The organism is Shewanella sp. HL-SH2, from assembly GCF_051164935.1.
Lineage (GTDB): Bacteria > Pseudomonadota > Gammaproteobacteria > Enterobacterales > Shewanellaceae > Shewanella > Shewanella glacialimarina.
Map to the genome: position 1 here is coordinate 1,486,273 of NZ_CP195035.1, position 922,746 is coordinate 2,409,018.

Below are 922,746 nucleotides of genomic sequence, written 5' to 3' on the forward strand. Positions count from 1 at the left end.
CGCAGATGGGCTTGATGTTAGTTGAATGTGCCCTAGGGTTATTTGAATTAGCCTTACTGCATTTACTCACTCACTCAGTCTACAAAGCCTACGCATTTTTAAACTCTGGCAGCGCTGTTTACGAAGAGATGCAAAGACGTCTGGCGCCCGCGACCCATCCTAAAGTGATGGACTGGATTGTAGCCGGCGTATTGTCAACCATCATAGTGTCGATAGCCGTGATAGTGATAGATCACCAGGGAGTATGGAGTATGTGGTTGTTGCTAGCTTTAGCGCTAACCATGCTAATTGCCCAGCGCCATAGTGAACGGCAACATAAAAGTATTATGCCAGTACTGGGATTAAGTATTGTATTAATACTCAGCTATAGCGGCTTTAAATGGGTGTTTGGGGCAATCATTAGCCCTATACCAGTCATGCATGTTGAAGCATTTAGTGCGCTTGATACTGTCGCAGCCCTATTATTTATCAGTTTGTTTGTTCTAAGTTGGATGTTGAAGTACCAGCCACATAAACCATCAATGCAAGGTTTGTATATCGCCTTATTTGCTGGCTTGTATTTAGATGAATGGTTAACACGACTCACGTTAAAATTGTGGCCTGTACGGATGCCTATAAGCATTAATAACAAGGTTTTAGAAAGTGCCAAACCCAGTAAAGTTGAGGAATGATAAGCATGAATATTGCCACCCAAACACCTTTGTTAGCCGTGTTGACTGATAGTCAAAAAGCGCAACTTACTTCAGCGGGTCAGAAAATTGCACCGACATGGCCGCTTGATAAAATGATTGCGGTTAATCCATTTTGGCAAATGCGCCAGCAACCCATTGAGCAAGTCTCTGCGCGCATATCGGCACTTGATCGTATTCAATGTTTAATGCCTAAAAGCCATTATCAAGATTTATATGCACGAGGTGAGATCAGTCAGGGATCATTACAATTAGCGGCCGAACAACAAGATGTCTCAATGTCAGTGGCACAGCTTGAAGCCTTTTTAAATCAAACCGATGATATTGCTCATTGGCACAATATTGCCGATTTACTGGATAACCAACGCGATGAACATAAAATGGCATGGCATGATGAGATTATTCATCAAATTAGCCAATTTTGTGCAGCATATTATCAACCACAGCGGGCGACTTTACCGGGTGAAGATGCTGCATCACAAGCTGACTTATATCGCCACTGGCTTGAGATTACTGGGCGTGATCGTGGCCTAAGCATTATTATGGATGAGCCAGGTTTACTGCAGTATTTTAAACAATTACCCCAAGATGCTGAGGCCTTACTCGCAGAGGCCGTTGAGGAATTAGGTGTCGATGATACGGTTATAGAGGCCTATGCCCATGGATTATTACTTGATATCAATGGATGGGCATCCTGGGTAGCCTATTTGCGTTGGCAAGGTGACTTAGATTCCACACCAAGCGATGACATGTTGCAACTACTGGCTATTCGTATGGCCTGGGAGTTGGTCATTTGGCGTTACCTAAAAGCACAGCAAGCAGACAGTTTTAGTCAATTAGCGGCGCTTTGGTCAGCTGAAAAACAGCAACTGCCTAACTTGCTAGTACAACATGCACAAGCACAGCAACCGCTTTGGGTGTGGGCAAAAGCGGCTGAACTGAGTTATCAACACACGCTAAACGCTCAGTTACTGAGTGCTAAAAAACATTCTATAGTAGCACCAAAGTTACAGGCTGCATTTTGTATTGATGTTCGATCTGAAGTGATACGTCGAGCATTAGAAAAACAAAGTGATGACATTCAAACTATCGGTTTTGCAGGCTTTTTCGGATTACCGATAGAGTATCAACCCCACGACAGCGAGCTGTCTCGGCCACAACTTCCGGGATTGTTAAAGCCAGTGATACGCGTGTCTGAATGGCGTGACACCTCTGCCCAGGCCGATATGTTGAACAATAAGGCACGCTGGCAAACATGGTCACAAGCAGCACCGTCAGCATTTTCTATGGTGGAGTCCATGGGCTGGCTATATGCCTTTAAAATGCTCAAAAAGTCATTTTTTGCTAAGCAAACACTCAACCCCGTAAATGCGCTGACCCATCAAAAAAGCTGGATATTACGCAAAAATGATCAGTTGCTTTCGTTAACCGATAAAGCCGAACTGGCCAAAGGTATTTTACATGCGATGGGCTTAACCCAGTTTGCGCCAAGGGTATTGCTGGTGGGACATGGTAGTCATACAACCAATAACTTGCATGCAGCGGGTTTAGATTGCGGCGCCTGTGGTGGTCAAACCGGTGAAGTAAACGTGCGAGTTTTAGCGCAGTTATTAAATGATATCGATGTGCGTAACACCTTGTTAGCATTAGATGTTGTTATTCCTGAGACCACACATTTTGTGGCCGCCTTGCACAACACCACCACGGATCATATTGATTGTTTTGATGCCGAGCTAGACCATACTTCAACCCTATGGTTAAAAGCCGCAACAAAAAGCGCACAGCGTGAACGTATTGAGCATATTGCACCTCACTTAACCGATAGCAGTGCAGATGCGCTGGATAAATTTTACATTCAGCGCAGCCATGACTGGTCTCAAGTGCGCCCCGAGTGGGGACTGGCAAACAATGCCGCCTTTATTGTCGCGCCTCGAAGTTGGACCAGAAACGTTAATCTACAGGGTCGGAGTTTTTTACATGATTATCAATGGCAAAATGATAACGGCTTTGCAATATTAGAGTTAATCATGACCGCCCCTATGGTCGTCACCAACTGGATCAACATGCAATATAATGCCTCGGTGACAGACAACGCGAAATACGGCTGTGGTAATAAATTATTGCATAACGCGGTGGCGGGGCATGTTGGTGTATTTGAAGGGAATGGTGGCGATTTACGCATTGGCCTGTCGATGCAGTCACTGCACAATGGTGAAAAGTGGATGCACCAACCACAGCGTTTAGCGGTTTACTTAGCGGCCCCGAGAGAACCGATTGAACAGATCATCTCCAAGCATGACAATGTGCGTTGGTTAGTCGATAACCAGTGGTTATACCTACTGCGCTGGGCAGATGAAGGCGTGATCGAGCGCTATTATCAGGGGCAATGGTTACCGCAGGCTAATGAACATAATGCTGTGACTTAAGGTAAGCCTTTAGCATAGACGTTTAACGTAGGCATTTAACGTAGGCATTTAATATAGACGTTTAACATCTGCATTTAATCTAGTCGAATGGAGTAGAAACCTTTAAAATATACAGACCAGATGTTATCCGGCCTGTGTATTGTCTTTTGTGTAATCCGTGAGTAAATCTAAAATGAGTCAAGTAAGTTCTACTGTGTTATTAACAGGCGATAGCGCTGTATTTCAAGCTGTGGCTTTATTGCAAAACGGTGAGTGTGTGGCACTGCCAACCGAAACTGTCTACGGACTTGCCGCTGACGCAACGAATGTAGATGCCGTTGGCAAAATTTTTGAAGCCAAGGGCCGGCCTAAAAATCATCCATTGATTATCCATATCCCCGATGTGTCTCATCTTGAAAAGTGGGCTAAAGATATACCTCAAAGCGCCTATCTTTTAGCGAATACCTTTTGGCCTGGTCCGTTGACCTTGTTGCTGAAAAAAGCTGATCATGTAGACAATGTCGTGACCGGTGGTTTAGATACAATTGGCTTACGTATGCCATCGCATCCGTTATTTCTCAGTGTGCTGCAACAACTTAATGTTGGGCTTGCAGCGCCATCTGCCAACCCTTATAAGCAGCTTAGTCCAACCATTGCCGAACAAGTGATGGTCGGTTTAGGGGGCAAAATTGCTGCGGTACTGGAAGGTGGCGCCTGTGAATATGGGTTAGAGTCGACCATTATTGATTTAGTGGGTGATACACCCCGTATTTTAAGGGCAGGCCCTATTGACTCTGATGCCCTGTCGCTAGCTTTGGGGATAACAGTTAGTACACCAGAGGAGCATACCGAAGTGGTGCCTGGTAATGTTAAAGCACATTATCAACCTAAAGCGCAATTACAGATCTTATCAGCTGATCAACTGCGAACGGACATGCATACATTGGCTCAAGGTAATACTCATTTTGTATTATGGTCCGATAGTGTGATTGAACAGTTTAAAAGCGATGTGCCAAGCGGGCAATGGAGCACTATTCCCAGTGACGCACTCGCTTTTGGTCGACAATTATACGTCACCTTATATCAAGTGGATAAAAAGGGCGTCGACAACATTATTGTCGAGCAGCCACCTGAAACAAATGAGTGGCGAGCGGTAAATGATCGATTATCTCGTGCAGCTAGCTAAGGAGTAAACAATCAAATAGTGTTTATCCATTTGATGCTAACTAGATCGCTTGACGACGCTTTATGCGAATTAGCAGGAAATATATGAGTGAGCACATATAAGCTCATTCATTTTTTGGTAAAGGTATTAGGTAAAATAGTTAATTATAGGCTGCATCGGCCGGATGCAGATGTCAGGTCAGTCTACCGACTATCACTAAATGCTATGCTCCTCAGCCCAGTCTTTTAATTGATCTAAAATATTCAATGCCGTTCGGCCAAAGTCGGTAATGGCATACGACACCGCAATCGGACGGTCGTTAATCACGTGGCGCGTCACTAATCCTTGTGTTTCTAATTCTTTAAGACGTTGATCAACCATTTTTTTGCTGGCACCGCCTAACATGCGCACTAAATCATTAAATCGCACCGGACCATCCTGTAAATGCCACAGTATTGAGGCTTTCCATTTTCCGCCTAACACCCGCATTCCACGCTCAACTAAGCAGGGTTCTGCACACGGGTTGATAACTTTTTTCTGACCGTTATCCATTGTTTCAACTGTTGTTTTCATTATTTCTCCCTAGGTTACCAAAAGTATACTGGTTGCTTTTATATCCCATAGTATCAAAATAGCGTTATTAATCGTATTTTTATCTTTTTATGTAAGCTGAATTGTCGTTACGTTAATCAAAGACAGCTAGTTTCTAGTGCTAGTTGAGGGTAAAACGATAATCAAGCAAACATTATTTTCCACTAAGGAATTTTTGTTTTATGGCAGTATTAACCTCGTACGATCCCGCAAGTTATCGCAACGTCGGCAATGGCGATGATGTTGAAGCCACCGCAATTGGCAGCGTTGAAACCTTAGCCATTGAACAATTGCCGACCGTAATAGCGTCAGCCAAGGCTGCGCAAAAAGATTGGGCTAGCCTACCAATGGCAGAGCGTGAGCAATATGTGGTGAAGGCTTATCAACAGCTGGTGGCGGTGCAAGATGAGTTAGCGACGTTAATCAGCCTGGAAATGGGTAAGGATTATCGCCGTGCCACCTATGAAGTTGGCGGCACAATACAAAACGCCGCCTATTTTGCCAGTGAAATAAGCGAGGCATTAACCACAGAAAAACTCGATAACCACACCGAGTTACACTATCGACCGCTAGGGATTGTTGCGGTAATTTCCCCGTGGAATTACCCGTTAGCCATGGCTAATAACTTATTGATGCCAGCACTGATGGCCGGTAATAGCGTGATATTAAAGCCGTCGGAAGAAACCCCATTAGTGGCCGAGTTATTTATTAACACCCTGAATAAGGTGTTGCCAAAAAATGTATTGCAACTGGCACAAGGCGATAAAACACTTGGCCAAGCATTGGTGGCAGCAGATATCAATATGGTGGCATTTACCGGGTCAATGGCGGCAGGTAAACACATTATGGCCAGTGCAGCACCGGGCTTAAAACGTTTGGTGATGGAACTGGGTGGTAACGACCCTGTGATCGTAATGGCCAGCGCCAATATAGATGCGGCGGTGAGGTTTGTGGTGGCCAGTTCATTTGAAAACGCCGGGCAAATGTGTACCTCAACTGAGCGTATTTATGTTGATGAGCGTATTGCGGATGAGTTTGAGCAAAAGGTGGTCATGCTAGCCAGTCGCTACCAAGTGGGAAAATGGGATCAGCCTCAAGTGAATATTGGTCCCATGGTTAACCCCACGCAGCATCTAAAAGTACTGCAACAGTTACAAGATGCAAAAGCCAAAGGCGCGTTGTTTTTATTGGGCAGTGATGATTATCCGTTACCCTTTATTCAGCCAACCGTGGTGAGCGGCATAACGCCAGATATGTTACTGGAGCATGAAGAAACCTTTGGCCCTGTGGTGGCAATAAGTCGCTTTAAGCAAATAGATGAAGCAATCAGTCGCGCGAATGACAGTCATTATGGATTAGGCGCTGTGGTATTTGGCGGCCAGGGCGCAAAAGCGGTAGCAGAGCAGCTTGAGGCCGGAATGGTCGGCGTTAATCAAGGTGTGGGTGCAGGCAACGCGCCGTGGGTTGGTGCTAAGCACAGTGGTTTGGGCTTTCATGGCACCGCCGCTGGTCATCGCCAATTTGCCCAGGTACGAGTAATGAGTTACTAGTTTTTGTTTTCTGGTTTTTTATTTTTGGTTTAAAGGTGTAAATAGATGAGCACATCGAGTGTAAATTCAGATTATTTTGTCGTGGCACATGAACCCGGAGCAGAGCATCCAGCGCTGCCGACCTGGGCAAATCATCACGACAATGTTGCCAAGCTTAGCGAAGCTGCGTTAACACAGCCGAGTAAAAAAATGTTAGCCGAGGTGCCTGGCGCATTTCAATTACTCAATGTCTTGTCGGCTGATGAGTGTCAGCGGTTAATTGCGGTTAGTGAATCAATGGGGTTCTTACCTGACGCAGCGGTATCTTTACCTAGAGATGTGAGACACAACGATAGCTTAACCTGGGTGGTTGATAACGCTACTGAACAAGTTATTTGGAATCGAATTAAGCACTTAATGGACGATAATCTGGGCATTTTTGCCGGTAAAGCGGCGTTAGGGTTAAATAACCGTTTTCGATTTTACCGTTATAACGAAGGGGATTATTTTAAGCCGCATTCCGACGGCTCCTGGCCTGGTAGCCAAGTTATAAACGGTGATTTAGTGCGAGATGCTTTTGGCGACAGGTACAGCCAATTGACCTTTTTAATCTTATTAACAGAAGACTTTGAAGGTGGTGCAACCCGCTTTTTAGTCAATGCCGATAATCCACAATTACCAGCCAAGCGTGGTGATAATGTTAAAACAGTAGATATACGAACCCCAGCGGGCAGTGTTATTTGTTTTCCACATGGAATGCATCCGCTACATTGTATCCACAGTTCTGAGCCCATTTATAAAGGGGTAAAATACATTATCCGTACCGATGTGCTGTTTGAGTTATAAATGCTATTTCGGATTCATACACTGGACCTTAAGCATTAAGGCCTGAAAAAATTCCATCTAACGTTATGTCTTTTCTAGATTTTCTTTGTTGTGACTTTTTTGCGTTTATTGTTATATAGCAGACCGCCCAGTCTATCTTTTCTGTTATTTCTGACCAAGCCCGATGACAGATACACTCAAAGATTGGCAGCAGCCAAACGTCCACATTCTTTGCCGCTTTGAACAGCGAAACTGAAGGCATGATGCGCATCGCTGTGCTGCGTCTGATGATAAGTGCCAGCAGGCTGGCCCATACTAGGCCGTCAACTATCGCTTTCTGCGCGGTGGCAAATCTCTGCCAGTTTGTATGTGATTTCAACTCTTTGAACAGCAGCTCAACCTGCCAGCGGCAGCGGTAAATCGCCATAATGTCATCGGCTGAGTAAGACTCTGCCGGTAAGTTGGTTAGCCAGATGCAAAATCTCTTTTCTTCTGCAAACCAACGCCTTATCACTCGAAATTCCTGCGTTCCCCGCTGGGCTTTTAGGTCAAGCACTTCTGAGCGATTGGTGCGACGCGTGATGTCTTTAAGTTTCACTCCGGCAAGCTTAGGCAGCACACGGCCCTTGCCATTTCTAGCTTCAACTATTCTTGGGTTGAGTGACTTTGTCCCCCGAAAAATATAGAAACCATTATGGCGTTCCACATTGGCAAAATATTCGAAATCAGGATAGCCCGCATCAGCCAGAAGCAGTGTATTTTTCATTCTAAAGGCCATGGGGAGATAGGTTCTTTCTGAAGCGGTATCAGCACTTATCGCCATTGCTGTGGGATTAAATGTGCGCAATGACATGGTCATATGGCACTCTATCGCGGCGGGATTACGCTTAAAGCGGCTTGGGTACACGTCAGCTAACGCCTTGTGAACATGAAAAGAACTGCCGTCCTGAAGCAAAATATCATCAAAGCCTGACAACTTCTTCGGAAGCGAAGCGCATTGTTGGCGTGCAAACTGAGCGATAGCCAGCTGAACCAGTTGCTTCATAAAATCAGCAAAGGCGGCTTTGCGGAGCTGATTATGAAAAGGTTTGTAAGCCACATTATCATTTTCTGTCAGACACATACCATTAAACTGACGATGTAAGTCAGCAATGGCATGGCAGTTCCCTTTGCTCAACGCAGAGACCAAGCTCGGCACCAATAGTTCAGGTAATACAGCGCGATTTCGCTGTATAAACCCTGTGCGCTTAGCCATTTTTTGAAGGATGTCTGCATTGAAGAATTGCATAAATTGCTTTTTTAAGGTGATAATTGTCATCGGCTTTATTTATTGGTCATGTTGATTTGTTTGGCGACAATTATCAGATCATAAATAAGGCCTTTTTTCTATCTAAAATATAGGTTTATTGCTAAAGATCCTGTCTATGATTTCGGATTAGCTTAGTTGTACGATCATAAGAAATTGGATAGAAATTTAAGCCTGTCCTGAACGGTAACAACGCAATAGTTTGATATGTTATCTGAGGATCAATGTCATTTTTTGATAGTAAGTGTATTACTTTTAAATGCTCATTTGGACAAAAGTGGCTTAGAAGATTTGTTTTTATAAAAGTTTGCCTTGACCAGACTAAATTTTAAAACTCAATTAAATTTTCATGGGCGTCAAAGGTTGACTACAAGTGCAGATGATCCAGCGAGACGCCGCAAGCACCTCCATGTGGGCTTAACCAAAACATCCTTGTTTTGGATACTCGCTGGCTCATCTGCACCTGAATTTTTGTTTCTTCGATTTAGCTTGATTGATGGCTTTGGGGAAGATCTATATAAAAAAGGGGTTAACTCACTTTTGGACAAAAACGTGTTATGTACTGGTCAAGCCAAACTGGACACTTTTAGTTGAGAATTTTCAAACTCTACCGGTGACAGATCACCATTAGCAGAATGAAGTCGCTCCAAGTTGTAATATTTCATGTAAGCAGTCACATCTTGCTTCATAAACTCCCTTGTTGGTTGAGCAACGTTAAAAATCCAATCGTGTTTCAAGCTGCCAAAGAAACGCTCAACGACGGCGTTATCCCAACACGCACCCACATCACCCATACTGGCTCGGATACCATAGCTCGATAGCAGCCTACCGAATTGCTTACTGGTATACTGTGAGCCTCGGTCACTGTGAAATACCAGCCCTCTGGCCGGTTGGCGCAGGTTGTAGGCTTTCATTAATGCCTTGGATACCAAATCTGTAGTCATGCGTTTGTCTATGTGCCACCCAACAATCCGGCGTGAATATAAATCCATTACCACTGCTAAATACATCCAGCCTTCACCTGTCTTTAAATAGGTCACGTCACCCGCCCAAACCTCATTAGCCGATACTGGGTTAAAGTTCATGTTTAACAGGTTATCAGCCACTGCATCTGAATGTTTGCGCTGTGTAGTCACCTTGTAAGCTCGTCGCTGGGTAGCTTTGAGTCGAAGGCGGTGCATAATTTTACGAACGAGATAGCGACCAACCTGGTAGCCTTCCTTGCGCAATTTCTTCACCATTTCACGATTTCCTAAGCTGCCTCGACTTTGCTTAAATAGCTGTCTAACAAGGCGATAAAGCTTCAGTGTTTCAAGGCTTATCACGTTTGCTGGGCGTTTATGCCAATCGTAATAGCCTGACTTACTGACATTCATTACTCGGCATAAGAGTGCGATAGGGAACCGGTTAGATTGCTGTTTGATGAAGCGAAATTTTACTTCATTTCTCTCGCAAAGAAGGCGCTTGCCTTTTTTAGTATTTCTTTCTCCATGCGTAATTCTTTGTTTTCTCTACGCAATCGTTTCAACTCATCACGCTCAGATTCTTCTAAGGTGATACCTTGTTGCAGGGCTTGGTGTTTTTCCTTCCAGTTGTAAAGCAGGCTAGTGCTAACCCCAAGAGACTTTGCTGCATCAGCAACGCTATAACCTTGCTCTAGCACCATCAAGACGGCTTCATCTTTAAATACCTGCGGATAACTCTTATGTGATTTTTTTAGACTCATATTGACCTCTTAATTTATTGACCATACTGTCTCAAAATTAAGTGTCCGATGGAATTAGACCAGAACATTATGAAGTTCTGAAAGCTTGCATATTTCAGATTACCTCTGGTATGACAAAGTACGAGTATCACCTACAAATAAGTAGCCAGTTTAAGTAATCCACTACCGTAATGTCTTTTGACTTTACTTTTTAGGTTTTGGCTTTCTTATGTCTGTTGAATTCACAAGGAGTTAATTGAACTTCTTTGAATTGAAATTCAGCTAAAGCACGGTTAATCTTTTTCAATAGATTCTCTATTTTGTATATCTCGGCTTTTTCGAGATAAAGAGCTTCCTGAAAACGCGCGATTGGTAGTCTTACGTCATGGTCATCAAAGGGTTGTATTGAGAACGTTCGATATTCCATTTCCTCCTCATCAGAATGACTTACTACTTTGTCTCTTAATCTTATAAGCTTATCTTTTAAATCAGATTCATCAGCAGTTAACTCATACCCAATCGACGATAAATCTAATTCCTCCCGACCCCTACCCGTTTTGAAAGGCCGTGCAAATGAAACTATTAAAGTGGTTTCAAAACATCTAAATTTTCTAAGATCCACAACATTGTATTTTTTATCAAACTCGCACTCTTCCAGCAGGAAAGTCAAAGCCGACAATGCTTGTTGAAAATCCCATGCAGAATAGATGATTCTGTGGGAAAGTGAGCTACTTCCATTACTCATATTAACTCTCTAAAATCACTTAATATTTGTATAGTTCGAATGACATTGAATAAACTTATTGTTTAAGCCGTGCTTTAGCAAAAAGCTTATAAATAAGCACTCTACCTGAGTGTTGTAAGATAAACGAGCTTAAAAAAGAGAACCATGATCATTGATATTGATGATTAATCTAAAGTAATCCGTCATTCTCATCTATCGATTAATAAAAGTAGTTCAATTAGCTTGTTACTTATCTATGCGACATGTCGCCTGAAACTCGTTTTGGGGGCAAAAGTGAGTTAGTGTTTTTGAAATAATCTTATGTACTCACTCTTTTAAACTTGCCGATTAAGTCAATACTCGAAAGGTTCATTATGGTGATTTGCGAGCCGACCATCCGACCCAGGGATGGGTCGTCTGAGCTACAAGGACTTTTTTATTTCGAAAGAATGCTGCGTGTCGGTGAGTAAATGCCATACTGAAACTATAAAGATAAACTTCACGATACATTCTTTACTATGAGCGAAGTTTCATGTTCATAGTGGCCGTAGGCCATATTCCAAACAAACCTTGGGGCAAAACCAAGTCAGTGTTTTAAAATAACCTTATTTTACTCAATCTTTAAAACCTGCAAGTTGAGAAACTACAGGAAAGATTCATCATGGTAGTTTGCGAGCCGACCATCCGACCCATGGATGGGTCGGCTGAGCTACAGGGACTTTTTTATTTCGAAAGAATGCTGCGTGTTGGCGAGTAAATGCCATGCTGGAGCTATATAGATAAACTTCACGATACTTTCTTTACAACGAGTGAAGCTCCTTGTTCATAGTGTAGTGGCCGCAGGCCATACACCTAATCTAACACTGATGCATAAATGTGTTAGCCCTAACTCGTTTCTCCACAAAAAACGCCAATAATTATCAAACGATATTATAAATACACTAGCTTTGGCTTAGGGTTAGCTTAGCTTTAGCACTAAGCTAATCCGTTTGATTTTAAACCACATTAATTAGCTGACTGGGGTACTGGCGCAATCGCATTATTTGAAGTGGTTGTGGTAATCGCCCAAATACTGTCTGGCTCACCATGATAAGCCCTGTATTTAGCTTTTTTAGCTGCGCTGAAAAAGACTATCGCGAATATGAAAGCGATGACGTCAACAATAGCGGTATTACCATCAAATGCTAATGCAGCTGTTGATAAGCTTGAAAACAAAATCGATGTTAGCGGAATCAACAGACAAGCTGCGGCCAACACATACAGTAAGTGAATGGCAGCTAGCGCAGCCCCGCGATAAAAGCTGTATCCAAGCGCAATAAAAAAGATACTGTAGTAACAGCCTAAGTAATAATGGTTAATTGGCAACGATAATAAATACAACCATTTACTTGCTAGCATTGTAATAGCGACTCCTAACATTGAGCCAACACAAATTCCAATCGTTAATGATGACATTATGCGAATCGAACGTGATTGAATTGCTTGTTTTTGCCTGCGTTTTTCAAGCCAAAGTAAGTTGCCACTGTAAAATAAGAATGCGCCCATTAATCCCAATACAAAATACATCCAGCGTCCATAATTGCCCGCATAATTACCAAAATGCAATGACACAAAACTATTGACCATAGGGCCGAATATCCCATCTTCTGGCTGGCTGATTGAGGTATAACCTTGCTCTAGAGTATAAGGGTGAAGATACAGCACATCGGAATATGCTCCACGCTGTATTCTGCCAGATGATGCCAACTGTATTGCTAAAGTAGGCGATGTTGAAGATAGTTTGCTGAATTCTAAGCGGCTAACCTGGTGTTCTGGTGCAATTGCGTTAGCTTTATTAATATAGGTTTCAATGGAATGTAACTCACTAATAGGATAAGTTATTTCACTTTTTTCTTGCTGTGCAAATAAAGGCTTTTCGCCATATACCACAGTTAACCCACCATAGAATGGGTCATGAAAGGCAAACACAAATGCTGTCCAAGCAATGATGATATGAAAAGGTAAACTCAGCACACCGACGACGTTGTGACTATCAAGCCAAAAACGTTTATTGCCCTTATGGGTTCGAAGCGCTAATAAGTACTTTACCAGTGTCGGCAATAGGATAATAACCCCAGAAATTAGCGCAATAAAATACAAGCCAGCGGCAACGCCTAGTATTAGCACCCCAATATCTTCATGGCCTAATGTACCTGGAATTCCTGCGGTGCGATGGAGCTTGTCAATTAACGCCCCGAGTTTATTTTGATCACTTACCTGAGTGACTAGATTATTATTTTGATCAAAAGCAGCATGTTTAAGTTCATCGTCCAGTCTAAGGCCTCTACCGCCACCTTTTTCATACCAAGATAGTGACGATGCATCCTGTTCAAGGTTAACAATAAATCCTTCACTTACCTCAGGAAATTCTTCCATAGCCTGCGTAATTAAATTGTCTAACTCAATTGCTGGCGTATGATTTAAGTAGGCTGAGCTGGGGCTAGCCCACTGGGTTATTTGGGGTTTGAACAGCGTTAATGACCCGGCATAAAAGGCAATAAACAGCACTAGTCCAGTTGTAATGCCTGTCCAGGTATGAATTGATTGGTAAGTTCGCAATATGTCTGAGCGAATTTTCATTGTAACCACCATAAGCTCGCCAATATGAAATAGACGATAAGGTTAATAAACAGCATGTTGAAAAATGCGCTGCGTGCGGATTTAAAAAGATAAATAAGTGCCAAAATAGGTAACAAAATCAAACTGATTAACCACATATTAAGTTGCACTTTCATCGGCGCATCAATGCCGCCAGGCCCAAACCAAGCAAAAATAGCGATAATGCCGTAGCTCAGTAATAACCCCAGCACTATGGCGATAATGGTCTTTGACCACCAGTGTGGCTGAATACGATTTTCAATAGTTAAGCGTGTCATCAGTGGCGCCCCTTTGGGGATAAAAGTGTTAAGAAGGGGAGGCTAATCATTAGGGTGATGATGGTAAAACACCAGGTAAAAAATGCCGCTGTGGGGCTTAATATTTGCAACCAGCCATAAAGTGACACAAACAAAGCGCCAACTCCGCAAATAGCGTATGTCATTGGTAAGTTATGTTTCAGTAATCGCTGATGTTTACTAGAAATATAGCAAAGCGTCACGCCGGATATGCTTAGCGCGATAACAAGGATTTGAATAAGTAACACCTAAGAATTTCCATTTCATCATTTTATATATTTCGATATTAATATAAATGCAAATCATTCGCAATTAGATTTGTTGTGGTGTGTGATTGGTGTCTGTGGTTCTATGTGTATGCGCGAAGTTAAGCCACCTAAGGGGCATTCTTTATCATCATTGAGGATTAATTGCACAAATCTGCTTGTGATGAACTCCCATTAATTTAGCAATATTACCAATAAAAACAGTGGTTTTATTTGAACCTCTGTGTAAAGTCAGTTAGTGTCTAGCCAACTGCAAATAAGCGAGTCTTACTAGCCATTTTAAAGCTAACAGGGTGTAAATATGTAAGCCAATTTAGTGGCAGGGCTAGTTGCTAAATTATTGATAAGTAATTTAAAGGTTTGAGGTTTTTAATATAAACAATTCGATAAGGAGTTTTACATGAGCGAAAAAATGAACCCGTCAGCGTTAAATGCATTGAAAATTGCTTTTACCTATATGCCAAAGTCAATTGAAGTCACTAAATATGAATATGGTGATGATTATCAAAAAATATTAGATCACATTGAAACAGTAAGGGAGACTTTACTGATAAATGATGTTGATCCTGAAGAAGTTTATGGTGATATAAATCCTGAAAGCACACCTAATTCATCCTATTGATTAAGTGATGTTGATTGTTGTCATACCACGATTATTGGCAGTATTCAGCTTGTTCAATTTAAGCCACATGGCTGCGCACCATTTTCTATCAAGTAACCTGTATACCAGATGATGCCCCTGTTTTATGGTTAATATTTAGAGTGTAATTATTAACTCATTTTATTGAGAAGTGAGTTAAAAGTTATTTATCGGTATTCAGCCATCAGCCATCAGAAACTCAGAATCTTATCGGATCGACATCATTTCGCCTTAATAATCCTTATGTTTTATGAAGTATAAGTGTCCGTTCGGACACTTCCTTAATAACCGGACAGTTATCAACCCTGTCCGCGGACACTTTTAGACTGTCCTGTTATCTTTTTAAATGGCTATTATTTTGAAAATTAACAATAAATAATAATTGGCATAGCTTGTGCTTTGTCTTGGTATATATGTGAAAGGTGTGTTGTTCGCACCGACCGAGGAACCAAGATGATTAAAGATACCAGCAGCCAAGATACGGTTATAACACCTAAGTTAGGTCGTAAACTGCGTTTGCCTTTGATAATAGGTGGCGGTGCAATATTGATGAGTGCATTAGTGTGGGCGAGTTTAGGCCAAGACAGTTCAGTGCGATCAGTTGATGGTGCCGATTTACGTTTAGCAACCCTTATCCGTGGCACCTTGGTGCGCGATATTGCCACTACAGGGAAAATTGTGGCTGCTAACGCGCCGATTTTATACAGCACTGAAGAAGGTGTGGTGACGCTATTAAGTCAGCCTGGCGATGAAGTGGAACTTGGGCAAGTAGTGGCTAAGATTGACAGCCCACGTTTACAAAGTGAACTGCAACAACAGCAGTCATTACTTGAAGGTATGCAGGGCAGTTTAGAGCGTGCCAAATTAGATGCTCGTCGTGAGCAATTACGCGTTAGCCAGATTTTAGACATGGCCAAGGTAGATTTAGAGGCCGCGGATCGTGAAAGCCGTCGTGGTGATCAATTAATTGAATCGAGTTTAATCAGCAAAATCGATTTTGAAAAAAGCAAAGATGATTTACACAAAGCCAAATTGCTACACAAACACGCTCAGCAAGAAGTCGATTTAATGCGCGACACACTGACCTTCGAAATTAAAAATCGCACCCTTGAGGTAGAGCGCCAGGCTCTCGTTGTCAGTGAGTTAACTCGCCAGGCAAATGCCCTCAATATCATCGCCCCTGTTAGCGGCATTATCGGTAATTGGCTGGTGGAGCAAAAAGCGCGTATTGCAGCTAGCCAGCCAATATTAACCGTAGTCGATTTAACCGCCTTTGAAGCCGAACTGGCCGTGCCGGAATCTTATGCCGATGAGCTTGGGCTAGGTATGGATGTTGAGTTGAGTTTTGGCAGCGTCAATGTGGTGGGGCAGTTGTCGTCAATATCACCTGAAGTACGTAACCGTGAAGTCACTGCCAGAGTGCGCTTTGCTAACAGTAATACCTTGTCTTTACGTCAAAATCAGCGTTTGTCAGCCCGAGTATTATTAGAAAATAGACCCAATGTGCTGATGGTCAAACGTGGTGACTTTCTTAACCTTGGCGGTGAAGTGGCCTACCAAGTGAGCGAGTCTATTGCGCAGCAAAAAACAGTCAAACTTGGTGTGCGCAGTATGAGCCAGGTTGAAGTGCTTGACGGTGGTGAAGAAGGTGAGGTGTGGGTGATATCAGGCACTGAAAGCTTTAAAAATCAGCCTAAAATTCAGATCAGATAAGCTAATTACTAAAAATTTAACGAGTAAGGGGATCCCATGTCAGTCATACAACGCAAACAGCTTATTGAACTAGCCGCTTTATTTCTTTTGGTCGTGGCAGTGATTTATCGAATTGATAATCATACTGACTGGTTATCGGTGAGTTTGCACTTAATTGATATGGGCAGCCATTTATCGACTCAACTCTTAGGTGATAGTCACACGGTCAGTATCGATATTGCTATCAGCTCACTTGCCCAAATTAAATTGCTGCTTTAAGTCTTTTTTACGTCAGCAGAATAGATGTCGACAGAATTTGAATTAACCGCATTTATATCAAGAGTATTGCTCTTAAGCGCCATCAATACTGAGGTGTTACAACCGATTAAACTAAGGAAAGCCAGTATGTTATCCATGAAAAATATCAGTAAAGTATTTAAAACCGATTTAGTTGAAACCCATGCCCTGCGTGACTTTAACCTTGAAGTGCAAGAGGGCGAATTTGTGGCGGTAACCGGTCCCTCTGGTTCAGGTAAAACCACCTTTTTGAATATTGCTGGTTTACTTGAAGGTTTTACCTCTGGCGAGTTCAGCCTTGATGGCGTTAATGTGTCGAATTTAAGTGACAACAATAGCGCCAAAGTACGCAATGAAAAAATTGGTTTTATCTTTCAGGGATTCAACCTTATCCCTGATCTTAACTTGGCCGAAAACGTCGAAGTACCGCTGCGTTATCGCGGTATGAAAGCGAGTGAGCGTAAGCGCCGAGTTGAATCAGCATTAGAACAAGTCGGTTTAGGTGCACGGATGAAGCATTTACCGACCCAGTTGTCTGGCGGGCAGCAGCAAAGGGTAGCGATAGCACGTGCCTTAGCAGGCGAGCCAAGGTTTTTACTCGCCGATGAGCCAACAGGTAACCTAGACAGCTTAATGGCGCGTCAAGTGATGGAACTACTTGAAAATATCAATCAACAAGGCACCACCATTATTATGGTCACCCACGACCCAGAACTTGCCCGTCGTGCCCAGCGCAATATTCAAATTGTTGATGGTCAAGTGTGTGACTTTTCGATGTACCAACAAGCTGCTACGGGCACGCGTTAATCGCATAAGGAGAGCATTATGTTTTTTTACTATTGTGATTTAGCGTGGCGAAGTATTCGAAAAACACCGATGTTATCGATGTTAATGGTATTAGCGATTTCAATTGGTATTGGTATTACCATTACTACTTTAAACGTTTATAAAACCATGTCTTATAACCCGGCAGGCGAACGCAGCGAGATGATTAACTCGGTTCAGCTGTGGAGCCAAGGCTTAGATACCTGGGATGAGTTTAGCTCTAACATTACCTATATGGATGCGATGAACTTACGCAATAATGTAGAGCTTGAATTGAAAGCAGCGACGTTTCGTACCGGCTTAGCACTGCAGTCGGACAACCCCAAAATCGAGCCGGTATTAAATAGTGTGCGGGTGACCGATAGGGACTTTTTTAAGATTTTTTCAGTGCCATTTCTATATGGCAGCTACTGGGATGTCAGCGTTGATTTACGCCCAGCTTACCAAGTTGTAATTAGTCAAAAACTGAACTTACGCTTTTTTGAAGGTAAAAACAGTGTCGGTAAAACCGTATTTTTAAACCGCAAACCTTATCAAATTGTTGGGGTAATTGAAGACTGGAATCCACAGCCCAAATATTATGACCCACTCAACGGCGCGTTTAGTGACGCTGAAGAAATCTTCATTCCATTTTCATTAACGCCGCAAGAAGAGTTTGAGGTGTGGGGTAATACCAATGGTTGGAGAACTGAACCCATGCTGACATATAACGATAGATTAGTGTCAGAAAAAATATGGATTCAATTTTGGACCGAACTTAACACTGTGGAACAAAAGCAAAGTTATCAAGAATGGCTAACCCGTTATGTTGAGCAGCAGCGCGCTATAGGTCGATTTACAGATACCGCTAAAACAATCCCAGAATTGGTGCAAATTAGCGACGTGGCTAAATGGCTCGAAGACAATAATGTAGTACATAAAGACACCAAAATTTTAGTCGGATTAAGCTTGATGTTTTTAAGTGTGTGCTTGGTGAATATTCTTGGGCTGTTGCTGACCAAGTTTTTAAAGCGTGCCCCAGAAGTGGGTGTTAGACGGGCTATTGGTGCCAGCCGCAGACAGATTTTCAGTCAATACATGGTTGAAGTCGGCATGATTGGCTTTATTGGTGGGGTGATTGGTCTGTTATGGGCATGGGGCTCATTAACTGCGTTGCATGCTTATTTCGAGGTTGATCAAAGCTTGATAGGGCTTGATGCCAGTATGTGGTTTATCACCCCGCTTATTGCGATTTCTACCGCGGTATTAGCGGGTGTATACCCTGCGTGGGTGGTGTGTCGCACTAAACCTAGCGTGTATTTAAAAGCCCAATAACTCCAGTAAAGGTTAAAAAGGACGTCGCCATGTTACATATAAAACCGATTTTATCCAGTTTAATGCGCAGTAAAAGTGCGCCTGTTTTACTGTTACTACAGATTATTTTGTCTGTCGCTATTGTGGCTAACGCCAGCTTTATTATTAACGAGCGTTTGTCGTTAATGCAGCGAGATTCGGGTTATGCTGAAGATCAAATTCTTACTTTTAGTGTATATAACTTCGACCCAGCTATCGACAATGCTAAGCAAAACCAAGTGGATCAACAAATTTTACGCTCGCTGCCCAGTGTGATTGATGCCAGTTCAAGTAATATGCTGCCGTTAAGTGATAGTGGTTGGATGGATCGCTATACCGACAGCCCAAACGAAGACACGGCTAAAAGCACCCCAGGTTTTGCCTTTTATTTGGGTAACGAGCACTTACTCAACGTGATGGGAGCTAAGTTAATTGCAGGGCGTAATTTTACCGCAGATGAAATTAATACCAATATTGGTGATAGTGGTATGTTGGCAATGGTGTCGCAGCCTTTAGCTAAAGCTTTTTGGGGGGATGAATCGCCATTAGGTAAAACCGTGTATCAAGGTGATCAAGCTGTAACGATTATTGGCGTGGTAGAAAAACTGCAAGGAGCTTGGGTTGACCATGAAAACTTTGAATACAGTGTTATTCAAAACATCGACTTTGGTGGTTATGGCAGTAATAAATCCTATATGGTGCGAGCCTTACCCGAGCACACCAAAGGCTTAGAAGAGACTATTCGCAAAGCATTTCATGCAGAAAATCCAAATCGGGTATTGGATAATTTTCAAACAGTGGCTGAACTGCGTGATAGATCCTATAGCAACCACCGTTTAATGGCGACAGTGTTGAGTATTATGGTGGTGTTATTGCTATTAATTACAGCACTGGGATTAACCGGGATGGTAATGTTTAACATTCAACGTCGCACCAAACAAATAGGTACGCGTCGTGCGCTAGGGGCTAATAAACGTGACATCATTCAATACTTTATGGTCGAAAACTATTTGATATGTATTGTCGGTGGCGTTATCGGCGGTATGTTAGCATTAGTGCTTGGACAGCAATTAATGTCACTTTATAGCTTGCCTATGGTGCCAGTGATTTATCCTATTATCTCTGTGATTGGTTTACTGGTTGTGACGACCTTTGCGGTAATAGTGCCGGCAGCCAAAGCCGCTAATATTTCACCTGCCATGGCAACGCGCAGCGTGTAGTTTATTCAACTGCGGTGCTTGTGCTTAACAATAGCGTGACAGTGAGGTCTTCTGTCATGTTATTGTTTATTGCCTTTTGCTTTAAATGTTGATTGTATAAACAGACTTTGTGTAAACATGTTTTTGTATAGCTGCAACCTAATTGGACTCAAAGAAACTTTAATGGATAATATTTTAATTGTTGATGACAACCATGCTATTTGCCAAGCTCTTGCGTTAATGATTGAACTGCATGGCTATCAGGCTATTTTTTGCCATTCACCTGAAACGGCAGTTGAGATTGTTACCAACAAAGAAATCAGCTTGGTTATTCAAGACATGAACTTTAGCCGTGACACCACCTCGGGCGAAGAGGGTAAACAACTGTTTTACGCATTGCGTCAATTGCAGCCTAATTTACCGATTATTTTAATGACAGCTTGGACTCAATTAGAAACCGCTGTCGAGTTAGTCAAAGCAGGCGCCGCCGATTACATGGGTAAACCTTGGGATGACGCTAAGCTGCTCAACAGCATTAGCAATCTATTATCTATTTATCGTTTGTCTCAGCAAAACAGTCAATTAACTCGGATAGACAGTGAACGTATGTCGGCCATTAATGGTGCTAATTTATGTGGTTTAGTGTTTGGCAGTGGTGCGATGCAGCGCTGTGTTGACTTGGCACTGCAAGTTGCGCGCTCCGATGTGTCGGTCATGATCACTGGTCCCAATGGTGCGGGCAAAGACAAAATAGCCGATATTTTACAGGCCAACTCGCCATTAAAAGACAAACCTTTTATTAAGGTCAATATTGGCGCTTTACCAATGGACTTACTCGAAGCCGAATTGTTCGGCGCCGAAGCGGGTGCTTTTACCGGCGCAAATAAAACCCGTATCGGCCGTTTTGAAGCGGCCGATGGTGGCACATTATTTTTAGATGAAATTGGTAATTTGCCATTATCTGGCCAAGTGAAACTATTGCGCGTGTTGCAAACCGGTGAGTTTGAACGTTTAGGTAGCCATCAAACCCGCAAAGTGAATGTGCGAGTGATTAGCGCAACCAACGCGGATTTAGCCGACGATATTGCCCATGGGCGGTTTCGTGAAGATTTGTTTTACCGCTTAAATGTGATTGAGCTGAATGTGCCGCCACTCAATCAGCGTCAAGATGATATTTTACCGCTAGTAAAACACTTTATAGGTGCGAATTTTAGCCTTGATAAGTCGACCCAACAGGCGTTACTTACACACAGTTGGTCGGGTAATGTGCGCGAATTAGAAAACGCCTGTAAACGGGCGGCGTTACTGGCGAAATCGGCACAGCTTACGATTGATGATTTTGGCTTAATGGCAGTAACTAATACCGGCGTGGCTGCTCAGCATGACTTGGTGGTGGAAGATCATCTTAATAACCGTAAGCAAGATACTGATGATACTCAGTCGATTTTCGAACCCGACAAACAACAGATAGAAGAGGCCTTAACCCAACATAATGGTGTAATCGCCAGAGTCGCTAAATCCTTTGGTCTAAGCCGACAAGCCCTTTATCGTCGTATGGAAAAATACGGTCTTAGGGTGACTAAATAATGATGTTATCACTGCGCACTAAATTGCTGTTCAGTAACCTGTTGAGCTGCCTTTTGGGGGCGGTGTCTGGCGCTTTAGTGTGGCTTACATTGGGTGATGACACCTTATGGTTGGCCATTATTGTCATGCTGGCGGTGTGTTATTTTTGCAGCATGTGGCTTACCCGCAGATTGAGTGACAGCCTGCAAGCACTTGAAATTGGTTTACTTAACTTCAAAGATAATGATTTTAGTGTGTCGCTGCATCCCTATGGCGAACCACAATTAGATGCGCTAGTGAGCTTATATAATCAAGCATCAGCAAAGCTGCGCAGCGAGCGACAATTTATTTATCAGCGCGAGTTAATGCTCGATAAGGTGATTCAAAACTCACCCAATGTGATGTTATTGATTGATGATAATCAACGGGTTATTTATGCTAATGGCGCCGCCAGACACTTATTTAATCACGGTGTAAAAGTAGAAGGCATGCTGTTATCTGAACTGATAACGATGTTGCCTGATGCGCTTAAAGCCGCATTAAACAGCGAGCAAGAAGGGCTGTTTTCGATGGGTGGCAACTCGGTTGAAGATGCTGATGATATGGGCACGGATGGTGATGTTGAAACTTGGCATATTTCCCGAGGTCGCTTTACCCAAAACAATCAACAGCATCATTTAATTTTACTAAAACAACTGACCAAAGAGCTCAATCGCCAAGAAGTGGCTGTGTGGAAAAAGGTGATACGCATTATCAGTCACGAGCTGAATAACTCAGTGGCTCCAATCGCCTCTATGGTCAACTCAGGTAAGTTTTTAACCCAACATTTAGACAATAGTAAGCTGCAATTGATTTTTGATACTATCGAGAATCGCACCACGCATTTAAGTCAGTTTATTTCCCATTATGCCGAGTTTGCAAAGCTGCCGCTGCCACAGAAACAGCTGATTGATTGGCCTAAAATGACTCTGCAGTTAGCACAGCAATACCCATTCAAGGTGTTGTCGTCTTTACCGCAAACGCCAATTAAACTTGATGCGGTTCAGTTAGAACAAGTGCTGATTAACTTACTGAAAAATGCCCATGAGTCTGGTTCAAGTGCAGAAAGCGTCGCGCTGATTTTTGAACAGATAACCCACCCCGTAGTGGGTTTATTAATAAAAGTGGAAGATGAAGGGAGTGGCATGTCTAGCGAGGTATTATCGCAAGCATTGTTGCCGTTTTACTCAACTAAGCAGTCTGGCACAGGCATTGGTTTGCCCTTGTGCCGCGAGATTATTGAAGCCCACGGTGGCCGAATTAGCATGCAAAACCGCGTAGAAGGCGGTTTAAGTGTCAAGGTTTGGTTACCTGTACATCAGAGTTAATATTTGATTTGTCAGCTCTAACGATGCTGTTAACTGTGCGTTGATATCAGAGTTTTAAAAATACTAATGTCTGATTATTGATAATATCGTTTGATAATTTAGAGCAATATTTTCCAAGATAGTTGAAGCTGTAAAACGTTTTGCCCTAAATTTTGATTAGAAATATGGCCTACGACCACTATGAATATGAGGCTTCGCTCATAGTAAAGAATGTATCGTGAAGTTTATCTATATAGGTTCAGCATGGCATTCACTCACCGACACGCAGCAAGTACGTCCTTGTAGCTCAACCGACCCATCCCTGCGTCGGATGGTCGGCTCGCAAACTACCATGATGAATCTTTCCTGTATTTTCTCAACCTGCAGGTTTTAAAGATTGAGTAGAATAAGGTTTTTCTAAAACACTGACTTGGTTTTGCCCCCAAAGTGATCAAACTTTATTATCAAAAAATGAAATTTGTCATCTGATAATTTATCAAACTATTACGTCATTACCGTTCATGACACCCTTAATTTTTTATCAAACTATATTATTGTCGTACAATAGCCGTGCTTCAATCTCTGGAGGCAAAATTGACCGAAGGTTTTAACACGCGCCGGACTGGTTTTCAGCTGTGCTCCAAACCAGCTTCAAATACGGGCGTTATGACAAAAGGAAAGTTCATGCAATACAAAACAGTTGAGGGATTCAAATTTTTACATGTGGCTAATGCATTTTTGTCACAAGTACCTTGGAAAGTGACTTATGAGGGAAGGAAGATAGAATGGGACGTTGCATTGGATTTATTGTACCCTGAAGTCGCTAACGCTGAGCAATCTTGCTATCTGGTTTATTTAGATGATGAAGTTAAACCAGTTTATGTTGGTCAGTATACAGGAGTGTTTAAAGATCGCTGGGGGCTCAAAAAAGGTAAATATATTTGGCATGGCAAGCATGACGACACTATAAAATCTGCGTTAGTGGAAAGGAGGAAAATTTCCATTTGGCTGTCAGTTGAACCTTATGCCGAATTAAGTGATGGTCGAAAGATAAATATAAACAAGGAAATAGAGCAGATTATCATCGAGGCAGTTCAGCCAAAGTGGAATACTACGGGTAAAAGCAATGACTCTACAGTCGGTGAGCCAGTAACAAATATTTGCGCAAAATATGAAAAAAATCTTCCAGAAATCGCCAAGTCTGTTTGGGCAAGTTTTGAAAAGAGTAATTTGAATAACTATTTAGAGCAACTAGTTAAAAAAGATGAAGTGAGTTGGGGGGAGCTTCAAGAAGAAAAAATGACTGACTTGTCTAGGTGTCGTCATTTTCTCAATTACGTCTCCTCTGGTGTAAAGCCTGAAGATGCCATGGATTTTGTTTGGAGAGAATTTCCATAGAATTAATTCGTCATAATAGAGATATACCATCAGCATTATTAAATGGTCTTTCTGTAGTGGCCAATGAAAACTTGCCACTATTTTAGAACTTACATAGCATATTTATGTCCAGTTCCGAGTTAGCTCTTGAGTTACCACAGCCATCAATAAAGCTAAATCGAAGAGATAATAATGCGGGTGTAGATGAGCCAGCGAGTATCCAAAACAAGGATGTTTTGGTTAAGCCCACATGGATGTGCTTGCGGCGTCTCGCTGGATCATCTGCGCTTGTAGGTAATCTTTGACGCCAATGAAAATTTAACTGAGTTTTAAAATTTAGTCTGGTTAGGGCAAACTTTTAGAAAAACAAATCTTGCAACCCGCTTTTGTCCAAAAATGAGTTTGAAAGTGATCAAACCTTATTATCAAAAAATGACATTCGTCCTCGGATAATTTATAAAAACTATTGTGCTATTTATATAGCGACTTCAGCTAGGTACGGATTAAGAGCGTTCTAGAGCAGGGGATCTTACAAAGTGTTTTTGAATAAGGTTGTGGTTAATGGCTGTTGTGCTACTGTTAAAATCTTTTTGATAATACACATTAAAAACAGTGTTGTTACTGGCAATTTAACAGTGCATTTTTTAATAAAATAACAACAAACTTAAAGGGAAAGAGATGACTATTTTACTCATATGTTTATTTATCGCGATGATGTTACCTTATTTAGCGAAAGTGCCAGTAGCCATGGCGATGTCTAAATTGGGCGGATATGACAATGCCCATCCAAGGGCGCAGCAAGCTAAACTGACTGGCTTCGGCGCAAGAGCGATAGCAGGGCACCAAAATGCATTTGAATCATTACTTGTATTTGGTATAGCGGTTTTAACCGCAATAGTGACTAATAACGTTACCGATGTTGTGGCCATTTTAGCCATAGTGCATGTGGTTGCTCGAGTGGTTTATCATGCATTGTATTTATTAAATTATGGCACTTTACGGTCATTATCCTGGTTTGTTGCCATTGGTGCATCAATCGGGATTTTTGTTCAAGTGTTTTAAACTGAATGCTCTAAGCGGGGGCCTTGAGGGAGCATATTAAACAGAGTGTTTGGGAACGATAATCGCACTTTTAAAAGCAGCTACTCAGCTGCTTTTTTATTGCATTTTAATCTATTAGACCTAGCCAAAAGAACTAATTTGCTTTTTATTACTTAGACATATGAGCTAATTTACCCCGTTTTTATCAATCTAAGGATGACGATGCGTGGTCGATATTGTTAATGTAATACTTCATACATTAGGTGAAGGATTACCCATTAATGACACGCTGTTGTCACTCCCTATATTTACTCATAACGAAGTGGAACTTTAGCTGTTTATTGCTTTATGTGTCGATGTTATTCGTTATGCCCGTTGCAGCCGAAGAGTCAGATATTGAAATCAGTGGTTTAGTGATTGATCGTACCTTAACTCGCTTTGGTAAAGATTTCGGTTTTTATTATTCTGGTTATTGGCGTGACCTTCCCTTTACCCAAGGCTTTAATGTGACGCTTTATGAGACTGTATACCCTCAAGCCGGTACCTTGCTGACATTAGAGGTCAACGGCACACAAATATATCGAACTCACTTTGGCCGACGCGCAGCACCGATTAAAGAACGCGCTGAGCAGGCGTTATTAATCACTATTGATTATATCGCTCAGGTAAGAGCCAGCGCGCTTACCAATGAAATAGCAGATCCATCAAACGGACTTTAGGATAAAAAATGAGAAACAGGATGTTTAAGCGGTTGTTGACGGTAAGTTTTAGCGCATTGTTAGTGGGTAATGTTACAGCCACAGAATTAGTTTATACCCCAGTTAACCCAAGTTTTGGTGGTTCGCCATTAAATGGCTCTTTTTTACTCAACAAGGCGAACTCACAAAATGATAATCAATCACCATCTAGTGATAAAGATTTTGTTACGCGCTTTAAAGAGTCGTTAGAGCGAAATATTATTAACACCATTACCCGCGGTGTGGCTGATGGTGAAATTACTGATGGTATCTATGACACCGGAGATTTTAGAGTTGAAGTGGTTTCAACCGGAAATGGTGTCATGTTAACGATTACCAATTTACTTTCAGGTGAAGTGACTGTGATTGAAATGCCGACATATGGAGTATAATTTGATGAAAAAATTATTCTCTCTATCTTTGAATAGTGTGCTGTTTTTAGGTGCAGTCTCTGGCTGTAGTTTAGTGCCTAAACCGGATCTTAATTTAACTGAAGCACAAGTTAACCCTATCAGTGAAACCATGTTAGCGCTTCAAGCTCAATCAGGCCCTAAGTTTCCTATTCCTGTAGCGGTTTATTCATTTAGGGATCAAACCGGACAATATAAACCCCAAGCTAATGTGAGTTCTTTTTCAACCGCCGTCACCCAAGGGGCGACATCAATGTTGATACAAACTTTATTAGATTCTAAATGGTTTACTCCGGTTGAGCGCGAAGGCTTACAAAATTTATTAACTGAGCGCAAAATTAGTAATAAGCAAGGCGCTAAAGGCGATGATATGCCGAGCTTATCTAATGCACGTTTATTGTTAGAAGGTGGGATTATCAGTTATGAAACCAATACCAGCACTGGCGGTGCAGGCGTTGAATATTATGGCATTGGCGCCTCAGAGATGTACCGTGAAGACCAGGTGACCATTTATTTACGTGCGGTTGATGTACACAGCGGTAAAGTAATGATGTCGGTGTCGACCACTAAACGTGTGCTGTCACAGGAGATGCGTGCTGGATTGTTTCGCTATACCAGCTTAAACCGATTAGCAGAGGCTGAGATCGGGTTTACTACCAATGAGCCAGTACAGTTTTGTGTATTACAAGCGATTGAGTTAGCCGTAGCTGAAATGATTGCCAAAGGAATAAATCAAGGATATTGGCAAGCAGTTGAAGACGCAGATACCAATGCTGCTAGCATTGAAGCGAGTTAATTGAAGCGAGTTAATTGAGGCGAGTTAATCGATGCTAAAAATGAGTTAACTGTTAATAAAAACACCTACAGGACGTAGGTGTTTTTTGTTTAGCTATTATTGCTGTGTATTTTCGTCTTCAGTTAATACTTCTACTAATGATTTCTCAACAGGGGAATCTCCTTCAAGGCTATCAACATTTTGGGAAACACCTTCAAGATGTTCTACTCGCTCATAACCACGTTCGTTAAGTTGATCGTTGACACAATCTAGAAGAAATGGCGCGATTTCGTTATCAGGTAACAAGTCTTCTTGGGCTATTTCAGCACAAGCGGCTTTTAAAGAAGCAATATCTTTTGCCAAAGGCTGTGGTAAGGCGATTGCTGCATTGGTGACAAACATCAAACCAGAAAACATCAAGGTGATTGCAGGGTACTTCATATTATGTCCTATTGAGATAGCACTTTATCGTTATGGATAAATCATAATCCAAGTTGACCGGTATGACTATAGTTCAAACATTCCTGGGATAAATATTTTGTGGTTATATTTTACTGCGTAAAAACGCCAATGCATGGTCTGGTAAGCCTTGCTTGCTTAAGTAGCTTTTGGCCTTGGCTAAGGTGATTAAAAATCCGCTGTCTGTTTCGGCTATACGATAAACCTCGGTCCATAAGATTGTTTGGTTAACATAGGCTGACTGTGTGTGTATGCCTTCTTCATTTAAGGTTAACGTGGCATTGTTATTGGCGGCCTTACTCATCATTTGACGCCATAACCACCAAGTGCGTTTGAACTTGATACTTAACGCTTCAACCACACTTAGACCTATGAAAAAATATCCTAAGTAATAGATGTTTTTATTGGCAAGTTCGTTATCGCCCAAATTGGTGGACAACAAAATCCCTAGTCCAATCAGCGCGAAAATAGCTGTTTTAATAAAGTCCTTTGCCTTAATTGAGGGATCGACCGATGCATCATAGGTTTCGGCAAAATAGCGTTTATCGAGGGTAAATTCGTGGCTAAAGGTTGCTGGCTGAGTCATATATTGTGTTAGCTCTATTAAATTTGGACGGGATGATTATCGCATAACTTTACGGGGTTGGTATTAATGCAAAATGAAATTACCGATAACCGCTATTATTAACGGCAATATGGTTATCGGGAATATGATTATCGGAAAAATGACTATCGCTAATTTTAGGCGTAAATAACGGTTAATCTCCGACTGTTTGATTAAGCAGCTCTGTTAGTTTCTGACACTCTGCTTTATCAAGTTGTTGACCCTGGGCGTTGGACAATAGGAACACGTTATCAGCCCGCTCTCCTACAGTGCTGATATTTGCACTGTGAATAGTCAGTTCTTGTTTTCTAAATGCACTAGAGATTTGTTCCATAAACTCACTGGTATCTAGCGCTGATACATTCAGTACTGTGCGGGTCGATTGGCGTGAGTATAAAAACTCAATACTGAGTTGGTTTTCAAAACTTTTGTGGGTGCGAGGTTGGCGTATTTTAGGCAGCTTAGCGTCATGGTCAAGTACGTTATAAAGCTTTTTAAGTACTTGTGCTCGACGTGATTCACTAAAAATGGGCATATCATCAAAATCTAACACTTTAAAGGATTCGACCACATAACCGTCTTTAGTTTTCGATATTTGCGCCTGTTTAACAGAGATTTTTAATGTCGCTAAGGCATTAAATAGCTTAACAAATAATCCCGGTCTATCTTTGCTGTAGACAAACACGTCGCTGCAACCTTTGACCGTCACATTGTCGATTAAGATTAAGGTTTCAAATTGGCTGTCGTATTCTGGCTGTAACTGATGTTTGATTAATGCTTTGCTGTAGCGCGCAATATCATCGGATTCGGCATGACTGAAAAATGATAGCGGTAAACGTTTCCATAACGCTTTAATGGTGTCTACATCAACCCCGTCAGCTTGCAGTATTTGGGTTGCATCTTGTTTATGGTCGCGCACAATAGCGCGTAATTGTTGCACATTTTCAAAGCCATTATGCAGTGCTTTTCGGGTAGCAAAATACAGCTCTTTTAACAGCGCAGCTTTCCAGTTATTCCACAGGTCGTCATTAGTGGCTTGAATATCGGCAATGGTTAAGCAATACAATGCATCTAAGCGTGTTTGGCTGCCGACTTCTTTAGCAAACCGGTTAATCACATCTGGGTCGTGAATATCCATACGTTGTGAGGTTATAGACATTAACAAATGATGTTTAACTAGCCAGCATATTAAGCGCTCGTGGGACAGCTTTAAACCATGAAACTTGGCAAATAAGCTGGCATCTACCGCACCTAATATGCTGTGATCACCGCCACGTCCTTTGGCTAAATCATGGAATAATGCTGCAAACAGTAGTGATGATTTATTGGGCATTTTTTGATAAATATCAGCCGCAAGTTTGCGATCATTATCGATAGTGCCATTTTGACGATCAACACCATAGCGATAGATGTTTTTTAGCAGTTTATGGGTATGCTCATCAACCGTATAAGCATGGAATAAATCAAACTGCGTTTGCCCAACTACTTCACGCCATTGGGGTAGGTATGACGCTAAAATACCGTGCTGATGCATTAAGGTGATGGCCAGCCCCATACCTTCAGGGTGATTAAATATTTTTTTGAAGGTTTCACGGCACACTTGAAAGTCTTGTAAGTCGCCCATTAAACGACGGCGTACTTGACGAAGTAGTCTTAAGGTTTCAGGGCTGATCCCAATAATTTGGTCGTTATGGGTCGCTATCAATAAAAATAATGCCATGATTTGGGTGCGGTCAATAAACACGTCTTCATCACGCACGTGAATGTGCTGATCAACAATTTCAAATTTGTTGTTAATTGGAATCACGTGCGACTGTGTATTAGGTGATATTTCACGGGCAAAATAAGCCATCAATAACTGATTTAATTCGCGAATGCGTTTCATGGCTCTAAAAATTTGGCGCATCATTTTTTCAATGGCAATATTGCCACCTTCGCCTAAAGGACTGCCCTCACCAAATCCCATTAGTTTGGCGACTTCTGCTTGATATTGAAGTAATAAACGGTTTTCAGAACGCCCAGCAGCTTGATGTAATGCAAAGCGTATTCTGAATAAAAAGTTTTGACACTCTAGTAATTCGGCATATTCATCATTGGTAAAAAATCCGCGTCTTCTTAATGTCAGCATATCGCCAACCCCAAAATGCTTACGCGCTACCCAGGTCAAGGTTTGTAAATCACGCATGCCACCAGGACTGGTTTTTAAATTGGGTTCAATACTGTAAGCCGTGCCCTGTGCTTTGGCGTGGCGCTGTTGTTGTTCGGTTAATTTAGCTTCAAAAAAGGTGTCGCTACGCCATAACTCATCACCATATAATGCGGTAAGTACCTGATGCTCGTGTTGTTTACTGCCAGTGATATGACGAATTTCTAATAAGCTGGTGGCAATAGTGACATCGTCCCTACAGGCTTGATAGGTGTCTTGTAAGGTGCGTACACCGTGGCCTAAATCTAAATTCAAATCCCATAGTTGGGTAAGAAATGCACTTATTTTGGCTGAATCTTGTTGATTAAGTGGCTTGTCGTGAATGATGCAAATGTCGATATCAGAAAAGGGGTGTAATGTCTGGCGGCCATAGCCTCCAACTGCATTTAAAGAAATAGTGTTAGGGTCTAATTGATGATCACACCAGAGTAAGCTAAGCAAATTATCAAAAAAATTCGCGCGGCTAGTGAGCGTTTCATTAATTGAACAATGTAAGATATTGTCTGCTAAAAATTTGTCTAATGATGAAATAGCGTGCTTAAGCTCGCTAATACTCATTCCTGAGTGTAATTCTGTACTAGCAGGTTGCGCAATCATGTTACTCCTTGTTTGTTTTCCCCACTGATAGAGTAAGGTATTATGCGGGTTAACTCAACTTTGAAATAGTCTAGGTTATGGCCTCAAAGCGCGGCAGAATCGATACCTTTATCGCTAAACAGCTACAAATCCCTAAAAAATCAGTGCGAAGTTTGATTGCTAACCAGCAACTTTTGCTTAATGGCGATATAGTGATTACTCCTGACACGCAAATCGATGAGTTCAGTTTGATTGAGTGCCAAGGTGAAATATTACAGCAAAGGCAGCGAGCTTATTGGATGCTATACAAACCCCAAGGTGTGGTCAGTGCAACGGTGGATGAACAGCATCAAACTGCGTTAGATTTACTCGAGGGTGTCGATAAAGACTTGCTGCATATTGCTGGGCGGTTAGATTTAAATTCAACTGGGCTATTATTGATCACCAATGATGCTAAATGGTCACAAGCGTTGATGTCACCCGATAATAAAGTGACTAAGCGATATCTAGTCACCCTGGCTAACCCAATTGATGACACTTATGTTGAGGCTTTTGCTGGCGGCATGTGGTTTGAGTATGAAGGTATCACTACGCAAGCGGCAACGTTAATTATAGTCTCTCGCTACCAAGCCATTGTTGAGCTAAAAGAAGGTAAATATCACCAAATTAAGCGTATGTTTGGTCGATTTAACAATCCCGTTGTCGCACTTCATCGAGAGTCTATAGGGCTTATTGAGTTAGATAATACACTTCAACCCGGTGAGTTTCGGGCGTTATCAGCGGATGAGGTTAGCTTAGTGAACTAACTTTTTTATTTCCGATTAAATCTGCTTGTTCATTTCGCGAGTTTGATCAATTTTTTCATTTTAGTTACATGCTAGTTTACTTAAATGAACTTTTAATTGAGTAATTTTGTGACCATTCAAGCTATTAAAAAGGTGAGTGAATTAGACATTTTTTGTCTGCTGGTATTTAAAACCATTTATGAGACAGGTTATGCTAATCTGGCGGCAAAGGAGTTAGGTGTTTCCGCACCTAAAGTAAGCCGTTGTTTGACATTATTACGTAAGACTTTTGACGATGAGCTGTTCTACCGTCGTCAGCAAGGTTTAAAGCCCACCCCCTTAGCAGAACAGCTTTATCAGCCGATTTGTCAGCTCAGCGATACCATAGAGCAAATTGAAACTGTAGCCCAACAAACTAATCGTAACCCAGCTAAACCATTACTGAACGTGGCAGTTTCCAGCAATATTATCAGTAGTTTAGCAATGTCATTAAGCTCACCTAAATTCTTTAATCATTTTGGTCCCTTGCGCTTACATGTATGGCAAAGTGATACAGAAGAGAAAATTCATAATGGTGAGATAGATTTCGGCATTGGTTTTGATGACCAAGGGCAGCATTCGCTCAACCTTACTCCTATTGTTAAAATAGATAGCTTACATGTTGTTGCCAAAAGTGAGCACCCTATTTGGCTTTGTCCTGACCCGTTAACACTGGAAGACATTGCTGAGTTTGATTATATGTATCTGAAGTGTCATGGTTTTAACCATCGAATTGATCCACTGGAATTATATTGCCAAGAAAAAGGTCATTATCTTGCCAGTATTGATCATGTCTGCGATCTTGATGATTGGTATTGGCATTTGATGACCATGGGGAGTGTTTCGTTGGCAACTAAACCGGAAGGGGTGATCGCCAACAATATACCTCAAATCAGTGCTAAACCATTGCCAATGAGCGAGTTTACTAAACTAAGAAAAGTAATGAGCTTACCTATTTATAGTTTTTTTGAGCGCGATAACCCATATCGTCGCTATTCAGAAGAATCTAAGCAAATAATAATTACTCTCATTAAAAACTTGTTTGTGACTGTTTGATAGTTAAAACGCTGTTGTTTGTATTTAACCAAGAGTGATTATTTAACTTTAATAAGTTGTATGTAGCTGTTTTATAATCTAAATATTTAAATATGCCTTTTTTTGAGTTATATGTGTGAAGTTGTTGTGAACAATTCTTATCAGTGAATTACATATTCAGTAATAGTGAATTATTATTATTGAAATCCCCAAATACGAAATTGTAAATTTCATTTAACGAAATTTTAACTTTTGTTCACATCTCCAGTATATATACCACGCATAAAGTAAGGTTTTTTTTTATAGTTTAAGTATGCAAAAAAGCATATTTCATTAAATCGGGGGATTTAAGATGAAAAATTATAATCGAACATTACTTGCTGCGGCGTTTATTGCTGCATTGGGTGTAACAGGTTGTGGCTCTGACGGCAGTGATGGTGCTGCAGGAGAACCGGGTACTCCGGGCACACCTGGAACCCCTGGAACACCGGGTACACCAGCGGGTTCGGTCGTTACAACAGTTGACAATGCCTATGACTTTAACTTAACACTGGCTCCTACAGATATTGTCGTAGTAGGTGCTGATCCATTTAATGTTAAATTTACTGTAACAGGTAAAGGAGTGGGTGGAGCGGACGTTCCATATTCGGGGCTTGATAAAGTCGCCTTATATGTGATGAGTCAATCAGCTAATACTACTGATACAGGTGCGCCAATGCTATGGACCAACCATGCACTTGCCAATGATTTTGGTAGTAGCATGTATTGTACCTTAACGGGTACAGCCGCAGCACGAGGAGGCGCTTTAGTCGATGCTTGTACATTAGTTGAGGACCCAGCTAATCCTGGTACTTATACGGGTTCTTGGGCGCATGATGGCAATGCGCCTGTGGTACTAGCAAGTGGCGATGCGGGCGATTTAGTTCGTGTGTTTATTCGCGCTTACGATGTGACCATGTCTGATGGGGCTGCTGTATCAGATAAAATATTATCGACCCCACTAGACTTCATTCCTGCAACTGGTGAGCTAGCTGTTTCATCCAAAGATGCGGTATCAAATGCTGCCTGTATTAAGTGTCACAGCCCAATGGATGGCTATGCTGATACCGATATGCGTATAGCCAATATTGGTGCTCATCATAATTACCAAAAAGTTGAAAATTGCGTAGCTTGTCATAATCCAGCGTATGCGGGTGGGCAGGACGATCCTGAAAAAGGCTTCAATGCAAACTTCAATGCTATGATCCACACTATCCATGCAGGTCACCATATTGCAGACTCTCTGACTGGTGAAGCCAAAGAGATGTTTGGTGAAATCGGTTTTCCATCTGAACTCAATGAATGTACCGCTTGTCATGATAATGGTCAGCAGTGGAATGAAAATATTTATGCTGAAGCATGTTTATCGTGTCACGTGAACGTAGACTTAACCACTGGTGTAAACCATAGGGGTATTGTGCCAGCAAGTGATGCAGTATGTTCTGGTTGTCATGGCGCAGGTAGCTTAAGCCCAAGTGAAGCTCATAATGTTGGCGTGCGTGCAATGGCGACTGACTCTATTGTGTTTGCGGTTAGTAATATTACTTATGCAGAAGATGCTGTTGATGTTAGCGGTGTTATGCAAGATCAAATGAGTATTACTCTTGATGTAACTATCGATGGTCAACCTATTGCCGATGGCTTCGATTTTGGTCCTTATGCCAATTATGACGAAATCAAAACAGGTACAGTTGACGCCGATGGCACTTATTTCGTGGGTACATCTCTAAATCTAAACGGTGTTGTTTCTGCTGGTGGCAAGCTTGTTGTCACTAAAGTGGCTAACTTTAACGTGGCTGGTAAGAGTATTGCCATTACACCTCGTTTTTCAGTTTGTGCTGATGAGAAAGCGAAGCTAATTAAGTGTAAAAATACAGTAGGAGAAGAACAATTCGCGGTTGAGTATGTTGCCGTGACAATGGACACTGCATATTGGAACTTAGCTAATGCAGACGGTTCAGGTGCCAATATTGCTCGTCAAAGCGTTCCTTCTATGGTGAGTGCTGACGAAGCAAAATGCAGCTCTTGTCATACATCGTTAGGTATTGCAAAACACTATGGTAACGAGCGTTTTGACCAATGTATGGGTTGTCACAACAATACTTGGGGTGGTTCATACCATGGCACTGTTGAGTACAAAACGGATGCAGTTGATGCTGATGGTGTTCCCGTTTTTGCTTTAGTTGAAGGACTAACTTATAGCAACCGTGACTTAATGACTGTTTCACATCGCTTCCATAGTGGTCTATGGGATGACAATCGTGGTTTCCCAGCAATTCATTTGAATGCGGATATGGAAACTGAAGGTTACCCTGCAGTTGCTACACAATGTTCAGCATGTCACAAAGAAGATGTCAGCATATTTGCCGCTGATGGTGGTTTAACGTCAGGTAAACGTGCAATTGCTGTGAATTCAGCAGGAACGCAATTTGTTTCTCCGGTTGCTGAATCTTGCCGCTCTTGTCACATCAAAAGTTCTGCTTTAGCTCACTTTGAAAGTAATGGAGCATATGTGGAAGGTCGTCCTGCCACAACAGCTAACTTACCTGTGGAGTCGTGTGCAACTTGTCATGCAGAAGGCAAAACTTATGGTATCGATAAGGTCCATATGGGAGGTGCACATTAATTCACAACATAAAGTTAATATGGTTTATTAAATAATCTTAGAAGTGAATAAGTCGGTAATGAGATCAGACTTTATCATTGCCATGCTATCTAAATAGCGACTGAATACTTCAAGAAACCTAAAGGGAGATGCATTTAGCATCTCCCTTTATTATTTACCGTGTTATGAGGTTATTCTTTTGATGGACTTATGATTCCACCCAAATTACCTATTTAACATTTTTATGCTTGATTATGCTGCATTTTTAGCAACCACTTACCATAAATAAAAATACCTACGGCAGAGATAATGCCAATTGCACCGATAATATACCAAGCCATACCTATGTTATTCGCCTCATATAACATGTGCGTAAGCGGTTGGGCTTCTATGCCGGTAAAATCAACTAAGCGCATGAATGCTTCACCTTGTGGAATTGCATCTACATCTGTTTGACTCATGCCTCTAGTTATTAACTCATTTCGTGAGATAATTTCCTTTGACGCGTAGATTTGATAAAGCTTAGGGGCAAAATAGCCTTCTAATGTCCAACCAATCCCTTGCGGTAGCATCACAAAGCCTAAGTACATGGCTTTTTTACCTTCTGGGGCAATGTTACCCATAAACTCATTTTTCTTTGGGCTAATCATCATTTCGCCAAAAGAAAACATCACAATTGCCAGTACAATCATCCATGCAGCGTTAAATACACCTACCAACATGATTGCTAGGATACTGAGAATACAGCCCACCAGCATTGCTGTGGTGATACGGTACTTAGCGGTAAAAGCGGCGACTAAAAAGCAGGTAGTCATAATCATGCCTGCATTTAAGTTCAGCATACCTTCGGGCATCACCTTGGTGCCTTCATTATTTAAGCCTAACCAGAACTGTAGAATACCGTTACTAGTGCCTTCTGGGCCAAACAGTGAGGTGACAATAATGCTGGTATCAACCCATTCGGCAATATGGATAGGTAATACATCAAATAATGAATTATATAAAAACCAGAAACCGGCAAACACGAGCATATAGTATATTACCACTGGTTTTTTAAGCTCATGTAGCGCATCTTTCCACAGTGCTTCTTGATGGATTTCACCAGACTTTACTTTACGTGCTCGTTCGATTCGCTCCTCTTTGCCAGGCTCTTTATAGGCTAATAAGAATAAAAAGTTTAATGAGATAATTGCCGCACAGGCATAGAACACGTTGTCCCAAGATAATTGACGCATGTGCACAGCAACTAATGGTCCAAGGAAGCCACCAATATTAACCACTTGGTAAAATATGCCCCAGGCCATAGAGGTATTTTCTCGTTTGGTCGACAACACTAAGGTGCCTTGAATACCGGGTTTGAATACCCCTGTACCGGCGGCTAATAACATTGCACCAAACATAAAGCCCCAAAAATCAGGGAACAATGCCATGGTGAGGTAGCCCATGATTTTGATAATTGTTGAGGCAAAAATAGTTTCTTTATAGCCGACGCGATCTGAAATCCCGCCAGTGATCACAGGTATAAACGTTTGTAGCATTGCCCAAACCGCAAGAATGATCCCGTAGTCGTGAAGGTCTATCCCTAAACCACCTTCAGAAACCGGCGATTTAGCATATAAGCCAGCACTGGCTTTGACGCCATAATAGGCAATGCGTTCGACAAGTTCCATGCCGCCCACAAGCCAGAAAATATAGCCAAGGCTAGTGATAGAAGCCCACATTCCCAATTGTTTTACTTCACTTAGGTCATTGCCTGAGTGTGAATTAGTGCTCATAAGTCACCCTTTTATTTTATGTTTTACACCGTTAGATTGTTAACGACAGACACTCTACCTAAGTTCTGGATAAATTCCAAAGGCAATAAAAAAGCGGATCATGTGATCCGCTTCAGTTTGTCGCTAATAAGTATGCAATTGTGCTATTGATTAAGCGCCACAACACTTCTTATATTTTTTACCACTACCACATGAACAAACGTCATTTCTATTTGGCTTAGCCTCAAAACTAACCGCTTTAGGTTTATTAAGTAAGCCAGTTAACTCAATGATATTTTCAGCTTTGTCGGCATCAACCGTGATGTTAGCAAACAACTGTTGTTCGGCAACAATGGCAGCAACTTCCACTTTACGTGCTTCAGTTTGCACTGATAACTGTAAAGGTGAAATCTCTGTACCCGGTTTAGTCGCGCGTTTAGTGTTATAGCCACTTTCGCCATAGGCTGGCTTTGGCGTTCTACGCCCTTTGAAAAAGTACTTATCAGACATGGTGGTGACCCATTAAATAGAATGATGATATTGGCGCAAGCTTATACAGCAAAAACGCAAAATGAGATATTAAAGTTTTAGTTTAGTACTAAATAACCTCAGCTCGGGATAATAAACGCTTACCAAACAGCCCTTTGTCTTGCTAACTGCGTTTCATTAACGTGCAATAGGCCAGCTATTGACGTGTTAATGCGCCTTGTTTTCAAAACAAACGACAAGTTTGCTACAAAATAAACTAAATCTGTTGAATTTAGCTTATTAAGCCCATCTCTTAACCAGAGTTGAGGTTAAATAATCGTTAAATAAAAAACCAGCGACGCATCGCTGGTTTTTGTAGCAATGTTATTACTTGATTAAGCTTCTATTTTAGCGAGCTCAATTTTCTGTTCATTTAGCTTGTCGATATCACGACTTAAGCCTGTTAGCTTTTCACGCTCTTTATCGATAACCGCAGGAGGGGCTTTAGCCACAAAGCCTTCATTGGATAACTTGCCTTCAATACGGCTAATTTCCTGACCTAGCTTTTCAAGTTGTTTATCGATACGGGCCATTTCTGCGCCGACATCAATTAAGCCCGCCATCGGGATTAACAACTCCATATTGCCGACTAACTGAGTGCTCGACATTGGTGCTATTTCACCCTCGATAAGAATCGTCATAGTTTCTAGTTTAGCCAAACTTGCAAAGAATGTTTGGTTAGCTTCAAGACGAATACGATCTTCATAGCTTACGCCACGCAGTAATGCATTAAGCGGCTTAGAAGGGGCGATATTTAATTCTGCACGAATATTACGTACAGCAACAATCACTTGCTTAACCCATTCAAGGTCAGCCATTGCCGTTGCATCAACTTGATCTGCTTGATACGTTGGGAACGGCGCTAGCATAATAGTGTCACCGGTTACGCCCGCTAACGGTTTGACGCGTTGCCAAATTGTTTCGGTAATGTATGGCATAAAGGGATGCATTAGGCGCTGCATTTTTTCAAGCACATTAACCAAAGTGTGGCGAGTGCCGCGCATTTGCGCTTCAGTGCCATTTTGCATCACAGGCTTAGTTAATTCTAAATACCAGTCACAGAATTGGTTCCAGGTGAACTCGTATAAAGTATTAGCGGCTAAGTCGAAACGGTAAGCTGCCATGTGGTCTTCAACGGTTTTGACCGTTTGGTTAAATAAACCAATGATCCAACGATCGGCTAATGACAACTCCATAGGGCCTGGTTGGCCATCAACTAATAATTGACCGCAATCTAACGGCTCGCCCGCTTCATTGCTTTCAGGATCAGTTTGCACTTCAGTGTTCATTAACACGTAACGTGATGCGTTCCATAACTTGTTACAGAAACTGCGGTAACCATCAAGACGCTTCATGTCCCAATTGATGTCACGTCCCGTTGAGGCCATGGCTGCTAAAGTAAAGCGCAGAGCATCTGTTCCGTGGGCTTCAATGCCATCGGCAAATTCTTTGCGAGTACTCTTTTCAATTTTTGCAGCCAGTTGTGGCTGCATCATGTTGCCAGTTCGCTTTTCAACTAAGGTTTCAAGCTCTATACCGTCAATCATGTCTAATGGGTCAAGGACGTTACCTTTAGATTTAGACATTTTATTGCCGACTTCATCACGGATAAGACCGGTAACGTAAACGGTTTTAAAAGGCACTTGTGGTTTGCCGTTTTCATCTTTAATGAAATGCATGGTCATCATGATCATCCGGGCAACCCAGAAGAAAATGATGTCAAAACCAGTAACCAACACATCGGTCGGGTGGAAGGTTTTTAAATCTTCTAAATTGTCAGGCCAACCTAAGGTTGAGAATGTCCATAATGCTGAGCTAAACCAGGTGTCGAGTACGTCATCGTCTTGGCGCAGTACGGCAGAGTCGGCAAGTTTGTGCTTCGCGCGAACTTCGGCTTCGTTACGGCCAACGTACACTTTACCGTTTTCATCATACCAAGCTGGGATACGGTGTCCCCACCACAGTTGGCGCGAAATACACCAATCGTTAATGTCGCGCATCCACGAGAAATACATGTTCTCGTATTGCTGCGGCACAAACTTAATCTCGCCAGTTTCTACCGCTTCAATGGCTGTTTTTGCCATAGATTGAACTGCCACATACCATTGGTCGGTCAGTAATGGCTCAATCACCACGCCTGAGCGATCGCCATAGGGTACTTTCAAGCCGTGTGGGTCGATTTTGCCAAGTAAACCTAACGTGTCAAATTCAGCCACGATAGCATCACGGGCTTTAAAACGGTCAAGACCCACGTAACGCTCTGGCAGCGCCATTTCGATGTCTTTGTTTGGGGTGCCATCGGTGTTAATCACTTCAACAAAAGCGCGAACTGCTGCATCTAAGGTGAAAATGTTGTACATAGGCAGGGCGTGACGCTTACCGACTTCATAGTCATTAAAGTCATGGGCTGGGGTGATTTTTACACAACCAGTACCAAATGCCATATCAACATAGTCGTCGGCCACAATCGGAATTAAACGATTAACAATTGGCAGGTGAATAAACTTACCGATCAATGATTGATAACGTTCATCATCTGGATGCACAGCCACTGCGCTGTCACCTAGCATGGTCTCAGGACGTGTTGTTGCCACTTCTAGATAATCTTTACCATCGCTGGTTAATGCACCTTCTGCTAATGGATAACGGAAGTGCCACATGTGGCCTTGTTTTTCTTTGTTTTCCACTTCTAAATCAGAAATAGCAGTGTGAAGCTTTGGATCCCAGTTTACTAGGCGTTTACCACGATAGATTAGTTCGTCATCATACAGGCGAACAAACACTTCTTGGACGGCTTTAGACAGGCCTTCGTCCATGGTGAAACGTTCTCTGTCCCAATCAACCGACGCGCCCATACGGCGAAGTTGCTTGGTAATCGTGCCGCCAGACTGTTCTTTCCAGTCCCATACTTTATCGATAAATGCATCACGGCCTAAGTCGTGACGAGTTTTACCTTCTTCAGCTTCAAGTTTACGCTCAACCAGCATTTGGGTGGCAATACCGGCGTGGTCGGTACCCACTTGCCAAAGGGTGTTTTTGCCCTTCATGCGTTGGTAGCGGGTCAGGGTATCCATAATGGTGTCTTGGAATGCATGACCCATGTGCAGGCTACCTGTCACATTAGGTGGTGGGATCATAATGCAGTAATTGCCTTGTGATTCATCACCGTGTGGCTTGAAGTAACCTTGCTCTTCCCAGTTTTGGTAAAGCGTTTGTTCGATAGACTTAGGATCGTATGTTTTTTCCATGGGGCGTTTTATCTCAATCTAAATTTAGTGTTTATTCGGCTAATGCTTGGGTGGTGACTTGGCACCCAAGCGTTTGATATTCACGGTAGCGTTTTCGTGCTATGCCTTTAAGTGAATCATCATTAGCCACAAAATCGATAATATGCGGTAAGTTTACCGCAAATTGGGGGGCTTGGTCTGCAAGATTAATCAGAACCTGGCGACTTTTATTGGGTCCTAGGGTATCAAAACCAATTTCAACCGGCGAACCCGTTACAGGGCCTTCCCCTTTTAAGTTATGGGGCACAAAACTGCTTGGTTCAAATTGCCACAATAACTCATCAATCGCATAGGCTTGTTGTTTGTCTTGGCAATGAATATAGACCTGTTTTTGTTGTCTATAGTGTTGTTCGGCTAACCTACAAGCAGCCAAATAAAGCGCATCTAAAGCACTTGTTTGCAGGCTATTTTCTGGCATTAAATAAAACAATGCTTGAGTCATAATTCGATGCTGTTTGCAGAGGTTAAGATAGTGGTGAGTTTACACTAAAATGTTATTGAGGTTAATGGGGCAAATATGATGGGGCGAATAACAAAAAAGGTGAAGAATTGCTTCTTCACCTTTTCAATATTTACCGATATTAAAACCAACTTATTCGTTGATATCAATACCTGAACGATTAATTAAGAACTGAGTCAAAATAGGTACCGGACGACCTGTTGAGCCTTTATTTGCGCCGCTGTTCCAAGCTGTACCGGCCACATCTAAATGGGCCCAATTGTACTTTTTGGCAAAGCGAGACAAGAAGCATGCAGCAGATATCGCTCCTGCAGGACGACCACCTAAGTTAGTCATGTCAGCAAAAGGACTGTCGAGTAAGTCCTGGTATTCATCCCATAATGGCATGCGCCATGCGCGGTCACCACTTTGTTCACCGGCATTTAAAATTTCATGCGCAAGTGGGTTATGTGAGCTGAACAAGCCTGAAGCATGTTTGCCTAATGCAACTACACAGGCACCGGTGAGGGTGGCAGTATCGATCACTAATTCAGGGTCAAAACGCTCAACGTAAGTTAATACATCACATAATACTAAGCGACCTTCAGCATCGGTGTTTAACACTTCAACGGTTTGGCCTGACATAGTGGTGAGAATATCGCCTGGACGATATGCACTACCTGAAACCATGTTTTCACAGCCAGCTAGTACACCAATGACATTGATGGGCAACTTCATTTCACACAATGCTTTCATTGCACCGATAACACCTGCCGCGCCACCCATGTCGTACTTCATTTCGTCCATGGCTTCGCCAGGTTTTAATGAAATACCGCCTGAGTCAAAGGTTAAGCCTTTGCCGACTATTACAATTGGTTTTTGGGTGCTATCTACTGCGCCTTGATATTCCATAATGGTCATTATAGATTCGTTGGCGCTTGCACGACCCACAGCTAAGTATGAATTCATACCTAACTTAGCCATTTGTTCTTCACCGATAGTTGATACTTTCAGCGTTTCATAGGTTTCAGCCATTTGACGGGCTTGCGATGCTAGATAAGCTGGATTACAGATGTTTGGCGGCATATTTGCCACGTCACGACACAAATGCATACCTGCAGACACAGCCATACCATGTTCTACAGCGCGTTCGCCTATGGTAAGTTCTTTGCGTGTAGGCACATTAAAGACCATCTTACGCAATGGTCGGCGAGTCTCACCTTTACGGGTTTTAAGCGCATCAAAGCTATATAAGCTGGCTTGCGTGGTTTCTACTGCTTGGCGTACTTTCCAGTAGGTATCACGGCCTTTAACGTGTAGCTCAGTTAAAAAGCATACTGCTTCCATTGAGCCTGTTTCGTTTAAGGTATTAATGGTTTTAGTGATAATTTGTTTGTATTGGCGCTCATCTAACTCGCGCTCTTTGCCACAACCCACTAATAATACACGCTCACTCAACACGTTCGGGACATGATGAAGTAATAACATTTGTCCTGGCTTACCTTCTAGGTCGCCACGACGAAGAAGATTACTGATGTAACCTTCACTAATTTTATCTAACTGCTCTGCTATGCCAGATAGACGGCGAGGTTCGTATACACCCACAACAATACATGCTGAACGTTGTTTTTCGGGGCTACCGCTCTTTACGCTAAACTCCATGAGCACTCCTAGATTCTTAAAGACAAATTTTTATATTTATAAGATAATGTTCATATTAAGGCTTAAAGGCCACAGATCAAATTAAAGGTGATAAGCTACTGGTATATAGACAAAATAAGCGTTATAAAAATGCGACTTAATTTGTCTGAATTCTAGCTGTGTTGCACCTTACGAGCTGGTCAGAAAACTATCAAAACTGCTAAAAGTAAACAGTTTACATGAAAGTACCTCTGATTCCAGTAAAAAGATACGTTTAGCCCTTGGATCCTATTTGTGATTGTATTTAGATACTTGATTGGTGAAGTTTTAAAAGCACAATTAGCCGTACTTACAGTGCTGTTAACTATTTTTATTAGTCAACAATTTGTTCGTGTTTTAGGGGATGCCTCTGATGGCGAGTTCCCAGCTTCTTTGGTATTAACCCTCTTAGGGCTAAATCTGCCTCAATTAACCGTGTTAATTTTGCCGTTAAGTTTCTTTTTGGGAATATTGCTTGCCCATGGGCGAATGTATGCTGAAAATGAAATGGTGGTGTTACACGGTGTGGGTGTAAGTGAGTTATATGTCACCAGAGTCACAATGATTTTAGCCATAGTTAATATGATATTTACTGCTTATTTAGCTATTTATGTGTCCCCGTGGGCGGAAGAAAGGCAAAACCAAGTGCTTGAACAAGCTCAATCTGAGGCCGGGCTAGCAGCATTAACTCAAGGGCGTTTTCAAACCAGTCCTAATGGCCGTGCGGTACTCTTTGTTGAAACAATTAGTAAAGACAATCAATTAGGTAAGGTTTTTGTCGCTCAGTTACCTGAAGTTGGCGATGAGCAGGGGCTGACCAATATTGTTGTGGCACAGCAAGGTAAAGTGATTGAAGATGAGTTTGGTAGCCAGCAGTTAAAGCTTGAAAGTGGTTTACGCTATCAGGGCAGCCCCAATGCAATGAATTATCAAATCATTGAGTTTGGCGGCTATAAAATGGAAATAAAAGAGCAAGAGGTGGATGAGCGCAGCCGTAAGCTTTCTGCTATGCCCATTAATGAATTACTCGACACTCCTGGCCCAGAAGCCGTTGCTGAGTTCCAGTGGCGTTTGGCTATTCCGCTATCTATTCCGCTACTGACATTAATCGCAGTGCCTTTGGCAAGAGTGAATGTTCGTCAGGGCAAGTTCGCTAAAATGTTCCCCGCTATTTTACTGTATTTAGGTTATTTTGGGTTAATGGTGGCTGGACGTAAAGCGCTACAAGATGAAGTTATTCCATTGTATTTAGGCATGTGGTGGATACATGGTTGCGCCCTTGTAATGGGTATATTGTTACTCAGCAAAGAAAGGCCGGCCAGTGTCAGATTTTTAAGCCTGTTTAAACGTAATAAGCAGGTGAGCGCATGAACATAATTGATTTATATATTTCACGGATAATTTTAACTACCTCGGCACTGTGTTTGTTAGTTTTAACAGGGCTGTCAGGCATTATTAAATGGGTTGATCAGCTTAGGCTTGTGGGCCGTGGTAGTTATAGCATGATGGATGCCGGTGTTTATGTGCTGTATTTAGTGCCACGCGATATTGAAATGTTTTTCCCTATGGCGGTATTGCTTGGCGCACTCATTGGTATGGGAATGCTAGCGTCTAATTCTGAACTTGTTGTCATGCAAGCATCAGGCATGTCGCGTTTACAAATCACTATGTCAGCGATGAAAACGGCTATTCCTTTGATGATAATGGTCATGGCTTTAGGCGAGTGGGGCGCACCAGTGGCAGAGCAATCTGCTAAAGAGCTACAGGCGACGAAAATATCCGGCGGTAGTTTAATTAAATCAGATCGAGGTATTTGGGCTAAAGACGGTGATTTATTTGTCAATATCGGTGAAGTACAAGATATTAATAAGCTTAATAATATTACCTTATATAAGTTTGATGAACAGTCAAAATTAGTACGATTAACCCAGGCTAAACATGCTGATTTTAAACAAGATGAATGGCAGCTAACTGAAGTGACAACCACTCATTTGTCTGAGGACCGCATTGAGTTGGTTGAAACGCCAACAGAGCAATGGCGTTCAACCTTAACCCCTGACAAACTTGGGGTGGTATCGGTTAAACCCGAAGCATTGTCTATTCAAGGGCTGCTGGGATATTTAGAGTATTTGGAAGTGAATCAACAAGACCCTAGCCGATATGAATTGGCGTTGTGGCGCAAGATAATGCAGCCGATAACCGTTGCAGTGATGATGCTGGTTGCCTTGTCATTTGTATTTGGTCCTTTGCGTACAGTGACCATGGGGGCTAGGGTATTACTCGGTGTGGTGGCGGGATTTAGTTTTTACATCAGTAATCAGATATTTGGTCCTATGAGTATGGTGTATGATCTTCCTGCTGTGGTCGGTGCTGTTACTCCAAGTATTTTATTTACCAGTTTGGCCTTTTACTATATCAGGAAGTAAATTACCTAGAGCTTATGATAACAAACTAAAAAGGTCACTTAATGTGGCCTTTTTAGTTTTTTGATTAGCTGAGTACAATCGAATAATATAGTGATTCAATTCATCTATGTCGCTTTATTTTCTCAGCATAAATTCAACCGCAGCTTCTGCATGGATCAGGGCGGTATCGTAAAGTGGTATAGATGTATCTGTTTGTTTAACCAGTAAGCCTATTTCTGTGCAGCCTAGAATAATTGCTTGCGCCCCTTGCTGTGCCAGTTTATCGATAATATGCAGGTATGCCTTTCTAGACTCAGGTAATACTTTTCCTAAACACAATTCTTGATAAATAATGCGATGAATCGTTTCTCTGTCTTGTTGATCCGGGATGATAAGCTCAATGGGGAAGTGGTCGGTTAACCGTGTTTTATAGAAAGCTTGTTCCATAGTGAATTGAGTGCCCAATAAGCCCACTTTAGTTATCTGATCGTTAACTAATTTCTGCCCAGTAGCATCACTAATATGCAGTAGAGGGATATTAATACCAGCCTCAATTTGTGGGGCTACTTTGTGCATGGTATTGGTACACACCACAATGGCATCGGCACCAATAAGTGATAATTTATGTGCTGCGTCAGCAAGGATTTCTCCAGCACTTTGCCAGTCACCTTGGGCTTGTAGGGCGGCAATTTCAGCAAAATCAACACTAAAAAGAATCACTTTTGCTGAATGTAATCCGCCTAAACTCTGCTTAATCGACTGATTAATCACTTGATAATAGCTTTGAGTGCTTTCCCAGCTCATGCCGCCAATTAACCCTATTGTTTTCATTTGATATGTCCTTATGGTCAGGTATCAGTATTAAGCCTAGTACAATGACAATGACAATGACAATTACAGTAGGTGTAAAACTAAAAACGCGCCGAAGCGCGTATTTAATAATACAGATAGAATTAGCACTATATCAGGATAGCGTTAAGCACCATGCCAGTTGCGCATTTGATTCGCTTCAACAGATAATATGACTATTTCAGAGCGAGTCATTTTATCTTGTAATGCTAATTTGTCGCTATTCAATAAAATAAATAGGTTGCCTAGTCCTAATATTGACCAAACAACACGGGCGCAAGCAGTAATAAAACTCAGGTTCTGGCCGTTAGGATGTTGCACTTTCAAACGCCAGGCTCTCATGCCAAGAGTTTGACCGCCTTTACTCCAAAATAGTGCATAAAAGCCACCCACACATAAGGCCAACCATAGCTGGTAAATACCTTGATAAACAGGGGTGTTATTCAGTGTATCTGATATATGTTCATAGCCACCTAATGAAATTATTCCAGTGGTATACAAACCGTAGAAAACCCCAAAGCCTATGGCGCCAGCAATCATATATACCGCGACAGCAAGCAAGGCGTCATAAATCATTGCCCCTAAACGTCGTACAAAACTTGCACGGGGAAAATTGGCGTGTTCTGCATTTAACATATCAATTAGCCTTCTTATACTTCTTCTTCACGAACAAATTTAATGCTAGTAAAACCAAAGCGCGCAAATTCAGTTTGACGAAATTCTTTTTCCGCTTTAGCACCTTTTTTAGAGGTCAAAGCCACTTGTTGTTCCATCGCCAGAAAACGGGTTAAATCGATCCCTTCGGCTTCTGCCGCAGCTTCATAAAGGTCATGGTGTTTGTCATAACTAAACGCAATAGTTTTGGTTTTGCCTTTAAAGGTATAAATCACTTGGCGTGCCATTCACAATCCTCACGCGATCATATGTCGCTTCTAAAAATAAAATATACTGCACCGAGAATGCATAAACCTGCCCAAAGATAATCTAGCTTGAGTGGTTCTTTGAGATAGAACACCGCAAAGGGAACAAATAAGCTTAAAGTAATCACTTCTTGCAGAATCTTTAATTGTCCCACGTTCATTACGGTATAACCAATACGATTTGCCGGAACTTGTAATAAATATTCGAATAAGGCTATTCCCCAACTGACTAAGGCAGCAATTATCCAAGGTTTACTATTCATGGTTTTCAGATGACCATACCAAGCAAACGTCATAAAAATATTACTCAAACACAAAAGGCCTATTGTTGTTAACGTCGGATTCATCTAGTTATTGCCCTGAAAGAACATATAACAAGCATCGTCGCTATAACTGGCTAGTGACGTTAATAATGCAGGGTTAACATCATTAAAAGGTTTAAAGCCATAGCGCTGCCAAAACTCACTCGCCCCTTGAATAGCCACTAAACCGATGCCAGAAAAGCCTTGTTCAGCAGACGCGTGTATGGTGTGGTTAACGAGCTGTTTGGCTACACCTAACCCCTGTGCAGAGGGTGATACTGCCATGTCATGTATGTATAAGGATTGAGTGTCATGTGTTGCTGTTAATATGGTATTTAACTTGGGGGCATCGCCCTTTGGCCAAGGGTGGCAAAGTATATAAGCTACAATGTGATCATTATGCTCTAATACTAAGCAACTCAGTGGTGATAAATGCCATTTACTTTGCATGACTTCCAATGGCTCTGGATTTACGTCATGGTAACAGTTGGCTTGAATAGTCATAATGGCAGGCCAATCTTTGGGGGTAATTTGTCTTATCTTCATGATCACGCTTTCAACCAATAAATCAGCAATGAGTATATCTGTGATAACAACGGATGAGCAACTTTTACAACCGCAGGAGATTTTATGTACCAAACATCTAACCGAGTGAAAATATTTAGCAGCCTTGTGCTTTTAATGCTACTGCCATTTAGCCAAAACAGCTATGCCACATCAGGATTAGCCGCTTTTAAACCCGGCACTGTAATTAAAGAGTTTGGTAAAATTGCAGAGGTTGATAGTCAATTAGTTATCCCACAAAATATGAAATTTAAAGTCGCATTTGACCTCGGTTCACCAGCAAACGCTGGTGAGGTGAATAGACAGATTGATACTTTGGCTCGATTTATCAATATGCATGTGGCCGTTGGCGTTAAACCTGAGGATATAGAGTTAGCTTTAGTTGTACATGGTAAAGCCGCGATGGATATGACCAACAATGCGATGTACCAGCAAACCCATAAAAATACGCCCAATGCGAATAAGCCATTAATTGCTGAACTGAGTAAATACCAAGTGAAATTTTATGTATGCGGCCAAACCGCGGCATATTATGGTATTGGTCAGGATGATTTATTGCCAAATGTTGAGATGGCATTATCTGCGTTAACGGCACATGCCGTATTAGCGCAGCAAGGATATAGTCTGAATCCTTTTTAGTGTTATTTGGCTAAGTTTATTCACTTAATATCGCGTGGAGGGTGTATTTGTCGGTGATCGTTTTAATTGTGCCATTGGCTTTTAAAATGGCGATAGCCGCATTGATCCTTGGCAATAAATCTTTATGCTCTTTTCTAAGACGCATGACTAATACACCATCTGAATGAACCGTTGCTAGTGTGATGGGAAGATTAAGTTGCTTACTCCAATATAAAGCAGGCAAATCACCTGATATAGCCGCGTTAATGCGTTTTTTGTGTAGTGCTTTGATCAGCTCTCGCTCAGAGGTAAAGTCGAATCGCGTAAAGAAGGCATCATCGTGGTACAAATAACCTCTCACTGTACCAATGACTTGACCTTTGATGCTGTCGATATTTTGCCATGCGACAGCATTTTCTTTCAGGGTAATGATATTTTCTTGAATGTTAATAATAGGATCAGAGGTAACAAATTTGTCTCCCATATCTTCATTTGGGAACCAGCTAGGGCTGACTAGATCAAAATCGAGTAGGCCGCTATCTAATGCTTGGTTTGTGCGCTTTGGCGGATAATTTTGTTTTTCACTGCCTATTTTAGCCTGAATTAAAAGCTGAGGTACTAGTTCACCAAGAATCCCTGGATGTTCTGGCTGATTAGGTACGTAATAAGGTACCCAGCTGCTAGAGCCATTAACATTGTATTTTAACACTGCTTCGGCCATACCAGGACTGGAAAATATTAAACAAAATGTTAATGATAAGGTACAAAGTAAAGGCTTCAAGAGTTATCCTTTTTTGAAAACAACCTGTTAATAGATATATCAGCTTGAAGCAATTATTCAACCTTTTTTATTACAAAATGTGACTACTTTAGCCTTGCAAGCAAACACAAGCTAAGATGTTGGTTTTGTGGGATGATTAGATAGGTTTTGTGGTGTTTAATTAAAGTGGTTTTTTTATTTGCCTGGCTTATTAATAAGCCATGCTGTAATGCTATTTCTGCAAGCACATTTTCATCGCCCCTGACATACAATGCTATTGGTTTTAATAACTCTGCGTCTTTGCGATGATTTTTCATCTGTTCAGCACAAATCACCACGCTTGATTGGCCATCGCCGTCTAATTTTAATTTGCTTGATAATGGCGTGTCGGTCACGACTAACCAGCTTTTTTGGCTAAAATCGGCTAGCAATGCATCTAATGCCTCACCCAGTTTAGCGGTTTTAGCATCTTGATATTGTAGAACGATGCGTTCGAGTAGTTGCTTTAGCTGGGCGCCAGCACCTTGGCTTCTACCAAGACGGATCCATTGAGTTAAATCTTCAGCAACCAGTTTTGAAAAGCGTTTTGTTTTGAGAGAATCGACCATCCAACTGCATAAAAAGTGGCTTTCTTGTGCCGGAGTGCGAACACCCTTGTGTTGTTTATTCGATTCGGTTAAATCATGTATGCCAGTGACAGCCAAATTAAGTACTGCTGAGTTATAGGTTTCAGTCATGCTGTTTCAATGTTCCAGTGTAAATGCTATATCGTTAATACAGAGTGATCTTGTCGTTAATGTATAGTGTACTTGGACTTAAGCTATTCTGACATTTTTATATCTGATATTGGTCTGATAAATTGAGAATTTGTTCAATGGTTAAAGGTTTGAAAAAATAGAAGCCTTGAATTACGTCAGCGCCCATTTTTTTTACCAATGCCAGCTGTTGTTCTGTTTCAATACCTTCAACGACCATATCTTTACCCAGTTTAATCCCCATATGAATAATGCCTTCTAAGACTATTTGTGCATTAATGTTACCGACTAAATGCGACACAAAAGCACGATCAATTTTAATCGTATGCAGTGGCAGGCGGAGTAAATAACCTAATGACGAATATCCAGCTCCAAAATCATCTAAACAAATAGTAAACCCATACTCTGCCAGTTTATCTAATTCTTTAATCGCGGAATCGGAATGGATTAAAGCATTTTCAGTGATTTCTAATTCAACTCGACTTAAGCTTACATTGGCTGCTTCAAAAATCGCATACAATTCATCAACAAAGGTTTCATGCTTCAGCGAGTTTGCTGATAGGTTAATCGAAATAGGGTGAGTTATTTGTGGGTAATCATTAAGTAACTGGCAGGCTGCTTTAGCAACATATAAGTCTACATCATAATATAAGCCTGACTTTTCCACTGCGGGAATAAATGCATTCGGTGGAATGGGACCTTTCAGTGGATGATTCCAGCGTAATAGTGCCTCATAACCAATAATATTTTCGTTGGTAGTATGCACTTTAGGTTGCAGCACTAAGAACAGTTCCTGCTGAGTAATAGCCTGGCGAAGATCGTTAAGCAGATTCATTCTTTTATGTGAATCTACTTCATAATGTTGATCAAATAGCTGACCGGAACCGCGACGATTTTCTTTGGCTACTTTAAGCGCTATTTCGGCATGACGTAATAATAACGCCGCATCAAATGTACGTTTGCCATTATTATTAATCGTTTGGTACAGCCCCTCAAGCATCAACTCTTTGCTGAGCTGTGCTGCGCCAACCGTCATACCTAGCCTAATAGAGTGCTCATCAATGTTAAACGGAAAGGAGCTTCTTAGTGCTATGTCTTGTGGTTTAATTATGCCATTGGGTAATAACAATGCAAACACGTCAGAATGTAACCGAGCAATTAGCACGTCCTCACCGTAAGAAGATATTAAATGGCTAGAAATACGTTTTAGGATTTTGTTACCAAACTCATATCCTAAACTTTCTATAATATTATGGAAGTAGTCTACATCCAGTAAATATAGACAAATATTGTCCCCATGCAGCTGATGAAAAGCTTTTGCGTGATCAATAAACCCTGCACGACTATATAATCCAGTCACTTCATCTAAGTATGCGGCTTTATTTAAATAGTTAAAAAATTTGGCATTTTCTAATCCTACTGCGACATTCATGCAAAAAACTTGCAGTAATTCTTGGTCGACATCTTTTAGTTTTTCAGCTTTTTCTGCCACAATCACACCTTCCCAAAGTGAAGGCGTTGATAAATAGAGGCAACTGAATTCATCGTTAAATAAATGGGATTTTTGTTCAAGTACCTGATAAACCGATTGAATAGCACGGTCTGTTTTATCAAGCTTAGTTAGCCCTTTACCAAACAAAGGTTGATATTTATGGCTGGCTGCAACCACAATATAATCATCGCTTTGACTACTGATAATGGCTGATGGACCATTTTGTGGTCGCTGAGAGACGCAAAAAATACTTTCGGCCTCAATGTCGAACAGTGCACCAATTTGATTCAACACTCCGCTAGAAAAATCGAAAACAGAACGTTCTTGCAGTAAATTTGAAGAGGCATCAATAACCGCACGCAAGCCTTGTCGACTTTTTTCTAATGCGGTGATTTGTCGATAACTGCGAATACCTGCCGCTAATACAGTAAATAGCTTTGCTCTAGTGAGTTCACTTTTAGTCTTATAAGCGTTTATTTCATAGTCAATAATGACTTTTTCTTCGGGGGCAAACCCCGGCTGCCCAGTGCGAAGAATGATTTGCAAGAACTTATTTTTAAGTTCTTGCCGAATACGCTTTACTAATTTTAAACCTGCGTCTTCGGTTTCCATCACTACATCGAGTAATACTAGCGCCATGTTAGGATGGTTTCTGATAAGTTCGTAACCTTCATCAGCACTAAAAGCGCTGACAAAAGTCAGCGGGCGACCGAGTATTTCTACCCGAGATAACGCTAATTTAGTGACTTCATGCATTGATGGTTCATCATCAATAATACCAATAATCCAAGGCTCAACATTTGCAGCTGAGGTGTTGGTTTTTTCCATGCCATTGGAGGGCGAATCACTGGATTTTAAAGATTTATCATTGATGATTTTCAAGAAAAAATCAGACATCACTCACTCTCCTTGTGTGGTAATTCCTTCGGCGCAACAATAGGTATCGTAATTGTAAACGTCGTTCCATTTCGACTATGCACACTAATATCACCGCCTAAAATAGTATTAACGATGTTATAAACAATGTTCATTCCAAGTCCTGACCCTCCCTGGCCTAATTTTGTGGTGAAGAAGGGATCAAATATTTTATCAATGTTAGCGATTGGAATACCGACACCGTTATCACTAAATTTAATTTTTACCTTATTGTTTTCTTCATGGGTCACTTTAACGTTAATCTCACCGGTATCGGCACCATTAAATCCATGCAAAATAGCATTATTAAATAAGTTAGTGATAACTTGCCCAAAAGGTCCTGGAAAACTATTCAACAGTATATCTGGCGGGCAATCAATACGGATATTGTACGGCGAACGTTTTATTTGATGCTTTAAAGTATTAAACACTTCATCTAGCATTTCATCGAGTAAAAATTCACGCCGTTTTTCACTTGATTGATCTATGGCCACCTGCTTAAAGCTATGAATTAATTCTGCAGCCCTATCCAATGCTCGTTGCATAATACTTAGGCCTTCTAGGCTTTCCTGCTCAAAGACCTCTAAATCAGACAGGTTAAGTAGCCCAGTTTTTGCTTGATTAACAAATTCCCTTACACGTGAATCAAAGGTAGAACTGATGGTGACGGCTATACCTATTGGAGTATTTATCTCATGGGCTATCCCGGCGACAAGTGCACCAAGCGAAGCCATTTTTTCACTATTAATCAGTTTTTTTTGCGCTTGCGTCAAGTGTTCAATAGCTTGCTGAAGTTTGTCTCTTTCAAGCTCTAACTGTCGCTTATAAGCAGTTTTATTCTGTTGTAGTACATCAAGCTGGCGTAAATCATGTTGGAATTTGGCCACATTGGTAAACACATCTCCCAGTTCATCATCATTATGTTTAAATTGAATATTCCGCTCACCAAGACGTAATGCATCAACAGATTGAGCTAAATTAGCAATCGGCAAGTAGATAGTTTTTTTTGCATAAAAGCTTAATGAAATGAGCAGTATGATGGTTATGGCAGCGAAAATAGCCAATAGAATAATACTATTCATATTAGTATTTTTTAAGTCTTCTAACTGGCGAATAACCTGGTTTGAAGTCGTTTTTATTAATACAGCCATTTGCTGTTCAATTTCTACGATTTGGTTACTTTTCATATTATGAAAAGCATCTGTAGCAGAAGCTAAAACCTGAGGGTTATAGAGTTGGAATAAACGATGCCCGTCATTGACTAGCTGTTGGAATAACTGTTTGATGTAAATAATGTCTTTTAATTCATCTTCATCTTGTTCTAATGGCTCCAATAATTGCAGCCATTGTAAAAAATTAGCTGCTTTATCATCAAACTCTTGTTTAGCATATTGATCATTTAATAGATATCTTGCAAATGCGCTCTGCATATCACCCGCTTCATCGACCATTTGCAAATAATATTGAATAGCGGGAATGTCATCATAGCGTAACTCATCTTCATCAGAGTTTTCTTGAGAACCTTTGATTTCATCATTGGCCCGCATGCGGATAATCTTCTCAAGTGGGGTCGCGTTATTAATCAATAAATTAGTCGCGATACTCTTTGCGTTATTTTCATCCGCGGGTCTGTAGGCATTAAATATCAGCGTTAAATATTGCTGGTTTAACGTATTGCTAAGGTGGTATATGCGATTAAATGTAGCGATTTGTTCTGTGGAGCTAAGTAAATTTTTTTCAGTAATTTGCTGTTGAATGTTTTGTAGTGCGTTAAAGTTTTGCTGATACTGTATTTTTTGATCTTCATACCCTAACAAATACAGTGCAGCATTGGTCTGCATTGCTTTTAGCGTAGTATTCATTGACTCAACAGCTAATTCTAACGGCAAGTCAGCGTCCAAAATAGCGTCACTGGTGATATGCATTTTTTGACTGGTGTAAGCAAAAATACTGGCAATAAGAATGACCAGTATTGTTATTGAGATAAAAACTTTATTCAGCCGGGTTAAAATAGATTTGCGAGCCATAATCACATTTCTTGTAGATTTAATGACTTAAGTGTAGCAAAAGATAATTAAATGCGAATAAAAAAACAATCAAAAAAAGGGTATAAGCAGCATTGCTGTTATACCCAAAGTGGAGCATGGAAGTGGGTGCTAAATAATGAGCTTATTCAACTAAACTGGCTGCCATTAAAATGAGTTCAGGCGCTGCACGGACTTTATAATTAGGGTTTGCATACATAAATTGAATCAAACCTGTTTTATCGCTTAGATAGATGGCAGGTACTGGTAACACTAAACGCGCTTCACCCGCAGGAGTTTTATGAAGTGTGTTCGATACGCCCAGTTTTGCTTGGTACAAGTTGGTGACTTTATCGCTGGTGTAAAACGCTAAGCCAAATGCCTGTGCAGCTGACATTTTTTCATCTGACAGTAATAAGTAATTAAGTTTGTTTTTTGTCATTGAAGCTTGCAGTTTTTCAGGCGAGTCGGGTGATATTCCTACTAGCTGAATACCCATTTCAATTAACTTAGGCTCAATAGCTTGTAGCTGCCCCATTTGTACATTACAAAATGGACACCATCCACCGCGGTAGAAAAAGAACATGGTATTTTTTTGACTAACCAGTTCTTTTAAATTAATGGCTTTGCCTTCAACAGTTGTTAATGTGACATCAGGTATTTCATGGCCATTAAGCAGTGGGCTAATGCTGTTTTCATCTAACGCGATTGGTTTTGCTATAGCGGTTAAGCTGGCAACGGCTAGTGTTGCAGCGAGCACGAGTTTATTGATCATAAAGGTTCCTAAGTAGGTAAAATAGCATTCAGTTGACTAAGTAGACCCGAGTATCTGCTAGTTTATTTCAGTAGATGTAAAATAAATATTAGGAGTAGTTAATGCGGCACACATTAAGAGAAACGATTATGGCTGTTTGCCTTAAAAAAATTGACCAAAAAGGCACTAATGTCGGGTTATCTTTTTATGCATTCTTTGCCAATAAAAATGATAATTCTGAATTATTAATGGAAGCGGCGACCTGGTGGATCCAAACCCATCAACTAGATCATTTTGAAAAGGCGGTAAAGATTTTGGCTATGGTTCAGGCGGGTGAATAATTTAGCTGTGTTAAAAACTTTTTATCAGAGGTAGCTATGCAACAATCATTTACAGGTCAGAGTGTTACCGAACAAGAATTGATCACTATTGCGGTAGTTGACCAGCAACTGCAAGCGTATAACGCCAGAGATATTGTCGCATTTGCTGCAACCTATCATGATGATATCGAAATATTTACTTTGTCGGGCGGACGACAATACCAAGGTAAAGCAAAGTTAATTGAACAATACGGTGCTAAATTTACCAGTTTAAAATACCTTTGTGCCACCTCTATAAAACGCATTGTCCAAGGACAGTATTTAGTGGATCACGAGTTGGCTGAGTCGGCTAGTGAAGATGTCAATTGCATTGATAGAAGTGTGAAAGTGATTGCGGCTTATGAAGTTGAAGCCGGACTGATTAGACGTGTGACATTTATGGGCTAATGATTTAATACCATTTACATTAAATATGTGATCTAATTAGTTGTCATTTCCTTATTTCAGTATCGATGAATAATCTCAATCTTGCAGCATTAGTTAAATCTGAGAAAAGCGCACGTAAACGTATGCGTTATCTCGCCTTACTTCATTTTACCGAAGGTCATTCTCGTACTGCTATAGCCAACATGTTGAAGGTCAGTAGAACCAGTGTAAATGCATGGGTTACTCATTATTTAACTCATGGCATTAGCGGCCTAGATGATAAACATAATCCAGGTCGACCCGCTCAATTATCGGCGAAACAACTGGTAAATCTGAAAGAATTTGTACAACGTCAAAGCTTGTCTGAGAGTGGCGGAAGATTGATGGCAAGAGATGTCAGTCTTTTTATTCAGTCTGAATTTGGCGTGACCTTTAAACAGGCAAATATCTACAGATTACTGCATCAATTAGGATTGTCATGGATAACGACCCGCTCTCGTCACCCAAAACAATCTCAAGATATTCAGGACGCTTTTAAAAAACTTCCAGCTGTCAACGATCCTTAACACCCCTGGTCATGTGGCGTTAGATCGCATTGATGTTTGGTTTCAAGATGAAGCCAGATTTGGTCAGCAAAATACAACGACCCGCATTTGGGCAACGAAAGGAACCCGACCACGAGCGGTAAGGCAACAACAGTTTGAATCAGCGTATTTATATGGCGCGGTGTGTCCGGCAACGGGTGCGACAGAGGCTATTATTGCCCCGCATGCCAATAGTGAATATATGTGGGAGCATTTAAAATTAATTTCAGAGGCTACCGAATCGAGTCGCCATGCTTTGGTCATCATGGATGGCGCAGGTTGGCATCAACAGGTGCTGACAGAGGACTTTGATAACCTTAGTATCCTTAAGCTTCCGCCCTATTCGCCAGAACTCAACCCTATAGAACAAGTGTGGCAATGGCTTCGTCAGAATGAACTCGCCAATCGTTGCTTTAGTGGATATGACGATATTGTTGAGCAGTGTTCCATTGCATGGAATCGATTTATTGCAGAGCCGGAAAGGGTGATTCTACTATGTTCTAGACGGTGGACAAAACTGACCAATTAATTAATGTAAATGGTATAACTTGTTAATTATGAATGCCTTTATTAATTCATTTATTGCGGTCACAAAAAAGCGCAGGTTAATTACCTACGCTTTGTGATTTAGGTGATGGCTCACCCAATGGTTGAATGGTTACTTAATCTTTTTATACTTTACAGCATCTTTAGACTGACCAACGGATACACGGCGGCCTTGCATGCTTTTTTCGGCAATCATTTGCGCGCTTGCACCATCATCACGTTGTTTACTTTTACCAAAACTGCGACGCTTTTGAATTTGTTTAAGTAGCAGTTCACGATTACTGACTTCATAGCCAGGTACTGTAATACGGCGAATTTTTTGGCCAATTAACTTTTCAATATCATTTAGGGTACGCTCTTCTTCGCGGCTAACAAACGAGATAGCTACCCCGGACTTACCCGCACGACCAGTACGACCAATACGATGCACATAATCTTCAGGCAAGAAAGGCAGGTCGTAATTGACCACATACTGTAAGTCAGGAATGTCTAAACCACGCGCAGCGACTTCTGTTGACACTAATACACGTATTTTACCTTCCATAAACTCACGTAAAGCACGACGACGTGTACCTTGAGATTTCTCTCCATGAACCACAGCGGTCGGAATACCATCAAGGTTTAACTCTTTCACTAATTGCTCGGTATCTGCGCGCGTCGCACTAAATACTAATACTTTATGCCAGTTTTTCGTGCCAATTAACTCAGACAATAATTCGCGTTTACGGCGCTGTTCAACCGGATAAACCACTTGGCTAATGGTATCCGCAGTACTATTTTGATCGTTAGCAGAAATAATGACAGGCTTGTTTAGCATGTCATTTGCTAGTTTTTTTACTGCGTTAGAGAAGGTTGCTGAAAACAGTAAATTCTGGCGATTCTTATTTACCGCTTGCAAGATTTTTTCAATATCAGCACTAAAGCCCATATCTAGCATACGGTCAGCTTCATCTAACACTAAAAAATCCACGTGAGATAAGCTTAAGTTACACGACAAAATGTGCTCGAGTAATCGACCTGGTGTGGCGACGATAACATCGGTGCCGCGCTTCAGTTTTGCAGCTTGGCTTTCCATCTTTACGCCACCATAAATGGTTAATACATTTATGTTCATGTGTTTACCGTAAGCGGCAACATTGTCGGCAACCTGTGCTGCTAATTCGCGTGTTGGGGTTAATATCAGCACGCGAGTATTAGAGGCTATCGCAGCTCTAGGCTTTTCCATCATTTTTTGCAAAATAGGTAAGGCGAATGCAGCTGTTTTACCTGTACCCGTTTGGGCACTGGCTAAGACGTCTGAACCACGGCGAATAGCGGGAATGGCTTGGCGCTGAACAGGTGTCATTGTCTGATAACCGCATTCAGCGATCGCGCGTAAAATTTCAGGTGCGAAGCTAAAAGATTCAAATTTCATGGTTTCAGTTCCTAATTAAGCATCAAGCCGACAGTTTATTCGGCGGGGTTTTACAATATTTGTTTATTACAACGTACGGTGTTTGGATGAATTACGCACTATTAATGCCTGATATTATCAATAATGTTAGGCATGTTGGCGTATCAAACGTACGTGTTTTGACGGGCGCGGATTATAACAAACTTTTCGACAGAGTTTGTATAGTTCTTACACTTTATCCAATAAAAACGGCGATCTGTTGATGATCGCCGTTTATCGATAATAACAATAAGCGCTTAAATAGCCTCGGTAACTTTATTTAACCAAATTAAATCATCACCTTGCATAAGAGGTGTCAGTGTTTTACGTACTTTGGCGTGATATTGATTAAACCAATTAATTTCACTTGTTGAGAGTAGTGATTTATCAATCAAACGTGCGTCCATAGGAATAAGCGTGATGGCATCAAATTCATACATTTCACGCTCACTGCCTTTTAGTGCTTCACAGTGTTGCACTACCACTAAGTTTTCTATACGAATACCAAAGCCATTTGTACGGTAATAGCCCGGTTCATTGGATAACACCATTCCCGGTAATAACGCCACGCCGTTGACGTTTTTGCCAATGCGTTGTGGGCCCTCATGAACACTTAGAAAGTGACCTACACCATGACCTGTACCGTGATCATAATCAAAACCATGTTGCCATAAATACTGGCGTGCAAATGCATCGAGTTGCACACCTGAAGTGCCTTTAGGAAAACGTGCCGTGTCTAAGGCGATATGGCCTTTTAATACTAAAGTGACCATTTTTCGCTTTTCATCGGTTACATTACCAATGGCTATTGTACGGGTGACATCTGTGGTGCCGTCTAAGTATTGTGCGCCAGAATCCACTAAGTAAATGCTATTCATTGCCATGGTGCTTGGCGTGCCATTATTGTGGTTATAGTGACACATAGCCGCGTTAGCACCCGTTGCCGAAATGGTATCGAAACTAGGCTCGCGATATTGTGGGTCTTGTAATCGATAGCTTTCTAATTGCTCAGCAAGAGCGGCTTCATCATGCATAATACCTTGTTCAACTTGACTGTCTAACCAGGCTAGAAAGCGTGACACGGCAACCCCATCACGAATATGGCAGGCTTTTATGCCAGCAAGTTCTGCTGGATTTTTTTGTGCTTTAGGCAGGGCTACAGGATCAAGTCCGGCAATTAATTTTGCGCCAGCCGCTAGAGCTTGAAGCTGTGAAAATGCGTTAGCTGAGTTAGGATCAGCTAATAATTTAACTCCAGTTAACGCAGCCAATGCAGTGGCTAATTCAGCTTCGTCTTTCACGGTAACACCTGTGCCCACATGCTCTGCAAAACCAGCAGGCACTTTAGCTAAGTCAGTGAACAAGGTCATGTCACCATTGGTCGCTAATAGGGCGCAGCCTAAAATAACCGGCAAGCGTGGCACATCGTTACCTCGAATATTCAGCAACCAACAAAATGAATCTAGTGCGGCGATTAATGCGACATCCGCACCTTGTTTTTTCACTAACGCGCCTATTTGTTGGCGTTTGTCTAAGCTATTGCGACCTGCACCTTCATGGCTGAACAAGGTAAAAGGTGACGTTGGCAGCTGAGGGCGATTATGCCAATGCACATCAATCGGATTTTGCTGCACATCGATTAATTCAATATCGGCTTTATTAAATTCAGACTTAGCATTTTGGTACCAGGCTAAGGTATGCAAACGGCTATCGATGCCGACTTTGCTGCCTGCACCAAGCGTGTCGATTAACCAGTCAATTTGTGGGTCGTCAGTTAAACTTAAATACTGAAACAGTGTGCCATCTACTTGCTGAGGCACTTGCACTGTATAACGGCCATCAGTAAAAATGGCTGCGGTGTCTTTTAGCACTATGGCCATGCCGGCAGATCCGGTAAAGCCTGTTGCCCAATGTAGTCGCTCATTTCTGGCTGGAACGTATTCACCTAAATATTCATCTGCGCGAGGAATAATAAAAGCATCAATATTTTCGATAATAAGCTGCTGACGAATGGCGCTAACACGCTCTGTAATAACAGATGATTGAGACATAAAAAGGCGACTCCAAAAAAAGGGCTGGCGAGTGAGGAACGTGGCCTGATTATCTCAAGCTCGGATGATAAGTTGCAAGTGAACTGTACTTTAACTTGACCTAATCAATTGTAACTTTATATTGTATACAATTTCAACGCGCATTATTGGCTATTGCTTTTTGCTGAAGCAATCAAGCATAACCCACTAATTTGGAGTTTTACATGACAATCGGTATCGGTGGCGTTAGTCCACAGCAAGCCCTTGAAGGCTTAAAAAATATGACTCAGGATGTTGAGCCAATAGCCTTAGCTGAATTTGAAGCACGCATTGTCAAGGCGCAGCAATTGATGCAGCAACAAGGCATTGATGCGGTTTATCTTAATGCTGGTACCAACCTTTATTACTTTACCGGTATGCGCTGGTTTGCCAGTGAGCGAATGGTGGGCGCTATTTTACCGGCTAAAGGTGAGGTGCAGTATATTGCTCCTGCGTTTGAACTTGATACCATCAAAGGCTATATGCTGGTTAAAGGGACTGTGAATACTTGGCACGAAGATGAAAGTCCATATGTGTTGCTCGTTGGCACTCTAGTAGCAATGGGAATAGAGGCCAGTCATGCCAAACTCGCTATTGATGAGTCGACTTCCTATTTTATCAGTAATGGTATTGCGAAAGCCGCACCACAGTTAACTTTAGTGGATGCGAAATCAGTTACTGCAGGGTGTCGTATGATCAAGTCTCCGGCCGAATTAGCGCTTATTCAACAAGCCATGAACATGACGATTGAAGTACATAAAGCCGCCGCGAGTATGTTATATGAAGGTATCACCACAGACGAAGTGAGCGCCTTTATTGATAGCGCGCATCGTAAAGTGGGAGCCAAGCGCGGGTCATATTTTTGTATTGTGTTATTTGGTGAAGATACCGCTTACCCGCACGGGGTTAAGTCGCCTAAAGCGCTAGACAAAAATGATACTGTGCTGATTGATACCGGTTGCCAATTAGAAGGTTATAACTCAGATATCACCCGCACTTATGTGTATGGTGAGCCAAGCACGCGCCAACGTGAATTATGGCAATTGGAACAACAAGCGCAGTTAGCGGCGTTTAATATCGCTAAAATTGATTTACCCTGTGGTGATGTGGATACTGCAGCGAGACAAATATTAGAGCAAGCAGGTTTTGGACCGGGTTATGCCGTTCCAGGTCTACCACATCGCACTGGTCATGGGATTGGTTTAGATATTCATGAATGGCCATATTTAGTTAAAAGCGATCGCACACCATTAGTTGAAGGTATGTGTTTTAGTAACGAGCCTATGCTATGTGTGCCGGGTGAGTTTGGCGTGCGTCATGAAGACCATTTTTATATGACAACAGCAGGGGCAAAGTGGTTTACCCTGCCTGCAAAATCAATAGATGATCCTTTTTATCTTGGGTAAAGATTAGCTTAAACATGTTTTTTGAGTTCATTAGCTTTGTAAGCATCATCGAATAACCTTAACAGCGCTTGCGTATAGCTTGTATGTAGGTATAGGCAAGCGCTATTGAGTTAACGGATTAATTACGTCTGATAAAAGACTCAATATAAGCCGGTGTGCGGGCGTTTAAAATAGGATCGTTCGAAGGCGCAATACCTTTTGGCAGTAATAGCGGGTTAAAAATCCCTTTAGCACAATCCAAGGTAGCGTTAGCACTGTCATTACTGCCATTGATAATCACTTGGCCGACCAGCAGTCGTTGACGTGATTGTGGCCATACAATGGTTGGGTCATTAATTTTATCGTTTGCTTCTGCAAGTTGAATAAATAAGTCCCATTTTGCGGTTTATTTTCAACGCGATTTTTTAACTCGTCCTGTAAAAAATCATCACTCAGCTTAGCCAGCTGTGTTGTTGATGCGCCAATTACCCCTTCAACTGGTTCGAAAATCCAACGACCTGGAATTGATTGGCCATCTTTTGATGTAAATAGAAAACTATTAACCCCAAAATAGCGATTATTAGCATAGCTTGCGGTTGGGGTAAGTTGCTTTACATAATCAAAAAAAGCTTTAGCGTGAGGTTTATTATCAATCAGCCATTGCTTACCTTCTGGTCCCTGTTTGACTTTGGTTTGGAAGGTAAAAAAATCATCTAGATTACTGGCGAAAAACACTTCAGCATTAGAGGTGACAAAGTTTAAGCTTTCTTTATCACCATCAATTTTAAGTGACATAAAGCGCCCCGCAGTTTTATCTGTAGCATGGGCGTTAGTGCCACCTAAGGAGAAGCGTGCAATGATGTCTATTTCAGCTTGATTTAAAAATGGGATAGTTAAAGTGTCATTGATTGCTGGGTTAGGCTTAAACACTCCTGAGGTACAAAATCCCTTTGCATGGTTACGTAACTTCACTTTTTTACCCGCATCACGACTTACCGTATCAGGCGTACCATTTACAGCATCTACCAGTTCAGCAATGGTTTTTTCTGAGGCTGTTGCTGGTGAGGTAATTAACGGAAGAGAAATAATTAAGCTGGCTTTAATCAGTAGGGATATTTTATTCAGTAACATTGAGGACCTCGATAAGTTTGTGTTGCTCATGACAATAAATAAGTGCTTTAAACCTAAGCAGAAAAGCGAGTTTTGTGAACCTAAGGTGCAGATAAATACTAAAGACAGGATAAAGGAGCGATTTCTTTCACCTATTGGGTGAAATATTATTTTAGATAACCACTATAGCTGTATTTACAATGTTAATGCTCAAATGCAGTGCCATAGAGAGGTGAAACAGCTTAATTATTTGAGTTGAGTTTATCAGAACAAAAACGCCTCAAAAAATGAGGCGTTCAGGTAAAGTAACAAAGTGAACTAAATTAATTTATTTCAAATAACTCAACATCAAAAATCAACACTGACCCGCCAACAATTTTGCCGCTAGTACGATTGCCATAAGCCAATTGACTTGGAATATAAAAACGGAATTTATCACCAATTGTCATTAGCTGAACGCCTTCGGTCCAACCTTTAATGACCTGATTCAGTGGAAAGGCAATTGTTTGTCCGCGCTCAACTGAGCTGTCGAAAACAGTACCGTCAATCAAGGTGCCATGGTAATGCACGGTTACATTGCTTTTAGCGGTTGGGTGTTCGGTGTTGTCACTTTTAGTGATCACTTCATACTGTAAGCCTGATAAAGTTTGTACTACGCCCTCACGCTTTGCATTTTCAGCTAAAAAGGTACTGCCTTTAGCAATGTTTTCTTTAGCAGCTTTTTGGTTAGTCATTTGGTTGAAAAAGTAAAAAATAACTAAAGCGATTACGGCTACGGCAATGATCATGCGCATGAAAAATTCTCTTTATTATCAATAATGGAAAGTATTGTTGTAGTGTACCCTAGTTTATATTGAGGTCACAATGAAGGCTTTTTGCGCCAAGTTAAATAAACTTAATGACTTAAATCATGTATAGCAGGTACAAGTAACTGATGCCGATAGTAAGCAGGATATTGGCAATAATCGACAACCAAAATCGATATTTGAAAGCATTCTTTTGAGTTTTATGCCGAAAGTGCTGTTGGGCTATTATTGCCGCAGGCCAGCCACCGAGTAGGGCGTAAATGTATAAGGTTTTTTCACTTATTCGACTGCGTTGATTTAATGAAGAGGATTGCTGTTGATTATGTGTGGCAATACGTTTGTCGTACCAGGTGATAATAAAACTAAGTAGATTTAAGCCAATAAACGCGCCAATAACCCATGGGGATAGGGCATAAAAACTATATCCCACAGCCAATAACGCTATCCATATTCCTAGCATGATAACGGCAAATATCATCATTTTAAAAACTCCGCATAAATTTCTAATTGAATTTCATCGCCCACAATGGGGATGTAACTGCTCATGCCAAAGTCAGAGCGCTTAATTGTGCCTATCGCACTAAAACCTAGGGTGTATTTTCCTGTCATCCAGTTATCGGCGCCACCATGAAAAGTAGCGTTAAATGTAACCGGTTTAGTCACACCGTGTAGGGTTAACAGGCCATGGAACTCAAACTGATTGTTGATGTTAGGATCGGTATTTATTACATCAATAGGGGTGACTTTTTGGCTTTTAAAATAAGCCTGCGGAAACTGCTCACTATCAAACCAGCTACTATTTTGCAGGGTTTTTTCAAGTTTTTGATTATTAATATCTAATGAATCAATTTGCACTGTGGCTTCTAATTGTGCCGCTGGCATGTTGTTAGGATCAAAACTCAGTCGGGCATCAAATTGATTAAAACGTCCCACATAGGTAGACAGGCCTAAGTGCTGAATTTTAAACAGTAGCGCAGCATGATTGGGGTCCAAAGTGTATTCACCCGCTTGTAACTCAGTTAACTGAGGTGTTACCGCTGGGGTGACCCAGCTAATACATCCTGAAAGACCAATTAGAATTACGCTAATCAATATCATGCGAATATACTGATAATAATGGATTAAATGCTTCAAAATTACTCCTAAGTATTTTGCTTATCTGGGGGCATTATGCGATGTGTTGAAGCGACATTATTGACTGCGCTGAGTTAACTTCGTCATTAAATACTCTAGCGGCCCCTGGGAGAAAAAACGTAAATACACAGCGGCTAAAAATAGTTGTAATAGACCTAATACTATTGCTAGAAGCATGTAGTCGATACGATCAAACTCCATTTGCCATTGTGGCATCCAATGTCGTAATAGCAATACGCCTAAAAGAGATTGTAGAATATAAAAACTTAACGACAGTCGGCCAATATTTTGTAATAGGGTTAATTTTAACGGATTGTTTTGACAAATTTTTACAATGATATGCCAGTAAATTAGTGCTGTTGGAATGGCGCCAAGCATCATAAATATACCAGAAACCTCTTTTAGCACAGCAGAGTCGGACAGGCTTAATAGACTGTCAATGCTAGCAAAAGCGATGCCTATACAGGCAAATAACCCAAGTTGCTTATGACTGAATCCGCGCTCAAAATAACCTTGCTTCATTAAGGTCATCCCTATTAGCATTAAACTTGCGCCGTACCATAGAATCGAAATGGGAATAATCAGTAACATATAACCGATCATGTAAGCTTGCATCACGACTTGGTCCGCATAGGTTCCTGTCCATAGCGCGAGTTGTTCAATAAAATAGTCTGAACCTCGATAGAATTGTTCATCTTCAAGGGTAATAGAAATAAGTGCTATGACCGCCATGGCAATCAACATGAATTTCGCCGACTTGGCTAATAATTGTTTTGGCCCAAGGGTGAAGTATCGACAGACCACTAAGCCACATAAACCATAGCTTAGTAAAATGTCACCGGAAAATAAAAATACCCCGTGAATAACCCCGAGTCCGATTAATAAGTAAAGTCGGCGTGTTATGCGATTTTTACCGTGCTCACTTTCACTTTCACTTTCACTTTCGCTATCACTTTTACTATCAAGGCTAGTCGTTTTTTGATATTGCAACCACAGGCCTGCGCCAAACAACATCGAAAACAAGCTGATAAAGCGGCCTTCTAATAGAAAATTACTGACAATCTCTATCGTTAAGTCGGATGCTATTTCTGGTAGATGTGGGGCATAACCGTAAAAGTTATTCGCCATAAAATAGATGTTGAGGAACAAAATACCTAGTAAGGCAAAACCCCTTATGGCATCTAAATTGGCGATCCGCCCATGTGTTAGAAGAGTTTGGTGTCGGGAAATGCCATTATCATTTGAAGGTGCTAAAGCTTGGTCGATATTACGGTTTATAAGCATGTATCATCCATAATTGATGATAAAACCATTATTAAAGTGTAATGGTTTTATCATTCTAAAGATTTAGTCCATTGGTGAACTTAGCTTATACTTTCTGCGGCTTTTCTGAAATCCATAATTTAATATGGCCTTGAACAACCACCACACCATTAGTGTCGTAAGCTTTTACATCGACTAACATATCGCCAACTTGCCATTGCTCAGGTTGTACTTCTGCCACACATAAAATGTCAGTGCCAGCTTTGGCGGTATACTCTACCGACATACCTTTAGGGATCCAGCGTAAGTGTTTAGGGATAGAGGCTTCAGCCATAGTGCCCATTGCCATTTCCATACCGTTACAAATCGCGATAACGTGAACCGTACCAATATGGTTTTGGACACTTTTACGTTTTTTGATCAAACACTCACATCTATGTTCTTTTAACGAGGTAATGTGCGGATGGATGGTACCGAAATACGGTGCCATACGGGACACCATTTTAGAAAATAGAGCGTGACCAAAAGGGTAGCTGGTTACCTTTTGATATAATGCCATGACTTTGTTAGGTTTGTTGTTATTCATAATCCATTTCGTGTGATTATTTGTCTGGTCGGATGAGATTAGCATTAATGTTCATACTCTGCTAGTAGTTTGCCTCATCGCAAGTGGGTATAATCGCCAGCAATTTTATTCAGTTTAGATCATGGGTTAGGGTTAATTTTGAAGTTATTTATAACGTATCTAAAAGGCATGGCAATGGGCGCTGCTGATGTCGTACCTGGTGTTTCAGGTGGAACCATAGCCTTTATCACAGGTATTTTAGACCCTTTGCTTGATGGTATAAGGAAAATTAACCCTACATTATTTGGAATTGTGCGCCAACAGGGGCTTAAAGCAGCTTTTTTACATATCAATGGGCCATTTTTGGTGTGTGTTTTTGGTGGTATTTTGACCAGTATTTTTGCCTTTGCAAAATTAATTTCATGGTTAATTGTGGCTCATCCTATTCCGGTTTGGTCATTCTTTTTTGGGCTGATATTGTTTTCTGTTTTTCATATGCTTAAGCAAGTTAGTCAGTTTAATCTACAGCGGATAGCGTTATTTGCGCTGGGTGTGTTGTTTGCCTGGGGGATTACGGTATTAAATCCTGTTGCGATAGAGGCGAGCTATATCAACTTCTTCTTTGCTGGCGCTATCGCTATTTGTGCAATGATTTTACCGGGCATCTCAGGTAGTTTTATTTTGCTTCTTATCGGCATCTATCCTGCGGTATTAGCCGCAGTAAAAGGGTTTGATATTGCTTATTTAGCCTGTTTTGCCATGGGATGTGTGCTAGGTCTGTTAAGCTTCAGTCATGTGCTTTCTGCTTTACTGCGCAAGTTTCATGATGCCACTTTGATGTTTCTTATCGGACTCATGTTAGGTACATTAGGTAAAATTTGGCCTTGGAAAGAGGTGGTTACTTGGCGAGAAAATTCTAGCGGACAACAAGTACCGTTACTTGAGCAAAACCTCACTCCATTTGATTTCCAAGCTATTACAGGCGATGCTCATCAGTTAGGCCTAGCGATTGTCGCTGCTTTATTTGGCATTGGATTAGTATGGTCGCTAGAGTTTTTTGGCGCCAAACATACTAAAGATTAACGCTATAAAATGCTATGTATGCAGTAAATGTAGCGCTAGTATTGATATAAACTTAATTAAACAGGACCTTAGTTCTGTTTTTTTTTGTTAAAAATGAACTACTTTTAACTAAGATTCGTAAAAGCTGCTAAATTACACAGCACTACTTTTATTTTAACCGCCACAGGAGTGCGTTCTCATGGATAAATCAGAGACCTTTATGCCAGAAAAAATTCAAATTGGTATCAGCAGTTGTTTGCTCGGTAATGAAGTTCGATTCGACGGTGGCCATAAAAATTCTTATTACTGCGCAAAAGAAATTGAACCCTTTTTTGAATACACCAGCATTTGCCCTGAAATGGCGATTGGTATGGGTGCACCAAGAAAAAGTATTCGCCAAGTACTTGATGGCGATCTTCTGTATATTCAAAGTGCAGACGGTAGCCTTGATGTCACTGCTAAATTAACTGAGTTTAGTCAAAATAAAGTGGCTGAGTTAGGTTACTTAGGTGGATATGTCTTATGTGCTAAGTCACCGACTTGCGGTATGGAGCGTGTTTTAGAGTATAAAATTGGCACCAACAACAGCACTAAAAGTGGCGTAGGGGTGTTTGCTAAAGCATTAATGGATAAATACCCATTGCTGCCTGTTGAAGAGGAAGGCCGTTTAAATGACATGATCATTCGCGAAAACTTCTTTACCCGGGTATATGCCTATGATGATTGGCGTAAAATGTTAGCCTCGGGCTTAACAAAGCATAAGTTAATTCAGTTTCATTCCCGTTACAAATACCTGCTTATGGCTCACAGCCCTAAATGGTACCGTGAGTTAGGCCCTGTCTTAGCCGATATTAAAGATTTAGAACAAACAGCTGATACCTATTTTACTGGTTTTATGACCGCTTTAAAGGTCAAGGCTACCCGTAAAAATCACACCAGCACCTTGCAACATATTCAGGGTTATTTTAAAAAGCATTTAAATGCGCGCCAAAAAGAAGAGTTAACTGAATCTATAATGAAATATCGTGAGGGTTTATTGCCTTTACTGGTACCTATTACGTTAATTAATCACTATTTGAAAGAGTTTGAAGTGCCTTATATTGCGGAGCAAATCTATCTAAATCCGCATCCTGAAACGTTAAAGCTACGTTATGCCTATTAAGACATTCACTTTTAACGAGATGACAAACAAGTAAGGTAGCCAATGCCATTAGCAGTAAACAGTCTTGTGTGGTTTAGACAAGATTTACGTATTCATGATCATCCTGCACTGAGTCAAGCGTGTGAGTTTGCCCTACAGCAAAATTCACATGTTAAGGCTGTGTACTTTGTCACACCTGCCCAGTGGGCTGAACATGATGTCGCAGCCATTCAAATAGACTTTATTGAACGACATGTTAACTTGCTTAGGCAAAGTTTAGCCAGTATTGGTATTGCTTTAGATGTTGTTCATTTGAGCTGTTTTGACGATATATTGCCATGGTTACAACAATATTGTGCCGAGCATCAAATTGGTAAAATATTTGCTGCTAATGAACCTGAATATAATGAACGTCAGCGCGATATAAAATTAATCGCAGCGGGTATTCCTTTAGCATTAATTGAGCAGGATTGTTTGCTTACAGCCGGAACCGTAACGACTCTGTCTGGCACCATGTATAAAGTGTTTACCCCATTTTCAAAAGCGTGGAAAAAAACAGCCGCGGGTAAGTTAATTAAACCTCTGCCAGCAGCAACTTTTAATGCGCCTATTGGCACATCAGATGCCATCAAGTTCAATATTCAATCGCATTACCCCAATCCTGTTAGTAGCCTGCAGTGGGCCGCAGGAGAAGATAGTGCAAGAGAGTTGTTGCAGCAGTTTATTGCGCAAGATATTAGCGATTACCAACAACAGCGCGACTTTCCTGCCATAGAGGGAACCAGTCGTTTATCGCCTTATTTAGCCATTGGCGTGATTAGCGCTCGGCAATGTATTACGGCGATTTTGTTTCATTATCCTGATGCACTGATAAATGATACAAGTCCTGCAAAAACCTGGCTTAACGAACTTATTTGGCGTGAGTTTTATCGCCATTTGCTGGTGGCATTTCCTAAATTATCTCGCGGCCAAAACTTCAACGATTTAGGTAAACACATACAATGGCGTAACAATAAGACCGAGTTTGATGCTTGGTGCAAAGGACAAACAGGTTATCCCATTGTTGATGCAGCAATGCGTCAGTTAAATCAAACTGGTTGGATGCATAATCGATTACGCATGGTCGTTGCCAGCTTTCTAACTAAGCATTTATTAATTGATTGGCGCTGGGGCGAGCAGTATTTCAGGCAGCAATTAATAGACGGTGATTTGGCCGCTAACAATGGTGGCTGGCAATGGTCTGCTGGCACAGGGTGTGATGCACAACCCTATTTTAGGGTGTTTAATCCTATGACCCAAAGCAGTAAATTTGACCCCGATGCTAGCTTTATAAAACAGTTTGTGCCCGAAATTGCTGGTTGGAGTTTGAAACACATACACGAGCCACACCTTAAAGCACAGCAGGCCAATTTGATGGCAGATTTGTTCTCTGATCGCGCAAAGCAAGATAAGGTTTATCCTATGCCAATTGTTGAACATAGCTCTGCCAGAAAACGGGCAATTGAAGTGTTAGCTGCACTAAAGCGAGGTTAGTTGAAACGAGGATAGTTGAGCTCAGGGATAATTGAAGCGCAGATAAATGCAAATGTATGGCATCACGCTTACCTTAAATTAAACGTCGGCATAGTTTAGGCTATGCCGATTTTTTTATCTAAAAATAAGCTTGTCACCTCTAACTACTCAGTTCAGTCCCATTAAAGTCATACTTGAGCTTAAGCTTAAATATCCCAAAGATTATTAGGAGATTAGCGATGCAAGTTTTCTTGTGATGGCAGCGTATGCGTGATGATTCGTCTGATACTAAAGAAAACATTTTACTGAAGCTAAATTATCGTATCTAACTGGGCTAAATCAGTAATCGTTTGGGTGGGCGATACTCCCCAGGGATCAAATATCATTTGTGGTGAACGTTTCACCCAAGCGGTTTTAAAGCCAGATGCCGCCGCGCCAAGAATATCAAAAGAATTACTGGATATAAGCCAAACGTCATTCTGCATTGAGTTTGTGGTTTGAATGAAATATTCATACACCGCAGGATTAGGCTTAAAGGTCATAATTGCTTCACAGCTCACAATACCTTCAAAATACGCTAAAATATTTGCGTTTTTCAATAGCGACTCGACCGCAGAGTATTCACCATTAGAGAACGCAAACAGGCTAATGCCTTTTTCTTTTAGGGTTTGTAAAGCTGGCGCGACGTCATCAAAAGCTGGCAAAGTCAGATAGCTTTCTAATAGTTGGCATTTTTGACTGTTAGTGAGCGGGATCGTATGAAACTGGCAAGTGTATTCCAGTGCATCTCGAGTGCAAATCGAGAACTCTTTATATTGCTGCATTAAACCGCGTCTAAAAGAATACTCAAGTTGCTTATCTCGCCATGTTTGGCTAAATGCATAAGCTTGTTTAATTACCGACTCAGTTTCGCGCTCTAATGTTTTTTGTTTGAACATTTTGATCAATAAAGCCACTACACCATGAGTGTCGATCAAAGTCCCATAGACATCAAATGCGAGTGTTTTTGTCATTTTGAATATCCCTGGTTCAATGTTTGTCACCCACAACTTCTATGTGAGTGGTCTTTATTTTTAAGTATATTTTCACAACGTTAATTAAACTGTTGTTGAAGCGTGGTGTACTCACACTGGTTCAGTGAGCATTTCTGGACGGCTATGCACTAGAATTGATTGAGCGCGTTAACTAAATAAAGTTCATATTAACATTATCTGCGTTATCGGGTACACAGTCGTCATAGCAATCTATCTAATTATTCATTCGTTATTCATCGCTAATTTTACCGTATTGAATGAGTGGTTAAATCACTTATCTAAATAACAGGCTTATCTATTCAGATCACCAACCAGATCACACTTTTAAAGGCTTTATGGTAATGAGTCACTATTGTTATTGAACAAACACGTTAATGAGCATAAAATTCATTTAAAGATTTATATTTTATACATGTTATGTTTTGCACACACCTTAAGGCGACAATAAATGTTAAATATTGATGACCCAGCAGACACTGATAACACTCCTGCAATTTGGCGTTTAGGTTTTAGGCCATTTTTTTTAGGTGGTGCTGTGGTCGCTGCCTTATATATTCCAATCTGGCTGATGGGTTGGTTTACACCGCAGTACAGCTTATTTAATGGTGAGTTTTGGGCCAATGTTGTGCCTTTATGGTGGCATCCACATGAGATGTTATTTGGCTTTGCTATGGCAATTGTGTGTGGTTTTTTATTAACCGCAGCACAAGCCTGGACCAACCAACCTACGATGAAAGGAGGTGTGCTGGCACTCACATTTGGTTGTTGGTTGGCAGCAAGATTACTCTTGTTATTGCCATTCAATATTCCACTTTGGCTGCCAGCATTGTTTGACAGCTTGTTTTTAGGGATCAGCGCAGCAACTTTATGGCGTTGTATTTATACTGCTAAACAATGGCGTAATATCGGCTTCCCTATTATGTTGGTTGTAGCATTAGTGGTTAATCTGGTTACCTATTATGCTTTATACGAGCGTAACTTTTCTCTATCGACTCAACTTTGGCAGGCAATGATTTGGTGGCTTGCGATGGTAATAACTATTGTTGGCGGTCGAGTTATTCCTTTTTTTACCGCAATGAAATTACAACATTCAAAGCCAGATCCCATTCAAGCACTTGAGATAACGTTATTACTCGTGATGGGATTGTTATTCGTTCAATCTGTGTTCCATTTATTCCCCCGTGAAATTGAACAGGGCATTTTACTCAGTGCAGGCATTTTGCAATTGGTAAGAGTGTCTCGCTGGAAAGGGCATAAAACATTTAAAGAGCCTATGTTGTGGTCTTTACATGTTTCATATTGGGCATTGCCGGCAACTTTGTTGGCTATGGCATGGCAAATTAATAATGAGTTTGCGTATCGCACTTTATTGCATCTATTTGCGGTTGGCGGTATTGCATCATTATGTTTGTCGATGATATCTCGAGTGTCACTAGGGCACACTAGTCGCAATATTTATCAAGGTCCAAATATGGTGCTTGCCTTTATTGGCATTCCTTTAGCAGCAATTTTTCGTGCGGTAATGCCATTGTGGCTCCCTCAATATAGTTCGACTTGGTTATGGTTGGCGGGAGCATGTTGGTTTATTAGTTTTGGGATGTTTGTTTGGCATTATGCCCCGATTCTTACCAAGCCTAGATTAGACGGACGTCCAGGTTAATCTCACAAATGAAAGAGTGAATTATGTCATTTAAGATTGTTAATAAAAAAGGTACCAAAATCGCGATAACTACTTTAATAACGGTTTTATTTAGCTTAACAGCCTTGGCTGATATCAGTGTTGACGAGCAGAATAAAACTCGATTTCCTAGTCAATATCAAACTTGGTTAGCCACATCTGAGCAAACAGAAAAACAAGATATGTTGGCTACTTATCCGGCCAATATTATTCTTTGGGCCGGTTCATCTTTTGCTAAAGAATATAATAGCCCCCGTGGGCACCAGTTTGCGGTAGCGGATGTAGCGCATATATTACGCACTGGTGTGTCAGTAGAAGAAGGCCAGAAAGGGCTTTCAGCCAGTTGCTGGACTTGTAAAACACCCGACGCCCCCAGATTAATGGAAGAGATGGGTATTGAAGGTTTTTCTGGCGCTAATTTTACTGATTTAGGTACTGAGATAAAGTCAGTCGTTTATTGCAGTGACTGTCATGAGGATGGAAGCGCTAAGTTGGCATTGCCAAGGCCACACGCGCAGGATGCGATGGCTAAAATTAAACTGCCTTTTGATAAGCAAAATACCAGTATGAAAGGTGCTCAGGTGTGTGGCCAATGTCATGTCACTTACTACTTTCAGCCTGAGCGTAGTAATAAGGTTAATATTCCGTGGATTTTCGGTAGCACCGTCGATGACATTGAAAAATATTATGACACACGTCGCTTCTATGAATGGATCCACCCCATTTCAAAAACGCCTATGCTCAAAGCACGCCATCCTGAGTTTGAACATTGGAGCCGCAGTAAACATGCTGAAGCAGGGGTGACATGTATAACCTGCCATATGCCACCGACAATCGATGATAAAGGCAATGATTTTACCGATCATAAAGTAGGTAATGCCCTGAATAATTTTGATCGTACCTGTAAAACTTGTCACAGTAGCCAGAAAGCCATCACACAAACTCTGCTAAAAAATAAACTACTGATTAATGCCAAGGCACGTGAAGTTGAAGGCTTGCTAGTGAAAGCCCATTTTGAGGCAAAAGCTGCGTGGGATGCGGGAGCTACGTGGGATCTAATGAATGATCCTATAATGAATATTCGTCATGGCCAGTGGCGCTGGGACTTTGCCATGGCATCCCATGGTTTGTATGCTCACAACCCTGAAGAGGGGAATGCATTGCTTGATAAGGCGATTGAACAAGTCACTTTATCCCGCACGTTATTAGCAGTAGTGTTACAAAAATTTGGCATTAATAAAGTGGATTACCCTGATATTAGCACCAAAGAAAAAGCCCATGCCGCTATCGGATTTAATAAAGATGAGGCGCAAAAAGCCAAAGATAGTTTTATCAAACAACAAGTGGATAAACATTGGCAACCGGTCGCTCTTCATGGATATGAGTAGTTACTTCGCTAATTCTATATATACTGAGTTTGACTATAAAAGCGCTTAAGGAGACTTAAGTGCTTTTTTACTGATCTATTATCCACTCCCAAACGTAACATTCAATGTCTAAATCATCTTTTTACTGCAACTTTTTTTACAGTAAATCCCCGCTAACTGATTGTCACTAAAGTCATTGTGCTTTTATTCAGTAGGCTTTATGGTAAGTATGTTAGTTATACAAACGGAGTGTTATATGTCAGAAGCGTCCACAGTGACTGAATTGCCAGTGTCGGCTACTCAGTCACCTGCGATTATTAAGCACTTTATTGAGCTTTATCAGGTGTTGAATAAAAATAATTTGCAACGCTTATCTGAAATTTATGCAGCCGAAATACAATTTCAAGACCCTTTGCATCAAGTTAATGGATTAAAGCAACTCACCAAGTACTTTGCCAATTTATACGAAAATGTAAGCCATATACATTTTGACATAACCCATATAATAGTCAGTGATTGCCAGCAGCAAGCATCTTTGTTTTGGACTATGAGCTATGCTCACCCTAAATTGAATAAAGGGCAAACCATTAAAGTGGATGGTATGAGTCTATTAAAATTTAACGACACTATTTTTTATCATAGAGATTACTTTGATGCTGGTCAGATGCTCTATCAGCATGTGCCAATGCTTGGCGGTGTTATTCGCATATTAAACAATAGAATGGGGTAATAATATGAGCCATCATCAATCCTCATCATCAGCGGTTCTGATAACTGGAGCAACATCGGGCATTGGTTTAGCAAGTGCTAAGTTTTACGCAGCTAAAGGTTTCCATGTCATCGCATGTGGTAGAAATGAAACCGTATTAGCGGGCTTAAATGTGGGTCATTTTTTAACATTTGATATTACTCAACCTGAACAAGTTAATCAGGCAGGTATTGCGCTGAAACAGTACCTGGCAGATAAGCAGCTTCAGCTTACCCAAGTTATCTTAAATGCTGGAACCTGTGAGTATATTGACGATGTTATTGAGTTTGATGCCATGCTTTTTAGTCGAGTCATAACTACCAATCTGATTGCGGTTGGACATTGCATTAGCGCATTTTTACCTCAGCTCACCAAAGGCGGCCAATTAGGATTAATGAGCTCCAGTGCAACTTATTTACCTTTTCCAAGGGCAGAGGCATACGGTGCTTCTAAAGCCGCAATAAGTTATTTAGGCCGCAGTTTAAGGTTAGATTTGGCCGCTAAACCCAGTGTTGATATTGGAGTAAGTGTAATTTGTCCTGGTTTTGTTGACACACCGCTTACCGCCAAAAATGATTTTGCTATGCCGATGCAAATCAGTAGCGAGCAAGCAGCAGAACGGATTTTTAAGGGGATGGCACAGCGCAAGTTCGAAATCCATTTTCCTAAGCGGTTTACCTTTATACTCAAGTGTTTATCTTTGCTTCCTGAGAAAGCACTTATCAAGTTACTTGCAGATAAAGCCGTTAAATAAAAATCACTTTTGAATACATACCCAAATTAACAGTAAAGCGTCAAGTTTGTACATATAGGAATAAGAATGAAAAAAATTGCGGTGATAGGAACCGGCATATCGGGTTTAACCTGTGCACATTTACTCAGCAGTAAGCACAAGGTAACTGTTTTTGAAGCCAATGATTATATTGGCGGACACACAGCTACGGTTGATGTCGAGGTAGACAAAAAGAGCTACGCTATTGACACTGGTTTTATTGTTTTTAATGATCGCACCTACCCAAGATTTGAAAAGTTAATGGCAAAGCTTGGGGTTGAGTCATTACCGACACAGATGAGCTTTAGTGTACACAATGCTTTCACTGGGCTTGAATACAATGGTCATACCCTATGGAGTATGTTTGCCCAAAGACGTAACATTTTCAAAGCTGATTTTTATCGTTTTCTAGCTGAAATAGTACGTTTTAATAACGATTGCAAAGCCATTTATGAGTCAGATACCTATCCTGTAATGAGTTTAGGTGAATATCTCGATAAACATAATTTTAGCCCATTTTTCTGTGAACATTATATTCTACCAATGGGTGCAGCCATTTGGTCTGCCAGTATTAATGATATGCGCGCCTTTGCGTTACGATTTTTTATTCGTTTCTTCCAGCACCATGGCTTGCTTAATATCAGTGACCGTCCGCAATGGTCGGTATTGAAAGGTGGTTCGCGTAGCTATATTCCTAAGCTTATTGAACCTTTTAAGAATAATATTCTGTTAAATAGCCCAGTAACGGCTGTTTGTCGAAATGATGAAGGCGTAAAAGTTCAAGTATTGAATGGCGAGTGGCTGCAATTTGATGACGTTATATTGGCGTGTCACAGCGACCAGGCATTAGCTATGCTCAGTGATGCAAGCAAAGATGAGCATGAAGTGTTGTCTGCCATGGAATACCAAAATAATGAAGTAGTGCTACATACTGATATTACTTTGCTACCCAAACGTAAAGCGGCTTGGGCAAGTTGGAACTATCGTTTAGACGGTGATGATAAAGTGCCTATGGGCGACAGACCCGCCAGTGTTACCTACAATATGAATATTTTACAATGTTTGCCCAAGGGAGCACCGACTTTTTGTGTGACCTTGAATCAAACTGGCTTGATTGATGAAAGTAAAATATTGCGTAAATTTAATTACGCTCACCCAGTTTTCAATGAAGCCAGTATGCAAGCGCAATCAAAGCGTGAGCTTATATCAGGTAAACGACATACTTACTTTGCGGGTGCCTATTGGTATAACGGTTTCCATGAGGATGGCGTGAGAAGCGCAGTTGATGTGTGTAATCAATTTGAGATCAGTTTATGACCGCAATGATAACTGACGATATGGCGTTAAACAGTGGCATTTACTATGGCAATATCAGCCATAGACGCCATGTGCCAAAACGCCATAGCTTTGGTTATAACATAGCTATGATGGCATTAGATTTAGACGAGTTACCAACATTGGTGAACACCAATAAGTTGTTTGCTGAAAAAAATGCACTACTCACCTTTAAAGCCGATGATTATCTTAAAAGCCTTGGTCAACAATTTGGGGAGGACTTTACCTCAGGTTTAAACATTGAAAAGCTCAGTGCAATTGAGGCATTAAAGCAGCGTGCATTGGTCACAATACAAAAGCTAGGTGCTCAACAAAGCTGTAACAGAGTGGTGTTTTGTGGCCAAATTCGTCATTTTGGCTTTTACTTCAGTCCAGTTAATTTTTTCTTTTGTTATCAAGATAAGACTCCACTTTATATGCTGGCTGAAGTCAGCAACACCCCGTGGAATGAGCGTCATTGCTATCTAATTGATTTAGTGAACACCACTCACACTGATAAAGTTTTCCATGTATCACCTTTTATGACCTTAGATATGCACTATTTATGGCGTATTTTACCGCCGCAGAAACGCCTTAAAGTGACCATTGAGAATCGTAATAGTGCTAATGAAAAGCTATTTGATGCCACAATAGCCTTAAAAAGAATGTCATTTACTGCGCCAAATATTAAGCGCTTCATGTTGGGGTACCCAGCCATGACAGCCAAAATTGTCTTGGGTATTTATTGGCAAGCTTTAAAACTATTTATCAAACGTATTCCTTTTGTGGGCAAGCAAACCAAACAAGTGCCCACATGAAAACAATCAGCAGTTCAAGTAAACCAAATGTGTACTCAGTACGTATTAGCCCTTAATATTATAAATTTGAAGCTAATTTTTTAATTTGAATGGAGTGCCAGCATGGATAATGCCGCAACCGGTACAAGTATTGCTCAAGCTACGTTATCAGACAGTTTGGCTAAAAAGATTTTATTACGAGCACTGGCTCATCTAGCTGAAGGGCAATTAACGATTGTTGATGCGTCACAATCGCATGTATTTGGTCATCCAGAAAGCGACATTCACGCCACCATGCAAGTGTTACACCCAGGTTTTTATCGTCAGGTAGTATTTGGTGGTTCAATTGGTGCAGGTGAAGCTTATATTCAAGGTCATTGGTCTAGCCCTGATTTAACGAAAGTAGTGCAAATTTTTGCCAGAAATTTAGCCTTGCTTGATAATATTGAACGTTACTTCTCTTGGTTAAGTAATGGCCTAAACCGCGTTAAGCATATATTTAATCGAAATTCGCAAGCCGGTTCAAAACGCAATATCTTAGCCCATTATGATTTGGGTAATGATATGTATCAGCAGTTTTTAGACCCAGAAATGATGTATTCCAGCGCAATTTATCCAGCAAATGATGCCAGTCTAGCTGAGGCGCAATTGCACAAGCTAGATACCATATGTCAGCGTTTAGATTTAAAACCAGGGCAAACCTTATTAGAGGTAGGCACTGGATGGGGCGCACTGGCAATTTACGCAGCTAAGCATTATGGCGTGTTAGTGACCACAACAACGATTTCAGATGCGCAATATGATTACGCTTTATCTCGGGTAAAAAGTGAAGGCTTATTAGACAAGGTCACCTTGTTAAAACAGGACTATCGTGAACTCACCGGGGTGTATGATCGCGTGGTGTCAATTGAAATGATTGAGGCTGTGGGGCATGAGTATTTACCGGGCTTTTTTGAAAAGCTACAGCATATGCTTAAACCTGAAGGGCGTTTATTAATTCAAGCCATTACCATTGCCGATCAGCGCTACAATAGCTATCGCAAAAGTGTTGATTTTATCCAGCGTTATATTTTCCCTGGTGGCTGTTTACCCTCGATCAGTGAAATGTCCCGTCATATAGCCAATAAAACCGACATGGTTATTTGGTCATTAGATGACATCGGCCTTGATTATGCGCGTACCCTAAAACATTGGCATGATAATTTTGATATGGCCAAAAGTACCATTACCAAACTTGGATACGGTGATGATTTTATTAGAATGTGGAAGTTTTACTTAAGCTACTGTGAAGGTGGTTTCTTAGAGCGCGCCACCAGTACAGTACATTTAACCGCGGTAAGACCTGGCTATCGAAAAAGCTAATATTTTTGTTGTTAGCTAACTTGTTCAGATTACGTATTATATAAATGAGGGTGTCATGAAAAAATCTATTTCATCCTCTTCACGGCTCAGTTTAGCTGACCCCGTTGTAGCTAATAAAACAACGGCTTTTAAAAAAATACTGCTGAACGCAGTTAGCTTTCAAGCGATATGGTGGCTGGGAGTCTTATATCAAAACCAGTTCATCTTAGTATCATTGATGCTGATTGGATTACATTTTCTATTATCAGATCAAAAACGCGTCGATGTACTTATCCTACTAGTTATTACAGCACTTGGCGCAGCTGTCGATGTTGGGTTAACTTATTCTGGTGTATTTGTTTTTGCATCAACGCCATGGTGGTTATTACTGCTTTGGGGATATTTTTCACTGACATTAAATGTAAGCTTAGGTTTTGCACATAAATTCAACCTGCCTGTTCAAGTTATTATTGGTGGTGTCTCTGGCTGTTTAAGTTACCTTGCTGGGGCAAAGTTTGATGCCGTAATATTGCCTTTGGGGATGACACATTCAGCTATTATTCTTGCGGTGATCTGGTCAGTACTATTTCCCGTATCACTTCATATAGCGGCGCGGTTATCACGATAACTGTGCTATGTACGCGTACAGAGTAGGTAAATATGTCAAGTATAAGTAAGCTTGCAAATTTTGTATTGATACTGAGCGCAGCGAATATGGTTTATGCTGAAGATGTCAATAATGTTACAGATTTGGCAGTTAAGGCATTAGGCGACGCTAACATTAGTCAGGCTAGTTTAAGTCACACGGCGGCATCAGATTTAATTCAAACCACTCAATTGCTTAAATCACAATCTGCTGACAAACAGTTTATTTTGCCGCCTCTTGTCCAAGTTGGCGAGGCTGATTTAGATGTTTTGTGGTTTGATGTTTACTTAGCCAAACTATACTCAGTTGACGGCACTTATCAGCCCCAGCAATTTCCAATTAAATTAGCCATTCAATATCACCGCGATATAAGTGCAGCAGAACTCATTGAGGCAACTACTGAGCAGTGGCAAGCTAATGGGTTAACAGAGTCTGAGATTAACCGTATAAAAAAGCATTTAACCCTTTCCTGGCCTGATGTTAAAAAGAACGACACACTTAGCTTTATTATCCACAATGATAAACAAGCCGAGTTTCTGTTTAATGATAAGTCTTTCTATCAGCTAGAGGATGCTGAGTTTAGTGCCGCTTTTATTGGTATTTGGTTGTCTGAAACCACAACTGAGCCTGAATTACGTCAACAATTAATTGGAGCAACTCAATGATTAACCTTTCATTTTTGAATACGTTTTGGGGTAAAGCTCAATCATCTGTTAAAGCCTTAACCGTTATTACTGTTTGTTTTAGTTTGTTTTCTTGTTCGTCCGCTTCAATTGAAGATTATGCAGGTACAACACCTGAGTTAAATTTGGTTGATTTTTTTGACGGTGAATTAACCGCTTCAGGCATAGTGCAAGATTTTTCCGGTAAAGTGACACGAAAGTTCACCGTGACAATGGAAGGCAGCTGGCAAGATAGTCCACAAGGCAAGCAAGGCGAACTTAAAGAATGGTTTATTTATGATGACGGTGAAAAGCAAACACGGATTTGGTATTTAACCGATTTAGGTAATGGTCAGTTCGAAGGCCGTGCAGATGATATTTTAGGTGTGGCTACAGGCGAGGCTAATGGCAGCGCACTTAGATGGCGCTATGATATGAAGCTCATGGTGGATGGTAGTGAATATCAAGTTGAATTTGATGATTGGATGTTCTTAGTGGATAAAAATACCATTATTAACAAAAGCGATATCATTAAATTTGGTATTACAGTCGGCACAGTCACATTAGTGATTCAAAAGCAGTAATTGGGATTATTCAAGCTATGGTTCTGTTACAACACTGACACTGAGTGTCACTTTTCTAAACTCAGTATCACTTTCCTAAAATAGTGAATTTTAATCATTTAGACAACAATGTTTGCTTATTCACTATTCTAGGTTGTGTCATCTGCTTAGCCTTTTAACTTACTGTTATCAACCTGTTTGCGGTCATAGTATTCAAAGGGAAAGACATTGCGAATTTGCTGGGTGAGATCATCACCTATGTTGGCAGAGACATGCAGCCTTACTTGATTATCTCTTTCTGCTCTTATTGTACAGGTCAGCTTATGCTCTTTGGCAAAGGAGCGACATTCTCGCTCAAATTTTTCTGGGATTTTACCTTTATGTCGATTTAATCGACCTTGCTTAAAGTGCATTTCAAATAGTGTTAACCCTTTCTTGCCTGAAAAAATCAGCTTGTAGGCAATGAAAAAAAACACGCCAATAAATAAAATCTTTAATAACGTTTCTACCATATCGTGCGTCCTTTAATCTTTGTTATTTATATATTAAAGATACGCCCGATTTGTTTCGGTGCAATCTTTTTTATCAAAACGTGAGTCGTAGCAAAATTATTCCATGGGGTGAGTCGTATGGTTGAAAAAAACTCATGTTACAGTTTGGTTACGGTTGATGTATTTTTAGTCTACACTCTGTAATGCAACTTATTAGTGGCAGATGTAAGTTGAATTCAAACTAGTTAAATGGATTGTTATTTTATTAAGGATAATGTCATGTCGATATCAAATGCTAAGCGTTGGAACGAGTTATGTGAATTGCAAATTACTATAATGGGTAATCTTGCTAATCGGTTCCCTGAACGTCGTGAAAACCTCGAGTCAGTAGCGAGTGGCTGGAAAAGTATTCAACAACAGTTACAACAAAATAAAACCCCTGTGTTATGAGTTGTACTGTGTGGGTATTGCATTAAGTCGATGCTTACATCGACTTTTTTATTGATTTTAATGGTCAACCACCTCAAGAGGTAATCATGAAATACTTGCCTGACTGAGCTCCTGGTAAGTGATATATAGCCAAATACCTAAAAAGCACAGCATCATCAGTAGTGCGACGATACGAATTGCTTGGGCGTATTCGGTAACATAAGTGAAGTAACGTTGCTGAATCGCATTTGTCAAAAAAGTCCCCACTAAAGAAAACACACACAAATACATGGCAGCATATTGAGTTGAGCTTGAGCCATTAATTTTTTCATAGAGCAATAGTAGTGCAACTGAAGTCAATACTATTATGCGAAAACGACGCTCCGCTTTATTTGATAAATTCCATCTAGGCAGTCCCATTGCCATCGCTCCTTGTATTAAAGTCCATTTACATCAGTACACAACCCATCAAGTTATTAAGTCGCTAACGCTAAGTTAGCCTTACTGATATATAGTTATAGTAATATTTGGTCATTTTTTCAACTACAAGGTTTGTCTAGAATATAACGACTGGAAACGCCAAGTTGTGGAGTGGAAAGTGAGAAACAAACAAATGCAGTTGAAAGATGCGCCGTCACAGCCAAATCCTAATATTTCATTCTAAAGGTTTACTGAAAAGCACAGCAGTAAGCGTTTTTGTTTATTGTTTAGATTGTTTCTCTGATTTTTACTGTTTTCTATTTCATTACAGTTGGTATATCTATTCGAGCATTGTGTGTTTTATTGAGTATTAGTGGATATTGTTGTCATTAATATTAGCAAAGCGGCATAAATTTTTTCACTTCCCCTTGTAAATGAAATTTGCGCCCCTATATAAAGTGTTAAGAAAGATTTGGGCGATATATAAGTCAAGGCTATTAAGTTAATAGATACTTGAAAACCGTTTGGCTTACCCCCATATCCATACCAGACAACAAATTTACTGACGAATAACGTCAATTTCCGGAGGACCTCATGGGCAAAATTATTGGTATCGACTTAGGCACAACAAATTCATGTGTGGCAGTCCTTGATGGCGGCAAAGCACGCGTACTTGAAAACGCAGAAGGCGATCGTACAACACCTTCTATCGTTGCTTATACCGATGATGAAACAATTGTAGGCTCGCCTGCAAAACGCCAAGCAGTGACTAACCCTGCTAATACTTTCTTTGCTATTAAGCGTTTAATCGGCCGTCGTTTTAAAGATGACGAAGTTCAACGCGATGTTGACATCATGCCTTTCAAGATTATCGCAGCAGATAATGGCGATGCATGGGTTGAGCAACGTGGTAAAAAAATGGCTCCACCACAGGTTTCTGCAGAAATCTTGAAAAAGATGAAAAAGACAGCAGAAGACTTTTTAGGTGAAGAAGTGACTGAAGCGGTTATTACTGTTCCTGCTTACTTTAACGATTCACAACGTCAAGCGACTAAAGATGCTGGCCGTATAGCGGGTCTTGATGTTAAACGTATTATCAACGAGCCAACAGCGGCTGCATTAGCTTACGGTATTGATAAGAAGCAAGGCGACAACGTTGTTGCAGTATACGATTTAGGTGGTGGTACTTTTGATATCTCTATCATTGAAATCGACAGCAACGATGGCGATCAAACTTTCGAAGTACTTGCTACCAATGGTGACACTCACTTAGGTGGTGAAGACTTTGACAACCGTTTAATTAATTACCTTGCGGATGAGTTTAAGAAAGATCAGGGCTTAGATCTTCGTAAAGATCCATTAGCAATGCAACGTCTTAAAGAAGCTGCTGAAAAAGCGAAAATCGAATTATCTAGCACTAATACAACAGAAGTTAACTTACCTTACATCACAGCTGATGCAACAGGTCCTAAGCATTTAGTGGTTAAAATCACTCGTGCTAAGTTAGAGTCATTAGTTGAAGACTTAATCCAACGTACTTTAGAGCCACTAAAAGTTGCTTTAGCTGATGCTGATTTATCAATATCAGACATCAACGAAGTTATCTTAGTGGGTGGTCAAACTCGTATGCCTAAAGTGCAAGAAGCGGTTACAAACTTCTTCGGCAAAGAGCCACGTAAAGACGTTAACCCAGATGAAGCTGTTGCTGTAGGCGCTGCAATTCAAGCAGGTGTTCTTTCTGGTGAAGTGAAAGACGTACTACTACTTGACGTAACCCCGTTATCATTTGGTATTGAAACCATGGGTAGCGTAATGACTAAGCTTATCGAGAAGAACACCACTATCCCGACTAAAGCGAGCCAAACGTTCTCAACCGCTGATGACAACCAAAGTGCAGTGACGATTCACGTACTTCAAGGTGAGCGTAAGCAAGCTAGCTACAACAAGTCTTTAGGTCAATTTAACCTAGACGGTATTGGCGCTGCACCACGTGGTCAACCACAAATTGAAGTAGCGTTTGATATTGATGCTGACGGTATCTTAAAAGTATCTGCTACTGACAAGAAAACCGGTAAAGCACAAAACATCACCATTAAAGCTAACTCTGGTCTAACCGATGAAGAAGTTGAGCAAATGGTTCGTGATGCAGAAGCTCACGCTGATGAAGATGCCAAGTTTGAAGAATTAGTGCAAGCACGTAACCAAGCTGATGGTTTAGTGCATTCAACTAAGAAACAAGTGACTGAAGCGGGTGATGATTTACCAGCGGAAGATAAAGAGAAAATCGAAGCAGCAATTGCTGATGTTGATGCAGCAGTGAAAAGCAACGATAAAGAAGCCATTGATAAATCAACTCAAGCGCTTATCGAAGCTTCAGCTAAGTTAATGGAAATTGCACAAGCTAAGGCGCAAGCGCAAGGCGGAGCAGACCAAGCAACTGACGCTGGCAAACAAGACCCTGCTGATGATGTTGTTGACGCTGAGTTTGAAGAAGTGAAAGACGACAAAAAATAATTAGTTACTTTTGATAGCAAAAGCAACTAGTTAATATAAAGCGGGCGTTGAGGCTTACCTCTAACGCCCGTTTGCACAATCATACTTAATCAATTTTAAGCAAACCTTCGAGAAGCAAAACACTATGTCAAAGCGTGATTTTTACGAGGTTCTTGGTGTCAGTCGTGATGTCAGTGAACGTGAAATTAAAAAAGCCTACAAGCGTTTAGCGATGAAATTTCACCCTGATCGCAATCCAGGCGATAAAGCGGCAGAAGCAAGCTTTAAAGAAGTTAAAGAAGCCTACGAAATTTTAACCGATAGCGACAAAAAAGCCGCTTATGATCAATTTGGTCATGCTGGTGTTGACCCTAATCGCGGCGGCGGTCATGGTGGACAAGGTGACTTTGGCGATATTTTCGGTGATGTATTTGGCGATATCTTTGGCGGAGGTCGTCGTGGTGGCGGTCAGCGCCAAGCGGCGCGCGGTAGTGACTTACGTTACAACTTAGAATTATCACTTGAAGAAGCGGTACGTGGCTTAACCAAAGAACTGCGCATTCCAACATTAGCCGCTTGTGACTTATGTGATGGCAGCGGAGCAAAAGCTGGTACTAAGGCAACCACATGTGGCACTTGTCATGGTCAAGGCCAGGTGCAAATGCGCCAAGGCTTCTTTGCCGTTCAACAGGCCTGTCCAACGTGTCAAGGTCGCGGTAAAATCATCAAAGACCCTTGTAGCAAGTGTCATGGTGAAGGCCGTGTTGAAAAGAGCAAAACATTGTCGGTTAAGATCCCTGCAGGTGTTGATACTGGTGACAGAATTCGCTTAACCGGTGAGGGTGAAGCGGGCGAGTTTGGTGCTCCTCCGGGTGATTTATATGTTCAGGTCAGTGTACGTGAACACAATATTTTCACTCGAGATGCAAATAACCTCTACTGTGAAGTGCCTATTTCATTCAGCAAAGCTGCCTTAGGCGGTGAGATTGAAGTGCCAACACTTGACGGTAAAGTCAGCCTTAAAATTCCTACCGAAACCCAAACTGGCCGCATGTTCCGTTTACGCGGTAAAGGGGTTAAGTCGGTACGTAGCCATGCAGTAGGTGATTTACTGTGTAAAGTGGTGATGGAAACACCGGTTAACTTAAACGATAAGCAAAAAGAGTTATTGCGTGAGTTTGAGGCAACCTTAACAGGCGAGTCAAAAAAACATAGCCCTAAAGCTGAAGGTTTCTTTGATGGTGTGAAAAAGTTCTTCCAAGACTTGAACAGCTAATCGTTATTATGGAGCCCTATTAAGGTAGGTTAGATAAATAGGTTTCTAAGTTAAAGGCTGTTTACTTTGGGTAAACAGCCTTTTTTTATTGAAACTCAATATGCGTATTGAGTTTGTTGTTAGCGCGTTATCATTACGACGAATGTTAACTTTAGCCACAGAAAATTAGGCGATACCGCATGGGTTTTTCATTATTTACGCTCAATCCTAAACTCGTTAAATCATTACCTTCCTTGGTGATTGAACCTAGTGCAATACAAAAACAGGCTATTCCCGCTATTTTGAGCGGTAAAGATGTACTGGCATTGGCGCAAACGGGCAGTGGTAAAACCTATGCTTTTGGTTTACCCATATTGCATCGTATTGCGGCATTACAAAGTGGCACATCAAAGTTAGGTCAGCAAACACCCAATATATTAGCCGTAATTATTGCACCGACTAGAGAGTTAGCGGCGCAAGTTTGTCAAAATTTAACCCCATTAGCGCAAGCCGTCGACTTACGAGTGGATGCCTTATGTGGTGGTGAAGATATAACCCAACAAGTTGAGCGACTTACATCCCCTGCAGAATTGATTGTTGCTACACCGGGGCGATTATTAGCGCTAGCACAGCAAGGTGTTATTCAATTTGAACAGCTACAATGTGTCGTGTTCGATGAAGCCGACAGATTATTAGATATGGGCTTTATTGCCGATATTAATGCGCTACTGGCACTTATGCCTAAAAGGCAAACGCTAATGTTTTCGGCAACTATGCCTGCAACGTTAGATGAGTTGGTGAAGACTGTGTTGTCATCATCAACAATACGCTTAGAGGCTAATGCCTTAAATAGCGCGGTAGAAGATATTAGCCAAACGATTTATCACGTCAATAAAGGCAGTAAAGCAAAAATACTGATCGAACAGATTAAGTTGCACCATTGGTCGCAGGTTTTGGTATTTGTTAATGCTAAAGATGATGCCGATGCTTTGTGTCGAAAATTACTTAAAGCGGGTATTAACGCAGCAGCACTGCACGGTGATAAAGATCAAGCGTTACGCAGCCAAACATTGAACGATTTTAAAACCCAGCAACTGAGTGTGTTAGTGGCTACAGATGTAATGGCGCGTGGTATTCATATCGATGCTTTGCCCGTAGTAATTAATTTTGATTTACCAAACCAAGCTGAGGTGTACGTTCATCGTATTGGCCGCACCGCAAGGGCTGGGCTAAGTGGTGTGGCCTTGTCTTTGGTGAGTCACTTAGAATTAGTCAGTTTAGAGGCTATTCGGCAATTAACGGGTCACGTTTTACCATTGACTACGTTGGCAGACTTTCCGGTGACAGACCTAGTCACAAATTCGACCAGCAAGCGTGCTCCTCGAGATAAAAAAGCGAATCGGCGCACCGCAAGTAAACGAGGGGCTGGCGATTTTTCTAAAAGAAAATCAGCACAATAAGCGATATTTTTTGAGGCCCAAAACTCAACGACATGTCACGCGGCTATTTGCAAGTCACAATGGGCTGCAAGGACAATTATTTAACGTCATGGTCGTTTATGCAATGCTGGTTTAACATCACCAGAGCGAAAACAGACCCTAGCTATTATTAGTTTAATTTAAAGGATGAAAATATGAAGCAACTCATACTTGCAGCGGCGATTTCAACTTTATTGGTTGGATGTGTTAGTACAAAATCACCCACAGGCAGAAGCCAAACCTTGCTGTTTTCAGATGCTCAAATGCAGCAAATGGGGGCACAGTCTTTTGAAACCATGAAGCAAGACCAAAAAATAAGTAAAGATAAAAACAAAACCGCTTACGTGAATTGCATCGCTAAACGCATTACCGCAGTACTACCGGATCAAAGCCAACAATGGGAAGTGGTATTGTTTGACTCTGATCAAGTGAATGCTTTTGCATTGCCGGGTGGCCATATTGGTGTGTACACCGGTTTATTAAATGTTGCAGCTAATCAAGATCAGCTAGCAACAGTGATGGGGCACGAAGTGGCACATGTATTAGCGCAACATAGTAATGAGCAAGTGTCCCGTGCTCAGCTTACCGGTTTAGGAATGCAAGCTGCTGATGCTGCAATCGGTGCATCTGGTATTGCCAATAAAGATTTATATATGGCAGGGCTTGGCTTAGGCGCTAAAGTAGGCATTATATTACCCTTTGGCCGTAGTCAAGAATCAGAGGCTGATATCGTTGGCCTTGAGCTAATGGCTAAAGCGGGCTTTAACCCAGCACAAAGTATCACCTTGTGGCAAAACATGGCCAAAGCCGGAGGCGCGCAAGGGCCTGAGCTATTGTCAACGCATCCTTCACACAGCAGTCGAATTGAAGACTTACAAGCAGCACAAACTCAAGCGATGCCACTTTATACTCAAGCTAGAAAACAGTCTTTGGCTGAGTGTAAAATCAATGGCTCAAAATAGCCCAATTGTGAGGCTTTTTCACAGCATGGACGAATTAAATGTGATAGACTCCGTGCAAATTTTTATTTGATCAATGAGAGAAAGAAATTATGTCAGATGTGTTCAGCACAATGGAGCAGCATGCAAGTTATGGTGTAGGTCGTCAAATGGGTGAGCAACTCGCTGCCAATCCTTTTGAAGGAATTGATATCCCTGCTGTTCAAGCTGGTTTAGCTGATGCGTTTTCAGGAAAAGAAAGCCAAGTGTCTATGGAAGACTTGCAAACTGCTTTTACTGAAATTAGCCGTCGTTTACAAGCTGCACAAGAAGCTGCTGCAGAAAATGCAACTGCAGAAGCTGATGCATTTTTAGCTGATAATGCTAAACGTGATGGCGTAACAGTAACTGAATCTGGTCTTCAATATGAAGTACTAGTTCAAGGCGAAGGCGAAAAGCCAACGTTTGACTCAACAGTTCGCACTCACTACCACGGTACTTTCATCAATGGTGAAGTATTCGACAGTTCTGTGACTCGTGGTCAACCTGCTGAATTCCCTGTATCTGGCGTTATTGCTGGCTGGACTGAAGCATTACAACTTATGCCTGTAGGCACTAAGCTTAAGCTATTTGTCCCACATCACTTAGCTTATGGCGAGCGTGGTGCTGGTGCATCTATTCCTCCATACACTGCATTAGTGTTTGAAGTTGAATTGTTAGACATTCTCTAATAATCATAAAAACGCCTAAGATGACTTAGGCGTTTTTGTATATAGCCAAATTTTTGTATTAAGCCTCAATATCAAATGTGAGATGTTGATTAAGCTTTCACTGGGAGAACATATGACTGCAAAAGTAAGAGTCGCCGTTGTGGGTGCCAGTGGCCGTATGGGTCGCACATTAATTGAGTCAGCTAAACATCAAGAAGTTATCCGTCTTGGCGCGGCAATAGAACGTTCAGGCTCGACCTTAATTGGTGTTGATGCCGGTGAACTGGCTGGCGTAGGTTCAATGGATGTTGCCATTACTGATTCACTTGACAGTGTGGCTGATAACTTTGATGTGCTAATCGATTTTACCTCACCTGAAGCCTCAATTGTTCACCTTGACTGGTGTGCTCGTAATCGCAAAGCCATTGTATTAGGTACAACTGGATTCAACCATGCTCAAAAAGAGCTTATTGGTGCATATGCAGAGCAAACCCCAGTGGTATTTGCGCCTAATATGTCAGTTGGCGTTAACTTGATGTGGAAGTTGTTAGAGCTTGCTGCAGAAGTGATGGGTGATTATACCGATATTGAGATCATTGAAGGTCATCACCGTTTTAAGAAAGATGCGCCATCTGGCACTGCACTTAAAATGGGTGAAGTGATCGCCAATACCCTTGGACGCGATCTTGAGAAGTGTGCCGTTTATGGCCGCGAAGGTATTACTGGTGAACGTTCGCGTGACACCATTGGTTTCTCAACGATTCGTGCAGGTGATCTAGTCGGTGAACATACCGCAATGTTTGCTGATATTGGTGAGCGTTTAGAAATAACTCATAAAGCATCAAGCCGAATGACATTCGCCAATGGCGCAATGCGTGCGGCTTACTGGCTATATGATCAAAATCCGGGTCTGTATGATATGCAGCAGGTCCTTGGACTAAATGATTAAATTAAAAACCACCATTCGATATGGTGGTTTTTTTTAAAAAACCTTTTTTCATATGTGGACGAAATTACAGAACTCCTGTAAAATCGGCGAAATTTGTCAAAATTTCGTAAAACAGCGGAAATTGGTATCTTAGTGCAAAATAAAACAAAATAATTTCAATAGCTTGGCTCTTTTCTGGAGGTCGCGTTGACACAGTCTGCCTTACTCGTACTCGAAGACGGAACCGTATTTTCTGGCACTGCAATTGGTGCTACAGGTATTACAGTTGGTGAAGTAGTTTTTAACACTTCAATGACCGGATACCAAGAAATATTAACGGATCCATCATATTCACGCCAAATAGTCACTTTAACGTATCCGCATATCGGTAATACCGGTACTAATGATGAAGACACAGAATCAAGTGCGGTTCATGCTTGTGGTCTTATCATTCGCGATTTACCGTTAATGGCTAGTAACTTCCGTAATCAACAATCTTTAGGTGATTACCTAAAAGCTAACAATGTTGTTGGTATTGCGGATATCGATACCCGAAAATTAACCCGTATCCTGCGTGAAAAAGGTGCCCAAGCCGGTTGTATTATGGTGGGTGACCTAGACGAAGCAAAAGCGCTTGCACAAGCAAAAGCATTTCCTGGCTTAAAAGGCATGGATTTAGCCAAAGAAGTCACTACTGATAAAGCCTATCAATGGCGAAACGGTAGCTGGAAATTAGAGGGTGGTTTACCTTCTGATACCCCAGAGAAAGAATTGAAATATAAAGTTGTTGCCTATGATTACGGTGTAAAACGTAACATTTTACGCATGCTAGTTGACCGTGGTTGTGATGTCACCGTGGTGCCAGCGCAAACCTCCGCTGCCGATGTCTTAGCCATGAACCCTGATGGAGTGTTTCTATCAAATGGTCCAGGCGATCCAGAACCATGTGACTATGCAATTGACGCTATTCAACAAATCTTAAAAACAGAAATTCCTATATTTGGTATTTGTTTAGGCCATCAATTATTAGCATTAGCCTCAGGCGCTAAAACCTTAAAGATGAAATTTGGTCACCACGGTGCAAACCACCCTGTGAGCAATATCGAAAAAGGTAACGTGATGATCACCAGTCAAAACCATGGTTTTGCTGCGGATGAAACCACTTTGCCGGCCAATATCAAAGTGACCCATAAGTCATTATTTGATGGTTCTTTACAAGGTATCCATTTAACCGACAAGCCTGCGTTTAGCTTCCAGGGTCACCCTGAAGCAAGCCCTGGCCCAACCGATGCCGCGCCTTTGTTCGATCATTTCATCGAACTTATTGAGCAATATCGTCAGCACGCTAAATAGTTATCTAGGAGAAGAGAAAAGCAATGCCAAAACGTACCGATATAAAAAGTATTCTTATCCTAGGTGCCGGACCAATTGTAATTGGTCAGGCGTGTGAGTTCGATTATTCAGGTGCTCAAGCCTGTAAAGCTCTTCGTGAAGAAGGCTACCGCGTTATTCTGGTTAACTCTAACCCAGCAACCATTATGACCGACCCAGATATGGCCGATGCAACTTATATCGAGCCAATTCATTGGGAAGTAGTACGCAATATTATTGCTAAAGAGCGTCCAGATGCCATTCTACCGACTATGGGTGGACAAACGGCTCTGAACTGCGCACTTCAGCTTGAAGCTAAAGGCGTACTAAAAGAATTTAACGTTGAAATGATTGGCGCAACAGCAGACGCAATTGATAAAGCTGAAGACCGTAGCCGTTTTGACAAAGCGATGAAATCCATTGGTTTAGACTGCCCGCGTGCAGGTATTGCCCATAATATGGATGAAGCGTATGGCGTATTAGATATGGTGGGCTTCCCCTGTATCATTCGTCCGTCTTTCACCATGGGTGGCAGCGGCGGTGGTATTGCCTACAATAAAGAAGAGTTTGAAGAGATTTGTTCTCAAGGCTTGGACTTGTCGCCAACTAACGAATTATTGATTGATGAATCATTAATTGGTTGGAAAGAATATGAAATGGAAGTGGTTCGTGACCGCAACGATAACTGTATTATCGTCTGTACTATCGAAAACTTCGATGCGATGGGTGTTCATACTGGTGATTCAATTACCGTAGCACCGGCACAAACACTAACCGACAAAGAATATCAATTAATGCGTAACGCTTCGATAGCGGTACTGCGTGAAATTGGTGTTGAAACCGGTGGGTCAAACGTACAATTTGGTATTTGTCCTAACACTGGCCGTATGGTCATTATTGAGATGAACCCTCGAGTATCTCGTTCATCAGCATTAGCCTCTAAAGCAACCGGTTTCCCGATCGCTAAAATCGCGGCTAAATTAGCCGTTGGTTTTACGCTTGATGAGCTAAGCAACGATATTACTGGTGGTAAAACACCAGCATCGTTTGAACCTGCTATCGACTATGTTGTGACCAAAATTCCACGCTTTAATTTTGAAAAGTTTGCCGGTGCAAATGACCGCCTAACTACTCAAATGAAATCTGTTGGTGAAGTAATGGCTATTGGCCGCACTTTCCAAGAGTCTTTGCAAAAAGCATTACGTGGTCTTGAAGTGGGTCGTAACGGTTTTGACCCGATTGTAGATTTACAATCATCAGAAGCGATGCAACGCATACGTCATGAATTAAAAGAGCCTGGTTGTGACCGTATTTGGTATATAGCCGATGCATTCCGTGCCGGTTTAAGCCGTAATGATATCTTCACTCTGACTAACGTTGATCACTGGTTCCTCGCTCAAATCGAAGATTTGATTGCCCAAGAAGCCAAAGTGGCTGAACTTGGTATGTCAGGTTTAGAGCAAAACTACTTACGCCAATTAAAGCGTAAAGGTTTCTCTGATTTACGTTTAGCGGATGTACTTGGTGTGAGTGAAGGCGAAATTCGTAAATTACGTCATCGCCATAATATTCACCCGGTATACAAGCGTGTAGATACTTGTGCCGCTGAATTCTCAACTGACACTGCTTACATGTACTCAACGTACGAAGAGGAATGTGAAGCCAACCCATCAAATCGTGACAAAATCATGATTTTGGGTGGCGGCCCAAACCGCATTGGCCAAGGTATTGAGTTTGACTACTGTTGTGTACACGCAGCATTAGCATTACGTGAAGACGGTTATGAAACCATTATGGTTAACTGTAACCCTGAAACCGTATCAACCGATTACGATACATCTGATCGCTTATACTTTGAACCTGTTACGTTAGAAGACGTGTTAGAAATCGTCCGTATCGAGAAGCCAAAAGGCGTTATCGTACAGTACGGTGGTCAAACGCCGCTTAAATTAGCCCGTGAATTAGAAGCCGCTGGGGTGCCGATCATTGGTACTAGCCCAGATGCGATTGACCGTGCTGAAGACCGCGAGCGTTTCCAACAAGCAATTCAACGTTTAAATATGAAGCAGCCACAAAACGCGACAGTCACGACTGTTGAAAGTGCTGTGATTGAAGCGGAAATTATTGGTTATCCGCTGGTTGTCCGTCCATCTTATGTATTGGGCGGTCGTGCGATGGAAATCGTTTACGACAAGCAAGATTTACTTCGCTACTTCAATGAAGCAGTTAAAGTGTCTAACGCATCACCAGTATTACTTGATCACTTCTTAGATGATGCGATTGAAGTGGATATTGATGCGGTATGTGACGGCGAAACCGTGGTTGTTGGCGCGATTATGGAGCATATTGAACAGGCTGGCGTTCACTCTGGTGACTCTGGTTGTTCATTACCGCCATATAGCTTAAGTGCAGAAATTCAAGCACAAATGCGTGAGCAGGTATCAAAGCTTGCATTTGAATTAGGTGTAATAGGCTTAATGAACGTGCAGTTTGCCGTGAAAGATAACGAAATCTACATGATTGAAGTTAACCCACGTGCAGCGCGTACCGTACCTTTTGTTTCAAAAGCAACCGGTGTGCCATTAGCTAAGATTGCAGCGCGTGTGATGGCTGGTCAAAGCTTAAAGTCACAAAACTTTACTAAAGAAGTTATTCCACCATTCTTCTCTGTGAAAGAAGTGGTACTCCCCTTCAATAAATTCCCTGGTGTTGACCCTTTATTAGGGCCTGAAATGCGTTCCACAGGTGAAGTGATGGGTGTGGGTGAAACCTTCGCAGAAGCATATGCTAAAGCGCAATTAGGTGCGACATCTGAAGTACCTAAATCTGGACGTGCTTTATTATCAGTACGTAACAGTGATAAAAAGCGTGTAGCAGCGTTAGCAGCTAAGTTAATTGAACTGGGTTATGAGATTGACGCAACACACGGTACCGCAGTGGTATTGGGTGAAGCTGGCATCAACCCTCGTTTAGTCAACAAGGTGCATGAAGGTCGTCCACACATTCTTGACCGTATTAAGAATGATGAGTACACCTACATTATCAACACGACTGAAGGTCGCCAGGCGATTGAAGACTCACGTCAGATCCGTCGTGGAGCACTGCGTTATAAAGTGAATTACACCACAACACTGAATGCTGCATTTGCTACATGTCTAGCGCATGCTGCAGATGACCGCACTAATGTGAACTCGATTCAAGAGTTACATAAGCGCATTACTGGCTAAAATTTAGCTAGCCTACATTGTAAAGAGCCTTCATTTTGAAGGCTTTTTTTATGGCTGCGATTAGTATCTGGTTTACAAACCTTAGTTATAATGATAATGGTTATCAATACTATGTATATGAATTTAAAGGATAATTTGCAATGTTATGCTAGGTGTACTATCCTAGCATAAATTGATCCAGATCAAGTTAAGCTATCAAGGACATCATTATGAAAGGTCATCCCAAAGTCATTAGTCAGTTAAACCGCGTATTAACTTTCGAACTGACCGCCATTAACCAATACTTTTTACATGCGCGTATGTTCAAACATTGGGGTTTAGAGAAGCTCAACGAAAAAGAATACAAGAAATCAATTCAAGACATGAAACACGCAGACAAGCTTATTGAGCGGGTATTGTTTCTTGAGGGATTACCGAATTTACAGCAATTAGACAAGCTGCGTATTGGTGAAGATGCCGAAGAAATGCTGGGCTGTGATAAAGAAGCGGTAACCGAGCAAATTGCTGCATTACGTGATGTGATCAAATTGTGTGAAACAGAACAAGATTACGTTACCCGTGATTTGCTTGAAGACCTGCTTGAAGATGAAGAAGAACATTTAGATTGGATTGAATCTCAGCAAGAACAGATAGTACAAGTCGGTATTCAAAACTATCTTCAATCTCAAATTAAAGATTAATAGGACGATATTATGAAAGGCAATCCAGAAGTTATTGACGCATTAAACAGCTTGTTAACCGGTGAGTTATCAGCAATGGATCAATACTTTGTGCATGCTCATATGTATGAAGATTGGGGATTTGACGAATTATATACCCGTATATTACATGAGTCAGATGACGAGAAAGCCCATGCAGCTAAACTAGTGCAGCGCATTCTGTTTTTAGAAGGCACGCCAGACGTCGCTAGCCGCGAAGCATTAAACATCGGTAAAGATGTGCAAGAAATGCTAAATAACGACCTACAGTATGAATACAAAGTGGCGGATGATTTACGTAAAGTGATTAAGCTATGTGAAGAGAAAGGCGATTATCAAACCCGTGAGATTTTAGAAGTCTTATTGGATGATACTGAGTCAGATCACATGTACTGGTTAGAAAAGCAATTACGTTTAATTGAACGTGTTGGTTTACAGAATTACCTGCAAACTAAGATGTAATTAATCGACTAAGAACGCGTTAATGTACATTGTTAATTGAGGCGTTTTTTGATTTTAAAGCCCAGTCCCTAAAGGGGGTGGGCTTTTTTATGTTAAATGGTATCAGCGAACTTTGCTACACTGGCTAAATTATTCCACCTTCCAGGTGTTATTTGAATTTTGGGTCACTGTGATATATGCGTAAAACCGATAAAAAAATAGACAATCAAATTCGACAAGTGTTAACCCAGGTGTGTGAAATCGCCCTAAATGAATACAGCGGTTTTCAATGGTTAACCCATACTGTCAATTACAGTGACTTTCCTAAAAGCTTACAGGTTATTTGTGTCTTCGATACCCATTACAACCTTAATCGTTTTATGGCATCGGTTGAACGCGATACGCTCAGCAAGCTCATTCAGACAAAGCTATTCAGCATTAAGGTAACCATTGATAGTCGTCAAGTTTGCTATAACTGTGAAGATAACCGTAATAAAAAGCTGCATTAATAGTGAGTCTTCACAAGCGTTAAATCAGGTTAAATATAACCATTAAGCATGCTATTTTGGGGGCAGACTGATTTTAGTTTGACTGGAAATTTTTATAGAGCAGGGTGAATACTGATTATGTATCAAGGAAAGTGTTTGTGCGGCGAGGTTAACATAACCATAAAGGGCGAAATAAGTGATATTATTCATTGTCACTGCTCTTTATGCAGGAAAAATAGTGGCACTGCATTCGCCACAAATGGTTTCATTAATGCGGCTGATTTTGAGATTGTATCGGGCAAAAATAGCTTAAGTATATTTTCATTCAAGCCCGGTAGAAATCGACATTTCTGTAGTTATTGTGGCTCACCTGTGTACAGTTCAAACGAGCAAGACCCACAGCGCTACAGGATCCGACTCGGTATACTTGATACTGACATCATTGAAAGGCCTATTTCGCACAACTTTGTTTCATCCAAAGCAAACTGGGAAGATTTAGATGCTCAGTTACCCAGATACGATGCCTTTGAGCCTGGTCGTTAAGTTAAGTATCTAAATCATACGGTTTAGGTTAAAGCCGCTAGGAAAAGTGCTTACTGTTAACCTAGCGCAATATTGTTATCGACCATGTACTTCAACAGCTGTTGCTCATCTATGCCTGGCGATTTTGATAATCCTGCAACCACTCCGAGTTGATCGAGCGAGCTTCTATGCTGGCCAAGTTTTTGTTTACCTTGTAGCTCAGTAATCACAATTTTAAACCCGACAATCCCTTTAGCTAACTTATCTTGAAATTGCTTAGGGATAAAACCTTCAGGGCTTTCAGGTGTGGGCGTTAATAAACTCGATTCATATTTTTGTATTGTGGTTTCTAATATCGCCATTGTGGTTTTATCGTCGGTGAGCTCAACCGTGCCTTTAGCGTGTACCACGCTGTAATTCCAGGTGGGTACAGCAGGGGAGGCATGATACCAGGTAGGTGAAATATAGGCATGAGGGCCACTGAAAATACACAATACTGAACTGTCTATAATATCCTGCCAATGTGGATTGCTACGTGCTAAATGGCCATAAAGTACCCCATATTCACCCTCATCTGCTTTCAATATCAGCGGAATATGCGAGGCTTCTAAGTTTGGTGATATGACAGACGCAAAACCATGTTGTGCAATAAACTGATGTACGGCACTTAAGCTGTCCATTTGCCATTTTTCGGGTACATGCATGTGTTAACTTATCCGTGTAAATAACCTATAACCAATTGATTTATCATAATAGATACTTAGTCGGAACACACAACTTATTTTCTATTCCATTTCATCTAAATGCTGTGCTTTATTTATCTGGCGGATACATTGAATACTGTTTTTACATACAGTATTATGAGTTACCTTTTTAATCTTAATGGCATCAGCAATGCGCAAAATTATTCATATTGACATGGACTGCTACTATGCCGCCGTTGAGATGCGTGATTTTCCTGAATTACGCGATAAAGCCATTGCTGTAGGTGGACGTAGTGATCGCCGTGGTGTTATCAGTACCTGTAACTACGCGGCACGAAAGTTTGGTGTGCGCTCAGCTATGTCGAGCTATCAAGCGTTAAAGCTGTGCCCTCATTTAGTCTTGGTGCCAGGGCGGATGCAGGTTTATAAAGATGTTTCACAACAAATAAGACAGATATTTAACCGCTACAGTGATGTGATTGAACCACTGTCATTAGATGAGGCTTTCCTCGATGTCAGTGACTGTCAGCAATACCACGGCAGCGCGACCTTAATTGCCCAGGCCATTCGCCGAGATATCGAGTTAGAAACCGGATTAACAGCATCAGCGGGCGTCGCGCCGATTAAGTTTTTAGCCAAAATTGCCTCAGATTTAAATAAACCTAATGGTCAATATGTGATTACCCCCGATGAAATTCCTGAATTTGTACGCACGCTACCGTTAAAGAAAATTCCGGGCGTTGGCAAAGTCACAGCGCAAAAATTGTCGGTATTAGGGTTAGAAACCTGTGCCGATGTGCAGCTGTATCCTAAGGCAAAGTTACTGGAAAGTTTTGGTAAGTTTGGCGCAGTGTTAATTGAACGATCAAATGGCATCGATCCAAGGCCTATCAGCAATAACCGAGTGCGTAAATCTGTGGGTGTTGAAACAACATTAGCCCAGGATATTTTTACCTTAGCCCAATGCCATCAAGTATTACCGCAACTTATTCAAGAGCTTGATAGTCGGGTGAGCCGCAGCGCAAAAGATCGATTAATCAACAAGCAAGTGGTGAAGATCAAATTTAATGATTTTAAACAAACCACCATCGAGCAACGCAGCGATGAGATATCGGTAAAGCTGTTTTATGAATTGTTACAACAAGCACTGACCAGAAGTAATGAACGTGGTATTAGGTTAATTGGGGTAAGTGTTGGCTTGGCAGAATTAGGTGAAAAAAAACTGCAAACTAAGTCGGTTGCCCAACTCGATTTGCAGTTTTAAGTTTCCATGCTGAGCCTTAAAGCCTTGCCTTACATCGCATTAAGCCTAGCCTTACATTAAGCTTTGGCTGGAATGCGTTCTAATACGGCTAATAATAACTGCCAGTATTGGCCTACGGTTTCAATGTTAACCATTTCATCCGGGCTGTGCGGATAACGAATGGTGGGGCCAATCGATACCATGTCCATAGTTGGGTAAGGCTCTTTAAATAAGCCACATTCAAGACCTGCATGGATAACCATAATGGTTGGGTCTTTTTTGTAAATGTCATTGTAGGTATCACGCACAATGGCCATAACCGGTGAGCTGTTATCCGGCTTCCAACCAGGGTAAGCGCCGCTAAACTCAATACTGGCACCCGCAAGATTGGTCAGTGCATTTAACATGCCTTGCACTTCATCACGGCCCGAGTCGATAAGCGAGCGAATTAAACATAAAATTTCAACGCTTTCTTGTTCAGTGCTAATGACACCCACATTTAATGAGGTTTCAGTTACACCAGCCACTTCATCACTCATACGTATTACCCCATTAGGGCAGGCATGTAGTAAGTCAATTAAGCTGTTTTGCGCATCTTCGCCCATCACTTTGCTTGGTGCATCAATGGCTTCTAAGGTTAACAACATGCTTGGGTCGGCAATCGCTAACTCTTCACGTACCACCGCTTGAAATGCGCTAATAGCCGTTTTTAACCCATCAACATTTTCAGCCGGTAACATAAAGCTGATATTCGCTTCACGTGGAATAGCATTACGTAATGAACCACCGGTAAAATCAACAAGTTCTAACGCTAATTCATCACTGTATTTAAACAGAAAACGTGCCAGTAGTTTATTGGCATTACCACGTCCAAGGTGAATATTTACCCCAGAGTGGCCACCTTTAATGCCTGACAAGGTCAGCTTAAACGATTGATTGCTCAGCTCAGGTGCTTGCCATGAAAGTGGCACAGATATCTGGGCGTCAACACCGCCAGCACAACCCATGTAAATCTCACCTTCTTGTTCAGAGTCGGTGTTGATCAAAATCTCAGCGTCTAAATAACCTGCTTCTAAACCAAACGCGCCTGTCATGCCGGCTTCTTCATCAATGGTCAATAAGACTTCTAGTGGACCATGTTTAATGTCATCGCTGCCTAGCACGGCTAAAGCCGAAGCCATACCAATGCCATTATCTGAACCTAATGTTGTACCTTTTGCTTTAACCCATTCACCATCAACATAGGCTTCGATAGGATCTTTTTCAAAGTCATGCACTTTGTCGGCATTTTTTTGTGGCACCATATCGATATGAGCTTGTAAGACAACAATTTTGCGATCTTCCATACCGGGAGTAGCAGGTTTACGAATAATGAGGTTGCCTACTTTGTCCTCAACCACGCTAAGGCCTTTGCCTTTTGCCCATTGTTGAATGTGGCTTGATAGCGCTTGTTCATGCTTAGAAGGGTGGGGAATAGCACAAATTTGTTCGAACCATTGCCAAAGAGGTTGTGGATATAATTGATTTAATGCAGTCACGAAACGTCCTCAATCAGGATAAAATATGCCATTATTCTAACATAGGCTGTTCAATTGCCATTGTGACTGCGTGGTTTTTCTTTGCAGTAGACACGTTATTGTGTAAATAAAAATTCACTCTAGAATGACCGTTAACGCTAACACTAAAAATCAATCAGACCGTTCATACACCAAGAATAATCGACAATAAAGCATAAGGGAAAATCATTGACCGTTAACGCTAACACTAAAAATCAATCAGACCGTTCATACACCAAGAATAATCGACAATAAAGCATAAGGGAAAATCATGTTTCAAGTGCCAATAGTAGATGTAAATAACGAACAGGCCATTTTTGAAGGCGAAGGTTTTGATGCCGTCATAGTCGTCACTGCTGATTTAACTCAGCTTGCTCAGCAAGAGATTAGCTTATTGGCTGAACATGCTAAGCAGATTGACCACCGCGTAGGTAAGCAAGCGACATTACTTTTTGCCCCTGGCTTAGCTGGTGGCAGACTGATTATAGCCCCGGTAACGGGTGATGATGACTATGCCGATGTGCGCATTTTTGCCAAAGCCGCAAAAGAGGGGATCAGTATTGCCAAAGATGCAGGCGCCACTAAACCTTTATTAATCGTAACATCGTCTCAAGACCCTCGTTTTAGTTTTGCCACTGAAGTGGCTGCACTGGCTTGCGGCCAAGCACTATGGCAACCACTCGAAACCCGTGAAGCAAACTCACTTACGCCAGCGCTAACCGCTATTGGTTTAATGGGCAGCTCACCTAAAAGTGAACTGTTAAATGCATTAGAAGCGGGCAGAGTATTAGCGCGTGATTTATGCGGTACTGAGCCAGAGCGCATGAGTGCGATTCACTTTGCTGATTACTGTGTAGCGTCTTTTAAAGACAGCGGCCTTGATGTTGCCGTCGTAGAAGATAAAGCGACCTTAATAAAAGATTACCCCTTGTTAAGCGCAGTGGGGCGCAGCTCATTTGATGTTGCGCGCCATCATCCACGGGTGGTGAAAGTGGCTTACACCGGTGAAGGTGAAATTAAGCGTACATTGCTATTTGCCGGTAAAGGTGTGGTATATGACACTGGCGGAGCTGACATTAAAATTGCTGGTGGCATGGCGGGTATGAGCCGTGATAAAGGCGGCGCAGCAGCTGTTGCTGGGTTAATGAAAACCCTATCAATATTAAAGCCTAAGGGCGTTAAGGTTATCGCCGAGCTGGGTTTAGTGCGTAACAGTATCGGCAGTGAAGCGTTTGTTACCGATGAGATTATTACTAGCCATGCAGGTGTTCGAGTCCGTATTGGTAATACTGATGCCGAAGGGCGCTTAGTATTAGCTGATTTGCTGTCGCATTTACGCATTCAAGCAACACAAGCGGTTGCGCCCTCATTATATTCGGTAGCGACCTTAACCGGTCATGTGGTGCGCGCCTATGGTAGTTATACAGCCTTAGTTGAAAATGCGGTGGCTAAGCAGCAAGGCGTGGCAGCAACATTGCAACATATTGGTCAGCAATGGGCTGAACCTTTTGAAGTGTCATATTTACGCCCTGAAGATTTTGATAAGGTTGCAGATAAAAATGGTGCGGCAGATGTGATATCGTCCAACAATGGCCCGTCATCAGTGACTGCGCGAGGACATCAATACCCTGCAGCATTTTTATTGAAAGCCTCAGGACTCGATAGCCACCATTTAAAAAGCAGCCAACCGTTAAGCTATACCCATATTGATATTGCCGGCAGCGCGACTGAAGGTGATCCCTTATACGGTAAGCCAACAGCACAACCTTTGGTTACTTTATTACAGTTTGCTATCGGGTAGTGGTTGTTATTTATTTGCAATTTAAATCAATAGCTTAAGTAGATGTTAATAATTTGTTTTGCATTTGTTAAGACCTTTATTTGGTAATGTTATTACTAAATAAAGGTTTTTTGTGATTTATATCAAATAAAGCTTGTAATTAAATTACGGTTTTGTATAATTCTCTTCGTCGGCAAGCAAGACACCGTCAATGCTAGTAAATCCAGGATGGATGTTATCTCCAAGGAATCGAGTGAAAGAAAGTTGTCTCAATGGATTGAGAAAGGTTAGTTCCACGGATCAGAACCACTACTAGGTTTATACAACTTTAATTTGGAGAATTTATTATGTCTTATTTAGGCAATGGTAAGATATTTTGGCAAAACACTTGGATTAATCCAGAGGCTTTGCGAGGCGGTTTTTTCGCCATGAAGTTTTAAAATAGTTCAACTTATTTCCGTTTGACTATTCACCACCTTTTTTTCGTCGTTTTGACGTTTTGACTCGGGTAATTGATCAGCTTGATTGATTCCCTTATCACATCCCCAAGTGATACTAGTTTTCCGTTCCCCAACGGGATACTTGAACCATGTCAGCCTACTCAATGAGTAGGCTTTTTTTTTGCCTGTCGTTTATGTCATTTCAGCCGCGGCTTCAATCACAAGCCCGCTTAAAATGCCACTTCAGATTAATGGGGGGCACTATAAGTGCCTTTAAGAGTATTTTGCTAAAGCATCATAAAAAGGGCTGGTTTAGTTTCTTTTGTTAAAGCGGAGCAATTCTTAAAGCAGAGCAATTATTAAAGCGGAGCAATGATTAAAGCGGAGCAATATTTATGTCCCGTTATATATTTTACCTAATGATTTTAAGGGTAAACCAGTCATCTGCTAATGACTCAAATTACTTCTACCTTAAATAGTGATCTATTAGATCTCAATTAACGTATTAATTTTGTTAATTTTTTATTAGAGATCTATTATGTGGTTCAGTTCAACAATTAGTCGGAAAACGCTGGCATTGCAGTTAGTTACTACGCATCAGTCAGCAGCTGTTGTGGTCGATGCTCAGCAAAATATTATTGCCGTTAATGATGCTTTTAACCAATTAAGCCAGCGCTTAAAACAAGCTGGTCATAATCAAACCTTTACCTTGTTGCTTCGTCGTTATGACAGTATTAGCAAAACTATTCGCTGTGATGAAAACCTAATATTTAATCAGCAAGTTATCCAACTTACTTATAAAAACTTAGCGTCTTGCTCACTTTATACGTTTGATGCTGTATCAACGCCGTTATTAAATGAAAGTGTGTGGCAAGCGTTATTAGCTTTCAGTGGCAAGGCCTATGTTGTATTTGATAACAATGAAAAGTTAGTAACAGCTAATTTTGAACCCATAAATACAGATTATATCTATTTAAATCAATCTGATAAGAATTTAAGTAAAACGTTACAAAACGGGCTTAACAATAAAGAGCAACTACTTTGTTTATCTGAACAAGACAAGGTCTATGTTCATGTGGTGCACCACAAAATTGATTCTGGTAATCAAAAGCTCACAGCCTATGTATTATCCCATCAAGAGCAAAACCAGCATATCAAGCAATTCGAAATGTTATCAAAGGTGGTAAGCAATACTAGCACTAGTGTATTAATCACTGATAAATATGGTTTAGTCGAATATGTAAACCCTGGTTTTGAAAAGCTTTCAGGCTTGACCCTTGCAGAGGTTAAGGGGAAAAAACCCGGTATTCTTTTACAAGGTGAACAAACCGACAAAGAAACGATTAAGCGCATATCTCAAAAGCTCAAAGCAAAACAAGCCTTCTATGAAGAGATATTAAATTTTGATAAAAATGGGGTGCCATATTGGATTGTATTGGCGGTAAATCCGATTTTTAATGACAAGGGTGAGCACACAGGTTTTGTTGGTGTGAGCTCTGATGTGCGTGAAATAAAGCGTATTGTGTTAGAACAGATTAATCAAAGAGATGCAATAAGTAGTCATTCGGCAGTGTTAGAGTTTAACCAAAGTGGTCAGTTTATTTCGGCTAATGACTATACTAAAAAGCAGTTAAATTTATACGACGATATACAAATACAAAATGTAGTGGGAAATTTAAAAGACCATTTAGATCATTCACGTACGCAGATGATCCTACGAGGTGAACCGACAGCAGTCATGATGAAACTGATTTATCAGGGCACTGAAGTTATTTTAGATTGTATTATTTCTTCCATTGCGGATTTGAATGGAAATATTTCTAAGTATATTGTTTTTGGCAGTAATGTTTCTTCTCGTAATAAGTTAGTGACCGAAACGCATCATGCTATGTCTACAGTGTTGAGTAAAATTCAAAATACGGTAACGACCATTAATGCGGTCGCCGATCAAACTAACCTATTAGCCCTCAATGCTGCCATCGAAGCAGCAAGAGCCGGTGAAGCTGGACGAGGATTTGCCGTGGTTGCGGACGAAGTTCGTAATCTTGCAAAAACGTCGAATGACGCCGCGGTTCAAATTGGCCTACTCATCAATGAAACTCAATCTCATGTTGATGAATTAGCTTCGTTTCTAAGTGAGTAAGTCGATCTTAACTTGCTCTAGCAGTCTATAAGTTGTTCAAACAGCGCACTTTAATGAGTGGGCTTGAAATGAGTTGGCTTATGCGGTTGTTGCATGAGCTGATTGCTCTAATGGCCAATAAAGAAGATAAGTGCACTGGCAGATTTCACTCATTGCCATTCATGGCGCACAGCATTTAGTCCAGCAGAAGTCATTCAAATTTGTTGCCGACGAATTTGTAATAGGGCCGATTGACCTATTCCCGATAGGGCCTGAGATTTATAGACACTTTTTATGTTATTCACTCTCCGGCACGCTGCATGCTTTCGAAATAAAGCTCAGCTGACCCATCCAAGGGTCGGATGGTCGGCTTGCAAATCACCATAATGAATCTTTCGAGTATGGACTTAATCGGCAAGTTTTAAAGAGTGAGTGACATAAGATTATTTCAAAAACACTAACTTGTTTTACCCCATGTCAGCTTATGTGTATGGCCAGCAGCCACTATGAACATGGCGCTTTGGTTATAGCAAAGCATGTATCGTGAAGTTTATCTATGTAGGTTCAGCATGATATTAACTCACCGACACGCAGCATTCTTTCGAAATAAAAAAGTCCTTGTAGCTCAGCCGACCCATCCATGCGTCGGATGGTCGGCTCGCAAATCACCATGATGAACCTTTCGAGTATTAACTTAATCGGCAAGTTTTAAAGAGTGAGTGGCATAAGATTATTTCAAAACACTAACTCACTTTTGCCCCATTCCTTGCTAGGGATGCCAATTCGCCGATTTCAACTTACTGAATAATTTTCAGTCTATTCGGGTAATAAAGGTTTGCTCGTCATCCACAAAAGCTACAAAGCCGCCGTGATAGATAAATACCCGACCACGCCCCTCAACTAAGCAGGCAAGCTGTGGGTAAAAATCTTCTTCGTTACCCTGTCTTTGATATGTGCCGATATCGGTGATTACGCCGCTGAGAGTAGGCAAATATCTATAAGTTCGCTTTGCTTGAGCAACCAGTTTCAATTCGCTGGCGGTAGAGAAGCAAGAGGGTATCGTACCGGCTTCTTCGATAAACATAGTTTTCAGTTCTTCAAAAGCTGTGATCACTAGCCAGTCGATGCCGTTAACATGATGGATAAACATTGAATTTCTCGGTAATTCTGATGCGGAGATTTTAACATTATCAGGGGCAGAACGTAGTAGAGATTTAGTAATTCGGTACAATTTACGGTCATTCACTAGGCCACTTTGAAACACGTCTTTGCCCCAAAGCTTGTTAGAGAACATCCAATTTAAACTTTGCTCGAACATAGTTATCGCTAGTTTATGAAAGCACCATTTTGATATAAATTTATCTACGATTAACATCATAAAATCTTTGCGACAGTATACTGTGTTTTCATACAGTTATAATTCCTTTGTGTTAAAACAACAGTGTTGTTTCTCGTTATGTAATTGCGAAAATTCTCGGTTTTACCTAAAGGATAATTCTATCTAATTGAATTAGCTGGTTTTTGTTAACATATCTGCTCTGCATAACGAGTTTGTATTATTCTCGATTATCTAAATTCTCGCTTTTGCCTAGACTAAAAGGTGATTGATTTGGGTTATTTAAGCTGATAAGTTACTAAAATTATTAATAATTAAAGCGATTTGGATGTTGTGTTTTGGTGAGCTTCTCAGGATGTTTATCGGAATTCTCGCTAATACGCTGTTATAAACCACAGGGAGAGTTCTTTTGAATATTAATGCTACGTTGCTCGGCGAGTTCATTGTTTTATTCGCCTTAATCATGGGCGCAGTCTGTTATTACCTTGGCCGTCGCAAAACACAGACTCCAGTTTTAGCCGGTTTGCTCGGTGTGGTACTTTCAATCATTCCACCGTTTGGCCTGGTTTATCTGGTGGTGCTAGTGCTTAAAAAAGATGTAGGTTCTACATCGGCGGCAGTAAGTGAATAAAGTGGTTTATAACAAGGCCAGTCACGGCGACGTCTTTTCCGCTGCGGCTTCGCCTTCACTACAAAGCCGCGCATGCTGGCGGCGTTAGTGTTACAAACCATGAGCACCGAAGAAGAATTTTTGGCACTTAAATATGCAGCAGGAATACTGCACACTAATGACATCCTTGAGTATGTTAACTCTCAATTGGATAAAGGCATTTGGTCGGATGTCTTTCTTGAAATATTAGATTGCGAGCCAAAAGTATGGTTAAGTATCTCAGTGCTTTTCGAAAAATACCTAAAAGAAAAAGGTGTTTTAATTCCAACATTAGAAGAAGCAGCAAGAGAACTAGTCGAACATCATGTGCTAATAATTGCCTCGGGCAAAGTAACACCCTCTGTGCATTTTCGAAAGTTACTCGATGAAATTGATAATTATGATTATTACAGTAAAACAAAAGACTATCTCGGAGATAGTCTATGCATAGAGCAAATGATTGGCTGGTACTACGCTGATTGCTGTACGGTTGATGAAATAAACCAAGGCATTATTGAAGCTTGCAAAGTTTGGGTTTCCAAGTATGCAAAAAAACACTAACAAGCGCATGTTGTCGGACTGGTTTTCCGCTGCGCTCCAAACCAGCCGCAAATGTGGGCGTTATGAGCTACCAAGGAATAAGCTCCATGGACCTAATTGAAAGAATTAAAAGTAAGGAAGGCGGCACACCGGCAAGCTTAGATTCTGTCGAGCTTGCAGAGAAGGAGCTGGGTTTTCCTCTGCCTCCCGAACTGAAAGATATTTATCTGAAAGTCGCCAATGGTGGCATCGGCCCTGGGTATAAAATACTGGGTGTTAAAGGTGGCCATACATCTGACGAAGGTGATTCTATTTCAGAACTGTACACCATCTTGGGTAGTTCTGACCCAGAAGACCCCGAGTGGCAATGGCCTAAGGGTTTGGTCCCTTTTTGCCATTGGGGCTGTGCCATTTATTCCTGCTTTGATTCAACTAAAGAAGGGGGGCCGGTAATTTGGTTCGATCCAAACATGAGGGAAATCGGAGAGCCTATGGAGCAACAATTTATCCAGCATAAAAATTCGTTAAATGAATGGCTGGAGGGCTGGTTAGCTGGAAATGATTTGTGGGCCGAAACATATGGCTCATAACAAAAAGTTCAACCTGACCTCCGCTGCGTCGTTTGATTTTGTGGCTTCACGCTTACGCTACCACAAAACCAAACAACCGGCAGGTTAACTTGGCGTTATACGTCATGGAGGATTCAATGAAGTTTGTATTTGCGTTTATTTTTGCTTTCTCCTCTATAGCAATTGCGACTGATTCAATGCCAAATGAAGGTAATCTTGTTTTCGCTCCCAAGATCAATGAAGTGTTAGAGTTAAAAATATGGCCTAAAAACAAAGCTAACCTTGATGGCTTTGCTACGGTGGAGTTTACCGTAAACAAATCAGGTAAAGTGGAAGGTGCAAAAATAGTTGATGCCTATCCCAAAGAGCTACAAGAAGAAACGCTAAAGGCTATTCAACTGTGGCTGTTTACACCTGCAACTATTGATGGGAATAACGTAAAAGTTGTTAATAGTGCAACGTTTTATTTTCAGCGTAAATGACGTATAATAGGGCGTTAGGAGACAAAGTGAGTTCAGGAGTGGCGCAAGCTAATAAATTCTACGAGGAAGTAGCGAATACGCAAATCGTCTGGTTTGGAACACTACCAAATGACACACTGTTAGAATTTGACTTGCCCAATGATTCTGTTTCATTTCCCGTATGGTCATCAAAATCTAGAATCCTTCGGTTAAAAAAACTGAACCCAGGTTTACTTTCTAGTGTCGAGCCACGAGGAGTTAAATGGACTGAATTTAAAGAATTATTCGTACCACTCATTAATCAAAAACATAGGGTTGTGGGGGTGAATTTAAGTGGTAAAAAACTGGTGGGTGCAGACATATCCGTTGAAACTCTAATCAGTCAAGTTGAGGCATTTTGGTAAATGTCTCCTAACAAGTTAAATCATCGGGAAATCCCTCGCAGGCCAAACAACGGCCAAAGCGCTCGGTCTTTCCGCTGTTTAAAGCGTTGAGGCTGTAGAATTTCTCCCCAAGAGCCGTTTTTAACGTCTATTTACAAATAAAGTTAATTGGTTGTTTTTTGAACTTGTGGCGTGTCGGTGTCTGTGATCTAATAGATATTATTCACCTACAGTAAATTGCCATGGCGAACTACAAACCTGACTTATCCTGCCAAAGTAAATTCATCCCCATCAATTTTTCAGAGCAAATTCTGCCTGGTACATTTGAATATGCCCTTTGTTATATTATCGAAAATAAACTCGATTTATCGGGGTTTGATGCTTGGTATCACAATGATAAAGCGGGTGCTGCAGCGTATTCACCGGCTGTGATGTTGAAGATTATTTTACTCGGGTATGCGCATGGTTTAATTAGCAGTCGACGCATTGCTAAGGCGTGTGAAAACAATATTTTGTTCATGAGCGTGTCGGGTGATGTACAGCCACATTACACATCGATAGCGGGTTTCGTGGCTAAAATGCACGAACAAATAGAACCCTTATTTACTCAAGTGCTGCTGATTTGTGATGAGGAAGGGCTAATTGGCCGCAATATGTTTGCCATCGATGGTTGTAAGTTAAAGTCAAATGCGAGCAAAGAATGGAGTGGTACATTCGATGAACTCGGCCGTAAAAAAACGAAATTAGCGCGGGCAAGCAAACGGATTATTGAACGTCATCAAGCGCAAGATGGCCTAAGTGAAGAGTTAGTCACACAAGACTTAAAACAAAAAGAAAAGTTGGATAAAAGTGCGGACAAAATAACGGCATTCCTCGCGACACACCAAGAAAAAATAGGCAGTCAAGGCAATCCTGTAAAAAGCAATATAACCGACCCTGACAGCGCAAAGATGACCACATCCAAAGGCACCATTCAAGGTTACAATGGTATTGCGATAAACGATGATAAACATCAAATTATTTTACAAGCACAAACGTGGGGTTCGGTCGGTGAACAACAAACGCTTCAGCCCGCGGTCACGCAATTAAAACAACAACTCGAAAAGCTCAATATCGATAACCCCTCAAACGAACACACCATAAAATTCACCGCAGACAGCGGGTTCAACAGCGAAGCTAATCTGGCATTTATGGCGCAAAGTGGCTTTGATACCTACATCGCAGATAACCAATTTAGAAAACGAAACCCGTTGTTTAAAGAAAGTGAAACTTACGAAACCGAGCAAGAAAAGCGCAGATTAAAACGACGTAACGGCAAGCCAAGATTGTTTACCTGTGATGACTTTCATTATAATGAAGCAACACAAACCTGCCGATGTCCCGCAGGCAATGAGATGTGGCGAAGCGGCATCAATGTCAAAAGCTATAACCAAGAATACACCCGATTCTGTGGTTATTTAAAAGATTGCAAAATCTGTCCGCTGCAACAGCAATGCATGCGAAAACCGCCGATAAAAACGGGGCGGCAAGTGCAGTTTAAAAATGATGCCTCACGGAAAAAGCTGAGTTACACCGACAAGATGAAAGTGAAAATAGATAGCCCGATGGGGCGGCGGCAATATAGCAAACGACTGGGTTGCATTGAGCCTGTGTTTGGCAATATTACGGTCAACAAAGGGATGAATAAATTGACCTTACGCGGCCAAGTCAAAGTTAATGCCCAGTGGCAACTGTATTGCCTTGTTCACAACATAGAAAAGCTGCAACACGTGATGCACTAAGAAGGGTAAGCCCTTTTCACCTCAAAAACTCACCAAACCTGCCTTATACTCCCTCTAAAAATAACAATACATCAGCATGTTAAATAGTAATCTAAACACCACTAAATAATTGAATCAAAATAGAAACTCAGATATTGTTTGTTCATTAATCAAAATGAATTTAAAAACGAGTAATTCTACAGGCTCGTTATCGAATATTCGATTCCCATACTTTTCCTAACACTAGTCGTCATTTTTAGAGTTTGGTTCTAGCTCATTTTTGTCCAAAAACGAGTTAACTCTTGTTCTGATTTAGCTTTTACTACAATCACAAATAAAGCTAAATCGAAGAGATAATAATGCGGGTGCAGATGAGTCAGCGAGTATCCAAAACAAGGATGTTTTGGTTAAGCCCACATGGAGGTGCTTGCGGCGTCTCGCTGGATTATCTGCACTTGTAGTCAACCTTTGACGCCAATGAAAATTTAACTGAGTTTTAAAATTTAGTCTGGTTAGGGCAAACTTTTATAAAAACAAATCTTCCAACCCTGCTTTTGTTCAGTTCCGAGTTAGCTCTTGTGTTACCACAGCCATCAATGAAGCTAAATCGAAGAGATAATAATGCGGGTGCAGATGAGCCAGCGAGTATCCAAAACAGGACGTTTTGGTTAAGCCCACATGGACGTGCTGCGGCGTCTCGCTGGATCATTTGTACATGGAGTTACATTTAAACCAATTTTGTCCAAAAACGAGTTAACTCTTGTTCTGATTTAACTTTTACTACAATCACAAATGAAGCTAAATCGAAGAGATATAAATTCGGGTGCAGATGAGCCAGCGAGTATCCAAAACATGGATGTTTTGGTTAAGCCCACATGGATGTGCTTGTGGCGTCTCGCTGGATTATCTGCACATAAGCCTGCGGCAGGCAATAAGTACCCATGAAGTATTGGACTAGTTACGCTCACCAGAGTGATTGCAGCTTATGAATTTAGTCTGATCAGGGCAAACTTTTATAAAAACAAACCTTCCACCCCAATTTCTGTTCAGAAACGCGTTAACTCCTGCTCTACAGTCAGCAATTAACCACTTTGATTAATCTGATATGAAAAGTCTGTTTTCAGGCTTTATCAGGTGTTTTTGTATCTAAAGTAAGATTTTATGACATGCTACAGGATATAATCTCCCTCCTTTGAGCATTCGGGGTCAGTTATCGGATCGGCTCAAAATAATAAAAACATTAATTAACCCTACACCCAAGGTAACGAGTTCTATGCTAGAAAAACTATTTAAACTAAAACAAAACAATACCTCGTTAAAGCAAGAAGTGGTTGCGGGTTTAACGACCTTTTTAACCATGGCTTATATTATTTTTGTTAACCCAATGATGCTTGCAGATGCAGGAATGGATCATGGCGCGGTATTCGTCGCAACCTGTTTAGCTGCTGCAATTGGTTGTTTAATCATGGGGTTGTTAGCAAATTACCCAATCGCGTTAGCACCGGGGATGGGGCTAAATGCCTTCTTCACTTACACTGTGGTCGGTGAGATGGGTTATAGTTGGGAAACCGCACTAGGCGCTGTGTTTATGTCGGGTGTCTGTTTCTTGGTGTTGTCTCTAGTCAAAATTCGTGAGTGGATTGTTAACAGTATTCCAATGTCGTTACGGTTTGGTATTGCCGCGGGTATCGGGTTATTTTTAGCCTTAATCGGCTTAAAAAGTGCCGGTATTGTGGTGGCAAGCCCTGCTACCTTAGTGACTATGGGCGATATCACGTCGTTTCCGGCTGTGATGGCATCACTTGGGTTCTTTCTGATCATTGCTATGGTGCACCGTGGCTGGAAAGCGGCGGTTATTCTCAGCATTATGATAGTGACTGTATTAGGGTTGCTATTTGGTGATGTGCAATACAATGGCTTAGTGTCAGTACCTCCTTCTATTATGCCGACATTCATGAAAATGGATATTTCCAGCGTCTTAGAAATTAGCATGATTTCAGTGATTTTTGCCTTCTTGTTTGTCGATTTATTCGATACCTCAGGCACCTTGGTTGCTGTGGCTCAACGGGGTGGTTTCTTAGATGATAAAGGCCGTTTACCACGAGTTAAACGCGCCTTAACGGCAGACAGTGTTGCCACCATTACCGGTGCCATGTTAGGTACATCTACTACCACCAGTTATATTGAAAGTACTGCGGGTGTGAGTGCAGGTGGTCGTACAGGCTTAACCGCTGTGGTCGTCGGCATTTTATTTTTAGCGGCATTATTTATTTCGCCATTAGCGGGTATGGTGCCAGCCTACGCTACATCGGGTGCGCTATTTTATGTCGCTATTTTGATGATGTCTGGTCTTGTGAATGTTGATTGGGATGACCTGACTGAAGCGGCTCCGGTAGTGGTAACCTGTTTATTAATGCCGCTGACGTTCTCTATTGCGAATGCTATCGGTTTTGGGTTTATCTCTTATTTAGTGATAAAACTATTAACAGGTCGATTTAAAGACTTAAATGCCGGTGTGATATTTATAGCCATTTTATTTCTGGTGAAGTTTATTTACGGTTAATTTCAGTAGATTCGCGCTGTTTAATTAAGGGTTATGCAATGCATAGCCCTTTTTTATTGCTTATCTCGAATTAAATTCATTTAAGCCGATTCAAATGCAGCTTTATCTAGGAATTTTGTAGCGAATTGGGTATAAAAATAGCTCGTACTATTTATCAATCAAATTTGAGAGAAGCTTAAATGGGTTATCGCCGCGTGGTAGTGAAGTTAGGCACCAGTGTACTGACTTCTGGCAGCAAAAAATTAGATAAAGCACATATGGTTGAGTTGGCCAGACAAATGGCTTATTTAATGAAATCGGGTGTTGAAGTGGTGTTATGCACTTCAGGCGCTATTGCTGCGGGACGTGAACATCTGCAATACCCCATTTTGCCCGATACCATGGCGCATAAACAACTGCTTGCCGCGGTAGGGCAAAGCCAGTTAATTCTCGCCTGGTCACAACTGTTTAGTTTGTACGGTTTACACGTGGGGCAATTGCTGCTGACACGGGCCGATCTGCAAGACCGCGAACGCTATTTGAATGCCCGCGATACCTTAAATGCGTTACTCGATAACAATATTATTCCGATCATTAATGAAAATGATGCCGTAGCAACCAATGAGATTAAGGTCGGCGACAATGATAATTTATCGGCGCGCGCCGCATTACTTTGTGATGCTGATTTATTGATTTTGCTGACCGATCAAAAAGGTCTGTTTGATGCCGACCCACGTACTAACCCCGATGCACAGTTAATCAAACAGGTGGTCAATATTGACGACAGTTTACGTTTGTTAGCGGGCGGTTCGGTTTCCGGTTTAGGCACGGGCGGTATGGCAACAAAACTTGAAGCTGCTGATATTGCCAGACGTGCGGGAATTGAGGTGGTTATCGCTTCTGGCCATCATCCTGATGTGATCAATAAAGTGGCATTGCGAGAGTCTGTAGGGACACATTTTAGTGCCATAGATACGCCACTTGAAAGCCGTAAACAATGGATTTTGGCCGGCCCGGCTAGTCAGGGGAAACTGTATATTGATCAGGGCGCTGCTACTGCTGTTATCGAAAGTGGTCGCAGCTTATTGTCTAAAGGCATTGCTCGTATTGAAGGTGATTTTGAGCGTGGCGCAACCGTGTTAATTGTTAATGCTCAGGCAAAAGTACTGGGTAAAGGGATCAGTCGATATTGCGCCGCCGATTTACGTAAAATTTGCGGTAAGCATTCAAACGAGATCGAAGCTATTTTAGGTTATGACTATGGTGATGCCGCGGTTCATCGCAATGATATGGTGGTATTAGAAAACAAGGAAACAGTACATGTCAGCTAATCAAGCGTCAGTAAAACAAGATCAAGTTAATGAGTATCTGATTAATTTAGGTCAGCAAGCTAAAGCCGCCAGTTTTATCCTGGCCACTTTATCGGCTAAACAAAAAAATCACCTTTTACAAACCATTAGCCAAAGCTTAGCTGAGCATGCAGAGGTTATTTTAGCCGCCAATGCTAAAGATGTTATCGCCGCTAAAGCTAATGGTTTAACTGATGCGATGATCGATCGCTTAATGCTTGATGAAGGTCGCTTAGCGGGCATTATTGGCGATATTGATAATGTGATTGCGTTAGCCGACCCAATAGGAAAAGAAGCTGCAAGTCAGTTGCTTGATAATGGATTGCGACTGACTCAGCGCAGTGTACCTTTAGGTGTGGTGGGAGTCATTTATGAAGCCCGTCCTAATGTGACTGTCGATATTGCTGTGCTTGCTTTAAAAACCGGTAATGCGGTTATTTTACGTGGTGGTAAAGAAACCATTGAATCAAATAAAGTATTGAGTGAAGTGATCCGCGGTGCATTAACTAGCTTGAACTTGCCTGAAGGCGCGGTTCAGCTAATTGATTCGCCAGAGCGGGCCATTGTTAGCGGCCTACTGCGCCTAGATAAATATGTCGATATGATCATTCCTCGCGGTGGTCATACTTTACAGCGTTTATGCGCTGAGCAGTCAAGTATTCCAGTTATTCTTGGCGGTATTGGTATTTGTCATTTATTGGTAGATAAAAGTGCTGATTTAAGTCGTGCTATAGATGTTATCGCCAACGCGAAAGTGCAACGGCCAACCGTGTGTAACGCCCTTGATACCTTATTAGTTGACCAAGCGATCGCCAGTGATTTTGTGCCTAAAATAGCAGCCCATTTACACAGTCTTGGGGTGAGGTTTTACGCTTGCGATCAAGCTCAAGGCTATTTAGAGGGGTTAGGTTTTGATGTCAGCGCCGCTGATGATGAGTCGTTTTCAACTGAGTGGTTATCATTAACCTTGGGCATTAAAGTGGTTGATAATATTGATGGGGCCATTAGCCATATTCGTCAATATTCAAGTGGCCATTCTGAAGCCATTTTAACCGACGATATTCATGCTGCCAGTTACTTTATGAATCAAGTCGATTCAGCGGCTGTGTATGTTAACGCCAGTACTCGTTTTACCGATGGATCTCAATTTGGTTTAGGCGCCGAAGTGGCGGTCAGTACCCAAAAATTACATGCCCGTGGGCCTATGGCATTAGATGCGTTAACTACGTATAAGTGGCTAGCATGGGGTGATTATACCAGTCGTAAATAACTCACTTTAGCTCGATGTAAAGTATAGATGAAAAAAAGCTTACTCAATTGAGTAAGCTTTTTTATAAAGCAGTTGTTCTGTTCTAGAATGCGTAGCTTACAGACGCAAGGAAAGTGTCTTTAGTTTTGAATATACCATCATCAACAGCATAATCGCCGTCTAGATCTGTCATTAAATAAGCCAGTGACAGTCCAAACCCTGCCACTTCAGTCGATACGCCGACAGAGTAATCAGAGTAGCTATCAAAACCTTCGCCATCATCTAAAGCATCACCAAAGTTATAACCGTAATGAGCATCTAAGCTCCAGTTTTCAGTGAATTCCCAGCCGTAGTTTAGCTCCATGTAATGTAAGTCTAAATCACTGCCACCGTAATCATTGGTATACCAATAAGCTGCTCTAAAACCGCTAAAATCTAAACCTACAGTGGCTTCTAAATAGTCGAGTTCACTATCACCAGGGTAGTTGTAACGGTAAAGTGTGACGTCCCAGCTAGTATTGTCATCAATTTCACCGTAGTAACCGGCATAGATATCTAACTCGATATCTGGGCCATTATAACCTTCTTCATCAAAGTCGACGTTACTTGCCCATGCGCCTACGAAGAAGCCGTTTTCAGCACTCCAATCTACGCCTGCTTGCAGGGCTGGGTCGCCAGCAGTTTGTGACACTCCACGGAAGCGATAGTCATTTGTAAGTGACACTTCACCTGAAAATTCAGCCATTACAGAACCTGAAAGCACGGAAGCAGAAAGGGTAAGGCCGGCCAATAGCGCTAGTCTGGTTTTTGTGAATGTTTTAGACACGATATCTTCTCCATTTATAGTTATATACTCAGTTTTGTAGGGCAAAACTGGTGGTGCCAACTTTACCAAAAACACATGTTTTGGTTTTATACTCCGTGGCAGGTGTTACAGGTAAATCATCACCTTAGTCTGGTATTTTTATGACCGTAGTCGGGTATTATTTGTGAATCATTTTAACATTTTTTGCAAGATATATTTTACAGGGTTAGCTATGCTAACCCTGAATCGGTGCTTATTGTGCTTCAAAGATGACATACACTTTTTTACACTGGCCAATCACCTCCCAAGTCCCAATGAAACCTGCTGGAATAACAAACTTATCGCCGACAGTAACCGTCAATTTGGCGCCATTAGCATCAGTAATTACGCTAGTGCCTTCAAGAATGTCACAGTATTCATGTTCGGTATATTGCACATTCCAACATCCAGCTTCGCTTTGCCATATGCCAACATTGAATTGCGAACAAGGACTGGCATAATGGTTTTGCACGCTCTGTAATGGGTTGCCTTGCAGTCTTTTTTCATCAGCAAGATGATATTTATCTATTCCTGCCGAAGAGGTCGCAAAGCTTTGTATATCGTTAATCAATTTAGTCATTTAAACTCACCAATTCTTAGTTCATCGTTGGCATAATAAAGGCCGAACCTTCACTAACCACAGCGGCTTTTGGCCATCTTGCGGTAATGGCTTTACGTTTAGTGTAAAAACGAACTCCATCAGGTCCATGCATATGCAGAGGGCCAAACAGTGAACGCTTCCAGCCACCAAAACTATGAAATGCCATTGGCACAGGAATCGGCACGTTAACCCCAACCATACCGACTTCAACATGGTGGCAGAAGTGTCTTGCCACTTCACCATTTTGAGTAAAGATGGCGGTGCCATTACCAAACTCGTGTTTGTTAATCAGATTAAGCGCCTGCGCATAATCTTTTACGCGAACAATCGCTAAAACAGGGCCAAAAATTTCTTGTTGATATATGGTCATCTCTGGGGTGACGTTATCGAACAAGCACGCACCTAAAAAGTAACCCTGTTGCTGATCTTTTACCGATAAACTTCTGCCATCGGCAATCAGTGTTGCCCCTTCAGCAACGCCTTGTTCAACATAGTCGCGTACTTTTTGTAGGTGCTGAGCTGAAATTAATGGCCCCATATCCATTTCAGGCGTTAAACCGTTACCAATTTTTAGCTTTTCAATTTGAGGGAGCAGGGCTTCAACTAATTTATCGCCGCTATTGCCAACCGCTAACACGACTGAAATGGCCATGCAGCGTTCCCCCGCACTGCCATAAGCGGCCCCCATAAGGGCTTTAACCGCTTGGTCTAAATCAGCATCTGGCATTAATAGCATATGGTTTTTAGCGCCGCCAAGGGCCTGTACGCGTTTACCGTGCGCCGATGCTGTGCTGTAAATATATTCGGCGATTGGGGTCGAGCCGACAAAACTTATCGCTTGAACATCTGGATGAGTCAGTAGGGTATCAACGGCTTCTTTATCGCCATTTACTACGTTAAACACTCCATCAGGCAAGCCTGCTTCGGTAAGTAATTCAGCCATACGCAGCACGGAGCTTGGATCTTTCTCAGATGGTTTCATGATGAAAGTATTACCGCAAGCAATGGCAATAGGAAACATCCACATCGGTACCATCACGGGAAAGTTAAACGGCGCAATACCGGCAACCACACCTAAAGACTGGTTAACTGTCCAAGCATCAACGCCGCCACCCACTTGTTGAGTATGTTCGCCTTTGAGTAAATGCGGAATACCACAGGCAAATTCGACGACTTCTAATCCGCGGACTAATTCGCCTTTAGCATCATCTAACACTTTGCCATGTTCACGGGTAATTAACTCGGCCAGCTCGTCAATGTTTTGCTCCATTAACGCTTTGAATTTGAACAATACCCGGGCGCGATTGAGCGGGGTAACCTGTGACCAAGTTTGATACGCCTGTTTTGCTATTTGAATGGCATCGCTGACTTCTTGCTCACACGCTAATGATACATGACCACGTAATTCACCATTGGCAGGTTCAAAAATCGGCTGTTGGCGTTTGCTTGCTTGTGTGTGCTTGCCATTGACATAATGAGATAGAGTGAGCATAAAAAACCTTTTACATTAATAGATTAAAGTGAATATTGAATTTAAATAAGTTACTGAATTAGCATTTTTTTGATAGAGCATGGATTGCTAGTGTTAAATTTAACTAACCAACCGCATGTATCGCATCAGTCAGGCTGTTTACCATGTCATCAATTTGAGATTTTTCGACAATTAACGGAGGTGATAAGGCTAAGATATCGCCCGTCGCCCTGATTAACGTGCCTTGTCTAAAACAGCGATCAAAAATTTCATAACCGCGCTTCCCTATGCCTTTCTCACTGGGGGAAAACTGGATCCCAGCGACGAGCCCAATATTGCGTATGTCGATAATATTAGGCAGGCCTTTTAAGCTGTGTACTGCATCTTCAAAATACTGGCTTAAGTCTTTAGCGCGCTGAAAAAGATTTTCTTGTTGGTAAATATCTAGTGTTGCTAAAGCGGATGCCGCCGCAACAGGATGGCCTGAATAGGTATAACCATGGAAAAATTCGATCATATTATCAGGACCTTGCATGCAAGTGTCATGAAGGGTGTTACTGACAATGACAGCACCCATTGGAATAGCGCCGTTATTAATCGCTTTAGCAGTAGTAATGATGTCGGGTGTGACCTGCCAAAATTGACTGGCAAAAGCAGCCCCTAGTCGGCCAAATCCGGTGATTACTTCATCAAAAATTAATAGAATGCCGTGCTTTTGAGTAATTTCTCGTAGACGTTTTAAATAACCCTCTGGCGGTAAAATAACCCCAGCCGATCCAGACATGGGCTCAACAATCACTGCGGCAATATTTTCTGCACCGTGTAAGGTGACAAGCTGCTCTAAAACTTCCGCTTTTTCGATACCATGTTTAGGCAGACCTCGAGAAAACGCATTATTGTGGATGTCTAAGGTATGGGGCAGGTGATCTACACCTTGCAATAACTGACCACTAAAGGTTTTACGATTATTGCCAATACCACCAACAGAAATACCGCCAAAACCGACACCGTGATAACCGAGTTCTCGGCCGATAAAGCGAGTGCGTGAAGGCTGGCCATTTGCGCGGTGATAACACAAAGCCATTTTTAAAGCGGTATCTACTGACTCAGAACCTGAATTAGTAAAAAAGACTTTATCTAGCCCAACAGGACTTAACTCTGCAATTTTGTTCGCCAGTTCAAATGCCAAAGGATGACTTACCTGAAATGAGGGGGCGTAATCCATTTGAGTTATTTGTTTGCTGACCGCTTCGGATATTTTTTTGCGCCCGTGACCGGCGTTGCAACACCATAACCCCGCAGTACCATCGAGTATGGCTTGACCATGATCGTCGGTGTAATACATTCCTTCAGCATGAGTCAATATTCTTGGATTGGCTTTAAACTGCTTATTGGCAGTAAAAGGCATCCAGTAGTTGGCCATTTCTGGTGTTGATGTTTGAGCATTCGTTGATTGAGGCGACGTTTGTTGCATTACTAAATCCTTGTGCTTGAGCACTCCATATGACTCATTAGGAGGCCTTTGTATATGATCAATAAATCTACAGGTGGTCAATATTTGCTACGTTATATCAAATATAACGAACACGGAAGCATTTTTAGTAAAAAATTAAAGTAAATTGGACATTTTTGTAAAATATATTGAAATCTTTTGCGGTTAAGCATAATTTGAAGCATCGATTACAGCGTGTAATTAAAGTTAGGTTGTTTGGCAATTTTTTTATGTCATTTAGCTACACATGCATATATAGAATGACGAGGTAACAATGAGCTCTCCAACAAATCGTAGCGAATGGGAACAACTCGCAAAAAGTATCACTATTAATGGCAATGCCATGATTAATGGTGAATACCAAGCAGCACATTCAGGTGAAACATTTGATTGTATTAGCCCAATTGATGGTCGATTATTAGTTAAAGTGGCTAGTTGTGATTACATTGACGCCAATAAAGCGGTTGCCAATGGCAAAGCTGTTTTTGAAGCGGGTACATGGTCACAATTAGCGCCAGTAAAACGTAAAGCCATTATGATCCGTTTTGCCGACTTATTAGAGCAAAATGCAGATGAGTTAGCGCTGTTAGAAACCTTAGATATGGGTAAGCCAATTCAGTTTGCTAAATCGGTTGATGTTGCGGGCGCTGCCCGTGCGATCCGCTGGTGTGGTGAAGCCATAGACAAAATTTATGATGAAATTGCCCCCACAGCCCATAATGAAATAGGCATGATTACCCGTGAGCCCGTTGGCGTTGTTGCTGCTATTGTGCCTTGGAATTTCCCAATGATCATGGCGTGCTGGAAATTAGGCCCTGCGTTAGCAACGGGCAACAGTGTCATATTAAAGCCCTCAGAAAAATCTCCGTTAACAGCAATAAGAATGGCACAACTAGCGTTAGATGCAGGTATTCCTAAAGGCGTGTTAAACGTGTTGCCAGGCTTAGGGCACACTGTTGGTACAGCATTAGCTTTACATATGGATGTTGATACTTTGGTGTTCACAGGTTCAACTAAAATTGCTAAACAACTGATGATTTACGCAGGGCAATCAAACATGAAACGCGTTTGGTTAGAGGCGGGTGGCAAAAGTCCTAACATAGTATTTAATGATGCGCCGGATTTAAAAGCCGCAGCACAAGCTGCTGCATCGGCCATTGCCTTTAACCAAGGTGAAGTATGTACCGCGGGATCGCGTTTATTGGTTGAGTCAGGTATTAAAGATGAACTGATAAAATTGATCGCCGAAGAGTTAAAATCTTGGCAGCCTGGTCATCCGTTAGATCCTGAAACCGTTACTGGCGCCATGGTTGATGAACAGCAAATGAACAATGTGTTGGATTACATTAAAGCGGGTGAAGATGAAGGTGCCACCTTAGTGCAAGGTGGTAAGCAGGTTATGGCAGAAACGGGCGGCGTGTATCTGCAGCCGACTATTTTTTCTGGTGTAAATAATAAAATGACGATTGCCAGTGAAGAGATTTTTGGGCCTGTGCTGTCAGTGATTGAGTTTGACGGCATGGAACAAGCGATTGAAATTGCCAATGACACCATTTATGGTTTAGCCGCGGGTGTATGGACATCGAATCTTTCTAAAGCGCATAAAACCGCCAAAGCATTACGTAGCGGTATGGTGTGGATTAACCATTATGATGGTGGTGATATGACTGCGCCATTTGGCGGTTATAAACAGTCGGGTAATGGCCGCGATAAGTCATTACACGCATTTGATAAATATACTGAAATCAAAGCAACTTGGATTGTTTTATAATCAACGTGATAAGTCCTGAGCAAACTTAGTTGCGACAAAGCCCTATGATAATCAGTCATAGGGCTTTTTTATTAAGTGAAATTCATCAAAAAGTATCGTAAGAATATCTTAAAAGTATATTAGGATGGCATTGAACAACACACAGGAAGTGACGCTAATGCTTAAACAACGTTTTTATCTTTTAGCTACTATAACCATGGCTACATTTTTAGGATTCATTATTTGGGTCATATACTTAGCTAACACTGGTGGCAGCAGTATTTTCTTCGACATCGTCAAACATATTCCCTATGGCGATAAAGTTGGTCATTGTTTACTATTTGGGGTATTAACCTATCTAGCCAATCTCACCTTACAATTTAAGACCATTCGATTAGGTTCGTTATCGCTTTATCTTGGCAGCTGCTTAGTCGCATTATTCGTGCTGGTGGAGGAAATAAGTCAGGGTTTTATTCCCCGTCGGACATTAGACATAGCCGATTTAGCGGCTGATGGCGTAGGCATAATGGTATTTAGCTACTTTACCTGGTTAACGCATAAATATGTGCAATCTTTGTATCAAGGAGAAAATAATGAGTAATTCAACTGTTTCAACAGCCTGGTTAGTTGAGCATCTAGATGATAAGAACGTTATTTTGCTTGATGCCAGTATGGCGGTGGTATTAGGTAAAGAGCCGTTAATATATGACAGGTTAACGTGCATACCGAACGCGATTAATATGGGGCTAGAGCAAGACTTCTTTAATCACGACTCACAGATGTCCCATGCTATGCCAACCGCAGAACAATTCACCCACGCAGCACGTAAGTTAGGCATTAATCAGGACAGTACCGTGGTGATTTATGATAACCAAGGCATTTATTCTTCGCCGCGGGCCTGGTGGACTTTTAAGGTGATGGGGTTTGATAAGGTATTTGTGCTTGATGGTGGCTTACCACAATGGATGGCTGAAAACCTACCGACAGCCAATCAGTACTTAACCGCCAGCTTAGTCGGTAATGTAAAAGCTCAGCAACACACTGAGTTGGTGTGTGACTCTGCTAGCTTGCTGGCTATTGTTAGTGAGTACCCAGTGGCTCAAAGTGGCTCGCTGGTGTTTGATGCCAGGGCAGCATCTCGTTTCGATGGCACAGCGCCAGAGCCTAGGGCGGGTGTTAGAAGTGGCCATATACCTTATTCGGTCAATCTGCCTTTTGCGCAGGTGCTTGATGGAATAAAATTAAAGCCTTCGACAGAGCTGCAAATGATTTTTAATCAGCTTGATGAAAATCACGCCCAGCAGCGTATTTTTAGCTGCGGTTCAGGTATTACAGCTTGTATTTTGATACTTGCATCTACGGTGGCAGGTCATCAACAGTCGATATTGTATGACGGCTCGTGGGCTGAATGGGGGGCAAGTGACCATTTACCCGTAGCGTAATACACAAGCATTTTATATAAAGCTCGTAAAAACAATGTCATAAAGAAGTGAAGGCTATGTCTGATGTATTGATCGTGGTGGGTGTTACTTTACTAGCAGGGTTGGCTATGCCACTTGGTGCGGTTATCGCTCAGATGGAGCACATCAAGTCTGATTGGTTGCAACAGGAGTTTCGCCACGGCGTGATGGCCTTTGGTGGCGGTGCACTGTTATCTGCAGTTGGTTTGGTGTTAGTGCCTGAAAGTGTTGAGGTATTATCACTCCCATTGGCAGTTCTGTTTTTTGGGCTAGGCGCTTTAGCGTTCATGTTGTTAGATATTTTACTGGTTAAAATCAATACCCCAGCCAGTCAATTAAGTGCCATGCTGGCGGATTTTATTCCTGAATCTATTGCTTTAGGCGCTGCATTGGCTACCGGCAGTAAAACGGCCTTTTTATTAGCAGCATTAATTGGATTACAAAATTTACCAGAAGGGTTTAATGCTTATCGAGAGTTAAACCAACATAATCGTTTTAAGCCTAGGTTATTGATAGGCATTTTTGCACTAATTGCTTTGTTTGGGCCTATTGCAGGCATTATTGGTTATGTTTGGTTAGCGGACCAACCTGAGGTTATTGGAGTAATAATGATATTTGCCTCAGGCGGTATTCTTTATTCGGTATTTCAAGATATTGCTCCCCAAGTAAAGTTAGAGCAACATTGGTTTCCACCCTGCGGAGCAGTACTTGGTTTTGGGCTGGGTATGGTCGGTTATATCATGACGCAATAGCCGTCTATGCTAGGTTATGGGCTGTTGATTAGGATAAATCAACAGCCCTAATTCATATTAGAAAATATCTTTAAAGCGATGATATAGCATACCTGCAGCTAACATAGGTGAGCGAAAATGCGGCCCGCCTGGGAATGTCATGTGTTTTATCTTATCAAAAATATCAAACCGTTCGGCTTGCTCCGTGATTGCTTCGGCGATGAGTTTTGCTGCCATATGAGTGGCGTTAACGCCATGTCCTGAATAAGCTTGGGCATAGAAAATACTTTTAGCATCAGGCAAACGCCCTATTTGCGGCATTCTGTTAGCACCAATACCTATCATACCGCCCCATTGGTAATCAATTTTAACCCCTTTAAGTTGCGGGAATACATGTTCTAAATTGGGCCGCAGTGCTGCTTCAATATTGCTGGGATCTTTTCCTGAGTAAGTGCATAAACCGCCAAACAATAATCGATTATCAGCGGATAAATGAAAGTAGTCTAAGGCTACGCGCATATCTGCAAATGCCATATTCTTTGGAATAATCGCTTGGCATTGCGCTGCAGTTAATGGCTCTGTTGCCAGTAAGTAACTGCCTGCGGGAAGTACCTTTCCGCCGACATAATCATTCAGTTTATGACCAATGTACGCATTACCGGCCAGCACTAAAAACTGGCAATTAACTTCACCTTTAGCGGTTTTAACCACTGGTTTATCGCCTTTGTATATATGTTCTGCTGGGCTGTACTCAAAAATCTTTACCCCTAACTCACGGGCAACTCTTGCTTCACCCAGCACTAAGTTCAGCGGGTGTAAGTGGCCGCTGCCCATGTCGACTAACGCACCTTGATAGAAATCAGATTGGATAACGTCACTGATGTGTGCTTTATCAAGTAATTGAATATCATGTTGATAGCCCGCTTGTTTTAAGTCGGTAAACTCTTGCTCTAACTCATGCATGTGCCGAGGTTTTACGGCTAAGTCACAATAACCCATTTGTAAGTCACATTGGATGTTGTGCTGTTGTACGCGTTGCTTAACAATTTCAACTGCTTCAAAGCCCATTTGCGTGATGGCGTTGACGCCCTCAGTGCCGATGACATTGTTAAATTGGCTGGCATCATGGCCAATACCGCGAATTAACTCTCCGCCGTTGCGCCCTGACGCTCCCCAACCGATGCGTTTCGCTTCTAAAACCGCCACGCTAAAGCCTTTTTGAGCCAGTTCTATCGCGGTATTTATACCCGTAAACCCCCCACCAACAATACAAACATCGACAGTGATAGATTCTGTTAGTTGTGGATGGTCGAATAGTTCTTTCGCACTGTGGAAGTAAAAAGAATCTGGGTATTTATCGCTATGGATCGGTGAGGGCTGTGACATAGCGTCTCCAATATAAAGGCTAATGATTAATGAGTTGTAGGGTCTATCTATCGGTAATTTTTAATCGACAGATTGTGCATTTTATTTAACACTGAATTAAGCTAGAATACAATTCCTTTCACGTTAGTAAATACAATGATAAATTGCTGTGACATATTCGATGTCATCTAGTGTCATTCGAAACGGCTATTATTTTTCAGGAGTCAGAAATTGGATATAGGGGCAAGCTTAAAAGCTGTTCGGAAAATGCGCGGTCTTTCCCAGCGCGAGTTAGCTAAGCGTGCAGGCGTGACCAATAGTACTATTTCAATGATTGAAAAAAACAGTGTTAGTCCTTCTATTAGTTCCTTAAAGAAAGTTCTCGCTGGGATCCCTATGTCATTGGTTGAGTTCTTTTCTATTGAGGAGGGCACTGTCGGTGAGCAAAAAGTCGTTTATCGCTCTGAAGAGTTACTCGATATTGGTACCGGTGATTTAGTTTATAAGCTTATTGGTAGAGACTTTCCAAATCGTGCAATGTCACTGATGTATGAAACTTATCCACCCAAAACAAGTACAGGTGATGAGATGCTACAACATCGTGGTGAAGAAGGGGCTTATATTCTAGAAGGTAAAATTGAACTTACCGTTGCCGATGAGACCTTTGTTCTGCATAAAGGCGATAGCTATTACTTTAATAGTGAACTGCCACATAAGTTCGCGAATCCCTTTGAAGAGCCATGCCGCTTGGTCAGTGCAACCACACCGGGTGATTTTTAGTATTTTCTGACTGATTGCAAAGTAGTGCGCATTACTTTGCAAACCTTTTAAGTCTGTTTTTGGGCTATAAATACGCTGCAATCTAATCCTACAATGTAAATAATATTAAGCATAATATTGTTCTCTATATGAAACTTTGTTTTTAAAAAGCATCCAATTCCATATTGAAATTGATTGTACCAAGATATTTTTGTTCTGGTTTACAACTGTTTATTCCTGTTTTTACTGCGCTTGCTTGACTAGTTGATGCTGGAACTATAAAAATTTATCCAGTTGTATTATTGCTATTGCCTAGTGTTAAAATTAAGTGTAGTGTGTGAAAAAACGAACACAAATTATTAGTTAATTAAATAGATTATATATTGTGGAAATATCACAATTTTGAGTGTTTAATGATCAATACTTTCCAAGTGTTTGAAAGAAATGCTGCATATTTGCAGTTCAACAGTGTAGGTGTGATATGTCTTTGTCAAAAGTCCCAATGATTGGGGTAGTGGCATGTAATCAACAAATAGGATTACACCCATTTAATATTGTGGGTGAAAAATACCTACTCAGTGTCGTTAACGGTGCGAAAGGCTTTCCTTTAGTTATCCCCTCTTTGGGGGTAGCCGTACCCACCGCAGAATTACTTTCTCGCCTAGATGGTATTTTATTTACCGGTTCACCATCTAATGTGGAGCCACATCATTTTCAAGGCCCTGCTAGTGCAGAAGGCACTCACCATGATCCTAAGCGCGATGCGACTACATTACCCCTAATTAAAGCAGCCATAGATGCGGGCGTGCCTGTGTTCGGAATTTGTCGTGGTTTTCAAGAGATGAATGTGGTTTATGGTGGCAGCTTGCACCAAAAACTGCATGAAGTTGGCCAATTTATTGAACACAGAGAAGATAAAACGGCTCCGGTAGATGTGCAGTATGGCTTGTCACATGCTATTGATATAGTGCCTGGTGGTTTACTCCATCAAGCGTGGGGCAGTGAACAGGCTGAAGTGAATTCAGTGCATACTCAAGGCGTCGACAGATTAGGCTCGGGATTAACACCAGAGGCGCATTCGCCAGACGGGTTAGTTGAAGCATTTTCTGTAAAAGGTGCTAAGGCTTTTGCGTTAGGTGTGCAATGGCACCCAGAATGGAAAGTGCAAGATAATCAGTTTTATTCATCAATTTTTGATGCATTCGGCAATGCGTGCCGTTTGCATGCAGCTAAACGAGAGAAATAACCAATGGATAAGTTAATTACGTTCCTAAAAGATAGAAAAATTACCGAAGTTGAATGTGTTATCAGTGACATGACAGGTATCGCTCGAGGCAAAATTGCCCCAGTAGATAAGTTTATTGATGAGAAAGGCATGCGTTTACCTGAAAGCGTATTGCTGCAAACGGTGACGGGTGATTTTATCGATGACGGTATTTTCTATTCATTACTTGATAAAGCCGATATCGATTTTGTGTGTGTGCCGGATGAGAATGCAGTATTCATGCTACCTTGGACTGTAGAAGCTACCGCGCAAGTGATTCACGATTGTTATGATCGTATGGGTAATCCAATTGAATTATCACCACGTAATGTGCTTAAAAAAGTACTTAAACTTTATGAAGATAAAGGTTGGGAACCCGTTATTGCACCAGAAATGGAGTTTTATTTAACTCAACGTAGTGATGACCATGACTTACCGCTTAAGCCTCCTATTGGTCGCTCTGGCCGTCCAGAAGCTGGTCGTCAATCATTTTCAATCGACGCCGCAAATGAATTCGATCCACTGTTTGAAGATATGTACGATTGGTGTGAGCTTCAAGGTTTAGATATTGATACCCTAATCCATGAAGATGGTCCTGCGCAGATGGAGATTAACTTCAGCCATGGCAATCCATTATCGTTAGCGGATCAAGTATTTATATTTAAACGCACACTTAAAGAAGCGGCATTAAAGCATAATGTGTGTGCTACTTTTATGGCTATGCCGGTTACTGATGAGCCAGGCAGTGCGATGCACATCCACCAAAGTGTGATTGATAAAAAAACCGGTAAAAACATTTTTACTAAAGAAGATGGTACTCAAAGCCAGTTGTTTTTAAATTATATTGCCGGCTTACAAACCTATATTCCTGAGTTATTGCCATTAATGGCGCCAAGTGTTAACTCTTTCCGTCGTTTTCTACCGGGCACCTCAGCACCAGTAAACTTAGAATGGGGCGTAGAGAACCGCACATGTGGTCTACGTATCCCTGAATCATCGCCAGAGAATCGTCGTATTGAAAACCGTATTCCAGGTGCTGATGCAAACTGTTACTTAACCATTGCAGCGAGTTTATTAGCTGGTTTCATTGGTATGGAAAAAGGCTTACGTCCTTCAAACCCTGTGACAGGTCGTTCGAATGAAAGTCGCACCAGTAACGAATACTGTTTACCGCTGACCCTAGAAGAAGCCTTGATTGCAATGCAAGAAAGTGAAGCGTGTATTGAGTATTTAGGTCAGTCTTTCACCACAGGTTTTGTGGCGGTTAAGCAAGCTGAACTTGAAAACTTCCGTCGCGTAGTCAGTTCTTGGGAGCGTGAGTTCCTGCTACTGACCGTTTAGTTTTAACGGTTAAGTGAGTATCTAATTAAGTTGCGAATTTAGTCTGTTCGCAACTTAGTTTGATCAGTTGCTAGGTACTCTTAACTAGAAAGAGTGGCTCATTACGTCAGTCGAAGAGTTAATAATATTTTCAGATGATTACATAACAGCAGTCAGGACTGGTAAGTTGTCATTTTTGCCAGCTTAAAGGAACATGTATGACAAATTTAGCCTCTTTACAGCAAGCAGATAAAGCACATTTTATTCATCCATTTACAGACTCTAAAGCCCTTGGCGAGAAAGGCACTCGTGTGATTGAGCGCGCCGAAGGTGTCTATATATGGGATGTCCAAGGTCATAAATTATTAGACGCAATGGCAGGGCTTTGGTGTGTAAATGTGGGTTATGGCCGACAATCAATTGTCGATGCCGCTTGTCAGCAGATGCAAAAACTTCCTTTCTACAACAGCTTTTTTCAATGTACTCACCCACCAGCTATTGAGTTAGCAAAAACCATTGCCGAACTAGCCCCTAAACACATGAATAGTGTGTTCTTTACCGGTTCTGGATCTGAATCAAACGACACAAACTTACGCATGGTGCGACGCTATTGGGATTTAAAAGGTCAACCCAATAAAAAAACCATTATAAGCCGACACAATGCTTACCATGGTTCTACAGTAGCGGGTGCAAGTTTAGGCGGTATGTCTGGCATGCACGAACAAGGGGATTTACCTATCCCCAAAGTAGTGCATATCGCACAACCCTATTGGTATGCCGAAGGGGGGATTTAACGCCCGATGCATTTGGTCTACAAGCTGCCCAAGCACTAGAAACTAAAATATTAGAGCTAGGTGAAGATAATGTTGCGGCATTTATTGCCGAACCTTTTCAGGGGGCTGGCGGTGTTATCATTCCTCCATCCACATACTGGCCTGAAATTAAACGTATTTTAGCTAAATATGACGTGTTACTTATTTTGGATGAAGTGATTAGTGGTTTTGGCAGAACGGGGCATTGGTTTGCAGCTGAATACTTTGACCTACAACCTGATTTTATTTCAATAGCAAAAGGCATGACATCTGGTTACGTGCCTATGGGTGGCGTAATAATTGCAGACCGTGTCGCGGATGTGATTAAACAGCAATGTGGTGAATTTACCCACGGTTTTACCTACTCAGGTCATCCGGTTGCTGCGGCTGCTGCATTAGAAAATATCAATATTATCAAACGAGAAAAATTAGTTGAAAAAGTGGCTACTGAAACGGCACCGTATTTTCAACAACGCTTACAACAATTAGCTGAGCATCCATTAGTGGGTGAGGTAAGAGGCTTAGGTTTGGTTGCTGCTATTGAGCTAGTGCAAGATAAAGCGAAACGCCAGCGTTTTTCAGCCAAGATTGGTGTGGGAACTTGGTGTCGAGATTTTTGTATCGAGCATGGTTTGGTGATGCGGTCAGTGGGCGATACTATGATTATTTCTCCGCCACTGGTTATTACCAAGGCAGAGATCGATGAGTTGGTTGATAAGGCTTTAATGGCCCTAAATGACACCTACACTAAATGTTTAGCCAGTAAGGCATATTGATATCAATTACTGTGACGTTGAATTTTTATGAATGATTAGTGGTTTTTTAAGCAATTAGATTGTTACTATCTAGTAATTAAAAAGGTTTTTGATAGAATCCAAAAAAATTATAGCATTTGCATTTTGCTGTGATGTTACCGATGCAGAAATATGATGTAGCATTGGATAATTTCCTTTTTATAAGGGAATGATAATAACGCTTTAAAAGCGAATAACTGTCAGCACAGTCCTGACCATTATCCAAGTAAGGGAGAACATATGAAGCTACTTAACAAACTGTCTACCATAGCGCTTATTTCAGCGTCGGTATTTGCCAGCACTTCGCTGCATGCTGAAGAAGTTGTCAAGATGTACAATTGGTCTGACTATATCGCAGAAGATACCTTAGCAAACTTTGAAAAAGAGACTGGCATTCGCGTTATTTATGACGTGTTCGACAGTAACGAAGTGCTAGAAGCTAAATTGCTTTCTGGTCGCAGTGGTTATGACATAGTGGTTCCATCAAATCACTTTTTGGCTAAGCAAATTAAAGCGGGTGCCTTTCAAAAGCTAGATCGTACTAAGTTGACTAACTATGCCAACTTAAAACCGGACTTAATGAAGCAGCTTGAGAAAGCCGATCCTGCTAATGAGCATGCCGTACCATACTTATGGGGCACTAATGGTATTGGCTATAACATTGATAAAGTTAAAGCTGTGTTAGGTGAAGATGCGCCATTTGATTCATTAGAGCTTATTTTTAATCCTAAATACGCAGAAAAAATCGCATCATGTGGTTTTTCAATGCTAGATTCTGCAGACGACATGCTGCCGCAAGCGCTCATTTATCTTGGTTTAGATCCGAACAGTAAAAATGCCGCTGATTATGAAAAAGCTGCTGAAGTACTTGCCAAAGTTCGTCCGTATATCACCTACTTCCATTCATCGCGTTATATTTCAGATCTCGCTAATGGGGATATTTGTGTCGCATATGGTTTCTCTGGCGATGTATTCCAGGCTGCCGCTCGAGCAGATGAAGCGGGTAATGGCAATAAAATCGGTTATTCTATTCCAAAAGAAGGTGCCAACCTTTGGTTTGATATGTTAGCGATTCCACAAGATGCCACAAACGTTGATAACGCCCATAAGTTAATTAACTATTTATTGCGTCCTGAGGTAATAGCACCTATCAGTAACTATGTTGCTTATGCTAACCCTAATACTCCTGCACAGGCGCTAGTTGATGATGCAATCAAAAATGATCCAGCAATTTATCCACCACAAAGCGTAATCGACAAGCTGTACATTGGTGATATTCGCCCAATGAAAATTCAACGAGTTGTGACACGTGCTTGGACTAAAGTGAAATCTGGTCAGTAGTCAGATCCACATATTAGGGCAAGGTAACTTGCCCTAAATACTTAGCCCTTTCATCAATCAGATTTTAATGTTCTTTGTAACCCCAAATAATAATCAATGTTACAGAACACATACTCCAACTAGGCGGAGCAGTATCATGGAAAACACCTCGGGCGTCACTAATAAACCAACCACAAAGACGCAAGATAAAGTACTCCTTAAAATTGATCGAATTAGTAAACTATTTGATGATGTCCGCGCAGTCGACAATGTGTCACTGACCATTAATCAAGGTGAAATTTTCGCATTATTAGGTGGCTCAGGCTCAGGAAAATCAACCCTATTACGTATATTGGCCGGTTTTGAAAAGCCGACTGAAGGTCGCATTTTTCTGGACGGTGTCGATATTACCGACATGCCTCCCTATGAACGCCCTATCAATATGATGTTCCAATCCTATGCATTATTTCCACATATGACGGTAGAACAAAATATTGCCTTTGGCTTAAAACAAGACAAAATGCCCAAAGCTGATATTGCTCAACGCGTTGAGGAAATGCTCAAGTTGGTGCACATGGAAACATATGCTAAGCGTAAACCACACCAATTATCGGGTGGTCAGCGTCAACGTGTCGCCTTGGCTCGTTCATTAGCTAAAAGACCTAAACTATTACTACTTGATGAGCCTATGGGCGCATTGGATAAAAAGCTGCGTACTCAAATGCAGTTAGAAGTGGTCGATATTCTTGAAGCCGTAGGCGTGACCTGTGTCATGGTAACTCACGATCAAGAAGAGGCCATGACGATGGCAGGGCGTATTTCTATTATGAATGAAGGTTGGATTGCACAAACTGGCAGCCCAACAGACATTTATGAGGCGCCGAATAGCCGTATGGTTGCTGAGTTTATTGGCACAGTAAATTTATTTAAAGGCGATATTATTGCCGATGAAGCCGATCATGCCATTATTAAATCACACACTTTAAAACAACCTTTTTATATTGGACACGGTATTTCTACCAGTTTAGATAATAAGACTGTGATGCTTGCTGTGCGCCCTGAAAAAACCATCATTACCCGTGAACAGCCTGAAGGTGAGTATAACTGGGCCAGAGGCGTAGTACATGATATTGCCTATTTAGGTGGCGTTTCAGTATTTTATATTAAGCTAAGAAACAAGCAAATTGTTCAGTGCTCAATGATTAACCGTGAACGCCGATCGGATCACCCAACATGGGAAGAAGAAGTCTTTATCAGTTGGGAAGACACCAGCGGGGTTGTATTGCAATCATGATGAATCCATTTAAACGCCTAATAGGCCGACATTTGACCATGGGTATCCCTTACCTATGGTTATTGATGTTCTTTGCACTGCCTTTCGCCATTGTGTTGAAGCTGAGTTTTTCAACTGCTGCGATTGCTATTCCTCCCTATGAGGCAACCTTTAGTTTTATCGATGAGACATTATCCATCTTTTTGAATTTTGGTAACTATTTACTATTGTTACAGGATTCAATGTACTACGTTGCCTATTTAACTTCACTTAAAATGGCACTCATAGCCACCTTAGGTTGTTTGTTATTAGGCTTCCCTATGGCTTATGCCATTGCTAGAGCGCCAACACGATTTCAACCTGTGTTATTACTGTTAGTGATGCTGCCATCATGGACATCATTTTTGATCCGTATTTATGCCTGGATGGGTATTTTAAGTAACACTGGCTTAGTGAATAACTTCTTAATCTGGCTTGGGGTCATTTCTGAGCCTATTCAAATGCTCAATACTAACTTTGCCGTGTATATTGGTATTATTTATGGCTACCTGCCATTTATGATTTTGCCCTTATATGCCACTTTAGTGAAACTGGATATGAGCTTAATTGAAGCCGCATCTGATTTAGGTTCTAGTAGTCTCAATACCTTCTGGAAAATTACGCTGCCTTTATCAATGGGGGGAGTGGTAGCTGGCTCAATGCTAGTGTTCATTCCTGCTGTCGGTGAGTTTGTTATTCCTGAGCTATTAGGTGGTCCTGATTCATTAATGATCGGTAAAGTATTGTGGCAAGAGTTCTTTAATAACCGTGATTGGCCTGTGGCTTCATCTTTGGCTATTGTCATGTTAGCACTGTTAATTGTGCCAATTACCTTGTTCCATCGCTATCAGTCACGTGATATGGAGAACGATGCATGAAAAACTTAAGTTTCTCTAAAATCATGTTGTGGTTCGGTTTACTTTTTTTGTATGCCCCGATGCTTATTTTGGTTATTTATTCTTTTAATGAATCAAAACTGGTTACAGTCTGGAGTGGGTTTTCACCAAAATGGTACGGTGAACTGTTTCAAGATGAGCAGATTTTAAGTGCCGTGTGGGTGAGTTTACGTATCGCATTTTACAGTGCAACTATGGCGGTCATTATTGGCACTATGGCGGCGTTTGTCATGACACGTTTTCGTCGCTCATGGGCTAAGTTGACCTTATCTAACATGATCACCGCGCCATTGGTTATGCCTGAAGTGATCACTGGTTTATCTTTACTGTTATTGTTTGTGCAAATGGCTGATACTTTTGGTTGGCCAACTGAACGCGGAATGCTAACAGTGTGGATAGCACACTCAACATTTTGTGCCGCTTACGTAGCCGTTGTGGTGTCGTCAAGATTGCGCGAGCTAGACAGATCAATTGAAGAAGCCGCGATGGATTTAGGGGCTACGCCACTAAAAACCTTCTTCTTGATTACGGTTCCTATGATATCGCCAGCGTTAATTGCTGGTTGGTTATTATCATTTAGTTTGTCATTAGATGACTTAGTGATAGCCAGCTTTGCTTCCGGGCCGGGTTCTACAACCTTGCCTATGGTGGTGTTTTCATCAGTGCGCTTAGGGGTGTCGCCTAAGATTAATGCGTTAGCGACCATCATTATTTTTGCAGTGTCTCTTGTTGCATTCCTGTCCTGGTACTTTACTCGACGGGCAGAAAAGAAAGCGCAAAAAGCGATGGAGTCATAGGGTATTACCTTGAAATAATAGAAGCGCGTCATGATGATATTTCGATTCATCAACGCGCTTTTTTATTATCTATAATAAGTCATCACTCGAGTCTTAATCTGGATTAAACGTCTTTAATTGGCTCTCGAGTAATTGATCTTTGATGGGCTTTTTTGTGGATCACTTGTCGGTTTAACTAGACCACCATGGCTGAGATACCAAAATGTAAATAACCCAAATTTAGATAACCCAAACTCTTCAAAATAAGCTGTATTCATACCTATTAGTCATGCTAATAATAGTGCAGGATTATGGTTTTATAGTGTTTAATATTTTCAACAAACTGTAAATAATTATACCTTTTCGGCTAGTTTTTATGATGACCTAGGTGTAGGATGAGACTGTTATATTTTGCAATGTACATATAAAGGAAGTGCTATGTCTGCTACACCTCATACTAGTTCATATTACGCCGCATCGGCCAACGATAAAGTTGAACGCCCTCGTCTAGAATCTGTTATAGAAACAGATGTTTGTATTGTTGGCGCAGGTTATACAGGCTTATCAGCGGGGCTTCATCTTTTAGAAAGTGGCATGAGGGTAGTTATCCTTGAGGCCGCCAGAATTGGCTGGGGTGCATCAGGTCGAAATGGCGGTCAAATTGTTAACTCTTTTAGCCGTGACATAGACAGTATTGAAAAAGTGGTTGGCAAAGAGCAAGGCAAACTTTTTGGTGAAATGGCATTTGAAGGTGGGCGTATCATTCGTGAACGCATTGCCAAATATAATATTGATTGTGATTTAAAGAATGGTGGCGTTTTCGCGGCTATGAATAAAAAACAAATGGGCCATTTACGTTCACAAAAAGACTTGTGGGAAGCCCATGGACATAATCAACAACTTGAAATTTTAGATCACGATGCTATTCGTAAAGTGGTTGATTCGGACCTATACGTTGGCGGCTTATTAGATAAAAGTGGCGGCCATATTCACCCTTTGAATTTAGCATTAGGTGAAGCCCGTGCGGTTGAATCTTTAGGTGGATTAATTTTTGAAGACTCTGCTGTTATTAATATTGACGATGGTGCATCACCGGTTGTGCATACAGCGCAAGGTCAAGTTAAATGTAAGTTCGTAGTTGTTGCTGGTAATGCCTATTTAGGTAAGTTGCTGCCTGAATTACACGCTAAGTCTATGCCATGTGGTACTCAAGTAGTGACTACAGCGCCCTTATCTGATGAGATGGCTGCCAGTATTTTACCGCAGGATTATTGTGTCGAAGATTGTAACTATTTACTCGACTACTACCGTTTAACCGGAGATAAACGTCTAATATTCGGTGGTGGCGTGGTATATGGCGCGCGTGATCCCGCCAATATCAAAGCGCTTATAGAACCTAAGCTGCTGAAAACATTCCCCCAACTTAAAGGGATTAAAATTGATTATGCTTGGACAGGTAATTTCTTAATGACCTTGTCGCGTTTGCCACAAGTTGGCCGTATTGGCCACAATATTTATTACTCTCAAGGCTGTAGCGGCCATGGTGTGACATACACACATCTTGCGGGAAAATTGATCGCAGAAATGCTAAATGGCCAAGCAACTCGCTTTGATGCATTTGCGGCATTACCTCATTATCCGTTCCCTGGTGGACACGCCTTAAGAGTGCCTTTTAGTGCTATTGGTGCCTGGTATTACACTATGCGCGATAAGTTTGGCGTATAAGTTTTGGTATTTAGATTAAGGAGATCATCATGGTATTGAATGACCCAAGTTTATTACAACAGCAATGCTATATCGATGGCCAATGGGTCAGTGCAAACTCTGGTGATACCATTGCGATAGCAAACCCGGCCAATCACGACATTATCGGCCATGTACCTGTAATGGGCGCGGCCGAGACATCGGCTGCCATCGATGCGGCGAATAAAGCATTACCTGCCTGGCGTGCTCTAACGGCTAAAGAGCGCAGCAGCAAATTGCGTCGTTGGTTTGAGTTATTAATTGAAAACGCAGATGATCTTGCGTTGCTGATGACAACCGAGCAGGGCAAGCCGTTAGCCGAAGCAAAAGGCGAAGTTACTTATGCAGCCTCATTTATTGAATGGTTTGCTGAAGAAGCTAAGCGCATTTATGGTGATACTATTCCTGGCCATCAAGCTGATAAAAGACTGACAGTTATCAAGCAACCTGTGGGTGTTACTGCGGCAATTACGCCTTGGAATTTCCCCGCTGCTATGATTACCCGAAAGGCAGCACCGGCATTAGCTGCTGGTTGTACTATGGTGGTTAAACCTGCGGAGCAAACTCCCTTTACGGCATTAGCATTAGCTGAACTAAGCCGCCGGGCTGGTATTCCTGCTGGGGTATTTAGTGTGGTTACAGGCAATGCTATTGAAATTGGCAATACCCTGTGTGAAAGCCCTATTGTGCGAAAATTATCATTTACAGGTTCAACTGGGGTTGGCATCAAGCTTATGGCGCAATGTGCGCCTACGCTTAAAAAGTTATCATTAGAATTAGGCGGTAATGCGCCATTTATTGTGTTTGATGATGCCGACATAGATGCCGCAGTCGAAGGTGCAATGATTGCTAAATATCGCAATGCTGGCCAAACCTGTGTGTGTGCTAATCGTATCTATGTGCAAGCGGGAGTGTATGACACTTTCATCCAAAAGTTTGCCGATGCTGTCGCCAAATTGAAAGTAGGTCATGGCACTGAACAAGGTGTCACCATTGGACCACTGATTAATGCCAATGCTGTAGCAAAAGTGCAAAGTCATTTAGATGATGCGTTAGCAAAAGGTGCCAGTGTGGTTACCGGTGGCAACCCCCACGCATTAGGCGGTTTCTTTTTTGAGCCCACTATAGTGCGTGATGTCAATAAAACCATGTTAGTTGCCCGCGAAGAAACCTTTGGTCCTTTAGCGCCAATCTTCAAGTTCGATAGTGTAGACGATGTAATTAATCAGGCCAACGATACTGAGTTTGGTTTAGCAGCCTATTTTTATGGCCGTGATATTTCATTGGTTTATAAAGTGGCAGAAGCACTAGAGTACGGCATGGTTGGTGTTAATACTGGACTTATTTCGACAGAAGTTGCGCCATTTGGCGGAATAAAATCTTCAGGTTTAGGCCGTGAAGGGTCAAAATTTGGCATCGAGGAATACCTCGAAATGAAATATATCTGTATGTCTGTGTAAGGGTATAGGCAATGAATAAAACAAATGAACAATTAATGGCTCGTCGCCAGGCAGCTGTTGCGCAAGGTGTAAGTCAAATTCATCCGCTTTTCATAGAGCGCGCTGAAAATGCTACCGTTTGGGATGTTGAAGGGCGTGAATATATCGATTTTGCAGGCGGTATTGCGGTGCTTAACACTGGCCACTTACACCCAAAAGTAAAAGCTGCGGTTCAAGCGCAGTTAGATGATTTTTCCCATACTTGTTTTATGGTGCTAGCGTATGAAAGCTACGTAGAAGTGTGTGAGAAATTAAATCAGTTAGTGCCAGGTGACTTTGCTAAAAAAACAGCGTTATTTACTAGCGGCTCTGAAGCGGTCGAAAACGCGGTTAAAGTTGCCCGCGCTTACACAAAGCGTGCAGGCGTTATTGCTTTTACCTCAGGTTATCATGGCCGTACCATCGCGGCATTGGCATTGACCGGTAAAGTAGCCCCTTACAGCAAAGGCATGGGACTGATGTCTGCTAACGTGTTTAGGGCTGAGTTTCCGTGTGAGTTACATGGTGTGTCTGAAGATGCCGCAATGGCTTCAATTGAGCGTATTTTTAAAAATGATGCTGAGCCGAGTGACATTGCCGCCATTATTTTAGAGCCTGTACAAGGTGAGGGTGGCTTTTATGCCGCCACGCCAAGCTTTATGAAGCGTTTACGTGAATTGTGCGATACCCACGGCATAATGCTTATTGCTGATGAAGTGCAAACTGGTGCTGGTCGTACCGGAACCTTTTTTGCCATGGAGCAAATGGGCGTAGCCGCTGACATTACCACTTTTGCTAAATCGATAGCGGGTGGTTTCCCGCTATCAGGTATCACTGGCCGCGCTGAAGTGATGGACGCTATTACTGCCGGTGGCTTAGGTGGTACTTATGGTGGCAGCCCACTGGCTTGTGCAGCAGCTTTGGCGGTGATTGAAGTGTTTGAGCAAGAAAAGCTACTTGAGCGAGCCAACACTTTAGGTGCACACATTAAAGCCTCAATAACCACTATGCAAAGTAAGTACAACCAAATTGCTGAAGTGCGTGGCTTAGGTGCGATGATTGCCATTGAATTGATGGAAAATGGTCAGCCCGCACCACAATACTGTCCCAAAGTGCTATTGGAAGCGCGTAACCGCGGATTAATTTTACTATCTTGCGGCACCTACGGAAATGTCCTGCGAGTATTAGTGCCTTTAACGGCGCCTGATGCACAAGTTGATGCGGGTTTAGCAATTATGGATGAAGTCTTTAACGTTGTTTTTAATGGCTAAATATAATTAACGCCCCAATAGTTTAAGTACAAAGTGAGCCCTATTGAGAAATAGGGCTTTTTGTTAGTTTTTATCGGCATTTTTACTATTTTTTCGTCCTATTATTAGAATCTCGACTAAACTTAAAGTCGTATGTGAAATTTTTGACATACCTATAAAGACATAATAAGAAAGTGGAGTAACAATATGAAGGCATTGCCTGTCAAAACGAAATTACTTTGGATCACATCAGGGTTGTTTTTGCTTATCGTGCTGACATTATCACTAAGCTTATGGTGGGGATTAAGCGACAAAAATAAAATTTTAGCGCAAGAGATGGATACCACGTTACAACAAGAAATAAATCAAAAGCTATCCGCTAGGGCCGCTGAATATGGTCAACAAATTGCTGGGTTTATAAATGAGGCTTACCGTATCCCTTATTCTTTTTCTGGAATGGTTGAATATACGTCTGTTCAGGATCCCCTTGCCCGTTCAAAGTTGGCAGACTTGCTGATAGCTAATTTACGCAAAAATGCTCAAATATCATCTATGTATGCTCAATTTGAATCCAATGGTTATGATGGACGTGATAGTGAATATTTAAATGGCTTTAGTCATAGCGTTCCTAATAATGGTAGCTTAGAACTTTACTACACTCGCAATGATGATGGCACGGTTGAGCATCAGCAAGTTGAAGATGCTGCCGAAAAGTATGTCGCGACATTAAATGAATTTGGGATCAGGGAAGCAGAATGGTATCTGTGTGTAAAAGATACTAAAAAGCCTTGTTTGATGGAACCTTACCTGTATGAGATATCTCCAGGTAATAATGCGTTAATGACTTCACTTACCGTTCCTGTTGTAGTGAATAATCAATTTAAAGGTATGGTTGGAGTAGATGTTAATTTACCTATATTTCAAAAGCTTATTGATAAATTATCTCAAAGCCTTTATCAAGGTACTGCAAAAGTCACCTTATTAAGTGAGCGAGGACTTGTAGTTGCAGCAAGTCATTATAATAAAATGGCTCGGCCTTTTGCTGAATCAGTCTCTCCTCAAAAAGCGTCTGAATTAATGGAGCTGCATAAAAATAATAAAATTTATAGTGATGATGACATCATCGCAGTGGCATTCCCCATTTTAATTCCACTCGCCAATGCCACCTGGTCATTGGTTATTGAAGTGCCAAAAGAACAAGCCTTTGCTGCTATCACTAAAATGGATACAGCCATGGATGACATGGCGACTTCATTAGGCAGTTTATTGTTGGTTTTAGGCGTAATTGTGTCAGTAGTCGCAATCGGTGTAATTAGTATTGTGATCCGCAGCATTATTTCACCACTGAATATGATCCAGCAAAGGGTAGAGAATTTAGGCAGTGCAGAAGGGGATTTAACTCAATCACTTCATGTAGATTCCCATGCTGAGCTGATAGCACTAGCCAAAGGTTTTAACTTATTTATTACCAAATTGAGGGATTTGATTATTGGTCTTAAAGGTTTGGCCGATCGTTCGCAATCAGAAAGTCAAAAATCAGCCAAGATTGCTCAGTTAACCCGTGAGAGTGTAAATCGCCAATATGCGGAAATTGACAGTGTTGTTACGGCAGTAAACCAGATGAGTGCCGCAGCATTAGAAGTGGCCAAAGCCTCTGAACAAACTGCGCATGAAACTGAGTCGATGACCAAAAATGTTAAAGAAGGCGAGAAGCGCCTAACTCAAGCCATGGGTTATGTAAATGACATGTCTATAGAATCTGCTCAAGCACAAAAGGCCGTAGAGTTAGTTTCTCAAAGCAGTGGCAACATTAGCGGTATTTTAGAGGTGATTAGCTCTATTGCAGATCAAACCAATTTACTGGCGTTAAATGCAGCTATTGAGGCAGCAAGGGCGGGTGAGCAAGGGCGAGGTTTTGCCGTTGTAGCCGATGAGGTCAGAGCATTAGCATCTAAAACCCAAAACTCAACCAATCAAATCACTAAATTAATTGATGCACTTCAATCAGAAGTGGTCAACGCTTCAAAAATTATCGATAAGGGGGCTAAAGGCGCTCAGTTAGCCGTTGAGCAAACTGAAATGGCATTATCATCGCTTAATGCCATAGTGGTTCAAATTAATGAGGTGTCGTCCCAGGTGACTCATATTGCCACTGCTGCAGAAGAGCAAAGTATGGTCACAGAAGAAGTGAGCCGCAATATTACTGGCATATCTGATTCCGCAGCAGAATTATCACAGCTTGCAGATGAGGCGCAGCAAAGCAGTCATTCGCTTGCTGAGTTAGTACAACAACAGCACACCGAACTTGGTCGATTGAAAACGTAAATTAAGGGCTAAATTCAGCGTTGACATTAGACATTAGACTATGAATTTATACCCGCGCTTTAAGCCAAAAGGCCTAATGTCTATTTTAAGTGTTGTAAGCTGAAAATGAGCATTAGCATTAGCTTGTTAATATCTGATTGCTAGTCGATATCAATAGAATGGATATACTTGATTATAAAGTCTATCCATTCTATGTGATATAAACGTCAATCAAGCATCATCATGATAATTAAATTAGCCTTATGGTCAGCATTTGTTTATGCTCCTTTTTTGCCTCATGCTTTGCTTGTTATGACTGAATTTATTGCCCCACCTTGTCTTGAAAACATTGAAATACTGTTTCAAGATGAACACCTATTATTAATTAATAAACCTTCAGGTTTATTAAGTTTGTCTGGTAAAAATCCGCTTAATATCGACTCGGTTCACTATCGTTTAGTGAAAGACTATCCAGGTTGTACTTTGGTGCATCGTTTGGATTTTGGTACCTCAGGTATCATGCTGGTGGCATTAAATAAACAGATTAATGGACTGTTAACTCAGCAATTTCAAAACGGTTTAGTCGATAAAACCTATACAGCGTTATTATTGGGAGAGATGCCGAGTCATCAAGGGGATATTAAGCTGCCGATCGCCAAAGATGATTTTCCATTAATGAAAATTTGCCATATAAGTGGAAAAGCGGCTCATAGTCACTATCAAGTTATTGACTCTGAACACATAACTGGTGGTCAGCAAATGACAAAAGTGACTTTTACACCAATAACAGGTCGAACCCATCAACTGCGCATACACAGTCAGCAAATAGGGCATCCAATTATTGGCTGCGATCTCTACCCTATTGGTCAATCACAATCTTTGGCTAGTAGGCTAATGTTACATGCTACCTCGCTTTCTTTCATCCACCCAGTCAGTGGCGAGCGAATGAATACTCAATGTATTAGCCCTTTTTAACCCTTTTGCTTTAATTGAACTCAACTCCCGTTTTATTACTGATTCAAGAGGGTTTCTACTGCATCTTGGTACTAAATAATTATTCAAGCAGAAATAAAACTGGTGCATAATAAACGCTCAAATAAAAAATGTTTGATTCTGAGTTGCATAGGGAAAGTATATGATTGGTTCGCCGCTAGATTATTTAGCGTTATTCACTTTTTTGATTAGCTGGATTGGTTACACTCGATTTTCAAAACATAAAGCTAAAACCGCCAATTGTATCGCCAGAGTGATGCATCAACAGCGTATTCATTGGATGACGCAAGTGATTGCAAAGGAGATTCGGGTGGGGGAAGCATCGTTATTAGCTAACCTGGAGCGCAACATAGCCTTTTTTGCTTCGACGACATTGCTTATTCTTGCCGGTGTATTAACGCTATTTTCGCAAGTTGAAAAGCTTGAAATGGTAATTGGTTCTATTCCTTTTTCTGTTTCGCCTAATCATGCATTGGTGCAAGTTAAGCTTGCCTTACTTGCGGGTATTTTCGTGTTGGCATTTTTCCAGTTTACCTGGTCGATGCGCCAGTATGGTTTTGTTAACGTAATGATTGGCGCTGCACCATTGGATAAAACTGGGACTGATATCAACATGCTCGGTTATGCAAGGCAAATGGCAGTGGTACAAGATCAAGCAGCCCATTCGTACAACTACGGCCTACGGTCTTACTATTTTGCTATGGCGGCTTTGTGTTGGTTCCTGCATCCGTTAGCGTTTATTTTTGCTAATTTATTTGTGGTTTATACCCTTTATCAACGTGAGTTTAATTCCCGCGCGGTTCAAGCTATTACCCTTGCTCAAGCACATTTAGAAAAAGACCCTGCATATAGAATGAATGAATAAAGCTAAGTGATAACCCTTTTAACACACAAAAGCCCATTTCAAATGGGCTTTTTATATTCTATTGATGGTAATTAAACAGGTATTAAATTGAGTTTAAGATTAAATCTTCCAAGCATTATCAGGTTTCCATTCATTTATCCATGCAGGAATATCTTCAGCAGGCATAGGCCGTGCAATACCATAACCTTGGGCTAAATCACAACCTAGCTTTAACAGGGCCGTGCCATGTTCTATCGACTCAACTCCTTCTGCAATGACTTCACGTTTGAACGATTTAGCTAAGGTTATCACCCCTTCCACAATAGCCAAATCATCCGCATCATGTAACATGTCCCGTATAAAGCTTTGGTCTATTTTAATTAACTTAGCGGGTAATCGTCTAAGATAAGTGAGGGATGAATAGCCTGTTCCAAAATCATCTAGGGCAAAGTTTACCCCTAGTGCTATACATGCTTGCATGGTTGAGGATACATGATTAACATCATCTAGGGCGCTCGTTTCCAGCACTTCTAGCTCTAAATAACGGGGCTCAACATCTGGATGGCGAGCTAACAGCGCAGCGAGTCTCTGGGTGAAGTCTTTTTGCTGTAATTGAACCGCTGCAATGTTTACGCTGGTGCTAACAGTGATATTAAGATTCATTTTTTGCCATTGGCCTATTTGTGTTAACGCACTATCTATAACCCATTCGCCCATTTCGATACTCATAGGATTATTTTCTATCGCGGGTAAGAACTCAATTGGGCTTAATAATCCTCGTTCAGGATGATGCCAGCGAATAAGTGCCTCAACGCCAATCACAGTACCAGTTTTCATATTCACTTTGGGCTGATAATAAAGTATAAATTGATGATTATCTAAAGCATAACGAATAGCATCAAGGTATATTTTTTGCAATTTAACCGCATCGTCTTGGGCTGTATCAAAGAAATGGTAACGATTACGCCCTGACTCTTTAGCCGCGTACATGGCATGATCAGCATGACGCATTAGTAAATCAGCATCAGTATTATCTTGTGGGTACAGGGTGACGCCGATACTGGCTGAGACATTAAAAATAACATCACCAATCGTGGCAGGCTCAGAGGCCGCTAATAACAGTCGATCTAATACTGGCTTGCAATCTTCAACTATCGCTAAATCTGTTAATACAGCAACAAATTCATCCCCACCAATGCGGGCTAAGCTATCACTTTCGCGTAATGCATCTTTCATCCGCAAAGATAGTGCAATGAGTAACTCATCACCCACATCATGCCCATAGGCATCATTGACGGCTTTAAAACCATCTAAATCAAGAAATACTACCGCAAGTGACTTCCCATCACGCTTACAATGCAACATAGCTTGACCTAAACGATCTGCCAGTAATACTCGGTTAGGTAAGTCAGTTAGTAAATCATAGTGGGCAATATGTTCCAATTGGTCTTGATATTTTTTCATTGGGGTAATGTCGTTACCTAAGGCAACATAATGGGTCGTATTATTGTCTTTATCACGCACGGCACTAATCGTTTTATTCTCAATATAGATGTCACCATTTTTACGTTTGTTCCAAAGTTCACCTGACCAGTAACCTTCATTTAATATTGCTTTCCACATATCAGCATAAAAACGGGCAGATTGTCGACCAGAGTGGAGAATGCTAGGGTTTTGACCTATTGCTTCTTCACGGCTATAGCCCGTCATCCGTGTAAAAGCCTTATTGACGTCAAGAATAAGGCCATCGGTATCTGTGATGGAGATTGACTCTTTGGCGTATGTAAAGACGCTGGCTGCTAGTTGAAGCTTTTCCTGTGAGATGCGCCTAGCTGTAATATCTTCATAGATACCTACCATGCCGATAACAGCATTATTTTTATCGTGAATGGGTGCTTTGGACTTGTTTATCCAAAAAAACTCACCGGTAGGACTGATATAACTTTCTTCGTAGCTCAATTTTGGCACGCCAGAGCTTATGACCTGTTGATCATTTAATTGGTATATGGCCGCTTGTTCGCCCCAGGCCAGTTCACTGTCAAATTTATCTATTATTTCATCAGCGCTTTTCACTCCAGCATTTATCGCAAATTGCGTGTTACAGCCTAAATAACGTGATTGAGAGTCTTTCCAACAGATACTCATTGGAATGGCTTCAATTATGGTACTGAGTAAATTACGCGATTTAGACAGCTCTTCATAAGGCTTTACTATGTTACTGATGAAGAAGCTTTTATAAACCATGCCATAGGCAAGAACTTTATAGATATGCCCTAACAAAGCATTGCTGTCGTTCATTTCGGCATATAGCGTAAAGTAAATTTGGCTCATTGACATTAAGCAGACGGCTATAAATAAATTTACTACATCATAGGACTGTTGCTTACGCATTGAATAAAAAAGTTTAATTGAAACAAGTAAGTAAACAGCGGCTGAAAAATATTCGCTGATAATTTTAAATGAGGTTAACCCTTGACCTTCAACAAAGGTACTTGGGAGCAATGAAGGATAAATTAGGCCAATGGTGATGAGTATGCTGAGCAATAGCAAAACAATAGTCAATATTATCCAGTGCATGAGTCGTGTGGCAAGGGTACGCCAGGAAAACATGGAAACTATAATTACACTCAAGGCCGATAGGTAGCGGGCCATTAACCAAAAGTTTATCGTTTTCTCTGGGCTGCTTGGGGTAATGAGGTCTGGCATTCCAGGAAATGAGAGTACATGTAATAAATCCAGAATCGCTACACCGAGGAAGGAGCAAGCTAGAATAAGATGATTTCGACTGTTTTTATTGTTAGGTATATTGGCCCAAAAAATACCAAAAATCATTGCAGACACTATGATAGACAATAATTCTAAAAAAGTGTGTAGTGGTATGTAATTGGCAATAGTTGCCAAAAATGGAATAGGGGCCAATAACCAATTGATTACCAGAATAAGGGCAAAGCAAAGCACTACCCACAAGGCAGACTTTATTGGTCGTTGATAATTCGTATGTATTTTCATCATTCAACCAGTATAGGATCTAGTTCTAACAATTAACAATTAAATAATAGTATTTATTTATCGTTAAATCATACTCTTAATCGCTAATTAAGATCCAATAAGGTGGTTTTTTGTTTTTTTAATTTTGCAATAACCTTTTCGCTCGATAGACCCTCACAATAGAAAAGCAACAAGCCGGATCTCAGGCTAAATGGTCAAATTTGATCGATTATTGCTGAACACTATATTGAGACTTAAGGAGGGATCTATTGACCTGGTTATTGTTTCATCTAATGAGGTGGACATATTGAGACATTGGATTTAACAGGTATTAAAGCAACTTTGAGTTGCCTTTGATGCTTCGTATCGGTTGCAAGATCTAAGTGAGTGTCGATCAAATTATCATCAAGAGCTCGATCAGATAGGAATAATTATTTTGCTGTTTTTGTCACGTTTCTGTGTGTCTTTTAATCTAGGCTAGTTTCGACGACAAGGACATCATATTACATTCTGATTATCTCTGATAAGGCCTTTAGCTGAAAATTATAGATACCAGGCTAACATTATTTTGAGTATGTCAGACTGACTCACTCTAGCTCATGCTTGATAATTAACTAGTTGGTTTTATATGATTTTATAGATGGGCATGAGTAGTAATGTCCTGACTATAATTCATATGGCAATTTTGTGGGTTAATTCTTGCTAATACTTCGCTGAGATTAATCAGCTAGTAGTATTACCGGATATGGACCGGCCCTTAAACGAAAAAGACCCATGAATTTCTTCATGGGTCTTATCTGAATTGGTGGCCCCTCCCAGACTCGAACTGGGGACCTGACGATTATGAGTCGTATGCTCTAACCAACTGAGCTAAGGGGCCGACTTAAGATAGTCGTCACTATCGAAAGCGGGGGGAATTATACGAAGTTTATTCTTGCTTGTCACCCGTGATCTGCATTGAATTATAATATCTTGTTCTAATTGGTTATCTGTTAATCAATATGACTGATTTGACAGATAAAAAAACCTGCCGAAGCAGGTTTTTTCTAAATTATTTCTGACAATTACTCGTCTAGGAATGACTTTAAGATTTCTGAGCGAGAAGGGTGGCGTAATTTACGTAACGCTTTCGCTTCAATTTGACGAATACGCTCACGCGTTACATCAAACTGCTTGCCCACTTCTTCTAACGTGTGGTCGGTATTCATGTCGATACCAAAACGCATACGCAGTACTTTTGCTTCACGGGCTGTTAAGCCAGCTAACACTTCGTGGGTTGCGTTTTTCAGACTTTCGCTAGTCGCAGAGTCTAAAGGTAATTCGAGAGTAGTATCCTCGATAAAATCACCTAAATGCGAATCTTCATCGTCACCGATTGGGGTTTCCATTGAGATTGGCTCTTTAGCGATTTTCAGTACCTTACGGATCTTATCTTCAGGCATCATCATACGTTCAGCTAATTCTTCAGGAGACGGCTCGCGGCCCATTTCTTGAAGCATTTGACGTGAAATACGGTTTAGCTTGTTGATCGTTTCAATCATGTGTACTGGAATACGAATAGTACGCGCTTGGTCAGCAATTGAACGAGTAATCGCCTGACGGATCCACCAGGTTGCATAAGTTGAGAACTTATAACCACGACGATATTCAAATTTATCAACCGCTTTCATCAAGCCGATATTACCTTCTTGGATCAAGTCCAAGAATTGTAAACCACGGTTGGTATACTTTTTAGCAATAGAGATAACCAGACGTAAGTTAGCCTCAACCATTTCTTTTTTGGCTCGGCGGGCTTTCGCTTCACCGATTGACATACGACGGTTGATATCTTTAATACCAGCAATAGTTAAGTCTGTTTCTTTTTCAATGACGTCAAGTTTATGAACACAACGATTAACATCATCTTCTACCATACGTAAACCTTCTGCGTATGGCTTGCTGCTGCCGACTTCTTTGATAAACCAATCAAGATTGGTTTCTTTACCTGTGAAGGCCTTAACAAAGTTCTTTTTCGGCATCTTAGCTTGTTCAACAACAAGTTTAAGAATTAGACGTTCTTGAATACGTACGCGATCCATCATGGTGCGCATGCTTTTTACTAAGCGATCAAACTGCTTAGGTACTAGGCGGAATTCTTTAAATAGCTCACCGATGACAAAGAGTGAACCAATAGCTTCAGGGTGATCACGCCCTTTTTCAGCAATAATGGCTAGGCTTTTTTCATAAGCTTCGCGTAATTGAGTGAATTTTTCTTTGGCTTCTTCAGGGTCCGGGCCTTTTGGACCTTCTTCTTCATCTTCATCGTCGTCGCTATCGTCATCATCGTCATCATCGTCATCATCACTATCAGGGACTTCAGAACCAATGTTAGTGGCGGTAGGGGCGACATCGTCATCGTCAGGGTTTACAAATCCAGAGATAATATCAGACAAGCGAATTTCGTCAGCTTCATACTGGTCGAATTGCTCTAAGATCATTGCAATAGCTTGTGGGTATTCACTTACAGAGCATTGAACGGTATTAATACCTTCTTCAATACGCTTTGCAATTACAATTTCGCCTTCGCGAGTTAAAAGCTCAACTGTACCCATTTCGCGCATGTACATGCGCACAGGGTCGGTTGTACGGCCTAATTCACTTTCAACTGTGGCTAAAGCGGCCGCGGCTTCTTCCGCTGCATCTTCGTCTGTGTTGTCTTCCGACATCATCATGTCATCGGCGTCCGGTGCTTCTTCAAACACTCGAATACCCATGTCATTTATCATCTGGATAATATCTTCAATCTGATCGGAATCGACCATGTCTGCAGGTAAGTGGTCGTTCACTTCTGCATAGGTTAAATAACCTTGCTCTTTACCTTTAGCGAGCAACAGTTTAAGTTGCGACTGCGGAGTGTGATCCATAGATATCATCCAAGTTTGGGGAACTGAAATAACGACGGGACACTTAGCCTAGCTTAGTGTCGCGCAAATCGTCAATTATAGCTGCGTGGACTCATCTTAGCTAGTCCATGGCGTGGTTTTAACCGCTAAAGTTTGTTTACTTTAGGGTTACTTCTCAACACCTTTCATTATTGAAATCAGCTTACTTAGCTGTACTTTCTCAGCTTTTGTTAAAGTTTGTTTTAGACTAAGTTCCTGATAGCGTTGTTCTATATATTGGTTAGTCAACCATATCAGGGTTTGTTTAAACTCGGTCAGCACATTTTCATCCGCCACTTGATGATCCCATTGGGCCAACTTAATCAGAGTGCTCTTATGCTGATGCTCTCTATGTATTTCAAGTAGTTGTGCGCTATTAAATTGCTGAGTTCGAGTTATTTCAAGCAAATGGTTAAGCAATTCAATGCCAGCCATTTGAATTTTGTTTAATGCAGGCTGTGGTGCTAGTCCAAAACCTAAACTGGGTTTTTGTATTAACAAAGCGATGGCTAACCTCAGAGGTGTACCGCGACCTTGTAACCCTTTTGCATTAAGCGGCTGCGGTTTTTTTACCGCAAAGCCTAATTTTTTCTTTAAGTCATCGCTGCTGTTCATTCCCAGTTTATGGGATAAACTTTCCAGCAATAAATTTTGTAATACGCTGTCTTGCACTTTTTCAATCAACGCTAGGGCTTGTTTAGCCAAGGCGCCTTTATCTGTGCCATGTGCATGACTTAATGTTTCAAATAAAAAGTCAGGTAACTGCATGGCTTGTTGCATTAAAGCTTCAAATGCGTCTTTACCTATTTTTCGCACCATGGTGTCAGGGTCTTCACCTTGTGGTAAAAACATAAATTTTACCAAATCGCCCGGTTTCAATAATGGTAACGCCGTTTCTAATGCTCGCCATGCCGCTTCGCGACCAGCTCTATCACCGTCATAGCAGCATATGACCTCTTTAGCACTACGGACCAAAAGCTGAAATTGTTCAGCTGTGGTTGAGGTGCCGAGTGAGGCGACGGCATAATCAACTTCAAATTGTGCTAGTGCCACTACGTCCATGTAACCTTCAACAATTAATATTTGCTGTGGATCGCGGTGTCGTTGCTTTAATTCGTATAAACCGTAAAGTTCATTACCCTTATGAAATATGGGCGTTTCTGGAGAATTCAAGTATTTAGGGGTACCTTCACCTAAAACTCTTCCACCAAAGCCGATAACTCGGCCACGTCTATCGCGAATGGGGAACATTAACCTGTCGCGAAAACGGTCATATCGTTTACCGCTGTCATTTTCTATTAACATGCCAGCAGTAAGTAGTTTATCCAGTGATGTCTGATTTTGACGGTAGCGGCTTAATAATCCGTCCCAGCCGTCAGGGGCAAAGCCAATGCCGAAGTGTTTAATAACATCTTCAGAAAGCCCTCTAAAATCAAGGTAGTCTAATACTTTTTGTTTGTCTTGATGCTGTCTCAGTTGGCTTTGGTAGAACAAGCTTGCTTCTTCCATCAACTGATATAAATCTCGACTGAGTCCATGATCCTGGCGTTTTGCATTGCCATTTTCCTGTGGAACATCTAATCCGAGTTGACCCGCTAGTTCTTCAATAGCATCAACAAATTCTAAGCGATCATATTCCATTATAAAATCAATTGCATTGCCATGGGCACCGCAACCAAAACAATGGTAAAACTGTTTATCTCTGCTGACAGTAAAAGACGGTGATTTCTCACTATGAAAAGGACAACAAGCTGAATGGTTTTTACCAGCTTTTTTCAATGGTACTTTTCGATCGATCAGATCGACAATATCTGTGCGAGCAATAAGTTCATTGATAAAATCACGGGGGATCGCCATTGATTGCTATATATTCTCGAAGTCACTTTATCAATTGATGTAAACAAACAAGCCGTGCAGGTGCACGGCTTATTCAACATTAACGCCTGATTTACTTCAATTTTGTACGGATTAAAGCACCGATGGCACTCATATCAGCACGGCCTTGAACTTCAGATTTTAATGCTCCCATTACTTTGCCCATATCCGCCATGTTAGTAGCACCTACTTTTACGATAGTTGCGTCGATAATCGCCGCAATTTCCGTTTCAGTTAATGGTGTGGGTAAGAAAGTTTCAATTACTTGAATTTCATCCGCTTCTACTTGTGCAAGCTCTGGGCGATTCGCTGCTTCATATTGAGACATTGAATCACGACGTTGCTTGACCATTTTGGTTAAGATAGCTATCACCTGTTCATCATTCAAGGTTTCGCGGGTATCCACTTCAACTTGTTTGATGGCAGCGAGTGCCATACGAATAGTACCTAAACGCACCTTTTCTTTGGCACGCATAGCATCTTTCATCTGCTCTTTTAGCTGATCGATTAGGCTCATAATGAGATTAATATAAACGTACGCGACGTGCGTTTTCGCGAGAAAGCTTTTTAGCTAGACGTTTAACTGCAGCAGCTTTTGCACGCTTACGAGCAGTAGTTGGCTTCTCGTAGAATTCACGAGCACGCACATCCGCTAAGATACCAGCTTTTTCACAAGAGCGCTTGAAACGACGTAGAGCTACGTCGAATGGTTCGTTTTCACGTACTTTAATAATTGGCATACGCCATCACCCCTTAGGTGTAGTTGAGTTGGATATTAAATGTTTTAGTTTTTTAACTTAAACTTTTAAATAGCCAAAGGCTAATTAAAATGGTGCGGAATTTTACACCGAGGCAAGGGTCTTTGTAAACCCCTTGTTCTGATTGTCTGCACATCATCGGGCCTAATGACAATAACTGGTTGTTTTTGTGATTAGATCGGCGATCAAAAATGATCGGCGCGTATACCACTAAAGACGATACAGATTTTATCTGGAGAAAAATCGCTTCAAGCGCTAGAATTGGCCGCCTTATTTATTGAAAACGAGACATTATGCGCATTATTGGTATTGAAACATCATGTGATGAGACTGGCATCGCGATTTATGATGATCAGCAAGGATTACTTTCTCACGTATTGTATAGCCAAGTAAAGCTTCATGCAGACTATGGTGGCGTTGTCCCCGAATTGGCGTCTCGTGACCATGTGCGTAAAATCGTTCCGTTAATTAAGCAAGCTTTAGCTGAAGCTAACTCGTCTGTTAATGATATTGATGGGGTTGCTTTTACTAAAGGACCAGGCCTAATTGGTGCTTTGTTAGTGGGTGCTTGTGTGGGGCGTTCGCTGGCTTATGCCTGGGATAAACCCGCGGTTGGTGTTCATCATATGGAAGGGCATTTACTTGCTCCTATGCTAGAGGATGATGCTCCCGAGTTTCCGTTTGTGGCTTTGCTGGTGTCGGGGGGACATTCAATGCTGGTGCAGGTTGAAGGAATTGGCCAATACCAAGTGTTGGGTGAGTCTGTTGATGATGCAGCTGGTGAAGCATTTGATAAAACGGCAAAGTTATTAGGTTTGGATTACCCAGGTGGGCCGCGTTTAGCTAAATTAGCCGCTAAAGGGCTCGATGTGGGTTATCGTTTCCCACGTCCAATGACCGATCGCCCCGGGCTTGATTTCAGTTTTTCTGGCCTAAAAACTTTTGCGGCTAATACCATTGCTGCTGAGCCAAGTGATGAACAAACACATGCCAATATCGCTAGAGCATTTGAAGAGGCTGTGGTTGATACGCTGGCTATTAAATGTAAACGTGCATTAAAACTGACCGGTTATCAACGATTAGTCATTGCTGGCGGTGTGAGTGCTAATACACGCCTAAGGGAGTCATTAGCTAAAATGATGCAGGATATGGGCGGAAAGGTATATTACCCTCGTGGCGAGTTTTGTACTGATAATGGTGCCATGATTGCCTATGCCGGTATGCAGCGCTTAAAGGCCGGCCAAATTGAAGATTTAGCGGTTAAAGGTGTGCCTCGTTGGCCGCTTGATACCTTACCTGCGGTGTAATCTACGGGTAATCTTGTATTGTTTATGTTATCAGAAAAGCTTAGCGTGTTTTAAACCGTTAAGCTTTTTTATTGCTTCTTTTACGGGTGAGCTTACTTTCTTCACCAATACGTAAACGCTCAATATTATCTTTATGTCGAATTAATATCAGTGTTGATAACATTGCCACAGGAAGTACAAAACGCTCGTCTAATAGCCAAGTGTAAACCGGTGCCAGTAAAGCAGCAGCCATGGCCGATACAGATGAATAACGGGTAATAATAACCAATACTATCCATGTCGCGACTAAACACAGAGCAAGATCATGACCAATGGGGGCCATTGCACCAAAGGCTGTAGCAACACCTTTACCGCCTTTAAATTGAAAAAAGATAGGGTAGATATGACCTAAGCATGCTGCTACGGCAATAAAGCCTAGAGAGGCTGCATCTAATCCCATTAGGTAACTTAAATAAGATGGGATAGCGCCTTTAAGCATATCGAAAAATAACACTAATATTGCAGAACTTGCCCCACCAATCCGTAACACATTTGTAGCGCCAGGGTTGCCAGAACCTTGCTCTCTTGGATCAGGTAAACCTCTCATTTTACAAACCAGTATCGCACTCGAGATAGAACCTGCTAAATAAGCGATTATTATCATCAAAATGGTCAAAGCTATGGTGTTCAAATTGGTTTCCTTACTCGTCTTAGGGTATTATCGCGCATAATTTTTTAATGCGCTGTTGCAAATAATTTTGCAAAAATCAAAAACGGTTCCTTGGTATGAATTAAATTCGTTACCTTTGTTTTTGTATTTGCTTATCCTACTGCTTTAAGCGTGCTGGCAAAAGACCAGATGGTGAGAATATCACTGTTTATCTGGAATTAATTTTGAACAAGGTCTCTTAAGGCTATTTTATGGAGCTTCAGATGGATAAAGTGCTTATTAGGCAGTTAAAAATTGATACTGTGATAGGGATTTATGAATGGGAAAAAAGATCCATCAAACCCTATTGATTGATTTAGATATGGCTTGGGACAATCGTTTAGCTGCGGCCAGTGACAATTATCAACACGCCTTGTGTTATGAAACCGTTTCAAATCGTTTAACTGCGCTGATCATTGAAAAACCTATTGAGTTAATTGAAACCGTTGCGGAGATGATTGCCCAGTGTTTACTGAGTGAATTTAACGTACCTTGGGTCAAGGTTGTGGTTATGAAGCCTGGCGCAGTGCAACATGCCGATTCTGTTGGTGTTGTTATTGAGCGTGGCAGCATTTAATTTTAGCTCATGACGAGTCACTTTTTAACATAGCGTGGACGAATAAACTTAATGGCGAAGATTTATATCAGTTTAGGAACAAATATTGAACCTGAACAACACCTTAAAGCTGGTCTGTTAGATTTGCAACAGCATTTTGGCCAACTATCTTTATCACGAGTTTATGAAAGTGAGTCTGTGGGTTTTAAAGGGACTAACTTTTTAAATATGGTAGCCAGTGCTGACACTGATATGTCTATTGCAGAGGTTGTGGCTGTGTTTAAGATGATTGAGCAAACCAATGGTCGTATTCGCAGTGAGAAAAAGTTTAGCCCGCGTAGTTTAGACATTGATTTGTTACTCTATGACGACAAAGTGACTGTTCAGCCCGTTGAGTTACCCCGTGGTGAAATTTTATTTAATGCTTTTGTACTTTGGCCGTTGGCGGAGTTAGCACCTAATGTTTTACATCCTACTGTGGGTCTTTCGTATGAAACGCTTTGGCAGCAGTATGACAAACAGCAACAACAGTTATGGCCTGTTAATTTTGTTTTCCCAGCCCAGTTACACCATAAAATTGCTTAAGCCTGAGTCTATGTGCACATGATGGCTATTCAATTACTGCCGTGATTTAAGTGTATGTAAAGTTTTTAAGTGTATGTAAATATTAGCAAAATTAAAAAATGTAATCTAAACAAGGACAAGTATGGAATCGCTACAAGTTATATTTTTAGCTTTAATTCAAGGGTTAACTGAGTTTTTACCTATATCAAGTTCGGGACATTTAATTCTTCCTGCCCAATTATTTGGATGGGAAGATCAAGGTCTCTCTTTTGATGTGGCGGTTAACACAGGTTCACTCTTTGCTGTAATTATTTACTTTCGTCTTGAAATTGTGTCGCTTACACAGGCGTGGACCAAGAGTTTGGTGACAAAGACTCAAACCCAGGAAAGTAAATTATCCTGGTGGATTGTGTTAGCCACAATACCTGCGGTCATAGTGGGTTTTTTAGCAAAAGATTTTATTGAAACACACTTACGCAATACGCTCGTTATTGCCATCACGACCATCTTTTTTGGGCTGTTGTTATGGGTTGCAGATCGCATGTCAAAGGCACAATTAAATGAATTTCAGATGGGTTGGAAAAAAGCGTTATTAATTGGTATTGCGCAAGCGATGGCATTAATACCTGGTACATCTCGCTCTGGTGCGACGATGACAGCGGCGCTAATGCTAGGGCTGACCCGTGAAGCCGCGGCGCGTTTTTCATTTTTAATGTCGATACCGGTTAGCTGCGGCGCAGCTATTTTAGTCATTAAAGATCTTGCTCAAAGCCCGCTACCAATTGACTATCAAGCACTAACTTTAGGCTTAGTGGTATCATTTGCTGCAGCTTATGTCTGTATTCACTATTTTTTAAAGTATATTAGTCAAATAGGTATGACCCCTTTTGTGATTTACCGACTAATATTAGGTAGCATACTGCTTGGTCTATTGTACCTTTAGTCGATTATGTTAGTGAATAATGAACTAAACGGGTAAATTTACCCGTTTTTTATTGCTAGTTTTTATCTTCCCCATTAAAAGTTTATTTAAAATATGATGACCCTACCTTTAGTTTGCCCGACCTGTTCTCAACCATTGCATCAACATGAAGCTTCTAAAGGCTTTTATTGCGAAGCTAAACATCATTTCGACCGCCTTGAGCAGGGCTACTACCCTTTAGTTAAAGTGAAGGCGAAAACACCGCAATCATCGATTTCACGCCAACAAATGCGCGCGCGTCAATTCTTATTACAAAGTGGGGTTTTTCAGCCCTTAGTCGATGCGTTGCAACAACAGATGTTGGCATTAACAGCAACTGCTGAAAATGGGTTCAATTGGCTTGATTATCAGTGCGGTGATGGGTTTTATTTAACGCAAATACATCAATATTTAATGACACATGGGATAACCCAACCTATGTCAGTTTGGGGCGTGTCAGACGCCGAGAATGCGTTATTTGCAGCGTCAAAAGGTAACACGCCAGCAAGCTTGATTTTCTGCTCTACCAAGGTGCTGCCATTTACCAATCAAAGTATGGACGTGGTGACCTTATTTGATGCACCTATCAAAGGGCAAGAATGCCTTCGGGTGTTAAAAGATGCGGGTCGTATAGTGTTAGTACAGCCCAGTAACCAGCATTTATGGCAAATTAAACAACATGTTTATCCAGATTTAGTCGAGAAGCCATCACAACTTAATATCCCTAAACGTTTGCTCATTGAGTCGCTGCAACAAGTCTCTTTTGAAATTGATGTTACAGGTGATCAAGCGGTTAATTTATTAGATAGCTCGTTGTTTGCTTGGCGGGCGAATGATGAAATTCGCCACCAAATTAAGTCATCACCAATCAGTGGCTTAAAATGTGAGTTTGAAGTAATAGTGCTAAAAAAGATCTAGGGTGCTAATCATGTTTACGGGCTGGCTGTAACGGGACTTTTTCTAAGTGTTTTGCTCTTGATAAAAAGTAAACACTGTTCTGCTAGTTCGCTGTTAAGTGAGGCTTGGTGCTAATGGATATTGTGTTACAAATGACGTAAGAGAAAATAGGGAGAGAGTTATATAGGTAAAACTACTATTGCTGATAGGGCCTTGTTTAGTATGAGCTGACAATTTCGCCTAAATCTATACCTTATAATATCTAAGTTTTCTAAAGCCTAAGTGTTCTAAAACCTAAATCTTCTAAAGTCTAAATCTTCTAAAGTCTGAATCCTTCTAAAATCTAAGTCCTTCTAAACCGCAGAAACAATTAAGGCTTGAAGTTGGTTCAAACTGTATAACAGTTGAACTACATTCAAGCCCTAATAATCAACCTATGTATATAAGCTAATTCTGTATAGCAATTCTTACTTTTTGTAAGAAGAAGCCATGTTGTCTAAACGGTCATTAGCACGTTTAGCTTCAGCTTGAGCGTCCATAGATGCAGCTTTAGCGCCTTTAACATCAGCAGATAATTTGCTTTGCTCAGACTTTAAAGAACCAACTTCTGCAGATAGTTGATCAACTTTGTTACCTAAGTTTGCAACGCTTTCTTCTAAAGCAGTAGTGTTAGCACAGCCACCTAGTAAAGCAGTCATAGCAACACCAGCAATCATCAGTACTTTCTTGTTCATGGGTAAATCCTTTAAAATATAGGTTGTAGTTTGGGCGCAAAAGCCTATGCCTTTGCAGCGGCGTAATTATGTCACACATTTTATTTTATGCTATAGGCAAAAAGAAAAATGTTCCTCTAAAGTAGCTAAATAAATGAAAAATGCAAGTATTTAGGTGTTTATTAGGTATTTTCGTGTACATTGTCGATGTCAATAGTGAAATGTCCTAAAAATGTTGTAATAAAAACAGCTTTATCCTATTTTTGTTATTGTTTTTTATAAGCATTATATGTCGATTCTTCAGGTTTGAGCTTGCTTAAACTCACTGATTACCTCAATCCGCTTAAGTTGTAACTGTTGTTTAATTTCGGCGCCGGTAAATCCTGCAGATATAATCTGTTGTACATCAATATTACTGGCCACTTTAAAGCATGCGGCTAGATAGTACTGTTGGGGATATTCTGCATGTTCAAAACCAGTCCTGCCGCGCATATCTGCGTGGCAGCAAAGCAAAAGCTGCTTTAATCTGTGTGGTTTACGCCAGAAGTCGGCTTTATCGAATACTTTGATAATGGTTTCGGCGCGTAATTCTGCTGCATTGTGAATATTTTGATGCTGGTCGCTGACTAGCATGGCTAAATCACAATGCTCATTTGGCACGCGCAAACGTTGACATAGTCGTTTGATAATAGGCACACCTTTTTGACCATGGCCATGATGTTTGGGCAAGGTTTCTTTTGGGCTAACAGCTTTACCTACATCATGGGTTAATGCCGCAAATCGAACCGCTTTGTCGGTTGTCAGCAAGCTAGCTTGTTCCAGTACCATTAAAGTATGAATACCTGTATCAATTTCAGGGTGCCACTTCTCTGGTTGTGGGATGCCAAACAAAATATCAATTTCAGGTAAAATAACTTTTAGGGCGCCGCAGTCGCGTAATGTTTTGAAAAATATTTCTGGGTTTTCGCCACTAAGTACTTTATCTATTTCTTGCCACACGCGCTCAGGCGTTAAATGTGCTAGTTCGCCTGAGTCTGAAATGTGCTGCATTAAGGTTTTGGTTTCTGGGGCAATAGTAAAACCAAGGTGATGAAAGCGTGCTGCAAAACGTGCTACTCGCAATACTCTTAGCGGGTCCTCAATAAACGCATCCGACACATGACGCAGTACTCTACTCTTAATATCATTCACTCCGCCATAAGGGTCAAACAATTTGCCTGATGTATCTTCTGCAATGGCATTAATGGTTAAATCTCGACGAAGTAAATCCTGTTCTAATGTGACATCGTTAGAAGCATCGCAGCTAAAACCTTGATAACCGTTACCCGTTTTGCGTTCTGTTCTGGCAAGGGCATATTCTTGTTGGGTTTTAGGGTGCAGAAAAACGGGGAAGTCTTTACCCACTTGTTGATAACCTTGGGTCCGCATTTCGTCAATATGACTGCCAACCACCACAAAGTCCTTATCTTTGATGGCAAGGCCAAGTAATTTGTCGCGCACAGCGCCACCGACTAAAAAGATCTTCATTTGACATCACTTTTAACTAATTGATGCTTTAAAGCTTACCAGAGTTAGATTTTTGCGGCTAACTTTTGACAAGCTCCCTCGCAAGCATTAACTTGAGCCGTCAGTTTTTGTTAAGGGTGCTAAGTAGTATGTATAAAGCTTTTTATGGATTAAATGATAATCCATTTTCCATTGCTCCTAATCCGCATTACATGTTCTTAAGTGATCGTCATCGAGAGGCTTTGGTTCACTTAACTTATGGCTTAGGCGAAACCGGTGGTTTTGTGTTGCTAACAGGTGAGGTCGGCACCGGAAAAACCACGGTATCAAGGTGTTTATTACAACAAATACCTGAAAACACCGATACGGCTTTTATTCTTAATCCCTCTTTGACTGAGCAAGAGTTATTAGCGACTTTGTGTGATGAGCTGGGAATTACCTATGCAGATAATCCGAGTATAAAAAAACTGACTGATTTATTAAGTCAGTATTTATTGAATAATCATAAAAATGGCCGCAATACAGTATTGATTATTGATGAAGCACAGCATTTACGTTCTGAGGTATTAGAGCAGCTCAGATTACTGACTAACCTTGAAACCGATACCAAAAAATTATTACAGGTTATTTTGATTGGTCAGCCTGAATTACAGCAATTACTGAAACGCCAAGACTTACGCCAACTGGCACAGCGGATCACTGCGCGCTATCATCTTTTGCCCTTAGATGGGGCTGAGTTAGCTCTATATATTCAGCATCGTTTGCAAGTGGCTGGACGACATGAGCCTTTGTTTACCGCTAAATCTATCCGAAGATTACATCACTATAGTGGTGGTATTCCACGCTTAACTAACCTGTTGTGTGAAAGGGCATTAATGGCGGGTTACGGCCAATCAAAAGTGCCGATTGATCATAAAATGATTGATCAAGCCGCTAAGGAAGTTTTAGGCGATATAGAGCAAAGCAATAATAAGTTTTGGTATGGCGTGATTGCTGCCGCAGCATTAGTCACTTTTGCGGGGGCTTTTTATCTATTTAATCAAAGTAGCCAAGATATAAGTGTTGCCTCAGAGGTGACAACCTCAGCGGTTAATACGCCCGCAATTCAAAACCAAGCTCAGCAGGCATTGGCTGAATTACCGACTTCAGAGACTACACAAGTATCGCCTCCAGTTGTGCCAACCAATACAGGTGCATTGAATGCAGAACAACGGGTGATGCAGCAAGCTATGATGCAAAGCCAAAATATTGATGTGGCATTTGCGGCATTATTTGGTTTATGGGGTATGCAGCCTATCAGTGAATTATCGCCGTGCCAGGCTGCGCTGCAACAAGGATTAACGTGTTACCAGCAACAAGGTAATTGGAATAGCATTATGCGTCTTAATTACCCTGCGGTCGTTTATTTGCAAGATTCAAAAATCACGCCTTTTTATGGCGTGATTGTTGAGCGCCAATATGAGCAAATTTTACTGCAATTGGGCGAGCAACAGTTTTGGGTTGGTAAGGATTGGTTTGATCGCCACTTTAGTGGCACGTTTGAAATACTGTGGCAGTCGGAGCAAGCGATGCCAAGAGAAATAGGTCAAAGCTCACCCATAGCGCAAGTGCAGTGGTTAGAAAATAGCTTGGCGATGATTGAACAGCGCCCTGCACGTTTAATCAATCAGTTTGATAGTCAGCTTGAGCAGCACATAATGTCGTTTCAACGTTTGCATGGTTTAAAGTCCGATGGCATAGCAGGTAGTCAAACATTAGTCCAAATCAACTTATATTTAAGCCAAACTGGACCAAGATTGACCGCGGCGGAGCGCCGATAATGTCAATACTATTAGATGCTGTTAGCAAGCAAAAACAACAATCAACGGGTGTGCATGACGCTATAATGACGCCGCGTCCGGTTTTGCCATCGGTTAAACCCAAGCGACCAATGATTATGAAGTTAACTCTGCTTGGCGTTGCAGTGTCGGCGGCCATTATGGGGGCTTGGGCTTTAGATACTTTGTTGGATGCATCTCATAAGCGGCCTCAAATAGTTAGCGAGAACACTCAACAAGCTGCTATCCTGCCTGCTACTGCGCAACAAAAATCCGCTCCGCAAGTTGTTGTTTCACAAGCTTTGGAAGTGATGCCCGAGGCCAATGTTAGTGAAGAGTTTAGTTTAGCGGGTAAGGTCGCATTACCTATGGCTAAGCCTCTATTGGCAGCTGTAGCAATTGAAGACTCGCAACCTAGCTTGATGTATCAAGCATCAACTAACTCATTTAATGATAGCTCCCAGCAAGGGACTAATATGGATGATAAGCAGTTGTCGTTAACTCAATTACAACAACTGAGTCAGCTGTACGATCAACAATTACAGCAGGCTTATCAGCAGTCTAATGTGATTCAAAACAATGATATTGAAGAGATTGAGCCAATTATTTTAGGGGCTAATGCTAATCAGCGCGGATTAAAAGAATTAGAAGCGTTGAAGTTACAAGTTAATATGGCTGCCAATGAAGTGGATTTTAAATCTGTGCGTCAATCTGAGAGTAATCGCGATGCCAGCCGTGATAGTAACCTAGCAAGTGCTTTTGCAGCGGCATTGAAAGATGTTGAATATGAGCAATCAGCTAATAAGGATGTCACTGAAGCCAAGTTAGATCCAATTCCTCACACAAAGCCACAAGGTATTCCGAAATACGGGGATCTGCCTGCCAGTGTGCAGCTTAGCGTGCCTGAATTTAATATTGTTGCTCATGTGTATTCAAGCGACCCCAATAATCGCTGGCTAAATGTTGATGGTAAAGAGTTACAACAGGGCGATATGATCCAGGGTAAATTAACTATTATAGAAATTCGCCCAAGGGATATTATTTTAGAGATTAATGGCCAAGAGTTTAAAGTGCCGGCGATATAGGTATTAATGTGATAAGAAAAAAGGCGCTATTAGCGCCTTTTTGATCTTAACTCAGCTGATTTTACTGAAGCATAGCTGAGTTATTTATGTTGTGATTAGCCATGTAGATGATTAGCTAAAAATAACGTCAGTGAATATCCGACGCAATAACACAGTAATAATGCGGGAACGTATTTTAAGTAGCTGACAAAAGTCAGTTCTTGTACCTTACTCATCGCAATGATACCCGCCGCTGAACCTATTACTAATAACGACCCACCCACGCCCACAGAGTAAGTTAGTCCTAGCCACTGTGAGGTTGTTAATACAGGATCCGCTTTTAGTAAAGCAGCCGTTAGCGGCACGTTATCTAGCACTGCTGAACCTACGCCAGCAAAAAAGTTAGAAATACTTGGGTCATACATTGAATAGACTTCAGTCAATAATTGCAATGTACCAATTTCTTTAAGCATACCGACCAGTAATAAAATACCAAGGAAGAATAACAGAGTATCGAATTCGACCTGACGAATGTATTCTAAAATCTGTACTTCTTCATCTTTAGATTTACTGCTGCGGCCCACTAAAAACATCACAGATAAACCGGCTAAGAAAGTCAGTACCGGCGGAATGCCAAATAGCACGTTCAACACCATAGTTAACACAATTGTGGTTAAAAAGATTAACCCTATGATAATGTCAATGGTTTGGTATGTTTGTGCGACGGGTGTGGTGCTAACAGAGCCTTCTGCTTTTAAAGAGAATAATACCGCCAAGAGCAATACGCTTACAGAAGCAGGAATTAACAGCACTAGCAGCTCTGAAATATGCACTTTACCGGCGAGGAAAATCATCAAGGTAGTTACATCGCCCGTAATAAGTGCCACACCACCCGAGTTAACTGCAAAAATAATTAACACGGCCATACGACGACGCATTTGGCTGTCTAAGTTAAAGGTTGTTAATAAGCCTAATGACACTAAGGTCGCGGTGACGTTGTCACAAAATGTTGAGAGTATGAGTGAGAAAAAACCCACTTGTACCATTAGCACTCGAACAGAAACCTGCTGCGGGAATATTTTTTGCACTACCATTTGGATCATGCCTTTGGCATTCAGATAGGCCACAAAAGTCATTGTTGACATTAAAAAGAGCCATAAGGTGGCAATTTCTAATATGTTTTCATTTAATTCTGTTGAGATAATAGCTGTTTTCTCAGGGGTCTGAGCTGCAATAAATAAGGTTATCCAGGAAATACAGCCTAAAAACAAGGTTGTCTTGGCTTTATTGATATGGGTAACTTCTTCAAGCACGATACTTAACAATGCAAGTACCGCAAGTGAGATAAGAAATGTGTGTAGCATGACTGCAATTCCAACTTTTGTGTTGTAGGTAATCAACATCATTACCGTGAATTTTTGCTAACCTAACTCAACCCCATTTTAAGGTTAAATTAAGCTTCCCGTATGGCGGGGCGATCAAATCACACAACAGCGGATTTCGCAACTGAGATCACAGTTATTTTGTTAATAATCGACCAAAGTAGTGGATAAAAAATGATTACAGAGAAGATAAGTAGGAATTTGTTAATACAAATAAAAATAGGATAAACAACTGAGTTATTTATCCTATTTTTGTTATCAACAGTTTGTCTAAGCTAAAATAGACTTAAACGATAAGGCCGATTTATTTCATTGCCGCAAAAATACGGTCAACGGCTGCTAGAGTATATTCAATTTCAGCATCACCATGGGCCATTGACATGAAGCCTGCTTCATAAGCACTTGGCGCCAAATAAATACCTTCATCTAACATCGCATGATAAAAATGACGGAAGTGCTCCATGTTGCATTTTGTCACTTGGGCAAATGAGGTCATTGGCGTTTTATCTTCAGTGAAGAAGAAACCAAACATGCCGCCCACATAAGTAATATTTAATGGAATACCATGCTTGTCTGCAGCAGCTTTGAAGCCCTCTGCCACGCGTTTAGTTTTATCTGCAAGCGCTTGGTATAAACCAGGCTCACATAATGCATCCATTTGGGCTAAACCTGCTGACATTGCAATAGGGTTACCAGACAAGGTACCAGCTTGATAGACAGGGCCGGTTGGAGCAATGAACTGCATGATATCTTTACGGCCACCAAATGCGCCTACAGGCATGCCGCCGCCAATGACTTTACCTAGTGTGGTTAAGTCTGGCGTTACGCCGTAATGACCCTGTGCACCGCTCATAGAGACGCGGAAACCTGTCATGACTTCATCAATAATAAGTAACGCACCAAATTCATCACAAATTGTACGTAAACCTTGTAAAAATCCTTCCACTGGTGGAATACAGTTCATGTTGCCGGCAACAGGCTCAAGGATGATACAAGCGATACTTTCAGGATTCTGTTCAAATATAGCGCGCACAGAATCAAGGTCGTTATAGGTTGCAGTTAAGGTGTGTTTAGCAAAATCTTCTGGAATACCAGGAGAACTTGGTTGTCCTAACGTTAATGCACCAGAACCAGCTTTTACTAATAAGCAGTCAGCATGACCGTGGTAACAGCCTTCAAATTTTAAAATGTTGTCACGGTTAGTAAAACCACGGGCTAAACGAATTGCACTCATGGTGGCTTCAGTACCAGAACTGACCATACGAACTTGTTCTATTGATGGCACCATTGAAATGACTTTTTCAGCCATTTTAACTTCAAGCTCTGTTGGTGCACCAAAAGATAAACCATTTTCAACAGCATCGAGTACCGCTTGGCGAATTTTAGGATGATTATGGCCTAAAATCATCGGTCCCCATGACCCGACATAATCGATATATTTTTTACCATCGGCATCATAGATATAAGCACCGTCGGCTTTTTCGATAAATAATGGTGAACCACCAACGCCGTTGAATGCGCGAACTGGCGAATTTACGCCGCCTGGAATGGTTTTTTTAGCCTGTTCAAATAGTGTTTCGGAACGGGTCATCTTTAATCCTTAATTTATTGCCGCTGATTAACGATCAGCTTTACGTGAATACCAGTTAACTGGACACTCATATTTTTCGAGTTGATTTTCAACACCCAAGGTTAGTGCAAACAATGCCATGCGGATCAACAGGCCATTATCGGCTTGACGAAAAATAGCCAAACTAGGATGACTATTTAAATCATTGTCGAGTTCATTTGCCTGTTCACGAGAGTCGCGTGGCAAAGGATGCATGATCACTGTGTTTGACTTGCAATGTTGGGTGTAAATATTGTGATTTAAACGGAATTTACCCCGATACTTGTTGGCTTCTTCCTGTGAAGGGAAGCGCTCTTCTTGAATTCGGGTTAAATAAAGAATATCCGCCTGATGTAAATTACCTTCAAGTTGTTCGGTTATTTTGATCTTATGGCCAGCATTTTCAATGTCAGTGATCACATAATCAGGCATTGCTAATTCAGTGGGTGAAATTAATGTGAACTGAATGTTCTTATACATGCAAAGCAAACGTGATAACGAATGCACTGTACGGCCGTATTTTAAATCACCGACCATAGCTATATGCATACCATCAATGCCCATGCCTGAATGGCTGAGTTCTTTTTTAATGGTAAATAAATCCAGTAATGCCTGTGTCGGGTGCTCATTTGGACCGTCACCCCCGTTAATCACCGGTACTCGACTGCCTTCAGCAAACTCTTTTACTGAGTAGGCATCTGGGTGGCGCATGGCGATCACATCAGAATAGGTCGATAACACGCGAGCCGTGTCATACAAGGATTCACCTTTAGATAGTGAGGAAGACGCCATTCCTGTTGTTTCACGTACATGTCCGCCTAGTAAGTTAAACGCACAACCAAAGCTGACACGGGTTCGAGTACTGGGTTCAAAAAATAAGTTACCCAGAATCGCGCCTTCTAATACTTTGGTGCGTTTTTCACGCAAAGCATAGGGTGTCATTTTATTAGCAACATCAAAAATAGTGGCAATTGAATCCAGATTTAACTGGTTTACGGAAAGGATATGCGAACCTTCGAACTGAGTCATCAGCCTAATTTCCAATGTTTAGGGGGTAAATCACTGACTTTTGGAAGCAGTTAATCTACCCAAGTTATGTAGGGGGGCTGAGACGAAATTGTAGCAGACTATTTTGTACAGATAAACTAGCTTACGGATTACCTGTCATCAAATGGATGGGATCATCGTCAGATAAATAAGCCTCATCTACTTGTTCTAATTGGTTGTAGCTAATCATGTTGCGCAGACCGTCAATATAAGCCTGACCACGTTCAGAATACTTATCTAATGTACCAGCAAGTTCAAGACCGGTAATCGGTTGATTGTTTTGCCGAAATTTAGCGCGTAAATTACGCAGTTCTTGATAGGCATCATGGGTGTTGATATTGATTAAATAACCTATAACGGATTCAAGTGGCGAATCAAAACGCGCGATACCGTAATTACCTAATTCTGTGCGTTGCTGTTTAGGCATCATACCGTTACCGCTAAAGTCCCATTGGCCAAAAAAAGCGTTACCTTCAACAGTAAAACGTGAGGTTGCCCAGCCACTTTCTTCCGCTGCCTGTGCTAAGACTAACGAAGGCGGCACAATATCAACTCTATTAAGTAGAGTCGCTTTTTGTTCATCGGTTAGAGTTGTCTTGCTCTCTAATGCGGTTGAGTCGATGACTTTATATTTTTGAGCTAACTTCAATACTGTGTCGTCATCGTTAGCGCTAATTTCAATATATCGCCGTTCTAGCAACATTTTTTCATTACTGAGTAAAATGAGGGGTGCCATTAGGCGGAAGAAAATCATTTTCTTTTCATCAACCGGAATGTTATGGGCGTTTTGCTGCCATTTTTCAGTGACGGTTTCAAAGGTCAAACGAGGAACTTCGCGATTACCTTGCTGCCAACTTTTTGAGTTATAGTTAATTGAATCAAATAGATTTTTGATATTGTCTAGAGAATATACCAGCACTTTTTTAGGTTTTTTTGTGGGGCGATTATCTGAGATTAACGCAAAACTATTTTGCAGTTGATCGGGTAAGTTATCAGTAAACTCAGTTAAAGGTGCAACCTGAATATCCAATGAGGAAGTTTGATCATTATTGCTAGTTTCGATTTCTGTCACCACGGTTGCTATATGCTTAGCTGACTCGTGTGTATCGTTTTTTGAAGTGGTATTTTTTGCTGATATTATGGCGACATAAATTGCTATAAATAGGGCCAATAAGCACACAAATGCCCATGCTCTTTTGCTTATTATCTTCATATATTTTGCCTATTCTTGTCCGGAGCGTATTTCTTGGAGTAAGTTTGCCCAGCTGATCACGCCAATGACATTGTTAGGGCTGTTACGGTAAATATACACTTCTCCTGTGCGTTTAGCCGCTAATGCTTCATAAGCTTCATTCAGTGTAGCTGAGTCAGGTAAGCCAACCATTGGGTGGCGGGATAGGGTGGTTGCATCCTCAAATGACTGAATTTCTAAGCGTAACATTTCAATTTGGCCTTCTGCATTACGGACTAACACAGGTCGACCTTCGGCGCGTTTTAATACTTCAAGTAATAATTCGTTATCGTCATTGACTACAACGAAACGCCTATTCATCAATACCCGCACACCTTTTTTCTGCAGCCCCTGATTCATCGGCGCGACTTTATAATCTAATCCCATTATTTCAAGTTGTTTAATAAAAATAGAGCTAGTATTGAATCCTTGATAAGCAACTAAAAAAGCGGGGATTGTGACAAACATTGCCGGTAAAATAATGGAGGCGTCATTGGTTAACTCAAGTAAAGCAACTAATGCAGCAAGTGGCGCACTTAAACATACTCCCATCATAGCCGTCATGCCTATTACGGTATAAAGACCTACATAGGGCGCAATAGATGGAAATAGAGCACTGCTGATTAAGGCTAAAATAGCGCCAACTAAAGCCCCTATACCATATAAGGGGCCAATTAATCCTCCAGGTACACCTAAACCAATGGCGGCAATTGTCGCTAACATTTTGCCTAACAATAAGGCGATTAAAAACCATAAGCTAGGTGATTCGCTAATGGCTTCGTGTATCGCTAAATCGCCTGAACCGAGTGCTTGGGGCAATAATATGCCAATGATGGTGGTAACCGTTCCCGCAATGAGTAACCGATATATTAATGGCCAATGTTGGCCCGTGGCAGTGACTTTTAATAAAGTGTGGTTGAACAGTGCGGCGGTGCAACCTAGGCCCAAACCGCCCAGTAGTAAAATAGGGTAATGGTCTAGTGGTATACGAATAACGTTAATCAGGTCATATTCGTGCACATTACCAAATACAATTTGGCTTGATACCGCACCGCAAATGGCTGACAACATAATCGGGAAAAAGTAATGTATTTTATATTCTCTGACAATCACTTCAAATACGAAAAGCACTGCGGCTAATGGGGCGTTGAAGGTTGCAGCTATTCCTGCTGCAATACCACTTGCACACATAATACGGACACTGTTGTCAGGTAATTTAAATTTCTCGGCCATTACACTGGCACTCACAGCACCTAAATGAATCGCAGGGCCTTCACGACCGACTGAGAAGTTAGTGACGAGTGCAATTAATGCTTGAAAAAATTGTCCAGCAGCAGATTGAAGTGGCACTTTACCGTAATGCATTTTGAATCTATGTAACACATAAGCTATGCCCATACGGCGATAGCGCTTAGAGCCCAATAGCGATAATAACCAAATGAGCAAGGCGCCAATTAAAGGCAGGTAGGTACGCCAGTCTACAAGGATATTATTTAAGTGGGTGGCGTCGGTATGACTGTAAATATCTGCCCAAACTAGCAGTAAACGGAATAGAATAATCACACTGGATGCAATAATCGCAAACAGTAATGCTAATGCACATAATTGAACACTGATCTTCGCCTGTGATAATTTATCGCGAAATTCATTATTCAGATATTTGCGTGTTGCCCTCTTGGCGTGAATAATGGCAGCTTTGTTGAGTTTAAGTTGCACTGTGATGCTCTTGCTTCCCTGTGTTAACTTGGACATTGTATTTTATTAAGGGCTTGTTACCTAATGCTAAATTATCATCGTTTACTGGATAAGTTAAAAGTAATTGAGCGTAAAAAGCGCGCTTCAAGCACTTATTTAATTACATTAGTGCTCATTGCATTTATCACTGGTGCACTATGTCATCAAATATGGTTGTCATTTGCACCTGAAGCTGCACCTAATAGTGAAAGTGGTAAACGTAAGCTTATACTCGAACTTGATCTGCAAGCCAAAGCGCTCGCCAGTCGTAACCTTGCGCTAACTATAGAACAAGAAGCCAATAAAAACTTGCAGAAAATGTTTAGCGATCAATTAATTCATCAAAAAAGTCTTGAAAAAGAGCTGTCGTTTTATCGTAGCTTAATGGTGCCAGATGCTGAGGTTGAAGGTGTTTTAATTCATGGAGTAGAGCTTAACCGCGGTATATTACCAGAGCAACAGCAGCTTAAAGTTATTCTAACTCAACAACAAAAACGCCAAGCTAATTTAACCGCGGCAATTGATGCTGATTTTATTGGAGTGCAAAACAATCAAGTATCTGAGTTGAATTTAACTAAATTGACAGGTAAAAAATATAATATCGACTTTAAATATTTCCATATAATGGATGTCGATGTTACTTTGCCGGACGGCTTTACCCTGCAGCGTGTTAGGATAAAAGTGAAGGTTAAGCCCGCCCGTGGTATTAAAGGCGGGGTGGTTGAGCAGGTATATAATATTGAAGATATCGTTTCAACAGGTACTTAAGTCACAGGCTGTAAAAAAGAAGCGCGGGTAATACTTGAACAAAACAGTCAGGTATTAGATAATTCGCAGCAGAAAATTGAAGTAAGAGGTAATAATGACTGAACAAACTGATGCAGCAATGCCGATACAATTTACCGATGCGGCGGCGAGCAAGGTAAAAGGGCTGTTAGAAGAAGAACAGAACCCTGAATTAAAACTGCGAGTTTATGTTACCGGCGGTGGTTGTTCAGGTTTTCAGTATGGATTTACTTTTGATGAGAAAGTAAACGAAGGTGACTTCACTATTGAAAAGCAAGGCGTACAGCTAGTGGTTGATCCAATGAGCTTGCAGTATCTTATGGGTGGTGAAGTGGATTACACATCAGGTTTAGAAGGTTCACGCTTCTTCGTTAAGAATCCAAATGCCACAACAACCTGTGGTTGTGGCGCAAGCTTCTCGGTATAAGCCAATCTTATTGATTTATACTTAGCAAGAAAACAAAAAGCCGTCATCAGACGGCTTTTTTTGTGCTTAGGATTTACTTATTGGAACTAACTCATAATATTCATATTCTGCCGTGGTTTAAACCACGCCTTAACCTTAGCATTAAAGCTAATCCAAACCTGTATTATACCTATTATAATCAACGCACTAAAAATGACCCAATCAGATACTACCGCTTGAAATAACCCAAAGTCCATTGTTGTTGGCCCGGCTACTAAATTATCAGGGTCATACATGAGTACGGGTAAAAAACTGTAAAATGCTAATTGCAAAGCGCTGTAACCTCTTAACATATACAGGGCTGCTTTTTGACGACCAAATACCGCCACAACCATTAGTAATGTTAACAGGCATAGCATGGCACTTAACTCTGAAACAGAACCCGCAGCCATTAAACCGCTAATGGATGCCACAGTGTAAACCGACATTAATGCCGTTAAACGCTTTGGCAACTTAGGTTTTATGACATCAGGTTTGCTCTTTTCATCAACCTTGGCTTGTTCTATATCAACCTTCGAAGATATATCATCAGCTGTTTCGTTGATTAATTTGGCTTTAGCATCCATTGGATTATTCATAAGGTTAATGCTTTGTGGTGTCTTTAGAGGTTAAGCGTTGATCTACTTCAAAAGGTGGCACAACGACACCTAGATCTTCTTGTACTGGGAATACTGCAATAAATAAATCATCATCTTCCATGCCGCTAACCCAGCGCTCTTGAAATTCATCAAGGGGAATGGCTAATGGCTCGCAATCTTTCCAGTCATCAACAGCCCACAGTGCAGCCGTTTCTTCTGATGGCCACATCGGAATACAGTCTTCATCTTCAGTGGTTAGCATGACGCAACCATCACTATCTTGCAAAGACCAAATCATTTTGTGACTTTTGACTTGCTCAATCATATAGTCATAACGGCCTTCAGGCGTTAGTTGTAGTAATTCGGCAACACTTTTTTGTTTAATACTCATGCGATTCTCATATGGCAGCAATCAGCAATACAGTTATGCGTATGCCGATTAAAAACTAAATATTGGCGCATGATACCACTGACAGGATTATTTGAAAAAGAAAAGTCCGCAGTTATGCGGACTTTTATGAATTGAACGTTGAACACAAAATGATTAATGTGATGGGGTAAAACTAGCCTAAATCTGGTCTGTTTAAACAGTATTGATGGTATGCAATTTCAAATAACCCACTTTGAATTAAGCATGTGAGATCAAACAGACATTACGACACATTATTTTGCTGAGTATCGTCCGCCCAACACTGCTTCTCTACTGGCACCTGTGACTGCAGGTAAATTAGCCGGTAATTGACGGTGATAGCGCATGGCAAGCCAGGCAAAGGCAAATCCTTCAACCCATTTAGGGTCAATACCTATGTCTGTTGTGGTAGCCACCTTATAGCCAGGTACTAATAAGGCGAGTCGACGCATTAGTGCTTTGTTAAGTGCGCCGCCGCCGCAAACATAAAGCTCGCCTGTGGCACTCAGCTTATTAACGTCGTTTGCTATGCTCTGGCAAGTTAAATCAAGTAATGTAGATTGAATGTCTTCTTGATCTAAATGACTAAATTCAGATAACTGCTGTTCAAGCCAAGCTTGGTTGAAAAGTTCGCGCCCAGTACTTTTAGGGTAAGCTAACGAAAAATAAGAATGAGACAAAAGCTGTTTTAATAGGTCAGGGTTTGAGTTACCTGAATCTGCCCACTCACCATCCTTATCAAAAGGGAGTTCTTGGACTTGTTGGATAAAAGCATCAATCAGATTATTACCAGGACCAGTGTCAAAACCGATAACTTTATTAGAATCACCCGGAAGGTAGGTGATATTGGCAATACCGCCAATATTTAAAATGACTCGTCGGGTATCAGGTTTGGCAAAAATTTGTTGATGAAAGGCCGGAACCAGAGGTGCGCCTTGACCGCCTAATGCAATATCTTTGCGGCGAAAGTCAGCAATAACATCAATACCCGTCTCTACGGCGATAGTATTGGGGTCACCTATTTGTAAGGTAAAACCCATTTCTAAATTAGGCATGTGTCTGACCGTTTGGCCATGTGAGCCAATCGCGATAACCTGGCTCGGACTAACACTGGCATGGGTTAGTAGCTGATTAACAGCTTTTGCGAATAACAAACCCATACTGCGATCTAACCGACCTAAGCGGTTGATTTCATCGGTTGAGGGTTGGCAAAGACGTTGTAGACCTCTGAGTAAATGTCCCGGAATTTCTTCAGTATGAGCACTAATAAGTTGCGGATAACCGTGACTAAAATCAACTAATACTGCATCAACACCATCCATGCTCGTACCGGACATAAGACCAATATAATATTCTGGCTCAGACATGAAAAATTTCCTTAATTGAGGTAAAAGTGATGCTTAACCAATATAAGGTTAGTCGTTAACGCTTATATTGGTTAATAAATTGAAAGCTGATTATTGAGTGCGTTAGTTACTGGCAACCATTTGTGTTTGGTGTGATTTTAGTTGAGCCATTAATAGCTTGCTTACATTTGCAAACTTGCCTCTTTCACTGCGTTCGATAGGTTCAGACTTGGGTAGATTAATTGTTCTAGGGTTTCTATGTACACCGTTGACGATAAACTCGTAGTGTAAATGCGCGCCAGTCACGCGACCTGTGCGTCCTAGAGTTCCAATTACTTGGCTTTGTTTTACCATATCGCCACGTTTAACTTTACGAGCATTTAAATGCAGATACTTAGTGGTATAGGTATCATTGTGCTTAATGAACACATAGTTACCATTAAATTGATTATAACCCGCCTCAACCACTTTACCGCGCCCCGCAGCTTTAATTGGGGTACCAATAGCCGCAACATAATCTACACCACGGTGGGCTTTTATTTGACCTGTTACAGGATGCAGTCGTCTTGGGTTAAAGTTAGAGCTAACGTATTTAAAATCAACGGGTGAGCGTAAAAATGGTTTACGCATACTGTTGCCGTTTTCCGAGTAATATTGGCCATCTTTATAGCGAATGGCGGTATAGCGCTCGCCTTGGTTTACAAACTCTACCGCAAGAATGTTGCCAGTACGAATAAACTGGCCGTCGGCATATTCTTGTTCAAAAATAAGTGAGAAATGGTCGTTTTTACGAATATCTAACGCAAAATCTATGTCCCAGCCTAAGATGTTAGCCAATTGCATAATATGATTTGCTGACAAACCTGCATCAGCAGCAGCTGTCCAGAAATTGCTTTTAATTTTGGCAGTAATAAATGATTGGCGTGTTTCTAATTTTTTCTTATTCACCACTTCTTGATATTTATCGTTTGCTTTAGAAATTACCAAGGTCGATATTTTATCCATGCGGTAACTTAGCTCGGCTAATTCACCCTGGGCATTCTTGCTGATAGCAATTTCTTCACCTGGAATAATTTTAAGTAAATTCTTTTTCGCGATAGGTAAACTAGTGATGTCGTAAACATCTTTAGCCGTTAGGCCTGCACGGTTAAATAACCCCCCTAATGTATCGCCTTTTGCCACTTCATAATATTCAGCATACAGAGCATTAGGATCAGCCGCTTCATTGGCTTGTTGAATTGCCTGCTTTTGGGTTTCTAACTCACTAGCTAAATTGTCAATCACCTGGTCTGCTTCTGAGTCTGGTGACAGGGTATTTAAATGTGCAGCAAAAATTTCATCATCTGCTGTTGGGGCTGATAATGGTGGGTTATTTTTATCTGCTACTTTTGGGGCGCTAGGGTTTCTAAAAGCTAATGGCACCGATGAACCTGAGTCGGTTGTTAGCAATGATAATTCATCTGATGATGTCTGCTTAGAAGCTTGTGCATCCTCTGATGGAAATACCAAAATCATAGAAGTAAATATAGCTAATGTAGCTAAGGCTATTTGGTGTGCTTTAGGCAGCAACTTAAATAATGTAATCAGCTTTGCCATTGACTCAGTTACCAATTTCTCACTCTTGTTGTTATTGGCTAAGTGTACACTCTTTCATTTGCTGTGGCTAACAAGTAACATAGTCCTCTTTATTTTTATTTGTTAATGATTACGCTCTAGGAGTTGCAGTAGAGATGGCTGAATTAGATCAAGTGTTGGCAGAGATCAAACGTGGTACGGATGAAATTTTACTTGAGGCTGATCTCATTGAAAAACTTAAAGAAGGACGACCACTTAGGATTAAGTTAGGCGCAGATCCAACCGCGCCAGATATCCATCTAGGGCATACTGTCATTTTAAATAAAATGCGTACCTTCCAAGAGCTTGGTCATGAAGTCATTTTCTTAATTGGTGATTTTACCGGCATGGTTGGCGACCCGAGTGGCAAAAATAGCACTCGTCCGCCGCTAACACGTGAGCAAGTGCTTGCTAATGCTGAAACCTATAAAGAGCAAGTTTATAAGATTTTGGATCCGGCCAAAACACGTATTGAGTTCAATTCTAGTTGGTTAGAACCATTAGGCGCTGCTGGAATGATCCGTTTAGCTTCACAGCAAACGGTAGCGCGTATGATGGAACGTGATGACTTTAAAAAACGTTATGCGTCAGGACAGTCTATTGCGATCCACGAATTTATGTACCCACTATTGCAAGGTTACGATTCAGTAGCATTGCAAGCCGATGTTGAGCTAGGTGGCACCGACCAAAAGTTTAACCTACTTATGGGACGTGAATTACAAAAAGCAGAAGGTCAAAAACCACAAACTGTGATTATGATGCCTCTGCTTGAAGGTTTAGACGGTGTAAAGAAAATGTCTAAATCAGCCCACAACTATATTGGCGTCAGTGAGCCTGCAAACGAAATGTTTGGCAAAATTATGTCTATTTCAGATGACTTGATGTGGCGTTATTTTGAATTACTGTCTTTCCGCCCGCTAGAAGAAATAGCAGGCTTCAAGCTTGATATGGAAAATGGCACAAATCCGCGTGATATTAAAATTACCTTAGCCAAAGAAATCATTGCACGCTTTCATGATGAAGCAGCAGCAGAAGCTGCCCACCAAGAGTTTATTAATCGCTTCCAAAAAGGTGCGATTCCTGAAGATATTGAAACAGTAACACTTGCTGCTGGCGAGGGGTTAGCGATTGCTAACTTACTTAAAGATGCAGGTCTAGTTGGCTCAACCTCTGATGGTATGCGGATGATAAAACAAGGTGCGGTGAAATTTGATGGTGAGAAAGTAGAAGATAGTCGTCAAGTGTTTAACGCAGGTTTTGAAGCCGTAGTTCAGGTCGGTAAACGCAAGTTTGCTAAAGTCGTGCTTAATTAAACGCCACTGTATAAAATACCGCAGTGTAGACAACAAAAAGGCTCTTTGGAGCCTTTTTTATTGTCTGAATTTAAGGTTAAGGTGAATTGTTTATTGAGATTCCAGCTGATCGGCCATTGTTTGGTAATCCATCAGATCCATATGTTCTATTAAGCGTTGAGTTTTCATATCAAACTTTAGGGTAGTAACCCCCGGAACCGCTATATCAATAATTTTATCTGGTTTGCCATACTGATCCCCTGGACCACGTAAGCTATAGCTGCCGATGATGACCACAATGGCACCATTGTTAAACATATGCTCGATATTAAGTCGGTATTCAAGCACACCTTCATGGGCGCGGGTTAGAAAAGCAATAATCTGGCGCTCGCCTTTATATTCTACCCCAGCGGTTTTATCAAAAAATACGCTCTCACGGGTATAAAACTGTTTTAACGTTCTAAAATCGTGGTCGGTATAGGCTTCAATATATTGAATTGCAAGCTGTTGCTCTGCTGGCATATCACCAATATTCGCATGAGTTTGAACACTCAATAACAAGCAAAATAGTAGACTAACTAAACGCACATCAAGGTCTCTTTGTTTTTAAATCGAATGCTGGTAAGGAAAGATGCCAGCGGATTGCACTTAATCTAATGATAAGCGTGCTAGCCATGGCTAAAAACATCGAGGTCATACTATCTATTCCTGACAGTAAGCTCAAGGTATAACAGATCCCGCCAATAATAGAGGCGGTAGCATAAATTTCTGTCCGTAATACCATGGGAACTTGTCGACATAGTACATCACGAATAATGCCACCACCAACGCCAGTTATTAATCCCATTACTACTGCAATCATGCCTGAATGACCCAGTAATAGAGCTTTTTGAGCACCAATAACGGTAAAAAGTGCTAAGCCTAGGGCATCAGCAACAGGTAGCGTAATGTTGGGTAATTTATGGGGTTTGCGGACCAAAATCAAACAAGCAACCACAGTGGCTAAAATCACTATGATGTAATTGGGATCGGTAATCCAAAAAACCGGTGTAGAACCCAATAATGCGTCACGTATACTGCCGCCGCCAATTGCGGTTACTGAGGCTAATACCGTTACGCCGAAAGGATCCATACGATGCTTGCCTGCAGCTAAGGCCCCAGATAGGGCAAATACTGCTGTCCCGCAGAGATCAAAAAAGTAAATCCACTGGATCATTTACTTAACTCTTTTAAGTGAATGTTAAGTGCATCAACCGAAATACGAATTTCAATCACTGATAAAATCAACGAGTAAAGTAACAAGAGTAGGCTTAATCCGAAAATAACTGAGCCGATTTGATTAAATCCGGTATACAAAAAAATCATGCATAAGACGCACAAAGCAAAACTGCTGACCCCCGCTTCTTGCATTTTACGGATCAGATTAATACGCTGCTTGAGGTTTTTGATTTGTTCGTCATTGACAGGTTTACCTCGTTCGCTTAGCTGACGGATGAGCGCCGCTAGTGCAAAAAAACGATTGGTATACGCCAGCAAAAGTAACGAAATTGCCGGAAACAATAAGGCCGGAGTCGTTAATGAAACATGTAAATTATCGAACAAGGTCACTTTCCTATAAACGAGGATATATAAAACAAGCAGCCGCGGATGATACCGCTTTTGGCTAACGATTTACATATTTTGCAGCAATGCCCATAACAAAGGCAATAAAATAGCTAATGCTAAAAAGAAAAACTTACCATTTTGAGCCGCCTTGATCGCAATATGAATATGCTGATATTGAGGTAAAGGTCCTGCTAAAATTTTGGTTAAATTCACTTTTTCAAAAGCGTTTTCAACAGCAACCCCTTTTGTATAACTGAGTGTTTTAGAAGCCGATGGCTGTATTATAAATTGTTGCGGTCCGCCAAGCTCAACTTTCAGTAAATTAGCGCCTAGGTGTATCACACTGAAATCATTATTTAGCCCTTGAGTGACCTTGTCGGTAATAGCAATGCTTTTAGCGCCGAGCTGACCAAACTGTATGGCTAATGAAAATTGCCACAATAATCTAGGGATAAAAAACAATAGCCGATTAAATTGGCCGACAAAACTAGAAAAGTTAATAAACTTAGGTTGGTAGGGGGGCCAGCACAGCTCTAATTGTTTAAGTAGATGCGCAGCGATAACCATAGTTGAGCCACCTAAAGCAAAAAATATCACACTGGCAATACTGCCATAAATAGGCGCACTTAGTGTTTTTTCAATAGTGGTTTTACATAACCCCATGCTGGATAGCCGTTGGGTACTTTGACTGACCCATGGCGCTAGTATGACTTTGGCGGAGGCATTGTTATTTTTTTCAAGGGCTGTTTGAATGCGCTTTGCTTGATGAGTAAATTGGTAATCGCTGATGCAAACATACAATATCAGAAAATCAAAAAACCAACCATAGGCTGCAAGCTCAAGGAAAAAGGCTGCGATTGTTGTGATGGGAATGACCAGCAATAAAGTCGCTAATATTCCAGCCGTCATTTGCTGCGATATTGAGCGGTTTGGGTGATTCACCTTTGCCGCTAATTGAGCCGCTAATAACCTAAACCATAATAAGGGTTGCCAGTGTTTGGGCAGTGGCGCAAGTTGCGCCGCTGCAATGGCCGCTATAAGCACTAAGCAGCCTTGTATGAGCTCATTTTGCAAAAGTAGATTGTTCATATTGGTATCCTTCGCAAACTCATACCATTAAGGGGGTTAACCTTGTTGTGACATTACAATTGTTGCAGCAATGCCATGACCATCATAGCCGAATGATGGCCTGCTTTAATGATGTACGAGTCAAAATCGACAGGTGAGTCATTATTAGCATTGTCAGACAGTGAGCGAATGATCACAAACGGGGTGTTAAATTGGTGACAAACCTGTGCAATAGCAGCGCCTTCCATTTCACATGCTGCCATTGTTGGGAAGTTAGCTCGCATGATTTTAGTGCGCTCTGGATCGCAAATAAAGCTGTCGCCAGTACAAATTAACCCTTCAATAGCTTTAACCTCACCGAGAGATGAAACTGCTTGTTGTGCCGCTTTGACTAATTCAGCATTTGGAATGAATGCCGCAGGTTGTTGAGCCATTTGGCCAATTTCATAACCAAATGCGGTGACATCAACATCGTGGTGACGCACTTCAGATGATATAACAATATCACCAATGGCTAAGTCATCAACAAATCCACCCGCAGAGCCGGTGTTAACCACATGACTGACTGAAAACTTTTCAATCAGTAACGTTGTTGCAATACTTGCGGCTACTTTGCCAATGCCTGAGCGGGTAACAACCACGTCTTTATCTGCAATTTTACCACTTATAAACTCAATACCGGCAATGGTGGTATGCACAGGAGAATGAATGGCTTGGACAAGATGAACGACTTCGGGCTCCATAGCGCCGATAATACCGATTTTCATGGGGGTGACCTTAAACAGTTTTATGCAAATTTATTAGGCCAATAATATACCATGCAGAAGTGTGCTTTGTGAAAAACTCAATCTAATATAAAACGATAAAACGACAAACTGCGGCTATAGCCACAGTTTGTCTGGTTGTTGATACAGCCAGCTATCCCCGGACTATTTTTTATAAACAATACCGTCTTTCATCACAAAGCTGACGTTTTCCATCAGGCTGATGTTTTCAAGGGGATCACCATCAACCGCAATAATATCGGCTAAAAAGCCTGCTTTAATTTGACCCAAGTTTTGTTGTTTTAATAACGCGGCACTATTGATGGTCGCGGCTTGCAATGCTTGGATGGGCGTCATACCAAACGTCACCATACGCGAAAACTGTTTGCCATTATCACCATGGGGATAAATCGCTGCATCAGAGCCAAATACCATTTTAGCGCCGGCTTTGACGGCTTTTCTGAAACTATCACGCTGCGCTTGTGAAACCTGCTTTTCTTTATTGATATTCGCTTCTGGTACACCATTAGCCTCACCAAATGCTAAGGTATACTCGGTATTGTAAATATCGCAGGATAAGTAAGTGCCAGCATCAATAGCCATCTTAATCGCTTCAGCATCCATAAAGCTGCAATGCTCAATACTATCAATTCCCGCTTTGATCGACGCTTTGATGCCACTCGTTCCATGGGCGTGTGCCGCAATGACCATGCCTTGCATATGGGCTTCATCCACAGCGGCTTTAATTTCTTCATCGCTTAATTGCTGAATACCGACTTGTGTCCCTTTTGAGAATACGCCGCCAGTGGCACATATTTTAATTGCATTAGCGCCGTACTTGATGTTTTCGCGCACTTTTGCACGCACGGCCCATGGACCATCGGCTACGCCCTGTGCTTTTGACTGTTTTTCTGGGGCAGAAAAGTTGTCGTCGCAATGGCCTCCGGTCACGCTAATGGCGTGACCTACCGCCCAAATGCGCGGTCCGATAATATCGCCGGCGTTAATACCGTCACGTGTAGCAATGACTGAGTAACCCGAAGCACCTAAGTCTCGCACAGTGGTAAAGCCTGCCATCAAGGTTTTTTGGGCATTTTTAACTGCTTTTACTGTTTGACGGGGCACGGAATCATTTTGAGCTTCGAGAAAGTTATCATCAGCATCACCAGATAAATGCACATGCATGTCCATTACCCCTGGCACTAAGGTTTTACCGCTTAAATCAATGACGGTGTAATCCTGCTGATTGGTGATATCAGCTTGTTTAGTGACTTTACTGATTTGATTGTCAGTGACAATAATCGCCACATCTTTAACAGTTTTACCTTTGGCTACATCAACATAGGCATCGGCAATAATAAGCGTATCCTGTGCTAAAACGGCACTTGAAACAGATAAACCTAAAGCGAGAAGTAGGGTGTTATTTATGGTTGATTTAAGTGAAGTCGATTTTAGTAAGGCCATTAGGTATGGCTCCTTTATTGTTATATGAGATTCAAAGGATTGGAATTTATCATACGCTATGTTTAAGAAGGGTTGTTATCAATAAGTAGCTGATTGGTAGGTGAGTTTGTAACAGGGTTTGTCGATTTTATGATTTCCAAAAAAGGAGGTGAGTTATCAATAGACAAAAAAAAGCACACCAGAAGGTGTGCAAATTCACAAGCAAACTCTTTTGTTTAGTCAATAAAGTTTAAAATGCCTAATGCAGCATCACGCCCTTCGGCAATAGCGGTAACCACTAAGTCGGACCCTCTGACCATGTCGCCACCAGCGAACACTTTTGGGTTAGTGGTTTGGAATGGATTGGCATCAGATTTTTTCGCTTTAACTAATCCCCATTCATTGGTTTCTATTCCAAAATCATCAAACCAAGCCGCAGGGCTGGCCTGGAAACCAAACGCCACAATAACCGCATCAGCTTCTAGTACTTGCTCGCTGCCGGTAATCACTTCTGCACGACGACGTCCAGAGGCATCCGCGTCACCCATTTGGGTTTCAACGCATTCAATACCCACTACCACGCCATTATCAGCTGTAACAGCAACCGGTTGGCGATTAAAAAGGAATTTAACGCCTTCTTCGCGGGCATTTTGAACTTCACGTGCAGACCCTGGCATGTTGGCCTCATCACGACGATAAGCACAGGTGACGCTTTTGGCGCCTTGTCTAATCGCTGTTCGAACACAATCCATGGCAGTGTCACCACCGCCTAGTACAACCACATTTTTGCCTTCTAGGCTAATATAAGGCGTGCTGTCGTCACTTGTGCCCATCACTTTGTGAGTGTTGCCAATCAGATAAGGCAAAGCTTGCAATACACCCTGTGCATCTTCATTAGGTAACTTAGCCGGCATTGCCGTGTAAGTTCCCATGCCTAAGAAGACCGCATCGTATTGGTCTAATAAACTTTGAAAACTGATATCTTTGCCAATAGTGGTATTCAATTTAAATTGAATACCCATACCTTCCATTACAGAGCGACGGGTGGCCATAACTGTTTTATCTAACTTAAATGATGGAATACCATAGGTTAGTAAACCACCAATTTGAGGGTATTTGTCATAAACTACCGCTTGTACACCGTTACGGGCAAGAATGTCAGCACAACCAAGACCAGCAGGGCCGGCTCCAATAATTGCCACGCGCTCTTTACGCGGGGTTACATTGGATAAGTCTGGACGCCAGCCTTGGGCTATCGCGGTATCGGTAATGTATTTTTCTACGCTGCCTATGGTGACTGCACCAAAGTCATCATTTAAGGTACATGCACCTTCACATAAGCGGTCCTGTGGACACACTCGGCCACAAACTTCAGGTAGCGTGTTGGTTTCATGCACCAAATCTGCAGCTTCCATTATGCGTCCTTGTTTGGCTAGCTCAAGCCAGTTAGGGATGTAGTTATGCAGCGGGCATTTCCATTCACAATATGGATTACCACAGTCTAAGCAGCGATCGGCTTGAGCACTGACTTCTGGCTGGGTGAACGGCTGATAAATCTCAATAAACTGAGTCGCACGTTTTTCTGCCGCGTGCTTGGTTGGGTCAATACGACCCACTTCGATAAATTGAAAATCATTACTCATGTTTATTATCCCGCCTTAACAGCTAATTCAGGGCTTTTTTGCTCGATTTTTAATAGATCAGCAACGGCAACATTTTTAGGTTTAACCATGACAAAGCAGTCTATCCAATTGTCAAAATCACTTAAAATCAAATGGGCATGCTCACTGCCCGTTTCGGCAACATGAGTTTCGATTAAGCCTCTTAAGTGCTGGCGATGAATGGTTGATTCAACTTTCAGGGTATCGACTAACTCAGTATTGACACGGCGGTTGAAGCGGCCGAATTGATCAAATACATAAGCAAAGCCACCAGTCATACCAGCGCCGAAGTTCACCCCGGTTTTACCCAATACGACAACAATACCGCCGGTCATATATTCACAGCCGTTATCACCTAAGCCTTCTATAACCGCAATGGCGCCTGAGTTACGTACTGCAAATCGCTCGCCCGCTTGGCCTGCGGCAAATAATTTACCGCCAGTTGCACCATATAAACAGGTGTTGCCAATAATGGCACTTCGTTCACTTTGGAACGGACTACCTATCGGCGGGTGAATAACAATCTTGCCACCCGACATACCTTTACCAACGTAATCATTGGCATCGCCACACAGTTTCAAGTTTAACCCTGGGCTATTCCATACCCCAAAGCTTTGACCTGCGCTGCCACTAAATGCCAATGATATTGGCTCTTTAGTGCCCGCTACACCATGTAACTTGGCAATGTACCCCGACAGTGCGGCACCCACAGAGCGGTCGGTGTTATTAATGGCATATTGATAGGCATAGTTATCACCTTCATCAACGGCTTTTTTGCAATCAGCTAGCAGAGTCTGGTTAAGTTGACCAATATCTAGCGGCGGATTAATTTCTTTCCATGTAAGTGATGAAGTGCTTGGCACGACAGGTTTATACAGAATTGGTGATAAATCTAGACCTTGCTGTTTAGCTGTCTGGCCTTCAAGGGCATATAACCATTCGCTACGACCCACTAAGTCTTCAAATTGACTGACACCCAGTGCGGCCATCCACTCTCGTACTTCTTTGGCAACAAATTCAAAGTAAGTCATCACACGTTCAGGTAACCCATGATAATGGTTATCACGTAAGTTCTTGTCCTGAGTAGCTATGCCTGTGGCACAGTTATTAAGATGACAAATACGCAGGTATTTACAGCCTAATGCGATCATAGGCACGGTACCAAAACCGAAGCTTTCAGCACCTAAAAGCGCAGCTTTAATGACATCTGTCCCGGTTTTTAGGCCGCCATCAACTTGTAAGCGAATTTTATGGCGTAGGCCATTTTCAACTAACGACTGTTGAACCTCAGCTAGGCCTAATTCCCATGGAGAACCGGCATACTTCACTGATGTTATCGGGCTTGCGCCTGTGCCGCCGTCATAGCCTGAAATGGTGATCATATCGGCATAGGCTTTAGCCACACCGGTTGCAATGGTGCCAACACCAGGCTCAGAAACTAACTTTACTGAGACCAAAGCGGTAGGGTTAATTTGTTTTAAATCAAAAATCAGCTGGGCTAAATCTTCAATTGAGTAGATATCATGGTGTGGTGGTGGGGAAATAAGCGTGATACCAGGACGTGCATGGCGTAATCCGGCAATTTCAACACTGACTTTATGGCCCGGTAATTGACCGCCTTCACCCGGTTTTGCCCCTTGAGCAACCTTGATTTGCAATACATCTGCGTTAACCAGGTAATGCGCGGTGACACCAAATCGACCAGAGGCAACTTGCTTAATGGCAGAGTTACGTTCAGTGTTAAAGCGACGTGCATCTTCACCACCTTCACCAGAGTTAGAGCGACCGCCTAAACGGTTCATTGCCACAGCAAGCGCTTCATGAGCTTCAGGGCTTAGCGCACCGATACTCATAGCCGCGCTATCAAAGCGGCTAAATAAATGACTTGCATCTTCTACTTTGTCTAACTCAATTGCGGCTAGTGAGCCTTTCACGCCAATCAAATCACGTAGAGTCGCAATAGGACGTTCATCTACTAATCGGGCAAATTGTTTGTATGCAGGATAATCTTTATTTTTCAAAGATGCCTGTAAGCTGTTTACCACATCAGGGTTGAAGCTGTGGTATTCGCCACCCTCGACATACTTAAGTAAACCACCTTGTGGCAAGGGTACATGCGCACGATATGCCGCGGTATGAAGTGCTTTTTGATCGTCAGCAATATGGTTAAAACTTGCCCCTTCAATACGACTGATCACGCCTTTAAAGCATAATTCAATCACATCACTGGCTAGACCGACGGCTTCAAATTGTTGGCTACAACGATAAGAGCCCACAGTACTGATGCCCATTTTTGACATGATCTTACGCAGGCCTTTTTCAATGCCATAACGGAAGTTAAGCATTAAGGATGTCACATCTTCAATGGCGTGTTTTTTAGCCATCGCCGCAATGGATTCATAGGCTAGGTATGGATAAATTGCCGTGGCACCAAAACCAATTAATACTGCAAAATGATGCGGATCACGTGTTGACGCCGTTTCAACAATAATGTTGGTGTCACAACGTAAACTTTTGTCGACTAAACGGGTCTGTACTGCGCCAACAGCCATTGCTGCTGGGATCACCTGGGCGTTTTTATCGACAGCGCGATCAGATAAAATCAACAAGGTGGTGCCACTGCGTGCAAAACGCTCTGCTTCATCGGTAATACGATGAATAGCTTGTTTAAGCGTTTCATGGGCATCGTAGTTTAAATCAACGGTATTGGCACGATAGTTAGTACTGTCTAATCCCAATAGTTGATTAAAATCGCTAAACAATAAAATGGGCGAGTTAAACATCACACGGTAAGCATTACCTGTGGTTTCGCTGAATAAATTTTGTTCACGTCCGACACAAGTGGCGAGCGACATAACGTGTTTTTCACGCAATGGATCAATCGGTGGGTTAGTGACCTGGGCAAACTTTTGACGGAAATAATCATACAATGATCGTGACTTTTTCGACAACACAGCCATAGGAGTATCATCACCCATTGAACCGATAGCTTCTTCGCCTTTGCTGGCTAATACCCATATCACTTGTTCAAGTTCTTCGCGGGTAAAACCAAATTGCTTTTGATATTGCAATAAGGTTTTGGCATCAAAACGGCTTGAGCCTTGTTTTGATGGGTCAATACTTTCTGCTGGTATCAGAGTTTGACTGTTTTTGGCCATCCATTCTTTGTATGGGTGGCGACGTTTTAAATCGTTATCAATTTCAAATGACTGATGTAAACGGCCATTTAAGGTATCAAGCACCAGCAATTCACCTGGGCCTACACGGCCTTTTTCAATCACTTCATCAGCAGCATAATCCCAAATGCCCACTTCAGAGGCTAAGGTAAGAATACGGTCTTTAGTGATGACGTAACGAGAAGGGCGTAGGCCATTACGGTCAACTGCACAAGCCGCATAACGACCATTGGTCATTACGATACCCGCTGGGCCATCCCATGGCTCCATGTGCATAGAGTTAAAGTCATAAAATGCTTTTAATTCATCATCCATTTCTGGATTTGACTGCCATGCTGGTGGAATAAGCAAACGCATTGCGCGGTATAAATCCATTCCGCCAGATAACAACATTTCTAGCATGTTATCTAAAGAGGATGAATCAGAACCGGTTTCATTCACAAAGGGAGCCGCTTGTTGTAAATCAGGCAACAAAGGTGAATTAAACTTATAAGCACGTGCACGGGCCCATTGGCGGTTACCGGTAATGGTATTAATTTCACCATTGTGGGCTAAATAACGAAACGGTTGTGCTAAAGGCCACTTAGGCGAGGTGTTAGTTGAAAAGCGCTGGTGAAATAAACAAATCGCGCTTTTTAATCTGATGTCGGCAAGATCGCTATAAAATGACGGTAAATCAGCAGGCATCATCAAGCCTTTGTAGACAATGACTTGACCCGATAAACTGGCAACATAAAAATCATCGTCATTGGTAATTTGTTGTTCAAGACGACGACGCGCCATATACAAGCGGCGTTCTAAATCTTTTTCACGCCAACCTACAGGTGCATTTATTAGTACCTGGTAAATTTGCGGTAAACTGTTGCGACCAATTTCGCCCAGTACATCTTGATTCACAGGCACTTTACGCCAGCCGGCAACACTTAATGTTTCTCGTTGTAATTCTTTTTCTAAAATAAACTTAGCTTCGTCAGCTTTTTGCTGATCTTGACTTAGAAAAAACATGCCCACAGCAAACTTACGGCTTAAGTGCCAGTCATTTTCAGCTGCTATTGCTTCAAAAAATTCGGTTGGCATTTGCATTAATAGACCACAGCCATCACCTGTACGTCCATCGGCTGCAATACCACCACGGTGTTTCATGCGATCGAGTCCATGAATTGCAGTGCGCACGATTCTATGGCTGGCGTCGCCATCCATTTGCGCTATCAATCCAAACCCGCAATTGTCCCGCTCGAAACTGGGATGATATAAGCTCATACAAAAAACCCCCTAAAACCTCTAACTAGATACGACTCGGGGTAAATGTGAAGAAATTCCATAGATATGCACCCGAACCTCTCAAATTAAACTGAGTTTGTACAAAGGTCAAACGCAATTATTGCATGGTTGTGAAATTTTATTACTAAATAACTGTAATATTGCATCAGGTTTACGTTAACGTAAACTGTGTTATTTTCTGTATAACCTTATGAATAAAAAGAATTTTAGAATGTCACTCTATATTTGGTAACTTTTTGGTAACAACCGCCTTGAATTGTTTTTGAAATAAAAATAGTGAATTTTATTTCAAATACAGTCTCAATGATTATCAATCGTTTTTTTGATTAAATATTCACTTTTAGTAATTTAAAATATACTGTTTTTGTTTAAAACATTAACCCAAAGGCAATATAACCTCGATGTTATCAATGGTTGAGTTTGTTTTGTTTGATTTAAGTCTAAAACAACTGTTTGATTTACTTTAATACTTCGATCAGTTTTGTTTCTAAAATTGCTTAATTAGATGCTTAGCGCGATGTTATTCGAAGGTCGAGTTAATGCAGCAAGTTAAGAGATAAAATGGACTGTATAACTTAGGAATAAAAGGCGTGAAAGCTCTTATCAGACAATATTATGTCTGTTTAGCTGCTAGTGTGTTGTTCTATTTTCATCATCTAGAAACGGGATTATAGTATGAATTGTTAAGATGTTTTTTTAAGCATGGGATAAGGTTGTTTACTTAATTGTTATCAAAATGTTGCCTATGACAGGTTTGAGGAGCTAACCTCTAGCAAAGCTTGCATAGGGGCAAAGACGGGGTATTATAAAGCTAATTTTATAGGCTTAGACTTAGAATTTTAAACTAATTAGAGGTGCCCTAAATGTCCGTGACGCCGTTAGATGCAATTTTGGATTTGAACACACTTGAGCAATACATTAGTGCCATCGGTGCTGGTACTTTATTGAAAAGTGTTGTGTTGTTCGAACAATTGATGCCTGAGTATCTTGGTTGTTTGATTAAAGCTAACGATGACGGTGATAAAGAGGCCTTGTGTTCTGAAGCGCATAAGTTTAAAGGTGCAGCGGGTTCTGTTGGTTTAAAGCGTATTCAACAGTTTGCTCAGCTGCTACAGCATGGCGAAGAAGCTAAGTGGGCAGATGAACACAAAACTTGGTTAGCTGAAATAGTTGATCATGCTGAAAGCGATTTACAGCAACTTAAGTTATTTTTACAAGCTAAAGCTTAAACCCATTCTAGTCTTTTGTTGAACGCTGTTGAAAATACCCCTCATTTTAGGGGTATTTTTTTCGATTTTTTTAAACTTTGTGTCCTAGTTCATCATGATAACCTTGTTTTTCTGCCGTTGTTAATTCATTATTCAAATTACTATCCTTTGATATAATCGATTATATGAAAAGTCTTCCGAGTTTAAAAAATCTTTATTACCTGACTAACTTACATCAAGAGCAAAATTTTAATCGTGCAGCTAAAATATGTTTTGTCAGCCAGTCGACACTATCTAGTGGTATTCAGAATTTAGAAGAACAGCTTGGTTATCAATTGATTGAACGTGATCATAAATCTTTTATGTTCACCGCTATTGGTGAAGAAGTTGTTGAGCGAGCTCGCAATATTCTGACCGATGTAGATGACCTGGTTGAATTGGTTAAAAACCAAGGCGCCCCGATGACAGGGGAAATACGTTTGGGCTGTATTCCTACCATCGCGCCATTCTTGTTGAGCAGAGTCGTTAAACTCTGTCAAAAGGACTATCCACAGCTGTCATTATTATTGAAAGAAGATACCACTGAACGTTTATTAGACGCGCTAGCTAAGGGAGAATTGGATTTATTGATTCTAGCATTGCCTGTGGATACGAGTGGGTTTCATAGTATGAAAGTGGGTATCGATCCATTTAAAATGGTGATGCACCGAGAGCTCTCATATGATGTGGTGCAGCCAATTGATTACCAATTGATGCCTGATGAAAGTATTTTTTTACTGCAAGCTGAACACTGTATTACGGGTCATGCTATTACCGCTTGCCAGTTAGGTAATAGTGCAAAAATCAATCCTTTCGCCGCGACTAGTCTACACACGTTAGTGCAGATGGTGGACAGTAAGCTGGGGACAACCTTTTTACCTCAGATGGCTATTGATGCGGGGATTTTAAACGACACTGAACTTAAAGTGATTGACCCACCTGGTGATGCCCCATATCGTGAAATTGGTCTAGTATGGCGTCAAACAACCAGCCGCATAAGTACCTTTAGAACCTTAGGTTTGGCCATGCAGCAAAAATTAATGCCCCAAGCGATGAGTAAATCTTAATATTGTTATTTAACGCAGTGATATAAATACCAGTTGGCTATGCCGTCCTTAGTTATTCAGAGATCAACAATGACTTTGTACACAGTTTTTTGTGCACAGTTTCAAATCATATAGATTTTTGTTTGGTACTGACAGCATAGACTTCAATAGGGTGTTGTTTGCCTTTAAGTGGGACTAAACCCAAATCTTTAAGTTGATAGAGGCTGTCCTGCTGCTCTAGGCGATGGGCAACATCTCCTGACAGCAGCATTCTTTGTCCTAATGGGTTACATTGATCTTGTAGTCTTGCCAGTGTGTTTAACACATCACTAAAGAAACTAATCTCCTGTTTGTGAACGCCTACAACCGCAGCGACAACTTGACCACAATGGGCCGCAGCTTTGAATTTAGGCACAAAACCATATTGTTGCTCAAAATACTTTCTTTGCCATTGCAATTCAGTGCAAAACTCAAAGTAAATATTTAAACAACGATCTTCTTTTATGCCTTCTTCAAGTGGCCAGTAAATCAGCACTGCATCACCCATATATCGATAGATTTCTGCATCATTTTTGATCACAGTATCAGCTAATAAACTAAAACTGTCCTGGATCAAGCGTGAGAATCGATAGTCACCCAGAGCTTCAGCATGTGAGGTCGACGAAGCCATATCAAGAAATAGAAATAGGCGTTGTTCATAGCGGGGCTTATGATATTTACCAAGACCAATATTCAATAACACCCTTGGACCAACCAGTAAGGCCATTTGTTCTATAAAGGCCAACCCAACCCTCACAACGACTAAATAAACCACTAATGCTTGAAAAGAAGGGCTGTAAAGAACATGCGCGGTCAGCATTTGTCTTAAGGTAACCATATGATTTTCAATAGCCCACATGTTTAAGTATTGGGTCACATAGGCAATAGTGGTCGCACCTAATAATAAAAATAAGCCCTTAAAAATAACCGAGAAAATATAAGGTAAACGACTAATTGCACTAAAGTCGGCTATTAGATTTGACATCCAATGTAAGCATCCAAAAACACAGCCCATAAAGATAGCTAGAGTCGCAAGATCACCATTGCCAATAGCCCATTGTGGCAGCTCAGGCGTTTGTGCATATCGGAAAAACACAAATGCAGCCATGGCAAAGCACCAAGCTAAAATGGCAAAGATGAGTTTTTTAAGTTGTTTTTTGGCTTTCAAGAGTAAAAATCAGATCCGAGATGAGCATCAAATAGAGCCGCAGTTTAACGAAAAACCCCTACTTGTGTTAGTCGTATTTGTGATTTAGATCAATAGAGTGACAGAAAATGTTTTTTTTAGCTTAATAATGATTAATAAGAGGTTTATTAGTGTTTGCTAAAGTTTATTAATATATTTTTACAAAAATGCATTCTTAAGGATTTGCTGGGTGAAGGGTATTTTCAAGTAAAATCCTCGTGGATTGGATAATTGAATAGCCCCATCTGGACCAATACTTTCCGTTAATGTTTGACTGTTTGCAGCTTTAGGACGTAATTGCAACACTTCACCATGGCGAGCGGTAATTTTTTCGACTTGCCCCAGAGCAATTTTTTCCATGATTTCCTCCCAATCTTGCTTTAGCAAGGCCATTTCTGATCTTGATGGCGACCAAAGTAGCGGAGTACCAACCCGCCTTTGCCCAACCGGAATATGGCGTTCTCCTTCGATGGGAACCCAAAGGACAGATTGAAGCTTGTGAAACACCACACTTTGTTCCCAAGTGAGGCCATGAATGTCAGTCAAGGGGGCAACGGTAACGTAGGTAGTTTCCAGTGGTTTACCTTTGTGATCAATTGGAATTGTTTTTAGCTCTACTCCTAAATGGATGAAGTCAGGTTCAGGTTTTGAACCGGCTAAGGCACCAAGTTCCATTTCTATTAATTGTCCTACCCAACCTTTATCCCGTTTTAGGTCTTGAGGCACGTTAATCCCATTTTCCAATGCTATGTCAGCTAGAGACACACCGGCCATTTCTTGGGCCCTTTGCATAAGTTCTGTCAGACTTTGTGGTGATGGTTTTGGCATAACATTTAAGCTGATCATGTTGAGTTATGGCAGTAGATTATCAATATTAGCCTCTAGTGCAACCGTTTGTGTAGAACAATTGAGAAATACCCTTCAACAGTTTGATGAAATAACTCTGATGAATATAGCGATGTTATTGTAGATTTTAATGGAACAATAACGGGTTGGTTAAATAATAGTCGTTTATTTTGGGTGGTGTTATTTATCCGCCAGAAAGTCATTTAAGTTGATGAAATAAAGCAATTTAACGCATTTTAATTTATGGAGTAATTCGACTTTAAAAAAGTTACACGCTTTTATCCCTAGTCTTTCCCACATAGTTATCCACAGATTTGTTGCATAACATGCTAAAGTTGTTGTCTTTAACCGATGTAAAAGTGTGAGTCAATGACTTTTATGGCCAAAAAAGGCATTTTATTTCAAAAAATCAGTTGTCATTTGTGAATAAGTTTTAGTTGTAGCTCTAGTGTCTTGGTATAACTTTGGGAGTGGTTGAAAAGTGACCTGTTTTTATTGCGTTAATGTTTTCTAGTCTTTTTTGTTGCCTATGCAATTGTTTTATAATGGTTAAATGTTTGTCGGTTAAATTTAAAAACACTTTGTAATAAGTGGTTTTTTAATCAAATTATTAAGTTTACGGAAGTTTCAAACAGACATATCCACAGATTTTGTGGATAACGAGTCTGTAGGACACAATTAATTGTTGATAAGAATGCATAAAAGTTATAATTATCCCATAGAATGCTGAAAATAGGGGTTTGCTGATAAGCAAGCTTTGTGAAACAATCACATCAATGAAAATTTTTGTGAAATTGGAGTCCATGTGATTGATAGCGACGGCTTTCGCGCAAATGTGGGCATCATTATCTGTAATCAGTCTGGTCAAGTTATGTGGGCGCGACGATTTGGTCAGCATTCTTGGCAATTTCCACAGGGTGGGCTTGATGAAGGCGAAACAGCCGAACAAGCCATGTATCGCGAATTATATGAAGAAGTGGGTTTATTACCTGAACATGTTCAAATTTTGACTACTTCTCGCTCTTGGTTACGTTATCGTTTACCGAAGCGTTTAATTCGACAAGATAGTAAACCTGTGTGTATCGGACAAAAACAGAAATGGTTTTTGCTACAACTAAAAGGTCATGACAATACCATTAACTTGAATTCTTCAGGCCATCCTGAGTTTGATGATTGGCGCTGGGTGAGTTATTGGTATCCTGTTAGGCAAGTGGTGTCTTTTAAGCGAGACGTATACCGGAAAGTGATGAAGGAATTTGCAATAATCACGCTAGCTTTGCAAACCAGAGAGATTCATCACAATAGGCGAAGAGGCCGCAACCGAAATTAAGGGCCATCATTAAAGGATAAATAAAGTGTTAAATACACTTAGGGATATTACACAGGCCGTTGCCGCTGCTAACACGTTAACAGCGGCATTATCGCTATTGGTTGTGCAAACTAAGCATGCTATGGCCACTCAGTGTTGTTCTATTTATCTTCTTGAGCACCAGCAGCTGGTGCTTTCTGCTACAGAAGGACTGCATCAATCTGCTGTTGGCCATGTTCGAATGCCATTAACAGAAGGGTTAGTCGGATTAGCTGCTGAACGCGAAGAAGCGGTTAATTTAGCTGATGCAAGAATTCACCCGCGTTTTAAATTATTCCCTGAAGTTGAAGAAGAAGAGTATCGCGCTTTTCTTGCTGTGCCGATCATTTATCAAAAAATGGTGGTAGGTGTCATTGTGGTTCAGCAACCCAATCCTCGCCAGTTTAGCGAGGGTGAAGAAGCCTTTTTAATGACATTAGCGGCGCAATTAGCCGTGGTGATCCGCAGTTTAAAAAATAAAGCGGCTATTACTAATGTGCAAGACCAAGTGGTCTTTAATGGCACCACAGCATCAAGTGGCATTGCAATCGCTAAGGGATTGGTACTCGGGGGGGTTATTTCCCTAGAACAAGCTGATTTAGCATGTGAAAGCATAGAGCATGAAACCACTCGGGTTAAATTAGCCATTAGTCGCAGCAAAGATATGTTAAGTGCTATTTCACAGCGATTTGAACGTGATAAAGCAGAAGATGTGGCCTCTATTTTTTCCGCTTTTAAACTGTTGCTCGATGACAGTAGTCTGGGGGGGAATATGTTCGAGAAGTTGCCGCTGGTTGGCGAGCTGAATCTGCAGTAAGTCGAGTATCTATTCGATATATTGATCAATTCTTGGCAATGGATGATCCCTACCTAAAAGAACGAGCTAGTGATATTCGCGAGCTCGGTCAAAAGGTGCTGCGTCAGTTAATTGAGCCCGATAGATTAGAGTTTGAACCTGAAACACCGGTCATTCTGGTTGCCAAAGAAGTCGATGCGACTATGTTGGCAGAATTTCCACGGCATAAGCTAGCCGGTATTGTGACTAAACTGGGTGGTGTTAATGCCCACGCAGCAATCCTTGCAAGAGCCCTAGGTGTGCCTGCATTGGTTGGTGTAGAGCAGGTATTAGAGACCAATATAGATAATAAGCTATTGGTCCTAAACGCCAACCGAGGCCAGTTACTGGTGTCGCCATCACCCGCCGTGGTAGCCGAATATCAAGCACTTATAAGAGTCGATGCTGAAAAACAAAAACGCTTCTCTGCCGAGCTGTCTTTGCCTGCAAACACACTTGATGGCAAACGTATTCATTTATATTTGAATGCGGGTCTATTGAGTGGGATTGAGTCTGATATTGCTGATGGAGCCGATGGCATAGGCTTATACCGCACCGAAATTCCCTTTATGTTGCATCAACGATTCCCTAGTGAAGCAGAGCAGATTAAAGTCTATCAAAGGGTATTAAATGCAGCGGGTGATCGTCCTGTTGTCATGCGTACACTTGATGTTGGTGGAGATAAACCCTTACCGTATTTCCCCATTAAAGAAGACAATCCCTTTTTAGGCTGGCGAGGAATTAGGCTGTCGCTTGATCATCCTGAGTTGTTTTTAATGCAATTAAGAGCGATGTTACAAGCGGGCGGTAAAGGTAAACAGTTACAAATTCTATTGCCTATGGTCAGTAACCTAGATGAAATAGATCAAACTATAGAATATCTTGATCAGGCATATAATGAGTTGAATATTGAATTGAATAGTATGCTGACTCGACCAAAAATTGGTGTGATGCTTGAGGTTCCTGCTTTGCTGTATCAGTTAGATGATGTGGCTAAGCGAGTTGATTTTGTCTCTGTAGGTAGTAATGATTTAACTCAATACTTGTTGGCTGTAGATCGTAATAATCCTAATGTAAGTTCACTGTTTGATAGCTATCATCCCAGTATTTTAAGGGCGCTAAAGCGCGCATTGGATGAGTGCCTACAGCATGATTTAGATGTCAGTGTTTGTGGTGAGCTTGCAGGTGAACCCTATGGTGCGCTTTTATTAGTGGCTATGGGATACACCAAGCTCAGTATGAACCAGGCGAGTTTAGCGCGAATCAATTATCTTCTTCGACGAGTATCGCACTCCCAATTAAACCAAGTACTGACAATTTGTTTATCTGTTTCTAATGCCACCCAAGTGAAACAAGTGCTGTTTGAATTTACTCAACAACATCAGTTAGAAGATATTTTACACTAGTTTATATTTATCAATGTTAAGGGAATACCTTGGAAAATTTGTTACTGGTTTTTTCAATATGTCTTGGATTAGGGGCAATTGTAGGTTTTTTGGCTGGATTATTAGGTATTGGCGGTGGGCTGATTATCGTGCCCGCATTATTGTATATTCTGCCTTGGGTAGGCATTAACTCTTCTTTATTAACTCATGTCGCTATTGCAACGTCATTGAGCACCATTATTTTAACCTCTTTATCTTCAGCAACCGCGCACCATAAACGAGGTAACATTCCTTGGGCGTTATTTAAACCAATATTCCCTGGTATTGTTCTAGGGGCATTGTCAGCGGGTTTTGTGTCAGAAATGATCCCATCGGATCAGCTACAGCAAGCTTTTGCGGTTTTTGTGGTATTGATGGCCATTCAAATGGCATTTCCCTTTAAGTCAAAAGGCGAAGGTAAGCTACCTCCTTCATGGGTGTTGTTTATTGTGTCTATTTTAATCGCATTAGTCGCAGGTATGATGGGAATTGGTGGCGGGGTGTTATTAGTCCCCTTTTTAACCGTTTGCGGTTTACAAATGAAACAAGCAGTAGGTTTCTCCTCGGCAACCGGTTTTTTAATTGCTATCGCTGGAACGACGGGATATGTCATTGCAGGGTTTGATGCGCCTGATTTGCCCTCTGGCACCTTGGGTTATATTTATCTTCCGGCGTTATTCGGTATCATTATTAGTTCAATGATTTGTGCCCCTTTAGGTGTCAAAGCTGCGAGCACCTTACCTACGGCAATACTAAAAAAGGCCTTTGCAGGCCTTTTGTTGGTAGTAGGTTTGAAATTGATTTTTAGCTAATGAGACTAGTCCACAGGTATTCATATATTAATCAAAGGGAATTTTATACTTTCAATTAACTGCGATGTAATTAGCAGTTTGTTTAACACGACTTTGCTACCGTCGTTATGTTGATTTGAGTGGACGAAATGTATGCAAGAGGTTTTGTTAAATATAGCGATAATATTATCACTAGTAGGGCAGTTGTGTATCTCTAGCTTCGCTTTGTCTAATAAAATGCTTAAATCTTCACAACTGATGATATCTTCCTAAATAGCAATGTCTACTGCAATGGTCATGTCAGGCCCATAACCATCTACCTCTTTTCAAAAAATTACCAGTTACAACATTAGAAGCGCCACTATTAAAGCTGAAGCCGTCAAGTTAGTTAATCACCAAGAGTTAATGGCTATCATCATGAAACAACATACTAAAATGATGCAGCAGTAAGCTTCTAATAATAGGGCGCTCAAATGCGCCCTATTATTTTAATATTCAAACCTTGCTTGACCTGTGTGTAACACATAGGTTTATAGTCAAGTTAGTGTAATGTTTAATGCTAGCTTTGGGAGGCAATATGAAAGTGAATCAACTTGCTAATGAATTAAGTATCACCGCCGACACAGTGCGCTTTTACACACGTATTGGACTGCTTAATCCCAATAAATCGCCCGTTAATGGTTATAAAATTTATAACGGTGAGGATAAGTCGCGTATGCAATTTATCTTAAGCGCTCGTAAGCTTGATTTTTCAGTCGATGAAATTAAAGTGATTTTTTTTAAGACCGACCACGGTGAAAGTGCCTGTCATCTTGTGCGGGCATTAGTGAAACAAAAGCTGGATGAAACACAGCAGCAATTTAATGAAATGGTCAAACTAAGGGCAAGGCTTTCACAAGCCGTTGAGCAATGGTCAACCATGGCAGATAACTTGCCGACAGGAAACATGGTTTGTAACTTGATTGAAGGTACAAATCAAACTGACAGCTCTAAATCAAGCGTTGCTCAACATGACAATATCAAATTGATGTTAAGGGAGATTAAGTAATGGAGAACACAACACACTCAACTATGCAGCTCAATATTCTCGGAGCAGGCTGCGCGAGTTGTGTGGGCAAAATTGAAAAAGCGATTAACAGCGTGCAAGGCGTTGATTCGGCCGAGATGAACTTTGCCGACAGAACGGTACTGGTTAAGGGTAAAGCTGCTGCCGAGTTGATTATAAAAGCGGTAGAAAGTGCCGGTTATAACGCCACTCAAATCCAAGCTGAGTCGGCAGAAGATGCCATGAACGAAAAAGAGCAGGCTGATTTACAGCATTATAAAAGTCTATTACGCCATACCATTATCGCCTTATCAGTCGGTATTCCGTTGATGGTTTATGGACTTTTTATTGGCGAAATGACGGTATCAAGCCTATCAGAGCAAGTGGTGTGGGGACTGGTTGGTGTAGTTACTCTTGCCATTATGCTGATCTCCGGTAGGCATTTTTATATTGGTGCTTGGAAATCTTTTTTAAACCATAACGCCAATATGGATACCCTCATCGCCTTAGGAACTGGAACGGCTTGGATATATTCGATGTTAATTGTGGCATTTCCGCAGTGGTTTCCTGAGATGGCAAGGCATGTTTACTTTGAAGCGACCGCCATGATTATTGGGTTAATTAATCTTGGTTTAGCGCTAGAAGTGAAAGCGCGCGGTAAGACCTCTGAAGCCATTAAGCGTCTTATTGGCCTGCAAGCTAAAACGGCTCGAGTTATCCGTGATGGAAAAGATGTCGACATCGATATTGCTCATGTATTACTTAACGATCACGTAAGAGTTCGTCCTGGCGAAAAAATCCCAGTCGATGGGGTCGTTATTGAAGGTAAAAGTACCATTGATGAGTCAATGTTGACCGGTGAGCCAATGCCGGTTGAAAAAGCTGTTGATGACAACGTTGTAACCGGTACTTTGAATAAGTCTGGATCAATCATATTTAAAGCTACTCGTGTTGGTAAAGATACCGCACTGGCGCGCATTATTAGTATGGTCAAACGGGCGCAAAACTCTAAGCCGCCGATCGGTCGTTTAGCTGATGTCATAGCCGCTTACTTTGTGCCAGCCATTATGATTATCGCTATTGTCAGTGCCATGGTGTGGTTTAACTTTGGTCCAGAACCATCGAGCGTATTTGCCATCGTGTCTGCAACAACAGTATTAATTATCGCTTGCCCTTGTGCGCTAGGACTGGCCACACCAATGTCGGTCATGGTCGGTGTGGGTAAGGCGGCTGAGTCGGGTGTGCTAATTCGTAACGGTGAAGCATTGCAAACTGCGTCTAAAATAACCGCCATGATTTTAGATAAAACCGGCACCATTACCGAAGGTAAACCGCAAGTTACCGATATTATTTTGGTTAATGCCGACAGTGAAGAGCAGGTCCTTGCTTTATCTGCTGGGATTGAAAGTCACTCAGAACACCCATTAGCCCAAGCCATTGTTGAAAGCGCGCGTGCTAGAGGTATTGATGCGATCAATACTGACCGCTTTACTGCCATTTCTGGCAAAGGTGTAGAGGCGCAGGTTGATGGACAAACATTATTGTTTGGTAATCTCAAATTAATGGAAGACAAACACATTGATATTGGTCTCCATGAAGCTAAAGCCCAGGTATTAGCGGAAGAGGCTAAAACACCGATGTATTTGGCACTTGCAGGGCAGTTGTTGGCCATTATTGCAGTATCAGATCCGATAAAGTCTGATTCAATCGAAGCGATTGCGAGACTCAAAGACAGTGGCATCAAAGTGATTATGTTAACCGGAGATAATAGCGCGACCGCAGCCGCTGTGGCTAAAAAAGTCGGTATTGATGACTTTTTCGCCGAAGTTATGCCAGAAGATAAAGCCAAAAAAGTCGCTGAACTTCAGCAACAAAAAGAAGTGGTTGGTATGACCGGTGATGGCATTAATGACGCTCCAGCGTTAGCCTTAGCGGATGTCGGCTTTGCTATTGGAACGGGCACAGATGTTGCGATAGAAAGCGCTGATATTACCTTAATGCGCGGCTCGCTTCATGGTTTAGCCGATGCGATAGCCATTAGTAAAGCAACGCTGCGCAACATTAAACAAAACTTGTTTGGCGCATTTATTTATAACGTCGCGGGTATTCCCCTCGCGGCAGGTGTGCTTTATCCAGTGTTTGGTATTTTGCTAAACCCAGTGATTGCCGGCGCGGCGATGGCCTTTTCATCACTGACAGTCGTGAGTAACGCTAACCGCTTACGTTTGTTTAAAGCTAAAGAACACTAGGAGACTCAAGATGTTAATCAATTTACTGTGTATCGCATTAATCGGTTTTATTATTTGGTGGTTTTGGTTATATAAACCATCAAATGAAACTAAGGTTGACGCTAGCACATCGATACTGGTTAAAGACGGGGTGTATACGCCAGCACGAATTAAGATAGCGGCTAATACAGCTACAGAAATAACCTTTTTACGCCAAGATAAATCCGGATGTTCAGCCACCGTCTTGCTACCCGACTTAGAGATTAGCCAGGATTTAGCGCTGGATAAACCCACGACGATAGCGTTACCAGCACTGGAAAAGGGCGAATATCCATTTCATTGTCAGATGCAAATGTATAAAGGCATGTTGATTGTTGAGTAAGTATTATGAGAGTTAAACCATGAGAGTTAAACCATGAGAGCGGACAAAGCCCATATAAGAAAAAGAGGATAGTCGTGATATATCAGGAAAGTGTCGTATTAAGCCAAAGCCTTAAGCAATATACGCGATGAAAAATACAAACTGGTGAGACTTCAAATCAATCTACTTTAAAGTTAATAATTGAAATCGGTAGCTATTCTGAGGATGACTTTTCAGGATTAATACACTTTAAAATCATCATAGTAAAAATACACTCAGTCAATTTTCCATTCAACTGCTACAGCCCCATTACAATGACAACTTTCTCAGTTGAAAGCTGTTATCGTAACGAGGAGCTTTATTCACAGCCCTAAGTTGAATTTACTGATTTACGAATTAATTACACCGCAAATGGGTATTGAATAGCATCGTGATGCTCATACCCTTCTACCTTAAAATCCTCTAAGGTTACCCAAGTCTCAATATCTTTGAGGCTTTTTATGTCTGGGTTAATAATCAATTTGGGCACAGCTAAAGGTTCACGCTTCAGTTGGATATCGCGCATAGGGGCTAATTGATCTTCATAAATATGAGCATTAACAATTTTATGGTAAGCCTTACCGGGTTTTTTACCGGTTATTTGCGCCATTAATGCCAATAATACATAGACCTGAACCATATTGAAGTTTAAGCCAAGCGGCACATCACAGCTACGTTGAGTACTGTTTAAATACAGGGTGTCACCCAATAATGAAAAATGATGTTCGTACATACAAGGGCGTAAGCAGCCTAGATCAAATGCGCCAGGGTGTAGGAAAGTTAATATTTCGCCTCGATTATCTATACCTTTTGAAAGATCATCGACAATACCTTGCAATAAATCAATATGGCCGCCATTTGGTTTAGGGAATGCTCTGCCTAAAGCACCATAAATTAACCCTAAGTCATCTTCGCCTTTACGATTAGGGTTGTTAAGCCATGCTTCATTTAAGTTTGCATTAGCGTCCCAGGTTTTTGTGCCCAACGCACGAAAGTCAGCGGCATTTTGATAACCGCGCATATAGCCGATAATTTCAGCTATGGCCGACTTCCAAAAACTTTTCCGAGTGGTAACAAGCGGGAATTGATTATTGGCAACATCATAACTCAGGTCGGCATTAATAACGGTTAAACAGCGTTTGTTGGTTCTTTCATTATTAACCCAAGTGCCTTCGTCTACGATACGTTGGCAAAGATCCAAATATTGTCTCATGATATCCCTGATTTTTTAATGTGCTATAGGTTTAGATTATACCTATGAGTTGTTTGAGCATAAATAACTTAATGCAGTTAATTGGAACGGTTGAAATATGCACAGTAATTCAGGCAAGATAAAGCGATTGAACTTTATTAATAAGTAAATCATAAAGCTAGTGGTGTTAATAAGAATAAACAGGCTATTGTAGTGTTTAAGACCCATTAATGCGGCTTAATATAAAAATTATGATGTATTATTAAGCCAACTCGGTTTTTTCGAGGTATTAGCTCGAAACATTCGATTATATTTATGTTATTCATTTAGTATAGACTCAAAGCATCGATTTTTAGGAGTTACATATGGAAAGAGCACTTAAAAACTTCTTGAGCCAAGAGTCAGCAGGAGGGATTATTCTGATGATCTCCGTTGCCTTGGCCATGATTTTAGCAAATTCACCACTGTCGGGTTTTTATGAAGGCTTCTTAAATACAGGCGTTCAGGTTCGTGTCGGTTCACTAGATATTAATAAGCCATTATTATTATGGATTAATGATGGCTTGATGGCATTGTTCTTTTTGTTAATCGGCTTAGAAGTTAAACGTGAATTACTGGAAGGCGCGTTATCGACTGTTGCTAAAGCGTCTTTACCCACCTTTGGTGCTATCGGGGGGATGGTATTTCCGGCATTATTTTATCTGATGTTTAACTATTCAGATCCTGCTACTCAAGTCGGCTGGGCTATTCCAGCAGCAACTGACATTGCTTTCGCTTTAGGTATTATGGCCCTATTAGGTAGCCGAGTACCTGTTTCGCTTAAAGTTTTTCTATTGGCTTTGGCGATTATTGATGACCTTGGTGTTATCGTTATTATTGCATTATTTTACAGTACAGACTTGTCGATGCTGAGCTTGATCATTGCCGCTATCGCAATTGTGTTGATGATTGTGCTTAATCGTAAAGGGGTCACCTCATTAGCGCCTTATGGATTGCTTGGTTTTATATTATGGGTTGCGGTCCTAAAATCGGGAGTACATGCGACGCTTGCCGGGGTAATTATTGCATTCTGTATTCCATTAAGGGCTAAAGATGGTACTTCACCCTCTGAGCATTTAGAACATGGCCTACATCCTTGGAGCACATTCCTAATTCTGCCCGTATTTGCTTTTGCTAATGCTGGATTATCGCTTGCTAATATGACGCTAGGCTCATTTGCTGAACCAATAACGATTGGTATTATTTTAGGTCTAGTATTGGGTAAGCCAATTGGTGTGCTATTGTTTAGTTATTTAGCCGTGAAGCTAAAGTGGGCTGAATTGCCACCAGGGATAGGCTGGAGACAAATCGCGCCTGTTGCTGCAATGTGTGGTGTTGGTTTTACTATGTCAGTCTTTATTGCTTCACTTGCCTTTGAAAACTCTCCAACAGCATTTGGTGATTTTGCAAGACTTGGTATTTTAACCGGATCTTTACTTGCAGCATTAATCGGCTATTTCTGGTTGGACAAAGTGTTACCTAAGAAAGGAGCAAAATAATGAAATTACTATCCGTTATCGCTTTTACAGTCACTATGGGAGTGTTTACCACCCCAGCTTTTGCTAATTCATTTGATGTCTGTTTAACCGACTCTGAAAGTCCAAGCTGTAACAGTTATCTTGAAGGTGTGGTTGATGGTGCTTTGATGTACCGTAAAAATGTGCCTGCAAAGAAGGTTAATGCTGACGGGGGTTATGAGTCGCGTGCACTTAAATACCGTGCTGGCAAACGTTATCAAAAAGCAAACGCAAAATACTGTGTCAGCCATATTCCTGATAGTTCAGATATTGTTGATGCATTAACTGAGCAAGTTTCTATGGGTAATGTTAGCAACAGTGATGATCTTGAAACTGTAATTAATTCACTGATGGATTGTCGTAGTCAATAACGACTTCACTTTTACTGTGCTCCTATATAGAAAATCGCTCACTTATGTGGGCGATTTTTGTTTCACAGGAACTGACTCAGTGACTGTCACATTAAGTGAAATTAAACTGTTTGTAATGTTGAGGGTGTTTATACCTTCATTGAAAAAGATGTATTTTTTAAAAGGCTGACTCTATGCAACATCTTAATTATAATCATCTTTACTATTTTTGGATGGTTAAACGAAAAGGTTCAGTTGTTAAAGCTGCTGAAGCATTGTGTTTAGCGCCTCAAACTATCACTGGCCAAATGCGTTTACTAGAGGGAAGGTTGAAGGGCGCACTGTTTAAGCGAGTTGGGCGCAATTTAGAGGCTACTGAACTCGGTGAAGTCGTTTATCGTTATGCCGATAAAATGTTTAATTTAAGTAATGAAATGCTTGATTTGCTTAACTATCAAAAAGACTCCTCTGTACTATTTGAAGTCGGAATTGCTGATGCTTTGTCCAAAGCGCTGGTGAGCAGGGTGCTATTAACTGTTATTCCACATGATGGTTCGATACATCTTGCGTGTTATGAGTCTACCCATGAAAGCCTTATCGCTAGATTACGTGAACATCAGCTAGATATGATACTGTCAGATTGTGCTGGTGGGGCATTGAAGTACACTGATATTTTATCTAAAAAATTAGGTGAATGTGGGGTAAGCTTTTTTTGTGCTCATCCTATTGATGCTGAATTCCCTGCGTGTTTAGAGCAGGAAAAGTTGCTAATTCCTGGGATCCGAACATCACTTGGGCAGCAGTTACATCGCTGGTTTGCTGAAAAAAACCTTAATGTCAGTATTTTAGGCGAGTTTGATGATGCAGCTATGATGAAAGCATTTGGATATTTTAAACGAGGTATTTTTGTCGCCCCGTCTATTTATCGTCATGATATACTTTCGCAAGGAATGGTTTTGTTAGGCGAAACCACCGATATTAAAGAAGAATATCATGTCATGTTTGCTGAACGGATGATCCAACATCCGGCAGTGAAAAGCTTGCTTGAAACTGATTTTACCGATTTATTTTTAGGATTGGATCAGCAAGTACAAGATTTTGATAATCGCATAGGATTAGTGGACTAACCTCAATGAGGTTAACCTAAATTTTCGCAGGAGTATTGCGTTGGAATTAATGAATATTGCCAGAGTCCGCTGGGCTTGTCGCCGCGGAATGTTAGAGCTTGATGTATTGCTTCAGCCGTTTGTTGAGGCACAATATCAAGATATGTCCGATGAAGATAAGCAAACTTTTATTCGTCTGCTAGAGTGCGAGGATCCAGAATTATTTGCCTGGTTTATGGGGCATGAGCAATGTCCAGATACTTTGCTTGCAGCCATGGTCGTAAAAGTTCGTGGACGTCCAGCACCGTAAACAAGCCTCAAATAGCACTCACACAAGCTTGTTTGTGTTGAGTGCGTCGTTTAATCAGTACTTATGCTACTGGATAATTTTTGCTGTTGTCATGACAAGCTTCATTGCCTGGCCACAAATGGACTCAATTTTATTTAATAGCTTTTTCTATATATTGATACTGCTTGTGCCTGTTGTTTTTGCTTGGCAGCTATTGGTATTAAGAAAATGGCAGTGTCAGATAATAATTGATGGGGAATTAGGTGGGCGCTTAGTAAATGGTCAATCATTTACTTTTGGTAAAGCGGCGTTTATTTGCCCGTTATTTTGCTTACTTTATCTAGAGTTTGAAGACGAGTCGCGTCAAATATGCTGTGTTTGGGCAGACATGCTAGATGACTCTCAATACAGAACCTTGTGTCGCCTTGTCAATCAAAGTAGCCACGTATAGCAAGCCGTTTAACGGCTTGCTATACAGGTTTAGTCATCCACAGCGATTTAATCTATTAATTTGGCTGCAAAATAGTCGGTTGAGGATTATCAAGCAACTCAGGGTAATCAAGATTATAGTGAAGCCCGCGGCTTTCTTTACGCTCCATTGCGCAGCGAATAATCAGTTCCGCTACTTGTACAAGGTTACGTAATTCAAGTAAGTTATTACTGACTCTAAAGTTTGAATAATATTCTTGAATTTCTTGCTGTAACATCATGCAACGACGCATTGCGCGTTCTAAACGTTTATCGGTTCTGACAATGCCGACATAATCCCACATGAAAAGTCTAAGTTCATGCCAGTTATGGGCAATAACGACTTCTTCATCTGAGTTACTGACCTTACTTTCATCCCATACCGGTACATTTTCTGGCATTTTAATTTTTTGCAATTGGCTTTCAATATCCTGCGACGCTGCGCGGGCAAACACTAAGCACTCAAGTAATGAGTTGCTGGCAAGTCGGTTAGCACCATGAAGTCCGGTGTATGCCACTTCACCTACCGCATATAAGCCGTTCAAATCTGTTTGACCATGTAAATCAGTCATTACGCCACCGCAGGTATAATGTGCTGCTGGTACAGCCGGAATCGCTGTTTTGGTAATATCGATACCTAATTCTAAGCAGCGTTGGTAAATAGTCGGAAAATGTTTAATGATAAAATCGGCCGGTTTATGGCTAATATCTAAATAGACACAATCTGAGCCCAAACGTTTCATTTCATAATCGATAGCGCGGGCAACAATGTCCCTAGGGGCCAACTCTGCCCGTTCATCAAATTCAGGCATAAAACGACTGCCATCAGGGCGACGAAGATAAGCACCTTCTCCTCTTAATGCTTCAGACAGTAAAAAGTTTTTAGCTTCTGCATGGTACAAACACGTTGGATGGAATTGATTAAACTCCATGTTAGCCACGCGGCAACCTGCGCGCCACGCCATAGCAATACCATCTCCACTGGCAATATCGGGATTAGACGTGTATTGATATACTTTTGAGCTGCCCCCTGTGGCAAGGGCAACAAACTTGGCTGTAATCGTTTCGACGTGTTCTCTGTCTCTGTTCCACACATAAGCGCCTAACACTCTGTTTCCAGGGCGATTGAGCTTACGAGAAGTAATTAAGTCGATCGCGTTGTAGCGTTCTAATACCCGAATGTTGGGGTGGTTTAATGCGCGTTCTTGCAGTGTTGTTTGCACCGCTTTGCCTGTGGCGTCAGCAGCATGCAAGATACGGCGATGGCTATGCCCACCTTCACGAGTTAAATGATAGGGTGCATCTTTTTGATTGCCTAACGTTTCTTCTTTATCAAAAGCAACGCCGCAATCTATTAACCATTGCATTGAAGCTTTAGCATTTTCAGCGGTAAATTTAACCACTGCTTCATCACATAATCCCGCACCGGCAATTAGGGTATCACTGACATGAGATTCAATTGTGTCATCTTCATCAAAAACCGATGCTATTCCACCTTGTGCATACAAGGTTGAACCTTCGGCTAAAGGACCTTTAGAAAGTAAAATAACTGACGATTTTTCTGCTAAATGGAGTGCTAAAGTAAGCCCTGCAGCACCGCTACCTATAACCAAAATGTCAGACTGGTATTCAACTGCTTGTGTCATCGGGTATCATGGGTCAAGAAATGGTTCAGTAATGGTAAATCAAAACACCATACTTGGGTACATTAAGCCGATATTTTGTTCATGCTAAAAACGTTTATTTAGCATTTATTAGGCATAGCGCCAGCAAAATGAATTTTTTTTTATGTTTTATCGAACTTTTATCAAAATGCTCTGTCTACTTATATGAACAGGATTCGAGCGACTGAATATCAGTTATACAGATTTAGGAGTAGTCGGCTCGGATGAGTGGACAATATAGTGATCAACAATTAGTTGAGCGTGTACAGCAAGGCGATAAAAACGCTTTTAACCTGTTGGTAATGAAATACCAGAACAAAGTGATGAGCCTGATCGGACGATATGTTCGAAATCAAGCGGATGTGCAGGATGTAACACAAGAGGCTTTTATTAAAGCTTATCGTGCACTTGCTAATTTTCGTGGTGATAGTGCTTTTTATACTTGGTTGTACCGAATAGCAGTCAATACGGCAAAAAATCATCTCACATCACAAGGTCGTAAAGCACCTGGAAGTGATGTTGATATCGAAGAAGCTGAATACTATGAAGGCAGTGATGCTTTAAAAGAATTTGCTTCGCCAGAGCGGTTATTAATGAAAGATCAAATGAGTAAAGTGATCTTTGATACCCTCGAGACATTGCCTGAAGAATTAAAGATAGCCATATCTTTACGTGAACTTGATGGTATGAGTTACGAAGATATTGCCAATATCATGGATTGCCCAGTCGGCACGGTAAGATCGCGGATATTTCGCGCCCGTGAAGCAATCGACAAACAGCTCCAGCCTCTACTGGAAAAGTAATAGCCTTTATTAAGATAGGTGACAAATGGTTAAATCAAGTCAAGAATGGGTATCTGCAGCGGTAGATGGTGAAGTTGATGATCAAACATTAGCTCAACTTGCATCTGATGTAGATTCTCATCAAGAATGGCAACGTTATCACATGATTGGTGATACGATGCGCGGTGAACTACCTGCGGCCATCGACTTAGATATTACAGCAAGCATTGCAGCAGCTATCGCACTAGAGCCAACGATAATGGCGCCCAAGGCGAAAATGTCTGAACAAGATGATGCTGTAATAACGGCAAGTCAACCTTCAAATGTTGTTTCGTTATTTAAACAGTTTGGTCAGTATGCAATAGCAGCCAGTGTGGCACTTGTGGCCATTGTTGGTGTGCAGTCTTATGACCAAGATCCAGATTCACCTTTACCTGTGTTTAATACGCGTCCTTTAGTGGGCACCATGTCACCGGTAAGCTTGCAAACAGGTCCAGTGGTTAATAAACAAGGTTACACTAACGAGCAAGTGCTTGAGCAACGTCGAAGAGTTAACGCTTATATTCAAGACCACATGCTACAACAACGTTTAAATCCTAGTGTTGAAGCACAAAAAGCTAACACTGCTGATGTAAACCAATAACTTTTATTCTTCCTACAGCAATGGTTTAATAGGCCATTGCTGTTTTACCTTTTAGGAGTTAGCTTGCGCATTATCCTGCTAGCACTGTTAATATTATCTCCCCTTAGCCATGGCGAAGAGTTATCTGCTAAAGAATGGCTCACCCACATGAGCCAAGCACTTAGCGAGAAACAATTCAAAGCCTCTATTATACAAGTTCAAGCTGATCATGTCCGTCCCCTTGTGTTTGTTCAAGGACTGGTAGGCGAACAACATATTTCGTATGTAGAGTACCTAAATGGTCCCCCTAAAAATGCCGTTAAAGTGGGCAATAAAGTGACCTTTTTAGAGCATGACCAGCCACCTTATAGTGTTACTGCTAATCTTATACAGGGGGTCTGGCCTGCATCACTTTCAGGCAATATTACTAAATTAGAACAGGGTTATCAGTTTGTTTTGGGAGGCCGAAGTCGTATAGCGGGCCGAGCAGGGCAAATGATCCGATTTATCGCTAAAGATGAGCATCGTTATGATGCACAGATTTGGGTGGATATGGAAACATACTTACCCTTGCGATATGACACATTAAATCGTGATAAACAGTTGCTTGAACAGACTATGGTTATTGAGCTTGTCGAATTTATTGAATCTCCAAGCATTCTAGTCGAGGCCAGCAAACATAAATGGCCAGAGGTTATTAATCAAGGCGATCGCAAAGATGCTCAGGATTGGCAGTTTACCTGGTTACCTGAAGGATTTAACATGGTTGTAAGTGATAACCATCGCCTAATTGGTATTCACGAGCCTGTTGAATATATTGCACTTTCTGATGGTTTGGCCAATATCTCAGTCTATGTTGCACGTACGACAGAAGGGCCGATGCCAGAAGAACTTGTCACCCGCAATGGTTTATCTATGGTGGTTGAAAAGGTGGGCAACGCTGAAGTGGTTGCGATTGGAAAAGTGCCCAGCGCAACTTTAGAGCGCATCGCCAGAAGTTTAGCGCTAAAATAGGCGATCAAACCTTATTAATAGATATCAATGATTATGCCAGATGTTTCAAAGTCTCAACCGAAATCGCCTCAAAACGGCCCGCAAGAGTCTAGTGCCTTAATGGAGGAGCTTGCGCGCGTGGTTGAATATCAATCTGGTTGGGTTATGGTTGAGGTTGAGTTAAAAAGTGCATGTAATCATTGCAGTAGTAGTGAAAATTGTGGTACCTCTGCAGTTGCTAAAGCCTTTTCTGTCAAAACTCAACGTTTTGCTATTGCCAGCGATAAATCCTATCAGCAAGGCGATATGCTCAAACTTGGCTTACCTGAAAGCGTGATTATTAAAGCGGCAGCACTGGTGTATCTTCTCCCTTTGTTGGGACTCTTTATGTTTGCCGCTTTGGGTCATCTACTAGGGCTTGGTCTGGCGCTTGATACTAATACCAGCGCCATGTTGATGGCATTAATTGGTAGCGCATTAAGTTGGCGAATTGGTAAATATTTTGCCCATCGAATTGAGGCTGATGCTCAACCTGTGATTATCAGTAATTTAGGCCAAAAAGTGGATCTATTCCGTCAAGTTTAATGATTTTTACTTCCTGCATCATATCGATTAGCGCTATTTCTACCCTCATTTAAACATCAATGATGAATCTGATTGGTATTGCTACCCTAATCAGGTACAATTTGACACCATATTTTTCACCTTTTTTAGTAGTAGTCATTGCCTCATAATGAAACACATTAGAAACTTTTCAATTATTGCCCATATCGACCATGGCAAATCCACCTTATCTGATCGTCTTATCCAGGTTTGTGGCGGCTTAAGTGACCGCGAAATGGCTGCTCAGGTTCTTGATTCAATGGACATTGAACGTGAGCGTGGCATTACCATTAAAGCCCAAAGTGTGACCTTGGACTATACCGCCAAAGACGGTAATACCTATCAGTTAAACTTTATTGATACCCCAGGCCACGTTGACTTTTCATACGAAGTCTCTCGATCTCTAGCCGCTTGTGAAGGCGCGTTATTAGTCGTCGATGCTGGCCAAGGTGTTGAAGCGCAAACATTAGCAAATTGTTACACCGCCTTAGAGATGAATCTAGACGTTGTACCGGTATTGAATAAAATTGATTTACCACAAGCTGAGCCAGATAGAGTGGCGGCAGAAATCGAAGATATCGTAGGTATCGATGCTATGGATGCTGTGCGCTGCTCAGCAAAAACAGGTGTTGGTATTCAAGATGTACTTGAAGAAATTATTGCCAAAATTCCACCACCGCAAGGGAATATCGATGGCCCTTTACAGGCACTTATCATCGACTCCTGGTTTGATGCTTACTTGGGTGTTGTGTCATTAGTACGCATTAAACACGGCGTTTTAAAGAAAGGCGATAAGTTTAAGGTTATGTCTACAGGCATAAATTACAACGCTGATCGCGTGGGTATTTTTACGCCAAAAGAGAAAGATACTGCAGAATTAAAAGCTGGTGAAGTAGGTTATGTTATCTCTGGTATTAAAGAGATCCATGGCGCACCTGTAGGGGATACGCTAACACATGCTAAGCATGGCGCTGAATTGCCATTACCTGGGTTCAAGAAAGTAAAACCGCAGGTTTATGCCGGTGTTTTCCCTATTTCGACAGACGAATATGAAAACTTCCGCGAAGCATTAAATAAACTATCGTTAAACGATGCATCACTATTTTTTGAACCAGAAACCTCTGGTGCACTTGGGTTTGGTTTCCGTATTGGTTACCTTGGTCTGTTGCACATGGAGATCGTTCAAGAGCGTTTAGAGCGTGAATACAATCTTGATTTGATAACCACTGCGCCAACCGTTGTGTATGAAGTTGAAATGACCAATGGTGAAGTTATCTATGTAGATAACCCATCCGATCTACCTGCACTGAATAATGTGACAGAAATCCGTGAACCGATTGTCGAAGCCAATATTTTAGTGCCAAAAGAATACTTAGGTAACGTGATTACCTTATGTATTGATAAGCGCGGTATGCAAACCAATATGGTTTATCATGGTAATCAAGTTGCAGTGACATATCATTTGCCGATGGCAGAAGTAGTTATGGACTTCTTTGATCGCTTAAAGTCGACTAGCCGTGGTTATGCATCACTTGAATATAACTTTATTCGTTTTGACCCTGCTGACATGGTCCGTCTTGATATCTTAATCAATGGTGATCGTGTTGATGCATTAGCGATGATTATCCACCGTACAAACATTCGTCATCGTGGCCTTGCATTGGTTGAAAAGATGAAAGAGCTTATTCCAAGACAGATGTTTGATATTGCCATTCAAGCCGCTATTGGTAGTCAGATTGTTGCACGTTCAACAATTAAAGCCTTACGTAAAGATGTTACCGCTAAATGTTACGGTGGTGACGTATCGCGTAAGAAGAAGCTACTAAACAAGCAAAAAGAAGGTAAAAAACGAATGAAGCAAGTGGGTAATGTTGAGGTGCCACAGGAGGCATTCTTAGCAGTATTGAAGTTAAATGATTAATCATAATTAACCCAAAAGCTTCAAAGATGACGCCGCATTAAGCGGCGTTATCGTTATAATAAATCTAATTTATCTGCAAAAATGATTTCAGTATTGAGTCGTTAAAAATGACTTACACTGTTTGTGTTGATAATAACGTTCAAAGTGTAAGACTTATTTTAGGAGTTCTATCAGTAATGGCAGCTTATTTTTCTACCATTCTCGTGCTAGTCACCCTTATCAGTGGTCTGATTTGGCTGATTGATGTGCTATTTTTTGCGCCTAAACGCAAAGAAAAACTCGCCTTAGCCCAGTCTGGTTCACAACAGCTTAGTGAAGAAGCAATTGATAAAATTATTCGTGAGCCTGTGGTGGTTGAAACAGCGCATTCAATTTTTCCTGTTATTGCGTTTGTGATGATCCTGCGCTCATTTATCTACGAACCCTTTCAAATCCCATCGGGCTCTATGATGCCAACATTGCTGGTGGGTGATTTTATTTTAGTTGAAAAGTTCAGCTATGGATTACGTGACCCTGTATGGCGTACCAAGCTGATTGAAACTGGTGAGCCTGAGCGTGGTGATGTATTTGTGTTCAAATATCCTGAAAACCCAAAAATTGACTATATTAAACGTGTTGTGGGCTTACCTGGCGATAAAGTGACTTACACTAATAAGCAATTAACTATTCAGCCCAAATGTAGCAACGATAACGTTTGTCCTGATCCTGTCAGTATTGCACATGTGGAAGTTAATCGTGGCGAGTTTACCCATGAAGGTGTTCCATTAATCCGTTACAAAGAAACGACAGGTGGGCTTGAACACGACATTTTAGTTAATCCTTCTCGTCCTGATTTCAGACAACATTTTTATCAGCAATCAGGTACTCAAATAGGCGAGTTTATTGTGCCAGAAGGGCAATATTTTGCTATGGGTGATAACCGTGATAACAGTACCGACAGTCGCTTTTGGGGCTTTGTCCCTGAAGAAAATCTAGTCGGTAAAGCCGTGGCAATTTGGATCAGTTTTGAATTTGACCGTGACGCTAGTGGATTGTTACCAACATGGGTACCCAGTGGTGTCCGTTTTGAGCGCACAGGCGGAATAAAGTAATGGAACCGATTAAAAACCTGCCTAGATTGTGCCGTACTATAGGTTATGAATTTAACGATATTAACTTATTAACTCAAGCGTTAACCCATCGCAGCGCAGCGAATAAGCATAATGAACGCTTAGAGTTTTTAGGTGATTCGATTTTATCGATTATTATATCTGATGCCTTATATCACCAGTTTCCAAAAGCGACAGAAGGTGACTTAAGCCGCATGCGCGCCACCTTGGTAAAAGGTGATACTTTGACCATTATTGCGCAAGAATTTAAGCTTGGTGATTATTTGTTTCTAGGCCCTGGGGAACTTAAAAGTGGCGGTTTTCGTCGAGAGTCTATTCTGGCCGATGCCGTCGAAGCCATTATTGGTGCGGTATATCTTGATGCAAACATAGATGCATGCCGCAGTTTATTACTAAACTGGTATAAACAGCGCTTAGTCAATATTAAGCCAGGTATCAATCAAAAAGATCCTAAAACGATTTTACAAGAACATCTTCAAGGTTTTAAAAAGCCTTTGCCTGACTACCAAGTTGTCAAAGTTGAAGGTGAAGCTCACGATCAAACCTTTACGGTTGAATGTCGTATTACAGACTTAGCAAATGTCGTTACCGGCGTCGCAAGTTCAAGAAGAAAAGCTGAACAGCTAGCGGCTGCTCAGGTGTTGGAGTTACTGAATAAATGACCAAAAAAACTGACTTGCCAAGTCAACAAGCTGAGGCACCACAAGAGCCAAGCTTAAATGAATTATTGTCAAGGATGAACCTTGCAGCACCACAAGCCACTGCTCAATATGATGTGACTTACTGCGGCATGGTTGCCATTGTTGGTCGCCCTAATGTGGGCAAGTCGACTCTGCTGAATAAATTACTCGGCCAAAAGGTCAGCATTACGTCTAAAAAACCACAAACGACCCGTCATCGTATTATGGGGATTCATAGCGATGGCCCAAAACAAATAGTCTTTATCGATACGCCAGGTCTACATATTGAAGAAAAACGTGCTATTAACCGTTTAATGAACCGTGCCGCAGCAAGTTCATTAGCGGATGTATGCATGGTTATATTCGTTGTTGATGCCATGATATGGACTGCTGATGATGAAATGGTGCTGCAAAAAATTAAGCATCATAATGATGGTCGTAAAATTGTTTTGGCTATCAATAAAGTGGATAACATTAAAGATAAGGAATCGTTATTTCCTTATTTAGAAGAGTTAGGTAAGAAGTTTGATTTTGATGATATATTGCCAATCTCTGCCAATAAAGGCACCAATGTTCAACGTATATTGGAACTGGCACAGGTTTCATTACCTACAGCGCCATTTTACTTCCCTGAAGATTATGTGACGGATCGATCACAGCGTTTCATGGCATCTGAAATTGTACGTGAAAAGCTAATGCGCTTTTTAGGTGATGAATTGCCATATGATTGTACCGTCGAAATTGAGCAATTTAAGATGATGGAAAACGGTGTTTACCAGATTAATGCGCTTATTTTAGTTGAACGTGATGGTCAAAAACGCATGGTGATTGGTAATAAAGGTGAACGAATTCGCACCATTGCCACCCAGGCACGTTTAGACATGGAAACCTTGTTTGATAATAAAGTGTTTCTTGAAGTTTGGGTCAAAGTTAAATCTGGCTGGGCTGACGATGAACGCGCACTGCGTAGTTTAGGTTATGGCGACGATTAAACCGTTTGTTTTTGTCACTCTAAACATACGAACATGGCCACGATGAAACGTGGCTATGTTTTACATCATAGGGCTTATCGCGAGTCTAGTGTGATTGTTAACTTACTGATTGACGGTGTCGGACGTGTTGATGCCATTGCCCGTACTGGCAGTGGTAAACGTTCAATTAAATCAATACTACAACCGTTTCAGCCACTTATTATTCAATTTAGTGCCCAATCAGAAGCTAAAAACCTTTCTTTAAAAACCGTGACTCACATTGAAGCCGCCGCACCTGCTATTCCGCTCAGTGGTACTAGCTTGTATTCAGGTTTTTATTTGAACGAATTATTGGTGCGTCTGTTAACGGTTGATCATCAAGCAGAACCCTTATTTATAGCTTATCATCGCAGTTTAATATCCCTAGCCGAGTCATTTTGCTCCAGCCATTTACGTTTTTTTGAAAAAGCACTATTGCTTGAGCTCGGCGCATTACCTTCGCTGCAATATGATGTTGACGGTAATACGATTGAAGCGACTAGTGCGTATCGATTAGAAACTGATTGTGGTTTTATTCCAGTGCTACAACATAGTGCAGGTACATTTAATCACAGTCGAAGTGTAGTGCCGGGTGCTATGTTAATTGCGCTGCAAAATGAGCAGTTATCAGCAGAGCACCTCAATAGTGCCAAAGGTTTGATGCGTTTTTTACTCACGCCACTATTAGGCAATAAACCATTGTTGAGTCGTCAATTATTCGTTAAGCCCTAGCGAGTACAACAATGCGGATAATAATCTCGAATTAACTCACCATTATCAGTACAATAGCCAGACAATAATTTTATTATCATCATGATAAGGAACCTACCGTGAGCGCCATTTTTTTAGGTATTAATATCGATCATATCGCCACCCTACGTCAGGCTCGTGGCACCCATTATCCTGATCCTGTTCATGCTGCTGCAGTTGCTGAGCATGCTGGTGCCGATGGTATAACGATTCATTTACGTGAAGACCGTCGCCATATTCAAGACCGTGATGTTTACTTATTAGCAAAGACCCTTAAAACACGGATGAACTTTGAATTTGCGGTCACGGAAGAGATGATTGCTATCGCCTGTGAAGTCAAGCCTGCTTACGCTTGTTTAGTGCCAGAAAAACGCGAAGAGTTAACCACTGAAGGCGGTTTAGATGTAGCTGGCCAGTTAGATAAAATTACTGCAGCGGTGACTCGTTTAGCTGCACAGGGCATTAAAGTGTCATTATTCATCGATGCCGATAAAGCTCAAATAGATGCAGCTGTCGCATCTGGTGCACCCTACATTGAAATTCATACTGGCTGTTACGCAGACGCATATACTGATGCAGAACAAGCTCAAGAGTTAAAACGCATTGCAGAAATGGCTACCTATGCGCACAGTAAAGGCTTAGTCGTTAATGCAGGTCATGGTTTGCACTATCATAATGTTAAACCGATAGCGGCTATTCCAGAGTTATATGAGTTAAATATTGGCCATGCTGTTATTGCGCGTGCGGCTATTGATGGTTTAGATAAAGCGGTACGTGATATGAAGCAATTAATGCTTGAAGGTCGTAGAGGCGAGTAATGGCGATTGTCGGCATAGGTACTGATATTGTTGAAATTGCGCGCATACGTGATCAACGTGAACGACTTGGTGACAAATTGGCCAAGCGTGTGCTGACAGATGCAGAATTTGCACTTTATGCCGCATCAAAAATACCAGAGCGATTTCTGGCAAAACGTTTTGCCGCAAAAGAAGCCGCCGCTAAAGCATTAGGAACAGGCATTGGGCGTGGGGTGTCATTTCAACATATTCACATTGCTAATGATGCCAATGGTGCGCCCATCGTCACTTTTACCCTGGGAGCAAAAGCACGACTTGAGCAATTAAAGGGGCGTCATGGCTTTATCACTATTGCTGATGAACAACATTATGCGGTGGCAACTGTGGTGTTAGAGAGTTGATTGGGTATCCATTTTAGATTTATCTTACCCTTTATATTATTAAGGCGCATTGACGCCTTTTTTAATGGCTTTGCAAATTAGATTTTATACGTTAAATTAATAAGATAATAACTCAAAATAGAGACTCAAAATGAAATCAGCAGTAGAACAACTTTCCACCTATAAAAGTGTTCATTTGAACCCGAAAAATATTAAAACCCATTTTTTTGGGGTGCCAATGATCATTTGGTCAGCATTTTTAATGTTTGGAACATTACGCTTTCAATACGGTGACTTCGAATTCAGTGCGGCAATGGTAGTGATGTTGATTGTGCTTGGTTATTACTTCAAGCTGCATGTTAGGCTTGCTATAGGGCTAACGTTATTTATCGTCCCTGTGTTAATTACCTCTGAAATGGCAGTACATACCGCCCATCCTTTTGTATTAGCCATATCCATATTTGTGATTGGTTGGGTGATTCAATTTATTGGTCATAAATATGAAAAAGCTAAACCTGCTTTTATGGATGATTTAAATCAGTTACTTATTGGGCCATTTTTTTTAATGGCGGAACTGTATTTTATGTTTGGCTGGGAAAAACAATTAGATGCAGAAATAACACCTATTGCCAGAGATAAACGTCGAGCAATTGAAGCCGCTAAGCGGGCTGTTTAGGCTTAACGCTATACATAAACCTCAAAGTTAGCTGATTATAAAATAAAAAAGCCGTCTGATGACGGCTTTTTTATTAGTTGAGTCTGAGTAATCACTTAAGACAGAATGATATGTCCCATTAAGGCGATAACAGGTAAGGTCACTACTGTACGTAAAATGAAGATAACGAACAGTTCTAAAAAGTTAACTGGAATCTTACTGCCAATAAGCAGGGCACCGACTTCGCTCATATAAATTAATTGGGTAACTGATAAAGCAGCAATCACAAAACGCGTCAGGTCCGACTCAATTGAGCTGGCTAAAATTGAAGGAATAAACATATCAGCAAAACCGACAACAATCGTTTTAGAGGCCAGGGCAGCATCGGGGATTTGTAATAGTTCCAATAAAGGGATGAAAGGCATGCCTAAATAATCAAATATGGGAGTGTACTCTGCCAGTATTAACGCCATTGTGCCAATGGCCATAACCACAGGTATTATGCCAAAAATCATATCGACGACATTTTTAATCCCATCTAATATCACTTGTTTAACACTAGTGACTTGTGATGCGCGTTCTAATGCTTGATGGTAACCCCAAGAAAATACCCCATGACCTTTTGGGATCATCTCATCATCTGGGTGACGGGGAGTGTCATCGATATAGTTATCTTTCTTCCAAGAAAGTGGGGGCAACTTAGGTACTATGATTGCAGCGACTATGCCTGCTAAACAGACAGTCAGATAAAATGGTACAAATAAGTGCTCTAATTTAACCTGTGAAATTACCACTAAGCTAAATGTAATTGATACTGCAGAAAACGTGGTACCAATAACCGCTGCTTCTCGTTGCGTATAAAAGCGTGTTTCATACTGCTTAGACGTCATTAAAATCCCGACACTACCGTCACCTAACCAAGAGGCGATACAATCAACGGCACTGCGTCCGGGTAAGTTAAATATTGGCCGCATAACTTTTGTTAGCATAGTGCCAAAAAATTCAAGCAATCCAAAATTCAGTAGTAGGGGTAATAGCATACCTGCAAATACAAATACTGAAAAAAGCACAGGCAGTAAGTCGTTATACACTAGACTACCAGTATTACCTGAAATAATAGCTTCAGGGCCAACTTCAAAGCACGTTAAGCCAATAAATACGGCACCTAGTACTCGCATTAGTAACCAAAACAGTGACACATTAAGCAAGGCATGTAAAAAATGACTTTGTCTGACAAACTTAGGTTTGATTAATCTGGCCAGAACAGAAATAAAGGCCATAAAAATTACAATACCAGTGACAATCAGTTGAATCGTATTTCCCATTGCGGACTGTAACGCTTTAGAAACGATAGCAATAGGTATGGTTAAGCCGTTGTCTGTGCTAATAGGGGCAATAAAAAGTAACAAACCGATCAGAGACGGTATGATAAAAGTTAATATTGTCTTGAGATTATGTATTGGTTTCTGTTGGTTCACGTCTAATACCTTAAATCTACCTACTTGAGGCAGTCAATAAATTACCAAGTCCTGCCAATAAGAGTATGGCTAAAAGTATTTATGATAGTTATTTTTGCCGCAAGGTTACCGTCTATTCAAGTTTAAGTAAAATGATTCAATTAAACGAATAGTTAGCACTTATTTTTGATTATTTATATTGTATCTTAAAAAAGCTTTTATGTACTTAAAATAAATGTAATCAGAAGGTTACACTTGTTAATGAGGTCTAGTGTTTTTTTACTTTTATTCTGTTTTAGGTATCAGAGTTGTCTTAAATTGACTCTGTAGGTACATATTCACACATCTGTAACGCCAATATGCCAATAAAAATACTACTAAATTATAGAGTTTTTATCTAAAAGCGCGATAATTAAACAATAGTTTTGCTGTTTAGCACTCAGTTTTATAATTCAATGTCATTTAAACTGCATGTGCATGCGTTTAACAGTAAATGGTGTTATGACAAATCAACACAAAATTGCCCAGTTGGCTGTACGTTTTAATTTATTAGGATGTTTTGGGCTACTGTTAGGCTTGGTGATCGCCAGCACCTTAGAGATCTCGCGCGATGGATTTGCAGGTTTCTTGCTACTTCAAAGCAGTGTGAGTGAACTGGGGCATTATGGTCATTCTGAATTTGCACTGCTTTTGAATGGGGGAATATTTTTTGGTAGCCTGAGTATCGCATTAGCCTGCTTGTTTGCTTTGCAAGTGACCAAAGGTTGGCTTAAATATCCTTTTTGGTTGAGTTTCGCTGCTAGTTTTCTTGCTTTGGCAATCACAGGCCTATTTCCATTAAATGTTTATCATTTACATATTCATGGCCTAAGCTACTTAATGATATTTTCAACTGTCGCTAGTGCGACTTTTATCCTTTATGCGATTGATATGGGCTGGCAGCGAGTTAAGATTGCATCTCTGCTTGCTTCTATTTGCTTACTACTTAATTTCAGTGCGTTTATTCTCCCCTATGCAAATGTTATTTCGACTCCAACTCAGGTGACGACTTTCGTGGATATTATCGCAGCATCTGCAACGTTATCTCCCACCCCCGAGCTTTGGTGGCAGGCATTCATTCAATGGTGCAGTGATATTACATTGGTTTGTTGGGTGTTATCACTGCTGCCTTGGTTAAATAAATCTGTTAAAACATAGTGGCTTTTAAAGGTTATAGTGCATTAGTACTTTGATTTGTTTGCATCCCCGCTTCACCAAACCAGTATCCATTACACTCTATCGCTGAATGTGATGGTGTTATCGCTATCAATTCACTGTGCTGGCTGGATGCTATTTGAGTAATTAATCCTATGTCCTCCAGTCCAGTTGGTGACAATCGCCAATAATCGACGCCGATTTTAGACATTGAAGGGATCTGATTAATGAGATTAACCTTTGCTGCCGATTGAGTTTGGATACCGTTTAATCTCAGCAGAGGTTGTGACTCTTGGGTTTGGGTCAATAGCCCTTTGGGATATTGCAGACAAACAATCTGGCAATCGAGTTTAGGTTTTTGATGATGCTTGGCAGTAAAGCAACGGGCTGAATGCGCTAATGGCATGTAGCCATAACCTAAAACTTCAGTTTCGAATGGTGTTGTATTTTGTGTTAATACTTGCTCGAGCCATTTTCGGGACAGCTCGTAGGGCATCACAAATCTTGTCATGCCTAATTTTTGCATGATATCAAGACAACCTCGATTATAGAGGTTCAATGATGGGCCGCATATAAAAGGTATATTCGCTTCTGATGCAAGGTTAACAGCCGCCATGTCATTGGCTTCAATAGCAAACTCACCATTATCTATAATGCGTTTAAGCTCATTAATTTCTGAGTGCGACTCAATTAAGGTCATGGTGGTTAAAATCACTTTTTTTCCTTTAGCCGCCAGCATATGAGCCAATTCAAGGTAATCTTTATATTTCATTTCACGACGGCGACTGCAAATGACCTCGCCTAAATAAACGGTATCTATGTTGGTGTCAGCAATCGCTTGGTAATACTCAAATATGCTGGTTTTATTCCAGCAATATGTCAGGGGCCCGAGAGAAAGTTTCATGTCATTAGTCCCTATTGCCATTGGCGTTCATATGCACCCAAAGTGGTGACTTGGCCTTCTGACACTTTATCGAGTGCTGAATGCCATTGATGTTGATTTTTAAGTTTTTCGTTAAAGAGTTCTGGTGATTGAAAGTAGGCATCAATTGCCTGGCGCCACACCTGAGTGACTTGGGTGACATAAGCTGGGCTACGTTGACGCCCTTCAATTTTAAGTGAGCGAATACCTGCTTGGGCAAGCTCAGGAATAAGGCCGATGGTATTTAAGCTAGTCGGTGACTCCAGCATATATTCAGCTGTCATTTCGCTATCTGTTTGGTAACGCCCTTTGCACACCACCGGATACCCTAATTGTTCATCTTGACTGGCTTTGTCAATCAGCACCTCATTTAAGCGGGTTAACTTGTCGTTGCCAGAATCTTGCCAGCGAACATGATTAGCTGGTGAGCAAGAGCCGCCGGTATTGGGCGACTGGCCTGTCACATAGCTGGATAACTGGCAGCGACCTTCGGCCATAATACAAAGGCTGCCAAAGGCAAATACTTCTAAATCAACCGGGCTGACCTTAGCTAAGTCTCTAACTTGCTTCATGGACAGTACTCGAGGTAAAACTGCACGTTCAATGTTGAATTGCTTTTTGTAGAAAGAAAGCGCGGCAACATTGGTCGCGCTAGCTTGCACAGATAAATGCAAGGGTAGACCAGGGTAATGGTGATGGGCATATTCGAGTAATGAAATATCGGCGCAAATTACCGCATCCAGATTTAAATTCGCGGCGAGATCGATGGCTTGTTTCCAACGTCCTTCATGCCCAGGTTTTGCAAAGGTGTTTAGAGTCAGGAAAAGTTTTCTATTTTGTTGTTTAGCCAATTGACTCGCTTGTTTTATTTGCTCCGCTGAAAAATTAAGTCCAGCAAATGATCGAGCATTGGTGTCATCTTTTAATCCAAGGTAAACGGCATCTGCGCCAGCATTAAATGCCGCTTTTAAGGCGGCAAGGTTACCCGCAGGACATAAAAGTTCCATGATCTTTCTCGCAGTTTTGTTGTTATTGTCGATAGGGCGTTGAGTGTAAAAGCGATTGAGTTAACAAGGTTTGATTTGGAACAGGTTTCTAAGCATAAAATCTGGGTAAACTGGTTTGAATTATTACCCATTCCCTGTAGGAGAGCTTCATGTTAAATGGACTACAGCAATCCCTATCTACAAAAATACTAACTTCAGCACCTGTAATGACGCGTCATTCTTTAGCTATTTTACCCAAGAGCTTCAAGCGGGAGGTGATAACTAAATTGATCAATTTAGCCCTCGAAAAACAACTTTCAGCAGGTGAGATGGATTTTATTGCAGGTAAATGGCTTGGTATAAAAGTGCTTGATATTGGTCTAGATTTTGCGATAAGCATAAGCCAAGTAATCCAGCCTAAGGTGGTCGTGAGAGAATTAAACCAAACAGATGTGACCTTCAGCGGAAATATGCCTGAACTGCTGTTAATTGCCTCAGGTAAAGAAGATCCCGATAGCCTTTTTTTTCAACGTAAACTATTGATTGAAGGGGATACTGAGCTGGGTTTAGAGGCTAAAAATCTGCTTTTGTCTATAGAACTCGATACCTTACCTAAACCCATAGGCGTAGCAATTGGCAAGTTATTATTCAGTTTAGAAACGTTGCAGGCCAAAGCTGCTATAGTGAAAATTGCTTAATTTAAGTCAGGCCCAGAATCTGAATTCGTTTTGATCACAGCTTTTCTGTGTTATTAAATAAGTATAGGCATTTTACTGAAGCCTGTAATAGCTATTTCTGATAAGAACTTAAATTAATGGTGTGTTAGATAAGCAATAGTCACGGTATAAAAATAAGCCAAAGAAGGGCTAACGGACTTTGATTTTCCGACGCAAAACATCAAGGTTTTACTCAAGGGATGTAGATCGTAGACTATTATCAGTGTGCTTGAATGTAAAATATTGCACAGTAAGGCTGTAATGTTAGATAAAATATTGATATTAAAGTGTTGGTGCGTTTTAGATTGGCCACTACAATTCTGTGCCTAAGCTCGATACAGCTTGTTATTACTTAGTATTCACTTTACTCTTTACTAGGTATATAAATTCGTTCAACTAAAGGAAATATAATGAGAAAAATTCTAGTCGTTGCCTCAGTAATATTAACTTATTTAGTGTGTATTACTAGTACTTATGCAGGTGTTATTTCCTCAGAACAGGTTATAGTCCAGCAACAAAGTATTTATAATAAGCAACAAGTTATTGAAATGCTTAACAACGTTGAAGTTCAAGATAAACTGGTTGCTCTTGGTGTTAGTATTGAAGATGCAGAAATCCGTATCGCCAGTATGACGGACCAGGAATTAAATCAATTGAATACCCAAATGAATGATATGCCTGCAGCAGCAGGTGGCATCGTTGGGGTGGTCGTCACTGTATTAGTGGTATTAGTGGTACTCGATTTGGTGGGTGTTACCGACGTATTTTCCTTCATTCGGCCAATAAACTAAATCGTTTCTTCAAATATCAGTGCTACTTGTATTTTGAAATATAGCATATTCAAAAAAGCCATTCTGTTGATTGGCTTTTGTTTATTTATGAGTGGCTGTTCATCGGTTACACCTCAAACATCGCAATTGTTAGCAAATCCCCCTAATATCCCTCTTAAATATCAAATAGCCGACGTGCCTTTTTATCCTCAAGAGGATTATTTTTGCGGTCCCACGACGCTATCGGAAGTATTTAATTTTTATGGAGTGACTAAAACGCCACAGCAAATTGCACCAGCACTTTTTATTCCAGATTTAGAGGGCAGTTTACAAATTGAAATGGTTGCTGCAGCACGTCAGCAGGGGCTGCTTGCTTATGCTGAGTCTGGTAGTCTGACACAACTACTTTCTTTGGTGAGTGAAAATATTCCCGTTATTGTATTACAAAATTTATCCACAGCATGGTATCCCATGTGGCACTTCGCAGTGGTTACAGGCTATGACCTAGATAAGCAGCATGTGGTCTTGCATTCAGGTACCAATAAAGACCGAATCGCCGAATTTAAAGTATTTGAACAAACCTGGAAGCGAGGCCAGTATTGGTTGCTGGCGGCAGTGCCAACTGATACCGCAAGTTTACATTTTGATCCGTTCGTTTATGCCAGTGCAGCTCAAGATCTATTTAGTATTGGTAAAAGCACTTACGCGATTGAAGCTTTAGAAAATGCCACCCGACAATGGCCAGATTACTGGCTAAGCTACTTTTTACTCGGAAACTATTATTTAGCCATTGATAACGTCAAGGCTGATTTTTGGTATAAGCAGGGACTCATTTATACTGAGCAACTGGCTGAACAACACTCTGAGCAACAGGCTGCCTATTTAAATAACTATGCCTATAGTTTGTCTTTGTCAGGCTGTAAACCGCGAGCAATGGAAATGATTGAAAAAGCACTTAGACTGCAACCGGCAGATAACAATATTCAAAGTAGCCAAAAAGAGATCGAAAAAATGCCTGATAATTCTGTTTGTTTCAGTAATTAAGCCAATCTCTACCTTCAGCTATTGAGTATTTAGGCGTTTAGTTGAAGTCTAGTCTATTGACTTAAATAGGCTTTTGTAGCGATTAATTTGCTTGTGGTCCTGTAAGTTCGGCATATTTAATAAGGAGCTCATCTTGAGACTCCTTATAGTCTGGATCAATGGCGATACAATCAATAGGACACACAGAAATACAAGTCGGTTTATCATAATGACCTACGCATTCGGTGCACAGTTCAGGATCGATTTCATAGACTTCTTCGCCCATAGTAATAGCTGAATTTGGGCATTCAGGTTCACACATGTCGCAGTTAATACAGCTATCGTCGATGAGTAGAGCCATAGTTTAACCTTATAATAGTTTAACCTTGTTGATGAGGATTACGAGTATCCTGACCTTGTGGCAAGTTACGCATTAAAATTGCTTTATCAGTACTGACTTCTGGTGGCAGTTTTAGGAATACAAAGTGCCCAGAACCTAACCCAGCTTCAACTTGTTCACCTTTACGGTTAACAAGATGGTTAATGGTTAGGTTCATATTACCCTGTGGTGTCATAATTTCTACACTATCACCAACGGAGAACTTATTTTTAACATCAATTTCGGCCAGGCCATCGGCATTACGTTTACCGGTAAACTCGCCCACAAATTGTTGAGTGTCACTAACAGAATAACCATGTTCATAATTTTGGTATTCGTCATGCACATGGCGGCGAAGGAAGCCTTCAGTATAGCCTCGATGAGCTAAGCCTTCTAAATTATGCATAAGTGTTCGGTTAAAGTCCTTACCCGCAGCGGCATCTTCAATTGCCTGACGGTATAACTGTGCAGTGCGAGCCACATAATAGAAAGACTTAGTTCGACCTTCAATTTTTAATGAGTTAATGCCCATTTTAGTCAATCGGTCGACATGCTGAATCGCACGCAAGTCTTTTGAATTCATAATATAGGTGCCGTGTTCATCTTCAAAGGCAGGCATGAGTTCACCTGGACGACCGGGCTCTTCGAGTAAGAACATTTTATCGGTAGGTGCACCTGCACCTAAGGTAGGTACTGTAATTTGTGCATCCCTTGGATTATAAATTGAAGGGCTTGATTGCAGTGCTATGATGTCACCATTGTCATCTTGCTTGGCTTCATGGGCATCATACTTCCAGCGGCAACTATTAGTGCAAGTACCTTGATTCGGATCGCGCTTATTAATATAACCAGATAATAAACAGCGACCAGAATAAGCCATACATAATGCACCGTGAACAAACACTTCAAGCTCAATATCAGGGCAACGCTGACGAATTTCTTCTATTTCATCAAGTGACAATTCTCGGGATAAAATGACTCGTTTAATGCCTTGTTGTTGCCAAAATTTAACCGATGCCCAGTTAATCGCATTAGCTTGTACTGAAAGGTGAACCACTTGTTCAGGAAATGCTTCACGTACCATCATGATTAGTCCAGGGTCAGACATGATCAGCGCATCGGGCTTCATCGCAACCACAGGTTCCATATCTTTTAGATAGGTTTTTAATTTGGCATTGTGGGGTGCAATATTACTCACAACATAAAGTTTTTTACCTAAAGAATGTGCCTCTTGAATACCACAGGCTAGGTTTTCCATCTTAAAGTCATTATTTCTAACCCGTAAACTATAGCGAGGCTGGCCAGCGTATACAGCGTCTGCACCATAAGCAAAGGCATAACGCATATTTTTAAGGGTACCGGCAGGAGACAATAGCTCTGGTTTAAACATAATTACTCTCAATCTAGCTTTAAAAACGCACCAATCGCGGGGGCAGGATCGTACTTAAGATATAACCGTGGAGCAAACATAGCCCTCTGTTATGTGAGGTAACTCTCCTTTTAAGCTTACCAACAGTGATATAGATGTATATTAAACTTGTGCTGAGGTGGTAATATAATTTTGTTAGTAAAGTTTTAACATTGTAATGATTTTGATTAGCTTAACTCGCACATTAGCCTGTATTCGGTATACAATTCTATTCTTAACGATTTTCCTTTTTTTGATGGAGACAATATGTCTACTGAACATCAACTACTAGTCAGCTTATTAAAAAAACTAAAAGACGACTCATTAGTACTTCCAACATTGCCTGAAGTGGCCATGAGAGTTCAAGAAGTGGTTTCCCGTGCTGACTCTAGTTTGAAACAAGTGGGTGATATTATTGGCCAAGATGCGGCTATTTCTGCCCGGATCATTAAAGTGGCTAATAGCGCATTATATTCAAGAGGCAACAAAGCCGAGAATATAACTGCAGCGGTAAACCGTATCGGCTTAATTCAAATTAAATCAATTACGACTTCTGTTGCAATGGAGCAGCTATTTATCTCGACTAATGAAATGGTCTGGGAAGTCATGGATGAAGTATGGAAAACATCTATTGAAGTGACAGCAGCGGCTTGTGCAATGTTAGAGATTTATAATAAGCGTAATCCAAGTAAAAAATTAGACCGCGAAACCCTTACCTTAGCGGGATTGGTACATAATATTGGTGCATTACCAATATTGTCTGAAGCAGAATTACACCCAGAGTTATTTGCCAGTATCGATCAGCTACGCGGCTTAGTACGTAAAATGCAAGGGCCTATAGGTCGAGCTGTATTGAAAAGTTGGGACTTTGCCCCTGAAGTGACTGAAGTGGTTGAACGATGGGCTGATTTACATTATTTGCCAGAGCGCGTCACCTATTTAGACTTTATTCGCTCAGCCGCTTTTTATACCGGAGAGTTGCGTGCGGGTGAAGAGTTAGAGCAGCGTCTCAGTGTTTTCGCTGATCGAGGATTACCTGTAACGCCAGAGGATTTAGGCAGTGATGTGTTTACTGATCTATATCATTCAATTAAAGAAAGTTATGAATAATTAATACTAACAATTGCGGATGATAATAATTATTTGTGCTGGTATAACGTGAATAAAACAATTTAATGACTCAGACAGTATATCTATTTAGTGTGCTCATGTTTGCTACCTTACTCGGCATTATCCTGGCTGTTGGTGGCATTTATTGTTGGCGTCTAAAACGATATTTACGCCATCTGACATACACGTTAGAACGCCAGCTACAAATGATTTCTCCCGTTGATTTTGGCCTTGCTCCCAAAGCGTTCACTCCGCTTATTACTGTGTTAACCAATTTACAGAAATCCATTCCTTTTAACGTTGAACGCGACAAGCTCACCGGTTTATCAAATCGAGTCGGTTTTAAGCGCAAAATGCTTAGTCGTATGCCGATAAAACAAGGCATGATTGTGCTAATTGATATTAAACAGTTTCGCTTTGTAAACGACTTATTCGGTTTTGTTTTTGGTGACTCTTTGTTGAAGGCCTTTGCTCATCGTGTTGAGGGTCTACCGGAAAAAGCTCAGTTTGTTGCTCGGATGAATGGCAACGAATTTTTGTTATTTTTCCCCAATAGCGTAAGCGATGAATATTTAATTGAAATAAAGCAGCTGTTGCAACAGCCATTCGAAATAGAACAACAACCGATCAGTGTTACAGTTCAGTTAGGGGTACTAGCTTTAGCGGAACATCATGGCGATGTGAGCATTATGCTGCGTCGATTAGATTTAGCGTTAAAAAAATCTAAGCTGCACCGTAATCATATCGCTTACTACGATAAAGATGACGATAAGAAACAGTATCGTGAGTTATTGATTATAAATAGTTTGCCCAAAAATTTACGGCAAAATAAACTGTTTATGGTTTATCAGCCGAAGTTAGATATTAAGGCCGGTAAGTGTGTTGAAGTTGAGGCTCTTATTCGTTGGCATCATGAAGGTTTGGGCGATGTTTCACCCAATGAGTTTATTCCTTTAGCTGAGAAAACCGGTATGATCGGAATGATCAGCGATTGGGTATTAGAGCAAGTGGTATCTCAGCAGGCTAAGTGGCGAGAGCAGGGGATTAATGTCAAAGTGGCGATTAATTTATCCAGTGCAGATTTACACAATGAGCACTTGGTTAATAATATTACCTCCACACTGCAACGTTATTTAGTTCCGGCTGAATGCTTGATGATTGAAATAACCGAAAGCACTTTGATGGAATCTGTTGAGTACGTAATCAGTACGGTAGAGGCTTTACAGGCAATAGGCATGAAAGTGGCTATTGATGATTTTGGAACCGGTCATTCTTCGCTGGCTTATTTACGCCATTTACCGGTCAATGAAGTCAAAATAGATAAGGCGTTTTTGGAAGGTTTTCAAGATGAAAAACAAGCGCAAAGTATTGTAAAAATGACCATCGCGCTGGCTAAGGAACTGGGATTTGAAGTAACAGTTGAAGGCGTTGAAACGCTCAGTATTTTACAAACGTTAACTGAGTTTGGTGTTGACCGTATTCAAGGAGATTACTTTTCTAAGCCTTGTGATGCCACTGAGTTTGCCTTTGCTTACCCAAAGCTATCCCAATTTCAGGCTTATTTATAATTAGTGATGGTACTTATTGTCACTCGCTAAAGTTATATAGCGTTAATATGACTCATTACCCTGATAACCTTAATAAAACTATTACCGATTAAACAGGCCTTAATAGTATTAAGGCATAGTCTTATTAAGCAATGCAATTAAGTCAGATGTCATCGGTGCGAGTTGTCGGTTTTTATTCATACAAACCATTTCAATATTAGCGGTCACCGCTGCTTTATTGGCATTAGGGCGCCATATCTCTTGCTTCCATATAGTGCGATATTTACTTTCAAAGCAAAATTGGGTTCTAACATCAATAATATCTGCAAATTCCACCCCGTCATGACAAATCATATCGCTTTTATATACCGCAAAACCCAAACCTTGTTCATTCCAAAGTTGTTGCAATACACTCGCCCCAATAACGTGTTCACGGGCACGTTCAAAGTACTTTAAAAAATTAGGATGATAAACCACGCCTGAAAAATCAGTGTCTTCATAATAAATTTGTACGGCAAAGTGAGCTGTATCACTCCAAATGAGCGAGTTGTGATTAGCAGGTTTGTTCATAATTTTCCTAACTGTTTTATCGTTTGTATAAAACGGTGCATTATTAGCGTGTAAGTCGAAATGAAACGATGGCAGTGTAGAGGATTTTGAACAACTTTTCAGTGAATATATTAAACATAGAATAATGGTATTTTTAGTAACCATTGCCATTATGCAAAAATCAAAGGTATAATTAAATCCATAAGATTTTTCTAATGTAAATTTAATATTGTTGAAATGGATGGTGCTCTATGGCGGACAAAATTATTGAAGTAAACACCACTATGGGTGAAGGTTGGAAAGTGACTGCCCAAATTCGTGAGCACACATTGATCATAGATCAACCCACAGCGGGTAATGAAGGGGCAAACCCATTAGAAACGTTTTTATTTTCACTTGCAGGATGTATTTCTGCCATTGCCAAAATGGTTGCGCGTGATAAAAAAGTCCATATTCGTCAGTTTGATATGCAAGTTAAAGCTGTGGTAAATACTGCAGGATTATCAGGACAGCCAACGGATGACCCAATTGGCTTTAAGCAGATTGATTTAATTGCGACGATTGATGCAGATTTAGATGAACAACAAAAGCAGGTATTTCTTGATGAAGTATGTCATCGCTGTCCGGTACACGATAATTTACTCAACCCTACTTTAGTCAGCCATATTGCTAAATAAAGTGCTTTGAATAACTTGCCGATTATCGCAGCAGTGTAAAATCTATTGGGGTATGCTGCTGACATTGATCTGTGAGCGACTTTGCCGTTAACCGTGGCACACTGATCACATGGGTTAAACAGTCATATTTACGGTTAATCGCTTTAATCAGTAAGTCAAAATCACCGTCCCCTGACAGTAAAATAACTTCATTAACGTCAGCGGACAGTTCAAGCATATCAATGGTAATCCCTACATCCCAATCACCTTTGGCTGAGCCATCACTGCGTTGTATGTAGGGTTTTGTTTTAACCGTAAAGCCGATGTATTTTAGCGCATCTTGAAACTTGACTTGACCATCATCATTTGGCGCAATTGCATAAGCAATTGCATGGGTAATCTCGCCCCTGTCAGCTAATTTTTTGTATAACTCACGGTAGTTAAAGCTGCGATCAAAAGCTTGTTTACAGGTGTAATAAACATTTTGAACATCAACAAACACAGCAATTTTATACATTAATCAACCTTTTGATACATGAGTTTAATAAAGCATTAATAGTGCATGCTACCATATTAAGCCAAACACTATTAAACTTAAGCATTATGTAAGCTTTGCCTGACGTTGTTTTTCAATCGCCTCTTCTAATTGTTTGGCCACAAAGCCAGGTGATTTGGTTGATGCTGAAATTAACCGATACATAGCGGGTATAACAAACAGGGTTACTAGAGTAGCGAATGCCATCCCAAAAAATATCACAGTACCAACCGCAATTTGAATTTAAATATTAATACCTTGGCTGGTAAGCACTAACCCAATAAACCCGCCGAATATCCCCATAGGAACAGTCAGCATAACAATTAAAGGATTAATAAAACTTTCAAATTGCGCCGTTAAAACTAAGTAGGCAATTAATAACGCTAAGCCAAATACAATGATAACGCCACTTTGAATTTCTTTAAAATCTTTGGATTCTCCAGTATATGTAATGGAGATGTCTGCGGGGATTAATTCGAAAGCGCGCTGTTCAAGAAAGCTTAACACTTCTCCTAAGGGGTAGCCTTCACCTAAGTTAGCTTTGAGGGTAATTGATTTTTGCTTATCAGCGCCTTCAAGAATAGGGCTAGTATCGGCTTCTTGTTGAAGTTCTTGGGCCATTTGAGTAATTCATGATAGTCAGACCCGCCTAATACAAACTTTACAGGTTCGCTAGATTGACCTCTAAAGCCTGGCATCATAGGCCGCACCGTGACATCTGGAATATCTTTAAGGGTTAATGAAATGAGTGCTAAAGCTTGTTTTACATGAGCATTCCTGTCTGCCCAATCTTCTGATTGCATAATAACAAAACCAGTTTGATCACCCGCTCGACCACCAAAGGCCGGTGCTTGAATACTAAATGACTTGAACGTGCCTTGACCTAATAATGGCATTAACCTTTGTTCAACTATGTCCAGATTGGTTATCATGCGGTTATAGCTTGCCCCCTCAGCAGCTTTAATAAAGGCATACAGCACAACGCGATCTTCTTGCGGCGCTAATTGTGATGGTATCAGTAACTAACTGCCACCAAGACAAGCCATAATCACGATTGGTGCAGCAAGTCGCCAGTGTATTGCCCAGGAAAGGGATATTTTGATACGTGGATAAAATAGCGTCATAAAAAAGCCATGCACTGTGGCATGGCTTGATTAAGCGTTAAGCTAATATCGAGTAAATTATTTTTCTACCGGTTCATTGGTAAATTCAAAATTTTGCTTTTTATTTGACGGTGTGACACCCATAAAATACTCATAACCTCGATCAGACAGTGACTTTTTCGCTTCTGGTTCTTTGGTTTCTTTAATGCTTGTTTGATCTGCCATTAAAGTGTATTTAGCTTTTGGTTTTTGCTTGATCTCACCTTTAGGCGATTCAGCGGCAACCCGTGGAGATTCGGTGTTATTAGTTTTTCTTAGGGTTGAACCTGATGAGTCAAAGGTGTAATTAAATACGCCGTTGCCTTCAATATTCTCAACACTTGATTTATCTTTTGATTGGTATGAAGCCAAAATGCCATGTTTACCTAATGGAATTTCATGGAAGAGTTCTTTACCAGTACCAATTTTTACACCATTAACAAACCAATCGGCAGGCACATTACTGACCAGAGTGATCATGGCTGAGCTTAAGCCTAATCGTTCATTGAGTAACTGGTCAATTTTGTTGTTATATGATGGTTTAAATTTCATCGCCACTTTGTAGTTTAAGTTGCCATTCATGTTCATGTTGGCATCGACTACTTCGTACGACAACAGGACACTTTTATCGTTCAAAAAAGGTGACTCATTACGAGTGTTAGTTAGAATAAAGCTTTTAGACTCTTTCAAACATTCAGTAATAGACTGGTACTTAGAACACTCAGTCGAACCGTTAATATTAACCGGTAGACTACTACTTGATTTTGATAAATCGCCAATCAAGCGATTAGTGATATCGGTTTTTAGCTTAAATAACTGTTTACTTTGTTCAGTACGCTTACTATTAATCGCGTTGTATTCTGCCAAAATTTCAGTGTTTTCAGCTTCTAACGCTGCCGACTCTTGAACTGAGCGAGTTTCAAGCTCATCAATCTTATTTACTGTTGATTCAATTTGCTTATAGACTTGAGGTAAATTATCTTTAGCAAGAATTTTTTTAGGTAAATCAGTGATTAACATATCATACGATAATTTTTCACTTTCAATTTTTTCAACTAACTCTTCAATATCGAAGGCTTTCTTATTATGTTGGGTAAATTTGTTATTAACTGAAATTAATAGCGCATCAATATCGAATTGATCTTCAATTTGAGTTAGACGTCTTTCTTCTTCTGGGTTGATGACTTCTAATGCAGCAAAAGAGTTGCTCGCAAATAAGCACAATAACGCAAGGCTAATTGAACCGTATCTCACTGATATCTCCGTTGAATAACTATTAGCTTATACAATCGCTGCAAAATGAAATTGTTAACAAAAATCAGCAACGCACAAAATAATCCATTAATAAGTGATAATACTTAACTTGTTAGGGGTTTACAAACAGATTATGGCGAGGATTGAGTATAAATGACAAAAAATTGACGTAATGCGTTGTGTTTCATCTCACAATTATTAAACAATAATAAAACAGGAGCCGCAGCCCCTGTTGTTAGTAACGTTGTTTTATTTTGTCATTCGCTTGTATTTTAAGCGATGCGGCTCAACAATATCAGCACCATAAGTGCTTTTCAGCCAAGTAGAATATTCAGTATAGTTACCTTCATAGAAGTTCACTTTACCTTCATCACGGTAATCTAGAATGTGGGTAGCAATACGATCTAAGAACCAACGGTCATGTGAAATGACCATGGCGCAACCTGGAAACTCTAATAACGCTTCTTCTAATGCGCGCAAGGTTTCCACATCTAAGTCATTGGTAGGCTCATCGAGTAGTAATACGTTACCACCAGCTTGAAGCAATTTAGATAGGTGCACACGGTTGCGCTCACCCCCTGATAAAGTGCCGATAATTTTTTGCTGGTCTCCACCGCGGAAGTTAAAACGACCAACATAAGCTCGGCTTGGTATCTCCATATTACCGACTTTCATAATATCCTGACCGCCGGAGATCTCTTGCCAAACGGTATTTTTATCATTCATTGAATCACGGAACTGATCTACTGAGGCTATTTGCACCGATTCACCCACAGAGATAGTGCCGCTATCAGGTTGTTCTGTACCAGATATCATTTTAAACAATGTTGACTTACCCGCGCCGTTAGCACCAATAATACCGACAATTGCGCCTTTAGGCACAGTGAAGGTTAAATCATCAATTAATACCCGATCGCCATAGGATTTAGTTAAGTTGGTAATCTCAATGACTTTATCGCCTAAGCGTGGTCCAGGTGGAATGAATAGTTCATTGGTTTCATTACGTTTTTGGTAATCGTTAGTGTTTAACTCTTCAAAGCGCGCCATACGTGCTTTGCCTTTGGATTGACGGCCTTTAGCGCCTTGACGTACCCATTCTAACTCTTTGGCGATAGTCTTTTGACGCGCACTTTCTGTGGCTGACTCTAGCTTAAGACGATCATTTTTCTGTTCCAACCAAGAAGAATAGTTACCTTCCCATGGAATACCTTCTCCGCGGTCAAGCTCTAAAATCCAACCCGCAGCGTTATCTAGGAAGTAACGGTCATGGGTAATAGCCACTACGGTACCAGTATATTCTTGTAAAAAGTGTTCCAGCCAAGCAACCGATTCAGCATCTAAATGGTTGGTTGGTTCGTCAAGTAACAGCATCTCTGGTTTTTCAAGTAATAAGCGACAAATAGCAACTCGACGACGCTCACCACCCGATAATACTTCAATTTTCTCATCCCAATCAGGCAGACGTAATGCATTGGCAGCGCGCTCTAATACATTGTCAAGATTATGTGCATCCTGGGCTTGAATAATAGCTTCTAATTCGCCTTGCTCTTTTGCTAATGCATCAAAGTCTGCATCAGGCTCAGCATATAAAGCATAAACTTCATCTAAACGAGTCAGCGCGTTTTTAGCTTCGCTTACCGCTTCTTCAACCGCTTCACGTACGGTTTGGTTTAAGTTTAATTTCGGTTCCTGTGGTAAGTAACCAATTTTAAGGCCAGGCATAGGCCGAGCTTCGCCCTCAATCTCAGTATCAAGACCAGCCATAATGCGCAGCAGTGTTGATTTACCTGAACCGTTTAAACCTAATACGCCGATTTTCGCGCCAGGGAAAAAACTTAAAGAGATGTCTTTTAAAATCTGCTTTTTAGGTGGGACAATTTTGCCCACTCTTAGCATGCTATATACAAATTGAGCCATGAGGTTCCAACATTGATTAACACAGAATAGGATGATTCTAATGGAATCTTAATCGAACTTAAATCTGATTTTGATTGTTATAAGTCGATTTTTATATCTTGTGACGTGCTAACTCGGATTTGCTAGAATTTAGTCTAAACAGCAAGCTGAACTTACAGTTATGTTTACCTGCTAAATATAAGCATTTAGAGTCGTAAAAATAGAACAGTGTTTTTGGTGACTGTTTTACGCATTTTGCAGCTTAAAAAAATGTTTAAATTGCCGAGGTGGAAAAAGTTACCGATTGTAAATTAAGGTAATTTTCAATTTCGCATGAGATTTTCTATTGTTGTTTAGTAACTAAATTCATGCTGTAAAGGCTGGGATTGTTTGCATTTGCAGAGTAGAATACCGCGCAACCCTACTAATATAAAACCTACCGTTGGAGTTACCATGCTTAAGAAAGCGATGAATATAGCGGATTACGATCCAGAACTATTTAAAGCCATTGAAGATGAAACTTGTCGCCAAGAAGAGCACATCGAGTTAATAGCATCTGAAAACTATACCAGTCCACGTGTTATGGAAGCTCAAGGTTCACAGTTAACCAATAAATATGCTGAAGGCTATCCAGGTAAGCGTTACTACGGTGGTTGCGAGTATGTTGATGTTGTTGAAACCTTAGCAATTGAACGTGCTAAAGAGTTATTTGGTGCAACTTACGCCAACGTACAACCGCATTCAGGATCACAAGCAAACAGTGCAGTATTTATGGCGTTGTTGAAGCCTGGCGACACTGTACTTGGTATGAATTTAGCTCACGGCGGTCATTTAACCCACGGTTCACCAGTTAACTTTTCCGGTAAATTATATAACATCATTCCTTATGGTATTGATGAATCGGGCAAAATCGATTATGACGAAATGGAACGTTTAGCGGTAGAGCATAAACCCAAGATGATGATTGGTGGCTTCTCTGCTTATTCTGGTATTGTTGACTGGGCCAGAATGCGTGAAATAGCGGATAAAATTGGCGCATACTTTTTTGTGGATATGGCGCACGTTGCGGGCCTTATTGCTGCAGGTGTTTATCCAACTCCAGTACCTCATGCACATGTTGTTACTTCTACAACGCATAAAACATTAGCTGGCCCACGTGGCGGTATCATTATTTCTGCAGCTAATGATGAAGACTTATACAAAAAATTAAACTCTGCAGTGTTTCCTGGTGGCCAAGGCGGCCCATTAATGCATGTTATTGCTGGTAAAGCGGTTGCGTTTAAAGAAGCACTAGAGCCTGAGTTTAAAGTTTACCAACAACAAGTTGTTAAAAATGCTAAAGCAATGGTTGAAGTATTTTTAGCGCGCGGATACAAAATTGTTTCTGGCGGTACTGAAAACCACTTAATGCTTGTTGATTTAATCGGTCGCGATTTAACCGGTAAAGAAGCTGATGCAGCGTTAGGTAGTGCCAATATCACTGTTAATAAAAACTCAGTACCTGATGATCCACGTTCACCATTTGTCACTTCAGGTGTTCGTATTGGTACCCCAGCTATTACTCGCCGTGGCTTTAAAGAAGCTGAAGCGAAGCAATTAACGGGTTGGATTTGTGACATTTTAGATGACGCACAAAACCAAACTGTGATTGATAGCGTAAAAGGTCAAGTGTTGGCCTTATGCGCTAAGTTCCCTGTTTACGGATAATTCCTGCTGCACGGAATATCCTTTCATCACTAATGCTATCCCTAAAGGTTAGCTTAACCTTGATGAGTAAATAGGATAAACTTTAATGGCCACTAATTTTAGTGGCCATTTTATTTTCGGAGGTTCAATGCATTGTCCATTTTGTAGCGCGACTGATACTAAAGTTATCGATTCACGTTTAGTGGCAGATGGCCACCAAGTTCGCCGTCGCCGTGAATGCACTGAATGCCATGAACGTTTTACAACCTTTGAAGGTGCAGAGCTAGTCATGCCTAGGGTGATAAAACGTGATGGCAGCCGCCAACCTTTTGATGAAGAAAAACTTCGCGGTGGTATGTTACGTGCGGTGGAAAAGCGTCCAGTATCTATGGATGAAATCGAACAAGCAATTACTAAAATTAAGTCCACATTACGCGCGACAGGTGAGCGTGAAATTGATTCTGAGATGATAGGTAATTTAATGATGGATCAATTAATGAGCCTAGATAAAGTCGCTTATATTCGATTTGCCTCTGTTTATCGTGCTTTTGAAGATGTGTCACAATTTGGCGAAGCGATTGCTAAATTGCAAAAATAAACTTCCCCTAGGACTTGAGTAACTTTTTATGACTAGCTTTAGTGTATTTGATACCCAAATGATGGGTCGTGCGATCCAGCTGGCGCGAAAAGGTCTTTATACTACGCGCCCCAATCCATCTGTTGGCTGCGTACTTGTCCAAGACTCAATTATTATTGGTGAAGGTTATCATCAAGTTGCGGGTCAAGGACATGCTGAGGTCAATGCATTGGCTGATGCCGCTAAACAAGGACATTCTACCGTTGGTGCTACAGCCTATGTGACTTTAGAGCCTTGTAGTCATTATGGACGTACTCCGCCCTGCGCTTTAGGGTTAATTAATGCCCAGGTTGCTAGAGTCGTTATTGCAGTGAAAGACGCTAACCCTCAAGTAGCCGATAACGGTATTGCCATGTTGCAAGATGCAGGTATTCAAGTTGAGGTTGGTTTATTAGCCGCTGAAGCTTTGACGTTAAACCTAGGGTTTATGAAGCGGATGAAAACCGGTTTGCCATGGGTTACGGTGAAAGTTGCCGCCAGTTTAGATGGCAAAACTGCCTTGTCTAATGGTGTTTCTAAATGGATTACCGGTCCCGCAGCAAGACAAGATGTGCAACGAATGCGTGCCCGCCATTGCGCGTTAATCACGGGCGTTGAAACTATTATTGCAGATGATCCTAGCTTAAATGTGCGTTATGAAGAACTTGGCAGCTTGAAAAGTTCGCTTTCACCCACATCTCTACAGCAGCCATTAAGAGTCGTGTTAGATTCCCAAGCCCGATTAACCGCAGATTTTATGCTATTCAGTATTGAAACACCGATTCTATTAGTTTCAACCTGTGGCTACTCTGATGCTGTACAAGCACTTTTTCCTAACCATGTTAGTTTGCTGCAGGTAAAAGCAAATAGTGCAGGGCGTGTGTGTCTTAATATCTTGTTGAAATATTTGGGCGAAAGTTGTAACTCAGTGGTGGTTGAGGCGGGTGCGACACTTTCTGGCAGTTTTATTGAGCATAATCTGGTCGATGAACTGGTTTTATACCAAGCGCCTAAGTTATTAGGCAGTGAAGGGCGCAACATGCTGAGCTTAACTGATTATCAATCAATGGATCAAATACCTAAAATAGTATTAAAAGATCAACGAAATGTCGGCCAAGACACACGATTTGTATTTGGTTTAAGCTAAAATATCTCATCATTAATGTTCAATTCTGTTGGGCAGAAATAGGAAAAGTGACTCTCTATGTTTACAGGCATTATTGAAGCCCTAGGCACCTTGCGCAAAATTGAGCGCAAAGGTAACGATATTCGGTTAACTGTGGCTAGCGGTAAACTCGATTTATCCGATGTAAAATTAGGCGACAGCATTGCCACAAACGGCGTCTGTTTGACCGTAGTACAATGTTTAGCTGATGGCTATGTTGCCGATGTTTCTGCTGAAACGGTTACTTTAACAGGATTTGCACATTACCAGGTTGGCCAGAAAGTTAACTTAGAAAAGGCAGTGACAGCAACAACACGTTTAGGTGGTCATATGGTCAGCGGCCATGTTGACGGTATCGCTAAAGTTGATGGGCGTCAGTATCGCGGACAAGCGATTGAGTTTTGGTTGTCAGCTCCTGCTGATTTAGCTAAATACATTGCGCACAAAGGTTCAATTACCATAGATGGTGTGAGCTTGACCGTAAATGAGGTTAAAGGTCATCAATTTAGACTTACTATTGTGCCGCACACGGCAAGCGAAACGACCTTAACCGAATTAAAAGCAGGCGCTAACGTAAATATTGAAGTGGACTTAATTGCCCGATATCTTGAACGATTAATGCAGCCGCAGGATGAACAGCAACCTAAATCAGGTGTCACTCTGTCTATGTTAGCCAATGCTGGCTATATGAAATAGTCCGTTGAATTTTATCAGAAAGTGCTTTGAGCTTTATAAGAACCTATTCTACGCTTTATAGAACAGTATTTTGACTCATGTTTTTGCTTTGAATATATTGAGCTGAGCATAAATAATCACCCTAAATAACAAATAAAGGTCCCTACATGGCTTTACACAGTATAGAAGAAATCATCGAAGACATTCGTCTCGGTAAAATGGTTATCTTAATGGATGACGAAGACCGTGAAAATGAAGGCGATCTGATCATGGCAGCCGATTGTGTCACGCCTGAGGCCATCAATTTTATGGCCACTTTCGGCCGTGGCCTAATTTGTCAAACAATGACAAAAGCACGCTGTCAGCAGTTAAATTTGCCTTTAATGGTGACCAACAATAACGCTCAATTCTCAACTAATTTTACCGTATCTATTGAAGCGGCTGAAGGTGTTACCACAGGGATATCTGCCCACGACAGAGCTGTAACTGTAAAAGCTGCTGTGGCCAAAAACGCCAAAGCATCAGATTTAGTTCAACCAGGGCATATTTTTCCTTTGATGGCACAGGATGGTGGCGTATTGATCCGCGCAGGTCATACTGAAGCGGGTTGTGATTTAGCCCGTCTTGCCGGTTTTGAGCCGTCAGGTGTTATTGTTGAAATTTTGAATGAAGACGGCACTATGGCTCGCTGTCCTGATTTAGAAGTATTTAGTGAGAAGCACGGTATTAAAATTGGCACAATTGCCGATTTAATTGAGTATCGTAATAACAAAGAAACCACCGTTGTACGTGAAGCAAAATGTAAATTACCTACTCGTTTTGGCGAGTTCGACATGGTGACATTTAGAGACACTATCGATAACCAACTCCATTATGCTTTGATCAAAGGCAATGTGGGTGATAACACACTCGTACGTGTCCATTTACAAAATACTTTCAATGATTTATTGCATTCAGAACGCGATCAAAAACGCAGTTGGCCGCTTGAAAAAGCGATGGCGCGAATCGCCGAGCAAGGTGGTGTATTAGTGTTACTTGGAAATCAAGAACACACCAGCAGCATGCTTGCTAAAGTGAAGTCATTTGAAGCTGAGGATAATGGTCAAGCAATGGCCCCAGCTCCGTGGCAAGGTACGTCACGTCGTGTTGGAGTCGGGTCACAAATTTTATCAAGCCTTGGCGTCACCAGTATGCGCTTGTTGAGTTCGCCTAAGCAGTATCATTCTTTGTCGGGTTTCGGCTTGGAAGTAACTGAATATATTTCGGAATAAATTGTTAATAAATTCAATTTAAAATTTTCAATAATTGCATTGCGCTCAGAGTGGTCGGCTGTGTTATCATACCGCCTCTTTCGCCCAGGCTGGGTGCTTTAGCTAAATTAGGTAAGATAAAAATGAACATAGTTCAAGGTAATATCGAAGCGAAAAATGCAAAAGTGGCGATCGTAGTATCGCGTTTCAATAGCTTTGTTGTTGAAAGTCTGCTTAGTGGCGCACTAGATACTTTAAAACGTTTTGGCCAGGTTCCAGATGAAAACATTACTGTTGTGCGCGTACCTGGCGCCGTGGAATTACCACTAGCTGCTCGTCGAGTTGCTGCAAGTGGAAAGTTTGATGGCATTATCTCACTTGGTGCTGTGATCCGCGGTGGAACACCTCATTTTGATATGGTTGCCGGTGAATGTAATAAGGGACTTGCTCAAGTAGCATTAGAGTACGACATCCCCGTTTCTTTTGGTGTGTTAACAACTGATACCATTGAGCAAGCTATTGAGCGCTCAGGTACAAAAGCGGGCAATAAAGGCGGCGAAGCTGCATTAAGCTTGCTTGAAATGGTTAACGTGCTTCAAGAGTTAGAAAAACAGTTGGTATAGTAGGAAATTTAATGAAGCCTTCAGAGCGCCGCAAGGCACGCCGTTTAGCCGTTCAAGCTATTTATTCATGGCAGCTAACAGACAACAATGTTGCTGATGTTGAACATGAGTTTTTAACCGAACAAAGTTTAGACGGTGTTGATGTTGCTTATTTTCGTGAGCTTTTAGCGGGCGTTACAGCTAAAGTCGCTCAGATAGATGAATTACTAAAACCACACTTAGACCGTGATTTTAGTGAAGTATCACCGGTTGAAAAAGCCATAGTACGTTTAGCAACATTTGAGCTGACCTTCAAAAAAGATGTCCCTTTTAAGGTCGCCATCAATGAAGGTATCGAACTTGCTAAAGCTTTTGGAGCTGATGATAGTCACAAGTTCGTCAACGGTTTGTTAGATAAAATCGTTAGAAATAAGTAATCCTAGAAACGGTATCTTCGGATACCGTTTTTTTTGTATTAACATGCTTAAAAATAAGGTGGGCGGGTTTTTCCGACCAGTGCTAGCGTGAAAGAATTCCAACTTATTGAACAATTTTTTAAAAACCGTGGACAAAAGCGTCGTGATGTCATCTTAGGTATTGGCGATGATTGTGCTTTGGTACAACCCGCCGAAGGTAAGGTGATTGCTATTTCATGCGATACCTTAGTTGAAGGTGTGCATTTTTTTGCTGATATGCCAGCACATGCTCTTGGCTATAAATCACTGGCAGTGAATTTGTCTGATTTAGCTGCCATGGGAGCTGAGCCTGCCTGGATGACATTAGCGCTATCTTTACCTGAGGTCGATACCCAATGGATTGCTGATTTTAGTAATGGATTATTTGAAATCGCAGACTACTATAGTGTCGCTTTAGTGGGGGGCGATACCACTCGAGGACCCCGCTGTATAAACCTGACCATTAATGGGCAAATTCCTAAAGGTAAATCGTTAAAGCGCAGCGGTGCAAAAGTCGGTGACTGGATATATGTGACCGGAACTTTAGGGGATTCAGCCCTTGGACTCGATATGCTGCGGGGAGTGCAAGCGGTTAAGCCAGAGTATAAAGAATATTTACTGAACCGACATTATTATCCCACCCCAAGGGTGCTAGCAGGACAAGCGTTACGTGGTCTTGCATCTAGTGCGATTGATTTATCTGACGGTTTAGTCTCAGATCTGTCCCATATTCTTAAAGCATCTAATGTAGGTGCGACTATTAATGCTAATGCAATTCCATTGTCTAGCTCACTAAAAAACAGCGTGACAGCTGAACAAGCTCTAGCCTATGCTCTAACTGGGGGTGAAGATTATGAGCTATTATTCACTGTACCCGAGTCACAGCGTGGCGCAATAGATACCGCCTTAATTCATTCGGGGGTGAAGTTTGTTAACGTTGGTCAGATTTGTTCTGGTGATAAAGTCAAATTCACTTTAGACGGCCAGCCCTTCATGCCAGAGTTTAAAGGTTTCGAGCATTTTTAATGAAGTTATTCTCTCAAGACCCGGCGGTGAAACGTTTACGTCTATCTAATCCTATTCACTTCCTTGCACTGGGTTTTGGCAGCGGCTTAGCGGCTAAAGCCCCTGGCACCTTCGGCACTATTGCAGCCATACCTTTATATCTATTAATGAGTCACTTAAGTCTGCCAGTATATTTAGCTTTGACGCTATTAATCGTGCTGGTGGGGTTTTATATTTGCGATAAGGCAGCAAGTGATATGCAAGTGCATGATCATGGAGCTATTGTGTGGGATGAAGTGGCAGGTTTACTTATCACGTTAATTGCAGCTCCAGCAGGATGGATATGGTTATTAGTCGGTTTTGGTTTTTTCCGGTTCTTTGACATCCTCAAACCCTGGCCAATCAGGTGGTTAGATGCCAAAGTACATGGCGGCTTTGGCATTATGATTGATGATATTTTAGCAGGTGTTTTTGCATTTATGTGTTTGCAGGCATGTGCTTATTTTTTCGGATAATACAACTTTAACGTTTTTTGCTCTCTTTTCTAAGTTGTATTGATTGTTTTTGTAATTGTGCGATTTTCTCAGATTGCTCAAAGTATTTAACCATATCCGTGTTTAAACAGCTGATCACTTTACCTATTGGGTTATATTTCATCGCCCAAATTTTTTCTATCCTTGAGTCATAGTCACAATACGCAAAACTCTGCTCGTTCTGCTCATCCTTTGCTTTTAATTCAGCCATTGAATCTCTCACCATAGCTTCACTTAATTGATTTTTGATGACTTGTTGGTATTGATTCATGACCCTTTCGGCATTCATGTTAAGGCTGTCATTTAACTTGAAAAAAAGGCTAATAAGCCATTGTTGATAATAGTTAATATCAGATAAAGGGTAGGTATTACTCAGCATTTCAATCATCACAGCTTTTACAAATAGATATTCTGCTGCAAATACTCTTTGAATACTTTCCTCTGACAGTTTACTGCTAAGTTTCCACGCTGCAGGGTAAGTGCCATTAAGAGGTGCTTCTGCAGCAAGTATTTTCACTCCCCAGGCTAGGTTTTTTTGCATTTTACTGCCCGCTAAAGAGAAGGTTGCAAGGTCGCTTGATGAATGAAAAATATTGTTCCAAAATCGATAATCAGCATCAATAAAGTCATTAATAAAACTAGGGCTGCCAGTGCGTGAACTCAATAATGCATTTAGCTCAGCAAGCATCTGAATATTAGATAAGTTAGTGAAATTAATTTGTGGTCTACCTGCTGAGTTATCTAGACTTTCATGCCACAAAGGCAACGTAATAATCTGTTGATATTGATTAATTAAATCAACATAACTTGTCAGCATAAACTTAATATCTACTAAGTTACCCGTTATAAAATTATGACAATTTTCAATTAATTCTTTATGGCAGGTTTGTTGATATTGTTGCAGCAATAAGTGCTGCACATCTGACAAAGGAAGGATTAAAGGGACTTGCTGTGTACCTACTATCTGCTGCGCTAATACAAAAGCGTTCTGACTTTCATTAACCGTTTCAAGTTGAGCCCACTTTTCCAATTGTTGAGTATTCACTGACAAGTAGCGGTCTTCAATATTAATATAAACTAAAACAGCAAAGATAAGAGCCAGCAAAAATATGATTGAAGCTACACTATAGACGGCTATTTTAAGTATTGACTTAAGCATTCTTACCCTTGATTTTATTATACTTTTAATTCTGGCCCTATTTCGTTGATCATTATAGTGAATTTAGGGAAAGCCCATATTAGTGGTATTTAACTCTTTATTGCAACAGTTCTCTGGCATTCGCTAGGGTGTTTTCAGTGATAATATCGCCACCTAATAAACGGGCTAATTCGTTTATGCGCTGCTCTTTATCTAAATTTTGCATTGTCGTTTCAGTTTGCCCACCTTTGTTGAACTTGTTGACAAACATATGTTGATGACCATTACCAGCCACTTGCGGTAAATGGGTAACACAAAAGACTTGTGTTGAATCCCCTAGACTTCTTAACATTCGGCCAACAACTGCTGCAGTAGGTCCTGAAATACCCACATCGACCTCGTCAAATATTAATGTTGGGGTAGAGACTTTTTTAGCGGTAATAACTTGTATACCTAAGCCTATGCGCGATAGTTCGCCACCAGAAGCCACTTTAGCAATCGGTTGTAATGGCTGTCCTGGATTGGTGCTAACTAAAAACTCCACTTGGTCACAACCCAAACTGTTACTCATTTCAGGGTTAAAGTTTACCGCAATATTAAATTGGCCTTTTGGCATGTTTAATTCATGGATTGAACGAGTGACTAATTTATCTAACTCTTTAGCATAACGAGCCCGGCTTTGACTGAGTTTTTGGGCATGGGTTAAATAGGCCTCACGGCTGAAAGCTAACGCCTGTTTAATCTCATCTAATTTAGTTTCATCATCAGACAACCCAACCAGTTCAGCTTTTAGCTGTGCATGATGAGCTGATAAGTCTTCAGCACTCACATGATGCTTGCGTGAAAGTTGCATTGCGGTGGTTAAACGCTTCTCTAAATAGGTAAAGTGTTCAGGGTCTAATTCTAAACGGCTAAGGTAGTCTTCTATTTCAACTGTGCTTTCTTGTATCTGAATTAATGCTTCATTAAGCATACTGGCTACAGGGGCTAACTTTTCATCCACGCTTTGTAAATTATCTGCTAAATGAATCACTTTATTTAGCAGTGATTCTATGTTGAACTCTTCACCTTCGGTCAGTAGATCTAAACTGGCCTGACAGGTTTTAATCAGTTCAGTACCATTAGCAAGGCGTTTATGTTCTTGTTCTATTTCAACAAATTCACCGTCAGCTAAATTAAATTCATCTAGTTCTTCAACTTGATATTGGAGTAACTGTTTGCGGGATATACGCTCATGTTGCGCATGTTCGAGCATTTTAAGCTCATTTTCGATCTGCTTATTACGTTGATAGCTGGCATGTACAGTGTCAATTAACAGCTTATGGTTGGCGTAGCTGTCTAGTAGGGTAAGTTGATGCTCACTTTTTAGCATTGCGTGGTGAGCATGCTGACCATGAATACCAATGAGTAATTGGCCTATGCTTTTAAGTTGGGCAATAGGTACCGGGTTGCCATTGATATAAGCTCGTGAGCGACCATCACTGTTAATGGTGCGGCGTAAAATGCAGTCATCTTCATTATCTAGGTCATTATCTTCTAACCAGCGCTTAGCTTGCGGCACATCATGCAATGTGAAGCGGGCACTGACTTCGGTTTTATTAGCTCCAGGTCTCACCGTATTGGCATCACTGCGGTTACCTAAACATAAACCAAGCGCATCAATAGCAATAGATTTACCTGCACCTGTCTCACCCGTTATGGTGGTCATACCGGCTTTAAAATCTAATTCTAAAAAACGTACAATAGCAAAATTGTTGATGCTGAGTTGGCAAAGCATAATGAATTCCTGTCAATGAAACTATCAAACCACTGTATTGATAAACAGTATATACTGATTTTTTATACAGTAAAGTAGTAGCCAGAAAATTATCTTTGGTTATTTGTTAGACTATCTGAGTGTGTTAATTAACCATAAGATTTTAATAGTGTTTCTATTATAGGTAAGCTAACAAAGGTCATTAATGTGCCATATAGAATACCTTGTGCGCTGCTATTAGCATTTATTTGGTATCGTTCGGCCAATAAATAGACGCTTGCTGCCGTTGGCAAGGCGGCTAATAGCACTCCCATAGTCAGTAGTTCATGTTCTACGCTAAAGAGTTTCAGTAATCCAAAGGCAATAAAAGGTTGAATTATTAATTTTAGTAAGTTGATTAAACTTATTTCTGCAATCAGGCTAAGGCTGAATAGCTTTGACAAAGATTGATGCTGAAACGCTTTAGCAAGTACCATTCCTATGGCAAATAGTGCGCAAGGGCTAGAGGTACTACCTATTTGGTGCAGCACCAATGATAGGCTTTCGGGTAAGGTGATATGCAATGCCGATAAGCTTATACCTATCATACTGCCAAGCACTATCGGATTTTTATATAATGCATTAGCCATAATGACGATAGCATGATCTGCGGACTGTTTGTCGCGGCTGGCAAGTTCGATAGAGACTAATGCAAAGGCAAACATAAATACCGACAGCAGGCTGGCTATAGCTGCCGCGACTAATGCGATTTTGTTACCTGGAAATAATAGGCTGAGTAATGGAATACCAATGAATGCTGTATTGCCAAAGGTGGCATTTAATGCGCGCATAGCTGCAATAGCTTGCTGCTTAGGTTTGCTCCATAAGGATACGACTATCACGAGTGCGTAGGTGATGATCATCGCCAGGCTAAATCCACCAATAAATCCCCACTGAATAATATCTTCAATGCGCGTTTCAGCGAGCACAATCAATAAAATTGCTGGAAAGGCAATGTAGTAAACAAATTGATTGAGGATTAGATTGGTATCTGCTGGTAGAAATCTTAATTTTTGAACAATACCGCCGAGTAACATAATAATAAACACAGCGATCAGCGGGGTAAGAATACTGGACATCCCTCGCAATTCCTTAACAAAATAATAGTAAGTCTACTTTACTTTGTTTTAATAAGAGGATGCAATTAGGCTAAAGTTAAACACGTGTTTATTTATTCAGTTTTAGGTTTAATGTTACTGAAGAGCTTAAATTTACTGAAGATAGTGCGATAAAAGCCTGAATAATATCAGGCTTTTGAATATTTTTTAGTGATATTAGGTTAGTACTACAGACTAATGCCAATATTAGATGCACCAGCTTCGATAATATCTTTACGTAAGCCTTTAACTAAGTCTGGATGAATATCTGGATTTGCTTCAATAATATCTAACAGCATATTTTGTAGCTCTTTTTCTTCTAGCATCACAGGATGGGCAAAAACATAATCATCTAATGCTTCATCCATTAAGTCCTCATCACTAAGGGCTTCAATATAGTTAGCCACAGTGCTGGAAGAAAGTTTGCTGATATTGATTATGTCATCTTCAATTTTATCCGCAATAGCACTCATTAAGGTAGAGATTGCTACCACAGCATCCATAGCCGGATAAACACCATAAGCTTCAAAATCGCTTGGGTCAGGGGTGTTTTCTTCTAATTTTTGTAAGTGAACATCTACATTGTATTTGTTTTTCTTGTCGTACTGGCTTTGCCATAGTAAGTCTAGAGCTGTTGATAAGACAGCTGGTTGGCCGAACTCGCATACCTCAGAAAATAGCTGGTAATTAGGTAGCATACGCTGGCATAAAGCGATAGCAAATAATTGTTTTTGAGGTAAAGATAACGCTTTTAAACGTTGAAAAAATCCAGGTTTATGAGTCATGCGTGATGTCCATCGATAACTGTTCTAATACTTGAGTTGCCGCCGATTCTACCTTAGTTAGCTCATCAAGTAACTCAAGTATTTCCGGTTCTAGCTCACTGGTCGAGGTTTTATGCTTTAAAGCAGATTCTATTTCTTGGCAAAGCTTCTGGGTTGTCGGTACGCCACAATAGCAGCTTGCACCATGCAGTTTATGTACGGCTTGTAACATATTTTGTTGATTTTGCTCCTGCAGTGCTAATTCTATAGTTACGATTGTGCTAGGAATTGAGTCTACCAGCATTTGTAGCATTTCAAGTGCTAAGTCCGGTTTTTGGCTTGCTTGGCTTAAGCACAACTCCCAATTAAGGGTATGAAGCTCAAAATGGGTAAATTTAGGTTTGGCTACCCAACGATTAATCACTTTTCTTAACGATGATTCATCGATGGGTTTGGGCAAAAAGGCATCCATACCCGCAGCTAAAATATTTTCTCTTTCTTCTGCAATCGCATGGGCTGTGACTGCAATTATTGGCGTGTGGCGGTTCATTGATTCATGACGTATGCGTTTGGTTGCGGTAATGCCATCCATTCCCGGCATCTGAATATCCATAAAGATTAATTCAAAGCTTTTACTTCTCGCCAGTTTAATGGCTTCTTGACCATTTTTAGCTGTGGTGACGTTAACAACTAATTCTTGTAATAAAGTATCAATAAGCTTCAAGTTGGCAATATTATCATCTACAGCTAACACCGATACATTCAAACGTTCGATATTAGTGCCAGGTGCGATAGGCAATAACTGTTGTAATGCTTTAGGGGTCGGCGGGTAAATTAAATGTCTTGCTAATTCCATATCATTGATTGGAACGTTCAGGAGTAAGTCGCTGTTGGGTTTTAAATGCTGACTAATGATGTCTTGGTCTATGCAATCATGCAGTAAAATCAGACATTGAGTATGATTTTTCATGACCTGTAATTGTGAGCTAATATGCTCAGGACTATCAAAACCATGACAGCTTGTTAAGATATAATCAAAATGGATATTTTTTTGTTCAAGGGTTGTATTGAGATGATCTAATTGTCCCACGCTGGTCAGTTTTAAATGCCACGATTCTAGGCGCCTATTCAAGGTGTCACGTGTCAGCTCTCTTGGTTCAAATAACAGGATAGATTTACCCTGCAGTAAATCCATTGGTAATACTTCACCTATGTCAAACTGACTGGTGCTAAGGGGTAAAATAAACCAGAAATTTGAGCCTTTATCTGGGCTTGAAGTGAACCCAATTTGACCGCCCATTTGGTTAATGAGGCGTTTGGTTATCACTAGACCTAATCCTGTTCCGCCAAAGCGGCGAGATATCGATGAATCTGCTTGGCCAAAAGCTTGGAATAGATATTCTTGTTGGCCTTCATTAATGCCAATCCCTGTATCGATGACTTCACATCGCAGCGTCACAGTATCTTCATTATTACCAACAAGGGTAATTTTTAGTATTACACTACCTTGATCAGTAAATTTGATTGCATTGCCGACCAGGTTGGTAATAATTTGATTCACTCGCATTGCATCGCCGCTAACACTTTCTGGCACAGTAGAATCAATATCAATAATAAGTTCTAAGCCTTTTTCCCTTGCGCTACCGGCGATAAGACTTAAGGTGTCAGCTAAGGTTTCACGTAATGCAAAAGGCATTTTTTCAAACACCATTTTACCCGCTTCAAGTTTAGAGAAATCAAGGATGTCATTAATGATCCCTAATAAATTACTGGCGCTTCGCTCAATTGTTTTAATGTAATCGAGTTGGCTCGAATGAAGCGGAGTTTTAATTAACTGTCTTGAAAATCCTATTACGCCATTGAGCGGGGTGCGTAGCTCGTGTGACATATTGGCTAAAAACTCAGATTTAATTCGACTGGCTTCTAGTGCACGTTTTTTAGCTAAATCTAGTTCAACGTTTTGAATTTCAATTTGCTCTAAGGTTTCCCGTAAATCTGAGGTTGCTTGATCAATATTTTGTTGCATCTCGTCATGATATTCAGACAAGGAGCCCGCCATGGCATTAATGCCTCGTTTAAGTAAGTCTAATTCACCAATCAAATTACCATCTAAGCGAGTATCAAGTTTTCCTTCGCGAATTTTTGCCACAACCCTGACCATTTCGGTAATGGGATGATTGACGTGTTTAACTAAGCGAAAGGTAAAGAATAGGTTAAACTGAACCCCGATTAACACAATAATAAACGCGGCAATGGCTGCCCTGTGTTGCTCTAATAGAGCATTTTCTTTATTGATTAATATAGCGATATAGCCAATAACTTGTTCTTGTTTACTGTTATAAATAGGTTTTGCCATACTTTGGCTATGAACCGTATTTTGTTGATTAAGAGAGTCAAGCGGATCTTTATTTGATTGCTTATTAATAAAAGTCAGTGGATTAAAATGCGTATTGGAAACAATAGGGCTACGAATGACTAAAATATCTTCCAAGGTATTAAACTCAGTCGCATCTAACTCAGACAATGGCTGCTGGGTGCGCATGACCTCGAAGTCTTTATGATAATGAGAGGTAACAAATAGTTGATTTTGGCTATCGAAAATCGCGATGGAAAGTATTAATGATGCATTTTTCATTTGTGTTGCTGAAAGCAGTTTCTTTGTTGATTCTCTGTCTTCGGTGACAATACCAAACTCACTTGCTATGGCTAATGGCTCGATAATATTACTGCCTTTTGCCATTAGTGTGTCTTCAAGTTCATAAAAGCGGTTTATGGTGAAGTAACTTCCAAGTAGAATACCCACCACAATGGTAGGAGCCAATGCCAGTACCAGTACCCACGAACGAAGGCTATATTTAGTCATATTTTCGGTACTTTTCATGGTCTTGGTCGAGGTTCCTGCAATAATTTATTGATATTCAGTCTAGACTGCCAGAAAGCGCGCACTCTTGACTAGTGTTTTATTCACTTTTAGAGGCCGAAATGGCACAATTTTTTAAAGCTAAACCGAACAAATCTAAGCAATTATCAGCAAAGCTTAGCCTTGATATTACCCAATTGGATCATTTGGGTGCCGGAATGGCACAATATCAGGGCAAAGTCGTGTTTGTTGCGGGAGCACTTCCTAATGAAAAAGTCACAGTGCAGCTGACAGAGCAAAAGAAAAGTTATGCTAAAGCTAAATTGATAAAAATTGATAAAGCGAGTGCCGCAAGGCGCGAACCTCTTTGCCCCCATTATGTGCAATGTGGTGGCTGTGATTTACAACATTTAGATGTAGATGCCCAGCGTGAGTTTAAACAGCAGGCATTAACTGAGCTAATGACCAAATTGGGTAATAACACCTTAGAGCCGGACATTATTGCACCAGCAATAACAGGCGATGCGTGGCACTATCGACGAAGAGCGCGTTTGGCTGCTGTTTTTGACAAAAAAACCAATCATTTGCAACTAGGTTTTCGTCAATCAGCATCCAGTAACATTGTTTCTATCACCCAATGTAACGTGTTGGCTAAACCCTTATCTGATTTGATCACCCCGTTTGCGGTGAATTTAAACCAATTAAAATCCAAAGCTAGTCTAGGTCACTTAGAATTAAGTATCGCTGAAAATGGCTTGTTTGCGGTGCTGCGCGTCACTAAGGTGTTACCTGCATCCGATATTCGTTGGTTAACTGAGTTTGCTGCAAAGCATCAAATCTGTTTATTGACTCAAGATAATGACAACCAATTAACTCAATTGCATCCCAAAGTCGATGAGGCTAACGCACAAGTGACTTTGCCTTACTACCCTTTAGCTGGAAGTGCAGACACAGAGCAGCCATTGCGCTGTGAGTTTACCCCTGGCAATTTTGTGCAAGTTAATGGTGAAATAAATCATGCCATGGTGCAGCAAGCGATTACTTGGTTAGATCCACAAAAAGATGAGCGCATATTAGATTTATTTTGCGGTGTGGGTAACTTTTCTCTTCCTTTGGCGTTAAGCGCATCGAAAGTGATTGGGGTGGAGGGTGTGCCTGAAATGGTACAGCAAGCGAAAGATAATGCGGCATTGAATCAGCTAGATAATCTCTCTTTTCATCATGCAGATTTAAGTGCAGATCTGACCCATGAAAAGTGGTTGGGTAAAATTGACAAGCTATTACTCGACCCTGCTCGAGCTGGCGCGTTTGAAAGCTTGCAATGGCTTAAAAAAATGCGCCCTAAAAAGGTAGTGTATGTTTCGTGTAATCCAGCAAGTTTAGCCCGTGACAGTAAAGTGCTGATTGAACAAGGGTATCAACTGCAACAATTAGGGATGGTCGACATGTTCCCGCAAACTCATCATATTGAAGCTATGGCACTATTTGAATTAAATGTCGAGTAAAGCCAACTTTACTAGGGAGTAGGACAGTTATCTATATTGATATAAAGCTGAGTAACGCTAAATAATGAGTAAACATAGTCATTTACATTTACATTTACATTTACATTTTATTGAATTGATAAATAGCAGCGATACGCTCAATATAGACTTTATAAAATTTGGGACTATTACCAAGGTGAGTTGAATTTTGCGAGGTGTTTGATATTTTTCTAATTTCACATTACGCTTTGTTCATTTTATAGTCCGTTTGGCAAAAAAGTACATAACATTGTTGCGAATATAAGCACCAATGGGTAAGGATAAAACATGGTTTCAGTTCGCGAAGCGCATTTTAATACAGACGATTTCAATCTTGAAGACTGGGTTGCTCGCTACATCGAAGATGTTAACGACGCACAAACTCTCCTGGACATGCTCAAGAACATGGAAGCGCTGCCTATTAAAGATAAATTGGCACACACACAATTACTTGCTCGCGCGCGTGAAATGATTGAAATTCTAGCGCCACTCAATATGGACTTAGAAACGCTTCAGGCAGCATTATTGTTTGTCCTTTTAGACGCTAACAGCATCAATGAAGAACAAATTGTTGAGTCCTATGGCGCACCTTTAGCTAAATTAGTTGCCAGTGTTGTGACCATGAATGCCATTGGCGCATTAAAAGTGTCTAATGGTCGTAGTGCTGAACCTCAAATAGATAACATTCGTAAAATGTTGTTAGCTATGGTCGAAGATGTGCGCGCTGTGGTGATAAAACTTGCCGAGCGCGTCTGTTTACTGCGAGCGGTAAAAAATGCAGATGAAGAAACCCGCGTATTACTTGCCCGAGAAATTGCCGATATTTACGCTCCATTGGCTAACCGTCTAGGTATTGGCCAGCTAAAATGGGAGCTTGAAGATATTTCGTTCCGCTATCTGCACCCAACGGTCTATAAAGATATCGCTAAGCAACTTGACGGAAAACGAATGGACCGTGAGGTCTATATCGATATTTTTGTTACCCAACTGCAAAAACGTCTAGATGATGACCACATTCGAGCCAAGGTTTATGGCAGGCCCAAACATATCTACAGCATTTGGCGAAAAATGAAGGGTAAAGACCTTAAGTTTGATGAGCTATTTGATGTGCGTGCGGTTCGTATTGTCACCGATCGATTGCAAGATTGCTATGGCGCCTTAGGCGTAGTGCATGATTTATGGCACCACATCCCGCGAGAATTTGATGACTATGTGGCCAACCCAAAACCTAATGGCTACCAATCAATCCACACAGTAGTCGTTGGGCCTGAGGGTAAAACGGTTGAGATTCAAATTCGTACAGAAGCAATGCACCAAGACTCTGAGCTCGGTGTAGCGGCGCATTGGAAATATAAAGAAGGTGCAGGCAATACCAAACAAACTGGCTATGAAGAAAAAATTAATTGGCTGCGTAAAATTCTACAATGGCAGGAAGATGTAGCTGAAAGCGGCAATTTAGTTGATGAGGTTCGAAGCCAAGTTTTTGAAGACCGTGTTTATGTGTTTACCCCAAGTGGTGAAGTGGTCGATCTTCCATTGGGTTCAACAGTTTTAGATTTTGCCTATTATATTCACTCTCAAGTAGGCCACCGATGCATTGGTGCTAAAGTGGATGGCAGAATTGTACCGTTTACTTACCAGGTTGAAACCGGTGAACGCATTGAAATTATTACTTCTAAAATAGCTAACCCTAAACGTGATTGGCTTAACCTTAATTTAGGTTATATCAAATCTTCACGTTCACGTTCGAAAATTCAGCACTGGTTTAAACAGCAAGACCGCGACAAAAATATTGCCGCAGGTAAGGAAATGCTGGAAACCGAGTTGCATCGTGCAGGGTATAAACTAAAAGATGCAAACATTGCCGTTGAACGCTTTAATCTCAATGGCATGGATGACATGCTAGCGGCAATTGGTGGAGGCGATCTACGCCTAAACCAGGTGGTTAACTATATTGACACTAGGCTGCGTAAAGAGCCTAATTCTGAAGAAGAGATTGTTGAGGACATTTTAAAGAAAGCAATTCATCGACCTAAAAAAGTGGGTAAAGGACAAGTTGAGGTGAATGGGGTCGGCAATTTACTTAGCCATATCGCCCGTTGTTGCCAGCCTGTGCCTGGCGATGAAATTTTTGGTTATATCACCATGGGCCGCGGTATTTCTGTTCATCGCAGTGATTGCGAACAAGTGAAAGAACTAATGCGTGTTCACCCTGAGCGCAGCGTTGATGTGGTATGGGGCGAGAACTACTCAGGCGGTTATCGTATCCGGGTTAAAGTGGTTGCCCATGATCGCAGTGGATTGTTACGGGATTTAACAGCAGTGCTCGCCGCTGAAAAATCTAACGTAATGGCGATGAGTTCAACCTCTGATGTGAAAACGCAAACCGCAACAGTTGAGCTTGAGTTAGAGCTTTATAATGTTGATGACTTGTCGCGGGTACAGTCAAAATTATCTCAAGTCGAGGGTGTTATTGAATCAAGACGCTTATAAGCTAGTCTTTTGTTATCTCCTGAGTATTAACATTTACTGATAGAAACAACGGATTTTGAATCCGTTGTTTGTTTCAAGCGTAGATCGCTTTGGTTGTAAGCTGACCTTCTATTTGATAAAAACGTGATTGCCTTAATAGAGTCGATGAAAATTTTTATAAGTGAGTGAAACCACAATGGATGTAACCCCGCAAGCGGATATTCAGCCGTTACTCAATATAATGAAAAAACTGCGCGATCCTAAAACGGGTTGCCCTTGGGACTTGGCGCAAGACTTTCAGAGCATAGTGCCTTTTACCTTAGAAGAAGCCTACGAAGTTGCAGATGCCATTGAGCGAACCGCATGGGATGAATTACCCGATGAGTTGGGCGATTTATTGTTTCAGGTGGTGTTTTATTGCCAACTAGCAACTGAACAAGGTAGGTTTGACTTTGCGACCGTAATCGACCGAATCTGCACTAAACTCGTTCGCAGACATCCACATATTTTCAGTAATAAAGACACCTCAGCAGTGCAAACAGCGACTCAAGTGAAACACAGCTGGGAAGCGATTAAAGCGCAAGAGCGCGCCGATAAACAGCAATTGTCGTTATTAGATGATATTCCCCATGCTTTTCCTGCATTAAAACGAGCAGCAAAAATTCAACAAAGGGTGGCTAAAGTCGGTTTTGACTGGCCCGAACTTCCCCCTGTGGTGGAAAAGATATACGAAGAAATAGATGAAGTGTTAGTTGAAGCTAAATTACTTGATACCGATCCTGAGCGCTATCAGCCCAGAGTGCTGGATGAGGTCGGTGATTTATTATTTGCGGTAGTCAATTTAGCACGTCATTTAAATGTTGATCCTGAACAAGCGCTAAGACAAGCCAATAGCAAATTTGAGCGTCGTTTTCGGGGAGTTGAAGATTGTGTACTACAAAGCGGGAAAACATTTGATGCCCATAGCCTTGAGCAGCTAGATTTTTACTGGAATCAAGTAAAGCAGCAAGAAAAGCGTTAATTCTTTATTTTTCACTCAGGCGAATCAACAGCCTGAGTGTTTATCGTCTAAATGATCACTGTTTTGATTTGTCGAATCGTCCTTGCTTTGGTACAATGTCTCCCCGTCCTAGTGCTTTCTTACAAGCACGTATTTTTTCCAACACATTTTCTCAGGTTCAGCATGACTACAAGGTATATCTTCGTTACTGGTGGCGTTGTTTCATCACTAGGTAAAGGCATTGCAGCAGCATCATTAGCGGCAATTTTAGAGGCCCGCGGCCTCAGTGTAACCATTATGAAACTGGACCCATACATCAACGTTGATCCGGGTACAATGAGCCCGACTCAGCACGGTGAAGTGTTCGTGACTGAAGATGGTGCGGAAACTGACTTAGACTTAGGTCATTATGAACGCTTCATTCGTACAAAAATGAATCGTCGTAATAACTTCACCACTGGCAGTATTTACGAAGAAGTACTTCGCAAAGAGCGCCGCGGTGATTATTTAGGGGCAACCATTCAGGTTATTCCTCATATTACTAATGCGATTAAAGAAAAAGTGATTGCTGGTGGCGAAGGTCATGATGTTGCGATTGTTGAAATTGGCGGCACAGTAGGTGATATCGAATCATTACCTTTTCTTGAGTCTATCCGTCAATTAGGTGCAGAACTTGGACGTGAGCGTACCTTATTTATCCATTTAACCTTAGTGCCATTCTTAGGTGCTGCAGGTGAAATTAAAACTAAGCCAACTCAGCATTCTGTTAAAGAATTACGCTCAATTGGTATTGCCCCTGACGTACTTATTTGTCGTGGCGATCGTGCTGTTCCTGCCAACGAAAAAGCGAAAATTTCGTTATTCTGTAATGTGGAAGAACGTGCGGTTATTTCATTAAAAGACGTTGATAGTATTTACAAAATTCCAGCACTGTTACGTTCACAAGGCTTAGATGATATTGTGATAAAACGTTTCAATATTGAATGTGCTGATGCTGATTTATCTGAGTGGGAAAACGTTATCTACCAAGAAGCTAATCCAAATGGTGAAGTAACCATTGGTATGGTTGGTAAGTACACTGAATTACCTGATGCTTATAAGTCTGTTAATGAAGCACTTAAGCATGCCGGTCTTAAAACGCGTGTTTGCGTCAATATTAAGTATATTGATTCACAAACCGTTGAAGCTAAAGGCACTGAAGTACTACAAGGCTTAGATGGTATTCTTGTTCCTGGTGGATTTGGTGAACGTGGTATTGAAGGTAAAATTTTAGCGGCGCAGTATGCACGTGAAAATAATCTACCTTATTTTGGTATTTGTTTAGGCATGCAAGTTGCGTTAATTGAATTCGCCCGCAATGTGGCTAATCTTGCTGATGCACATTCGACTGAGTTCAACAAAAATACACCTTATCCTGTTGTTGGTTTAATTACCGAATGGATCAATGAAGACGGTGATGTAGAGCAACGTCATGAAGAATCTGATTTAGGCGGCACCATGCGTTTAGGTGCACAACTTTGTCATTTACTTGAAGGATCGAAAGCTGCCGAAGCCTACAAAGGTGTTTCTTGTGTAGAACGTCATCGCCATCGTTATGAAGTGAATAACAATTACGTTGAGCGTTTAGAGAAAGCAGGTTTAGTATTTAGTGGACTGTCTTCTGACCGTAAGTTAGTTGAAATGATTGAATTACCAGATCATCCTTGGTTTGTTGCTGGTCAATTCCATCCTGAATTTACCTCAACACCTCGTGATGGGCACCCATTATTTGAAGGCTTTATTGCTGCTTCCTTTGCTTATCAGAAAAAAGATTTAAACTAATATCTATAAGCCGCTGACATAACATCAGCGGCTTTTTTTATACTATTTATTTGCTCGCAATATGCGCTAGATCGACTTGTGACAAAATTGATAGTTGCCGCTGAACCGAATTAGATTTATCCTAGTGTTCACGGATTTAAATTACCAAATTGAAAGTTAATACCAATAATAAGTTGTTAATTGAAGCTTAACCGGGTTTTTATTGGTGTTAATTTTTTATTTTATTTAAAACTTTCAGTATTACTGACATTATTTACGAGGGTATTATGGCTAACATTATTAACGTCATCGGTCGCGAAATCATGGATTCACGCGGTAATCCAACTGTTGAAGCCGAAGTGCATTTAGAAGGCGGTTTTATTGGTATGGCCGCTGCGCCATCTGGTGCCTCTACGGGTAGCCGTGAAGCATTAGAACTGCGTGACGGTGACAAATCTCGTTACTTAGGCAAAGGTGTATTAAAAGCAGTTGCTGCTGTTAATGGTCCAATTGCACAAGCACTTAAAGGCAAAGATGCATTGGCTCAAGCACAGCTTGACCAAATTATGATTGACTTAGATGGTACTGAAAATAAAGCAAAATTTGGCGCAAACGCTATTTTAGCTGTTTCTTTAGCAGTCGCAAAAGCGGCTGCAGCCGCTAAAGGTGTTCCTTTATATGCTCACATTGCTGATTTAAACGGTACTCCTGGTGTTTATTCTATGCCTCTGCCTATGATGAACATCATCAATGGTGGCGAACATGCTGATAACAGCGTTGATATCCAAGAGTTTATGATCCAGCCTGTTGGCGCTGCGACCTTCCGTGAAGGTTTACGTATGGGCGCAGAAGTATTCCACAGCCTAGCTAAAGTATTAAAAGCGGCTGGTCATTCAACTGCGGTAGGTGATGAAGGTGGTTTTGCACCAAACCTTGAGTCAAATGAAGCAGCCCTTGTTGCAATCAAAGAAGCGATTGCCAACGCAGGTTATGAGTTAGGTAAAGATATCACTTTAGCGATGGATTGTGCGGCATCTGAGTTCTACGACAAAGAAGCCAACATTTACGATCTTAAAGGTGAAGGTAAGAAATTTACTTCTGAAGAATTTAACTTCTTCTTACAAGGCCTTACTGAACGTTACCCAATCGTATCTATTGAAGATGGTTTAGACGAGTCTGACTGGGAAGGCTTTGCTCACCAAACTAAATTAATGGGCGATAAAATCCAATTAGTGGGTGACGATTTATTCGTTACCAATACTAAGATCCTTAAGCGCGGTATCGACAATGGTATTGCTAACTCAATCTTGATCAAGTTTAACCAAATTGGTTCTTTGACTGAGACGTTAGCTGCAATCAAAATGGCTAAAGATGCTGGTTTTACAGTTGTTATCTCTCACCGCAGTGGCGAGACAGAAGATTCAACAATTGCCGATCTTGCTGTGGGCACAGCCGCTGGACAAATCAAAACAGGTTCTCTAAGCCGTAGTGATCGTGTTGCCAAATATAACCAATTACTGCGTATCGAAGAAGCGCTAGGTTCAAAAGCACCTTATAACGGTCTTAAAGAAGTTAAAGGCCAAGGTTAATATTTTGCTTTGTTGATTAAAAAGGCCACCACTCGGTGGCCTTTTTTGTTGTATCATAAGCTTATTCATCATTTCGGATAATTTGCTTAGCTACCATGAAGAAACTTTTATTCGCACTAACGGCTTTGTTAGCGCTACTCCAATTAAGATTATGGATGGGCGAGAATAACTTATCTGAATATTTTCTGCTTCAAACACAAATTCAAGCACAACAAGATAGCAACGCCAAGTTGATTGCTCGAAATCAAATTCTTAAAGCGGAAATTATCGATCTTAAAAGTGGCACTGAAGCGATTGAAGAACGCGCTCGTAACGAATTAGGCCTTGTAAAAGAAGGTGAAACTTTTTATCGCGTAGTTGCTGCTGAATTACGCGATCGAAATAGTTTGGGTCAATAATTTCATGACAACTCCTATTACTCATATTGTAGCAATTGTACCTGCTGCTGGTATCGGCAGCCGCATGGGGGCAGATATTCCTAAGCAATATTTAACCTTAGGTGATCAAACCATTTTGGCGCACACTTTAACGCGCTTATTATCTCATCCAGCCATTGATAAAGTGATTGTCGCTTTACATCCTCAAGACACTTTTTTCGCAAGTTTACCCCAAGCATTAGATCCTAAGTTGGTGCAAGTGCTTGGCGGCGGAGAGCGTGCTGATTCGGTATTAGCCGCACTTGAAGAAGCAGATTTAGAGGCATGGGCATTAGTCCACGATGCTGCAAGGCCGTGTATCACTCACAAAGATATTGATAAGCTAGTTAATGCCATAGATGAGTTCCCGCAAGGGGCAATTTTAGCCGCTCCAGTAAGAGATACGATGAAGCGCTCAAATGCTGATGGTACTATTCAACACACTGTCGACAGGGTTCAATTATGGCATGCATTAACACCGCAGTTGTTTCCAGTATTAACCTTAAAACAAAACCTTAAACACGCATTGCAGGCTAAAGCCACAATTACAGATGAAGCCAGTGCCATGGAATGGGCTGGTATTTGGCCGGGTTTAGTACCGGGACGAATTGATAATATCAAAATTACTCATCCCGATGATTTACAGCTGGCACAACTTTTTCTGCAGCAGCAATCAATATCAAAATAGACAGGATAACAAAATGAAAATGCGTATTGGTCATGGTTTTGATGTGCATAAATTTGGTGCAGATAAGCCACTTATTCTTGGTGGTGTGATTGTGCCATATGAAACAGGTCTTATTGCACATTCAGATGGCGATGTAATTTTACATGCTGTCAGTGATGCTATTTTAGGGGCGATGGCATTGGGTGATATAGGCAAACACTTTCCCGATACCGATGCCGAGTATGCAGGTGCCGATAGCCGTGTATTGCTTCGTCATTGTTATGAGTTAGCGTTGAAAAAGGGTTACAAAATCGGTAACTTGGACGTGACTGTGATTGCACAGGCCCCGAAAATGGCGCCTCATATCGAAGCTATTCGACAGTGTTTAGCACTCGATTTGCAAACACCCATCGACGATATTAACGTCAAAGCAACTACCACAGAAAAGTTAGGTTTTACTGGACGTAAAGAAGGCATAGCTGTTGAATCTGTTGTATTAATGATACAGAAATAGGAATAATAAAAATGATAACTGATCTGTATTATTTATATGGAAAACCAACCAGTACCGCTGACTTACGTACTCATAATAGTGATTTCATCGTAGAGGAGATTCTCCCTTTTTCACCTACTGGTGAGGGTGAGCACCATATGCTGCATATTCGCAAAGATGGCCTCAATACTGGGCATGTGGCTGAAGTGCTGGCGAAATTTGCTAAAGTTCATCCAAAAGAAGTGACTTATGCGGGTCAAAAAGACAAAAATGCCCAAACTGAACAGTGGTTTGGTATTCGTATTCCTGGAAAAGAAACACCCGATTGGCAACAGCTTAACAGTGACCAACTGACTATTTTATCCAGTGCGCGTCACGGTAAAAAACTGCGTATTGGTGCCCTACTGGGTAATCGTTTTACCCTAACGCTGCGTAATGTGACTAACATCGACGCCCTGCAACAAAGGTTTAATCAAATTGCAGCCCTTGGAGTGCCTAATTATTTTGGCGAGCAACGCTTTGGTCATAATGGTAAAAATTTAGATCAAGGTAGGCAAATGCTGTCGGGTGCGCGTAAAGTGCACGATAGATCGAAGAAAAGCATGTACTTATCTGCGGTGCGATCATACATATTTAACCAGGTTGCCTCTTACCGTCTTCAGCATCATCTGCTCAAGCCTTTAGCTGGAGATTGCGTCATGTTAGCGGGCAGCAAGAGTTATTTTGTCGCCGAGCAGTGGGATGAATTACTACTGAAACGTTTAGAGGAAGAGGATATTGGTTTTTCAGTCCCATTATGGGGGCGAGGGCAGCCGCTTGCTTTAACTGAAGCCGCCGCTATGGAAGCTTTAGCTATAGAAGCTTTCGCGGATGATTTACACGGGCTTGAAAACGCTGGCCTTAGCCAAGAGCGGCGTTTGTTATTATTAAAGCCCCAGGCAATGAAATTGCGGGTTGATGGTGATGTTTGCACTATTGAGTTTATGTTACCTGCCGGAAGCTATGCGACTTCGGTATTACGTGAGTTAGTCGACTACCAAGATATCAAAGATGAACAGTGGAAAACCATGGTTGCAGATCAGCAAGTGCAAGCCATCTCGTAAGCTTAATGACTAAATGGATGAATCAACTCAAATGATCAATATTCTTGTCAGTAACGACGATGGTGTTAATGCACCTGGAATAATTGCATTAAGTGATGCGCTTAACGCGTTCGCAAAGGTGTTAACTGTAGCTCCCGACAGAAATTGTTCCGGTGCAAGTAACTCGTTAACCTTAACTAACCCATTAAGAATAAATGAGTTAGTTAATGGGTATGTTTCAGTTAATGGTACACCAACTGATTGTGTCCATTTAGCCATTAGGCAATTATGCAAAGTTGAACCTGATATTGTCGTATCGGGCATTAATGCCGGTGCGAATATGGGAGATGATACTTTATATTCAGGCACCGTTGCAGCGGCGATGGAAGGGCGTTTTTTAGGACTACCCGCAATTGCCATTTCATTAGTAGGTAAAAATTTGCAGCATTATCAAAGCGCTGCTGATTATGCTGCCAGAATAGTTAAAAATTTACTCACGCATCCTATTGAATCTAATCAAATTTTAAATGTAAATGTACCTGATTTACCGCTTGAGCAAATTAAGGGCATTAAAGTCACCCGTCTTGGCGCCCGCCATAAAGCCGAAGGAATGGTTAAAACCCAAGACCCTGCAGGCAAGGATATATATTGGCTTGGCCCAGTCGGCGCTGAGCAAGATTCTGGTGAGGGAACCGATTTTGGTGCTGTTGCCGATGGATACGTTTCGATCACGCCATTGACTGTTGATTTAACGGCTTATAATCAATTAACAAAGTTAGCTGACTGGGTAACGAAAATATGACAGGAGTTTCATCTGCGCGAGCAGTAAATTTAGCTAAAAAACTGGCTGAGTCGGGGATTAAGTCACCAGCAATACTTGATGCTGTAGCCAATACACCACGAGAATTATTTCTTGATAACGCACTTGCGCATAAAGCTTATGAGAATACCGCTTTACCTATCGGGCAAGGCCAAACAATATCACAGCCTTATATTGTCGCAAGAATGACCGAGCTATTATTGCAGACCAAACCACAACGAGTGTTAGAGATCGGCACAGGCTCAGGTTATCAAGCCGCGGTGTTAGCGCAGTTAGTGCCAGAGCTTTGCACTATAGAACGTATTAAGTCTTTGCAAATTCAAGCAAGGCAAAGATTAAAAAAGTTAGATCTTCATAACGTTTCTTTTAAGTATGGTGATGGTTGGAAAGGATGGAGTAATCGCGGTCCATTTAATGGCATTATGGTGACTGCCGCCGCCGCGAGTGTGCCGCAAGCGTTATTAGAGCAACTTGCAGAAGGAGGGGTATTAATTATTCCTGTGGGTGACGATACCCAACAATTGCTGAAAATAACCCGCCTTGGGGATGAATTTACATCTCAAGTGATTGAAGCGGTCAAATTTGTGCCATTAGTTAATGGCGATCTAGCATAAGTTTATCTTTGTGCTATTCAGCTTAAAGGATTGTATTTGATGTGTTCGCTTTTGCTTCGACTTTTCGTATTATCGATAATTGTATCTGGATGTAGCTTTCAGGCGAGTCAGCCTGCGCCAGTTGAAAATATTTCATCTAATACTTATAACCCCAAATATGATCGCGGTTCATTGGCCAATTCTGCCTATATAGTTAAAAAAGGTGACACTCTTTACTCTATTTCTTGGGGTGCTGGGCGTAATTTCACCGAAGTCGCAAGACTGAACAATCTTAAGATGCCTTATACTATTTACCCAGGCCAGAAGATTGAATTAACGAATTTGTCAGTAAATAGTACGGCAAAAAATAATAACTATAATACATCAGTTGTAACATCTCAGGCTGCAACATTACCTTACTCAGGTCCGAATTTGAGTAAAGATTCTAATTTCGATCGACAGCAAACCCGCATAGAGCCTAGCCAAACAGTAAATGTGACAACAGTGAAAAAAGATCTTGATCACAAAGCTAAGCCTGCGTATTCTGTAACAACTACCCAACATAAAATTAACCAAACTGAAAGTTCACTGATAGCAGATTTACCCAGTAAGGTGCAGAAGTGGTACTGGCCCGTAAAAGGAAAAATAGTAGGTTATTTCTCTTCTAGCGAGCAAGGCAATCAAGGAATAAAGATTGCAGGAAACCGTGGCGATATTATACAAGCTGCGGCAGATGGGAGAGTCGTTTACGCAGGAGATGCGTTACGTGGATACGGAAACTTAGTGATTATCAAACATAACGATGAATATCTAAGTGCCTATGCACACGCCGACAGGATTCTGGTTAAAGAAAAGCAATATGTTAGCGCAGGCCAAACAGTTGCAAAAATGGGCAGTACCGGGGCAAACCAAGTGATGCTACATTTTGAAATTCGCCATCATGGTAAGTCAGTAAACCCATTACGATATCTACCTAAGCAATAATTGTTTAGTCACATAAATAACGGAGGATGATCAAGTGTAGATTTTAAACATCACAATTAAGGTTTGGGAGAGCAATTATGAGCCAGAAAAAAAGTACTGCCATAGCAGAACAATCTGTTGATCAAGCTAAAGAACCACAAGACGTTGTAACTACTGATACGTTAGTTCAACAATTAGACATTGAAGAAAAAGTCCAAGATGACTTACACAAAAATTTAGATGCCACTCAATTATATTTAGGTGAAATTGGTTTTTCGCCACTGCTTACCGCAGAGGAAGAAGTATTCTTTTCACGTAAAGCCCTCAAGGGTTGCGCAAAATCTCGTAACCGAATGATCGAAAGTAATCTTCGCCTCGTCGTTAAAATCGCCCGAAGATATAATAATCGCGGTTTAGCCTTACTTGACCTGATTGAAGAAGGTAACCTAGGACTGATCCGAGCGGTTGAAAAATTTGATCCTGAACGTGGTTTCCGTTTTTCAACTTATGCGACTTGGTGGATCCGTCAGACCATCGAGCGTGCCATCATGAATCAAACGCGCACTATTCGCTTACCTATTCATGTTGTAAAAGAATTAAATGTTTACCTTCGCACCGCTAGACAACTTGCGCAAAAATTAGATCATGAGCCAACCGCTGAAGAAATCGCTGAAAAATTAGATGTCTCTACCGGTGATGTAAGCAGAATGCTTAAGCTCAATGAGCGTATCACCTCAGTAGATATGCCCATTGGTGGTGACAATGATAGTGCCTTACTCGATGTGATTGCCGATGATGATTCCGTAGGGCCTGATCACCGCGTTCAAGATGAAGATTTATCTAATTCGATAGTCGGTTGGTTAAACGAATTAAATACTAAACAACGTGAAGTGCTTGCCCGCCGATTTGGTTTATTGGGTTACGAGCCATCAACACTTGAAAATGTCGGTGCCGAAATTGGCTTAACCCGGGAAAGAGTGCGCCAAATTCAAGTTGAAGCATTAAAACGTCTTAAGGATATATTAGGTCAGCAAGGCCTGTCAGTTGAAGCGCTTTTTCAAGATTAATTTGTTTGCAGAGAGTGATAATACCTCAAAACGCCATATGATATCTCATATGGCGTTTTAGTTTTATATAGACTTAGCTAATTGCTTTAATTGATATAAATAATCTAGCGCTTGTTTGGGGGTTAACTCGTCTGGATTAATAAATGCTAATTTCTCAGCCAGAGGGGAGTAATCAATTTGTGGCATACTTAAGCTCATTTGTGCCGATGTATTAAGATTAATATCCATTTTATCATCGCGACTTTCTAATTGATGCAGTTTATGTTTAGCAGCACTGATCACCTGCAGAGGAATACCTGCTAAAGCTGCAACCTGCAGACCGTAACTTTTACTCGCAGCACCATCTTGTACAGCATGCATAAAGGCGATCGTATCTTGATGTTCAATGGCATCCAGATGGACATTAACCACGCCATCGATTAATTCTGGCAATTGTGTCAGCTCAAAATAATGAGTTGCAAATAAGGTCAGAGCCCCCACTTTTTGGGCAAGATATTCAGCAGCTGACCAGGCTAGAGATAAACCATCATAAGTCGATGTCCCCCGACCAATTTCATCCATTAATACTAAACTTTGCTTGCTGGCATTATGAAGAATATTAGCCGTTTCGGTCATTTCAACCATAAAGGTTGACCGCCCTGATGCTAGGTCATCAGAGGCACCAATACGGGTGAAAATACGATCTATATGACCAACTTTTGCACTTTGTGCTGGCACAAAACAACCGATATGAGCCATCAAGGTGATTAGCGCGACTTGACGCATATAGGTTGATTTACCGCCCATGTTAGGTCCGGTTACAATCAGCATTTTTCGCGCAGGTGATAGATTTACAGGGTTGGCAATAAAGGGTTTTTGACTGACCTTTTCGACCACAGGATGGCGTCCTGCTTCAATAGTAATTCCAATATCATTGGTCATTGTAGGGCAATGATAGGATAAGGTTTCAGCTCGTTCTGCAAAGTTACTGATTACATCAAGTTCGGCAGCCGCGTTGGCAAATTGTTGTAGCTCATGAAGTTTAGGTAGCAGTAGGTCAAACAGCTCTTCCCAAAGACGTTTTTCTAATGCGAGCGCTTTACCTTGGCTTGAAAGTACTTTTTCTTCGTGTTCTTTAAGCTCGGGGGTGATGTAACGCTCTGTACCTTTTAATGTTTGTCGGCGTTGATAATGAATAGGAACACGATCTGCTTGTAGTCGACTCACTTCAATGTAATAGCCATGAACGCGGTTATAACCAACCTTCAAAGTATTTATACCAGTTTGCTGCTTCTCGCGTGCTTCCATTTCAGCCAGGTAATCAGTGGCTCCTTCACTTAATCTACGCCATTCGTCTAACTCAGTGTTATAACCATCTTTGATTACACCGCCATCACGGATTAATACCGGTGGGTTATCAATAATTGCCCGTGTCAGTAAATCATGTTCATTTGGAAACTCACCTAATAGGGTAGCCAAATTAGTCATCTGTGGCTGTTGGCAGATTTGCAGTGTTTGTTTAATTTCTGGCAATAAGCCTAATGCTTGTTTAAGTCGAGCAAAGTCACGTGGGCGGGCACTTCTTAATGCCAAACGTGCCATTATTCGTTCTATATCGCCAAGCGATTTCAGTTGTTCATGTAAAACAGGGTACAAATCCTGTTCGATTAATTCTTGCACCGCATTATGGCGTTGGGTTATCAGTTTACGATCACGCAGTGGTTGGTGGATCCAACGTTGTAGCATGCGACTCCCCATGGGGGTTGCCGTATTATCTAATACCCATGAAAGCGTGTTTTCACGTCCGCCTGAAAGATTCTGGGTTAGCTCTAGGTTTCGTCTAGTGGCAGCATCTAAAATAATCGAGTCAGCTTGATTAAAACGTACAATTGAATTGATATGTGGCAATGCTGTTTTTTGAGTGTCTTTAACATATTGCATCAAACAGCCGGCCGCTTGTAGTGCTAAACGAGCATCGTTGATGCCAAAGCCATGCAAGTCTTTCGTGCCAAATTGAGTTAATAATAAATTGACACAGGTGTCGTAATCAAACTCCCATTCAGGTCTACGGCGAATCCCTTTTAAGTGATTGATGAGTATCATGTCAGTGAAGTCTTCACTGTAAAGTAATTCCGCTGGTCGTGTACGTTGGATCTCTGCTTCTAGTGCTTCTCTTGAATCTAATTCTGAAATAACAAAACGGCCAGAAGAGATATCTAATGTGGCAAAGCCGTAACCGACTTTACCCTGGTAAAGCGCGGCTAATAAATTATCCTGACGCTCTTGTAATAAGGCTTCATCTGTCAATGTTCCCGGGGTGACGATACGTACAACTTGGCGATCAACTGGGCCCTTTGAAGTCGCGGGATCGCCAATCTGCTCACATATCGCGACCGATTGACCTATTTGTACTAACTTAGCCAAATAGCCCTCTACCGCATGGTAAGGCAGGCCAGCCATTGGGATCGGGTCACCACCGCTTTTACCCCGTGCAGTTAATGAAATACCAAGCATTTCAGAGGCTTTTTTAGCATCATCATAAAATAGTTCATAGAAATCCCCCATTCTATAGAACAACAGCATGTCAGGATGAGCGGCTTTCATTGTCAAATATTGACGCATCATCGGAGTATGTTTTTCTAAATCTAAGCTAACAATTTCAGTCATGGGCTGTGTAATACTCTTTTTGTTCATCTGTGGTAATTCATTAAGCATTCGGGGAATTAGCATGGGATTTTTATAGCGGCTAATCTTAACAAAATTTGCCCCTGTTGGAGAAATACAAATTCATTATATTGACGTGAAATTACTAAATTTATGATTTTATTGATAAATAAAAAAAAGTAACCTCAGGGCTTGATACTGTATGACTATACAGTATACTGAACAACATATTGAGATGAGTGACGATATTAACGACACTTACAAACTAAATTATACACAGCAATTTTACCATTAATTGTGAACAAAGTTATTGCCTGGAAGGGGTTTGAAAATGAAGGTTGATCCAAATAAAGAGAAAGCACTTGCCGCAGTGTTAAGCCAAATTGAAAAGCAATTCGGTAAAGGCTCTATCATGAAGTTGGGCGAAGACCGTACCATGGATGTAGAAACTATTTCTACCGGCTCACTTTCATTGGACATCGCGTTGGGCGCAGGTGGACTACCAATGGGACGTATTGTTGAAATCTACGGCCCAGAATCATCAGGTAAAACAACACTAACCTTAGAAGTTATTGCCGCAGCACAACGTGAAGGTAAAACATGTGCCTTTATTGATGCTGAGCATGCACTTGATCCTATCTATGCTAAAAAACTAGGCGTAGATATTGATAACTTATTATGTTCACAACCAGATACAGGTGAACAAGCATTAGAAATATGTGATGCTTTAACTCGCTCAGGTGCGGTAGACGTTATTGTTGTCGATTCTGTTGCTGCGTTAACACCAAAAGCTGAAATTGAAGGTGAAATTGGTGATTCGCATATGGGCTTAGCGGCACGTATGATGAGCCAAGCTATGCGTAAACTTGCAGGTAACCTTAAGCAATCAAATACTTTGCTTATTTTTATTAACCAAATTCGTATGAAAATTGGGGTAATGTTTGGTAGCCCTGAAACGACAACCGGTGGTAATGCACTTAAGTTTTATGCTTCAGTTCGTTTAGATATTCGCCGCACTGGCGCGATTAAAGATGGTGATGAAGTCGTCGGTAACGAAACCCGTGTTAAAGTGGTTAAAAACAAAATTGCAGCACCATTTAAGCAAGCTGAATTCCAAATCCTTTACGGTCAAGGTATTAACCGTACTGGTGAACTCGTGGACTTAGGTGTTGCACATAAGCTTGTTGATAAAGCGGGTGCTTGGTACAGTTATAAAGGCGAAAAAATTGGTCAAGGCCGTGCTAATGCCGGTAAATTCTTAACCGAAAATCCAGCGATTGCACAAGAGATTGATAAGACATTACGTGAAATGTTGCTTGGTTCTGGAACAGGTACCGCAGCAGCATCATCTACAGATGAAAATATTGATTTAGAAACCGGTGAAGTTTTCTAAATAAGATTTATCCTAGCAATTAATGTGTCGATTTAAGTCGCGGTGCGTATTTTACGTATCGCGACTTTTTTATGCTTCAGTTAAAAAACACTCTGTTGTTATCCTTGCTATACTGACTAGACTTACCCGCCACTAACTAGATAACTAACTAGATAACTAACTAGATAACTAACTAGATAACTAACTAAATCAATTGAAATTTTATTCTTTTAGTAGATTGGTACGCTAGCCACAGAACAATAACAAACCAAATAAAATAGCCTCTAGTTCATCCGATATAACATTATTCTTTATCAAAACTGTCCACCACAATGGCGCCCATCGATGCCGGCATAGTAATGACTATTATCCGTTTTAACGATGTTAATGGGTCTACCCAAAAGGGTAATTTGTCTAAACAAAATAGCACTAATGCAACCACTAATGCTGTCATTAGATAAGCGATAACAATACGGAAAATAAACACTAATTTTCTTGAGCTAATATTATTTTGAAAGACACTTTGATAGGTATATAGCCCTAGAAAAATAACCGATAATAAAAAAAGCATTAATAAATTGAAAAAAGGGAGGGTTTCACCTAATCGCCACGCTTCCTCTGAAAACGAAATCGGGACCGCAAGCGCAAATGCGCCGACAAAAATTTGGCTGGCATCTTCGCCATTAAAGCTAAACTTCATTACTTTTCCTTTTTAAAACATTCTGGTTTGCATAACAAACCCTAAGTTAAAGCCTAGATGTAATACTAGCTGTAATATATGAAGGACTGTTTAACTACAAATTACCTTAAAGCGAGTGTTTACGCACCTATATTCAGATTGATAGCTAATTGAGAAGATTGTTAATCTTATGCCACAGCACTCATATTTTGCGATAAGCTAATCGAATATTGTTCAGATGATAATCGCCTTACTCATCTCGCATTTTTGCGTAAATTCAGTATATAATGCCCTCATTTACTGGCTTGTATAGCAAGCTAGACACTTTTGTATTCTCTATATCAGGACGCATCCATGTTTCAGACCACTGCAGAGTTAAGAAGTGCTTTTTTAAAGTACTTTGAAGATAACGGACATCAAGTTTTAGACAGTAGTTCGCTGGTTCCAACTAACGACCCAACACTGCTATTTACCAATGCCGGCATGAACCAATTTAAAGATGTGTTCTTGGGGATGGATAAACGCAGCTACACTCGTGCGACGACATCACAGCGCTGTGTTCGAGCCGGTGGTAAGCATAATGATTTAGATAACGTGGGTTATACCGCACGTCACCATACTTTTTTTGAAATGCTAGGTAATTTTAGTTTTGGTGATTACTTCAAAGAAGAAGCGATCCGTTTTGCGTGGACCTTTTTAACTGAAACATTGAAACTACCAAAAGATCGTTTATGCGTGACCATTTATGAAACCGATGATCAAGCGTTTGAACTGTGGAACAACAAAATTGGCGTAGCTGCTGAGAATATTATCCGCATCGGCGATAACAAAGGTGGGGCTTATGCGTCAGATAATTTCTGGCAAATGGGTGATACCGGTCCTTGTGGTCCATGTTCTGAAATTTTCTATGACCATGGCGATCATATTTGGGGAGGACGTCCTGGTTCACCTGAAGAAGATGGCGATCGTTTTATCGAGATTTGGAACATCGTATTTATGCAATATAACCGTCAAGCAGACGGTGAGATGTTACCTTTGCCTAAGCCGTCGGTAGATACCGGCATGGGAATTGAGCGTATTGCAGCTATCATGCAGGGAGTACATTCAAATTATGAAATTGATATCTTTAAGCAACTTATTGCTAAAACAGCTGAAATAATTAACGTTACTGATTTAGAAAATAAATCATTACGCGTAATAGCTGATCATATTCGTTCTTGCTCTTTCCTGATTGCGGATGGTGTTTTACCTTCTAATGAAGGCCGTGGTTATGTACTGCGTCGTATTATTCGCCGCGCAGTACGTCATGGTAATAAGCTTGGCGCTACGGATGCGTTTTTCTATAAGCTTGTGCCTACCTTAATCAACGTTATGGGTGATGCAGCTAAAGGCCTAGCTGCAATGCAAGCGATTGTTGAAAAAGCCTTAAAAGCTGAAGAAGAGCAATTTGCCCGCACGTTAGAGCGTGGTTTGGGGCTGCTTGATAACGCGCTTAATAGCTTATCTGGCAAGGTGCTTGATGGTGACACCGCATTTAAACTTTACGATACCTACGGCTTCCCTGTGGATTTGACCGCAGACGTGTGCCGTGAGCGTGACATTACTGTCGATGAAGTTGGTTTTGAAGCGGCAATGGCTGAGCAACGAAGCCGTGCGCAAGCTGCTGGTAACTTTGGTACTGATTACAACAAGCAATTGATTATTGATAAGCAAACCGCATTTTGTGGTTATCAAGGCTTAACCGGTGATGCGACCGTAGTTGCTTTGTATATCGATGGTAATGAAGTGAGCGAAGTAACAGCTGGTCAGGAAGCTGTGCTGGTACTCGATAACACACCTTTCTACGCAGAGTCTGGTGGACAAGTTGGTGACCAAGGTGTGCTAAGTACACAAGGCGTTAGCTTTGAGGTGCATGATACACAGAAATTTGGCCAGGCAACGGGCCATCAGGGAAAACTGACTCAGGGCACAATCAAAGTTGGTGCTAATTTAACGGCTTTAGTCGATAACAACTTGCGCAAGAGCACTGAACTTAACCATTCAGTGACTCACTTACTTCATGCTGCACTTCGTCAAGTATTAGGCAGTCATGTGACTCAAAAAGGCTCCTTAGTTAATCCTGAGCGTCTACGTTTTGACTTCTCACATTTTGAAGGTGTCAAGCCGGCTGAAATTAAAGAGATTGAGGAGTTAGTTAATACTCAAATTCGTCTAAATCATCAATTAAATACCCAAGAAATGGGTATAGATGAAGCCAAAGAAAAAGGCGCAATGGCGTTATTTGGCGAGAAGTATGATGCACAAGTGCGTGTTGTTACCATGGGTGACTTCTCTATTGAGTTATGTGGCGGTACGCACGTAGGTCGTACGGGTGACATTGGTTTATTTAAATTAACCTCTGAGAGCGGCATTGCAGCAGGTGTGCGTCGTATTGAAGCTGTTACAGGTGCTGCTGCATTGGCGTATGTGGCAGATCAACAAGCCCAGTTAGAAGAAGCCGCTGTGTTACTTAAGTCAGACAGTGCTTCTGTTATCACTAAATTAAAAGCGCAGCTAGATAAAGTGAAACAGCTTGAAAAAGATTTATCGCAAATGAAAGATAAGCTTGCCGCTGCAGCAAGTGCTGATTTAGCAGGTGATGCTATTGAGATAAATGGTATTAAAGTCCTAGTGAAAAAGCTTGAAGGTGTTGATGCTGGATCATTACGTGGTTTGCAAGATGAGCTTAAGCAAAAGTTAAAGTCTGCCGTTATCGTATTAGGTGTTGCCACAGAAGGTAAAGTTAATTTGATTGCGGGTGTCAGTAATGATTTAACCAAGCAAATTAAAGCCGGTGAGTTGGTGGCTATGATTGCCCAGCAAGTCGGCGGTAAAGGCGGTGGACGCCCAGATATGGCACAAGCGGGCGGTACTCAGCCTGAGAACTTAGATGCCGCATTAGCTTTAGTGTTACCTTGGTTGACTGAACGCTTAGGCTAAACAATAGCCGTGAACGAAAAATAATACTTAAATCAAGTCTTAAAGCAGGGTTATTACACTTTAAGACTTGAGTGTCATTGACACTTTTGGCATAGTTAACATAGTTTTGCTGCTGGTCACTATCACAGCGCGGTTAACTTAACACTTAAGTTGGTTCGAAAATGGTTTAATATGTCGTGCATAACGGGTTTGTTAACTATTTATCGTAATTGTCATTTTGTATGATCTAATGTCGATGCATTTTTATGTTGGTGTTAGATCATTTGTTAATTTTTGAATTATATATGCTTAATAGTCAAACTTTGTATTTGAAGTTACTATGACTTTTACTGAGCAAACCCTATAATAACGCATATTACGGACAAAGCGTGTTATGCAGTGTGAACTAAAGGAGTAACCAATATGCTAATTTTGACTCGTCGTGTAGGCGAAACATTGATGATTGGTGATGAAGTCACTGTCACAGTATTAGGTGTTAAGGGTAACCAAGTACGTATTGGTGTCAATGCACCCAAAGAAGTATCTGTTCACCGTGAAGAGATTTACCAACGGATCCAATCTGAAAAGTCAGACTCATCTGATGGCGGTAACTTCTAAGCAGTTTTTGTTAGATATTGAAACGACTAAGTCAGCATTTGCTGACTTTTTTGTTTTTACACGCGGTAAAGTTTTGTTTAGCTTGACTGCAAATATTGTAATAGGTGAGAAAGTATTTTATTTAGCTAATATTATTTATTCACTTAATAAGTAGAGTATTTGGAGTCTTATTTGCTGTTAAACCCCTCAATGTGCTTAAAAACAGTTCAAATGGTTAGCGGTTTGGAAAAAGGGTTTGACTTATTTTCGGCAAACAGTAATATGTGCGCCAAGAAAACGGAGAGGTGGCCGAGTGGCCGAAGGCGCTCCCCTGCTAAGGGAGTATGGGCTTTAACTCCCATCGAGGGTTCGAATCCCTCCTTCTCCGCCATTTCTTACAATAGTTAAATCGATGCGGATGTAGCTCAGCTGGATAGAGTACCTGGCTACGAACCAGGCGGTCGAAGGTTCGACTCCTTCCATCCGCACCATTTCTATTGTTGTGATTTTGAATGCGGATGTAGCTCAGCTGGATAGAGTACCTGGCTACGAACCAGGCGGTCGAAGGTTCGACTCCTTCCATCCGCACCATTCAAAATAGAAAGACTGTATAGAAAAATTTGCGCGTGTAGCTCAGCTGGATAGAGTACCTGGCTACGAACCAGGCGGTCGGAGGTTCGACTCCTCCCACGCGCACCATATTTGACGGAGAGGTGGCCGAGTGGCCGAAGGCGCTCCCCTGCTAAGGGAGTATGGGCTTTAACTCCCATCGAGGGTTCGAATCCCTCCTTCTCCGCCATTCATTCATTGATGTTATAGTGCACTGCACTTTAATCTGATGTAATGATGGCATTAAGTACTAAGTAAGATTTTGCGCGTGTAGCTCAGCTGGATAGAGTACCTGGCTACGAACCAGGCGGTCGGAGGTTCGACTCCTCCCACGCGCACCACATTAAAAAAACCTGCTATTAATTAGCAGGTTTTTTTTTGCATTCGATTTCTAATCATTCCATTTAGCTGCGTTTAATCATCCATATTCATCTTCGATAGACATTCTGGTGATCTTTCAATCTACTTATCATCTTTGATCACTAGAAATAATGAACTCCATCACAAAGTAGTGACTTTATTTTTATGTTTAGTAAATTTTTATTCAACGATCAAGATTGGAAAAAATAAGTGGCGGTAAATCGTTGGTGGTTGCCTGTTTAGTTTGATCAACAATGATGTAACACTCTTGTGTGTCAGAGGGGGAGTGAGATTTATTATGTAATTCTTAGTTAACGGCTGCTTTTATTATCAAATTCTTATTTGTTTCTATTTTTGGTAATTATTTATGGTAAGACCATTTTACAGTTGGATAGTGATTTTGTTATGATTTGTGTATATTTTGTAACATAAGAAGTCGTTAAAATGGATATGAATTCAGTTTCTGTTAAAGTTGGCTTGATTAGCTGGTCAAGTATTAATTGAATATTTATTCTGAAAATGGTTTTGAATAAAAGAATGCGAAATAACGAGGCCGCGAGTCATCATGCCTTAATACGCATGTCAAAGCTTGGCATGTTACCCAATGGAACACATTTGTCGTATTTATTACAGTGAGGGACTATGGCATCGATCAGCCAACAATTAGTTGATGCGCTTGGCATTATGGTGATGGGAATGGGCTTAGTGTTCATTTTCTTGAGTATTTTAATTGTTGGTATTGGAATAGTGGCTAAATACAGTCCAGTTCCTATTGAGCCAACACCAGAGCCAAAGATCAACACAGGATCAACGACAGGATTAAATCCTAAGTTAGTCGCCGCTATTACTTCTGCGATTCATCAATATCGCGCGTAAGATTTATTTTGGGAGCTTTTATGAGCAAGCCGTTATTACTCACCGATGTCGTCCTGCGTGACGCCCACCAATCTCTACTTGCAACACGCTTACGTATTGATGACATGTTACCCATTGCTCCTTTGCTGGATAAAGTGGGTTATTGGTCATTAGAATCATGGGGTGGCGCTACTTTTGATTCATGTATTCGCTATTTAGGCGAAGACCCGTGGGATCGCATTCGTGAACTCAAAAAGGCCATGCCAAACACGCCACAGCAAATGTTGTTACGTGGACAAAATTTATTAGGGTATCGTCATTATGCTGATGATGTTGTTACCCGTTTTGTTGAGCGTGCTCATACCAATGGTGTAGATGTATTCCGTATTTTTGATGCCATGAATGATGTGCGTAACTTAGAAACCGCCGTTAAAGCGGTTAAAAATGTAGGTGGCCACGCGCAGGGAACGATTTCATTTACGACTAGCCCAGTACATACCCTTGATACCTGGGTTGATATGGCTAAGCACTTAGAAGACATGGGCGCGGATTCATTATGTATTAAAGATATGGCTGGCTTACTTAAGCCGATGCAAGCTTATGATTTAATTAGCCGCTTAAAATCGCAAACTGACTTAATGGTATCGATGCATTGTCATGCGACAACAGGTCTTAGCACAGCGACATACCAAAAGGCCATCGAGGCGGGTGTTGATGTGCTTGATACTGCAATCTCTTCAATGAGCCAAACCTACGGCCACAGCGCAACCGAAACTTTAGTGGCCATGGTAGAAGATACCGATAGGGCCACTGGTTACGATATGGTGCTCTTAGAAGAGATAGCCGCTTATTTCCGTGAAGTACGTAAAAAGTACGTTCGTTTTGAGGGCGCACTTAAGGGAATTGATTCACGTATTTTACGCGCCCAAGTGCCAGGTGGCATGTTAACCAACATGGAAAATCAGCTAAAAGAGCAAGGCGCTGCAGATAAGATGGATGCGGTGTTAGCTGAGATCCCACGGGTACGTGCAGACTTAGGTTTCTTGCCTTTAGTGACACCAACATCACAAATAGTTGGCTCCCAATCGGTTATCAATGTGTTGATGGGTGAACGATACAAATCGATGACTAAAGAAACAGAAGGTGTGTTAAAAGGTGAATATGGCGCGACACCTGCTCCGGTTAATGCTGAGCTACAAGCTCGTGTGTTAAATGGAGCAAAAGCTATCACTTGTCGTCCAGCTGATTTAATCGCCCCTGAACTTGATAAGCTCCGAACAGAGCTTGCTGCTAAAGCCCAAGAAGAAGGTTTTACTTTGGCAGCTGAGTCTGACGACGATGTAATGACCTATGCTTTATTTAACCAAATTGGTCTTAAGTTTCTACAAAATCGCGGTAACCCTGATGCCTTTGAACCTGTGCCCTCAGCAGATGATTTAGTGGTTAAAGCGGATAAAGAAAAAGGTCCTGAAACCTATACCGTTAATGTAGAAGGTCAAAGTTTTGTTGTTCAGGTAAGCCAGGGGGTGAGATCAGTCAAATAGTGCCTGTGGCTACTTCTAATGCTGCTACCCCTACTCAAGTCGTCTCAGCGCCTACTGGTGCAGTTAAATACAGTATGACAGCGCCATTGTCGGGTAATATATTTAAAGTGCTTGTGGCTAACGGTCAAGCGATTAAAGCCGGTGAAGTGGTTATCATTCTTGAAGCTATGAAAATGGAAACTGAAGTGCGTGCGAACGAAGACGGTGTGGTCACTAATCTTGCGGTTAAGCAAGGCGACAGTGTTACGGTTGGCTCAGCATTATTAGATTTGGCGTAAGAGGACATTATGGAAGGATTAATGGCCTTTTGGGGCGAAACAGGTATTGCTCATTTCACCGGTGGGCAAGTATTAATGATGGGAGTAGGGTGTTTATTACTTTATCTTGCCATCGCACGTGGCTTTGAGCCTTTGTTATTATTGCCTATCGGCTTTGGCGCCATTTTAGCCAACATTCCCAATGCAGGCTTTACCGACGAAGGTGGTTTACTTTGGTACGCTTACCATATCGGGATTGAAACGGGGGTTTTTCCGTTATTGATCTTTATGGGCGTTGGCGCTATGACCGATTTTGGAGCCTTAATTGCTAACCCTAAAACGTTACTTTTAGGGGCCGCAGCACAGTTTGGTATCTTTGCCACATTGTTAGGTGCGATTGCATTAAATTGGGTGCCAGGTTTTGAGTTTACTATGCAAGATGCGGCTGCCATTGCCATTATTGGTGGTGCAGATGGCCCCACAGCTATCTTTTTGGCCTCTAAGCTCGCGCCAGATTTGTTAGGCGCAATTGCGGTAGCAGCATATTCGTACATGGCGTTAGTGCCTTTAATTCAACCGCCTATTATGAGGTTGTTAACAACTCCTGCTGAACGTAGCATTAAAATGGAACAGCTTCGCGAAGTCAGTAAGCGTGAAAAAATTATTTTCCCGTTAATGGTAGTTGGGTTAACCATTTTGTTTTTACCTGCCGCCACGCCACTTGTGGGTATGTTCTGTTTGGGTAATTTGATGCGTGAATCGGGTGTAGTTGACCGTCTATCTAAAACATCACAAAACGAACTTATCAATATTGTCACTATCTTCTTAGGGTTAGCAGTGGGATCTAAACTGTCAGCTGATCAATTTCTACGAATTGAAACCTTAGGCATTTTACTTCTAGGTGCAGTGGCATTCTCTATTGGTACCGCTACAGGCGTGTTGATGGCTAAGTTAATGTGTAAATTATCTGGCGGTAAGGTTAACCCATTAATTGGCGCAGCAGGCGTGTCAGCCGTGCCTATGGCTGCCCGAGTGGTTAACAAGGTTGGCTTGGAAGCTAATCATCAAAACTTCTTGTTGATGCATGCTATGGGCCCGAATGTGGCTGGTGTGTTAGGCAGTGCCGTTGCTGCTGGGGTCTTATTAGCGGTATTAGGCTAATATCGTTTTAAAGTTATATATCTACACATTGAAGTAGCGCTTAGAAATCTGTGTCGATATTATTAAAATAAGGCCAGTACATCATGTACTGGCCTTATTTTTTGCTTAATCATCATTAGCCATAACTGCTACACTGTTTAAGATTACTTGTTACTTAAAGACCCATTTCTATGCAGCGTGCCCCATTACGTCAAGCCAAAACTATCGATAATGTCTTTAACAGTGCTTACTGGCATCTTGGTCAGCAAGACTTCACCATTAATGAAATTCGCACCAAGCTAGCGCGTAAAACTGATAATCAACAATGGATTGATATCGTACTGGCTAGACTAGTAGAAAGTGGTTATTTAAAAAATGACTTCGACTTCGCTGTACGTTATTGCCAGTCGGCCTTTAGCAGTGAGCTAGGCGCAGGCGCAATAAGGCGCAAACTACAACTGCGCGGTCTATCAGCAACAGACATTGAAACAGCAATAGAGCAAGTAATGCACGAGCAACAGGTCGATACCTTTGAAATGGCCACGTCTAGACTACTTAATAGATTTGATAACTTTAATGGCACCAGTAAAGAAAAAGTCTATACCCAGATGACTACAAAAGGATTTTCACGCGCAGAAATTGATCATGCATTATCCCACCACCCTGAAAGTGACACATTGCGCAGTAAGCTGGCGATAAAAGCTGACAAAGTTGATTTAACAACAGAAATCATCAAGCTATTTAACAAGGGCAAAGGTAAAACACTTATCTTGCAGGAACTTAAACAGCGATTGATTGACGTGACTGATTTTGAAGAAACCCTTTACCAGTTAAACTTAACAGAAGAGGTTGATTTCTATCAAAGCTGTAAAGATCAGCTAGCTAAAAAACGTTATAACTTATCGGATTACAAAGAAAAGTCGAAAGCGTATGCGTATTTATCCCGTAAAGGTTTTGGCAGTGATGAAATAAAAGAAGCTATGTCACTAGATGACGAATAATCAAAATATCTGTATGCATTTGTCGATATTTAAATGCTGTGTTTTACTCAAGATGCTCATTTTTTTGAGACATAGAGTGATTCTATAATGGGTGCCATTTATTGCCAAAGGTGTTTACCACATAATGTTACCGCACGATGTTACTGCAAATCAGCGCTAGGGAAAATCAAAGTTAAGTTAGCAAAATGAGCGATAAAAAATGCCAATATCATTAACGTGATATTGGCATTTATTGCTTTAGCATCAACAGACTTAAAGGTACTCAATCAAACATAAGTCCTTTCAACGCTGGTTAAGCGATTTTCTGTTCAGTGAGTGTCTCTTCAGAGTTGAACTGCTCAATATCTAATTGGCCTTCGCTTTTGCCTATAACAACCGCGGTCATCATGTCACCGGTGACATTAGTCGCGGTGCGGATCATATCAATAATGCGATCAATGGCGGCAATAAATGCAATGCCTTCAAGGGGCAAGCCGATAACGCCTAAGGTAACAGTTAACATCACCATTGCACTGCCGGGTACGCCAGCGGTACCTACAGAGGCAACCGTGGCGGTAACGGCAATCAGCATGTAATCAGTCATATCTAAGGGAATACCGTAGATTTGAGCAATAAAGATAGCGGCAATAGCAGGGTAAATACCACCACAACCGTCCATGTTCATGGTCGCGCCTAAGGGCAGTACAAAGGCACTGTAACGTTTTGATACGCCCATTGCTTCAGTACAACGTGTACTAGCAGGTAGGGTACCAAAGCTCGATGCGGTACTAAAGGCCACTAGTTGAGCCGGCATGGCTTTGCGGAAAAACTTTACCGGGCTTAAACCTGCGGCAAATTTAATTAACCCACCATAAACAAAAATAATGTGAATTAATGCAGCAATATAAATGGCAATAATAAATTTACCTAACGGTAAAAGAGTACTTAAACCGTACTCGCCAACAACCCAAGCCATTAAGCCAAATACACCAATCGGGGTCAGTTTTAATACCATGCGCGTCAGTTGAAACATCACTTCAGCACTGGCTTCCATGACCTTCTTCAATGGTTCAGCTTTTTCACCGACGGCATTAATTGCAATACCGACTAAGGCTGCAAACACAATTATCTGTAACACTTTGCCTTCCGCTAAAGAAGCAAAAGGATTAACCGGGATCATATTGAGTAATACTTGGGCAAATCCGGGAATGTCACGTTCACGCACTTCGGTAGTGGCTAATTCAAGTGAACCACCCATGTCGATTAAGCTGCCAACCGCTAAACCAATAAATGAAGCTATCGTGCCCGTCAGCATAAATAGGCCTAAGGTTTTCAAGCTTAAGCGCTTTAAGTTGGTTTGATTGCCTAAAGAGGTAATGCTGACCACAATGGCGCAAAAGACTAGTGGGGCGACCAACATTTTGATCGCGCTAATAAATAGGTCACCAAGAGGCTTAAGCACAATTGCTGATTCGCCCAAAGCGATACCTGCAAGAGTGCCCAAGATGAAGCCTGCGAGAACTTTTTGCCAAAATGGAATACGTTTAAAGGTGTCTAAAATCATCGAGGTTCTCATTTTATGGTTATTGTTAGGCGTATTGATAAGATGAATGGGCGATTATGCATAATTCATCCGTCTATTGCGGTTTGAACCAGCGGTGTAAGTTACCCATTCTAGACAGATGAATCAAATTTAATGGCATTCTAGAGAGGCAAATAAAGACAAACAACGTCAATTTGATATAACTTATAATTATATATATCAATGTTAATATAATTATAAGTTTTTTACTGTGCAATAACTTTTAAAATAAAGCGTTTATAAATTAAAAAGTATTTTAAAATCATAAGGGTATATTTTGACTGAGTTATGGCTGATGTTTTCTGGAGCTTTTTTAGCTGCCACCTTGTTACCGGGGGGATCAGAAGTTTTACTTATTGGTTTGTTACAGCAAAACAGTGACCCTTGGTTAGGTTTATTGATTGTTGCCAGTTTGGGCAATACCTTAGGTGCCGTCACGAGTTATTATTTAGGCCGAGCGGGACGATTTGCAAAATCACCAGCTGATTTTGATAATAAGTACTATCAGCGATCACTGGGATGGTTTGAACGTTTTGGCGTATGGGCGTTACTCTTGTCCTGGTTACCGCTTATTGGTGATATTTTATGCTTAATTGCTGGGTGGTTAAAATTACCAGTGGTAAGCTCAACAGTAATGATTTTTATCGGTAAAACAGTACGCTATAGTTTAATTGTTTTTATATTTATGGCAGCAATTTGATAATGCAGTTATGTAAGCTCAAGGAGTGTGTTTTTTGAAAAAGTGGATACTTGCGGTCGCGATTAGTGCGGCAATTACCGGATGTGCAGCAGACAATGTTAATGATGACATTAAGCTAATCGCACAGCAAACAAGCTTACCAGCAGGCGTTAATCTAGTTGAAGCGGTTACTATCGCTGACAGTAACATTGGCATTCCTTACAAAAAATATCAGCTCGCAAATGGGCTAACGGTGATTTTGCATCAAGACACATCAGATCCCCTTGTACACGTTGACGTAACCTATCATGTGGGCTCGGCACGGGAATTAGCCGGACGCAGTGGTTTTGCCCATTTATTTGAACATATGATGTTCCAGGGCTCACAAAATGTTGCCGATGAGCAACACTTTAAAGTGGTTACCGAAGCGGGCGGTACACTAAATGGTACAACCAATTCCGATAGAACTAATTATTTTGAAACTGTGCCCAAAAATCAGTTAGAAAAAATGCTCTGGTTAGAGTCCGACAGAATGGGATTCTTGTTACCCGCATTAACCAGTGAAAAATTTGAAGTACAACGTGAGACCGTTAAAAATGAGCGGGCACAACGGATTGATAACCGCCCTTACGGCCGTTTAGGCGAACGTTTTGCACAAGCCCTTTATCCTGAAGGCCATCCTTATTCATGGCCAGTTATTGGCTGGCCGGACGATCTTGAACGTGCCACTGTTGATGATGTTAAGCACTTTTTCCAGCGTTGGTATGGGCCTAATAACGCCACATTAACCATTGGTGGTGATTTTGATGAAACACAAACTTTAGCCTGGATTAACCAATATTTTGGTGAAATCCCTTCAGGACCTAAAGTAGATGCTGCCACCAAAACCGCGGTGACCTTAGATAAAACCCGTTATCTTTCAATGGAAGATAAAGTACATTTGCCTTTATTATATGTGGGTATGCCAACCGTGTATGCCGGTCACCCTGATGAAGCCGCATTAGATCTACTGGCGAATATCATTGGCGGTGGTCAAACGTCATTGTTATACAAAAACTTAGTTAAAGATGGGTTGGCAGTGCAATCATCTGTTAGTCATCCATGCCAAGAATTGATGTGCCAATTTACTTTATATGCCCTAGCTAATCCTGCAAATGGTGGCAAGCTGGATGCGTTAGAAGCTAAAATTAATGAATCTATTGCCGAATTTGAGCAACGTGGTGTGACTGACGAAGACCTACAAAAGGTTAAAGTACAGTTTGAAGCCAGTACTATTTTTGGGTTGCAAAGCGTCGCTGGCAAGGTAGCGACTTTAGCTTCAAATGAAACCTTCTATGGTGATCCTAATCGAGTAGCAAAAGATTTAGCCCGTTATAACAGTGTGACTAAAGCAGATGTTATGCGGGTATTTAATCAGTACATCAAAGATAAACCTAAAGTGGTGATGAGTGTGGTGCCTGAAGGCCAATCACAATTAATTGCCAAAGCAGATAATTTTGCGCCCAAAAGCTTAGCCATTGCAGAGGATGCTGTGACGGGACTGGTTGATATTAAGCCTGTTGTATCAAGTTTTGATCGCACCTTAATACCTGCTCCGGGTGACGCTCCACAACTGACTGTACCCACACTTTGGTCTGCCACCTTAAGCAATGGTATTGAGGTGATGGGCACTGAAAGTGAAGAGACACCGACAGTCGAGCTAGTGATTTACCTTGAAGGCGGGCACCGTACTGTGCCTGTTGAAAAAGCCGGACTAGCCAAGCTAACCGCAGCTATGATGAATGAATCAAGCAATAAGCGCTCTGCAGAAGAGCTAGCTCAAGCATTAGAAATGTTAGGTTCAAATGTCACTGTTAGCGCAGGTGAGTCACAAACCTATGTACAAGTGTCTAGTTTGTCGAAAAATTTTGCCGCAACCTTAAGTATTGTTGAAGAACGTTTATTCCAGCCTGGTTTTGTCAGTGCTGACTTTGAACGCGTTAAACAGCAGCAATTACAAAGTTTACAACAAGCAATGACTAATCCGAGTTTCCTGGCCAGTAATGGTTTTTCTGCCTTGTTATATGGCAATAATACCGCCATGGGCAGTAGCGATTTAGGCACAGTGGCATCGGTATCGGCATTAACCCTTGATGATGTAAAAGCTTTTTATCAACAGCAATTTACCGCAGGTAATGCCCAAATGGTGTTGGTGTCTGATTTAGCCAAAGCTGATGTGATACCTATGCTTAATGGATTTAGCTATTGGGCGGGTAACGCCAGTGTGCTTTCACCTATTGATAAACGGATCCACGCTAAACCTGCAACCATTTATATTATCGATAAGCCAGATGCGGCGCAGTCGGTGATTAATATTGGTAAACGCGCGTTAACCTATGATGTCACCGGTGATTATTTTAAAGCCAACTTGATGAATTACCCATTGGGCGGCGCATTCAATAGTCGAATAAACTTAAACTTACGCGAAGACAAAGGTTATACCTATGGCGCCAGAACAAGCTTCAGTGGCCAAGAAGACAGTGGTGAGTTTATCGCCTCCGCCAGTGTTAGAAGTGATGTCACAGGCGCGGCAATTAGCGAGTTTATTAATGAAATTCAAATCTATCAGCAGTCGGGTATGAATGAAACAGAGTTGGCATTTTTACGCAATTCTATTACTCAAGGACAAGCGTTGGACTTTGAAACACCTTATCAAAAGGCCGGTTTTATTCGTAAAATTCAGCGTTATCAGCTAGACCATCAATTTACCGCTGAGCAAACTCAGATCATTAATTCAGTGACCACCACTGAATTAAACTCACTTGCTAAATCCTTGCTTGATATCAATACTATGGTGATATTAGTGGTTGGCGATAGAAAAGTGATTGAGCCACAGCTTGCGCCATTGGGCTATCCAATTGAAGTGTTAAATTAATTGTCTAAAATGGCTGACTTGAATTGATCTGATTTACCCCAATATCAGTATTAGTTCTAGTTAAAACGGCGGCAGAATTTCTGTTGCCGTTTTTGTTTACAGTTTTTTTGCCAATTTGGTAATAATCTCGGGTATCATCGGGTCTACTGATACCAATCGTATTTAATCACGCGAATTAATCAATAGAGAATAGAATATTGAAATCTTTCAATGAAATTGTCGACCAGCTTGGCGACAGCGAAGGGCGCGAAGCCTTACTCGGTATGCTCCGTGGTATTGAGCGTGAAGCTTTACGTATCGAAGGTAACGGCCAGTTGGCACAAGATTTACATCCGCAAGCTTTAGGCTCTGCATTAACACACTCAAGAATTACCACTGACTACAGTGAAGCTTTGCTTGAATTTATTACTCCTGTCCACAATGACATTGATGAATTGCTTGAAGAGCTAACGCAAACTCATGCCTACACAGTACGGAACTTAAATGGCCAAAAATTATGGCCAGTGAGCATGCCTTGTTATATTGGCGATGTGAAAAATATTCCTGTGGCTCAATACGGTGTGTCAAATAACGGTCTGATGAAAACCCTCTATAGAAAAGGCTTAACTCATCGTTACGGTGCGTTGATGCAAATAATTTCTGGGGTGCATTTTAACTTTTCTGTCTCAGCAGAGCTATGGCAACGCTTATTTGATAATAAACTATCTAATAATCCGCAGATGCGCTCAGACTCATTAAGCCGTTGTGAGTTTATTTCTGAATCTTATTTTGGTTTGATCCGAAATTATCGCCGCTTGGTATGGGTGTTGCCATATTTATTTGGCTCTACTCCCGCATTATGTTCATCGTTTGTGAAAGATCAAACCGTTGATTTTGATTTTAAAAAAACCGGAAAAGGCACACTTTACTTACCTTATGCCACATCATTACGCATGAGTGATTTAGGCTATACCAATAAAGAACAAGATACGCTGAATATCAGCTATAACTCGCTGCCCGAGTATCTAGCGGGTGTGCAAGCTGCGATTAAAATGCCATCGAAAAAGTTTGAACAAATTGGCGTTAATGTGGACGGAGAATACCGTCAGCTAAACCATAATATTTTGCAAATTGAGAATGAATTTTACTCGCCTATTCGTGCTAAACGCGTGACAAAATCGGGCGAAAAACCTTCACAGGCTCTGATGCGTGCAGGGGTTGAATATATTGAAGTGCGAGCACTGGATGTTAATCCATTTAGCCCGGTTGGTATTGATGCCACTCAAGTACGCTTTTTAGATTTATTCTTACTGTATTGCTTATTGTCACCGTCAGCACTGACCGATGATCAACGCGAGAAAGAAATTGCGGCAAACCTAAAAGCTGTAGTGTTAGAAGGACGTAAGCCTGGACTAATGCTTAAGCAAAATGGCCAGGATATTGATATTAAAGTGTGGCTAACCGATTTGTTTGCTGACTTGTCTCGACTCGCCACTTTATTAGACGGTGAGCATGGCTACAGTTATCAAAACGCATTAAGCCATTGGGCTGGTGCGATTGAAGATCCTAGCCAAACACTTTCTGGCCGTGTCCTTAATGAAATTATCACTAAAAATGTGGATCATGGCGACTGGGTTAAACAACTCGCTAATAATTACCATGATTTTTTATGCACTTATCCATTAAGTCATGAAATTGAGCAGCAATATAAAGATGAGGCAGAATCATCATTAGACAAACAGCAGCAGATAGAATCTGAATCTATGCCTAATTTTGATATTTTCCTGCAAGAATATTTTAAAGAAGTTGCTTCGCCAGAGTTGTATAGTGGCTGTAAAGCATAATGAAGGGCGATAAAGTCTGATGGGTGCAGTAAAACGATTGAACCCACAATCAGGGGTGTTCCTCAGCCTAACAGCAACGATTATGTTGCTGTCTGGTTGTGCATCGTCTGACAATGGCCTTGAATGTGGCACTGTGTCTGCTTATATAAAACCAGATGCAACCCAGTACCTTTATCGCACTATTGTGACCCACTTAGATGGGGTGCCTGTTATTTCTCGCCCTAATTACTTGCTGCAAACGGGTGAGCATCAATTTACGGTAGTGGAATTAATTAACTCACCTGAGCTAAAAGTGTCACTGTCCGCGCGAGGTCCAAAAACTTTAACTGTGAATGTTGAAACGGATCAGCGTTACCATATAGCCGCTCAAATGAATACCGACAAAATTTACGTTGGTAGTAATAAAGACTTCTGGCAACCCGTGGTATTTAAACAAGAGTTTTTTGAGTGTGAGTTAAATCCCAAACCATAAATTGCATTAGCAGGCCATAGATGTGACACTTAATTTTTATTAAGTGAGCTAATTGAGGTGCTATGAAACCGTTTTTATACATGGTCAGTTTGTGCAGTGTAATTGTATTATCCGGTTGTGCGACCTCTCCTCCTGCTGAACCTGAAAACCTTTGCTCCATTTTTAAACAACATCGTTCATGGTATGAAGCTGCGGTAGATACCCGTGAAAAGTGGGGCGTGCCTGTGCATGTTCCTTTAGCCATGATGTACCAAGAAAGTTCATTCAAGTATAACGCCGCTCCACCGATGGAGTACTTTTTGGGCTTTATTCCTACCGGGCGTGCCAGCGATGCCTATGGGTATGCGCAGGCTAAAACCATGACCTGGGATGATTATGTGCGAGAAACCGGTAATTCCTGGTCTAGCCGCAGCGACTTTGATGATGCGATGGATTTCATGGGCTGGTTTATTTATAAAACCAATAAGATCAATGGTGTGTCTAAATGGGATGCGAAAAATCAGTATCTCAATTATCACGAAGGCTGGGGCGGTTATAAACGTGGTTCATATAAAGCCAAAAAATGGTTAACACCCGTTGCTCAAAAAGTTGATGATCGCGCCAGGCGCTATGCTCAGCAATATCAAACATGTAAGGATGATCTTGATTCATCATGGTTATGGCGACTTTTCTTTGGCTAACTTGACCCGATTTTTGTTGTTAAAAAAATCAAAAAAATATCACCAATTAGGTGGTATTTTTTTATGACATTTTATTAACCTCAGCTCGGGTTAAGAGATGAATAAACGGTATTGAAGTAGCCAAAATTCAACTGTTTATCCTCAAACTTGAGCTTTGCGCTGTTAACAAGGCGAATTTATGCGTCAATAGCGAGCTATTGCAAATGAATTCAACGCAGTTAGCGGGCAAAGATCTGTTTGATATGGATTTATTATCCCGAGCTGGGGTTTATTAGTTTAACTTCACCCTTGTTTGCCGATACAATGTAACTAGCTTGTTAACAATGCATTTACCTTATGATGAATAACACCAATATTATTGATAACACAGCCCCTCCAGATTGCAGAATAATAACAAGATAATCGGAAAATACTATGAATACGACATTCCAAAAATCGATACACCGTAAGTTATTAGCGCCTATTTTATTAACAATAGTGCCTTTTTTAATCATTATTAGCTTTTTGGACGCTGAAATAACTAAGACTACGATATTAAGCTTACTGATTGGATTGCTGGTGTGTCAGCTGGCTATCGGATTATGGTCAATGGAGTATTACTTACAAGCACGTTTGGCTAAATTACATCAATATTTACAGCTGGTGGTTAATACAGAAAAAGCGCCAGCAGGGCCGCTTAAAGATAATGAAGCTGACGAACTGGCATTGATCACCAATGACTTAAGCCAGTTTGTTGAAGGCTTGAAAGTGATATTAGATGTTATTCGAGTCGATGCCAAAGCGTTCAAACAAGGTGCTAAAGTATTAACCGAACAAATGCACCAAGCGGAAGGTTCGGTTGATAAAAGCGTACATGAAAACCAACAAATAACCTTATCACTGCAAGAAATTACCCATACCGCTACTGAATTATCCTCTAATGCAAACGAGTTAAAGTCAACGTCAGCAGAAGTACACCAATTACTGCAAATCGGTAATAAAGATGCCATTGAAAATCAAACGGCAATGACCGCTTTAGCTAGCGGAATTGAGAGTATGGTCAATGATGTCAGTTTATTGAATCAAGACAGTTTAAAGATTGGTAATGTACTTGAGGTGATCAAAAGTATTGCCGAGCAAACTAACTTACTGGCATTAAATGCCGCCATTGAAGCTGCCCGTGCTGGTGAGCAAGGGCGAGGCTTTGCGGTAGTTGCCGATGAAGTAAGAGCACTTGCACACCGTACTCAAGAGTCAACAGTAGAAATACAAATCATTGTTGAGCAGTTACAAACCAAAGCTAAAAATGCCGTGAATGGCATCAGTGAAAGTCAGCGTATTAGCCATGGAAGTGTCGAACAGTGTCAACGTGTTACCCGCGCATTTAAAGATATCGAACAGGCTTATGGCTTGCTAGATAATGTAGCCAGTAATATGACTTACAGTATTCAGGGCCAGCAGTCCTCTACTGAAAGTATTAATCAGCGCGCCAATGAAATATCGCGCCTTAGCCAAGAAGTGTCCCAAGGGTTAAAAGTAGTTGTCGAAAGTGCGCAAATTCAAAGTAAAACCTCAGATAAACTAGAACAAGTACTTGGGCGAGTCTGCGTGTAATCTATTGATAATTTGATGGTCTATCTTTTTTATTGATAGGCCATAAAGCGAATAGCGTACGCTTAAATGCTGTGTTGATAAAAGTTCAATTTGTTTGCCATTTTGAAAAAAAGTCAACGTCGTGGCGCTTCGCCCACACCAGACCAAAGGGGCAAAACGCTTGCGCCCCTTTGGAAACCCTCAGCGCCCCAGACGAAAAATGCTGAAAAGCGCATAATTTTCGATGGGGATCGATCCAGCTTCAAACTTCATCTGTATCCAGCGTCGGCCATTGTCACCTAATTAAAAAATATCCTAACGCTTCCGATGGGCCGTCCCTGGCCCAACGAAAGCTAGCGTGGCATCCATGCCAAGCTCACGGGTTCTCGGAATAAAGAGTCTCGATGACCTCAATTCAAAATGGAAATCCCAGCTTTTCTTATGGAATTGTTACAAATGAAGTTGAATTGAAGATGTGAAAATTTCGGGTGCAGATGAGCCAGCGAGTATCCAAAACAGGGCGAAGTTTCACTAAGTGAAACATTTCTGAGCGAGAGGCATGGATGCCAAACTGGCTGTTTAACATGGATGTTATTGGTTTGGTTAAGCCCACATGGATGCTGATTTTAAAACCAAGAGTCGGCGTCTCGCTGGATCATCTGCACATAGGCCTGCGGCAGGCAATTGGTTAGATTGAAGTTATGAGCTTCAGTAACCAAACCAATAAAAACAAAGTAAAACATTGAATTAAAGCGATAAAGTAGATTAAAGTATCAAACTTAAGGACAAAGTTGGGTAACCTCGAACACAATCATCGAGCGCACCATTTAGGGAAGAAAAAGCCATTCAATAGCATGTGCCCATAAGCTACCTTTTTAAAGTTTACTCTGACCCAACTAATTTACATAGACTCGCCAGACTGATATGGATTTTATTACAAAAACAAGTGCCTTATGCTCCGCAGTACGCAGCGCACCAAGGACTAAACCATGGTACTTGTTAACACTGTTGTCGCTATCTTGCAGAGCTCGGTCTGGAAAAGGGTAGTTAACCCGAGTGGGTGATAAGAGCCGCAAGATAGCACATTAAACACTCACCAAGGTTGTTGTTTACGATGAAGTAATGGCTCAGTCCAACCAGTGCTAGGCCGAATAAGCCAAGGATAGGGTAAACCTAGTCCGCATGGGTGTTTCACATATATAGGTGCAGTGGTACGGATTTCATTACGGGCACAGCTTGACTGTTAAGCCCGCTTCTCTTATAAAAATTGGGGCAGTACAACCGCTTCTAGCGGTAAATGAGTCGCATCAAAAGCAATGACAAGTGTGAAGCAATAGAATAGAAAACTAAGGCCAAAAAGCTTTGGGTGAGCAGAGTATTATCTTGACTCACCGGGAGCGTCAAGATGGCCATGTTAATTTAATTAAAACCCATTTTTTCGATAAGAAAATAAAGTGAAGTTGATTAAAAGATAAACACAGTGTTCAGTGAATTGTTCTAATGATTAATATTAGTGGATTTAGGGCTATGAAAATGTTAAATAACTACGCGCCTTAATTTTGTTTAATAATATTGGGCTGGAATTTTTATAATATAAGGAATTAAAATGAAATTTTTCGCTATCGCAACACTGTCAATATCTATGGCTTTATCGGCATCTGTATCTGCTGAAATTGACAAAACACCAGGTTCAGGTCCAAATCCATTTTCAGATTGTGGTATCGGTGCTGCTTTATTTACTCAGCATAAAGCATTAGCTGTAACATCAAATATTATTTGGGATATTGGTACTACAGCCGTAACATCAGCGACAGCCAGCCCTGAGACCTGTTCAGGTAAAAAAGTTGATGCTGCTGTGTTTATCTTAAATTCATATGACAATTTAATTGAAGATACGGCTCGTGGAAAAGGCGAACATTTAACTGCATTAATGAACATGCTTGATGTAACTCCAAGCCAGCAAGTTGCAGTTATTGATAACGTACGTGCTCAAATGGCTGCCAATATCGCCAATGATGCATACATTTCTGCTGATAAACGTGAAAAATCTGAGTTGTATTACACCACAATTATTAGTGCTGTAGAGTCTGTTTAACGTTTAAAAAGAATAGGAAGCCCGCTTCCTATTCTTTCTTGAGTTTTCAAATGAATCGATTGTTTTTATTCTGCAGCATTCTGTTATTTTGTCCTTTTCTTCAAGCTAAAAATACTCACGCTACTACTGAACTCGAAAAATTAAGTTCATCAGATATGTGGTTAAAGCTACTTGTATATGCAGATGACCAAAGTTATATCCGCTCCCCCAAATTCTTTTTTTCAAAAGATGGAAACTCAAATCCATTAGCCGAGTTAAGCGCGACGCTTAGCGCGTTTGCTAAGCCTGTTGAAAATGCCGATCCGGATTCACATGCCCAGTGTAAATTTCCCGCGCGTTATACTTGGTTAAAACAGCAAATTGATATCAGCAGTGTTGGTATTACTGATGTCAGCTGTCCTCAATTCAATCAATTTACCCAACAGCAGAGTGTTAATTCAGTTAGTGTTATTTTTGCAACCGGTTTTCTTGCCAATCCAGCATCTTACTATGGCCATTTACTCCTTAAGTTAAACACCGAAGACAAGTTTAAGCATCAAAACACATTACAGGATACGGCGATCAATTTTGGTGCCGATATTCCACTAGATGAGAATATGGCCTTATATGTCATTAAAGGTATTATCGGACTGTACGACGCCTCATTTACGCAGCAAGAATATTTTTACCATGAAGGTAATTACAGGGAGTCTGAGTTACGCGATTTATGGGAGTATGAACTAGCCCTTGAGCAACAGGATACTAATCTGTTGGTTGGACATATTTGGGAGCTGCTTGATGCTGATTACACCTATTATTTCTTTAATCGCAATTGTGCCTTTCATATGGGTGAATTACTTCAGCTGGTGCTTAACAGTAAACTTGCAGACAGTGAGCGTTTATGGATGACGCCGCAATCTGTGGTACAAAACCTTTCGGCGACTAATTATAATAATCAGCCACTTGTTCGTAAGGTTAAATATCATCCCTCTAGGCAAAGCAGGCTATACCAACGTTTCTCATTTCTAAATAAGCAGCAAAAAACCACCTTGTTTGACATAGTGGGTAAACCTGAAAACATTGCTAAGAGTGACTTGTCTGCTTTTGCACTAATAGAGCAGCATCAAATTGTCGACACGTTAATTGATTACTATCAATTTATGCGTAAAGAGGAGGATGGTCGCAGCGACATCAATAATAATTACTACAAACAGTCAGTATTATTACGTTACCAACTCCCCACGGGGCCTGCTATTGAGCAGTTTAACTCTGATTCCCCACCTCATTTGGGTAACAAGTCCAGTTACTCTTCGGTGCAGGTGTTACACAATTCTGAATTGGGATTTTATGGCCAAATTGCGCTGCGTCCTGCTTACTATGACGCCCTTGATGCGGGGGAAGGACATGTGAGTTTTTCGGCGCTTAGCATGGGAGAGTTGGTGTTAGGATTTACCGATAATCACATTTTCATGAAAGATTTGTCATTGTTAAAAATAGAAAGTATCCGAGCAAATAAAACCGGGCTTCCGGGGGACCGCAATTATTCTTGGTACATCGATATCGGTGCGGCGCAAAGAGAGATGAGTTGTAACAACTGCGAAGCTATTAAAGTGAACTCGGGAATTGGTTATGGCTTTGAAGGTATACCTGAGCTAAATATTACTGGTTTTGTTGGCGGCGGATATCTGGGTGAAAATATTAACACTGACGATGGTTATCTCTCCACTAAGATTATCTCGACCTGGTACGCCTTTGAGCGTTTCTCATCTAGACTTGAGTTTGAACAGCGCTTTTATAGTGGTGGCAAAAAAGATTTTCTCACTAAACTGAATGGGCGATATTTACTACAACAGAATCTAGATATCCGCGTTTCAATCGCTAAAGATCAAAGTGCAAATGAATTTGGCCTGTCGTTTGGCTGGTATTGGTAAACCGTAAGCAAGCCTGGCCCAAGCAATTCGGAGGCTGGTCCTTTAGTTGCGGAGCAATGGTCCTTAGTGGGCGGAATATGCCACTACACTTACAAATACTAATCCGAAACTCACGAATTAGAGCTAAAAATCTAACAAAGTTATGTCCAGTAACGAGTTAACTCTAGTGTTGCCGCAGCCATCAATGAAGTTAAATCGAAGAGATAATAATGCGGGTGCAGATGAGCCAGCGAGTATCCAAAACAGGGATGTTTTGGTTAAGCCCACATGGAGGTGCTTGCGGCGTCTCGCTGGATCATCTGCACTTGTAGTCAATCTCAAACCTATGAGGATTTAATTGGATCTGATTAAAGTTTTATTAAAATGAAACCTTCCAACCCGCTTTTGTCCAAAATCGAATTAGACGTTGATCAAGCTTTATCATGTTTGTACACCGATACAAAATATCCAGACTTAACGCAAATTAGGCTTATTATGCGGTTTTAGCGGGCATTATTACACTGTGATTGATTACGTTTACAGCGGGTTAAATTGACAAAGTGCGCAATAGCCACAAGGCTAGAACCAATTAATGTCAGTACTTTTTCGCCAGTATCTCCCGCTAACTCATGTCCCCAAATCGCAGCAAATAAAAGTAACATAAGCCCTGTGCTGCCTAGTATCAACAATCTGAAACTGTTATGTTTTTTACACCCTAAAGACAATGCAATTAGGCTAATGGGAATAACGGCAATGAGTATCCATAAATGAAAGGCTTCATTGTCGAGTTGCAGTGCCCCTAATCCTGGCAGTAGTACCAGTAATAGTGGTAAGAATAAACAATGTACAGCGCATAATAGCGACAAACCAATTGAAAACAGGTCTGTTATTTTTTGAACGACTTTCATTGTTATATCCTGTGAACTGTTTGTAAATACAGCAGATATGAGTAAAACACTTTGCTTTACTCGTTAAGGGGACTATCACACTATCTGGCTAAGCCGCTGTTGATAAACAGGTATGACATATACAGTTCATTTCTAATTGAGGGGTAACTAAGTGAAAACCGGCCTGCTCAACATTACTTTTAAGTTCAGCGATAGTTGATTTATTTATGGTGATTTCTTTTACCTGATTACACGAACTACAAATCAAAAACTGCGGAACACCATGAGCATGGCTACAGGTAATGTGCGAGCACGCGACATATTTGTTGGCCAAATTGAGCTTATGGACTAGGTTCTCATTCTCTAAGAAATCCAGTATGCGATATACGGACATAGCGGGGATTTTTTCGCCAAAATTGGTCAGGTATAATTCGATTAAGTCATATGCCGACAGCGCTTTTTCGGATTGAACTAATGAAGCCAATACTTGTTTTCTTTTGATAGTTAATCGCGCACCATGACTTTTACAGTTTTGTTCAGCATGTTTTATAATGACGTCTAGGTTATGTAGCATTTTTATCTCAAACTAATAATGTTGTTTTTAATGTTTAGGGTGATAGCACCTTGTTGAGTGCTGGTAACCCACATAGCCTGTATTTTTTCAACACTAGGGAATTTTTCAAATACTGTAACAGTAATGGTAGATAAATTTTCTATTTTTTTACAGTGATAATGATAGTGAGCAATAACCTCACTATGGCCGTCATTATGTGATGGCTTATTTACCTTATCTGTCACGCCACTGTTCTGGTTTTGGTTCTGGTTTGTCATGCTTGAGGTATTGATAGTGTGATTTACAAGTTTACAATTTCCGGCTTTAAGCACAAATAAATCGGCATCTTTAGCCAGTTTTGTTGCTAAATCCGCAACGGACTTTATGCCACTCTCCGTTTTTGCCACATGTTCAAAACCAACTAAATCCGCCGCTGGAGCGCTTATTTCAATTTCAATCGTCTGGTCTTCTATCGCTATCTTGACTTGTGCTAATCCATGGACATGGGCATCAAGATGAGCGTAACTGGCGGGTGAGCAAGTCACTATTATCAGTATGATGGTGTTACACCAATAACGCTTAATCATGCTAATACTGCTGTGTTTCATTTGGCGATGATTCCCTTGCTATGTTCTTGCAAACGATGGCGAGTCTTCTAAGCGAATGCCTTGCAGCAAATTGCTGTGAAGTTGGCTTTAAAAGACCCGCAGACCTTAATTAATTAAGTCGATAGTTAACAGTAAACGAGATTCACCGACCGCTAATGGTGGGGAGCGATGAACTAATCCTGCCCCTTGATGTTCATCCCAAAGCTCACCTTTTAGTAATGCCACATCACCGGTATTTAAGTGTTGAATTTTGTTTTGATGATCAAATAGTCCTGAGTTTTCATCAGTATGACCTTGGTTACCCGCACCTAGTTTGCTTCTTACTACATCTTTATGCTCAAGCCACTGAGTCGCTATGCCTTGGTACGTGGTGACTAATCTGCAAGGGATACGATCGACATGAAATCGAGGGCACATGGCATGGTCTAAAATGGTTAGCCTTAATCCGACACGCTTTTGATCAAATAAACAACAAAACATATCAACTAGCTGAGAAATGTCATGACTAATCATAGTAACCGCATCGGTTTGACCAAATATATCGTAGAGTTTTTGTTGGGTATCTTGTGGCGTTACGGCCAATATTGTTTGCTTTGTGGTACTGGTATTAACAAATGTTCTGACGGCTAAAGATAAGGCTTCAGACATGCTACGTTGCCAAATCACCATATTCGTATCTGGTTGGTAAATATCTGTAAAAATAGCTAAGTCATCTCCTTTTACTGAGCGCCGAGAGAGGGTGCTATGGATTTTTTCTTGGTGTACAGCTTCTAATTGACTCATTGATCATCTCCCCATTGTGGGAAGGGATCATTGAGTGTCACCCAATAGTCTTGGCCTTTTAGCAATTCATCATCAGTTAGCAGGCAGTCATTTAATGCTTGTATCATGGCAGCTTTATCTAGTTTTTGACCAATAAAGACTAGTTCCTGACGCATGTCACCAAAAGGTTCAAGCCATTGTTTTTGTATTTCCATGAGAGACTCCTCATCAGTGGGCCAATCTTCTTTTGGTACTGCTTTCCAAAACATTCCTGAAATAGCATATCGTGCCATGCCACCAGCTTGATTCCATTGACCGACAAATTCTGGTTGTGACGCTAACCAAAAGTAGCCTTTGGATCTGAGTAGTTTTCCAAACGGTTCAGTATTGTGAATAAACTGATAAAATCTATCGGGATGAAATGGACGACGCGCCTGAAAGTTGCAACTACTTATGGCGTATTCTTCTGTTTCAGCAATGTGTTCTCCACGCATCTCTTTAAGCCAGCCTGGAGCTAATTGGGCTTGTTCAAAGTTAAATAAGCCGGTGTTAAGAACCAGGCTAGTATCAATTTTCCCCTCTGACATGGGAATAATCTTAGCAGTGGTGTTTAAGGCTTTGAGAATTGCGGTAAGTTTTTCTAGTTCGGGTGATTCAACTAAATCTGTTTTACTGATCAAAATAACATTAGCAAATTCCACTTGATCGATAAGTAAATCTGCAACGCTTCTTTCATCTTCATCCCCAAGTGATTGCCCTGTTTCTTGTATATCTTGCGCTTCCTCATAGTCGCGTAAAAAATTCACCGCATCCACAACGGTCACCATAGTGTCTAACGTAGCAATATCTGACAGCGATACGCCATTTTCATCTGCAAAAGTAAAGGTTTCAGCGATAGGCAATGGCTCTGATATACCTGTTGATTCAATGACTAGGTAATCAAATCGACCTTCTTTAGCTAATTGACTTATCTCGATCAGAAGATCTTCACGTAATGTACAACAGATACAGCCATTGCTCATTTCGATCAGTTTTTCATCGCTTCTATTAAGCGATATATCATTATTGACTGTGGCTGCATCAATATTAATTTCACTCATATCATTGACGATAACGGCGACTTTTTTACCGTCACGATTATTCAGAATATGGCTAAGCAGGGTGGTTTTACCTGCACCCAGAAAACCAGAAAGTACCGTCACAGGCAGTTTTTGTTGTTGAAGCACGGTTAATGATCTCGAAGTAATTTTGAGTTATGTTACAACGTATCATTTTTGTGATCCATATCTTTATCAGATTAAAAATAGAAATAGACTGAAATATAACTTAGATGTCGTGTGATTAAATTGCTACGACGCCAGACCACAAATGATCAAACATAAAAAAAGGAGCCTAGGCTCCTTCTTGTATTTCACTGAGGTTTAATAAACCTTAAGCAAACTCAGCCAATATCCAATCAAGTGGTGCTTGATATTGCGTTGGCATCCATAATTTTAATTGGTTTATGGTTTCATTTAACGCTGCAGTATTATGTATTGATAGATTCAAATGACCCACTTTGCGGCCTGAGCGAACTTCTTTGTTATACCAAAAAAGTTCAGCGTTAGGCAGGCTTAACCAGCGGTCGTCTTTTTCAATGCCAATTAAGTTCACCATTACACACTGGAAGTTTACTTGTGGGGTATGAATGGGCAAGTTACATAGAGCACGTAAATGCAATTCAAATTGATTGATATGACAACCCGTTTGGGTCCAATGACCTGAGTTATGAACCCGTGGAGCCAGTTCATTTACCAGTAAATGTTCGCCGATACGGAAACATTCCATGGCCATAACACCGACATACTCAAGGCCATTCATGATAGTTGAAAGCATGCTTTCAGCTTCATCTTGCAAATGGCTAAGACGAGCTAATGGCGCAATTGACGCCATTAAAATACCGTCTTGATGTAAGTTTAATGTCAAAGGATAAAATAAACAGCGACCATCTTGAGTTCGCACACCGACTAAAGACACTTCTTCGTCAAAATTAATCGCTTGCTCGGCAATGGCTTCATTGCGCCAGTCATTCGGAATGCTGGTCGCTTCAGCTTGCTTTAACCAGTGTTGACCTTTACCGTCATAACCGCCGGTGCGACGTTTCAATAACACACGGTCGCCATAGGCTTGATGTAAGTCGTCGGCTTGCACTTTATCGTCAACTAGCTGCCAAGGTGATGTGGCTACCTTGAGTTCATCTAACAGACTTTTTTGAGTGAAACGATCGGCTAGGCGCCCAAATACAGGGCCATTGATGAAGTGCGCATGAGTACTGAGTTGTAAGCTAGTGCTTGATTCTGGCCATTGTTCACGTTCAGCGGTAATGATGTGTGATGCATCAATGGGTAAGGTGTCGCCTGTTGGCGCCATTATGTCAACCGGGCGAACATCTATCGCTAGAGGCTGACCTGCATGGCTGAGCATTGCACCCAATTGACCATCACCTAACACCCAAACAGTATGTTGTTGGCTCATTACGCTTCTCTCGGATCAGGATTGTCTAAAATCATGCGAGTTTGTTCTTCACGAAACGCCTCAAGTCGAGCAGCAAGCTCACTGTCGGTTATTGCAAGAATTTGGCTGGCTAATAAGCCTGCATTAAATGCGCCAGCAGTACCAATTGCCAAAGTACCTACGGCAATACCTTTTGGCATTTGCACGATGGATAATAAACTGTCCATGCCTGATAACGCTTTACTTTGCACCGGGACACCCAGAACAGGTAAACGTGTTTTTGAAGCAATCATGCCAGGTAAATGCGCCGCGCCACCCGCGCCGCCAATAATGACTTTGTAACCTTTGTCGACAGCTGTACTGGCAAAGTCCATCAGCTTGTCTGGAGTACGGTGAGCTGAAACCACTTCAACATGATAAGGCACTTGGAGTTTATCCATAATTTCAGCCGCCGCTTCCATCGTTGGCCAATCACTTTTAGAACCCATAACTACAGCAACAAGGGCTTGCATGTTTACTCCTTAATGTACTATTTATTGGTATATTTAGCTCATCATTACCCAGTTAGTGGCGAAGTGATTACAGCATTAATATTAAGGCGATAAAAAAGGGGACAGATAATAGCATGATGACTTTTGTTTCGCTGCTGTTTAGTGTTTCGTGCGGCTAACACTTAGTTTGTAAAATAGAAAACTCTATAGAGTGAGGTTTGAACCGCTTGCTCGTAAAAATGATAAAGATCAAAAAAGTGTGAGTTATCCGGCTTTGTTAGTAAAATGATAGCCAAAAGGTGTTATATTGTTATTTGTGGATCAAGGATTCCGTTTGGCAATAATGGAATGGTGTATGCCTAAATATAATCATCATAAAATAATTTTAAAAACGAGTTAACTTTATCAGTAGTTTAACTTTATTTTGACTGGCTATAATCACTAATTTAGAGCTGAACCTTGACTATCAAACACTCATCAATAAAATCTTCATTCATAAAAACGGCATCAAGTGTATTTGCTGGTGGGGTCGTATTTGGACTGCTTTTATCAAACTCATTTGCTGATGATGCTGAACTGAAAGCTGTAATGTTAGGTGAGTTTTCTGAAAACGCTATTGATGTGACGCAAATGAAACCTATGGCTGTGTTGGCCCTGTTGAAAAAAAACAGCTCACAGAATATTGCCTTTTCTTTTCAACAAATGAGTATGCCCCGCGGCTGGTTAGAGATAACTAAAATTGACAATGCCTGTATGTATAACAAAGTCAAAACCGAAAAACGGCAAAAAATTGCTTATTATAGCCAATATCCTATTACCCTATACCCACCATTAAGACTGATTGTACGGGCAGCTGATGCTAATCAATATTCAGCGGACTTTGATTTATCGACTATTGAGCCGCAGCAATATATGCGTTATGCGGTGGCTAAAAATCGCTCATATGGAAAAAGGCTCGACATACAGATTTCTGCTCAAAAAGAGTTATTATTTTTTCGTGATGGTGCTAATTCAGTTGGCAAACTCGTGGATATGTTAGCGCTTAATCGAATTGATGGATTTATCGAGTATGCTGATTCAGTCAACACTCATATTACTGAGAACAAGATTAACTTCGATTTTAAAAGCATTGCTATAAAAGGAATAGATAAACCCTCACCAGGTTATATTGTCTGTTCTAAAACAGATTATGGAAAACAATTGATTGATGCTATTGATCAGGCGATGAGTAGAAAACCTTTCCAAAACAAGCTAATTTCTATTCATAATGATTTTGCATCTATAGATGACAAATCACTGTTAACTTCTGAGTTAATCAGTATCTTTGGGCAACCTGAATAATTAAAGTTAAAGCAAAAACACCGCTGTAAAGGATTATTAATTTAAAAATGGATAGACGTTAACGACTGTTTTGCAGGAGTATTATGTGAGCTATTCAATCTTTAAAAAAGAGTCTCTATTTACGGCTAAAATGATTAAGCGTCTATGCTTAAGCCTAAAGCTGGTGTTATTGATCCCGATATTTCCCTCCTTACTACAATCAATCCAAGCTAGTCCGTTACAGGGAATTTTATTAGCTGAAATTGACAGTAATCAAAACGATTTAGCCCAAGAGCAACCGATGGGAATGTTTGCTATTTTATTGCAACATAACCAAAATCTATTTCATTTCGATCAACAGCAGGCGAGTTATACTCGCTCTTGGAGTGATTTAAATAAGCTTGGCAATGCATGCATGTATAACAAGTTTAAATCAACTGAACGTGAGCAAGTGGCTTATTTTAGCCAAAAACCGATCAGTATATTTCCACCGCTAAGATTAATTGTGTTAAAAAAGTATGCGGCACAATTTCCACAACAAATCGATTTAGCCAATTTACCCCCAAGTTTAAAAGGTCAAATAGGTGTAGTGACATCACGCTCATATGGTGAAGCGATTAACCCAATATTATTGACCCACCCTGAGTCTTTTTATTTTCGCAGTGGCATGGGCTCGACGCTTAAACTTTTAGAAATGCTCGCAAAAGAGCGGGTAGCAGGTGTTATTGAGTACTCAAAAGAGGCCAGTTTAATTCAGGATTTACAGGGGCTGAACTTTGATTTTCAAGCTATTCCGATTAAAGGTGTGATGCGACCAAACTTTGGCTATATGGCTTGTTCAAAAACAGCTGCGGGTGAAAAGTTGATCGCAAATATAGATTTAATTATGGCGACGCCGGCTTTTAAACAGGCTTTTATTGAAGAACATCTTCAAAATTTTGATGATGATGAGAAAGCTTTACTCAGGCCTGAATTGGATAAATTACTGCAGCCATAATGTGTTTAGGTTATCTAGAAAAACCCTTTTTAGTTTTGATTACGTTATAAAACACAAGCGTATTCAAATAAGGGTTTTACCATGACTATTTTTACTTCATTACGACTCTCAAGATATAACCAGTCACAGCATCTACTTTCGCAGCAGTACTGTTATTCCCAAGCAAAATGGCCAATGGGCTTATTGCTCATCGGTGCTTTCGGATTAGTGGGCTGTCAGCAAAAACTTGAATCCGAATCTGTTGGGCCTGAAGGTATTTCACCAGAATCTATGCCACTTGAAGCTGGGCAGATTGATAAGCGAATAAACGAGCAACAAAAAATGCCCAACGACAGTAAAGGGATTGCTTATTCGTTAGCGCAAACCAGCATCGATATTGCTGAACATCAGGCTAAATCAGATTGGGTTAAATCATCGGTACTTACTCATCAAAACGCGAATGACAAATATCATCTAGTGTCGAATGAAAATCGCATCGGTGCCATCGGAAATTTTGCCGCCTATGTGCAAAATGGCAATATGGTCACCGCAGAAACGCCCATATCGACCTTTTCAATTGATGTTGATACTGCAAGTTATACCACCATGAGACAGCAAATAAACCGTGCAATATTACCGCTAAAGAACAGTGTTCGTGTGGAAGAACTGCTGAACTACTTTGATTATGACTATCCCATACCAACTATAAATGAAGCGCCTTTTAGCATTAATACCGAATTAGCTCCCTCGCCGTATAACCAAGATGCAAAGCTTCTGCGCATAGGCATTCAAGGATTTAAGCTAGCCGCGGATCAAATAAAAGCTAAAAATTTAGTTTTTTTAATCGATGTTTCAGGCTCAATGTCTGCAGTGGATAAATTACCGTTATTACAACAAGCCTTATTAATGTTAACCCAATCATTAACCGCGCAAGATAGAGTCTCCATTGTGGTATATGCCAATGGCGTACACCAAGTAGTTAGTGGCGCAAAAGGCAATAATACCCAGCAGATAAAACAGGCGTTAAATAACCTTCAAGCTGGTGGCGGCACCAATGGTGGTAAAGGGTTGGCACTCGCTTATGACTTAGCGGCGCAGCATTTTATTGATCAAGGTATTAATCAGGTGTTACTGGCAACCGATGGTGACTTTAATCTCGGCATGACCAGCCAAGAAGATTTGATAAACTACGTCAGCCAACAACGAAATAAGGGTATTGGTTTAACCACATTAGGGTTTGGCTTAAGCTCACAATCTGCCCAGTTTAACGATGTTTTATTAGAGCAACTGGCTAATCAAGCTAATGGTCAGTATGCCTATATTGATAACCTCAATGAAGCGCGTAAAGTGTTACATGATCAATTATCGCAAACGTTAGATATCATAGCGTCTGATGTAAAAATTCAAGTCGAGTTTAATCCCGCCATCGTGTCGGAATACCGTTTAATCGGGTATGAGAACCGCCAGTTACAACGTCAAGATTTTAATAATGATAAAGTCGATGCTGGCGAAATTGGCGCCGGCCATAACGTGACAGCTATTTACGAGCTACGTTATAACGACAGTGAAAGTTTGATGCATGAGCCGTTACGCTATAAACAAAACCGTGAGCCGAGTTCAGGGGAGGTGGGTAAGCCATTTACCCGTAACGAAATAGCATTCTTAAAACTGCGTTACAAACCTTTTTCAGGGGGCAAACTCGCTGCAAATGACAGCCTGTTAATCAGCCAACCTATTTATGCCGACATCGAAGTTAAAGGCATTCAGCAAACCAGTGATGATTTCAGATTTGCCGCCGCAGTAGCGGGATTTGGGCAATTACTCAACCATAATCATTATGTGCATAATACTGATTATGATAAGTTGATAACACTCGCTCAAACGGGATTAGGCGAAGATAGATTTGGCTATCGGCATGAGTTTGTTCAATTAATGCGTTCGGCTAAATTGCTCGTTGAACAGGGTGTCGGGCAACAAGGAGGCTTTTATGACAAGGTACAGCCAACTGAGTATTCATCAGCGCTTTCTCCTGCAGTAACTCGCTCAGTGCCGAAAACGATGCAAACCAATTAACACTATTATCCCTAGGCTGGTGGCACTTAACCTCTAGCCTATGGGTAAACAAACGGATTTTTAAGAGAGTGTGCATGACAGCAAATAATAGTGAAACCCTTGAGTTAGACGTAAATCTTGTTAATGCGCAAAGCGATGAGCAATTGATGCTAGCTTACCAGTCGGGCGATATAAAAGCATTTGAGGCCCTTTATACTAAACATAAAGGACCGCTATATCGTTACTTTGTGCGTCAGCTATACGATAACGTCTTGGCGGAAGATTTATATCAAGAGGTGTGGGGCAAGGTAATAAAAGCGGCGGCAAATTATCAGGTCAGTGCTAAATTCACCACCTGGCTATATAAAATTGCCCATAACTTAATTATCGATCACGTTCGAGCAGTAAAGCCCTTGGATGACACGCAAGAGTTGGCAGAAGATCAAACCATGGACAGCTTTAACGCTGCGTCAAATGTAGAACCTGATAGCCAATTGCAGCAACAACAGCAAGCTAGATTATTACAAGCCTGTATTGATTTGTTACCCGCAGTACAAAAAGAAGCCTTTTTACTTAATGTCGAATTAGGCCTGACCGCATCTGTTATTAGCGATATTGCGCAAGTGACAGTGGAAGCAACTAAAAGTCGTATTCGCTATGCTTATCAAAGTATTAAATCTTGTGTCACCCAAAAATTACAGGCGGTATAAAGATGACTCAACAACATGATGAAACATTTTTAGCCTTACAAGATGAAATCGCTAAGCTATACCATCAAGGCCCCAAACCGCAGCCATCAGCGCAACTAGATGAAGCGATTTTAGCCCAAGCACAAACCGAATTAAGCTTAAGTCAGTCTGCGGCACTAGCGCTAGCGGTTCAAAACCAGGACGAAACAAATGTTGTAAGCATAAAGGGTTGGCGACAATATCGTTGGCAACTGTCTTCCGCAGCATCAGTGGTGCTGGTGGCAGGCTTGTTTATGATGATGCCGATGGAGCAGCACTATAATTCATTAGAGCTTAATCCATCCGGTCTAAACTCATCAGATTTTGAGGCGTTATCATTGGATATGCCAGTGGCTGATAACCAAACTAATGACAAAACAGCCTCTGCCGCGCTTAAGTCTGCGCCCATGTCAGCACCTAACTCGACTGCACCTAATACCTCAGCAGCACCTATATCTACAGCACCTCAATTGTCGTCATTCGCCCAAGAGCAAAACATAGTCGACACTCATAGCGCAGATGATAGGTTTAGCAGTAAAGGAGCATCGCAAACAAGTTTATCGCAGCAAGCTGAACAAGCGAATGAAACCGCTAAAGTGGTTGAGCAAGTTGAGCAAAGTCGTCAGCAAAAAATGATGTCGGAACTCAAACCATCAGAACACAGTGAACTTACCCAAGTTGCTAATAATCAATATTTAAAAGACTCAGGTATGATCACCTTAGATACCGCTGATAAAGCGATGGTAAGGTTAACTGAGTTGGTTAAATTAAAAAAATTGTCACAAGCTGAGCGCTACATGTTAACGATGGAGCAACGGTTTCCTGAGTTGAATAATCTTAATCATCCACTACATGAAGATTACAACAAGATTAAGCAGCAATTAACTGTAAAGTGATGTTTTATAAATCAAACTAAATAGGCTCTATGGGACACATGTCTCTTAGAGCCTATTTTAGCGGTGATATTTATCACAGCACTTCACGTCAACTGATACCTGTGCCACTTAATATCATTTCCATTGAGCTTCCTCTCTTCAAAATAAGTAGTCTAGCGTTATGAAGACACCGCAATAAAGGCGATTAATCTGTTGCCATTAGTTACATTTTTAGGCTTTTAAAAAAGTCACATTCTGGTAACTTGTCTGCTAACAAAAATAATATGGAATAAACCCTTAATGAAACTTCGTCGCTCAGTATTAAGCTGCATGATTGCCCTAGGTTGTGTTAGTGCGTTCTCATCAATGGTGCAAGCCAGTAATGGTTATTATCGCGCCCCCGCATTACATGACAATACCTTAGTGTTTACCGCTGAAGGGGATTTATGGAAAACCCAGCTTAATAGCCAAGTCGCCAGTCGGTTAACCACTCAAGCGGCGGAAGAAACCGATGCCAGTATTTCCCAAGATGGACAATGGATTGCATTTAGCGCTAACTACGAAGGCGCGACAGAAGTGTATGTTATGCCTATGGCAGGTGGCGTGGCCAAGCGAGTCAGCTTTGAAAACTCGCGGATAAGATTACAAGGCTGGACAGCCACAGGTGAGATCCTGTATTCCACAGACAATGCTTTTGGCCCAGCAAACTACTGGGTATTAAAAACCATTAATCCTGATACGTTAACGGTAACTAATTTACCGCTTGCCGATGCGATAGAAGGTGTCATTGATGCTAAAGGGGAATATGTTTATTTTACCCAATTTGGTCTGCAAGCCAGTGGTGATAATGCCAAAGTGTATCGTGGTGGCGCCAAAGGTGAAATTTGGCGTTTTGGTTTAGGCCAAGACAAAGAAGCACAGCAATTAACCACCCAACATGAAGGGTCAGTACGTCAACCCATGTTGTGGCAGGACAGAGTTTATTTTATTAGTGATGCATCGGGTAATGATAATATTTGGTCTATGTCATTAACCGGAGGCGACATTAAACAACATAGCCAATATACCGATTGGCAGGTCAGAGATGCTAAATTACATCAAGGTAAAGTGGTTTTTCAGCAGGGTGCTGACATCAAGTTATTTGATCTCGCCAGTAATAAAGACTCAGTTGTGGATGTCGAATTAAGCAGTGACTTTCCCCATCGACGTGAGCACTGGGTTAATGATCCAATGGATTACGCTACCTCAACCAGCTTAAGCCCTAAAGGCGATCAAGTGGTGATAACGGCTCGTAGTCATGTTGCCATTGCCAATAAAGATGACCGTCGCTTAGTGCAAATAGCCTCTGCACCAGAGAGTCGAGTACGTGATGCATTACTGAGTAAAAATGGTAAATGGGTATACGGCATAAGTGATGCTTCTGGTGAACAAGAAATATGGCAATTCCCAGCCGATGGCAGCGAGGGTGCAAAACAGCTGACTAAAGATGGCAATACGCTACGTACCAGTTTAAAGCTGTCACCGAGTGGTCGATATTTGGCCCATGACGATTATATGGGCAATGTGTGGCTACTTGATTTAACCACGAGTAAAAATAGCAAAATCGCCGTCAATGGCGAAGGTCTAGGGCCATATCAAGATATTGTCTGGTCACCAGACAGCGAATATATCGCATTAACTAAAGCCGAAATCGGTAAACAACGCCCACAAGTCGTGCTGTATTCAGTTAATGAATCTAAAGCGCAAACACTGACCTCTGATAAATATGAATCATTCTCACCAAGCTTCAGTTTAGATGGCAACTGGCTGTACTTTTTATCTAATCGTGATTTCAATGCCACGCCAAGTTCACCTTGGGGCGACAGAAACATGGGCCCGGTGTTTGATAAACGCACCCAGGTTTTTGCCCTAGCGTTAAATAAAAAAGCACTATTTCCGTTTGCTAAAACAACCGAGTTATCAGTACAAAATGACAAAGATGATGAGGATAAAGTTGAAACAGCCGACATAAAACTTGAATGGCAAGGCTTGGCGCAGCGACTATGGCAAGTGCCTGTTGAGTCTGGTAATTACAGCCGTTTACAACAATCAAAATCAGGTCTGTATGTTATTGATAGTGTGAATGATAAAAGCGCTTTAAAGTGGATTAAGTTCGATAATGTCGCGCCAAAAGTGGACGTATTTGCTGAAGATGTCGCTGATTTTACTCTAGCTGATGATCAATCCACTATTTTACTGCGCAAACAAGCCAATCCGAAAGAGTTATTGATTGTTGCAGCGGGTGAGAAGTTACCTGCAGATGTGAGTCAGGCGAAGGTCAAAACAAATCAATGGCAATTACGCATTTCACCGATGCAAGAATGGCAGCAAATATTTGAAGATGCGTGGTTAATGCATCGCGATCAATTTTTTGATACCCAAATGCGCGGACTCGATTGGCAAGCAACCAAAGCTAAGTATCTACCTTTGCTGCAAAGGGTCACCGAACGTAACGAGCTAAACGATATATTTGAACAAATGATGGGCGAGCTAAACTCGCTACACTCGCAAGTGCGCGGTGGCGATATGGTGCAGGATAAAGATGCGGCTAAATCGGCGTCACTCGGTGCACGGTTAAATCTGAGTTCCAAAGGCGTTGAGATAGCCCATATTTATCAAAATGATCCTGAGTTACCGAGCCAGGCTTCACCATTAGCCCGTATTGAAGTTGATGCCCAAGTGGGTGACATCATTAAAGCCATTAATGGTAAGCCAGTGGCAAATTTAGGTGATGTAACACAGCTATTGCGTAACCAAGCCAACAAACAAGTGTTATTAACCCTAGAGCGTGGCAGAAATCAACATAAAACCGTGGTGTTACCTACCGACACTAACACTGATGCCACATTGCGTTATTTAGATTGGGTGCAACATAATCAAGCTAAAGTTACCGAAGCATCAAAGGGTGAGTTTGGTTATTTGCATTTATACGCAATGGGCGCGGGCGATATCGAAAGTTTTGCGCGTGAGTTTTACACCAACTACGACAAACCAGGGTTAATTATCGATGTACGCCGCAATAGAGGCGGTAATATCGACAGTTGGATTATTGAAAAGCTATTACGTAAAGCATGGGCATTCTGGAAGCCAACCCATGGTAGCGCTAGCACCAATATGCAGCAAACTTTCCGTGGCGAGCTAGTAGTACTGGCTGACCAGATGACGTATTCAGATGGGGAAACCTTTTCTGCAGGTATTAAAGCCCTAGGTATAGCGCCACTAATCGGTAAGCAAACCGCTGGTGCAGGGGTGTGGTTATCGGGTCGTAACAGTGTAACTGACAATGGCATGGCAAGGGTTGCAGAGTATCCACAATATGCAATGGACGGTCGCTGGGTAGTTGAAGCTCATGGGGTTGAACCGGATATTGAAGTGAGTAACTTACCCCATGCAACATACCAGGGGGACGATGCTCAGTTAGCCGCCGCGATTGAATACTTACAGCAAGCGCAAGCTAAGCAGCCAATGTTACCGCTTAACGCATTGCCGTTGCCAAAAAGTGGCAAAGCGGATGATATTAAATAGTCATACTTAAAGTGCCTGTAGTGATATAGGCACTTTTAAAACAAGCATAAATAGATATGGATAAGTAGACACAAAAAAGCCGCGAAAGCGGCTTTTTTGTGTTTGGTGCTTTATGTTTAGCGCATGATTGTTAACAATCAAAACAGCATTAAGCTAAAAATTAATGCTTAATTTCAACTTCACAGGCTAAAGAATTAGCGATAAAGCAATTGGCGTGGGCTTTTTCATGAATTTTAGCGATGGTTTCTTCGCTTACTTCAAGGCCATCGGCAAACACAACCTGAGGATAAAGGGTCATTTTAACCACTGCAATTTTACCTGCATCATTTTTACCTAAATCAGCAATGGCGTTATCAGTATAGCTATCAACCGGTAAACGTTTTAGGTGTGCAATGGCCAGAAAAGTCAGCATATGACAAGAAGACAGCGCAGCTAATAAGTTTTCCTCTGGATTAACTTTATCGGCATTGCCTTTATATTCTGGCGCTGATGAAGCTTGAACCGCTTGACCACTGCCATAACTGACTTGATGGTCACGATTAAACTCACCCTCTGGTGCAGGTGAAGTGTGCCAATCAACAGTGACTTTAAAACCCATCTGATACTCCTAGTTTGAGCGACCACATTGCATTCACAATGCGTTATTCGGTGCTGATTCAACACTAACTGGACGCTAATGTCCATGTTTTATCTATGCTTTTAGGCGCTCGGTTTAAATGATTTTCATATGAGTACTAACACAAAAGAATATGACGCACCCCAAATTAATTACAAAGTATTAATTTATAACACTAAAAATACACAAGTTAGCTTTTTAGCTGTGATGTTGAAAATTCAATTGTTACCAATATGTTATGAATACGTATGCATTGTATTGTTATCAAAAGGGGGAGAAGCCTAGTATATCGGAATAATAAGTGTCCGGTATTCTGCATAATGTGGGTGGTATATCCGAGTATTGGACAACAATAAAAACCTTAAAGGTGAAGGGGAAAACCAATGCTCAAAAGTAAACCCAGTGTTTTATCATTGGCTTTAGCAACAGCAGGTATGAGCGTGATGTTCATGTCTTATGGCGCTAATGCAGCAGATGATATAAAGCCCATAGTGCAACAAAAAACAGTTAAAGCTGATGCTAGCCTTGAAGTGAATAAAACCACCGGTGATCAAGCTGCCAGTGGTGCGATTGCAGATGACACGCTTGCAGAAAATGATCAAGAAATCGAGCGCATCGCCGTCAAAGGCTACAGTCGTAGCCTTATCGATTCACTTAACTCTAAACGATTTAGTGACACGGTGTCCGAGCAATTATCTGCCGATGATTTAGGCGCCTTGCCCGATGTCTCAATGGCCGATGCATTAACGCGTTTACCGGGTATTTCCGCGGTACGAACCGGTGGCCAGGCCGCTGAAATTAACATTCGCGGTATGTCTGGCGGGTTTGTGTTTTCAACACTTAATGGTCGCGAACAAGTCTCTACCAGTGGTTCACGCAGTATTGAGTTTGACCAGTATCCTTCAGAGCTGATTAGCTCTGCCGCGGTTTATAAATCCCCTAAAGCTTCACTCATTGAAGGTGGCGTAGCCGGTACGGTTGAGCTGCAAACTATTAGCCCGTTAAGCATAGATAAAGACCATAGTTTTGTGGTCAATGCCCGTGGCATGCATAACGATCGCGCCAGTGAAGTGTTTGGTGCAGAAGAATATGGCAGCCGCTTAAGTTTTTCCTATCAAGGTAAGTTTTTAGAAGATACGGTAGGTATTGCGGTTGGTTATGCTCGTTTAGATCAACCTAGCGTCGCGACGCAGTTTATTGGTTTGGCTTATAACGATTCTAAAGAGTTAGATGGCCTAGCGAACGACACTAACGGCCCGGTTGATAACCCAAGCTATGAATATATTAGTGAAGGTTTTGAAATGCAGCATTTAGGCGGCGTTGAAACCCGCAATGGTTATATGGGCGCCATTGAATGGGCACCAGTAGATAACTTTGTGCTTAAAGCCGATGCGTTTATGTCTCGTTTTGACAGTGAATCGTTTGCCCGCGGTTTTCGCGCCAAATTAGGCGGCCGTAATGCCAGTGTTGCTAATCCGGTATTTGACGGTAACAGCGTCGTTGGCGGCACGTTTAATCGCACCTCAAAAAGCTATACCCGAGTAGAAATTGTTAACGATGACAATCAAGATTTTGATGAAGTAAACAACTTTGGCATTAATGCCGACTGGCAAGTGACTGACCGTTTAAATGTGAATGTTGACGTGTCGTTATCATCGGCTAAAAGTGATTTTCGCAACGGTTTGTTATGGGCCAATGTCGCCCAAGATGCTAATGCAGAACCCCCTATTTTTGATGAAAATGTGTCAATCAGTTATTTACTCAATGGCCTAGATTTACCCGATGTGGGTTTTAATCAAGCCGATGCTTTTTCTGATATAGACCGCGTAATGGTCAGTAAATACGGTATTTATCCTTTTCTGAATGAAGATGAAGTTAAAGCCTATCGTGTTGATTTTAAATACGACTTAGAAATGGATGTGATTACCAGCGTTGAGTTTGGCGCGCGTTATTCTGACCGTAACTATTCAAATGACCGCTCGGTATTTGAATACGGTAACGATGGCGCTTTTTCTAAATCTCAGCCGCCCTTAAAGCTTACTGACGACATGACCACAGTGGTCGATTGGCAAGGTGACTTTAGTTACTTCCCATCTTATTTAGCCATAGATTTAGATTCTGCGTTAAATGCCTGGTTTCCAAATGGTGTGCCGCAACCAGTACAAACCTGGGGTAATGCGGGGGGCGTTATCGACCCTCAGGGTTACACCACTAACTACTCGTGGACCATGCTACAAAGCGGTGAAGTGTATGAAGAAGTATTGTCGGCCTATGTGATGGCTAACATCGATTCTGAAATAGCGGGTATTCCTGTTACCGGTAACTTTGGTGTGCGTATGGTTGATACCGATCAATCAGCCACCATGCTGCAAAACGTTGAAGGCGATGTAAATCTCGGCGCACAAAACATTGCTGACAGCATTGGCATTATTAACCAAAACTACGCGCCAACGGTGCAAGGGGTTAGCTATACCGATTATCTGCCATCGATTAACTTGAACTTCAAAGTGGCTGAAGACTCACAAATACGGGTTGCTGCAGCCAAAGTGATGTCACGTCCACCGATCAATCGTTTAGCCGGTGATATCAGTGCATCAGTATCCGATGATGGCAAAATTAATGGTTCAAGCACCAACAACCCATTTTTAATGCCATTTTATGCAGATCAATACGACTTATCCTTTGAGCAGTATTTTGATGAAGGTGCATTTGTTGCGGCCATTTTCTATAAAAACATTGATTCATTCATTGATACCGTCGCGATTGAAAACTTTGACTTTAAAGGCAATGGATTCAACGTACCTGAATATATCACTGATGAAATCAGCGGTGAGCAAATTGCCACCACCAATGGTACTTACACCACCGCAGTGAACAACGCTGAAGGCGGTTACATTCGAGGCTTGGAACTGGCTTACACCCAAGTGTTTGCCTCGCTACCCGATGCCTGGTCTGGATTAGGTTTTAATGCGAGTTACTCCTACACAGAATCTGAAGTGCAATCAATCACTAACCTTGGCGGCGATACGACGGCCCAAGCTTTACCTGGTCTGTCTAATAACGTTGTTAGTGCCACCTTGTTTTATTCCTATGAAGGTTTTGAAACCCGCGTAAGTGCGCGTTTCCGTGATGAATTTGTCTCGGAACAAGTCGCTATTAATGAGCAAGTGGTTAACTTTGACGGCGAAACCGTGATTGATTACCAGGCATCATACCAAGTCACTGACGGTCTAGGGGTGTTGTTCCAGGTGAATAACTTAACCGACGAGCCGACAAGAAGTTACTTCGGCACCGAAAACAAAACCGGCACCTTGCAGTACTTTGGTCGCGAATTCTATATGGGGTTCACTTATGCGATGTAATCAATTAGCAATTATCAAAGTTACCAATATAACAATAACAACAAATACCAACCAAGCGGTTGCTCTACAGCAAAAAGTGATGGGGAGAAGTCAGTCATGATGACTAAGTCAACAATTACGACATTCAGTGTATTTGCACTGAGTATGACAGCACTAATGGGGTGTGGCAGTGACTCAACCGAGCCAGGCACAGTATTACTAACTTGTAATGTACCAAACGTACCTAATGCAGGGGGAACAGAGTGTGTGCCGCCACCACCATTAAGTTGCCCAGCACCTAAGTTTCCCGATGCTAATAATGAAAGCTGTATTGTCGGTTACAACCCCGACTTGCCTATGCCTTCTGTACTTGCTGGGCCTAATCAGGCTGTGTTGTATTACAACCGCATTAAAGATAAAGATAACAGCAGTGGTAATACTAATTATCCCGGTTATAAGCTCCATTCATGGAACAATGATACCTGTGACGCCTATGCGCCACCCTTTGATTCAACTGACTGGGCTAATGGCCACTCTTTTGATGGTATCGACCCAAACTACGGCGCTTACTGGTTAATCAATTTAAAAGAAGGTTACAGCGAGTGCGCTAACTTTATCATTCATATCGGCACAGAAGGTTCAGGCAAAGCATTAGGCGATGGCGATTCAGTGATGAGCCTTAAGTCTTTTGCCGATGACTCTGCCCCTGAAGCACAATTTAACCGTGCTAACTTCACCATTCACGGTGAAAGTGATGTGTATGACTATCCTATTTTAGATGTAGGCTTTGCCATTGATGGCGCCAGCGCTCATTGGTTAGATCAAAACACTTTTGTGTGGAATGAATCTTCCGATGGCATCGCTAAATTTGTATTACATCATTCGGCCACCGCAGGTATTGAAGCTGATAACGACAGTAATATCAACGGCATTCAAGTTGAGTTAACCGAAGCGACACTCACTGACGAGCAAAAAGCCCTAGTGCCACATTTAGCACAATGGCCTGCTTATGAAGCTAACTTTAGCCTTGATGAAGCGAAAAATATCGCCAAAGAACAATTGGTATTAGTGGCGTACGACAGTGATAACAAGCCCGCTGCCGCAACTCATGTTCAAGTGGCTAAAGTGTTAGATGCACTTTATACCCAGGGCGATGCAGATGCCGATGAAGCGTCATTAGGCATTATGTACGACAACGGTATTAGCGCTAAAGTGTGGGCGCCGACGGCACAATCGGTTAATTTGAAGATATATGACAGTGCTAAAAAGCTGACTAAAACTGAGCCCATGACCTTAGATAGCCTAAGCGGTATTTGGTCATTTAGTGGCGACATGAGCTTAGACCGTCAATATTATCGCTATGAAGTAAAAGTCTATCATCCAGTATCGAAAAAAATTGAAACACTGGAAACCACAGATCCCTATTCACTCAATGTATCAACCAATGGCCGTTACAGTCAGTTTATTAATTTATCTGACGATGACACCAAACCCGATGGTTGGGACGGGCACACAGTTGCAACGGTAGAAAACCCAGAAGATATCGTTATTTATGAAGGCCATGTACGTGATTTTAGTATCAGAGATGAAACCACATCAGCCGCTAATCGTGGTAAGTATTTAGCCTTTACTGAACAAGGCAGCGCGCCGGTTGAGCATTTACGTCAATTGGCTGAAAGCGGTGTTACCCATTTTCATGTATTGCCAGTAACCGATATTGCCACCATAGAAGAAGATGTGACTAAGCGGATTGAAATTACCGATACCTTAGGCATGTTATGCAGCAAGATTGCTGACAATGCTAAAGCCTGTAAAACAGAAGATAAAGCCGCCAAAATTGTTGATATATTAGCGGACTTTTTACCTGGATCTGGAGATGCACAAGACCTAGTCAATGCCATGCGCGGATACGATGGTTTTAACTGGGGTTACGATCCACAGCATTTTATTGCACCAGAAGGCAGTTATGCTTCAAGCCCTGAAGGGGTTGCACGAGTAAAAGAATTGCGAGCTATGAACAAAGCCTTGCATGAACTTGGTTTACGCGTGGTACTTGATGTGGTCTATAACCACACCAGTTCATCAGGGTTATGGGACAACTCAGTACTCGATAAAGTGGTACCGGGTTATTACCACAGATATAACGAAATCAGCGGCAAAATAGAATCATCAACCTGTTGTGACAATACCGCCACAGAACATAGAATGATGGACAAGTTTGTGTCTGATTCAATGGTGATTTTAGCCAAAGAATATGGCTATGACGGTTTCCGTTTCGACGTCATGGGTCATATGCCCAAAAGCAGTATTTTAGCCGCCCGTGAAGCTGTTCAGGCTGTCGATGCCGATAACTACTTCTACGGTGAAGGTTGGAACTTTGGTGAGGTGGCTGATAATCGATTATTCGAACAGGCAACCCAAGCCAATATGGCTGGCAGTGAAGTGGGCACCTTTAACGACCGTATTCGTGAAGCCGTGCGCGGTGGGGCGTTATTTGCCACAGACCAAAAAGATGATTACTTACGTGATCAAGATACCTTGCGCTTATCTATGGCGGGTAACTTACAAAACTACATCCTAAAAGACTTTAACGGCAATTCAGCCAAAGGCAGTAGTTTTAGCTGGAACAGCCAACCAACCGGTTACACCTTAGACCCGGCAGACAGCATTAACTATGTGTCAAAGCATGATAACGAAACCCTATGGGACATTTTACAATATAAGCATAACGTCGGTTTATCGTTAGAACACCGTGTTCGAGTGCAGAATATTGCCGCCACCATTCCGTTAATGAGCCAAGGTATTCCATTCTTCCAAATGGGCGGTGAAATGCTGCGCTCAAAATCAATGGACCGTAATACCTACGATGCCGGCGATTGGTTTAACTGGATCGACTTTAGCAAAAACAGTAATAACTGGAATGTTGGCTTACCTTTAGCACAAGACAATAAAGATAAATGGTCGGTGATTAGCGGTATTTCAGCTAACCCTAATGCCGCCGCGTCAATGTCAGAAATTGATTTTGCATCAAGTGTGTTTAATGAGTTTCTATCGATTCGTCAATCAAGCAAGTTGTTCCGCTTAACCACAGCGCAAGACATTATCGACCGAGTGGGTTTCCATAATATTGGTAAAAACCAGCAGCAGGGCGTGATAGTCATGAGCATCGATGACGGCTTAGGGCTAACCGATATTGACCCCGCGGTTGACGCCATAGTGGTGATGGTAAACGGTAGCGCACAAACGCAATCACATGCCATAGCCACCGCAGCGGGTTTTAGCTTACATGCTAAACAAATGATGTCGATTGACAGCATTGTGCAAGACGCAAGCTTCAGTCAGGGTGATACCGAGGGTACCTTTACTGTGCCGGCTTACACCACAGCTGTATTTGTTAAAACACAAGGTGATGTTCAAGGCGAAGGCTTAAGTGCCAATGCGACAGCAGGTGCACCCGATGTTGTGCCTTATGGCAGCACAGATGTATTTGTTCGTGGTGGCATGAATGGCTGGGGTGAAGTGGATAAATTCACCTATGTGGGCGCAGGTGAGTACCGCATTGCGATCACACTGGCCGCAGGCAGTTATGAGTTCAAAATAGCTTCTGCTGACTGGAGTACTGTTGACTTTGGCGCTGTTTCAGCCGATGTTGCAGCGGTTGACGAGGACATAGCTGAGCAACTGAGCGCGAAAGGGGCCAACATGACCTTTACGGCCGCTGCTGATGCAACCTATGTGTTCTCATTAGATGCTGCAAACAAAGACAACCCAGTATTAACTGTGTTCAATGAAGAGCCATTTGTCGGCACATCGGTTTACCTACGTGGTGACATGAATGGTTGGTCTACTGACAGTGAAATGGTTTATCTAGGTGGCAGTATATACCGCGCTGAAATCATGGTTACCGCAGGCACTAAAGGCTTCAAAATAGCTTCAAGTGACTGGAGCAGCGTAGATTATGGTAGCGCAGATGCTGACGGAACGGTTCAATTAGGACAGCCTAAAGCGTTAGCGGTCAAAGGGGCTAATTTAGGCTTTAATTTTGATAGCGATGCCATGTACAGCTTCACATTTGACATGCGTAACCGTAACGAACCTATCTTAACCATAGATAAAACCGATATGTTTGCCGGTAATACCGTTTATATTCGCGGTGGCATGAATGGTTGGGGTGAAGTGGATGCGCTTGCTTATCAAGGCTCATCTGTTTACACGGTTGATATCGCCATTGCCGCCGGCGATTACGAGTTCAAAATCGCCACAGGTGATTGGTCTACCGTCGACTTTGGTGCTATTGCCGCTGATGAAACCGTTGTTGAAGGTGCGATTAAAACCTTAGCTAAGAAGGGCGCTAACATGAAGTTATCTGTCGCCAGTAATGCAACCTATCGCTTTACGGTAACCGGTCCAAGTAGCGACTCACCGACCTTGAATGTGACTAAGTTGAATTAACCGATATAACGCAACAAAGTTGATTAAATATCAATAACAAAAAACCAGCGCAAGCTGGTTTTTTTATGGGGCTAGGCTGAGCAAACTAAGCTGAGTAAACTAAAGCTGAGTAAACTAAAGCTGAGTAAACTAAAGTAGAGCAAGCTGAGACTGAGTTTATCTACTCTGCTGCCGACTGTTTAATAGCTTCAATTAGGTAATCCGCACTTTGTGCACCTGAGATCAAATACTTTTGATTCAATATAATCGCTGGTACAGCACTTATGCCTCGGCTTTGCCACAAGGCCTGCTCTTGTCTAACCGACTCGGCAAATTGCTGTGATGCTAATACTTGCTCAGCTTCGGCACGGTCTAATCCAACACTGTCGGCAAGGGTTAATAATACTGCAATGTCATCAGGGTTTTGCTGCTGGGTAAAATAGCTATTAAACAAAGCGAGTTTAAGTTCAGTTTGTTTATTAAATGACTTTGCCCATTGCAGCAGCTGGTGGGCATTAAAGGTATTGTAAATACGCGATTGGTCGGTGAAGTTAAACTCAATATCCAGCGTTTTACCTATAGCCGTTAAATTGGCCCGATTCTGCTGACTTTGCAACGGTGTCGAACCGTATTTTTCAGCTAAATGCTCACCAAGGTGTTGACCTTGTTTGCCCATATTGGGATTTAACTCAAAAGGGTGCCAAGTGATCTGCACCTCAAGATCAGTAAAGGAGATTAAGGCTTGCTGAAGTCGCTTATAGCCAACGATACACCAGGGACACATAACATCTGAGACAATATCTATTTGCAGGGTTTTGAGTGACATTGGGTTAACCTATAGATTAATTTAAGTTTATTAAAGTAGGGTGCAACTAACTTAACTGATTAAATTTTAACTTAAAAAGCCACTTATTAGATGGCTTTGTGAGCTGTGTTGTAAAGCGAGTAAAAGTAGTGAACAAAGTTACTTGTTTATGTCTATACTAGTTGTGTATGGTGATGTTAAATCAAATTGAGAACAAAGTTGTTCAAATAGTTTGATCTAACTTTACTGATGTAAGCAATACAGAATTAAATTACAGATGTGACTTTGATATTCATTTTGACACTTTTTTGATTTAATCCCTTGAAATCTACAGTAAATGCCCCAAGTTCTCTTTTATGCAGTCAATTAATATGACATTAAAGAAACGTTATAACGCTAAGGACACTTTATGAAAATAAATCTTTCTGGTCACCATGTAGATGTTACTGACACTGTCAAACAACATGTAGAAGAAAAGTTCGCCAAGCTTGCTAACCATTTTCCAACCCTTATTGCATTAGACATTATTATCGCTAAAGAACACGGCGAATATGATGTAGAAGTTAGCACCAATTATGAAGGTACTCGAATTGCCGCTAAAGGCCTAGATTCAGTGATGTACCCAGCTATTTCCAGTGCTGCTAAAAAATTAGACGCAGCACTTAAACACCGTAAAGGCCATTTAAAAGCAGACTTGCATGCTAAGCCTGAAGTTACCGCGCCAGAAATTGCGTATGAAAAAGTACAAGAGATGGATTTACGTTAATTGAGTTAACGGATCCAGTTTCTAATAAAAAACGCAGCTTAAGCTGCGTTTTTTATTAGAGGCTTTAATAAATTCCAGCCTGTATGCGGAGATTAACTTATTCGCTAATCTCAGCATTGTGATACACGTTTTGTACGTCATCACAATCATCTAATGCCGCTAAAAACTTATCAAAGCTTTCGATATCTTCGCCGCTGATCTCAGTCATGGTTTGTGGTACAAAAGCTAAGTTTTCTACCTTGAAATCAATTTCTGGGAAGGCTTCAGTTAACACTGTGCGGGCATTGTTAAATTCAGATACCGGTGTAAATACACTGATAATGCCATCCTCAAGTTCTACATCGGCAACGTCAACGTCAGCCATCATAAGCAGTTCTAAAATTGCTTCATCGTCATCACCATCAAACACAAATACCGCTTGATGCTCGAACATATGGCCAACAGTACCTGGACCGCCTAGCTTGGCATCATTTTTAACAAACGCTTGGCGAACTTGAGTAAAAGTACGGTTACCATTATCCGTTAGGCAGTCAACAATCACCATACAACCACCAGGGCCAAAACCTTCATAGCGAGCCGTATCGTAGTCTTCACCACCGCCGCCACGGGCTTTTTCAATAGCACGTTCAATAACGTGTGCTGGAACTTGATCTTTCTTCGCGCGGGCAATCAAGCTACGTAGTGCTAAGTTGCCATCAGGGTCAACACCGCCTTTAGCGCAAATGTAAATTTCTTTACCGTAACGTGAGTAAATACGTGTCTTTTGGCCAGCGGTTTTCGCCATGGACTCTTTTTTATTTTGATATGCTCTGCCCATCTTAATCTCGTTTTATTAAATGTTTAATGCTAAAAATTGTCATCGATTCTAGCAGGAATCATTCAAGCTGTTTAGATCAGACTTTAAAAAACGTGTAGATAATCTATATTTAAATCAACATATGTCGGATTAAGCGAGGTTATATTCAATCAACAAAGATGATTTTGGCAACATTTTGGCAGCATTTTGGTTACCTTTGTTTCTTTTTGTATAGGATTAACGCGGTAAAAAGCATATTATTAAACTTAAAAGTGATGTGATTTTTGTTATGGCTTAATCACACCACAGTATATAAATGAACAAGATTGATAGACTGAAAACGGAATATTGGCTAATTAATCCTTCACTTAACTAGTGTCTACTGGTACGAGAGTAAAGAATGAAATCTGAATCAAAGCAAGATGCAAATAGCGATAAACCGTCATTAGCCACTGTGACAATATTATTTTATGAAGCCCCCGCAGGGCTTGAAATGCATAACACAGTATTAACTGATTTAACCGTTAGTGAGTCTGGTCGGGTGATGATCCCTGATAGCTTTCGTCGCGGAAAATCGATAATTGCGGTATTAGATGGCGAGTGTACTATTTTGAACGCTTTGGGCGAGCGAGTATTTTCTCAAAAAGTAATTGGTTAATAGCAAGCTAAACCCATACTCGAGTTCAATAAAAATGACGCTAAAGGCGTCATTTTGTTTTTAAAGCAAGCTATTAAATAATTTGTCAGCTAGTGGTAACAACACTTCTTTTGTTGGGTGTGTATGGGCAAATGTGCGCAAACCATAAATGCCCATCATTAAAAACTGCGCCTGTAATTGGCTATTAGTGTCGCTGTCGATTAGTCCCTGTAATTTTGCCGCTTCAAACACCTGCTCAATGCCGAATTGCCAGGCGTTAAGGTTGGTATTAATCAACTGACTAATATCTTCATCTTGCTCACCCACTTCATTTAACGCTTTGGTTAGCAAACAAGCCTGGGTGGCATCACAACTCAAACACTCTTCTACAATGCCCGCTAAATAAGTTTTTAAGTTGTGCAACGGGTTATTGTTATTGGTAAACAATAGTTGAAATTGCGCGCTGCGGTCAGCATGGTATTGGCCTATTGCCGCTAGCAGTAAGCCCTTTTTGTTTTCAAATGCACAATAAATTGATCCTGGGTGCAATCCAGTCGCTTTGGTTAAATCCGCCATGCTGGTTTTCGCATAACCTTTCATCATAAATGCTCGCATGGCCGCACGCAGTACAACTTGGCGATCAAACTCTGCATTTCTCATGGCGTTCTCTTTAGCATTAGTAATTATTGGGTGAGTTTAACCAATTTTGAATAAACATTCAAAAATTACTTGAATGAATATTCAAATAAGATTATCTTGAACGCATATTCAAGAACGGAGACTGTCATGTCAGCCAATTTATTCCAGCCTTACTCATTAAATAATTCATTAACCTTAGCCAATAAAATCTTAATGGCGCCATTAACGCGTTGTATGGCCGATGCCAACTTAGTACCAACCCAACAAATTGCTGACTATTACGCACGTCGTGCAGAAGCTGGATTGATCATTAGTGAAGCCACTATTATTCGACCTGACGGTCAAGGTTACCCAAATACACCTGGCTTATTCAGTCCTGAACAAATTCAAGGGTGGAAAGTGGTAACAGATGCGGTGCATAAAAATGGTGGCAAAATATTTGCCCAACTATGGCATACCGGTCGTGTAGCGCATCCACACTTTTTTGGTGGTGGTGATGTGTTATCTGCTTCAGCCGTTGCGGTTGAGGGCAGTGTCCCAAGAATGCGTGAACTGACATACCAAACACCTAAAGCTGCCACTAAAGAAGATATAGTGCAGTTAGTTAAAGATTATGCCCAGGCTGCAGCGAATGCAATTGATGCCGGTTTCGATGGTGTTGAAATTCATGGTGCTAACGGATATTTGATTGATCAATTTTTACACCATGACAGTAACCGTCGTGATGATGAATATGGCCAAACCCCTGAAAACATGTCTCGTTTTGCATTAGAAGTGCTTGACGCAATTGTTGAACGTATTGGCGCAGATCGTACAGGTCTTCGTTTATCACCGGGCGCCTATTTCAATATGGCAGGCGACAAACGTGACCGTGAGGTATTCGATTATTTATTACCACAGGTTGCCAAACGTGATATTGCTTTTGTTCATGCTGGGATATTTGATGATGCAATGGAGTTTGATTACCTAGATGGCCGCGTATCTAGCTACTTACGTAAAGTGTATCCAAAAACCTTAGTGGGTGTGGGCAGTTACACTGCGGACTCAGGCGCAAAAGCTATTTCAGACAACAAATTTGATTTACTTGCTATTGGCCGTCCATTTATTGCTAACCCAGATTACGTAGCCAAAGTGCGTCAAGGTGAAGCGGTTGTTGAATACAACGACGCTATGTTGGCTGAACTTATTTAACACCATTGTTTGATCTGCTTTGTTAGAGATCACTTAGGATATTATTTTCATTCAGATGAAAATAAAACTAAAAATCAACCCCAATTGACAATTTTAGTATCCATTTTACCACTGCTATGCAGTGGTTTTTTTTGCCTGTCATTTCAGCCGCCATTCCAATATGAATCTGATGACATTTGCTATCAAGCAACAGCTTCTTTACAATCCCGCCTTCATTTAGCACATTACGACATCGACAGGAATATCATTATGCATACCTTAGCTCAGCTTGAATCAGGCGAACTTAAAGGGCTTGCACGTGTGCAAATAGTGGCAGAACTGACCGAGTTTCCAAGAGCGATATTCTCATTAGCTGACAGTTTAGAGATTTTAGACTTATCGAATAATCAATTATCAAGCCTACCCGATGACTTTGATCAATTAAGCCAGCTGCGCATCGTGTTTTTGTCACAAAATTGCTTCACTGAATTACCAGAGGTATTAGGTCGATGCCCTAAGCTTGAAATGATTGGTTTTAAAGCCAATCAACTTACCCACGTGAGTGAACAGGCTTTACCCGACCATACCCGTTGGTTGATATTAACTGATAACCAGTTAACCCATTTACCAGAATCAATCGGCCGCTTAACCCAACTTAAAAAACTGGCGCTAGCCGGTAACCAACTAACTGAATTACCGGGCAGTATGGCTAACTGTCGTGAGTTGGAATTAGTGCGGTTATCGGCCAACAAACTGAGCCATTTACCCGATTGGTTATTCGACTTACCCAAACTCAGTTGGTTAGCATTTGCGGGTAACCCTTTTAGCCATGTTGATGAATGTTTGAATAACAGCGTGCCAATGATCCACCCAGAACACTTGCATTTCAGCGCCCAAATTGGCCAGGGTGCATCGGGCATTATATATAAAGCGCATTGGCTTGATAAACCCGTGTCCCAAGCACATTTGCCCGACAATGTAGCAGTGAAAATGTTTAAAGGCGCTATCACCAGCGACGGTTACCCAGCAGATGAGCTTGATTGTTGTTTAACAACGGGTGAACATAACAATTTAATTCCCGCCATAGGCCAAATTCATCATGGTGAACAACTGGGGTTAGTAATGGCGCTTATTCCAGAGGGTTATCAAAATTTAGGCCTGCCACCCTCATTAAGTACCTGTACCCGAGACACTTTTAACGCTGATACGCAGTATTCTGTAGAGGCGATAGCGCATATTGCAAAACAAATGAGTCACACCATGGCCCATATGCATCAGCAGCAGGTTAGTCATGGCGATATCTATGCACATAATATTATGGTGGATGATGAGTTTAAGGTGTTATTTGGTGATTTTGGTGCAGCGTCTAATTTAGCTCACTTACCGCCGCAACAGCGCCTGAAAATGCACAAAATTGAAGTGCGTGCATTAGGTTGTTTGATTGATGATTTGTTATGCTTAATTAAGCCAGAACATCCACAACAGTCAACTTCCAAGTATGCTGAATTAGCAATGTTAGCTAAGACTTGCATGCAAGAGGATGTATTACAACGGCCTGATTTTGAGCTAATTTTGAAACAGCTACTCAGCTGAATAAATCGCTAATGCTTGAGCTATGGTTGCTGCAGGTTTGCCCAGTAAGTATCCCTGGGCATAATCAATTTCATACTGGTTAAGTAAGCTGAGAATAGCGTCATTTTCGACAAACTCAGCGACGGTTTTTTTACCCATTTTATGGGCGAAAATAGCTATGGTTTCAACCAACAACTGCGCTTTAGGATCGCTATCTAAATGGCGGATCAATGATCCATCTATTTTGATAATATCAATATCTAAACTGAGCAAATGCACAAAGTTCGAATAACCTGCGCCAAAATCATCAATCGCAATTTTGCAGCCTAACGGTTTGACTAACTTAATAAAATGCTCCACCGCCTCGTAGTTAGTTATTTCTTCACTTTCTAATAATTCAAAGGTTATCCGCTGCGTGGTGTCCGGTTTACTTTTAAGTAAACTGACAATAGCCTCCAAATTTTGTGCAATGGCAATATCATCTAACGTGATGTTAACAGAAAACTCATAGGGCTGATTTTTAAACAGTGCAATTGACTTTTGCAGCATACAGCGCATTAACTGCGGATAAATGCGTGATTGTCTGGCTGCTGCCATAAACTGGTGTGGCGCTAATATTTGCCCATCGGGTAGTTGGAGCCGCATCAAACACTCAAACTTTATTGGCGCATCAATTAAAGGCTGAATAAGTTGAACATAGGGCACTACCCATTGCTCTTGTGCTGCTTTAGCTAGCATTCTGCTTTGGCGCATGTTTTCTTCAAATGCTGCTGAATTAGCCATTTCGCTGCTAAAACAGCAATAAGTCAGCTGTTGTTTTTTAGCAAAGCGCCTTGCTAAATCAGCATGCCGATGTAGTTGGTTTGCTGATGTTGTTGAACTTGAATTAGCTATGGTTGAACCAGGTATATTTTCAGTTAATACTTGCTGATTAACCGATAACAGTGCTCCGCCAATACTGACGGAGATATAATATTCACTATCTTTGATCAGCAGAGGTTTTTGACAAACATCGTCAAATAATAGCTGTCCAAGTTTTGCCAATTGTAGATGATTATTTGAACTTTCGGTTGATACTAAATTTGATACTGTGTCTGAGGTTAATATTTGAGTTGTTAATGTTACGACAAATTCATCAGGGCCAGTTTTATATAAGGTAATCGGCCTATTTTTAGCGGCTAATCGATTGGCGACCTCAAGTAAAATCTCATCACCGGTATCGACACCATAAAAGTCATTAAACTCACCAAAATCGTTAATGTTAATCACCAGCAAAGCGCCAATAGATTGCTCTGCAAGATCACTATATAATTTTTTTCGATTAGGTAGCGCCGTTAAACCATTAAAATATGCTTCTTGATATAACTTACTATTTTGCTCTGCTATTTGGGTAAAACTGTCCTGTAAAGACTGGCGCATGTTATTGAAGTTTTCAGACAGTTGCTGAATTTCATCCTGGCTATTGATGGTTAACACCTGTGACAAATCGCCCTTAACAATATTTTGAGTCCACTTGGTTAACTTTAAAATATCTTCAGTGACCATTTTACCGACACGGGTGAATAACCAACTCGATAATACAATTATCCCGCCAAGCAAGAGTAACTGAAATAGAAACATTCTTAGCAGTTCGTCACCGTAAAGCTTTACTTGAATAGACCCCGCATAGAAGCCTTTTAACTGGCCGCGATATACAATCGGCTGCACAAACTGACTAAACCCAAGTATCAACTCAGCAGTCCGTGTGCGCGATGTTTCAACCCCATTCATATTCTGCGGTCGTGACATTATTACTATCTGGCCTTTTTGCGCTTCAGCTATTGCTTTGGGCAGCAAGTCACGCCACATACCGTCAACGAAGTAGTCGCGGCTATTATTAAAACCCAGTTGTTCAGCCCGAGACTGTTGGATTTGTGCATTTTGCCCACGGTGGCGCAGGGTAATTAACTGGCCATTTTTATCCAACACAGCAAAATCGGAAAGGGTAATTTGAAATAAACTACTTTGGGTTTTATCAATGCGCGTGGTAGCAGGGACAAAAAACTGACTTAACCCCCTATTGATATTGTTTGCTTGTGTGTCCAGTTGTTCAAAATCAACTCCCTCACCATGTAAAATTAGATGCATAGCGTGCACGCTATCAATTAAACCTTGTTTAATTAATTGTCTATTTAGATGCAGTTGATAACTGAAAAATAATAGTTGCGCACAGGCCAATATCAGAATATTACTGAGTACTAATTTACGATGAAACGGTATTTTTTGGTGCAGTAACCAGTAAAGAAAGGGTTCGAGAATACAAAAGAGTAAAAATGTACCTAATAACGCTGCGGTAAGAATTTGGCTAATTAAAGTGATTTTTGGCCAATCAGCTATCCGTATAAGCGAATTTTCGCCACCCCAGGGGTTAACACTGGTTTGAGGGTTATTAGGGTCTAAAATCCACACCGGTTCGACTTTATTTTGAATAAAAAGCACTAATTTATATTCAAGATCCCCAGGGTAGACCGGTAAGTCAAAGTACCACTGCTGGTTTTGTTGTGTTAGTTGATAGAAAGTGTCGTCAATATGCCAGTCGCTGAAGCTGCCACTCACAAAGACCTTTTCAATAATTGCATCATGCTTTATGCCCCACTTATCACGAGTGGCGTTATCAACATTGACCGGCAACTGAATACGATAGGGTTCAAGCGCCCCAGACTGTAAGGCGCTAATGATGATGCTTTGTATCGGCCACAGTAAACATAAGCCAATTAATATGGCTACTCTGAATTTCCACTTATGTAAATAATGGGCAATTAAACTCATTTACTGGCGACGCCTATGGCAATCATTTAGTGTCATCACTTAGTCAAAACTTATCGAATGAAACCGCGACACATGCCATCCTTAATACGAGTAATAGAACATCTGACGGATAGACTAACCAGAAAATCAAATGTAAGTATTTTGTTACTTGTAATATGCGGTGCAAAACTGATTCGGTCAAGCCTAGTATTAACTAAAAACAATATCCTAACCTGATATTTTAGTTTGCCAATTACTGCCATAAGAGTGGTAATACAAGTTGCACTTGGCAGCTAGAATGATGGGCCTGCGGAAGATAAAAATCAGTGTAGTTGAACTGAAAAGAAAGTGCTTTTATGTAAATCAGTATCTGCATAATTGCATATAAGGTATTATCATCAAATGATAATGTTTTAATGGGAGTGACCCTAATGGAAAATAAAACGGCACGCTTTACTGTGCTACTCGATCCAAGTAAAAAGCAGGCATTTGAGCAACTGTGCGCATCGCAAGACCTAACGCCATCGCAAGTTGTACGTCAGCTAATTCGCGGTTATCTTGAACAACATGATGTGAGCTATGGTGATCAACAGCCGACTAATAACCCAAAAGTGAAGAGCTAACCACCATTTCAGTCTTAAAAGATGATGCTGGATTGAGTGTAAATGATAATTTCATTATAATGCCATTATCATTTTGGTCAGAATGCAGCTTAAAGCCTAATAGACTCGTTATTGAGTCAGCATCGCATATAAAGTTCTGGCTGTTACAGTATGTTAATTAAAGAGAATTAGTGATGAGCGATACAATCCCACCATGCCCCAAATGTGAGTCACCATACGCCTATTCAGACGGCACGTTATTAATTTGCCCAGAATGCGCTAATGAGTGGAACCCAAATGAAGTGGTAGTAGACCCAGACGTTATCATTCTTAGCGATGCCGTAGGTAACTTGCTTGCTGAAGGTGACAAAGTCACCTTAATCAAAGATCTAAAAGTAAAAGGGTCTTCTTTGGTATTAAAAGTCGGCACAAAAGCGGTTATTAACCGTTTTGTCGCAGGTGACCACGACATCGATTGTAAAGTAGATGGCAACGGCCAAATGATGCTGAAATCGAAATTTGTCAAAAAGCAGAGCTAGTGAAATAAGCTATGGGTTAATACTTTAGCCTTGCTTCTTTTTAAGCTTACGAAAATACCTGCCAAGTGCAGGTATTTTTTTGTTGCGGTAATATGAATTAGTTACTATACCTTTCAATTGGTTATGTTAATCTTGGAATTATGTCTAGCGCCTAAAATAACTAAACTCAGTATGACCATAGATTTCTACAACCAGCATTCTGATGCTTTTTATTCTGATACTGTTAATGTGAATATGACAGCCCTTTATAATGAGTTTATTCCCCTCATTCCGTTAACTGGACATATCCTTGATGCAGGTTGTGGCAGCGGTCGTGACAGTGCTTACTTCATTCAACAGGGTTTTAAGGTCACCGCATTTGACGCTAGCGAAGCCCTAGTTAAGAAAGCGACATTATATACAGGCCTTGAAGTCTCACTCGCCACTTTTGATAGCTTTGACACTAAACTGAAATTTGATGCAATTTGGGCATGTGCATCATTATTACATGTGCCTAGCCCTTTAATCGCCAATACTTTTAAGCGTTTAGCCTCACATTTAGCCGTTGGGGGGATTTTCTATTGCTCATTTAAGTATGGTGATGATGATATAAATCGAGGCGGTCGCTTCTTTACCAATGCTAATGAACAAAGATTAGCTTCGTTTATTGTTAACTCTAATTTATCAATAAACAAAACATGGATAACTCAGGATGTCAGACCCGATAGGCAAGATGATAAGTGGCTTAATGCCATTTTGATAAAACGGTAACACCATGGCTATCACTGGAAATGACATAGATAACATAGCTGCTGGTTTTCAGTATCAACTTAAAGATGTGGTTGATGTTGGTCGTTTGTATGTTTATACAGGTGGAGGAAGTCAATATTCTGCTTTAGATAAACCTGCTGTATTGGTTGATCACACATTATACGATTTATCACCAACGTCATTTCATTATGTAAGCTATACAAGTTATCAAAACAAACTCATGCATCGATATCAGGGGCTTTATCGTTTTTGTGCATCTGACAAGCTGCAATTACTCAATGATTGGCAAGACTTTCTACTTGATGAAATTGAAGATATTGAACTAAGAAAGTTTGGTGCGAATAGATCTGAGGATCATATTGACCCAACGCCACCAGAATATAAGTTTGCCGAGTTATTTGAACAAGTTTATGGTGCGGCATCTATCCATGCCTTGCAAGCAGAAGCACCCTATATTGATAGGTTAGGTCATAAACGTTACGTCGACTACATTCTCCAACGCACCACTAATCCCATTGCTATTGAACTCAATGGTGAAACTTATCATCACCCTTTATCTGCTTTAGTGACTGAAAATAAATACCGCTCACAACTGTTTAAGCAGAACTCATTAGTTAAAGATGGTTACTTGGTTTATCGATGGTCTGATAGGGGGATGAGTGACGAGTTTAAATTTGAAGACCAAATAAAAGATTATTTTGGTGATGCAAATAGCTTTAAAAAGTCGCCGCTTTATAGGGCACAACGAGCATACAATTTCGAGATATATCAACATCAACAAGATGCAGTAGATAATCTCATTTTTAAACGTGAAAACGGTCAAAACAGCTTTTTAGTCGTGTTGCCAACTGGAACGGGGAAAACCGAAGTCTTTATCGAAGACTTTAGATTACAGTTTCAGCAATCCAAAGCTAAACAGGTACTTGCCATCGTACCTACCCGAGATTTACGTCAGCAATTAATAGAGCGAATACAAAAGCGTCTACCAAATATCAACGTTGGTCTTGAGTTATCAAATACTCAATTGGATATTGTGGTGCAAACAAGCGCCTATGTATTGCGGCATTATCGTAAATTAGCTAAAGATTATTTTGACTATATTGTAGTTGATGAAGCTCATCGAGCTGGTGCAGACGGGTTAAGGCAAGTGTTAAGTTATTTCTCTCCAGAAACCTTATTAGGCTTAACGGCAACGGATCAGCGATATGATCAGCGTCAATTGGCTGATATTTTTGGTCAGTATGAAGTTGAAATGACACTGGAGGAAGCTATTCAGCAAAAGCTAGTTCCTCAGATAAGGGCTTTTCGACTAGAGTCAAATATCGACTTTTCAAAAGTGCGTTTTAATGGCAAAGAATTTGTTAAAAGTGACTTACAAAAAACAGTCATCTTACCTTCAAGGGATCAACTCATTGTTGATATGTTGAAGAAGTATTTCTTTACTCATCATAGCGAATACAAAATTAGTGCCCAGCAGGGCGTTATCTTTTGTGTGGATATTAAACATACTCAACGAATGGCTGCATTGTTGAATCAGTCAGGCATAACAGCAGTGGCAGTTAGCGGTAAAGATCGCTCAGGCCTTGCTTTATACCAGCAAGAGAAAGTACAAATAATTTGTGCATGCGAGTTACTGAATGAAGGTTGGGATGCCCCACAAACCAGTATATTGGTCATGGCAAGGCCGACTATGTCAAAGGTGCTGTATACCCAGCAGTTAGGCCGGGGAACAAGAAATCATCCAGGAAAAGAAGCATTATATGTGATTGACGTTGTTGATAGTTATGGCGCTGTGATTAAGCCTTGGTCAATTCATGGATTGTTTAATTTAGGATTTTATCAACCCTTTGGTGATGTGGTAAAAGATGTCCATGGCACCCTACAGCATGATCTGATTATCCTAGATGGCTTGTGGGAGTCTGAGCGAAGAATTGAGCCAATTAATATCTTTAACTTTGAAAAAGAATTTAGTGATTTACTCAATGAAGAGCAACTTGCACGAGAGCTCTTTATATCAACGGGTACTGTTAAAGCGTGGATGAGAAAAGGTGAACTTATTGCAAGTAAAACGATTCCCTTTGGCAGTAAAACCTTAAATTATTTCAGCCAGCAAAAGCTTGATGATCTTAGACAAGATAAAAATATCCCTATTCGTACCCAAGATACCCGTAAAGCTGATTTTATAGAGTTTATTGAAAAACGAGATTATACCTATTCATATAAAATCATCTTTATGCTGATCATGATTAACCATCATAATCCGCAAGGTGAAGTCGACATTGATGAAATGGTTCAACATTACAGCGGCTTTTACCAGACTATGTTAGATCAATATGGTCGAAGTGAAAAAGAGCATAATCCGCTTAACCGCCATGAAAATTTATTTGATAATGCTTATATTAAACGCAGTATAGGCAGTAATCCATTTGAAAAATTTGAGCGAAAACGGTTCTTTTATCAGTGTAATGAACTCAGTTTAATGTCCTTTGACACTGTGCTATGGGAAAAGCTTGAAGAGAGCGATCTAAAGCAGATTAATAAACAAATGCTAGCTGACTTAAAAGATTACTACGCCAAACTCGATATTATATTAAAACCATCAGATTTAAACTCGCTGCATTTATCAACCAGTGCGTTATCTATGCTAAATGATGCACCCCAAGATAATGTTATATACCTTCCATTCTATGAAGATTTAAAAATTGCGTGCGGACATTTTAAAACCAGTTCAGCCGAACAAGTTCGTACCATTAAAGTCCCAGCACACTATGGCAACTTAAATTCTCAGAAACACTTCATCGCGCGCGCAAAGGGCGACTCAATGAATGGAGGTAAACAGCCTATTTGTGATGGCGATTATTTACTGTTTGAGTGGATTACTTCAACCAGTGCGGGCTCAATATCCAATCATACTCTTGCGATTGAATTATTAGATGAAACCGGTGATCCCCAATATTTATTACGTAAAGTGAAAAAGCTGGGGCAAGGTCAGTACACTTTAAGTGCCAATAATCCTGATTATCAAGACATGCTATCAACAACCTCAATGAATACCTTTGCAAGGTTTAAAGGAGTTATTGAGGTTTAGCGATACAAATAGGACGCGGGTTCAAGTCCCGCCGCACATCTGAATCGGATCAAAATAGAAAGCGATTTTCGCTGCAACAATATAAGTAAAAAAAAAACAAAAAGGGCTTAGCATTGCTGCTAAGCCCTTCTATAAATTGGTGGGGCGGCGTCACCTGAATTAGTGCTTTAATATATTGTTTATAAATGACTATTGTAATGTTGATTGTTGTTAGTGTTACTTCTGGTGTTACTAAAAATAATTTCCACGCTTACAACTAAAGTTATCTCTAGTTGAAATATTTACAAAATAAGCTCCGACCATATCCGCGCGAATCCAGCGCAAACCAGCACTGTTTTTTGTGAATCGAGTTCATCATAATTTTAAGCTCGCTCGAAGCCTATCGTAACCAGTAACTAAGTTAACTAACACTGGGTGTCATAAACAATGATTGCTCACTGAGCATTCAGTGAGTCATCAGTGATCACTCAATGTATGCTCATTACTACATCGACCGGTCAGTCTTGAGTGCTCAGTGATAAAATTATCTTGCCATTAATAGAGCTTGGTTTTTACTTACTAGGCTTCAAAGGGGCTTCAAAGGGGCTTCAAAGGGGCTTCAAAGGGGCTTCAAAGGGCTTCAAAGGGCTAGAGTTAATAATCATAAACGTTTATCAACATTCTAGTTCTTAACTCTATGCTAGTTAAAGACTTTGTGGCAAACTCGAGTTTAAACTTTTATGAATTAATTGTTTGGGTTAAAAGTTGATAGTTATCTATGGAAGGGAGCACTGATGGGAAGCAATGTTAATAACTTCGATTTTCTCAAACATCACGACGAGTTATTATTTCGTTTAGCGCTAACAGCGGAGTCATGCTTCGCGCCAGATCCTAACACTACGCTATTAAAGATGCGTCAGTTAGGTGAAGAGTTAGCCAAGAACATTGCGGCTCGTGTAGGTGTTGAGTCTGGCAAAGATATCAAACAGATCGATTTACTCAAAAACCTTGATTACTCCTTAAGGCTTGATCAACGAATCAAAGATGCATTTCATACCATTAGAAAACTAGGCAATAACGCTAACCACGATATTACTTCAAATAGTCATAGAGATGCCTTGCAGTCTCTGCAAATTGGTTATGCTCTAAGTGTTTGGTACCACCAGCTTTATGGTGGAGAAAAAGCAAAAGGATTTAAGCCTGGGCCCTATATAAAACCCAAAGACCCTTCTGATGAAGTTCGAATGCTCGAAGAAAAAATGCTTGAGCTTGAACGCAAACAGCAACGGACGACAGAACGATTAGCTGTTGCTGAATCTATCAATCAATTAGCCACAGAAAAAGCAGAAGCCGAGCGGAAGCGCTCTGAGAAAATGCTTGCCGAAAGCAAAGTATGGGAAGAGGTTGCAACTGAACAAGAAGCGCAGCTAAACGAATATAGAGCGAAGATGGAAGCGGCTAATCAAGAGTTATTGATTAGCTTCCAGGCTAAAGATCAAAAAGATAAAACGAAAGAAATCACACGTATTGAGAAACTGCCATTTCATATGGATGAGGCAGAAACACGCATCATTATTGATAAGCAACTGAACGATGCAGGTTGGAAAGCCGACAGTGTTAACCTCAGATTCTCCAAGAATGTTCGCCCAGTACCTAATGAAAATCGTGCTATCGCCGAGTGGCCAACTGAATCTGGTCCAGCGGACTATGTGCTATTTATGGGCCTTACACCTGTTGCTGTTGTTGAAGCTAAAAAGACTGCTAAGAACGTCTATGGCTCGATAGATCAAGCAAAGCGCTATGCAAAAGGACTCAAACCCAAAAATGCATTTACTATTGATACCGTATGGGGCGAGTACAAAGTTCCGCTAACATTTGCAACTAATGGCAGACCTTACCTTAAGCAACTTGAGCAAGAAAGTGGCATTTGGTTTCTTGATGTAAGGGATAACGCCAATCGGCGTAAAGCATTAAAAGGTTGGTATACGCCAACAGAAATAAAATTATTGCTGAAGCAAACTCCACAGCAAGCCGAGCAAAAACTCAATGCCATGGATTTTAATTACGACCTCAAATTACGTGACTATCAAGTTGATGCAATTAAGGCCGTAGAGCAAACCATTAAAGATGGTGAAGATCGTGCTCTAGTGGCTATGGCAACGGGTACTGGTAAAACAAAAACCTGTATCGCGTTAGTATATCGTTTACTTAAATCCGAGCGTTTTAGACGAATACTCTTTTTAGTTGACCGTTCAGCATTAGGTGAGCAAGCGGCTAATGACTTTAAAGAAGTGCGAATGGAAAATTTGCAAACCTTTGCCGACACCTTCGAACTAATGGATTTAGATGATAAAAGACCTGATGACAGTACCAAGGTCCATGTAGCAACTGTTCAAGGTCTCGTGCAACGTATTTTATATCCGAGTGATAACGATATTAAACCGGGTGTTGGTCAGTACGATTGTATTGTAGTCGACGAATGTCATCGCGGTTACTTACTCGATAGAGAGCTGAGCGATACTGAAATTCTGTTTCGCGACCAAAAGGATTACCAATCAAAGTACCGCTCAGTCATAGATTATTTTGATGCATTTAAGATAGGTCTAACCGCAACGCCAGCACTTCACACCGTTGATATTTTTGGTGAGCCCGTATTTAGCTATAGCTACACGGATGCTGTGCTCGATGGTCACTTAAATGACCATCTTCCGCCTATTCGCATTCATACTAAACTTTCAGAACAAGGCATACATTACGAGGTTAATGAGGAAGTGAAAGTATATGATGTCGAAAATAATGACATCAAAATTTATAACACCCCAGATGAACTCGATTTTGATGTGTCAGAGTTTAACAAAAAAGTTATTGCTCCTAGCTTTACTAAAGTGGTCACTGAATGGTTAATCCAAAGCGATTCTATTAACCCTTATTCAGAAGCTAAAACACTCATTTTTTGCGTAACGGATAAGCATGCAGATGAAGTGGTAGAAGCGCTAAAGCAAGCCTGTGAAGATTATCATGGTGAAGTTGAAGACGATGCTATTCAAAAAATCACTGGTGCTACAGATAAACCGCTAGAAAAAATCCGTTTATACAAAAACGACCGCCTTCCAAATGTTGCTGTTACCGTTGATTTACTTACAACCGGTATCGATGTGCCCAAAATTTGTAATTTAGTCTTTTTGCGACGAGTGAACAGCCGAATCTTATTCGAGCAAATGTTAGGGCGTGCAACTAGGTTAAGTCCTGAAATTGGTAAAGGGCCATTTAAAATCTACGATGCGGTTGATATTTATAAGCAGTTAGAAAACGTCAATACCATGAAGCCAGTAGTCACTAATGTTGATATCAGTTTTACGGAATTAGAGCGTGAAATGGGAAATGCTGCGAACGAAGATTTACAAGCTTTGGCTAAAAATCAGTTTATCGCTAAGTTACAAGTAAAACGACGTCACCTTTCACCAGAACAACAAGATAAGTTTGAAACGCTGACTGGTCAGCCACCAGCTGAATTTATTAAAGACTTGAAAGCAATGCCTGTTGAAAAGATAGCCGAATGGTTTACTCGGCACCCTGGTCTAGGTGAGCTGCTAGACGAAAAAGTTAAAGGCGCTGGTGGCGGTAACACACAATATATTTCAGACCATGAAGATGAATTTACTAAAACCACCACAGGTTATGGCGATGGCCAAAAACCTGAGGATTATTTAAGCTCTTTTAACGACTTTGTTAATGCCAACAGCAATCGTATGCTCGCAATTCAAACAGTCGTGCAAGCGCCATGGGAATTAACCCGTCAAAGCTTAAAAGAACTGGCATTAGTGCTTGAACAAAACAAGTTTAGAGAACAAGATCTGCAGGTCGCTTGGAAAGAAGTTAAAAGTGAAGATATTGCCGCTCGTATCATCGGCTTTATTCGACAAGCCGCTATTGGTGAAGCGTTAATTCCATTTGAACAAAGAGTCGATCAAGCACTTAAGCGAATACTAGCAAGTCAAGAATGGAAAACACCGCAAATACAGTGGCTCAATACGATAGCCAAACAAATGAAGGCTACTACCATTGTTGACGAAGCCGCGCTAGACCAAGGTATATTTTTACACCAAGGCGGAACAAAGCGCGCGAACAAATTATTTGAACAACCCGTATCCAATGTACTACTCATGTTTAATAAGGCCCTTTGGCAAGCTGATATGAGTAAATCTGCATAAGTATATTTTTATAAGAAATTCATTTTAAACAATGAGCAAAATTAGGTAAAAACATGAGCACTCAAGATCTGGTCGCCAAACTATGGAACCTGTGTAACCTTCTTCGTGATGACGGCGTCACTTACCATGAATACATCAATGAATTGACCTATCTGGTCTTTCTTAAAATGGTAGAAGAAACTGGCCGAGAAGAGCATATTCCCGTTGGTTACCGTTGGGCTGATTTAGAAAAGTACGATTCGGCCACTCGCCTTGAAGAATATAAAAAGCTGCTCATTCATTTAGGTACGCATGGTTCACAAATCACCAATGCAATTTATGCTAATGCCAGCACCGTTATCCGTAAACCTGCCACTTTAAGCAAGCTAGTCAGCGAGATAGATAAACTTGATTGGTACAGCGCTAAAACCGAAGGTTTGGGCGATATGTATGAAGGTTTACTAGAAATCAACGCAGGTGAGAAAAAGTCTGGTGCAGGCCAGTATTTTACGCCGCGTGTGCTCATCAATGCCATGGTCGAATTAATGAAGCCAAACCTTGATGACGTGATTGTTGACCCAACTGCAGGTACCGGTGGCTTCTTAATTAGTGCGCATCATTACATAAAAGAACATCACGACGTTCAAGCGTTAGAGCCTGAAGCCTACGATAAGTATCAACATAAAACCTTTTTCGGCATGGAGTTAGTGCCAGACACTCGTCGCTTAGCAATGATGAACTTGATGCTGCACGACTTAGCGGTTGATGATGAAAACTCCGGTATTTTGTATGGCGATACCCTATCTAACGAAGGTAAAGCACTGCCACCAGCTAGCCTGATTTTAGCGAACCCACCTTTTGGTACTAAACAGGGCGGTGGTATCCCAACTCGTGATGACTTAATCACTTACACCAGTAACAAACAGCTAGCGTTTTTGCACTTAATGTACTTACGTATGTTAAAGCCAGGTGGCCGTGCTGCTGTAGTGTTGCCTGACAACGTGTTATTTGAAGGCTCAACCGGACAAACTATCCGTAAAGACTTAATGGAAAAGTGTAACCTGCATACTATTCTTCGCTTACCGACAGGGATTTTTTACGCCGCTGGGGTTAAAACCAATGTGCTGTTTTTCTCCAAAGAAAAGGACCCAAAGCAAGACAAAGGTCAAACCAAGAATGTATGGGTGTATGACTTACGCTCGAACATGCCGCAATTTGGCAAACGAACGGTATTAACCAAAGCCCATTTTGATGAGTTTTATCAAGCAGTGGGCAGTGACCTCACTCAAGTCGATGATGCTGCACGTCATGCCTTTATTAAAAATCATAAACATGGTAGCGAAATTGGCAACGTTGATACTTGCCGTTTACGCTGTTTTAGCCGTGAAGATATCGCCAAAAAAGATGACTCTCTCGATTTAGCCTGGATCCGAGACGACAGCACTGAGGATAGCGCTAATCTGCCAGAGCCTGATGTATTGATTAACCAAGCCTTAGAAGAGATGGCAGGTGCCATGCGCGAGCTGCAAGCGATTTTGGTTGAGCTTGGTTCTGCTGATGAATCTGATGAGGTGCTATCGTGAGCGAGTTACCAAAAGGCTGGGAGAGCACCAGGCTTGGAGATTTCATAGTCGTCTTAAATGGCTATGCTTTTAAAAGTAATGATTATGTTTCACCAGGCATTGAAACTGTTCCCATAATTCGGATTTCTGACATTCAAGATGGGGTGGTAAGTACTGATACCGCGACTCATATTAATAAAAATCTGGCTCCGGGTGGTTTCCGTGTTGAATCAGGTGATTTACTAATCGCAATGTCCGGTGCGACGACAGGTAAAGTTGGTATTTATCAAGAAAGTGAAACCGTATATCAGAACCAACGAGTTGGAAATATTAAATTATTATCCCCATCTAATGGAGAGCCTAGATATAGGAACTACTTAGTTGAGTTTATTCGAGAAGATATCTTAAAGAAGGCTTATGGTGCTGCTCAGCCTAATATATCAGCGAAATCCCTTGAAGAGTTTATCGTCCCAATAGCCCCTCTAAACGAACAAATTCGCATAGCTGACAAACTCGATTCGATTTTAGCCAAAGTCGATCAAGCCCAAGCACGCCTTGAAAAAATCCCCCATATCCTAAAACGCTTCCGCCAATCCGTCCTCGCCGCCGCCACGTCGGGCAAGTTAACTAGGGAATGGCGAGAGCAAAAAAAATTAGATATCAGCTTTAGAGATTATATATTTAATGACCTCCTTGTTGAATTAAGAAATGGTTTATCAGCAAAACCAAACGACGATACAGGAACGCCGATATTAAGAATAAGCTCGGTCAGGTCCATGGCTGTAAATCAAGATGATATTAGATATTTAGAAATCACAGAAAGTGACTTTAATAAGTATAAGTTGGAAGTTGGTGATTTACTATTTACTAGATATAACGGTAGCTTGGATTTCGTTGGTGTATGTGGGTTGATTGACAGATTGAGTCACACCAATTTGGTTTATCCGGATAAGCTTATTCGAGCAAGGGTTAACAATCTGGCAATTCCTGAATATATCGAAATTTTATTTTCATCACCGCAAATGAGAGCACAGGTTACAGGGTGTGTAAAAACGACATCTGGACAAAAAGGGATTTCGGGCAAGGATCTGAAAGAACAGGAGTTGCGGCTTCCCAGTATTGACGAACAAAAAGCAATTGTCAGAGTTGTAAGGGAGTTGTTTGCAAAGGCAATTGGTTTTGAAAAACAATACATAGCTGCACAAACCAGGCTAGATCGCTTAACTCAATCGGTACTGGCGAAAGCTTTTCGAGGCGAATTGGTGCCACAAGATTCAAATGATGAACCAGCGAGTGAATTACTGAAACGTATTAAGTCTTCAGAAGTTGAGAGTAAACCAAAGAAAAAAGCTTCACCAAAACGAAAAGCCGCTTCAACAACTGAACCCAAAATCACTAAACAAGTTGCGACTAAGTTATCCGAACAGTTTGAAGAAACTTTTAATGTTGATTTGGATGCTGAAAAGCATGAAGTAACCGATAGTATGCGAACTCGTTATCAGTCTGAGATTAAAAAAGCACAAGATTCACTACTTGATGCAAAATTCAGTATTGAACAATTTAGTTCTATGACTGAATTTAAGGGTGACTACGAGACTTTAAAGTCGTTGATCATGAATTTGTTAAAAGGTATCCCTGGTATAAGTGAACCTATCCTAGAAATTGAGAGTTGGGACGAAAAAAGCGGTGATTATTTGATGCGCTTGGTGGATCAAAAATGAAGCTAATCAGCCTACAGTTCCGTGACCCAGCAAATTCATTACAGGCTTATGATTTTAACTTTGACAATGATCGTCACGAATCAAATGCGCTCGAGCCTCTGTGTTTTGTTGGATTAAATGGTTCTGGTAAGTCCAAATTGCTAGAAATAATAGCAAAGATTTTTTTTGAGCTGGATAAACTGTGGCGCAACACCAACAAAACGAAGCCTACAGTCAGTACAAATTTTCGTTTTGAGTATCATCTATTACCATCACGAAAATACAAAGAGGTAGTAATCGAAGGGCGTGTTGGTAAACCTCTGATAGTTAGGGCAGATGGTAATGTATTAGAATCGGAAGCTCTGGAGTCAGTGATGCCATCAAATATTGTTGGCTACTCATCAGGTCATAACGAGACGATTAGCACACTGTTTCACGAACTTCGCGAACGGGAGTTTAGCCGAGTGCTTAAGGAAGTTAATGAGGGGGATAAAGGCCGCAGGAAGCTTTCTCGCACATTGTTTCTTGACCGAGATTCGACCAAGCTACTTTTACTTACAGCGTATATTTTTTCTGGTAAAAATGGTCGCGATGGTCTTCCGAGTGTTCAGTCATCAAATAAATTATTAAAAACTTTTGCCGATTTTATCCGATTAAAGCAATTGACGTCGTTCCAAATAGTTATTGATACAGATTCAGGACGAATAATTCTTTCACAGCCTATGGAACAAGTGTTAGAAAGGCTAAAGCGATGCGCATTAATGGTCAACAGTAATGACAATGGTAAAGATCGAATTTATGAGATGGATTTCTTACTGTGTGAGCAAAGCAAAGGGGCATTTGTTAAAGAGTTTGGGACGGCTCAGGATTTCTTTGAGCAACTTTATGAGCTTTATAGTTTAAATTTAATTTCTAGTAGCAAGAACAAAATTCATCAAGTGTTTAGTATTCCTGAACGTGAATTGAAAGTATTAATTAATACCCCAGATGCAGAAACAGAATATTTGAATCTAAGTGATGGGGAGCATCAATTTATTCAAGTATTTACATCTTTAGCATATTTTGCAAAACAGGATTCTATTTTTTTGTTAGATGAACCTGAAAGCCATTTCAACCCTGCTTGGAGAGCCAAATTTGTCCTCGTAATGGAGGATTTGCTTACTGCCAAGCAAAAGAGTTCCGAGTTTTTAATATCAACCCATTCGCCATACCTTGTCTCAGCATGTAAAAGTAAAAACGTAACGATATTCAAAAGAGACAATGGAAAAATATTATGTACTCAACCCAAAAAAGAAACATATGGTGGTACTTTCGATAGCTTGCTAAGAGAATTATTTGAGGTAATCAGCCCAATTTCAGAACACTCAAAAGCGTCAATAGAAAAAATTATAAAATCTAAAGACGTTACAAAAATGAAGTTAGCTTTAGCATTTTTTGCTGAATCTCCAGATAAAAGAGATCTATACGAGGCTATTTTAAGGAGTGGCCACAATTTAGATTTGGGTGAGAGTAGCAAATAATGTTATATGCTTTAAAGGTTATTGATGACCACCCATGTTTTAAAATGCAGGATTTGTTAAATAATTTCTTCTATTACTATGTATTCGATATTGCTTTTAATAATGATATTTTTCCCAATAATTTTTCAACAAAATATATCAATGGGAATGGGAAGTATTTTAAACAATCATTAGAAAATACAAGACTAGACTTACCTGTGCTGAAAAGTAAGAAACGTCAATTATACAGTCAATTCATTAATAACAATTCGATTGAAGCTCTATGCTTGGAGAAAACTTTTATACCAGAAGACAATATGTCATGGAGTAAAGGACAAGGTAAGAGGCTAAATGATTTTATGCTTAACTGTTATGAAACCAAATTAGATCTATCGCCTTTCAGAAGACCTGGGTGTAAGGAAGATCCCACACATAGATTCTATGCTGATTTCATAGATATAAATGGTAGTGTATGTCCTTTTTGTGGCTTAAATTCTTATAAAAACAAGTTTGGTTCTCGTAGGGAAGACCTTGACCATTACCTGTTTAAAGGAAGGTATCCATTAGCCGCTGTTAATATGTGGAATCTAATTCCGACATGTTCTGAATGTAATCAAGTTTATAAAAGAACATTAGATATTTTATATGATGGCATTATACGTAAAGAAGCTTTTTATCCTTACGGAAAAGTAGGTGGTATTAGCCTAAAGATAAGCCTTAACATTGCTTCTGATAATAAAAAACCTAATTCTTGGCAGGTAATAATTAAGCCTAGGTTTTTGGAGGATAAAGAAAAGGTTGATAATTGGATTCGTGTTTACGGTATAACAAAAAGGTATATGAACGCACTTGCACAAGATCATGATAATTGGATTCAAATTGCATTAACAGAAAGAAAAACAAAGTTTAACAGCATTCTATGTTTTAGGAAATTTATGTTATCAAGAGCGAGAAATGAACGAAAATACTATATTAATAAGTTGGCGCCTACATCTTTTTTAAAACAATCATTTTTTGTATTTGTTGCTCGTTCAGCTGATGATGTATTTATAAAAAAATATATGATCCCATTTAATGCTGGTTTATAAAGTGAGAGGGAATGTACAACATGGCTATTTATTGTGGTAATGAAAATTCTACCCCCTTAATCACCGTTGCAAATGATTTTCAGGCCCAATGTTTAATTGCTGGCAGTTCATTACTGACGGGGAAACCAATTTGGAATCTTAAAAACATCGATGAACTAATAAAGTATTTCGTTGATAATTTAGATGAAGGTGAAGGCGACTTTTTCTCTAAGTTAGAAACTCAGCTGAAACAAGCTTCTGCCGAAGCCAAGATGTTATTAGCAGAAATGCTATGGTTCATGTCGCTATGCCCTAGTAGTGTTGGGCCTTCTTCTAAGCGAGATACCGTAGAACGTGTATTTGCCTTTTCTGGCAAAAAACTAGCTGATAGTGTTCCTGTGGAAGTTCAAAAAGAATATCTTTCTGATGAAGTACTAACTGGCATAGGTAAAACGGGGGCGGCATATAACACTGGTCGTTGGCGTGAATTAGTTTATTTTATTCGGTTATTGACTGAACTGTTTAAATTAAGTACCAGTGAGCGTTCAACCTTACTTGCCAATCGTGAAGCATTTTCAACTTGGTTAGAGCTTATTCCTGAAAACAGTCAACGACAGTTCCGCCATATGGTCTTGTATTTGTTCTATCCAGACTCGCAAGAGCGCATTTTTGGTGGTGGCCATCGCCAATCACTGCTCACTAAATTTGCCAACATCAGCGCTTCACAATTTAAAAAAATGCCAGCACATGATGTTGATAATCAATTATTAGATATTCGCAGAAAATTTGAGCAAGAGTATGGCACTCAAGAACTTGATTACTATGTTGAGCCGCTTAAATCTCGTTGGGATCGTGAGAATGTTTCAACCAATATTGCTGAGCAAAATGCTGAATATGAGAGTAAGGATAAAACTATGGCGTCCAACAATAATAACACTAGTTTAAATCAAATCCTTTATGGTCCGCCTGGTACAGGGAAAACCTACAATACGATTAATCGTGCATTACAAATCGTAGCTCCGGAGTTCTACCGTTCGAATAAAGATAACAGAGTTGAGCTCAAGACACATTTCGATGATCTAGTTGCTAAGAACCGTATTGGTTTTGTCACCTTCCACCAGAGCTTTAGTTATGAAGATTTCGTCGAAGGGCTAAGAGCCAATAGTGATGAAGCAGGTCAGATTAGCTATGATCTTGAGGATGGTATTTTCAAACGGATGTGTGCCGCTGCAAATGCTAAACCTATAATGAATAAACCTCAACGTCGAGTTGATGTATCTGGACGCAAAGTTTGGAAGATGTCTTTAGGTGATACTCTTGGTAATGAGGCATATATTTATGAGCAATGTCTTGAAAATAATTATGTGTTGCTTGGCTACGGCTACAATGTTGATTTTAGTGCTTCAAAAGACAGAAAAGGCGTGATTGAGGCCTATAAATTCAACGGTATTAAGATAGAAAAAGAGAGTGACGACTACAGAGTTACATCAGTTCAAAACTTTAAAAATGTTATGTCTATTGGTGATTTAATAGTTATTTCTGATGGTAATCGAAAATTCAGAGCGATTGCAGAAGTGACTGGTGATTATCAATATGATCCTACAGTTATTGAAGACGAAAGGTATTCTCAGGTGCGCAATGTTATTTGGCACCGCGTATACGAACCATCTTTACCTGTAGATGAGTTGTTTAATAAGAACTTATCACAGCAAACTATTTACAGATTAAAGCCACCTACTATTGATAACGAAAAATTTCAGACACTATTATCTCTTGATGATGAAGACCAAACCATCAGAAGTGGTTCGAACATAGCGAGTTACAAAGTACGCTCTATAACAAAAGAGTTAATTAACCTGGAAAGACCTAATGGTGTTTTATTACCAATAGCTCGGAGTATTGTTGATGAATTGGTTATGTTGGTCAATACAGGTGTTATTACTCTAGAAGATATCAAGAGCAAACAGATGTTTGAAAAAACGAACTCAAAGTTAGATAAGAATTTTATCAACTCTAATAGTAACGTCTTTTCACCATTGATTGAGCAAGTGGTTAGATATGGTATAGAGCTTAATAATGAAGCGAATCTTAGCAAGGCAAGAGTGTTGATCATAGATGAAATTAATCGTGGCAATATTTCAAATATTTTCGGTGAGTTGATTACGCTGATTGAACCAAGTAAACGTGCTGGTGGCGTTGAGTCGCTGACAGTCAAATTACCTTACTCCAAAGAACCGTTTTCAGTCCCTTCAAATCTTCATATCATCGGCACAATGAACACCGCTGATAAATCATTGGCTCAAGTGGATATTGCGCTGCGTCGTCGTTTTGAGTTTGTTGAGATGATGCCTAAGCATGAGTTACTTGAGGGGATTGATGTTGAAGGGGTAAATATAGCTAAGTTGCTTGATACCATCAATCAGCGCATTGAGCTGCTATATGATCGAGAGCATACCATCGGTCACAGTTTCTTCTTACCTTTAGAATCAGATCCAACTATTGGTCGCTTAGCCCGTATTTTTGAACTAGAGATATTGCCTTTGCTAGAGGAGTATTTCTTCGACGATTGGGAGCGTGTTGGGCAAGTGCTTGGTGATCATTTTAAGAAGGCTAATCCAGAATTAAAGTTTATCGCAGAAAAGTTTACAGACGCTTCTGTACTGAGATTGATGGGCAGTGACTGGGCACAAGACAGTATTCGCCCATACAAACGCAATATGGCTGCATTTACTAACCCTGAAGCGTACATAGGCATTTATGACTCGCCTCAAAAGTAGTGATATTACCGTTAGGGAGTTTGCTCTTTTAACTAATGAGGGCGATGACAAGAGTGTGGATTGTCACTCAATACCCAAGTCTGCGTTTGAGTGGCTGCTTGCTAATGGAGTGAGTAGCGGTGAAAAGCAGCGGGAGCTAGTTAAGGTTAAACGTTACGGTAAATCAATTGCGTTGCAGGTGGTGAATTTTGTTGGTGTGCTTGAAACGCCATGTAGAACCCGCATAGAGATTTTACCTAAGACAACGACAGATGAATGCAAGCCTGAAATAGCGCGTAAAATTTTGCTTAAAATGTTGGCTAGTGTAGATAAACTTAAATTAGAGGAGTTTCAACAGTCACATTTACAGTTATTAAAACAACCGATCTATGAGGTGTTGATTGCTTACTTTTTAAAGTCTGTCGCTAAGCTGATAAAGCAAGGTATAAGAAGTGAGTACCAGCGCGTGGAACGTGAGTCCTCATTTCTAAAAGGCCAGTTACTGGTTGCTAAACAGCTAAGACAGCGACCTGGACGTCAGCATTACTTTCAAGTGTCTCACGACATATATCACGCGAATCGCGCTGAAAACCGTTTATTGCATTCATCATTGAAACAAGTTTTTAAGTGGGCTAGAACGAGTGCAAATCAACGTCTGGCAAGGGAGCTACTATTCGTATTTAGCGACATTGAAGAGTCTGTAGATTTTGCGCATGACTTTAGGCTTTGGACAGATAACAGAAGTCTTGCACATTATCGGCCCCTTAAACCTTGGTGTGAGCTGATTTTGAGCTATCAATCACCAGTTGCGATGGTTGGAAATAATAATGGCTTATCTTTTTTATTTCCGATGGAACAATTGTTTGAGCGCTATGTAGCCAAGCAGCTAAAACGTCAGTTACCTATACATTTAAAGTTAAGAGAGCAGGTGTCTAGCCACTGCTTAACCCACCATAACGGCAATGATTGGTTTAGGCTAAAACCTGACATTGTGGTTTATGATAAATCAAAAGTGGTCACTGTGATGGATACCAAGTGGAAGTTGCTTGATGCTTCACTTAAGACCACAGAGCATAAGTACAATTTGAATCAATCAGATATGTACCAATTGTTTGCTTATGGTGAGAAGTACCTTAAAGGCCAGGGTGATCTGTACTTGATTTATCCCAAACACACTGGTTTTACTGAGCCTCTAGCAAACTTTGAATTCAAACCAGAGCTGAGGCTGCATGTTGTGCCTTATGATCTTGAAACAGACCTTTGTTATTTGCCTGAGTTTGATTTGAGTTATTCACTCCCAAATAAGGCCTGTTAAACAGCTTTAAATATTTAGAAAGGATAATTATCCATGGTTGGATTAGGTGATATAGAAGCCCATGGCAAAGTGGGTGTTGTTTATGTTGTTTATGTTGTTTATGTTGTTAAGGTAAATTAAAAATGGATGTTAAAGCTCAAATGGATTTTGCTAATTATGCTCGATTACAAAACGAAGTAACTACCAAAAATGTAAAACCAAATTATCACAAATACAATACCGAAGGCAGAAGGCTTACGGATTATGATGACAAGGATTCATTGAAAAACGCGTTACGGTGCTTTGAAAAGGCTTTGGCGTTAGCCTCTAAAAATGAATATACCAAAGCTTCTGCATGCCATGAGTTAGGAGTGTTTTATTTTACTCATTTTGCGCACTTACCTGGTGCACCTCATTCAAATTTAAATAAAGCCGTTTCATTCTTTTCACGTGCAATCGAAAGCAAGCAACGACAACAATTTCCAGATAAACATGCATCAAGTTTGTCGCAGTTAGGGGCAACATATCGAAGGGCAGCCAATGAGCATTTATTTCCCTTAAGTCGGCAGGATTGTCTAATAAAGTCTCAGCAGTTTCATGAGTCTGCAATAAGGATGTTAGAGGGAAATATTCCGATATTTACTCGATTAAATCAGCTTTCTATCGCCTATTTCAATTTAGCTGCAACTCTACTCGATGCCGAAAAAGTTGCTGAAACTTGTGATGCTCAAGCTAAAGCGTTTCAGTGTTTTATTGACGCTATTGAGTGGGCTCAGTCAAATGTACCTTATCTTGGTTTAGAGGATTTAATGTCCTTGAAACCTCATCAAATATTGCCTCTTACTTTTACGCGATTGAGTCACTTTTCCAACAATGTGGAACACAAACAGCTCTGTCATTTTATTGGAGAAATAGCACCGTCGTTTGGTCTAGATCCTTTAGATTTTATGAGGGTAAATCCTTATGCAGATCTATCAAATCCTATCGTTGAAATTCAGCAGCTAGTAAAAGAGGCAGAGAGAAACAGCACTGCTGCTAATATTGAAAAGTTATCAACTAAAATTGACTCATTAATGGTGAGTAGACAGTCTACAGAGACGGACCAAGAGTCTGATAGGGTTAGTGTGCTAATTCAACAGGCAAATTCAGGTTTAGCTCGTATATTAGTAAAAAAAGAAGACTATTTACGAGCATTTATAACGCTAGAAAATACTAGCGGGATGCGTTTTTGTGAAAGTGCGAGTTTGTGTTGGCTTCACCCTAAAAATCCTGTCGCTCAAGTGTTACTAGATACGCTAAGAAAATTGGGTAGTACGTACTATGGCTTGAATGAACTTGCACTTATGTCTAGTTTCGTGGACAAGGATAAATTACATCAATATCTTACAGAGAGTGCGAAGTTACTTAAATCACAAGCTCCCTTAAAAATAACCAATATTGATGAACATGTATTTGATGGTAATCAATATGCAAGTATCGTCGACATAGCGAGTCGAGCTAGTGATCCAGTCAGTTATTTAACACAACAAGCCAATTTGTGCTTGATAGATTTCAAAACGTTAGGTGAATATACTGACAGGTTAGATCCCGATTACTTCAGCGCGAGGCAACGAACTTATCAAATTACCTTTGATAATCTAAAAAAGGCCGTTCATGCTCATCCCGAGCTAGTACTCGTTAAGATAGACATTGAAGATCACTATGACGATGCTTTGATTATCGTTGTTTATCTGCAAAATAACGAAATAATTGCTAACGGTTATTCTTTCAACTTACCTAAAAATCTTATCAATAATGTTGCTGCGTTTGTTGCTAATAACAAAGAAGCTAGTACAAATTGGGATTTAGACTTTGTCGATTGGGAAAGAATACTTCCAACTCACTTAAGCAAAGTTTCGCTGCTACCTTCATTTTTTGCTTCGCATATACCTTGGATAGCAACAGGTAAAGTAGGTGAAAAACTTTATCAATTAGCAAGTGAGATCAATTGGCTACCTTCACTGATGTATTTATATGAACAAGTTAAATATTCAGATGAAAAAAGCCTGCGTACTAGCATATGTGGTGGAGACACGTTATTTGAAAAACTCGCTGAGCAAGCCTATCCAGACGTTATTGTTAATCAATCTATGGATGATGTTGTTAATCAATTAACCCACTCAAGTGTTTTTAGCTTCTATGGACACTGTGAACATAAACTGCCGGATAGACCTTCATTATTATTCAAAGACTTTGTTATTCGAGACGTCGAGATGCGTCTTGGTGCGCGGGGAGCAGAGCGGATCGAGTTGTGGGCGTGTCAAAGTGGTTCGAATATTCCTCTACATTTTTTGCCTAGCCAGGTGAATGAAGCCTTTGGTATGGATATGAGGATGTTAGAGTGTGGTGCTAAAACCGCTATAGGTTCTCTGTGGGCTGTTCCTGAGTTAGTTACGGCACACATAAAAGCAAAATACGATAAGCTTGTTATAAGCGGTTTAGGGGCATCTGAAGCACTGCTTAGTGCTCAACGTTGGTGGGTTGAAAGAGGTGCAGATGACGAGTTAAGTAGAATCACTACCATTGGTGAACAAGAGTACCTAAGGACACTTGGTTGCCATTATACAAAAAAACAAGCGTTGGAAGCGCTTATGGGGCCCGTACTTGCGAGTAGTGCTAATAAATCCAAGTTTGATATAAGCGTTTTAGAGGATTCATTTAAGCATCCTTCAGCATGGTCAGGCATGCGTTTTTGTGGCTTAAGCGAGCAGCAAAATGTTTTTATTCCTAGAGTAGAGCTGTCATCAGCTCAACTACAGCAATTGAATACTTTAATTTTACAAATGGATTTACAGGCAGGCTTTGTAAAAAATGCGAGATAGCGTCTTACCCATTACTGATTGGTCTTTTATTGGACGGCAAAAGTATGTTGATAGAAATCGACAAGTTATAGAGTTGGTTATTGAACAGGCGCTAGAAAACTTTGATGAGAGATCCATCTCTTTGGCATTTAAAAATCAAGCCAGCGCAGTCTCCCAGATTATAGGTTTATTTTTGTTAAGCCCGTTTAGCGTTGATCGTTTACCTAGCGGTATCGCCAAAGATATAAAGCTGTTCAGTCAGTTGGCATTCTGGGTCCGATTCAAAACAGCTGGGAATGTCCATACTGGGGGTGGGGTTTATAAGCAGGTTTTAGTTGAAAGCGAGCATGAACTGTCAGAATCTAAAGTCGCCGATATCGATTTGCATGTGCAAAAATTGGCAAAAAATCTTAAAAAATTCAATCGACATGTCGCTCCAGACTTGATTGGTTATTGGTTGCTAGCTAATAAAAAGCTGTTAAGAGAATTATCTTCATTTGAAGGTGACTCAGAAGTAGTAGAAATAGAAAACGAGGTGTCAGCCCCTCAAACAACCCGTTATAAGGTAGATGCTTCTTTTAGATACTTGTATCTGTTCCTCAATGTTGCTGAGCATTTAGAGTCTGTGGAACGCTATGAGAATAAATATTTTGTGAAAGGCCTTAATCGTCCTCAATATGTCGCAGGTCAATCAGAAACTCATCAAACTAAGCATCAAGTTAGGCAGACAATTAAACAAATAATCAATCGATTTCATGAAGTATTTACTGAGACTGGTGATAATGATGTTCTTACTCGTTCATTGTTCAAAGCTATTGCAAAAAGTGCTGTGCTTGATGTGTATGAAATAAATAAGAATGATCCATATTATTCTTATTACACCCAAAAACTAAAACAACTAAAAGCTAAGCCATCTACATTATTGGAGCAAGTATCATGACACTTGATAAGTTATCGCTTGATGAAATGGTCCAAGGTGTAGAAAGTACTGATGAACACTGGGTTAAGCTTTTACAGCATCCAGACACAGAAAGGGTTTGGACTGAAGCTGTTAAGCGTCGGGAAAGTTTGAATGCGTTTTGCCGTCTAGCGGCTAAATGGCCTGCGATAGTTCATCAATATAAAAAATTAAAATCCTTTACTAAAAAAAGCACCAATGCCCCAAAAATTAATCTTTTTAGTCCTAGCTACCAACCATTTAGTGCTGCTTTGAGTAGTACGTCAGATGAAGAACAAGCCTTTTCAATTGAGGTTAAATGGGGGGAACACCAGATAGTGGAGCTAGATAAAGATATTCTCATTAACTTCAATGCGGACAGAGATATTAATGTTTATTATTCTTTTATTGGTGGTGATGGGGTCATTGGTATAGATGACTCGTGGGCCTTTAAGCTTGGCGAAGGTGCTGTATTGCTCACTTTTGTTGAGGGTGAGTGTTTAAGCAATGATTTTGAATCTATTTTAAACCATGCAAAATCAGTTGGGAGTGTAGTACTGCTACCGTCATAAATAAAAAGCGAAAAAAAGTAAACTCACCAGCGTATAGAAGCACCCATAACAAAAAGGTGCTTCAAAATGTTAACATTACAATATGCTTTACCCTTCACTGAAGAGTCTACTCGAGCGAATACGCCTCCATCACTAATGTGCCGTATTAACTCTAGAGTTTGGCAAAGTCTATCTTCCAATCAACAGGTTCAAACTATAAACCTGATAAATGAGATTGCATCAGGTAAACCTTATCCGTTTTTAGGCGGTCGAAAAGTCAAATGTAACAACTCCCTTGTTCGTTTTCGCATAGGCCGAAATCATCGGCTTATCTTGAACCGCACTTCAACGAATATCGTTTTTCAGCTATTTAACCGTCAAAATTATGAGCGAAACTTTAATAAAAAATTCAGTTCATTAACTGTTGAATGTTAAGGAGGCTGAGTCATGAAATTTATCCACGTAGAACATAAAAATATTAAAGAATTAGTCATCAACTGGCACATCACTGAAGTGTGCAATTATGACTGCAAGTACTGCTTTGCAAAATGGGGACGACCTAAAGAACTACATCGTTCTCTTGAGGACATTGAAAAGTTGCTTGATTACTTAGCTTCATATTTTATCAAAGGTAATTCAACGTTAAAGAGTGAGCTCGGTTACGAAACCGTTCGTCTTAATTTAGCTGGCGGAGAACCAATGATGCTTGGCAGTACATTTTTTATCGTACTGATGCTGGCGAAACAAAAAGGCTTTAAAACCTCAATCATTACGAATGGGCATTATCTAATAAATAGCCGCTTGGATTTTCCTAAGAATGTGTTGGATATGGTTGGTATTAGCTTTGATAGCCAAGATTTAAGTACTCGAGAAAAAATAGGCAGAGTTGATCGTAAAGGCAATTCGCTGAGCGCTGAGGATTTAAAAATCGCATTAGAGGGGTTAATAGAAACTCAAAAAGGCATCAAAACCAAGATCAATACAGTTGTGAATAGCTTAAATTATGAAGAGGACTTTTCATCACTGATTTGTGAGTTAAAGCCTTATAAATGGAAAGTCTTACAAGTAATGCCGTATGGTGCTGATGATTTACTGATCTCAAAAGAAAAGTTTAACCAGTTTGTAGAACGTCATAGTGGCTTAGGACTCCCACTATTTTCTGAGTCGAATTCAACGATGACAGAGTCTTATTTGATGATTGACCCTTTAGGCCGCTTCTATCAAAACTCTGTAAGTTCTATTGGTTACAAGTACAGTGACAGTATCAATCAGTGTGGTGTGGAAAGCGCACTTGCTCAGATAGCGTTTAACCCTAAAACATTTTTATCAAGATATCGTCACATTGATATCGATGTTATCGAGTGTTAGGGGGAAATGATGAAAAGTGAAACTTGTTTTGGAAAAACCTCAGGTAAACCATTAACACAATATTATGATGAAGAAGAGGCTCAAGGAGCCGCTGATTACTCCAAAGAATATTATGGTAATGATTTAAGTCCGTATCATTGCAGTAAATGTGATTTATGGCACTTATCACCCAAAAGTAGACAAACGCCCAGTCAAAAGTGTAATCGTTGTACAGGAGGCTATGGCGTTGAAAAAGAATCATATCGCTCCAAACTCGAGGCACGTTTAAGGGCTAATATTATCTATGATGAACAAGGTATTAGCTTACGAGTCTATAAATGTAAGTATGGTTTTGGATGGCACTTGACGAAGAGTCAGTTTTAGATGGTACAGGTAATGAGCTAGTTCACCATAGTGAGAGAGTCTAGTAATAGCCTGTAAACTCTTTGCTGGTGGGTTTAGGATTAAAAACTATGCGGCTTGCCGCATAGTTTTTGGTTTGCGCGGGCTTTTTTCCTTTTCCTCTCGCTTTTGCGAAATAGCTAACCCTATACAATAGTTTTGCCATATTTTTATTATCACCACGCTGTATTTTGTAATATTGATGTCTTGGATAATAAATAAAACCACCAAGTTCAGACCAAATACGTTTGCTGATAATATTAACCCAGCCTGGGTACATGATGTTTTTACCATCTAAAAGTAGCACGATGTGATAGTGCGGTGATTTTGCTTTTTCTTGCTCGCGTACCCATACATAACCTAAACGGTGTATTTTGTACTTTGCTTTGAGTTGTTTTAATAATCGCCTGAAAAATACAGTAATCTGCTTATTTAGCAGGACGTAGCTTGGTTGGTGAAGATCATAGCGAATGGCCATTAATTTTAAATGATGACTTTGAAAGTTAAAGATTTGTTCAAATGATGATTTAAGTATTGGTGTATAACAGCCTGATGGTCGATTATTTACTTTCCATTGATTTCCTTTGTATGAGTAAAAGTCTGCTATCGATATGTGCATATGTTTTTACCAGAGGCTTGATTTAATTTCTTAATTAAAAAGAAAGACAGATATTATTAAGATCCCCCCTAATATTCAGGGCCAGTTTAGCTGCAACAACATATGCGGCCTGACTTTTCTGCTCATATTATTTTCATTTTAGGGGGTTAAAAACCTATCAATATTTTCCAGTATTGTCTGTTATAATTTTTTAGTAATATATTCAAGTGGTTGAGGGGAGCACCCTCACCACTTAAATAGATACCTATTATCTATCTTCTCAGCTCATCCCAAGCCTCTTTTCGAGCCTTTACTAGTGTGTCAATATAGTCAGCAAGTAAATCATCTTGTATACCAGCAGCCATTGCTTTGAGAGTTTGATGTATTTCGTACTCAAACCATCCAACAGCTCTACTCCCGAGCTTGATTGGTGGTGGAAGTAGCCCTTCATTGATCCTTTCATGAAGCGTACTTTTGCTGATTGCTAAGATAGAGAGGGCTTCCGGTTTGCGAATGATACGCATATTTTTTGATGTGTTCATAATATAGATTCCTGTAAAAGTGTTAATTGGTTATTACAGGGCTATATTGGAAGTTCTAGTGGTAAATTAGAGGTTTGAATTGATCGCTTTTATCTAGTCAATTCAAACTTGAGTTATTCTAACTTTGGAAATTTATTTAAGCATATTCTGTCGAAGGCACTTTTCCATTTTGATGCATTTTCCATCTTGTCGTCAAAAACTATGGCCAGAAAAGTCACAAAATCTGATGTATCACTAATGGTTATCTTATTATTTTTTTGAAGCCATACATTGTGTAATTGATTAATTAGTTGGCCTTTTCCTGTTGTTAGTTTTAGCTCTATTGGTGGCTCAGTACAGTTGCCGATTAAAGCACTCTTCGGTGGCGTTGCTGCAATAGATATGGATTGTATGACTTGCTCTAATTTAACAATCAAGCTTTGTAATTCATCATTTTTAGTGTCATCAAGTATTAATGGGGCGTTTACTCTGAGATTATTTTTATTATTACCGTTAGCTAATTGAGTATAAATCACATCAATATCAGACATTATGATTGGAAATGAGTTTGCAACAGCCTTAATTTGAGTAAGGCCATCTTGAAAGTGTTTTTTTGCTGTTCTGAGACGTTTAAGTTGTTCGTTATATGTTTTCTCACCTGCTGGATAGTTCTGGCAATATTTAATTATTGAATCGATGTCAGTATCGCTAAAACCTTTTGAGTTCAGCCACTTTTTATTATCTAGAATCATATTAATTCCTAAACTACTCTGAGATTTTTCATACCAATTAAGCTAACGTTACCATTAGCAGCTTGGATAATGTAGTCACTCCACCAGATCATCATTACTCTACGGCGTTCTAAGTAGTCGGTTCTGTTATAAGCACTACGTATCTGATTTTTATCAATATGTGCTAATGCTGTTTCAATAAGATCTGCATCAAACCCTTGCTCATTGAGTGTTGTACTTGCTAGCGAACGGAGGCCATGTGCGGTGGTACGGCCCTTTAACCCCATTCGATTTAATGCAGCGTTTGCTGTTTGCACATTGCAATGTGTTTTAGGGTTTCTTTCAGCAGGGAAAATGTACTCTCTGTGACCGCTGAAATGCTTAATTACTTCAAGTAGCACAATCGTTTGCTCGGTAAGGGGGATAACATGATCACGGCGCATTTTCATTTTATCTGCCGGAATTGACCATAACCGGTCATCAAAATTAATTTCATCCCATCGTGCTGCTGCGGCTTCATTCGGCCGAGTCATGGTATGCAATTGCCATTCAATTAAAAAGCGGGTGACTTTTTTTATACTGGCGTTCGCGATAGCCTGCATTAACTCAGGCAATTCATTTGGTTTTAATGCTGCAAGGTGTTCTTTGCGTGGTTTTTTGAATACCGACTTAATACCGGATAAAGGATTTGCATGAATAAGGCCCGTATTGACGGCGTATATCATGACTTCGTTTATGCGTTGGCTTAATCGCTTAACAGTTTCGAGATTACCTTTTGCTTCAACAGGCCTTAATACTTTAATAACCATCGGCGCAGTGATATGGCTGATTGGCGTTTTAGCTAAAGCAGGGAGTAAGTGCAGCTTGAAAGAGCGCCATGTTGAATCAGCATGGTCCAGAGTTATGGATTCTTTCTTAGCTTCAAACCATTGCAGAGCGACTATCTCAAAAGTATGTTCAGTGAGTGCCGCTTTTGCAGCTAGCTCATCAGCTTTATGTTGCTTGGGGTCAGTATCTAACGCGATGAGCGTTCTAGCTTCTTGTGCGAGTTTACGTGCATCAGCAAGAGAAATATCAGGATATGAGCCAAAACTTAGGTTTTGTCTTTTCTTGGTAATTGGATTGACGTAATTGAGAAGCCAAAGCTTAGAACCGTTAGGCTTTACCCTTAACTGCAACCCCGCACCGTCTGCCAGGTTATATTCTTTGTCTTTTGCTTTAGCACTTTTGATTTCTGTATCTGAAAGGGGCTTTGCGAGTCTTGCCATAGTAACACCATCCTTAGTAACACTGACCTGAGTGATTAAAGCGATGTTACTAAATAAATGTAAACCTATAAATTATTGACAGTTATAGGCCTAAATTGTGGTTTTAGTAACATCGAAACGGCTATGTATTTGCCGATGTTACTTCTGATGTTACTAAAAGTTCCGGTTTTCAACAAACGTTATCGTACACAAATGGAGCTGAATTTAACGTAAGCCATTGATTTATGTATTTTACAGACAGAAAAAAAGACGTCCTAAGACGTCTTCGTTCCTTTAATTGGTGGAGGCGGCGGGACTTGAACCCGCGTCCAGAAAGCCTACATCCTCGGCACTACATGTTTAGTCTCTCTTTTATTTAACCAAGGAGTCTCCGAAAGACAGGATGCTACTTGGTGAGTCCGGTACTGTTTCGCGGTTCACCCCCGGACGGAGTTCCCTCGCTAGCACACTGTAATATGACCATCATGATCCACTGTCCACGTGCGAAACGTGTGGGTGATGGCTAGCTAGCCTAAGCTGCTAGAGAGTAGTTAGAGTCGTTTGCAACTATAACGGTGCGGCTTTTTACGAGGCCAACCGCCCCTCGACATGCTCCTTGGGTTTCGTGAATCCTGTCGAATCCAGAATCGCCCCCAATTAGTAATATCATAACGTGTTGTTTGGTTAATACCTAGCGACGATTAACAAAATATCATCGTTTGGTTATTATCCGTCCAGTCTGCTCTTTTTCATTACGCGAGACTGTTCTACTTTCCATTCACGTTCTTTGGTGTCTTCACGTTTATCGTGATCTTTTTTACCTTTACCTAAGCCAATTTCAACTTTAACCCACGCACCTTTACGCCAATACATGGATAAGGGCACAAGCGTATAGCCTTGGCGTTCAATTAGCCCGGCAAGTTTGTCGATTTCACTGCGCTTTAATAGCAGTTTTTTGGTTCTTATTGGATCGCATATTACATGGGTTGAAGCGGTATTAAGGGGTTGTATAGTACAACCATGCATAAAGGCTTCACCCTCTTTTATGTATACATAACAATCAGATAAGTTAACTTTACCCATGCGGATAGATTTTACTTCCCAGCCCATAAGTTGTAATCCCGCTTCGACTTTGTCTTCTATGCGGTATTCAAATGTCGCGCGTTTATTACGTGCGATAGTTGCTGAGGGATTTTTTGCCGATTTCTTTACCATGCTTTTTTACCATCTAGGCGTATATCGCCTGCAATTTGCCCATTTTAAAAGCGCTGTTGTGTTAACTTTTTCATTCAGTTCTACAACAGATATGGGGGGAGAGTATTAATAATTCAACGATTATACCTAAATTATTGGTTTGTGTACGTCTATGTTGTACTGCAACAGATGCCTTTTTCATTTATCGTGATAAAATCGCGTTATTATTTCGTAAAAGTGAGTGCGGATGCCTAAGATTTCCAAGAGTGTGTTGGTGCGCTTTAGTGCCATGCAGATGTATGAGTTGGTTAATGATGTTGAGTCTTACCATGCTTTTTTACCCGGCTGCGTGGGCGGTAAAGTATTGGAGTTTGATGGTACAACCATGGTGGCATCGGTTGATGTGAGTAAAGCTGGCATCAAAAAGACTTTTACGACACGTAATCATGTGGAAGCAGGTAAACGGATTACTTTAACACTCGAAAATGGCCCATTTAAACGCCTGCAAGGTTTGTGGGTGTTTACTGAGCTAACCGATGATGCGTGCAAAGTTGAGTTTGATTTGGATTTTGAATTTGCTAATCCGCTGTCTGATTTGGCTTTTGGGCGGGTATTTAAACAATTAATGTTGTCTATGGTGACCGCATTTACTGACCGAGCTAAGGTAATATATCGTGACAATTGAACAACAACCGTTTGCTGTTGATGTGGTTTATGCGCTGCCAACCCAACAAAAAATTATTACTGTGATGGTTGCACCGGGTTGCAGTTTTATTGAGGCGGTTAGGCAAAGTGATATTTGCGCTTTTTTCCCTGAAATTGATTTAGATAAGGTAAAGCTTGGGGTGTTTAGTCGCCAGGTAAAACATGATGAGGTTTTAGTGCCTGGTCAGCGTGTTGAAATTTATAGGCCGCTGATTGCCGATCCAAAAGATGTACGTCGTAAGCGCGCTGAAAAAGCTAAAGATGAAGGGCGAATTAATAAAATTACCGGCGCAAAGTTGAGTTAAAGGCTGTTAAATTTCAGATATAAAAAAGCAGGGATGGACTCCCTGCTTTTTTGTGTCCTGTAACGTTAAGTTAAGGTTTATTTTTTATTGTTAATCGTGCCGTTTAAACCACGTTGTTCTTCAACTAAAGGTTTAGCGTCTGGGCGAGCTTCCGGAATAAGCGGATCATCTTCTGGCTCATTGCTTGAAGGTAGTTTGCTTTGATCTAGTGGAGTATTAAAATCTGCACTTAAATCATAATCACCTTCAACACGGCTAACCTTGTCATCAATAAAGTGAATAATTAACTCTTTATGGATAATGCTTGCATCACGACCACTTTTAAAGTGATACACGTAATACCAGGTATCGTCGGCAAAGCTGTCACGTAAAACTGGGCGACCTAAAATATATTCAGCTTGTTCTTTTGTCATGTCGATACGTAATTTATCGACCTGCTGGCTTTCCATGTAGTTCCCTTGCGGGACATCTGGCTTGTAAATTAGCCAATCAAATACACCACAACCGCTTAATGAGATAGATAATGCTACTGCGCTTAACAGAGTAAGACTTTGTTTTTTGTTAATCATTGTCTGTGCTAGTTCCTAAATTCTGTTGGTCATCATACCCAAGCAAACCCTATCATGACAAGGGGCGGATGTGACTTGCGGCTAATTTGATTGGTTTCATTGGCATAAGTTCAATGGTTTATTATATTTTTAAGCAAAAAAACATTGGAATGTTTACTCAAATTGTTTAGCTTTAGCAATAAATTAAATGTTATTTAGCACTGCCTTACGGTATTTTAATAATAAAAATGAATAAACAATGAATGGTGTCATGTTGAAAGCTCAGAATACTGAAATAACATCTAAATCTGAACAGTCAAAAAATGTCGGCCGATTGGTGTGCGTGGGTACAGGCATGCACTTGGCGGGTCAAATTAGCACCTTAAGTAAAAGTTATATTGAAATAGCCGATGTGGTTTTTTCGTTGGTAACCGATGGCTTTGCAGCGCGGTGGCTAGATGCTATAAACGCTGATGTGCGATCGCTGCAGTCTTTTTATGCCAAACCTGATGAAGTTAAAAATCGACGTGATACCTATAGTGAAATGGTAAACGCTATATTAGCTGAAGTACGTAAAGGCAAGTTGGTGGTGTGCTCATTTTATGGTCATCCAGGTATTTTTGCCTGTGTGGCACATATGGCCATAAAACAAGCCCGGGCTGAGGGTTTTGAGTCGAATATGCTACCAGGTGTTTCTGCTGAAGCCTGTTTATGGGCTGATTTAGGTATAGACCCCGGTAATGTCGGTCATCAAAGTTTTGAGGCGACGCAGTTTTTACTTTATAACCATATCCCCAATAATTGCACTCACTTATTGTTATGGCAAATTGCCTTGGCGGGTGAACATACTTTGACCCAGTTTTCGACCACTACTGCAAAACTTGAAATTTTAGTTGAGCATTTGAGCCAATGGTACCCGTTAGATCATCCCGTGGTAATTTATGAAGCGGCTACCTTGCCATTTCAACAACCCAGAATTGACAGCATTGCTTTGAGTGATTTACCTTTTGCATCACTTAAAGCAATTAGTACTTTAATGATACCGCCATCAAAAAAATTAACATTAAATCAACAGATGTTAGCTAAATTAGGCATAACAGCTGATACTATTGGCTAGTTTTAAAACAATTACAAAAACGATAAAGGAATACCATGTCAACATTACAAGATTTTGCCGAAGCGCTATCGGTCGATGCTGGATTACTAGAAGCTTATAAAGCGGATCCTCGAGGTGTTATGTTGGCACATGGCTTAACAGCTCAAGAGGCCGATCTAGTGATGTCGGGTGATTTAGATGCTCTAAAAGCAATACTTGGCGATAGTTTAATGCAGTCTTATGTGATGGTTGCAACGCCAACTGAATAACAAATGAAATATAAAGCCTTAGTTTTCTGTTTATTAGCACAATTGGTATTGACCAATTGTGCTTTTGCATCTGAAAATTACGATGAGTCTTTAAGTCGAATTGAAAAATTACTGCAAACTGATTTTACTCAAGCTGAGTCCGCGATTGTAAATATAGAGCGTTCGCTTGATAAGTTGTCCCATTCTCAGTTGGCTAAATTTTATACGCTGCTGAGTTCAAAATACATGTATTTATCAGAATTGGAACAAGCCAACCAAGCACTTGACTTAGCGTTAACTTACTCCCCGTCGGAAGAGTCGCTTACTCGAATTTATCTTTATAAAACAACTGTGTTTTTGATGCTTAAAAACTATGAAGCAGCGTTTGCTATGTTGGAAATAAATCTAGCCCGCATTGAAGGTGTTGAAGATGTTAGCCTTAAAGTCGCCTCTTATGTCCGCTTGTTAAACATCCTGCTTGATTTAAATGCCTATGAAGAAATGCTTAATACGGCACAGTTAGTGTTAAACCTTAATCAAGGCAAAGACACTAAACATGAGTGCTATACCAAAGTTTATTTAGCGGTAGCCACCTTAAGGTTAGGACGTTATACAGAGGCGAATGATTTATTTAAGCAGTCTGAAATGTATTGCGCCAATAATGAGCAGCCGTTAATAGAAATTATGTCTATTAAGGGACAGGCGGAGAGTTATTTTGAATCGGGCCAACTAGACCTGGCTAAGCCGCTGTTTGAAGCTGCTCTTGAAGGGTATTTGTCATTTCAATTTCAAGTTGAAATACACAGCGTGAAAGCCTTTTTGAGTAAAATTTATTTCTACCAGGGCAATTATCAAAAAGCGGCGCTATATGCTAATGAACTTAACGGATTAAACGAAGATAAGTCTAATAATCATGTTAAAAAACAAGCCAATGAAGTATTGGCCATGTTAGCCAGCCGAGATGGGGAATATGCTAAAGCCTATCAGTATCAGGTAGTAGCCCATGCGTTAGATTTACAAGATTTAGATGAAAGTAATCATAAACAAAATGCTTATCAAATGGCCCGTTTTGATAGTGCTGAGAAAAATCGTGAAAATAAGAATTTGTTGCAAGAACATGAATTAATGGTGCAGCAAAAAGATCTGTTTTTAAAAGAGAAAAGCTCATCTATTATGTTTTCGACCTTGTTGTTCGGGGTGTGTATTGGCTTATTACTTTTACTGTTAACGGCATGGCTGCAGCGGAATCAATTTATGCGCCAGGCCCAGCGGGATGGATTGACCGGAATTTTTAACCGCCAAACAGGGCAGGAATTAGCTGAAAATGAATTAGTACAAGCGTTATCTAATCATCGCCACTTTTCTGTACTGGTATTAGATTTGGATTTGTTTAAGTCAATTAATGATCGTTTTGGCCATGCAACTGGCGATTGGACATTAAAAAAAGTAACTCAAGTTATTGAAGATGTTATTCGTCCTAGCGATATTTTTTGTCGACTTGGCGGTGAAGAGTTTGTACTTTATTTACCTAATACCGATGAGAAGACTGCTTTTAAATTAGCTGAATCGATACGTAAAGAAGTTGAACACATTAATACTAAGTATTCTGGTCATAACTTTTCGATAACCTTGAGTGTAGGCGTCAGCTCGTTAACGCGTGATGATTTAAGTATTGACCCATTATTAAGTCGTGCTGACATTGCCTTGTATAAATGTAAGCATCAAGGACGTAATAAAGTACTGGTATATCACCCTAGCTTCGCCTAAAACCTGCTTTATTTAACTCTCTTTACAATTCTGCAAGTTACTAGCATTAAGAATATATAGTGGGTGCATGCTTTTGACTAGTGCCTAGAAAAAGCCTAAAAAGACCTCAGAAAGCCGACTTTTATCAAATAACCCTTCACTTGCTAATCACTGTTTATGTTTGTCATTCTCTCATCATTGCTAATATCTAATAGGCAAGGTTAATCGTTAGCTGCTTTATCGGCTGATTAATTTATTTACTAGCCCATTCGTCGAGCAGCTCGATAACTCAATCATCCAGCTTTCGGCTATTCAAATTGATATGTTTTTTGGTGTTTATAGCCAGTCACCACAGCTAACATTTTCAGAGAGTTATTTGATCCTTTTAGTGTGTTGAATTGGCTGTGATATCAAATAGCATGGTCCTCAGTGTGTGGCTTGCAGCAAGCACCAATATCTGTTTGATGATCTATCAGCCATTGAATGATATTTGTAGGTATATTAATGCTACGTTCGACGGGGTATTTCTACTGAGTTGATGGTTCGAAATGGTAACAAACACGCCTGCTGAAATCGTGTTAAGTCTGCTTCCTGCTTAAATACTAAGCTAAATGACTAAAAAGTCGAAAAAAATGAAAATAAATTAACTTATTTTTCAATAAAACCACAAAGAATAGAGTTGATGATCGGATAACGTTCATCTTTATTGCTGTGATTAAGTTCTTGCAAAAGCTCTACTTTACGTTAACGTAAGATTGAAACGAGTGTTTTAATTTGATGGTTGTTGGTTAGGGTATTAGTATTTGATTATATTGATAAAAATTAGGTTACCTTAAGGTGAGTACAAAACGCAGAGGCTATTGCTGTAAAGGTTTGTTCTACTAAAGTTTTGTAATTATTGATTTACGACATGTTTTTTTATTACGTGTGTTATTACCTATCTTTTTTATTGGTAATTAGGTAAGACCATTTAATTTTACAGGGTTGATTACACAGTTTTAAAGTAATTTAAATTGTTTATTTTCAATAATTTGTTTTGAAAATTCTCTTTTGGTATGACCATTTTAAAACTGAGGGTGTTGATGGTTTTTTACCGAATTGGTAAAGGGGTAACTGTTGCAAATACAACTGTTTTTGCGTAGTTTTTACTGCGAAACGAACATTTGATGGTTTTATTTGAATTAAAGTTTTACCGGTAAACGTAAGTCGCTCAGATTAATTTGCAGCATGTTAAGCAAACAACTTTAGTTACTCTGAATTATTGAGTTTATTAGTCACTTTTCATTCAAAGCGGTAATCCAAACAGAAATGTTCAACCAGTTTGAAAAACAATGACAGTCGCGTCAAGGGAGCCTGGTTATGACGGCAGAGCAATTAATAGCACAGTACAGTAAGACAACATCTGAACAGCCCCGCGGCTCGTCAGATCTAGTGATTACTGGTCCAGCAATAGCAGGACAAGAAAATGTGTTTAACGAAGGTGCATTAGCATTACTTAATAGCTTATGTAGTCGTTTTGCCGCAGAAGTGCCACAGCTGCTTGAAAAGCGTAAACAAAAACAAGCGCGTATTGATAACGGTGAATTACCTGACTTTTTACCTGAGACCCGTGCAATACGTGATGGTAATTGGTCTATTCGTGGTATTCCACACGACTTAACCGATCGTCGTGTCGAAATAACCGGTCCTGTGGACCGTAAAATGATTATTAATGCTTTAAACGCTAACGTTAAAGTGTTTATGGCGGACTTTGAAGACTCATTAGCGCCAAGCTGGCAGAAAGTGGTTGAAGGGCAAATCAATTTGCGTGATGCGGTTCGTGGTGATATTGAGTTTACCTCGCCAGATGGTAAACAATATAAGCTAAACCCCGATCCTGCGGTACTCATTGCCCGTGTTCGTGGTCTGCATTTAAAAGAGAAACATGTTGAATACAAAGGCCAAGCTATTCCAGGCGGTTTGATGGATTTCGCCTTATATTTTTACCATAACTATCACCAGCTATTGGCTAATAATTCAGGTCCTTATTTTTATCTTCCTAAACTTGAAAGTCATGTTGAAGCGCGCTGGTGGGCAAAAGTGTTTGCCTTTGTTGAAGAACGTTTTTGCTTAAAACCTGGCACGATTAAATGTACCTGTTTAATTGAGACTTTGCCTGCTGTGTTTGAAATGGACGAAATTCTCTATGAACTGCGTTCAAACATAGTTGCACTGAACTGTGGCCGTTGGGATTACATTTTTAGTTATATTAAAACCTTAAAACGCCATGCTGACAGAGTCTTACCTGATCGCCAGGCGGTGACCATGGACACCAAATTTTTAAGCGCTTATTCACGCTTGTTGATTAAAATCTGTCACAAACGTGGTGCACTAGCCATGGGCGGTATGGCGGCATTTATTCCAGCAAAAGATGAAGCAACTAACGAACTTGTACTGAAAAAAGTGCGTAGTGACAAAGAGCTAGAAGCCCGTAACGGTCATGATGGTACATGGGTGGCACACCCAGGATTAGCGGATACCGCAATGAAAATATTCAATGATTATATTGGCGGCGATAGAACTAACCAATTGCACATTACCCGTGATGTTGACGCGCCAATTCTTGCCTCTGAATTACTTGAACCGTGCAATGGTGAACGCACTGAATCAGGCATGCGTCTTAATATTCGTATAGCTGTGCAATACATAGAAGCCTGGATCCAAGGTAATGGCTGTGTGCCAATTTACGGTTTGATGGAGGATGCTGCAACCGCTGAAATTTCACGCACCTCAATTTGGCAGTGGATCCAGCATGGCAAAACATTATCTAACGATAAATTAGTCACTAAAGATTTGTTTAGAAGCATGCTGGCAGAAGAGCTAGTGAATGTTCAACAAGAATTAGGTGATGAACGTTATCAAGCTGGCCAGTTTGCAAAAGCCGCTGAATTACTTGAGCAAATTACTACATCAGATGAATTGGTGGATTTTTTAACGTTACCAGGATATGAGCTACTAACCGCTTAATATAACAAATGTTTAATTATAGAATCTCAGGTGCTGCCGTGATAACTGACTCGCAGTCGCAGAGAAAAAGTAATACGTTCGTGTTTCACCAGCAGTAAGTGGGTTCAGGTTATTGCGACCAAGCCACAACCTGTATTCAAGGTGGTAAGCCTTCAGTAACAGCACTAACTGGTTCAACTGAAAAAGAGCCGTTTTAAGTTTTAAATGTACCGTTTTACAGTTTAGTCGCTTTGCGACTGTTGTAACCCCGTGCGGTTCTCCTACAGGCCGCACGGGACTTTTATCCGACCTTTTGGATCATAAGCCCATAAGCTTTGTCGTTGATTCTTATTGTTGGTGTACTTCCTACCCGTAAGTTTTTAACCAATTCGTTTGTGTTACGGCCCTTTATGGGCCGCTTTTTTTATGCTAAATGACATAATATCAACTTGGGTATTAATAAGATCTCCATCACTGGGTGATCTTGAGTATACTTGTCACAATATATCCACAATTATTTAATCAAAAAAGACAACTATGACAGCCAATCAATCTCATAAAGGTGTTGAATATTGGACCAAGCGCATTAGTGATCAAGAGATGCCAGCCCTATGTTCAACCGTTAGAGATTTAGAGCAGCTTGCCAAGGATGACGTCTCCTCTTTATCGTTACTCGGTCGCAGTGTGATGCACGATAATGCATTAACTTCACGCATTTTACGGGTTGCTAATAGCGCAATTTACAATAAAGGTATTAATCAAGTGTCTACCGTTAGCCGAGCGGCTGTGGTACTAGGGTTTGATACCATTAGAAATATCTGCCTAACTGCTAGATTATTATCCAGTTTACTTGAAAGTCATAATCTTTCAGACAGTGTATTTAAACGCTTATTAAAGCTGATGGCCCAATCGTTTCATGGGGCAATGATCGCCCGTATGATGGTGAGCGATCGTGATGAAGCCTTAAGAGAAGAAGTGTTTATTGCTACATTACTCTATCGCATTGGTGAAAGTGCTTTCTGGAGTACGGGTGGCACATTGGTGGATGAATTGGATGCAAAATTGCTATCCAATCCTGATAGTGTTGAGCAGTTAAGTATTATCCGTGGTGAGCTTGGGACATCATTTAATCAATTAACCCAAGGCATTGCCAGAAACTGGGGCTTAGGTGGCATGCTACTTAAAGCATTGAATAACCCCGATGAACGTATGCCTGAAATTCGGTGTATTTTTATTGCCGATAAACTGGCTGAGTCTATTGCCCAGCCTCAGTTAGATCCGCAAGGTTTTCAAAAACGGTTAAAGCAAGCGGCTGATATGCTTGATATTAGCATTGAAGAGTTTAACTTACGCTTGGTGCGTTGTAATCAAGTTACCCATAAATTAGCGGTCGATTATGGTGCTAAAATATTAGTTGAATTTATTCCCGATACTGAAAAAGTGTTTGAATCACTTGATGCTCCTCAACCTGAAAGCATACTGCGTGAGGCCAATTTATCGATTCAGTTGACTAAACTACGTGAGTTAACGGGTTTTGCTATTACTAAAACCGACTTTAATCAGGTAATGCAAACTGCGTTAGAAGGGATATTTACCGGTGTAGGGGTAGACCGTTGCGGGGTGTTGTTATTGTCACCTAATCGAAAAACGCTGCTGCCAAGAGTCGCCATGGGTGATGATGCGCAAACCATGAAAACTAATTTTGTTATTGAGTTAACGGATCACAAATCTATTTTTGCCCAGTGTATTGAACAAAAGAAACCCTATTGGGTATCTCAAGTCAGTGGGTCTGAGCCACAAAGTTTGGCTAGTGATCTGACTGAAGACTTGTCGCGAGAAGGCTTTTTAATTGCACCGCTAATGGTTGGCACTAAGGTGCTAGGTGTTTTTTATGCTGATAGGCATGCTTCATTTAGACGATTTGAACAAGCTGATTTTGATGCTTTTACCCATTTTTCACAACTTGCTAATGTGTGCTTTAGCGTGGCAATGAAATAAGTTTTACATTATTTATCGACTTAAAAAAAGCCCTTAATGATAAGTCACTAAGGGCTTTTTAATATAACTAATTTGAGTTTTTTTCGATTAGTAATAGCCGTATTATTGTTTAATTAACGATGTGATACGTTTGGCTTTATCATTTGGAATGGGAAAGCTTAAATGATATTGCGCTATCTTCCAGCCTTGTTCAGTATTAATTAGCGCACCAGTACCACGGCTAATGCCGTACGAGGGGCTATAAAGCTGTTCATCAAATACAATAACATCGCCAATTTGAAGTAAATGACGAGCTTGAAGATCATAGCGCCAGCCATTAGTGGGTGTTGCATATTGTTTAAATTGCTCCATATTCCAACGCTCATTGGCGTCAGTGCCAATAAAAATCGCATCTGGGTGATATAAGCTAAAATAGCTTTCCCAGTTAGCCGACATGGCACTTTCATGTAGCTGGTTGAGTAAGCCATTAACATTGTGACTATCTTCTTCTGTTAAGCCCTGGCTATCTAATGCTTGGTCAACTTGGTTTAGGTTTGTGATAACAGCTGGCGTTTCATCACTGCTTAGCTCACTTGCAAGTGTTTGTTGGTTACTTTTATTTGTTACCGCTTTACTCGCTTGTTCTGCAGTGGTTTCACTATCGAGATGTTGTAGCGAATTAGCATTAATATCAAATGCACTAACCGTTGTGAGTAATACTGCGATAAAGCCAAGTTTATGAATAATTGATTGCATGGTTATCCCTGCTAAATAAAACTAATGTTGTGTTGTTATCATTGTTATTGTTTGTAAAAAAACAGACGTTCAGTATTTTTGATAAGTATATGGCGATATATTAGCCTTGAGTAAATGATACTTTTAGTGCCAATGTATTGGGTCTAATTGATAAAACTGACTTAACTCGTTATACAGTTTAGGATGTTGTTGAAAGAACTGTTTTGGTTTTTCAAAAAAGGTTTCGCTTATCACCGCAAAAAACTCTGCTGGATTAGTCGCACCATAGTAATTGAATAATGACGGTATTTGCTGTGACGCGCAATACTGTAACTGATTAAATTCTTTACCTAGCGTGGATGACCAATGGGCATAATCTTTAATTTGTCTTAATGCCGGCGCGCCATTTGCGGGACCATTTTCTTGATCGAGTTGATGAGCAAATTCATGGATCACCACATTTTCACCGTCATAAGGGTCTGCTGCGCCATTTAACGTGTTTTGCCATGACAGAATAACTTTACCATTTCCCCACGACTCACCTAATAAGACACTTCTATGCTGTGATGTTACGCCAGCAAAATCGACTTTTTGTTGTTCTACGATAAATGCGTGTGGGTAAATTAAAATCTGCTTGAGGTTAGGGTAGTAGTTCGTTTTACGATTAAGCAGCAGTAAACAAGCTTGTGCAGCAACCGTGACTTTCATCTCATCGGTAATCATCAGTCCGTCACAGCCAATAAATTGTTTTTCATCTATAAAAATTTGAATATGTTTCTTAAGCTGTAGCTGTAAATCAGTTGGCATGCTTTTAAAATACGGAAATCGATGACGTAATATAATGCGCCATGATTTAGGGAAAGCTTGCTGGCAAACATTTTGGCGATGACGTTCTCGTCTAAATGAGGCGCTGGTTATCCAACCTATTGCTACAGTAGCAATAATGGAGACAATTATAATGGCAATCATGAGCACGCTCAAATTTAGGTGATAAACAAGAGATGGGGTAATGTTAATCAATTTTCAAGCAGATAAAAAAACTGGCATACAATTAATGCTGCCAGTAAAAAGGGTGGGGATAGAGCAATACTACTTTTATGACTATGTAGGAATAGATTTAAGTTGAGTTTCTAATTCAAACTTTTGATAAAGCTTTTGTTTATCTTCATCAGATAACAGGTTGTGTTCTGCGATCAAATGCCTGATTAATTTTGATTTAGCTAATTGACTCGCCTGGCTAAACTGCGCCAATTGATTAATTGCCTGTTCACTTAAGGTAAATGTGGCACGTCTAAAAGGCTGTTTACTGACCTGGGTTACTGATTCAGCTTTTACATTAATAGACGCTATTGCGCGTTTGTTATCACGACATTGTAAAAAGTCGACAACGTTGCTGGGCCGAGCAAACTCATGGGTTTGCCCTAGTGCATATAAGCTGGCAGTGTCGATAAACTCTTCAACAGACATCTGCCTCTTAAAACTCGATTTACATAACGAGGCGTTTTTCTTGAGATCGGCCAGTGCCATAATTCCCCCTCAGTGAAGTGACATTTCGCGGCGATAACCGCTGTTCCATTATTTGCTTAGCATTTTCAGCTTGCAGTAACTCACACGCTATTGCGCGCATTTCTTCAGCCGCTTTACCATTAGGTTCTATTTCAATAACCGATAAACCCGACTCTTCGCTGTCATCATAAATGTTACGGCAGTAATTAATTGCCTCTAATACGTCAATGTCATAGGTACGACAGACATCTTTCGCTTCTAGAATTCGCCCAGCTTGATTAGGTAAATTAGGGCATTGAGTGATCACAAAGGCGGCGCGCATTTTAGGATTGATCATCATACAAGTAGACACAATATCATCCATGTGGCTGACGGTTTTAAGATCACGTCGTTTTGGCCTAAGTGGCATGAGTACATGTGATGCCACAGACATTGTTGCTCTAAGGGCAAGGTTGTCTTGACCACCGCAATCAACCAGAACATAGTCATAATGCAGCTCTAGACTTAATAAATCATTACGGATTTTTCCGTAAAGTTGCACACAGTTAATCGGCGGTAGTTGTGGATTATTGTTACGCGCTTGGATCCAATCTGATGTTGTTCGTTGTGGGTCACAATCGACCATAATGACACTGGCTTTTGTTTCTTTGGTAAGAAATACAGCGATATTTTGGGCTAGACAGCTTTTACCACTACCGCCTTTTTCGCCACCAACTAGAATAATCATTTTACCTGCCCCTCATCATTGAGTGATATACCTTACTTTAATCTTGTGTGGTATGGCACGTCAATTAGCTGATTTTTGACACTTTTTATAAACTGTCTAGATGATTTTTTGTTGACGCTATTCTGTTGTTAGACAAAAAATTGACCCTGATGGGAAGACAGTGTCAATGTTGCCAAAAGGTTAATGAAATGAGTTGCTTGAAGCGGATATTTTAAAAAACGATTTTATTAAATTAAGGTGCTTGAATAGAATGATTGTTTTAATATAATCAAATGTAACTATTTTCTATTTTATTATTTCAAAATAATATAAATAATTGTTTTATATCGAGGCAAAGCAGACACATGAATGAGCAGCAGCTACTTGAAGCGATTAACCAGACTATGCCTTTTGGTAAATATGCCGGGCGAAAGTTATTAGAATTACCCGAACCCTATTTAGTCTGGTTTCATGCCAAAGGGTTTCCTGAAGGCAAGTTAGGTCAGCAGTTAGCATTAATGTACGAGGTGAAGTTGAATGGGCTTGAAGGCATGCTACAACCACTTTTAAATAAAAACTCACAACGATTTGATTAAGTTAAACGTTGCTAAAGTTTGATTTTTCTTTACCCGTAAATTTGATTTAACTAATACAAAGCCATTTTTCTCAAATAGGGGTTTAGATAGATATGATGCATCAACGCTGAGTTGGTTATAGTGTTGCGCAGTCGCCCATTGCTGCGCGTGTTGAAGCAACTGAGTTGCTAAACCCTGGTGTTGGTAGCCTGGGTGGACATAAAGACAATCGATATATCCTCGGCTTTGGTATGTTGTTTCAAGACCAATAAATCCTAATACGTTTTTGAATTCATCTTCAATGACCCAAGCTTTGCTAAGTTTATATTGCTGCAGCCAATACTTGGTTGAGCGAGGCGCTGCAGACCAAGCATTTTTTTTGGCATCATTATACCTAGGATGGTTAATGGCTTGCACTGACTGATGATAAATATGGCTGATATCAGCAGCGTGGCTAGGTAGGAAACTAACGATGTTTAGTTGGGTCATGGTATTTTATCAGGAGGGTTATAAAAAATCGGTCAACTCAGTTTAAGTTAACTTAGCTAGGATTAACCGATTATTAAAGTATAAATTTTTTGCAGTATCAGCCGTAAATCGATGGTTACTTTTTAATAATATGACCGACAAACATAATTTCATCAAAGGTACGGTCCAGGCTTGCGCTTTTAAAGTCGCTCATCCACATTTGTTCAGACATTTCAACATTGTCGCCTTTCACTATTTCAACTTGAGGACCCGCAGCCCAATAAGTTTTATCGGCTTCTTTAACTTGAACATAGGTATAACCACCGCCATTCATAGTATCAATAACTTCACCTTGATGGACAACACCTTCAGCCCAGGCCGATGACACACCTAAAACAAGCATTGTAGCGGCGAGTGCTTTAATCAATTTTGTTTTCATTAATGTTCCTTAATTGTTTTTAGTATTGGCGTCATTAAAACACGCGAGATAGCTACCGTCTGTGATCCAAGCCAAAAATTATCTATGGCTAATGTAATTAATATTCACAATTTGTTGCTGACCTATTTTGTAACCATACTGGCAAACAAAGTCAATAAATGCTTCAGGTAGGTTTTTACTTTCTACCGGTTGCTGCCACAGGGCTTTTAAAAGTGCACCATATCCCTCACGTCCAGTCGCTGTGTAAGAACTGGATACCCCGATATAAAGCTCATTAGGCTGTAATAGCACCCATTGCTCGTTTCGATACACTTCAATAAGGGTAATTCTGGCGCCTAAAGGTTGGGTCCCATCATAGCTATAACGGATCCCATATGGGTATGGAAAACTGCCTGCACCTGTGCCTATTACACCATTATTGGTGGCGGCGTTAATGGTCGACTCTAGCACCTCAATTATGTATTCGCCTTTGATTTGATAGGTCACTAAGGGCAATTCAAAAGGTAATATACGGCCAAATACATCGGCTACCGAAAGCTGACCTTTACTGAGTGATTGCCTTACGCCACCGGCATTGTGCAGTGCAAAATCCAATTTAGGCTCAACTAATTGAGTCGCTTTAAACATGCTTCTACTGACCCAAGGCGCAATTTCACTGCCGTGGGGAAAATGTTTACTGGGCAGGCGAGTATGAATAAAGTCTTTTGGAATATGGGCCAATATTTGACTTTCTAATGCCACTAAAGCAGGACGATACTGTGATTGAATCACCTCATCAATGGCATTATCTTGCGCAGCGTTAAGCATATTCGGATGCTGGCGAAGAGTATTGATGAGTGTGTGTTGTAGTGTGTCCGCTACCACCTCATCAGATGCTTGACTCACTTCCACCTTGTTACCTAGCATAAAGTAGTTATCACCAGTAAATTGACACACTTTGCCTTCTTTATCCAAAGATAGCTCAAGTAGACCTATGGTTTCGGCATACTTTCCCGCGTGAAAAATAGGAGTGTTATTAACGGTTTCGCCGTAGGGAAGGTGAGACATGCCAACGGCACTAAAATCACCTTGTAAGGTATGTGAATGACCGCCAATAATTAGACTGATACCATCGACTTTACTGGCAAGTTCTCGGTCTTGATCTAACCCTAAGTGGCTTAACACTAGGATATGTTTTATCCCTTGTTGATGTAATGCATCTACGGTACGTTTAGTCGTTTCAATAGCGTTGACAAACAAGGTGTCAGGATCAGGTCTGGCAATCAGCGGCATTTGATCTAACGTAATACCAATAATGGCCATTTGCGTATCATAAAAAGGCTTGATTAAGGTTTTAGCAATGCCTTGCTCAACGTTGTAATCTAATAATTGAGGGTGATCACGCAGTACGCCTTCTTTTTGAGTTTCTTCTTGGCTTAAGTCCATATTACCGGCCATTAACGGGAATTCGATGCGATTTAAAAAGGCTTTTACTGGACTGTTACCAGCATCGATTTCATGATTACCAAGTACCATAGCATCGGGTTTAAGTAAATTGAGTAAATGGGCGTTTGCTGAACCTTGAAATTCACGAAAATACAGTGTGCCTTGGAAGCTGTCGCCACCGTGAAGAAATAAGAACGGCTGTTGTTTAGCATGTGCTTGCTGGCGCGCTTGTTCAATGCGATATCCCAGCCGAGCATATCCGCCTGTATCGACTTTTAGGCTGTAAGCTTGCTGTTGATGTTGCAGGGTAAACTTGACCTGGCTTGGCTCAAAGTTAGAGTGGGTATCATTAATGTGGGCAATGGATAAACGGTAAGATTTTGGCATTTTTTTCCTCAGCTGATTGCCCTTATGCTAGCATTTTTAGATCAGCAGGTACTAATTTACCTCACTCAACGGTATCATCTTAGGGATACTTTAGCTGTGATACCGTTAAGCAAGGATAAACTTAGCTTTATGATTCAGTTTAGCCTATACGCTATCTGAATCTTATTTGATTATGAATTAATGGGTTTCGCCATCATTTGATAGCACTATGCCTTTACTTTCAATTCGACGTAACCATAGCTTTCGCGCTAATGCTTGCATGTCTGGCGCTAAATCCTTGGAGTCGACAATTTCTAAACCAATTAACGTTTCGATAATATCTTCAATAGTGACAATGCCTTCACTTGAACCATACTCATCAACCACTAATGCCATTTTTGCATTACGTTTTATCATCATTTGAAACAGTGGCAGTACTTTTGCGGATGCAGGAATAACCAGTAAGCTTTTTAGCAGATCGCCAATTGGCGTTTCTGGTGTCTGGCGGGCCGAGAGCAAAATATCATTACGATTAACATAACCAATCACATTGTCACGGTCACCCTCATATAAAGGAATACGAGTGAAAGGACTGGTTAGGTGTTGGTCAATAAACTTTGAATGACTAATGTGAGTGGGCAGTTTAAAAATTACCGTTCTAGGCGTCATTATATTAGCAACACTCATGTCTTTGACTGACAGCATTTGCATTAAAATTTGTGACTCTTGCTCACCCAACTCACCACTGTCTTTACCCATTTTGGTCATAGCGCTGAGTTCTTGACGAATATATTGGCCTTGTTCGCCTTTGCCTAAAAGACTGGTTACTTTTTGTGACATCCAAATAAGTGGAAGGGTTAATTTTTCCATCCAAAATAAACAGACTGACACTGTTGGCGCAAGTTTACGCCAATGATTGGCGCCTAATGTTTTAGGAATAATTTCTGATAAGAATAAAATTAAAAATGTTAATACTGCAGAAAATACCCCAAGCATTTCACTGCCAAACACCACAGAGGCTTGAGCACCTGCAACCGCTGCGCCGGCAGTATGAGAGATGGTATTTAAGGTTAAAATTGATACGAGAGGAGATTCGACATTCTTTTTTTGCTTATCAAGCAAAGCGGCAATTTTAGGATTGGATTCTCTTAAATTGGCAATGTAACTTGGGGTTACAGATAAAAGAACCGCTTCAAAAACACTACAAAAAAACGAAATCGCAATAGCGATAAATACAATAAAAAACAGAGTTAACATATATGTGGTGAAAACTTCCTAATAGCAGGCAATATTGCCAAGGGCTATTATCATATATTCATATTGTTAAATCCAGATATACTGGCTAAAACGTGACGCTGCCTGTATAATTCGCCGCCCTGTTACAGGTTTTAGGTGTTTGAGGTTAGGCTAATGAGTGAAAAGAAAATCAATTTATTAAATCTTGATCGTAAAGGACTGCGAGCATTGTTCAGCGAAATGGGTGAAAAACCGTTCCGTGCCGATCAATTAATGAAGTGGATTTATCACTTTGGTGTTAGCGACTTCGAAGAAATGAACAATATAAACAAAGCATTGCGAGCTAAACTTGCTGCTAGATGTGAAATTGTTGCACCTGAAATTGCCAGTTTTCAAAAATCAAATGATGGCACAATTAAATTCGCTATTGACGTCGGTCAAGGTCAAGAAGTTGAAACCGTTTATATACCTGAAGAAGGACGTGCAACCTTATGCGTGTCTTCTCAAGTAGGTTGTGCACTTGAGTGTACTTTCTGTTCTACGGGGCAGCAAGGATTTAACCGTAACTTAACCGTGTCTGAAATTGTCGGTCAAGTTTGGCGTGTATCGCAATTTTTAGGTTTTCATAAGGATACCGGCGACCGTCCTATTTCTAACGTAGTAATGATGGGAATGGGCGAGCCGTTATTAAACCTTGCTAACGTTATCCCAGCAATGGACATTATGTTAGATGATTTTGGGTTTAGTCTTTCTAAGCGTCGAGTAACTCTATCAACATCGGGTGTTGTGCCTGCACTGGATAAACTAGGTGATTTAATCGATGTGGCCCTAGCAGTCAGCATCCATGCGCCTAATGACGAGCTACGTGATGTGCTTGTTCCAGTTAACAAAAAATATCCATTACAAGAGTTCTTAGCCGGCATTCGTCGTTATTTAGCTAAGTCTAATGCTAATCGTGGCCGCGTTACTGTTGAATATGTCATGCTCGATCATATCAACGACAGTACAGATCAAGCGCACGAATTAGCCAAACTAATGAAAGACACCCCTTGTAAGATAAATTTAATTCCATTTAATCCTTACCCAGGTTCGCCCTATGGACGTTCTTCTAATTCACGTATTGATCGTTTCTCTAAAGTCCTTGTGGAGTACGGTTTAACTGTGATTGTTCGTAAAACCCGTGGTGATGATATTGATGCAGCATGTGGTCAACTGGCTGGTGATATCCGTGACCGCACCAAACGTTTAGCAAAAAAACAAATGCAACAAAACCAGATTTCAGTCACAATGGATTAACTCTTTGTTTTGCACAATAAATAGGCCATAAAATGAAACAAGGAATACAGTACATTGCAATAGTGGGTTTATTAGGTGCATCTTTAAGTGGCTGTGTTACCGAACGAACTTACACCGGTACAGACATACCTGTTGCAGAGCGAGATATTGATAAAGTTGCTGCAGCGCGTGAACGTATGCAATTAGGGCTCACGTATTTACGTCTTGGTAATGGCGAGCAAGCTAAATATAATTTAGATAAAGCGATTGAATTTGCACCACACATAAGTGAAGTTCATGTTGCTATGGCTTATTATTATCAAACTGTGGGTGATTTAACACGCACAGAAGACGCCTATGGTGATGCAATTAAAGCCAGTGATGCATCTGGTGATGCTAAAAATAATTTTGGTGTGTTTTTATGCCAGCAGAAAAAATATGCCCGCGCTGAAACCATGCTACTAGAGGCGATAGAAACACCTAAATATACCCGAGTCGCATCAAGTTATGAAAATTTAGGTGTGTGTAGCCGTAATAACGGTGAACCAGAAAAAGCGCGACAGTATTTTAAGATGGCGTTAAAATACGATCCGCGTCGAGGCAACACATTAATTGGATTGACAGAGTTGGCCATGGATGATGCCGACTATGCAGACGCTCGCAATATTTTATCAAGATATCATCAGGTTGCGAATGAAACTGCAGAAAGCTTAGCGTTAGGGATAAAAATAGAACAGGAAATTGGCGACATTAACGCCATGAAACGATTTGGTATTACCTTGATAGCCAAATTTCCAACATCTTCTCAAGCCAAAGAATATAGAGCAAACTTGCTTAAATGATAAAAGAACAATTAGACGAAACTACTGAAGTAGCAGCAGTATTAAATGACATTGCCACCGTCGGGGCAATACTAAAAGCAGCGCGTGAGAAAAAAGGTGTTACTGTTGAGGCGGCAGCATTGCAGCTGCATTTACGTCCCAGAATTCTGAACGATATTGAAGCTGATAATTTTACTAATATTTCATCTAATACCTATGCACGTGGTTATATCAAGAACTACGCGCGTTTTGTTGATGCCGATATTGTTTTAATAAAGCAATGCCTAGATCAGCAAATACCTGAATATGTCCCCCCAACGATGCAAAGTTTCTCGCGTAAAACAACCCGTCAAGCTAGGGATAGCCGAGTAAACTTGGTCACCTATGCGATTGTGATTATTTTGCTCGCTATGTTGGTGTTATGGTGGGTACAGAAATCAGATGTATTAACTGAGTCTAACTTCGCTTTACCAACAGTTGAAGAAATACAAGCTGAAACTGCCAATACTCAATCTGGGGTGTTAGTGCCGACTCAAAGAGATGCCGCGACTGGTTCCATCGAGGCAATTGAACCTACTAATCCGCAATCTGAGCAATTAGGTATCACAGAGAATGAATTAATTCAAAATGCTGCAGAAACTAATCTAGGTGCAAGTGAAGTCAATCAAACTGATAACCTTGTTAGCAATAGTAATGCCTCTAGTAACAATGGTTCTGCTAATCGCGATAACCTAAGCGCGACTCAACAGCCTAGTGTCACTGTGCCAGCGCCTATAGCTTCAATACCATCTGCTACGGCAGACAATAATACTGTTTCTAGTGCTAGTACCTCAGTTGTAACTATGGATGTGACAGCTGATTGTTGGATTAACCTTGTCGATGTTACTGGTAAAGTCTTGATCGATGGTGTTAAAAAATCAGGGCATAACGTTAAAGTTACAGGTGAAGCACCTTTCAAGTTGATTTTAGGTGCGCCACAGTCGGTAACGTTAGCCGTTGATGGCAATAATATTGATTTATCTGAGTATACTAATGGCCGTGTGGCGCGATTAACGTTAACTAAGCCATAGTCCTAGTTTGGGTTTGCTGTTATTTTGCTAACTCAATTGCTTATGCATTCTGATGAATCAATTTTTTGCGCTGATTGAATAGCCAAATTGATAAAACCAAATTGACAAAAATTAGTAGAGCAATATTGCATGTATAACGAATCTCCAATTATCCGCAGACCTTCAACACGCATTTATGTTGGAAACGTCCCGATTGGTGACGGCGCACCCATTGCTGTGCAGTCGATGACCAATACAAAAACCGATGATGTAGCCGCTACAGTTGCGCAAATTCTTGCCCTTGAAAAAGTGGGCGCTGACATTGTACGTGTTTCTGTACCGACGATGGATTCAGCCGAAGCATTTAAACTCATTAAGCAGCAAGTGAATGTACCCTTAGTGGCCGATATTCATTTTGATTATCGTATTGCATTAAAAGTGGCTGAATACGGCGCAGATTGTTTACGCATAAACCCCGGCAATATAGGTAATGAAGCCCGTATCCGCAGTGTGGTAGAATGCGCACGCGATAAAAACATTCCAATACGTATTGGGGTTAACGGTGGTTCATTAGAAAAAGATCTCATGGATAAGTACCGTGAACCCACACCTCAAGCGCTAGTTGAATCGGCTATGCGTCATGTAGATATTCTAGACCGTCTTAACTTTGATCAATTTAAAGTCAGCGTAAAAGCCTCCGATGTATTTCTTGCGGTCGAATCTTACCGTTTATTGGCTAAGCAAATTAGACAACCATTGCATTTAGGCATTACTGAAGCGGGTGGTTTACGCTCTGGTTCCGTTAAGTCGGCAGTTGGATTAGGCATGTTACTCGCCGAAGGTATTGGCGATACAATACGTATTTCGTTAGCCGCAGATCCAATTGAAGAAATCAAAGTCGGATTCGATATTTTAAAGTCACTGCGTATTCGCAGCCGTGGTATTAACTTTATTGCTTGTCCATCTTGTTCTCGTCAAGAGTTTGATGTGATAGCAACAGTAAATGAATTAGAACGCCGCCTAGAAGATGTCACAACAGCTATGGATGTATCCATTATTGGTTGCGTCGTTAATGGACCAGGTGAAGCCTTGGTTTCCCACATAGGCCTAACGGGTGGCAGTAACAAAAGTGGCTACTATGATGATGGTGAACGTCAAAAAGAGCGTTTTGACAATAATAATATTGTTGATGGGCTAGAAGCTAAAATTCGTGCAAAAGCCCGTTTAATGGCTAACAGAATTGCTATTAGCGATAAAACCGAATAATTTTGTGCCAATGCTAAACCTTAAATTATTTTAGGGTTCAAGCATTGGTGATTTTTTATCAGCTAACTGAGATGCAGTTAGCTTAGCAACAGAATGGACGAGTTACCTGTGGCAAAACAAATCCAAGCAATTCGTGGTATGAATGATCTTCTACCCACCCAAAGTCCAGTTTGGCAAAAAGTTGAGTCGATTATTCGCTCTTCAGTCAGTGCTTTTGGTTATAGCGAAATTCGAACTCCAATTGTAGAAAGTACCGAACTTTTCAAACGTTCTATTGGTGAAGTCACCGATATTGTTGAAAAAGAGATGTACACCTTTGAAGACCGTAATGGCGACAGTTTAACGCTTCGACCTGAAGGTACTGCATCAACAGTGCGTGCAGGTAATGAACACGGTTTACTCTATAACCAAGAGCAGCGCTTGTGGTATATGGGGCCTATGTTCCGCCATGAACGTCCTCAAAAAGGGCGTTATCGTCAATTTCACCAGTTTGGCGTTGAAATTTACGGTATTGGCAGTGCCGATATTGATGCAGAAGTCTTGATGCTTTCAGCCCGATTATGGCAGCAGTTAGGCATTGAAGATCACGTATCATTAGAATTAAATACCTTAGGTGATCCAGCAGAGCGCGCCGCGTATCGTGATGCATTAATTGCGTTTTTAGAACAACACAAAGATGTGCTTGACGAAGACAGCAAGCGTCGTATGTATACTAATCCACTTCGTGTTCTCGATTCTAAAGATCAGCAAGTGCAGGCTTTATTGTCCGATGCGCCAGCGTTAATGGATTACTTAGGTGAAGACTCGAAAACACATTTTTCAACATTATGTGAACTCTTAGACGCTGTGGGTATCCAATACACCATTAATCCGCGTTTAGTGCGTGGATTAGACTATTACAACCGCACAGTATTTGAATGGGTAACAAGCAGTTTAGGCTCGCAAGGTACTGTATTAGCCGGTGGCCGTTACGACGGCTTAGTTGGTCAATTAGGTGGAAAAGATACTCCCGCAGTGGGTTTTGCTATGGGATTAGAGCGCATTGTATTGCTGCTTGAAACCTTAGAGCTTAATGATGATATTGCTCCAGAAGTTGATATTTATGTCACGGCAATGGGCGATAATTGTCTTGTTGAAGCGATTAAAGTCGCGCAAGAGTTGCGTCAGGGGCTACCAAGCCTTAAAGTCATGAGTCATTGTGGCGGTGGTAATTTTAAAAAGCAGATGAAGCGTGCTGATAAAAGCGGTGCACAATTTGCGTTAATTATTGGTGAGAATGAAATTACCAATAATCAAGTGGCTATTAAGCCGTTAAGAAACAATAACGAACAACAATTAGTTACCCGCAGTGAGCTGGTAGCTAAAATTGCAGAACTGATTTAGAAAGGGGAAGTGCGCGTGGAAATTTATAGCACAGAAGAACAACAAGTAGATGCTATCAAGCAGTTCGGTAAAGATTATGGCGCATCTATTATAGTCGGCGCTGTAGTAGGTTTAGGCGGTTTATATGGCTGGAATACTTATTCTGATATGAAAGTGACCGCATCAGAAGAAGCCTCTGAATCTTTTGATAAATTGGTTGTTAATGCAGCCAATCCAGCATTATTTATTGAAGGTGCTGAAAGCTTCGTTAAAGCTCATGATCAAAAAGGTTACCAAGCATTACTGGAATTAATGACAGCGAAAGCGGCTGTTGAGTCTGGTGATTTTGTTAAGGCTGAAGATGCTTATAAGCGCGTTATTGTTGCTAAGCCTGGCTCAGGTATAGATATGGTGGCAACGATCCGTTTAGCACGCTTACAAGCTGAGCAAGACAATGTTGGCACTGCATTAAAAACTTTGGAGGCTGTCACTGATGATGCGTTCAAATCGCAACGCGAAGAATTAAAAGGTGATTTTTTGATTCGTCAAGGCGATGTAGACAGTGCAAAACAGGCATATCAAACAGCAATTGATAATGGCGGCGCATTAACTAATCCAGCATTGACAATGAAGTTAGATAACCTAAACAAAGCATAAGGAATTACCCAATGAAGTTATGGTGTAAAAATTTCCTTGCCGTTGGGTTAGGTATGGCCCTTATTTCTGGGTGTTCTTCAAACGATGTTGAAGAAGAGCCGGTTAGTGAGCTAGTCGAAATTCAAGCAAGTGTATTCCCTCAAGTGAGTTGGAGTACCAGTATTGGTAATGGCGTAGGTGATTATTACTCACAACTTCGTCCAGCAATACGTTATGGTAAAATTTTTGTAGCAGATCGCAACGGCAATGTGAGTGCTTATGATCAGCAAACCCTAGAGTTAGTATGGGAAAAGGACTTTTCTAGCGAGTTTGAAGAAAAACTGAACATTAAAACCAAAGGTATACGTTTAGCCGCCGGTATTACCGCTGCACGTGACAAAGTGTTTGTGGGCGGTGAAACCGGTCTGTTAGTGGCATTGGATGAAGCAACAGGTGATGTTGTTTGGTCAGTACAAGCTAACGGTGAATTATTATCTGCGCCCACAGTTGCAGAAGATGTCGTGACTGTTCACAGTAGTAAAGGTGCTTTTGAAGCATTTAATATCGACAGTGGCGAAAAGTTATGGAGCCATGACATGCAGCTTCCGAATCTAACCCTACGCGGTACAGGGTCGGCGGCATATGAAGCTGGTGGATTTTTTATTGGTACTGCTGATGGTAAAATTGCTGTTGTAGTTAAAAACAGTGGCCAAATTGCTTGGGAGCAAGCTATTTTTACCCCAACTGGCGGTAATGAATTTACCCGCATGGCTGATGTGGATATGACGCCATTGATTTTAGGGGACAATTTATACGCCATTAGCTATAACGGTAATTTAGTTTCCATGGAGTTACGCACTGGTCGAGTGATTTGGTCACGTAAGTATTCAAGTTTCAACGAACTTGCAGAAGCCGGTTTAAGTTTATATTTAGTGGATGATCGTAGTCGAATTTATTCGGTTGATCGCCGCAATGGACTGGAACTTTGGAGCAATTCGACCCTTAAAAATCGTGAACTTACTTCACCAGCCATTATTGGTCAGTACTTAATTGTAGGCGATTTTGAAGGTTATCTTCATGTATTAAATCGTGAAGACGGTGCCGTTGTTGGCCGAGTTGAAGTTGATAGCGATGGCTTATATGGCCAACCTTTGGTTGTAGATGATAAAATTTATCTACAAACTCGCAATGGTACATTAGCTGTTGTAACCCTAAACGGTGACGGCAGTGTTGCAACAAACGAAGAAGTTGCTGCTGACGAATAATTTCGCAGCAGCAATTTTTAGACAATAGAGTATAATGTACTCTATTAGAGCCCCTGGAAGCTTTCCGGGGGCTTTTTATTGAGAAGTATTTTAGAGGCAAAATCATGATCCCTGTAGTGGCCCTTGTTGGGCGACCCAATGTCGGAAAATCGACGTTATTTAATCGTCTAACACGCACCCGTGATGCATTAGTCGCCGACTTTCCTGGCTTAACTCGTGACCGTAAATACGGCCGAGCGTTTTTAGCTGGCTATGAATTCATTGTGGTTGATACCGGCGGTATCGATGGCTCAGAAGAGGGGATCGAAACTAAAATGGCAGAGCAGTCATTAGCTGCTATTGAAGAAGCTGATGTTGTTTTGTTTATGACCGATGCAAGAGCAGGCTTAACGGCTGCTGATTTAGCTATCGCTCAACATCTACGTAGTCGCGATAAAGTCACCTTTGTTGTGGCTAATAAAGTCGATGGTATTGACGGTGACTCTGAGTGTGCTGAGTTTTGGTCGCTTGGTTTAGGTCAAGTGTATCAAATGGCCGCGGCTCAAGGCCGTGGCGTTACCAACATGATTGATTACGCCTTAACACCTTATGCTGAAGCTATGGGGATTGTCCGTATCGAAGAAGATACTGGTGATGTAGTTGAGCGTGAATATACTGAAGAAGAAGCTGAAGCTGAACAAGCCCGTTTACAAAGCTTACCGATAAAACTAGCGATTATTGGTAAACCCAATGTCGGTAAATCAACGCTTATTAACCGTATTTTAGGTGAAGAAAGGGTTGTTGTTTATGATGAGCCTGGTACCACCCGTGACAGTATTTATATTCCGATGGAACGTGAAGGTCGTGAGTATGTCCTTATCGATACCGCAGGTGTTCGTCGCCGCAGTAAAGTACATGAGGTCATTGAAAAATTCTCTGTTATTAAGACCCTTAAAGCCGTTGAAGACTGTAACGTTGTGTTACTTGTTATTGACGCCCATGAAGGTATTGCCGAGCAAGATTTAGGTTTGTTAGGTTTTACCCTAAATGCTGGCCGGGCATTAGTTATCGCGGTAAATAAATGGGACGGTATTGATCAAAATATTAAAGACCGCGTAAAAAGCGAATTAGACCGCCGTTTAGGTTTTATCGATTTTGCTCGTATTCACTTTATTTCTGCACTTCATGGTACGGGTGTAGGCCATTTGTATGAATCTATTGAAGAAGCTTATGATAGTGCGACACGTCGTGTGAGTACTTCAATGTTGACTCGTGTTATGCAAATGTCTCAAGATGATCACCAGCCACCATTGGTGAATGGTCGCCGAGTTAAGCTTAAGTATGCCCATGCTGGTGGTTATAATCCGCCAATCGTCGTGATACACGGTAACCAGGTAACTAAGTTACCCGATTCGTATAAGCGTTATATGATGAATTATTTCCGCCGTTCATTGAAGGTGGTTGGTACGCCAATTCAATTACGTTTCCATGAAGGTGCTAACCCGTTTGAAGGCCGTGGCGAGAAGTTAACTTTAAGCCAAGAGCGTCGTCGTAAACGTGCTACTAGCCATATTCGTGATCGCAAATAAGATTGTGATTCATAAAAAGCCTGACTTGTTCAGGCTTTTTTGTTTTTTTAACATGCCTGCCTATTAGTCTGCTTATTAGATAAAGCTTAATGATGTTTATATTAAATCAAGCTTTCTAGTATGGGCTACTGAAGCGGTATAATGATTCGATGATAGCTAATATATTTTTGAGAGTTTCAATATTTTATGTGATTTTTTAAGTCTCTATAGATTTAGCCACTAGGGAGTTTAATGAACAGACAATACCGAGTATTAATCGTTTTGGCTTTTCTCTATCCTGGGATGATTCATGCCGCACCCGCTGCGAATGTTAAATCTTCAGTGAATCGGATAGACAATAGCGCAAAAGTGAGAGAACAACTCATTTTACCTTATGCTTTTAGCACCGATACCATGGGAGTTAATTTAGGTGTGGGTGCCATGTTAAGTGGTTACTATCAAGATCAAATGACGCTGGGGTTAACGGGTTTTACCGGTGATGTCAGTAGCGGGATTGGTGGTGGGGTATGGAACTTTATGTTACCTAAAACCGATCGGTTTTTTTTTAAGTGTCTACGGCATGATCGGCTATTATCCACAGCAGCGCGCTTATGCCGATCCTAGAGAAAGTTTTATTGATCAACATATGCCACTTTCAGGTAGTAATTATTCTTCTGCGGAACAATATTTAGAGGCTAATGGCTCGTCAAATTGGTTTGATATTAAATTAGAATACGCTTTACCTTGGGGAGCCACGGAAGCAGGTGGCTTGGTCAATTATGAGATTAAAAATGGTTTATTAGTTTCAGCGCCAAGCGGTGGCAGTGAATGGAACCCATTAACCACTGGCGCTTCGGTATTAGTGCTTAGGCAATTTAACCGCTACCAGAGTTTTGAATTTGAAAATGACAAACTCGATGGGGCAGTCCATGCTATCGAGTTAGGCATTTTATACGACAATACTGATTTTCCGATTAACCCGTCATACGGTAGCAGTCAATACTTATCCATTTCCCATGATGCAGGATGGTTAGAGTCAGATAGCCAGTGGTCTTTTATCAATTTAGATGTTAGTAAGTACTTCTCTATAGGTCCTTCTGAATATGCTAGCCAAAGGGTCATTGCTTTGAATTTCTGGACCGGTTACTCGCCGTCCTGGGAGTTAGAATATAATGACAATAATGATCGCCGAGTCACAAATAGCGCCCCCTATAATGAAGGGGCTACTTTAGGTGGTTTTTATCGTATGCGCGGCTACGATCAAAATCGTTTTCATGATAAAGCGGTTATTTATGGCACTGCTGAGTATCGTTATACCTTGAAGGCCAACCCAATCGAAGATATCCGTTGGTTACGTTTTTTGCACTTAGATTGGTTTCAGTTAGTGGGTTTTGTTGAAGCAGGACGAGTGGCAGAGTCGTATAAGACGAGTGAATTATTAAGTGATATAAAATATGACTATGGGGTATCAATTCGAGCCATGATGGCTGGATTAGTTATCCGCACTGACTTAGCAAAATCGGATGAAGGCACTAATGTGTGGATAATGGTTGATCATCCGTTTTAATTCGCTTTTTTATTGTCACCACGACGATGGCGCTATGATGTTAATATTAGCCTAGCGCTCAAGCTGAACTATAACGGGTTAGTAAAGTCTGCTAATTATGGGCCAAATTAATGATCAAAAAAAAAGCTAACACAATCGTGTTAGCTTTTTTGCACTTAACTATTATTATCAACGCTCGATTCCACGCGATTTTGAACCACTGGTATTATGGCTAGGTTGTCTCTGTGGCGCAGTTCTCGCCGATGACTGCCTACTGCTATCTGCTTGCCTATTACTACTACTGGCCTGCCTGTTAATCTCTTGTCTTGCTGGCGGCTGTGCTACCTGATGGCTCGGCTTACTTGATATTTGGTTATTAAAGCTCTGATTACTCGGTTTTTGACGCGACAGCTCTCTGGTATTATTCAACTCCCTCGACGCTTTAGCTGGCTGTTGGTCAGCGTTATTGGTTTGTGTACGCGTAACCTGTGTAGTCGTTCTGGTGTTTCTATCATTGTTTTTATATTGTGCAGGTTCCTTTTGGCGCTGCAGTTCGCGTCTGACTCGGTCGTGTTGGCCAGGAGTAGTATTGGGTTTAGTATTCAGCCGTTTATCGTTCAACTGTTTATTATTCAACTCTCTATTCTTTAATTGGCGCTCTTCGATATTGCCCGAGCGATTACCGGTGAATGCATCATCTCGAGTCATTTTATTATTTGAATAATTTTGGCGTTCTTTGCCCGCTAGCTGTAATGATTGATTCACTCTATGCTGAGGTGAATTATCCACTTTATAAGCCGCTTGACTGTTATGTGAACGTGGCTCTTTGTTCAGTGTTCTGCTTTGTGCTTGCTGCGTGTTATTACGTATGCTTCTCGCCTGTTGGTGTTGTTGATAACGCTGTGGTGAATCATAACGTTTACTCACCGAGCTGCTGCGATAGGCTACCCCATGACGATGGGTAGGTTGATGCTTCCAGCGCTTCGCACCACTGCTGTAGGCAATTTTACGTGAAGGTTGATAGTAATTGCTATGACGGTGATTAATCACAACCACACGACGTTGGGACCAATGTACAGAGCCAAAGAAGTAGTTAAAATTAACATAGACGCTTGGTCCCCAATAAATGGGTCTGTGGTATGCATAGACTGGACGGGTATACCAATATACTGGCGGATAAGCGTGCCAATACCAGTTACCATAAACCACTCGAGTGTCGTAGTAAGGCACATAAATCACTTCTGGCTGAGCAGGCTCAATAATGATCTGTTTCTCTACTTTGGTGACTCGCATATTGTCCATGTTATCAAAGCTATTAGCGTCATCCGCCTGGCGGCGCAAGGTTTGCACCATGGCTAATACGGCTTCTTCATCTTGTAAGAAGGCATCCCCTAGGTTTTGAACCCAATCAAGGTCGTCATTTAGCTTTTCTAATACGCTAGGAAAAGCGGTTAATGCGATAACACTAGGGTCCCATGACTGACCTTCAGCTAACTGCATTCTGGTGCTGACATCGACATCTTTTTGTTTTTTCACCCAGCGATTAGCCTGGACTAGCTCTAATGGATAGGTAGTGGCAATCAGAATGTGAGTTAACAGGCTATCAGGGTATAACGCGATAGGGGCGAGTATTTGCGCAAGTTCAGCTTCTGAAATAGTCTCTTCAGCGATACCTTGTTGTCTTTGCTCAGATGTTGATTGAGCAGCGTGGGCACTAAACAATGGCATGGCAATAATGACAACTGACATTATCGCAAATATGCGTATAAATAGTGACGGTAGTGAGTTAGTCCATTTCATATTATCTCCAACACTCTGGCTAAGTTAGGGTGATAATACAAAACTGAAAATGAACATAAGCTGAAAGCAGCATTTTATAATGTAAATGTTAGGCTAAATTTTGCGCCGCCTAAATCGTTTGATTTACCGACATTCAGTTTTCCTTGATAGCTATTGACTAAGTCACTCACTATCGCCAGCCCAATACCGTGACCTTGCTGATAAGTATCAGCACGCGCTCCGCGTTCAAATATTAAGGTTTGCTGCACTTCAGTCAGCCCTGGTCCATCATCCTCTACAATGATATGTAAGGAATCTATGGTGGTTTCTACAGTTAGTAATACTTGATATTTTGCTGCTTTACAGGCGTTATCAAGTAAGTTGCCTATCATTTCACTTAAGTCTGTACTGTCGCCTTTGAAAATCGCAGCTTGGTCATTATGTTGCGTGAGCTGATAATCAATATCCTTGTGACTGTCATGATAAATTTTACTTAAGGTACGGACTAACTTTGTTGCGGTGTCGTCGACATTAACCCCTAAGTACCAGGCATTTGCGGCGACGCTTTGGGCTTTTTTCAGCTGGTAACCAATAATATGATTGATATGATCAAGCTGCTCATGGCTATCTTGATTTAGTTCTGGTTGAGATTTAATTACTGCTAATGGGGTTTTTAAGCTGTGGGCTAAATCTGATAAGGCATTACGATAGCGTTTACGTTGTTGTTGTTCAGTATGCAGCAACACATTGAGCTGCTTTGCTAAAATGCTTAATTCATTGGGATATTGTTGATTAAGTTCAGTCAGTTTACCTTGTTCAACCAGGGTTATTTCATCGCTGAACTGGCGTAAAGGCTTAAGTGTCCATGCCAGCCAAATAGCTTGAATTGCCACTAAAACTAGCATCAATATACCAATCCAACTCCACAGAGTACGATTAAACTCACGGGCCTGTAATTGATAATCTGATTCATCTTTAATGATGTGGATTGTTATGGGAATAAGTTGCTTGTTAAGGGCAAAGCTAACGGTAAAACTAAACACAACATGTTTAGTTTTATCTATTTTAATCCGGTAAAACTGGCTTTCACCGACCGGTGGTTGTTGTAGCGTTGGGGTTTTAAGGCCGAAAAAAGACCCTGAAGACCACACCACTTTATGTTGTTCATTACTCACCAATGCATATAAACCTGAGCCAATAACATTGAATTGATTTTCGACCAAATGAGGAGGCATGTTGACGTCGCCATTGTCGACTTCTGTGACCGCCAATATGCTATACATATAGGCATTTAGCTGGTTTTCTATCGATAAGGCGATTTGTCTCTCGAAGGCTTTATTGACCGTAAAACCAATAGCTGGCAATAACACCACTATCAGTAACAAGCCACTTAATACAAAGCGGGCTTTGAGTGAATGTTGCCAATGCCTAGTTGCTGTCATGGTGGTTAATCTTGCAAAGAACGCAGGCGATAACCTTGGCCACGCAAGGTTTCAATCAATTGATATTGATTGTCGGGATCGAGTTTTTTTCTAAGCCTGCGAATAAATACTTCAATAACATTAGAATCTAAATCAAAGTCTTGGTCGTAAATATGTTCAATTAAAGTCGATTTTGAAATGACTTCACCTTGATGCAACATCAAATATTCAAACAATTTAAATTCAGAACTGCTTAGGGTGATTGGCTGTTGCAGAAGGCTTAACGCTAATGTTCGGGTATTTAATTGTAAAGGGCCGTTATTGATAACAGGGCTGGCTTGCCCTGCAGAGCGACGAATCAGTGCATTTAAACGAGCGGATAATTCTTCTACTTGAAAAGGCTTGGTTAAGTAGTCATCAGCGCCAGCATCTAAACCTTTTACTTTGTCTTGCCAACCATCTCTAGCCGTTAAAATTAAAATAGGGTAGCTGATCCCTTGCTGACGTAATTGTTCAATTAAGCTAATGCCGTCAATTTTTGGTAAACCGACATCGATAATCGCCGCATCAAATAGAGTTTCTTGGGCTTGAAATAAGCCGTCCTCACCATCAGATGCTACATCAACACTGTAATTTGCCTGTTGTAAATGCTGGACTAGATTGGCTTGTAAGCTTAAGTCATCTTCAACTAATAATATGCGCATTGTTAATTCCTCGACACTGCGCCGGTAACGGCATTTACGCTAGCATAAAACACTACGCCATCATTGCTGAGTAATTTAACACTATACCCTGGGTTGCCATTCACTTGGCTTGACTGTACCCGCAATACTTTGCCACCAAATTGGCTTTGGGCACGACTTGAGGCTTGTTGAGGGCTTCTTATCACTAAATTTTGCTGCTTATTATTTTGTGGTCCGGGTTGCTGCAACACGGCAAGGTTAAGCACAACTGACGATATTTGAGCGGAACTTGGCAAGCTAATGCATAGCAAGCTACACAGCAGGGATACCAATATCATTACGCTTTTTAAGGGAGCCAGATTCATGTGTTATTCCATTTAGCCAAATTAGTACGCGGTTGAAGTATTCACTGCGATCACAATAATGGTGAGTCATTTTCTGCAAAATCAATCATCAGTGTAAAAGATCCTCTTCAGTTTAGAAACAGTTAACAAACTATAAGATTGATTATCGAATAATGAAAATGAATACAGACTGAATATAAAATTTTTCTATTCGTTCAGCTTCGATTCATTTTGAATAGTCTTTAATGCACTTAAGCGAGAAGTCATTAAGGAATTATTATGCAGTCGAATTACTCAAGATTAGCGACACAAGTAAAGGGTGTTCTTATTGGTAGCATGATTATGGGCAGTTTATGCGCATCGTCATCGGTTATCGCCGATAATAATATATCTACGCCGCATGCCGTAAGTGAAGGTCGAGTGGTTAACAATCAAGCTGCGACTTTTGTTAATGAAGACAGAAAAAATCAAATTGAAAAGCTTAAGCAAAGCGCAAAGCGACTCAATAACAACCAAAGTGTAAGTAAACCATTATTGATAGACCGTGATGCACGTATTGCAGCATATCAACAAGGAACAATCGCGCTACCTGAGCTGAAGTTATCTGAGCAAAAGCCCGCCCTAACTAAGAATGCAACTAAACTGAATCAGGTAACTCAATTACAGGTTCAGCAGCAACAGCAAACCTATGTTGGTTATCGCGATTTCTCTGTCTATCAAGCCCATAGCCGCTTGTTTGACGATATTGATCAAGACGGATTCTACCAAACCTTTAGCGTGACATTCGATGCTGACGTGTATGGTTATACCCTTAATGAACCGGCCAATGTGTATGCCGAAATGTATTTAAGCCGTAACGGAGGGCCTTGGGAGTATTATTACACTACCGATGTATTTACCATTTATGGTGAATCAGAAGATGATGATTTTGAAGTGCTGACCACATTGAGCCAAGGGTATAAAACTGATTATTACGATGTGCTAATCGATTTATATGAGTACGGTTATACCGATGTGGTTGCAACCTTAAGCGCAGATCAATCTGATGGGTTATATGCCTTGGCATTAGAAAGCAGTGATCGTGATGTAATTTATCAAGAAGTCATCGTTGAAGAAGTGGTGATAGTTGAGGGGGAAGTCTGTCATGGGGCGTATTATTACTATTATTTGCAGGCTTATTCAGCAGACAGGTGATGTCTCTAAAAAATCATAACTAATAAAGATAGTAAAGAAGCGAGTAATCGTTACAATCACCTTCATTTCGAACATTGCCACGTACTAAGTTTACAGGTGATGTTAAAAAAGTGGTGTTAATAGCCGCTAAATGTTTTAAAAAGAGAGTAAATAATGAGTCATAAAGTAATGAGCAATGTTGTTAAAGTTGTATTCGCATCAGGTGCGCTTTTATTATCGGGTTGCCAACTCCCTAATCCCTATACAGGTGAAGCTGAAAACAGCAAAGCAACTAACGGTGCCATTATTGGTGCAATAGGTGGAGCCGTTATTGGCGTGGCATCATCAAGTAAAAAAGATCGTGCTAAAGGTGCAGCCATTGGCGCCGCATCGGGTGCTGCCTTAGGTGGTGGTATTGGCTATTACATGGACGTGCAAGAAGCTGAATTACGTAAGCAGTTAAAGTCGACTGGCGTAAGTGTCACCCGTAATGGTGATAATATTATCCTTAATATGCCTAATGATGTGACGTTTGCGGTTGATCAAACTGTACTGAGCACGCGCGCTAAATCAGTATTAAACAGTGTGGTATTAGTCGCCAAAGAATATGATGATACCCGCTTAAATGTCATTGGCTATACCGACAGTTCAGGTTCTGATTCTTATAACTTACGTTTATCGCAAGTGCGAGCCAGCGAAGTTGCTCAATATATTACTAGCCAAAAAGTCAGTGGCTCACGTGTATCTTCTACAGGTATGGGCGAATCAAGCCCTATAGCCAGCAATGATTCTGAGCAAGGTCGTGCGCAAAACCGTCGTGTTGAAATTGTGCTTACTCCGATGGGTAAGTAGTTGGATGACTAGCTGTTGTTAGTTGTGTAATGCAGTAACAAACATAAAAGCCACCTTGCGGTGGCTTTTGTGTTTAAGCTGTTTTTTATTTTCGAACTAATAAGCTCAATAAGCCGTCAGAGGTTATGTGTATGTGGCAGGCACTTCTTTGGAGTCTTTGACTGATATATCTTTTTTAAGTGTTAATACAATCATCATAATAATACTTAAAAAGGGGATGAAACTGGCAATAAAACCTATTGCGGTAGTCATCGCTGGATTATCTGTTTTACGTTTTGCCAGTAAAGCGATAATAATGGTAGATATAATTAGCCAAACAATAAAAAATTGGCCTAAAAAAGTTGCATCAATACTCATTGATAGAAGTCCTTATCTATAGCATTATTTTCCAGCTTACCTTTTGATTATATTATCCGCAACCTAAACGTTACAGGGTTAAAGCATAGTATGGGCTCAAATAACTTTTGATATCACTTGCCCATTTTTCAACTGGGTTGTAAGCCGGTCACCTGAGTTCACCTTGGTGGCATCAGTTAACACATGATCGTTGTGTTTGGTTATCGAATATCCTCTGGTTAATGTAGATAATGGGCTCACTGTTTCTAAGTGGTGTACCGCTTGTTTGAGGCGTAACTCGGCATGGTTAAAATACTGTTTGGCTGCGTCATTAAAGCGCGTCTCTAAAAACTGTAAGCGATTAGCTTCAACTTTTAAACTATTCACAGGTGAGCATTGTTGTAGCCTGCTGTGTAATTGTTGCTGTTGCATAGCCAAACGGTTTAAACGATGTTGTAAGGCATGTTGTAAACGCATTTGCATTTCATCAAAACGTTGTTCAAATTGCTGTAAGCGTCTGGCGGGATCATGACGTTGTAGTTGATGTTGTAATTGACTTAACCGACTTGATTGATGTAATTGGTAATGACGAATACTTTGTTGTAAACGCGACAACATCAATGCCAGCTTTTCGGCTTTATTGCCTTTGTCTTTTGATAAGAGTTCAGCCCCAGCAGAAGGTGTTGGCGCACGCACATCGGCTACATAGTCGCTGATGGTAGTGTCTATCTCATGCCCCACAGCGCTGATAACAGGGATTGAACTGTTATAAATAGCATGGGCGAGTAATTCACTATTAAAGCACCACAAGTCCTCTAGTGAGCCACCACCGCGGGTTAATAGTAATACATCCACTTCAAGGCGCCGATTGGCTATTTGAATCGCATTACAAATTAACTGACTTGCTGGGCCGCCTTGTACTTGTGTCGGATAAACAATAACTTCAATAGAGGGATCTCGCCTCGCAAGTACATGTAGTACATCGCGAAGTGCTGCGCCCGTTGCAGAGGTTATTACCCCAATACGCTGGATATTATCAGGCAGTGGGCGTTTAGTATCTGCGGCAAATAATCCTTCTGCTGCCAATTTCATTTTTAGCGCTTCATATTCTTGCGCTAATAAACCATCACCTGCAGGCAACATAGATTCAATTAATAATTGATAATCTCCACGGGGCTCATAAACGCTGATCGCGCCTTTGACTAATACTTGCTGGCCATTAACAGGGCGAAAACGCACTGCTTGATTACGGCCCTTAAACATCGCACAACGAATTTGAGAGAAATTATCCTTAAGCGTCAGATACCAATGGCCAGAGGAGGGCGATGAGAAGTTTGAAATCTCGCCATTAAGCCAAATTTTACCCAATTGACCTTCAAGAATTTGCCTGACTTCGCCGTTTAATTTGGAGACGGTATAAACATTGTTTTTTGTGGCACTCATGACTGTTCTTATTCTAAGGGTAATAAAAAGCTATTTTCCATTTACCAACTGCAATATGCAAGGTATAATCTCGCCGCAATATTTCACCTCAAATCCTACTTACTAGGGAGATGTTGCCATGCTACGTTTACTGAAAGATGCACTAACCTTTGATGATGTGTTGTTGGTTCCTGCCCACTCGACCGTACTCCCTAATACCGCTGTGCTTAAAACTCGTTTAACCAATAAAATCGAACTAAACATTCCACTTGTGTCTGCTGCTATGGACACTGTGACTGAATCTCGCCTTGCTATCGCGATGGCGCAAGAGGGCGGTTTAGGTTTTATTCATAAAAATATGAGTATTGAGCAACAAGCCGAAGAAGTTCGTAAAGTTAAAAGTTATGAGGCTGGTATCGTTCAAGACCCGGTTACCGTAACCCCAGCAACAACCTTGACTGACCTACGTGAGTTAACAGAGCGCAATGGTTTTGCCGGTTACCCTGTGGTGAATGATGCCCATGAACTTGTGGGTATTATTACCGGCCGTGACGTACGTTTTGTGACTGACTGGAGCAAAACTGTTGCTGACATGATGACGCCAAAAGATCGCTTGGTGACTGTCGCTGAAGGCACTAAGTTAGATGAAGTGCAAAAATTAATGCACTCTCATCGTATTGAAAAAGTCCTTGTGGTTGATGGTAACTTTAAACTTAAAGGCCTAATCACAGTTAAAGATTTCGAAAAAGCTGAGCGTAAGCCAAATGCATGTAAAGACGAATTAGGTCGTTTACGTGTCGGTGCTGCGGTTGGTGCAGGCCCTGGCAATGAAGAACGTGTTGATGCCCTCGTAAAAGCCGGTGTTGACGTGTTATTGATTGACTCATCACACGGACATTCAGAAGGCGTATTACAGCGCATTCGTGACACCCGCGCTAAATACCCTGATTTACAAATTGTTGGCGGCAACGTGGCCACGGCTTCTGGCGCATTAGCGTTAGTGGAAGCTGGCGTAAATGCAGTAAAAGTGGGTATTGGCCCTGGTTCAATTTGTACTACGCGTATTGTAACAGGTGTAGGCGTACCGCAGATTACAGCGGTGTCTGATGCTGCTGAAGCAGTATTAGCATTAGGTATTCCGGTTATCGCTGATGGTGGTATTCGTTTCTCTGGTGACTTAGCCAAAGCATTAGCTGCTGGTGCATCATGTATCATGGCGGGTTCTATGTTTGCTGGTACTGATGAAGCTCCGGGTGAAACCGAGCTTTACCAAGGCCGTGCTTATAAGTCATATCGCGGTATGGGCTCACTTGGCGCAATGGGTCAGACTCAAGGCTCATCAGACCGTTATTTCCAAAGCGACAACGCTGCAGACAAGCTCGTTCCTGAAGGTGTTGAAGGCCGCGTACCTTATAAAGGTAAGCTGAAAGAAATTATCCATCAACATATGGGTGGCTTACGTTCATGTATGGGCCTAACAGGTTGTGCGACCATTAAAGATTTAAATGAAAAAGCGCAGTTTGTTAGAGTGACTTCAGCTGGTATGGGTGAATCACATGTTCATGATGTGACCATTACTAAAGAAGCACCGAACTACCGTTCAGGCTCTTAATCGATTAGTTTCCGATAACAGAGCGACGTAAGTCGCTCTGTTTGACACTATTTCAAATGGCTTAAACACTGTGTTTAGGTTATGCATTAATCAATATTTGAAGGTAATCCATGAGTAATATCCATGAGCATAAGATACTGATCCTTGATTTTGGTTCTCAGTACACCCAACTTATCGCCCGCCGTATTCGTGAAATTGGCGTTTATTGCGAACTTTGGGCTTGGGATGTAAGCGAAGAGCAAATCCGCGGTTTTGCCCCAAATGGTATTATTTTAGCGGGTGGTCCAGAAAGTGTGACTGCCGCTAATTCTCCACGCGCTCCAGAATACGTGTTCAACGCTGGCGTACCTGTCTTAGGTATTTGTTACGGCATGCAAACTATGTCTGAGCAGCTTGGTGGTAAAGTCATTCAAGGCATAGGTGAAGGTGAGTTTGGCTATGCTCAAATAGAGTTACAAACTACTTCTGCATTATTCAAAAGCATTGAAGATGCTGTTAGCGCCGAAGGTAAGCCTCTTCTTGATGTGTGGATGAGCCACGGTGATAAAGTGTCAGCCATTCCAGAAGGTTTTGTTGCTGTCGCTAAAACCGATACCTGTCCTTTTGCGGCAATGGCCAATGAAGACAAAAGATTCTACGGCGTACAATTTCATCCAGAAGTAACCCACACTCGTCAAGGTCAGCGTATGCTTGAGCATTTCGCCCTTGAAATTTGTGGTTGTCCAGCCAACTGGAAACCGTCATCGATTATTGAAGACGCGGTTGAGCGTTTAAAGCAACAAATCGGTGATGATGAAGTTATTTTAGGGTTATCTGGCGGAGTAGATTCATCGGTTGTGGCCATGCTGCTGCATCGTGCTATTGGTGACAAATTAACCTGTGTGTTCGTTGATAATGGCTTATTACGCTTAAACGAAGCTGAACAAGTATTAGAGATGTTTGGCGATCACTTTGGACTCAAAATTGTCCATGTCGATGCTGAGAATCGCTTTTTAGATGCATTAGCATCAGAAGCAGAACCAGAAGCTAAACGTAAAATTATTGGCCGCGTATTTGTTGAAATTTTTGATGAAGAATCTAAAAAATGCGCCAATGCTAAATGGTTAGCCCAAGGTACTATCTATCCTGATGTAATTGAATCAGCAGGTAGTGCTACAGGTAAAGCGCATGTAATTAAATCACACCACAATGTTGGCGGATTACCTGCCGATATGAAGATGGGCTTAGTTGAGCCATTACGTGAGTTATTTAAAGATGAAGTGCGTAAAATTGGTCTTGAATTAGGCTTACCATACAATATGCTTTACCGTCACCCATTCCCTGGGCCTGGTCTTGGGGTACGCGTATTAGGTGAAGTTAAGAAAGAGTATTGTGACTTACTGCGCCGCGCCGATGCTATCTTCATTGAAGAATTACACAAAGCAGATTTATACAACAAAGTCAGCCAAGCGTTTACCGTGTTTTTACCTGTACGTTCTGTTGGCGTAATGGGTGATGGCCGTAAATATGATTGGGTTGTATCATTGCGTGCAGTGGAAACAATCGACTTTATGACCGCGCATTGGGCACACTTACCTTATGATTTCTTAGGTCGTGTATCTAACCGGATTATCAATGAAGTAGATGGTATTTCACGAGTGGTTTACGATATATCAGGTAAGCCTCCAGCAACGATTGAATGGGAATAATGCGTCAGCATTAAGCCTACTTATTCATAAAAAAGACGCTTCGGCGTCTTTTTTATTTGCTAGAATAGCGCTGTACAATCATTGCCTAGGTTAATAAAGTGATAAACACCCCAGAAAAAGACACTCAAGAAGCTATCGACATTAAGTGGATGCGTGTTGCCATGCAATTTGCTGAGCTAGCAGAGCAAAAGGGCGAAGTGCCAGTGGGTGCTGTATTAGTCAAAGATGATGTGATGATTGCCAGTGGTTTTAATTTAAGTATTTTAAATCAAGACCCTACCGCACATGCGGAAATGGAATGTATTCGCCAGGCGGGTAAAATATTAGCTAACTATCGTATGTTAGATACCACTTTATATGTCACCTTAGAGCCTTGCACTATGTGCGCGGGAGCCATGATCCACAGCCGTATTAAGCGGGTGGTTTATGGTGCAGATGATTTAAAAACAGGCGCAGCGGGGAGTGTGATGAATTTACTGCAGCATCCGGCATTTAATCATCAGCTCGAAGTGACTTCTGGTGTACTAGCGCCAGAATGTGGTAATCAGTTAAGCGCTTTTTTCTCCCGTCGCCGAGCTGAGAAAAAAGCCCTAAAACAAGCACGGCAGTTAGCTATCGAGCCCGATGGCATCAAAGGCCGTTAAGCATATTGTTTTAGCAAAAAATCATTTGTTAAATATCACAGTTTTTACAATTCCTTCTAAATAGTCTACGTAATTTCAATGTGTTAACATATAATACCGCTTCTTTTATAAATCGGAAATGAAGCAAATTTTATATGGAATTGAAAAAAACAACACTAGGATTATTGTTGATGGTTTTAGCTGGGTGTGGCGGCAGTGAAGAATCTTCTATACCTGAAGTAGAACAACCTAAACTCCAAAGAAACTTAGCATCAAAAGACAATGGCGCAACAATAGAAGCATCTTATGATGCTCAAAATGCTAAGCTATTAATTGATAATGATATTCTTTCAAGTGCATATTGGTCTCCTAATGTCAGTGGAGACTTCTTCGTAATAGATTTTGGCCAGATAAGCCATGTCTCTTCAATTGAGCTTTTTGCTGAGCCGCTTATTTGGGAATCGAATTTTTATACTATTGAAGTATCAACAGATAAAATTAACTGGACTAAGACCTGGACCATGATGAATCAACCGGGAGTAATCCAGTGTTCTCAATTTAAGATGGGTCCTTCTTCTGGCAGCATGAAATGTACATTTGATAGAGATAATGCTCTTTATGGTCCCGATGCACGATATTTAAAAATTACCATGACAAGTCCGAAACAAGAAGATATTTCTAGAACCCTGTTTAAAGAAATTATTGTTGACGGCAAATAATGGCTAAGATTGTTTTATAACCAGGTTTTATTTTGGATCATAGCCATCATTAACCAAGAGATTGAAGAGGCATATAACATCTATTCTGTTTATCGCCTCTACAATTGCTTAGACCAAATGTCCTTAGGCATCTAATAATTACTCAGACTCCTCATCAAATCAGTTCAATTTACTTGTTCTAGGGCATTCACGGTTTTACTTATTTATCCTACTATTACTACCCCTTCAGCTTATCATTTGTTAGGTGTGAACTCAGAATATGAAGAACAAAATTTTAAATACTGGTAAATAGAGATTCAACCCATTAAAAAATTACTGCCACATGAGAGTGGCATGCTAGCCGCTATTGCCGATTTTTCCCTAGCTTACAAAATTGTCCTTTCTAGTGGGTTACTAGTAAGCTTTTTACTACAGGCAATTGTTTGATTTTAGCTTGGTATTGATAGCGACAGGAGTTGATTCTCATCGTTGAAATATTCAGTACGGCCATTGGAACAAAGTGTGACTTTATTGAAGGTGACTAAAATGACAAAATTGTGCTTATAGGAGATGCTTGCGCCAGTGTGGCAGGGATTAGTATTTTTGGGCCACTCATTAATTACACTTTAAACTCCCGCTAAAGATCACATATTTAATCGGATTTGTTTTAAAAACGATCAAAAGGAATAAAAAAACGGATGCCTAGGCATCCGGAGTTTGGAAAGAGAAGAAAATATGCTGTCTATTCTTGATACGTCTTTTTTGCAGTTTTAACATCACCCGCCTGCGAGACATAAAATTACTTGCTAGTGGTCTTTTCATAATGACTCCATATACATTTTCGACTGATATTGTAACATCAATACTAGCCCTTAGGGACTGTTGTTGAGTCTGCTATTGGTTCTATATTGTCGGCAACGGCTTCAGGCGTTGGCTCTGAGTCGATAATGTCTATTTGCTTAGTTTGATCATCAATCCAGACTAGCGTGTCATAATAACGACGAATACTATCAACGTAATGCACAGCTTCACTTCCACGAGCATAACCATAGCGCGTTTGTTTATAATATTTAGATTGCTGTAATAAAGGCAATACCTTTTTAACATCTCGCCAAGCATCGGGGTCCATTCCCATCGATTCTGTTAGTCTACGGGCGTCTTCCACATGTCCTAAACCAATATTATATGAGGCTAGGGCAAACCAAATTCGCTGATTATCTGAAATAGTATCAGGTAAGCGCTCCATCATATCTTTTAAATAAAATGCACCGCCTCGAATACTTTGCTCTGGATCAAGCCGGTTATCGACTCCCACGTAAGCCGCTGTAGGAAGCGTCAACATCATCATGCCCCTAACACCTGTCGGTGAGCGAGCTGAAGGATTCCAATGGGATTCTTGATAACTGGCAGCGGCTAATTTACGCCAATCAAAGTCGCCAGAATATTGTTCAAACATACTGCGGTATTCAGGTAACACATTATCGATAGCACGGATAAAGGCGCGGGTATCGACATAATCAAACCGTTTAACGTGACCAAAATACTTTTCGTTTAAATGCTCTAAGGTGCCCGCGCGCTTTTCATTATGCCAAAAAGCCAGTAATTTACTCATTAAGCGATCACTTTCATCAGGTGGTAAAAGCCACACGACTTCAAGCTTCTCTTCTAAAATCATACCTTCACGTAACTCGGGTAAGAAACGTTGGTTGATTAACAAGCTGTTTGAATCTGCAATTGTGTAGTTGATGTCGCCATTGGCCACTAAAGCGAATAAATCTTCGTAGTCTTTATCATTTACCTGATTCCACATTAAATCGGGATGATTTTTTTGCAACTGGGTTAACGTGTGTATAGAAGACGAATTAGACGCAACCGTGATTTCACCCGCAAGATTGGCAATATCCTTAGGTTCTGGGGTGCCTTCTTTATAAACCAGTACTTGATTAACCTTGTACATGGTTGGGCCAAGTTTAAATTGCTTTATGCGGTTGGGGGTTTTCGCGATACCGGCAGCAATAATGTCAATTTTACCTTGCTTAAGTGCACTAAATAATTGTTTACGGTCAGTAAAAGGTACCATTTGTAATGGTACACCTAGATAATCAGCAAACTTGCTTGCCATTTCAAAATCAAAGCCTGACTCTCCCAACTCTTCCGAGTTAAGATAAATTTGTGGACCATAAAGCGTGCCGACACGAAGTTCAGTTTGCTTTGGTGCTGAAGATATAATGTCTTCTATTTGTTGTTTTTCGGCTGGCTGACAGGCCGAAATAAAAATAACAAACAAAATGGTGGTTATTTTTTTTATCATACTTTTCAATAGATTATTTAATAAAATAGTTGTTGGGAATCAAAATAAATGGCTATTGTAAGCTCATGCAGAAAGAGTGTATCGCTAAGCTGTTGGGTATTTTATGCCGCCTACTTTAGCAGGAGTTATTAAAATCGCATAGTGCTGGTTAAAATAACAGCGATTATGCTGAGCTAAATGATGAAATTGCATTGTCAATGTTATGCCAATGTTACGGTTAGGGTGCTTAACAAGGCTAATTATCCATAACCTTTAGTATAGATGTTAGATTGACTTTTTGGGTTTTGCTTTGCTTTGTTGGCTCGATATTTTGTCTATTAGGAAACACTGTTTTCAAACAGCATGGTAGGTGATTTGTACTGTGCAATTCCCTATAATAGCGCCAATTCTGACCCTCCTATATAATTTATAAGGTGAATAGACGTGATGGAAATCATTCGCGGAGCCCCAGCACTTTCTGCATTTAGAGTTCAAAAACTCATCGAGGCCTGCGACAGCGCAGATCTTCCTGTGAAAAGTATCTACGCTGAATATACGCATTTAGCTGATTTAACTGAACAATTAGATGATAACGAGCGTGTTCAGCTTGAACGAATTCTTACCTATGGCCCTGCCATTGAGTCCCACGCCCCACAAGGACAATTAATTTTTATCACGCCTCGTCCTGGCACTATTTCGCCTTGGTCTTCTAAAGCTACTGACATAGCCCGTAACTGCGGCTTAAGTAAAGTAAAGCGTTTAGAACGTGGTATTGCCTACTATGTTGAATCACAAGTGTTAACGACTGAGCAATATGCCCAGTTAGTGAGCTTGCTACACGACCGCATGATGGAGGTTGTACTTAACGATTTCGCCGCTGCAGATGTGTTGTTTACTCGAACAGATCCTGCAAAGTTCAAAAGTATTAATATTCTTGCCGAAGGTCGCCGTGCATTAGAAGTGGCTAACGTCAAATTAGGTCTAGCCCTGGCTGAAGATGAGATTGACTACCTAGTCGAGAACTTTGTGCGTTTGAAGCGTAATCCAAACGACATCGAGCTGATGATGTTTGCTCAAGCAAACTCTGAGCATTGCCGCCATAAAATCTTTAATGCTGATTGGACAATTGATGGTGAAGTTCAACCAAAATCATTGTTCAAAATGATCAAAAACACTTTTGAAGTGACTCCAGATTTCGTGCTGTCAGCGTATAAAGACAATGCAGCGGTAATGACTGGGCCTGTTGCGGGTCGCTTCTTCCCTGATCCTGATGGCGTTTATAACTACCACACAGAACCTATGCATATCTTGATGAAAGTGGAAACCCACAATCATCCAACCGCAATTAGCCCATATCCAGGAGCTGCTACAGGTTCTGGCGGTGAAATTCGTGATGAAGGTGCAACGGGGCGTGGTTCAAAACCTAAAGCAGGTTTAACCGGTTTTACGGTTTCGAACTTGAAAATTCCGGGTTTTGTTCACCCATGGGAAGATAATTATGGCAAGCCTGACCGTATCGTCACACCACTTGAAATTATGCTTGAAGGCCCATTAGGTGGCGCGGCATTTAACAACGAGTTTGGCCGTCCTGCTATTACAGGTTATTTCCGTACCTATGAGCAGCAAGTGTCTAGCCATAACGGTGTGGAAGTACGTGGATACCATAAGCCAATCATGATAGCCGGTGGTTTAGGTAATATTCGTGATGAGCATGTGCAAAAAGGCGAGATTACCGTTGGCGCTAAGCTAATTGTATTAGGTGGCCCTGCAATGAACATCGGACTAGGTGGTGGTGCAGCATCTTCTATGGCATCAGGCCAATCAAGTGAAGATTTAGATTTTGCTTCAGTGCAACGTGAAAACCCAGAAATGGAACGTCGTTGTCAGGAAGTAATCGACCGTTGCTGGCAGTTGGGTGATGCGAACCCAATTCAGTTTATTCACGATGTGGGTGCGGGTGGATTATCAAATGCCTTCCCTGAGTTAGTAAACGATGCAGATCGTGGCGGGGTGTTTAATTTACGTAACGTGCCGTCAGATGAGCCAGGCATGAGTCCGCTTGAAATTTGGTGTAACGAGTCACAAGAACGTTATGTATTGTCTGTAGCGCCTGAGAATCTACAGCAATTTGCAGATATTTGTGCCCGTGAACGTGCACCTTTTGCCGTTGTTGGTGAAGCGACTGAAGAAATGCATCTAACGCTTGCAGACAGTCACTTTAACAACAAGCCAATCGATTTACCGCTTGAAGTCTTATTAGGCAAAGCGCCTAAAATGAGCCGTGATGTGGTATCTGCTAAAGCGGTTTCACCCGCGTTAGACCAAGCTAAAATTGATGTTAAAGAAGCGGTTAAGCGTATTTTAACCTTGCCTACAGTGGCAGATAAAAGTTTCTTGATCACCATTGGTGACCGTTCAGTTACCGGTTTAGTTAACCGTGACCAAATGGTTGGCCCTTGGCAGGTGCCAGTTGCTGATTGTGCGGTAACGGCATCAAGCTATGACAGCTACTGCGGTGAAGCTATGTCTATGGGCGAACGTACTCCGTTAGCTTTGCTTGATTTTGATGCATCTGCCCGTATGGCGGTGGCTGAATCAATCATGAACATTGCGGGCACAGATATTGGCACATTTAAACGTATTAAGTTGTCAGCAAACTGGATGTCTCCAGCAGGTCACCCTGGTGAAGATGCCGGTTTATATCAAGCGGTGAAAGCCATTGGTGAGGACCTTTGTCCTGAACTTGGTATTACCATTCCTGTCGGTAAAGACTCAATGTCGATGAAGACGGCCTGGGAAGATAACGGCGTGCAAAAAACCGTAACTTCACCTATGTCGTTAGTGATCACCGCCTTTGGTGTAGTACAGGACATTCGTAAAACAGTCACGCCAGAACTTCGCACCGATAAAGGCGATACCGCTTTATTAATGCTCGATTTAAGCAATGGTCAAAACCGTTTAGGTGGCTCTTGTTTAGCGCAGGTTTACAGTGAATTAGGCGATGTTGCGCCAACATTGGATAAAACTGCTAACCTAGCAGGCTTCTTTGAAGTGATGCAAAAATTAGTGGCTGACCAAGCTGTTATCGCTTATCACGACCGCAGTGACGGTGGCTTATTTACCACATTAGTGGAAATGGCTTTTGCCGGTAATACTGGCTTAAACATCGATTTAGCCAGCTTGAACGGTACTGATTTAGAGCGTTTATTTAACGAAGAGTTAGGTGCTGTTATTCAAGTTAGCCAAGCTGACGTTGTTAATATAGCTGCTCTGTTTGAAGCTAAAGGGGTAACTTGTCATAACATTGGTGGCCTGCAAGCCGCTGATATGATTAGCATCACTGATGGTCAGCGCATTATTTTTGCCGATACTCGCACCGCTTTACGGACGTTATGGTCTGAAACCACTTATCGCATTCAAGCGCTACGTGATAACCCTGAATGTGCTAAAGAAGAGTTCGCGCTTAAGCAACAAGCTGATGCACCGGGCTTAACCGTTAAGTTAGCTTTTGATCCAAGCATTGACGTTGCAGCGCCTTATATCTTAAAAGGTTTAGCGCCTAAGATGGCTATTTTACGTGAGCAAGGGGTTAACTCTCACATTGAAATGGCTGCGGCATTTGACCGTGCTGGCTTTGAAAGCCGCGATGTTCATATGTCAGATATTCTATCAGGACGTATTAGCTTGGAAGAGTTCCAAGGCTTAGTGGCGTGTGGTGGTTTCTCTTACGGTGATGTATTAGGTGCTGGTGAAGGTTGGGCTAAGTCAATTCTGTTCAACAGTCGTGCCCGTGATGAATTTAGCCGTTTTTTTGAGCGTGACGCTAGCATCGCTTTGGGTGTATGTAATGGCTGCCAGATGTTATCTAACTTGAAAGAAATCATTCCAGGTAGTGAACATTGGCCACACTTTGTCCGTAACCGTTCAGAACGTTTTGAAGCTCGTTTCAGTCTGGTTGAAGTGCAACAAACGCCATCGGTCTTTTTTGAAGGCATGGTAGGTTCGCGTATGCCTATCGCTGTTTCACATGGCGAAGGTTTAGCGGAATTTGCCAATGCACAAGCATTAGCAAAAGCTGAGGCGTCAGGCACTATTGCATTGCGTTATGTTGATGGCCATGGCCAAGTTGCTACTCAATACCCTTTAAATCCAAATGGTTCACCAAATGGTTTAACGGGTGTGTGTACTACTGATGGTCGTGTAACGATTATGATGCCGCACCCTGAGCGTGTATTTAGAACCGTAGCCAACTCTTGGCACCCAGAAGAGTGGGGCGAAGATAGCCCATGGATGCGTATGTTCCGCAATGCTCGAGTTAAGATTGGCTAGTTAGGTCTTAAGCTTAGCGCTGTAAATTGAACTAATAAAAAGGTGACTATTTATAGTCGCCTTTTTTATTTTTATCGCTAAAACATTCCGTTACGACGAGTGATAGAATTGTTAGGCGTAAAAAAGCCCATTCAGTGATGAATGGGCTTTTTTGTCTCAATCATCGTATTGTTTAAAAAGACAATGATTGGCTATTTTGCGCTAACAAAATATCAAATAGGATAAAACGAATTATTTCATTTCTTTTGCGTTGTACATCTCAACAAAAGCACGCTTGTATAAGCTGACAACGTTTTCAAATAATTTAGTCATAGCAACATCTCTTAGATCAATAAGTTCAGTAATTGAACGATAAAAAACACCTTGGGCTTAAGATAACGACTCCCTGGCATGTATGCTGCTCGTTTTCTTAATACGTATATCATACTGAGATTGAAGTTTGGGTTCAAACGAGTAAAAATGATTATTCGACATTAGATAATCTAATGGCTGACTTGTGTTTTTATTGGTTTTAATTTGTTGTGTTTTTTATTTTTCAATTGATTTTTAAGGTTTTTATAGATAATTTTTAATTTTATAATATTTATATAATTAATCCATTATTGGTTATTCTTACCATTTTATACTTTCTATTAACAATTGGCGTAAGTTGTGACTTTTATTGTTGATTAAGGTCGATGCGTTTTTTGTTTCCTAGCAAGTGGCATGTTTTTGTCAATACCTAAAAGTTGGGGGTGATATATGTGATAGTCGGGTGGATGATTTTTTATGATTAAATTGTGAACTGTCTGACATTAAATTCAAAATTAGTAAGAGTCGGTTTTGAGCTAAGTAGATGATTATTTATATTAAAATTAGATTCATTCAAAAAATCTAATTGTCATCACATTTTTGATTAAAAAACATGACCTTTTGCTTAATTATACCTTAATATGTATACCGTTTAGAATTGGACTTGAAAACGCAGACAAACAGATTAATTTATCATTTTATATATATTGGTGAGTTGTTCATTGCGTCAATATGACTGTTTTCAGGTATAACGTCATTATAGCAACTATGTTGCTATGCAGTATTTGGTTGTACTGAAGTAAGGAGTCGCCAATGATTATCGAAGAGGTTGTTGAGCTATCGCGTTTACAATTTGCGCTGACAGCCATGTATCACTTTCTGTTTGTTCCCCTCACCTTAGGTTTAGCTTTTATTCTGGCGATCATGGAGTCACTTTATGTGATGACTGATAAACAGATATATAAAGACATGACTAAATTTTGGGGTAAATTATTCGGAATTAACTTTGCCCTAGGTGTCACTACCGGTTTGGCAATGGAATTCCAGTTTGGTACTAACTGGTCTTATTTCTCACATTATGTAGGTGACATTTTTGGGGCGCCATTGGCGATTGAAGGCTTAATGGCATTCTTCCTGGAATCAACCCTAGTGGGGATGTTCTTTTTTGGCTGGGACAGATTCAGCAAACGTCAGCATTTAGCTGTTACTTGGTTGGTTGCGCTTGGTTCTAACATGTCTGCGTTGTGGATTTTGGTTGCCAATGGTTGGATGCAAAACCCTGTAGGGTCAGTGTTTAACTACGAAACCATGCGTATGGAAATGACCAGCTTTGCTGAGGTTATTTTCAACCCAGTTGCACAGGTGAAGTTTGTTCACACAGTTGCATCGGGCTACGTCGCTGGTGCCATGTTCGTTCTGGCAATCAGTTCATACTACATTCTAAAAGGACGTGACTTACCTTTTGCTCGTCGCTCATTTGCGATTGCAGCAAGCTTTGGTATGGCCTCTATTTTATCTGTTATCGTGTTAGGTGATGAATCTGGTTATAAAGTCGGTGAAGCACAGCGTGTAAAGTTAGCTGCAATTGAGGCTGAGTGGCACACTGAGCCTGCTCCTGCTGCCTTTACTGTTGTCGGTTTTCCTAACCAGGAAACAATGAATACAGACTACGCGATAAAAATTCCTTACGCGATGGGTATCATTGCGACCCGTTCATTAGATGAGCAGGTTACTGGGATTATTGATTTAATCGATGAGCATGAGGTGCGTATTCGTAACGGCATGATTGCTTATTCCTTCTTAACCCAATTACGTGCTGGTGATCAAAGCCAAGAGCTGCGTGATAATTTTGAAGCAACCAAACATGATTTAGGTTATGGCTTTTTGTTAAAGCGCTATACCGAAAATGTGGTTGATGCAACAGAAGAGCAAATTAAAGCTGCTGCCAAAGATTCTATTCCTAACGTAGCACCGATATTTTGGTCATTCCGTATCATGGTTGGTTCTGGAGTATTAATGCTGTTTATCTTTGCTGCTGCATTCTGGCAAAGTACGCGTCATCAAATCGCAGAGAAAAAATGGGTACTTAAAGCTGCATTATACGGTTTACCATTACCTTGGATTGCCATTGAATGTGGTTGGTTTGTGGCTGAGTATGGCCGTCAACCTTGGACAATTTCTGAAGTGTTACCGACCTTTATGTCAGCCTCAAGTCTAACGACGGCAGACCTGTGGTTCAGTATTATTTCAATTACCTTGTTCTACGCAATATTACTGGTAATAGAAATGTTCTTAATGTTTAAGTATGCCCGTCTTGGCCCTAGTAGCATGAAGACCGGCCGCTATCATTTTGAAAACCAAGATGCTTAATCAGAGGACCTAATTATGTTTGAGTATGAAGTATTAAGATTTATTTGGTGGGCATTAATTGGTGTGCTGTTTATTGGCTTTGCTGTAACAGACGGATTTGATATGGGAGTCGGTGCCTTGTTACCCATTATTGGTAAAGATGACACTGAACGCCGTATTATGATTAACACCATCGCGCCCCATTGGGACGGTAACCAGGTGTGGTTAATTACCGCTGGTGGTGCGTTATTCGCTGCTTGGCCAATGGTTTACGCCGTCTCATTTTCAGGCTTTTATGCCGCGATGATGTTGGTATTGTTTGCCTTATTCTTGCGTCCTGTTGGGTTTGATTATCGTTCAAAAATCGAAGATCCAAAATGGCGTAAGTCATGGGATTGGGCATTATTTATCGGTGGTTTTGTGCCCCCGCTGATCATTGGCGTTGCCTTTGGTAACTTGTTGCAAGGTGTACCGTTTAACTTTGATGAGTTTTTACGGGCTAAATACCATGGTGGTTTTTTTGGATTACTTAATCCATTTGGACTACTAACAGGCCTTGTCTGTGTCAGCATGATCATGATGCAAGGTGCTGCCTGGTTACAAATGAAAACCGAAGGTGAGTTACGTGTTCGTGCGGCTAACATGACTCAAATTTGTGGCGGTTTGTTAGTTGTACTATTTACAACCGCCGGTGTGTGGCTAGCCAATGGTATTGACGGTTACGTGATTACTTCAACACTTGATTTAGCGGGGCCATCTAATCCAACAACTAAAACAGTTGCGATTGAGGCGGGTGCCTGGTTAACTAATTACGATAAGTATCCTGTTACCATGTTATTCCCTGTTTTAGGGTTATTAATGCCGATACTAGCAATATTTGCTAGCCGCTTTAACCGCAGTGGTTTTGCGTTCTTTTTCAGTTCATTGGCCATTGCGGGGGTAATTTTAACCTGTGGTGCTGCTATGTTCCCATTTGTTATGCCATCGTCACTTGAACCCAATGTGAGCTTAACCATGTGGGATGCGACAGCGAGCCAAATGACCTTAAAAGTTATGACGTTTGCAGCGATAATCTTTGTTCCAACCGTATTAAGTTATACGATTTGGACTTACTACAAGATGTATGGCCGCTTAAGTCGTAACTTTATTGAAGACAACAAGTCATCACTTTATTAATAGGAGTTATTATCTATGTGGTATTTTGCGTGGATTTTAGGTGTATTGCTTGCTTGTTCCTTCGGTATCATCAATGCGTTATGGCTTGAAAATACTGAAAACATGGACCGTAATGCCGAAGAGTAATTGCTAGCCCTAGTTTTATAAAATGTAGGTTATTAACATAAAAAGCCGCTTTAGTGATAAAGCGGCTTTTTTAATGATAATTTATTTAGTCCCCATGCTGCCTAATGCAAAGTGGTTTATATTTTTCACTGATTCATTTAATTCTCACAAACAGAGCTGACTAGATTTAGGTTTCATCAATAAGCGATACATTACCGGCACCCAAATCAAAGACAACATAGTCGTGAGCAAGGTTCCGCCCGCTATCGCAATTGCAAAGGGAGGCCAAAATCCACCGCCAGCAATGATTAATGGTAAAAAACCGCCGATAGTGGTGATGGTTGTCGATCCAATATGACGGCCACAACTGCTAACGGTATCAACAATTAATGCCATATTGCCTTGTCTTGCCTCGGGTAAGTCCTCAAGTTCTGCCAGAATCACAATGGCGGCATTAATGGCTAATCCCATTAAACCCAATAAACCAATAATCACCGTAAAACCAAATGGGTAGCCAAACACAAACACCACTAATAAGCCCAGTCCGGCCGATTGGATGGCGCTGAGTAAAATAATACCGGTCAGCCTAAATGAGTTAAACGATAGCACCACAGTAGTGAGCAGTAAGGTGACCACTACAACCACATTGGATAATAAGTTCCCCACAGCTTCATTTCGTTTGGCGCTTTCGCCGCCGACTTCAATGCGGTAGCCCGAAGGTAAATTAATCTCAGCTAACTTTTGCTTCACGTCATTTAACACCTGAGCAGGTAATACACCACTGGTGATATAGGCTTCAATGGTATTGACCCGCTCACCGTTACGACGGGGTATTGCACCACGACTGACGCTTATTTCGTTATAAGATAATGCCGACAGTGGAATGCCTGTGCCTGTAGGTGATACCAGATTAAGCTCGGCTAGGCGGGTTGCTTGTTCGCGGCTGTTATCGCCAAGTCTGACTCTAATAGGTAAAGATTCAGTTTGTTCTAAAATACTGCCACCAATAATACCGGTTGTGGCCATTTGCACTTGATTGGCAATATCGGTCAAGCTAAGGCCGCTCATCAAACTAGCGTCTTCGTTGACCTGTAACCATAACTTTGGCGCTCCGGGTGATAGGGTGCCACGGGTATGAATAACATCTGGCGTAGCAATAAGCAGGGCGCGGACCTGATCGCCAATCTCTTTTAATGTGTCAAGATTAGGTCCATAAACTAATAACTCTACCGGCGCGTTAAAAGGTGGACCTTGTTCTAGCTTGCGCACCAAAATTTGTGCCTGGGGAAAGGCAATATCTAGCTCATTTTGCAGCCGTGGTATCAATTGATTAGCGGTTTCAAAGTCTGCAGCTTTAACCATTGCCTGAGCATAATTAGTCGCCCCTTGTTGACGTTGAGTGAGGTTATAGTAAAAAGAAGGCGTATTGCCGCCCACAACCCAGGTAACTTCACTAATATCAGTTATCTGTTGTAGCTTTTTATCAATTAAATCCACTTGCTGACGGGTGTTTTCAATACTCACCTGCGGGGCAAGATGGACTTCAATTTGAAACATATCCCTGTCAGACGGCGGGAAAAACTGCTCAGTCATTTGTCCTACAGCCATAAAACCACTTATCGGTAAAATACCCACCACCAATGCGGTTAATAGTGGTCGCTTTAGCGCAAATTCTAAACTGGCTTTAAAAGCATACCCCAACCGTGGAAAGGCCATCCCTTGTTGATACCATGCCGTAGCAGGCTCACTTCGACTAAAGCGTCCAGCAAGGCCAGCAATAAGCGTATGAGAAATAATGTATGAGCCTAAAAGTGCGAACATCACTGAAATAGCAATGCCGCCAACAAATTCACCCGCAGCACCTGGCATTAGCATAATAGGAGCGAAGGCAAGCATGGTGGTAATGGTTGACCCTGCTAACGGTAGCCATAAATGATGCAAAGTTTTCGATACGGCTTCTAGTTTACTCATCCCCTGTTGGCGTCGTTGCGCTATGGCATCAACAATCACAATGGCGTTATCAACCATGATCCCCAATGCAACCACTAAGCCTGTAACTGACATTTGGTGAATAGGTAAGCCAGTGTATTTCATACAGGCTAAGGTAAATAGCGCGGTTAATGGCAGAGATAACGCGACAATAAGTGCATTACGCAGACCGAGCGTGAGCATTAGCACTGCGACAATAATGACAAAGCCTTGTAGCAGATTAATCACCAAATCACCTAAACGGACGCTGGTGTAACCTTGCTGGTCAAATAACCATTGTACTTTTATGTTTGCCGGTAAATTTTTGGAAAAAGTCTCAATGGTGTCGGCAACATGCTGTTGCCACATATCCACTCGGTGGCTATTTAACATGGTTGCGCCAATCAGCACGCCTTGCTGACTATCTATTAATGCAATGCTGCTGGCTGGGGTTTTAGACTGCCTGCTAATGGTTGCCACATCACCCAAACGAATGATTTGGCCATCATCGTCGACTTTTAATGGTACTTGGCGAATGCGGCTTTGTGAATCGAGCTCACCAGACACTTCAACCAAGGCACGAAATTGATCGTTATTGATTTCGCCCGCTGAAATTTTGCTGTCAGCATTTGTCAGAATTTGCGCAATCGTGCCGGGTGTTAATTTAAGTTGGCTGATTTTATTGCCATCTAACTCCACCAATATCCCTTCTTCTGGTGCGCCATAAAGTCTGGCAAAATCAGTACCTGATAATAATCTAATTCGGCTTTCTAACTCTTTGGCATAGCGATTTAAAATATCACTTCTTACTGGCGAGTCGTCATCCCACACAACACCTAAAATAGCCGTACTGGCATAACCAAATTGATCATCTAATGTGCTGTTTTGTGCTTGTGCGGGTAAGTAACGTTTGGTATCAGCAACTAAGTCTCGCGCCCTTGACCATACAGGATCGGTTTCTGTAATGGTGTCTTTAAGTTCCAGTTGAATCACCGAAATCCCTGGGCGAGAAGTAGACTGAACCAGCTTTAACTCTTCTAAGCGACGTAACTGAGTTTCTAACTCTTCCGTTACCAGAGCTTCTACGCGTTCAGCTGAAGCGCCCGGGTAGTGGGTTATAACGGATGCAAAGCGATTGGTGATATGCGGATCTTCTGTTCGCGGTAGACTAGAAATAGCACCAAGACCTGCCACAAGAAGCAGGGCGATAAATAAACTGGTAAGTCGACCGTTTTCTAAAAAGGCTTTAATCATAATGCCTCCGCCATCACGGTTTTAACAGGTGTCACAACCTGACCTACCACTAACTTATGTAAACCTTCCACAATAATGGTGTCGTCAGCGCTTATTGCACCTTTGATATAAGCTTGATCTTGATTGGTATAGATAATTTCAACGTCACGGCGTTCAATCGCATAGTGATTACTGCCGCTAGCATCAGCGGTTTTACTTAATACAAATATATTCCACAACCCCCTAACGCCATCAGTTAATGCTGAAATAGGCACCCAATAGCCAGTAGCTTGAATGTTTTGATTGTATTCAAGGTAGGCTATTTCACCATTAAGCACATTGGCATCATTGGGTAAACTTATCCGTAACTGTACTGTACGCGTAATGCTATCAACTTCACCACTGATCCCCGCAATGTTGCCATTGAGGCTTTGCTCACCAACACGCACAAGCACTTGTTGTTGATTAGCTAGTCCTTGTGCCACAGTAATGGGGACACCAATATATGCCTGTTGTTGATCATTACCAATTAAGGTGAAAACCGGACTGCCTAGGCCAATAACCTCCCCCACATTATGATGTCTTTTACTGATTTTGCCGTTAAAAGGGGCGGTTAAGGTGGATTTTTCAATTTTAAGATTGGTGGCATATAAGCTGGCGTTTAATCTTTGGCGGTTAGCCTGCAAGCCGGTAACTTGTTGCTTGGTCTCATCTAATTGTTGTTCAGAGACGTAATTTTTATCTTTTAAGGCCAAGGTGCGTTTTAGGGTGCTTTGGGCAAGGTCTAGGTCAGCTTTTGTTTGTTGCAGGCTTGCTTCAAGTTGTTGTTTTTCAGCCTGAAGTAAATTGGTATCTAGTGTGGCAAGTGTTTGCCCCTTAATAACGCTATTACCACTATCGACATTTATGCCATTGAGTTTTCCCGCTAGCTCAAAACCAATACCTGTTGTATTAGCAGAGCGAATAGTACCGGTATAGGTTTGTTCATGTGGATAATAATTGGATGCGACAATGTTTGAGACTGCTACCGTTTGATAACTAACAGACTCTGAATGTTGCTTAACCTCTGAGCCACAGCTACTGACGAGCAATATGCTTAATAGGCCTACGATATATCGATGCATTGAGCGGGTCGATTTATGTTCCATGATTGTATTCTCCAATGCTATCGAGCGTGTATTACACGTTAATAAAACAAGTCTATGTTTAGGTTGATGATGTAATGTTAGTGTTAACTAGACTGTCTAGTCTAGTTTTAAGGAACTAGACTGTCCAGTCCATTTTATGATTAAATAGTGTTAACTGTTTAGCTGATGTGACAACATACGGGGAAAAGATGACAGAAGAACAAACATTGACCCAGAATAATCAAATGACATTATCTAAAAGTGAACAGAAGCGGGTGCAAATTTTGCAGTCGGCTATTGATTTATTTTGCCATCAGGGCTTTCCTAATACGAGCATGGATGAAGTGGCTAAACACGCAGGCGTGTCAAAGCAGACTGTATATGCTCATTTTGGCTCGAAGGATGATCTTTTTGTTGCCTCAATAGAATCTAAGTGCGTAGTGCATCAATTGACTGAAAATTTGTTAGTGGATGCTACCGATCCTGAGCGTGTATTAACTTCATTTGCTCAACATTTTGGTGCCATGATAGCGTCAGAAGAAGCCATAACCGTCTTTACTACCTGTGTTGCACAAGTTGATACTCATCCTGAAGTGGCAGCACTTTTTTATGATGCTGGCCCAAAACATATTTTAAATTTAGTCAGTGGTTACCTTAAAAAGGTTAATCAACATGGCCAATATCATTTTAATAACCCCCATGACAGTGCAGTACGATTAAGTCTAATGTTATTTGGTGAGTTGAGAATGCGTTTAGAATTAGGCCTGCCAACAGCGGATTTATTGTCTAAAAGGCAAGCGTACTTAACTGAAACAGCGATGATGTTTTTAAAAGCGCACAAGCTATAATTAGTTGAGCCTATAAATAAGAGCCTGTAAAAAATGTTGTGAAGGATAAAATAATATCATCGTATTTTATAAAAATAGGATGATATTGAACCACTTTGTAGCACAATTCGTACTATTTTAAATACCACACTGTCCTGAGGCAGTATCAATCGACTTGTTACCCTAGAAAGGATGCTTTTAATGACTACTGCACTTCACATTAACTTACAGCCAAATCAATTTAAGCCAAATAAATCTAGCCCAGATTATTTATCCAAAATGAGCTTGCTACCTTTATTGGTGACAGGTTTTGTTGCAGGTTTAAGCTTAACAAGTATGAGTGCTTTAGCATCGACATCATCACCAGATCGTGCGCCTTTTGAGCTCAATGTTGCCAGGACTAGCTCGCAAGCCGCCACTGTGGGTAATAATGGTAATGAATTAAAGCGTGATGTATGGAATGCCAAATTATCCGCGACCATGCCATTAAACAAACAATGGATGATAGGCGCTAACATTGGTTATGATAATCTTGACTATGGCTGGCGTATTAACCAGCAAACTCCCTTAAGAACTAACACTGTGCCCTGGTCTTCTATTGATCAGTACAGCGCTGGGCTATCTTTGATTTATCGCCCTGATAATCAGTGGATGTTCATGTTTGCACCTAAAGTGCAATATGCCTATGCCAATACCGCATCATCTTCAAATGCTCAAAGTTATGGCGTAGTTGCTTCAGGTATGTACCGTTTTGAATCTGGCAATATGCTAGGTCTTGGTGTGGCTTACCTTAATGATATATCTGAGGTGCGAACCGTTCCCTATCTTGCGGTACGTTGGCAAATTAATGATAAGTGGGTACTTGCTAACCCGTTCCAAGCCGGATTCAGTGGTCCCGCGGGTTTAGAGTTAACGTATCAGCTTTCAACCGACTGGGATTTTGGTGTCGGTAGCTCTCGTCGTACAGAACGCTTTTTAATTGAAAATGATGATACCACCATTGAAATTGAAGAGTGGGTTGGCTTTTTACGCGCAGGTTGGAAAATTAGCCAAAGCGTTAGCTTGAATGCCTATACTGGTTACTATTTTGGTGGCGAGATGGAGTTAAGCGAGCCACAAACAACCGAAGAACTCAGTAATCAAGCCGCAGCGGCGTTGGCATTTAAAGTGAAATTTTAATTTTTGAGGATAATCATTTAGTTGTTATAAATGCAGTTACTCAAAACAAAACGCCGCGATAGTACGCGGCGTTTTGTTTTGTTGAAATAACTTAAGTGCGTTCGGGTTAAAAGTAAGTCACTTCTTTTATTCGTTTGGCGCGGTTTTGTTGCTCGTATAAATGCCAAACCTGTTCAAAATCTAACTCCAGTTCCGTGACATAAAAATCGCCAGAAGGGTAGGTTTTAACCACTTTTGCACCACGAATAATACCGCTAACAGAGGATTTAACGCTATCGTTAGTCAGTAGCCACTCACTGACATTGCTAACCGCATCAATCTTCTGCCCATATACTTGTTCTGCTAATTCACGATAAGCGGCCACTTTTGATGCTTGCATTGCCATCAATACTTTATGTGCCTCAATATTACTTGGTTGGGTAGCGAGTGGGGCATAACCAATGGCTGAAATTTTCGGAAAGTGGCTTGGAGCCTCGATTTCCCATTGCACATACTTATCATTACTTGTGCAACCCAGCATTAAAAAGCTTAGCACTGTAATTAGTATTAGATTTTTCATTGCTTGTCTCCTATCACAGTGTAACGACTCTGTTTAACATTTTCGGTTCGATAAATTAATCCGTCACGGGTTTGTATTTTATTGGCTGGCAAAACATAGCCGGATAAACTTTGACCTGCGACAAAAGACTGCACCGCCGACACTACACGATTATTGGTTATATCCACCACACGGCCATTAAAATTCACCCCTTCATTGGTGAGGTTTAATGTTGACACTAATACATGAGACACAGGCATGTCATCGGGAAGTTGCTCCCAGTTTCGACTTAATATTAATTCGCCTTTTTCTGTTGCGCGCAGTGAAGTTGACACATTAAGATCAACTAAATTGAATTCATGGGCATGAAATGCGCTCAGTAAACTCTGTTGCAGCTGTAGTGCTAACTCATTAGTTTGATTAAAGTCGCTACTCATTACTGGGGTAACAATTAATAAGGGTTGATCAGGACGCAGGGCATCATTTTGTAACACCAACTCATTGACTAATTTTTCAGCCCAAATATTAATTTGTCCCTTGGGCGCTAAACCCGACGCATTAATATCATAAACCAGTTGTTCCTGGTGTACGTCATCAGCGTCTTGATAACCCACTAGTTGGCCATTTTGTGCATAGTCCAAGTTTGCTGCGGGGTTAAGTGTATTACCGCACCCAGCAAGCCCTATGGTGACTAGCATCAGAGCGAGAATAGAAAGCTTGTGCTGCATGATTGAGTCCTTCGCGTCTGTCTAAAAAACAATATTATTCATTTGATACTGATATATCGGCATCAGATAAATATTCTTTATCTTTATAAAGCGCTGCTTACTTATAAAACTGCAGTCAATAAACCTCATACCATTTTAGGTAGACTTAAACTAGATATAGTTTCATTAATTGTAGCGGCGTTATTCATAGTAGCGCTAGTCATAGTGTCGTTAGCGATAGTAAAGATAGGTTGGGCACAGTTTTTGCTTGATAAGTTGTTAGTAACTCACGACAGCGCTATCTCAGCGATGTAACGTGTTGTTTTGTGCTACAAGTGACAGATATCTGACGCAGGGTGAAATATGGTACATGCATTAAATAATAAGTTAACACAATACTCGTGGCCTAAATGGTGTCGGGCCTTGATGTTATTGCCTGTTTTATTGAGTCCTTATTCAATTGCAGAGCAAATTGAAGTGACAGGTACTGCCAAGATTGTGAATGGCAATATAGATAAAGCGCGCGAAGACGCCATTAACCAAGCATTGAATTACGCCAGTCTGAGGGGCGGGGTTAATTTTTCTAGCCAGCAGCAAATTACTCAAGGCTCGCTCACCCAGGATACCTTTTCAATGCAACGAATGGGCGCGGCCAATAATATTGAATTGCTCAGCGAGTTAGTCAGCAATGATATTATGACGGTTATTTTGTCGCTTAATATTGATGATGAAAGTGAAACAGAGCAGTGTCAGGCACAGTCCTTAAAGGCGGCTATTATGTTACCGCAGGCAGATATAGCGGACAGAACACAGCTAAGTTATGGTCATTTATCCGATTTTAATAAAGCATTTACGCTTCAATTTGGTAAAGCCATTAATCAACAATCAAGCGCAAGTTTCGCTAAGGTACACGCTGATGAACGCTTAGATAGCGCCAATGAGCTGGTTAATTTCAAAGGCTATAGCATCCCTAGTTGGCTTGGTGAAATCACCGATAGCCAATATATATTGAAATCTTACATTACTGATATGTCGACAGAGCCTTACACCAGCAGTTTTATGGGCTTTGTTGATGAAGTCCCCTCACGTCAATTTAGCTATGAACTAACCCTATATCATGGCATCAGCGGTGAAGAGGTATGGTCACAAACATTTGCTACCACAGCCCCCTGGGAGTTTGAACGTCAAGAAACCGTAATGCCAAACAGCCAGCGTTTTTGGTCTTCATCCTATGGTCAAGCAATCACAAGCCAGCTGCAATTAAGTGTTATGTCACTTGATAACGCACTCAAGTGTCGCCCGTTGCTAGGGCAAATTATCGCTAGGCAAGGGGATCGAGTTATTATCAATTTAGGCCGCAAAAATGGCGTTAAACTGGGTGATAAATTTCAGTTGGTTTTGCAAAAAAATATTCCAGACCGTCTTAATACCATGCGCGCAGTTGTGACTAAAAACCGCACTGAAATAGTGATAGATCAAGTGAGTGAAGGCACAGCCACCGCGATGATTGAAAACGTTGATGCCGCCGATAACATTCAGGTTCACGATATAGCCATTAAACTCTAAGTGTTTAGGGGTAAATGAGACAAAAGGTGAGCAACTTTTGTCTTATTTAAATCAGTTTAATAATTAAGCAATTAAATCCTAACGATTTTAATCGCCTATAAGCTCTTTTCATCAGGCTGAAAACCAGTATAATCAGTTTCGTCTTCCTATAGCTCAACAGGATAGAGCAGCCGCCTCCTAAGCGGCCGATCGGGGTTCGAGTCCCTGTGGGGAGACCATATAAAAATTCAAGCTGTCCCTTTCTGTCATAATCTCTGCTATTTTCTGCCAAACCAGCCTATTTAAAATTATGTGATAATTTACTAGGTAAATGTGTTGTCGTAATACCTCTCAGTCCAAAACCTTTAATACTTCAAGGTTATAGCGACTGGTCTTTATTGTATTTTAAAGCGCTATTTACATTTCTGATAACGTGACCTGACTTTTATCAGCGTAAAATATCGGCTATGCAGAACATGAAATGGATAATTTTTGAATGGTCTGCTTAACTTGCTATAGCTAAATTAGATTGACCATGTCAAAGTCAGCAGGCGCTCATTATTGGTGACCTGATAAAAAGGACGACAAAGTATGCTAAATGCAGATGATGTATTGATTAGAAATAATGTTAAGTTAATCGGTAAGGGCAGTAAAACGCTGTTTCTTGCTCATGGTTTTGGGTGTGACCAAAACATGTGGCGCTTTTTAATCCCTGAACTGGCAAAGCATTTCAAAATGGTATTATTTGATTATGTTGGTTCGGGTGCTTCTGATATTTCTCAATATAGCAAAAAACGCTATAGCCAACTTGAAGGATATGCTGAAGATATTATTGAAATTTGTGAAGCGTTAAAGCTCACTGATGCTATTTTTGTTGGTCATTCGGTCAGTAGTATTATTGGTGCAATAGCAGCAATTGAGAAACCGGCGTTGTTTTCGAACTTGATCATGGTTTGCCCATCACCGTGTTTTTTAAATCTTCCTCCAGAATACCTAGGTGGCTTTGAAAAAGAAGATCTTGAAGAATTATTGAACCTAATGGATAAAAACTATATTGGTTGGGCTAACTATTTAGCACCATTAGTCATGGGAACCAATAACTCTGATGACCTGATTGGCGAGTTATCTGGCAGTTTTTGTTCTACTGATCCTGTTATTGCCAAAAACTTTGCTGAAGCGACTTTTTTATCTGATTATCGTTATCTTTTAAAAGAGATTAAACAGCCGTCATTAATTTTACAAAGTCAAAATGATGCACTAGCAGCAACCTCAATTGGTGAGTTTATTGCCAGTGAAATAGCCCATAGCCAGCTTAAAGTTATTCCAGCCGATGGCCACTGCCTGCATATGACGCATCCTGATGCTATTATTAAATCGATAATAGAATATGCGAATTAACTACCTTGAAAACACTTAAGTTGGAGGGGGGTACCTCGATGGTTTTCTCTCCGGATAGTTTCCCGTGTGGGGTGCTAGTGACTGACCCTTCAAGAATGATTACCTATGTAAATTCATATTTTACCAGTGAGCTAATGTGGCCGCCCGGTGAACTTATAGGTAAAAGTGCTGATGTTATATTTACTCAATCTTCTCGAATATTTTTTCAAAGTTATTTAATTCCAACACTGTTACATGAAAAGATTTGCGAAGAAATGCAGCTGATTATATTCAATGCCTCTGGAGTGCGTATTCCGATAACGGTGAATGCACGTTTAAGTGAAGATGGCTGTATATATTGGAGTTTTTTCAATGCCTCTAAACGAGATCAGCTCTATGAAGAATTAATCAAAACAAGAAAAACATTAGAAGAACAGGCCGAAAAGTTGATGTTGCTGGCGTCTACAGACGAGTTAACCGGTTTACTCAATCGAAGGGAAATGAAATATCGAAGCACTTTAGCCCTTGAACAAGCTGCAAGGTCTAAGCAATCGGTAGGTTTGTTAGTACTCGATATTGACCATTTTAAAAAAATTAATGACACCTTTGGCCATTTAGAAGGTGACCGAGTGTTGAAGGAGCTAGGCGGGTTATTAAAGGGATTTTGCCGTCAAACAGATTTTGTCTCTCGATTTGGCGGAGAAGAGTTTTTGATCATGTTACCGGATACGAACAAAAGTGATACTGAATTATTTTGCCTGCGGCTACATAAGTTAATTGCTCAAATTAAAGTGGGTGACAATGCATTAACCGTCAGTATAGGGGTGAGTATTAGCGCAAAAGATATATCATTTACAGGTTTATTTACTCAGGCTGATAATGCTATGTATCAAGCTAAAACACTTGGCAGAAATAGAACCGAATTGTATTTGAATGCTTAAGTCTAGTTATAAATCTAATCGCCACGATTAAGGTTTTACTATTAAATATGGATGCTTATTCGGCTTGTATTAAGATTAACATTTACAGCAATATCTACCGCGATCAAGCTGCCTTTTTACGCAGCGACTTATTATCAATTCATTAAATTGCTCCGCCAGACCATAGTCTTCACTGTCGATAAAATTAAGTTAAAATTGACAATCTATTTTATCGAGCAGTATAACCTCTAAATTTATAGCTTATATTAGCGTCTATGTTCGTGGCTCACACCCTTGTTTGGTTAAAGTAATTTGTTATGTCATAATTACTTAGCGTTAAAATTATGCTGTGGTTGTATTGTTATCGTCGGACTATTTTGACACCCGTCTGATAATTTTATAAACAAGACTTGCGAGTTACTGTTTTGAGAAATAGTATCTAGCTAACTTTGATTAATCTTGTAATAGGCTAACTTCAAGTATTTGATTTGTTAGTGACTTTCACTTTAAAGTAATACATCGAGGGCAGTGTCAATGACTGATCTTTTTGCTAAGAATGTTGATATCATCAGCCAGCGTTGGCCGATCCTTGCGTCGGCACTTAAATTTGAATCTATTGATCATTTTGATGCTCAGCTTGTGGAGGGTAATAATCAAACTATTAGTGTTGACGGTATTCAGCTTAGTAGCCGCCATAACCGAATAGCTGAAGCTAAGTTATTGATTAACGAATTGCCTTTAGTTTGCGAGAATGTGACTGTTTACGGTGTTGGGATGGGAGATGTGATGAGTTTGTTGATTGATAACAAACAATTACAATCAATCGAAGTGGTACCACTCAATTTGTCACTGCTAGCATTGCTGTTGAGCTTTACTGACCAAAGTGAGTGGTTAAGCGACCCTCGAGTTAAGGTTGCTTATCAAGCTCATCAGCATAAAATAAACCTGCCAAATATAGCTATCACGGCTGATTTGCTACTCGCTAATAATGAAAATGCCATTTTACGCGATCACTTAGTGCTGGAAAATAATCGTGCTTATGTGAATCGTCAGCATCAACCCGCTAACCCTAAAGTACAGAAGCGTCTGAATGAAAATGCACAGGCGATAGCAAGTGACCCTGACGCATCGACATTAATTCTTCCCCACGGGCAATACAAAGCGGATTTGATTGGTTCAGGCCCCACTTTAGAGAATCATTACGATTATTTACGCGCACAGCGTAAGCTGCCAATTGGCCAGCGATCACTAATGATTGCAGTGGATACTGCACTGAAGGCACTCATTCATGAAAATATTATTCCTGATATTGTGGTGGCAATAGACAATAAAATTACCCCTGCGCATTTTCCTGACACAATTCCGTCGTCGATTACGCTGGTTTATTTCCCCACCTTGTCATCATCAATACACGGGCAATGGCCAGGGCCAAAGTTTATTGCTTATTCCAAAAATCCTATTTATGACAAGCTAGATAAGCAGTATCCGAAGTTAAGACTATTTACCAATGGCAGTGTTATTCATCCTGCGATTGACCTAGCGGTATATCTTAAAATTAAGGAGATAACACTTTTTGGCTGTGATTTTAGCTACCCTGGCAATAAAACACATGCATTTTGGCATGATGGTGCCCTAGGGCCTTCCATAAATAATCAAAATCACCATTGGGTCATTAATGGACATGGCGAACGCGTGGCAACGGATCTGAATTTCAGGGGATATTTACGCAGTTTAGAGCACTATATCAGCGCTAAGCAGCATGTGAGATTTTATCAATCTAGCTTAGATGGAGCACGTATACATGGTGCTCAGTATAAGGATTTATCACTATGACATTATGTAGTCCAAATACCTTAATAGAGAAACTTATTGCCACGGCACATGCTTTAAGACTCGGCCATGAGGCTGAAGGGGCACAGCGCCTGCGGGAATGTTTAAATCACTTAGAACCTATGCTCGCTTTCCTTCCACATTCAAGCCAAATACTCGCGCTTATTCCAAGTATGTTGGCTGCTCAAGAACGTCATGACTGGCTAGGTTTAGCCGATTACTTAGAACACGAACTTCCAGCATTGCTTACAGTCTAGATGCGTTAAAATACGCGTTAATTTGATGTTTTTAAATCAATCACTTTACATACTTTGAGCGGTTGTAATGTAAAGGCAACTGTTCCCCAAGACCAACCTACTCCAAACCCCGACAAGAGTAATTTAGTCGGTTGACGCAGCAATTCATCTTGCAGGCTTAAGCACAACGCTAAGGGTATTGATGCCGAGCTAGTGTTGCCTATGTCCCCCATTGAGATAATCAATTGCTGCTGAGTTATGCCTAATTTGTCACCTAAGCGTTTTAGCATCATTTCATTTGCTTGGTGCATTACGCAGTAGTCTATATCGTCTACTTGCCAGCCTTTATGGGTTAAACAAGCATTAACTGAGGCGGGTATTTCTCTTAGGGTGAATACAAATACCTGCATACCATCCATAAATAATTCTGGTGTGCGATTGGGGGTTCTAGCACCACCATTTGGTTGAATAAGGTAAGGTGCGCCTGCACCGTCTGAGCCTAGTGAAAAGACCATCTCATCGCAGTTATCACGCTTCTCAATAGCGATAGCACTGACTGCGTCACCAAATAATGATGATACGGCTCGGTTACTTTCGCTGTACTGATGACTGGTAGTATCACCTACAATTAATAACGCTTTACCTGTTGGTAGCCCGCTGAGTAATTGCGATGTCTGCCACAATCCATAAATAAAACCTGAGCAACCTAAATTAACATCAAAAGCGATAGTGCCTTTATTTAACCCCAGTTGATGTTGTAGCTGTATCGCATTGCCAGGTAATGGGTAGTCGGGAGTTTGAGTCACAAAAATAATCAGCGATATTTCATCGCGATCCCAAGCTAACTCGCTTAATAACGATTCGCATGCGATTAGCCCTAGATCTAATACCGTCTGTTCAGGTGGTGTTACCCGTCTTGAATGAATACCTGTAGAGGCAACAATTCGTGCTATTTCTTGGCTAGCAACCTCAGAAGACTTATCAATATTTTCACACACTAATTCAGGTAAGACACAGACAATGCCAGCAATTGAAATCTTGTTAACAGTAGTAATGGTCATTTCTTATCCCTGATTTTTTCACTATATAGAAAAGGTTAGTGCAAATTTGACGCAAGCATGACACTTTCAAGCTATATTATTCAATGTTATAGTTAAAACCAACATTATTCGTTTATTTCAACAGGGTTATCTATGAAAGCTGTGATAAAGTCAGTCAAAATTGCAGGTATGCAAGCCGCTGTTCCTCCCCATAGACATTCATATGTTGAAACACCAGATATTTTCACTCAGGAGGAGGCGGATAAAATTTATGCCAGCACAGGCATACATAGTCGCCGAATCCTGCCAAAACATCTATGTGCATCGGACATGTGTATTGCGGCTGCTGAAACCTTATTAAAGCGCCTTAATTGGGCCCCAGAGTCTGTTGATGTATTGATTTATGTCTCGCAGGATTCTGATTATGCACTTCCAGCCACAGCATGTTTAATGCAACACAGACTTGGTTTGTCTCAGGATGCTGCATGTCTTGATGTGAGTTTAGGCTGTTCGGGTTTTGTTTATGCCACCTGGATGGCGAGTCAAATGCTTAATGGCTCTGATGGTCAACGGGCGTTAGTACTATGTGGCGACACTTCTAGTCGTCATCTTTTGCCTGATGATCGCGGTACCCTTCCTCTTTTTGGCGATGCGGGCGTAGCAACAGCATTACAATTTGATGAGAATTGGACTGACTCTTACGCTGTTTTTGGCACCGACGGCACTGGCGGGCAGCATATTGCAGTAAAAGCGGGTGGGCGACGAAACCCCACCATGCCAGAACTTGAAGCCAGAAGCAGTGAAGAAGAACAAAAGCTATATAAAGAGTCTCGACTTTATTTAAATGGCGCTGCGGTATTCTCCTTTACGTTGAAAGTGGTGCCCAAGTTAATCAGAGAGTCGTTGGCTTTAGCTAATATTGAAGCAGACAGTTTAGATATGGTCGTTATGCATCAGGCTAATCAGTTTATTCTTGAACATTTGCGTAAAAAAGCCAAAATTCCACAAGATAAATATCTCATCGACATGGCCGACTTTGGCAACACATCCAGCGCCTCTGTGCCGCTAGCTATTTGCCATAAGTTAGGTGATTTTTTCGAAACTGATACAAAAAAAGTGATGCTAGGCGGTTTTGGTGTTGGTTGGTCCTGGGGAGCCATTATTACCGATATTGGCCCAATACTGGCGCCACAAATTATAGAGATAAGTGATGATTTTGAGCCATTAACCTTGGTGCAATAACTATAATGAATTTAACCAATAAGTTATATGTTGTTACCGGTGCTGCGGCGGATTCAGACATTGGACTCGCTATTTGCAAAAAGCTGGATGAATGTGGCGCAAAGCTCATTTTAGTGGGCCGGCGAGAAGCGGCGCTTATTGACACAAAACGTCAATTAACTCAACAACATCATCAAATAGCCCCTTTTGATTTGAGTCACCTGGAAGATATTCAATCTTGGGTTAAATCGCTTATCAAGCAACATGGTGCAATAGACGGTTTAGTGCATAGCGCCAGCTATCAAGGCTATAGCCCACTAAGAACTATTTCACCTAAACAGATTAGCCAATATTTTGATGTTAATTTTTCAGCTGCTGTGATGTTAACAGCGGCTTTTTCTAAGGCAAAACATTTTAACTCTGGAGCCAGCTTTGTATTTATAGGTTCAGCAGCAGGTCAAAGAGGCCTAAAGGCTAGAACACTATATGCAGCATCGAAGGCGGCACTATCATCCATGGTGCAATCCGCCGCCTTGGAGCTTGCCAGTAAAAAAATTAGAGTTAATTGTGTTGCGCCAGCTGTGGTAAGTGGTGCAAAAGCTGAACTTCAATTTTCGACTTTAGGCGAACAGCAAAGCCAACTACTAATCGATGCCCATCCATTAGGGTTAAGTTCGCCGCAAGATGTGGCTAATAGTGTTTATTTTCTGCTGAGTGGCTTAAGTGCTAATACAACAGGTATTACCTTAGCCGTTGATGGTGGTTTTCTTGCCGGTTAAACCACGGGTCGCATTTTACGGAAATAACTCCCATGGTATAGGCGCTGGACATATTATGCGTCTATATGCGCTTGCACAGGCAGCGCAGGTTTTTTTTGATATCACTTTTATTTATAAAACCTGTAGTTTGCCTTTACTCAATAAACTGCATCAGGCTAATTTCGACACGCAACAAATAGCAGCGCCATTATCGACAGATGAACTTTTACCGCATGCGTTTACCGCCATTATTGTTGATGATTATGAGCTGACAACAGATGAGTGGTTACAACTCAATCAACTTACTATTTTTATCGTTAAGCTAGATGATGCCTTAGACCATCAGCCTATTTTGGCGGACTTTGTCATTAATCCGGCCCCCAATGTCAGCCTTGAAGAGTACCGACAACGAGCGCCTAATGCGACTTTTTGCTTAGGGCCTCAATACACCTATTTACGTAAAGAGTTTGCTGCTCAAGATTATATCCCAATAGCTGAGCGCCCAGATTTGCTCATCGCCTTAGGGGGTACAGACCCAAAATCTTTGGCACTGCCGCTTTCAAGAGCCATTATTGATGCACTACCTGAAGCGCATGTCTGCTTGTTGATTGGTCAAGTTCATCAGCAACAGCGCACTTTAGAGCTGCTGGCTAAACAGCATTCAAACTTCTCGATTATTTGTAACCCTCCATCAGTTGCTCAAATAATGATGCAATCAGGGTTAGCCATATCTGCTGCGGGTGGCACATTGGGGGAGTTAGCAAGCCAAGGTGTCCCTACGTTAGCGTTAGTGACGGTTGATAATCAATTGCCCGCACTTGGCTCTCCGCTGAATAACAGCTGGTATTATGCTATCGATACGCGTGCTTTTGACTGTAACCAAGCTGATACTCAGATTAATAACGATTTATTGAGTAAAATCAAAGTCGATGCTGTAAACCTCTGGCATGATAAATGCTTGAGACAAGACATGAGTGACATTGCTCGTCAACTGATTGACAGCCAAGGCTGTCAACGAATAATTAAACAGTTGATTGTCAGCATACAACAAAAATCGGAACTTTAATGATAGCGATACAAGCCATTCACCCGACCCATTATTATGACCAAGCCACCTTTGAACTTGAGCGCGTAGAAGTGTTTGAGAAAAACTGGATATTTGTTGGCTTTAAAGATCAAGTGGCTAAAAATCATGATTTTATTACCCTTAAAGTGGGTAATACCCCAGTTGTGGTGCAAAATTTTAATGGTCAAGTTAGTGCATTGCTTAATATTTGTAGTCACAGAAGAGCACAGCTTCAAACGCAAACCCAGGGCAATAGACCACTAGTATGTCCTTATCATTGTTGGAGTTATAAAAGCGATGGCGCATTGGCTGGCGTTCCACAAAATCGTACTGATTTTGGTTTAGATGAGGCTGCTAAAAAGGCGTTATCACTGAAAGAGTTTGCTTTAGAAAGTTGCGGAGAATTGCTCTTTGTTCGCGTCGCGAAAGCAGGCCCGTCACTTGAAGATTATCTTGGGCCGTATTATGCCATTTTAAGCCGTATTTCAGCTGAGTTTACCGATCCTGTTCAACAAGGTCATTATCAGTGGAATACCAATTGGAAAATCGCCTGTGAAACGGTACTAGAAGTTTATCATGTCGCCGGTGTCCACCCGGAAACGTTTGCAAAATTTGCCAAAGCAGAATGTGATATTGAGTTTTTTAATGGGCACACAACAGGTAACACTCCGCTACAAGATACTCCCAAAAAATGGTGGGCAGGGGCGAGAAAGCACCTAAAACTTGAGCAAAGCAGCGAGTTTACTGAATATAATCACTTCTTTATTTACCCTAATTTGGCAATTGGATTAACCAATGGCTCATTAATGTCGCTACAAACCTATGATCCGTTAACATCCACCCAATCGCAACTGAACTTTCAGCTACGAATGATAAAAAGACTGGATGGCAGTGCCACAAGTGATGGTGTAAAAGCGGTCATTAAAGCTAACTTTACTGAGTTTAATCATACCATTTTGGAAGAGGACCGATTAGTGGCTGAATCTTGCCAAGCGAATATGCCTGCTGTTGATACACCAGGCATATTGGGTAAATGTGAAGACAGGATCCGACATTTTCATGACGCCTGGCGTAGCGATATTAAACCGCAGTTAAGTTCGGGAGAATAAGTATGTTTGCTTCCACAATTAATATCGATGGCCGAGAAATAGGCCCACTGCATAAACCGTATGTTATTGCAGAATTATCAGGTAACCATAAAGGTAATTTAGATCAAGCCTTGGCGATGATTGATGCCGCAGCGGCAACAGGTGTTGACGCTATCAAAATTCAAACCTATAGCGCTGATACCATAACGCTTAACCATAATGGCCCAGAGTTTAGTATTGAAGGTGGCCTTTGGGCTGGCCGTACGCTATATGATCTTTATCAAGAGGCTCACACCCCATGGGCGTGGCATAAAGCGCTATTTGAACGAGCAAAACAAAATAATATTACGTTATTTTCATCTCCCTTTGACCTTAGCGCAATTGAACTGCTTGAATCCCTTGGTTGCCCTGCTTATAAAATTGCTTCTTTTGAAATTAACGATATCGGATTGATTAGCGCTGCAGCAAAAACCGGCAAGCCAATCATTATGTCAACCGGTCTTGCTACACTGGAAGAGATTCAAGAGGCTGTTGAAGCTGTTGCCTTAGCAGGTGGCACGCAGTTGGCATTACTGCATTGTATTAGCGGTTACCCAACACCGATTGAAGATTGTAATTTACGCACTATTACCGATCTGTGTCAGCGGTTTGATTTTCCTATCGGATTGAGTGATCACACCATTGAAAATACCGCATCTATTACCGCGGTAGCGCTTGGTGCAAGTGTTATTGAGAAGCATTTTACACTCGATAAAAGTGATGGTTCAGTCGATGCGGCATTTTCATTAGAGCCTGATGAATTTGTTCAATTAAAACAACAAGCGGATAAAGTGCACAGTGCACTGGGCGTTGCTGGCTATGAAGTAAAACCCAGTGAAGCAGGTGGAAGAGATTTCAGGCGTTCCTTGTATATTGCGCAGGCGATTAAACAAGGCCAGAAGTTTACCGCTGACAATGTGCGATCAGTGAGACCCGCTCACGGGCTACACACGCGCTATTTACCTCAAATAATTGGCCAAATCGCTACCCAAGATATCGCCTTTGGCGAGCCGATGAAAGAAGCTTATCTGTCTTTTCCTTTACTTAAAAAGGAGAAATAAATGCGCGTCATTTGCATTACGCAAGCTCGCATGGGATCGAGTCGATTGCCTGGCAAAGTGTTAGCGCCAATAAATGGCCGCCCTATGTTGGAATATCACATTGGCAGAGTTAAGCAGTCAACACTGGTTGATATTCATATTATCGCCACCACTACTGAGTCGACAGATCAATCCATTGTTGACTATTGTGAAGCCAATCAGCAGCCATATTTTTGTGGTGACGAACATGATGTACTCGATCGCTTCTATCACGCAGCATTAATGGCAGAGGCAACCGATGAGGATATTATTATCCGTCTCACGGGGGATTGCCCGCTTATTTGCCCCAGCCTTATTGATGAGGCAGTGAAACAACATCGTCAAGGGGACATATCACAGTACACACACATTAGCCTCGCGTATTTCCCCAGGGGGTTTGATGTGGAAGTATTTAGCATGGCAAGCCTGTCAAACGCCTATAAAGAGGCGACGACTCAGCCACAACGAGAACATGTGACCCTTTACCTTTACAGCAAACCCGATGCACATATTGTACCGATAGAAACCGGACAATTAGCCTGGGGGCAGTTTAGGCTTTGCGTTGATGAACAAGATGACCTTCATCTTGTTCAACAACTAATTGAACATTTAGGCAATGACTGGCTTGAGGCGAGTCCTGACAAAATTTGCACTTTGCTGCTTAATAATCCGCAGCTTGCAAAGATAAATGCCCATGTGGCACAACGCACAGCACATTAACATAAACAAATACCTATTTTTGCCGATACACTATTAGCGGCACTGTAAATAAAAAACACGATAAATTAGAGGTGAATAAGATGAACAGACAAGAATTTTTAAACAACTTAGAAGAGATATTAGAACTTGATGACAACACCTTAAAAGGTGATGAAGTATTGATGGAGCTTGAGCAGTGGGATTCATTAGCTTTTCTGAGCGTGATTGCGATGGCTGATGAGAATTTTGACATCATCATTCAAGGTGACAAATTAGAAGAGATCAACACAGTAGCGGATCTTATTGCACTGGTTGAAGAACATTTAACTGCATAATTAACTAGTCGGTACCGAGATGATCTTTAATCCTATGGATTTCAGCGGTAAACGAGTATTGATTACTGGCGCATCGGCAGGCATTGGCCGCGCATGCGCCGTGTTACTCGCTAAATTGGGCGCAACCTTGATACTCAATGGTCGCGACCAAGTCGCTCTTGAAAAGACAGCATCAAGCCTTGAAGGTAGTGGTCATGTTTGTGCGCCATTTGATATGGCTGATACCGATAAACTCTCTGACTGGGTAAAGTCATTAGTTAAAGAATACGGTTATATTGATGGGTTTGTTCATTGTGCGGGCATTCAAATAACCAAACCTATACGGGTATTTGACCAAGCATTTTTTAATGAAACTATGCATGTCAATTTAGCTAGCGCTATGGCTATAGCTAAAGGTTTCAGGCTCAAGCGTGATCGCTCTAAGCAAGGTGCGATTGTTTTTGTGTCCTCAATTGCGGGGCTTATAGGCCAAACAGGTAATACTGTTTATGGCGCAAGCAAAGCTGGTTTAATGTCGCTAACTCGAGGGTTATCGATGGAGTTGCTGCGGGATAATATTAGGGTTAATTGTGTTGCTCCTGCACTCGTTGAAACACAGATGGCACAACGCACCCAAGACAGTATGACCGAAGCACAATATCAGCATATGCTTAACCAACACCCTATGGGATTAGGGCAGCCAGAAGATGTGGCCAATGCGGTAGCCTTTTTACTTAGCGACGCTGCTAAGTGGATAAACGCTGTCACACTGCCAGTTGAAGGCGGCTATTTAGCAAATTAAGAAGTAGATAATGGCGTTAAATTTTAAACGTGTAGATGTCAGTGATGCAGAGTTATTGCTCAAGTGGCGTACCGATCCAGAGATCACTAAACACATGTTCAGTGATCTTGAAGATCCATCATTAGACAAACAAAAAAACTGGATACGGTCACTTGAAAAAAATGACAACTATCGTGGTTATATGATCCAAGATGATGGTGTTTCAATTGGCTTTTTGTGTTTTACCGATATAGATAGACAACACCAACGCTGCAGTACAGGTTCTTATATTTATGAGCGTCAAGCGAGACTCAAATATGGTGTAACAATGCATACTTATATTTGTAACTATGTTTTTTACCAGCTAAAGCTCAACAAAATTGTAAACTATGTACTTGATGCAAATGAAAAAGTGGTCAAGCTACAGACATTGCATAAAACGCGTTTAGTCGGTCACCTAAAGCAACATATTTGTAAAAATGGCCAGCTACTGGATGTGCACATTTTTGAGCAGCTAAAAGAAGATTGGCTAACCCAAAAGCAACATTTTAGCTTAGATAAAATATCAGCCGCTTTTAATGATTGGAATAATATATGAGTAACTTAGCCGATATCATCCTCAATGAGACCCGTCAAATTATTGAAAATAAGGCCGAGGTTTGTCCTGAAATAACTGTCGAGTCAGAGTTTTTAGTCGACTTACCAATGGACTCTTTGGACTTAGCAACATTGATTGTGACTTTAGAATTAACAACCGGAATTGATCCCTTTCGTGATGGATTTAAGACGTTTCACAGCATTGCCGAACTGATAGCGCTTTATGAAGGTGCAGCAGTTTAATGTTTGTTATCGATGAGCAATTCTTATTAATTGAGCCGGGCTTACAGTGCTGTGGAATTGATTTTACTCCCAGTGCTGACTGTAAAAGCAAAACGTTCATCGAGCTTAATGGCGCTGCTGACAACGCAACTAGCCCGCTGGTGTCGAAAATGATCCAGGCGATGGTTGATGCACAACAAGCTGATATTCCAGTTATTTTTAATCGAACTAATCAAGATATTGATGACAGCAATCTTCCAACAGGTTTCGCTATTGGACTATTAACATCGGGTACGACCGGGCAACCTAAGTTGGTTTTTCATCGGCTAAACAAATTGATGCCTAAAAACGCTAACAATACCGAGAAAGTGGCTAGCAGATGGCTACTTTGTTATCACCCAATGAGCTTTGCTGGTTTACAAGTCATTTTGCAGGCTATTGTTAGTAAAGATACGTTGATTGCCGATGTTGATGCCAATCTTCAACACAAAGCCGAGCTTGCGATAAAGCATAGTGTTAATGCCATTAGTGCGACTCCTTCAATGATGCGGGCGTTATTAATGGGCTGGCATACAAAATCACCACCATTGGCCGTTATTACTCTGGGCGGAGAAATAGCAGACCAGCACACCTTAGATGCTATCAAGTTACAATGTCCTAGGGCTAAGGTGCGTCATATCTACGCAACCACTGAAGCTGGTGTCATATTTTCAGTTAAAGATGGATTAGCGGGCTTTCCTCGAACTTGGCTAAAACAAAAGTTTAATGGCTGGCAATTAACCGCTACGCATGCATTACAACTAAACAGGCGTAACGAGTCTATCGACACCGGTGACTGTATTACACTAACTGGTGACAGAGTATTATTTACCGGTCGAGAAGATAGTTTAGTGAATGTAGGTGGTGTTAAGGTTAATCTTGAAACCTTAGAGCAAAAAATTATTGCATTGGTTGGAATAACTGACGCAAGAGTCTACGCCAAAGCTAACCCTATTACAGGGGCACTTATCTGTGTTGAGTTATGTGCTGATGATCAACAGATTGCTAAAGAAGCACTTAAAGAACTTGCTGAACAATTAGAACCAGCGGCACGCCCCAGAATTATCACCTTTAGTGAGCAAATTAGTCTTTCTGCGACGGGTAAAAAACAGAGGTTGATTCAATGAAACACATTATGGTCACAGGCGGTAGTCGTGGACTGGGTTTAGGCACAGTTATTCACTTACTTAATCAAGGTTATAAGGTCTCTACCTGTAGTCGCAATAAAACGGCGGCGATCGACGAACTAGTAAATAACAACGAGCATGTTAAGTGGTTTCAATGTGAAGTCGGTAATGCAGAACAAACCGCTACATTTGTAAAATCTGCCTGTGAATGGGCAGAAGTACCACTTTGGGGGCTCATCAATAATGCCGGTATTGCAAAAGAGGGGGTGTTAGCCACCTTTCCTAATGTAGAATCTGATGCGTTATTGCAAGTGAATTTAAACGGTGCTTTATACTTTGCCCGTGAAGTGCTTAGGGTATTCTTAAGGCAGAATAGTGCGGGGCGAATTATCAATATAAGCTCAATCATTGGTAGTCGAGGTTATACTGGTCTTGCTGCCTATTCTGCATCAAAGGCGGGGTTAGATGGTTTAACCCGTGCACTTGCTAGAGAGAATGGCCGCCGAAATATTACCGTTAATTCGATTGCTCCTGGTTATCTCGACACTGAGATGTCGTCGACACTTTCAGATAAAAAACGCGACCAAATTATCCGCCGTACACCTATGCATCGTTTAGGCACTGTTGCAGATATAACCCCTGCAATCAGTTTCTTGTTATCCGATGACGCGGCATTTATTACTGGGCAGACGCTGACGATTGACGGCGGTATTACCAACTAGGACTTCACCTATGGCTATAGCTTCATGTCAGCTTTGTAACCGTCAGCAATGGCAAACATTTTCAGATATTTCATTTGGGATATGGGAGGAAAGTAGCACAATACTTTTCCGTCAAAACTCAGTTTATCCTCTATCAAAATGTAAACATTGTGGACACGTTCAGATTAGTCATGAATATACACCAGCTTTATTTGAAAAGTTGTATTTTCACTCTACCCAAGAAGCCGTCATGTGGCATGAAACTCTAGTGGGTGATAATAGTCCATACGAAGAGATGATAGACTTTGCATTAAATGATTCGACACCTAAGACTGTCGTCGATTTTGGTTGTGGCGAAGGAAAACTATTAGCTGCTGCCAATAAACGACTGCCAGACAGTACACTAGTCGGTATCGATTTTAATGACCGTTTTTCTGAAGATAATATTCACTATCTCTCGTTCGATTTAAATAATCTCGCTCAGTTGCCAAACCAACATTGGCCAGAGGGTATTGATTTAGCGATGGCTTCGCATGTATTAGAGCATGTAATTAATCCAGTTAACTTCTTACAGCATATCAAACAACAACTGAGCCCAAATGGGGCAGTGTTTATTGAAGTCCCTGACTTTTCGCAACACCATACCGTTCAATCCATTGGTATGAGTAATTTAGTTAATTTACAACATATTCATTACTATACGGCAGACTCTATAACTTTTGCAGCCAAACGGGCTGGATTTAAAGTGGTCAAAATTAGTCGTATAACAACAGGCTATATACCCAGATTACAGGTATTACTAACCCCAGATGAAATAGTCCAATCTCATCCATCATCTTCTTTATTTGATGCCGCGAATGTGATCAAACATTATCAAGCACAATGTCGTCAACTACGGGCTAATCTAGCCGATGCATTGCGTGAGAGTATAAGCCGAGATGGTAAGGTTGGTATTTGGGGGGTAGGGGCTGATTTTTATAATCTGATGACTGAGCACGCTGATATAAATGACTTGATTAAGCAAGGCAATATTGTGCTGTTTGATTACGCACTAAAAGACAGAATACTCCAGCAGCAACCCATCTTATGCAGTAGTCAAATTCCTTCGGCCAACTATACCGTTTTTATGAGCCCTCAACTTGCAGAAACAAGGATAAAGATGCGATCACTTAGCCAAGATTGGCATAATGTTGTAGACCCTTTTTATACCGGGAATGATTAAGATGAGCACGATAGTTGCGACGCAAACATCATGTAAAGTATGCGGTCACACCGCATGGCAAAATATAGATACACTGACTTCCGGTATTTGGGATAAGCTGGCTAAAGAACTCAAAAGACAAGTGCTCCGTTTCCCTATTGGACAGTGCCAGCATTGCAGCCATGTTCAAGTAACCATCCCTTATACTGACGCAATATTTGGTGCACTTTATTTTTCCAATACGTTAGAGCCTGATATGTGGTGTGATACTCCTGAAGGAGAGAAGTCTCCCTATGAGGAGATGTCAGCGTTTTTCGCATCCTATATAAAAATGGGCGCGCATATTGTTGACTTTGGCGCGGGTGGTGGTGCGACGCTGAAGCATATTGATAGTCAATTTAAAGAGTTTTCAATCAAGCTTTCTAGCGTAGATTTTCACGACCACATACAATCGAATAAAGTCGAACATATTACTGCTAACTTAAATCAACTGGATACAATCCTGCCTCATTTTGCTAAATATCCAATCAACATCGCAATCAGCACACATGTTCTTGAGCACATAGTCGAACCTGTGCGTTATTTAACGCAAATGAGCGAATGTTTAGTTGAGGACGGTATTATTTTCATCGAAGTGCCAGATTGCAGTCCAGATGCCTTTACAGATAACTTGGGAGTGACCAATATAGTTCATGGCCAACATATTCATTATTACACTAAAGACTCTCTCAAGTTGATTGCTGAAAAAGCGGGTCTGAAAATTATCAATCAACAGCAGCTAACCGCAGGTAATATTCCCAGATTATTGTTGCTATTAAAAAAAGTGACCACGGCGCAAATAAGTCACCATAGCGCTATAAAACACTCGGCTAAGCTTGCTGTTGAACAGCGTTTTTCTCAATATAATAGTTACTTGAGTGCTCTATTTAATCGGATCCAGCAGGAGCCAACGCAGCAAGAAAAAGTCGGGTTATGGGGTATCGGTGGAGATTTTTATTTATTAATACAATCGTATCCTTCAATACTCAAGGCAATAGAGAATCAACAAATAATGCTTTATGATTATGAGCTTGCAGGTCACACCTTTGCGGGACAAGAGATTTTATCTAGCACTGCATTAGAACTGGTGGCTAATACTGTCTATATTGTGCCAATTTATGCGCCGACTAGAGAAAGAATGACAAAACTGTCTCAAAATTGGCACGCTCAAATCATCGATCCTTATTCAGATTTTGAATGAACGTGGCAACAATAAAATTCTGCTCACTTGCCGTTACTTCTGGGTAAGAGAAATAATGGTTATTTGATAAGGCTTAAAATGTCAGTAAGATTACTGACAATAAAATCCTGTTCACTTTCTGTTAACTCTGTGTAAAGAGGCAACGTTAAACAGTGACTATAATAAGCTTCCGCTCCAGGGCAATGACCAGGCAAGAAGCCTTTTTGTAGATAAAAAGGCTGAAGATAAACAGGGAAATAATGTACGTGAACGCAAATCCCAGCTAAGCGCATTAGGTTGAAGACAGACTTACGGTCGATATTTGCAGGCAAGCGCACAATAAACAGATGATAGGCGCTGTGACAGTGATTAAGAGGTTGAATAAATTTAATATCTAACTTGTTAAGTAGTAACTCATAACGTTTAGCCAATTGATTACGTTTATCAACAAACTCACTCAAGCGTGTAATTTGACTATTACCTAATCCTGCTTGTAAATCTGTCATCCGATAATTAAACCCAAGATTATGTTGCTCATAGTACCAATCACCTTCATCAGGTCTTAGCATCTCATCTGCGGATTTAGTTATGCCATGACTGCGGTACGATTGCATTGCTTGAGAAAGTTGCAGACAATTTGTGGTCGCAACGCCTCCTTCGGCTGTGGTGATGATTTTAACGGGATGAAAACTGAAAACGGTAATATCACTAAATTGACAACTACCAATAGGCATATCAGCATAGTGTCCACCAATAGCATGCGCGGCATCTTCAATGATTTTTATACCATAAGGCTTTACTAGCTTAGATACGGCCTGCATATCACAACTATGGCCAGCCATGTGCACAGGAATAATAACCTTGGGTAATATTCCTAACCTAGCGGCCTCAAGAAGTTTTTTCTCTAATGCAACGGGGCACATATTGGCTGTTGAGGGATCCACATCAACAAAATCGACGTCCGCGCCGCAATAGAGCGCACAATTGGCCGAGGCGACAAAAGTGATAGGGCTTGTCCAAACAATATCTCCCTTACCAACCCCTAATGCTAGACAGGCTGCGTGCAGCATCGATGTTGCGCTATTTCCTGCCACGGCAAAATTGGCCTGAGTTTCGCGACAAATATTAGCTTCAAATAGAGGTACTTGAGGGCCTTGGGTTAAATAATCACTATTTAAGACGCTAATGACAGCTTCGATATCTGCTGCATTTATATCTTGTCGTCCGTAGGGGATCATTAAACACTCTCCTCATCCAAATTTTTTATTTCAGCGGTAGATAAAAAATGGTGGTTATTACCAGAGTGATATTCAAACCCCGGTTTAACTAGGGAGCCATTTTCGCCGAGTTGATTAATTGAGTAATCATGCTCACGGTCGAAGAAGGAAATACTTGGCGTTATCACGAAGTGATCATCAAATTCGATGGTGTGATGTGAATCATCAGCAGGGCACATAATTTCATGCATTTTCTCACCTGGGCGAATACCAACAATATCATGCTTAAGACCTGGGCCGTAAGCTTCAGCTAAATCAGTAATATGCACCGATGGTATTTTAGGTACGAAGATTTCTCCGCCTTGCATACGCTGGAAATTCTTTAGTACAAAATCAACCCCATCTTGTAGGGTGATCCAAAAACGTGTCATATCTGGGTGAGTTATCGGTAGTGATGTTGCGCCATTTCGGATTAATTGCTGAAAAAAGGGCACAACCGAACCGCGCGAGCCAACCACATTACCGTATCTAACCGCTGAAAATCGTGTTTCGCCTTCACCAACAATATTATTACCGGCGACAAACAATTTATCGGAAACTAACTTGGTCGCACCGTAAAGGTTTATCGGATTAGCAGCTTTATCGGTAGAAAGCGCAATGACTCGCTTCACCTTGTTAGCAATAGCCGCTTTAATGACATTTTCGGCGCCATGAATATTGGTTTTAATGCATTCCATCGGGTTATATTCAGCTGCAGGTACATGCTTGATCGCCGCGGCATGAATGACATAATCCACATCCTTAAAGGCCTGCATCATGCGATCGCCATCACGGACGTCGCCAAGAAAGTATCGCATACAGGGGGCATTATAGACCTGCTGCATCTCATACTGTTTGAGTTCATCGCGCGATAAAATAATCAACCTCTTAGGCTTGTATCGCTCTAAAATTGTCTTAGTATATTTCTGACCAAATGAGCCCGTACCACCTGTTATTAGAATCGATTTATTATCAAACATGTACTCTCCAAATTGTTGTCTTCGTCGCCCAGCTTTCTTTTTATGTCGATATTAAGCTGGCAAAAGACAACTTTTTCTTGTTAACCCAACATACCGTTGAAGCAATTTCTGCACCATAATGGGTTTAATTACAACAGTTACTCATTAATCTATTCATATCTATAGTGCAATTTTAGCAATTAAACTTATATAAACATTTGTAATCTTAGTAACTTAATTCTAATTGTCTAACCTTATTTTTCTTATGGGGTATGAAAATTAGTTATTTGGTTCAATTTCTAAAAAAATGACTATAAATTCAGTTTTGTCTCTCCTTGTGGCATAAATATCGCACTTAAAAAGGGAATTTTAGATAAACTGTTTAAATTGGATTGATTAGTCGATTAACATGACAATTAATTGACAGAAACTGTGGATAATTAATCGCTGAGGGCACCATGCTTAATACACCATCAGAAATAGCCAAAACATTTGCCATAAGTCAATTTAACGAAGGTTATTTACCCAGCGTTAATCGACATACCTTCGAAAAAATTGACTCAGTTTCTTTGTATGACGAAAAGTTTAAGGACGCCTTTAGCGCAGTTGACACATTACATGTCATCATAGGTTTAGACTCTGGCCTATTAGCTAATTACATCATGGAACGGGCACTCGCTAAGGGGAGTAAATATATTTTCGTTGAATTGCCTGAAGTTTTGGCTCTGCTGACAATAGATATCCCCCAAGCTCTGCAGGACGACTTGTGTGTTACTTCATCAGAGCGTTTTTCTGCCCTCATCAAAGAGCGTGAAAACAATATTTATATTGTGAAGCAAAAATTTAAAATCCATCGTGCAATAGCCGTAGCTGGGAATTACCTGGAGTCGTACTGCGAACTTAACGCTCAGGTTGAAACCGCACTTGATCATGAGTATTTCGAACAAAGCATTGGGTTTAATCAGAAAGTCTTTGTAAGGGCTCAGCTGGATAACTTAGCCGAAAATCTTATCCCAGCTAAAATTTTAAAGAAAAAGTTTGTCGGTAAAAGCTGTATTGTACTAGGCGGAGGGCCATCTTTAGATAATTCTATTAATTGGATTAGAGACAACGCAGACAATTTAGTCGTCATAGCTGCTTCTAGAGTTGTTGGCAAACTAACTAAAGTTAATATCAAAGCTGATATTGTGGTATCAGTCGATCCGCAATCTCACAGTTTTGATGTCAATAAAGAGTTTATGCAGCTAGAACATGATGCTTTACTGATTAATTCCTACCATGTTGCACCTCAAATAATGGGTCAATGGAGGGGGGCAGCACTCTATACCGGTCAGCGTTTACCCTGGAACAACGATAGCGACGAAGACAATATAAAATCAGTTGGTCCGACCGTAACCAACAGTGCCATTGAAATTGCAACTGAAATGGGTTTTAAGCAAGTTTTGCTGTGTGGTGTCGATTTTTGTCATTCTCAAAAAGGCGTAACACACACTCAGGGGACCTATGGTGCAAGTTTAGGCCCTAACATTGGTGTGATGCTTGAATGGGTGGAAACCTATTCTGGTGAGATGGCCGAAACCCCAATTCAGTTAATGCATGCAATAGAGTCATTACAGGCTTCTGTGGCATCTCAAAAAAATACCACTTACATTAACTTATCTCAAGATGCTGCTAAAGTAAAAGGTGTGCGATATCAAGCTTGTCACGATATTAAGCTTAAGCCAATAACGGATAAACAGCGGCAAATGTTAAAGCCTGAAACTTATCAGATATCTACACAAGAAAAACTTAAGTGCCTAAGTGATACCTTAGATGCTCTCACTACAACTCAAAATAAACTGCTACAACTTAACGTCTTAGTGTCAGAAGCATTAGTACTGAATAACAAAATAGAAAAAAGTCAGAAAAAGCCTCAAGCTATTCCAGCGTTGGCAGATAAAATCGATAAGATAGAGCAGAGTATTAATAAAAAATTTATTTCACTTGCCCATCTTATTAAATTTTATGGTTATTATGAGTTCTCGCACTTTTTGTCGACAAAGAAAAAGGAAGAGTGGTCACAGCAAGATGTTGTTAACCACACTCGCATTTACTACCAAGCATTTAAAGCCATCTCTGCTGAAATATCAGCGTTAATAGCCTCTGCTGTACAACGTGTTGATTCTCGGATTAATGAATATCAATCAATAAGTGATGTCACCGCTTTATGCAAACAGTGGAATAACGATAAACAATGGGGAAGATCTGTTCTCTGGCAGGCCAAGCAGCCTCAGCAATACGCAAACTTAGCTACAATCGAACTGGAACAGATTAAAAAGACTCAAAAAAAGTTTTATGACCAATTTATCGTCAAAGAGTTTATAGATGATACAGGCGAGTCTATCGTACCATTTATAGATAATGCTTTTAAAAAACTGCAAATACTATTGCATAATAAGCATCTGCTCGGTATCTCTAAGATTGTCGAATACACTTTCCCCTTTATAGCAACAGACTCAGAGGTTTCTCGACTTTACCATTTAGCGCTAAGTTATCAGTTAATGTTGGAGGAAAATACTGAGGTAGCGTTAGACATAATATTAAAAATACCGAGAAACCTTTGTCATGAAGCTGAGTTTAAACAGATTATTAAGCTTTCTCTAAAACTAAATTTGCTAGAGCTGGCAACCGAATACCTTGCAAAAATAATCCACTATAGCGATGAATACTTACCACAATATGCTCATGCTTTGAGATTGAGTGATAAACCGCAGGAAGCGTTAAATATTTATCTCGACTATTTAAATAAGTACCCTGAGGATATTCTTGTATTGCTAAAACTCGGTATTTTTCTCGCTGAAATGAACCAAATTGATAGCGCTAAATCATGTTTTCAAAATGTATTGAACTTAGATGTCAAAAATCAAGCTGCAATGCGTTATCTGCAGCAGATTGGTGGTTAATAAACACAATCAATGCTGTACAGTTAGTTATCGATAACCATAATTTCCTTTGTTGTCAGTCAAACCGTATAATGGCAGGCGAATAAATTATACATTTCAATAGTGGGGTCGTGTGGGACATACTTATATTTCATTTGAGAACTATAAACGTAAATGGATTTTTAACCATAAAGATTTACCAGTTAGCGAAACGGATAAAGTGATGATTAAGCCTTTATCTGATAAAAGCGCAATGGAAGTCTGGAACAAATGGATAAGTAATAAAAGCAGCCGAGCAGAACAATTCACTAAAGGTGATTGGCCGGTGAAACAGGATGCATGGAGCGCGACTGAACACTGGCAAGCGGCTTGGGATGCGAGTGATAATGTGCTACCTGAAGCTATCATTGAGCATATTCAATGGAGTGATGATACAACTGTTTATTTTTGTTATGAAAAGTACCAGGTTATCGAAACCCGCTGGGATGTGTTTGTCCGTAATTGGAAATGTTTTTTATTTTTTGATGATGGCCCTTTATTGGTTTCTCCTACGCAAAAACAAGCGCTTATGTTTGAACAAAACGGACAATATAAATTAGGCACCCGCGGCTAACTATCCGTTATTTTCGCCTTGTTTAACTCAGCTAGGTTGCACTTAGCTTAGTTGTACTTCTCTGAGTTCCAATATTCACTCTATAAGAATGTCTAGTATGAAATTATTATCCTGTTTAGGTTTAGTCGCAGCTTTATTCGTTAGTCCAATTCTGCAAGCTAAAATGGTATCTGGCATAAACGTGCCCGATTCTATCGTCGTTAATCAGCAGCCTCTTGTTCTTAATGGTGCAGGGGTTCGCAGTAAGTTTTTTATGGATTTGTATATTGGTAGTTTATACCTTAGATCTGTTCAATCTGAGCTGGGAAAAGTAATTGAACAGCCCGTTGCAGTTATCCGTTTACGTATCACTTCAGAGATGATCACCTCAGATAAGATGACCGATGCCATTAAAGATGGGTTTGATGAAGCTACTGATGGAAATAGTGTGCACTTACAAACTGAAATAGACCAGTTTATGGCATTATTTATCGCTGAAATTAACGATGGTGACCAATTTACTTTTGTATTAACAAGGGATAAAGGGGTTGCAAGTTTTAAAAATGATCAACCACAGGGGGAAATCCCTGGTGAGTTATTTCGTCAAGCGCTTATTAAAATTTGGTTAGGGGATAAGCCTGCTCAAAAAAGCTTAAAACAAGATATGTTAGGGCAATAGATAATTCATTAAACTCTGGTTCTGTGACGCTTTACACATAAAACCTAGTTTACGTTTATGCTTTGAAATCATTACCCAGAGTCGAAATCGTTGAGGTTTTACCCTTATCATTATAGGTTAAACTTGATGCATTTCGACTGGCTTGCAGTGCCTGAGAAAATCTATTTAAACTAGCGATATTCAGTTCTATTAAGCTAGAGTTTTGCTGATTAATATCTTTGCATTCAGCAAGAAGACTTTTCGATAAAGTGACTTTTTCAATAAGCTCGGGGTCTGATGTCAGTCTTGCATGCTCAGGGTGATTAGCCATCGACTGGTCATTAGTTTGCAGTGCTATTAAACATTGCTGCTTTTCTTGGGCAAGTTTCAACAGCTTGTCGGCATTTTGGTCTTGCAGCGCTTGCTTTTCTGCAGATATAAGTGACTTCAGCGACGTCAATATGCCGTGCTGGTGGGAGAGCAGTGTAGATAGTTCAGCCATGCTATTACTCGAATTGTTTTGCTTGAAAAACACTTGTCTATGATGCCATTAGGCACCGGTATTCTGATTTATTTCAGCTCAGAAGAATAGACTACAGCAAACATTCATGCACACAGCAATATTGAGTGCTTTACTACTCTTCTTGGAACTTAAGCCCGCTTAGCTCTGATTCAAAGCTTGCAATATTTGCAGCAAGTTTTTCAGGGTCAATTTTATAACGGCCTTCCGAAATAGCCTGTTTAATTTCGGCTACTTTCTTTTGATCGATTTCAGGTAGGCTAGCCATTTTTGACTGCACACTTTGCAACTCTTGCGCCTGAGGCGTAATGCTAACAGAGTCCGTCTTTACTGTAACAGTGGCAGCTTTGGGAGCTGCTTGAGCGGTATTACCTGTCGTTTTAGCATCTCGTGCCGTTTGCATTGGTGTCGAAGTTGCAGCTTTAAGTTTATTAATGTCAATTGCCATGAGTGGCTCCAGCGTTAATTTTGGTTTTCCAAATAGGCTATCGACCTAGCAGAAAAAAACTTTAATCTATTTTACATTCTTACTTCTACTTCACCAACACCAATTACCCTAGCTTCTATTTCTCTGCTTGAATTTGCATTCCTAACTCTAATCGATTCACCGATACTACCGTCATGCATCGCTTCACCTAATGTTTTAATTTGGAGGTTTTCGCTCCTGGCGTATATTGATACAGCATCACCTTTGCACACAAAGCATAAATGACTATTTAAAATCGGCGCGTCTTTACTAATACGTCTTTTAGTTTTACTGCCTAAAACGGCTTTGATGTCAGAATAAAATTGACCTCTAAGGCTGAACTGATCAATATATTCTATGTGCAGTTGTTGTGTTGATAGTGATATGCCCGGCGAGATAATTTCACTGGCGACCACAACGGGATACATGATTTCGACTCTCACCGATAAAAATATTTGCCAAGGATAATCATAGTCAGGACTGTTGCAACTTATTTTAACCGTATTATTCCTAGCTATGTCCCGATCACTTGCAAGTTCGATTGTTAATGGCTTATAACAGCGCGGAGGCGTTAAGCGACCTTCTAAATTTTGAGGGGTAATTATCAACTTAGCATCAGGTGTTAATTGGATTTTTTTTCTAACAGCCTCTTCAGCCATCTCACTTATGGTCGATACAGAGGGTATGCTAGCTTCTTCATCAGCAAAAGCAGCTAATGAATTGAACAATAAATAAAAAAATAACAAAAAATATATTTTCATAATGAAGATACTAGCTTGTTTAGCCAGAATGCACCTATACTTAAATTCTATAAAGATAAAAAGAATAAATTGATCTAGAGTCTTTTGAAAATATTGATGCCGCTTGTGTATGTGCTTATTTGATATCAAATACGGCATAGTTTGCTAAGCTGTAGCGACAATATATTGACTTATCTCGTTATTTATTCTGCTAATGCAATTAATATAATTTAAAAGCAATAATCATGCCGGTAGTAAGTTATTGGCTTGACCCAGTGCATAGTCTAATAATGAGCAGCAGGAAGGACAAATTTAATCCTCCTAAGCAAGACAAATCATGATTCGATTTATGTTTTTAAGTAAAACAAGCTAGTATCTATTTATTCGGATATTTTAATAAAAAAAGGCAGTGTTATGTCGAGTATCATGGAATCAGTCAACAAACGTACTCAATTAGTTGGCCAAAACCGATTAGAGTTACTGTTGTTTAAGCTTAATGGCCGTCAACGCTTTGGCATTAACGTGTTTAAAGTGAAAGAAGTGCTTCAATGTCCTCCTTTAACTAAGTTACCTAAACTGAGCCCGTTTGTTAAAGGGGTTGCACACATTCGTGGTGCCACTATTTCAGTCATTGACTTAAGCGCTGCAACAGGTGGACGTCCACTCACTTCTACTGAGAATTGCTTCATTATCATTTCTGAATACAATCGCAGTGTTCAAGGTTTCTTAGTCAGTTCTGTCGAACGTATTATCAACATGAATTGGGCAGCCATTATGCCTCCGCCAAAAGGTGCTGGGCGTTATTCTTACTTGACTGCTGTTACTGAAATTGAAGGTGAGTTGGTTGAAATTTTAGACGTGGAAAAAATTCTTGATGAAATTTCTCCTGTTAAAACGGCAATCAGTGAAGAAGTTGATAAGACATTAACCATAGACAGAGAACAAAATTATCATGTCATGGTGATAGATGATTCTGCTGTAGCACGTAAGCAAATTATTCGTTCTCTTGAGTCTTTAAATTTACAAATTGATACCGCCAAAGATGGTAGAGAAGCACTGAACAAACTCAAGGCTATAGCTAAAGAGATGGATGATGTATCGTTAGAGATCCCTTTGATTATTTCCGATATTGAAATGCCTGAAATGGATGGATATACCCTTACAGCTGAAATTAGAGATGACCCTAAGTTAAAAAATATTAAGGTTGTGTTACACACTTCTTTAAGTGGCGTATTTAATCAGGCAATGGTACAAAAAGTTGGCGCAAATGACTTTATTGCTAAGTTTAATCCTGATGAATTAGCCGCAGCGGTAAACAAACATTTAAGTTTGTAATCCTTTCTGTCTATTCAACGCAGTAGGCAGCATGAAAATTCATGAATGTTAGTTATGCGTAAAAGCTCTAATGATAGGGCAAATATAACTCATTATATTAGGATGTGAATGTGACAGATAAATCACTCGCAGAAGCAGAATATAATCAATTTAGATTGTTTTTAGAACAACACAGCGGCATCGTTTTAGGTGAAAATAAACAATACCTAGTACGAAGCCGTTTAGCACCATTGATGGGCAAATACAGTTTACCCTCGCTCTCTGAAGTGGTTAAGCATTCAATGAAGCCCACCGAACGTCAATTACGTGCGGAAGTGATTGACGCGATGACAACCAATGAAACATTGTGGTTTCGTGACCGCTATCCATTTGATTTATTACATAATACTTTATTACCTGAATATTCTAAGTTAGGTCGTTCATTGCGTATTTGGTCTGCGGCTTGTTCTTCAGGGCAAGAGCCTTACTCATTAGCAATGACCGCTTTAGAGTATCAACAACGCAAGCCGGGTGCACTGCCTGGTGGTGTGACTATTCAAGCGACTGATTTGTCACCTTCGATGCTTGAACGTTGTAAAAATGCTGAATATGATGGCTTGGCATTGGCGCGTGGATTATCAGAAGAACGTAAACGTCAGTTTTTTGATGCTTTGCCTAATGGCAATATGAAAGTCAAAGATAATGTTAAGCGGTTAGTGAATTTTAGAGCGCATAATTTACTTGAAAGTTATACGCTTTTAGGAAAATACGACATTATTTTTTGTCGTAATGTATTGATTTATTTTGCGCCTGAGGCAAAGGCTAAAATTTTGCGGCAATTTGCTGCCGCTTTAAACCCAAAAGGTATTTTATTTCTTGGGGCATCAGAATCTATTTCCGGATTAACAGAAGAATTTGACATGGTCCGCTGTAACCCTGGTATATATTACCAAAAGAAAACCTAGTTTAACCTATTGAAAAGCATGTGTTACTTTTTTCACATGCTTTCCTTTCTATATATCCTCCCATTGATTAAATAATTGGCATAACCTTTGCTTTATATCTATCAGTTAGCTGATGGAGGCAATTTTATGGCGATTAATTTTGATAATGCACTTGGGGTACATCAATACTCCCTTGGTGTCAGGGCACAGCGCGCTGAAGTGCTATCAAGTAACATAGCGAATGCGAATACCCCAGGGTATAAGGCACGCGATGTCGATTTTGCCTCAGCAATGCAAGCTGCTAGTTCTCGTCAGAAAGGTTTAACGATGAGTGCCACTAATGAAAAGCATTTTGATTTAACTGCTCTCAGTCAGCAACATGTCAAATTCCGAGTCCCTAACCAACCTGATACTGGCGATGGTAATACGGTTGATATGCAACAAGAACAATCAGCCTTTATGCAAAACTCTATTGAATACCAAATGTCATTGGGATTCCTAGAAAGTAAGTTTTCAGGTATGCGTAAAGCATTACGAGGTGATTAATCATGAGCTTATTTAATATATTCAATGTCGCCGGTTCAGGTATGACAGCACAGTCTGTCCGCTTAAATACCACCGCAAGTAACATTGCTAATGCTGACTCTGTTTCCAGTAGTATTGATCAAACTTATCGTGCTAGACATCCTGTATTTGAAGCTGAAATGTCTAAAGCTAGTCATCAGCAATCAGGTTCTCATCGCGTTAATGTCAGTGGCATTGTTGAAAGTGATAAGCCATTGGTTAAAGAATATTCACCAGATCACCCTATGGCCGATGGTGACGGTTTCATTTATAAGCCTAATGTAAATGTAATGGAAGAAATGGCTGATATGATTTCAGCTTCTCGCTCTTATCAAATGAATGTTCAAGTCGCAGATGCAGCTAAAACAATGCTGCAACAAACACTTAGAATGGGTAAATAACATGATTATTGTAGGAGGTAAATGATGAGCCTCGTTAATCCATATAGTAGCCAATCTTTGCCACAACAGGCATCTGCATTGTCTAATACCGGTACGGTTAGTAAAAATACCGTCCAATCGAACACGGCGAGTACGACAACAGGTAATCCATTTCTAGATGGTATTCGTTTACCTGATGCGCCTGAAACTCCTGCAGCGAAAGATCAAATGCTTAAGCAGGAAGATTTTTTTGCACTGCTTAGTCAGCAACTTTCAATGCAAGATCCGTTTAAGCCAGTTGATAATGATCAAATGATTGCTCAAATGGCTTCATTCTCAACAGTTGATGGTATTTCAAATTTAAATAAAGAAATTCTCAATTTGAATGGTGTAATGAGTTCAAGCCAGGCATTACAAGCTTCTAGTTTAGTTGGGCGCAAAGTGTTGATCCCATCAGACACTGGATCTATTTCGCCGGCAAGTCCTGAACTTAAAGGTGTGGTAAGTACACCTGCTGCTATTGATAAAATAAGCATTCGTATTGAAGATGAATCAGGTCAGTTAATTAAGACCTTTGATATTGATGGCAGTGCAGGCGGAAACGTCGATGTGACATGGGACGGTTTAGATAAAAATGGTAAACCTGTGGTTGAAGGTGCTTACGTCATTAAAGCTAGCGGTAAAGTCGATGGACAATCTCAAGATTTACCTGTTTCTACTTATGCACATGTGACGAGTGTTTCATTAGGTACAGCAGCAACTGGGGCGATTCTCAATCTTCGAGGTATTGGTGGCATTAAATTGACCGATGTACTTGCGGTGTCCGAATCATAAATTTAATAACGCTTGTGACAAGAAATTGTCATTAAAGAAAACCTGATTACTCGAGGTGAAATATGTCTTTTAACATCGCATTAAGTGGTATTGCAGCCGCTCAAAAAGATCTAAATACCACAGCCAATAACATTGCAAACGTAAATACTATAGGCTTCAAGGAGTCTCGTGCGGAGTTTGCCGATGTGTATGCTAACTCAATTTTTTCTAACAGCAAAACTGCAGTCGGTGGCGGTGTTGCTACAACTCAAGTAGCACAACAGTTTCACCAAGGTAGTTTACAGCTTACCAGTAACTCTTTGGATATGGCGATAAGTGGTGGAGGTTTTTTTGTGACCTCATCAGGGATTGGCACACGTGACCAATCATTTACCCGAGCAGGCGCTTTTAAGGTTGATTCAAACAATTATATGGTTGACTCAGCGGGCAACTTTTTACAGGGCTTTCCTGTGGATAAGGACGGTAATTCGACTTCAGTGAGTTTAACTACTACTCAGGCAATTAAAGTACCAGACACAGCAGGAAGTCCTATTATGTCTAGTAAAGTCGGTCTACAGATGAATCTAAATGTCGGTGAGTCACCTTTAGACCCTGCTGCATTTGATCCTGACGATGCTGATACATTTAATAATTCCACTTCAGTGACTATCTATGACTCATTGGGTGAATCGCATATCATGACCAGCTACTTTATTAAGCCTGAAAACGGTTCCTACACAGGTGAAAGTAACTGGGTTGCATTTTACGCCATTGATGGTAAACCAGTAAGTTTAGATGGTGCAGCAGGCCAATATAGTGTTGATACTACGGGTGATGGTTTAGTTGATGGTGCACCTCGTGATGCACAAACTGCAGGTGGTTGGAGAGGATCTGTCATAAAGTTTAATGACTCTGGTACTTATACCGGTAGCAATCCTACAGTGCTAAAAACTCTGCCACTGGGTGTTACTGGTGCCAATGTATTAGGGCCTGGAGCTGATGGCTCACAGACTGTTACGATTGATTTTAATAATCCGACACAATATGCCTCACCATTTGAAGTCACTGAGTTAACTCAAGATGGTACAACAGTAGGTCGATTAACTAACGTAGGTATAGGTGCTGATGGTTTAGTCACAGCAAGCTATAGTAATGGTTCTACTGTGCCTTTATCGCGAGTCGCTTTAGTTCGCTTTGCAAATGAGCAAGGTTTAACTCAGGTAGGGAATACTGCCTGGAAGGCGAGTTTAGATTCTGGCCCTGCATTAGCGGGCGAAGCAAATAGCGGTACTTTCGGAAGTATTCGTTCTTCATCACTTGAACAATCGAATGTTGACTTAACTACAGAATTAGTTGATTTAATCTCTGCCCAACGTAACTTCCAAGCCAATTCCCGTACGCTTGAAGTTAACAATACCTTGAACCAAACGATATTGCAGATCAGATAATAAGCTTCCTGACAGCACTCGTTTCATTGGTTTTTATAATATTAGCTTTAATAAGGTGTTGCCCATAGCGGCAACACCTTGCCTTTTATTTTCATTATTTTTTTTCACTTTCTCTTATCGGTGTTTTTTTGACACTTCATTCACAATACTATGTTTTAAATCGTATCCCCACCTAATTAAATCAGTTACTTATATTGGCCGTGATTGTTGGCATGCCCTTTGCTTTGTCTAGTTAGTATCTTTATTTAAAGCATTATTGACGGAGCGGCAAATGGACAAATTTTTGTATGTTGCAATGAGCGGTGCAAAGCAAGGCATGAATGCTCTTGCCGTTCGTGCGAACAACTTAGCCAATGCCAACACCGATGGCTTCAAATCGGATATGACCCAAGCAAGGTCAATGCAGGCGTTTGGCGAAGGTTTGCCTACGCGAGTATTTTCAATGATTGAAAGCCCCGGGTCTAATTTTTCTCCAGGTCCTATCAGAGAGACTGGTAATGACTTAGACATTGCCATTAAAGGTGATGGCTGGATTGCAGTGCAAGCGGCTGATGGGTCAGAAGCTTATACCCGTGCAGGACATTTGAAGTTCGATAGTACTGGACTGCTGGTTAATAGTCGTAATACGCCAATTATGGGCGATGCAGGCCCTATTGTTTTGCCACTGCCAATCGATAAAGTTCATATTTCACAAGATGGCATCATTTCAATTCGCCCTCAGGGAGCGACAGCTGAAGTGATTGAGGAAGTAGCCAGAATTAAATTTGTTAATCCGGGCAATGATCAAATGATGCGCGGTGAAGATGGCTTATTTCGCTTAATGTCTGGTTTGCCTGCACCCAAAGATCCCATGGTACAAGTTGAAAGTGGTGCTGTTGAAGGCAGTAATGTTAACCCTGTACATGAAATGGTGGCGATGATAGATATTCAGCGTCAGTACGAAATGCAAGTGAAGATGATGAAAAATGCAGAAGAAGCAGATCGCTCATCTTCATCGTTACTAAGAATTGGTTAGGAGTATTTATTATGCATCCAGCTCTGTGGATTAGTAAAACGGGTTTAGACGCCCAACAAACAGATATTGCGGTTATTTCAAATAATGTGGCGAATGCTAGCACCATTGGTTACAAAAAAGGCCGTGCGGTATTTGAAGATTTGCTCTATCAAACAATTAACCAAGCCGGTGGGATCAGTGCCGACAATACCAAGTTACCTAATGGTTTAAATCTAGGTGCGGGTACCAAAGTTGTTGCTACGCAAAAAGTGTTTACCCAGGGCAACATGCTCACAACCGACAATTCACTAGATTTAATGATTGAAGGTCCTGGTTTCTTTGAAGTCCAAATGCCTGATGGCACAGCAGCCTATACCCGTAATGGTCAATTTAGCTTAGATGATACCGGGCAAATTGTTACCCCTGGTTCAGGCTACGTATTGCAACCGCCAATTACTATTCCTGAAGATGCTATGAGTATTACTGTCTCTGCTGAGGGTGAAGTGTCAGTTAAATTGGCTGGTGCAACAGATAATCAGACAATCGGTCAGCTTACCATGACAGACTTTATCAACCCGTCTGGACTTGATCCACTGGGTCAGAATCTCTATACCGAAACCGGTGCCAGTGGCACGCCTATTCAAGGTACTGCTTCACAAAATGGTTTAGGGGCAATCCGTCAAGGCGCATTAGAAACATCGAATGTTAATGTGACAGAAGAATTAGTTAACTTAATTCAAAGTCAGCGGATCTATGAAATGAACTCGAAGGTTATTTCAGCGGTAGATCAAATGCTGTCTTATGTTAATCAAAATCTTTAGGGGGCAGTGATGAGTAAACTTCTTGTTTTAGCTACAACAGCCATGCTGTTAGTCGGTTGCAGTTCTACTCAGAAAAAGCCGATCCCTGATGATCCTTTTTACGCGCCTGTTTATCCAGAAGAACCTTCGACTCAAGTGGTGGCGACGGGATCTATATTTTTAGATTCACAAGCTTCAAGTTTGTACTCGGATCTTCGTGCGCACAAGGTAGGTGACATCATTACCGTTGTATTGAAAGAGTCTACCCAGGCGACCAAAAGTGCTAACAATGAAATGAAGAAGAATACCGGCCTGAGTGTTGAACCGCTTTATGCGGGTGGCGGTAATGTCTCTATTAAAGGGGTGCCGTTAGATTTACGCTATTCAGACAGCATGAATACCAAACGTGAAGCTGATGCTGATCAATCGAACAGTTTAGATGGCAGTATTTCTGCCAATGTAATGCAAGTACTGAGTAACGGTAACCTGGTTATTCGAGGCGAGAAATGGATCTCTATCAATAATGGCGATGAATTTATTCGCGTGACGGGTATTGTGCGCAGCCAAGATATCACACCAGATAACACAGTCGAATCAACACGAGTAGCTAATGCTCGTATCCAATATAGCGGAACCGGCACCTTTGCCGATACCCAAAAAGTGGGCTGGTTAAGCTCGTTCTTTATGGGTGAGTGGTGGCCTTTTTAAGGGGTAGAACATGAATATTAAACCTATTTTAGCCTTGATTTTCACTGCATGTATGGTCATTACCACACCCACTGAAGCACAGCGTCTTAAAGATATTGCCAATGTGCAAGGTGTTCGTAGTAACCAACTGATTGGTTATGGGCTTGTTGTTGGCTTGCCTGGTACTGGTGAGAAGACTCAGTACACCGAACAAACCTTTAAAACCATGTTAAAGAACTTCGGTATAAATTTACCCGATTCAGTTAGACCTAAAGTGAAAAACGTTGCAGTGGTTGCGGTTCACGCTGACATGCCAGCTTTCATTAAGCCCGGTCAAACAATAGATGTCACCGTATCAAGTATTGGTGAGGCTAAAAGTTTACGTGGCGGAACCTTGATTCAAACCTTTATGAAAGGGGTCGACGGTAATGTTTACGCCATTGCACAGGGCAGTTTAGTGGTAAGTGGCTTTAGCGCCGATGGCTTAGACGGTTCAAGCGTTATACAGAACACCCCAACAGTTGGACGTATTCCTAGTGGTGCAATTGTAGAACGCAGTGTGCTATCACCGTTTGCAAGTGGTGATCACCTAACCTTCAACCTACGCCGGGCTGATTTTTCTACCGCTAAGAGAACCGCAGATGCCATCAATGATTTGTTAGGACCAGGCATGGCGAGAGCTTTAGATGCCAGTTCAATTCAAGTTAGTGCGCCAAGAGATGCCTCACAACGAGTGTCATTTTTAGCGACCTTAGAAAATGTAGAGGTTGAACCAGCTGACGAGTCAGCCAAAGTGATAGTGAACTCTAGAACCGGCACCATAGTTGTGGGCCAAAATGTGCAATTGCTACCCGCAGCGGTTACCCATGGTGGACTCACAGTCACTATAGCTGAAGCAACACAAGTGTCTCAACCTAATGCTTTGGCTGGGGGAGAAACCGTTGTTACCACCAACACGACTATTGACGTACAACAAGATGATAGACGTATGTTTATGTTTAACCCAGGAACCACCTTAGATGAATTAGTGCGCGCAGTGAATTTAGTCGGTGCAGCTCCTTCAGACGTTCTGGCTATTCTTGAAGCATTAAAGGTGGCAGGCGCTTTGCATGGTGAACTTATCATCATTTAAATATTGGCACTTTTTTAAAGTGATTATTTAAATAAGACCGACTTCTGTTACGGGACTACTATGGAAAAGCTGTCAAATTCTTCGCACTTTCTGGATCTAGGGGGACTGGATTCACTTCGTGCTCAAGCCCAGAAAGACGAGAAGGGCGCGCTTAAAGAAGTGGCTAAACAGTTCGAAGGTATTTTTATTCAAATGCTGATGAAAAGCATGCGAGATGCCAACGAAGCATTTAAGTCAGATAGCCCTTTTAATAGTGACGCCACAGCTTTTTATGAGCAAATGCGTGACCAACAAATGTCGATGGATTTATCAAACAAAGGCATGCTGGGCCTAGCAGAGCTAATGGTCCAGCAGCTTTCTCCTGAGGATAGCCCTATGACACCTGCATCAGTATTGCGTGGCAATATTGATGGGAATGTCATTCCAGCTATGGTTGTGAATGGCGCAAATGAGCTCAACACCTCTTCTTTATCTCCGTCTTGGACTGCGAACAACAATCTAGGCAGTTCGCAGACTTTAGCTGGTAAAAGCGACATTTTAATGGCAACACCTGTGTCGTCAATTTCAGATAAACAAACCATGGATTCAATCTTAGCCGGCAAGGTATCGCCAAGTGGCACAGATCATCTTAACGGCAAAGTATTGCCTACAGCGGTCGCATCTACTGCGGAAGAAAAGTCTGTAGTAAGTTCAAAGCGTATAAGTAAACCAATACTTAACACAGCATCTACACCTTCAATAACTGAGGTAATCAATAAATTTAATGATCCACAACACTTCATATCTGTGTTGTATCCCCATGCCGAAAAAGCGGCTAAGCAGTTAGGCACAACACCAGAAGTGTTAATCGCTCAATCGGCACTTGAAACGGGTTGGGGTCAAAAAGTTATTCGTAAACAAGATGGCAGTATGAGCAACAACCTATTCAATATTAAAGCCGATAAACGTTGGCAAGGTGATAAAACAACAGTGAATACACTTGAGTTTGAAAAAGGTATTCCTGTTCAACAACGTGCTGATTTTCGAATGTATGAAAGCTTAGAGCAAAGTTTTAATGATTTTGTGTCGTTTATTTCTCAAAACGATCGCTATCAAGATGCGCGCAAAGTGGCCAGTGAGCCGCGTCAATTTATTCATGCTTTGCAAAAAGCGGGTTATGCCACCGATCCACACTATGCCAAAAAAGTGATCAGCGTAATGCAGTCTGTAACTGAAGGACTTAAGTCCGTAATACCTGTGGAGACTAAATAATGGCTATCGATCTACTGAATATTGCTCGTACAGGTGTACAGGCATCGCAATCACAATTGGCGGTTACCAGTAATAATATTGCCAACGCTAATACCCAAGGCTATCACCGTCAGGTGGCGAACCAAGCAAGTACAGAGTCTCAACGATTAGGCAATAGCTTTTATGGCACTGGCACTTATGTCACTGATGTTAAAAGAGTGTACAACGAATTCGCTGCCCGTGAGTTACGCATTGGTCAAACTAGCTTAAGTGGTGCTGAGGCGACTTATTCAAAGATGAGTGAATTGGATCAACTTTATTCACAAATCGGCAATATGGTACCTGCAGGACTCAATAATTTTTTTGGCAGTATTAATAGCGTAGCTGATTTACCTACAGACATAGGGATCCGCAGCAGTGCATTAAGTTCAGCCGAACAATTGGCCAAAACGATGAATCAAATGCAATCGCATTTAGATAATCAAACTAAGCAAACCAATAGCCAGATTGAGTCAATGACGGTGCGCATTAACGAAATTAGTAAAGAGTTGGGCAACCTCAACTTAGAACTAATGAAGTCTAGTGGTGATGACAGTCAATTGTTAGATAAACAAGATGCACTAATTCAAGAGCTTAGCCAGTATGCTCAGGTGAACGTCATTCCATTAGACACCGGTGCTAAGTCTATTATGTTAGGCGGGTCTGTGATGTTGGTATCGGGCGAAGTGTCGATGTCAGTTGGCGTAACTACTGGAGACCCTTATCCAAATGAGCCTCGTATCACCGCAAGTACCGGTAATCAGTCACTGATTATTAATCCCTCTAAGTTAGGTGGACAGTTAGGTGCTTTATTTGATTTTCGTTCAGAAACCTTAGTGCCTGCCAGCCAAGAGCTAGGCCAGCTGGCTTTAGGTATTGCTGATGCATTTAATGAAATGCAGTCAAAAGGGTTCGACTTAAATGGCAATGTTGGCAAAAACCTATTTCGCGACATTAATGATCCATTAATGTCATCTGGAAGGGTTGGTGAGTTCTCTACTAATACAGGTAATGCAAAAATTAGCGTCAATGTTGATGATGTTGGCAAGTTAAGTGGTGGTGGCTATGACTTATCTTTCACCGCGCCGGCGACTTATAAATTAACTGATACCCAAACAGGTAAAGTTAGCCCATTGACATTAAATTCACCTGGAGAGTTAGTCGGTGGTGACGGCTTTACTATCAATATCAGCACTGGTGCAATGAATGATGGCGACAAGTTTGAAATCCGCCCAACCTCTGGTGCAGCTGCTGGGTTAACCATGATAATGACCGACCCTAAAGGTATTGCTGCAGCAGGGCCTAAAATTACAGCAGATGCTACAAATTCAGGTGACATGGAAGTGAAAGTGAGTGCTGTTAGCCGTACGACAGCTGGGTTTCCGCTTACTGGCAGTGAGCTCACTGTTCGCGTAGATAGTGCCGCCAATACTTTTGAAGTGTTAAATGCAGCGGGTATTTCTTTAGGTGCGCCTAGCGCTTTTACGCCTCCTACAGTCAATACCGGTTATGGCTTCAGCATCGAAATTGATGACACATCTGCAGCAGGTGTTACTGACAGCTTTACTTTCGACTTATCCTTTGCAGAAGGTGATAACAGCAATGCAGTTGCAATGGCAGAAATGGCTGACGCCAAATTAATGAACGGTGGAACAACCACGCTCGTCGGTGTGTTTGAAAACACTAAATTAGATATTGGCAGTAAAACAAAAGCTGCTGAAGTGAGAGCGGGGTCAGCGGATGCTATTTTTCAGCAAGCTTATAACCGAGTGCAAAGTGAATCAGGTGTCAACCTTGACGAAGAAGCTGCTAATTTAATGCGTTTTCAACAAGCTTATCAAGCATCCGCCAGAATAATGACAACAGCACAAACCATTTTCGATACTTTATTAAGCTCGGTTCGTTAGGAGGTAAATCATGAGAATTTCTACCGGACAAATGTTTAATCAAAACACCAGCAGTATTTTACAAAAGCAAACTGCGACAAACAAAATTATGGAACAACTTTCTAGCGGAAAAAAAGTGAATACCGCGGGAGAAGATCCTGTTGCAGCAATAGTGATTGATAACCTAAAGCAAAAAAATGCCTTAGTCGATCAATACGCCAAAAATATTGACTATGCGACAAATCACTTATCCATTAGCGAAAGCAAAATTGGCAGTGCAGAAACATTAATTTCATCTATGCGCGAACAAGTACTACGAGGCGCTAACGGCAGTCTTAGTTCAGTTGAGCGGCAAATGGTTGCCGATGAAATGAGATCAAGTTTAGATGAGTTACTTTCTATTGCTAATAGTAAGGATGAATCAGGTAATTACTTATTTTCGGGCAATAAAACAAATTCTAAACCTTTTGCTTTTGACGCTAATGGTGAAATTGTTTACAGCGGTGACTCTGGTGTCAGAAAAAGTGTTGTCGCATCTGGAATCGTAATGGCGACAAATATACCAGGAGATACGGCATTTATGAATGCAGTAAATCCCCTTGGCGACTACGGCGCCAATTATTTGTCATCACAACAAGGCGACTTTACGGTATCGAGTGCAAAAATAACCAATCAAGCATCCCATATAGCTGATACTTATACATTTAATTTTACACCGAATGGTTCTGGTGTTGATCTTCAGGTACTCGACTCTGGAGGCGGGACGGTAGCAACTGTAACCAATTTCAACTCAACAACCCCAGTATCTTTTAATGGCATTGACGTTAAATTGGATGGATCGCCAGTTGCAGGGGACTCTTTTACCATTGAACCGGTAGAGACAGTAAGCGTATTTGATACATTTAATAAGGCATTAGCGTTATTAGAAAGCCCAAACTCAACAAATAGTGCGCAAGGGTTGTCACAGTTGGCACAACTATTGAATGGTATAGATAGTGGTCAAAATCAAGTTAGTACAGCACGAGGTATAGCTGGTAATAATTTGAAGGGTTTGGAGAGCATTTCAACAAATCATTCAGACGAGAAAATTATTAATAGTAGTGCGTTATCAATTCTGGAAGATTTAGATTATGCAGAAGCGATAACAGAGTTTGAAAAACAACAACTTGCACTTAATGCTGTATCGAGTGTGTTTAGTAAAGTGGGTTCGCTTTCATTGTTTGATTATATATAACAAAAAAGCAATCACGTTAAATTGTAAAATTTAGCCAAGCTCCACAGTCTTGGCAACAAAACTAGGAATGAGGAATTATTTATGGCTATTACAGTTAATACCAACGTTACTTCTATGAAAGCGCAGAAGAACTTAACCATCTCCACTGGACAGTTAAATACGTCAATGGAACGTCTTTCAAGTGGATTAAGAATTAACAGTGCTAAGGATGATGCTGCTGGTTTGGCTATTTCTAACCGCTTGAACTCACAAGTACGTGGGTTAGATGTTGGCATGCGTAATGCGAATGATGCGATTTCGATTGCTCAAATTGCTGAAGGCGCGATGCAAGAACAAACTAACATGCTGCAACGTATGCGTGACTTGGCAATACAATCTGAAAACGGTGCAAACAGCACAGCGGATTTAACGGCACTAAAAGCAGAGATGGATCAGCTTGCTACAGAAATTACCGCTATTGGTAATAGTACCGCATTTGGTAATACTAAATTAATGACGGGTGGTTTTTCCGGTGGGAAAATTTTCCAGGTAGGTCACCAAGAAGGCGAAGATGTTAAAGTTACCGTCAAGACTAATAATGCTGCGTCATTATCTGTTAATGCTATAACAGTAGCCACCTCAGCAGGGCGTAACTCTGCATTAGGTAGAATTGATGCTGCGATTAATAAAATTGATACTCAACGTGCTGACTTAGGTGCTGTTCAAAACCGTTTAAGTCATAACATTGCTAACAGTGCTAACACTCAAGCAAACGTTGCAGATGCTAAGAGCCGTATCGTTGACGTCGATTTTGCTAAAGAGACATCCGTTATGACTAAAAACCAGGTACTTCAACAAACAGGCTCTGCAATGCTTGCGCAAGCAAATCAGTTACCTCAAGTTGCACTATCTCTATTGGGATAATCTGAAGCGTCAATTAAGTCAGCCTCTATCAGCTTCTATATATAGAGGCTGATTTTGTTTATAGGGTATCTATGACCCAATTGCTTTCTAACTTCTAGAACTTTATTTTTCTGTTAAATATTGTTTTTTCTGAAATTTATTTTTTAAACTGATTAAGAACAAAAATAAATCAAAAAAAATCTAAAGAAAAAAAGTAATTGCCGTTACATATATTGTAACGAGCAAGACCTGTCTGACTTGAGCTAAAGCAAACAGGCGTATCTCAAGTCAGAAATAATATGAGGAAGCAATCATGGCTATCACAGTAAACACTAATGTTACATCATTAAAAGCACAGAAAAATTTGAATTCATCTTCTAGTGGACTTGCGACTTCTATGGAACGTTTGTCTAGTGGTATGCGTATTAACAGCGCAAAAGATGATGCCGCAGGTCTAGCAATTTCGAACCGTCTAAATTCACAGGTTCGTGGTCTTGATGTTGGTATGCGTAATGCGAATGATGCAATTTCAATTGCACAAATTGCAGAAGGCGCCATGCAAGAACAGACTAACATGCTTCAACGTATGCGTGACTTGGCAATTCAGTCTGAAAACGGTGCAAACAGTTCAGCGGATTTAACAGCATTGGATGCAGAGATGGATCAACTTGCATTAGAAATTACCGCGATTGGTAATACTACCGCGTTCGGTAATACAAAACTAATGACAGGTACCTTCTCTGCTGGTGGTAAGACTTTCCAGGTAGGTCATCAAGAAGGTGAAGATGTTAAGATTCAAGTTAAAACAACCAATGCCGGTTCTTTATCTGTTAATAGTATAAATGTAACTACATCAGCGGGCCGTGCATCTGCATTAGGTAAGATTGATGCTGCAATTAAGAGTATTGACACCCAACGTGCAGACTTAGGTGCGATTCAAAACCGTCTAAGCCATAACATCAGTAACAGTGCTAACACTCAAGCAAACGTTGCAGATGCTAAGTCTCGTATTGTAGATGTGGATTTCGCTAAAGAAACCTCAACTATGACTAAGAACCAAGTACTTCAACAAACGGGTTCAGCAATGTTAGCTCAGGCGAACCAGTTACCGCAAATCGCATTATCTTTACTATAATGTAAGTTAGTACGGTAAGCATTAATAGGGAGATTCGCTGGCGGATCTCCCTTTGTTGTTTCAAAGATATCTATTTAAAGCGGCTAATTAAGTGGTAAAAGTGTATTAGTTGAGGTGAAACATGGAAATTCAAACAAATAGCAGTGCGAGTTTTATTGCCAGGGCAGAATCGACAAAATCTGATTTAAATAGTGTACCTTTGAGCGCTAAAAAAATTGATGTTAGCCAGGTAGAGCTCGATCGGGAGTCATCTATTCAAGCAGTAAAACAGCAAGAAGAAACATCAACTGATAGCAAAAAATCAGATGAGTCTTTAGAACTTGTTGCAAAAGAATTGACTGATATGGTCGCAATGATGCAAAAAGGGTTAAAGTTTTCTGTTGATGTTGATTCAGGTAAGCAAGTTATTAAAGTACAAGATATTGAGTCTGGTGATATTATCAGACAGATCCCAAGTGAAGAAGCATTACAGTTAGCACAAAAACTCAGTGAGGTATCAGGGGTATTGATGCCAATTGAAGTTTAATTTTTTCCAAAAATTTGTATACTAAATTGTGTAGGTATTTTTTGGCAATAAGCATTTTAGGTAATTAATCGGCTCAACGGAGGCTGTTATGGCATTAACTGCGACGGGTATTGGTTCTGGGTTAGATATTTCAAATATTGTCAGCGTACTAGTAGGTGCTGAAAAAGGCCCTAAAGAAGCGCTCTTTACCCGACAAGAAACCCAAATTAATGCAAAAGTTTCTGCCATAGGAACGTTGAAAAGTGGCTTGTCAAATTTTCAAGATGCAGCTAAAAAACTACAAAGTGGTGCACTGTTAAATTTGCGTACAGTATCGACTGGAGACAGTGCATTTTTTACCGCCAAGGCTGATCAATATGCCCAACCCGGTAAGTATTCTATCAAAGTTGAGCAGCTTGCCGCTTCTCATAAAGTTGCTGGTGCCAATATAGCCGATCCAAGTCAGGCTGTTGGTCAAGGAAGTTTAGATTTATCTGTAAATGGTGCAAATTTCTCGGTTACTGTCGATCCAGCGGATACGCTTTCCGCTATAGCATCAAAAATTAATAATGCTTCAGATAATGCCGGTATAACTGCGACCGTGGTTAAAAGTGATGCTGGTAGCCGCCTTGTTTTTACCGCCAATGACTCTGGCACCGATAATCAAATTACCATGTCTGCAACAGATACCAGTGGCACAGGGTTAAGCGATATGTTTAATGGCGCCAACCTTGAAGAACTTCAAACCGCAGCCAATTCTATTATTTACATCGACGGTCAAAAATTAACCTCCCAAAGTAATACTATTGATAATGCTATTACTGGTGTCACACTTGACCTAACTAAGGCAGACATCGCCTCTACCTCAACACTTTCGATTAAACAAGATACCGATTCAGTAAAGAAGAATATTGAAGAGTTTGTTAGTGCTTATAATACTCTTATATCATCTATTGATAAGTTGTCTTCATATAATGCTGAAACAAAGACTGCATCAGCTTTACAAGGTGATTCTATGATCCGTTCATTAGAGTCCCAGCTTAGAAAGACGGTGAGTGAAAGAGTCAGTGTTGATGGTATAGAATCTGCTTTATACGAGTTAGGAATATCGACAGATAATAAAGGTAAACTCAGTATTGATAATACCCGTTTAACCGACGCTATTAATAACAATATGTCGTTAGTTGAGGGGGTTTTTTCTACTGAAGATACAGGTTTAGCACATAAATTTGATAATTTGGTTCAGACATATACTAAAGCCGGCGGTGTGATTGATGGTCGAAAGAACTCCTATACAGAGCAATCAAGTCGGTTAACAGATCAAAGAGCTACGTTTAGCTTGAAAATGGAACAATTACAAGCTCGACTGCTTAAACAATTTAATGCCATGGATTTGATTGTTGCACAATTAAATCAACAAAGTTCTGGTTTGTCAGATAGGCTTAATTCGCTACCTGGCGTCATTCGAACATAAAAGGAATGATTGATTGCACTCTAAACTTAAACTGATTAACGACACTATTGAAGATACGTTAAATCAAATTGATAATATTCCTGCTGAAGATGAACAGTCTGATAAGTTGGTATCATTATTGCTTGAGTGTATAGGAGAGCGTCAATTATATATTGACTCAATGATTAATGATGCTGTCGATGACACATTTGCTGCTTATTTATCAGAACAGCTACTAGTCACTAATGACTTTGTGAACAGGGCTTCGAAAATAATGTCCCATCGACAAAACTTATTAAATTTAAAAAGCACTCATCAACGACAAATTAAAGTTTATCAAAACATTGATGCAAATAGGTAGGTTATTATGAGAAGTTCTTTACAGTCATACCGTAAGGTTTCGATTGACAGTGAAATATCAGTTGCTTCGCCACATCGTATTATTCAGATGATGTTTGCCGGTGGCTTGGAAAGACTTGCTCAAAGTCGCTATGCCATTGAAAATGGTGATATGGAAAATAAAGGTCTGTTTATCGGCAAAGCTATTGGTATCGTTAACGGTTTAAATAATAGTTTAAATATGGAAGCTGGTGGTGAAATTGCTGGCAATCTTAGTCAATTATATGACTTTATTTTAATAAAAGTCACCGAAGCGAATTTGAAAAACGATACTCAGTCTATCGATGATGCTGTCAGTGTTTTAAGGACACTGAAAGAAGGTTGGGATGCCATTCCACAAAGCGATCATCATCTAACTTCTGAAGCAAGCTAGTTTTATTCAGGTATGCTGTGACAGATTTCAACGCCATTGAGCAAATCTCAATGGCGTTTTTTTATATTTTTTTAAAAAATACATTGTATTGCATGAATTATCAGCAATTGTGCACTAATATGAGTTTAGATAATGATTTAGCCGTTGAAGCACTTGCTTCTGGTTCGGGGTTAATTCATATTTAGTACTGTAAATGAAAAATTAACCCCATAAGCGAAACAATTAGTCCTCTAAACGAGAAAATCATCTTCGGATAGACATTTTATGGTTATAATTAATGTTTTGTTTAACATTTGTCACTTACTGTGACCATTTTGTCCTTTGGTTTTATTATTAAACGCGTAATAATGACTCAGGATTTTTTATACTTATAATAAGCTTTGGCCCTCTGAATGATGCAAATTGAACAACGAATTTTAATTGTCGGTACCCTCTCCGAGCGTGTAACTCGCCTGTGCTGCATTTTTGAATTCTTAGGTGAGCAATGTGACATTTTAGCCATTGACGCTTTGTTGCCTTTGATAGAAGAATCAAGATATCGCGCCATTGTTATAGACTCCGATGCGGTAGGGCTCGACAGTGTTAAAAATATTGCAGCAATAGCGCCCTGGCAGCCCCTATTACTATTGGGCAATACCGCTATTGAAGCGTCCAGTATTCTTGGTGTAATAGAAGAACCGATTAATTATCCGCAATTAACTGAATTACTGCATTTTTGTCAGGTGTTCGGTCAAGCTAAAAAAGAGCAATCTCCTACCAGTGGTAATCAAACTAAATTATTTCGCAGTCTTGTTGGCCGCAGTCAGGGTATAGCCAATGTGCGACACTTAATTAGCCAAGTCGCAGGTTCTGATGCCACGGTGCTAGTGCTTGGGCAATCTGGTACAGGCAAAGAAGTGGTCGCCCGTAATATTCATTACATATCAGAACGTCGTGATGGACCGTTTATACCGGTTAACTGCGGTGCGATACCGCCAGAGTTGTTAGAAAGTGAGTTATTTGGCCATGAGAAAGGCTCGTTTACCGGGGCAATATCATCCCGTAAAGGTCGTTTCGAGTTAGCCGAAGGTGGCACGCTATTTCTTGATGAAATTGGTGACATGCCACTGCAAATGCAAGTCAAATTATTACGTGTCCTGCAAGAGCGAGTCTTTGAGCGTGTTGGCGGCAGCAAAACAATTAAAACGGATGTGCGTGTCGTCGCGGCAACGCATCGTGATTTAGAGACGATGATTTCAGAGAATGAATTCCGTGAGGATTTATATTATCGCCTGAACGTTTTTCCAATTGAAATGCCAGCATTGTCTGAACGTCGTGACGATGTGCCATTGTTATTGCAAGAATTGGTTAGTCGAGTCTTTAATGAAGGCCGAGGTAAAGTGAGGTTTACCCAGCGTGCTATCGAGTCATTAAAAGAACATACTTGGTCTGGAAACGTTCGCGAATTATCTAATTTAGTCGAGAGATTGACTATTTTATTTCCTGGTGGATTAGTTGATGTGAACGATTTGCCCAACAAATATCGCTATATTGACGTACCAGAATACTGTGTTGAGATAAGTGAGGAGCAATTAGAGCGTGATGCATTAGCGTCTATTTTTAATGATGATGAGCCCATTGAACTCCCTGACACACGCTTTCCAACAGAGTTACCGCCTGAAGGCGTCAACCTTAAAGATTTATTGGCAGAGCTTGAAATAGATATGATCCGTCAGGCGTTAGAATTACAGGATAATGTGGTTGCTAGAGCCGCTGAAATGTTGGGCATTCGTCGCACTACCTTGGTAGAAAAAATGCGAAAATACGGTATGGGTAAAGAATAGTAACCTTTATACACTGTGTATATTAACTGATAAAGCATACCCTCCAAAGGTGTGCTTTTTTGTGTTTTGGCATACTAAATGCAGTAACTCGTTAAATGTCGTTCTTTTGACGGAGTCACTATGCTAATTGCACACGCTGTAACCCAGCAAAAATCAACAGATTTTCAGCAAACTCAATATTCGCTGCAACAATCTGCTGTAGCTTCTTTGCGAGTGGACACCTCAGCAGAATACCTTCATGACAGTAAATTGACCCGAAGTCAGTTTGCCCATGTGAAAGAGGCTGCCAATATGTCAAATCAAATGGCGCATATTCTTCAGGCACTACCGTCTGGTGTCGTTATTATTAACGGTGATGGTGTGGTGACACTCGCTAACCCTATGGCGGCTGAGCTGCTTGGCCGACCGCTTCAGGGGTTACGTTGGTTTGATATTATTAATCGCGCTTTTTCACCCCAAGATGATGATGGCCACGAAGTGTCATTGAAAAATGGACGTCGAGTTAAGTTGGCTATTACGCCATTAACCCCAGAACCCGGTCAGTTGATTGTATTAACTGATCTAACTGAAACGCGTTTACTACAAAAAAACTTATCCCATTTACAGCGTTTATCGGCGCTTGGCAAAATGGTGGCAACTTTAGCTCATCAAATTCGTACGCCACTATCAGCCGCACTACTTTACGCCTCAAATTTAGGTAACACTAAACTAGCAGAGCCTTCTAGAACTCGCTTTCAATCAAAACTGGTTGATCGTTTAAATGAGTTAGAGCGTCAAGTAAACGATATGCTTTTGATGGCCAAAGGACGTCAAGATGCGAAAGCGGATAACGTAGCAGTATCTGATATTATCAATATTGTTATGGCTAATTGTGAAGTGATTGCCAACAAAAAATCCTGTGAGATATTCCAGCAATGCTCAACCGATGCCAGTTTATATGCTAATCGGGATGCGTTAAGTTCTGCGGTGAATAATTTAGTGATGAATAGTATCGAGGCCGGTGCAACCAAAATTAAAATTTGCGCCACGGAAGCTGAAGGTAGTGTCATTATTGATGTGATTGATAATGGTAAAGGACTAGACCCTCAAATGCAGCAACAAGTGCTCGAGCCTTTTTTTACCACTAAAGCACAGGGCACTGGGTTAGGGTTAGCTGTTGTGCAATCTGTGGTGCGTAACCATGGTGGTAACATTCAATTATCATGTAAATCGCAAATGGGTTGTCAGGTGCGATTAAGTTTTCCGATGTCTAAAGATTCGGTATTTAACAGTCAGTCGCAGGAGGGTAATCATGTCTGAAGCAAAACTATTACTCGTTGAAGATGATGCTGATTTACGTGAAGCATTACTTGATACATTATTGTTGGCGCATTATGAATGTGTTGATGTTAGCTGTGCAGAAGATGCGATTATAGCGTTAAAAGCACAACATTTTGACTTAGTCATCAGCGATGTCCAAATGGAAGGTATTGGTGGCTTAGGTCTGCTGACCTATTTGCAGCAAGCTCAGCCCAAATTACCGCTATTGTTGATGACAGCTTATGCCACTATTGATAGTGCGGTTAGTGCCATTAAGTTGGGAGCTGTAGACTATCTAGCTAAACCTTTTGCGCCTGAAGTTTTGCTTAATCAGGTATCAAGATATTTGCCGCAGAAACAAAATACTAACCAACCTATTGTTGCCGATGAAAAAAGTCTCGCGTTGTTAGGGTTAGCCCAACGTGTGGCGATATCAGATGCTTCAGTGATGATTTTAGGTCCCAGCGGTTCTGGTAAAGAAGTGCTAGCGCGCTATATTCATCATCATAGCAGTCGTAAAGATGCGCCTTTTATTGCCATCAATTGTGCTGCTATCCCTGAAAATATGCTGGAAGCGACCCTATTTGGGTATGAGAAGGGGGCGTTTACAGGCGCATACCAAGCATGTCCAGGAAAATTTGAGCAGGCCCAAGGTGGCACTTTGCTGCTCGATGAAATCTCTGAAATGGAGCTGGGGTTGCAAGCAAAGCTGTTGCGTGTTTTACAAGAACGCGAAGTGGAACGATTAGGTGGTCGTAAAACGATTAAACTTGATGTGCGTGTACTAGCTACATCAAATCGTGATTTAAAAGCCATTATCAGTTCAGGCGAATTTAGAGAAGATCTATATTATCGGATCAATGTATTTCCATTAACTTGGCCAGCACTTTATCAGCGTCCTGCCGATATTTTACCTTTAGCCAGACATTTGCTGGTTAAACATGCTAAAGCATTTAATATTACACCAGTTCCTACTTTAGGAGAGGTAGCCACCAGACGGTTATTAGCCCATCGTTGGCCTGGTAATGTTCGTGAGCTGGATAATGTGATTCAAAGGGCGCTTATTTTAAGTAATGGTGGCGAAATAAGCGGGCAAGATATTATTATTGATTCGGCAGATGTGGCTTTACACACAGATATTGACAGTATCGAAAAGCCTGCTGAAGTTGAAGGTCTTGGCGGTGAGTTGCAAGCGCAAGAGCATGTGATTATTCTTGAAACCCTAAATCAATGTCATGGTAGTCGAAAACTTGTCGCTGAAAAATTAGGTATAAGTGCACGCACGCTGCGTTATAAAATGGCTAAAATGCGTGATGCGGGAATTCAATTGCCCGCATAGCTGGTTTTTGTCTGTCTGACGAGCATTCCGTACTTGTTTTATAGCTTTCTTTACCAAAGCTACGCATTAACGCGTAGCTTTTTGCTTTACTGTTAATCTTGGCATTCAAATTGCTTTATCCCTACTAAGACAGTTAAATATCGTCAAATATTCGACGAATGGGAGTTTCAGCATGCAGATCAACGCCAATCCATTACTTCAAGAAATGCAGTCACTTCGTGGTGAAATTGCACCTTCCAGCCGTTCGAATATGGGGTCGGGTATTAGCCCTAACCTAATCCAGCAAGTGAATAACACCTCAGGTTCAGACTTTGGCCAGTTGTTATCCCAAGCTGTCGGTCATGTGAGTGGTTTACAGAAATCATCTTCAAGTTTAGCGACTCGTCTTGATATGGGGGATTCAACTGTGACCTTATCTGACACCGTCATTGCGCGCGAAAAATCAGGCGTAGCATTTGAAGCGACTGTGCAAGTCAGAAATAAACTGGTAGAAGCTTATAAAGAAATCATGAGTATGCCGGTATAACTTGCATCACAAAGACGTTATTAAAGCAGTATAAAAGTAGGGGCATATTGTGAGCACAGACATAATGGTAGGTTCAGATGCGGCAGTTGATGCCGGTATTCAGCAAGAGAATAAGTCTGGCTTGTTGAGCAATGTGGGCGGGGCAGACATGATGCGTCAAATCACTATGATTTTGGCGTTGGCAGTGTGTTTAGCCCTAGCTGTTTTTATTATGATGTGGGCACAGGAGCCTGAGTATCGTCCATTGGGTAAAATGGAAACAGCTGAAATGATCCAGGTACTGGATGTACTTGATAAAAATAATATTAAATACCAAATCAGTGTTGATGTTGTTAAGGTTCCTGAAGATCAATACCAAGACGTTAAACTGCTGTTAAGTCGTGCTGGAGTCGAGAGTAGTGCCAAAAATGATGACTACTTAAGCCAGGATAGTGGCTTTGGGGTGAGTCAGCGTATGGAGCAAGCGCGATTAAAGCACAGCCAAGAGTTAAATCTTGCCCGTGCTATTGAAGAATTAAAAAGTATTAGCCGTGCCAAAGTTATTCTTGCACTGCCTAAAGAGAATGTTTTTGCCCGTAACGCATCTAAGCCAAGTGCTACAGTTGTAGTCAATGTGCGTCGAGGCGGCCTAGGCCAAGAAGAAGTCGACGCTATTGTTGATATCGTAGGCTCCGCGGTACAAGGTCTTGAACCTTCGCGCGTGACAGTAACAGATTCTAATGGACGCTTATTAAATTCGGGCAGTCAAGATGGAGTATCAGCACGTGCCCGTCGTGAACTTGAGTTAGTGCAACAAAAAGAAGCAGAATACCGTAAAAAGATAGATTCAATTCTTATGCCTATCCTTGGTCCTGAAAACTACACCTCTCAGGTTGATGTCAGTATGGATTTTACTGCGATAGAGCAAACCTCAAAACGCTATGATCCTGATTTACCTGCATTGAGCAGTGAGATGACTATTGAAAGTAAATCATCTGGTGGAAGTGTAGGCGGAATACCTGGTGCATTAACCAATCAACCTCCCATGGAGTCTGATATTCCTACTGAAGCTGGGGGCGGTGGGTCAGCATCATCAAAATCATCGGATACTCATCGAGAAGCTACCCGTAACTTTGATTATGACACGACAATTAGTCATACCCGCCAGCAAGTAGGGCAAGTTCGTCGGGTGAGTGTGTCTGTGGCAATCGACTTTAAACCAGGAGAGGCGGGTGAAGATGGCCAAGTTAGCCGGGTTGCGCGTACGGAACAAGAGTTAACTAACATTCGTCGGTTGCTGGAAGGTGCAGTAGGCTTTAGTAGCCAACGTGGTGATGCGCTTGAAGTGGTAACTGTGCCGTTTATGGATCAGCTATTAGAAGAACTCCCCGCGCCAGATATGTGGGAAGAACCTTGGTTTTGGCGTGCAATTAAACTGGTGCTAGGTGCATTAGTGGTCTTAGTTCTTATTCTTACGGTAGTGCGCCCTATGCTTAAGCGCCTTGTTAACCCTGATGGTGTTAATATGCCGGATGATGTTCGTTTGGGGCATGAACTTGCTGAAATTGAAGATCAATATGCTGCAGATACGCTAGGTATGCTAAATACCAAAGATGCTGAATACAGCTATGCTGATGATGGTTCAATTCTTATTCCGAATTTACATAAAGATGATGATATGATTAAGGCGATTAGGGCACTGGTTGCAAATGAGCCGGAATTATCCACTCAAGTAATTAAAAATTGGTTACAAGACAATGGCTGATAATAAAACAGATAAAAAAGAAAAAGCTGAGAAAGTCGGTTTTGATTCTGATTCTTTAAGTGGAATTGAAAAAACGGCGATTCTATTGCTAAGTTTAAGCGAAGCCGATGCAGCGTCAATTTTAAAGCACCTTGAGCCTAAACAGGTCCAGAAAGTGGGTATGGCAATGGCGGCGATGGATGATTTTGGTCAAGAAAAAGTCATTGGTGTGCATAAGCTTTTTTTAGATGAAATTCAGAAGTTCTCTTCAATTGGTTTTAACAGTGCTGAATTCGTGCGTAAGGCACTAACAGCTGCGTTAGGTGAAGATAAAGCCGGTAATTTGATTGAACAAATTATCATGGGCAGTGGTGCTAAAGGCCTAGATTCGCTTAAATGGATGGATGCACGCCAAGTGGCGACCATTATTCAAAATGAGCATCCGCAGATCCAAACCATTGTTTTATCTTATTTAGAACCGGATCAAGCGGCTGAAATTTTTAGCCAGTTCCCCGAAAATACTCGCCTTGATTTAATGATGCGTATTGCTAACCTTGAAGAAGTGCAGCCCGCAGCATTACAAGAGTTAAACGATATTATGGAGAAACAGTTTGCTGGCCAAGGCGGTGCGCAAGCAGCGAAAATGGGCGGTTTAAAAGCTGCGGCCAATATCATGAACTACTTAGATACGGGTGTCGAAAGTCAGATTATGGAAACCATGCGTGAATCTGATGAAGAAATGGCACAACAAATTCAAGATATGATGTTTGTGTTTGAAAATCTTATTGATGTTGATGACCGTGGTATTCAAGCATTACTGCGTGACGTACAACAAGATGTACTAATGAAAGCGCTCAAAGGTGCTGATGATGCATTGAAAGAGAAAATATTAGGTAACATGTCTAAGCGTGCGGCAGAGTTACTACGCGATGATCTTGAGGCTATGGGACCAATTCGTATCAGTGAAGTTGAAGTGGCGCAAAAAGAAATTTTATCGATTGCCAGACGTTTATCTGATAGTGGTGAGATTATGCTTGGCGGTGGCGGCGGTGAAGAGTTCTTGTAAGGAGCACTTCAGCCCATGACGAATGGCAATTGAACTTTCGAAGTGACATCTATTTCGAAAATCAACATGTCACAGCAGGAATGTATATAACATTGGCTAAACTATGACTGACTCAAAAATATCCAAGAAAGTGTTAAATGTTGAGGATGAACATGAGTTCAGCCATTGGCAGCTGCCGGATGTCACCGAAGATATTTCAGCTAAACCCTCAAACCTATACGGTAAAAAAGAAGGTGTATATCAGTCTTCTGTTGCAGTGGTTGATAAAGTCGTGTCTATGCCGACTATGGCTCAAATTGAGGAGATTCGAGCAGATGCAGAAAACGAAGGGTTTGAGCAAGGCAAACAAGAGGGGCTTAAACAGGGGCTTGAACAAGGTCGACTAGATGGATTAGCCCAAGGCCATGAAGAAGGTTTTACTCAGGGGCAAGAGCAGGGTTATGAAGCTGGAATGGTTAAAGCCAATCAACTAGCAGAGCAATTATCCTCATTAATCAATCAGTTTCAACAGCCTTTAGCTATTTTGGATGCTGAAGTTGAGTCAGAAGTGTTAGCAATGACATTGGCGTTAGCCAAAGCCGTTGTACAACAAGAACTGAAAATGCATCCAGAGCATATTGCAGCCACTATTCGTCAAGGCGTAGATGCTCTGCCAATAAAAGAGCAACGCGTAAAATTAAGATTGCATCCTGATGATGTTGCTTTAGTGATATCTTTATACGGTGAATCACAATTAACCCAAAATGATTGGCATCTAGAAAGTGACCCAAGTTTATCGGTAGGTGATGTATTTATTGATAGTACACGTTCAAATGTTGACTTACGTTTATCACAACGTATTTTACAGGTATTTGGCAGCCTTGATGAACAATCAGCTCAGTTAGCTCGTCAAGTTCAGCTGGCAAAACATGAAGATAGCGTTTATACCACAACACAAGTTGATACCGACCTATCATCTGTTGATGTTAGTTCTACTCACGACAACAATCATGATAAAAATCACAATGATGATTCAAGCGATGAACATTCGACTGTATCTGAGCCTGACGCCACAGCGTCATTAATCGACAATGTGCCAGAGTCAATTTCTGAAACACCAACTGATGCAGTTGGTTCAGCACAAGCGGCTATAGATAAAGAGCAATCAGACTCACAATCACAATCTCTCGAAGCAGAAGCAATTGACATAGCTTCATCTAAACACGCTGATACGCAAATTACTGAGCAAGGTGAAGTTGATGAAAGACCGCCAACATCAGTTACTGAATAAACTTAAAACCCATCATCTTAAGGTTGCTCCTGTACGCCCTATTGCTAGCGGCCAGTTAGTGCGTGTTGTAGGGTTAACGCTAGAAGCGACTGGGTGTCGCGCACCTGTGGGCAGTTTGTGTTCAATTGAAACTATGGCTGGTGAGCTGACGGCTGAAGTTGTTGGATTTGATGATAAATTATTATATTTAATGCCTGTTGAAGAGCTTCGGGGGGTATTACCTGGCGCAAAAGTGCAGCCTTTAGGTGAGCAAGAAGGCTTAAAAGTAGGCTTAAGTTTATTAGGGCGCGTATTAGATGGCAGCGGTCAGCCCCTTGATGGGCTGGGCCCATTAACCACAAGTGAACAGGCTTCTCGTCATCCTCCTTATATCAATCCCTTATCTCGACGTGCAATTACCGAGCCTTTAGATGTTGGGGTTCGTGCTATTAATGCCATGTTAACAGTGGGTAAGGGTCAGCGAATGGGCTTATTTGCTGGTTCTGGTGTGGGTAAGAGTGTTTTATTAGGCATGATGACCCGTGGTTCAAATGCCGATGTTATTGTCGTTGGGCTCGTTGGCGAGCGTGGCCGAGAAGTTAAAGAGTTTATAGAAGAGATATTAGGTGATGAAGGACGTGCCCGTTCAGTTGTTGTAGCAGCACCTGCCGATACCTCTCCATTAATGCGCTTGAGGGCATGCGAAACATCGACTCGTATAGCAGAATATTTTCGAGACTTAGGCTATAACGTATTGTTATTAATGGATAGTTTAACCCGTTATGCTCAAGCTCAACGTGAGGTGGCTTTAGCGATTGGTGAGCCGCCCGCAACAAAAGGTTATCCACCTTCCGTGTTTGCTAAGTTGCCTAGATTAGTTGAACGTGCGGGTAATGGTGGCCCAGGTCAGGGGTCTATCACGGCTTTTTATACTGTCTTAACCGAGGGGGATGATTTGCAAGACCCTATTGCTGATGCATCGCGGGCTATTTTAGATGGCCACGTGGTGTTATCGCGTCGGCTTGCTGATTCAGGCCATTATCCGGCAATTGATATAGAGCAATCCATTAGTCGCGTAGCGCCTATGGTGATCAGTGATGAACACTTAGAGGCAATGCGCCGCGTTAAACAAATGTACTCTCTTTATCAACAGAATCGAGATTTGATTTCTATTGGGGCATATTCTCAAGGGAGTGATCCACGGATTGATAATGCGATTAGGTTACAACCTGCAATGAATGCCTTTTTACGTCAGGGTTATAAAGAAGCGATTAGTTTTGACAGTAGCGCTATTATGATGACGCAAATAGCGGGTCAATGTCAGAATTAATTCAAAGCAATATTTATTCTACTGTTGATTTATCAGGTGTGTTGATTTATTCGGTGTGTTGATAAGAGGTAACCTATGGCAAGTGATCCGTTATTTACCGTTCTCAAATTAGCGACTGAAGCTGAAAGCCAAGCCGCCATGCAGCTTAAGTCGGCGCAATTTGAAAAACAGAAACGGCAAGGTCAGTTAGATGCGCTAAATAACTACCGTCTCGATTACATGAAGCAAATGAAAAGCCAACAAGGGCAAAGTATTAGCGCCAATCAATATCATCAATTTCATCAATTTATTAAACAGGTCGATAGTGCTATTACTCAACAAGTAACAGCTGTTCAAGACGCTGAATACCAGATAGGTTATCGTCAAACTCATTGGCTTGAAAAACAACAAAAACGTAAAGCCATTGAAATGTTGTTAGCCAACAAAGCAGAAAAAGCACAAGTTGCAGAAACTAAGCGCGAGCAAAAAATGTCTGATGAGTTTGCAATGCAACAATATATTCGCCAGCGCTTAAATAAGTAGCTTTCTTGATAAGACGATAATCAAATTGCAACTATTATGTTGGCACTTTTATTGCTTAGTATCTACTACGTAATAATTAATCGTCATTGAAGTGGCGTTGTGACATTTTATTTAGCGTGTTATTGGGCGGTAGATTAAATACACAAAAGATGATTGATTATCTTCTTTTAGATTGAGTTTGTGGAGCATATATAATGCAACAGATGAGTAATATTCTCTTAACTGGTACGAGTAAGTCTACAGGCTCACAGGCTAAAGATGCTATTCAAGTATCTGAAAGTAAATCATTTATAGATGAATTTAATCAAGCAAACCAAATGTCTTCTTTTCAATCGGCTAAACTTGTTAATACGAGTAAACAGTCTGAGCAGCCTGCAATCACCACTATTGAAGTTGACTTATCAGAGCCTCTAGAGGGAACTGATATTGAGCTTATTTTCGCTCAATTAGACATGGCGCAGTCATTTGACAAGTCAAAGGGTGACGGAAAAATATTGCCGATATTTGAGGTTAAGGGTGAAAGTAATGTTACAGATGATGGCAGTCTTGATGCTATAACGCAGGCTTTATCTAACATTGATGGCATTGATGGCATTGATGGCATTGATGGCATTGATGGCATTGATGGCATTGATGGTGAAATTGATTTTGACGTTTTAGATAATCAACTCGCTAGTAATGACACTGATAGTGACATTACTAGCATAGAGCCATTAGAAAGTAGCCTGTTTAGTAATATGATTCAATTGCCGCTTGAAGGTGAGTCTAATGACGTATTTTTGGCGTCATTATCTGATTCTGAAAAAGAATTGTTGAGTGATTTTTCAACTTTATCAGCAGAACAGTTAATTGCCCTGAGCCATGATGATTTAGTTAGCCTTGTAGCTGACTTTAATTTACAAGCTCCGGTGCTTGATGAATCTATTTTAGACTTAGCAGCTAAAAATTTAGAGGTTAAATTGGATCCTATTGCTGCTAGTTCACTTAATGATGTGTCTTCAGCGATTACAGAGCCTTCTCCTAATGCTTCCACCCAAGCTACGATGTCTACTTCCTCGCAAGCTACGATGTCTGCTTCCACTCAAGCTACGATGTCTACTTCCTCGCAAGCTACGATGTCTGCTTTGGTTGATGCTAATATGGTTAAAGATATTATTAAAGACAGTGATGCGACTAAATTAGTAAATGACTCTTTGGGTCAAAAAAATACTGCTTTTTTTGCCTCAGCGAGCACTCAAGACAATGATAATATTCTAGGTGATAAAGTCTCTAATCCAGCAAGTATCATTGACCCAGTGGCTACTGTGCCGGGCGACTCAAAAACGCCAGCTTCTGCTGAGTCGCTTAAAACAGCTTCTGTTGCAGCGTTAACCAATATAGATAGCGAATTAGCCAAATCAGCTCGTATTGACGTTTTTGGTGCTCCGGATGAAGCGATTGATGTAAAGGCGATGCAAAATCAAAGTAGTTTAACCCCTATTCATAAAAGTGATGTACCGCAGTTTCAATTATCTTTAAAGCAGCAGGGTGAATCTCAAGTTCAAATGCAGGAGATGATTCAACGTTTTTCACCTGTAATGAAGCAGCAATTGATCACTATGGTAAGCAATGGCATTCAACAGGCGGAAATTCGCCTTGATCCACCTGAGTTAGGTCACTTGACGGTTAAAATTCAGATAAATGGCGATCAAACTCAAGTACAGTTTCATGTTACGCAGTCACAAACTCGTGAATTGATTGAGCAAGCAATCCCTAGATTAAGAGACATGTTAGCGCAAGAAGGATTACAACTTACCGACAGCCAGGTTTCTCAAGGTGGCGGAGGACGGGATGGACAGCCGCAAGACTCATCGGAACGCTATGCTGAACAGCAAGATATGGATGAAAATTCCGCGGTAGAGCATTCAATGTTTCAAAATCATCCAGAGAGTTTGCAATCAGGTATAGATTATTACGCTTAAGTCGGTAATCTATAGCATAATTATTATCTTAAAGGTTCATAAGCTAACTAAGCAGTTTATGTTACCCTTATTTAGATATTCACATAGTTGATACGTATAATTTGTTTAGGGATCTCCATGGCTGAAGAGTTAGAGCTTAATGAAGCAAGCAGTGAACCAAAAAAATCTAAAAAATTAATCCTTTTCGGTGGAATTGGGCTAGTTGTAGCATTATTAATTGGGGGAGGAGCATGGTTTTTTCTAGGCTCTGACGAGCCTGCTGCAGCAGCTCAAAGTGATGATGTTGGTGCGGTTACCGAATCCTCTTCTCAAGCACCAACTAATGAAGCAAATTATGTCGGTATGCCAAGACCATTTTTGTTCAATTTGCCTGGGGTCGATAGATCTCGTTTAGTTGAAATTAAAGTGCAATTAATGGTGCGTGGTGCTGATGATGAAACTGCAGTTAGAAAGCACATTCCCTTAATTGAAGATGCTTTACTAACCACTTTTAGCGGTGCAGATGTTCAAAAGTTAAGTACACAAGCGGGTAAAGATGAAGTACGTCAATTGGCGTTATTAAGTGTACAAAATACCTTGCAACCTGTTACTGGAAAGCCTCTTGTTGAGAAAGTGCTATTTACTGGTTTTGTGATGCAATAATCCAGATGGATAGAGTTAAGGTGAACATGTGAGTGATTTATTAAGTCAAGACGAGATTGACGCACTATTACATGGTGTTGATGATGTTGATGAGGATGATGGTGATATAGGTGGCGAAGATGCGCGATCTTATGACTTCTCGTCTCAAGATCGTATCGTTCGTGGCCGAATGCCGACACTGGAAATTGTCAATGAACGATTTGCTCGTCATCTACGGATCAGCATGTTTAATATGATGCGCAGAGCGGCAGAAGTGTCTATCAACGGTGTGCAAATGTTAAAGTTTGGCGAATACGTGCATACGTTATTTGTGCCAACTAGCCTAAATATGGTGCGTTTCAGCCCTTTAAAGGGAACTGCGCTAATTACTATGGAAGCGCGCTTAGTCTTTATACTGGTAGATAACTTTTTTGGTGGTGATGGTCGCTTTCATGCAAAAATTGAAGGCCGTGAATTTACGCCGACAGAGCGAAGAATTATTCAGTTATTATTAAAAATCATTTTTGAAGATTATAAAGACGCTTGGGCACCCGTGATGGATGTCGAGTTCGAATATTTGGACTCTGAAGTTAACCCCGCAATGGCTAACATTGTTAGTCCGACAGAAGTGGTAGTGATTAACTCTTTCCATATTGAAGTGGACGGCGGTGGTGGTGATTTCCACATCACGCTGCCTTATTCGATGATAGAGCCTATACGTGAATTACTTGATGCAGGTGTGCAAAGTGACAAACAAGATACCGACATGCGTTGGTCTCAGGCATTACGTGATGAAATTATGGACGTGAAGGTTGGTTTTGACGCTAATATTATTGAACACGAAGTGACGCTTCGTGATGTCATGGGGTTTAAAGCGGGTGATATTATCCCGATAGATTTACCTGAACATATTATGATGCGTATCGAAGATTTACCCACTTACCGATGTAAATTGGGGCGTTCACGCGATAACTTAGCGTTAAAAATTAGTGAAAAAATTCCGCGACCTGAAACAGTAAAGTCTGAGTTGCAATTGGTAACACGAAAAGGTAAGTCGCGTGATATTTCAGAATTATAAGGTGATGTAAATGAGCACAGAAGATACAGGCGATGATTGGGCAGCTGCAATGGCTGAGCAAGCAATTGAAGAAGCTGAACAAATTGAACTGGATGAATTAGTTGATGATTCAAAGCCGATTTCTAAAGAAGATGCAGCTAAATTGGATTCTATTTTAGATATTCCTGTGACTATCTCAATGGAAGTTGGGCGCAGTTTTATCAGTATTCGTAATTTACTTCAACTTAACCAAGGTTCAGTTGTCGAGTTAGATAGGGTGGCAGGTGAACCATTAGATGTGATGGTCAACGGTACCTTAATTGCCCATGGTGAAGTAGTTGTGGTCAATGATAAGTTTGGTATCCGACTGACTGATGTTATTAGTCAAACTGAGCGCATTAAAAAATTAAAATAATATCAATAAAATTTATTGCATTTCTTTTTACTGTTCTTTTTATATTGTGCTTTAATCATAAATAGTCACTTAGGTGCTTATATTTTTATTAATCATTTAAGTGACATATGGCTCAAGGATTAAACGTGTCATACCTTACAGTTGCTTTATCCAATGCCATTACGACAGCACAAGTGTTACCCGTGGCTGATGTAACGACATCGGTAAATAACACCTCTACAGTCTCTACCTTAGCAAATATGCTTGGTGGTCTTATTGTTGTAGTTGCGCTTATTATATTACTCGCCTATATCGTTAAAAAGCTCAATCTTGTTCCGAGTCAAAATGGGATTATAAAGACGATTGCGATGACACCTGTAGGTCAAAAAGAGAAGTTGATGGTGGTTGAAATTAATCAACAGCAATACTTACTCGGCGTGACATCCCAGCAAATTAATTTAATCGATAAACTTGCAAGCCCCGTTGAAGCCTCTACTCATTCATTTGCCCAAAACCTACAACAAGCTAAGGAAAGACATCATGAGTAAAGTGTTTCAAGCAATACTCTGGGTCTCGGTGTTGGCTGCGACAGTTTGGTCTTCAGGTACAATCGCACAAGATGGGGTGTTGCCAGCGCTAACCGTAACCACAGGTGCCGATGGCGCGACAGAATATTCGGTTACCATGCAAATATTATTGCTGATGACCGCCATGAGCTTTATTCCTGCTATGGTGATAATGCTAACTTCATTTACCCGCATTATTGTTGTGTTATCTATTCTTCGACAAGCATTAGGCTTGCAACAAACTCCATCAAACCAGGTGTTAATTGGCCTAAGTTTGTTTATGACATTTTTTATCATGGCACCCGTTTTTGATAAAATTTATGCCGAAGCGGTAGAACCCTATATGAATGAATCGATGACACTTTCCAAAGCATATGATGTTGGCAAAGAACCAATTAAAAGTTTTATGCTGTCACAGGTAAGAACCACAGATTTGAAAACTTTCATTGAAATATCAGGTTACAAAGACATTCAATCTCCTGAACAAGCCCCAATGGTTGTCATTGTGCCAGCCTTTATCACCAGTGAGTTAAAGACGGCTTTTCAAATTGGCTTTATGTTATTTGTGCCATTTTTAGTATTAGATTTAGTGGTCGCCAGTATCTTGATGGCAATGGGTATGATGATGTTGTCACCCATGATTGTGTCACTCCCCTTCAAGATTATGCTATTTGTGCTGGTTGATGGCTGGAGTCTCGTGATGGGTACCCTAGCTAATAGCTTTGGCATTTAGGAGAAGACATGTCTCCCGAGTCCTTAATTGATGTTTTTCGTGAAGCACTATCAATAATTGTATTGATTGTATCAGCGATTATTTTACCCGGTTTAGGAATTGGTCTAGTGGTTGCTGTGTTTCAAGCAGCAACATCGATTAATGAGCAAACATTGAGTTTTCTACCTAGATTATTGGTGACTTTATTTGCATTGATGTTTCTAGGACACTGGCTTATACAGACTATGATGGATTTTTTCTTCGAGATGATTAACCTTATCCCTGTAGTGATTGGGTAGGTCGATGGAAATATTGTTTGATGAAATCAGTCAGACAATTGCCATGTATCTATGGCCGCTCTTTCGCATATCAGCCATGTTGATGACCATGACTGTCTTTGGCGCCAATACAACGCCCTCTCGCGTCAGATTACTTTTCTCAATGGCCTTTACGTTTGCCATTGTGCCTGTACTCCCCCCTGTTGAAAATGTAGAGCTATTTGCACTTAGCTCAGTGTTTATTACTTTACAACAGCTTTTAATTGGTACTGCAATGGGCTTTGTTAGTGTGATGATGATGCAAACATTCGTGCTGACAGGACATATTATTGGTATGCAAACCAGTTTAGGTTTTGCATCAATGGTTGATCCGGGCTCTGGTGAGCAAACCCCTGTGGTGGGTAATATATTCTTGCTTCTTGCGACGTTAATATTTTTAGCTGTTGATGGTCACTTACTAATGTTTAGAATGATTGTCGCCAGTTTTGAAACTATTCCAGTATCGGCAGAAGGTATTAATATTACCACCTATAAAAATCTTGCTGAATGGGGATCTTATATGTTCGGCGCGGCACTAACTATGTCTATCTCAGCCATTGTTGCGTTATTATTGATCAATTTATCTTTTGGTGTAATGACCCGTGCATCACCACAGTTGAACATCTTTTCAATAGGTTTTCCAGTTACCATGGTTAGCGGATTAGTGATATTGTGGCTAACATTAGGTCCTATCATGGCACATTTTGATGAAGTATGGTTAGCAGCCCAATTATTGATGTGTGATATTTTACAACTGCAATGCCAAATTGATGGTGATGTTGCTTTTTAAGGACACAGTAAATGTCAGAAGCTGACAGTGGTCAAGAACGCACAGAAGAGCCCACCAGTAAGCGTCTTGAACAGGCGCGTGAAAAAGGTCAGGTTGCTCGCTCTAAAGAGTTAGGCACTGCTGCGGTATTACTTGCTGCATCGGTTGGCTTTGCTATGACTGGGCCTGCTATCGCCAAAAGTTTATATACCATAATGAAACAAATTTTTACCATGGAGCGAGATCAAATCTTTGATACTAATTCGATGTATCGAATTTGGGGCGTGGTGGGAAATGAGCTTGCTTGGCCTTTGGTAAGTTTTATTGCTTTGCTCGCTTTGGTATCTTTTTTGGGCAATATCGTTTTAGGTGGCTTGTCTTTTTCTGTAAAAGCTTTTATGCCCAAGGGCAGTAAAATGAGTCCCGTTAGTGGATTTAAGCGAATGTTTGGAACGCAGGCGTTAGTGGAGTTAACTAAGGGCATAGCCAAATTTTCGGTAGTAGCCATTGCTGCGTATTTCTTACTAAAGTTCTATTTTTACGATATTTTAATGTTGTCTAGCGACCATTTACCTGGCAACGTTTACCATGCTTTAGATTTATTAGTATGGATGTTTATTCTGTTATGTTCCTCGATGCTAATCATTGTGATTATTGATGTACCGTTTCAAATTTGGAATCACAATAAACAACTTAAAATGACCAAACAAGAAATTAAAGACGAGTACAAAGATTCTGAAGGCCAACCTGAAGTTAAAGGCCGTGTCAGACAACTGCAACGAGAAATGGCGCAAAGAAGGATGATGGCCGAAGTGCCCAATGCTGATGTTATTGTGGTCAACCCTGAACACTATGCTGTAGCGGTTAAATATGATGTTGCCCGCTCCTCCGCACCATTTTTAATTGCTAAAGGAGTTGATGATGTTGCATTTAAAATTCGTGAAATCGCTCGTGAGCATAACGTTGCGATTGTGTCTGCACCACCATTAGCAAGGGCTATTTATCATACAACAAAAGTAGATCAACAAGTGCCAGAAGGCTTATTTACCGCTGTTGCTCAGGTGCTTGCATATGTATTTCAGTTAAAACAATACCAAAAAGGTAAGGGGCGTCGTCCTATACCAGTCCCGTTAAAACAACCCATTCCGGATGAACTAAAGCATTAATAACACTCTTAGATTGTTTTTTAATCCTAGTAAATAGATTCTATTATCAAATTATGATTGAATTTTTTTGTTGGCTTAATTCTTGCTATTTGACTGTACGCGTCAAAAATTCATCAGTAAAAGGCTTTCGCGAATGGATGTAAAAGCAGTTTTCGGGCAATTTAAACAAATCCGACCATCAACCTTTAAAGGAATTGGTACGCCTCTGTTAGTGTTGGCGGCATTAGGGATGATTGTTTTACCGATCCCGCCATTCTTATTAGATATCTTGTTTTCATTCAACATTGCACTGGCTTTAGTCGTGCTGCTTGTCGCTATTTATACCGACAGGCCACTCGATTTCGCCGCTTTCCCCACAGTACTTTTAGTGGCTACTTTACTAAGACTTGCCTTAAATGTGGCTTCAACTCGAGTGGTATTACTAGAAGGTCATAATGGTGGCGACGCGGCGGGTAAAGTCATTGAAGCCTTCGGCTCAGTGGTTATTGGTGGTAACTATGCTGTTGGTTTAGTTGTGTTTTTAATCTTGATTATTATTAACTTTGCTGTTGTAACTAAAGGTGCAGGCCGTATATCAGAGGTCAGTGCACGTTTTACCTTAGATGCTATGCCTGGTAAACAAATGGCCATTGATGCCGACTTAAACGCAGGTATTCTAAACCAAGAACAAGCGCGTATTCGTCGTGAAGAAGTGACTCGTGAGGCGGACTTTTATGGCGCAATGGACGGTGCGTCAAAATTTGTAAAAGGTGATGCGATAGCCGGTATTATGATTTTGGTTATCAACATGTTGGGCGGCTTTGTCATTGGTATGGTCCAGCATGGGCTTGATTTTTCTAGTGCAGTTGAAGTTTATACTCTGCTAACCATAGGTGATGGTCTAGTCGCCCAGATACCCGGTTTACTGCTTTCAATTGCAGCCGCTTTGATGGTTACTCGTCAAAATGAATCTGGTGATATGGGCCAGATGATGATGAGCCAGATGTTTGACAAGCCTAAGTCGCTAGCAATTGCAGCAGGTTTGTTATTTGTTATGGGTATTGTGCCAGGTATGCCACATGTCGCTTTTATCAGCTTTGCATTTATTACCGCGGCCACTGCTTATATGGTACAAAAACGTATTAATGAGAAAAAATCAGCTGCGTTAGAATTAGTCAAAAAAGGCCCGTCAGATATCAAAGATAAAGAACCAAAAGATTTAAGTTGGGATGATGTCCGTCACGTTGACACTATCGGTTTAGAAGTTGGATATAGACTTATCCCCTTGGTTGATAAAGGCCAAGGTGGTGAATTATTGAGTAGAATTAAAGGTGTGCGTAAAAAGCTATCACAAGAATTAGGCTTTTTAGTGCCAGCAGTGCATATTCGTGACAATCTAGATTTATCGCCAAATTCATATCGTATTCACTTAATGGGCGTGGTCGTCGGTGAAGCTGAAGTTAGACATGATTGTGAATTAGCCATTAATCCTGGCCAAGTTTATGGCAAGCTTGATGGCATAGAAACGACTGATCCAGCATTTGGGTTAGAAGCCGTTTGGATTGCACCAGAGCAACGTGAGCATGCGCAAACACTAGGCTATACAGTGGTAGATACTGCAACAGTGGTTGCAACCCATATCAGCCAATTACTCAGTAATAATGCTGCTAAGTTATTAGGTTATGAAGAAGTACAACAATTAATGGACATGCTTTCTAAGCAGTCACCAAAACTTGTTGATGGCTTTATTCCGGATGTAATGTCGCTAGGCAATGTGGTTAAAGTAATGCAAAATCTATTGAATGAAGGTGTATCTGTGCGTGACTTACGCACTATAGTGCAAACTTTGCTGGAATACGGCACCAAAAGTAATGATACTGAAGTACTTACCGCAGCCGTTCGAATTGCGCTAAAACGTATGATAGTGCAAGAAATATCCGGACCTGAGCTAGAAATCCCCGTCATTACTTTGGCGCCAGAGTTGGAACAAATGTTGCATAAGTCTATGCAGGCGACAGGGGGAGAAGGGCCAAATATTGAACCAGGCCTTGCAGAACGCATGCAGCAGTCATTACTTGATGCTTCACAGAAACAAGAAATGGTCGGTCAGCCAGCCATTTTATTGACATCAGGCATGCTGCGTTCAACTCTGTCACGATTTGTTAAGTACACTATTCCAAATTTAAGGGTAATTTCGTATCAAGAAATTCCAGATGAGAAACAGATACGGATTGTTTCATCTGTTGGCCAATAGTGATAACGTCAGATAAAAGAGGTGCGTAAGTGAAAATTAAACGATTTTTTGCCAAAGATATGCGCGCAGCATTAGCGCAAGTCAAAGAGACCCTTGGTTCTGACGCTGTCATTATGTCGAATAAAAAAGTGGCAGGCGGGATTGAGATTGTCGCCGCCGTTGATTACGATGAGCCTAAGGCGCGTGCCGCAATGGCAACACCAACTCCAGGCTTTATGGATCTTAGTGAGGATCGCGTATCACTTGCATCTAACTCTGTAATCAAGGCAAAAACAAAAATTAATCCACCGCCAGCGGCAGATTCATTACAAGCGTTGTTAGAGAAACAACAAAGCCGCTTAAGTCAGCAAATGCCTCCTAAACAAGATGACTCTGATTTACCTGAATGGGCGCGCCAATTACAAGGTGCGACAGCTGACGCCAAGCCAGCTAAACCTCAGTATCAGCAACAGGCTGGATTTGATAAGCAGTCAAAAAATAATAAAGTCAGTTCGACTGAAATGGATGCGCTTCGTGAAGAAATGGCTTCATTACGTAACTTACTGACTCATCAAGTATCTTCATTGATGACTGAACAAAAAAAGCGGAAAGATCCTGTGGGTGCTATGCTTGAAAGTAAACTACTTGCTGCAGAGTTTTCAGCACCCGTTGCAGCTAAACTTTCATCTCTGAGTCAACACTATAATCCAGCGGAATTAGTGCGTTCATTACCACAAAGTTTGGCTAACTTACTTGACAACCAAGGTGATGATATTGTAAAGCGCGGAGGCGTTGTGGCTTTTGTTGGACCAACTGGTGTTGGTAAAACGACATCTCTGGCAAAAATTGCTGCACGTTTTGCAGCACAACATGGTGCAGATCAAGTTGCACTTATTACAACGGATCATTATCGTATTGGCGCCTATGAGCAATTAGCAACTTATGGCAAAATAATGGGGTGTCCAGTAAAGCAAGCACATGATGTCACCGAGCTAGAACAGATTTTGTACCAATTTAGAAGTCGTAAGTTAGTACTTATAGATACAGCGGGTATGGGGCAACGTGATATGCGTCTTTATCAACAACTTGATAATTTGACAGCAAACAGTAGGATCCCAATTCGCAGCTATTTAGTGATGTCGGCAACAGGGCAACGCAGAGTATTACAAGACGCGGTTAATCATTTTAAACGCATTCCATTAGCGGGTGTAATTTTAACCAAATTAGATGAATCTGTATCAATTGCAGGTGCATTGAGCGTTCTGATACAAAATGAGTTACCATTAAGCTATGTGACTGATGGCCAACGTGTTCCTGAAGACATAAAAGTAGCAGATACTTTAGCTCTGGCTAAGCAAGCTTTAGCCGCGTTAAATGAAACAGAACAAGTAATTTCTCAAGACACAAGCGCATGGTCGAATGAAATGACTTATGCATTCGAGTAAGAATATGACCCGTGATCAAGCAAGTGGTTTACGTATGATGAATCAACCAAATAACGAAAAAGTTAAAGTAATTGCCGTATCCGGTGGAAAAGGTGGGGTAGGAAAAACCAGTGTTTCTATAAATACTGCCGTTGCCCTAGCGGAAAAAGGTAAACGTGTTTTAGTATTAGATGCGGATCTTGGTTTAGCTAACGTTGATGTGATGTTAGGAATTCGTGCCGAGAAAAATTTATCTCATGTTTTATCTGGCGATGCCGAATTAGACGATATCATTGTTCGAGGCCCTAAAGGTATTGGTATTGTTCCTGCAACGTCTGGAAGCAGAGCTATGGTTGAGTTAACCCAGGCTCAACATGCAGGATTAATTCGTGCTTTCAGTGAGATGCGTACACAGTTTGACATATTAATTGTCGATACCGCGGCAGGTATTTCAGATATGGTACTGAGTTTCTCAAGGGCATCACAAGATGTATTAATTGTGGTATGCGATGAACCGACATCTATTACAGATGCCTATGCACTGATAAAAATATTAAGCCGTGAACACGGTGTATTTCATTTCAAAATTGTGGCTAATATGGTACGCAGTTTACGTGAAGGAATGGAATTGTTTGCTAAACTAAGTAAAGTAACGGATCGGTTTTTAGATGTTGCTTTAGAGCTAGTTGCAACCGTGCCATTTGATGAGAATTTGCGTAAGTCTGTGCGAAAGCAAAAGTTAGTTGTTGAGGCGTATCCAAAGTCGCCATCAGCCATTGCTTATCACGGCCTGGCAAATAAAATTATGAGCTGGCCAGTTCCACAACAGCCGGGTGGACACTTAGAGTTTTTTGTTGAACGTTTAGTCCAACGCAAAGAAACACAAGAGGATAGAGTGAGTGAATAAAGCCGCCGCGTATACTCAGTTCGATAATAAAACATCCGTTGTTGAACAGTATGCACCGCTGGTAAAAAGAATTGCACATCATATGTTGGCGCGATTACCTGCTTCAGTGCAACTCGACGACTTGCTACAGTCTGGCATGATAGGGTTACTTGAAGCGTCATCAAAATTTGATGACACCAAAGGGGCTAAGTTTGAAACCTTTGCAGGCATTCGGATACGCGGTGCTATGATTGATGAAATCCGCCGTGGTGATTGGGTTCCTCGTTCAGTTCATCGCAATAATCGCCGGGTTGCGCAGGTTATTGACGAACTAGAGCAAGGATTGGGACGTGATGCTCGTGACACAGAAATTGCAGAAAAACTTGATATGTCGCTCAATGAGTACCATCATATTTTAAATGATGTTTCTGTTGGGAAAATCATAGGCATAGAAGATTTAGGTATTTCGCAAGATGTGTTAGTCACAGATGATGGAATACCAGATGATAATTTTGAAGCATTAGCTGAAACGCAATTTAAATCAGCGCTGGTGGAAGCAATTAAAACCTTACCAGAAAGAGATGCATTAGTACTTTCACTGTACTATGACGAAGCGTTAAACTTAAAAGAAATCGGTGCAATTCTTGAAGTAAGCGAATCTAGGGTTAGTCAGATATTAAGTCAGGCTATGCTTAGATTAAAAGGCAAACTCAAGCATTGGACACAACAATAATTATTAATTAGAGCACTAGAGTGTCAGCTCACCGGAGGAAACCTTGGACAAGAATATGAAGATTCTTATTGTTGACGACTTTTCAACAATGCGACGTATCATAAAGAACTTGTTGCGAGACTTGGGATTCAATAATACCCAAGAAGCAGATGATGGATCAACAGCCTTACCTATGTTGCAAAAAGGTGATTTTGACTTTGTTGTAACAGATTGGAATATGCCTGGTATGCAAGGTATTGATTTGCTGAAGGCTATTCGTGCCGATGATTCATTAAAACATTTACCTGTTTTGATGGTTACGGCAGAAGCTAAGCGTGAGCAAATTATTGCAGCCGCCCAAGCAGGTGTGAATGGATATGTTGTTAAACCTTTCACAGCGGCTACCCTTAAAGAGAAATTAGATAAAATTTTTGAACGTCTCGCTTAAGCAAGGATAAGTTATGCAGCCAATAATATCGGGGTTAATTACTCTCGAGCAGGCCCAGCAACTTGTCGAACTGCTTACTGCGGGGGAGCAAGATCAAGCTGACGACGTTGTTAGAGAACTCGCTACACCAATACAGCGTGAATTATTTGAAGAAGTCGGGAAATTAACACGTCAACTTCATAGTGCACTTCAAGATTTTCAGGTAGATAACCGTTTATCAGAATTAGCCAAGGTTGAAATACCGGATGCTAAAGAGAGATTAAATTACGTTATTGATATGACAGAACAAGCTGCAAATAAAACCATGGATGCAGTTGAAGAATGTTTACCTTTGGCCGATACAATAATTACCAATATAAAATCTGTTACCCCTATGTGGGATAAGTTAATGCGTCGAGACATAGAGTTGAGTGAGTTCAAAAAACTTTGTCATGATGTTCAGCAGCTTATGTCACATAGTGAACACGATACAACCCGTTTACGACAATTACTAAATGAAATACTGATGGCGCAGGATTTTCAAGACTTAACAGGGCAAATGATCCGTCGAGTTATCGACTTAGTTCGCGAAGTCGAAAATAATCTAGTCTCTATGTTGACAGTATTTGGTGATTATACGCCGCAACCGGAAACTGTTAAAAAAGAGAATAAAATAGAGGCAGAGGGCCCAATTATGCACGCAGAATTGCGTGATGACGTGGTCGCAGGTCAAGATGAAGTTGATGATTTGCTATCCAGTCTGGGTTTCTAATTAGGAGTCAGTTGAATGTCATTTGATGTTGATGAAGAGATACTCCAGGACTTTTTGGTAGAGGCTGGTGAGATTTTAGAGCTTCTTCAAGAGCAGTTAGTTGCGCTTGAAAATAATCCTGATGACAGTAATTTGTTGAATGCTATTTTTCGCGGTTTCCATACTGTAAAAGGTGGAGCTGGTTTTTTAAGTTTGAAACCTATGGTAGACGTCTGCCATGAAGCGGAAAATACCTTCGATCTATTGAGAACCGGCAAACGGAGTGTTAATGCAGAATTGATGGATATCATTTTGCAGGCAGTTGATGCTATTAACATTATGTTTGCCCAAACTCAGCAAGGCGAAGAACAAGATCCTGTTGAAGTCGAACTACTTAATAAATTGAAGCTACTCAGTTCGGGTGCACCTTTGCCATCAGAAATGGGCGGGCAGAGTGAAGAGCTGATTCAAGAGTCAGTAGAAGAACTCGTAGAGGAAATCGCGCCTGTCAATCAACCAGAATTCATTGAAGACAATGTTAGCGCTGACACTAATATTGACGAAATAAATGAGTCCGAATTTGAAGCATTATTAGATGCGCTTCATGGTCAAGGTAATAGTCCTGTAGCAACTACTTCATCAACAGCTAAAACACCTCAGCAATCAGCTCCAGCTCCTGTTGGCTCAGATGAAATTTCTGATGACGAATTTGAAGCATTGTTAGATGAACTTCATGGTTCAAATAAATTAAGTGCAGCTGAGAGTAAACCTGCACCAGCTAAATCTGTAGAGCCTCCAGTTCAAATGGTAGACTCAGATGATATAACCGACGACGAGTTTGAGAAATTACTTGATGAGCTTCACGGGAAAGGTTCTTCGCCTGCTAAAGTAGATACTTCAGCGTCAAGCTCTGCTGCAACACTCAAAACTGCCGCACCCAAAAACGTTGAGCCAGTAAAGGCCGCTGCAGCTCCATTTCCTCAACCTAAAGCACCTGCTCCTGTAGCAAATGTTGACGTGGTTATTAAAGATAAGGCGCCAACAAAAGCGGCTGCATCTGTTCCTCAGGGAGAAACAACTGTTCGTGTTGATACCGCTAGACTTGATCAAATTATGAATATGGTCGGTGAGTTGGTATTAGTCCGAAATAGGTTAGTTAGTTTAGGCGTTACTCGTGAAGACGAGGAAATGTCAAAAGCACTGGCAAATTTAGATTTAGTTACTGCTGATTTGCAAGGCGCAGTAATGAAAACTCGTATGCAGCCAATTAAGAAGGTTTTTGGTCGCTTTCCGCGGGTTGTGCGTGACTTAGCGCGTACACTTAATAAAGAAATTGATTTAGTTATGATTGGTGAAGAAACCGATCTAGACAAAAACCTCGTCGAAGCTTTAGCCGACCCGTTAGTGCATTTAGTGCGTAACTCGGTTGATCACGGGATTGAAATGCCTATTACCCGTGAGGCGAATGGCAAGTCAAGAACAGGTACTATTACATTATCAGCAAGCCAAGAAGGCGATCACATCTTACTGAAAATTGAAGATGATGGTGCAGGAATGGACCCACAAAAGCTGAAAGAGATAGCTATTACCCGTGGTGTGCTTGATGAGGATACTGCATCTAGGATGACAGATTCCGAAGCATATAATTTAATTTTTGCGCCAGGCTTTTCAACTAAAGTGGAAGTATCAGATATTTCTGGTCGTGGCGTGGGTATGGACGTGGTGAAAACCCGTATTACTCAGCTAAACGGTACTGTTCATATCGACTCATTGAAGGGCAAAGGCACTGTTTTAGAAATTAAAGTACCGTTAACGTTAGCTATTATGCCGACCTTAATGGTAGATGTATCTAAGCAAGTGTTTGCGTTACCGCTATCAAGTGTCAATGAGATCTTCCATCTTGATTTAACCAAAACCAATGTTGTAGATGGTCAGCTAACCGTTATTGTACGTAATAAAGCCGTACCATTATTTTATTTAGAGCATTGGTTGCACAGCCATAAAACTAAGTTTAAACATGGTGATAAAAAGCACGGCCATGTCGTTATTGTTCAATTAGGTACAAAACAGATTGGCTTTGTGGTTGATGGTTTAATTGGACAGGAAGAAGTGGTTATTAAGCCGTTAGGAAGTATGCTACAAGGTACGCCGGGTATGGCGGGGGCAACAATTACCTCAGACGGTGGTATTGCGCTGATTTTAGATGTACCAGGTTTATTAAAACAGTACGCCAAAAATAAAAAATAAAAGTTCCATTATTTAAGGAATGAAATGGCTATAAAAGTATTAGTTGTTGACGACTCAAGCTTTTTTCGACGTCGAGTCAGTGAGATTGTTAATCAAGATCCTGAACTCGAAGTTGTGGGCGTGGCTGTCAATGGCGAAGAAGCTGTTAAAATGGCGGCAGAACTTAGCCCTAATGTCATCACTATGGATATTGAAATGCCAGTGATGGACGGTATAAGTGCTGTTCGCGCGATTATGGCAAGTACCCCTGTTCCTATTCTTATGTTTTCATCATTAACTCATGATGGTGCTAAATCGACTTTAGATGCACTTGAAGCTGGGGCACTTGATTTTTTACCTAAACGTTTTGAAGATATTGCTACAAATAAAGATGATGCGATACTTCTGCTACAACAACGTATAAAAGCGTTAGGGCGTAGAAGGGTGTTTAGACCTGTTAGCCGTATATCACCATCTGCTCCTACAGCTTATAGGTCTTCTAGTTCACTTACAGGCAGCTTAAGCTCATCCAACACAAACTTAAATAGTGCCAATGCGGCAAGTTCGTTAACCTCTCGTAGGAGCTTATCGTCTTCTTCAGCTGACACTTCAACACGAACGACGTTAGGCTCAACATTAGGTAATGCATCAACAGTCTCGAACTTACCTTCTTCTATCCGTGCCAGTGGTAAATCATATAAATTATTGCTAATTGGTACTTCTACAGGCGGTCCAGTAGCCTTGCAAAAGGTGTTAACTCAATTCCCTGCAAATTACCCGCATCCCATTTTACTTATTCAACATATGCCAGCGGCGTTTACACCTGCTTTTGCTACTCGTTTAGATAGCCTTTGCCAGATTAGTGTAAAAGAAGCGGCAAGTGGCGATGTGCTTAAGCCTGGCTGTGCATATTTAGCGCCGGGTGGTATGCAAATGTTAGTAGAAAAAGCGGGTATATCAGGTCGGTTAAAAGTTATCCCTGGAAACAGTGACATGAACTATAAACCCTGCGTAGATATTACCTTCGCATCGGCATCTAAAGCCTATGGAGGAGACATTTTAGCCGTAGTATTAACAGGCATGGGCGCAGATGGACGTGAAGGGGCTAGAATGCTGAAAGCTGCTGGTGCCAATATTTGGGCGCAAGATGAAGCAAGTTGTGTTGTATATGGTATGCCACAAGCTGTTGCCTCAGCAGGCATTGCTAGTCACTCTATTAGCTTGGACAACATGGCTGAGTCAATTTTAAAAGAGACTTCCCGTGGCTAGTCAAGGTTTTAAATATTACCGTGGCAGCGTCGGTATCAATTTAATGCTTTTTTTATTAATGTTAGCGGTAATCGCGCTGTCGAGTTTATATTTTGACGCCCTTAAAAAAAATGATCTTTTAAAGGCAGATGTAGAAAGGTTGGCAGCTTCACAAGTGTTACTGATGGTACCTGATGAGCAAGCTGCTGATATTGCAAATTGGTTAGCGCAACATCCAGATCAAACTGAAACAATTATTGAGTTTGCAGGTCGTGATAAGAGCAGCACTTATGGGAATGTCGGTGAAAACTCACCCCAGCAAAGTGTGTTATTAGGGCCACAAATAGCAACAGAGTTCTCTAAAACTGAGCCTTCAGCTACTCAAATGGTTCACGATAATCCACCGACAGATGTGTTAGTGTCTGAAAATGCTGATGGTGTAAAAGTTATTCGCTTACCTCATGGTGGTATAAGAGTAACTACACGTGAATTACCTAAAGAAACTGAATCAAAACGCTAGCATGATAGAATCTCACTCATAATAACAGGCCGAGGAATGAATATTTGAAAGTCTGGACCGTAGCAAATCAAAAGGGTGGGGTAGGTAAAACCACAACTGTGGCAAGTTTGGCTGGCGCTATAGTTAAGCGTGGGCAGCGTGTTTTAATGATAGATACAGATCCTCATGCTTCACTAGGTTATTACTTAGGCATTGATTCTGAAGAGGTTCCAGGCTCGCTTTATGATGTATTTGTAAATCATAAGTCGCTTACCGCAGAATTTATCCAACAATATATTATGCCAACTCAACTTGAGGGGCTTGATTTACTGCCAGCAACAATGGCATTAGCAACATTAGACCGAGCATTAGGGCATCAAGAAGGTATGGGCCTGGTGTTACGTAATCTACTCGTGTTACTAGAAGATAAATATGATATTGCCATTATTGATTGTCCACCCGTTTTAGGTGTATTGATGGTTAATGCATTAGCGGCGAGCCAACATATTGTTATTCCTGTTCAAACTGAATTTTTGGCGATTAAAGGTTTAGACAGAATGATTAAAACGATGGAGCTAATGGGGCGTTCTAAAAAAGACTCGGTATAGCTATACTGTCGTGCCGACAATGTATGACAAACGCACAAAAGCTTCTCCGATAGCATTGTCGTACATGCAAGAGAAATATAATAAAAACCTATGGCCAGATAATGTGATCCCCGTAGATACTAAGTTTAGGGATGCCAGTTTAGCGCACTTACCTGCATCGCATTATTCTCCATCTAGCCGTGGAGTAAAAGCCTACAATTTACTGTTAAATTACCTTGATTCGCGGGAGTTAGCACATGTCAAAATCGGTTGATGAAACTGTTTTTGATTATTTTACAATGCTCCTCACTGAGCCGACTTCGGACACTACTGAGGATACACAAACTGCGCAATCGAATGATGCAAAGCAGGGATTTGTTGCATCTGAGAATTCTGACTCTACAGGGCTGATATCAAAAGGTAAAATAAGTCGAACAAGTTCTGACAAGTTAGTTTCAAATTTAATCACTAAAAAGTCCACAGCAGAGATAAAAACCTTACCAGACTCTCATTTTGCAAAAGACCTTTCTGAACCAGAAAAACTATCTGAGACGAGGTTTATTTCAAAAAGAGTGGATACGGCGGATGCGATAGGTGTTGATCAAATCGATGATAAATACTCTAAAACTTCCTTTGAGGCGTTAAATAAACCAAATGCTGCAGTTAAATATCAGCAGCCATTAAATTCGATTCTAGAAAGAAGTTTTGCAGAACCAAGTGAGAGTATTAATAAGCAAGCACTTGAAAAGTTATTGTCGGCAGTCTCAAAGCCTGAAGTAAAACCTGACGTCAAAACTGAAGCTATGCCAGATTCTTCTAAAATGACAATAACAGCTCAGGAAATTAAGGCCAGTGCAGATAAGGTAAGACAAAATTTAGGACTGCCAATAGAGGAATCGATTAAAAAAGCTGCAGTTGATCCACTTTCATTACAAAAAACACTAAATGCCAATAAAGAAATCAAGCCTTTAGTCGATATAAATTTAACAGAAACAACTCCAAGTTCTGTAAATGAAGCTATTATAAATAGTGAAGAGAAACTTGATGTAGTACCTGAGACACAATTAGGTGCAATACCACCGAGTATCACTCACGATTTACAGCAAGTGCTTGATGATGAGTTTCAAGTACTGTTTTTTAATGTTGCTGGCTTAACATTAGCAGTACCCCTAGTTAATTTAGGTGGTATTGTAAAAGTGGAACGAATAAACCATTTAATAGGTCGTCCTAAATGGTTTTTAGGGGTTCAGCCCTATCGAGAACAAAAAATTAATGTGGTGGATACTTGTGCCTGGGTGATGCCAGAGAAATATTCTCCTGAAATGGCTGAATCGATAGATTATCAGTATCTGGTGATGCTGGACGATAGTCGATGGGGACTGGCTTGTGAATCGCTAGTCAATGCCGTCAAGATTAATAAATCACACGTCAATTGGCGTGAGAAACCGGGTAAGCGTCCGTGGCTTGCCGGAGTTGTAAAACAACAAATGTGTGGCATATTGCATGTACAAGCTTTGATTGACATGCTTGATGCAGGTTTAGGTTGTCAGGATTCGATTGACCGAGGTTAACTATGAGTGATTCTAGAAGTGTAGCAGCTGTAGCTGCAGGTTCAGACGATGCAGTATTACAGTGGGTTACATTTAAATTAGATAATGAAACCTATGGCATTAATGTAATGCAAGTTCAGGAAGTATTACGATACACTGAAATTGCTCCAGTACCAGGTGCACCGCATTACGTATTGGGAATTATTAACCTGCGAGGCAATGTAGTGACGGTTATTGATACCCGTTCACGTTTTGGTTTGCAGCCTGCTGATGTAGATGATTCTACACGCATTGTTATCATCGAAGCGGAAAAACAAGTTATTGGTATTTTAGTCGACAGTGTTGCTGAGGTTGTTTATCTACGCCGCTCTGAGATCGATAATGCACCTAACGTGGGCACCGAAGAAAGTGCTAAGTTTATCCAGGGTGTGAGTAATCGCGACAATGAACTATTGATTTTAGTAGACCTCGATAAACTGTTATCTGACGAAGAGTGGGAAGAGTTAACTGATATTTAAATAAACTTTTCAGTGACAAATGGCCAGCTCATTCAGTATGCTGGCTTTTTGTTTTAAGCGTTTTTTGAGAGTAAAACATGGGTGATGAATTTTTAATAGCAGCCTTGGTCTATGTCATTGCCTGTTTAGGTGTAATGCTTTATTTGCAACAACAATCAAGTAAGTTAAAAAGCAAAGTGGAAGCGTTAACTTTATTAGTAAAAGAAAGCGATCGTCAAAGAGAGGCTGTGAAGCGTGAACTCAATGAGCTTCGCAGTGGTACGATAGGCATGGGGCGAAAAGTGGCTGAAATTGAGAAGAAATTGACTAAACAGTCAGATCTTATTGATGAAGCAAGCCAACAAGATCCGCAGGCTAAACTTTACTCGCGTGCAGTGAAGATGATTGCACTTGGCGCTGGTATTGAAGAGCTTATGCAGGAATGTGAATTACCTAAAGCTGAGGTTGAATTACTACTGCGGTTGCATAAAAAATAGCCTTTTTTAATAAAAAAACCATTACAACTGTAGTGGTTTTTTCGTTTTAATAGCAAGAATGACTATTTTATTCGGCGCATTTTTGCGACAAACATACCATCACTATCGGCCTGTTGTGGCCAAACTGTTATCATATTACTTTGTGTACCATCAAAAGGATGAGTCAATATTACCAGTTCAAAGTTAACATTATTGTGTAAGAATGCATTCACCACCTGTTGATTTTCTGCCTGTGCAAGCGAGCAGGTTGCGTAGACTAATTCCCCGCCTACTTTTACAGCATCAGCACTACGCTTAAGAATATCAAATTGCAGCTGAGGCTTCATTTCTATACTACTAACATCATCTATCCAGCGCATGTCTGGGTTTCTACGCCAAGTCCCTGTACAGCTGCAAGGTGCATCGACTAACACACCATCAAAAAAGTCTGACTTAACCGGCAGCTGCTCGGTTTTCCATGGGGAAATACTTATTTGCTTAAAGTTGGCTCTTTTAGCACGTTTTAGTAGCTCATTAAGCGGATTTAATCTGATGTCAGAAGCTGTTACATGCCCCTCAATACCAGCCTGTTGCATTAATGATAATAATTGAAGGCTCTTGCCGCCAGCACCGGAGCAAGCGTCCCACCATTGACTGTCCGGCTTAGGATCGCAAGTTTGACCAATCACCTGTGAAGCAATGTCTTGGATCTCAAGCAAGCCTTCGGTGTATGCGGCTACTTGATTTAAATTAACGCTGTTATGGCCTAAATTGATTGTGTCACTAAAATACTCAGAACCTACAGCTTGAATATTGTCCAGGGACAATCGGTTTAATACATTTTGAGTCGAAGCCTGTTGTGCTCTTGCCCAGATAGGCGGGCGTGAACTCATGGCTTGGATTAAAGCCTGCTTTTCGATCTCAGAGTTTATAATACAGTGCTGCCAAAACCAAGCGGGTAAAAGCTGTTCAAGTGTACAGTCATCTAGTTGGGAGAATTGCTTAAATAGGCTAAGTTTATCGATAACATTATCTGATGCTGATGATGGCAGTCGGTTGGCTAAATGACTATGCTTGCCAAATGTTAACCAAGCGTCACGAATATCAATCCATGAGTGGTTTTCTAATTGTGCCGCACTCGCTAACATGCTAAAAAAAGTTTCTTGTTGTTGGTATTCGCCAAGTTGTTGGATCCAGCCCCACCAACGAAATAAACTAAACAAACTCTCTCTGATCACACGTCGATCTTTTGAACCATGCTTTTTATGTTCTCTAAAATAGTTGGCTATGATGCGATCTGCTGGTTGCTTAGTTGTCAGTACAGAGTCAAATAAATTGAAAATAGTACTGGCATAACTTATAGCGCGTTTTTCAGCACTAGAAGTGGCCACTTTGCTGATAGTAAATGGAGAGTCAGTCATGAGTTTTTGTGTCAATTGCTGGAATAGGGAATGAATATAAAGTTTACCACGTCACTTAGCTATTTGACCATGCGAACAAAGTTTCAAAATCCCTGCTCTCTGTGTCTGGCAGTCATTAAACTTCAGTAAGGATACGCTGATGCAAATTATTCCATTGCTCTGGGAATTTCCCCTCTAACATATAGACAAAGGCAATAAGCTCTGCAATTAAAAGATAAAGCTCTTTAGGAACCTCTTCACCTATTTCAAGTAGTTGTAGAAACTCGCTTAAATGAGGGTCTTGATGAATATGAACACCTGCTTCTTTCGCCAGTGAGATAATTTCCTCAGCAACTAAATCTTTCCCTGACGCAGTTATTTTAGGAGCATTTTTACCATCAAAACTTAAGGCCACAGCATGCTTTACTTTGTTTTTATGATCATTTTCTTGCATGTTTTATCTCCAAACTCCAAACTCCAAACTCCAAACTCCAATCGATTAAGCGCGTGTTTTTACCAAAAAATGATCACCCGGTAACAGGGTTGCTGGAATATTGGCTATTTGAGTTGAAAACTCGCCGGGTGTAAATCCAATTTGACTCATCTTTTGTGATAATGCGCTATCAAAATTGGAGATTTTATCTAATAGCTGTTGGTTATTACCCTTAAATTGTAAATTGAGAACATCAGCTTTTTTGTGCGCGATAATTAAAATAGCACCTTGAGATAAATTAAATTTTAACTGTAAACGCCAACCCGCCTTATCTTCAGTGTCTTTATCAGGTTCCTTTTGAAAGTGCCCTTCAAATTGTTCGTTTCGTTGATTGAGGGAATAGGGTAAAGCAAAATACCAATTTATGGTTTGATCACTGCTGCTGGCTTGCTGATAAAGTTGAAAACTATTGGCTAGCTGACTCATGCTATCTAAGGTTCCTGCTTTTTCAAGCAAGCCCAATAACCCACTACTTGCTGAAGATTTTCCTGAGGTTAAACGTTGTAGTAACTGCAAGTGGTTTTGTAGCTTTTCGCTGATTTGCTTGCCACTATTTTGGGCTTTAACGCCCAACAATAACTGAAATAATGTTGACACAGCACCACCTGAAAAAAGTTGAGACTGTGAAGAAGGAGGTGCTGTTTGCGCTAAATTTAATCCGGTTATACTGTGTAATTCACCCAGTAATTGATTTGGTTCTGTCAATGTTGTTATAGGTTGAGGCGCTAATTGTGGCAGTAACTTTAGTAACTCTAATGCTAAATTTTGAGGTGATTGGTTGGCGGTTTTAGTCATTACGGGCATAGCACCTGCTTTAGACAGTGCTTTTTGCAACACTTCAATGGGACCTAAAGTCGGTTTTTCTGTATTTGAAGAAGCTGGATTATTTATCTCTAATGGTGATTGAGTTTTAGTTGAACCTGAATTTAAAGCGTTCTGATTTAAAGCGTTTTGACTGAAAGCTCCAGCAATGTCTTTAGCCATTTTTTGCGCAGATAATATGTCTATTTTTGAGCTAGCAATAGTCTCTGTAACAGCCGCTGATTTGCTCTGTATACTTAAACTATCTGCAGATAGAGCTTGTTTAATGACCGTTTCAGATTGGGATGCTTGTCCGCTTGTTGGTTGATTATTTCTGAGTGTCCTTTCTGTTAACAATGAGGTTTCGAGCTTTTTAAATAGTAGATTGAGCAGCTGTGAAGGTTCGGGTTTACTTAACACAATAGAGTCTTGCTTGGTTGTTATTGTGCTATCTTGCGTTTGAGTTATTGGCGTTAAACTCACCTTTACTTCGGCTTGCACAGGGGTAAGAGTCAGCACTAATCGCTGATTAACGTTCATAATATTGACTAGGTATTGCCCCTTTGCCAAATGAGCATGATCTAATTTTATTGTTGGCCCATCAACAAAGCTGAGTTGTTGTTGATTAATTATCGCATTGGGTAATGGATAACCTTGGGGCCGAGATGCTAATTGTGACAGTTGTTCAGTTGATACGCCATTTTTAACCGCCAGTGCAATCAGAGTTGTCGGTAATTTTATTTGAATGGCTTGTGCTAATAATATCAACTGAGTTTGAACTTGGTGATTTGGTGCAAGCATAGATGAAGATGTAGATGTAGATGTAGATGTAGATGAAGATGCCAACTTAGGTGCACCATCTAGCGAGGCTGTTTGCATTAATGTATTAATGACCGCTATTCGTTGCTGGTTAACCTCTTTAGCCGCATCAGCAGTAATAACAATTTGAGCACTGTTTTGAAATATTTTTTGCAGTTCTGCGGTCAAGTTAAATTGATACTGCTGATTTGCAATGGTGATGTTCATATTTCGAGATGGCGTACTATTATTTTGTGTTGTTGATATCACCACAGGTTGGATATTATTGGTCGAGATAAATGATTTGTCTGCACTGACAAGTATAGGGCTGTTGGTTCCGTTTGAACTCGTCTGTTGAGTGCTTACACCTTGTGTCGAAGCCGATTGAGTTGGCACTGTATTGGTCGTTGCTGAGGCTGATGTAGTTGCAACAACATAGGCAGAGTTATTGACACTTGCACGTAAGGGGACATCCAACAAAGATTGAGACTTATTTACAGGCGCCTGTGCATGCTGATTAGCAGAGCCAGTGACTTTATTTATTTGCTCAGTTTTACCATCAGAACTAGAACTTACTGCTGGTTGTAACCTTGTGTGTGGCGCCTTCATGTTATGGCCTTAGGTGTTTCTGTTATAAAACTAAAGATGCAATTTTCATTTATTTTTACAATTTTGAGTTTGCGATTAATGTCTGCTGAAGTATCCTTAGCGCCCTAATGGCTTTTTAGAGTACATAGTCAATTTTTAATGACTCGTTAGCCTGTGTAGTTCGCTGGGATTGACTATCTCAGCATTTATCGACTTGAACAATCATTGCTTTAATAAAAACGACAAAATAGCAGTTTGTTTATAGCTTTATCCGCTGTGTTTTTAAGAGAGTATTATGAATAAGTCTAAGGGAATATTACTTCCTTTCCTGTTATTGAATGTCAGTAATGCTGCCGCTAGTGAGCCTGATACCGATTTAATGCAAGTCGGCGACAATGTATCTTCAGTTACCGTAATCCATAATGATCCCCGAGATCCATTTGAAGGATTTAACCGCGTGATGTGGGATTTAAATTACTTATACTTCGATAAGTATTTATTTCGCCCAGTAGCACATGGTTACAATGATTATGTTCCTCACCCGGTAAAGTCAGGTTTAGATAATTTTGTTCGTAATTTTGAAGAGCCTAGCTCAATGGTCAACAACGCCTTGCAAGGTAAATGGGGTTGGTCAGCCAATGCTGGTGGGCGATTCACTATTAATAGCACCTTAGGACTTTTGGGCATTGTTGATGTTGCAGAAATGATGGGCATGGCGCGTAAAGATGATGACTTCAATGAAGTGCTCGGATATTACGGTGTACCCAATGGTCCGTATTTTATGGCGCCCTTTTTAGGCCCTTATGTGACACGTGAACTCGCGACAGACTGGGTTGATGGTCTATACTTCCCTTTATCAGAGTTTACTTTATGGCAATCAGCTTTAAAGTGGGCATTTAAAGGGTTGCACACACGTGCATCCGCTATCGATCAAGAAAGACTGCTAGACAATGCTCTTGACCCTTATACATTTGTAAAAGAAGCATATTTTCAGCACATGGATTATAAAGTTTATGATGGTAATGTGCCTCAAGATCAACTGGATGATGAACTGTTAGATGAATATATGGATGAGTTAGAGTAAGTAGCCAGAGAGATAACGACTCTGGCAGGTTTTCATCTGTGGAGTTGTAGCATGGCACTGACAGATATATCGGTTTTAATTGTTGAAGATGATCCTATTTTTAGTCAGTTAATGACAGACTTTTTGCAAAGCAAAGGGGCTGTTGTTAAATATGCTGCTAATGGGCATCAAGGTTTAGTGCTGTTCAGTGAGTTAACATTTGATATTGTCATCGCTGATTTAAATATGCCTAAGTTGGGTGGTTTACCCATGATAAGGCAGATGATGGTGATTAATCCAAATGTGCCTGTAATTGTGATTTCTGGTAACGATGAAATGCCAGATGTTGTCGAAGCATTACGGATAGGGGCGTGCGATTATCTTGTTAAACCCTTGGCGGATTTATTTATTATTGAAGCGGCTATCCAACAGGCATTAAACCACTCCGTTAATCAAACCGCAAAGAATACATATGACCCCACAGATGTATTTGAGCATCAATTAGCTGAGCTATCATATCTTGAATTAAATGAAAATTTATTGTTACTTGAGCAAAGCTCACATGCCGCTAAAAATGTGCAACAACAACTTTTCCCCGCTTCTCACATTCAATATCCGCAAGCTGCGATAGATTACAGTTTATTTAAAAACAGCGATGTCAGTGCTTATTTTATTGATTCGACTATGGTCGGTGATGATCACCTTGTGATGTATATGGCTCATTTTCAACCTGAAGATAACAGTGCCGCATTTGGATGTGTATTATTGCGTAGTTTTATTAATCAAAAACTGAAAAGCTTTAGAACTGGAACAAGTAGCGAGCTACTTAACCCCGTTGAGATGCTTAATTATCTCAACTCACGGATAATGAGTTCCGGGCTACATATTTTTACCAATATGGTTTATATCAGTATCGACTTGAAGCGTTATGATGCTGTTATTGCGCGAGCAGGAGCAGGATTAAGATGTTATTTGCGAAATAGCACCGGTTTATTGCCTTTAGCATTGCCAGATTGTCAGCCAATAGGCTCTGTTTTATGGGATAACCCCAGCGTGCAACACCGTCACCTTTCGACTGGTGAGTATTTGTGTATTAGTACGCATTTTCAAGAACATCAGCAAGCGTTGCTTAATAATCATTTTAAAGGCTTAACCTTTGATAAGAGCACTCATGCAGGCGGCTTTATGCAGCTAAACTGCGGATAGTTATTACCTAAATTTATTGTGGTTTTGAAGTAATAAAAAAGGTTTAGTAGTGACACTAAACCTTTATTGTTGACTGTATTGTGGGCTGTTATTTGACTAGCTTATTTTTTCACAGCGTTGCATATAGTCATTAATCAGATGAGTCATAATGTCGTTTACCGAAGCATCTTGGCAACAATTATCTAAATAAACTTTAAAGGTTACCAAACCGTGACCATCATTTTTTAAGCGACTACTTTGCATCGCAAAGTAAGCTTCTTCCTTATCAGCTTTACGAATAGTAATGCCGTCTATTTCAAATAATTTACTGCCAGCATTGTTATGCCATTTAGTGATTCTGTCTAAGGCTATTTCGCAAGAATGGTTAACTTCGATATGATTCTGCCAAGAGGCTTGCTTGTCATTTTGTTGGTAGTGAGGGCAACGAACGGTGTAATTGTGGACATGAGTTATCGCTGTCATTTTAGGTGCACCTTTTCTTTATAAGATAATTTATCATAGACCGTAAATTCTATGGTGGTCAATCGTTATTATCAGAACTGAGATCTAGGTTCGCTTTTACTAATGTACTGACTAACCATCTGTTGATAAACAAAATTTTTCTAATAAAAAGCTCGCAAAATATGCGAGCTTTTTATTTATTGAAATGATATTTTTGGAAAACGGTACTAATCGTTTTACCGGTTAACTTTTACAACGCAGCTTGATAAATTTGACATATTTCTTCAAAGCTTGCCTGTTGTGGGTTAGTAAAACCACAGGCATCTTTTAATGCATTTTCTGCCAGTGTTGGAATATCTTCAGCTTTTACGCCAAGCTCGCTAAGTGTCGCTGGAATGTTGACAGCTTCAGATAAGCGCTTAATTGCACTAATGGCTAGCATGGCGGCTGCTTCAGCTGATAAACCACTGATCTCTTCTCCCATCGCTTTGGCCACGTCGGCTAAGCGTTGCGGTACCACTTTGGCGTTATAAATTTGCACATAGGGTAATAAAATGGCATTACAAACTCCGTGAGGTAAGTCATAGAACCCCCCTAATTGGTGCGCCATAGCATGTACATACCCTAAGCTTGCATTGTTGAATGCCATACCGGCTAAAAACTGGGCGTAAGCCATTTGCTCACGGGCATCAATATTGTGACCCTCTTTTACTGCATTAATTAAATTTGCTCGAATTAATTCGATTGCTTTAATTGCACACGCATCAGTAATCGGATTAGCGGCAATAGAGACATATGCTTCAATAGCATGTGTTAATGCATCCATACCTGTTGCTGCGGTTAATGCCGCAGGTTTTTCGAGCATTAATTCGGGGTCATTTACCGATAAAATAGGAGTGGTATTTTTGTCAACAATAGCCATTTTGATATGACGTGCTTCATCGGTGATAATACAAAAACGTGTCATTTCACTTGCTGTGCCTGCTGTAGTGTTAATAGCGACTAAAGGAAATTGAGGCTTAGATGACATATCAACGCCTTCATAATCTTTAATGCTGCCGCCATTGGTGGCAACTAATGCTATTCCCTTGGCGCAATCATGTGGTGAACCACCACCAAGCGAGATAATAAAGTCACATTGGTTTTTAGTTAACAAAGCCAATCCAGCTTCTACGTTGCCTGTAGTGGGGTTAGGCTGAACGCCATCAAAAACTGACACTTGAATATTTTCGGTTTGCAATTTATCGGCTACCTTGGCGACTAAACCAATAGCTACCAATGGTTTATCTGTAACGATAAGTGCGTGTTTAAAGCCTAAACTTTTAATGTCTTTTACTGCTTCTTCAACGCCGTTTTTACCTAGGATATTGACACTAGGAATAAAGAATTTTGTCGCCATGGTGTTACCTCTACGGATTATTTTATCTGTAGTTAACATACCAACCTCAGTGGATAATATTTGTGAGAGATATCAAATATTTCACGGAATCATACTTAAAAAGGAGTAGTTTTGTTACTAGGACGAAAGTATTGAATAAAATGTGATATGACTTCTATCATGAAATGCTAAAAAAGGTGCGCTTACACCTTTTTTAGTGTTCTTGGCTGTTATTTACATTCGTTATTTTATTAACCGTGTTTACTGATTAAAAGGCAAAATATATCGCTATTCATTGAAGTTTGAATAGCGATATTACCAAGGGGAGAGGCTACTTTTACGATTAACCGAAAGTAAGTAAGTAGCCAGGTGAATTGAGTATTACCCTGGACAGTTTGTTTCACTGATTGAATTAACGATAATTTCCTCTACAGGGACATTGGTAAAGGTGACACCATCTTTTTGTACTGATTGAGTATTAACCGCATTCATAATATCAACCACTTCCATGCCAGCAACTACCATACCAAATACCGCATAACCGCCCTGGCTAGGGTAGTTTAAGTTATCGTTATCATGAATGTTAATAAAGAACTGACTGGTAGCTGAATCTAATACTTGGGTGCGTGCCATCGCTATAGTGCCGCGATCATTTTTAAGCCCAACACTCGATTCATTTTTTATTGGGTCATAAGTCGACTTTACATTCATGCCGGGTGTAAAACCACCACCTTGGTTTACAAAGTTATTGGCAATACGATGAAATAGAGTGCCATCATAAAATTTTTCGTCAACATAACGGCTAAAGTTAGCAGCAGTAATAGGCATGTTAGTGTTATCAATTCCTAAGGTGAATTCGCCCATGGTGGTGTCTACCAAATAACACACATTAATCGCTAACTCAGGCGAAGGAGTTGGCGTCGGAGTTGGTGGGGGCGTTGGCGTTTGTGGTGATGAGTCTGAACCACCACAGGCAGTTAAACTGATTAAAGCTGCTGCTAATAAATAAGCTTTCATATATTCCTTTATAAAGTTGTTATAAGTTTTGCGACATAGTTGCTGTTTTAGGCCATTGTATCAACCAAAAATTGTCTGATTGATACAAAATGTTACTCGATATGTTTGAATTATGATCGACAAACCTTAGTGAAATTACCGTTTTTTATAAGTTTTCGGGTCAATCCAGTATATAATGTGCGATTGCTAATTCTTTTACTCTATAGAGCCTGTTATGTCTTTTTTATCGCTAGGATTAAAGCCTGAAATTCAACGAGCACTGACCGCTATTGGTTATGTGACCCCAACGCCAATTCAACTGGCGGTGATCCCCAAAATCCAGGCAGGTAAAGATATTCTGGCGAATGCTGAAACAGGTACAGGTAAGACAGCGGCATTTGCATTACCGTTAATTGAAATGATTACCTCAGCAGATGATAGCTTTGACAATGAAGATGGCTTAGATGCTAATCCGCTTACGGTATTAATCATGACGCCAACGCGTGAACTCGCGATTCAAATTGAACAGAATATTGTACAATTTAGTCAGTTTTTGCCAATTAAAAGTGTCGCTGTTTATGGTGGTGCCAGTATTCGCCCGCAGCTCACAGCAATAAGCCAAGGGGTAAATATTTTAGTGGCTACCCCAGGCCGTCTTTTTGATATTGTCGGTCAGCATGACTTATCACTTGCATCGGTAAAATATTTAGTCATTGATGAAGCTGACCGTATGCTTGATTTAGGTTTTGTTAAAGACATTGAAAAAGTGAAGCGGCTTATTAATCGCGATCACCAGACGATGATGTTTTCAGCGACTTTTTCTGATGAAATTAAATTGTTAGCCGATGATATGCTTATTTCACCTGAGCACATTAATGTGGCAACCACAACGACAGCTGCCACAGTCACTCAGCTGGCCTATCAAGTCGATCAACGCCGAAAGGCTGAATTATTATCGGAACTTATCGGCAAGCATAATTGGCAGCAAGTGATGGTGTTTACCAGCCGTAAAGAAACCGCTGATCATCTTCAAAAAGAATTGTCATTAGACGGCATTAAAAGTGCCGTATTTCATGGTGATAAATCTCAAGGCGCACGTAATAAAGCCCTTGAAGAATTTAAGTCTGGTAAGTTACGTGTATTAGTGGCAACCGATTTAGCCGCCCGAGGGTTAGACATACAAGCCTTACCGCGGGTGATTAACTTTGAACTACCTGAAGAGCCTGAAGATTATGTTCACCGAATAGGCCGTACTGGTCGTGCCGGTTTAGCTGGCGAGGCCATTTCGCTAGTCAGCCCGCAAGAGCAGGAATGCCTTGAGGCTATTGAGGCGGTTATTCAACAACCTTTACTATTAACAAGCATTGCTGGCTACGAGCAAGGTGCGCCGCTTCCTGCTCGGTATCGTGAATTAGCGTCAGATCCGACCAAAACAAAGCAAGTTAAAAAGCATGCTCGTCCAAATCGTAATAACCGTTCAGGCCAATTTGATAAAGACTCAGCTAAGCCACAACGCCATGGAAAATACAGTAAGAAGAAATAACTGAGTTAATAAAAACAACTGAAGTATAAGCAAAATATGATCATAAAACCCGTCAATACCAATGTGATTACCGGCTTTCTAGGCGTAGGTAAAACCAGCCTAATTAAACAGTTACTTAAGCATAAACCAGCTAACGAGGTTTGGGCTGTACTGGTCAATGAGTTCGGTGAAATTGGTATTGATGCGGGGTTAATTAATCGCTCGCCAACAGATGGTGTGGTGATTAAAGAGGTTGCTGGTGGCTGTTTATGTTGCGCCGCTGGCATACCAATACAAGTGGCAATAAATCAAATTATTCAGCGGGCAAAACCCGATAGGTTACTAATTGAACCTACCGGCATTGGTCACCCGCAGCAAATTATTAACACTTTGAGTGAGCCACATTATCAACAAGTTATTCATCTGCAGGCTTGTTTATGTTTGGTTGACGCTCGCAAAATTGTCGATAACCGTTATCGTCAGCATGAAATATATATTCAGCAATTGTTAATAGCAGATGTCATCGTTGCCAGTAAAAGTGAACTGTACCAATCATCTGATATTAAAGCGTTAACCGCCTATTTTGACGAGCTGAGAATTAATCCTAATGTTGTTACCGCAGCCGATCATTTTAGCTCACCTCAACTTATTGATACTTTGCTAAAAAGTTTGCATAAGCCCCATAAAAAAACCATTAAGCCGATTAAACAGATTAAGCCACAACATGCTTTGTTAAACAGTGGCTTATCTGCAAAATCAACTTTATGGTTTAATCAAGTTGAAGAGATCGCTCTACCTGCTTTAAATGAGGGTGAAGTGGTGTGTAAAATCAACCAAGGTGAAGGGTGCTTCAGTGTGGGTTGGTTAATTAGCCCAAGCGTAATATTTGATTTTGATTTATTAATGGCCTGGATTGACACATTTAAACGACCTGAAATACTTCGCCTTAAAGCGGTAATGATTACCGGAGAAGGTATTCTTGGGGTCAATATGGTCGATGCGCAGTTGAATTTATCTGAACTGGATGATGCGAACGATTCACGATTAGAGATTATTGCCACAACTTCATTAGATGCCCAAGCATTACAGCTAGGTTTACTAGCCTGTTGTGGTTAACGATTATGAGTCGCTTTATTTATATGGCGCGTAGCATTATTTAACATATCTATTTCATTATTCGATTTTACAATTATGTCGCTAAAAAATAGGCCCGTCATCAGACGGGCCTATTTTATGTAAACATATAAAGAGTATCGTAACTGTTGTGATAGAAACTAACGGCTACACTCTTCAAGTAAATACGCTAAATGACGATACGAAATACCACTGTGTTGAGTTAACCCCACTTCACACATTCTGTTGGCGTAGTAACCTTGTTTAACTTCAGTAGGAATAAGATTTTTGATATTACGTAATGCACTGGCGTTAATTTCAGGCTTATACAAACCTTTTTCACCCGCATAGCCACAACAGGCAATGCCAGCCGGTAATATCACATCCTGAGCACAGGCATCAGCAATTGCCTGAAGGGCAGGTTCAAGTTTCATTTTACGCGCACTACAGCCCTGGTGTAGCGTAATACTGGCTTTTTTAGTGATAGTCACTTTAGGTAAAATATTGTCATGCATAAACTGCACAAGATCTAAAATATCGACTTTGGGGTTACCCGTGAGCGTGCGATATGTACAAGATAATGCATCAACCACTACAGGAACTTTACCGTTCTCACTGAGCTTGCTGAGGGAGTCAATTAACTCATCTCGTTTAGTGTCAGCATTTTTGAAATCACCCTTTGATTCCCACATTTGGCCGCAACACAATTCACGCGTGTTATTTGGCGTAACAACGTTATAGCCTGCTCGTTCAAGTAAAGTCATAACCACTTCCGATAAGGTGCGGCTGTCAGGATCTTTTGGCGTAGGGCCAAATGTACGCCCACCACAAGCTGGGAAGTAAACCACAGTTGGCTGACCAATTATGTGGGCTGACGGTTTAGCAACATTGCCGCCTTTAGGGAAGTCAGGATTCCAGTAGGGCACTTCTTTGCTGATCATGCGGCCGACATTCATCAATGAGTTGGTAACACTATCACCCGTTAGTTTATGAATAGTGCCTAATAGATTAAAGCCTGTGCTGATAACGGTATTCACAGCGCCATAGTGTTTGGCTTGAAAATCTAATACTTTTTGTTCAGTGGTACTGATATAAGGAGTACGCAGTTTACGCACCAGTTGCCCCATACTGCTGTCAACAGGGCAGGCAATAGTACATAACTGACAAGCAGCACAGGTATCAACAACATCATATTTAGCGCTAGCGCGCATTTCTGCAGCCGCTTGCTTGTCACCGGATTCGGTTAATCTTTCTATTTCACGCAGTACGGCGATACGTTGGCGGGGTGAAAAATTAAGCGCTGATGTTGGGCAGGTTTTTTCACAAAATCCACATTCAATACATTTATCAATAAAATCATCAACCACAGGGCAAGGTTTGATATTTTTGACATGGATTTCTGCATCATCATTTAAAATCACCCCAGGATTGAGTAATCCTTGAGGATCAAAAATGTGTTTAATTTGCTTCATTATGGTGTAAGCATCAGCACCCCATTCCATTTCAACAAAAGGGGCGACGGCACGGCCAGTCCCATGTTCCGCCTTCATTGAACCATCATACTTATTGATCACCATATCCGCGACATCCTGCATAAATGCATGGAAATTGCGCGTGTCGGTTTCAGATGAAAAGGTGGGGGTGATAATAAAATGGAAGTTGCCCGCTAATGCATGACCATAAATAACCCCTTCAGGGTAACCGTGTTTATGAAATAAAGCAGTTAGATCGGCCGCGGCGGCGGCAAGATGCTCAAGTTCAAAGGCTACATCTTCAATAATAACGGAGGTCCCTTTAGGGCGTGCGCCACCAATAATAGGGAACAAACCTGAACGCATAGCCCAGTATTGAGCAAATACAGCAGGATCGTTGCTGAATTCAATTGGGCGTTCTGTTTCAATATGGGCAATTTTGTTAATCACATCTTGGGTATATTGGGCTAATGTTGTTTTATTGTTTGCTCGGCACTCAATTAATAATATCGCCGCGCCTTGAGGTAATTGATTTAACCAGGTAGGCATACCAGGCTTACCCATAACAGATTTAATCGATGCCCAGTCGAGTAATTCAACCGCAGCTACGCTGTCCCCCTTCATCGGTGGAACGGCACTTGCAGCATCTTCCATGCTGAAAAACACGGCCATAGCAGAAGCTTTAAAAAGGGCTTCTTCTACTGTGTGATAAGTCACTTCGTTGACAAAGGCTAATGTTCCTTCTGCACCCACAATGAGGTGGTTGATTAAATCAAAAGGGTCATTAAAGTCGACTAGCGCATTGATGCTGTATCCAGTGGTATTTTTAATCGAGAACTTTTTACGAATTCGCGCAGCCAAAGCCGAATTATTTTGGGTCATTTTAGCTAAAGATGATAAAGCTTCTAATATACCTGGATGACTTAGTGCGAATGCAGATTTAGATTGTTCACAACCCGTGTCTAATTCGGTTCCATCTGCAAACAATAATTTCACTGACGAAATCGTTTGATAACTATTTTGAGCGGTTCCACAACACATCCCAGAAGCGTTATTGGATACAATACCACCAATTTTAGCCGCCGCAAGAGTGGCAGGGTCAGGACCAATTTTTTTGTTAAATGGTTTTAATGCCGCATTCGCATCTGCACCTATAACCGCGCAACCTAAGGTTATTTGACTTCTATCTGCACTGATATTAATGGTGCGAAAGCCGTCATGGCCGAGTATTAATAAAATACCTTCACCAATTGCTTGGCCTGATAAGCTGGTGCCTGCTGCCCTGTAGGTAACTGGTGCATTATGTTTGCGTGCAATTTTAAGGGTTATTTTAACTTGTTCAAGTTCATTAGCATGAACAACGATTTCAGGTACGATACGAAAATAACTAGCATCTGTAGACCACGCAAAGCGACGAGTCGGGTCATTGCTGACCGCTTTTTCGCCTAGTTGTAGCGTTAACTCTTGCATGATGGTTTGATAATCAATCGTCATAATATTTCTCTTATTAATTCAGCAGCAAATCACAGTAATAAACCATCAACAGTAAACTTCAGTGACTTGCGACATTGAGAACAGGTCATTAAGCTTAGAAACCACCCCAAATGACAGCAATGGTGCCAGCAACAAGCGCATAACCTAATGATATAGGCATTGTTTTACGAATAATTTCAGACTCACGTCCTGCCATTCCCACCACGGTTGCCGCTGCAACAACGTTCATCACACACATCATGTTACCTGCATTAGCACCAATGCCTTGCAGTGCTAAGGCCAGCGCATGGCTCATTCCAATATTATCGGCAACAGAGTACTGTAAGCCTGAAAACATCATGTTGGAGAAAGTGGCTGAACCGGAAAGAAATGCACCAAAAATACCAACAATGGGCGATACCCAAGCCCAAACTGAGCCCATAGTATTGGCAAGTAAATCTGCTAATGCTACCGGCATAGATTGCAGGCCTGCAGAGTTTGCACCTGAGTTTAAGAATATTTTAACCATAGGCACAGATGCGCCGAGTGAGATGATGGTGGGTAACATTGAGCCGCAAGATACCGTGATAGATTGTTTAATGGCTTTTGGTTTCATTCTGAATAATATAAATCCTACAACACACACTAGAATAAAGAAAATCCCCGGCGCATAAAATGTGGCAAAGCTGGCTTTTAGCTCGGTACCTAACAACCCCGTCCAGCTGATATTGAATCCTGTTAACCAAGTTTTAAATGGGGTTACTATTCTGGAAAGCACTAACAATGCGGCCATAATAATATATGGCGACCAGGCTGCAATTTGCGAAAACCTAGCTTCTACAGGCTTATCTTCAGTGGTGATATCCTGTGATAGTTGCTCATTGTCTGCAAAGTCATTCCAGGGCGTTATTGGAAGTAACCAGCCTTTTTGAGCGACCGGAATAACCACTGCCATGCCAATTAACGCACCAATAACCGAGGGGAATTCAGGACCGGCAAGGTAATTAATTAACCATGCCGGAATGGTGAAAGCGAAACCTGCTAGCAGTGCAAATTTCCAGATTTGTAACCCTTCTTTAAATGATTTGTTCTTACCAAAAAAGCCAGTTAACACACAGACAACCACTAAGGGAATTAATGAGCCCGTAATTAAATCAATAGTGATAATGTGCATGGCAATAAACTGAGCATAATTAGCAAAGTTACCGCCATGGGCTGTAATTTGTTCGGTTGCCATGGACACGCCATTTTGTATTAGACCTTGTTCCATACCAAATAATACAGGCAAACCAATTGCGCCAAATGATACCGAGGTCGAGTCGGCAATTAATGCCACTACAGCGGCCGCAATAGGCGGCACACCTAATAAAACTAGTAATGGTGCGCCAATGGCTGCGGGTGTACCAAAACCAGCCGAACCTTCAATGAACGAGCCAAATAGCCAACAGATAATAATAACCTGTACTCGCGCATCTGCACTGATACTGGTAAAGCCGGCTCGAATAGTGTCCATGGCGCCAGAATATTTAAGCGTATTGAGTAAAAACACTGCGCCAAAAATAATGGTGAGGGGTGTGAGGGCTGATAATAATCCTTCTACAATCGAGGCAGCCAGCATTCTAGTGTCCATTTGCCAAATAAAGATAGCCGCTAATCCTGTCGCGACCATTGAAATGGGCATAGCTTTAGACGCAGGGAGCTTAAGTAAAACAAGGAACACCATAACGCTGATAATGGGCGTTAAGCTAGCGATTAGCTGTAACGTAGTCATGCTCACCTCTTTATTTGTAAGGTTGTTAGTTTAGGTCTTATTGTTGTTTGTTATATTTCTATTACTTCGATGTAACAAAAGGTAGATGTAATAGACTGTATTTTGTGACTTCAATACTTGATCAAGATCATTTTAAAACGTAACTATTACTTACCATCCAAACATTGGGACATAGATCGATTTCACTCATTTAAGTATGTGATTAATATCACCGTTTAAGTGTTCAGCGAATGAAGGATGATTTTACTTAATATTAGCGATTATGAATGTGAACTCACTCACGAGATGAGCATTCAAGGTGATAAAAAACGCTATATATCACCTTGATAGGAAGTTGAAGAGATCGAGCGTGAGCATTAAGTGATTAAAACAGCTTGCTGCCCCAGCCCAGTTTATTGCGCAATACGTGGAAGTAATTATGGCCTTTAGGATGGATTAGTCTTAATTGTTCACTTGAGCGGCGAATAATAATTTCATCACCAGGCAACACGGCTAAGTGAACGTGGCCGTCACAACTGACTTCAAGATTTTCACCATTCTCAGGTGACACTACTAATTTGATCGTGCTACAAGCATCAACCACAATAGGGCGACAAGAAAGGGTGTGAGGAAACATAGGCACTAGAATGAGTGCTTGTAAATTAGGCGTTAAAATAGCACCACCTGCTGACAATGAATAAGCAGTAGACCCTGTTGGTGTTGATACAATCATGCCATCCGCGCGTTGGCTGTACATAAACTGCTCGTCTATGTAGACTTCGAATTGGATCATGTGAGCAATTTTACCAGGGTGTAATACCGCTTCATTAACCGCAGTATTACTTGAGGTTATTTTGCCATGGCGATGTACTTCAGCCTCTAATAAAAAGCGGTATTCAGTTTCAAATTCACCATCAAGTACATCAGACAAGGTATCTTCAAAATTATCTGGAGGCAAATCGGTTAAGAACCCTAAATTACCCCGGTTAACGCCAATGACAGCAACATCAAAACGGGCTAACACCCTTGCTGCACCTAGCATATTTCCATCACCGCCGACCACAATGGCGAGATCACAATGTGCCCCCATCTCGAGTAAGTCCATGGATGAAATATCATTACCCAGTTCTGCTGAGACACGGGACTCAACAATAACTTGGTAGCCTTGCACTGATAACCAATGATGCAAACGCTTCAAGGTTAAGTTTGTGCCATGATGATGCGGCTTACCGATAAGGCCGATAGTATTAAACTTTTTGCTCATATTGATATTTGTTGGGCTTAAAAGCCTTGAAACGCTGAAATTGATCCCCATAATATACCCAAACTAATTAAAAGTGTCAGAAGCATGATAATTAATCTTCTTCTGACATGTTTCTGTCAGATTTTCGAAAATATCGCATTTTTTAGCTGGAGTGAAAATGAGCAACGAGTCAAACTACGATCCACAAGATATCGATACCCAAGATCAAGTGGAAGAAGGTACCGTCATTGAAGCTGGTGAAGCAAGCTTAATGGATGAGTTAACCCAGGCTAACTTCCGCATTGAAGAATTAGAGCAACTATTAGCAGAGTCTGAAGCAGCACTCGCTGATCGCAAAGAAGTTGAAGTGCGTGCGGCAGCTGAGATACAAAATATTCGTACACGTACTGCAAAAGATGTAGAACAAGCGCGTAAGTTTGCCTTAGAAAAATTTGCTAATGAGCTTTTACCGGTTATCGACAACATGGATAGAGCGTTACAAGGTACCTCGCCAGCTGATGAGGCCACTAAAGCGATTTATGAAGGTGTTGAATTAACCATGAAAGGTTTCTTAAGTACAGTTGAGAAATTTGGCGTGGTACAGCTTAGCCCATTAGGCGAGACGTTTAATCCTGCACATCACCAAGCTATTGGTATGCAGCCAAGTGCAGAGTATCCAGAGAACACCGTGATGTTAGTGATGCAAAAAGGTTATATTTTAAATGACCGTTTATTACGTCCAGCTATGGTGATGGTATCGCAAGGCGGTCCAGGTGTAGATACTCAAGCATAATCACTTAGAACGGTAGCCTTCTACCTTTCCAAAAGTAATCGATTAAAAAGGGCTGATAATTCAGCCCTTTTTTTATGCGTTTTTTTAGTTGGTTTAGATTAAGAAGTTATTTTAGCTACGTTGATATCAACTAAGCTAAATAGTCTCTAATTTGCTGCTCAATACCTTTGGTATCTAATTTCAGTTCACTGATAATTTCATCTGGAGCGCCGTGTTTAATAAACTCATCCGGTAGACCTATTTGAAGCACAGGCATAATGATTTTAAGTTGTTGTAACGCTTCCATCACGCCACTACCTGCGCCGCCCATTATCGCGTTCTCTTCAACTGTGACAATCACATCATGGTTGTTTGCCAGTTCTGTCAGTAGCTCAATATCTAACGGTTTCACAAAGCGCATATCGGCAACTGAAGCATCTAATGTTTCAGCAGCAATTAAGGCGGCTTCTAATGTTGTACCAAAATTAACGATAGCAATTTTTTTGCCGTGGCGCTTCATTACGCCTTTGCCGATAGGCAATTGGGTCATTTCTTCAACTTGTTCAGCACCTGTTGCACAACCTCTTGGGTAACGCACCGCAGTAGGACCGTCCTGATAGCAATAGCCGGTGTACAGCATCTGACGACATTCATTTTCATCAGAAGGGGTCATGATTATCATGTTGGGAATACAACGCATAAAGCTTAAATCAAACGCGCCTTGATGGGTCGGACCATCTGCGCCGACAATACCACCACGGTCAATGGCAAATAACACTGGTAAGCGTTGTAATGCGACATCGTGAATGAGTTGATCATAACCACGTTGTAAGAAGGTAGAGTATATGGCTACAACGGGCTTTAAGCCTTGGGTTGCCATACCAGCACTTAAGGTTACTGCGTGCTGCTCAGCAATAGCAGCATCAAAATACTGTTTAGGGAAACGTTGTGAAAACTCAACCATGCCTGAACCTTCACGCATAGCAGGGGTAATTCCCATCACTTTATCGTCAAGCTCAGCAACATCACATAGCCATTTACCAAACACCTGTGAAAATGTCGGCAAACCAGGTTTAGTTGCAGGTTTTTTAAACTGGCTAGGATCAAACTTAGGCACTGCGTGCCAGCCAATAGGATCTTTTTCTGCTGGTTCATATCCACGACCTTTTTTAGTCATGATGTGCAGGATCTGTGGCCCTTTTAGGCTACGCATATTGCGCATTGTTTCAACTAAGGCATCAACATCATGGCCATCAATAGGGCCGATGTAATTAAAGCCTAGTTCTTCAAACAAAGTCCCGGGAACCACCATGCCTTTTAGGTGCTCTTCTGTTCTCTTAGCTATTTCCTTGATAGCAGGCATGCCTTTAAGCACTTTTTTACTGCTTTCACGGATAGTCGTGTAAAAGCGGCCAGACATAAGTTGAGCAAGGTGATTATTAAGTGCGCCAACATTTTCTGAAATCGACATTTCATTATCGTTCAGCACGACTAACATATCGTTGCGTAAGTCACCGGCATGATTTAAAGCTTCAAATACCATACCACCTGTCATTGCGCCATCACCAATAACAGCAACAACTTTACGGCCTTTATTTTCTTTTTCGGCGGCAATTGCCATGCCTAAAGCTGCACTGACAGAGGTACCAGAATGACCGACACTAAAGGTATCGTAATGACTTTCTTCACGCCATGGAAAAGGATGCAAACCGTTTTTTTGGCGAATAGTGTGCATGCGGTTACGGCGGTCAGTTAAAATTTTGTGAGGATAAGCTTGATGGCCAACATCCCAAACCAATTGGTCAAAAGGCGTGTCGTACACATAATGAAGCGCTACGGTTAATTCAACCGTGCCTAAGCCAGAAGCAAAATGACCGCTAGACATACCTACCGACTGCAACAGAAACTGGCGCAGCTCATCTGATACCTGCGGCAATAAACTCTGAGGTAGCTGTCTAAGTTCTTCTGGGGTGTTAGCTTTTGCTAACACAGGATATTGAGAATTATCGAAACTCATAGTGAGATATCTGTCTTATTATATTCTTCGCACGATAATATACCGGGCAAAGTCTGCAATTAACTGACTATTGTATGGCAATTTAGTCAGTTCTGATAGAGCATCATCAACAAGTTGCTGTGATGTCTGCTTGGCACCTTCTAAACCGAGTAATTTAGGAAAGGTACTTTTATTTGATTGCTCGTCACTGCCTTGTGGTTTACCTAACTCTTCGGTGCTAGCAACGATATCTAATATATCGTCTTGCACTTGAAAGGCTAAACCTATTTTACCAGCGTAAACCATTAAGGCTTGATGTTCATTATCGGGGGCATTGGCTGCAATCAACGCCATTTCTACTGCGCAGCAGATTAATGCACCCGTTTTTTTGTTATGAAGCTCAGTTAATCTCGCCATTTCAATACGCTGATTTGTGGCGCTAAGATCAATTGCCTGACCACCACACATCCCCTGATAACCAGAGGCTTTTGCCAATGATTTAACAATGGCTAGTTGCTGAGCGGGCATTAAACCCTCAATAGGCTCACTGATAATATCGAATGCCAGAGTTTGTAATGCGTCACCTGCTAATATTGCGCTGGCTTCATCAAAAGCAATATGAACAGTAGGTTGGCCACGGCGAAGACTATCATTATCCATTGCTGGTAAGTCATCATGGATAAGCGAATATGCATGAATACATTCAATGGCAGCGGCTAAATTATCTAATACCTTTAGCGGGACATTTAACATTTGTCCTATACTGTAAACCAAAAAAGGTCTGATACGCTTACCACCTAATAACGCACCATGGGTCATGGCCGCTTTTAATTTTGGTGCAGCGTTATCAAGGTCAGTTAATTTTTGGCTTAATACTTGATCAACTCTTTGTTGATAAGTCTTTATTGCATCAGTTAGCACTGTAATACCTCAACATGCTGTCAAAGCTGTTTATTGTTCAATTTCTAATGGGGTTAAGGTGTCTTTATCATCTAATAAAATGGATACTTTCTGTTGTGCTTGTTCAAGTTTTGCCTGACTTTGGCGTACGAGGTTGATGCCTCGTTCAAACTGCTTTAATGCATCATCAAGGGAGACTTCACCTTGCTCTAAACTGGCCACAATAGTTTCAAGTTCATTTAAAGATTGCTCAAAACTGAGATTTTCAGGTTTTTTTGCCACGTTGATATTTCCTCTTGTTCAGCGTGTGACAAGGTATATCAGCCGAGCTTTTGGGTCAAATACAGACGCTGGATATTTGCTCAATAGCACGCTTTGTTACTGAAATTTGTTTAGAAAGTTGAAATTCGAGCTAAACTAGAAATGATTTTGACCGATAACATAGTAAGATGATGTTTAAGTTTAACGATTTTAGCATTAGCATATTCATGCAGACTTTACTGCATTTGAGGAGACGTTGTGGATTTAGCAACCCTGATAGGAATTATTGGTGCTTTTGCATTTATCATTGGCGCTATGGTGACCAGTGGTGGTATTGGCCTATTTATCGACGTACCGTCAATTTTGATTGTTGTTGCCGGCTCTTTATTTGTGGTGATGATGAAGTTTAACCTAAAACAATTTTTAGGTGCGATTAAGATTGGCTTAAAAGCCTTTATGTTTAAAATTGATAAACCAGAAGACCTCATTGAGCAATCAGTTAATATGGCCGATGCTGCCCGTAAAGGGGGCTTTTTAGCGTTAGAAGAAGCGCAAATTAGTAACACTTTTATGCAAAAAGCTGTCGATATGTTAGTTGATGGTCATGATGGCGAGGTCGTACGTAATGCATTAGAGAAGGATATTGCCTTAACTGAAGAGCGCCATAAGTCTGGGGTGAATATTTTTAAAGCCATGGGCGATGTTGCACCTGCGATGGGGATGATTGGTACGCTTGTTGGTTTGGTTGCCATGTTATCAAATATGGATGACCCTAAATCAATTGGCCCATCAATGGCGGTGGCGTTATTAACCACACTTTATGGTGCAGTAATCGCCAATATGATAGCCATACCAATGGCGGATAAATTGGCGCTGCGGATGAATGAAGAGCTATTGAATCGTAATTTGATTATGGATGCGGTATTGGCGATTCAAGATGGACAAAATCCACGGGTAATTGAAGGCTTTTTGAAAAACTATATCGCTGAAAAACAACGTAAAATAGATACAACGGACGGGGAGTAACCCATGGCTAAGGCCAAGTGTGAATGTCCACCTGCCGGCGCGCCCATGTGGTTAGCAACCTTTGCTGATCTCATGTCGTTGCTGATGTGCTTTTTCGTATTATTATTAGCGTTCTCTGAAATGGACGTAATGAAGTTCAAGCAAATTGCAGGTTCAATGAAGTATGCCTTCGGTGTACAAAATAAAGTTGAAGTCAAAGACATCCCTAAAGGAACATCAGTTATTGCACTGGAGTTTCGTCCTGGTCGACCCGATCCCACTCCGATTGAAATTATTAACCAGCAAACTAATGAAATGACTCAACCAACCATTGAGTATCAAGCAGGTGAAGAAGACAGTGCTGGCGGAGTACAAAAACAGAATGGCGCCCAACGTGGGGGTAATGCTAGCGCAACTGCACAAAAAGAAGCTGAGGCGGTTAAAAAAGATGCCGCATCTTCACAAGATAATATCAATGAACAGCTTAAAAAAATGGCTGAACAATTGAATGAACAAATTGTTGATGGTGCCATTGAATTAGAATCCTTAGGTCAGCAAATTATTATTCGAATTCGAGAAAAGGGTTCATTTTCTTCCGGTTCAGGCTTTCTTCAGCCCCAGTTTAGGCCTATTGTGCGATCCATCGGTGAGTTACTCAAAGATGTCCCAGGCATTATCACTGTGTCAGGACATACAGATGGCGCCCATATCAGCAATGAGCTTTATAGTTCAAATTGGGATTTATCCAGTCAGCGGGCTGTTGCGGTAGCCCATGAGTTGATGAAAGTACCTGGCTTTGATGAGACACGAATGAAAGTGATGGGAGAGGCGTCCAATAATCCACTGGTGCCTAATGACAGTAACACTAATCGAGCTCGAAATCGTCGAGTCGAAATAGCCATAGAGCAGGGCAAACCTAAAGAGTCTGATGAGATTAAAGTGACTCAGGATCCGCAGACGCCCCAAAATCCTTAATAAACGCAAATGGCTGACTTTAAAGCGCAATCAAATGATTGTGCTTTTTTTGGACCATATCTAGCGTGATATAAATATATCGTGATGCTTGTCCAAGCGGATAATGTTATTACAAGCGACTAAAAATTTGATATAATCTTCAGAATTACTGCTTTTTTACGTACGGTAATTAATGTATTCGACTCAGTGTAAGCTGGGTCGATATTTTTTTGCCGTGAAAAATAAGTCCTTATTTTCTTAATTCAAACCATTAACTATGACGTTGGCTAAGTACATTGCCGTGTTTAGCCAGTAATTAATGTTGCCGGAACCGCTATGAAGTTTATTGTAAAGTTATACCCTGAAATCATGATGAAAAGTAAATCGGTAAGATTACGGTTTACTAAAATGCTAGAAACGAATATTCGAAATGTACTTAAAAAAGTCGACGAAGAGGCTAAGGTGCTACGTTTATTTGATCGGATCATCGTCAAGGTACCTGAAGATAAACCAGAATTGCAGGACATATTTGGGCAACGCTTAGCGTGTATTCCTGGTATTGCCCATGTGGTGCAAGTCAGCGAGTATCCGTTTGATACTATTGACAGCATTTACCAGTTAGCCTTACCCCGGTACCGTGATGAAATTGCCGGTAAAACATTTTGTGTACGGGTAAAACGTACCGGAAACCATGATTTTAATTCTATTGATGTTGAGCGTTATGTCGGTGGTGGCTTAAATCAACATGCTGATGCCTTGGGCGTAAAACTGAACAATCCCGATGTTACCGTTAATCTTGAAATTGATGGGAATAAAGTTTATTTGGTTGAGCGTCGTATTGAAGGCTTAGGTGGTTTTCCAATGGCAACCCAAGAGGATGTGTTATCACTTATCTCAGGTGGGTTTGACTCTGGTGTATCAAGTTTTCAATTTATTAAAAAGGGTTCGCGTACCCATTATTGCTTCTTCAACTTGGGTGGAGCACAGCATGAAATAGGCGTTAAACAAGTAGCCTATCATTTATGGAAAACCTATGGTGAGTCACATAAAGTGCGTTTTATTACCGTGCCGTTTGAGCCAGTTGTAGAACAAATTTTAGAACGAATTGATAGTGGCCAAATGGGCGTTATTTTAAAGCGTGTGATGATGCGTGTAGCTGCGCGTATTGCCGAGAAATTTAAAATTCAGGGTTTGGTGACAGGTGAAAGTTTAGGTCAAGTGTCTAGCCAAACCTTGACCAATTTGAATGTGATAGACCGCTGTACTGACATGTTAATTATGCGTCCACTGATAGCCATGGACAAACAGGATATCATCAATCAAAGTCGCTTAATTGGCACAGAGGATTTTGCTAAGACAATGCCTGAATACTGCGGTGTTATCTCTCAAAAACCGACGGTAAAAGCAGTGTTATCTAAAATTGAAGCTGAAGAATTAAAGTTTGATGAAGATCTTATCGAACGTATCGTTTATTCAGCTAAAGTGATGGATATTAGAGATATTGAAACAGAAATGAATCAACAAATCACTGAAACAGAAACGGTAACAGATATTGCATCTGGCGAAATAGTGATTGATGTACGTGCACCTGAAGAAGAAGAGCGCAAGCCATTATCAATAGAAGGCGTAGAGATTACAGCAATCCCATTCTTTAAGTTGGCAACAAAATTTGCTGAGTTAGATAAGAGCAAAACCTACCTATTATATTGTGACCGCGGTGTGATGAGTAAATTACAAGCCTTGTATTTAATTGAGCAAGGATATCAGAATGTAAAAGTTTATCGTCCATAAAACGTTAAACTGATTGTAATAAAGGCTTGTATCTTCAACGGTGCAAGCCTTTTTTATAGCAACTGTTTATAGCAATTAAGTTATAATCTTCGATATGGAAAAATCTAATTAATACCGTTTCGTGAGCGTGAATTTCCCCTTCCATTATTCAGCTGAGATACACCTCAAAAATCCTCCCCGCTAACGTTATTTCAATATGTTAATCTAATCAAAAACCTGTTCTTTACAAACCGTAAAAAATAGAGATAATCATTAGAAAAACTAATTAAAATAATAAGAGATTAATCATCATGGCCAGACGATTACCGCCCTTAAATGCAGTTAAAGCATTTGAAGCGGCAGCAAGAAACCTCAGTTTTACTAGGGCTGCAGAGGAGTTGTTTGTTACTCAGGCTGCGGTTAGCCATCAGATTAAAGCATTAGAAGATTTTCTAGGGTTAAAGCTTTTTAGACGTAAAAATCGATCATTACTGTTAACCGAAGAAGGTCAGAGCTACTTTCTTGACATCAAGGATATTTTCATTCAGTTGGGAGAGGCGACCGACCGCTTGCTTGCCCGCAGCGCTGTGGGCTCGTTAACGGTAAGTATGTCACCGAGTTTTGCTATTCAATGGTTGGTGCCGCGGTTAGCCAAATTTAGTGAAAAGAATCCTGATATTGATGTGCGTATTAAAGCGGTAGACAGTGATACAGGGTCGTTAACAGATGATGTTGATGTGGCAATTTATTATGGTCAAGGTAATTGGGCAGGGCTTAGAGCGGATAAACTGCGCAATGAAGTATTGATCCCCGTTTGTTCACCATTGTTATTAAATGGACCTAAGCCACTAAGTACCCCAAGTGATTTGAAATATCATACCCTATTACATGACTCAAGCCGCCACGACTGGCAGGCCTGGTTTAGACAATGCGGGGTAAGTGATATTAATGTCAATCAAGGCCCCATTTTTAGTCATTCATCTTTAGTGTTACAAGCCGCTGCCCACGGGCAGGGGGTTGCATTAGGCTACAGCGTATTAGCCAGGCCGGATATTAAAGCGGGCCGCCTGGTATGTCCGTTTCCTGAAGTCTTAGTCAGTAAAGATGCTTACTATTTAGTGTGTCAGCAAAACCATTCTGAATTAGGCAAAGTCAGCGCATTTCGTGAATGGATGGTGGATATGTTTGCAGAGGAGTCACGCAGTGAATTACTCACAGGATAGCTTAGCTGTCAGTCCTTTAAATATTGATCGCCCAGCAAGCTTGTTAGCAAGCGATTACTTACTTGAAGGCGATAATCAAAGTGATACTTTAATTGTGCTTGCCCATGGCGCAGGCGCTAATATGCACCATGCTTTTATGCAGCAATTGGCTGAGCTCTTGGTATTACAAGGTTTTGCTGTATATCGATTTAATTTCTTATACATGCAGGCCAATATGCTTGATGGCAAGAAGCGACCACCTGATAGACCCCCTAAGCTACTGTCGCATCTTGAATCTGTGCTGAAAGATATTTATCACAAACAGCAGCAGGGAGTTATTACCGCTAAACGAGTCGTGTTTATCGGTAAGTCGATGGGCTCAAGAATGATGGCGACATTAACATCAAATTTACACACCTGTGATAATGTCGAGGCGCAAACTATATTAGGCCAGGTTGTTGGTCAAATATGTCTGGGTTATCCCTTTGTTCCTATTAAAGGCGGAGAGCCCAGATTACCACCCCTTAATGATTCGAACATGCCAACCTTAGTGCTACAGGGAGAGCGTGATAAATTTGGTTTGCCTGAACAAATAGCGGCATGGACGTTCAGGGACAGCATTGAGTTTGTCACTATTCCTGATGGCGATCATAGTTTTACACCAAGAAAGTCGTCAGGTACCACGTTTGACGCTAACCTAAAACTTGCTGTGGCAGAAATCGTTAAATTCTCTCAGTCTGTCACTTAATTCATTTTAGGATGATAAATCCGCTAACTCAATTCAAGGTGCGTTATGAACCATCGTTTGTTATTTATTGCTGCTATTAGTGGTTTTATTGCTGTTGCTTTAGGGGCTTTTGGCGCCCATGGATTAAAGAATATTGCCTCAGCGGAAATGGTTAGTATTTTCAAATTAGCGGTTGAGTATCAGTTTTATCACACCTTTGCACTAGTGAGTTTAGCTTTTGCGGCCCAATGGTTGTCAACTAAGTGGCTTAATTGGTCTGCGGGCTTCTTTATCGTAGGCATACTCTTGTTTTCTGGTTCACTGTATTTATATGCTTTAACCCAGGCTAAATGGATTGGTCCTATCACTCCTATGGGAGGGCTTTGTTTACTCATAGCTTGGGCGTTATTTGCGATTGCTGCATGGCGTAGACCCATTAATACTGATCAAATCTAAATCTGCTATAGCGTCATATTCTTGCTATAATCCGACAAAATTTGGCTCCAAGATCGACTATTGCTAAGGCTTTACATGAAAAACCTATTCTTATTTTGCCGCGCTGGATATGAAAAAGAGTGCGCAGCAGAAATTCAACAACGTGCGGCAGAGCTCAACATTGGCGGCTTCGTTAAAACTAATAACAATGACGCTTATGTTATTTATCAATGTTTTGAAGACAATGGTGCCGATAAGTTAGCCGAGCAACTAGCATTGCAGTCGTTAATTTTTACGCGACAAATGTTTGCCGCTGGCGAGTTACTAATTGACTTGCCAGAGCAAGACAGAATGAGTCCGATTGTTGCAGCCTTAGGTGAGATATCTCGTTGTGGCGAATTACGGGTAGAAACTCCTGACACTAACGAAGCAAAAGAATTGTCGGCATTTTGCCGTAAGTTCACTGTACCATTACGCCAGGGGTTGAAAAAAGCTGGTATTTTATTGGCCAAAGAAAGCCAAAGTCGCCCAATTGTACATGTGTGTTTTATTGGTCCGGGAAAGGCGTATGTAGGCTATTCTCTTAGCAATAATAGCTCACCACATTTCATGGGTATTCCGCGCTTGAAAATGGTTGCAGATGCACCGAGTCGCTCTAGTTTAAAACTAGACGAAGCTTTTAGTGCCTTTTTAACCAGAGAAGAGCAAGATTTGCGCTGTCGTAGTGGCTTAAATGCCGTTGATTTGGGCGCATGTCCCGGTGGTTGGACTTATCAATTAGTCCGCCGAGGGATGATGGTTGCTGCTGTTGATAATGGCCCTATGAATGAAAAGTTAATGGAAACAGGCCAAGTTAAGCATTACCGTGCCGATGGCTTTCGATTTGAACCCCCAAGAAAAAATATTTATTGGTTAGTATGTGACATGGTTGAAAAACCTTCACGCGTGGCAGAGTTGATAGAAGCTTGGGCCATTAATGCATGGTTTAAAGAAGCTATTTTCAATCTGAAATTACCAATGAAAAGTCGATACAAAGAAGTGCGAGTTATCCTAGATACTATGGCGGAGATTTTTAAAGAAAATAACATTGAATACCGCATGCAATGCAAACACCTTTATCATGACCGTGATGAAGTGACGGTACACTTATGGTTATTCCCAGAAAAAGGCGTTAATTATGCCGTATTGGGTGAAAGATAAGTTATTCATTTTTCAGTGTTAGATTTATATAAAACAAAAAGCCCTAATCGAAATTAGGGCTTTTTTGTAGGTTTTTGTGCTCAACAGCAAAAGCTAACCTAATCGTTCTAATACCGCTTGAGTGAAGTCAGTAGTACCATAAGTGCCCCCTAAGTCACGGGTAGTACGATCGCCTTCTTCAATCACTGCTGCTACCGCATTACGGATCATTACCGCTTTATCTGACATACCTAAATATTCAAGCATTTGAATTGAGGCTAAAATAACGGATGTTGGATTGGCTAAGTTTTTACCCGCAATATCTGGTGCACTACCATGTACCGCTTCAAAGATAGCGGCGTCGCGACCAATATTTGCCCCCGGTGCCATGCCTAAACCACCGACAAGCCCAGCACACAAATCAGATAAGATATCGCCGAATAAGTTGGTTGTGACTATTACATCAAAGTTTTCTGGGTTCATTACCAGCTTCATGCAAGTGGCATCAACAATCATTTCTTCGGTAATCAAATCAGGATAACGTAAGCTGACTTCTCTAGCCACTTTCAAAAACAAACCTGAGGTTGATTTCATGATATTGGCTTTATGCACAATAGTGACTTTTTTACGATTTTCTTTACGGGCTAATTCATAGGCAAATGTCACGATTTGCTCAGCACCTTTGCGGGTAATAATACTGGTTGCTTCAGCCGTTTCACCGTCGTCTGATACTTTTTGGCCAAAACCTGAGTACATGCCTTCGGTATTTTCTCGCACCGTAATAATATCAATATTTTCATAACGGGCCTGAGTGCCCTTAAATGAGTTTACTGGGCGAACATTTGCATACAAGCTGAACTTTTTACGCAAACTAACATTAATTGAAGTAAAACCTTCACCAACAGGAGTGGTTAACGGACCCTTTAAAGTAATGCGGTTTTTTTCAATTAAGTCTAAGGTACGTTGGGGTATTAGCTCTCCGTGTTTTTCTAACGCAGCTAGACCAGCATCGGCAAATTCATATTCAAAATTACAACCAGCCTTATCAAGAATTTTTAATGCAGAATCGATAATGCTTGGGCCAATCCCATCACCTGGAATTACAGTTATTGTACGTTTTGACATGAGAAGTCCTTACACCTGAGATGTGACTGCAATGAATACAGCGCATTAATATTGACCGCCTAAGCAAGGTGATTTAAATACGGCTTACACTAAGCGGTGGCACTAAGATCGAAACGCAATGTTTCGGTGAGCTATTTTAACGATTTAACATCTTTATTTACACAAAACTGAGAGTGAAATGACATTTTAAAGGTCATTTAAAGTCATTTTGGATTAAAATAATTCAATAAGTGACCGATTCAACTAAATCTTAACAAATCGATAAGTCAGCCTGCCTTTTTCAGCAAGAGTTAACGCTATTAAAGCAGGATATATTGTTCATTTATTGCGGTTATTTACTAGACGACCATAGTCGCATAATGAAAGTAGCGATACTTATGTGGCTGCTAGTGGAGACTGTAATTAATTATAAATGAGCACTGAACAGTAAATACTTCGAATTGGGTGTTAGTTGTTATTAATACCCCATAATTATAAAAGAGGAAGATTGTGAAATTATCTTATTTGTCCATTTACGCTATGGTGGCTTTGTCGCTCTCATCGAGCCTGATATCAGCGGAACCATTAACCCTGACCGACATTATGCATTTTAAAACCTTACAGCAACCAGTATTAGCTGATGATGGCAGCATAATGGCAGTTGAGGCTCAGCCTGACAGAGGTGAGAGTGATGTTATTGTTAAATCGACTGATGGCAGCAAGAGTTTTGAAATAACTAATGGTACTCAGCCTGAAGTGACACCTAATGGTCAATTTGTTATCGCGACTATTCCAGCAAGTTTGCTAGATAAAGAAACTAAAAAGAAAGCAGAATTAACCCAAAATATAGTATTACTTAACACTAAGACAAACACACAACAGACATTTGAAAATGTTAAGTCGGCGCATTTTAATGATAATGGCCAGTATTTAGCTATTTGGTTCAAAGAACAAAAAACTGCCTCAGACAGTAAGCCAGCAGAAGATAATACCGAGCAATCAGATTCGAAGAAAAAGCTCAAACTTGATGATGCGGATAAAGGCACCTCGTTAACCTTAATCCATTTAACGACTCAAAAAGAAATTCAACTCACTAATGTGACTCAATACGCATTTGATGAGTCAGGAATTCATTTTGTCGCGGCGGTTAATGATCATGATAATAATCAACATCATGTCACGTTAGTGAGCTTAAAAGATCACACTCAACGTAATATATATAGCGCGATAGATGAGCAAGTGGGCGAGCTCGCTTTAAGCAACGATGGTCGCTTTGTTGGATTTACGGCGGGAAAGCTGGCCAGTAAGCGTGATAGTCGTGAATATAAATTACATCTTATTGATATAAAGTCAGGTAAAAAACGTCAACCTAGTAGTGATGGGTGGACGTTGAATCAACATGCTAGCGTGATGTTTTCCCGTGATAACGAGCGGTTATTTGTTGGTAGAGTACCGCAAGTTATTGCCCCTACAGCGCGGGTAAAATATACCGATGAACAATCATTATTTGATCAAGATGCCATTACTGACAATAAAAATCTACGGGTTTGGCATGGCGATGACCCCAAAATTAAGCCCCATGAAGTGAAAGAATATCAAGATGAGCTAAAGCGTACTTATTTAGCGGTTTATCATATTGAAGCAGATCATATGGTTCAATTGGCTGATAAAACTGTGCCAACGATAAATTATGGTGAGCAACAGCGTTATTTAGTGGCAACATCAGATGTGCCTTACCAGAAAATGATTACCTGGGCCGGTTTTTATCAAGATGTGTATTTGGTGGATGTGAACACGGGTCGAAAGATTTTGGTGTTGGCACAGCAACCTAGTGACGCTATTCCGACATTATCACCTAATGCTCAATTCCTTCGCTATTATCAGCAGGGAAATATTTATATTTACGATATTGCTCAAGCGGTAAGTTATAACTTGAGTGGTCAATATGATGTGCCATTTTCCGATGAAGACCATGATTATCCGAGCCAAGCTCCAGGTTATGGTTTTGGTCCATGGTTAGCCGATAGTTCAGGCTTTATTGCCTATGATAAATATGATGCATGGCAGTTCAATACCAAGTCTCATAATGGTTTTATGTTATCTAATGGGGAAGGGCGAAAGCAAGGTATTGAATTTCGCGTTAAAGGGTTAGTTGAAGATAAACAGCCTGCTACGCTTAAGCAAGATCAAGTGGTGCTATTACAAGGTTACAGTCATCGCAATAAAGAGGATGAGTTTTACCAAGCAAAAATAGGTACAGCAGGGGTAAAAAAACTCACTAATAGTAAAAGTAAATTAACCGTGCTAGCCAGAGCTAAGCAGAGCGAACAGGTATTATTTTCAACCCAGCGTTTTGATTTATATCCAGATATTTATACTGCAACGCTAGACTCCCTAAGCAGTGCTAAAGCGCTTACTCAATTAGACAAGCAGCGCCAAGGGTTTTCTTGGGGTCATGCAGAGCTAGTGCAATGGACTGGCGCAGATGGTGAGTCTATTGATGGCGTGTTGATTAAACCAAGTAATTACCAGGAAGGAAAAACCTATCCTGTTATGGTCTATTATTACCGCTTTATGAGCGATCGTTTACATGCTTTTCCTGATATGAAAATAAACCATCGACCTAATTTTGCCTGGTATACCGATAATGGTTATGCAATTTTTTTACCAGATATTCGTTTTGAAATTGGCTATCCAGGTATATCGGCGGTAAAAGCATTAACCTCTGGAGTACAAAAAATAGTTGAAATGGGTGTCGCGGATCCTAAAAAAATCGGCCTGCATGGACATTCATGGAGCGGTTATCAAACGGCTTATGCTGTTACTCAAACTAATATGTTTGCCGCAGCGGTAGCAGGGGCGCCGGTATCGAATATGACCAGCGCCTACAGTGGAATTCGACATGGTAGCGGACTTGCACGTCAATTTCAGTATGAGGCCGGCCAAAGTAGAATGGCTGAAAGCTTATATAAAGCGCCACAGAAATACATTGAAAACTCACCTGTATTTTATGTTGAACGCATTCAAACACCTATGATGATTATGTTTGGTGATATTGACGATGCTGTGCCTTGGGAGCAAGGTATTGAAATGTATTTAGCCATGCGTCGTGCAGGTAAGGATGTGGTATTTCTTCAGTATGAAGGCGAACCACATCATTTGAAGAAGTACCCTAACAAGCTGGATTACACCATAAAAATGCGTCAATACTTTGATCATTACTTACTCGGTAAGCCAGCGCCATTATGGCTTGAAAAAGGTGAAGCTTATCAAGAGTACTCAGCAGACTAATAAGATGCTAAGTTGACTAGAATATGCAGGCACTAGCGGCCTGCATTTTTATTGGAAAACATTTTCATCTCAGTGCATAACACTAGAATCTCTGATTGGCTGCGATAATGCTGTTGAGGTCGGCGATAAAAGTGACTTATTGAAAAATGATAATACATTTAAGAGGAAGTACTACATCATCTGGCCTTACCAACCATTCTGTCTTCAACAGTTATCATCCTGAGTAAGTAATCCTTTATTTGACTTAATATAAGATTTGAATATTAAGGATACAAAAAAGTGAGTCAATCTCATAAATAGAATCGCGCTAAGACCTAGTTTTGCGGGAAACATATCGATTATTTAACTGATTGCGGCTCACCGCTCAATATTGATGAGCCGCGGCATAAGTGCAGGATTAAACTAGTGAGCCTGAATACTGTTATCAGCAAAAATAGTGCTAGCTAAATATTGTTGGAGTGTTTCGGTTCCCCAAGCTATTAAGATATTATTTTTAAACAACAGCGGTGTACACTCATCGCGAGTGGTAATGCCATCTGATTGCACATGGTGGGTGCGATAAAATAACAGTTGATATTGACCATCTATAGCCGTTTTAGCCTCAACAAAATCGGCGCTGCCAAATATCTTTATAATGTCTTCCCGTGGTTGTCCAAAGCTGAGTTCACTCATTTTCTGGTTATTATAAGCTTGCCTGTCATCCCACTCCCTATCTTCTGGCTGTGGTTCGTAAACAAACATCACAACAGCGACAAAAAAGAGGTATGCGATAAAAACCCCACCGATAACGTAAGTAGCTTTAGCTTTCATTTATAGGCCCGAATATATTTTAGTGTTGAGTTATAATATTATTTAACTTAATGGATTCTAATGTTTTTGTAACGGCTAATTTTGTAACTTATGGTGTCGATATCCCAGCTTGATATCTAAATTGTTTTAAGTTGATATTGAGTGGAATGTCACATTGCAGCTGGGCCAATTTGTAACTAATACGTGCAATGTCTTTTCCTTCTGCAAGTTTTTGTGCCTGTTTGGGGCCAAGATTTTCCAGTGAACGATAGATATTAGCTAAAGTGCGAAATTTATTCAGTAAGTCTGCCGCTGATTTAGGACCGATACCTGCAATGCCGGGGATTTTATTGCCGCTGTCGCCTGCAAGGGCAATAAAGTCCAAAAATTGACTGTGTACTACACCAAGTTTGCGTTCATGTTCAATTAAATCAAATGCTTTTTGATTAAAGTGATCCCACAATGTCAGTTGATTTTGCGGTAACTGGCTAAAGCCTTTATCGGTAGAGGCAATAATTGCCTGGCCCTGATTATTGGTAATTTTAAGGGCTAATGTGGCGATAACATCATCAGCTTCTGATGCTGCATCTAATGAATAGATATGCTCTGCGGCCAGTGCCGATTTAATTTCCTTTAACCCTTTATGTAAGGCTTCAGGCATCGGCTTTCGACCTTTTTTGTAATCAGCATAAAGCTTTTTACGCCAAGACTCTTGTTCGCCATCCCAGACGGCAACGACATGGGAAGGTTGATGGTGTTGTAACATTTTATGACAAGCTGCCAAAGAGCGCGCCTTAACACTGTCAATATCAGTCTCGTCTGGTAACACCGCATGTATACGCCGAACCAGGTTAAGACCATCAATAATGAGTAATTTATTCATATTATTATTTTATGTGATGATTTTATAGCAAGGCTCATAAGCGCTGCCAGGAAGTTTCATTCGCTGTTGTTCTACAAATGCATTAAGTAGCTTGTCCATCATCTCCATTAACTTAGGGTCGCCTTTAATATGGAACTTGCCGTGCTCCTTAATGCGCTTGATGGTTTCGCCTTTCACATTGCCAGCCACAATGCCTGAAAATGCCTTACGTAAATTAGCGGCAAGCTCAGCTTTATTATTTTGAAAGTATAGATTTAAATTTGCCATAACTTCATGGCTGGGATCAAAGGGTAATTGAAATTCTGGTTCAATTTTTAAAGACCACTGATACTGATAAGCATCGCCTTTTGTTTTGCGATAGGTTTTCACTTCCGCCATACCTTGTTTCATTATTTGAGCAACCTTGACAGGGTCATCAATAATAATTTGATACTTATTCTGGGCTTCTTCGCCAAGGGTGGCACCAATAAATTTATCAATTTCTTCAAAATATTGTGCACTTTGCTTAGGGCCAGTAAGCACTAATGGAAAAGGAGTGTCAGCGTTTTCTATATTCAATAAAATACCTAAAAAGTACAGTAGCTCTTCAGCAGTGCCCGCACCACCTGGGAATATAATAATCCCATGACCAATGCGCACAAAGGCCTCAAGGCGTTTTTCTATGTCGGGCAAAATGACCAGTTCATTGACGATTTGATTAGGAGGCTCTGCGGCAATAATACTGGGTTCGGTTAAACCAATATAACGAGCATTTTTAACCCTTTGTTTTGCATGACCAATTGCCGCGCCTTTCATCGGACCTTCCATTGCACCAGGGCCACAGCCAGTACAAATATCAAGTTGCCTAAGCCCTAACTGGTATCCTACGTCGCGAGTATATTGATATTCGACGGCATTAATACTGTGTCCACCCCAGCATACGACAACATTGGGGTCCTTCATTGGCGAGATCGCGCGCGCATTTCTCAATATATCGAAAACAACATTGGTAATGTGACTCGCATTGGTTAAGTTGATGTGTTTGAGGTTATCGTATTTATTGGTGATATAAATGATGTCACGCAGCACAGCAAATAAGTGTTCTTGAATACCGGTAATTATTTCACCGTCGACAAAAGCTTGCTCGGGAGGGTTGATCAATTCAAGCTTAATACCACGTTCACGTTGAAGTACATTGATATTGAAGGTGTCGAATCTATCGAAAAGCGCTTCAGCGTCATCACTGACAAGGCCTGAAGATAACACAGCTAATGAGCAGCTGCGGTACAATTGATAAAGCTCGCTTTTGGCGCCTTGTTTTAGTCGATCAACTTCCAACTGTGAAAGTTGATCCAAACTGCCTCGAGGGCTAATCCGTATAATCATAAGCAACTCCTTTAGACCTAAGTGTAAAGACACTTAAGCTGAGGTGCTGCTTATATGTCTATTACGACTCTGTCTCTGCCATTATTCTTCGCTTTATAGAGTGCAGTATCTGCTCTTTCAAAAGCTTCTTCGATGGTTTCATTGTCCATCACTTGCGCAGCACCGATAGATAATGTAACTGTAATTCTCTGATTTTTAAATTTAAATGGAATATTTTTTACTTTTTCTCTTACGCGGTTAAGTAATGCTGAAATATGCTCTTCGGTAACGTCAGGCAGTAACAGCACAAACTCTTCACCACCGTACCTTGCCACAAATTCACTGTCGCGTAATGAGTTTTTAAGAGCCATAGCAATTACTTGCAGTGTTTTATCACCCGTACTGTGGCCAAAATTATCATTTACCGATTTAAAATGGTCAATATCGGTTACCGCAATCCACAAAGGTGTCTTAAATCGAACATGATTTCGATATTCTTGATCCATTCTATCCTCAAGGGCGGTTCTATTTGCCAGTTGAGTCAGTGGGTCAAGAAGATTAAGTTTTTGGTGTTCAAATAGTTTTTCTTTATAACAATTTGCTTCTTGGGTAATACTATTAAGCTCTTTACGCATGGCTTCAATAGACTTACGTAATATTGTTTGTTCACGTTGCTCAAGCGCTTCTTTGCGTGATAACACATCACGAAGGGATGATAACTGCACTGTTAGCTGCGTCTTTAAATCACTTAAGTCATCGACTTCAGTGATAATACCGTCGGCATTATTAACCCTTAAATTAATCTCTTTATTTAACTGCTGCTTAAGTTGATGGCTTCGCTCATTGTTGTTTTGCGAATTATTGACGACATCACGAACAACGGTTAAAGCATCATTTAATGCGTATAGAAAGTCCTGGGAAGCTGATTTCTCTCTGGCAATATTATCTAATAATAAGCTCAGGATAGTTTGATACGATTCAAGTAGAGTATTTAAACTAATATCGCCCAATAATACTTCTTTCATTACCAGGATTTGGTCGCGTTGATCTTTACGAAACTCTATTTCAGATATCTTTACTGCCAGCTCTCGCGCAAGTTGAATGTGCTGCGGTAATATGTCGTAATTGTCTGCACCGGTAAATTGTTGCTGTAAAATTTCTTCGTAAAAGCCAATAAGCTTTTCAACTTTGGGGATGTATTCCCATACGGTGTGAAAAGGTTTCGCGAGATCTTGCTTGAAATAATTGATTTCTTTTTTGACTTTATCGGGTGCTGAATTAACCCGTTGAATCTGCCTTATCACTCTAGCTAGACCTAATCTGCTTTCTTCAAGCTGAGTCATAGTATGGTGATATTGACCTTTCAAAATTCTTTCAATATCAACTAATTCAGGTAGTGCCTCGTCAATTTGCTCGTAATCATGTAATTGATGACGTAATTTGGCTAATTTATTATCAAGTTCCAGATTCTGTCCTTTACAGGCCAAGCTTAAATGGCCAATAAACTGGATCAAGGTTTTAAGCTTATCATTACGATCTTTATTAATATCCTCTAAAGCTGATCGGGCAGCATGAAGTTTTTGTTTCATTAGCGCTATTTGTGATACCGCTATCTCAGAATCTTTCATAAAATGCCTTGTTGCTTCCGCTAAATTCAACTAATAAAAAAGATAATGACTATATATCGTCAATGACACAGATAACTAAAATTTAGATTAATTGGGTCATATCTAACATAACGACGCTCGACTATATCTATAGTGTAGCAATGTTATAACAAAGCGTTGTAGACGGGTATCTAAAATCAGCACAAAAGATGATGATTACTTATGTTCGCTGAATAATTGTGCAATATTTAACTTGGCCAAGATTCTTCAGTAATGATCTGATTACTATCAGCTTTGATTATCCCTCTTTTCAATGCTTGTGTGAGGTTAAGATAGAGTGGCACACTAAAAATAGTAGCTGGAGCGAAGTTAAGGGTCTTGATTGATACATAGGTATTTTCGTTTTGAGTCATTGCTGCTGCAATAGCATATTGCGCGGTCTCAAAATGCAGTTCTGCAGATACTGATATATCAGGGTTGGCCAGTAATGGCATATTAATATGACCGATATAAATTCGCGATAATTTTTTTCTCTGTTAAAGCTGGGTATTATGGGGTTAAAAAGTGTGGTTTTAGCGACATAACCTTCAATCGTTGACAATAAATCCTGCGCGTTAATTGCATGATTAAAGCAACAAGCAAATTGTCCCGGCTTGATAACGTAGATATCTGCGGTTAATAACTGGCTTAATTCATTAATAAACGACTGAATAATTTTAGCTGATTCAGTTAAACCCATTTGGGTATCGCTATGAGTCAGTGCTTCTATTTTAAGTAAAGCAAAAGTGGATATCTCAGATTGGTTGTCATTTTGTAAACGTAGAATACAGGCTCTGAATCCATTTAGTTGGCTTATGGGCTCTAATAGGTATTGTTGTTTATATTCTCGTTGCGCTCGAATAATTTTCTGAGAACGGCTTATGGTCACTAACAATACAATGACAATGACAATAGCGCTGCAGATTAATAAAATAGTCATCAACTGACTGTCATTAAGGGCAGTCTTTTGTTCGTTAACTTTTGTTTGCAATAGGCTTAAATCGAATTTTAATTTTTGCTCAGTGAGCCCCGAACTCTCAGAATTATCTTCTTCTACTGCGTTTATTCCGTTGGATAATTCAATAATTTCATCAACAATGTCTATGGCAGCATTTAAGTCACCCACTTTTCGGTAAGACATTGATAGGTATTTTAATGCTTCTAACTTTTGATCTGTTAAGTTTTTTTCTGTCGCTAGGACGAGTGACTTCTTTGCATGTTCAATGGCTTCTGGCCACATTGCTAGTTTAATCAGAATTTCTGTGTACAAGGCTTCATTATAAACTAAGTAATGAGTAACATTTTTAGCGATGAAAATGCTATTAGCTTTGGCTATCGCAGCCAATGCTGCTGGCCCATTGTTAAGGTTTAAATAGGCCTCAGCAATATTGTGGCTGTTTAAACCTTGACCTATTTCATTACCAAGTCGTTCGTTAACTTGTTGTGCATTAAGATAATAGTCAATTGCTTTGTTCCATTCTTTCTTGCCTGCGTAAATCATCGCAATCACGGTCAAGGCTTCTGCCGTATATGAACCTTGGTCAAAAGTCTGGAAACTTGTAGTTGCATCATGGGCGTGTTTGAGCGCTTCATCCCACTGTTCTAAATCGCGATAAGTACGGGCTAAATTAAGTTGAGCGTGCGCTTTAATCCCTGGGTAGTTAATGCGGTTACCCACACGAAAAGCCTCTGTATAATATTGTAATGACTTTGCTGGTTCACTTCTTCTATTGTAATAACGCCCTAGCTCTAATTCTGCTAGTGCAATGAAATAGTCATTACGCAGTTGATAAGCTATTTCTCGATAACGGTTTAAATGAGTTAGGTTAGGTGATGGTTGTAAAACCATTCTATATAAGCCACTTAAGTGCTCATGAATTGAAAATCTAAATAAGGTGGCTTGCAGTGATAAGTCAGAGCTTACCTTATTCAATGCATCGTTATATTGGGTTATTGCATAAGTGTAATCTTGGGTTTCTCGCGCGCTTAACCGCCCGTTTAACATAATAATTACTGCTTTATCTAACGGTGTGGTTGCCACTATTCTTAATTGCTTTATGAGAGTGAGAGCATCCTCATTTTTTGTATCTGAGTTCACATTTGATTCAAGGTTAAGCCTAGCCAGCAATATTAATTGTTGGATCAAATCATCGGGTGACATATCAAGCTTTTTGGCAATCAGATCAAATTGACTCTTATTGCTAAACTCTAATGGAAACTGAGTACTGGATCTGAGTTCAAGGTAAAGTTCTTGTGGTGTTTCGCGAAAAGTAATTTCCTGTAATTCAAGATCAGTGGCATTAGCTGATGCAGACAAAATAATGAATACCAGTGAACACCAAATGATGATATGCCGCATAAAATCTAAACCTTCCTTGATAAGCCGACAACCGTCAGAAACTCACAATGAGTAATAATATGTAAACAGATGTTGTTTATTGCTGAGACTCTAGCAATAGGTTGTTATAATTTTTAAGATAATGCAAAACTAAATCAATATAAAAACAATAATAGAATCATACCAGAAGGATGTCACAGTGAAACCTACCTCTTTAGCAATAATGTTAAGTAGTGCTATTTTTGTCGCCAGTTGGACGACGCCAGCGTTAGCCGATGTTGAATATCAAATAGATTTAACGCAGCCACAGCATCATTTAGCCAAAGTGGCGGTGACTTTTCCGCAAACAGATACAAGCTCTCTGACTATTAATTTGCCAGTGTGGCGTACCGGTCGATATCAAGTATTACCCGTTGCCGATGGGGTGAGATTATTTAAAGCCACAGATAGTGAAGGGAAAGCATTAGATTGGCATCGAACTGCCAGTGGCGAATGGCAGGTAAAGTTACGTAAACCCTCAAGTGTAACAGTTCAATATCAAATTTATGCTAATGAACTTGGCGATCGATTACGTCATATTGATCGCAGCCATGCTTATTTAGATGCTAGTGGTATCTTTATGTATAGCCCAGTATTTCGTGACGAGGCGGTAAAAGTTAATTTGTCTGTGCCGAAAGAGTGGCGCAGTTACTCAGGCATGGAAAGTGGTAAAAAAGCCCACTCCTTTGTCGCTGATAACTACGATGTGTTGGTAGATTCTCCAATAGAAACGGGTATTAATCAGCATTTTAGTTTTAGAGCCGATGGACGGGAATATGAGGTTGTGTTTTGGGGCGAGGGTAATTATGACACTAAACAAATTATTACCGATTTAGAAAAAATAAGTCATCAGGCGAGTGTTATTTGGGATGATTATCCGTTTGAACGTTACGTTTATATGGTACACGCCACCAGTGGAGTAAGTGGGGCAACTGAGCATTTAAACTCAACTGTTATTCAATTACCGCGTTTTAGTTTTCGAGAACGTAGTGATTACTTACGTTTTATCAGTACCGCTTCACATGAGTTTATTCATAGCTGGAACGTTAAAGCTTATCGTCCTCAGGGATTAGTGCCTTACGATTATCAGTCGGAAAATATGACTGAACTGTTGTGGATAGCAGAGGGTTCAACCAGTTATTTCCAACATCAGTTGTTATTGCGTGCTGGTATTATTACCGCCGAAGAGTTTTTTGATGACCTCAGTAAACGCATTGTCAATAATCAACATAATCCAGGCCGTGAAATTCAATCGATTGCTGAAGCCAGTTTAGGTCAATGGAGCAGTACCTGGGGTGACTATGCCGTTAATCATAGTGTGAATATATACGCAGAAGGTTACATGACATCATTATCATTAGATTTTGATTTACTTGCACAAACTAAGTTAAAGCATTCATTTCGCGATGTGCACAGAAAGCTTTATCAAGATTTTAAAGTGCCGACGGGCTATAACGTCAGCGACATTAAAAATATTCTCAAAGGTTTATCAGGAAAAGATTATCAAGCGTGGTGGAGTAAAAATGTTACCTCACCCGTCACCTTGGACTTTGACGCCATGTTATTACAAGCTGGTCTTCAACTTGGATACGATAAAGAGGCTAAAACCGAAGTGAATGCAGGTTTAACCCTAACTGGTTTATATGATGATTTAACGATTTTATTTGTGACCCGAGAGGGCCCTGCATGGCAAGCTGGCATTAATGCAGGTGATCAAATTGTTGCGGTAAACGGGCTTAAAGTGAGTGCATCAAGTTGGGATAAACGGTTAGCGGATTTTAACCCTGGCGACATTATTGAGTTGACGATATTTAATAATGATCAACTGGTAAAACGCAGTCTTACTTTAGCCGAACAACCAAAAGGTGAGCTAACAATATCCCCTGTTGAAAAAGTGACTGCCGAGCATAAAGCCTTTTTTAATGCATGGTTAGGCGTAGATTGGCCATTTGATACTAAAGGTGAATATATAAAGGCTGATAAGTAGCTTAACCAGGCAATAAAATGCCCATCAAGTTGATGGGCATTTTATTAATCTTTATTGCGGTGGTTTGGTGTTAGCAAAAGGTGCATATTTTGCTATACCACTGAGAAAGCCTTTTAGATTAGAGCACTTGTCTATATTGATACGATTACGGAATAACCCCCAGTCTAAGTAACACGCTAAACGCAGCTCTGGGTCGGTATAGGGGGCGCTATCGCTTAATGTTAGTTGCTCAAACTGTGCAAGACTTGAGTCAATTCTAGCCGCTTGACGTTGGGTATATGCGACTGAGTTAATATCAACGCCATCTTTCTCTAAAAAGAACAAATTAACTGTGCTGTCTAAAGCGGTATTGACCATACAAAACAGATCGAGTTCAGCTGGCGTGCCTAAGTATGGCTGTCCAGCTTGCTGCCTGATATAAAATAAAATCGCACTTGAATCGGTTAAAAAAGTATCACCATGTTGTAGGAATGGTACCCGTTGAGTCGGCGAGAGTAACGCACTACTGGCTTGGTCCGTTTCGATAAATTCGAAATTCTGACCAGACTCCATCAATGCAATTCTGCAGTGGCGGACAAACGGTGAGGTATAACTTCCATATAGCTTCATTACCACTCCTTTCACTTATTAAAAAAGTAAGATATTTATTGATATTGTGGCAGCTTAAATACTTTGTTCCATTGGGCCAAATGCACCATGTAATGCTTGAACAAAGGCGATAAGTTCACTGCCCATTAATGCAAAATCTGCATCCAAACGCGCCATAGGATCCTCATTACCGACTTCGTCGTTACCGGCTCTAAACTCTTCAGAGAATTTAATCCGTTTCACGCTCGTATCAGACTGCATAACAAATGCGACAGACTGAGAAAAATGTAGCGCGAGTTTGTGCACTTGTTTACCGGTTGCTAAATGTGCCAATACTTCGTCTTCTTGAAGAACCTGCTGTTTAAAGCGCACAATGCCACCTTCGTCTGATTCAGATTTTAACTCAGCTTCATCTTGCATTTCAAAAGGTTGTGGTGCTTCACCCGCTTGTAACCATTCAGTCAAGGTTTGCTCAATCGGCTTGACATAACTGAGTGGAATAATAGGTAAACTGCCTAAAGCTTTACGCAATAAAGCTAACATTTCTTCAGCTTTGGTTGCACTTGAGCTATCAACTAAAATCATTTCCAGTTCTGGCAAAATAAGCGCACGGGTTTGGCTACGACGAGTGAAGGCTCTTGGCAGTAATGTGGTTGTGATGTCATCCTTCATCGCATCTTTTTCTTTTTTAGTCACAGTGCGGTTTTCTGCATCTTCAATTAAAGCCACTTTTTCATCAAGTGCTTCTTTAATGACCTGACCAGGTAATATTTTATCTTCTTTAGTGACGCAAATAAGGTGACGATTTTCTGCGCTATGGACTAAAGCTTGACCTTTTTTACCCAGCGCATTTGAAAAACCGAATTTACTGATGTCTTGGCTACCACAAGGTGAAAAGGTGAAATCTGCTAAGGCTTTTTCTAACGCTTCGGTGTCGGTGGAAAACGGTTTATTGAAACGGTACAAGGTGAGATTTTTAAACCACATAAAGAGACACTCATTATTTAATAAATAGTTGGCCAAGCAGTTTACGGCATCTGATTGGTTGGGTAAACAGGCCTTTTAAATCAGTCTATTGATTCATATGACTGAATTCATAAAAATGTCACAAAGTAATTAATTATATTTTTATTATTTAAATTCAATGGTTAAGTTACTTTTTTTTTGTGAATTATGCTTGTTTTTAAGTTTTTTCTGAATGACTGAAATATTTCTGAAACATTAGCAAGGCAAACTTCGGCTCGTTCCCAAGCTGTAAACACATATGATTAGAAACGTTGAAAGGATGAAATGATGAACTTATTTGCTAAAACTCTACTGGCTTGCGCTGTAACAGCTGCAACAGCATCAACAGCATACGCCGCAGACCCATTACAAGTTTATGGTAAGTTAAATGTATCAGCACAATCTAACGATGTAGCCGGTGAGACAGAAACAACGATTCAGAGTAATGCTTCACGTTTTGGCGTGAAAGGTAATTTTGACTTAGGTAATGACCTTGAGGCTTTCTATACTATTGAGTATGAAGTTGACACGGGTGATGATGTAAAAGAAAACTTTAAAGCGCGTAACCAATTTGTTGGTTTACAAGGTGGTTTTGGTCTTGTGTCTGTGGGTCGTAATGATACCGTTTTAAAAATATCACAAGGTAAAGTTGATCAGTTTAACGACTTAGTTGGTGATGTCAAAAATGTGTTTAAAGGTGAAAACCGTATGGCACAAACCGCGACATACATGACGCCAATGTTTAGTGATTTCCAGTTCGGCTTAACGTATGTAGCTGACGGCGATGCTGAGCAAAGCGAAAACACAGGCGTGAGTATGGCCGCTACTTATGGTGATTCAGGCTTAAAGGCAACGCCATTTTATGCTGCAATAGCTTATGATTCTGAAGTAAAAGGCTATGATACTGCGCGTGCTACAGTACAAGGTAAAGTCGCTGGTTTAGTGTTAGGCGGTATGTATCAGCAACAAGAAAAGCTTAACTCTGGTGTAACAGATAATGGTTATCTATTAAGTGCTGCATACGACATAGATGCAGTGACCTTAAAAGCACAGTATCAAGACATGGATAATAAAGGCGACTCAATGTCAGTGGGTGCAGATTACACATTGGCTAAGCCAACTAAATTATTTGCTTACTACACAACTAATGCAATGTATGACTCTGGCGATGTTGATGACTCATATTTTGGTTTAGGTTTAGAGCATAAATTTTAAGCTTAATATTTAGATGAAAAAAGGAGCTGCGGCTCCTTTTTGCTTTGTGGTATAAAATGTTATTGGATCAGTTTTGAAATGTAATTAATCCAAGCATTTTGAAGCTGTTTATCAAGGAATATGGTTAAATATCTTCAAGATCATAATTCTGTAACAAAACTGACCAATAATGGTCATCGTGGCAAATTACTGATAGAAGCGAATATGACAGCAAGGATTTTAATTGTAGAAGATGAATCAGCCATCCGTGAGATGCTGACATTTGTGATGGACCAACACGGGTTTACAACCGCTGCAGCTGAAGATTTTGATTCCGCCATTGCGTTATTAGCGGAACCTTATCCAGACTTAATTTTATTGGATTGGATGTTCCCTGGAGGCAGTGGTATTCAATTAGCCAAACGGTTAAAGCAAGATGAGTTTACCCGTCAAATCCCTATTATCATGCTTACCGCCCGTGGCGAAGAGGAAGATAAGGTTAAAGGCTTAGAAGTAGGGGCAGATGATTACATCACTAAACCCTTTTCCCCCAAAGAACTTGTTGCACGTATTAAGGCGGTATTAAGACGCAGTGCGCCAACAAGGCTTGAGGAAACAATAGACGTACAAGGTTTACAATTAGACCCAGTTAGTCATCGTGTTTCAGCAGGTGATGGGGTACTCGATATGGGACCTACTGAATTTAGGTTGTTACATTTTTTTATGACACACCCAGAACGTGTTTATAGCCGCGAACAATTGCTTGATAACGTTTGGGGAACAAACGTTTATGTTGAAGATCGTACCGTTGATGTGCATATTCGACGTTTACGTAAAGCGATAGAGCAAGGCGGACACGATAAGTTAATCCAAACGGTTCGTGGAGCTGGTTACCGATTTTCAACAAGGATGTAGCGAATATTCACTGTTTGAATATTCATATCACTATGTTTGCAGTGGCTAAAAGTGCTGGTCTAGCCACTCAAATGTGAAGTCACTCTGTATGGCAGTTAAATTATCATTATTGATTAATTTAACTGCCATACAGCGATTTAGGTAACGTATATTGAACTCTTATTCTGGCTTTCGCTTGCTTTTTCGCCTTGGGGTGATGGTACTGCTATTAGTGCTGGTGGGCTGGATTGTTGACTATATAGTGTTAACAATACTTCTTGGTTCCGCAGCACTATTGTTCTGGCATTACCGTCAGTTGTCTAGGTTAAGCCATTGGTTATGGAAAGATAAAAAGCTTACGCCACCGCAGGGGCGGGGGAGCTGGGAGGGTATTTTTAATGGTATTTATCGGCTTCAAGGAAAAAACCGCCGTCGAGTGGGTCAGCTAGCATCATTACTTGGACGCTTCAGACAAGGTGCTGAAGCACTGCCCGATGCTGCTGTGGTGCTAGATTCAGAGCACAATATTTTATGGTGTAACAAACTGGCTCAATTAATATTAGGTTTTGTGTGGCCACAAGATAATGGCCAGCGAATTGATAACCTCATTCGTCACCCTGATTTTTCAGCCTACTTGCGTAAACATAATTTCAGTGAACCTTTAGAGATCCCATCGCCTGTATCAGAAAGACGTCTGCTAGAAATTCGGCTAATGCCCTATGGTGATCGTCAGTTATTATTAATGGCGCGCGATATTACCCGCATTCATCAATTAGAAAGCATGCGTAAAGACTTTGTGGCTAACGTATCCCATGAGCTAAAAACCCCGCTGACAGTATTACAGGGGTATTTAGAGATAATGCAAACCATGGAAGACGATAACTCACCAAATCAAAAACCGCTTAATATGATGCAGCAACAAACGAGCCGAATGCAATCTATGGTAGAGCAGCTACTGGCATTGTCGCGTATTGAAGCGGGAGCCAGCATTGATCTGTCTCACACTGTCAATATGGATAGCATGTTTAGTCAGCTTAAAACTGAAGCTCAAGCATTAGCAGCAGAACAATATGAATTGGTGTTTTTCTGTGAACCGGGATTAAATATTCATGGCCAAGAACAGCAGCTTAGAAGTGCATGCTCTAATTTAATATCAAATGCGATTCGCTATACCTCACCAGGAGGAAAAGTCTCTATAACATGGCAAAGTGTAGCCAGTGGTGCAAAGTTTTCGGTAACAGATACCGGAGTGGGTATCGCTCCTCAACATATCAATCGTTTAACTGAGCGTTTTTACCGAGTAGATAACGCCCGCTCCAGTAAGACGGGTGGCAGTGGCTTAGGTTTGGCAATTGTGAAGCATGCATTAAGTCATCATCACAGTGAATTGACAGTATTGAGTGAGCTTGGTAAAGGCAGTACTTTTAGCTTTATCGTTCCTACCCATTTAATTGATAGGAAAAACTAATTTTTTGATATTCAGAATGCCGTCATAATGACGGCATTTTCATTTTTGTGACTTTACTATTTCAATAATGATGTTAAATCAGCAAATATATTTCACCTGTCACCTAACTGTCACATTACAGTCATAGACTTGTCATCATTGGAGTTGATACTGACTGCGTTATAAAAACTTAGCACGCTTAATTTGGAGCAATACAATGAAACTGAAAAAACTTGTCGGCGCAATTACCCTAACAGCCGCTGGTGTGTTCTCGGCAGCATCTATGGCTGCAATTGATGAAACGTTACCTATGTATGAAAAAACAAGTGGTGTTTCTGGTAACTTGTCTTCTGTTGGTTCTGATACGTTAGCGAATATGATGACGTTATGGGCAGAAGAGTTTAAGCATATATATCCTAATGTTAATATCCAAATTCAAGCAGCTGGCTCTTCTACAGCGCCTCCAGCATTAACTGAAGGAACTTCACAGTTCGGTCCAATGAGCCGTAAAATGAAGCCTAATGAAGTTGAGTCATTTGAAAAGCATTTCGGTTACCAACCAACGGCTATTCGTGTTGCAATTGATGCTTTAGCTGTGTTTGTGCATAAAGATAACCCAATTAAAGGATTAAGCATCGAGCAAATCGATAGCATTTTCTCTTCAACAAACAAGTGTGGTGGTAAGCAAGTTGAACGTTGGGGTGACTTAGGCCTAGACGGTAACTGGACAGCAAAAGATGTCCAATTATACGGCCGTAACTCAGTATCTGGTACTTATGGCTACTTTAAAGAAAAAGCATTATGTAAAGGCGATTTCCGTCCAAATGTGAATGAGCAACCAGGTTCTGCATCTGTCGTACAGTCTGTATCTCAAGGTCTTAACGCAATTGGTTACTCTGGTATTGGTTATAAAACAGCGGGTGTAAAAGCTGTAGCTGTATCTAAGAAAGGCGATAAGTTTATCGACGCATCAGCTGCCAATGCTGCCAATGGGACTTACCCACTTTCTCGTTACTTGTACGTTTATATCAACAAGCACCCAAACAAAGATTTATCGCCGATGGATCGCGAGTTCATTCGCTTCATATTATCTAAGCAAGGTCAGCAAGTTGTTGAAAAAGATGGTTATGTACCATTACCTCGCACAGTAATAGCAAAAGATTTAGAGAAAGCCGGCATCCGTCTTTAAACTAAATTAAGTTGCACTATTAAAGACCTCCATAGTGAGGTCTTTTTTTTGCTTCGAGCTTAGCGGTATTTTGGAAGCAAAAAAAAGCAACCTATTAAGGTTGCTGTAACTGCAATGTGCAATTCTGTTGATAGGATAACTCACTATCGAGAGGGGAGATGATGATGAACAAAATCATTTACAGGCTCAAACGTTCAGTAAAAGTAGGTATATAAAATTCGGTTCATATATTCAGACTAGCGTTATTTATAAAAGTTCCAAATAAAGATAAAAAAATTGAATCAACTATCTTAAGTACTGTTCCCACTAACATTGCTCGCCGCTTTCTTATTAGAAAGCACTTTACTATAAAACGCCTGTTAAAAATGATGGCACTAAAACATAGTGGAAGCTTAGCCGTTACGGTGTTTTTCAAGACAATCGGTAAAAAACAGCCAAAAAAAAGCAACCTATTAAGGTTGCTGTAACTGCAATGTGCAATTCTGTTGATAGGATAACTCACTATCGAGTGGGGAGATGATGATGAACAAAATCATTTACAGACTCAAACTTTCAATAAATTGGGGTGTACAAAATTCGGTTCATATATTCAGACTGGCGTTATTTATAAAAGTTCCAAATAAAGATAAAAAAACTAACAAAAATGTGCCGAGTATTATCTGACAGCTCTGTTCTGATGAAAAGGACTCAAGGTTAGCGTTAAAAATGTTATTTTTTTATCGTTTGATGAGCGCAGCGTTATAAAATCCGCTTTATCAATGTGCAAGAAAAAGATTATCCATAAACCGGGTGACGGCTTCGACCTCAAAAAATAGTTAAAAAAAAGCAACCTATTAAGGTTGCTGTAACTGCAATGTGCAATTCTGTTGATAGGATAACTCACTATCGAGAGGGGAGATGATGATGAACAAAATCATTTACAGACTCAAACTTTCAATAAACTGGGGTGTACAAAATTCGGTTCGTATATTCAGACTGGCGTTATTTATAAAAGTTCCAAATAAAGTTAATTATTTTTATTACTCTCATAATTTAAGGCTATAAACCTGTCGAAGCTCAGAGGGGCGATACTAAAGAAGCCTTTTAAATGTTATGTTTGGTGCGATTAATTTGACTTAACTTAACAGTCAAAACTAAAACTGCAATTAAGGATATTAAAGTGGCCACTAGTCTAACTTCATCATGGGACCATCAGTATGATTACCATTCAAGTGCAAATGCTGACACGGTTTGTGTTTCTCATTTAGAACTTAATCTAGAAGTTGATTTTAGTGCTAAGCAACTTATCGGGCAGGTCACCTTATACTTTGATTTAAATAAAGAATCATCTAGTCAACATGGACAACTTATTTTAGATTGCCGTGATTTAACCTTGATAAGTGTGAGTGACTTACAAGGGCAACAACTTGACTTTTCGCTGGTAGATGTAGGGGATATCTTAGGGCAAAAGTTGGTGATACAGATTAATCAATCAATTAGAGCTGTCACCGTTCATTACGCCACGTCCCCACACGCCCAAGGCTTACAGTGGTTGACCCCGGAACAAACTTTGGGCAAGCAACAACCCTATTTATTTAGTCAATCACAACCGATTAATGCCAGAAGCTGGATCCCTTTGCAAGATACGCCTAAAGCACGGGTAACGTTCGACGCCACCATTAAAGTCAATAATGGTTTACGCGCGGTAATGAGTGCACTTAATAATCCCCAGATGCCTAAAGATGGCATTTTCCATTTTGTGATGGATAAGCCCATACCGACTCATCTACTGGCTTTAGCGGTAGGGGACTTAGCGTTTGAAGCGACAGGACCCAGAAGTGGTATTTATACCGAACCAGCAATGCTGGCAAGTGCGGTTAAAGAGTTTGAAGATACAGAAGCGATGATCGAGGTAGCGGAGTCATTACTTGGCCCCTATGCGTGGCAAAGGTACGACATGATTGTATTACCACCTAGTTTCCCCTTTGGCGGTATGGAAAATCCTATGCTGGCATTTATGACCCCAACCTTGATAGCGGGTGATAAAAGTTTAGTGTCTACGGTAGCCCATGAGCTGGCACATTCTTGGACTGGAAACTTGGTCAGTAATGCGACATGGCGTGATCTGTGGCTTAACGAAGGATTTACCACCTACTTTACTAATCGTATCGTTGAAGCTGTATATGGCAAAGAGCAAGCTGATTTAGAATGGGTGAATGAATACACTCGTTTAGAATCTGAAATGCAGTCTGTTGATTTAATAGATCAAACCTTGCCTGCAAATGTTCAAACGCGAGATCCAAATCAGGCATTTAATCGTTTCACCTATGATAAAGCATCAATGTTTGTCCATGAACTAGAGCAGCGTTTTGGCCGTGAATCCTTTGATGCTTTTTTGTTTCAATATGTCACTCACTTTGCTTTCAAAGCCATTACCACTGAAGTCTTTATGGCTTATATGCTGCAACATGTATTACCCAATTGTCCAGATAAGTTATCTGAAGTTGAATTAAAAGAATGGGTATATGGTGAAGGACTGCCTCATTGGTTTGTACCTCCTTCTTCGAGTAGTTTAGACAAAGTACATTTGGCGCTTATGGAAATTGAACATAAAAAACCAGCAAAAATGCTGAATGTGAGTGACTGGCGGGTTCATCATTGGCAATATTTTTTAAATCAGTTGCCACAGGTTATCAGCCAAGAACAGTTACTTGATTTAGATGACACCTTTTTATTTAGTCAAAGTAAAAACGCAGAAATTGTTTGTGATTGGTTTAGGGTCGCTATTCGAAATCATTATGATCCCGTGCTTGAACCCTTATCGGCGTTTCTCATTTCAGTCGGGCGGGCTAAGTTTGTTAAACCACTTTATAGCGAGTTATTGGTTGCTGGGTATAAACAGGAAGTTGAGCAAATATACGCTAAGGCTAGGGCAGGATACCACCCATCACTGCAAGTGCAATTAGATAAGCTATTGAGTTGGTGAGAGAAGGTTAATAAATTCTAGTTAACCATTATATCGTAATCATTATTCAATCAAGACTGTACAAATAAAATGGGCCTTAGATTTTCATCTAAGGCCCATTTCTAAATCATTAATATGATGATTTACTTATCTATTAAGCTACCTTAGTAACTTCACTAGCAAGTGATTAACGCTGAATCGCTTCGTGTTCAGCAGTAACGGCAATTTCTTCCGCTAATGCTTCTTCTTCAGAATCATTATGGCCTTCAGCACCGTGCATCCAATCCACTAACTTGTCAGCCATGAAGTATAAAATTATACCTGAAACCGCCGCTGTAATTGCGATGCCCGCGAAGATTGACATTGCATTGGCAAGTTGATCTTCAACGCTGCCACCGTGGCCAATGAGTGAACCAACTAATCCGCCAACTTTGTTCGCAATAGCAATAAATAGGAACCATGCGCCCATCATAAGTGATGCTATACGCAGTGGAGCCAGTTTAGTGACCATAGATAAACCAATTGGTGATAAACATAGTTCACCCATAGTATGGAAGAAATATGCGCCGACTAACCACCACATGCTTGATTTGATTGAAGCGTCGCCGCCCATTTGTAAAACAGCACCAATCATGAATAAGAAACCAATGCCAAGTAACACTAAACCAAGGGCAAACTTAACGGGCGAATTGGGTTCGTTCTTACCTAAACGTATCCAAATTGAGGCTATAACTGGAGCAAAAATGACGATAAAAATAGCATTCAGTGATTGGAAGTAAGTGGTAGGCACTTCCCAGCTACCAATCATACGGTCAGTAAAGTTATTGGTGAATAGGTTCATTAATCCACCGGCTTGTTCAAAACCAGCCCAGAAGATAATGGTAAATAAACCCATAATCATGATCACTTTTATGCGATCACGTTCAATTTTAGTCAGTGGCTCACTGCGGACTTGGCCCTTAAGTGCATTCCTGTCTCGTTCGAGTTTTGCCGCTGGAACAGTACCTATATCGCCAAGTAATCTTTGAGCAAAAAAGAATTGAATAATTAACGATGCAACCATACCAACACCTGCACAGAAGAAACCAGCCTGCCAGTTGTTAACAAATACCTCTTGTCCTGCAACCACTTCAGTATGACCAAAAGTGGTGTAAGCCCAAGCTACAATAATACCCGATAGCGCGGCGCCAACGTTGATACCCATGTAAAAAATAGTAAATGCACCATCTCGACGGTGATCACCTTCTTCATACAAGTCGCCAACCATAGTAGAGATGTTAGGTTTAAACAGTCCGTTACCCAATATCAACGTACCTAAACCAATATAGAAAAGAGTGGTTTCTAAACCAGAAAACCAGCTATGCGGCGCAGCAAGGGTAAATTGCCCTATTGCCATTAACGCACCACCAATATAAATAGATTTACGTTGGCCAAGGTAATTATCTGCTAACCAACCACCAATAAGCGGCGTTAAATAGACTAAACCGGTGAAGGTTCCGTAAAGAGATAATGCATCCTGTGGCGTCCAACCTAAACCACTACCACCATCTGTTTGAACTTTATCAACCAAATAAAGGACCAATATGGCACGCATTGCGTAATAACTGAAACGTTCCCACAATTCAGTTGTAAAGAGAAGGAACAATCCTTTTGGATGCCCAAGCATCGTTCCTGGTGCTTTTACTTCACTCATTAAGTTTTCCACCTTAAAGCTTGTGATTGGCTGCGGCACAAGTTGCACCACAGAATAATTGTTTGCAAATTTAGGCAAAGTATTGCGATTAAGCATTGCATCAAGAAGATGTTGTGCTTTTTATCTGGGCAATCTTGGCCGATTTATTGTTCATTTCTTATAATAAATATTATTCATTTAATGTTTAATTTGTTTAAAACATCAAAAATCCCACCTTATATACCCTTTTCAGGACGCTTAAGTCAATGTTTGTGCGGGTGTCAGGCGCATTTTGCAGGTTACATTTTTGTAAACATATGTCATTTTTTAGTTGGCTTGTATGCTTATTATACAGTGCGAGTTATTTTCAATATTGCGATGCTGGTTAAAGCGACTGTTGTCAAGTTTGTGAGTTTGTTGCCGATAATTAAAAATTCACTTTATAAGTGTTAGATGGTGCTATTTTGAGCTGAAATACATAAAGCATTAACTTGTTTGCAGCAATTTATGTTTGCTTGATTGCAAATGTGTCGCTAAAAGTTAAAATATGTATAATTCAAACTTGTTGAAAAAAAGTTAAAACCTCAAAAGATGTTGTCTTACTATATTAAAATCACATGATTGGAGACTGCATGCGTTCATTACTGACTATATTCGTACCTGTATTAATACTATGGCTTTTTTTGAACAGCACCCCAACTTTGGCATGGATTGATTCAGATATGGATGGCGTACCAGATAAAAAAGATGCCTGTGCTGATACTCCTCAAGGTGAGGTGGTTATGGCTAATGGCTGTAACGATCCAGCTTTTGCTTTAACTGAATCCAATATTGATGAAGCTCCTATTTTTGATGAAGAACCTATAACAGCAGTTGCTGAACAACCAACCAGCACTACAGAATATGTTAATCGCTGCGAGCAACTGGGTGCTGATGGCGTAGTTAATTGTTTACAGCAAGTTGTACAACCTATTTATTTTGAATTTGCTAAAGCAGAGGTGATGTTATCGCAAAGACCTGTGTTTGACAGTATCAATAAAATAATAGCCCAAGGTAATAATGTAACTTTAGACCTAGTTGGACATGCCGATTTATTGGGAAGTGATGAGTTAAATCAAGCGCTTTCATTAGCCCGGGCAAACAGCGTAAAAGCAATATTAGTCACCGAATTTAATTTTAATCCTGACAACATTTCTGTAAAAGGGATGAGTAACACCCAACCCGCTGCGGATAACGCCACATCTGAAGGGCGACAACGCAATAGACGGGTAGAATTTATCATTTCGGCAGAATAATCTGTCACTTTAGGGAGTAAAAAAATGGAAAACCTTGACGGTTTAGAAGCGTTAATAAAGCAAGCACCAGAGTTTATTATGGCTTATGGACTTAAAACATTAGCTGCTTTGGCGATGTTTTTTATTGGTAAGTATTTTGCTGGTGTAGCAAAACGCCTCACTGATAAAGTATTAACCAGTCGCAAAGTTGATCAAACTGTAGTGTCATTTGTGTCAAACCTTGCATGGTCAGTTGTATTTGTATTCACCATTGTGGCTACATTAGGTCAAATAGGCGTGCAAACCGCTTCACTCGTAGCTGTTATTGGTGCTGCAGGTTTGGCTGTTGGTTTGGCATTACAGGGGTCACTATCTAACTTTGCCTCAGGCGTATTAATGGTATTATTCCGTCCATGTCGTGTGGGTGACTTTATCGAAGCCGCAGGCGTTGCCGGTGTAGTAGATGAGATTACTATTTTCTCGACTAAGCTTCGTACGGGTGATAATAAACTTATCACTGCGCCAAACTCAGCCATTATGAATGGCACTATTACCAATTATTCAGCGCTTGAAAAGCGTCGTATCGACTTAGTCATCGGTGTGGGCTATACCTCTGATATCGCGAAAACTAAAAAAGTATTGGCTGAAGTATTAGATAACAATGAATTTGTATTAAAAGATCCTGCTTACACTATTGGTTTAGCTGAGTTAGCTGATTCATCGATTAACTTCGTTGTTCGTCCATGGGTGAGCACGGGTGATTACTGGCCAGCGCGTTTTCAAATTTTAGAGCAAATCAAAAATGCATTAGATGCAGCTGAGATTGAAATACCATTTCCACAAATGGATTTACATGTTAAAGAATTAGCAGCAAGTTAATCAGTTATTTGATTAACTGCGTATATCAAGAACCAGCCACAAGGCTGGTTTTTTATTATTTTTATCATTAATCAGGAGAATATAATGACATTTCAACAATCTTTATTGAACATAGGTTTGTCCTTAGTGTTAATTGCCAGTCCAGTATTTATTCACTTTACGCAAGCTGCTGAAGTCACAATGGGTGGACAACCGGTGGTGCTTAAAGGTGATTTACCCGCTAATAATATGCCAGCCCCTGAGTTTAAAGTGGTTGATGATAAGTTTAATCCGGTTAATTTAAGTGATTTTAAAGGTAAAACAGTATTAATCAGTGCCGTACCAAGCTTAGATACCGGTGTGTGTGCGTTGCAAACAAAACGATTTAACAGTGAATTTGCTAATTTTGATGCCGACGTTGTTATGCTGACTATTAGTACAGATTTACCTTTTGCTCAAAAGCGTTTTTGCCAAACTGAAAGCGTTGATAAAATTAAAGTATTATCTGATTCAGTATGGCGTAACTTTGCTGACCAATATGGATTATTGATTGAAAGCCGTGGCTTACTGGCTCGGGCAATATTTATTATTGATGCCAATGGCCAGCTACAGTATCAAGAGCTTGTTAAAGAAGTCGGCAGCCACCCTGATTATGATGCGGCAATAGCAGCATTAACAAAAATTGCTGCAGCTAAATCTTAATCCGTTACACTGTCGGCCATGGTTTGAATAAATGATGATTTATTATGATTGATTTTAGAAGCGATACTGTTACTCAACCTACAGCAGCAATGCGCAAAGCAATGGCCAGTGCCCTTGTGGGTGATGATGTTTATGGTGATGACCCGACAGTCAACAATCTACAAGATATGGCCGCTGAAATGTATGGCTTTGATGCGGCCTTATTTGTTAGCTCTGGTACTCAAGCTAATTTATTGGCATTAATGTCACATTGTGAGCGTGGAGACGAGTATTTATGCGGTCAACAAGCGCACAATTATAAATTTGAAGGCGGCGGTGCTGCGGTGCTTGGTAGCATTCAGCCACAGCCGTTAAATAATCAGCAAGACGGTAGTATTTTATTGTCAGATATCGACGCTGCTATTAAACCTGATGACGTTCATTTTGCCAGAACCCGTTTATTGAGCTTAGAAAATACCATTGGCGGTAAAGTCTTATCGCAAGAGTATTTAGCACAAGCACAAACTTTGGCCTTTAATCGGGGTTTAAAAATTCATTTAGACGGCGCAAGAATAGCCAATGCAGCGGTTGCCCAAAATCTTGCGATTGCTGATATTACCCAATATTTTGATTCGGTTTCTATTTGTCTATCAAAAGGGTTATGTGCCCCAATTGGCTCTATTTTGTTAGGCGATGAGCGGCTTATTGGTAAAGCGACTCGTTGGCGTAAAATGTTGGGCGGCGGAATGCGTCAAGCTGGTATTATTGCCGCAGCGGCTAAATTGGCTTTAACCGATCAAGTTGAACGATTAGTTGAAGACCATCACCACGCAAAACAGCTCGCTGAGGCATTATATCAATTTGACGAATTTGAGATTGATATGAAATCAGTACAAACCAATATGGTATTTGCTCGTTTAGCCAGTCATATAGATCCCAATCGATTATCACACGCGTTATTGCAAAAAGGTATTAAGGTTAGCCCTAGTCAGCAACTGCGCCTAGTAACCCATGCTGATATTACAGCGAAAGATATTTCTACTTTCATTACATCTTTAAAGCAGGTGTTATCTACTTAACTAGGGCCGTACTTTTATCCGCTGATAGTAAACGTCATTCGTGATATGAGTGATGCCTTGAATGGCGTTAAATAGTGCAAATATAATTCCGTTATAGGGCAGTTTTTATTAACCAATCATATAAGTAATTGATTATTAAGGTGACTAAAACTGGCTTGAACTTTGCTACCTCTTTAGTGATACAAGAGTTTCTTATTAATAACTAAAGGGTTTTCTTATGAAATACTACAGCCGCCACTTAATACTTCCGGTCCATTTAAACAGTAGCCATACTCTATGCTGCGGTCAGCTATTGAGTTGGATAAATGAACAGGCAACAATATTTGCCAGTTGCCAAATGAACAGCCAATGCCATGTTGCTAAGCTGATTGCCGAGATCAGCTTTATGACTCCAGGATTGGTTGGCGATATGCTTGAATTTGGTTTTGAAAGTGTAAGTTTAGGTCAAAGCTCAGTGACTATTCGTTGTAAAGTACGCAACAAAGTCACTCAGGCACCTATAGCCAGTGTCGATAAAATGGTCTTTGTTAACATAAATGCTAATGGGGTACCCGTACCCCATGGCATGCGAGCAAATGCGGCTTAGCTGTTTCATCATTATTACTTTGCTTTAACTCTTTTGCTAGATAAGCTTTTTAAGCTACTGACGCATCTCTTTCTTGATTGAATGTATGGCTATATTACTGTTGGTATTATTAATGATGCACAAAGATTATATTTAGTTGCCATTAGGTTTATCGGCAACAGTTTAGTAATCTAACTCAAGCGCAAAACACAGATAGGCCATTAATTGAGTCGTTTTTTGAAATTCCTTTTGACAGAACTCGACAAAATCAGCCCGGCAAACTTGTGCTTCAGTTATCGTCTTTAGCGCGATAAAGTCTTTCCGTTTTAGTTCAGTAAGTAGCGGATGATCTTTATCAAATCCCCTTGGTGGTCTGACTAAACTGTCACCTGTCATAACAAATCCTGCTCTTTCTATCGCTTGTAACGCTTTTTTATAGCCATTAGGGTTTTCATCGATACAGTGTCTTATGGCATTTAAGGCTGTTGATTCTGGATGCCAAATACCTGCAGCGATAAAACATTCATTATTGGCTAAATGCACATAAAACCCAGGTGAATGGACATCTTTAGCCTGGAAATGTTTAAATTGAATCCCAATATTAGTTTTATAAGGTGTTTTATCTTTACTAAAACGACTATCTCTTTGGGGGCGCATTAAGCTGCCGCCGACTTTTTTGGGCACAGCATTAAAACGTGGTAACAAGGATAAAATAGGCCCTTGCATGGCTTCAATAAATTGTAATGCGGGTGTACGCACTTGAGCTTCATAACGAGGTTGATTGGCTTTAAACCAATCACGGTCATTATGCTGATTTAGCTCGGTTAAAAATAGGAAGCTATTGTGAGTGAACATTGTTATGCCTTGATAATTAATTCTTTTATTATTAATAGGTTAGTATTAGTCTGTTGAGTGCGTGTTTGTAAAGCGTTATGGTTGATAATACTAACGTAAAAATTCTAATTAAAAAAATTTGTTTTATTAAAAATGCAGTGTATATTGCGCCAAAATTGATTGATATTAGCTATGATTAACTGACTTTCTCGCATACTCAAGTATGCAGTAGATGATATGACATTTGATGAGTAGTATCGGACAAGTTATTCGAGAAAGACTTATTTCCTTTAAACGTAAGGACTGACCATGACGAAACAAACCCTCGATATAGTGGGATGGCGAGAATGGGGCACGTTTCCTGAAATTGGCAATGAAAAAGTCAAAATTAAGGTAGATACAGGGGCAAAAACCTCTTGTTTACATGCTTTTAAAATTAAACCGTTCCAAAAAGAAAAAGAAAAGTGGGTGCGTGTATGGTTGCATCCTGAACAAGAATCTGAACGTGAAGTTATCTGTGAATTCCCCATTTTTGATCGCCGTAATGTTAGCGATTCTGGTGGACACGTGACTAAACGGTATGTAATTAAAACACCAATCATTATCGGTAGAAAGCAGTTCGATATCGAACTCACCCTAACCAATAGAGATAATATGAAATTTCGTATGTTGTTAGGTCGCCGAGCACTGGAAGGACGTTTTTTAGTGGATTCAGCAGCATCTTATATAACTGGAGAGTAAAATGCACATTGCAATTATGTCACGGAATAAGAATCTTTATTCCACCAATCGTTTAAAAGAAGCCGCTGAAGCTCGTGGGCATGAAGTTAAAGTTATCGACCCATTAAAGTGTTATATGAACATCAACATGAATGCACCAAGTATTCATGCTCGTGGTGTTGAATTGCCTAAGTTTGATGCTGTTATCCCTCGTATTGGTGCTTCTGTGACCTTCTACGGTACTGCTGTTTTACGTCAATTTGAAATGATGGGCACTCATCCATTAAACGAATCTGTGGCGATTACGCGTTCACGCGATAAATTACGTTCATTACAGTTATTATCTCGTAAAAATATTGGCTTACCAGTTACCGGTTTTGCAAACAAGCCTGCCGACGTACCTGATTTATTAGATATGGTTGGCGGCGCACCGTGTGTGATTAAACTACTTGAAGGTACCCAAGGTATTGGCGTAGTACTTGCTGAGACGCGTAAAGCGGCTGAGTCTGTTATTGAAGCCTTTATGGGGCTTAAAGCCAACATCATGGTGCAGGAATATATCGCTGAAGCCGGTGGGGCTGACATTCGTTGCTTTGTGATTGGTGATAAAGTGATTGCTGCAATGAAGCGTCAAGCGTTAGCTGGCGAGTTCCGCTCTAACTTACACCGTGGTGGTACGGCAACTGTGGTTAAGCTAACGCCAGAAGAGCGCTCTACTGCGATTCGAGCCGCTAAAACAATGGGGCTGAATGTTGCTGGTGTTGATATTTTACGTTCTAAACATGGTCCACTCGTGATGGAGGTGAACTCATCACCAGGTCTTGAAGGCATTGAAAAAGCTACCGGTATTGATGTAGCCGATAAGATTATTCAATTTATTGAAAAGAATTCTACAAAAAGCAGCTCTAAAACCAAAGGGACGGGTTAAATGGTCAAAAAACGCGAAGCTTTCACTCTTGGTGAAGTGAGCGTTAAAGCTGGCACGCAACAAAGCGTTAAGCTACCTGCGGCAAGGCTTTATAACGATACACCTATGGAGTTACATGTTGAAGTTTTCCATGGCCTAAAAGCCGGGCCGACTTTATTAGTGTGCGCCGCTATCCATGGTGATGAGCTAAATGGTATTGAAATTTGTCGACGTTTGTTAAGCAAAATAAATGCTAAATCGTTAACAGGTACCATACTTGTCGTGCCTATTGTTAACGTGTTTGGTTTTATTCAGCAATCACGATACTTACCAGATCGTCGAGATTTGAATCGATGTTTTCCTGGGTCATCAAAAGGGGCTTTGGCTAGTCGTCTAGCCCATTTGGTGTCGCATACATTAGTTGATCGGGCGACGCACATTATAGATTTACATACCGGTGCCGTTCACCGTGACAACTTACCTCAAATCCGTTGTGATACCGATGATGAAGTGATGTTTGGTATGGCAAATGCTTTTGGTGCACCTGTGATTATGACGTCTAAAAATGTCACAGGCTCAATGCGTGGTTATGCTAACGGTAAAGGCATACCTTGTATTTTATACGAGGCAGGTGAAGCCTTACGCTTTAGTGAAATGTCGATTAAGTCGGGTCTTAATGGTGTATTAAATGTCATGCGCCACCTAGAAATGATTAAAGGCCGTATTCGCATCAAAGGTAATAGCGTCAACGCCAGTCGCAGCTATTGGGTACGAAGTGAAGCTGATGGGTTAATTAACATTAAGCTTAAGCTGGGTGAAAGAGTTAATAAAGGTAATATCTTAGCTTATATTGTTAACCCACACGGTGGTGAGCCTTATGCGCTGCGCGCTCCTACTGATGGCATCATTATTGGTAATAGTAATATTCCTGTGACTAATGAAGGTGAAGCCTTATTCCATATTGCTCAATTTGAGGGTGATGAGATTGAAATCGTCAATGATAGTTTAGATGATTTTATGGCTGAATATGCTTAAAAAGTTTGCTGGCTAGAATTAAAAATGCCGCTGAATTCAGCGGCATTTTAGTCTCTAAAAATTTATATTAAGTGATTTGTATCAAGCTATTATAAATTAAAAGTCGGCATCATTAAAATCGACAATTTGTTGACTGCTGGCTTCAATCTGCTTACGCAGACTGCGGGTTTGGCTTACCCAATATCCCATATAGAATGCACCGGTTTTAAGCTTAGCTTGATAAAAACTAGCCTCATCTGTGCCTTTGTCTAATGCGGCTAAAGAGGTTGCGGCTATTCGAGCCCACATCCAAGCTAAAGCACTAATACCAAATAATTGCATGTATGCCATAGAGGCCGCACCAATAAGATCTGGATTAGTCACCGCACTTTTAGCAATGTAGCCCGTTGCACGCTCAAGATCACCAGCAGCATCCATTAGTCCTGCAATAAAAGGTTTCATTTGTTCGTTGCCATTGTGCTGACCAATAAACTGTTTAACCATATCAGACCATAGGTTTAAGGTTGCGCCTTTATCTGCTAACAATTTACGGCCAACTAAATCCAGTGCCTGCACACCATTGGTTCCTTCATAAATCATCGCAATACGAATGTCGCGAACAAATTGCTCCATGCCCCATTCGTTAATGTAACCATGTCCACCATAGACTTGCTGTGCATCAACACAGGCCTTAAAACCTTGGTCAGTGACAAAACCTTTCACAATAGGGGTAAATAAGGCGGCTAATGCTGAAGCCTGCTTCGCTTTAACAGGGTCTGATTCGCGCTCTGCCTGATCTAGCCACAAAGCTTGTTGACCCATTAATGCTCGGGTACCTTCATTAAATGATTTTTGCGACAGCAGCATACGGCGAACATCACCGTGTACTAAAATTGAATCTGCGGCTTTATCGGCCTCTTTCACGCCACTAAGTGCACGACCTTGAATACGATCTTTAGCGTAAACTAACGCATTCTGATAGGCGATATCTGATACGCCTAAACCTTGAATTCCTACACCTAAACGAGCCTGGTTCATCATGGTGAACATCGCACGTAAACCTTGATGTGCAGCGCCCACAAGCTCACCTACAGCGTTGTCAAAAAGCATCACGCAAGTTGAATTGCCGTGAATCCCCATTTTATGCTCAAGACCCGTTGCCGCCAGCGTATTCGCTGCGCCTAGGCTACCATCAGCATTGACTAGAAATTTAGGCACTGCAAAAAGTGAAATGCCTTTTACGCCTTCTGGGGCATCAGGTAATCGCGCTAATACAAGGTGGATGATGTTTTCAGCTAGGTCATGATCGCCAGATGAAATAAAGATTTTTTCACCGCTAATCGCAAATTTATCGTCACCTAAAGGCTTGGCTTTTGTGCGTAATAGGGCTAAATCGGTACCCGCATGGGATTCAGTCAGGTTCATGGTACCTGTCCATTCACCGCTGACTAACTTAGCTAAATATTTTTGTTTTAATGCATCACTACCATGCACATGAATTGCTGAATAGGCGCCATGGGTGAGGCCAGGGTACATAGCAAATGCCATATTGGTAGCGGTCTTCATTTCGGTAGCAAATGTGCCGACCACTTCAGGTAAGCCTTGTCCGCCATATTCTGGGTCACAGGTTAATGTTGCCCATCCATTTTCAACATACTGCTTATAAGCATCTTTAAAGCCATCAGGGGTAATGACCTTGCCGTCAACTAATTTACAACCTTGATGATCGCCCACTGCATTTAAGGGGAGCATAATATCGGTGGTGAAATCAGCTACGCCTTGTAAAATGGCATCTACTAGTTCCGGATCGACCTGGTCAAATCCGGCTAATTCTTGATATTGATAAATATTCAGTAACTCAGAAAGAATGAATTGATAGTCACGAATAGGGGCTTGATAAATTGGCATGAGGTCGTTCCTTGTCAGTGCTTATTATTACTTAATTAGTGCTTGGCGTATTTCAACAATACAGCATCAGTCGCTAATGCTAAGTGATTTATTATGGTTATCTTTTCTACATTAACCCAATTTGAGTAAAAACTCAGTAAGTATTTGACAGTATAATTTGTAACAAACTATCACAGCTTAAACTTAGTTTAATGCTTTGGGAACAGCTGTTAAGTAACAAGCTTGTTATTGTTTTCACTAATAATTTTATGCTGTAGCCAAAAACTAATACAGTGCTGCAAAACGGCTTTTGGTTTTTCTAGTTGAGGGTAATGACCTGTTTCCACTAAAGCAACTGTGTCAGCTTGTTCAATAAGCTGTTCAAAACGAATAAGGGTATCTTGGCCAGACACAGGGTCACAGATCCCATTGATAAACCGCAGCGGCATTTTATATTGCTGTAATGCACCCACCCAGCGTTCTCGGTGTAGTTTGCGTTCGCGAATATATTGAATAATCTTATGGATCACTTTAGTCCCCTGGTTTTGTGTTATTAACTGCCAATGTATCGCCAGTTCTGCAACGGCTAGCGGTTGGTAACAAATGAAATCAAAATTTTTCTTAAATTTTTTAAATGAAAACATCTTAGCGATAACAAACCCTAATGGACTCAAAAGTAAACGTTGGATTAAGATGGGTTGAGTTGTTTCAGGAAATAACCCTCCATTTAACAATATTGTACTGTCGATGGCAAAACCGCTATCAATGCCGGCTTCACCATGACGGGCTAATAACTCTTGCGCTACAGTGTCGCCGTAATCATGGGCAACAATGTGAAAATGTTGAATACCAAGATGAACCAATACAGCTTCAATAATGTCTGCTTGCAAAGCAAAAGAGTAATCAATATCACAGGGTTTATCTGATAAACCATAACCTAATAAGTCTAACGTGAGCAGATTAAAATGTTTACTTAGGTGAAACCAAAGCTGATGCCAGTCGTAACTACTAGTCGGAAACCCATGGATCAATAATAAACAAGGTTTATCACTTTTAGCCTGGTTGATATAAATCTGTCGCTGAATGCCTTTTTCATCGATAAATGGATAGAAAAAACCTGTTTGATGCCATTTTGTAGGCCACTGATTATGAGTGTTTGATCCGTTTATGTTGTTATTGGGCATGACTTCCTTTATTGCTGGTAGGTCTTGATCACATAAGGCAAAAAGTACCCGCATTCATCTAACATAGAACACAAGTTAATCTAAACTACTATAGTGGTAAACCCTGTTAAATTCTTTATTGACTAATATTAATTGAATATAAAACGTCATATTGTCGGTCTAGTATTTGAATCTTGCCATATGTTGTATAAATAAATTTTTTAAAAAGGTCATTACCATGGATAAATTTGTAACATCTTTTTCGTCATTTTATGCTATTTTGCATTGGTTAACGCGCGGTAAATTACTCATTTTGCTACCGCTGATATTGATGTCGACCCTTGCAAGTGCTGGAGCTGTCCCTGCCAGTGATTTCAGCTTACAAGATGCTAAAGGGCAGCTGTTTAATTTAAGCGAGCATAAAGGAAAACCTATAGTGCTGCACTTTTGGGCGACTTGGTGTCCCTATTGTAAAAAGTTACAACCAGGTCTTGAGCGCTTAAGGCTGGAAAATAAACAGACTGATTTGGTTATGATGGCGATAAGCTTTAATGAGGATGAAGGGGCAACACCTGCGCAGTCGTTAACTGACCGTGGCATAGGTATGACGACACTTATTCAGGGTGATGCGGTAGCAAAACAATACGGCGTTACGGGTACTCCGACAACAATATTTATCGATAGAAAAGGTGATGTGGTTTGGACAACCCGGATTTCCGATCCTGATTCGCCGCAGTTATCAAAAGCCCTTGGGTATTTATTGGAGATTGATGACTCACAATAATGCTAAGGCAGATGCAAATGTCATTTATAATACGACACCTAATGGCATGACTCATTATAACTAGCCGCGATATGAGCTTGGTGAATTCTGCATTGATAAGGGGAATTCCCTTGCTTGTTCGCGCAGGTAATCCATTCCAGCTAAAAAACCTGAGAACATTTTCAAAGCAATAAATTGGCCCTGTGTGTTTGTATGGTATTGGTCTCCTTGTTTAATAAGCGCACCAGCAGATAGCAGGTAAGTCATTTCTATAGGGAAAGCTTGCCATAAACTATAGCCAGTATGGTTTTTTAATAGCTTATTATCTAACACGCCATGTCCCATCATCATCATTAAATGATGTTGTAACAGTGCTTTTTTCTCTAATGGTTTGGTATAGCAAGTGCCAGTATGACCCGCATTGATACGATTGATATAATCGGGAATATCAAAGCTTGAAATGCGAAACTGTTCACCAAAACGACCAAATGCTCCCGATCCTACGCCAAAACAGTCTTCACCATCTAATACATATTTATTTTTTACCGGTTTGCCATAGTTTCGGCTAAAAGTCCAAGGAAACTCCATAACATAGTGCTCAGACATTGCTTTTTTGACAGCTAAAAACTGTGGCCATAATTCCTTGGCTTGACCCGCTAGGCAAGCCGCCTTTTTACTATTTTTACCAATACCGATTGTTAGTGGATAAGTGGTAATTTGATCTGGATGTAAGCGAATAGTTTGCGCTAAATCGTTGGCAATGGTTTCAGGTGTTTGTATGTTAAAGCCATACATCATGTCTACATTAACCGTTGGAATAACCTCAATGGCTCGGCTGACATACTCAGCTTGTTGTAAACCACTGCCAAATTTTTCAAATCGTCCGCTGGCTTTTAATATCTTATCATCAAAGCTTTGTATGCCAATAGACATGCGGTCGACTAGCCCTTTTAGTAAGTGTGGATTGCCCTCTTTAAAATAGATTGGGTCGCTCTCACATGATACTTCACGTACCGAGGTTAATGATTTTATCATCTCGATAGTGTTAATCAGTTCATCTTCTAAAATAGTCGTCGTGCCACCGCCAATATAAACCCGGTTAAAGCGATAACCTTGGGTGAGTACTGCGCGTATTTCTTGCCTTAGAGCTTGAAAATACTCCCTGGCAATATGTTCGTTAAATTTGACTTTATGGAACGAACAAAAACGACAAAGGGTATGGCAAAAAGGAATATGGATATAAAGGGTTTCAATTGGGGACTGAGGCACATTATGTGGCTGTAACTCATCAAGAGTGACAGCATTTTTAAGGCTTAATGAATGCTTTATCGTGTGTTCCATAACCCAATCAAGGCTGGTTGTTGCTAGATTCAATCTTAAGGATGAGAAAGAATTTTTCATGGTGAGCCCTTAATCTTTAGATGTAATAAAATAGTGCTAATCCCCATTCCTGAAAACAATCAACCCTGTTCATACCGTTAGATTAAATTAACTGATAAAGAGAAACTGTCGCCCCACGCATGAAAAGAGCTGCATTTATTGATTAAGCTTATTTTATCGGTAAAGCTTGAGGTACATCACGTATTACAACCCTTGCTTGAATAGTTTTTTTGAGTAAATTTATTTTGGCGATAATCTTTGGTCACTTAATTCTTACTAGAAAATTTAGAGGTTGCCTGCCATAAGGGATTTTATGTTCACAAATATGCGAGATATTTGATGTTGTTCATAGATTTTGTATCTTCTTTTTCACATCACTATTAAATATTGAAATCGATTGTTATTGTGATATTTTTAGGAATAGTTATTTCTGTTATTAAAACAATTTAGTTGGAGTGAATTATGCAGTATCGTTGGCAAATTGCACTTTCAGCGGGCTTATTAGCCGCTTTATGGGCAGGAGTTGCAGATGTATTCCAGCTAGTGACTTGGATTGGTTTTTTAGGTTGCAGCACCTTCTTTGCTCAAACTGAAAGCGGCTTTAAAGGCATGTTAATGGCAATGAGTACTAACTTGTCAGGTGTTTTCTGGGGGTGGCTGATTATCGTCGGCAGCACTTCTTTTGGCTCACCCATTATCAGTTACGCACTAACGGGAATTGTCACCAGCCTGATGTGTTTACAAGCCAGTCATAAACGTCTTGCCTTTATCCCCGGTGCATTTATTGGGTGCTGTATTACTTTTGCGATGAACGCTGATATCGCTGCAATAGTGCCCCCATTAGTTATTGGTGCTGTACTGGGATATAGCATGAACTTGCTGACGGAGCGGTTAATTACCTTTACACAAAATAGACAAAGTATAACGCCACAGGTGACTAGTGTTAGCGATAATACAGCAAAAGAGCTGTAGTCATGGTTCATACAATAAATGCAGTCAAAATAGGAAATGTTGGCTGCATTTACCCTTGTGATAGCAATCATATTTTCAATTTAGATTACTTGACCATTACAACTTACCTTAAAAATCGATTTAGTGTAATTCCAATTACTGCTACAGATTACCGAATTCAAAACCACTTCTAATTTTTTACTCTGATATTTGTATGCTCTGTTGATTTTCTATGGTTGCTTTTCGGTTGCCGTGAAGCAAGTATTTTAGTCTATACTCTAAAAATTAATTCGCTTTGTACACTAGTTACTTTAGCGTTCTCTAGATTGCGTTGCATAAATCCTCCAATAAAAATTATAAAGGATGCTTTATGAAGTATATGACTGCACTTCAAGATTCGAAAAGATTACCAAGGAACGCTTCAATAGCCTTTCACTTGGCCGCTTTGTTGACATTTTTTATCTATGCTTTGTATCGTTTGACCCATGATGATTTGTTTTTATTTACCCTTTTTTCGTTAGCCTTGGTACCGATTTCGATTTCGTTGGGACTTGAAATCAAGCACCGTGGGAATATATTACACAAACAAATTACCTTAATATTAGTGTGTATCACAATAGCGATATCTTGTTATTCTTTAGGCTATAAATCGTTAATCTATGTTTTTCCAACAATCTTTATTTTTTTCTTTATCTTTAATTTCAAAAACGCCTCTTCAATCAGTAGTTTTTACGTATTAATCTGTTTGATCGCAGCGCTTAATATTGAAACTTACTCCCTTGTATGGCGCTTTGGGGTGGCAATGTTCGATTGCATTATTTTTGCGGCGATATTTGCTTACATCATTGCAAAACAAAAGGCTGCGCTTATTTATTTGGCTACCACAGACGAGTTAACCGGCGCATTAAATAGAAAAAATTTAGCCACCAGTTTAAGTAGCAGTATTGAATCGTTTAAGCATACAGGAACGGATACGAGTCTGTTATTAATCGATATCGATCATTTTAAAACGGTTAATGACACCTACGGCCATTTAGTGGGCGATAAGCTACTGACGCAGTTCAGTGAGGTGATAAAGCATTTACTTCCCGCCGAGGCTAAGCTGTTTCGTTTTGGTGGAGAAGAGTTTTTAGTTCAATATGAAGATTGTGATTTGCAAAAAGCATTGGAGATGGCTCAAAGGCTAAAGCAAGCGGTTAACCAAACCGACTTTGACGGTGTACCTGTGAATGTGTCCTGCAGCATAGGGGTGGCTGAATTGCGTATTAATGATTCGTTAGAGGAATGGTTAAAGCAAAGTGATATTGCACTTTATGCTGCTAAAAAATCAGGACGAAATCGAGTTGTGTCGCGACTGGATAAATAGAGGGGAATAGCCATTTTAGGCGGTTTGTAAGCGATTAAAACCATTCTATAACACTGCTGATAGGATTATGTAATGATATTAAATTAAGCTCGTCAAAGTAAGGGATTGATATTAGTCTGACTTTAAACAAGGTTAATAATATATCTTTTAACTATGTGTGAATCAGTTTTTATAGCAGAGTCGAAAACCCCACCATTGCAGATAATTGCCCGTTCGGAGGCTAAATTGGATTCATAACAATGAATGTGTAGTTCACTGTTGCCCATTGAATGGAGCTTTTCAATAGAGAGTTTCATTAACAGAATACCTAAACCTGCGCCTCTTTTAGATGGCCGAATACTTAAACCAATATGGCCACCACAATGCTTAATTTGAGGGTTTAGATGATGACGCAAATTAGTCACACCCACTATTTCATTGTGATGAATTAGCCAGAATGTACTACTAGGAACATAGCCGCAGGGCAGGTTTATGCCTTCTGAGAAATGTTTGATTTTAATCAAATAGGCGGTGAAATCTTGATAATCAAAATCTAATACGAAAGGATAGCGCTCTTCATTGCCCAATTCGTTGATGTAACCATGATAGCTTTGCAGATATTCGAGGCTTGGTAAAACTAAATTCATATCGATTTGATGCTCTAAAGATTGATTTCATTAGTGTTGCTAATAAAAAAGCACACTTCTCTGTAAGTGCGCTTTTAAGTTTGTTCAGTATTTATCTTATAGACTAAAACACCATTTCAGGCACATGCTCAGGCACAACTAATTTACCTGCCGTTTTAGCGATAATCTCTTTTACCGATACACCAGGTGCACGCTCAAGTAAGTAGAATGCGCCGTCTTTGATTTCGATAAAGGCTAAGTCGGTCATTACACGCTTAATACAGCCGTAACCCGTTAACGGTAGCTCACATAAAGGCAATAACTTAGAGTTACCGTGTTTGTCTGCATGCATCATGGTGACGATGATATTTTCAGCGCCAGCCACTAAATCCATTGCGCCGCCCATGCCTTTAATGAGCTTACCTGGGATCATCCAAGAGGCGATGGAGCCATTGACATCAACTTCAAATGCACCCAGTACCGTTAAATCGACATGCCCACCGCGGATCATGGCAAAGCTCTCTGCTGATGAGAAAAATGATGCACCATCAACAGCGGTCACGGTTTGTTTACCGGCGTTGATTAAATCAGCATCGATAGCGTCTTCGGTTGGAAATGGTCCCATGCCTAATAAACCATTTTCAGATTGCAGCATTACCTGCATGCCCTGTGGAATATAGTTAGCCACTAGGGTAGGAATACCAATACCTAGGTTGACGTAAAAGCCGTCTTGCATTTCTTTTGCTACACGTTGAGCAAGTTGTTCTCTGGTTAAAGCCATGTGCTTGCTCTCCTTTATTTAGCAGTTGCTTGGGTGACGGTACGTTGCTCAATGCGTTTTTCAAAGCTGGCTTTGATCACGCGATCAACATAAATCCCTGGGGTATGAATATGGTTAGGGTCAAGCTCGCCTGGCTGAACAATTTCTTCAGCTTCAACCACGGTAATTTTACCTGCAGTGGCCATCATAGGGTTAAAGTTAGCAGCCGTTTTACGGAATACTAAATTACCCATAGTGTCTGCTTTCCAGGCACGTACTAACGCAAAGTCTGCGGTAAGTGATTCTTCTAACACATAATGTCGGCCTTTGATTTCGCGGGTTTCTTTACCGTCTGCAATGGGTGTGCCGTAACCTGTTGCGGTGAAAAAAGCAGGAATACCAGCACCACCGGCGCGAATCTTTTCGGCCAAAGTACCTTGTGGGGTTAAAATGACGTTCAATTCACCCGACAGCATTTGTTGTTCAAAGGTGGCATTTTCGCCGACGTAAGACGCTATCATGGTGGCAATTTGGCGTTGTTTGAGTAACAAACCTAAACCGAAATCATCTACCCCAGCATTGTTTGAAATAGCGGTTAACCCCGTCACGCCTAATTTAACCATATGGTTAATTAAGCCTTCAGGAATACCACACAAACCAAACCCGCCAACCATTAAGGTCATGTTATCTGTCAGCCCAGCTAGCGCTTCGTCATAGCTGTGAACGACTTTATTGAAACCTGCCATTGTGCTGTCCTTTTCTCGTTATTATGTTTAATAGATGCTGAGTATTATTTGAGTCAGCAGCTTAAAATAAGTTCGTTGCCCATCTAAATTAGGCTAATGCATTAGCGACTTTTGAGGCACTTTTACGGCCAATAATTTGGCTGATATTATTACCCGCTATAGCAAGCATGTTTAGGTCGATACCTGTCTCAATCCCCATACCATGAAGCATGTAAACTAAGTCTTCAGTCGCTAAGTTTCCTGAGGCGCCCTTAGCATAAGGACATCCGCCCAACCCCGCGACAGATGCATCAAAACTGGTAACCCCCATGTCTAAGCAGGCTAAAATATTAGCCAATGCTTGTCCGTAGGTGTCGTGAAAGTGCAGTGCAAGCTTGTTTACAGGTACGACACTCGCCACCGCTTCTACCATTTTACGGGCATTTGATGGTGTGCCAATACCTATGGTGTCACCCAGTGAAATCTCATAACAGCCCATTTTGTAAAGAATTTCAGACACACGGGCAACTTCATTGACATCGATGTGACCTTCATAGGGGCAACCAAGTACGCAAGAGACATAACCACGCACAGCAATATTGTGCTGTTTTGCTTGTTGCATCAATGGCATAAAGCGCTCAATTGACTCATCAATTGAGCAGTTAATATTTTTCTGGCTGAAGCTCTCTGAAGCGGCGCCAAATATTGCCACCTCATCGACGCCAGAGGCTAACGCTAGCTCAAAACCTTTCAGATTTGGGGTTAAGGCGCTATAAGTGACACCTTTTACCCTTGGCATTTGGCTAAATATGTCACCAGAGTCAGCCATTTGTGGTACCCATTTAGGTGACACAAAGCTGCCCGCTTCAATGCGAGTTAGGCCCGCTGCGGCTAAGTCAGCAATAAGTTGCAGTTTAGCGGTAGTGGGCACGGGTACTTCATTTTGTAAACCGTCACGGGCGCCAACTTCAAAAATGCTCACTTTAGATGGCATCATGTTTTAGCTTCCTTTTCGGTTTCCGTAGTCGCTTGTTTGACAGATTCTTCGACATGTAACAGCTGTACGCCATCGCTTACTAGTTCACCGCTTTGGAAGTAAAACTCGGTGACTACGCCATCAAATGGGGCTTCTATAGTGTACTCCATTTTCATGGCTTCCATCACTAATAAGCCTTGTCCCGCTTTAACTGTTGCGCCCACTTCAACAAGATGAGTCACCACTGTGCCGTTCATTGGCGCTTTTAACTTATCTGCGCTGTTAATGGTTTCATCGGCAACTTGTGCAAGCACTGCGGTAAAGTGGTAACTGCCGCTAGGGAGAAATAAGGTAAAGTTGTCGCCATCACAACTGACAGGCACTTTACTTTTATGACCATTAATTTCGGCAAACAACACATCATCTTTAATTTGACCGGCTAGTTTTAGCGCCTGGCCATTTAGGCCTAAGTGCAAAGCGCAGCCTAAGTCTGTCATCAGTAAGTTTTGTAGTTCATGTTTTTCATCAAGTAGGGCAACATGATGAATGCTAGCACTGTTTAATCTAAAGCCGCTTACTTGCCCCCAGGGTGAATAGGGGTCGTTGCTATTAACGGCATTCACTTTTGCTTGTTGCTGGCGTAACAACACTTGATATAAACCGGCGAGTGCAATCGCAGTATCAGATTCACTGCTCGCATCGCCAATTAAAGTATTGCCATAGCGTTCGATAAAGTCAGTGCAAAAATCAGCTTTGGCAAACGCAGGGTGTTCAGCTATATTGGCTAAAAACTCAATATTATGTTTTAACCCACTGATTTGATAAGACTCTAGAGCATTGACTAAGCGATGCAACGCACGTGGACGAGTTTCGTCCCAGACAATCAATTTGGCGATCATTGGATCATAAAAGTTACTGATCACATCGTTTTCACGTATGCCCGAGTCAATACGCACATGGCGATTTTGCTCTGGTTCACGTAAAAAGTTTAGTTTACCGCTAGCAGGCAAAAATTCATTTTGTGGGTCTTCTGCGTAAATACGCACTTCAAATGAGTGACCATGAATGCGCACTTCATCTTGTTTTAATGGCAGCTCTCCACCACTGGCGACTAAAAGCTGCCATTTAACTAAGTCCTGGCCGGTAACCATTTCTGTCACTGGATGTTCTACTTGCAGACGAGTATTCATTTCCATGAAATAGAAGCTGTTGTCGGTATCAAGTAGAAACTCAACCGTACCTGCGCCAACATAATCAATGGCTTTGGCAGCGGCAACCGCGGCTTCACCCATTTGAATGCGTAGCTCGTCTGACAAACCTGGCGCTGGCGCTTCTTCAACCACTTTTTGGTGACGACGTTGAATAGAGCAATCACGATCTGATAGATAGATTGCGTTGCCTTTACTGTCGGCAAAAACTTGAACTTCTACATGGCGTGGCTGACGTAAGTAACGCTCCATTAATAATTTATCATTACCAAATGATGAGGTGGCTTCACGACGAGCAGAGCGAATAGCTTCCAAGGTCTCACCGTCATTTTCAACGATGCGCATGCCTTTACCACCGCCGCCATATGCCGCTTTTATCAGTAACGGAAAACCGACTTGTTTGGCTTGATAAACCAAATTTTCATCGGTTTGGTCGTCACCATGGTAACCTGGCACTAATGGCACATTCGCCTTACCCATAATCTGTTTTGCCGCACTTTTACTGCCCATGGCATCAATGGCATCACTGCCTGGGCCGACAAAAGCAATACCGTTCTGCTCGCACTTACGGGCAAACTCAGCATTTTCAGACAAAAAGCCATAACCTGGGTGAATGGCCTCTGCACCAGAACGTTTGGCAATATCAATAATCAAATCGGCTTTTAAGTATGAATCCGCAGGGGCACTGCCACCCAAATGATAAGACTCATCCGCCATAGCGACATGAAGGGCATCTTTATCGGCATCGGAATATAAGGCTATGGTACGTACACCCATGGCCTTAGCCGTTTTAATAATACGGCAAGCAATTTCACCACGGTTGGCAATCAGTAATTTAGTAATCATTATTTGGCTCCTTGAGGGACGGCGGCATGTTGCCAAGCCGGAGAGCGTTTTTCGAAAAAGGCATTTAGGCCTTCTTGGCCTTCATCAGAGACTCGAATGCGGGCAATCTGTTCACTGGTGTAGCTCAGTGTTGCATCATTAATTACGCCGTCTTCTAATCGAGACACTAAGGTTTTAACCCATGCCATACCTTGTGGACTGTTCGCTTTAAAGGCGGTAATAAAAGGCGCTGCCGCTATATCTAAATCATCATCAATGACGTGAATAACCTGTTGTTTAAGGGCTTCGTCGGCACTAAAACGCTCTGCAGTTAACATATAGCGTCTGGCTTGGCGAATACCCATAGCGCGCACAACATAAGGACTAATAACCGCAGGAATTAAGCCTAGTTTTACTTCGCTTAAACAAAAGCTGGCACCTTGATTGGCAATAGCGATATCGCAGCAACAAATTAATCCTAATGCGCCACCAAAGGCTGCGCCATTAACCAGTGCGATACTCGGTTTAGGAAATTTATCCAACACATGCATAAGTTTGGCAAGTTCATGGGCATCAGTGAGATTTTGCTCAAAATCCATTTTGGCTTGCTTGCGCATCCAATTAAGATCCGCCCCAGCACTGAAGTTTTTTCCATTGGCACGCAGTACCAAAATTTGGCATTCAGATGAATCGGCAAACTGTTCGATGGCCACAATCATTTCATTAATCATCACTTCATCAAACGCATTATGCTTTTCTGCGCGATTTAATATTAACTCACCCACGCCTTGGTTAAGATGACATTGGATGTGTTGAAAATCATTTTTAATCATTTTTTAATGCTCCTATTGATTGAACGCAATTACATGCGGAACACACCAAACTTGGTGTCTTCAATAGGCGCATTTAATGCCGCTGATAACGCTAAACCTACCACATCACGGGTTTGCGCTGGGTCGATAATACCATCGTCCCACAGGCGGGCGCTGGCATGGTATGGATGACCTTCTTTGTCATATTGCTCAACAATAGGCTTTCTGAATGCTTGTTCTTCTTCGCTGGTCCATTCAACCCCTTTACGGGCTAAACCATCACGACGAACTGTAGCAAGAACGCCTGCTGCTTGTTCACCGCCCATGACTGAAATGCGCGCGTTTGGCCACATCCACATCATAGTGGGTTCAAATGCTCGGCCACACATGCCATAGTTACCTGCGCCATAACTGCCGCCAATAATCACGGTAAATTTAGGCACGTTGGCACAAGATACAGCGGTAACCATTTTGGCACCGTGTTTGGCAATGCCTTCATGTTCGTACTTCTTACCGACCATAAACCCGGTAATGTTCTGTAAGAACAGTAATGGAATTTTACGTTGGCAACATAGCTCAATAAAGTGAGCGCCTTTTTGAGCCGACTCGGAGAACAAAATGCCATTGTTGGCAACAATACCAACAGGGTAACCATGAATGCGGGCAAAGCCACAGACCAATGTTGCACCGTAATTGGCCTTAAACTCGTCAAAGTCTGAATCATCGACGATACGACCAATGACTTCTTTAACATCAAATGGCTTTTTAAGATCGGTTCCGACAATGCCGTAAAGTTCATGAATATCATACTTAGGCGGTTTTACTGGGCTAAGCATGCTGGAAATCGTTTTTTGATGATTTAGGCGCAGTACTGCCCGACGTGCAAGCTCTAATGCATGATCATCGTTTTGAGCTAAATGATCGGCAACACCGGATATTTTGGTATGCACTTCTGCGCCACCTAATTCTTCCGCTGATACTTCTTCGCCAGTTGCTGCTTTAACTAGAGGAGGCCCGGCTAAAAAGATGGTGCCTTGATCTTTAACAATAATCGATTCATCTGCCATTGCAGGTACATAAGCACCACCTGCGGTACATAAACCCATTACCACGGCAATTTGCGGAATGCCAAGGGCCGACATTTGTGCTTGATTGTAAAAAATACGCCCGAAATGATCGCGGTCTGGAAATACTTCGTCCTGGCGTGGCAAGTTTGCGCCGCCTGAATCAACCAGATAAATACACGGTAAATGACAGCGTTTGGCGATGTCCTGTGCGCGTAAATGCTTTTTCACTGTAATAGGGTAGTAAGTGCCGCCTTTTACTGTGGCGTCGTTAGCAATGATCATACACTCAACGCCGCTTACACGGCCTATACCGGCAATAACACCTGCGGCTGGGACATCTTCATCATAGACTTCATAAGCAGCAAATTGGGCGATTTCTAGAAAAGGAGAACCAGGATCGAGCAGTTTTTCAACTCGGTGACGGGGTAATAATTTTCCACGTGACAGATGGCGTTCACACGCCACAGGGCCACCACCTTGTTCAATTTTTGCCAGTTTTTGCTGCAGATCTTCGACTAACAAAGCCATATCATCATATTTAGCTTTAAATTCATCACTACGAGGATTTATCTTGCTGCTCAGGTGCGTCATGTCAATATCCTTTATTGAGCACAAATAGGGTATTGAGGGGGAGGGCGTTTACGCCGATTAACTTACCCCTCAAGTGGAAAAGTGTTAGCCATACCTATTCACTTTGAACAAGTGTTGATAAGGCTAACGCATTTACCATTATTTAGATTCGTTAAACAGTTCACGGCCGATAAGCATACGGCGAATTTCTGAGGTACCGGCGCCTATTTCATATAGTTTGGCATCACGTAATAAACGGCCTGTGGCATATTCGTTAACATAGCCATTGCCACCAAGCAGTTGAATGGCATCTAATGCCATTTTAGTGGCTAATTCGGCACTGTACAGAATCGCGCCAGCAGCATCTTTACGAGTAGTTTCGCCACGGTCGCAAGACTTAGCAACGTTATAAACATAGGATCTTGCAGCGTTCATCCCCGTGTACATGTCAGCAATTTTGCCCTGGACAAGCTGGAATTCACCGATAGATTGACCAAACTGGACGCGCTCGTGAATATAAGGCACCACGATGTCCATACACGCTGCCATAATGCCAAGTGGGCCGCCGGACAGTACAACGCGTTCATAATCCAGGCCGCTCATGAGTACTTTTACGCCATTGTTCAGTCCGCCTAAAATATTTTCTTCAGGGACTTCACAGTCTTCAAACACTAATTCACAGGTGTTTGAGCCACGCATGCCTAATTTATCCAGTTTTTGCGCTTGACTGAAACCTTTAGAGCCACGTTCTACGATAAAGGCGGTGATACCATGGGCGCCTTTTTCTAAATCAGTTTTGGCATAAATCACATAAGTGTGTGCATCTGGACCGTTGGTGATCCACATTTTATTGCCATTAAGAATATAACGGTCGCCTTCTTTACGGGCACTGAGCTTCATTGACACTACGTCAGAACCGGCATTAGGCTCACTCATTGCTAGCGCACCTATGTGTTCGCCGCTAACGAGTTTTGGCAGGTATTTAGCGCGTTGAGCCGCATTACCATTACGGTTGATTTGATTTACACACAGGTTTGAATGCGCGCCATAGCTTAAACCAATAGAGGCTGATGCGCGGGAAACTTCTTCCATTGCGACAACATGGGCTAAGTAACCCATGTTTGCACCACCAAACTCCTCTGGCACAGTGACGCCGAGCAAGCCCATATCACCCAGCTGAGTCCACATGTGATTAGGGAACTCATTGTCATGGTCTACTTGTGCGGCAATGGGGGCAATTTCGTTGCTGGCAAAACTGCGAACTGCGTCGCGCAACATATCAATATCTTCGCCCAAACCGAAATTAAGGCTGCTGTATAAATCGCTCATGGCTTATGTCCTGTTGAATTATTATTTGAGACGCCACGCTATGTTGCGTTTTGGCGTCATTTACTTGTCTTTTAAAGGCTGTGTTAAACAGCTAAATGGTATTGATGATGCTAATGACCGATTATTCGGTTCTATTTTTACTGGTACTTTTACTAAAATTTCACTCGATTTTTTAATGACAATATTTGTAATAATAGTCAAATAAATCGCTTTATGTTTTTGATGCCTTATTGATTTCTAAGGCTGATTTACATTGCTGCTCGGCAGAATTGAGTTCCATCAGCACCACTTTAATGTCATCCATTTGCTGCTGAAGTGCTGCCTTTTTATCATTGACTAAGTCCAGCATGGTATTGAGCTGTGATGTGCTTGATTTATCTGCATCGTAAAGTTCGAATAGGCGGCGGGTTTCAGCCAATGAAAAGCCTAAACGTTTACCGCGTAAAATCAGTTTCAGTCTGACGCGATCTTTTAGGGTGTATATGCGTGTTTGGCCACGACGCTTGGGCTTGATTAAGCCTTGGTCTTCGTAAAAACGAATGCTGCGGGTGGTGATATCAAATTCTTTTGATAAATCACTGATAGAGTATGTAGATTGGGTGCTGACTGTAGCGTTCATCATCTCACCAAATAGGTTTCTTTTGATGCACGATATATGAAGTTTACGTAAAGGTAAAGTTTGCGGTAAAAAATCTATTTTACAACTGTTAATTCATCTTGCCATTTCGATTGGATTTTTTATTTAAGCTATTAATTAATAAGTTTTTATTAATTCTTATTTATGTTTCTGTATCCTGTTGATGTAATTGTCGCAGCGCTCATAAATATCGATACTAATCCCTTGGTCTAATAGGGATATTGGCTTAATTCTGCTCATAATCAACCTTGGGAGAGCTAACGGAGAACTAACATGACTGATGTAGGGAAGTCATTACATACACAATCAATTGAAGACCCAACGACCTTTTGGGCTGAAGCTGCGAAGATGATTACTTGGGACAAAGAGCCTAAGAGCATTTTAGACGATTCAAATAAACCTTTTTATCAATGGTTTGCCGATGGCAAGATGAATACTTGCTATAACGCTGTTGACCGTCATGTGGCTAATGGACTGGGTAACAATGTGGCAATTAACTACATAAGTCCGGTCACACAAAATCAATACACTATCACCTACAACGAATTATTAGCACAAGTAAGTCGTTTAGCGGGTTACATGCAGTCTATCGGTATTGAAAAGGGCGATAGAGTGGTGATTTATATGCCCATGGTGCCCGAAACCGCTTTTGCGATGTTAGCGTGTGCCCGTATAGGTGCAATTCATTCAGTGGTGTTTGGTGGTTTTGCCGCCAATGAGTTGGCGACTCGTATTAATGATGCCAAACCTAAGTTAGTGCTGTCTGCATCTTGCGGCATAGAGCCCTCAGGCGTTGTACCTTATAAGCCATTATTAGACGATGCACTTAACCAAGCCAGTCATAAAGTTGACCACTGCCTTATTTTAGCCAGACATCAATATCAAGCAGAGTTAACCGAGCCAAGAGATGCTGACTGGCAGTACGCACTGCAAAATGCCTCAAATGCAGATTGTGTATCCCTCAATGCCACCGATCCTTTATATGTGCTTTATACCTCAGGCACAACCGGCAAACCTAAAGGTGTTGTACGTGATAATGGTGGTCATGCGGTGGCTTTATGTTGGTCGATGAAGAATATCTACGATATTGAGCAAGATGAGGTGTTTTGGGCTGCATCTGATGTGGGCTGGGTGGTTGGTCATTCATATATTGTTTATGGGCCGTTATTAGTCGGTGCAACCACAATTATGTATGAAGGAAAACCCATTGGTACACCGGATGCCGCGGCATTCTGGCGAATTATTGCCGCCAATAACGTCAAAAGTTTTTTTACCGCCCCAACGGCTATTCGAGCCATTAAACGCGAAGATCCCGAAGGTGAGCTCATTAAGCCATTTGATCTGAGTTGTTTAAAACAAATGTTTTTAGCGGGCGAGCGTTGTGATCCAGAAACGTTAAACTGGAGCCAAGCCATGCTGGGTAAACCTGTGATTGATCATTGGTGGCAAACTGAAACGGGTTGGCCAGTAGCGTCAAACTTAATGGGAATAGAGCCTATAGCGATTAAACCCGGATCTCCCGCAAGACCGGTACCGGGTTATCAAGTGGAAGTGCTTGACGCTATGGGTGAGCAAGTGCCCGCCAATGAAAGTGGTAACGTGGTCATTAAGCAACCGTTACCGCCAGGGACATTAACTACCTTATGGCAAAATGATGACCGCTATGTGGACAGTTATTTATCTATGTATCCCGGATACTATTTAACCGGTGATGCTGGTTACATTGATGAAGATGGTTATCTGTATATTATGAGCCGCATCGACGACATTATTAATGTGGCCGGTCATCGTTTATCGACAGGGCGCTTTGAAGAAGTTTTGTGTCAACATCCTGCGGTGGCAGAAGCGGCGGTTATTGGTGTACAAGATAAATTAAAAGGCCAGGTGCCACTGGGTATGGTGGTGCTTAAAAATGGCGTCAACCTAACCGATGATGAACTTCATCGCCAACTATTAGCCTTAGTAAGGCAAGAAATAGGCCCGGTGGCATCGTTTAGATTAGTCAGCGCAGTGCCTAAATTGCCTAAGACTCGTTCAGGCAAAATTTTACGCGCCACTATGCGTAAAATTGCCGATAACCAAGAATATACTGTGCCCGCTACCATAGAAGATCCACAAACTTTAGACATTGTTCGCAATACGTTAACGCGAATGGGCTATGCTAATGCACTAACTAAAGCCTTAGGTAAGTAAATTTTTTAATGAATACAGACGTCAATGTTAGCTAAGATAATGATTTTTATACTTGATAATATTGACGTTTTTATTAAATAAACCTTAAAAAGACTGCTTTACGAAAATATTGAAAAACACATTTCGATTACTGTAACCCATAGAATCTAGGTTTTAACTGGTAATTTAGTTACAAAAATCGCTATAATATTTGTCCATATGGGTTCGCGAATCGCGATAAATCTCTGTGACCTTGTGGAATATAAATCTAATGACTCACCACACTCAATTGTCAAACATCGGCGTAATCGGCCTTGGTGTTATGGGCAAAAATCTTGCGTTAAATATAGCTGATAATGGCTACCACGTGACTGTTTTTGATCTAGATGAGGCCAAAATTAATGGCGCGCTTGAACAAGAACACCAAGAGCGGAAAGAAGGCTTAGCACCTCGAATGCAAGCTTGTAAGAATCTTTCAGAAATGCTCGAAAAATTAATTTCCCCTAAAGTAATTGTTTTATCCGTACCTGCGGGCAAAATTGTTGATGGTATTTGTAATACTTTGATTGAAAGTGGCATTTCCAGTGATGATATTGTCATTGATACCGGTAACAGTCTGTGGACTGATACGGTTGAGCGCGAAGCGCATTATAAAGGTAAGTTTAAATTCTTTAGTTCAGCGGTTTCTGGTGGTGAAGTGGGCGCACGTTTTGGCCCGTCATTAATGCCCAGTGGTGATGAATCAGCATGGCAATATGTTGCGCCAATTTGGAATGCAATAGCGGCTAAAGTTGACAGTAAAACCGGTTTGCCTATTGAGCGTTTTGAGCCCGGCAACCCGGTTACTGAAGGCGAACCTTGTACCACTTATATTGGCCCTGCAGGTTCAGGCCATTACGTTAAAATGGTACACAATGGTATTGAATATGCTGATATGCAGTTAATTTGCGAAGCCTATCAATTGCTTCACGATGGTTTAGATTTATCAACCCACGAGATTGGTGATATTTTCAAGCGTTGGAACCAAGGTAGTTTAAATAGCTATTTAATGGAAATCAGTGCAGAAGTATTGCAACAAGATGATCCGCTAACGGGTAAACCGCTGGTTGAGATGATTTTGGATAAAGCCGGCCAAAAAGGCACGGGTTTGTGGACTGCTGTCAGTAGTTTGCAAATTGGCTGTCCAGCGCCAACAATCGCTGAAGCTGTGTATGCCCGTGCGGTAAGTACTCAAAAAACATTACGAGTGTCGTTAAGCAAAACCCTAATTGGTCCAGCAAAAATAACCTTGTCAGATGTTGAGAAAACAGCCTTTATCGATGCATTAGAAGATGCGTTATATTGCGCCAAAGTATGCTGTTATGCGCAAGGTTTTCAGCTAATGGCGATGGAAGCTAAAGAGCAAAATTGGCCACTTAACTTTGCTGAAATAGCCAAAATCTGGCGTGCTGGTTGTATCATTAGAGCGACTTTTTTACAGTCCATTACTCAAGCTTATGAGCAAGATCCTGCGTTGCCAAATCTGTTAATGGCCGAAAGCTTTAGCAGCACTTTAGCAACCAAGCAATTAAACTGGCGCAAAACAGTCGCGGCATCAGTGATGCAAGGTATTCCTGCACCGTGTATTAGTTCCGCTGTGGCATATTATGATAGTTATCGCTGCGAAACATTGCCTGCTAACTTATTGCAAGGTCAACGCGACTTTTTTGGCGCCCATACTTTTGAACGTACAGATAAACCGGCTGGCGAAAAATACCATTTAGACTGGAGCGCAAAAGAGCGCACTTTAACTAAAGTGTAAAGTTTAGTTTGTGTTATCCAATAAAAAAGGCTTCTTAATGAAGCCTTTTTGATTTTTACACTGAGCTTTTAGATTTAGGAGCTGAAAGTTAAATACCTATGCTTAACTTAAGTGCTTAGATTTGGCTGAAATTGATAATTAAGCCCGCGCTGAAAAGTGCGCTGAAAATCATCGTCAGTTTAGCTGTTTTACCCAGAATAGGATTTAACGCTTCCCCTGAGTTATCTCTAAAATCTTTACTTAAGTTTCTGGCTAAGACTAATGATACGCCTGCTAATAATACCGGCCAGCCCTCAAGTGCACCCAATAAAAATCCGGCAATGATTATTCCAAAAGGCAAATATAACAAGCTTTGGTATAATACTTTTGCTTGCGCTTCACCAATGCGAACCGCAAGGGTGTTTTTGCCCGCTTTGGTATCGGTTGTGATATCACGGGTATTATTGACTAACATTATGGCGGCGTTAAAAAATCCGATTGCACAGCCTAATAGCCAAGCCGTTAATGTGGTCTCGCCAGCTTGCAGGTAGTAGCTACCGACAACAGCAACTAAGCCAAAAAAGATAAATGCTGCAACTTCACCTAATCCATGAGATGCCAGAGGGTAAGGGCCGCCACTGTAGCAAAGTGCCGCTAAAATTGACGCTGCTGCTAATATGGCAATTGGCCAACCACCGTGCAAAATAAGGTGTGAACCCACTAATAAGGCTGCCAATAAACACAATATCATTGCGTTACGTACCGTATCTGGGGCGATCATGCCGCTTTGAGTCACACGCACTGGCCCAAGTCTTTCTGCTGTATCTATACCATTTTTAAAGTCAAAATAGTCATTAGCTAAATTGACTGATATTTGCAGTAACACGGCACATAACATTGAAATAGAGGCAATGAGCCAACTAAATTGTGCTAGCTGAAGCGCTAACATATTACCGATAAGTAAGGGGCCGATTGCCGCTGGCAATGTTCTTGGGCGAATAGCCAAAATCCAAGGTTGCATAAACATCAAATAACTAGATTAGTAATGCCTAATAGCTTAACAAATTTTGTTAACGACTGCTGTTGATATTGTTTGCGACAAATCACTAATTTCGAATTTGAATATATAAAGTAGTGCTGATTTAAAATGGTAATCAAAAGTCACTAGCTCTTACTGAAGAGTTTAAGGTAGGCTTATCTATAATTATGTGGTTTGTGAGAGAGTTAAATGAGTCAGGTTTTAAACGATTTATTATCATTATTGTCCCTTGAACAAATTGAGCTGGGATTATTTCGTGGTCAAAGTCAGGATTTAGGTTTTGGCCATGTCTTTGGCGGTCAGGTGATGGGGCAAGCATTGAGTGCAGCAAAACAGACCGTGAGTGCAGATCGATATGCGCATTCTTTGCATTCTTATTTTTTACGCGCAGGTGATGAAAAACAACCGATTGTCTATGATGTTGAAATCATGCGTGATGGCGGTAGCTTTAGTGCCCGTAGGGTGAAAGCGATTCAAAAAGGCCGTCCGATTTTTTATATGACCTGTTCATTCCAAACTGTCGAGCAAGGATATGAACATCAAGCGACTATGCCTGATGTACCGGGACCAGAAGGATTGATGAATCAGCAAGAACTTGCAATGACGATGCGCGATAAAGTGCCAGCAAAGATGCTTGAAAAATTTATGGCCGATTCACCTATTGAAATGCGTTTAGTGAATCCCGGTAATCCACTCGCACCTTCAACCAGTGAGCCAGTGCGCTATGTGTGGCTTAGAGCCAACGGCATTATCCCTAATGATCATAGTATTCAAGAATACCTACTTGCTTACGCTTCTGACTTTAACTTTCTAGTGACAGCAGCCCAGCCCCATGGCGTGTCATTTTTAACCCCGGGTATTCGAATGGCAACGATTGATCATTCTATGTGGTTCCATCGTCCATTTAATATGGGTGAATGGATTTTATACAGTATTGAAAGTCCTAATGCTGGTGGCGGTCGTGGCTTTGTAAAAGGGCAGTTTTTTGATCAGCAAGGTCGCCTAGTGGCTTCTGCAACCCAGGAAGGTTTGTTGAGAATGACTAAGTCGTAATGGGTGTTTGGCGTATTAATGTCAACAATAATAGATGAATAGGTTGAGTGGTATGAGTAAGTGTAAATATGTTTTAGCGGGTCTTGTTGGCGTATTATTGATGTTGACCGGTTGTGTGACGGTTACCCCAGAAGAGCCGGTTGTGGTGAATGGCTATGCCGGTTATCTAGAGAAAATAAAATTACCTCAAGGCTGTAAAATTAATATCGCGGTGATTGATTTTAATACACCAGGCTCGATTATTTCGCAAAAAACCTTTGATATAGCACGGGCGCCAGTGCCGTTTAAATTTATTTTTCCTGTTGAAACAATAGATAAGAATATTGATTATGGCGTGGTAGCGATGATCACTTATCAGGGTAAAGTGATTTTTCAAACCTATGAGAAATTTAAAGTAATTAATAATGATAAATTCACCACAGAAGTGTTGATGAGACAAGTTAAGTAAAGGGCGACAACTGACCTTTTAAAGCCATCAAGTTCACATTTTACCGTGTTCGCCATTGATTAATCATAGTGGCGAACGATAATGTTATTCCGTTGTCATTAATCCGTGGCCTGTGTGACTCACCAATCAGTATCTCCCAGTATGTCAATTCACTCATCAGCACATGAGCAAAGCAAACAAAGTCGTTTAATCTGGGCTCTTTGCCTTGCGTCTGTGGTGATTTATATCAATCTTTATACTGTTCAGGGCATGCTGCCGCTAATTGCTGAACACTTTAATGTCACCGGTGCGCATTCTACATTAGTGCTATCTGTGACCAGTTTCACCCTGGCTTTTTCATTATTGTTTTATGCGATGATTTCAGATCGCGTCGGGCGGTTAAAGCCGATTGTGATCAGTTTATGGTTATTAGCCTGCTCAAATTTATTACTCATTTTTGCAACAGACTTTGACTCATTGGTTTGGATAAGGCTATTGCAGGGAGGACTACTGGCAGCCGTGCCCGCGATTGCGATGGCGTATTTTAAAGAGCAACTCGCAGCTGAATTTATGTTAAAAGCAGCGGCAATCTATATTACTGCTAACAGTTTGGGGGGATCTTTGGCCGCTTATTTGGTGGCTTAATGTCACAACATTTATCTTGGCAGCAATCTATGGGGTTGGTGTTTGTTGTGACCTTAATTGGGGTGGCAATAGTCACTTTTCTATTGCCCCGGCGTGAAATTAAACCACAGGTAACTCATTTATCGGCCAAGCAAGCGAAACTGGCAAAGTTGCACCATGATTTACAAGGTTTTTGGGGGCACATCACCGACCGTAAAATGAGTTTGGTATTTATTATCGGCGGCCTGGCTTTTATGATGATGGTAAATCAATTTAGTTTTATTCAGTTACATTTAATGGCTGAACCATATGAATTAAGCCGATTTAACGCCACCTTGATATTTTTGTGTTACCTCAGTGGCACCTTTGCATCATATTTATCGGCTAAGTGGATTGTCCGCTTTGGGTCGATCATACTATTTAAAGCTGCCTTTTTACTCATGGTACTAGGCACCCTATTAACCTTAGTCGATACCCTATGGGCGATTGTTATGGGTTTTTTAATTACCGCGAGCGGATTCTTTTTAACTCACAGTTGTTGTAATTCGTTTGTGGCTATCCGAGCTACCAATCACAGGGCAAAAGCGACTTCTTTGTATTTATGCTGCTATTACTTAGGTGCAGCACTAGGTGGGCCTTATTTGATGGTATTTTGGCAGCATTCTGAATGGCCAGGGGTTGTGGTAGGTTCGTTAACCTTGTTAGCTATGTTAGCGCTGGCCATATTATTCCTGAGTAGAGGGCCGCTAGATAAGCCGGCCTAAGATAAATGACTTACAAGTAAGAGAGGTTAGATTGTTAGTGATCGGTGAATTGCTTACGATCTATTTCAAATTTTTTCATTTTATCGTAAAGCGTTTTTCGGGGGAGCTCGAGTTGTTCCATTGTCAGCTTTATGCTGCCTTTGTTATAACTCAAAGATTCTTCTATTAATAAACGTTCAAAAAAGTCGACTCGCTGTTGCAAAGACATATTCGAATGCATAGTGGGGTGATTGTCTATATTACCTGCGGCAAAAGCGGCTTCTGCGCCTAATAACACGTAGCGCTCGGCTAAATTACGTAACTCTCGCACGTTACCTGGCCAATCATGCGAGGTTAGCATTGCTTGCTGCTCAGGATTCAATGCAATAAGCGCTTTGTGGTAGCGAGTAGAAGCGATTCGAGCAAAATGTAGGAACAGAATAGGGATATCTTCTCTGCGCTCTCTTAAGGCTGGAATGGGCACTGTGACTAAGTTTAAACGATAAAGTAAGTCTTGACGGAACTCACCGGTTTCACATAATTGCTGCAAGTTTACTTTTGTGGCGGCAATGACTCTAATATCCAGTTCAATTGACTGGTTAGAGCCTAAACGTTCAACCTTACGATCTTCAAGCACTCTGAGTAATTTGACTTGTAAACTGAGCGGGGTGCTTTCTATTTCATCTAAAAATAATGTACCACCATTAGCATATTCAAATTTGCCAATACGGGTTTTATCGTTACCCGTATAAGCACCTGCTTGAGCGCCAAATAACTCACTTTCAATAAGACTTTCCGGAATTGCACCACAGTTAATAGCCACAAAGTTGTGTTTACTACGCAGACTATGGTCGTGAAGATAACGTGCTACTAGCTCTTTTCCTGCGCCGGTTTCACCTTCAATCATGATGTCAGCAGGTACATTTATCACTTGGTTGAGTATGTTGCGCATTTTTATAATGCCAGGGCTGTGGCCTAAAATCCGCGGCCCAGGCGCTATGTGTGACTCTAATTCTTGTTTAAGTTTGCGGTTTTCGAGGGTTAATTGGCGTTTTTCTAACGCGCGCTTGGCAACATCAACCACATGTTCATTATTAAAAGGTTTTTCAAGAAAGTCATAGGCGCCTTTTTTTACCGCATCAACTGCCATGGCAATATCGCCGAAACCAGTAATGAGTATCACGGGGAGGTCTGGGTCTTTGTGGATTAATTGCTGTAATAGGCTTAATCCATTCAGTTGCGGCATATTGACATCAGAAAACACCACACCAGGCCAATCATTATGAATGAGTTCAGCGACCTGTGTTGGCTGCGTTGTTGATGCGGCACTGATACCCTCTAATTTGAATAATTGACTCAGCACGCTGCCAATATGAGGCTCATCATCAACAATAATGACTTGTAGTTGGTTTATATCACCTAGTGAGCTCAAGTTTAGTTACCTTCGTGTAAATAAATCGGTAGGGAAAGTCTAAAAATAGCACCACCTTTATCGCTATTTTCTACTGTAATTTGACCTTGCATCGACTCAATAATACGCTGAGAAATGGATAGGCCTAAGCCTAACCCTTGGCGTTCATTAGTGGTGAAATAGGGCTCAAATATTTTACTCATCTGGCTTTCTCTCACGCCTGGCCCTGTGTCTTGAATACTAATGATGAGTGTATTGCTGTCACTTATCTTGCTAACACTAATGGTTAAATGTCTTTGACTGCTTTGCTGCATGGCAACAATTGCATTGCTGATAATGTTAACTAATACCTGTTGTAATCTAACCGTATCACCCCAAATTTGGCATTTCCCAGTAGGTAATGATTTAGATAATTGTACGCCTTGCTTATCAATTTCAGGTTGTACAATAGTCAGTGCTTGTTCAATGGCCTGTTGAATTTCGATGGCATTATCTTTGCCTTGGGATTTGCGGGTGAAACTTTTAAATTGTGCGATGATATCAGCTAAACGGTCTGTGAGCTCAATCATAATTTTTAGATTATTTTTAGCATCATCGAACATATTTCGACCTAGGAAAGTTTGGGTGTTTTGAGCATAACTTCTTAATGCGGCTAATGGTTGATTGAGCTCATGGTTAATACTGGCAGATAAACTGCCTATAACCGTTAATTTGGCTGCTTGAATTAATTCATCTTGAGTGTCTTTAAGCTGGGTATTGGCTTGTTCTAATTCTAGAGTACGTGCTTTAACCCTTTGTTCAAGCTGATTCTGAGCATGGTGCATACGCAGTAAATTTTTGCGTCTCTCAATGGTGTACAAAATAAACAGTACGATTAATAAATATAGGCTGGCCGCCAGCAACATAATAGCGGGTAGCGATTTATATAAAGGGGACATAGGCGCTAATATGTGCAATGTCCAATTTGCGTTTGGCATTAACTGTTTTTTTTCTAAAAATGTTTCACTCCCCTTACTGGAAGTTATCTTGTAGGTATTTAAATCAGTTGCAGAATTTACTTTATAGTCGGGATAAATAGATAATTCACTGATTGGACGGTTTGCATAACGTTTGGCATTGTTAAGGGCAAATCGTTTAGATTGCGATAAAGGGGTTAATGAGTTAAATCGCCAATGATTAATACTGGATAAAAAGACAATGTCATCAGGGTCACTAATCATAAACTCATATTGGCCAGCAATAGCTATGCCAGTACTTTGCTGCTCAATAACACCAATATCAACTTTAACCACTATTACGCCCAGAACTTGGCCATTGTGGTAAACGGGGTTAGAGAAATAAAATCCGCGTTTGTCTGATGATACCCCTACAGCATAGTAGCGCCCAGCGCGTCCAGAGCGTGCTGCGATAAAATAGGGTCGGTATGAATAATCTTGATTGATAAATGGTCTAGGTTGATCCCAATTACTGGCGGCAATAGCTATACCCAAAGAATCTGTGAGATAAATATCGGATGATTCTGTGACTTTCTGTAATTCTGATAGATAAGCATTTAACTCAGCCATTTTTTTGGGATTTTTTGGGGCTAATAAACCTTCTTGCAGTATTGGGTTTGTCGCAATCACTTCTGGAATAATTTCAAACTGAGCTAATTGTTGATCGATAAATAGCACGAGCTCATTAATTTGTTTTTCTGATTGCTGGGCAATATTATTGACACCCTTGTCTAGCCAATACCATTGACTGATATATAGAGTCAGAATAAGCCCTATAATAAGGGCGATACTTAACCATATTTTATGTTTGATTTGTGTGCGGGTGATAACCATAAATACTCTTATAGGAATGCTTAATTAGATGGCTAATCTGACGACGAATGCGATAAAACCATAAACGAGAAAATATCCGTTGCTGGTTATTAACAACGGATATTGAGTCTTAAGGCTGGTCTATTTGGGCTAATTAATCAAGTTAATAGCCATTCAATTTATCAATATACTCAGGTAGAAACAGTGATATTTGCGGCACATAGGTTATTAGCATTAAAAACCCCAACAACAACAACAACCAAGGCAAGCATGATTGGATCACCCAGCCCATACTTTTACCCGTAATCCCTGCGGTAACAAATAGATTGAGCCCCACCGGCGGCGTTAGCATGCCTATCTCCATGTTGACTACCATGATGATCCCTAAGTGAATAGGGTCGATACCTAGCTGCGTTGCAATTGGGAACAAAATGGGTGCCATAATTAATAAAATTGCTGAAGGCTCCATAAAGTTACCGGCTGCTAGCAACAACAAATTAACTATGATTAAGAAGCCCCAGGCTGGTAACCCAAACCCGACAATTGTTTCAGCAATAATATGCGGAATACGCTCAGTGGTGAGTACATGGGCAAATAACATGGCATTGGCAATAATAAACAACAACATAATACTGACTTTTGCGCCATCGCGAACCACATGTCGAATATCTTTATCGGTTGGGGTTTTAATCACCGCTAGCAACATTTGCAGAATATTACGTACGCCAGCGCCGACAATAGATTCCTGCTGATTACGCCAGGCCACATTTTTCAATGGACCAATATCACGATATCCAAATACCGCAATAAAATAGGCATAAACACAGGCTACAGCCGCAGCTTCAGTTGGGCTGGCAACTCCACCATAAATCGAACCCAGCACGATAATAATCAGTGCTAAACCGCCCATGGCTTTTGCGCTTGATATAGATAAGGCTTTAACGCCTGGAAAAGGGCGAGATGGGAGATTTTTAATTCTGGCGACAATATAAATTGCCAGCATTAAAATACACCCCATCATCAAACCAGGTATTAAACCCGCCATAAACATTCTAGCAGCTGACACTTCCGTTGCTGCGGCATAAACTAGCATTACAATCGAGGGTGGAATTAAAATGCCTAATGTCCCTGAAGTCGTAATCACCCCAGCGGCAAATTTTTCGGGATAACCAGCGCGAACCATACCTATAATGACAATTGAGCCGATTGCTGCAACGGTGGCAGGTGACGAGCCTGATACTGCTGCAAATAGCATGCAGGCCATTACTGAGGCCATTGCTAAACCACCGCGAATATGGCCGACACTGTCCATGGCAAAATCAATAATTCTGCGTGCCACCCCGCCAGTAGACAAAAAAGCTGATGACAATATGAAGAAGGGAATAGCCAGTAAGGTGTAATGCTCAGAGGTTGATTCATAAAGCTTCAATGCAATTGAGGCCAAAGAGTCATTTGAAAACAATAAAATAGTCAATACGCTTGAAAACCCTAACGCAATAGCGATAGGCATACCAATTAACATGCACACAAGGAGTGTGATAAATAAGGTCGCGATAGTCATTATTTTACGTCCTTATTTTTTTCTGTTGATGTTGTTGAATTAATCGCACTTGCTAGTGCAGCTTCATCAATTAAATGCATGCTGTCTTTCGCTTCATCTGCTAATTTAAATCCATCTGCTTTACCGGTTAATATGGCGATAAATAATTGTACAAACCGCCAGGTCAGCATTAAAAAACCGATAATTAAAATGCTTTGAGACATCCAAACGGGTACCGCACCCTCATCTTCAAGATCGATTTTTAATACATCCCAGGCAAAATCAGGATCGAGTTGATGAACCAGGAATGCTGGAAAGTCGATATCTTCCATCGGGAGTCCAATTTGGTACATTTGGCTCAAATAATCCCAGCTACCTTTAAGAAATAAACCACAATAGATAACGCACAATGAACAGGCTAATAATGCAACTAGCTTTTTGGGTACTGGCGAAAGTGTTGTGACAAAAGCATCAACACCAATATGTGCCCCTACTTTTACGCCATAAGACATGCCAAATAATACAAACCATCCACACAGGGTTAGGGTCAGTTCTTGTATCCACAGAAAACCGGTATTAAAGAAAAAACGTGCGATAACTTCGCCAAATACCAATAAGGTCATCAGTGAGATCAATAGGTTTAAAAACCCTTCTTCGAATTTATTGAGTAAATTTGAAATCACTTTGTTCTCCTAAATGTTAATGAAAAGAGGGTTGTTATCCTGTGATAACTTTAGATAACAACCCAAGAGAACCTTATTGCTTGTTTGCGGCCTGAGCAGCTTCAATGACGTCTTTACCGATTTGAGACTCAAACTTAGTCCATACAGGCTTCATGGCATCAACCCATTGTTGGCGTTGTACAGCAGTTAATGACACCAGTTCAGAACGTTTTGAATCCAAAATAGCCTGTTTATCTTCGCCTTCTTTAGCCGCGGCAATTTGATTGCCTAATACAATGGCTTCGTCGAGTGATTTTTTGATAATGTCGCGTTTGTCTTTAGGTAAATTTTTCCAAAAGGTGTTTGATGTCACTAACATGTAATCTAATACACCGTGATTACTTTCTGTGATGTGGCTTTGCACCTCATAAAACTTCATTGAGTAAATATTTGACCAAGTGTTTTCCTGCCCATCAATAGCGCGGGTTTGTAAAAGGGTAAACACTTCTGAGAATGGCTTTTTAACTGGAATTGCTTTTACGGCATCAAATTGTGCCGCAATAACGTCAGAGGCCATAATGCGGAATTTTTTGCCGTTGGCTTCACCCGGTGTTGAAAGTGGCGCATGGGCTGAAAATTGCTTCATACCATTATGCAAATACCCTAAACCGACAAGACCTTTGCGGTTCATTGAATTAAGTAGTTTCTGGCCCTCTTCAGATTGTTGAAAACGGTCGACCGCAGCCATATCTTCGAATAAGAATGGAAGATCAAACACCTGAAGTTTTTTTGTGTAGCGCTCAAACTTCGAAAGTGATGGTGCAACAATTTGCACATCGTTTAATAATAATGCCGCGAGTTCATTGTTGTCCCCAAATAACTGCGAACTTGGAAATACGCTGACGGTATATTCTCCGGGTAAACGTTGCTCAACTAACTCTTTAAATTTAAGTGCCATTTGGCCCTTAGGAGTATTTTCTGCGACCACATGAGAAAACTTAATTTCTATAGGCTCAGCAAATACATTAAAGCTAGAGGCTAAAACAGATGCAATTGCAGTGAGTTTTGCTGCAGACGTTATTGACTTCCATACAGGGTTACTAGTAGTTGATTTAGACATGTTATGGCTTCCTTTACTTGTTTATTATCGTTTTGTCTCTTTACTGCAATAGATAAAGCAGTTGGGATATAGCCAGCGTCCCAGAGGTGTATAAGGTAGTAAGCAAAAGAAGTGCCAGTTTGGGGGTTGTGATTATATTATTGTTTTTTATGGTTAAATTTGTTTTTTAATGTTTTTAATATTTAACGGGGGTGATATGAGGGACATCTTAATAGTATCAATGGGTGGGATTTCACACATTGATAGCATTTGATCATAAAGTTAACAATTAAGCCGTTGATGATGAAAATACTGAAATAAATATTCAAAAAAGCAGATGGGATTTTTTAAAAAGATGATTTAGGTTTGGAGTAAATTGAATGAGATTAACATGATTCTATAAAAAGAATATTATTAAGAGGAAGTTATAATTTTTAACGTTATTTTATGGTAAGGGAGTTTATTAAAACAGTTCTAGTTTGAAATTGATGAGTTTGTTTTTTAAAGCAGATTTATGGTGGTCGCTACTGGGCTCGAACCAGTGACCCCCTCCTTGTAAGGGAGGTGCTCTCCCAGCTGAGCTAAGCGACCTGGGATAAATTAAAACATTTTGAAGATAATGGTGGTCGCTACTGGGCTCGAACCAGTGACCCCCTCCTTGTAAGGGAGGTGCTCTCCCAGCTGAGCTAAGCGACCTGGGATATCTTGCAACATCAGTACATTATGGTGGTCGCTACTGGGCTCGAACCAGTGACCCCCTCCTTGTAAGGGAGGTGCTCTCCCAGCTGAGCTAAGCGACCTGGGATAATGTAGCTAATTATAAAACTGTGAGTCCAAATAAATGGTGGTCGCTACTGGGCTCGAACCAGTGACCCCCTCCTTGTAAGGGAGGTGCTCTCCCAGCTGAGCTAAGCGACCTGGGGACTCTACACTTGTTAATTATATGGTGGTCGCTACTGGGCTCGAACCAGTGACCCCCTCCTTGTAAGGGAGGTGCTCTCCCAGCTGAGCTAAGCGACCTGGGAATATAATCAACAACAGATAATTTCTTCAATGAAATTATGGTGGTCGCTACTGGGCTCGAACCAGTGACCCCCTCCTTGTAAGGGAGGTGCTCTCCCAGCTGAGCTAAGCGACCTCATGCTGTGTGGGTCGGTATTATAGGGAGCAAGGATTAGCTGTCAACGATTTTTCGATAAAAATATCACGATAGTGCTATTTTTGTGCCGTTTGGCGTTTTGTTAAGCAAGCTGGTTTTGGCTTTTAAGTAAAATAGCATCTTGATTCGATGCACGGGCATTTCAACCTAACGCGTAGGCTGTTAGAATGTTGGCCACATTTTTATACTCTGCTTGGTGCAGGGTATAGTTTATACAGACTTCTTTATATAGGTTAGTGTCCGATTATGACAACTAAGACTCGCTTTGCTCCAAGCCCTACAGGTTTCTTACACGTTGGTGGTGCACGTACTGCACTTTATTCATGGTTACATGCTAAAGCGAATAACGGTGAATTTGTTTTACGTATAGAAGACACTGATATTGAACGTTCTACCCAAGAAGCATGCGATGCAATCTTAGATGGTATGAACTGGTTGGGATTAAATTGGAATGAAGGCCCATATTATCAAACTAAACGTTTTGACCGTTACAACGAAATTATCGGGCAAATGTTAGAAAGCGGCACCGCTTATAAGTGTTACTGTTCTAGAGAAAGAATTGAGTCATTGCGTGAAGAACAAGCTGCAAATGGCGAACAACAAAAATATGATGGTTGTTGTCGTGATCTAGCGCCGCGTGACACTGACGAGCCATTTGTTGTTCGTTTTAAAAACCCAGTAGAAGGCAGTGTCGTTTTTGATGACCATGTTCGCGGTCGCATTGAAATATCAAATAGCATGCTTGATGATTTAATTATTAAGCGTACAGACGGCGTACCAACGTATAATTTCTGTGTAGTAGTTGATGATTGGGATATGGGGATCACTTGCGTGGTGCGCGGTGAAGATCATATTAATAATACCCCACGCCAAATTAATATCCTAAAAGCGCTTGGCGCGCCTATTCCAGAATATGCCCATGTATCGATGATTCTAGGTGATGATGGTGCCAAACTCTCTAAACGTCATGGTGCCGTTGGCGTTATGCAATATCGTGATGATGGATATTTGCCTGAAGCGCTACTTAACTATTTAGTTCGTTTAGGTTGGTCTCACGGTGATCAAGAAGTGTTCTCTATGGAAGAGATGATTAGCTTCTTCAAGTTAGATGATATTAATAAAGCGGCTTCAGCCTTTAATACTGATAAGTTGAATTGGTTAAATCAACATTATATTAAATCATTAGCGCCTGAATATGTTGCATCTCATTTAGAGTGGCATATGGATGATCAAAAAATAGATACTAGCAATGGACCTGCATTAGCCGAATTAGTTGTAGCGCTTTCTGAACGTGCTAAAACTCTAAAAGAACTTGCAGCATCTAGCCGTTATTTTTATGAAGATTTTGCTGAGTTTGATGAAACACAAGCGAAGAAGCATCTTCGTGGGGTGGCACTTGAGCCATTAACGCTTGTTAAAGCAAAGTTAGAAGCTTTAACTGATTGGTCTGTGGAATCATTACATGCAGTGATTGAGGCGACAGCGGTAGAATTAGATGTTGGTATGGGTAAAGTCGGTATGCCGCTTCGCGTTGCTGTAACTGGGGCAGGGCAGTCACCAGCTTTAGACTTAACCTTGTTTTTGATTGGAAAAGACAGATCTGTTGAAAGAATATCCAAAGCGATTGATTTTGTAGCAGATAGAATAAATTCCTAAAAAACGAGTTGACACATTAAGGTATGCTGCATAGAATGCGCCTCGCAGTTGAGACAAGGCTCAGTAATTTCTGGCAGTGTACCTAATTGTGTTTTAAGTAAGAGGGGTTATAGCTCAGCTGGGAGAGCGCTTCGCTGGCAGTGAAGAGGTCCACGGTTCGATCCCGTGTAGCTCCACCACTTACTTGAATTATTCTCGATGAGAAGTTAGCACTGGTGTTTAGCCTACAGGCATCGATGAGTATTCACTCGATACAGAGTCTAACGTATCAACAGTGTCCCATTCGTCTAGAAATAGAGCTTAGGACATCGCCCACTTTGGTTTATAAGGAGTCGGCGGTAACAGGGGTTCGAATCCTTAGGGTTTTAGCACTTGATATAGGTAAGTAGCATTGATGTTTAGCCTACAGACATTGATGAGTATTCACTCGATACAGAGTATAACGTATCAACAGTGTCCCATTCGTCTAGAGATAGAGCTTAGGACATCGCCCACTTTGGTTTATAAGGAGTCGGCGGTAACAGGGGTTCGAATCCTTAGGGTTTTAGCACTTAATATAGGTAAATAGCATTGATGATTAGCCTACAGTCATTGATGAGTATTCACTCGATACAGAGTATAACGTATCAACAGTGTCCCATTCGTCTAGAAATAGAGCTTAGGACATCGCCCACTTTGGTTTATAAAGAGTCGGCTGTAACAGGGGGTCGAATCCTTAGGGTTTTAGCACTTAATATAGGTAAATAGCATTGATGATTAGCCTACAGTCATTGATGAGTATTCACTCGATACAGAGTATAACGTATCAACAGTGTCCCATTCGTCTAGAGATAGAGCTTAGGACATCGCCCACTTTGGTTTATAAGGAGTCGGCGGTAACAGGGGTTCGAATCCTTAGGGTTTTAGCACTTAATATAGGTAAATAGCGTTGATGATTAGCCTACAGTCATTGATGAGTATTCACTCGATACAGAGTATAACGTATCAACAGTGTCCCATTCGTCTAGAGGCCTAGGACACCGCCCTTTCACGGCGGTAACAGGGGTTCGAATCCCCTATGGGATACCATATTTCAGATGGTTGAACATAATTCGAAGCGGTTGTTTTGGAAAGGTTTAGAAATCTAAATAGCATTGATGTTTAGCCTACAGACATTGATGAGTATTCACTCGATACAGAGTCTAACGTATCAACAGTGTCCCATTCGTCTAGAGGCCTAGGACACCGCCCTTTCACGGCGGTAACAGGGGTTCGAATCCCCTATGGGATACCATATTTCAGATGGTTGAACATAATTCGAAGCGGTTGTTTCGGAAAGGTTTAGAAATCTAAATAGCATTGATGTTTAGCCTACAGACATTGATGAGTATTCACTCGATACAGAGTATAAGGTATCAACAGTGTCCCATTCGTCTAGAGGCCTAGGACACCGCCCTTTCACGGCGGTAACAGGGGTTCGAATCCCCTATGGGATACCATATTTCAGATGGTTGAACATAATTCGAAGCGGTTGTTTCGGAAAGGTTTAGAAATCTAAATAGCATTGATGTTTAGCCTACAGACATTGATGAGTATTCACTCGATACAGAGTATAAGGTATCAACAGTGTCCCATTCGTCTAGAGGCCTAGGACACCGCCCTTTCACGGCGGTAACAGGGGTTCGAATCCCCTATGGGATACCATATTTCAGATGGTTGAACATAATTCGAAGCGGTTGTTTCGGAAAGGTTTAGAAATCTAAATAGCATTGATGTTTAGCCTACAGACATTGATGAGTATTCACTCGATACAGAGTATAAGGTATCAACAGTGTCCCATTCGTCTAGAGGCCTAGGACACCGCCCTTTCACGGCGGTAACAGGGGTTCGAATCCCCTATGGGATACCATATTTTCAAATTTTGGTGTCTATTTACTAAAATTTGGGGCTATAGCTCAGCTGGGAGAGCGCTTCGCTGGCAGTGAAGAGGTCCACGGTTCGATCCCGTGTAGCTCCACCAAGTTTTGTTGGAAACAACAAATAGCATTAATGTTTTGCCTACAGGCATTAATGAGTATTCACTCTATTTACTGAGTATAAGTAAATCTCGGCGTCCCATTCGTCTAGAGGCCTAGGACACCGCCCTTTCACGGCGGTAACAGGGGTTCGAATCCCCTATGGGATACCACACTAAACCACCGTAAGGTGGTTTTTTTATGTTTATATTTTGTGTTGGATTTAAATTTGAGCCATAAAAAAAGGCAATCAAATGATTGCCTATCGATCTACTTAGAGATCAAGGGGACCGCGCTAGAAGTCCCAGGGAGATGATGAACAATAAAGTAAATATCACTGTTATTAAGTTTGAGTCATCATTTATGTAAAAGTTCAAAAATACGTATAATTTTTTTTAAAAAATATAAATTTTTATCACAAACTATTTATTTATTTGAAATTTATAGTGTTATTGAAAAGTTATTTTAAAAGTTTTTCTATTACTGGTGACAAATCTTCCGGTTTTGTTGTTGGTGCATAACGCTCAATGACATTACCCTGTGTATCAACTAAAAACTTGGTAAAATTCCATTTAATGGACTGACTTCCCAAAAGCCCTTTCGCAGCTTGCTTCAAGTGTTGGTATAGCGGAGCAGCATCATCACCATTTACGTCTATTTTACTAAATAATGGAAATGTCACACCAAAATTAAGCTCACAAAATTGGCTTATTTCAGTCTCAGTTCCTTGCTCTTGCTTACCAAATTGATTACACGGAAACCCCATCACCACCAAACCCTGATCTTTATATTGTTGGTATAGCTGCTCTAACGCTTTATATTGAGGGGTAAAACCACATTTACTCGCTGTATTAACAATCAATAGCACTTTATTTTTAAAAGTGTCCATACTGATGTCAGTTCCTTGAATATCTTTGATATTAAACTGATAAATTGCCTTACTCATATCGTGCTCCAGTTAATAATTTTCCAAATATAACGAGAATAATGAGGTTGTTATACGTGTTAAACTGAAATAAGTGACCTCAAAACCTTGTCGTTTGATTTGTACTATAATGATTTATTTTGAAGCGGTCAATTTAGTTGTGCACAATTCAATTTATCTATTTGCTTATCACTAAAAATATGAATATAGTCGGCGCATTATTCGCTGAACAAGATAAGGGGCGGACTTATGGATGAAGTAAAGAACGAACTTATATCTGAAGCAGAGCAAGAGATTACAACACAGTCACAAATAGAAGTCAGTCAAGCTGTGCAGCAACTGACAGAAGCTGAAGGTGAAGAACAAGCTGAAGTTTTTAGTGAAATACTCAATGGTGCTGAAGCTGGTACTATCGCTATTTTACTTGAATCTTTACCGTTAGATGAACGTTATGACCGTTGGCAACAGGTCGAGCCAGAAGAACGTGTTGATGTTTTAAACTTAATGCGTGCAGATCCTCGTCTGGGCATTTTAAAGAAAATGCCAGACGAAGAGCTGGATTTGATATTTTCGCAGCTAAGCCCAGAAGATCTGATTGATTGGAGTGACTCATTACCTGACAGCATTACAGATCGCGCATTAGCGCAAATGGGTGAGCGTCAGCGAAAGCACTTTGAACTTTATGACCAGTATGATGAAAATGAGATTGGCCGTTATGCTGATCACCAAATGTTGGTACTAAATCTTGATTCAACAGTGGCGCAAGGCCAGCGATTTTTCCGCCGTATTGATTTAGATTGTAATGATCATCTTTTTCTAGTTGATATAAATGATAAGTACCTTGGCACAGTTCGACGCTATGACGTGTTTAAAACTGATGTAGATGTTTTACTTTCTAGTTTGATTTGGCAAGATAGTCGGGTGATATCAGCAGATTCTTCCTTACTAGAAGCCGCTGAGACCATTGAGCATAGCCGAGAGTTAGAATTGCCTGTGGTTGATGATGAAGGTATTTTAATTGGTCGTATGACATTGAGAACGGCAACAGCCTTAGTACGTGAACATTACGAGTCACAGTTAATGGCTACAGCTGGTATGGACGATGATGACGATTTGTTTGCACCTATTACTGTAGGGGCTAGACGTCGTGCTGTATGGCTTGGCATTAATTTATTAACGGCGTTTTTAGCCTCTGCAACAATTGGCCTGTTTGAGAATGTACTATCACAAGTGGTTGCTTTAGCTGTGTTAATGCCTATTGTTGCCTCTATGGGCGGCATAGCAGGTAGTCAGTCATTAACGTTAATGATCCGTGGTATGGCAATGGGGCAAATATCTGCAGGTAACGTAGTGTCACTGCTCAAGAATGAGCTAGGTATTGGTGCTTTGAATGGTATTTTATGGGCCATTGTTATTGGCTTGATTGCTGGGTGGTGGTTTGATGACCCCATGATGGGCGTTATTATAGGCTGTGCTATTTTAATCAATATGGCTATGGCTGCAATCGCCGGAGTTATGGTTCCAATGATTTTACAACGATTTAACCAGGATGCGGCATTGTCAGGCTCAGTCATTTTAACCACAGTGACTGACGTTGTAGGTTTTTTTACTTTTTTAGGTTTAGCGACAATCTTGTATCTGTAAAGTATCTATTAATATTTTTCTACAAAAAGTTACTTAAAGGAGCCGCCGGCTCCTTTTTTATGCCTGTTAGATTAAACCCCAAGGTTTCTAAATTGAATTTAGAGGTAAAATACAAAGCATTCAGATTTCTAAGATGGTGGATTTACTGATGGATATCTATATCACGCTATCTAGTAAATAAAAAAGCAAGTTGATAGCAACTTGCTTTTTAAACTTGATGGTTAATTACTGTTAAATTTTTATTAAATTACTTTAATTTAGCAGGTGCAAACTCCATTGCAGTATCATCAAAGTAGCTACGCTTATTATCTCTTCGTCGTTGCTTTACCTTTTTAGATTTCTGTTTTCCCTTGATGTTGTCACCCCATGGTGCATCATCTTCATCAAATTCAAATGTGTGTGCCATTTTCAACTATCCAATAAAACTATACTACTATTAGTACAGTCTCCCTTTTACCTAAAGTCTGTTAAAAGCTAAAGCGAAATCTTTAGTTCAACCCGGTGAAATATTTTGTATGACTATATTAAGGTTATAAATCTAACCTAAAAAAATGTTATCAGATTAAGATGAATAAAATATGACAATACCAGATGTATCAAATTAGACATATCAATGTGAAAGTTTACCTTTGGTATTATTTATTATGCCGGTATGTCAAAAAAGGCTTTTATGTCATCTATTTGAGTCATAGCATCTTGGTAACCTAAATCAATAAGTGCGCTTGTATAAGCTTTTTCAAATAATAGGTAAGAAACAATACTTGAATCTGATTGCTGATGTATGCCAAACAGTTTGAGTAAATAACGGATTGCGATAGGTATTTCTAGGTAATACTTTGCAGCTATCATACCTAGGTCTTCACTTGGTTTAATCACTAATGTGTCTATTTTTCGTAAATTTAGCTTATTTTTATCTTCATCAGAAATAAGAGCTAGAGTGTGATTTACCCTTTGTAGACGTTCAAGATCGCTATTTAACGTATCTGAAAATATAGTATCTAATAAATGTCCTGCAATTGTCGCTGTTTTTGGGTGATGACTTGGTAGGACATCTTTGTGTTTATGAGGACTATCCAAATTAATCACGAATAATTTCTGTGCCCCTAAATGGATGGGGCTCGACAAGGGCGAAAGTTGATGAACAGAACCGTCACCGAAAAAAGCTCTGTTTAATTTTATAGAAGGAAACACCATTGGAATGGCTGAGCTAGCAAGCAGATGATCAGTGTTTAACTGGCTCCGTTTCCCTTGCCTTCGGGCACGCTTCCAGTTCTCTATTGAGTGATGGCCATGGTAAAAACTATATGACAGCGAATTGTTATAGCAAGAAGCATCGACACTGATCGCTTTCAATGCACCTAAATGTATATTTCTCTCAATACGATCAAAGTCTATTAGTTTATTTAATAACTCACGCAATGGTTGATTGTTTAACAAGCTTGCTGCATCGGTATTCACTTTTTCGTTCTGTAAACCTTTAATAGCCATCTTTAATAAGTGCTTCGCAACGCCACCTACTGAAGACTCATAAACTTGTTGTGTTTTAAAGTGACGCCATACCCAATCTAATTTCTTTACCCCTAAATGAAAGCACGCGGCATGAGTCGCTAAAGATGTTGCATTAATAGCACCTGCAGATGTGCCACAAATGACATCAAAGGGGATATGACTATTTCTAGGATAAAATTGCACCAAAGCCTTTAATACACCAATTTGATATGCCGCGCGGGCACCGCCACCACCAAGTACAAGTCCAATTGACAATTTATCACTACACCTAGGTTAGAAAAGATTAACTAAGAGTATGTCTTGTTTTAACTTGTTGCACTAGTCGGATAAGTTTTTTTGGCTGATTTCAAATTCACCTTGGTAAAACAAAACTTAACCTTTTAGTAACTTTTCTTTGACAAGAGGGCGTTTAATCAGCTATTACCTTAGTAGATAACTTAATAGATAATAAAAATAAAAACGCATTTTTCTGGTGTTTGTGACACACAGTTAGAAAAAAGTTAAAGGAGACACCATTGGCTTTGTTTAAAAAATCTGCAGATATGCCAAAAGGCGAGGATACGACTTTAAAGCCTAAAGTCCAATTGCCGCCATGGAAAGTCGTTATTATTGATGACGAACCCGGTATACACGATGTAACAAAGTTTGCGTTAAGTCAGTTTAATCTTGATGGGCGTGGTTTGGCTTTTTATTCCTGTTTTAGCGGTGAAGAAGGGTTTAATTTATTTCGTGATGAACATGATATAGCTTTGGCTTTTGTTGACGTAGTAATGGAAAGCGACCATGCAGGGCTTGATTTAATTCAGCGTATTCGCGGTGAATTAAATAATCATTCGACCCGTATTATTTTGAGAACCGGCCAACCAGGAAGTGCTCCAGAAGAAAGAGTGATTCGAGATTTTGATATTAATGATTATAAAGCGAAAACCGAGTTAACAGCTGCAAAATTAAAATCGTGTGTGTATACCTCACTACGTTCATATCGTGATATTAAAACCATTGAGCAAAGTCAGCGTGGAATGGAGAAAGTCATCTCAGCATCCTCCTCAGTGCTCCGTAGTAGTACACTGCATCACTTTGGTAGCGCGGTATTAGAACAAACCTTACAGTTACTTAGTTTAGACAGTTCAGCACTATATTTAACCAGTTATCATCAAGACTTATATCAAGACACTCAAATGAACTTACTTGCAGCTACCGGTGGTTTGGTGAGTTACAGTGAAATAGACAGTGTTGAGTCATTACCTGGTGATGTTAAAGAATATATCATTGAGGCTATCGCATTAAAAACCTCGGTTGTGCACGATAATATTTATGTTGGTTTTTACGAGTTTGGTAATGATGTAACCAGTATATTATATCTAGAGCATAATGCTGCACTGTCACCTTTGCAGGTAAGAATTTTAGAGTTATTTGCCGCTAACGTTAGTCTCACCTTTGAAAACCTTGCCGGTAAGGAAAACGTACAACAAACACAAAAAGAACTTATTTTAATCATTGGTGATGCGATCGAACAGCGCAGTAAAGAGACTGGTGCACACGTTCGAAGAGTTGCATTGATGAGTGAAATACTTGCCGAGCACTTAAAACTTAGTAATGATTTTATCGAGACAATTCGCTACGCAGCACCTTTGCACGATGTAGGTAAAATCGGCATACCGGAAAGCATTCTACATAAACCGGGTAAATTAACTGACGAAGAATGGCAAATAATGAAAACTCATGCAGAAAAGGGTTATGACTTATTAGCGGCTTCTAATCGCATTATTGCCAAAATGGGCGCTAGAATTGCTTACACTCACCATGAGCGTTGGGATGGTCAAGGTTATCCAAGAGGGTTAGTTGGCGAGCAAACACCGATAGAGGGACGTATCATGGCTATAGTAGATGTTATTGATGCACTGTTATCAAAACGAAGCTATAAGGATGCTTGGCCAGTTGAAAAGGTTATCGGGTATTTAAATGAGCAATCAGGTAAGCAGTTTGATCCTAAAATGTGTGATGCAAGCCTTGAGTTGATGGATAGGTTTATTGCAATTCAGCGTGACATGCCTGATTGCGCAAAAGCAGTAGATTAAGACATGAATGCGTCCCTTGATAAGGTGTTATTTACTGTAAGCCAATCAGAGTTGATTGATAAAGGCGACTTAAACAGTGCTTCTCAGCTTATTATTTCGTCAGTTTGTCAAGGACTTAAAGTCGAAAGAGCGGGTATTTGGTTACTATCGGAAGATAAGCAATCCATCGCGTGTTTTTTGTTATTAGACAATGAATCACAGCAACAGAATATTACGTTAACTCGCGCTCAACTGCCTCGCTACTTCCATGCGTTAGATTCTGAAAGAACGATTGCTGCTGATGATGTTTTTCAGCATTCTGCTACATCTGAATTTACCGATATTTATCTAATTCCTCAGGGGATTGTGTCAATGTTAGATTGTCCAATTCGCCACGCAGGTAAAATGATTGGGATTATATGCTGTGAGCATCGTGGCCAAATGAGGTCATGGAGCCGAGATGAAGAGGTTTTTGTTGCGGCATTAGCTGATTTATATGGTCGGGCAGTAAATGCAAATGAAGTACGTAGCCAGCAAATGCTGCTACAGGAACTTAATGCAAAATTAGAAACTATAGTCGCGTCTCGTACCCAAGAATTGCAGCAAACCTTAACACACTTAAAAGCGACTCAAGCCAGTTTGATAGAAAGTGAAAAACTGGCAGCACTTGGTAATTTGGTTGCCGGTGTGGCGCATGAGGTCAATACACCTTTAGGGATTTCAGTCACTTCAACCAGTCATTGTATTGATGAGCTGAATAAGCTTAAAAAATTATTTTCTGCTGGTGATTTAGATGAGAAAGAGTTTGAATATTTTATTAGTACTATGAGTGATGGTTTATTGCTTATCGAACGTAATTTATCCCGTGCAGCAGAATTGGTCCATAATTTTAAGCGAACAGCAGCGGATCAACTGACTTTAGAGAAAGAGTACTTTAATTTAACCGAATATTTAGGGCAAATATCTACGCCATTAAGACCGCTAACCCGCAAGCAGAATATTAATTTGGATATTCAATTAGCGGAAGAAATCATGGTTGAGTCTTATCCTGGTGCAATTGCTCAAATATTTACAAATCTAGTATCGAATTGTTTTCGCCATGCTTACCCAGATGATTTTATCGGTGACAAAACCATTATTTTAGGGGCAGAGGTTTACGGTGACGAAATTAAAATGTTTTATAAAGATAATGGAAAAGGATTAAGCCAAGAAGTTAAGGATAGAATGTTTGAGCCTTTTTTTACGACTGCTAGGCATTTGGGGGGAACCGGATTAGGTATGTCTATTGTGTATAATTTAGTGACTCAAAAATTAGGTGGGCGAATAAATATTGTGTCAGAGTTAAATAAAGGTCTCGAAATTGAAATATTTATCAAGGCAAAATAAAAAACGCACTCTAAAGTGCGTTTCTATATGTTAAAGTATTTAAATCAGTCGGTTAAATACTATTTTGCAGCGGACAAGAACGTCATAATTTGATCGAATGGAATGTTTTGCTTCTCACCTGTGCGGCGATTTTTATATTCAAATACCCCTTCATCGATATTACGATCACCAATAACGATAACATGAGGTAACCCAATCAGCTCCATGTCGGCAAACATAACTCCAGGGCGCTCTTTACGGTCATCCATCAGTACTTCTATGCCAGCAGCTTGTAAGTCAGCGTAAAGCTTCTCAGCCATGTCAGCAACACGATGAGACTTATGCATATTCATCGGTAAAATACCTACCTGGAATGGAGCAATTGATTCAGGCCAAATAATCCCGCGGTCATCATGGTTTTGTTCAATAGCGGCAGCCACTATACGGCTAACTCCTACACCATAACATCCCATTAATAATACTTGGGCTTTACCGTTTTCATCAAGTACAGTCGCGTTCATTGATTTTGAATAGTTAGTGCCTAATTGGAAAATATGACCCACTTCAATACCACGTGCCATTGCATAGGTGCCCAGACCATCTGGTGTTGCTTCACCTTCGACCACATTACGAATATCGGCAGCTACCGCTAAAGGTAAGTCACGCTCCCAGTTGATACCAAAGAGATGCTTATCATCTTGGTTTGCACCAGCAGCAAAGTCGCTTAATACCGCCACACTGTGATCGATAATAATTGGCATGTTCAATCCTACAGGGCCAAGAGAACCTGGTCCTGCACCTACAGCCGCTCGAATTTCAGCTTCAGTGGCAAACTCTAAAGGTGATGCAACAGCTTCAAGTTTATCGGCTTTGATTTCATTGAGTTCGTGATCGCCTCGCACAATTAATGCCACTAAAGGTGCGTCTTCTGATGCGCCTTTAACGATTAATGTTTTAATCGTTTTAGTGATATCAAGGGTAAACTGTTCAACTAACTCAGCAATAGTTTTTGCATTCGGTGTATCGACTGGCTTTAGCTCTTGAGTCGGTTCTTGACGGGTTAGCGTCGGCATTGGCGATTCAGCTTTCTCTATGTTCGCTGCATAATCACTGCCAGTAGAATAAGCAATTAAGTCTTCGCCACTGTTCGCTAATACATGAAACTCATGCGAAACACTGCCACCAATTGAGCCTGTATCAGCAAGAACAGGGCGGAACTCTAATCCCATACGGCTTAAAATATTGCTGTAAGCGGTATACATGGACTGATAAGTTTCATCCATGGTTTGTTGATCTAAATGGAATGAGTAAGCGTCTTTCATTAAAAATTCACGAGCACGCATAACACCAAAACGTGGACGAACTTCATCACGGAATTTGGTTTGAATTTGATAGAGGTTTATCGGTAACTGTTTGTACGAACTTAATTCTTTACGTACTAAGTCAGTAATCACTTCTTCGTGAGTTGGGCCTAATACGAAATCACGGTTATGACGGTCTTGGAAGCGAAGTAGTTCCGGGCCAAATTTTTCCCAACGGCCAGTTTCCATCCATAAGTCAGCAGGTTGGACTAACGGCATAAGAATTTCTATAGCACCTGCATTGTTCATTTCTTCACGCACGATACCTTCGACTTTACGAAGAACTCGTAAACCTGACGGCAACCAGCTGTATAAACCTGACGCATTACGACGGATCATACCCGCACGTAGCATTAACTGATGGCTAATGACTTCTGCATTTGCAGGGGTTTCTTTTTGTGTTGAAAGCAGGTACTTACTAACTCGCATTCCAGTATCCATTATGAGTAAAAATCAATGGAGGTCATTTTAGCACTTGAAGCGTTTATGTCACCTGATTATTAGTCATTGAGTAAAGTTACTTTAACAACTTGGGATATAGACATTGAATTATTGTTTTGCGGTAGATAAGGGTTATTTATCACGTCTATCACCAATCACTTTAGCCGGATTGCCAGCCACAATAGCGTATGCGGCGACGTCTTTAGTCACAATGCTACCCATCCCAATAATGGCTTTGTCGCCTATGGTGATACCATCGACCAAACCCGCTTGAGCGCCAATCCATACATCTTGACCTATTATAATGCCTTTTGATGATGTTGGTTGTTGATAAATAGGCGAGTCGGGTGACATGCCATGATTAAAAGCATACACAGTGACATTATTTGCAATGCGAGTTTGTGAGCCAATATGAATACCTGCCTGACCACCATCTAAACTGCAACTATGATTAATAGCCACTTCATCGCCCAGAGTAATAGGCCCGTGCATAAAGACATTCGCCGCGATCATGCATTTATCGCCGATAGTAATATTTCGACCAGGCTCTGCAAATAACTCTGCTTCAGGCGCAATAAAACATTGCTGACCAATGCTAATGGTTTCAAGCTGAGTTAATTTAGTTTGAATATCCAGCTGCCAGGGCGTTACCCACTCTAATAATTTGGGTTTTAGATTGAAGTAAAGCCAGGGCATCCAGGACAGTCTTTTTTTCTGCTGCTCTTGGTAATCGAGTAATGCCAACGTTCTGTCCTCATTTACTCATCAAGCAAAACCACAGACGTGGGTTTTAACATTAATACGATAATTTGGTTATCAATCACCTGCCACAAAATATCAAGGTCATATAGGGCGACTTGATAGATTTTGAGATCCTCTTTTGCTTTTTTGTAAGCAGGCCTAGGGTCTTGGGCTAATACTGCACTAATTAGCGGCTGTAATTGAGCATATTTTTCATTTTCTGCAAGTGTTGATAACTGAACACTCGCATTATCAGAAAAAACAACCTTTATTAACTCAGGCGCCTCCTGTGCTATACCGCCCTTGGCGTCTGTAATGGCATCTGAAAAGGGAATATAAGGTTTTATATCGATAATAGGCGTGCCATCTAATAAATCCATGCCGGATATTTCAAGACACACTTTGCCTTTTCGTTTCACAATGCCGTGTAATTTAACCACAGACTGTCCAATACCGTTTGGCCTAAAAGTTGAACGTGTCGCAAATACACCCAGTTTTTCGTTGCCACCTAAACGAGGTGGACGAACGGTTGTTTTCCAGCCTTGAGCTAAATTTTCATGAAAACAAAATAATAACCATAGATGAGAATATTGTTCAATTCCTCTAATTGCATCAACAGTATTTAACGCTGGAGCAAGTTCAATATAACCTTTTACATCAACTAATCCAGGCTGGCGAGGAATACCAAATTTTTGTTTATAAGGGGTTCGGCAAATTGCGACTGCACTAATTTGAGATGTAAACATGATGGCTTATCAACTAGGTATAAAAAGGAGCTGCAATATAATAAAGTCTGATATTGCAGCGATAAAATGACTAAAATAAAATATTATTTTTCTTGCTCGTGTTTAATGGCTTGTCCAATACACAAACTGCGACTAACACAGGCTTTATCCTGTTCTTCAATGATCAAGCATTGTTTGATAATAATGCCATTGGCACCCATATCTGCAGCTTTTTTACGGGCTTCAGTTCTCGCATCTTGAATCGATGCAGGTGCATCGTTTGATTGCTCCTGACAAACCTCACCCTCAGCTAAACCAATAATGGCATAATTGCCTTTTGGTAGGTTGTTTTCTTCATAAACAGTGACATCACCCACTTTAAAGTATTCATTAATCGCTTTGGGATCAAGATTACTGTTAAAGGCATAGTCACCTGCACAAGCTGTTAATAATAAAGAAAAAGATGAAAGGGTTAACACTTTAAGGATAGGCGAAAACATAGATGTGCTCACTTAATTCAATTTAATTATAGTTTACTCTCTCTTTATTAGAGGTAAAGGCAAACTTTAATTTGTTTAAAAAAAACGCCTACCGAAGTAAGCGTTTATTATTAATGCTTGAACTATTATTCCATGCCAGGAATTAAAAAGGCACTCATGGATTTACCAGCATCAACTTCTTTTTTAAATACCGTTGGCATACGGCCTTGGCCAGTCCATTGAATTAACTCACCGTCTAAGGTGATTTGATATTTTGCTGGACGAGGAGCGCGTTTTTTAGGTGCTGATTTGCTTGCTGTGACTTCGCCAAGATCTTCAATCGATAAACCACTGTTTTCGATTTGAGCTAAAATACCAGCAATAAGAGCATTTCTTTTAGCATTTGCCGCTTCATCTGCTTTGGCTTCTTCTTCACGTTCAACGATAATTTTATCAAGTTTAGCAGCAAGATCGGTAAGATCTTCAATACTGAGTTCTTTTACAGCAGCTTTAAAACGACGACCATGGGTTAAAATATCTAAAAAATCACTCATAATATTAAACGTCCTAATGAATTGGAATTTACATAGTTTTTATTTGTTAGTTCTGACGTTGAATGAATAAATGCCGCATATTATGGCCATTAATCTTGATTGATACATGTCAGTACTAAAAGCATAATCAAAAATATCTCATTCCTTAGAAATAATTCCTTCGAGGTTAACTTTTAACATCAAGCTTTATTTTTGAGCAATACATTCAAATAAGTTAATAACAAATTAATAAAATAGTATTTATCAATAACCGTAATAATAGAAAGATATTGAGCCTTGATCAATTTAATTTATCAAAAATAAGCTTATTTTATTAATTAGCCTAAAAAGGCTGTTAAAAACGACATGAAGGGTACATATAAGTGAAAAATGTTACTTTAGCTTGCCAATTTGTATGCTATATTTTTTCAAACAAGCGTTTAACTTAGGTTGACGTTAACGTTAACAGGTCGTAAAGTTGAGCTATCTTGCATTGGCATTGGCCAATGTGTTGTCTATAGACAAGGTGTAGGAAGGAAACCCTATGAAAATATTGGTGCCTGTAAAGCGCGTCGTTGATGCCAATGTAAAGGTCAGAGTAAAAGCTGATAATTCAAATGTTGATACCGCCAATCTAAAAATGGCATTAAACCCATTTTGTGAAATTGCAGTTGAAGAAGCGGTTCGCCTCAAAGAAGCTGGAATTGCGACTGAAGTTGTTGTTGTTAGCGTTGGTCCGAAAACGGTGCAAGAACAATTAAGAACGGCAATGGCTTTAGGTGCAGATCGCGCCGTCCATGTTGAAACCGAAGAAGAGTTAGTATCACTCTCAATTGCTAAGTTACTGCATGCCGTTCAGCTAAAAGAACAGGCTCAACTGGTGATATTTGGTAAGCAATCTATTGATGGTGACAACAATCAAACAGGCCAAATGTTGGCAGCACTTGCTGACATGCCACAAGCCACTTTTGCATCAGAAGTTAAAATTGATGGTGAGACTATTGTGGTAACCCGTGAAGTTGATGGCGGTTTACAAACGTTGAAAATGCCATTACCAGCGGTTGTGACAGTTGATTTGCGTTTAAATGAACCTCGTTATGCTTCATTACCAAATATTATGAAAGCTAAGCGTAAGCCTCTGGAAATATTATCTATCTCCGACTTAGGTGTAACGTTGAAAGCACATCAAACCGTATTGAAAGTTACGCCTCCAGCAGAACGTAAAGCTGGCATCATGGTGTCTTCTGTTGAAGAACTTGTCGAAAAATTAAAAAACGAAGCGAAGGTGATCTAATATGACCATTTTAGTTTTAGCTGAACACGATAATGTGCATTTAAAAGCCGACACAGCCAAAGTGGTTGCAGCGGCTACTGCAATTGGTGGTGATATTCACATTTTAGTGGCGGGAGCTCAATGTAGTGAAGCGGCCAAAATGGCGCAAACATTAGCTGGCGTTAATAAAGTCATAGTGGCTGACTCAGCTGTATATGCTAACCAATTAGCCGAAAACTTAGCTAAGTTAATTTTGAGTTTGTCTGCAGACTATTCACATATTTTATCCGCAGCCTCAAGCGTAGGTAAAGACACGTTACCGCGTGTTGCTGCCTTATTAGATGTGGCGCAAATATCTGAAGTGATTGACGTAGAAAGCGCAGATACATTTATACGTCCAATATATGCAGGTAATGCATTAGCGACAGTCAAAAGCTTAGATGATAAAAAAGTCATGACAGTACGTTCAAGTGCATTTGATGCGGTTGCTTCAACTGGCAGTGCTGAATTAGCCAATATTGACGAAGTGATTAATGCGCGTACTGAGTTTGTATCACAAAGCTTAACTGAGTCAGTTCGTCCTGAATTAGGTAATGCTGGTATTATTGTCTCTGGTGGTCGTGGAATGGGTAGCGGTGAAAACTTTGCTATTCTAGAGCAACTAGCGGACAAGTTAGGTGCCGCAGTTGGGGCTTCGCGCGCCGCAGTTGATGCGGGTTTTGTCCCTAACGATTTACAGGTCGGTCAAACAGGTAAAATTGTTGCTCCTGATTTGTATATTGCAGTCGGTATTTCTGGCGCAATTCAGCACCTTGCGGGTATGAAAGATTCTAAAGTAATTGTCGCGATTAACAAAGATCCTGAAGCACCAATTTTTCAAGTAGCTGATTATGGACTAGAAGCTGATTTATTTGTGGCTATTCCGGCACTGAATAATTTGTTGTAAATGTGATTTGTGTCACAATATTCGGCCGTAGGGTGGTAACCTTACGGCCGCTATGTTTTTATGTGCTCGCATTTTTACCCTTTAAGTAGAGGTGCATTAAATAATAGTAAAGGTAAGTAGGGTGATGCCTGTGATTTACCTTGAAAGGATTTAATGCCGAAGTTGCTATTGATATCGGTCAATACAGCTGGTGTTGTCGCCAAATAGGTGCAGCACTGCCATAGTATTTTTTGTCGGGATGACAAAGATAAATTACTATGGAGCGCTACTGATAGGACAGGTGTCTCTAAGGTATAACATTACCTTACACCGGTTCAGTCGCCTCCATTCATACATACTCGATGAATAAATAATGAACGTACTTAGTCATGCCGATTCGGCACTATCTTTACTTCCACCTCTTGTTGCCATTGTTCTGGCTATTATCACCCGTAAAGTATTACTGTCCCTTGGGGTGGGTATTGTGGTCGGCGCATTATTACTTACTCAGTTCTCTTTAGGGGATAGTAGTCTATTTTTGCTCAACACAGTCCAAGGGCTGGTTTGGAGTGATGGCGCGCTAAATAGCTGGAATTTACAAATCTTAGGTTTCTTAGTCATGCTAGGCATGATAACCGCTTTAATAACCGTTAGTGGCGCAGCCAGGGCGTTCGCTGATTGGGCTAAAGGGCATATTCGCAGTAAACGTGATGCCAAGTTAATGACCATCTTTTTAGGCTGCGTGGTGTTTATCGATGATTATTTTAACAGTTTAGTGGTAGGCTCAATTTCAAAACCCATTACCGACAGATACCATATCTCGCGGGCTAAATTAGCTTATTTATTAGATTCTACAGCCGCACCTATTTGTGTTATTTCACCAATCTCAAGCTGGGGGGCCTACATTATCGCCTTGATTGGTGGCATTTTAACCGCGCATGGATTTACTGAATCAGGTCATTTGAGTGTGTTTGTCCAAATGATCCCGATGAATTTTTATGCCATATTCGCGTTACTATTATTATTATGTGTTGCCTTGTTCGGTCTTGATGTCGGCCCTATGCGCCAACATGAATTAAATGCCAAAAAAGGTGAGCTTTATGATGAATCTAAAGGCCTTCCCCCTGGTGCAAACGCTGACCTGCCTGAAGCTGATACGGGGAAAGTAATAGGTTTATTTTTACCCATTTTGACATTAATCGTTGCCACAGTTTACTTTATGATAACTAGCGGTGCAGATGTGCTTGCAGCCGATGGCAAAGCCTTTACTATTTTAGGTGCTTTTGAAAATACTCAAGTGAGCCAATCATTATTTTATGGCTCAGTCATTGGTTTTAGTATTACGTTAATTTTAGTTTTTATTCAAAAGTTAGAAATAGATTTAATTGTCAAAGGCGTGGTTGCTGGTGCGCGTTCAATGTTACCCGCTATCTATATTTTAATGTTTGCTTGGTCTATTGCTGGAGTTATTGGTCAGCTAGAAACCGGTAAATATATGGCAAGTTTAGTCACAGGTTCAATTCCTTTTGAGCTATTACCTGTGGTGTTATTTATTCTTGCAGGTATTACCGCTTTTTCAACCGGCACAAGCTGGGGCACTTTCGGCATTATGTTGCCAATTGCTGCCGATATGGCAATGGGAAGCGACTCAAGCATGATGTTACCTATGTTATCAGCAGTGCTTGCTGGTGCTGTTTTTGGTGATCATTGTTCACCTATATCCGACACCACTATTTTGTCATCGACAGGGGCCAGTTGTCATCATATAGACCATGTGATTACTCAGTTACCTTATGCCTTAATTGTGGCGTTTATCAGTATTATTGGCTATACAGTGCTTGGCTTTACTGGCTCATTAATCAGTGGGTTATTAGCTTGTAGTCTTGTGTTTGTGATCAGCGTGTTAGCGTTAGCTTTTTATGCACGTCGCTAGCCGTTACTCATAAATGAATAATAATGCCGCTCAATGAAGATTAAGCGGCATTATTATTTGTGGTTAATGGTCATATCAAAGTAGAATTTAGTAAAGCAACAATATTGGACATTATTTTGGCGCAACTGTATTTTTATTATTCGTCGATGAACGCGGGTAAATCGACCTCATTATTACAATCTTCTTATAATTATCGCGAGCGCGGCATGCACACGTTAGTTATGACAGCATCAATTGACGATCGCTATGGCGTTGGTATTGTTGCATCACGAATTGGTATACAAACTGATGCGCAAGTGTTCGCCAGTGGCGATGATTTGAGTGATATTATTGGTCAATCACATCAACAGAAACATATCCATTGTGTTCTTGTCGATGAGAGCCAATTTTTGTCAAAAGCACAGGTTAAGCAGCTGACTCATGTGGTGGATAATTTAAATATCCCTGTATTGTGTTATGGGCTGCGAAGTGACTTCCAAGGCGAGCTATTTACTGGTAGCCAATATTTATTAGCTTGGGCTGACAAATTAGTTGAGCTAAAGACGATTTGCCATTGTGGTCGCAAAGCTAATATGGTGGTACGTTTAGATGGTGATGGCAAACCAATGAAAGAAGGTGAGCAAGTGGCGATAGGCGGCAATGAAACCTATGAATCGGTTTGCCGTAAGCACTTTAGAGAGTTTTTATGGGATTAACCCAGCTAAGCTAGTATGATAAAAATGTCACTTTAAAAATCTAATATTAAAGTGACATTTTGATTAGCAGTTACACAAAATTAGTTACAGTCTCTACTAATTACCACAATATCATTTCACTTATCTCTTTGAGCATTCAATTCTATCTCTAAGTATTAAATATCTAGCGCACTTAATGTCGTCTTTAACACTTAAATGCTTTAGTTCTCAAAAACTATAACTTAAATCGTTCAACAGATGCGGTTAATGAATGGGCTAATTGATTTAATTCCTGGCTTCGCTTCGCCATTGCTGAGGACTCTTCTGCATTATCTTCCGCAGACTCTGCTGTTTCAGCCATAGTATGTTCAATTTGCTCACTAAAACTGACCTGTTCATGTGCCGCTTGATTAATACTTTGACTCATTTTATCTATGGTTAACAGCGCCGACTCAATATGTTCGATGGCATCATGAAGTGCCTGGCTTTGTTCAACACATTGGTTAGCCTGGTTTTGTCCTTGGGTAATCGCTTTCACCGCATTTGTGGTTTCTTGCTGCAGAGCATCTATCATGGTTTGAATTTCAGCGGTAGATGATTGAGTTCTTGAGGCAAGGGATCTTACTTCATCGGCGACTACGGCAAAGCCTCTGCCGTGTTCTCCCGCTCGTGCCGCTTCAATTGCCGCATTTAAGGCCAATAGATTAGTTTGGTCTGCAATAGCGCTGATAGTAACTAATATTCCACCAATGTTATCGCTGTTTTTACTTAGGCTATTCATGATGTTAACCGAGTCAATTAACCCAGTTGATAATCGTTCAATTCGATCACGGTTATCATCAGCAATACCTTTGATATGCTTGCCTTGTTCCGACGCTAGGCTTATCTGGCTAGCCGACTCATTAGTCTGTTTATTCACTAAATTCGAACTTTGATGAATGTGTTCTGCGAGTTGTTTCGCTTGATTGATTTGATGAATTTGACTAATGGCTGCATTAGCAATTTTCTGACCCTGATTTTGTGAGTTAATTGCCGATTCATCTAATAGATGTGCATCGCGGCTAATATCTTGTAATAGTGAAGTTAAATCATCTGATAGCTTGTTGATATTGTCCATCAACTCGCCAAACTCATCATCGTTACGCTTTGTGAGACGTTTAGATAAATCTCCACTAGCAATACGAGACAAAGCATGATTAACCGCTCTAAGTGGGCCTAGCATGGCTTTAGAGGTAAAATAGTAAATGATAATAGCAAGTACGATGAATATTAACGCTAATGCAATCGCTAAGGTTTGCGCCGTGCTTATTTCATCGGATGCGACGTTTTTAAAGTCGTTAAAACGCTGATCTGCTAAAATCATTAACTTGCTTAGCTCGGCAAAGCTTGAGTCGAAATATTGATTTGATTGACTATATGCCATATCAGCCTGTTGGATTACTTCAACCACTTTACGCTGACTTTCATATAGCGTGCCCGGTGTATCGAGTAAGGCTTTCATTTGCTCGAATTGTTCAGCAAAAATAGCTAACAAATCATCTGCTGGCAGGGTTGCAGTTTGCTGTTTTAAAAATTGAAAATTAGTCTCAATACTATTAACCATCATTAAGATATCTTGCTGGTGATTATTCACATTCTGTAAATCTGTAAATCGAGCAACTTCACCTATGATATTGCCCATATTATAAATGGTATCGTCTAATCGAGTGCCTGTCCCTATAACCTCTGCCAATAAACTGTCTTGATCGCCTGCATCTATTATCTCTAAATCGATCATACTATTACTGGCGGTATCTTTTATTTTTTGAAACCTTTGATACTGTTTTTTATAATCTGCACGCGACTGTTCAATGGTTAATTTTGCATTGAACATAGTCTCACTTTGCTTGATGTATTGTGAGTATTGTTGCGTCACATTATCTAGAGCCTGTTTCATTTTGGGTTGATCAGCGACTTTATTTGATAAGTCCTTAAAGGTTATTGAGTATTCATTTTGTAACAGCTTAAATCGAGCAAAGCTGCTACTAATATTGTCATTTCCCGTTTGTGAAAAGGCTAAACTACCTGTTTTGGCCATTTTGAGTAAGCTTAATTGAAGTGCATTACTTTGGGTTTGAACCGGAACCGCTAAGATTTCGATGTTAGTGTTAGCTGTTTGGATTTGTGTTAGCGAACGATAAAAGAAGCTACTTCCTGCAAGAAGCAACACACCAATCGTCGCAAAGCCTAAGGCAATTTTTTGTTTGATTGTTAGATCAAGCAGGTTCATTTGAGTCCCTTTCTGAATAATGGCAATAGCAATTTTTCATTATAATTATATGCTTTTAAATAAGATTAAGCCGTTTCAGTGTAGTCAATATAATCAATGGTTAATACATTTTATGGCAAATAAATAAGTGATTTAATAGCAACCTTTTAGGTCATATTGAACGGTGAAGATAACTTATATCGGCAAAGGTTAAATTAAGTGTAGTGCTTTTATTTTGTATACGGGATAATTCTTCATGTTTTCCACTATTTAGCAAATTAATATGCAGCAAATACTGATTAGGCAGCAAGGCGCTGTCACTCCCTCAAAAATCGTCTGTATTGGGCGAAATTATGTCGAACATATTTATGAGTTAGGCAATGATATCCCCGACGATATGGTGGTGTTTTTAAAACCCAATAGCGCAATAAGTGCTGAGTTAATTAGTTTTCATCAAGAAACTATTCACTATGAAGCTGAGTTATGCTTTTTAGTCGAAAATGGACGTTTTAGCGCGGTAGGCATTGGGCTGGATTTAACCAAACGTCAATTACAGAGCCAGTTAAAGTCCAAAGGGTTGCCATGGGAGCGCGCTAAAGCATTTAATGGATCGGCGATATTGAGTGACTTTATGCCGATAAGTGCGAGTAACCAAGAATGGTGTTTTAGTTTGACGATAAATGATCAACTCGCCCAGTTGGGGCATAGTCAGTTAATGATGTATTCACCCGCACAAATCTTTAATGAGCTGGCTTCATTTATTACCTTAGAAGATGGGGATGTTGTCATGACAGGTACGCCAAAAGGCGTGGGGCAGGTAATTGCTGGAACCGTGTTTAAGTTAACGCTTTGGCAGGGAATTGAGTACCACTCAGATCAGCAGTTATTATATGATATTAGTCATTCCGTACCACTTATAACCCAGCAGTGGCTGGCTATTTAGTGATTAGTGATTAAGGACAACAATGTCAAAGTTTGAGCAAATCTATCAATTAACACAGCACCTTTTCGCGCAACGTACGATAAGGGATCCCGCCTCTGAGTTTGAGCTTTTTAAACCAGAAAGTATCGATGACGCTTTTGCTGTCCAGCAGCAGATGATTGAATTGTCCGGTAATGCTGTAACTGGGTGGAAGTGTTTAGTGCCGTTAGATAACGGACAGCTTATTTTTGCCCCCATTATTGCAACAGCTGTTAATCAACAAGCGTGTTGTCCAGTCATTGCTAGCCAAAAAGGTGATGAAGCCGTCGGGTTAATTGAACCGGAAATCGCATTTATTTTGGGGCAAGATTTTGACGCTAATCAAGCATACAGTAATGAACAAATTGATAGTGGCATACGTGCGACTCATATGGCATTGGAATTAATTCAAGGACGGTTTAGTGCCGACTATTCAGCAAGTTACTTCGAAAAGCTGGCTGATGGCTTAAGTAATCAAGGGCTGTATTTAGGGCCAGAAATTGACAAAGCATTAGCCTATCAAGCTAGTAAGGTTAACATCACCGTTAGCCATCAAGATGAAGTACGGTCGTTTAACGGTATTCATCCGTGTGAACTGCCGCAAAATCCGGTTTATTGGTTAGTTAATTATTTAACATCTAAGGGCATTAGCCTTAAAAAAGGTCAAGCCATTATTACAGGGTCGTACTGTGGCGTGATCAAAGTCCCTATGGACACCTTGGTTAAATTTCAATATCAAGGATTAGGTGAGATGCAACTGAAATTCATAATGCAGCATGAGCTAGCATGAGCTAGCATGAAGTTTGAATGTAAAATAAGTATCAGTAAATGCTTATAATTTCAAAATGTATCGAATATTTACATGTGCAATAAAATGGATGTTTGTTCGTGTTTGAGTAGCTTATCAACAACAAGCATGAACGAGTTATCCATCAGTCGTTTTATTTCACCATTTGGAATATGTTGTTCAGTTGATTGATTAAAATAAACCGACACCCAATGCTTTTTATCCATATGATAACCGGGGGTGATAGACGAGAAAATATCACATAATGCAATGGCTTCATCAGGATCACACTTGAGGTTTATCATTAAAGCATCGTTGTTCCAGCCAATTAAGGCAAACATTTTATTTTTGACTTTAAATACATGTGTGCCTGGCCCAAAGGGAAATGTTTCAACCGCTTCGGGTTTGGCAAGCAAGTATGCTCTTAACGTGTCAAAATCCATTGTGGCTCCCATGTGATAGACTAAGAAGTCAGTTAAACCACAATATCATTTATTATTGATTAACTGACTTATTATTGGAAAATTACTCATGTACAAGGTAAATATTATAAGGCTTTCAGCCTATAAAGGTTCATCTTTTATGGTTTTAGGGCTAAAACCTTATCAATATCTGCGGCACTGTGGCGATTAGGAAGTTGTTCCCACGCTTCTCCCCAACTGCGGTTAACTATTCTTCCACGTTGAACGGCCGGACGTTGCTCAACAGCTTTTGCCCAACGCATCACATTTTTATAGCTGTTTACGTCTAAAAACTCTGCTGCATTATAAATATTCCCTAGTACTAAATTACCGTACCATGGCCAAATCGCTATGTCAGCAATAGAGTATTCCTCGCCAGCAATAAATGAACCCTTGGCAAGTTGTTTATCTAATAGGTCTAATTGGCGTTTTACTTCCATTGAAAAACGATTAATAGGATACTCAAACTTTTCTGGGGCGTAAGCATAAAAATGTCCAAAACCACCGCCAAGATAAGGCGCTGCTCCTTGTAACCAAAATAGCCAGTTCATGACTTTAGTGCGTGCTGCTATGTCGGTCGGAATAAGGTAACTAAATTTGTCGGCCAAATATAATAAAATGCCACCTGATTCAAATACGTTTATAGCTTCAGTGCCTGAGTTATCAACTAACGCTGGAATTTTTGAGTTGGGGTTAACATTAACAAATCCAGAAGAAAACTGATTACCTTCACCTATATTAATAATATGTGCATCATACTCAGCCGCATTTATCCCCGCAGCAAGCAACTCTTCAAGCATAATCGTGACTTTCTGGCCGTTAGGCGTTGCTAATGAATAAAGTTGTAACGCATGTTCACCAACCGATAAAGCTTGCTCATGACGGGCACCGGAATCAGGGCGATTGATACTGGCCCATTGGCCGCCATTTTCACTGTCCATTGTCCATACTTTTGGAGGGGTATATTCATTTGTCATGATAAATCCTTAATATTTAAATTCGCTATATGAAATCGCTTAGCCGTTATAAATTAGCCCTTATTAATATGATATTGGGCGCTTATAATGAAATTAAACCCTAAGAGTAAATCTTAAATAGCACCGTAAGTTATGAGTTACGGTAAAACAGTCTAAGTTAACGCAATAACTAATCACCATTCGAATTAGGGTTTATTTATAGCCTATTGCTTAGCAACATCCATTTTTAATACATAAATATAGTGTCACCATTTTCTGTGTGTGGCGGGAATTGAGCTATGTTAGTTTTTATAAGGCCTCATTACGTATAACACTATTACGAATAATACTATTGCGGATAGTTATTTATGAGCTCTGGTACGACTTTTAAACAAGGGTTTCTATTTGTTGATAACTTACTATTTGTCGATTCAACCTAGAGATGTAGGAATACCATAAGGTTATGATTTTATATAATATTCATTAAAATCTATAAACTTGCTAACACCTCAGCTTCTGCATTACGAAGTAACTTATCAAGTTCACCACTGTGTTTCATGGTTTTGATTACGGCATCTAGCCTGGGCACTAATGCTGCATGCTTTTGATTAACGTAATGATATAAGTCCAGTGTGGCTAAAGCTGGTGGTAATGCCTTGACGTAATCGATGTTTAATTTCTTAATCGCGTATAAACCGTCAGATGTATTGGTGAGTGCAATGCTAGAAGGACTATCATGTAGAGCAAGCATCATAGTTTGAGTATTATTGTAATCAAATACGTTTCTTAAATCAGCGGTAATGATATTAGTGTGCTTAACGCCCCTTACTTTTAGTAAACTATACTTAGATAAATCAGCCTGAGATGTTAATACAATGTGATTATCTTTGTGCACAAATGCCATAGTCTCTAATTGATAGTAAGGAGTGGGTATACGGATCAAGTTGGGATTTTCTTTACCATAACTCCATATTCGCATTATTTCGCCGTCTTTATGGCCTGACGCTGCTTCACGTTGGGCGCGCTTCCCCGGCATCGGCACTATGCTAATGGTTAATCCCAGTTTTGAATAAATGACCGGTAATACTTTTGCGCCGACCTGTTGTTCAAATAAGGAGTCTATAGAGGCAAACTGATAATCTTCAGTTTGAGCAAAGCTTACGCTGCAAAAAACTATCGCAGCAAGGGCTAACATAAAACGATACTTCATTGATAACCTTGAATTTCTGTTTTTATTATGTAAAGCATATTAATATGCAAAACGTTTATGTACTTTTAATATTATAGTGTTTGTTAGTAAAAATGTAGACCGAGGTTAGATATATTTTATTTCAACCATTGTTTAATGAATGTTATTTATTTTAAAACACGGTAACTCAAGCTTGTGCCAATTCAGGCAATAAAAAAGGCGCTAAAGGCGCCTTTAATCATTAAAAAAATGCACTTTACTCATATTACATCAAGGATACTGCTTCCATATCAAGCTCGATATCTGTGCAACCTTTTGCGCAATAAATGCCCGGTGCTTTTTCGCTGGGTTTGGCTTTATGAGTATTTGGCGGTAACAATAATGTCAGTGGTTTATTACACTCACTGCAAGTTGCACTATTGCCCTTTAACATACGCTTAATCAAATTTTTATGCTGATTAAAAGACGCTAATGTGGTGCCATTTACCGCTGAGAAATCCAGTTTTTGCGTTTCACTCATAGCCATTACCTAATTAAATTGTCAGTCGCTTCCTTTTAAAAGAGACTGACATTACTGATACTTTTATTGATACCAGCTTGCTATCCAAGTGGTTAACTATTTCACCTGATCCTGTGGGCGCCAGCGTTGTAATTCAACGGGAACTGCCACACCTTGGGCGGTAAGTAAGTTAACTCGGGCTTGGTATGCGGCGCCATGCATCATGTGTTTAGCTAAGTCTACCGCATTTCGCTTAGTATAATCATCTAAATAACTGCCTTTCGCCCATTCATTGAACGCGCCTAGTGAAGGACCTGCCCAAATTTGGTAGTCCATTTCACGGCCCACTTCACCAGTGTTAGACCAGCGGCTAGATAGGCCTAAATACCAGCGGAAAATCAATGCCATTTTTCGTTTTGGATTATCTTTAGCGCGCTCAATTTGCTTAGGGTCACGTTCATTAAAATGTGCGACTGTACCGGCCCAAATATCTTCTAAACTTGAACGGAACACTTGTTTTTCAAGCTTTTCACGCTCATCAAAAGGGATCGCTTCGATAGAATCATAACGCGTATAAAGCTCATACAGTTTATTGGCTCGCATCGGGAACAAGGTCCCGCGTTTTACCACTTGCAGCTTAACGCCCATCTCAAACATATCTGCCGCTGGCGCCATGGTCACATCGGCCATTTCGGTGGTAGCTAAAAGTTTACGTGTATATTCACTCGCGCCAGCTTCAACACAAGCCTGGTTGATTGAACCGGTCACAATAAAGGCTGCACCCATGTTAAATGTAGCAAGCGCAGCATCGGGTGTACCCACACCGCCACCACAACCGACACGAATTGGTGTTTTATATTGATATTGCGCTTGGACCTTGTCTTTAAGTGCCAAAATAGTCGGCAATAAGGTCACCAAAGGACGATTGTCGGTATGGCCGCCAGAATCGGCTTCTGCAGTAATGTCATCAGCCATCGGCACAAGCAGCGCGAGTGCCATTTGTTCTGGGGTAATTAAGCCTTCATCAACCAGTTTTTGGAGCATTTTTTCAGGTGCTGGCTGCATAAATTTAATCGCCACTTCGGTGCGGCTAATTTTGGCTATCACTTTATTGGCGATATTAATCTCACCATTTGCATCACGGCTTAATCCGGCGGCGCGGTAATACACAATTTGTGGCGTTAAGCCTAAAAAGGCTGATGCCTCAACGGTACGCACCTTGTGCTTTAAAAATAACTCCACACTGCCGCGCTCTAATGCGGGCTCGCTTGGGCTGTGGATTAAGTTAAACATATACGGGCCGTTTGGCAGCGCCGCTTGAATGCGGCTAATAGCTTGCTCTACCCGTGACGGAATAAGACCCGCTGCGCCAAATGAGCATAAAATACCTGCCTGGCCTAAGGCGATGACTAACTCTTCAGAGGCAATACCATTGGCCATAGCACCAGCATAATAGGCGTATTTAACCCCATGAACTCGGCGGAAATTACTGTCACCTAAACTTTGAGTGCCAAGGGCTGGGGCAAACGCACTCACCGGTAAGTTTTGGTTGTTTGCCGTTAACGCATCATTTTGCTCAGTAATCACCTGAGCATGTTGGGCCACGCCCAACCCTTTCTCAGGGTGATTAATTAAATAGCATGCCTGTGACAAATCTTTTAGTTTTTTGCCAATAGTAGCAAGGTCAAAATTGGCATCGTTTGAATCTACTATCCAAGGCCATGGTGAAAGCTTTTCGTTATGCACTTGTGTTGTCATTATTATTATTCCTTTTTGGCCTAAGCTTCTTCAATACAGATTGCGATGTCTTTGACTTCATAAATGCGCAGACCATCTTTGCTAAGATTTGCATCGCCTATGATGATGCGTTTGCCGTCTTCATCTTTTACTGCGCTGATATGCACATCGAGTGACATTTGTTTGTTTAAGGGGTTAATTTGACCACGATATTTCCATTTAATGTCCGACAGAATTTGGCCAAATTTCGGGTTAGTGAAACCTTTACCTAAGTCTGTGCTGATGGCGTAAGTTTGCATTAACTCAATCACGGCTTCAACACCTAATGAACCCGGCATTACCGGATCTTGATGGAAGTGGAATTGGAAGAACCAATCACTTGGGTCGATAGTGCGTGACGCTGCAAGATAACCTTTACCGTAGTTGCCGCCCGTCTCGACGATTTCCGCTTTGTCGATAAAGTTAAGTTGGCCGCCCGCTAGTCGATAATGCGGCTGACTGGCTGGCGCATTAAATACCCGTGAAGTTTTATCGAGTAAATTGACGCTAATGTCAGCAGCAACATTATTGTCGATATGCCAAGGCTGAGTAATTCTACCGTTATCGATACCAAGCTGGTTTTTAAGCGCATCACCTTTAAAGTAACCAAAAACCGCGCTACCAGTATAAAACGGCTCGTTATCAACGCTGAGTTCAAAGGTAAAGCTTTGAATAATATTGCTGCCAGCAATAACCGTTGATAACAACTTTGAATCGTTGACGATAGTTTTACCGCGTAAATCCACATGGCGCAGTAATTTGCCGCCGCCATCTAGGTTACGGAAAAACAGCTCTTGCCCTGGGAATCCAAGGGTGGTGCCCATATAACCGGAAATAAAGCCGTTTGGTTGTAATGAAATTTCCATTAACACCGAATACGGCATAACTGCTTGATGACTGTTTTTGGCAAAATACCAGGCATCTGCAGGCACTTCGTATTCAGCAATACAAGAAGAAGGTTTTTTCAGCTCACCGCGTTTACCGTTAATTTCAACGACGCGAGTGGTTAGCTGTAAATCACCACAGGGAGTACGTGGTGGAATTAAGCCGCGGTAAATGCTGAAATCTGGGCCGAAACATTTTTCAATGTTACCGGTGGCAAATTCAAACATATGATAAGGCGTAAATGGCACTGTATCAGGTACGCGGTTGGCATACTTAGAATCAGCTGCCACTGTAGGTGCTTCAACATGCTTAAGCGGAATAACCCCTTTATTGGTTGGCGCACTTAAATCCGGCACTTGTGCCATCAATGGCGCTTTATTTACGGGGATATTCGCACTCGTGGCCGCTGAAGATAAAAGCGGGTAAAGAGTACATTCGCTTTCTTCTTTAATCATTACGCCTAAGTTTTGGAAATCGACCACTACTTTGCCATTAAGCAAAATATCAATGTTCGCCTTTGCATATGGGCGAGGGCTTGTGCCAATTTCAGTGACTTCCATGCGATAAGTTAATTCGCCATGTTGCGGTAATACTTGTCCGCGACAACGTACTTTTTGTGAAGCATTTTCAAGTGGTTGGAAACGACCATTACTCACTTGTGTGTGCATGCCGATATGCAACATAAAGAACTGTAATAACTGACCACAGCCTTCGGCCATTAATGATCCAGCCATGACCTGATCGCCTTGGAAGTGGCATGGGAAATACCAGTGATCCGGTGCCAATTGTTTATGGCCTTCGATTAAGCCTAAGCCCCAAGCACCGCCACGGACATCTAACTTGCTCACTTGCTCAATCATTAAGAATTTTTCAGAGGCAAAACATAACGATGGCTGTAATCCATTTTCTAGCTGGTGGCTAACATGGGCGCCGCCAAAACAGCTACCGATATCGCCATTGAGTAAATGATGAATTTGACCATAGTTAAACGCTGTTTGAGCACAATGTAGCAGTGGTTCAAAACGCGGCTTATTAGGATTGTTCATCACGCTAAGACGGTTTTTGATTTCATCTTCAGTGTGAATTACGCCTTTTCCGTCTGCGAGTTCTTTATCAGTAAAGAAGCCTGCACAGCCGCCATCCATTTTCAAAATCATCTTATCGCCAACGAAACATTCGTAAGAGAAGAAGAACAGTAGCGTGTCGCCATTACTAGCAAAGTTATTGATTTTAATATCGTAACGCAGAGTGTCGCCGCCGCGAGGTAAATCGGCTAAGAAGGTCAGGGTGCAATCTAATAAGCGATAAACACGCTCGCCTTTGTTTTCAAAGTCGATGCCTAAATAACTGATCAGCATCAAGTCACATTGACCAGACTCTACCGCAACCGCCCAAGGGATTTGACCATCAACTAAATAAGGGGCATCCACAGGGATGTCATATTCAGTGGTCATTGAACAAGGCTTATATTGGTTGATGGTCGCATCAAGCTTGGTGACGCGTGATACCAATAAATAGTCCGTGGTAGGCAGACGTACGCGACGTTTATAGCCGTCAATAATGGCGTAATCTTGACCAAATACCTTGGCGATATCCCCTTCGGCATATTCCACTAAATCTGCGTAATTCCAAATGCACGGTTTATCCGCTGGAATTGGGGCTGTGTAGGCGGGAACCTTAGCATGATTGGGTGTTAATGCCGTTTGTGGCACAGGTTGGGCTAATACGTTTACCGCTTGAGCTTGCTGTTGTAAAGGTTGAGCAAGTACAGGGTTTGATGGGTAAGTATTTTGCTGGCCATTAACCTGAGCTAATTGCTGCTTTAGTAAGGTATCGGCCACTTTAAGGCCTGCATCACGGCTTTTTAAAAACGCCAAATGTGCTTGTTGCGCTAGCCACTGGTTTTGCTGAAAAGCATTTAAATGGGCTGGTGGCAGACTCTGGGTAAATGCAGAGTTTGCTGAATTTAGTGCTGGAGAAGCCGGTTTTAGATTAGGCATAATAGTGTGTGTCGTCTCTGTTGAGGGCGCATTTTTTGTTGTCGATAGCGTGTTTGTCATAGGAACGACTGTGACGGATGTCGCTGCCTTTGCTTGCGGAGCAATATGGGCACATTTAGCTTTAATGCTGTCAATTGATGCTATTGGTGTATCGATAATGTGTTGGTAAATATCTCGTCCGCCAAGGCTGACTTGCTTAATTAAACTTAATTTGCTGCCAGTCGCGATTGTGTGCGATAGCTGCTGTGCAAGGGGCGAAGTCAAACGATGTGTTAGCGCTTGTTGCTGTGTCTGAGATACCGATAACTCAATGTTTGAACACTGGTTTTCACTTACCGTGACGATTTTAGCACTAGCATGGTGTGCACTTGTATTAGCCGCATTAACGCCATCACTGACATTAAACTGACTCATCTTAATCAAAGCGTGCAGCATACTGGCCATGCCGGATGCCGCAAAGCTGTGTCCCATAATATCTTGCGCTTGGGTTAGCATTGTTGTGCCAGATGCTAATTGGCTAAACAATGCTTGGCCAGTAACATCAAAACGGCTTTCAGGAGATTGATTAAGTTCAATCAAATTAGCCGACTTAGCAAACACGTTAGCACTGATATTATTGGCGCAATAGTGGCTACTAAATTGCAAACTGTCGATACTGGCGTAACTGTTGTCAGTTAAGCTGGTATTGGCCGTTTTTGTCTGCAATACAATTGCACCGGCACCTTCGCCGATAGCCCAAGGGCGCGCATTCATATCACCCTTTTGGATACCTAATGCAGATAAGCAGCCATTTTTAAGTAGCATATTTTCAATGCTGCCCGACAAATCTACTGCAGCGATGATCACTGCGTCTAGTGGCTCTTGAATTGAGCCTAAGGCAAACAGATTTTGTGCCACATCAATACAGCGACTCACAGATTGCTCGCCTGCTGAAATGGTGAAAGCAGGGCCATTAAAGTCCCACAATGATGAAATCCGCGACGCCATAATATTGCCAATAAAACTGGTATATTGATTTAGCTTAGCGGCATCTAAAACACTGTCCATGGCGATAGTTTCAAGGGCTTGATATTCATCATCTGTTAGCACAACACCTTGGGCTTTAAGGCTGTGACTAATTTGGCTGTGCAAATTAACGCGGCCACGGAACTGATGTAATTCAAGCTCTGTTTCCATCGCCACCAATACCGCGACTTTACTGCCCGGTTTTAGTTTGGCGTCAATAATGGCTTCATCGGCCACTTTCATTAATAACAGTTGCTGTGATATTAATCTGTCATCTTCATTTGGCGGCACTTTAAAGCGCAAAAAATCAAAGTCAAACTGTTCAATATAAGCGCCTTGGGGAACAGAGTGCAGGCCGTGTTTTGCTAATAACTCGGGATGATTATTTAACCCTTTCCAGCGTTTAGCAGGTAAGTCTGTCATCAAAGGTTGTTGCTGAGCTATCTTGTCTGCCAGTGCATTAATGTTGCTGGCTTGGCCAAAATGGGCAGCCATACCGGTAATGTTAAGCGGCGTGTTAGCAGCGTTTAACGTGTCTTGTTTGGCAGCAGGTGTATGTGTTAAATCATGATTAATCGCATTGTTATCATAAGATTCAATCAATAAATGCGCGTTACAACCACCAAAGCCAAATACCGACACGCCAGCATGACGCGCTCTATTGCCAGCTTTGTCTGGCCAAGGTAACACTTCATTAGGCAAGGTTTGCTGACCAAACAATTGATTCGGCGAGGCGATAGGGCTGCTGATATTGATACTTGGCGGCAACACACCTTGGCGCATGGCGAAAATCATTTTCATGATCCCCGGCATACCTGCTGCGGTAAGCAAGTGGCCTAGGTTAGATTTAGCCGAGCCAATTAACGGAGTTGCGCTGCCATTAAGCTTATCTTCAAAGAAGCGCTCCATGGAGGTCAGCTCGACCTTGTCACCCAAAGGCGTGCCGGTTGCGTGGCATTCAATCACTTCAATGCTAGCTGGCGCTATGTCTGCTTCACGATAAGCGCGCTCAAATGACAACACCTGACCTTTGCTATTTGGGCTTAGTACAAACTGACCTTTTCCGTCGTTTGATAAGCCAATACCGCTAACGAGGGCATAAATATGGTCGCCATCACGCTGAGCATCGTCAAGCCGTTTGAGTACTAATACACCCGCACCTTCACCGGCAAATAAGCCTTTGCTGTTACTATCAAACGGCGCTGAAATGCCGTGGTCTGGGTAGGCGTGAAAAATCGAGAAACCCATGTTGATAAAGAAAGGATCCGCGCCTGATACTGCACCCGCTAGCATGATATCTGCTTTGCCTGTGTGCAAGTAATCACATGCCAGTTTTAAGGCATAAACAGAACTTGCACAGGCGGCATCTAAGCTTAATTGCGCTGCGCCTAAACCCAGTGCATCGGCAACGAGCTTAGAGGCATTATGAGCGATGGCGCCATTGCGGTAGTTGATTGTTCGCGGCAGACCTAACTGCTGCTCGTTGCCAAAACCTTGCAGCACAAAATTAGGCTGGGCAAGTTTTACCTGTAAGGCTTTTTCAACAGCGCCGTGATAAAGCGGCACAAACAGCTCATTGGACTTAGCCGTAGGAAATGACAGCGTGCCCATCACAATACCGGTGCGTGATAAGCGGCTATCGTTTAACGATATGCCCGCATCATTTAAGGCATTACGCGCAGTGTCTGTGGCCCATAAAAAACTGTCATCTAAACCGTCAAATGCACTGGCTGGCACATGGTAACCATTGGCATTGAAACTGAAGTTTTCAATGTAGCCGCCTTTGTCGCAATAAAAGCGGTCAGACTGACCTTGCACGCCTGTGTAGTCACTTGGGCTGGCATTCAGTTTTTGATCGCTGATTTGACTACGTGAGTCTTTTTTATCTAATAAGTTTTGCCAAAACTTAGCCGGCGTGTCCGCATCAGGATACTGATTAGCAAGGCCGACTATGGCAATTTTTGGGGCATTATGAGAACTCAATGAGGTTCTCCTTCTGAAATAGGGTGAGGTGCCTGAGACGGTAAAATCGGATCAACAAGAACCGCTAGTTTTTCGACTTTTCGTGCTAGCTCTTGTGAGATGGCACAATCAATGCTGTCGATAAAAGGGGTAAATGACATAGGGACTTGATGAGTTAACAATTGGCCTAAGCATTTCAATAAACTGATACTTTCATCCGCACCTTTGGCATTAACGGCAATAGCTTGGGCTGAAAAGCTGTCTTGATTAACCTGTTTGTCAGCAAGCTGGCGGGCTAAAATTTTATCGATTAGTGTGCTTGTTTGTCTGTCCGCGCCAATTTCAACAAATAGCCTGCTGCCGTGCTGACAAGCCTTGGCAATTAACTGGGTAAAATCCAATTGATGACAAAAAGTATCGGCAATTGATTGGGCTATAGTATCCGGGCTTAACACTATTGGCTCAGCTTCTGTTGCTGTGATAAAGCGGATGTCATTGGGTAAGTCCGCCATCAGAGGCTGGTGATAGAACTGCTTTACCTGCTCAATAATTTGCATCGCCGGGGGCGTGTGCATTGCGGTGACTTTATTGGATGCAATGCCGCGTTTGCCCGCTTGTTTGAGCATGGCTTTACAGCTAGCTTCACACCCAGCAACCACACAGGTATCGCCCTGAATAATGGCAATGTATGCCCTAGGGTAATCTGCAAGGTGTGGCGCTAATTCCTCAGGTGTTGCCCGAGTAATAAAGCTGTTCCATACAATGTCTTCGCCTTTGGTGGCGTCTGACACATCAAGCTGCCAATCTTGTCTAACACACAGTAATGGCCCTGAAATATCCTGGGTGAATAATGAACTTGTTTGGGTGGCATCAATTAAACTGTGGGGTTGTTGCCACACATTGAGGCTCGCCCACATTGAGGCTTCGCCCATCGAATAACCCAAGGCCAATTTAGGCTTGATGTTAAATTCTTTTTCTAACAACTTGGTCAGCATATAACTGGCGCCAACACCTGAAATAGCCAGCTCAGATAAACTCATGCTCTGTGCCGTCGTCGTATCTTCTGTCGAATAGATTAGCTGACTTTGCAACATGGCTTGCAAATCACCTTGTTTTTCAAGCTCACTATAAAGCGCAGGAAAAGTATGCCCCAAGTGTTTAAACATATTGGGATACACGGTGCCGACACCGGGATAGACAAAACTTAAGCCATTTTCACCTAAGGGCTGATGAGTAAAAGCACTGCCAGCAGGCGTTTTATAATTAATTGGTGAGTGAATATCAGTACTGTCAGTTTGGCTTACTGCGTTAAGCATGGCATTGACTTCAACACAAAGTGCCTCATAACTGCTTGCCATCACCACAGCGCTTAAGCTGTTTATTGCTGACTTAGCTTGATAACCAATAAGCTGCTGTTTAATCAGTTCCAATAAAGCAATATCATTACTTGAGTCACTGGCTAAACGACTCAGCAATAGTGCTAATGACGCTAACTGGGCTTGTAAATCATCAATCGATATTGCGCCAATAGGCAGCCATAATCGTGAAGTATTGAGTAAAGGCTTGGCCGTAATCAGCCCTGTGCCCTGGGTTAAAATGACAGCTTGATGAGAGTTAGCGCACATAGAGCTAGTAAAAGCAGCCACTCGGCTTTGATGAAACTCGCAAAACCAATAACCTTGTTCGCTAGCACTTGAAGAGACTAAGCAGCTAGCAACTGGAAGCTGCCTTGTCGCCATAGAAGTGACTAAGCAATGAAGTTGATTAAGCTTATGTCTGGCCGATCCTGCTTTAACGGTTTGCACCACGGGCTGAACGTGATCCCGTTTAGCATGCGCTAAAGCTTGATTAATGGCTTCAAGGCTATTTTCAGCAATGCCGACACCGTTAATTAAAGCATGTGGATGAATACCATTCTTTGCCGCCATCAGCGCAGGCATTAACCATAACTTGTCTGCTAAATTAATGATCACATTTGCCGGTTGGACACTGGTTAGACGCTCTGCTGTATCAGCAAGGGCTTGTTCAAACCCAAGCTGATTAGTTTCATCAAGGCTAACAAACTGGATCTCAGTTTGAGCCATAATCTTAGGTGCGTTAAGCAACACCGCTATGCGAAGTGGCATAGTGTGGCGTTGCTTCACGGCTTGGGCTAGTTCCGCGCTAGTTAATGCGCGGCCAGTTAATGAGTTATCTGTTAAGTCAGTACTCAAATTGCACCCTCTATAAGCTTATTACGCGGTGCGATAAAGGCATCGTTCAAGCTTTTGCTAATAGTGGTTTTAGCCGCTGACATAGTGCAACTTAAGCGACCATCTTCATGGTAAAGCGCAATATCGGCAGTGAGTGAGCGGCCGCTGCTTTTCAGTACCGTTAGCACTAAATAACCTGTATCACCCGATGCAAAAGGCACATAAGTAGTCAGTTCACCAATGGTAGACGGCAAGCTGGCGGCATCATGCTTAATACGCGCCCACACAAGCATGGCCTGTAATAACAAATCCTCAGCAAATGCCTGACTGCCACCAAGGGTTAACTTAGGTGCAAAACCGGCACAATCATTGTCGTTAATCTGCGGTAGTTCAACTTTGCACACCAACTGCTGATCGTCAGCAATTAACACTTGCTTAATCCCTTGTAGGCGAGGGCCGTGGAATAAGCTGCCGTTTGAATAAAGCTCGCTGTCAGTGCTAATCACTTTACCTTCATTTGCCAACTGTTTTACAGTGGTGATGATTGCAGGTAAGGCGTTAGATGCATTAACAATTTTCTCGTTAACCAAGTTTTGGTTAACAACTTTTTCATTAACAATCAGGCTCGCTTGATATTGCGGCCTTAACACACTGTCTACAGAGTCGCTTTGCAGACGGCTAGCAATAATTGCATTTAAGCCGGCCTCAGTTTGCGTCAATGTCAGGGTTAATACCTGCGGCGTATTGGTGTCAAAAATAATGCCTTTGAGTAACTTATAATCTTGAACGCAAACCGCCTGGCCACATAATAGCTGCGCAGTTTCACGCATCCATTGAATGGCACATACGGTCGGCAGTACTGGATTACCCGCAATGCAATGATCTTCAATGAAGGGCATTAAAAGCGGGTTAAGTACACGTTCAACAATATAAGTGTTGTTCATGCCATTAAAAGACAGTGTCAGCGAACCCTTGGCGTGATGCAAAGAGTCCGCATTAAGCTTTTTTACAGCAGCACTCGCTTGGGCTGAAGTGTCAGAACCTTGCATACTCGATCCAATCAGCATCTGCACGCCCGTTTCAGACAGCAGGCTGTGGGCAAACAAGTTTGCGCCCTTATCTAATGGAATAACGTACACGCCGCGCTCAACAAACATCTTCTTCAATGCTGAACTGACCATACCGCCGTCCCAAGGGCCCCAGTTAAAGCTCATCACTTTGGCTTGTGGGTAGTTAGCCGCAAGTTGCAGTGCTGTTTTGTTGAGGATCTCATTAGACATTGAATAGTCACTTTGGCCTGTATTGCCGTAAAAACCCGCCGCAGATGAGAACATCGCCACTAGCTTAAGTTTGCTGGCATCTATGGCGTTAATAATGCCGGCAAAACCCGATACTTTAGTGCCATAAACACGGCCTAATTCCGCTAAGGTTTTGTCTTGAATATGTTTATCGGCTAACACACCAGCTCCATGGATGATGCCTGTAATGGTGTTAAGCCCTTTAATCGTTTGCTTAATTGCCGCATCTGAGCTGACATCCATGCTGATATATTCAGCGCTGGCGCCCACGTCTTTAAATGCACTAAGCGCGCGGTCTATTTCTAAGCTGCTGGTAATAGGCCAAACTAAGGCATCAATTTGCTTAGGTGTTGGCTTGTCACCTTGGGATTGAATAAACCCAATCGCTGCCGCTTTAAGCTCATTAACTTTTTTGCCTTGCGCCCAGGTTGGTAAATTAGCCGCTAAATGCTCGCTACGTCCCGCTAAAACAAAGTGTGATTTAGTTTGTTTGGCTAAGGTGAGGGCACATTCAAATGTGACTCCTTTTGCGCCACCCGTAACTAGTACAGTATCATTTTGGTTTAACGTGGTGGTTTGGTAGCGCGTTGTTGCACAAGCCGTTGCACTAAGCGTGTGACGACCTTGCTTGCTGATGCCGATTTCAGTGATTGACGTGTCAATATCAAACAGCTCTGCAACAATTGCCTTGGCTAGTTCTGCCGCTTCAAAGCTTGGTGCAATATCTAAGGCGCGGCAGAACACGTTTGGCCATTCATGGCTGAGTGTTTTGCTTAATCCTGACAGTGCCGCCTGGTTTAGCTCAGTTGTCGCTAGGGCTTGGGTATCTAAATAACCAAAACCACCATCAATCCGACTTACCGTCATAAAGCTAACACGCTCAGTTTTTGATAGGGTTTCAAAACCTTTTTGTAAATGCTTCGCCATTAAGAAGGCTTGCTCAACAGCTTTGAAACCAGCGTCGCTTAGTGGTAATGCATTGTTTATCTGTTCAAACTGAGGTTGTAGATGCACAAAACCTGCAATTTTATGTTTAGCGCTAATTTGCTTAATCACGGCAGCAATCGCATCATCACTGACTTCAGTTAACTCAAAGCTAGCAACAGCACTACTTAGTGGCGACTGTTTATTGGTAATGGCTTTAGGGCTATGGATCACTGCGACGGTTAGGCCTGTTGATGCTAATTTTTCTGCTAATACGCCGGCATTGTGGCCGTCATCATTGATAACGATGCATGCGTCTTTCGAAAAACAGCCAACTAACTTATCCGCCGCTGGTAGCTTTTTTAGCGCGACTTCCTGATGAGGAGGTAAGTCTGTAGCAAGTTCAGCGGTAGCTTGGTGAATAACAGTTTGTGCAGCAGGGCTAGTTGTTGATGCGCCACCAGCAGTTAGCTTAGAGTTCATGTAGGCGACGATTTCGCCTAAGGTACGACACTCGGCTAAATCTTCTGGGTTCAGTTCTGGTAAGCCTGGAAGCTCATCTTGTACTGTGCCTAAAATCTCAACACGCTTGATAGAATCGATACCTAAATCGGCCTCCATATCCATGCTTAATTCAAGCATTTCTGTTGGGTAACCGGTTTTGTCGGCAACCACTGACATCATGGTGCTTTGAACTTTTTCTGCGCTCAAGGCTGTTTCAGCGCTTAAACCTGATGCAGGAGCTGTTTGTGCTGGCAGTGGAGAGTTCATGGCGCCTGCGGCTGGCAGCTTGCTGCCCATATAAGCAACGATTTCACCAAGGGTACGACACTCGGCTAAATCTTCTGGGTTCAGTTCTGGTAAGCCTGGAAGCTCATCTTGTACTGTGCCTAAAATTTCCACACGCTTGATAGAATCAATACCTAAGTCAGCTTCCATATCCATGCCAAGTTCTAGCATTTCAGTTGGGTAACCTGTTTTGTCGGCAACCACAGCCATCATGGTGCTTTGAACCTTTTGCGCGCTCAAGGCTGTTTCAGCGCTCATGGCTGTTGCTGGAACTGCTTGTGCTGGCAGTGGAGAGTTCATGGCGCCTGCGGCTGGCAGCTTGCTACCCATATAAGCAACGATTTCGCCTAATGTACGACACTCGGCTAAATCTTCTGGGTTCAGTTCTGGTAAGCCTGGAAGCTCATCTTGAACCGTACCTAGAATTTCAACACGCTTGATAGAGTCGATACCTAAATCGGCTTCCATATCCATGCTTAACTCAAGCATTTCAGTTGGGTAACCGGTTTTGTCGGCAACCACAGCCATCATGGTGCTTTGAACCTGTTGCGCGCTTAAACCTGATGCAGGAGCTGCTTGTGCAGACACAGTATGTTGTACTGAAGCGGCGCCTTGTGCAGGGAGCTTAGAGTTCATGTAGTCAACAATCTCGCCTAAGGTACGACACTCGGCTAAATCTTCAGGGCTTAATTCTGGTAAGCCTGGTAATTCGTCTTGAACCGTACCAAGAATTTCAACACGCTTGATAGAATCGATACCTAAATCGGCTTCCATATCCATGCCAAGTTCAAGCATTTCAGTAGGGTAACCCGTTTTATCTGCCACCACAGCCATCATGGTGCTTTGAACTTTTGCTGCACTTAATCCGTTGCTCTCTGATGAAGTCGGTGCCGATGCTACCGATGCTGCAACTGGACTTGAACCTGCTGCTGGCAGCTTAGAGCCCTCAGCTGGTAGACGAGAGTTCATGTAGTCAACGATTTCACCAAGGGTACGACACTCGGCTAAATCTTCTGGGCTTAATTCTGGTAAGCCAGGTAATTCGTCTTGAACCGTACCTAAAATCTCAACACGCTTGATTGAGTCGATACCTAAATCGGCTTCCATGTCCATGCCAAGCTCTAGCATTTCAGTTGGGTAACCGGTTTTGTCGGCCACCACTTCTAGCATGGTTTGCAGTACTTTCTGCGCGCTCAGGGCTGTTTGCGCGCTTAAGCCTGAACTTTCTACCACTGGAGTAACTGGCGCCGCTGCAGAAACTGGAGTTGGTACAGGTGCTTTAACTGGCGTCACTTGAGGCGCTGGAGCTGACATAGCAACGGCCGCTTGTGGAGCCGGAGCTGCGCGATTTTGCACAGCAGCTTGAGCGACAGGTGTTTGAGGCGCAGCAGTTTGAGTCGCAATATGTTGAACTGGCTGTTGAACGCGAGCTTGAGTGGCAACCGGCGCAGCTTGAACTTGAACTTGAGCCGGAGCAAATGCAACAGGCGCTTGACCGCTTAACATGGCTAATGCGTTTTGGCTTGAAAGCGCTTGTTGCTCAAGGAACAAGGTATGGCTTTGCAGCGTTTGCGCTTGATGCTGGTGGAAGAATGCCATTGATTGCTGCAGGCTATCAGGAATTGCAACGCCCGAAGCTGCCATTTGCGTTTGCGCAGCCATTAAGGTGGCAAACGTATCACCGTATTGCTGTGGAATGGCTAAAAACTGTTGATGTAACTCAGCAGTTTGTTGCTGGGCGGCAAAAAATGCCCCAATGCTGTCATGGCTGACTGGTGCTGTGTTTACAGGAGCGGCGTTGGCTGGATCACTTGTTTGAGCACTCGCACTGTTACTCGCATTAGCATTAGCATTAGCACTGCCAGCTTGTGGCACTTCAATATATTCTGTTTTGATCACTTCTTTTTCCACAATTTTTTCAACAACAGTTTCAACAATCTTCTCAACAGGCACTTCAACTTTCACTTCTTTAAGGGCAACTTGACCTGTTTCCAGTGACTTTTGCATTTTGGCTTTGGTCGCAGGGCTGATGAAGTTGGTTGCAGTTAGTTTGACATTCATCGGCGATGACTTAGCTAATTCAGCAATCGGTGCTTGATACGGGTCAACCTCTGTAAGGCTTAACCCTAATACCGCAAGCTGAGTTGCAGCATGGCGTAATTGAATATCACTATTACCTTTAGGATTTGGATTTAAGCTGACTACACTGACAGCATCGCTTTGGTTGCCTAAGGTGCCTTCAACTAATTTTTGTAGAATATTTTTCGGGCCAAACTCAACAAAGATGCGGGCACCGGCATCGTACATAGACTGTAATTGATCGCTAAAACGCACCGATTGCAGCATGTGCTCGCTAAAGGCGGCTTGAATGGCTTTAGGATCTTTAGAGTGCAATTTACCTGTGCCATTGGCATATAAACTCATGCCTGGCTTAGCAAATTTAACCTTGCTGATGGCTTTAGCAAACGGTACTTGGGCATGGGCCACAAGCGGCGTGTGGAATGCACCTGATACTGGTAAAGCAATGGCTTTAAAGCCTAAGGTTTGAATCGCTTTTGCCGCATCGCTGGTGGTTGCTGTTGGGCCTGCAATCACTAACTGAGTCGGTGAATTGTAATTAGCCACTTTCACGCCATCAAAATCTTTGATGCAGTGTTCTAATTTATCAATATTGGCCGTATCCGCTGTGGCGGGCAAAATAACCGCGTACATGGCGCCAGCATCTTGATCTTTAGGTGTTGCCGCCATCGCTTGGCCACGGGCAAAAGCTAATTGGTAGTAATCCTCAGAAGAGATAACCCCAGCAGCGCATAATGCCGACAATTCACCAAAACTGTGTCCTGCGACCATATCGGCTTTAAAACCAGCATGGGATAACAGTTGATACTGACCCATGCTCACAGCACCAATAGCACTTTGCGCATTCGCAGTATTGGTTAATGACGCTTGTTGGGCTGCAATATCATCAGCTTCAAAGGCTGGAATAGGGAATAGAATTTGTGACAATGGTGTTTGCTTGTTTTTAGCAAATACCTTATCGGCCAACATTAATTGTTGACGCATTTCAGGGTAGTGACAGGCTAAATCCACGCCCATATTGACGTATTGTGAACCTTGACCAGCAAATAGCGCGGCAACTTTAACCTTGCTGTCTTTAGCCACTAACGCGCTAGTACGATAGCTAGTACCAGACGGTAATTGCCAGGCATCATTGGTGTTCGCGCTAAGCTGTGCAATCGCTTGGGTCAGTTGGGTCACAAGTTCAGTTAATGAACTTACCACCATACCAATACGTGCAGCTTGGCTATCAAGTGTGGTGACCGCAAAACGTTTAGCTAACTTGGCTAATTCAATTTCACTGCTGTTAGGTGAAGCAATATCAATTGCTTTTACGGTATTTAATAACTGGGTTAATTCAGTTTGCAGTGCCGCTTTATTGCTTGCGCTAATCAGTAAGCTTTGTGCTACTGCGCGATGACGGTACTTGGCATCACGGGCATGGTCTTGCTTGTATTCTTCTAACACCACGTGGAAGTTAGTGCCACCAAAACCGAATGAGCTTACGCCGGCGCGGCGCGGGGTATTATCAGTGCGTGGCATCCATGGACGCGTTTCGGTGTTCAAATAAAACGGTGAATCCCCAATGCCAAGCTTTGGATTAGGTTTGCTGACGTTAATGGTTGGCGGTAACACCTTGTGATGCAGTGCAAGGGCCGCCTTAATCACGCCGGCAGTTCCTGCGGTCGATTTAGTGTGACCGACTTGAGATTTAACCGAGCCTAGAGCTATGTGCTGCTTAGTGTCGTTGCCTTCAGAAAATACCGACTTTAAGCCATTAAACTCGGCCACATCACCGGCTGCAGTGCCTGTACCATGGGCTTCAATTAAGCCAATAGTGTGTGGCTCAAATCCTGCGTCATCATAGGCGCGTTTTAATGCTTTTGCTTGGCCTTCAGGGCGCGGAGCATAAATACTTTTGAACTTACCATCTGATGAAGCGCCAACACCTTTAATGACAGCATAAATACGGTCGCCATCACGCTCAGCATCTTCAAGACGCTTCAATGCCACCATGCCAATACCTTCACCAATCATCATGCCTTTTGAATCGATATCAAAAGGTTGAATGGTTTCGTTAGTGGTAAAAGCAGGGGTTTTAGAGAAGCTCATGTACATAGACGGTGAGTTATCGGTACATACTCCGCCGGTGATCATCATGTCACTGCGATTTTCTGTTAATTCAGTTAACGCCATACGCAGCGCAGCTAATGAGCCAGCACATGCGGCATCAACCACACAGTTCATGCCGCCAAAATCAAAACGGTTAGCAATACGGCCGGCGATCACGTTACCCAAAGATCCCGGGAACGAGTTTTCTTCCCAGTGAACATACTGATCTTGAAACTTTTTGATCAGCATTTCAGTGTCTTCATCACTTAATCCGCTGCTTTTAAATACTTTTTTAAGAACAGGATATTGCAAACGGCCACTTAAACTGTGGTTAAGCTTTTGACCACCACCCACACCGAGCGTAATACCAATGCGGTCGGTGTCGTAATCAGCACCTACGCCTGCATCGGCTAATACTTCTTTTGCCACAATAAGTGACAATAATTGTGATGAGTCTGTTAGCTCAAGGATATTAGGCGGCAGGCCGAATTCCATTGGGTTAAAGTCAACTTCTGGTAAAAAACCACCGCGCTTACAGTAGCTTTTATCCGGCGCAGATTTATTAGCATCGTAATAGTCTTCGATACGCCAATGAGTGTCAGGCACTTCGGTAATGGCATCGATTTTTTCGCTGATTAAATCCCAAAACTTGTTTAAATAACGCGAATTGGCAAAAATACTCGCCATGCCGACAATGGCAACAGGCATATCTTTTAAACGTTTGTTAAGACGTTTGTCGGTGTTTTTGTTGGATTGGCTCATTGTGAGTCTCCGTTTGATGGCTGGGAGTGAGCCATCTGATGTAGGGATTCAGTTGCGCTAGGTTGGCCATTATTAGGCTTGGCAGCTGATAGACTTGCTCCAGGAAATCGAGCAAGAAAACTGTGATAGTTGCGGACCAGCAACTTTCGTAAATGAAACGGGCCGTGCTTTAAGACATGGGTGATATAGCGATTACTCGCTTGAGTATGGCTGTCTTGATAAATATCTAAGTAAACCCAGTCTGACTTGAAATCGACTCCTAGCAGCACTGAATAGGCTTGCTGCTTTGTTAGTTGGGGTGGAATACTTAAGGACACGACTTGTACTACGTTGTCAGGATCAGGACTGGGTAGGGACAAAGTATCGGCTAAGGTTTGTGGATTAACGGTATAGGTTTGAATGTCAGCACCCTGAGTAACAGGAAGCTGGTTAAAAAATTTTTCGGGCACAAAAGGGCTGTCGAACTCATCTAACTTAGATACCCCAAAGCGTTTTAAGCAGCGGGCAAGGCCCGAGCGTGACACATTGGGGTTAATAAATTCTTGGGTGACTTTTAGCAACCTGTCTAATGGCATTTTCAATTGATAACGCAGGCCCAGCATGACGTATTCTTCCATGGGGGACAGGGTCGTATTGAGTTTGTGTGGCGTGTTAGGAGTGTTATCAACAGAGTCACGCTTACGCCATTTACGCACAGTGGCTTCACTAATATTCAGAATTTTAGATAATTGGCTTACGCTGAGATCAGATTCTTGAATGAACTGACGCATCTCTGGTGTTGTGGTTGCATTGCGGTGATTAACCGTTTTTTTGCTGGCAGTCCCGTCGGCCTGACTCACTTCTGTAGGCGTACTTATCTTTTTTGTCATCGAGACAGCATATCCGAATAATCTGTTGGGACTGGCGTGTCGTTCGTGCGCTGACTGTGCCTAAATCCAATTATATATAATAAGAAGACGCAGATTACCTGAGGTTTCACTCCGATACAATCACCCGAGACTAAAAACGTGTGTTGGTTAACGAAAAGCTATATTTACAAAATGAGTATCAGGAAGTATTGATTTTATTTAACAGGGATTGAGTAGTTAGGACTCATTAGAATGGGTCAACCTGAGTAAGTGGATTAATCAGCATGATTAGTAGTGAGTGCCCAGAGCAGATAACCAATAAAAAAGGGAGCAATTGATGCTCCCTTCAGGTGAGTTGTTACTCATTAACGTGATTATTTACCACACTCTGGCAACTAAACCCTTAAGGTAATAACCTTCAGGAAAAGCACTGCTTATTGGGTGGTCGCTAGCTTGGTGCATACGTTCAACAAATTGCACTTCACGTTTGGCATCAAGTGCCGCATCAGCAACCACTTTTTGGAATAAGTCAGACTGCATCAAACCTGAACAAGAGAACGTCAGTAACATGCCACCAGGGTTTAACAGCTGCATCGCAATCATATTAATGTCTTTATAACCGCGACATGCACCATCGAGTTGCGATTTATTATCGGCAAACTTAGGTGGGTCAAGTACGATGACATCAAAGGTTTTACCTTCATCGCGGTACTGGCGCAGTAACTTAAACACATCAGCTTCATTATAAATGACATGGTCATCATTTAGCGCATTGATGGCCATATTGTCGCGGGCAGTTTGCAGTGCCAGCGATGATACATCAACGTTTTCAATACTCGCCGCACCCGCTTTAGCGGCGTATAAGCCGAAAGTGCCCGTATAGCAAAAACAGTTAAGCACTGACTTGCCTTTAACAAAGCGCGCAGCCATGGCGCGGTTGTCTCGCTGATCCAGATAAAATCCTGTTTTGTGGCCTTTTACGACATCGACAGCAATTTTAATCCCGTTTTCTTCAATGATAACCGGCATAGGTGGCAGTTCACCGTGCAGTAATCCAGTGACTGGCAATAGGCCTTCTTTTTTTCTTGAGTCGACATCAGAGCGTTCATAAATGGCACAATCTGGATATTGAATCGCTAACTGCTCGACGATAGTGTCGCGCCATTTTTCAGCACCTGTGCTGAGTAATTGGCAGACAAGCACATTGGCATAACGATCAATAGTAATACCAGGCAAACCGTCAGATTCTGCAGCAATTAAACGATAACCGGTTAAACCTTGTTCGCGTATCAGTTCATCACGTCCAGCTTGGGCTCTTTTAATGCGTCTAGCAAAAAAATCGCTATCAATGGTTTCTTCTTTATCAAAGGTCCATATGCGCACTTGAATTTGTGATTCAGGAGACCAGGCTCCGCGTGCTAGCCAACGACCATCATGGCCGACCACATCAACCGTATCTCCCGCCTGTGGCTTGCCGCCATTAACGTTGTGAATACCGTTAGAAAATATCCAAGGATGGCGTCGTTCTAATGAACGTTCGCGGCCGGGTTTAAGTTTAATTCTGATAGCCATGGTGTTGCCTAATTTAAAATGTAAAAGAGAAAGTGGTGCACAGTGCGATTATCGAGGCAGAATACCGTTCAAGGCCATTGATAATTAAGTGCTAGCGAATAGCCAGTTAAGTCGCAAAGTCGTGGCGGGGATCATAGCGTATTTGGGCGTTAAAAACCTGACAATTAATCGATTATAAGTACGCTTTTATGGTTTGCTGCTAATGTGAGCTAAATGTAGCACGCAGTCAGTTTGATATAGCCTTGGTCAAACACTGATATTGTTGTGTTTTTTGTATCTGTTAGGTAGCCGTATCAATAGGGTTTTTATGGCTAAAATATTGATAATAAATTATTTTTTCTCAGTACTATTATTTAAATACATTGCCTTTCTGCTGATTTACTATACTTTGAACGTTCATCCCGTTTTGTCATTTATCAAAGATACCTGGCTGAGCGCCAATTATTAGGCCGCCAAATGACAAATCTACGCTTACGTTACCAAACCGTTGAGTTTGGTAAGACCGATATTCATCTGTGTACGCTTCGCGATAATCAAGAATTTAATGATCCTGCAGGCATTGCTGAAAAACTCGGTATTTCATCCGCCACATGGCCAATATTTGGCATTATTTGGCCTTCAAGTTTAGTGTTAGCGCATTACATCTCCGATTACGATACGGGAATTAAACGGATACTTGAAATCGGCTGTGGTATGGCTTTAACCAGTTTAATGCTTAATAAAAAACATGCTGATATCACCGCCACAGATTATCACCCCGAAGTCGGTAAGTTTTTACTTCGAAACACTGTGTTAAATCAAGATAAACCCATTGCCTATCAACAAACTGATTGGGCAAGCCATGACGACAGTTTAGGTTTGTTCGACATGATTATTGGCAGTGATTTATTGTACGAAGATGAACACGTCGAGCTATTAGCTAACTTTATTAACGAGCACGCTAAGCCCCATTGTGAAATGATTTTGGTTGACCCTGGTCGGGGTAATAAAAATAAGCTTACCAATAAAATGATTGAATTTGGCTTTACGTCGGTTCATCTAAAGCCGCTACACACCGAATACCTTGTTAATCCATTCAAAGGCCATATTCTTAAATTTGTGCGCTAATTTGGTATTGTAGTTCGGAAATAATGGTGGGTTTCAGAGTTAAAGATTAATCAGAGTTAAAGACTCATTATGTTTCATCCTCATTTGTTGTCTAATGGCTTATAAATTTCCTGTTCCCGCGATCACATTCCCCCTTTATGTTACCTGTGCTGTATTTATATACAGTTATAATGGTTTTTGACGGAATACCAATAATAAGTGAACAAAAAGCAGTCTAAAGGACTATGTCGAGAAAAATAGGGCTGCTCTAATATATTGATCTTGCTTGGTTTATTTTTTTACATTTGGCACAGACACTTTTAACGCGCAATTTTAGTTTTATATTTGAGTGTATCAGTCATTAAATTGCTTTACTTCAAAGACATAGGAAATGTAGGATGATATTAATCAATAACTTAAACGGGCGGCTTTATCGGTCGAGCCGTTCAATAAGCTGTTAGGTTTTTATGGTGTATCGAATAATAGCGGTTCTTACTTGTACCTCCCTTTCTTTTTATATGGTGTACTGGCCTTTATGGGCGCCAGGTGAAATATTTAATTGTCTAGCCGGAGGCCAATGTCAGATTAAACCTGATGCTAAGGATATATTCAACATTATCGCAGTGATAATTTTTAATACTGCATGGCTATTTTATTTAATTATCTGCTATAGCTGGATAAGGGCTCGGCCGATATCAAAGAAAACAAGAATTCTAGGTGCGACTTTTGGTTGTACAAGTATTTTAATGACTGCTGGTATAGGACTTTTTTTTACATACCTCAGTGTGGGATTAATGATCCATATCTACCGTACAGCGCCATATAAATGATCAACCTAACAAGAAATTCAACAGGACTAAAAACAGTGGGCTGTTCGCTTCGCTTCCATTTTAGCCCACAATTTTTAGCCCGTTAATTGGGCGTTATGAGTTTTCAGTATGAGTAAGTGGAAATATCTATCTATGGTAGCTGACGGAGATTCGTTGGAGATCGAAGGGATTAATGTATGGAGCTTCAAGTGGAATTCTCTTCCTGTAGATCCAATTGAAATCCCTCATCCGAGTTATCCGAATCAGAGACATAAGCTACGAATATACTCTATCGAAGCGAATGGTAAATCAGCTCAGTTTGCAGCTGGTGAGTTGAGTAATTGTGCATGGTGCTTCTATGTGCCCGCCTAATACTCATAACAAAAACAGCAACTGCGACGTTCGTGCCTCACGCGCGTTCTGTTGGCGTTAGTGGTATTTCATGGCTCAGGTTGACTTTTTCGCATCGGATGACGATTTCATAAATTTGGTAGATTGGTTACTGACTGAAACTGATTTTAAAATTTATGAAGCTTATTCACGCATTGACCACAGTATTAGACAAATAACGACTGCTAAAGACATGTTGGACTTGGCTAATGAAAGGAATAACGCCTCTTTTTTAATACGTTTTTGGTCACCAAGCGTAACAAATGAACCTGTATTCAAAAACATTAAATTAAACCCAAGTATTGGTAACTTCCGCACAAGTCTGGAAGGTGCTGGAATAATACAATTGGAACATGGGCGGGTTGAAAACGGCCGTATTTTTAATTCTACTTTAAGCCATTGGAATGAAGCTGGTGCTAAAGCTAAATGTATTTATCCTTCTGATGTAGTTAATTGGAAAAAACTAAGATTAATATCTGGCCAATTGAGCCGTCAAATTAAGAATAAGCAGGCTCAAACTAAGGTAGGTGCCGCACCTGTTTTAAAAGGGGCTGTAGATCAACTTAGTAGCGGTTTATCACTTTGGTATTGCGGTGAAGAAATAAAAAAACATGACTTAGATATTGGTGCATAATACCACTAACACATATGAGCCTTCCGCCAGTCAATAGGCGAGCCTAACTTATTTGACTGCTTTTGCAGTCAAATTAAAATCAATCAACAAATTCATCTACTTCGTCTGTCAGTTAGCTGTCAAATCATCGTGCTTTTAGCAACAACAGTATGCAAACACATATAGAGGCTCTCTTAGTGCGATTTACTTTAAAATGAAGAATGCTGCCTGACGCTTTTCACTCCTTTGAAATATCAGGGGCACTACGACTAAATGGATTTAGAAGGTAGAGCGACGCAGGAAGCCAAAGCCGAGACATTTATCGGTTAACCCTAAGATGGCACTATTCAAGTCAGAGGTGCTTTTTGCACAGTTAGTTTCAGGCTCATTTAGGGTGTAAACGACTTTGTTGATTGTATTTATTATTGCGCGCCAATAATATTAAACAACATGGCAACATGGCAACATGGCAACATGGCAACATGGCAACATGGCAACATGGTTAGGTTTTGTGCGCTTTATCTCGGGCATTGATCAATGTGGCCAACCATGATTGACCACATTGATTAAATTATTGAAGGGTTTTGTTAACGCGCTGGAGTGGCAAAAAATTAGGCATTGTGCTCCTGCTACTCCACTTTATTATTTGGTTTTTACAGCGTCAATAAACGGTAATGTGCCCATTGGCAACATGGTTGTTGGTAGCTTGCCATCCCAACGTTCCGCTTTGGTCAGTTCAACCAAGTTTTGGTTTTGAGCTAATGCTTCAGCGCGGCTCTTAATCGCTGTCGCTTCTGCGATACCTTTAATTCGAATACTTTCCGCTTCTGCTTTTGCGCGAGCCAATTGTGAGTCAGCCTCTGCTTGCGCCTGTGTTACTGCAATTTGAGCACTTACACGCTCTTTTTCTAAATTTTGTAGCTGAGTTTGTACTTCGACTTCAGCGCGCATTCTGTCTTCAACAGATTTTTCGTAAGCATTAGAGAAGTCGATATTTTCAATTTGAACTGAAGTTATTTCTACCGGCCCTTTAATCGACTTTTTAATAGCTTCAGTGACATCAATACCGAATTTAATACGCTCTTGCACCACTGAAATTGCAGTGTATTTACCAAAAATGTTTTCAACTTGTGTCGGCACTTGGCGATCTAACAAACGAGCGACTAAAGAATCGATGCCTTTAAAGTTGGCGTAAACAGCTTCAACCTGATCTGGCGGAATACTAAAAGTCACTGAAGCGCGCAGAGTTGCTGGCTGCTGATCACGACTATAAGCCTGCAAAGCTTGATAACTTGTGGTGTGAGTTTGAGTTGATATTTTTACCACACTGTCAATCATCGGCATCTTAAAACCTAAGCCAGGCTCTGCGGTACCAATAATTTTACCGTTCCGTAATATCACACCACGCTCACCTTGGTCGACCGTATACCAACTACCAAATAAGGCTGTTAACACAGTGATTAGCACAACAAGGGGGATCACTTTAGCGGCGGTAAGTACTGAGGAAAGCTTTACTTCATTATTTAACATTTTGCATCCTTTGCGTTTATTTTAAGTATGAGTCGATATAAAAGAGTTTAAACTTAACAGCTTGAATCAAAGAGATTATCTATCCCAGTGGCAGTAAGCAACAAAAAATATCGATGATAGAAAGTTGTCACTATTGTTCGGGTGCGGTTTGATAACTCAACAGGTGAAAACTTTGAGCATCGACGAGAGTGGGTCTATGCCCGTATTCTTGAATTGGCTACCATCTTTGCCATCGATATTTGTGCTTATGCATTCTTTTTAATCTTATCCCTAATAACCATCCTTTTCATATTTGATTGATATTACGCTTTTCTGCTGTGTTGAATTTAGTTTCTGAGCCATTTTGCGGAATTGAGAGTCAGTGTTAGTCACTAAAACGAAAGACGTTATGTTATGACATCAACATCATGGGTGGCATTTCTACCCTTTTGCATTTCTACGCTTTCTCTGGGTAGGCCAGAACCCTTTTAACCTTAAAAAGACCTTTAAAGCTTCACCTATACCGCGAACAATCCTTCACAAGACCGCTATCTAAAATATAAAAAACCGCCAGACTAAATAATTGAATGAAAATTGAAACTCAGATATCGTTTGTTGATTAATAAAATAAATGTAAAACGAGCAATTCCACAGGCTTGTTAGGCATACAGGGTCAGCATGCATAGATCTATTACATTATCAGAGTACGTAAAAAAGCGTAATGGCGTAGCACTTGGTGCAGCTGGGTCAATGACTAATATGCTCAAGCGTTCGTTAGGTGCAAGTTCATTCTATTTATTTTGGCAGTATTGGAATCCAATATGGGGTTACTATCTTTCTCGCAAAATAATGAAGCCATTGAGCGATTTACTTCCTATGTGGTTAGCAATTATTTTGACTTTCGCTGTTAGTGGTGCATTACACGATTTGGCGGTATCTTTGGTAAAGTGGGAGTTTACGTTCTATTTTACACCCTGGTTTATCTTAATGAGTTTTATGGTTTTAGTGACAAAGAAATTTGGTGTTTCATACAGTGAGCATCATTGGCTTGTTCGAGCATTAATAAACATATCAATCATAGCGGTATGCTTAGTTTTAACTCGTCAGTATGTCTAATTAGGCGTTGAGGCACTCTCTGGAGAAAGTTGAGTGCGATACAGAATTTTTAAAACTGGTCACGTTTGTTTATTAAGGCTATGCCATCATCAAAAATTGTATAGGCTGAACTTGAATTATTATCTATCAAACAGGCAATTGAGAGTAATACAAAACACCTTTGGATTGTAGCTAATCAATACCGAAACTCTCTACAAAATTATATTAAGTTAAGTGCTCAAGCATGTGAAATTAATAAACTTGATTATGGTAAAAACTTGCTTAATCGTCTTACCAATAACTTGGGTGATTATTTTAGTACATCTCAGCTAGAGCAAAATGTAAAATTTGAACAGTTGAGTATTAGCTAAATACCTAAGGATAGGCCGCGCGAAGCCGCGTCCTACTAAGCAAATAAACTAGGACTTAAAGCAGTTTTTTGTTTTTAGTATCTCAAAATTTTAACAAACAATTTTAAGCCTGTTATTTTGGCATTATAGGGATACGCCCCTGTCAGCACCCTTACTCCAGCATCTTGCTGTTACGTTGAGTCATTAAAAGCCTATGATTAATGACCCATATTTGAATTCAACGACAAATAAAAAAGCAGCTAGTGAGGTGGACTCATTAACTGCTTTTTTACTTTGTTACTTGTTTAATAACCCGCTAACTCGGTAAAAAATCAATTGCCCAAATGGTGGTCATAACCGCAACATCTTCCGCAGGGAAGGATATTGAGCGCAATACCAAGGTTAATTGGCGTTCTAACTTAGCGTTATTCAACTCGCTTGATTTAATATCTACTCGACTAATACTGCCGTTAGGTTGGATAACAATCTCAAACATCACTTTGCCCTTTAAGAAAGGATCCTTTCTTAAAGCACGATTGTAAAGCGCATAAAGTCGGGCTTTATTCGCTTCTAAGGTGCGGCGAAGTACTGCTTCTGAACGTTGCCCTCCTGTGGACGCTTGGCTGGCTTTTTCTGCAATAGCGCCTTGAGATGCTAAAACCTCTTCTTCAGCTAAACGAATTTGCTGAGTGCTATTAGCACTTAATGCACCGGACGCAACAGGTTTACTGATGGTTGAGGTGGATAAGTTATCACTTTGCTTATTGGCGGCGCCTGCTAGCATTTCACGTTTAACTTTTACCTCTTGTGCGGTGGTTTTCTCAAGCGTACTTTGCGCGGTTGGTTTGACATCAAACGCTTCTCGCATTGAGAATAACTCATCTTTCATGGCCGCTAACCCTGAGGTTTTGGCTTTTTCTTTGGCCACTTCACGGCTTGTTTTCGGTGTGATTACTGTTGGCTGCACTATTGGCTTTAAGATGGGTTCTTCTGGCGCATTCTCAAGTGGTTGATCTTTAATTTCCTCTTTAGGCGGCTCAGGTTCCGGCGGTAATTCCTTTGGTTTTTCGGGTGGTGGAAGCTGTTTTTCTTTGAGCATTATTTTCGCCAATTGAGGCGGTACTTGCTCTTTTATTTCACGGGGAATTTCTACCTGTTCAAGAAAAGGCACCATGATCCCGAAAATCAGGTAGACCACCAACAGTAGCGATAAAATCAGTTTAAATAGTTTATCCTGGCGACTGGGTTTAAATAAGTCACCTAAATCATTGAAATCATCATTCATGTGGCTATTCAGATTGCCTTTATCTGCGAGGCTTGCATTCGATGAGCTTGCTGTCATATTAGCCCTCACCATTTGCTTTTTTGGCTTGCTGCTCTACTGCCAAAGACATATTACGATAACCTGTATCTGCACAGGCCGACATAATTTGCTTCAGCACCACATAAGGGGTTGAAGCATCTCCAATAATAGTGACTGCACGACCTTTTTCTTGCTCTGTTTCGGTTAGCTCTAGCCGTTTGCTGGCTTGGTAATTAAGCTCTTTGGTCAGTGCTTCGATAAACAACGGATTTTCTTGTTCAGTTAAGCCAATGCCATCAGCAGCTTTCTGCCAAATTGCCCGTTCCTGCACTAGCACGGTATCTTCAAGCACTGTAATGACCAGATTTTCTACTGGTAATTCTTCTGCGATAGACACCGGCAGCTTAATTTTATCTACGCTTTGCAGCACACGTACTTCAGATTGATTCACAATTAAGAAAAAAACCAAAATGGTGAAAATATCCATTAGCGCGACAAGGTTTAGCTTACCGCCGGAATTAAAGCGTTTGTGATGCTTGGCAATACGTTTCGCTCTGGGTGATTGTTTCATCATAGCTGCTCTCCTTGAGGCTGCGCAGTCACAGGCTCGGCAGAGTCGGTTTCTTCAGGTGCATCACCTAATGAGATCATCGGGAACAATTCCGCATCAACTAAATTTGCCACAACAACGGCTTTATATGAACGCACAGTATCCATTGCCGATACGATGGTTTGATAATCCACCGCAGGGTCTAGCAATAGTACAATGTCATTCTTATCAATTTCTTGTTGCTGAAAGGTCAGTTTTAAGTCCTGCAAATAAATCGATAACGCAGCAAAGTCATATCCTTGTTCGGCAATGTCGAAGCGTTTAAGCAGCATGCCGGCAGGGTAGTTAAGTTCGAAGCGTTTTGGTGTTATTACCAGTTCTAATATTTTGGGTTCTTGATCATCTTGTGCTTGCTCTGCTTCAGATAATACAGGTAGCTGCAAATTCAAAATACGCACTTGAGAAAACACCAAACTCAGCAGTAGCACAGGCACTAACACAATCATTAAATTCATAAATGATGTGATGTCTAGTTCTGCATCTTGGGCATTGTGGCGACGACGGCGTCTCATATCATTAGCCTCGGTTGTTATCCGTTTGCTTATTAAATGACAGTGAGTTCAATAATTTGATCCCCGCCATTTCGATAGAATCAACGATAGTCGCTGTTTTAGTTTGCAGACTAGAGTGGAATAGAATTAATGGAATAGCCGTTATCAACCCAAATGCGGTAGTGTTCATCGCAACCGAAATACTTTGTGAGAGTAAGTTAGCTTTTTCTGCTGGGTCTGCGCTGGCTACGGCCGAGAATGCAGCAATTAAACCCATAATGGTACCCAGTAGACCTAGCAGGGTAGCAATGTTCGCTAAGGTGGCGATAAATGGAGTGCGTTTTTCAAGGCGCAACATGTATTCCATCACAGTTTCTTCCATGGCATATTCAACATCTTCACGGCGACTGGCACTTGAAATACGGGCGATGCCTGACTGCAATACGTCAAATACTGGCGCTTTATGGTTTTGAGCATGTTGACTAATTGAGGCGATATCACCGGTTTTTAATGCATTTTTAATCAAAGAAAACGCTTTTTGATTAGTGCGATGAGCCGAGCTTAAATATAACCAGCGTTCGATAGTGATCGCTAACCCTACCACTAATACTAATGCAATCGGGTAAATAAACGGGCCGCCATTTTGTAAAAAAGCGATTATATGGTCCATGAAATTCATGTGATATTCCTTGTTATTGTAAAGTGAACTCGTGCATTTGTGGCGGCATTTGTTCGGTTTTTTATTTATTATGACCAAATAAGTAGGACTTACTTTGGCTGGTTTATGCTTGATACTCGGTTGTTTGTGGTTTGTTATTCAAATTTATTTTTTAATTTGCTGATTTATTACTCCGTCACTAAAACGCATTTTGGCTATCCGAAGTGCTATTGTTCAACGGTTCCTATTGGCGCAGAAAAATCTCTTATTTGCTGCTGAAAAACTTTAGGATGTATCGGTTTAAACTGGGGTAGTGCAAATTTCATGTCGTTATTATCTACACTAATTGGATTGGTTATTCCTTGCCACGGCATGATGTAAAGCACCTTGGGTTGTTCTTGCGAGCCAGTGACCCTACTTTCAATTAATACTGGCTTGTTGGCTCTGGCAGCGGTTGTTTTTTGTGTTGGCTCAGTGCGCTTTGATTCCGCGGCTTTGGCAATCTCTGGTTTTGTTGCCGTGGTTTGAGCATTGGTGCCGATTTCGTCAATCGCCATCGCGCTAGCAGAGAAAGACATTATCCATAGTAAAAGCAGCAATAAAAGTACATGTTTCATTATTCTACTTCCTTTGACTGTGGAACATATTGTTCTGTATCTTTTGGTGTTTCTGCAGGTATTGTCAGTCCTGCGCGCTGCATTTTAATCTCAACACCGGCTAACCAACGTTTGGCTTGTTGGTTATCAGGTTGATTGGCCAAATAAGCTAAATAGTATTGTCTAGCCTCTGCATACTGGCCACGATATAACTCAAGTAAAATGGCTAAATTGACTTGTGCTTCAGGGTATCGAGGCCAAATAGCCAGTGCGTTACGGTAATGCTGTTCAGCTTGTTCATACTGGCCCTGGTTACGCAGTAAGCCAGCCTTAATTTGATGGGCGTAAGGGTTATCTGTGTTAACCCGTATGGCTTTATCCAATAGTGAATTTGCTGCAGCAATATTGTCTTGCTGCAATGCACTGAGCGCTTTATTGACATAAGCGCCTGATAATTGTGGCTGTGCAGCAATGACGTTATCAAATAGATTATCAGCGGCTTGCCACTGTTGGCGGCGCATCAATTCAATCGCCTGCTGATATTGGCTGATGACACTTTTAGGCACATTGGCTAACTTTATGTCGGCTTGCTCAAGGTAGCGATTTTGTGTGCTATTGGAAATGTTATTACTGTTGCTATCATTTCCCCTTGATGACTGCATGTCTACCATGGCAACAATGTCTTTACCTAAACTGCCTAATGAGCCCTTGTCAGTGTTACTGCTAACAGAATCTGGCGCTGATGCGCAGCTTTGCAGCCCAATAATCATGACGACTATAACCACTAATTTCTTAGGTATATTTGATGTGGATGCCCTAGTTTGATTAATGAACTGCATCGATCACCTCGTGGGTTAATTCTTGTTTTTGATAAAGCGCCGGGGCGATTTCTGCAAGTTTATTGAAGCTTTTACCGACCCATTGGTCATAGATATTTTGCCAAGCCCGCTCAGTATTACTGACATGGATCTCAATGGCTTTTTCTTCAAATGGATAGGCTAACTCTTCCAGTAAAATATCGTATTCTTCTAATGCCAGCTCATCTAAATCTGCTGGGCGTTGTGACTGCATCATATCTTGGGCCAATTGACGGTACATTTCAGCCAAGTTAAAAGTGGTATGGGGAACATACTTAGCCAATTGGAAATCTAATACCTGTTGATAATAACCAATGGCTTTTTTCATCGCGTCTTGCTTACGCTTTAAGCTTTTCTGCAATGGCACATTAAGCTTAATAGCCATAAAAGTTTGTTGCTCCGCCTCACCTAAACCCAAAGCAGATAAAGAAGCTAGTTCAACTTGACGCATTTGAATGTCTTGTGGCGATGACTGTGCTTGTTTTTGATGAAAACTTAATATTTGTTTAAACCAATAAAACTGTTTAGTTTGCTCGCCGTTAGCCCGATAAAACTCACTCATTTTGAAGCGAGCTTCCTGCGCCACATCAAAGGGCTCTGGGTAAGTTTTGGCGTAACGTCTAAAGGTAGTCAGTGCTTTGGCCGTATTATCTGCTTTAAGGTAATACTCGGCTGCTGTGTACTGCGCTTCACGCTTTAACGATAGAGAGTCTTCATTATCAACAATAATGAGTAGTTGTTCAGCGGCTAATTCCCATTGGCCTAACGCCTCAAAGGACTGAGCCAATTTAGCCGGTATGGCAGCGCTAAATTGATGATTAGGATAACGGAGTTTAAAGGGTTTTAACACCACCACGGCTTCTTGCCAGCGTTGTTGCTCAAGCAATAAATTAGCCGCATCAAATTCCGCATTCACTGCATAAGTTGATTCAGGCACAACCAGGCCAACTCGCAGCAGTTGCGCAACAGCTAAATCTGGTTGGGTTAGCTTTAGTGCTTGAGCTTGAAAATAAATACAAGAGGCTAAGAGGTTGCGCATTTCCAGCCGGGCGGTAGCTTTCCTGTCAGCGTATTCTAATGCCAGTAAGTAACCTTGTTCAGCTGGTGCATAAAGCGCTTGTTGATATAAGCTATTAGCGTAGAGTTGGCTAACAAGTTGCACTTGTTTTAATGCACTTGGCGATAGCTGGTTCGCATTGTTAATGTTTAGATAAACAGCTTGTTGTTGACTGTTTTGGTTAATCACCCCGTGGGTCAGTAATACAAAATTGGTGAATTGTGTTAAAGCCACATAATCCTGAGCCTCAAATGAATACTGAGCGGCATTAGTAGCAATTTGCAGGGCGCGTTCATCCTGCGGGTAGTGGCGAATAAAGTCTTTATCTAATTGATTACGTTTTTGCATTAATGCCTGATACTCAGGGTTGTCTGCCTGGGTATCATGTGGATAGGCCTTGAGTATTTCACGAATGGTAATGGTGGTTGCATATGCCGATTGTAATTGAATTTTGGCTAGTTCGGCAGTCTGTAGTGGTTTCGCAGTATTCTTTAGCGTATCAGCAGGATATGCAATTTGTTGATAACTATTTAATGCTTGCTGATATTGCTTTGCTTCAAAATTGGCATCGGCAAAAAGGTATTGGTCAGTAACGATATCTTTGGTCAATAGTGCCGACGCTTGCGGCAATGATGCATGATTTAAATACACTTTTAACGCGATAGCGGCTTGTGAAAATGCCCCCGCGCGCGCATTGCCTTGCAAAGATTGCGCGTAGGCATAAGTGCGGCGACTGTGCTCATCACTAAATGATAATAAGTTAGGCAGCAGTTCAGTTTGCTGCGCGGGTGAAGCCGCAGCCCAAAAACCACTGTTTAAGCCATATTGATTAACAAACTGTTCTTTGAGTTCATGCATTGAAGCAAACTTGCCCTGGCTTTGATATAAGTCCAGTAAAGACAAAGAGAAGCGGGTTGACCAAATGTTGTCTTTGGCTAAATCAATGTAGGCTTTATAGGTTAGCTCTGCATCATAGGTCAGTTCTTTTTTCAGCAAAAACTGCGCTAAATTATCAAATAACACATGTTGATAGAGGGCCAGGTTAGGTAAAGAACCATTGCTTTTAACCAGTTGAACCAGTGACTCAGACTGCCCTTGCTGACTTAATGAAATGCTGAGTACCCTTTGGGTATCGATAGCTAAATTTTGTGCCCGCTGGCCAAGCTTATCAAAAGAGAAGTTGTCTGGAACGAGTTTATGTTGGTTTTCATCTGCTGCCACAATGGCTTCAAACACTTTTAAAAAAGCCTTGTCTGCTTCAGGCAGTCTATTGAGTTTGAATTGAGACCACCCGGACATATACAGGCTATTTATTTTGTATTTTTGGTTATTGTCAGCTTGTAACACCTGGTAATAAGCTTGAATCGCCGCTGGGTAATTTTGCAGATTATAGTAAATCTCACCGCGTCTAAAGTTTAGCTCAGCAAGGTATTGAGTTTGTGGGTAACTGCGCAGCAATGACTCCATTTCAACTAAGCTAGGTTTCAGTTGGCCTTGCAAGTCGAGTGCTTTGGCTAGCTGGTATTGTAGATGTTCATTTTCAGGTCGATTTGGGTAGCGCTGCAATAAATCCTGGTAATCTGTGATCAGTTTCTGCAGGGCAATATCGTCTTGTTTTAACTGTGCCAATACCGCAGCATCTTCAGCTTGCACATTTTGATTTGGTTCAATTAAACCGTCATCATCACCGCCATAAGACTGTGTTTCAAATGACTCGGTATTAATTTGTACTAGGCGATATTCAACGTGAGTTCTAATTTCAGGATCAGGTTCAATTGATAATAGCTGTTGATATATTTGTGCCAGTTTTCTGCTGCGCTCCGCTTTGCTCATCGCTATTGGCTCAACTGACGATGCGGTGCGTTTTTTAGCGAGATCAGTCAGGGTCGGGCGGTTAATATTGCTCGGTTGTTCATCTGATGTATTGCTACAACCAGCAAGCATAACACCAGCGATAAACAACATCGCGACGCTGACATTAGTGCTGTAGGTTGTTTTAGAACTGACGTGATGAATCGACATTATTGAGCTCTCTGCATCGGCAAGGTGTCAGCTTGTGCCATTTGTTCTAATATTGCCGCCATTTCATGACGAGTGGTGAGTAATAACCTTTTTAACTGTTGCTGTTGTTGATCCACAAATACAGTCACTTTTTGACGAATGTCATCACTGGTTTTAAGACGCAGCTGCTTAATAGCTAGGGTTAACTTGTTAATTTCTGCTTCATTCATTTGTTGACGACTATCAAAATCAGAGTAAACCCGTTGCGAAGCAGACAATGCATTAAATCGCTGTGATTGCGCCTCAAGCGCATTGAGTTGCTGATCGAGTTGTTGCAGGCTTTTTTTGGTGTTGCCATAGTCTGTCGGCAAAGTTCCGCTGTAATTGCCAGTGTAATACCCCAGATACTTTAGTGAGTCGCTGCTGATAATCGATCATATCGCGTTGGCCAGACAACTTATTAATGCTGAGTTGGCTTTGCTCAATACGCTGTAACCATTGTTGCTCGAGTTGGGTAGCAAATGCTCGGCCATTTTGCTGATTTTCTGCAGCGGTTATAATGTTAGCTACACTTTGCTTTTGCTGCTTCAACTGTGTAATTAATGCGGCATAAGGCGTTTGCTGTTGTCTTTCAATCACGCTGCGTTGACGTTGCTTATTTAACGCTAATGTCTGTTTTAACCAATCACTTTTGCTGCGCTGACTTCTTAAATTGGCATTTAATAAATCGAGGGTTAATACGGTTTGATAATCTGTCGCTAAAAGCGCGTCTAGTAGGGCTTTCTTTAACCACATTGATTGAGTAGTAAACGAGGGCGGGGTTAATAATTCAAATGAATTGTCATCTGAGTTGACCTGTGGGCTACCAATTAAATTGGTTTTTTTATGGCTTAAACTAAAATTGGCGACATCACTTGCAGCTAAGAATGTCTGTTTAAAGGTGGCTAAGTCGGCGATTTGATCTAAATACAATTGCTCGGCTTGTTGATAACGTGCCATACCTTGTTCAAGCGTTTGTTGCTGGGTGACTTGTGCGGCACTTAATAGCGCAGCTTGCCAACCCAGATGAGAGTATGGATATTGTTGCTGAACTAAATCGAGTAAATTAAATGCGGTGTCATATTCGCCGACATTTTGTGCTGCAAAAGCAAATAAATACAGTGCTGACTCTGAGTAAGGGCTGTTCTGAGGAAAGTCAGCCAATTCTTTAAATGCGGCATCATATTGCTGCTGCATAACATACATTTGTGCCAGTAATAATTTAGCGTAATCGTTAACCGCCTGCTGTTGGCGCCGTTTATCATTGATAACATTGCCCTGGCTATCAAGGCTGTCATATTGATCACTTGAAAATGGATTAAACAGCAGTTGCCAAAAAGTTTGCTGCGCGGACAACCAGGTCTGATTTTTTAATTGACTTAAAATGGGCTCAGCTAATTGGAATTCATTTTGCTGCATATATTGCAGCGCATTATTGAGGGCGATATAAGCACCCGATAAGCTTTGCGAGACTGATTCATCTTTGCCTGGGGCGGCCAGTTTTGCCGACATTAACGGTGCATTAGGCCAATATGCCAGCTGATTTAATACTTGGTATTGGTTGACATATTCAGCTTGTACAAGCTGTATTTTGGCAAGAGTTTGCTGTGCTGCTTGATTATCGCCTTGCTCCACTTGTTGTTCACTAAGCTGTAACAAGGCAATCAGTAATAGCTCCGCAGGAGAGGTTGATGATTTAGTTTTTTGTTGTGCGTTTTCATCACTTGATTTGCGCTGATGGCTATTATTCTGGTTCTGTTCAAAAGACAATAGGGTTGCAGCAGCTTGACTGTGAAGGCCTATATTGATTTGCAAACCGGCTTCGAATAAATCACTTCTTAATGATATGAGCTGATGGCGTTGCTCATTTAAACTAATTTGTCTTAGCGCAGCAGCGTAATCACCGGCAAAGTAAAAATACAGTGCTTGGCGGTATAGTTTATCTTCTAATTTGTCTTTAGTTGACTGGACAGACAAGGGCGAGGCTAGATCACTTTGTGCCATGCAAACCTGCGTTAACAACAGAAAGCTCATGACACATGCACACTTTATCGCAGACAAGCTAAAAAAATGGACCGACAAATTAAGATTTTTTTTTGAAAACATTAGTTTAAAAGTCATTGTTGGTTGTAAAGTCCATATAGCGAAACCTCTTTTACAAAAACCATGTTATAAAATTCCTACTAAAAACTTCAACTACAACACCCATTGCTCTACTTTGACATCCGCGCGATAGTTAGACTGGTTATCTTCTAGTTTTAGTTCAATCATTATGGTTTCGTCGGTCTTTTCAAAGTTATGGTTAACAGCACGTTGCACCGTTCGGCCTTCAGTATCGATACCAGTGAAAATAGCCGTTAACTGATGTTTGCCCATTTTAAGGTTGCCTAAATATACCCGTTGAATACCACCTTGTTCTAAGGCTTTGCGTTGGCGCTCGGTATATAAGGTGCCGGAGACGTTATCATCATTAATTTTCAGTTCCACACTGTCGAGGGTCATAAAACGGCCAACATCGACAGACACAAATACCGCTATTTGAGTGCTGGCAGGAAACAGTAAATCTTCTTCTAAAATAAATAAATCACGGTTGAGCTTAAGCACTTGGCTTTTTATATTTTCAAGTTCTGTGGCTATGGTCGACTCTTCAGCATTGGCTTGTGTGGCCAGTGTTGCCATTCCTATAACCAGTAAACATACGCTAAAAAAGCGAGTTAACGCGATACGATAAAAGTGAGATTGAGTCATATCAAAAAGCCTTGGCTATTCCGTTTGATTAATAGGGACGCTTAACATGCAATATGCTTGCTGAGCGAAATTGTTAATTACAATAGTGTATGTCTGGTCGACTTTGCGAATACCGCAAGCGCTAAAAATAGACACTGACAAAAGCGCGTATAACATTGGCTGAAAAACCGTAAAACGGCTCATTTCCTACGCCGCCATCTGCGGTTGGATCTCTAAAGTTTTGATAATTAAAATCAATATAATCCCATTGTAATGAAGCCTCAGAGCGTGTTTCACCAAAGGATAATGAGGCGGGTAAAAAGTAGGTTACCCCTAATCCATAAGTGATATCGCTAAAGTCGCTCAGTTCTTTGTCGCGTGCCATATAGTTTTGCGCATCACGATAGGGAAATAAGTCGCTATAAAATTCAGCTTGGGTTTGTTGGTAGTAGCGCACTTTAAATTCCAGCTCGAGATCATCACCAATGGGATGGCGATAACCTAACTCAACATCACTGGCTTGAATTTCCCAACTGTCAGTAAAGTGGCGATAATGAGCAAATAACGCTGCGCGATAGGGTAAAAAGTAACTGGCCGTTAACTTTGCGGCAAAGGAGTTGCGAGTTTCGGGGTAAACCTCGGCTTGATAGCCCACACCTGATGGAATGCTGCTGTCCACATATCGCACTGTTCGGTAAGGGTTGTTAAGGTAACCGCTGTCGGCAATGGCTTCGACATTTAAACTGGTGGTTAGATTGCGGGTAATAATTTGGCTAATGCCTGCGCGAATACGATATTGCTGGCTTTGCTCTTCAAATAATTCATCGCCGTTGCGTCGAATTTCGTTATCGCCAAATGATAAGCCCATATTAAGATTAGTTAAGTCACCAAAGGTATCTTGCGACACATTGACACTAAAGGATTGAGCTAAATAATCATCTTCATCACTTTGACGTATGTTAAACGACATCATGGTTTTATCGCGAAGATACTCAATGCCTAATTGGCCTTCATTACGCTCTTCTGTATAAGGGCTGGCGGTACTGATCACATCCACAGAGGCTGATGAAATACTGTCAAGGTAGTAATAGGCGGTAACCGCAACAGACTCAGAGGCTTTTTTTCGCAGTAAAATAGAGGGGCCGTCAATTTTCATCCCACCCCCTTCATAACTGTGGTAGAGCACATCGACTCTATCAGGGTCAATAATGGCGGCATGTGATACAAAGCCAACTAGGCTCAGTAATAGAACTAAGCTTTTGCGTAATAACGGATTTAATCGATTAGTTACAACCACAACCTCCTCCTCCCGTGCCTTCTGCGCCGCGGGCCGATTCGCGGCCCTCTAACACGTGCGCCATGTGCATACTTGCACTAGGATGGCGGTTTAAACGCATAATGGGATCCGCTAGGTTTTGCCTTTCATAGGGTTTAACCCAGGGCTCAATGTTTAAGCTTGAACAGCCACTTAAACTGAGTAACCCAAGAACAGCTGCGGCTGATATCACTGTGTTTAGACGCTTACTCGCAGAGAGTCGGTCAGTTATGCGTTTAATGTTCATCGATTTATTCTCTGATCAGCTTTTTAATCGCATCGGCGTATTTTTTTTCATAACCGTCTTTATAGCCGCGAAAGATATGACGCACTTTACCGTCGCGATCAATCATCACTGTGGTCGGCATCGCTTCTACTTGGTAGCTTTTTGACAAGGCATTGGTTTCATCAAAAAAGATTGAAAAGCTTAAATCCAAATCGGCTAAGAAGTCTTTGCCTGCTTGGTTTTCTTGCTCAACGTTAATGCCCCAGACTTGCACACCTAAATCTTGATACTTGTCTTGTAGTTTTTGCAGCACCGGCATTTCTTTTCGGCACGGTCCACACCAGGATGCCCAAAAGTTAATTAAAATGATTTCACCGCGTTGCTCGGCCAAATTGAGGTTGTTGCCTTGCATATTCTTCAAGGTGAAATCAGGTGCTGCGTCGCCTACTGTTAAGGCTTGGGCGTTAATGGACATTAATAGTGCCAACGCGGTCAGCAGGCTTTTACATCCCAGTTTGTTCAACAACATTCGATAATCCTTTTTTATTTTTATTAGCTGTTCTTTATAAATTGAACTGACGATTTACGGGTTAAAAATAAAATGCAACACCGGTAGCGAAGGTTAAATTATGGGTTGTTTTAGACGCTCCGGTCACTTCGGTATTAAACAGGTAATCACTCATGCTTAAGTCCCATGCTAACCAGTCTGTTAGAAACACCCGATAATTTGCGGTTAAATTAACCGTGAACTGTTCATCACCGGCAAATTCAGTGCTACCGCCACCTAATTCGAATGAGAAAGCACTGTTAAATACCATGTCCTTGCTAAAAAATATCTCCCCAGGAAGGAGGGTATAGCCAATATTTAAACCATAATAGGTTAACTCGCGCTCTGCATCGGTTAATAATGGTGCAGCGTTAGCTAGCTTTTCAAAACTGGTTTCACCGGCTTTGGCTTGTGCATAGTTGGCTTTGACATAAAAATGCTCACTGATGTGATAACCCACATGTGCATTTATCCAAGGGCTAGATTCAAAGTCTTCAATCGACATGATCCCACCTTGAATACCGACTTCAAAATTTTCAGTATCAAGTAAATCTTCTACTACGTCGCGACGTTCCACGTCGGCTTTAACCGCAACGGTCGAGCTCACCTCTGCTTCTGCAGCAAAAGTCGGTGTGCTTGCCGTTATTAGGCCTAAGGTCAGCGCGCTGACGGTTAATAACGGCATTAAAAAAACACGCTGAATCCTATTTTCCATGTTTGGATCTCTTCATTTTCATCTCGGTCTGTTAACGCTAACGAGAGTTTATATTCAGCCCGAACTAAAAAGTTACGTGCTATGTGATACTTAATGCCGACAGCGCCACTCATCAGTGTGCTTTCGCGTGCTTCTGAATCGGCAATAACGCTGTGGGGTTTAGTGCTAATCAGGCCTGCGCCTACACCAATGTAAGGAATAACAATAAGGTCGGGTAACGGCTGACTCACCAGCATTATTTCAAAAACGTCACTGTCTGAAATGCTCCCCAATGCTTTACCTGCCGATAACTCAACACTGAATACGGGAGTAAAGGCATAGCCGCCATAGATATTATAAAAGTTAGCACCTTCTAAATCACCGTACATAACGCCCGCTTCAAAATCACGGTTTATCACATCTTGCTGGCTGATTTGGTTTTGGGTAATAGCTTGGCCATCTTTAGATAGGCCGAGCAAGGCATCTTCATGGAACCAGCCTTCAATACCGCGTTTATTTTTGACTTTTATCCAGGTGGTGCGTTTTATTAGTAAAGTGACCAGTTCATTTTTTTCGATCACCGACACCACAGGATAGCCTGCGCTGGGACCTGAATGTAGCTCAATAAAAGGCACCTCAATACGCAGCGTGGGTTCAGCAGCTGTTTCAGCTAATACCGTAGGGCTTAGGCAAATTAGTGCCAATAAACAAAGTGTGTTTTTAAAGTGCCTAACATTAGTAATAAACTTAAACATGAGCTTAAACATAGATTCCTATTGTTATTATCATTCCATATGCTCCAGTACGAATACTTGTAGTGACTGTTTTATGCTTCCAGCATTTTTGCTGGCTTACGATCATTACGGTAGTGGATAAAAAGGCGTGTTGTAATATTGTGCGCCAATGTCTAACCATTCGTTTAACAGCTTAAGTTCATCAGGCGATAACATGCTTTGATGAGTTGGGCTGTTCATCGCACCAAAGAAGTTTCTGCTCGCCCTCGCGCCATTAGTCGATAAAATAGCGGGTACATTGACCGTGGTTAATACTGGAATAGGGTTACCATCGGCATCTAAAATTAATTCACCATCACTGTCGATTTGATAGACAGGGTTACCGTCAGCATCCAGTACTTCTACTAATCTATCGACAATAATGCCATCTATTTCTTCTTGCTCTACGTCGTTGAAAAATAATTCGCGGTAACTAGTTAAATGCGCCACTTGGTCAGTTGAAGGTGTATTCAATAAGGCTAATTGCCCAGCAGGTACTTGCGATACACCCTCTTGGTTAACCATATTGTGACAAGCTGTACAGGTATTGTCAGCAATCAAAACTTGAGTGAGTTCATCAATAACAGGGCGAGGCAAATCCCAAAGTGGTTGTATATGTTCAACGTAATTAATTTGAATACGGCAATAAGTGGTCCAATTGGTAAAACATTCTGCGCCATTTGGCGCCGAGGTTTGCATATTACTATAGGTATATTCCAACGCTGGGTTAACAGCGGAAATTGCTGGATTAGTCCAAATGTCTTGGTAGAGAATATCTGCGGTTAACTGCGCCAGTCCATTAACCATTTCGTCTGCTTCAGCCATCGTTTGGCCCTGTGATGGAATGATGTTTGCGCTAGCATTTGGGTAAGGGCTGCCTCCAGCCACTGCGCCAGCATTGATACTGGTGGCTTGGGCGTCAATTCGCCCATGGGGTAATTGGCTATTGGCAGAATGACAACCTGCACACTCTAGTGTTTCACCCGGCTTTAGGCTTATCCATTGACGATGACGCCCGCCAATTCGTTTGCCATTAATATCTAATATGCTGATAGCAAGTGGCACATTAGCGGGCACTTTAATTTTAACTGAACCGTCAGGTTGGATTGGCGTATAGCCAATGATTTCTCGCATTAATTGATTATTACTGCGGCCAAAATCGGTATTTGGAATATCACGTACTTCATCGGGTGGCATAGGTACGCCACGCACAATGCGTAAAAATCGGGCAGGTAAGTTTGCTGCAGGGGTTTGTGACGGGTCACTTAGGCGAGCAATACCGCCAGCGCTTGCTGTGCTATCAGTGCCATCAAAGTCATAAACGCTGCGAATATGAATACTGCCTGCAAGTTCTTGTGATAGTTGAGCATCTAATTCATTGCCAACCACTTTGTCTGCAATAAAGGTTTTAGGCTGAGCTGAGGGTTGCATGACCACGGCTTCTGTTAATATTTTGCCTTGCTCTGTTGTTGCCACAAGCTGCTGAGTTTTATTGGTATTGTCTAATAACCATAATTCGTAAAATGCAGGGGCGAGTACCAAGGCTTCATCAGCAAGTTGCTGTTCTGTTAACTGACCGCAAGATCTAATTTGCCCATCAATTATAACTCGGCACAAATCCCAGCTCATTAAATACCGATTACTGTTATCTGGGATTGGAAATAGATGATTAATTCGACCTGTAGCTGACAAACTGGGTGAGAAGTTAAAATCAAAATCAGCTAATGCGACATCATTTATCGCATTACCTAGAGCTCCAGACGATCCTGTGGCTTGATTAGCATCAATATAGTCGTCGATATTGATGGTAACAGGACGCTTATGAACGGCTGTTGGATCTGCTTGCGAGGTTAGCATCATCAGAATTTCTCCACTCGGAAGCTGCTGTGGCTTAATATATTCAATCACTTCAGGTTGTGAATCGAGTGCAATTTTATGCGAGTGCCAACCAAAAACCAGTTCATTATTGGTGCCGTCCGGGTTCATGCGATACAAATTTATGCCATGATTTGCCCCCATCAGGTCCCATCGGCTATATAGAATTTGGCCGTTTTGCATCACTAAGGGGTAGAAATCGTGACTCAAATTAAAGCTGAGTTGCTTTATTGCCGAACCATCAGGGTCCATTACATGAATATTAAAGGTTTCATTATCTCTATTTTCATCTAATGCTGTGTATTGAGGTTTACCTTCATCAAGCAAAATTGCCCGTGATAAACGTTGCCTGGTGGACGCAAATACGATGCGGCCATCAGGTAAAAATGACGGCATTAAATCATTACCTTGCTCGGCTAAGGTGTCACTAGCCATGACTCTGCTTAACGTTTTTGTGGCAATGTCATAGCGCCAAATATTCCACGAAGTTTGCTCATCTTCATTGGCGTCAATCTTTTGTACTTTAATAGACATCAATAATTGTTGACCATCATCTGAAACTGATAAATCTCTTATATCAACAAGTTGGTCTGATTCAAATAAAGATGCAGTTAAACTGAATGGCGGAGAATCGGCAAACGCATTGCGTTTTGTCAATAAATTGGCACCAGGATTAAAGTGGGCAGGATCGAAAGTATCAAATTGTGGGGGCTGATTTTCAGCGCTTAATTGATCGCGCTGAATGTAGACAACAGGGTGCTCTATCAAGACGGGGTCAGGCTGTTCATCTTTTATGGCTGTGTCAGTATCGCAGCCTAAAAGTAAGCTAAATACTGAAAAAATCACAAATTTATAGCCTACAGTCGGCCTCATTAGAATCCCTTAACGATGTATTATTATTGTTAGCGTCATTGAGTAGGCTTGTTTGCCTTTAGTGTATTATTGCCGTCATGTGTGTTTGTTTCAATACTTTTGTTAAAATAAAATTAATCCTTTTTATTTACCTTGTTGAGAAGTATTATCAGAACCGTAACAATTTGGCTATATTTAAAGTCAAACTACAAAGTGCTGGTTTTATGCTAAATATTTGAATAATTATTCATTTTAGATTATTGGCTTGAATAATAAATAAAAAACAATCTGCTTTACTGATTTTAAATGACCCGTCAAAAATCAGCTTAATGTGAAATGCTGTTTCTTCAGGCGATTGTTAATTTGAACAAATGACAAGGAGACAGTATGAAGGCTCGACTTTATACACTAAACAGTCTGGTTTATGCTGCAAAATTTGGCCTTAAACATTTAGGCAATAAAGTATTAATCCACACTTTTACAGTAGTTTTAATGATTTTTAGTTCCGCTAATGTAGCTGCAGGATCACTTGAACAAGCTAAACTACTGCACGATCGCCTTGCCGGTGTTGCCGCTTCACAGCAAACATTGCAGAATATGGCCAGTTTACTTGATGAAGGTAAAACTCTCGAAGCGGCTTACTTAGCCATGGAAACTCCTGCATTTTATTCGACCACATTAAAGCTGTTTGCTACCCCTTGGACTAATATAGATCAAGATACTTTTGAGCCTCTAAATGACTACTCTGCCACAGTGATTGGCGCAGTTAGAGATGATGTAGATTTTAGAGACATCCTACAATCTGATATGGTTTATGTGGGTAAAAGTAGTCTAGGTTTACCTGCTTACAACACTAATAACAATTCACATTATCAAGCGCTTGATGATCAATTTGTCGATTTAAAAGAGAATTTGGAGCGCACTACCCAATCAAGTCTTAATGGTTTGCCCAGTGACGCGACCGCAGGAGTGTTGACCAGTCGTGCAGCAGCAAAAGCCTTCTTTTACTTAGGGACCAATCGCGCTATGTTGCGATTTACCTTAATGAATCATTTATGTACTGACTTAGAACCATTAAAAGACAACACTTTATCAACCGATAGAATTCGCCAAGACGTTAGCCGAAGCCCAGGTGGTGATAGCCGCTTATTTATAAACAATTGTTCAGGCTGTCATACCGGCATGGATCCATTAGCGCAGGCATTTGCTTATTATAACTATGAGTTTAACCTTGACACAGACCCTGATGGCAACGCAGGGAAGGTCGCATATAACAGCAGTGGTCAAGTCGACCCAAGCACTGGCAGTCGTGTGCAAGCTAAATATCATTTCAATGCAACCAGCTTCCCTTTCGGTTTTGTCACTGCAAATGATCAATGGAAAAACTATTGGCGCGAGGGCATAAATCAAAAGCTAGGTTGGGATAACAGCTTAGCGGGTCAAGGTGCAGGTGCAAAATCATTGGGTCAAGAGTTAGCTAACAGCCAGGCATTTGCTCAGTGCCAGGTGAAAAAAGTATTTAAAACAGTTTGTTTACGTGATGCGGAAAGCCAAGCTGATTTATCACAAATCAATGCAACTACCGCCTCCTTTAAACAGAACTCTTACCAACTGAAGCGCGTATTTGCTGAAGTTGGCAATTACTGTATGGGAGAGTAACGGTGAAGCACCTATTAATCCAAACCTCAGTTATTTTCTCGCTTATATTTATGCTCACAGCTTGCGGGGGCGGCGATGTAGAAACCAATCCACCCAAAAAGCAAGACCCTCAATCTGATGTGTACACCGGTCCCGCAGCTGCCACGGAAGATATTCAAAAATACAAAGTTTCGCTTTGGGATAATATTTCAACCCAAGACCGATGTGGCGCATGTCATACCGAAGGTAATCAAGCACCTTACTTTGCTAGTCGTAATGATGTTAATGATGCCTATGCGGCAACCAACTCTTTGGTTGATTTAGCTGAGCCTCAAAAATCACGTTTAGTGGATAAAGTGGCTGGTGGTCATAACTGTTGGCTAGCCAGTGATGCTGCATGTGGTGAAACCATGACTCAGTGGATCAAGTTATGGGCGGACGATCGTGTGAGTACCGCAAATACCATTGAACTTACCGCACCAGTTATCCGTGAACCTGGATCAAGCAAAAGCTTTCCCGATGACAGCAGCTTATTTAGCCAACATGTTTACCCTATTGTTAACCAGTATTGTTCGCAATGTCATAATCAAAGTGCTCAATTAGCACAATCGCCATTCTTTGCTAGTAATGACGTTGCACAAGCGTATGAAGCAGCCAAACGTGTCATGAACTTAGATGAGCCCGCTCAGTCGCGTTTAGTGGTGCGTTTAGGCAGTGAGTTTCATAACTGTTGGGACAATTGTCAGGCGAACAGTATTGAAATGCGTGACGCCATTACGGCATTAAGTGATGCGATTCCACTTGACGTCATTTCAGCGGATATGGTGGTGTCTAAATCGCTGCGTTTAACTGACGGTATTACCGCATCAAGTGGTGGCCGATTTGAAACTGGCGTCATTGCTTTATACCAGTTTAAAACGGGAGAGGGCAATATTGCCTATGACACTTCAGGTATTTCGCCTGCGGCCAACCTCAGTTTAAGTGGCGATATTGATTGGTTAGGAAGCTGGGGGTTATCGTTTAAAAATGGTAAGGCACAGGCCAGCACCGCGAATAGTAAAAAATTACATGACTTAATGACAGCAACCGGTGAGTTTTCGATTGAAGCCTGGGTGACTCCTAGTAATGTGGTTCAAGAAGGTCCTGCGCGCATTGTGACCTATTCGGCTGGTGATAATGCTCGCAACTTTACTTTAGGGCAAACTCAATATAATTATGATTTTATGCTGCGCACCGAAAGTTCAAGTGCCAATGGTGAGCCTGCATTAAGCACTCCTGATGCCGCTGAAGTTTTACAAGCTACATTGCAACACGTAGTGATGACTTATAAGGCTAATGAAGGACGTAAAATTTACGTCAATGGTCGCTTAATCAATGTTGCGGATGAAGATATTGCCCCGCTGGCAAATTGGGATGACAGCTTTGCATTAATTTTAGGCCGTGAAGCGTCAAATCAGCATGTATGGCAAGGGGATATTCGCTTACTAGCACTGTATAACCGCGTACTAGAGCCTGCACAAGTGCTACAGAATTATGATGTTGGTGTGGGTGAGAAATTCTTTTTACTGTTTTCTATTAGCCATTTAATTGATTTACCTAATACCTATGTGATGTTTGAGGTCAGCCAATTTGATAATTACAGTTACCTATTTAGCGGTGCATCGATTGTTAATATTGATGGTACGCAAGTAGGAAATGGATTTCCGCTTAAGGGACTTCGCCTTGGTATAAATGGTAAAGAAAGCTCCCATGGTCAGGCTTATATGAATCTTGATTTGGCGATTGAAGCTGGCCAGGAAATTGCCGAACCGTTTTTAATATCTCCTTTAGGCACCCTTGTCGCACTTGAAAAAGGTGCTAGTCAAGATGAGTTTTTTCTCACTTTTGAGAAACTGGGTGAGCACGAAAACGTGGTCATTCCAGGGGTAATAGTGTTCCCCGAAGAAGTTCCTGCAACCACAAAGTCTGCTCAAATGGGGATACGTAACTTCGCGGAAATTAATCACACCATGAGCGTGCTGACAGGGGTAGAGCAACAGTCAACCAAAGTGTTCAATACCTATCAGTTGGTAAAACGCCAATTGCCGAGTATTGAAAACATTGAAACCTTTATTTCAGCACAGCAAATGGGAATAACTCAAATAGCCATCGCCTATTGTGATACTGCAATTGAAGATAGCGTCATACGTAGTGCCTGGTTCCCTGATGTGGACTTTACTTCAGCGCCTAGTGTGGCATTAAGCCCTGCTGAGCGAAGCAAGTTACTTAATCCTTTAATAGCGCAATTAATGCCACTTAACTTGGCTAATCAGCCAAGCAGTGTGGGGGTGTTTAACGAACTTGATAGTCTAGTGAGCAACTTGTCTGTGTGTACAACCAATTGTGATGCAGTGCGCACTCGCACTATTGCAAAAGCCAGTTGTGCCGCAGTATTAGCAAGTGCCGTTATGCTGGTGCAGTAGGAGAATGATGATGAGCCAATTCAAACCATTTTTAACTGTCACCGTTTTTAATCAAACACCAGAAGCGCAAGCACAAGGAACTGACCATGAGAAAACCTAAGCATCTTCACCTAGACAGTCCTTTGTTGTTTGCTGATCATCGCAAACCGTTAACTCGACGTGAATTTATTTCTACCGGCTTGTGTAAAGGTGGCGCAGCGGTTGCCGGGTTATCTTTATTCAGCTTATTTGCCAACCCCAATAACGCTAACGCCACATTATCGCCAGATTTAGAAGCCCTAAGAGAGTCCTGCGGTATTAGTGTTCAGGGCGCAGGTAAAATTCCATTTATTAGTTTCGACCTAGCTGGTGGAGCCAACATAGCAGGCTCTAATGTGTTAGTTGGGGGAGCCGGGGGACAACAAGACTTTTTGTCGACAGCAGGTTATAACAAATTAGGCTTGCCCGGCGATATGGCACCGTCTATTGCTAACCCTAATGCAGCCATGTCTGACTTTATCAATACTGATTTAGGCTTAGCATTTCATTCTGATTCAGCCTTTTTACGTGGCATTCTAGAAAAAGTATCCACGGATACCGCATCGCGGATTAATGGCGCGGTTATTCCAAGTAGATCTGACAACGACACCGGCAATAATCCACATAATCCTATGTATGCCATTGCGGCTGCAGGTGCAAATGGCTCGTTAATGCCGCTAATCGGGTCTCGCAATACTGACTCCGGTGGCAATTCAATGTCAGCGACAAATTTTATCGATTTGGGTAAACGTCCAACGAAAATAGATCGACCTTCAGATGTTACTGGCTTAGTGGATGTAGGTGATTTATTTAGCCTGTTATCTCAACGAGATGCTGTTACTGTAATGGAAAGTATTCAACGAGTTAGTGCGCAGAAAATGGCGTCGGTTAATACCCAGGTGACCCGTGATGATGTGATTAAAGATTTGGTTAATTGTGGTTATGTTAAAAGCGCTGACTTAGCGGATCGCTTTGGTGATCCGTCAACGTTAAACCCAGTACTTGACCCTGATATTGTCGGCCCAAGTGGTATTTTTAATATCAATGAGTTTGATTCGGAATCTGAGTTTCAAAAAACCGCTTCAATTATGAAACTGGTCGTGAATGGATTTTCCGGTGCGGGCACAGTCACTATGGGCGGTTTTGACTATCACACCGGTGAACGTGCTACTGGAGAACTAAGAGACTTACGCGCCGGACGTTGCATGGGAGCCTGTTTAGAATACGCTGCCCGTCGCAATATGCCGTTAATGCTGTACGTGTTCAGTGATGGTTCAGTGGCAAGTAATGGCCGTATTGATGATTCACAGGAAGGGCGAGGTAAAGGTGAGTGGACCGGTGATAATTCATCAACTGGAGCCGCTTTCTTCTTAGTGTTTAATCCTGCAGGCAAGCCGCAATTAATGGGAGCCAATGCCGACCAAATGGCTAGAAAGCAACAAATTGGTTTTATGCGCTCAGATGCTTCGGTAGACACAGCATCTGCACCGTCAGCAAATAACGTTAACTTACTAGTTGAAACAGTATTACTTAACTATATGGCGTTACACGGTGAACAAAGCCAGTTTAATAGTGTCGCTCCAAGGCAAGGTTTAGGTAATGCCACTATGCTGGATGCATTAACCGCATTTCAACCGATAGTATAAGTTGGTTTTTATGGGGGAAGCAGATGTTTGAGAATTGGTTAATGACTCTATTTCCATTCAATCAGAGTAAGTTATCTTGCTTTAATTGATCTGGTTATGTGAGGATATTTTCTGGTATCGGTTTACACATACGAGTTAATAATAAATAACTTTTTAAGTACGAAACTAACAAGCCAGAATTTGAATGTTTAGCGTTATCTGTGGTCAATATTAGATGTGTTTGTAGAGGTATTAAATTGACAAGTGTCGATTGAAATGAATATGGATACCCAAGATTATTTGTATTAATACCCTCTTAATTTCATAGTGGGATTGTTTTCACAGCATGTATATTTGGTATCGGTCATCATGGTGATTACCTTCGGCTTCAACATTATGGACATTGTTGTGTGTAAATGAGTTGATAAGTGTGTCTCTCTGTGTTTTAAACATATAGACATTATGACATCATTAAAAAATTAAACACATCTTTCAATATAAAGCCTCATCGCGACCCTCACGAGAGGCTAATAAGTGTTAATTGACTTATTAAAAGAAGAAAACTGCTGACACACTAACTGTGTCTACGTCATCCAAATGGCCATAACCAATGCTTGCAGAAAATTGTTCTGTAAAATGGTACATAGCTGAAAGATTAATGCCAGTTTCCGAAGCATCACCAATATCAACATAGTTAAGCGCACCACTTAATTCTATATTTTCAGCAACTAGTGTGCGAACACCTCCCTGCAAACCAAAACCGTTTTCGCTGTCATCGTCTGAATTACCTTGATATGACGCTTCCACACCCATCTTTTCGTATGAAACTATACCAAATAAGTCCGTGGTTTTAGCTACTGGATAACGATAACCAAGACCTAAAGACAATCTATTAAACTCCAAATCGACGTTAGAACCATATACATTCACATCATCAGAAACCGAAGCATAACTTCCCAATACGAATATATTTTCGTTGAGTAATTTTGTCCCAGAAATACCAAAACCCGACATGTCATATTCATCTAGCTCAACAGTTTGATAAGATAATGAAGCACTATCCCAACGAATCGATTCAGCGGCTTGAATAGAACCAACTGAAAATAATAAAACTGATGCTAATACTACTTCTTTCATTTTAACTTCCTTGCCCTATGATATGTGCGCTAGTAGTTTGGGCCACAATACTAACGCTTCGTTAACTATGTCGCTAAGAAAAAGAGTTTATCGTGAATTGCCATATAAACTCCACTATACCTATGAAGTTAATCTCTGCTCGAAACGCCAATGTCACAAATCAACATGAATACTCAAGATTATTAATATCGACTCCCTCGCAATTTCATGGTGGGGCAGTTCTCGCTGTTATCAAAAATTATTGGTCACGGCTATAGAGTTATTCAAATATAATCGTTGTGGGTCAAGCCCCATTATATTGATTGAGGCTAATTAACTTTATGCCGTGATGGGATATTAGTCAGAAAACAGTTCAGCGCTAAATAAGGTCAACCTGTGGTTATTTTTCGACAAACCGTCAATGATATTAGTCAGTATTATACTGTTTATTCATGTATTTAATCTTGCAGTAAGCCTTCAGACACATGTAAAGTTTGTTGGTTATCGATAATAATCGCTTCGTATTCGGGGAGTTGATTGATCAGTGTCATCCCTTCTTGCAATCCTTTGACAAAAATCGCGGTTGAAAGCGCATCTACATAAGTGGGATTTTTGCCAATAATCGATACGCTAACTACATTGCGGGCTGAATCACCCGTTTTAGGATTGATGATGTGATGGAACCGTACGCCATCTTCGATAAAGTAGCGCTCGTAGTCACCTGAGGTTGAGATAGCTTCATCACTGAGGGGGAGTTGAACTGCAGTTTTATCGTCTGCCCTTGGGTGTTTTATACCAACATACCAGGGTCTACCACGCCTATCACCCAGTAAGCCTGTATCGCCACCAGCGCTCACTAATGCATGTTCAATACCGGCTTGTTTGAGTATTGCGAGGCAGTTTTTCACAGCATGACCTTTGGCAATGCCACCTAAATCAATTTTAACCGCTGGGTGATTAAAATGGACTGATGAGTTATCAGTATCGAGTTCTACCGAATGATAATTAATGGCGCTGAGATTTTTATCGATAAAAGCTTGGCTGGGTTTTTTGTGTTGGCGGTAATCATACTGGTAACCAATCGAGGCATAGGTGATATCAAATGTGCCTTTGGTTAACTCTGCAATCTTGTAAGCGTCTTGCAGTAACTCAAATAACTCTTTGCTAATAATCACCGCTTCGAGCGCCGCTTGACGATTAACTAGGCTGAGCTCACTGGTGTCCTTATAGGGACTCATTGTTTCATCAATGCGTTGCATTTCTTGTTCAACTTGACTGATCAACATGTCGGCAGTGGCTTGGGTTTGACTGTCGCCCAACCAGAACTCAACATGGGCTTGGGTGCCCATAACATGAAAACTTTTTTGCTGCCATTGAGCTTGAGCCAATGGAGAGATCAATAAAACAAAAACAACTAACAATCGACATTTACCCATGGCTAATAAATTCCTTTTTAGTCACTTTTTTCGGTGCGACCCTTTGCGGTTCTGAGATACTCGCGGCGACTACTTTCATTGCTTTGGTCAATTGGCTTAATTGCGCAGAGCTAATGGTGTAGGGCGGCATAATATAAATTAAATTGCTGAAAGGTCTAACCCAAACCCCTTGCTCGATAAAAGCCTGCTGTAATTGTGCGGTATTGACTGTGTGGCGCATTTCAATCACCCCCACGCCGCCTAATATGCGTACATCTTTTACCTGCTCAAATTCAATTACCTCTGCAAGCTCAGTGATCATTTGTTGTTCAATCATATTGATTTGCGCTGGCCATTGCTGTTGATTAATTAATTGTAAGCTTGCTGTTGCTGCGGCGCAGGCGAGGGGGTTGGCCATAAACGTCGGCCCATGCATAAATATCCCCGCGGGCGAGTCACTAATCCCTTTGGCTACTTCATCACTGCACATAGTCGCAGCAAGGCTGATATAACCGCCAGTGAGCGCTTTACCTAAGCACAGTAGGTCGGGCTCAATATTGCTATGCTCATAGGCAAATAATTTACCTGTGCGACCAAAGCCTGTGGCGATTTCATCTAATATCAGTAAGACATTAAATTGATCACATAGCTGACGTAATCGGGTTAAATATGCCGGAGAATAAAAGCGCATTCCGCCAGCGCCCTGCATAATGGGCTCGATAATAATCGCGGCCACATCTTGATGGTGGGTTTCAAAAGCCGTGATTAATGCGGTTTCATCTTCAATGGCTAAGCCTTGATCATTTAATGGCAATTGAGGGGCTAATGCTGCACTGAAGCCAAACGGGGTTTGCGGGGCAGCAATAAAGATCTGTTGGGTGACATTGTCACCAAACATAGTATGCATACCGCCTTCAGGGTCACATACGCTCATGGCGGCAAAGGTATCGCCATGATAGCCACGTTTTACGGTCATTATTTTCTGCTTGTTAGGCTGATTACGTCCTTGCCAGTATTGCAGTGCCATTTTTAATGCCACTTCAACCGCAATAGAGCCTGAATCGGCCAGAAATACCTTGGTTAATCTCGAGCAAGTCATTTCGACTAACAACTTACTGGTGTCAATAGCGGGTTGATGGGTTATACCGCCAAACATCACATGACTTAATTGATGAAGCTGCTGTTGCATCGCCGCCAAAATATGCGGGTGACCATAGCCGTGAACACATGCCCACCACGAGCTTGTGCCATCAATTAACTTACGGCCATTATCCAGCACGAGTTCGCAATCTTGCGCAGACACCACGCCATGAACAGGCATAGCTTGAGTCATTGACGTATAAGGATGCCAAATATGTTGGCGGTCAAAGGCGTAATCAATGCTTGATTCGGTTTTTGGTTGTTGTAATACGCTTGGGTTGCTCATAAAATAACCATTAGTAAAGTTGGTGGTGGGCGCTGCGTTGACAGTTTACGGGCTACAGGTATCCTAGCCAACATAAAATCAAAATAAAGGAATGATCCATGTCGTTAGCTGAAGTTCGCAATGATTGGCAAAAAACTGAAATTGAAGCGTTATTTGCATTGCCAATGAATGATTTGCTGTTTAAAGCCCACAGTATTCATCGTGAAAGTTTTGATCCTAACGAAGTACAGATCAGCCGTTTATTATCGATAAAAACCGGTGCGTGCCCTGAAGACTGTAAATATTGCCCACAAAGCGCACGTTACGACACAGGTCTTGAAAAAGAGCGTTTACTCGAAATTGAAAAAGTATTAACTGAAGCCAAAAGTGCTAAAGCCGCTGGGGCATCACGTTTTTGTATGGGCGCAGCATGGCGTAACCCGCGCGACAAAGACATGCCATATTTAACTCAAATGGTAAAAGATGTTCGTGCTTTAGGCATGGAAACTTGCATGACACTTGGCATGTTATCAAAAGAGCAGTCTGAACAATTGGCTGGTGCAGGGCTTGATTACTACAACCATAACTTAGATACCTCGCCTGAATATTATGGCGATGTGATCACCACTCGCACTTATCAAAGCCGCTTAGATACACTGACGAACGTGCGTTCATCAGGAATGAAAGTCTGTTCTGGCGGGATTGTCGGCATGGGCGAAAAAGCCACTGACCGCGCAGGTTTGTTACAGCAGTTAGCTAATTTAGCCCAACACCCAGATTCAGTGCCAATTAACATGTTAGTGAAAGTGGCGGGAACGCCATTTGAAAAAATAGATGATTTAGACCCACTTGAATTTGTGCGCACCATTGCCGTTGCCCGCATCATTATGCCTAAGTCTCGAGTGCGTTTATCGGCAGGGCGTGAAAGCATGAGCGATGAATTGCAATCAATGTGCTTCTTTGCTGGGGCAAACTCAATTTTCTACGGATGTAAGTTATTAACGACTGCAAATCCTGAAGAAAATGATGACATGAACTTGTTTAAACGTTTAGGACTACACCCTGAACAGGGCCCTGTAGCCAATATTGATCAAGACAGTCAAATGGTGGCCAAGGCCAGCGCGCAAACTGCTAAAGCAACTCAACAATTTTACGATGCCGCGGCACTGTAAGCTTATTATTGACAACAATACGGCAAATTGATGGCGCATCCTCTCACGGATAAAATGGCTCAGCAAATGGCGCAGCAGCAAGAAAATGGCTTGCTGCGACAACGTCATGAGCTTAATGCCAACGTGGATCAAGCTGAATCGTTTATCGATTTTAGTCACAATGATTACCTAGGTTTAGCTAACGCCAGCGAACTTGCCGATGCGCTTTATCAAGGCGCATTAACCTATGGTGTTGGCAGCAAAGCATCGCCATTAGTTAGCGGTTATGGTCAGGCACATGCAATGCTTGAGCAAAAACTGTGTGAGATGACAGGTCATCAAGCTGGCATGCTTTTTTGCTCTGGTTTTAGTGCTAATAACGCATTAATGAAAACCTTGTTTTCAAGTACCGATACAGTGATTGCCGATAAGCTGGTACACGCTTCTATTATTGATGGCATTGTGGACAGTGGCGCGAAGTTGCTGCGTTATCTGCATAACGATATAGACAGTGCTGCCCGCCTACTTACTAAAAATCCTAATAGTGTATTAATCACCGAAAGTGTCTTTAGTATGGACGGCGATTGCGCGCCCATTAGTGATTTAAGCGCGCTGTGTCGGCAACATAATAGCTGGATAATCGTCGATGATGCCCACGGTTTTGGGGTGTTAAGCGCCAAGGGATTAACAGCAGCTGATGCAGATATTCAAGTGGTTACCTTTGGTAAAGCATTAGGCTGCCAAGGCGCAGCCATTTTAGCGAGCCAGCAAGTGATTGATTTTTTAGTGGCCAATGCCCGCCATTATATTTATTCAACAGCTTTGTCACCGGCTAATGCATATTTGGCTTTTTCTGCGCTTAAATTGATTGAACAGCAGCCCGAACGCCTTATGCAACTCAATGACAATATTACCTTATTTAGACGTTTAGCAGAGCAAGCGGGTATTGGGTTAACTGAGTCAAACACAGCAATTCAACCTATTATTATTGGCGATAATACATCGACCATGACGGTGGCAGAATCGCTGGCTCAAAAAGGCTTTAAGGTAGGGGCAATACGTTCGCCCACAGTACCTCAAGGTTCTGCCAGATTACGCATTACCCTAAATGCTAAGCATACGTCTGCACAAATTCGCCAACTTGTAACCGAGCTTGCTTTGTTGTTAATAGATCAGCCAATTGAGAATCAATAGATGTTAGATAAATCGGTTGCCGATACCTTTTCCCATGCGGCCAGTCTTTATAAACAACATGATGTGTTACAGCGGATCACCGCCAAAACATTACAGGGTAATGCCATATTAACAGGTCATCTGGCAGATATTGGCTGTGGCCCTGGTACCTGCTTTAGTGATTTTTCATCGGTATCGAACGTCACTGCAATAGATATTGCCGCTGGCATGTTAGAGCAGGTCAGATTGAATTACCCTCAATACTCAACCCTTAACTGTGATGCGCAATCTTTGACGCTTAGCGCTAATAGTGTTGACAGCGTTTACTCAAATCTTGCCTTGCAATGGTGTGATGATTTCCCCAAAGCAGTTAATGAAATTGAGCGCGTGTTAGTGGATAACGGTGTTTGTAGTCTCGCCATAGTAGCCGATGGCAGTTTACCTGAACTACAAACATTAGGTTTTAGAACCAATCAATTTGCCAGTATGCCCAGCCTGTTAAGCGCGTTTGGTGTTAAAGATGCATCGATGCAATCTTGCAACAGCAATTGGATGGTTTTACAGGCTAAGGTCGAAAAAGTAACCGTATATTTTGATAGTTTACGCAGTTTATTGTATTCAATTAAAGGCGTTGGGGCATCAGCTGGGCAAGCTGGCAGTCAATCGCGGGCGATGTTATCAAAATCCGCCTGGCTAGAGCGGGTGGTGTTAGCACAAGGTCTCGCCACCGAAAAAGGCATTCCTTTGACCTACCACATAGCTTATATCCACGCGAAAAAGCGTTAATTTTGCATTTACATAAAGTAGGCGGAACATGATTTATTTTGTGACGGGTACCGATACCGATAGCGGTAAAACCTTAATTTCTTCAGCGTTGCTTTCTTTGGCCCAAGGTAACAAGTGTGGTTTTAAACCCATCGCATCGGGCTGCGTATTAACGCCTGATGGATTAAGAAACCCAGATGCGCAAGCGTTAATGGCACAATCAAACATGGGCTTAAGCTACCAACAGGTTAATCCTATTGCATTTGATCCAGCCATTGCACCGCATATTGCTGCTGCTCAAATAGATGTAACATTATCGGCGTCTAAGGTAGTAGAAGCTTTACTGGCAACACCAATTTTAGCGGCAGATTTCGCTTTAATTGAAGGGGCGGGTGGCTGGCGATTACCTTTAGGCAATAACCAGTATTTGTCGGACAGTGTTAAGCAACTGGATGCTTATGTACAAACCCATAATGCCGAACGAGTCGGGGTTATTTTAGTGGTCGGTATGAAGCTAGGGTGTTTGAATCATGCTTTATTGACCTTACAAGCGATTGAAGCCGATGGCTTAAAGGTTGTTGGTTGGGTGGCTAATCAGGTAGATGCAAACATGAGTGAGATAGCCGCTAATTTGGCAAGCTTACAACAAATGATGACAGTACCTTATTTAGGTTACGTACCTTACCTTCCACAAGCAAGTGCTGAATTAGCCGCAAAACACCTTGATATCGCGCAGTTGTCATAGTCTTTGTTGTTATAGTCTCAGTTTTCATATGGAAAGCTGAGTGTTATTTCTGTAGATAGCATTAGCAAAAAAGGCCTAATCTCATCGGTTAGGCCTTTTTTAATGGGGTAAAACACAAACATTAGAGCCGTTGTTTATGCTTTAAACGTGCTCCAGATCGGTGCGTGATCAGAGGGTTTGTCGATGCCGCGTAACTCATAATCGACATCAGACTCAACCACATTAGCCACTAACGATTTAGTTGCTAACACAACGTCAATACGCAGCCCACGGTTGTCATCAAAGCCTTTGCTGCGATAATCAAACCATGAATAACGCTCAGTACGTGTTGGATGTAATTGACGGAAACTGTCAACAAAGCCCCAGTCTAATAAGGTCTTTAACCATTCACGCTCTTCAGGTTGAAAACTACACTTACCTGATTTTAACCAACGCTTGGCGTTAGGTTCACCAATACCGATATCTAAATCAAGTGGTGAAATATTGATATCACCAATCACAGCAATGTCTTCATCTGGGGTGTGGTGAGTGGTTAAGTAGGTCATTAAATCTTGGTAAAATTTGCGCTTAGCAGGGTACTTAGTTTCATGGTGAATACTTTCCCCCTGGGGAAAGTAACCGTTGATGACAGTTAATACTCGGCCATTTGGTTGACTAAATTGACCAATGATTAAACGGCGCTGTGCATCGTCGCTGTCGCTTTCAAAGCCTTTAATGACCTTGATAGGCTCGACTTTAGACAACATAGCTACGCCATAGTGGGCTTTGCCACCATGATAATGCACCTTGTAACCCATGGCTTCAACATCGGCCAGTGGAAATGCTTCATCATGCACTTTTGTTTCCTGTAAGCCAATAATGTCTGGCTGGTGGCTATCAATCAATGCTTGTAATTGATGTAATCGCGCTCGAATACCATTGATGTTAAATGAGACAATTTTCATTATGGAAGGACTCGTTTAAACGGTTTAACAATCACGCTTTTATAAACACCTGCAGCAATATATGGGTCAACATCAGCCCAGGCTTGCGCTTCTTCTAGTGAGGCAAAATCAGCAATCACTAATGAACCGGTAAAGCCTGCATCGCCTGGATTTTCATTATCAATGGCTGGATGTGGCCCTGCGGTTAACAAGCGACCTTCGTCAGCTAAAGCTTGTAAACGTGCAAGGTGGTCGGCACGGACTGATAAACGTTTTTCTAAACTGTTTTCAACATCTTGAGAAGAGATCATATACCACATAGTCAAGGCTCCATTTGTTCGTAAATTTGCTGTGTAACTTTGTTGAATAAAACGCACTGTAATCGTCCTTAATAACGATTACAGTGATACTAATTTTTTTGATCTTCCGGTGGATTTTCCATGTGTTTAAACAAGTAAACCACAGTGACTACAGTATTAATTAGGGTTAATGCGGTTAAGCCAAACACCTTAAAATTAACCCAGGTTTCTAGCGGTAAACTAAAGGCGACATAAATATTAACGATACCGCAAATAATGAAAAAACTAACCCAATACCAGGTTACCTGAGCCCAGATCTTATCTTGGACAATCATCTCTTTGCCTAGCATACTTTTTAGTGCTGACTTGCCCATTAATTGGCTAACACCTAGCCCTACGGCAAACAGTCCATAGACGATAGTGACTTTCCATTTTATGAAGGCATCGTCATGAAAAAACAAAGTTAATGAGCCAAATACCGTCACCATAGCGAAGGTAATGAGATGCATTTTTTCTACTTGTTTATACAGTAGGTACGTTACCATAAGTTGTACTGCTGTGGCGGCGATAAGTACGCCTGTCGCGGTATAAATATCGGCAAATTTATACACGGCGAAAAAAATAACTAAGGGTAAGAAATCGAGCAATTGTTTCATGTTAGATAAAATTCACTGTTGGCTGCAAAGTCGATTGCATGAAAAAATAAGCTGAGAGTGTACCATGCAATAAGGTTAATCGAGAACCTTTACCACGGCTAAAACGGTGTTTGATAATTAACATTTTTTCATCAATTATGATGGATAAAATAACTGCAGTAGACAGATAAACTAATCAATAAATTTAGCTGTGGTCATTAAGTTGATTGTAAGGTTGTCGAGATTAATCGCATTGATATTTAATGTTATTGAGCGCTTTCTAGTGTTGTTAACCATAATTTGGCATCATTTAATAATGCCGCGCTTTTGGGCGATAAAAGGGGATTGGCTATTTCAAATTGTCTGCGCTTGTGTAACTGAGCCTTCTCTATTATACCTGCTGTAATAGGATGATTTAAAAGTAGTTCATCAAAGCTACCATCATCAATTGTTTGGCGTAACCCAAACTCTAATCGTTCAGCCAATGGTTTATTTTGCTTATTAACAAAGAAGTAAATGGGGGCAGCGTAGTGCAATAACAAATGTTGCTCTAATTCGATGTCATCCCTGCGGGACAATTCATCCCAAGGTTCATGTATTGCGCGGGGGAAATAGTCAAAGCGATTTTTGGCTAACATGGCTAATAATTTACTGGCAGAACCTGAAATTACGCTAAAACCATTTTGCTGTAAAATATCTGTATCAGGCCAGTCTGAGCCTTGGCCAATAAGAATACGTTTAAATTCCGTTAGGGAATTTATCCCACTAAAACGACTTTGTTCGCCTTTGCGTATGATACCTATGCGATAACCCATTAAGCCTTTAAGTAACGGTATATAGACTGCTTGCAGCTGGTTTTCTCGTTCTATAGAGGTCATGGTCCATACAATGTCTATATGCTGGTTTGATTCAACTAATTTGATGGTACGGGCTTGTGGCATTTCGATAACCACAGGTGTCATTTTGTAAGCGCCGTACTTTGATTCACTTCTTTGTAAAGCCAGTTCAAGTAAAGCAATATAATAGGCTTGTTTAGGGTCGACAAACTGCACCGATAAGTTATATTTCACTTCAGTGATTTCTTCAATGTCGATGGCCTCAGCGTCTCCGTAAACAAAGAGCAGTAAGCCTATCGATATCATTAAATGCAATACAGTTTTAGCCATGGTGTCCTTTTCAATTTTAGTCATTTAAATCAGTATAGCAGTGTAAAAATAATGGAGCCTTTAGCGGCTCCATTATTCTATCTATTCCAATTATAATTAGCTAATTAGGTTTACTTAATAAGCCGTGGCAGCTTTCATTTTTTTGGTAAACTCTGCAAGTGTTGTCAGTAATTTAACTTCATCATGTTGATGAGTTTCAATGATTTTAACCACAGCTGAGCCTGATATAGCACCCGCAGCACCAGCTTTGATCGCTTCTTTGACCTGTGCGGGCTCAGCAATACCAAAACCCAATAGTGGCGGCGGCGCATTAAATTCAGCTAATTTTGCCAGAATAAGTTCAACCGGTGCGCCTGCTTTAGACTCAGTGCCTGTTACGCCAGCACGGGATAATAAGTAGGTATAACCTTCACCAGACTCACTCACCTGCTTTAATGTGTCGCTGTTTGCATTTGGCGGCGCTATAAATATTGGTGCAATATTATGCTGTTTAGCTGCGGCAATAAAGGGCGCAGATTCTTCCACAGGTACGTCGGCAATTAGTACTGAGTCGACGCCAGCCGCCTGTGCTTTGGCATAAAAATTGTCAATACCATTTGAAAATACTAAGTTAGCATAAAGTAATAAGCCAATGGGTAACTCTGGATAAAGCACACGAACCTTAGCGATTAATTCAAAGCAGTCGTCAGGTGTGGTGCCTGCTGCTAGCGAGCGCAAATTAGCGCCTTGAATGACCGGGCCATCAGCAAGTGGGTCTGAAAAAGGAAAACCTAATTCCAGTGCATCAGCACCACTTTCAACTAGGGCTTTAATGATATTAAGAGAAATATCTAAACCAGGGTCACCAATGGTCACAAACGGGACAAAGGCACCTTGTTTTTTTGCTTTTAACGCAGCAAAGGCTGCCTGATATCGATTACTCATTGCCGCTCTCCTGTGCTTTGGCTGCTAAAATGTCTGCTACGGTGAAAATATCCTTATCACCACGACCTGATAAGTTAACCACTAAAATGGTTTCTTTGGTGGCTTCTTTTGCTAGACGCACGGCATAGGCAAGTGCATGAGCTGATTCAAGCGCAGGAATAATACCTTCTTTGCGAGCCAATAATTGGAACATTTCTAATGCTTCATCGTCGGTGGCTGATTCATATCTAGCACGGCCAATAGCATTAAGGTGAGCATGTTGTGGACCAACAGAGGGGAAATCAAGTCCGGCAGAAACTGAGTAAGACTCTTCTATTTGACCATGACTGTCTTGCATTAGTGGGGCTTTCATACCAAAGAAAATACCGGTTTTACCGTGTTTAAGCGGGGCGCCGTGCATAGGCGTATCAATGCCTTTACCTGCTGGCTCGACACCAATAAGTTCAACTGACGGTTCATCGATAAAGTCGGCAAACATCCCAATAGCGTTTGAACCACCGCCAACACAGGCAATAACCGCATCCGGTAGGCGACCTTCTTTTTCAAGAATTTGCCTTTTGGTTTCTTCACCAATAATACGTTGGAATTCACGCACTATGGTCGGGAATGGATGAGGGCCTGCTGCAGTACCTAACAGGTAATGTGCTTTATCGTAGCTGCCAGACCAATCACGCATTGCTTCGTTACAAGCATCTTTGAGGGTTGATGAACCAGACGTCACAGGTACCACCTCAGCCCCCATTAATTTCATTCTAAATACGTTGGGTGATTGACGTTCAATGTCTTTTGCACCCATGTAAACTTTACATTTAAGGTCCAATAATGCACAGGCTAGGGCGGTTGCTACGCCGTGTTGGCCGGCACCGGTTTCAGCAATAATTTCTTTCTTACCCATACGCTTAGCCAATAATGCTTGCCCCAATACCTGGTTGGTTTTATGGGCACCGCCGTGGAGTAAATCTTCCCTTTTAAGATAGATTTTTACTAATGGGTTAGGGCTTAAATTACGGGTAAGTGTCAGCGCGGTTGGGCGACCCGCATAGTTTTTTAGCAGGTCAGTAAACTCTGCTTGAAATTCAGGGTCTTGTTGAGCTTCTACAAAGGCAGTTTCTAATTGCTTTAAAGCTGGTACTAGAATTTGAGGTACATACATACCGCCATATTCGCCGAAATAAGGGTTAAGCTGGAGCTCGTCCATAATCTTGTCCTGTTGCTAAATCGATTCTGTTTTTGAGTCAGTTGTCGATTCGAAGTTAAAATCGGATATTTGTGAATATCGCTAGTCAAGCAGCGATATCCTAAATGGGTTCAATTAATCCTTTACTGTGAGTCATTGATGACTGCATACAACTAGTCACTGCTAGCAATGTTAGTTACGTCTAAGGGCGCTAAATACCTGTGCCAATAATGAATATTCCTTTTGAGCAGGGTGTGATTCTACACCTGAGTTAAAGTCTAATCCGTAGAACCCTTGCTGGCTGGCTTCGTAGGCATTACTGGCATTTAAGCCACCCGCTAACATAGCTTGATCTTTATTTTCGATAGATAATTGCCAGTTAAAAGCCTGCCCCGTGCCGCCAAATTGATTATCATTTTTACTATCATACAAGTAACGGTTTACGCCCTTTGGCGTAACACCAATGTCGCCACTGTTACTGTCAACGGCAATGGCTTTCCAAATAGCACAATTAATATTTAAACCTCTAAACTGCTCAGCTAATGCGGCTATTTCGAGTTCTGTTTCACTGCCGTGTAATTGCACCGCATGTAAAGAGAGCATTTTAGCGGCTTCGACTATTTCTTTTGCGTCGGCATTAACAAATACACCTACCATATTAAGACTAATTCCCTGAACACCCATTTGATCCACTAAGGCTTTAGCTTGGGGTAAATCGACTGCGCGTGGTGATTTAGGATAAAAAATTAAGCCGCCATAAACACCGCCTAAATCGGCGACGGCTTTAATATCTTCAATACGGGTTAAGCCACAGACTTTGTTGTTGCCAAATAATAACTGACGACACGCTAAATCAATATCTTCTTGCGCCATAATTGAGCTGCCAACCAAGTAACCGTCAACTAAAGGGTTGAGACGTTTTATCTGGTCATGCGAGTAAATGCCTGATTCACTTATCACTACCCGATCCGCTGGAATATGCGGCGCTAATTGTTCTGTAGTAGCCAAATCTGTCGATAAATCACGTAAGTTACGGTTGTTGATACCAATAATAGGCGCATTAAGATCAATCGCTCGGTGTAATTCGTCTTCATTACTGACTTCAGTCAATGTATCTAGTTGATACTTTGCAGCTTCTTCTGCCAGTAGTCGGTATTGTTCATCATCGAGTACTGAAAGCATTAACAATATTGCGTCAGCGCCCTGATGGGCAGCTAATTTGACCTGGTATACATCAACAAAAAAGTCTTTACATAAAATAGGCTGAGTAACACGGGCGCGTACTTGAGGAATATAATCCATATCACCTTGAAAAAACTCTTCATCTGTGAGGACTGAAATGCCAGCGGCATACTTGGTATAAGTATCTGCAATGGCTTCCACATCAAAAACAGGACGAATAACCCCTTTTGATGGACTGGCTTTTTTACACTCAAATATATATTGCGCATTAGGCTGTTTTAGCGCCTCAAATAAACTGCGGTCAGATATTTTGGGTTGCAATGTCGCTTCTGGAAAACGCAGCTTTAGGGCGGCAATATGGGCGACTTTGGTATCCACTATTTTAGTTAATACATTACTTTCTTTTGGGTGTTGCTTAGCTTGATTCATTTGGCGTTACCCTTGAGTTTGCGCGTGCACTTGAGTTGGCTCTGTCGCTTGGCTTATAGTGGCTAATTGTGTTAGTACCTGGTGCGCTTTACCGCTAGCTAAGGTAGTTAGCGCCAGCTGAGTTCCCGCTTTAACTGAGTCAACAACACCACTGATGTAAAGGGCACAACCGGCATTAATCGCCACAGCATCACGTTGTGCAGCCTCGCCTTTACCCTGTAAAATAGCTTGGGTTATTTGGGCGTTTTCACTTGGTTCACCGCCGGTTAATAAATTGATATCCGCCCTGGTTACGCCTAATTCTTCCGGCGTTAGGGTGTAAAAGCGAATATTACCATTGTTTAGCTCTGCCACCTGAGTATCGCCGTGTAAAGCCACTTCATCTAGGCCGCTACCATGAACAACCATGGCGCGTTTTACGCCCAATGCATTGAGCACATTAACGATAGGCGCTAACAATTTAGGAGAATACACCCCAAGCAGCATAAATTCAGGCTTTGCCGGATTAATTAATGGCCCCAAAATGTTAAATATGGTGCGAGTTTTTAGCGCCTGGCGAACTGGCACTGCATGACGGACTCCCGCATGGTAATGCGGCGCGAATAAGAAACATAATCCGAGGGTGTCGATACAGTGACTTGAGGCCTCAGGTGTCATGGTCAAGCCAATACCGCAATGGGCAAGTAGATCCGATGAGCCCGACTTACTTGATACGCCGCGATTACCGTGTTTGGCCACTTTAGCGCCAGCTGCAGCTGCAACAAAAGCCGCTGTGGTTGATATATTGATGGTGTTAAATCCATCACCACCTGTGCCGACAATATCAACCACGCCAGAAATAATAGATTGATTGCTGCGAGGAAAAGCTTTGGCCGCTTGACGTAATGCATCTGCAGCACCGGTGATTTCATCTATGGTTTCGCCGCGCATTTTTAATGCGACTAACATTCCCGCCATAGTGACTGGATCCATTTCACCAGCCACTATGCTGGCAAATAAGCTGGCGCTTTGCTGACGGGTTAACGCATTTCCTTGATACAAGCTATCAAGCAGCGTCTGCATTGATTCAGTTGGCATAGACATTATTGGCCTCCTTGAGACATCGAGGTCGTGGTTAAATACGTCAGTGTTTGGGTCAGTAATTGACTGCCAAGAGTGGTTAAAATCGATTCTGGATGAAATTGGAATCCCACGGCTTTGTGGGCATCATGTAAAATCGCCATTGGCATATCATCTGTGGTAGCAATAATATCAAGGCAATCAGGCACTCTTGTGGCCACTAAACTGTGATAACGCGCAACGGGTAAAGGCGAGGGAAGGTCGGCAAATACACCTTGACCGTTATGCACTGTCGGGCTGGCTTTACCGTGCACCACAAAAGGTGCGCGCTCTACTTTTCCGCCGTAATATTCCACCATGGCTTGGTGGCCTAAACAAATGCCTAACATAGGCACTTTGCCCGCGACTTTACCAATCAATGCCATCATGCAGCCCGCTTCGTGAGGGGCGCCAGGGCCGGGAGATAACACCAATGCGGCTTGCTGGGTTTCATTCAATAGCTTTTCTGCCAAATATTCGGCGCTAACGTCATTCCGGTAAATGACCACTTCAAAACCTAGGCTTCTAAATTGATCAACCAGGTTATAGGTAAAAGAGTCAAAGTTATCGAGTAAATACAGTTTCATTTTTTGAGTGTACTGAGTGGCGTTCTGTTTATCTAAGCCGTTAGAATTTATCATAGTCCGCCTCCTAGTTTAATTGCGGTGATCACGGCCTGTGCTTTTTGGCGGGTTTCATCAGCTTCAGCTTGTGGGTCTGAATCAAAAACCACCCCCGCACCAGCTTGAATATGAGCAATATCATTTTTAACAAAAGCTGATCGGATCACAATACAGGTATCCATATCGCCCAGGCCATTTAAGTAACCCACAGCACCACCATAACTGCCTCTGCGTGCTTGCTCAGCCTGACGGACTAACTGTGATGCGCGTACTTTTGGCGCGCCGACTAACGTGCCCATATTCATACACGCTTGATAAGCGTGCAGGGCGTCTAAATCTAGTCTCAGTTGACCTGTTACGCGGCTGACCAAGTGCATCACATGGGAGTAACGGTCAACTTTTAATAGTTCGGCGACTTTGCGGCTACCACTTTGGCTGATGCGGGCAATATCGTTGCGGGCTAAGTCAACTAACATTAGATGTTCTGATAACTCTTTTTTATCTAAACGCAGTTCCAATTCAATACGACTGTCTAGATCAAAATCAATTTCTCCCTCAGGTGTTTTACCGCGCTTACGAGTACCCGCAATAGGGTAAACTTCAACCTGATTATTAGCCGCCTCATACTTCAGTGCTGACTCAGGGGAAGCGCCAAATAAGGTAAAATCTGCACCGCGAAAATAAAACATATAAGGGCTAGGATTGGTTTTACGTAATGCACGATAAGCGCCCAGTGTATTGGGGCAAGGCAAACTAAAGCTACGTGATGGCACCACTTGGAAAATATCACCAGCAACGATGTGTTCTTTTAAATCGATAACGGTCTTTTTGTATTCTTCATCGCTAATGTTAACCGTCTCTGTAGTGTTGATAGCCACTAACGGCTTTGCTGCGGCAATGGTTTGGCACTGGGTTATTATCTGTTTTCGTTGCGCAGCAAGCAGCGATATAACCGCAGTATCTTGGTTAAACTGTTGACTGATGATATCGGCTTTTTGTAGCTTGTGATCAATCAATATAAGGGTTTCAGCGAGATAAAATAAATAATCAGGACATTCGTTACTGGCATTAGGCACCATAGGCAATGGTTCAACGGTATCAATTAAATCATAAGCAAGCACGCCGCCTAAGAATAAATCTTCAAATTGAGGCGATGTGTCGGTATGAATATGGTTAACCAGTGCCCGTAAACCATCAAGCGGAGACGTTGATTTTAACCGGGCATCTTCATCTTGCAGACTGGTGGCCTTGGTTAATTGAATAACTAAACTATTATCGGCTAACTTATTGTGACTACTAAATTGCGCTGCAAAGTATTCATCTATAGGGCTGAGTAAACTTTGGCCGTTTGTACTCAAGGCTGTAAACGTTAGCTGATAACTATCGCACCGGATCATTAATGCTGCGTGGGTTAATACGATACTTTTAAGATGGTCTTTACTCTCAATTTCAGCTGATTCCAACAACATAGTATGTGGAGCATTTTGGGTGACATGTTCATAAAGACTTAAAGGGTCTGCATGATAGGTCAATGACTGCTTTACCGTGTTAACCTGGGCTATTTGATCATGTTTCATAGTACTGCCTTCGTTTGATTCTGAGTCGATTGAGTTATCTAAGGGGGAATGAATGACCGCTTAAATAAATACATCGCTAAATTATTATCATTATTCAGCCTCTGAGCGTGGGCCAAATAACAAGAAAGCCCACATCTCTGCGGGCTTTCTTGTAAAATTTTGTCTCTTAAAATGAGCGCAACGCTTCACACAACCCGATAATTTGGGAAGTGCCACCACCATGTAATGTTTTGAGAAGCGATAAAGTGTGTCATGCAAGTCATCTAAGTAAGTGTGTTTTAGTGCCTATAGGAAACCTTAGCTGGAGCTTAATGTCAATTGAATATTATTCATTATTTTAATAAATGACTAATAAATTCGCTTATAGATGGTCTTATTGCGGTATCTTGCTCTTATTTAGCGATTTATTTACACATACACAAAGCTTTTATTTGGAGTATCAAGTACAATATCGGCATGAATACAGAATCTATCTTGGCCGATTTACACAGCCACACAACTGCATCTGACGGCATGTTATCACCCTCAGAACTTGTTGCCCGCGCGCTTGAAAAAGGCGTGCAAATGTTGTCAATTACTGATCATGACACTATTGATGGTCTAGCGGAAGCACATTCATTTAACAGTCAACAGGCACAGCCATTAAATTTGATTGATGGTACCGAAATATCCACCCGTTGGAATAATTTTGACATCCACATTGTGGGTTTAAATATTGATAAAACCCAGCCTGCGTTACTTGAATTCTTATCATCACAACGTGAACTGCGTGAAGTTCGCGCCCAAGAGATTGGTTTACGCTTAGCCAAAGCAGGCATAGAAGGTGCCTACGAAGGCGCCAAAGCAATTGCTGGTGATGCGGCGTTAAGTCGAGGCCATTATGCCAGATGGTTGGCTGAAAACGGCTATGCTAGCGATATGCCCAGTGTTTTTAAACGCTACTTAGCCCGTGGTAAAACAGGTTATGTCCCCAATAACTGGGGTGATATGGCAAATGCGATCAACGTTATTCATCAAGCGGGTGGTGTTGCTGTATTAGCGCATCCGAGCGGTTATAAACTCTCGGCAAAGTGGCTTAAAAAACTTGTTAAAGACTTTGCTGAAGCAGGCGGCGACGCCATGGAAGTCGTGCTTGGCCAGCAAACGATTGATGACCGCAATAACTTGCTTGCGTTATGCCACCAACACCAGTTAATGGGCTCGTTGGGCAGTGATTTTCATTTTATAAGCAACTGGATAGAATTAGGTAAAAATTTATATCAACCCCAAGGAGTGACTTGGGTTTGGCAATCAGCATCTTGGATGGAACGGTAATGAGCCAATTTTTTTATATACATGAAGAAAACCCACAAGCTAGATTAATCAATCAAGTTGTGGAAATTTTAAAGCAGGGTGGGGTTATCGTTTACCCAACCGACTCAGGTTATGCACTGGGTTGTATGATTGGCGATAAAAATGCAATGACCCGTATGGCTCGTATTCGCCAGATTGATAATGACCAAAATTTTTCATTGATGTGTCGTGATCTGTCTGAGTTAGCCAATTTTGCAAAAGTTGATAACCAGGCTTATCGCTTGCTAAAAAGCTGCACTCCAGGGCCATACACCTTCATTTTTAAAGCCAGTAAAGAAGTGCCTCGCCGTTTACAGTGTGAGAAAAAACGCACTATTGGTATTCGTGTACCGGATAACTTGATTTTACAAGCATTATTAGAAGCCTTGGGTGAACCTTTAATGTCGACCAGTTTAGTGATGCCTAATGAAGAGCATGCTGAGTCTGATCCAGAACATATTCGCGATATTCTTGAGCATCAAGTTGAAGGCATCGTATTGGGTGGTTACTTGCCTGAAAAGCAAACAACCGTAATTGACATGTCAGAAGGTGAGATTAACATTCTACGTTATGGTGCTGGCGATACGGCGGCATTTGAATAGCAATTAGCGATAGAGTAGATAATTGTTTAATCCTTATCCATTAATGCGTATAATCGCGCGTTCGCTTTTAGGGCCTGTTTTATTGGGCGAAGAAACAGTCATTACGCACTAATAATCATAACAAACGGAGCGCTATGCAGGGTCATCAACAAAGCCTTCCATTAGCCATAGTTCGCGGCAAAGCGTTAGACGTTATGCCCAGTGATTTGTTTATTCCCCCAGAAGCATTAGAGGTATTTCTAGAGTCATTTGAAGGGCCGCTAGATTTACTTTTATACCTAATTCGCAAGCAAAAATTGGATGTGGTTGATTTACCCATTCAGCAAATTTCTCAGCAGTATTTACTTTATATCGAAGTGTTAACTGAGGCGAGAATTGAGCTAGCAGCCGATTATTTAGTGATGGCAGCAACCTTAGCTGAAATTAAATCACGTTTGTTGTTGCCTAAAATGGTGACAGAAAATGATGAGGAAGAAGACCCTAGAGTTGTACTTATTCGTCAGTTGAAAGCCTATGAAGTGATTAAGCAGGCTGCATACGATTTAGATGAATTACCTCGACTAGAGCGGGATGTATTTCAAGTCAGTGCTGCCAAAGCACCCAACATCAAGCCTATTATTGTACCTCCAGATGTGACCTTGTTAGAATTAGCACGTGCATTTGGTGAGGTACTAAAACGCATTGACGCGAGCGAAGATCACCATGTAAAGCGCGAGCAACTTTCCACCCGCGAGCGAATGAGCCAAATTTTAGCTAAGCTATCCAGTAACGAATACCTGCATTTTGAGCAGTTATTTGATTTTGAAGAAGGCCGTGCCGGTGTGGTGGTAAGTTTTTTAGCGTTAATGGAATTGATTAAAGAGTTATTAGTGGATGTGGTGCAGAACGAGCCTTTTGCCACCATTTATATTAAAGCCAAGTGACGTTAAATAAGTGTAAACCATGATGCAAATAAACCCGACTCAATTGAAGCAATTAATCGAAGCCAGTTTATTTGTATTAGCCAAGCCGATGACCATTAAAGCGTTGAAAGAAACCGTACTGGCTGATTTCAACGTGTCACGGGTGAAAATTAAAGCCGCTGTAGATGAATTACAGCAAGAATACCAAGAACGCGGTGTTCAATTAGTGCAAGTTGCTGGTGGATATCGTTTTCAAACTCAAGAAATACTCAGCCCTTTTTTACAGCCACTCTGGCAAGAAAAAGCGCCAAAGTATTCTCGTGCAACCATGGAAACCTTAGCCGTGATTGCCTATCGACAACCCGTTACCCGGGGCGATATTGAACAAATAAGAGGTGTGGCGATCAGCAGTCACATCATTAAAAGTTTAGCTGATAGACATTGGATAAAAGTGGTCGGACATAAAGAGGTGCCGGGTAGACCTGCACTGTATGCAACTACCATCAATTTTTTATCTTATTTTGGCTTAAAAAAGTTAGCTGATTTACCTGAGCTAAATGATATTGAGTCACTTCAAGCGATGTTTGAAAAAGCCCAACAGGCACCACAAAATGTGGAACAAACCTCGCAAGAGCAAGTCTCGTAAGAGCAAACTAAAGAGTAATACTAATGAGCGAAAAGTTGCAGAAAGTCTTGGCCCGTGCAGGCCATGGCTCCCGTCGTGAGATGGAGGCATGGATTGCTGCAGGCCGAGTTAGTATTGATGGTGAAATTGCCAATCTTGGTGACCGTGTTGAGGCTAGTGCCAAAATACGTATCGATGGACGCGCGATTGCATTAAAGTCAGTAGACGAAGTTATTTGTCGTGTGTTGGCGTACCACAAACCTGAAGGTGAAATTTGTTCTCGCAAAGACCCTGAAGGCCGCCCAACGGTTTTTGAACGTTTACCTAACATGCGTGACTCACGCTGGGTTGCCGTTGGACGTTTAGATATTAACACCTCAGGTTTATTGTTATTTACTTCAGATGGCGAGTTAGCTAACCGCTTAATGCATCCATCGAACGAAGTTGAGCGTGAATATGCAGTGCGTACCTTTGGTGAAGTACCAGAGGCTGCTGTGCAGCGTTTACGTACCGGTGTGACACTAGAAGATGGCCCAGCCATGTTCGATAGCGTTAAACCTGCCGGTGGTGAAGGCATAAACCAGTGGTGGCATGTGACATTACGTGAAGGTCGTAACCGTGAGGTGCGTCGTTTATGGGAATCACAAGAAATACAAGTAAGCCGCCTGATCCGTATTCGCTATGGCATGATTGAATTACCTAAATCACTGCCGCGTGGCGGGTGGTTAGAACTTTCATTAGACCAAGTGAACTATTTGCGTCAGCTGGCTAGCTTAGACGTTGAAACCCGTTCACTTATCGGACACGATAAACACAGTGTTTCACGCTCGAAAGTGAAAAGTGCTAAAATTCGTCGTGCTGTGCGTAAAACGAAAGTGGTCACTGGTAAAGCTAAGCCGACTCGTCAACGTAGCTAATTGAGCTGTGAGTTTGTTTAGTATTAAAAGAAGGTCGCGTTAGCGGCCTTTTTTTATAGTGGTAGGTGTTATTTTATCATCACTGCGTTGCCATGCTTAGTTCGAGTGACCGATAACACCAACGCCCTAATAAAGCATGGGTATTAGACTTGCTGTTTAATTTTTAGCGGTTAATGAATAAAAACACTTCAGTTTGTTGTTTTTTAAGTCACTTGAATCGTTTGATTAAAATTAATAGTTGCGTGATTTCAAAAAAACAGTAAAGTGTGCAGCAAGTTCAGCGGCGCAACCTAAGTTGTTAAGTTGACAATAGATTCTACGAATTGAAATTCAATTCGTCACAGTTTGCCCGAGTGGTGGAATCGGTAGACACAAGGGATTTAAAATCCCTCGCTGAATAAGCGTGCCAGTTCAAGTCTGGCCTCGGGTACCATTATTAGACTCACTTTGGTATTTATATCGAGATTGAGTGATGGATAAGAAAGCCTCGACACTGCGTCGGGGCTTTTTTATGTCTGTATGTTTTTAAATGAGTTTTCAATTCGTTACCGCACTAGAATGAATCCACAGCTATTAGCCAACCATTATCACAAACAAAAATGCTACCCGTTAAGATAGCATTTTGTGAGTGAATCATGATGGGTCTAACTCAGTCTGTTAACATCAGTTTGATAGCTAATGACACTTACCTGAATCACAACTTGTTTTAGTGCCGCAGCCACCAAATTTTCCCTGTGACATTGGTGCATCAAACCATTCAGGTTCAGGGAAAATCGGCCAGTCTATTTTAGTGACTCTTTTTCCATGCATATTAATATGCGCCTGATATTGATTCATCCCATCAGTGCTAAATTCAAACATAAACTTAGCTCGCCAACATAAGCCAGTTTGCCCGCCTAAACTTGGGCGAGCAGATTCCATAGCGATTGCAAGTAGCTGCACTTTTTGTTTGCCACAAGCCTGCTCAGCGAAAACGCGGCTCAGTTCAGCCATATTGCGTAACTGCCAGAAGAAAGCTGCGGTGACAATCAGTGCCGCCATTATTAAAAAATCAGACATCATAGGCTTGTTGCCTTAAATAAACCGCCAATGGCGAGGGAGAGTTGTTCGCTGCGATCTGGATTACGCAAATCTGTTAGTAAAGCATTACGCAAGCTTGGTATGGCAACAATATCAGCAAAAACTTGATTAAAAAAGCTTTGTGGCTGTTTTGCCAGCGCTTCTAAAAAGAATTTGCGGGTGGTGTCATCTTTCAATGCTAACCAATTACGCGCTGCTATTGTGATTAGCATAGTTTCATCAAGTTGATCTTGAGCATTTAATCTATGTATTGCCTGTTGACTGAGTTTTGTATTTGATGCCAACGCTTTTAAAAATAGCCCCTTATATTCTACTGGAGACTGATCCAATAATGTTACCAATACGTCAGCTAAGGGCTGTTCAATCGGCAGGTGTTCAAAGCAACTACATAATGCCGCTTGTACTTCTACAGGGGCCTGCGGCAAGGTGTTGATAATATCCTGTTGGTGGTCAAATGATGACATTCTCACGCACACATCTGCTAAACCTTGCATACCAATTTGCTGCCATTGTTGTGGCGGCATTTGCCCTGCAAGATACTGGGCTGCAATTTCATATTGATTTGAGGCTTGCTCGCCCAATTGTTTTTTGACTAAGGCATTAAAAATAGCCAATTTATGTTGATTGGGTTTAAAGCTGAATGGGTGATTAGCCAATTGTTGTTGCTGTTCATCCGTCAGGTCTTGCGTCGGATCTCGGCCTAAAGCCTCTAAAATCATCTTTATAAATTGTTGTCTTGGCGCGGGGGAGAGTAATCCCTGTTCATCAAGGGCAAGCTTAATAAACCAAATGTATGGTTGTTGGCTTTGCTGCCAAAAAACTATCGCAAACTGCGCATGGCCTTGAATGGGATAAGGGTAAGGGGCAACCAATGACTCAATTTGATGAAATGCCATCATATCGATATTTTGTACTCTTCTGCCTAAATCATAAACCTGGAATTGAGTGTTAGCTGTGGCAAGAAATTGGCTAAGGGTGGTGATTTCTGTCATGGGGACTCGCTATACAAAACGTGGCAATATGTGGGTATTAATGGTGGCTAATGTTATCATATTCAACCTTTGCCATTGTATTTGAGCCATTATATATGCTTTATGAAGCGAGTCTGACTTTTTTAGTAAAATTAGAGCAGCAACTCAAGTTGTTAGGTCTATGGTCATTAACGCCTCCTTCCACTATAGCGCTGGCAAGTACGGTTCCATTTGCATGCGATACCTTAGCATTTGAGCAATGGTTACAATTTATTTTTATTCCTAAAATGCAGCAATTAATCGACACGCAAAGCTCGTTACCTAGCCAAATGGCGATTGCGCCAATGGCGCAACAGGTGTGGCAAGCGCTACCTGACAGACAAGAGATAATTGCACTATTGGATCAATTTGACCAACTGTTAACTAATCAATATTAGTGCAGGCTGGTGACAATAAGCGACCTAATGACTATGAGCGACTCCAATTTATATGACCTTTTAATGGCTGATATTGAGCCAGAACAAGAGGGTGATCAGACGTTAAATGCTGATGAAGAGCAACAAAGCCCCCCAGAATTAGCAGTTTTATTTGAAGATGAACACATTGTCGCTATTCACAAACCCGCAGGCTTGTTAGTGCATCGTAGCTACTTGGCGCGTAAAGAACGTTTTTTTGCTATGCAACTTACCCGGGATCTCGTTGGCTGCCATGTTTTTCCGGTACATCGTTTAGACCGACCCACATCTGGCGTGTTGTTATTTGCCAAAAGCAGTGAATGTGCACGTAATTTATGTGAGCAATTTGAAAATCATACCGTGACTAAACGCTATTTGGCTTTAGTGCGCGGTAATATGCATGATGGCGGTGAGCTCGACTATGCTTTAAGAGTTGAACTTGATGATGTTGCTGACAAATTTGCAGCTGCGGATAAACCCGCTCAAGATGCTGTGACCTTTTATCAGCCGCTACTTAATAGTGAAATCCCATTTAGTTCAGGTCGTTATCCAACCAGTCGTTTCGGATTAGTCAAGCTCACACCTAAAACAGGCCGAAAGCATCAATTGCGTCGCCATATGGCCCATTTACGTCATCCTATTATTGGTGATACCACCCATGGCGATGGTAAACAAAATAAATTCGGGCGTGAGCATTTTGGCGTCAACCGTTTATGGCTTATTGCTAAAAGCTTGCAATTTACCCACCCAATAACGGGTGAGCCAATGCACATAGAGACTGAGCTAGAACAAGAGTGGTTAGATCTTTTCTGTTTACTGGGGTGGAACGATTTAGATACTGAAGCCAGTATGCTTATTTAAATTCATCAATAAAACCCACTTGCTACAAAGCAAATTTATACAGTATGTTAGTTATAATCTAATTGATTTTTAAATCATGGCACAGGAAGGATAAAGTAGTGGCAAATGTTAATCTTGTTTTTGGTACTGTTTATGGCAGTGCGCAATTTACCGCTGAAACATTAGCAAAAAAAATTACTGGGATGGGTTTTACAACCACCTTAAAGCAACCAGATGAGCTAGCAGGATTTATTCCTGCCGAATCTGATTATCTTATTGTTGTTTGCTCAACTACAGGCCAAGGTGATTTACCGGAAGATATTCAACCTTGGTTTACACAAATGAAATCTGCCGCGCCCTATTTACCTAAATTGAAATACAGCATTGTTGGTCTAGGTGATTCAAGTTACGACACCTTTTGCGGCGCAGCAAAACAGTTTGATGAGCTATTAAATGAGCTTGGCGCACAGGCATTAACCCCCAGATTGGAAATCGATGCCACAGAAACCATGGAACCTGAGTTAGATGCAGTTCAATGGCTAACAACTTGGCAAGCCGCAGCTAATGCAGATATGTTATAGGTAAATTTTCTAAACACGTCATTACCCAGCAATGGTTTAAGTTCGCACAGCGATTAAGCCAGGCTTTATTGATCCCGATTGCTATATTACCAGCCGCTGGGGTTATGCTGGGTATAACGGCTAATCCCTTACCCTTCATTCCTGAAGCCGTTAATTTAATCTTTTCTTCCGTCGGTCACCTAATTTTTACTATGATGCCACTGCTTTTTGCTGTCGCGATTGCAATTGGATTTTGTAAAGATCAGGGGCTTGCAGCTTTTTCTGCCGTTTTTGGGTTTGGTGTGTTTATCTCAACCATGGGCGCACTGAGTTCACTTTATCAATTACCCTCAAGGCCAATGTGGGGTATCGAAACCATAGATACTGGTATAGCGGGTGGCATGTTGGTCGGTGCTATAACCTATATCGCGGTTAAGATGAGTGAAAAGTTAACCTTACCAGCTATCTTCTCATTTTTTGAAGGTCGGCGGAGCGCACCCTTAATTATTTTGCCTTTAGCTATGATACTGGCAAGCGTACTTGCTTTTATTTGGCCTCCCTTATCGTCAAATATAGAAATGCTATCTAATTGGGCAGTTTATCAAGAACCTTCGGTTGCATTTGGATTATATGGTTTTGTTGAGCGTTTACTGATCCCATTAGGACTACACCACATATGGAATGCGCCATTTTACTTAGAGTTTGGTTATTTTTGGCATGATGGACAACTGGTACGTGGTGAGGTCGGTCGATATTTAGCTGGTGATCCCATGGCGGGTAATCTTGCTGGAGGCTATTTAATTAAAATGTGGGGCTTACCTGCTGCGGCATTCGCCATATGGCGTTGTGCGGACAAAACTGAACGAAATCGAGTGGCGGGTATTATGTTATCTGCAGGTATGGCAAGTTGGCTGACCGGTGTTACCGAGCCCATTGAGTTTGCTTTTATGTTTGTAGCCCCTTTGCTTTTTTTGGTACATGCGGTGTTAACGGGTGTGGCCTACAGTATTTGTATACTGCTCGATGTTCACCACAGCATTGTATTTTCCCATGGATTAGTGGATTTTAGTTTATTGTTTCCCCAATCCAGTAATAGTTTCTGGTTTATGATACTAGGTCCATTAACGGCCGTTGTTTATTACAGTTTGTTTCGTATTAGTATTATAGGCTTTAACTTGAAAACCCCAGGAAGGCTGACTCCTTCTAGCGCTTTACCCCAACAAAAAGAAAGTTTAAGGGGGATGGTGGCAGGTTTAGGCGGGCGAGATAATATTATTGAGCTGTCAGCATGTTTAACGCGATTAAGAGTTAGCGTAATTGATTCAGCTTTAATTGATAAAGCACGTTTAGTCCGTTTAGGAGCAAAAGGGGTCGTGGTGGTTGGTAAAGGCGTGCAAGTGGTCTATGGCACAAAAGCAGAAACCCTCAGAAAACTTTTACAAAAATACATAGACTCCCGTCGATAAGCTTCATTTTTGATAATAATCCATCACTTTTTATGCTTAATGTTTAGTTTAGACTTTTTTTAGTGAAAATTTATTCAATTTCAGTATAAAAGTTACCAAATCATGGCAGTTTAATGGCAGACTCGAGTAAAGACATTTTTAGTAGAGATTTAGCTATGGCATTATCAGAAACGACTTCGAACGACCACATTGCGCAATCGACAGTAACCAGAAAAATCCTCATTATTGACTGTGCAGACGCTCAAGGGCTAATTGCAAAAATAACCGGCGTGTGTTTTGCCCATCATCTGAATGTGATTAAAAATACTGAGTTTGTTGATCATGCTCAGGGGCGATTTTTTATGCGCACAGTATTAGATGGCAAGATTAATGATGCTGAATTTATCAGTGCATTAAAAGCCGTATTACCCGCTAAAAACCATTTAAAACTAGTCGATGCGGGTAAAAAACGAATCGTGGTAATGGTAACAAAAGAGGCACATTGTTTAGGTGATTTATTAATGAAGTCATACTACGGTGGTTTAGATGTCGAAATTGCAGCCGTGGTAGGGAATTATGATGTGTTGCAAAATTTAACTGAAAAATTTGATATTCCTTTTCATTATGTAAGTCATGAAGGGTTAAATCGCGAAGAACATGAGCAGGCGATGCTGGAGAAAATTAAGCCCTACGAAGCGGATTATCTTGTTTTAGCTAAATATATGCGGGTGTTAACACCTGAATTTGTGACACAATTTCCAGACAGAATTATTAATATTCACCATTCATTTTTACCCGCATTTATTGGTGCTTCACCCTACAAACAAGCTTGGGACCGAGGGGTGAAAATTATTGGTGCGACAGCCCATTTTGTTAATAACTGCTTAGATGAGGGGCCTATCATTAAGCAAGATGTTATTTCTGTTGATCACAGCTACAGTGCAGAAGAGCTAGCTCATCAAGGTAGAGATGTGGAGAAAAGTGTACTCAGTAAAGCTCTGCAATTAGTCCTGAACGAACAAGTGGTCGTTTATGGTAATAAAACAGTCGTATTTTAACAGTTAATATTTTACTCAAACATCAAGCCTACAATAAAATGTAGGCTTTTTTATAGGGCTAAATAACTGTTTTGTTTTAATTAATGAGTAAAAATATTTTTTTGAGCTAATATCAAATAAACGTTCTAAAGGCAGGGATTGTAAACAATGCGACAAAAGCATGACTTATTTTTGAAACATGGAGAGTTACCCAAAGGATTAGGTCTAACATGGGCTATCTTTAATGACCGTTTAGAAATAGTGAAACTGAGTGAAGCATTATATTCACAAGTTAAAAAACCAATCGCCTCTATTTTAAAGCAACCCATTTCAGCGACTTTTCCTTCACTAGAGCTAAGTTCAATTGACTTAACTAATCGGGAAACTAAGCAGCTCGTTCACTTTATTGATGAGCGAGGCCATGCACAACAAGCCTGCATTGCCCCAATTGATGATAGTGCTGACCATTGGTGCATACTGTTAACTCAATTAGATTTGGATGAAAAGTGGCTAATGGAACTCCACCCGGACTACAATCTAGCTATTCAGTCGAGCGATGATTGGTTGCAACAAATTGAAACCGTTATTACAGCTAAATCTGATGTGGTATTCAAAACCGCATTACAACAGGCTCTGGCTCTAACCCATAGTCAAGTAGGTTATCTGCATATCTATGATGAAAAACATAATAAAATTGTTCGCACCGCTTGGACTGATAAAGTGAAGCAGTTTTTTGCTATTCCAGATAATCAAGTGTACTTAGCTGATTCAGGTATTTGGGCTGAAACGATTCAAACCAAGCGAGCAATAATTGATAATGACCCTTCAGATAATTCAGTTAAATTACAAAAAGATGGTTTTTTTGCTTTCAAAAATCACCTCTGTGTTCCGATACAGTATCGTAAGAAGGTGGTTGGATTTATTGGTGTGGGTAATAGGGATAAACCTTTCACCCAAGTTGATGCTAAGTCGCTAAGTATTTACGCCACGATTCTATGGCATTGTGTCGAGCTGCCCCGTACCATCAATGCAATGTCTAAACAGTCTGTCATTATCAAAGACCAAAAAGAGAAAATGACTCACATTCTGGTGCAGCTTGTTGGCGCGATTTCAGAAGCCTTAGAGCTAAAAGATGCTTATACCGCAGGCCATCAAAAATCAGTCGCGCAGCTAAGTTATTTAATGGGCGAAAAAATGGGCTTGCCCACAGAACAGTTAGAGGGTTTGAAGCTGGGTGCGTTAATTCATGACATTGGAAAGCTTGCTATACCGAGTCAAATTCTCGCTAAACCTTCCAGATTGACGGCAATTGAGTATGAGTTAGTTAAGCAGCATCCTGTGCAAGGAGCGTTAATAGTTGATGAAGTTGAATTTCCTTGGCCCATTAAACAGATGATTTTACAACACCATGAGCGCCTAGATGGTTCAGGTTATCCTTATGGCTTAAAAGAGAAAGACATTATTCTTGAAGCCAAAATTATCGCTGTTGCGGATGTTGCTGACTCTATTTTAAGCCATCGACCTTATCGACCGTCTATGGGAATGGCAGCGTTAAATGATGTATTAATGGAAGGCCGAGGCAAGATATTTGATGCCCATGTGGTTGATGCTTGTTTAGATATTCTGGCTATTCACGATCTAAAGACAGCCGATTATGTTGGCAGTTTATCATTGGATCCAGCGGTTATCATTGAGGAATATCATACACTTGAGCATACACAAAACATGTTAAATAAGGCGAAAATGAATGTCGCTGTGGTTTTGTCAGAACAAAGTCGTTCACCCATAGGTGTTATCGATAAAAAGACGTTAGCTTTTTGGCATAGTCCCTTTTTAGATACCGCAGCAGAACGATTGGTTGACCGTAGTTTACTCAATAAACGTGCTCACCAGGTAATGGAGCATAAAATTAATATTATTGCCGCTAACACGATTTTAAAAGACGCCAAAATTTTAATGGAAAAAAACAACACTGATTATCTAGTGGTACAAAATATTGAAAATCAAGTTATCGGTATTGTGACATGGAAAATTTTAGCCAATGCATTGATGAATGAGCTGGATGAAGAGCGTTCGATGCAAAGTTAAATGTTAAGAAACAGATTCATTTGATTTTAAAGAATTAAAAAAGGCTCCTAAGAGCCTTTTTTGTTAACTAGAATAGAACATGCTAGTTGATGTTCTAAATTAATCAACAATACGTAATAACTCGTTAATACCAACTTTTCCACGGGTTTTAGCATCTACTTTTTTGACAATAATTGCGGCGTATAAGCTGTAAGTGCCGCACTTTGACGGTAGGGTACCAGAAACGACTACAGAGCCAGCAGGGACTCGACCATAATGCACTTCACCGGTCTCGCGATCAAAAATACGTGTGCTTTGACCAATATAAACACCCATTGAAATTACACTGCCTTCTTCAACAATAACACCTTCAACGATTTCACTGCGGGCACCAATAAAGCAGTTATCTTCAATAATAGTTGGTCCTGCTTGTAATGGCTCTAATACACCACCAATGCCAACACCACCTGATAAATGAACATTCTTACCAATTTGTGCACATGAGCCAACTGTTGCCCAGGTGTCAACCATAGTACCTTCATCAACATAGGCACCCAAGTTAACGTATGATGGCATTAATACGGTATTTTTACCGATAAATGAGCCTTTACGGACCGTTGCTGGCGGGACAACACGGATAGCTTCAGCTTTAAAACGTGCTTCATCATAGTCAGCAAACTTTTGTGGCACTTTATCAAAATATTTAGTGTCACCACCTTCGATAACACCGTTATCAAAAATACGGAATGATAATAATACTGCTTTTTTTAACCACTGATGAACATGCCATTCGCCATCGATTTTTTCAGCTACACGTGCTTGACCTTTATCAAGCATGTTTATCACTGTCTCTACGTCAGCACGTACACTTGGCTCTACCGTGCTAGGGGTGATAGTTTGACGTGCTTCAAATGCCGCCTCTATTCGTTGGCGTAATGCCTCCATGGAACTCTCCCAATATCATATTAGTTAACTAGATTGATTCAACGCTACATGTAGCGCATAAGATAAATGTTGTTGTTGCGCTTCATTTAGCGCCTGGCCATCTTGTGTTTGTAAGATGAAAAAATCTTCAGCCCGCTCGCCAATGGTGGTGATCTTGGCTGCTAATAAAGTCACTTCACAGCGGTAAAGAATATCACCCACTTTTGCTAATAACCCTGGCGAATCAAGGGCTATTAATTCCATCATACTGGTATCTTGACGAATACTTGGTAAGAAACTGACCTGCGTAGGTACATTAAAGGGCTTCATTATTCGCGCAAGTTTTCTAAATTTAGGTAATTTAGGGTTTTCATTTGCAAGGGCTTTTTCAAGCGCCTTTCTGATACTCTGTATACGTGACAGCTGTAAAATAGGCTCGCCATCTTGTTCTAAAATAACGAAAGTGTCTAGTGCAAAATTATCAATTGACGTCATGATATTTGCATCATGTACGTTGATGTTTTTATTGTCCAAAACAGTCATTACGGTGGCGAATAGTTTGGGTCTATCCTTACTGTAAACAAATAATTCAGTGCCACCACGGGTGGTGTGTTTTGACATTAATACCAAGGGTTCATCTTGGTTATGTTTAATAATAGCTTCGGTATGCCATGCGACTTGATTAGGTTGGTGACGTAAAAAATACTCAGGCTTAAATCGACTCCATAATGCCTGCATATCTTTATCTTTTAGGCCACGACGAAACAGTTCTTTTTGCGCTTTAGCCTGAACTTCGTCAACTCTAGCTTGTTCATCTACTGGCTTTTCTTTACCTCTTGCCAGTACTCGCTGGGTCGAGAAGTATAAATCCCGTAGCAGAGAGCCTTTCCAATTATTCCAGGTTTTTTCATTGGTTGCGCAAATGTCGGCGACAGTTAAACAATACAAGTAACTTAAGTGCGCGGCATCGTGTACTTTATCGGCAAAGGCTGCCACTACATCGGGGTCTGAAATATCCCGTCGTTGAGCGGTTATAGACATCACTAAATGATTTTCCACAAGCCAGGCAACTAAACGGCCGTCATGATCATTTAAGCCGTGCAGTTTACAAAAATCGAGCGCATCTTGCGCACCGAGTTTACTGTGATCGCCGCCACGGCCTTTCGCTATGTCATGAAAAATAGCGCCTAATACGAGTAAGCCTTTTTTGGGCAACTGGTTAATCAGTACCGCGCCAAGTGGAAACTCATCTTTTTGCTCGGCTTGTGAGAAGCGCTCAATGTTCAGTAATAATCTATGGGTATGCTCATCTACAGTGTAGGCATGGAATAGGTCAAACTGCATTTGTCCTTCAATGCTTCTCCAGGCTGGCAGATATGACGATAAAATACCGTGTTTATGCATCATCGAAAACGCAATAATACCGCGAGGGTGTTTTAATATTTCCATAAACACTTTACGACAAGCGGCATTATCTTGCAGTGGACCCGTTAAGCTGCGGCGAGCTTTTCTCAATAAGCGTAAGGTTGGGGCATAAATATTTTCAATATTAGAGTTTCTAATTGAATGCAAAAATAAACGCAAAATTTCTTCTGGATATTGGTTAAATAATTCATCGTTCAATACTTCAATGTAATGACCTCGGCGTTGGTAATTATCATTAACTTTTTGAATTTCAAGCGCTTTAATATGCCCCAGAGTTGCTCGTTTGAATAGTTGCAACAGCATTTGATTCAACTCCATTATTCGCCTTACTGTGCGATAATAGCGTTTCATCATTTGTTCTACAGCTAGCTGAGTCGCATCTTGATAACCCAACAGGCTGGCGACTTGTCGTTGCAAGTCGAATAATAAGCGGTTTTCATTACGATTAGCACTAATGTGCAAAGCAAAGCGAATTTCCCATAAATAATTTTGGCACTCTATAAGCTCTTCCAGCTCTGATGGCTCAAGAAAATCGTGCTCAACTAACTCGGTTAAGTTGGCCGCATCAAAATGTCGCATAGCCACCCAGGCGATGGTTTGAATATCTCGAAGCCCGCCTGGGCAAGTCTTAATATTAGGTTCGAGGTCAAAGGCACTCGCTCTTGAATGACGAAGAGTTTGCTCTTCTTTTTTGGCATTATAAAAATCAGCTGAAGGCCAAAAGTCATCCTGGCGAATGCGTTGATATAACACATCAAATAATTGCGTGTTACCGCACAAAAAGCGCGCTTCAATTAAGTTGGTGGCGATGGTAATGTCAGCTTTGCCTTGCTCAATGGTGTGCGCAACAGTTCTGACACTGTGACCAATTTCAAGCCCTGCATCCCAAAGGTAGGTGATCAGTTCGCTGAGTTTAGCCTGGGTGTTTTGACATATTTCATCCTGTTCAACTAAAAACAATAAATCGACATCAGAATAGGGCAGTAGCTCGCCCCGTCCATACCCACCTACTGCAATTAACGTCATCGAATATTGGTCTAATTGACAATCAACCCAAGCATTTTGGAGCAAGTTATCTATAAATGCGCTGCGTTGGCTAACAATGTCTGCGATAGGATGTTTCGCTTTATATTGCTCAACTAAGCGCTGGTTAAGTTCAAGTAAAGTATTTTTAGCTGCCAGCGCGGTATTCATTGATATCCTTGACTGATTAAGAGTTAAAAGTTAATGATTCTCGGAAAATCTTCTTCGTCGCGTAAGGTAAGCACTTCAACACCGGTTTCGGTGACGAGTAGCGTATGCTCCCATTGAGCCGAATTTTTACCATCTGAGGTAGTCACAGTCCAGTTGTCATTTTTATCTAATATCGATGTGTGACGACCAGCGTTAATCATAGGTTCAATAGTGAAACACATACCGGGTTTAATCACGGTTTTGTCATTATTTTTATAATGGACAACTTGCGGCTCTTCGTGGAAGCCTGAACCAATACCATGACCACAATAATCTTGCACGATAGAATACTTATCAAGTCCTGATTTGCTTGCCTTGATGAATTTTTCGATGGTTGTACCAATTTCACCTAATTTTGCACCTGGACGCACTTGACGGATTGCAAGGTAGAGACTTTCTTGTGCAATACGGCACAAGCGTTTGTCTTTAGGGCTCACTTCGCCAATTAAAAACATCTTTGAGGTATCTCCATGATAACCGTCTTTTATCACTGTAATATCAATGTTTAATATATCACCGTTTTTTAATACGTAATCAGAAGGGATGCCATGACAAATAGTATTATTGACTGAAGTGCAAATTGACTTAGGAAAACCATGATAATTAAGCGGCGCTGAAATAGCACCTTGCTCTTCAGTATATTGAGCACAAATTGCATTTAACTGATCAGTTGTCGCGCCCACAACAACGTGTGGCACGATCATTTCCAGAACTTGGGCTGCGAGTTTACCCGCTGCGCGCATTTTTTCAATTTCGTCGGCATTCTTAATCACAATACTCATGAATCTTCTCTTGGTTTTTAACGTTCAAAAAAGGCACGTTTTTAGTCATCAATTACACGCAAAAATTTGTATTTGATAGCTGTTTATGGTATAAAGCGCGCCGTTATGTGTAAGTTCTTGTTTGCTGTTTGTGGAACTTTATAGAAAAAGTCTCTACTTTTGAGTAGCTGAAATTTTCTATTTTCAACAAACTGTCAAAATTTGCGGCTATTATACATGGCAATTAACTTAAATACTAAATCACACACGTATCGGCACATTTTTCGGGGTGCTCTTAAAGCCATAATAGGTTGCTAAGGGTCGAGAAATGGGATGCGTGGAGGTCTAACCCCTTTATTACATTAAGGTAAATAAAATGACTACAGTTACAATGCGCGAAATGCTTCAGGCTGGTGTTCACTTCGGTCACCAAACACGTTACTGGAACCCAAAGATGAAGCCTTTCATCTTCGGTGCTCGCAACGGTGTACACATCATCAACCTTGAGCACACTGTACCAATGTTCAATGAAGCTTTAGCTTTCATTAGCAATGTTGCTTCTAAAAAAGGTAAAGTTTTATTCGTAGGTACTAAGCGCGCTGCTGGCGAAGCTATCAAAGAATCTGCAATTTCTTGTGACCAGTATTATGTTGATCACCGCTGGTTAGGCGGTATGTTAACAAACTGGAAAACTGTTCGTCAGTCAATCAAGCGTCTTAAAGAGCTAGAAAGCCAGTCTGTAGACGGTACTTTCGACAAGCTAACTAAGAAAGAAGCGTTAATGCGCTCACGCGAGTTAGACAAGTTAGAAAAATCTTTAGGCGGAATCAAAAACATGGGCGGCTTACCTGACGTATTATTCGTTATCGGTGCTGACCATGAGCATATCGCTATTAAAGAAGCAAACAACCTAGGTATCCCAGTTGTTGCGGTTGTTGATACTAACTCTGCACCAGATGGCGTTAACTATATCGTTCCTGGTAACGATGATGCGATGCGTGCAATTCGTTTGTACACTTCATCTGTTGCTGCAGCCGCTAACTCAGGCCGTGGTCAAGATATCGCTGTTCAAGCTGAACAAGACGGTTTCGTAGAAGCTGTTTAATAAGGCGAGATGGTTAACCATCCCCCTTATTTGCCAATAAAAAATTGGTGAGCAGGGGCCTAATGGCCCCTGTTTTATAATGTAAAATTAGACCAACTAAATTAGAGGATTTAACAATGGCGATTACTGCTGCCCAAGTTAAAGAACTTCGTGACCGCACTGGCGCTGGCATGATGGACTGTAAGAATGCACTGACTGAAACTGACGGTGACATCGAGCTAGCGATTGATAACATGCGTAAAAGTGGCGCTGCTAAAGCTGCTAAAAAAGCGGGTAACATCGCTGCTGACGGTGCAATTCTAATTAAGAATGGCGAAGGTTTCGCTGCGCTATTAGAAGTTAACTGTCAAACTGACTTCGTTGCAAAAGACTCAAACTTCCTAGGATTTGCTAACGCAGTACTAGATGTTGCTGCTGCATCAAAAGTGACCATCGAAGATTTAAAAGCACAGTTTGAAGAAACACGTGTTGCACTAGTGACTAAAATTGGTGAAAACATCAACATTCGTCGCGTTGAGTACATCGATGGTGCTAACTTAGCTTCTTACCGTCACGGCGACCGTATCGGTGTTGTGGTTACTGGTGAAGCTGATGAAGAAACATTAAAGCATATCGCAATGCACGTTGCTGCTTCTAAGCCTGAATTCGTTAACCCTGAAGATGTACCTGCAGAACTTGTTGAAAGAGAGCAAGCTCTACAAGTAGAAATCGCCATGAACGAAGGCAAGCCACAAGAAATCGCTGAGAAGATGGTTGTTGGTCGTATGAAGAAGTTTACTGGTGAGATCTCTCTTACTGGTCAAGCTTACATCATGGAACCAAAGAAAACTGTTGGCGAAGTTCTTAAAGAGAAAAAAGCGACAGTAACTAACTTCATTCGTTTAGAAGTTGGTGAAGGTATTGAAAAGAAACAAGAAGATTTTGCTGCTGAAGTAGCTGCACAAATCGCTGCCACTAAAAAGGCGTAATCGCTTTTTCTTTAAAAGACCCTAAGACCGCAGCAATCGCTGCGGTCTTGTTATGATCAGGATCAAAATTATGAGCACCAATCCAAAACCTGCATTTAGACGTATTCTGCTTAAATTAAGCGGTGAAGCATTAATGGGCGAAGAAGGCTTCGGCATCGACCCTAAAGTACTTGATCGTATGGCTCAAGAAGTAAAAGAGCTGGTTGAGTTAGGTATTCAAGTTGGTGTGGTTATTGGTGGTGGTAATCTATTCCGGGGTGAAGGTCTTGCGCAAGCAGGCATGAACCGTGTAGTGGGTGATCACATGGGAATGTTAGCAACAGTCATGAATGGTTTAGCGATGCGTGATGCGCTTCACCGTGCTTATGTCAACGCGCGTCTCATGTCAGCCATTCCGTTAAAGGGTGTTTGTGATGATTACAACTGGGCTGAGGCGATTAGTTTACTTAAGTCTGGCCGAGTAGTGATTTTCGCCGCGGGTACAGGTAACCCATTTTGTACTACCGATTCTGCTGCCTGCTTACGCGGTATTGAAATTGAAGCAGAAGTGGTCTTAAAAGGGACCAAAGTTGACGGTGTTTACTCTGCGGACCCAATGAAAAACCCTGAAGCGGTTAAGTATGATTCGCTCACTTATGCTGAAGTGTTAGAGTCCGAATTTAAGATAATGGACCTTGCAGCATTTACAATGGCGCGTGATCACGATATACCTATTTTAGTGTTTAACATGAACAAGCCAGGCGCACTTCGACGCGTGATTATGGGCGAAGGTGAAGGCACTATTATTAGTAGTCAAAAAAATAGTAGCCCAAAATAACTTCATTATTGCATTAAATAGAGTGCAATCCTTATTTGAGCTGATCTAATGTCTGTGTCATTCTTTATCTATCAGCTCAAAAAATATTTGTGAAAAAAGGAAATTATTGTGATTGAAACAATTATGTTAGATGCGCAAGAGCGCATGGGAAAATGTGTTGATGCAAGTAAAAATCAAATGGCTAAAGTGCGTACAGGTCGTGCACATCCTAGCCTTTTAGATTCAATTCAAGTTTCTTACTACGGTTCAATGACCCCTCTTAAGCAAGTGGCGAACATTGGCATTGAAGACTCACGTACGCTTAACGTGACTGTGTTTGACCAAACATTAGTTCAAGCCGTAGAGAAAGCCATCATGTCTTCTGATCTGGGTTTAAACCCTATGACAGCGGGCACATCAATGCGTATACCACTTCCAGCGCTAACTGAAGAGCGTCGTAAAGACTTTATCAAAGTGGTTCGCAACGAAGCTGAAAATGGTCGTATTGCTATTCGTAACGTCCGTCGTGATGCAATTACTGAAGTGAAAAAACTTGAAAAAGCAAAAGACTGCACTGAAGACGATGTGCGTCGCAGTGAAGACAGTGTGCAAAAGTTCACCGATACTGCTATCAAGCAGGTTGATCAACTTTTAGCCGCGAAAGAAAAAGAGCTAATGGAAGTTTAAACTTCAGCGTTCAACGCTAGAGTTAATACGCCGTGTAAGTGTATACTACACGGCGTTTGTTTTTTATAGGGTTGTTGTTAATGTCATCTACAAATGATTATGGATCAGGTATAACTTCACTTTCTGACTTAGCTTCATCAGAATGTTTACCTGGACAATTATCTGACATCGTTAGGCAGTCTTTGCCTAAACACGTTGCTATTATTATGGATGGTAATGGCCGTTGGGCACAAAATAAAGGCATGCCAAGAGTGGTGGGTCATAAAGCCGGCGTTAAAGCGGTAAGACGTATTGTCAGCGCTGCGAGTCAATTAGGCATAGAATCTCTCACTTTATTTGCCTTTTCGAGTGAAAATTGGCGTAGACCCGATAAAGAAGTCAGTTTGTTGATGGAGCTTTTTTTAGCGTATTACAACGTGAAATTAAACGTCTGGATAAAAACCAAGTTCGACTTAATATTATTGGTGATATCAGTCGATTCTCTGCTAGATTACAAACTCAAATTGGACAAGCTCAAGACAAAACTAAACACAACAAAGGTCTTGTTTTAAATGTTGCTGCAAACTATGGCGGGCGCTGGGATATCATGCAAGCAGCTCAAAAGTTAGCCGAAAAAGTCGAAAGTGGCGAAATCAGCAGCAGTCAGATGACCGAAGAGGCATTAAATCAACATTTGTGCATGCAAAATCAAAGCGAAGTTGATTTAATGATAAGAACAGGCGGTGATTACCGCATCAGTAATTTTATTTTATGGCAGGCCGCCTATGCTGAACTCGTGTTCACTGAAACACTGTGGCCTGATTTTGATGAGAAAGCTTTTCATCATGCACTGGCAATGTTTGCCAGCCGCCAGCGTCGTTTTGGTCTGACCGGAAGTCAAATCGAAGAAATACGTACGCTATAATTTTTAAAAGGATTATTTTTTTGCTAAAACAACGAATAATAACAGCACTTTGTTTAATCCCACTAGTATTAGCCGGTATTTTCTGGGTACCTACGGTTTATTTTGCGTGGTGTTTAGTTCCCATCTTTGCGATTGCAGCAAAAGAATGGGGCCGATTTATTGATAAGGAGTGTAATGTTACCCAGTGGTCATTCACCGTCACTGTTACCATTTTACTGGTCGTCATTAATGTGATGTTTCCTGCCGACAGTCTTTGGTTTAAAGGTCATATTAATCCAATGTTTTTAGCGATTATCAGTATTGGTGTTGTCTGGTGGGTATTCAGCACTATCTTGGTGGTTAGTTTTCCTAAAAGTGCTAAATTCTGGCGCGATAGCCACATGTTTAAATCTATGTTTGGCCAATTGACGTTGATCCCTTGCTTTGTGTCCTTAATCGCTCTCAAGTCATTAAGCAGTCATGCTGAGCCTTATTTTGGTGGTTGGTTAGTGTTTATTGTCATGCTAGTGGTGTGGGCAACCGATACCGGCGCTTATTTCGCTGGGCGCACTTTAGGTAAACATAAGTTGATGCCAAGCGTCAGTCCAGCAAAAACCTTAGAGGGTTTAGCCGGTGGATTGTTAACCACTATGTTAATCGTTGCTGCTGTGATGTATGTCTCTCCTGAGCAAGAGGTCGGACTGTTAGTTGTGGTGACCCTTATTACCGCATTAGCCTCTGCATTTGGTGATTTATCAGAAAGTATGTTTAAACGTGTGGCAGAAATTAAAGATTCAGGCAGTATCTTGCCTGGTCACGGTGGTATTTTGGATAGAATTGATAGCCTAACTGCTGCATTGCCTGTATTCACGCTCATTTACATTGCGATGTGGATGTAATTTTGATGCAAAATATGGTTATCCTTGGCGCAACGGGCTCTATTGGCGCAAGTACCTTAAGTGTAATAGCAACAAATCCTGACAAGTTTTGTGTTTACGCCTTAGTTGCCAATTCTAGTGTTGAGAAAATGCATGCTTTATGTGTGACTCATCAACCTGTTTATGCTCACATGGTTAATCAGCAGGCCGCTGTAAAACTCAAAGCATCTTTACCTGCTTGGTGCAAAACCATTGTCACCACATCAGAGCAAGATTTGATTGGATTGGTGACCAGCCAAGAAGTGCATACTGTTATGGCTGCAATTGTCGGCGCAGCAGGGCTTGTATCAACCTTTGCAGCAGTAAAAGCGGGCAAACGGGTGCTACTAGCGAATAAAGAAGCGCTGGTCATGTCTGGTGAACTCTTTATGCACACAGCAAAGACATCAGGGGCGACAATACTACCCGTAGACAGCGAACATAATGCTATTTTTCAGTGTATGCCTGAAGCTGTGCAAGCTAATTTAGGTTATTGCGATATTGCTGCAGAAGGGATTTCACATATTTTATTAACAGGCTCAGGCGGTCCGTTTTTAACTGCAGATTTAGCATCATTCCCGCACATGAGTCCAGAGCAAGCTTGTAACCACCCCAATTGGTCAATGGGACGAAAAATCTCCGTTGATTCAGCTTCAATGATGAACAAAGGGTTAGAGTATATCGAAGCGCGCTGGCTGTTTAATACTCGTCCAGAACAGTTAAAAGTAGTTATCCATCCCCAAAGCGTTATTCACTCAATGGTGCAATATAAAGATGGCTCCGTTATCGCGCAGATGGGTAATCCTGATATGCGTACGCCGATTGCTCATTGTATGAGCTATCCGCAAAGAATTTCGGCTGGAGTTGAACCTTTAGATTTTTTCAAAGTCGGACAGTTAAGTTTCTTTGAAGCTGATTTTAATCGTTTCCCTTGTTTAAAGTTAGCGATTGATGCATGTAAACAAGGCCAAGAGTCGACAACAGTGTTAAACGCCGCTAATGAAATTGCGGTAGAAGCTTTTTTACAAGGTAGAATTAAATTTACAGATATCGCAATAATAAATGAACAGTGCCTTGTTTCAGTCAGTCCCGCGTCATTGAATTCAATTGAAGATATTATTCGCCTCGACGGCGAAGCAAGAACACAAGCGATGTTAGCGATAAAAACCTTGGCGTAATCAGGAGCAAGATGTTCGATTTTTTTGGAATTTAGGTTCGTTTATTGTCGCTTTAGGCATTTTAATTACCGTTCATGAATATGGCCACTTTTGGGTTGCACGTAAGTGTGGCGTGAAAGTCGAAAAATTCTCTATTGGTTTTGGTAAAGCTATTTGGCGTAAAGTCGGTAAAGATGGCACCGAGTATGTGGTGGCAATGATCCCATTAGGTGGATATGTCAAAATGCTCGATGAACGGGTTGATACTGTGCCAGAGGAAATGCTTGACCAAGCATTTAACCGTAAAAATGTATGGCAACGCATTGCGATTGTGGCAGCCGGTCCTATGGCTAATTTTATTTTTGCAATAATTGCACTTTATGGCATGTACTTAATCGGTGTGCCGTCAGTTAAACCCGTCATTGATACCACTAAAGCAAATTCTCCTGCTGCGATTATTCAACTGTCAGAACCGCAACAAATAATTGCCGTTTCTGGGCAGAAGGTACGCAATTGGGAAGAAGTCAACTTAGCCTTGGTGGGCCACATAGGTAATGAGCAAGTCGATATTACGCTTGCACCATTATCTCGATTGGAAGGGGGCGAGGTCGCTGGAACTACTTACGAATTAGATATTAGTCAATGGCAATTTGATCCAGAGAAAGAGTCACCCATTACCGCTATAGGCTTAGGTATATTTAGACCTAGTATTGAGCCCGTTATAGCCGCCATAAGTGATGGCAGCGCAGCACAAATTTCTGGTTTAATGCTTGGCGATCGAATTTTAAGTATTAATCAACAAGATTACAAAGATTGGAATGCGTTTGTTGATGTGATACAAACGTCAGCCAATAAACCAATAGCTATGTTAATTGAGCGGGCAGGTGAGCAGCGTTTAGTTGAAGTTGTTCCTCAAGCTCAAAAAAATGATAGCGGTGACGTCATTGGTATTATAGGCGTTAGTCCTACCGCGGCGCAGTGGCCTGAAAATATGCGCTTTGAGTTACAATATGGCATGATAGATTCCGTCTCCGCCGCAGCTGATAAAACGTGGCAGCTAGTGGTGGTTAGTTTCAAAATGATCGGCAAATTATTTACCGGCGATGTGTCGGTGAAAAACTTAAGTGGTCCCATTTCGATTGCGCAAGGTGCAGGAGCCAGTGCAAATTACGGATTGGTGTACTTTCTTGGGTTTATCGCACTAATTAGCGTTAACTTAGGCATTATTAACTTAATGCCTTTACCTGTGCTAGATGGTGGACACTTGCTGTATTACTTTATTGAAGTGATTACGGGTAGGCCTGTGCCTGAAAAGGTACAGGAAATTGGATTCAGGTTCGGCGCAGCTTTGCTGCTAATGTTGATGAGCGTAGCGCTTTTCAACGATTTTGCCCGACTCTGAGCAGGACAGACAAATAATTAGAAGTGCTCTATGAGATTGAATAAAATTTTTGCCTCGATGTTATTCGTCGGTGCGTCTTATGCGGGAAGCGGTTGGGCAAATACATTCCAACCATTTGAAGTCACAGACATTCAAGTTGAAGGTCTACAGCGTGTAGCATTAGGAGCTGCATTGTTAAACTTACCGGTTAAAGTCGGTGACACAGTTGATCAAGTTAAAATACAACAGGCGATAAAAAGCTTATATGGTTCGACTAATTTCGAAACCATTAATGTCAGTCATGAAAATGGCGTGTTGTACGTTACCGTTAAAGAGCGCCCGACGATTAGTGCGGTGACGTTTGAAGGTAACAAAGATATTAAAGATGAGCAGCTTCAAGAGAGTCTTGATGGTTCTGGTGTCAAAATTGGTGAGTCTTTAGACCGCACAATGTTATCAGGCATCGAAAAGGGCTTACAAGATTTCTACTATGGTGTCGGTAAGTACGGCGCAAAAGTTGAAGCTCAAATTGTTAACTTACCGCGGAATCGAGTGGAGTTGCAGTTTAATTTTACCGAAGGTCTAGCGGCTGAAATTCGTCAAATTAACGTGGTTGGTAACACGGTTTTCACTGACTCTGAATTGATTAGCATGCTTGAGTTGAAAGACTTTGTTGCATGGTGGGATTTATTTGGTGAACGTCGCTATCAAAAACAAAAGTTACAAGCTGACTTAGAAACCATTAAAACTTATTACCACAATCAAGGTTATATTCGTTTTGATGTGACTTCAACGCAAGTTGCTATGACCCCTGACCGTAAAGGACTCTACATTACGATCAACGTCGATGAAGGCGAAAAATATAAAATTAAAGAAGTCAATCTCACCGGCGATTTAATGGGCCGAGAAGAGCTAATGAATGCAATATTGCCGCTTAAAGCTGGCAGTATGTATAACGGTGCGGATGTGACATACACCGAAGAAATGTACAGTAAGTACCTTGGCCGTTTTGGTTATGCTTATCCAGAAGTGAAAATATACCCAGAAATTGACGATGAAAATAAAGAAGTTGTCTTAAATGTCAATGTTCAGCCAGGTAAACGTGTTTATGTTCGCTCAATTAACTTCACCGGTAACACAGTCACAAAAGATGAAGTCATGCGCCGCGAGTTACGTCAAATGGAAGGTGCTTGGTTGAATTCCGCTCAAATTGAGCAGTCCAAAGCTCGTTTGAACCGTTTAGGTTACTTTGAGACAGTTGATACTGAGACAATACAAGTACCAGGCAGTGATGATTTGGTTGATGTGGCTGTGTCGGTGAAAGAGCAGCCATCAGGCTCGTTTAATGCTGGTGTAGGCTATGGTACTGAATCTGGTATAAGCTTGCAGTTTGGTGTTGAGCAAAACAACTTTCTTGGTACAGGTAATCAAGCTGGTGTAAGTGTTAACACAAACAAGTATTCAAAAAGCGCTAATCTTTCCTTTACTGACCCTTATTTTACTAAAGATGGTGTGAGTTTAGGGGGCAGTGTTTACTGGAGCGAGTTTGATGCAAACGAAGCAAACTTAGAGCGCTACAAGAACAACTCTTATGGTGTGTCATTAAATTCAGGTTTTCCTATAAATGAATATAATCGCTTAAACGGTGGTGTTGGGTATCGTCATAATGCCATTTCTGAAATATCTGCTTACGAGCAGGCATTGCGTTTTTATAATGTTTATCGTGACAGTGAAGATCCAAATTCTGACTTATCGTTTGATAATTTTGAACTAAATGGTGGTTGGTTTAGAAGTACCTTAAACCGTGGTACCTTCCCAACGGATGGTTCGTCACAGCGTTTGAATGGTAAAATGACGGTACCTGGGTCTGATCTACAATATTTTAAAACTGACTTTGATACTAACTTCTACTTTCCATTAACGCGTACCCACAGTTTTGTTTTTTTGACTCGTGCACGTTTAGGTTATGCCAACGGCTTTGGTCAGTTTAATGATAACGATCAAATTTTACCATTTTGGGAAAACTATTACTCAGGTGGCAGTAGCTCATTGCGTGGTTTTAAATCCAACTCTGTTGGTCCTAGATCTTTCTATTTAGTGCGTGGCAGTGAATCATGTGCTCCAGATGCTTCAGGTGATGGCTGTAGCTTACCTGGAGAGCCTAATCAAATTCAGGTTAGCCAGGGCCGCTCTATCGGTGGTAATGCCATCGCAACAGCAAGTATGGAGTTAATCGTTCCTACTCCATTCCTTGATGAAGCTTATACCAATTCAGTTCGTACCAGTTTCTTTGTTGATGCCGGTAACGTGTGGGATACCGAGTTTGACTATGAATCTTATCGAAATCTTCCATCAGAAGAGTTTAATAAGCTTGAAGATTACAGTGATCCTGCTCGTCTTCGTGCTTCATGGGGGATGAGTGTGCAATGGTTGTCTCCTATGGGCCCAATGGTCTTTAGTTTGGCATGGCCGCTGAAAGAATACGAAGATGATGAAACAGAGATTTTCTCGTTCAATATTGGCAAAACGTTCTAAAACAAATAAACTCAGCAGGCTTTGCTGAACAAGTATTTATTAACAAGGAGTCTACTTTGAAAAAGATGGTAAATCGCGCATTAGTGACATTAGCTTTTTTAGCTGCACCAATCATGGCGCACGCTGAAAACATTGCTGTAGTGGATATGGGCGAAGTATTTGAACAATTGCCACAACGTGAACAAATCTCAAAATCATTAAAAGCTGAATTTGGTGATCGTGTTGCTCAAGTCCAAAAAATGCAGGAAGAAATGCGTTCATTGGTTGAAAAGCAGCAACGTGATGGTGCGTTAATGAGTGAGACTCAAAAGACTGAAATGGTTCGTAAAATGGAATCGCTAAAGTCAGAGTTTCAATTAAAAGGTAAAGCGCTTGACGAAGACATGCGTCGTCGTCAAGGTGAAGAGCAAAATAAACTGTTAGTACAAGTTCAAAAAGCGATTAATACCATTGCTGAGAAAGAAAAATATGACATGGTATTACAACGCGGTGCAGTTATTTTTGTTAAGCCAGACGCTGATATTAGCGGTAAAGTGGTTGAAGCGTTAAGTAAAGGTAAATAAGCCCGAATTTAAGGCGAGAAACACTATGCAACAAGTGACTTTAAAAGAAATTGGCCAACTGCTAAATGCCACAGTTCGCGGTGATGATACCCAAATTGTGATGAGTGTAGCCACTTTAGAAGATGCAATAGAAGGCCAATTATCTTTTTTAGCCAACAGTAAGTATCGTGCTCAACTTGAGGCAACTCAAGCGAGTGCGGTATTGCTTACTGAAAAAGATGCAGCAGATTATAAAGGGACAGCAATTATTGTTGCTGACCCTTATGTCGGTTTTGCGCGTGTGGCACAATTACTTGATACCTCGCCTAAAGCGGCTGTTGGTATTCATCCAAGTGCACAAATAGATGCGAGTGCTAAACTCGGTGAAAATGTGTCAATTGGCGCAAATGCTGTGATTGGTGCCAATGTTATTTTAAGTGATAATGTGCAAATAGGTCCTGGCTCTGTGGTTGGCGAGTCTAGCATTATTGGTCAAAATAGCTGCCTATGGGCTAATGTGACTCTATACCATAATGTCCATATTGGTACCGACTGTACTATTCATTCCGCATCGGTTATTGGCTCTGATGGCTTTGGTTATGCCAACGAGAAGGGTAATTGGATTAAAATCCCTCAAACAGGGGGGTTAGAATTGGTAATCGCGTCGAGATAGGTGCTTCAACCAGTGTTGACCGAGGTGCGTTATCGCACACTGAGATTCATGACGGTGTTATTATTGACAACCAAGTTCAAATTGCCCATAACGTGGTGATTGGTCAAAACACAGCTATTGCTGGCGGGACCATTATTGCCGGCAGTTCGACGATAGGTAAATATTGTATTATTGGTGGTGGTTGTGGTGTTTCTGGCCATATAAGTATCGCTGATGGTGTACACATCTCGGGTGGTACTAATGTGACCAGTGTTATCCGTGAAAAAGGTGTATATTCTTCTGCTACGATAGCAATGGAGAATAAGTTATGGCGACGCAATACCGTGCGCTTCCGTCAGTTAGATGAATTGTTTGCTCGAGTTAAACAACTTGAGAATACGCAAAAATAAGATTAACTGTCATACTAAACCTCTCATTGAACCTGTTAAGGAAACAAGAGTGTCGAACGAATTAAACACTATGGATATTAAAGAAATCCTTAAGTATCTTCCCCATAGATATCCATTTTTATTGATTGACCGGGTGTTAGACTACGCCGTTGGTGACTATCTACACGCGATGAAAAACGTAACAATAAATGAACCATTTTTTCAAGGTCATTTTCCTGTTGCACCTGTTATGCCGGGTGTATTGATTTTAGAGGCTATGGCGCAGGCCACAGGCCTATTAGCATTTAAAACCATGAGTACAGAGCCATCACCGAATGTGTTGTATTACTTTGCAGGTATCGACAAAGCGCGTTTTAAACGTGTTGTTGAGCCAGGTGATCAAATCCATTTTCATGTGAAGATGATTAAAGAGCGCCGCGGAATTGGTGTATTTGAAGGCGAAGCACGCGTTGATGGAGTCGTGGTGTGTTCTGCTGAAATTATGTGTGCCCGAAGAGAGATTCAAACGTGATAGATAAATTAGCTTTCGTTCATCCAGACGCCAAAATTGGTAACAATGTCACCATTGGACCTTGGAGTTATATTGGCGCAGATGTAGAAATCGGCGACGATACTTGGATTAGTTCGCATGTTGTTATCAAAGGCCCATCGGTTATCGGTAAAGGCAACCGTATCTTTCAATTCGCCTCTGTAGGTGAAGAATGCCAAGATAAAAAATATGCAGGCGAACCGACTCGTCTAATCATGGGTGATAACAATATTATCCGTGAATCTGTCACCATCCATCGTGGTACGGTACAAGATAATAGCGAGACTCGCATAGGGTCAAATAACTTGTTAATGGCTTATGTGCATGTCGCACATGACTGTGTAGTCGGTAACCATGTCATTATGGCTAATAATGCCTCTATAGCAGGCCATGTCCATGTACATGATCATGTTATTTTAGGTGGCATGACAGGTGTGCATCAATTTGTGCATATTGGAGCCCATGCATTTACTGCTGGTTCATCAACTATTTTCCAAGATGTGCCGCCTTTTGTGATGGCCGCTGGCAGCCCAGCTATTCCTCGTGGATTAAATGTTGAAGGTTTAAAACGTCGTGGCTTTAGCAAAGAAACCCAACATGCTATACGTCGTACTTATAAAGCCTTATACCGTAAAAATTTAACTATTGAAGAAGCATTAGCTGAAATAAAACCTGATGCTGACAATGATCCTCATGTTCAAGCCATGGTTGATTTTATTACTAACTCTTCCCGTGGCATTATTCGTTAAGTAATCTAATGAACGATTCAAAACCCCGTATATTTGCCATGGTCGCCGGAGAAATCTCCGGCGATATTTTAGGTGCAGGTTTAATCAAATCCTTGCAGCAACGCTATCCTGATGCGCAGTTTGTAGGCATTGGTGGACCTCGCATGGAAAAGTTAGGTTTTCAGTCTTGGTTTTCGATTGAAGAATTAGCGGTGATGGGCATTGTTGAAGTGCTATCAAGATTGCCACGGTTATTGAAAGTGCGTGCTACTTTGATAGATAAAATCACATCCATTAAACCTGATTGCTTTATTGGTATTGATGCACCTGATTTTAATATTGGCCTTGAGCTTAAGCTTAAGAATAGAGGTATCAAAACGGTTCACTATGTTAGCCCTTCGGTATGGGCATGGCGTCCTAAACGGGTCTTTAAAATCGCCAAAGCCACTAATATGGTGTTGTCCTTACTGCCATTTGAAAAAGCCTTTTATGATGAGCATAACGTACCCTGTACGTTTGTTGGTCATACTTTAGCGGATGATATTCCGCTCAAAAGTGATAAAGCGTCAGCACGTAAGTTACTTAATTTAGACCCTGATGCAGAGTATTTGGCGGTTTTACCCGGGTCTCGTGGAGGGGAGTTAAAGCAACTCGCTGAGCCATTCGTTAAAGCGGCAATGTTAGTTAAACAGCATTTTCCCGATATAAAGTTTGTCACGCCATTAGTTAATGAAGCGCGTCGGCAACAGTTTTTAGCCGCATTGGCTGAACATGCGCCAGATTTAGAGGTTGAACTTATTGAGGGGCATTCAAGGGAAGTGATGGCTGCGGCTGATTGCATTTTATTAGCATCAGGTACCGCTACATTAGAAGCTATGTTGGTCAAGCGCCCTATGGTGGTGTCTTACCGCGTTAGCCCTATTACTTATGCCATTGCTATTCGCATGATGAAAATCAAAAACTATTCGCTGCCTAACTTATTGGCTAACGAAACAATTGTGCCTGAACTGATGCAAGCCAATTGCCAGCCGCAGTTAATTGCTGATGCGGTGATTAAACAACTTAATCAAGATTTTGCGCCACTCAATACAAAATTTGAGCAGTTACATCAATTACTTAAATGTAACGCCAGCGAACGGGCTGCCGATGCTGTAGTGGCATTATTGCCAGCGCATTAATTTGCTGAAGCCAAGGACAAACTAATATGTCGACATTCCCGCAAGTGATAAAACAGATCACCCCAGAGCAAGTGGCGATAATTTCAGAGGGTATTGTCGCCGGTGTTGATGAGGTTGGCCGTGGTCCTTTAGTGGGAGATGTGGTTACCGCCGCGGTTATTTTAGACCCCACTAAACCCATAATTGGTTTAAACGATTCTAAAAAATTGACTGAAAAACGGCGCAACTCACTGTATCAAGATATTATAGCCAATGCGCTTGCGGTCAGTGTTGGCCGGGCAACTCCGACCGAAATTGATCAAATTAATATTTTACAAGCGACCATGTTAGCCATGCAACGTGCTGTTGCTGGCTTGGATATTGTACCTGAACGGGTATTAGTCGATGGTAATCGCGTACCTGATTTTGGCATTGCTGCCCATGCAATTATTAAAGGCGATGGCTTAGTTGCTGCAATCAGTGCTGCATCCATTATTGCTAAAGTGACCCGAGATAAAGAGATGGATGAGCTTGATGCCAAGTATCCTCAATATGGGTTTTCTAAGCATAAGGGCTATCCTACAAAAGCACATTTTGAAGCACTTGCAAAGTTCGGTGCCATAGATGAACATCGAAAAAACTTTAAACCGGTTGCAGAATGTTTAGCTAACACGGCAAAGTAATTACCTAGATGCTAATGTTTTAAATCATATCGCTATGAAGCCATTTAAATCTTAGCCGTCTTTATTTCTAGGTGTTAATCTCGATAGTTCCACGTTTGAATAAGCATTGGCTGTAATGTGAATGTTTGCTAGTGTGATTAATAATTTCAACTGCATTGTTTGTATCTTTTTTCCTTCGAAAAATAAGAATTTTATTTATGTCCGATCCTCGTTTTGTGCATTTGCGTGTCCACAGTGACTATTCCATGACAGATGGTGTCGCTAAGGTGAAACCTATCTTAGCAGCAGCAGAAGCGCAGGGGATGGCCGCGATCGCATTGACAGATCAAAATAACTTTTGTGGTTTAGTGAAGTTTTATGGTGGCGCACATGCAGTGGGTATTAAACCTATTGTCGGTGCTGACTTTTGGATGCGAGTGCCTGGTTTTGAAAAAGAATTATGTGCACTTACCATTATTGCAATGGATAACGACGGTTACCAAAACCTCACCCAGTTAATCAGTGAAGCCTATCTTCGCGGTCAAGTTGATGGTCGAGTCGTTATCGATCAAGACTGGCTTGTGACCTATAACAAAGGGATTTTACTTTTATCGGGTGCTAAAGAGGGCGATATAGGTAAAGCTTTATTAAAAGGCAACCAAGGCCAAGTTGAGGACCTCGTCAACTTTTATCAAACGCATTTTAGTGATCGCTATTTTCTTGAACTCATTCGCACCGACCGTGCAGATGAAGAGCGCTATCTACACATGGCGGTTGAACTTGCCGCCAAGACAGGCATTCCTGTAGTTGCTACCAACCAGGTGGTGTTTTTAAAAGCCGATGATTTTGAAGCGCATGAAATTCGCGTCGCTATTCACGATGGCTATACCCTAGTAGACCCTAGGCGGCCTAAAACCTACAGTAACGCCCAGTATCTTCGTAGCGAAGATGAAATGTGTGAGCTTTTTAAAGATATTCCTTCAGCGATTAGCAATAGTGTCGAAATAGCCAAACGCTGTAACGTTACCATTAGATTATATGAATACTTTCTGCCGAACTTTCCAACGGGCGACCTATCAATAGAAGACTTCTTGGTTGCCGCGTCAGTTAAAGGGTTGGAAGAGCGTCTTGAGTTTTTATTTCCAGATCCAACCGTGAGAGCCCAAAGAAGGCCTGAGTACGATGAGCGCCTAGAAATCGAGCTGAAAGTCATCAACCAAATGGGATTCCCGGGTTATTTCTTAATTGTGATGGAGTTTATTCAATGGGGTAAAGATCAAGGCATTCCCGTTGGCCCTGGTCGTGGTTCAGGTGCGGGATCGTTAGTCGCTTATGCGCTTAAAATTACTGATTTAGATCCCCTTGAATATGATTTACTGTTCGAGCGTTTCTTAAACCCTGAACGTGTATCCATGCCCGATTTCGACGTCGATTTTTGTATGGATCGCCGCGATGAGGTTATCGACCATGTAGCCGAGCTGTATGGCCGTGAAGCGGTATCGCAAATTATTACCTTTGGTACTATGGCGGCTAAAGCGGTTGTACGCGATGTTGGCCGTGTATTAGGTCATCCATATGGGTTTGTTGAACGTCTAACTAAGATGATCCCCGCAGAACCCGGCATGACACTGGCTAAAGCGTTTGAGGTGGAACCTGCGCTGCCTGAAGCCTACGCCGCTGATGAAGATGTCAAAGAGCTTATCGACATGTGTCGCCGCTTAGAAGGTGTGACGCGTAACGCTGGTAAGCATGCCGGTGGTGTGGTTATTGCGCCGACTCGTATAACGGACTTTGCGCCACTATATTGTGATGCAGAAGGCTTAAACCCGGTCACTCAGTTTGATAAAAATGACGTAGAAACCGCCGGTTTAGTTAAGTTCGACTTCTTGGGTTTACGTACTTTAACCATTATTGACTGGGCATTGCAGATGATCAATCCGCGCCTAGCCAAACAAGGTAAAGAACCGGTTCGCATTGAAGCGATTCCGCTGGCCGATCCCGCTTGCTTTAAATTACTACAACGTTATGAAACCACCGCAGTATTCCAGTTAGAATCTCGCGGCATGAAAGATCTGATTAAACGTCTACAGCCCGATTGTTTTGAAGACATGATTGCACTGGTAGCACTTTTCCGCCCAGGGCCTTTGCAATCAGGCATGGTAGATAACTTTATCGAACGTAAACATGGTCGTGAAGCCGTATCTTATCCCGATGCTGAATATCAGCATGAATCGTTAAGAGAATTACTGTCACCGACCTACGGCATTATCTTGTATCAAGAGCAGGTAATGCAGATTGCCCAGGTGCTGTCGGGTTATACCCTAGGCGGCGCGGACATGCTTCGCCGAGCTATGGGTAAGAAAAAGCCCGAAGAAATGGCTAAGCAGCGTGGCACGTTCAAAGAAGGTGCGATTAATAACGGCGTTGACGGCGACTTGTCGATGAAAATTTTCGACTTGGTTGAAAAGTTCGCCGGTTATGGTTTTAACAAATCACATTCTGCTGCTTACGCATTAGTTTCTTACCAAACATTGTGGCTTAAAACCCATTATCCAGCGCAATTTATGGCCGCGGTAATGTCGGCTGATATGGATAACACAGATAAAATTGTTACCTTGGTCGATGAATGCGAGCGCATGGGATTACCGCTTATTCCGCCCGATGTGAACAAAGGTCAATTCAAGTTCACCGTTGATGATGACTTGAATATTGTGTATGGCATAGGTGCGATTAAAGGCGTGGGTGAAGGCCCAGTCGATTCTATTCTTGAAGCGCGCAAAGATGGACCTTTTATCGATTTATTTGATTTTTGTGCCCGTATCGATCTAAAAAAACTCAATAAACGGGTTATCGAAAAACTGATTTGTGCTGGTGCATTAGATGACCTTGGCCCGCATCGTGCCTCAATGATGGCCACATTACCTGAAGCCATTCGCGCAGCAGCGCAACACGCGAAAGCGCAAGAAATCGGTCAACATGATATGTTTGGTTTGCTTAATGACGAGCCAGACGATAATAAGCAAAATTTTGTTGAATGTACTCCCTGGCCAGACAAAATATGGTTAGAAGGGGAGCGCGATACCCTCGGGTTGTACTTGACCGGCCATCCGATTAATCAGTATTTAGCTGAGTTGAAACAATATACTTCAGCTCGCTTAAAAGACATTCACCCGACTGAGCGCGGTAAAACGGTCAAAGTGGCGGGTTTAGTGGTTGCCACCCGCGTGATGATCACCAAGCGCGGCTCAAAGATGGGCTTGGTGACATTAGATGATAAAAGTGCTCGCTTAGAGGTGATGTTATTCACTGAACCATTTGAAAAATTCGGTCATTTACTTGAAAAAGATCGTATTTTAATCTGTGAAGGTGATGTTAGCTATGATGATTTTGCCGGTGGCAATCGCATGAATGGCCGTAATATCATTGAAATTGGTGAAGCAAGAAGCCATTTTGCTAAAGCGGTTGAACTCAATATCCATGCAGATATATTATCGCCCGAATGGTTAACGAATTTTCAGCAAATACTAATGCCGTGGAAATCAGGCGCTGTGCCAGTAGTGATAAATTATACCAAAAATGCAGCTGCAGGAAGGTTAGTGCTAGGTGATGAATGGCGCGTTAATCCATCAGATGATTTGATGCTGGCCCTAGAAACACAACTGGGTTCCACTAATGTTAAAATTGTCTTTAACTAGGCGTGCACCATGACAGCGAATAACTTAGCTTCGAGTAACCCTGCTTCAAATAGTTTAGCTTCAGCGCACATGACCAAAGAGCAATTACTGAGCTTACTAGAACAAGCGGTAATGCCTCTTTATCAATTGACTATAGTTCAGGGTGACTCCGCGGCTAAGTTAGTACTGGCTTACAGTGGCGGGGTTGATTCAGAAGTCTTAGCCTATGGACTGAGTGCCTTGGCACACAAACATCCACACATTGCCTGTTTACTTATTCATATACATCATGGGCTCAGCGCCAATGCCAATACCTGGGTGCAACACTGCATAACCCGTGCAGGGCATTACCAATTGCCAGTACAAATTGAGCGCGTTAGCGTTGATAAAGGCCCAAGGCAAAGTTTAGAAGCGCAAGCGCGAGACGCCCGTTATCAAGCATTTGAGCGTTATCTTAATCCAGGTGATATTTTACTTACCGCCCATCATCAAGATGATCAACTCGAAACGCTATTGCTAGCATTAAAGCGCGGCCAAGGCCCTAAAGGACTTGGTGCAATGGGCGCCATACAAGCTTATAAGCAAGCTTGGTTAGTCAGACCATTATTAGACATCAGCCGAGATCAAATAGAGCAATTTGCCCTTCAACAGCAGTTGACCCATATTGAAGATGAAAGTAATCAAGACGACAGTTATGATCGTAATTTTCTGCGTCTAGACATTATCCCACGCTTAAAACAACGCTGGCCAAGTATCGCCACAACCGCAGCCAGAAGTGCAGCCTTGTGCGCCGAGCAACAGCAAGTTATTGATGATGAAGTCAGTCATCGCTTACCCCAATGGCTAGTGTTAGCAAGCGATGATGATGCATTACTTACTGAATCAAGTGGCTTTAAGCTCACAGGTTTTGAACAATTAACAAAAGCCTGGCAAGCATTACTGTTCCGCGGATATTTACTTCACTGTGGGGCTAGCTTACCGTCACAAGCACAATTACAGCAGATATTGTCACAACTGTTAGCTGCCAAAGACGATGCTAATGTGTCAATTCAATGGGGCAGTTATCAAGTTAAACGCTTTGCTGGAGTTGCTTATGTGCTTAACACCGGTGAGCTTGATACGCCAGAATTAGCCCAACTAAGCGATCGTTTTATCAGCATTATAAACGGCGATGCGACCGAGTTGCTAATGGATTTAGGCCAACATCAATCCCTTATAAAGCTAGAAACATTTATTAATAAGCCTTTACTCGCTTTACCATTAACCAGCAGTAAAGTGACCATTCGTTTTGGTGCTACAGGTTCAATTAAATGCCATCCCCAATTTGCCAGTTCACAACGCGTTAAACCACGTGAGCTAAAGAAGCTGTGGCAAGAGTGCAATATCCCCCCTGGCGTCGCCAGCATATTCCATTAGTGTTTTATGACGAAGTCTTAGTTGGCGCTATCGGATTATGGGTAGATAAACGCTATTTAGCCCAAGCAGGGCAGCAAGGGATCAGTTTGTTTTAATTGTGAGTTTGGCTAGCCCAACAGTTCATGGGGACTTATTTTCTGCCACAGGCTCTAGTGCAGATAATTCAGCGAGACGCAGCACGCACATCCATGTGAGCTTAACCAAAACATCCGTGTTTTGGATACTCGCTGGCTCATCTGCACCCGAGTTATTGTCTCTTCGATTTAGCTTCATTCGTAACAATACAGTAAGAAAAAGCTGCGGTTTACCGTTTGAATTGAGATTGTCGAGACTCTTTATTCCGAGAACCCGTGGGCCTGGCATGGATGCCACGCTAGCTTTCGTTGGAGTAGTGATACCCTCTGTGGGCGAAGCGTCGCGACGTTAGTGGCCGCAGGCCATAAGCACAAACAACAAAAGAAACAGCTGGATCCCGGCTCAACAGCATTACCGGAATGACGTGAAATGAAGCTGGATCCCAAGTCAACAACACTACCTGAACGGCAGTAAATTTAGTCTGATGAAGCTGGAACCTTGAGTTCACAATTCAAACGAAGTTTGAAAAAGCCTGCTGTGACGGTAGGCCATAAAAAACTTTACGATTAAGCCAACGCCAATTTAACTACTAGACAAGACACTAATTTCTGTTTGCCATATTGCATTACCTGCGCCAACTCAGATTGGCTTATCGGCACATAAGCGGCATTAATCGCATCTTTTTGAGCGACAACATACGGGTCGTGAATAAACATGAACTGCTCGTTATACCCACTTAGAATGACCCAATGTGGGCCTTTTTCGCCATTAAAGCGATAAGTGCTGATCATCAGTAAGACCGCATATCCGTTATCTATCCAGTCTCGAAGCTGAGCCAAACTTGGCGATGCATTGTGCATTTGAATGCCCTGGCTGGTCAGTTGCTGGCAAAATTCATTGTGCACTAGGGTTATCACTTCTTTTTTATTGCTGTCACGTACGCTGTCAATAAAAGGCACTGAAGTGGATTGGCTGTAAACCTCAAGCTGTAACCCGCGTTTTACCCCTGCTAAAGCCAAACCATGCACACTGCAACCCCCATGGCCGCTGGTCATAAAAATAGTGGTGGCTTCACGCCAAATGCATAACTCATCAATGCGGCTAGGTTGGTAACGATGATTTACGGCGCTCATGGCCATCATTAGGCAGGCGGCACCACAGGTAAAAGGAGTGGTTTGCACGTACAAAGGCATCTTGATGACTTTACTTGGCCCTGGTGGGTCTAAGCGTTTGTGCATGCGCACGCCGTCGGCCAAATCATCGTAATAATGGACTAAGGTTTTTAGTACCTTATAACCCATTTTTAAATAAAGATTTTTGGCGGCGATATTGTCGTTTCTTACTTCTAGGCGTAATGTAATGAAGCCACGTTCGACCACCGTTTGCTCGCAGCGGGTAACAAGTTCAAAGGCAATGTTACGGCCTCTAAATTCAGCCGCTACGGCAATTGAATACAGCCTTGCTAGGCGAGTACCACGATGAAAAAGCACCAATGCATAAGCGGCGATGATACCGTCGATTTCGGCGACTAATAAGCAGTCTAATGGTGAATTAATAAAGCGTTTCATTTGTCGAGAACTGATTTTGTCGCCACTAAACGCATTCGTTTCAAGGGTATTGAGTTGGGGGAGGTCGCTTAGAATAGCTTGACGCAGCAGCATGAATATGCTCGGATTGGTAAACACGATAGTGACTTAATTTACGCGCTAAACCACACAAGAGGCAATAGATATTTATGGCTCAGTTTTTAATTGTTACCGATGACGCAAGTGATTGGCGTCCTTATCTTCCAAGTGACAACATGGTCACTGTTCACGATTATTTAAATATGGGCGCCTACTGAGATAAAGGTGCTATGCAAGTGATTAACTTGTGCCGTAGTTATGATTATTTAAGCACCGGATATTATTGTTCGTTAATGGCTGAAGCGCGTGGGCACAGGGTGATACCTCGGGTTATGACCATTAATGATTTGTCCCAAGACCGATTTTTTAGCCTGCCTCAGTCCGGATTAGATAAATTAGCCGCTACCGTTAATGATATCTCGATGAAAATCTTTTTCGGTTATTGTGACAACCCAGCATTAGAAAAAATCGCCCGTAAAATTTTTGAACGATTCACTGTACCTATCCTAGAAGTGCGCTTATCTAAACAGTCAGATAAATGGCAAGTGGATACTATTGAACCAGCGGCCTTTCAAAACTTAACTGACGTTGAGCAGGATTTGTTTGCTAAGTACTTAGAAGTGTTTTCGCAAAAGGTATGGAAGTTACCTAAAGCGGCTAAGCGCTATCGCTATGAAATTGCCATGTTGGTGGATGAAGATGAAAAAATGCCTCCATCAGATAAGGCAGCGCTTAAATTATTTACTAAATCAGCCAACCGTATCGGTATGGATTTAGTGCAAATTGGCTCCCGCGATTTAGCTCGGCTGAGTGAGTTTGATGGCTTGTTTATTCGCTCAACCACTAATATTAGTAACTTCACTTATCGCTTCGCTAAAGCGGCAGAGCAGTTAGGGTTAGTGGTAATGGACGACCCTGAATCCATTATGAAATGTACTAATAAGGTGTTTTTAACTGAGCTATTGAATCGACATAAAGTGCCGGTTCCTAAAAGTTTGATCTTTAAAAAGTCTGATGAAAACTGGGTCGATAATGTTATTGAAACCATAGGTTTGCCCGCGGTGCTTAAAGTGCCTGATGGGGCTTTTTCGCTTGGAGTACTAAAAGTTAAAGACAGAGAAACCTTGATTGAACAAGCGAATAAAATTTTTGAACACAGTGCGCTTATTTTAGCCCAAGCCTTTATGCCAACAGATTATGACTGGCGTATTGGCATATTAAATCGTCAGCCTATTTATGCTTGTCGCTATTTTATGAGCCGAGGCCATTGGCAAATTTATCAACATCATCAAAGCGGCCGTGTGAGCAGTGGTGACTTTGATTGTGTGGACTTAAAGATGGTGCCTCAGCAAGTGATTGATGCGGCCAGTAAAGCGGCTAATTTAATTGGTGCAGGTTTATACGGTGTCGATTTAAAAGAAATTGACGGTAAAGCATTTGTGATTGAAGTTAACGATAACCCGAGTATTGACCATGGGGTAGAGGATTTGTTTTTGGGGGATTTAGTTTACGATAGAGTGATGACAGAATTTTTAAGGCGTATTCAGCTTAGAGGGTTGTAATACCGATAACAAAGTCAATATATGACGGATAATCTAGACAATGACCACAGAGGAGTAAGGCTGTGGTCATTGTGATTTTTATGCTAGCTATTGCGTATCAGCACAAATTCTAAAACAGTTTCTGCCAGCAGCTTTTGCACTGTACATGGCTTTATCGGCACGCTCATAAAGTGTTGTTAGATCTTCTTTGGTACGCGATTGAGCAATACCTAAGCTACACTTAACATTATATTCCATCAGTTCTGGGTGCTGAGGTAAGTTATCAATAATGCGTTGGCATACTAAGCTTGCAGCGGATGAGCCACCTTCGGTGATAACAACAAATTCGTCGCCACCAATACGAAATGCCTGGTCGGTATCTCGTATTGAATCATTTATTAGTGCGGCAAAGCCTGTGAGCACGTTATCGCCAACAGTATGACCAAATTGGTCATTAAGTTGTTTAAATTTATCTAAATCTAATACGATTAACGACACATGGCCTTGTTTACGCTGTGCTCTGGCAATACTTTTATGCATTGCCTTTCTAAAGTAATAACGGTTACCAAGGCCTGTTAATGCATCAAACATAGCCTGGTTAGATACCTGTTGATACTTAAGTGCATTACTAAATGGCTGCAGTGTTAATGCTTCAATATGGTTAAGTAGTTTCATCTGTATTGGGCTGAGCGGTACAGAAAGATAGTAATGTATCTTTAGCGTGTCGGATTCAGTTTTGATATGACGCACTAACTCAATACCATTATGACGCCCCCAGGTAAACTTTTGATCTGCTGTGAACAGTTGCAGGGCTTTTATCGGCAAATGTTGACCGACAATTTTGCCATAACAGGCAAATACTGTCCGAGGATCTAAACTTGCATGTAATTGCTGGATGACTTGGACTAAATCAAGTTCAGGCTCCATTCGTAGATAGGTGTTTGACCTATACCCATATTCTTCTGGGAAAAGTTCGGTTGCAATAGCAAAGTCCATAGGGTTACTCCAAAACGTTACACTGTGATACGGGTATTAAGCAAGTTGTATGCCTAAAGTAATTTCCCTATGTTTTTTAAGTATTTGTAATTTAGTTGTCATTCTGATAAACAAGATGTAACGCTTTTCGACAGTTTCTTGACAAGGAGTTTTTTTGCCTATGGAAAACAATATGTTTATTCATATTTTGTTCATGTTAGTCATCGCCATTGCGACGATTGCTATTTTAGGGCGTTTAGGACTGCCAGCTATTCTTGCTTATCTTTTGACTGGGGTGATAAGTGGTCCTAGTGGTTTTCACTGGTTCACTCAACATGAAGTGCACTATGTTGCCGAGCTTGGCGTGGTGCTGCTAATGTTTACCTTAGGTCTTGAGTTTTCTGTTCCGCGTTTATGGTCAATGCGCCGTACTGTATTTGGCTTAGGCAGTGCGCAAGTTATTGTCACCGCTTTTATAGCCGGTGGTGTGGCTTACCTATTAGGCCAGAATTTGGTTGCTGCTGTGGTTATTGGCTCGGCTATCGCATTATCTTCTACCGCCATTGTACTGAAACTGATGAACGAGCAAGGCTGGCTAAGACGACGCCACGGCGAGTTGTCGGTCAGTGTTTTGCTATTTCAAGATTTAGCCGTAGTACCCATGTTAATATTATTACCCTTACTGGCAAATGATGGCAGCCAGATGAGTTTAAATAGCATTGCGTATGCTCTGCTGACCGGTATTTTGGCCTTCTTGGGATTAATGTCATTTGGTAAGTGGGTCTTGCCGCGTATTTTTGATGAAGTCGCTCGCTCACGTTCAAATGAGTTATTTGTGTTGTCGACCTTAGTTGTTGCCTTATTGACGGGGGCATTTACCCAGTGGGTAGGGTTATCGATGGCATTAGGGGCGTTTATTGCCGGTATGCTACTTGGAGAAAGCCAGTATCGTCGCCAGTTAGAAGCCGATATTCGCCCATTTAGAGATTTGCTGATGGGGCTATTTTTTATCTCGATAGGGATGATGCTGGACTTTAATTTGGTGATGCAATATTGGTGGCAAATATTGACCATCTTGATTGCCGTTGTCGCACTTAAAATAATAATCGTGTATGGCTTGTTAAAGCTGGCGGGTGAACACGCCAAAGTGGCATTAAGCACAGCCATCAGTTTGGGGCAAGTCGGTGAGTTTAGTTTTGTGTTGTTGGCCTTGGCAGTTAACTATCAGTTATTAGACACTGAAGTTAGCACTGTATTAGTTGCAGTAGCCGTTATTTCAATGTCATTTGCCCCCTGGTTAATCCGTCACAGTGTCGATATTGCCAAGAAGTTTAAGGGCGGAAAACCATCTAAAAGCATGGAGTCGCAAACCATTACTTTACCTGGCGGCGATGATGAAGACTTTGTGGTGATTTTAGGCTACGGCCGTGTAGGGCAAACTATTGCACGCTTCTTAAAAACCGAAGCGATTAATTACATTGTGTTAGACCTTGATCCTATTCGTGTTACAGAGTCTCGAGCAGCAGGTGAGCCGGTGTATTTTGGCGATGCCTGTAAAATGGGCATTTTAAAGCGAATTGGGATCCGCCAGGCCAGCATGGTTGTGGTGACATTCACCGAAGAGCGTCAAGCAGAGGAGGCGTTAGCGGTAAGTCGAAAATTAGCCCCTGATGCTAAAATTCTTATCCGCACCCGAGATGACTCTAACCTTAAAGGGCTCAAAGAGGCAGGGGCAACACAGGTTATACCTGAGTCGCTTGAAGGTAGTCTGATGTTAGTGTCGCAAGTGCTCTATAAGTGCGGCGTCCCCTTACCGCGTATTATTAAGCGGCTTGAATCTGAAAGACGTAATCATTACCAGTACCTGCATGGATTCTTTTCTGGTACTGAAACCGATTTCACTTTGGACTTATTGCATGCAGTGTCGTTAAGTACAAGCGCCAGCAGTGTTGGTAAAAAAGTCGCTGACATTCCATGGCATCAATTGGAGGTTGAGCTTCGAGCCGTGCGAAGAAAAGGCTCTGAAATTGAGCCCGCACCAGATGACTGGGTATTTCGCCGTAATGATATTTTAATGCTTGTGGGTAAACCTCGCAGTATTGAAAAAGCCGAAGAATATTTATTACAAGGATGATTTTAACTCGGACATCAAGCTTATTTATTGACGCAGCGACATGTTTATTTACATAGGAATTAAAGGTGTGTGTAGCTAATTAACTGTGATCTAAATCAAGGAAATTTATCATTTAGCTATACCCCTAAATGTGTAGCTAGAATCATTGATCTAAATCAATGATGTTAATAAATAATTCTGGCAGAGTGACGGCAAATGTTAAGGATGTATTGTAAAGCATCTAGTTGTTACCCTAATGGAGTATGAAGATGAATAAAAAAATGGCCCTAGGTTTAGTTGCAGCAGGTTTATTATCTGCCGGTGTTTCTTCTGTAGCAGTTGCTCATCAAGCAGGGGATTTTATTTTCAGAGCGGGTGCGGTTGTGGTTGCTCCAAATGAGTCTAGCCCAGTTGTTGCTGATGTGGCTGAGTTTGGTGTTGATAACAACATGCAAATCGGTTTGAACTTTGGTTATATGCTAACTGACAACTGGGGCGTTGAATTACTAGCGGCAACACCATTTAGTCATGAAGTATCATTAGGGGCTTTAGGTAAGATTGCTGAAACTAAGCATTTACCACCAACCTTAGTAGCACAGTACTATTTTGGTGATGCTCAATCTAAATTACGTCCTTATGTTGGCGTAGGTGTTAACTTCACTAATTTCTTTGATAATGACTTTACTCAAGAGGCAAAAGATTTAGGCCTAGATAACCTGAGCTTAACCAATTCTTGGGGCTTAGCAGCACAAGTAGGTTTAGACTACAATATCAATAAAGCATGGTTAGTTAATGCTTCTATCTGGTATGCAGATATATCAACCGATGTAAACTTCACTGCTGGTGGCACAGCGCTTTCAGTTGATACCGACATCAACCCATGGGTTTATATGGTTAGCGTTGGTTACAAGTTCTAATAACACGTAATCAAGCTGTATAAAAATAGGAGCCAAATGGCTCCTATTTTCGTTTAGCGTAATGGTGTTATTTACGCTGGTTTTTTTTCGGCTTCCAATGACGAGTATTATAAATATACTCGGGTAATAAGCGATTTAACCAAGCAACAAAACGCCAACGTTTGGTCACATATACCCGGCGTTTTCCCTTTTGCAAAGCAATCAAAATTTGTTTAGCGACTTTATCTAAAGGGGCTAATAAAAACTGATTTTGTTGCAATGCTGCTTTATCTAACAAGCCTAATTGAATATCACTAATGGTAATAGGTAGCTTTAAACGCTGCGCATGCATGCTTAAGCCTTCAAAATAATTAGCGGCAAAGGCTTTAGACGCATGATAAGCCATGCTTGGCCCGCCTCGCTGCCCTGCTATTGAGTTAATCGCTGCCAACTGACCGTAACCTTGTTCGGTCATCAATTTGAATACACAGTGGCAAATAGCGGCAAAGCCTTTTACATTCACGTCAATAATATCTTGTTCTAATTGCCAGGGAAGGGTGGCATCGTAACCATTCATGCCGGTATTGACTATCACCAAATGGGCGCCATTTTCCTGTTGCCATGCTGTGGTTATTTGTTCTATTAACTTTGCCGGCTCGGCAATCGAAAGCGGTAAGACCTCTACTGACACTGGCAGTGTTTGAGCAAATTCGGTTAACAGCTCTGGTTGTTGTACAAATAACAACAATTTTACCTTTTGAGTAGCAAGCTGGCGGGCTAATTCTTTACTTAGCTGCGAGCTAGCACCAATAATCATAGCGGTTGCGATGGTGGTCATGGGGGTAATTGGCGCTCAATTTCCTAAAGATAGGTTTATGATAGAAATAACCTCCGTGGATAACAAGCACGAAAATTTTTCAATATCGGAAGTGTAGACTTCTAGACGTCTTAATGTATTATAATGCGACGTCACTTAATAAAAGCAGGTGAGTCATGATTAAACAGATAATGTGCGTTATAGCTATGATTGCGGCTATATCAGGGTGCCAAACCTCGCCTCAAAATAGCCAAATAGTAGGTGAAGTGTTATATAAACAACGCATTGCACTACCTGCTGATTCTGTGATCCAAATCCAATTACAGGACGTGTCATTGCAAGATGTTAAGGCTGAAATTTTAGCGGAATATGAAATTAGCCCGGTAACAGGTGTCACGCCTTTCGAGTTTTTAGTACCAGTGGATGCTTTTAAAACAGGCCATCGTTATGCCATCAGTGCACGGATCACTGTTGCCGATGAATTGTGGTTTATTAATACGCAATCTTATCCCGTAGATATCAATAATCCACAACCATTAACAGTGGTTGTTGATCTGGTAAAGCGATAATTTTAGCGGTATTTGTCGATTAATAATTAGGTAAGGGATGTAGTATGCCGGTTCGAATTCCAGATGATTTACCCGCAGCAGGTATTTTAGAGTCAGAGAATATCTTTGTGATGTCAGAAACTCGCGCAGCGAATCAGGACATTCGTCCTATGCGGGTGCTTATCTTGAATTTGATGCCTAATAAAATTGAGACAGAAACCCAACTGCTTCGTTTGCTGGGTAATACACCATTACAAGTTGGCGTCGATTTACTGCGTATTCATGATAAAGAGTCTAAACATACCTCGGTTGACCACATGAATACCTTTTATCGTGATTTTGAAGACGTTAGACACAATAATTATGATGGGCTTATCATTACTGGTGCACCTTTAGGGCAAATTGACTTTGAAGATGTTGTCTACTGGGACCACATTAAAGAAATTATCGATTGGTCCCAAAAGCATGTGACCTCGGTATTGTTTTTGTGTTGGGCGGCACATGCGGGATTATTTCATTTATATGGCATAAATCGTGGCTTATTAGACCAAAAACGCTCGGGTGTGTTTAATCATGTTAGGGCAACTGAACCACATCCTTTACTACGTGGTTTTGATGATGAATTTTATGCACCGCATTCGCGTTTTGCCGAAATTAACATTGAAGACATTCGCCGCAATAATGACGTTGACATTTTAGCTGAGTCAGCTGAAGCTGGTGCCTATATCGTTTTAAGCCGTGATAGCCGAAATCTATTCGTTATGGGACACCCTGAATACCAAAAAGGCACTTTGAACGATGAATATCAACGTGATTTAGCCCAAGGTTTGAATCCAAATGTTCCCTTAAACTATTATCGTAACGATGACCCCAGCCAGGATCAAATAGCACGTTGGCACAGCCATGGTAGTTTGCTGGTCAGTAATTGGCTTAACTATTATGTTTACCAGTTAACGCCGTATGACCTATCGGACATGAGCAAGATGACACCGTGGGAAAGTAAGCAAGCTAAAGGGTAATCGCTATTGAATAGGGCTAAAAAATAATTGCTGATAATGTCTAAATAGGTGTTTCCAATTGATTTAAATTAGCGCTATGTTAGAGATACGGTTGATCTTTTGAGATGAATTTAAGGCTATGTTCAATTTAGCGGCAATTATAACTCGCCAGTTTGTACGTTACTGTGCTGTCTTTAAAGGCATAGCGTTATTGGCTTACCTATATGGGTCAATAAGTATTGCGGCAAATTCACCTGATTTAAGCTTAATTGAACAAGATTTAACTCGCATTGATGTACCAGCCCAAAAAATTGACTATATTACTCAACAACTCTCGCTTATTAGCCATGGCTCAGCTGAAGACAAAGCCCAGTTATTATTTCACCTTGCCGCAGCGCAACAGCAAAATAAGCAACTTGATAAGGCTTTTGGCAGTTACTCACAAGCCATAGATTTACTGTTAGTCACCCCTAAACCCTCACTGTTGGTTAAAGCCTATCTGGCTCGTTCTCTTATAGTGTCCTTGCAGACCAACGATTATAAACAGTATTGTCCTGATCGAATTAACGCAGTCAAATTAGCCCGGAAACAATCAGATCAAGACCTATTAGTCCATGCATTAGCGCAAACAGCCTATTGCTTTAACCAAGCAGATAATTTTGATATTGGCCTTTTGCACTTATCCGAAGCCTTAGATATTGCCAAAAAATATCAATTAGCGCCCGATAAATTGGCAATGATTTTTAATGCGACTGCCGCGGTTTATCGTGATAATCACCTGCACAGGCAAGCGGAAGAATACTTTCAACAGGCATTCAATCATTGGCAGCAAGCGGATGATAAAAAGAGTATGTTTAACATGTTACACAATCTAGTTGGCGAAGCGATTATGCTGACTAAATGGAAACGTGCCGACGATTACCTCAAGCAAATGTCAGCGTTAATGGTGCAAATGAAAAATAATAAAGACCTGCCATTTTTCTATTACTTCAATCAAGGTCGTTACCACCTTGGGCGACAAGAATATTCATCTGCAATTCAATCATTTGAAATGGCCAATGATGCTTCAACAGAAACCGAGGAAGCTTTATTTGTTACTGAAAACTTAGGCTTATTGGCACTAAGCTTATTTCATTATCAAGATATTGCATCGGCAGGGCAAACAGCAGAGCGGTTTCTTAATTCAGATGGTCTTAATGGCCAATCAGCAACCTTAATTGAGCAAGTTAGAGCGATATACTACTCTTCTGAAGGCGATTATTTTACTGCGTTAGAGTATTTGTTTTCTGCAATAGCTGTTGAAAAAAATCATATCGAACAGGCCGTTTCCAATGATGTGGTGTTAGCTTCACTCAATCATAATGTTAAAATGACTCAATATGAGAATCAATTGCTTGAAAAAGAGTTGTCGATAAATCAATTAAACTTAAACAGTCAAATAGATAAGCAAAGAATAACCAAGTTATCTATGTTTATCTTTATCGTCATTGCCGCAAGTTTAGCTGTGTTGGTGATTTTCTTAATTTATTCGAGAAGACAATTTATTCGACGTGCACAAACAGATTTTTTAACCGGTATCGCGAATCGCAGGTTTACCTTCCAAGAAGGACAAAAACGTTTACAACAATGCCAAGAACACCATCAATCTTTAGCATTAATAATGTTTGATATTGACCACTTTAAAAAAATAAATGATCAATTTGGTCATGACATTGGTGATAAAGCGATAGCTGCCGCAGTAGGTCGTAGTCAAAGTTATATTAAGCAAACCGATATTATTGGCAGGATAGGCGGTGAAGAGTTTTTATGCATTCTGCCCAATGTTGATACCAATGAAGCCATGCAAATTGCTGAGCGTTTAAGGAACGCCATAGCTGAACAGCCTTTCAAGTTTAGTGGTGTTACCGTTGGGTTTACAATTAGTTTGGGTGTTGCTGTTGCCTCAAATAGCACCTATTCAAATTGGAACCATGATTCAAGTGAGCAGCATTTTGCCGATTTGGTTAAAAAAGCCGATCTGGCGATGTATCAAGCTAAAAATCAAGGTCGAAATCAAGTTCAACTTTACCTTAAAAGTGTTTAATTTTTCTCTCAACTCCCCGTGATAACGCTAGGTTCAATTATTCCTGATTAAGCGTCTATTTATTGGTGTAAATCTTCACTGACACATGGACCGAAATTCATCCACTTGTTAGACTAATTATTACTTGCTTTACGTTCGCGTAAACGTCAAAGTGATATGGTGTTTTTTTGTGATAATTAGTTTTTAATGGAGTAGTTATGAGTTCACAGCAAGCTGGAATGGCCAATCAGGCTCAAGATATCGTCATTGTTGCAGCAAAGCGCACCCCAATGGGGGGCTTTCAAGGTGCATTGTCATCAGTGAAATCCCCAGCCTTGGCGGCCGCCGCTATTCAAGGTTTAATTGCCGAATGTGGTATCGCTTCTGCCAGTGTTGATGAAGTGCTCATGGGTTGTGTATTACCTGCAGGTTTAGGTCAGGCGCCAGCTCGTCAAGCAACATTAGGCGCAGGTCTACCGCTTTCAGTTGGTGCGACTACGATTAACAAAGTCTGTGGCTCAGGAATGAAAACCGTCATGTTAGCCCATGATTTAATTAAAGCGGGTAGCAGTGAAGTGGTTATTGCTGGCGGCATGGAAAGCATGAGTCAGGCACCGTACCTTCTTGATAAAGCGCGCAGTGGCATGCGTATGGGCCATGGCAAAGTGATGGACCATATGTTTTTAGATGGCCTAGAAGATGCCTACACTGGTGGCGCTATGGGCACATTTGCTCAGAAAACCGCAGATGACTTTGGCTTAACCCGGGAGCAAATGGACGCCTTTGCTTTAGCGTCACTTGAAAAAGCCAACAATGCGATTAACTCAGGTGCCTTCAAAGCTGAAATCACTCCGGTAACAGTTAGCGATCGCCGTGGCGATATTGTTATTGATACCGATGAACAACCGGGTAATGCCCGTCCTGAAAAGATTCCGAGTTTACGTCCAGCATTCACTAAAGATGGCACTATTACCGCAGCCAACTCTAGCTCAATTTCTGATGGTGCCGCGGTGTTATTGCTGATGACCCGTGAAAAAGCCGCCAATTTAGGTTTAGCGGTTTTAGCTACTATCAAAGGCCATACCACACACTCACAAGAGCCAGCCATGTTCACTACCGCACCAGTAGGCGCGATGAACAAATTGCTTGGTAAAGTAGATTGGACTAAGGATGATGTTGATTTATTCGAAATCAACGAAGCATTTGCCATGGTGACTATGTTAGCGATTTCTGAACTTGGTTTAGACGCCAATAAAGTCAATGTTAATGGCGGAGCATGTGCATTAGGTCATCCAATTGGTTGTTCTGGCGCACGTTTGCTCGTGACCTTAATTCACGCATTAAAAGCACGCGGATTACATCGTGGTGTAGCGTCATTATGTATTGGCGGCGGTGAAGCCGTGGCCATGGCGATTGAAGTATAAAGTATAAAGTATAAGTATAAAGCGCTTGACGCTGAGTACGATTTAGAAAACATAACATTCAACAAGACAAGCATTAATGAGCAATAACCCGATACCAAGTGATTGGGATAAATACAACATCATCGCCATTAATGCTTACCCCGATTTAATCTGGTTCAAAGGGAAATATTATGACCATACAAGTAAAACATTATATTGATGGCGAGTTCACAGTGGGTACTGGCACGCAAAATATCGATGTCACTAACCCCATTAATAATGGTGTGATTGCTAAAATTAACGCGGCGACACCTGCTGAAGTTGAGCAAGCAATTCACAGTGCAAAAGAAGCGTTTAAAACCTGGAAAGAAGTGCCAGTATCAGAACGTGCTCGGGTGATGTTACGTTACCAGCACCTGTTGAAAGAACATCACGATGAAATCGCGACTATTTTAGCCCAAGAAACCGGTAAAACCTTTGAAGATGCTAAAGGCGATGTATGGCGCGGTATTGAAGTGGCAGAGCACGCCTGTAATGTTGCCTCATTAATGATGGGCGAAACCGTTGAAAACGTTGCCCGCAATATTGATACCTATAGCTACACCCAACCGCTTGGCGTCTGTGCTGGTATTACGCCATTTAACTTCCCTGCGATGATCCCTTTATGGATGTTCCCATTAGCCATTGCCTGCGGTAACACCTTTATTTTAAAGCCGTCTGAACAAGACCCGATGACACCACAACGTTTAGTAGAGTTATTTGTTGAAGCAGGTGCGCCAAAAGGCGTATTACAGCTTATTCATGGTGATAAAGCGGCGGTTGATATTTTACTGCGTGATCCAGCCATCAAGGCAATTTCGTTTGTCGGCTCTGTCGCGGTAGGTCAATACATCTACAAAACAGGTACAGATAACCTTAAACGTGTGCAAGCGTTTGCTGGGGCAAAGAATCACTGCGTGATCATGCCTGATGCAAGCAAACAACATGTGATTAATAATTTAGTTGGCGCTTCTGTTGGCGCGGCAGGTCAACGCTGTATGGCCATTTCAGTGGCGATATTTGTCGGTAAAGCCAAAGAGTGGATCCCAGAATTAAAAGAAGCTTTAGCCAAAGTACGTCCAGGTTTATGGAATGATGCTGATGCGGCCTATGGCCCAGTGATTAGCCCTGCGGCTAAAACACGGGTATTAAGCTTAATCGAGCAAGGCAAACAAGAAGGGGCTGAATGCTTGCTAGATGGCAGTGACTTTACCGTTGAAGGCTATGAGTCAGGTAACTGGGTTGGCCCAACCATGTTTTCTAAAGTCACTACAGACATGAGCATCTACAAAGAAGAAATCTTTGGCCCTGTTTTATGTTGTATGGAAGCTGACAATTTAGATGATGCGATTGAATTGGTGAATAACAGTCCATACGGCAATGGCACCTCAATCTTTACCGCATCGGGTGGCGCTGCACGCAAATATCAACACGAAATAGAAGTCGGCCAAGTGGGTATTAACGTGCCAATTCCTGTGCCTTTACCTTTCTTTTCATTCACAGGTTGGAAAGGCAGTTTTTACGGCGATCAACACGCATACGGTAAGCAAGCGGTACGTTTCTATACTGAAACTAAAACCATTACTTCACGTTGGTTTGAAACGGACGCAGTTAGCGGTCCAAATATGAGCATTAATCTTAAATAAGCTTATATTTCGATTAGATTTAAGATAATAACAAGACCTAATGGCAGGTTAAATTCCCTTTGGCCTGCCAACAAATGACCCAAGAGTCATCAAACATAACAAATTAGGAGTCCCTCAATGGATTTTAATTTAAATGAAGATCAACGCCAATTTGCTGATCTTGCCCGTCAATTTGCCGCCGATGAATTAACTCCGTTTGCGGCTAAGTGGGATGAAGAGCACCACTTCCCTAAAGACGTGATTCAAAAAGCTGGTGAACTGGGCTTTTGCTCATTATATTCACCAGAGTCTGAAGGCGGCATGGGCTTATCACGTTTAGATGCCTCAATTATCTTTGAAGAGTTATCTTACGGTTGCACCGCAACCACCGCCATGTTGACTATTCATAATATGGCCACCTGGATGGTGACAACCTGGGGTTCTGAGACAGTGCGCAGTCAATGGTCAGAAGGGCTCACTACAGGTCAGCTATTAGCCTCATATTGTTTAACTGAACCGGGTTCAGGCAGTGATGCCGCATCACTGCAAACTAAAGCGGTGCGCGATGGTGATGATTACATTATTAATGGTTCAAAAGTGTTTATTTCTGGCGCGGGTGAAACCGAGCTATTAGTGGTGATGTGCCGCACTGGCGAAGCAGGCCCTAAAGGCATTTCAGCGGTTGTTATTCCGGCCGATGCAGCGGGTGTATCTTACGGCAAAGCGGAAGATAAAATGGGCTGGAATGCACAGCCAACAAGACAAATCAGTTTTGAAAATGTCCGCATCCCGGTGACTAATCTTTTAGGTGAAGAAGGCCAAGGGTTTACCTTTGCGATGAAAGGTTTAGATGGCGGGCGTATCAATATTGCCACTTGTTCTATTGGTACGGCGCAGTCAGCACTTGATCGCGCCACTCAATATATGAATGAGCGTAAGCAATTTGGCAAACCGTTAGCGGCATTTCAAGCATTACAATTTAAGTTAGCTGATATGGCGACAGAATTAGTTGCTGCGCGCCAAATGGTGCGATTAGCGGCGTTTAAATTAGACATGCAAGATCCAGAATCAAGTGCTTATTGTGCAATGGCAAAACGCTTTGCAACTGATGTTGGTTTTCAGGTTTGTGACGCGGCGCTGCAAATTCATGGTGGTTATGGCTATATTCGTGAATATCCGTTAGAGCGTCATTTCCGTGATGTGCGCGTGCATCAAATTCTTGAGGGTACCAACGAAATTATGCGGTTGATTATTGCCCGTCGATTACTGGATGAAAACGCTCACCCAATTCGTTAATCGGGTCGCTAATCATTCAAACTAGACAATTTCAACGGACGATAAGGCTATAACAATGACCACAGAAGCTATTTGGGTGCGTATTGACGGAAATACCGCCATTATTAAAATGAATAACCCGCCAGCTAACACCTGGACGGCACAAAGTTTACAAGCGCTAACCGCTAAAGTGCTTGAGTTAAATGACAATAAAGAGATTTATGCTTTGGTTATTACTGGTCAAGGCGAGAAGTTTTTCTCTGCCGGTGCTGACTTAAATTTATTTGCCGATGGCGACAAAGGCAATGCAGCCACTATGGCCAAGCATTTTGGTGCCGCATTTGAGGCATTAAGTGCCTTTCGTGGTGTATCCATTGCCGCTATTAATGGTTATGCCATGGGCGGTGGTTTAGAAGTGGCTTTAGCCTGTGATATCCGTATTGCTGAAGCGCAAGCGCAAATGGCCTTACCTGAAGCCAGTGTGGGCTTATTGCCCTGTGCTGGCGGTACGCAAAACTTAACCGCATTGGTCGGCGAAGGCTGGGCAAAACGGATGATTTTATGCGGCGAACGCATTGATGCCGCTAAAGCTGAAAAAATTGGTTTGGTGGAAGAAGTGGTTGAGCAAGGACAAGCCTTAGATGCGGCTATTGCACTGGCGGCAAAAGTGGCACGTCAATCACCTAGCAGTGTGTCGGTATGTAAAACCTTAATTCAGGTTGGACGCACAATGCCACGCGCACAGGCTTTACCTTTAGAGCGTGAGCTTTTTATCGGCCTATTCGATACAGAAGATCAAGCCGAAGGCGTTAATGCTTTCCTTGAAAAGCGTAAACCAAACTGGAGAAACTGCTAATGACCCAAGATGTCATATTTCAAACTCTCGGCACATTATCGGGTAAGTCTATCGGAATCGTCACCCTTAATATCGAAAAAGCGCTTAATGCACTGAATATCGATATGGTGAAGGCGATGACCGCTCAATTACTGCAATGGCAAACCAATGATGATATCGCCTTAGTGGTATTAGAAGGTAGCGGCGAAAAAGCATTCTGTGCCGGCGGTGATGTGCGGGCTATTTATCATGCCTCAATCGCTAACCCAAATAAAATGACTGACGAAGCCTGTGAGTTTTTCACTCAAGAATACCAGTTAGATTATTTGCTACATCAGTTTGGCAAGCCAGTACTAGTGTGGGGCGATGGCATTGTGATGGGCGGCGGATTAGGCTTAATGGCCGGCGGCAGTCATCGCGTATTAACCGAGCGCAGCCGTATTGCTATGCCTGAAGTGACTATTGGTTTATACCCAGATGTGGGTGGCAGCTACCTTTTAAATCGGATGCCAGGCAAAACCGGGCTATTTTTAGGGCTGACGGCGTACAACATGAACGCGGCAGATGCCATGTATGTCAATGTCGGTACTCATTTTCTAGCCAGTGATGACAAAGAGCCGCTGTTTGATGCCCTAGCTGATATTCACTGGAATGATAATGCCGATGTGAATCATCAAGCGTTAACACAGCTATTAACCTCGATGCAAAATAAAGTCTCAGTGGCGCTTGGCGACAGTCCACTAGAACAATTCCAGCAACAGATTAATTTGCTCATGTCAGGTGATATTGAAGATGTTCACCATCAATTGTCTAGCTTACAAACCGAACTAGACTGGCTTAAACGGGCACAAAAAACCGCATTAGCAGGCAGCCCATTAAGCTGGCATTTAGTGTTTGCTCAAGCAGCACTGGGTACAGAATTAGACTTAGCAGATTGCTTTAAATGGGAGCTAGGTGTTAGCGTTAACTGTTGCTCTCACGGCGATTTTTGTGAAGGGGTAAGGGCGCTGCTTATTGATAAAGACCGTAATCCACAATGGCGTTTTACTGATGTGGCAGACGTCACTGATGACGCTTTATCAGCATTATTGACTTCACCTTGGCAAGCGAATAACCACCCATTAAAAGACTTTTAAAAGGAATTGAACATGGCAACAGTAGCATTTATTGGATTAGGCAACATGGGCGGCCCTATGGCGGCCAATTTAATTAAAGCGGGCATGACGGTAACGGTATTTGACCTTAATCCACAGGCCGTAGCAGCATTAACTGACCAAGGCGCATTAAGCGCCAAAACAGCTTGTGGCGCAGCGGCGTCAGCCGACTATGTCATTAGTATGTTACCAGCGGGCAAACACGTTCAAAGTATCTATATGGGTGATGACAACAATAAAGGTTTATTAGATGTTGTCGGTAAAGACACCTTATTAATTGACTGCTCAACCATTGATGCCGCCACAGCGCAATTAGTCGGCGCTAAAGCCGCTGAAAAAGGCCTCGCCTTTATGGATGCTCCTGTTTCTGGTGGCACAGCAGGCGCAGCAGCAGGGACATTGACCTTTATTTGCGGCGGTACCGAAGCGGCCTTTACCCAGGCACAAACGGTATTAACGGTAATGGGGGCAAATATTTTCCATGCTGGTCAGGTCGGTGCAGGTCAAATTGCTAAAATTTGTAATAACATGCTGTTATCAGTATTAATGGTTGGCACTAGCGAGTCTTTGCAATTAGGCATAGATAACGGTTTAGATCCTAAAGTATTGTCTGATATCATGAAAGTCAGCAGCGGTGGAAACTGGACGCTTGAAAAATATAACCCTTGTCCTGACGTGATGGAAAATGTGCCATCATCAAAAGGCTATCAAGGTGGTTTTATAGTTGATCTAATGGTGAAAGACTTAGGCTTGTCACAACAAACTGCCTTAGGTTCAAACTCAAGTACCCCAATGGGCGCATTAGCGCGTAGTTTATATGTTAACCATGCTCGTCAAGGTCATGGTCGTCTTGATTTTTCGAGCATTTTTGAACAATTTGCCAATCAAAATAAAAAGTAAAAGGACTCGGTAATGGAATTAAAAGATAAGGTTGTCGTTATCACAGGTGGCGCGGGTGGTTTAGGTCTTGCTATGGCGCATGATTTAGCCTCCCAAGGTGCAAAATTGGCGCTTATCGATGTAGACCAAGCAAAACTTGAGCAAGCGTGTGCAGACTTAGGTGCAATAACTGAAGTGCAAGGTTATGCGTTCGACATTACCGACGAAGAAGATGTAGTTGCGGGGTTCAATTTTATTCGCGAAGATTTTGGGCATATTAATGTGTTAATCAATAACGCGGGCATTTTGCGCGATGGTTTAATGGTTAAAGCAAAAGACGGTAAAGTAACTGACCGTATGTCCTATGAAAAATTTCAGTCAGTCATTAATGTCAATCTAACCGGCACATTTTTGTGCGGCCGTGAAGCTGCTGTAGCCATGATTGAAACTGGCCAGCAGGGCGTGATTATCAACATTTCAAGCCTAGCTAAAGCGGGTAACATGGGGCAATCTAACTATTCAGCATCAAAAGCAGGTGTTGCAGCAATGTCTGTCGGTTGGGCCAAAGAACTAGCCCGTTATAATATCCGTTCAGCCGCAGTGGCGCCGGGTGTTATAGCCACTGAAATGACCGCAGCGATGAAGCCTGAAGCGTTAGAGCGCATGACGAAAATGGTTCCTGTAGGACGTTTAGGTGAAGCCCATGAAATTGCTTCTACCGTACGTTTTATCATTGAAAACGATTATGTAAATGGTCGTGTATTTGAAATTGACGGCGGCATTCGCCTGTAATCTTAAGCTTGATATTATCGTTAAACAAAGCCGAGCCTAGCTCGGCTTTTTGCTGATGAGTATTTATCTTTATTTAGTCTGCTGCTTAATTCCAATGCGTCTAAGACACGCCGCAAGCAAGTCCCCACCCCTTATGTGAACAAAAAGCAGTCTAAAGGACGGTATTGATAAGAACCGGACTATTCTAATATATTGATCTTGTTTGATTTATTTTTTACATTGGCCGCAGGTACTTTTAACGCGCAATTTAAGTTTTATATTTGAGTGTAACAGTCATTAAATTGCTTTACTTCAAAGACCTAGCAAATGTAGGATGATATTAATCAATAACTTAAACGCTCGGCTTTATCGGTCGAGTCGTTCAGTAAGCTGTTAAGTTTTCATTATGAACAGAAGCACTTTTTCAATCATTGGTGAGCGTTACTTAGATACGCAACACGATGACGAGTACATTCAAGGTTTAGAATCCGAGCTAAAGCGAAGAGGCGTTACAGGGCTTTATCGATGGTTATTGGAGTACATCGCCGCAGCTAGTTTGTGGTGGAATATCCTTTGGTGGGATTGGTGTGAGTTAAACGAAAAAGATATAAAAATTGGTTGGATACAAAATCTTGTCGTGTTTGGCTTGGCTAGCATATTAGCTAGTTTTCTGTTTAGTCTTAATTTTGGTGTCGGGGTTTTTCTTGCCCTGCATATTTTAACAACATGGTTAGGTTTTGGGCTTCGTTCGGGCACAAAACTTAACAAGCAAAGGCAGGGCGATGCGTAAACGCACGCCTGCTTTGAGCGTTATATGTCAAAGAGGTCGACTCAATGAAATGCCCAGAATGCAGGGAAGAGTTTGGTTATTTACATCTAAATGACAGAGTTGAAACAAAGAATTGTACCGTATTTAAATGCCCTAGTTGTTCAGTAGAATTAAACAATCTGTCTCTTTTGAAGATCTCAAAGCGGCAAGATTTTTTCATCTATGGCGGAGTTATTGTTTTAATTATGGTGCTTGTAATTGAGTCCATTTTTTCAGAAGACGCGATGAGTACATTGTCAGTCGTGATAATCCTTACTATATGCCCATTAAGCATTTTATTTGGTTATTTGGAGATGAGAAAAATAGACTCTTCTTACTATAATCTGGCTGATAAGCATAATGACATATAACAAACCAAGTCATCGGAAAACCACTCACTGGCTGCGCCAAAGCGTTCGCGTTTTCCGCTGCTTGGGGCGTTATACGTAATTATGAATACTAAGCTCGCTGCAATATTTTTAATCCTAAGTTTTAATTGTTTTGGAAGTAATATGGAACAAGGAAAAGTTGAAACTCAAAAGTTATTTGATTCTGTATTTCCAATAGCTAAACAACTTTTGTTGGAAAATGAAGAGTTCTTTCCATTTGGTGAAATAATGAAACCAAATGGCGAACAAGTTAACCTATCTGCTTCAAATGGTGAAGAAAGACCTAAATCATCAGAATTAATCGACTTACTTAAAAATCACTACATCGATTCAGCTAAAGCCAAAGAAATTATTGCATCAGCTTTGGTTTATGACGTTATGGTTAATGGCTCTGATTCAATTGCTGTAGATTTAGATCACGTTAGTGGTTATTCAGTTATCGTTGTCGTACCTTACGAGTTAACTAAAACAGAGTTAATTATCGGTGAAATGTTCACGATCAAAGGTAAGAACAGTATATTTTAGTTTGGTGTATATTACGTATAACACATATGAGCCTTCCGCCAGTCAATAGGCGAGCCTAACTTATTTGACTGCTTTTGCAGTCAAATTAAAATCAATCAACAAATTCATCTACTTCGTCTGTCATTTAACTGTCAAATCATCGTTTACAGCAAACACAAACGAATAACATGGCCACCCACAAACGAATAACATGGCCACCCAAAATTATTGGCTAAACATTAACCACTCAACTACGCTTTATGTACCCTTCCTAAATGGTATTTGAAGATGGCCAGACCAAGACAGACAATCGTCAGGCTAGAAGATACGCCTTCTCCTGCAAATAGAGAGTAGTCACTGTTGTTCGCGTGTGGTGCGTAAGGCTTTTCTGTGCGGTTTTGATAACTCAACAGGTGAAAACTTTGAGCATCGACGAGAGTGGGTTGATGCTCGTATTCTTGAATTAGCGACAATTTTCGCCATTGATATTTGTGCCTATGCATTCTTTGTAATGAACAGGGAGTAACCATTTACATGTAGTGGTTAAAGTGGATGCAGACAAAGCAAAACAATGGTCAGATAAAGAAGTGCTAATTCAATGGCACAAAGGCTTTAAAGGGACCTTACTGACACACAAGTTTGTAAAAGGTGAAGAGCTGAATGAATTTGAATTAAAGACGGTTAATGACAGTATCACCCAATATCGCCAACGCTTAATCGATATCAGTTGGTTTATGCGCTCGCTTAGTGAGCCAATAGCCAGAATGGCCAATAAAGAAGATAAATGCACAGGTCGCTTCTGGGAAGGTAGGTTTAAATCACAAGCATTACTAGATGAAGCCGCAGTATTAGCTTGTATGGCTTATGTCGATTTGAATCCTATTCGGGCTAGGATGGCTGCTACCCCCGAAAGCTCAGACTACACCAGCATTCAGCGTCGAATAAATTCAGCGATAAAAGGTGAGCAACCAACAGAATTATTGCCTTTTGTGGGTAATGAGCGTTTGAACATGCCTAATGGGTTAATGTTCAGCGTAAAAGACTACATCGTACAGGTTGAAGATACCGGCAGGATAATTCGACAAGATAAGCGTGGTGCCATTAGCTCAAGTAGCCAGAATATTCTCAATCGATTAAATATACCTGCTGAAAACTGGTTAAAAATCACTACCGAATTTGGCGGATTATTCAAAGGTGCAGCAGGGGCTTTACCTGCATTAACTGACTATTGTGAGCATTTAGACCGAAAGCGACGACAAGGCGCAGCCAACTGTCAGCGCTGGTTGTGCGCATAAGCATTAACTTTCTAATCTTATCCTACCGATAACCATTTATCTCATACTTGATTGATATCACGCTTTTCTGCTGTGTTGAATTTAGCTTATTAGCAACTTTGCGGCAATTGAGACCACATTATTTTAATCGCTCGGCTAAACCTATTGATTCAGATAATGATAGTCAGTGTTAGTAACTCAAAACGAAAGGAGTTATGTTATGACTTCAAAATCATGGGTGGCATCTTTTATTTTTATTGAGGTGCTGCATACGATGAGTTTTTTATTTTTTCGATATGAAAAAGGTGCTTGTGTTCCTTTATTTTTTTAGGTTTTTTCTAATTAGGTGTCTGTTATAAATAAATTTTGTTAAATATAAGGCGGCTAATTTCGCTGTTGGGATAGCTTTCTATCTGCGCAGTTTATTTAAGTGCGATGCCTAATACAGATTTATACAAATTACATGGCTACATAGAGCCTAATTCTATCTGCTTATTTATTTAACGGCTCTGTTAGATGTTTAGATAAAGCACCTGAAATTGCTTCTACCATGGGTTTTATCTGTGAACACTATGATGTAAATGGCCATGGAGTTGAAATTGACGGCGGCATTCGCTTGTAAACTTAAGCATGTTATTATGCTGACCCAAAGCCGAGCCTAGCTCGGCTTTTGTGTGTGCCAAACTTATTTATTGGCATAGGTATAAGCATAATATTGCTATTGATAACATTTTTATGAAGGGACTAAAGTGAACATTACAATGATAGAAGTGTGGATTAAAAAGGTCATGCTGCTTGTGGGTATATTGGGTGTGATTGTTATCTACGCTGGTTTTTTGTATCTGTTTTTCAGTGGTCGCTCGACTGCGGGTTTACCCTGGTTTTTGCTTATATCGCCGTGGATCTGTATTTACTTTGGCTTATCACAAACTCGCCAATTAGCCACAATTGGTTGGTTTGTTAATAAATTCACCTTCACTAAAAATTAAAATCCTTAAAAGGTAAGTTAACTTGTCCGATAAAATCTCAACGCCATCATCGCTTATCACGGCAGCTTTAACCTTGATAGCATTGGTGGCGTTTGCTGCTAATTCTGTATTAAGCCGTATGGCACTAGGCGGGGGTGAAGCCCGCTTAATTGATGCCGATTCATTCACCTTAATTCGATTATTATCAGGTGCATTAACCCTGTGGTTTATTGTTGGTTGCATGCATTTATATCAACAAAAACCAGCCAAGTTATCAGACTCGTTGACCTCCCTTAAGCAGCATTCTTATCAACATCATCCATTTTACAACTGGCGTAAGTGGTTAGGGGCGTTAAGTTTACTGGCCTATGCTTGGTTATTTTCTATCGCTTATTTGTCGTTAGATACCGCAACGGGAGCGCTGGTTTTATTTGGTGCGGTACAATTATCAATGAATGTGGTTGCGGTTATTCAAGGGCAAAGGCCCACGGCATTTGAAGTTATCGGCAGTGTTATTGCGTTTATCGGGCTTGGATATTTGTTGTGGCCTAATATCGGCACGCCTCAATATTGGTCGATGATACTCATGGCATTAAGTGGTATGGCGTGGGGAATGTATTCTTTACTTGGGCGACAAAGTCACTCTCCGGTACTAGATTCTGCCGATTACTTTAGCCGAAGTATGATTTTAATGCTGGCCGTGTTGACCATATTAAGTTTGGCAATGAATGTTAATTCAGTGCAATTAACATTAAGCAATACACTGCAAAGTGCGCATTATGATGGAGTCATATTAGCCATAGTGTCCGGTGCGTTGACCTCAGGTATTGGTTACGCTATTTGGTATAAGGCGTTAACAGGGCTTAACCCATCAAAAGCCGCTGCACTGCAATTAAGTGTGCCTTTTATTGCCGCCGTTGGAGGTGTTGTGTTTAATCATGAAACATTAAGCCTGCATTTAATCGCTAGCGGGGCAATCATTTTAAGTGGTATCTCACTGGTGTTAATCGCGCGTAAGAAGTAACTTAAATGGTTAGGGTATTTACATTGATAATGTGCAAAACCCCGCAAGCGACACCTAATAATGAGCTGGATTATTTGCTATTGGTATAGCTTAGCTCATGTAAATTGTTGATAATTGATATCGCGCTAATTTTACCTATGCCTTATTTGCTAGTAGGGTAATATTGTTAACTTGGCTGATTTGTTATAAACAGTAGGGTTTAATGCAATGGGCAGCTTGGCTTCTTTTGGTTTATTAAAACGCCCTAAATAAAGTAGATAGAGATTAATACATATGTATCATCCTAAAAAACAACAAGGTTTTACTTTAATCGAGTTAGTTGTCGTTATTATTATTTTAGGTATTTTAGCCGTTGTAGCTGCACCTAAGTTTATCAATATCAGTGGCGATGCGCGTATTGCCTCGCTTGAATCTTTAGAAGGGGCTATGCGATCAGCATCTGAGTTAGTCAATGTGAAAGCGAGAATAGAAAATAAGACAGATTGCGCTATAGACCCTGTGGTTAAAGTAGGAAGTGAGTCTATTACTTTGCGTTGTGGGTATCCCTGTCCTCATCCGAATGGAATCGCTAAAGCCGTTGAAACTGACGCTAGTTTTACTTGGGTGGGTGGTAATTGTAGCGGGCAATTGGGTGCGATAGAAGTTAAAGTCAAACTGGCACCTGATCCTAATACCTGTAAGATTCGATATTCTTCAGCTCGTAATAATGTTCCACCAAGTTTTACCTCAACAATAACGGGTTGTTGATATAATTAAAGTCACTATTTTATGTTGAAATTTTGACGATCTTGTCATGATGTTTTGTCGGGACTTTGGTTTATTTATACATTTTCTGCTTCAATGGCTTTGTTCGCCTTCCTTTTTTTGTGTGGCCTTTATAGTAATCACTTTTATTTATATTGTTTATCTAGTTGATTTTAAAACGTTGGGCAAGTTTGAGATCAAGTGAATCCATTCCAATAATAGCTAGATTGGCTCTAGCAGTTGCTAGGCAATATATTAATTACAGTTTTACTCTTTTCGATGGTTTACAGCGATGGGGGAGACTTACTTAGGCGATTGATCGATTTGCCTAACTCAATCGGTTAATATGCTGACCTGAAAGATTATCTAAGTAACCTTTAGTTAAGTCTCCATTTAGTTTAGTCGCATGATAGAGGGTTTATGACACAAGAAGCAGTTTTTCCAATTGGCACGCCGGGGCAACCTTGGGATGAGTCAGAGAAAGCACAATGGTTAGCCCAAGTTACCATTAAGCGCAGTTATCAAGATGAAGTGATGAGCAAGTTTGCCGCTTTATCAGCAGAGTTTGAACAGGTTAATTATGGCGCACTAACATTTGATGCGGCTAAATATCCTTTGTTTGCCTTTAAAACTAAAAATTGGAGTGCCACTAAAAAGACCATACTGGTCACCGGTGGGGTACACGGTTATGAAACCAGTGGTGTTCATGGTGCCATTCAATTTTTAGACACTAAAGCCGCGCACTATAGCCAATATTTTAATATTGCCGTGGCGCCTTGTATTAGCCCATGGGGATATGAAACGGTCAATCGTTGGAACCCTAAAGCAATTGACCCGAATCGCTCATTTTATGCTGATAGCCCTGCCGAAGAGTCTGCAGCCTTAATGGCTTTTGTTGCCTCATTAGGTGAGGTGTACGCACATATTGATTTGCATGAAACTACCGACACAGACGAATGTGAATTTAGACCACTACTGTCAGCAAGAGATGGTAAAGAGTATGAGGCGGGTATTATTCCTGATGGCTTTTATTTAGTCGGCGACTCTGAAAATCCAACGCCTGAGTTTCAAAAAGCAATTATTGATGCTGTGGCAAAAATAACCCATATCGCGCCAGATGATGACGGCCAATTAATTGAAGTGCCTATTGAGCAATTTGGGGTGATTAATTATCCGGTTAAAAAACTCAGTTTATGCGCTGGTATTACCCATAATCATTTTAATACTACAACAGAAGTTTACCCGGATAGCCCTAATGTAACGGCTAAAGAATGTAATGATGCCCAAGTTGCGGCAATAACTGGTGGACTTGATTATATAATTGAATATTTAAAAATAGGCTAAAATAACGTTTAGATATTGATGACGTTCAGTAGACAGGACGTCATTTTATGATTCGCTAAGCTATCATTTCGCTTAGGTTGATAAATAGTCCAAAAATCTCTAAAATGTCGCGCTTGATTCTGCCTGTCTTTGTCCTATATTGCTTATTCTTATAGCGTCAGGCAAAACGGTTACTTTAATTATCCTGTTAGCCATTTAGCTTATAGTTACCAAGCTTAGGTTTATTGCGCTAACACTCATACTCGATTTGGAATTTCATTTTGATTACTACAGCTAACATTACGATGCAGTTTGGTGCTAAGCCACTGTTTGAAAATCTATCAGTTAAATTTGGTGGCGGTAACCGCTACGGTTTAATTGGTGCAAACGGTTGTGGTAAATCAACCTTTATGAAAATTCTTGGCGGCGATTTAGAACCATCAAGCGGTAATGTGTCGTTAGATCCACATGAGCGTATGGGTAAATTGAGTCAAGACCAATTCGCATTTGATGAATTTAGTGTCATTGATACTGTGATCATGGGCCACAAAGAATTATGGGAAGTTAAGCTTGAACGTGACCGTATATACTCTTTAGCTGAAATGAGTGAAGAAGACGGCATCAAGGTGTCTGAGCTTGAAATGGAATTTGCTGAAATGGACGGTTACACCGCTGAATCTCGCGCGGGTGACTTATTATTGGGTGTCGGTATTGGCACTGATCAGCATTTTGGCTTAATGAGTGAAATTGCGCCAGGCTTTAAACTTCGAGTCTTGTTGGCTCAGGCGTTGTTTTCAGATCCAGACTTATTGTTACTTGACGAACCCACCAACAACTTGGACATCGATACTATTCGTTGGTTACAAGATATGTTGAATCAACGTAACAGCACCATGGTTATTATTTCCCATGACCGTTATTTCTTAAACTCAGTGTGTACTCACATGGCTGACTTAGATTACGGTGCACTGCGAGTTTATCCTGGTAACTATGATGAATACATGACTGCAGCGCAGCAGTCTCGTGAGCGTTTACAATCTGATAATGCGAAGAAAAAAGCCCAAATTGCTGAACTACAAGGCTTCGTGGCACGTTTCTCTGCTAACGCATCTAAAGCTAAACAAGCAACATCTCGTGCTAAACAAATCGATAAAATTAAACTTGATGAAATTAAAGCCTCAAGTCGTGTTAACCCGTTTATTCGTTTCGAACAAGAAAAGAAATTGTTCCGTAATGCGCTAGTGGTTGAAAACCTAGCCAAAGGGTACGACACACCATTATTCAGTAAACTTGATTTGATGGTTGAAGTGGGCGAGCGCATCGCTATTTTGGGCGAAAACGGTATTGGTAAAACAACACTGTTGCGCACACTAGTCCATGATATCCCACAGGATGAAGGTACGATTCAGTGGTCTGAAAACCATAACATTGGTTATTATGCTCAAGATCACGAAGCTGATTTTGCCAATGACATGACCTTGTTTGAGTGGATGAGCCAGTGGCGCAAAGAGAATGACGACGACCAATCTGTACGTGGTATTTTAGGCCGTATGTTGTTCGGCTCTGACGATATCAAAAAGTCAGTGACTGTGTTATCTGGTGGGGAAAAAGGCCGTATGTATTTTGGTAAGCTAATTATGCAAAAACCAAATATATTATTACTTGATGAACCGACTAACCACATGGACATGGAATCGATTGAGTCATTAAACAATGCGTTAGAGTTATATGAAGGAACATTAATTTTTGTGTCCCATGACCGTGCATTTGTATCGTCTTTAGCAACACGTATTATTGAATTAACCAAAGATGGTATTAATGACTTCAAAGGTACTTATGATGAGTTCCTTGGTAGCCGAGGCATTGAAAGCTAAATAATTGCTTTCGCGCCAAAATATTCAAGCCCTGAACGAAAGTTCGGGGCTTTTTGTTTTCAGGGCGGTAGACTTGAGTTATTACTAATGATGCAGAGGATCTTATGAGCCTATCCCACGAACAAGCTATTCAAGCACTAACAAATGTAAATTGCCGCAGTAACTTTAATATCAAAAACGTTACCGAATATATGCTGCCAGAGTTAAAAGAGGCGGTGTATTTACACCTTGATGCCAAAACCCCTTTGTTGATTATTCGACCCGCCTTTGAGGTATTTTCCAGCGAATTAGCTACTATTGAAGGTGTACATGCTAAATATGATTACCATCATAATGCGCAAATGACTCGTTTTCCGACTCGACGCAATAAAGGTCTATCAGAAATTCACTACGGTTTAGCCTTTAAGTTTGATAATGAAAAAGCGGTTGAAGCCTTTATTAATCGATTAATTGAAATCGTAACTGGTTAAAAAATCTGAACACATTGTGAACCCTATATAAGGAGGCTTGCCATGACACACCCTTTTGATATTAATCAATTTAATTATCGCTCAACGGGTAAGAACTCCGCTTTAATATGGTCTCATGGTTTGCTTGGCTGCATGCAAAGTGAAGATGCGTTAGGGATTTATGCCTGGCATCGATTCCCTAAAAAACTCACCCTATTGCGATTTGATGCTATTGGTCATGGTTTATCTGCCACAACAAATAACAAATCAGACTATCTTTGGACAAGCCTTGCTGAAGATACCTATCAACTCGGCACTAAGGTGCTTGGTGACACGGCAGTCGTGTTAGGCGGTCAGTCAATGGGCTGTGCGAGCAGTTTATTTAGCGCTATTCTTCATCCTGAATGGGTTAAAGGGCTGATTTTGATGAACCCGCCTACCGCCTGGGAATTAAGGGTTAAGCAAAAAGAGTATTATCACAAAGTTGCTAAAGCTGCCAAAATGCTTGGTGGTAAAGGGTTGGCTAAAATTAATGCCAAACATATTAATAGAATGCTGCCTTCGTGGCTGATTGACGCTCATAAACACAGCGTTTTGGGCATGCTTGATGGCTTAAAAAGTATGAAGCGAGGTAGCCTTGAACAGCTGTTTTTAGCTGCAGCTGAGAATGATTTTCCAACACATGAGCAATTAGCTAAGCTTAATGTTCCTTGTTTAATCCTTGCGTGGGACGGTGATGAAACGCACCCTTTGTCCTGTGCGAACACCTTAGCTGAGGTGCTGCCTAATTCGACTTTGCATGTAGCGCAAAGTATGGCTGATGTTGACGAATGGCCTGAACTGATTATCACCTTTTGTCAGCAACTAGAGTAATTACACGATGCATATCACATTTTAAGCTATTATTTACTTATAACATGTTTTTTGCTTTAGTTTTTCAGGGTGTTAATCGATATAGTCTATTATAAATGTATGTGTTAATTACGATTAAATAAGGATCTTTATGAATTGGCAATGGATTGGTAATCTTAAAATTTCCCAAAAGCTAGCATTTTTGGCACTTCCCCCTTTACTTATTTCCATTATTTATGGCGGTATGTTTGTCTATAATCAATATCAAACAAAGCAACAACTCAATCTTATTTTAGTATTAACTGAGTTAGCGGTTACCAATAGTGCTTTTGTACATGAACTGCAAAAAGAACGCGGAATGAGCGCGGGTTTTATTGGCTCTAATGGTCAATCTTTCAAAGATGCCCTGCCAAAACAGCGGCAGCTGACTGACCAACAAATTCGTATATTTAATGATGTTGTAGAAAGCTCTGATTTACCACCAGTATTTAGCGATAAGTTATCTCAAGTGACTCAATCATTACAACAACTGCAGAAGATGCGGGTCTCTGTTGATTCATTAACCATTTCGGTTGCAGATGAAGTTAAATATTACACCCACATGAATACGATACTATTATCTATGGTCGACAATGCAGCTGATGAAACCAGTATTAGTGAGTTGGCGCTACGATTAAAATCTTTTGCTGCATTTTTACAAGCTAAAGAGCGCGCAGGTATTGAACGTGCTGTATTAAGCACGACCTTTGGCCAGCAAGGTTTTAAGTCAGAAATGTATCGCAAATTTGTCACGTTAGTTGCGGAGCAAAATATCTATGCTGAGCGTTTTATCGCGTCGGCATTAAGCGAAGATGGGCAATTATATAAAGACGCATTACAATCAGCGGCGTTTACAGATGTTGATAATATGCGCAATATCGGTTTTTCGCAAAATACCGATGCAATAGCGCAACAAAACCCAGAAGATTGGTTTAAAACATCAACTGTTAGAATAAATATTCTTGCCGATATCGAACAAAAATTGGCACAAAGGCTACAGTTATTGGCGCAATCTAAGCTAGATTATGCATCCCAACACATGTTTACTTCATTACTGGCGTTAATTATAGCGCTGTCATTTGTTGTGCTTGTTACTCTAAGTATTGCTAAATATTTACATGTTAGCTTACGAAAAGTGCAAAAAACCATCACCCATGTAGGGGCTAATTTTGATTTAACCACTCGAATTGACCATCAAACCTCTGACGAGTTTGGCCAGCTGGCATTATCCTTTAACAGCATGATGGTGGAATTTGAAAATATTATCATGCAAGTGAGGAAAAATGCGCTCAGTTTGGTCAATGCTGTAGAAAAGATGAATGGCTTTACCAGTGCAATGCAAACAGATGTATCAGAAGGTTCTGCTGAAGCTGAGCAAGTCGCGTCAGCGATGACCGAGATGAGTGCTACCGTTACCCAAATTGCGGCTAATGCCGTGCAAGCATCAGAAGCATCTGCTCAAGCTAATTCAGAGGCTAAACTGGGTAATAGTGATGTGAGTAAAACTAGCTATGCGATTAAAGCGTTAGCGAATGAGATTAGTGATGCCGCCACAGCAATTCAAAACTTAGATCAAGATGTGCATGATATTGTCACTATTTTGGATGTGATCAGCTCTATTGCTGAGCAGACAAATTTATTGGCACTTAATGCTGCTATTGAAGCCGCAAGGGCGGGAGATCAAGGACGAGGTTTTGCTGTTGTTGCAGATGAAGTACGTACATTGGCACAACGTTCTCAAAAATCGACTGAAGATATTAAAACGATGACTGATAAGCTTAAAGCGGGCGCTGCACTGGCGGTTAAAGCGATGGAGCGTGGTAAAGAACAAGCTGATAAAAGTGTGGATGAAGCAGTGCATGCAGGTAAAGAGCTTAGCCTTATCGTAGAGCATGTAGGTGTGATAGATAGAATGAATGAGCAAATAGCGACTTCTACACATGAGCAATCTGCTGTTGCGGAAGAAGTTAATCGTAACGCATTAAAAATTAGTGAAATTTATCAACATACCCAAGATATAGTCCATCAAATTGCTGAGTTGAATGACCTACTCCTAAATGATGCCAGTGGTATGTCGGGAACCGTCAGTAAATTTACCTTATCAAAATAGGTTTACTACCACTACCTCTACCACTATTACTATTAATATTAGTAAAATACAAGCCGAGCATATGCTCGGTTTTATTTTGGGAACGTTCAATGGATTTATGTAAAGATTACCTCTCCAGTAATAAAGCTACCTGGAATGCTCGAACTCAGGTACACGTAGCCTCGAAATTTTACGACGTAAGCGGTTTTTTAAATGGCGCATCATCATTAACTGAAATTGAGACGCATGAGTTACCCGACGTTAACGGCAAAACCTTGCTTCACTTACAATGTCACTTTGGTTTGGACAGCCTATCGTGGGCCAGAAAAGGTGCGATTGTTACCGGTGTCGATTTATCGGATAGTGCGATTGAAAAAGCTAATGAGCTTGCATCTGCAATTAATGTTGATGCTCGGTTTATTTGCCATGATGTTTATCAATTTGGTGAATTAGTTAAACCTGAGTTTGATATTGTATTTACTTCATTTGGGGTAATTTGCTGGTTACCTGATTTAACCCTTTGGGCCCAAACCATAGTCAATAGTTTAAAGCCGGGGGGATTATTTTATATGGCCGAATTTCATCCATTTAATGACGTAGTGGAAGGCTATGGTTATTTTAATCGCGCTCAACCGGATATAGAACAAGAAGGTACTTATACTGAAAATTGTGATGGTACTGAACATACTGTGGTTACTTGGGCACATCCGATAAGTGATGTGATTAATGCATTATTAGCTGCGGGTTTACAGCTTAAGCATTTTAATGAATTTGACTATAGCCCTTATAATTGTTTTGCAGGGCTAAGCTTGGATGAAAGTAGTGAAGTCCCACGTTATCAGATGATTAAAAATAACCAAGCGATGCCTTTGGTCTACTCGTTGAGTGCAATAAAATTATAAAACTTTGCCTATACTGCATTGTTTTTGGGGATAGTACCTATGAGGTAAAGCGAGTTCTATAATCTTTCAGATAGGGAAGATAATTCAATAAGTGCTTTTTCGAAATCAAGTACCTCTACAGCATCACATAACGCAGTGAAGTTGTGCTCAAGGGATAACTTCTGGGCTCGGTTACTTTGAAGTAGCTCAGCGATATCGACAGCTTTGAGATTAAAATCGTCCAGGTGTTGTTTAAGTTCAGCTAGGATTAACTTCAGTTCAGTGAGGGTATATTCAGCTTGCTGCGGTGCTGTCTCTGAGGGTTTTATTTGTGATTGATTGAGTAAAAGTTCATGAATACTCGATAGTTCCGTTTTTGCTACAAAACGTAATTGTTCAGCTAGGTCGACGCAAAGCATGTCAAAGGCTGAAGCATTAGAGTCATAAGCTTGCTTTAGCTTAGTTTCACACTCACACAAGTCGCGATACAATGATGATAAGCCCGTTGATCCTGCACTGCCTTTAAGAGTATGGACAATTCCCAGTATTTCTTTGGCATTTTTTTGCGCGATCATCAATGCCAAATTTTGCAGTTGTTGCTCCAAATTGTCTTCAAAAACGCTGATTAAGCGCCGATAGAATTTCTCATTCCCCCCAAAAGGTTGTAGTAAATTTTCGAGCGTCTTAGTTGTCGATTCTGAGCTACACTTATCTGTGATATTTTCATCAATGTCATTGACCGAATGCTGATTAACAGGCTCTTTATTCGTTTTCATAACTATGGTTCTCGGCTTATGATGACTTTTTAAGTTTACTATATGTAAAGATAATAGCAGCTTAATCGATATCTTGTTGCTGAATCCAGCACTTATATCTATCTATATAGATAATCCTGAGCTATTGTGAATCAATGATTTTATTCAATAACTTAGTTTGCTATAAAGAAATTATCATACAATAATTAGTAAATCTGTTTAACTCAATTTTTTGGGGATCCCCATCATACTGGAGCCTGCATGCCACTAGAGAAAATTTTACACGTAGAAGATGCTGAGACAATTCGAGTTATCGTCGAAATGGCTCTGGTTGATATATCTGGGTTTATTTTAGTATCTTGCGATGGTGGTTATGAGGCCATCAAACAGGTGGAGCACTTTACGCCAGACCTAATATTGTTAGATGCCATGATGCCGGGTATAGATGGTTTACAAACGCTGGCTGAAATTCGTAAAAAACCCCATTGCCAAACAATCCCAGTTGTTTTTATGACCGCGCGTATTCAGCAGTCGGAAAAGCAAGAATATTTGAATGCTGGCGCAGTTGCTGTTATTGAAAAACCCTTCGATGCTATGAGTCTTGGCGATAAATTAGAATCTATTTATCAGGCTTACTTTGCATCACAAGACACAAATAATCCGGAGTAACTGATGCAAACTCCTTTGTTGCCTACCTGCGAGAAAGAAAGACTTATCGTATTACAAAATACTGGGTTGTTAGATACGCTGCCAGAGCGACGTTTTGATCGCTTAACCCAGTTAGCGCAACTGTGCCTAGGTACAGAAATCGTGCTTGTATCATTGGTTGATACCGACCGACAGTGGTTTAAATCTAAACAAGGTCTTGATGCCTGCGAGACCGGCCGAGATATCTCATTCTGTGGCCATGCCATTTTATCAAAGGGCATTTTTGAAGTTCCAGATACCTTACTTGATAGCCGATTTGCAGATAATCCTTTAGTGCTAGACGCACCATTTATTCGCTTTTATGCCGGTGTGCCTTTGGTGGTTAAAGGGCAAAATATTGGCACACTTTGCTTTATTGATAGCCAGCCTCGCCATTTTACTGAAAAAGAGCGCCAGATGGTATTCGGGTTTGCTAAGAGTGTTGAACAGGAAATTCACGACAGATTACAAGAGCAGGCCCATGATCAATTAGCGGCAAGTGAGTTACTTTATCGCTCAGTTCTAGAAGGAACGCGAATAGGGACTTGGCAGTGGAATATTGAAACCGGTGAAACGGTTTATAACGATCGCTGGGCTGAGATTATTGGTTATCGGCTTGAGGAGCTTGAACCCATTTCGATAGAAACCTGGATAGCTATGACACATCCAGATGATTTAGCTAACTCTAATATCTCACTCCAAGAGCATTTTAATGGTTTAACCGAGTTTTATGATATTGAATGTCGAATGAAACATAAAGACGGCCACTTTGTATGGGTACATGACAGAGGTAAAGTGGTTTCATATACCGCTGATGGTAAGCCTCTTATGATGTACGGCACCCATGCCGATATCACCACACAAAAGCATAACCAGTTAGCATTAATGCACAACCGAGACCAGTTTAAGACTTTGGTCGCCAATATCCCTGGGGTGACTTACCGATGTAAAGCCGATGAGCACTGGACTATGCTATTTATGAGCGAGCATATCTACTCGCTTGTAGGCTATTCTGCTAGTGATTTTATCGATAATACTGTGCGCAGTTATGCCAGTGTTATTCATCCAGAAGACAGGGTACTTATAGTTAATCTTGTTGAAAAAGCGATACTGAATCTATCTAGCTGGGTAATCACTTACCGTGTGTTGCATCAAAATGGTTCAGTTATGTGGGTGGAAGAGCATGGCGCCGCCGAATATGATAGTAACGGAGTCGTGCAGTTTCTCGACGGTTTTATCATGGATGTCACTAAAGAAAATAAGCTGCAGGACCAATTGTTAAAATTGACCCAGCAGCTTCCTGGTGTAGTTTATCAGTTCCAGTTATGGCCTGACGGACGCAGTGCGTTTCCTTATGCTAGTGATGCAATTAAAGATATTTATGGTGTGACACCGGAAGAGGTTCTTAGCGATGCATCAAATGCATTTGCCAAAATTTATCATGAAGATTTAGCTGCTGTTGGCCACAGTATTGAGCAATCTAGTCAACAACAGACTATCTGGGAACAGGAATATCGTGTTTACCGGGATGACAATTCACTGATGTGGCTATCTGGCAAAGCTACACCTGAAATGATGCCCGACGGCAGTACTTTATGGCATGGTTATATTCATGATATTACCCAGACTAAAGAATATTACCTCAAACTTGAGGAACTCAATTTACAGCTTAATGTTGCCCAGCAAAGTCTTGACTTAGCCAGTGAGCAAGCTCAAATTGGTTATTGGCATGCATCGCTTAAACATGGAACCTTATGGTGGTCGCCGATTATTTATCAGATTTTTGGTTTTGACGCACAGGATATCGTGCCGAGTGTGACACTGTTTAAAAGCGCTGTTCATCCTGACGATATTGATAAAGTGGAAAAAAGTGAGCAGCAGGCACGCTTGACAGGTATTCACAACGTGGTTCACCGCATCATTAAGCCTAACGGTGAAGTGCGTTGGGTACATGAATTAGGGCAATTGGTTACTGAAGATAAAAATCCAGATCTTCTCATGATAGGATCTGTGCAAGACGTTACCGACAGAATGAAATTACAGCAAATGAAAGATGAATTCATCTCAACGGTAAGTCATGAGCTTCGTACCCCCTTAACGTCTATTTATGGCGCCTTAAACTTATTACAGTCTGGAAAAATTGTCACTTTACCCGCTAAAGCGGAGAAGCTGATAGACATAGCAAGCAGTAACTGTATGCAACTCAGTCGCTTGATCAATGACTTATTAGACATTGAAAAACTTGCGGCAGGTAAAATGTTATTTGAAATGCAGCGATTAAATATAGTGCCGCTTTTGCAAAGAGCGATTGATGATCATCAGCCATACGCAGACCTGCATAAAATCACTTTGGCATTACAACTGGATGAGTCAATGGATGAGATTTGGCTATTTGTTGATGAGCATCGTTTGTTACAAATTTTAACCAATTTACTCTCTAACGCAGTCAAATTTTCACCACCCACTGGAAGTGTTACTTTGTCCGCGACGATAATAGCTGGTGAGGTTGAGATTGCCGTACAAGACCAAGGAGCCGGTATATCAGAAGACTTTAAAAGTAAAATTTTCGAAAAGTTTTCCCAAGCCGACGCCAGTAGTTCTAAAGCTAAAGGCGGTACTGGTTTAGGCTTAGCACTGTGTAAGGAGCTTATTGAAGCAATGAATGGCAGCATTGGCTATAACTCTGAACCAGGCTGTGGTTCTCGGTTTTATATTCGATTACCCGTTGCAGGTGATATGTAAGGCTTTACTGTACCTTGATTTGTGCAGCATGATTAAGGCTGCTTTTTTGTGAAACTTTAGTATCAGTTCACAAGGTTAATTACTGCAGTGCACTTTTCATCAGTCTAGAGTGATACACGTGTTGTTTTAACTCAACCATGAATCAAAAAAGTAAGATTAAAAATGCCGCTTACTTCTAGTCAGAAATAAGCGGCAGTTTCATTTTTAGTTATTAATATTTATCAAATATTAATAACTTGCTACTAAACTTACACCCGAATAGCTAGTGTATCCTAACATCATTACATGGTAGGTGGTTTCCACTGTAGGGGTTAGTGAACAGGTTTCATTATTGCCATTTTTGTATGGACGGCAATCAAAACTGCTCGTGCTAGGCTGGCTACCGGCTTTAACATATAAATCCGCATCGCCGTTGCCACCACTCATCGCTACAGTCAATGTTTTGTTTGCGGGTACAACGACTTTATAGAAAGTCTGCGAACTGCTAGTGCCAGTTAGGCCTGTTCTTGCTACGCCATTGACTAGACAATCACTGCCTGAGCAACTGGTGCCGCCTCCTACGCTATAGTCAGCCATTAGGTTAGCATTTGAGTAGGCTGCATAACCCTGTACCATGACATACCACTTACCCGCAGCTGGATTGGTAAAATCACAACTTTCATTATTGCCCGTTTTATAGGGGCGACATTGATAACTATTCACTGTCGGTTTGATACCTTGACTGACATAAATGTCCGCATCACCAGATCCTCCAGCTAATGCAATGGCAAGACTTGAAGCATTTGCAGGCACATCGATGAAATAGTAGTTCGCTGAACCCTGAGCCCCAGAAGTACTAATAGCTTGTCCATCTAAAAGCTCAGTATCTGTTGGCGGTGGGCAATTAGTACCACAACCACCCACTTCGTCTAACGAGAATAGCAGTGTGTTGGGTGAGCCCGTTTTTGCATCAGATACTTTACCGCCACTGCCACGCGTGGTCAGTAAGCTTGTCACTTGAGCTGGCGTCATAGTTGGAGTTTGATTAAGATAAACCGCAGCAACACCAGCTACATGGGGAGCTGCCATTGAGGTCCCGCTGATGGTATTAGTCGCACTATTTGAAGTATACCAAGCTGAAGTAATGCTTGAACCTGGGGCATAAATATCAAGACAAGTACCATAGTTTGAAAAGCTTGAACGGGAGTCAGAGCTTGTTGTTGAGCCTACAGTGACAGCATTGGCTGCACGAGCAGGAGAGTAATTACAAGCATTGCTATTGTCATTACCCGCAGCGACAACAAAGCTGATACCTGCTGCAACAGCAGCATTCACCGCATCATCGGTTGCTTGTGATGCGCCGCCACCTAAACTCATATTCGCTACAGAAGGGCCTGAGGCATTATTTTTGACCCAGTTAATACCAGCAATGACGCCTGAGTTACTGCCAGACCCACTACAATTTAGTACGCGAACACCGACGATGTTAACGTTTTTGGCAACCCCGTAACTTGAACCACCAATCGTACCCGCTACATGTGTACCGTGACCATTACAGTCAGTGGCATCAAAGTCATTATCAATAAAATCATAACCACTACTGGCGCGGCCACCAAATTCATTATGGCTAGTCAGTACTCCAGTATCAACCACATAAGCTGTGACACCAGAACCATCGTAATCATAGTGATAGTTATTATCTAAGGGTAAATCTCGCTGATCTATTCTGTCTAACCCCCAGGTAGGGCTTCCCTGATTACCACTGGCCGTTATCACCGGTGAGATAGACATCATTTGATCTTGTTCTATGTATTTAATTTTGGGGTCATTTTGAAGTTCAGCAATTTGTTTGGCATTGGCATTAATTAATACACCATTTAATGCACTACCAAAGTTTTTTACTACGCTAATATCGTAGTTAGTGGCCAGTATATTCGCTTGCTGAGTTGAAAAGTCAGCTAAGGCTGATACGTCTTGAAGATTCAACACGCTAGGGGTATTAAATACCACGATATAATTATCTTTAATCGCTTTTGAACTGTCGACTAGAAGTAATTCTGCTGCCTGGGATTGAATTGGAAGTGTGCTCAGAGCTGCCAATACCGCAAGGGCTATTTTATGTTTTTGTATCATTTGATTCTCCATATTGTTGTTGCCTCCATGAATGTCGAGACTTATCCAAAATAGATTAAAAAGTGACATATTTGTCTCTTTGTTGTGGTGCGGTAGTTAGGGTTTAGGTTGATTTGGTAACAATTTGTTTACATATTGAACATAAAAGCCGACTTGCAGATCCTGGAATAAATTACAGTATTAGTAATAAAGTAGGGGGTGGAAAGTTGGTTGCTTTTAGCGAAATTCATTAATTTTAATATCTATCATGCCTTTAGGTATTTTTCATTCTAATTTTAATGCTTTTTTTGTAAGTCTTAAGGTGGTGGTTGTGGTTTGATTTTTAGGTTAAAAGTATTAATCTTTTCTGCGATTGGTTGTTATCTTATGGAGGAAATGAGATGGCCATTTATTAAAAGGTCATTTTCAATCACAGAGATAAACATGTTTAGTTTCTGATAAATATAAGTATTTTAGTTAACCGAAACAAATGTAATCCCCTTTACTATATTGTTCTGTATAAATAATTGGCTCAAAAAAACCAGTCATTTGACTGGTTTTGTGTTTTGCTGGTTATTATGGATTGCGAGTACAGACTGTTAATACAGCTTGCTAATCACGACAAAAATAGCGTGATTAGCGCTGCAACTACCTGAGCTGTAACTTTAGCCGTTATTTCAGCTGCTGTAGCAAATAGGCATACACTAAGCTTGAAAGCTCGGCAGCTTGTTTGTTGTCTGCTGCACCAGCATGACCACCTTCCATATTTTCGTAATACAGCACATCAATTCCCATAGACTCCATTTTAGCGACCATTTTACGGGCGTGCCCAGGGTGGACACGGTCATCACGGGTTGAGGTGGTGAAGAAGGCCTTAGGATACTTTTTGCTTTTATCTAAATTATGGTACGGCGAATAAGTTTTAATATAAGCCCATTCTTCAGCGATATCTGGATTACCATACTCGCCCATCCAGCTAGCTCCCGCTAACAATTGACTGAAGCGTTTCATATCCAATAACGGTACTTGGCATACCACAGCATTGTATAAGTCAGGGCGGCGAGTCAGCGCTGCGCCCATTAATAGGCCGCCGTTACTGCCGCCTTGAATGCCTAAATGCTGGCTTGAGGTGATGTTTCGGCTAATAAGATCTTCTGCTATGGCTTCAAAATCTTCATAGGCTTTATGACGATTTTGCTTTAACGCCGCCTGGTGCCAAGCTGGGCCATATTCGCCACCACCGCGTATGTTTGATAATACGTACACACCGCCTTGTTCTAGCCAGTTTTTACCTATGGTTGCTGAATATTTAGGGCGAAGTGAAATCTCAAATCCGCCGTAACCGTAAAGTAGGGTTGGATTCTTACCATTGAACTTCAGGTTTTTATCCATCACCACAAAGTAGGGTACTTTAGTGCCATCTTTTGAGGTGGCAAAGTATTGTTCAGTAACAAATCTTTCAGCATCAAACTGTTGTGGCAGCGACTTTAGTTTATTAATCGCTAATGTACTACCTTGCACTTCATACAAGCTAGAAGGCTCGAGAAAGCTGTTGTAATCGACATAGAAATCATCTCTGTCTTGCTCTATATCAAAAATAGTCAGGCTGCCGTTAGCATCGAATGCCACCGGAGTTTGTACCCAGGTGCTGTCTGCTTTTGGCTCAAAACGTACCAGTTTGCTTTTTACATCTTCCAGGTAGTTAACGTATACCGCGCTTTTGCTAAAAGCGACCTGCGCGATAGCTGAATGGGCATCAGGGGCGGTTAATAACTGGTATTCTGGTTTGGCGCTAATAAGAGAGGCGACAGACGCATAAACTACAGCCCCTTGAGCCAGTTTTTGACTGGTTAGCTCACTTTTAAGTTCAAGATAGATATTACCCTTGAAGTAGCCTTTAATTTCAGCGTCTTTGGGAATATTCAATTCAGTGAGTTTGCCTTGATCATAGACAAAGTAACTGGCAGTGTAGAAAGTATGATAATCGCCAATTAACACTATTTTCGATTCACCATCATCCAGTACCTGAGCGCCTGCGGCGACTGAGCTTTTATCTGACTGATAAATAAAGCTGGCTTTATCTAAGGCAGTGCCGCGTTGCCAAAGTTTGACTACGCTAGCATAGCCTGAATCTGTCATGCCTTCGGTGCCGCCAAAATCTGTCGCGACAAAGACTTGATCCTGGTTTAACCAGGTGAGGTCCGATTTTGCTTCGGGTAATAAGAAACCATTTTTAATAAAGCTTTTAGTTTTTAGATTAAATTCCCGCACTTCAACCGCATCTGCGCCGCCACGGGAAAGTGATACTAAACACAGCGTATTGTCAGGGGTGTGACAATTAATGCCTTTAAAGACCCAGCTGACATCATCGGCTTTGGCAATGGCATCTATGTCTAAAACCGTTTCCCATTTAGGGTCATCTTTTACGTATTCGGCTAAGCTAGTACGGCGATATATGCCACGAACATGGGTTTCGTCTTTCCAAAAATTATACAGGTACTCACCCTTGCGTTCGGCATAGGGGATCCTGTCTTTACTGTTTAAAATAGCCAGTGAATTATCTACTAGGGTTTCAAAACCTTTATAAGACTTTATGGCTGCTGCGCTGTGGGCATTTTTTTCAGTTACCCAAGCCAAAGGCTTTTTACCTTCGACCTCTTCAAGCCATTGAAAGCTGTCTGTTTGCTCTGCCATTAATGCTGCCTTTACTGTTGTTTGTTGTACTACTGCTTGTTCCGCAAAGGCCGCTGTGGCGGTTATGCTACTTAAGACGCACAATGAAACGAGTGCCTTATTCATGTCCTTATCCCTTCTGCTACGGTTATTAGATCGGTAATCGCTGACTAAGCTAACCGAATCACGATATAAATCAAACAAGCGTGATGCATTTTTATTGTTATAAAGCTGTAAAGATTTACTGCTTATTGGTTGTTATCCAGCTTATTTACTAACATGGATTTAGGCTATGCATTGTCTTAATACATTAAGACAATGCATTAGGTGTATTTTTTTAATAAAAAAGCCTCAAGGTAACTCCTTAAGGCTTGGGCTTGACGCTATCGTGACTATGTCGCGATAAGAGAACTTACTGCTGGCACTCTTTAAGCAACTTAATAAAAAACTCGCTCCCTTTACGCTGAGCAAATTCGATATTTCGCTCTGGTATTGACTCAGGATCATCATAATCCGCTAAGGCCTTTTCCATACTAGCCTCTCTGATAAGATGCAATGTTGGGTAAGGGGAGCGATTAGTATAATTGGCTGGGCTATCTTGAGGTTCACCATCAAAACAATAGTCAGGGTGAAAACTGGCTATTTGAAACACTCCTTCAAATCCTTGCTCAACTAAAAGGTCGTTGGCTAAATCAACTAGGTCAAGATAGGGATAAAAGCCTTCAAATCCTCGGGGCAAAATAAACAGCGTAGTTTCAATGTCTGGTTGCTGTTCAAGTAAAATACATTCCATCACAAAGGCTTCAAGCACCTTTTTTACTTTAGCTTCTTCACAGGCGTAGTATCTAATGGTGCCGCGCTCCACTTCACGTCGTGCAAATGGGCAAATATTATATTTTACAATTACCCGCTTAACCCAATTTTCTGATTCAGCAATGCATGGATGTAAATCTGACATAAATTAGCCTATCTTTTTAATGGTTTGGAATGACCATCGGAATGATGGATGCCACCAGTAATATTGCCATACTGATATTAAATATTCGTTGTTGGCGTTCATTTTTAAGAATGCGCTTTAAGGCGACACCAAAGCCAAGCCAAACGATGGCGCAGGGAAATGCGACACACAAAAACACACCGGCAATAGTGATAACTTGAGGTGTGAGATCCTGGTGTACAGTGGTGAATGTGGCTATTGCGCCCACAGCCATAATCCAGCCTTTGGGATTTACCCATTGAAAAGCCGCTGCCTGTAGAAAGCTAAAAGGCTTGCTGATTTTTTTACCTTCCATCTTGCTACTGCTATTGGCAATAAGCCATGAGAGGTATAACAAATAGCTTATCCCTAGCACTTTGATGATGGTATGTAAGATGGGGTAGGTTTGAAATACCGCTGCCATGCCTAAGCCTACAGCAAGGATCATTAGCGGAAATCCAAGGCTAATGCCAAGAAGGTGAGGTACACTTTGTTTAATACCAAAGTTAACACCTGATGTCATTAACATGATGTTATTAGGGCCAGGGGTGATACCTGAAGAGAATGCAAACAATGCAATGGCGAAGACCAGTTCCATTTTGAGTCAATTTATCCGGATCAATACATTAATGGCTGGCATTCTAACCAGTAACGTAATGACAATCTAATAAAAAGTTTACAAGAATAGATACTCGTTAATAAATTATTGTTATCTTAAGTTTATCGGGTTAATTGACTCGAATATTTTTCGCGATTTTGTATCAAACTCTGCACTAACACTGCACAATGTCATCTGAGTCAAAGGTGGCGAAAATAGGGCCATTATTTATGTTAAAACACTTTAGTCAGTTTATTCTCTCTGTTTGTATGGTTATGCTAACAGCGTGTTCTGCCTCCAATATCGAGTCGATTCCAACAAGCCGCGTTACTATGGTTACTAGCGGTGATTTATCTTCTGTTGCCAAAACCTATGCCTGGCATGCAAGCATGTTTTCAGTCCATACAACCAATAAAATAGATGAACAAACCTTAAAGACTCAGTTACGTGACTCAGTAGATAGGATAATGGCTGAAAAAGGTTATCTGGTGGTAAATACTACTGACTCTCCACAAATGACGATTGGTTTTGGTATGGCATTAGCATCAGAGATGAGCGATGCTGAAATATTAGCTAAGGCCGGGTTAGTGCCAGGGCTTGCTACTCAGGGAGTGGATAGCGAACATGAAAAAGGTTCTGTGCTGATAGCCTTATTTAATCCAATCGTCGAACAACCTTTCTGGCGTGTGTTAGCCCAAGGCTTTACCGAACCAGATAACAACATGGCACAAAGAGAAGCCCGTTTTGATAACTTAGCCCGAATGATGCTTAATTCGGTTCCCAAAGCAGATTGATTTAAGCTGTTAAATATCCATGCCAACAAGTAATACTTATTAAAAGGTTTTGATATAAAAATACAGCATTGTTGGTTAACGGTTTTGTTCCAGTGGTATCATCATAATATTAATGGTTTAAACGTAATTCATGCCGATGTTCCTGGTTGTAACGAGCGGCACAGATACTACAGCGTTGTTCAGTGGGATCGCTTTGTAAGCGTGATGCTTCTATTTCTGATTCACAATCTGAACATAGACCATATAAGCCTAAATCAAGTTGGCATAATGCGGCGTCTAAACGCATTAGGCGCTCAAATGAGCCGCAATCGGTAAGCTTTAATTCGCCAAGATAATCAATAAGGTTAGATAAATCCATTTGCTGAATAATATTGAGCTGCAGATCTGCAAGATGCTGCTGAATAAGCCCAAGACCAATTTCTGATCTAAGCGCTATCTCAATTTTTGATAATTGCGCTCGAATGTCCTGATTTTTCACCACATAACCTTTATTAGAGATAATCAATATAGCATGCCATTTTACGGGCTAGAAAAACCTGAGTTATGATGAAGATCAATTCTGAGTCAGATTTTAGCCATCAAACAGCATGTGTAGATTAAATTTTGTTAATCTACACATGCGAAAAAGACAATTAACCGAAAGGTTGGTAGGAGAAAAGTAACCAATATCTAATTGAGTTCGTGTTGTGCTTTGTTTAACACAGATACAATTTCATCGGCGGTTTTAAATACTCTTAATTCACGAAATAAATCATCTGCTTGTGGGTATTGTCTATTCAAATAACAAAACCATTGTTTAATCCGTGCAGGCAAGTAATCTGCTTTTTTACCACTCAATTGTTTATCGGTATAACCGAGCAGTAAATCTAAGGTTTCAGCCCAAGTATAAGGTTGGCTACCATTTTTGATACACGCCCCTAAATTAGGCAATGAAATTGCGCCACGGCCAATCATAATGTCACTACAGCCAGTCACTTCCATACAGCGTTTTGCATCGGCTTCATTCCATATCTCGCCATTGGCAATAACAGGTATAGGCAAGCGTTTTTTAACTTCAGTAATGTATTCCCAATAAGCTGGAGGCTTGTAACCATCAACTTTACTGCGGGCATGGATGGCTATTTCACTCGCACCTGCTTCATATATGGCTAGAGCATTTTCCATAAACAGTGACTTATCTTCGTAACCTAAACGAATTTTAGCGGTAACCGGCTGTTCAGCTGGTACGGCTTGGCGCATGGCTTTTACAATATTATGAAGACTATCAGGGTATTGAAGTAAGACAGCGCCACCTTTATTTTTGTTAACAATTTTTGCTGGGCAGCCAAAGTTAACATCTACACCACGGGAGCCAAGTTCAACCGCACGAACAGCATTCTCAGCCATCCACTCAGGATGTTGACCGAGTAATTGCACTCTTACCGGTGTACCGTTAGGTGTTAAACCATTATTGTGCAGTTCAGGGCATAGCTTATAGTAGACTTTTTCAGGTAATAGTTGATCCACCACGCGCACAAATTCGGTGACCACTAAATCAAAAGGGTTAATAGTGGATAAAATATCGCGCATCAAATCATCAACTACGCCTTCCATCGGCGCTAATACAAGTCGCACAGCATTCTCACAGGTTAAAAATAAAGGCGTCATTTTAACCTGAAACTCGGATGATGCCAGTGTTAGTTTTACAGGCTTAAGCTTAAAATTTAAAAACGTATTGAAACCATCAGGATATGCTCTATGATTAAGCAGCTTTGTTAATTCCTAACAGCTTTAGGAATGGCAAATGTTGATCAAGTTAAAATTATTTTAAATTTTTTGAAATTTATTATTTAGTCGCTAGGTCTTTATATGCAAGCCAGCAATGATGTTGGTCATCATTCAAAATTTATTTACAAGGAATCAAAACATGAACTCAATTAAGCAAACTACCTTAGCAGTGGCTTTAGGCGCAGTAGTAATGAGTGCTGGCATGGCAACAGAAGCACAAGCAAACCCATTTGGATTCGAGCAACTGACCCAAGGTTACCAATTAGATGGTGGCGAAGGTAAATGTGGTGAAGGTAAATGCGGCGCTGACATGAAAAAAACAGCTGAAAAAGCGGCTGAAGGTAAATGTGGTGAAGGCAAGTGCGGCGGCGACATGAAAAAAGCGCTGAAAAAGCAGCCGAAGGTAAATGTGGCGAAGGCAAGTGCGGCGGCGACATGAAAAAAAGTGCTGAAAAAGCAGTTGAAGGTAAATGTGGCGAAGGCAAGTGTGGCGGCGACATGAAAAAAACTGCTGAAAAAGCCAAAGAAGGTAAATGTGGTGAAGGTAAGTGTGGTGGTAACAAATAACCACAAATTTATCTAAACAATTATTCTCCAAATAAGGCCTGTTTTCAGGCCTTATGTTTATTGTAAATAAGTACTTTGTTGTAAGGATTTGTCTATGTCTGCTGCCCATCAAATAATGCCTAATGCGATGGTAGGTTTAGGTCTTAGGCGGGAAATGTTGGACGAGTTCTGTCAGCTTACTCCTAAAGCGATAGAGTTTTTTGAAGTGGCACCGGAAAACTGGATGACCTTAGGCGGCAAATATGCGCGCCAATTCAAACAGCTTACCGAGCGTCATCCCTTCTTTTGTCATGGTCTTTCTTTATCTATTGGCAGCCCAGCACCACTTGATACTGAGTTTGTCAAAAATATCAAAACCTTTTTGGACTCACATAAGATTGAAATTTACTCAGAACATTTAAGTTATTGTTCTGGGGCTGGGCAAATGTACGATTTAATGCCAATACCGTTTACCGAAGAGGCGGTTATCCACACTGCCAAACGTATAAAGCAAGTTGAAGATATTTTAGAGCGACCTTTTATTGTTGAAAACGTGTCTTTTTATGCCGCTCCGGGCGCGCAGATGACCGAGCTAGCGTTTGTTAATACTGTGCTGGCTGAGGCTGATTGTAAACTGTTGCTCGATGTGAATAACATTTATGTTAATTCCGTTAATCATCAATATGACGCTAATGCATTTTTAGCAGCTATGCCTACAGAACGTATCGCTTACTTGCATATTGCGGGACATTATCAAGAAGATATTGACTTAATGGTTGATACTCATGGGGCAGATATTATCGATCCTGTATGGGCATTATTGCAGGAGTGTTATCGCATTCATGGAGTCAAACCCACCTTGTTAGAACGTGATTTTAATATACCGCCGACAGAAATATTATTGCAAGAAATCAAACAAATACATACATTTCAACAGCAAGCAACAGCGGCACTAACAGTGAGGAAAGCCTAATGGGATTTACTGCCATTCAACAGGGCTTTATGAACTATATACGTGATCCTAGCCAGCCATTACCTGAAGGTATTGAGCCAAGACGTATGACGATTTACCGTGAGTTATTCTTTAATAATATTAATGGCTTTATTTCTAGCGCATTTCCGGTTGTAAAAACTCTGTACCATGAATCAAACTGGCTTGCGTTAGTACAACAGTTTTTTGTTGAGCATGATTGTCACACGCCGATATTTATTGAAATAGCAGGCGAGTTTTTAGCGTTTTTACAGCAGTATCAATTAAAACCGACTGACCCGATTTTTCTATTAGAGTTGGCGCATTATGAATGGTTAGAATTAGTGGTTGCCACCACTCAAGCTAGCCTAACACAGCAAGCATTAACCATTGAACAGTTAGCGACTTGCCCGTTGCAAATATCAGCCTGTGCAAAAGTGGCGCAATACCAATTTGATGTGCAACATATTAGTGTAGATTATCAGCCAGTTGAACCGCCTGAGCAACCGCAATATTTTTGTGTTTACCGTGACCTTGACGATGAGGTGGCATTCTTACAGTTGAACCCATTAACCGCACAGGTATTAGCATTAGTTGCACAGCGTACCGATTTAACAGGGAAAAATCAGCAACAGCAGAACTTCACATTAGCTGAAATAGTCACTTGGTTAACAGAGCAATACCCACAGATGCAAACCGAGGTATTGACCAATGGATGTGTGCAATTGTTGTCGCAAATGGTTGAAAAAGGCATTGTCGTTACCAGTCGATAATATTGACAATAAAGGCCATAAAATATTTAAGGTTTTTATTGTCAATGATTCCCAGTAAAATGCCGCCGTTGTGATCCTGTTCACGTTTTTTGCGTAATATATAACGCGATATGTTAACTGGAACACAGGTCAAACATAACCAAGTTCTTTTGCCGAAGGAAATATCATGAGCGAGCCGTTTAAAGATCCATTCAACATTTTTTATTTAATTGGTTTTATTGCTGTTTTACTTATTCCGACACTGCCAGCCACATTAACTTGGTTAAAAATATCTGGCTTAATTTAGACCAGGCATTAGGTTATAATAACCAGCAAGACCAGAGCCACTCATGTAGAGTGGTTTTTTATTTTAGGGTGACTAAGTATGATACTAAAGCGCGGCTTATATCTTTGCGTAGGACTACTTAGTTTAATACTTGGCATCATCGGTATTATCCTGCCTGTATTGCCAACAGTGCCTTTTATCCTATTGGCAGCATTTTGTTTTGCGCGTTCAAGTGACAAACTGCACCTATGGTTAATGACACACCCTTGGTTTTCTGAAGCATTACATAATTGGCAAACTAAGCGGGCAATGGATAAATCTTTAAAGCGCCGCGCGATGATAATGACCACATTAAGTTTTGCGTTAAGTATCACTATAGTGCCCATTATTTGGGTGAAAGCGATGCTGTTTTGTATGTTGTGTGGTTTGTTGCTTTATTTGTGGCAGATCCCAGAGTTAACAGAATAATTGCACAACAGTTGCAAGCCATAGACAACAGGCTTAAGATCGCTTCTATAATTAAAATAGTCCCCAGTGGGGCTTTTTTATTGCAATCACATTTAAAGAGTTCTCATTATGATGAATAAAGACAGTTTAGCGCTGATTAAGCAAAGCATTAAAACCATTCCTGATTACCCTAAAGCGGGCATCATGTTTCGCGATGTCACCAGCCTTTTAGAAAATGCTGAAGCTTACAAAGCCACTATTGCTTTATTAGTTGCACATTATCAATCTAAAGGTTTTACCAAGGTGGTAGGCACTGAAGCACGCGGTTTCTTATTTGGCGCACCTTTAGCGCTTGAGCTCGGTATCGGTTTTGTGCCGGTGCGTAAGCCTGGTAAATTACCGCGCGAGACCATCAGCCAAAGTTATCAACTAGAATACGGCAAAGACACTTTAGAAATTCATATTGATGCGATAAATGCCGATGACAAAGTGTTAGTGATTGATGATTTATTAGCCACAGGTGGCACAATTGAAGCAACGGTTAAGCTAATCCGCCAATTAGGTGGTGAAGTTAAACATGCAGCCTTTGTTATTTCATTACCTGAAATTGGTGGCGAAGCACGCTTAAAAGGCATGGGCATAGAAGTATTAAGCTTATGTGAGTTTGAAGGTGAGTAAGCAGCTTTATCAACAAGGATTGAATTGTTGATAAAGCCAGCTAATAGCCGCCAAACAATAGCCTGTGGCTGTTTTGCATGTTATTGTTTGGCATAATTAGCGGGATCAATTCCCGAACTGTTTAGCTTGGGGAATTGCATGTCTTATCAGGTGTTAGCCCGTAAATGGCGCCCTGCCAAATTTGAACAAATGGTCGGTCAAGCGCATGTTTTATTAGCGCTGACTAACGCATTAAGTCAGCAACGTTTACATCATGCCTATTTATTTACCGGCACCCGTGGGGTCGGTAAAACCAGTTTAGCGCGCCTGTTTGCCAAAGGCTTAAACTGTGAGCAAGGCGTGACGGCAAATCCTTGTGGCGTATGTTCAAGTTGTGAAGAAATCGCTCAAGGTCGATTTGTCGATTTAATTGAGGTGGATGCTGCTTCACGAACCAAAGTAGATGACACCCGAGAATTATTAGATAACGTCCAATATCGTCCTTCACGTGGCCGCTATAAAGTCTACTTAATCGATGAAGTTCATATGCTTTCTCGTAGCAGTTTTAATGCCTTGCTTAAAACCTTAGAAGAGCCTCCTGAACACGTAAAATTCCTATTAGCGACAACTGACCCGCAAAAGTTACCTGTTACCGTGCTATCACGTTGTTTGCAGTTCAATTTAAAAAGCTTATCCCAAGAAGAAATTGCCAAACAGTTAGATTTTGTTTTAACCCAAGAGCAATTACCCTTTGAAAACCAGGCGCTGACGTTATTAGCTAAAGCAGCCAATGGCAGTATGCGTGATGCATTAAGTTTGACCGATCAAGCCATTGCCTTTGGTTCTGGTCAAGTGATGCATCAACAGGTACAAACCATGTTGGGCAGTATTGACCAGCAGCAGGTTATTGCACTGTTAAAAGCCCTGTGTGATGCCGATATTGAACCTTTAATGCAAACGGTTTCCAAGGTGTTAGCATTTGGTGCTGATGCGCAAGAAGTACTGCGCAGCTTATTGGAATTACTGCATCAAATCACCTTGACTCAATTTGCTCCAGCAGCGGCGCAGTCATCTTTATATAGCGAACAAATTTTGGCTTTTGCCCAGCAAATATCCGCTGAGCAAATTCAGCTCTACTATCAAATGTTACTGGCTGGACGCAAAGACTTACCTTTTGCCCCGGATCCAAAATCAGGTTTAGAGATGGCTTTATTGCGCGCAGTTGCATTTGTGCCAGAAAAACAAGCTAAGCGCTGGGTGACTGGCACGCCAGCTAAAGTCGATTTGACTGAGGCCGCGTTAATATCGCAAGAGGTCATAGAGACTCGCCCAAAGTCCGCAACTGAAAATGTTATTCAACAGTCTTTAGCCGCTGATACTGAAGAAGCGACGGGTATTGAGATCACTAGTTTAGAACTCGCCAGTATTGAAAATATTAGTGCTCAAGGCAGTGATACTAAAACAGTGGTTGAGCAAAGTACGCCGTTAGCTGCCCACTCGCACTCTCAACTTCAACCTCAACCTCAACCTCAAGATGACCTTGACGATAAGGCTGTCGTTGATAATGAAGATGATGCGGCGGCAGAATTAATTGCCCAGCAGGCCATGGTGCTTAATCAGGCTGAAAGTATGGGCTTTGCTAGCAATAGCACTGCTACCAAGATAATTGACAGTGAAAGTGATAGTCAGACTGACATAAGCCTTCAATCTGAAACGGAACTCACTATTGCGGCTGCAGTTGAGCCTGAATTTATTGATAATAACCAGTCAAGTGGTCAACTAAGTGATCAATATTCTACCACCGACTATGGTGACTATAGTGATATTCAATACGGTGACGATGACGGCCAAGATAATAGCGACTATGAAGATTATCTTGCTTATAATCAGCACTCTGCTGGAGATGCATCACTTACTCCGCTTCAGCCAACAAAAGGGCTTAAAGCTGATAGTGAACAATTAGATCCATCCGTCAGTTCATCAGTTCAGCAACATGATGGCATAATAAACAATACCGATGGATTGGTTGAGTTGGATGATGACCCATTAGATGACATTCTCGATCTCGTATTAGCCAGTAGAGACACTTTATTGGCTGAAGTTATTGCCCATAAAGCGCAGGATGAAGTAGATGCTTCACATAAAAAAGCGGCAGATAAACAGCAAGCTAAGCAATCTAAGCTGGGCAGTGTTAGCACCCTTGAGCTTAAAAGTAATGATAAAATAGCACCGCAGCAATCATTGGCCCAAGATGAAGAGCCGCAAACTGTCATAGCAGAGTCTACTTCTCCAGCGACAACAACTATACCAACTCAAAACACTCACGCCCATCAAGCTGATACCGTTTATGACAGGCCACCTTGGGAAGCACCAACAGATGAAGAGCTGGCAGAAAAAGTCCAGTCAAGATTATCGCAAAGTGAGTCTTTAAGTTTACCTTCAGAGCCAGCTATATCGTCTGTGCCAACTGAACCATCACTTGAGCAGCATAAGACACCTGTTGGTATTGATTCCAATGATACGATAACTAATCATGTCGAAATGGCGGATGTAGATACTCAGCAGCATGTACAAGTTGAACCTGTGGCTGAAACGATACCTGCTATTGGTTACCCCACAGTTATCGGCCATAAAATTACTGGTCATACTGTCGACTTACATTGGTATCAAGTCATGGCACAAGTTAAAGTTGGTGGGCGCGTTAGACAGCTTGGGGTGAACTCTTTGTGTAAAGAGGTATCAAACCCGATACAACTCACCCTAAAACCGGATCAAAAACATCTGTGTGCAGATATTGCTATTGGCCAATTACAAGCTGGGTTATCGGCGTTTTTACAACAAGATATTCAAGTGAATATTGATATTGGCCAAGACTCGAAGCGGGAAACGCCATTGGAGCTACGTAAACGTTTTCACCACGAGTTAGTATTACAAGCTAAGCAATCGATACTGACCGATGACAGTGTAAAGTGGATGATAGATCAGCTTGCAGCTCAATTAGATGACAACTCAGTGGTTTATCCACCTGAGCAGCTTAATACCGTGGCGGAACAAATCCCCGCATTGCTCGGATAAGAGCCTTTCATGGGCAAAAATTCACTTGTTATACAATTCATAGCTTAGATATAGTGAAGTTTGACAATAGCCATTAAGCGTTAACCTTAACTTTGAATAGGTTAGCAAGTTCGCAAATTTATATTAACCCGTTTGCTAATCTGATTAATTTCAGTAAAATCAGGTTAATTTTGGCGACTTGCTATAACTCAGATTATTTAATAGAGAAAGAGAAAAGATTATGTTTGGAAAAGGCGGCATGGGCAACTTAATGAAGCAAGCCCAAATGATGCAAGACAAAATGGCTAAAGTGCAGGAAGAAATTGCCCGTATGGAAGTTGTTGGCGAGTCTGGCGCAGGTTTAGTTAAAATCACCATGACAGGTGCACACAATGTGCGTCGTGTTGAAATTGATCCAAGTTTGATGGAAGACGATAAAGAAATGCTGGAAGATTTAATTGCAGCAGCATGTAATGATGCCGTTCGTCGTGTTGAAGAAAATCAGAAAACTAAAATGGCTGAAGTGACTGGCGGTATGCAATTACCACCAGGCATGAAAATGCCGTTCTAATACGAGTCCATTACCACAATTTCAATCACGAAATGGTGGTAATAATAAAAAGCTCAAGCCGTGATGGCTTGAGCTTTTTTTGATCTCAATTTATAGATCAACCTACTTATTATAAGCACCACTGGCATAATGTAACTCATAGCTGTGGCTGTAAATTTCTAAGATATTACCAAATGGGTCTTCCATATAAATCATCCGGTATGGTTTTTCACCAGGGTAATAGTAACGGGGCGCTTTCATACGTTTTTTACCACCAGCGGCAACAATTTTCTCTGCTAAACCTTCAACATCAGGGTCTTGAACACAGAAGTGAAATATTCCTGTTTTCCAGTACTCAAAGTTATTTTCTGGGTTTTCCTGATTATTGAATTGAAACAGTTCTACGCCAATTCGGTCACCGGTAGACATATGGGCAATGTTAAATGACTTCCAGCCAGCACCAAACACATCGGTACACATTTCACCAATAGCACTGTCATCTTCAATAATTTCTGTGGGTTCCATAATTAAATACCAACCTAACACCTCAGTATAGAATTTTACCGCCGCCTTGATGTCGGGCACTGAGATACCAATGTGTGAAAAACTTCGTGGATAATTGTTTGTCATAAAAACCTCTACTGTTACGGATGTTTTGTTTCAATGAGGTTAGTGTATTTAAAAATAACTGAACTTAAAAATTATCATAAATACTTATTATAATAATTTTTTGTTATTATGTTTTGTTAGATGTTTATACGGCGATATATATGAGTTATCTGGTGTTATGAATAGGGAGGTGATGGAATGTTAAATCAACAGTGGTTAACCACGTTTATCTCTTTAGTTGAGCTTGGGCATTTTACCCAAACGGCGGAAAAGCTTTTTATGACTCAACCCGGAGTGAGCCAACACATTAAAAAGCTTGAACAGCAGGTGGGTAGTGCATTGATTAATCGCATAGGTAAACGATTTGAACTGACTGAAGCCGGTCTAGCCGTTTATCATTATGCGTGCTTAATGCAAAGCCAACAGCAGGCATTACTTGACAATTTAGCTGTCGATACGCCCTTTTCAGGGGAGTGTAAAATAGGCTGCTCTGGCTCAATGGCGTCTTTGCTATACCCTTACTTGCTCAAAGAGCAACAAAATCACCCTGATTTACGCATGTATTTGGAAGCGGGTCCTAACAAACGAATTATTGAAAGTGTTTTAGCCAATCAATTAGATTTAGGTATTGTTACTCAAAATGTGGTGCAACCTGAGCTGGTGAGTACAGAGATAGGTCTTCAGTCTTTGTGTTTGGTATTACCTAAAATGGTGGCAGGAAAACCGTATCAACCTAATATCAACTTTGAGTCATTAACCCTGCTTGGGATGATAGAGCATCCGGATGCCCATTATTATTGGCATCAATTAAAGGCCGCTTTTTTTCAAGCCGAATCGGCGATAACAATAAAAACAACAGGTTATGTTAATCAGCTTAATCAAATATTATTACCCGTCGCTAACGGACTTGGCTTTACTGTATTACCTGAGTTTGCGGTAAGAAGTTTTGTGCAACAGGGAGATATTCAAATAGCAAAAAATAAGGATGGACAAGCATTAATCGTTTTTGAGCCATTATATTTAGTGAATAAGCAACATCGTGTACTGGCAACACGTTATCAAAACATTATTCGTTTAATTAAATCGCTAATGTAAGCTTTAGGATAAATTGTTCGCTTACCTGCATTAAACAGATAAGCTTGGCAACAATGTTAGTTAGCGGGTGCCACAGGTATTAGGCTATGGCCGCTAATGCTGAATTTACATCGGTGAACTTGAATGTAAATCCTTCTGACAACGCACGGGTTGGCAGTACATATTGACCTTCTGTGAGTAATTCTGACATTTCTCCCATGGCTAATCTTAACGCTAGAGGTGGGGCGATAATTTTTGCTGGGCGATTTAATGCTTTGCCCAAGGCAGATGAAAATTCGGCGTTACTAACAGGATTTGGGGCTGTGGCGTTGTAAATTCCCCGTGTTGTTGGGGTCGTCAACATCCATATAATTAATGCCACTAAGTCATCCTGGTGTATCCAACTCATTCCTTGTTTGCCTTTCCCAATTGGGCCGCCTAGGCCTAATTTGAATGGGGGTAACATCTTGCTTAATGCACCGCCATTTTTACCCAGCACTATACCAATGCGAGGTATGCATACTCGAGTGGTTGATGAGTCTGCTTCAATGGCCAGTTGTTCCCATTTTTGACATATTTGATGACTAAACTCATCATGAAATTGGCTATGTTCGTCAACTGGTTCCTGGCCTTGTCTGCCGTAATAACCGATAGCTGAAGCACTAATGAATGCTGTTGGGGGGCGTTGGCTTGAAGCGATTAATTGACTTAGCTTTTGAGTAATATCCCAACGGCTATGGCAAATGCGGATCTTCTGGTTTTTAGTCCAGCGTTTAGCCACAATCGGTTCGCCAGCTAAATTGATTACCGCATCGAAATTGTCTAAATTGTTCAGTTGGGCGATATCTTCAATAAATGTGTGATGGTTGCCTAACACTTTTGCGGCTTGATTAATGTCGCGGGAGAGGACAGTTAATTTATGTTCAGCCAGTTTGGCAACCAAATGTTTGCCAACAAAGCCGGTTGCACCAGTGATTAGTATATTCATATGCCACTCTAGCCAATAATTTTAAATGCAGTATACAGTAACATACGCATTATAATCTTGAGTTGATCAATACCAAACGTGCTCAATACTGTTAAGTAGGCTTTTGATAACAAAGCTCCATTGATACTGAGTCGGCAAATCTAAGTGCATGTGGCTTGTCAATTTCAACACTAGCAAACTCAACCCAATGATGCTCACTGGCTATTTCTAGGGTCTGGTTGGTCAAGTTTTCCAGTAATAAGAAACGATTGTTTTCAATTAAGGCAATGATTTTTTTTGTTATAGTGCGATAATTGAGAGCGTCTGCTAGGTTATCACTATTGCGAGCTTTGTCTGCACAGTAATGAATGATGACATTAATGATGACATCTTGTTGGTTTTGAATTTCATCTTCTTTAATGCCGATATAGGTACGTAAACGAAGATTTTTAATGCGTATAATAGCGGTTTCTGGTTTCATAATATTTTTCTAGTAATAAAGATTTTTCAATGAGTAAGCTTAACATAACTAATTTAGCACTTCGGTAGCAACAAGGATTTTTCTTCTATGAAGGGTATACATCAATCGTCTATGGCGGTTCGCAGTTTCATTGTAATGGCATGCGTAGTGATTATTCTTGCGGGCATTAAAACGGCCAGTCCTATTGTAGTGCCTTTTGTGTTATCGGCATTTTTAGCAATGATTTGTAATCCTGCTATTACGTTAATGTGTCGGTTCAAAATTCCTAAAGCGCTAGCTGTGATGCTGCTGATGTTATTCATTGTGCTAATTGGTTTATGGCTAGCAAGTCTAGTCGGCAGTTCAGTGAATGAATTTTCAAAGCAAATGCCAGTTTATCGTGCCCAATTAATAGAGCAGTTTGCATGGGTGCTCGATAAACTCCAGTCGTTTAATATTAATATCTCCCGAGATAAAGTATTAGAGTATTTTGATCCCGGTATGGCTTTAAGCATGACCACTAATATGCTCTCTGGTGTGGGTAATGTGATGGCTAATTTATTCTTAATCATTTTGACCATTGTATTTATGTTGTTCGAAGCACAAGACATGCCTAAAAAATTCCATCTGGCGCTAGATGATCCTGATATGCGTTTAAAGCAAATCGATAAATTTTTAAATTCAGTTAATCAATACATGATGATTAAGACGTTAGTCAGTTTAGCAACCGGTGTGATTGTCGGCATTGGCTTATCGATTATAGGTGTTGATTACGCCTTGTTATGGGCCGTTATCGCTTTTTTGTTTAATTACATTCCTAACATAGGGTCTATTATTGCAGCTATCCCTGCTGTGCTATTGGCTTTTATTCAGTTTGGTCCCGGCGCGGCAGGGGCAACAGGATTACTTTACTTTGGCACCAATATGGTGATGGGTAATGTGATTGAGCCTAAGTTTATGGGGAAAGGTTTAGGCTTATCAACCTTAGTGGTTTTCCTGTCATTAATCTTTTGGGGATGGCTATTAGGCTCTGTTGGGATGTTATTATCAGTCCCACTGACCATGGTGGTTAAAATTGGCATGGAATCGAGTCAGTCGGGTATGTGGTTAGCGATTTTATTAGCAGACAATGTCGACGATGCAGAAGATAAAATGACCGAATTAGACTCTGAGGCGCAAGCCAGTAGCGAAGAAGTAGAAGTTGACAATGTGGAGGGAGAATCAATCGCTGCGGTGAATAAGCTGGATGATACAGATGATGAACCAAGTCAAAAGAGCTAATGTTTCTAACTGAGTCACTCATATTTACCACTATATAAGTACGGCCAAATAGCCCTACTAAAACGATATCAATAAGCTAATATACTTTTAATATTAAAATGTTAATAGCTAAAATGAATCCAATTTAAAATAGAATGATAAGAGAATACAGTATATTTATGTCTGGATTAATAACAGCCTTGAGTCAATTTACTTTTGATAATGAAGTTCAGCGGGTGTTTCATGGTCGTGGTGGTTTATTCCAAGGTGAAGAACACCTGTGTCTCGATTGGTATCCTCCCGTGCTACTGCTGACCAGCTTTAAATCATTGGATGAGCCAGAACAGCAAGCCTTGTTTACGGCCATCACCGAACAGTATCATCAGCAAGCTGACAGTAAAGAGTTGAATTTGGCATTTCAACATCGAAGTGGCGGGCAAACAGTGACTGAACTGGTCAGTGGTAGTGTGCCAGATAATCATGTAGTAACAGAGCAGGGCGCTTTGTTTAATGTGCATATCATGCGTGGACAAAATCATGGCTTATTCTTGGATATGGCAAATGGTCGACGCTGGGTACGGCAGCATGCTCAAGGTAAAAAAGTATTAAACTTATTTGCTTACACCTGTGGTTTTTCGGTCACGGCATTACTTGGTGGCGCGGATGAAGTGGTTAATATGGATATGAGCAAAGGTGCCCTCAGTATAGGCAAGCAAAATCATGTATTAAATGATTTACCTCAAGGTGCAAGATATCTTGGTCATGATATTTTTAAATCCTGGGGTAAGCTGACTAAATTGGGTCCCTATGACTTGATTGTTGCCGACCCTCCAAGTAATCAAAAGGGCAGTTTCGTGGCGACCAAAGATTATGAGCGTTTATTGAAGCGTTTACCTAGTCTACTTGCTGATAATGGCGAAGTGTTGTTGTGTTTAAATGCACCGGAATTAGGCTGTGATTTTTTAATGCAGCAAGTGTCCGACAATGCACCGCAACTACATTATGTTGAACGTATCGCCAATCCCGATATTTTTGCTGATATTGATGAGCAAAAGTCGTTAAAAGTACTGCGCTACTCGCTCAGCTAGCATAGCCCTATGTGCTCTCAGCGAACCATTTAACTGAGAGCCGTTATCTTTATTTTACCCATGCATACCTATTTTTCTGCTCAGCGGTCAGCTAGAACTAGGTCATCGTTATACCTTTAAATTACGATAATGCCCTGTATTTTGCCCCTTCAATTTGCCCCTTAAATTTACCCCTTCATTTTGCCCGTGAAATATTCACCGCTATTATTTTTAAGCAGCTATTTTTGTTAAATAACCTCAACTCGAGGGAAGAGATGAATTAATTGGATTGATATAGTCAACACTCCAGAGTTTCCCTTCAAGCTGAACTTTACGCTGTTAGCCAAGGCGGATTTACACGTCAATAGCTAGCCTATTGTAAGTAAATTCAACACAGTTAGCGGTGCAAAAAACGGTTTTACCTGCATTTATTATTCCGAGTTGAGATTAAATAATATATTTAATCGATATTTATGCTTCAGACACTGCATGTTGAGTAATTGTTTACTTATTTTTAATGATCTAGATCAACTAATCACTTGTTTACCAATTTGTGAGTATATAGATCGCAAATTGTTTAACGGTAAAATTCATTTAAAGCAAAATAATGACAATGACTTATTCATTAAGTCCCCCATCCTAACCACTCCTGGAGGCTCCATGAGTAAAGACACTAAAAGTGAAAAAAGTCTCGAATTGAAAATTTTTATCTTCTTGACGGTCTTCCTTGCACCTATTTTATCGGTACTTCTGGTCAGTGCTTTAGGCTTTAGCATCTGGTTTAGTCAAATTTTAACTGGCCCGCCAGGTGTTGGGTAATATAAAAACAAAAAATGAAAAATAAACATGTGAGTGTGATTAATGAGCAATGAACTTCACGTAACCAGTTTAATTGTCCAAGTACATCCAGACAAAATGGCTGATGTTAGACAAAAAATAATGGCAATCAAAAACGCGGAGCTTTCAGCAAACAATGACGTCAAGCTTGTTGTGGTGATTGAAGGTACAAGCCAAAAATCATTAATGGATGATATTTCGACAATTAATGCATTACCCGGCGTGTTAACAGCGACCATGGTTTACCACCAAAGTGAAGAGCTTGAAGAGGGTGAGATATGAAAATGAATAGACGTGATTTTATGAAAGCTAATGCCGCAATGGCAGCAGCGAGTGTCGCTGGATTAGCATTACCTGCAGCTGCAAGTAACCTAATTACCAGTTCAGAACAAACCAAACTTGAGTGGAATAAAGCCCCTTGCCGTTTCTGTGGTACAGGTTGCTCTGTGATGGTTGCAACCCGTGATGGTAAAGTCGTTGCGACACATGGTGATGCGAATAGTGAAGTTAACCGTGGTTTAAGCTGTGTTAAAGGGTATTTTTTATCCAAAATTATGTACGGCCGTGACCGCTTAACCTCGCCTATGTTACGTATGACCAATGGCAAGTATGACAAGCACGGTGAATTTACTCCCGTTAGCTGGAGTACGGCTTTTGAAACCATGGCACAAAAGTGGAAGGCAACCATTAAGGCAAAAGGACCTACTGCTGTTGGCATGTTTGGTTCTGGTCAATGGACTGTTTGGGAAGGTTATGCCGCCGTTAAGCTAATGAAAGCTGGCTTTGGTACCAACAACATCGACCCTAACGCGCGCCACTGTATGGCTTCTGCTGTTGCTGGTTTTATGCGTACCTTTGGTATTGATGAACCAATGGGTTGTTACGATGATATGGAAGCGGCTGACGCGTTCGTATTATGGGGCTCTAACATGGCAGAAATGCACCCGATCCTTTGGACTCGAGTGACAGACCGTCGTTTAAGCGCGCCCCATGTAAAAGTCGCGGTATTATCGACCTTTGAGCACAGATCATTTGATTTAGCTGATTTGCCAATGGTGTTTAACCCGCAAACAGATTTGGCTATTCTTAACTTCATTGCTAATTACATTATCCAAAATGACAAGGTCAACTGGGATTTCGTCAATAAGCATGTCAATTTCCGTAAAGGCACCACTGACATAGGTTATGGCCTACGTGCGACTCATCCTACCCAGATGAAGTCTAAAAATGCCGATACCGCAAACGATTCAACCCCAATCGATTTTGAACAGTTTAAAAAGTTTGTTGCTGATTATGATGTGACATCGGTCAGTAAATTATCAGGTGTACCTGAGCACAAACTGCTTGAGCTTGCCGAGCTGTATGCTGATCCTAAAATTAAAGTGACCTCATTTTGGACCATGGGCTTTAACCAACACACTCGTGGTGTTTGGTGTAATAACTTGATGTACAACATTCACTTACTTGTGGGTAAAATTTCTACTCCTGGTAACAGTCCATTCTCTCTTACTGGCCAGCCTTCAGCTTGTGGTACTGCACGTGAAGTGGGCACTTTCTCGCACCGCTTACCTGCTGATATGGTTGTGACTAACCCAGAGCACAGAAAAATTGCTGAAAACATTTGGAAAATCCCAAGTGGTATTATTCCAGAAAAACCTGGGTTTCATGCCGTTGAGCAAAGCCGCCGCCTTAAAGATGGCGATCTAAATTGTTACTGGGTCCAAGTTAACAATAACATGCAGGCTGGCCCTAATATTAACGAAGAAGGCTTACCGGGTTACCGTAACCCAGATAACTTTATCGTGGTGTCAGATGCCTATCCAACAGTGACCACCCAAGCTGCAGACATGATTTTACCTACAGCTATGTGGGTTGAGAAAGAAGGCGCTTACGGTAATGCTGAACGTCGTACCCAGTTCTGGCATCAAATGGTCAAAGCACCGGGTGAATCTAAGTCCGATTTATGGCAGTTAATGGAGTTTTCTAAATACTTCACCACTGACGAAGTGTGGCCTGAAGCGGTATTGGCAGCAAATCCGCAGTTTAAAGGTAAGACTTTATATGAAGTCTTGTATCAAAATGGCAATGTCGAAAAATTCCCACTTGCTGATGCGGATCCTAAATTCCTCAATGATGAAAATGAGGCATTTGGTTTCTATGTTCAAAAAGGGCTGTTTGAAGAATATGCTACCTTTGGTCGTGGCCATGGTCATGATTTAGCTGATTTTGACACATATCATAAAGAGCACGGTCTTCGTTGGCCTGTGGTTGATGGTAAAGAAACCAAATGGCGTTTCCGTGAAGGTTCAGATCCGTATGTCAAAGCGGGCAAAGGCTTTGAATTCTATGGTAAACCAGACGGTAAAGCGGTTATTTTCGCATTACCTTACGAACCAGCAGCGGAAGCCCCAGATCAAGAGTTCGACCTTTGGCTATCAACGGGTCGAGTGCTTGAACATTGGCATTCAGGTTCAATGACTCAGCGTGTACCAGAACTTTATAAAGCTTTCCCTGATGCAGTGTGTTTTATGCATCCTGAAGATGCTAAAAAACGTGGTTTGCGCCGTGGTGATGAAATTAAAGTCATCTCGCGTCGAGGGGAAATTAAGACACGTGTAGAAACTCGTGGTCGTAATAAGCCACCTGTTGGCTTAGTGTTTGTACCTTGGTTTGATGCAAGTCAACTGATTAATAAAGTGACCTTAGATGCTACCGATCCAATATCTAAGCAAACAGACTTTAAAAAGTGTGCCATTAAGATTATGAAGGCATAAGGGGAAGACACATGAACATTATCAAAGTTGCGTCAATGGTTGCGATTTTAGGTTTATCATTCAGCGTACTGGCGACCAGTGTGCCTGAAGACCAGATTGATACCTTACGTTTGGCGCCAATTAATATCGAACCAACACCGCCAGCAATGCAGCAAGTGCTTAATACTGATTTAAAGCAAATGCGTAATTATCCAATGCAGCCACCTTTGATCCCTCACAAGATTGATGGTTACCAATTAGATTTAAAGGTCAATAAGTGTATGCAGTGCCATGCTCGCAATAGCACTGGCCACTCTCAAGCACCTATGGTTAGCGTGACTCACTACATGGACAGAGATAACAACTTCTTGGCTGAACTTTCTCCAAGACGTTATAACTGTACCCAGTGTCATGTGATTCAATTAGATGCCAAACTACTGGTCGAAAATGACTTTGTCGACCTCGATCATCTAATGGATGCTACAGCACCTGCTAAGCATTAGGAGTGACTATGTTGGCTAATTTGTTTGAAAAGCTAAAAGTTGTTTGGAAGGTACTAAACCGTCCGAGCGTTCATTACAGCCTTGGGTTTCTGACATTAGGTGGATTTGTTGCAGGGGTAATTTTCTGGGGTGGTTTTAACACTGCACTTGAGGTAACCAACACAGAGAAATTCTGTATCGGTTGTCATGAGATGGAGAATAACGTCTATCAGGAATTACAAAGCACGATTCACTTCACTAACCGAAGTGGTGTGCGTGCAACCTGTCCTGATTGTCATGTTCCGCATAACTGGACCGATAAAATTGCCCGTAAAATGCAAGCTTCAAAAGAAGTGTGGGGCAAGGTGTTTGGTACAATTAACACCCGTGAAAAGTTTGAGGCGAAACGTCGTCACCTAGCTGAAAATGAGTGGGCCCGTCTGAAGGCAAATGACTCACTTGAATGTCGTAACTGTCATAACTTTGATTATATGGACTTTACTCGTCAATCAAAGCGTGCGTCACAAATGCATTCAACGTCATTGGCAAGCGGTGAGAAAACCTGTATCGATTGTCATAAGGGGATTGCACACCAATTACCTGATATGGCGGGTGTAGAAGGTTTCTAACCGTTAAGGCTAATACATGATCATAAAAGACCAGCTTGCTGGTCTTTTTTTTACTTTAATCAGTAAAAAGTAGTTAGATAGCAACCCATTATATTTTTAATAAGCTATGATAAATTAATACCAATTTACCAAGAAAAATTGTCAATCATCATATTGATAGGGATATTTTTTGTATTCTCGAAGGAGATATTATCGGCGTGAAAATATCAGTGTTGAATGTGGTTATTTTAATTGGCTTGTTGTGGACTACGTTCACAGCTGAGTCATTTGCTCAAACTGAATTAGACTCAAATTCAGTTGTAACCGCGACACATTTACCTATCGAATCTATTCCCATCGTAATCCCGGATTGGATTATCGATGAATTACAACCTACAACCCTAAGCCCGAAGCAACAGCGGCAAGAGTTAGCCTGGTTTGCCACTCAATCCATACCCTTTAAAGGTATGACTATTCGAGTCGTATCTGAGCGTATAAATACCCATATATATGAATCTGAAGTACTGGCCAAAGCATTCTATCAATTAACCGGTATCCATGTTATCCATGAGTTAACGGGCGAAGATGATGTGATTAAAAAACTGTCGGCTCAACTGATGACAGGGTTAAATTTATATGATGCCTATATTAATGATAGTGACCTTATTGGTAGCCACTTTCGCAGTGGTCAAGTTACGCCCATTAATGAACTGTTATTATCAGATTCTGGGAAATATGCCTTACCTACTTTGGACCTTAACGATTTTATTGGTTTACAGTTCACTACAGGCCCTGATGGTGTGATTTATCAGTTGCCGGATCAACAATTTGCTAATTTGTATTGGTATCGTAGTGATTGGTTCGAAAATCCAACCTACAAAGCTTTATTCAAAAAAAATTATGGTTATCAATTAGGAGTGCCTCAAAATTGGCAAGCTTATGAAGATATCGCCCGTTTTTTTAGTGAAGACATTCGCTCAATCAATGGCACAAAAGTCTATGGTCACATGGATTATGCCGCGACAGATCCGTCATTAGGTTGGCGAATATCCGACGCCTGGCTGTCAATGGCGGGCGTTGGGGATATTGGCTTGCCAAATGGTCTGCCAGTGGATGAATGGGGGATTAGAGTTGAAGGATGCCAGCCTGTCGGGGCAAGTGTTGAACGTGGTGGCGCGCTTAATAGCCCAGCTGCTATATATGCTATTGATAAATTTGTATCATGGCTGGAATATGCCCCTGAAGAAGCTAAGCGCTTAACCTTTTCAGAGGCGGGTAGATGGCTTGCAACGGGGCAGGTTGCTCAACAAATATTTTGGTATACCGCTTTTGTCGGAGACTTAACAGATCCTGGTTTAGATATAGTTGATCAAGATGGTATACCTAAATGGAAAGTGGCTCCCTCTCCTGTGGGTAAATATTGGCAAAAAGGCATGAAGTCAGGCTATCAAGATACAGGCTCCTGGACATTTTTGAAAAATACCCCCAAGCAACAGCAATTAGCCGCTTGGCTGTATGCCCAGTTTGTGGTGTCAAAATCAGTATCACTGAAAAAGACGCTTAAAGGCTTAACGCCAATTAGATTGTCGGATATTGAATCAAAAGTCATGACCCAAAAAGCACCTTATCTTGGTGGGTTGGTTGAATTTTATCGCAGTAAAGCCCGAAATGTTTGGACTCCTACAGGAACAAATGTTCCCGATTACGCTAATATGGCAGGGTTCTGGTGGCAATATATTAGTCAAATTGTCAATGGCACATACACTTCAAAACAAGGTCTAGATGCATTAGCTGAACGTATGGATAAGCATTTGTCCCAGCTTGAGTTATCGATGGTTAATATCCAATGTGCTCCCAAAATGAATGCAAGCCAACCCGCAGAATATTGGCTATCTCAGCCGGGTTCACCCAAAAGTGAAATACTAACGGAAGAACAAGGGCGTACCTTACCCTATGAGGAGGCTATTCTTGTTTGGCATTAAAGGCTTAATATTACAAGTAGTCTTATTGGTTGTGCTGTTTTCAAATTATTTGAAAGCGGAAAAGCTGACCATTATTACCTATTCAGAAGTTCCCTTTGCATCGCAAAATGAGGACAAAAAACAAGGTTTGGTAATCGAGCTTATTGAGGCTTTATTTAACCAAGCAGGTATGGAATATGAAGTATTATTTTATCCACTCAAACGGGGTATGGCGATGGCTGCATCGGATAAAAATACCTGTGTACTCCCGATTGAAAGAAATCAGCAACGTGAAACGCATTTTAGTTGGATAGGTCCAGTGATGCTGTCTCGATATGGTTTGTTTAGCCGTAAACCTCTGCTCGATCCACTTATTACCCTCAGTGATGCTAAATCCTCAAGTATTGGCAGCTTTCTGGGCAGCGGCATAGGCGAGTATCTGATCAATTCAGGCTATGAAGTTGAATTAACTAATAATGATAGATTGAATATTAAGAAGCTTGAACGTGGGCGTATTAATTTTTGGGCTGCGGATATCGTCAGTGCTAAAGCATTAATGAATAATGAAGGCCTAGCATTCATTGAACCTGAATTGATTTTTTATACTTCAATTAGAGCCATGGCTTGCCATTACGATTTACCAGAATCGACCCAAAAATTGTTAAATGATGCACTACTATTTTTGTATAGAAGTGGGTATATGGCGCAATTGAATAGAAAGTACGGTTTGGAGTTATAAAAGGCAACCTAAGCAGATTGCCTTTTAAGAATGCGTACAATTAACTTTTCAGCTGTGAATCAATGATGTCAGTTAAATAGGTACTAAAATCATGGCCATGATGCTCAAGCATCTTAGGGAACATTGAAATAGGCGTTAAACCCGGAAAGGTATTAATTTCATTCAATAGAATTTGATTGTCAGCGGTTAAGAAGAAGTCAATACGTGATAAATGACGTAGTTTCATCCCTTTAAAGGCTTTTATGGCATAAGCGCGAATTTGTTCGCTAATCTCATCGGGGACATTAATAGCTTCGATAAAGGTTTTAGCCTTGCTGTTAGTGGCATACTTTTCATCGAAAGTATAAAAGTTATTACTGTCGCAGACGATCTCACCAGGTTTTGTCGCTATCACTTCCCCTTGATATTCATAAACAGCCACTTCAAGTTCTCTTGCCACAATTGTTTGCTCGACAATGACATAGGGTGAATAGCTAAACGCCTCTTTTAATATGTTGGCAATGTCAGTTTTATCATCGACTTTATAACAGCCGACAGATGACCCCTGAGATGCCGCTTTAATAAATAGTGAGCCCCATTTATCAAACGCTGCAGTAGCTTGGGCTATTGCGTCATCATCATATTGGTGCAGAAAAATATACGGCGTATTAGGCACGCCTAACGCGCTAAACCACATTTTGGCGGTGATTTTGTTAAAGCAATTGCTTGATGCTTCTGATTCACAGCCAAAGTAGGGTAATTGGATTAAATTAAAATAGGACTGTATATCGCCAGTTTCAGCGGGATATCCATGAATACAAGGGATAACATAATCTACCGGCCATGTTGATATTGTTTCATCTTCGAAACGAACTTCACGGCGGTTAGTCAGTTCACAGACTTTTCCGTCTTGCGTTTTATAATGACCGTGTTTATCTAGCTCTAAACGCAGTACCGAGAATTTATCTGACTTAGCCAGCGATGACTCGAAAAACTTAACCGACATTAATGAAATATCGTGTTCTGCGCCGCCACCACCACATAACAGTAGCAGATTAATTTTTGGCATGGTTGCTCCTAAAAATGAATAAAATTGGGCTAGATGAATGGGCCCTGAAATGACCTGCTTATAATAAAGATCCCCACTAGGTAATGGCAAGTGGAGGTTAACAATATTTCAGTTATAAACAGCAGCAAAGCTTAATTATCTAGGCTCTGCTGTTTTTTCGCAGACAAACCGGATCAAAGTTTGCTCAAATGCGGCTATTGTGTACTTTTTATAAGTGAACTCAATGCCGTTTTCGATACAAACATCTGCTTGAAGTACACTTATTTATTTCAAACTAAGGCTAGCTAGCCTTAGTTTTAATCTCAGCATTCAACTCAGTATTCGCTTCAGGAGCCCATAAACGCAGTGCTAATCCTGATGCTCGGGTGGTGACTTGTTTCGCCGCTCGCTCAAACACAGTGGTGCTGCCCAAACAATAGAAGTGATTCTTTGCTCGGGTAATCGCGGTATAAACTAGTTCTTTCGTTAGCAATTGCCACTGGGCAACACTTGGCCTTGGCGGCAGCACAAAGCTGACTTGATCAAACTCACTGCCCTGGGATTTATGTACCGTCATGGCAAAGCAGGTATCATGTTTAGGGAGTCTTGCGGGTAACACTTTTAATAAATTGCCATCAGCTTGGATAAAGTGTGCCATTAACCGAGCCGGATTTTGCTGGTCCTGTAAAATCAGGCCAATATCACCGTTAAACAGGCCTAAATTATAATCATTGTTTTGAACTATGATTGGCCGCCCAAGGTAAAACTCTTGCTTTGGTTGAATAAGCTGAGCTTGGCGCAAACTGTCAGTAATCGCAATGTTCATTCCGTCGACACCGTACTCTGATGCGCGCATGGCGCACAGCATACGATACTGATTATATTGCTCAATAATTTGTTCAGCGCCATAAACAGGCGTATTGGCGACATTATTATTAAACACATTTTGATTGAAATGAATCATGTCTAAGTACGGCTGATAAGCGCTGACGGACAAGGCTAATAACTGCTGTTTACCAGCGTTGTCTTGATTAGCACTGATTTGATTGGCGCTAATTTTATTGGAATGGGTTTGATGCTCAAACCAGTTCAGTTCAGCATAACCGTGCTGCCACACTTGACGGATATGGCTGATATTCGCGTCATTAACCGCGTTTGCCAGCTGACCAATACCCGCATCACCCTTAAATCTGTGGCTATGCATCAACATACATAAGCTGTCGCCAAACTGACTGTTAGTATTATGCGTATCAGAATTATTTTGAGTATTGTTATCGTCAAGGGTATCAATAAACTGACTCACATCTTGCCCAGTAAGGCGTTTAATGTTGTCAGCTTGCTGCTGACTATAATGCATACGCCAGGGCGCCAGATTGGTTTGATCTGCGTTGATGCCAACGTTAATGTCAGTTTGTGCAGTTTGTGCAGTTTGTTTTAGTCCCTGGCAAATATCAGCTAACACAGCACCGGCCTCAACCGAGGCTAATTGATCTTGATCGCCTAATAAAATTAACCTGGCGTTGTCCGGCAGTGCGCTTAATATTTTGTTCATCATAGGTAAGTCGACCATTGATGCTTCATCAATGACCAGCAAATCAAGTCGCAATGGATTGTCTTTGTTATGCCTAAATTGATGGGAATGCGGTATGACACCGAGTAAACGGTGCAACGTAGCGGCTTCTTCAGGTATCGCGTCTAATGCGGTCAATAGTGCTTGAGGTTGCTGATTTGCGGTTAAGCTTTGTCTTAAACGATTTTTCGAGGCTTTGATTGATTCACTCAGTCTAGCTGCCGCTTTACCTGTTGGGGCCACTAATCGAATGGTCATATTCTGCTGAGTCAGTAATAGCAAAAGTAACTTGGTGACTGTGGTGGTTTTACCGGTACCCGGACCGCCTGTTATCACCGCAAGCGCCTTAGTCAGCGCGGTTGCTGTGGCTATTTTTTGCCAATCGAATTGATGATTAACTTGTGGTGGGAATAAATCATCTAAATAGCCAGGCAGTAATGGGTTGTCGGCAAGTATATTAATACTGGCAAGTTGGCGTAATTTAAGGGCTACCTGAGTTTCGAACACATAGTATTTATTCAGATACAGTCGGTTAAATTCGATGATCATTGGCGTGTTATCACCTGGCTGACCGATAGCATTAAGCTGGCTAAGTTGCTCAATTAATTGATTGTGGTCAACTGTGATTTGACATGACGCTTCAGCACTCACCGCAAAAGGGTGGCTACCAATGTCTTCTGCCATTGGATTAGTCAGCACAATATTATGCAACACTAAACAACTGTGCTGATTCGACAATTGCTGACTCAATAGGGTGCAGATTAATAGCAATAAATCACTGTCTACTTGGTCAACTGGATCGGTATTATCAACACTCTTGATATCGCTTGTGGGCATAACGCTAGAGGCAGCCATGTTTTCAATATTGGCCAGCTCAAGGGCAAAGTGTCTGTCTAACGCGGTGATCAATTTTGCTTGTTGCCATTGTTTAAGTAATTGAGCCATGGGGAGCGTGGTGGTTAACATATTATCGCTTCTCCGCGTTATTATGACTGATGTGTTCGCTTGCTGGAGTGTCCAGTTCAGGATGAGAAAATAACTTATCCAACTGGTCGATAAGGGCGGCGTCAGGTTTATCAAAAAAGACCCCTGAGCCAACAGCATCAGGACTCATACCCCTGAGAAATAAGTAAAAACAGCCACCAATATGCTGATGATAGTCATAGTTTGGCATCCGCAGACGTAAATATCGATGCAGGGCTAAAGTATAAAGTATGTACTGTAAGTTATATCTGTGACTATTGATGGCTTTAGCCATCGATGTTTGGCTGTAATCGTGCAGCTGGTGGCCTAAGTGGTTGGACTTATAATCTGCAATATAGAACTGACCTTGATGTTCGAAAGTTAAATCGATAAAGCCTTTTAACATGCCCTTTAAGGTGTCAAAGCTGAAGTTATTCTCATAACCAAATTGCCCTAATAAGCGATTAAGCTTTTCAGCATGCAGTTCAGTGATCGGTATATAAAACTCCATTTCCACTAGGGTTTGTTGTGGGGTTAATTCCTGTAAAAAAATAGGATGTTGGCCCGCTTGGTTTGATGTATTTAGCAAGGTTTTCACTAAGGGAGTGGCCAGGATTTGTTGATACCACAAGGTTAAAGGCACCAACCAAACTTGTTGATCAAAACCGTATTGCTGCATCGCTTTGATTAAGGCGGGCTGAAGCTCAGTGTCTGCTTGGGTGAAATCAAATAGCTCTAATACTAAATGCATAAAGCTACCGGCATTGGCACCGCGCTCAAAGCTAAATCGGTCTAAAACATGTGCAGCAGGTAGCTCAACCTCAATAAGGTTTTCTTCACTAAAGTCTTCATCATCGGCGCCGGGAACGGTTTTTTCATGGGCAAGATGTTTTACTAACCCAGAATAACTTCCTACTCGCCAAGGTAAGCCAAGTTTTCGAGTGGTTTGCTTGGCAGCATAGGTTTGTTTTGTATCAACATTGTCGACTAATACCGTATTGTCGATAATGTCAGTCACTTGGCTAACACTGATGGCATCAATTGTGGCTAATTGGGCCACTTTTGCTGCCATTTGTTCGCCATCACAATCCTTATTTGTAATGCCTAATAAATAACCTATGCCCGTTTCATGCAGCTGTGAGCTTATGCCGGCTTTTAATTGCCGTGATTGATTGGCGATATACAGATAACAGGCATAAATTGGACGGGTTAACGCCACATATAATAGGCGTAAGTCTTCGGCTAGGGTTTCACGTTTATATTGCTCCCAACCTTCATCACTGCCATAAATATCCCAAATTAATTTACCCTGGTGATGATATAGCATCGGCTCAGGACGACGATTACCGCCTCTGGCGAGACTGATAAAAGGCACAAAACAGATGGGATACTCAAGCCCCTTTGATTTATGAATGGTGACAATTTGCACCAGATTTTGCTCGCTTTCTAAACGCAGCTGTTGCTCATCTTGACCTTGGGTACCGAGCAGCTGTTGTTCAAACCAATTGATTAATGCACTGCTACCGTCTAACTCAGTGGCCTTTTGTTGCAGTAACTCACCTAGGTGACGAAAGTCGGTTAAGCGGCGCTCGCCACTTGCACTAATACTGATAAATTCATCGTCATCTGCTGTTGAGTTTACGCTAGCATCTTTGTCAATATCAGGTTCGGACGATATAGCGTTGGCAGGCTTAGCTAATAGTCGATGCACTAGTCTAGTGTCATTGGCCAGACTAAGTAGCGCAGGCATAATGCCGCTTGATAGCCACAACTGATGCCAGTGAGCAAATAAGTCCAACACCTTTTGACGCAGTGACTCGTCCTGATTAAATTGATGAATTTTATTGGCGTTATAGCCTATTAATTCCGTGGCCAGCGCGGCACGAATGGCGCGCTCATCTTTGGGGTTAGCTAATGCTCGCAGAATAAGGGCGGTTTCTTTGGCTTCATTGGTATCAAACACACTATCGCGACTTAAAAATACCGCGCCAATGTTGCGGGCACTTAAGGCCGCTTTTATCACAGCGGCTTCGTTTCTGTCCCTGACCAATACGGCAATATTTTTGGCAATTAATGCTTCGCCATTAATAACACATTCGCCCGCCTGTGCTTCTGTCAGTAAGCGGGTTATTTCTGCGGCCGCATCATTGGCAAGCAATTGACGAGCGGTGGTTTTGTTTAGCCCAGTTTGCTCGTTTTCTTGAAGCAGTTTTATCCGCAGTGCCGCTGTTTGTTCAGCTGCTTCAATCAATATCTTTTTTTGTGCTGATACAGGGGTTTTGACGGGGTCATAGGGAATAGCATCGCTGATAAATGGATCGTCATGCTGATTGAAAAAATGATTAACACCGTTAACTAATTGCGCTGAAGAGCGGTAATTGGTATCTAAACTATAGTGCGCTTCGGTCTGATTACGGGCATTAATATAAGTAAAAATGTCCGCACCGCGAAAGGCATAAATGGCTTGTTTGGGATCGCCAATCATCAAGATGCCTATGGCGTTATTAGGCGTGGCTGATTGTGGTTTGGTAATGCCTGAGGCGCCCGTTTGTGAACCGTCTGCTTGTGCGCTATGCGGATCAAATTGTGGCGCTTGATAGACGGTATTAAATATTTGAAATTGTAATGGGTCGGTATCTTGAAACTCATCGATTAGCGCAATTGGAAAGCGCTTTGCTATCGCGCTAGGCAAGGTGTCAGGATTATGCTCAAGAGCTTGCGCCAGGCTAGTTAACAAGTCATCGGGCGTCATCAAATTACGCTGATGCTTCTGTTGCACAAATCGTTGTTTAATGCCGGCTTGGGCGCGGACTAAAAATGCAGGAATAATGGCAGTAATTAACGCCATTAAGCGCTCGATATGATCCAGTAGCGGCGCATCTTGCGCTGAGGGGATTTCACCGCCTTTATTTAATCTCAGTTCTGATAAAGCTAATTGCTCCATTGGCTTTAACGGCGGTAAACCCTGGCCATAAGCCACCCAGTGGGTTAAATCGTCAAACAGTTGCAGTAACTTGGGATAACCATCGGCTTTTTTACCAAAGCGTTGACCGTTTAAAGGCAAGTCCATTAACAGTGCTAGCATAGCCGGGTGTTCAGCAGGCCAGCGCAGTTTAAAGCGCTGCAGACTTTGCACTAACGACTCAGATAATTTAATGAAATCTGGCGGGGTGTCAGAGGCTATCGCCTGGCTTGCACCTAATAACGCACGTACTTTTTGAGCGAGTTTTTCTGGTTCGCCAAAAGTATTACTGATCTGTTGTGCTAAAAATAATGGCAGCGGATAACAGGCTTCACGCCAAAAATCGCGCACGGCATGGTGTAAGTATTCGCTGTCGTCTAAGGTGAATTCTGATTCAAATAGCAATGACGATTCAAATGCCATGTCGGCCAAAATGCGCTGACAAAAACCATGAATAGTGAAAATAGCGCCTTCGTCGAGTGACTTAAGCGCCAAATCGAACCGTTTTAGGGCAATGGCTCGCTCATCCTCAGGGATCTGCTGATAAAGCTGTTCAACAAAGTGATCATCAGTCGCGACGCCTAAAAAACGTTTGTAAGCAATTTGGATCCGTTTACGTATTCGGTCTCGCAGCTCTTCAGTGGCGGCATTGGTAAAGGTTACCACTAAAATTTGTTCACACAACAAGGGGGCTTGTCCGCCATGGCCGAGCAGCAAACGCAAATATAAACCCGAAATAGTATAGGTTTTTCCTGTGCCCGCGCTGGCTTCAATCAGGCTAGAACCCGCAAAAGGCAAGTTGAGCGCATCCAGCGCTGACACGGTAATATTAGCTGATTTTGCGTTATTCATAAGCGGTATATTTTGCTCCAATGCAGTGTGCTTGCCGTTGTGTAATATGTCTGTTCAACAGGTGAAACCCGAGTGTTAGTCGTTAACCGCTAATGACTTATATTAGTGGCTTTGGCTATTTCAGCGACCTGTTGTGTCACCGCCTCACCACTGACAAAGTCATCTAATTCACCGAGTTTGCCCTTATGATATAAGCTCACCATCGGTTGTAATAAGGTATTGACTAACTGGCCAAATATAGCTTGACTAAAATCATCTGGAAAAGTGAACAAGCGTTGATGGTGAGGCTCAAAACCTTCACCTAATTGTGTTTGATCATCTCGCCATTGTTTTTGTGCGGCAAATAATTTTTCACTGTGTGTGCCGTCGGTTTGTGCATAAAGCCAGGCTGTACGAGGCGGGAAACATAATGGCTGGCGCTGGCCATCAAGATAAGTTTGCACAAATTGCGCAAGTTGTAACCTGGCATGTTCGGCATCGATAGGGGCAAAACAATGAAAATGGCCCATGTCTAACAAGTAACTGTACTTGATAATACCTTGTGCATTAAGGCATAAATGACGAATAAAGCACTGGACTAAATCTCTACCGTGGGCTGTGCCTGGGCGATAATTGATTAAGCCTTTAGGGCTAACATCATCGATGCGTCCAACCAAATTTATGTGACTTAAGTGCTGATTGTTCGCCGAGTTAACTGACATACTTAAGTCGATATTAATCGATTCGCTGGTTTGCTCATTTTGTAAAAAATGTATTCGATTAATCAAAGGGGCTATATCGCGTTGATATTGCGATAATAAAATATCATCAAATGGCGCCATAGGTAGACTACCACTGGCTTTGAGCTGGTTAAGCAGTTCAATATCGACATCGCTGTTAACTTGACATAAGGCTGAATCGATAAGATTAGATTGCAATTTATAGCGGCCTAAACCGTCTAAACTGAACGGTTCGTCATTATCATCGGCTTGTAAATTCAAGTTTAAATCAACTTTTAGGCTACGGTTGAAGAAAAACTGCGCCGGATTGCGAAAGAAACGAATTAATGCCGACAGCTCCAGTTCATCACTTTGGTCGTGGTGCTGATGATTATTGGCATTATTGGAGCTTTGCGGGTCATTTTTTTCTGCAATAATCGGTTTTTGTGGATTGAAAAACCTTTGATCATATTGTTGGTCCAATGACGGAGGACACCAACGCTGATGATAGCTTTGTAAGGGGCTATCTGGGGTGAATAATTTATGATCAAAGGGTTGTAATGGTTGAGTTTGAATAAGTTGTAGGCTGACGGCCTGTTCAATGAGTTCAATATCATCCTCGGTTAATGTGTTACTTGATAAGTGCTCTGGCAGATAACTCATTTGGCAGAACTCAATTAACTCTGAAATCAACATCGAGGGGATACGTTCAGCATTGTCACGCTCGCTGTGACCAATGTAACTGACGTAAAGTTGCTCACGCGCAGAAAGTAGCGCTTCTAAAAACAGGTATCTGTCATCTAATCTGCGCGAACGGTCGCCTTTTTGGGCGCCAAAATGCGCCATTAAATCAAATCCGACCGGATGTTGTACTCGCGGGTAAACTCCGTCGTTCATGCCCAGTAAACAGACAATTTTAAACGGAATTGAACGCATAGGCATTAAGGTACAAAAGTTCACACTGCCGGCAAGGTAGCGCTGGCCCACGCGCGAGTCATTTAAGGTTTGATTAAACCATTGCTTGAGTACTTCAATATTAATCTGCGCTTGATGACCTGCTTCGATAAGTTCATCTGATAAGCTGGCAAGCGCATTTCTGATGGTGAGTATTTGGCTCTGTTCATCGTCGATAGTTTGATAGAAGTCTTCAATTAATTGGTTTATTTGGCTTAATCTGTCAGCGGTTGAACTGGGCTTAAAGAATGCCTGGGTATGATCGTCAATCGCTTCCAAAAAGTTCAGCAATTTTCCCAAGGCTTGTGCCGATTGGCCTTCAACACCACTGACTGGCAGTATGCCTTGATACATAGGTGATTGGTCATTAAGGGCATAACCTAAAATTAAGCGTTTGATGCCAAATGACCAAGAGTTTTGGCCAAAGGCAGGTAAGCCTAATTGGGTGCGACTGTTGGCATCTCGTCCCCAACGCACATTGGCATGGTCAAGCCAACGCTTAATAATATCAAAGTCATCTTCATCTAATTCAAAGCGCCTTAAAATGGCCGGCACTTCTAAAATAGACAGCACCTCTGTTAACCCAAAACGGCTTTGATTGATGTTCAGTAAGGTTAAAAAGCTATTAATTAACGGCGATTCCTGGGCGGCACCACGGTCGGCAATGGCATAGGGAACAGCTAATTGCTGTGGCCCTTTACTGGCGCGTTGAAAGCTTGAGTAAAATTGACTGTTAACTGTGCCAAATACCGCATCAATATAAGGCGCGTAGGCGGCAACATCTGGCATCATGACCACAATGTCTTTTGGCTCTAAAGTCGGGTTAGCGTCTAATAAATTTGCGATATGATCGTGTAATGTTTCTACTTCCCGCAGTGGACTATGACAGCTGCGCAGGGTAATTGAGGTGTCACTGTTTTTAAGTAAACGGCGTTTATCAATTTGCTGATATAACCTGGCGTCTGGCCCTAAAGCTTGCCCTAGGGTTTCCATTTGTAAAATATCGTATTGAACACCGTGCAATAGGTTATTCGGTGTTGGTTCGACATAGCAGTCATAACTGAAATTAGTGTTTTCAGGGGGTAAACTCAACAGCAAATCTAATAACTCGCGTCCCATTTTGCCATTATTAGCCAATAATGGATTACCCACCTCAAGTTTGTCTTCCCAATCTTCGGCGAGTTGTTTTTTGTGGGTGTATTTTAACGCCATTCTGGCCCTGACTTTAGGGTCGATAATATCGCCCCAATAGTGCTGGCAAGGGCTGAGTGCCAGCATAACCACTTCAATACGCTGCGCTAATGCATGAATAACTTCTAATGTTTGTGGTGGCATGGACGAAATGCCAAATACAAATAACCGACTAGGCAGCATACTGATGTTGGTTGTTGTGTCTGCTAAAGCATTCAGTAAGGACTGGTGTAAATTAGCGCGGTGATATTGGCTCGCCTGTAGTTCAGTATGATTGTAATGCACTAATGCGCGCCAAAGCTTAGGTTGCCATAACTGGTTTTCATCTAAGTTAAAACGTGAATTAATTTCAGTCAGTGGTTGGTTGTTTTCCCATGCCTGGATCCAATCTGGCCGATAAACCAAATATTGGTCAAAAATATCGGCAATACGATTTGAAAGTTGATACAACTTAATCGCATCTTGTGAGTTGGATGAGGTGTTATTCCCGCCCTCAAGGTTGCCATTGTTTAAATAGTGCTGCAAAGGGCTGTAATCTGCGTCATCAAGCAAGCTTGGGATTAAATCCATCAACTTCCAGGTCATTGCCGCTTTGGTAAAGGCGTTTTCCTTTGGTACATTGGGCAGTAATTGATGACAAAGTTGCCAAATAAAGCTCGACGGTAAAGGGAAGGTGAGTGCTGCGGCTATGTGGTTATGTTTAGCCACTTCTAAACGCAGCCATGTCGACATGCCAGGGCTTTGTACTAACACTTGTTCGGTCGTCAGCAGGCTAGTGTTAGGCAAAGGGGTTGCCAGCATTTTAGCTAGTTGCTCAGACAGAACTTCCATTTGATTGGATTGAATTAATGACAGCATAGGGCACTCGCAATAGAACATCTTATGCCATTCTATGGGGTTAGCTCGCTCGCATCAACGACTAATATTACAATGTTATTTCAATTGCTTAATCATTAGCAGTTTAAGCCTTAATGACCAATATAGGCGCGTATATTGGCGTAGGTTTTGTTTATATTGCGGCGCTGAAAGTGGCTGGTATTTTAATGCGACAAAACAATCGGTAAATAGATTAAATTGCTGCAGTAGTTGCGGCTGTATTTCAGTTAGCTCAAGTGCTAATTGTTGCGCATAAGCTAAAGGTGGCTGTTGTTGTGGGCTAGAAGCGCCTTTTACACTCAACACTCGGGTAATGGTTTTATAGCGGCGAATGATTAAATCTTGTTTGGGTTTAAATTCAAATAACCCGGCAAAGTAGGCAATAAATAACAAGATGATAAGGATGGATACCAACATAGCGATGGCTATTTTACTGGCACTGATATCACCGAGTAACTTTTTCAATACCTGCTGTTTACGTTGCTCGTCAAAGCCTAACACCCACACGCTCCAGTAATAGTCCATGCTGGCAATTTGATTACGTATATCGTTTAACCATGGGTATTGCTTCATCCTTAGGCTACTAAAAGGGCTGTCTAATAAATAGCTAGATTGACTGTCAAATGTGGCGTCAAAGCCATCTAAAATACGTTGTGGGGCAATCATGGCGGTGGGGTCAAAACGCTGCCAGCCTTCACCTTCAAACCACACTTCGGTCCAGGCGTGGGCCATATATTGATAAATACTGTAATAGCCTGCTTTGGGGTTGTATTCGCCGCCTTGATATCCGGTAACCATACGGGCGGGAATTCCACTGGCACGGGCTAAATAAACCAAGGCAGATGCATAATGGGCACAGAACCCCGCGCGATTTTCAAATAAAAAGTCATCAATTTGCTGATCACCAAGTACGGGTGGGCTAAGCGTGTAGTAATACGCTTGCTCAGCAAAGTAATTCATCATGGCGTTAATACGGCCTTTAGGCTGCGGGTATTGCTGACTAAATTGTTGTGCTAAACGCCAGGTTTGCGGGTTGGCATTTTCGGGTAAGGCTAAATTAATACTGCGGATGTTCGGCGTTAAATTTTCATCCATCACACTATTAGGGTAAGACACCACACGATAACTTTGGCGTTGCGCTACCGGCCGCATAGCGTAAAGACTGTAGTCGGATAATTCTACAATATTACTGTCTTGACTAAAGGCTTGGTCAAGCCCGTATAACCAGCGCTGGTGGCTTGGCTCACTAATTACCACATACTCCAATTTATTAATCTTTTGACTGTCGTCTTGTGGCAAAGCGCGATTGAATTTTTGGTAACGTGATTGACCCTGTAGATCTTTTATATTCGAGTCCTGTCGCCAGGTTTTACCATCATAGCTTTCCATCACTAATGTGCGCCAATAGAGATCCGCATTTTGGGGGCCTAATGTGCTGCCGTCAGAATTATCAAAGCCGACTCTAAAAGCAAGTTCATCAGAGCGAGTCAATTTACTGATATCACCAAATGACATTTCATCCGATAAGCCAGTTTTGGCCGCTTTCATATTGGGCATCAACCACAGCGGGCCTAAACGAGGAAATACCACGAACAGTAATATCGCGAGTGGGATACTTTGAAGGATAATTTTTAAGCTAAACAGTAAGTTAGTTAAAGGTTTTCTGTTATCTTGATAAACGCTTACCAGTACGCTGGTATTGATAATGGCGACCAGGGTTAAGTGTAAGGTGTTAATAATGGCTTGTTGATCTAGCAAGGTCAGCGCAATGATGAAGTAGCCCACTAATACCACCACTTTAACATCTCTTTGTTGGCGCATTTCGATGTATTTCAAAGCGTAACCCAAAATTAACAGGTTAATTAGCGCATTTAACAATCCAATTTGCGATGACACCAAACCTAAGGTTACCGCAGCAGCTATTGCGAGGGTATTGACCAATAATTTAGGTGGAGCTGCCACTTTGCCGTAATAAATTCCCATGCGCCAAACAAAGCAAATGGCGCAAATGGCCATAGTCCAAGGCGTTGCGTGTGAAAACTGCGGCGTTAAAACCGCTACGTTGGTTATTAATAACCAAAACAACGTATTGCGGCTAATGATGCTGTCAAAGTTATCGTGCATCATCGCCTCCTGGTTTTTTATCAATATTAATATTGAAACTTGGGCGGTACATGGCAATGGCTTTTTGGCACGCTATTCGATGGCTTTCACCACTACTTTGACCTAAGGTGTTGTGGTTGAGTATTAAGCCAAATACTTGATTTTTTTGAGTAAGATAATTCACTTGCCAGCACAGCTTACCTAGCTTTTGTTCTAAATCATGCCCTTGGGTATCATCAAGTGACAACCATACCGGTGAGCCTTCAGGTTCATTAAATTCTTTAGTTAGCATGCCTTTGCCCTGGGCCCATTGTTTCCATGCTACTTGTTTTAGAGACTCGCCCATTACATAGCCGCGTAATCCTGTGTAGTCATCAACCCCAGGGCGAATTCTGCCATGACTGATGTCATTATTATCATCACGGCTTTGACTGGTTAAATGAATGTCGCATTCGAGTGGTTTTGCAAAAATAACTTGGTGCAAATCGAGATCAACATACGACCATGCTTTAAATAGCCCTAACGGAAAATGTGACCATACCTTAATACGTCCAGGGGTTAATAAGCCACGCTTTGGGTGTGCATATTGCACTGTTGCAATCGATTGTTCTTCAGTTTGTGCCAAGCGCACATGGCGCTGGCCGCTAAATTGCAGGCAAATTTGTTGATGAGTCGTATCAGGGTGTTTTTGTTTGGTATGTCCGGTCAACATTATCGGGAAGGCATGCGTTTGTTCGGCGTAAGCATCTGCTGGAGTGATAGCGTTAAAAGTTAATCCGGCTAAATTTTTGTAGCTGTAAAGAATACAGGTATGAAAAATGCTTGCCAGTAATAAGCTAAGTCCGATCACTAAGTTGTTTTGGTAGTTGGTGCCAAATAAGTACAGTAGGACGATAAGTGCTAACCAGGCTAAACCAAATGCGCTGGGCAGGATGAAAATACCTTTGTGGCTCAATGTGACTCTTTGTTGTGGCGGTAATCTACGGCTTATCCACCTGGACCACTTTTTTTTAGCAGAATTGGGCACAAGCCGCATTACCCAGCTTTGCCGCTCAGGGAGGTGAGTGTTAGCTTGACGACTTTTGCGGCTAAACATGTTCAAAACCATTAAAGAATGGGATTAACGCTGGCAAGCAGCGTATCAGACAAGGCTTTAGCTTGAAATTGGCCATGTGCGCTTATTCGGTGCTCTGCCACTGCATGAAACACCGCTTGAATATCTTCAGGCACCAGATAGTTTCGCTGTTCAATGACTGCCCAAGCTTTTGCTGCTTGCAGTAGGGCTAAGCTTGCGCGAGGTGATAATCCACTTGCTTGGTTTTGCTGACGGGACATATCAATAAGCGCTAATAAATATTTAAGTACCGCATCGGACGCTGAAACCTGATTAACTTCTGCTTGTAGATCCATTAACTCAGCAGAGGTTAAACATTGCTTTAATGGTGGACGTTTATGACCGTGATGTTGATTTTTTAGCATGGCCATTTCAGCTTCTGCGCTTGGGTAACCAATCGATATCCGCATCATAAAGCGGTCTAGCTGGGACTCGGGCAGAGGAAACGTACCTGACTGATCCTGTGGGTTTTGGGTGGCGATAACAAAAAAGGGATTAGGCAGCGGGTAGGTATGGCCATCTTGAGTAATCTGTTGTTCTGCCATGGCTTCTAGCAGCGCACTTTGGGTTTTCGGACTGGCGCGATTTATTTCATCGGCAAGCAACATTTGATTAAATATTGGTCCTTTATGAAACTCAAACTTTTGCAGGTTTTGATCAAAAATAGATACCCCTAAAATATCAGCGGGCAACATGTCACTGGTAAATTGTATTCGTTGGTAACTCATGCCTAAACTGGTGGCAATACCGTGTGACAAACTGGTTTTGCCCATACCAGGTAAATCTTCAATAAGCAGATGTCCCTTGGCTAAAATACACGCAACCGCTAATTTTATCTGCATCGGCTTGCCAAGCAAAACTTGTTCAAGTTGGCTTATTAGCTGTTTGATTGTGGTATGGGACACAGTTAATCCTCTTTATTTTAATATTGATTTAATCGCCCTTTTTAGCGTTTGAGTTGACGGCAGGTTGGTCGTTAACTCAAACGGAGACTCAATAAGCGTAATTCAGTTCTTGTTTGGTAAACATATCGGCTTTAGGGTTATCTTGTTGTAAATAAATCATTCGATAACTTAATACCGCTTGAACATATTCACGGGTTTCAGTGTATGGGATGGTTTCAATAAAGCTCATCGCATCTAATGATCCATTAGACGCTTTTAACCAACGTTTTACACTACCAGGCCCTGCGTTATATGCAGCTGTTGCCAATACTCGATTATTATTGAATTGCTTTAATAACTCGGCATAGTAGGCACTGCCTAACATGACGTTAACGCTTGGCTTATATAAGTCTTTTACGTCGTTAAAGGGAATTTTGTTCTTTTGTGCTGTTTGTTTTGCTGTGGCAGGCATTAATTGCATTAACCCCCTGGCACCCACACCTGAGGTTGCATAGTAATTAAACGCACTTTCACGGCGTGAAATAGCCCTAATTTCATTAATATCGACTTTATACTTTTTGCTGGCGTTAACAAATTCTTCATTGGCGGCATTAGGAAAACGCAGATTTAATGCGTTCCATTGTTGCCCTTGAATACTTGACTCAACACTTAAGTCATACCAGCCTTGCTCAAGCGCATAAAGTCCATATTCAGCTGTCATGGCTTTATCATGGCGACGCATTAGATATATCCACTCAGTACGCGAATCTAAATATTTATCAATGGCCCTTAGCTCTATGACTCTAGACATTCCGGGGTCATCTAATAACTTTGCGCGTAATACTTTGTTGGAGGTTAAGTTGTCATCATTAAATGACAAAGGTTTATTGATAACTTTGGCGGCATTAAAACCGTAAAAATCCCGTTGCTGAGACAGCACTAAATAGTTGTCCTGTGCTTTTTTAGTATCCTGTTGGTCATTCATGCGGGCTTGCCAATATTGCCAGCGAGAATGCTCTTTACCTTGCTGACTTAATTGCGCTAGGTAAATGTTTACGGTATTAAAATCCTGCTGGCGGATAGCCCAGCGAAGGCGCATTTCATATAAGTCATCAGATGCCAATAGCGGTAACATAGTATCAATATGATCGATTAATGCTTCTTCTTGATATATCAATCCACGCCTGACCAGATAATGATTTAATTGACGATCTTTGGCCTCACTGAATCGACCCGCCTTTTGATATTTAACGTAAAGTTTGGTGGCTTGTTTAAGATCTTTTCTGGCAAGTTTTCTTAAGCCTGCATCGACAATATCACTCACAATAGGTTTGGAGCTGCTAAAAAGTTTGGTATTTCTTAATATATTAGGGTCTTTGTATACCTTTAATAGCAGTTCAGCATCGTTACGATGTTTGCTGACTTTTTGGCTTAAATAGCTTAATAAACCTGTTTGTCCTGCATCAAAACTGAGCAGCATTCGCCCCCATATTAATTCCTGGGTACGGTAACCATCTTTGGCCCACTGAGTAAATAAAGGATCACATTCTTTAGGTCTAGACTGACCATGCAGCCATAGTCGATCCGCGCCTTTGTATGCCGCTGCTTTATCACCCGTTGCTAATTGCGCACGTAAAAAATAGCACTGTAAACGCATGTCATTAGGCGTTGTCGGTGAGATAGCTAAAAAGTCTTGCCAGCGCTGGGTATTACCAGCGTTCATCAAATAACGATATCGAGCTGAATTATACAAAGGCATGGTATTGAACTGCTCGATGGCACTAAAGGCTTTATTGCCCGGCATACGCAAAATGTCATCAATACTGGTGTGATAATCAAGATAAATGGCTAATGGATAATCACCTAGCTGTTTTCTGAGTTGTTGATAACGGCTGGTTTGTCCGCTGTCTAAGGCTTTTTTCGCATCAAGATATTGCTGCTGTTTAGCCGTGTAGGCGTTAGCAGGGGGGCTAGATAAAATAGTCAGCGCCGTTACAACGAGTAAGGTTGTTAGTCGTTTAGGTGAACATGTATTAATCCATGTAGTACGCATTTAAATGAGAATCTCCGCCTCAGTACAACGTTTGCGATAAAGTTTTTAAAATGAGTTTTTCGATAAATTGCTAAAACATTAACAGTATTAAAGTAAATAATTAACTGATGATTAATTTTGCCATTTTATCCTTCAGTTTTGTCTAATGACTCGTCTAGTGCGCGGTTAAGTATTTGCTTACCAATCTGCTTGCTAGAGTCGACCCCCAGGCATTGTAAGGTATGCGCCTGGCGTATTAAGTTGCCTTTACCCGAAGATAATTTAGCCATTGCTTGCTGATAACTTTTATCGGCAGTCTCAAGCGCGCGTCCTAGTTTGTCCATGTCATCAATATAACTGCACAATTTGTCATATATTTTAGCCGCTTGCTTAGCAATGGTTTGTGCATGTTGATTCTGATGCTCGTAGCGCCATATGTTATTAATGGTCCGCAAAGCGACTAATAAATTGGTTGGACTAACCAGCATAATATTTTGCTCTAGGGCAAAATTAATTAGGCTAGGGTCGTACTCTATTGCCAGTAAAAATGCCGGTTCAACAGGGATAAACATTAGCACATAATCTAAGCTTTTTAGTCCATGTAGTTTATGGTAATCCTTTTGGCTGAGTCCCTTGATATGCATTCGAATAGATAGGGCATGATCTTTTAATGCTTGCTGGCGAATATCTTCATCATCATTGTTAAAGTAGCGCTCATACGCAACCAACGACATTTTGGCATCAATCACCACATCTTTGTTATCGGGTAGATGAACAATCACGTCGGGTTTAAATCGTTTACCATCATCATTCTTTAAATCTTGCTGGGTGTCGTATTCATGTCCTTCACGTAGGCCACTTTCTTGCAATACTCTTTCAAGAATGACTTCGCCCCAATTACCTTGCTGTTTATTGTCACCTTTAAGTGCTTTGGTCAGGTTGATGGCATCTTGGCTCATTTTTAAATTGAGCTCACGTAAATGGTTTAATTGATGTTTTAATGCACTGCGCTCAGATTGTTCATGATTATACGACTGTTGAATTTGTTGCCTAAATCCATCTAACTGCTGTTTAAGCGGGCCTAGAACGCCGTCAATTTGAGTGACATTTTGTTGTTTGAAACTTTCACTTTTTTGCTCAAAAATACGATTAGCAAGGTTTTCAAACTGTACTTTTAATCTTTCCTCAGCCACTTCTAGTAAATTGATTTTATCTTCTAATGCTTTGTTTTCGGCTTCGCTTTTAGCCATGATGGTTTGCTGCATGGCATTAGATTTTGATAGATTAAGTTGTGACTCTAATATTTTTCGATGGCTGTCTTCTAATTGTTGCTCTAAGTGAGGAATACGCTCAACTTGCGCCTGCGCTCTAGCAAGTTGGCTAATATAAGATTCAAGCTTAGACTGGAGATGATTTAAGTTATCAATTTTATCATCTAGGATATCTTGGATTTGAACAACTTGACGTTGCTGCTCTATCAAAGCCAAAGTCGCTTCAGCTTCGTATTTTTGTTTTAATTGTTCCCAACGTTGACGGGTCAACCTTTGGTTAAGTAATGCGCCTATTAAAAAACTTAATAACCCTATAGCAACCATGGCGGCTATTTGTGGCGGTGTGAAATCAACAACGAATGGCATAACCTAACCCTTTGAAATAGAAACGCGATAAGATTCGCATGCAAAAGTTTGGCCTGCAAGTATTATGGTGAACAATTTAATGTTTTTTCAGTGATTCGTTTATTTTTGAATCGAAATGAAATTTTATCGCGTATTAACCTGTCTAATGGGTAGTTGTAATACAGTATTGAGGGAATAACATGGTGAATAAAACACGCTTTACCAGGGGAATTAAACGCCAATCGGCATGGGATTTACCGGATAATCAAGTTACCCCTGAGTCGGTTTTTAAAGACAGACGCAATATTGTTAAAGCCTTAGGACTGGGTGCTTTAGGTGCCAGTATTCCAGGATATGTACAAGCCGGTTTATTTGATTTTGGCAGCAGTAAATCAACGCCTCCATTTACCACCTCACCATTGCAATTTGCCCAACCTAAAGCATTTGTTATACCAGACACATTAACTCCAGAAGATAAAATCACCCGCCATAATAATTTTTATGAGTTTGGCACCAGTAAACAAGACCCTTTTGAAAACGCACAACAATTTAAGGTAAACCCCTGGTCACTGCAAATTGAAGGGTTAGTAGACAAGCCAATAACCTTAGATTTAGACGATTTAACTAAACGCTTTGCATTAGAAGAGCGAACCTATCGATTACGCTGTGTTGAAGCATGGTCTATGGTGGTGCCCTGGGTCGGTTTTTCACTAGCCAGTTTATTAAAAGAAGCTGGTGTGAAATCATCCGCAACCCATGTTGCATTTGAAACCTTGTTTGACCCAGATCAAATGCCCGGGCAGAAAAGTCGCTTAATGGGCGGGGGTATTCATTACCCTTATGTTGAAGGGCTAACTATGGCTGAAGCAATGAACCCATTGGCATTTCTAGCGGTCGGTTTATATGGCAAAACGCTGCCACCGCAAAATGGTGCGCCTGTTCGTTTAGTTGTACCGTGGAAATACGGCTTTAAAAGCATTAAATCGATTGTGAAAATTCGGGTTATGGACAAGCAACCACCCACCAGTTGGAATCAGCTCGCGTCTAATGAGTATGGTTTTTATGCCAATGTTAACCCACAAGTTGATCACCCAAGATGGTCACAGGCATCGGAGCGAAGCATAGGTGAGGGTGGCTTATTTTCAGCTAAACGCATTCCTACGCAAATGTTTAATGGTTATGCTGACACTGTTGCCGATTTATATAAAAACCTCGATTTAAGGAAATATTATTAATGCGGATCACTCCACGGGGTTTGTGGTGGTTAAAAGGCGGTTTACATATCGCCTTCATATTGCCGATGTTGTACTTGGTAAATTTGGTATTAAGTGACAATGCTGGCGGCGACCCTGTGCAATACATTATTCATTATACCGGCATGGGGGCTTTAAATAGTCTGCTGGCAGCCTTGGTGGTTTCACCTTTGGCAAAATACCTCAAACAAGGGCTGTTATTACAAACTCGGCGCTTAATTGGCTTATATGTATTTGCCTATGCAACATTACATATCAGCGCATTTATCAGCTTAGATTTATTGTTCGCCTGGGGCTTTTTACTCGAAGAAGTGATCAAACGACCTTACATTTTGGTTGGCGCGTTAGCCTATAGTATTTTGCTACTACTGAGCGTGACCTCGTTTATGGCGGTTAGGAAGAAAATGGGCAAGCGCTGGCAACAACTGCATAACTGGGTTTATCTAGTCGCTTTACTAGCACCAGTGCATTTTTACTGGTCGGTTAAATCTGAAATTATTGAACCCAGTATTTATATTGTGATTTGTTTGGCGTTAGTTTACTTACGCAAGCAAAAGCTAGCGAAATACTTGCCGTCGCAGCAGTAACTTTTGTGAAATACATCGCCTCGCATTTTATGTGGGGTGATTAATAATATAAGTGTAATCCTTTGTTTTTTCTGGTTAAGCCATTACAGCAATAGGCGGCGAATAACGTAAAAGCCATCACACCAGCCATAATGCTAGCCAGTCTAAGCCAGGGAGCATCCATCGTTATACGCATTTGCACAAAATCAACCGTTGATACTCCCCAAACAAAAATACAGCCCAGCACTAAACCTAACTGTAACAGTCGTGAGACAACGGCATGTTTTACAAGCATTAAACAGGGTAAAGTTGCAGCAATAATGGCCAGTTCAATATGGTTAAACCGAAGAAAATGCGCGCCAATTAACCAATAAGCGATTGAAATAATCAACACTCTCCACCACATAAATAACCTCCAACATCAATTTTGCCTCATTCTACGCCCGATTAAAGCAGTATTATGTTTGCTTGTTCACATTTAATGGATTCACGCCACCATAGCGACGACAAAATATCGCGCGAAGATTAACTGGCAAACAGATCCAGATGACAAACCATAGCCGTTGTATCAGACAAGATTATTTAACCCTTATTAAAGGCATGTATTGCGTTATAGCATTAAATAAACTGGTGTTGAGCGCGATGTAAATCGGTTTGCAGTGGCTTAAATTAAAGAGTCCTTCTGGCTCGATGCACTGCGGGGGAAAGTGCAGTGCTTCACTGCATATGAAAAATTTAGCGGCTTGTGTTTTAAAGACTTAGCAACAAATGGGGCAATATTAGGCGGTTATTTAGATTTCCGCTTTCGGCTAGACTAAAGAGTAATTGATTAGAAATGTGAAATCTGATAAGTTGCTGAAATTATTGGTAATCAAAGTTATATGGACGCTGTATTTTGATTGGCGCTCTGTGAATGTTTATCGGATTCACGCTAATACGCCGTTGAACTAAGCCGCTGCGCGGAGCCAAATGTTGACTCAATCGAGTGTATTAACCTCATTGAATCAGCTAGATTTAAAAAAATGTGATGGAACACCATAATGACAAGGGAATTGCAATTGAACACATACAAATCAAACCTCATAATCAATTCAAAACAGCTCTGCAGCCCAGAGCTTGCATCAAAAAAAGCAAATTCCTGTAGCATAAAGCGTACCCATTAATCTGGACTCGGCATAGGCCAAATCCAACAAGCGGTTTGTACCATGCAAACAGCGCAACGCACAAATACTAAAACGTTAGGCTTCACACAGCAATCGAGGTAGTAATGAAGTATCCAGGTCAACCAAAGTCCCCGCCTAGTTGGTACAAAGATAGAGGGCAATCTTATATTGAGAAGGAGTTTAGTAAAGAGCTTGGTGACTTAGCAGATGCTATAGAAAGTGAACATTGGTTTGGAGATCAGGAAAAACATGACAGGTTTCGTGTAGATTTCATCTTAAAAGATGCCCGCTTAATTATAGAACTAGATGGACATGATTACCATTCGTCAAAGGAACAACTAGAAAAAGATGCGATAAGACAACGCTACCTTTCTCGAGCTGGATACACAGTAATAAGATTTACGGGGCGTGAAATAAACAGAAACCCTAAATCATGTGTTGCAGAAGTTCGGGAGATATATCAAGAACGAATGCAAAGAGCTCCCGCTAAATATCGCGTCATCTATATTGATTATCCATTTATTTATCGTGAAACAAGCAAAGCATTGTCTTTTTTCAAAGGATTGCATCCCGATAGAGAATTAAGTCCTGTAGGCATTGATGATCTTATTCCTCATGCTATCGAATGGCTGCATGAGAAATCATTTATTACTGCATTTGTCTTTCATCCCAGAAGATGAACATGAAATAAGTCATTTGGATGGCTCTATTAAAGAGTATGAAAAAGGCGAAATTCGAATAAATACAATCTCAAAAGAGTGGTATACGCTTGAGTTGGGTGAGCATATGGAAAGTTTTGCACATTTGTTTGATGAGTTTATTTTGGTAGCTGATGATCCTGTTTACGTTTCACCGCTTCGTTCGATCCTACCGGCGGAGCTGAGTGATAGACAGCTTGGTTCTCATAAATCTAAATATTTAGCGAATGGTAAACTACTGCGCCATGGCAATGAATCTACGTCATATGTTGGAAGTGATCTCGTCCATGTTCTATGGCAAAGAGTTTGGTATATTATTGGTGCCTCTATGGGATTGAGCTTATATGAAATGTAAAGCCTAACAAGGGTTTTCAAGTCGGACCCGTAACAGCTAGCTCGGTTCCACTTCGTTTCACATATTTCTCGCCGCTTAAAACGGCGTTCAACTAAGCTGCTGCGCGGAGCCAAATGCTGATTCAATCGAGTATATTAACCTCATTGAATGCGCTAGATTTAAAAAATGTGATGGAACACCACTATGATAAAGGAATTGCAATTGAACACATACAAATCAAGCCTCATAATCAATTCAACATTGCTTTGCAGCCTAGAGCCAGCATCAAAAAAAGCAAATTCCTATAGCATGATGTGTAGCCATTAACCTGGACTCGGCATCGGCCAAGTCCAACAAGCGGTTTGTGCCTTGCAAACAGCGCAACGAACAAATACTAAAACGTTATATTTACTCCAAACTTCAATTCACTTTACAAGGTGAGTACTAGTTTTACTAAAAGGATATTTAGGGTGTTAAACAAAAAATCTATTCTACTAATCGCAAGTCTTTTAACTCTAGGTGGTTGTGCTTCTCCTGGACCAATGCAAACTATGATGGGTCCAATGAATACACCTGCTTTTGAACCTGTGGTTTTAGATATGGTAAAGGATGGCTCAGAAAAAGTTCACTTTAAGGAGTGGACAACTATGTATGAAAATAAAGAGCTACAGCAATGGGGTGTGTTTTTTATTACGGACAATGGTGCCTATATGGCTGAATGGGACGTCAGAGGTTATGAATATAATCTCAGATATAAACTACCAGCTAAAGAACTTAATACGGTTTCAGATGATATGGTGGTTCGGGATGTGTGGCCAGATTCCAACCTGTTAATTCTTAAAGATAAAAGTGGCCATGAAGTTGGTTTTGCCTTAAACGGAAAAAATGCTGCACGTGCTATTCTCAAAGAGATCAGTGCGAAGTAAATATAATCGGCGCTCAAACGGAAAAATTACAGTTGGCTCGCGCCTCGCACATTGTAGCCAACTGTATTTTTCCGCTTAGCTTAGCGTTGAGGCTGTAGAATTACTAATTTTAAAGAAAAACAGCCTGTTTTATGGTTCCAAATGAATTACCTATTGTCTTAAAAACGCTTAGGATTGATTTCAGGGGCTCGTTTTTTAATTGAATTTGACTGTTAGAGTTATTCTACAGTCTCGTTACATTTTCATCGGAAGCTGTGAAAGCTTTTACGGAAACAAAGTTACCTGCAGATATTTTACTCATAAATTAAATCAAGTATTTCCTTTTATGACTAAATGGGTGCAGCATCATGAATGGAGATCAAATGATTAGTCGTGGTTCACAATGGAAGCGCTGGGAGCCTCATATACACGCACCAGGCACGGTTCTTAATAATCAATTTAAAGGTACTGACGCGTGGGAGGAATACTTAACAGCCCTTGAAGCACTGACACCTAAGTTAGAAGCTTTAGCTGTAACTGATTATTATGTAACTGACACATATGAAGAAGTATTGAGAAGAAAAAAATCTGGAAGATTAAAAGATGTGCATCTGATTTTTCCTAATGTTGAACTTAGGCTAGATGTGGCCGCCAAGTCTGGCTTTGTCAATATACATCTCCTCGTTAGCCCTGAAGACACAGACCATATTGATCAGCTCCGAAGAATACTTACACGATTACAGTTTCAAGCTTATGGTGATCGCTTTGATTGTACGGCAAGTGAGCTTATTAGGCTTGGGAAAAAAGCAGATATTAATATCACAGATGATCTTGTTGCACTCAGGTGTGGAGCTACTCAATTTAAGGTTAATTTCAACCAACTAAAAGAAGTTTACCATCAAAGTGAATGGGCAAAAAAGAATATCCTCATAGCTGTAGCAGGGGCCAGTGGAGATGGAACTTCAGGGCTTCGTGAGGCTGCCGATACGACAATACGGCAAGAGATTGAAGCATTTTCACATATTATTTTTACCAGTAATGCAGCACAGCGTGAGTTTTGGCTTGGACAGCGAAGTGTTAATGTTGAGATGTTACGTGAACGTTATAACGGCTGTAAGCCGTGCCTCCATGGTAGCGATTCTCATCACATTGATACCGTTGGGCAGCCCGTAGCAGAGCGTTATTCTTGGATTAAAGGGGCTTTAGAGTTTGATGCGTTGCGGCAAGCCTGTATAGACCCGGAAGGTAGAGCATTTGTTGGCGCTGAGCCTCCACCATCTGCAATGCCGTCACAGGTTATATCTAGTGCAACTATAAACAATGCAAGTTGGGCGAAAACTCCAGAAATATCACTGAATAAAGGCTTAGTTGCAATTATAGGTGCGCGTGGTTCAGGCAAAACTGCCCTTGCAGATATGATTGCTGCTGGCTGCGACTCTATTCCTCAATACGCATGGAATGGGAGTGAAAATACTAGCCCGTCTTTTTTAGCAAGAGCAAGATCGCATATTGGTGATGCATCTATTACTTTGAATTGGGAAGGCGGAAATGAATCGTCACGTTTACTTAACGGGAAGGATGCTAATGGTCATCTTTCATTCCCTCGTGCTAGATATTTATCACAGCAATTCGTTGAAGAGCTCTGTTCCTCAAACGGAGTCTCTGATGGGCTTGTTGAAGAAATCGAGAGAGTAATACTGGAGGCACACCCTCTGGATGAACGTAACGGTGCTGTAAACTTTAGTGAATTTAGAGAGCACCGTACTAGCAGGTTTCAACAGTCTAGAAGCCGAGAGACTGAAGCGATATCTGGTCTATCTGAGCGAATAGCTATTGAGATTGAGAAGGATCGCTTAACTACTACATTTTCAGCTCAAATAACTCAAAAGAAAACTCTTATACAAGGTTATAACGCTGATCTTGCGAAGTTGGTTGTTAAAGGATCCGAAACACAAGTTAAGCGTCACGCCGCTCTAAGCGAAGCAGCTCAAACTGTTAGAGGAAAAATACAAGCCTACACAAACCAGCGACGCACTTTCATTTCATTGCAAGATGAGGTGGCTAGTACGCGTGCAACTAAGGCACCTGAACTTCTACGGCAAGCACAAGAACGACATGGTCTCAGTGGGCTTAGTCGTCAGCAGTGGGATGAATTTCTTCTTATATATAAAGGTAATGTAGATAATAGTTTAGCGGATTATGTGAAATGGACAGATAATCAAATAGCAGAGCTAAATGGGCTGCCTGTGCCTCTTGGAGACACGAATGCTACAACCATTGCTGATGACGTTGAGTTTAGCACTTTGAATTTATCAACAATCATAACAGAGATGACAAGGCTTGAAGCACTTTTTAGTGCCGATAAGATAGTTAGAGATCAATATTCAGCACTTACGAATCGGCTTGGTCAAGAAAATGCCGCCCTTAAAGCATTAGAGGAAAAACTTCTAGATGCACAAGGCGCGTCAACTCGTAAAGGTCAAATGCAAACTGAGCGCGATGAGGCTTACCAAAGAGTATTTGAGGCAATAATCAACGAACAATCAGTACTCTCTGAGCTTTATGCTCCACTTATGGAAAGGCTATCCGCCTCCTCTGGAACATTAAGCAAGTTAGGTTTTTACGTTCGGCGTGTTGTTGATGTCAACCAGTGGGGAGCGTATGCCGAAGAGCATCTTCTAGACCGTCGAAAAACAGGGCCTTTCAATGGAAAAGGTTCTTTAATTGCTCGTGCAGAAGAAATGCTTAGGTCTGCTTGGGAACATGGAAATTCAGAAGAAATTAAGGCAGCGATAAAAAATTTCGTCACAACCTATCTTTCAGATATTCTTGCTCATGCGCCATATGAAAAACAGCAAAGTGAGTATAGAGGTTGGTTAAAAAGTTTTGCACTTTGGCTTTACGGCACTGATCACATCACAATTAGATATGAAATTTTATATGATGACACTGACATACGTAAGTTATCACCAGGAACGCGGGGAATAGTTCTACTGTTGCTTTATCTTGCTTTGGATGAAGCTGACGATCGACCACTAATTATTGATCAGCCTGAAGAGAACTTAGATCCTAAATCAGTAAATGATGAGCTTGTACCCTTGTTTATTGCAGCAAAAGCAAAAAGACAAGTAATTATGGTTACACACAATGCCAACCTTGTAATTAACACTGATGCGGATCAAATTATTATTGCTGAAGTTGGGCCACATCAAGCAGGCGGTCTACCACCAATCACTTATCGTGCTGGAGGGTTAGAAAATGCTACCATTCGAACAGCTGTACGCGATATTTTGGAAGGTGGCGAGACTGCATTTCAAGAACGGGCAAGACGACTTCGTGTACGACTTGATCGATAGTTTTTGAATTTAGGATATGTAAATCAATCTAGCCGACCGCGTTTGTTGGCGGCTGATTGAGGCGTTAACATAATGTGATTCAGTGTGTTAAGAAATAAAAGCATAGCCACCCACGATTATTTTTACCTTTGACGTAAGCTTCATAACAGTAACTCGCCTTAGCTTGTTATGTCAGAAAAGCAAAAAGCCAGCGATTAAGCTGGCTTTTTTAATTTGGTCGGTATGAGAGGATTCGAACCTCCGACCCCTTCACCCCCAGCGAAGTGCGCTACCGAGCTGCGCTACATACCGAATTTTGTTGCATTACTAAGCTTCAAATTAGTGGGGTAAACTTAGTGAGTAAGCACTTTATCAATTGAACGGGCTTGGCGCAAGCACTTAGTTAATCAGCATTTATTGACTGATTATATTCTATTCAAGTTAACTCATTTGACGCTATTAGAAGGCCGGCTTCACGTTACATGCCATTAGTTAGTTTTGATATAATCGGCGACCTTCACGCATCACTTGAATCAACTCTGGCGCACTCATTTTCTTGTTAAGACGTCGTTCAAATTTAGCATCGTATATACGGTACTTTCCATATCGGCCTAGAACGGTTATCTCATTCTTTTGATAAATCGCAAATTCACGGCTATTACCAATATATACCCAAGATTCTTGGTTAGGCTCTAATAAACTTCTGCCAGAACTGTATTTCTCACTGGCTGTTGTACAGCCCAATACTTTGCTTAAAATCGTTGGCGCAATACCGTAGTGGCTGGTGCGATAATGAATTTCACTGGGGTTAATGTTAGGCCAGTGGATGATTAATGGCACTTTAACATTGTCAGGAGACAAATCGCGCCTTGCATCTTCAATACTGCTGGTGAAAACCTGGCCGTGGGTGCCAGTAATAAACACTATGGTATTGTCATCTATTTGAGGCAACAACTGACTAAGCTGATTATCAATAAACTTCAAAGATTGGCGATATTGGTTAAACAGCACCTTTTGTGCCGATTTTAATGACGTTGGCGCTTTTATGGTTTCAATGCCCAAAAAGCCTACTGGTGTATCGTAATCTTGTGGTGCAGAAAGGTTAAGTACTGCAAACCAGGGTTGGGTTTGATTGTGTTGCCATTGTTTAAGGGCTGTAATATTTTGAATATCGGTTGTGGCACTGCCATCTTCACTGACACTGATATGGGGTTGAAACCCTTTAAACATAGCGCCGGTTGATGCTAATTCAGCCTGTGAGCGGGCGGTAAATAGTCCTAGCTGATAACCCTGGCGAATTAATTCCTGGTTCATGACGGGTGACATAACGCCAAAATCTTGCTTGTCGCTATAATTGCCTTGTAAACCATACATTAAGGTAAACATACTGCTTTTAAACTGAGTGCCACCAGTATAATGCTGGGTAAAGTTAAGTGACTCGCGGGTGTATTGGCTTAAAAAAGGCATAGTGACGTCATCAACCATTGCAGCTTGTAAGCTATCAATAGCAATGACTAGCACATTGGTTGGCGTGTCAGCCTGACACTGCAGTGGTTCAATGGGGTAATGCAAGTTTGACGTTTGCGGAACAATATCACTGGTCACTTTGTTGCCATCAACCCCGTGTGATTCCATAAAGGTTCTGGCTGTTGCTGGATATGAAACCGGATAGGCGTCATCAAAACGGGTGATGTCGGTAATATTGGCGGCATCAGCCCAAATATGAATTAAGTGGCTACTAATAAAACAGGCGCCAACAAATAGCACTACTTTATTGCCCCATTGTTTCTTTTGAATTTTATCGATTCGCTTCCAGATAAAGTTGGCCGCAGTGAGTTCAATAACGATAATCACAATGGGGGTGACGATATAAGAGGTGCTATGCAGTAAGGCATTTAAATCTTGCCAGGCTAAATCAAATGCAAACGGGCTGAGATGAATACCGTAGTCATCATAAATAATCGTGTCGTAGAGTAGAATATACAAAGCCATTGAGGCGACAAAGGCGGCATATCCTCGTAGAATTTTGGAGTAGGGTAAGATGATACTGACTGGAAAGATAAAAATTACGTACACAATAAAGGCTAAAAATGTGTAATGCCCTATGGTACTTAACGCAAGATAGCCCCAACTTATAATGGAGTCTGGTTGGCCGACACTGCCAATATAACGGGAACCAATAATCATGGCGAGCAAGCCATTGAAAAAGGCAAACCAATGCCCCCAATTTACCAGGCGCGAGACTTTATCTCGTGTCATCTGCTTTCTGCGCTCGATCATGCCTTAATGGATCCCTTCTTAGATAGATTATCGATAGCTAACAAGGTCTGTTAACTCACTTTCAATGCATTATTTAATGGACTGAGTTAGTGCCTTAGCAAACTGCTCCGCAACCATTTGACGTGATTCTGTTGGGACTTTCTTTTCTAATAAATGAGAGACGCAATTGCCTAATACCATTAAGCTTAAATCGGTAGGGGCTTGATGTTTGTTTAATAGCGCTAACATCTCACTGATTAAGGCTTCTACTTGGGTGTTGCTGTATTTTGATTTAATGGCCATGTTTTTCTTGTCTAAATAAGTTCTCAATTGTTGTATATGATAACGGATTTCAATCAAGCTCGCCTCATGTTTTCTATACCTTCATGATTAAAATCGTTATATCATGCTCAGTCTTCTTAGCAATATTTGTCTCACCAAAGGTTATCGCATTTATGACGATTAATATCGAACAAGCCATTATTCATGAAATATCACTCGACAGTCAGGGGCAAATGGCCTGCCGATTACGTCCGCAACCTTTATTAAATAGTAAAGCTGTTGAGGCTATGCTGGAAGAATTACATCAAACCTATTCAAGTAAAGCAGGTAAAGGTTTTGGCTATTTTGGTGTGCCAAATGAAGATGGCGATGCTAATGATGCGTTTGCTAATGCACTTCAATCATACCGTGAAGGTCAGTCAGGCTTTGTTGATTTTACCGTGAGTGCCAGTAAGTTACTTCAGCAAGAATTAACCAAGTATGACTTCTCCCAGGGCGGTTTTTTATTGATGTCATGTTATTCCGCCATGACCAGTGATTATCTGTTTGTTGCGCTGCTTAGTGCTAAGTCATCAATGACTGTGTTAGATGATATGGAGCTGTCACAGAATAATCATTTAGATTTAAATAATATTCAATTAGCTGCGCGCATTGATTTAACCGAATTGCAGGCCGATAAAGCCTCAAAGAAATATATCTCATTTATTCGCGGCAGAGCAGGCCGTAAAGTGGCTGACTTCTTTTTAGATTTTATGGGTTGTGTTGAAGGCGTAAATACAAAAGCACAGAACAAAACCTTGATTCATGCGGTTGAAGACTTTGTCGCTGGCAGTGAATTAACCAAAGATGAACGTCAACAATGTCGCGACAAGGTGTTTGAATACTGCGCTGAACGTGCCGATGTTGGTGCCGACATTGAAGTGAAAGATTTGGGTGATGAACTGGCTGATCAAGGCATGGAATCATTTTATGATTTTGCCTGTGGTGGCAATTATGAACTAGATGATGAATTTCCCGCAGATAAAGCCAGTTTGCGCAGTTTGAAAAAGTTTTCTGGTACTGGTGGTGGCGTGACTTTAAGTTTTGATGGTGGCCATTTAGGTGAGAGAGTTATTTATGACCCAATATCAGACACCCTTTTAATAAAAGGTGTTCCGGCTAATTTAAAAGATCAGTTAGATCGTCGATTAAAGGGTGAATAGTCTGATATTGTATTTAAGCCTGATGTGTTAAGCATATTGGCAAATTTGAGTATAAAAGCAGCATTTTTAAATTAAGCGCCTACCACAGGCGCTTTTTTTAGGGTATTAAAGGCTAAAAACACCACTTTGAGACCATATAGCAATATAAATGGGTATTAATTGTTCTTTTTACTTTTCATTAGCTTTTAAATTAGTAAACTAGCGCCAGTTTTTACCAACATCCTGCAGGGTAACACAATCGTGTTAACCGTGTGTAAATGGGGGACTTCTATGATTACCGCTTACGCCTACAAAAATCATCAGCTCACAATTACTGAACTTTCTATTGAAGACTCTTTGCCGGATAATATTCTCTGGCTGGATTTATATAAACCAGATAGTGAACAACGTGATTGGTTGAGTCGATTTTCTGCTGAGGAAGTGTCCGACCAGGAAGATATCAAAGAAATTGAGGCATCCGCTCGATTTTTCCAAAACCAAGATGGTTTGCATATTAACTCGTTATTTCCACAACGGGTTGGCTCTGATGTCAGAGCGGTCAACGTTTCATTTAATTTACGTCAGCATTTTCTATTAACCATACGTGAAGAAGATATCGGCTTAATCCGTTTACTGCGTAATTATATGCGTTTAGGCCGCCTAGATACCGAAACCCCTGAAGGGCTATTATTAGAGTTATTCACCCTTAAAGTTGATTATCTATCTGATTTGATTGAAGACGTGTATAGCGTACTGGACAATTTGAGTGAGCAGGTTTTTAATGACGAAGAACTGGATGCCGTATTTAAACAAATCACTTTGCAAGAAGACTCCAATGGCAAAATTCGCTTAAGTTTACTTGATACCCAGCGTTCATTGCGCTATTTGCAACGTTATTACCGACAGAATTTGTCCGATGAGAACCTGAAAGACATTCGTGAAATGTTATCGGATATTGAATCTTTAATGCCACACAGCCAGTTTATTTTCGATAAATTAAAATTTTTGCTTGATGCTGCTATGGGTTTCAGTGGTCTGCAACAGAATAAAATTATTAAAATTTTCTCGGTATCGGCGGTGGTGTTTTTACCCCCAACTTTGATTGCCAGTAGCTATGGAATGAACTTTGCTTTGATGCCAGAGTTAGATTGGCGTTTAGGTTATCCGATGGCGGTGGGGTTAATGTTTGCCAGTGCAGCAGGTACGTACTTCTTTTTTAAACAAAAAGGCTGGCTATAGCATTTGCGCAAGTTTGACAAAATGGGCAGTTTAACACTGCCCATTTTTGTATTTAGTGGTTTTTATACTGCGTTTATTAGCCTTGGCCAAATGCGTAGCTAATGGTTTCTCTTGGATTTAAATACTTATGGATTTTTTCGGGTAAAGCTGCGGCTGGAAGACTTCTTACAATACTCATGCCTTCTTTTTCTAACTCAATGATTGGCGATTGCGCTATAGGAACTATGGGGTCATATGCAACGATTGACGGAAATAAAATGTTATTTAAATTTACCGACATCACTAAGCCAAAATGACCATTTGACAGTTCTACAATGCTACCTGGTGGATAGATGCCAAGTATTTTAATCAACTTTTGGACGTATTCTGCATTCAACTTATTTTTATAGTTTTTATACAATAAGCCTAAGGCGACACTGGGGGTTTTAGCTTTGACTAAATGACTGCCGTTGCATAAATTATCGTATGTATTGACCACCGCAATCAGTTGAGCAAACTTATCCAGCTGATCCGCTTTTAGCCCTTGCGGGCTGCCACTGCCATCTAAATACTCATGATGATGGGTTATCATCGGTTTAGCTTCTTCCGGAAAAGTGTCAGCTAATTTTAAAAAGTTAATACTCATTAATGGGTGCTGTTTGACTAGGTTTTCTTCTGGTGTTGATAATGGCACCACTTTATTCAAAATATTTGAGGGGATTTTTAATTTACCTATGTCATGAAATAAGCAGCCAATACCCAATAACTCAATTTCTTCTCGGCTCCAGCCAAGTTCTTTCGCCATTAACATACACACCATAGACACATTTAACGAATGGTGGTGGATAATATCCTTAGGGTTAGCGTTTTCCATTAAGTGTAACGCAAGGTTATCTTCATCCAGTAACAGATTAGTAAGGTTACTGATGAGATCTTTAGCCTCACTGACAGCATTAAGTGGACGACTAGCAATTTTACCGACCATTGAGTGCATCATTGACACTGAACGCTCAAATTGCTTTTCAGTTTTTTTGATATTACGCTTTAGTTTTTGCTGCTTATCGATACGTTCTGATTTGTAATCGAGCATATCTTGTTTAATGGTATCAAGTGAGGCCTCATCGACCGCTTCTAAATCTGAAGGGTTATCCGTTGTAACAGGTTGAATATCGCTTCTTTCAGGATCGTAAAAGACATCTTTTACGCCTAATGATTTTATCAACTCAATTTGAGTTTGTGAGGTAACTTTGAACTTACTGAATAAAAAAGGATGATCTTTCCACGAGACAGGCAAGCTAACGTAAACACCAACTTTAAGTTCTGATACCGCTATTTTGACATTTTTTTTCATAAAAGTGGGTGATTAGACTCAGGTCAGGTTCATAGATAAATATGGTTAAACGTTAGATAGAATAAAACTTACTCAGACTTTACAAATAGGTAAGTTACATGCAGCATATTAACATTAACTTTAAAAATTAAGCAGTGAATTATGGACTTTATTGAAGTATACCCCAATGCGATTAGTGATGAATTATGTGATAAGTTGATCGATGCGGTAAAACATCATCCTAGTGTGATCCAAGGCGTTACTGGTAATGGCGTTGATCTCAGTAAAAAGTTTAGTCGTGATCTTATGTTAGATCAACACGCTGATTTAGCCGAGTTACGCAATGAATTACTGCAGTTAACACTGGCCAATAGTGTTGATTACTTCAAAAAGTACGCATTAGCATTGATGGGAGCTGTGTCAGTCTCCGTAAATGATGAAAATGGCCAGCCGGTGGCACTGCAACCGGAAAATTTTGAAAAATTAGGTGCTGATAAAGTTAACGCAATTGTGCGGTATTTATTCCGTAGTGGCACGATTAATATCCAGCACTACCAGCAAGGGAAAGGTGGTTATCCCCATTGGCATTCAGAACAATTCCCCCAGGAAGGTCACAACGAAGCCTTACATCGAGTTGTGCTTTATATGTTCTATTTAAATGATGTAGAAGAGGGCGGGGAAACTGAGTTTTATTACCAACAACAAAAAATAAAACCCAAAAAAGGAACCATGGTTATAGCACCTGCAAGCTTTACCCATAGTCATCGCGGTAATATTCCCTTGAGTAGTGATAAATTTATCGCAACGTCATGGATTATGTTTAATCGTGCAGAAAACTTGTATGGCGCAGTTGCGCCAAGTTCCGCTAAAACATAACGGTCATCAACAGGTACTTAGTTTATTGGTTAGTAACCGGTAATTCGATAATAAATGAAGCGCCCTCTAAATAACTGGTTTGTATTTCAAAGGTACCAGCGTAACTGCTAACAAGCTCAAAACAAACGGCTAAGCCGATGCCTTGGCCGTTATGTTGTGTATCGGCGCGAACTCCCCGTTGAAAGATTTTTTGTTTGTAGCCCTCTTCAACACCTGGGCCATCGTCATCGACTTGTAACCTCAGCAAGCCGTCGTGCTGCTGGGCTGTAATTTCGATAGTACTAATGCAGAATTTAGCGGCGTTCTCAATCAAATTGCCGCACAGCTCCATTAAATCCCCTTTACTGACTGGAAAGGCTAAGTCATTAGGGCAGTGGACAATGAAGTTAATGTTTTTCCTTTGATATAATTTTGACAACATTAATACAAGCTGATCAAGTATCGGCTTGATATCAGAGTGTTCTTTTAACAAACCTTGTCTGCCCATCATGGCGCGTTTTAACTGGTACTTAACCAAATGATCCATGTCTTCTATTTGGGTTAAGATTTGCCGCTCTTTTTCCTGCGAATTTAAAGAGGTATCGTCAATTAGCGCGATACTGGCTGCTAGCCGAGTTTTCAAACTGTGGGCTAAGTCATTCATGGCATTTTGATAGCGAGTTTGGCGTTGCTGATTTTGATCCAGCAGTTGGTTTAATGATTGGGTAATTTCTTGTAACTCGACAGGATAGTCATTCGACAGATTTTGCTGTTTGCCCTGCTTAAGTTTGAGTAACTCTTGTTTTAGTTGCTTTAGTGGCAACATACCCCAATAAGCGGCGCTAATCAGTAAGAAAAATGCTGCACCGAGAACAATAGCAAGCCTGAAATACGTGAGACGATTAAACTTTTGCAGTTCTTTTTTCATGGCTTCAGCATCTTGAAGTATTAACAGATGGAACTGCTTGCCCTCGATTAAGGTGCTGAGTTTAAAGACTAGGTATGTGTGCAAGCCTTCAAATTCAAGAAAGTAGGCTTGCGAGTCGTCTTTGATGAGGTTGTATTTTTCACAAATGTTAGTCAAGGATAAATCTTTAGCCAGTTCAGAACGCCATAAGCCGGTATATTGCTCGTTACAGGTGGCCATTATGTAGCTGGTTTCAATGTTGTCGTTATCTTGTGCCTCGGTAATAGGGACTAAATTATTTTCGCGAAATTCTGCGGCAATGACTGGCAGTTCTGCAATATAGTCAGCGGTGATCTGAGTATAACGATTTTGGGCATTCAATAACGTCACTAGCCAGGCAAACCCAAACCCTACTAAGGCAATAATGCTTAAGGAGGTAATAAGCATCCTGGTGAGTAAACGTTTCTGCGGTTTTAACATTAGTTGCATGGTAAATTGAATTTATATCCTTGGCCACGTATTGTCATGATGGCATCTTCGATACCGCCGTGGGCTAACTTTTTTCTTAAACGGCTTACCATCACTTCAATCGTGTTAGGGTCGCCTTCTTTATCGGCATAAACCACATCTAATAAGCGCTGTTTGCCAACTACTTCATGGTTGTGGCGCATCAGGTATTCTAATATGTGGTATTCAAACGCAGTAATGTCTAAATGACAATCATTAAGAGACACTTGTTTACTGGCTAAATCCACCGACAGTGTGCCACAGCTAATTACCGACTTTACAAATCCTGCACTGCGACGTACCAATGCATCAAGCCGGGCAATTAACTCTTCTTTTTGAAAGGGTTTTACTAAATAATCATCAGCACCAGCATTGAGGCCTTCGACTTTATCTTGCCAATTTACTCTGGCTGTAAGGATCAGAATAGGAGCGGTAACATTGGCGTCTCTCATCGACTTTATCAAGCTAATGCCGTTCTGATCGGGTAATCCTAAATCAACAATAGCGATGTCAATCGGGTAATTAGTCGCTTGATAAAAGCCATCTTGAGCCGTCGCGGCTATTTGAATCTGATTACCCAGTTCGCTCAATTGCACATTTAAGTGATGAGATAAAATAGGGTCGTCTTCAATCACTAAAATTCGCATAGTTAGCTCCTGATGCTAAATGCTAATGTGTAAGTACTTCACTTTCTGACTATTTATTGCTTAGTGCAGACTTTAAAAATCGTTAATTAAGCTCACAGCAATAGTCGCCGAAACACCGATAAAAATAATACCAACTAGCAAATCAATAATGTGACTCACACTTAATAATTTAGCTTGAATGAGTGGCTTAGATAACACCAGCGCTAATAAGCTAAACCAGATAAGTGACAAGGAGAATAATAGTGTGGTTGCTGCAATTTTGGTTATTAAATTTACCTCTGGTGTGATTAAAACAGTGAATAAGGTAATAAAGAAAATCAATGCTTTGGGATTGAGTAAATTAGTTAGCAATCCTATTTTAAAGCCTTTAAATATTCCGAAAATGGCAGTGTTGTGTTTGTCTGCAGCAAATGCTTGCGTTGGTTGTTCGGTTGACGCTGCTATTGATTTAAAGCGGCTTAACGCTGACTTTAGCGCTTGAAATCCCATCCAGGCTAAATAACTTACCCCAATACACTGCACTAAGGTATAGGCCAGAGGTGACTGGCGGATCATCAAACTAATGCCCAATAATGATAATAATGTATGAATTAAAATGGCGATGGCGATGCCGAGCGCACAAGCGACTGTAGCTTGTCTACTTTGCTGACTGGCCATTTTAACGATAATGGCAAAGTCAGGACCTGGGCTGATTAAGGCGATAATATGAATAGCCGCCAAGCTAGCAAGTAAGGTAAAATCCATTTAAACTCCTGATAAATAAAATTTTGTTTATTATCCCGAACTGAGGTTATTTATAAAGGAAAAATAAAAAAGGCGCAATCAATGCGCCTTTAAATAATTGAAAAATAAATTGAGCTAATAATGCAATTATACTGAGGTTTTTGATGCTGCCTTGGTATTCAATACTTGTTCTTCAAAACTGGTAGCTGCTTTACCTGCTTGAGAGTCATTAAAGATATCTTCATTGAATGCATCCTCAGACTTTGCAATTATCACAGTGGCAACCGTATCACCGGTGACATTAACAGCAGTTCTTATCATATCAAGCAAGCGGTCTACACCAATAATTAATGCAATACCTTCTACTGGCAAGCCTACTTGATTTAGCACCATTGCAAGCATGATAAGTCCAACACCGGGTACACCAGCTGTACCAATTGACGCTAATGTTGCGGTTACAACGACCATAGCATAATCAGTTAGGCTTAATTCAATGCCAAAGACCTGGGCGATAAATACTGTCGCGACACCTTGCATTATCGCAGTACCATCCATATTAATGGTGGCACCTAACGGCAATGTAAATGAAGCAATTTTATTATCAACCCCCATGCGATGTTCAGAGGCTTCAATGGTTACTGGTAAAGTAGCGTTTGAACTTGCGGTGCTAAAAGCAAACAACTGCACATCTCTCATTTTACGTAAAAACATCAGTGGACTTAAGCCAGAGAATACTTTTAGTAGAATGGGATATACAACTAATCCTTGAATGAGTAGAACCACAACAACAAGTAGGAAATATTTGACCACACTGCCAAATGTCTCCATTCCGAGTGTTAAGCTTAATTTTGCCATTAAAGCGAAAACACCATAGGGTGCTAACTGCATCACCAAGGTAACAACGCGCATGATCACTTCGTTGATGTCGTTAAAGAAGCGAGCAACACGTTCACCACGTTCACCAATATGCGATATCGCAAAACCAAAGATGACCGCAAACAAGATGATTTGCAGCATATTACCTTGAGTCATCGCCTGAATAGGGTTATCTGGCACAATATTGATAATGACTTCTGACAAGCTTGGGGCTTCTTTTACGGTATATTCCATAGTAGAACTGACTAAGCTGGCATTACCGGGATGAACTAAAATGGCAGCCACGATAGAAATAGTCAGCGCAATAGCGGTAGTGAATAGGTAGAACGAAATGGTTTTTCCGCCTAATCGGCCAAGTTTGGAGGGATCACTTAATGAGCAAGTACCGCACACCAATGACACAAACACCAATGGAACAACAAGCATTTTTAAGCTGGAGATAAAAATAGCACCTAAAACGTGCAATAAACCTTCAGTAATGTAGTCTTTAATAAATAAGCTGTCGGGGAAGAGATTTCTTAAAAGTAGGCCTAATATAATACCTGTACCCATGCCGATTAAAATTTTACTTGTTAGTCCGAGCTGTTTTTTATTGCTCACAATCTTTCCTTCCAATTATTTTTTTAAGTATTGTTTGGCTGATGGACTAAAGCGTAGCAGGAAAGCTTTAGTTATGAAATGGTATGAAAGTTAAAGTTTATACCAAAATGTACCGATTAAAACGACCATGTTGTGGCATAGTTATCAGATATTTGTGTATTATTACCCAATAGGTAACTATTATAAATCATAAGTATTATTTTAATGTAACAGGGAGCCTGACAATGCGGTCAGCAATTAAAGTCTATATAACGTTAATTTGTTCGTTTTTACTCTTCGCCTGTGGTGGCGGTGGCGGCATTACTGATGACGGTAGTGGTGGTGGCGACGGTGGCACATCCCCTGTCACTATTTCAGTAGCATTATCTATTGATAATACTCAAGTGTCTGTCGCTGAACCAGCAAACATTACCGCTACGGTTACTGACTCTAAAGGTCAGCCCATTAGTACTTTAGTCAGTTTTGAATTAAACGATGACAGCTACGGTACTTTTTCTCCGGCAACGGGACAAGTGTCTACCAATGCCGATGGTGTTGCAAAAATCAAACTTGATACCGCTTCTGTAAATACAGGTGCAACTGTTACCGCAACTATTACTTCTGGTGAAACTGCTTCTGTAAATATCACTATGGTCGGTGACGGCGGTGAAGCTGGTGGTGGTTCGCAAGTTTCACTTGTATTGACCAACTCAGCAGGTGCAACAGTTCAAACCATTAGTACACTTTCTCCAGGAAAATTAACGGCTACGGTTACTGGTATTTCTAAGCCGACTATTGTGACTTTTGATACAGATATTGGAGATCTTCCGATAAAAACAGCGGTCACAAATGCTGAAGGTAAAGCGACTGTTGATATATATGCTGGCAGCTCATTAGGTGCTGGTGAAGTGCGTGCTACCTTGCCCACTAACGAAGTAGGCAAAACTATTGTGGTTGTTGGTGCAACTAATGTTGTTATGGGCAGCGGCTCTGGTACAACATTTGTTGCTGGCCAAGCGGAAGTGAGTACTACTAATTTGTCTGCTGGCGGTACAGCAACCATTACGGTAAGAATTCAAGACGACTTAGGTCAACCTTTTAATCAACCTGTTGATGTGAATTTTTCATCGACTTGTGCGACCAAAAATCCTGCTCAAGCAGAATTAAGCTCACCTGTTTCTTCAAGTAATGGTGTTGCTACTTCAACTTATTTGGCACAAGGTTGTGTTGGTGAAGATCAAATAAACGTCACAGCTAATGCGGGTGGCATAAGCTTATCTGCGGTAGGTACTATTAATGTATTACAAGCAGATGTCGGCAGTATTTCATTTGTATCAGCAGTGCCTGAAAATATTAGCATTTTAGGTACCGGTGGTATTGAGTCTTCAACCGTTAAATTTAGAGTGTTAGATAAAAATAGTAATCCTGTTAGCAACCAATCAGTATCATTTTCATTGAATACTGCGGTTGGTGGTGTTGCTATTACACCTGTTATAGCAACAACAAACAATTTAGGCATTGTTCAAACGGTTGTGAATACTGGTACTGTGGCGACATCATTACGTGTGACTGCCAAAGTTGAAAATGGTGCTGTGCCAGCTATATCAAGTCAATCAAAGCAGTTAATTGTGTCTACAGGTATTCCAGATCAAGACAGTTTTTCACTTTCTGCTGAGTTTGTTAATGCTGAAGGTTGGGATATTGACGGCACGGAAGTAACTGTAACTGCACGCATGGCCGATGCATTTAATAACCCGGTTCCTGATGGAACAACAGTGTCATTCACCACTGAAGGCGGCTCTATTGAAGATGCATGCCAAACGGTAAAAGGGGCATGTTCTGTAAAATGGACCAGTCAATTACCGCGACCAGAAGGTGAAGTGTTAATTAATGGTACTGGCGCTATGTTCCGTAACCCTAATTCAGCTTTAGCTTATGATGCTGCATTAAATGTATACGGTAATATTTACGGCCAAAAATACGGTGGGCGTGCAACCATTACCGCCACGGCTATTGGTGAAGAGTCTTTCCCTGATTTAAATGGTAATGGTCGATTCGATGCCAGCGAACTTACTGAGTTTAGAAATGGTGTTGATGTAACTGGGCAACCGTTTGATCTGAATGATGCGTTTAATGACTACAACGAAGATACCTTGTTTAACCCTCAACAAGCTGGCGGACAAAGTGGTGGAGCATTAGAAGAGTTAGTTGATTTTAATGCTAATGGTACGTTTGATGTTAAAGATGGATTGTATAACGGCGTATTATGTTCATCTTCTGCGCATGCAGGCTGTGTTGATGGTGTGAACAACTCAAAATCACTTTATGTGCGTCGTAGCCTAGTGATGGTAATGTCAGGCAGTACTGCATACGCTACTGAACGTAGTCAAATTTTAATCGATGATCGTGATGGTCAACACCTTGGTGGCAATATTACTATCGTTGGTAAGGGGTCAGCTTCGGTATTCTTTACTATCTCTGACTTACATAACCAACAAATGCCAGCAGGCTCTATTGTAAGATTTAAAACGTCTGCGGGTTCAGTGGTTAGTGCAAGTGAGTATGTGTGGCCAAGCAGCAATTATAATGGTGGTCGTGACTTTGGTGCAACGATTAAAGGTGAAGATGAGCCTAACTCTGGTGTATTCCTGGTTGAGGTTGAAACACCTAATGGCTTAGTGACTGAAGTCGTTTCAATCGGAGTGAGCATTCTGTAATATGGATTAACCATAAATATAAATAAAAAGGGCGCTTACAGCGCCTTTTTTATTTATTCGAGAAAAAGATATTTTGCATAAATCGATCAGCATTTGTGTACGTTCAAAATTACCTTGCAATAAAAAATGGCCATCGCTAATTACGATGGCCATTTTGATAAAGCGAGTAGAAAAATTACTTCTGGAACTGATACACACTACCCAGTTTCAATATTTGGGTTAATTCATCTAATGAAGTACGAGATTCAATGATCAATTGTGGGTCTGCTAAATCTGCAACGGTTAGGCTATCGCGGTAATGTTTATCAACCCAAGTGTTTAAACGTGTAAACAAGCTGTCATTCATGATTGTGTGTTGATTAACCGCTTCAATCTCTAGCTCATTCATCGCCACGCGAAGACGAAGACATGCCGGTCCTCCGCCGTTTTGCATACTTTGTTTTACATCAAAGTATTTGACCTGTGTAATTGGAGTACCCAAGGTAACAAGTTGATTTAAATACGCGAATACAGCAGGGTTTTCTTGGCAGTTAGTCGGCGCAATAATCGCCATTTCACCATTAGGTAAGGTGATAATTTGAGTGTTAAATAAGTAGCTTTTAACCGCATCATCAATAGAGACTTGATCGGTAGACACTTTGATAAAGTGTACTTCTGAATTCATTTTTTGACGAATTTCTGCAAATTTTGCCTCAGTATTTAAAAATGCCTGTTCATGGTAAAACAGCACATTCTGGTTGCCGACTGAAATCACATCGTTGTGAAATACACCTTGATCAATCACATCTGGATTTTGTTGGATGAAAACACAACTTTCATCTTCAAGTTGGTGCAAACGCGCAACAGCTTGTGATGCTTCTAATGTTTGACGTGCAGGATACTTATTTGGTTTCGGTGCATTGGGATTGGTTGCACTTTGGCCATAGACGAATAGCTCCACACCCGCTTTACCGTAATCACTGCATAAACGAGTGTGATTAGCCGCACCTTCATCACCAAAGTTAGCATGTTCTGGCAAGTGCAGATGATGTTTGAAGTGACGATCGTTATTAAATGTCGCCTTTAATATGCTTCCGGTGGTTAGTGGTTCAATACTTCGGTGTAATTTATCCACCAGGTTAGCCGGGGTAAAATGCACTTTACCATCACGGGTATCGGCGGAAGGTGAGACCGTTGCCGCATTGGCCGTCCACATACTTGAGGCGCTGCAACAAGCGTTCAGCAAAGCAGGAGCTTGCTCAGCAGCTTTTTGTATTACTTCTGAGTCAGTTCCGCTAAAACCAATTCTACGCAGTGTATAAAGGTCTGGGCGCTCTTGAGGAGCTAACACTCCTTGCACCATGCCTAAATCTGCAAGAGCTTTAGCTTTTAATAGCCCTTGTTTGGCTGCAGCTTTAGGATTAGAGGCTTGTGCGGCATTAGAATATGATGCCACATTACCAAATGATAAACCGGCGTAGTTATGAGTTGGTCCCACTAATCCATCAAAATTTGCTTCAAATTGCTTCATGGCTAATCCTTCATTGATTATTGTTATTAAGATTTCGACATGGAAATAACATTAAATTTGCATGTAAGAAATAACTAAATTACCGCAAGTATACGCAAGCTAAGCGGGTTAACAAGCTGTTTGGTTTTTGTTCAATTAGGCTTTTTTGACTAAAAATGCACTCAAGTTGCTCTCAAAAGTGTTTTATTGAGAAATTAGTTTTAAAAAACGCATATTATTTTTCATTTTTTTTATTTTTGGCTGGAAAATTGCTCATAAACGCACATAAAAAGCAGATTTACTTGAAAGTCTTGTCGCAACACTCTATATATGGAATCAATTTTGTTATTTTCTGAGACTATTTGGCGCAAATCAAACTATGGGTAAATCGTTAGTTATTGTCGAATCGCCGGCTAAAGCCAAGACAATTAATAAGTATCTTGGTAAAGATTTCATCGTGAAGTCGAGTGTAGGTCACATACGTGATTTACCTACTTCATCCACATCTGATGGTACTCCTCCAGCTAAAACTGCTGCAGAAGTTCGTAAGATGTCACCTGAAGCCAAAGCTATATATAAGCAGGCTAGAGATAAACAAGCGCTTGTTGGCCGGATGGGAATTAATCCCGAAAAAGGCTGGGCAGCTAAATATGCCGTATTACCCGGTAAAGAAAAGGTAGTAAAAGAATTAAAAGAACTTGCAGAGTCCGCTGACCAAATCTATCTCGCAACCGATTTGGACCGTGAAGGGGAAGCTATCGCCTGGCATTTACAGGAAATTATCGGTGGTGATGCTTCACGGTATCAACGAGTGGTATTTAATGAAATCACTCAATCAGCAATTCAAGATGCTTTTAGTAAGCCATCTACATTAGATACCAATATGGTCAATGCCCAACAAGCACGTCGTTTCCTCGACCGTGTTGTGGGCTTTATGGTATCGCCGCTGTTGTGGAAAAAAGTCGCACGTGGTTTATCTGCTGGTCGAGTGCAATCTGTTGCAGTCAGATTAGTGGTTGAGCGAGAAAGTGAGATTAAAGCATTTGTACCTGAAGAGTTTTGGGACATCCATGCTGACTTAAACACCAGTAATGCTGAACAATTGAAAATGCAGGTGTTGAAATTTCAATCCGCAGCATTTGAACCCATTAATGAAGCTCAAGCCAAAGTTGCTGTTGATGCGTTAAAAGGAGCTTCTTACAAAGTTTCTAACCGCGAAGATAAAGCGACATCAAGCAAACCTTCAGCACCTTATATCACGTCTACATTGCAACAAGCGGCAAGCACGCGTTTGGGTTATGGCGTGAAAAAAACCATGATGATGGCGCAGCGTTTGTATGAAGCGGGGCATATTACTTATATGCGTACCGATTCAACCAACCTAAGCCAAGAAGCGGTAGAAAATGTACGCGAGATGATTGGCAAAGAGTTTGGTACCAAGTATTTACCTGCAGATCCTATACGTTATGGTAGCAAAGAAGGTGCTCAAGAGGCGCATGAAGCTATTCGTCCTTCAAATGTGGATGTGCAATCTGCGTCGATGACGGATATGGAGCGTGATGCTCAACGTCTTTATGAATTAATTTGGCGTCAATTTGTGGCGTGTCAAATGACTCCTGCTCAATATGATGCAACACGTTTGACTGTGGTTGCCGGTGATTACGAATTAAAAGCCAGTGGTCGTACATTACGCTTTGACGGCTGGACTCGTGTGCAACCACCAATGAGTAAGAAAAACGAAGACACTAGCACATTGCCCATAGTGGAAGTGGGTGATGTACTGACGCTTGATCAACTTTTACCCAAACAACACTTTACTAAACCACCTGCTCGTTACGGTGAAGCATCATTAGTCAAAGAGTTAGAGAAGCGTGGTATTGGTCGACCTTCAACTTACGCGACTATTATTTCAACTATTCAAGACCGTGGTTATGTGCGAGTAGATAATCGCCGTTTCTTCGCAGAAAAAATGGGCGAAATTGTCAGTGAACGTTTAGTTGAAAGCTTTAAAGATTTAATGAGCTATGACTTTACCGCCAGTATGGAACAAACCCTTGATGATGTTGCTCAGGGCAAGCTAGATTGGAAAAAAGTGCTTGATGGTTTCTATGGTGATTTTACTAAGCAATTATTGATGGCAGAAATGGACCCGGATGAAGGCGGTATGCGCCTAAATGATCCGGTTTTGACTGATATTGAGTGTCCAACCTGCCAACGTAAAATGGGTATTCGCACTGGGTCTACAGGCGTATTCTTAGGTTGTAGTGGCTATGCTTTACCGCCCAAAGAGCGCTGTAAGACAACGGTCAACTTAACACCTGGCGATGAAGCCATTAGTGATAATGAAGATGCTGAAACCGATGCGCTTCGTGCCAAGCACCGTTGTGGTAAGTGTGGCACCGCAATGGACAGCTATTTAATTGACGAATCACGTAAACTGCATGTTTGTGGTAATAACCCAAGCTGTGATGGTTACGAGATTGAAAAAGGTCAGTTTAAAATAAAAGGCTATGAAGGTCCTTTGATTGAATGTGATCGTTGCAGTCATGATATGGAACTTAAAAATGGCCGTTTTGGTAAATATTTTGGTTGTACCAATACCGAATGTAAAAATACCCGTAAACTGTTAAGAAGTGGTGAAGCTGCGCCTCCAAAAGAAGATCCTATCTTCTTACCGGAACTTAAATGTACTAAGTCTGATGCGCACTTTGTGTTACGTGATGGCGCTGCTGGAATATTTTTAGCGGCAAGTACCTTCCCTAAATCCCGTGAAACCCGTGCGCCGCTTGTTGAAGAGCTGGTGCAATATCGTGAGTTATTATGGGACAAGTACGCCTTTTTAGCCGATGCCCCAGTTGAAGATGATGACGGCAACAAAGCCTCTGTCAGATTTAGTCGTAAAACGAAAGAGCAATATGTTGCTACCGACGTTGACGGTAAAGCAACTGGTTGGTCTGCTAAGTTTATTGGCGGCAAGTGGGTGAGTGAGTCGGCAAAGTCACCTAAGAAAAAAGCTAAAAAGTAGTTGTTTAATATTGTTTAGTTTACAAACGCCATCATTATGATGGCGTTTTTGTTTGTTAAGTATTTATGAATTGATGCGCTAGCTATGTAAAAATGGCTATATTCAACTAAGCTAAGCTGGTTGTTCGGCGTTTATCAGTAAGGTTTAAGTGATGTTACAAAGTATACTAGGTTCTTTGGTGTTGTCTGTCAGCCTACAAGTAATGGCGCAAAACACGGTTGTTAATGATGAAGTTAACATTGCTCAAAGTATCGGTGAACATGAGGTCATTGCGGTTGATTATCCACCTTTCACCACCATGGATGTCGACGACCATGGCATTAACTTTTCATTATTAAGCCAACTTATTTCCGACCATTATGATTTTAAGGTCAAACCATTATTTTTACCTCCGGCCAGAGCGCAGCTGCAAGTTCAATCTGGCCGTTGGTGTTTGAGCTTTTTTCCGCCTCCTGAGTCTCAACAAGCTTATTTTGTGCCGTTGAGCCAACAGAAAGTTGTGTTAGGTTTATTTCGTCGGAAGGAGAATGCGCCATTTTCTTGGGATGACTTGTCTGAACTGAAAGGAAAAAATTTAGCCATTATGCGCTATAAACGAGAAGGGGATTTTCATCGGCAATTTATTAATGCCGGCCTTAATATGGTGCCTATTGAATCGGTTGAACAAGGGTTTAAAATGCTTAAACATAAGCGAGTGGACTTAGTTTTTTCTAACCAATTCCCTGATTACTTATTTAAGCACCCTGAAATAAATAGCCAAGACTTTCAATTCTCCAACACGCCCATTTTAGAGGCTCAAGTTGGCGTGTATATTAATCAAGCATGTAAAGAGCAATATCAATTACTGCTTCCTCAACCAAACTAATTAACATCAATTGATTGTTCAGCGGTAAAGTCATGTTATCCCGCGACTTAACTTTTTAGTAAACAGTATTATTATTGTTTGCAGTGGAATATTTTGTTTATGGCTATTTAGTTGGTGCTTAACTCACCTTGGTTATCAGCACAAATGCCAAGAGCGATATTTGCCTACCTAGATAGATACAATGTTATCGACTTACGCCAGTCTTCCTTCCTCGTTATATTTAGATCCTGTTAATGTTTTAAAATCCACCACTCAATCTTTCTTCAAACTAAAAAATATCCATTTTCGGTGTGAATGTGGTAGTTTGTTCGTTTGATTTTTTTAAGCGAGTTTATTCATGATAGTGGGTTTCGATTATGGCAGTGCTAATTGTTCAATTGGTGCTTGGATCAATGAGAAAATAGAGTTAATACCCCTTAGTGAAAATTCTAATTATTTACCCTCTACGCTCTATGCCATGGATCGTGAGCTGATAGCTGAGGCTGTTTATAATGGTTTGCCTGAAGCCTTGAAAGCTGAATTTTCTCATTTACGCAGTTCACAATTAATGCGGGCGAAAATAATTCGACATGAACTCGATTTATTGATTGATGAAACTACAGTGTTTGTCGGTCAGGCCGCTATTGATGCTTATCTTGAAATGCCTGAGGAAGGTTTTTATGTCCGTTCACCCAAGTCTTTTCTGGGGGCTACAGGACTGAGAGCTGAACAAGTGGCTTTGTTTGAAGATATTGTTACCTTGATGATGCAACACGTTAAACAACGTATAGATCAACAGTTAACTGCTAAAGGCTTAAATACGGCTACCCATGCCATGATTGGCCGCCCAGTTAACTTTCAAGGTATTGGCGGCGAACAAAGTAATCAACAAGCTGAGGCCATTTTAACCTTAGCGGCTAAAAGAGCCGGTTTTACCTCGGTGGGTTTTCTATTTGAGCCGCTTGCCGCTGGAATGGATTTTGAATCAACCCTTAACAAACCTGCCAATGTATTAGTTGTCGACGTTGGTGGTGGTACTACAGATTGCTCGTTAGTAAAAATGGGCCCTGAATTAATGAGTAACATACAGCGAGATCAAGACTGTTTGGGGCACAGCGGACAGCGTATCGGCGGTAATGACCTTGATATTGCGCTTGCTATGCAAGGCTTTATGCCAAGTTTTGGCAGTGGCAGTGCTATGTTAGATGGTAAGCCTATACCTTCAAATTTATTTTGGAATGCCGTTGCCGTGAATGATATTAGCGCCCAGCGTGATTTCTATCATTTATCCAGCAAGAGATTAATCGAAACCTTGATCAATGGTGCCGAGCAACCTGAATTACTGCAGCGTTTATTGACCATTCAAAAAAATCAGATGAGTTTTCAGGTTGTGCGCCAAGCGGAGATCGCTAAAGTGGCGTTAACCGATTCACCCGTTCATAAAGCTGAATTGTCATTTGTGGAAAAACAGTTAACTATCGACGTCAGTGTCGAGCTATTTGAGCAAGCCATTGCGCCGTCACTGGATAAAGTCAGTCAATTAATGCGCCAGGCTATGAATAGTCTTGATGATCAGGGTAAGGCGTTAGAAAGCCCTGATATTGTTTATATTACTGGCGGTACGGCAAGAAGCCCTGCAATATACAAACAAATTGCTAAAGTGTATCCTCAAGCACAAGTGGTGGTGGGGGATCACTTTGGCTCTGTTACCGCAGGGTTAACTCGCATGGCGCAACAATATTTTAAGGAAGCTTAATGAATATTAACGTGAAATTAGCCGCTTTAGTCGCACTCAGTGGATTAATGATGAGCTGCAGTGACGATGTCGGTAAGGTCAGTTTAGGATTATTTACCACTAAAGATGTGATTATTGATGCAAAACATGACCCTAAAATACCAGGAGTGACTTGTCATATTAGTCGCATTAAAGCAGATTTAGATTTTGCCGACCCTTCAGATATGAGCATTAGTTGTCGTCAAACTGGACCTATTTCAGCAAATGATTTAGCAGACATCGATACCAGTAAAGGCGGTGAAGTGGTCTTTAAAGAGTCGTTAAGTATTTTATTTAAAAGCTTAAAAGTGAGACGTATTTTGGATAAAGAAAATCAAACTTTATTGTATTTATCTTATTCCACTAAAGAAACTAACGGCAGCCATAAGCATGCTTTATCAACTGTGCCGCTTTATGGAACGCAGGCATGGAATGCATTGAAAGTTGATAGTCAAAATTAGTGTCCACACTTAGGTAGAATGACAAAATAGGCGGCACCAATATCAATATTTGTGCGGCCTATTTTATAAGCATTTATTATCTCGAGCAGTGGTTACTTAGCGATAGCTTGATTGTAACGCTCAAAAGCGCGTTCAAGATCGGCAATTAAATCCTCTGTGTCCTCCAAGCCGATATGTAAACGAATAAGTGGCTTACTGCTATCCCATTGGGTTGCTGATCTTATTTTATCAATACCGAAAACACCCAAAATTAAGCTTTCAAAGCCGCCCCACGAAAAACCCATTTTAAAATGCTGCATGTTCTCGACAAAGGCTGTAATGCTTCTAAGATCGCCATCTTTTAAAACAAATGAAAATAAGCCATTCGCGCTGGTAAAGTCACGCTTAAAGAATTCATGACCAGGGCATGTTTCAAAAGCAGGATGTCTGACATGGTCAACCTCGGGACGCTTTGCTAACCAATTGGCGACTTCAAGTCCATTTTTATGGTGCTGGGCCATACGGACTCCTAGGGTACGTAACCCTCTGGCCGCTAAAAATACATCATCTGGCGAAGTTGTTTGTCCCATTAAATAGCTGTTTTCACGTAATTGTGGCCAGTGAACCTCGTTTGCCGTTGCGGTACCCATCATCACATCTGAATGACCGACAATGTATTTAGTCGCCGCTTGAATAGAGATATCCACACCCATTTCGAATGGTCTAGAATTAATCGGTGAAGCCCAAGTATTATCCAGCATCACAACGATATTATGTTCATGGGCGATGCGACTCAGCGTCGGCACATCTTGTACTTCCATGGTGATCGACCCTGGCGACTCAAGGAAGAGTACCTTAGTATTTGGGCGAATGAGATCACGTATGCCTGCACCAATCATAGGATCATAATAGCTCGTTTCTATGCCAAATCCGGCGAGCATTTTGTCGCATAAATCACGTGTGGGTTCATAGGCGGTGTCGACCATTAATAAGTGATCGCCACTTTTTAAAAATGATAATAGTGCCGCACTAATCGCTCCTGCACCGGATGGATATAACGCCGTGCCAAAGCCGCCTTCAAGTTCTGCAATCGCTTCTTGAAAGGCAAAATGGGTTGGTGTACCACGACGACCATAGAATAACTCGCCGTTGGTCTTATTTTTAATGGCAAAACGCATGTCGTCCATGGTGTCAAACACCACTGTAGATGCTCTAAATACCGGCGGATTAATAATGCCTTTAGTGTATTTTTTATCTCGACCTAAACTGACTAGTTGGGTTGCTTGTTTACCGTGTTTATTCATTATTAATTCATCCACTAAAAACCTATTTAGCCATCCTAACATCTATACGGCTAAATGAAAGAGGCGAGAGATAGATAATGTCGGCTATATAGGCAAAATAGCTTATGTCGTTTCCACTATGGGTAATGTTAAACAAAACTCAACGCCACTTTGATGTATCTCATCCGCTTGAAGTGTCGTTTTGTTAATGTCATCTTCTATTACACAGCTGACATTGCTCGCTTTAATGGTGCCATGGTGAAAATCAGTTACTAATCTTGCAATATACAAGCCTAAACCAAGATGGGGTTTGTTGGTGGGGATTTGTGGCCTTATTGACACCATAGATTCAAAAATCTGCTCGCTCATGTCTTTAGGTAATTTTGGTCCGATATTAGTTATTTTTAGAATCGCCTGTTTATGATATTGATTTAAGCTGACACTAATAGCACTATCTGGCTGGCTAAATTCAATGGCATTACTAATGAGTTTATCCATTAATTGGGCAATATATTCTGGAACGCCATTACACATCATAACTTTATCTTCAATAAATACGTTAAAACGCTGCTCTGGGTAGGTCATTTGATAACCTTGCATACAGCCACCGATAACCTTTTTTAAGGGAAATGTGCTGCGTTCAGCATGTGATAAGCTGGCTTCGAGATTAGTTGCCTCAGTTAAGTTATTTAAAATCAGATGTAATCGATTGACACCATCCTGCGCCCTATTGACATATTTTTGACTTGCTTGATCTAGGTTTTGATTGCTGAGGTGCTCTAAAGAGCTTCGAACAACTGCAACAGGGGTACGAAGTTCATGTGATAGCCGCGATGACATGTTTTCTAAATAGTGAGTATATTGACCGAGTCTGCCGACAATATTGGCAAAGCTTCGTGATAAATCACCTATTTCATCTCGATTTCTTGACGGAGTGATTTGATTTCTGACACGTCCCTGGCTGTCTATAGCTAATTCCGCCTGATCTCGTAAGCGGCGAATACGACTAGAGATGCTCGATGCAAAAATGAATAATGCTAATGTGCCCATGCTCATAATCGTAAGAATAACGTTAAATAGCTTTTCCAGTGCCCGATTACGCAAGCTACGGATACCGTGCGTAGTTTCTTCGGCTATAACAGCCCCCATCACCTTGTCATCAATCCAAATAGGGCTCGCAGCCGCTAATACGACCGCTTTACTGTCTGGGGTTAATCGCCAGGTTGAAGCCTGTTTACCTACTAGGGCATTTTCAATATGGCTACCACTTAATTCAGTTGAGTCCTGTAATGAATCGATAAAGTCCTGTGGCGGTCTAGTGAGAATTTTATAATATAAGGGTAATAAGTATTGTTTATGGAAGTGTGCCCAAGAGCTTTGAGTTTGGGCGCCATCTAAATCAGCATCCCAGGTATTACTTGATGTGCGAATATCACCTGAACGCGCTAACACTCTGCCATGATTATCGACCACCCAAATGCGTGAGCTGTTGTGGCCCATACCTTTAACAATACTTTCTATTTCAGGCGAAGGCACCAGAACTGTGCCTAATTCTGCTACCGAGTTGGTGGCTGAAGTGCCGACAATATTAATTAAATTGCGCGTCTCATTGTCATCCACATTATGAATAGCGAATCCGAGTTTACTGCCAATCATGTCTAACGGAATACGGAACTCAATATTGTATCCATTAGGGGTTTTCTGCCATTGGCCTTGAATACGATTCTCAGGGATGACGGGCATTGATTGTGTTGGATCTTGAGGTAACTGATAAGCGCTTAACCAGCCATCCTTGGTATTGGCAATGACATAGCGCCTAAATAAATTATCGGGCGCAAGCGTAGCAATCACTAAGTGATCGTTCCTGTCGACCCTTAAGCTATTTTTACTGCGATAAATAACTTGGGAGTCATTAACCTCAAAAAAGCCATAAAGATAACCAGCATATTTACCCACCATATGGGTAAAGTTAAGGTATATGTCTTGTTGTGCATTTTGTTGATAAACAATGTGTTCTTTTCCATAATACAACTTACGGTGACTGTACAATTGCCAGTCTTCTAACTTTCCGTCAAGTTGAATAGGGCCCGATAATGGATAAGCATACAAGTCGCGGCCCTTTTGGACTTGGGTTAAAAAGCTGGCTTGATTATCAAACAGTTTAGGGCGTTCATGCAGTGCGGTTGCCAACGCTTGAGTGGTACCTTCTAAGGTTTTTTCTTGCCCATGGCGCAAGTACTTTTCCATTTCCCATACATATTCATACCCAAGCCAAGGAAGGCAGAGTAAAAATAGTGAAAGTATAATCACTTTAGCCCTTAGGCCTAATGGCAAATACATATTGAACATCTTCCTTACAAGCTGTCCCAGCGATAACCCATACCATATACAGTATCGATACAGTCAAATTCACTGTCTATGGCTAAAAACTTCTTTCTGATCCGCTTTACATGGGACGTAATGGTGCTGTCATCGACATAAATTTTCGCTTCTTGCATTAAATCCTGACGGCTGCGGACATGTCCTGGGTGTTTAGCCATGGCGTGTACCATCCAAAACTCGGTAACGGTTAATTCAATCGGCTGTAACTTCCAAGTGACCTGAATGCGATTGCCGTCAATTTGCAAGTGATTGCGTGTCATTAGATTATCTTCAATCGGGCTTGAACCGATTAATTCTGAACGGCGAAATAATGCCGCAATACGCGCCAATAAATGCGGGAAACTGACATCCTTGGTTAGATAGTCATCAGCGCCTAACCTTAGACCACAAACAGTATCAAAATCGCCACTTCGTGCGGTAAGAAAGATAATCGGCAAGCTACTCGACATGGCTCGTAAGGATTGGCACAGAGTAAAACCGCCATCAATTTCACCTTCAAGGCCAATATCAATGATGGCTAAATCGGGCAGGCGAGCATTGAAGGCTAACATAGCCGTTGGGCGGTTAGGGTAGGCTTGTACACTGTAGCCTTGTTGCTGGAGCACTTCTTTGTAGTTGTCGCGGATAGCGGCTTCATCTTCAACAATCGCGATGCGTTTCATTAATCAGCTAATTCCATAATCTGTTTATTGTTGTGACTATACAGCAATTTATAACGGGTTAAAGGCTTCCAAATCAATTGCCATTTTGTTGCCACAATTGAACATAAGATTGCCATTTTTAAACCCATAAATAGCCATTTCTGTGTTGTTTAATAGTTTCATCGAGTCGAGGACTCATGTCGAACAACTCATTTATCAATATTAAAAACAGGAATGTCATTATGAAAAAGCAACTAGTCGCTATCGCCGTTATCTCATCAGTACTGTTTAGTAACATAAGCTATGGCGCTCAAAGCAACACAATACCAGAACGTGAAAATACTGAAGAACTTGTTGGCTTAAGTTCAGGCATTATATTGGGTGCCGTGGTTGGTGGACCCATTGGTGCTTTTATTGGCGCATTAACAGGCTCATTAATTGGTAAGTCTGTCGGTGATGATTCTGAGATTGAAGCACAACAATCTTTATTATCGCAGCAGCAATATGAAATTAATGAGACTAGCCAAAAAATTGCACAAATGAACCAACAACAACAGTCCTTAGAAGAGGTGAAATCAGAGCTCGCTCGACTTCAAGCGCATCAAAAGCAAACCTTAGCTGAATTAGGTGTGGGAATGAATGTGCAATTTAAAACCGGTTCAAGCCTCATTGAACCTTTGTTTAAGCAACAGTTAGATAATGTGGCTTACATGATGGCATCAATGCCTGAGCTGAATGTTGATTTAATGGGCTTTGCCGATCGTCGGGGGAATGATGATTTTAATCAGGCGTTATCAGAGCAGCGCTTAATTGAAGTGACCAACTACATTGTGGCGCAAGGAATTGATAAGTCACGTTTACAAGGTCAGGCCTATGGTGCCAGCGCGCCAATGCATCCAGATCAGAATTTTGAAAATGATTTTTTCGATCGCCGAGTAACATTAACGCTTATTCCAGAAAGTGCGCAATTAGCCGCCAATTAATTTAACCGTTTGTTCCACTTTATGGATTTAGTTAGCGGCATGAATACCATGCCGCGAAGGAGATGTTATGTTTGTAAAATTGCCCTTTTGGTTGTATTTAGTCAGTGTATGTTATTTCAGCTTTCCCTATTTGAGCCTAGCATCACAAGATGCATACTCGAATCGAACTATCACAAATGAGGCTGATGAAATCACTCAAGGTCTGATTAGCTACCAGATTAATAGTCAGCATAAACAGATGTTTGCCCTAGGTACTCAAGTTGAAATGACAGTATCAGGATTAGTGAATAGGGTGACGGTGAAGCAGATATTTAATAATGTTGAAGACAGCTGGATTCATGCTAAGTATGTATTTCCTTTACCTGAAAATTCCGCGGTTGATGGGATGAGTTTACTGATTGGCGACCGGATAATTGAAGGTGTTATCAAACCAAAGCAACAGGCTAAACAACAATTTGAGCAGGCTAAAAAACAAGGCAAGCAGGCGAGTTTAGTCAGTCAGCAACGCACCAATGTGTTTACCACTCAATTGGCTAATATTGGTCCGTTACAGCAAGTAACCGTTGAAATTACTTATCTGCAAACAATCAGTTATCAGGATGGTTTGTTTAGTCTGCGCTTTCCGTTAGTGGTTGCGCCGCGTTATCGACCGAATTTTCAACGCAGTACATTTTCTGAAACTAAAGAGCTAATATCGCCCATGCTTGAACCTCTAAATGTGCAGCGTAATACTGAGGGACAAAACGCATCAGCAAGCCATAAGGTATCGATAGATATCGATATAGATGGTGGTTTTGATATTACCGAATTAAATAGTCCTTATCACGATATACAACAAAATCAAAATGGACGAAAAACCAATGTAAGCTTGCAGGGCAAAGTGCCGTTAGACCGTGACTTTGTCCTACAATGGCAAACAAGTGTTGGTGATGAAGTGGCTGCCACGGTTTTTTTTCAAACGGGTAAAACCTATCAAGATAAAGCTAATGCTGACGTCAATCTTGACCAGCCAAAAGATATTTATGCGATGGCTATGTTATTTCCGCCCACATTGACTTTAAAAGCTCAGCAGCAAATTAGCCGAGAATTAATCCTTGTTATCGATACCTCTGGTTCAATGGCGGGGGAGTCAATCATTCAAGCTAAGCAGGCGTTGAATATTGCCTTAACAGGACTTAAACCAACCGACAGTTTCAATATTATCGAATTTAATTCTGATGTCAGTGCATTATTCAGTGATGCAAAACCAGCGAATAGTTTGTATTTAGAACAAGCAAAGCGATTTATTGGTTCCTTAAATGCTGATGGAGGGACCGAAATGGCACCAGCATTAGATAGGGCATTGACCTCCAGCATTAACGCTAAAGCAGGAAGCCTGAGACAGGTCATATTTATGACGGATGGTGCGGTATCAAATGAGGCACAGTTATTTGAACAAATTAGCTATCAGTTACAAGATTCAAGACTGTTTACGGTCGGGATTGGCTCGGCGCCTAATTCTCACTTTATGACAAGGGCTGCCAGAGTCGGACGAGGGACTTTTACTTATATAGGTAAGTTAGAGGAGGTAGAGCAGAAAATATCCCAGCTTTTGACCAAAATAAATCAGCCGGTATTAACCGATGTTGAATTATATAACCTTGATGGTAGCGTACCGGATTATTGGCCCGCACAGATTGATGATGTTTATCAGAGCGATCCCGTTACAGTCAGTTTTAAAATGCCTGCTGAACAATTACAGCCAGTGATTATTTCAGGCCATATTAATGGCCAATATTGGCAACAACAACTGGATTTCAATCAGGGCCGTGCAGCCGTGGGAATTGATTTACTGTGGGCTAATACACAAATAACCGCATTAGAGCTAAGCCAAAGTCATGCGAATCGTCAAAAAGTGGCCAAGCAAGTTGAAGGGTTGGCTATGCAATATCATTTAGTCAGTAGCCAAACCAGTTTATTGGCGGTTGATGTTACTCCGGTTAATCCATATCACTCTGACAAGTCTGAGCATCAATTATCGACGTTATTACCTGCTGGGTGGCAAGCAAGTGCGAGTCAGCAAGGTGTGTTACCACAAACTGCGACAGCGAGTCGTTTATGGTTGCTTATCGGAATGAGCTTACTAGCATTAACCTTACTTTATGGTCTATGGCTAAAAGGCTTACTGCCTGCGCAAAGGCTCATTCTAAATAGTGCGGAATAACATTATGTTAGTTAGATTAACAAGATCAATTAACTTGCGATGGATAATTTTTTTTACTCTGCTAATCATAGCGTCAGCAATGATTATAAAGGGAGGCTACATGCAAGCTAAAGCTCATTTTGCTCAGTATTTGATTGAGCGTGCATTCGTACAAACCTTGATTGATAACAAGCCGCATAAACCTTGGTCTTGGGCTGACACTCATCCGGTAGCAAAAATACGTTTCATTGACCGGCAGCACAAACTAGATAAACAAGATATCTATGTTTTGGCGGGAATATCAGGCAGAACATTGGCATTTGGCCCTGGTTTATATTTAGGTGGGGCTAATGTAGGTGAGCAGGGAAATACCATTATTGCAGGGCATCGAGACAGCCATTTTCTGAAGCTAAAGCATTTAGTATTGGGAGATACTATCGAGTTACAAGATGCCCAGGGTCAGTACACTCGTTATCAGGTGACCGATTTACGAGTGGTACACGAAACCCAAGTTGATGAAATGGCCATGACAGATGACCGCCGGTTAACCTTAATAACCTGCTACCCATTTGATAAATTGGGCGGTGATGCAGACCTTCGTTACATTGTAGAGGCAAAGGCTGTATCAATAAGTCCGTCAAGCTTGATTTAATTTAGCTAACTATTAGTTAGATATTGGCATAACACGGTTGCGACCTAGTCGCTTGGCTTCATAAAGCAATTTGTCAGTCGCTTCGATTAGTTGACCGACATCTTGCTTGGGTTTCCATTCTGATACACCAAAAGATGCGGTGATAGAATCAATTACTTTCTCACTGCGTCTATCTTTTACACTGAGTTTTTCTATCGCACGGCGAATAGCCTCAGCAAGATGACGAGCAACTCTTAGCTGGCTTTTAGGCACGATAATAGCAAACTCTTCACCGCCAAATCGATACAGCTTAATACCGTCACGACAAGCTTCTTGTAAACGCTTTGCCACTGTTTTCAAAACAAGATCACCTAGTTGGTGGCCAAAAGAGTCGTTAAATTTTTTGAAGTGATCAATATCAATTAAAATAAGACAACAGCCTTCTGGTGCCAACTCAATTTGGGCATTGATATCTTCATTAAAAGCACGACGATTGAGTACATTAGTTAACGCATCATACAGCACATCTTTCTCTGACTCAGCCAAACGTGTTTTAAGTGTATCAATTTCCGATTGGGCTTTTTGTAATTGCTGGGTAAAACTGACCGTACTGGAGCGAATGTTTTCAGATTCTTTGACTATATTACGCACAACACCGATAACTTGCTCTAATGAAAAACCTTGGTTTTCAAGATCGGCTAAACGCGTAAAGTCTTTATTAATCTGTGCTTGAAATGATTCAGTATCTGAATTGGTGTCTTTTAAAGATTGCGATAAGTCACATACCATGGCATCGAGGTTTTTACGCATATCACGTACATCAAGCTCTACGGGGTCTGCTACGTGCTTACGAAATAGTAATTCACTGGTAACAGGGGAGCAGGTTTGATTTTGCTTAATTGCATTATCAAGTTCGGCATTCAACTGTGGATTTTTCTCTCCAACATAGGCATACCATAACGCATAATTAATTGGCGTGGTGGGAATTTGATACTTAAGCATTAAAGGCACGGCTTTTTTTAAGTTAGCTGCTGCAAGCTGTAAAAGCGTGGTCGACATCTTAACCCTCTAATTATCTATAATAATGATAATAAAAATATAGCAGTAATATTGCGGTGTGTAACGCAAAAAAAAAGCATCTAATGATGCTTTTGATTTTTTAATTCTTGATTTAGAAGGTGTACTGTACTGAAATCATTGGTCCAGTAAAGCTGTAGTTAATTTTGTAGTCGGCAATATAAAAGTCTTGGTCCAAGGCGGTTAATGTTTGCTTATAATCTACATCAATTTCATAATAATTAAAGCCTGCAATTAATGACCAATCTTCATTTAATTCAGCTTCTACTACCGCTCGAACATCTACCAATGAACCTGCTATATCGTTATATTTTAGCGAGAAGTACTGTGCATAAGCTTTAAATACCCAACCAGGCGAGAATTCATAGTCACCATAAACACCAAAGTTTGGTAATGGTGCTGTTAAGCTTTTATCTACAACTCTAGGGGTGGTTATTGTTTCACCGCAATATTGCTCAAGCTGAGTGTTGGGAACACATATTCCTATTTCACCTTCAAAAGCCGTTTTAATAAACATGGTGTGTAAACCGACAGAAGCACCTATTGTATAGTTCTCACCCTGCCAAATATCATAACCATAACCTAGACGTAAAATATCAATGTCTAAAGTTGATTTTAAGCTGATACCAGCTTCAACATCATAGGTAATATCTGAATCGGGCAATGTGAACTGAAAGTCTTTTGCAATTTCAGGAGATTGGGCTGTGCGATGTAAAGATTTATAGTCTAAATAAATATTATGTCTTTGATTGAATGTGTAGGCTAATTCAATAAAAGGTAAAAACTGTTTTTCTTTAAGGTTTAAGTCATTTTCAAAATCTAATGGAAATGTGCCCCCTGTACGAGGGTTAGTTACTACCATGTACGAGTCAGAATTTGCATATAATCCACCAATATTTATAGTGAATGAATCTGGCAAAACATTAACTTGTTCTGGAGTGATGACGTTATTATCATCGGCAAATACTGGGGTTGCTATAAACAGCACCGCACACGACATCAAAGTTTTGAACATAAATAAAAACTCCGCATTTATTCTTTTTATAGTTATTGCTCATTGGTGGCAATATGCATTGATTACTCGTTAGATGTTTCTTCTAAATACGCGTCGACAGAAGAAAATGTAGTAACTAAAGATTCACGAGTAGCATGACTAAGTGTGTGTGGCAGAAATGCTGTCACTAGAACACACTCATGATATTAGCATCATGTAAGCAAATGTAAAAACTTTGTTTCATTAAAGTTGCGTTAAATCAAAGTTTTCTTGTGTAGAGGATTAGAAATGTAAACTATGGCCTGCTTTATGCTGTTTTTATCGACTGCAAGTCGAGAGTTAAATATCAAAATCAGGATGATTTGTAGGTATTTAAAAAAACTGATTATTTAAAAATTGACTGGCTTGACAAAAAATAAAGGAGCTTAAAGCTCCTTTATTTTTAATAGGTTTAAATATTCAGCCTTTAGGCGCTATTTAGTCTTCGGCAGTTGATGTTTCTTCTTCATCATCGCTTACCTCATCGAAGTCGATTTCAATTTCAACTTTTGCAGATTGGCCTGGGTTATGAATGGTGCCAACAACGGCATAAAATGGCTTACCTTTGGCTAATCTAGTGTATTTAGACCAGAGTAATTCGATTGGTGTCGTCGGTGGCATTAACCCTTGGGTCGCTTTAACAAATTGGTCTTCATCTGGTGAACAAGGCAGTTGTGTACCTTCAGATAAATTTTTCAGTGCTTGACCATGTTGCTCAAGTAATTCAGCTTCCTTGTTGGTAAAGTCTCCACAACGTTTAAACCCTTTTGGGAAATTAACATCATCGTAGAAACGTTTGTTGCTTACAAAGCTAGCTGTGCCATTGGCTATAGTGTCAATACTGGCAGCTACATGTGTATATGATTGCTGTGACATGGCATTTACCTATAAGATTAAGTGAATAAAGATTTCAATTGGAGTATTGGCCAGCTTGAAATTTTTTTAAATCAAAATATTTTATCCATTTCGGTGAAGAATTTTTATGGACACGGATTTATTAAAGACCTTTCTTGAAGTTTCAAAGACACGGCATTTCGGTAAAGCGGCTGAAAATCTTTTTTTAACTCGAAGTGCGGTCAGTTTTAGGGTTAAGCAATTAGAAACCTTGCTTGGGGTGGAGTTATTCGACCGTGTTCGCAATAATATTCACCCAACCCCAGCAGGAGAAAGAATGCTGGGCCATGCTGAAGCCGTGCTAATGGCGTGGGAAAGGGCGAAACAAGATGTTAGTTTGCACCAAGATAACTTGTTACAACTAACCTTGGGTACAGGGCATAATATTTGGGATACTTATTTACAATACTTCTTCCAGCCTTTACATCAAGGATTACCCGGAGTATCACTTCGCACGGAGGTGATTACTCCTCAAGCTATGACTCGACAACTGATTGAGCGAAGTATCGACATCGCGATTAGTTTTGATACCCCAAAATTAGAAGAGGTAGACATAGTTAAGTTAATGGATGTGAGTTTGTGTTTAGTTTGCCATCAAGCGGGGATGACATTAAGTAATATAGACACGATAAATTATATTAAAGTAGATTGGGGGACAGCGTTTAATATTGCCCATGCACAGACTTTTACAATGCTACCGGTTCCGGCTCTTCATACCAGCTCGGCAAGAATGGCGCTCGACTTTTTGCTTAACAATGGCGGCAGTGCATTTTTACCGTACTCATTTATTGAGCCGTATTTAGCATCAAAGCAAGTTTTTTTAGTTGAGCAAGCCACTACGATTGAACGCAGCGTATATGGTGCTTTTTGGACTGGAAATGAACGAAGAGAGCAAATTGAAAAGGCGCTAAAGCTGTTACAAGCTAAAGGGCCTGTAGCGCCAACTTAACCAAGGCAGAAATAAGCAAGTTAAATTCAATGTAACTTGTGCTTCCTGCCTTTTTTAAGGCTGGAATGATTACCAAATTAATGGGCCAATAATAACGGCCCAGCATATCCCACAAAATAGTAAACTGAGAAAAACAGCTGCTGAAGCGATATCTTTGGCTTGACCGCTTAAAGGATGCATTTCACCGCCAAAACGGTCAACTACCGCTTCAATAGCTGAGTTGAGTAACTCTACAATTAGCACTAAAAAAACGCCTAATATTAGCATTAAGCGTTCTAATGTGCTGACATCTATGAGCAATGCTACAGGGAGCAGAATTGCTGCTAATGCGAGCTCTTGCCTAAATGCTGCCTCATCCCTAAATGCTGCTTTAAATCCCTGTATGGAAAAGCCTGTTGCTCTAATAACGCGTTTAAATCCATGATTATTTTTAGGTTTCATTCAAGCCTACGTTTTATGTACTACACTAAATTCTTTACTGATTATGCCATTCTTCTTTATATTTGTTAATCAAGTATTCAATGTTGGTTAACTTTTGTAACCAGTTTGGTCATGCAAAGGACTGCTCATGAATAAATTTTTGATTTGTATAACCGCTATCAATAACCAGCAAGTAAATCTAAAACACACTGCCACAAACTACAATTTACTCGGTTATTATCTGATTATGATTAGTGTGTTAATCATGCATTTTGTTTCTAGTGATGCTCAAGCTGAGGAAGTAATACCTAAACCGCAAATACAATTAGCTAAGTCATTAACGGGGAATATCCACATTGAGGATTACCTTGTTAGTGAAAAATTAGATGGTGTAAGAGGGTATTGGGATGGGAAACAGCTACTGACTAAAAGTGGCAGGTTAATTAATCCTCCTGCTTGGTTTATTAAGGATTTTCCTAATACCGTATTGGAGGGCGAGTTATGGATCGGTCGTGGACAATTTGAAGCTATATCTGGTCTGGTGAGGCAGGCTGAATCAGATGCTGCCTGGCATAAAGTAAAGTTGATGTTATTTGATTTGCCTTTGTCAGAATTAACTTTTGAGCATCGATATCAGCAATTACAAGTCATTGCTGCTAAATCTGAATATTTAGAAGCAATAGAACAGGAAACTATATCTTCCGAACATGAATTATATCAGCGTTTAAAGCGTGTTGTTGCTCAAGGGGCTGAAGGTTTAATGTTACATCGAAAACAAGCTACTTACGTTACAGGTCGTACAGATAACATATTAAAATTAAAACTTAAAAGTGATGCTGACGCTATAGTCATTGGGCATACTGATGGCAAAGGCAAGTATACCGGCGTGATGGGCGCATTAACGGTGAAAATGCCAAATGGAATTGTGTTTGATATTGGTACTGGTTTTAGCGACCTTCAACGTCAAAAACCACCTTCCATAGGCACATTGATAAGTTATCATCATATTGGCTTTACTAAAAATGGGGTGCCAAGATTTGCAAGCTTTTGGCGGGTAAGAGATGATGAACCTAAAGAACCGTAAGTTTCTGTGGTTTTAATTATTATTAGTATCAGTATTGGAAAGGTAACCTAATGGTGATCACAGAAGTAAAGTCAGTGTTATTTGTCTGCATGGGCAATATATGTCGCTCGCCAACCGCAGAGGCTGTTTTTAGACAGAAAGCTAAGCAATGTCAACTAGATGTAAAAATAGATTCAGCAGGTACGATAGCCTATCACCAAGGTAACTCACCTGATCCCCGCAGTGTGAAAGCCGGTAAGGCTCGTGGGATAGATTTTAGTGGTATTCGCGCACGGCAGGTTACTGAGCAAGACTTTGCTGATTTTGACCTTATTCTTGCTGCTGATGCCACTAATATGAAAGATCTTGTGACACGCTGTCCAAAGCAATATCAACATAAATTATCGATGATACTTGCGTTTGGCGACACAGGTGTCAAAGACCTTAAAAATATCAAAGATGTACCTGATCCCTATTATGGCGGTGACAATGGATTTGAGCTGGTGATAGATTTACTTGAAAATAGCTTGAGTGCTTTGGCTAAGCTTATTGCAAAAAAATAAACAACACAGTCGGCCATACGTTTTTATTAGCTAATACAATCGATAATTATTGGATTAGCTAATAAAAAAAGCATGAAATTCATGCTTTTTGATTTAACTAATTTTAATAGGGTGGTGAATAATAATTACCCTTGGTGACGTTTACCAGATTGTTTAAGTTTACTCAGTTCTAGTTTTTTCAATCGGTCAGCTTCTTTTTGAGCAATAATACGTTCAACTTCCACTTTTTCTATTTCGATCATTGCTGGCGTTTCTAAACTCAGTAGGCCAATTTTCCCTGAACGGAATTCGTGTAATAACAGTTCTGATGCTTTATGTAAGTCGATACGTCCACCAGGACGTAATGCACCGCGTTTACGGCCAATCTCTTCCAATAACTCAAAATCAGAGTTTGGTAGATTATCAATTTTATAACGCTCGCAAATTAGTTCTGGGTAGGCTTTTAATAAATACTCTGCTGCAAACATTGCCACATCTTCGTATTCCATAGCGGTATCTTTAATCGCACCTGTTACCGCTAATCGATAACTACTTGCTTCATTGTCCACTTTCGGCCATAAAATCCCTGGAGTATCAGATAATACAATACCGTTGCGTAAGTTAATGCGTTGTTGTTTTTTAGTCACCGCGGGTTCATTACCTGTTTTTGCAATAACCCGTCCAGCTAACGTATTAATAATAGTAGACTTACCCACGTTAGGAATACCCATAATCATGGTACGAATATCTTTTTCAATAATATCCCGATGTGGGACTAATTTACGGCATAAATCGGGGATCATTCTGACCATAGCGGGCTGCAGCGTGGTAATAGCTGATGCTTTTACACCTTGCTCGCGTTCCAAGTATTCAATCCATTGCTCGGTCACTTTGGGGTCGGCTAAATCTGATTTGTTCAGCAGTTTAATACAGGGCTTCCCACCACGTAACTGAGTCACCATGGGGTTTTCACTACTATAAGGAATGCGGGCATCTAGCACTTCAATCACCAAATCGACTTGAGGCATAACCTCTTCAATCTCTTTGCGTGCTTTGTGCATGTGTCCTGGATACCACTGAATTGCCATGATGTTGCCTTTTACTACTGAGTAACAATGCCAATATTGTACCTTGAACCCAAATGAAAAGCATAAAAAAAGCGCCTTAAGGCGCTTTGTGGAAGCTTAATGGTTTAAATTACGCCTAATTCACGCAACCTTTCCATTAAATAACTGTCAGCGGTGTGCCGCTCAGACAGCACCACTTCCGGATTAGGATGAAGAAACAAAGGCAGTGAAATACGTGACTTAGTTTTGTCAGCTCCTTGTGGGTTTATTACTCGGTGTGATGTGGATGGAAAATATCCCCCTGAGGCCTCTTGTAACATATCGCCAATATTGATGATGATATTACCAAAGTCGCTGGGTACATCCACCCATTCGCCTTGCTTATTCTTAACCTGTAAACCGGGTTCATTTGCAGCCGGTAAAACGGTAATAAGGTTGATATCCTCATGTGCTGCAGCGCGAATGGCACCTAATTCTTCATCACCTTGCATTGGCGGGTAATGTAGAATACGTAGTAGTGTTTTTTGGCTATTGCTGATCATTTCTGATAGCTGTATCGAATATTTTTCAGCAACATCTGCTGGTGAATATTGTTCTATCCATCCAAGTAACTCGGCTGCAAAATGATTAGCTTGTTGGTAATATTCTAAAATATTATCGCGCAATGAATCGGGTATACGGCCCCAAGGATAGACGTGAAAATATTCTTTGATATCTTTTACGCTATTTCCTTTTGCAGTTTCAGATACTGAAGCAGGAAAAAAGCCATCTTGGGTTTCAGGTTTAAATAAATACGCTTGTTTCTCTTCGCTATTGAAAAATGCGTACCACTCTTGATAAATTGTTTCGACTAAAGATTGTTTGATTGGGTGGTTTGATAACACCCCAAATCCAGTTTCATGCAATGATTTTACAAAGCGCTCGGCACTGTCAGGTGCACGATAATCAATCGTTTCTAGTTTCATATTAGTTTCTTATTTGTTTTTGACCCGTGGTAATGGTAACGCTTGTCATAGAATGCTGCAATTTTTTGCGGTTGTTCACGGTCTTTTATGTTGAACGATTAGCGGTTAACTAACGTAGAATGATTCAGTTGGTTGGACCAATGATTAAAGTGGAGATAATGAATGCAAGTATTAACTGAATTTGAAAAGTTTGTCATTGAGCAAAAAGGCACTGAAAGGCCTTTTTCAGGTGAATATGTTAATCACGATGCCGAAGGTCTATATTGTTGTAAAAAATGTTTAGCGCCATTATATAGAAGTGAACATAAGTTTAATGCACATTGTGGTTGGCCAGCTTTTGACGATGAAATTGCTGGTGCAGTCGATCGCACAATGGATGCAGATGGGCAAAGAGTAGAGATAACCTGTCATCAATGTGGCGGGCACTTAGGCCATGTTTTTGAGGGGGAGCGATTAACCGATAAAAATACTCGTCATTGTGTTAACTCTGTTTCCATGGTGTTTAAATTAACCTCAACTTTAGATGATGAGTCGAGCAATGCTTCAGTGCCTGTGTTAGAGCAAGCTACTTTTGGTGCGGGTTGTTTTTGGTGTATCGAAGCGATATTTTTGGCGCTTAAGGGGGTTGAGAGTGTGCAATCTGGTTATGCTGGTGGAGAGGAGAGACACGCAAATTATGATGCGGTTTGTTCTGGTAAAACCGGTCATGCTGAAGTGGTGCATATCAGCTTTAATCCTACAATTATCAGTTTTGAAGAGTTATTAGAGATATTGTTTAAAAGCCATAATCCGACAACATTAAATCAGCAGGGCAATGATAAAGGTCCGCAATATCGTTCGGTTATTTTTGCGCACACAGCCGCTCAAGTAGACAGTGCTAATAAGATGATTGATGCTTTACAGCAAGCGCAAATTTGGCCTGGTCCTATTGTGACGGAAGTAGCTGCTTTTGATGTATTTTATCCAGCAGAAAACTATCACAATGATTATTTTGCTAAACATGGTGAACAACCTTATTGTCAAATGGTGGTAAAGCCTAAATTTGATAAGTTTAAGTCGCTGTTTGCGGATAAATTGAAATCAGCAATCTAAGTCACTGTTAGCGAGCGCCATGTATATTTAGTTCGTATTTTGTATATAAAAAGGGCGACAATATTAATTATTGTCGCCCTTTTTAGTGATCTTTTATGGATATGCCACAAAAGATTTCAGTTTGAATTTATGAATCTAACTTGTCATCAGCGACTTTATAATGCGGATCTTCAATTAAATTAACTTCAACTAAATCACCAGCTTTATGCAATAAAGCCACACAGTCTTGGCTTAAATGACGAAGATGTAAACGTTTGCCTGCATTAACATAACGTTCCGCCAAGGTATCTATTGCATCCAACGCGGAGTGGTCTGCAACCCGTGAGTTTTGGAAATCAACAATTACATCCTGCGTATCATTTTGCGCATCAAACAGTTCAAGAAAATGCGCCACTGAACCAAAAAATAATGGGCCGTTTAAACGATAAACTTTCCAACCATTTTCATCTTCACTGACATCAACATTGATGTGTTTGGCATGTTCCCAAGCAAACACTAACGCCGATACAATAACACCGACAAATACCGCAAACGCTAAATCAGTAAATACGGTAACCGTTGTAACGAGTACGATAACGAAAGCATCATGTTTAGGTACTTTACGCATTACCTTAAAGCTTGCCCATTCAAATGTGCCCAGTACAACAATGAACATCACCCCGACTAAAGCTGCTAATGGGATAATTTCAATGAATGCCGAACCAAATAGAATAAATGCCAACAGAGCAAGCGCGGCAGTAATACCAGATAAACGCCCACGACCGCCTGAATTAATGTTGATCATTGACTGACCAATCATGGCACAGCCACCCATAGCACCGAAGAAACCACTGGTAATGTTACCCACACCTTGACCAACACATTCTTTATTACCACGACCACGGGTATTGGTCATTTCATCGATAACGGTTAATGTCAGTAATGATTCAATTAATCCCACCGCAGCCAAAATACAGGCATAGGGTAAAATAATGTAAAAGGTATCAAAATTGAATGGCACGCTAGGAATTGCGAAACTAGGTAAAGAGCCTGCAATAGTGGCAGCATCGTTGCCACTCATGGTTTTCAAGAAGTCTAACACATTACGAGTATCCATCTCTAAACCAACAACAATTGCTGTTACGGTTAAGATGGCCACTAATGAAGACGGTATTGCTGTGGTTAATTTGGGTAAAAAGTGGATAATGGCCATGGTGAGTAAAATTAAGCCAACCATAATCATCATAGGTTCTTGTGCCATCCAAACCATGTTACCTGCCGCATCTTTAACTTTAAATTGTCCAAGTTGCGCGAGGAAGATAACAATAGCTAGCCCATTTACAAACCCTATCATGACAGGATAGGGTACTATGCGGATGAACTTTCCCAGTTTAAAGACACCCGCTGAAATTTGGATAATACCCGCAAGTACTACAGCTGCAAATAAATACTGTACCCCGTGTTCCACAACTAATGACACCATCACAACAGCCATAGCTCCCGTTGCACCAGAGATCATTCCTGGACGGCCACCGATAACAGCTGTTATTAAGCCCATGATGAATGCCGCATATAACCCGACCATTGGCTCAACATGTGCAACAAATGCAAACGCTACAGCTTCAGGGATCAGCGCAAGCGCAACGGTTAAGCCTGATAGAATATCTGCCTTACTGCTGGCAGTTTTATGACGAATGATATCGAACATTTAGCCTCTATTAAGTTTATTTTAATGATGATTAAGGTCGTAATCTTAACAAAAATCGTACCACTTCTAAACCAATAATCTGACATGAAGAACAATTAATGAAGTTGATATGATTTGAACAGCGAGGAATTAAGCTTATATCAAAATTAATTTAAAAAAAAGCCATGCTTTAGCATGGCTTTAACTTATTAAACGACTTTGTTATGACTGTGGTTTGGTCATCTCAGCAGTTGCGCTATTTGCAAAATTTGATTTTGCTGCAGCTGGCTTGTCTGTTTCAGCGTAGCTTTTACCTTGAGGTACAGCTTGCTGCTCACGAACTTCAACCGTAGGCTTAGTTGTAGTTGAACTTACCATTGAACCAAAACGACTATTGCTGGCAGGTTTTGGTGCCACAACAACTTCAGCTTTGGTTTGCTCAGCTTTCGGCTCTACAGCTTTCTCAACCACTTTACGCACTATTGGGGCCGGCTTTGCCATAGGCGCGTTAACTGCGGCTTTGGTTGGCTTTGCTTCCGTTGATTTTGACTGCACGTCTTTTACGGGTGTAATAACTTCAGCTTCTTTAGTGACTTCAGCTTTTACCGCAGGTTCAGAAACTGGTAACGCCTCAGTTGTTACAGATACTGATTTTTCAGCAGCAACAGGAACAACTTTAGTTTCAGCTTCGACTTTAGCTTCAACGTCAACTTTACTTTCAACGATAGGAGCTGTTTGTACTGCTTCAACCCTTGTTGATTCAGCAAATGCTTCTACTTTCACCTCAGTAACCTCAGCAACTGATGTGTTAGCAGCTTTACTCTCTAACACTGGTTCAGCCTTTGCAGTAGGTTGATTAACGTCGGCTGCGGTAGCAGCTTGAGTTTGTGCGAGCTCTTCGGTTAACTGTCTATCAAGTTCATCAACAGGGGTGAACACTGGCGTGGTATCAGAAGAAGCACCTTCGTCATCATCACGGCGGCGGCGTTGACCTGCTGCACGAAGATGACGTGGACTGCGGCGGCTGCGACGCTGACCTTCACGTTTATCATCATCAGACTCATCAGTTTCAGACACTGTTTCGGTTACGTTAACCGTTTCATCTGCTGGTATAGTTGCAGTTGTTGCTGCAGTTGTAGTTGGTACCGTTGGAGCAACAGCTTCTACAGTTGCTGCAACACTAGTGTCTACTTTTAACTCAGCTGTTTCTTCCGTCGCTGCGGTTGTAGTTTGTTCAACTGTCGCTGATTTATCGGCTGATTGGTTATCAGCAGGTTTTTCTTTACGAGGCTGACGCTTACGCACAGGCTTACTATCTTTAGCTGAATTGTTAACTTCAGAATTAGCTTCAGCATTAACGTTAGCTACCAACTCATTTGTCTCAACATTATTAACATCACTTCGCACATCTTTAGCTAAATCCGTTGGTGCGGATTCATTAGGCGTAGTGGTTAACAGTGTTTGGTCATTAGTTTGCTCATTCTCAATGCGTACTTTTCTGCGCATATTACGGCGCTGACGACGTTCACGTGCAGCTTCCTGTTTAGGTGTTTTTTCAGCCGCAACAGTTTTGGTCGGTTTATCGTCACTGACTACCGGTTTGCTAACAGGTTCGGGTTTGTTAGCTGTTTTAGTGTCATCTTTGTCACGACTAGGCTTATTACGGCCACGAGTATTCTTGTTATCAGTTGTTGTCGAATCTTTATCGTTACGTTTGCGACGAGTATCGTTACGGCTGTCGTTGCGACTTTCATTACGATTATCACCGCTATCATTACGGCGGCTGCGACGAGGGTTAGTTTTATCTTGTGTTACCGCAGGCTTAACTACAGGCTTTTCTTTTGTTTCAGTTTCATCACTGCTAAAGAAAGCACTAATTGCAGATGTAATGCGGCTGAATAAACCAGGTGTAGCAGCAACTACAGGCTTAACTGGAGCAGCTTTAGGTTCTTCAACGGTTTTTTGCGGTGCAGCAAAACCTTTTAAAGCTGGCTCTGGTGCTAAGGTACGTTCTAATTTACGTGGCTCGTACAATTCTGATTTAGGTGCTTCAACGCGCTTAAAGCTTGATTCGGTGATTTCATCATCATTTTTACGGCGGATCACTCGATATTCAGGTGTTTGCATGTGCGCATCAGGAATAACATACACTTCTACACCATGACGTTCTTCGGTAATGCGAATGGCTTTACGTTTTTCGTTAAGTAAAAACGCTGCAACATCAACCGGAACAATGGCTTCGATTTGAGTGGTATGCTCTTTAATGGCTTCTTCTTCCATTAAGCGTAAAATCGATAATGCTAAAGATTCTGTACTACGGATAGTACCTTGGCCATGACAGCGAGGACATAAATGTGCAGCAGACTCTTCTAAAGAAGGGCGCAAGCGCTGACGCGACATTTCCATCAGACCAAAACGTGAAATACGACCTAATTGCACTCGTGCGCGGTCATGATGCACTGCATCACGCATGCGATTTTCCACTTCACGTTGATGACGAACAGGCGTCATATCAATAAAGTCGATAACCACTAATCCACCCAAATCACGTAAACGTAATTGACGGGCAATTTCGTCTGCCGCTTCAAGGTTAGTATTTAATGCCGTTTCTTCGATATCACCGCCTTTAGTGGCGCGGGCAGAGTTAATATCGATAGAGGTTAATGCTTCTGTTGGGTCAATAACAATTGAACCGCCAGAGGGTAAACGAACTTCACGCTGGAAAGCTGACTCAATTTGAGATTCGATTTGGAAATGGGTAAATAAAGGTACTTCAGAATCGTACATTTTGACGCGTTCAAGGAAGTCTGGACGAACTAAGCCAATATGTAATTTAGCTTCTTCATAAATACGTGGATGATCGATGAGAATTTCACCAACATCACGACGTAAATAGTCACGAATTGCGCGAACAATAACATTACTTTCTTGATGAATTAAGAAAGGAGCACCTTTTGTTTTAGACGCTTCTTGAATAGCATCCCAGTGATGCTGTAAGACTTTTAAGTCCCATTTTAATTCAGTTGATTCTTTGCCTACACCCGCAGTACGAACAATTAAACCCATGCCATGTGGCACTTCAAGTTCAGACATCGCTTCTTTTAATTCAGTACGCTCATCACCTTCAATGCGACGAGATATGCCACCCGCGCGCGGATTGTTTGGCATTAATACTAAATAAGACCCCGCAAGACTGATAAAGGTGGTTAAGGCAGCGCCTTTGTTGCCACGTTCTTCTTTATCGATTTGAACGATAACTTCTTGACCTTCCTGCACCACTTCTTTGATGTTAGGACGACCTTGAAAAGAGTAACCTTTAGGGAAGTATTCGCGGGCAATTTCTTTTAACGGAAGAAAACCATGACGATCAGCGCCATAGTCAACAAATGCAGCTTCTAAAGAGGGTTCTACGCGGGTGATTTTACCTTTGTAAATATTTGATTTTTTTTGTTCATGGCCTGGGCTTTCAATGTCCAGATCATACAATTGTTGCCCATCTACTAGGGCGACACGCAACTCTTCAGATTGAGTTGCATTAATTAACATACGTTTCATGATGACGTGATTCTTCTATAAAGGTCATCAAACAACAATTATTTGCATTACGGGCCTGCGAATAGTTTAGCAGCCTCACGGCTTGTTACAGGCTATATAGGCGCGCAGTACGACTGTTAAACGCATTCTCTGCGTGTCGCGGCCTAATTTATGGCTTATTTTCTAGTGTTTACAAAAACAAGGAATCCGTTGCATTAACAACCAACCCCATAAATATCAGTTTCTTCCAGTAATGCCTAATCGAATCGGTTGTTTGATAACAAGCTAAAATATTGTTCGAATTTGGCGGTTGAAATCAGGCAGTTTTTACATTTTTTTAAACTAAACTTACGGTTTAATTATAAACACATAATAATGACGTGTTTTAAAAACTTATAATTTGCAAATCAATGATTTGCTACCGATAAAGCTCATGTGTAAATTGCACTGAATTTCATTAATTGAATAGGTTGTGAACAGTTTATCCACGGTTTGTCCTCATTCAATGCGCAAATATAGCAATATTAGCTAAGTTCGGCAATCAAAAGCCTATAATCTTTTAAGTGATAATTGTTTCAGTTACCTATTATGGGGTGTTGTGCAATGGACTGCTGTGTTACTGATGCAATTTTCTTATTTCCTTTTTCTTTGAAGGCAGCCACTTGTTATTCATTTAAACGTCATTCATGCGTACGTTAGTGGTTTGTAAAACAGCATTTATATAAGAGAGTATGATTGTCCTGTGCTTGTGATAGCCAAGTTTTATTGAAATAAGCTACAATAGCGACGTTCTCACAAATTGGCGCATCATGAATACTGAAACTACCCCCCAAGTTCACTTCGTCACCATAGACGAAGATAATGTTGAACAACGAATTGATAATTTTCTATTAACTAAGCTTAAAGGCGTTCCTAAAAGCATGATTTATCGAATCGTGCGAAAAGGCGAGGTGAGAGTTAATAAAAAGCGAATTAAACCTGAATATAAACTTCAAATAGATGATGTTGTACGTATTCCGCCGGTCAGAGTGGCAGAAAAAGATAATCGTACAGCACCGTCACCTAATCTATCTAGAGTCTCTCAATTAGAAGAGCGAATTATTCATGAAGATAAGTTTCTTATCGTATTGAATAAACCCGCTGGGATTGCTGTACATGGAGGCAGTGGGGTAGATTATGGCGTGATTGAAGGTTTGCGCTCGCTACGACCTCAACAAAAGTTTTTAGAACTGGTGCATCGTTTAGATAAAGATACCTCAGGCGTCTTATTGGTGGCTAAAAAACGCAGCGCGTTAAAACACCTACATGAGCAGCTACGCAGCAAAACAATGCAAAAAGATTATTTGGCATTAGTACGTGGCGATTGGCAGGCTAAAGACAAGGTCATAAAAGCTCCTTTACTAAAAATTACCTTAAAATCGGGTGAACGCATAGTTAGGGTGAATCCGGAAGGAAAAGAATGCGAAACGCGTTACCGGATTATGCAACGCTTTGACGGCGCAACGTTAGTAAAAGCAAGCCCAGTGACAGGGCGAACTCATCAGATCCGAGTTCACTGTCAATTTGCTGGTCATGCTATTGCTTGCGATGATAAGTATAGCGAGCAAAAGTTTGACGACAGTATGCGTGCAATTGGCTTAAATCGTTTGTTCTTACATGCTGCAGAATTGAAGTTCACCCATCCTGAAACCGATACCACAATGCAAGTCAGTGCGCCGTTGGATGATGTGTTGTTACAAACACTAGAAAAACTCAAAAAGATTTAATATTAGTTGTGATGACTGAAAAAGTGAATGATATGACATTGCAGAATAAATTTGACTTAGTGATTTTTGATTGGGATGGCACCTTAATGGATTCCATCGGGGCCATTGTGAGCAGCATGCAAGCTGCGGCTCATGATCTTAGTATAGAGGTACCAAGTGAACGTGCTATTCGTGACTTGATAGGCCTTTCATTACCCAAAATACTCAATATTTTATTCACTGATTTAGTTCATCTGCATGAAGATATTGTTAGTCGTTATAGACACCATTTCTTATCAGCTAATACAGTTAGCCCATTATTCGAGGGTAGTGAACTTTTATTAAACCAGCTTTTTACCCATGGTTACACATTAGCTATTGCTACAGGTAAAGGCCGCCCGGGCTTGGACAGGGTATTAGCGCTCAGTGGTATGGGGCATTATTTTGCTGCTAGTCGTTGTGCTGACGAAATGAAAAGTAAACCTGATCCTATGATGATTGATTCTCTGCTTGCACATTTTAATGTGCCCGCCCATCGAGCTGTGATGATTGGGGATTCGGTTCATGATTTGCATATGGCCAATAATGCTGGCGTTGCAGCTATTGGGGTGAGTTACGGTGCTAATTTGGTTGAACAACTGCAAGCTGCTAACCCGTTAGCCATTGTCGATAATGTCGCTGAATTAGTCTATTACCTTTGATCTAATGTGTTACTCATTAGATTAAAGGTAAATAAATCTGCTCTAGTGGGTGAAGTTGCTATGCCAATACATCAATACCTTGCAATGCTAATAAATCAATAAGCTTTATGAGTGGTAAGCCAATAAGTGTATTGGGATCGTCGCCTTCAAGCTTGTCAAACAGCGCAATGCCTAATCCCTCACTTTTAAAGCTACCCGCGCAATACAGCGGCTGTTCAGTCTTAACGTAAAAGCCAATTTGTGCCTCTGTTAGCTGTCTGAAGTGAACTGTAAATTTTTCTATACAACTGTGCATTACTTTGGTCTCAGTGCTATAAACTGCTAGACCAGTATAAAAGGTAATGGCTTGGCCTGAAGCTTTTGTGAGCTGTTTAATCGCATTTTCAACCGTGTAGGGTTTACCCACTATGTCACCATTTATAAGTGCCACTTGATCAGAGCCAATAACGATATTGTTATGGTTATTGTGTTGTGATGATGTGTCCGCAGCGATTAATGCACTACCCGCCAATGCTTTTTGCTGTGCTAGACGCTCAACCAACTGTATTGCTGTTTCATCTATTAGTGGTGATTCATCAATATTGGGGTTAATAGTAGTAAATGGATAATTTAATTTACATAATAGTTGCTGACGGTAAACGGATGTCGAGGCTAAAATTAACTTTATAGGCATGATTTCTTATCTAATCAGTCTTTGATAGCACAAAGTTTACCATTAATCGTTAATATGCGGTAAATATCGCTGCAAATGCTTGTGTATGCAGGGACTGTTCGGTAAAATTTGCCATCATTCAAATTTAATGTTGGTAGTGATAGAGAGCTTGAATATATCTTAGGGTAGATTTTAGTGCATTTTGCAGAAATTTTCTTTGACTCTAACGTTTTCAAACTATAATATGCGCGCCTTATGCAAACAGTAAAGATACCGGTTTCAATTGATCCTTTTCGCGCCGCTAGTAGCAGTCTTCGTTATGATGGCATAGTTCCTAGTAAGCAGAATAAGCGATTAAATGAGTTATGTGCCGGCGACTGTTCCGACGTAGTTGTGTCGTTGGAATGTGGTGTCGACTTACAGGGGATAGTCTACCTTCGCGGGAAGGCTGTGACGGAGCTCACTCTGCTATGTCAACGTTGCATGACACAATATACTACTGAGGTTACGGTCGAGTTTTGTTTCAGTCCTTGTAAGAATGAAACAGAAATCGATGAGCTCCCGGATGCGTATGACCCAATTGAGTGTAATGATATTGGTGAAGTACGTCTGCATCAATTGATTGAAGATGAATTGATAGTCGCTATGCCGATTATCCCAGTGCATGAAGATACTGATTGCAGTTTGGGATCGAAAGATATAGTTGTAGGCGAGATCGACCCCGCTCATGAGGAGCGTCCAAATCCGTTTGCAGTGTTACAAAAACTGAAGAGCAAGTAATCGTAGGAGACAAGTCAAATGGCTGTACAACAGAATAAAAAATCTCGTTCAAAGCGCGGAATGCGCCGTTCACATGATTCATTGAGCACTGCTCAATTATCTGTAGACGCAACTAGCGGTGAATTACATCTACGTCACAATGTGACTGCCGATGGTTTTTACCGCGGTGTAAAGGTTATCAACAAGTAATTTGTTGACGACTTAATGACGAATCTGACGCTCGCGTTAGATGCGATGGGCGGCGATCATGGTCCCCACGTCACAGTGCCTGCAGCCTTGCAGGCACTGAAATCTAATTCCTCTATTCATATTATCCTTATCGGCAACCAAGCTGAAATCGAACCATTTCTTTCATCAGTTGACCCCACTATTTTATCTCGAATTGAACGAATTCATACTACAGAAGTAGTGGCTATGGATGATCGGCCTGTACATGCTTTACGTACTCGTAAAAATAGCTCAATGCGCGTTGCCCTAGAACAAGTCAGGGATGGAAAAGCTGAAGCTTGTATTAGTGCCGGCAATACTGGCGCGTTAATGGCAATGGCAAAAGTGCTATTGAAAACGCTACCAGGTATCGACCGACCAGCTTTAGTTTCATGTTTACCGACAGTGACGGGCAAGCCTGTTTATTTGTTAGACTTAGGTGCTAATGTCGCATGTGATTCAGAAACCTTATTTCAGTTTGCTGTTATGGGGTCAGTCTTGTGCGAAGCGGTACATAAAAAATCTCGGCCTAAAGTCGCTTTATTAAATGTCGGCATTGAAGAGATTAAAGGTAACGATCAAGTACAACAAGCTGGACGTCTTCTGCAACACACAGATCAACTCAATTATGTTGGTTTCGTCGAAGGTGATGAAATCTACACTGGTAATTTAGATGTAATAGTGTGCGACGGTTTTGTCGGCAATATTACTTTAAAAACCTCAGAAGGTATTGCCAAGCTTTTAGTTCACCAGTTAAAACGTGGTTTAAATAGCGGCATATTTGTTCGTTTATTGTCCAAACTCATCGCGCCACGCATACAAGCTGTACTCAGTAAGATGAACCCCGACCACTATAACGGTGCAAGTCTGATAGGATTGCGCGGAATAGTAGTAAAGAGTCATGGAAACGCTGATGAAGCTGCCTATCTACAAGCCATTAATTTAGCAGCAACTGAAGCGAAACGTCGTCTTCCTGAAATGATCAATGATCGTTTGGAGTCGATTCTTTTAGACATCAATAGCTGATCACATCATATGCATACAAAAATTCTCGGAACAGGCAGTTATCTGCCTGTGCAAGTGCGCAGTAATCAAGATTTAGAAAAAATGGTCGACACCAGTGATCAATGGATTATGGATCGAACAGGTATTTCAGAACGGCGCATAGCAGCCACTGATGAATCAGTGTCGACTATGGGGTATCAAGCTGCACTTAAAGCGCTTGAGATGGCGGGTATAGAAGCAACTGATCTTGACATGATTGTGTGTGGTACCACGAGTGCCCCTAATGCTTTTCCTGCGGCAGCTTGTGAAATACAAGCCATGTTAGGTGTTAAACAAATCCCTGCTTTTGATATTGCTGCCGCGTGTTCAGGCTTTGTTTACGCATTATCTGTAGCAGACCAATTTGTCAAAACCGGCGCGGCTAAAAAGGTGTTAGTTATTGGCGCAGATGTATTATCGCGCATGTGTGGACCTGATGATCGTTCAACGGTCATTTTATTCGGTGATGGTGCCGGTGCTGTCGTGATTGGTGCCAGTGATACTCCAGGTATTATTAATACCCATATATATGCAGATGGCAGCCAGGGGGATTTATTAAAATGCTCATTCCCTCCAAGGGCGAATGAATCCTCAGAAGCGGTCGGTTATATGACCATGAAGGGCAACGATGTATTTAAAGTAGCCGTCACTCAACTGTCAAATGTTGTCACAGAAACCTTGCGGATTAATAATATCGACAAATCCGAAATTGATTGGTTAGTCCCACATCAAGCTAATTTTAGAATTATTAATGCGACCGCTAAAAAATTGAATATGAGTTTAGATAAAGTGGTCTTAACTTTAGCAAGGCATGGTAACACTTCAGCTGCATCTGTACCGATTGCACTAGATGAAGCGGTACGAGATGGTCGAATCCAACGTGGTCAATTATTACTTTTAGAAGCCTTCGGGGCAGGATTTGCTTGGGGCAGTGCGTTAGTTCGCTTCTAATTTCTTTAATTTAATACAGGTAATTAACAATGGAAAATGTGGCTTTTGTATTTCCCGGTCAAGGCTCACAAGCTGTCGGTATGTTAGCTGACTTAGCCCAAGAGCATGATGTGGTTGCACAAACATTTGCCGAGGCTTCACAGGTACTTGGCTATGATTTATGGGCACTTGTAAAAGACGGACCAGTAGAATCATTAAATGAAACCGATAAAACCCAGCCAGCATTACTTACAGCAAGCGTGGCTATTTGGCGTGCTTATCAAGCTAGCGGTAAAGCCATGCCAGCTTATCTTGCCGGTCACAGTTTAGGTGAATATTCAGCTCTTGTGTGTGCAGGTGTAATGCAATTTACAGACGCGGTTAAGTTAGTTGAACTTCGTGGTCAATTAATGCAACAAGCCGTTCCCGCAGGAACCGGTGCTATGTTCGCCATTATTGGTTTAGACGATGCTGCAATTGCAACCGCATGTGAAGCCTCTGCACAAGGCGATGTTGTTAGTCCTGTTAACTACAACAGCCCAGGACAGGTCGTTATAGCCGGAGAGAAAAACGCTGTTGAACGTGCCGCTGCTGCGTGTAAAGCGGCTGGCGCTAAAATGGCTGTAGCATTGCCAGTAAGCGTGCCATCTCATTGTGCCCTGATGAAGCCTGCTGCTGATAAACTAGCTCAGGCCTTAGCTGATATTTCATTTTCAACCCCGATAATTAATGTCATTAATAACGTTGATGTGGCTATGCCTACACTCAGCGAAGAAATAAAAGATGCTTTAGTACGCCAGTTGTATTGCCCGGTTCGTTGGAGCGATACCGTGAATTATATGGCTGAAAAAGGTGTCACTGAATTAGTTGAAATGGGACCGGGTAAAGTATTAACTGGTTTGACAAAAAGAATTAATAAATCTGTTTCAGCCCAAGCAGTCAATGATGTTGCATCATTTGCTGCATTAACTGAGTAAGGAATAATAATGAGTATTAGCTTTAATTTAGAAGGTAAAGTGGCACTTGTCACTGGTGCTAGTCGTGGTATTGGACGTGCAATTGCAGAAACATTGGTACAAGCTGGCGCGGTTGTCATTGGTACAGCAACCAGTGAGAAAGGCGCTGCAGCGATTCAAGAGTATCTTGGCGACAAAGGTTTAGGTCTTGTGCTTAATGTCACAGATAGCGAATCTGTTGCACAATTATATAGCCAAATTAAAGAAAAAGCTGGCGATGTTGATATTCTCGTGAATAATGCAGGTATTACACGTGATAATTTATTAATGAGAATGAAAGACGACGAGTGGCAAGATATCATTGACACTAATTTAACTTCATTATTTAAATTGTCTAAGCCTGTGATGCGATCTATGATGAAAAAGCGTTTTGGGCGTATCATCAGTATCGGATCTGTTGTTGGTACTATGGGTAATGCTGGCCAAGTCAATTACTCTGCCGCTAAAGCCGGTTTAATAGGATTTACTAAATCTCTTGCAAGGGAGGTTGCATCTCGTCAAATAACAGTTAATGCTGTTTCACCTGGATTTATTCAGACTGATATGACAGATGAGCTGACACCAGAGCAGCAACAGGCTATTATGTCGCAAGTTCCGATGGAACGTTTAGGGCAAGCGCAAGAAATTGCCAATGCAGTATTGTTTTTGGCCTCAGATTCAGCCGCTTACATCACAGGTGAAACACTGCATGTGAATGGCGGAATGTACATGGTTTAAGGACGATTGGTAGGAAACTACCTTCATTTGAGTCAGAGTTAGAAGCAGGGTATATTTATTTTTTGTGGTTAGACCACAAAATCTAAGCTTGCAATGTTATCTAAATCGAATAAACTACTCGCAATCTTACGCAAGTGCGTAATTTGAATAGGAAAGAGAACTAATGAGCAACATCGAAGAACGTGTAAAGAAAATCATTATTGAGCAACTAGGTGTTAAAGAAGAAGACGTTAAATCTGCTGCTTCTTTCGTGGACGATTTAGGTGCCGATTCTCTGGACACAGTTGAATTGGTTATGGCTCTAGAAGAAGAGTTTGATACCGAGATCCCTGATGAAGAAGCTGAAAAGATCACTACTGTTCAAGCAGCGATCGATTACGTTTCTAAGAATCAGTAATCCAAAATTCACAGAGAAAGGCGGCATTTATTGTCGTCTTTTTTTGTTTCTGGCACTCTAAGAAAAAGTAAGCAGTCTTAGCTATTCATTTAAAACGCCTGTTCTAGTAGGTTAACCTCTCTTTATATTTCTCCTTCCGGTTAATCGCCGTTGCTAGATTCATTGGCATTGTACATTCAGAATAAAAGGTGAAAATCATGTCTAAACGTCGTGTTGTTATTACAGGTCTAGGATTAGTGACTCCAGTGGGTAATGATGTCGAATCATCCTGGAAAGCGTTACTTGCTGGTCAAAGTGGTATCGAGCCTATTACTAAATTTGATGCTACAGAATTCAGTACTCGCTTTAGTGGTTCTGTTAAAAACTTTGATGTTGAACAATATTTAACTAAGAAAGATGCCCGTAAAATGGATTTATTTATCCAATACGGCATGGCTGCAGGTATTCAAGCCATGAAAGACTCTGGCTTAGACATGAGCCTAGAGCGACCAGATCGTGTTGGCACCGCAATAGGTTCTGGTATGGGCGGAATGCATTTAATAGAGCAAAATCATAGCGCTTTACTCAAAGGTGGCCCCCGTAAAGTTTCACCCTTTTATGTGCCTAGTACTATTATTAATATGATTTCAGGCCATTTATCAATTATGTATGGCATGACAGGTCCTAATTTTGCCGTCACCACTGCTTGTACAACAGGTGTTCATAATATTGGTTTTGCAGCGCGCACTATTGCTTATGGTGATGCTGATGTGATGGTTGCAGGCGGAGCTGAAGATGTTACTAGCCCGTTAGCTGTTGCCGGTTTTGGTTCTGCTAAAGCGCTATCCACTCGTAATGATGACTATCAAGCCGCCAGTCGCCCATGGGATAAGGACCGTGATGGTTTTGTTATAGGTGATGGTGCCGGTGTGTTAGTAATGGAAGAGTATGAACACGCCAAGGCTCGTGGTGCAAAAATTTACGGCGAACTTGTCGGCTTTGGCATGAGCGGAGATGCATTTCACATGACATCTCCTCCAGCAGATGGTGCGGGTGCCGCTGCGGCAATGGTTAATGCGATTGCTGATGCTGGCATTACTAAAGAGTCGATTGGCTATATTAATGCTCACGGGACTTCGACACCTGCAGGCGATAAAGCCGAAGCTGCGGCGGTTAAGTCGGTATTTGGTGCACATGCCTATAACTTGTTAGTCAGTTCCACTAAATCAATGACGGGTCATTTATTAGGGGCTGCTGGCTCTGTTGAAGCCATTATTACCTTGCTGGCTTTACAAGATCAACATATCCCACCAACAATCAATCTTGATAATCCTGATGAAGGTTGTGATTTAGATTTTGTTGCTCATACCTCACGTAAACATCAATTTGACTACGCTTTATGTAACTCATTTGGATTTGGTGGCACCAACGCGTCATTGTTATTTAAGAAAATCTAATTCACTTGCGAATGGTATTTATATAAAGGGAAGATGATGTCTTCCCTTTTTTGTATGATAAATCTTAATATGGCTAATTAACCATTCCTTTGCCTAGTTTATTTAGCGTAAACTGACAAAATACATTTTAGAGGATTAAATATATGGCCGGTATAGACAGACAGCTGACATTACGTTTTTTAGCTGAGCCTGCAGATGTGAATTTTGGCGGCAAAGTTCATGGCGGTGCGGTAATGAAGTGGATCGATTTAGCCGCTTACGCATCAGCTGCAGGTTGGAGCGGAAAGTATTGTATTACTGTATACGCCGGTGGTATTCGTTTTGTTAAACCTATTCATGTGGGTAACATAGTCGAAGTGACTGGTAAAATTATCTACACTGGAACAACATCTATGCATGTGGCGATTGATGTTAAAGCGGGTGACCCAAAATATTCAGAACGTCATTTAACAACCCATTGCATTGTGATTATGGTTGCGGTTGATGATGCTGGTAAACCGACAGATGTACCTGAGTGGATCCCCAAGACCGAGGATGACATTCGTTTACGCGATTCAGCATTACGGTTAATGGACATGCGTAAACGCATTGGTGCTGAGATGGAAGCCCACGTAAAACCAATCGTTGAGTAAATATTAATTACATATCGGAGAAGTTATGGCTAAGGTTGCATTTTTAGGTTTAGGTGTGATGGGGTTTCCCATGGCAGGTCATTTAGTGAGCCAGGGGCATGAGGTGACTGTGTACAATCGTACACAGGCTAAATCAGATTTATGGACCCAAACTTACCAAGGTAAATCGGCTCCGACACCTAAAGCTGCTTCAATGGGTCAGGACATTGTCTTTACCTGTGTCGGTAATGACGATGATTTACGTCAGGTTGTTTTAGGTGAGCAGGGTGCTATTCATGGTATGCATGCTGGCACTATTTTAGTTGACCACACGACAGCATCCGCTGACGTTGCCCGTGAAATTTTTGCAGTGTTAGCTGCCAAAGACATTGCCTTCTTAGATGCACCTATTTCAGGCGGTCAAGCAGGGGCCGAAAAAGGCATGCTTACTGTCATGATGGGTGGCGAACAGGCTACTTTTGATGCCGTTAAACCTGTTATTGCTGCTTATAGTCGCTGTGCTGAGTTATTAGGGCCGGTTGGTTCAGGACAACTAACTAAAATGGTCAATCAAATTTGTATCGCAGGTGTGGTTCAAGGTTTGGCAGAAGGATTACACTTTGCCAAAAGTGCTGGTCTTGATGGTTTGAAGGTGATTGAAGTTATTAGCCAGGGAGCCGCACAAAGCTGGCAAATGGAGAATCGCTATAAAACCATGTGGCAAGGCGAGTATAACTTTGGGTTTGCTATTGACTGGATGCGTAAAGATTTAGGTATAGCACTTGATGAAGCTCGACGTAATGGATCGACTTTGCCTGTAACTGCACTGGTTGATCAATTCTACGCTGACGTTCAAGCAATGAAAGGTAATCGCTGGGACACTTCAAGTTTGTTAGCACGTCTAGAGAAGAATCGTTAAGCATCTATTTCATATACAAATAAAAAGGACTGCTATGATGCAGTCCTTTTTTAAAATATAGGTGTCTACTAGATATCAGTTGGCTCTACTACAATATGTTCTAATTCCACTGCCGCGACAGTATTTAAGGCATCCATAGCCGCGCCAACAAGGCTTATCATGCCTTTAGATGACTCAATTAATATCGCACGTTTAATCTCGCTATAGTCTCGATTGTGTCTTATCAAGTTTGATAGTGCCATCTGCATTGGCTGCATAGAGGGATTAAACGCCGCATTTTCAGCATATCGTCCACAAAAAGTAGCGCCGTCATGGGTTTCTAACACAACTGCAGCATGACAATGAGTATAAGGGGCATAACTTAACCCTACTTGATCTAACGCTTCGATAATGACAGGGTCATTTGACTCTAAAGCAAACTCAATATGGCTTTTTGACAGTAATGGGCGGGTCACATTTAAGTCTTTAGGCCCAAATGCATACGGTAAGTAATGGCTCAATGGCGCAGTTGCTTGACCCGGTAAGTGAATATTGATTTTACTGCCATCAACAAGTTCGTTGATGAATTGACGGCAATGACCACAAGGGCTGAAATTAACAACTATGTCCATTATATGTGTTTCGCCACACAGCCATGCATGGCTTATAGCACTTTGCTCAGCATGAACAGTGTGAAACAGTGCTTCTCCAGGTAACTCAAGGTTGGCTCCCATATAAATATCACCACTGCTGCCTTTTACAATTGCGCCAACATAAAACTGGCTAAGGCTTGGACTTGCTAGTGCTGCTGCTATGGGTAACAAAGCCATTAAAAGATCTTGTTCATTTAATTGGCTTGTGGTCATTAAATTTGATAATTGAATGGCATTAATATGACCACCGAAATCATCACTTAATAATGGCACTAAAGCTGTTGCAAGTGGCTTTGGCAGTTGATTGATACCATCTATAAATCGATTTTGCATTTTCCCTTATCCTTAAAATAAAAAACGTCATATTTGGGCTTAAGCTTATGACTAAAATGAATAAACTAAAGTGATTGTAAGTATTGATACAGGGCTTTTAATAGCTTTTGTTTGTGTTCATTGTCGCTGGTTTCTTCAACTAAGTTTTCGAGACGCATCACATAATCGGCATTCATTAACTGCTCTTGGCAGTATTCACGCCACTTAAGGCTTTCTAGGTGGCTTAATGTATGTGGGTAATTACGAGCTCGATAACGAAATAGCATGGTATTAATACGAGGGTCATCAAACTGTAATTCCAATGCGGCTAAATTCTGCGGTTGAGTATGGCTTACTATGTCTATTTTGGTTTTATCAGCATGACTGAAAAAACCGCCACTGTAGAGCATTAGGTCAGGGTTAGTTATCGCTGGCCTATCTGATTCTATTTCAAATACAGCATTTAATTTCTCACGAATATCGCTTGATTGTTTTAGGCGTTTATATTGCTCTCGGGCGAAGGCTTTATCCACATTTAACCGCAGTGCTACATCATCATCTAATAACTTAGCAGAGCCAATAAACGGACATTTATTAATGTGAATTTGCTTAATAGGGATAGGCAGTTCACCTGGTGCTAAATCTGCACGTGAAGTATACATTCTAGCTTGAATTTCTTCAGCCGTTAATGTCAATAAAGGTGAGATATCCATGGATAAATTGATACAAATAACGGCATTTTTATTGGTTGGATGAAAAGTCACTGGGGCAATTAATGTGGTACAGCCATTGAGTGCGCTAATTTTAGAACTCACATGCACCAAAGGCTGCATTTTTAAAACATCAATTTGATCACTTACAGCCTGTTTACGGCGTAACTTAAAATAATAGTCATATAATTTAGGCTGCTGTTGTTTTATTAGCTTAGCCATAGCAATAGTTGCGTATACATCAGACATGGCATCATGGGCTTTTTCATGGCTTAAGCCATTGGCAACAGTTAATTGCTCTAATTTGAAGCTAGGAGAGCCATCTTCCTTTGTTGGCCAACTAATGCCATCAGGACGAAACGCATAACAGGCTCGAACGAGATCAATTAAGTCCCAGCGCGAATTCCCCTGCTGCCATTCCCGTGCGTATGGGTCGATAAAGTTACGATAAAAACCATAACGGCTGACTTCGTCATCAAAGCGTAAGGAATTGTAGCCGACAACACAGGTATTAGGTTGGCTGAATAATTCATTAATACGCTTCATGAACTCAGCTTCAGGCATACCCTTACCATTAGCCAGTTGTGGCGTTATTCCGGTGATTAATATCGCTTCTGGCGAAGGTAAATAATCGGGCGCAAGCTGGCAATAAAAGGTTTCTGGCTCGCCGATAATATTTAATTCAAGATCCGTGCGGATCCCGGCAAACTGGCAAGGGCGGTCTTTGGCTGGATTTGCCCCGAATGTTTCATAATCGTGCCAAAATAAAGTGGGTTGTATTGCATCAGCCATAATGAAGTTTCTTGCTAAATGATTTTATTATCTTAGCATTAATTCTGGTTAGGTTAAGTGCTTGTTGATTTATCAATTGAATGATTGCTAGTTTAATATGCAGATAATACGATGTCAGCCGATAACATTCGCAAATCATAATGTAAAAAGGATTTTTTTGAATGCACCAGCATATTTTTAGTCATCCCAATGTGATTCAAATAGACCATCCAACTCTGATTACGGTTCGTTTATTGGACAATATTGATGATTTACTGGTTTTGGCTTCTTTAACTAACCCATTATTCGAAATGATAGTGAGCCAAGTAGCAGGTGTTGAGGCTACGTTAATTGTTCGCCAGCAAGCATTTGTGAATATTGACTATCAACCAACGCATTGTATTGCTGAACAATATGATGTCAATCGCCTGATTGGCCAAGGTGTTAGGCTCTACTCTAGAATGGCCGTAGCCCCTAGGGTATGTATTGAACAGTTGAAAGCAGGTATTGAGATCATCATTCAAGCTGACGGTAAGATGTTTTTTAGTACTGTTGAGCAGGGTAAGTTTGAATTAATCTCACTAGAGCATGACTTACGATTATTATGCGAGCCACAAGTGTTGGTTGTTGCTAAAACTATTTTAGGGCAAAAACCTAAGCACAGTGAATCTACGGCAGCACTTGCTCTACACATTAGTGAATTGGAGCAGGTTAGGCGTGATATTGCAGGTTATATGCGTGGTGAATCCGGAAAAATTCACCCAGGTGTGTCGACTGAACTGTTAAAACTAGATCATTTATTGCAAAATAAACGTCAATGGCTTTTACGTACTTATCATCAGTCTTTAGAGCGTCCTAGTTTATCTAGGGCTGCAAATGAAGCTTCATTAGATATCGAAAAGCTACAGCAAAAACTAGAATGCTATAACATACTGGCTCCTTTTGATGTCACTGAATTAGTTAATCAACTATCAGATGATGAAAACTAACAACTTATTAAGAATTATTGATGTCGTATATCTGTCCTATTTGTCAGCTTCCTTTAGCTCAAAATCAAACGAAAACCTGGTATTGTACAAACAATCATCAATTTGACACGGCTAAAGAAGGCTATGTGAATTTGTTACCAGTACAAAAAAAGAAATCGAAAGATCCTGGCGACAATAAAGAAATGATGTTGGCTAGACGTGAGTTTTTGAATAAAGGACATTATCAAGCGCTCAGTGATAAAGTGAATCAGTTAGCGAGTGAGTACCAGCCACTGGCAAAAACCATTTTAGATATTGGCTGCGGGGAGGGGTATTACAGCCATCGTTTAATTAATCAACTTTATCAGACACAAAGTGATTGCCAATTATGGGGATTAGATATTTCTAAAATTGCAATTAAATATGCCGCCAAAAAATATCCAGACATGCACTTTTGTGTGGCGAGTGTATTTGAAATGCCATTTATTGAAAATAGTTTTGATTTAGCTATTCGCATTTATGCGCCATCTAAAGTAGAAGAGCTACAACGAGTCATCAAACCTGAAGGGATACTAATTACTGTCTCTCCTGGGCCAAAACATCACTTTGCTATTAAACAAAAAATTTATGAAAAACCCAGACTCCACCCACAAGAGTCATTAGTATTGCAAGGTTTTGACTATCTTGGTCAGCATAGTCTTGAGTACATGCTGTCATTAACAGATGAAAGTGATATTGAACATTTACTCAATATGACACCTTATGCCTGGAAGTTATCCTTAAGTCAAAAGCAACAGATGGCAGAGGAAGGGCTTAACTGTGAATTAGATTTTAAAATCGAAGTACATAAGCGTCATAGTGTTGCAGTGTAAACAGAGTAAATACACCAATAACTTATTGATGAATTTAGATAAACAGAATTAAGTTAAGTAGTAATTAATTAAGCCATGGTTATCATGCCTGTTGACTTATTCTTAAAATGGTTTATAGTTTACATAGCTTGAAGGTTGGACTTATTTTTTGTGTTTCAATACGACCAGTTTCGTCCTGTTAACATAAGTAATACCGGCATTTTCCAGCGTTACCGCCGTTTAGGCTTTATTTTATATTTACAGGATTTATATCATGTCTCAAGTTACTGGTGTTGTTAAGTGGTTCAACTCTGACAAAGGTTTCGGATTTATCGAGCAAGAGTCTGGTCCAGACGTATTCGTTCACTTCCGTGCAATCAACTCAGACGGTTTCAAAACTTTAGACGAAGGTCAAAAAGTTTCTTTCACTGTGACCCAAGGTCAGAAAGGTCCTCAAGCTGAAAACGTTTCTTTAGTTTAAGCTATAATATTTCACTTCGGTGAAATGGACTTAAAGCTGTGGCATTTGCCGCAGTTTTTTTTGCTTTTTTTTAGGAAAAAATAAATATCATCGTAAGTATAATTTATCCCAATATGATAAATTTTTTGCATCAATTGAAATGATAACTTATAAATTCAGATATATAAAAAGCCGGTTAACTGAACAGTTATCCGGCTTTTTTGTTCGTACTAGACAGAATCAAACTATGTCCACAAAAACAGCTTCTAGGTTGCGTGTTGAAACTCAGAAGAGAACAAGGTGTCTTCTAATGTACGTCCCTTCATAATCGACTTATATTGCCATTGATGTTGAGCTAATAAACTGAACAGTTGTTGTTCTAAGGTGAAATTAGATTGAGTGGGGTATTCAATAATAAATTGATTATTAGCACTTTGACTGACTTTAGTGATAGCAGTTAACCCAAGTAGAGCATGATGCACCGCCGCCATATCAGCCTTTTTCATAATTAATGTTAGGTAATCAACATCTTGCGCCGTATGTATCGATAATGACTGTTTAAGCTGGCCTCTTTCTAAATAAATTACCTGATCACACAATTTCTCTAATTCATCCAAATTGTGTGAGCTAATCACAAACGTGGTACGTTCAGATTGGTCTCTAACAATTTCACGAATTTTCTTAGCATTAGCTGGATCAAGGCCGGCAGTTGGTTCATCTAGTAACACCAATTTAGGCGAGCCGATTAAAGCCTGGGCAATCGAAACCCGTTTACTCATACCATGACTTAAGCTTTTCGGTTTTGCTTTAGCCACATTAACTAAATCTACCAACTCTAAGACGCGCATAGCTTCTTGCTTTGCTGCTTTACCTTTCATCCCCTGAAGTTCAGCAAATAATTTTAGTTGACTAAAAATAGAACTGTCCGGGTCTAGTTGCGCATCTTGTGGTAATGCAGAAAGCAGGCCTTGTAATTTAGGGCTACCAACGGGCTCGCCCAAAATAGTGACTTCCCCTGCACTGGGTTTAATATAACCACACAAAATGCTAAAAAGAGTCGTTTTCCCCGCCCCATTAGGGCCAACGAGTGCAATGGGGGCACCAGCAACCAATGATATATCAACTTTATCTAAGACAGGCTTACCGTTATAGCTTTTACTGAGCTGCTTGCAGTGTATTAGATTCATAATGCGCTCCTTTGCATAACAATGCGGCCTATGATTAATATGGCCACAGTTTGTAACAATGGAATGGGAGTGTAGGCAAATGCAGCTAAACCTTGGGTATTGACCATGTCAGATAATTGCGAACCCGGCAGTAAATAACTGACAACGTCAAAACCTGGCAATTGAACATTAATTAAGGTAATTACCAGTGAGACAATAATCCATAAAATAACAGCGAAGATACTTGCCTGACGTGCACTATTGGCAATAATAGACAATAGCGCCATCATGGCAATGTAAGGTAATACAACAATCAATACACTGGCAAAAATAATCAAAGCTGTGTTGATTGCAGGAAAAAGTAAGCTACTGTCTCTGCTCATAATTAACGCAATAGCGACGATTAACGTCAGTACAATAAGTAATGATTGAATCAATACTTGACCTATAAATCGCCCTAGAAATAAGCTGTTACGGCTAACTCTTAAACTGATAAAGCGTAAAGTCCCCCGCTGCTTATCTGAGCTAAATTGGTCTGCCGAGATAAAAATACTAAATAATGGGAACAAATATAGCGCAGCAACCCAAAAGACAGCAAATTCTGCAACCTTCCAATTAAACAATTGGTCAAGTGTAGTAGGGCCAAATACCGCCGCCATAAATTCCTTAAAGCTGGGTTGCATAATAATGCTAGCGGCTTCTTTAACAGGGTAAATTAAAATAATACTCCACACCATGATAAAGGCGATTAATGCAATTATGCCACTGCGGCTACTGAAACGCTTTGTCAGTTCGAAACAAGCAAGCAGCCAGATATGGGAAAGGGCTGATGGAGATGATATTGCTGGGTTATTCATAAAGATCCTTTAGTGATTAACGCACGAAATTAAAATACGATTAAGTAAGTGAGCTTGCTAAGACTGTGATAATAATTTTGCGAATGCTGTCTCTAATACCTCAATTCGTTGTTCTAATTCAGCTATTTTATTATCTTGTAGAGAGTTTTGCTGCGCTTGTGCTGAGACCTCTAAATTCGCAATACTATTGGCTTGGTAATCATCTACCGAGGTACTGAATAATTCAATGTAACGGCAATCTCGTTTACCCGCTTCCCTAGCCAGTTGTGCAATAAAAGGTTTATCTTGTTTTGCTCGCTCGAGCAAAATAGATTCTACTTGGGTAACATCTGAGAATTCATGTAAACGATTAGTGCGTGTTTTTAATTCACCAGGTGTCTGAGCCCCTCTTAACAGTAAAACACACACTAAGGCGTATTCGGCTGAGTTGAGCTTTAAATCGCTAAATTCTGTATTACAAAAACGGTGTTTATATTTAATGACTCTACTGCCAACCCCCGATTGTTCACTGAGCAATCGCTTTTTAGTCAAACCATCAATGATAATCTGTACTTCAGATTCAGTTAAAGACATCACAGGTTCACGGCTACTTTTTTGGTTACACGCTAAAGTGATTGAGTTAAGAGATAAGGGATACTGATCGGGAGTGGTTATTTCTTTTTCCATCAAACAGCCAATCACTCTGGCTTCTAGTGTATTTAATTCCATTGATGGTGTTCCTTAAATAAAAAAGCATGAAGATGTTATAGCATCCCCATGCTTGTTTTAACAACGATATCAATGTAATCGTTTATCTAGTGTACAATAAAATCAATTTATCTATTAAACCAGACGGATACCGTCTTTCTCGATAGTAATTTGTCCACCTTTGAATAATCCACCAATGGATCTTTTAAAGGCTTTCTTACTCATAGCCAATTGTGCATAAATAACGTCGGCATCTGTTTTGTCATGTAAAGGTAAAAAACCATCTGCTTTAGCAAGTTTATTCATAATTTGAATCGCTTGTTTATCCAGTTCCTGTTGAGAACCTTTCTGAAGCACTAGGTCAATTTTGCCATCACTGCGTAATGTTTTAATAAAGCCAGTGAGTGTTTGGCCAAAACGTAATTTTTGAAAAACTTCATTTTCATAAATAACGCCCCAATGCTTATTATTGATAATCGCTTTAAAGCCTAAGTCGGTTGAACCACCGATAATCAAGTTTACTTGCTCGCCAACTTCATAATCTGCTGGAGTTTTATCTAAAAACTTATCAACTTTAGATGATGCAACTATGCGTTCGTCGGCCTTATTGGCATGGACGTACACTAAATATGAACGGCCTTCTTCGATGGTTTTGTGCTGTTCGCCAAAGGGTAAGAAAAGATCTTTATCCAGACCCCAATCTAAAAATGCGCCATACTCGCTAAGAGCAGCAACCTTTAAATAGGCAAACTCACCTATCTGTGCGAAAGGTTTTTGTGTGGTTGCAATCACTTTATCTTCAGAGTCTAGGTATAAAAAAACATCAATGTTTTGACCTATTTCATATGTTTTAGGAACAAACTTTTTCGGAACTAACACTTGGCCAAGTTCGAGGGCATTAACATATATACCAAAACTGACTTCTTTAACGACTTCGAGTGAATAGCTTTTTCCGATTTGTATCATGTGAATCTCTATCTGTTGGGGCAAAATAATAGGTGAATATTGCAAATATTCAAAGGCCATTAGTATACACGTTTTTTAAAATTATGAGTGATTTTAGATTAAGAGTGAGCCGATAATAGTATTACACCGTATTGGGTCGAAATTCATCTGTAAAGACAAAAGGAATCTAGGCTTTTTATTAATACCAAAGCTTATTCTACTTGCATTGAAGCACAATGCGCGGTTTAATTGCGCCGCTTTTAAAGGCTCAAGTTTTAAGGTTTAACACACTGACTGATAAGTCTTTATGGCCTTGTAAAAATAGACTTAAGTATTTATGCGGTTATGGATCATAAGTATTCATTTATGCGTTTAGTAAACTTAGACAAGCGTTTGTATTGTCGCCCTAGAATTGATACGCGCTAGGCAGTAAAGCGGCAAATAAAGTACGTATAGATGCTAACAGTGTCACTAAATAACTATAATTTAGCCGACAAAGAGAAAGCTTATCATCTACTATACATCTCATAATGTGCTAACGTTATGATGATTTTATTCACAAGCCATATTACGTCAGAATGTGATTTTGATGTGGTAGGGGAAATACGGAAAATAATTATGTCTGATTGGTCAATTGAAGATGCTCGTGCGGGCTATAATGTCACTCATTGGAGTCACGGCTTCTATGGTATTCGTGAAGATGGGGAAGTGACTGTATCACCTAACCCAAGTCAACCCGATCATAAAGTTGCATTAAGTACTTTAGCCAAAGATTTGGTTAAAGAGGGTGTGTCATTGCCTGTGCTGGTTCGTTTCCCTCAAATTCTGCACCATCGTGTAGAGAGCTTATGTGAGGCATTCAATGATGCTATTCAAAAATACGAATATCAAAATGATTATTTATTAGTTTACCCGATTAAAGTTAATCAACAGCAAACCGTTGTTGAAGAAATTTTAGCGAGCCAAAAGTCAAAAGAAGTTCCGCAGCTAGGTTTAGAAGCCGGTAGTAAGCCTGAGTTAATGGCTGTATTGGCAATGGCTCAAAAAGCCAGTTCTGTGATCGTCTGTAATGGCTATAAAGATAAAGAATATGTGCGTTTAGCACTTATTGGTGAAAAGTTGGGCCATAAAGTTTACATCGTGCTAGAAAAGATGTCTGAACTGCTTATGGTACTAGAGCAAGCCAAGTTATTAGGTGTGACACCTCGTTTAGGTCTACGAGTGCGCTTAGCATTCCAGGGCAAAGGCAAATGGCAAGCTAGCGGCGGCGAAAAGTCAAAGTTTGGTTTGTCTGCTGCGCAAGTTCTTAAAGTACTCGAGCAATTAAAAACCGCTGATATGCTTGATTCATTACAGCTGTTGCATTTCCATTTAGGATCGCAAATTGCCAATATTCGTGATATTCGCCAAGGTGTGGGTGAAGCGGGTCGTTTTTATTGTGAACTGCGCGAATTAGGCGCCAAAATTGATTGTTTTGACGTCGGCGGTGGCTTAGCTGTCGATTATGATGGCACAAGAAGCCAAAGCAACAACTCAATGAATTATGGTTTAAATGAATATGCGAACAACATTGTTAACGTATTAACTGATTTGTGTAATGAATACGAGCAGCCAATGCCGCGTATTATTTCAGAGTCTGGCCGCCATTTAACCGCGCATCATGCAGTATTGATCACAGATGTTATTGGCACAGAAGCTTACATGCCAGAAGTGATTGTTGCGCCTAACGAAGATGACCCTCAGTTGTTACACAATATGTGGCAATCATGGGAAGAAATCAGTGGTGGTCAAGATCAACGCGCCATCATTGAGATTTATCATGATACCCAAAGCGACATTGCTGAAGCACATTCGTTATTCGCTGCTGGTCAGTTTACTTTGGCGCATCGTGCTTGGGCTGAACAAGCTCATTTACGCGTCTGTCACGAAGTAAAGGGCTTATTAAGTAATAATAACCGCTATCATCGCCCAGTGATTGATGAATTGAATGAAAAATTAGCTGACAAGTTCTTTGTTAATTTCTCTTTATTCCAGTCATTACCGGATGCTTGGGGTATCGATCAAGTATTCCCTGTGCTGCCTTTATCTGGCCTTGATAAAGCACCAGAGCGCCGTGCGGTTATGCTGGATATTACCTGTGACTCAGATGGCATTGTTGATCAATACGTTGATGGTCAAGGGATTGAAACTACATTGCCTGTGCCAGCATGGAGTGCGGAAAGCCCGTACTTAATCGGCTTCTTTATGGTGGGTGCATACCAAGAAATTCTTGGTGATATGCACAACTTATTTGGTGATACTAACTCTGCAGTTATTCGTTTAGATGAAAACGGACTGACTAACATCGAATCAGTACTACAAGGTGACACAGTTGCTGATGTATTACGTTATGTAAACCTAGATGCCAATGCATTTATGCGTACATTTGAAGAGTTAGTAGAACAGCATATTGCACCTGATGAGCGTGTAAGTACTCTTGAAGAGCTTCAAGCTGGTCTAGACGGTTACACTTATCTTGAAGATTTTTAAGATTAATTTATGTAAATCTTAATCAGTAAATCATTGAAGAAAAGGCTTAGTTATGAATAATGACTAAGCCTTTATTTATTTTCAATCAATTGAGTTATGTGTGATTAATATGTTTTTTGAAGGTTCAGAAAAAAAAGTAGCGTTATGCGTTGATCCGAGTTTCGGTTCACTTCGTGCCTTGCCGTTATCTTTCTGGGAACATATTGTCAGTTTAGCCAAGGCAGATATCCTGTCACATATTAACAATGATCAATGTGATGCGTACTTGCTCAGTGAGTCCAGTTTGTTCGTGTGGGACCATCGGGTGGTAATGCTAACGTGTGGTTTATCGACATTAATCGATTCAGTGAGTGCGTTAATTGATAAAGTGACTGAAGATAAGCTGACATTCATTAGCTATCAACGTAAAAATGAATATTTAGCTCATTTACAGGCCAGCACGTTTATAGATGACATTGATACCTTAAGGCTTCGGGTTCCTGGCACCGCTTTTCGAGTCGGTCATTTAGATAATCATCATCACTTTTTATTTAGCAGTGATAAAAGTTGCCAAATTATGTCACAGGATAAAACCTGCGAATTATTGATGTACCACATTAGTGGACCAGTGGCAGACTATTTATGTACTGAGCAGCAAACAGTAGCTGAGATATATAAACTGTTATTGCTAGATGAGCTTTTTGCAGACTTTGAGTACGATGCACATGTGTTTACTCCGCTTGGTTTTTCAATCAACGGCATTAAAGATAATTTTTATTACACAGTACATATTACGCCACAAGAGCAAAGCTCGTATGTCAGTTTAGAAACTAATGTAGACCTTGAACAACATCAATCTTATATAGCGTCAACCCTGTTAGCAATATTGAAGCCAAGAAGTTGGGATACTATAGGATTCAATACCGAGATAGCCGCGGCAATAGAACCTAAAAATATATGTGTAGGGCATTGCTCATATCCAATTAAGCAAGGTTATAATGTGATTTTCAGCCACTATCAGCAGACTTGTGCTGAATTATTGAGCCCTGAGTTTTTGTAAGTTAGCAATTTGGAGAGTGTATTGCCATTTTCGTAGCAAGCCTTATTATTCCATATGTCTAAATGCTGATTTAAGTGCGCCAGTGTACCGCTGTATACCTCGTTTGATATTGAATGTTTTGACAGTGCCAGTACCTTCAGTGTCCAGTTGAATAACCAGCGATAAAGCGATGAAAGTCATTTACGGTCTACATCGAATGAATATAGTTAGTCTAGATTCGGCTGCAGTTGAACCATGTTAAGAATCATTGGATATCTATTACTTGGCAATTGCTACGCTTAGTCTTTAAATACCACATGTTTGGGCTTAAGCCATAAGTTTAGTTAACCAATTTTTTTGATACAAGCCTGCATGAAGTAGGTTTTATCCTATAAGGGGAAGGTATGAGCGATTTAAGTGATATTCGTCGGGAGTATACTCAAGGTGGATTACGCCGCGCTGATTTACCGATAAATCCGATGGATTTATTTGAAAAGTGGCTCTCACAGGCCAAAGATGCCAATTTAACCGATCCTACCGCTATGTGTGTTGCTACCGTTGATGAAAATGGCCAGCCTTTTCAGCGCATCGTATTGCTTAAAAAATTTGATGATAATGGATTTATATTTTTTACTAATCTGGCTAGTCGCAAAGCAGAGCAATTATCAACCAATAATAAGATAAGCTTATTATTTCCTTGGCATCCTTTAGAGCGACAAGTTGCGGTTATTGGTCAAGCTGAGCCATTATCCATGATTGAAGTCGCTAAATACTTTATGAGCCGACCTAAGGACAGCCAAATCGCTGCTTGGGTATCTAAACAGTCGAGTAAAATTTCTGCTCGCCAAGTTTTAGAAGGTAAGTTTACTGAAATGAAGGCTAAATTCGCTCAAGGCGAAGTCCCGTTACCTAAGTTTTGGGGAGGATACTTAGTGCGTCCACAAAGTATCGAGTTTTGGCAAGGTGGAGAGCATAGATTGCATGATAGGTTTATTTACAGTCAATTGCCTGAGTCAATATGGCAAATTGATCGTTTAGCACCTTAATGAGGACGAGCTATGCAAGCTAAGATTTGGGTGGATGCCGATGCATGTCCTAATCCAGTAAAAGAGATGCTGTTTAGAGCCGCCGAGCGTAAATCGATTAACATTGTCTTGGTAGCGAATCAGATGATTAAAATACCAATATCTCCTTTCATTAAGATGATCCGAGTCAGCTCTGGCTTTGATGAAGCAGATAATTATATTGTCGAGCAACTTAATCAAGGTGATTTAGTGATCACAGCCGACATCCCGCTTGCTTCAGATGCAATTGAAAAAGGTGCTTTAGCTATTAACCCTAGAGGCAATGTCTATACAACTGAAAATATCAAGCAAACAGTCACTATGCGTGATTTTATGGAGGAGATGCGCAGCAGTGGTGTGCATACCCAAGGCCCTAATACTTTTTCACAAACAGATAAGCATGCATTTGCTCAATCGTTGGATAAATGGTTAGTTAAACAACGCTGATCTATACTTATTGTGTTATAAACTCGCAAAAGGATTTTAAGATGAAACTATGGTTATCGTTAATGGTGCTAGGATTACTGTCTAATCAGGCTTTAGCAAGTGATTGGAAGGTGAATAATAGTCAGTCTACAGTCAGTTTTATATCAATTAAAAAAGCCGACGTGGGAGAGGTTCATCGATTTAAACAAATAGAAGGTGTTCTGGGTGATTCTGGTGGATTTAGTTTAACAATAGATTTAAGCAGCGTAGATACCGGAATTAGTGTTCGCGATGACAGAATGCAAGGTTTGTTATTTGAAGTTGCTCAGTTTCCAAAATTACAACTGACAGCCAATATTAACCCAAAGCTCATAAGTGATTTAAAAGTAGGCGAAACGTTAACCACCCAAGTAGATGCTAAAGTTGCGCTCCATGGTGAGCAGCAAGTTTTACCTTTCAATGTGGTGGTCGCTAAATTGTCAGCTACTAAAATGTTAGTGACAAGTTTAATGCCAGTAGTTGTTCACGCTGGAGATTTTAATTTAGTATCAGGGGTTGAAAAGTTACGTGATATCGCCGGGCTAACCAGTATCAGTTTAGCGGTTCCAGTGTCTTTTGTGCTAACCTTATCACAGTAGATCAGGCCTAATGATATCGTTAATGCTGAAGTAATATCATTAAATAGGTTATCAATTTTTTGGATAACCTAGCTTTACAAACACATAGTCATCCAGTTTATCGGAGTTCAGATGGTTACAGATAAAGACGGTTATACGCATTTAATTCAGTATTTAACTGAACATTTAGGGTTATTTGAAACCTTTGAAAATAATGTCTTGGCGTCTGAAACCGTTTTAGAGTTATTTGAGGAACAGTTATCAGCTCAAATCATTATGGTTTGTGGTCAAAATCCGCAATTATCATTTGCTCAACGCAATATGGTTATTCGAGAAATTGATGCGATTGTTTATGATTTAGAAGAGATATTAGCTAAAGTTGCTGATCAGAATGCCACTCCTGAACAAAGCATTTTTATAACCGAATTTTCCGGTTTAATTAAGAATTTGTTCGACCAAGAAATTGATAAAATACTGCATTAATTTTTTATAGTTTAATATTTATTTTTGGGAATAAACATGTTTAAAAGCATAACCTTGCTTGTTGTATTTTGTTTGAGTTTGTCTTTTGCCAATGCGACAGAAAAACAAATTTTAAAACAAAAGGAAGTGATGACTGTTGCGCAGTCGGGTTTAATGTATAAAGCGCGAATGGATACTGGTGCAGTCAATTCGTCTTTACATGCTGTCGATTTAGAGATTATCGGTGGTGCGGCGAAAAAAATGAAACATAACATTGGTAAAATGATCGAATTTACCACTGAAAATGAACAAGGTGAGCAAAAGCGTTTACAAGCTGAAATTCTTAAAACCTCAACGGTGAGAAACTCTCAAGGTATTGAAACACGTTACATGGTCAAACTTGAAATTGGTTTTCCTGATGCGTTAAAAACGGTCCATGTCAATTTGCGTGACCGTAGCCACATGAATTACAAATTGTTAATAGGACGTAACTTTCTCAAAGATGACTATATAGTCGATATATCAGGAAAGAAGATTGATAATATTATTGGCCCAATTGCCAAGTTAAACATAAAACAAGCTAGTCTAATGTTCAAAACACGTATTGATACTGGAGCAGGTCAAAACTCACTCCACGCAATCAATATTCGTATTGAAGAAGAAGATAAGAGTGATATGAAAAACAACATCGGTAAGATGGTGACATTTACTACCGAGAATGAGAAAGGTAATGCCGTTGATATTCGCACTAAAATTTATGGTAAAACGCTTATCCGTAATGCACAAGGGTCTGAAATTCGTTATAGGGTTCGTTTAAGTGTTGGTGAACTAGGGCAGGAATATTTAGTTGACGTCAATTTAACTGATCGTAGTGAAATGGGTCATAAATTATTAATTGGCCGTAATTGGTTACAGGACACCTATATGGTAGATGTTTCTAAAGAGAGTCTTTCTCAGATTTAATATAAAAGCCTTAGCGTAAGCGCTAAGGCTTTTTTGTACGGGTACATAAACCTTGGACCAACTCCTTCAAACAGCTTATCAGATGTTTAATCAGCACTTCATCGTAATAACCTCTGCCGATTAAATACTTATCAAACAGTTCGTTGTCTTGCTAACGACGTTACATTAACGTGCTTTGTATTCCAAGCAAACGCTCAGTTTACTAAAAAATAGGTTTAACCTATTGAATCAGCATTATTTGATGCAATTTTTAACAGACCTGTTGAGGTTAAATTGCTAACATAATGTCGTAGGTCTTACTGATTGCACCGCCTAACGGTCACAGAGCGTATTTGAACTTAAATAAGTGTTTAACTCGTTTATTTTATTAGTTTTTTATGAACTGACAAATAAAAAAGGCGCCGCAGCGCCTAGATTAAACTTCTACTTTACTATGCTATAGCTGTGTTTTTAGGTTCAGCTAGCACAAGCTCAAATACTATAATTTCAAACCTACCAATAATTGATCTAGTTGTTCAGCAGTAGCGTGTAATTCATCACAACCAGATACTGACTGATTAGCTGACTGCTCTACATTATGTGACTGATTACGGATTTCCATTAAATTGGTTGCTATTTCGTTGGCAACAGCAGATTGTTCATCTGCTGAGGTTGCAATTAACACACTCATTTCAAGTACACGATGACTATGGTGAGCAATATTATTCAAATCTTCGCCGGTTTGAAGAACATGCTTCTTACCTTCACTGGCCTGCTCAACGGTACGAGACATTACTTGAGTTAAATTACGAGTACCTGATTGAAGCGCTTCAATCATAGTTTTAATTTCCACTGTGGCAGCTTGTGTTCTACCTGCTAGAGTACGTACTTCATCTGCAACCACAGCAAATCCTCGTCCTTGCTCACCAGCACGCGCAGCTTCAATGGCGGCGTTAAGTGCGAGTAAGTTAGTTTGTTCGGAAATAGCGTTAATAGTGGTAACCACAGCGTCAATTTTACTGGCATTGTCATTCAATATTCCGACAGCATTGGACGCTTGACCAATTTCTTCCGATAAAATATCAATTGCATGCACTGTGGTTGCAATATCTTTTGAGCCTGCGGCCACTTGATTATTGGTCTCTTCAGTTTCACTTGAAGATTGCTCTGCATTGCGAGCAACTTCTTTTACTGCAGCCGTCATTTGTTCCATGGCTGTTGCCAATGAGTCTAAATGTTCTCGCTGATCCACAGCCATCGCTTGGCCATCTTGGGCTGTGGTTCTAAAACCTGACACAACGGTGCGAATTTGTTCAGTGGCTTGGGTTATTTGCTTAACCAAAGTGTGCTGACGATCGACTAAGGCATCAATACTGATAGCAAGTAGACTGAATTCATCTTTTACTTCAAAGAAATTAAGTCTGCCGGTTAAATCACCGCTAGCTGCACGTCTTAAAGCCATTACCGTGGTATATAATGCGCCACCAACAAAGGTTGAAATGTAGTAAGCAAAGGCAGCAAGAACAGCCAATAATACCACCATCATTATATAAGCTAAGTTAGCATTGGTATTGTTATGACCCAGCTGCTGTGATGATATCTCACTCACTATAACCATGTTATGGTTATTAATACCACTCACGATGCGGGTGATAGTATCTTGTTCACTAATTCCACCACCTTGCTGTGCAAGCACCTTCAATCGGTTGTCTAGAGCATCAATACTGACTATTTGACTAGTATTCGATAACTGAGTGTTTAACTCATTACGCTTGCTTTCGTCAATTAAGTCATAGGCGCTTTCCATGTAATCATTGGCTTGCTGAATGAACTGCAATTGATTGTTATTATTTGTTTTTTGTAAGTTATCGGCATGAAGGTTATTTAAGAAAAGCGTTAAACCAATAATCATCAACATGGGTACAACCGCTAAAATAGTAAACTTTGTTTTTAAGGTCATATGGATAAGATATTGATCTATCCATCTAAATTTAACTTCTTTCATCAGTGCCTCTTTTTATTTTTTGGCTATGAACTCAGGTAAAAACCATCTCAGGTAAATAAGTACCTAAGTTAAATAAGTACTTAGGTAAGTACATAGTTTATCGGGGGGAAAAAGGTAAACTTTAATACATAAAGCTTTTTTCAGTGTTACCTGATTAATTTATCTACTTTTCAATCAGACTGGTTGAGTTGCATCAATGATATAATGCTAATTGCACCTTTTATTATAGTAAAGCTCTATTGATAATATTCACGATAAATTGACGATTAATCCTTAACGTCGTCAGGCTGAGTTGCTTTAAGCTAATAAACCTGAGTAAAAGCTTATAATTACCCTTAAAAAGTCTAGTAATATGCTGGCTGCTAACGTAAAATTTATCTCTTTTATTTTAATTGATGGGTAGTGCCTTTAGAATAATCTAAAAGGTGTTATCAACATCTTGCCGTTATGTTTAATGGTAAAAATCGCATTAGTAATGCCCAGATGCAGTGGATGAATAAATGCAGCAGTTAACAGAGATCGTAGAACAAGCCTTGGCGGTGATAGAGCAGGCCAGTGATCTAAAGGCATTGGATGATATCCGTGTCGACTACCTTGGTAAAAAAGGTCAAATCACTGACATGATGAAAATGATGGGGAAATTAAGTGCAGAAGAGAAACCTGCATTTGGTCAAGCCGTCAATCTAGCAAAACAAGCAGTCCAGCAGAAATTATCTGAACGCATTGATGGCTTAAAAGCATCAGAGTTAGCCACTAAATTGGCCGCTGAACAAATTGATGTCACTTTACCAGGTCGTACCATTGATAACGGCGGATTACATCCCGTGACCCGCACTATTGATCGTATCGAAACCTTTTTTGGTGAGCTTGGGTTTACGGTTAAAGATGGCCCTGAAATCGAAGATGATTTTCATAACTTCGATGCATTAAATATCTCAGAACATCATCCAGCTCGTGCGGACCACGATACGTTTTATTTTAACCCCAAAGTGATGTTGCGTACGCAAACATCTGGGGTTCAAATCCGTACTATGGAGCATGAAAAGCCACCATTACGTATTATTTCACCGGGTCGTGTATACCGTAACGACTATGATCAAACCCACACGCCGATGTTTCATCAGGTCGAAGGGTTGATGGTTGCCGAAAACGTTAACTTTGCCGAATTAAAAGGCATATTGCACGATTTTCTACGCAACTTTTTTGAAGAAGACTTGCAAGTGCGTTTTCGTCCTTCATATTTCCCCTTTACAGAGCCTTCGGCTGAAGTGGATGTAATGGGTAAAAACGGTAAGTGGTTAGAGGTGTTAGGCTGTGGCATGGTGCACCCAAATGTACTTCGCAGTGTCGGCATAGATCCTGAGAAATACTCTGGTTTTGCTTTTGGTATGGGCGTTGAGCGTTTGACTATGTTGCGTTACGGCGTAAACGATTTACGTGCCTTCTTTGAAAACGATTTACGTTTCCTTAAGCAATTCAAATAACGGAGCAACAAAGCGATGAAATTCAGTGAATCTTGGCTTCGTGAGTGGGTTAATCCATCAGTAAGTCGTGACGAATTATCACACCAAATTACCATGGCCGGCCTTGAAGTGGATGGCATAGACCCAGTAGCTGCTGCATTTAGCGGTGTTATTGTGGGTGAAGTTGTTGAGTGTGGCCAGCATCCCGATGCTGATAAATTACGCGTGACCAAAATTAATGTCGGTAGCGATGAGTTAATTGATATTGTTTGTGGCGCACCAAATTGTCGTTTAGGATTAAAAGTTGCTGTTGCCATGGTTGGCGCAGTATTGCCTGGTGATTTTAAAATTAAGAAAGCTAAGCTGCGTGGCCAGCCGTCAATGGGTATGTTGTGCTCTTACAGCGAGTTAGGTATCAATATTGAAAGTGATGGCATTATTGAATTACCGCAAGATGCACCAATTGGTCAAGACGTTCGTCAGTACTTAGATTTAGATGATGCAATTATTGATGTTGACTTAACCGCTAACCGTGCCGATTGTTTAGGCATGGCAGGTCTTGCACGTGAAGTGGGTGTATTAAATCGTCAAGTAGTGACAGAGCCTACCTGGAAAGCGGCTGAAGCAACTATTGACGCGCCGATAGCTATTAACGTGCAGGCAAAAGAAGCCTGTCCACGTTATTTAGGTCGTATAGTAAAAAATATCAACGTAAAAGCGGCAACGCCTCTATGGATGCAAGAAAAGTTACGTCGTAGTGGTATTCGCTCAATTGATCCCATTGTTGATATTACCAACTATGTATTAATTGAGTTTGGTCAGCCAATGCATGCATTTGACTTGAATACCTTAAATGGTGCAATCAACGTGCGTTTAGGCGATGGTGTGGAAAAGCTGACGTTATTAGATGGTAATGAAATTACTGTGCCTAATGACACCTTAGTGATTGCTGATGATAAGCAAGCCGTAGCATTAGCCGGAGTATTTGGTGGTGAAGCATCGGGTGTGACTGATAGTACTCAAGATATCTTATTAGAGTGTGCTTTTTTTGCACCTCTAGCGATTATGGGTAAATCACGTCGTTTAGGCTTACACACAGATGCCTCACATCGTTTCGAGCGTGGTGTTGACCCACAGCTGCAACATAAGGTTATGGATCGTGCTACACGCCTTGTATTGGATATTTGTGGTGGTGAAGCTGGGCAAGTAATTGAAGCGGTGGTCGTTGAACATTTACCAGCAGCAGCTAAAATTACATTACGTCGCGGTAAACTAGATAAAACCTTAGGCCATTCAATTCCTGATGCTGATGTAGTTGATATTTTACAGCGTTTAGGATTCAGTGTTGAAGCTGTTAATGATACTTGGGTTGTCACTACAGCGACTTACCGTTTTGATATGGCAATTGAAGAAGATTTAATTGAAGAAGTTGCCCGCATTTATGGTTATAACAATATCCCTAATACAGCGCCGCAAGCTGCATTAAGTATGTCTGATCATACTGAAGCTAACATTCCACTCAAACGTGTTCGTAACATGCTGGTGGCTCGCGGGTTCCAAGAAGCAATTACTTACAGTTTTGTTGACCCCAAAATGCAAGCCCTTGTTCACCCAGAACAAGACACCATGATTTTGCCAAATCCTATTTCGACAGAAATGTCGTCAATGCGTTTGTCTATGTTTACCGGATTATTGTCAGCGGTGGGCTATAATCAAAATCGCCAGCAAAGCCGTGTACGTTTATTTGAGACCGGTTTACGCTTTGTGCCTGACACAAACTCAGATGCTGGCGTCCGTCAACAAGCTATGATTGGTGCGGTAATTTCCGGTGCTCAAAATGATGAACATTGGTCAATGGAATCTAAGTCTGTAGACTTCTTTGATTTAAAAGGTGATTTAGAAGCAATAATCGGCTTGACAGTTGCCGCTTCTGAATTTAGTTTTAAAGCAGCTACTCATCCTGCGCTGCATCCAGGACAATGTGCTGAAATATTAAGAAATAATCGAGTCATTGGTCATATTGGTGCTATCCATCCTAGCCTGGAAAAGCCTTTTGGACTTAATGGTAAAACAATTGTTTTTGAGTTAGAACTGGACGCATTATTACATGCCAGTTTGCCGCTAGCCCAAGCTGTATCTAAGTTCCCTGCTAATCGACGTGATATCGCAGTAGTCGTAGATGATCATATATCTGCAACCGATGTTATGAATTTGATAAGAAAAGTTGGCGAAAATCAGTTGGTTGGCTTAAACTTGTTCGATGTATACCTAGGTAAAGGTGTTGAACCTGGCAAAAAGAGCCTGGCAATCGCACTTACGTTACAAGACATTACTCGTACGCTTGAAGATAAAGATATCACTGAGACTATGGAATTAGTGGTATCGGCGCTAAAGACCGAGTTCAACGCATCGTTGAGGGATTAAAGTATGGCACTTACCAAAGCCGAAATGGCAGAACATCTATTTGAAACACTTGGCATCAATAAGCGTGTGGCTAAAGAGATGGTGGAGTCTTTCTTTGAAGAAATTCGTGAAGCACTCGAACATGGTGAGCAGGTCAAGTTATCTGGCTTCGGCAACTTTGACCTTAGGGACAAGAATCAAAGACCGGGACGGAACCCGAAAACTGGTGAAGACATTCCAATTTCTGCACGCCGTGTGGTAACTTTCCGTCCTGGACAAAAGTTAAAAGCACGTGTGGAAGCGGCTAACGCCGGTAAGAAATAAATTCACTAGTTAAATTAGCTTATCTGCTTTACACAGTAAAAATTAAAAGAGCCACTCTGGTAGAGTGGCTTTTTTTTTGAATTTGCCGAATAAAATAGTCATGCTATTATTCTGCCGCAGATTTTTTCGATGAGGTTAATCCATTGGCTCGACAACAAAAGCATTTTGATACTCGCTTTAATGCAGGGTTATTACATCCACGATACTGGGTTACCTGGCTGGCTATCCTAATATTATCTTTATTTGGTATTTTACCGGCCTTTATTCGCGATCCCATTAGCCGTGTTTTAGCTAAATTAGTGATGCGTATTGCCACTAAGCCAATTGGCATAGCCCGGATCAATATTAGTCAATGTTTACCTGAATTGACCCCTGATGAAGTCGATAGCCTGATCCGTGACAATGTCGAAGCCTTTATCCTTATTTTATTATCGCAAGCAGAAATGCTGTTTCGTTCCAACGAACACATTAAACGTCGCGTTCAATTACAGGGTTTTGAAAATGTGACTCAAGCAAGAGCTGCAGGGCACCCGATTATTTTTATTATGCCGCATGTTTGGCCTATGGAATATGCAGGGTTACGAGTTAATATCGAAATACCTATGGTGACAATGGCAAAAGCCCACCGTAATGGGTTATTTAACTGGTTTAGTAACCGTTTACGCAGTAGCCAGGGTGGCCGAGTGTATATGCGTGAAGCAGGTATTCGAGCACTATTGTCAGAACTGAAAAAAGATAATAGCTTCTTTTATTTGCCCGATGAAGACTTGGGACCAGAACAAAGCGTGTTTGCGCCATTTTTTGGTACCACTAAAGCCACATTGCCCGTAGTAGGACGTTTAGCCAAAGCGGGTAATGCAAAAGTGTTTCCCGTTAAAATCGGCTATGATAAAAAAGCCATGGTATTTCATACCACGATATTGCCGGCATTAGATCCCGATAGTATGGTCACTAAAGAAGATGAATCTTTAGTGCTTAATCAAATTGTTGAGCAAGTGATAAAAGCTTACCCTGAGCAATACATGTGGTTTTTAAAAATATTGAAAACTCGTCCGCCGGGTGAAGCAGAGCTTTACTAAACTTAAACAATAAATATAACCAAGAGAGCAATCTAATGGACTTTAATGAGTTACTTTCGGTGCTATCGTTTGTGGTCTACACCTACGATAACCGCCCGATCACTCTACTGCAAATTATTCAGGTACCCCTGTATATCTTTTTAGCTTGGTTTATTGTGAGCAGAGTGGGTAAGTTAATTACTAGCGCCTTAAGAAAACGTAACGTGAGTGCTGATGCTGTTCATTTGTTTTCTCGTATGTATTTAGTATTGTCTATCGCTATTTTAGCTATTACCAGTATGGATATTCTCAATATCCCCCTAACTGCATTTGCGTTTGTTTCAGGCGCAATTGCGATTGGTGTGGGTTTTGGTGCACAAAACATTATTAACAACTTTATTTCAGGTTGGATTTTAATGTGGGAACGTCCCATTCGTATTGGTGACTTTTTAGAAGTGGGTGACGCTAGAGGTGTGGTTGAGTCGATAAACACCCGCTCGACGTTAATTCGTCGAAATGATGGTGTTCATATGTTAGTTCCGAACAGCCAACTGCTTGAAAATACGGTAACCAATTGGACATTGATTGATAAAAATGCCCGCACTTTTGTGCGAGTTGGCGTCGCTTACGGTTCTGATGTTATGTTAGTGCAAAAGTTATTGTTTGATGTTATCGAAGAGCGAGATGATATTTTACCGCACCCTAAACCAACGGTACTATTTGAAGATTTTGGTGATAGTGCACTCATATTTGATATGGTCTTTTGGGTTAACGCAGTATCTGAAACCGACATTCGCCGCCGTCGAAGTGAAATTCGTTTTAGAATTTATGACATATTTGGTAAAAACGATATTGCTATTGCCTTCCCGCAACGTGATATTCATGTCGATGGCAATCTAATGATTACTAATAGTGATAGACCCCAATAAACATAAGTCACTTTTGTGGGTTATGCGTATAACATATTGATTACTAAAATAAAAAAGACGCTTAGGCGTCTTTTTTATTGTAGCGTTAATCGCTTGCTGTTACTTTGCCGCTTTAGTATGACGAGCAAGCAAGTTTTGATTAATATCTGCCATCGATAAGCCTTGATCTTCGAGTAACACAATTAAGTGATACATCAAGTCAGACGCTTCATTGATTAGCTCTTCTTTATCATTGGTGACCGCAGCTAGCGCCGTTTCTAATCCTTCTTCACCAACCTTTTGTGCAATTCGTTTAGTGCCCCGTTCAAACAATGAGGCGGTATAGCTTGAGTCTGCACTTTGACCCTTACGTGAAATAATGACGTTTGTTAGATTATCAATAAAAGGATGAGCATTGCCATCTGGCCAGCAGCTTTCTGTCCCAGTATGGCAAGTTGGGCCATTAGGAATAACTTGCACTAACAGGCTGTCGTTATCGCAATCTTTATCAATAGCGATAAGTTGTAGGGTATTACCTGAGCTTTCGCCCTTGGTCCATAAACGCTGTTTTGAACGACTAAAAAAAGTAACTTGATTGGTCGATAGGGTTTTCTCAAGGGCAGCTTCATTCATGTAGCCTAGCATTAAGACTTTACCCGTTAAGTGGTTTTGAACCACGGCAGGAATTAATCCATCCTGTTTATCCCAAGCTAGGCTTGCACTATCCAATGTTACTTGTGTCATAATTTATCTCTTTATTTGATGCGTTTTATAGTCGAATCGCGATTTTTTGGCCGTGTAGGTATTGTTTTAATTCACCAATATCGATTATGCCTTTATGGAATACACTGGCAGCTAATGCTGCATCAACTTTGGCCAGCTCAAACACTTCTTTAAAATGTTCCATGGTGCCGGCGCCGCCTGATGCGATTAACGGCACATCACAAATAGCGCGAACCATACTGAGCTGCTTAATATCATAGCCGCCACGTACACCATCTTGGTTCATCACATTGAGTACAATTTCACCACAGCCACGCTTTTGAACTTCTTCAACCCAGTCCTGGGTGTACCACTGAGTGTCTTTAGTCGCGGCTTCATCGCCGGTAAATTGTTTTACTTTATAGCTGTCTGAGGCTGCGTCATAGAACGAGTCGATACCAATCACAATACACTGGCGGCCAAATTCATCCTGTAGACGAGAAATTAAACTTGGATCGGTTAATGCAGGAGAGTTAATTGATATTTTATCAGCTCCAAAGGCTAACTTCTCACGGGCTTGTTCAATGGTTTTAATTCCACCGGCCACGCAGAAGGGGATATCAATTTGTTCAGCCACGCGACTGACCCATGACTTATCAATCACTCTATCGTGGGCGCTAGCGGTAATATCATAAAACACCAGCTCATCAGCTCCTTCAAGAGCATATCGAGCTGCGAGCGGTACTATGTCGCCAACAATTTCATGGTCGCGAAATTGTACCCCTTTAACGACTTTACCTTCTCGAACATCAAGGCAAGGTACTATGCGTTTGGCCAGCATGTGATTGCCTCCTCAACGGTGAAGTTTTTAATCAGTAGCGCTTTGCCGATGATAATGCCATTTGCTTTGCTATCACGCACTGCAGCAACATCATCTAATGTGGCGATACCGCCAGAAGCTTGCCAATTAATGTCAGGATACTTTGCTGCCAGTTCACGGTATAAATCAGTATTAGCCCCTTGTAGGGTGCCATCACGGCTGATATCAGTTACTAAGGCATGTTGTAAGCCAACGCTTTGATATTCGGCTACCAGTGACTCTAAAGACTTGCCGCCACCCGTTTGCCAGCCCGATACGGCAACTATTTTTTCACCCGCATCGTTAATATTGACATCAAGCGCTAAACAAATAGCTTCGCTGCCATATTTAACAAACCAGCTTTTAACTAATTCTGGCTCTTTAACTGCCAGTGAGCCTATTACCACACGCTTAACACCTAGTGCTAATAACTCTTCAACTTGCTGTTCGCTGCGAATACCGCCACCAACTTGAATATCGGTTGTTAACCCAGCCACTAATTCGCCAATTAAGGCTATTTGGCGTTTTGACGGGTCTTTAGCGCCAGTCAAATCGACAATATGGAGTAATTTCGCACCCTGTGCTTCATAGGATTGCAGTTGGGCGAGGGGGCTTAGGTCAAAAGTGGTTTTTTGCTGGTAATCGCCTTGATATAAACGCACCACTTGACCATCAATTAAATCAATTGCTGGAATGATCATTGTGCTTTCCCCATGTTTAAAAAGTTTTGTAAAATCTTAGCGCCAACGGTAGCACTTTTTTCTGGGTGAAATTGCACTCCAAAAAAGTTATCTTTGCCAATAGCGGCGCTGAAATCTTCACCGTAATTACTGCTTGCTAAGGTATATTCACTGATTGGCGCACGATAGCCATGCACAAAGTACACATAACTGCCGTTTTCTATGCCGGCAAAAAGTGGATGATCAGATACTGTGATTTGATTCCAGCCCATGTGTGGCAAAGGTAAGCCTTTGCTGTCTAAATCACCTATCTCTGTTGGGATAAGGCCTAAACATTCAATGGCCTGTGTGCTGCGTCCGCCATACTCATTTGACAGGGAAGCAAGCATTTGCATCCCTAAGCAAACGCCCATAACCGGTTGCGTCAGGCTTTTAATTAACTCGATTAAGTCTTTTGATTTTAATGCAGCCATAGCCGCACCAGCGGTACCCACGCCCGGTAAAACGACTCTAGAAGCACTGCGAATAACATCAAAGTCAGCACTGACGACGATATTGGCATTAAGGCGTTCAAACGCAAAGCGTACCGAGCTTAAATTGGCACAACCAGTATCAATAATCACAGTAAGATCATCTAAGTCATTGCCTTTACCGCGATTAGGAACAGCTGACTGCTCTTTTATGGATAAGTCTGTCACGTTAACTCCTTACAGCACACCTTTGCTTGATGGCAGTATGTCACCTTCCACTTTCACCGCTTGGCGAAGCGTACGGCCTAACACTTTAAACAGCGCTTCTACTTTGTGATGATCGTTATCGCCTTTCGAGCCAATGTGCAAGGTACAACGTAGGCCATCAGCGAATGAACGGAAGAAGTGTGGCACCATTTCGATGGCCATTTCACCTACCATTTCACGGTCAAAGTCAGCATTGAACTTGATGAACGGACGACCAGATATGTCCATTAAGCATTCGCCACTGGCTTCATCCATCGGTAAGCTGAAACCAAAACGAGCAATACCACGCTTGTCGCCTAAGGCCTGGCGAATAGCATCACCAATCGCCAGTGCAGTGTCTTCAACGCTGTGATGATCATCAATTTCTAAATCGCCATCGACGTGAACATCCATTTTGAAATTGCCGTGGGTTTGAATTTGGTCAAGCATGTGATCAAAAAAGCCAATGCCGGTTTCAATTTTACCTTTTGATTGATTATCTAAATCAATGGTCACTTTAATGTCAGTTTCTTTGGTGGTGCGCACAACCGTTGCTTGACGGCCTTTACTTAATAGCGCTTGGCAAATAGCGTCCCAATCTAAGGTTTGACGATTGTATAGGAAGCTTTTAATCCCCATAGCATTGGCGAGTTCCACGTCTGTAGTGCGATCACCAATAACAGCTGATTCAGTAAAGTCGACTCTGCCTTCAGTTAAGTAGCTTTTTACAAGCCCAAGTTTTGGTTTGCGACAACTGCAGTTTTCATCATTAAAGTGCGGGCAAATAACCACATCGTCAAACATCACCCCTTGGCTTTGAAAGATTTGCATCATCATGTTGTGCGGCGCATCAAAATCTTCTTTAGGGAAAGAAGGTGTCCCTAAACCGTCCTGATTACTGACCATCACTAATCTAAAACCGGCTTTTTGTAATTTTAGTAGCGCAGGGATCACCTGTGGCTCGAACACTAATTTAGCTAGGCTGTCTAATTGCTTATCAATTGCAGGCTCTTCGACTAATGTGCCGTCACGATCAATAAAAAGTATTTTCTGTTTCATGTTGCCGACCTTAACTTTGTAGGAATATTGTTATAATTTATGTATTTTTGCTGCTTAGTAGCACGTCAATTAATTTGTCTGTTTGCGCGCTAGAGGCAAAACTGAAGCGAATAGCGTCGGCTAAACGAGGGTCTTTATAGGCCCTAGCGACAATGCCATTGTCTGTCAGTAATTGTGCTATTTCCGTCACATTTTTAAAGCGAGCTAGGGCAAAGTTACCTTTTGCTGTCAGCACCTGGGCACCAAGTTGTTGTAGTACCTGAGTAAGTCGCTCACCTTGTTGGTTTAAGCTAGCCACTTGCTCACGCATCAGCTTAATACCATCAGAACTTAACGCCTTGGTGGCTAATTCAGACACTGGCAGTGGTACAGGGTAAGGCGCAATCACTAACATGACCAAATCAATAATGGTTTCATTCGCTAGCATAAATCCGCAACGGGCACCGGCTAAAGCAAACGCTTTAGATAAAGTCCGTAACACCACAAGATTTGGGTATGTCGACAGTAAATCTGCAACCGAATACTCAGGGCTAAATTCAATATAAGCTTCATCAACCACTACTATCGCTTGAGGCGCACTTGCAATCGCCTTTTCAATATCTTGTTTGCTGATGATAGTGCCAGTCGGGTTGTTGGGATTACAAATAAATACCAGTTTGGCATCGCCAATTTCAGCTGGCCAGTTTTCGGGTAACTGATAATCACTGGTTAAACTCAGTGCTGTTACACCGACATTAAAGGTAGCTGCACTGATGGCATACATACCATAAGTAGGACCAAATGAGGCAATAGTGTCTTTACCCGGCGTACAAAAAGTGCGGATAAGTAATTCAATCGCTTCATCTGCGCCGCGACTTGCAATAATCTGACTTGGCTTAACCCCTGAATAATCAGCATACGCATTGATTAGTGCAGGTGGTTGGCATTCTGGGTAGCGATTTAATTTATCTAAATCACTATTGTTAAAAGGTGATTCATTAGCATTAATCCAAATGTCGCCTCGGCCACCAATGCGTCTAGCACTTTGATAAGGGGTCAGTTCAAGTAACTCGGGTCGTGCTAATTTTTTTGCATCAAATGTGTTCATCAACGTGTGCTCATAAATCAATTCTATTATTGCTGCCAATGATGGGTTTATCATCACAGCGCCAAGATTACTGTTATTTTTCTAAGCTTGCTAATCTGATTGCAACTGCATTTTTGTGCGCATCTAACAGTTCATTTTCGGCTAAGGTCATCACGGTTTGGCCAATGTTTTTCAGGCCTTCAGCGCTGAGTTCTTGGACGGTAAAGCGTCGACTAAAATCCGCTAGTGATAAGCTAGATACCGCGCGACTATAACCGTAAGTAGGTAACACATGGTTAGTACCACTGGCATAATCGCCAACGGATTCTGGTGTGTATGCACCTAGAAAAACCGAACCTGCAGCACGGATAGTGCTGAGCAAAGCCCGTGGGTTTTCAGTTTGAACGATTAAGTGCTCCGGGCCATATTGGTTGGATACTTGTACCGCTTGAGCGAGATCATCAACCACTAAGCTTCGGCTACATTCAAGTGCTTTGGCGGCAATATCTTGTCGTGGTAACAGTGCCAGTTGAATAGTGAGCTGAGCATTCACAGCATCAGCTTGCCCTACGCTGTTGGTCACCAACATCACTTGCGAGTCCACGCCGTGCTCAGCTTGTGACAGCAAATCCGCTGCAATAAAAGCAGGATTGGCTTGGTCATCGGCAATCACCAACACTTCAGACGGTCCAGCAGGCATATCAATGGTGACACTGACGCGGTTATCTTGCGACACTAAGCGTTTAGCTTCGGTAACATAACGATTACCTGGGCCAAATATTTTATCGACTTTAGGTATAGTCTCTGTACCAAATGCCAAAGCGGCGATGGCTTGAGCACCACCCACTTGATATATCTCAGTAATACCACACACCTTGGCCGCATAAATAATCGCATCATTTATTGGCGGTGGGCTAACTAATACACGTTGCTCACAACCGGCAATTCTAGCGGGCAGGGCCAGCATCATTACTGTTGATATAAGTGGTGCAGTGCCACCTGGAATATACAAGCCGACTTTTTCAATCGCTTCAGATCTAAGCTCACATCGCACGCCTACTTGAGTTTCAATATCAATCGGCTTAAATATTTGTGCCTGATGAAACGCTTCAATATTAGCAACTGCCTGGGCAATGCTTTGTTTTACCTTGTCTGACACTCTAGCACTGGCAGAATCTATCTCTGCAGTTGTTAGGGCAAGATCATCAATGATAGCGCCATCAAACTGCTGATTAAATTTAGAAATAGCCGCATCACCATCTAATACCACTTGTTCGATAATGCTGCGAACTAGCTGCTCAACACTGTTATCACCCACCAAAGGTGAGCGTTTTAATGCCGCAACTTGCTGGTTAGCAGATAAACTATTCCAATTAAGGATTTGCATTGGTGATGAAGACTGTAATGGTGCTTGTGTCATGGTCATCAGTATTACCCCATCATTTTTTCAATTGGCATTACTAAAATAGAGGTGGCACCTAAGGCCGTTAACTGCTCCATTGTGTCCCAGAATAAATCCTCAGAGCTGACTGCATGCACAGCAACACGATTTGAATCATCATTAAGTGGTAACACAGTTGGGTTTTCAGCACCTGGTAATAAAGCCACAATTTGATCTAAAGTGGCTGTTGGCGCGTGTAACAGGATGTACTTGCTTTCACGTGCGCGGATAACGCCATTAACTCGTGACAGTATTTTGTCGATTAACGCTTGCTTAGCCGGTGTTTGAGTTTGATTAGATTGAATGATGCAGGCCATTGAGCGGTAAATGACTTCAGTTTCATATAATCCATTGGCTTCAAGGGTCGCACCCGTTGACACTAAGTCACAAATACCATCGGATAAACCCGCACGTGGTGCGACTTCTACCGAGCCTTTAAGCATACAGTCGCTGTAACTAATACCTTTTTCTTGCATATAACGGCGCAGAATATTGGGATATGAAGTGGCAATACGCAGACCCTCTAGTGAGCTGGCATCCTTATAGCTGAACTCATTAGGCACAGCGAGTGATAACCGACAGGCACCAAAGTCAAGCTCACGTAATTTTGTGAAGTCAGCAGGCTTTTTGACTAATTGACGTTCTAATTGTTCTTCTTCTAGAACATTCTCGCCTATGATCCCTAAGTCAACGACACCGTCCATTACTAAACCTGGAATGTCATCATCACGTACACGAAGTAGGTCGATAGGCATATTGTCGGCGTGGGCGATAAGGCGCTGCTCATTCACATTAAACTTTACACCACAGCTTTTCAGCAATTGTTGTGACTCTTTAGATAAGCGCCCTGATTTTTGAATAGCGATGCGTAAACGGTTTGATTCAGTCATTGATATATACCTGTATAATAAAGTTGAAAATAAATAGTAAGATTTTAAATATAAAAACAATTAGTTAAAAATAAAAAGCAAACTTAAGAAAACAAAAAACCCCTGAAATTGCTTCCAGGGGTTTGTGATAGTTTCACCGCCGGAAGGGAAATAAACCCTCGGCAGTAAGCATCCGAAGGCTACCGCATATGGTGGTGATGATGGATTGTAGTAGCTAGGATTAATATCATTGTTCGTCTCTTAATAATGTTAATGCAGATACCCAAATGGTTATCTTGATAAATTCTGATGAAGTTACCGTTTATACGGCCGTAAACTTCTATACCATAAAACTTAACCGCTATTGATGTTGTTTGCAATAGCGAATAAAGGCAAATGGTAATTTATTTACACATTTTATGGTAATAACTTAGAACAATTTAAATTAACGGCTATTTTTGTAGAAAAAACAAACAAAAAAGCCAGAAGTAAATATTTCTGGCTTTTAAATGGCATAGCCATTAATTGTATTTCACCAACATCATAGAAACTGTTTGCAGTGATTACTTGACTCGCATTCCTGGTTGAGCACCTTCGTGGGGCTCAAGAATCCATAACTCATCACCACCAGGACCTGCCGCTAATACCATGCCTTCTGACATGCCAAAACGCATTTTTCGTGGTGCTAGGTTGGCGACCATGACGGTCAACTTACCCACTAGGTCTTCTGGTGCATAGGCTGATTTTATACCGGCAAACACTTGTTTGGTCTCGCCACCTAAATCCAGTTCAAGCTTAAGCAATTTGTCAGCGTCAGGCACATGTTCCGCTTTGGCTATGCGGGCAATGCGCAAATCTAGTTTCGCAAAATCATCAAATTCAATAGTGTCACTGATTGGGTCATCCTGTAGCGGATTACCTGTACTGACTTTTGCAGGTGCTTTATCAGCTTTAGCAGCCTTTTTAGGTTTTGCTTCTTCAGGTGCTTGGGTAACTTGTAAGTTGTCTTTAGAGGCATCAACCATAGCAGCAACTTTGTCTAGGTCCACACGTTGCATCATCGCTTTAAAAGGCACTATTTCATGGTTAGCCATATCTTTATCCAAGCTTTCCCATGTTAATTCAACTTGTAAAAACGCTTCAACATCTTGGCTTAAACGCGGTAATACCGGCTTTAAGTAAGTCACTAAGATACGGAACAAGTTTAATGAAATAGAGCACACTTGATGCGCTTGTTGCTGCTGGTCTTCATGCTTAATTAACTGCCAAGGGGCTTGCTCAGCCACAAAAGCATTGGCTATGTCGGCTAATGCCATGATTTCACGCATTGCTTTACCGTATTCACGGGTTTCGTAAAATTCAGCAATTTGATCTTGTTTGGCTAAAAATAATTCAGCTAGGCTGTTATCTTCAATGGTCGCTAACTTGCCATCAAAACGTTTGCTGATAAAGCCAGCTGTCCGTGATGCTAGGTTGACTAATTTGCCGACAAGATCAGAGTTAACACGCTGAGCAAAGTCTTCAAGGTTTAAATCTAAGTCATCAATACGGCTGCTCAGTTTTGCCGCGTAGTAGTAACGCAAAAACTCAGGGTCTAAATTGTCTAAATAAGTACGCGCCTTAATAAAGGTGCCCTTTGATTTAGACATTTTCGCGCCATTCACAGTCACATACCCATGGGCAAAAACGCTGGTCGGTTGGCGATAGTTAGCGCCATGAAGCATTGCTGGCCAGAATAAACCATGGAAATTGACAATATCTTTACCGATGAAGTGATAAACCTCTGCGGTTGAATCTTTGGCCCAAAACTCATCAAAGTTAACGCTAGGGTTTTTATCACAGAAGTGTTTGAAAGAGCCCATGTAACCGATTGGTGCATCTAACCATACATAGAAGTATTTACCCGGGGCATCAGGTATTTCAAAACCAAAATAGGGCGCATCACGAGAAATATCCCATTGTTGCAAGCCTTGCTCAAACCACTCTTTTAGCTTGTTAGACACTTCAGGTTGCAATGAACCTGAATTAAGCCAGGTATGTAACATGCCTTCAAATGCCGGTAGGTCAAAGAAGAAATGCTCGCTGTCTTTCATTATTGGTGTTGCACCAGAAACCGCAGACTTAGGATTAATAAGATCTGTAGGGCTGTAGGTTGCGCCACAATTGTCACAGTTATCACCGTACTGATCTTCAGACTTACATTTAGGGCAGGTTCCCTTTACAAATCTGTCTGGTAAAAACATCGACTTTTCAGGATCAAATAGCTGTGAAATAGTCTTGGTTTTGATGTAGCCGCCGTCGCGAAGTTTCAAATAAATGCTGCTGGCCAGCTCACGATTTTCAGGACTGTGGGTGCTGTGGAAATTATCGAACTGAATATTGAAATCAGCAAAATCCTGTTGATGTTCTTCTTGAACTTGCGCAATCATTTCTTCTGGTGCAATACCAAGTTGCTGAGCTTTAAGCATGATAGGCGTGCCGTGGGCATCGTCTGCACAAATAAAGTGACATTCATGTCCGCGCAACTTTTGATAGCGAGACCAGATATCAGTTTGAATGTATTCAAGCATGTGGCCTAAGTGAATTGGGCCATTAGCATAAGGAAGGGCGCTGGTAACCAGAATTTTACGTTGTGATTGGGTCATTTTTTCTCAACATCGAATTTCGCTAAAAATATTGCCAAGATACTAACTGAAAAATGCAATATTTTCACCAAAACATGCACTAAAAAGGTGTATTTATAACTAAAAAATAATGAAGTTCTGATACACTTGCACAAATTTGTCAACGGGAGTCATGCTTTTGTCTATTTCCTATCCTGATTATCAACTTGATGCACAATTATTAGCCTCAGTGCTTGCCATTTTAGATGCACATCAAGATCCCTATTTAAAACAAGACTTAGTCTCTGCCGGTTGTGTTGTAAAATTAGCCATTGAAGGTAAAAGGTTACAATTAGGTTTGGTATATCCTTATCCTTGTATGACTCAATATCGCGACACCGTGATGGCTATAACCAATAAACTTGCAGTGCTAGATGCCATTGACGAAGTTGAATGTGAAATAGATTTTCAGCCGCGGGTTTATTCAGCCATTACCTCTGTAGAACCGATTAAAAATGTCAAACAAGTCATTGCTATTGCCTCAGGCAAGGGTGGCGTTGGTAAATCAACTACAGCAGTTAATTTAGCCTTAGCATTAAAAGCTGAAGGGGCAGAAGTGGGCATTTTAGATGCCGACATATATGGTCCATCGATTCCGCTTATGCTAGGTATTCCCAATTTCCGCCCACAAAGCCCCGACGGTAAAATGATGACAGCCGCTTCGGCTCACGGCATTGCAGCACAATCAATTGGTTTTATGCTAGGTGATGGTGAGGCTGCTGTATGGCGTGGGCCAATGGCAGCAGGCGCATTAGTACAATTAATGAATGAAACCCAGTGGCCAGAATTAGATTATCTGATTATAGATATGCCGCCAGGTACAGGTGACATTCAATTAACCCTATCGCAAAAATTTCCCGTAAGTGGCGCGGTAATTGTCACTACGCCACAGGATATTGCCTTAGCTGATGCGCAAAAAGGCATTAGCATGTTCAATAAAGTACAAATTCCAGTACTCGGTATTGTTGAGAACATGAGCTTTCATTTATGCCCAGAGTGCGGTCACAAAGAACACCCATTTGGAACCCATGGCGGCAGTAAAATTGCTGAACGCTATAATGTGCCATTATTAGGGGCGTTGCCGTTAAATATTAATATTCGTGAATCGATGGACAATGGTGCGCCTAGCGTGGTCACTGAGCCTGATTCTGAAGTGTCTGGTATTTATCGTGAAATTGCGCGCAAGTTAGGCGCGCAATTAGCATTACAACAAGTTAAATCAACTGTTTCTATTAGTATATCGGACGACGAGTAAGGTCAAAGCATGAATTCTCCACAGTGTGTCATTATTGGTATCGCCGGTGCATCGGCATCAGGTAAAAGCTTAATTGCGAATACTATTTTTCAAGAGCTTTGCCGTGATCTGGGCACCAACCAAATAGGGGTTATCAATGAAGATGCGTATTATCGTGATCAATCTCATTTGACCATGGATGAGCGGATTCAAACCAACTATGACCACCCTAAAGCACTTGACCATCAACTGCTTGCTAGCCATTTAGAAACATTAAAACGTGGTGAGGCTGTTAACATTCCACGTTATAGTTACACCGAACATACTCGTATATCTGAAACGCTCGAAATGCAGCCTAAAAAAGTCATTATTCTAGAAGGGATTTTGTTACTAACCGATCCTAAGTTACGTGAACTCATGGATGCCAGTGTGTTCATGGACACACCACTAGACATCTGTTTTTTACGGCGATTAACACGAGATGTTGCAGAACGTGGTAGAACAATGGAATCGGTTATCTCACAATACAAGAAAACAGTACGTCCGATGTTTTTACAGTTTATTGAACCGTCAAAGCAATATGCCGATATCATTGTGCCCCGTGGTGGCAAAAATCGTATCGCAACCGATATATTAAAGGCACGTATTCAACACTTGCTGGCTAAGTAACATCACTCACTATTAAAGGCTCGATTACTTAATTAAGGTTGTGCTAATGCGTTTAACCGATATCGAAATAGAACAAAGCTTAGATGATGGGTTGATTATTATTGACCCAAGACCTCCAGTTGAAGCTATTTCAGGTGTCAGTGTTGACGTCCGCCTTGGCAGCCAGTTTAGGGTATTTCAAGATCATACTGCACCCTATATTGACTTAAGTGGTCCTGCCGCTGAAATGCAAGTTGCCTTGGATAAGGTGATGGGCGATAAAATTAATATTGCTGACGGTGAAGCGTTTTTTCTTCATCCTGGCGAATTAGCTTTAGCTGTTACCCTTGAAACTGTTACCTTACCGGCCGATATTGTCGGTTGGTTAGATGGCAGGTCATCATTAGCCCGATTAGGCTTAATGGTTCATGTTACCGCCCATCGAATCGATCCCGGTTGGCAAGGCAAGATTGTATTAGAGTTTTTCAATAGTGGTAAATTGCCATTGGCGCTTCGTCCTGGCATGACCATTGGTGCATTAAATTTTGAGCGTTTAAGCTGTCCAGTGGCGCGGCCATACAATAAACGTAAAAGTGCAAAATATAACAACCAGCATGATGCCGTAGCCAGCCGGATAAGTCAGGACGATAAATGACGCAAGTTTGGGTAAATCAACAACATATGGCAAGCGTCAACCCGTTTGATCGTGGTTTAGCTTATGGCGATGGTCTGTTTGCGACTATGCGAACCTATCCTTCTACGTCCATCAAAGCTGGCATTATGTTGTTAGATTTACACTTAACTAGACTGGAGCAAGGCAGTAAACGACTTAACCTTAATTGGTCTGCATCTAGTCAATTACGCAAGCATTTAATTTATCTCGCCAGTAGTTATCCCAATGCATGTGTCAAATTACTGCTGACTCGTGGTGTTGGTGGCCGTGGTTATCAAGCGCCTGAAATAGCCAATATTACCGAAATCACCTCAGTACATGAAATACCTGAGCATTATAAAACTTGGCAAAAAAGTGGCGTTGCGTTAACTACCTCACCAGTCACTTTAGCTCGACAACCACTGTTAGCGGGTATTAAACACCTTAATCGGTTAGAGCAAGTGCTGATAAAATCACATACTTTACCCACTGGATTTGATGATTGGTTAGTCTACGATACTCAGGGATATTTGATTGAAGCCTCAATGGCGAATATCTTTATAGTTAAAGATAATCAAGTGTTTACTCCTGCGATTAATCAAGCTGGTGTGAGTGGTGCAATGCGTGAAGCTGTGATTGACATCATGTTAGCACGGGGTGTTGCAGTTCATGCGACTCAGCTAAACAGTAATAGTGTATTAATGGCTGATGCTATTATGATGAGTAATAGTTTGCTCGGCCTTATTGATGTTGTACGAGTCGATAAAAACAGCTATCAGCCATGGTCTCACACGCAAGCTATTGCACAGCAGTTGCAAACGCTATTAAGCTAAGGCACTTTACTTGTGCCAACAAGAATCATTCACCTAATTAGATGTCTATGAAAACAACAATAATAACCCGATTGTTAGCCAGTTTAATTCCACTTTTAGCCATTATGTGTTTAGTGGGTTATTGGTATGCAAAAGATATTTTGCAATACAAAAATCAGCCATTAACGCTGACGGAACCCACAATCATTACCGTGACATCTGGTACATCTTTACTGAAATTAACCCAGGAATTAGAACAACAAGGCATTATTACTGAAAGCTGGAAAGTGCGCTTGTTAGTCAAACTAGAACCTTATTTAGGCGATATTAAAGCTGGGCTTTATCAGATGGTGCCAGGCGATAAGCTGGTGGATTTTATCAACCGACTGAGATTAGGCCAAGAAATGGTATTTTCAGTGACATTTGTTGAAGGTAAAACCATTAAGGAATGGATACCAGTATTACAAGGTCTAGAACACATGAAATATGATGAGAATGTGTTTATTAAAGTACTTGAAGCAAATGGCGATACCACAGGATTACCTGAGGGTAAGTTTTTCCCAGAAACTTATCACTATCGTGTCGATGAAACGTTATTTTCAATGATGCAACGCAGTTACTTAATGATGCAAACTCATTTGGCGCAAGCCTGGGAACAGCGCGATCCTGATTTAAAATTAAACTCGCCCTATGAACTGCTGATTATTGCTTCAATTATCGAAAAAGAAACCGCTAAAGATGAAGAACGTAATTGGGTCAGTGCAGTATTTAATAATCGTTTGAAAAAGGGCATGCGTTTACAAACGGATCCCACCATTATTTATGGTATGGGCGACAGATATAAAGGCAATATTACTAAGAAAGACATACTAGAAAAAACCGCTTTTAACACTTATCGAATTGATGGCTTACCCCCTACACCGATAGCGGCTCCAAGCAAGGCGTCTTTATATGCGGCAGCAAACCCGGCCAAAGTGAATTATTTGTTTTTTGTATCAAGAAATGATGGCAGTCATATTTTTTCATCGACGTATAAAGAACATAACCGTGCTGTAAATGAATATCAGAGAAAGAAAAAATGAGTCAACAATTAGGACAATTTATTGTTATCGAAGGCCTAGAGGGTGCTGGTAAATCTAGTGCGGTGTCTTTAGTTCAAAGCATTATTACTGAACATACAGGCCAAACACCAGTATGTACCCGAGAACCTGGCGGCACACCTCTGGCTGAAAAAATTCGCGACTTAGTTAAAATTGCCGATGAAAACGATCCCTTGTGCGATGAAGCAGAATGCTTACTATTTTATGCAGCACGTACCCAGTTAATTACTAATGTGATTAAGCCTGCATTAGCCAAAGGTCAGTGGGCGTTAGGTGACCGTCACAATTTATCATCGCTAGCATATCAAGGCGGTGGCAGAGGTTTAATGCCATTAGTTAAAGCCATTAGTGATGCTAGTTTACATGGCTTTAAACCTGACTTAACCCTGTATTTAGATATTGACCCTAGCCTAGGTTTACAACGCGCATCTGCCCGTGGTGCACTTGACCGAATTGAGTTGCAACATATTGCATTTTTTGAACGTGCCCGTGCTACCTTCTTAGCCTTTGCAGCAGAAGACGAGTCCATTATTGTTATTGATGCAAGTCAGTCAATCGACAAAGTACATCAAGATATTCGTGATAAATTAACCAAAAGATTATTAGCAGTAAAACGGCCTTAAGCAATGCTGATACAAGGGGTAACAAGATGACAGACTATACTTTGACACAACTACCTTGGTTGGCTACTCCATTTGAGCGGTTTGCTAAGCTGTGTTACCAAAATCAACATAGTCATGCCCAACTTATCCCTGTCGATATCGCTTTAGGAGGTATCGAACTGGCTACTGAAATGGCTCAAATGGCATTGTGTGTCGACAAAACCCCAGTGGGTGCTTGTGGTATATGTAAAGCATGCTTGTTATGCAAATCAGGTAATCATCCCGATTTACATTGGGTACGCAGTGATGGCAATCAAATCAAAGTCGATCAAATACGCGAGTTATGTCAATCATTACTGCATACCGCACAGCAGTCAGGTGCTCGTGTTGCTGTAATAGAGCAAAGTGAACGGATGAACATTGCCGCGGCCAATGCCCTGCTTAAAACATTAGAGGAACCTGGCGCGAATACGTTATTATTATTACAAACCGATACCCCAGCGAGTTTATTGCCGACCATAACAAGCCGTTGCCAAAAAATAGCCTTTACTCACCCAACTAAAACACATATAACTGATTGGCTTGACGCACTGGATTTATTACCAATTGCCAATGCCCAGGGGCAACGACATGATGTTACTTGGTGTTTAGGCGTGGTAGGTGGTCCGTTAAAGTTAGCCGCTAGCCTGCAGTCAAAACATTACCCACAATTACTTGAATATCGACAAGATTGGTCCGCAAGCTTACAATCGGGTCACTTGCAAAATAGTTTGTTAAAGTTAACTGATATACAAATAATAGATGCTTTGAAGGTTTTATATTTGTACTTAAGGCAATATGTGTTAAAAAGTAATAAGTTAAATCCATTAATTCAATCAAAAGTGATTGAATTAGCTGGTGATGTTATGCACATGACCCATAAATTAGCTACAATGGCTAATGTAAACACACAGGCTTTATGTCAAAATTATGTTTTACAATTCAGGCACGTGCTAGCATTAAGCTAAGTGCTATGCTTAAACCGCTTAATATAAGTACTCACATCATTTTATAAGAGAATTAAGAGATAATATGGTCGACTTGGTGGTTAATTACGATACTCTGCACCAGCTATATCGTGCCTATATGCCGTTTATTAAACCGGCGGGATTATTTGTGGCAACTACAGAAAGTCATTTTTTAGGTCAAGAGCTCACCATTGCATACCGTTTACCTAACACTAGCCAAATTAATGAATTTAAAGGCTCTGTGGTATGGATTAATCCTATTGGCGCATCGGGTGGAAGACCTGCAGGGATTGGTATTAAAATTAGAACCGACCCTGAAAGCCATAAACACCATATTGAAAAGTTATTAGCACAAGAATTATCGTCAGGTGATTTGACCTGTACCATGTAGCTCGGTATCCTCTGCATCCCATTTATCTAATTCTCGTCTGTTATTATGCTAATTGATTCACATTGTCACCTGGACCGTTTAAAAGCGGCGCCAGATCAAGCCTCGTTACAAATTATTATGGATAACGCCAAAGCCCAAGGGGTGGATTATCTATTGTGTGTGAATGTGCGCCAGCAAGGTTTTGAACAAATGCGCGATAAAGTAGCGCAGTTTGATAATATTTTTTTATCATCAGGGGTGCATCCCTTAGATGTTAAAGAAGGCTTAGATGTTGATCAAATTAGACGTTTTGCAACCGATCCTAAAGTGATTGCAATTGGTGAAACAGGTTTAGATTATTTTTATGCCGATGAAACTAAAATTCTGCAACAACAATGTTTTGAGCAACAAATTGCCTTAGCTGTTGAAGTCAATAAACCCCTTATTGTCCATACTCGTGATGCCAGAGAAGACACTATAGCCATGCTTAGAAATGGTCAAGCTGACAAAGTGGCAGGGGTGCTCCATTGTTTTACAGAAACATGGGAAATGGCCAAAGCCGCAATGGATTTGGGTTTTTATATTTCAGTCTCGGGTATTGTCACGTTTAAAAATGCCGGTGAGCTACGTAGCGTGATCCGTAAAGTCCCAAAAGATAGATTATTGGTTGAAACAGATTCCCCTTATCTTGCGCCTGTGCCACATCGCGGCCAAGAAAACCAACCAGCTTATGTTCGTGATGTTGCAGAGTTTGTTGCAGAGCTTCGCGGTGAAAAGTATCAAGATCTGGCGGACTACACTTCAGAGAACTTCTTTAATTTGTTTAAGGATGCCGGGAAGTTGATCGGTCGTTAAACAAGATTATGCGTTGTTTAAATAGTTATTTTTTTGCAAAAAAAAGACCCAAAACGATCCGATTGTCTTGGGCCTAGGGAAATGGCTCTTTACAGAGCCGTGCGCTAGAGTTGAGGAATTAATCTCTGCACAAATTATAGTCAGCACTTTGGGTTTGCGCTTAAAAAAACATCATTTATTTATTGTTTTCGGTGATTTTTTTAGCAAAGTTAAGTAAACGCATTATTTATCATATGATTAGTCGACTATAAAAAAGCAAAAAAGCCTGAATCATTTCAGGCTTTTTGCTTTCTTGGCATCTGTGTTTTAAGCGTTTCTGTTTAAAGAGCTTGTTTTGAGCGCCAGTGCTTTAAGGCCTGTAGTAGAATGCTACAAGCGCTATTATGTGTAAGCCACTTTGTCTCTAACCAATTCACGTGGCAGATTGTTCTTCAGTCTATGGCCTAAGTGCTTAACAACGCCTAATGCACATTGATGATGACTAACTAACATTTCGCCGTGTGCATGTTGATTGAGCCACTGTTGTCGCTCAGGGCTAAAACTGGCCGTTTCAATATCTCTACCCATCAAAAACTGTTGTGCTTGTAGTGATGTTAACTCAATGCAATTTTGATTGTTTAGGGTGGAACCTACTAAAGCTATGATAGCTTCATGTCTGACCTTAAAGCCTTTTTTTAACGCATCAGCAAGCTTAAGACCAATCCGTTGGAAACGCATTTTTCCTACCATAGGCATAAATTGATTGGGGAATAGCCAAAACTCATCGTCTCTTTGCATGACTATCGCATCATTGGGCAAGCTAATATCAAAGTGAGATAATAAATAGTCCTTTAGCGCTTCAATTTGTTTATCTGCTATTGGGCTAAAGGGAAAGTTTTTTTGCAACTTAGGTTGTTTTTTAATCCGCTCTATTGGAGCTTTTTTACGAATTTTTGCAACGAAGAAGCCTTCACTATCAAAAATTTGTGGCCATACATGTAAGAAGCCTTCTGGAGTACAGGCGGCTTGCGCATTGGGGAATAAATCATTCAATGGCACAAACTCTACCGCATCAGGATACGTTTGCTGTAAATGATAACAAATATGCTGATTCTCTAATTGGCTCAATGTGCACGTTGAATATACTAAGGTGCCGCCAGTCTTTAATGCGAGAAAAGCCGCTTCGATAAGATCTTTTTGGGTATCTGCTATTGCGGTAACATCGCTGATATCCCAATTTTTTAATGCATTAGCATCTTTGCGAACTGTACCTTCACCACCACAGGGAGCATCTAATAATATGGCGTCAAAAGTATCATACATATATTCGCCAAATACTCGGCCGTCAAAATGGGTTAACGCCACATTACTTGCGCCCATACGAAGCACATTGGCATGCAGTACTTTTACCCGACTAGCAGAATACTCATTGGCCACGAGTAAGCCTTTATTTTGCATTAGTGCGGCCATCTGAGTGGTTTTTGAACCAGGTGCAGAAGCGACATCTAAAATGAGTTCAGGTGATATATCATCAAATAACGCTGTTGGCGGAAGCATTGAACTGGCTTCTTGAATATAAAATAGCCCTTGAATATGCTCAACCAAATTACCGAGTTGTTGCTCGTCATCGACATTAATCCAAAAACCATCTTCACACCAAGGTATGGGATCAAATTGCCAGCCTTTGTTTTGCATCAATAGCACAAACTCAGCGCTAGTGATTTTTAATGTATTGACTCTAATGGATTTTCGTAGCGGTTTGTCACAGATAGCGATAAATTCATCCAGAGAAAGGTGCTTGGGTAATTCATCGCTGATGTGTTTGATAAAATTTGGATTTAATTGAACCATAATGCAGACATTGTTTACTCACGTGGCATAATTGCCAAGATAATATCATGGAATGTATCAGCTTGGTTATTCAGCGATATAAACTAGCCGCGACAAATGCGTTAAACGGTTCAAAGTAAATTTGCCAAGCAAAGGGAGATTATGTGCTAAATCGAGTGTGGTTAGGTTTTTTCATTGTTGCAGCAATGGCTATCGTATTGCAGTTATTATCTGGCAATGTGGCAGTATTAAGCGATTCTGTGAGTGCGCTTTTTGCCAGCGCCAAACTTGCTGCTGAAATATCTCTGGGGTTAATTGGTGTATTAGCCCTTTGGATGGGATTAATGCAGGTAGGTGAAAAAGCCGGTGTAGTGGGCTTATTTGCTAAATTGTTTGAGCCATTACTGTGCAAACTAATGCCTGATGTTCCGCGTGGACATCCTGCTTATGGCAGCATTAGCATGAATTTAACCGCCAATATGCTTGGATTAGACAATGCAGCTACGCCGCTTGGCTTAAAAGCAATGCAAGATTTACAAAGCCTAAATCCGAATAAAACCGTGGCGACTAATGCTCAAATTCTTTTCTTGGTACTGAATACTTCTTCAGTAACATTAGTGCCTGTCACGGTATTTTTATATCGAGCACAACAGGGCGCAGCATCGCCCGCTGAGATTTTCTTGCCTATTTTATTAGCCACTTGTGCCTCAACAATCGTCGGTTTATTAGTGGTGGCAATCGTGCAACGCATTTCATTATTTAACAGCGTTATTTTAGCTTATGGTGCTTTGCTATTGTCGCTGATTATGGCGTCGATGTTTTACTTATTAAGCTTAAGCGCAGAAGCTATCGGTCAAGTCTCAAGTGTATTAGGTAATGGCATTTTATTATTACTGGTGATGAGTTTTGTGATAGTGGCTGGAATTAAAAAGGTCGAAATATATGATGAGTTTATTGAAGGTGCAAAAGGCGGCTTTAATCAGGCGGTACAATTAATTCCTTACCTATTAGCTATGTTGTTGGCCATTGGATTATTACGGGCTTCAGGCGCGTTAGATTATGTATTACAAGGGCTGGCAAGTTTAGTGTCTATGCTGGGTTATGACACACGATTTATTGATGCTATGCCAACCGCTATTATGAAGCCATTTAGCGGCTCAGGTGCTAGGGCTATGATGCTAGAAACCATGGAATATCATGGGGTTGACTCCTTTGCTGGGCGTTTAGCGGCTATTTTTCAAGGCAGTACTGAAACCACCTTTTATGTGTTGGCGGTTTATTTTGGCTCGGTAGGTATTCGAAACGGTCGTCATGCATTAGGCTGTGGTTTAGCGGCTGACTTGGGCGGCATTATTGCCGCCATCAGTGTGTGTTACTGGTTTTATGGTTAATATAAGCAGAGTGGATCCATTACTGGTAAAAGTTAATCAATAATTGATTTATCTCATCCGCTTTTTCTTGTATGGCTAAATGGCCTGCAAGCTGTACATGGTGTAGTTTTGCGCCGCTAATTTCATCACTCATCAAGTAACTTTCTAATACGGTACGTAAATGATTTTCTACGCCAACTATCACCAGTGTTGGTAGGGTAAATTGTTCCACTAACTCCATGGTATCGCGCTTAAATATTGCCATATGGGCAAAACGACTTAATACCGGCACTTGTTGGCTATCAATGTTTTGCAGTTTTTGGCTAAATAGCTCAACAGCAGTCTTATCTTGGTTTGTTTTAGCAAACATTAATGGGCTAATAGTGTCAGCTAATTCGCGAGTGATGGTTTTAGTATCATTCATAATATCTAACCATTGCTGATATTTAACACAATTCACTTCTGGCTCGAAGCCTATAAATGCGTTGATCATTACCAGCGATTGTACTTTTTCAGGAGCGTTTAACACCATTTCTGCTGCAATCGCACCGCCGCAACCGTGGCCAATAATATGGTACTTCTCGATATTTAATTCTGCTAAAGCAGACGCAATGTGCTGTGCAACATCAAGTAAGTTTTTGGTGGTGGCAGGTATACTTTTACTGTCACCGTGGCCCCATAAGTCAATGGCAATACAACGATAGTGCTGACTTAGACTTTGTAGTTGAGCTTGCCAGATTTGTCTATTAGCAAATAAGCCATGTAATAATACAATGACATCACCTTGGCCAATGTCAGTGAAATGCAGCGGCTGTTGGTCAATTAAACAATGCTTTGAACTGGATAACATAATAAGACTCAGTAAATGGGAAAAGGATAGCTATGGTTGTTATTCATTGTATTTTTGAAGATTAATTCGACATAACAATTGGTGTGCACTCAATGGTTTCGCCAAATGTTTACAATGGGTTATATTGGCACGTTGGCCACAAACTTAACGTAATGGTTAACAAGTTCATCTAGCCTAGCCATTACGGGAGATTTTAATTCGAATTCCGCGTATTCAAAAACCTTATATAAATCCTGGCACAGATATGACTCTGTGTAATGACTGGCAACAGGGTAATAACTTAAATGCCATTCTTCGGTGCTCACTCCACTTTTTCCTTGTTGAAAAGGGAAGTAAAAACCAAATTGGTTAGCATGTTGTTGTAGCCATTGATATAAAGCATGGCAAGGGCCATTAGCTTGATATTCAGCGGCAACTAACTGTAATGCATCACGGTCAATCTTACTGGGGTCATATACATCAATATCTGTTCCCCAGTGGTGCCTAGATGCACCAGGCAGTGCAGACCAAATTAAAATTGAATCGATAATTTGCTGCGATGATAAGGATTCAAAATGAAGCGGTTGATGTTGTTTATCAAGCAGTGGCCGCTTACCGGTAGCTTTGGCATTCCAAATTGATAATTGCTTATCAAAGCTGCGATAAGCTGAGCATATCGCCATATCAATACCTTGGCGCTTTGCCGCATCACGCATAGTCGAAAATGCTTTTGCGGCTTCTGGTTGTAATAAAACAGATTCAAACTTAACTAAATTAGCCTCATCCAAGCCATAAAGGTGAGGATGTGAGATCGCTAATGCATTTTTGTTAATGCTTGAATCTGTAATAGGCTCTAGTCGCACAATAGTTTTTCCAGTATTCGCTCATAACATAACGTCAGTAGCTCAAGGTCGGCTATATTCACAGACTCATTTACTTTATGAATGGTTGCATTAACCGGACCAAGCTCGATAACTTGAGCGCCAGTTGGCGCGATAAAGCGGCCATCGGATGTGCCACCGGTTGTTTGTGGATCTGTATCATAACCGGTAATTTCGCGAATGCTTTGTTTGGTGGCTTCTAATAATGGGCCGTCACCGGTTAAAAAGGGCAGACCATTGAATACCCAGTTAATATCGTAATCTAAACCATGGGCATCAAGAATACTTAACACCCGTTGTATTAATATTTCGGCGGTCACTTCGGTTGAGTACCGGAAGTTAAACATCACTTGAAGATCACCAGGGATCACATTTGATGCCCCTGTGCCGCCATTAATATTGGCTATTTGAAAACTGGTTGGCGGGAAAAACTCATTGCCGCTATCCCAGTGCATTTGTGCCAGCTCAGTTAATGCAGGAGTGGCTTTATGAATAGGGTTATCTGCAAGGTGAGGATAGGCAACATGGCCTTGAATGCCCTTAACGGTTAAATTGCCCGTTAAGCTTCCACGACGGCCATTTTTAACGACGTCACCGAGTTTATGTGTAGATGAAGGCTCGCCCACTAATGCCCAGGTAATTTTTTCGTTACGCGCTTCTAAGGTTTCGATGACTTTTGGGGTGCCATTAATAAATGGGCCTTCTTCATCACTGGTAATTAGGTAGGCAATAGAGCCTTTATGATCGGGATGTTTAGCAACAAAGCGTTCAGTAGCGACGACCATAGCAGCTAATGATCCTTTCATGTCAGCGGCGCCACGTCCATGTAAGTAACCGTCTATTACGGTTGGCTCAAAGGGCGGGGTATGCCAGCGATTTAAATCGCCTGTTGGTACTACATCGGTGTGGCCCGCAAAACAAAAAACCGGAGATTCAGTGCCACGACGTGCCCATAAATTGGTGGTGTCGTGAAATACCATCGACTCAATATTAAATCCGACCTTGCTAAGACGTTCAGCCATAAGCGGTTGGCAGCCTTCATCAAGTGGGGTAACAGATTTACGTGATAGTAAATCTTTGGCTAAATCGATAACTTGACTCATTTGGTAAACCACGCTTGATAGTCAGCTTCTTTAAAGCCAACCATAATAGTTGAATGATTATCTAACACCGGACGCTTGATCAGGGTAGGGTGTTGTAGCATTAATGCAATTGCTTTTTGCTCGGTCAAATCTGTTTTTTCCGCGTCATCTAAGCTTCTAAAACTGGTGCTACGTTTATTGAATACGGTTTCCCATCCCAAGGTTTTACACCATTTAGCGACAGTATCTTGATCTAAGCCCTGCTCACGAAAGTCATGGAATTGATGTTCTATTTTGTTGGCGTCTAACCATTTACGCGCTTTACGAACCGTGTCGCAATTCTTGATACCATATAACTTCAACCTGAATTCTCCCTTAGCTAAATTATTCGTTACGCTGTTAAATGTTGTAAATGAAAGCGATTAATGAATGCATTTAAGCTCTTTTGTAAGCTAAATTAATGAAACAACAATTTAGTTAGTATTGTGGCATTGTGATTTGGCTTGAACAAGATAAAGACGTGCATTTGAATAAAATTCAATCATGTAAAAATTTAATATTAATATACCCAATTATAAAAGCAAAAATGCAGATACTCGATCTGCATTTAACATTCATAGGTTACGCCTTATAGCGTTTTTATTAAGACAACTGCACAGTGAAAATCACATCTTTACCGGCGGTGACATAACCTTGAGGAGATTTATCTAAGCCTTTAATGTCTTCCATATTGGCCAGTACCACAGGGGTTAATAAGCTTTCTACTTGACCTTGTAAAAAAGCCAAGTCGAACGATAATATAGGATCGCCGGCTTTAACTTGTTGGCCTTCTTCAGCAAGGCGCTTAAAGCCATTACCGCGCAGCTCAACCGTCCCTACACCAAAATGGACAAACAATTCTAATCCTTGGGCAGATTCAATGCTAAATGCATGGTTGGTTTCAAAAATTTTACCAATCGTGCCGTCAATTGGCGCAACAATAAACTCACCCTCAGGATTAATGGCAATGCCATCACCCACAATTTTTTCAGCAAATACAACGTCGGGTACTTTCTCAATTGGCACAATTTGACCTGATACTGGCGCTAAAATAGCAATGCCGCCAGTGAGTTCAGTTTGACCTGATATTAGTCGTCGAATACGGCTTAAAAATCCCATTAGAACAAGCCTCTTATTATGTCGTTATCTTTATGGTTATAGTACACAGCGAACTGTATATCACTTTATACCTATTAGGTGCCAATGGTTAAGCTTTGCCCTATGCATAAGCTTTGGCTAATGTATTTTATTTTGTTGTTTCAGTATTAGGCTTTATATTATCTCAATAAAGCATCTATTTTAGAGCTATAGCGTATTAAACTAGGGCAATTGTTAAACTGATTTAATGTTAATTGTCTAAGTTAAACTTTTTTATCGCTTCGTCAATGGCTGCATTGGTTTTTAGTTGTTTAACCAGTTGTGCATGTTGTAAAAATGTGTGGTAATTACCATTAATGATTCGGGATTTTACCGCTAATAGATTACTGGGGTTAATACTTAACTCATTTAATCCCATGCCCATCAATAAAGGTAAGACGTGCTCATTTCCTGCCAGTTCCCCACATAAACAGACCTTAACATTAGCCTCTTGACAGTCACTGATTGTCATGGCGATAAGCCTTATTACCGCAGGAGACAAAGTGGGATAACTGCTGACAAGCTTAGGGTTAGTTCGGTCAGCGGCAAGGGTATATTGGGTTAAGTCGTTACTACCAATACTGACAAAATCTAAATACGGTAACATACTTGCTAATGCTAATACGGCAGCGGGTGTTTCAACCACTATGCCATATTCTACTGAGCCAAAGCGGGCGCCTTGTTCACGCAGTTGTTGCTTAGCTTGCTCAATTAATTCAAGCGCTTGTTGCAGCTCTTCAAGTTGACTCACCATTGGAAACATTAATCGAATTTGACCGTGACTAGCAGCCCGTAAAATAGCCTTAATTTGCACCATAAACATTTCTGGGTGCTGCAAACTATAACGAATACCTCTCACCCCCAAAGCGGGATTGTCTTCGGTATGCTGATGTAAACAGGGGATCTCTTTATCTGCGCCGACATCAAATGTTCTAATCGATAGCATTTGCCCACTGAGTGCGTGCATAGCCTCAGAATATAATTTGTATTGCTGATTTTCATCCGGTAACGCTTTAGCGTTCATCAATAAAAATTCAGTTCTAAACAGGCCAATACCCTCAGCACCTACCTGCATTAATGAGCTGATATCGTTTAGGCTACCGACGTTAGCGCGTAATATAAGTGGATGGCCATCACGGGTTTGACTCAGTATATCTTTGTAAGTCATTAGCGCTTGTTGTTGCTCAAGGTGATGAGCTTGTTTTAGCTGTAAAGAGGCTAATTCAGTCGGTGTTGGATTGATATATAAAACACCACTCATGCCATCTAAAATCAGCGGTGATCCATCTGTAATATGGCCATCTTGACTAGACCAAGGACAATTAAGTAATGCAGGAATACCGGCGGACCGAGCAAGAATGGCTGTATGGCTTGTTAAACCGCCAGACTCTAGCACTATCCCTTTAATAAACTCGAGTGGCAGCATAGCAAAATCAGCAGGGGTAAGATCGTCTGCTAATAAGATGGTATCTTGGCTCAGTTTGGATAAGTCGTGTTGGTTAGCACCCTGTAATATGGTTATTAGGCGCTGACCGAGTAACAAAATATCTTGACTACGGTTAGCAAGATAAGGGTCTGCCATTTCTGCGATGACTTGCGCTTGATCATTAAAGGTTCTATCGATGGCAACAGCGGCACTGACGCGATATTGTACAATATGTTGTTGCATGTCAGTTAATAACTCATCATCTTCAAGTAGCAATATATCGGCATCGATAAGTTGAAAATTGTCACAACTTGGGCAAACACGTTGTTGGCAGTCTTGTAAGTATTTTATCAGTTTACTAATTGCGGTGTTTAACGACTTTTTTTCAGTTTCTATACTAGAAAGGGGTAACAAACGAAGATCAAGCGGTTGAGGCTGGGTGGTAATATTGAGCGCATGCCCAAAGGCGATACCTGTTGAAACCACAATGCCATTAACTTGCATGATAACCTCTTAGCTTAAGGTGATAAGTAGTTCTGAAACCCTTTCAACGGCCTGTTGAGCTTGTTCGCCCTGGGCGATTACCGTGACTTCAACGCCTTGGTATAAACCGAGTGTCTGTAATTTAAATAAGCTTTTAGCGCTAGCTTGCTTACCGTTGCATTCTACGATGACATCGCAATCGAAACTTTTTGCCTCTTTTACCAGTAATGCCGCCGGACGAGTGTGGATCCCGTGTGGCGCTATGATGGTCACCGTTTTTTGATACATGCTGCTTGAACTCTTATTAATAGCTAAAACGAAAGACAAATCACTATACCTTAATGCAACAGGGCATCAAAGTAAGCAATGTGATTTTCGTTGTATATGAATTAAATCTTAAATTGTTTGAGGGTGTTATCCATTTTTTTACTGATCTTTTCTAACTCATTGGCTTCATGTTCATTAGATTCATTTGCCGCTACCACTTGATGGGTTAAGCCTGAAATGGCGTTAATATTAATATTTACCTCTTCAGTCACCATAGCTTGTTGCTCGGTTGCACTGGCAAGTTGGCTGGTCATGTCGTTGATGTTATCAACTAACGCGAGAATGCTTACCATAGAATCACTTGATTGACGTGCTTTTAATTGTAAGTCATCGGATTGTTTAAGGGTTTGACTATTACTCTCGCGTAAAGATTCAATTCCCTTATGAATTTTAGACACAATGTGATTGATTTCATTGGTCGAGTCTTGAGTTCGGTTTGCCAATGCTCTCACTTCATCTGCTACAACCGCAAAGCCACGACCATGGCCGCCCGCCCGTGCGGCTTCAATGGCGGCATTTAAAGCCAGTAAGTTAGTTTGGTCTGCTATCGCTTTAATCACATCTAAAATAGAGCTTATTTCATTAGATGCAAGGGATAAGCTTTCGCTGACTTGCACATTATGTTGTAGCTCATTGCCTAGCGCCTCACTTTGAACCACTGTTGATAACATCAATTGTTGACCATGTTTGGCCTCTTCAGTCACTTTGTTGGCATTTTCAGCGGTTTGTTGTGTGTTACGCGCCATATCTTGGGTAGTAGTTAACATTTCATGAATTGCTGCTGCAACACTTTGGGTTTCTTGATTCACATTTTGACTGCTCTGCTGTGAGGTGCTGACCGCCTTTAATAACTCGTTGGCATTGATATTGAGTTGATTGCCTATTGGATTTAATTCTGCAACAACATTAGCAATTTTGACGACAAACAAGTTAAATGCTTTGGCTAATTCAGAGACTTCATCTTTACCATTTTCATCCAGTCGTTGACGTAAATCGCCTTCACCTGCGGCAATGTCCCGCATAGTTTTGATGGCGATATTGATAGGTTGGGTGATTGAATGATTAAGCAATAAGAAGAAGATAAAAATAGGCACAGAAATCATCATCATAATGATTAAGTAGTCAATTATGATACTTTTGAGTGCGGTATTAATGCTGTCGTTATCGGCATAAGAAAGTACATAATGTTGCTGTCGGTTATCATATTTTATTGATAATAAACGTGTTTGAGAGTCGCCATTTATAGTGAATGTAATTGACCCATTCGATAACCCCTGTCTTTTAGCTAAATCAAGCATTGCATTAAGACTGAGATGGCCATTGATATCGGTTATCTTGGTTATGTCGGCATTAGCAAAAAAAACATCAGTAGACGGTGATAATAGCTTTTTGTAGTTATCTAGCAGATAAATAGGATTTTGAGCTTGCTGATTAATAGCATCAAGAATGGCTACAATGGTTAAACTAGGGGTGTTTTGAGAGGCTAATTCCTCCACTGTTGCATTGAATTGGCCAATATTACCCGCTAATTGATGATATTTTTCATTAACCAGATTGTCATATTGTTCTTTAACGGAAAAACTACCAAAACATACAGTACCGATTGCCGCAAGAATTAGCATGATAAATAGGCGTTTTAATATGGTTAACTGACGTAATGAAGCTATCATTTTTATCCTTAAAATTATCAACCCTAGAAGCCGTTGATTATAAAGATTAATTGACTTTACAGGAGTTTATTGTCGCAAAAATGTGAGGCAAGATACATTTAATAGAAAAAATTTAAATAACAGCTATAATTTATTAATTTATTGTAAATCAATAGTTTAATTTGTTAAATGCAATGTTGACTCATATTTTATGCTAAAGAGTTGTTTTAATTTTGATTTTTTATCAATTTACCCGCAAGATTAGCTTAATTATAAAAATAAGGTGTATGCCATGAACGCTTCTCAAACCGTTAAAAACGACGATATTTTACTAAAACTGTGTCATTCAGTTTCCCATGTATTATCCAATACCACTGCAAGTAGTGTTATCCATGCTGGAATGGTGCAATCTATTTCTCGTACTCGTTTAAAGCCCGACTTAGGTTGCTTTTCTATTTTTGACGGCGGCTTTTCTGGTTTAGTGGTGATCAACTTCTCCGCCGACGCAGCAATTGAAATTTATCGTCGCTATATGATCAATATGGGTATGCCTGAAAATGAATTGGCTTTTTCTCATACATCTGATGACGTTGCCAATGTGATGGGTGAGTTGATGAACCAAATGCTGGGGGATTTTATCAGCAAAGTATCGAAAGAGTTACAAACCTCTATTAGCCAAAGCCAGCCTAAAATGCTGACACTTAATAAAGAGCTTACTATTTCTGTTGATACCAATTTAGATAATGCAGTTGCCCGCCGTGTTTCATTTAGAACACAGAACAATCATATATTTTATCTTGAGTTTGCCATGGATAAAACTGAGTTTATTCGTTCAAGAGATTTCGAAATGGATGAAGAGTTTGATCCTGATGCATTAATTGAAACCCATAGAAAGCAACATGATAAAACTGCAAGTGAGTCAGCCAACTCAATCGCAGTTAAAGACTCAGTGACAGATGAGGCAGATAGCTTGCTTGATGAGTTAGGAATATAAATAACCATTATTTCACTCATTAAATTAACAAGGTAGAACAGTAAAAATGGCATCTAAAGCAACCTCAATTGACATTGCCTATCGCGCAGGGGTATCCCAGTCAACGGTTTCTCGCGCGTTAAGAAATAGTCCTTTAGTTAATTTAGAAACCCGGCAACGCATACAAGCGATAGCTAAAGAATTAAATTATAAAGTGGATAAAAACGCCAGTAATCTTCGTACTCAAAATAGTCATACATTGGCGCTACTGATTTGTGAAGATCCCACTAATGATGATTCATTGATTAATCCGTTCTTTCTTTCTATGTTGGGTTCCATTACCCGGGCTACCGCCCGTCAGGGGTATGACTTACTGGTGTCATTTCAACAGCTTTCTAGTGACTGGCATGCGGACTATGAAGACAGTAATAAGGCCGATGGTATTATCTTGCTTGGTTATGGCGATTATATGGATTACGCCCACAAGCTAGAAAAACTGCTAGAGCAAAATACTCACTTTGTAATATGGGGCGCTGAACATAATAATAAATCTGTACTATCAATCGGGTGTGATAATCACCAAGGTGGGGTTATAGCCACAGCGCATATGCTGCAACAAGGTCGAAAACAAATTGCATTCTTAGGGGATTCCTCAAGCCGTAGCCCAGAATTTAGAGACCGTTACTTAGGCCACTGTGAAGCCCTAAAAAACCAAAATATTCCCCTTGATAAGCAATTACAATTTGATGCTATTAGCACTGAAAGCTCAGGCTTTGATGCTGCCAATGCCTTGCTGGACAAAGGGACTCAATTTGATGCTATTTTTGCAGCCAGTGATTTAATTGCAATTGGTGCTCTTAGGGCGTTAAAAAAACGCGGTGTTAACGTACCCGAAGATGTCGCTATTATTGGTTATGATGATATACCTGTGGCTAGTTTTGCCAATCCGCCACTAACCACCATTAAGCAAAACACCCAATTGGCGGGGGAGATTTTAGTGGACAGTGTACTCAAACTGATCCGCGGGCAAGAAGTGTCACCTATGTTAATTCCTACCAATCTAGTGGTGCGTCAATCTTGTGGTTCAACAATAGATTAATGGGTAAATATCATTAAGGTTTTAATTGTTCTTAACCTTAATGATATTCCTAAATGAGCTTTTAATGCTTCTGCATCAGTTATCATTTAAGGATAAATAGATTCAATGCAAACGCCATCATATCGCCAGTTATTTAGACTACAAGCTTTCGGTTTTGCTGTACTCACAAGTGTCAGCAGTTTTCAAAGCATGGCTCAAGATTTAGAACCCCGTAGTTACACCAACATACCTATTGATATGCACTTTTTAGTAGCTGGCTATGGTCGCTCACAGGGCGGCTTATCACCTGCGCCAGAAGTGCCTATCGAACAATCACAAATTGAAATTAATGCTGGCATTATCGGTTATGCCACTACATTTGATTTAGGTGGCAGTTCATCTAAGTTTGATGTGGTTGCCAGTCGTGTCTGTATGGCCGGTTCTGCGGTATTTCAAGGTGAGTATGTTGAAGCTGAACGCTGTGGTTATGCTGACCCCGTCCTTAAATTAACCTGGAATTTTTATGGCGCGCCAGCGTTAACTCGACAAGAGTTTGGTCAATACCAAGAAGGGCTAGTTATGGGAGTGAGTCTGCAAGTGACTGCACCTATTGGTGAATATGATCCCAGTAAATTAGTCAATATTGGGGCAAATCAATGGGTGTTTAGACCTGGTTTTGGTGTGTCTTTTCGACAGGGAAACTGGTATTACGGTGCTAATACCACGGTGCGCTTATACAGTGACAACGATGAGTTTTATAACGGTGTACATTTAGACAAAGCACCGCAATATTCTTTGCAAGGACATTTGATTTATAGTTTGGCCAGAGGCCAGTGGTTATCATTAAGTGGCAATTATTTTATCGGTGGTGAAACCAGTAAAAATGGGATTGAAGCCCATGATGATCAAGATAATTCACGTTTTGGATTAACGTATTCATTAGCTTTAAATCAACATCATAGCGTAAAATTTTATGCCAATACTGGTGTAATCACTCGTATTGGAAATGACTTTGACTCATTCGGTGTGCTTTGGCAGTACGTTTTATAATTTTATTTTACTTTACTTCAAGGATATTAACTCACTATGGCTGGTGCAAGCTTACTGACATTACTAGATGATATTGCAACCATTTTAGATGACGTTGCTGCGATGAGTAAAGTCGCAGCACGTAAAACCGCAGGCGTGCTGGGCGACGATTTAGCATTAAACGCTCAGCAAATGTCTGGGGTCGCGTCAGAACGTGAGCTACCTGTAGTTTGGGCGGTAGCGTTAGGCTCTTTTCGCAACAAGTTAATATTAGTGCCGGCGGCGCTAGTAATTAGTGCATTTATTCCCTGGGCTATTATGCCATTGTTAATGTTTGGTGGATTATTCTTATGCTACGAAGGCTTTGAAAAATTACATCATTCTTATCAGCATAAGCCTTCACGGGATAAACCTTCTCAAAAATCGGATGCTGTCGAAGTTGAACAGAAATTGTCCATGGATGTTGCTGACTTACAAACCTATGAAAAAGAAAAGATAAAAGGGGCAATTCGCACCGACTTTGTACTTTCTGCAGAGATTATTGCTATTAGTTTAGGTGTGGTCGCTGAGTCTGATTTAATGAGTCAGTTTTTAACCTTATCGGTTATCGCGGTAGTGATGACCGTCGGCGTGTATGGTTTAGTCGCGGGTATTGTTAAAATTGACGACCTTGGATTCTATCTCAATAAACGCCAAGGTGAAGGGCTTTTTAATCGAGTAGGGCGATACATTGGGCTTAAATTAATTATCGCCGCGCCATATTTAATGAAAATGTTAACCGTGGTGGGCACAATTGCAATGTTTATGGTGGGCGGTGGTATTTTAACCCACGGTATTCATGTGGTTGGAGCCTATATTGAACATGCTGCTGTTTTGGTTGAGCAATTAGAATATGTTGGTGGCCTATTGAAAATGCTCACGCCAAGTATTCTAAATGCCTTGTTTGGTATTGTTGCAGGCGCGATAGCGTTAGCGATAATGAGTTTAATACAGAAGGTAAGGGCATAATTAGTGTTAGTGTTAGTGTTAGTGTTAGTTTCAGTGCCCCCGTTTTGTATCGGACATTATTAGCTAGTCGTAATAAAATTATTAATTTGGCATTAACAAAAAAGCATAGCGTAAGGCTGACAAAGTCTCACGCTATGCTTTGTTACTCATTTTAAAACCAATTTATGTCAATTGATTTTACCGAGTCAATTTACTTTCTAGGCTTCGACGGTGGCACTATTGCCGCTGTCATTATCATTTAACGTTTTTGGGTTTGGACCATATTCATTATCTTCTTTACTATCGAAACAGAAAACAACGAGTAAGAATAATGCACCCAATAGCGGAATTAATGCGATTAATAGCCACCAGCCAGAATGATTGGTGTCATGTAAACGTCTAATGGCGACCGCAATACTTGGAATAAGCACCAATAGGGTATAAATACCACTTAGCGTACCTAATCCCATTATTTCATTGTAGCTACCAATTCCCATGTCGACTAGCGATAATACAAAGCTAACGATGAAGTTGAATAAAGCAAACATCCAATATTCTTTACGGCGGGCACGGCCACTAAATACAAAATATTTTTTTAAAACTGTTAAATACCATTCCATTGTTTTTTCCTAATCCCAATTTTTTATAATGCAAAATTTGCATATGCTTTTGTAACAATTTTACCGTGAGTTAACAAGTAAAAAACCTATAAAAATACCGTGACATCTTTCAATGTCACGGTATTAAGCTGTTAAATTATCTGGATATTAATAATAGCTTAAGTTGATATAGTTATTGGCTTAACTGTTCAGTGACAATAGGGTAGTGATCCCATACATTTTCATCTGTTATTGAACGAACCAATTTAACGTATTCAGCATGTGTCCACGCAAGTGGGGTGGCTGAGTTTGTGCCTTGGCCCATTTTGTAGTTATAGCGAGTGGCATTGCCCACACCATCCCAAGCTTGTTCTGGCAACATTAACCCTTCATTGGCAAACGTTTCCATGCCCTGCACATAGGTTAAGATAAGCTGTAATTTAGTTTTTGAATTTAGTGTGCCAGATGCTTTAGCCAGTGCTAATTCATAGTGGCCGCGCTCACCGGTAAAGAATGGCCAGACACGTCCGCGTTGCTGTTCAGTATTGCCCTTTTCGGCATAACTTAATCCGGTGACAATATCTTCACCATAGCCATCGTTACCATAGCGGCGATAACCTGGCACAGTGCTGCCATCTTTGGCGGTAAATTCATATTTTACCCTCAGGTTATCGTCTAATTTGGTATTATCAATCAGCAACACGCTGTTTTTAATAATAGGGTCTTGGGCATTCTTAACCCCATAGCGGACTAACTCTAAAAAACCGCCATCTAAAATGGTACGTTGATCAACGCCTGTTTTACCATTGTTATCAAGCAGTTTATCTGCCGAGTTAGGGGTGCCATTAGGGCTAATGCGGACATAGTAAGGGGCAACTTCAGCGTGCTGGTTTATAGCAAAATCACCTGTATTAGCCACCATAGTGGTTTCTAATTCAGCTGCTAGTTTACGGGCTGCACTTAAATATAGAGTGCTTTGCGCATCTTTCGCTAACACTGCTAACTCGCTTGCCGCAACTAAGCCTGCAATAACGGCAGCAGTGGTCGACGGAGAGTATCCTGCTTGTTCTTCCCAGCGCTCTTGTTGAGTGCTTGGCGGGGTAATTTTAGTCTCATTCCAATCTAATTTAACTTTGCCGCCTGTGATTAAGAAATCAGCTGCAGGTTTAAGCATGTCATGATACCAGTTCACCGTTTCGGCATCGGTTAATACACCCGCTTGCCACAGTTTCCAACCTAACATAATAGGCATGGCGGTTTGATCTAGCTGTACACCCACCCATTCAATTTCGCCATCAACATGGGTTTTTTGTAAAAACCAGCCGGGCGTGCCCTCATAGCCAGGTGTTTGAGCGGTTACTTGGACTTTTTTCAAATACTCAAATGCGACTTTAGGCGTTTGCGTATCGCCCATGGCTAAGAATGCCATTGCACATTGATAGAAATCACGCGGCCATACCGCTTTATAACCCGTACTGCCGACTTTAGCTGAAACGATATCACCCCAGGGGTTAGACAGTGAGGCAATTAAGGCACCCGCATGGGTTTTATCTTCCTGCGCTTTTAGCACTAATGCACTGGTGTAAAGTAACTTGCCACTATCGGCAGTGTTAGTCGACATATTATTAAGGGGTGTTAGCGAGGCTAAATAGTCTTTCCAGCCAATATGTTTATCATCACCAAGATAGGCGCTTAATACAGCGTCATAACCGGTTTCAAGGGTGATGTTAGCATTGTTTAGGCTTGCCTCTTTATTGTGACCAAAACCGATAGCAAAGTTGACCGTATAGCTGTTGCTTTTAAGGGTAGGATATTGCGCCGTTAATGCGACATTTCCTACGGTTGACTTGTCTTTACTGGTACTTTGATACAGCTTATCAAGCTGTCCATTATCGGCTAAGTCGACTAAACCGTCTGAGGTGCCAACAAAACCCACACTGGCTTTGACGTAATCAATATCGGATTTAATGGTTAATACCGATGAATCATCAGCACTGGTATAAGCCACCAAGGCATCATTTTCAATACTGGCAATATCATTTGCGCCGCTATTGTTTATGTGTGGGTTAGCATAAAGATAAGGAGTAATACCATCTTCAAATGCGGTAAAAACCACCTTCATCATTAAGCTGTCGCGGTTTGGATCGGTGAAAATATGTTTTTCAATCTTGTATTTACCGTCTTTATCCGTGTTAACAATTTTATAGGCCAAAGATAATGGTCGACCTTGGTCGTCGGTATGCAGATATTCAATAGCACTGTTGGTATTCTCTTTTTCAGTATCAACAAAACCATTACCCACAATCACAAATTGCAATTCTTTTAGCTGTGCATTGTGGATCATGCCGAACATGGTTTCTGTTAAAATACCTTGGGCGACTGAGAACCACACTTTACTGACAGGGTTAGCTTCGCTGTCAACATACTGGCCATTGGAATAAGGCTCATAGGAAGTGCCAATACCGGTTTTTCCTGAAAATGCCCACACAGGATCCGCTCCCGGAGCGCCAGGTGCAATATGAGTCACTGTGCTAGCGATAGGCTCATCTATTGGTGCCGTTGTGCTATCTGAACAGGCGCTTAAGCTGAGTAGCGCAAGGCTAATTGCACTGGCAACTGTTGTCTGCTTGATAAGTGATTCAATTTTTGACATTGAGTTCCCCAATTTCTTATTGTTAATTATGTGTATCAACTATTTTTATAGTCGCTATGAAGGCACTTGTTTGAAATTTTTAGCCTTTATAAAACGGTAACTTATTGTTTATTAATTACTTATTATTGAGTGTGTTTGTTTTGATCAACAAATAGCACGGCTATGCCTGAAATCATCATAAATACCCCACCTAATACCACGGCATATATTGGCTGACCATCAAAGAATATTTTCAGTAATAATCC

The 922,746-nt window shown here is 41.0% G+C and carries 775 protein-coding genes, 24 tRNA genes, 1 other RNA gene, 13 pseudogenes and 1 riboswitch (2 of these 814 cut by a window edge); of the genes and pseudogenes, 505 read left to right on the forward strand and 308 right to left on the reverse strand.

The features are described from left to right. The 3 genes from ACRWP9_RS06425 to ACRWP9_RS06435 form a co-directional block, all read left to right on the forward strand. Nucleotides 1-671, forward strand: the 3' end of a protein-coding gene (locus tag ACRWP9_RS06425) for an NADH-quinone oxidoreductase subunit L (RefSeq protein WP_434928428.1). Its footprint begins 928 nt before the window's first position; 671 of the gene's 1,599 nt are visible here — the last part of the coding sequence; its start codon lies beyond the left edge, outside the window; its stop codon occupies nt 669-671. Between the two features lie 5 nt (nt 672-676). Further along, nucleotides 677-3,115: a YbcC family protein gene (locus tag ACRWP9_RS06430; RefSeq protein WP_434928429.1), complete on the forward strand. Its 2,439-nt coding sequence runs from the start codon at nt 677-679 to the stop codon at nt 3,113-3,115. Nucleotides 3,116-3,287: 172 nt separating this feature from the next. Continuing rightward, the gene (locus ACRWP9_RS06435; RefSeq protein WP_434928430.1) at nt 3,288-4,280 is read left to right on the forward strand and encodes an L-threonylcarbamoyladenylate synthase; all 993 of its coding nucleotides are present in this window, start codon (nt 3,288-3,290) and stop codon (nt 4,278-4,280) included. Between the two features lie 195 nt (nt 4,281-4,475). Here ACRWP9_RS06435 and ACRWP9_RS06440 read toward each other — a convergent pair whose 3' ends face one another. Further along, on the reverse strand, nt 4,476-4,832 hold the full coding sequence (locus ACRWP9_RS06440) for a winged helix-turn-helix transcriptional regulator (RefSeq protein WP_434928431.1): 357 nt from the start codon (nt 4,830-4,832) through the stop codon (nt 4,476-4,478). A gap of 200 nt (nt 4,833-5,032) precedes the next feature. Between ACRWP9_RS06440 and ACRWP9_RS06445 the strand changes: the two genes are divergently transcribed. Both ACRWP9_RS06445 and ACRWP9_RS06450 read left to right on the forward strand, forming a co-directional pair. After that, nucleotides 5,033-6,400, forward strand: coding sequence for an aldehyde dehydrogenase family protein (locus ACRWP9_RS06445; protein WP_434928432.1), 1,368 nt, complete (start codon nt 5,033-5,035; stop codon nt 6,398-6,400). Nucleotides 6,401-6,445: 45 nt separating this feature from the next. Beyond that, nucleotides 6,446-7,225: a prolyl hydroxylase family protein gene (locus tag ACRWP9_RS06450; protein WP_434928433.1), complete on the forward strand. Its 780-nt coding sequence runs from the start codon at nt 6,446-6,448 to the stop codon at nt 7,223-7,225. A 28-nt stretch (nt 7,226-7,253) separates the two neighbouring features. Here ACRWP9_RS06450 and ACRWP9_RS06455 read toward each other — a convergent pair whose 3' ends face one another. The 5 genes from ACRWP9_RS06455 to ACRWP9_RS06475 form a co-directional block, all read right to left on the reverse strand. Next, the gene (locus ACRWP9_RS06455) at nt 7,254-8,522 is read right to left on the reverse strand and encodes an IS4 family transposase (RefSeq protein WP_434926438.1); all 1,269 of its coding nucleotides are present in this window, start codon (nt 8,520-8,522) and stop codon (nt 7,254-7,256) included. Nucleotides 8,523-9,076: 554 nt separating this feature from the next. Then, a protein-coding gene (locus tag ACRWP9_RS06460; protein ID WP_434928434.1) for an IS3 family transposase occupies nt 9,077-10,236 on the reverse strand; the annotation gives its coding sequence in 2 pieces (ribosomal slippage) (nt 9,077-9,987 and nt 9,987-10,236; 1,161 coding nt in all). Between the two features lie 190 nt (nt 10,237-10,426). Further along, on the reverse strand, nt 10,427-10,960 hold the full coding sequence (locus ACRWP9_RS06465) for a hypothetical protein (protein ID WP_434928435.1): 534 nt from the start codon (nt 10,958-10,960) through the stop codon (nt 10,427-10,429). A gap of 984 nt (nt 10,961-11,944) precedes the next feature. Further along, on the reverse strand, nt 11,945-13,558 hold the full coding sequence (locus tag ACRWP9_RS06470; RefSeq protein ID WP_434928436.1) for a PepSY-associated TM helix domain-containing protein: 1,614 nt from the start codon (nt 13,556-13,558) through the stop codon (nt 11,945-11,947). Further along, on the reverse strand, nt 13,555-13,854 hold the full coding sequence (locus tag ACRWP9_RS06475; RefSeq protein WP_434928437.1) for a hypothetical protein: 300 nt from the start codon (nt 13,852-13,854) through the stop codon (nt 13,555-13,557). Before ACRWP9_RS06475 ends, ACRWP9_RS06470 begins: the two co-directional genes overlap by 4 nt. Before the next feature lie 684 nt (nt 13,855-14,538). Here ACRWP9_RS06475 and ACRWP9_RS06480 point away from each other — a divergent pair. From ACRWP9_RS06480 to ACRWP9_RS06540, 13 genes are all read left to right on the forward strand, one after another. Beyond that, nucleotides 14,539-14,760 carry a penicillin-binding protein gene (locus ACRWP9_RS06480; protein ID WP_226410870.1) on the forward strand — a complete coding sequence of 74 codons (222 nt, stop codon included), beginning with the start codon at nt 14,539-14,541 and terminating at the stop codon, nt 14,758-14,760. Between the two features lie 471 nt (nt 14,761-15,231). Next, nucleotides 15,232-16,491 carry an efflux RND transporter periplasmic adaptor subunit gene (locus ACRWP9_RS06485; RefSeq protein ID WP_434928438.1) on the forward strand — a complete coding sequence of 420 codons (1,260 nt, stop codon included), beginning with the start codon at nt 15,232-15,234 and terminating at the stop codon, nt 16,489-16,491. A 36-nt stretch (nt 16,492-16,527) separates the two neighbouring features. Continuing rightward, the gene (locus tag ACRWP9_RS06490) at nt 16,528-16,749 is read left to right on the forward strand and encodes a hypothetical protein (RefSeq protein ID WP_434928439.1); all 222 of its coding nucleotides are present in this window, start codon (nt 16,528-16,530) and stop codon (nt 16,747-16,749) included. A 126-nt stretch (nt 16,750-16,875) separates the two neighbouring features. Further along, nucleotides 16,876-17,574 (forward strand): ABC transporter ATP-binding protein, encoded by a 699-nt coding sequence (locus tag ACRWP9_RS06495; protein ID WP_226416011.1) that lies wholly within the window; start codon nt 16,876-16,878, stop codon nt 17,572-17,574. A gap of 18 nt (nt 17,575-17,592) precedes the next feature. Beyond that, nucleotides 17,593-18,906 (forward strand): ABC transporter permease, encoded by a 1,314-nt coding sequence (locus ACRWP9_RS06500; RefSeq protein ID WP_434928440.1) that lies wholly within the window; start codon nt 17,593-17,595, stop codon nt 18,904-18,906. A 29-nt stretch (nt 18,907-18,935) separates the two neighbouring features. Beyond that, the gene (locus tag ACRWP9_RS06505; protein ID WP_434928441.1) at nt 18,936-20,144 is read left to right on the forward strand and encodes an FtsX-like permease family protein; all 1,209 of its coding nucleotides are present in this window, start codon (nt 18,936-18,938) and stop codon (nt 20,142-20,144) included. A 162-nt stretch (nt 20,145-20,306) separates the two neighbouring features. Continuing rightward, nucleotides 20,307-21,710, forward strand: a complete 1,404-nt coding sequence (locus tag ACRWP9_RS06510; RefSeq protein ID WP_434928442.1) for a sigma-54-dependent transcriptional regulator — start codon at nt 20,307-20,309, stop codon at nt 21,708-21,710. 2 nt (nt 21,711-21,712) lie between these two features. Continuing rightward, complete coding sequence (locus ACRWP9_RS06515; RefSeq protein WP_434928946.1) at nt 21,713-23,056, forward strand: sensor histidine kinase; 1,344 nt, start codon at nt 21,713-21,715, stop codon at nt 23,054-23,056. Nucleotides 23,057-23,719: 663 nt separating this feature from the next. After that, a complete protein-coding gene (locus ACRWP9_RS06520; protein ID WP_434928443.1) occupies nt 23,720-24,433 on the forward strand; it encodes a hypothetical protein in 714 nt (237 codons plus the stop codon). 657 nt (nt 24,434-25,090) lie between these two features. After that, nucleotides 25,091-25,474 (forward strand): MAPEG family protein, encoded by a 384-nt coding sequence (locus ACRWP9_RS06525; RefSeq protein ID WP_434928444.1) that lies wholly within the window; start codon nt 25,091-25,093, stop codon nt 25,472-25,474. 335 nt (nt 25,475-25,809) lie between these two features. Then, nucleotides 25,810-26,172 carry a curli production assembly/transport protein CsgE gene (locus ACRWP9_RS06530; RefSeq protein WP_226410861.1) on the forward strand — a complete coding sequence of 121 codons (363 nt, stop codon included), beginning with the start codon at nt 25,810-25,812 and terminating at the stop codon, nt 26,170-26,172. A 20-nt stretch (nt 26,173-26,192) separates the two neighbouring features. Further along, on the forward strand, nt 26,193-26,582 hold the full coding sequence (locus ACRWP9_RS06535) for a curli assembly protein CsgF (protein WP_226416009.1): 390 nt from the start codon (nt 26,193-26,195) through the stop codon (nt 26,580-26,582). Between the two features lie 4 nt (nt 26,583-26,586). Beyond that, on the forward strand, nt 26,587-27,396 hold the full coding sequence (locus ACRWP9_RS06540; RefSeq protein ID WP_434928445.1) for a CsgG/HfaB family protein: 810 nt from the start codon (nt 26,587-26,589) through the stop codon (nt 27,394-27,396). 96 nt (nt 27,397-27,492) lie between these two features. On the opposite strand, the gene ACRWP9_RS06545 is transcribed toward ACRWP9_RS06540, so the two are convergent. From ACRWP9_RS06545 to glnD (ACRWP9_RS06555), 3 genes are all read right to left on the reverse strand, one after another. Beyond that, nucleotides 27,493-27,816 carry a hypothetical protein gene (locus ACRWP9_RS06545; protein ID WP_434928446.1) on the reverse strand — a complete coding sequence of 108 codons (324 nt, stop codon included), beginning with the start codon at nt 27,814-27,816 and terminating at the stop codon, nt 27,493-27,495. A 103-nt stretch (nt 27,817-27,919) separates the two neighbouring features. Beyond that, complete coding sequence (locus ACRWP9_RS06550; protein ID WP_226410859.1) at nt 27,920-28,420, reverse strand: YcxB family protein; 501 nt, start codon at nt 28,418-28,420, stop codon at nt 27,920-27,922. A 172-nt stretch (nt 28,421-28,592) separates the two neighbouring features. Then, on the reverse strand, nt 28,593-31,241 hold the full coding sequence (gene glnD / locus ACRWP9_RS06555) for a [protein-PII] uridylyltransferase (protein WP_434928447.1): 2,649 nt from the start codon (nt 31,239-31,241) through the stop codon (nt 28,593-28,595). Between the two features lie 77 nt (nt 31,242-31,318). On the opposite strand from glnD (ACRWP9_RS06555), the gene ACRWP9_RS06560 reads away from it, so the two are divergent. The 3 genes from ACRWP9_RS06560 (at nt 31,319) to ACRWP9_RS06570 (ending at nt 35,744) form a co-directional block, all read left to right on the forward strand. Then, complete coding sequence (locus ACRWP9_RS06560) at nt 31,319-32,026, forward strand: 16S rRNA pseudouridine(516) synthase (protein ID WP_434928448.1); 708 nt, start codon at nt 31,319-31,321, stop codon at nt 32,024-32,026. A gap of 96 nt (nt 32,027-32,122) precedes the next feature. Then, nucleotides 32,123-33,100, forward strand: coding sequence for a LysR family transcriptional regulator (locus ACRWP9_RS06565; protein WP_434928449.1), 978 nt, complete (start codon nt 32,123-32,125; stop codon nt 33,098-33,100). Nucleotides 33,101-33,431: 331 nt separating this feature from the next. Then, a complete protein-coding gene (locus ACRWP9_RS06570) occupies nt 33,432-35,744 on the forward strand; it encodes an OmcA/MtrC family decaheme c-type cytochrome (RefSeq protein WP_434928450.1) in 2,313 nt (770 codons plus the stop codon). A 221-nt stretch (nt 35,745-35,965) separates the two neighbouring features. Here the strand turns inward: ACRWP9_RS06570 and ACRWP9_RS06575 are convergent, their stop codons facing one another. The 5 genes from ACRWP9_RS06575 to pepA all read right to left on the reverse strand — a co-directional run bounded on the left by ACRWP9_RS06575 (nt 35,966) and on the right by pepA (nt 43,393). Continuing rightward, nucleotides 35,966-37,498 (reverse strand): MFS transporter, encoded by a 1,533-nt coding sequence (locus tag ACRWP9_RS06575; RefSeq protein ID WP_434928451.1) that lies wholly within the window; start codon nt 37,496-37,498, stop codon nt 35,966-35,968. A 150-nt stretch (nt 37,499-37,648) separates the two neighbouring features. Further along, nucleotides 37,649-37,987 (reverse strand): PBPRA1643 family SWIM/SEC-C metal-binding motif protein, encoded by a 339-nt coding sequence (locus ACRWP9_RS06580; protein WP_434928452.1) that lies wholly within the window; start codon nt 37,985-37,987, stop codon nt 37,649-37,651. Nucleotides 37,988-38,340: 353 nt separating this feature from the next. After that, on the reverse strand, nt 38,341-41,253 hold the full coding sequence (locus ACRWP9_RS06585; protein WP_434928453.1) for a valine--tRNA ligase: 2,913 nt from the start codon (nt 41,251-41,253) through the stop codon (nt 38,341-38,343). 31 nt (nt 41,254-41,284) lie between these two features. Continuing rightward, nucleotides 41,285-41,734, reverse strand: a complete 450-nt coding sequence (locus ACRWP9_RS06590) for a DNA polymerase III subunit chi (protein ID WP_434928454.1) — start codon at nt 41,732-41,734, stop codon at nt 41,285-41,287. Nucleotides 41,735-41,884: 150 nt separating this feature from the next. Continuing rightward, entirely contained in the window at nt 41,885-43,393 is a 1,509-nt protein-coding gene (pepA, locus tag ACRWP9_RS06595) for a leucyl aminopeptidase (RefSeq protein ID WP_226410850.1), read from the reverse strand. A 273-nt stretch (nt 43,394-43,666) separates the two neighbouring features. On the opposite strand from pepA, the gene lptF reads away from it, so the two are divergent. After that, nucleotides 43,667-44,782, forward strand: a complete 1,116-nt coding sequence (gene lptF, locus ACRWP9_RS06600; protein WP_434928455.1) for an LPS export ABC transporter permease LptF — start codon at nt 43,667-43,669, stop codon at nt 44,780-44,782. After that, entirely contained in the window at nt 44,779-45,837 is a 1,059-nt protein-coding gene (gene lptG / locus ACRWP9_RS06605; RefSeq protein WP_434928456.1) for an LPS export ABC transporter permease LptG, read from the forward strand. Before lptF ends, lptG begins: the two co-directional genes overlap by 4 nt. A 114-nt stretch (nt 45,838-45,951) precedes the next feature. Here the strand turns inward: lptG and ACRWP9_RS06610 are convergent, their stop codons facing one another. From ACRWP9_RS06610 to ACRWP9_RS06630, 5 genes are all read right to left on the reverse strand, one after another. Beyond that, a complete protein-coding gene (locus ACRWP9_RS06610) occupies nt 45,952-46,647 on the reverse strand; it encodes an aspartate/glutamate racemase family protein (protein ID WP_434928457.1) in 696 nt (231 codons plus the stop codon). A gap of 144 nt (nt 46,648-46,791) precedes the next feature. Then, complete coding sequence (locus ACRWP9_RS06615; RefSeq protein ID WP_434928458.1) at nt 46,792-47,301, reverse strand: RDD family protein; 510 nt, start codon at nt 47,299-47,301, stop codon at nt 46,792-46,794. 14 nt (nt 47,302-47,315) lie between these two features. Then, on the reverse strand, nt 47,316-47,567 hold the full coding sequence (locus ACRWP9_RS06620) for a DUF2960 domain-containing protein (RefSeq protein ID WP_226410845.1): 252 nt from the start codon (nt 47,565-47,567) through the stop codon (nt 47,316-47,318). Nucleotides 47,568-47,584: 17 nt separating this feature from the next. Next, nucleotides 47,585-47,932: a DMT family protein gene (locus ACRWP9_RS06625; protein ID WP_434928459.1), complete on the reverse strand. Its 348-nt coding sequence runs from the start codon at nt 47,930-47,932 to the stop codon at nt 47,585-47,587. After that, nucleotides 47,933-48,433 (reverse strand): GNAT family N-acetyltransferase, encoded by a 501-nt coding sequence (locus ACRWP9_RS06630; protein WP_434928460.1) that lies wholly within the window; start codon nt 48,431-48,433, stop codon nt 47,933-47,935. Between the two features lie 84 nt (nt 48,434-48,517). Here ACRWP9_RS06630 and ACRWP9_RS06635 point away from each other — a divergent pair, with 84 nt between their 5' ends. Next, nucleotides 48,518-49,090, forward strand: a complete 573-nt coding sequence (locus ACRWP9_RS06635) for a DsrE family protein (RefSeq protein ID WP_434928461.1) — start codon at nt 48,518-48,520, stop codon at nt 49,088-49,090. Nucleotides 49,091-49,106: 16 nt separating this feature from the next. Here ACRWP9_RS06635 and ACRWP9_RS06640 read toward each other — a convergent pair whose 3' ends face one another. The 5 genes from ACRWP9_RS06640 to ACRWP9_RS06660 form a co-directional block, all read right to left on the reverse strand. Next, nucleotides 49,107-49,790, reverse strand: a complete 684-nt coding sequence (locus tag ACRWP9_RS06640) for a substrate-binding periplasmic protein (RefSeq protein WP_434928948.1) — start codon at nt 49,788-49,790, stop codon at nt 49,107-49,109. Nucleotides 49,791-49,933: 143 nt separating this feature from the next. Then, complete coding sequence (locus tag ACRWP9_RS06645; protein ID WP_434928462.1) at nt 49,934-50,566, reverse strand: DUF2913 family protein; 633 nt, start codon at nt 50,564-50,566, stop codon at nt 49,934-49,936. Nucleotides 50,567-50,663: 97 nt separating this feature from the next. Next, nucleotides 50,664-52,973 (reverse strand): bifunctional diguanylate cyclase/phosphodiesterase, encoded by a 2,310-nt coding sequence (locus ACRWP9_RS06650; protein WP_434928463.1) that lies wholly within the window; start codon nt 52,971-52,973, stop codon nt 50,664-50,666. Beyond that, nucleotides 52,973-55,018: a sensor histidine kinase gene (locus ACRWP9_RS06655; RefSeq protein ID WP_434928464.1), complete on the reverse strand. Its 2,046-nt coding sequence runs from the start codon at nt 55,016-55,018 to the stop codon at nt 52,973-52,975. Before ACRWP9_RS06655 ends, ACRWP9_RS06650 begins: the two co-directional genes overlap by 1 nt. A gap of 142 nt (nt 55,019-55,160) precedes the next feature. After that, nucleotides 55,161-55,790: a peroxiredoxin-like family protein gene (locus tag ACRWP9_RS06660; protein ID WP_434928465.1), complete on the reverse strand. Its 630-nt coding sequence runs from the start codon at nt 55,788-55,790 to the stop codon at nt 55,161-55,163. Between the two features lie 101 nt (nt 55,791-55,891). On the opposite strand from ACRWP9_RS06660, the gene ACRWP9_RS06665 reads away from it, so the two are divergent. The 3 genes from ACRWP9_RS06665 to ACRWP9_RS06675 all read left to right on the forward strand — a co-directional run bounded on the left by ACRWP9_RS06665 (nt 55,892) and on the right by ACRWP9_RS06675 (nt 57,628). Further along, complete coding sequence (locus ACRWP9_RS06665) at nt 55,892-56,110, forward strand: DUF6500 family protein (protein WP_434928466.1); 219 nt, start codon at nt 55,892-55,894, stop codon at nt 56,108-56,110. Between the two features lie 36 nt (nt 56,111-56,146). Continuing rightward, the gene (locus tag ACRWP9_RS06670; RefSeq protein WP_434928467.1) at nt 56,147-56,536 is read left to right on the forward strand and encodes a DUF4440 domain-containing protein; all 390 of its coding nucleotides are present in this window, start codon (nt 56,147-56,149) and stop codon (nt 56,534-56,536) included. Nucleotides 56,537-56,601: 65 nt separating this feature from the next. Beyond that, nucleotides 56,602-57,628, forward strand: a protein-coding gene (locus ACRWP9_RS06675; RefSeq protein ID WP_434928468.1) for an IS630 family transposase whose coding sequence is annotated in 2 segments (ribosomal slippage) — nt 56,602-57,057 and nt 57,059-57,628 — 1,026 coding nt in all. Because the reading frame shifts where the segments join, the coding sequence is not laid out codon by codon here. Nucleotides 57,629-57,757: 129 nt separating this feature from the next. Here ACRWP9_RS06675 and ACRWP9_RS06680 read toward each other — a convergent pair. Then, nucleotides 57,758-59,059, reverse strand: a complete 1,302-nt coding sequence (locus tag ACRWP9_RS06680; protein ID WP_226410836.1) for a DEAD/DEAH box helicase — start codon at nt 59,057-59,059, stop codon at nt 57,758-57,760. A 275-nt stretch (nt 59,060-59,334) separates the two neighbouring features. Continuing rightward, nucleotides 59,335-61,128 carry an aminopeptidase P family protein gene (locus tag ACRWP9_RS06685; protein WP_434928469.1) on the reverse strand — a complete coding sequence of 598 codons (1,794 nt, stop codon included), beginning with the start codon at nt 61,126-61,128 and terminating at the stop codon, nt 59,335-59,337. Nucleotides 61,129-61,331: 203 nt separating this feature from the next. On the opposite strand from ACRWP9_RS06685, the gene ACRWP9_RS06690 reads away from it, so the two are divergent. Further along, entirely contained in the window at nt 61,332-62,552 is a 1,221-nt protein-coding gene (locus ACRWP9_RS06690; RefSeq protein ID WP_434928470.1) for a M24 family metallopeptidase, read from the forward strand. A gap of 118 nt (nt 62,553-62,670) precedes the next feature. Here the strand turns inward: ACRWP9_RS06690 and ACRWP9_RS06695 are convergent. The 6 genes and pseudogenes from ACRWP9_RS06695 to ACRWP9_RS06720 form a co-directional block, all read right to left on the reverse strand. After that, a pseudogene (locus ACRWP9_RS06695) lies at nt 62,671-63,662 on the reverse strand (catalase family peroxidase). Between the two features lie 302 nt (nt 63,663-63,964). Beyond that, the gene (locus tag ACRWP9_RS06700) at nt 63,965-64,435 is read right to left on the reverse strand and encodes an FKBP-type peptidyl-prolyl cis-trans isomerase (RefSeq protein ID WP_226410832.1); all 471 of its coding nucleotides are present in this window, start codon (nt 64,433-64,435) and stop codon (nt 63,965-63,967) included. Between the two features lie 109 nt (nt 64,436-64,544). Continuing rightward, nucleotides 64,545-64,928 (reverse strand): DUF1294 domain-containing protein, encoded by a 384-nt coding sequence (locus tag ACRWP9_RS06705; protein ID WP_226410831.1) that lies wholly within the window; start codon nt 64,926-64,928, stop codon nt 64,545-64,547. Further along, the gene (locus ACRWP9_RS06710; RefSeq protein WP_226410830.1) at nt 64,925-65,581 is read right to left on the reverse strand and encodes a YceI family protein; all 657 of its coding nucleotides are present in this window, start codon (nt 65,579-65,581) and stop codon (nt 64,925-64,927) included. Before ACRWP9_RS06710 ends, ACRWP9_RS06705 begins: the two co-directional genes overlap by 4 nt. Nucleotides 65,582-65,638: 57 nt before the next feature. Next, nucleotides 65,639-66,865 (reverse strand): DUF418 domain-containing protein, encoded by a 1,227-nt coding sequence (locus ACRWP9_RS06715; protein ID WP_434928471.1) that lies wholly within the window; start codon nt 66,863-66,865, stop codon nt 65,639-65,641. Nucleotides 66,866-66,950: 85 nt separating this feature from the next. Next, a complete protein-coding gene (locus ACRWP9_RS06720) occupies nt 66,951-67,430 on the reverse strand; it encodes a hotdog fold domain-containing protein (protein ID WP_434928472.1) in 480 nt (159 codons plus the stop codon). Nucleotides 67,431-67,568: 138 nt separating this feature from the next. Here ACRWP9_RS06720 and ACRWP9_RS06725 point away from each other — a divergent pair, with 138 nt between their 5' ends. The 3 genes from ACRWP9_RS06725 (at nt 67,569) to phrB (ending at nt 71,145) form a co-directional block, all read left to right on the forward strand. Further along, nucleotides 67,569-68,492 carry a DUF368 domain-containing protein gene (locus ACRWP9_RS06725; RefSeq protein WP_434928473.1) on the forward strand — a complete coding sequence of 308 codons (924 nt, stop codon included), beginning with the start codon at nt 67,569-67,571 and terminating at the stop codon, nt 68,490-68,492. A 178-nt stretch (nt 68,493-68,670) separates the two neighbouring features. After that, entirely contained in the window at nt 68,671-69,633 is a 963-nt protein-coding gene (locus tag ACRWP9_RS06730; RefSeq protein ID WP_434928474.1) for a YbgA family protein, read from the forward strand. A gap of 42 nt (nt 69,634-69,675) precedes the next feature. Then, nucleotides 69,676-71,145 (forward strand): deoxyribodipyrimidine photo-lyase, encoded by a 1,470-nt coding sequence (phrB, locus tag ACRWP9_RS06735; RefSeq protein WP_434928475.1) that lies wholly within the window; start codon nt 69,676-69,678, stop codon nt 71,143-71,145. Nucleotides 71,146-71,435: 290 nt separating this feature from the next. Here the strand turns inward: phrB and ACRWP9_RS06740 are convergent, their stop codons facing one another. Continuing rightward, the gene (locus tag ACRWP9_RS06740) at nt 71,436-72,137 is read right to left on the reverse strand and encodes a haloacid dehalogenase type II (RefSeq protein ID WP_434928476.1); all 702 of its coding nucleotides are present in this window, start codon (nt 72,135-72,137) and stop codon (nt 71,436-71,438) included. A 469-nt stretch (nt 72,138-72,606) separates the two neighbouring features. Here ACRWP9_RS06740 and ACRWP9_RS06745 point away from each other — a divergent pair, with 469 nt between their 5' ends. The 10 genes from ACRWP9_RS06745 (at nt 72,607) to ACRWP9_RS06790 (ending at nt 82,067) form a co-directional block, all read left to right on the forward strand. Continuing rightward, on the forward strand, nt 72,607-73,818 hold the full coding sequence (locus ACRWP9_RS06745) for an NnrS family protein (protein WP_434928477.1): 1,212 nt from the start codon (nt 72,607-72,609) through the stop codon (nt 73,816-73,818). Nucleotides 73,819-73,841: 23 nt separating this feature from the next. Continuing rightward, complete coding sequence (locus tag ACRWP9_RS06750) at nt 73,842-75,224, forward strand: ammonia-forming cytochrome c nitrite reductase subunit c552 (RefSeq protein ID WP_434928478.1); 1,383 nt, start codon at nt 73,842-73,844, stop codon at nt 75,222-75,224. A gap of 235 nt (nt 75,225-75,459) precedes the next feature. Continuing rightward, on the forward strand, nt 75,460-75,933 hold the full coding sequence (locus ACRWP9_RS06755; protein WP_226410821.1) for a nuclear transport factor 2 family protein: 474 nt from the start codon (nt 75,460-75,462) through the stop codon (nt 75,931-75,933). Between the two features lie 4 nt (nt 75,934-75,937). Beyond that, the gene (locus ACRWP9_RS06760) at nt 75,938-76,705 is read left to right on the forward strand and encodes an SDR family NAD(P)-dependent oxidoreductase (protein ID WP_434928479.1); all 768 of its coding nucleotides are present in this window, start codon (nt 75,938-75,940) and stop codon (nt 76,703-76,705) included. A 66-nt stretch (nt 76,706-76,771) separates the two neighbouring features. After that, nucleotides 76,772-78,040 carry an NAD(P)/FAD-dependent oxidoreductase gene (locus ACRWP9_RS06765; RefSeq protein WP_434928480.1) on the forward strand — a complete coding sequence of 423 codons (1,269 nt, stop codon included), beginning with the start codon at nt 76,772-76,774 and terminating at the stop codon, nt 78,038-78,040. Continuing rightward, nucleotides 78,037-78,855, forward strand: a complete 819-nt coding sequence (locus ACRWP9_RS06770) for a DUF1365 domain-containing protein (RefSeq protein ID WP_434928481.1) — start codon at nt 78,037-78,039, stop codon at nt 78,853-78,855. Before ACRWP9_RS06765 ends, ACRWP9_RS06770 begins: the two co-directional genes overlap by 4 nt. A 102-nt stretch (nt 78,856-78,957) precedes the next feature. Next, nucleotides 78,958-80,196: a class I SAM-dependent methyltransferase gene (locus ACRWP9_RS06775; RefSeq protein WP_434928482.1), complete on the forward strand. Its 1,239-nt coding sequence runs from the start codon at nt 78,958-78,960 to the stop codon at nt 80,194-80,196. 55 nt (nt 80,197-80,251) lie between these two features. Beyond that, on the forward strand, nt 80,252-80,803 hold the full coding sequence (locus ACRWP9_RS06780; RefSeq protein ID WP_434928483.1) for a DUF2878 domain-containing protein: 552 nt from the start codon (nt 80,252-80,254) through the stop codon (nt 80,801-80,803). A 32-nt stretch (nt 80,804-80,835) separates the two neighbouring features. Beyond that, nucleotides 80,836-81,486 carry a chalcone isomerase family protein gene (locus ACRWP9_RS06785; protein ID WP_434928484.1) on the forward strand — a complete coding sequence of 217 codons (651 nt, stop codon included), beginning with the start codon at nt 80,836-80,838 and terminating at the stop codon, nt 81,484-81,486. After that, nucleotides 81,483-82,067 carry a DUF3833 domain-containing protein gene (locus tag ACRWP9_RS06790; protein WP_434928485.1) on the forward strand — a complete coding sequence of 195 codons (585 nt, stop codon included), beginning with the start codon at nt 81,483-81,485 and terminating at the stop codon, nt 82,065-82,067. Before ACRWP9_RS06785 ends, ACRWP9_RS06790 begins: the two co-directional genes overlap by 4 nt. 146 nt (nt 82,068-82,213) lie before the next feature. On the opposite strand, the gene ACRWP9_RS06795 is transcribed toward ACRWP9_RS06790, so the two are convergent. Further along, nucleotides 82,214-82,558, reverse strand: a complete 345-nt coding sequence (locus ACRWP9_RS06795) for a DUF3634 family protein (protein WP_226410813.1) — start codon at nt 82,556-82,558, stop codon at nt 82,214-82,216. 258 nt (nt 82,559-82,816) lie between these two features. Here ACRWP9_RS06795 and ACRWP9_RS06800 point away from each other — a divergent pair, with 258 nt between their 5' ends. Continuing rightward, on the forward strand, nt 82,817-82,987 hold the full coding sequence (locus tag ACRWP9_RS06800) for a hypothetical protein (protein WP_434928486.1): 171 nt from the start codon (nt 82,817-82,819) through the stop codon (nt 82,985-82,987). An 84-nt stretch (nt 82,988-83,071) separates the two neighbouring features. Here ACRWP9_RS06800 and ACRWP9_RS06805 read toward each other — a convergent pair whose 3' ends face one another. Continuing rightward, complete coding sequence (locus ACRWP9_RS06805; protein ID WP_434928487.1) at nt 83,072-83,386, reverse strand: hypothetical protein; 315 nt, start codon at nt 83,384-83,386, stop codon at nt 83,072-83,074. A gap of 594 nt (nt 83,387-83,980) precedes the next feature. On the opposite strand from ACRWP9_RS06805, the gene dnaK reads away from it, so the two are divergent. The 12 genes from dnaK to ACRWP9_RS06865 all read left to right on the forward strand — a co-directional run bounded on the left by dnaK (nt 83,981) and on the right by ACRWP9_RS06865 (nt 97,956). Then, on the forward strand, nt 83,981-85,900 hold the full coding sequence (dnaK, locus tag ACRWP9_RS06810; RefSeq protein ID WP_434928488.1) for a molecular chaperone DnaK: 1,920 nt from the start codon (nt 83,981-83,983) through the stop codon (nt 85,898-85,900). Nucleotides 85,901-86,024: 124 nt separating this feature from the next. Further along, the gene (gene dnaJ / locus ACRWP9_RS06815) at nt 86,025-87,155 is read left to right on the forward strand and encodes a molecular chaperone DnaJ (RefSeq protein ID WP_434928489.1); all 1,131 of its coding nucleotides are present in this window, start codon (nt 86,025-86,027) and stop codon (nt 87,153-87,155) included. A gap of 179 nt (nt 87,156-87,334) precedes the next feature. Then, nucleotides 87,335-88,594 carry a DEAD/DEAH box helicase gene (locus tag ACRWP9_RS06820; protein ID WP_434928490.1) on the forward strand — a complete coding sequence of 420 codons (1,260 nt, stop codon included), beginning with the start codon at nt 87,335-87,337 and terminating at the stop codon, nt 88,592-88,594. A gap of 173 nt (nt 88,595-88,767) precedes the next feature. Continuing rightward, the gene (locus ACRWP9_RS06825; protein ID WP_226410807.1) at nt 88,768-89,574 is read left to right on the forward strand and encodes a M48 family metallopeptidase; all 807 of its coding nucleotides are present in this window, start codon (nt 88,768-88,770) and stop codon (nt 89,572-89,574) included. An 89-nt stretch (nt 89,575-89,663) separates the two neighbouring features. Beyond that, entirely contained in the window at nt 89,664-90,281 is a 618-nt protein-coding gene (locus tag ACRWP9_RS06830; protein ID WP_226410806.1) for an FKBP-type peptidyl-prolyl cis-trans isomerase, read from the forward strand. Nucleotides 90,282-90,393: 112 nt separating this feature from the next. Continuing rightward, the gene (dapB, locus tag ACRWP9_RS06835; protein ID WP_434928491.1) at nt 90,394-91,209 is read left to right on the forward strand and encodes a 4-hydroxy-tetrahydrodipicolinate reductase; all 816 of its coding nucleotides are present in this window, start codon (nt 90,394-90,396) and stop codon (nt 91,207-91,209) included. Nucleotides 91,210-91,383: 174 nt separating this feature from the next. Beyond that, nucleotides 91,384-92,541 (forward strand): glutamine-hydrolyzing carbamoyl-phosphate synthase small subunit, encoded by a 1,158-nt coding sequence (carA, locus tag ACRWP9_RS06840; RefSeq protein WP_434928950.1) that lies wholly within the window; start codon nt 91,384-91,386, stop codon nt 92,539-92,541. Between the two features lie 23 nt (nt 92,542-92,564). Continuing rightward, nucleotides 92,565-95,786: a carbamoyl-phosphate synthase large subunit gene (gene carB, locus ACRWP9_RS06845; RefSeq protein ID WP_434928492.1), complete on the forward strand. Its 3,222-nt coding sequence runs from the start codon at nt 92,565-92,567 to the stop codon at nt 95,784-95,786. A 209-nt stretch (nt 95,787-95,995) separates the two neighbouring features. Next, nucleotides 95,996-96,466 (forward strand): bacterioferritin, encoded by a 471-nt coding sequence (bfr, locus tag ACRWP9_RS06850; RefSeq protein ID WP_226410803.1) that lies wholly within the window; start codon nt 95,996-95,998, stop codon nt 96,464-96,466. A 12-nt stretch (nt 96,467-96,478) separates the two neighbouring features. Then, a complete protein-coding gene (gene bfr / locus ACRWP9_RS06855; protein ID WP_434928493.1) occupies nt 96,479-96,946 on the forward strand; it encodes a bacterioferritin in 468 nt (155 codons plus the stop codon). A 176-nt stretch (nt 96,947-97,122) separates the two neighbouring features. Next, complete coding sequence (locus tag ACRWP9_RS06860; RefSeq protein ID WP_434928494.1) at nt 97,123-97,434, forward strand: Fis family transcriptional regulator; 312 nt, start codon at nt 97,123-97,125, stop codon at nt 97,432-97,434. A 117-nt stretch (nt 97,435-97,551) separates the two neighbouring features. Continuing rightward, nucleotides 97,552-97,956 carry a GFA family protein gene (locus tag ACRWP9_RS06865; protein WP_434928495.1) on the forward strand — a complete coding sequence of 135 codons (405 nt, stop codon included), beginning with the start codon at nt 97,552-97,554 and terminating at the stop codon, nt 97,954-97,956. 56 nt (nt 97,957-98,012) lie between these two features. Here ACRWP9_RS06865 and ACRWP9_RS06870 read toward each other — a convergent pair whose 3' ends face one another. Beyond that, nucleotides 98,013-98,639 carry an FMN-binding negative transcriptional regulator gene (locus ACRWP9_RS06870; protein ID WP_434928496.1) on the reverse strand — a complete coding sequence of 209 codons (627 nt, stop codon included), beginning with the start codon at nt 98,637-98,639 and terminating at the stop codon, nt 98,013-98,015. Between the two features lie 190 nt (nt 98,640-98,829). Between ACRWP9_RS06870 and dinB the strand changes: the two genes are divergently transcribed. After that, nucleotides 98,830-99,903, forward strand: coding sequence for a DNA polymerase IV (gene dinB, locus ACRWP9_RS06875; RefSeq protein ID WP_434928497.1), 1,074 nt, complete (start codon nt 98,830-98,832; stop codon nt 99,901-99,903). 56 nt (nt 99,904-99,959) lie between these two features. Here dinB and ACRWP9_RS06880 read toward each other — a convergent pair whose 3' ends face one another. After that, complete coding sequence (locus tag ACRWP9_RS06880) at nt 99,960-101,420, reverse strand: aminoacyl-histidine dipeptidase (RefSeq protein WP_434928498.1); 1,461 nt, start codon at nt 101,418-101,420, stop codon at nt 99,960-99,962. 289 nt (nt 101,421-101,709) lie between these two features. On the opposite strand from ACRWP9_RS06880, the gene ACRWP9_RS06885 reads away from it, so the two are divergent. Beyond that, nucleotides 101,710-103,239, forward strand: a complete 1,530-nt coding sequence (locus ACRWP9_RS06885) for a M17 family metallopeptidase (protein WP_434928499.1) — start codon at nt 101,710-101,712, stop codon at nt 103,237-103,239. Between the two features lie 957 nt (nt 103,240-104,196). After that, nucleotides 104,197-105,801 (forward strand): methyl-accepting chemotaxis protein, encoded by a 1,605-nt coding sequence (locus tag ACRWP9_RS06890; RefSeq protein WP_434928500.1) that lies wholly within the window; start codon nt 104,197-104,199, stop codon nt 105,799-105,801. A 790-nt stretch (nt 105,802-106,591) separates the two neighbouring features. Here the strand turns inward: ACRWP9_RS06890 and ACRWP9_RS06895 are convergent. Continuing rightward, the gene (locus tag ACRWP9_RS06895; RefSeq protein ID WP_434928952.1) at nt 106,592-106,930 is read right to left on the reverse strand and encodes a cytosolic protein; all 339 of its coding nucleotides are present in this window, start codon (nt 106,928-106,930) and stop codon (nt 106,592-106,594) included. A gap of 595 nt (nt 106,931-107,525) precedes the next feature. Here ACRWP9_RS06895 and ACRWP9_RS06900 point away from each other — a divergent pair. The 9 genes from ACRWP9_RS06900 to ACRWP9_RS06940 all read left to right on the forward strand — a co-directional run bounded on the left by ACRWP9_RS06900 (nt 107,526) and on the right by ACRWP9_RS06940 (nt 116,639). Continuing rightward, entirely contained in the window at nt 107,526-107,747 is a 222-nt protein-coding gene (locus ACRWP9_RS06900) for a hypothetical protein (protein ID WP_434928501.1), read from the forward strand. Nucleotides 107,748-107,846: 99 nt separating this feature from the next. Next, a complete protein-coding gene (locus ACRWP9_RS06905) occupies nt 107,847-108,326 on the forward strand; it encodes a hypothetical protein (protein WP_434928502.1) in 480 nt (159 codons plus the stop codon). Nucleotides 108,327-108,412: 86 nt separating this feature from the next. Continuing rightward, nucleotides 108,413-108,895: an SMI1/KNR4 family protein gene (locus ACRWP9_RS06910; RefSeq protein ID WP_434928503.1), complete on the forward strand. Its 483-nt coding sequence runs from the start codon at nt 108,413-108,415 to the stop codon at nt 108,893-108,895. 116 nt (nt 108,896-109,011) lie between these two features. Next, nucleotides 109,012-109,356, forward strand: coding sequence for an energy transducer TonB (locus tag ACRWP9_RS06915; RefSeq protein WP_182723794.1), 345 nt, complete (start codon nt 109,012-109,014; stop codon nt 109,354-109,356). Nucleotides 109,357-109,382: 26 nt separating this feature from the next. After that, on the forward strand, nt 109,383-109,739 hold the full coding sequence (locus tag ACRWP9_RS06920; RefSeq protein ID WP_273698289.1) for a DUF2750 domain-containing protein: 357 nt from the start codon (nt 109,383-109,385) through the stop codon (nt 109,737-109,739). 221 nt (nt 109,740-109,960) lie between these two features. Further along, nucleotides 109,961-111,499, forward strand: coding sequence for a transposase (locus ACRWP9_RS06925; protein WP_434927065.1), 1,539 nt, complete (start codon nt 109,961-109,963; stop codon nt 111,497-111,499). Nucleotides 111,500-112,751: 1,252 nt separating this feature from the next. Further along, a complete protein-coding gene (locus ACRWP9_RS06930) occupies nt 112,752-114,041 on the forward strand; it encodes an NCS2 family permease (protein WP_434928504.1) in 1,290 nt (429 codons plus the stop codon). 179 nt (nt 114,042-114,220) lie between these two features. Next, complete coding sequence (gene proB, locus ACRWP9_RS06935) at nt 114,221-115,351, forward strand: glutamate 5-kinase (protein WP_434928505.1); 1,131 nt, start codon at nt 114,221-114,223, stop codon at nt 115,349-115,351. Then, entirely contained in the window at nt 115,341-116,639 is a 1,299-nt protein-coding gene (locus tag ACRWP9_RS06940) for a glutamate-5-semialdehyde dehydrogenase (RefSeq protein WP_434928506.1), read from the forward strand. Before proB ends, ACRWP9_RS06940 begins: the two co-directional genes overlap by 11 nt. Before the next feature lie 82 nt (nt 116,640-116,721). Here ACRWP9_RS06940 and ACRWP9_RS06945 read toward each other — a convergent pair whose 3' ends face one another. The 4 genes from ACRWP9_RS06945 to ACRWP9_RS06960 form a co-directional block, all read right to left on the reverse strand. After that, nucleotides 116,722-117,444 carry a TorF family putative porin gene (locus ACRWP9_RS06945; protein WP_434928507.1) on the reverse strand — a complete coding sequence of 241 codons (723 nt, stop codon included), beginning with the start codon at nt 117,442-117,444 and terminating at the stop codon, nt 116,722-116,724. A gap of 232 nt (nt 117,445-117,676) precedes the next feature. Next, the gene (locus tag ACRWP9_RS06950) at nt 117,677-118,042 is read right to left on the reverse strand and encodes a cupin domain-containing protein (RefSeq protein WP_434928508.1); all 366 of its coding nucleotides are present in this window, start codon (nt 118,040-118,042) and stop codon (nt 117,677-117,679) included. Nucleotides 118,043-118,058: 16 nt separating this feature from the next. Next, nucleotides 118,059-119,555, reverse strand: coding sequence for a CoA-acylating methylmalonate-semialdehyde dehydrogenase (locus tag ACRWP9_RS06955; RefSeq protein WP_434928509.1), 1,497 nt, complete (start codon nt 119,553-119,555; stop codon nt 118,059-118,061). Between the two features lie 103 nt (nt 119,556-119,658). Continuing rightward, complete coding sequence (locus ACRWP9_RS06960) at nt 119,659-121,008, reverse strand: aspartate aminotransferase family protein (protein ID WP_434928510.1); 1,350 nt, start codon at nt 121,006-121,008, stop codon at nt 119,659-119,661. Nucleotides 121,009-121,300: 292 nt separating this feature from the next. On the opposite strand from ACRWP9_RS06960, the gene ACRWP9_RS06965 reads away from it, so the two are divergent. From ACRWP9_RS06965 to ACRWP9_RS06980, 4 genes are all read left to right on the forward strand, one after another. Next, nucleotides 121,301-122,797, forward strand: a complete 1,497-nt coding sequence (locus tag ACRWP9_RS06965; RefSeq protein ID WP_434928511.1) for an aldehyde dehydrogenase — start codon at nt 121,301-121,303, stop codon at nt 122,795-122,797. A 130-nt stretch (nt 122,798-122,927) separates the two neighbouring features. Then, nucleotides 122,928-123,377: a VanZ family protein gene (locus tag ACRWP9_RS06970; RefSeq protein WP_434928512.1), complete on the forward strand. Its 450-nt coding sequence runs from the start codon at nt 122,928-122,930 to the stop codon at nt 123,375-123,377. Then, a complete protein-coding gene (locus ACRWP9_RS06975) occupies nt 123,370-124,218 on the forward strand; it encodes a sulfurtransferase (RefSeq protein ID WP_434928513.1) in 849 nt (282 codons plus the stop codon). Before ACRWP9_RS06970 ends, ACRWP9_RS06975 begins: the two co-directional genes overlap by 8 nt. Before the next feature lie 56 nt (nt 124,219-124,274). Next, the gene (locus tag ACRWP9_RS06980; RefSeq protein WP_434928514.1) at nt 124,275-124,988 is read left to right on the forward strand and encodes a ZIP family metal transporter; all 714 of its coding nucleotides are present in this window, start codon (nt 124,275-124,277) and stop codon (nt 124,986-124,988) included. A 57-nt stretch (nt 124,989-125,045) separates the two neighbouring features. Here ACRWP9_RS06980 and ACRWP9_RS06985 read toward each other — a convergent pair whose 3' ends face one another. Next, a complete protein-coding gene (locus tag ACRWP9_RS06985) occupies nt 125,046-126,353 on the reverse strand; it encodes an NAD(P)/FAD-dependent oxidoreductase (protein WP_434928515.1) in 1,308 nt (435 codons plus the stop codon). 210 nt (nt 126,354-126,563) lie between these two features. On the opposite strand from ACRWP9_RS06985, the gene ACRWP9_RS06990 reads away from it, so the two are divergent. The 15 genes from ACRWP9_RS06990 to ACRWP9_RS07060 all read left to right on the forward strand — a co-directional run bounded on the left by ACRWP9_RS06990 (nt 126,564) and on the right by ACRWP9_RS07060 (nt 144,218). Beyond that, a complete protein-coding gene (locus ACRWP9_RS06990; RefSeq protein ID WP_434928516.1) occupies nt 126,564-127,112 on the forward strand; it encodes a cupin domain-containing protein in 549 nt (182 codons plus the stop codon). Between the two features lie 460 nt (nt 127,113-127,572). Next, on the forward strand, nt 127,573-128,337 hold the full coding sequence (locus ACRWP9_RS06995; protein WP_434928517.1) for a gamma-glutamyl-gamma-aminobutyrate hydrolase family protein: 765 nt from the start codon (nt 127,573-127,575) through the stop codon (nt 128,335-128,337). 3 nt (nt 128,338-128,340) lie between these two features. Beyond that, nucleotides 128,341-129,696: a glutamine synthetase family protein gene (locus tag ACRWP9_RS07000; protein ID WP_226410773.1), complete on the forward strand. Its 1,356-nt coding sequence runs from the start codon at nt 128,341-128,343 to the stop codon at nt 129,694-129,696. Nucleotides 129,697-129,893: 197 nt separating this feature from the next. Next, the gene (locus ACRWP9_RS07005) at nt 129,894-130,469 is read left to right on the forward strand and encodes an aminotransferase class III-fold pyridoxal phosphate-dependent enzyme (protein WP_434928518.1); all 576 of its coding nucleotides are present in this window, start codon (nt 129,894-129,896) and stop codon (nt 130,467-130,469) included. Then, nucleotides 130,445-131,263 carry an aminotransferase class III-fold pyridoxal phosphate-dependent enzyme gene (locus ACRWP9_RS07010; RefSeq protein ID WP_434928519.1) on the forward strand — a complete coding sequence of 273 codons (819 nt, stop codon included), beginning with the start codon at nt 130,445-130,447 and terminating at the stop codon, nt 131,261-131,263. The genes ACRWP9_RS07005 and ACRWP9_RS07010 overlap by 25 nt, the downstream gene beginning before the upstream one ends. A 258-nt stretch (nt 131,264-131,521) precedes the next feature. Next, nucleotides 131,522-132,622, forward strand: a complete 1,101-nt coding sequence (locus tag ACRWP9_RS07015) for a polyamine ABC transporter substrate-binding protein (protein ID WP_434928520.1) — start codon at nt 131,522-131,524, stop codon at nt 132,620-132,622. Between the two features lie 136 nt (nt 132,623-132,758). Further along, entirely contained in the window at nt 132,759-133,895 is a 1,137-nt protein-coding gene (gene potA / locus ACRWP9_RS07020) for a polyamine ABC transporter ATP-binding protein (protein ID WP_434928521.1), read from the forward strand. Further along, a complete protein-coding gene (locus ACRWP9_RS07025; RefSeq protein WP_434928522.1) occupies nt 133,892-134,791 on the forward strand; it encodes an ABC transporter permease subunit in 900 nt (299 codons plus the stop codon). The genes potA and ACRWP9_RS07025 overlap by 4 nt, the downstream gene beginning before the upstream one ends. Beyond that, nucleotides 134,788-135,606, forward strand: a complete 819-nt coding sequence (locus ACRWP9_RS07030; RefSeq protein ID WP_434928523.1) for an ABC transporter permease subunit — start codon at nt 134,788-134,790, stop codon at nt 135,604-135,606. Before ACRWP9_RS07025 ends, ACRWP9_RS07030 begins: the two co-directional genes overlap by 4 nt. 417 nt (nt 135,607-136,023) lie before the next feature. Beyond that, a complete protein-coding gene (locus ACRWP9_RS07035; protein ID WP_434928524.1) occupies nt 136,024-137,310 on the forward strand; it encodes an NAD(P)/FAD-dependent oxidoreductase in 1,287 nt (428 codons plus the stop codon). Nucleotides 137,311-137,339: 29 nt separating this feature from the next. Next, a complete protein-coding gene (gene gabD, locus ACRWP9_RS07040) occupies nt 137,340-138,788 on the forward strand; it encodes an NADP-dependent succinate-semialdehyde dehydrogenase (RefSeq protein WP_434928525.1) in 1,449 nt (482 codons plus the stop codon). An 11-nt stretch (nt 138,789-138,799) separates the two neighbouring features. Beyond that, nucleotides 138,800-140,077, forward strand: coding sequence for a 4-aminobutyrate--2-oxoglutarate transaminase (gene gabT / locus ACRWP9_RS07045; RefSeq protein WP_434928526.1), 1,278 nt, complete (start codon nt 138,800-138,802; stop codon nt 140,075-140,077). Nucleotides 140,078-140,263: 186 nt separating this feature from the next. Then, nucleotides 140,264-142,381 (forward strand): methyl-accepting chemotaxis protein, encoded by a 2,118-nt coding sequence (locus ACRWP9_RS07050; RefSeq protein WP_434928527.1) that lies wholly within the window; start codon nt 140,264-140,266, stop codon nt 142,379-142,381. A gap of 291 nt (nt 142,382-142,672) precedes the next feature. Further along, the gene (locus ACRWP9_RS07055) at nt 142,673-143,335 is read left to right on the forward strand and encodes an RluA family pseudouridine synthase (RefSeq protein WP_434928954.1); all 663 of its coding nucleotides are present in this window, start codon (nt 142,673-142,675) and stop codon (nt 143,333-143,335) included. A gap of 160 nt (nt 143,336-143,495) precedes the next feature. Continuing rightward, complete coding sequence (locus ACRWP9_RS07060; protein ID WP_434928528.1) at nt 143,496-144,218, forward strand: DUF599 domain-containing protein; 723 nt, start codon at nt 143,496-143,498, stop codon at nt 144,216-144,218. Between the two features lie 99 nt (nt 144,219-144,317). Here ACRWP9_RS07060 and ACRWP9_RS07065 read toward each other — a convergent pair whose 3' ends face one another. From ACRWP9_RS07065 to rpsU, 6 genes are all read right to left on the reverse strand, one after another. After that, nucleotides 144,318-147,206, reverse strand: coding sequence for a bifunctional diguanylate cyclase/phosphodiesterase (locus tag ACRWP9_RS07065; protein ID WP_434928529.1), 2,889 nt, complete (start codon nt 147,204-147,206; stop codon nt 144,318-144,320). A gap of 782 nt (nt 147,207-147,988) precedes the next feature. Next, nucleotides 147,989-148,065: transfer RNA gene (locus tag ACRWP9_RS07070), tRNA-Ile, on the reverse strand. 184 nt (nt 148,066-148,249) lie between these two features. Further along, complete coding sequence (gene rpoD, locus ACRWP9_RS07075) at nt 148,250-150,088, reverse strand: RNA polymerase sigma factor RpoD (protein ID WP_434928530.1); 1,839 nt, start codon at nt 150,086-150,088, stop codon at nt 148,250-148,252. A 147-nt stretch (nt 150,089-150,235) separates the two neighbouring features. Continuing rightward, complete coding sequence (gene dnaG, locus ACRWP9_RS07080; protein WP_434928531.1) at nt 150,236-151,963, reverse strand: DNA primase; 1,728 nt, start codon at nt 151,961-151,963, stop codon at nt 150,236-150,238. A 91-nt stretch (nt 151,964-152,054) separates the two neighbouring features. Continuing rightward, nucleotides 152,055-152,498: a GatB/YqeY domain-containing protein gene (locus tag ACRWP9_RS07085; protein ID WP_226410753.1), complete on the reverse strand. Its 444-nt coding sequence runs from the start codon at nt 152,496-152,498 to the stop codon at nt 152,055-152,057. Nucleotides 152,499-152,505: 7 nt separating this feature from the next. Continuing rightward, nucleotides 152,506-152,721 carry a 30S ribosomal protein S21 gene (rpsU, locus tag ACRWP9_RS07090; RefSeq protein WP_006080725.1) on the reverse strand — a complete coding sequence of 72 codons (216 nt, stop codon included), beginning with the start codon at nt 152,719-152,721 and terminating at the stop codon, nt 152,506-152,508. Nucleotides 152,722-153,032: 311 nt separating this feature from the next. On the opposite strand from rpsU, the gene tsaD reads away from it, so the two are divergent. Next, a complete protein-coding gene (gene tsaD / locus ACRWP9_RS07095; RefSeq protein WP_434928532.1) occupies nt 153,033-154,046 on the forward strand; it encodes a tRNA (adenosine(37)-N6)-threonylcarbamoyltransferase complex transferase subunit TsaD in 1,014 nt (337 codons plus the stop codon). A 58-nt stretch (nt 154,047-154,104) separates the two neighbouring features. On the opposite strand, the gene plsY is transcribed toward tsaD, so the two are convergent. Beyond that, nucleotides 154,105-154,716, reverse strand: coding sequence for a glycerol-3-phosphate 1-O-acyltransferase PlsY (plsY, locus tag ACRWP9_RS07100; protein ID WP_226410751.1), 612 nt, complete (start codon nt 154,714-154,716; stop codon nt 154,105-154,107). A gap of 242 nt (nt 154,717-154,958) precedes the next feature. Between plsY and folB the strand changes: the two are divergent. The 4 genes and pseudogenes from folB to ACRWP9_RS07120 all read left to right on the forward strand — a co-directional run bounded on the left by folB (nt 154,959) and on the right by ACRWP9_RS07120 (nt 157,733). After that, a pseudogene (gene folB, locus ACRWP9_RS07105) lies at nt 154,959-155,311 on the forward strand (dihydroneopterin aldolase). A 51-nt stretch (nt 155,312-155,362) separates the two neighbouring features. Continuing rightward, nucleotides 155,363-155,875, forward strand: coding sequence for a 2-amino-4-hydroxy-6-hydroxymethyldihydropteridine diphosphokinase (gene folK / locus ACRWP9_RS07110; protein WP_434928533.1), 513 nt, complete (start codon nt 155,363-155,365; stop codon nt 155,873-155,875). A gap of 121 nt (nt 155,876-155,996) precedes the next feature. Then, nucleotides 155,997-156,797, forward strand: coding sequence for an undecaprenyl-diphosphate phosphatase (locus ACRWP9_RS07115; RefSeq protein ID WP_226410748.1), 801 nt, complete (start codon nt 155,997-155,999; stop codon nt 156,795-156,797). 93 nt (nt 156,798-156,890) lie between these two features. Next, on the forward strand, nt 156,891-157,733 hold the full coding sequence (locus ACRWP9_RS07120) for a putative RNA methyltransferase (RefSeq protein ID WP_434928534.1): 843 nt from the start codon (nt 156,891-156,893) through the stop codon (nt 157,731-157,733). 446 nt (nt 157,734-158,179) lie between these two features. On the opposite strand, the gene ACRWP9_RS07125 is transcribed toward ACRWP9_RS07120, so the two are convergent. Together ACRWP9_RS07125 and ACRWP9_RS07130 are read right to left on the reverse strand one after the other, a co-directional pair. Next, nucleotides 158,180-158,446, reverse strand: coding sequence for an Lpp/OprI family alanine-zipper lipoprotein (locus tag ACRWP9_RS07125; RefSeq protein WP_124017059.1), 267 nt, complete (start codon nt 158,444-158,446; stop codon nt 158,180-158,182). 279 nt (nt 158,447-158,725) lie between these two features. Continuing rightward, on the reverse strand, nt 158,726-159,952 hold the full coding sequence (locus tag ACRWP9_RS07130) for a multifunctional CCA addition/repair protein (protein WP_434928535.1): 1,227 nt from the start codon (nt 159,950-159,952) through the stop codon (nt 158,726-158,728). Nucleotides 159,953-160,080: 128 nt separating this feature from the next. Between ACRWP9_RS07130 and ACRWP9_RS07135 the strand changes: the two genes are divergently transcribed. After that, nucleotides 160,081-161,751, forward strand: coding sequence for an AAA family ATPase (locus ACRWP9_RS07135; RefSeq protein WP_434928536.1), 1,671 nt, complete (start codon nt 160,081-160,083; stop codon nt 161,749-161,751). After that, entirely contained in the window at nt 161,751-162,833 is a 1,083-nt protein-coding gene (locus ACRWP9_RS07140; RefSeq protein ID WP_434928537.1) for a general secretion pathway protein GspB, read from the forward strand. The genes ACRWP9_RS07135 and ACRWP9_RS07140 overlap by 1 nt, the downstream gene beginning before the upstream one ends. Before the next feature lie 95 nt (nt 162,834-162,928). On the opposite strand, the gene nhaD is transcribed toward ACRWP9_RS07140, so the two are convergent. From nhaD to ACRWP9_RS07165, 5 genes are all read right to left on the reverse strand, one after another. Continuing rightward, nucleotides 162,929-164,176, reverse strand: coding sequence for a sodium:proton antiporter NhaD (nhaD, locus tag ACRWP9_RS07145; protein WP_434928538.1), 1,248 nt, complete (start codon nt 164,174-164,176; stop codon nt 162,929-162,931). A 322-nt stretch (nt 164,177-164,498) separates the two neighbouring features. Continuing rightward, a complete protein-coding gene (gene hemL, locus ACRWP9_RS07150) occupies nt 164,499-165,785 on the reverse strand; it encodes a glutamate-1-semialdehyde 2,1-aminomutase (RefSeq protein WP_434928539.1) in 1,287 nt (428 codons plus the stop codon). A gap of 27 nt (nt 165,786-165,812) precedes the next feature. After that, nucleotides 165,813-166,832 carry an aspartate carbamoyltransferase gene (locus tag ACRWP9_RS07155; RefSeq protein ID WP_226410741.1) on the reverse strand — a complete coding sequence of 340 codons (1,020 nt, stop codon included), beginning with the start codon at nt 166,830-166,832 and terminating at the stop codon, nt 165,813-165,815. 121 nt (nt 166,833-166,953) lie between these two features. After that, entirely contained in the window at nt 166,954-168,063 is a 1,110-nt protein-coding gene (locus tag ACRWP9_RS07160; protein ID WP_434928540.1) for a glucosaminidase domain-containing protein, read from the reverse strand. 9 nt (nt 168,064-168,072) lie between these two features. Then, nucleotides 168,073-169,797 (reverse strand): chloride channel protein, encoded by a 1,725-nt coding sequence (locus ACRWP9_RS07165; RefSeq protein ID WP_434928541.1) that lies wholly within the window; start codon nt 169,795-169,797, stop codon nt 168,073-168,075. A 63-nt stretch (nt 169,798-169,860) separates the two neighbouring features. Here ACRWP9_RS07165 and ACRWP9_RS07170 point away from each other — a divergent pair, with 63 nt between their 5' ends. Further along, a complete protein-coding gene (locus ACRWP9_RS07170) occupies nt 169,861-170,583 on the forward strand; it encodes a DUF6776 family protein (RefSeq protein WP_434928542.1) in 723 nt (240 codons plus the stop codon). Between the two features lie 94 nt (nt 170,584-170,677). Further along, nucleotides 170,678-171,028 carry an iron-sulfur cluster insertion protein ErpA gene (erpA, locus tag ACRWP9_RS07175; protein WP_226410737.1) on the forward strand — a complete coding sequence of 117 codons (351 nt, stop codon included), beginning with the start codon at nt 170,678-170,680 and terminating at the stop codon, nt 171,026-171,028. Nucleotides 171,029-171,114: 86 nt separating this feature from the next. Here erpA and ACRWP9_RS07180 read toward each other — a convergent pair whose 3' ends face one another. The 4 genes from ACRWP9_RS07180 to ACRWP9_RS07195 form a co-directional block, all read right to left on the reverse strand. After that, on the reverse strand, nt 171,115-171,645 hold the full coding sequence (locus tag ACRWP9_RS07180; RefSeq protein WP_434928543.1) for a hypothetical protein: 531 nt from the start codon (nt 171,643-171,645) through the stop codon (nt 171,115-171,117). Between the two features lie 4 nt (nt 171,646-171,649). Beyond that, entirely contained in the window at nt 171,650-172,036 is a 387-nt protein-coding gene (locus ACRWP9_RS07185; protein WP_235086055.1) for a DUF2750 domain-containing protein, read from the reverse strand. 272 nt (nt 172,037-172,308) lie between these two features. Continuing rightward, nucleotides 172,309-173,421, reverse strand: a complete 1,113-nt coding sequence (locus ACRWP9_RS07190) for an anhydro-N-acetylmuramic acid kinase (protein WP_434928544.1) — start codon at nt 173,419-173,421, stop codon at nt 172,309-172,311. A 102-nt stretch (nt 173,422-173,523) separates the two neighbouring features. After that, nucleotides 173,524-174,996 (reverse strand): peptidoglycan DD-metalloendopeptidase family protein, encoded by a 1,473-nt coding sequence (locus tag ACRWP9_RS07195; protein ID WP_434928545.1) that lies wholly within the window; start codon nt 174,994-174,996, stop codon nt 173,524-173,526. A 134-nt stretch (nt 174,997-175,130) separates the two neighbouring features. On the opposite strand from ACRWP9_RS07195, the gene tyrS reads away from it, so the two are divergent. Next, on the forward strand, nt 175,131-176,327 hold the full coding sequence (gene tyrS / locus ACRWP9_RS07200) for a tyrosine--tRNA ligase (protein WP_226410732.1): 1,197 nt from the start codon (nt 175,131-175,133) through the stop codon (nt 176,325-176,327). Nucleotides 176,328-176,417: 90 nt separating this feature from the next. Here tyrS and ACRWP9_RS07205 read toward each other — a convergent pair whose 3' ends face one another. The 8 genes from ACRWP9_RS07205 to gltB form a co-directional block, all read right to left on the reverse strand. Next, the gene (locus ACRWP9_RS07205) at nt 176,418-176,828 is read right to left on the reverse strand and encodes a nuclear transport factor 2 family protein (protein WP_226416005.1); all 411 of its coding nucleotides are present in this window, start codon (nt 176,826-176,828) and stop codon (nt 176,418-176,420) included. A gap of 67 nt (nt 176,829-176,895) precedes the next feature. Next, nucleotides 176,896-177,522, reverse strand: a complete 627-nt coding sequence (locus ACRWP9_RS07210) for a trimeric intracellular cation channel family protein (protein WP_226410731.1) — start codon at nt 177,520-177,522, stop codon at nt 176,896-176,898. Next, nucleotides 177,519-177,908 carry a DUF2721 domain-containing protein gene (locus ACRWP9_RS07215; RefSeq protein WP_434928546.1) on the reverse strand — a complete coding sequence of 130 codons (390 nt, stop codon included), beginning with the start codon at nt 177,906-177,908 and terminating at the stop codon, nt 177,519-177,521. The genes ACRWP9_RS07210 and ACRWP9_RS07215 overlap by 4 nt, the downstream gene beginning before the upstream one ends. Nucleotides 177,909-177,977: 69 nt before the next feature. Then, nucleotides 177,978-179,000 carry a cobalamin biosynthesis protein gene (locus ACRWP9_RS07220; protein WP_434928547.1) on the reverse strand — a complete coding sequence of 341 codons (1,023 nt, stop codon included), beginning with the start codon at nt 178,998-179,000 and terminating at the stop codon, nt 177,978-177,980. Between the two features lie 53 nt (nt 179,001-179,053). Next, nucleotides 179,054-179,746 carry a 5'-methylthioadenosine/adenosylhomocysteine nucleosidase gene (locus ACRWP9_RS07225; protein WP_226410728.1) on the reverse strand — a complete coding sequence of 231 codons (693 nt, stop codon included), beginning with the start codon at nt 179,744-179,746 and terminating at the stop codon, nt 179,054-179,056. Between the two features lie 162 nt (nt 179,747-179,908). Further along, nucleotides 179,909-181,207 carry an amidohydrolase family protein gene (locus ACRWP9_RS07230; protein ID WP_434928548.1) on the reverse strand — a complete coding sequence of 433 codons (1,299 nt, stop codon included), beginning with the start codon at nt 181,205-181,207 and terminating at the stop codon, nt 179,909-179,911. Between the two features lie 215 nt (nt 181,208-181,422). Further along, the gene (locus ACRWP9_RS07235) at nt 181,423-182,829 is read right to left on the reverse strand and encodes an FAD-dependent oxidoreductase (protein ID WP_226410726.1); all 1,407 of its coding nucleotides are present in this window, start codon (nt 182,827-182,829) and stop codon (nt 181,423-181,425) included. Nucleotides 182,830-182,834: 5 nt separating this feature from the next. Next, the gene (gltB, locus tag ACRWP9_RS07240) at nt 182,835-187,283 is read right to left on the reverse strand and encodes a glutamate synthase large subunit (RefSeq protein WP_434928549.1); all 4,449 of its coding nucleotides are present in this window, start codon (nt 187,281-187,283) and stop codon (nt 182,835-182,837) included. Nucleotides 187,284-188,167: 884 nt separating this feature from the next. On the opposite strand from gltB, the gene ACRWP9_RS07245 reads away from it, so the two are divergent. Next, nucleotides 188,168-188,533 carry an Hpt domain-containing protein gene (locus ACRWP9_RS07245; RefSeq protein WP_434928550.1) on the forward strand — a complete coding sequence of 122 codons (366 nt, stop codon included), beginning with the start codon at nt 188,168-188,170 and terminating at the stop codon, nt 188,531-188,533. A gap of 164 nt (nt 188,534-188,697) precedes the next feature. Then, on the forward strand, nt 188,698-189,618 hold the full coding sequence (gene oxyR / locus ACRWP9_RS07250) for a hydrogen peroxide-inducible genes transcriptional activator OxyR (protein ID WP_434928551.1): 921 nt from the start codon (nt 188,698-188,700) through the stop codon (nt 189,616-189,618). Between the two features lie 106 nt (nt 189,619-189,724). Here oxyR and ACRWP9_RS07255 read toward each other — a convergent pair whose 3' ends face one another. Next, nucleotides 189,725-190,744 carry an adenylate/guanylate cyclase domain-containing protein gene (locus ACRWP9_RS07255; protein ID WP_434928552.1) on the reverse strand — a complete coding sequence of 340 codons (1,020 nt, stop codon included), beginning with the start codon at nt 190,742-190,744 and terminating at the stop codon, nt 189,725-189,727. 237 nt (nt 190,745-190,981) lie between these two features. Continuing rightward, entirely contained in the window at nt 190,982-191,650 is a 669-nt protein-coding gene (gene mutH / locus ACRWP9_RS07260) for a DNA mismatch repair endonuclease MutH (RefSeq protein ID WP_434928553.1), read from the reverse strand. Between the two features lie 823 nt (nt 191,651-192,473). On the opposite strand from mutH, the gene rppH reads away from it, so the two are divergent. The 6 genes and pseudogenes from rppH to ACRWP9_RS07290 all read left to right on the forward strand — a co-directional run bounded on the left by rppH (nt 192,474) and on the right by ACRWP9_RS07290 (nt 199,721). After that, nucleotides 192,474-192,998: an RNA pyrophosphohydrolase gene (gene rppH, locus ACRWP9_RS07265; RefSeq protein ID WP_226410719.1), complete on the forward strand. Its 525-nt coding sequence runs from the start codon at nt 192,474-192,476 to the stop codon at nt 192,996-192,998. A 25-nt stretch (nt 192,999-193,023) separates the two neighbouring features. Further along, nucleotides 193,024-195,257 (forward strand): annotated as a pseudogene (gene ptsP, locus ACRWP9_RS07270) (phosphoenolpyruvate--protein phosphotransferase). 29 nt (nt 195,258-195,286) lie between these two features. Further along, nucleotides 195,287-196,087, forward strand: coding sequence for a sulfite exporter TauE/SafE family protein (locus tag ACRWP9_RS07275; protein WP_434928554.1), 801 nt, complete (start codon nt 195,287-195,289; stop codon nt 196,085-196,087). Nucleotides 196,088-196,643: 556 nt separating this feature from the next. After that, complete coding sequence (locus ACRWP9_RS07280; protein WP_226410714.1) at nt 196,644-197,114, forward strand: MerR family transcriptional regulator; 471 nt, start codon at nt 196,644-196,646, stop codon at nt 197,112-197,114. After that, nucleotides 197,114-199,360: a heavy metal translocating P-type ATPase gene (locus ACRWP9_RS07285; RefSeq protein ID WP_434928555.1), complete on the forward strand. Its 2,247-nt coding sequence runs from the start codon at nt 197,114-197,116 to the stop codon at nt 199,358-199,360. Before ACRWP9_RS07280 ends, ACRWP9_RS07285 begins: the two co-directional genes overlap by 1 nt. A gap of 10 nt (nt 199,361-199,370) precedes the next feature. Continuing rightward, nucleotides 199,371-199,721, forward strand: a complete 351-nt coding sequence (locus tag ACRWP9_RS07290) for a cupredoxin domain-containing protein (protein WP_434928556.1) — start codon at nt 199,371-199,373, stop codon at nt 199,719-199,721. A gap of 379 nt (nt 199,722-200,100) precedes the next feature. Here ACRWP9_RS07290 and ACRWP9_RS07295 read toward each other — a convergent pair whose 3' ends face one another. After that, nucleotides 200,101-200,952: a thymidylate synthase gene (locus ACRWP9_RS07295; protein WP_434928557.1), complete on the reverse strand. Its 852-nt coding sequence runs from the start codon at nt 200,950-200,952 to the stop codon at nt 200,101-200,103. A 344-nt stretch (nt 200,953-201,296) separates the two neighbouring features. Between ACRWP9_RS07295 and nhaA the strand changes: the two genes are divergently transcribed. From nhaA to ACRWP9_RS07320, 5 genes are all read left to right on the forward strand, one after another. Then, nucleotides 201,297-202,469 carry a Na+/H+ antiporter NhaA gene (gene nhaA, locus ACRWP9_RS07300; protein WP_434928558.1) on the forward strand — a complete coding sequence of 391 codons (1,173 nt, stop codon included), beginning with the start codon at nt 201,297-201,299 and terminating at the stop codon, nt 202,467-202,469. Then, nucleotides 202,469-202,858, forward strand: a complete 390-nt coding sequence (locus ACRWP9_RS07305) for a hypothetical protein (RefSeq protein WP_434928559.1) — start codon at nt 202,469-202,471, stop codon at nt 202,856-202,858. Before nhaA ends, ACRWP9_RS07305 begins: the two co-directional genes overlap by 1 nt. A 173-nt stretch (nt 202,859-203,031) precedes the next feature. Further along, nucleotides 203,032-203,964: a transcriptional activator NhaR gene (gene nhaR / locus ACRWP9_RS07310; protein WP_434928560.1), complete on the forward strand. Its 933-nt coding sequence runs from the start codon at nt 203,032-203,034 to the stop codon at nt 203,962-203,964. A 40-nt stretch (nt 203,965-204,004) separates the two neighbouring features. Then, the gene (locus ACRWP9_RS07315; RefSeq protein WP_434928561.1) at nt 204,005-204,253 is read left to right on the forward strand and encodes a succinate dehydrogenase assembly factor 2; all 249 of its coding nucleotides are present in this window, start codon (nt 204,005-204,007) and stop codon (nt 204,251-204,253) included. Between the two features lie 34 nt (nt 204,254-204,287). Beyond that, nucleotides 204,288-204,683: a protein YgfX gene (locus tag ACRWP9_RS07320; protein ID WP_434928956.1), complete on the forward strand. Its 396-nt coding sequence runs from the start codon at nt 204,288-204,290 to the stop codon at nt 204,681-204,683. A gap of 55 nt (nt 204,684-204,738) precedes the next feature. Here ACRWP9_RS07320 and nadB read toward each other — a convergent pair whose 3' ends face one another. Beyond that, on the reverse strand, nt 204,739-206,346 hold the full coding sequence (gene nadB / locus ACRWP9_RS07325; RefSeq protein ID WP_434928562.1) for an L-aspartate oxidase: 1,608 nt from the start codon (nt 206,344-206,346) through the stop codon (nt 204,739-204,741). Nucleotides 206,347-206,588: 242 nt separating this feature from the next. On the opposite strand from nadB, the gene rpoE reads away from it, so the two are divergent. The 12 genes from rpoE to ACRWP9_RS07385 all read left to right on the forward strand — a co-directional run bounded on the left by rpoE (nt 206,589) and on the right by ACRWP9_RS07385 (nt 216,687). After that, complete coding sequence (rpoE, locus tag ACRWP9_RS07330) at nt 206,589-207,167, forward strand: RNA polymerase sigma factor RpoE (RefSeq protein WP_434928563.1); 579 nt, start codon at nt 206,589-206,591, stop codon at nt 207,165-207,167. A 25-nt stretch (nt 207,168-207,192) separates the two neighbouring features. Then, a complete protein-coding gene (locus tag ACRWP9_RS07335; RefSeq protein WP_434928564.1) occupies nt 207,193-207,789 on the forward strand; it encodes a sigma-E factor negative regulatory protein in 597 nt (198 codons plus the stop codon). 63 nt (nt 207,790-207,852) lie between these two features. Next, the gene (locus ACRWP9_RS07340) at nt 207,853-208,782 is read left to right on the forward strand and encodes a MucB/RseB C-terminal domain-containing protein (RefSeq protein ID WP_434928565.1); all 930 of its coding nucleotides are present in this window, start codon (nt 207,853-207,855) and stop codon (nt 208,780-208,782) included. A 99-nt stretch (nt 208,783-208,881) separates the two neighbouring features. After that, nucleotides 208,882-209,346: a SoxR reducing system RseC family protein gene (locus ACRWP9_RS07345; protein ID WP_434928958.1), complete on the forward strand. Its 465-nt coding sequence runs from the start codon at nt 208,882-208,884 to the stop codon at nt 209,344-209,346. Nucleotides 209,347-209,494: 148 nt separating this feature from the next. Then, complete coding sequence (gene lepA / locus ACRWP9_RS07350) at nt 209,495-211,285, forward strand: translation elongation factor 4 (protein ID WP_434928566.1); 1,791 nt, start codon at nt 209,495-209,497, stop codon at nt 211,283-211,285. Between the two features lie 176 nt (nt 211,286-211,461). Continuing rightward, nucleotides 211,462-212,376 carry a signal peptidase I gene (lepB, locus tag ACRWP9_RS07355; RefSeq protein WP_434928567.1) on the forward strand — a complete coding sequence of 305 codons (915 nt, stop codon included), beginning with the start codon at nt 211,462-211,464 and terminating at the stop codon, nt 212,374-212,376. Further along, nucleotides 212,376-213,056 (forward strand): ribonuclease III, encoded by a 681-nt coding sequence (gene rnc / locus ACRWP9_RS07360; protein ID WP_434928568.1) that lies wholly within the window; start codon nt 212,376-212,378, stop codon nt 213,054-213,056. The genes lepB and rnc overlap by 1 nt, the downstream gene beginning before the upstream one ends. After that, a complete protein-coding gene (era, locus tag ACRWP9_RS07365) occupies nt 213,053-214,066 on the forward strand; it encodes a GTPase Era (RefSeq protein WP_434928569.1) in 1,014 nt (337 codons plus the stop codon). Before rnc ends, era begins: the two co-directional genes overlap by 4 nt. A 42-nt stretch (nt 214,067-214,108) precedes the next feature. Then, the gene (recO, locus tag ACRWP9_RS07370; protein WP_434928960.1) at nt 214,109-214,816 is read left to right on the forward strand and encodes a DNA repair protein RecO; all 708 of its coding nucleotides are present in this window, start codon (nt 214,109-214,111) and stop codon (nt 214,814-214,816) included. A 98-nt stretch (nt 214,817-214,914) separates the two neighbouring features. Further along, nucleotides 214,915-215,652: a pyridoxine 5'-phosphate synthase gene (gene pdxJ / locus ACRWP9_RS07375; protein WP_434928570.1), complete on the forward strand. Its 738-nt coding sequence runs from the start codon at nt 214,915-214,917 to the stop codon at nt 215,650-215,652. Further along, nucleotides 215,652-216,032 carry a holo-ACP synthase gene (acpS, locus tag ACRWP9_RS07380; RefSeq protein ID WP_434928571.1) on the forward strand — a complete coding sequence of 127 codons (381 nt, stop codon included), beginning with the start codon at nt 215,652-215,654 and terminating at the stop codon, nt 216,030-216,032. The genes pdxJ and acpS overlap by 1 nt, the downstream gene beginning before the upstream one ends. Nucleotides 216,033-216,162: 130 nt before the next feature. After that, entirely contained in the window at nt 216,163-216,687 is a 525-nt protein-coding gene (locus ACRWP9_RS07385; RefSeq protein ID WP_434928572.1) for a DUF962 domain-containing protein, read from the forward strand. A 95-nt stretch (nt 216,688-216,782) separates the two neighbouring features. Here the strand turns inward: ACRWP9_RS07385 and ACRWP9_RS07390 are convergent, their stop codons facing one another. Beyond that, a complete protein-coding gene (locus ACRWP9_RS07390; protein ID WP_226410689.1) occupies nt 216,783-218,144 on the reverse strand; it encodes a YjiH family protein in 1,362 nt (453 codons plus the stop codon). 480 nt (nt 218,145-218,624) lie between these two features. Here ACRWP9_RS07390 and ACRWP9_RS07395 point away from each other — a divergent pair, with 480 nt between their 5' ends. Next, complete coding sequence (locus tag ACRWP9_RS07395; RefSeq protein WP_434928573.1) at nt 218,625-219,320, forward strand: hypothetical protein; 696 nt, start codon at nt 218,625-218,627, stop codon at nt 219,318-219,320. Between the two features lie 13 nt (nt 219,321-219,333). On the opposite strand, the gene ACRWP9_RS07400 is transcribed toward ACRWP9_RS07395, so the two are convergent. Next, on the reverse strand, nt 219,334-220,221 hold the full coding sequence (locus ACRWP9_RS07400; protein ID WP_434928574.1) for a U32 family peptidase: 888 nt from the start codon (nt 220,219-220,221) through the stop codon (nt 219,334-219,336). A gap of 11 nt (nt 220,222-220,232) precedes the next feature. After that, nucleotides 220,233-221,246, reverse strand: a complete 1,014-nt coding sequence (ubiU, locus tag ACRWP9_RS07405) for a ubiquinone anaerobic biosynthesis protein UbiU (protein ID WP_434928575.1) — start codon at nt 221,244-221,246, stop codon at nt 220,233-220,235. 149 nt (nt 221,247-221,395) lie between these two features. On the opposite strand from ubiU, the gene ubiT reads away from it, so the two are divergent. The 3 genes from ubiT to ACRWP9_RS07420 all read left to right on the forward strand — a co-directional run bounded on the left by ubiT (nt 221,396) and on the right by ACRWP9_RS07420 (nt 223,755). After that, nucleotides 221,396-221,923, forward strand: a complete 528-nt coding sequence (gene ubiT, locus ACRWP9_RS07410) for a ubiquinone anaerobic biosynthesis accessory factor UbiT (protein ID WP_434928576.1) — start codon at nt 221,396-221,398, stop codon at nt 221,921-221,923. A gap of 428 nt (nt 221,924-222,351) precedes the next feature. Continuing rightward, nucleotides 222,352-222,732 carry a PA2779 family protein gene (locus tag ACRWP9_RS07415; RefSeq protein ID WP_434928577.1) on the forward strand — a complete coding sequence of 127 codons (381 nt, stop codon included), beginning with the start codon at nt 222,352-222,354 and terminating at the stop codon, nt 222,730-222,732. 87 nt (nt 222,733-222,819) lie between these two features. Next, nucleotides 222,820-223,755: a PA2778 family cysteine peptidase gene (locus ACRWP9_RS07420; RefSeq protein WP_434928578.1), complete on the forward strand. Its 936-nt coding sequence runs from the start codon at nt 222,820-222,822 to the stop codon at nt 223,753-223,755. Between the two features lie 82 nt (nt 223,756-223,837). Here the strand turns inward: ACRWP9_RS07420 and ACRWP9_RS07425 are convergent, their stop codons facing one another. Together ACRWP9_RS07425 and yegQ are read right to left on the reverse strand one after the other, a co-directional pair. After that, a complete protein-coding gene (locus ACRWP9_RS07425) occupies nt 223,838-224,095 on the reverse strand; it encodes a YfhL family 4Fe-4S dicluster ferredoxin (protein WP_226410683.1) in 258 nt (85 codons plus the stop codon). A 19-nt stretch (nt 224,096-224,114) separates the two neighbouring features. Next, complete coding sequence (gene yegQ / locus ACRWP9_RS07430; RefSeq protein ID WP_434928579.1) at nt 224,115-225,503, reverse strand: tRNA 5-hydroxyuridine modification protein YegQ; 1,389 nt, start codon at nt 225,501-225,503, stop codon at nt 224,115-224,117. 285 nt (nt 225,504-225,788) lie between these two features. On the opposite strand from yegQ, the gene ACRWP9_RS07435 reads away from it, so the two are divergent. Beyond that, nucleotides 225,789-226,631: an HDOD domain-containing protein gene (locus tag ACRWP9_RS07435; protein WP_434928580.1), complete on the forward strand. Its 843-nt coding sequence runs from the start codon at nt 225,789-225,791 to the stop codon at nt 226,629-226,631. A gap of 65 nt (nt 226,632-226,696) precedes the next feature. Next, entirely contained in the window at nt 226,697-228,199 is a 1,503-nt protein-coding gene (locus ACRWP9_RS07440; protein WP_434928581.1) for a putative bifunctional diguanylate cyclase/phosphodiesterase, read from the forward strand. Nucleotides 228,200-228,307: 108 nt separating this feature from the next. Here ACRWP9_RS07440 and ACRWP9_RS07445 read toward each other — a convergent pair whose 3' ends face one another. Next, entirely contained in the window at nt 228,308-228,748 is a 441-nt protein-coding gene (locus ACRWP9_RS07445; protein WP_434928582.1) for a thioesterase family protein, read from the reverse strand. Nucleotides 228,749-228,978: 230 nt separating this feature from the next. Between ACRWP9_RS07445 and ACRWP9_RS07450 the strand changes: the two genes are divergently transcribed. Then, entirely contained in the window at nt 228,979-229,404 is a 426-nt protein-coding gene (locus ACRWP9_RS07450; protein ID WP_434928583.1) for an OsmC family protein, read from the forward strand. 22 nt (nt 229,405-229,426) lie between these two features. Here ACRWP9_RS07450 and ACRWP9_RS07455 read toward each other — a convergent pair whose 3' ends face one another. The 4 genes and pseudogenes from ACRWP9_RS07455 to ettA form a co-directional block, all read right to left on the reverse strand. Further along, nucleotides 229,427-229,900 carry an NYN domain-containing protein gene (locus ACRWP9_RS07455; protein ID WP_434928584.1) on the reverse strand — a complete coding sequence of 158 codons (474 nt, stop codon included), beginning with the start codon at nt 229,898-229,900 and terminating at the stop codon, nt 229,427-229,429. A gap of 84 nt (nt 229,901-229,984) precedes the next feature. Continuing rightward, a pseudogene (locus ACRWP9_RS07460) lies at nt 229,985-231,018 on the reverse strand (efflux RND transporter permease subunit); the annotation flags it as partial. An 81-nt stretch (nt 231,019-231,099) separates the two neighbouring features. Beyond that, nucleotides 231,100-232,314: a hypothetical protein gene (locus tag ACRWP9_RS07465; RefSeq protein ID WP_434928585.1), complete on the reverse strand. Its 1,215-nt coding sequence runs from the start codon at nt 232,312-232,314 to the stop codon at nt 231,100-231,102. A gap of 249 nt (nt 232,315-232,563) precedes the next feature. Next, nucleotides 232,564-234,231: an energy-dependent translational throttle protein EttA gene (gene ettA, locus ACRWP9_RS07470; protein ID WP_226410674.1), complete on the reverse strand. Its 1,668-nt coding sequence runs from the start codon at nt 234,229-234,231 to the stop codon at nt 232,564-232,566. Between the two features lie 432 nt (nt 234,232-234,663). Here ettA and glyA point away from each other — a divergent pair, with 432 nt between their 5' ends. The 9 genes from glyA to ACRWP9_RS07515 all read left to right on the forward strand — a co-directional run bounded on the left by glyA (nt 234,664) and on the right by ACRWP9_RS07515 (nt 242,179). Next, entirely contained in the window at nt 234,664-235,917 is a 1,254-nt protein-coding gene (glyA, locus tag ACRWP9_RS07475; protein ID WP_226410673.1) for a serine hydroxymethyltransferase, read from the forward strand. Between the two features lie 127 nt (nt 235,918-236,044). Then, a complete protein-coding gene (gene nrdR / locus ACRWP9_RS07480) occupies nt 236,045-236,494 on the forward strand; it encodes a transcriptional regulator NrdR (protein WP_188840605.1) in 450 nt (149 codons plus the stop codon). Nucleotides 236,495-236,522: 28 nt separating this feature from the next. Continuing rightward, a complete protein-coding gene (gene ribD / locus ACRWP9_RS07485; protein WP_434928586.1) occupies nt 236,523-237,659 on the forward strand; it encodes a bifunctional diaminohydroxyphosphoribosylaminopyrimidine deaminase/5-amino-6-(5-phosphoribosylamino)uracil reductase RibD in 1,137 nt (378 codons plus the stop codon). A gap of 57 nt (nt 237,660-237,716) precedes the next feature. Continuing rightward, nucleotides 237,717-238,373 (forward strand): riboflavin synthase, encoded by a 657-nt coding sequence (locus ACRWP9_RS07490; RefSeq protein ID WP_226410671.1) that lies wholly within the window; start codon nt 237,717-237,719, stop codon nt 238,371-238,373. Between the two features lie 146 nt (nt 238,374-238,519). After that, nucleotides 238,520-239,623, forward strand: a complete 1,104-nt coding sequence (ribBA, locus tag ACRWP9_RS07495) for a bifunctional 3,4-dihydroxy-2-butanone-4-phosphate synthase/GTP cyclohydrolase II (RefSeq protein WP_226410670.1) — start codon at nt 238,520-238,522, stop codon at nt 239,621-239,623. A gap of 122 nt (nt 239,624-239,745) precedes the next feature. After that, nucleotides 239,746-240,225, forward strand: a complete 480-nt coding sequence (ribH, locus tag ACRWP9_RS07500) for a 6,7-dimethyl-8-ribityllumazine synthase (RefSeq protein WP_226410669.1) — start codon at nt 239,746-239,748, stop codon at nt 240,223-240,225. Between the two features lie 11 nt (nt 240,226-240,236). Beyond that, a complete protein-coding gene (nusB, locus tag ACRWP9_RS07505; RefSeq protein WP_226410668.1) occupies nt 240,237-240,641 on the forward strand; it encodes a transcription antitermination factor NusB in 405 nt (134 codons plus the stop codon). A gap of 87 nt (nt 240,642-240,728) precedes the next feature. Further along, nucleotides 240,729-241,685: a thiamine-phosphate kinase gene (gene thiL / locus ACRWP9_RS07510; RefSeq protein WP_434928587.1), complete on the forward strand. Its 957-nt coding sequence runs from the start codon at nt 240,729-240,731 to the stop codon at nt 241,683-241,685. Beyond that, nucleotides 241,685-242,179, forward strand: coding sequence for a phosphatidylglycerophosphatase A family protein (locus ACRWP9_RS07515; protein WP_434928588.1), 495 nt, complete (start codon nt 241,685-241,687; stop codon nt 242,177-242,179). The genes thiL and ACRWP9_RS07515 overlap by 1 nt, the downstream gene beginning before the upstream one ends. A 7-nt stretch (nt 242,180-242,186) precedes the next feature. Here ACRWP9_RS07515 and ACRWP9_RS07520 read toward each other — a convergent pair whose 3' ends face one another. The 5 genes from ACRWP9_RS07520 to barA form a co-directional block, all read right to left on the reverse strand. Continuing rightward, nucleotides 242,187-243,356, reverse strand: coding sequence for a hypothetical protein (locus ACRWP9_RS07520; protein WP_434928589.1), 1,170 nt, complete (start codon nt 243,354-243,356; stop codon nt 242,187-242,189). A gap of 97 nt (nt 243,357-243,453) precedes the next feature. Next, nucleotides 243,454-245,112 (reverse strand): DNA repair protein RecN, encoded by a 1,659-nt coding sequence (gene recN, locus ACRWP9_RS07525; RefSeq protein WP_434928590.1) that lies wholly within the window; start codon nt 245,110-245,112, stop codon nt 243,454-243,456. A gap of 128 nt (nt 245,113-245,240) precedes the next feature. Then, nucleotides 245,241-246,209, reverse strand: a complete 969-nt coding sequence (locus ACRWP9_RS07530; protein ID WP_434928591.1) for an AEC family transporter — start codon at nt 246,207-246,209, stop codon at nt 245,241-245,243. A 206-nt stretch (nt 246,210-246,415) separates the two neighbouring features. Beyond that, nucleotides 246,416-247,012: a YjaG family protein gene (locus ACRWP9_RS07535; RefSeq protein WP_434928592.1), complete on the reverse strand. Its 597-nt coding sequence runs from the start codon at nt 247,010-247,012 to the stop codon at nt 246,416-246,418. Then, nucleotides 247,002-249,872, reverse strand: a complete 2,871-nt coding sequence (gene barA / locus ACRWP9_RS07540; RefSeq protein WP_434928593.1) for a two-component sensor histidine kinase BarA — start codon at nt 249,870-249,872, stop codon at nt 247,002-247,004. The genes ACRWP9_RS07535 and barA overlap by 11 nt, the downstream gene beginning before the upstream one ends. Before the next feature lie 101 nt (nt 249,873-249,973). On the opposite strand from barA, the gene rlmD reads away from it, so the two are divergent. The 13 genes from rlmD to rpoS all read left to right on the forward strand — a co-directional run bounded on the left by rlmD (nt 249,974) and on the right by rpoS (nt 264,336). Then, nucleotides 249,974-251,356 (forward strand): 23S rRNA (uracil(1939)-C(5))-methyltransferase RlmD, encoded by a 1,383-nt coding sequence (gene rlmD / locus ACRWP9_RS07545; RefSeq protein WP_434928594.1) that lies wholly within the window; start codon nt 249,974-249,976, stop codon nt 251,354-251,356. A 306-nt stretch (nt 251,357-251,662) separates the two neighbouring features. Next, nucleotides 251,663-253,867, forward strand: coding sequence for a GTP diphosphokinase (gene relA, locus ACRWP9_RS07550; protein ID WP_434928595.1), 2,205 nt, complete (start codon nt 251,663-251,665; stop codon nt 253,865-253,867). 175 nt (nt 253,868-254,042) lie between these two features. Continuing rightward, nucleotides 254,043-254,867, forward strand: coding sequence for a nucleoside triphosphate pyrophosphohydrolase (mazG, locus tag ACRWP9_RS07555; protein WP_434928962.1), 825 nt, complete (start codon nt 254,043-254,045; stop codon nt 254,865-254,867). 162 nt (nt 254,868-255,029) lie between these two features. Continuing rightward, nucleotides 255,030-256,667: a CTP synthase gene (locus tag ACRWP9_RS07560; RefSeq protein ID WP_434928596.1), complete on the forward strand. Its 1,638-nt coding sequence runs from the start codon at nt 255,030-255,032 to the stop codon at nt 256,665-256,667. Between the two features lie 266 nt (nt 256,668-256,933). After that, nucleotides 256,934-258,235 (forward strand): phosphopyruvate hydratase, encoded by a 1,302-nt coding sequence (eno, locus tag ACRWP9_RS07565; protein WP_434928597.1) that lies wholly within the window; start codon nt 256,934-256,936, stop codon nt 258,233-258,235. Nucleotides 258,236-258,330: 95 nt separating this feature from the next. Beyond that, nucleotides 258,331-258,633 (forward strand): cell division protein FtsB, encoded by a 303-nt coding sequence (gene ftsB, locus ACRWP9_RS07570; protein ID WP_434928598.1) that lies wholly within the window; start codon nt 258,331-258,333, stop codon nt 258,631-258,633. Between the two features lie 4 nt (nt 258,634-258,637). Then, entirely contained in the window at nt 258,638-259,339 is a 702-nt protein-coding gene (gene ispD / locus ACRWP9_RS07575; protein ID WP_434928599.1) for a 2-C-methyl-D-erythritol 4-phosphate cytidylyltransferase, read from the forward strand. A gap of 13 nt (nt 259,340-259,352) precedes the next feature. Continuing rightward, nucleotides 259,353-259,832: a 2-C-methyl-D-erythritol 2,4-cyclodiphosphate synthase gene (gene ispF, locus ACRWP9_RS07580; RefSeq protein ID WP_434928600.1), complete on the forward strand. Its 480-nt coding sequence runs from the start codon at nt 259,353-259,355 to the stop codon at nt 259,830-259,832. 14 nt (nt 259,833-259,846) lie between these two features. Next, complete coding sequence (gene truD / locus ACRWP9_RS07585; RefSeq protein ID WP_434928964.1) at nt 259,847-260,914, forward strand: tRNA pseudouridine(13) synthase TruD; 1,068 nt, start codon at nt 259,847-259,849, stop codon at nt 260,912-260,914. A gap of 31 nt (nt 260,915-260,945) precedes the next feature. Beyond that, a complete protein-coding gene (gene surE / locus ACRWP9_RS07590; protein ID WP_434928966.1) occupies nt 260,946-261,695 on the forward strand; it encodes a 5'/3'-nucleotidase SurE in 750 nt (249 codons plus the stop codon). Beyond that, nucleotides 261,692-262,327 carry a protein-L-isoaspartate(D-aspartate) O-methyltransferase gene (locus tag ACRWP9_RS07595; RefSeq protein WP_434928601.1) on the forward strand — a complete coding sequence of 212 codons (636 nt, stop codon included), beginning with the start codon at nt 261,692-261,694 and terminating at the stop codon, nt 262,325-262,327. Before surE ends, ACRWP9_RS07595 begins: the two co-directional genes overlap by 4 nt. Before the next feature lie 39 nt (nt 262,328-262,366). Then, a complete protein-coding gene (locus ACRWP9_RS07600; RefSeq protein WP_434928602.1) occupies nt 262,367-263,290 on the forward strand; it encodes a peptidoglycan DD-metalloendopeptidase family protein in 924 nt (307 codons plus the stop codon). 77 nt (nt 263,291-263,367) lie between these two features. Continuing rightward, nucleotides 263,368-264,336: an RNA polymerase sigma factor RpoS gene (gene rpoS / locus ACRWP9_RS07605; protein WP_434928603.1), complete on the forward strand. Its 969-nt coding sequence runs from the start codon at nt 263,368-263,370 to the stop codon at nt 264,334-264,336. A gap of 63 nt (nt 264,337-264,399) precedes the next feature. On the opposite strand, the gene mutS is transcribed toward rpoS, so the two are convergent. After that, the gene (gene mutS, locus ACRWP9_RS07610) at nt 264,400-266,982 is read right to left on the reverse strand and encodes a DNA mismatch repair protein MutS (protein ID WP_434928604.1); all 2,583 of its coding nucleotides are present in this window, start codon (nt 266,980-266,982) and stop codon (nt 264,400-264,402) included. Nucleotides 266,983-267,310: 328 nt separating this feature from the next. Here mutS and recA point away from each other — a divergent pair, with 328 nt between their 5' ends. Then, on the forward strand, nt 267,311-268,372 hold the full coding sequence (gene recA / locus ACRWP9_RS07615; RefSeq protein ID WP_434928605.1) for a recombinase RecA: 1,062 nt from the start codon (nt 267,311-267,313) through the stop codon (nt 268,370-268,372). A 283-nt stretch (nt 268,373-268,655) separates the two neighbouring features. Here recA and ACRWP9_RS07620 read toward each other — a convergent pair whose 3' ends face one another. Beyond that, nucleotides 268,656-269,051, reverse strand: coding sequence for a DUF2391 family protein (locus ACRWP9_RS07620; RefSeq protein WP_226410647.1), 396 nt, complete (start codon nt 269,049-269,051; stop codon nt 268,656-268,658). 333 nt (nt 269,052-269,384) lie between these two features. On the opposite strand from ACRWP9_RS07620, the gene alaS reads away from it, so the two are divergent. The 12 genes and pseudogenes from alaS (at nt 269,385) to ACRWP9_RS07680 (ending at nt 278,351) form a co-directional block, all read left to right on the forward strand. After that, the gene (gene alaS, locus ACRWP9_RS07625; protein ID WP_434928606.1) at nt 269,385-272,009 is read left to right on the forward strand and encodes an alanine--tRNA ligase; all 2,625 of its coding nucleotides are present in this window, start codon (nt 269,385-269,387) and stop codon (nt 272,007-272,009) included. Between the two features lie 402 nt (nt 272,010-272,411). Next, nucleotides 272,412-272,606 (forward strand): carbon storage regulator CsrA, encoded by a 195-nt coding sequence (gene csrA, locus ACRWP9_RS07630; protein WP_434928607.1) that lies wholly within the window; start codon nt 272,412-272,414, stop codon nt 272,604-272,606. A 278-nt stretch (nt 272,607-272,884) separates the two neighbouring features. After that, nucleotides 272,885-272,976: transfer RNA gene (locus tag ACRWP9_RS07635), tRNA-Ser, on the forward strand. Nucleotides 272,977-272,999: 23 nt separating this feature from the next. Continuing rightward, nucleotides 273,000-273,076: transfer RNA gene (locus ACRWP9_RS07640), tRNA-Arg, on the forward strand. A 23-nt stretch (nt 273,077-273,099) separates the two neighbouring features. Next, nucleotides 273,100-273,176 (forward strand) — tRNA-Arg (locus tag ACRWP9_RS07645). Nucleotides 273,177-273,207: 31 nt separating this feature from the next. Next, nucleotides 273,208-273,284, forward strand: a tRNA-Arg gene (locus ACRWP9_RS07650). A gap of 8 nt (nt 273,285-273,292) precedes the next feature. Then, a tRNA-Ser gene (locus ACRWP9_RS07655) sits at nt 273,293-273,384 on the forward strand. Between the two features lie 74 nt (nt 273,385-273,458). Then, nucleotides 273,459-273,535: transfer RNA gene (locus tag ACRWP9_RS07660), tRNA-Arg, on the forward strand. A gap of 661 nt (nt 273,536-274,196) precedes the next feature. After that, nucleotides 274,197-274,430: an OadG family transporter subunit gene (locus tag ACRWP9_RS07665; RefSeq protein ID WP_226410644.1), complete on the forward strand. Its 234-nt coding sequence runs from the start codon at nt 274,197-274,199 to the stop codon at nt 274,428-274,430. 20 nt (nt 274,431-274,450) lie between these two features. Continuing rightward, nucleotides 274,451-276,231: pseudogene (oadA, locus tag ACRWP9_RS07670) on the forward strand (sodium-extruding oxaloacetate decarboxylase subunit alpha). A gap of 9 nt (nt 276,232-276,240) precedes the next feature. Then, entirely contained in the window at nt 276,241-277,371 is a 1,131-nt protein-coding gene (locus ACRWP9_RS07675; RefSeq protein WP_434928608.1) for a sodium ion-translocating decarboxylase subunit beta, read from the forward strand. A gap of 170 nt (nt 277,372-277,541) precedes the next feature. Beyond that, nucleotides 277,542-278,351, forward strand: coding sequence for a RecX family transcriptional regulator (locus ACRWP9_RS07680; protein ID WP_434928609.1), 810 nt, complete (start codon nt 277,542-277,544; stop codon nt 278,349-278,351). Between the two features lie 140 nt (nt 278,352-278,491). On the opposite strand, the gene ACRWP9_RS07685 is transcribed toward ACRWP9_RS07680, so the two are convergent. Continuing rightward, nucleotides 278,492-278,617 (reverse strand): hypothetical protein, encoded by a 126-nt coding sequence (locus tag ACRWP9_RS07685; RefSeq protein WP_434928610.1) that lies wholly within the window; start codon nt 278,615-278,617, stop codon nt 278,492-278,494. A 26-nt stretch (nt 278,618-278,643) separates the two neighbouring features. After that, complete coding sequence (locus ACRWP9_RS07690; RefSeq protein ID WP_434928611.1) at nt 278,644-279,894, reverse strand: dicarboxylate/amino acid:cation symporter; 1,251 nt, start codon at nt 279,892-279,894, stop codon at nt 278,644-278,646. Nucleotides 279,895-280,189: 295 nt separating this feature from the next. Between ACRWP9_RS07690 and ACRWP9_RS07695 the strand changes: the two genes are divergently transcribed. From ACRWP9_RS07695 to ACRWP9_RS07730, 8 genes are all read left to right on the forward strand, one after another. Then, the gene (locus ACRWP9_RS07695) at nt 280,190-280,612 is read left to right on the forward strand and encodes a YqaA family protein (RefSeq protein WP_434928612.1); all 423 of its coding nucleotides are present in this window, start codon (nt 280,190-280,192) and stop codon (nt 280,610-280,612) included. Nucleotides 280,613-280,646: 34 nt separating this feature from the next. Continuing rightward, nucleotides 280,647-283,505 (forward strand): M16 family metallopeptidase, encoded by a 2,859-nt coding sequence (locus ACRWP9_RS07700; protein WP_434928613.1) that lies wholly within the window; start codon nt 280,647-280,649, stop codon nt 283,503-283,505. Nucleotides 283,506-283,702: 197 nt separating this feature from the next. Further along, nucleotides 283,703-285,328, forward strand: coding sequence for a glutamate--cysteine ligase (gene gshA, locus ACRWP9_RS07705; protein ID WP_434928614.1), 1,626 nt, complete (start codon nt 283,703-283,705; stop codon nt 285,326-285,328). Between the two features lie 19 nt (nt 285,329-285,347). Then, nucleotides 285,348-285,800, forward strand: a complete 453-nt coding sequence (locus ACRWP9_RS07710; RefSeq protein WP_434928615.1) for a hypothetical protein — start codon at nt 285,348-285,350, stop codon at nt 285,798-285,800. 62 nt (nt 285,801-285,862) lie between these two features. Further along, on the forward strand, nt 285,863-286,480 hold the full coding sequence (locus ACRWP9_RS07715; protein ID WP_434928616.1) for a hypothetical protein: 618 nt from the start codon (nt 285,863-285,865) through the stop codon (nt 286,478-286,480). Nucleotides 286,481-286,894: 414 nt separating this feature from the next. After that, nucleotides 286,895-288,073 (forward strand): methyl-accepting chemotaxis protein, encoded by a 1,179-nt coding sequence (locus ACRWP9_RS07720; RefSeq protein WP_434928617.1) that lies wholly within the window; start codon nt 286,895-286,897, stop codon nt 288,071-288,073. A gap of 1,585 nt (nt 288,074-289,658) precedes the next feature. Further along, complete coding sequence (locus ACRWP9_RS07725) at nt 289,659-290,147, forward strand: DUF3015 family protein (RefSeq protein ID WP_434928618.1); 489 nt, start codon at nt 289,659-289,661, stop codon at nt 290,145-290,147. Nucleotides 290,148-290,197: 50 nt separating this feature from the next. Then, a complete protein-coding gene (locus tag ACRWP9_RS07730) occupies nt 290,198-292,057 on the forward strand; it encodes an Lnb N-terminal periplasmic domain-containing protein (RefSeq protein ID WP_434928619.1) in 1,860 nt (619 codons plus the stop codon). 482 nt (nt 292,058-292,539) lie between these two features. Here the strand turns inward: ACRWP9_RS07730 and ACRWP9_RS07735 are convergent, their stop codons facing one another. The 7 genes from ACRWP9_RS07735 to purE all read right to left on the reverse strand — a co-directional run bounded on the left by ACRWP9_RS07735 (nt 292,540) and on the right by purE (nt 297,851). Further along, entirely contained in the window at nt 292,540-292,944 is a 405-nt protein-coding gene (locus ACRWP9_RS07735) for a MerC domain-containing protein (protein WP_434928620.1), read from the reverse strand. Nucleotides 292,945-293,032: 88 nt separating this feature from the next. Then, nucleotides 293,033-293,497, reverse strand: a complete 465-nt coding sequence (locus tag ACRWP9_RS07740; protein WP_434928621.1) for a Fur family transcriptional regulator — start codon at nt 293,495-293,497, stop codon at nt 293,033-293,035. A 2-nt stretch (nt 293,498-293,499) separates the two neighbouring features. Then, nucleotides 293,500-294,084, reverse strand: a complete 585-nt coding sequence (locus ACRWP9_RS07745; protein ID WP_434928622.1) for a DUF2796 domain-containing protein — start codon at nt 294,082-294,084, stop codon at nt 293,500-293,502. Between the two features lie 105 nt (nt 294,085-294,189). Further along, complete coding sequence (locus ACRWP9_RS07750; RefSeq protein WP_434928623.1) at nt 294,190-294,867, reverse strand: DUF1826 domain-containing protein; 678 nt, start codon at nt 294,865-294,867, stop codon at nt 294,190-294,192. Then, nucleotides 294,864-296,072 (reverse strand): zinc metallochaperone GTPase ZigA, encoded by a 1,209-nt coding sequence (gene zigA, locus ACRWP9_RS07755; RefSeq protein ID WP_434928624.1) that lies wholly within the window; start codon nt 296,070-296,072, stop codon nt 294,864-294,866. The genes ACRWP9_RS07750 and zigA overlap by 4 nt, the downstream gene beginning before the upstream one ends. 205 nt (nt 296,073-296,277) lie before the next feature. Continuing rightward, nucleotides 296,278-297,360 carry a 5-(carboxyamino)imidazole ribonucleotide synthase gene (gene purK / locus ACRWP9_RS07760; protein WP_434928625.1) on the reverse strand — a complete coding sequence of 361 codons (1,083 nt, stop codon included), beginning with the start codon at nt 297,358-297,360 and terminating at the stop codon, nt 296,278-296,280. Continuing rightward, complete coding sequence (gene purE / locus ACRWP9_RS07765) at nt 297,360-297,851, reverse strand: 5-(carboxyamino)imidazole ribonucleotide mutase (RefSeq protein WP_226410624.1); 492 nt, start codon at nt 297,849-297,851, stop codon at nt 297,360-297,362. Before purE ends, purK begins: the two co-directional genes overlap by 1 nt. A 438-nt stretch (nt 297,852-298,289) precedes the next feature. On the opposite strand from purE, the gene ACRWP9_RS07770 reads away from it, so the two are divergent. From ACRWP9_RS07770 to ACRWP9_RS07795, 6 genes are all read left to right on the forward strand, one after another. Next, nucleotides 298,290-299,171, forward strand: a complete 882-nt coding sequence (locus tag ACRWP9_RS07770) for a hypothetical protein (protein WP_434928626.1) — start codon at nt 298,290-298,292, stop codon at nt 299,169-299,171. Nucleotides 299,172-299,256: 85 nt separating this feature from the next. After that, entirely contained in the window at nt 299,257-300,147 is an 891-nt protein-coding gene (locus tag ACRWP9_RS07775; protein WP_434928627.1) for a hypothetical protein, read from the forward strand. A gap of 81 nt (nt 300,148-300,228) precedes the next feature. Beyond that, nucleotides 300,229-302,199, forward strand: coding sequence for a vWA domain-containing protein (locus tag ACRWP9_RS07780; protein WP_434928628.1), 1,971 nt, complete (start codon nt 300,229-300,231; stop codon nt 302,197-302,199). A gap of 74 nt (nt 302,200-302,273) precedes the next feature. Beyond that, the gene (locus ACRWP9_RS07785) at nt 302,274-302,888 is read left to right on the forward strand and encodes a sigma-70 family RNA polymerase sigma factor (protein ID WP_434928629.1); all 615 of its coding nucleotides are present in this window, start codon (nt 302,274-302,276) and stop codon (nt 302,886-302,888) included. 2 nt (nt 302,889-302,890) lie between these two features. Further along, complete coding sequence (locus ACRWP9_RS07790; protein ID WP_434928630.1) at nt 302,891-303,802, forward strand: hypothetical protein; 912 nt, start codon at nt 302,891-302,893, stop codon at nt 303,800-303,802. 279 nt (nt 303,803-304,081) lie between these two features. Next, nucleotides 304,082-307,345: a S41 family peptidase gene (locus ACRWP9_RS07795; RefSeq protein WP_434928631.1), complete on the forward strand. Its 3,264-nt coding sequence runs from the start codon at nt 304,082-304,084 to the stop codon at nt 307,343-307,345. Between the two features lie 160 nt (nt 307,346-307,505). Here ACRWP9_RS07795 and ACRWP9_RS07800 read toward each other — a convergent pair whose 3' ends face one another. Next, a complete protein-coding gene (locus ACRWP9_RS07800; protein WP_434928632.1) occupies nt 307,506-307,943 on the reverse strand; it encodes an OsmC family protein in 438 nt (145 codons plus the stop codon). 401 nt (nt 307,944-308,344) lie between these two features. On the opposite strand from ACRWP9_RS07800, the gene ACRWP9_RS07805 reads away from it, so the two are divergent. Next, nucleotides 308,345-311,323 carry a TonB-dependent receptor gene (locus tag ACRWP9_RS07805; RefSeq protein WP_434928633.1) on the forward strand — a complete coding sequence of 993 codons (2,979 nt, stop codon included), beginning with the start codon at nt 308,345-308,347 and terminating at the stop codon, nt 311,321-311,323. A gap of 96 nt (nt 311,324-311,419) precedes the next feature. After that, entirely contained in the window at nt 311,420-315,754 is a 4,335-nt protein-coding gene (gene pulA / locus ACRWP9_RS07810; protein WP_434928634.1) for a pullulanase-type alpha-1,6-glucosidase, read from the forward strand. A gap of 160 nt (nt 315,755-315,914) precedes the next feature. On the opposite strand, the gene ACRWP9_RS07815 is transcribed toward pulA, so the two are convergent. Then, complete coding sequence (locus ACRWP9_RS07815) at nt 315,915-316,559, reverse strand: DsbA family oxidoreductase (protein WP_434928635.1); 645 nt, start codon at nt 316,557-316,559, stop codon at nt 315,915-315,917. Between the two features lie 388 nt (nt 316,560-316,947). On the opposite strand from ACRWP9_RS07815, the gene hpf reads away from it, so the two are divergent. Continuing rightward, a complete protein-coding gene (hpf, locus tag ACRWP9_RS07820) occupies nt 316,948-317,304 on the forward strand; it encodes a ribosome hibernation-promoting factor, HPF/YfiA family (RefSeq protein ID WP_226410613.1) in 357 nt (118 codons plus the stop codon). Nucleotides 317,305-317,401: 97 nt separating this feature from the next. Here hpf and ACRWP9_RS07825 read toward each other — a convergent pair whose 3' ends face one another. Beyond that, complete coding sequence (locus ACRWP9_RS07825) at nt 317,402-318,121, reverse strand: YebC/PmpR family DNA-binding transcriptional regulator (RefSeq protein WP_434928636.1); 720 nt, start codon at nt 318,119-318,121, stop codon at nt 317,402-317,404. Nucleotides 318,122-318,500: 379 nt separating this feature from the next. Here ACRWP9_RS07825 and ACRWP9_RS07830 point away from each other — a divergent pair, with 379 nt between their 5' ends. Beyond that, on the forward strand, nt 318,501-318,758 hold the full coding sequence (locus ACRWP9_RS07830) for a TIGR02922 family protein (protein WP_434928637.1): 258 nt from the start codon (nt 318,501-318,503) through the stop codon (nt 318,756-318,758). Nucleotides 318,759-318,818: 60 nt separating this feature from the next. On the opposite strand, the gene ACRWP9_RS07835 is transcribed toward ACRWP9_RS07830, so the two are convergent. Next, nucleotides 318,819-319,397 (reverse strand): TetR/AcrR family transcriptional regulator, encoded by a 579-nt coding sequence (locus ACRWP9_RS07835; RefSeq protein ID WP_226410610.1) that lies wholly within the window; start codon nt 319,395-319,397, stop codon nt 318,819-318,821. Nucleotides 319,398-319,523: 126 nt separating this feature from the next. On the opposite strand from ACRWP9_RS07835, the gene ACRWP9_RS07840 reads away from it, so the two are divergent. Together ACRWP9_RS07840 and ACRWP9_RS07845 are read left to right on the forward strand one after the other, a co-directional pair. Then, on the forward strand, nt 319,524-320,567 hold the full coding sequence (locus ACRWP9_RS07840) for an alkene reductase (protein ID WP_434928638.1): 1,044 nt from the start codon (nt 319,524-319,526) through the stop codon (nt 320,565-320,567). A gap of 249 nt (nt 320,568-320,816) precedes the next feature. Beyond that, nucleotides 320,817-322,139, forward strand: coding sequence for a leucine-rich repeat-containing protein kinase family protein (locus ACRWP9_RS07845; protein ID WP_434928639.1), 1,323 nt, complete (start codon nt 320,817-320,819; stop codon nt 322,137-322,139). On the opposite strand, the gene ACRWP9_RS07850 is transcribed toward ACRWP9_RS07845, so the two are convergent. Further along, nucleotides 322,128-324,926: an EAL domain-containing protein gene (locus ACRWP9_RS07850; protein ID WP_434928640.1), complete on the reverse strand. Its 2,799-nt coding sequence runs from the start codon at nt 324,924-324,926 to the stop codon at nt 322,128-322,130. The genes ACRWP9_RS07845 and ACRWP9_RS07850 overlap by 12 nt on opposite strands. A gap of 410 nt (nt 324,927-325,336) precedes the next feature. Here ACRWP9_RS07850 and ACRWP9_RS07855 point away from each other — a divergent pair, with 410 nt between their 5' ends. The 17 genes from ACRWP9_RS07855 (at nt 325,337) to ACRWP9_RS07935 (ending at nt 349,990) form a co-directional block, all read left to right on the forward strand. Continuing rightward, a complete protein-coding gene (locus ACRWP9_RS07855) occupies nt 325,337-325,528 on the forward strand; it encodes a ribbon-helix-helix domain-containing protein (RefSeq protein WP_226410606.1) in 192 nt (63 codons plus the stop codon). 173 nt (nt 325,529-325,701) lie between these two features. Beyond that, complete coding sequence (locus ACRWP9_RS07860; protein WP_226410605.1) at nt 325,702-326,046, forward strand: zinc ribbon domain-containing protein YjdM; 345 nt, start codon at nt 325,702-325,704, stop codon at nt 326,044-326,046. 132 nt (nt 326,047-326,178) lie between these two features. Continuing rightward, nucleotides 326,179-326,796: a class I SAM-dependent methyltransferase gene (locus ACRWP9_RS07865; RefSeq protein WP_434928641.1), complete on the forward strand. Its 618-nt coding sequence runs from the start codon at nt 326,179-326,181 to the stop codon at nt 326,794-326,796. Between the two features lie 4 nt (nt 326,797-326,800). Beyond that, the gene (locus ACRWP9_RS07870; RefSeq protein ID WP_434928642.1) at nt 326,801-329,884 is read left to right on the forward strand and encodes a DEAD/DEAH box helicase family protein; all 3,084 of its coding nucleotides are present in this window, start codon (nt 326,801-326,803) and stop codon (nt 329,882-329,884) included. 773 nt (nt 329,885-330,657) lie between these two features. Continuing rightward, complete coding sequence (hsdR, locus tag ACRWP9_RS07875; protein ID WP_434928643.1) at nt 330,658-334,074, forward strand: type I restriction-modification system endonuclease; 3,417 nt, start codon at nt 330,658-330,660, stop codon at nt 334,072-334,074. Between the two features lie 53 nt (nt 334,075-334,127). Then, entirely contained in the window at nt 334,128-335,636 is a 1,509-nt protein-coding gene (locus tag ACRWP9_RS07880) for an N-6 DNA methylase (RefSeq protein WP_434928644.1), read from the forward strand. Next, nucleotides 335,633-337,336 (forward strand): restriction endonuclease subunit S, encoded by a 1,704-nt coding sequence (locus ACRWP9_RS07885; protein WP_434928645.1) that lies wholly within the window; start codon nt 335,633-335,635, stop codon nt 337,334-337,336. The genes ACRWP9_RS07880 and ACRWP9_RS07885 overlap by 4 nt, the downstream gene beginning before the upstream one ends. Then, nucleotides 337,333-338,835, forward strand: a complete 1,503-nt coding sequence (locus ACRWP9_RS07890) for an AAA family ATPase (protein ID WP_434928646.1) — start codon at nt 337,333-337,335, stop codon at nt 338,833-338,835. Before ACRWP9_RS07885 ends, ACRWP9_RS07890 begins: the two co-directional genes overlap by 4 nt. Beyond that, nucleotides 338,835-339,902 (forward strand): hypothetical protein, encoded by a 1,068-nt coding sequence (locus tag ACRWP9_RS07895; RefSeq protein WP_182697941.1) that lies wholly within the window; start codon nt 338,835-338,837, stop codon nt 339,900-339,902. Before ACRWP9_RS07890 ends, ACRWP9_RS07895 begins: the two co-directional genes overlap by 1 nt. A 20-nt stretch (nt 339,903-339,922) precedes the next feature. Further along, nucleotides 339,923-342,658, forward strand: a complete 2,736-nt coding sequence (locus ACRWP9_RS07900) for an AAA family ATPase (protein WP_182697942.1) — start codon at nt 339,923-339,925, stop codon at nt 342,656-342,658. Continuing rightward, entirely contained in the window at nt 342,639-343,952 is a 1,314-nt protein-coding gene (locus ACRWP9_RS07905) for an McrC family protein (protein WP_182697943.1), read from the forward strand. The genes ACRWP9_RS07900 and ACRWP9_RS07905 overlap by 20 nt, the downstream gene beginning before the upstream one ends. A gap of 122 nt (nt 343,953-344,074) precedes the next feature. Further along, nucleotides 344,075-346,792: a CHAT domain-containing protein gene (locus tag ACRWP9_RS07910; RefSeq protein WP_182697944.1), complete on the forward strand. Its 2,718-nt coding sequence runs from the start codon at nt 344,075-344,077 to the stop codon at nt 346,790-346,792. Then, nucleotides 346,782-347,711, forward strand: coding sequence for a hypothetical protein (locus ACRWP9_RS07915; RefSeq protein WP_182697945.1), 930 nt, complete (start codon nt 346,782-346,784; stop codon nt 347,709-347,711). The genes ACRWP9_RS07910 and ACRWP9_RS07915 overlap by 11 nt, the downstream gene beginning before the upstream one ends. After that, nucleotides 347,708-348,280, forward strand: a complete 573-nt coding sequence (locus ACRWP9_RS07920; RefSeq protein WP_434928647.1) for a hypothetical protein — start codon at nt 347,708-347,710, stop codon at nt 348,278-348,280. The genes ACRWP9_RS07915 and ACRWP9_RS07920 overlap by 4 nt, the downstream gene beginning before the upstream one ends. 135 nt (nt 348,281-348,415) lie before the next feature. Then, nucleotides 348,416-348,694 (forward strand): ParE family toxin-like protein, encoded by a 279-nt coding sequence (locus ACRWP9_RS07925; RefSeq protein WP_434928968.1) that lies wholly within the window; start codon nt 348,416-348,418, stop codon nt 348,692-348,694. 12 nt (nt 348,695-348,706) lie between these two features. Continuing rightward, nucleotides 348,707-349,627, forward strand: a complete 921-nt coding sequence (locus ACRWP9_RS07930; protein WP_182697947.1) for a viperin family antiviral radical SAM protein — start codon at nt 348,707-348,709, stop codon at nt 349,625-349,627. Between the two features lie 9 nt (nt 349,628-349,636). Further along, nucleotides 349,637-349,990 carry a hypothetical protein gene (locus ACRWP9_RS07935; protein WP_182697948.1) on the forward strand — a complete coding sequence of 118 codons (354 nt, stop codon included), beginning with the start codon at nt 349,637-349,639 and terminating at the stop codon, nt 349,988-349,990. A gap of 40 nt (nt 349,991-350,030) precedes the next feature. On the opposite strand, the gene ACRWP9_RS07940 is transcribed toward ACRWP9_RS07935, so the two are convergent. The 6 genes from ACRWP9_RS07940 to smpB form a co-directional block, all read right to left on the reverse strand. Then, nucleotides 350,031-350,627, reverse strand: a complete 597-nt coding sequence (locus ACRWP9_RS07940) for an inovirus Gp2 family protein (protein ID WP_259395633.1) — start codon at nt 350,625-350,627, stop codon at nt 350,031-350,033. Nucleotides 350,628-350,878: 251 nt separating this feature from the next. After that, complete coding sequence (locus ACRWP9_RS07945; RefSeq protein ID WP_162022592.1) at nt 350,879-351,148, reverse strand: helix-turn-helix transcriptional regulator; 270 nt, start codon at nt 351,146-351,148, stop codon at nt 350,879-350,881. 113 nt (nt 351,149-351,261) lie between these two features. Beyond that, nucleotides 351,262-351,879, reverse strand: coding sequence for a hypothetical protein (locus ACRWP9_RS07950; protein ID WP_162022593.1), 618 nt, complete (start codon nt 351,877-351,879; stop codon nt 351,262-351,264). An 8-nt stretch (nt 351,880-351,887) separates the two neighbouring features. Beyond that, the gene (locus ACRWP9_RS07955) at nt 351,888-353,126 is read right to left on the reverse strand and encodes an integrase domain-containing protein (RefSeq protein WP_434928648.1); all 1,239 of its coding nucleotides are present in this window, start codon (nt 353,124-353,126) and stop codon (nt 351,888-351,890) included. Nucleotides 353,127-353,404: 278 nt separating this feature from the next. Continuing rightward, nucleotides 353,405-353,760: a transfer-messenger RNA gene (gene ssrA, locus ACRWP9_RS07960) on the reverse strand. 71 nt (nt 353,761-353,831) lie between these two features. Continuing rightward, entirely contained in the window at nt 353,832-354,320 is a 489-nt protein-coding gene (gene smpB, locus ACRWP9_RS07965; RefSeq protein WP_226410557.1) for an SsrA-binding protein SmpB, read from the reverse strand. A 226-nt stretch (nt 354,321-354,546) separates the two neighbouring features. Between smpB and ACRWP9_RS07970 the strand changes: the two genes are divergently transcribed. Both ACRWP9_RS07970 and ACRWP9_RS07975 read left to right on the forward strand, forming a co-directional pair. Next, entirely contained in the window at nt 354,547-354,984 is a 438-nt protein-coding gene (locus ACRWP9_RS07970) for an SRPBCC family protein (protein ID WP_226410556.1), read from the forward strand. Then, nucleotides 354,974-355,309 carry an RnfH family protein gene (locus ACRWP9_RS07975; protein WP_434928649.1) on the forward strand — a complete coding sequence of 112 codons (336 nt, stop codon included), beginning with the start codon at nt 354,974-354,976 and terminating at the stop codon, nt 355,307-355,309. Before ACRWP9_RS07970 ends, ACRWP9_RS07975 begins: the two co-directional genes overlap by 11 nt. Nucleotides 355,310-355,386: 77 nt before the next feature. Here ACRWP9_RS07975 and ACRWP9_RS07980 read toward each other — a convergent pair whose 3' ends face one another. Then, on the reverse strand, nt 355,387-355,878 hold the full coding sequence (locus tag ACRWP9_RS07980; RefSeq protein ID WP_434928650.1) for an outer membrane protein assembly factor BamE: 492 nt from the start codon (nt 355,876-355,878) through the stop codon (nt 355,387-355,389). A gap of 250 nt (nt 355,879-356,128) precedes the next feature. Between ACRWP9_RS07980 and ACRWP9_RS07985 the strand changes: the two genes are divergently transcribed. The 6 genes and pseudogenes from ACRWP9_RS07985 (at nt 356,129) to ACRWP9_RS08010 (ending at nt 363,930) form a co-directional block, all read left to right on the forward strand. Then, entirely contained in the window at nt 356,129-356,974 is an 846-nt protein-coding gene (locus ACRWP9_RS07985; protein WP_434928651.1) for an SAM-dependent methyltransferase, read from the forward strand. A 35-nt stretch (nt 356,975-357,009) separates the two neighbouring features. Further along, complete coding sequence (locus tag ACRWP9_RS07990) at nt 357,010-357,222, forward strand: hypothetical protein (RefSeq protein ID WP_434928652.1); 213 nt, start codon at nt 357,010-357,012, stop codon at nt 357,220-357,222. Nucleotides 357,223-357,225: 3 nt separating this feature from the next. After that, nucleotides 357,226-358,968 carry a tetratricopeptide repeat-containing diguanylate cyclase gene (locus ACRWP9_RS07995; RefSeq protein ID WP_434928653.1) on the forward strand — a complete coding sequence of 581 codons (1,743 nt, stop codon included), beginning with the start codon at nt 357,226-357,228 and terminating at the stop codon, nt 358,966-358,968. 1,338 nt (nt 358,969-360,306) lie between these two features. Then, entirely contained in the window at nt 360,307-361,953 is a 1,647-nt protein-coding gene (gene aceB / locus ACRWP9_RS08000) for a malate synthase A (protein ID WP_434928654.1), read from the forward strand. Nucleotides 361,954-362,015: 62 nt separating this feature from the next. Beyond that, nucleotides 362,016-362,150, forward strand: a pseudogene (locus ACRWP9_RS08005) (isocitrate lyase); the annotation flags it as partial. A gap of 319 nt (nt 362,151-362,469) precedes the next feature. Next, nucleotides 362,470-363,930, forward strand: coding sequence for an HDOD domain-containing protein (locus ACRWP9_RS08010; protein WP_434928655.1), 1,461 nt, complete (start codon nt 362,470-362,472; stop codon nt 363,928-363,930). 102 nt (nt 363,931-364,032) lie between these two features. Here ACRWP9_RS08010 and ACRWP9_RS08015 read toward each other — a convergent pair whose 3' ends face one another. The 4 genes from ACRWP9_RS08015 to ACRWP9_RS08030 form a co-directional block, all read right to left on the reverse strand. Then, a complete protein-coding gene (locus ACRWP9_RS08015) occupies nt 364,033-364,665 on the reverse strand; it encodes a nuclear transport factor 2 family protein (protein ID WP_434928656.1) in 633 nt (210 codons plus the stop codon). A 123-nt stretch (nt 364,666-364,788) separates the two neighbouring features. Next, nucleotides 364,789-365,613: a M90 family metallopeptidase gene (locus ACRWP9_RS08020; RefSeq protein ID WP_434928657.1), complete on the reverse strand. Its 825-nt coding sequence runs from the start codon at nt 365,611-365,613 to the stop codon at nt 364,789-364,791. 132 nt (nt 365,614-365,745) lie between these two features. Further along, on the reverse strand, nt 365,746-366,111 hold the full coding sequence (locus ACRWP9_RS08025) for a CopG family transcriptional regulator (RefSeq protein ID WP_434928658.1): 366 nt from the start codon (nt 366,109-366,111) through the stop codon (nt 365,746-365,748). 19 nt (nt 366,112-366,130) lie between these two features. Beyond that, nucleotides 366,131-366,877, reverse strand: a complete 747-nt coding sequence (locus ACRWP9_RS08030) for an AAA family ATPase (protein ID WP_434928659.1) — start codon at nt 366,875-366,877, stop codon at nt 366,131-366,133. A gap of 344 nt (nt 366,878-367,221) precedes the next feature. Here ACRWP9_RS08030 and ACRWP9_RS08035 point away from each other — a divergent pair, with 344 nt between their 5' ends. Beyond that, nucleotides 367,222-367,452, forward strand: a complete 231-nt coding sequence (locus ACRWP9_RS08035; protein ID WP_434928660.1) for a DUF3820 family protein — start codon at nt 367,222-367,224, stop codon at nt 367,450-367,452. On the opposite strand, the gene ACRWP9_RS08040 is transcribed toward ACRWP9_RS08035, so the two are convergent. The 4 genes from ACRWP9_RS08040 to ACRWP9_RS08055 all read right to left on the reverse strand — a co-directional run bounded on the left by ACRWP9_RS08040 (nt 367,435) and on the right by ACRWP9_RS08055 (nt 371,386). Then, on the reverse strand, nt 367,435-367,920 hold the full coding sequence (locus tag ACRWP9_RS08040) for a GNAT family N-acetyltransferase (RefSeq protein WP_434928661.1): 486 nt from the start codon (nt 367,918-367,920) through the stop codon (nt 367,435-367,437). The two genes, ACRWP9_RS08035 and ACRWP9_RS08040, sit on opposite strands and share 18 nt — an antisense overlap. A 115-nt stretch (nt 367,921-368,035) precedes the next feature. Beyond that, entirely contained in the window at nt 368,036-368,338 is a 303-nt protein-coding gene (locus ACRWP9_RS08045) for an NrfJ (RefSeq protein WP_434928662.1), read from the reverse strand. 78 nt (nt 368,339-368,416) lie between these two features. Next, the gene (locus ACRWP9_RS08050) at nt 368,417-370,150 is read right to left on the reverse strand and encodes a bifunctional metallophosphatase/5'-nucleotidase (protein WP_434928663.1); all 1,734 of its coding nucleotides are present in this window, start codon (nt 370,148-370,150) and stop codon (nt 368,417-368,419) included. Nucleotides 370,151-370,327: 177 nt separating this feature from the next. Continuing rightward, nucleotides 370,328-371,386, reverse strand: a complete 1,059-nt coding sequence (locus ACRWP9_RS08055) for a CNNM domain-containing protein (RefSeq protein ID WP_434928664.1) — start codon at nt 371,384-371,386, stop codon at nt 370,328-370,330. A 153-nt stretch (nt 371,387-371,539) separates the two neighbouring features. On the opposite strand from ACRWP9_RS08055, the gene ACRWP9_RS08060 reads away from it, so the two are divergent. From ACRWP9_RS08060 to ACRWP9_RS08105, 10 genes are all read left to right on the forward strand, one after another. After that, complete coding sequence (locus tag ACRWP9_RS08060; RefSeq protein ID WP_434928665.1) at nt 371,540-372,661, forward strand: bifunctional tRNA (adenosine(37)-C2)-methyltransferase TrmG/ribosomal RNA large subunit methyltransferase RlmN; 1,122 nt, start codon at nt 371,540-371,542, stop codon at nt 372,659-372,661. Nucleotides 372,662-372,693: 32 nt separating this feature from the next. Next, on the forward strand, nt 372,694-373,482 hold the full coding sequence (gene pilW / locus ACRWP9_RS08065; RefSeq protein ID WP_434928666.1) for a type IV pilus biogenesis/stability protein PilW: 789 nt from the start codon (nt 372,694-372,696) through the stop codon (nt 373,480-373,482). After that, nucleotides 373,479-374,531, forward strand: coding sequence for a RodZ domain-containing protein (locus ACRWP9_RS08070; protein WP_434928667.1), 1,053 nt, complete (start codon nt 373,479-373,481; stop codon nt 374,529-374,531). The genes pilW and ACRWP9_RS08070 overlap by 4 nt, the downstream gene beginning before the upstream one ends. Before the next feature lie 129 nt (nt 374,532-374,660). After that, entirely contained in the window at nt 374,661-375,776 is a 1,116-nt protein-coding gene (gene ispG / locus ACRWP9_RS08075; protein WP_226410536.1) for a flavodoxin-dependent (E)-4-hydroxy-3-methylbut-2-enyl-diphosphate synthase, read from the forward strand. Nucleotides 375,777-375,884: 108 nt separating this feature from the next. Beyond that, complete coding sequence (gene hisS / locus ACRWP9_RS08080) at nt 375,885-377,159, forward strand: histidine--tRNA ligase (protein ID WP_226410535.1); 1,275 nt, start codon at nt 375,885-375,887, stop codon at nt 377,157-377,159. 15 nt (nt 377,160-377,174) lie between these two features. Continuing rightward, nucleotides 377,175-377,795 (forward strand): tetratricopeptide repeat protein, encoded by a 621-nt coding sequence (locus ACRWP9_RS08085; RefSeq protein ID WP_434928668.1) that lies wholly within the window; start codon nt 377,175-377,177, stop codon nt 377,793-377,795. 11 nt (nt 377,796-377,806) lie between these two features. Further along, nucleotides 377,807-379,039, forward strand: a complete 1,233-nt coding sequence (gene bamB, locus ACRWP9_RS08090; protein WP_434928669.1) for an outer membrane protein assembly factor BamB — start codon at nt 377,807-377,809, stop codon at nt 379,037-379,039. Between the two features lie 104 nt (nt 379,040-379,143). Further along, entirely contained in the window at nt 379,144-380,607 is a 1,464-nt protein-coding gene (der, locus tag ACRWP9_RS08095) for a ribosome biogenesis GTPase Der (RefSeq protein ID WP_226410532.1), read from the forward strand. Nucleotides 380,608-380,838: 231 nt separating this feature from the next. After that, nucleotides 380,839-381,210, forward strand: a complete 372-nt coding sequence (locus ACRWP9_RS08100) for a hypothetical protein (protein ID WP_434928670.1) — start codon at nt 380,839-380,841, stop codon at nt 381,208-381,210. Further along, nucleotides 381,167-382,153, forward strand: coding sequence for a BamA/TamA family outer membrane protein (locus tag ACRWP9_RS08105; protein WP_434928671.1), 987 nt, complete (start codon nt 381,167-381,169; stop codon nt 382,151-382,153). Before ACRWP9_RS08100 ends, ACRWP9_RS08105 begins: the two co-directional genes overlap by 44 nt. A 168-nt stretch (nt 382,154-382,321) precedes the next feature. On the opposite strand, the gene ACRWP9_RS08110 is transcribed toward ACRWP9_RS08105, so the two are convergent. From ACRWP9_RS08110 to ACRWP9_RS08125, 4 genes are all read right to left on the reverse strand, one after another. Beyond that, entirely contained in the window at nt 382,322-383,932 is a 1,611-nt protein-coding gene (locus ACRWP9_RS08110) for a DUF3300 domain-containing protein (protein WP_434928672.1), read from the reverse strand. A 74-nt stretch (nt 383,933-384,006) separates the two neighbouring features. After that, the gene (locus ACRWP9_RS08115) at nt 384,007-385,353 is read right to left on the reverse strand and encodes an ATP-binding protein (RefSeq protein WP_434928673.1); all 1,347 of its coding nucleotides are present in this window, start codon (nt 385,351-385,353) and stop codon (nt 384,007-384,009) included. A 5-nt stretch (nt 385,354-385,358) separates the two neighbouring features. Beyond that, the gene (locus ACRWP9_RS08120) at nt 385,359-386,036 is read right to left on the reverse strand and encodes a response regulator transcription factor (RefSeq protein WP_434928674.1); all 678 of its coding nucleotides are present in this window, start codon (nt 386,034-386,036) and stop codon (nt 385,359-385,361) included. Between the two features lie 2 nt (nt 386,037-386,038). Then, nucleotides 386,039-386,380 carry a PepSY domain-containing protein gene (locus ACRWP9_RS08125; RefSeq protein ID WP_434928675.1) on the reverse strand — a complete coding sequence of 114 codons (342 nt, stop codon included), beginning with the start codon at nt 386,378-386,380 and terminating at the stop codon, nt 386,039-386,041. Between the two features lie 258 nt (nt 386,381-386,638). On the opposite strand from ACRWP9_RS08125, the gene ACRWP9_RS08130 reads away from it, so the two are divergent. After that, entirely contained in the window at nt 386,639-387,553 is a 915-nt protein-coding gene (locus ACRWP9_RS08130; protein WP_434928676.1) for a choice-of-anchor H family protein, read from the forward strand. 153 nt (nt 387,554-387,706) lie between these two features. Continuing rightward, nucleotides 387,707-388,384, forward strand: coding sequence for an OmpA family protein (locus ACRWP9_RS08135; RefSeq protein ID WP_434928677.1), 678 nt, complete (start codon nt 387,707-387,709; stop codon nt 388,382-388,384). Nucleotides 388,385-388,507: 123 nt separating this feature from the next. On the opposite strand, the gene ACRWP9_RS08140 is transcribed toward ACRWP9_RS08135, so the two are convergent. Both ACRWP9_RS08140 and xseA read right to left on the reverse strand, forming a co-directional pair. Next, a complete protein-coding gene (locus ACRWP9_RS08140) occupies nt 388,508-388,741 on the reverse strand; it encodes a hypothetical protein (RefSeq protein WP_434928678.1) in 234 nt (77 codons plus the stop codon). Between the two features lie 96 nt (nt 388,742-388,837). Continuing rightward, on the reverse strand, nt 388,838-390,163 hold the full coding sequence (gene xseA, locus ACRWP9_RS08145) for an exodeoxyribonuclease VII large subunit (protein WP_434928679.1): 1,326 nt from the start codon (nt 390,161-390,163) through the stop codon (nt 388,838-388,840). Between the two features lie 118 nt (nt 390,164-390,281). Between xseA and guaB the strand changes: the two genes are divergently transcribed. The 4 genes from guaB to ACRWP9_RS08165 all read left to right on the forward strand — a co-directional run bounded on the left by guaB (nt 390,282) and on the right by ACRWP9_RS08165 (nt 394,784). Further along, the gene (gene guaB, locus ACRWP9_RS08150; RefSeq protein WP_226410523.1) at nt 390,282-391,754 is read left to right on the forward strand and encodes an IMP dehydrogenase; all 1,473 of its coding nucleotides are present in this window, start codon (nt 390,282-390,284) and stop codon (nt 391,752-391,754) included. A gap of 110 nt (nt 391,755-391,864) precedes the next feature. Next, nucleotides 391,865-393,442 (forward strand): glutamine-hydrolyzing GMP synthase, encoded by a 1,578-nt coding sequence (guaA, locus tag ACRWP9_RS08155; protein WP_434928680.1) that lies wholly within the window; start codon nt 391,865-391,867, stop codon nt 393,440-393,442. Nucleotides 393,443-393,543: 101 nt separating this feature from the next. Then, nucleotides 393,544-394,086 carry a tRNA adenosine(34) deaminase TadA gene (gene tadA, locus ACRWP9_RS08160; protein ID WP_434928970.1) on the forward strand — a complete coding sequence of 181 codons (543 nt, stop codon included), beginning with the start codon at nt 393,544-393,546 and terminating at the stop codon, nt 394,084-394,086. A gap of 134 nt (nt 394,087-394,220) precedes the next feature. Further along, on the forward strand, nt 394,221-394,784 hold the full coding sequence (locus ACRWP9_RS08165) for a discoidin domain-containing protein (RefSeq protein WP_434928681.1): 564 nt from the start codon (nt 394,221-394,223) through the stop codon (nt 394,782-394,784). Between the two features lie 844 nt (nt 394,785-395,628). On the opposite strand, the gene mltF is transcribed toward ACRWP9_RS08165, so the two are convergent. Beyond that, nucleotides 395,629-397,062, reverse strand: coding sequence for a membrane-bound lytic murein transglycosylase MltF (mltF, locus tag ACRWP9_RS08170; protein WP_434928972.1), 1,434 nt, complete (start codon nt 397,060-397,062; stop codon nt 395,629-395,631). Between the two features lie 438 nt (nt 397,063-397,500). Here mltF and purL point away from each other — a divergent pair, with 438 nt between their 5' ends. The 4 genes from purL (at nt 397,501) to cydX (ending at nt 405,324) form a co-directional block, all read left to right on the forward strand. Beyond that, complete coding sequence (gene purL / locus ACRWP9_RS08175) at nt 397,501-401,382, forward strand: phosphoribosylformylglycinamidine synthase (protein WP_434928682.1); 3,882 nt, start codon at nt 397,501-397,503, stop codon at nt 401,380-401,382. A 1,104-nt stretch (nt 401,383-402,486) separates the two neighbouring features. Further along, on the forward strand, nt 402,487-404,043 hold the full coding sequence (locus tag ACRWP9_RS08180; RefSeq protein WP_434928683.1) for a cytochrome ubiquinol oxidase subunit I: 1,557 nt from the start codon (nt 402,487-402,489) through the stop codon (nt 404,041-404,043). Nucleotides 404,044-404,058: 15 nt separating this feature from the next. After that, nucleotides 404,059-405,198 (forward strand): cytochrome d ubiquinol oxidase subunit II, encoded by a 1,140-nt coding sequence (cydB, locus tag ACRWP9_RS08185; protein WP_434928684.1) that lies wholly within the window; start codon nt 404,059-404,061, stop codon nt 405,196-405,198. Between the two features lie 15 nt (nt 405,199-405,213). Beyond that, nucleotides 405,214-405,324: a cytochrome bd-I oxidase subunit CydX gene (cydX, locus tag ACRWP9_RS08190; protein WP_226410518.1), complete on the forward strand. Its 111-nt coding sequence runs from the start codon at nt 405,214-405,216 to the stop codon at nt 405,322-405,324. A 144-nt stretch (nt 405,325-405,468) separates the two neighbouring features. On the opposite strand, the gene ACRWP9_RS08195 is transcribed toward cydX, so the two are convergent. Next, nucleotides 405,469-408,525, reverse strand: a complete 3,057-nt coding sequence (locus tag ACRWP9_RS08195) for an efflux RND transporter permease subunit (RefSeq protein WP_434928685.1) — start codon at nt 408,523-408,525, stop codon at nt 405,469-405,471. Next, nucleotides 408,522-409,652: an efflux RND transporter periplasmic adaptor subunit gene (locus ACRWP9_RS08200; RefSeq protein WP_434928686.1), complete on the reverse strand. Its 1,131-nt coding sequence runs from the start codon at nt 409,650-409,652 to the stop codon at nt 408,522-408,524. The genes ACRWP9_RS08195 and ACRWP9_RS08200 overlap by 4 nt, the downstream gene beginning before the upstream one ends. 188 nt (nt 409,653-409,840) lie before the next feature. Between ACRWP9_RS08200 and ACRWP9_RS08205 the strand changes: the two genes are divergently transcribed. Together ACRWP9_RS08205 and ACRWP9_RS08210 are read left to right on the forward strand one after the other, a co-directional pair. Continuing rightward, a complete protein-coding gene (locus tag ACRWP9_RS08205) occupies nt 409,841-410,479 on the forward strand; it encodes a TetR/AcrR family transcriptional regulator (RefSeq protein ID WP_434928687.1) in 639 nt (212 codons plus the stop codon). Between the two features lie 180 nt (nt 410,480-410,659). Continuing rightward, nucleotides 410,660-411,637, forward strand: coding sequence for a DUF6268 family outer membrane beta-barrel protein (locus tag ACRWP9_RS08210; RefSeq protein ID WP_434928688.1), 978 nt, complete (start codon nt 410,660-410,662; stop codon nt 411,635-411,637). Between the two features lie 106 nt (nt 411,638-411,743). Here the strand turns inward: ACRWP9_RS08210 and ACRWP9_RS08215 are convergent, their stop codons facing one another. Both ACRWP9_RS08215 and ACRWP9_RS08220 read right to left on the reverse strand, forming a co-directional pair. Beyond that, on the reverse strand, nt 411,744-412,196 hold the full coding sequence (locus ACRWP9_RS08215; protein WP_434928689.1) for an LPP20 family lipoprotein: 453 nt from the start codon (nt 412,194-412,196) through the stop codon (nt 411,744-411,746). Further along, complete coding sequence (locus ACRWP9_RS08220; RefSeq protein WP_434928690.1) at nt 412,193-412,903, reverse strand: FlgO family outer membrane protein; 711 nt, start codon at nt 412,901-412,903, stop codon at nt 412,193-412,195. The genes ACRWP9_RS08215 and ACRWP9_RS08220 overlap by 4 nt, the downstream gene beginning before the upstream one ends. A 405-nt stretch (nt 412,904-413,308) precedes the next feature. Between ACRWP9_RS08220 and ACRWP9_RS08225 the strand changes: the two genes are divergently transcribed. The 6 genes from ACRWP9_RS08225 (at nt 413,309) to ACRWP9_RS08250 (ending at nt 418,811) form a co-directional block, all read left to right on the forward strand. Next, nucleotides 413,309-414,448 carry a flagellar assembly protein FlgT gene (locus tag ACRWP9_RS08225; RefSeq protein WP_434928691.1) on the forward strand — a complete coding sequence of 380 codons (1,140 nt, stop codon included), beginning with the start codon at nt 413,309-413,311 and terminating at the stop codon, nt 414,446-414,448. Between the two features lie 142 nt (nt 414,449-414,590). Continuing rightward, a tRNA-Arg gene (locus ACRWP9_RS08230) sits at nt 414,591-414,666 on the forward strand. Between the two features lie 352 nt (nt 414,667-415,018). Further along, nucleotides 415,019-415,825 carry an alpha/beta fold hydrolase gene (locus tag ACRWP9_RS08235; protein WP_434928692.1) on the forward strand — a complete coding sequence of 269 codons (807 nt, stop codon included), beginning with the start codon at nt 415,019-415,021 and terminating at the stop codon, nt 415,823-415,825. A 38-nt stretch (nt 415,826-415,863) separates the two neighbouring features. After that, nucleotides 415,864-416,745: a sensor domain-containing diguanylate cyclase gene (locus ACRWP9_RS08240; RefSeq protein WP_434928693.1), complete on the forward strand. Its 882-nt coding sequence runs from the start codon at nt 415,864-415,866 to the stop codon at nt 416,743-416,745. A 513-nt stretch (nt 416,746-417,258) separates the two neighbouring features. Then, a complete protein-coding gene (locus ACRWP9_RS08245) occupies nt 417,259-418,557 on the forward strand; it encodes a motility associated factor glycosyltransferase family protein (protein WP_434928694.1) in 1,299 nt (432 codons plus the stop codon). Continuing rightward, entirely contained in the window at nt 418,554-418,811 is a 258-nt protein-coding gene (locus tag ACRWP9_RS08250) for a hypothetical protein (protein ID WP_434928695.1), read from the forward strand. The genes ACRWP9_RS08245 and ACRWP9_RS08250 overlap by 4 nt, the downstream gene beginning before the upstream one ends. Before the next feature lie 17 nt (nt 418,812-418,828). Here the strand turns inward: ACRWP9_RS08250 and ACRWP9_RS08255 are convergent, their stop codons facing one another. Further along, nucleotides 418,829-419,851, reverse strand: a complete 1,023-nt coding sequence (locus tag ACRWP9_RS08255; protein WP_434928696.1) for a ketoacyl-ACP synthase III — start codon at nt 419,849-419,851, stop codon at nt 418,829-418,831. A 132-nt stretch (nt 419,852-419,983) separates the two neighbouring features. On the opposite strand from ACRWP9_RS08255, the gene ACRWP9_RS08260 reads away from it, so the two are divergent. From ACRWP9_RS08260 to ACRWP9_RS08325, 14 genes are all read left to right on the forward strand, one after another. Beyond that, nucleotides 419,984-421,072 carry a 3-oxoacyl-ACP synthase III family protein gene (locus ACRWP9_RS08260; RefSeq protein WP_434928697.1) on the forward strand — a complete coding sequence of 363 codons (1,089 nt, stop codon included), beginning with the start codon at nt 419,984-419,986 and terminating at the stop codon, nt 421,070-421,072. A 5-nt stretch (nt 421,073-421,077) separates the two neighbouring features. Beyond that, nucleotides 421,078-421,830: an SDR family NAD(P)-dependent oxidoreductase gene (locus tag ACRWP9_RS08265; RefSeq protein ID WP_434928698.1), complete on the forward strand. Its 753-nt coding sequence runs from the start codon at nt 421,078-421,080 to the stop codon at nt 421,828-421,830. Continuing rightward, complete coding sequence (locus tag ACRWP9_RS08270; RefSeq protein WP_434928699.1) at nt 421,820-422,875, forward strand: PseG/SpsG family protein; 1,056 nt, start codon at nt 421,820-421,822, stop codon at nt 422,873-422,875. Before ACRWP9_RS08265 ends, ACRWP9_RS08270 begins: the two co-directional genes overlap by 11 nt. Then, nucleotides 422,875-423,984, forward strand: coding sequence for an aromatic ring-hydroxylating oxygenase subunit alpha (locus ACRWP9_RS08275; protein WP_434928700.1), 1,110 nt, complete (start codon nt 422,875-422,877; stop codon nt 423,982-423,984). The genes ACRWP9_RS08270 and ACRWP9_RS08275 overlap by 1 nt, the downstream gene beginning before the upstream one ends. A 2-nt stretch (nt 423,985-423,986) precedes the next feature. Beyond that, nucleotides 423,987-425,063, forward strand: a complete 1,077-nt coding sequence (pseI, locus tag ACRWP9_RS08280; protein WP_434928701.1) for a pseudaminic acid synthase — start codon at nt 423,987-423,989, stop codon at nt 425,061-425,063. Beyond that, nucleotides 425,064-425,801: a cytidylyltransferase domain-containing protein gene (locus tag ACRWP9_RS08285; RefSeq protein ID WP_434928702.1), complete on the forward strand. Its 738-nt coding sequence runs from the start codon at nt 425,064-425,066 to the stop codon at nt 425,799-425,801. 80 nt (nt 425,802-425,881) lie between these two features. Further along, nucleotides 425,882-426,115 (forward strand): acyl carrier protein, encoded by a 234-nt coding sequence (locus ACRWP9_RS08290; RefSeq protein ID WP_226410496.1) that lies wholly within the window; start codon nt 425,882-425,884, stop codon nt 426,113-426,115. A 19-nt stretch (nt 426,116-426,134) separates the two neighbouring features. Further along, nucleotides 426,135-426,896, forward strand: coding sequence for an SDR family NAD(P)-dependent oxidoreductase (locus tag ACRWP9_RS08295; RefSeq protein WP_434928703.1), 762 nt, complete (start codon nt 426,135-426,137; stop codon nt 426,894-426,896). A gap of 10 nt (nt 426,897-426,906) precedes the next feature. Beyond that, a complete protein-coding gene (pseH, locus tag ACRWP9_RS08300; protein ID WP_434928704.1) occupies nt 426,907-427,473 on the forward strand; it encodes a UDP-4-amino-4,6-dideoxy-N-acetyl-beta-L-altrosamine N-acetyltransferase in 567 nt (188 codons plus the stop codon). Then, nucleotides 427,470-427,715 (forward strand): phosphopantetheine-binding protein, encoded by a 246-nt coding sequence (locus ACRWP9_RS08305; protein WP_188923647.1) that lies wholly within the window; start codon nt 427,470-427,472, stop codon nt 427,713-427,715. Before pseH ends, ACRWP9_RS08305 begins: the two co-directional genes overlap by 4 nt. Then, a complete protein-coding gene (locus ACRWP9_RS08310) occupies nt 427,715-428,860 on the forward strand; it encodes an AMP-binding protein (RefSeq protein ID WP_434928705.1) in 1,146 nt (381 codons plus the stop codon). The genes ACRWP9_RS08305 and ACRWP9_RS08310 overlap by 1 nt, the downstream gene beginning before the upstream one ends. Further along, nucleotides 428,857-429,582 (forward strand): SDR family NAD(P)-dependent oxidoreductase, encoded by a 726-nt coding sequence (locus ACRWP9_RS08315; protein ID WP_434928706.1) that lies wholly within the window; start codon nt 428,857-428,859, stop codon nt 429,580-429,582. The genes ACRWP9_RS08310 and ACRWP9_RS08315 overlap by 4 nt, the downstream gene beginning before the upstream one ends. A 10-nt stretch (nt 429,583-429,592) precedes the next feature. Next, nucleotides 429,593-430,783, forward strand: coding sequence for a class I SAM-dependent methyltransferase (locus ACRWP9_RS08320; protein WP_434928707.1), 1,191 nt, complete (start codon nt 429,593-429,595; stop codon nt 430,781-430,783). A gap of 1 nt (nt 430,784) precedes the next feature. After that, nucleotides 430,785-432,002 carry a class I SAM-dependent methyltransferase gene (locus ACRWP9_RS08325; RefSeq protein WP_434928708.1) on the forward strand — a complete coding sequence of 406 codons (1,218 nt, stop codon included), beginning with the start codon at nt 430,785-430,787 and terminating at the stop codon, nt 432,000-432,002. A 59-nt stretch (nt 432,003-432,061) separates the two neighbouring features. Here the strand turns inward: ACRWP9_RS08325 and pseC are convergent, their stop codons facing one another. Together pseC and pseB are read right to left on the reverse strand one after the other, a co-directional pair. After that, complete coding sequence (gene pseC / locus ACRWP9_RS08330; protein WP_434928709.1) at nt 432,062-433,219, reverse strand: UDP-4-amino-4,6-dideoxy-N-acetyl-beta-L-altrosamine transaminase; 1,158 nt, start codon at nt 433,217-433,219, stop codon at nt 432,062-432,064. Next, nucleotides 433,219-434,217 carry a UDP-N-acetylglucosamine 4,6-dehydratase (inverting) gene (gene pseB, locus ACRWP9_RS08335; protein WP_226410488.1) on the reverse strand — a complete coding sequence of 333 codons (999 nt, stop codon included), beginning with the start codon at nt 434,215-434,217 and terminating at the stop codon, nt 433,219-433,221. Before pseB ends, pseC begins: the two co-directional genes overlap by 1 nt. Before the next feature lie 437 nt (nt 434,218-434,654). Between pseB and ACRWP9_RS08340 the strand changes: the two genes are divergently transcribed. The 3 genes from ACRWP9_RS08340 to ACRWP9_RS08350 all read left to right on the forward strand — a co-directional run bounded on the left by ACRWP9_RS08340 (nt 434,655) and on the right by ACRWP9_RS08350 (nt 438,388). After that, nucleotides 434,655-437,138, forward strand: a complete 2,484-nt coding sequence (locus ACRWP9_RS08340) for a 6-hydroxymethylpterin diphosphokinase MptE-like protein (protein WP_434928710.1) — start codon at nt 434,655-434,657, stop codon at nt 437,136-437,138. A gap of 112 nt (nt 437,139-437,250) precedes the next feature. After that, complete coding sequence (locus ACRWP9_RS08345) at nt 437,251-437,730, forward strand: DUF2947 domain-containing protein (protein ID WP_434928711.1); 480 nt, start codon at nt 437,251-437,253, stop codon at nt 437,728-437,730. A 97-nt stretch (nt 437,731-437,827) separates the two neighbouring features. After that, nucleotides 437,828-438,388 carry a chalcone isomerase family protein gene (locus ACRWP9_RS08350; protein ID WP_434928712.1) on the forward strand — a complete coding sequence of 187 codons (561 nt, stop codon included), beginning with the start codon at nt 437,828-437,830 and terminating at the stop codon, nt 438,386-438,388. A 55-nt stretch (nt 438,389-438,443) separates the two neighbouring features. Here the strand turns inward: ACRWP9_RS08350 and ACRWP9_RS08355 are convergent, their stop codons facing one another. The 3 genes from ACRWP9_RS08355 to flgA all read right to left on the reverse strand — a co-directional run bounded on the left by ACRWP9_RS08355 (nt 438,444) and on the right by flgA (nt 440,114). Beyond that, the gene (locus ACRWP9_RS08355; protein WP_434928713.1) at nt 438,444-438,869 is read right to left on the reverse strand and encodes a flagella synthesis protein FlgN; all 426 of its coding nucleotides are present in this window, start codon (nt 438,867-438,869) and stop codon (nt 438,444-438,446) included. Between the two features lie 133 nt (nt 438,870-439,002). Further along, the gene (gene flgM / locus ACRWP9_RS08360) at nt 439,003-439,335 is read right to left on the reverse strand and encodes a flagellar biosynthesis anti-sigma factor FlgM (RefSeq protein ID WP_226410483.1); all 333 of its coding nucleotides are present in this window, start codon (nt 439,333-439,335) and stop codon (nt 439,003-439,005) included. 71 nt (nt 439,336-439,406) lie between these two features. Then, nucleotides 439,407-440,114 (reverse strand): flagellar basal body P-ring formation chaperone FlgA, encoded by a 708-nt coding sequence (gene flgA, locus ACRWP9_RS08365; RefSeq protein ID WP_434928714.1) that lies wholly within the window; start codon nt 440,112-440,114, stop codon nt 439,407-439,409. 393 nt (nt 440,115-440,507) lie between these two features. Between flgA and ACRWP9_RS08370 the strand changes: the two genes are divergently transcribed. The 51 genes and pseudogenes from ACRWP9_RS08370 (at nt 440,508) to ACRWP9_RS08620 (ending at nt 490,261) form a co-directional block, all read left to right on the forward strand. Continuing rightward, on the forward strand, nt 440,508-441,428 hold the full coding sequence (locus tag ACRWP9_RS08370) for a chemotaxis protein CheV (protein WP_434928715.1): 921 nt from the start codon (nt 440,508-440,510) through the stop codon (nt 441,426-441,428). Nucleotides 441,429-441,532: 104 nt separating this feature from the next. After that, nucleotides 441,533-442,372 (forward strand): CheR family methyltransferase, encoded by an 840-nt coding sequence (locus tag ACRWP9_RS08375; protein ID WP_434928716.1) that lies wholly within the window; start codon nt 441,533-441,535, stop codon nt 442,370-442,372. 126 nt (nt 442,373-442,498) lie between these two features. Continuing rightward, nucleotides 442,499-442,897 carry a flagellar basal body rod protein FlgB gene (gene flgB / locus ACRWP9_RS08380; protein WP_434928717.1) on the forward strand — a complete coding sequence of 133 codons (399 nt, stop codon included), beginning with the start codon at nt 442,499-442,501 and terminating at the stop codon, nt 442,895-442,897. 2 nt (nt 442,898-442,899) lie between these two features. After that, nucleotides 442,900-443,316 carry a flagellar basal body rod protein FlgC gene (gene flgC / locus ACRWP9_RS08385; RefSeq protein WP_434928718.1) on the forward strand — a complete coding sequence of 139 codons (417 nt, stop codon included), beginning with the start codon at nt 442,900-442,902 and terminating at the stop codon, nt 443,314-443,316. 24 nt (nt 443,317-443,340) lie between these two features. After that, complete coding sequence (gene flgD, locus ACRWP9_RS08390) at nt 443,341-444,129, forward strand: flagellar hook assembly protein FlgD (RefSeq protein WP_434928974.1); 789 nt, start codon at nt 443,341-443,343, stop codon at nt 444,127-444,129. Nucleotides 444,130-444,191: 62 nt separating this feature from the next. Continuing rightward, nucleotides 444,192-445,556, forward strand: a complete 1,365-nt coding sequence (gene flgE / locus ACRWP9_RS08395; RefSeq protein ID WP_434928719.1) for a flagellar hook protein FlgE — start codon at nt 444,192-444,194, stop codon at nt 445,554-445,556. Nucleotides 445,557-445,827: 271 nt separating this feature from the next. Continuing rightward, complete coding sequence (gene flgF / locus ACRWP9_RS08400) at nt 445,828-446,571, forward strand: flagellar basal-body rod protein FlgF (RefSeq protein WP_434928720.1); 744 nt, start codon at nt 445,828-445,830, stop codon at nt 446,569-446,571. An 11-nt stretch (nt 446,572-446,582) separates the two neighbouring features. Beyond that, nucleotides 446,583-447,371, forward strand: coding sequence for a flagellar basal-body rod protein FlgG (gene flgG, locus ACRWP9_RS08405; RefSeq protein WP_226410474.1), 789 nt, complete (start codon nt 446,583-446,585; stop codon nt 447,369-447,371). Between the two features lie 9 nt (nt 447,372-447,380). Next, nucleotides 447,381-448,058 carry a flagellar basal body L-ring protein FlgH gene (flgH, locus tag ACRWP9_RS08410; protein ID WP_434928721.1) on the forward strand — a complete coding sequence of 226 codons (678 nt, stop codon included), beginning with the start codon at nt 447,381-447,383 and terminating at the stop codon, nt 448,056-448,058. A 10-nt stretch (nt 448,059-448,068) separates the two neighbouring features. Further along, nucleotides 448,069-449,169 (forward strand): flagellar basal body P-ring protein FlgI, encoded by a 1,101-nt coding sequence (locus ACRWP9_RS08415; protein WP_434928722.1) that lies wholly within the window; start codon nt 448,069-448,071, stop codon nt 449,167-449,169. 60 nt (nt 449,170-449,229) lie between these two features. Next, nucleotides 449,230-450,420 (forward strand): flagellar assembly peptidoglycan hydrolase FlgJ, encoded by a 1,191-nt coding sequence (flgJ, locus tag ACRWP9_RS08420; protein ID WP_434928723.1) that lies wholly within the window; start codon nt 449,230-449,232, stop codon nt 450,418-450,420. Continuing rightward, a complete protein-coding gene (gene flgK / locus ACRWP9_RS08425; protein WP_434928724.1) occupies nt 450,420-452,345 on the forward strand; it encodes a flagellar hook-associated protein FlgK in 1,926 nt (641 codons plus the stop codon). Before flgJ ends, flgK begins: the two co-directional genes overlap by 1 nt. 10 nt (nt 452,346-452,355) lie before the next feature. Next, nucleotides 452,356-453,558 carry a flagellar hook-associated protein FlgL gene (flgL, locus tag ACRWP9_RS08430; RefSeq protein WP_434928725.1) on the forward strand — a complete coding sequence of 401 codons (1,203 nt, stop codon included), beginning with the start codon at nt 452,356-452,358 and terminating at the stop codon, nt 453,556-453,558. A gap of 81 nt (nt 453,559-453,639) precedes the next feature. Next, on the forward strand, nt 453,640-454,461 hold the full coding sequence (locus ACRWP9_RS08435; protein WP_434928726.1) for a flagellin: 822 nt from the start codon (nt 453,640-453,642) through the stop codon (nt 454,459-454,461). Nucleotides 454,462-454,753: 292 nt separating this feature from the next. Then, a complete protein-coding gene (locus ACRWP9_RS08440; protein ID WP_434928727.1) occupies nt 454,754-455,575 on the forward strand; it encodes a flagellin in 822 nt (273 codons plus the stop codon). Between the two features lie 121 nt (nt 455,576-455,696). Then, nucleotides 455,697-456,101: a flagellar protein FlaG gene (locus tag ACRWP9_RS08445; RefSeq protein WP_434928728.1), complete on the forward strand. Its 405-nt coding sequence runs from the start codon at nt 455,697-455,699 to the stop codon at nt 456,099-456,101. Nucleotides 456,102-456,189: 88 nt separating this feature from the next. Beyond that, on the forward strand, nt 456,190-457,554 hold the full coding sequence (gene fliD, locus ACRWP9_RS08450; RefSeq protein ID WP_434928729.1) for a flagellar filament capping protein FliD: 1,365 nt from the start codon (nt 456,190-456,192) through the stop codon (nt 457,552-457,554). 13 nt (nt 457,555-457,567) lie between these two features. Next, nucleotides 457,568-457,894 carry a flagella biosynthesis chaperone for FliD, FliT gene (locus tag ACRWP9_RS08455; protein WP_434928730.1) on the forward strand — a complete coding sequence of 109 codons (327 nt, stop codon included), beginning with the start codon at nt 457,568-457,570 and terminating at the stop codon, nt 457,892-457,894. Nucleotides 457,895-457,900: 6 nt separating this feature from the next. Then, nucleotides 457,901-458,305 (forward strand): flagellar export chaperone FliS, encoded by a 405-nt coding sequence (gene fliS, locus ACRWP9_RS08460; protein WP_226410463.1) that lies wholly within the window; start codon nt 457,901-457,903, stop codon nt 458,303-458,305. Between the two features lie 17 nt (nt 458,306-458,322). Further along, nucleotides 458,323-458,490, forward strand: coding sequence for a hypothetical protein (locus ACRWP9_RS08465; RefSeq protein ID WP_434928731.1), 168 nt, complete (start codon nt 458,323-458,325; stop codon nt 458,488-458,490). 207 nt (nt 458,491-458,697) lie between these two features. Further along, nucleotides 458,698-460,128 carry a sigma-54 dependent transcriptional regulator gene (locus tag ACRWP9_RS08470; protein ID WP_434928732.1) on the forward strand — a complete coding sequence of 477 codons (1,431 nt, stop codon included), beginning with the start codon at nt 458,698-458,700 and terminating at the stop codon, nt 460,126-460,128. A gap of 120 nt (nt 460,129-460,248) precedes the next feature. Beyond that, on the forward strand, nt 460,249-461,427 hold the full coding sequence (locus ACRWP9_RS08475; protein WP_434928733.1) for a sensor histidine kinase: 1,179 nt from the start codon (nt 460,249-460,251) through the stop codon (nt 461,425-461,427). Continuing rightward, nucleotides 461,420-462,766: a sigma-54-dependent transcriptional regulator gene (locus tag ACRWP9_RS08480; protein ID WP_434928734.1), complete on the forward strand. Its 1,347-nt coding sequence runs from the start codon at nt 461,420-461,422 to the stop codon at nt 462,764-462,766. Before ACRWP9_RS08475 ends, ACRWP9_RS08480 begins: the two co-directional genes overlap by 8 nt. A 172-nt stretch (nt 462,767-462,938) precedes the next feature. Then, the gene (gene fliE / locus ACRWP9_RS08485; RefSeq protein ID WP_226410458.1) at nt 462,939-463,292 is read left to right on the forward strand and encodes a flagellar hook-basal body complex protein FliE; all 354 of its coding nucleotides are present in this window, start codon (nt 462,939-462,941) and stop codon (nt 463,290-463,292) included. A 64-nt stretch (nt 463,293-463,356) separates the two neighbouring features. Then, nucleotides 463,357-465,036, forward strand: a complete 1,680-nt coding sequence (fliF, locus tag ACRWP9_RS08490) for a flagellar basal-body MS-ring/collar protein FliF (RefSeq protein ID WP_434928976.1) — start codon at nt 463,357-463,359, stop codon at nt 465,034-465,036. Continuing rightward, nucleotides 465,029-466,081 (forward strand): flagellar motor switch protein FliG, encoded by a 1,053-nt coding sequence (fliG, locus tag ACRWP9_RS08495; protein ID WP_434928735.1) that lies wholly within the window; start codon nt 465,029-465,031, stop codon nt 466,079-466,081. The genes fliF and fliG overlap by 8 nt, the downstream gene beginning before the upstream one ends. 103 nt (nt 466,082-466,184) lie before the next feature. Further along, entirely contained in the window at nt 466,185-467,351 is a 1,167-nt protein-coding gene (fliH, locus tag ACRWP9_RS08500; protein WP_434928736.1) for a flagellar assembly protein FliH, read from the forward strand. Then, a complete protein-coding gene (gene fliI, locus ACRWP9_RS08505) occupies nt 467,320-468,660 on the forward strand; it encodes a flagellar protein export ATPase FliI (RefSeq protein WP_434928737.1) in 1,341 nt (446 codons plus the stop codon). Before fliH ends, fliI begins: the two co-directional genes overlap by 32 nt. 75 nt (nt 468,661-468,735) lie before the next feature. After that, nucleotides 468,736-469,182 (forward strand): flagellar export protein FliJ, encoded by a 447-nt coding sequence (fliJ, locus tag ACRWP9_RS08510; protein ID WP_434928738.1) that lies wholly within the window; start codon nt 468,736-468,738, stop codon nt 469,180-469,182. Nucleotides 469,183-469,376: 194 nt separating this feature from the next. After that, a complete protein-coding gene (locus tag ACRWP9_RS08515) occupies nt 469,377-471,143 on the forward strand; it encodes a flagellar hook-length control protein FliK (RefSeq protein WP_434928739.1) in 1,767 nt (588 codons plus the stop codon). A 117-nt stretch (nt 471,144-471,260) separates the two neighbouring features. After that, the gene (fliL, locus tag ACRWP9_RS08520) at nt 471,261-471,785 is read left to right on the forward strand and encodes a flagellar basal body-associated protein FliL (RefSeq protein WP_434928740.1); all 525 of its coding nucleotides are present in this window, start codon (nt 471,261-471,263) and stop codon (nt 471,783-471,785) included. A gap of 28 nt (nt 471,786-471,813) precedes the next feature. Next, the gene (gene fliM / locus ACRWP9_RS08525) at nt 471,814-472,842 is read left to right on the forward strand and encodes a flagellar motor switch protein FliM (RefSeq protein ID WP_226410452.1); all 1,029 of its coding nucleotides are present in this window, start codon (nt 471,814-471,816) and stop codon (nt 472,840-472,842) included. 10 nt (nt 472,843-472,852) lie between these two features. Continuing rightward, nucleotides 472,853-473,236, forward strand: a complete 384-nt coding sequence (gene fliN, locus ACRWP9_RS08530) for a flagellar motor switch protein FliN (protein ID WP_226410451.1) — start codon at nt 472,853-472,855, stop codon at nt 473,234-473,236. A 125-nt stretch (nt 473,237-473,361) separates the two neighbouring features. Continuing rightward, the gene (gene fliO, locus ACRWP9_RS08535) at nt 473,362-473,763 is read left to right on the forward strand and encodes a flagellar biosynthetic protein FliO (RefSeq protein ID WP_319002882.1); all 402 of its coding nucleotides are present in this window, start codon (nt 473,362-473,364) and stop codon (nt 473,761-473,763) included. After that, nucleotides 473,756-474,514 carry a flagellar type III secretion system pore protein FliP gene (fliP, locus tag ACRWP9_RS08540; protein WP_434928741.1) on the forward strand — a complete coding sequence of 253 codons (759 nt, stop codon included), beginning with the start codon at nt 473,756-473,758 and terminating at the stop codon, nt 474,512-474,514. Before fliO ends, fliP begins: the two co-directional genes overlap by 8 nt. 8 nt (nt 474,515-474,522) lie before the next feature. After that, nucleotides 474,523-474,792: a flagellar biosynthesis protein FliQ gene (gene fliQ, locus ACRWP9_RS08545; RefSeq protein ID WP_434928742.1), complete on the forward strand. Its 270-nt coding sequence runs from the start codon at nt 474,523-474,525 to the stop codon at nt 474,790-474,792. 4 nt (nt 474,793-474,796) lie between these two features. Further along, nucleotides 474,797-475,600, forward strand: a complete 804-nt coding sequence (fliR, locus tag ACRWP9_RS08550) for a flagellar biosynthetic protein FliR (protein WP_434928743.1) — start codon at nt 474,797-474,799, stop codon at nt 475,598-475,600. 11 nt (nt 475,601-475,611) lie between these two features. Next, nucleotides 475,612-476,745 carry a flagellar biosynthesis protein FlhB gene (flhB, locus tag ACRWP9_RS08555; protein ID WP_434928744.1) on the forward strand — a complete coding sequence of 378 codons (1,134 nt, stop codon included), beginning with the start codon at nt 475,612-475,614 and terminating at the stop codon, nt 476,743-476,745. A 133-nt stretch (nt 476,746-476,878) separates the two neighbouring features. Continuing rightward, nucleotides 476,879-478,978, forward strand: coding sequence for a flagellar biosynthesis protein FlhA (flhA, locus tag ACRWP9_RS08560; protein WP_434928745.1), 2,100 nt, complete (start codon nt 476,879-476,881; stop codon nt 478,976-478,978). A 29-nt stretch (nt 478,979-479,007) separates the two neighbouring features. Then, on the forward strand, nt 479,008-480,402 hold the full coding sequence (gene flhF / locus ACRWP9_RS08565; protein WP_434928746.1) for a flagellar biosynthesis protein FlhF: 1,395 nt from the start codon (nt 479,008-479,010) through the stop codon (nt 480,400-480,402). Nucleotides 480,403-480,406: 4 nt separating this feature from the next. After that, on the forward strand, nt 480,407-481,288 hold the full coding sequence (locus tag ACRWP9_RS08570; protein WP_226415986.1) for a MinD/ParA family protein: 882 nt from the start codon (nt 480,407-480,409) through the stop codon (nt 481,286-481,288). Continuing rightward, complete coding sequence (locus ACRWP9_RS08575; RefSeq protein ID WP_226410444.1) at nt 481,281-482,000, forward strand: RNA polymerase sigma factor FliA; 720 nt, start codon at nt 481,281-481,283, stop codon at nt 481,998-482,000. Before ACRWP9_RS08570 ends, ACRWP9_RS08575 begins: the two co-directional genes overlap by 8 nt. A 43-nt stretch (nt 482,001-482,043) precedes the next feature. Continuing rightward, on the forward strand, nt 482,044-482,427 hold the full coding sequence (gene cheY, locus ACRWP9_RS08580) for a chemotaxis response regulator CheY (protein WP_007649667.1): 384 nt from the start codon (nt 482,044-482,046) through the stop codon (nt 482,425-482,427). Between the two features lie 13 nt (nt 482,428-482,440). Continuing rightward, the gene (locus tag ACRWP9_RS08585) at nt 482,441-483,178 is read left to right on the forward strand and encodes a protein phosphatase CheZ (RefSeq protein ID WP_434928747.1); all 738 of its coding nucleotides are present in this window, start codon (nt 482,441-482,443) and stop codon (nt 483,176-483,178) included. 15 nt (nt 483,179-483,193) lie between these two features. Continuing rightward, nucleotides 483,194-485,404, forward strand: a complete 2,211-nt coding sequence (locus ACRWP9_RS08590; protein ID WP_434928748.1) for a chemotaxis protein CheA — start codon at nt 483,194-483,196, stop codon at nt 485,402-485,404. 24 nt (nt 485,405-485,428) lie between these two features. Beyond that, complete coding sequence (locus ACRWP9_RS08595) at nt 485,429-486,652, forward strand: protein-glutamate methylesterase/protein-glutamine glutaminase (RefSeq protein ID WP_434928749.1); 1,224 nt, start codon at nt 485,429-485,431, stop codon at nt 486,650-486,652. Next, the gene (locus ACRWP9_RS08600) at nt 486,645-487,151 is read left to right on the forward strand and encodes a membrane anchored protein in chemotaxis locus (protein WP_434928750.1); all 507 of its coding nucleotides are present in this window, start codon (nt 486,645-486,647) and stop codon (nt 487,149-487,151) included. Before ACRWP9_RS08595 ends, ACRWP9_RS08600 begins: the two co-directional genes overlap by 8 nt. 44 nt (nt 487,152-487,195) lie before the next feature. Beyond that, nucleotides 487,196-487,991: pseudogene (locus ACRWP9_RS08605) on the forward strand (ParA family protein). Next, the gene (locus ACRWP9_RS08610) at nt 487,975-489,288 is read left to right on the forward strand and encodes a chemotaxis protein CheW (protein WP_434928751.1); all 1,314 of its coding nucleotides are present in this window, start codon (nt 487,975-487,977) and stop codon (nt 489,286-489,288) included. The pseudogene ACRWP9_RS08605 and the gene ACRWP9_RS08610 overlap by 17 nt, the downstream one beginning before the upstream one ends. 2 nt (nt 489,289-489,290) lie before the next feature. Continuing rightward, nucleotides 489,291-489,785, forward strand: coding sequence for a chemotaxis protein CheW (locus tag ACRWP9_RS08615; protein WP_226410437.1), 495 nt, complete (start codon nt 489,291-489,293; stop codon nt 489,783-489,785). Nucleotides 489,786-489,862: 77 nt separating this feature from the next. Next, a complete protein-coding gene (locus ACRWP9_RS08620; protein ID WP_434928752.1) occupies nt 489,863-490,261 on the forward strand; it encodes a DUF2802 domain-containing protein in 399 nt (132 codons plus the stop codon). Between the two features lie 62 nt (nt 490,262-490,323). Here the strand turns inward: ACRWP9_RS08620 and ACRWP9_RS08625 are convergent, their stop codons facing one another. From ACRWP9_RS08625 to ACRWP9_RS08635, 3 genes are all read right to left on the reverse strand, one after another. Then, nucleotides 490,324-491,661 (reverse strand): RsmB/NOP family class I SAM-dependent RNA methyltransferase, encoded by a 1,338-nt coding sequence (locus ACRWP9_RS08625; RefSeq protein ID WP_434928753.1) that lies wholly within the window; start codon nt 491,659-491,661, stop codon nt 490,324-490,326. Between the two features lie 115 nt (nt 491,662-491,776). Then, on the reverse strand, nt 491,777-492,094 hold the full coding sequence (locus ACRWP9_RS08630) for an EscU/YscU/HrcU family type III secretion system export apparatus switch protein (RefSeq protein ID WP_226410434.1): 318 nt from the start codon (nt 492,092-492,094) through the stop codon (nt 491,777-491,779). Between the two features lie 45 nt (nt 492,095-492,139). Further along, a complete protein-coding gene (locus ACRWP9_RS08635) occupies nt 492,140-494,341 on the reverse strand; it encodes a hypothetical protein (RefSeq protein WP_434928754.1) in 2,202 nt (733 codons plus the stop codon). A 358-nt stretch (nt 494,342-494,699) separates the two neighbouring features. On the opposite strand from ACRWP9_RS08635, the gene ACRWP9_RS08640 reads away from it, so the two are divergent. Then, on the forward strand, nt 494,700-495,404 hold the full coding sequence (locus ACRWP9_RS08640; protein ID WP_434928978.1) for an MlaA family lipoprotein: 705 nt from the start codon (nt 494,700-494,702) through the stop codon (nt 495,402-495,404). A 51-nt stretch (nt 495,405-495,455) separates the two neighbouring features. Then, nucleotides 495,456-496,589, forward strand: coding sequence for a response regulator (locus ACRWP9_RS08645; RefSeq protein ID WP_434928755.1), 1,134 nt, complete (start codon nt 495,456-495,458; stop codon nt 496,587-496,589). A 96-nt stretch (nt 496,590-496,685) separates the two neighbouring features. Here ACRWP9_RS08645 and ACRWP9_RS08650 read toward each other — a convergent pair whose 3' ends face one another. The 3 genes from ACRWP9_RS08650 to ACRWP9_RS08660 form a co-directional block, all read right to left on the reverse strand. Further along, nucleotides 496,686-497,051: a cytoplasmic protein gene (locus ACRWP9_RS08650; protein ID WP_434928756.1), complete on the reverse strand. Its 366-nt coding sequence runs from the start codon at nt 497,049-497,051 to the stop codon at nt 496,686-496,688. A 229-nt stretch (nt 497,052-497,280) separates the two neighbouring features. After that, nucleotides 497,281-498,429, reverse strand: a complete 1,149-nt coding sequence (gene yiaY / locus ACRWP9_RS08655) for an L-threonine dehydrogenase (protein WP_434928757.1) — start codon at nt 498,427-498,429, stop codon at nt 497,281-497,283. A gap of 360 nt (nt 498,430-498,789) precedes the next feature. Further along, nucleotides 498,790-499,425 carry a peptidylprolyl isomerase gene (locus tag ACRWP9_RS08660; RefSeq protein WP_434928758.1) on the reverse strand — a complete coding sequence of 212 codons (636 nt, stop codon included), beginning with the start codon at nt 499,423-499,425 and terminating at the stop codon, nt 498,790-498,792. A gap of 214 nt (nt 499,426-499,639) precedes the next feature. Here ACRWP9_RS08660 and ACRWP9_RS08665 point away from each other — a divergent pair, with 214 nt between their 5' ends. Together ACRWP9_RS08665 and ACRWP9_RS08670 are read left to right on the forward strand one after the other, a co-directional pair. Then, nucleotides 499,640-500,947: a DEAD/DEAH box helicase gene (locus tag ACRWP9_RS08665; RefSeq protein WP_434928759.1), complete on the forward strand. Its 1,308-nt coding sequence runs from the start codon at nt 499,640-499,642 to the stop codon at nt 500,945-500,947. 36 nt (nt 500,948-500,983) lie between these two features. Next, nucleotides 500,984-502,042, forward strand: a complete 1,059-nt coding sequence (locus tag ACRWP9_RS08670; RefSeq protein ID WP_434928760.1) for a CobW family GTP-binding protein — start codon at nt 500,984-500,986, stop codon at nt 502,040-502,042. A gap of 158 nt (nt 502,043-502,200) precedes the next feature. Here the strand turns inward: ACRWP9_RS08670 and ACRWP9_RS08675 are convergent, their stop codons facing one another. From ACRWP9_RS08675 to nadK, 3 genes are all read right to left on the reverse strand, one after another. After that, the gene (locus tag ACRWP9_RS08675) at nt 502,201-505,005 is read right to left on the reverse strand and encodes an FAD-binding and (Fe-S)-binding domain-containing protein (RefSeq protein ID WP_434928761.1); all 2,805 of its coding nucleotides are present in this window, start codon (nt 505,003-505,005) and stop codon (nt 502,201-502,203) included. Nucleotides 505,006-505,099: 94 nt separating this feature from the next. Next, nucleotides 505,100-506,755, reverse strand: a complete 1,656-nt coding sequence (locus tag ACRWP9_RS08680) for an L-lactate permease (RefSeq protein WP_434928762.1) — start codon at nt 506,753-506,755, stop codon at nt 505,100-505,102. A gap of 364 nt (nt 506,756-507,119) precedes the next feature. Beyond that, nucleotides 507,120-507,998 (reverse strand): NAD(+) kinase, encoded by an 879-nt coding sequence (gene nadK / locus ACRWP9_RS08685; protein WP_434928763.1) that lies wholly within the window; start codon nt 507,996-507,998, stop codon nt 507,120-507,122. Nucleotides 507,999-508,155: 157 nt separating this feature from the next. Between nadK and grpE the strand changes: the two genes are divergently transcribed. Continuing rightward, nucleotides 508,156-508,770: a nucleotide exchange factor GrpE gene (grpE, locus tag ACRWP9_RS08690; RefSeq protein ID WP_226410422.1), complete on the forward strand. Its 615-nt coding sequence runs from the start codon at nt 508,156-508,158 to the stop codon at nt 508,768-508,770. 130 nt (nt 508,771-508,900) lie between these two features. Here grpE and dxs read toward each other — a convergent pair whose 3' ends face one another. Genes dxs through xseB form a run of 3 tightly spaced genes read right to left on the reverse strand, consistent with a single transcriptional unit; the run spans nt 508,901 to nt 511,927 of the window. Further along, on the reverse strand, nt 508,901-510,766 hold the full coding sequence (gene dxs / locus ACRWP9_RS08695) for a 1-deoxy-D-xylulose-5-phosphate synthase (protein WP_434928764.1): 1,866 nt from the start codon (nt 510,764-510,766) through the stop codon (nt 508,901-508,903). A gap of 18 nt (nt 510,767-510,784) precedes the next feature. Beyond that, nucleotides 510,785-511,666 (reverse strand): (2E,6E)-farnesyl diphosphate synthase, encoded by an 882-nt coding sequence (gene ispA / locus ACRWP9_RS08700; RefSeq protein ID WP_434928765.1) that lies wholly within the window; start codon nt 511,664-511,666, stop codon nt 510,785-510,787. Between the two features lie 30 nt (nt 511,667-511,696). Next, nucleotides 511,697-511,927 carry an exodeoxyribonuclease VII small subunit gene (gene xseB / locus ACRWP9_RS08705; RefSeq protein WP_226410419.1) on the reverse strand — a complete coding sequence of 77 codons (231 nt, stop codon included), beginning with the start codon at nt 511,925-511,927 and terminating at the stop codon, nt 511,697-511,699. Nucleotides 511,928-512,164: 237 nt separating this feature from the next. On the opposite strand from xseB, the gene pomA reads away from it, so the two are divergent. From pomA to rlmM, 7 genes are all read left to right on the forward strand, one after another. Beyond that, a complete protein-coding gene (gene pomA, locus ACRWP9_RS08710) occupies nt 512,165-512,932 on the forward strand; it encodes a flagellar motor protein PomA (protein ID WP_434928766.1) in 768 nt (255 codons plus the stop codon). A 3-nt stretch (nt 512,933-512,935) separates the two neighbouring features. Then, nucleotides 512,936-513,886: a flagellar motor protein MotB gene (locus ACRWP9_RS08715; RefSeq protein WP_434928767.1), complete on the forward strand. Its 951-nt coding sequence runs from the start codon at nt 512,936-512,938 to the stop codon at nt 513,884-513,886. A 315-nt stretch (nt 513,887-514,201) separates the two neighbouring features. After that, entirely contained in the window at nt 514,202-515,656 is a 1,455-nt protein-coding gene (gene thiI / locus ACRWP9_RS08720) for a tRNA uracil 4-sulfurtransferase ThiI (protein ID WP_434928768.1), read from the forward strand. Between the two features lie 290 nt (nt 515,657-515,946). Further along, entirely contained in the window at nt 515,947-516,858 is a 912-nt protein-coding gene (locus ACRWP9_RS08725) for a transcriptional regulator GcvA (protein WP_434928769.1), read from the forward strand. 40 nt (nt 516,859-516,898) lie between these two features. Continuing rightward, nucleotides 516,899-517,585, forward strand: a complete 687-nt coding sequence (locus tag ACRWP9_RS08730; RefSeq protein WP_434928980.1) for an alpha/beta family hydrolase — start codon at nt 516,899-516,901, stop codon at nt 517,583-517,585. Between the two features lie 45 nt (nt 517,586-517,630). Further along, on the forward strand, nt 517,631-518,020 hold the full coding sequence (locus ACRWP9_RS08735) for a DUF423 domain-containing protein (RefSeq protein ID WP_434928770.1): 390 nt from the start codon (nt 517,631-517,633) through the stop codon (nt 518,018-518,020). A 75-nt stretch (nt 518,021-518,095) separates the two neighbouring features. Beyond that, the gene (gene rlmM, locus ACRWP9_RS08740; RefSeq protein ID WP_434928771.1) at nt 518,096-519,199 is read left to right on the forward strand and encodes a 23S rRNA (cytidine(2498)-2'-O)-methyltransferase RlmM; all 1,104 of its coding nucleotides are present in this window, start codon (nt 518,096-518,098) and stop codon (nt 519,197-519,199) included. A 93-nt stretch (nt 519,200-519,292) separates the two neighbouring features. Here rlmM and ACRWP9_RS08745 read toward each other — a convergent pair whose 3' ends face one another. Beyond that, a complete protein-coding gene (locus tag ACRWP9_RS08745; protein WP_434928772.1) occupies nt 519,293-520,303 on the reverse strand; it encodes an isocitrate dehydrogenase in 1,011 nt (336 codons plus the stop codon). A 519-nt stretch (nt 520,304-520,822) separates the two neighbouring features. Here ACRWP9_RS08745 and ACRWP9_RS08750 point away from each other — a divergent pair. After that, complete coding sequence (locus tag ACRWP9_RS08750) at nt 520,823-523,573, forward strand: alpha/beta hydrolase family protein (protein ID WP_434928982.1); 2,751 nt, start codon at nt 520,823-520,825, stop codon at nt 523,571-523,573. Nucleotides 523,574-523,975: 402 nt separating this feature from the next. On the opposite strand, the gene ACRWP9_RS08755 is transcribed toward ACRWP9_RS08750, so the two are convergent. The 5 genes from ACRWP9_RS08755 to ACRWP9_RS08775 form a co-directional block, all read right to left on the reverse strand. Then, nucleotides 523,976-524,383, reverse strand: a complete 408-nt coding sequence (locus ACRWP9_RS08755) for a DUF3192 domain-containing protein (protein ID WP_434928773.1) — start codon at nt 524,381-524,383, stop codon at nt 523,976-523,978. An 88-nt stretch (nt 524,384-524,471) separates the two neighbouring features. Then, a complete protein-coding gene (xni, locus tag ACRWP9_RS08760) occupies nt 524,472-525,245 on the reverse strand; it encodes a flap endonuclease Xni (protein ID WP_434928774.1) in 774 nt (257 codons plus the stop codon). A 9-nt stretch (nt 525,246-525,254) separates the two neighbouring features. Then, complete coding sequence (gene ppnN, locus ACRWP9_RS08765) at nt 525,255-526,610, reverse strand: nucleotide 5'-monophosphate nucleosidase PpnN (RefSeq protein ID WP_434928775.1); 1,356 nt, start codon at nt 526,608-526,610, stop codon at nt 525,255-525,257. 50 nt (nt 526,611-526,660) lie between these two features. Next, nucleotides 526,661-528,217: a GGDEF domain-containing protein gene (locus ACRWP9_RS08770; RefSeq protein ID WP_434928776.1), complete on the reverse strand. Its 1,557-nt coding sequence runs from the start codon at nt 528,215-528,217 to the stop codon at nt 526,661-526,663. A 388-nt stretch (nt 528,218-528,605) separates the two neighbouring features. Beyond that, nucleotides 528,606-530,594: a tetratricopeptide repeat protein gene (locus ACRWP9_RS08775; RefSeq protein ID WP_434928777.1), complete on the reverse strand. Its 1,989-nt coding sequence runs from the start codon at nt 530,592-530,594 to the stop codon at nt 528,606-528,608. 178 nt (nt 530,595-530,772) lie between these two features. On the opposite strand from ACRWP9_RS08775, the gene ACRWP9_RS08780 reads away from it, so the two are divergent. Further along, entirely contained in the window at nt 530,773-532,599 is a 1,827-nt protein-coding gene (locus ACRWP9_RS08780) for a M61 family metallopeptidase (RefSeq protein ID WP_434928778.1), read from the forward strand. Nucleotides 532,600-532,650: 51 nt separating this feature from the next. Here ACRWP9_RS08780 and ACRWP9_RS08785 read toward each other — a convergent pair whose 3' ends face one another. Both ACRWP9_RS08785 and rdgC read right to left on the reverse strand, forming a co-directional pair. Beyond that, nucleotides 532,651-533,208, reverse strand: a complete 558-nt coding sequence (locus tag ACRWP9_RS08785) for a glutathione S-transferase family protein (RefSeq protein ID WP_434928779.1) — start codon at nt 533,206-533,208, stop codon at nt 532,651-532,653. 54 nt (nt 533,209-533,262) lie between these two features. Continuing rightward, nucleotides 533,263-534,174 carry a recombination-associated protein RdgC gene (rdgC, locus tag ACRWP9_RS08790; RefSeq protein ID WP_434928780.1) on the reverse strand — a complete coding sequence of 304 codons (912 nt, stop codon included), beginning with the start codon at nt 534,172-534,174 and terminating at the stop codon, nt 533,263-533,265. 303 nt (nt 534,175-534,477) lie between these two features. Here rdgC and ACRWP9_RS08795 point away from each other — a divergent pair, with 303 nt between their 5' ends. From ACRWP9_RS08795 to ACRWP9_RS08815, 5 genes are all read left to right on the forward strand, one after another. Beyond that, complete coding sequence (locus ACRWP9_RS08795) at nt 534,478-535,407, forward strand: porin (protein WP_434928781.1); 930 nt, start codon at nt 534,478-534,480, stop codon at nt 535,405-535,407. A gap of 204 nt (nt 535,408-535,611) precedes the next feature. Then, complete coding sequence (gene phoB, locus ACRWP9_RS08800; protein WP_226415983.1) at nt 535,612-536,301, forward strand: phosphate regulon transcriptional regulator PhoB; 690 nt, start codon at nt 535,612-535,614, stop codon at nt 536,299-536,301. A gap of 148 nt (nt 536,302-536,449) precedes the next feature. Continuing rightward, complete coding sequence (gene phoR / locus ACRWP9_RS08805) at nt 536,450-537,748, forward strand: phosphate regulon sensor histidine kinase PhoR (RefSeq protein WP_434928984.1); 1,299 nt, start codon at nt 536,450-536,452, stop codon at nt 537,746-537,748. A 196-nt stretch (nt 537,749-537,944) separates the two neighbouring features. Next, entirely contained in the window at nt 537,945-538,916 is a 972-nt protein-coding gene (locus tag ACRWP9_RS08810) for a PstS family phosphate ABC transporter substrate-binding protein (RefSeq protein ID WP_434928782.1), read from the forward strand. Nucleotides 538,917-540,075: 1,159 nt separating this feature from the next. Then, on the forward strand, nt 540,076-541,881 hold the full coding sequence (locus ACRWP9_RS08815) for a M1 family metallopeptidase (protein WP_434928783.1): 1,806 nt from the start codon (nt 540,076-540,078) through the stop codon (nt 541,879-541,881). Between the two features lie 166 nt (nt 541,882-542,047). Here the strand turns inward: ACRWP9_RS08815 and ACRWP9_RS08820 are convergent, their stop codons facing one another. Continuing rightward, complete coding sequence (locus ACRWP9_RS08820; protein WP_434928784.1) at nt 542,048-543,553, reverse strand: peptide MFS transporter; 1,506 nt, start codon at nt 543,551-543,553, stop codon at nt 542,048-542,050. 611 nt (nt 543,554-544,164) lie between these two features. Between ACRWP9_RS08820 and ACRWP9_RS08825 the strand changes: the two genes are divergently transcribed. From ACRWP9_RS08825 to ACRWP9_RS08845, 5 genes are all read left to right on the forward strand, one after another. Then, nucleotides 544,165-544,827 carry an OmpA family protein gene (locus tag ACRWP9_RS08825; protein ID WP_434928785.1) on the forward strand — a complete coding sequence of 221 codons (663 nt, stop codon included), beginning with the start codon at nt 544,165-544,167 and terminating at the stop codon, nt 544,825-544,827. A 24-nt stretch (nt 544,828-544,851) separates the two neighbouring features. Then, entirely contained in the window at nt 544,852-545,685 is an 834-nt protein-coding gene (locus ACRWP9_RS08830) for a mechanosensitive ion channel family protein (protein WP_226410397.1), read from the forward strand. 84 nt (nt 545,686-545,769) lie between these two features. Beyond that, on the forward strand, nt 545,770-546,366 hold the full coding sequence (tpx, locus tag ACRWP9_RS08835; RefSeq protein ID WP_434928786.1) for a thiol peroxidase: 597 nt from the start codon (nt 545,770-545,772) through the stop codon (nt 546,364-546,366). Nucleotides 546,367-546,410: 44 nt separating this feature from the next. Further along, nucleotides 546,411-547,424, forward strand: coding sequence for a low-specificity L-threonine aldolase (gene ltaE / locus ACRWP9_RS08840; RefSeq protein ID WP_226410395.1), 1,014 nt, complete (start codon nt 546,411-546,413; stop codon nt 547,422-547,424). 217 nt (nt 547,425-547,641) lie between these two features. Next, nucleotides 547,642-548,010: an acyl-CoA thioesterase gene (locus ACRWP9_RS08845; protein WP_226410394.1), complete on the forward strand. Its 369-nt coding sequence runs from the start codon at nt 547,642-547,644 to the stop codon at nt 548,008-548,010. Nucleotides 548,011-548,172: 162 nt separating this feature from the next. Here the strand turns inward: ACRWP9_RS08845 and ACRWP9_RS08850 are convergent, their stop codons facing one another. Next, nucleotides 548,173-548,844 (reverse strand): DUF2461 domain-containing protein, encoded by a 672-nt coding sequence (locus tag ACRWP9_RS08850; RefSeq protein WP_434928787.1) that lies wholly within the window; start codon nt 548,842-548,844, stop codon nt 548,173-548,175. 288 nt (nt 548,845-549,132) lie between these two features. On the opposite strand from ACRWP9_RS08850, the gene ACRWP9_RS08855 reads away from it, so the two are divergent. The 3 genes from ACRWP9_RS08855 to ACRWP9_RS08865 are packed head-to-tail and all read left to right on the forward strand — an operon-like array spanning nt 549,133 to nt 551,485. Beyond that, nucleotides 549,133-549,564 (forward strand): ATP-dependent zinc protease family protein, encoded by a 432-nt coding sequence (locus ACRWP9_RS08855; protein WP_226410392.1) that lies wholly within the window; start codon nt 549,133-549,135, stop codon nt 549,562-549,564. A gap of 1 nt (nt 549,565) precedes the next feature. Continuing rightward, complete coding sequence (gene rimK / locus ACRWP9_RS08860; RefSeq protein WP_226410391.1) at nt 549,566-550,471, forward strand: 30S ribosomal protein S6--L-glutamate ligase; 906 nt, start codon at nt 549,566-549,568, stop codon at nt 550,469-550,471. Continuing rightward, nucleotides 550,472-551,485 (forward strand): succinylglutamate desuccinylase/aspartoacylase family protein, encoded by a 1,014-nt coding sequence (locus tag ACRWP9_RS08865; RefSeq protein WP_434928788.1) that lies wholly within the window; start codon nt 550,472-550,474, stop codon nt 551,483-551,485. A 96-nt stretch (nt 551,486-551,581) separates the two neighbouring features. Here ACRWP9_RS08865 and ACRWP9_RS08870 read toward each other — a convergent pair whose 3' ends face one another. Together ACRWP9_RS08870 and ACRWP9_RS08875 are read right to left on the reverse strand one after the other, a co-directional pair. Further along, a complete protein-coding gene (locus ACRWP9_RS08870; protein WP_434928789.1) occupies nt 551,582-553,372 on the reverse strand; it encodes an acyl-CoA dehydrogenase C-terminal domain-containing protein in 1,791 nt (596 codons plus the stop codon). 209 nt (nt 553,373-553,581) lie between these two features. Continuing rightward, on the reverse strand, nt 553,582-554,589 hold the full coding sequence (locus tag ACRWP9_RS08875; protein ID WP_434928790.1) for an alpha/beta fold hydrolase: 1,008 nt from the start codon (nt 554,587-554,589) through the stop codon (nt 553,582-553,584). Nucleotides 554,590-554,752: 163 nt separating this feature from the next. On the opposite strand from ACRWP9_RS08875, the gene ACRWP9_RS08880 reads away from it, so the two are divergent. Beyond that, nucleotides 554,753-555,298, forward strand: a complete 546-nt coding sequence (locus tag ACRWP9_RS08880; protein WP_434928791.1) for a TlpA family protein disulfide reductase — start codon at nt 554,753-554,755, stop codon at nt 555,296-555,298. A gap of 60 nt (nt 555,299-555,358) precedes the next feature. On the opposite strand, the gene ACRWP9_RS08885 is transcribed toward ACRWP9_RS08880, so the two are convergent. Then, nucleotides 555,359-556,678 carry a coproporphyrinogen III oxidase family protein gene (locus ACRWP9_RS08885; protein WP_434928792.1) on the reverse strand — a complete coding sequence of 440 codons (1,320 nt, stop codon included), beginning with the start codon at nt 556,676-556,678 and terminating at the stop codon, nt 555,359-555,361. Nucleotides 556,679-557,119: 441 nt separating this feature from the next. On the opposite strand from ACRWP9_RS08885, the gene ACRWP9_RS08890 reads away from it, so the two are divergent. Continuing rightward, nucleotides 557,120-557,629, forward strand: coding sequence for a DUF1097 domain-containing protein (locus tag ACRWP9_RS08890; RefSeq protein ID WP_434928793.1), 510 nt, complete (start codon nt 557,120-557,122; stop codon nt 557,627-557,629). A 349-nt stretch (nt 557,630-557,978) separates the two neighbouring features. Beyond that, nucleotides 557,979-558,974: a GGDEF domain-containing protein gene (locus ACRWP9_RS08895; RefSeq protein ID WP_434928794.1), complete on the forward strand. Its 996-nt coding sequence runs from the start codon at nt 557,979-557,981 to the stop codon at nt 558,972-558,974. Nucleotides 558,975-559,096: 122 nt separating this feature from the next. Here ACRWP9_RS08895 and ACRWP9_RS08900 read toward each other — a convergent pair whose 3' ends face one another. From ACRWP9_RS08900 to ACRWP9_RS08940, 9 genes are all read right to left on the reverse strand, one after another. Further along, entirely contained in the window at nt 559,097-559,600 is a 504-nt protein-coding gene (locus tag ACRWP9_RS08900; protein ID WP_434928795.1) for a GNAT family N-acetyltransferase, read from the reverse strand. Between the two features lie 103 nt (nt 559,601-559,703). Continuing rightward, nucleotides 559,704-560,360 carry a 3-oxoacid CoA-transferase subunit B gene (locus ACRWP9_RS08905; protein WP_226410382.1) on the reverse strand — a complete coding sequence of 219 codons (657 nt, stop codon included), beginning with the start codon at nt 560,358-560,360 and terminating at the stop codon, nt 559,704-559,706. 14 nt (nt 560,361-560,374) lie between these two features. After that, nucleotides 560,375-561,085, reverse strand: a complete 711-nt coding sequence (locus ACRWP9_RS08910) for a CoA transferase subunit A (RefSeq protein WP_226410381.1) — start codon at nt 561,083-561,085, stop codon at nt 560,375-560,377. Between the two features lie 88 nt (nt 561,086-561,173). Next, on the reverse strand, nt 561,174-562,061 hold the full coding sequence (locus ACRWP9_RS08915) for a hydroxymethylglutaryl-CoA lyase (protein WP_434928796.1): 888 nt from the start codon (nt 562,059-562,061) through the stop codon (nt 561,174-561,176). Continuing rightward, entirely contained in the window at nt 562,058-564,094 is a 2,037-nt protein-coding gene (locus tag ACRWP9_RS08920; RefSeq protein WP_434928797.1) for an acetyl/propionyl/methylcrotonyl-CoA carboxylase subunit alpha, read from the reverse strand. Before ACRWP9_RS08920 ends, ACRWP9_RS08915 begins: the two co-directional genes overlap by 4 nt. Next, the gene (locus tag ACRWP9_RS08925; protein ID WP_434928798.1) at nt 564,094-564,906 is read right to left on the reverse strand and encodes an enoyl-CoA hydratase-related protein; all 813 of its coding nucleotides are present in this window, start codon (nt 564,904-564,906) and stop codon (nt 564,094-564,096) included. The genes ACRWP9_RS08920 and ACRWP9_RS08925 overlap by 1 nt, the downstream gene beginning before the upstream one ends. Nucleotides 564,907-564,935: 29 nt before the next feature. After that, complete coding sequence (locus ACRWP9_RS08930) at nt 564,936-566,543, reverse strand: carboxyl transferase domain-containing protein (RefSeq protein WP_434928799.1); 1,608 nt, start codon at nt 566,541-566,543, stop codon at nt 564,936-564,938. A gap of 138 nt (nt 566,544-566,681) precedes the next feature. Beyond that, nucleotides 566,682-567,851 carry an isovaleryl-CoA dehydrogenase gene (locus ACRWP9_RS08935; RefSeq protein WP_434928800.1) on the reverse strand — a complete coding sequence of 390 codons (1,170 nt, stop codon included), beginning with the start codon at nt 567,849-567,851 and terminating at the stop codon, nt 566,682-566,684. Nucleotides 567,852-568,062: 211 nt separating this feature from the next. Then, complete coding sequence (locus tag ACRWP9_RS08940) at nt 568,063-568,470, reverse strand: MerR family transcriptional regulator (RefSeq protein ID WP_434928801.1); 408 nt, start codon at nt 568,468-568,470, stop codon at nt 568,063-568,065. Between the two features lie 291 nt (nt 568,471-568,761). On the opposite strand from ACRWP9_RS08940, the gene ACRWP9_RS08945 reads away from it, so the two are divergent. Further along, nucleotides 568,762-570,681 carry a propionyl-CoA synthetase gene (locus ACRWP9_RS08945; protein ID WP_434928802.1) on the forward strand — a complete coding sequence of 640 codons (1,920 nt, stop codon included), beginning with the start codon at nt 568,762-568,764 and terminating at the stop codon, nt 570,679-570,681. Between the two features lie 250 nt (nt 570,682-570,931). Continuing rightward, nucleotides 570,932-572,461, forward strand: coding sequence for an NADP-dependent phosphogluconate dehydrogenase (gene gndA, locus ACRWP9_RS08950; protein ID WP_434928803.1), 1,530 nt, complete (start codon nt 570,932-570,934; stop codon nt 572,459-572,461). Between the two features lie 115 nt (nt 572,462-572,576). Here the strand turns inward: gndA and ACRWP9_RS08955 are convergent, their stop codons facing one another. Further along, the gene (locus ACRWP9_RS08955; protein WP_434928804.1) at nt 572,577-573,461 is read right to left on the reverse strand and encodes a 1,4-dihydroxy-2-naphthoate polyprenyltransferase; all 885 of its coding nucleotides are present in this window, start codon (nt 573,459-573,461) and stop codon (nt 572,577-572,579) included. Nucleotides 573,462-573,668: 207 nt separating this feature from the next. Here ACRWP9_RS08955 and tesB point away from each other — a divergent pair, with 207 nt between their 5' ends. The 3 genes and pseudogenes from tesB to ACRWP9_RS08970 all read left to right on the forward strand — a co-directional run bounded on the left by tesB (nt 573,669) and on the right by ACRWP9_RS08970 (nt 576,347). Continuing rightward, nucleotides 573,669-574,532: an acyl-CoA thioesterase II gene (gene tesB, locus ACRWP9_RS08960; protein ID WP_434928805.1), complete on the forward strand. Its 864-nt coding sequence runs from the start codon at nt 573,669-573,671 to the stop codon at nt 574,530-574,532. Between the two features lie 52 nt (nt 574,533-574,584). Beyond that, nucleotides 574,585-574,980 carry a YbaY family lipoprotein gene (locus tag ACRWP9_RS08965; protein WP_434928806.1) on the forward strand — a complete coding sequence of 132 codons (396 nt, stop codon included), beginning with the start codon at nt 574,585-574,587 and terminating at the stop codon, nt 574,978-574,980. Nucleotides 574,981-575,121: 141 nt separating this feature from the next. Further along, a pseudogene (locus tag ACRWP9_RS08970) lies at nt 575,122-576,347 on the forward strand (MFS transporter). A gap of 34 nt (nt 576,348-576,381) precedes the next feature. On the opposite strand, the gene ACRWP9_RS08975 reads toward ACRWP9_RS08970, so the two are convergent. The 11 genes from ACRWP9_RS08975 to ACRWP9_RS09025 form a co-directional block, all read right to left on the reverse strand. Then, nucleotides 576,382-577,758, reverse strand: coding sequence for a sigma-54-dependent transcriptional regulator (locus ACRWP9_RS08975; RefSeq protein WP_226410369.1), 1,377 nt, complete (start codon nt 577,756-577,758; stop codon nt 576,382-576,384). A gap of 2 nt (nt 577,759-577,760) precedes the next feature. After that, on the reverse strand, nt 577,761-579,566 hold the full coding sequence (locus tag ACRWP9_RS08980) for a sensor histidine kinase (RefSeq protein ID WP_434928807.1): 1,806 nt from the start codon (nt 579,564-579,566) through the stop codon (nt 577,761-577,763). Between the two features lie 142 nt (nt 579,567-579,708). Next, nucleotides 579,709-581,106, reverse strand: coding sequence for a TRAP transporter large permease (locus ACRWP9_RS08985; RefSeq protein ID WP_434928808.1), 1,398 nt, complete (start codon nt 581,104-581,106; stop codon nt 579,709-579,711). Then, nucleotides 581,106-581,768, reverse strand: coding sequence for a TRAP transporter small permease (locus ACRWP9_RS08990; RefSeq protein WP_434928809.1), 663 nt, complete (start codon nt 581,766-581,768; stop codon nt 581,106-581,108). Before ACRWP9_RS08990 ends, ACRWP9_RS08985 begins: the two co-directional genes overlap by 1 nt. A gap of 73 nt (nt 581,769-581,841) precedes the next feature. Next, entirely contained in the window at nt 581,842-582,867 is a 1,026-nt protein-coding gene (locus ACRWP9_RS08995; RefSeq protein WP_434928810.1) for a TRAP transporter substrate-binding protein, read from the reverse strand. Nucleotides 582,868-583,361: 494 nt separating this feature from the next. Continuing rightward, nucleotides 583,362-583,437 (reverse strand) — tRNA-Val (locus tag ACRWP9_RS09000). A 29-nt stretch (nt 583,438-583,466) separates the two neighbouring features. Continuing rightward, nucleotides 583,467-583,542: transfer RNA gene (locus ACRWP9_RS09005), tRNA-Val, on the reverse strand. Between the two features lie 28 nt (nt 583,543-583,570). Then, nucleotides 583,571-583,646 (reverse strand) — tRNA-Val (locus ACRWP9_RS09010). A 42-nt stretch (nt 583,647-583,688) separates the two neighbouring features. Beyond that, nucleotides 583,689-583,764 (reverse strand) — tRNA-Val (locus tag ACRWP9_RS09015). Between the two features lie 26 nt (nt 583,765-583,790). Beyond that, a tRNA-Val gene (locus ACRWP9_RS09020) sits at nt 583,791-583,866 on the reverse strand. Between the two features lie 42 nt (nt 583,867-583,908). Further along, nucleotides 583,909-583,984, reverse strand: a tRNA-Val gene (locus tag ACRWP9_RS09025). 267 nt (nt 583,985-584,251) lie between these two features. On the opposite strand from ACRWP9_RS09025, the gene gltX reads away from it, so the two are divergent. The 9 genes from gltX (at nt 584,252) to ACRWP9_RS09070 (ending at nt 587,828) form a co-directional block, all read left to right on the forward strand. Further along, the gene (gene gltX / locus ACRWP9_RS09030; protein ID WP_434928811.1) at nt 584,252-585,661 is read left to right on the forward strand and encodes a glutamate--tRNA ligase; all 1,410 of its coding nucleotides are present in this window, start codon (nt 584,252-584,254) and stop codon (nt 585,659-585,661) included. Between the two features lie 103 nt (nt 585,662-585,764). Then, nucleotides 585,765-585,840: transfer RNA gene (locus tag ACRWP9_RS09035), tRNA-Ala, on the forward strand. Between the two features lie 813 nt (nt 585,841-586,653). Beyond that, nucleotides 586,654-586,729: transfer RNA gene (locus ACRWP9_RS09040), tRNA-Glu, on the forward strand. A 129-nt stretch (nt 586,730-586,858) separates the two neighbouring features. Next, a tRNA-Glu gene (locus tag ACRWP9_RS09045) sits at nt 586,859-586,934 on the forward strand. 129 nt (nt 586,935-587,063) lie between these two features. Then, nucleotides 587,064-587,139 (forward strand) — tRNA-Glu (locus ACRWP9_RS09050). Nucleotides 587,140-587,268: 129 nt separating this feature from the next. Continuing rightward, a tRNA-Glu gene (locus ACRWP9_RS09055) sits at nt 587,269-587,344 on the forward strand. A gap of 129 nt (nt 587,345-587,473) precedes the next feature. Continuing rightward, nucleotides 587,474-587,549, forward strand: a tRNA-Glu gene (locus ACRWP9_RS09060). A gap of 35 nt (nt 587,550-587,584) precedes the next feature. Further along, a tRNA-Ala gene (locus tag ACRWP9_RS09065) sits at nt 587,585-587,660 on the forward strand. Between the two features lie 92 nt (nt 587,661-587,752). Next, nucleotides 587,753-587,828 (forward strand) — tRNA-Glu (locus tag ACRWP9_RS09070). A gap of 287 nt (nt 587,829-588,115) precedes the next feature. Here ACRWP9_RS09070 and ACRWP9_RS09075 read toward each other — a convergent pair. Continuing rightward, entirely contained in the window at nt 588,116-588,601 is a 486-nt protein-coding gene (locus tag ACRWP9_RS09075) for a glutathione peroxidase (RefSeq protein WP_434928812.1), read from the reverse strand. 228 nt (nt 588,602-588,829) lie between these two features. On the opposite strand from ACRWP9_RS09075, the gene ACRWP9_RS09080 reads away from it, so the two are divergent. Further along, nucleotides 588,830-590,224: a magnesium transporter gene (locus ACRWP9_RS09080; RefSeq protein ID WP_434928813.1), complete on the forward strand. Its 1,395-nt coding sequence runs from the start codon at nt 588,830-588,832 to the stop codon at nt 590,222-590,224. 247 nt (nt 590,225-590,471) lie between these two features. Here ACRWP9_RS09080 and ACRWP9_RS09085 read toward each other — a convergent pair whose 3' ends face one another. Continuing rightward, nucleotides 590,472-590,630 (reverse strand): small highly charged protein, encoded by a 159-nt coding sequence (locus ACRWP9_RS09085; protein ID WP_226410363.1) that lies wholly within the window; start codon nt 590,628-590,630, stop codon nt 590,472-590,474. Between the two features lie 236 nt (nt 590,631-590,866). Further along, entirely contained in the window at nt 590,867-591,988 is a 1,122-nt protein-coding gene (locus tag ACRWP9_RS09090; RefSeq protein WP_434928814.1) for a patatin-like phospholipase family protein, read from the reverse strand. A gap of 260 nt (nt 591,989-592,248) precedes the next feature. Between ACRWP9_RS09090 and ACRWP9_RS09095 the strand changes: the two genes are divergently transcribed. Together ACRWP9_RS09095 and ACRWP9_RS09100 are read left to right on the forward strand one after the other, a co-directional pair. After that, nucleotides 592,249-593,811, forward strand: coding sequence for a DUF3369 domain-containing protein (locus tag ACRWP9_RS09095; RefSeq protein ID WP_434928815.1), 1,563 nt, complete (start codon nt 592,249-592,251; stop codon nt 593,809-593,811). A gap of 3 nt (nt 593,812-593,814) precedes the next feature. Continuing rightward, nucleotides 593,815-595,176, forward strand: a complete 1,362-nt coding sequence (locus ACRWP9_RS09100) for a sensor histidine kinase (protein ID WP_434928816.1) — start codon at nt 593,815-593,817, stop codon at nt 595,174-595,176. Nucleotides 595,177-595,235: 59 nt separating this feature from the next. Here the strand turns inward: ACRWP9_RS09100 and ACRWP9_RS09105 are convergent, their stop codons facing one another. From ACRWP9_RS09105 to ACRWP9_RS09125, 5 genes are all read right to left on the reverse strand, one after another. After that, nucleotides 595,236-596,945 carry a proline--tRNA ligase gene (locus ACRWP9_RS09105; protein ID WP_434928817.1) on the reverse strand — a complete coding sequence of 570 codons (1,710 nt, stop codon included), beginning with the start codon at nt 596,943-596,945 and terminating at the stop codon, nt 595,236-595,238. A gap of 144 nt (nt 596,946-597,089) precedes the next feature. Next, nucleotides 597,090-597,653, reverse strand: a complete 564-nt coding sequence (locus tag ACRWP9_RS09110; RefSeq protein WP_434928986.1) for an acyltransferase — start codon at nt 597,651-597,653, stop codon at nt 597,090-597,092. 62 nt (nt 597,654-597,715) lie between these two features. Then, on the reverse strand, nt 597,716-598,447 hold the full coding sequence (tsaA, locus tag ACRWP9_RS09115) for a tRNA (N6-threonylcarbamoyladenosine(37)-N6)-methyltransferase TrmO (RefSeq protein ID WP_434928988.1): 732 nt from the start codon (nt 598,445-598,447) through the stop codon (nt 597,716-597,718). Between the two features lie 80 nt (nt 598,448-598,527). Then, entirely contained in the window at nt 598,528-598,923 is a 396-nt protein-coding gene (rcsF, locus tag ACRWP9_RS09120) for an Rcs stress response system protein RcsF (RefSeq protein ID WP_434928818.1), read from the reverse strand. Nucleotides 598,924-599,048: 125 nt separating this feature from the next. Further along, complete coding sequence (locus ACRWP9_RS09125; RefSeq protein WP_434928819.1) at nt 599,049-599,456, reverse strand: H-NS family histone-like protein; 408 nt, start codon at nt 599,454-599,456, stop codon at nt 599,049-599,051. A gap of 523 nt (nt 599,457-599,979) precedes the next feature. On the opposite strand from ACRWP9_RS09125, the gene ACRWP9_RS09130 reads away from it, so the two are divergent. The 4 genes from ACRWP9_RS09130 (at nt 599,980) to ACRWP9_RS09145 (ending at nt 604,261) form a co-directional block, all read left to right on the forward strand. Then, a complete protein-coding gene (locus ACRWP9_RS09130; protein ID WP_434928820.1) occupies nt 599,980-600,729 on the forward strand; it encodes an electron transfer flavoprotein subunit beta/FixA family protein in 750 nt (249 codons plus the stop codon). Between the two features lies 1 nt (nt 600,730). Beyond that, nucleotides 600,731-601,654 carry an electron transfer flavoprotein subunit alpha/FixB family protein gene (locus ACRWP9_RS09135; RefSeq protein WP_434928821.1) on the forward strand — a complete coding sequence of 308 codons (924 nt, stop codon included), beginning with the start codon at nt 600,731-600,733 and terminating at the stop codon, nt 601,652-601,654. Nucleotides 601,655-601,732: 78 nt separating this feature from the next. Then, nucleotides 601,733-601,930: riboswitch (Lysine riboswitch) on the forward strand. 76 nt (nt 601,931-602,006) lie between these two features. Further along, a complete protein-coding gene (locus ACRWP9_RS09140; protein ID WP_434928822.1) occupies nt 602,007-603,566 on the forward strand; it encodes a Na+/H+ antiporter NhaC family protein in 1,560 nt (519 codons plus the stop codon). Nucleotides 603,567-603,682: 116 nt separating this feature from the next. After that, a complete protein-coding gene (locus ACRWP9_RS09145) occupies nt 603,683-604,261 on the forward strand; it encodes a thymidine kinase (RefSeq protein WP_226410353.1) in 579 nt (192 codons plus the stop codon). Between the two features lie 214 nt (nt 604,262-604,475). Here the strand turns inward: ACRWP9_RS09145 and ACRWP9_RS09150 are convergent, their stop codons facing one another. Beyond that, nucleotides 604,476-606,509 (reverse strand): methyl-accepting chemotaxis protein, encoded by a 2,034-nt coding sequence (locus ACRWP9_RS09150; RefSeq protein ID WP_434928823.1) that lies wholly within the window; start codon nt 606,507-606,509, stop codon nt 604,476-604,478. Nucleotides 606,510-606,771: 262 nt separating this feature from the next. Here ACRWP9_RS09150 and ACRWP9_RS09155 point away from each other — a divergent pair, with 262 nt between their 5' ends. Continuing rightward, a complete protein-coding gene (locus tag ACRWP9_RS09155) occupies nt 606,772-607,431 on the forward strand; it encodes a fumarylacetoacetate hydrolase family protein (protein ID WP_434928824.1) in 660 nt (219 codons plus the stop codon). 22 nt (nt 607,432-607,453) lie between these two features. Continuing rightward, nucleotides 607,454-608,239, forward strand: a complete 786-nt coding sequence (locus ACRWP9_RS09160) for a 2-keto-4-pentenoate hydratase (protein WP_434928825.1) — start codon at nt 607,454-607,456, stop codon at nt 608,237-608,239. Between the two features lie 68 nt (nt 608,240-608,307). Here the strand turns inward: ACRWP9_RS09160 and ACRWP9_RS09165 are convergent, their stop codons facing one another. The 10 genes from ACRWP9_RS09165 to ACRWP9_RS09210 all read right to left on the reverse strand — a co-directional run bounded on the left by ACRWP9_RS09165 (nt 608,308) and on the right by ACRWP9_RS09210 (nt 631,524). Then, a complete protein-coding gene (locus ACRWP9_RS09165; protein WP_434928826.1) occupies nt 608,308-608,679 on the reverse strand; it encodes an MmcQ/YjbR family DNA-binding protein in 372 nt (123 codons plus the stop codon). 137 nt (nt 608,680-608,816) lie between these two features. Beyond that, the gene (gene yghU / locus ACRWP9_RS09170) at nt 608,817-609,674 is read right to left on the reverse strand and encodes a glutathione-dependent disulfide-bond oxidoreductase (protein ID WP_434928827.1); all 858 of its coding nucleotides are present in this window, start codon (nt 609,672-609,674) and stop codon (nt 608,817-608,819) included. 469 nt (nt 609,675-610,143) lie between these two features. After that, nucleotides 610,144-610,863 carry a substrate-binding periplasmic protein gene (locus tag ACRWP9_RS09175; RefSeq protein WP_434928828.1) on the reverse strand — a complete coding sequence of 240 codons (720 nt, stop codon included), beginning with the start codon at nt 610,861-610,863 and terminating at the stop codon, nt 610,144-610,146. 244 nt (nt 610,864-611,107) lie between these two features. Next, entirely contained in the window at nt 611,108-611,362 is a 255-nt protein-coding gene (locus ACRWP9_RS09180) for a hypothetical protein (RefSeq protein ID WP_434928829.1), read from the reverse strand. A 96-nt stretch (nt 611,363-611,458) separates the two neighbouring features. Beyond that, nucleotides 611,459-613,099 (reverse strand): eicosapentaenoate synthase subunit PfaD, encoded by a 1,641-nt coding sequence (gene pfaD, locus ACRWP9_RS09185; RefSeq protein WP_434928830.1) that lies wholly within the window; start codon nt 613,097-613,099, stop codon nt 611,459-611,461. Between the two features lie 20 nt (nt 613,100-613,119). Continuing rightward, a complete protein-coding gene (locus ACRWP9_RS09190) occupies nt 613,120-618,990 on the reverse strand; it encodes a beta-ketoacyl synthase N-terminal-like domain-containing protein (RefSeq protein ID WP_434928831.1) in 5,871 nt (1,956 codons plus the stop codon). After that, entirely contained in the window at nt 618,987-621,182 is a 2,196-nt protein-coding gene (locus ACRWP9_RS09195) for a PfaB family protein (protein WP_434928832.1), read from the reverse strand. The genes ACRWP9_RS09190 and ACRWP9_RS09195 overlap by 4 nt, the downstream gene beginning before the upstream one ends. Then, nucleotides 621,179-629,104, reverse strand: a complete 7,926-nt coding sequence (locus tag ACRWP9_RS09200) for a phosphopantetheine-binding protein (protein ID WP_434928833.1) — start codon at nt 629,102-629,104, stop codon at nt 621,179-621,181. Before ACRWP9_RS09200 ends, ACRWP9_RS09195 begins: the two co-directional genes overlap by 4 nt. Further along, the gene (locus tag ACRWP9_RS09205) at nt 629,101-629,973 is read right to left on the reverse strand and encodes a transcriptional regulator (protein WP_434928834.1); all 873 of its coding nucleotides are present in this window, start codon (nt 629,971-629,973) and stop codon (nt 629,101-629,103) included. Before ACRWP9_RS09205 ends, ACRWP9_RS09200 begins: the two co-directional genes overlap by 4 nt. Before the next feature lie 357 nt (nt 629,974-630,330). Further along, nucleotides 630,331-631,524 (reverse strand): class I SAM-dependent rRNA methyltransferase, encoded by a 1,194-nt coding sequence (locus tag ACRWP9_RS09210; protein WP_434928835.1) that lies wholly within the window; start codon nt 631,522-631,524, stop codon nt 630,331-630,333. A gap of 456 nt (nt 631,525-631,980) precedes the next feature. Between ACRWP9_RS09210 and ACRWP9_RS09215 the strand changes: the two genes are divergently transcribed. Continuing rightward, entirely contained in the window at nt 631,981-632,631 is a 651-nt protein-coding gene (locus tag ACRWP9_RS09215) for a class I SAM-dependent methyltransferase (RefSeq protein ID WP_434928836.1), read from the forward strand. A gap of 1,275 nt (nt 632,632-633,906) precedes the next feature. After that, complete coding sequence (locus ACRWP9_RS09220) at nt 633,907-634,443, forward strand: hypothetical protein (RefSeq protein ID WP_434928837.1); 537 nt, start codon at nt 633,907-633,909, stop codon at nt 634,441-634,443. 621 nt (nt 634,444-635,064) lie between these two features. Here ACRWP9_RS09220 and ACRWP9_RS09225 read toward each other — a convergent pair. Beyond that, entirely contained in the window at nt 635,065-635,952 is an 888-nt protein-coding gene (locus ACRWP9_RS09225; protein WP_434928838.1) for an SPFH domain-containing protein, read from the reverse strand. A 150-nt stretch (nt 635,953-636,102) separates the two neighbouring features. On the opposite strand from ACRWP9_RS09225, the pseudogene ACRWP9_RS09230 reads away from it, so the two are divergent. Beyond that, nucleotides 636,103-636,204 (forward strand): annotated as a pseudogene (locus ACRWP9_RS09230) (transposase); the annotation flags it as partial. Between the two features lie 405 nt (nt 636,205-636,609). Further along, nucleotides 636,610-637,047, forward strand: a complete 438-nt coding sequence (locus ACRWP9_RS09235) for an acyltransferase (RefSeq protein ID WP_434928839.1) — start codon at nt 636,610-636,612, stop codon at nt 637,045-637,047. A 645-nt stretch (nt 637,048-637,692) separates the two neighbouring features. Here the strand turns inward: ACRWP9_RS09235 and ACRWP9_RS09240 are convergent. The 16 genes from ACRWP9_RS09240 to ACRWP9_RS09315 all read right to left on the reverse strand — a co-directional run bounded on the left by ACRWP9_RS09240 (nt 637,693) and on the right by ACRWP9_RS09315 (nt 654,018). Beyond that, nucleotides 637,693-638,718, reverse strand: a complete 1,026-nt coding sequence (locus tag ACRWP9_RS09240) for an AgmX/PglI C-terminal domain-containing protein (protein ID WP_434928840.1) — start codon at nt 638,716-638,718, stop codon at nt 637,693-637,695. A gap of 1 nt (nt 638,719) precedes the next feature. Next, the gene (locus ACRWP9_RS09245; protein ID WP_434928841.1) at nt 638,720-639,253 is read right to left on the reverse strand and encodes an ExbD/TolR family protein; all 534 of its coding nucleotides are present in this window, start codon (nt 639,251-639,253) and stop codon (nt 638,720-638,722) included. After that, a complete protein-coding gene (locus ACRWP9_RS09250; protein WP_434928842.1) occupies nt 639,250-639,801 on the reverse strand; it encodes a biopolymer transporter ExbD in 552 nt (183 codons plus the stop codon). The genes ACRWP9_RS09245 and ACRWP9_RS09250 overlap by 4 nt, the downstream gene beginning before the upstream one ends. A 4-nt stretch (nt 639,802-639,805) precedes the next feature. Further along, nucleotides 639,806-640,459, reverse strand: coding sequence for a MotA/TolQ/ExbB proton channel family protein (locus ACRWP9_RS09255; RefSeq protein ID WP_434928843.1), 654 nt, complete (start codon nt 640,457-640,459; stop codon nt 639,806-639,808). Between the two features lie 206 nt (nt 640,460-640,665). Continuing rightward, on the reverse strand, nt 640,666-641,055 hold the full coding sequence (locus tag ACRWP9_RS09260) for a hypothetical protein (protein ID WP_434928844.1): 390 nt from the start codon (nt 641,053-641,055) through the stop codon (nt 640,666-640,668). Next, on the reverse strand, nt 641,055-641,873 hold the full coding sequence (locus ACRWP9_RS09265; protein WP_434928845.1) for a tetratricopeptide repeat protein: 819 nt from the start codon (nt 641,871-641,873) through the stop codon (nt 641,055-641,057). The genes ACRWP9_RS09260 and ACRWP9_RS09265 overlap by 1 nt, the downstream gene beginning before the upstream one ends. After that, a complete protein-coding gene (locus tag ACRWP9_RS09270; RefSeq protein ID WP_434928846.1) occupies nt 641,860-644,970 on the reverse strand; it encodes a tetratricopeptide repeat protein in 3,111 nt (1,036 codons plus the stop codon). Before ACRWP9_RS09270 ends, ACRWP9_RS09265 begins: the two co-directional genes overlap by 14 nt. Further along, nucleotides 644,970-645,320 carry a hypothetical protein gene (locus tag ACRWP9_RS09275; protein ID WP_434928847.1) on the reverse strand — a complete coding sequence of 117 codons (351 nt, stop codon included), beginning with the start codon at nt 645,318-645,320 and terminating at the stop codon, nt 644,970-644,972. The genes ACRWP9_RS09270 and ACRWP9_RS09275 overlap by 1 nt, the downstream gene beginning before the upstream one ends. Next, entirely contained in the window at nt 645,253-646,992 is a 1,740-nt protein-coding gene (locus tag ACRWP9_RS09280; RefSeq protein ID WP_434928848.1) for a tetratricopeptide repeat protein, read from the reverse strand. The genes ACRWP9_RS09275 and ACRWP9_RS09280 overlap by 68 nt, the downstream gene beginning before the upstream one ends. 192 nt (nt 646,993-647,184) lie before the next feature. Next, nucleotides 647,185-647,736, reverse strand: a complete 552-nt coding sequence (locus tag ACRWP9_RS09285; RefSeq protein ID WP_434928849.1) for an AraC family transcriptional regulator — start codon at nt 647,734-647,736, stop codon at nt 647,185-647,187. 121 nt (nt 647,737-647,857) lie between these two features. Continuing rightward, complete coding sequence (locus ACRWP9_RS09290) at nt 647,858-649,012, reverse strand: DUF3570 domain-containing protein (protein WP_434928850.1); 1,155 nt, start codon at nt 649,010-649,012, stop codon at nt 647,858-647,860. After that, complete coding sequence (locus ACRWP9_RS09295) at nt 648,999-649,277, reverse strand: DUF4266 domain-containing protein (RefSeq protein WP_434928851.1); 279 nt, start codon at nt 649,275-649,277, stop codon at nt 648,999-649,001. Before ACRWP9_RS09295 ends, ACRWP9_RS09290 begins: the two co-directional genes overlap by 14 nt. A gap of 4 nt (nt 649,278-649,281) precedes the next feature. Next, the gene (locus tag ACRWP9_RS09300) at nt 649,282-649,785 is read right to left on the reverse strand and encodes a TlpA family protein disulfide reductase (RefSeq protein ID WP_434928852.1); all 504 of its coding nucleotides are present in this window, start codon (nt 649,783-649,785) and stop codon (nt 649,282-649,284) included. A 61-nt stretch (nt 649,786-649,846) separates the two neighbouring features. Then, complete coding sequence (locus ACRWP9_RS09305; protein WP_434928853.1) at nt 649,847-650,518, reverse strand: outer membrane beta-barrel domain-containing protein; 672 nt, start codon at nt 650,516-650,518, stop codon at nt 649,847-649,849. After that, complete coding sequence (locus tag ACRWP9_RS09310) at nt 650,488-651,264, reverse strand: outer membrane beta-barrel protein (RefSeq protein WP_434928854.1); 777 nt, start codon at nt 651,262-651,264, stop codon at nt 650,488-650,490. The genes ACRWP9_RS09305 and ACRWP9_RS09310 overlap by 31 nt, the downstream gene beginning before the upstream one ends. Nucleotides 651,265-651,357: 93 nt before the next feature. Continuing rightward, nucleotides 651,358-654,018 carry a hypothetical protein gene (locus ACRWP9_RS09315; protein ID WP_434928855.1) on the reverse strand — a complete coding sequence of 887 codons (2,661 nt, stop codon included), beginning with the start codon at nt 654,016-654,018 and terminating at the stop codon, nt 651,358-651,360. 366 nt (nt 654,019-654,384) lie between these two features. Here ACRWP9_RS09315 and ACRWP9_RS09320 point away from each other — a divergent pair, with 366 nt between their 5' ends. The 3 genes from ACRWP9_RS09320 (at nt 654,385) to ACRWP9_RS09330 (ending at nt 659,761) form a co-directional block, all read left to right on the forward strand. Beyond that, nucleotides 654,385-655,656, forward strand: a complete 1,272-nt coding sequence (locus ACRWP9_RS09320) for a hypothetical protein (RefSeq protein WP_434928856.1) — start codon at nt 654,385-654,387, stop codon at nt 655,654-655,656. 2 nt (nt 655,657-655,658) lie between these two features. Continuing rightward, nucleotides 655,659-658,097, forward strand: coding sequence for a LamG domain-containing protein (locus ACRWP9_RS09325; protein ID WP_434928857.1), 2,439 nt, complete (start codon nt 655,659-655,661; stop codon nt 658,095-658,097). Nucleotides 658,098-658,183: 86 nt separating this feature from the next. Then, on the forward strand, nt 658,184-659,761 hold the full coding sequence (locus ACRWP9_RS09330) for a hypothetical protein (RefSeq protein WP_434928858.1): 1,578 nt from the start codon (nt 658,184-658,186) through the stop codon (nt 659,759-659,761). A gap of 528 nt (nt 659,762-660,289) precedes the next feature. Here ACRWP9_RS09330 and ACRWP9_RS09335 read toward each other — a convergent pair. From ACRWP9_RS09335 to bioA, 3 genes are all read right to left on the reverse strand, one after another. Then, nucleotides 660,290-660,877, reverse strand: coding sequence for a porin family protein (locus tag ACRWP9_RS09335; protein WP_434928859.1), 588 nt, complete (start codon nt 660,875-660,877; stop codon nt 660,290-660,292). Between the two features lie 437 nt (nt 660,878-661,314). Then, a complete protein-coding gene (locus tag ACRWP9_RS09340; RefSeq protein WP_434928860.1) occupies nt 661,315-662,292 on the reverse strand; it encodes an FAD:protein FMN transferase in 978 nt (325 codons plus the stop codon). Next, nucleotides 662,285-663,697 (reverse strand): adenosylmethionine--8-amino-7-oxononanoate transaminase, encoded by a 1,413-nt coding sequence (gene bioA / locus ACRWP9_RS09345; protein ID WP_434928861.1) that lies wholly within the window; start codon nt 663,695-663,697, stop codon nt 662,285-662,287. Before bioA ends, ACRWP9_RS09340 begins: the two co-directional genes overlap by 8 nt. 98 nt (nt 663,698-663,795) lie before the next feature. Between bioA and bioB the strand changes: the two genes are divergently transcribed. From bioB to bioD, 4 genes are read left to right on the forward strand one after another with little or no spacing between them, the layout of a single operon-like run. After that, nucleotides 663,796-664,848 (forward strand): biotin synthase BioB, encoded by a 1,053-nt coding sequence (gene bioB, locus ACRWP9_RS09350; RefSeq protein WP_434928862.1) that lies wholly within the window; start codon nt 663,796-663,798, stop codon nt 664,846-664,848. Nucleotides 664,849-664,878: 30 nt separating this feature from the next. After that, complete coding sequence (locus ACRWP9_RS09355; protein ID WP_434928863.1) at nt 664,879-666,021, forward strand: 8-amino-7-oxononanoate synthase; 1,143 nt, start codon at nt 664,879-664,881, stop codon at nt 666,019-666,021. Further along, entirely contained in the window at nt 666,022-666,786 is a 765-nt protein-coding gene (locus tag ACRWP9_RS09360; protein WP_434928864.1) for a methyltransferase domain-containing protein, read from the forward strand. Nucleotides 666,787-666,817: 31 nt separating this feature from the next. After that, nucleotides 666,818-667,510 carry a dethiobiotin synthase gene (gene bioD, locus ACRWP9_RS09365; RefSeq protein ID WP_434928991.1) on the forward strand — a complete coding sequence of 231 codons (693 nt, stop codon included), beginning with the start codon at nt 666,818-666,820 and terminating at the stop codon, nt 667,508-667,510. 134 nt (nt 667,511-667,644) lie between these two features. Here bioD and xthA read toward each other — a convergent pair whose 3' ends face one another. The 10 genes from xthA to ACRWP9_RS09415 form a co-directional block, all read right to left on the reverse strand. Next, entirely contained in the window at nt 667,645-668,454 is an 810-nt protein-coding gene (gene xthA, locus ACRWP9_RS09370) for an exodeoxyribonuclease III (RefSeq protein ID WP_434928866.1), read from the reverse strand. Beyond that, a complete protein-coding gene (locus tag ACRWP9_RS09375; protein ID WP_434928867.1) occupies nt 668,454-668,753 on the reverse strand; it encodes a YciI family protein in 300 nt (99 codons plus the stop codon). Before ACRWP9_RS09375 ends, xthA begins: the two co-directional genes overlap by 1 nt. Nucleotides 668,754-668,842: 89 nt before the next feature. Next, a complete protein-coding gene (locus ACRWP9_RS09380) occupies nt 668,843-669,388 on the reverse strand; it encodes a septation protein A (protein ID WP_434928868.1) in 546 nt (181 codons plus the stop codon). 245 nt (nt 669,389-669,633) lie between these two features. Next, complete coding sequence (locus ACRWP9_RS09385) at nt 669,634-670,533, reverse strand: substrate-binding periplasmic protein (RefSeq protein WP_434928869.1); 900 nt, start codon at nt 670,531-670,533, stop codon at nt 669,634-669,636. A gap of 114 nt (nt 670,534-670,647) precedes the next feature. Then, nucleotides 670,648-671,457 carry a tryptophan synthase subunit alpha gene (gene trpA / locus ACRWP9_RS09390; protein WP_434928870.1) on the reverse strand — a complete coding sequence of 270 codons (810 nt, stop codon included), beginning with the start codon at nt 671,455-671,457 and terminating at the stop codon, nt 670,648-670,650. Next, nucleotides 671,450-672,655: a tryptophan synthase subunit beta gene (gene trpB / locus ACRWP9_RS09395; RefSeq protein WP_434928871.1), complete on the reverse strand. Its 1,206-nt coding sequence runs from the start codon at nt 672,653-672,655 to the stop codon at nt 671,450-671,452. Before trpB ends, trpA begins: the two co-directional genes overlap by 8 nt. Nucleotides 672,656-672,826: 171 nt before the next feature. After that, the gene (gene trpCF, locus ACRWP9_RS09400) at nt 672,827-674,245 is read right to left on the reverse strand and encodes a bifunctional indole-3-glycerol-phosphate synthase TrpC/phosphoribosylanthranilate isomerase TrpF (protein ID WP_434928872.1); all 1,419 of its coding nucleotides are present in this window, start codon (nt 674,243-674,245) and stop codon (nt 672,827-672,829) included. 6 nt (nt 674,246-674,251) lie between these two features. Next, the gene (gene trpD / locus ACRWP9_RS09405; protein ID WP_434928992.1) at nt 674,252-675,322 is read right to left on the reverse strand and encodes an anthranilate phosphoribosyltransferase; all 1,071 of its coding nucleotides are present in this window, start codon (nt 675,320-675,322) and stop codon (nt 674,252-674,254) included. A gap of 5 nt (nt 675,323-675,327) precedes the next feature. Next, nucleotides 675,328-675,930 (reverse strand): aminodeoxychorismate/anthranilate synthase component II, encoded by a 603-nt coding sequence (locus ACRWP9_RS09410; protein ID WP_434928994.1) that lies wholly within the window; start codon nt 675,928-675,930, stop codon nt 675,328-675,330. Between the two features lie 50 nt (nt 675,931-675,980). Then, complete coding sequence (locus ACRWP9_RS09415) at nt 675,981-677,543, reverse strand: anthranilate synthase component 1 (protein ID WP_434928873.1); 1,563 nt, start codon at nt 677,541-677,543, stop codon at nt 675,981-675,983. A 456-nt stretch (nt 677,544-677,999) separates the two neighbouring features. Here ACRWP9_RS09415 and rnm point away from each other — a divergent pair, with 456 nt between their 5' ends. From rnm to ACRWP9_RS09445, 6 genes are all read left to right on the forward strand, one after another. After that, nucleotides 678,000-678,857 (forward strand): RNase RNM, encoded by an 858-nt coding sequence (rnm, locus tag ACRWP9_RS09420; protein WP_434928874.1) that lies wholly within the window; start codon nt 678,000-678,002, stop codon nt 678,855-678,857. Next, nucleotides 678,857-679,477, forward strand: coding sequence for an L-threonylcarbamoyladenylate synthase (locus tag ACRWP9_RS09425; protein WP_226410316.1), 621 nt, complete (start codon nt 678,857-678,859; stop codon nt 679,475-679,477). The genes rnm and ACRWP9_RS09425 overlap by 1 nt, the downstream gene beginning before the upstream one ends. Before the next feature lie 134 nt (nt 679,478-679,611). Continuing rightward, nucleotides 679,612-680,400 (forward strand): segregation and condensation protein A, encoded by a 789-nt coding sequence (locus tag ACRWP9_RS09430; RefSeq protein ID WP_226410315.1) that lies wholly within the window; start codon nt 679,612-679,614, stop codon nt 680,398-680,400. 22 nt (nt 680,401-680,422) lie between these two features. After that, nucleotides 680,423-681,025 (forward strand): SMC-Scp complex subunit ScpB, encoded by a 603-nt coding sequence (scpB, locus tag ACRWP9_RS09435; RefSeq protein WP_434928996.1) that lies wholly within the window; start codon nt 680,423-680,425, stop codon nt 681,023-681,025. Between the two features lie 23 nt (nt 681,026-681,048). After that, nucleotides 681,049-681,921: a 23S rRNA pseudouridine(2605) synthase RluB gene (gene rluB, locus ACRWP9_RS09440; RefSeq protein ID WP_226410314.1), complete on the forward strand. Its 873-nt coding sequence runs from the start codon at nt 681,049-681,051 to the stop codon at nt 681,919-681,921. A 347-nt stretch (nt 681,922-682,268) separates the two neighbouring features. Further along, a tRNA-Leu gene (locus ACRWP9_RS09445) sits at nt 682,269-682,354 on the forward strand. Between the two features lie 242 nt (nt 682,355-682,596). On the opposite strand, the gene ACRWP9_RS09450 is transcribed toward ACRWP9_RS09445, so the two are convergent. Together ACRWP9_RS09450 and ACRWP9_RS09455 are read right to left on the reverse strand one after the other, a co-directional pair. Beyond that, entirely contained in the window at nt 682,597-682,983 is a 387-nt protein-coding gene (locus ACRWP9_RS09450) for a DUF3301 domain-containing protein (protein WP_226410313.1), read from the reverse strand. After that, nucleotides 682,980-683,993 carry a DUF3549 family protein gene (locus tag ACRWP9_RS09455; protein ID WP_434928875.1) on the reverse strand — a complete coding sequence of 338 codons (1,014 nt, stop codon included), beginning with the start codon at nt 683,991-683,993 and terminating at the stop codon, nt 682,980-682,982. Before ACRWP9_RS09455 ends, ACRWP9_RS09450 begins: the two co-directional genes overlap by 4 nt. 95 nt (nt 683,994-684,088) lie before the next feature. Here ACRWP9_RS09455 and ACRWP9_RS09460 point away from each other — a divergent pair, with 95 nt between their 5' ends. The 6 genes from ACRWP9_RS09460 to ACRWP9_RS09485 all read left to right on the forward strand — a co-directional run bounded on the left by ACRWP9_RS09460 (nt 684,089) and on the right by ACRWP9_RS09485 (nt 690,397). Beyond that, nucleotides 684,089-684,409 carry a YqcC family protein gene (locus ACRWP9_RS09460; RefSeq protein ID WP_434928998.1) on the forward strand — a complete coding sequence of 107 codons (321 nt, stop codon included), beginning with the start codon at nt 684,089-684,091 and terminating at the stop codon, nt 684,407-684,409. Nucleotides 684,410-684,472: 63 nt separating this feature from the next. Then, complete coding sequence (truC, locus tag ACRWP9_RS09465; RefSeq protein ID WP_434928877.1) at nt 684,473-685,288, forward strand: tRNA pseudouridine(65) synthase TruC; 816 nt, start codon at nt 684,473-684,475, stop codon at nt 685,286-685,288. A 98-nt stretch (nt 685,289-685,386) separates the two neighbouring features. After that, nucleotides 685,387-685,848 (forward strand): flavodoxin, encoded by a 462-nt coding sequence (locus ACRWP9_RS09470; protein ID WP_434928878.1) that lies wholly within the window; start codon nt 685,387-685,389, stop codon nt 685,846-685,848. Next, nucleotides 685,845-687,293, forward strand: a complete 1,449-nt coding sequence (locus ACRWP9_RS09475; protein ID WP_434929000.1) for a PTS transporter subunit EIIC — start codon at nt 685,845-685,847, stop codon at nt 687,291-687,293. The genes ACRWP9_RS09470 and ACRWP9_RS09475 overlap by 4 nt, the downstream gene beginning before the upstream one ends. A 155-nt stretch (nt 687,294-687,448) precedes the next feature. Next, complete coding sequence (gene purU / locus ACRWP9_RS09480) at nt 687,449-688,330, forward strand: formyltetrahydrofolate deformylase (protein WP_434929002.1); 882 nt, start codon at nt 687,449-687,451, stop codon at nt 688,328-688,330. 147 nt (nt 688,331-688,477) lie between these two features. Next, nucleotides 688,478-690,397 carry an HD domain-containing phosphohydrolase gene (locus ACRWP9_RS09485; protein ID WP_434925820.1) on the forward strand — a complete coding sequence of 640 codons (1,920 nt, stop codon included), beginning with the start codon at nt 688,478-688,480 and terminating at the stop codon, nt 690,395-690,397. A gap of 99 nt (nt 690,398-690,496) precedes the next feature. On the opposite strand, the gene dapD is transcribed toward ACRWP9_RS09485, so the two are convergent. From dapD to map, 3 genes are read right to left on the reverse strand one after another with little or no spacing between them, the layout of a single operon-like run. Further along, nucleotides 690,497-691,321: a 2,3,4,5-tetrahydropyridine-2,6-dicarboxylate N-succinyltransferase gene (gene dapD, locus ACRWP9_RS09490; protein ID WP_235085501.1), complete on the reverse strand. Its 825-nt coding sequence runs from the start codon at nt 691,319-691,321 to the stop codon at nt 690,497-690,499. Between the two features lie 24 nt (nt 691,322-691,345). Then, the gene (gene glnD / locus ACRWP9_RS09495; RefSeq protein ID WP_434925821.1) at nt 691,346-693,919 is read right to left on the reverse strand and encodes a bifunctional uridylyltransferase/uridylyl-removing protein GlnD; all 2,574 of its coding nucleotides are present in this window, start codon (nt 693,917-693,919) and stop codon (nt 691,346-691,348) included. 23 nt (nt 693,920-693,942) lie between these two features. Beyond that, on the reverse strand, nt 693,943-694,740 hold the full coding sequence (gene map, locus ACRWP9_RS09500; protein ID WP_434925822.1) for a type I methionyl aminopeptidase: 798 nt from the start codon (nt 694,738-694,740) through the stop codon (nt 693,943-693,945). A gap of 355 nt (nt 694,741-695,095) precedes the next feature. Between map and rpsB the strand changes: the two genes are divergently transcribed. From rpsB to ACRWP9_RS09590, 18 genes and pseudogenes are all read left to right on the forward strand, one after another. Beyond that, nucleotides 695,096-695,824 carry a 30S ribosomal protein S2 gene (gene rpsB, locus ACRWP9_RS09505; RefSeq protein WP_226410305.1) on the forward strand — a complete coding sequence of 243 codons (729 nt, stop codon included), beginning with the start codon at nt 695,096-695,098 and terminating at the stop codon, nt 695,822-695,824. Nucleotides 695,825-695,940: 116 nt separating this feature from the next. Then, the gene (tsf, locus tag ACRWP9_RS09510) at nt 695,941-696,792 is read left to right on the forward strand and encodes a translation elongation factor Ts (protein ID WP_434925823.1); all 852 of its coding nucleotides are present in this window, start codon (nt 695,941-695,943) and stop codon (nt 696,790-696,792) included. Between the two features lie 70 nt (nt 696,793-696,862). Then, complete coding sequence (gene pyrH / locus ACRWP9_RS09515) at nt 696,863-697,609, forward strand: UMP kinase (protein WP_434925824.1); 747 nt, start codon at nt 696,863-696,865, stop codon at nt 697,607-697,609. A gap of 123 nt (nt 697,610-697,732) precedes the next feature. Next, nucleotides 697,733-698,275: a ribosome recycling factor gene (gene frr, locus ACRWP9_RS09520; protein ID WP_226415966.1), complete on the forward strand. Its 543-nt coding sequence runs from the start codon at nt 697,733-697,735 to the stop codon at nt 698,273-698,275. A gap of 80 nt (nt 698,276-698,355) precedes the next feature. Next, nucleotides 698,356-699,179 (forward strand): annotated as a pseudogene (locus ACRWP9_RS09525) (isoprenyl transferase). Between the two features lie 20 nt (nt 699,180-699,199). Then, nucleotides 699,200-700,057, forward strand: a complete 858-nt coding sequence (locus tag ACRWP9_RS09530; protein ID WP_226410301.1) for a phosphatidate cytidylyltransferase — start codon at nt 699,200-699,202, stop codon at nt 700,055-700,057. Nucleotides 700,058-700,062: 5 nt separating this feature from the next. Continuing rightward, entirely contained in the window at nt 700,063-701,253 is a 1,191-nt protein-coding gene (gene ispC / locus ACRWP9_RS09535) for a 1-deoxy-D-xylulose-5-phosphate reductoisomerase (RefSeq protein WP_434925825.1), read from the forward strand. Between the two features lie 43 nt (nt 701,254-701,296). Further along, complete coding sequence (gene rseP / locus ACRWP9_RS09540) at nt 701,297-702,634, forward strand: sigma E protease regulator RseP (protein WP_434929004.1); 1,338 nt, start codon at nt 701,297-701,299, stop codon at nt 702,632-702,634. Between the two features lie 30 nt (nt 702,635-702,664). Then, nucleotides 702,665-705,148: an outer membrane protein assembly factor BamA gene (gene bamA, locus ACRWP9_RS09545; RefSeq protein ID WP_434925826.1), complete on the forward strand. Its 2,484-nt coding sequence runs from the start codon at nt 702,665-702,667 to the stop codon at nt 705,146-705,148. A gap of 65 nt (nt 705,149-705,213) precedes the next feature. After that, the gene (locus ACRWP9_RS09550) at nt 705,214-705,711 is read left to right on the forward strand and encodes an OmpH family outer membrane protein (protein ID WP_434929006.1); all 498 of its coding nucleotides are present in this window, start codon (nt 705,214-705,216) and stop codon (nt 705,709-705,711) included. Between the two features lie 25 nt (nt 705,712-705,736). Next, nucleotides 705,737-706,752: pseudogene (lpxD, locus tag ACRWP9_RS09555) on the forward strand (UDP-3-O-(3-hydroxymyristoyl)glucosamine N-acyltransferase). A gap of 49 nt (nt 706,753-706,801) precedes the next feature. Further along, nucleotides 706,802-707,263 (forward strand): 3-hydroxyacyl-ACP dehydratase FabZ, encoded by a 462-nt coding sequence (fabZ, locus tag ACRWP9_RS09560; RefSeq protein ID WP_226410296.1) that lies wholly within the window; start codon nt 706,802-706,804, stop codon nt 707,261-707,263. After that, a complete protein-coding gene (lpxA, locus tag ACRWP9_RS09565; RefSeq protein ID WP_434925827.1) occupies nt 707,260-708,030 on the forward strand; it encodes an acyl-ACP--UDP-N-acetylglucosamine O-acyltransferase in 771 nt (256 codons plus the stop codon). Before fabZ ends, lpxA begins: the two co-directional genes overlap by 4 nt. An 8-nt stretch (nt 708,031-708,038) precedes the next feature. Next, nucleotides 708,039-709,187, forward strand: a complete 1,149-nt coding sequence (gene lpxB / locus ACRWP9_RS09570; RefSeq protein WP_434925828.1) for a lipid-A-disaccharide synthase — start codon at nt 708,039-708,041, stop codon at nt 709,185-709,187. Nucleotides 709,188-709,213: 26 nt separating this feature from the next. Further along, nucleotides 709,214-709,849, forward strand: coding sequence for a ribonuclease HII (gene rnhB, locus ACRWP9_RS09575; RefSeq protein ID WP_434925829.1), 636 nt, complete (start codon nt 709,214-709,216; stop codon nt 709,847-709,849). A 197-nt stretch (nt 709,850-710,046) separates the two neighbouring features. Then, a complete protein-coding gene (gene dnaE, locus ACRWP9_RS09580; RefSeq protein ID WP_434925830.1) occupies nt 710,047-713,523 on the forward strand; it encodes a DNA polymerase III subunit alpha in 3,477 nt (1,158 codons plus the stop codon). Between the two features lie 111 nt (nt 713,524-713,634). Further along, a complete protein-coding gene (tilS, locus tag ACRWP9_RS09585) occupies nt 713,635-714,918 on the forward strand; it encodes a tRNA lysidine(34) synthetase TilS (RefSeq protein WP_434929008.1) in 1,284 nt (427 codons plus the stop codon). Further along, the gene (locus ACRWP9_RS09590; protein ID WP_434925831.1) at nt 714,879-715,013 is read left to right on the forward strand and encodes a TilS substrate C-terminal domain-containing protein; all 135 of its coding nucleotides are present in this window, start codon (nt 714,879-714,881) and stop codon (nt 715,011-715,013) included. Before tilS ends, ACRWP9_RS09590 begins: the two co-directional genes overlap by 40 nt. A gap of 546 nt (nt 715,014-715,559) precedes the next feature. On the opposite strand, the gene ACRWP9_RS09595 is transcribed toward ACRWP9_RS09590, so the two are convergent. Further along, nucleotides 715,560-716,654, reverse strand: a complete 1,095-nt coding sequence (locus ACRWP9_RS09595) for a peptidase C39 family protein (RefSeq protein WP_434925832.1) — start codon at nt 716,652-716,654, stop codon at nt 715,560-715,562. 194 nt (nt 716,655-716,848) lie between these two features. Between ACRWP9_RS09595 and ACRWP9_RS09600 the strand changes: the two genes are divergently transcribed. After that, nucleotides 716,849-718,180, forward strand: a complete 1,332-nt coding sequence (locus tag ACRWP9_RS09600; protein ID WP_434925833.1) for a RimK family protein — start codon at nt 716,849-716,851, stop codon at nt 718,178-718,180. Between the two features lie 87 nt (nt 718,181-718,267). Here the strand turns inward: ACRWP9_RS09600 and dgcS are convergent, their stop codons facing one another. Then, nucleotides 718,268-719,155: a diguanylate cyclase DgcS gene (dgcS, locus tag ACRWP9_RS09605; protein ID WP_434925834.1), complete on the reverse strand. Its 888-nt coding sequence runs from the start codon at nt 719,153-719,155 to the stop codon at nt 718,268-718,270. A gap of 160 nt (nt 719,156-719,315) precedes the next feature. Here dgcS and ACRWP9_RS09610 point away from each other — a divergent pair, with 160 nt between their 5' ends. Further along, on the forward strand, nt 719,316-721,268 hold the full coding sequence (locus tag ACRWP9_RS09610; protein ID WP_434925835.1) for a monovalent cation:proton antiporter-2 (CPA2) family protein: 1,953 nt from the start codon (nt 719,316-719,318) through the stop codon (nt 721,266-721,268). Between the two features lie 248 nt (nt 721,269-721,516). Further along, nucleotides 721,517-722,164 (forward strand): outer membrane protein OmpW, encoded by a 648-nt coding sequence (ompW, locus tag ACRWP9_RS09615; protein WP_434925836.1) that lies wholly within the window; start codon nt 721,517-721,519, stop codon nt 722,162-722,164. A 67-nt stretch (nt 722,165-722,231) separates the two neighbouring features. Here the strand turns inward: ompW and ACRWP9_RS09620 are convergent, their stop codons facing one another. Next, a complete protein-coding gene (locus ACRWP9_RS09620; protein ID WP_434925837.1) occupies nt 722,232-722,981 on the reverse strand; it encodes an SDR family NAD(P)-dependent oxidoreductase in 750 nt (249 codons plus the stop codon). 155 nt (nt 722,982-723,136) lie between these two features. Between ACRWP9_RS09620 and ACRWP9_RS09625 the strand changes: the two genes are divergently transcribed. The 22 genes and pseudogenes from ACRWP9_RS09625 to ACRWP9_RS09730 all read left to right on the forward strand — a co-directional run bounded on the left by ACRWP9_RS09625 (nt 723,137) and on the right by ACRWP9_RS09730 (nt 747,788). Further along, nucleotides 723,137-723,529: a YbaY family lipoprotein gene (locus ACRWP9_RS09625; protein WP_434925838.1), complete on the forward strand. Its 393-nt coding sequence runs from the start codon at nt 723,137-723,139 to the stop codon at nt 723,527-723,529. Between the two features lie 44 nt (nt 723,530-723,573). Continuing rightward, nucleotides 723,574-724,527 (forward strand): homoserine O-succinyltransferase MetA, encoded by a 954-nt coding sequence (gene metA / locus ACRWP9_RS09630; RefSeq protein ID WP_434925839.1) that lies wholly within the window; start codon nt 723,574-723,576, stop codon nt 724,525-724,527. A 118-nt stretch (nt 724,528-724,645) separates the two neighbouring features. Then, on the forward strand, nt 724,646-726,589 hold the full coding sequence (locus ACRWP9_RS09635; RefSeq protein ID WP_434925840.1) for a tetratricopeptide repeat-containing diguanylate cyclase: 1,944 nt from the start codon (nt 724,646-724,648) through the stop codon (nt 726,587-726,589). A 218-nt stretch (nt 726,590-726,807) separates the two neighbouring features. Next, on the forward strand, nt 726,808-727,992 hold the full coding sequence (locus tag ACRWP9_RS09640) for a thiolase family protein (protein WP_434929010.1): 1,185 nt from the start codon (nt 726,808-726,810) through the stop codon (nt 727,990-727,992). A gap of 170 nt (nt 727,993-728,162) precedes the next feature. Beyond that, on the forward strand, nt 728,163-729,656 hold the full coding sequence (locus ACRWP9_RS09645) for a CoA-acylating methylmalonate-semialdehyde dehydrogenase (protein WP_434925841.1): 1,494 nt from the start codon (nt 728,163-728,165) through the stop codon (nt 729,654-729,656). 117 nt (nt 729,657-729,773) lie between these two features. After that, entirely contained in the window at nt 729,774-730,931 is a 1,158-nt protein-coding gene (locus tag ACRWP9_RS09650) for an acyl-CoA dehydrogenase family protein (protein ID WP_226410270.1), read from the forward strand. Nucleotides 730,932-730,986: 55 nt separating this feature from the next. Then, on the forward strand, nt 730,987-731,766 hold the full coding sequence (locus ACRWP9_RS09655) for an enoyl-CoA hydratase (RefSeq protein WP_434925842.1): 780 nt from the start codon (nt 730,987-730,989) through the stop codon (nt 731,764-731,766). Continuing rightward, nucleotides 731,766-732,881 carry an enoyl-CoA hydratase/isomerase family protein gene (locus ACRWP9_RS09660; protein ID WP_434925843.1) on the forward strand — a complete coding sequence of 372 codons (1,116 nt, stop codon included), beginning with the start codon at nt 731,766-731,768 and terminating at the stop codon, nt 732,879-732,881. Before ACRWP9_RS09655 ends, ACRWP9_RS09660 begins: the two co-directional genes overlap by 1 nt. A gap of 12 nt (nt 732,882-732,893) precedes the next feature. Continuing rightward, nucleotides 732,894-733,799, forward strand: coding sequence for a 3-hydroxyisobutyrate dehydrogenase (gene mmsB, locus ACRWP9_RS09665; protein WP_434925844.1), 906 nt, complete (start codon nt 732,894-732,896; stop codon nt 733,797-733,799). A gap of 12 nt (nt 733,800-733,811) precedes the next feature. Continuing rightward, on the forward strand, nt 733,812-734,570 hold the full coding sequence (locus ACRWP9_RS09670; RefSeq protein ID WP_434925845.1) for an SDR family oxidoreductase: 759 nt from the start codon (nt 733,812-733,814) through the stop codon (nt 734,568-734,570). A 385-nt stretch (nt 734,571-734,955) separates the two neighbouring features. Continuing rightward, a complete protein-coding gene (locus ACRWP9_RS09675) occupies nt 734,956-735,339 on the forward strand; it encodes a hypothetical protein (RefSeq protein WP_434925846.1) in 384 nt (127 codons plus the stop codon). Nucleotides 735,340-735,869: 530 nt separating this feature from the next. Further along, complete coding sequence (locus ACRWP9_RS09680) at nt 735,870-736,271, forward strand: hypothetical protein (RefSeq protein WP_434925847.1); 402 nt, start codon at nt 735,870-735,872, stop codon at nt 736,269-736,271. A 267-nt stretch (nt 736,272-736,538) separates the two neighbouring features. Continuing rightward, nucleotides 736,539-737,545 (forward strand): annotated as a pseudogene (locus tag ACRWP9_RS09685) (transposase). Between the two features lie 740 nt (nt 737,546-738,285). Further along, nucleotides 738,286-738,513, forward strand: coding sequence for a hypothetical protein (locus tag ACRWP9_RS09690; RefSeq protein WP_434929012.1), 228 nt, complete (start codon nt 738,286-738,288; stop codon nt 738,511-738,513). A gap of 22 nt (nt 738,514-738,535) precedes the next feature. Next, nucleotides 738,536-739,516, forward strand: a complete 981-nt coding sequence (locus ACRWP9_RS09695) for a DMT family transporter (RefSeq protein WP_434925848.1) — start codon at nt 738,536-738,538, stop codon at nt 739,514-739,516. Nucleotides 739,517-739,789: 273 nt separating this feature from the next. Continuing rightward, a complete protein-coding gene (locus ACRWP9_RS09700; protein ID WP_434925849.1) occupies nt 739,790-740,263 on the forward strand; it encodes a type II secretion system protein in 474 nt (157 codons plus the stop codon). A 417-nt stretch (nt 740,264-740,680) separates the two neighbouring features. Continuing rightward, entirely contained in the window at nt 740,681-741,604 is a 924-nt protein-coding gene (locus tag ACRWP9_RS09705; RefSeq protein WP_434925850.1) for a M14 family metallopeptidase, read from the forward strand. 260 nt (nt 741,605-741,864) lie between these two features. After that, nucleotides 741,865-743,457 (forward strand): ABC-F family ATPase, encoded by a 1,593-nt coding sequence (locus ACRWP9_RS09710; protein ID WP_434925851.1) that lies wholly within the window; start codon nt 741,865-741,867, stop codon nt 743,455-743,457. Between the two features lie 104 nt (nt 743,458-743,561). After that, nucleotides 743,562-743,927 (forward strand): hypothetical protein, encoded by a 366-nt coding sequence (locus ACRWP9_RS09715; protein WP_226410258.1) that lies wholly within the window; start codon nt 743,562-743,564, stop codon nt 743,925-743,927. 42 nt (nt 743,928-743,969) lie between these two features. Next, nucleotides 743,970-744,779 (forward strand): alpha/beta fold hydrolase, encoded by an 810-nt coding sequence (locus ACRWP9_RS09720; RefSeq protein ID WP_434925852.1) that lies wholly within the window; start codon nt 743,970-743,972, stop codon nt 744,777-744,779. Between the two features lie 130 nt (nt 744,780-744,909). Further along, nucleotides 744,910-746,907: a methyl-accepting chemotaxis protein gene (locus tag ACRWP9_RS09725; protein WP_434925853.1), complete on the forward strand. Its 1,998-nt coding sequence runs from the start codon at nt 744,910-744,912 to the stop codon at nt 746,905-746,907. An 89-nt stretch (nt 746,908-746,996) separates the two neighbouring features. Further along, a complete protein-coding gene (locus ACRWP9_RS09730) occupies nt 746,997-747,788 on the forward strand; it encodes a class I SAM-dependent methyltransferase (protein WP_434925854.1) in 792 nt (263 codons plus the stop codon). 56 nt (nt 747,789-747,844) lie between these two features. Here ACRWP9_RS09730 and ACRWP9_RS09735 read toward each other — a convergent pair whose 3' ends face one another. Beyond that, a complete protein-coding gene (locus ACRWP9_RS09735; protein ID WP_434925855.1) occupies nt 747,845-748,543 on the reverse strand; it encodes an Hpt domain-containing protein in 699 nt (232 codons plus the stop codon). 240 nt (nt 748,544-748,783) lie between these two features. Between ACRWP9_RS09735 and ACRWP9_RS09740 the strand changes: the two genes are divergently transcribed. Further along, a complete protein-coding gene (locus ACRWP9_RS09740) occupies nt 748,784-749,191 on the forward strand; it encodes a response regulator (protein WP_434925856.1) in 408 nt (135 codons plus the stop codon). 3 nt (nt 749,192-749,194) lie between these two features. Further along, the gene (locus ACRWP9_RS09745) at nt 749,195-751,951 is read left to right on the forward strand and encodes a PAS domain-containing protein (RefSeq protein ID WP_434925857.1); all 2,757 of its coding nucleotides are present in this window, start codon (nt 749,195-749,197) and stop codon (nt 751,949-751,951) included. Between the two features lie 228 nt (nt 751,952-752,179). On the opposite strand, the gene ACRWP9_RS09750 is transcribed toward ACRWP9_RS09745, so the two are convergent. From ACRWP9_RS09750 to ACRWP9_RS09765, 4 genes are all read right to left on the reverse strand, one after another. Then, a complete protein-coding gene (locus ACRWP9_RS09750) occupies nt 752,180-754,063 on the reverse strand; it encodes a S8 family serine peptidase (protein WP_434925858.1) in 1,884 nt (627 codons plus the stop codon). A 651-nt stretch (nt 754,064-754,714) separates the two neighbouring features. After that, complete coding sequence (locus ACRWP9_RS09755) at nt 754,715-756,841, reverse strand: prolyl oligopeptidase family serine peptidase (protein WP_434925859.1); 2,127 nt, start codon at nt 756,839-756,841, stop codon at nt 754,715-754,717. A 286-nt stretch (nt 756,842-757,127) separates the two neighbouring features. Beyond that, nucleotides 757,128-757,673, reverse strand: coding sequence for a DUF1415 domain-containing protein (locus tag ACRWP9_RS09760; protein ID WP_434925860.1), 546 nt, complete (start codon nt 757,671-757,673; stop codon nt 757,128-757,130). A 16-nt stretch (nt 757,674-757,689) separates the two neighbouring features. Further along, nucleotides 757,690-758,289: a LysE family translocator gene (locus ACRWP9_RS09765; protein ID WP_434925861.1), complete on the reverse strand. Its 600-nt coding sequence runs from the start codon at nt 758,287-758,289 to the stop codon at nt 757,690-757,692. 230 nt (nt 758,290-758,519) lie between these two features. On the opposite strand from ACRWP9_RS09765, the gene ACRWP9_RS09770 reads away from it, so the two are divergent. Next, nucleotides 758,520-759,083, forward strand: coding sequence for a DUF4136 domain-containing protein (locus ACRWP9_RS09770; RefSeq protein ID WP_434925862.1), 564 nt, complete (start codon nt 758,520-758,522; stop codon nt 759,081-759,083). Between the two features lie 109 nt (nt 759,084-759,192). On the opposite strand, the gene ACRWP9_RS09775 is transcribed toward ACRWP9_RS09770, so the two are convergent. Then, nucleotides 759,193-759,561 carry a TraR/DksA family transcriptional regulator gene (locus tag ACRWP9_RS09775; RefSeq protein WP_434925863.1) on the reverse strand — a complete coding sequence of 123 codons (369 nt, stop codon included), beginning with the start codon at nt 759,559-759,561 and terminating at the stop codon, nt 759,193-759,195. Between the two features lie 191 nt (nt 759,562-759,752). Next, nucleotides 759,753-760,697, reverse strand: a complete 945-nt coding sequence (locus ACRWP9_RS09780; protein ID WP_226410248.1) for a tRNA-dihydrouridine synthase — start codon at nt 760,695-760,697, stop codon at nt 759,753-759,755. A gap of 292 nt (nt 760,698-760,989) precedes the next feature. On the opposite strand from ACRWP9_RS09780, the pseudogene ACRWP9_RS09785 reads away from it, so the two are divergent. The 7 genes and pseudogenes from ACRWP9_RS09785 (at nt 760,990) to ACRWP9_RS09815 (ending at nt 768,133) form a co-directional block, all read left to right on the forward strand. Further along, nucleotides 760,990-761,417: pseudogene (locus ACRWP9_RS09785) on the forward strand (HvfA family oxazolone/thioamide-modified RiPP metallophore). 94 nt (nt 761,418-761,511) lie between these two features. After that, on the forward strand, nt 761,512-762,369 hold the full coding sequence (locus tag ACRWP9_RS09790) for an HvfB family MNIO-type RiPP peptide maturase (RefSeq protein WP_434925864.1): 858 nt from the start codon (nt 761,512-761,514) through the stop codon (nt 762,367-762,369). Then, on the forward strand, nt 762,369-763,139 hold the full coding sequence (locus ACRWP9_RS09795; RefSeq protein WP_434925865.1) for an HvfC family RiPP maturation protein: 771 nt from the start codon (nt 762,369-762,371) through the stop codon (nt 763,137-763,139). Before ACRWP9_RS09790 ends, ACRWP9_RS09795 begins: the two co-directional genes overlap by 1 nt. A 364-nt stretch (nt 763,140-763,503) precedes the next feature. Further along, nucleotides 763,504-763,872, forward strand: a complete 369-nt coding sequence (locus ACRWP9_RS09800; protein WP_226410244.1) for a YbaN family protein — start codon at nt 763,504-763,506, stop codon at nt 763,870-763,872. A gap of 105 nt (nt 763,873-763,977) precedes the next feature. Next, on the forward strand, nt 763,978-764,529 hold the full coding sequence (gene apt / locus ACRWP9_RS09805) for an adenine phosphoribosyltransferase (RefSeq protein WP_226415957.1): 552 nt from the start codon (nt 763,978-763,980) through the stop codon (nt 764,527-764,529). Nucleotides 764,530-764,667: 138 nt separating this feature from the next. Continuing rightward, nucleotides 764,668-767,583, forward strand: coding sequence for a DNA polymerase III subunit gamma/tau (gene dnaX / locus ACRWP9_RS09810; RefSeq protein WP_434925866.1), 2,916 nt, complete (start codon nt 764,668-764,670; stop codon nt 767,581-767,583). Between the two features lie 220 nt (nt 767,584-767,803). Beyond that, nucleotides 767,804-768,133, forward strand: coding sequence for a YbaB/EbfC family nucleoid-associated protein (locus ACRWP9_RS09815; RefSeq protein ID WP_226410242.1), 330 nt, complete (start codon nt 767,804-767,806; stop codon nt 768,131-768,133). Between the two features lie 102 nt (nt 768,134-768,235). Here the strand turns inward: ACRWP9_RS09815 and ACRWP9_RS09820 are convergent, their stop codons facing one another. Further along, nucleotides 768,236-768,742, reverse strand: a complete 507-nt coding sequence (locus tag ACRWP9_RS09820) for a lactoylglutathione lyase family protein (RefSeq protein ID WP_434925867.1) — start codon at nt 768,740-768,742, stop codon at nt 768,236-768,238. Between the two features lie 177 nt (nt 768,743-768,919). On the opposite strand from ACRWP9_RS09820, the gene ACRWP9_RS09825 reads away from it, so the two are divergent. Then, nucleotides 768,920-769,816 (forward strand): LysR family transcriptional regulator, encoded by an 897-nt coding sequence (locus ACRWP9_RS09825; protein WP_434925868.1) that lies wholly within the window; start codon nt 768,920-768,922, stop codon nt 769,814-769,816. A gap of 79 nt (nt 769,817-769,895) precedes the next feature. On the opposite strand, the gene ACRWP9_RS09830 is transcribed toward ACRWP9_RS09825, so the two are convergent. Continuing rightward, a complete protein-coding gene (locus tag ACRWP9_RS09830; RefSeq protein WP_434925869.1) occupies nt 769,896-770,783 on the reverse strand; it encodes a TIGR01777 family oxidoreductase in 888 nt (295 codons plus the stop codon). A 91-nt stretch (nt 770,784-770,874) separates the two neighbouring features. Next, on the reverse strand, nt 770,875-771,243 hold the full coding sequence (gene folX / locus ACRWP9_RS09835) for a dihydroneopterin triphosphate 2'-epimerase (RefSeq protein ID WP_434925870.1): 369 nt from the start codon (nt 771,241-771,243) through the stop codon (nt 770,875-770,877). 87 nt (nt 771,244-771,330) lie between these two features. On the opposite strand from folX, the gene ACRWP9_RS09840 reads away from it, so the two are divergent. The 9 genes from ACRWP9_RS09840 (at nt 771,331) to ACRWP9_RS09880 (ending at nt 780,929) form a co-directional block, all read left to right on the forward strand. Continuing rightward, complete coding sequence (locus ACRWP9_RS09840; protein ID WP_434925871.1) at nt 771,331-772,503, forward strand: AI-2E family transporter; 1,173 nt, start codon at nt 771,331-771,333, stop codon at nt 772,501-772,503. A gap of 158 nt (nt 772,504-772,661) precedes the next feature. Next, nucleotides 772,662-773,570, forward strand: a complete 909-nt coding sequence (locus ACRWP9_RS09845) for a class I SAM-dependent methyltransferase (RefSeq protein WP_434925872.1) — start codon at nt 772,662-772,664, stop codon at nt 773,568-773,570. A 639-nt stretch (nt 773,571-774,209) separates the two neighbouring features. Continuing rightward, nucleotides 774,210-774,368 carry a periplasmic nitrate reductase, NapE protein gene (locus tag ACRWP9_RS09850; protein WP_226410235.1) on the forward strand — a complete coding sequence of 53 codons (159 nt, stop codon included), beginning with the start codon at nt 774,210-774,212 and terminating at the stop codon, nt 774,366-774,368. A 42-nt stretch (nt 774,369-774,410) separates the two neighbouring features. Continuing rightward, nucleotides 774,411-774,668 carry a chaperone NapD gene (locus tag ACRWP9_RS09855; RefSeq protein ID WP_226410234.1) on the forward strand — a complete coding sequence of 86 codons (258 nt, stop codon included), beginning with the start codon at nt 774,411-774,413 and terminating at the stop codon, nt 774,666-774,668. A gap of 2 nt (nt 774,669-774,670) precedes the next feature. Further along, complete coding sequence (gene napA, locus ACRWP9_RS09860; protein WP_434929014.1) at nt 774,671-777,160, forward strand: nitrate reductase catalytic subunit NapA; 2,490 nt, start codon at nt 774,671-774,673, stop codon at nt 777,158-777,160. Between the two features lie 35 nt (nt 777,161-777,195). Continuing rightward, nucleotides 777,196-777,642, forward strand: a complete 447-nt coding sequence (locus ACRWP9_RS09865; protein WP_404830054.1) for a nitrate reductase cytochrome c-type subunit — start codon at nt 777,196-777,198, stop codon at nt 777,640-777,642. A gap of 20 nt (nt 777,643-777,662) precedes the next feature. Further along, nucleotides 777,663-778,250 carry a cytochrome c3 family protein gene (locus ACRWP9_RS09870; protein WP_226415953.1) on the forward strand — a complete coding sequence of 196 codons (588 nt, stop codon included), beginning with the start codon at nt 777,663-777,665 and terminating at the stop codon, nt 778,248-778,250. Between the two features lie 197 nt (nt 778,251-778,447). Further along, on the forward strand, nt 778,448-780,211 hold the full coding sequence (locus ACRWP9_RS09875; protein WP_434925873.1) for an ABC transporter substrate-binding protein: 1,764 nt from the start codon (nt 778,448-778,450) through the stop codon (nt 780,209-780,211). After that, the gene (locus ACRWP9_RS09880; protein WP_434925874.1) at nt 780,198-780,929 is read left to right on the forward strand and encodes a substrate-binding periplasmic protein; all 732 of its coding nucleotides are present in this window, start codon (nt 780,198-780,200) and stop codon (nt 780,927-780,929) included. The genes ACRWP9_RS09875 and ACRWP9_RS09880 overlap by 14 nt, the downstream gene beginning before the upstream one ends. Before the next feature lie 40 nt (nt 780,930-780,969). On the opposite strand, the gene ACRWP9_RS09885 is transcribed toward ACRWP9_RS09880, so the two are convergent. The 9 genes from ACRWP9_RS09885 to rmuC all read right to left on the reverse strand — a co-directional run bounded on the left by ACRWP9_RS09885 (nt 780,970) and on the right by rmuC (nt 799,792). After that, nucleotides 780,970-781,977: a D-alanine--D-alanine ligase gene (locus ACRWP9_RS09885; RefSeq protein ID WP_434925875.1), complete on the reverse strand. Its 1,008-nt coding sequence runs from the start codon at nt 781,975-781,977 to the stop codon at nt 780,970-780,972. A gap of 280 nt (nt 781,978-782,257) precedes the next feature. Beyond that, entirely contained in the window at nt 782,258-784,492 is a 2,235-nt protein-coding gene (gene recD, locus ACRWP9_RS09890; RefSeq protein ID WP_434925876.1) for an exodeoxyribonuclease V subunit alpha, read from the reverse strand. Nucleotide 784,493: 1 nt separating this feature from the next. Further along, entirely contained in the window at nt 784,494-788,303 is a 3,810-nt protein-coding gene (locus tag ACRWP9_RS09895; protein ID WP_434925877.1) for a UvrD-helicase domain-containing protein, read from the reverse strand. 89 nt (nt 788,304-788,392) lie between these two features. Continuing rightward, the gene (gene recC, locus ACRWP9_RS09900) at nt 788,393-792,004 is read right to left on the reverse strand and encodes an exodeoxyribonuclease V subunit gamma (RefSeq protein WP_434925878.1); all 3,612 of its coding nucleotides are present in this window, start codon (nt 792,002-792,004) and stop codon (nt 788,393-788,395) included. A 75-nt stretch (nt 792,005-792,079) separates the two neighbouring features. Then, on the reverse strand, nt 792,080-794,146 hold the full coding sequence (locus ACRWP9_RS09905; protein WP_434925879.1) for a transglutaminaseTgpA domain-containing protein: 2,067 nt from the start codon (nt 794,144-794,146) through the stop codon (nt 792,080-792,082). Continuing rightward, nucleotides 794,136-795,221, reverse strand: a complete 1,086-nt coding sequence (locus tag ACRWP9_RS09910; protein WP_434925880.1) for a DUF58 domain-containing protein — start codon at nt 795,219-795,221, stop codon at nt 794,136-794,138. The genes ACRWP9_RS09905 and ACRWP9_RS09910 overlap by 11 nt, the downstream gene beginning before the upstream one ends. 11 nt (nt 795,222-795,232) lie before the next feature. Next, complete coding sequence (locus ACRWP9_RS09915) at nt 795,233-796,144, reverse strand: AAA family ATPase (RefSeq protein ID WP_434925881.1); 912 nt, start codon at nt 796,142-796,144, stop codon at nt 795,233-795,235. An 88-nt stretch (nt 796,145-796,232) separates the two neighbouring features. Then, on the reverse strand, nt 796,233-798,176 hold the full coding sequence (locus tag ACRWP9_RS09920) for a transglycosylase SLT domain-containing protein (RefSeq protein ID WP_434925882.1): 1,944 nt from the start codon (nt 798,174-798,176) through the stop codon (nt 796,233-796,235). Nucleotides 798,177-798,301: 125 nt separating this feature from the next. Next, nucleotides 798,302-799,792 carry a DNA recombination protein RmuC gene (gene rmuC, locus ACRWP9_RS09925; protein ID WP_434925883.1) on the reverse strand — a complete coding sequence of 497 codons (1,491 nt, stop codon included), beginning with the start codon at nt 799,790-799,792 and terminating at the stop codon, nt 798,302-798,304. A 179-nt stretch (nt 799,793-799,971) separates the two neighbouring features. Between rmuC and msrP the strand changes: the two genes are divergently transcribed. Together msrP and msrQ are read left to right on the forward strand one after the other, a co-directional pair. After that, on the forward strand, nt 799,972-801,006 hold the full coding sequence (gene msrP / locus ACRWP9_RS09930) for a protein-methionine-sulfoxide reductase catalytic subunit MsrP (protein WP_434925884.1): 1,035 nt from the start codon (nt 799,972-799,974) through the stop codon (nt 801,004-801,006). Beyond that, nucleotides 801,006-801,611 carry a protein-methionine-sulfoxide reductase heme-binding subunit MsrQ gene (msrQ, locus tag ACRWP9_RS09935; RefSeq protein WP_434925885.1) on the forward strand — a complete coding sequence of 202 codons (606 nt, stop codon included), beginning with the start codon at nt 801,006-801,008 and terminating at the stop codon, nt 801,609-801,611. Before msrP ends, msrQ begins: the two co-directional genes overlap by 1 nt. A gap of 40 nt (nt 801,612-801,651) precedes the next feature. Here the strand turns inward: msrQ and ACRWP9_RS09940 are convergent, their stop codons facing one another. Further along, nucleotides 801,652-801,996, reverse strand: coding sequence for a hypothetical protein (locus ACRWP9_RS09940; protein ID WP_434925886.1), 345 nt, complete (start codon nt 801,994-801,996; stop codon nt 801,652-801,654). A gap of 861 nt (nt 801,997-802,857) precedes the next feature. Between ACRWP9_RS09940 and ACRWP9_RS09945 the strand changes: the two genes are divergently transcribed. From ACRWP9_RS09945 to ACRWP9_RS09960, 4 genes are all read left to right on the forward strand, one after another. Continuing rightward, nucleotides 802,858-803,433 carry an endonuclease domain-containing protein gene (locus tag ACRWP9_RS09945; protein WP_434925887.1) on the forward strand — a complete coding sequence of 192 codons (576 nt, stop codon included), beginning with the start codon at nt 802,858-802,860 and terminating at the stop codon, nt 803,431-803,433. Then, the gene (locus ACRWP9_RS09950; RefSeq protein ID WP_434925888.1) at nt 803,387-803,806 is read left to right on the forward strand and encodes a hypothetical protein; all 420 of its coding nucleotides are present in this window, start codon (nt 803,387-803,389) and stop codon (nt 803,804-803,806) included. Before ACRWP9_RS09945 ends, ACRWP9_RS09950 begins: the two co-directional genes overlap by 47 nt. Before the next feature lie 449 nt (nt 803,807-804,255). Then, complete coding sequence (locus ACRWP9_RS09955; protein ID WP_434925889.1) at nt 804,256-804,711, forward strand: hypothetical protein; 456 nt, start codon at nt 804,256-804,258, stop codon at nt 804,709-804,711. A gap of 347 nt (nt 804,712-805,058) precedes the next feature. Next, nucleotides 805,059-808,046 carry a TrlF family AAA-like ATPase gene (locus tag ACRWP9_RS09960; RefSeq protein ID WP_434925890.1) on the forward strand — a complete coding sequence of 996 codons (2,988 nt, stop codon included), beginning with the start codon at nt 805,059-805,061 and terminating at the stop codon, nt 808,044-808,046. A gap of 214 nt (nt 808,047-808,260) precedes the next feature. Here the strand turns inward: ACRWP9_RS09960 and ACRWP9_RS09965 are convergent. From ACRWP9_RS09965 to ACRWP9_RS09975, 3 genes are all read right to left on the reverse strand, one after another. Then, nucleotides 808,261-808,337: transfer RNA gene (locus ACRWP9_RS09965), tRNA-Pro, on the reverse strand. 180 nt (nt 808,338-808,517) lie between these two features. Further along, nucleotides 808,518-810,305, reverse strand: a complete 1,788-nt coding sequence (locus ACRWP9_RS09970; protein WP_434925891.1) for a DUF3413 domain-containing protein — start codon at nt 810,303-810,305, stop codon at nt 808,518-808,520. A 69-nt stretch (nt 810,306-810,374) separates the two neighbouring features. Beyond that, nucleotides 810,375-810,587 (reverse strand): YejL family protein, encoded by a 213-nt coding sequence (locus tag ACRWP9_RS09975; RefSeq protein WP_226410218.1) that lies wholly within the window; start codon nt 810,585-810,587, stop codon nt 810,375-810,377. A gap of 152 nt (nt 810,588-810,739) precedes the next feature. Here ACRWP9_RS09975 and yejK point away from each other — a divergent pair, with 152 nt between their 5' ends. Together yejK and corA are read left to right on the forward strand one after the other, a co-directional pair. After that, nucleotides 810,740-811,768 (forward strand): nucleoid-associated protein YejK, encoded by a 1,029-nt coding sequence (gene yejK, locus ACRWP9_RS09980; RefSeq protein WP_434925892.1) that lies wholly within the window; start codon nt 810,740-810,742, stop codon nt 811,766-811,768. Nucleotides 811,769-812,038: 270 nt separating this feature from the next. After that, a complete protein-coding gene (corA, locus tag ACRWP9_RS09985; protein ID WP_434925893.1) occupies nt 812,039-812,986 on the forward strand; it encodes a magnesium/cobalt transporter CorA in 948 nt (315 codons plus the stop codon). 76 nt (nt 812,987-813,062) lie between these two features. Here corA and ACRWP9_RS09990 read toward each other — a convergent pair whose 3' ends face one another. After that, nucleotides 813,063-814,316, reverse strand: a complete 1,254-nt coding sequence (locus ACRWP9_RS09990) for an HD-GYP domain-containing protein (protein WP_434925894.1) — start codon at nt 814,314-814,316, stop codon at nt 813,063-813,065. A gap of 141 nt (nt 814,317-814,457) precedes the next feature. Between ACRWP9_RS09990 and ACRWP9_RS09995 the strand changes: the two genes are divergently transcribed. After that, the gene (locus ACRWP9_RS09995) at nt 814,458-815,171 is read left to right on the forward strand and encodes a 2OG-Fe(II) oxygenase (RefSeq protein WP_434925895.1); all 714 of its coding nucleotides are present in this window, start codon (nt 814,458-814,460) and stop codon (nt 815,169-815,171) included. A 22-nt stretch (nt 815,172-815,193) separates the two neighbouring features. Here the strand turns inward: ACRWP9_RS09995 and ACRWP9_RS10000 are convergent, their stop codons facing one another. The 4 genes from ACRWP9_RS10000 to ACRWP9_RS10015 all read right to left on the reverse strand — a co-directional run bounded on the left by ACRWP9_RS10000 (nt 815,194) and on the right by ACRWP9_RS10015 (nt 819,410). Continuing rightward, entirely contained in the window at nt 815,194-816,546 is a 1,353-nt protein-coding gene (locus ACRWP9_RS10000) for an ATP-binding protein (protein ID WP_226410213.1), read from the reverse strand. Beyond that, complete coding sequence (locus tag ACRWP9_RS10005) at nt 816,537-817,211, reverse strand: response regulator (protein WP_226410212.1); 675 nt, start codon at nt 817,209-817,211, stop codon at nt 816,537-816,539. Before ACRWP9_RS10005 ends, ACRWP9_RS10000 begins: the two co-directional genes overlap by 10 nt. Nucleotides 817,212-817,283: 72 nt before the next feature. Beyond that, nucleotides 817,284-817,955 carry a LysE family transporter gene (locus ACRWP9_RS10010; RefSeq protein ID WP_434925896.1) on the reverse strand — a complete coding sequence of 224 codons (672 nt, stop codon included), beginning with the start codon at nt 817,953-817,955 and terminating at the stop codon, nt 817,284-817,286. 126 nt (nt 817,956-818,081) lie between these two features. After that, on the reverse strand, nt 818,082-819,410 hold the full coding sequence (locus ACRWP9_RS10015) for a dicarboxylate/amino acid:cation symporter (RefSeq protein WP_226410210.1): 1,329 nt from the start codon (nt 819,408-819,410) through the stop codon (nt 818,082-818,084). A 224-nt stretch (nt 819,411-819,634) separates the two neighbouring features. On the opposite strand from ACRWP9_RS10015, the gene ACRWP9_RS10020 reads away from it, so the two are divergent. Further along, nucleotides 819,635-822,106, forward strand: a complete 2,472-nt coding sequence (locus ACRWP9_RS10020) for a hypothetical protein (protein WP_434925897.1) — start codon at nt 819,635-819,637, stop codon at nt 822,104-822,106. Nucleotides 822,107-822,281: 175 nt separating this feature from the next. On the opposite strand, the gene astB is transcribed toward ACRWP9_RS10020, so the two are convergent. After that, entirely contained in the window at nt 822,282-823,616 is a 1,335-nt protein-coding gene (gene astB, locus ACRWP9_RS10025) for an N-succinylarginine dihydrolase (protein ID WP_434925898.1), read from the reverse strand. A 358-nt stretch (nt 823,617-823,974) separates the two neighbouring features. Here astB and topA point away from each other — a divergent pair, with 358 nt between their 5' ends. The 4 genes from topA to ACRWP9_RS10045 all read left to right on the forward strand — a co-directional run bounded on the left by topA (nt 823,975) and on the right by ACRWP9_RS10045 (nt 829,699). Beyond that, nucleotides 823,975-826,620, forward strand: coding sequence for a type I DNA topoisomerase (topA, locus tag ACRWP9_RS10030; protein WP_434925899.1), 2,646 nt, complete (start codon nt 823,975-823,977; stop codon nt 826,618-826,620). Between the two features lie 151 nt (nt 826,621-826,771). Further along, nucleotides 826,772-827,485, forward strand: coding sequence for a substrate-binding periplasmic protein (locus ACRWP9_RS10035; protein WP_434925900.1), 714 nt, complete (start codon nt 826,772-826,774; stop codon nt 827,483-827,485). A 337-nt stretch (nt 827,486-827,822) separates the two neighbouring features. Further along, nucleotides 827,823-829,220 carry a molecular chaperone gene (gene yegD / locus ACRWP9_RS10040; protein ID WP_434925901.1) on the forward strand — a complete coding sequence of 466 codons (1,398 nt, stop codon included), beginning with the start codon at nt 827,823-827,825 and terminating at the stop codon, nt 829,218-829,220. Then, the gene (locus ACRWP9_RS10045; protein ID WP_434925902.1) at nt 829,220-829,699 is read left to right on the forward strand and encodes a CreA family protein; all 480 of its coding nucleotides are present in this window, start codon (nt 829,220-829,222) and stop codon (nt 829,697-829,699) included. The genes yegD and ACRWP9_RS10045 overlap by 1 nt, the downstream gene beginning before the upstream one ends. A 92-nt stretch (nt 829,700-829,791) precedes the next feature. Here the strand turns inward: ACRWP9_RS10045 and ACRWP9_RS10050 are convergent, their stop codons facing one another. The 3 genes from ACRWP9_RS10050 to pdsR form a co-directional block, all read right to left on the reverse strand. After that, nucleotides 829,792-830,982 (reverse strand): cystathionine beta-lyase, encoded by a 1,191-nt coding sequence (locus ACRWP9_RS10050; RefSeq protein WP_434929015.1) that lies wholly within the window; start codon nt 830,980-830,982, stop codon nt 829,792-829,794. Nucleotides 830,983-831,084: 102 nt separating this feature from the next. Further along, nucleotides 831,085-833,310: a proteobacterial dedicated sortase system histidine kinase gene (pdsS, locus tag ACRWP9_RS10055; protein WP_434925903.1), complete on the reverse strand. Its 2,226-nt coding sequence runs from the start codon at nt 833,308-833,310 to the stop codon at nt 831,085-831,087. A gap of 5 nt (nt 833,311-833,315) precedes the next feature. After that, on the reverse strand, nt 833,316-834,005 hold the full coding sequence (gene pdsR, locus ACRWP9_RS10060; RefSeq protein WP_226410203.1) for a proteobacterial dedicated sortase system response regulator: 690 nt from the start codon (nt 834,003-834,005) through the stop codon (nt 833,316-833,318). A gap of 221 nt (nt 834,006-834,226) precedes the next feature. On the opposite strand from pdsR, the gene pdsO reads away from it, so the two are divergent. From pdsO to ACRWP9_RS10075, 3 genes are all read left to right on the forward strand, one after another. Next, on the forward strand, nt 834,227-834,967 hold the full coding sequence (gene pdsO, locus ACRWP9_RS10065; protein ID WP_434925904.1) for a sortase-associated OmpA-like protein PdsO: 741 nt from the start codon (nt 834,227-834,229) through the stop codon (nt 834,965-834,967). Between the two features lie 67 nt (nt 834,968-835,034). Next, the gene (locus tag ACRWP9_RS10070; protein ID WP_434925905.1) at nt 835,035-837,170 is read left to right on the forward strand and encodes a marine proteobacterial sortase target protein; all 2,136 of its coding nucleotides are present in this window, start codon (nt 835,035-835,037) and stop codon (nt 837,168-837,170) included. Between the two features lie 4 nt (nt 837,171-837,174). Beyond that, the gene (locus ACRWP9_RS10075) at nt 837,175-837,801 is read left to right on the forward strand and encodes a class GN sortase (RefSeq protein WP_434925906.1); all 627 of its coding nucleotides are present in this window, start codon (nt 837,175-837,177) and stop codon (nt 837,799-837,801) included. A 12-nt stretch (nt 837,802-837,813) separates the two neighbouring features. On the opposite strand, the gene ACRWP9_RS10080 is transcribed toward ACRWP9_RS10075, so the two are convergent. The 3 genes from ACRWP9_RS10080 to ACRWP9_RS10090 form a co-directional block, all read right to left on the reverse strand. After that, nucleotides 837,814-838,839, reverse strand: coding sequence for a GGDEF domain-containing protein (locus ACRWP9_RS10080; RefSeq protein ID WP_434925907.1), 1,026 nt, complete (start codon nt 838,837-838,839; stop codon nt 837,814-837,816). A 112-nt stretch (nt 838,840-838,951) separates the two neighbouring features. After that, the gene (locus ACRWP9_RS10085; RefSeq protein ID WP_434925908.1) at nt 838,952-839,872 is read right to left on the reverse strand and encodes a hypothetical protein; all 921 of its coding nucleotides are present in this window, start codon (nt 839,870-839,872) and stop codon (nt 838,952-838,954) included. Between the two features lie 456 nt (nt 839,873-840,328). After that, nucleotides 840,329-840,766: a DUF413 domain-containing protein gene (locus ACRWP9_RS10090; RefSeq protein WP_434925909.1), complete on the reverse strand. Its 438-nt coding sequence runs from the start codon at nt 840,764-840,766 to the stop codon at nt 840,329-840,331. A gap of 106 nt (nt 840,767-840,872) precedes the next feature. Between ACRWP9_RS10090 and ACRWP9_RS10095 the strand changes: the two genes are divergently transcribed. Next, nucleotides 840,873-841,733 (forward strand): LysR family transcriptional regulator, encoded by an 861-nt coding sequence (locus tag ACRWP9_RS10095; protein WP_434925910.1) that lies wholly within the window; start codon nt 840,873-840,875, stop codon nt 841,731-841,733. A 69-nt stretch (nt 841,734-841,802) separates the two neighbouring features. On the opposite strand, the gene ACRWP9_RS10100 is transcribed toward ACRWP9_RS10095, so the two are convergent. Further along, nucleotides 841,803-842,174 (reverse strand): diacylglycerol kinase, encoded by a 372-nt coding sequence (locus ACRWP9_RS10100; RefSeq protein ID WP_434925911.1) that lies wholly within the window; start codon nt 842,172-842,174, stop codon nt 841,803-841,805. A 127-nt stretch (nt 842,175-842,301) separates the two neighbouring features. Between ACRWP9_RS10100 and ACRWP9_RS10105 the strand changes: the two genes are divergently transcribed. After that, complete coding sequence (locus ACRWP9_RS10105) at nt 842,302-843,237, forward strand: DNA ligase (RefSeq protein ID WP_434925912.1); 936 nt, start codon at nt 842,302-842,304, stop codon at nt 843,235-843,237. Between the two features lie 50 nt (nt 843,238-843,287). Continuing rightward, nucleotides 843,288-843,779 carry a low molecular weight protein-tyrosine-phosphatase gene (locus ACRWP9_RS10110; protein WP_434925913.1) on the forward strand — a complete coding sequence of 164 codons (492 nt, stop codon included), beginning with the start codon at nt 843,288-843,290 and terminating at the stop codon, nt 843,777-843,779. Nucleotides 843,780-843,904: 125 nt separating this feature from the next. On the opposite strand, the gene ylqF is transcribed toward ACRWP9_RS10110, so the two are convergent. Both ylqF and ACRWP9_RS10120 read right to left on the reverse strand, forming a co-directional pair. After that, a complete protein-coding gene (gene ylqF, locus ACRWP9_RS10115) occupies nt 843,905-844,846 on the reverse strand; it encodes a ribosome biogenesis GTPase YlqF (RefSeq protein WP_434925914.1) in 942 nt (313 codons plus the stop codon). Nucleotides 844,847-844,950: 104 nt separating this feature from the next. Beyond that, nucleotides 844,951-845,790, reverse strand: a complete 840-nt coding sequence (locus ACRWP9_RS10120; protein ID WP_226410191.1) for an isopenicillin N synthase family dioxygenase — start codon at nt 845,788-845,790, stop codon at nt 844,951-844,953. Between the two features lie 162 nt (nt 845,791-845,952). Here ACRWP9_RS10120 and ACRWP9_RS10125 point away from each other — a divergent pair, with 162 nt between their 5' ends. Then, a complete protein-coding gene (locus ACRWP9_RS10125; protein ID WP_434925915.1) occupies nt 845,953-846,882 on the forward strand; it encodes a bifunctional methionine sulfoxide reductase B/A protein in 930 nt (309 codons plus the stop codon). A gap of 127 nt (nt 846,883-847,009) precedes the next feature. Here ACRWP9_RS10125 and ACRWP9_RS10130 read toward each other — a convergent pair whose 3' ends face one another. Beyond that, nucleotides 847,010-848,569: a SulP family inorganic anion transporter gene (locus ACRWP9_RS10130; protein WP_434925916.1), complete on the reverse strand. Its 1,560-nt coding sequence runs from the start codon at nt 848,567-848,569 to the stop codon at nt 847,010-847,012. Between the two features lie 201 nt (nt 848,570-848,770). After that, on the reverse strand, nt 848,771-852,103 hold the full coding sequence (rne, locus tag ACRWP9_RS10135; RefSeq protein WP_434925917.1) for a ribonuclease E: 3,333 nt from the start codon (nt 852,101-852,103) through the stop codon (nt 848,771-848,773). 788 nt (nt 852,104-852,891) lie between these two features. Between rne and rluC the strand changes: the two genes are divergently transcribed. Next, entirely contained in the window at nt 852,892-853,848 is a 957-nt protein-coding gene (gene rluC / locus ACRWP9_RS10140; protein WP_434925918.1) for a 23S rRNA pseudouridine(955/2504/2580) synthase RluC, read from the forward strand. Between the two features lie 32 nt (nt 853,849-853,880). Continuing rightward, the gene (locus tag ACRWP9_RS10145) at nt 853,881-854,528 is read left to right on the forward strand and encodes an HAD-IA family hydrolase (protein WP_434925919.1); all 648 of its coding nucleotides are present in this window, start codon (nt 853,881-853,883) and stop codon (nt 854,526-854,528) included. Between the two features lie 58 nt (nt 854,529-854,586). Here the strand turns inward: ACRWP9_RS10145 and ACRWP9_RS10150 are convergent, their stop codons facing one another. Further along, nucleotides 854,587-855,201, reverse strand: coding sequence for a Maf family protein (locus ACRWP9_RS10150; RefSeq protein WP_434925920.1), 615 nt, complete (start codon nt 855,199-855,201; stop codon nt 854,587-854,589). A gap of 234 nt (nt 855,202-855,435) precedes the next feature. On the opposite strand from ACRWP9_RS10150, the gene yceD reads away from it, so the two are divergent. The 10 genes from yceD (at nt 855,436) to ACRWP9_RS10200 (ending at nt 863,237) form a co-directional block, all read left to right on the forward strand. Continuing rightward, a complete protein-coding gene (gene yceD / locus ACRWP9_RS10155; protein ID WP_434925921.1) occupies nt 855,436-855,960 on the forward strand; it encodes a 23S rRNA accumulation protein YceD in 525 nt (174 codons plus the stop codon). An 18-nt stretch (nt 855,961-855,978) separates the two neighbouring features. Then, the gene (gene rpmF, locus ACRWP9_RS10160) at nt 855,979-856,149 is read left to right on the forward strand and encodes a 50S ribosomal protein L32 (RefSeq protein WP_226410183.1); all 171 of its coding nucleotides are present in this window, start codon (nt 855,979-855,981) and stop codon (nt 856,147-856,149) included. A 15-nt stretch (nt 856,150-856,164) separates the two neighbouring features. Next, complete coding sequence (gene plsX / locus ACRWP9_RS10165) at nt 856,165-857,193, forward strand: phosphate acyltransferase PlsX (RefSeq protein ID WP_434925922.1); 1,029 nt, start codon at nt 856,165-856,167, stop codon at nt 857,191-857,193. A 9-nt stretch (nt 857,194-857,202) separates the two neighbouring features. Continuing rightward, the gene (locus ACRWP9_RS10170; RefSeq protein ID WP_434925923.1) at nt 857,203-858,162 is read left to right on the forward strand and encodes a beta-ketoacyl-ACP synthase III; all 960 of its coding nucleotides are present in this window, start codon (nt 857,203-857,205) and stop codon (nt 858,160-858,162) included. Nucleotides 858,163-858,191: 29 nt separating this feature from the next. Beyond that, nucleotides 858,192-859,118 (forward strand): ACP S-malonyltransferase, encoded by a 927-nt coding sequence (gene fabD / locus ACRWP9_RS10175; RefSeq protein ID WP_434925924.1) that lies wholly within the window; start codon nt 858,192-858,194, stop codon nt 859,116-859,118. A gap of 9 nt (nt 859,119-859,127) precedes the next feature. Then, nucleotides 859,128-859,874, forward strand: a complete 747-nt coding sequence (gene fabG, locus ACRWP9_RS10180; protein WP_235085327.1) for a 3-oxoacyl-ACP reductase FabG — start codon at nt 859,128-859,130, stop codon at nt 859,872-859,874. A 163-nt stretch (nt 859,875-860,037) separates the two neighbouring features. Then, complete coding sequence (gene acpP, locus ACRWP9_RS10185; RefSeq protein WP_011496723.1) at nt 860,038-860,271, forward strand: acyl carrier protein; 234 nt, start codon at nt 860,038-860,040, stop codon at nt 860,269-860,271. Nucleotides 860,272-860,468: 197 nt separating this feature from the next. Beyond that, nucleotides 860,469-861,707, forward strand: coding sequence for a beta-ketoacyl-ACP synthase II (gene fabF / locus ACRWP9_RS10190; protein WP_434925925.1), 1,239 nt, complete (start codon nt 860,469-860,471; stop codon nt 861,705-861,707). Between the two features lie 143 nt (nt 861,708-861,850). Next, nucleotides 861,851-862,339, forward strand: a complete 489-nt coding sequence (locus ACRWP9_RS10195) for an acyl-CoA thioesterase (protein ID WP_226410177.1) — start codon at nt 861,851-861,853, stop codon at nt 862,337-862,339. Nucleotides 862,340-862,364: 25 nt separating this feature from the next. Continuing rightward, nucleotides 862,365-863,237 carry an NAD(P)-dependent oxidoreductase gene (locus ACRWP9_RS10200; protein WP_434925926.1) on the forward strand — a complete coding sequence of 291 codons (873 nt, stop codon included), beginning with the start codon at nt 862,365-862,367 and terminating at the stop codon, nt 863,235-863,237. Nucleotides 863,238-863,305: 68 nt separating this feature from the next. On the opposite strand, the gene cdd is transcribed toward ACRWP9_RS10200, so the two are convergent. Together cdd and sbcB are read right to left on the reverse strand one after the other, a co-directional pair. Beyond that, entirely contained in the window at nt 863,306-864,202 is an 897-nt protein-coding gene (cdd, locus tag ACRWP9_RS10205) for a cytidine deaminase (RefSeq protein WP_434925927.1), read from the reverse strand. Between the two features lie 65 nt (nt 864,203-864,267). Continuing rightward, nucleotides 864,268-865,683 (reverse strand): exodeoxyribonuclease I, encoded by a 1,416-nt coding sequence (sbcB, locus tag ACRWP9_RS10210; protein ID WP_434925928.1) that lies wholly within the window; start codon nt 865,681-865,683, stop codon nt 864,268-864,270. A 161-nt stretch (nt 865,684-865,844) separates the two neighbouring features. Here sbcB and ACRWP9_RS10215 point away from each other — a divergent pair, with 161 nt between their 5' ends. From ACRWP9_RS10215 to ACRWP9_RS10225, 3 genes are all read left to right on the forward strand, one after another. After that, nucleotides 865,845-866,651, forward strand: coding sequence for a hypothetical protein (locus ACRWP9_RS10215; protein ID WP_434925929.1), 807 nt, complete (start codon nt 865,845-865,847; stop codon nt 866,649-866,651). 20 nt (nt 866,652-866,671) lie between these two features. Then, a complete protein-coding gene (gene rlmA, locus ACRWP9_RS10220; RefSeq protein ID WP_434925930.1) occupies nt 866,672-867,502 on the forward strand; it encodes a 23S rRNA (guanine(745)-N(1))-methyltransferase in 831 nt (276 codons plus the stop codon). 253 nt (nt 867,503-867,755) lie between these two features. Continuing rightward, complete coding sequence (locus tag ACRWP9_RS10225) at nt 867,756-867,962, forward strand: cold-shock protein (protein WP_226410119.1); 207 nt, start codon at nt 867,756-867,758, stop codon at nt 867,960-867,962. A 245-nt stretch (nt 867,963-868,207) separates the two neighbouring features. Here the strand turns inward: ACRWP9_RS10225 and ACRWP9_RS10230 are convergent, their stop codons facing one another. The 4 genes from ACRWP9_RS10230 to ACRWP9_RS10245 all read right to left on the reverse strand — a co-directional run bounded on the left by ACRWP9_RS10230 (nt 868,208) and on the right by ACRWP9_RS10245 (nt 871,617). Next, nucleotides 868,208-869,128, reverse strand: a complete 921-nt coding sequence (locus ACRWP9_RS10230) for an ABC transporter ATP-binding protein (RefSeq protein ID WP_434925931.1) — start codon at nt 869,126-869,128, stop codon at nt 868,208-868,210. After that, nucleotides 869,125-869,964 (reverse strand): ABC transporter permease, encoded by an 840-nt coding sequence (locus tag ACRWP9_RS10235; RefSeq protein WP_434925932.1) that lies wholly within the window; start codon nt 869,962-869,964, stop codon nt 869,125-869,127. Before ACRWP9_RS10235 ends, ACRWP9_RS10230 begins: the two co-directional genes overlap by 4 nt. A 57-nt stretch (nt 869,965-870,021) precedes the next feature. Beyond that, on the reverse strand, nt 870,022-870,672 hold the full coding sequence (locus tag ACRWP9_RS10240) for a YceH family protein (protein ID WP_434925933.1): 651 nt from the start codon (nt 870,670-870,672) through the stop codon (nt 870,022-870,024). Between the two features lie 114 nt (nt 870,673-870,786). Then, nucleotides 870,787-871,617 carry a CvfB family protein gene (locus ACRWP9_RS10245; protein WP_434925934.1) on the reverse strand — a complete coding sequence of 277 codons (831 nt, stop codon included), beginning with the start codon at nt 871,615-871,617 and terminating at the stop codon, nt 870,787-870,789. A 597-nt stretch (nt 871,618-872,214) separates the two neighbouring features. Here ACRWP9_RS10245 and speA point away from each other — a divergent pair. The 7 genes from speA to ACRWP9_RS10280 all read left to right on the forward strand — a co-directional run bounded on the left by speA (nt 872,215) and on the right by ACRWP9_RS10280 (nt 878,675). Next, complete coding sequence (gene speA / locus ACRWP9_RS10250) at nt 872,215-874,125, forward strand: biosynthetic arginine decarboxylase (RefSeq protein ID WP_434925935.1); 1,911 nt, start codon at nt 872,215-872,217, stop codon at nt 874,123-874,125. Between the two features lie 109 nt (nt 874,126-874,234). Next, nucleotides 874,235-875,164: an adenosylmethionine decarboxylase gene (locus ACRWP9_RS10255; RefSeq protein WP_434929017.1), complete on the forward strand. Its 930-nt coding sequence runs from the start codon at nt 874,235-874,237 to the stop codon at nt 875,162-875,164. A gap of 383 nt (nt 875,165-875,547) precedes the next feature. Further along, nucleotides 875,548-876,189 (forward strand): pyridoxamine 5'-phosphate oxidase, encoded by a 642-nt coding sequence (pdxH, locus tag ACRWP9_RS10260; RefSeq protein ID WP_434925936.1) that lies wholly within the window; start codon nt 875,548-875,550, stop codon nt 876,187-876,189. 12 nt (nt 876,190-876,201) lie between these two features. Then, nucleotides 876,202-876,654: a YaiI/YqxD family protein gene (locus ACRWP9_RS10265; protein ID WP_434925937.1), complete on the forward strand. Its 453-nt coding sequence runs from the start codon at nt 876,202-876,204 to the stop codon at nt 876,652-876,654. A gap of 41 nt (nt 876,655-876,695) precedes the next feature. Then, entirely contained in the window at nt 876,696-877,271 is a 576-nt protein-coding gene (locus tag ACRWP9_RS10270) for a YceI family protein (RefSeq protein WP_434925938.1), read from the forward strand. 111 nt (nt 877,272-877,382) lie between these two features. Beyond that, complete coding sequence (locus tag ACRWP9_RS10275; RefSeq protein WP_434925939.1) at nt 877,383-877,733, forward strand: DUF3802 family protein; 351 nt, start codon at nt 877,383-877,385, stop codon at nt 877,731-877,733. A gap of 36 nt (nt 877,734-877,769) precedes the next feature. Beyond that, nucleotides 877,770-878,675 (forward strand): RimK/LysX family protein, encoded by a 906-nt coding sequence (locus ACRWP9_RS10280; protein ID WP_434925940.1) that lies wholly within the window; start codon nt 877,770-877,772, stop codon nt 878,673-878,675. Between the two features lie 478 nt (nt 878,676-879,153). Here ACRWP9_RS10280 and ACRWP9_RS10285 read toward each other — a convergent pair whose 3' ends face one another. Further along, the gene (locus ACRWP9_RS10285) at nt 879,154-880,659 is read right to left on the reverse strand and encodes a methyl-accepting chemotaxis protein (RefSeq protein ID WP_434925941.1); all 1,506 of its coding nucleotides are present in this window, start codon (nt 880,657-880,659) and stop codon (nt 879,154-879,156) included. 500 nt (nt 880,660-881,159) lie between these two features. On the opposite strand from ACRWP9_RS10285, the gene pheS reads away from it, so the two are divergent. From pheS to ACRWP9_RS10310, 5 genes are all read left to right on the forward strand, one after another. Then, nucleotides 881,160-882,143, forward strand: coding sequence for a phenylalanine--tRNA ligase subunit alpha (pheS, locus tag ACRWP9_RS10290; protein WP_226410107.1), 984 nt, complete (start codon nt 881,160-881,162; stop codon nt 882,141-882,143). 15 nt (nt 882,144-882,158) lie between these two features. Continuing rightward, complete coding sequence (pheT, locus tag ACRWP9_RS10295) at nt 882,159-884,546, forward strand: phenylalanine--tRNA ligase subunit beta (protein WP_434925942.1); 2,388 nt, start codon at nt 882,159-882,161, stop codon at nt 884,544-884,546. Between the two features lie 3 nt (nt 884,547-884,549). After that, on the forward strand, nt 884,550-884,849 hold the full coding sequence (ihfA, locus tag ACRWP9_RS10300) for an integration host factor subunit alpha (protein WP_226410105.1): 300 nt from the start codon (nt 884,550-884,552) through the stop codon (nt 884,847-884,849). 143 nt (nt 884,850-884,992) lie between these two features. Beyond that, entirely contained in the window at nt 884,993-885,928 is a 936-nt protein-coding gene (lpxM, locus tag ACRWP9_RS10305) for a lauroyl-Kdo(2)-lipid IV(A) myristoyltransferase (RefSeq protein WP_434925943.1), read from the forward strand. A 35-nt stretch (nt 885,929-885,963) separates the two neighbouring features. Further along, nucleotides 885,964-886,836, forward strand: a complete 873-nt coding sequence (locus ACRWP9_RS10310; RefSeq protein WP_434925944.1) for a mechanosensitive ion channel family protein — start codon at nt 885,964-885,966, stop codon at nt 886,834-886,836. A gap of 99 nt (nt 886,837-886,935) precedes the next feature. Here the strand turns inward: ACRWP9_RS10310 and hisIE are convergent, their stop codons facing one another. From hisIE to metG, 9 genes are all read right to left on the reverse strand, one after another. Next, nucleotides 886,936-887,559 carry a bifunctional phosphoribosyl-AMP cyclohydrolase/phosphoribosyl-ATP diphosphatase HisIE gene (gene hisIE, locus ACRWP9_RS10315; protein WP_434925945.1) on the reverse strand — a complete coding sequence of 208 codons (624 nt, stop codon included), beginning with the start codon at nt 887,557-887,559 and terminating at the stop codon, nt 886,936-886,938. A gap of 25 nt (nt 887,560-887,584) precedes the next feature. Continuing rightward, nucleotides 887,585-888,358: an imidazole glycerol phosphate synthase subunit HisF gene (gene hisF / locus ACRWP9_RS10320; protein ID WP_434925946.1), complete on the reverse strand. Its 774-nt coding sequence runs from the start codon at nt 888,356-888,358 to the stop codon at nt 887,585-887,587. After that, complete coding sequence (gene hisA, locus ACRWP9_RS10325) at nt 888,340-889,077, reverse strand: 1-(5-phosphoribosyl)-5-[(5-phosphoribosylamino)methylideneamino]imidazole-4-carboxamide isomerase (RefSeq protein ID WP_226410100.1); 738 nt, start codon at nt 889,075-889,077, stop codon at nt 888,340-888,342. Before hisA ends, hisF begins: the two co-directional genes overlap by 19 nt. Further along, nucleotides 889,074-889,739, reverse strand: coding sequence for an imidazole glycerol phosphate synthase subunit HisH (hisH, locus tag ACRWP9_RS10330; RefSeq protein WP_434929019.1), 666 nt, complete (start codon nt 889,737-889,739; stop codon nt 889,074-889,076). The genes hisA and hisH overlap by 4 nt, the downstream gene beginning before the upstream one ends. Nucleotides 889,740-889,763: 24 nt before the next feature. Then, the gene (gene hisB / locus ACRWP9_RS10335) at nt 889,764-890,831 is read right to left on the reverse strand and encodes a bifunctional histidinol-phosphatase/imidazoleglycerol-phosphate dehydratase HisB (RefSeq protein WP_434925947.1); all 1,068 of its coding nucleotides are present in this window, start codon (nt 890,829-890,831) and stop codon (nt 889,764-889,766) included. A gap of 37 nt (nt 890,832-890,868) precedes the next feature. Continuing rightward, nucleotides 890,869-891,918, reverse strand: coding sequence for a histidinol-phosphate transaminase (gene hisC / locus ACRWP9_RS10340; protein WP_434929020.1), 1,050 nt, complete (start codon nt 891,916-891,918; stop codon nt 890,869-890,871). Nucleotides 891,919-891,991: 73 nt separating this feature from the next. Beyond that, complete coding sequence (hisD, locus tag ACRWP9_RS10345) at nt 891,992-893,284, reverse strand: histidinol dehydrogenase (RefSeq protein ID WP_434929022.1); 1,293 nt, start codon at nt 893,282-893,284, stop codon at nt 891,992-891,994. A gap of 44 nt (nt 893,285-893,328) precedes the next feature. Beyond that, entirely contained in the window at nt 893,329-894,228 is a 900-nt protein-coding gene (gene hisG, locus ACRWP9_RS10350; protein ID WP_434925948.1) for an ATP phosphoribosyltransferase, read from the reverse strand. 542 nt (nt 894,229-894,770) lie between these two features. Further along, a complete protein-coding gene (metG, locus tag ACRWP9_RS10355) occupies nt 894,771-896,852 on the reverse strand; it encodes a methionine--tRNA ligase (protein WP_434925949.1) in 2,082 nt (693 codons plus the stop codon). Nucleotides 896,853-897,003: 151 nt separating this feature from the next. Here metG and apbC point away from each other — a divergent pair, with 151 nt between their 5' ends. The 9 genes from apbC to ACRWP9_RS10400 all read left to right on the forward strand — a co-directional run bounded on the left by apbC (nt 897,004) and on the right by ACRWP9_RS10400 (nt 904,150). Then, on the forward strand, nt 897,004-898,125 hold the full coding sequence (gene apbC, locus ACRWP9_RS10360) for an iron-sulfur cluster carrier protein ApbC (protein WP_434925950.1): 1,122 nt from the start codon (nt 897,004-897,006) through the stop codon (nt 898,123-898,125). Nucleotides 898,126-898,134: 9 nt separating this feature from the next. Beyond that, nucleotides 898,135-898,773 carry a uridine kinase gene (gene udk, locus ACRWP9_RS10365; RefSeq protein WP_434925951.1) on the forward strand — a complete coding sequence of 213 codons (639 nt, stop codon included), beginning with the start codon at nt 898,135-898,137 and terminating at the stop codon, nt 898,771-898,773. Between the two features lie 46 nt (nt 898,774-898,819). After that, nucleotides 898,820-899,407 carry a dCTP deaminase gene (dcd, locus tag ACRWP9_RS10370; RefSeq protein ID WP_434925952.1) on the forward strand — a complete coding sequence of 196 codons (588 nt, stop codon included), beginning with the start codon at nt 898,820-898,822 and terminating at the stop codon, nt 899,405-899,407. Next, on the forward strand, nt 899,404-900,237 hold the full coding sequence (gene pabC / locus ACRWP9_RS10375) for an aminodeoxychorismate lyase (protein ID WP_434925953.1): 834 nt from the start codon (nt 899,404-899,406) through the stop codon (nt 900,235-900,237). The genes dcd and pabC overlap by 4 nt, the downstream gene beginning before the upstream one ends. Before the next feature lie 47 nt (nt 900,238-900,284). Continuing rightward, nucleotides 900,285-901,298 carry an endolytic transglycosylase MltG gene (gene mltG, locus ACRWP9_RS10380; protein ID WP_434925954.1) on the forward strand — a complete coding sequence of 338 codons (1,014 nt, stop codon included), beginning with the start codon at nt 900,285-900,287 and terminating at the stop codon, nt 901,296-901,298. Then, nucleotides 901,295-901,939: a dTMP kinase gene (tmk, locus tag ACRWP9_RS10385; protein ID WP_434925955.1), complete on the forward strand. Its 645-nt coding sequence runs from the start codon at nt 901,295-901,297 to the stop codon at nt 901,937-901,939. The genes mltG and tmk overlap by 4 nt, the downstream gene beginning before the upstream one ends. Nucleotides 901,940-901,965: 26 nt before the next feature. After that, nucleotides 901,966-902,925 (forward strand): DNA polymerase III subunit delta', encoded by a 960-nt coding sequence (holB, locus tag ACRWP9_RS10390; protein WP_226410089.1) that lies wholly within the window; start codon nt 901,966-901,968, stop codon nt 902,923-902,925. Between the two features lie 64 nt (nt 902,926-902,989). Next, nucleotides 902,990-903,316, forward strand: a complete 327-nt coding sequence (locus tag ACRWP9_RS10395; protein WP_226410088.1) for a PilZ domain-containing protein — start codon at nt 902,990-902,992, stop codon at nt 903,314-903,316. A gap of 45 nt (nt 903,317-903,361) precedes the next feature. After that, nucleotides 903,362-904,150, forward strand: coding sequence for a TatD family hydrolase (locus ACRWP9_RS10400; RefSeq protein ID WP_434925956.1), 789 nt, complete (start codon nt 903,362-903,364; stop codon nt 904,148-904,150). Nucleotides 904,151-904,531: 381 nt separating this feature from the next. Here the strand turns inward: ACRWP9_RS10400 and rsmF are convergent, their stop codons facing one another. Next, nucleotides 904,532-905,980 carry a 16S rRNA (cytosine(1407)-C(5))-methyltransferase RsmF gene (gene rsmF, locus ACRWP9_RS10405; protein ID WP_434925957.1) on the reverse strand — a complete coding sequence of 483 codons (1,449 nt, stop codon included), beginning with the start codon at nt 905,978-905,980 and terminating at the stop codon, nt 904,532-904,534. Between the two features lie 143 nt (nt 905,981-906,123). Between rsmF and ACRWP9_RS10410 the strand changes: the two genes are divergently transcribed. Then, the gene (locus ACRWP9_RS10410; protein ID WP_434925958.1) at nt 906,124-907,350 is read left to right on the forward strand and encodes a nucleoside recognition domain-containing protein; all 1,227 of its coding nucleotides are present in this window, start codon (nt 906,124-906,126) and stop codon (nt 907,348-907,350) included. A 19-nt stretch (nt 907,351-907,369) separates the two neighbouring features. On the opposite strand, the gene ACRWP9_RS10415 is transcribed toward ACRWP9_RS10410, so the two are convergent. The 8 genes from ACRWP9_RS10415 to ACRWP9_RS10450 form a co-directional block, all read right to left on the reverse strand. Continuing rightward, a complete protein-coding gene (locus ACRWP9_RS10415) occupies nt 907,370-908,179 on the reverse strand; it encodes an alpha/beta fold hydrolase (RefSeq protein WP_434925959.1) in 810 nt (269 codons plus the stop codon). A 119-nt stretch (nt 908,180-908,298) separates the two neighbouring features. Beyond that, entirely contained in the window at nt 908,299-909,021 is a 723-nt protein-coding gene (locus ACRWP9_RS10420; RefSeq protein ID WP_434925960.1) for a M15 family metallopeptidase, read from the reverse strand. Continuing rightward, a complete protein-coding gene (gene dapE / locus ACRWP9_RS10425) occupies nt 909,012-910,142 on the reverse strand; it encodes a succinyl-diaminopimelate desuccinylase (protein WP_434925961.1) in 1,131 nt (376 codons plus the stop codon). The genes ACRWP9_RS10420 and dapE overlap by 10 nt, the downstream gene beginning before the upstream one ends. After that, entirely contained in the window at nt 910,139-910,483 is a 345-nt protein-coding gene (locus ACRWP9_RS10430) for an ArsC family reductase (RefSeq protein WP_434925962.1), read from the reverse strand. Before ACRWP9_RS10430 ends, dapE begins: the two co-directional genes overlap by 4 nt. A gap of 280 nt (nt 910,484-910,763) precedes the next feature. Beyond that, a complete protein-coding gene (gene crr, locus ACRWP9_RS10435; protein WP_226410080.1) occupies nt 910,764-911,279 on the reverse strand; it encodes a PTS glucose transporter subunit IIA in 516 nt (171 codons plus the stop codon). 229 nt (nt 911,280-911,508) lie between these two features. After that, on the reverse strand, nt 911,509-913,227 hold the full coding sequence (gene ptsP, locus ACRWP9_RS10440; protein ID WP_434925963.1) for a phosphoenolpyruvate--protein phosphotransferase: 1,719 nt from the start codon (nt 913,225-913,227) through the stop codon (nt 911,509-911,511). Nucleotides 913,228-913,236: 9 nt separating this feature from the next. Continuing rightward, nucleotides 913,237-913,494, reverse strand: a complete 258-nt coding sequence (locus ACRWP9_RS10445; protein WP_434929023.1) for an HPr family phosphocarrier protein — start codon at nt 913,492-913,494, stop codon at nt 913,237-913,239. Between the two features lie 101 nt (nt 913,495-913,595). Beyond that, complete coding sequence (locus ACRWP9_RS10450) at nt 913,596-915,203, reverse strand: methyl-accepting chemotaxis protein (protein ID WP_434925964.1); 1,608 nt, start codon at nt 915,201-915,203, stop codon at nt 913,596-913,598. A 271-nt stretch (nt 915,204-915,474) separates the two neighbouring features. On the opposite strand from ACRWP9_RS10450, the gene ACRWP9_RS10455 reads away from it, so the two are divergent. The 4 genes from ACRWP9_RS10455 to ACRWP9_RS10470 all read left to right on the forward strand — a co-directional run bounded on the left by ACRWP9_RS10455 (nt 915,475) and on the right by ACRWP9_RS10470 (nt 919,270). Beyond that, a complete protein-coding gene (locus ACRWP9_RS10455) occupies nt 915,475-916,176 on the forward strand; it encodes a DUF3334 family protein (RefSeq protein ID WP_226410076.1) in 702 nt (233 codons plus the stop codon). A 46-nt stretch (nt 916,177-916,222) separates the two neighbouring features. After that, nucleotides 916,223-917,254, forward strand: coding sequence for a LacI family DNA-binding transcriptional regulator (locus tag ACRWP9_RS10460; RefSeq protein ID WP_226410075.1), 1,032 nt, complete (start codon nt 916,223-916,225; stop codon nt 917,252-917,254). A gap of 105 nt (nt 917,255-917,359) precedes the next feature. Then, entirely contained in the window at nt 917,360-918,283 is a 924-nt protein-coding gene (locus tag ACRWP9_RS10465) for a transporter (protein WP_434925965.1), read from the forward strand. A 36-nt stretch (nt 918,284-918,319) separates the two neighbouring features. Next, complete coding sequence (locus ACRWP9_RS10470) at nt 918,320-919,270, forward strand: DUF808 domain-containing protein (RefSeq protein ID WP_434925966.1); 951 nt, start codon at nt 918,320-918,322, stop codon at nt 919,268-919,270. A 197-nt stretch (nt 919,271-919,467) separates the two neighbouring features. On the opposite strand, the gene ACRWP9_RS10475 is transcribed toward ACRWP9_RS10470, so the two are convergent. From ACRWP9_RS10475 to ACRWP9_RS10485, 3 genes are all read right to left on the reverse strand, one after another. Next, on the reverse strand, nt 919,468-919,869 hold the full coding sequence (locus ACRWP9_RS10475) for a DUF805 domain-containing protein (protein WP_226410072.1): 402 nt from the start codon (nt 919,867-919,869) through the stop codon (nt 919,468-919,470). 172 nt (nt 919,870-920,041) lie between these two features. Beyond that, nucleotides 920,042-922,501, reverse strand: a complete 2,460-nt coding sequence (locus ACRWP9_RS10480) for a glucan 1,4-alpha-glucosidase (protein WP_434925967.1) — start codon at nt 922,499-922,501, stop codon at nt 920,042-920,044. A 122-nt stretch (nt 922,502-922,623) separates the two neighbouring features. Beyond that, nucleotides 922,624-922,746, reverse strand: partial view of an MFS transporter gene (locus ACRWP9_RS10485; RefSeq protein WP_434925968.1) — the final stretch only. 1,422 nt of this gene lie beyond the right edge of the window; the window shows 123 of its 1,545 coding nt (coding positions 1,423-1,545); its start codon lies beyond the right edge, outside the window — the gene reads right to left on this strand; it ends in the stop codon at nt 922,624-922,626.

Coding starts and splice junctions, on each gene's coding strand:
- trpA (WP_434928870.1), bottom strand. CDS start 671,457: ATGAGTAATCGATATCAGGCAGCCTTTGCTGCGTTAAAAGCAAAAAAA.
- dapD (WP_235085501.1), bottom strand. CDS start 691,321: ATGGAGGCATTACGCCAACGAATAGAGGCGGCATTTGAAGCACGTCAA.
- ACRWP9_RS06570 (WP_434928450.1), top strand. CDS start 33,432: ATGAAAAATTATAATCGAACATTACTTGCTGCGGCGTTTATTGCTGCA.
- fliD (WP_434928729.1), top strand. CDS start 456,190: ATGGCATTAACTGCGACGGGTATTGGTTCTGGGTTAGATATTTCAAAT.
- ACRWP9_RS09250 (WP_434928842.1), bottom strand. CDS start 639,801: ATGAGACGCCGTCGTCGCCACAATGCCCAAGATGCAGAACTAGACATC.
- ACRWP9_RS09135 (WP_434928821.1), top strand. CDS start 600,731: ATGACCATTTTAGTTTTAGCTGAACACGATAATGTGCATTTAAAAGCC.
- dgcS (WP_434925834.1), bottom strand. CDS start 719,155: ATGGACTTTGCTATTGCAACCGAACTTTTCCCAGAAGAATATGGGTAT.
- ACRWP9_RS10130 (WP_434925916.1), bottom strand. CDS start 848,569: ATGTTCGATATCATTCGTCATAAAACTGCCAGCAGTAAGGCAGATATT.
- ACRWP9_RS06930 (WP_434928504.1), top strand. CDS start 112,752: ATGCTAGAAAAACTATTTAAACTAAAACAAAACAATACCTCGTTAAAG.
- ACRWP9_RS10125 (WP_434925915.1), top strand. CDS start 845,953: ATGCAAGTATTAACTGAATTTGAAAAGTTTGTCATTGAGCAAAAAGGC.
- ACRWP9_RS09760 (WP_434925860.1), bottom strand. CDS start 757,673: ATGTCAGATTTACATCCATGCATTGCTGAATCAGAAAATTGGGTTAAG.
- pepA (WP_226410850.1), bottom strand. CDS start 43,393: ATGGAGTTTAGCGTAAAGAGCGGTAGCCCCGAAAAACAACGTTCAGCA.
- ACRWP9_RS09895 (WP_434925877.1), bottom strand. CDS start 788,303: ATGAATAACGCAAAATCAGCTAATATTACCGTGTCAGCGCTGGATGCG.
- ACRWP9_RS08595 (WP_434928749.1), top strand. CDS start 485,429: ATGGCTATAAAAGTATTAGTTGTTGACGACTCAAGCTTTTTTCGACGT.
- ACRWP9_RS06775 (WP_434928482.1), top strand. CDS start 78,958: ATGGATAATGCCGCAACCGGTACAAGTATTGCTCAAGCTACGTTATCA.
- phoB (WP_226415983.1), top strand. CDS start 535,612: ATGACAGCAAGGATTTTAATTGTAGAAGATGAATCAGCCATCCGTGAG.
- nhaD (WP_434928538.1), bottom strand. CDS start 164,176: ATGCTACACACATTTCTTATCTCACTTGCGGTACTTGCATTGTTAAGT.
- ACRWP9_RS08660 (WP_434928758.1), bottom strand. CDS start 499,425: ATGAAAGCTTATTTATTAGCAGCAGCTTTAATCAGTTTAACTGCCTGT.
- ACRWP9_RS08895 (WP_434928794.1), top strand. CDS start 557,979: ATGAAGTATATGACTGCACTTCAAGATTCGAAAAGATTACCAAGGAAC.
- ACRWP9_RS07420 (WP_434928578.1), top strand. CDS start 222,820: ATGAGTGGCTGTTCATCGGTTACACCTCAAACATCGCAATTGTTAGCA.
- ACRWP9_RS06700 (WP_226410832.1), bottom strand. CDS start 64,435: ATGCGCATGATCATTGCCGTAGCCGTAATCGCTTTAGTTATTTTTTAC.
- acpS (WP_434928571.1), top strand. CDS start 215,652: ATGGCGATTGTCGGCATAGGTACTGATATTGTTGAAATTGCGCGCATA.
- nadB (WP_434928562.1), bottom strand. CDS start 206,346: ATGACACAAGCAGTTGAATACCAGTCTGACATTTTGGTTATAGGTAGC.
- ACRWP9_RS09680 (WP_434925847.1), top strand. CDS start 735,870: ATGGAACAAGGAAAAGTTGAAACTCAAAAGTTATTTGATTCTGTATTT.
- ACRWP9_RS06795 (WP_226410813.1), bottom strand. CDS start 82,558: ATGGTAGAAACGTTATTAAAGATTTTATTTATTGGCGTGTTTTTTTTC.
- ACRWP9_RS09385 (WP_434928869.1), bottom strand. CDS start 670,533: ATGGCTAAAACTGTATTGCATTTAATGATATCGATAGGCTTACTGCTC.
- ACRWP9_RS07990 (WP_434928652.1), top strand. CDS start 357,010: ATGTCAACATTACAAGATTTTGCCGAAGCGCTATCGGTCGATGCTGGA.
- mltG (WP_434925954.1), top strand. CDS start 900,285: ATGAAAACAACAATAATAACCCGATTGTTAGCCAGTTTAATTCCACTT.
- ACRWP9_RS08250 (WP_434928695.1), top strand. CDS start 418,554: ATGACATTATGTAGTCCAAATACCTTAATAGAGAAACTTATTGCCACG.
- purU (WP_434929002.1), top strand. CDS start 687,449: ATGGCATTATCAGAAACGACTTCGAACGACCACATTGCGCAATCGACA.
- proB (WP_434928505.1), top strand. CDS start 114,221: ATGGGTTATCGCCGCGTGGTAGTGAAGTTAGGCACCAGTGTACTGACT.
- holB (WP_226410089.1), top strand. CDS start 901,966: ATGACAGACTATACTTTGACACAACTACCTTGGTTGGCTACTCCATTT.
- ACRWP9_RS08735 (WP_434928770.1), top strand. CDS start 517,631: ATGAACCATCGTTTGTTATTTATTGCTGCTATTAGTGGTTTTATTGCT.
- ACRWP9_RS08220 (WP_434928690.1), bottom strand. CDS start 412,903: ATGCAGCACAAGCTTTCTATTCTCGCTCTGATGCTAGTCACCATAGGG.
- ACRWP9_RS06955 (WP_434928509.1), bottom strand. CDS start 119,555: ATGCTCACTCTATCTCATTATGTCAATGGCAAGCACACACAAGCAAGC.
- trpCF (WP_434928872.1), bottom strand. CDS start 674,245: ATGAATCAAGCTAAGCAACACCCAAAAGAAAGTAATGTATTAACTAAA.
- ACRWP9_RS09595 (WP_434925832.1), bottom strand. CDS start 716,654: ATGCTGCTGCGTCAAGCTATTCTAAGCGACCTCCCCCAACTCAATACC.
- ACRWP9_RS09830 (WP_434925869.1), bottom strand. CDS start 770,783: ATGAATATACTAATCACTGGTGCAACCGGCTTTGTTGGCAAACATTTG.
- gltX (WP_434928811.1), top strand. CDS start 584,252: ATGACAACTAAGACTCGCTTTGCTCCAAGCCCTACAGGTTTCTTACAC.
- ACRWP9_RS08715 (WP_434928767.1), top strand. CDS start 512,936: ATGGCTAAGGCCAAGTGTGAATGTCCACCTGCCGGCGCGCCCATGTGG.
- ACRWP9_RS09295 (WP_434928851.1), bottom strand. CDS start 649,277: ATGAACATTAAACGCATAACTGACCGACTCTCTGCGAGTAAGCGTCTA.
- ACRWP9_RS07180 (WP_434928543.1), bottom strand. CDS start 171,645: ATGAATAATCCAATGGATGCTAAAGCCAAATTAATCAACGAAACAGCT.
- ACRWP9_RS07780 (WP_434928628.1), top strand. CDS start 300,229: ATGACTATTTTTACTTCATTACGACTCTCAAGATATAACCAGTCACAG.
- aceB (WP_434928654.1), top strand. CDS start 360,307: ATGACGGCAGAGCAATTAATAGCACAGTACAGTAAGACAACATCTGAA.
- ispF (WP_434928600.1), top strand. CDS start 259,353: ATGAAAATGCGTATTGGTCATGGTTTTGATGTGCATAAATTTGGTGCA.
- ACRWP9_RS07530 (WP_434928591.1), bottom strand. CDS start 246,209: ATGTCCAGTATTCTTACCCCGCTGATCGCTGTGTTTATTATTATGTTA.
- cydX (WP_226410518.1), top strand. CDS start 405,214: ATGTGGTATTTTGCGTGGATTTTAGGTGTATTGCTTGCTTGTTCCTTC.
- bamB (WP_434928669.1), top strand. CDS start 377,807: ATGAAGTTATGGTGTAAAAATTTCCTTGCCGTTGGGTTAGGTATGGCC.
- ACRWP9_RS06685 (WP_434928469.1), bottom strand. CDS start 61,128: ATGTCTCAATCATCTGTTATTACAGAGCGTGTTAGCGCCATTCGTCAG.
- ACRWP9_RS08235 (WP_434928692.1), top strand. CDS start 415,019: ATGCTAAATGCAGATGATGTATTGATTAGAAATAATGTTAAGTTAATC.
- ACRWP9_RS06790 (WP_434928485.1), top strand. CDS start 81,483: ATGATTAACCTTTCATTTTTGAATACGTTTTGGGGTAAAGCTCAATCA.
- ACRWP9_RS07205 (WP_226416005.1), bottom strand. CDS start 176,828: ATGCCAGCAGAGCAACAGCTTGCAATTCAATATATTGAAGCCTATACC.
- ACRWP9_RS08770 (WP_434928776.1), bottom strand. CDS start 528,217: ATGAAAGATTCTGAGATAGCGGTATCACAAATAGCGCTAATGAAACAA.
- yejK (WP_434925892.1), top strand. CDS start 810,740: ATGACGATTAATATCGAACAAGCCATTATTCATGAAATATCACTCGAC.
- ACRWP9_RS07030 (WP_434928523.1), top strand. CDS start 134,788: ATGAAAAACTTAAGTTTCTCTAAAATCATGTTGTGGTTCGGTTTACTT.
- ACRWP9_RS07825 (WP_434928636.1), bottom strand. CDS start 318,121: ATGGGCAGAGCATATCAAAATAAAAAAGAGTCCATGGCGAAAACCGCT.
- rpoS (WP_434928603.1), top strand. CDS start 263,368: ATGAGCCAGAAAAAAAGTACTGCCATAGCAGAACAATCTGTTGATCAA.
- flgF (WP_434928720.1), top strand. CDS start 445,828: ATGGACAAATTTTTGTATGTTGCAATGAGCGGTGCAAAGCAAGGCATG.
- ACRWP9_RS06860 (WP_434928494.1), top strand. CDS start 97,123: ATGCGTAAAACCGATAAAAAAATAGACAATCAAATTCGACAAGTGTTA.
- ACRWP9_RS10255 (WP_434929017.1), top strand. CDS start 874,235: ATGTTTTTTGAAGGTTCAGAAAAAAAAGTAGCGTTATGCGTTGATCCG.
- ACRWP9_RS07285 (WP_434928555.1), top strand. CDS start 197,114: ATGGAGAACACAACACACTCAACTATGCAGCTCAATATTCTCGGAGCA.
- ACRWP9_RS09225 (WP_434928838.1), bottom strand. CDS start 635,952: ATGTTAAATAATGAAGTAAAGCTTTCCTCAGTACTTACCGCCGCTAAA.
- ACRWP9_RS09110 (WP_434928986.1), bottom strand. CDS start 597,653: ATGCCCTGGCTTTACTTCAATCTAAAACCCAAATTATTAGAGTGGGTA.
- ACRWP9_RS08865 (WP_434928788.1), top strand. CDS start 550,472: ATGGTCAAAAAACGCGAAGCTTTCACTCTTGGTGAAGTGAGCGTTAAA.
- rlmA (WP_434925930.1), top strand. CDS start 866,672: ATGTCGTATATCTGTCCTATTTGTCAGCTTCCTTTAGCTCAAAATCAA.
- ACRWP9_RS08795 (WP_434928781.1), top strand. CDS start 534,478: ATGATGAACTTATTTGCTAAAACTCTACTGGCTTGCGCTGTAACAGCT.
- rnm (WP_434928874.1), top strand. CDS start 678,000: ATGAATACAGAATCTATCTTGGCCGATTTACACAGCCACACAACTGCA.
- recC (WP_434925878.1), bottom strand. CDS start 792,004: ATGCTGTCATTAATTCAATCCAATCAAATGGAAGTTCTGTCTGAGCAA.
- csrA (WP_434928607.1), top strand. CDS start 272,412: ATGCTAATTTTGACTCGTCGTGTAGGCGAAACATTGATGATTGGTGAT.
- yghU (WP_434928827.1), bottom strand. CDS start 609,674: ATGACAAATGAATATACCCCTCCAAAAGTATGGACAATGGACAGTGAA.
- ACRWP9_RS08650 (WP_434928756.1), bottom strand. CDS start 497,051: ATGACAGCGATAACTCATGTCCACAATTACACCGTTCGTTGCCCTCAC.
- ACRWP9_RS07935 (WP_182697948.1), top strand. CDS start 349,637: ATGAAAAGTGAAACTTGTTTTGGAAAAACCTCAGGTAAACCATTAACA.
- ACRWP9_RS07120 (WP_434928534.1), top strand. CDS start 156,891: ATGATGACCCTACCTTTAGTTTGCCCGACCTGTTCTCAACCATTGCAT.
- ACRWP9_RS06475 (WP_434928437.1), bottom strand. CDS start 13,854: ATGACACGCTTAACTATTGAAAATCGTATTCAGCCACACTGGTGGTCA.
- ACRWP9_RS09165 (WP_434928826.1), bottom strand. CDS start 608,679: ATGGATTTTGACACGTTAAGAGCATACTTGCTTGCCAAACCCGAAGCG.
- ACRWP9_RS09725 (WP_434925853.1), top strand. CDS start 744,910: ATGAATTGGCAATGGATTGGTAATCTTAAAATTTCCCAAAAGCTAGCA.
- fabF (WP_434925925.1), top strand. CDS start 860,469: ATGTCTAAACGTCGTGTTGTTATTACAGGTCTAGGATTAGTGACTCCA.
- ACRWP9_RS08875 (WP_434928790.1), bottom strand. CDS start 554,589: ATGCGGGTACTTTTTGCCTTATGTGATCAAGACCTACCAGCAATAAAG.
- ACRWP9_RS09270 (WP_434928846.1), bottom strand. CDS start 644,970: ATGTCGATTCATCACGTCAGTTCTAAAACAACCTACAGCACTAATGTC.
- ACRWP9_RS09945 (WP_434925887.1), top strand. CDS start 802,858: ATGAAGTATCCAGGTCAACCAAAGTCCCCGCCTAGTTGGTACAAAGAT.
- ACRWP9_RS09235 (WP_434928839.1), top strand. CDS start 636,610: ATGCATAGATCTATTACATTATCAGAGTACGTAAAAAAGCGTAATGGC.
- tmk (WP_434925955.1), top strand. CDS start 901,295: ATGAGTCAACAATTAGGACAATTTATTGTTATCGAAGGCCTAGAGGGT.
- ACRWP9_RS10225 (WP_226410119.1), top strand. CDS start 867,756: ATGTCTCAAGTTACTGGTGTTGTTAAGTGGTTCAACTCTGACAAAGGT.
- ACRWP9_RS10045 (WP_434925902.1), top strand. CDS start 829,220: ATGAATATTAACGTGAAATTAGCCGCTTTAGTCGCACTCAGTGGATTA.
- ACRWP9_RS06540 (WP_434928445.1), top strand. CDS start 26,587: ATGAAAAAATTATTCTCTCTATCTTTGAATAGTGTGCTGTTTTTAGGT.
- ACRWP9_RS10050 (WP_434929015.1), bottom strand. CDS start 830,982: ATGAATAAACACGGTAAACAAGCAACCCAACTAGTCAGTTTAGGTCGA.
- ACRWP9_RS09655 (WP_434925842.1), top strand. CDS start 730,987: ATGACCACAGAAGCTATTTGGGTGCGTATTGACGGAAATACCGCCATT.
- ACRWP9_RS08585 (WP_434928747.1), top strand. CDS start 482,441: ATGCAGCCAATAATATCGGGGTTAATTACTCTCGAGCAGGCCCAGCAA.
- ACRWP9_RS07620 (WP_226410647.1), bottom strand. CDS start 269,051: ATGAAGTTTAGCTTTAATGGCGAAGATGCCAGCCAAATTTTTGTCGGC.
- ACRWP9_RS08110 (WP_434928672.1), bottom strand. CDS start 383,932: ATGAAATGGACTAACTCACTACCGTCACTATTTATACGCATATTTGCG.
- ACRWP9_RS09670 (WP_434925845.1), top strand. CDS start 733,812: ATGGAATTAAAAGATAAGGTTGTCGTTATCACAGGTGGCGCGGGTGGT.
- trpD (WP_434928992.1), bottom strand. CDS start 675,322: ATGCCAACTGAATCAATGCAGACGCTGCTTGATAGCTTGTATCAAGGA.
- lptG (WP_434928456.1), top strand. CDS start 44,779: ATGAACATAATTGATTTATATATTTCACGGATAATTTTAACTACCTCG.
- yegD (WP_434925901.1), top strand. CDS start 827,823: ATGATAGTGGGTTTCGATTATGGCAGTGCTAATTGTTCAATTGGTGCT.
- metG (WP_434925949.1), bottom strand. CDS start 896,852: ATGACCCAATCACAACGTAAAATTCTGGTTACCAGCGCCCTTCCTTAT.
- ACRWP9_RS07085 (WP_226410753.1), bottom strand. CDS start 152,498: ATGAGCCTAATCGATCAGCTAAAAGAGCAGATGAAAGATGCTATGCGT.
- smpB (WP_226410557.1), bottom strand. CDS start 354,320: ATGGTAAAGAAATCGGCAAAAAATCCCTCAGCAACTATCGCACGTAAT.
- dnaE (WP_434925830.1), top strand. CDS start 710,047: ATGTCCGATCCTCGTTTTGTGCATTTGCGTGTCCACAGTGACTATTCC.
- ACRWP9_RS06665 (WP_434928466.1), top strand. CDS start 55,892: ATGCGGCACACATTAAGAGAAACGATTATGGCTGTTTGCCTTAAAAAA.
- metA (WP_434925839.1), top strand. CDS start 723,574: ATGCCGGTTCGAATTCCAGATGATTTACCCGCAGCAGGTATTTTAGAG.
- ACRWP9_RS09625 (WP_434925838.1), top strand. CDS start 723,137: ATGATTAAACAGATAATGTGCGTTATAGCTATGATTGCGGCTATATCA.
- ACRWP9_RS10070 (WP_434925905.1), top strand. CDS start 835,035: ATGTTTGTAAAATTGCCCTTTTGGTTGTATTTAGTCAGTGTATGTTAT.
- rne (WP_434925917.1), bottom strand. CDS start 852,103: ATGAAACGTATGTTAATTAATGCAACTCAATCTGAAGAGTTGCGTGTC.
- ACRWP9_RS09995 (WP_434925895.1), top strand. CDS start 814,458: ATGGACTTTATTGAAGTATACCCCAATGCGATTAGTGATGAATTATGT.
- ACRWP9_RS07435 (WP_434928580.1), top strand. CDS start 225,789: ATGTCTACTGAACATCAACTACTAGTCAGCTTATTAAAAAAACTAAAA.
- pseI (WP_434928701.1), top strand. CDS start 423,987: ATGTTTGCTTCCACAATTAATATCGATGGCCGAGAAATAGGCCCACTG.
- ACRWP9_RS10145 (WP_434925919.1), top strand. CDS start 853,881: ATGACATTGCAGAATAAATTTGACTTAGTGATTTTTGATTGGGATGGC.
- ACRWP9_RS06560 (WP_434928448.1), top strand. CDS start 31,319: ATGGCCTCAAAGCGCGGCAGAATCGATACCTTTATCGCTAAACAGCTA.
- ACRWP9_RS09850 (WP_226410235.1), top strand. CDS start 774,210: ATGAGTAAAGACACTAAAAGTGAAAAAAGTCTCGAATTGAAAATTTTT.
- fliR (WP_434928743.1), top strand. CDS start 474,797: ATGGAAATATTGTTTGATGAAATCAGTCAGACAATTGCCATGTATCTA.
- ACRWP9_RS06660 (WP_434928465.1), bottom strand. CDS start 55,790: ATGATCAATAAACTCGTGCTCGCTGCAACACTAGCCGTTGCCAGCTTA.
- ACRWP9_RS09620 (WP_434925837.1), bottom strand. CDS start 722,981: ATGACCACCATCGCAACCGCTATGATTATTGGTGCTAGCTCGCAGCTA.
- flgM (WP_226410483.1), bottom strand. CDS start 439,335: ATGGCAATTGACATTAATAAACTTAAAGCTGCAACTTCGACACCAATG.
- rimK (WP_226410391.1), top strand. CDS start 549,566: ATGCACATTGCAATTATGTCACGGAATAAGAATCTTTATTCCACCAAT.
- tilS (WP_434929008.1), top strand. CDS start 713,635: ATGCCTCTTTATCAATTGACTATAGTTCAGGGTGACTCCGCGGCTAAG.
- ACRWP9_RS09360 (WP_434928864.1), top strand. CDS start 666,022: ATGTTAGATAAATCGGTTGCCGATACCTTTTCCCATGCGGCCAGTCTT.
- fliH (WP_434928736.1), top strand. CDS start 466,185: ATGACTGACTCAAAAATATCCAAGAAAGTGTTAAATGTTGAGGATGAA.
- ACRWP9_RS08265 (WP_434928698.1), top strand. CDS start 421,078: ATGAATTTAACCAATAAGTTATATGTTGTTACCGGTGCTGCGGCGGAT.
- ispD (WP_434928599.1), top strand. CDS start 258,638: ATGACAACTCCTATTACTCATATTGTAGCAATTGTACCTGCTGCTGGT.
- ACRWP9_RS09975 (WP_226410218.1), bottom strand. CDS start 810,587: ATGGCCATTAAATCAAAATACAGCAACACCCAAGTAGAAGCCTTAATC.
- ACRWP9_RS09150 (WP_434928823.1), bottom strand. CDS start 606,509: ATGAACCTGCTTGATCTAACAATCAAACAAAAAATTGCCTTAGGCTTT.
- ACRWP9_RS08900 (WP_434928795.1), bottom strand. CDS start 559,600: ATGAATTTAGTTTTACCAAGCCTCGAATATCTGCAAAGCTATCATGGT.
- ACRWP9_RS08020 (WP_434928657.1), bottom strand. CDS start 365,613: ATGATTGCCATTATAATTGTCTCCATTATTGCTACTGTAGCAATAGGT.
- pdsO (WP_434925904.1), top strand. CDS start 834,227: ATGAAAAAGCAACTAGTCGCTATCGCCGTTATCTCATCAGTACTGTTT.
- ACRWP9_RS09795 (WP_434925865.1), top strand. CDS start 762,369: ATGGGATTTACTGCCATTCAACAGGGCTTTATGAACTATATACGTGAT.
- ACRWP9_RS09765 (WP_434925861.1), bottom strand. CDS start 758,289: ATGGAACTGGTCTTCGCCATTGCATTGTTTGCATTCTCTTCAGGTATC.
- ACRWP9_RS07750 (WP_434928623.1), bottom strand. CDS start 294,867: ATGAGTCAATTAGAAGCTGTACACCAAGAAAAAATCCATAGCACCCTC.
- ACRWP9_RS08295 (WP_434928703.1), top strand. CDS start 426,135: ATGATCTTTAATCCTATGGATTTCAGCGGTAAACGAGTATTGATTACT.
- ACRWP9_RS07910 (WP_182697944.1), top strand. CDS start 344,075: ATGGATGTTAAAGCTCAAATGGATTTTGCTAATTATGCTCGATTACAA.
- ACRWP9_RS08030 (WP_434928659.1), bottom strand. CDS start 366,877: ATGATTATTCTAGTTGGTGGCGAAAAAGGCGGTAGTGGTAAAAGCTGT.
- ACRWP9_RS08675 (WP_434928761.1), bottom strand. CDS start 505,005: ATGACGATTGATTATCAAACCATCATGCAAGAGTTAACGCTACAACTA.
- ACRWP9_RS07445 (WP_434928582.1), bottom strand. CDS start 228,748: ATGAACAAACCTGCTAATCACAACTCGCTCATTTGGAGTGATACAGCT.
- ACRWP9_RS08670 (WP_434928760.1), top strand. CDS start 500,984: ATGATCATAAAACCCGTCAATACCAATGTGATTACCGGCTTTCTAGGC.
- ACRWP9_RS06825 (WP_226410807.1), top strand. CDS start 88,768: ATGAAGCAACTCATACTTGCAGCGGCGATTTCAACTTTATTGGTTGGA.
- dapB (WP_434928491.1), top strand. CDS start 90,394: ATGACTGCAAAAGTAAGAGTCGCCGTTGTGGGTGCCAGTGGCCGTATG.
- ACRWP9_RS08100 (WP_434928670.1), top strand. CDS start 380,839: ATGAACAGACAATACCGAGTATTAATCGTTTTGGCTTTTCTCTATCCT.
- ACRWP9_RS06535 (WP_226416009.1), top strand. CDS start 26,193: ATGTTTAAGCGGTTGTTGACGGTAAGTTTTAGCGCATTGTTAGTGGGT.
- ACRWP9_RS07720 (WP_434928617.1), top strand. CDS start 286,895: ATGAATACGACATTCCAAAAATCGATACACCGTAAGTTATTAGCGCCT.
- apbC (WP_434925950.1), top strand. CDS start 897,004: ATGCTTTTGTCTATTTCCTATCCTGATTATCAACTTGATGCACAATTA.
- ACRWP9_RS09940 (WP_434925886.1), bottom strand. CDS start 801,996: ATGTGGTGGAGAGTGTTGATTATTTCAATCGCTTATTGGTTAATTGGC.
- rpoD (WP_434928530.1), bottom strand. CDS start 150,088: ATGGATCACACTCCGCAGTCGCAACTTAAACTGTTGCTCGCTAAAGGT.
- ACRWP9_RS07680 (WP_434928609.1), top strand. CDS start 277,542: ATGCAGCGTGCCCCATTACGTCAAGCCAAAACTATCGATAATGTCTTT.
- map (WP_434925822.1), bottom strand. CDS start 694,740: ATGAGTATTGTGATTAAGAATGCCGACGAAATTGAAAAAATGCGCGCA.
- ACRWP9_RS08305 (WP_188923647.1), top strand. CDS start 427,470: ATGAGTAACTTAGCCGATATCATCCTCAATGAGACCCGTCAAATTATT.
- bfr (WP_434928493.1), top strand. CDS start 96,479: ATGAAAGGCAATCCAGAAGTTATTGACGCATTAAACAGCTTGTTAACC.
- ACRWP9_RS07195 (WP_434928545.1), bottom strand. CDS start 174,996: ATGGCAAAGCTGATTACATTATTTAAGTTGCTGCCTAAAGCACACCAA.
- mutH (WP_434928553.1), bottom strand. CDS start 191,650: ATGCCAAAACCATCACCACAAAGTCTGACAGAACTTATGCAAAGGGCC.
- pyrH (WP_434925824.1), top strand. CDS start 696,863: ATGAGCACCAATCCAAAACCTGCATTTAGACGTATTCTGCTTAAATTA.
- ACRWP9_RS08925 (WP_434928798.1), bottom strand. CDS start 564,906: ATGATTAAAAATGATTTTCAACACATCCAATGTCATCTTAACCAAGGC.
- ACRWP9_RS09720 (WP_434925852.1), top strand. CDS start 743,970: ATGACACACCCTTTTGATATTAATCAATTTAATTATCGCTCAACGGGT.
- ACRWP9_RS09635 (WP_434925840.1), top strand. CDS start 724,646: ATGTTCAATTTAGCGGCAATTATAACTCGCCAGTTTGTACGTTACTGT.
- hemL (WP_434928539.1), bottom strand. CDS start 165,785: ATGACCCGTTCCGAAACACTATTTGAACAGGCTAAAAAAACCATTCCA.
- pfaD (WP_434928830.1), bottom strand. CDS start 613,099: ATGACAACACAAGTGCATAACGAAAAGCTTTCACCATGGCCTTGGATA.
- fliI (WP_434928737.1), top strand. CDS start 467,320: ATGAAAGACCGCCAACATCAGTTACTGAATAAACTTAAAACCCATCAT.
- ACRWP9_RS06910 (WP_434928503.1), top strand. CDS start 108,413: ATGGACCTAATTGAAAGAATTAAAAGTAAGGAAGGCGGCACACCGGCA.
- ACRWP9_RS07800 (WP_434928632.1), bottom strand. CDS start 307,943: ATGGGTTTTAAAGTCACTGTTGATTGGCACACTTCACCTGCACCAGAG.
- ACRWP9_RS08135 (WP_434928677.1), top strand. CDS start 387,707: ATGAGTCATAAAGTAATGAGCAATGTTGTTAAAGTTGTATTCGCATCA.
- ACRWP9_RS07335 (WP_434928564.1), top strand. CDS start 207,193: ATGGTTAAATCAAGTCAAGAATGGGTATCTGCAGCGGTAGATGGTGAA.
- ACRWP9_RS09160 (WP_434928825.1), top strand. CDS start 607,454: ATGTCAAAGTTTGAGCAAATCTATCAATTAACACAGCACCTTTTCGCG.
- ACRWP9_RS06440 (WP_434928431.1), bottom strand. CDS start 4,832: ATGAAAACAACAGTTGAAACAATGGATAACGGTCAGAAAAAAGTTATC.
- ACRWP9_RS07395 (WP_434928573.1), top strand. CDS start 218,625: ATGACAAATCAACACAAAATTGCCCAGTTGGCTGTACGTTTTAATTTA.
- ACRWP9_RS06760 (WP_434928479.1), top strand. CDS start 75,938: ATGAGCCATCATCAATCCTCATCATCAGCGGTTCTGATAACTGGAGCA.
- ACRWP9_RS07015 (WP_434928520.1), top strand. CDS start 131,522: ATGAAGCTACTTAACAAACTGTCTACCATAGCGCTTATTTCAGCGTCG.
- ACRWP9_RS07535 (WP_434928592.1), bottom strand. CDS start 247,012: ATGACTCATAAACCTGGATTTTTTCAACGTTTAAAAGCGTTATCTTTA.
- ACRWP9_RS07920 (WP_434928647.1), top strand. CDS start 347,708: ATGACACTTGATAAGTTATCGCTTGATGAAATGGTCCAAGGTGTAGAA.
- ACRWP9_RS06620 (WP_226410845.1), bottom strand. CDS start 47,567: ATGGCACGCCAAGTGATTTATACCTTTAAAGGCAAAACCAAAACTATT.
- phrB (WP_434928475.1), top strand. CDS start 69,676: ATGCCATTAGCAGTAAACAGTCTTGTGTGGTTTAGACAAGATTTACGT.
- ACRWP9_RS08635 (WP_434928754.1), bottom strand. CDS start 494,341: ATGAAGGCGCCACACACAAGGTTACAACCAGCAGTAAGTTCTAGTTCT.
- ACRWP9_RS06640 (WP_434928948.1), bottom strand. CDS start 49,790: ATGGCCGAAGCAGTGTTAAAATACAATGTTAATGGCTCTAGCAGCTGG.
- fliF (WP_434928976.1), top strand. CDS start 463,357: ATGGTAGGTTCAGATGCGGCAGTTGATGCCGGTATTCAGCAAGAGAAT.
- xthA (WP_434928866.1), bottom strand. CDS start 668,454: ATGAAAATTGTCTCATTTAACATCAATGGTATTCGAGCGCGATTACAT.
- ACRWP9_RS06950 (WP_434928508.1), bottom strand. CDS start 118,042: ATGACTAAATTGATTAACGATATACAAAGCTTTGCGACCTCTTCGGCA.
- flgL (WP_434928725.1), top strand. CDS start 452,356: ATGAGAATTTCTACCGGACAAATGTTTAATCAAAACACCAGCAGTATT.
- ACRWP9_RS08315 (WP_434928706.1), top strand. CDS start 428,857: ATGAAACACATTATGGTCACAGGCGGTAGTCGTGGACTGGGTTTAGGC.
- ACRWP9_RS09815 (WP_226410242.1), top strand. CDS start 767,804: ATGTTTGGAAAAGGCGGCATGGGCAACTTAATGAAGCAAGCCCAAATG.
- ACRWP9_RS09430 (WP_226410315.1), top strand. CDS start 679,612: ATGCAGGGTCATCAACAAAGCCTTCCATTAGCCATAGTTCGCGGCAAA.
- ACRWP9_RS09705 (WP_434925850.1), top strand. CDS start 740,681: ATGACACAAGAAGCAGTTTTTCCAATTGGCACGCCGGGGCAACCTTGG.
- ACRWP9_RS10275 (WP_434925939.1), top strand. CDS start 877,383: ATGGTTACAGATAAAGACGGTTATACGCATTTAATTCAGTATTTAACT.
- ACRWP9_RS09675 (WP_434925846.1), top strand. CDS start 734,956: ATGAACAGAAGCACTTTTTCAATCATTGGTGAGCGTTACTTAGATACG.
- ACRWP9_RS09740 (WP_434925856.1), top strand. CDS start 748,784: ATGCCACTAGAGAAAATTTTACACGTAGAAGATGCTGAGACAATTCGA.
- nrdR (WP_188840605.1), top strand. CDS start 236,045: ATGCATTGTCCATTTTGTAGCGCGACTGATACTAAAGTTATCGATTCA.
- ACRWP9_RS07730 (WP_434928619.1), top strand. CDS start 290,198: ATGAATCGATTGTTTTTATTCTGCAGCATTCTGTTATTTTGTCCTTTT.
- ompW (WP_434925836.1), top strand. CDS start 721,517: ATGAATAAAAAAATGGCCCTAGGTTTAGTTGCAGCAGGTTTATTATCT.
- dcd (WP_434925952.1), top strand. CDS start 898,820: ATGCGTTTAACCGATATCGAAATAGAACAAAGCTTAGATGATGGGTTG.
- ACRWP9_RS09425 (WP_226410316.1), top strand. CDS start 678,857: ATGAGCCAATTTTTTTATATACATGAAGAAAACCCACAAGCTAGATTA.
- ACRWP9_RS09920 (WP_434925882.1), bottom strand. CDS start 798,176: ATGCGTACTACATGGATTAATACATGTTCACCTAAACGACTAACAACC.
- nhaA (WP_434928558.1), top strand. CDS start 201,297: ATGGAAAGAGCACTTAAAAACTTCTTGAGCCAAGAGTCAGCAGGAGGG.
- ACRWP9_RS06800 (WP_434928486.1), top strand. CDS start 82,817: ATGTCGATATCAAATGCTAAGCGTTGGAACGAGTTATGTGAATTGCAA.
- ACRWP9_RS07980 (WP_434928650.1), bottom strand. CDS start 355,878: ATGATTAACAAAAAACAAAGTCTTACTCTGTTAAGCGCAGTAGCATTA.
- ACRWP9_RS07000 (WP_226410773.1), top strand. CDS start 128,341: ATGGATAAGTTAATTACGTTCCTAAAAGATAGAAAAATTACCGAAGTT.
- ACRWP9_RS08370 (WP_434928715.1), top strand. CDS start 440,508: ATGTCGAGTATCATGGAATCAGTCAACAAACGTACTCAATTAGTTGGC.
- ACRWP9_RS08785 (WP_434928779.1), bottom strand. CDS start 533,208: ATGAAGCTATATGGAAGTTATACCTCACCGTTTGTCCGCCACTGCAGA.
- ACRWP9_RS06485 (WP_434928438.1), top strand. CDS start 15,232: ATGATTAAAGATACCAGCAGCCAAGATACGGTTATAACACCTAAGTTA.
- gltB (WP_434928549.1), bottom strand. CDS start 187,283: ATGAGCTTATATCATCCCAGTTTCGAGCGGGACAATTGCGGGTTTGGA.
- dnaG (WP_434928531.1), bottom strand. CDS start 151,963: ATGGCGATCCCCCGTGATTTTATCAATGAACTTATTGCTCGCACAGAT.
- ACRWP9_RS07740 (WP_434928621.1), bottom strand. CDS start 293,497: ATGCTACATAACCTAGACGTCATTATAAAACATGCTGAACAAAACTGT.
- ACRWP9_RS08010 (WP_434928655.1), top strand. CDS start 362,470: ATGACAGCCAATCAATCTCATAAAGGTGTTGAATATTGGACCAAGCGC.
- ACRWP9_RS09455 (WP_434928875.1), bottom strand. CDS start 683,993: ATGACAGAAATCACCACCCTTAGCCAATTTCTTGCCACAGCTAACACT.
- yceD (WP_434925921.1), top strand. CDS start 855,436: ATGCAAACAGTAAAGATACCGGTTTCAATTGATCCTTTTCGCGCCGCT.
- ACRWP9_RS07225 (WP_226410728.1), bottom strand. CDS start 179,746: ATGAAAATCGGTATTATCGGCGCTATGGAGCCCGAAGTCGTTCATCTT.
- ACRWP9_RS06975 (WP_434928513.1), top strand. CDS start 123,370: ATGAGTAATTCAACTGTTTCAACAGCCTGGTTAGTTGAGCATCTAGAT.
- grpE (WP_226410422.1), top strand. CDS start 508,156: ATGAGCAACGAGTCAAACTACGATCCACAAGATATCGATACCCAAGAT.
- ACRWP9_RS09825 (WP_434925868.1), top strand. CDS start 768,920: ATGTTAAATCAACAGTGGTTAACCACGTTTATCTCTTTAGTTGAGCTT.
- ACRWP9_RS06525 (WP_434928444.1), top strand. CDS start 25,091: ATGACTATTTTACTCATATGTTTATTTATCGCGATGATGTTACCTTAT.
- ACRWP9_RS09800 (WP_226410244.1), top strand. CDS start 763,504: ATGATACTAAAGCGCGGCTTATATCTTTGCGTAGGACTACTTAGTTTA.
- ACRWP9_RS06545 (WP_434928446.1), bottom strand. CDS start 27,816: ATGAAGTACCCTGCAATCACCTTGATGTTTTCTGGTTTGATGTTTGTC.
- ACRWP9_RS07925 (WP_434928968.1), top strand. CDS start 348,416: ATGTGCCGTATTAACTCTAGAGTTTGGCAAAGTCTATCTTCCAATCAA.
- rlmM (WP_434928771.1), top strand. CDS start 518,096: ATGAAAAACCTATTCTTATTTTGCCGCGCTGGATATGAAAAAGAGTGC.
- ACRWP9_RS08665 (WP_434928759.1), top strand. CDS start 499,640: ATGTCTTTTTTATCGCTAGGATTAAAGCCTGAAATTCAACGAGCACTG.
- ACRWP9_RS06895 (WP_434928952.1), bottom strand. CDS start 106,930: ATGTTTATCCATCATGTTAACGGCATCGACTGGCTAGTGATCACAGCT.
- ACRWP9_RS09410 (WP_434928994.1), bottom strand. CDS start 675,930: ATGAAACTGTATTTACTCGATAACTTTGACTCTTTTACCTATAACCTG.
- ACRWP9_RS08340 (WP_434928710.1), top strand. CDS start 434,655: ATGCTTAATACACCATCAGAAATAGCCAAAACATTTGCCATAAGTCAA.
- pulA (WP_434928634.1), top strand. CDS start 311,420: ATGATGACTAAGTCAACAATTACGACATTCAGTGTATTTGCACTGAGT.
- ACRWP9_RS08055 (WP_434928664.1), bottom strand. CDS start 371,386: ATGTTAACTCTGTTTTTTATTGTATTTATCGCTATTGCGATTTCGTTT.
- ACRWP9_RS08825 (WP_434928785.1), top strand. CDS start 544,165: ATGCGTTCATTACTGACTATATTCGTACCTGTATTAATACTATGGCTT.
- scpB (WP_434928996.1), top strand. CDS start 680,423: ATGCAAATAAACCCGACTCAATTGAAGCAATTAATCGAAGCCAGTTTA.
- ACRWP9_RS08570 (WP_226415986.1), top strand. CDS start 480,407: ATGACCCGTGATCAAGCAAGTGGTTTACGTATGATGAATCAACCAAAT.
- folX (WP_434925870.1), bottom strand. CDS start 771,243: ATGAAACCAGAAACCGCTATTATACGCATTAAAAATCTTCGTTTACGT.
- fliJ (WP_434928738.1), top strand. CDS start 468,736: ATGGCAAGTGATCCGTTATTTACCGTTCTCAAATTAGCGACTGAAGCT.
- ACRWP9_RS06635 (WP_434928461.1), top strand. CDS start 48,518: ATGTACCAAACATCTAACCGAGTGAAAATATTTAGCAGCCTTGTGCTT.
- frr (WP_226415966.1), top strand. CDS start 697,733: ATGTTAGATGCGCAAGAGCGCATGGGAAAATGTGTTGATGCAAGTAAA.
- ACRWP9_RS07490 (WP_226410671.1), top strand. CDS start 237,717: ATGTTTACAGGCATTATTGAAGCCCTAGGCACCTTGCGCAAAATTGAG.
- ACRWP9_RS08260 (WP_434928697.1), top strand. CDS start 419,984: ATGAAAGCTGTGATAAAGTCAGTCAAAATTGCAGGTATGCAAGCCGCT.
- ACRWP9_RS06495 (WP_226416011.1), top strand. CDS start 16,876: ATGTTATCCATGAAAAATATCAGTAAAGTATTTAAAACCGATTTAGTT.
- ftsB (WP_434928598.1), top strand. CDS start 258,331: ATGAAGAAACTTTTATTCGCACTAACGGCTTTGTTAGCGCTACTCCAA.
- ACRWP9_RS07860 (WP_226410605.1), top strand. CDS start 325,702: ATGAGCGATACAATCCCACCATGCCCCAAATGTGAGTCACCATACGCC.
- ACRWP9_RS06465 (WP_434928435.1), bottom strand. CDS start 10,960: ATGAGTAATGGAAGTAGCTCACTTTCCCACAGAATCATCTATTCTGCA.
- ACRWP9_RS07125 (WP_124017059.1), bottom strand. CDS start 158,446: ATGAACAAGAAAGTACTGATGATTGCTGGTGTTGCTATGACTGCTTTA.
- ACRWP9_RS07130 (WP_434928535.1), bottom strand. CDS start 159,952: ATGAAGATCTTTTTAGTCGGTGGCGCTGTGCGCGACAAATTACTTGGC.
- ACRWP9_RS09215 (WP_434928836.1), top strand. CDS start 631,981: ATGACAAATCTACGCTTACGTTACCAAACCGTTGAGTTTGGTAAGACC.
- ACRWP9_RS09910 (WP_434925880.1), bottom strand. CDS start 795,221: ATGTTTAGCCGCAAAAGTCGTCAAGCTAACACTCACCTCCCTGAGCGG.
- ACRWP9_RS08040 (WP_434928661.1), bottom strand. CDS start 367,920: ATGACCCAACTAAACATCGTTAGTTTCCTACCTAGCCACGCTGCTGAT.
- ACRWP9_RS08015 (WP_434928656.1), bottom strand. CDS start 364,665: ATGCAATCAATTATTCATAAACTTGGCTTTATCGCAGTATTACTCACA.
- ACRWP9_RS07915 (WP_182697945.1), top strand. CDS start 346,782: ATGCGAGATAGCGTCTTACCCATTACTGATTGGTCTTTTATTGGACGG.
- ACRWP9_RS10170 (WP_434925923.1), top strand. CDS start 857,203: ATGCATACAAAAATTCTCGGAACAGGCAGTTATCTGCCTGTGCAAGTG.
- ACRWP9_RS08615 (WP_226410437.1), top strand. CDS start 489,291: ATGAGTGATTCTAGAAGTGTAGCAGCTGTAGCTGCAGGTTCAGACGAT.
- sbcB (WP_434925928.1), bottom strand. CDS start 865,683: ATGGCTGATGCAATACAACCCACTTTATTTTGGCACGATTATGAAACA.
- ACRWP9_RS06960 (WP_434928510.1), bottom strand. CDS start 121,008: ATGCAACAAACGTCGCCTCAATCAACGAATGCTCAAACATCAACACCA.
- ACRWP9_RS08935 (WP_434928800.1), bottom strand. CDS start 567,851: ATGAGCGATTTATACAGCAGCCTTAATTTCGGTTTGGGCGAAGATATT.
- ACRWP9_RS06530 (WP_226410861.1), top strand. CDS start 25,810: ATGTTATTCGTTATGCCCGTTGCAGCCGAAGAGTCAGATATTGAAATC.
- ACRWP9_RS10085 (WP_434925908.1), bottom strand. CDS start 839,872: ATGTTCAAAACTTTGATGTCGTGTGCGGTGCTGTTTATAGCAACCCCA.
- ACRWP9_RS09745 (WP_434925857.1), top strand. CDS start 749,195: ATGCAAACTCCTTTGTTGCCTACCTGCGAGAAAGAAAGACTTATCGTA.
- ACRWP9_RS08915 (WP_434928796.1), bottom strand. CDS start 562,061: ATGATGCCATCTAAAGTGAGCATTTTTGAAGTTGGCGCCCGTGACGGT.
- udk (WP_434925951.1), top strand. CDS start 898,135: ATGAATTCTCCACAGTGTGTCATTATTGGTATCGCCGGTGCATCGGCA.
- ACRWP9_RS09265 (WP_434928845.1), bottom strand. CDS start 641,873: ATGCAGTTCATTAATCAAACTAGGGCATCCACATCAAATATACCTAAG.
- ACRWP9_RS07060 (WP_434928528.1), top strand. CDS start 143,496: ATGATTGGTTCGCCGCTAGATTATTTAGCGTTATTCACTTTTTTGATT.
- ACRWP9_RS08415 (WP_434928722.1), top strand. CDS start 448,069: ATGAATATTAAACCTATTTTAGCCTTGATTTTCACTGCATGTATGGTC.
- ACRWP9_RS08290 (WP_226410496.1), top strand. CDS start 425,882: ATGAACAGACAAGAATTTTTAAACAACTTAGAAGAGATATTAGAACTT.
- fliE (WP_226410458.1), top strand. CDS start 462,939: ATGCAGATCAACGCCAATCCATTACTTCAAGAAATGCAGTCACTTCGT.
- ACRWP9_RS06490 (WP_434928439.1), top strand. CDS start 16,528: ATGTCAGTCATACAACGCAAACAGCTTATTGAACTAGCCGCTTTATTT.
- ACRWP9_RS06520 (WP_434928443.1), top strand. CDS start 23,720: ATGCAATACAAAACAGTTGAGGGATTCAAATTTTTACATGTGGCTAAT.
- ACRWP9_RS06720 (WP_434928472.1), bottom strand. CDS start 67,430: ATGAATAACAACAAACCTAACAAAGTCATGGCATTATATCAAAAGGTA.
- tsaD (WP_434928532.1), top strand. CDS start 153,033: ATGCGCATTATTGGTATTGAAACATCATGTGATGAGACTGGCATCGCG.
- fabD (WP_434925924.1), top strand. CDS start 858,192: ATGGAAAATGTGGCTTTTGTATTTCCCGGTCAAGGCTCACAAGCTGTC.
- ACRWP9_RS08640 (WP_434928978.1), top strand. CDS start 494,700: ATGCAAGTCGGCGACAATGTATCTTCAGTTACCGTAATCCATAATGAT.
- glyA (WP_226410673.1), top strand. CDS start 234,664: ATGCTTAAGAAAGCGATGAATATAGCGGATTACGATCCAGAACTATTT.
- ACRWP9_RS08745 (WP_434928772.1), bottom strand. CDS start 520,303: ATGTCAAAACGTACAATAACTGTAATTCCAGGTGATGGGATTGGCCCA.
- ACRWP9_RS10400 (WP_434925956.1), top strand. CDS start 903,362: ATGCTAATTGATTCACATTGTCACCTGGACCGTTTAAAAGCGGCGCCA.
- ACRWP9_RS06670 (WP_434928467.1), top strand. CDS start 56,147: ATGCAACAATCATTTACAGGTCAGAGTGTTACCGAACAAGAATTGATC.
- ACRWP9_RS07245 (WP_434928550.1), top strand. CDS start 188,168: ATGTCCGTGACGCCGTTAGATGCAATTTTGGATTTGAACACACTTGAG.
- ACRWP9_RS08480 (WP_434928734.1), top strand. CDS start 461,420: ATGTCTGAAGCAAAACTATTACTCGTTGAAGATGATGCTGATTTACGT.
- ACRWP9_RS09600 (WP_434925833.1), top strand. CDS start 716,849: ATGCAAGTGATTAACTTGTGCCGTAGTTATGATTATTTAAGCACCGGA.
- flgJ (WP_434928723.1), top strand. CDS start 449,230: ATGGAAAAGCTGTCAAATTCTTCGCACTTTCTGGATCTAGGGGGACTG.
- ACRWP9_RS09340 (WP_434928860.1), bottom strand. CDS start 662,292: ATGGGTAAATGTCGATTGTTAGTTGTTTTTGTTTTATTGATCTCTCCA.
- ACRWP9_RS10240 (WP_434925933.1), bottom strand. CDS start 870,672: ATGGAATTAAATACACTAGAAGCCAGAGTGATTGGCTGTTTGATGGAA.
- ACRWP9_RS06550 (WP_226410859.1), bottom strand. CDS start 28,420: ATGACTCAGCCAGCAACCTTTAGCCACGAATTTACCCTCGATAAACGC.
- barA (WP_434928593.1), bottom strand. CDS start 249,872: ATGAAAAGTACCGAAAATATGACTAAATATAGCCTTCGTTCGTGGGTA.
- ACRWP9_RS10075 (WP_434925906.1), top strand. CDS start 837,175: ATGTTAGTTAGATTAACAAGATCAATTAACTTGCGATGGATAATTTTT.
- ACRWP9_RS06680 (WP_226410836.1), bottom strand. CDS start 59,059: ATGAAATTTGAATCTTTTAGCTTCGCACCTGAAATTTTACGCGCGATC.
- ACRWP9_RS06995 (WP_434928517.1), top strand. CDS start 127,573: ATGTCTTTGTCAAAAGTCCCAATGATTGGGGTAGTGGCATGTAATCAA.
- ACRWP9_RS07220 (WP_434928547.1), bottom strand. CDS start 179,000: ATGAACAATCTACTTTTGCAAAATGAGCTCATACAAGGCTGCTTAGTG.
- xseA (WP_434928679.1), bottom strand. CDS start 390,163: ATGAGTGCCACAAAAAACAATGTTTATACCGTCTCCAAATTAAACGGC.
- ACRWP9_RS06805 (WP_434928487.1), bottom strand. CDS start 83,386: ATGGGACTGCCTAGATGGAATTTATCAAATAAAGCGGAGCGTCGTTTT.
- purL (WP_434928682.1), top strand. CDS start 397,501: ATGGAAATCATTCGCGGAGCCCCAGCACTTTCTGCATTTAGAGTTCAA.
- flgD (WP_434928974.1), top strand. CDS start 443,341: ATGAGCCTCGTTAATCCATATAGTAGCCAATCTTTGCCACAACAGGCA.
- ACRWP9_RS09845 (WP_434925872.1), top strand. CDS start 772,662: ATGTCTGGATTAATAACAGCCTTGAGTCAATTTACTTTTGATAATGAA.
- rpmF (WP_226410183.1), top strand. CDS start 855,979: ATGGCTGTACAACAGAATAAAAAATCTCGTTCAAAGCGCGGAATGCGC.
- cdd (WP_434925927.1), bottom strand. CDS start 864,202: ATGCAAAATCGATTTATAGATGGTATCAATCAACTGCCAAAGCCACTT.
- ACRWP9_RS07425 (WP_226410683.1), bottom strand. CDS start 224,095: ATGGCTCTACTCATCGACGATAGCTGTATTAACTGCGACATGTGTGAA.
- ACRWP9_RS09865 (WP_404830054.1), top strand. CDS start 777,196: ATGGTTGCGATTTTAGGTTTATCATTCAGCGTACTGGCGACCAGTGTG.
- ppnN (WP_434928775.1), bottom strand. CDS start 526,610: ATGATTATACGGATTAGCCCTCGAGGCAGTTTGGATCAACTTTCACAG.
- ACRWP9_RS09460 (WP_434928998.1), top strand. CDS start 684,089: ATGCTTTATGAAGCGAGTCTGACTTTTTTAGTAAAATTAGAGCAGCAA.
- ACRWP9_RS06690 (WP_434928470.1), top strand. CDS start 61,332: ATGACAATCGGTATCGGTGGCGTTAGTCCACAGCAAGCCCTTGAAGGC.
- ACRWP9_RS07745 (WP_434928622.1), bottom strand. CDS start 294,084: ATGAAACACAGCAGTATTAGCATGATTAAGCGTTATTGGTGTAACACC.
- ACRWP9_RS07880 (WP_434928644.1), top strand. CDS start 334,128: ATGAGCACTCAAGATCTGGTCGCCAAACTATGGAACCTGTGTAACCTT.
- guaB (WP_226410523.1), top strand. CDS start 390,282: ATGCTACGTTTACTGAAAGATGCACTAACCTTTGATGATGTGTTGTTG.
- flgH (WP_434928721.1), top strand. CDS start 447,381: ATGAGTAAACTTCTTGTTTTAGCTACAACAGCCATGCTGTTAGTCGGT.
- lepB (WP_434928567.1), top strand. CDS start 211,462: ATGGCAGCTTATTTTTCTACCATTCTCGTGCTAGTCACCCTTATCAGT.
- ACRWP9_RS06770 (WP_434928481.1), top strand. CDS start 78,037: ATGACCGCAATGATAACTGACGATATGGCGTTAAACAGTGGCATTTAC.
- ACRWP9_RS10415 (WP_434925959.1), bottom strand. CDS start 908,179: ATGTTATCCAGTTCAAAGCATTGTTTAATTGACCAACAGCCGCTGCAT.
- ACRWP9_RS08995 (WP_434928810.1), bottom strand. CDS start 582,867: ATGTCTAAATCAACTACTAGTAACCCTGTATGGAAGTCAATAACGTCT.
- ACRWP9_RS10285 (WP_434925941.1), bottom strand. CDS start 880,659: ATGAAAGAAGTTAAATTTAGATGGATAGATCAATATCTTATCCATATG.
- ACRWP9_RS10080 (WP_434925907.1), bottom strand. CDS start 838,839: ATGTCGACCACGCTTTTACAGCTTGCAGCAGCTAACTTAAAAAAAGCC.
- ACRWP9_RS10395 (WP_226410088.1), top strand. CDS start 902,990: ATGGTCGACTTGGTGGTTAATTACGATACTCTGCACCAGCTATATCGT.
- yiaY (WP_434928757.1), bottom strand. CDS start 498,429: ATGGCGACAAAATTCTTTATTCCTAGTGTCAATATCCTAGGTAAAAAC.
- ACRWP9_RS08060 (WP_434928665.1), top strand. CDS start 371,540: ATGAGTGAAAAGAAAATCAATTTATTAAATCTTGATCGTAAAGGACTG.
- ACRWP9_RS07305 (WP_434928559.1), top strand. CDS start 202,469: ATGAAATTACTATCCGTTATCGCTTTTACAGTCACTATGGGAGTGTTT.
- dnaK (WP_434928488.1), top strand. CDS start 83,981: ATGGGCAAAATTATTGGTATCGACTTAGGCACAACAAATTCATGTGTG.
- ACRWP9_RS07595 (WP_434928601.1), top strand. CDS start 261,692: ATGACAGGAGTTTCATCTGCGCGAGCAGTAAATTTAGCTAAAAAACTG.
- ACRWP9_RS09735 (WP_434925855.1), bottom strand. CDS start 748,543: ATGAAAACGAATAAAGAGCCTGTTAATCAGCATTCGGTCAATGACATT.
- rpoE (WP_434928563.1), top strand. CDS start 206,589: ATGAGTGGACAATATAGTGATCAACAATTAGTTGAGCGTGTACAGCAA.
- ACRWP9_RS07455 (WP_434928584.1), bottom strand. CDS start 229,900: ATGTATAAAATTGCTGTGTTTGTTGATGTTCAAAATGTTTATTACACC.
- ACRWP9_RS06890 (WP_434928500.1), top strand. CDS start 104,197: ATGTGGTTCAGTTCAACAATTAGTCGGAAAACGCTGGCATTGCAGTTA.
- lpxB (WP_434925828.1), top strand. CDS start 708,039: ATGAACGATTCAAAACCCCGTATATTTGCCATGGTCGCCGGAGAAATC.
- ACRWP9_RS08470 (WP_434928732.1), top strand. CDS start 458,698: ATGATGCAAATTGAACAACGAATTTTAATTGTCGGTACCCTCTCCGAG.
- ACRWP9_RS10100 (WP_434925911.1), bottom strand. CDS start 842,174: ATGAAACCTAAAAATAATCATGGATTTAAACGCGTTATTAGAGCAACA.
- flgE (WP_434928719.1), top strand. CDS start 444,192: ATGTCTTTTAACATCGCATTAAGTGGTATTGCAGCCGCTCAAAAAGAT.
- ihfA (WP_226410105.1), top strand. CDS start 884,550: ATGGCACTTACCAAAGCCGAAATGGCAGAACATCTATTTGAAACACTT.
- ACRWP9_RS09960 (WP_434925890.1), top strand. CDS start 805,059: ATGAATGGAGATCAAATGATTAGTCGTGGTTCACAATGGAAGCGCTGG.
- ACRWP9_RS10200 (WP_434925926.1), top strand. CDS start 862,365: ATGGCTAAGGTTGCATTTTTAGGTTTAGGTGTGATGGGGTTTCCCATG.
- ACRWP9_RS09640 (WP_434929010.1), top strand. CDS start 726,808: ATGGCCAATCAGGCTCAAGATATCGTCATTGTTGCAGCAAAGCGCACC.
- pabC (WP_434925953.1), top strand. CDS start 899,404: ATGACGCAAGTTTGGGTAAATCAACAACATATGGCAAGCGTCAACCCG.
- ACRWP9_RS07440 (WP_434928581.1), top strand. CDS start 226,697: ATGACTCAGACAGTATATCTATTTAGTGTGCTCATGTTTGCTACCTTA.
- ACRWP9_RS09320 (WP_434928856.1), top strand. CDS start 654,385: ATGAAGGCTCGACTTTATACACTAAACAGTCTGGTTTATGCTGCAAAA.
- ACRWP9_RS06915 (WP_182723794.1), top strand. CDS start 109,012: ATGAAGTTTGTATTTGCGTTTATTTTTGCTTTCTCCTCTATAGCAATT.
- ACRWP9_RS10090 (WP_434925909.1), bottom strand. CDS start 840,766: ATGTCACAGCAATCATATACACATGTAGCTGCCAGTATTGACACTATA.
- relA (WP_434928595.1), top strand. CDS start 251,663: ATGGTTTCAGTTCGCGAAGCGCATTTTAATACAGACGATTTCAATCTT.
- ACRWP9_RS08890 (WP_434928793.1), top strand. CDS start 557,120: ATGCAGTATCGTTGGCAAATTGCACTTTCAGCGGGCTTATTAGCCGCT.
- ACRWP9_RS08845 (WP_226410394.1), top strand. CDS start 547,642: ATGAAATACTACAGCCGCCACTTAATACTTCCGGTCCATTTAAACAGT.
- ACRWP9_RS10460 (WP_226410075.1), top strand. CDS start 916,223: ATGGCATCTAAAGCAACCTCAATTGACATTGCCTATCGCGCAGGGGTA.
- ACRWP9_RS06585 (WP_434928453.1), bottom strand. CDS start 41,253: ATGGAAAAAACATACGATCCTAAGTCTATCGAACAAACGCTTTACCAA.
- ACRWP9_RS07295 (WP_434928557.1), bottom strand. CDS start 200,952: ATGAGACAATATTTGGATCTTTGCCAACGTATCGTAGACGAAGGCACT.
- ACRWP9_RS06515 (WP_434928946.1), top strand. CDS start 21,713: ATGTTATCACTGCGCACTAAATTGCTGTTCAGTAACCTGTTGAGCTGC.
- ACRWP9_RS09125 (WP_434928819.1), bottom strand. CDS start 599,456: ATGAGTGATTTTTTAGATATTTTAACCCATGGTCGTCGTTTTAAAGCT.
- oxyR (WP_434928551.1), top strand. CDS start 188,698: ATGAAAAGTCTTCCGAGTTTAAAAAATCTTTATTACCTGACTAACTTA.
- ACRWP9_RS09255 (WP_434928843.1), bottom strand. CDS start 640,459: ATGAATTTCATGGACCATATAATCGCTTTTTTACAAAATGGCGGCCCG.
- thiI (WP_434928768.1), top strand. CDS start 514,202: ATGAAGTTTATTGTAAAGTTATACCCTGAAATCATGATGAAAAGTAAA.
- ACRWP9_RS09730 (WP_434925854.1), top strand. CDS start 746,997: ATGGATTTATGTAAAGATTACCTCTCCAGTAATAAAGCTACCTGGAAT.
- ACRWP9_RS07985 (WP_434928651.1), top strand. CDS start 356,129: ATGTTGAAAGCTCAGAATACTGAAATAACATCTAAATCTGAACAGTCA.
- ACRWP9_RS07235 (WP_226410726.1), bottom strand. CDS start 182,829: ATGAGTAATGATTTTCAATTTATCGAAGTGGGTCGTATTGACCCAACC.
- ACRWP9_RS09180 (WP_434928829.1), bottom strand. CDS start 611,362: ATGAGTGAAACGCAAAAACTGGATTTCTCAGCGGTAAATGGCACCACA.
- ACRWP9_RS06865 (WP_434928495.1), top strand. CDS start 97,552: ATGTATCAAGGAAAGTGTTTGTGCGGCGAGGTTAACATAACCATAAAG.
- ACRWP9_RS09610 (WP_434925835.1), top strand. CDS start 719,316: ATGGAAAACAATATGTTTATTCATATTTTGTTCATGTTAGTCATCGCC.
- corA (WP_434925893.1), top strand. CDS start 812,039: ATGATTACCGCTTACGCCTACAAAAATCATCAGCTCACAATTACTGAA.
- ACRWP9_RS09080 (WP_434928813.1), top strand. CDS start 588,830: ATGGATGAAGTAAAGAACGAACTTATATCTGAAGCAGAGCAAGAGATT.
- pilW (WP_434928666.1), top strand. CDS start 372,694: ATGAAACAAGGAATACAGTACATTGCAATAGTGGGTTTATTAGGTGCA.
- pheS (WP_226410107.1), top strand. CDS start 881,160: ATGCAGCAGTTAACAGAGATCGTAGAACAAGCCTTGGCGGTGATAGAG.
- fliN (WP_226410451.1), top strand. CDS start 472,853: ATGAGCACAGAAGATACAGGCGATGATTGGGCAGCTGCAATGGCTGAG.
- ACRWP9_RS07690 (WP_434928611.1), bottom strand. CDS start 279,894: ATGATTTTAGACACCTTTAAACGTATTCCATTTTGGCAAAAAGTTCTC.
- ylqF (WP_434925914.1), bottom strand. CDS start 844,846: ATGGCAATTCAGTGGTATCCAGGACACATGCACAAAGCACGCAAAGAG.
- rsmF (WP_434925957.1), bottom strand. CDS start 905,980: ATGGTTCAATTAAATCCAAATTTTATCAAACACATCAGCGATGAATTA.
- ACRWP9_RS06780 (WP_434928483.1), top strand. CDS start 80,252: ATGAAAAAATCTATTTCATCCTCTTCACGGCTCAGTTTAGCTGACCCC.
- ACRWP9_RS09755 (WP_434925859.1), bottom strand. CDS start 756,841: ATGAATAAGGCACTCGTTTCATTGTGCGTCTTAAGTAGCATAACCGCC.
- ACRWP9_RS07930 (WP_182697947.1), top strand. CDS start 348,707: ATGAAATTTATCCACGTAGAACATAAAAATATTAAAGAATTAGTCATC.
- ACRWP9_RS07415 (WP_434928577.1), top strand. CDS start 222,352: ATGAGAAAAATTCTAGTCGTTGCCTCAGTAATATTAACTTATTTAGTG.
- ACRWP9_RS08955 (WP_434928804.1), bottom strand. CDS start 573,461: ATGCAACCTTGGATTTTGGCTATTCGCCCAAGAACATTGCCAGCGGCA.
- ACRWP9_RS09820 (WP_434925867.1), bottom strand. CDS start 768,742: ATGACAAACAATTATCCACGAAGTTTTTCACACATTGGTATCTCAGTG.
- ACRWP9_RS06650 (WP_434928463.1), bottom strand. CDS start 52,973: ATGTCTGATTTTTTCTTGAAAATCATCAATGATAAATCTTTAAAATCC.
- ACRWP9_RS08775 (WP_434928777.1), bottom strand. CDS start 530,594: ATGCGGCATATCATCATTTGGTGTTCACTGGTATTCATTATTTTGTCT.
- ACRWP9_RS06580 (WP_434928452.1), bottom strand. CDS start 37,987: ATGTCTGATAAGTACTTTTTCAAAGGGCGTAGAACGCCAAAGCCAGCC.
- ACRWP9_RS07155 (WP_226410741.1), bottom strand. CDS start 166,832: ATGACTCAGTTCGAAGGTTCGCATATCCTTTCCGTAAACCAGTTAAAT.
- nadK (WP_434928763.1), bottom strand. CDS start 507,998: ATGAGCAAAAAGTTTAATACTATCGGCCTTATCGGTAAGCCGCATCAT.
- ACRWP9_RS08180 (WP_434928683.1), top strand. CDS start 402,487: ATGATTATCGAAGAGGTTGTTGAGCTATCGCGTTTACAATTTGCGCTG.
- ACRWP9_RS06965 (WP_434928511.1), top strand. CDS start 121,301: ATGAGCTCTCCAACAAATCGTAGCGAATGGGAACAACTCGCAAAAAGT.
- ispC (WP_434925825.1), top strand. CDS start 700,063: ATGCAAAATATGGTTATCCTTGGCGCAACGGGCTCTATTGGCGCAAGT.
- ACRWP9_RS08210 (WP_434928688.1), top strand. CDS start 410,660: ATGACTACTGCACTTCACATTAACTTACAGCCAAATCAATTTAAGCCA.
- ACRWP9_RS08215 (WP_434928689.1), bottom strand. CDS start 412,196: ATGAAAAATCTAATACTAATTACAGTGCTAAGCTTTTTAATGCTGGGT.
- dapE (WP_434925961.1), bottom strand. CDS start 910,142: ATGAGTCAAGTTATCGATTTAGCCAAAGATTTACTATCACGTAAATCT.
- flgK (WP_434928724.1), top strand. CDS start 450,420: ATGGCTATCGATCTACTGAATATTGCTCGTACAGGTGTACAGGCATCG.
- rlmD (WP_434928594.1), top strand. CDS start 249,974: ATGGCACAATTTTTTAAAGCTAAACCGAACAAATCTAAGCAATTATCA.
- ACRWP9_RS08130 (WP_434928676.1), top strand. CDS start 386,639: ATGCAGTCGAATTACTCAAGATTAGCGACACAAGTAAAGGGTGTTCTT.
- glnD (WP_434925821.1), bottom strand. CDS start 693,919: ATGAATACCGCGCTGGCAGCTAAAAATACTTTACTTGAACTTAACCAG.
- ACRWP9_RS06750 (WP_434928478.1), top strand. CDS start 73,842: ATGTCATTTAAGATTGTTAATAAAAAAGGTACCAAAATCGCGATAACT.
- ACRWP9_RS06575 (WP_434928451.1), bottom strand. CDS start 37,498: ATGAGCACTAATTCACACTCAGGCAATGACCTAAGTGAAGTAAAACAA.
- hisF (WP_434925946.1), bottom strand. CDS start 888,358: ATGCTGGCCAAACGCATAGTACCTTGCCTTGATGTTCGAGAAGGTAAA.
- rdgC (WP_434928780.1), bottom strand. CDS start 534,174: ATGTGGTTTAAAAATCTCACCTTGTACCGTTTCAATAAACCGTTTTCC.
- ACRWP9_RS06505 (WP_434928441.1), top strand. CDS start 18,936: ATGTTACATATAAAACCGATTTTATCCAGTTTAATGCGCAGTAAAAGT.
- ACRWP9_RS07385 (WP_434928572.1), top strand. CDS start 216,163: ATGAAATCAGCAGTAGAACAACTTTCCACCTATAAAAGTGTTCATTTG.
- ACRWP9_RS08350 (WP_434928712.1), top strand. CDS start 437,828: ATGAAATTATTATCCTGTTTAGGTTTAGTCGCAGCTTTATTCGTTAGT.
- ACRWP9_RS08980 (WP_434928807.1), bottom strand. CDS start 579,566: ATGGTTATCACCCGCACACAAATCAAACATAAAATATGGTTAAGTATC.
- ACRWP9_RS10230 (WP_434925931.1), bottom strand. CDS start 869,128: ATGAATCTAATACACTGCAAGCAGCTCAGTAAAAGCTATAACGGTAAG.
- msrP (WP_434925884.1), top strand. CDS start 799,972: ATGGTGAATAAAACACGCTTTACCAGGGGAATTAAACGCCAATCGGCA.
- ACRWP9_RS08240 (WP_434928693.1), top strand. CDS start 415,864: ATGGTTTTCTCTCCGGATAGTTTCCCGTGTGGGGTGCTAGTGACTGAC.
- ACRWP9_RS10445 (WP_434929023.1), bottom strand. CDS start 913,494: ATGTATCAAAAAACGGTGACCATCATAGCGCCACACGGGATCCACACT.
- gndA (WP_434928803.1), top strand. CDS start 570,932: ATGACTCACCACACTCAATTGTCAAACATCGGCGTAATCGGCCTTGGT.
- dxs (WP_434928764.1), bottom strand. CDS start 510,766: ATGAGTTTCGATAATTCTCAATATCCTGTGTTAGCAAAAGCTAACACC.
- ACRWP9_RS07230 (WP_434928548.1), bottom strand. CDS start 181,207: ATGGCCTTACTAAAATCGACTTCACTTAAATCAACCATAAATAACACC.
- ACRWP9_RS08435 (WP_434928726.1), top strand. CDS start 453,640: ATGGCTATTACAGTTAATACCAACGTTACTTCTATGAAAGCGCAGAAG.
- ACRWP9_RS10475 (WP_226410072.1), bottom strand. CDS start 919,869: ATGGAATGGTATTTAACAGTTTTAAAAAAATATTTTGTATTTAGTGGC.
- ACRWP9_RS07895 (WP_182697941.1), top strand. CDS start 338,835: ATGTTATATGCTTTAAAGGTTATTGATGACCACCCATGTTTTAAAATG.
- ACRWP9_RS09485 (WP_434925820.1), top strand. CDS start 688,478: ATGCGACAAAAGCATGACTTATTTTTGAAACATGGAGAGTTACCCAAA.
- rluC (WP_434925918.1), top strand. CDS start 852,892: ATGAATACTGAAACTACCCCCCAAGTTCACTTCGTCACCATAGACGAA.
- rluB (WP_226410314.1), top strand. CDS start 681,049: ATGAGCGAAAAGTTGCAGAAAGTCTTGGCCCGTGCAGGCCATGGCTCC.
- ubiU (WP_434928575.1), bottom strand. CDS start 221,246: ATGGAACTTTTATGTCCTGCGGGTAACCTTGCCGCCTTAAAAGCGGCA.
- ACRWP9_RS08625 (WP_434928753.1), bottom strand. CDS start 491,661: ATGACTGACTCTCCATTTACTATCAGCAAAGTGGCCACTTCTAGTGCT.
- ACRWP9_RS09200 (WP_434928833.1), bottom strand. CDS start 629,104: ATGAGCCAATCCAACAAAAACACCGACAAACGTCTTAACAAACGTTTA.
- ACRWP9_RS10000 (WP_226410213.1), bottom strand. CDS start 816,546: ATGCAACTAATGTTAAAACCGCAGAAACGTTTACTCACCAGGATGCTT.
- fliS (WP_226410463.1), top strand. CDS start 457,901: ATGAGAAGTTCTTTACAGTCATACCGTAAGGTTTCGATTGACAGTGAA.
- ptsP (WP_434925963.1), bottom strand. CDS start 913,227: ATGCAAGTTAATGGCATTGTGGTTTCAACAGGTATCGCCTTTGGGCAT.
- ACRWP9_RS09155 (WP_434928824.1), top strand. CDS start 606,772: ATGCAGCAAATACTGATTAGGCAGCAAGGCGCTGTCACTCCCTCAAAA.
- ACRWP9_RS09840 (WP_434925871.1), top strand. CDS start 771,331: ATGAAGGGTATACATCAATCGTCTATGGCGGTTCGCAGTTTCATTGTA.
- ACRWP9_RS08965 (WP_434928806.1), top strand. CDS start 574,585: ATGAGTAAGTGTAAATATGTTTTAGCGGGTCTTGTTGGCGTATTATTG.
- ACRWP9_RS08885 (WP_434928792.1), bottom strand. CDS start 556,678: ATGAAAAATTCTTTCTCATCCTTAAGATTGAATCTAGCAACAACCAGC.
- dinB (WP_434928497.1), top strand. CDS start 98,830: ATGCGCAAAATTATTCATATTGACATGGACTGCTACTATGCCGCCGTT.
- ACRWP9_RS09130 (WP_434928820.1), top strand. CDS start 599,980: ATGAAAATATTGGTGCCTGTAAAGCGCGTCGTTGATGCCAATGTAAAG.
- ACRWP9_RS07185 (WP_235086055.1), bottom strand. CDS start 172,036: ATGAGTATTAAACAAAAAAGTGTTGCCGAATTACTACAACTAACGCCT.
- ACRWP9_RS10480 (WP_434925967.1), bottom strand. CDS start 922,501: ATGTCAAAAATTGAATCACTTATCAAGCAGACAACAGTTGCCAGTGCA.
- bioA (WP_434928861.1), bottom strand. CDS start 663,697: ATGAGCAACCCAAGCGTATTACAACAACCAAAAACCGAATCAAGCATT.
- msrQ (WP_434925885.1), top strand. CDS start 801,006: ATGCGGATCACTCCACGGGGTTTGTGGTGGTTAAAAGGCGGTTTACAT.
- ACRWP9_RS07005 (WP_434928518.1), top strand. CDS start 129,894: ATGACAAATTTAGCCTCTTTACAGCAAGCAGATAAAGCACATTTTATT.
- dnaX (WP_434925866.1), top strand. CDS start 764,668: ATGTCTTATCAGGTGTTAGCCCGTAAATGGCGCCCTGCCAAATTTGAA.
- ACRWP9_RS06510 (WP_434928442.1), top strand. CDS start 20,307: ATGGATAATATTTTAATTGTTGATGACAACCATGCTATTTGCCAAGCT.
- flgG (WP_226410474.1), top strand. CDS start 446,583: ATGCATCCAGCTCTGTGGATTAGTAAAACGGGTTTAGACGCCCAACAA.
- ACRWP9_RS10470 (WP_434925966.1), top strand. CDS start 918,320: ATGGCTGGTGCAAGCTTACTGACATTACTAGATGATATTGCAACCATT.
- bamA (WP_434925826.1), top strand. CDS start 702,665: ATGAGATTGAATAAAATTTTTGCCTCGATGTTATTCGTCGGTGCGTCT.
- ACRWP9_RS06745 (WP_434928477.1), top strand. CDS start 72,607: ATGTTAAATATTGATGACCCAGCAGACACTGATAACACTCCTGCAATT.
- potA (WP_434928521.1), top strand. CDS start 132,759: ATGGAAAACACCTCGGGCGTCACTAATAAACCAACCACAAAGACGCAA.
- ACRWP9_RS10450 (WP_434925964.1), bottom strand. CDS start 915,203: ATGATAGCTTCATTACGTCAGTTAACCATATTAAAACGCCTATTTATC.
- ACRWP9_RS07210 (WP_226410731.1), bottom strand. CDS start 177,522: ATGATCCAGTGGATTTACTTTTTTGATCTCTGCGGGACAGCAGTATTT.
- ACRWP9_RS08820 (WP_434928784.1), bottom strand. CDS start 543,553: ATGAGTGAAGTAAAAGCACCAGGAACGATGCTTGGGCATCCAAAAGGA.
- ACRWP9_RS10455 (WP_226410076.1), top strand. CDS start 915,475: ATGAACGCTTCTCAAACCGTTAAAAACGACGATATTTTACTAAAACTG.
- der (WP_226410532.1), top strand. CDS start 379,144: ATGATCCCTGTAGTGGCCCTTGTTGGGCGACCCAATGTCGGAAAATCG.
- ACRWP9_RS07520 (WP_434928589.1), bottom strand. CDS start 243,356: ATGCTTAAGTCAATACTTAAAATAGCCGTCTATAGTGTAGCTTCAATC.
- ACRWP9_RS08440 (WP_434928727.1), top strand. CDS start 454,754: ATGGCTATCACAGTAAACACTAATGTTACATCATTAAAAGCACAGAAA.
- ACRWP9_RS08810 (WP_434928782.1), top strand. CDS start 537,945: ATGAAACTGAAAAAACTTGTCGGCGCAATTACCCTAACAGCCGCTGGT.
- flhA (WP_434928745.1), top strand. CDS start 476,879: ATGGATGTAAAAGCAGTTTTCGGGCAATTTAAACAAATCCGACCATCA.
- ACRWP9_RS08275 (WP_434928700.1), top strand. CDS start 422,875: ATGATAGCGATACAAGCCATTCACCCGACCCATTATTATGACCAAGCC.
- ACRWP9_RS07945 (WP_162022592.1), bottom strand. CDS start 351,148: ATGAACACATCAAAAAATATGCGTATCATTCGCAAACCGGAAGCCCTC.
- ACRWP9_RS08870 (WP_434928789.1), bottom strand. CDS start 553,372: ATGCCAATTTATCAAGCCCCTATTCGTGACTATCAATTCATTCTTTCT.
- ACRWP9_RS08050 (WP_434928663.1), bottom strand. CDS start 370,150: ATGCCAAAATCTTACCGTTTATCCATTGCCCACATTAATGATACCCAC.
- ACRWP9_RS10105 (WP_434925912.1), top strand. CDS start 842,302: ATGAATAAATTTTTGATTTGTATAACCGCTATCAATAACCAGCAAGTA.
- ACRWP9_RS09375 (WP_434928867.1), bottom strand. CDS start 668,753: ATGTGGTATATGATCTCTTCTCAAGATGTTGAAAACAGTTTAGAAAAA.
- ACRWP9_RS09690 (WP_434929012.1), top strand. CDS start 738,286: ATGATAGAAGTGTGGATTAAAAAGGTCATGCTGCTTGTGGGTATATTG.
- ACRWP9_RS10020 (WP_434925897.1), top strand. CDS start 819,635: ATGCGGTCAGCAATTAAAGTCTATATAACGTTAATTTGTTCGTTTTTA.
- purK (WP_434928625.1), bottom strand. CDS start 297,360: ATGAGCCAACAACATACTGTTTGGGTGTTAGGTGATGGTCAATTGGGT.
- erpA (WP_226410737.1), top strand. CDS start 170,678: ATGACTGAACAAACTGATGCAGCAATGCCGATACAATTTACCGATGCG.
- ACRWP9_RS06630 (WP_434928460.1), bottom strand. CDS start 48,433: ATGAAGATAAGACAAATTACCCCCAAAGATTGGCCTGCCATTATGACT.
- ACRWP9_RS07280 (WP_226410714.1), top strand. CDS start 196,644: ATGAAAGTGAATCAACTTGCTAATGAATTAAGTATCACCGCCGACACA.
- ACRWP9_RS07035 (WP_434928524.1), top strand. CDS start 136,024: ATGTCTGCTACACCTCATACTAGTTCATATTACGCCGCATCGGCCAAC.
- ACRWP9_RS07905 (WP_182697943.1), top strand. CDS start 342,639: ATGACTCGCCTCAAAAGTAGTGATATTACCGTTAGGGAGTTTGCTCTT.
- folK (WP_434928533.1), top strand. CDS start 155,363: ATGGCGAAGATTTATATCAGTTTAGGAACAAATATTGAACCTGAACAA.
- fliQ (WP_434928742.1), top strand. CDS start 474,523: ATGTCTCCCGAGTCCTTAATTGATGTTTTTCGTGAAGCACTATCAATA.
- ACRWP9_RS09240 (WP_434928840.1), bottom strand. CDS start 638,718: ATGACAGCAAGCTCATCGAATGCAAGCCTCGCAGATAAAGGCAATCTG.
- ACRWP9_RS10235 (WP_434925932.1), bottom strand. CDS start 869,964: ATGAATAACCCAGCAATATCATCTCCATCAGCCCTTTCCCATATCTGG.
- ACRWP9_RS08590 (WP_434928748.1), top strand. CDS start 483,194: ATGTCATTTGATGTTGATGAAGAGATACTCCAGGACTTTTTGGTAGAG.
- bioB (WP_434928862.1), top strand. CDS start 663,796: ATGTCGTTAGCTGAAGTTCGCAATGATTGGCAAAAAACTGAAATTGAA.
- truC (WP_434928877.1), top strand. CDS start 684,473: ATGGCTGATATTGAGCCAGAACAAGAGGGTGATCAGACGTTAAATGCT.
- tesB (WP_434928805.1), top strand. CDS start 573,669: ATGAGTCAGGTTTTAAACGATTTATTATCATTATTGTCCCTTGAACAA.
- pdxH (WP_434925936.1), top strand. CDS start 875,548: ATGAGCGATTTAAGTGATATTCGTCGGGAGTATACTCAAGGTGGATTA.
- ACRWP9_RS09415 (WP_434928873.1), bottom strand. CDS start 677,543: ATGAAACATGATCAAATAGCCCAGGTTAACACGGTAAAGCAGTCATTG.
- dnaJ (WP_434928489.1), top strand. CDS start 86,025: ATGTCAAAGCGTGATTTTTACGAGGTTCTTGGTGTCAGTCGTGATGTC.
- ACRWP9_RS06870 (WP_434928496.1), bottom strand. CDS start 98,639: ATGCATGTACCCGAAAAATGGCAAATGGACAGCTTAAGTGCCGTACAT.
- recD (WP_434925876.1), bottom strand. CDS start 784,492: ATGTTAACCACCACGCTCCCCATGGCTCAATTACTTAAACAATGGCAA.
- ACRWP9_RS09300 (WP_434928852.1), bottom strand. CDS start 649,785: ATGTTGTTGAACAAACTGGGATGTAAAAGCCTGCTGACCGCGTTGGCA.
- ACRWP9_RS08905 (WP_226410382.1), bottom strand. CDS start 560,360: ATGGCTTTAACCAGAGAACAACTTGCTCAACGTGTAGCAAAAGAAATG.
- ACRWP9_RS08610 (WP_434928751.1), top strand. CDS start 487,975: ATGTCAAAATCGGTTGATGAAACTGTTTTTGATTATTTTACAATGCTC.
- ACRWP9_RS08880 (WP_434928791.1), top strand. CDS start 554,753: ATGGATAAATTTGTAACATCTTTTTCGTCATTTTATGCTATTTTGCAT.
- ACRWP9_RS06455 (WP_434926438.1), bottom strand. CDS start 8,522: ATGACAATTATCACCTTAAAAAAGCAATTTATGCAATTCTTCAATGCA.
- purE (WP_226410624.1), bottom strand. CDS start 297,851: ATGCAAGCCCTTGTTGCTGTAGTTATGGGTTCTAAAAGTGATTGGCCA.
- fliG (WP_434928735.1), top strand. CDS start 465,029: ATGGCTGATAATAAAACAGATAAAAAAGAAAAAGCTGAGAAAGTCGGT.
- trpB (WP_434928871.1), bottom strand. CDS start 672,655: ATGGACGAGCTCCAGCTTAACCCTTATTTCGGCGAATATGGCGGTATG.
- ACRWP9_RS06625 (WP_434928459.1), bottom strand. CDS start 47,932: ATGAATCCGACGTTAACAACAATAGGCCTTTTGTGTTTGAGTAATATT.
- ACRWP9_RS07170 (WP_434928542.1), top strand. CDS start 169,861: ATGCTAAATTATCATCGTTTACTGGATAAGTTAAAAGTAATTGAGCGT.
- ACRWP9_RS09660 (WP_434925843.1), top strand. CDS start 731,766: ATGACCCAAGATGTCATATTTCAAACTCTCGGCACATTATCGGGTAAG.
- ACRWP9_RS07955 (WP_434928648.1), bottom strand. CDS start 353,126: ATGGCAAGACTCGCAAAGCCCCTTTCAGATACAGAAATCAAAAGTGCT.
- ACRWP9_RS07850 (WP_434928640.1), bottom strand. CDS start 324,926: ATGAGTTTAATTGCCCATTATTTACATAAGTGGAAATTCAGAGTAGCC.
- ACRWP9_RS08205 (WP_434928687.1), top strand. CDS start 409,841: ATGACAGAAGAACAAACATTGACCCAGAATAATCAAATGACATTATCT.
- ACRWP9_RS09105 (WP_434928817.1), bottom strand. CDS start 596,945: ATGCGAGTTAGTAAGTACCTGCTTTCAACACAAAAAGAAACCCCTGCA.
- yegQ (WP_434928579.1), bottom strand. CDS start 225,503: ATGTTTAAACCAGAGCTATTGTCTCCTGCCGGTACCCTTAAAAATATG.
- gabD (WP_434928525.1), top strand. CDS start 137,340: ATGGTATTGAATGACCCAAGTTTATTACAACAGCAATGCTATATCGAT.
- hisB (WP_434925947.1), bottom strand. CDS start 890,831: ATGAAACAGAAAATACTTTTTATTGATCGTGACGGCACATTAGTCGAA.
- ACRWP9_RS06765 (WP_434928480.1), top strand. CDS start 76,772: ATGAAAAAAATTGCGGTGATAGGAACCGGCATATCGGGTTTAACCTGT.
- ACRWP9_RS06500 (WP_434928440.1), top strand. CDS start 17,593: ATGTTTTTTTACTATTGTGATTTAGCGTGGCGAAGTATTCGAAAAACA.
- ACRWP9_RS08750 (WP_434928982.1), top strand. CDS start 520,823: ATGGTGGCTTTGTCGCTCTCATCGAGCCTGATATCAGCGGAACCATTA.
- ACRWP9_RS07815 (WP_434928635.1), bottom strand. CDS start 316,559: ATGTCACTCAAAACCCTGCAAATAGATATTGTCTCAGATGTTATGTGT.
- ACRWP9_RS08830 (WP_226410397.1), top strand. CDS start 544,852: ATGGAAAACCTTGACGGTTTAGAAGCGTTAATAAAGCAAGCACCAGAG.
- ribBA (WP_226410670.1), top strand. CDS start 238,520: ATGGCTTTACACAGTATAGAAGAAATCATCGAAGACATTCGTCTCGGT.
- ettA (WP_226410674.1), bottom strand. CDS start 234,231: ATGGCTCAATTTGTATATAGCATGCTAAGAGTGGGCAAAATTGTCCCA.
- ACRWP9_RS10465 (WP_434925965.1), top strand. CDS start 917,360: ATGCAAACGCCATCATATCGCCAGTTATTTAGACTACAAGCTTTCGGT.
- ACRWP9_RS08945 (WP_434928802.1), top strand. CDS start 568,762: ATGACTGATGTAGGGAAGTCATTACATACACAATCAATTGAAGACCCA.
- ACRWP9_RS07560 (WP_434928596.1), top strand. CDS start 255,030: ATGACTACAAGGTATATCTTCGTTACTGGTGGCGTTGTTTCATCACTA.
- ribH (WP_226410669.1), top strand. CDS start 239,746: ATGAACATAGTTCAAGGTAATATCGAAGCGAAAAATGCAAAAGTGGCG.
- ACRWP9_RS07830 (WP_434928637.1), top strand. CDS start 318,501: ATGAAATCTGAATCAAAGCAAGATGCAAATAGCGATAAACCGTCATTA.
- ACRWP9_RS07710 (WP_434928615.1), top strand. CDS start 285,348: ATGGGTGCAGTAAAACGATTGAACCCACAATCAGGGGTGTTCCTCAGC.
- ACRWP9_RS06830 (WP_226410806.1), top strand. CDS start 89,664: ATGTCAGATGTGTTCAGCACAATGGAGCAGCATGCAAGTTATGGTGTA.
- pseC (WP_434928709.1), bottom strand. CDS start 433,219: ATGATCCCCTACGGACGACAAGATATAAATGCAGCAGATATCGAAGCT.
- ACRWP9_RS06655 (WP_434928464.1), bottom strand. CDS start 55,018: ATGGCTCGCAAATCTATTTTAACCCGGCTGAATAAAGTTTTTATCTCA.
- lepA (WP_434928566.1), top strand. CDS start 209,495: ATGAAACACATTAGAAACTTTTCAATTATTGCCCATATCGACCATGGC.
- ACRWP9_RS07795 (WP_434928631.1), top strand. CDS start 304,082: ATGAAACTTCGTCGCTCAGTATTAAGCTGCATGATTGCCCTAGGTTGT.
- ACRWP9_RS09770 (WP_434925862.1), top strand. CDS start 758,520: ATGTTAAAACACTTTAGTCAGTTTATTCTCTCTGTTTGTATGGTTATG.
- recA (WP_434928605.1), top strand. CDS start 267,311: ATGAAGGTTGATCCAAATAAAGAGAAAGCACTTGCCGCAGTGTTAAGC.
- ACRWP9_RS08755 (WP_434928773.1), bottom strand. CDS start 524,383: ATGAAAGCTAAAGCTACTTACGTTATCGGTGGGGTTTTTATCGCATAC.
- xni (WP_434928774.1), bottom strand. CDS start 525,245: ATGAATAAATTACTCATTATTGATGGTCTTAACCTGGTTCGGCGTATA.
- ACRWP9_RS06430 (WP_434928429.1), top strand. CDS start 677: ATGAATATTGCCACCCAAACACCTTTGTTAGCCGTGTTGACTGATAGT.
- ACRWP9_RS10245 (WP_434925934.1), bottom strand. CDS start 871,617: ATGATACAAATCGGAAAAAGCTATTCACTCGAAGTCGTTAAAGAAGTC.
- ACRWP9_RS08920 (WP_434928797.1), bottom strand. CDS start 564,094: ATGATTACTAAATTACTGATTGCCAACCGTGGTGAAATTGCTTGCCGT.
- fliP (WP_434928741.1), top strand. CDS start 473,756: ATGAGTAAAGTGTTTCAAGCAATACTCTGGGTCTCGGTGTTGGCTGCG.
- ACRWP9_RS10095 (WP_434925910.1), top strand. CDS start 840,873: ATGGACACGGATTTATTAAAGACCTTTCTTGAAGTTTCAAAGACACGG.
- nhaR (WP_434928560.1), top strand. CDS start 203,032: ATGCAACATCTTAATTATAATCATCTTTACTATTTTTGGATGGTTAAA.
- ACRWP9_RS07115 (WP_226410748.1), top strand. CDS start 155,997: ATGGAATCGCTACAAGTTATATTTTTAGCTTTAATTCAAGGGTTAACT.
- ACRWP9_RS06450 (WP_434928433.1), top strand. CDS start 6,446: ATGAGCACATCGAGTGTAAATTCAGATTATTTTGTCGTGGCACATGAA.
- ACRWP9_RS08285 (WP_434928702.1), top strand. CDS start 425,064: ATGCGCGTCATTTGCATTACGCAAGCTCGCATGGGATCGAGTCGATTG.
- ACRWP9_RS09905 (WP_434925879.1), bottom strand. CDS start 794,146: ATGCACGATAACTTTGACAGCATCATTAGCCGCAATACGTTGTTTTGG.
- ACRWP9_RS08325 (WP_434928708.1), top strand. CDS start 430,785: ATGAGCACGATAGTTGCGACGCAAACATCATGTAAAGTATGCGGTCAC.
- ACRWP9_RS07870 (WP_434928642.1), top strand. CDS start 326,801: ATGGCTATCACTGGAAATGACATAGATAACATAGCTGCTGGTTTTCAG.
- napA (WP_434929014.1), top strand. CDS start 774,671: ATGAATAGACGTGATTTTATGAAAGCTAATGCCGCAATGGCAGCAGCG.
- flgC (WP_434928718.1), top strand. CDS start 442,900: ATGAGCTTATTTAATATATTCAATGTCGCCGGTTCAGGTATGACAGCA.
- bfr (WP_226410803.1), top strand. CDS start 95,996: ATGAAAGGTCATCCCAAAGTCATTAGTCAGTTAAACCGCGTATTAACT.
- plsX (WP_434925922.1), top strand. CDS start 856,165: ATGACGAATCTGACGCTCGCGTTAGATGCGATGGGCGGCGATCATGGT.
- ACRWP9_RS08255 (WP_434928696.1), bottom strand. CDS start 419,851: ATGACCATTACTACTGTTAACAAGATTTCAATTGCTGGCATTGTCTGT.
- ACRWP9_RS09085 (WP_226410363.1), bottom strand. CDS start 590,630: ATGGCACACACATTTGAATTTGATGAAGATGATGCACCATGGGGTGAC.
- ACRWP9_RS09075 (WP_434928812.1), bottom strand. CDS start 588,601: ATGAGTAAGGCAATTTATCAGTTTAATATCAAAGATATTCAAGGAACT.
- hisC (WP_434929020.1), bottom strand. CDS start 891,918: ATGAACACATTTGATGCAAAAAAATTAGCACGACCCGAGTTACTTGAA.
- ACRWP9_RS08320 (WP_434928707.1), top strand. CDS start 429,593: ATGGCTATAGCTTCATGTCAGCTTTGTAACCGTCAGCAATGGCAAACA.
- ACRWP9_RS10215 (WP_434925929.1), top strand. CDS start 865,845: ATGCACCAGCATATTTTTAGTCATCCCAATGTGATTCAAATAGACCAT.
- ACRWP9_RS08515 (WP_434928739.1), top strand. CDS start 469,377: ATGCAACAGATGAGTAATATTCTCTTAACTGGTACGAGTAAGTCTACA.
- hpf (WP_226410613.1), top strand. CDS start 316,948: ATGAAAATAAATCTTTCTGGTCACCATGTAGATGTTACTGACACTGTC.
- ACRWP9_RS08310 (WP_434928705.1), top strand. CDS start 427,715: ATGTTTGTTATCGATGAGCAATTCTTATTAATTGAGCCGGGCTTACAG.
- ACRWP9_RS07255 (WP_434928552.1), bottom strand. CDS start 190,744: ATGGCTGCATTTGTGTTTTTCCGATATGCACAAACGCCTGAGCTGCCA.
- ACRWP9_RS06985 (WP_434928515.1), bottom strand. CDS start 126,353: ATGTCACAGCCCTCACCGATCCATAGCGATAAATACCCAGATTCTTTT.
- ACRWP9_RS08850 (WP_434928787.1), bottom strand. CDS start 548,844: ATGTTCACTCACAATAGCTTCCTATTTTTAACCGAGCTAAATCAGCAT.
- topA (WP_434925899.1), top strand. CDS start 823,975: ATGGGTAAATCGTTAGTTATTGTCGAATCGCCGGCTAAAGCCAAGACA.
- ACRWP9_RS07140 (WP_434928537.1), top strand. CDS start 161,751: ATGTCAATACTATTAGATGCTGTTAGCAAGCAAAAACAACAATCAACG.
- ACRWP9_RS06905 (WP_434928502.1), top strand. CDS start 107,847: ATGAGCACCGAAGAAGAATTTTTGGCACTTAAATATGCAGCAGGAATA.
- mmsB (WP_434925844.1), top strand. CDS start 732,894: ATGGCAACAGTAGCATTTATTGGATTAGGCAACATGGGCGGCCCTATG.
- ACRWP9_RS07735 (WP_434928620.1), bottom strand. CDS start 292,944: ATGAAAGTCGTTCAAAAAATAACAGACCTGTTTTCAATTGGTTTGTCG.
- ACRWP9_RS08115 (WP_434928673.1), bottom strand. CDS start 385,353: ATGACAGCAACTAGGCATTGGCAACATTCACTCAAAGCCCGCTTTGTA.
- hisIE (WP_434925945.1), bottom strand. CDS start 887,559: ATGACACAAGTAACATTGGATAGTGCAAGCCTAGCTTGGGATAAACAG.
- flhB (WP_434928744.1), top strand. CDS start 475,612: ATGTCAGAAGCTGACAGTGGTCAAGAACGCACAGAAGAGCCCACCAGT.
- ACRWP9_RS09305 (WP_434928853.1), bottom strand. CDS start 650,518: ATGGAAAATAGGATTCAGCGTGTTTTTTTAATGCCGTTATTAACCGTC.
- ACRWP9_RS07900 (WP_182697942.1), top strand. CDS start 339,923: ATGGCTATTTATTGTGGTAATGAAAATTCTACCCCCTTAATCACCGTT.
- ACRWP9_RS06480 (WP_226410870.1), top strand. CDS start 14,539: ATGAGCGAAAAAATGAACCCGTCAGCGTTAAATGCATTGAAAATTGCT.
- ACRWP9_RS07840 (WP_434928638.1), top strand. CDS start 319,524: ATGTCAGCCAATTTATTCCAGCCTTACTCATTAAATAATTCATTAACC.
- ACRWP9_RS07065 (WP_434928529.1), bottom strand. CDS start 147,206: ATGAAAATACATACGAATTATCAACGACCAATAAAGTCTGCCTTGTGG.
- ACRWP9_RS06885 (WP_434928499.1), top strand. CDS start 101,710: ATGTTTCAAGTGCCAATAGTAGATGTAAATAACGAACAGGCCATTTTT.
- ACRWP9_RS09310 (WP_434928854.1), bottom strand. CDS start 651,264: ATGTTTAAGCTCATGTTTAAGTTTATTACTAATGTTAGGCACTTTAAA.
- ACRWP9_RS09855 (WP_226410234.1), top strand. CDS start 774,411: ATGAGCAATGAACTTCACGTAACCAGTTTAATTGTCCAAGTACATCCA.
- ACRWP9_RS07950 (WP_162022593.1), bottom strand. CDS start 351,879: ATGATTCTAGATAATAAAAAGTGGCTGAACTCAAAAGGTTTTAGCGAT.
- ACRWP9_RS07600 (WP_434928602.1), top strand. CDS start 262,367: ATGTGTTCGCTTTTGCTTCGACTTTTCGTATTATCGATAATTGTATCT.
- crr (WP_226410080.1), bottom strand. CDS start 911,279: ATGGGATTTTTAAGCCGTATTCGACGACTAATATCAGGTCAAACTGAA.
- ACRWP9_RS07665 (WP_226410644.1), top strand. CDS start 274,197: ATGGCATCGATCAGCCAACAATTAGTTGATGCGCTTGGCATTATGGTG.
- rmuC (WP_434925883.1), bottom strand. CDS start 799,792: ATGCCATTCGTTGTTGATTTCACACCGCCACAAATAGCCGCCATGGTT.
- fabG (WP_235085327.1), top strand. CDS start 859,128: ATGAGTATTAGCTTTAATTTAGAAGGTAAAGTGGCACTTGTCACTGGT.
- rnhB (WP_434925829.1), top strand. CDS start 709,214: ATGTCGACATTCCCGCAAGTGATAAAACAGATCACCCCAGAGCAAGTG.
- ACRWP9_RS09355 (WP_434928863.1), top strand. CDS start 664,879: ATGGCGCATCCTCTCACGGATAAAATGGCTCAGCAAATGGCGCAGCAG.
- pseB (WP_226410488.1), bottom strand. CDS start 434,217: ATGTTTGATAATAAATCGATTCTAATAACAGGTGGTACGGGCTCATTT.
- ACRWP9_RS09210 (WP_434928835.1), bottom strand. CDS start 631,524: ATGGCTATCAGAATTAAACTTAAACCCGGCCGCGAACGTTCATTAGAA.
- ACRWP9_RS07715 (WP_434928616.1), top strand. CDS start 285,863: ATGAAACCGTTTTTATACATGGTCAGTTTGTGCAGTGTAATTGTATTA.
- ACRWP9_RS07725 (WP_434928618.1), top strand. CDS start 289,659: ATGAAATTTTTCGCTATCGCAACACTGTCAATATCTATGGCTTTATCG.
- ACRWP9_RS07450 (WP_434928583.1), top strand. CDS start 228,979: ATGGCGGACAAAATTATTGAAGTAAACACCACTATGGGTGAAGGTTGG.
- ACRWP9_RS08125 (WP_434928675.1), bottom strand. CDS start 386,380: ATGAATCTGGCTCCCTTAAAAAGCGTAATGATATTGGTATCCCTGCTG.
- ACRWP9_RS06820 (WP_434928490.1), top strand. CDS start 87,335: ATGGGTTTTTCATTATTTACGCTCAATCCTAAACTCGTTAAATCATTA.
- ACRWP9_RS07515 (WP_434928588.1), top strand. CDS start 241,685: ATGAAGTTATTCTCTCAAGACCCGGCGGTGAAACGTTTACGTCTATCT.
- ACRWP9_RS07135 (WP_434928536.1), top strand. CDS start 160,081: ATGTATAAAGCTTTTTATGGATTAAATGATAATCCATTTTCCATTGCT.
- carB (WP_434928492.1), top strand. CDS start 92,565: ATGCCAAAACGTACCGATATAAAAAGTATTCTTATCCTAGGTGCCGGA.
- ACRWP9_RS06705 (WP_226410831.1), bottom strand. CDS start 64,928: ATGATGATATTTGCCGTTATCATGCTAGGAATATGGATAGCGTTATTG.
- ACRWP9_RS09750 (WP_434925858.1), bottom strand. CDS start 754,063: ATGATACAAAAACATAAAATAGCCCTTGCGGTATTGGCAGCTCTGAGC.
- ACRWP9_RS06470 (WP_434928436.1), bottom strand. CDS start 13,558: ATGAAAATTCGCTCAGACATATTGCGAACTTACCAATCAATTCATACC.
- ACRWP9_RS10195 (WP_226410177.1), top strand. CDS start 861,851: ATGGCCGGTATAGACAGACAGCTGACATTACGTTTTTTAGCTGAGCCT.
- ACRWP9_RS09315 (WP_434928855.1), bottom strand. CDS start 654,018: ATGAGGCCGACTGTAGGCTATAAATTTGTGATTTTTTCAGTATTTAGC.
- ACRWP9_RS07055 (WP_434928954.1), top strand. CDS start 142,673: ATGACTGAATTTATTGCCCCACCTTGTCTTGAAAACATTGAAATACTG.
- ACRWP9_RS08140 (WP_434928678.1), bottom strand. CDS start 388,741: ATGAGTATTGATGCAACTTTTTTAGGCCAATTTTTTATTGTTTGGCTA.
- rcsF (WP_434928818.1), bottom strand. CDS start 598,923: ATGTTTTCGCCTATCCTTAAAGTGTTAACCCTTTCATCTTTTTCTTTA.
- ACRWP9_RS08165 (WP_434928681.1), top strand. CDS start 394,221: ATGGAATTGAAAAAAACAACACTAGGATTATTGTTGATGGTTTTAGCT.
- tpx (WP_434928786.1), top strand. CDS start 545,770: ATGACATTTCAACAATCTTTATTGAACATAGGTTTGTCCTTAGTGTTA.
- ACRWP9_RS09260 (WP_434928844.1), bottom strand. CDS start 641,055: ATGAAACATGTACTTTTATTGCTGCTTTTACTATGGATAATGTCTTTC.
- ACRWP9_RS09380 (WP_434928868.1), bottom strand. CDS start 669,388: ATGAAACAATTGCTCGATTTCTTACCCTTAGTTATTTTTTTCGCCGTG.
- ACRWP9_RS06645 (WP_434928462.1), bottom strand. CDS start 50,566: ATGACTGAAACCTATAACTCAGCAGTACTTAATTTGGCTGTCACTGGC.
- ACRWP9_RS06980 (WP_434928514.1), top strand. CDS start 124,275: ATGTCTGATGTATTGATCGTGGTGGGTGTTACTTTACTAGCAGGGTTG.
- ACRWP9_RS07190 (WP_434928544.1), bottom strand. CDS start 173,421: ATGTCTGAGCCAGAATATTATATTGGTCTTATGTCCGGTACGAGCATG.
- ACRWP9_RS09990 (WP_434925894.1), bottom strand. CDS start 814,316: ATGAAAAAAAATGTCAAAATAGCGGTATCAGAACTTAAAGTTGGTGTT.
- ACRWP9_RS08045 (WP_434928662.1), bottom strand. CDS start 368,338: ATGAAAACAAAATTGATTAAAGCACTCGCCGCTACAATGCTTGTTTTA.
- mutS (WP_434928604.1), bottom strand. CDS start 266,982: ATGACTGAAATTGTTAGCTTAGATTTAGAAAAACATACTCCGATGATG.
- ACRWP9_RS06740 (WP_434928476.1), bottom strand. CDS start 72,137: ATGACAAAAACACTCGCATTTGATGTCTATGGGACTTTGATCGACACT.
- hisD (WP_434929022.1), bottom strand. CDS start 893,284: ATGCAAATCCTTAATTGGAATAGTTTATCTGCTAACCAGCAAGTTGCG.
- ACRWP9_RS08070 (WP_434928667.1), top strand. CDS start 373,479: ATGATAAAAGAACAATTAGACGAAACTACTGAAGTAGCAGCAGTATTA.
- ACRWP9_RS10035 (WP_434925900.1), top strand. CDS start 826,772: ATGTTACAAAGTATACTAGGTTCTTTGGTGTTGTCTGTCAGCCTACAA.
- hisA (WP_226410100.1), bottom strand. CDS start 889,077: ATGATCATTCCAGCAATTGATTTAATTGATGGTCAAGTGGTGCGTTTA.
- tyrS (WP_226410732.1), top strand. CDS start 175,131: ATGGCTGAATTAGATCAAGTGTTGGCAGAGATCAAACGTGGTACGGAT.
- alaS (WP_434928606.1), top strand. CDS start 269,385: ATGTTTCAGACCACTGCAGAGTTAAGAAGTGCTTTTTTAAAGTACTTT.
- acpP (WP_011496723.1), top strand. CDS start 860,038: ATGAGCAACATCGAAGAACGTGTAAAGAAAATCATTATTGAGCAACTA.
- ACRWP9_RS08035 (WP_434928660.1), top strand. CDS start 367,222: ATGAATGAGCAGCAGCTACTTGAAGCGATTAACCAGACTATGCCTTTT.
- glnD (WP_434928447.1), bottom strand. CDS start 31,241: ATGATTGCGCAACCTGCTAGTACAGAATTACACTCAGGAATGAGTATT.
- ACRWP9_RS08855 (WP_226410392.1), top strand. CDS start 549,133: ATGACGAAACAAACCCTCGATATAGTGGGATGGCGAGAATGGGGCACG.
- era (WP_434928569.1), top strand. CDS start 213,053: ATGACCAAAAAAACTGACTTGCCAAGTCAACAAGCTGAGGCACCACAA.
- ACRWP9_RS06445 (WP_434928432.1), top strand. CDS start 5,033: ATGGCAGTATTAACCTCGTACGATCCCGCAAGTTATCGCAACGTCGGC.
- ACRWP9_RS07160 (WP_434928540.1), bottom strand. CDS start 168,063: ATGAAGATAATAAGCAAAAGAGCATGGGCATTTGTGTGCTTATTGGCC.
- ACRWP9_RS08475 (WP_434928733.1), top strand. CDS start 460,249: ATGCTAATTGCACACGCTGTAACCCAGCAAAAATCAACAGATTTTCAG.
- ACRWP9_RS09100 (WP_434928816.1), top strand. CDS start 593,815: ATGAATGCGTCCCTTGATAAGGTGTTATTTACTGTAAGCCAATCAGAG.
- astB (WP_434925898.1), bottom strand. CDS start 823,616: ATGAAGCAATTTGAAGCAAATTTTGATGGATTAGTGGGACCAACTCAT.
- ACRWP9_RS08445 (WP_434928728.1), top strand. CDS start 455,697: ATGGAAATTCAAACAAATAGCAGTGCGAGTTTTATTGCCAGGGCAGAA.
- ACRWP9_RS07940 (WP_259395633.1), bottom strand. CDS start 350,627: ATGCACATATCGATAGCAGACTTTTACTCATACAAAGGAAATCAATGG.
- ACRWP9_RS08225 (WP_434928691.1), top strand. CDS start 413,309: ATGTTATTGCCTGTTTTATTGAGTCCTTATTCAATTGCAGAGCAAATT.
- ACRWP9_RS08910 (WP_226410381.1), bottom strand. CDS start 561,085: ATGGCAGGTTTCAATAAAGTCGTTCACAGCTATGACGAAGCGCTAGCT.
- speA (WP_434925935.1), top strand. CDS start 872,215: ATGTCTGATTGGTCAATTGAAGATGCTCGTGCGGGCTATAATGTCACT.
- rnc (WP_434928568.1), top strand. CDS start 212,376: ATGGAACCGATTAAAAACCTGCCTAGATTGTGCCGTACTATAGGTTAT.
- mazG (WP_434928962.1), top strand. CDS start 254,043: ATGGATGTAACCCCGCAAGCGGATATTCAGCCGTTACTCAATATAATG.
- ispG (WP_226410536.1), top strand. CDS start 374,661: ATGTATAACGAATCTCCAATTATCCGCAGACCTTCAACACGCATTTAT.
- ACRWP9_RS06435 (WP_434928430.1), top strand. CDS start 3,288: ATGAGTCAAGTAAGTTCTACTGTGTTATTAACAGGCGATAGCGCTGTA.
- ACRWP9_RS08940 (WP_434928801.1), bottom strand. CDS start 568,470: ATGAACGCTACAGTCAGCACCCAATCTACATACTCTATCAGTGATTTA.
- ACRWP9_RS09790 (WP_434925864.1), top strand. CDS start 761,512: ATGTCTGCTGCCCATCAAATAATGCCTAATGCGATGGTAGGTTTAGGT.
- ACRWP9_RS08630 (WP_226410434.1), bottom strand. CDS start 492,094: ATGCAAGAAAATGATCATAAAAACAAAGTAAAGCATGCTGTGGCCTTA.
- recN (WP_434928590.1), bottom strand. CDS start 245,112: ATGCTTTGCCAACTCAGCATCAACAATTTTGCTATTGTACGTTTTTTA.
- ACRWP9_RS08245 (WP_434928694.1), top strand. CDS start 417,259: ATGACTGATCTTTTTGCTAAGAATGTTGATATCATCAGCCAGCGTTGG.
- ACRWP9_RS07790 (WP_434928630.1), top strand. CDS start 302,891: ATGACTCAACAACATGATGAAACATTTTTAGCCTTACAAGATGAAATC.
- flgA (WP_434928714.1), bottom strand. CDS start 440,114: ATGAAAATATATTTTTTGTTATTTTTTTATTTATTGTTCAATTCATTA.
- ACRWP9_RS07805 (WP_434928633.1), top strand. CDS start 308,345: ATGCTCAAAAGTAAACCCAGTGTTTTATCATTGGCTTTAGCAACAGCA.
- ACRWP9_RS08930 (WP_434928799.1), bottom strand. CDS start 566,543: ATGACGCACCTGAGCAGCAAGATAAATCCTCGTAGTGATGAATTTAAA.
- ACRWP9_RS09700 (WP_434925849.1), top strand. CDS start 739,790: ATGTATCATCCTAAAAAACAACAAGGTTTTACTTTAATCGAGTTAGTT.
- ACRWP9_RS06940 (WP_434928506.1), top strand. CDS start 115,341: ATGTCAGCTAATCAAGCGTCAGTAAAACAAGATCAAGTTAATGAGTAT.
- ACRWP9_RS10265 (WP_434925937.1), top strand. CDS start 876,202: ATGCAAGCTAAGATTTGGGTGGATGCCGATGCATGTCCTAATCCAGTA.
- cydB (WP_434928684.1), top strand. CDS start 404,059: ATGTTTGAGTATGAAGTATTAAGATTTATTTGGTGGGCATTAATTGGT.
- ACRWP9_RS10150 (WP_434925920.1), bottom strand. CDS start 855,201: ATGCCTATAAAGTTAATTTTAGCCTCGACATCCGTTTACCGTCAGCAA.
- ACRWP9_RS07855 (WP_226410606.1), top strand. CDS start 325,337: ATGGAAAATAAAACGGCACGCTTTACTGTGCTACTCGATCCAAGTAAA.
- ACRWP9_RS09175 (WP_434928828.1), bottom strand. CDS start 610,863: ATGAAGTATCGTTTTATGTTAGCCCTTGCTGCGATAGTTTTTTGCAGC.
- ACRWP9_RS08105 (WP_434928671.1), top strand. CDS start 381,167: ATGATCGGCTATTATCCACAGCAGCGCGCTTATGCCGATCCTAGAGAA.
- rpsU (WP_006080725.1), bottom strand. CDS start 152,721: ATGCCAATTATTAAAGTACGTGAAAACGAACCATTCGACGTAGCTCTA.
- ACRWP9_RS09335 (WP_434928859.1), bottom strand. CDS start 660,877: ATGAAAGAAGTAGTATTAGCATCAGTTTTATTATTTTCAGTTGGTTCT.
- ACRWP9_RS07050 (WP_434928527.1), top strand. CDS start 140,264: ATGAAGGCATTGCCTGTCAAAACGAAATTACTTTGGATCACATCAGGG.
- hsdR (WP_434928643.1), top strand. CDS start 330,658: ATGGGAAGCAATGTTAATAACTTCGATTTTCTCAAACATCACGACGAG.
- ACRWP9_RS09550 (WP_434929006.1), top strand. CDS start 705,214: ATGGTAAATCGCGCATTAGTGACATTAGCTTTTTTAGCTGCACCAATC.
- ACRWP9_RS09450 (WP_226410313.1), bottom strand. CDS start 682,983: ATGATGTCTGATTTTTTAATAATGGCGGCACTGATTGTCACCGCAGCT.
- ACRWP9_RS08725 (WP_434928769.1), top strand. CDS start 515,947: ATGGCCAGACGATTACCGCCCTTAAATGCAGTTAAAGCATTTGAAGCG.
- ACRWP9_RS06755 (WP_226410821.1), top strand. CDS start 75,460: ATGTCAGAAGCGTCCACAGTGACTGAATTGCCAGTGTCGGCTACTCAG.
- ACRWP9_RS06925 (WP_434927065.1), top strand. CDS start 109,961: ATGGCGAACTACAAACCTGACTTATCCTGCCAAAGTAAATTCATCCCC.
- ACRWP9_RS06615 (WP_434928458.1), bottom strand. CDS start 47,301: ATGTTAAATGCAGAACACGCCAATTTTCCCCGTGCAAGTTTTGTACGA.
- ACRWP9_RS06590 (WP_434928454.1), bottom strand. CDS start 41,734: ATGACTCAAGCATTGTTTTATTTAATGCCAGAAAATAGCCTGCAAACA.
- ACRWP9_RS10270 (WP_434925938.1), top strand. CDS start 876,696: ATGAAACTATGGTTATCGTTAATGGTGCTAGGATTACTGTCTAATCAG.
- ltaE (WP_226410395.1), top strand. CDS start 546,411: ATGATTGATTTTAGAAGCGATACTGTTACTCAACCTACAGCAGCAATG.
- ACRWP9_RS08025 (WP_434928658.1), bottom strand. CDS start 366,111: ATGTCTGTTGAAGAGTTTATCGACACTGCCAGCTTATATGCACTAGGG.
- ACRWP9_RS09280 (WP_434928848.1), bottom strand. CDS start 646,992: ATGGCACAAAGTGATCTAGCCTCGCCCTTGTCTGTCCAGTCAACTAAA.
- surE (WP_434928966.1), top strand. CDS start 260,946: ATGATCAATATTCTTGTCAGTAACGACGATGGTGTTAATGCACCTGGA.
- pdsR (WP_226410203.1), bottom strand. CDS start 834,005: ATGAAACGCATCGCGATTGTTGAAGATGAAGCCGCTATCCGCGACAAC.
- ACRWP9_RS08645 (WP_434928755.1), top strand. CDS start 495,456: ATGGCACTGACAGATATATCGGTTTTAATTGTTGAAGATGATCCTATT.
- pdsS (WP_434925903.1), bottom strand. CDS start 833,310: ATGTTCAATATGTATTTGCCATTAGGCCTAAGGGCTAAAGTGATTATA.
- rpsB (WP_226410305.1), top strand. CDS start 695,096: ATGACTACAGTTACAATGCGCGAAATGCTTCAGGCTGGTGTTCACTTC.
- ACRWP9_RS09645 (WP_434925841.1), top strand. CDS start 728,163: ATGACCATACAAGTAAAACATTATATTGATGGCGAGTTCACAGTGGGT.
- ACRWP9_RS09885 (WP_434925875.1), bottom strand. CDS start 781,977: ATGCCAAAAATTAATCTGCTACTGTTATGTGGTGGTGGCGGCGCAGAA.
- ACRWP9_RS07970 (WP_226410556.1), top strand. CDS start 354,547: ATGCCTAAGATTTCCAAGAGTGTGTTGGTGCGCTTTAGTGCCATGCAG.
- ACRWP9_RS09245 (WP_434928841.1), bottom strand. CDS start 639,253: ATGATGAAACAATCACCCAGAGCGAAACGTATTGCCAAGCATCACAAA.
- ACRWP9_RS09970 (WP_434925891.1), bottom strand. CDS start 810,305: ATGATCGAGCGCAGAAAGCAGATGACACGAGATAAAGTCTCGCGCCTG.
- ACRWP9_RS10010 (WP_434925896.1), bottom strand. CDS start 817,955: ATGGATTTTACCTTACTTGCTAGCTTGGCGGCTATTCATATTATCGCC.
- ACRWP9_RS07025 (WP_434928522.1), top strand. CDS start 133,892: ATGATGAATCCATTTAAACGCCTAATAGGCCGACATTTGACCATGGGT.
- gabT (WP_434928526.1), top strand. CDS start 138,800: ATGAATAAAACAAATGAACAATTAATGGCTCGTCGCCAGGCAGCTGTT.
- ACRWP9_RS09205 (WP_434928834.1), bottom strand. CDS start 629,973: ATGACAAAAAAGATAAGTACGCCTACAGAAGTGAGTCAGGCCGACGGG.
- ACRWP9_RS07845 (WP_434928639.1), top strand. CDS start 320,817: ATGCATACCTTAGCTCAGCTTGAATCAGGCGAACTTAAAGGGCTTGCA.
- ACRWP9_RS07675 (WP_434928608.1), top strand. CDS start 276,241: ATGGAAGGATTAATGGCCTTTTGGGGCGAAACAGGTATTGCTCATTTC.
- ACRWP9_RS07835 (WP_226410610.1), bottom strand. CDS start 319,397: ATGAGAAATGCAGAGTTTGATCGCCAAGTTGTACTGCGTGCGGCCATG.
- ACRWP9_RS08680 (WP_434928762.1), bottom strand. CDS start 506,755: ATGACTACGTTACAGCTAATCGCTAGCTTAACGCCCATTATCAGCGTT.
- ACRWP9_RS08195 (WP_434928685.1), bottom strand. CDS start 408,525: ATGATTAAAGCCTTTTTAGAAAACGGTCGACTTACCAGTTTATTTATC.
- pseH (WP_434928704.1), top strand. CDS start 426,907: ATGGCGTTAAATTTTAAACGTGTAGATGTCAGTGATGCAGAGTTATTG.
- nusB (WP_226410668.1), top strand. CDS start 240,237: ATGAAGCCTTCAGAGCGCCGCAAGGCACGCCGTTTAGCCGTTCAAGCT.
- ACRWP9_RS10005 (WP_226410212.1), bottom strand. CDS start 817,211: ATGCGAATTTTAGTGATTGAAGACGACCCTATTTTATCTCATCACTTA.
- recO (WP_434928960.1), top strand. CDS start 214,109: ATGAAACGTGGCTATGTTTTACATCATAGGGCTTATCGCGAGTCTAGT.
- ACRWP9_RS10310 (WP_434925944.1), top strand. CDS start 885,964: ATGGACTTTAATGAGTTACTTTCGGTGCTATCGTTTGTGGTCTACACC.
- tsf (WP_434925823.1), top strand. CDS start 695,941: ATGGCGATTACTGCTGCCCAAGTTAAAGAACTTCGTGACCGCACTGGC.
- ACRWP9_RS06610 (WP_434928457.1), bottom strand. CDS start 46,647: ATGAAAACAATAGGGTTAATTGGCGGCATGAGCTGGGAAAGCACTCAA.
- ACRWP9_RS06785 (WP_434928484.1), top strand. CDS start 80,836: ATGTCAAGTATAAGTAAGCTTGCAAATTTTGTATTGATACTGAGCGCA.
- ACRWP9_RS08355 (WP_434928713.1), bottom strand. CDS start 438,869: ATGGCTGAACTATCTACACTGCTCTCCCACCAGCACGGCATATTGACG.
- hisG (WP_434925948.1), bottom strand. CDS start 894,228: ATGACTGAATCAAACCGTTTACGCATCGCTATTCAAAAATCAGGGCGC.
- ACRWP9_RS09650 (WP_226410270.1), top strand. CDS start 729,774: ATGGATTTTAATTTAAATGAAGATCAACGCCAATTTGCTGATCTTGCC.
- pheT (WP_434925942.1), top strand. CDS start 882,159: ATGAAATTCAGTGAATCTTGGCTTCGTGAGTGGGTTAATCCATCAGTA.
- ACRWP9_RS07400 (WP_434928574.1), bottom strand. CDS start 220,221: ATGAAACTTTCTCTCGGGCCCCTGACATATTGCTGGAATAAAACCAGC.
- ubiT (WP_434928576.1), top strand. CDS start 221,396: ATGTTAAATGGACTACAGCAATCCCTATCTACAAAAATACTAACTTCA.
- ACRWP9_RS07995 (WP_434928653.1), top strand. CDS start 357,226: ATGAAATATAAAGCCTTAGTTTTCTGTTTATTAGCACAATTGGTATTG.
- ACRWP9_RS09950 (WP_434925888.1), top strand. CDS start 803,387: ATGAGAAATCATTTATTACTGCATTTGTCTTTCATCCCAGAAGATGAA.
- ACRWP9_RS09285 (WP_434928849.1), bottom strand. CDS start 647,736: ATGACTCAATCTCACTTTTATCGTATCGCGTTAACTCGCTTTTTTAGC.
- ACRWP9_RS09140 (WP_434928822.1), top strand. CDS start 602,007: ATGAACGTACTTAGTCATGCCGATTCGGCACTATCTTTACTTCCACCT.
- ACRWP9_RS07785 (WP_434928629.1), top strand. CDS start 302,274: ATGACAGCAAATAATAGTGAAACCCTTGAGTTAGACGTAAATCTTGTT.
- ACRWP9_RS08985 (WP_434928808.1), bottom strand. CDS start 581,106: ATGACTATCGCGACCTTATTTATCACACTCCTTGTGTGCATGTTAATT.
- eno (WP_434928597.1), top strand. CDS start 256,934: ATGGCTAACATTATTAACGTCATCGGTCGCGAAATCATGGATTCACGC.
- fliL (WP_434928740.1), top strand. CDS start 471,261: ATGGCTGAAGAGTTAGAGCTTAATGAAGCAAGCAGTGAACCAAAAAAA.
- flgB (WP_434928717.1), top strand. CDS start 442,499: ATGGCGATTAATTTTGATAATGCACTTGGGGTACATCAATACTCCCTT.
- ACRWP9_RS09715 (WP_226410258.1), top strand. CDS start 743,562: ATGAGCCTATCCCACGAACAAGCTATTCAAGCACTAACAAATGTAAAT.
- ACRWP9_RS10110 (WP_434925913.1), top strand. CDS start 843,288: ATGGTGATCACAGAAGTAAAGTCAGTGTTATTTGTCTGCATGGGCAAT.
- ACRWP9_RS07890 (WP_434928646.1), top strand. CDS start 337,333: ATGAAGCTAATCAGCCTACAGTTCCGTGACCCAGCAAATTCATTACAG.
- ACRWP9_RS08620 (WP_434928752.1), top strand. CDS start 489,863: ATGGGTGATGAATTTTTAATAGCAGCCTTGGTCTATGTCATTGCCTGT.
- ACRWP9_RS10120 (WP_226410191.1), bottom strand. CDS start 845,790: ATGAAACTAGAAACGATTGATTATCGTGCACCTGACAGTGCCGAGCGC.
- guaA (WP_434928680.1), top strand. CDS start 391,865: ATGAGTAATATCCATGAGCATAAGATACTGATCCTTGATTTTGGTTCT.
- ACRWP9_RS10280 (WP_434925940.1), top strand. CDS start 877,770: ATGTTTAAAAGCATAACCTTGCTTGTTGTATTTTGTTTGAGTTTGTCT.
- ACRWP9_RS06715 (WP_434928471.1), bottom strand. CDS start 66,865: ATGCTTATAAACCGTAATATCGACCAAGCTTTAGCACCTTCAAATGAT.
- ACRWP9_RS07345 (WP_434928958.1), top strand. CDS start 208,882: ATGGAGGAGCTTGCGCGCGTGGTTGAATATCAATCTGGTTGGGTTATG.
- ACRWP9_RS06730 (WP_434928474.1), top strand. CDS start 68,671: ATGGATAAATCAGAGACCTTTATGCCAGAAAAAATTCAAATTGGTATC.
- ACRWP9_RS08200 (WP_434928686.1), bottom strand. CDS start 409,652: ATGGAACATAAATCGACCCGCTCAATGCATCGATATATCGTAGGCCTA.
- ACRWP9_RS08120 (WP_434928674.1), bottom strand. CDS start 386,036: ATGCGCATATTATTAGTTGAAGATGACTTAAGCTTACAAGCCAATCTA.
- ACRWP9_RS09330 (WP_434928858.1), top strand. CDS start 658,184: ATGAGAAAACCTAAGCATCTTCACCTAGACAGTCCTTTGTTGTTTGCT.
- ACRWP9_RS07290 (WP_434928556.1), top strand. CDS start 199,371: ATGTTAATCAATTTACTGTGTATCGCATTAATCGGTTTTATTATTTGG.
- ribD (WP_434928586.1), top strand. CDS start 236,523: ATGACTAGCTTTAGTGTATTTGATACCCAAATGATGGGTCGTGCGATC.